This is a genomic window from Iodobacter ciconiae, from assembly GCF_003952345.1.
Lineage (GTDB): Bacteria > Pseudomonadota > Gammaproteobacteria > Burkholderiales > Chitinibacteraceae > Iodobacter > Iodobacter ciconiae.
In genome coordinates this window covers 230686-1153431 of sequence record NZ_CP034433.1, presented here as the reverse complement: position 1 = coordinate 1153431, position 922746 = coordinate 230686, and the positions used below count along the sequence as shown (strand labels likewise).

Here is a 922746-nt window from a genome sequence, read left to right as displayed (position 1 = left end):
AGAGCTTTGGCATTGAGCCAGCATTACTCTATGCCATTGCCCAGCAAGAATCCGGTCTGAACCCGCTCGCAGGCAATCACAACCGCAACGGCAGTAATGACATTGGTTTAATGCAGATTAATAGTACACATCTGCCCCGCCTGAACACCATGGGAATCAAAGAGCAGCACTTACTCCAGGACAGCTGTCTCTCTGTCATGATCGGAGCGTCCATTCTCTCGGACATGATGAAACGCTACGGTTACTCATGGGAGGCCGTAGGTGCCTACAACGCGGGTACGGGTGCACATAACCATGCACTGAGAATGCATTATGCACATCAAGTCTGGCAACGCTATCAGCGTCTTCAACCGGCCTCAAACGTAAATATCCGCCAGTTTAAGAGCCACCCGAGAATTGATTAGTTTTCCATCAGGATGTTAGCACCATCTCCACGCTATCATTTCACACCATGAGCTAGACACTTAATTACACCTTAGTGACATTTATTATGGCTGCCGAGTCCCTGGAAAAAGAGATGCCTCCAATTATCGTTATCCGCCTGTTAAACAGCATATTGCGTGGCTGTGAATTTGAGTTGCCCACAGGGAAAACGCTATTTATTGTCGGCAATGAAGATGAGCTACTGCCCCAGCACCACAGCCTGCCGGAAAACACTATTTTTGTCCCCATGAAAGATGGCGGTATTAATTTTGAAATACAGGCAGAAGATGCCCAGCCCGGCACTATCACCCTCTATGAGCTTGCCGCCGACACTCCGGCAAAGGAAATACACCAGCCGTTCAACACGGTAAGTCATATAGGCAAACTGACCATTGCGATCCGCCGTATAGAAGAGAGCTGGTCCGAAGAAATAATCAATTACCAGCAAGAAATTCCGGCACCTGCCAGCCATTCAATAAAACAAAGAGGATTTCGTCCCCTGCTGATCGCCGTCACAACGGCCCTGCTGATAGGAACGGCTTTATTTTTTTACAATCAGAATATCGCCAGACAACACATCACCCACTTATCTGACGTACTCGGTGATCAGACAGGGAAGTATCAAATCCATGCCGGGCAGGACAACCGGCTCTATATCATTGCAAACAATGAGCGGGATGCCTCCTGGGCCAGGCAGGCACTCATACATAGTGATTTCTCTCAGCCAACCCGTGTTATCAGTTTACAAGACGAAGCCCGGCGCATTCGTCACTGGCTGGCAGAAAATGAACCGGGTCTAAGTTATCACCGCTTACAAATAGACAATCCTCTGCTTCCGCGGCTGCTCATCAGTCTGGAACGAAGCAATTCAGACCCGAAAAACCATCAGCAGCTTAGCAAAAAACTCAAAGCAGAGCTGCCCTACGCCGGGGATATAGAGATAGTGCCCACAAGTGACCACTACATTGCACAACAAGCACAGGCGGGCCTGGAACGGCTGGCGGCCCCCTTTACCCGGATCAATAATCCCGACAGCGTAACCTTCGTTATTCAAGGGGCACTTGCAGACAGCGAACTGCAAAATATCCGTACTTTTGTTGATGACTACTATCGGCAATGGGACGGGCGTTATGTGCAATTTGCTATCGAGCTGAAGGATGACTGGCTAAAAGGTAAATCCTTCACATTTGGTAACCAGGGCTACGTCAAAATGGCGCCTCAGCACTGGTACTTTCCTCCTCCTACTACAAGGAAATAGACATGCCATCAACTGCACCTATTCCATCCCCACATTTTGATGACTCGTGGGATGGCGAATTAACCAACCTATCCAATCGATTTGATGACGGAGTGGAGCTACTCGACAAAAAAATGAAGGCGGCCCTTAAGGACGTGATTGATAACCCCGGCAAGGCATCAAACCTGGCCGCTTACCAAAGTGCGTTATCGGAATATAACCTTTACCGCAATGCACAATCTAACGTTGTAAAGGTTTACAAAGATATCGACGCAGCCATCATTCAGAATTTCCGCTGATGACCCCAGGCAACAGAGCTTCTCTGCTGCCTTTTACAGGACTCGTACAAATGAATACGATTAGCTCCGTTCAATACAGCCAGGCACTCAGCACGCAGATAAGCGATATCGGAAGCCATGAAGACGGCCTGATTTCACTGGATGATCGTTTATTACATGCTTATGCCCAAAGCACGGCTGCCACTGAAAACGATAAAAAAGAGGTGATGCAGATTTTATCCCAACCCGGCTTACTCAGCGACCCAGCCACGCTGTTCGAGCTGCAAATGCGAACCTCCAACTACAATCTGGATGTATCCATGATCAGCACGCTCACCCGCAAAGCTGTGGGCGCAGTAGAATCCTTGCTACGATCATGATAAAGCAGCTTATTGTCGCCCACCTGCTGATACTCGGCCTTGCCGGCTGCCAGCAACAGGACCTGCTCAAAGGCCTTGATCAGGAGCAGGTCAATGAAGTCACCGCCGTACTGCAGCGCAATAATATAAAGGTCAGCAAAGTGGATCAGGGCAAGGCAGGCTACAGCATTACCGTTGATCCCGCCGATTTTGCAGCGGCTGTAGACTGGCTGAAAACCTACGACTTACCCTCCCGCCCGCGCATGGAAATTGCGAAGATGTTTCCGTCCGATTCACTCGTCTCATCCCCGCGCGCAGAAAAAGCACGCCTGTACTCTGCCATAGAGCAAAGACTCGAACAATCACTGCGCAGCCTGGATGGCATTCTTACGGCACACGTTCATGTCAGCTATGACCTTGACACCAGCGAAAGCAAAACAACAAAACCGGTCCATCTATCTGCACTCGCCGTTTACGACAAAGAAATCGAAGCCACACTTCTGATTAACGACATCAAACGCTTCTTGAAAAACAGCTTTAGTGAAGTGGAATACGACAATATTTCGGTCGTTCTGTCACGACGCTCCCCCGCCCAGCACCAAAGCCCGAGCGTAGCCGGGCAAAAGCAAAAAACACTGGAAGCAGGCCCGATCCTGGGCCTGCTCCTGCTATTTTCCTTTTTTATCACGGCCACCCTGATGCTATGGAAAAAACGCAAGAAAGGGCAAACCGATGGCTGATCTGCAACAGATGTTAAAGCAAATCCTGCATGAGCCACTGTCCTATATCCATGAGGCGCGCTTGCGTCTGCCCCCTATGCTAAACGGTGCGCCTCAGAGCATCATCATTAATGAAATGCTCATCAACCGTCTGCACCTTAGTACCGAACCCCCGCAGATTACTGCCGGAAGCACAGTGCTCCAGGGGGTACTGAACTGGCAGCATTTACCCCGGACAGGTTTTTTAATCAGCTGCCAGCGCATGCGTGCCTCATTAGCCCGCCAAGGCGGTTTACAACGTTTACCAGCCTGGGCGCAACCATTTGCCAGGCTTGATCTCATCCCGCCACAACCAAGCCTTAACGGAGAAACAATCAGCTTTACCGATCTAATCAAACAGAGCTATCTCGAACTATATGCTTGTCTGGGGCCCCTTCCCCCCGCCCTGAAACAAAGACTGGCACTACTTTTTCCACCTTTTGTAGACACAATAAAAGCGCAATCCCCCCTGGCCCCGGCTTATCCGCTTTTATTCAACCAGGCCCTTCAATATGCCCAAAGACATCCCCACCCTCCGGCCTATAACGGCCCGGGAAAACGTGCTGCTCACCCGCAACAAACTCGAGCAGCAGCGTAAAGCCATGAGTCTGCTTGCAGAAGCGCGTCAGCGGGCAAAGCAACTGCTAAAAGAAGCAGCAGCCCAGGCCGGGCAGATCCGCCAGCAAGCATGGGCCAGTGGTTATCAGGATGGCGTAATTGCGGCTGCAGGCACGCTGACAAAGCATATTAATGATAGTGACAACCTGACCCGTCGCTTACAGGGCAAATTGGAAGATCAAGCCCGAGCGATGCTGAGCGCCTCACTGGATCATCCAGATTTACTCCTTGTATTACTGAATGAATGGCTAAGCGGCGTAGATAAGAACTCATCGCAAAGCACCTTGAAATTACAACTGCCCCAATACTGCCGGGCGGCGCACTCCCGGCTAAGCAGCTCGCTACAAGAGCAATGGGAGGGGAAAATTCAAATTGAATATCATGCAAAGGCACGGTTTGTAATGCGCTATGCAGACCAAATTGCCCAGTTTATTCCCGAGGAATTTATTACCGAAGCAACGCAGGCCTTATTACATGACATGCACGAGCTGCATTCGGAATGCCGCCTGCTCTCACAAGCCAGCCTGCAATCTTTACAAAAGGTTTTTATAAGCCAGTTTGGCACATCGCCAGAGCAGAGTCATGCCGAACAATGTGATACGGAACAGTAAATTTAAAAAGTAACTCACAATGCAAAAAAATACAGCAAACGCGCTCTTTAAGCACAATCATCGATACCACAGCAGCCTTACTTAGCGGAGTAAATATGATCTCAGCCGTTAGCAATATCCCGGACAAACACAACAGCAGTGAAGCAGCTGTGTATCCGATCTCTGAGCGGGCTATACAAGCCGCATCTGAAACTGCAGAAATAAAATCAAAAGAAACGGTGCCCCAGACTAAATGGAGCGAGACCGATGAAGCATTTTACCAGGGGCTTTTGCACCTCTCTCCTAATGACACCGCAGCGATAGAGACTTATATACAAGAGTTTAATAGCACCCACTCATCTCCGTATCACTCACTGGCACAGCAAATAGAAGTACTGGGAAAGATAACAGAGAAATTAACAGATGATTCCGGCCATCAGGATCTTGCTAAAAATACAAACGCCATCCTAAACAGTAAATGGGGCTTAGAAATGTTCACTTCCCAATGGATGAGCGAAGTTATTCTGTCTGATGGTAAATCGCCGGAAGAAACCGACTGGTAAGCACTTTGAAACACATCCGTTTAGCGGCCCCATTTATGCGGGCCCCTAGGCGTGTCCCTTATAGCGGCTCACAACATCAGACATAATTAGCATAAAGTCGGACAAAAGCGCGCTAATCTGAATCGTTTCACCTGATCTGAGTAAGCGCTGCAAAGCCTCACAAGCCTGTAAGGCCAGCGATTCATTCATAACGAACAAACCACCTTTTACTTTGTGCAAACAATGCTCAAACCGCTTAAAGTCCCCGGACTCTACAGCATTTTGCAACTGACCCCGGTCACTCTCCCAGGATGCAAGGAAAACCTTTTCCAGGGTTGCATCTCTCAAGGTTTCCGGCAGTTGAGCCCCCGGATCCGGCATTTCAGCCCCGGATACACACAAAACACGCCCAAGAGTCTGCCCCAGCTGAGCAATCGTCAGGGGTTTTTGTAATACAGCGGCAAAATCTTCTCCTTCTACCCGCCAGTCATCATACGCGTTGGCCGTATTTACCAGCAGAGGTGTGGCAATACCAAATTGACGCATTGCCTTCAATAAATCCTGCCCCCCCATCACGGGCATATAGAGATCTGTAATAACAATATCGTAACTTTGCTGAAGGCAGCTAATTAATGCCTGCTGCCCATCACTCACACTATCAACCTGCGTATAACCCAGAGCATGCAGCTGATGCTCCAGCAGCAGACAATTTGTTTCATCGTCCTCTGCAATAAGCACCCGTACCCCCTGCTTGCTATTTAAAGCCTGGTATTGCTGATGCGGTATGGGCAAAGCCATATCCTGCCGATAAGCACAGGCAGCGAGCGTATGTCCCAGAGCGGTATAGCTCAGCGAAGTCACATAGGTGATTCCATCTCGTGTTTCCGGGCACAAAGGGCCATCGGAAGAAACAACAACAATGTGGTACATCCCCGAAAGCTGTCCCGGCTGGCAATCCAGAGGTAAACTGCTTTCATAGTGAGCAATCAGAAGTACTTTATGGCTCATTCCATGCGGCTCATCGCCAGACAGCTCATCCACACTTTCTGCCCAGCCAACATCAACCTCGGGCAATTGAAGCTTAACCTGCTCAAGCAAAATATCCCGCCATGCAGGTAATTTACAAACCACCCACACTTCACTCACACATAATGCCGAATCCGGGTACTTTGGCTCTGCTATTTCTGCCATTTTTACAGAAGGCAATTCAATCGTAAAAATGCTTCCCTCTCCCTCTTTACTTTCCAGAGAAATAGAACCACCTGCCAGCTCTAATAAGCGCTTACAAAGAGACAATCCCAGCCCTGACCCACCGAAATGCCGGGCAACACCTTCATCAGCCTGCATATAAAAATCAAAAACAGCAGCTTGTCGGCATGCAGGAATGCCGACACCAGAATCAGCAACACTTAATGTGATGCGTGAAGCTCCCGGGTGCGACTCATCTGCCGTTGCATAAAGCGTAATCGCTCCTGCCTGGGTAAACTTCACTGCATTACTTAACAAATTCATAATCACCTGAGAGAGGCGATGCCCGTCCAGCTCCCAGAGTGCAAACAGGCGGGGATCAATCAGGCAGTAAAAATACAAACCTTTACGCTCAAGCAAAGGAGAGAAAATTTGGGCACAACGCTCAATCAGCTCCCCCACTCTTACCGGCATTAATTCCAACTTGAGTTCTTGCGCACCAATTTTGGACAAATCAAGAATATTATTAATCAGTACTAACAAAGCATCAAAGGCGTGGCGGATCGTAATAAGCCGGGCCCGCTGAGGTGCGGATAAATCCTCCCCTTCAAGTAATTCAAGATTACCTAGTGCGCCATGCAAAGGAGTACGAATTTCATGACTCATCATGGCCAAAAACATGGACTTTGCTTTATTTGCCTCGTCTGCCAGCTGTCTTGCTTTCTCTAACAGCTTCTCGGCGCTTTTACGCTCGGTGATGTCCGTCAGCGCACAAAAAACAACATCCTGATCCTGGTATCGTGCCCAGGTTAAATCTGCCACAAGCTCTACCTGGCGCCCATCTGCGGCGCAGGCAGCCACCTCTTTACGTAATACAGGCGGCTTGCAATCTTTGTTTAACCCAACGGAAAAAGGCGTGTTATCCAGTAACAAACAATAAAATCCCCCGCCATCGCCTGCCTGCAGCCCGGTCAGCCCGCAGGCAATCTCGTTTTGCATCAAAATAACTTGCTTTACCGGGTCCAGCACGGCCAGACCAACAGGTGCCATCGCCAAAACAGTACGGTTGAACGCCTCACTTTCGTAAACCGCAAGGCTTTTTCTCTGCATGGCCGCAAGAACAATACGATCCAATAAAACAACAAAACCCCATAAAATACACAACAAAACAAAGAGCACTGCTACCGAAATCCACAGCTCTTTTCGTAAATACTGAATAACGGCAAACCAGTCAAATACATGCACGGCAACCCAGTCAGGTCCCGCTATTTTTTGCGTAATAAAAAAAGCGCCTGCGTAATAAACAAAAAGCCCACGATTATTAGCGCGCTCAATCACAAAATCCGGAACAGCACGCAATCTTTTTGCCCAGCTCGCTTCGCGCGCTTTGGTTGCAGCCAGCCCGAATAAAGCGTAGTGATCCTGAGCAATAACAAGAAAATCAGAGTCATGCCTGGATTGCTGGAAAAGCCGCTCAAATTGTAGAAACGACAAAGTAAAAACAACCACAGCGACACGCTTACCCTGATTAAATACCGGTTTGGCAATATGCAGAACGGGCTCGCCCGTAATGGAATCAAAGGAAAGCGGCACCCAAACCACTCGTGACTGATCAAGCAGCTCCTGCTCGGAGTACTTGAGAATTTCAGCTTCAATACCGGATATTTTCTTGGCGATTTCGAGCGGTACACCATTTTGCTTCACATCATGCAAAGCAATAGCGGAAAGGGGAGGAGTTACTGCAAAAAAGCGATGGTCAACACTGTACGCAAAACCGCTGACGGGACTATTTGACTCCCTGACATGGATAAACGGAAGCCTTGACATCTCCTGCACCAGCCGCAGCAACATCGCAAGTGAATCACTGTCTTGCTTACCCGTCAGCGTAGACAGCACAGTAAAAGGCGTCACGGCTATCTCACGATCGGTCACCATCACATTATTTTGCTGCTGCAAAAGCTGCTGATATCTTTCCCATGATAAATCGTGCAGCACCTGCCGGTGATCAATCGTCTCATACCCCACCACCAGCTGCCTGAGCAAAAGCGGGTAGCGATCCACTTCACCCTTAAGTAAATCACGCTGAATCATGAAGCGTTGCTGCCGCTCACCCACAAAGTGATCAAAACCCATATAAATGCCAACACACATCATACCGATAATGGCAAAGCTCAAAATACACGCCCCGCCATACAACAAACGCCGGGCATAGCAAACAGAGCAATCAGGAGCTCCCCAGTCGAGTAGCTGCATACCTAGAAAAAACGTCCTGAATGCCGCAAGCCTGAGCCGCAGATAATCATCAAGGATGGAAAAGCTCAAAATAGCCTCTTTACCGCATCAAGCAACTCAACCACATTACCCACGCCCAGCTTAATCATTGCATTTTTTTTCTGGGCACTGATTGTCTTTACACTACGTTTTGTATGCAGTGCAATTTCAGTAATAGACATCCCAGATGCAAATAAACGCAGAACTTCTTCTTCCCTTTCTGATAAAGGGATTTCGGAAAGACTTTCACTACTTTTTCCGTTATTTAACTGGTGCAAGGTCAGCGCATCCAAAGTAACGGGATCAATATATGATTTACCCATTTGCACCTGCTCGATGACAAAGGGTAAGCCTGAAAACTCGCCAGCTGATTTGCTAATAAAGCCTGCTACTTTCAAAGAAAGGATGCGTAGCGCAATGGCAACATCATGATGAGCAGTCAGCACAACAATTTTAATCTGGGGATACAAATCCTGTATCTGCTTGATTAATTGCAATCCGTCTAACTCGCCTTCCTTATCAAATGAATAATCACAAAGCAGAACATCACAGGACACCTGCTGCAGCAATTGCAACAAACCAGAAGCCGATGATGCAGAGCCTGCCAGCTGTACCTCCTTGACATTCTCCAGCACTTTTGTAACCGCAAAAATAATCAACGGATGATCATCAGCAATAATCACCTGGCATTGAGGCTGAAGTAGATTCTTTGCTCGCATAAGCTTTAATCCCTTTTCATGCGTACAAATTGAATTTGGCAAAGACTTTCTACCATACAAATCATCAAGTAAAACGGCAATTTCACCTCCCCATTTTTAAGTTCATTAAAAAACGACAATATCTCTGTGAAAAAATATTTTTAAGTAAATATTTCCACAAAAAAAACCACTAAATTAAATCATTCATCATTAATACACTTAACCACACACATACAAATAGCATATTTCTATATGTAAATAAAAATACAAACCAATTGGCCTTACGCAATGAAGTTTTTCTAGTATCGGATAAAATTAAACAAAGGCACACAAAGCTGCGTTCAGTTATTTCTTACTACTCAATCTTATTAAATAGACCATTACTTCCTAAAATATCTCGCCAGCAGATAAACGGCAACACCACAAACAATCAATATATTTTCACTTATCTCTTTAGCGGTAGTGAGTTAATTTAAACCGACTTATTTATAATCATTTCTCTTGAAAAAATAAAAAAATAACCACGCACAGACGGCCGGATATTTTCCGGCAATCTATTTGAAAATTGGATTTTTTATTAAAAGAAAAACGATAAGCTCGCTATATTTTAAATTTACAGGGCAGGTTAAAAATCAACTCTATATTTTAAATATTACTCACCAGCAGCAGAATCAGAAGATCAGACAACAGCCCTCCATTTATGCCTTTTCCCCTTCTGAGCCTATTTTAAACTGCACCACCTTATACAAATCCCCTACCGTTTTAATTTTCAGCATATCTTCAATCGTGAGCTCAACGTTGAACTCATCGTACAAAGCCATCGCCAGATCCAACAGATCCAGTGAATCTGCATAAAGCTGATTAACCAGATCGGACTCGGGCAAAATACTTTCTTCATTACAGCCCAGACAAAATGACAGCAACGCCCGGATGGTTGCCTCCTGCATATGATTTAACGTCATGTCTGTCCACTTCCAAATAGGTTGCCACCAAACTGCTGAATCTCCCGGGTCAGCAAAGTCTTCTGGGACGCTGCCAAGCTTTTCACACCCAATGCCGCTATGAAAGCGGCAATCAAAGGATGCGCCTGCAACCGGCTCAAAGCAGTATCACGCAACATCATCTCTACGAAATGCTTCGCTTCTGTATATTGCGCAGAGGCCATCAGCGCGTCCTGCAACCGCTTGATATATTGCGCATAAAGTTCTCTATCCTCCGTTTTTTCCATCTCTCTGAGTAAAGCAAAACGTTTGTCAGCAGAAGACGGTAATAAGGCATTAAGCGCATTCAAAAAAACAGTTTCAGAGCTGTTTTTAGGTATAAGGTAATTCGGCTCTAACAAAGAGCGTAACGTCACCAGAAATAGCTCACCTGCAGCATCCCCGCTCACCTTAAGATCAAGCGGCCCTGCAATACCGGTAAAACAAGAGGCGCCATTCGCCGCAGCCGGGTAGTGATAATGATTAATCGTAGTAGCATCATATGACCCCGTTGCATTCCCAAGCCCTGCGGCTGACAACAGAGATAAAGTGGGCTTTTCATTTGCGGCAGGGCCAGCTCTATCTGATAAGCCAGGAATATCCCGTAACAAGCGGGGCAATATGGCAACCAAATCCAGATCACGCGCCATCTGTCCCACTGTATTGTCATTTCCGCACGCTTCGATCAGCTCATGCCTCAACGCCCGTAATCCGATAAATGCCCGCAGTGAGGCTCGCTCAATGACCTGGCTTATGTTCGCGCGGCTTTCTGCATCCAGGTGGCCTTCCAGCTGCTGCTCCAGATACTGGCAAATAAACGGCAATGCCCCCCTAACGATCAGATCACAACCTAGTCCGTGCATTGCCTGTCTACCCAGCAGGCTTCGCACCACCTCGGACAAGGTGTTTTCGAGCTCCATGCGCTTTTTATAAATCGCACTCACTTTGGGGCGCCAGGCGGCAAACCCGGATGATTTCTCTTTTAAACCGTCTTTTTTAATCAGCTGACAATATTGCTCAGCCAGTTTTTCAAGTTCCGGCTTCAACTCGGGCCCGCTCCTTTCATAAAGCCGGGTATACACTTTGGCAAAATTCAGAACGTCCTGCCGGGCCAGCACATTTGCAGAGCCGCGATATATTGCATGCAAAGCAGACGAATTCTCACCACTAAACAGGCAGGCCAAACTTTTAATATCCTGCTCTCTGGCAAAGTCTTCAGCCTGTATCCCTCGCTCTATGCTGTTTTCCAGGCAATGAACATAACGCAGCCGAACAGATACAGAGGGTGATGCCGGTTTAGCCGCAGAAGAAAAGGAAAGAGCCGGGCTGCCATTCGCCCGCCACAAGTGCCGGGCAAAGGATCTTTGCTCCAGCGGCAAACTCAGGCTGCGCTGTAGCACGGCAGAAGACCCGCAAGACAAGGCTGAGAACATATGAAATTCCAAGCAAATAAAAATGGGCTGCAGCAGCTAAACCAGCTCCAATCAAGTGCAGTACCCCTATGCAGCCCCTTAAGATTATTCAAGAAATCAAAAAGCTTTTATTTGTTTCAAGCAAGCTACTGATCGTACTACTTAGCAGTTTCACCAAATTATCGAATGTCGACTGGGCGTTACTATATTTCTGGGTTAACGTTTGCAACGTGTTTTTCATCTTTTCATCCATAGAATCAAAACCCGCCTTCCAAACCTGAAAATCTGTGCTGGTCATCTTTACTGGCTGCTTGTCCTGCACAATAAGGCTTTTAATTATAAAATCCAGAGGAGCAATATCGATCGTTACAATATACTTACCCGTATTACCGACCTGTCGCACGCAAGAAGGGTTCAGCCCCATTTCTTTGACCCATTTTTCTGCATTTTCCTGGCTTGTGCCCTCCATTTCACCGCTGCCCTTCTGAATAGGGAAAAGCACCGAATTTTTACCCGGCACACCACCGGGGAAAAACTGCTCTCTCAGTGCTTTTAACTTATCAGACAGCTTAGCCATCGAAACATTAACCGACTGCCCGTTTTCAGAGCCATCAATCATGCTCTCCAGCTCCGCCAGAATCTTGCTAAATTCCTCATAAAGTGCGATATGCCGGTCAGTGGCATTTCCGTAAATATCCAGATAGCCATTCTCAATATCATCAATCCCATCCGCAATCGAATCAGTAAACCCCCAGTTAGAATCCGGGTCGCTGTCAAACGCACCTGAAGGAATCGGCCGCTTGGCATCATAAGCCTGCAACGCAAGGACCAGGGGATGATTAGCAGGCAACAAAACATCGCCTAAACGACTTGAGCGAAGCGCGTGCAGGCTCAACTGCCGCTCTGCCCTGGTGTCTTCAAGCTGCCGGCTTGCCCGCTCGGTCAAAGATTTACCCTGTAAAACATCGCGGGCCATGATCTGCTGTTGCTGGTGCACACTCTGGCTTTGCTGCATCAATATTTGCAACTGCTGATTTACCATTTGCAATTGACTCGGCGGCACAGGTTTGGCCTCCACCGGCGCAGAATCCACAGTTGCAATCACAGGAGGGGCAACAGATTGTGATGATGGCGCTAAATAAGGCGGCACAGAGCCAGACAGTGTGGTTATCTGATTACTCATGAGAACTCCTTCCCCCTCGTTCCGAGGGGATTTATATCAAGAACTAAGTTTTTATACCTTGTTACCAAGCATCGCATCTATCGTCGATGCCGTACGGGCATCCACATCTGTCAGCTGCTTTAGTAAATCCTGGAATAGCGAATTAAGCTCACGCTTGCGGGTGGTGGATTCCTCATTTAACGAAGCACCCACTTTTTGCGCATGCTGTGATAATTGCCCTCTTGAGCGATCAAGCGCCTGCACCACTTCCCCACTTCCCCTGATAATTCCGGACATCCCCATATTTAATCCAAGAATGGCATCTCCCTGAGCCTTTATTCCCTCTGCTTTCAGCATATTTTGCTGCATTTCAGCCCGATGCAGATCACGCTCTTTCTTTACTTTATTTACAGCCTGCTCTTCGAGCACGGCCCGGTCTTCAGCTTTAAGCTGCTTACTGCTGTCTGCCAGCTCGAAATGTGCCTCCCCAGAGTCATCAATCTGCTTATCCTTGAGCGCAACTGCCCCATTTTTTTTCGATGACACATCATCGGCAGATTTTGATTTTTTATTACTAGCAGTATCAGGCACATCAAACTCGGCTATTTCCACCGGATGCTTCGGTGCGCCTGCCGCTTCAGCCAATGCTGCATTTTCTGACGCAACAGGTTTGCTCACTTTCAGATTTTTCAGCGTTTCCGGAGCATCCATGACCGAGCGGGAGCCGGTTTTTAGCTGGGACAACATACTGTCGGCCTCGCTATCGAGCTTTCTGATCTGGCCACCGTTAAACTTGAGCGCATTTTTTTCAATCCTCAAACCCTGGCTTTTCCGGAACACACCTGACCCGGTCATCCCCAGGCTCACTACGCCCTGCCCTACAGCAGAGGCCATACCCGCATTCCCCTCGGCAATCGTTGCCTCCGCCGCTTTGATAGCACTTCTTTCTTCAATTTTGGACATCTTGCCGCCCAGCTTCGCCTCAGCCGTACGGTTATCCTGCACAGCCCTCAGCAAAGCCTGATAGAGGCCACTCCATTTACTCCCCAGACCAGAGATATCAAAAGAAGACTCAGTTTCATCTTCTTTTTGCAACTGATCCGATTTCTTTTCCAGAACAGCGATAGATCCACCCAGGCTGAGCTGCCCCTCCGAATCATCCAGCGTCTGGGCAAGCACGCCCAAGATTGTTGTAAGCGGCGGCAGCTCGCTCAAAACCGGAAGTGATAAATCCGGTTTACCGACAGAGCCAGCCTGTAACTGCCCCTGCTTTACCGGCAAAACATCAGCAACACTACCCTCAGGCTTCGCTTTAACCTTAGCCCCCGTAAACACCTCCCCGGTATAAGCCTTAGAATTTGCCAGCGTAGAAATGTAATGACTATTAATTGCAACCATGATTTATCTCCCCGATATTTTATGCGTGGCTATTACGTAACACAGCCCGGCCTGCAGCCATACTCGACTGAAGTGTCTGAGAAATCTGGGCTAACAGACTCTGGGTCACAGACTGGGATTGCGCAAAAACCTCTACTGCGTCTTTCAGGCACTTATCTATCCGCTCTTTATCAAACAGTGCAAGATTAAAGTCAGCCATGGCATCTGCCGCATTTTTAATAAATACTCCCTGGGTTACTCCACCTGCCGTCTGAGCCACTGCATGGAGGCCCTCTGCGGCAGTTGCCGTGCGGACCAGCGTATTGCCGTAACTCTGAATGGCTATCTTGTCCGTTTCCAGACCCATGCTTTTTGCCAGCCTTACGGTGCCCCTGGTCAGGGCACTACCGGATTGCTCAGCCACATCCTTGAGAATACTTGGCACAAGCTTTTTAATTGTCTCGCCCATCATTTTGCCCATCGTACTGGCCAGCTTTGCTGCGGCGCTTTTTCCGACCACAGCAACGGCAGCAATCACTACGACCATCGCCACGGCGGCAGCAATAGCGCCGACAATCGAGCCCACCATATTGGCTGTTTTTTCATCCACACCCATCTTTTGCAAAAAGTCACTGAGTGCTTTGCTGATTAAATCCATTAATGGCTTAAGTACTTTCTCCATGACAGGCTTCATGGCTTCTTCCATAAAGGAAACGCCCGTTGCTGCTTTAACCACAACATCAGCCACCATCAAAGCCACCCCCACGGCAGCCAGGGCGAGGCTGGCCCCGCCGGTAAATGCAGCGCCCACTACAGCAACAACAGTTAACAGCGCCCCCAGAACCTTGCCAAGACAGCCCATCACTTTATGGAGATGCTCTGCTTTTTTGGCCTCTTTATCATACTCATCGGCCTTTTTTTCCATCTCTTTGAGCCGCCCTGACTGCATCGCCTCAAAGATAGCCAGATCATTTTTCAGACTGTTTTCGCTGTTGTCTGCCACCAGTTTTACAAACATTGCCATCAGCAGCGCCATACGGGAGACTCCGGAGAGATGATTCTCCTGCGACAGCTGGCTTGCCGGTGTGTTTACCCCGGCGGCTTTAATCTCTTCGGCAATTGCGTCTGCACTCTTTGTTCTGGCTGCTGCCAGCTCGGTTGCACTGGTATACAGCTCCTTTGCACCCTCAGCCTTACCTTTGGCCAGACTGGCATTGATCACGGCCAGATCCTTTGCCGTTTTAGCGGCGCCATAGGCCGGATCATCAGGGCTTAAACCAGCCAGCACCGCTTCAGCGTCATCCGCTGCTTGTTGCGCATTTTTTGCAGCTTCCAGCGCTTGCTCATAATCAGCCTGCGCCCCGCCTGCCGCTTCAATTGCCGCCTCAGCCTCTGCAATAGCGTGATCAAACTGCTCCTGCAGCGCTTTACTGGCAGTAGCCTGTGATTCTTTAAGCGCTTTGAATACAGCCAGACGCCCTTCCAGGGAAGCCTGCGCAGTCTCTCCAAGCAACGTCATCAGCTCACCCAGCAACAGCGTCAGCTTATCCATACTCCCGGTCCCTTCTTCGACCGCTTGTTCCGGTGCCGTTAATACTGGTGTATTCAGATCTGCTTTCACCATAGTGCGCTCGTCCGTCTGCCCGGCACGCACGGCAAACAGGGCCTGTGCTGCTTGCTGGGCCGTACTTACATATGCTTCACTTGCCCTTGCTTTCTCGAACAAAGCACCCGCTAACGGATGCTGCTGATAGGCGCTGCGGCCAATTCCATTCGCTTCGCTCATGCTTGCTCCTCCTCTTTCTCCTGAGATGCTTCAACATCTGTTTTTTCCAGGGTATCCAGATAGACCTGGGCCTTCGCTTTCATCAGCTCGTCGTTACTTTCCTCGCAAACCAGCTCAAAGCATTGCCTTGCCTTAGCCGCTTTACGCATAAACAACTGGCACTGGCCAGCAAAAAAAACCGCCCGGTAGTCGTCCTTACTTAACGCAAATGCAACGGAATAAAGATCAAAGGCTCTTTCAAACTGCTTTTTTAACTGACAAACCGCAGCCAGCCCCATGATGTAATCAGGATTGTAAAAATCATAAATACACAGAAAGTGAAAGAATGTTTCTGCATCATCCAGACGACCCTTGTTATAAAAATCATAAGCATGCGCATATAGACCCTGCATCATGTCATCCGAGATTCCATGAATATCTTTGAGGGTTCCTCCGCTACTGACCGTTTCCCAGATCATTTCTGCAATACGCTCTTCGCTGGCACTGTCGTCAATAAGCATCAAGCTAACTCCTTTAATCACCAGCCAGATTAAGCCGATGAGTTATTAAACATGAAGAGATTGTTGGTCACATTCAAGAATCGCTCATGATCGCGCGTGCATTGATCATGCGTACTTCATGCAAAGACCCATAAAGGAAGCACCACTAAAAAGATGAGGCAAGGCAGGTTTAGCAAAACGGTGGCTTAAGCCGTGTTTTGCAGCAATAAAACCTGGTTTTATTGTGTATTAGCCTGCCATAAGGCTTATTCTGGGGCCTGCTGATCTGCGTTTTCAACCTGATCTAGCCATGTTAAAAGACGCAGGACTTCGTCCAGCTCGCTAAGCTGAATAAAGGAATAACGGCTGTGCGTCTTTAAAATGCGCCGCGCCAGTGAGATATTCTGGATCACGGGCACACCCGTTTTTTTGGCATAGGCCCGCACAGCCAGTGCACGCTGATTGGTTTCAATTACCGAAATAAAAGGGATCTCAATAAGCTCCGGTTTATAAAAGATACCAATCGCAATATGGGAAGGATTGGCCACAATCAGCCGTGAATTACTGACATCAGACTTAACCTGCTCGGAAAGAAGCTCCTGATGAACTTCACGCCGTTTGGATTTAATCTCGGGGTCGCCATCCTGCTCTTTCCGCTCGCTTTTCACCTGCTGCTTATCCATCTTCATATCTTTCATATGAAGAAAATATTCAGCCAGTACATCCAGCACTAAAACAAACACCACACAAGCCATACAAATCAGCACCAAAGACAGCAGTAACTCCCGCCAGATCACCGCTATATCAAGCGGGCTGCCACCTAATTGCACAAAAAGTAACCCCCGCTTGTTTTGCCAGAACACATAAACCGATGCCGCAAAGCTCAACAGATACAGCAGCGACTTAACCAGATCTTTGACAGTGCGCAGGCTAAATAACTTTTTAAACCCGTTCACAGGATTAAGTGCATCCAGGTTCAGCTTGAGTGCTTCGGTTGCCAGCACAAAACCACTGAATAACAAAGAAGGCAGTGCCGTTGCCACAATGCACAACAAAATAACCGGCAGAACAAGCTTGATCCCTATCCACAAAATACTGACGCTATAGCTTTGTATATCCTGCTGAAAACCACCCAAAATCAACTGCCGGTAAACTCCCATCAGCTCGACCAAAGAGGCCGCTGAAACCAGATACAAAACCCCCACCAGCATAAGCAAAGCCACAATCAGATCGCGACTTTTAAAAGTCTGACCTTTTTTTGCGGCATCTTTCAGATACTTGGACGTGGGTTTTTCTGTTTTTTCAGAAGACATTTAATGAAGCCACACAGGAAGGATGTCGGGCCGCAAGCTAAGCTCACCAACCACATCTGGTAAAACCGGTGAAAAATATAAAAGCAAAATCAGTAGTGCAATCCCGCTTTTAACTGTCAAAGAAATAGAAAAAGCATTCATTTGAGGCGCAAAACGCGACAACAAACCCAAAGTGAACTCCGAAAGCAATAATGCCGCGACCACCGGGCTGGCTAATACCAGCGCCTTGGCCGCCATTTTGGTCAGCATCCCCAAAACAGGCAGCAATTCGGGAGTACAGCTTTTTAAGGGGCCACAAAGCTGATAACTACTGGCCATAACTTCCAGTAATAAAGTTAAACCACCGCCCTGCAGATAAACTACTGCGGCAAAAATATTCAATAAATTAGCCAGCTCCGGCGTATCCACCCCGTTAGCAGGATCAATGCTGCTGCTCAGTGTTGCACCACGCTGGTTATCAATAATGCTGCCCAAAGCATGAAACACCCAGAACGGCCAGGAGAGTAAACACCCCAGCAGGCTACCTACCATGACTTCCCTGCTCATCATGCCCAGATACCAGAGCGTATTAAACTCGGGCAAAGCTCCCGGCGGGTAAGGCCACAAGCTCATGGACACGAGCATGGAAACCGTTATGCGTACTACCCCGGTCAGCACATTGCTGTTAAGAAAGGGCAACATAAAAAACACGGGGCCGATACGGGCAAATCCCATTGCTGCAGCAGCCAGCCAGTCGTGAACGTCAAAGAAAAGACCGTATTGCACTAGTAATGATCCAACGCCATTCTGAAAACCTCCCGGCCAAAGTCGAGTAAGGTTTCCCCATACCATCCTGACAGCAGGAACAGGCAAAGAATCACGCTCAATAATTTAAAACCAAACGGCAGAGTCTGCTCTTGCAGCTGGGTCACGGTTTGAAATAAGCCAATCAGCAAACCAACAATGGTCGCCACAACAATCGGCCAGGCCGAAAGCAATAACACCAGGTACAGCGCCCGGTTGCCTGCAAAAACCAGATCATTCATTTTTTATCCCCTGTCAGACCCGCACGCTCAAGCGGCCAGATCCAGATATTGCAACACCAGCCCCTTGGAGAGCAGGGTCCAGCCATCAAGTGCAACAAACAGCACCAGCTTGATCGGCACAGAGATCGTCACGGGACTCATCATCATCATGCCCAGCGCAAGCAAGATGCAGGAAATCACCATATCGACGACCACAAAAGGCAGATACAGATAAAAGCCAATTTTGAAAGCACTCTTAATTTCGCTCAGTGCATAGGCAGGCAACAAAGCCAAAATGGAAGGCTTATCCTCAGCAACAGCCTCGCCCCCGTCTTTGGTCATGCGTTCAGCCTGCGCTTTTTCAAAGAACTGTGTCAGTTCGGGATCTGCATATTTTTTCAGATAGCTGCGATAGCTATCCAGCCCGCTTTCAGCAAAATGGCTGACCGATTCCGCACTGCTGAAATTAATGTTTTCATCCCGGTAAACGTCATAAGTACTCTGCATCACCGGCGTCATGACAAACATCGATAAAAGCAACGCAATCCCGTTTAATGTCATATTGGACGGCACTTGCTGCAGCCCCAGGGCATTACGTACCATGACAAAAACAATGGAAAACTTGATAAAACAGGTTCCGGAGGCAATCAGAAACGGCAGCAGCGTTGAAAACGCCAGCAGCGCAATCATCGAAATGTCATTTGACATGTAAAACCTCATGACAGATCTCGGACAGCTCCACGCCCAGCTGGCCGTCAATCCTGACCAGCTCACCCCGCCCGATAAGTACACCATTGGCTTTCACTTCAATGCGCTTTTCCACGTCGGGAAGTAAGGGCAGTAACTGACCACGGTATAAATCGCCCAGCCCGGATACGCTGATCGTGCTTTGCTGCAAAATAAACTCCAGGCACAGCGGCAATTCTGCCAGCGCATCAGGTATTTTTGCAGGCACGGCAGCCTGCTCGTCTTTTTCGATCATGATCCCATCCTCACTTTGCCGGTAGCGGCCTATCCTTGCACCACAGCTTTTCACCGAAAATGTTTCTTCAATGATCAGCAAAACATCCCCGGCCTCCAGTTGTGCCTTTACACGCTGACTCAGCGGGCTGCGGCCAACTTCAAACACCAGCCGCAGCGGCAGAGTAAACAGGTAATGGAGGTCTAACTTAAGCCGGCCTTCCTTTACCTCTGGAATACCCGTCAGCCATACCCGGCCCTGCGATGTTTGCAAACACAACATCTCGGGACCAGGCGTCAGGCGTTTATAACCCAGTTGCAAGTGCTCGTAAGCCAGCTCAGCCACCGTGAATTCCAGAGGCCGGGCTGTTGCCATAAATAAATCCCGCAGCAGCCTGTCATCACTACCGCTACCCAGTAAACCGGCCAATGCAGGAGAAACAGCCGCCAGCCATTCCCGCAAATTCAGCAGCCCCTGCCAGCGCCCGTTATCTGCCGAAACAGCATAGCAAGCCCCTTCCGGCAGGCTAAAACTCACATCAAGACCTCTTGCCAGCCAGCATTGCTGTGCTTGCTGCCAGGCATGCTCTTTGCTGGCCAGCTGGCGTAATTCCAGCCCGCTCACTCTTTTTCCTCATCCGGCTGATCCTGGCCCTGCTGCTGATCCGAATCATGTAAGAGCGTCCAGTTTTCGCTGTTATTTGCCTGCTGTAAGTGATAGTGCAAACGGTCTTGCACAAAAGGATTCGATGGCTGCAATTCAAGCTGCCGGCTTCCTTCCTGTTGCGATGCATAAATGCTGACGGAATGCTGCCCTCCCCAGCGGTTAAAGCGGTAAAGCACCTGACCATCCTGCTGACGATCTACTGGCAAAGTCTCCTTGCCCATTTGGCCAGCAAAACCCTCATTTTTATTCTTGAGCCTAAATGGTGTACGCGGTGCCAGCCCGTCTCCCACCAGGGGCGATGACAAGCGCATAGGCAAGGATGGATTAACCGCCCCTGCTTCAGCCTCCGGAGCAGAAGACTTAATCCGCAGAGGGTGAGAGTGAGGGCCCGGCGCGGCCGGCTCCCCTGGCAAAGAAACAGCCTTCCCCGCAGCGACGCGCCCCGGCAAATCAGCAGCAGCGGGCTGAAGCGCGGCTAACAGGCGGCTCTCTGCCAAATGATCAGTCATCTCACGTGTCTTACCCGTTTTTAATGACCTTACCCCGGCGGCCTGCGCATCTGCAGAATGAACCTGCTTTGCAGAGCCAAAAGCACGATGCTTTGCCCGGGGTATTCCTTTTTCGGAAAGACCATCCCGTGGCGGCGGCGCAGGAGGCGGCAACGCGGGTGCTGAAAAAAACATATCCCCCGCTTCTTCCGAGGCACTTTTTTTCTTGTACTTGCCAAGCTGGGCGGCAAACTCGCTCAGCAATCCATTTGGTTCCGGAACCGCAACGGCTCCGGCTACAACGCCTGTAGTGGCTATGACTGGCTCCATGTCACCCGCTCCTCTGCTTCAGATTCTTCCTGACGTAACTGATACAAACGCCATACCTGCCACTGGATTTTCTGCCAGTGCTCATATTTATTCTGCTTATGCAGCCAGTAACGGCGCAGTAATAAAACCTGCTCCTTTTCTTTTTGCAGTGCCTGTTCCTGCTCCTGGACCTTGTTTTCCTGAAAACTCAACATCTGCAATTGCCGCCGCAATACGGCCTGGCGGCGCTGCATTGCAAATAAATCACTGCGATTCATCACACAGCCCTGTGGCCGCTGCGAGTGTAATAACTGCCTCATCGCCCTGCGCTGTATGCGTATTCCTTCCAGCTCTGCAGATAAAACCCGCGTTTGCTTGATCAGCTGCCCCAGCTGTATCTCGCACTGCTGCTGGCTCATGGAGCAACGCCGCAATAACCCGGCTAATTTATGCCGCGATCTCATGCATCACCCGTAAGGTCGCTTCAAACGAGCTGCCTTCATTTAGCGGCTGACGCAGCCAGCTTTGTAAAGCACTGCGTTTCCCCATGGCACGATCGTTATCTGCGTTTTCACCCGCTTTGTATTCGCCCAGATCAAGAAACACCTGCAAGTCTTCCAGCCTGGCCATAATTCCTCTTACTACACTCGCCAGATGCTGGTGCTCCTGGCTGCTCACCCGCCCCGCCACCCGGCTGACGCTCCTTAGCACATCAATTGCCGGATAATGATTCTGGGCGGCAAGCTTACGGCTTAGATAAATATGCCCGTCCAAAATAGAACGAATCTCATCTGCAATCGGATCAGGCTCATCGTCGCTTTCAAGCAGTACCGTATAAAAAGCGGTCATGCAGCCTTTTCGGGTAAGGCCCGGGCGCTCCAGTAATCTGGGCAGGGAATCAAATACCGAAGCAGGATAGCCGCGCCTTGCCGGTGCCTGCCCTGCCGCCAGAGCCACATCACGCAGGGCTCTGGCATAGCGGGTAATAGAATCAAGAAACAGCACCACATTTTTGCCCTGATCCCGAAAATACTCAGCAACCGTCGTCGCCAGCAAAGCAGCATTACAACGATCTAAAGATGAAAAATCGGAAGAGGCATAGACCAGCACACATTGATGATGGCGGCCGGAGCGGCGCAGTGCTTCGGTAAACTCAGTCACCTCCCGCCCGCGCTCGCCAATCAGGCCAATCACAAAAACATCGGCATCAGCCTGCTCGATCAGCATATTCATGAGCATTGTTTTTCCGCAGCCCGCCGAGGCAAAAATACCCAGCCGCTGCCCGTCACCACAGGTCAGCAGGCCATCAATAGCCCTTATCCCGGAAACAAAAGGCCGCTCTATCCCCTGGCGATCTGCGTAGCCTGGCGGTGTTGCCTCAATTGGCCGCCATTCTCTTTTGCCATTTAATGCACTGACAAAACGCTCGACAATCTGCCCCGAGGGATCAAGCACCGACCCCAGTAAAAAATCGCCTACTTCAATCTGCAAACCCGAGCCGGTGGGCTGCAATACAAACTCGCGGGATAATCCTTGCGCACTGCCAATCAGACTTAAAATAGTCTGTTCATGATTAAAACCCAGCACCTGGGCACGTGCCACACATGTGCAGTCCTGCCAGCTCCGGTATATCTCGCAGATTTCCCCCATTGCCACCCCGGGTAAAACAGCTTCGATAATCGGGCCGGACAAGCGCGATGGATTGGCCTGACGACGCAACAGCCGCAAAGGTTTCATTACTGCACAAGCTCGGCAAATCGTTCCAGCTGCTCAAGGTAGCCATCCATTGCCTCGGAAAAACGTCGGCTGTCCTGCAGAAAATCCGCCTTTAGCAGGCCCCTGAGTTCTAAATATCCCCCGCTAACCATCAGCTGCAATTGCTCACCGCGCACAAAATGGCACCCCTGCATCAGGGTATTTAACAGGCGTGTCGAACACTGCTCAATCACCCTGTCATCATGCTCGATCAACTGCGACCACAGCCAAACCTCGCCATCCCGGTTACTGATATAAATACTGGGAAGGTTATACAGATCAAGAGCAATGGTGGAATGGCTATCCAGATCGCTATTATTAAGCACTTGCTCACACCCGTTTTCTTTCAAGGCATCGCGCACCAAAGTAGCAATATCAATTGTAAGCATCGTATTTCCCTTTTATTTAAATGGACTTAATGACATTGACCGATACGCTGTCGGAAATCTCGCCAAATGACACCACCTCGAGATCGCGAAAACGTGCTTCGATTAGTTTCTTGATAAAACGCCGTACATCTACCGAGGCCAGTAACACCAGGTCTTTATGTGCAATGTTCAAACCATCCAGGGCCACAGAAAAAATATCCATTAATTCTTCGGAGTCAGCAGGCTCCAGATTCAGAAATGTCCCGTTCGAGGTCTGGCGAATCCCTTTACGCACCACATCTTCAATTTCGGCAGAAACCACAATGGCTCTCAGCTCGCTCCCCAGCGAAAACTTGTGGCAGATATAGCGTGCAAGCGAGCCACGCACATGCTCAACCAGCGCGATAACATCTTTTTCACGCGGGGCCCAATGGGCAAGAGACTCCATAATCAGCTTCATATTGCGAATCGAAATGCGTTCGGATAATAAACGCTGCAACACCTCGGCAATCCGCTGAACCGTGGCATGGCGCAAAACCTCCTTTAATAAATCAGGATATTTGCTTTCCAGTAAATCCAGCATTTGCTTGGTTTCCTGTACGCCGAAATACTCGTTCACGTGGTGAGTAAGTAAGGCTGCAAAGCACTGATATAACTCGTCAACAGCAGGGCGCAGCTGATAACCCAGTTTCTGTAAGGATTCTTTACTCCCCGCATCCACCCAGATGCCCTCTCCTGCGGGCACAACCCGAATACCGAGCTGCTCGATTTCGTCGGAGTAATTCACCACCCGCAGCAAATCAAACTGGACCGGAAACTCTTCAGCGCGAATCTCGTTAATCAGCACTACCGCCCGGTTGTCTGCCAGCTCGTCAGATGAGCGCATCAGCATTTCAGGCAGGCTGACACCAAAATCCAGAAAAAACTGACTACGCAGGCGCTCGGCAAGCTGTACTTTCTCCAGTGAGGCATATCGTGCTTTGGGAACCAGTAAAACCAGCGGCACGGTTTCCGAAACCAGCTGATCCAGATTGGTAATCAGACAAAGCTCGCTGCCCTCTTCCGAAGCATGCTCGGCCGATGCCATGGCCGCCGGCTTGGCACCGGCAACGGCTACTCCCGACATGGCTTGCCGTTGCTTGTAATAAAACAGCCCCCCAGCAACACGGCAAGAATAAAAAACACCATAAAAGGAAAACCCGGCAACACGCCCACAGCCAGCGCCAGCAAAGCAGTAACGATCAGCACAAAGGGTTTCCCCAGCAGCTGGCTCATAATATTGCGGCCCATATTGTCGCCCTCGCCACTGACGCGGGTAACAATAAAACCGGCACTGATCGCAATCAGAAGCGCAGGAAGCTGGGCTACTAAACCATCACCGATCGTAAGAATGGTGTAGGTAGATAAGGCGGTAGAAAAATCCAGGCCATGCTGGCTCATACCCACGGCAATACCGCCAATAAAATTGACGAAAATAATAATGATGCCGGCGATAGCATCGCCCTTAATAAACTTCATCGCACCATCAAAAGATCCATACAGCTGGCTTTCACGCTCCAGCACACTGCGCCGCTCGCGTGCGCCATCGGCATCAACCACTCCCGCCCGCAAATCGCCATCAATACTCATCTGCTTGCCAGGCATCCCGTCCAGCGAAAAGCGGGCTGCAACTTCGGCCACACGTTCGGAGCCCTTGGTAATTACGATAAATTGCACGACCGTCACAATTGCAAAAATCACAAACCCCACAGGCAAACTGTCGCCAATCACAAACTGGCCAAAAGTTGCGACAATTTCGCCGGCATTGGCTTCCAGCAAAATCAAACGACTGGTACTGATCGATAAAGCCAGCCGGAATAAAGTTGTAATCAGCAATACGGCCGGAAATGTAGAAAAATGCAAAATGCGCTCGATATAAAACGAGCCCATAAACACCAGCATGGCAATGACGATATTCAGCCCGATCAGAAAATCGACTAAATACGTCGGCAGCGGGATCACCAGCATGGCGATAATCATCACCATCAGCAGCAGGATCAGCAGCTCCGGACGCGAGCGAACACCGTACAACAGATTATTCAGCACTGGGTTTATCCATAGATCGGTTAAAAAGGGCATGCCATCAGCTGGCTCGTCTGCGCTCTATCTGCTCAAGGCGGTAAGCGACAGAAGCCAGTCTTTCAAACTCATTCAGTAATAAAGTCACATCATCCGGATCAGAAAACAGCACAACGGGCAATGCTTTGCACGCCTGATACAACACTTGCAGCAGTGCAGAGCGCTGGGCATGGCGATGCAGCAATACGCTTTCCCCCACCGCATCCGACAGCAGGCGATCAATCTGCTGCGGCTCCTGAAACAAAGACAACATAAACAACAACCAGGCCGACTCACTGTCATTGATATTGTTCACTGCAGGGCTGGCCAGCAGCCGGCTGATAAAAATCACATCGCTGGAGCGAAGTAATTTCAGTTGTCCCAATCTACCTAGCAAGTTGCCAAATTCAAGCTGGGAGCAGCTCGGGTCCTGAGCGTCCATGTCGGAGAGCAAAGCGCCTTCCATAAAATCCAGCACCAAAGCCCTGCGCTGATACCCGTAGCTACTGATCCAGTCCTGATACACATCGGCAGCACCACCGTCATGCTCCAGAAACTGGCGATAACTGGCCCGCAGCAAGGCCGGGCTGAGCTCCAGAGTTTTCCCGAATAAGCGCGCCTTAAGTGCACAATTGATGCCGCCTTTAAGCCTCTTAGGTTCAGTCTGCTCCTCCAGCTGCGTCAGCAAAGCCTGCAAACGTTTGCGGACAATCTCCTGCATCTGCTTACGGCGCAGAATTTCCCGAAGCACCAGTGCAAGATCACTTTCATCCGGGAATAATGACTGGGCCTGCCGAAATAGCTCCTCCGGTGATTTTTCCACCTCGGCGATTTCCACAATCTGCGCCACCTTGGGCAGCACATCCTCATCCAGCACTCGCTCAAAGCTTTCACCCAGCCCCTTTTTTTTTGCTTCAAGCTCACGGCGGCTACGAAACTGAGAGGCTAAAGCCGTCATTTCATCTGTAAAATCTGCAAACCTTTGCACCTGATCTGCAGGATTGTTATCCGCCTCCTGCGGGGCAGCGTTTTGCTGAGCCGCCTGTTTTTTACCGGCTTCTGTCTGCCGCTCCAGCTTCGCATCATGCTTAGCCGAGCGAAGTCCGGCCAGCCTGATGGAGCTGCTACTGATGTCCACTGCTGCGGTCCATGTATTGGCGTACATCCTGCTGAACAGTCCCGGCATCGGGCTGGCGGATCACCTCTGCAGCAAGGCTGCTGGCATCCCGTACAAATGGCTCTTCAATCTGGCGCGGCTGAATTAAAAACACACGAACAAGATTGGAACTATTGCGCTGCTGATACCGGAAAAGACGCCCAACCACAGGAAGATCACCCACCAAAGGAATTTTCCCGACATCGTCAGTACTTGAATCACGGGTATAGCCGCCAATGAGCAAACTTTTATCTTTTGGCACACGGGCAACCGTGCTGATCCGTGTGCGGCCAACGGTAGGCAACGCGGTTTTGGTATCAGAATTGCCCTGAGGAATCTCGCTGCCATCTTCGATATTCAGCGACATTTCAATTTGGTCATCTGCCGAAAATCTTGGCAGCACATTCACCATCGTGCCGTAGGTCACATGCTGCAGCTCTACGCTGCGCTCGCCGATTAACTGGGTGTAAAAGGTGCGGCTGTTATCAAAAAGTGCCGGCACATTTTCCTGGGTCAGCACCACAGGGCGGGAAACCACATTGGCTTTTTTATCCTGGCTTAACGCCATAATGGATGCGATAAAACGCGCGCCATCCAGCGTACTCATCGACCCCTGGTTATTAAAAGTAACGCCCAGCTTGTTAGCGATCCCGACCCCGCCCTGCCAGTTCACCCCCAGCTGATCCAGATCGTCCTTTTGCAGGTCGATAATCCATAAAGACAATTCGACATGGCGCTTTGCCACATCCAGCTCACCAACCAGATCTCTGACAAAGCGCACCTGTTCTGGCGAGCCCCTGACCAGCAGGCTGTTTGTATCCGGATTGGCAATCACCCGGATATTGCTGACAACCGGTTTACTTTTCAGCGCTTCAGGCAAGCTCATTGGCGGGCGATAGGGCTCGGCCTCTGCCTGCTTATTCACTGCGGGAAAATCAGGCATGGGCGGAGCAACAGGGGCAATGGGCGCAACCGGCTTGCCCGCCCCCACCATGACATCCGCACCGCTTTCTTCATTTTTCAGCAGGCTTGCAATCACCGAAGCAACGCCCGGAATAGTGATTTTCTGATCGCGCAATTCATAACTGCGATCACCAACAAAGGTATTATTTAGCCGGATAACCTCAATTTTTTGCTGCTGCCCCTCCACCTCACCACGCTGGCTATCCATAAACTTCGCAGCATTCATGACCAGCTCAACAAAAACCGGTGGCCCGGACACGTAGAAGGTTCTGCTTTGTTCGTCTCCGCGCAATGGATAACGCCGGTCATACAGTGCACTTTTACGCAAAAATGCATTAAATGCGCTCAAAGAAATATTACGTAAAGCGATAACGGCATTACGTGTTTCACTCGAGTCGTAAACATAAATTGCCTGCCCATCGTGATACCAGATCAGCCCCAGCTGTTGTGACATCTGCTCCAGAATCGCTTGCGGATTACTCAGATCAAACTCACCACTTACCTGCTTGCGCACAGCCAGCTTACTTAGAATAATCGGCTTTTTCAGGCGGGAAGAAACAGCCTCAAACAAACCTTTCAGCCCATCTTGCCTGGCTACATAACCCTGGGGCTCAACGCTTTGCTCTGACGGCAAAGCCGTTGCAGCATCCGCGCCCACCAGCAAGAGCAGTAACAGAGCGCCTAATGCTGATTTAATTAACAGAATCTGCTTCATTTGATGGCATCATTCATCATATTGGATAGCCCGCGAGGAGAAACACCAAGCAGCTCCCTGATTTCATTGGAAAAATGCGAAGATGATGCATAGCCATGCTTTAAAGCGATTGCAGTCAGGCTTTGCTGGCTTTGAGCCACTTCCAGCAATGAGCGCGCCATACGCCAGTCCCGCAATTCTGTTTTGACGGCATGCCCCAGTGCACTGTGGCACAGGCGGCGAAAATGAGAATAAGACACACCATAACGCTCACCCAGCTCGTGCACCTTTCCGCCTGCAGAAGATTCAGCCAGTAAAAAACGAACAAGCCAGTAACATTCGGTGCGCCGTAACAGAGAAACCAGCTGCAAAGCATCTTCTTGCCCAGACAAAGATTGCCTGAGTAACCATCCCTCAGCGGCACGCCGCCCGCCAAAGGGCGAAACATCCAGCGATGCAGATGCCCAGCGCAACACATCACGGGCAGCAGGTGCCGCATTTTGAGACTCATCAATAAAAGCCTGTAATTTGGCCAGTACCAGTAAGCGCACTTCCTGGCAGCGGGCAGTACCCCTGACAACCTCCAGGCGTAAGCGATCCAGAGCCAGTGCTCCGCGCCAGCCTGCAGGCAAAACAGCAGATACACTCTGCCCGTCCCAGGACAACTTTAAGGAGCAGTCGGCCTCACCACATTCCAGCCACCAGAGTGCTTGTGCCTGAACCTGGCAGACCAGCTTTGCCTCCAGCAGGAAGACATCACTCAATACTTCGTTTTCGCTCATCACCATCACTGCGCTTACGCAGGCCTCTGATCAGATTGGCAAAGTATCCCCTGCACCTTTCATTAAATCCTGATGTAAATCTGATGCCGGTTTGAAATATTCGGCGTAAAAAAAACCACCTGCAGAGGTGGTATTTTCTATTGTAAAAACAAAGGATTAAACCGTTTTTTTCAAAACCAGCCACCTTCCAAAAATAAAACCTCCCCCGTCCATTTTGTTTTCGCAAAATAAATTTTTGAAACCCAACATGCTAAAAAAATATTTTGCAAATGGCATTTTTCTTATTATTTTTCAAAATCACTTTCAATAAGAATATTTTATTTTGAAATAAAAAAATAAATCATAATAAAAAGTGCATTACAAAATGAATAGCATGGCTAGTTTTTAAATACCGTCCAAAAGCACCTAAAACCAGAACGGTATTATTTACGAAATTGGGCAAAACAGGAATTCGCGATCTAATCAGCGTTATAAACACTGGCAAATATTCACAGATAAAAAGCGATGACAAACAGGGTATTCATGCAATAAAAAGGCATTTACTGATTAAAAACGTAAACTATTTATGACATTTCTTACTACTACGCTTATTATTGCAAAATACTTATGTGTCAGTAGTAATCAGGAAATATTGTATGGCAACGCTCATCCCCAATTTAAACACCTGCCTGTCCCGAATGACTTCGGGCGAAAAGCGCTTTGCCCGCCGCCTAGAGGCTTTACTTGAAGACGCCTACCTCTGCTGGTACGACGTTACCGTTGGTGTAAAACGGCGGCGGCCCGATTTTCTGATTCTCAATCCACTGCGAGGGATTTTGGCACTTGAAGTAAAAGACTGGAAACTATCCAGCCTGTTACGAATTGATCCACAGATTGTTGAATGCAATTTCAACGGCCAATATAAAAAAGATGTTAACCCATTGCTTAAGGCGCGGGACTTTATCAATGTCACCATTGATATGCTCAAAAAAGACCCGCTGCTGATCAGCCCGGCAGCCAGCCATTATGCTGGCAAATTAATGATGCCCTACGGCCACGGCCTGATTCTTGCCAATATCACACGCAAAGATTTTAACGACGCCAGGCTGGCCGACGTGCTGCCCGAACATCTGGTCATTTGCCAGGATGAAATGACCGAATCTGCAGATGCCGAAGCATTCCAAAAACGACTTTGGGACATGTTTTTACAACCCTTTCCCTGCTGCCTCACCCTGCCACAAATTGATCGAATTCGCTGGCATTTATTTCCTGATGTACGCATTGAGTGCCGTCAGGAAAGCTTGTTTGACGCACCATCAGCTGAGCCCGCAGCACAAACCATGATAATCCCTGATTTAATCCGTGTCATGGATGTTCAGCAGGAGCAATTAGCACGCAGCCTGGGCGAAGGGCATCGCGTTATTCATGGTGTAGCAGGTTCAGGCAAAACAATGATCCTGGGCTACCGTGCTCAATACCTGGCCAAAAGCTCAAACAAACCTGTGCTGATTCTCTGCTTTAACAAAGGCCTCTCCCAAAAACTTAAAAGCTGGATAGAAGAAAAAAACCTGGCCGAGAAGGTTGTCGTCAAGACATTCCATAGCTGGTGCAGTGAAATGACAAGAACCTATTTACTGCCAAAATCCAAAGCCAAAACCAATAGCAGTGAATATTGGGAAGAAACCATCCAGAGTGTCATTAACGGTGTTAACCGAAAAGAAGTGCCCGCAGGGCAATACGCTGCCTTATTGATTGATGAAGGCCATGATTTCAAACCGGAATGGTTGCGTCTGGTGGTGCAAATGGTCGATCCGGCCAGCAACGCACTATTGATGCTATACGACAGTGCACAGGATATTTACCAGAAATCAAGCAAACGCCAATTTACCTTTTCCAGCGTTGGGATTCAGGCACGCGGACGCACCACAATTCTGAAGCTAAATTATCGCAATAGCGCTGAAGTACTCGGCGTAGCGTATGAATTTGCCCGTGATTTACTCTCGGCTCAAGACGCAGAAGACGACGGCGTACCATTAGTTCTGCCCCAAACTGCAGGACGGCGTGACATCGCCCCTGAATTTATTCGATTACCAAACTTCAACGCAGAAATTGAAGCCATTATGCTCAAGTTTCAGCAATGCCAGGAGCAAGGAATAGCGTGGCATGACATGGCCGTACTGGCCTACTTTAACCATCAGCTTGATAGCATTCGAGATTGTTTCAAAAAACACCAGATTCCTGTCCAGAGCGGCACACTTGAAACAGCACACGGTGTTTCTGTGCTGACTTTACACGCCAGTAAAGGTCTCGAATTCCCGGTTGTTGCTATTGCCGGTTTGGGCAGCCTGCCACACCAGAAAAGCGAAGAATCCGAACAAGCCCGCGTTCTCTATGTCGGCATGACCCGGGCAATGAATCAACTTTACCTGACAGCAGATCGCGACTCTGTTTTTGCACAAAAAGCGCGGGCAGCATGCGAGAAAATCGCAGCATAAAGTAAAAATCCGCCAGCCCCGAACCCGCCTGCTATAACCGTTTTGATTGAAAAACCACAATCTATAAGTGTTTTTATGCCAAAGTAATCAATTTTATACCCAAGGTCAGACATCCATAGCCAGGCTAGCCCACTAAAATAGATATCCAGCCAGCACCGTTTACCTGGGCCATTGCTACGCCCTACCTGCAGAATCTGGGTCAACAAAAACCTTAGATCGTAACGTTAAGATATAATCTGCAAATATTTCGAATCCCTTTTGTAGGCCTTAACATTGCCTGACTTAATTGACCTCAATATGCTAGATTTTTTGCAAACGCAATATCCCTTGATGACAGAGTCAGAAACAAGGCTTGCGAACGTTATTTTGTCTGCGCCGGAAAAAATCCCGGGCTTGTCGATTAATGCCTTAGCTCAGCTTACACAGGTATCAACCCCCACGATCACACGATTCTGCCGCAAAATGGGTTGCCCTAGTTTTGCAGATTTCAAATTGCAAATCGGAATCGCATTAACCGGAAATCCAGCGCGCACTCACGACAGCACTCATCAGCTTTGGCGCGGCATGATTAACGCTTGTGAATCGCAAAAAGATGAGGGCGCCTTACAAATGGCCACAGCTAAACTAGTGGCCGCCCGGCGAATTTTATTATTTGGTCTGGGTAGCTCCGGGCTGTCGGCACTGGAATTTAAATCACGCTTATCGCGATTAGGCCTGACTGCAGATGCAATTATCGACCCACACCAGATGCTAATGCTGGCGGCTTTAATACAAGCCGATGATGTATTGGTTTGCCTATCAAACTCAGGAGAATCCATTGAGTTAAACGAAGCGGCAAGCCATGCTCGCAAGCAAGGCGCGTGGATACTGAGCATCTCAAATCATTTTCATACTACATTAGCGCGAACGTCCGATTTACTCCTGCCAACGCCAAGCCGGGAAAGAGCGCAAGTACCTGACAATTTTGTGAATAGCCAGCTTGGTATTTTATATTTAATGGATGAGCTAACCAGCCGCCTGTTTCAACAAGAGCATTGCCGGCTTGCCTATCAAAAAACGCTCAAGATCTACCATAAAAAAACGTATTAAACAGGGTGACAAGTAAGTAAAAAAAGGCCCCGCTATAGGTCTGAGGCGGGACCAATGATAAAAATTACATTGATAAAGCTGAAGCAAACCGCCGGGTAATCAACTGAGGCCGGGTAATCGCCCCCCCGACAACAACTGCATCTGCACCGGCCTTAAGCGCCTGAGCAGCCCGCTCTGGTGTATCAACATTCCCCTCTGCAATCAGCGGGCACCGAATCACCGCCCGCATCGCTCGCAACTGTGCAAAATCATCATCTGGGAGCAAATGCCCCGCCGTCGCAGCCGTGTACCCAAACAATGTACTTGAAACACAATCAAACTTAAGCCGCTCTGCATTTTTTGCCTCATCAACCGTCGCAACATCTGCCATGAGTAATACCTGCGGATATTGCTCGCGAACGGCGGCAACCAACGCCGACAAACTTTCACCGTTAGGCCGCGGGCGATCTGTGGCATCTAATGCAATCATGTCTGGCTGACTTTGCATAATTTCATGTACTTCAAGCATTGTCGCCGTGATAAACACCTTAGAATCCGGATAATCTCGTTTCAAAATACCAATCACTGGCAAAGAAACCACCATTTTAATTGCTGCAATATCAGCCGCAGAATTTGCCCGAATCCCCACAGCCCCCCTTCTTGCGCTGCAACAGCCATCCGGGACATGATAAAACTGGAGTGCAATGGCTCTCCGTCCAGGGCCTGGCATGAGACTACCAGACCACCACAAATTTTCTTAATCATATTCATATCATCACGCGCTTTCATTCAAAAGTTCTTCGATTTCGGTCCGAATAATTGTCACCTGTGGGCCATAAATAGCCTGGATGCCATCACCAACAAAAAATACGGCTTTAGCACCTGTCGCCTTTAAGGCCACCTCACTAACCAGCTTTTTATCAATAACACTAATCCGTAAGCGCGTTGCACAACAATCCACAATCTCAATATTGCCTTTCCCTCCAAGCGCCTGCACAACTTGAGCTGCCCGGCTATGATTTAATTCGCGAGAAGCTTCTGCCTCTTTAGGCTCTTCTTCCCTTCCCGGGGTACGCAAATTAAAACGCGTAATTGCAAAACGGAAACTGAAATAATACAAAGCAAACCAGAGCGCACCAATCACCGGCACCAGCATCCAGTTTGTTTTATTATTTCCCTGCAAAATACCAAACAAAATAAAATCAATCAGCCCTCCCGAAAAAGTCTGTCCAATCGTGATATTGAATATATGCGCCAGCATAAATGCCAAACCATCAAAAAAGGCATGCAGCACATAAAGCAAAGGCGCAACAAATAAGAACGAGAATTCAAGTGGCTCGGTAATTCCGGTCAGAAAACTGGTGAGTGCAGCCGACAATAGCAAACCTGCAACCTTGGCCTTGTTCTCCGGCTTAGCACAGTGATACATCGCCAGCGCCGCCCCACAAAGACCAAACATCATGGTAATAAAACGCCCAGACATAAAACGGGAAGTACCCGCAAAGAATTGCGAAGTATTTGGATCAGCTAACTGCGCAAAAAATATCTTCTGTGTTCCCTCAATAAGCTGGCCATTGATAATCTCTGCGCCGCCAAGACCCGTTGTCCAAAATGGCATATAAAAAATATGATGCAAGCCGGTTGGCCCAAGCATGCGAAGGGTAAAGCCATAAATAAAGGTGCCAATATAGCCAGTTGCTTCAACCAGCCCGCCAATTTGAGCAATTGCATGTTGAATAGGCGGCCAGACAAAATATAGAAAAACGCCGATAAATAAAGATGCTAGCGAGCTAATAATCGGTACAAAGCGTGACCCTCCAAAAAAACCAAGAACAGCAGGTAATTCTGTCTTTCCATACCGGTTATGAAGCCAAGCGACGATTGCCCCAACCAAAGCACCACCAAAAACGCCCGTCTCCAAAGACTGAATACCAAGAACCATCCCCTGCCCGACAGCGGCCAGGTTCGTACTGGCAATCTCATTATTTAACTTTAAAACGGCATTGATTGTTGCATTCGTAATCAAATAAGCCAGAGTAGCAGCCAGCCCTGCAGTGCCTTTATCACTTCGAGCCAGACCAACTGCAACCCCTACTGCAAAAAGTAATGCCAGGTTTGCAAAAACAATACTCCCCGCTGCACTCATTAGGCTGAACACAGCTTGTAGCCATGCAATATCTAAAAATGGGTAGGCAAGCAAGGTGTTCGGGTTGGAAAGAGAGCCTCCGATACCAAGCAACAACCCGGCGGCAGGCAGCACAGCGATAGGTAGCATGAAGGATTTACCAAATTGCTGAGCTTTTTCAAAAAAACTAGCCATTTTTCAACTCCAGAGCAGTCAATGACTTTAATTTACATTCAAAAATAAAGATTGTAAATTTATTTCAAAAAAATAATTCCATATTTTGGTGCTCTAAGCTGCTGCTGAATCAGCCGCTTCATTACTGCTGCCTGATCCCCCACTATTCACGCCGATTGAGACTCCCTCCTCTTACCAATTAGATTTGGCCCCAGCGCTGGACCTTGTTTCTTTGTGGATCAGCCCAGCCAGCAGCGGGCCGCCCACCACCTGTGCTTGCCTCTTTATTTTCAACTTAAGCAGCTCAGCCATAGCACATACAAATTAAAAAGCAGCTACTGCCACAACAGCTAAAGCGGTTCAACCCTAATGTCTGCTAACTAGCGCCAAATCAACAAAATACAAACAAACTTACTATTTTCTTATTTAGCTCGACAATTTACGTTATATTGCCGCCTCAGTACGTAAAAACCCCAACAACACATAGGTTTTTAGACAGCTGTACGCACCTATGCTCGCCCCCAGGGCCTAGCCTCGCTCTCATCCAACCGCGTCCGAGTTGAATCATAAATGGCCGCAGTTTGAAGACGCTTTTTTCGGCTTTGATGTTGATCGCTTGGCGATGCTATCCGCTGAGCAGTGGGAAGCGTATTGCAATGACGCACGCGTGGTGCGGCATTGGCCGAAGATCAAAGCGCTGATGGAAAATGTAAACTTTGTGCGATCCTTAAGCCATGAATACGGCAGTTTTTCACGCTTTTTAAATACATACCCTGCGTCACGGCAAATCGACTTGATGGCCTTTCTCAAAAGCTACGGCAGTCGCCTCGGCGGGCAAACGGGGCAATGGTTATTACGTCACATCGGCAAAGATGCGTTTGTATTAACGCCAGACGTGGTGTTGGCGCTGCAGTTGGCGGGCTTGGATATTCCCGATCAACCGGGTGCAAAACGTGATTTAAATAAAATCCAGCAGTTATTTAATAACTGGGCCGATGCAACCGCCCTGCCCTACACGCATCTGAGCAAAATAGCGGCCTATTCGGTGGGCATAAACTACGAAAATCAATTGGTTCAACGCAGCAAGTCCAAAGCAATCATGGAGTAGTCATTACCGAAGATGGCGTTGAATACAGTCTTTATTTCAACGCTTTTGAGGATGCACTACCCGCATGGCGCTACCCCGATTACCGCACACGCTGAATATCTCGCTAAGATCATCGACACCACGCTAACGTGTCGTGGTCAACTATTTTCAGAGACCACGATCGGTTTTTTTCTGCCATTTCTCGTTCATAGATCATCGGCGGTAAATTGCCTCTGGCCGAATGCAAGCACAAGCAGTTGTAAAAGCCAACGATGTATTCTGTAATGTCTGCTTCCAAATGATTGGCGTAATCCTGACGCCAAACCCGTTCCATTTTTAAACTCAGGAATCTTCATGGAAGGCCCCTTTTTGCTGCACGACTGTTGGTTGACACTTCCAGATGCCGTATCAGGAGGAAAGGAGTCCATCCCATTACTCTACAAATTCAAAAACGTCTGTAATCATAGGAGCGGCTTTAGCCGCGAAGTTTTGATTCACAGTGCTTTCGCGGCTAAAGCCGCTCCTGCAAAAACATCTAAAACATCATGCTTTTTCTCTAAATTGATAGGATTGGAATTAGCTCCCCTTCTGCTAATTTTTTATATTTCAGTGTTCAGAATAAGCAGCACCTTCATAAATTTGATGCAAGTAAAATCCAGTCCAAAAATACGAATTACTTGCCTTTCCGGACGTAGAGATATAATTAATTTTAGTTTTCAGCCCCAAGCTTTCCTTACATTACTAGACAATGAGCTACCAGCCCACTAAGCTTATCAGTAACCCGTTCCTCCTGAAAAAATACAGATGTCACCAAAATGGTTAACATTACTGGTTTTTTTCTGGCTCTGCCGTGCATTTGCCACAGAACCACAGGACTCGCTGAGTATTACACTGAGCAATGGTGAATGGCCACCGTATACCAGTCAGCAGTTGCCTAGGGAAGGATTTTTGAGTGAAGTCGTTACTCGGGCATTTGCGCAAGAAAACGTTAAAGTTCGATATAAATTTTCTCCCTGGGTGCGGGCCATTCACGATGCGCGCATCGGATATGTCGCAGGTTCGATCGGCTTGCTCTATACCGCGGATAGAGGAAAAGACTTTTTGTTTTCTGAAGCCTTGATAACGATCAAATCCGTACTTTTTTTTCGCAGCAATAACACAGCTCCCTGGTTCCCGATTGAGAAAATCAAAAATCGGCGCCTAGGTCTTACGCGTGGCTATGATTACGGCGACTACTGGCGCAAGCTAACTGAGCCAGCTGTTCACAATGAAATTGAAATGGCGGTGGACGATCTGACTAATTTGAAAAAACTCGCAGCTGGGCGCATTGACGGATTTATCTGCGATCCGAGTGTCTGCTGGTCTTTAATCAAACAAAACTGGCCAAAAGAGCAACATCAGCAATTTCGCGAAAGCCCAAACCCACAAACTGGCTTACCCATTTATTTGGTGATAAATCGCCAAGATCCCAACGCTACTGAACTAATTCGACGTTTCAATCTTGGACTGCAAAAACTTAAGCGTAGCGGGGTTTGGCGAACGCTGACTGAACGTGAGCAGTAAAAGTCAATGTAGCTGTATATATTCTCGGGCAGTAAGCAATAAGGGCTTTTAATTAAATTTGGACACCATAGCTTGTGGCAATGCATTGGAGAGAAATATGCAGCTGATGACCGCTTGGGCCGAGGTGTCAATGCAAAAGCTTGAAATCAAAAAGGCTGCTAACCATCAAGTTGCAGCCTTTATCAATTCTCGCTCCTAGAAACTTAGTTCAGCCTGAGAGTTTCAAGCGCACCAGGTTAAATTGTAGAAGCAAAACATTAAAAGTGATCTGCTAGCCTTCGCCAAGTGTAACCATAAAACGGCTTTTTTCGAGCGCCAACGGAAAAGGGTTCCAGCTAAAAGCTGGAACCCTTATCTTTTTTGGTGCCGACGGCAGGAATCGAACTCGCGACCCCCTGATTACAAGTCAGGTGAATTATAGACTCACATAGAGTCATACCATCTCAAAATCAACCTAAAACCCTTGTATTTGCTATGTTTACTATAAAAGATAGTCTCATAAGTTTTTAGGTAAACTTGTCAAAGCGCGCGCCATGTGTAACCATAATTGTAACCATAAATCGGATACAACCCATGGCAGAGAATCGACTAACCGGCAATTGTCAAAGTAGTTGAGATGTTTTTACGATTTAGGCCGCCTGTAATTCCTCGCTTGTTTTGGGCTCAATGACCCGGTCCGGGTTCAATTGCACTTCGTTTTGCCAGCTCCAGTTCCGTGTCGTATTGCGCCACCGTTCCGGCCGCGCCAAGCGGGCGGTTTGGTAAACCGCATGGCGCTTTTCTAACAGCGCTTTGTCCTGCCCTTGATGCCGCTGTGATGGCGTGACAAATTGAATGCCGCTGTGCCGGTGCGTATGGCTGTACCAATCCACAAAGCGCCTCACCCATTGCCTTGCTTCATCCAGACTGGCAAAGCCTTTATGCGGCCAGGCGGGCCAGTATTTCAGCGTGCGAAACAATGACTCCGCATAGGGGTTGTCATTGCTGACGCGGGGACGGCTAAATGAAGAGGCAATCCCCAGCATCTCCAGCTTGGCTTTCAGCGTATAGCTTTTCATCGGCGCACCATTATCTGAATGCAATACCAGTGGATTCATACTGCAACGCTGGGCCAGCACGCTGCGTTGCAATAATTCGGCCGCTAATTCCCCTGTTTCTTCCGCATGCACTTCCCAGCCTACTGGATAGCGGCTGAACAGGTCTTCGATCATATACAGCTTGTAATACTCGCCTTTCACCTGACTGGGCAGCCAGGTGATATCCCACATCCAGACTTGATTTGGGCCGGTGGCGGTGAAGCTGGTTGGTTTGGCTTTGCGTACCGCTTTGGCGGCACGGCCACGATGCTGTAGTTGATTGGCTTGCCGCAGCAGGCGGTACATCGTTGATTCAGAAGCCAAATAGCGGCCTTCATCGCTCAGAATCGGCACGATCTGGCTGGGCGGAACGCTGTTAAAACGCGGGCTGTTGCACACCGATAAAATCGCCTGACGCTCTGTTTCACTCAGCTTGTTCGATGGATTGTTCCGTTTGATCAAAGGCCGCTGATCCGCGGTTACCTTACCAGCCGCTTGCCAGCGATACCAGCTATGCACCGAAATACCGATGGTTTCGCAAGCGCGATATAAGCTCGCACCGGCATGACACGCCTGTTTGATCCACGCGGTAAGCCGTTCCCGTTGATCCAGTGATGTCAGTCTTCCTCTGGTTCGCCCCAAAGGGCGCGCACCTTTTTTTGCAGAATCAGCAATGCGGCCGCCTCCGCCAGTGCCTTATCTTTACGCAAAATTTCCCGCTCCAGCTGCTTGTTTTGCTTACGCAGCGTTTTGTTTTCCTGCGCCTGCTCCGGCGTGCTGACTTCAGCCTGGCCCTGGGCCTGAATGGAGAGATCGCGCCATTGTTTCACTTGCTCCGGGAATAAACCCTTGGCACGACAATATTCACTCAGCTCGATTTCTGACATGGCAATGGTTTCAACGACCATGGCAAAACGGGTTTGAGCAGACCAGTTTTCACTGCTGCGATGATGTTCGGGCACGGGGCGGCCCTCCTGGCGAAGTTGATTTCTCCAATTGTACAACGTGGCTTCGGAGAGGTTTTCTTGCAGCGCCAACTGCCGGATGCTGATCGGGTAAGGAGCAAGCATTTTGCTTAAAATGGCATCTTTACGAGCCTTGGGAATACGCGACATGATAAGTAACCAGCCCCCTAAATAAGTTGGAATCCCTGAAAAGGGAGTATCTCAACTATCCTGACACAAGGGGCAGGAGAGTTACTATTAATTGGCATGCTTAGCTTTATCAATGAACGATTGAAATTCAAACAATCTAGAAGCAATTCCAATTGCAGTTTAATGATCATAGATGAAATTGAAATAGCACTGCACCCATCTGCCCAAGAAAGATTAGCTAAATTTCTTCATGAAACATCTGCAAAATATAATTTTTGTATTTATTTTGCAACCCACAGCATTCAGATTATTAACCATATCAAACCATCAAAAATTTTTCATCTCAAAAAAAATACAGAGGGCGGAAGTTAATTAAAATCCTTCCTTGTGGCAGCTGGGACAAAACCCTAGAAATGCACTATGAGTTCACATCCTCATCTCTAACTGGCAAACAATGTAAAATTTATTCGATACTTGATGGTGATATTAGGAAAGAATGCAATGAAAAATATGCAAAACCACACAAATATAGCGGATTAATTAAAACATACCTCCTAATAAAAAGCATTGAAAAACACATAAAAAACAAACTTATCGACACACCTTGCGCGGCATTCTCTAAGCAACTAGGGGATAACATATATACTTATCGAGAGATAGATGACATCATTCATGATTACAAAATATCTACAAAAAAAATAACGACTCAAATGGAAAAAACCTTTATTTAGTATTAACCCGAGGCGCTGAAGAGCAAGGCCATAGCATTGAAGAGTTTAATAGAACTATATGCAATTTTGTATATGCAACAGAAGATTTCTCGTCATGGTCTGGTTTTTTAACTGGGCTTATAAGGTCAAACGCATAACAATAAAAAACCTACATAATGACATGTCAAAGCAAAAACGGGATCAGACCACAGTTAAAAACAAACAATCAACTGAATTAGCCGTGGTCGATCTCTAATTTTTTAATTTCCCATCTTTCCTAACCCCAAAAACAACAAACGCTAAAAACATAGCATCTTACCGGTTCGAAATTTTCATTAAACCCACTCAATTACGAAGCAATGCCCACTGGCACGCAGAGTGACCCAAGGCCAGCATCCACACGGATTCGCCGCTGATTTCGTACACCAAGCGATAGCATTCATGTGGGATTAGCTCGCGGGTTCCTTGAATCTTTCCTGGCAGCCCCAGCTTCGGGTGATCGGCCAGTCTAACGGCCGCATCACTGAAAAGCTCATCCATACGGGCAGCTGCTCGCGGGTTGTCTGCCGCGATGTGGTCCCAAACATCAGCGCGATCCTGCAGCGCTTCAGGTATTCAAATGCCCCTCACGCCAGGTTCGCCACGGCAGCACGCCGAGCGGCGAGCGGCGAGCGGCGAACGTGGCTTCAACCTCATCATTGAAGTAACCAACGCCAGTGCGCATCGAAGTACGGCCAACATCAACCTTACGGCCCAGGAACTCATCATATTCCCTACTCTCCCGCTGAAGCTGGATGAACTCGCGCATCAACTCGCGCAAGACCTGTGAAGCCGGCCTGTGGGCGGCCTCCGCTTCGGCCATGAACTCGGCGCGCAACTCAGGCTCCAGCTTCATGGTGAAAACAGCGCCCTTAGACATGACTCAGCCCTCATCAAATGTACTTCCAAAGTATATACAACACCTATGGTAACCATGCACCACGCACGGCACGCATCTACGTAGCTTGCTGGTGATACACCGCAACGTCCGGCGCGGTTGGCCACAACGTTCGAAGAACAGCAAAGGCTGTGCGTGCTATCACTTTGGCGAGTTCATCCCGTTCTGCCCCCATCGTAGCCTCCACTGCGTCGATACGATCCTGCACAGCAGGATGTGTATTCGAGGCTCCCCAATTGTCTTTAGTTCCGCCTCCCGCTCTGGCGCACATCCCTTAAAGAGTTGCTGGACGGCATTTTGAATAATATTGTCTTGCCGAACAACGCTATCTGAGTTATTCATTTTTCCAATTCCCCACCTGATGTTGGCCCTTCGTCTGGCTTGCCGATAAAAGTTTCCCCTCTAGCCAGACAGGCACGAAGGCCGCCAGCGATAAAGACCGCCAGTTTTTCTGACTCCTTCCACTTTGTGACCCTACGCGTCAGATCAAAGTCTTGGCTTCGGATCAAAACACTCAAGACGGTAAACGGCTGCCCCTGCAACCAAAGGCGAAACTCAGACTCGCCCCTGTTGTTCCACATGCATGTCTGGCAGATACTCCGCTGGCAAGGTGGATGCATTCAAGGTCTTTTTCGGTGCTGATTGACAAGTCAAGCTCTTCTAACTGGATCGACGCTTCATCCACATGAAACGGTTTTGCGCGCATACGCACATCAAGCAGCCAATCATCCTCAGGCACAGGCTGCTCTTGCTGGCTATAAAAAAGCCACTTGCTATCTGCGGGCACGCGCTCAATATCTAGCTTTACGCCCAATGCGACGATGCTATCGAGCTAAACAATGGTGCTATCACCCAAATCATTTAGTTCAGAAGCAAAATTAGCTTCGACATCGTACGGAAGACAAAGCGGTGGTGCTCAAATGAAGAAAGAAGAGATTGCTGAATTTTTGTCATAGCCAATTTAATATTGAATTAATTCGTTCGTTGTTACTAATGAGATGCCCGACAAGAAATATTCTTGGGGTAAAGCTACACCAGCATTTTTAAACAATTGCCAATAGTGGCTAATTTCAGAATGCGTACACTGTTCTAGCACAGCTTGTGTTTCAGGCAGCTGGCTTTGAAATCTTACGACATTGGTGCACGCTTTAAAGGCAGCATCAAGCATGTCATTGGGTGGGGCAATTAAACTCATGAAATGAGGCGTGCTAAGGGCAATCATTAAGCCAGCCGGATCAAAATCAACAAAAGCGTAAACAGGCAACTTGAGCGTTTCTAAAAGTTCGATTGAATAATCTTGCCGATAAACCTGCGGCATTCCCCGAAATATCACGAGCGGGTTGCTGCAAGCAATATTGGGCTCAAACTGCAAATTATGGATATTTTCAAATGCTTCCCAATTTTCAACCAGCACTACGCCATCGTGCCGATTTAGCAGTGAAACTTGCTGCCAATCCAGCTCCAAATGGCTTCCATCAGGAAGCTTCATCGCCTCATCGCCAAGGCATAACGCCCTGCCCGCTAAAGCTTTAACTGCAACGCGGTTCAATCTCACATTACTTCGGCTTAGTTTTTCGTTACTAGCTAATGCCAAGCTTTCCGTACGACTTAATCCATCCCATGCATCGGGGCGTGTTGAATTTGCATCAATCCCCGCTTCAATCTTAAGCAGGTCTTTAATGATTTGCTTGTCGGTAGCATTAAAAAGATAACTTTTACCCTGCTGGCGACCAATTTGATGGTTATTGGCAAATTGGGTTAATCCAAGTGAAGGTGCAAATCTATTCTCATCACTTTGTACAATGCGCAGCAAGGTTTTGATTAAGCTTTTTTCCATATTTCCACATCGGTCACAATCAGATTACCAGACATAGCTTCACTCAGGCCTGGATAGGCCACGTTTGCTTCCATACGACGCATCGCTAAATCGGATATTTTTTTCTTGGCCTCTAAAATCTGCCAAGCATGCAGTGCATAAACCAGCCACGCAGCCTCATCAATTAACGGATAGTCGGGCATTTTTCGTAGCCACTCAATGGCTGACATCGGCACTTGAGACAGTCTTGCTGCCTTCAAATACAGTGCAAATGCCCGTTGAACTGGTGATGCTACGATAATACTTACTCGGTCTTGCGCATCATCCGTAATCATTTGGCCAGCTTGGCGCTCTACAGCAAAACGCAATTTGGGTGCCGGTATAGCTTGCGCGATTTCAACTAAAACATCGCGGGTCAGGTTATCCGATAAATCAGCGTGGGCTGAGATCTTGAAACCTTCGAACGTTGAGCACCAATCAGGCAAATGATTGAGTTCATCCACATCAGGCGGGCTGTAATCCGGGTTTTTGCGTAGAAACCGGGCAAATGCACGTAAACGCTGAGCCTGTGGCTCGACTTGCCGCAAGCGGTACAGATATTCTTTTAAGACCGTTGAAATATCCATCAGCGAGGCGCGCCATTGCGGCAAACGCTCTAAGATTTGGCTCTGGTAGATTTGCAGCAAGGGCAGCAGCAACGACGAACCACTTAATTGCTCCAACAATGTAGTAGCTTGCAATGCGCCCAGCGCAACACCAATTTGTTCGCACTTGCCAAGGTAAAACTCATTCTGGCGTTTTTTCTGCTCCAGGGTGCTGACATTGGCAAAACGGTTATCTGCCAAAGAGCGCATGAGGGCTAAGAATGAATCGAGTCCTTCCGCCAATTCAAACACGCCCGATTTGAAATCATCCGAGTAGGTATCTCGATCTTCAGAACGGTTGTCAAGGCATGCCTTCAGATATTCATCAATCAATTGTGGCAAACGATCAATTTGCTCGGCAAAGTTGGCACTGACGGCGTAATTGCGCTGCCGCAGGAAAACTTCATCCAAGTGACGGCTTAAACTTGAATTGAGGCGAAATTCATCCTGCATCGATGGCACCAGCGCGCGGTGCTGCTTGAGTAAATACAAGGCGCGCTGAGTTTCATCGCTCAGTGTGATACCGCCGTTGATGTAGGCATCGGCGACCAAGTCACGATATTTATGCAGCACCTCAAGATAGGCCGCAATATGTGCTACACCCGTGGTCACAGCAATGATCCTTGGCTAGCGACTTCGGCTTCTTCGTCCTCAAGCCCGATCTTTTCATGCTCGGACAAAAAGGCAATTGCCTCCATGATGAATTCAATCTTGCCAGTGACTTGATAAATCTCGCGCTCACTATTGGCGAGATACAAATAACCTTCATCCTTAAAGCGATTCAGTACTTTATTAAATCGGGCACGATCCGAGCTATCAGCAGCCGGCCCCTTCACCAAATTAGCGAGCGATTGCAAATCGTTGCGCAGCGTTGGATTACTATCAATCGACAGCATCACGCTTGCCGTTTCGATCACAAAGCCAGCGCAAATCACATCATCCTTTTGCGAGGCCCGCATTACCAATTCAAGAAAAGCCACCAAGGGGCGAAGCTCATGCTTGATTTTGGTAAAAACTTCTTTCGCAGCTTTTTTCTCTGGTCCTCCAGTTTCTATGTGTGCCGCAAAAAACGATCCACCATGCTGAGTTCTGGATAGTTTCAGACCAATTTTTCCCAAATAATCATTCACGCTCTGCTGATTGGCTGGGTTATTCAAAAAGGCAAACGCTTCGCGATGCGTGATCTCGCAAACAAATATACCTTCGAGCAAAAGACGCACTGTATGTTCAAACATGAGCAGCCTCCTCTTCCAGCAAAAATGGGTCAGCAACACGCACTTGCATCAGGCGTCGATCTGGCTCCACCGTGAAACAATGATTAAACAATTCCAAAGTTTCTGGGTCAGGGTCTGGAAACGCCGAAACCAGTGTGATTTGATTTCGCTTCAATAGCTCAATCAGATGCACCACATTGCCACTATCTAAATCCTTAAGCTCATCCAAAGCCCAGACAATATTCACATTCGCATCGCGGCGAATCCGATTAATAAAGGCGACAAAGATACTGACCAACACTAGGTAGGACAAGCCGTTGGATGAAACCGCCTCCAGATCCGATGCTTTCCTAAATTGACGTGTGTTGCCATTTTCAACCACCTCACCCTGAATCCGGATCAGCTGCTTTAAATCAGCCTGAATACCCGACTTCGTTTCCCAGTGGCTCAACAAATCATCCAGCGTTTTAGCAAATGCCTCTGGCGGCAGTTCATTGCTCATACCATTAACCCAATGATGATTTGCCTCAGCCATATCACAAATCGACTGCCAATACGCCAGCTCACGAATCGTCGAAACGACCTCAACCTTCACCTGGCTAATGCTTTCAAATGAAATATTCTGGTCAAGATGGTTTTGCAGCTCGCGATTAAATTGCAGTACCTTTTTATGAAAATCATCCATTGTTCGATGAAATTGGATCACAGTGCCTGCAATCAGGCGCGCATCCATCAACAAAATGCGCTGCACAGTGCGATGTTCTTCTGTAAACCAGGTTCTGAATAGCGGCACCCACGCTTCATCAGGTGCATCAATCAAACCAAGGCGATTTAACTCCATAAACTCATAGGGTTTTGCCCCAGGAGTTTTAGCAAACCCACGCCTGAGCTCGCCCACCAAGCGCCGTACTTCGGTTTTGCACTGCTGCTCATCGTCTTCCGCTTTATTCGCCAGCCCAACCAGCAGATCCAGTGTCCAGCTCAGATCAACCACAGTGACCTCGATCGCGGTGTATGCCGCCATCTTTTCAAGTCGAGTACGCGTCAATTTTTGCTGTTGGTCGAGCTTTTCGAGCTGTTGCTTAACTTGCTCAAACTGAGCCTGATAGCGGGATTCACCCTCTTTCCATTCACGATCGAGCGCTTTTAGTTGCTGGTTGAACGCCTCTTCATACGCACGATGCTGGAGCGCATCTTGTTGCCAGTTTTCACGCTTAGGCCATTCATCGCGCAGCCAGAGTCGCCAGCTCTGCACCGATTCAATCACCGATTTGATTTTTCCAAGATCACGATCAATAAGCTGCAAACGATCAGCAATTTCTTTCAAACGCTCGGTATCGACACCCTGAGCCTGAAGCGCAGAACGACATTCGGCATCCAATTGCAACAACGTTTGTGCTAGCTCGGCTCTCGCCGCTTTTTCTTTAGTATTAAGCGTTTCAATCGCCGCACGTTTTTGCTCGGATAAAGCGCTCTTCTCCTGCCTTGCCTTTTGCTCAAGCTCATCGCGCGCATCTCGACAAGCACGATCAAGTTGCTCGATCTCGCACTGGCAGTGCTCCCATGTCTGTTTGGCCCTGGCCAAGCCAGCTTCTGCATTTGCTTTGGCAAGATTGCGCTGCTCGTTCAGCTGCTGTTTTGCAGATGCCAATTCAGCCTTGGCAGTTTCCACGTGAGCCATGGCTTGCAACAATACTTGCTCATGTTGCCGCATGGCCGTTTCAGTTTGCGCACACACACTGCTGCATTGGCCGAATGTGGCTTGCTCAGCCTCCAACTCTGCACGACACAAAGCAACTTGGCGTTGCTGCTGCACAATTTCAAATTGAGCCGTCGATTCGTCGGCCAGCACATGCGGTGCCAGCTTAGATAAATCAAGATTGAGCCCATACAGCGAATCGATGCGTTCAATAAACTGCGGACTTAAATCCGTGCGCGTTAACAGTTCACCATCAATCACGCGGGCCACATCCTGTGTCCAATCTGAGCATTCAGAACGCAGAAAATGCAGCAATGTCCCCGGCTCGGGCATGGCAAAGCGCTGCTTCTCTAGTAGAGTGGACTCAAGTTTGGCGAGCTCATTTTTTTTGTCTTCAACTTTGCGCTCTTGCCGCTCGAAATTGACTTTTGCAGTACTAAACGCAGCCGTTTTTTCTTGCTGGACATTAGAAAGCTGATTTTTCTTTTCTAGCGCGTCGGTCAGCGCCTGCTGCTTGGTATCGACCAAGGCCTGACTTTCGGCTGGTACTTGCGGGTTATTGAGCTGAGCACGCCAAGAGCCAACCGATTCCTGCGCTTGTGCTAAGGCCAAGGCATAGGGTTCGCGCTGTGTTTTTTGCGTGGCATCTAAATCAAGTCGCTGTCCTGCAACTTTCTGCTCTAGCTGCTGTTCGAGCAATTCAAACCGTTGCCTTTCCTGATCTGCCTGTTGATCAAGCACCTCTTTCTCGGAATAAAACCGCGCTTGTTGCTTCTGCTTTAAAGTTTCATAACGCTGCGCAATTTCGCTTTGCTCGCCCAGCAACGTTTCTTGCCGTTTCTCAAGCTGCTGTTTTTCATCGCGTAATTCTTGGCCGCGAGCAACTAACTCATCGCTTGCCCGAATCCCTTGTTGCTCGTAGTGATCCCACGCCTGCAGCAGCTCGGTGGCTTTGCCTTCGGCATACTGTGCGTGCTTGCCTGCTTCGATCTTTTTGCTTTGCAGCTGTCCACGCGCATCGGTATATCGATTGAGTGCCTGCTGATGCTCGGTATCGAGCTTAGATTTTTGCTCAGCTAAACCATGCCATTGGTCTTCTAGATGCAAGAGCAAGGACTCAAGCTTGCCTTTGACTTCGCCCAAACTGGCACGCGCCGCTTCAAGTTGCTGTGCCGCTTGATCGGCTTGGTTCATGACAGACTCAAGCGTCATCACCGCCGTGTAGGCGGCAAAGTGGCGCGGCCAGTCTTCCAGCTTTTTGCGATCCGCCGTCATACTCAGCGTTTGCTGGGTATCGCTGGTGCATTCCACCACCATGCTCTGCAGATCTTCAAAATTGGTTTTGCGCCGAAACATGCCGGTAATGATTTTTTCAATCTGATGCAGTGGTTTATTGGGCAGCGTAAAGCCGTAATCTGACGATAGCTCGCGGATCTCACGCAACCGTTTGCGATCACCACCGCTACTATGCGTTGCCAGCATGATGGCGCGATATTCAGCCAAAGATTCAATTTGCTGTTCATGGCAGCGAAAGCCAGCCAGCTTTAAATGACGGACCAACTGCGGCGCAGGCACGAAAGCCCCATCAGCTGTCACGAACTGCCTAGGGTCAAAGCCTTCGCGTACCAAACGGAAACACACTTTCTCGCCATGCCTGTCGGCGTGCGCCACCACCATGCGCAGCCCACCATCGGGGCGCTGATATTCAAAGACGATATAAGAAGTGGTACGCGGCAGATAGTAGCCAGTAAAACTGTGTTTCCCCGCTTCGGTGGTCACAATCCGATTCGGGCTTTCGCCGTAAAACAGCAGCAACAATTGCAGCATCGACGTTTTGCCACGGCCATTACGCCCAGTCAAAACTGCTCCGCCATCCACCGGAAACTCAATAATCCGGCCGATGCTGAGTGAGTCGATCAGGATGAGCTTTTTGAGCTGAAAGTTAGGACTTGATACTAAATCAGCCGTAGCTGTATCAACGTTTCCACTTGGGAAATTCATGTGCACAGACCAATTGAATAGCTAAAAAAGCGAGAAGCGAGGATTAAAAAAAAGCACAAACCTTAAGGAAACACGGTTTTCAACCATTGAACTAGCCCAGTATGTAGTGGTGCGTCAGAATCGAGCAAATTATGTTTCACCGTGCAATAAAGCCCCTCACCAGGTTGTTTTTGCCAAGCCAACCAGGTCGCAACTTCAGCTTTGCTTACACGGGGAGCTCCGAACTTGGGGTTTACAAGGTTAGCGACTGTGCTTTGGGCTTGCGTAAAAAATCCTTGTTCAGCAGTCGATACAGATTGCTTAATCCAGTCTTCCAGCATCCCCTCGTTCTTATTATCCGGCATCACCCAAACCCCAAGGTCTGGTAAGCCATCATTGTGCTTATAGAGCAAGCCTCCAGTAACCAGTGATACGGGCGGCGTGCCATAACCCTGCGGCGTAACCTTAACCGTAATTTGCTGGATGGTCTTTGCAAAACCACCATCGGGTGCGCGATCAGCATCAACTACAATAGCCAGAGCCTGCAGCCGACCATCATTCAAATCCGAGATCTGCGCCTCAAGTAGATTCAAAACACCTTGTTTGGAATCCCAATCACCGCCAAGTCCTTTTGGAGAGGACACTTTGATCGCTTCGGCATCTACAGTGTGCTTTCGACAAAGCAGTTCAAAAAAAGCCCGATCTGCCTCACCTTCAACCAGTAATAAACGATCAGCCATCAGCGCACCTCAACATCGGACTGCGTGATATTAAATAGCTTCTGCTCATCAAACACCGTAGCAATCACTCGGCCCTGATCGCTGGTGCGCACACTGCGGCCAACGCGGAATAGCACACCCTCTGTTGACGTTTTTTCAACGGCCACTTTGGCAAAGCTCTCGATGCAATCCCAGCTATGGGTCGTAGCAAAGATTTGAATATTCAATTTTTCGGCAAGATCAAACAAATGTCGCCAGATTTTTTCCTGCACCGAGTAATGCAGGCCATTTTCAAACTCATCGATCAGCAAAAAACCACCCTTTGCAGGAAAAATTTTCAAAAGCAGCTGCAAGACTCGCAACATGCCGTCACCCATGCTGTTCAATGGAATGGGTTTATTCATGCTGCGTAATTTGACCATTGCTGTTCGCCGTAAATTGCTACTCATCGTCCTTGCAATCAGTCCTTGCGGCGCTCTTGATAAATCTGGTTCGGCCTTCACAAAAGCCAGATGCTCAAAATCATCCGCAATCAATTTCAAACCTTCACGCACAAAATCGCCATGCTCTGAAAACTGAATCGGATCCCATAAATCAGCTAACGCATCCATCGAAATGAACTGAGTCGGGATATAACTACTCGGCAACCCATCACTCGCCTCGAACCATTGCCTCGGTCTACGACCAGTGAGTGAATCTAAATTTAATAATTTAGAATTTCCATTTTTGCTAACAATCAGTGCCTGCATATCATAATCAACACCATCATGCGCTACTGCATATTTACTCAAGATAATTGGACGCTCAATCAAACGCGCTTCGCCATCCCGTTCGACATTTTCATGAGCCATGCCCATGAGAAAATGTTTTATCTCGAGGGTTTTTTGCGGCTCATCATCCACCTCGCCAATTAAAATGGAGGATTCATCATCTAGTGGAAATAATCTTCCAGAAAAAAAATCAACAAAGGGAATATCCGCATAATCAGCTAGCGCACCATCATTAACCCGATATTTCTCATCATGCCCAAATGCAATTTCTTCCAATAGATTAGGATTCGCATTCCCCGCATAAATCCGCAACGCTTCCAGCACCGAGCTTTTCCCGGAATTATTCTTGCCGACGATCAGATTGACACGGCCAAGCTTGCTGACTTGGAAGTCTTCAAGTGCACGAAAATTCTTTATATGCAGTGATTTTAAATGCATTATTTTTCCTTTATTGGCTGAGCCCAATCGCCTAATCAGCAGAAAATCTGACTACAGATTATCGAATTTATCATAATTGACTTTGAAGCTAGCTTTCCGCACCTGAAATTACCATAAAAAATCAAAAAGCCCGCATTTATGCGGGCTTGAGGAGTGTTTGCTGCTACTTAGTGCCGGACGTTGCCAGACGCGGGATCATTCCCACTCAGTTGTAAACAGCTAAAAAAGTCATTTTGCGACAGCAACTTACAAACTACCAATAGCACCATGCCATGAAAAATACCATGATCGAGAAAAAATACGATCAATCATCAACGCTGGCAACTTAATCGCGCAAAGACTCAAGTCGGATTAAGCCTCGCAGGCACTCAGGTCCGATTGAGAGACATGAAGCTCGGGCATGTTGGCAAAAGAATCAAGCAGATAGTCCACCGTCACCCGCACCCGCGGTGCCACCAGGGCGCGGTGAGGATACTGCAAGGTCATCTCGAATTGTCCAGGATGATGCGAGCGCAACAACAGCAGTCGCAGCGCCCCGCTCTGAAGGTGTTTCCAGGCATGATGGATACCGATTTCCGCCACACCGACGCCCGCGACCGCCATCTCGGTCAGGGCTTCCGGTGAAGACATCGTTATCAAGGCCGATTCGGTGTTCAGCGTGCTGATGCTCCCGTCCTCGGCGACGAAATTCCACGGCGAAATTCGCCCGCCCAGAAAGCGCCGGTTCAGCATCCGGTGCCGTAGCAGGTCTTCAGGCTGTTTCGGAATGCCGTGGGTTTCCAGATAGGCCAGCGAGGCCACCAACACCATTCGGAACTTGCAAACGGTCCGGGACACCAGCGAGGAATCGGCGATACGTCCGCCTCGCAAGGCGATGTCGTAACCATCATGGACCAGGTCGACCACCCTGTCATCAAAATCGACCTCGACCGCCAGGCCAGGATAGGTGTTCAGCAAGCCCGGTAACACTGGAGTCAGTTGCTCGCGGCCAAAGCCGGCACTGGTGGAGATGCGCACCCGCCCAGAAGGGGCTGCCCGTTGGGAAACGACCGCATCAACCGCCAGGTCCAGCGCCTCCAGCGCCACCCGGGCCTGCCGCAGGAAGGCTTCACCTTCCTCGGTCAGCTTAAGGCTGCGGGTGGTGCGATTCATCAGCCGCACCCCCAGTGCTTTTTCCAGCCCCGCAATGTTCTTGCTGACTGCAGCCGAAGAGATGCCAAGCGCACGGGCGCCTGCGGCAAAGCTGCCCGCATCGGCCGCTTGGACGAAGGACAAAATGGCGCGGACGCGCTGTGATGAATCCATGACCCGCTCTCTCTTTCCCCGGGCAGAAGCCCAGATTAACAACTTCAAGTTGACACATCCTAAACCAAATAGCCGATTCTCTTCAAGGATGAATCTATTCAGAATTCACCCATCGCAAGCTCACAGCCTTGTTGTGAAGCCAGACCCAACCCTCTACTGAAGTGGACACACCATGAAAACACTGCTAATCGTCTCCCATCCCTATCCCGAACAGTCACAGGTTATCAAGGCGCTGCAGCAGACCGCCGAGGCCTTGCCCAATGTGACGGTGCGCAACCTCGAAACCCTTTACGGCCACGACACCTCCGCCTTCGACGTCGCCGCCGAACAGCGGGCTCATCATGGTGTGGACCGCGTGGTGTATCTGTTTCCCATCCATTGGTTCAACCTCACTCCGATGCTCAAGGCCTATCTCAACCAGGTCTGGAGTTATGGCTGGGCTTTCGGCCCGGAAGGCAAGGCACTGCATGGTAAGCAAATGCAGGTGGTGGTTTCGGCCGGTGTCACGGCTCATACCTACTCGGCCGCCGGCCTGATCCAGAGCAGCATTCAAGAAGTCCTGACACCGATGAAAGCCAGCGCCTTGTACGTTGGCATGTCCTACGCCGAACCGCTGGCCTTCTACGAGGCCATGGGTGCCAGCGACAACAAGCTCGCAGGCTTCCAGCAGGCCCTGCGGGCCTGTCTGACCGCACCGCAGCTCGACGCCGTACCAGCCTGAGACGCTCTTCATTAACTTTCGCTCATCTTTTTTATAACTCACTGGAGTGACTCCCATGAAACTACTTTGCCTCGATGTACCGCAACCCAACGCCACCATGGAGCAATATGGCTCTCATATGCTCGACGAGGTGCGCCACGCCTGGGATCTGTACAAGACCGGCTTCATCCGCGACATCTATTTCCGTCAGGACCGTCCCGGCGTGGCGATCACCGCTGAAGCCGAATCCGTAGAGGCCGCGCGCGCCGTACTGATGTCGTTTCCGCTGGCCACGGCCAATTTGATCGGCTGGGACATCATTCCCCTGGGACCCATGGCCAATTGGGAATTGCTGTTCCCCAAGGCCTGACCGAAGTCTTTTTCAAACCCCATATTTGTTGAACAAACAGGAGAACGAAACCATGCAAAGCAAAGTTGTCATCATTACCGGCGCTTCTTCAGGAATAGGTGCAGCAAGTGCAAAGTTGTTGGCAGCCAAGGGCGCCAAGGTGGTCCTTGGGGCGCGACGCGAAGATAAACTCAAGCAACTTACCGATGAGATTTCTGCAGCAGGTGGCGAAGCGATCTACCAGACGCTAGACGTCACCCAGCAGGCCGACAACGATGCCATCGTCAAATTGGCCAAGGATACCTACGGCAAAGTCGATGTCATCTTCCTCAATGCTGGCATCATGCCCAGCGCACCTCTATCAGCCATGAAAACAGACGATTGGCACGAAATGGTCGACATCAACATCAAGGGCGTGCTCAACGGCGTGGCGGCGATTCTGCCGACCTTCACCACCCAGAAGTCCGGCCAGGTGATTGCCACCTCATCGGTGGCTGGGCTCAAAGCCTACCCGGGTGCCGCAGTCTACGGCGGCACGAAGTGGTTCGTAAGAGAATTTATGGAAGTCCTACGCATCGAGTCGGCGATGGAGAAGACGAATATTCGCACAGCGACCATCTACCCCGCGGCAATCAACACCGAGTTACTGAGCACCATCAGCGACCCGACCACATCGGCGGGCATGCAAGCGCTTTACGAAGCCCACGGCATCTCGTCAGATCGAATCGCCAGTGTCGTCGCATTCGCCATCGAGCAACCGGCCGACACCAACATTACAGAGTTCACCGTGGGGCCGACGACCCAGCCCTGGTAATCCGCCACAAGAGCCCTCACGGCATTTGGCGAGACAGGGCCGAATGGTTGCCGACGACGGCCACATACCGATACCATGAGCGTTGCCCACCCACTCTCATGGTATCGAGGCAGGGTCATATTCCCGTTTGCGACCTGCCATGAAAAATGCCATTGATTATGCACTACACATCATCAATGACACGAAAAATAATCAATAAAATCAAATACTTATAAACCGCACTCACTCCCACTAATCATTATCAAGCAGTATAAGCTCATGACTTATTAAACAAATCTACAAAGTAAAAAACATACGACTATGAAAAATGCCATGATCAGTTCATAGCGTTTTCACCCCTCTAGCACACCTCAGTACAAGCCAACCAACATAACCCACCAACCCCCAACCCGTCTGTTATAACCGTTTTCAGTTAAAGAGAGCCGCGCCATTTTTCTGATTGAGCGCGAACCAGAAGACCAGCGAATTCATCGCTTTGCCGCCGTTATGAAAACGAATGCGACCGTCACGAAAATCCATTCACGGCTGAAACCTTAAGCCTATTGCAACGCGGCATTTTGGGCGATATGGCGCTGCGCTATTGCAAGCAGAGCACTACTTAATGAATGTGGATCACCTGTAGCGTTTTCACTATGGGCAGCCATTTTGGGGGAAAATAAAAGCCCATCGACTCGTTTAAAGCTAAATAAATACGCAGATAGTGGAAAGGGATTTCTGCAAATAAACCATGGCTATTCGGGGTAAAAATGAGCCCCTTCAAGCACCATAAATACTTTAATCATTTGCATGGCAGCCCAATCAAACCAGCGAGATAACAATGCAGAAATTTGCCCAAATCAAAGCCCGCGCCATTGCGCGCAAAGGGGGCGAGCAGGCTTTACAAGACCTGCTGCCGCAAGTTGCCAGCGAAGCACAATTTTTAGCACTGCCCGATCACCGCATCCTAGCCATGATGTGCAAAGCCATTAATCAGGCGGGCTTTAACTGGACGGTAATCAGCAATAAATGGCCGCAGTTTGAAGAAGCCTTTTTCGGCTTTGATCCAGAGCGGCTGGCCATGCTCTCCGCCGAGCAATGGGAAGCCTATTGCAGCGACGTGCGCGTAGTGCGGCACTGGCCAAAGATTCAGGCGCTGATGGAAAACGTGAGCTTTGTGCGGGAATACAGCCAGCAACACGGCAGCTTTGCGCGTTTTCTAAACACCTACCCCGCATCCCGCCAGGTTGAATTGATGGCCTTTCTAAAAACCCACGGCAGCCGCCTGGGCGGGCAAACCGGGCAATGGTTTTTGCGCTACATCGGCAAAGACGCTTTTGTATTAACGCAAGATGTAGTGCTTGCGCTGCAGCAAGCAGGCCTAGACATCCCCGACCAGCCCACCGCCAAACGCGATTTAAACAAAATCCAGCAGCTGTTTAATGACTGGCACCAGGAAACCGCCCTGCCCTACACGCATCTGGGAAAAATCGCCGCCTATTCGGTGGGGGTGAATTATAAGAGCCAGTTGATTCAGCAGGAGAGTAGTAAGTTTAAGGCGGTGATTGGGTGAAAGAGGATTTAGCAATTAACCTTTTGAAAACCATGTTAGTTGGCTCATTTTCATCGCCCCGCTCATGATCAGAAAATACATACTAATTTAACTCACCACCTCTCAAGCAAAACACACCAAGCCAAACACGCCTGCTATAATCGTTTTTATTAAAAAACATTAATAAATAATCGTTTTTATAATGGAGTAATCGATTTTATGGCTGAGATCGGGTATCAATGGCTATCGCTCACCTACAACGTCCATTCTGTACACCCACTGGCCGTGCAGAGTGAGATCGGGCGTAACCGCTCCACGTCAAATAATGGCGACATCCGTTTTGAGGTTTATCCTGAGTCATACCGCCCCCTTGATACGTTTAGTGAGCAACTGGCTTTTGCCTTCAAATATGAAGGCATCCATCTGGAATTTCTGGCTCGGCTTTTTTCTCAAGCTTTGGTCAAACAAGAGCTGGAACAATGGATAGCGCGAGAGCCAACAGGAAGTTATGCCCGCCGCGCCTGCTTCTTATATGAGTGGCTACTGGATGACACGCTGGATGCGCCGAATCTAACGCGAGGCAACTACATTGATGCACTCGATCCCACACTGTATCTGGTTGGCACATCGATCAATTGCCCACGCTGGCGAGTTCGTGACAATCTGCCGGGCAATCGCCATTACTGCCCTATCGTTCGTCGAAGCACAGCCATACAGGCGACTGAAACCTACGATTTACCAGCCAAACTGGCCGAACTAGAAACTGATTTCGGCGTTGATCTGATTTTACGCAGTACAGTTTGGCTCACCGTCAAAGAGAGCCGCGCCAGCTTTTTAATTGAGCGTGAGCAGGATAAAGAAGACCGTATCCGCCGCTTTGCTGCTGTCATGGAAAACGAATGCGGGCAGCACGACAATCCATTCACGCCCGAAACCCTGAGCCTATTACAACGCGGCATTTTGGGTGATATGGCTCTGCGCTACGGACTGCGTCGCTCCCCTGTTTATGTTGGGCATTCAGCCCACTATCAAGCAGTCGTTGATTACATCGCCCCGCATTGGGAGCAAACGAACGCCCTTCTCTCTGGACTTGCGCATTTTCTGGAACGCAGCCAAGGCGCATCATCCATCGTACGCGCCGCAGTAGCCTCTTTCGGCTTTGTCTATATTCACCCGATGGCAGATGGTAATGGCCGGATATCGCGTTTTTTAATTAATGATATTTTGCGCCGCGATGGGCTTGTTCCCGCGCCGATTATTCTGCCCGTCTCAGCGACCATCGCAGATAGCACGCAGGCACGCGCCGCGTACGACAAAGTGCTTGAGCGTTTTTCGCGCCGCTTGATGCGCAAATATGCCGATCAATACTATTTTGGCGAACCTGTCATCGCCGAGGATGGCGTTGAATACAATCTTTATTTCAGCGCTTATGACGATGCACTGCCCGCGTGGCGCTACCCCGACCTTACTGCACACGCCGAATATCTCGCCAAAATCATCGACACAACGTTGACACAAGAAATGCGCAAAGAAGCCCGTTTCTTAAAAGCCAACGACCAAGCCCGCAATGCCATCAAGCAATTTTTAGAAGCGCCAGACAATGAGCTGGACAGCATTATTCGTAGCATTCGGCAGAATGGGAACGCTCTATCCAATCAACTTTGTAAGCGCTACCCAATCCTTGCAGAAAAGCCAGAGTTTGGTGAACGGGTTGTTGATGCGGTGCGGCAGGCTTTTGGCGATTAAAAAAATTGCGGTTACAGTCAAAAACAAAGCATCTATAAATTAACCGTGGTCTGTCCTCGGTTGTTCTATTACGTTAAGAGGGTAGGCAAAGTATACTGTTGGTAGGTTGCCCAGTTTACTAGCCCTTTCAAACCACTCGTTCAATTTAAGGCATATGCATGAAGACAATTAGTTTTGTAAATATGAAAGGTGGCGTTGGCAAAACGACACTTGCATTGAATGTGGCTCATTGTTTAGCTCGGACGCATAATAAAAAAGTGGTTGTAATAGATGTCGATCCTCAGTTTAATGCGACGCAGTGCTTATTTACTGGTGATGAGTATGTGTCTATTTTACGAAATGGTAAGCATACAATATTAAACGTTTTTGATACCGAAAAGAGGCCAATTGCAAGTGTTGTTGGTGGAGTATCAACTTCTGAGCCTTTAGAGCTAAAAGATGTTAAGTTGCAAAAAAAAGGTCAATTGTGGGTTCTTCCCGGTAACATTGATCTTTATCGCTTGGAAATGACTACTGGTGAGGGGCGAGAATTCGCAATTCAGCGATTAATTGAAGAGAAGTTAATCCCTGAAGAATTTGATTATGCAATTATTGATACTCCTCCAACACCATCCATGTGGATGACTAGTGCATTAATAGCATCAGACTATTTTGTTATTCCTGTTAAGCCAGACCCACTTTCGTTAATTGGGATTGACTTGCTATGGTCAATTATCGATCGAAGACGTAAAAGCTATGCTTTGAAATTAAAATGTTTAGGTGTTATTTTGACAATGGTTGAGCGTCCAGATAGTGTCATGTTTAATGATGCTAGAACTAATTTGGCAGGAAATAAGTATTGGAAAAACTATGTGCTTAGTGAATATCTACCTAAGCGTGCCGACTTGGCTAGAAATCAACTTACACAACCATTTATCCTTCATATGGATGACTTTGAGCTGCGGGCAAGTCTGACAGCATTGGTAAATAAATTCGTTACCGAGATTGAAAATGATTAAAAAAATAATTATCGATGAGAGCTCTGAGGTTACTCGGAATCAATTGCAGAAATCATCTATGGCTTTGGATGATCTTGTATGGACAATTAAGACATTGGATGTTCGACAGTTAGAAAATGCTGCTAATTTACTAAGAAAATCTTTAGTTAAGGACATTCCGGCTTCAAATTCTGTTGCTCTATCATATCAGTCTAGTAGTCCAAACAAGCATTTTTTAATTGGGGTGCTACCAAGATTGTTTCAAGATAAAAGTCTTTTTCCTCAAAATGAAGATATTGCTGAGTTTGCAAGTTTGGTGTTGAAGTTAGAAATGAAGTTCTCAGATAAGCGATCTAGATATGAGATAATTGGCAAGATTGTTTGTGAAACAGATTCTCTTGGGGAGCAAGAATTAAGTATGCTAGTTAAAGCGCTAGAAAGACTCGTTGAAGATAATGATAAGCTTGCTCAAGTTGCAACAAAAAAACGAGCGGGTAATTTTTCATGGAATGAGACTTTGCAAGATTTATTGAGAAATTAAAAAATGGCTCGAATTGCTGATACTGACTTTGAACGTTTAAAAGATTTTATCGGGTCTTATTCTCTGAAGCATGTTGCAGACACACCTGAAAAATTAGGCGTTGTGAAAAACGCCCACAAAACATATTTGCCTTTTTTGCAGTTGTGGTCAATTTGTAGCGAAAAAGAAAAGACAAATGAATTTAACTTCTTTCTAAAAGAAGTAAATAAAGATTCTCAAGAGTTTGCTCATTTTCGAGAGTCCATTTCAGATGTTAGTAGTGGTTTATTTTGCTGCCTTCATGGAGCCTATAAGCCTGGTCACATGGCTTTACGTAGCTGTATTGAAAATTTTCTTCGATTTTCTGTTGGTATATTTAATAAAGCAGCACTTACAACAACTAGTGTGTATGAACTGTTTGAATTTGCTAAGGAAGTTGAACCGCTCAATAAGGCTAAGAGTAGTTATATTAATAAATTGCAAAATTGTTATTCTGAATTATGTAAGTATACACATTCTGCATCTTTGGCTCATATGTCTGGGATACATGCCCTTGCTCATTTTCCATCTTTTAATGATGCTGAATTTAAAAAATGGCTAAATCTTGCAAGACAATGCATGGAGATAATGGTTACGATTATTACACTTGGCTGCCCAACCATTTATTTGAGTGCACACTACACTGCTAAAGAGTTGCTCGACATTTTATTTTTACCGAAAGAGCGTCTGTTACTTCTAAAAGGCGGGTAGCGGATTAAATAGCAGGATGAGAATTTGGCGAATATATGTTATTTATGAAAGCAAAACTGGGGTCAGACCACAGTTAAACACAAAGAGCTAACAAAACCACTCAAACCATTACAAATCACCTTCACCAACAGCTAGCGGCATACTCTCCCACCCCTAAAAACAACAAAACCCCAGCCATTGACTGAGGTTTTGCTTGTGTTTGTAATACTCAACAAACAAAAAAACAGAATCACTCCCACTCAATCGTCGCAGGTGGTTTTCCTGACACATCATAAACAACGCGGTTGATGCCTTTCACTTCGTTGATGATGCGATTGGACACTTTACCAAGCAAATCGTAAGGCAGTTCGGCCCATTTGGCGGTCATGAAGTCGGAGGTGACTACGGCGCGCAGTGCCACTACGTAGTCGTAGGTGCGGCCGTCGCCCATTACGCCGACGGATTTCACTGGCAAGAAGACGACGAAGGCCTGGCTGGTGAGTTCGTACCAGTTTTTACCGGTTTTTTCGTCCACCGCAGCGCGCAGTTCTTCAATAAAGATGGCGTCGGCAAAGCGCAGCAGGTCTGCGTATTCTTGTTTTACTTCGCCAAGGATACGCACGCCCAGGCCCGGGCCTGGGAATGGGTGACGGTAGACCAGCTCTGGGGCCAGGCCTAATGCCACGCCTAATTCGCGCACTTCATCCTTGAATAATTCACGCAGCGGCTCCAGGAGGGAGAGCTTCATGGTTTCTGGCAGGCCGCCTACATTGTGGTGGCTCTTAATGGTGTGCGCTTTGCCGGTTTTTGCGCCAGCTGATTCGATCACATCCGGGTAGATGGTGCCTTGGGCCAGCCATTTCGCGCTTGGCAGTTTGGCAGATTCGGCCTGGAATACTTCTACGAATTCGCGGCCAATGATTTTGCGCTTGGCTTCTGGGTCAGTTACACCGGCCAGGTGGCCCATAAATTGTGCGGATGCATCAACGTGAATCACTTTTACGCCAAGGTGCTCGGCAAAGGTGGCCATCACTTGTTTGCCTTCGTTCAGGCGCAACAAGCCGTTGTCTACAAACACACAAGTCAGTTGGTTGCCAATGGCGCGGTGGATCAGCGCAGCGGCTACGGATGAATCCACGCCGCCGGATAGACCCAGGATCACTTCGTCGCTGCCGACTTGTTCGCGGATTTTGGCCACGGCTACGTCGATGTAGTTAGGCATGGTCCAGCTTGGCTTGGCGCCGCAAATATCAAGCACAAAGCGGTTGATCATTTCACGCCCTTTCAGGGTGTGCGTCACTTCCGGGTGGAATTGTACAGCGTAGAAGCCACGTGCTTCGTCGCTGATTGCGGCAATCGGGCAGGCATCGTTGCTGGCGATCACAGAGAAACCGGCTGGCAGCGCGGTGACTTTGTCACCGTGGCTCATCCAGACTTCCAGCAGGCTTTCGCCAGCGCTGTTTTTGCGATCTTCAAGACCGCCAAATAATTTGCTGTTTTCTTGCGAGTTGATTTCGGCAAAGCCAAACTCGCGTACCGTACCTGCTTCTACCTTGCCGCCTAGCGATTCGGCCATCCATTGCATGCCGTAGCAGATGCCCAGCACAGGGATGCCCAGCTCGAACAGTTTTGGATCGGCCTGGTAATCGCTCTCGTAAACCGAGTTAGGGCCGCCGGAAAGGATGATGCCGGTCGGCTTAAATTCACGAATAAAATCGATCGATACATCAAAAGAATGCAGCTCAGAATACACATGCGCTTCGCGAACACGGCGGGCAATCAGCTGAGTTACTTGCGAGCCAAAGTCCAAAATCAGAATTTTATCCATGCTGTCAAAATCTTTGATGTTTAAATAATCGCCGAATTTTACCTTGCTATGCCCCTTCGGGCCAGCACGTATTCAGTAAACAGCCCCAGCAGATGTCAGAAGCCTCCTTATTACAGCAATAGCGGCTGATTATCTTTCTTGTAAAACAAACATAAAAATGACAAAAAATAAACTGATAAGCACTGCGCGAAAGAGCAGCGCTATACCAATCAGCAATAGCCACATCCGTACCGATCAGCGGCGCTTTGATCTGGATGCCATTTATGCACCTGCAAATCAATCTGACTGGCCCCGGTGTTTCGCCCGCCACAGCAGTATGGCCTGGCTACTTTGTTACTCTAAGATGCACAAAGCGCAATATGGCATCCAGCACGGGTAAACCTGCACTGGCCTGCGGATGATTAATCATCGCAACCACCACCGAAGTCTGGCCATTGATATCACGCACATAGCCTGCGGCGGCGCGTACATCACGCAGAGTGCCGGTTTTGATATGCGCTTCGCCCGCCATATTGCCAAGGCGTTTTTTCATCGTGCCATCGAGCGCCACCAGCGGCAAAGATGAGATAAATTCTGCCGCATACGGGCTTTGCCATGCGTCGATCAATAAATCCGCCATATGCCGTGCACTGATTTGCTCCTGCCTTGATAAACCCGAGCCGTTTTCCATTTTTAATTCATCAAAAGTTTTGCCCCGGCCAGCAAGCCAGTGCTGCACTGCCGCAAATGATTTAGCCGATGAATCGTGGCCTGTTTCTACCGTGCCTAAACTTAAATACAACTGGCTCGCCATAGTGTTATTGCTAAATTTATTGATATCCCGAATCACACTGGCTAAGTCGGGCGAGCGTGCAGTTAGCAAAACTTGCGCCTCAGCGGGCACAACACCGGTGCGATTTGCCCCCGTAATCACCCCGCCCAATTCAGCCCACAGGCTGCGAAACAGGCTGGCGGTATAGCTTGGGTGATCCAGCAGCGCCAAATAACGCTCGCTCGTACAGCCCAATGGCATGCTGCCGCTTAGCACGATTTTGGCGCTACTGCCCTGATTATCGATAGCTAGCTGCAGCTTGTTTTTTAGCGCAGCGCAGGAAGCTGCGGGGCTGCTGCTCAGCTGATTATCAATTTGCACGCTGGCCAAATTGGGCTCCAGCGAAGCCATTACGCCACCCGCCTCGGCCCTGAGCGTGAGACGCAGGCTTTTTAAATTACTCAGCAAACTGTCTGGTGCAACCAAAAAAGGCCGATGCGGCTCATCTCCATCGTCGTCATAGATAGCGTTTTCATCGTTTATGCTAAAAAAACTGCGATCAAGTACTAAATCACCCCGGATCTCTTTTACACCTACCGTTTTTAAATCGCGCAGCATCAGCCAGAACCGCTCCAGATTCAGCTTTGGATCCCCATAGCCCTTGATGTAAAGATCGCCATCTAAAATGCCATTCATGGGTTTAACGGTGGACGAAATTTCAGTATTCCATTGATAAGCCGGGCCTAAAAGCGACAAACCGGCATAGGTGGTAAGCAGCTTCATGGTCGACGCCGGGCTGCTTGGCTTATCTCCCTGAAAATAGACTGCAGGTAAAGACGACTGCAGCGGTACAATCGCAAGACTGAGAGAATCACCGGGCAGTTTTGCAGCCTTTAAAGCCACTAAAATCTCGGCAGGCAGCCCGCCAGCGTGGGCCGGGGCACAGATGAAAGCACAAACTAATAACAATTTTTTCAAAATTTTACTCTTTACGGGCTGCCTGACGCGCCTGCCAGGCGGCATAATCCGCAAGGTACTGAGCACGTAAAACATAATAGATATCAAAGACACAGCTCTCCCCACAGCCGCTTCCACAGCAGGATTCAAACTCTGGCTCTATCGGCGCTGTTGGCTCAGGATCATCTTCGGGAAAGGTAAGCTGATTATCAAGTGGCAGCATCATGGTAGAATTCATCTATGGCTTATCAAGTACTGGCACGCAAATGGCGGCCTAAATCATTCGCCCAACTTGTTGGGCAAGAACATGTGATCAAAGCGCTGGCAAATGCCTTCGCAAATGATCGTTTACACCATGCCTATCTGCTGACCGGCACACGCGGAGTGGGTAAGACCACCATCGCGCGGATTATGGCAAAAGCGCTGAATTGTGAAACAGGCATTACGTCCACGCCGTGCGGTGTGTGCTCGGCCTGCACGCAGATTGACGCGGGGCGCTTTGTTGATCTTTTAGAGATCGACGCAGCATCAAACACCGGCATCGACAATATTCGCGAAGTACTCGACAACGCACAGTACTCGCCGACCGCCGGGCGGTTCAAAGTGTACATCATTGACGAAGTACACATGCTGTCAAAAAGTGCTTTTAACGCCATGCTTAAAACACTGGAAGAGCCACCTGCCCACGTTAAATTTATTCTAGCCACAACTGACCCGCAAAAAGTACCGATTACGGTACTAAGCCGATGCCTGCAGTTTTCTTTACGCCAAATGACGCCGCAGCAAGTCTGCGGCCATTTAACACAGGTATTGCAAGCCGAAGAAATCAGCTTTGAGCAAAGTGCACTCAATGTGATTGGCCATGCTGCCAATGGCTCAATGCGCGATGCGCTCAGTTTGCTTGATCAGGCCATTGCCTATGGCGGTGGTGATGTAGGCGAGCTGGCCGTGCGCGCCATGCTGGGCGCGGTGGATCAGAGTTATCTTTTCGATATTCTGCAGGCACTGATTGCAGGCGATGGCAATGCTGTATTAGCAGCTACCGATGCCATTGCAGGCCGTGGCTTATCTTACGAATCGGCCTTGCACGAATTAGCACACTTATTACATCAGGTAGCCGTTGCACAGGCCGTGCCTAAAGCTTTGGCCGACGATTTGCCACAAAGGGCGCAAATTGCCGAACTCGCTCAGGCCATGAGCCCGGAAGACACGCAGCTGTATTATCAAATTGCCCTGCACGGCCGCCGTGATCTGCCACTTGCTCCGGATGAATACGCGGGCTTTAGCATGACGCTATTGCGAATGCTGGCTTTTTCTCCGGCAGAAGCAAGCCAGATTAATCTGCCATTACCCGCACATCCTGTTGCAACGCCCGCTCCGGCAGTGGCCCCACAAGCTGCACCCGTACCCAATCCACCAGTACAGCAACAGGCTGCGCCGCGCCCGCCCATCAGCGAGGAGCCAAGCCATTACGATGCGCCGCCCTGGCACGAGGAAGAGCCGGCTGCTCCACCTGCCCCGGCACCAGCAGCCATTTCAGAGCCAGTCACAAGCAGCCCGTTTAATGGCGACTGGCGAGCGCTGATTCTGCAACTCAAGCTCGGAGCCGCAGGCATGCTGGCGCAAAATGCTGAATTACTGGGCTATACCGCAAACTCGATTGAGCTATTAGTAGGCGAAGAGCATACAGCCGTTGCCAGCCGCGCCTATCAGGAAAAGCTGCGCGAAGCACTCAGCAACCACTTTGGCCATGATATTTCGCTAACCATCACCCTTGGCTCGGCCAGCGGCGACACCCCGGCTGCCATTGCCTTAAGAGAAAAAATGGCACGCCTTGCCGAGGCAACACAATCCATTCAAAACGATCCTTTTGTACAATCCGTGGTACGTGATTTTGGTGCCACGGTCATTCCCGATTCAATCAAACCACTCAGTTAAACCAAGGAGCAAAACAATGTTTGGTAAAGCCGGCATGGGCAATCTGATGAAACAAGCCCAACAAATGCAAGAAAACATGAAAAAAGCGCAGGATGAATTAGCAACCGTAGAAGTAGAAGGCCAGGCCGGTGCGGGTATGGTAAAGGTAGTGATGACCTGCGCCAATGTTGTGAAACGCGTTGTCATTGATGACAGCCTGATGACCGATGATAAGGATATGCTGGAAGATCTGATCGCTGCTGCATTTAACGATGCCGTACGTAAAGCCGCATCAACATCCGAAGCAAAAATGGCAGGCTTTACCGCTGGCATGCAATTGCCACCGGGCTTTAAAATGCCGTTTTAATTTAGCTTGGTTTCGTATGGAAGTTAAGCCCTTCCCTACGCATCTATCCAAAGGGGGCAATCAGCCCCTTTTTTACGCCAGAGCACCCCATGTCTACACCACCATCTCTGCATGCACTAATTGCCGCACTGAAAACCCTGCCCGGCATTGGCCCGAAATCCGCACAAAGAATGGCTTTTCATTTAATGCAGCGCGATCAGAAAACGGCAGCGGATCTGGCAACAGCACTCAACAACGCCCTGATCAAACTCAAGCATTGCAGCCTGTGCAATACCTTTTCCGAAGTGGATTTATGCGATGTATGCAGCGATGAAAAACGCCAGCACACTCTGCTCTGCGTCGTAGAGATGCCGACTGACTTAATGATGCTAGAGCAAACACTGGCTTTTCATGGCCTGTATTTTGTTTTAATGGGCAGGCTAAGCCCGCTAGATGGCATTGGCCCTAAAGATATCGCCTTAGAAAGACTCTTGGAGCGTGCCAGCGATGGCATTGTGAAAGAGGTCATCTTGGCCACCAACTTCACCACCGAAGGTGAGGCCACCGCGCATTATCTGGCCGAAATGCTCAGAGCCCGGGGCTTAAAAGTCAGCCGTATCGCCCGGGGCATGCCGGTTGGCGGCGAGCTGGAGCACGTTGACGCCGGCACGCTGGCCCAGGCCATGATAGAGCGACGCAGCGTTTGATTTATCGGCCTAATTTAACCCAGCAATAAATTGCAAAGCGTTTTCTGTATAAAAAACTAATGCGCCGACATCTTGGAAAACAACTGTAATACCACTACCCCACTGACAATCAGACCCAAACCGATAATGGCCGGCCAGTCCGGTTTCTGGCCGTAAAACAGCATCGCCACAATGGTCACCAGCACAATGCCCATCCCTGACCAGATTGCATAGGCCACGCCAACGGGCACACTTTTCAGCACTAAAGACAACATCCAGAACGCCACGCCATAGCCCACAACCACGATCATACTGGGCATCGGCCGACTAAAGCCTTCAGTGGCTTTTAGAGCCGATGTAGCAACCACCTCAGCCGCAATGGCTATTGCTAATAAAAAATACACATTCATCATTAAATACCCAGCAAAATAAGCCCGCCATCTTACGATATGCGGGCCAGGGAAGACGGGGAATAATGACGCACACGGCAAAAAATCAGTCAATCCTTAAGGTGGTTTCCAGATCAAACATTACCGCCTTACTCATATCCAGTGATAAACGCAACGTTTCACCCGGCTTTTTTGCAGCTCTGGGATGAATCCGTGCCACAACGGGGCTGTGGTTTATTTCTGTAAAAATCATCGTGTCAGGGCCAGTTGGCTCGGTGAGCTGTACAAGGCAGTCCAAGCCAGCCGTTTCAGATTCTGCCACATCAAGCTGCTCGGGCCGGATACCCAAGAGTACTTTCTGCCCCACATACCGGGTGAGTTGTGCGCTTTGTTTTACAGGAAAAAACCGAATATCTCCTTCAGATTGCAAGCTCACCCCCACACTGCCATTTTGTTCGGCCAAGTGACAGGGAATAAAATTCATCGAAGGCGAGCCAATAAAACCGGCCACAAATAAATTAAAAGGTTTTTCATAAATATCCTGCGGGCTGCCAAACTGCTGAATAATCCCCTCTTTCATAACCGCAATTTTGTCCCCCAGTGTCATCGCCTCAATTTGATCGTGAGTCACATAAACAATGGTGGTTTTTAAGCGCTGATGCAGTTGTTTTATTTCAGTGCGCATTTCCACTCGTAATTTGGCATCCAAATTAGACAGCGGCTCATCAAATAAAAATAAGATTGGGTTACGCGCTAAAGCACGGCCCATTGCCACACGCTGCCGCTGCCCACCGGATAATTCAGCAGGCTTTCGGTTGAGTAATGATGTAATTTGCAACATTTTAGAAACACGCTCAATAATATCTTCCTGCTCTTTTTTAGGCACGCCGCGGGTTTCCAATCCAAATGCGATATTCTGCCGAACACTCATAGTGGGATAAAGTGCATAGCTTTGAAATACCATAGCAATATCCCGGTCTTTAGGCGGCACATCATTGACTTCCCGCCCGCCGATATAAATCTCACCACTTGTTGGAGTATCAAGGCCGGCAATAATATTCAGTAAAGTGGATTTACCACAGCCAGATGGGCCAACCAGAATTAGAAACTCACCTGCTTCAATTGTAATATTGATGCCTTTTAGAATATCGGCATCACCAAAACTTTTAATAATATTTTTAATTGCCAGCGCGCCCATTGTTTATTCCCCATATAAAACCGGTGTTATTTAGGTAGAATTTGGTTTACAGCATTTTAGCCTTTCACGGCACCTGCCGTTAAACCACGGACAAAGTATTTACCAGCAAAAACATACACCATGATGGTTGGTAAAGCCGCAATAATAGCCGCAGCCATATCGACGTTGTATTCTTTAACCGATGTAGAAGTATTTGCCAGATTATTTAATCCCACTGTAATGGGCTGGCTATCCCCTGCTGAAAAAACCACACCAAATAAAAAATCGTTCCAGATATTGGTAAATTGCCAGATCAGTGTCACCATAATAATAGGCGTTGACATGGGCAGGATGATTTTAAAGAAAATACGCCAGAATCCTGCACCATCCAGCCTTGCGGCCTTAATTAGCTCATCCGGAATACCTACATAATAATTTCTGAAAAATAATGTCGTTGAAGCCAGCCCACACACCACATGCACAAAAACAAGGCCAGTGGTCGAGCTGGCAATCCCCAGCCAGCCTAATGTCTGCGCCATAGGCAAGAGTAATACCTGGAAGGGCATAAACACACCAAATAAAATCATGGCAAAAATAATTTCAGAGCCTTTAAAACGCCATTTAGCCAATACATAGCCATTAATTGCTCCAAGTGTAGTAGAGATTAATACGCTCGGAACAACCATTTTGACTGAATTAAAAAAATAGGAAGATAACCCATGGCACTCGACTCCCGTACAGGATGATGACCATGCTTTACTCCATGCATCAAAAGAAATGAATAACGGAAATGAAAGTAAATTGCCACTTCTTATTTCATCCAGCTCTTTAACTGAAGTAATAAGCATCACGTACAGTGGCAATAAATAATAAAATGCAAGCAAACACAGCACGGAATATAGCAGAGCTCTGCCCATTTTATTTTCCATTTTTCTTGCCTCGCAATTCCGAATAAAGATAGGGCACGACCAGTGCAGCAACAGTTGCCAGCATCATCATCGAGCTAGCCGCCCCTACACCCATTTGCCCGCGGGTAAATGCCATTGCATACATAAAGGTAGCGGGCACATCGGAAGAAAACCCCGGCCCACCTCCCGTTAATGCCATCACCAGATCAAAACTCTTAATAGCAATATGAGACAGAATCATCAGAGTGGAAAAAAAAACCGGCCTTAATGCAGGAAGAATAATTTTCCAGTAAATTCTGGTTAAAGAAGCACCATCAATTTGTGCAGCTTTTAATATGGAATCGTCCACGCTACGTAAACCAGCCAGAAACAGTGCCATAACAAAACCCGATGATTGCCATACCCCTGCAATCACCACGGTATAAATCGACATTTCGGAATTAACCAGCCAATCAAAAGTAAACTGAGTAAAACCCCAGTCATGCATAAGCTTTTCTAAGCCCAACCCGGGATTTAACATCCATTTCCACGCAGTACCCGTAACCACAAAAGAGAGGGCCATTGGATAGAGATAAATCGTGCGTAATATACCTTCACCACGGATTTTCTGATCTAAAAAAATAGCCAGACTAATACCGATTACCATTCCACTACTAATAAATAAACCTGCAAAGATAAATAGATTTTTTACAGCAACCCACCAACGCTCACTTTCAAATAAAACCTGATACTGCGCTATTCCCACCCACTCTAAATTAGGCATTAAACGCGAAGCCGTAAACGATAAATAACCATTCCAAAGAATAAAACCATATAAAAAAATCAAGGTCAGTAAAAATGAAGGTGCTAAAACAAGACGCGGCAGCCAGCGCTCCGCGAAGCCATATTGTGCTTCCTGAGCGGATCTAGACATTGTTTCCTCCGGAGTTTTTTAGTCTCGCATGCAAGGCAATCTCATAAGAAACAAAGAAATCCACTTTATTTCTTATGAGAGAAGCAGACAAAACGGGGCAGTATCCCCGTCGGCAACAGCATTTATTTAATCTTTGCTGCCGCAGCCAACTTCACGCTTGCTTGCTGAGCGGTCATGGTGTCATCATTCCAGAATTGCGAAATGACATCGACCACCGCACCTTGAGTAGCAGAATACATTGCCATTCCATGCGCCCAGGATGGCAGCAATGATCCTTTGGCTGAAGTGGCTTTAAAATCCTCAGCTGATTTCTTGCCACAATCATCGAATTTGCTCATATCCAGGCCTTGGCGAACAGGAATTGAACCTTTATTCAAATTAAAGGTTTCCTGAAATGCGGGGCTCATCAATGTTACAGCCAGATCTTTCTGCCCTTTTTCAGCCTCTTTATTTGGCAGTTTAAACATAGCGAAACTATCGATATTAAAAGTGTAAGCGCCCGCAGTGCCAGGCGCTGCCACACAGAGAAAATCTTTACCCGGAACTTTACCTGCAGCCAGGAATTCTCCCTTGGCCCAGTCGCCCATAATCTGCATGGCGGCTTTACCACTGATAACCATTGACGTAGCCAGATTCCACTCCCGTCCAGAGGCATTTTTATCGGTGTATAGCTTGAGTTTTTTGTAGGTACTCAGCACCTTAATCATATTGGCGCTGGTTAACGTGGCGGGGTCTAACTGAATAAAGGCTTTTTTATAGAAATCACTGCCGCCCACCCCTAAGGCAACCGCTTCAAATACTGTGGCGTCCTGCCAGGACTGGCCGCCATGGGCCAGTGGCTGAATGCCCGCTTTTTGTAGGGCATCGGCCGTTTTAAAAAACTCATCCCAGCTTGTGGGCACCTTGGCATTTGCTTTTTTCAATAAATCAGGATTCACCCACAACCAGTTTACTCGATGCACATTCACAGGAGCTGCCACGTAGCTGCCTTTGTATTTCATGATGCTGGCAACCTCGGGCGGCAATAATTTATCCCAGCCTTCTTTTTTAGCCACATCATCTAAAGAAGCCAGCACACCTTCATTACCCCATTCCTGGATAGATGGCCCTTTGATCTGAGCTGCAGCTGGCGGCTGACCAGATACCACACGGGTTTTAAGCGCCGTCATTGCGTTATCCCCTGCCCCGCCAGCAACCGCAAAATCTTTCCACTTATGACCTTTGGCTTCCAGCATTTTTTTAAGCTCAACAGCCGCTTTTGCTTCCCCTCCGGAAGTCCACCAGTGTAAGACTTCAATATCTGCTGCATGTACAGAAAATGCAATTGAACAGCTAGCCGTCAACAAACTCACCTTCAGTTTCTGCATTATCGTCATCCTTATGTTGGGTATGCACTTTGCTGGCTTTGTGTGCCCTAATGACTCTAGTTTGGCAAAAAAGCCATTTATATGAGGCAAAACACCATTAGCACTTGACCTTAGGTAAAATACCTTAGTCAACATAAACCAACACAGGAATAACGCTTTTTATTTCATGCAGAAATTAAATCTCGGAAATTTGTACTCCTTTTAACGAGGCCGCCAAGCCTCCTGCCGAGCGCACTTTTAATTTGGTATAAATACGCGCACGGTGGACTTCTACCGTTTTGATACTGATATCCAGCTCATCAGCAATTTGCTTGTTTAAGCGACCAGTAAGTAATTCACGCAGCACTTCACGCTCGCGGGGAGTAAGGCTTTCCAGGCGCTCATCCAGTGACTGGCGGGCATTCCAGGCACTTCGTGCCTCTTCATCTCTGGCAAGGCAAGCTTCAATTCTGGAAACCAAAAGGCTGTAATCACATGGTTTCTCCAGGAAATCCATGACGCCATCTTTAACTGCGGCAACGGCCATCGGTACATCGGCATGGCCCGTTAGGAAAATAACCGGAGGTAAATAAAATGCATTTTTTAATTCAGAATAAAGCTCTAAACCACTCATGCCCGTCATACGAACATCAATAATCAGACAGCTATAATCTGCCGCATCAGCCTCATTTAAAAAATGCTCTGCTGATTCAAAGCCAAAAACAGGCCATTGATGTGCTTCGAATAAAATTTGCAATGCATCACGAACAGCGGAGTCATCATCAATTACAGCAATTGGTCGCATACGATTACCTTTCAAAATAAAAATACTTAAGAGGACCATGAAAGTCACTATTGTTACCCCCTATTACCAGGAATAAACATTGAATCAGTGATTTCTCGATGGTTCGGCTCTCATTCAAGATAAAACAATAGGAAGGCGGAAAATAAAACAACTACCGCCATCAGGATTGGCCTGAATTTTTAAGTGCCCTTGGTGTTGTTCAATAACAGAGCGACAAATATTCAAACCAATCCCCATTCCTTCGGGCTTACTGGTATAAAAAGACTGAAATAACAGCGCAGGGTTTTCAATTCCCGACCCTCGATCGGCCACACACACTTCCAGCCAGTCTTTTCCTGCATAGGCACTGACTTTGATTTCTCTTTGTTCCACAGGGGTTTCTATCATTGCCTCCATACCATTCTTAATTAAGTTAAATAGCACCTGCTCCAGCATCACACCATCCCCCATCACATTGGGTAAGTCAGAGCTTAAGTCTAGAACAATACGGCTCTGATATTTTCTGGCCATGGGTTCCAGTAATTGCATAGGCACAGCTAACAACTCGACAAAATCACACGGTTCGCTACGTGGTGCCCGGCGGGATGAAAAATTACGAATCCCACTGATAATCTGCCCGGCGCGGCGCGCCTGCTCTCCCATTTTAGCCAGAATATGCCTGACCGAATTCTTTTCATCCCGAGATAAAATTTCCTCACCTGCAGCAGCATAACCAGCAATGGCCGCCAATGGCTGATTCAGCTCATGTGCCAGGCTGGATGCAAGCTCACCCATACTGACCAATCTGGCCGTATGCTGAAGTTTTTCCTCCCGTCCGCGCTCTTCTTCGGCAATCTGCCGCCTTTCTGTAATATCTGCGGCAATTTCCAGCCAGGCCACCAGCCCGTCTACCCACTGAATACGGCGGCGCTGTACCAGAAACCAGCGCCCGCTAATTGGGTCTTGCCGCTCAGAAGTTGCCTCACCCATGGGCAAAAATGGCCACATGCAGCACGCACCATCGGCCTGCAGCGGAAAAGTGTGGTTATGATGCCGATTCCTGTAGCGCACTACACCGCTATCCACATCAAATACTGAAACCGCAGCATCCAGCCCTTCTAAAACGGTAAGAAGCTGCTTGCGCGATTCTGCCAACGCTTCCCGCTCACTTTGTAGTTCGGTTACATCATATAAAGAAGCCATCCAGCCACGGTGCTCGCCACGACCATCAACCAGACGTGAAGAATAAAGCCGCACATCAAAGCGCTCGCCATCGCGGCGCATAAAACGTAGCGCAAAACCACTTACCGGGCATTCGCCTGATAAAAGAGAATTCCAGGCTGCAGCACAGGCACTAAGCTCTTCCGGAGCCCAATAAGGCATAGGAGAAGACTTACCCAGCAATTCAGCCTGTGATCTGCCTACCATGCTGCAAAAAGCCAGATTTGCGTAAATCAAATGCCCTGAAGTATTGATAGCCAGCAAGCCGGTTGTGAGGGAATCCTCCATCGCAGCGCGAAAACGCATCTCGTCGCGTAATGCTCCCTCTGCCCGCTGGCGCTGCTGCATCCGCTTTTTCAGCAGCGTTAAAGCCCAAAGTAAAGACACCAGCAGAACAAAAACCACACCAAGCAACCAGAGCTGAGTAACCGGCGTCTTTTCATGCCGTACACTGGCTCGTAATTTCAAGCCATGGCCCAGCGGCTCAAAACCCACTGCCCTGCTAATACCCGTCTGATTAATCCGCGCATCATGCGGGGCCAGCACATTGCCCTTATCATCAAGCAAAGATAAATCATAACGCTGCACCATCCACCAGGGCACTCGCTGTTGCAAAATAGCGGGCAGCGCATAACTGGCCAGCACCGCCCCCAAATACACCGTCCCTTTAAAAATAGGGACAACCAGTACGACCTGTGCAACTTTGGGCTCACCCGACATAATCACTGTGGAATATAAAACATATCCCAGCGTAGCAGCACCGTCGATCACCTCTAGCAGCAAAGGATGATCCAAAGGCACCAGGCTTCGTGGACGTGAGCTATAGGCAGGCAAACCCCACACTCGCTTACCCGAAGAATTAACGTAATCAATTGACAACATTTCAGGAGACGCACGCAGCAAGCCATCTGCTCTGGCACGAAAATCCTCCTCTCGCAAAGCATTGGCCGAAAGGCCATAGGCCAGATTTTCAATCGCATTCTGATTTGTTTGCAAATGCAAACGCAGACCCTGCTCTTGCCATAGTAAGTCCTGCGACAGGACTGTATCCTGGGCATTTCTGGCCTGGCGAAAATCAAGCCAGACAAAACTTGTCAGGGCAAGCAGCACAAGGCTAATCGAGATGTAGGCGAGCCACCACAGCCAATGCTGACCGACTCGGCGCATTAGAGAAGAATTCATAATTGGCCAGCTTGGGGCATAAAGGAAAAAAGCATCTTGGCCAGTTTAGTGCATCAGAAATAATATTACTTTTATTACATTTATGGCGTAAGGGCACATAAACAAGCGAGGAGGATAGGGTGCATTGTATTTACCCCACATACGGTAAAACCCCAATAGAAAAAAAACGCCAGAACAAACTGCTCCGGCGTTTTTAATCAATCATAATAAGAAAGATAACATAAACAAACTATTTTCCATAAAAAACAAAGGGTTATAAACAATATAAAAAATAATCTCTAAATTCTACCCTTTCATTAATCGCGACTATTACCTGTAAAAGCCATGATCAAATTTAGCAAACTGGTAAATAAATTGTAAACATTCAGGTAAAGACTCAGTGTAGCACTCACATAATTAGTCTCACCACCGCTTACAATCCGGCTTACATCATACAAAATAAACCCGGAAAAAATCAGAACTGCCACAGCTGAAATAGTCAGAGACAGCGCCGGAATCTGGAAAAAAATATTAGCCAGCGCAGCCAGAATAATGACCACCAGACCAATCATTAAGAATTTTCCCATAAAGGAAAAATCTTTCTTTGTAACAGTAGCAATCGTAGCCAGGGTAAAGAAAATCGCACCAGTACCGATGGCTGCCATAGCAATCATTTCTGCACCGTTGCTAAAACGCAAAGCCACCTGCAACATTTGCGATAGCCACAAGCCCATAAAGCCGGTATAGCCCAACAAAATGAATACGCCTGCCGCACTCTCTTTGGTTTTTTCAATAGCATAAAAAGAACCAAAGCTAATCGCCATAAAAACAATAAAGCCCATAAATGGCGACATGCGGAACTGCATAGCAATACCCAAAAAAGCGCCAATTGCTGTTGGCACCATCGTCAGTGCCAGCATAAAGTAAGTATTACGTAACACCCGGTTACGCTCAGTTGACAGCGCAGAGCTGCCATAAGCGGTAGTATTCAGTTGCATTATCGTGTCTCTCCATTCGCACGGATCAGCCGTGTATGTCGGGTAGATTGGTGTGGTTTAAAAAAGTTTCAAGGGGATCGAAAGAAAGATTCAATATTTGCCGCTTTTACCAGGGCAAGCTCTTTGGGCTCCCATTGGGGTTGATCGTCCCTGTCAATCAGCTTAGCACGTACGCCTTCATGAAAATCACCATGGCGTAAACAATTTCTTGCCACTGTCCATTCCATTTCCACCACTTCATCGTAAGACAGCCATTGCGCCCGCTGCGCCATTTCCCACGTTAAATAAATAGAAGTCGGAGATCCCGCGCCCTGCAGCTCCGCAGCCAGATGTAAAGCAGGTGCATCACCCTGGTACGATTGAACCCGCTCACAAATAGCAAGCAGATCATCACCTGCGCAGATAGCTGCCACTTCATCGGCCAGGGGCAGCCACACCGATTCAGGCAAGGGGCAAGGCCAGGCGGCAGACAAGGCAGCAAGTGCACCAGTGGCCAGCTCTGCATCACGCTCCCCCAGGCCGCTCCATGGCAATTCTTGCAAAGTAGCGATCAAGCCATCAAAGGTCTTTGATGGCAAAGCAAACTCCGCCGCACCAAAAGCCAGCGCATCTGCCGCATTCAGACGGCTGCCGGTCAGTGCCAGCAAACGCCCCATCTGTCCTTTTAACTGTTGCAGCCAAAAGCTGGCACCCACATCAGGAAACAGGCCTATGCTGACTTCCGGCATGGCTAAAACACTCGATTCAGTCACTATCCGGTGGCTAGCCGCAGCAAAAATCCCCCAACCACCCCCATAATAATGCCATTTCCCCATGCAATGACCGGCTTGGGATAACGGTGCAATTCCCGGCACAAATCATACTCATGGCGAAAGAAATCATCTCCTTCGTACAAGAATTCTGGCTGACTCATGGCATGATAAAGCGCACGAATATCACCGCCTGCACAAAAAGCCCGCTCACCCTCACCGCGCACCAGCACCGCCACCAGCGATGAATCATGCCGCCAGGCCTCAATCTGCTCACGGATCTTCAAAACCATCGGCAGACTTTGCGCATTTAACCTGCTGGAAGCCAATAAGATTTCACCCAAAAATACGCCATTACCCAACGCAATCTGCTGAAAATGCACCATCTTTTATAATCTCTCTTTTAAACAAAGGGGAGTGCTGCAAATATGAATTGATACATAGGATGGGTGATATGCGGTACATAATGGCAAAAACACCACCCCGGTACAAAACCCAGATTTTAAACCACGGCAGAAGAGGGAGAACACAGAGGGGCACGGAGAAAGATAGAAGAAAAATTGGATTTTCTCCGTGAAACGCCGTGTTTTCTGAGCCCTTTGTATTTCAGGATGTGGGTTTGGGCCACGGGCTGATTAGCCCCCCGTACCACCTACTGTCAGGCCACCGTCAATACGCAGGGTAGGCTGCCCTACACCAACAGGCACGCTCTGGCCTTCCTTGCCACAAGTGCCCACACCCGGATCCAGCGCCATATCGTTGCCGATCATCGAAACGCGCGTTAATACATCAGGGCCGTTGCCGATCAGGGTTGCTCCTTTCACCGGATACATCAGCTTGCCGTCTTCCACCCACCACGCTTCAGCAGCAGAAAATACAAATTTACCACTGGTGATATCAACCTGCCCCCCGCCAAAATTAGCCGCATAGAGGCCACGCTTGATCGAGCCGATAATTTCTTCAGGCTCCGCGCTGCCACCCAGCATCAGGGTATTGGTCATACGCGGCATAGGCAGATGAGCAAAACTTTCACGGCGGCCATTGCCGGTCAGAGGCATATTCATCAGGCGGGCATTCAGGCTGTCTTGCAAATAGCCTTTTAAAATACCGTCTTCAATTAATACGGTGCGCTGTGTCGGATTACCTTCGTCATCAATATTGAGCGAGCCACGGCGGTCAAGGATGGTGCCATCATCCACCACGGTTACACCCTTAGCCGCAACCTGCTGGCCAATCTTGCCGCTAAATGCAGAAGAGCCCTTGCGGTTAAAATCGCCTTCCAGGCCATGGCCAATCGCTTCATGCAACAAGATACCCGGCCAACCCGAACCCAATACCACGGTCATTTCACCGGCAGGCGCCGGGCGGGCATGTAAATTAAGCACTGCCTGATCGACTGCTTTTTTTGCGTAATCCAGCACCACAGCATCATCAAAATAGCCATAGGCAAAGCGGCCACCACCGCCTGCACTGCCCTGCTCACGCAGACCGTTTTCTTCCACAATCACCTGAATAGACAAGCGGCACAGCGGACGCACATCGGCGGCACGATGACCATCGTGGCGAGCCACGTAAACCACTTCAAACTCGGAAGCGAGGCTCGCCATCACTTGCACCACACGCTTATCCAGGCTGCGGGCAGTGCGCTCCAGTTTTTCGAGCAGCGCCACTTTTGCCAGCTCATCCAGACTCGCCAGCGGATCAACCGGCTGATAAAGCGAATGACCCACAATATCCCGGCCTAATGCCACCGTATTGTGCCCGCCCTGACGACCAATCGCCCGCGTTGCGGCTGCAGCCTGAGTCAGCGCATTCAGGCTGATGTCGTCAGAATAGGCAAACGCGGTTTTTTCTCCTGATACAGCGCGAACCCCCACACCGGTATCAATATTAAAACTGCCTGACTTTACAATCCCTTCATCCAGACTCCATGCCTCGCTACGGCTGTATTGAAAATACAGATCGGCGTAATCAATATCATGCGTCAGCATCTGCCCAAACACTTGATCGAGTTTGGCATCGTCAAGATTAAAAGGAGTCAGCAACGTCTGGCGGGCAGTTTCTAGATGAGTCATTGTTTTGTCGCTTGTGTGAATCAGATTATTGAAAGGTATTACACACTATCTTTAGGACTCAGGGAAGGCGAGAAATCCCCTTAAGGCTCAAAAGATCATCACATATTCAGACTAAGAGCCAAAAGGTCTGTAGACACAGAGATAAATGAGCACACAGAGATCGCAGAGAAAAGCTTGAGTTATCCCCTTGGTTTTCTCTGTGTGCTCCGTATTCTCTGAGTGCTCTGTATCTACAGACCTTTTAAAACCATTCACGCTCACTAAAGTAAGCGATGCGTTAAGGCGGGCAGGATGCGTCTTATTCTGTCCATCTGGCTGGCTTTTAATTCGGCCATCACCACGCCCTCGCCGCTGGCCTGATAGGCCAGCACCTTGCCCCATGGGTCGATCAGCATACTGTGACCAAAAGTATGGCGGCCAGTGATGTGCTCGCCGCCTTGTCCTGAGGCAATCACATAACATTGATTTTCGATGGCACGGGCGCGAAGCAATACTTCCCAATGCGCCTCACCCGTGGTCTGGGTAAACGCCGCCGGTAAAATAATAAAATCGACCGGCAGCATGGCACGGAAAAACTCAGGAAAACGTAAATCGTAGCAAACCGATAAACCCACCCGGCCAAAGGGCGTATCAAAGGCCACGAGCTGATGCCCTGCTAAAATGGTATCGGCCTCCCGAAAGCATTCCGTGCCGTTATCAAAACCAAATAAATGCATTTTGTCGTAGCGCGCCACACATTCCCCGGCCGGTGAGTAAACCAGACAACTATTGTTTACCCGAGCTTCATCCCCACAAGCCAAGGGCACTGTGCCTCCTACCAACCAGACACCATACTCTTTAGCGGCAGCCGCTAAAAAACGCTGGATTGGCCCGATCCCAAAAACTTCTTTAACCGCCACTTTATCCGTGTCTTTATTACCCATAATCGCAAAATATTCGGGCAATACAATGAGCTGGGCACCTGCATTTGCAGCGTTTTTAATCAAACGTGCGGCAGTAATCAAGTTGGCCGCCACGCTTGGGCCAGACACCATTTGAATCGCTGCTGCAAGCAAAGTATTCATTTTCTCTCGCTCAATATCTATTTTCTATTGAAGGGCATGCGTGACATAGGGCTGCTTACACTTTTAATTTGCGGGTCGAGCATGCTGCCCGTGATGTCATACTCGTAAGCCACCAGCTGGCCAAGCGGATCTTTTAAGACACGCTGCAATAAAAAGGTTGCCACGCCAATTACCGGATTAATAATGGCAGTAGCCACGGCCACACTATCACCGATCACCGGCACAATCCGTACCCGTAAGTTTTGTGTGGCGGCCATAAAATTAGCATCGCCTCTGAATAAAACCTGCGCGGCAGGCCCGGTAATTACCAGATTATCGGTGCGTGCCACGCCCCGGTCGATCACGCTGTCACCACGGATTGAATCAAACTCAAAACCATCGGAAAACACGTCCCTGAAATCAAGCTGCACACGGCGAGCCAGAGATTGCAGGCTAAGAATGGATAATAAACGCCCCACACCCGGGTCAATCTTGGCAAACTGCCCGGCCTCCACATCCACGCGCAGCTTACCTTGCAGGGTGGAGAAATCAGGCGGGAACAGCTCGCCATCCCATGCCACATCACCGCTGAGCTTTGCCGGTGCACGGCGCATCGTATCCGGCACTCCTAAGCGGGTTAGCAATTTACCCAGGTTTTCAGTTTCAATCGCAAAATTGCCACTGATTCGGCCCGGTGATTTACCCCATACACCGTTCATATTCAGCTTGCCATCAGGGTTACTGATATTCACACCGCTTAAACGCCAGTTATCCCCCTGCTGTACTGCATCGACTTCTAACTTACCCAGCTGTAAATTCTTATAGCGAAAATCACTAGCCTGTAAATCAAGGGCAGGCAGCTGCTGCAAGGGCGATGCCAATTTCACCGTGCCATAGGTCTGAAATGGCAGCCATAGCTTGCTTAGGCGGCTGCTTAACTTACCTTTTTCATGACCGTTCCAGTCAAAAGTACCTGCCAGCTCCTGACTATCAATACTGCCCTTCCAGAGCGATTCACTTTGCTCCTGCGCCTTAATCCGTACATCATTCAAGCGTCTGCCCCAGCTCATGACCTGGCCAAAGCGTAAATCCGCACTCAAAAGACCCGGCCTTGCACTAGCCTGATCACCAACCAGCTCATCAGCCAGCGCCAGCCAGCTTTGTACATTTAACTCTGGCAAGCCTCCGCTGATATGAATGCCTGCTTTAGGCATCGCCGGTAACGTGCCCGCGCCCAGCATAATCTGCCCATGCGGCTTATCACCTAATAAAAGCTGCCCCTGCAAGCCCCTGTCGTAAGCAAATTCCAATAAAGTAGGATCATTTGCATTACCACTCAAACGTAAACGCAGCGGCCTGTTATCCGCGCTGTTTTTAACCAGTGGTGCAGGCAGATCAACGCTTAGACCTTGTAATGGCGATTGAATACTCAATGTATACTGAGCCTGCCCGGTATTTAAGCTGGCCTGATAAGGCACCTTGCCGTGTAAACGTTGCTTAAACGGCACACCATAACGCCCTGCCACCTCCTGAATCTCCGCCTGGCCGTTCATATTCAGCTGTAAAGCGCCCTGTGCATCGCTTGTGCCAGAGAGCCTTACACTACCACCCAATGCCTGAGCATGCGCATCTTTAATGGTCAGCGATTGTTCGGTAAAACCGATCTTCCCATCGGCTTTGCTCAGAAGCGGCACCGCACCGCCAAAATCAAGCTTATTCTCCGAAAAACGGTACTCACCCGCTATTTTGCTAGCATCGGTGTTTTCTAAGGGCAGGGCTAATTGTAAATCCAGCTCCCCTTCCCCTTCCGCTTTCAAATCATCAATAAATCCTTCGGTGCTTTCTTTAACAGGGCTTTGGTGCACAAAGCGCAAAAATTCATGAGTTGCGCCCTGTGCCTTGCCTTTTACATTCAGCATCGGAGACAGCGTATCCATGTCCGGAATCGATACCGCCACATTATGTAGATTCACTGCAAAAATTTTACCTTTACTGGCTTTGATATCCATCGCTGCACCATGAAAATCAAGGAAGGCATCGATATGTTCAATAGCCGGCCAATCATCGGCATAGGACAAAGCAACATCTTTAGCGTCTGCCGTAATTCTAAACAAGCCATCTTTAGGATTACGGAAAGGAAAGTTTTCCAGGTTACCGCGTAATTCGGCACGGCCATTCACGGCCTTACCACTTAACAAAGATGTTTTTAGCCAAAGCAAGGTTTCATCCCCCGCAGCACGGGGTAAATACAGGTAAGCACGTTTGGCTTGCAGCTCGCGAATCTCCCCTTTTAAATCAAGATGTCCCAGCCCCTTACCCGGCCAGATATATTGTGCACTGGCTTTTAAATGCGTATCTGCATTAGCCAGCTCTGCCTGTGGCACATTAAACCTCCATCCTGGCGCAGCCCGCTGCCAAACCAGCGTAAAACTTGAACGATCAAAATACAGTGGCTCTACAAACTGCGAGGGTAAAGTGAGCGATAAACCACGACTTGCTACGGTAGCCTTACCCGTGTTTTGATCCAGCCTGGCTTTTAAATCAAACCGCCCCAGTAAAGGCAAGCCCTGCTGTGGCAAAGCCAGCTCAAGCGATTCTGCATCGATTTCTGCACTGTAGATTTTTGTTTTCTGCCAGGGCCCCTGCCAGTTAATACTCAAATGCTCAATTTTTCCCTTCATTGCGCCGTCCTGATAAGCAGCAGGCAGCCAGGCAGAAAACGCACCCAAACCATTTAAATTAAATGACTGAAGCACTAAACGCTGTTTGCCCGCATTTTCCTGCTGGTAATCCAGACGACAATCTCTGCAAAGCTCGCCACTTGCTGTTGCAACCTGGGCGGCTTTCAGACGTAAAGACTGCTTATCTTGCTCGTTTTGCCAAATAAACCCGCCATCAAATACTGGCAAAAACACAGCCTGTGCCGCATCCGGCCAAGCCAGTGTCAAATTTTTTATTTTTAACTGCGTGTCTATTTTCTCAACCCCGGCGTGGGCAAAATGCACACTTCCTTTCATGCCACCTTCGCCACCCGCCTGAGTGAACCACCTCATTTCATGCGGTAATCTTTTTGCCAGTTGTTGTAAATCTACACGAGGCATATCGAGTTTTATCTGTCCGGACCAATTTTTCAGCTCGCCCACATCTCTGCCCCGCCAGCTTCCGGACAAGCTCAATCTGTCAGCCACAGCAGTCGGCGGTAAAACGGAAAGCTCGAATCGATGGGCACCAAAACGCTGCCTGATATGCATATCCAGCTTGGAAAAAACCTGCTCACCCGCTCCGTTTTGCTCATCCAGCCAGCTGAGCCTGCCGTCGCTGATTTTCAGCTCACCCTGAGCTAGCAACCAGTTAATGAAACGGTTTTCATTTTTTTCAGCCCCTCTTTTCAACTGAAAACCCGCCACAAACCACACCCCATTTTGATCACGGCGCAAATTTAAATGAGGCGCTACCGTGGCAAGACGGCTAAAGAGCAATTCACCATGCACCAGCGTCCACCAGGATAAATCAGCATCAACCGAAGTCAGCTGTAAACCGGGCTGCCCGGCGCTGTAGACTTTGAAATGGTCCACCCGTAAAAAAGGATGAACGCCCCTCCAGCCGCCTGACAAACGCCCCATTTCGATCTGACTACCAGTTGCATCAACCAGTTTTTGTACCAGCCATGGACGATATTCATCCAGACGGGGCAGCACATAAAACTGCCATGCAAGAACCACCATACAAAAGAGAAGGCTGACACCAGCCAGCACCCGCAGCAGGGCGCGGCAATGCCAGCGAAAAAAGGCAGAAAAACGTCGCAGTAGCTTGGAAAAAACAGGCATTCAGTGTAGCTCGGGCATGCCAAAATTAGGCAGTGCTGTGTTAGGCTTTGCTGACGCTTGAGCAAAGCAGGCTATCGGAAAAACACCACGACAAGCTGCAGCTTAGTGTCAAACAGCGCCCTAGGTTAGGGGATATGTGATTTTAACCGTTTTTGAGCCTCCACCGATGACTGATCTTACACAAAGTTCTAAATCCTTACTCGCCCCAGCCTTGGCGCATAGCCGGTATCTGCAACAACTGCTGCTACGCCACCCCCAGCTGGCAGAAGAAACGATGGCGCAGCTTGCCCAGCCTTACTCGCGCTCGAGTATGGAAGAACAGCTCAGTCTCCTGCCAGGCTCGGATGATCAGGTGCTAAAACAGCGTTTACGCCGCTTACGCCAGGCGGTGATGGCCAGGCTGATCAGCAGAGAGCTTGCGGGTCTGTCAGATCTTACCGAAGTAATGCACACCATCAGTGATTTGGCCGAAGTCGCACTAGCGACTGCTTTGGCATGGGTTTCCCTGCCGGACGCGCGCTATGGCCAGCCTATCGGCGAGGAATCAGGGCAGGTTCAGGAGCTGATTATTGTCGGCATGGGCAAACTTGGCGGACGTGAGCTGAATGTATCATCTGATATCGATCTGATTTTTATTTTTCCCGAAGACGGCCAGACCACGGGGCCGCGCAAAATCAGCAATTCAGAATACTTTTCTCTGATTGGCAAGCGACTCATCAGCCTGATCGGCGAAATCACAGATGACGGCTTTGTATTCAGGGTCGATATGCGGCTGCGCCCTTTTGGCGATGTCGGCCCACTGGCTTGCAGCTTTGCCGCGCTGGAAGGCTATTTACTCACCCAGGGCCGTGAGTGGGAGCGCTACGCCTGGATCAAAGCCCGTGCGCTCTCCGGTGATGAGGCCGGGCTGATGCAAATGGTCACGCCTTTTGTTTATCGCAAATATCTGGATTACGGTGCGTATCACTCCATGCGTGAGCTACACAGTCAGATCCGCCGCGAAGTGGCACGCAAAGACAAAATTGACAATATCAAGCTGGGGCCTGGAGGGATTCGTGAGATCGAATTTATCGGCCAGGTTTTTCAGCTGATCCGCGGCGGGCGCAATAAAATTTTACAACTGCGCCCAACGCAAACCATCCTTGATGAGCTGGCTCAGCAAGGCATACTCACTCACGCCGCCGTTGCCGAGCTGCAAGAAGCTTACCGCTTCTTACGCAATACCGAACACCGCTTAATGTATCTGGATGATGCACAAACCCAGATGCTGCCACTAAACGCAGACGATCAGGCCCGCATAGCACACAGCATGGGGTTTTCGGACTGGGCGCAATTCAGAGAACAGCTCACGCTTTACCGCAACCGCGTCAACCAGCATTTCGAGCATGTATTTGTACTGCCCCCTGACGAGGGCGAGGCCCATCCACAAGCCGCCATCTGGCTCAGTGCGCAAGAAGGGGACAGCACCGACCTGGCTGCTTTAGGTTTTGAAGACCCAACCGAAATTAACCGCCGTCTGGCCGCAATGCAGAGCAGCAGCCGCTATCAGCAAATGCCCGATCGCTGCCGAAAACGTGTTGATAGCATTCTGCCCCCATTAATTGAGGTTGCCGCCAGCTTTCACAACCCTGATGCGACTTTCACCCGGATTCTGGATCTGCTTGAAGCCATCAGCCGCCGCGAATCTTATCTCGCCCTGCTGGCCGAGCACCCTCGTACACTTAAACGTCTCGCCAGCCTTTACAGCGCCAGCCCCTGGGTTTCGCAATACCTTACCCGCCACCCTATTTTGCTTGATGAGCTACTCGATTTCCGCCTGCTTGAAGAGCTACCCGACTGGCCTAAACTTGGCAAAGTTTTACGCCAGGAATTAAAAGATTTAGGTGATGACACCGAAGCCAAAATGGATTGCTTGCGCCATTTTCAGCACGCGCACGTTTTCAGGCTGGTTTGCCAGGATCTGGATGGCTTACTGGCCTTAGAAACGGTTTCGGATCATTTATCCGATCTGGCCGATTTAATGCTCACCGTCACGCTGGAGCAAGTCTGGCAGGAGTTACCTAATAAACACCGGCCCGAGCCACAATTTGCTGTGATTGGCTACGGCAAACTAGGCGGTAAAGAGCTGGGTTTTGCATCGGATCTGGACATTGTGTATCTGTTTGATGACGATCACCCCAACGCACCCGAAGTCTATGCCAAATACGCCAAACGCATCGTCAACTGGCTGACGGCGCTAACGCCTGCCGGACATCTTTATGATATTGATTTACGCCTGCGCCCCAATGGCTCCTCTGGCTTACTGGTCTCCAGTATCGGTGCATTTGCCCAGTACCAAAGAGAATCTGCCTGGGTATGGGAGCATCAGGCGCTTACCCGCGCGCGCTATTGCGCTGGCAATCGTAACGTTGGCAATGCATTTGAAACCATCCGTGAAGATATTCTGCGCACGCCACGCGATTTAGCCAAATTGCGCGATGAAGTCCGCACCATGCGTGAGCGTATGCTCGAAACCCACCCGGCACACGCAGAAGACGTCAAACATGTGCGGGGAGGCATTGTCGATATCGAATTTATTATGCAATACCTGATCCTTGCCCATGCCAGTGCCCATCAGGAATTTTGCCTTAACAGCGGCAATATCGCCCTGCTGAGCACCGCCGCTCAACAAGAATTAATCCCTCCAAAAGCTGCACAACTTGCTGCTGATGGCTACCGGGAATTACGCCGCCTGCAGCACCGCAGCCGGCTCAATGGCACCGAGCTGACACCAAAGATGCTGCAGCCCATCCAGGCCCAGCTGGCAGCAGTCAGATTACTTTGGAAAACTTTATTTGAAGAGACCTTAATATCTTGATGTTCAGCTCACAATTAAGCCGAGTAAGCCTCCCATATAACAAAGGATTGCTTACGTTTTTGGAGCATAAAAAAATCAAAAGATACCAAGATAGGTCAAGTTAAAAATAAGGATCTAAGAGCACACTTTGACGCCAGCACTTTGCAAAGAAAATCAGCAATTAACTGATTTTTTCTGTAAAGCGCTGCTTGTCTCTAGCATATCAAAAGCCCAATGCTTGAGCTGCGTAAACTCAGGAAGCATCGGCAATTGACTTAGGAAAATCGGTAAAATGCACCGCAGCAGGCCCATTAGGCAGGTAATCTGCTAATAAATAAGCCTCTTCACGAATTTGCTCCATCAATGCAACCACATGCATGGGCTGAATATTAACCTCAAACCAAAACTCTTTGTGCCAGACAGGATTCAAATCCACCCTGCCGTACGACTCAAGCTCCGGCGATGCCTGGCGGCACGCAAAGCCAAGCGCGGCCAAAAAGTCAGCAAACTCTGGCCCGCTGTCACTCACTTCCAGCACAAAAGCTGCCATCCCCGGCGCGACCTGCTGTAAGTTAACATAAATGCAAGTATCAAACGGAGCCTGTACCGATTGCATACAATGGGAGCAAAAAAAGCCAGAGCGCGGCGCATACCCGCTCGCATCTGCATAAGTATCAGCAATTGGTAAGACCGGGTGCCCACAACTATGATACGAATCCACAATAAACCTTTCATCAGAAAGTGATAAATAGAATAATACGCTTTCACATTAGCGTTGGGGCAAAAAAAAACACCTACATTCGCAGGTGTTTTTTTGTAGAAATTGACATCTTTAGCTTGCAGCAACCTCGGCCTTCTGACGCAAGCGAATATGTAATTCACGCAGTTGTTTTTCGTCCACGCTATTTGGTGCATCGGTCAGCAAGCACTGAGCGCGTTGCGTTTTGGGGAAAGCGATCACGTCACGGATGGATTCTGCCCCCACCATCAAAGTCACCAAACGGTCCAGACCAAAAGCCAAGCCACCGTGCGGAGGCGCGCCAAACTGCAGGTTTTCCAGTAAGAAACCAAACTTATTTTGCGCTTCTTCGGCATCAATTTTCAGTGCGCGGAAGACTTTAGATTGCATCTCTTCACGGTAAATACGGATTGAGCCGCCACCGATTTCGGAGCCGTTCAGCACCATGTCGTAGGCTTTAGCAACACATGCACCCGGATTGGTATCCAGCATATCTTCGTGGCCATCTTGTGGTGCCGTAAACGGATGGTGACATGCAGTCCAGCGATCGGCTTCTTCGTCGTGCTCGAACATCGGGAAATCGATCACCCACATTGGCTTCCAGCCCTGGGCAAAGTAGCCGCCCGCCTCGCCCTTCTCGTGACCAATCTTGATACGCAGTGCGCCAATGGCTTCATTCACCACCTTGGCTTTGTCCGCGCCAAAGAAAATCAGATCGCCATCTATTGCGCCCGTGCGGGCAATAATTTCTTTCAGTGCCGCTTCAGAGAGGTTTTTAACAATTGGTGATTGCAGGCCGGAATGCTCGTCATTCGTCAGCTTAGTGACATCATTTACTTTGATGTAAGCCAAGCCCTTGGCACCGTAGATTCCGACAAACTTGGTGTATTCGTCAATTTCCTTACGGCTGAGCGCAGCACCACCCGGTACACGCAAGCCCACTACGCGGCCGTTAGCCATTTCTGCTGCAGAGCGAAATACTTTGAATTCTTCCGTTTTCATCAGATCAGTCAGCTCAACAAATTGCAGGGTAACCCGCAGATCAGGCTTGTCTGATCCATATAAGTGCATCGCATCGGCGTAAGTCATGCGCGGGAAGTCGGTCAGCTCAACACCAATGCCTTCTTTAAACACATGCTTGGCCATGGATTCTGTGATATCCATGATTTCGTGCTCGTTCAGAAACGAGGTTTCGATATCAATCTGGGTGAATTCCGGCTGGCGATCAGCGCGCAAATCTTCATCGCGAAAACACTTAACGATTTGGTAGTAGCGATCAAAACCCGCCACCATCAATAATTGTTTGAAGAGCTGTGGCGATTGTGGCAGCGCAAAAAACTGACCATCGTGTACACGGCTTGGCACCAGGTAATCGCGCGCGCCTTCCGGTGTGGAGCGGGTCAGCATGGGTGTTTCAATATCAATAAAGCCACGGCTGTCCAGGTAATTACGGATCAACATGGCGATGCGATAACGCAGGCGCAGATTTTTTTGCATCACGGGGCGGCGCAAATCAATCACACGGTTTTGCAGACGCACGTTTTCAGAGAGATTTTCATCATCAATCTGAAACGGTGGTGTGACAGCGGTATTCAGAATTTTGATTTCGGTAGCAACAATTTCAATTTCGCCGGAAATCAGATTTTTATTGGCTGCCCCTTCAGGACGGGCACGCACCAGACCGGTGATTTCCAGAACGTATTCATTACGCGAAGAATCAGCAATGGTAAAGGCTTCTGCGGTGTCCGGATTAATGACCACCTGCACCAAGCCTTCACGATCGCGTAAATCGATAAAAATCACACCACCGTGGTCACGACGACGATGCGCCCAACCTTTAATCGTAACGGTTTGTCCGAGGTAACGGCCATCAATAAGGCCACAGTAATCTGTACGCATTTGGTTTTCTCTTTGAATTTAATCAGTGTTGATCATGCTGGCAAGTGATTGAAACAGCCAAGGGTAAGGAAAAAACAATCAAAGCAAGAAACTGGCTCAATCGCTTGAATCCATTTATTAACGCTGGCTATCTATCTAGCTAAACTGCCTTGCCGGGTGTAACCACACCCATAGAAATAACATACTTTAAAGCTTCATCGACGCTCATATCCAGCTCAATCACATCAGCCTTTTTGACCATAATAAAATAACCCGAAGTTGGATTAGGCGTAGTCGGCACATAAACACTTACATACTCCCCATCCAGCACGGCAGCTACTTCTCCTCCCGGCACTCCGGTCATAAAAGCAATTGTCCATGCATCTGCATACGGAAAACGCACAAGCAAAGCCTGACGAAATGCCTGGCCGGAATCGGAAAACAAAGTATCCGAAACCTGCTTCACACTACTGTAAATCGAACGCACAATCGGAATACGGTTCAGTACTTTCTCACCCACCAGCAGCAAACGCAAACCCAGCACATTGGTCGCAAATACACCCGTCAGCAGCAAAACAACAATGGTAAGGATAACGCCAAAGCCCGGAATATAACGCGAGCCTACCAAAAAGGGAAACGAGCCCTCCAGAGCCTGCAGCAGCCATGAATCAGGACGCATCGAAGTGGGCAGCAAGGCACCAATCTGATCCATCGTGCCGATAATCAGCTGCAGAACCCACAGGGTGATTGCCAGGGGCACCCACACCAGTAAGCCTGTCAGTAAATATTTTTTTAAATGCGTCATCAGCATGGATTTATTAACCATCCGAAGGCGATTTAGATGAAGATCCACCTTTAAAATCAGTCACATACCAGCCACTGCCTTTTAATTGAAAACCAGCGGCAGTAAGCTGTTTTTCATAAGAGGATGCATGGCAGGCTGGGCACACATGAAGCGCGTCATCCGACATTTTCTGAATATGCTCGTCAGAATAACCGCAAGCAGCACAGCGATAAGCATAAATAGGCATTAAATCTAAGCTCACACAAAAAACGCGGATTATACCGCGTATAGGCATGCGGATCGAATCCGCGAAGGCTGAGAGCACATAAAAATTTTCACTACGCCCCCCTTAAGCCTTATAGATCAGCCCAGCGGCGCAATAAATTGTGATAAGTACCTGTCAGCTGAGTTGCAATATCATGCGATCCCTCTTGCTGGCGCAATTGCCGGATAGAGGTATCCAGATCAAATAATACGACCCGCTCACCCACATCACGCACCATACTTTGTATCCACATAAATGAAGCCAGACGTGCACCACGGGTGACGGGTTCAACACGATGCAAGCTGGTAGACGGATATAAAATCATATCACCAGCGGCCAGTTTAACTTCATGCACACCGTAGGTATCCTCAATCACCAGCTCACCACCGTCGTAGTCTTCTGGTTCAGCAAAAAACAAGGTTGCCGATAAGTCGGCGCGGATACGCTCTTGCGTACCAAAAATGCCTTGCACTGCATTATCAATATGGTTTCCCAGATCCATGCTGTTTTCGTAACGGTTAAATTGCGGCGGTATCACATAGCTTGGCAGTGCGGCCGAAAAAAACATCTCATTGGCATTTAATGCCTGCAAAATAATAGCACCCAGCTCCTTAGCAACGGCACTGTCCTTGGCCAGTTGCTGATTACGCTTGATCGACACCGATAAACTACCGGAGGTCATTTTGCCGTCCTCCCATTCTGCCGCCTCAAGGCGCTGACGGCAATAAGCCACGGTTTGAGTATCAAGTACCTGCGGAATATGTAATAACATGAGTCCAACCTCTTTAAATAAAAATACCGCCACAAAAACATCGTGGCGGTTATTAAACAGCTCAGATTAAACAGTTGTCTGAGCGGCTCGCAAAACATACATCAAGTCATTAAAAACGATAGTTAAACGATAAACGCACAGTTCTGCCCGCACCAGGCACAGCAAAACCCGCGTACAAGCTTTCAAAGTGATCGGTGTCAAACAGATTGTTAATATTTAGCTGCACACCGTAATCACGCAAACGCCATTCTGCCATTGCATCCCAGCGAATATACGCGGGCAGATTCACCGTATTGGTATTACTGGTATAACGCTTATCCATCGCGTTAAAACCACCTCCGACCTTCCAGTTACTATTGAGCTGATAAGTTGACCATAAATTACCGGTATAACGCGGTGCATTTTCTGCGTAATTACCCTCTACAGTCTTGGGGGTACGCCCCGCAACCACGTCAATACGCGGATTCATCAAAGCAATACCGGCAAAGACATGCCAGTCTGCAGTAATACGCCCAGCCCCTTCAATCTCGATACCATCGGTATGACGGCGGCCAGACAAGAGAGCAGGTTTAATTTCTCCGACCTCGATATCTGTCTGACGCTCATTGGTTTTTTCAGTACGGAAAATAGCTGTGCGCAGGCTCAAATCACCTTCTAGCAACGTCCATTTGGCACCGATTTCCATATTGCGGTTTTTTTCCGGATCAAGCGTTACATTACGTGGATCCGTTGAATATGCTTCAGCCGATGGATTAAATGAAGTGCCATAGGACGCGTAGTAAGACTGGTTAGCTGTAGGCTGATAAATAACCCCGGTGCGCCAGCTCCAGATATTATCGGTGCGCTCCACATTTGTAGCGGCAGGCGCAGCAGTGAACGACTGATTCTCTGTATGCGCTTTAAAGTGATCAAAACGTGCCCCCACCAGGACTTTCCATTGAGGCGTCAGCTCAATCAGATCTTGTGCATAAAATGCCATGGTATCTGCAGTAGAATCGGCAGCAGCCAGCTTAACGGGAGCCGAGCAAGGCACGCTGCCACCGGCTACAGGGTTACCAGCGGTCGTGCTAGGCAAGCTGCAATTTGTGCCATTTGCATTGAACTGCGTACGCTGTGTGCTCAGTAGTTTTTCGCGCGTTAGCTCTAAACCCGCTAAAACATTATGCCGAACCGTGCCGGTTTCAAAATCCCACAGCAAATCAGTCACATTGGAATAAATTGCCTGCTCACGCATACGTAATTTACGGCTTCGCGTGATACTACTGTTATCATCCAATGCTTCACCGCTCTTAAGAGCAAGTCTTGGTGCACTCGCACGAAGATCCAGCTCATACAAGCCCATGCGCGTTGAATTTTTCAACAACATATTGGCATTTAGGCGGTGCTGCAGATTAAAGCTGAATATATCGGTTTTTGAAGTTTCCGAATCAAAATCTTTTAGACCGTAAAATTTATCGGCATATGGAATAGGTTGATTTGTACCTCCTTTAGACGACGCACTATAATAAGGCACGCCATAATCCGGAACATTGTCTTCCTGGTAATGCATATAAGAGAGCGTCACTTCTGTTTGCTCGCCCAGACCAAACGCTACCGATGGCGCAAAGCCCCAGCGATTCATTTCCGCGCCTTCACGGGTGCTGCCCGCTTTCTGGCCCATCACATTCACGCGAAAAGCCGCGTTGTCTTCCAGGCTACGGTTTAAATCAGCTTCGGCACGATAGTAATTTTCTGTTCCTACAGTGGCAGAAAATTGATTTAAATCACCACGAAAAGGCGTTTTGCTTACCTGATTAATAATGCCACCCGTTGATCCCCGGCCATAAATCATCGAAGCCGGGCCACGCAACACTTCTACCGTGTCGGTATTAAATGTGTCGCGATTATATTGTGCCGCATCACGAAAGTTATCCAAATACAGATCATTAGATGCGCCAAACCCCCGCACGCGAACACCATCGCCACTGCTACCGCCTTCGGAGGCATTAAATGTTATACCAACAGCATTACGCAGGGCATCTTTTAAAGAGTTACTGTCCTGATCGGCCATCAGCATTTTGGTAATACTGGTTGTTGATTGTGGAACATCGCGCGTAGCTTGAGGTGTACGGCCTATGCGCGTCACCGGTGCGTTATATGTTTTATCCGTGTCCTTTGTGTTTTTAATATCCGCTTTTACTTCAACCGGTGCCAGATTCACTTCATCAATCGGCGCTGCACTCGCGCTCATTGCGCCAAATAATGCCGCTGCCGCAGGTAGCTTGGCCAGGTGTCGAATGGCTGATTTAGGCTTGTGTATCTCTCTCATAGCTCTATCTTCTATTTTTTGAGTCAAAAAAAACAAAAGTCTGCTGACCTTTGCCCGGTAAAACAGCCAACCTTATCCCTGATTAGTTCCCGTCTGTCAGCAGGCCAATTTTTGTCAGGCCCGCCTGCCTTGCTGCCGACATGGTTTGTGCAATCAGCTCATAACGTACATTTTTATCTGCTAGTAAATGCAGCTCGGTCTGGGCATCTTTAGCCACTGCAGCTGCAAAGCGAGCCTGCAATTCATCCGCCCGAACCGGCGTTTTTTCCCACTCAATCTGCCCGGCTGCCGTCAGCGTCACCTGCAGCACGGCAGGCGGCGTTTGGGTGACTTCTGCTTTTGCCTTGGGTAAATCAACGCGAATGGAATGGGTCATCACCGGTGCGGTCACAATAAACACCACCAGAAGCACCAGCATCACATCAACCAGCGGCGTCGTATTGATTTCGGACATCGGTGCATTATCACTCTGATCAAAACCACCAAAAGCCATGCTTATTTACCTTCTTTTTCAATAGCAGCAGCAGTTAAAAGCTGAGCATGCAAATCATGGGCAAAACCATCCAAACCCTGAGCAATCACCCGGTTAGCTCGGACAAATGCGTTGTAAGCAACAACCGCAGGAATCGCCACAGCCAAACCGGCGGCCGTTGCCACCAGAGCTTCACCAATGGGTCCCGCAACAGTAGCCAGCGATGCGTCGCCCTTAGCCGCAATCGCCACCAGAGCATGATAAATACCCCATACCGTACCGAACAAACCCACAAACGGAGAAACCGAGCCCACCGTTGCCAGCCAGGACAGGCCCAGCTCCAAACGTGCATTTTCCTGACTTAAACGGGTACGCAAAGTGCGCACCAGAAAGTCATCCAAAGACACGGCCAAACCAAGACCCTTACCTGCATTGCTACGATAATGGATAAACCCTTCCCAGCCTGCTCGCGCCAATTTGGCCTCCGGCGCAATGGCATGGGCAGTCAGGCTGGTGGCTTCTTTCCAATCCGATGCTTTCCAGAAGCTGGCCAAAAAGCGCTTTTGCCCACGTTTAATCCGTAACAGCAAGCTGCTGCGCAATAAAATCAGACACCAGCTCACCACAGACATCATCAGGAGCAATACAAAAACCGACACCAGAACAGGATCACCAGAATGCCAAATCAATGCTAAATCCATTACAAACCTCTTTTAAATAACAAAATCCACCGGAACCATGGCACTCATCACCACCGCAACATCACCACGGCGGCCAGGAACAAACTTCCAGCGCTCAACTGCTTTTCTGGCCGCATCATCAAGGCGGCGATAACCGCTGCTACGCGCCAGCTCAACCTCAATAGGCAGGCCCAACTCACTAACCTTCACCCTAAGCATCACCCGTCCCTTTTCACCCAGGGCCATCGATTGGGCCGGGTAAGAAGGGCGAGGATTTGCCAGATAGCTGGTATTAAACAGGGGCGGCGTTTCAACGGGAACTTCATCCGAAATCTGCTTGCTATTTTTACTGCCTGCCGTTGCCGGAGCAGGTATGGCCTCTGCGGGAGCGATTGCTTGAGTCACTGCGGCCATTTGCCCGGCTGCAGCTTGCTCGGGCGCTTTAATTGTTTCGGATACTTTACTCACAGCTTTAGCTGGCGCCGGCCTGGGCTTAAGTGCCTGCGGCCGAGTAACAGAGCGGGGCTTTGCCTGAGGCTTGCTTTGCTTGACAACATCTTCACCCATAGGAACAGGGGATGGTGTAAGCAACATGACTACCTGCTTGGGCTTTGCCGGCTGAACAGACATTGTCGTTAAGCCATAAAGCAGCGCAGAGTGGCCAAGCAGTGCCACGGCAACAACTAGAATTTTATTGATAATCATTCTCACACTTTAAACGAGAACAATTCTTCTTACAAGTAATGTTTATACTTACAAGGCGGCCTGAAACACAACGGTAGCTTCCTAATCTGTTAAATTGCTAAACACGCAAAATCCCCTCCTATTACCGAACTGAGGCCCTGCTGACGTTTAATCAACAAGCAAGCTGAAGCTGGGTATTTACAAATGAATTCCTTAGGTTGAGCCCAACCAGGCCCTTTATTAAAAAAAGACACCTCAATGACAATCTCGACAATTTTTAATGGTGCAGCATTGTCTGCCAGCCTGATCATGGCTATTGGTGCGCAAAACACCTTTGTATTGAGGCAAGGACTGACCGGGCAGCACGTATTTCTTACCGCACTCATTTGCTCCCTTTGTGATTTGCTCCTGATGTCGATAGGCGTCGCCGGTATGGGACATGCACTTAACACCATGCCTGATTTGCAGCGCTGGATGGCTATTTTTGGTGCTGTTTTTGTACTTTGGTATGGTTTTAACGCTTTTAAAAAAGCACTTCACCCCGATGTTTTAGGTGATGATCACCGTGAGCGCGCCTTTACCACGCCAGGCAAAGTTATCTTAGCCGGGCTGGCTTTTTCTCTGCTAAACCCGCATGCCTTACTGGACACCATTGTTTTAGTCGGCTCAATTGGCGCGCAGCAAGCCCCTGCCAAGCGCCCACTCTTTTTACTGGGTGCAGTTGGATTTTCATTTATCTGGTTTTTTTTACTCGCCTATGGCTCCAGTAAACTCAGCCACCTTTTTAATAAGCCTCTGGCCTGGCGGATTCTGGATATTCTAATTGGCGTTATGATGCTGGCCATCGCCATTTCCCTGATAAAAATGGCGGGATTTTTATAATGAATAAATCAAAGCTGCTTAAAAAATAAGCAGCCCCTGTGATACGAACAAGATCAATGCTTTACACGACTTATCCACAATTCACACACCCCGCTATCCCCTTATTCTGTGAGCCGATTAGCGCCAGCCACAAAATAGCAGTTCCGCCCCTGATTTTTAGCCTGATACAGTGCCCGGTCAGCAGCCTGCACAAGATAGTAAGGATCAATCCCCTGCAGGGGCAGCAGCACGGCAATCCCGGCGCTCAGCGTTACAACCTTTGCCACATCCGATGTCTGATGAGCAATAGACAAATGACGTACCTGTTCTAAAACCGTCTCCACTACCTGCACAGCACCGGTTTGATCCGTACCAGGCAAAATCAGAACAAACTCTTCTCCCCCGTAACGCGCCACAAAATCCCCCGGACGATGCAATGCCGAAGCAATCGTAGCGGCCACATGCTTCAAGCATTCATCCCCCACCTGATGGCCAAAATGATCGTTATAACGCTTAAAATAGTCCACATCGAGCATCGCCAGTGCCAGACATTCACCACTACGTGCCGCACGCGCCCATTCTTGCACCAGTGTCTGATCAAATAAGCGCCGATTCGCAATACCCGTCAAACCATCCAGATGCGCCAGTCTCGATAACTCCTGATTAGCCTGTGATAATTGCTCATGACTTCCGCTTAAGCTTGCCTGAACAGCTTCCAGCTCCTCAATAGTTTCCTGCATTTTCTGCTCATCCAGCTTATGCTGGGTTAAATCATGCAGCGTTATAATATAAATGTGCTTATCTTCAACTTCCACAATGGCGAGCGCCATATCCATTAAAATCTCTACACCTTCTCTATTAATGGCAATAACCTCACTCACCCCCTGAGTATCAACCCCCAGGCACACAAATATTTCCTGAGCCAGGTCTTGCTGTGAATTCATTTTTCCAAGGCGGGGAAACAATAAACTCAAAGATTTACCACTTAAATTATCATAAGAAAATATCTTTAAAGCGGCGGGATTAGCAGCCAGAATAAGGCCATCAGCACCCACAGAAAGCACACAATCATGCAGGCTGTCTAAAATAGCCAAGGTATGGGACTCATTTTGCTGCAGTTTAATTTCGGCCAGTTTACGAACACTAATATCATTGGCAATTCCCATATAACCAGTAATTTCATCATTCTGATTACGCACCACATTCATTGTTAATTCAACAGGAAAAACATGCCCGTCGCGATGCTGATAAATCCAGTCTCTTTGAATATAAAGCTTGGCCTGAATCGAAAAAACATCTGCGTCATCAGGCAGTTTTTCACCTAATTCACTTTCAAACTCATCAATTAAAGCTTTGGCAACAGGGGCCTGATGAAAAAGAGCCGGTGTTTCTTTTGCTATTAACTCACTCGCCTGGTAACCCAGCATTTTTTCTGCCGCCCGGTTAAATAAACGAATCGTGTTTGATAAATCTGTGACAATAATTGCCGAACCTGCGGAATCAAGAATAGCCTGCTGTAAGCCACTAAAAGCCGCCAGCGCCAGCTCTGATCGTTTGCGCTGGCTAATATCGCTAACTGTAAGTACCACACCATTAGAAATAGCAACAACACTAAATAAAAACCAGCATCCATCTTTGCCGGAACTAAAACACTCTTTTTCTTGCTGGTATTTTATCCCACTCAAAAAAACCTCACTACATATATCAAATAATCCAGCATACATAATACGGCTTAAAGCACTTTTAAGCTGCGCAGCAGGCGGTGTACTTTGAGAATGTAAATCCAGAAAATCAAATCCATTTTGATTAACCTCTGAAAATTCAAAATCGATTAACATCAAGTTTACGTCTTTTATCGCCTCCAGCACATAAATAGCATCAACACTGGATTGAATAGCGGCTTTAAATAATTCCTCGCTCGTCTGTAATGCACGCTCGGTTTGAGCAGATAAGGTGACATCATGTAATACATTAATTGCACCAATTTGCTCACCCGAAAAATTAAATTGCGGACTGAATGATAAATCAAAAATCCGGGGAACTTTATCGTCGCCATGCAAAGCACAACGAATTACAAATGATTCTCCCAGCAAGACACGTCCCCAGAAAGCGACCAGATTTGACCGATCCTCTTCAGAGCTTAATTTGTACTGTAACAGGCAATCCTGCCGGGCGACTTTTATGCCATAAAGAATAAAGAAAAGATTTGCGTAGCTTTGATTAAAAACACTGAAACAAAAATCCATATCAACAGCAGCAATCGGATCATTAGAGCTGCTTAAAATACTTTCCAGCTCTTCCTTTAATTGCCGTTGCTCAACAAGTAAAGCGGAGCGCTCAGTTTGCTGTTTTTTTAATTCGGTTAAATCAGTAAGCAGCTCCTGGCATGCCACATTGGCACAAGCTGACACCGGTAACAAAGAAGAAGCAACCCAGACAACACGGCCATCCGTATGTAAAAACCGATACTCCAGCGCGGGAAGCACACCATGCTGCGTTGCCGTATACATCTCCAGCACCCTGAGCTGATCCTCCGGATGAATAGCCAGCAGCCAGCCATCCCCCAAAGCCTCTTGTAAAGACAAACCGGATAGCAAACTCCATTTTTCATTTACATAACAGCACTGTGCGTTTGAGTCGCTCAATAACACGGCAAAAGCAGAGGCTTCATAAGCCGCCTTATCAAACACAGGTTTAGGCCGCAGCCTCAATACCATAAATAAGGCACAAAGAAAAAGATAAACCGGCCACTGCAGCATATGAAATACAAGCAGCAGTGACAGTGCAATAAACACAGCACCACTCTGCCAGCCGATTTTTCTATATCCTGACAAACACTCAGCGACTTGCACTGTCTCTCCTTACTGCACAATCACCCATATACAAAATATCTGCTCATCCCCATCATGCTCATACACTTAAATGCCAGAAGCAGTACAAAGCGTAATTAACGTCAGTATAGATAAGTAAATCCAAATCGCTTTCCAGGAGCAATCCTGCTTTTTTTATCCTTTTATGCAAGACTTTCGCCTTACTGCCCACGCCAATCATTAAAAAAACCAAGCAGAATTGCTGGCATTTTGTGTGAAAAAATAGCTTATTTGGCCGCACAGGAAAAAAATAAAACAACAGCTAGACCTTGAATATTAAGGAAAGACAAGCCTCAGGTACGGCAAATATGCCAAAAGCCTCAACCCTTTGCCTCAAGAAAACACCCTATGACAGGTTTCCTGCAGCTTCATCGTTCAGTTAGAATAGGACTTTGTGTTAATGACTGGATTACAGGCTCATGCTGACAGGTAGTCTGGTGGCAATTGTCACCCCCATGTTTGAGGACGGAAGCCTCGATTTCGCGAGTCTTAGAAAACTCGTCGACTGGCATATCGAACAAGGAACCGATGGCATTGTTGCCGTAGGAACCACGGGAGAGTCGCCAACAGTTGATGTAGACGAGCATATTGAAATTGTCCGGGTTGTCGTTGAGCAGGCCGCCGGCCGCGTGCCGGTCATTGCAGGCACAGGCGCCAATTCAACACGTGAAGCCATTAATTTGTCACTGCGGGCCAAAGCCGTGGGTGCAAATTACGGCCTCTCTGTTGTGCCCTACTACAACCGCCCGACGCAAGAAGGCATGTATCAGCACTTTAAAGCGATTACAGAACAAAGCGGGCTACCGACCATTCTCTATAACGTACCTGGCCGTACCGTTGCTGATCTATCCAACGATACCACCATACGTTTAGCCCAATTACCATTTATTGTGGGCATTAAAGACGCCACAGGTAATTTGGAGCGCGCCGCAGACCTTGTTAAACGGGTGCCCGAAGATTTTGCGCTATACACCGGTGACGACGCATCGGCGATGGCCTTTATGCTGATTGGCGGCCACGGTGTAATTACCGTAACAGGCAATATCGCACCCAAACAGATGCATTTACTCTGTAAAAAAGCCATTGAAGGTGATGTGGCAGGCGCACGGGAAATGAATGACCCGCTGCAGGACCTGCATAAGCACCTGTTTGTTGAAGCAAATCCTATTCCTGTGAAGTGGGCTCTAAAGCAGCTTGGTTTTATTCAGGCCGGTATTCGCCTCCCGCTCACCCCTCTTTCACAAGGCGCACAAGCCGTGGTGGCACAAGCCATGGCCGCAGCCGGACTGCCCCACTGAGAAGACGCCAATAATGCTCCAGATGAAAAAAACCTCACAACTGCTCCTTATAGGCCTGTGCATTGCCACGGCCGGTTGCACCACAGATCAGCTTTTACTGCAAAAAAAAGTGGATTACCGCAGCGGCAGTGACAATGTTGGTAAAAACAATCTTGAACTTCCGCCCGAGCTAACCGCACCGGCAAATAATACCCACTTTAATATTCAGCCCAGCACCGTACTAAGCAGTGTTGCACCTGCAGCAGCCAGCCCGGCGCAAGCTGTTTTAGACAACACAAGCCGTGCCAAGATTGTCCAGGCCGGCAATCAGCGCTGGCTGGTTGTCAAGGGCGAGCCTGAAAAACTCTGGCCGGAAATCCATGAATTCTGGCTGGATAACGGCTTTTTGCTGACATTAGATAACCCTGCCATCGGCATTATGGAAACAGACTGGCTGGAAAACCGCGCCAAGCTGCCAAAAGATCTGATCACACGGATGCTGTCTAAAATCTCCGATCGCATCTTATCAACAGGCGAGCTGGATCGTTACCGCACTCGTGTAGAACGTGGCAGCGAGCCTGGTACGAGCGAGATCTACATCTCGCACCGCGGTATGATGGAGGTTTATAGCAAGGATGGCAGCAGTGACTCCGCTGCAGTTCTCAGCAAAAATAGTGACAACACCAAAACCATCTGGACCCCCAAAAAACCTGATCCGGAAATGGAAGTCGAAATGCTTTCATTGCTGTTGCAGCGCTTCGGCCTTGACCAGGCTACGGCAGAGGCCGTCGTGGCCAAACCTTATCAGGCACCTGCAACTGCCAGCCTGATTGAAAACGGCAAGGCACTCTCGATTGAGGATAACTTTGACCGTGCATGGCGACGTGTGGGCCTGGCGCTGGATCGCTCAGGCTATGTAGTTTATGACCGCGACCGCAGCAAGGGTGTCTACATGATTCGCCGTGCAGATACCGATATCGCAGGCGAGGACGATAGCAGCGTCTTTAGCAAACTGGCCTTCTGGAAAAAAGACGCAGCACCGGAGCAAAAACAGGCCCATGAGTATGAAATTCACTTAACAGAAGGGCTCAAGCAAACTAAGCTGACCGTTAGCTCTAAAAACAAGAGCGATGACAACGGCAAGATTCTTTCTGCCCTGCTCAATGAATTGAAATAACCCTCCGGTTTTACTCTGCCCATGCCCGCAGTTGCGGGCATTTTTCTTTACCTTAAGGCAACACCCGCCATGCTCAATTCCAGACCCGTTCCAAAAACCACCACAGCCGAGGGCGATCCTCAAACCTGCCCGAAATGCGGCTCCAAGCCTGAAGTCACCAAGGCCGGATCAAACCGCTGCTGGGTGCAGTGCTCTAAATTTGGCAAAAACGGCAATTGCAGTGCCATCTCCCAGCAAGGCACAACCAAAAAAGAAGCCATTGCTTTATGGAATAAACTCAAATAAACCCGCCTACAAGATGGGCAAAGGGGTAGCTTGCCCATACGCAGCACCACCCAGGCACAAGCAAGCAATCTATATAAAACGGCCAAAACTCCCCTGCCCCCAGCTTTAGCCGTACAATTGCAGCATGAATAATATCCCCCCATTTGCCCAGCTCACGCCAGATTGCGTGATGAATGCCATCGACAGCCTTGGCCTGCTTTGCGACGGCAGGCTGCTTGCGCTCAATAGTTATGAAAACCGTGTTTTTCAGGTAGGCCAGGACGATGGCCCACCGCTGGTAGCTAAGTTTTACCGGCCAGAGCGCTGGAGCCGCGAAGCGATTTTAGAAGAACACGCTTTTACACTTAATCTGTCCGAGCGCGAGCTGCCGATTGTACCGCCGATTATCCATCAGGGCAGCAGCCTGCATAGCTTTGAAGGCTTTCAGTTTGCAATTTTTAATAAGCACGGCGGCCGTGCTCCCGAGCTGGAATCGGCATCCACACTAGAATGGATGGGGCGCTTTATTGGCCGGATTCATGCAGTGGGTGCATTGGCTCCCTTTGTGCACCGCCCTGCGCTCAATATTGAAACATTTGGCACAGAGCCGCGTGACTTTTTGCTTAACCATGGCTTTATCCCCGCATCACTCCAGCCCGCATGGGAGAGTGCCGTTGCCCTTGCTCTGGACGGCGTACGCCGCAGCTACGAGCGCGCCGGTGATGTAGCCCATATCCGCGTGCATGGCGATTGCCATATCGGCAATGTGCTGTGGACCGATGCCGGCCCGCATTTTGTGGACTTTGATGACAGCCGTAGCGCACCGGCGATTCAGGACTTATGGATGCTGCTGTCAGGCGACCGGCAAGAGATGAGCCGCCAATTGGTGGATGTGCTGATCGGTTACGAAGACTTTTGCGATTTTGACCCGCGTGAGCTGCATTTAATTGAAGCGCTGCGCACCTTACGCTTAATTCACTACTCAGGCTGGCTGGCCCGCCGCTGGCACGACCCGGCTTTTCCTGCCGCCTTTCCCTGGTTTAACACCGAGCATTACTGGCAAGACCGCATCTTAGAACTACGCGAACAAATCGCCTTAATGGATGAGCCTCCGCTGGTGGTTTAAAAATCTGGCAGGGTGGGAGCAACCCGCATCTTTTTCAACATTACTCGCAAGTTGCACCCCAAATGCTAACCCGCCTTTTTATTAGCAAACAACGAAAAACACAATAACCACGCTCTCTGCATTGGGCTTTTTAAAGTCCCCTTGAAACACGCCGGAGCGAGGAACAAGCGGGGCGGAGTTTCGGCCAGGGAGCGAGGCAGCGAGCCAATCCCGCCCGCCGCCGACCCGATTGTCCGCAGCGCAGGGGCCTTCGTGTTTCGTGGGGCGGCCTTCTTTTGGTTCTTTTCTTGGCCGTTCAAGAAAAGAACGCCCTCGCGGTGGCTACCGCTCCTAAATCAACGTGCCGAAGGCACTATCTTTTTGACCTTGCTTAGCGCGTATGGGGTGCTCCCCGGCAGATCCTTGCATAAATGCTACGGAAAACGGCGGGTTGCACCCGCCCTACAAAACATTCCTAACTTGATACGCATAGGACATGTATCCGCGCATCACGGCAGCAAAACAGCCCATTAAAATTGGCGCAAATACCTCACTGTCCCTGGCAAGCTATCCTCACCCCCTTCACCCAGGTTTCTACCACGTCCAGCTTCGGTGTGATCACTGTAAAGCTCGCTTTCTTGCCAGTTGCAATGCTGCCTAAATCGCTTAAGCCTAATGATCTGGCCGGATTACGGCTAGCAAGCGCCCATGCTCTCTCCAGAGGCAGGCCCAGCCAGTCTTTAGCATGGCGAACCGCATCAATCAGATGCAGCGTACTACCGGCCAAACCACCCGCTTCGGTACGCACCACGCCGTTTTGCATGGTAACCGGCGTCTCTCCCAGCTGATAAGAGCCATCGGCCATACCGGTTGCGCGCATGGCGTCGGTAATCAGCACTAAGCGCTCTTCACCACAGCAAGATAAAGCAATTTGCACTGCGGCAGGATGAACATGGTGGCCGTCAGCAATCATTTCGATATCGCATGGAAAGGTCAGCCCGGCCCCTACCACACCCGGATCACGGTGATGCAGACCGCGCATGCCGTTATAGCAATGCACTATCCCCTGAGCGCCCGCATGCAAAGCTTGCCGCGTCTGATCGTAGCTCGCATCGCTATGGCCGATCAGCACGCGGACCCCCTTACGACGCAGCCAGGCAATAGCCTCATCCGAGCCAGCCAATTCAGGCGCAAGTGCCAGGGTGTGCAAAGAATCACCGGCAATATCCAGCCAGTGCTGCAGCTCGGCAATATCTAAAGGACGCATCCACCGCACCGGATGTGCACCACAGCATTTGGCGGTGAAATACGGCCCTTCCAGATAACTGCCGATCAGCTCGGCCCCCGGTAAACCCCGCTCACGACTGGCTTTTACCTCACGCAGCGCCGCTTCAATTGCAGGCAGCGGTGCAGTTACAGTGGTGGCTAAAAAAGCCCCTACGCCAAAGCGGGCAAAATGCATCGAGATCTGATCGAGCGCCTCGCCGCTGGCGTCCATGGTGTCGAACCCTGCGGCACCATGCACATGGCTGTCGATCAGGGCGGGCATCAGCCAGACAGGGCCTAAATCAAGATCAAACTCGCCCTGAGGAACGATAGCGGCAATCAGGCCTTCGGCATCGATCTCGACCACCGTATGCTCCAGCCAGCCCTGCCCGGCCAGCACCCGAGCGGCGCGCAGGCGCAGCGGCTTACAAGGCATCGGCTGGCTCCGCACGTTTGCGGGCAAGGCGTTCGGCAAGGCTGATAACGCCATTTTTACCCGCAGCCACCAGCTGCTGGCGAAACTCGGCCACATTGCTCACTTCATCGCGCTCGAACAGCATCTCGGCAAACATTTGTAAATTCAACCCGGCCACCACTTCAATATCGCTGCGCTCCTGGGCAATAGTTGCCGCTATCCTGAAGGGCGAGCCACCCAGCAAATCACAAACAAACACCACACCCGCCCCCTGATCCACAGTGGCAAGCGCCTGCCTTAGAGACGCATCAAGCACCGCCGTGCTATTGCCTTCAGGAAAATCCACCGCAATCAGCTGTGCCTGCTCGCCAAACACCTGCGCAATGGCTTCATAAGTGCCGCTGGCGATGCGGCCATGACCTGTCAGAATTAAGGCAATCATTTTTTAGTCCTTTAAAACGCAGCACCTGTCAGAGCAGGCGCTGCCACGGCGATTACAAAAAGCCAAAGAATTTCCCAGCCAGACCAAACAATACCGTCACGCCAATCAATTTCACGGGTGAATAGCCTTTTTTCATCAAGGCAAACATCAGGAAAGTGAACACCAGCGGCAAAAGATTAGGCATCAGCTTATCGAGCACATCAGCCTGCAGCGCAATTTCGGCTTTACCCGCATGAATTTCCAGCGGCGTAGACAGCCTGACATAAGACGCCACCAGCGCACCAATCACTGTCATCCCCACAATCGACGCGGCATGTGATATTTTCCTGGTATTGGCCTTTAAAGCACTGATTGCCCCCAGCCCCGCCCGGTAGCCGTAATGCGCCAGACCAAAACGCAGGCCAAAATGCAAGGCGTTAAAGAGCAGCAAAAACACAATCGGCCCGAACAGGCTGCCTTCCAGTGCCAGTGCAGCACCAATTCCCGCACAAATCGGCAACCAGGTCAGCCAGAACATCGCATCGCCAATCCCACCCAGGGGGCCCATCAGCGCTACTTTTACGGCACGAATGGTGGAGATTTTTTCCTTGCTCTGCTCCATCGCCAGCACGAGGCCAGATAAAAAAGTCACATCAAAGGGGTGGACATTAATAAATTCCATATGCATTTGCGCGGAATTTTTTAAGTCTTCCGGGTTTTTATGGATTTTGCGCAGTGCCGGCAAAATCGTATATAACCAGCCCCCTGCCTGCATCCGCTCGTAATTAAACGAGGCTTGCAATGCCAGAGAGCGCCAGGCCATATGGTTTATATCTTTTTTAGTAAGCGGCTCGGCTGCGGTAGTGTCGATATAATCATCGCGCTCTACATGGCTGGTGGCTAAGGCTTGCTGCATACGCAGCTCCGCTTTGGCCGCATTTGCGGCGTCAGTCTCGTTAAATCCCATCTTCCACCTCCACATTGCGGGCAGCCTGAGGCTGTGCGCGGTTTTGATTAAAATAATCAGCCATTGCAATCGCAAAAGCGCCCAGGGCCACAGCCAGAATCGGCAGTTTTAAATAAGTCACGGCCACAAAGCCCATAATAAAATAGGCAATGTAGTTGGTTTTAAGCATGATTTTCATCAGAAGTGCAAAACCAATTGCCGGCATCATGCCACCTGCCACACTCAGGCCATCCAATACCCATTCCGGCGCTTTTTGCACCGCAGCACCCGCCGCTTCAGCCCCAAAATAAATCGGCAAAAAAGCCACTACAAAGTAAAAGGCAAAGAGCGTGATCATGCCAAGGTAATTCACCCACTCGATGCCGCGCCAATTACCCTGCTTCACCATCTCATCGCATTTGTGCATCATCGGCGAGAACACGGTAAAGAGCACGGTAATACAGCCCTGCACCGCAATCGAAAACGGCACCGCCACACCAATTGCCACCGTGGGCTCGGCCTTGGTTAAAATGGCAAAAGCCGTGCCGATAATCCCGCCAATTACCACATTAGGCGGCTGCGCCCCGGCGAGCGGCACCATCCCCATCCAGACCAGCTCCAAGGTGCCGCCAACCAGCAAGCCAGTCTGCACATCACCTAAAATCAGCCCCACCAGAGGGCCGATCACCACGGGCCGGTGCATATGCGTCAGGCCGTCAAATAAATCGACTCCCGCCACCCCCGCCAATAGCGCGATCAATAAGGCTTCAAATAGCATGACTTCAATCCTTACAGTAGTTTAGAAACAAGATCACCCGATTCATCAGGCACCCGACGAATTTCGCAAACTACCTTTAACCCAGCCAGCTCGCGAAAAGCTTGCACATCGGCATCGTCCACCGACACTGTTTTATGAATTTGGCGCTTTCCTTCGGCAAAATGCATATTGCCCACATTCACTTCATGAATCGGTACGCCGCCTTTGACTAGCGTCAACACATCCTGCGGGGTTTTACACACCAGCAAAATTTTCTGATGCGCTGCAGCCTTATGAATCACCTCAATGGTTTTTTGCAAAGTGAAATAGCGCGTTTGCACGCCATCTCCTACCACCATATCCATTAAGTTTTGCTGTACCGGGTCAGCTGCCGCAGCATCATTGGCCACCAGCAGCAGATTTGCCCCAAGACTGCCCGTCCAGGTCACGCCCACCTGACCATGCACAAGGCGATTATCGATGCGGGTAAGTAAAATATTTGGCCCTGCCATGACGTATTCCTTGTTTTTTTAATTAATTCAAAGTGACTCAACGACCATCTGTTTCCTCCGTGAAGCGCCGTGTCCTCTGTGCTCTCTGTGGTTCAAGATTTAGGTTTTAGCGGCATACCATCAGTTAATTAAGCCGGATAGGGATAAATTTTTACGCCTTGCACCACGCGGTTTACTTCGCCGGTTGGACAAGGGTTGTCAGGAGCCAGACCCAGTGCCAGGGAGCTTTCAAAAGCAAAAAGCTGGGCAAACAGCAGATAAGGCAGCGATAGATACAGCCCATCCACCCCTGCAATAGCCACTTCGACCAAAGGCAAAGCAGCGCTGCTTTGCGGCCCCAAAGCCACCACCTGCTGAGCAATGCCATTGGCAATCACTTCAGCCTGCAGATCATCGTCGTAGCGGCGGGTGTAAGAGTCTGCGGCAGCCATAAACATCAACACGCAGCTTTGACTATCAATCATAAATTTGGGGCCATGGCGCACTCCCAGGCAGGAGTCGAAACGCGTGGCAATTTGCCCGGCGCTCAGCTCCAGCATTTTTAATGCAGCTTCTTCTGCCAGCCCCGTCATTTCACCACTCCCCAGGTAAATCACCCGCTTAAAGCCCTTGCCTGCCAGCGCCCTGGCTTGTGATGCCCAGCTCTCCAGCCGTGATTCGCAAAATGCCGCTACGGCTTCGATTTGCTCACTGGCACGGCTTAGCAAAACCCCTGGCGTTAGCATCACCGCAGCCGCCACAAACATGCAGCTAAAGCTGGAAGTCATGGCAAAACTCTGATCATTTGCACCCTCGGGCATCAGCACGCAATAGGCATGGGGATTATCCTGGCTGTATTGCGCCAGCTCGCCCTGCGGGTTGCACGTCAGTACCAAATGACGACAATAAGGCAGCAGCTGGCTGGCCAGATTAACTGCAGCCACGCTTTCCGGGCTATTACCCGATCTGGCAAAAGACACCATCAGCGTGGGGCGTGAAGAATCCAGATAAGCAAGTGGCTGGCTCACAATATCCGTAGTCGAAATCGCCTCGACAGCCAGGCCAAAAGAGGCCCGCAGCCATGGCTCCAAAGTGCGCCCCGCAAAAGCTGATGTACCCGCGCCGCAGAGGATAATCCGTAAATTAGGGGTGGACAGCACATCCAGCATCCATGCTTTCCACGCTAATTTGTTCTGAATCAGCCCTGCCATCAGCTCGCGCCAGAGCCTGGGCTGCTGGCTGATTTCACGGGCAGTATGCAATGCCCCTCGGCCGGCCAGCACGCTTTGCTCATAATGAAGGTAATTCATGAACGCGCTCCCATACCGCAGGCACGTGCATAGAGCCGGGTAACTTCCATGATTTTGTCCACCACCCAAGCTTCAGGCTCGGCAGGCAATAAGCCCGCACTGATTTTTTTAGCCTGCTCAGGCATGTACTGGCTGATTAAGGTAGGCAGCGGCGGCTGGCGGCGTAAATTATCAAATAGTTTTGCCACTGCAGCGCTCACTTCAGGATGAGGCCAGTAATAGCGAATCCGGTCAGACAAGCTGTAATTGCGATCCAGATACTGCTGATGCCCGGCCTGATCGTAATAGGCCAGCCAGTAATCCGGCTCTTCTTTCATTACTTGAGTGAGCGTGTCTTTCAGATGCGAAGCAGCAAATTCGCCGATGGCTTCGCGCTCAATCGCATCCAGAGCAAACATTGCTTCTCGCAGGGCAAAGGTTAAACCTGGACCCACTTTTAAAATGGCAAAGTGATCTTGCACCAGCTCCCTAAGCGAAGTCTCAGTCTGGTAATCAGTAGAGTGCGCCTCAAACACCAGCGTTTCTTTCATAATAAATTCACTCAGTGCAGCAGCCTTATCACGCTGATAACGCACTACCTTGTGATGATCAAACTCGACACCCGGCTGTACCACCATCGCAATCACCCGGGGCCAGGCCGCCGCGCAGCCTGCCCTGGCAAATACCTGCTGATGCACAGCCAGCGTCTGTGCTGCGGCCTCCGGCGAGGTCACTTCAACCATATCCAGTGATTCTTGCGCACCGCCCGGCACCGGCACTTCGGTGCCAATCACATACACTGGGGCTTCCCCTCCTGCTGTTTGCCAGGCACTTTCAGCCACCAAGCATAAGGCGGCGGTGCGTTCAGCCACCGTGGCATCGCTCAGCGGCACGGGGTCGCCAGCACAAGACATCGAGCAATCCAGATGAATTTTGCGAAAGCCTGCCAATACATAGACGCGGACCATTTCGGCGGCCTTGGCCATGGCCAGAGCAGCGGGCTCTTTTTGCCAGGCATTCGGGCCTAAATGATCTCCCCCTAAAATAATGCGTGCCTTTGCAAATCCCACTTTATCGGCAATTGCAAACACATAGTTTTTAAAATCGACCGGCTTCATGCCGGTATAGCCACCAAACTGATTGACCTGGTTGGAAGTAGCTTCAATCAAAATATAACTATCGTCTTGCAGGCCCTGCAGCAATGCCGCTTCTAAAACCAGCGAATGGGCAGAGCAAATTGAATAAATACCTTTTGATTGTCCTGCTTTATGCTGTGCAATCATTTCTATTAAATAAGACATAAAGGCTGCTCCTTTAAAAAACTTTATTCCGCTATAATTACGGTCACACCCATTTGTATTAATAACTGGCGGTTTTCATCACTGATACCGCTATCTGTTACCAGAATATCCACCTGATGCATTTTGCAAATAACACAAAAACTTCGCCTGCCAAATTTGCTGGAATCGGCCAATAAAATAATCTGATCGCAAACGGCCAGCATGGCGCGGTTCAATTGCGCATCCTGCGCATTGGTTGTGCTCACCCCTGCTAATAAATCAATGCCATCCGCACCAATAAATAATTTATTAAAGTGATGTAATTTAACGGCCTGCTCCGCTTCCGGCCCGCAGAGGGAATAAGAATCAGCACGCAAAGTGCCACCTGTCATCATCACGGTAAAACGCGGGTCAGCCACTAATTCGCTGGCTAAATTAAGTGCATTGGTCATTAAAGTGATTTTTTTATTGCTGGAAATATAGCGGGCTAATAAAGCAACGGTAGAGCCTGAATCCACAATAATTGAATCACCATCTTCAACTAAATCTGCTGCCCTGCGGGCAATTAATTGCTTTGATTCCGAGCGGATATTTTCTTTTTCTCTGAACTCCAATTCGAAAGAAAAATTTTGCGAAAGCGTGGCCCGGCCATAAGAGCGGCGAATACAACCGCTTTGCTCCAATTTATCTAAATCATGCCGGATGGTGACGGTAGAAACACCTAATTCCTGGGCTAAAACACTGACATTGCAAATTTCATGCTGGCGCAATAAATCAACGATTTTTTCATGCCGTTTATGCATGTTTTTTAAATGACTATTGGGCATGATAACCTCTGCATCAATTCACTCACTATTTGTAAAAAAAGCTACAAACAACAAGGAAGTGACTCGAATCTATTCCTACAAAGCAAAGAGTGTCAACGTATTAATTTTCGACTTAAAACAGGATATTTTTCGACTTCAGGCAGAGTTGAGAGCGGAGAAAAACAGCTAAATGTAGAATTAATACAAAAAAATAGAGTCGTACAAAAGATAACAAGCCAGATATAACGTTAATTATCGATCATTAGATTCATATCAGAATAAAAAATGAAGCAATACTACGTATAAAACCCATATAGCATACGCCAATCAACAGCAGGGACAACGAAACTCAATCGAAAGCGCTACAGCTTACTAACTTTCGTTTCACGCTCGAAAAATTTTAATTTTTTGCAAAAATAACTCAAAAAAAACGCGGCCACGCCGCGCTTTAATTTTTACTTTACCGGAATTTTCACATCCCCCGCCGACACGGCCGTCACACTATTTTGCGGACTACCATCGATTAATTTATCCGAATACGTCAGATAAACCAGCGCATTACGCTTCACATCTACCATGCGCACCACCTGCACCGATTTAAAAAACAAGGAAGCGGATTCCGAAAACACTTCTTCCTGCTGGGCCAAAGGCTTTTTAAACACCAGCTTGCCAATCTGGCGGCAAGCGATCGAAAACTCGGCCTTATCTTCGGCCAGGCCAAGCGAGCCCTTTACACCGCCGGTTTTAGCACGTGACATATAACAGGTCACGCCCCCTACTTTAGGGTCATCATAGGCATCGACTTGCACACGATGATTACGACCAATCAGCTTAAATGCCGTTGTTACCGAGCCGATTTCTTCGGCCAGGCTCAGGCTGCTGATGGCTAAACCCAAACAACACCACATCCATTTATTCACACAAAGCCTCCATTATTACCCAGGCACCCGTTTCAGCACTCTGTTGAGCCGCTTCCAGCAGCTGCATAATCAGTACGCCCTCTTGCGCTGTTACCGGGTTTTTACCCAAGCCCAGCACCGCATCACGAACGCCCGCATAATAGGACATATAGTGCCCCAATGGCATGGCAATCTCTTCGCTACGGGTTTGATCATTCACACTGTGATGCAAATAGCCCGGCAGCGGATCAAGGCCAAATCCGGCAGAGCCCGGCAACAGCCCTGCTTTCATCTGCGCCTCTTGCACATCCAGACCATATTTTTCAAAACTGGCCAGGCTGCCATGCAATACATAACGCGGCACACCACCACTAACCAGGCAACTGCCTGATAACTTTACCCGCATCGTTGGGTAGCGTAATAAAACATGAAAATCATCAACAGCCTGCGCCCCGGCACGACGTTTTTGCAAATCGGCAAACACCGCCAGAGGAGGGCCAAACAGCTGTAAAGCCTGGTCAACCAAGTGTGGTCCAAGATCAAACCACAGCCCGCCGCCCGGCTCGGCTCTTTCCCGCCAGCGGTCTCTGGTTTGCGGGCGATAGCGATCAAACTGGCTTTCAAACTGGGCAATCTCGCCAAGCCGGCCGCTGGCCAGCAGTGCTTTTACGCCTAAAAAATCAGCATCCCAGCGGCGATTATGAAAAATAGATAACACCTTCCCCGATACCTGTGCCCGCAGCGCCAGCTCTTTAGCCTGCGCCAGCGTTAAAGTAAATGGCTTATCCACCACCACATGCTTACCCGCATCCAGAGCCTCACAAGCCAGCGGATAGTGGCTGGCATTGGGCGTAGCCAGCACCACCAAATCAATATCCGGCTGATTAATCAGCATCATTGCATTAAACAACACGCCAGTATCCGGGTATCGATCCGTCACTAACTGGGGCTGGCTGGATGCCACAAAGCGTAAATCCAGACCGGCCGTGGCAGCAATCAAAGGCGCATGAAAAGTTTGCCCCGCATAGCCAAACCCGACCAGGCCCACTGCTAAATTATTTTGCATCTTTTGCACCTCCAAACTAATAACAAAGCTTACCCTAGCAATACAGAATAAAAACACCATCTTTCACTACAACACCGTAATACCTGCATGATTTTAAGTTATAAAAAGTCGTTAATCATTGTCCACACCTGGCAACCCGTAAACTGAATGGAAATGCATGATCAGCCTTCACTCGCATATTAATGACATTGCTGCAGCAGGCTGGGATGCACTCGCAGGCACTCAGCCCTTTATTAGTCATGCTTTTCTTGCTGCACTTGAAAACACCGGAGCCGTGAGCGAGCACAGCGGCTGGACCCCCTGCCATTTAGCCATGAGAGATGCGGATCAGCAGCTCATTGGTGCGATGCCGCTCTATCGAAAAACACACTCCTGTGGCGAATATGTATTTGACTGGGCCTGGGCCGAGGCCTACCAGCGCCACGGACTGGATTACTATCCAAAATTAATTAGTGCAATTCCCTTTACACCCGTCGCCGGGCCAAGATTACTGGCTAAAACAGATACCACCCGCCAAAGCTTACTGGCTGCAGCTGTTGCTCTTGCTCAAGAATCCGGCGATTCATCATTTCATCTTTTATTTTCGCAAGGCACAGAGCCTGCCCTGGCACAAAATGCCGGCCTGCTTAGCCGCCATGATGTGCAGTTTCACTGGCTACGCGGGGATTGGCGCGATTACAGCGATTTCAATGATGCCTTAACCCGGGATAAACGTAAAAAATTGCGGCAGGAGCGGCGCAAAGTCAGCGATGCTGGCGTCACCATCATCCGTAAACGCGGCAGCGAAATCAGCGAAGCGGACTGGGCATTTTTCTATTCCTGCTACAGCAATACCTATCTGGAGCACCGCTCCAGGCCCTATTTGAGCCTGGCGTTCTTTTTACAAATTGCCAGCGCCATGCCACAAGCCTGCCTGCTGGTTCTGGCCTATCAGGGCGGCCAGCCCATTGCTGCAGCGCTCAATATAATCGGGCCGGATCGCCTCTATGGCCGCTATTGGGGCGCAGTATGGGGGCCAGCCGGCTACGTAGCCAATCTGCATTTTGAGCTGTGTTTTTATCAGGGAATCGAGTTTGCGCTGGAGGCGGGCCTGGATGCTTTTGAAGGCGGAGCACAGGGAGCACACAAACTGGCACGGGGCTTTGTACCCGTCACCACTCAATCAGCGCACTGGCTGGCCCACCCCGGCTTTAGTGATGCAGTTGACCAGCATTTAATACAGGAGCGTCTGGCCGTAGCCAGCTGGCAAAACGAGCTGGAGCAACACAAACCCTTTAAACCAGACAAGCCTGCCGTGAATAACTAGCCTGGCCTGAACTGCTGATGACAGTGGATGCAGGCGTCCTCTACTCTTTTGTAAGTAGCACGGATACGATCTTGCTGCCCCGATTGTGCTGCATCTTTCAGAGCGGCACTTTGTTGCTCCATATTATTTGCAGCAGCATGAAAATCGGCAGCATCAGCTTTTTGCCTGGCATCAGACTGATGATTCACTGCAAACTCGGCAAAATAGACCCAGGGCTTCACAGATTTTTCTTGCAACTTAATCGCCTCCTGCAACACGATATCCGCTTTATAAGGCTTAGTCCCTGTCAGCATGCCATTGATCGCCTCGCGCGACTTCAGCATTTCCTTGAAAGTGGCTTTTCTAAGGGAAACCGGCGAATCAGGATCGCTGCGCTGGCAAGCCGTTAAAGCCAGCAGCATGAGTAAAACCAATGTAAATCGTCGCATGGCTGCCAATTTATCAGTAGCAAAAGGGGGCATGATACTCAATTTGGCCTGCTTAAGTAGCGCAGAAAGCGCTTTAACCACAAATAGCTTTGAGCGGCGAGCTTTCGCGGCTAAAACTACTCCTGCGAAAATTGCTCAAACCTTTTTTCAAAAAACCACACCTTTTTTACCAAAAACTGTTCTACGTTTTCTACTTACAGCATTCACCTTACAAATATTTTTTTGTTCATAATCACACCCTACAACTACTTAAAACCTAGAACAGGCAATGCAAAGCTTCATGTAATATACCTCCTTCGTGTAAGTCCTTGGCTTTTTTATGACATTTGATCTCCTTGCTTCTTTTGCCGCTGCCTTTAATCAGAATCAGCGCCTTATCTCTCTGCAATTAGGCGATGGTGCAATATGGGGTGAGCAGTTATTGCCCCAGCGCGTAACAGGCAGCGAGGGCATCAATCAGGCATACCGCTACCAGATCGATTGCTTATCCCCCGATAGTGCTTTAGAGCTTAAATCGCTACTGGGTTTGCCAGTCGTTCTATCTATTGAAAATGCTGATGGCGAGGCGATTGAGCGTTGCGGGGTCATTAGCCAGGCGCAATTACTAGGCTCCGATGGCGGCTTTGCAAAGTACGCGCTGACAGTAGAGCCGCCTTTTGCTTTGCTTAGATACCGCCGCACTTCCCGGGTGTTCCAGGATTTATCCGTCCCCGATATTGTGAAGCAGGTACTGGCTGAGCATCAGGACAAAAATCCGGTGTTTGCCTCGGTGCAAATGCTGGATTTCAAACTCTCCGGCACGCATTCACCGCGATCCTATTGCTTACAATACCGCGAATCCGATTTCGACTTTCTGACACGATTATTAGCCGAGGAAGGCTTAGCCTGGTTATTTAATCATTTGCCGGGCGATAGCCCTCAGGTTCAGTTGCTCGTATTTGATGATGCTTTTGCAATTGCGGAAGCGGCAGATCCATTTGTTAGATTTCACAGAGCTGACGCCACGGAAGAGAGCGATAGTCTGACTGAATGGCAGAGTCAGCGGCAAATCGGCAGCAGCAGTATATCGCTTGCCAGCTTTGATTACAAAGCCACTAGAACTAACGAAAGCTTTGATGAAAGTAGTATCGATCAGGGCGATGGCGGCCAGCAGCTACAAGTAAGTTTTGAAGATTACGACCCGCAGGCCCTTTATTACGCCAGCGACGCGGAAGGCTTAAGCCACTACGCACAATTGCGTCAGCAGGCAATGGACGCGCAAAAGAAATCCTTTAGCGGCTCTGGTACTTTACGTAGCCTGCAGGCCGGGCAGTGGTTCCGCCTGGAAGATCATCCCGCACATGAATGGGATAGCGCCGAGCAGCGTGAATTTGCCGTTACCGAGCTGAAATTTACCGCAAACAATAACCTTCCAGCGGATCTTACCCAGCAACTTAGCCTGGTCGCCCCCGGCTTACTCGCAGGAGCGGCTTTAGCCGCAAATACCCTTCCTTATCAAGCCGATTTCACCGCCCAAAGACGCGGCCAGCCGCTCACCCCTATCTTTGCCCATGAAGCGCTGAGCAAACCTAAAAGCTTTGGCGTGCAAACTGCCACCGTCGTCGGCCCTGCCGGATCAGAAGTCCACACCGATGAGCAAGGGCGCATAAAAATAGAATTCCACTGGCAGCGTACGGCTGAGCACCCTGAGTTTGGCGCAAACATGGATGACAAGTCATCCTGCTGGATACGCGTGGCCTATCCATCGGCAAGCGCAAGCTTTGGGCATCAGTTCATCCCGCGCATCGGTCAGGAAGTGTTAGTTGATTTTATCGAAGGCGACATCGACCGCCCGATTGTCACTGGCGTGGTCCATAACGGCAGCCATTCTGTGCCAGCCTTTAGCGACGCAGGCGCTTTGCCCGCCAATAAAACGTTATCCGGCATCAAAACTAAAGAGCATGAAGGTGGCCAATACGGCGAGCTGCTGTTTGATGATACCAAGGGCGAAGTTCGCACCAAATTATCCAGCGAGCACGGTAAAACCCAGCTCAACCTTGGCTATCTGATCCACCCGCGTACCGACGGTAAAGGTGAACCACGTGGCGAAGGCTTTGAATTACGCACCGATAAACAAGGTGCCATTCGCGCCAGCGGCTTACTGATTAGCACCGAAGCCAAGAGTGGAGCCAGCGGCAAGCAGCTAGACCACAGCCCCGCGCAAAGCCAGCTGGAGTCCGCCCTGGCACTGGCCCAAAGCCTGGGTGAAACAGCGACCAACCAACTTGCCGATACGATTGAAACCGGCGACGATGAACAAACCATCAAGCCCGACAACAGCCCCGGCGGCAAAGCCAGCATCGGCCATCTGCACCACCATGTGCATGCCAGTAAAAGCTTCGAGGCAGGCAGCAATACCGATCAAGATGGCAAAAGCAAATCCAAAGAGCAGGCAGGCCAGCAAAAAATCATCCTGCTGCATGGTGAGGATGGCGTAGCCATCACCAGCCCGCAAAGCCAGACGATTGCTGCAGGCACCAACCTCGATCTGGTCGCGCAAAGAGACAGCAACCAGACCTCCGGCCGCCGCTGGATACATAACGTGGGCGAGCACATCAGCCTGTTTGTAGCCGGGGTAAAAGATAAAGTCGCGTTAAAACTGATCGCCGCCAAAGGCCAGCTGCAAATGCAGGCGCAAAGCGACGATATCGAAATCACCGCCGATAAAAACACCAAATTCACCGCCATCAAAGGCAAGGGCCTGTTTAACGCCAAACAGGAAATCCTGCTTACCGCCGGTGGCGCTTATATCCGTATCAAAGATGGCAAGATCGAGCTGCATGCACCGGGAAAGGTGAGTATTAAAGGCGGCAGCCATGATTGGGGCGGGCCAGCGAGATTAGATCATTCCTTGCCTGTTATGCCGACGTATACTCCGGCAAAAGGCCCTTATACGGCTAAATATCAGCTTTTTAAAACGGATAACAGGCCGTTTGAGGATTACAACTATGAAGTTCGCGGGGTTGATGGCGAGCTACTGGATTCAGGCCTGACCGATGCCAGCGGCCGCACGCAATTTACAAATACAGATGAAGCCAGGCCCATCAAAGTATTTAAATCAGTGATGCGTGAAAGCGAAAGGATTACAGAGAAATGGCAAAGCAAATTAGATAATGCAGTAACAAGAGCAAAACTTAAGGAGATTAAATAATATGCCTGCACCACCATTAGTTATCGGCATAATAAAAGTTGTTGCGGCCGCCGTTACGGCTTACGAAATGCATGATTTAATTAATGAATTTTACGATGGACTAAAAAATTACAATACGGGCATCGATCAAGCAAAAAAAGAGTTAGAGAAACAGATAGAAACACTAAAGAATGAGATAGATAAAAAAATATCAGAAAAAGAAGAGGTTACCATTTTATTGGCGGCTGCCAATGCAGACCCTCAAGGACAAAATACCAAACAGGCAAAAGGACGAGCAGCAGGTAGCCCTGTTATCAATGCTGCTATTCAGCAAAAAATTCCTTTTCGACAAGTCATCAGTATGGTTTGCACACAGGCAGATAAAATTCCTGTATTGCAATTACGTAGGAAAAAAGGTGTTCAGTTTAAAGACTTACCTAAGGCTAAACGAGTCGCTTTTGAAAAACTCTTAGCACTGAGTGCTGAAGAGCTGGCTGGCGTTGATTTAGAAAGCTTTATTGTTGTGCGCCTAAAACAACTCGCCAGCAATTTAATGTTTGAATTTATTGATGAAGTTTTAGCATGGAGCAGCCCCTTGAAGTGTGAAGTTTGCTTTGGCCCGGCGCCTGCGTATGCAGACCATCCACTATCAGGAGTTAGCCCTACCCGTTTACGCCGAGATGGTGACATCAATCCGTTTTACCCTGCACCTTACCGCAGGGGGAGTATCAGTGCAGATTTAGTGATTACTGAATATCGTAAGAAACGTTGCGATAAGAACAATATCTTTGCGATTGTGGAGATTAAGTTTCAGGGTGATACAATTGATGAAGAACAGTTTAAGAACTATCGAAATCTTCTGGATAAAGCTGCAGAAATAAAAAACGCCAGCCATCCGATTAAATTCGATAAAAAAAATGTGAATAGCGGTGGGCGTTTGTCTTTATTCCGTTACCCGGAAGATGTTGCGGTAAAAGATGACTCGAAAGATAAAAAAGATCCTAAAGATCAAAGTAATCAACCTAAAAAACAAAGCCCAAGAACGGGGCGCCGATCAGGCCGTTAACAGGAAAAGAAAATGAGCACTGCTGAATTATTAATGGATCAGGATGATATTGACTGGTTTATAACGGCTACCCTTGAAAATGATTTATTAACTACATTTGGCGAAGATAACCGGGATCTTGGCATCTGCCCCTATATCACGTTTTATGTTTACAACCAGCCCGATGAATATATGCAAGTGGCTGAAAAAATGCATGCTCTGTTTGATGAGTTCAGCCTGTTAATTGACGAGCCTTGGCAAAAAATATGGAAATCACTGACCCAAGTCTGGTTAAAAGCAGGAGACAAACGCCTGCCTGAGGACTGGCGGCCCGCTGCAATCCGCAGCCAAAGCCGTGGGCGGGTGCATTTTATGCGAGCAACCGATGCAAGTGGCCCTATGGCTAGCCCACGCTGGGCCATTAGTGGGGTTGTTGATGAAGGCTACCGTTGTTACAGCACACTAAAACTTACTTTCCGGCATAAGTGGTTTAATCAGAATAAAGAGCGTTGGTATGCGTTTGTGGAGCACTGCCTGAATGTGCTGCAACCCGAGCATTGCTACAGTGGTTTTGAAGTAGGCAATGGGGGCTTTAATTTAATGGGCGCCTATGAAGCCGATGTATTAGAGCGAATCTGTGCCGATTATTTTTATGGCATGGATATTGATCATCCTGATGCAATGGGATTTCAATATCATGCCAGTGAAAATGGTTATGTATCACATCTGCGTTTGGGGGCTGGTCTGCGCACCCCCACCTGGAGCTTTTTACTTTCCCCTTTATGGCGCAGCCGCTTAGGTAAAACAGAAGCTGAAGTACGTACATTTCTGGATGATCCACGGATTCATATCACAGCTATTCCTTATCCCGCAGGGCCTCATAATCCAAATGCAGAAAATGCACTTTGGATACGTTTAGGTGAATTAGATTTATATCCGGTAGCGCAAGGTCTGCCCGATCTTTTAATCAAAGCCAATGAATTAATCAAGCCCATTCGCTGCGATGAATTGCAATTACTGACTTTAGATCCGTGGGATGACGATCCTAATCCACGCTTTGATTATGAAAGCAGCTTACGCTGGATGAGGCGATTTGATGAAAATAGCGATTGGCCCAGCCTAGAAATTCGCCAACCTTTATTAGGGACTTCAGTAGATGATTCACTACAAAGTGGCCGCTGCCCGGCAAATAGCCCATGCCCAGAAACAGGCTATTGGTATACCCCTGCTAAACAGAACAGCCGTGCTTTATTTAAACAGGGTGAAGTAATGCCAGATTTTCCCGGCTCTGATTATGGCGCTACGATTTGGTATTGGGATGGGAATCAAAAATAGCTAAACAAGCAGGCCAAATCCGTAAATAATCCGGCTTTGGCTAAAACATTAAAGCAGATAAACAAAAATCAACTTAACCTTACTAATAAACAAAACACACAAAGTAATCAGTAAATATTTTATTTAATAAATTTAATATTATTCAATAGAAATAACTCAATTTAAAAGTCCATTCAAATTAAAGCGGACTAGGGTAGTGGCATATCTTTAACAATAAGCCGGGGAGCAGGATCGTATTGTACTGGAATATCCTGCAACCCGATTCCTTTCTGATTCATGGCAATAATCCGAGCCGCCAGCATACCCTGCTCACGGTAATCCCCTACCGTTCCCACCGTGCAGCGATAAGGAATAAAAGCCTCAATACTACAAATGGTTGCAATATGTGCATCATTGAGCGCCTGCATTAATTCCGGTGCAACCGAGATTAAATAGCTATCTGCTGGAATAAAAACCACGCTCTCTCTGGCATCCTGTTGCAAACGCAGTAATTCTGCTTTAAGTAATACTTTATCGGGGTTAATTCGCCATGTCTCTAATATCCATTGATAATCAGCAGCAACTGACTTTAACTGCTCAGCAATCAATTGTGTATTACGCTCCCGTGGATTAACCGGCATCAGCATTTTACTGCCTTTAGGCAAATATTTTCGGGCATTGCTAATCTGTAATGACAAGAAAACCATATTGCTCACCCCTGCCACTACTTTATTATCTTTTTTATTTACCGAGACAATACCTGCTCCAACCGGATCGAATACTGCATTAAAAATTAATGGCTTACGCCCGGCTAAAAAGCTTTTGGTCATTAAAGTCGCTGTTGTACCAAAGCTATACACATAATCATACGATGCCAGCTGGGGCTCTAACTTTGTACGTAGCATTGTAGCCAGGGCGGTGCGATCCTGATTTGCATCAAAGACAGTCAGCACAGGTTTTAGACCCAGTTTTTTCAACTCATCACGAAACCCCTGCTCAGCGGCGGTTTCACCACGCCAGAGCACCATCGCAATTTTAAGTGCATGCGCGGATACAGGCATCAGCCATAAGCTGCAAAAAAATAAAATACGCATCATTACATGCACCTAAAAAAACGATTACAACATCTTTAACTTAGACCATGCTCAACTTATCACCCATAACAAAATGATGATTAAATAGGGCATCATCAATTAGCCCTCACCATACTTCTTTTTGCAAAAAAAAAGCCGCCCAGACTTTCTGTCTGAACGGCGGATATTTTACAAACAGCTTATAAAATAACTGAATCACTCTTTAAATACTGCTGATTCTGTACCCTGCCACGACCTTGTGGAATAGACGATAATAATTTACGCGTATATTGAGCAGCCGGATTTAAATAAATAGAATCCGCATCAGCCTGCTCAACCACCTCACCTTTATTCATCACCATCACCTGATCCGAAATATGCTTAACCACGGCCAGATCATGCGAAATAAATAAGTAAGACATTTTAAATTCATCCTGCAAATCCTGCAGTAAATTCAATACCTGTGCTTGCACCGATACATCCAGAGCCGATACCGATTCATCACAAATCAGAATTTCGGGCTTCATGGTTAAGCAGCGTGCAATGGCAATCCGCTGACGCTGCCCTCCCGAGAATTCATGCGGGTATTTCGCTAATGAATTCCCGTGCAGATCTACTTTATTGAGTAAATCACGCGCCAGCTTAATGCGCTCGCTATCATTTGCACCAATGCCATGCAATTTCATCGGCTCGGTCAGAATTTGCTCAACAGTAAAGCGCGGATTTAAAGACGCATAGGGGTTTTGAAAAATAATCTGAATACGCCGCTTGTATTCATTAAATTCCCGCGGGCTCATGGCAAATAAATCTTTGCCATTAAAAAATGCCTGGCCGCTGGTGGCCTGATGTAGGCGCACCAGCGTTAAGCCCACGGTGGTTTTGCCCGAGCCTGATTCACCCACAATACCCAGTGTTTTGCCACGTGCTAACTTAAACGACACATCTTTCGCGGCGTGAAAAATACGTTTACCAAACAGGCCTTCACGCGATTCAAAATATTTACCGAGGCCTTTCACCTCCAGCACGATCTCATCATCCGCCTTATAACCACGCTCACGATTTGCAGGCTCGGTGTAACCTTCCGCTTTTAAAAAATCATCAATTACGGCCAGGCGCTCCGGGCGGCGATCCAGGTGCGGGCGGCAAGCCAGCAGTGCCCTGGTATAGCTGTCTTCTGGTGCATCAAAAATTTGCTCCACCGTGCCTGCCTCACGGATCTCACCGTGGCGCATTACTACCACATCATGGGCAAACTCTCCCACCAAACCCAGATCATGGGTAATAAACAGCACCGACATGCCATGCTTTTTTTGCAGATCGGCAATCAGTTGTAAAATTTGCTTCTGAATGGTGACATCCAGCGCCGTGGTTGGCTCGTCTGCAATCAAGAGCTTAGGTTTGCACGCAATCGCCATGGCAATCATCACACGCTGCTGCTGCCCGCCGGATAACTCATGCGGATAGTTACTGGCCTTTTTTTCAGGATCAGGCAAACCGACTTCGGCGAGTAATTCAACCGCGCGTTTTGCAGCAGCACGACGGCCTAAGCTGGCATGCAGCATCAGGGTTTCTGCCACCTGATCACCAACGGTAAACACCGGATTTAAAGAGCTCATCGGCTCCTGGAAAATCATGGCAATATCTTTGCCACGCATTTTGCGCAGCTCACGATTACTCAAACCCAGTAAATTATGCCCTTCAAACAAAATCTGGCTGTCTTTGCCGACTTCGGTATTGTTAGGGGGCAGCAATTGCATAATCGCCATCGAAGTGACGGATTTTCCCGAGCCCGATTCGCCCACCAGCGCCACAGTACGGTGCTTAGGGATATCAAAACTCACGCCTTTGATGGCGTTAAAGCGAGCACCGTCTTCCTGGCGAAAATTAATCACCAGATTACGAACCGATAGCAATGCTTCAGTATTTTGGGACATGTCGCGCGCTCCTTATTTCACTTTTGGATCAAGCGCGTCGCGCAATGCATCCACCAACAGGCTAAACGCAGTCACCAGCACCGACATTGCAATCGTTACCGCAACCATTTGCCACCAGAAGCCCTGCACCAGCTCTGCAGGTGCTTCGGCCAGCATTGATCCCAGGCTCACCTGAGTAACACCTACACCAAACCCCAGAAAAGACAGAATGGCTTCGTATTTAATCAAAGCAACCGTCATCAAAGAAAACTGAACCAGCAGCAAATGGCTGATGTTTGGCAAGATATGCACAAACATACGGCGGGAATGCGAAGCGCCAATTGCATCGGCAGCCTGTACATATTCGCGGTTTTTCAGCTTCATATACTCGGCCCGTACCAGGCGATATGTCCCTGTCCAGCTCGTTAAAGCCATTACCATAATAATGGTGCTGATCCCGCGGCCGGAAACTGCAGCAAAAGACAGCAGCAAAAGCATATCCGGAACAGAAGTAAAGATGCTGTAAAACCAGGTTAGGAAATCATCAACTTTGCCACCAAAATAACCTGACACAGCCCCAAGCGCCGTACCAATTGATAGCGCCAGAATGGCACCAAAAATGCCGACAAAAATTGAAGTTGATGTCCCTTTAATGGTTTTTGTGATCACATCACGGCCACGTAAATCTGCCCCAAAAGGCATCGTTTCACGCCTGGGAGGGCTGTTATCTGCGTACTTGGCAACATTTTTTTGCGCCGCAGCCAGCTCTTTGGCAATCGGGTCTTCAGAGGGCAGCAGAGTCTGAATCTCTTGCTCCTCCTTCGCCGCTATATGTTTGCCTGGCGGTAATTGCTTGTCTTTACCCTTGGTCATCCAGGAAGGCGGTGCATAGGGCACGGCCACTTCATCGGCCCAGTGGCTGGCCACCATATTGACCCAGCCCCCCACCGCAATCAGTAAATAAGCCACCACCACCCATAGCGCAATAAAACCTACTTTATTACGCTTAAGCCGTTGCCAGCCTAATGCCCACAAACTTTTTGATGCCGTTTCTGTTTGCAAACCCGGCATTGCTTTAATAATTGCATCCATTTACATACTCCGGGCTTATTTAAGCTGAACGCGTGGATCGATTAATTTGTAAACCAGATCCGCCAGCAAATTAAATACCATCGTTGCCATTGCGATATAAATGGTTACGGCTTTAATAACCGGAAAATCACTTTTATTCACCGCCAGCAATACTTCATTGCCCATACCCGGAATACCAAAAAAGCTTTCCAGAATTAACGCCCCCATCATTAAAAATGGCAAGGACATCATGACCGTGGTTACCACCGGAATCATGGCATTACGTAATACATGCTTAAGCATGATTTTTTGCTCGGATAAACCCTTGGCACGCGCAGTGCGCACATAATCATTATTTATTTCTTCAATAAAAAAACTGCGATAAAAACGAATATCCGGGCCAATTGAAACCAACAACCCCATTAATAATGGCAAAGGCACATAAACCAGTAAATTGGTGAATAGAGAATCACCCCATCCACGCACCGGGAACCATGATAATTCATAAGCCAGAATATATTGGCCCACCACGATATATACCAGCGCACTAATCGACATCGCTACCGTACACGCAATGGTGACCACCCGATCGGTTAAACCACCACGGAAATACGCCACGACAGCCGCCAATGGAATAGACACCAATAAGCTCACCACCAGTAAAGAGCCGGTTAAGGTTAATGATGGCCCAATGCGGCTGGCAATCATACTGGATACTGGCTGCTGCGTAGACCACGAGGTACCAAAATCTAAAGTCAGCACCTGCTTTACAAATATAAAAAATTGCTCCGGCAAGCTCTTATCCAGACCCAGCTGGCTGCGGATATTATTTAAAACTTCCTCGGTTAAATGTTTTCCCCCAAGAATCAGGCTTGGGTCGCCCCCCACAACAGAGAATAAAAAAAACACCAATAGCATAACCCCGAATAAGGTCGGAATCATTTGCAAAATACGGCGAATAATATAGGCAAGCATTATTTTTCCCTGGCCACAAATCAATCAATATTAATCATTACTTTTTAATATCCAGATATCGCCACAGGGTATTAAATTGCGGATGGGGTTTATAACCCCTGACCCATTGATGCGTCAGGTAATTATTAAACCGCGTATCACCCATTACCCAAGGTGTATCAGCCATCATGATTTTATTCATTTGATCATAAAGCGCATTACGCTCCGGGCTGTCAGCTAACTTTTGGGATGCTTCATAAAGCCTGTCATAGCCCGGCGATTTGTAGCAGGCATAATTTTCACTGCCAATATTTTTACCATAAAGCATCATGGTAAAATTGTCGCCATCCGGATAATCTGCCAGCCATGCTGCACCATCCATACCATAGCTGCAGGTGCGCAGCGATTTAACCTGTTCATTCCATTGCATTTGCCTGAATGCTACTTTTACTTTTATCGAGTCAAAGGCTTTTTGCCAGTATTCATTCCACTGTTTATCAATACCGCTGGTGCCTGTAATAAAGTCAATTTCAAATGGCAAGCCATTAGGTAATAGGCGTTTTCCATCTTTGCCAATTTTATAGCCAAATTCATCCAGCAAAGCATTTGCCAAAGCCGGGTTATATTCAAATGCTGCTTTAAAGTTCGGGTTATGCCCGGCTACATTGGGTGGAACAATATACTGTGCCTTAACTGCCTGATTACGGCGAATATTACGAATAGTGTCTGCCGTATTAAAAGACATGGCAATAGCGCGGCGTAAAGCAATCTTGTCTTTGCCTAGACCTCCAACCACAGGATCTTGCATATTAAATACGAAAAAGGTAATTTCTTCACCCAAATCGCGGTAAAGTTTAATTCTTCTTTTTTTTAAATCAGGCTTTAAATCTGCACGCCAAGGATCTTTTGGATCAAGCAATAAGGAACCGCGCACCAGAGGCTGAGGCAAGCCCGCAAGATCCAAATCCCCATTTCTAAAAGCAAGCCAGCTGGGCTGCTCCTCCTGAATAATAGACACTTCTACGCGGCCAATTTCAGGAATACTTTTTCCATTCATTTCTTTCGCAATCTGCTGATCGCTTTTATCATCACCTGGCTTGTAATCAATCACTCTTTTTCTGTAATTTGGATTTGCCAGCAACGAAATGTGCGTGCCGGGCTTCCATTCAGTGACCATATACGGGCCTGTGCCTACCGGATGCGACATCGTGTTATCCGCATAGGCTTCCATCACTTCGTGGGCCACAGCGCCCAGATGTGGCATAGCCAGTACATATTGCAATGCAGGATATGGCTCTTTTAAAGTGAGCCGCAATGTATAACGGTCTAGTGTTTTAATCCCCTCAACCGTTTTATCATAATCAAGCTTGCCATTTTTGGCCGACTTAAGCCATTCATCGAGACCAATAAACTTGCCAGCAATCAAATACCCTGTTGGGGACCCTGTTGCAGGATCAACAAGACGTTTAAGTGAATAGGCATAATCCGCAGCAGTTAATTCACGCTTCTGGCCTTTAAATACCGCATCAGGCGCAAAGTAAATGCCCTTTTTAATATGCAGTGTTAATACCTTGCCATCTTCACTCAATTGCGGCATTTCAGTCAGTGTATTCGGGATGAGTTTTACAGGCCTTGCCATAAAATCATAAGTAAGCATCGGATCAAATACATTTTCTGTAATTGAGCTGGAATACACATCCGATACTTTGCCAGGATCAAAACCTGTTTCAGGGGCTCTAAATGACACCCTCAACACTTTATTCATATCCGCAGCTAATGCTGGCTGGCTAAATAGCGCCCCCGCTATGGCGATGCTTAATAGTTTTTTCATCACCTTCTCCCCCTTTAATCCATTTAGACAAATGCTTTTTTTATAAAGAAGCACACTCGTCTAAATCATATTCAACCAGCTATTCATTCAGCCGCTTTAGCCGCCACGCCACGCTGACCGCTAATCTCCTGAAAAAACGCATCAGCATTAGGTTTACGGCCAATAAATTCTTCAACCAGCTCCATCGCCGGCCTCTGACCGCCATTTTCCAAAATCAGTTCGCGATAACGCTTGCCCTGTTGTACATCCATGACATTACTGCCAAAGGCAGACAACATATCCAGCGCTAACACTTCAGACCACATATAGCCGTAATAGCCTGCTGCGTAGCCGCCCACGATATGACCAAAGGTGCCGGGGAACTCTGTACCTGCCACATAGCCCAGCGGCGTTTTACCCTCCATCTTTTGCCATACAGCCAGTGGATCTGCCGCGTCTGCAGCAGCCAGAGCCATGTCATAAGCGGAATACAGTACCTGACGGGCGTATTTCAGCCCGCGGCCAAAACGGCGGGCCTCGTCCATTTTGGCAATCAGCTGAGGATCAATCGGCTTGCAGCTTGAGCAAGTATCGTTAAATAACGCTTCCGCTTCGGGCCGGCGCGCCCATTCTTCATACATTTGTGATGGCGCTTCAACAAAATCACGCTTCACCGATGTGCCTGCATGCATGGTGTAACGTGTCTTGGATAATACGCCATGCATAATGTGGCCAAACTCGTGATAAAGCGTTTCCAGCTCATTCTGATTAAAGCCTTCACGACTAAAATTGGTGACTAAAACGCTGACAGGTGTTTGCCCGCTTAAGCTGCTGACGCCGCGCACAGGAAAAGCTGCTGCGTGTTTATATTTACCATCACGCGGGAAAAGATCGAGGTAAAAACTGGAGAGGTATTTTTTGCTGCTGCGATCAAATACGTCATAAGCACGCACCTCTTTGTGCCATGTTTTTAATTGGGCATTCGGGCGAAAATCAACGCCATAGAGTGTGCCGGTGACGTTCATCATCCAGGCAATGGTCGGCTCGGTAGGAAACTGCTCACGCACTTGTTTTTGATCAAGCTGATAGCGACGGGCTTTTAACTGCTCTTCATAAAATTGCACATCCCAGCGCTTTAACACGCTGTCGGCCTTGCCGGTAAAGCGGATTTTTTCCTGGCGCAACTCTTCGATATCTGATTTTTCTAAGGCGGTAACCCGCGTTTGCACATCGGCCAGGAAAGTATTAACTGCTTCGGGTGTTGCGGCCATTTTATTACGAATAGCAAATGCGGCGTAACTGGAATAACCGGCGAGTTGGGCAATTTTTTTTCTTAATTCGACAACTTCTTTTAAAATTTGTAAATTAGCCGCGCCGCCAATTTTCATCCGGCCAATGTAATAACGCTCACGGCTAGCTTCATTTTCTGCATAGCCCATCACCGCATCAATTTCGGGATAATCAAAACCCAATACATACTGGCCTGCTGCATCTTTTTTGGCAGACTCTAAAAAGCTGGCCGAAACACCTTTTAATTCTTCAGCCATAAAGCTGATTCTGGCCTGATTATCCCGCATATTGCGGGAGAAATCCTGTTGCAATTTTTCTATTTTATTAAAAATAGCGGCTAATTCTTTACGTTTTTCTTTGGATAAATTAACGCCACGATCTTCAAAATAGCTAAGCAAATCGGCTTTAGCCTCTGCATCAATAGCATCTTTCGGCTTTAAAGCTTTAAACCGGTTATATAGAGCCTCACTTTGTAAAACTTCACTGATCAGTGCAGACATTTTTAAATTGCACGCATCAGCAGCAGTACGCACTGGTGCTGATGGGCTCACTTCTGATAACAAACCCATCGGCCCGCCAAAGTGATCCAGGTTTTGATTAATTCTATTCCATTCACCCAATGTATTAGCTGCATTGACTTTTGCCAGTGGCAATTTTTCCAATGCAGCCATTTTTTCTTTTGCCTGAGAAATTGTCTGCTGACACTGGCGTGCAATATCAGCGGCAGAAGGTAAAAGCAATGCACCACCTTGCGCCGCCAATAGCGGCGCAGAAGAAAAAAATACAGCAAGGCTTATCGCTATTTTATTCAAAATATTTCCCGGCAAAGGTTAATCAGATCTTTCTTTGCGATTATTTTTAATCTGCATACATAAAAAGAGGTTAATGCCTGCTATTCAATTTTATCTTTTCTTCGATATAAAAGCCGGGCAAAAATGCCCTGCTTTCAATTATTTTATAAATTGCTCATGCCCGACAATACCAATCTTTTTTACCCCTAATCGCTGCGAGCTGGCCAGAACCAGAGCAACAGATTCATAATTTGCATCTTTATCAGGGCGAATATGAAACTCTGGCTGCACGGCTTTGCGGGCTGCTTCAGACAGATTTTTTTCTAAAGCAGCACGATCTGCCAAAGGAGTGCCAGCCCATGAAATAATATTATTACTGCCAATATCAATCTGAACTATTTCCGGTTTTTCTGCCGGTTTAGCAGGTGAATTAACCGGCATATCCAGTTTGACAGCATGTGTTTGAATTGGGATAGTGATAATCAGCATAATCAGTAAAACCAGCATCACGTCAATCAATGGCGTGGTATTGATTTCCATCATCATATCATCGTCATTACCACCGACTTGCATACCCATAATTGTTCTCCACAGCGCATTTACTTATCTAATGATTCAGTGGGGCAACAGTTTAAATGGCATAAACCATTGCCCGGCACTTCACTCTTCCATTAATTTCTGGCAGGAGGCTCGGTAATAAAGGCAATTTTTACAATCCCCGCCCTTTGTACGGCTAATACAATCCGCCCTACCGAACTATATTTGGAAGACATATCACCACGAATGTGAATTTCCGGTTGGGGATCCATTTTTGCAACTTTAACCAAACGGGCCAGTAATTCTTCATCTGACTTCACTGGGCTGATATTCCAATAAATATTGCTTTTATCATCCACGCCTAAAACAATGTTTTCCGGCTTGGTTTGCGTTGGAATATTGACCTCTTTAGGTAAAGTCAGTTTAATCGTTTGCGTTACTACTGGAATGGTAATTAAAAAGATAATAAGCAAAACCAGCATCACGTCAACCAATGGCGTGGTATTAATCGCTGATATTACATCGTCATCCTGGCTGGATGCCCTTTGCCCTGGCCGCAGATATCTCATAATGATTACTTAGGTGTGCTGAGTAAATTGGTATGCAGGCGGGCAGCTACAGCATGAACCATTTCCACCACTAACTTATTACGGCGCACCAGCCAGTTGTAACCCAATACGGCAGGCACGGCAACAGCCAGACCGATTGCCGTCATGATCAGCGACTCACCCACCGGGCCTGCCACTTTATCAATCGAAGCCTGCCCGGAAATACCAATTGCTGTCAGTGCATGGTAAATGCCCCAAACCGTACCAAAAAGACCAACAAAAGGAGCGGTAGAGCCAACAGTTGCAATCACCGACATCCCTGCCTGCATTTGGCTGCTGGCATGATCTGCTGCATCGTAAGTTGCCATCGAAACCCAGGTATTCAGGTCTACATTTTTGCTTAATTCGCCATGATGCTCGCTCGCAGCCTGTGCGCCTGCATGGGCTACCGAGCTGTAAATACCGTCATCTTTCAGCTCTTTAGCTCGGCTCAGCAGCTCCGGGCCACGTGCTTTAAGTAAATCACGACCTAATTTAATCAGGCGGCGCTGATCCAGAATCTTAACAATACCCACGTACCAGGTTGCCGCCGACATAGTCAGCAAAATGACTAAAGTGCCTTTAGCGACGATATCACCTTGCGCCCATAAAGCATCAATACCATACGGATTGGCAACGGCTGTCGTGGTATTTGCCAGTACTGGCAGTGCACACGCTGCAGCAGCGGCTGCGAACATAAAAAATTGGCGGGAGAACTTGGCCATGATCGGGATACTCCATGAAAAAAGTGAGGGGCTAATTATTCTGTATCGAGCTTAAAAGAAAGCTCTTGCTCAAAAATCGTATCCGGCTTGCAGCTATTACCCTGTAAAGACTGCTTGGCCGCTTGCAAAAACTGACTACGGAAAGATGCTGGAATCCCACTTGTAAACTTAGAGCTGATAATTTCGCTCAGCTTTCCGTCTGAATTTGTCTTGTAAACAATCGTGACCACTCCACTGATATCTTCACTCAAAGCCTTGCGAGGAAACTCCAGGCCACCAAATTTACTGCAATTACCCACCGTTGAAATCGGACCGGCAGGGGTTGCCGGGGCCGCGGTGACCTGAGGCACAGCCGGGGCCGAAGGCGCTTTTACTTCCGAAGTCGCCTGAACCGTATTGGCCGACTGGGTCGTCGGCGCAACGACAGGAGGCGGAACATAAGCCGGCTGCTGCTTTGGTGGCGGCGGAGCTGTTTCTTTCACCACTTTTTCAATTTTCGGAGGTGGTGGCGGCGGAGGCGGTGGCGGCGGCTCACTAATCACAGCCACTTCAACTTTTTGCTGAATGACCTTAACCAGATCTTTACCCAAGCCGGTAACCAGCGCATAAACAACGAGCACATGCAAGGCAGCCACCCCCATTAAGCCCACTGCACGGCGATCGCGTGCATTCTGGCCAAAAGCTTCCACGATGCTCTCCTTTAAATAATTTACGAAATAGCTTAATAAAATAATCAAGCTGCTATTAACATACGCCTGTAAATAATAATTTTTTACTAGGGTTTTCTCTAGCCCGTCAAAAATAACAATTAAACATAAAATTAATAAGAATAATCTCAGACAATCAGACTGCAGCTGTTTTTTATTTATTTTTATGCTTAATTTTATAAATTAACGTCAACAAAAAATATGACAGATTATTAATGTACAGGCATCACCAATACAAAATAATGCCAGTTTAAAAAAAATCGTTATATTTGCTGCACTCTGTGAATAAAGCAAAAGGATGACCTGTGAGGACAAAGCCCTCACAGGAAACACTTCCCTTTTTTTAGAACGAGTACTTTGCGCCCAGACTATAGAAACGACCGCGTGCACTATAAATTGGGGCATATCCCGGATACTGGAATGTTGTCCCAACATTAGAGAATGGGGGCTCGGCATCCAGTGCATTTTTCACCGTAAAATCAAGCTTTATCCCTTTAAAACCGGTATAGCTAAGGTTAAGATCGACTTCGGTAAAACTATCAACGCGCTTAGTCTCCGGATCATAATTCGCTTTATCATCAACACTTACTTTTGAATCTTTAAAGCCCGCTGTAGAGCGAACAGCAGCACCACCCGACCAGCCTGACTTTTCAATATCAACGCGGAAAGTATTACGCCAAACGGGTGTTGGAGTGCCATTAATCATGACATCCAGTCCATCCTCCATCTCTCCTGCCGCATTGGTAGATTTGCTATATAAATAATAAGAATTACTATTTGAAAAAGTAACCGTAGCAATTTCCAGAGGAAGGCGCACTCTTAAATCAGTATCAATACCGGATGATTCAAACTTGCCACGATTCAATAATTGCTTGAATACAATAGGCTGTTTATCCCGAATAAACCACTGGCCTGCAGCTAATGCCTCAGATTCTGTTGGCGTAGTGATTACATCATCTTTTTTCATTAACCACCAATCAAGGCTACCGCTAAATACACCGATATCAACCACTGCACCAAAATTAAATGAATTGCCAATTTCAGGTTTTAAATTAGCATTTCCTTTTGTTTGCGTATAACCACTTACATTGCAGCCTTCAGGTTTATTTATATATTTACAGTCTTCACCAGAAAACTTATACGAGCCTTCCGATGGATTTTCGCTAATTTGCTTAAGCGAAGGCATACGGAAGCTTTCCGAAAATGAAGAGCGAAACATTAGCTCGGCAATAGGCTGGAACCGAACGGCCAAACGTGGTGATAGATGGGATTCCGAATCATACTGATCGTAACGGGCAGCCGCCTGAAACTCCAGCGCCTTTGTAACAGGAATGGCTAACTCGGCAAACAAACCCTGACCTGTACGAGAAACATCGGTTGCCGCTTGTTTAATCGAGCCCTTAACCAAACCCGCCTGGGTTAATAAATCAGGCGTATCAACCAATGACTCCTTCACCAGGCTCATACCAACAGCAAATGCAACCGCCCCACCATCCAGATTAATACCTGTCTCGCCACTCACTTTTGCATTAAAAAATGACTGTTTATTTTCAGCTTCACGCAGCGGGCTTACCTTGATACTGTCGACTAAGGCCTGATCATTAGTGATTGATGTGGCATCAATCTTATCTTTGTTTTCCTTGTACTTCACTGCATGCAAATAGTTGCTGTCTTGATTAGTTGATTTGCTGACACCGTACCCAGCAGAAACACTCCAGTCAAAACCACCCGTACTGCCATCCAGACCTGCAGTCAATTGGGATAGGGTAGACTCGCGATCCGTTGTCCGCGGGCCAGCCTGCATAAACCGGCCTAGATATTCTTTACCATCCGCAGTCAAAAATACATCGGGAACCGGATGGGCCTCAAAATGGTCAGTTGACTTAGAATAAAAGCCTTGCACCATCGCCGTAATATTGTCAGTAATCTTTACGCTGCCTTGCAGCATTGTGCCCATTCGGTCAGCTGCATTATTAATCGTTAAGAGTGACGCCAGAGGGTCATACTTACACCCTTTATCGGCTTGCAATTCTGCCGGGCAACCTGGCTTAACCGTGCCAATGATATCGCCATCATCATTTAATAAATTGCCATAGGGCGAATAGTCACTGCGATCATCTGAACCACCGAACCGCCTAAAATCATTAGACTTCGTCATGTCTCTGTCTTTTGCATAGATTGCATCGCGCTTCAACAGATCAAATGTTGCTAAAACATTGAACCCTTGCTCATTCAGATCACCATAGCCACCGGTCATACCAAACGTTTTTTCTGTGCCATCCCCGCGGCTGGACTGACCTAAACCACCGCGAATTTCACCGCCCTGATAGTTTTTCTTGGTAATGAAATTTACGACCCCTGCAACAGCGTCAGAGCCATAGATGGCAGAGCCGCCATCCTTTAATACCTCTACACGCTCAATTGCAGAAAGCGGAATCATATTGATGTCAACCGCAGCCCCTGCACCACCTACATCTGTAAATGCAGCAGTAGGAATACGGCGGCCATTCATCAAAACCAGCACATCACTTTCATTCAAGCCGCGCATTTTAATATTCGAAGCGCCAGAGCTGGTTGGAGAGTTTGCTTTTTGATCACCATAATCAAAAAAATCAACAGCAGTAATATTCTTTACCAGCTCCTGAACAGTAGTAGCGCCGGTTTTTTCAATTGCTTTACGATTTACCGTTTCTACGGCAGTTGCACCTTCTTTCTTCACGCGCTTAATGCTCGACCCTGTTACTTCAACGCGCTCAACTTTATTTACTATTTCTTCAGCCTGAGCGCTTATTGAAGCTCCAGCACCGATTAAAGCAATCGCAACTGATAATTTTTTTATATGCATGAAAGCCCCCTGATATTTAGCCTTACAAATACTCACTTAAACGTGAGATTCCTTGCTCTGCATAACCGCTGTATTTGTATCTGCGGCTTTCGCTAAGGAAAAATTACCATAGGTGAATAATGCGAATGTAACGATATGTAACTAACACAAGAGCTAAACGGGGAGGAAATATATGCTAATTTTTCTGACACACTTGATGCAAATCAAAGAATTAGCGACAAGCTAGGGATAATCCCAGCTTGATTTGCTTACGATAAAAGCAGTGGCTAAATCGATCAAATTAATATCAAAACAACAATACAATGAAATACTTATTTCAATCCAATCAAGGAGATACAAAAACACTTTCAAAAAAGCAAGCAAATACTAAAAATAACACAAGTTAGTTGTAAGAAAATTTTAACGACTCTGCTTATTAATAAACCCGCCAGTGCCAGGATTCAAAAAAAATACAAACATTTTTATGCTTTTTATGCAGTGTGCCTTGTACTATTACCGTGCATTTTTCGATAAAAAGGGGATAAAAATGCCCTGAAAATCATATCCTATTGTCATTTTTTATTTGTATATTTAGTACATATTATTCATTACATTTGAGTGGTATCTACCACACCTTCCAATCAATGCACCACTCAATGAAAGAAAAAAGAAATATGCGCGCAATAATCTAAGGCTATTTTCAAGTATTTATAGCCCTTTGATTGCAAAAAAAGTGGGCTTGCCCCACTTTACCAATAAGCATAGAGCCGATAAGGTTTACACCCAATCTTCCACCCGGGCTCAAGAATGAACTCACTTATTTCTTATCAATTGACCGATGGCATTGCAATACTGACCCTAAGCCATGGCAAGGTAAATGCTATCTCCATGGCTGTGATTGATGCTTTTAACCAGGCCCTTGATCAGGCTGAGCAAGATCAGGCGGTGGTTATTATTACGTCAGGGCCAGGCATTTTGTCTGCTGGTTACGACCTGAAAGTGATGAGCTCTGGCCTGGATCAGGCCGTGCCGCTTGTAACTGCGGGCTCAAAGCTAAGCCGCCGTCTGTTAGCGCATCCCTACCCTGTTATCATTGCATGCCCGGGGCACGCCATTGCCAAAGGTGCTTTTTTATTGCTGTCTGCAGATTACCGTATCGGTGTAACAGGCCCGTTTAGCATTGGCCTGAATGAAGTACAAATTGGAATGACCATGCCCTACACAGGGATTGTTATTGCGCGCAATCGCTTGAGTCCGGCAGCATTTGAGCGCTCAGTCATCAATGGAGAAATGTTTAGCCCGCAAGGCGCGGCAGAGGCAGGATTTTTAGATTTACTGGTTGAACCGGAAGCTCTGGCTGATAGCGCCATAGCCGTAGCCCAGTCACTGAAGAAAATCAGTATGAAAGCCCATAAAAATACAAAACTGAGGGTACGCCAGACATTTTTAGCCGCTGTAGATAAGGCCATCGAGCTGGACAAAGAAACACTGAGCCTGGATTAACCGCCCTCTTATGATGAAAAGCACTGTATGTGCTTTTCATCATAAGCAGAAATATCAACATATTGGCCGTGAATACTTCTCCATCAGGTGGTTACGGACTAATCAGGCAAGCCAGCGGTCCCCCACCTGAGCCTGCTGATACCAGGCCAGTAAATCGGCCACTCTACTATCACCGTCCAGAGGCCCCCACGGCGCAAAGTCCTGCGCGGCAATCGGCATATAGGGGCCATGCTTCACTTCAAAAATCACCCCGCCCTGATCTAAAGATAATACGGCGTGCCATACCCCCGGGCAGGTTTCCAGCAAAGCAGCGTCTTCACCTAGAATTTGGCGGGCAATCACTTCACCTGCATCATTAAAATGCAATACCACAAATCTTCCGGCCAAAGGGTAGAGCAGCTCCCAGGTATGCGGATGACGATGCGGACGAACCAGCGTGCCCGGCTCCATGGCAATGGCCAGGCGCTGGATCGGATCTGCTAACTCTTTATGCATATTCAGATTAGCCCGGCGGCGTGAAGACGCCTTTGCCGATGCAGCCAGCGCAATGATGTCTGCAGAAGTGATTTTTTTCATTTTTATTTACTCGGCGGCGGCCACAACGCGAATCAGCACCGATTCCCCCACCTGAACCACCTGCCCCGCACGAATTTTGCACGCTTTACGCAGCTCTTGCTGACCATCAACCAGCACATCACCCGAAGCAACAATTTGTTTCCCCTGCCCGCCTGAGCTGGCAACATTGGTGATTTTCAATAAATTATGCAGCTCAATAAATTCATTGCTGAGTTCAACTTCAAATTCTTGCATTTCTTGATCTCTTTTTTTAATCCTTCAAATAAGGAGCGAATCATACCAGCTTCTTCAGTTTGTAAAAAATCAGCCCAGGCTATATTGCAGGCCTGCACGCAAACGCCGCACAATACCCTGCAGATCCAAATCATGCAGAGCTTCCATCCTGGATGCTGAAAACAGCAGCTTAATCCAGTTTATTTTAAAGTTTTCATCCTTACTGGCAAAAACAATCACGTTATAGCTATTGAATGCACGGCAAAACCAAACACGCTCATTAAAAACCCGCTTTAATCTTTCGATATAAATATTTAATTGGGGATCTGTTCCCCACAAATTAATCACCAGCACCCCTTTATCCGTTAAAGCCATACGGCAATGATCATAATAAGATTCTGTTGCAAGAGAAGCTGGCAGGCCTTCATGATCATAAGCATCCAGCATAATGACATCAGCCTCAGCATGCCCGTGCGTTATATAATCAACTGCATCGGTTTGAATAATACGAAATCGCTCATTATCATCGGGGATAAAAAATTCATGACGTAATGCAATAACCTCTTCATTAATTTCCAGCGTGGTTACTTTACTTTCAGGTAAATAGCGATAGCAATATTTTGGCAAAGAGCCGCCACCCAAGCCCACAATTAATACCCGCTTTGGATCCGGAACAAAAAGCAGAAAACCCATCATCGTTTGCGAGTAACCCAAAGCCAGAGAATAAGGATCATCCAGATTCATTGCACTTTGTATTGAATGTCCGTCAAAACGTAATGATTTACATCCATCCTCTAAAGTGAGATAAAGCGCATTATCAAGTGATGCTGAAAAAGTCATACAATATGCCTAAAGAATTAACAAGCCCCTACAAACCATGGTTCGTATACCTGATCGAATGCCAGAATTATTCAATTTATACAGGAATTACCGTGGATGTAGAAAAACGCTATGCTGCCCATGCAAGTGGCAAAGGTGCCCGCTATACGCGAATTCACCCGCCCATTAAATTATTGGCGGTTGTTGAGTTTAATGATCGAGCTGCAGCAGCAAGTACCGAATACACAATAAAACAGTGGACAGCAGAACAAAAACGCGCTTTTGCCGCCCTGCATGCCGTCGTTAACCTGGATTAAAGCATGGTTAAGTGATGTCTCTTTTTAAAGCGATCTCTCTATTCCTGTATATTCTGCTCTGCCCGGTCCGCAATATGGCTGGATCTTGCCAATAACATCAATAAGCCAGCCAAAACCATTAAGGCTGGAATAGAAAGTTTAAGTCCGATTGCATGATAATCCTTCAAATAGAGTGCAAAGCCTGCTGCAATCAACATTGGTGCAGTAACCACGCTGGATTTATTTATTCCTTCCAATGCCAGCACAGCAATCCCCGCAGCAATCAACCCCAGAATAATTAATGTGCCCATTTGCGGCATCAATTGCAGCTCGTTAATTAACCAGCCGCCACCCACTGCAATTAGAACAACCGGCAATACTGCACTGCGTTTTTTTTCTGACATATTACCTCCTGTTTACCGCGCACCAACTCTATTCCTAGTAATAAGACAGCCCCATTGCTTCACGTACATCCCGCATCGTGTCCCTGGCCAGATCTCTTGCCCGCTCGCAGCCATCGGCCACAATGCTTTTGACCAGTGTCAGGTCTTCAAGATAGGGCTGGGCACGCTCGAACATCGGTTTTTGCTCTGCGAGCACGCCATCAATCACCGGCTGTTTGCACTCCAGGCACCCGATACCTGCACTTTTACAGCCTTCTACCACCCATTTTCTGGCCTCGGGCGATGAATAAACCTGATGCAGCTTCCATACAGGACAGCGCTCTGGCTCGCCAGCATCCGCACGGCGTGCGCGCGCCGGGTCTGTAGGCATTTGCCTGATCTTTTTTGTTACCGAATCGGCACTTTCACGCAAATTAATCGTGTTGCCATAGGATTTAGACATCTTTTGTCCATCCAGCCCGGGTAAGCGTGCGGCTTCGGTAAGAAGCGGCTGAGCTTCCGGCAAAATCATTTTGCCGCCGCCTTCCAGATAACCAAATAATCTTTCCCGGTCTCCGTGGCTTAAATTCTGTGTTTCCTGCAAAAGAGAGCGTGCCGCTTCCAGGGCGTCTACATCACCATCTTGCTGATAACGAGTGCGTAATCCATCGTAAAGCTTGCCTTTTTTACCACCGATTTTCTTAATCGCCGCTTCTGCTTTTTCAGCAAAGCCCGCTTCCTTGCCAAATACATGGTTAAAACGGCGCGCCACATCACGGGTAATTTCAATATGCGGAACCTGATCCTCGCCAACCGGCACTAAATTACTGCGATAAAGCAAAATATCCGCAGCCTGCAATAGCGGGTAGCCCAAAAAGCCAAAGGTATCCAAGTCTTTATGGCTAAGCTTTTCGATCTGGTCTTTATAACTAGGGGCGCGCTCCAGCCAGGACAGTGGTGTAATCATTGATAATAAAAGCTGCAATTCTGCATGCTCGGGTACACGACTCTGGATAAATATACAGGCCTGAGCCGGATCCACCCCGGCAGCAATCCAGTCAATAACCATATCCCAGACATTTTTTTCTATTACGCTGACATCATCATAATTAGTCGTCAGTGCATGCCAGTCAGCCACCATAAACAGGCTCTGGTATTCACTCTGTAATTGCACCCAGTTTTTTAATACACCGTGGTAATGACCAAGATGCAGCTTGCCAGTGGGGCGCATACCAGAAAGAACACGATCGGGGAACATCGCAAATCCTATAAAAAACAATCAAAGAGCAGCGTCATTACGAACGCCTGCCCGGCAGCAGCACTATTTATCAAACAATAAAATGAACGAGACGATAAGCCAGGGCCATAAACGGCGCCATAATGCCACCCAATACACCTGTAGCCAGTAAGCCAATCAAAATAAACATGCCATAGGGCTCTACAAGAGCCAGCCTTGCCGCCAGATGATTAGGCAGCAGAGACAACAAAATACGACCGCCATCTAGTGGCGGCACCGGGATCAAATTCAAAACCATCAAAGACACATTAATGCTAATCCCTGCCTGCGACATATAAGCCAGCGGCAATTGAAACGAGCTGCCATCAAGTCCCTCGGCCAGTTTAAAAAACAGGCCCCATATAATCGCCATCGCAAAATTAGCCCCAGGCCCCGCTGCTGCGACCCATAACATATCTTGCTTGGGTTTTTTTAGCCGCCCAAAATCAACCGGCACAGGCTTTGCCCAGCCAAATAAGAAACCACCCGGCAAAATTAGAAAAATCAGGGGCAGTAAAATTGTTCCGATCGGATCAATATGCTTAAGCGGATTAAATGTCACACGACCTAATAAATAAGCCGTTGGATCGCCAAACTTCTTCGCAACATAGGCATGCGCCGCTTCATGCGCAGTAATAGCAAACAGAACCGGCAATGCCCAGATAGCAATTTTTTGAATCAGATTAAATTCCATTTAATACCCTTCTTTATTCAATGCGCTGCTGGCTGCCTCTGAGCCGTTATAAACCTAAGGGCAGCAAACTGCCCTTACCAGCGCGCAGCAACTCCACCTGATCACCCGATAAATCCACCACCGTAGTTGGCTCCATCCCGCAATAACCACCTTCAATCACCAGATCAACCTCATGCTCCAGGCGATCACGAATCTCCCAGGCATCAGTTAAAGGATCTTCATCACCAGGCAGAACTAAAGTAGACGATAAAATGGGCTCACCCAGCTCTTCCAGCATCGCCAAAGCAATTGGATGATCCGGTACACGCAAACCAATTGTGGATTTCTTAGGATGCCAGACTCGGCGTGGCACTTCTTTTGAGGCTTCCAAAATAAAAGTGTAACTACCGGGAGTAGTCGCTTTCAGGATGCGGTAGACTCGGTTATCCACTTTAGCGTAAGTGCCAATTTGCGATAAATCACTGCAAACCAGCGTGAAGTGATGCTTGTCATCTAACTGGCGAATACGCTTGATTCGCTCTAAAGCATCCTTAGAGTCAAGCTTACAGCCGATGGCATAACAAGAATCCGTAGGGTAAACCACCACTCCACCCTTACGAATAATATCAACCGCTTGTTTAATAAGGCGTGCTTGCGGATTTTCTGCGTGAATCGAAAAAAACTGAGACATTATTTAACCTAAAGTTGAGGAAGAGGACATCGTCTCTGGTGGCAACCAGCGATGCCAGACAGGCTGGCAGTCCATAGGTAAATCGGGATTCAGACCTGGCTCACGCGCGCCTTCTCCAGTCGCGTGATAATCCGTGCCGCAAGACGCTAAAAAACCAAACTCCTGAGCCAGCCTGCCAAATCGTGCTGCATCAGGAATACCATGGCAGCCGGAAACCACCTCAATGGCTTCTCCACCAAGGCGTTTATACTCGGTGAGCAAGACCCGAAGTGTTTCATTACCCATTTCATAACGGGCAGGATGAGCGAGTACAGCAACGCCACCCGCGCCGCGAATCCATTCAATTGCTTCGTGCAAACGCGCCCATTCATGTTCAACAAAACCGGGCTTGCCACGCACCAGATAACGCTTAAACACCGAGCCCATATCTTTACAGACACCGGTTTTGACCAAGTGACGGGCAAAATGAGCACGGCTCAGGATTTCCGGATTATCCGCATACTGCCGGGCGCCTTCTAAGGTGCCATGAATCCCCACCTTATCCAGCTCGGCCGCCATCCGCTCGGCACGCTCGGCACGGCCGGATCGGACAATGGCCAGCCCCGCCAGCAGCGCTTCATTGTTTCGATCAAAGCCAAGACCAACGATATGCAAAATATGCTTGCCCCAGCTCACCGAAATTTCTACACCATTAATAAACTTCATTCCTAATTGGCGGGCTTCGTCTTCAGCCTCGGCAAGTCCGCGCGTTTCATCGTGATCAGTCAGTGCAAACAACTGGCAGCCCCGTTCAAATGCTTTACGTACCACCTCACGAGCAGGGAGCAGGCCATCGGAATGGTTCGAGTGGCAATGCAGATCAACGGGGGTCATGCTTATTTCCTTGCAAATACATCTAAGTGAGGACTTCAAAGCATCCCCTGATTATAAAGACACTTCAGCTTAATGCTCAGAACACAAAACCTTGGGCTACAGAAAAAAACAGCATAGCATCACAGAAAAACCAGTCACTTAATGCCTTTCTCTGCGAAATCGGACTCTTCTTTTTGCTCTATCGCTTAACGCTTAAAATCTGCTCTCCATGAAAAAATTAATCAGGAGGCGTTTAGTCCCGAAAAAAAAGCAGACCTGTTACGCAGGGAATACGCCGGTCGAAAGATAACGATCCCCACGATCACATACAATGGAAACAATCACTGCGTTTTCCACTTCTTGCGACAATTGCAAGGCGGCTGCCAAAGCACCACCCGATGAAATTCCTGCAAAAATACCTTCTTCCCTTGCCAGACGACGCGTAGTTTCTTCAGCAAGTGCCTGATTGACTTCCATCATGCGATCCAGCTTAGAAAAATCACAAATACCAGGAACGTACTCAACGGGCCATTTGCGAATCCCCGGAATTTGCGCGCCATCACAAGGCTGTACCCCGATGACTTGTACCGCTGGATTTTGCTGCTTTAAATAACGGCCCGTGCCCATAATTGTGCCAGTTGTACCCATACTCGATACAAAGTGGGTAATCAAACCCTGGCTATCCTGCCAGATTTCTGGCCCTGTACTTTCAAAATGCGCCAGCGGATTATCACTATTAGCAAATTGATCAAGCACGATGCCCTGCCCTTTTTCCACCATTATTTGCGCCAAATCACGAGCGCTTTCCATGCTTTCTTCCAAAATCACTTCCGCACCGTAAGCTTTCATGCTTTGTACGCGTTCAATGCTGGCGCTCTTGGGCATAATTAAAACCATTCGATAACCCATGACTGCAGCGGCCATCGCCAGGGCAATACCCGTATTGCCCGAGGTAGCTTCGATCAAAGTATCGCCTATTTTTATATCACCCCGTAACGCAGCGTGCCGAATCATGGATAATGCAGGCCGGTCTTTAACAGATCCAGCAGGGTTATTGCCTTCAAGCTTCACCAAAACAATATTACTGCTGTTGCCAGGCATTCGTTTTAGACGTACTAAAGGCGTATGGCCGACAAAGTCTTCTAGATACTTAAACATGCAGAGCTCCGTTTTCTTGCCCTGATTATACCCGTGCCTGCCCGACTAGCACTCAACAAGTAAGCTAAGCGTGCATCTGAAGCACGGGTTAAAGACATAAACATCACTTAATTTGCTTTCAAGAACAGGAAATACATTATGAGCAGTTCATCCCGCGACGGATTCACCTCTACCTTTGGTGTACTTGTTGCCACTCTGGGCTCCGCTGTCGGCCTTGGCAATATCTGGAAATTTCCTTACCTGACGGGAACCAACGGTGGAGCAAGCTTTTTGCTGGTTTATATCATTGCCACACTTTTAGTTGGCTTACCTGTAATGATTACGGAAATCATGCTGGGCCGTGCATCCCGGGCCAATGCCATCACAACCTTTGAAAAGCTGGCTCCAAAAAACCAGAAGGCCTGGAAACTGGTTGGCTATATGGGTGTTGCCGCTGCCGTGCTCATTCTGTCTTTTTACACCGAAGTAGCAGGTTGGGTTTTTGCCTATATTTTTAAAGCACTCTCAGGGCAGCTTGGCTCTACCGACCCGGCTCACACCAAAGCTGTATTTGGTGAGCTGGTCGCCAACCCGCAATCGGCGCTAATTTGGCAATGGCTTGTGCTCGGCTTTACTGGTGCCATTGTTATGTGCGGCGTATCCAAAGGCATTGAAGTCGTTAGCAAAAAACTGATGCCGGTGTTATTTTTGCTGTTGATTGCTCTTTGTATCCGCAGCCTGACTTTACCCGGAGCAATGCAGGGCCTTGAATTTTTATTTACCCCGGACTTTAGCAAAATCAATGCAGCCGTCATTTTGACCGCAGTCGGATTGGCTTTCTTCAAGCTATCTATCGGTATGGGCACGATGCTCACTTATGGCAGCTATTTCCGCGCCGAGCAAAATATTCCACTTACGGCAACCCGCGTGATGTTTGCTGATTTAACGGTATCTTTACTTGCCGGAATGGCTATTTTTCCAGCTGTATTTGCTTTTGGCTTTGAACCGGCAGCAGGCCCTTCCCTAGTATTTATCACTATTCCGGCAGTGTTTCACAGCATGCCGGGCGGCAGCATCTTTATGGCGCTGTTTTTTATCCTGACGGCCATTGCTGCTACCGGTGCTATCTTATCTATTTTGGAAGTACCTGTTGCCATGCTAATTGAACGCCGCAACTGGAGCCGTAAAAAAGCCACCGCTATCAGTATTTTGACTATTGCTCTCGTTGGTGTGCCTGCCGCTTTATCACAATCACTCACGGCCAGCTGGAAATTATTTGGCATGAATGCTTTTGATTTATTTGATTACATCAGCTCAAATATTCTTATGCCCGTAGGTGGTATTTTAATTTGCCTGTTTGCAGGCTGGTCTTATGGATTGCCCAAGCTAAAAGAAGCGTTATCTAATGGCGGTACTTTAAATAATCCCGCTCTAATTAAAGTACTGTTTATTTTACTGCGCTATGTTGCACCACTATTAATCGTTATTATTCTTTTAAATGGTTTTGGGTTAATTTAAGCTCTATTTGAAAAAGGCATCACGGGGATACCCGCGATGCCTTTTACTTAAGCTGGCCAGGTCATTTTTCTGACCAAGATTGCAATTACCAGCGCCCCCATTGCCACAAATACCAACCCCCAGGTCAGGCTACTGGTATGCGCAATAAAACCAATCATAGGCGGCCCCATTAAAGCGCCAATCGATCCCATCGTTGTCACCGCAGCCAGCGCCACGGCTCCCTGCCTTGCTGCTGCCATATAGACACAAGGTGATACAGCAGCTACACCCAAACCTACCACAGCAAAAGCGATCAGCGAGGGGATCACCCCTCCTATCGCCAGGCCTAGTAATAGGCCCATCCCTGCAAAACCACTACCTGCAAACAAAAGTTTTCGGCTCCCCCAGCGTGTACGCCAGCCATCTCCAAACCAGCGAGCCAGGAGCATAGCACCCGAAAAGCTTGCCAAACCAAGCGGTGCAATCCACTGCTCAGCATTTAGATCATTGCGTAAATATAATGCAGTCCAATCAACCATTGAGCCTTCAACAATAGTACCAAAAAGAGCGATTAAACCCAACAAAACAGCCACCCCCGTAGGCAATGAAAAATGCTTGCCTCCTGCTGCTGCAGACTCAGGGCGATCGACCAATAAGCGTGACGAAGCCCACAGCACAGCCCCCCAGATCAGCACAGCCACAATGCACAGATGCAAAGATAAATCAGGTGAAACGCCCGTCATCAAAGAGGCAAAAAGTGCAGCAGCCAAACCACCCAGACTAAACACGGCGTGCAACCTGGACATAATCGGCTGACCGCTTTCTAGCTCTACCGCCACACCCTGCGCATTCATCGCCACATTTAAACAGCTATGCGCCACACCCTCAAAAACCATAATAACCAGGGCAAAACCATAATTAGGGGCAAAAGCCAAAGCAGGCAGAACCAGAGGCAAGGCTAAACCGGCCCCCAGGCACACCTTTTTTGATCCAAAACGTTGTAGTGCAGCAGTGGTTACCGGAAAGGAAAAAACAGCCCCCAATCCCGCAGCCAAGAGCAAAAAGCCAACCTGTGCCGGATCTAAATTAAGTTGTAATTTAATAGCGGGTAAACGGGAAGCCCAGCTACCGTAGTTAAAACCGAGGGCAAAGAAAAGCGCGGCAACTGCGTAAGTTACCTTTTTTAAATGATGGCGAAGCATGGGTTTACTCTGGCTGATCGTTGGCAATGGGCGGCAAATCAAAAACAGGTTCAATCGCTGTTTCTCCGCGCTCCAGATGATAAATGAAGGCCAGCAATTCGGCGATGGCACGATAAAGCTGAGGAGGGATATGTTGATCTAAATCTACTTGCATCAGCATCGCAACCAGTTCTGGCGATTCATGCACAAACACGCCTGCCTCCTGAGCGCGCTCGATAATCCGCTCGGCCAATAAGCCTTTGCCTTTGGCAACTACACGAGGGGAACGACTGCCTTGCTGATAAGCAAGTGCAACAGCCTGCTGACGTGTACTCACGGGGTATTTACGTGGCATTCGCAGGCTCGGTTGTTACTACCTGACTAGACACCAAAGTGAGACCGGCCGCTTCAAAACGATTTTGTAAAGACTGGGTTTCGGCAAGAATTTTATCAGCAGTTTCAGCAGACGCTTCAAAACGTAAAGCAAACTCACCACCACGTAAAACAGCAACAATCCCCACATTACCTAAATTAGGCAGCTGCAAATCCATCCTTGATTGCCAGCCACGCTGAATTTCATCTTGCTCGCCACGGCCTTCACGCTCGTTCTCGACTTCTACTTCCCAGCGCACAGGCTGCCCCGGCCAGGCCTGTCCGTTCCACACAACGGGGCGCTGCTCCAGCACATCAAGCTGTTGTTGAACCAAGTGGCGCAATGTGGCACTGGCATCGGGAGCCAAAGTAGTTTTTTCTGAGCTGGCCTCCTCAGGCATAGCCACAGGTGCTGCATTTTTTTCAGCCATACCGGCTGCAGAAGCCTGCAAGGGCAATTTAAGCAGCCCGGCTTGTGGCTCCTTAAGTAAAGACTGCAAAGGCCGTTCGCCATTCACCCATTCGGCTTGATGTGATTCATAAAACAGGCCGCTATTAGCCAGTTTTTGTGCCAGTTTATCTGCCAGCTTTGCAGTATCCGGTGAGCCTTCAAACAGTGCCCGAGCCTGATTTAATACAGATGCAAGCCCCTCTTTCCCCACCTCTCCCCTTGTGAAGAGAGATGATAAAAACCGCGCACCCTGACTAAGCACCATTTCTTGCGGCAGGGCTGGCTGAGGCGTTGCACTACTATTAATCGAAAAAGTGAGTTTAGGATTGCTGCTTACCACGGTCAGATCGAGCTTTTCGCCAGGCTCGGTGTTTCTAGGTAAATTCAGATCCAGTAATTGATCTTTAATCAGGACGGCAAAACGGCCATTGGGCAACAGACTTGCCACCGTGGCATGCACGCGTTCGCCCACCGTATAGCGCACATCATCGGCAGATATGCGCGTAACTTCAGCAACACCCTCTTGCGCTTTGAGGTAGTGCTGAACCAAGCTGATAGGGCTGGTGCCGGGTAACATGATTATCTTTGTGTGCTGGATCGGTAGAGGGCAACAATTAAATCTGCCTCGCCACGCGATATGCCGCATTGATGCGCAACACTATTTGAATCGGCGCCCAATTTAGCCAAGCGAATGGCGTGACTATAGGGGCTCTCCTGACTGGACTCTAAAACAACCTCAGCAGGCTGACTCCACTCCGCTTGCGTTGCAACAAGACGTAACTTAAGGGCATCCATTTCAAACCGGAGCTGGGCAATTTCCTTTCGAAGTGCATCCACCTCAAAAGAATCAGGACTCACCTCTCTATGCACGGAGGCTTTGCGCATAAATAAAAGCAGTTCAGCCACATAAAATAAAATCAATACGAGGCTAATATAAAGCAATTGAATCCAAGTAATGACAATGCCATTCATTAGACGATCCCCCCGCCGGAGCTGGCAGGCCGTTATTAGACGTCATACGCGCGTTGTAGTTTTCCGGTGTTATACATATTTTGCAAAAGTGCAGCCAACTCCCCACGTTGGCTGATCGCCCTTTGTTCCAACTCCTGCACGTTTTGATTACATTCTTGTAAAAGCTCGGCAAGCTGCTGCTGCTCCAAACTCGTTAACGTGCTCCATTGAATCATAGGCAAATTCGAACTTAATTCTGCAAAAAACTGCGATTGCAACAACATATTATCCCAATCTTCTGCTTTGGCAGCAGACAGCATTTTTATCGTACATGCTTTTAAATCTGTATATACAGAAAAATCAGATACGCCCATAACTTAAAATACTCCGGTCTTGTTCATCCCGCTCAGGGGCCGACATGACTGATTCTACTTTACTAAACCCAATAGACAACCAAGCATCTTTTAACTGATCAAGTAAACCCAGCATCTCATCCAACCGCTCTGGTGTATTATTGATATTCGCTTGCAGTAATTCAAAGCTAATATAATCGTATAAAGCATCCAGGTTTTCTGCTAACTCTCCGCCATTTTCTTTGTCTAAGGCCAAACGTAAACCATCTTCAATTATCGCAATCGCCTTGGAAATAGCAGCACCTTTTTGCGCAATAAGGCCCTGCTGCATATAAATCTTACCTAGCTGAATCGCTTTAATTGCCCCCTCAAAAAGCAAGACAATCAACTGATGCGGGCTGGCAGATTCAACCACGGTATCCAGACTCGTTTGTCCGTAAGCAGAAAGCGCTTTTTTGACAGCACTCATAGGAATGACTCTCTAAAATATTTCAATAAACACCGCAATTAATTCAATTTATTTTGGCAGATTAGCAAGCTGAGACGTTAAGTTGTTACTCGTATTTCGCATGGTGGCAATAGCAATATCCATAGCAGTAAATTGCTTGCGATACATGGCTTCGGTTGCATCATACTGACGATTCATACGTACGCGCTTTGCCCCAAGCTGAGCAATGCTTGCATTTACGCCATCTGTTTGCTTGGCAACCAGGCCGGTACGATCCCTGACCATTCCATCCAACAACTTATCCAGAGCAAAAGCAACGCCACGATTAAATGACACCGAGCCATAATCCCCTGCTGTACTCGCAGTTACAATAAGACTCAACCCTTCACTCGCCCCAGTACCCGTTAAAGACTGCCCTGTGCCTTTCGCTTTTTCACCACCAACCAGCCCTTCTACATCAACACCTGCGGCATAGGTATATCCAACAGTTGGGCCGGGTGTATCAGAGTACCCCCCAACAACAAGCCCTAAAGTAGCTGCCGCTGTGCTCGTTGCAGCATCACCGACTCCGGTAATTTTAATTTTTGAAGCGCTGCCATAAAGGCCTGAAGACAGATCGAATTGACTTGTTGCCTCATTAAATGCAACTCCGACGGTCTTTCCTCCCCGAACTAAAGAGTCATCGCTATTAATTTTAGATTGCATTTCTGCAGCCAAATCAGCCATCGTAGCGTAACTGCCTTTTGACAGGGTAATCGACTGGCTATTTACGCCATCAACAGAAACCATAAGTGTCTTGTTATTATCATCAATGGTAATTGGCTTAGGAGCAGACCCAATAGTTAAAGCCATTGAATCTTTTTGTGTTGTTGGCGGCGTGCCCGCAGCCACTCTTTCACGACTAATATCAAAATTCTTATTCAGCTTATTGTATTCCACTTTCACCGTATCACTACCTGATGTAAATAAAGTGGAATCTGCTTCAATTTTTAACTTAATCTGAGTCGCCAGGCTCTCCGTAGTGTAATCGTTATGATCCAGCGTCAGGCTCGCACTTACCCCACCTAAAGTAATATTTTTGGTAGCATTACTTGTATCAATTTTAAAAAAAGGCAGTGTAGAGCCACTATATTTAGCCTGCGTTGCAGGCTTTGTAATCTCGATGGCATATTTACCTGATCGCGTTGCCAAAGACCCCGATAAAAAAGTAATTTGATTACTACTGGCCACCCCATTTACAGTAAACAAATTGGCTACATCACCAGGGTGATTGGAAATAGCAGCTTGTAATTTAGCTTCATTAAGCGACAAATCACCCTTGGGCGTTGCGCCCCCAACAATAGTGCCTTTCGCATCTGTTTGATAACCCGAGAATGACACACCAATATCACTTAACGATTTAAAATAACTCCCTTCGCCCTGCATTTCATTCACAACAGAGCGCATTTGGTTCTGTATTGCACGAATAGCTGAATCACCATTTAATGGTGCTGCTTTTGCAGAAGTTGTGGCATTGCCCGGTGTATAACTGGATACATCCTTAAGCGTTTTATTTAACTCGTTATAAGCTTTAATAAAACCTTTAATAGAATCTTTAAGACCTGATAAATCCGCACCAATTGTAATAGTTGTTGGCGCTAAAGTAGTAGCCCCAGTACTGGTTGGGGGCGACACTTTAGTGAGATTTATAGTTAAACCCTGAATTGCATCCGATACCGAATTGGTGGGTTTACTGACGTTAATTCCGTCAATTTTAAACTTTGCATCTTTTGCAGACTGCGTTTCAATTAAATTACGTGCCCCGGCAGGATCATAGGCCAAAACGGATAATCCTGCCGTATCTGTACTATTTCCGTCTGAATCTGTAACTGTTAATTTAATTGAATTTTCAGCACCCGAATCTTTACTTGTTAATACTAAACGGCTACCTGTGCCATCATTCAAAATACTGGCACTGACGCCTTTATTTGCTGAATTAATTGCATCACGAACACCGGCTAAACTATTGTTTTTATCCGTGATATCAATTGAAAAAGCCGCTTTTTTAGCATTAACACTAAAGGTGTCATCTCCCGTTGCATCAGTGCCATGTCCATCTACCGTGCCAAACTGTAAAGTCAGTGTCCCCGTACCCAAACCAGTATTAATGCTGCTAAAAGCATTGGACGTCAGTTTCTGATTCTGGGCTAATTGAGAAACCTCAAGGCTGTAAGATCCCGGCTGGGCAAGGCTGTTTGAATTCACGGTTGCAATGGAAGCGTCAGCAAGTGAGGCAGTAGTGCTTCTAAAGGTTTGCACACTGGACAAGCCTTTCAAGGAGGTCTGAAAAGCAGCCAACGCACTTTTAACCGATCCATAAGCAGATATCTTGGCTTGATACGAAGCTTCTTTAAGCAGCAAATTTTGCAATGGTGCTTTTTCAGCCGTCATCAGCTTTTCAATCAGGCCATTAAGGTCCATTCCTGAACCCGAGCCTAAAGAAGCAATAGAAGCCATGATACCCTCACTAATTAATCTATCTATTCAACGTATCGGCATAATTACGCGCGATCTTTAATCAATAATCCCTGAAAACGATCGATTGCTTTCGCAATTGAAATCGCTTCTTCACTTGGAAATTGCCGAATCACTTCTTTTGTTTTGGTATCAATCAGTTTCACAATAGGCAGTTTCGTCTCTTCCTCAACAGAAAACTGCAAAGAATTCGAAAACCCCTGTACCGCCTGATTTAACTTCTCAACGGCCTGCTTAACATCTTTGCTATCTGCAACAGGCTTCAATGCCTGCACAGCATCAGGACTAACCTTCACAGGCTCCGCACTCGCAATCTTGGCCAGATCGCTCGGGGGCGCATCATGAAAGCGCTCATTAACACTTTTTGTCGCAACAGGCGGTACAAGCGACGATGTAGATTGAATATCCATGATACACCTTCCTGTAGAAACGCCCTGACAACACAAGTTTGTCAGGGCTTTGACACTTCATGTCAAACTAGATCTTATCCGCGAAGCAAGCTTAATACTTGATTTGGCAATGCATTGGCCTGGCCTAACATTGCTGTACCCGCTTGTTGCAAGACCTGAGCCCTGGTCAGAGCAGCTGTTTCGCTTGCGAAGTCTGCATCTCTGATCCGGCTACGCGCTGCACTCATGTTTTCTGACGTTGTGGCCAGGTTATTAATCGTAGCAGTGAAGCGGCTCTGTAGTGCACCAAACTTAGCACGTTGATCATTTACTGTCGACAAAGCGTCATCGACAACGCGTAGAGCCTGGTTGGAGCCTTCAACGGTTGAAATATCGAGTTTTTCAACGGTTTTCAGTGAGGAGGCATACGCCGCACCACTAGTGAGTGTTGTCGTTGTAGAAGAGCCACCCACCGCAAGTACACCAGAAGCAAAACCCGCGCCACTCGTTGTAACTGAGTAGGAATTTGTGGAGTTCAGAACGATCTGACCACCAAAAGTAACCACACCCGAACCCGCTGCCGATGTAGAAATCGCACCCGCCTGGCCGCTAGACATAAACTGGATCGCGCCACTTGAGTTGACTGTATCCATATCCCATTTGGTTACACCACCACCAAAACCGCTGACATTACTCGGGTCATTACTTAGAGCAATATTAGAGCCATCTGCGGCCGTGAGTTTCAATGCGTATTGCGTAGTTTGAGTGGAGTCCTGGAAAGTCGCCAGCTCAGCAGAAATACCTGTTTTGGAAGACTTGGCATTAAAGGCCTGGATTGCCTGCGAGTATTCATCCGCTTCAATTTTGCCATTATTGTCCAAATCATTCACGTTAAATGATACGGATTCAAATGTACTGCTCTTCGATGCCGCAGTTAAGCTGTAGGTACCTGAAGCCAGGCCCAGATTCACTTCTGTCCGCGCTGTGGCAGTAACACCCGTACCTGCAGCATTAATCTTATTGGCAATATCTTTTGCCATATCCGTACCGGAAACAGAAATATTTGTTCCATTAATACTGAAAGTGCCTGATGAAGTCACCGCCGCACCGTTCACGTTCACAGTACCGGTGGCTCCTGCTGTCACGGTGGTAGAGCCTGAAACAGAATTAGTTGTCGCTAAACTACCCGTGCCGTTACCCACCCCCATCTGATAAGTACCATATTGATTGGTACGCAGATTGGCAGTATTGGCCGTGATAGTCTGATTGGTATTGGCACCAACCTGGTAAGTTGCAGCGGTAAAGCTACCATCAAACAATTTCTGACCGTTAAACTCGGTCGATGTTGCAAAACGGTCCAGCTCCGATACAAGCTGCGTCACTTCGGAGTTGATCGCCAGACGGTCATTTGATGTGTTGGTGGCATTGGCAGATTGAACGGCCAATTCACGTACACGCTGTAAAATATCACCCATCTGACCTAAAGCGCCTTCACCCGTTTGCGCAAGCGACACGCCATCATTGGCATTACGCTTGGCTTGATCCATCCCTTTGATCTGGGAAGTAAAACGCTCGGAAATCGCCAGACCTGCCGCATCATCCTTGGCACTATTAATGCGCAAACCCGAGGACAAGCGTTGCAGAGAGTTGGTTAAGCTCATTTGCGAGGTATTTAAATTACGCTGCGCATTGAGTGATGGTACGTTGGTGTTAATGACTTGAGACATGATGCTACCCCTTGCTTGTCCTGGAATCGATGCTTAATGTTTCAGGCATATAAGTAAGCCCTTGTATGCTTTATCGGAAAGCCACCGACAAACTTAAGGACTATTTGTAATCTTTTTTTCCTGAGCCAAAGACCTAAGCAGGTAGCCATGCTGCCCGCCATTTATCCAGATTAATGCCTTGCAGCATCCAGTCTTTTAGTACCGCCTCTTTTAATGCATCACCACTTTGTGCATTAGCATCGGGGTCAGATAAATGCTCACGTATCGCATCAACCCAATCTTTATGCTTATTTCTCACCCGGGTAACCGGCAAATTATTACGGTATGGCGCAATATCCGTGCAAACAACAGGAAAACCACAAGCGCCGTACTCCAGCAACCGCAAATTACTTTTACATTGATTAAAGATATTTTGCTCTAAAGGTGCCAGAGCCAGATCCAAATTCAGGCTGGCTAATTTTGCCGAGTAAAGCCCGATTGGTACGCCCGAATGAAACTCATGCACAAAGGGGCGCAGCTTATCTGGGCACATCCCAAAAAACACCCACTCCACCTCATCAGCCAGAGCCTTGACCACCCCCTCCAGCAGCTCTAGGTCACCGGTGTGGCTCGCCCCGCCAGCCCAGCCTACGCGCGGCTTTTTACCCTGATTACGTTCGGAATGCAGATCCCCCCAGATAGGTACAGGCAAATAATTATTCACCACATGCATCAGTGAATGCATACCTTGGTAAGCATTCGCCAGCTCATCTGTCGACACCACAAAACGGTCAACAAAGGTAAGCGCCTTGCGCAAAGACTTCACGACGTCTTTCGGCATGTTCGCGCGATGTGCACTTTTCAAAGGAATATTTGGCAAATAATCATCCAGCTCATACACCTTAAATGATGGTGAATAGAGCTTGGATAATCGCAAAAATGCCAGCTGTGATTCCGAAATTTGGCGTTGATAAACCATCACATCAGGTGCTAATTTAGCCAGTTCAAACGCAGGAAATAACTCGAATGCTACAGCCCCCTCAAGCAGCTGTGACTCAAGCAAGGCAGCAAAGGGCTGCAAAATACGATATTGGCCACACCCCGTCCGGTCAGCCGGATGGCAAAGCACCACAGGTAAAGGCTTCCAAGTTAAAGGCTGCCAAGAAAATAATGTGCGATGCTCCAGCTCAAAACCATTACCACTCAAGGTTAAGTTTTTATTATATGCTGGGTCATTGCCAATCTCTGACAACCACTTGCGATACATCGCCTCTTTCTCAACTTCCAAACGTTTTTCTTTCATTGCAACCTGATCAACATCTATCCGAGAAATACTCACATTGGCTTCATGCATCACCACCGAGTAAGGAGTCCAGACAATAAGCAGGCCCAAAGATCTAACTTTCAGGCAAAGATCAATATCATTATAAGAAACCTTAAACTCGGTCTCGTCCATGCCATTAACCTGCTGATAAACTGACTTTCTAATCATCAGGCATGCAGCAGTAACCGCAGAATAGTTTTGATCTAGCTGCAAACGGTGCATATACCCCGATCCAGCGAGGGATGCGCCAATAGCAGGATGCCCGGCAGGACCACATAACCCCAAAAGCACGCCGGCGTGCTGCAAAGTGCCATTAGGAAATAGTAATTTCGCCCCGACAATCCCCACATCTGAGCGCTGAGCATGATGCAGCAATGCACTCAGCCAATCGCCCTGCAAAATAGCCGTATCATTATTAAGTAGTACTAAATACTCACCACGCGCAGCCTGCACCGCCATATTATTGATTGCTGAGAAATTAAATGCCTCTGGGTAGGAAAGCACCCGGATTTTTTCTTTATCAAGAACGCTAAGCTCCGCAAGATAATTTTTTGCCTCCGCACTTACACTCTGATTATCAACAATAATAATTTCATAATGGGTATACGTAGTTTTCTCTAGCAAGGTCTCAATACAGCGCTGCAACATCGGCAACTGATCTTTAGTTGGAATAATAATACTCACTAAAGGTTGCGTTTCGTGCTGATACGTCAGCCGCAGACTACCGATAATATTCCCAGCCTCAATGCCTGCTAACTGTTGCCTACGCAATAGATGAGACTCAACCACCTGAGCAAAGGCCAATTGCCTTTGAGCATTATCTAGCGCACGCCCCCAAGTCAGCTGCAAATGGCAAGCTACTTCGGTAATATGACCAATCGCCTTACTGCCAAAAGCGTCAAAAGTATTAAATATCAAATCAATCTGTTCAGAAAATTCAAACAAAGACAGATTCAGACTCGGCAAAATACTCGGCTGAAATAAAATAAAACCATCGCAATAAGGAATACTGCGAGCCAAATCCACATTAAAATCGGGTTTAAAACGAGGATCGCTCGGTTCTGATAATTTATTTAAAAAATCATCATCGAAATAAACCAATTGCCAGTGACTATTTTCCACAATTTGCTGAACAGCAAGCAACAAGCCGTTTTCGGACAATAAATCACCCGCTTCAAGCAGACCTTGCCAATCGAAATGATGAGCCTCTGCATCCTGTAAAGCCAGCCTGTAATGATCTTGTGATGCCCTAATCCAGCGAATACCGCCACTATCTTTTTGCGAGAGCGGTGAAACAATGGCAATTTTAATATTGCGGTACAACTGATCTGTAATACTCTGAATTGTTTTAACAACCGCGCCTAAATCACCTGTGCGATCAATAATATAAACACAAATACTAGGCTCACCGCGCTGAGCCAAATGCTGATCAATTAAACCCGCCTGTGCCCGTGTAAATTGCTGCTGCGATAGCCACTGCATATATTCAAAATTGATTGCCCGAGGATTATGCGCTGGCCCCTGATGCCCCACCGCTACCGTCATCAAACCCCTTTCAAAGGCAAGCAGAGGCAATAAGGGAGCCAATTGCGACTGATATAAATCAGCAGCAAAACGCCCACCCGCCAAACGATACAAACCCTTAAAAACAAGGCTGCGGCACCAGAACATTCCACTCATAGGGTATTCATAGGCTAGCTCAGAAAGCTCAAATCCTAAGCACGCAGCTATTTTAGAAGCGGAGCTAGCCTGCTCTCCACCAGAGCCATCAAAGTATGCTCGTAGCAGATTATTTTCTGCTGCAACAACACCAAAATTTGGATTTGCAGCCAGCCATTCAAAGAAAGAAGCCCCTGTTTCCACAATAGGCAATAAAGAATCCCAGATCGCCCCCTGTTGCTCTTTTTCTTCGGCACTCGCCACTTGGTTCGCATGCAATTTACCGATGTACTCGTATCGATTCAGATCTAGCTTTTTAACTACATCTAAAAACGGCACCATATCCTGTTCATGATTGCCATATATATGGCAATAAGCACCAGGAAATTCCTTCTGTATACGTTGAGAAAGCTCAGCAGCAATCGATTCTGTTGTGATGATATGCAAATCAAATGGCAAAGAAATCCGCGAAAACCGTGCAGAAAGCGCTGACCATCGTTCCGAGCACCCAATATAAACCAGCAATAAAGCACGAGGAAGATCAGCTTGTAGAGCAACTAGAGAAACCTCTTCTCCTACCAATTGATCTACAGCCATATGATTTAAATAATGCACATGATATAAAAAATCAGGTAAATGAGAGAAAACATGCCCCTGACCATGAGCCAATACATGCTGCGCATAATCATGCAAAGCAGCACTCTCACCTTCTTGTTTAAATCCTTGCAGCAATAAGAAATACTGGCGATTCAATAAAGCAAATGAAGCAAACCCTTGCTGCAACGTACTCAGCACATGAGCATGGTCATAGATACGCGGCGCACTATGCAGGCCTGATTTTTCCAACACATCTTCATTGGAATAAACCAGCTTCAGCTTTTCATCCGAAACAAAAGCATCCAACATCAGTAATAGGGCGTGAATAGCTAATTCATCCCCTGCGCGCAGCACGCCAAAACAATCACTTTCCGTGTTATTAACTAATTTATTAATTTCAGCCCACGGATGGGCCGTATATTGCTGATGGCGAATTGCATTGACCCCATCATTGGAAACAGAAGGAAGAATAGAAACAATTGTTAAGCTTAAATCCCCCTGATAATACTGCTTAGTGATTGAGTTTATGCTGCGAGCAACCGCAGCTAAATCACCTTTTTCATCCAGAATAAGTAAATGAACGCTAAGCGTGCGTCTAGCCTCATTCAAACGCTGGCTATAAAAATCAAGATCGGCCTGATTTAAAGCCCCTTGTTTTAATCGCAAACGATAGGCATGGCGCTGCTGATAAAGCTGCTGCACCCTAATTACTTCTGGAATAGCAACCTCTTTATTGCCTGATAGCGATTCATCAGACGACCAAAATAAGCCTGTCACAAATTCAATATGCTTTAGAGGGTATTTCTCCGCCATACGCAACCACATATCCTGATCGCCGATAGCAATATAACTTTCATCAAACAAGCCAAATTCATCATGCATGCGTTTCCGCCACATGGGGTGACACCCCACCATGCAATTATGCAAATGTAGTTCAAATGAATAGGGGGGCCAGTACTGCCCAGCCTGAATAATCGCCGTACCAAATTGCTGATGCGCAATATTTGTTAAGTAAGAATCCCCATAAACCAGCGCAAGTTGAGCATCAGCATCTAGCTCTTGCATTAATCTTTCGCAAGAATCGGCCCTTAGGCGATCATTTGTGCTCGCAGAAATCAGAAATTCTCCCTCTGCCATCTCTATTGCAAGATTCCATGCAGGGTAAATTCCAATCCGCTCTGGCGTACGGACATAGCGAATATTTTTATGCTTTGCTTGATAAGCTGCGACAATTTCACCTTCGTTTTCTGGTGAATTTGCATCAATTACAATAATTTCAATCTGATCTGCAACCGTTTGCGCCAGCAAATCATCCAAACATTCGGCAATAAAGGCCGCAGACTTATAAGTCGAAACCAAGACCGAAATGCGTGGCTTAATCGCCGTTTTTTTCACCACCCGTGGCACAAGATCATCGCAAGGGAAATGCTGGATAAATGTATTAAGCACCCCTTGAGCTTCATCTGCATATCCAAGACGCGCTAGGCTTTGGCTCAGATATAAAGCATGGGTTCGGTCTGTTTCATCTAAACCAAAAGCATAAACAAAACTCTCTAAAGCAGCTTCTTGCTGATCGATTAATTCACAATAACGGCCCCAGTTTGCATAAGTGCGCGCATATGCTGGATCAAGCTCTAATGCTTCATCCAGCAAATCACGTGCTTGTTTTTTCTGCCCCTGCAACAGAGCCACTTCAGCATCTATATTCAATAAGCGCGCCTTGGCACGCTGCAAAGCCTGTACCGCCAGCACTCGCTGATTAATAAATAGGGCCAGATTTAAGTGCTCTTGCCCTGCCAAACTAAGCTGCCAATCAAATTGCTGAGTGTGTAAATAGTCAGCCATAACTTTTACACCCTCACTCATTGAAGGCGCAGGGTCGGCAATGGCCACAAGGCTGACTTCCTGTAAGCGCGCTGGATCAAAGCCAAGTAAAGCAACCGCTGCGTCAACGGCACTAGAGAAGTAAATAAACTCAGGCGCGGGAAAACGCTCGGTCAAGAGATTCAAATCATCAGCACTATGGTGCAAGGACAAACTTGCTTCACTGACAAAATGAATACGTAGAGCATCAAACTGAGCGGAATCGGCCACAAACAAATCAAAATGAGTATTTGCTGCAAAAGTCGCCCGTAAAGCGGAAAACTCGCCACGCGTAATGGCCCCCAGCACAAAGACGCGCTGCAAGCGTTTATTCCACTCAGCCCCCTGCCAAAAGAGCGGTAAATCAATCGCGCACTCTAAAGACTCTACAGCTTGAGCTGCCACAGAACTTGGGGTGTTTTTCTTTTGATTAAGATAAAAAGAGGCCAAATCAACAAAAGCAGTATCACCGGGATGCTGATTTACAAATACTTGGCAAGCATCTAATGCCTGCCCACCCCCCCAGCGTGCCCATTGAATAATTAGGCTCCGATCATGGGGGGAAATCGATTGCGCCTTGGCAAAGCATGCTACAGCCTGCTGCTGATCCCCCAAAGCCAAGGATAATTTGCCCAGATTTTCCTGAGTAACCGCAAGCATCACCCCCTCACCCAAGGCCTCTTTTAATGCTATCTCTGCAACTAAAAAATCACCTTTAATCAGTAAGTCCTGAGCCAAAAGATTGGCTTTATGTGCTTTTACAACGGCAGGATGGGCATATTTTTGCAATAAAATCTGGTTAATAAACAAGGCATCGCCATGCACCCTTGTACCCAGCATGTCTTGGAAACCCAGCAATTTAAAATGCAGGCCAGACAATAGCTCATCTACCTCGGTCAGGGTATGAGCCCCCGCGTACATTTCTATCGTACTTGCTTCGGTATACACCAGTGCGGCATGGGGCAATGCCAACTCTAGTGCGCCTTGCAATGCCTGATACTCTACGCCTTGCACGTCGATATACAGTAAATCGGGTGGAGGCAAATCAAACTCACGAATCACACTATCAAGGCTACGAACCACAACCTCCACTTCATTGGCTTTTTCTACATAAGGGAAAATATCTTTATGTAATTTCAAATCAAGCAAAGAGCTAGATTGCAAATTATTTGTAACATTAAAAGTGGCAGTACCATCTTTATCACTAATTGCAAAAGGAAAAATCCGTACCCGCGGATCACTGGCAAAATTTTGCATTAGCGTGGCATAAACCTGAGGTAAAGGCTCGAACAGGTATATTTTCTCTAAGCAGGGGAAGGAGCTAAAAAACCACTCGCGCTCTTCAAAATAATGGCAGCCAACGAAATACACCTGCTTAATTAAACTGGCCATATCTGGGCGGACGATATAATCGAGTAAGCGCTCTCCTGGCGCCAAGCAAAAAGCCTGCTCATTAGAAACAGGAGACGCCAACTTAATCTGAGGCCAAGCCACCTGCCATTCACCGCGTAGCACTTGCCAATCCAATCCACCCCAAGCAGCAGGAGCCTGATTGACTAACACGCATTCAAGCCGGGTATTTTCTTTTTCATTTACACCAAAATTAAATGCGGGGCTCAGTGAGCGAACTCGTAATAAGGCAGCCTCAATCGCCTCCATATAGGGCACGAAAACATGCTGCAATACATTCTGATTAACAGGGTAATGCGGATGCTTTACTGCGGCGTAAAACCCTTGATCTAAGCGGGAAAAAGCATGGAAATGATAAAAAATCAGCGGCAATTCATCCACAATCACGCCTGAAGACGGGCTATCAAAAACATACTGCTGATGATTCCAAGGCGCAACACCTGCCCCAATATGCTTCAGAATTCGAACAAAAGGAAAGAGATGCGGCCATTGATCTAAATAAAGCTGATCGCCCATTTTTCCTGCTTCAAAGTGCATAAAGCACCACTCATTACAGCGAGCACGCCACCACTTTAAAACACTCAATGCCTCATCATGCTGGCTAAATGACAGCAAACCCACATTGAACCGACCCGCCTGAGGCTGTAAATACTCAAGCTCAGGAGAAAAACGATGCTCATGAATTAAAACCGAGGCTTCGCCCATTTCCGCAAAAATAAGCTCTGGGTCCGAATAAAAATAGAGATCTGCATCGAGGTAAGTCAGTGCAGGAATACTTGGATTACGCTCTAGCAAACGTAAAATAATAGTAGGTGTACAAGTCCAGTAATACTCAACTAGCTGGCGACTATGCTTTGCCGCAAGCAAAGCCTCGTCACCTTGCTCGATCTCATGCATAGGCACCGTAACCACGCCTGGTAACTGAAGCGTATCCAGCAGCACCCTAGAAATTTCATCATGGCAAACAGCAAAAATCTGCACCTCAGTCTGACTATGCCGTTGCAGGGATGTCATCATGGCAACGGCTTTCACCAGATAGTTTTTATCAAAATAGGTGCAGTAAAATCGTTTCATAAACGCTCCAGCGTTTTTTATAAGAAAACAGCCATTTAAGACAAACCCTTGTCAAACAATGACCCTACTCTTTATTCCAAGCCTTTAACCCAAGGCAAACCTGATCAATCTCTGCATCACCTAGCTCCGGATACATCGGCAAGCTCAAAAGACGCTGATATAAATACTCTGTATGCGACAAGGCTGCCTTTTGCCCATATGCTGCCTGCTGATGAATAGCCGCAGGATAATGGAGAGCCGTTGCAACCCCATAGCTTGCTAAATGCGATGCCAACTCGGTACGTGCTTCAGATTGCACCACATATAGATGCATGGCATGTGTCGCGCCTTCTCTTATTTTCGGCACGATGATGCCGCTATGCTGTAGCGCTTCTGAATACCGCCCAGCAATCGCCCTTCTTAATCCATTTCCAGACTCAAGATATTTTAATTTCACGCTTAACACAGCAGCCTGCAACTCATCCAAACGAGAATTAACGCCATGTGAATCACTGATATAACGTGTTTTCCAGCCATACTGCCTTAAGCATTGCAGACGATCAAAAACCGCCGCATCCTTACAAACCACAGCGCCCCCATCGCCAAGTGCGCCTAGATTTTTAGTCGGATAAAAACTAAAAGCCGCTGCATGGCCAAATGTACCCACCTTTTGCAACCCAATTGCTGCACCATGCGCCTGAGCACAGTCTTCAACCACTTTTAAATCATATCGCTCAGCAAGTGCCATAATTGCAAGCATATCAGCAGGCTGCCCATAAATATGAACAGGCACAATGGCTCGAGTTTTAGGGGTAATTGCCGCTTCAATCGCAGCGACATCAATACAATAATGAGAAGGACTAATATCCACCATTACAGGGCAAGCACCTGTCTCGGTAATAGCGCTCACGGTTGCAACTGCAGAATGTGATACGGTAATGACCTCATCCCCTACCACAATGCCAAGCGCCATTAAAGCGAGGCGCACAGCATCTGTCCCATTAGCCACACCAACCGCAAAGGGTGCGCCAATAAAAGCAGCAAACTCTTTTTCAAACTGCTGCACTTTAGGGCCAAGAATGTAAATACCGCTATCAAGCACAGCAGCAATGGCCGTATTAATTTCATCACGCAAAGCAACAACCTGAGCCTGGGGATTTGCGACAGAGATCATTTCATCAGCTCCAATAGTGAGCACCAAATTCCCGATAAAAACTTAATGTTTCTGCTAAGCCACTATCTAAGGAATGGAAGGGGACCCAGCCTAATTTATCTTTAATTAAATTATAATTTGCATAGTAGTCACCAATATCAATTGCTTTACGCTCGGCAGGAAACGGGACTAATTCAAACCGAGCCAAATCATCCAAATGACATAGGCAATCAGCTAAAGCATTTAGATTCAGAGGTCGGTGATCTCCAAGATTAAATACTTGGCCATTTGCCTCTTCAGATAATGCGGAGATCAGCATCGCTTCCACAACATCATCAACATAATTAAAGTCACGCAACTGCAAGCCATCGCCAAAAATTTGAAAAGGCTCACCACAAATTATTTTTTTAATCCATATACCCAAGAAGGTTTGCCTTGCGTCTTTTACACGCATTCTTGGTCCATATGTATTTGTTAAACGCAGTACAACAGAGCGAATACCATAGACCTGATTATAAAGCAGGTGATATCCCTCCCCTGCCATTTTATTAATCCCATTCACATCAACAGGATTTAACGGATGTTTCTCATCCACAGGCAGGTATTGTGGAGCCCCATAAAGCTGCCGTGTGCTGGCAAAAACCACTTTAACATCTGGGTTATGATGGCGGCATGACTCAAGAATAGATAATTGCGACTGTGCATTAATATCCAGATCAACAAATGGATTATGCATCGAATCAATATGGCTCGTTTGCCCCGCAAGATTAAACAAATAATCCTGCCCCTGAATAAGATATTTCATGGAATAAGGGTCACGAACATCAGAAATATTAACTCTGACCTGTTTTTTAATTGACTCAATATTCCAGACATTCCCGCCATATTCAGGGATCAGACTATCTACCAAAGAGACTTCTGCCCCCAACCCTACCAGACGTATAGCGAGGTTTGAGCCAATAAACCCCATACCCCCAGTAATGAGAACTTTCTTCCCCAAGAATAATTGCTCGTCCATGATGCGCCCTTTTTAAGCGAGGCCAACTATTTTTTCCAGAATATAGGTCACTTCAAACTCATCAGCGCCTGCATTAGCTGCAAACTCGATAAAACGAACAAAACGACACCCTTGAGAATAAAACTTCCCAAGTAGCTCTGCTTCATTATATCGAAGCTCAACAGTCTCCTCAGCATATGCAAATTTTTTATAATATTGCGTTGCTCTACTACGGCATACAGGGGTTCGATGCACAACAATATAGCGTTTTGCTACTCGAATCGTTTCTTGAATATGCTCTAAAGCATTCGTAACATGCAATAAAATACAAGATGAAATAACCACATCAAAACAATCATGATCAAACGGCAAATTCTTGCCATCAGCAACTTGAAAATCACCTTGAGGGTAATAATCTCGAGCCATATTGATTAATGCTTCAGAATAATCAACACCCGTATATACAATTTTCTTTTTTAAAAGATAGGGGATGATTTCTGCATAATAACCACTAGCGCAACCAATTTCTAAAACAGACTGGCCAGCAGTCAAAATAGATTGCAGGGCAAAACTCATTACACTAAAGGGTAATGGAATATCTCCCGCAAACATCCTGCTCAGCTCCTGCTGGACCAAAGCACGTTGACGGGCGGGTATAGCCTCAGATTTCCATGCCGTTAAGTGCTTCTTTTTAATCTGCCTTTCTGCAATTTCCTCTTTTCCATAAGAAACTTTACTCAAGGAAACAGCGGGCAAAGTTTGCGCGGCAACCTGATAATGTAAATGACGTTTTAATATTGCAGACGTTTCTTTTGCATTCACTCTATAGCTATAGTCACGTAAAGTCCTTACCTGCCCTGCATTAGCAATCTTTCTCGCCTCATCTGGCCGTGAAAGATAATACTCAATCAATGCTGCACACTCTGCTGCAGATCGATAAACAACAATTTCTTTGCCAATTTCAAATAGCTCGGACAAATTATCTTTATAATCGGTAATAAGTAATGCACCGCAGCCTGTTGCTTCAAATAGCCGCATATTATTTGCAAAGTGCCCTGCAACATCTATATGCCGATTCAGCGTGATCTGAGAGCGAGCAAGCTTTTCAAACATTTCTATCCCCCACACCTCACCATGGTGGCGTGCTTGAATAGCAGAATCTGAAGCAAGCAAGTCTGCACCATAGCCCCAGAAATCCATCTGAGTAAGGCCTGCCAGCGTCTCTAAAAACGCCAGCCCCTTACCATGGGAGAGAGAAAGCCCACCAACAAAGCTCACAGGGATATCCCGAGGCAGCCCCGCCACATCCTCTAAAACACGCTCATCAAATGCCAGATGCTGATAATAGGCGGTGATATTCTGCCGACGGAAATCATCAACAAAATGCGGGAAAGAACTCAGCAATAGATCAAATGCTTTTACATCAACATTAGGTACGGGAGATGCAATCTGGCCAACAATTAAGCGTGCATAGCGACGAGCCCAGCTAATTAACTCGGGGGTTGCCAGACTTAAATCCTGTAAATACACCACATCAGGTTTAAGTACTTCCAGCTGTTTTTCTATCAACTTATAAGCGCTTTGTGTTGCCCCATGCTCTTTAGCCCAAGCCGCTTGCAAAGGCCCTACATTAACAATCAGATCATAGGTTTGCCAGCCCATTGCATTTAAATGCGATGAGTAGAAATCTGCATCACCAAATCGGCTTGCTTGCAAAGCGGCAAGTTGATCGGCATAAGAGGCCGTAGCCAGATAAGGGTGGCCCTGATAGAATGCTTCTACAAAACGAGGGTAGTAAGTATTTATAAATATACATGAAAACTCGGACATACCTTGCTCTATCTGGTTTAAAGCAGGCTCTGCTACAAAAAATTCTTTTTTAATTTTTAATGCAACAATACCCTGGCCTGTTTTTACAGCATCAACAACGTCATACCATTTTTCTACAATATGATAATTAGGACGATCCCAATAATCATGAATAAAAACAATGCTTTCTTCTTTCAAATAGGGAATGATCTTTTCTGCACACCACCCTCTACCCCGGCCATCAATTAATACCTTATCAAATTTTTTAACTTTAAAATGCTCAACAAAATCAATATAAGTACTCACTTGATATTTTTTTGTCACAGGTGTTAATGGGAAATCAACGGGAACAAAATTATAATTTACATTATTAGCAATATTCGGCTTAATCTGATCAAACCACGCCCCATCATGCTCAATTGAATAGTACTGCCTTACAAACTGAGGAAAGTAGTTTGTAGAGCCTCCCGAGCCCCACTCCAGCATCACATCATTTTTATGCAAACGCCCTGATATAACCGCAATTTCCTCTTCAGACATCCAAGGTTTTTCGTATGTCATACCCCCCCCTTGCCTACTGCATACCATATTGCGCAAAAACGACCATAGCAAGCCCCTTAGGTATCTTGCTCCGCTTTAATATACAAAAATACACTCAAACTTCATAGCCTATTCTCGCCCCCAACTCCACTCATAATTCATATTTAGAAAAGAGCAATAAGCATGCTTCGCCAACCGACAAATAAAAAAACGGCTGCACTGCATCATAATGCATTGCAAGCCGCTGTAGCATGCTTTCAAGCCAATTAAATAAAAATCAGCCTTCGTTATGGCGTCATTTAATTAACAAAAAACAAGTAAAAACAACAAAAAAACACCATTACGTATATGCCCCATTAATTAACGAGAGCAAAGTTGTGAAACATAAACCGAAAACTCCTCCCCAACCTCGTGATGTTTCATGCCATATGCCATGGTTGCTTTCAGATAGCCCAGTTTAGAACCGCAATCATAACGGGTGCCGATAATTTTATGCGCCAGGATATGCTGCTCTTGCATCAGGGCGAAAATACCGTCGGTAAGCTGGATTTCACCCCCCTTACCCGGCTGCACGTGCTGCAAATGATGAAATACCCGTGGAGTAAGAATATAACGCCCTACTACCGCCAGATTGGATGCCGCTTCTTCCGGCTTTGGTTTTTCAACAATATTAACAATTTTTAGGCGACCATTGCCTTCCTGAACTTCAACAATGCCATAAGAGCCGGTGTCCTGCTGCGGCACCTGCTCTACCCCCAGGATAGAGCAGTGAGTATCGCTAAATACATCCACCATACGCTTCATTTCACTGGTGGAGCCACCATCAATCAGGTCATCGGCCAGAATCACCGCAAATGGCTCATCCCCAACGACCGGTTTTGCGCAAAGTACGGCATGCCCCAAGCCTAATGCTTCTGGCTGGCGGATATAAATGCAGCTTACTGACTTTGGAATAATGCCGCGCAAAATTTCCAGCAGCTCCTGCTTATCTTTGGCTTCCAGCTCGGCTTCCAGCTCATAGGCCTTATCAAAGTGATCTTCGATGCTGCGTTTGTTACGCCCGGTAATAAAAATCATCTCGGTAATGCCTGCAGCTAGCGCTTCTTCTACCGCGTATTGAATCAGCGGCTTATCTACTACCGGCATCATTTCTTTCGGGCTGGCTTTGGTCGCGGGCAGAAAACGTGTACCCATGCCAGCGACAGGAAATACCGCTTTACGTACTTTTTGCATTTGAAAATCCTGATATAAAGTAGAGAGTAAACCGAGTCTGAGTGCGGCACCCAGCACCTGATCTGCCTGGCGTTGAGCCAGTTCTTCCGGCCACTGGGACACAGCAGAGCGCCCAAGTCCCAGCGCATCGGCCAGACGGGTTTGGGTACCAAACAATTTGATTGCTTCGACCTTTCGCATAATGCAATGTTTATATAAATAAACAGGTACGTCAACCCAAATACCACCGTTCATAAATGTTTAGTGAAATGAACAACACCAAAACAAGTCTTACCCCTCCCTCACATCCAGCATCCTGAGCAAGGCCGCCTCATCCAGAATAGACACACCCAAACCCTGTGCCTTGGTCAGCTTGCTACCGGCATCACTTCCCGCCACCACATAATGAGTTTTTTTCGAAACACTGCCGGAGACCTTTCCACCCGCAGCTTCAATCAAATCTTTGGCCTGATCACGTGATAAAGTCGGCAAGGTTCCCGTCAGCACCAACGTTTTATCTTTAAATACCCCAGCTAGCGACTCGATTTCTGCCGGCAACTGGCGCTCCAAATCTGCACACCACACGGCTAAAGCCTGCAGCGATTGACGATGACTGTCTTCATCCAGCCAGCTCAGCAGGGCTTTAGCGACATCAGCGGGCAAAAAAGTCAGTGTCAGCCAGTCGGCCCTGGCCAGGGCACTTAAACTGCTTACACGCTCGGCCAGTTGAACACTGCGAACACCTGACAATTTAGGCACACCCAAATGGGCATACAGCGATGCGGGCATAAGCTTTTCACGCAGCAAGCCACTTGGGGCGTGCTCATCCCTTGGCACAACTCCTGCTGCCAGCAAAGCATCCAGTGCCAGCTGATTTTTTGGCTCGGCAAAAAATTCGCTAATTGCCACCGCTACGGTGTCGCCAATATCAGGTAAAGAGCGCAACAGGGGCGCAGGGGCATGGCGAATTAATTCCAGCCTCCCCAGCCAATCGGCCAGCGTCTTGGCCGTTGATTCGCCCACATGCCGTATCCCTAATGCAAAGAGAAAGCGGGCCAGTAGCGGTGTTTTGCTGGCAGCAATACCTTCAAGCAAGTTTTCCGCCCATTTAGTGGCAAGACGGCCTTGCGCGATGCTTTCGGCACTAACACCTGCAGCCTCATCAACAGCGGCTTTCATATTCTGAAAATCAGCCAGCGTTAAAGCATACAGATCAGCCAGTGACTTCACATAAGCCAGATCCACCAGGCTTTCAACATAACGCTCGCCCAGACCATCAATATCCATCATGCGCCGGCCGGCAAAATGGCGGATCGCTTCTTTACGCTGTGCAGAGCAGCTCAAGCCTCCCGAGCAGCGCGCAATCGCTTCACCCTCTTCGCGAACCACGTGTGAGCCACAAACAGGGCAAGCCCTGGGTAAGGAAAACACAGGGTAAAGCGACTCTTGAGAGGATGAAAACAAATCCGCCCCCGGCACGTCTTTCATAGGCCGGCGCTCCAGCACTACATTCACGACTTCGGGAATCACATCACCGGCGCGGCGCACTGCCACGGTATCGCCTACCCGCACATCCTTGCGCCTTGCCTCGTCTTCATTGTGCAGCGTGGCATTGGTAACGGTCACGCCCCCCACAAACACCGGCTGCAAACGCGCCACCGGGGTGATTGCCCCTGTGCGGCCGACTTGCACATCAATAGCCTCCACAATGGTTAAGGCTTCCTGAGCGGGAAATTTATGCGCTACGGCCCAGCGTGGCTCGCGGGTTCTAAAGCCCAGCTCTTTTTGCAGCGCCATGCTGTTGACTTTGTAAACCACACCGTCGATATCAAACGGCAGGCCGTCACGGATATCGCTCACATGCGCATGAAACTCCGCGAGGCCCGCTCCACCCTGCAGCACAGCCCGCTCGACGCAAACAGGGAAACCCAAGCCTGCCAACGCATCCAGCACCGCCGAATGTGTTTCCGGCTGTGGCCAGCCCTCAACCACACCTAAGCCATAAGCAAAGAATGACAGCGGGCGCGCGGCTGCAATGGCCGGGTCGAGCTGGCGCACCGCGCCCGCTGCAGTGTTTCTTGGATTCACAAAGGTTTTGTCGCCAGCAGCCAACTGGCGCTCATTCAGGCGATCAAAATCATCGCGGCGCATATAGACCTCGCCACGCACTTCCAGCACCCCGGGCAAAATCTCACCCCGCAAACGCAGTGGAATCTGCGCAATCGTGCGGATATTTTGCGTAACATCCTCACCAGTTGCGCCGTCCCCGCGTGTAGCGGCCTGCACCAGCACGCCGTTTTCATAGCGCAAGCTAATGGCGAGACCATCAAACTTCAACTCGGCTGCATATTCAATCAGAGCAGCGCTTAAAGGCAAATCCAGTTCTTTGCGCACGCTCGCATCAAAAGCCAGTGCACCCGCTGGCGTAACATCGGTTTCGGTACGAATTGACAGCATGGCAACGGTATGGATAACCGGCTCAAACTGCGGCAAAGGCTGCCCCCCCACTCGCAGCGTGGGAGAATCAAGCGTCGCCAACTCGGGGTGCGCCATTTCCAGCGCCTGCAATGCACGAAACAGTCGGTCGTACTCGGCATCGGGCACGGTTGGCGCGTCAAGCACATGGTATTCATGGGCATATTGGTGGAGTTGTGTGCGCAAAGATTGCGCCTGTTCTAGCAAAGTCATCATTATTTTTTCGCGGTTGCAGGCTGTTTTTAATTAAGACTAAATGATGCTCATCAAAAAAAAGAAGAAGTCAGTACCCTGCCTAAGCAGAGATGACATCCTAGCAATTTTAAGCAATACTTTGGCTGGAGACTCAAGCCACAAAGCCCAGGTTTAGCCCCGGGCAGCATGCCCTTGGCACTTCGCCCCAAAGAGCAATGCCGCTGGCAAGCAGCGGCATTTTGATAAAACGGGCACTGGCACGCCTAAGCAAATAAACGCAATGCGGCCACCGATCCCGGAGCAATACCCCTGTCATCCATTTTGGCGTACAGAACACCCAGCTGTTTACGAATATTATCCAGGCTCGCCTCTGTCAGTGGCTTGCCGTTATCATCAACCAGCTCACCCGAAAGAGCCACCGACAGATGCTGGGCAAACTCGGCAAAATAATCAAAGACGGACACACCACCTGCTACCCTTGGCACATCAAACAGCAGCGTCAAGCCATTTGAGGTATTGCCCAGCGGAGAATGATCATGGTTTGATAAAGTAAACAGTGTTTTGCCTGAATCGCTACGATAGTGAAATGCACCCTCTGGGCTGCGGGCCAAACCTGCGTTTTCAGCCAGTAAACGCACGCGCTCCATAGGAAACGGCCGACTGCCCGCCATCACATTCAGGCCAATCAATACATCTACACCCGCACAAAACTCATCCAAATGCGCCGCGGCATTTAACTTGGCCGAACGCTGAGGGAAAGTCACAACCGCTTCATGCTCATCGGCAAACTGCTGCACCGACATACAAAATGCATTGAGCTGCTCCGAGCTTAAAGCCCCCTGGCGATCAGCCAGTTGCAAGCCAACTTTCAATTCCTTGTAACGCGAACGTGTGCCAGGCACACAGGCTTCCCAGCGGCGATCTGACAGTAGCCCCATCACCTGCACACGTTTGGAGCCCCTGAAAACAGGGAGATCAAGTGCAGCAATCGGCTCTATCGCATGAATTTCCGCTATAAAATCCAGAGCAGGATCAAGCAGGCTGCTAGCCAGCGCGTCATGATCATCTCCTGCGGGCACAACAGGCTGCGGCGGTACTTCGGGTGCTGCGCTGATATGCACAGGAGCAGGCATCACCTGCGGCTCCACATAGGCAGCAGCAGCTTGTACGGGTAAATCGTCAGCCTCAAACTCCGGCTCAACAAACTGCGGCTCAAAGCGATCAGCCACGGGCTCGGCGCGCTCCAGTGAAGGCTCCATGCGCGTAGCCTCGCCACTTCGAACCATATTTTTGGGCACATCAAGCAATGCATCGCTTTCATTACGCGCAAACGCTCTAGATGCCTGCTTACGATAACGATATTCCTGCCACCAATTAAAGGCATAGACAGCGGCGACAATCACGCCACCTACAATCAGCGATCCTAGTTGCAAATCGGTCATTCTTAAGGTCTCTTGGCAGAGAGATTAACCATCCGGGCCCCGTCCCGCTATGCATATATAAAAAATGCATAGTGAAAAAACAGTCTATCCAAATGCTTATCACTCTAGCCTATTATTCAGTGTTAATTAGCTACGCGGCCAAAGAAAAACACTTAGCCACAACACGCCGCCCGATTTTCACAGATACGATCAGTCTTGCTCTATCCCATACCAGAATATCAATGAGAAAACAGCAGCAAGAGTATCTGTTTTATATTTTAAATAGCCAGCACCCGTCTTTATAAGATTGCTTGCGATAATACAAAAAATCACTACTTAGCAATAAGCAGGGTGAAGCCTATAGAAAAAGGGTAAGGATACCAGACTTAAGTGACTCAGTGCCCCCTACAAGCCCCATCGTAGCTCATTTTTACCGTACTTTTTACCCACGATCGAAGGCTTTTCAAGCCATCGCCCCCTGATCCGGCCTAATGCAGCATACTAATCATGCATAACATTTAATCAGCCAACTGGATTAATCCAATTTAATCATTTGCAGCAATACATACGCCGCGCAAAGACTTTATCTAAATAAAATCATTACAATCAATATGTTGCAAATAAACAACCGGATATGAGTACTAAAAATACAATGTCACATTTATGACTGCACTTTGATCGGGCATACATCAAGGCATATCATTAAACGCTAACATCTATTTTCATTAAAATAAATACCATAAAAATACAGGCAATCAAAAATCCCCATAAGCATATTGTTAAAACAAACAAAAAATAAAACCAAAAATAAACCCTAAAATCTCTTTATCGCTGGATAAAAAATTGAGTAATCACCTTTGCGCGCAGCCCTCATCCCTGCCCGGCTAAACACATTATCTGATTAACCCTTTTTCTTAAAAACCCAGGATATTAGCGTAAACACCCCCACCAGCGCGGCACCGGCCAATACACCGGCAACTGCATTTAACAGTGAAGGCAGTATTGCAGACAAAATCCACGCAGCAGGCACTGATGAGCCGAACTCCGACCAGTGATGAATCAGCTCATTGGCCGGTGCAAAACCATGAGTCAAAATCCCGCCACCCACCATAAACATTGCGATGGTTCCAACAATTGTCAGGGTTTTCATTAAAACGGGAGCCCCCAGCAGGCAGGCTGTTCCTATTTTGTGCTGAAGGCGTGCCAATCCGCCTTGCCCCTGCTTCCTGCAAAGCATAAGCCCGATATCGTCCAGCCTGACAATACCGGCCACAAGACCATAGACCCCAACCGTCATAACAACTGCAATAAGAGACAGCACGGTTAGCTGCGTCAAAAATGAAGCGGCTGCCACCGTCCCCAGTGAAATCACAATAATCTCAGCCGAAAGTACAAAATCAGTACGAATTGCTCCTTTGATTTTGTCTTTTTCATAAGCTGCCAAATCAACAACTGCATTCTCGCTTTGTGCAGCATGCGAAACAGAAGCGGCTTCAGTGTGATGAAAAAAAGAATGAACCAGCTTTTCAAAGCCTTCAAAGCAAAGATAGGCACCACCGAGCATCAACAGTGGCGTGATCAATCCAGGCGCTACGGCGCTGATCGCCAGCGCAGCCGGCACCAGAATTAATTTATTAACAAACGAGCCCTTCGCCACTGCCCACACCACAGGCAGCTCCCGCTCGGCACGCACACCGGATACCTGCTCGGCATTTAACGCCAGATCGTCCCCTAAAACACCTGCCGTTTTCTTAGCTGCCACTTTGGTCATCAGGGCAACATCGTCCAAAACAGCGGCAATATCATCAAGTAATACTAAAAGACTGGTTCCGGCCATAGGGCACTATCTCGTTTATCTAGTGTGAAATTACAAAACATCCAGGGGGATTTTTAAATAACGCTGTCCATCTGCTTCGGCAGGGGGAAAACGCCCCGCCCGCATATTGATTTGAATCGATGGTAAAATCAATTGTGGCATGCCTAAGGTTTTATCCCTAGCCTCGCGCATCGCGATAAATTCGGCCTTATTTACACCAAAATGCAAATGGATATTCCCCTCACGCTGCTCGGCAATACTGCTTTGCCACGCGATCACAGAGCGCCCGGCAGGCAGATAATCATGGCAAACAAACACCCGGGTTGCGTCAGGCAGTGCCAGCAGCTGTTGAATGGAATCATAAAGCAAACCGGCATCCCCTCCCGGAAAATCACAGCGCGCAGAGCCAACATCAGGCATAAACAAGGTGTCCCCTACAAACAGGGCATCACCAATCAAAAAGGCAATATCGGCAGGTGTATGGCCGGGAACAAACAGAACAGAGGCACTTAATTCACCGATCCGAAAAATGTCACCCGCAGCAAATAAAACATCAAACTGGCTTCCATCTGCGGGAAAATCCTCCCCAAAACCAAAGACAGGCTTAAAGATGCCTTGCACCTGATCGATGCGCTGGCCAATAGCAACTTTCCCTCCGAGCTTCTTCTTTAAATAAGCCGCTGCCGACAGGTGATCCGCATGGGCGTGCGTTTCCAGAATCCACTCCACTTTTAAATCGTATTCCATAACAAAATCAACCAGCCTATCGGCACTCATGCTTGATGTACGGCCTGATTTTGCATCGTAATCCAGCACAGTATCAATCAGTGCAGCATGCCCGCCACGCCGGTCAAACACGATATAACTGACGGTAGAGGTATCTGGGTCATAAAAGGCTTTAACCTGAGGCAATGGCATTTTTTGCTCCGCAATAATTATGTTTGCAAATATTATATATAAAACTATAATATACAAAAGCACGAACCACAAGCGAGTACACAATGAGCCCACAACAAATTCTTGCCATGCGCCAAGCCGCAAATAATGCAACCCGTATTCTAAAAGTAATGGCTAACGAAGATCGCCTGCTTTTACTTTGCCAGATGGTTGACAGTGAGAAATGTGTTTCTGATTTTGAAACCCTACTCGATATTCGCCAGCCAACACTTTCCCAGCAACTCACCGTGTTACGCAAAGAGGGGCTGGTTAATACACGCAGAGATGGCAAGCGCATTTATTACAGCTTGGCCAGCCCAGAGGTACAGCAATTACTCGAGGTGCTCTACGCACTCTATTGCCCTATCGACACAAAGGAGATCCCTGATGCAAGTTGACTGGCTGCATTTCACCCCGTGGAGCGCCATTATTGGTGGCGCATTACTCGGCCTTGCCAGTGGCCTGCTGGCTCTTTGGGCTGGCAAAATCGCAGGGATCAGTGGCATTTTAGGAGGGCTGCTCAACGCGTCCAGCGATATGGCCTGGCGAGGCTTTTTCATAATGGGCATGCTGCTGACTCCCCTGCTCTGGCTTACCTTCAAAACACCGGTAGATATCCAGATTAGCGCCAGCACGCCAGCCATTGTTCTGGCCGGTCTGCTGGTCGGAATAGGCACCCGCTACGGCAGTGGCTGCACCAGCGGCCACGGAGTCTGCGGTTTATCCCGGTTCTCGATCCGCTCTCTAGCCGCAGTTACCAGCTTTATGGGCGCAGGCTTTGTGACTGTATTTCTGACCCAGCATCTATTTTGAGAGTCAAAATGCTAAAAATAACCGCTTTATTTTCAGGCATGCTCTTTAGTCTTGGGCTGATTATCTCGGGGATGGTCAACCCTGCCAAAGTCATTGGCTTTCTTGATTTAGCCGGAATGTGGGACCCAAGCCTGGCCTTGGTTATGGCAGGAGCCATAGCGACAGCAACCCCTTTTTTTGTATGGGCAAAAAGGCGCAAATACACGCTGCTAACACAGGAGAAAATGTCCCTGCCTGATAGTAAAATCATCGACCGGCCACTGATTACAGGCAGCATTCTTTTTGGTATGGGCTGGGGCTTGGCAGGCATTTGCCCGGGCCCCGGGCTTGTCGCTCTGGCAATGGGCGCGCCTAAAGCGTTTATCTTTGTTGCTGCGATGCTTCTGGGCATGTTTATTTTTAACTTGCTCCCTAAAAAACCATGAAAGCCACTCAAGCCCTCGCAAAGTTTTTCCCTATTTTGCACTGGTTACCACTGTACAAAAAAAGAACCTTCGCAGGGGACTTGAGCGCAAGCCTTATCGTTGCCGCACTTCTTATCCCGCAAAGCCTAGCCTATGCCTTACTGGCCGGGCTTCCGGCACAAGCGGGTATCTACGCCTCTATTTTGCCTCTGATAATTTATGCTTTTTTTGCCAGCAGCATGGTGCAATCTGTCGGCCCTATGGCCATTAGTGCCGTTATGACAGCCAGTACACTGGCCCCGCTTGCTCTGGCGGGCTCTGCCGAATACAGCGCACTGGCAGCAAGTCTCGCTTTGCTCTCTGGCCTATTTCTGGCGGCTCTGGGTTTTATGCAACTGGGCTTTGTAACGCAATTTCTGTCTCATCCCGTGATTAACGGCTTTACCAGCGGGGCCGCCATTCTAATTATTGTCGGACAAGCCCCTTTTCTGCTCGGAGTACAAAGCAACACTCCCCAACTTTTCCCGCAGCTACAGCATGCAATGTTTGGCCTAAGCTGCCTTAGTTTACTCTGGTTAGCAGGCTCACCTTTAAGCAAGCTTCTGCATCACAACAAAATCCCCTATGCATCACTAATTGCAAAATTAAGCCCGCTCCTGCTCATGCTGATGGTGACAGGTATAGTCTACACTTTAGATATTAAAACACGCCTAATCGGCGCATTTCCCGCAACCTTGCCAACAATCATATGGCCAGCAATCAGTTTAAATACGCTCTCGCAGCTCTGGCTCCCCGCCATCACTATCAGCCTTGCGGGCTTTTTACAAAGCATCACCATTGCACAAAGCCTGGCACTAAAAGCCAGACGAAATATTGACAGCAACCAGGAATTAATCGGCCTGGGAGCCGCTAATATTGCAGCCGCAGCCAGCGCAGGGTTTCCGGTAAGCGGCGGATTTTCCCGCACTGCAGTGAATGCCGCATCAGGCGCAAACACACCGATGGCAGGTGTAATGACTGCAACCTGGATCGCACTTGCAGCTCACTGGCTTGGCGACTACCTGGCCCTGCTCCCCCAGGCGCTCTTGGCCGCTACGATTATCCTGGTTGCCATCCGTCTTATTGATTTTAATTTTCTGGCACGCAGCTGGCGCTACGACTGGCGCGATGGCGCCGCTTTTATCAGTACAGCGCTTGCGGTCTTGATATTCGGGCCTATGCAGGGAATTGTGGCAGGAGCCGGCGTTTCGATACTGCTTTTTTTATATCGCAGCAGTCAGCCACATATTGCCATTGTAGGCCGTATTGCAGGAACAGAGCATTTTAGAAATATCCATCGGTTTACAACTCAAACCGATCCCAGGATTGTAGCCGTACGAATCGATGAAAGCCTTTATTTTGGCAATAGCGCAAAAATACAGGCTGAACTAATACACATCCTTGCCCAAACCCCCGCCACCGAGCATTTGCTTCTTATTTTATCGGCGGTAAACAGTATCGATTACAGCGCAATGGAAACTATAAGTTTATTACAGGAAAACCTACGTGCGCGGCAGATAAAAATCCACCTTGCCGAAGTAAAAGGCCCGGTGATGGATCATCTGCGTCGCAGCGAAAAACTAAGCACTTTAGATGGCGAGGTTTTCCTCAGCACCCACTCAGCCATGCAAGCCTTAAGCGGGGTTAAGGAAGATTTCTCTATTTAAGCAAAAACAAAAGTCTGTTCGCTTTATTTAGGCGGCACGGGAGCTGGCGGGGTATCGCTCCCCGAAGGCAGCACCGCAACTTCATCTTTGTTGTCCGCCAGAATATTGAGAGTAACCCTGCGATTACTCGCCCGCCCCTCTGGCGTGTCGTTACTACCCTGAGGCCGAAACTCACCGTAACCAATTGCCACAAGCCGCTGCGGTGCAACGCCCACATCAACAAATAAACGCACCACGCTGGCCGCCCGGGCAGCCGACAGCTCCCAGTTGGAAGGAAACTGCCCCGAGCGCATCGCCTGATTATCGGTATTGCCTTCAATCTGGATCAGGTTATCTGTGTTTTTAACCATTTCAGCTACGGCAATCAAGGCCGTGGCCGATTCGGTATGCAAATCCGCTTTGGCGGTATCAAACAGAACCGAATCACTGATCTCTACCGCAATACCACGCTTGGACTGAGTCACTCTCACCTTGCCCTGATCAATCAAAGCACCAAGAGATTTTTTCAAATCTCCCGCCATACCCTGCATTTTTTGTGTCTGCTCAACAAGTTTAGGGCTGGGCGTTGGTGTAGAAATCGCGCTCAGTACCACCAGCTTATCCGGCACACCTGCAACAGGCTGATTCTGCTTGATCACTTCCTTACTTGTTGGCGTTTGCTTAAAAGCATCAACCATAGAATTGGACAACACCTTGTATTTACCTTCATTCACAGAAGAAATTGCGTACATCACCACAAAGAATGCAAATAACAAGGTAATAAAATCAGCATAAGACACCAACCAGCGCTCATGGTTTTCATGCTCCTCATGCCTGTGTTTGCGTGCCATGCTGACTTCCTTTTCTGTCTGTAAAAAGGGCAGATCAATGATGAAATCTGCCCGGCATTTTATCTAAGCTGTAAATTAAACTCTGAAACCAGTTTATTTGCAGCAGACACACCAATCTGGCGGGCCAGACGATCGGCATAACTGGGGCGAGGCGTAAAATCGACAATTTCTTTAGCCTTAACCACATCACGCGCCACACTATCAACAGAACCTAAGGCATCAACCAGACCCATTTTAATGCTTGCCGCACCACTCCATACCAGGCCGGAAAAGAGATCAGGGTTATCTGCCAGCTTTGTGCCCCGCCCCGCTTTCACCACCCCGATAAACTGCTGATGAATTTCATCCAGCATCACCTGGGCTTTATCACGCTGTCCCTGGCTCATTGGCGAATACGGATCTAAAAAACCTTTATTTGCGCCGGCAGTAAGCAAACGGCGCTCAACACCCAGCTTTTCCATCACACCGCTAAAACCAAAGCCGTCCATCAATACGCCGATCGACCCCACCATCGAAGCCTTGTCCGCATAAATTTTATCCGCTCCGGCTGCTGCGTAATAGCAGCCCGACGCGCAGATTTCCTCAATCACGACATAAAAAGGAATCTTTGGGTGCTGCTTTTTCAAGCGCGCAATTTCATCTGCCATTATCCCCGCCTGCACAGGGCTGCCACCGGGGCTATTAGCCTGCAAAATCACAGCTTTGGTGTTTTTATCTTCAAATGCCGCAGTTAAACCTTCGATCATGGTAGATGCATCTGCTTCACCACCAGCAGCAATCGCCCCCTCCAGACGCACCACGGCTGTATGCGGACCAGCCTGCTCATCACCAACCTTCTTGCCCACCCAGCCCGTCATCATAGCTAGAATCAGAATCACAATACCGAAAGTTACCAGCTTGAAAAAGATATTCCAGCGACGTGCACTGCGGCGCTCTTTGATGCCGGCATGCAACAAACTTTGTAATTGTTCGCGTTCCCAAGATTCATTCATTCTGTGTTTTTTCCTCAATCAGGCAAACCTGATTCGCGTATTCGCGAACCGGTAAAGAAACAAGTTTACGACCCGGGCAAGGCCCGCCCAGGCAAAGCCCCGTATCCGGCGCATAATATGCGCCATGTGTAGAACAGACAAGCCAGCGCCGTGAGTAATCAAAAAAATCACCGGGATTAAAATCCAGCTCAACCGGGATATGTGCACACTCATTAAGATAGGCGTAAACCCCGCCATCGTACCGAAGTACAAAAGCGTTACGTTCACGACCATCCCATTGCAAAGTAAAGCACCGCGCCATACCTCGCTCAAGTAAATCCTGGCTCTGACACAATACCCGCTCAGGCATTTAATAAAATCCAGTCTTTTAAAGTATGGAAATCATCAAAATGCGCCAGCGGCTTACACGTTAGCAGCTCAGGTAATTTATGCGCACCATAGGTCAGCGCCAGACTCTGTGTACCGGCATTTTGTGCCAGTTGTAAATCATGAGTGGTATCCCCGATCATGACTGCGCGCCCACCCTTCACCCCGCATTGATCCAGAATGTAATGCAGCATGGCCGGATGCGGCTTTGAAAAAGCTTCATCTGCCGTACGGGTAACTTTAAAAAAAGCACCCAGCCCCGTGGAAGCCAACACCCGATCCAGACCCGCTCTCGACTTTCCCGTTGCCACTGCCATTTGAAAGCCTGCATCAACAAACTGGGGCAAGGCATCGAGCACGCCATCATATAAAGCCACATCCTGATCTTGTGCCAGATAAAAGCGGCGATAAACAGCAACCACTTCAGCAATCTCTGCAGCACTAACATCAGGGGCAAGATACTGCATGGCCTCATGCATGCCGTACCCAATCACATAGCGTGCGTCTTTATCCGATGGCACGGCCAGGCCAACCTCTGCAAAAGCAGATTGAATCGCACGGGCGATCGTGCCCGTGGAATCCATTAAGGTGCCATCCCAATCAAAAACCAATAAATCAAACTGCTTAGGCATGCGTCTTCTCGAGTAGGTCGATATAAGATTGTAATTCGGGAGGCAAAGGTGCTTCCAGCTCTAAAGATTTCCCCGTAACAGGATGATCAACAACCAGGCGCCAGGCGTGCAAAAACATACGCCGCAGCCCCTGCCTTGGCAGAATTTTATTCAGAGCAAAGTCACCGTACTTCTCGTCACCCAAAATAGGGTGATCGCTCGCCGCCAGATGCACCCGGATCTGATGGGTACGCCCCGTTTTAAGCTCACACTCCAGCAAAGAACAATCTCTCCAGGCCTGGCGACGATTCACCACCGTGTGTGAAATTTTTCCTTCCGGCGAAACACGCACGCGACGCTCACCCTCTGCGGTGTTGTATTTCAGCAAAGAAAATTTGACGTGACTACGTGGATTCTCCCACACTCCTTTCACCAAAGCTAAGTATCGCTTATCAATCCGGTGATTATCACGCAAGGCATCTTGCAATACCGTCAGCGCCGAGCGCTTTTTAGCCACCATCAGAATGCCCGATGTTTCTCTATCCAGGCGGTGGACCAGCTCCAGAAATTTAGCCTGCGGGCGCTGGGCACGAATCAGCTCGATCAGACCAAAACTGACCCCTGAGCCACCATGAACTGCCAGCCCGGCGGGTTTATTTAAAATTAAAATGGCATCATCTTCAAAGATGATGGGTATATCAATACGGTGCGAAGCCGCCACTGCAGGTGCTGCATCTGGCTTTTCCGCAACACGCACCGGCGGCAAACGTAAAATATCGCCGCTAACTAAACGATAAGTCACATCACTGCGGCCTTTATTTACACGGACTTCACCGCTACGCACAATGCGATATACATGACTTTTGGGTACGCCCTTGAGGTGTTTTAACAAAAAATTATCCAGCCTTTGGCCGGCATCTTCTTCATCCACGGTCAGGAACGTGACGGATGCTTTGCTACTGCCCTTCATCTTGACTTATACTCTCCGCACGCCACAACCCAGAAGGTTGCAGCAGGTTGGCCGAAACGATAAAAACGCAACGGCAACGATTACCGCAAGGGCCTGTTTTAACAGGGGACTTTTTAACAGCCTCCTCAAAACAGGCACTGCGCAAAGTGGCCAAGGCCACTTTTAGATCCCGTTCTTAAAGCAATACGGCAAGACGATACAGTCGGCGATTACCTTCCCGCCGTAGAGAAATATGCTCTACCCCTTCCAACTGGCACAAAAAGCCAGTCTTAGCAAAACTGGAAGCGCGAGCGCGGGGCTCGCCTATCTGCCGTCAAGCTGCTGCAACAAGTTCCGGGAAGCGGTTATCTCGCTCACCGCAAAAAGCAGCGATGGTAATTGATTTACATATATAAAGCACTCATCGGATTCTTATTAGCGTACTGACCTACTTTTACAGAAAAACAGGTAAAAACGTCGGTATGGACCGTTCGGCAGCTAGTCACCTTGTAATGGCCGCAAAAAAAGGGTGAGAGAAGAATAAAAGCCAGCTAAGAAACCGAATCCGGATCTCTGTTTAAATCGTTACATAACAGGGATTTTAGGCCGTTTTCTAAGGCTAGGTATAAACTTCACCGCCATTTTGCAGGCCGCTGTAAATAATTGCATGGAAACAGCCAACCTCCCCCAGTGCCATCAATATGATGTGGGCACTTATTAACCGCCTGCGTTCAGGCAGTTACACTGGGCATGCCAGAACCTAATTCCTGCCGCGTGAGTGCGTGCCGGAGTCTTTTTTTATGAAACGTATGCTATTTAACGCAACGCAGGCTGAAGAGCTGCGCGTTGCGATTGTTGATGGTCAGAAGCTGGTTGACCTCGACATCGAAACCGTTGGCAAAGAACAGCGGAAATCCAATATCTACAAAGGTATAATTACCCGCGTAGAGCCTAGTCTTGAAGCCTGCTTCATTGATTATGGCTGTGATCGTCATGGCTTCTTGCCGTTCAAGGAAGTGGCTCGCGCCTACCTGAACGACAATGGTGACGGCAATGGCCGCCCGCGTATCGGTGACTCGCTCAAAGAAGGCCAGGAGCTGATTGTTCAGGTTGAAAAAGACGAGCGCGGTAACAAGGGTGCTGCTCTGACCACCTATGTCAGCTTGGCTGGCCGTTATTTGGTGCTGATGCCAAATAACCCGCGCGGTGGTGGAGTTTCCCGCCGCATCGAGGGCGAGGAGCGTAATGAGCTTCGCGCCGTACTTGATCAGCTTGAAACGCCAAATGGCATGAGCCTGATCGCACGTACCGCCGCCATTGGCCGTAATGCCGAAGAATTGCAGTGGGATTTAAACTACCTGCTGCAACTTTGGCGTGCGGTTGAAGGCGCTGCTTCTACCCAGACGGGTGCATTTCTGATTTATCAGGAATCAAGCCTGGTTATCCGTGCAATTCGCGATTACTTCCAGCCTGAAATTGGCGAGCTTCTGATTGATAAGCTCGATATTTACGAGCAAGCACGCCAGTTTATGAGCCATGTGATGCCGGCTAATGTGAACCGCGTGAAATTCTATCAGGATGATGTGCCGCTGTTTTCACGTTTTCAGATCGAGCATCAGATCGAAACCGCCTTTGCCCGCGAAGTAAATTTACCCTCCGGCGGCGCAATTGTAATCGACAAAACCGAAGCGCTGTATTCTATCGACGTTAACTCGGCCCGCTCTACCAAGGGTGCCGATATCGAAGAAACCGCACTGCGCACCAATATGGAAGCCGCTGACGAAATCGCCCGTCAGATGCGCCTGCGTGACGTCGGTGGTTTGATCGTGATCGATTTTATCGATATGGAAAACCCAAAAAATCAGCGCGAAGTCGAAAACCGCCTGCGTGACGCCCTGCACCACGACCGTGCCCGCGTACAAACCGGCAAAATCAGCCGCTTTGGCCTGATGGAATTATCCCGTCAACGCCTGCAGCCTTCCCTGGAAGAAACCAGCCACATCGCCTGCCCGCGCTGCCACGGCACCGGCTTCACGCGCGGCATCGAATCTTCAGCGCTCAATATCCTGCGCATTATTCAAGAAGAATCAATGAAAGAAAACACCGGTGCAATCCACGCACAGGTGCCGGTAGATGTTGCAACATTCCTGCTCAACGAAAAACGTGCCGAGATTTTTGCACTTGAAGCGCGTCTCAAAGTAAGCGTAGTTTTAATTCCGAATACCCATTTGGAAACACCAAACTACAATCTCTCGCGTCTGCGCCATGAAGATATCGGCAGCCATGAAGATGTTGTTCCTTCCTACAAAATGGTTGATCAGCCAAACGAAACTGGCTACCAGCAAGGCAAAGCAAAAGAAGAACAAACTAAACGCCAGGAAGCCATGGTCAAAGGGATTACACCTGATCAGCCAGCGCCTATTTCTGCTCGTGACCGGATTGCAGCGCCTAGCGATACGGTTGCCGCTCCGTCTCTGTGGAAAAAACTGCTGACCTGGTTCCAGGGCGAGCCTGCAGCTCCGGTTGAGCCTCCCAAGCCGGCGGCTGCAACAACACGCCAAAACAACTCACGCAATCGCAATGACCGAGGTCAGCGCCCACCTCGTGAGCCTCGTGAAGGCCAGGCTCCGCGTACAGAACGCCCGGCGCGAAATGAAGAAACTCCCGCACCAGCTCGGCGCGGCAGCAGCAAACCCCGTATCGAAGAAGACTTACAAAAGAGCCGTGAGAATCGTGAAGCGCGTGAAAACCGCGAGCCACGTGAGCGGAACGAGCGCAATGATCGCGCTGAGCGTAGCGAAGCCCCTGCCGAGCAACGCCCGCGTAACGAGCGCCCGCCACGTCAGGAGCGTCAGCCACGTAAAGAAGCAGCTGCAGCAAACAACACCGAAGCGTTATTAAGCGCGCCGGTCGTGGAAAACAACACGGATGAAGCCAGCGAGCAACAACGCAGCCGTCGTCGTCGCAGCCGTCGTGGCGAGCGCCGTGGTGAGCGTGTTGAAACAGTAGCCGGTACAGAAGCGGCCTTCACAGCCATCGATGCTCCGGCACCTGGCTTTGTAGCAACGGCACCTGCGCTGGTCGTGAACACACCCGCACCGGCTGCTGCACCTGTAGCCATCGCGCCTGTTGTTACTCCAGTGGCCGTGGTACCTGTTGTTGCTCCCGTAGCCACCCCCGAGGCTACAGTGCCTGTTACGGAACCCGTGGTCGCTGCGCCTGCTGCTGAACCCGTGGCCGCACCTGCACTGGTAACACCTCCTGTAGTAGCAGCTGTTGCTCCCGAGGCGGCTGCTCGGGAAGTAGTCGTGACAGAAACCGCTCAAACTACTTTGGAACCGCCCGTGGCTCCAGCGCCAGTTGTGACTCCGGTTGCAGCTCCGGCTGCCCCTGTCACAGCTCCTGTTGCAAGCACCGAGATAGAGGCAGTGCCTGTAGTCGCAGCTCCTGTTACGGCACCTGCAAAACCAGCGCTACATATTGGCACCCCGGAAGCTGCGGGACTGGTTATGGTTGCGACACGCAGCCTGCCAGCCACTAACGAACCAGCCGTGACTGCGCCAGTGCGCCGTCGCCGCCGTGATGTAGTCACTACAGGTGCCCAGGCTGTGAACGAAGTACCTATGCTGCAGCAAGTTGAAACACAGGCAGCAGGCAGCCCTGAAATCACAGTCAAACCTGTGATGGATACGCCTCGTGCACCACGCCGTGATGTAACAGCAACAGCAGGCGGCACCAGTGAAGAGCCTTTAGTACAAGTTCAAACCAAGCAGTTTTAATCAAGCTTGAAATAAGCAGATCAAAGCCACCGGTCTTTCCGGTGGCTTTTTTTATTTCGGCCAACAAACCTTCTCTTTTTCAAACATGTGGCAAATCAGTACACTTTACCCTGCCTTCTCCCCCAAATAAACCCCGCCTGCAACACCTTAAGACATCAACCTTAGTGCAGCCTTACGGCATAAAACAAAACATAAATTTGTTCTTTATGCGTTGAAATTTGCCCATCTGTCTTAAAAAAGCAATTAAAGCAACAACATGACAAATACATTTTTTTAAATTTACATATAAGTAAAATCCATTACTCAATAAGCATCAATCAGCCTGTTTGAAACGGCCTGAACTCAGATTGCCAGTTGGGGAAATTCACAAGTATCCGCAGCAATTATTCAAGGTTAATTTTTGCCCCTAGACCAAACTGTAATGGTCTTATCCAATCGCATCTGCACTCCTTACTTGGGCCTGAACAACGTGGATATTTTCCTCCAGCAAATTTTTAATGGCTTGGTTGTCGGCAGCATTTATGCACTGATCGCCCTGGGCTACACCATGGTGTACGGCATCATGCAGCTCATCAATTTTGCCCACGGCGAAATCGTAATGATCGGTGCAATGGTCACCATTACATGTATCAATATTCTGATCGGGCACAATGTTGCCCTGCCCGGCCCGATGCTTTTATTGATCGGCTTTATGATGGCGGTGCCTGTCTCCATTCTTTTAGGCTACGCAATCGAAAAAATTGCTTACCGCCCACTGCGTAAGGCACCAAGGCTTGCTCCCCTGATTACGGCCATTGGTGTATCCATTGTCTTGCAACAAGCCGCCATGCTGATCTGGGGCCGTAATTACCGCCCTTTCCCGCCTATTTTGCCAAGCACGGTCCACGAAATTGGCGGCGCAACCATTACCAGTCTGCAAATCGCCATTATTGGTCTGGCTCTGGCCTTAATGGCAGGCCTGTTTTTTCTGATTGAACGAACCAAACTGGGCCGCGCCATGCGCGCTACGGCACAAAACCCGGAAGCTGCAGGCTTAATGGGCGTAAACATCAACTCCATCATTTCCATGGTATTTATGATTGGCTCAGCACTGGGCGCAGTAGCTGGCGTCATGGTTGCCGCTAACTACGATCAGGCGCATGCCTATATGGGCTTTCTGATTGGCCTGAAAGCCTTTACTGCTGCCGTTTTAGGCGGAATTGGTAATTTAGGCGGCGCAGTTTTGGGCGGATTATTACTGGGCCTGATTGAAAGTCTTGGCTCTGGTTATCTGGGCGATCTAACCGGCGGTGCATTTGGCAGCAACTACAAAGACATCTTCGCTTTTATCGTACTGATTATCGTACTGGTCTTCCGTCCGTCCGGCCTGCTGGGCGAACGTGTAGCAGATCGCGCTTAAGCCCAAGGGAAAAACCATGTTACAAAAACTAGAAAATCCCCGCGCCCGGCTGATTGGCATGGCGGTGCTGACTATCGTCATACTGATTTTGCCCTTTGTATTAACAGGTAATTTTGAAAGCGGTAAATCATGGATCCGCACCATCGACTTTGCCCTGCTCTATATCATGCTGGCCCTTGGGCTCAATATCGTGGTGGGTTACGCGGGCCTGCTGGATTTAGGCTATATCGCTTTTTATGCAGTGGGTGCCTATCTTTATGCCATTTTAAACTCACCTCACCTGGCAGCGGTCTTGCCTGCCTGGCTCATTTCCCCCTCTTTTCCGGTCATGATTTTAATGGCAGGTTTAGTTGCAGGGCTATTTGGCGTTTTATTAGGCTCACCCACTTTAAAACTGCGCGGCGATTATCTAGCCATCGTAACTCTAGGGTTTGGTGAGATTATCCGCATCTTTATGAATAATCTGGATCGCCCGATTAACATCACCAACGGGCCACAGGGCATTAACAATATTCAGAGCATTCATGTAGCCGGTTACAATTTTGGCCGCCCGATTGAATTTTTAGGCCTTTCTTTTGAAAAAGTGCACCTCTACTACTACTTGATTCTGGCCTTTTGCCTTCTGATCATGTTTATCTCCATGCGGCTGCAAAATTCCCGTATTGGCCGGGCCTGGGTTGCCATTCGTGAAGATGAAATTGCCGCCAATGCAATGGGCATTAACACCCGTAATATCAAGCTGCTGGCGTTTGCAATGGGAGCCAGTTTTGGCGGCGTATCAGGTGCTTTATTTGCCAGCTTCCAGGGTTTTGTTTCACCAGAATCGTTCATTCTGATGGAATCGATCATGGTACTGTGCATGGTGGTCTTAGGCGGAATGGGCCATATTCCCGGCGTGATATTAGGTGCGATTATTGTGTCTATCACCCCGGAAATTCTGCGTGATGTAATCAACCCATTACAGCACGCTCTCGTTGGCCGCAAAGTGGTCGATCCTGAAAACTTACGCATGCTGATTTTTGGCCTTGCCATGATCGTGATTATGTTGCTCCGCCCCGAAGGCCTTTGGCCATCCAAGCGCCGCAAAGCAGAATTTCACGAAAAAGATGAAGAGGCAAAGGCATGAGCGAACTACTTCTAAAAATTGAAGGCATTACCAAGCGTTTCGGCGGCCTGCATGCTTTGTCTGGTGTTGGGCTGACCATCAATAAAGGTGAGATTTACGGCCTGATCGGCCCCAACGGCGCAGGTAAAACTACGCTGTTTAATGTACTCACCGGGCTTTATCAGCCTGATGAAGGCCGCTTCAGCTTTGATGGTGTGGATTTGTTCCGCCAAAAACCCAATATCGTTGTTGAATCAGGCATTGCCCGCACCTTTCAGAATATCCGTCTTTTTGCCAATATGACGGCGCTTGAAAACGTCATGGTCGGCCAGCATGTGCGCACCCGGTCAGGCATTCTGGGCGCGATCTTCCATGGCCCTAAAGCGGTAAAAGAAGAGCAGGATATCCTCACTAAAGCAACTGAACTGCTTGCCTATGTAGGCATCAGCAAGCATGCCAAAGAACTAGCCCGCAATCTATCCTATGGCGATCAGCGCCGCCTGGAAATTGCCCGTGCTTTGGCCACCCGCCCAACGCTACTGGCACTGGACGAGCCCGCAGCAGGGATGAATCCCAAGGAAACGGACGATCTTAAAAAGTTAATGGAAAAAATCAGAAATGATGGCGTTACTATTTTACTGATCGAACACGATGTAAAACTGATGATGGATCTGTGTGATCGCATTGCGGTACTGGATTACGGCAAGAAAATCGCTGAGGGTGTGCCCGGTGAGGTGAAAAACAATCCACGTGTGATTGAAGCTTATCTGGGGGTTTCACCAGAATGAACAAGCAATTGCAGCAAGTAGCATTTCAAGGAGTTGCACCAGCATGAATGGCCCATTACTACAAGTCAAAGACCTAAAAGTGGCCTACGGCGGCATCCACGCAGTCAAAGGAATTGATTTAGAAATCAATCGGGGCGAGCTGGTAGCACTGATCGGAGCCAATGGTGCAGGTAAAACCACCACCCTTAAGACACTCACCGGTATCTGCAGCCCCAGCTCGGGTGAAATCTTATTTGACGGTAAATCAACGGCAAAAAAGCCCATTTACGATTACATTAAGCAGGGGCTGGTTATGGTGCCGGAAGGGCGTGGTATTTTTAGCCGCCTCACTGTTGAAGAAAACCTTTTAATGGGCGCTTACACACGTAGCGACAAAGCCGATATTGCGCATGATCTGGAGCGTGTTTACTATCTGTTCCCCCGCCTGAAAGAGCGTATGAAACAGCTGGCAGGCACACTATCCGGTGGCGAGCAACAAATGGTAGCCATTGGCCGCGCTATTTTAGGCAGGCCCAAACTGCTGCTGCTGGATGAGCCATCAATGGGCCTGGCTCCGATTATCGTTCAGAAGATTTTTGATATTATCAAAATGATCGCCGCCGAAGGCGTCACCATGCTATTGGTTGAGCAAAATGCCAAACTGGCATTACAAACGGCCAACCGGGGCTATGTAATGGAATCGGGTAAAATTACTCTGGCAGACACCGCCGCCAATCTGCTTGCAAATCCAAAGATCCAGCAGGCCTATTTAGGCGAATAGATTTTTTATCTTTAAGACAACGAGCCACTTTATGCGGCTCGTTTTTTTTATCCATAGACCTGGGCTTGCTGCAGGGACAATTACCCCCCGCCTCCGCCACACCATTCCCAGGGAAAAACCATCACCGCCCAAAGATGCGAGTCCCGGCATCAGGCTTTAGCGCCCCCACCACATTACTTTGATGAAAGATGCTGTACGCATGCCAAAAGCATCAACAAAATTCAACAAAATCCGAATTTCACGTTCTCCCTCCACTGCAGCAGACAGCAAAATCATAAACGACTTTCTTTCCTATCCAAAGCACAGGCACCCCGCCGCAGCCGCTTTACCCGGGCATGATCTGCCTGACACGCTCCGGCATTGACTGCTTAGCCTCCCCCGCCCATCCACAGCCCCCTTGACATTTAACATTATCCCACCAGGCGTTTTACCCACCACACCACCTTATAAATCAAAGCTAAATGACAAAAAAAACAACACTTTCATTTCCAAAAATGATGAGAGCTGTTTTTTTACCCACTCAAAAACAAACCATAAAAGTAAATATTGCAACATCGCCAAAAAAACGCATACAACAAAACAGTGCGCTAAACACGCAGCTAAACTTAATTTATTCTATTTAGCATAAAAATTTTGATATTTTATATTAATAATTTTTTATTTATGTGAAAATTTTTTTGTTGATACTCATCAAAAAACGTACTTAATCCAACATGTAAATCAAAAGTTCGGGGGTAGAATCCACACCAACTTATCAAGGCAAGAATTTTTTATCATGAAAATATCGATAGACCTGGACATCCTTTCGGAATTCCTGTCACAAGTATTGGGGGAGTCTGCCGAGATAGTTGTCCACGATATGACTCAGCTGGAAAAATCACTATGCATCATTAAGAACCCGATTTCAGGACGAAAGATTGGCGCGCCCGCCACAGACTTTGCTCTGCGTTTGCTGCATGAATGCCAGGACCCCGCCAAAGCCCCCTTTCGTACCAACTACCCCGGCAAAACACTGGACGGGCATCGCCTTCGCAGCTCCAGCATGCTGCTGCAGGACGAAGCAGGAAAACCCTTTGCCATGCTGTGCATTAACCGCAACGACCGTCACCTGCAACGCGCCAGCGAATTACTGTATCAATTTTTTCAACACGAAGAAAACACACCCAGCGAAGAATTACTCAGCCACTCGGTAGAAGAATTAGGTGATGACATCATTAATCAGGCGCTGGCCAACTACCCCATTGCAGCCAAGCATTTAAGCAGTTCCGATAAAAAAGACATTGTGCAAAAACTTGAGCAAAACGGCGTTTTTTTAGTGAAAGGGTTTATTGCAAAAACAGCCTCTTTACTTTCAATTTCAGAACCTACGCTTTATCGCTATTTGAAAAACAGTACTAACTAAGAGAAAACATCATGTCAGATACAACACTTAATGATATGGCCCTGCCTGGCAGTGCCCCAGCCTGGACCAAAAACGATACCGTATGGATGCTTGGCCTCTACGGTACCGCAGTTGGCGCAGGCACTTTATTTTTGCCGATAAATGCAGGGATTGGCGGCCTTTGGCCCCTGATTTTAATGGCTCTTTTAGCACTACCGCTCACTTTTTTTGCTCACCGTGGTCTTAACCGCTTTGTATTATCGGGCTCAACCAAAGACGGTGATATCACGGAAGTTGTAGAAGAACACTTTGGTAAAGGTGCAGGTAAAATCATTACCCTGCTTTATTTCTTCGCCATTTACCCGATTTTGCTGGTGTATAGCGTCGCTATTACCAACACAGTACTTTCTTTTCTAACCCATCAAATGCATATCGCGGTGGGTACGGATATCGTCACACGGGGCATTTTTGCACTGTGCTTGATCCTGGGACTTATGTCGATCGTGCGCCTGGGTGGTGAATTTATCGTTAAAGCAATGAGCATCCTGGTTTACCCTTTTGTCATTGCCTTAATGCTGCTTGCGGTTTACCTGATTCCTAACTGGAACAGCTCGGTGCTTGATCAGGCTGGCAGCTTAGGTGATGCACTGACTAGCATTTCTTTCTACAAAACCATGTGGCTGGCCATTCCGGTGATGGTGTTCTCGTTTAACCACTCACCGATCATTTCTTCTTTTGCAGTAAGCCAGAAAAAACTCCACCCCGGCAAAGAAGACCAAGTCTCGTCAAAAATCCTGCTGCGCAGCCATATCATGATGGTGTTGTCAGTCATGTTCTTTGTATTTAGCTGTGTGTTCAGCCTGGCTCCTGCTGATCTGGTAGCCGCTAAAGCACAAAATATCTCGATTCTGTCCTACTTGGCTAATCACTTTGATAACCCGGTTATCGCATGGATGGCTCCAATCATTGCCTTTATCGCCATTACTAAATCCTACCTTGGCCACTATCTTGGTGCAAAAGAAGGCCTGCATGGTTTGGTCATCAAACAATTACGTGAAAAAGGCAAGAGCATCTCTACCCTTAAGCTGGAACGCTACACCTCAATCTTTATGCTGATCACCACCTGGTTAGTTGCTACCATCAACCCAAATATTCTGGGAATGATTGAAACACTAGGCGGCCCGGTCATTGCGGTATTGCTGTTCCTAATGCCGATGTACGCCATCCATAAAGTACCTGCAATGCGTAAGTATTCCGGCGCAGCCAGCAATATATTTGTAGTTCTGATTGGCCTGATTGCCATCTCTGCAATATTCTTCAGCCTGTTTGCCTAAAGACCCTCTGCTTTATATACAGCCTGCTTTTCAATAGATTGGCAGGCTGTTTTTACAAGGAAGTTGCCATGTTCAGCACCTTAGATATCTACAAAATCGGCATTGGCCCATCAAGCTCGCACACTATTGGCCCAATGAAAGCCGGGCATCAATTTTTAAGCTCACTAAAAGAAACCGGCCAGTTTAGCGCCGTCACAAAGATTGCTGTTGATTGTTACGGCTCGCTCTCCCTCACTGGCAAAGGCCACTGTACCGATCACGCCATTATGCTGGGCCTGGCTGGTAATCTTCCCGACACAATCGATTTAGACAATATGGCTAATATCGTGCACGAAGTGGAGCAAAATGGCACGATCTGCCTGGGGCGCACCCAACAACGTGTAGGCTTTAGTCTGGTTTTTCAGGACAGCTATCTGCCCTTACATGAAAATGGCATGACAATCCGTGCTTTTGTTAATGAGACCTGCTGCCTGAGCAAGACTTATTATTCAATTGGCGGTGGCTTTATTGTTGATGAAGAACACTTCGGCCAGGGCAGTTGCAATGATATTCCTGTGCCACATCACTTTTTAAGTGCTGATGACCTGCTGAATATGTGTGAAGACAGTGGCCTGTCAATTTCGGCCCTCGTTCTCGAAAATGAAAAAGCTTTCCACGACACTGCAGAAATTAAGGCACACTTCGCTCGAGTCTGGGGAGTTATGCAAAGCAGTATTGAACGAGGCATGAAAACCGAAGGCAATTTACCCGGCCCGATGCGTATTCCGCGTCGTGCCCCTGCTCTGCACCATCTATTAGTTAGCTCACTTGATATAGCAAATGATCCGCTCAATGTGATGGACTGGGTCAATATGTATGCCATGGCAATGTCAGAAGAAAATGCTGCTGGTGGCCGTGTCATTACCGCTCCCACCAACGGCGCTTGCGGCATCGTTCCAGGTGTGATGTCTTACTACAATCATTTCATTAAGCCGCTGAATGAAGACAGCGCACTGCGTTTTTTCCTGGCGTCGGGCGCAATTGGCTGCCTGTATAAACTAAATGCATCCATTTCCGGTGCAGAAGTAGGTTGTCAGGGAGAAGTAGGTGTTGCCTGCTCAATGGCCGCAGCAGGCCTTGCCGAACTTATGGGTGGCAGCCCTGCCCAGGTCTGCATGGCCGCAGAAATTGCCATGGAACACAACCTGGGACTGACTTGTGATCCGGTTGGCGGACAGGTACAAATCCCATGCATCGAGCGCAATGCCATTGGTGCAGTCAAAGCCATCAACGCCGCCCGCATGGCAATGCATCGCAGCAGCAGCCCTAAAGTCTCTTTAGATAAAGTGATTGCCGCGATGTATGCCACAGGCAAAGACATGGATGCCAAATACCGCGAAACATCCTGTGGTGGCCTGGCATTGCAAATTACGGCGCCTGCAGTCAAAACAATTACTTTTATGGATAAAGTGCCTGCATAAATACCAGACGTGCCCCGGTGATTTCTGCCGGAATATATTCATCTGTCTGATGAGCAAAAAATGCGGCCGATCAAGCCGCATTTTTATTGCCTGAATAAAAGCAGAAATTCATTACCTGCCATCGCTGATGTTTGTGCTCAGCCATTTCAGAACAATAGATATAAAAAAACCCCCGCAAGCAAATTGCGGGGGTTTTTTATACAGAAAGCAAATTACTCAACTTTAGCTTTAGCACGTAATTCTTCGACCATTTTTTGCACACGCTGGCCCTGCAGCTCGCGCATCAGTTCTGGTTTTACTTCTTCAAATGACGGGCCTTTAGCCTCACGCTGATCATCAAGCTTAATCACGTGCCAGCCAAACTGAGTCTTCACTGGGTCAGAAATTTTGCCTTTAGGTAATTTACCCAATGCTTCGCCAAATTCTTTTACATAGTTAGCAGGAGTAGACCAGCCTAAGTCGCCACCATTAACTGCACTACCCTTATCTGAAGATTTCGCTTTAGCGACATCTTCAAATTTCTTACCTTTTTTCAAATCAGCCAGAACAGCTTTGGCTTCTTCTTCTGTTTTAACCAGAATGTGACGCGCTTTGTATTCTTTGCCGCTGAAGTTTACTTTGATCTTGTCGTATTCTTTTTTCAGATCAGCATCGCTCACCGGATTTGCTTTAGCGTAATCATTTACGTAAGCACCAACCAGAATTTGCTGCTTAGCCATATCAAGACGCTGCTGTACATCTGCGTTTTTTTCCATGCCCTTCTTTTGTGCTTCCTGGAACAGTACTTCGTTACGAATCAGCTCTTCTTTGATCCGTGCACGTAATTCCGGGCTATCTTTCTGGCCACGCTCAGCCACTTGCTTCAAAAAGAAATCAACCTTGCTATCCGGGATAGCAACACCATTTACGGTAGCTACATTTGCAGCTGTTGCAGCAAAGGAAGCGGACAAGAAGCAGGCAGTTAGAGCAAGAGCAATACGGTTCGGTTGACGCATGTGTTCAGTCCTTTGATCTTAAAGTCAGTAGAGCTTAGGTTCAATAAGTTTTACAACTCGTCCGGCGTCAGTGTTTTTTTAATACTGAGCGCGTGGATTGGGTGCGGAATCAAATCCGCAAACAAGGCCATCACCATGCGGTGACGAGCCAAAGTATTTTTACCTGCAAACTGTGCGGATACGATTGTTAAATCATAATGCCCACCACCCGCCGCACTACCTGTGTGACCTGCATGTGACGCACTATCATCGTAAACATCAACATACTCTGGCTTGAATACGGCAAGCCGTGAGTGTATTTCTTCAGTAATCATAACGCTAGGGAAGGACTTGGAGAAAGGGCCTTGCAATGACATTTTCATAAACCCCTGCTTTTACATAAGGATCACTGTCTGCCCAAGCTTGCGCTGCCAGCTGTGAATCAAACTCTGCAACAATTAAACTTCCCGAAAAACCAGCAGAGCCGGGATCCGCCGCATCAATCGCAGGAAAAGGCCCGGCAATCACCAGCCGCCCTGCTTCTTTCAGCAGCTCTAGCCTGGCCAGATGCGCCGGACGACTCGCCAAACGTGCAGCAGCACAATCAGGATAGTTATTCGCAATGATTGCGTAAAGCATTAAGACTCCTCCTTTCCCGAATCATCAGTAAGATACCGTGAAAGCACCAATGCTTGCAGCAGCACAAATACCAGCGTCAACACCAATGTACCAAACATCTTAAAATTAACCCACTGATCTTCAGTAAAGTTAAAGGCCACATAAAGGTTAAGCATACCCATGCTAACAAAAAATGTAACCCAAGCCAGATTTACCCTGTCCCATAAATGAGTGGGCAGGTTCATTTGAGGCCCCATCAGGCTTTGCATCAGGTTTTTACCCCGGATATAGCGCGACCCGCACAAAATGAGCGCAAACACCCAATATAAAACGGTAGGCTTCCACAGAATAAACATCTTGTTATGTAATAACAAAGTGGCCCCCCCCAGCACCGTAATTAAGCCAAAGCTTAGCCATAGCATGCCGTCCACCTTACGATGCTTAAACCAGGACCAGGCAACCTGTGCAGTCGTCGTGGCAATAGCCACACCCGTTGCAGCATAAATGCTTTTGGTAATGGAATAGGTTACAAAAAACAGGATAACGGAGAAGAGGTCGAAAAGAGCTTTCATTGGCATCATCAACAGAGAGATGCCGCATTATGCTGACCCATTTTTACGAAAACAAGTAAATGCAGACAAAAAAAACGCCGCGACAGTGCGCGGCGCAAAATTTACCACTGGAGATACACGAAGCATCAAGCTCGCGTGGCAATCATTCTCTGGCAAATACCCTTGCTGTGTATTGATTTGGATCAAGCGGGAGGAGAAGCTAAAACAATCGTTTAAATCAAGAAGTAATATTAAAAACAATGGCGATGAATGCATCGCATCACATCGCTAATCACGGGATTATTTTATGAACCAGTTCTGCCGGAACGGCAAAACTTTAAATAGGGAGGTGGCGAGCCTAACCCCCGGCACTAGCATCAAAAGCTGTGGCTGCTTCCTTCCGGACCTGACCAGGTTAACCTTCTAGCTATGCGGGGAGACCCGCCGTCGAACAGAGGGCGCACTGTAGCACACCCTGTTAAAAACACCAAGCTAGCTATTAAAACTTGGCACCAATCCGCTACAAAAAAGGCACGGAACGATCGCCACAAAGCGGATTGATAAAAATTTCGGCACGCCCTGCCCTATCCGAACACTTGGCCTGTGCATAATAAAGCTTGGCCAGCGCAGCCTCTGGTGTCATATCTGCGCCATCGAGCACTCCCATGCTTGCCAGGCTGCCACTTATTGCATAACGCCCCATTTTTACTGAGCCTTGCAGGCACGGCGTACAATTCACGACCAGGCTTTGCTTTGCCAATGCCGCCATCAGCGCGGGTTGCCCGCCTGCATTACCAGCACCAAAGGTTTCCAGCACCACACCGTCCAGCCCCGTCAATGATGAAGCCAGCCATTGAGCGCTAAAGCCCGGTGCCAATTTTGCTGCCACAATACGAGCCGCCTCTGCCACCGGCTGTAAATGGAATGGCTCAAACGACTTTGGAAGCCAAGGGTTAGCCGTAGCCATCACCCAGCGCCCCGCCTCCCAGCGCCCCAAAACCGGAAAATTAGGTGAAGCAAAGGCGGCCATACCATCACAATCTACTTTTCGTACCCGATTGCCACGCAGACACAGCCCTGCAAAAACAACCGACACCTCGCAACAATCAGGTCTGCCCGCTAATGCCAGCGCGGCAGCAACATGCTCTACCGCATCATTTCCCGGCTCGCACCAGGGGATTTGAGAGCCCGTCACCACCACAGGTTTACCCAGATTTTCCAGCATATAAGACAGCGCAGCAGCGGTGTAGGCCATCGTATCAGTGCCGTGCAACACCACGAAACCATCATAATCATCGTAATCTGCAGCAATATCTGCCGCGATACGATTCCACAAAGCTGGCGTCATTTCACTGGAATCAAGCAATGGGGAATACTCCAGCACCGACAGACCCGGATAAAGATTTTGCAACTGCAGCTGCAAATAATCAGGTGCTGGCGCATAACCATCAGCACTTGGCAACATGCCGATGGTGCCGCCGGTATAAATGACGCGAATTCTCTGCATCTATAACTTGCTCCGTAAAGTGTTAGAATCGAGCTTTAGTGAAACAAAACCGGACTCATTGCGATGTCGATCGTCGATAATAAAAAGGCTTTTCACGACTTCTTTATCGAAGAGCGTTTTGAAGCAGGCCTTATGCTACAAGGCTGGGAAGTCAAATCAATCCGCGCTGGCCGTGTACAACTTAAAGAATCCTACGTGGTATATCTGCGTGGCGACTTCTGGCTGATGGGCGCGCATATCTCACCACTGACCAGCGCATCAAGCCACGTACTGCCAGAGCCTACCCGCCTGCGTAAACTGTTACTTAATCAGCGCGAAATCGAAAAACTATCAATCAAAGTTGAGCGTGCCGGCTATACGGTCGCCGCACTCAATATGCATTATAAAAACGGCTTTATTAAACTGGATATCGGTTTAGCCAAGGGTAAAAAGCAGCACGATAAACGTAATAGCGAGAAAGACCGTGAGTGGGTACGCGAGAAAGCGCAAATTGTTCGTGCCAATAATAAGTACAGCTAAGCCCGTCTATCACGGGGATCTATACAAAAAGGGCAGCTGACTGCCCTTTTTGCTGTCTGCCCCAAGGTAAAAACCGCTATTTTTCACCGGCTCTCTCGCCAATACTGCCTTCCTTACCTGCCAGCAAGTCACGGATATTTCTTTCATGACGCCAAATCAGCAAAATAGAAATCACCACCACAGCTATAATTTGTGCCGAAGAGGGCAACCAGAGCCAGGCCAGTACCGGCGCAAGCAGAGCCGCCAGCAGCGCCGCCAGAGAAGAAATCTTCATTCCCTTGGCCACCACCAGCCAAAGTAAAAACGTCAGCAAACCCACCCGCCAATCTAGCGCCAGCAAAATACCTGCCGCTGTTGCTACACCTTTACCTCCCTTAAAACTAAAAAAAACCGGCCACATATGGCCAACTGTCACAGCTACGGCAGCCATGGCAATAATTTCCGGCCCAAGGCCCAGATAGGATGCGGCGAGCTGTGCCAGCACAATCGCCAGCCAGCCTTTGAGTGCATCACCCAACAAAGTAAATAATGCCGCTTTTTTATTACCACTGCGCAAAACATTTGTAGCCCCCGGATTACCCGAGCCATAGCTGCGCGGATCAGCCAGGCCACAGGCTTTGGAGACAATCACGGCAAAAGAAAGAGAGCCGATCAGGTAGCTTACTAAAATTAGAATTAACGGTGTCATACCTAAATCCACTACAATCGTAAGCTTCCGATTTTAAGCTAAATGACCGCTGCTGGGTAAAACCCATTAAGTCACCCCATCATGGACATTATCTATTTACACGAAGTACGCGCACGCACCCTTATTGGCTGGTACGACTGGGAGCGCGTTGCGCCACAGGTTGTAGAGCTTGATCTGGAAATTGGTATCCCCTCTGCACGCGCCTGTGCCAGCGACGATTTGGTGGATACAATTGATTACGATGCAGTAGTCAAACACATCCGCAAGGTACTGGAAGAGCGCCACTTTTTACTGCTTGAAGCACTTGCCGAGCATATTGCCCAGCTCATTATGCAAGACTTTGGTGCACCCTGGGCCAAGGTATCCGTCACCAAACTCGGCATTTTGCATGAGGTTGGGCGTGTAGGCGTCACTATCGAGCGTGGCCATCGAGCCTGAATAACCTAATACATTGCCCGTTCGGTGCAATGCCTGCCAGCCCTTTCAGCAACATCGTTCAAGTCATTTTGCATTTTAATTTTGCGAAATGACTTGAACTTTTTCACTTTCAGCCTCACTAAGCAGATATTAAGTGATTCAACGCAAGGATTTGGCATGAGCCAATTTAGTCGTACTCTGATGGTTACCCTGCTCACCGCGTCATTATTCGCCAGCGGCATTGCCGAGGCCAAGCGCGTCGGTGGCGGCCGCTCAAGCGGTATGCAGCGCAGCCAGACTACGCGTCCGGCGGCACCTCCCCCTCAGCGCAATGTTGCACCTGCACAGCAACCCGGACAGGCCGCTCAGCCACAACGCAGCGGCATGGGTTCGATCATTGGTGGCGTGGCCGCTGGTGCACTGGGTGGATATTTGCTGGGTAATCTGTTTAATTCGAACAATGCATCAGGAGCATCGGAATCATCCGGCGGCGGTTTCCCATGGGGCTTATTGCTTCTACTGGGTGCAGGCGGCTACTTTGCCATGCGCATGATGCGCCGCCGTAAAGAGGCCGCAGTGGCGGCTGGCCCTGCATTTGCCAGCATGCCAAACAATGAACAAACAGACCGTATTTTTCGCATGGGAGATCAGGTGGCACCCGTTGCTCCGGCAGCAGCAGGAATTACACGACTTCCCGATGGGACAGAAACTGCAGCATTTCTGCGTCAGGCACGGGGCAGCTTTATGCATATGCAAACGCTGCATTCGGCCGAGCAAGTCAATGAAATGCGCAAGTATTTAACACCCGAGTTATTTAATGAATTAAGCCAGGAGATATCTGGCAATGAAGAGCCCGCAGAATTCCCTGAGCTCAATGCCGAGCTGGTGGACTGCGCAACCGAAGAGGGGCGCATGGTTTCCAGCGTTCGCTTTTATGGCAAAGTAAGTGAATCACTTCATTCCGCACCGGTGCCATTCCAGGAAATATGGCACTTTATACGCCCTATTCATGGAGACCCTCGCTGGATGGTGGCCGGAATTCAGCAGTTGTAGTTTTGTTTTTACCTGCAAACTAACAAAGGCCGGCGATTGTCGGTCTTTATTTTAATTAAGATGCCTTAACAGAGACTTTGTTTTTCACTTACACTGAGAACAATACTATTGACATACTGGCTATACAAATGCGCCGTTTGATTATCATACTATTTGGATTAATCGCACTGACTGGCTGCGACAAGGTAATGGAAGTCGTCAACAAACAACAAGCTAATGGCAAGGCCATTGGCGCTGCCTGCCGCCATAGCGGCCGGGCACTTGAGGATTGTTATCGCCGCAATGCCCGAATACCCAAAGCGGATATTTTTGCCGGCTGGAAAGAAATGAATGAATACATGCAGCAAAAAAAAATTAATGTAATTACACCGCCCGAAGATGAACCGGCACCTGTAGAAAAAAAAGTGGAAAAACATGATGCATCTGAAGAAAAGCCCGCTGACACCGAAAAAGCAGGACACTAATGAATAAAAACCAAACACTCCGCCAATTACTTGCTACCGTCCCGCTATTTATGGATCTGGACAAAGATATTTTGGCCGCAATTGAGAAGATATCCAACCGGCGCACGATTAGCAAAGGATCTCTGCTGTTTGCAGAAGGTGACATTGCCGAGTCCATGTATATTTTGATCGAAGGACGATTACGCTGCTTTTCGAGCGCCGACACCGGCAAGGAATTTGTTTTTTTTGTGGGTACGGTCGGTACAAGCTTCGGTGAAATGGCACTGATCGACGAAGAGCCCCGTTCGCTCTCCATTGATGCAGCTGAAGATTGCCAATTACTCAGCATTAGTAAAACGTCATTTCTTCAATTGCTTGAAAAAACACCGTTACTCAACAGCAATTTACTAAGAAATATGATTCGTTACAATCGTCACCTGGCAAATATGGTGAAATCTTTGGCACTTAAAGATGTATATGGCCGTATGCGCCTGTTACTTGAGGATTTAGCTGTTGAAGAGAATGGACGCCGCTATATTGAGCATACGCTCTCCCAGCAAGCGATTGCAGATCGTGTGGGCTCATCCAGGGAAATGATCGCAAAACTGATGCGTGAACTAGTGTTTGGCAACTATATTCGCATTGAAAATCGTCAAATTGAATTATTGCAAAAACTGCCCGAACATTTTTAACATCAAATATTGCCAAGAATAGGCACTGAGCCACGGAGATATAACCCTCATGGACCATCACTTACTTAAAAACTTTTTATCGCAATCTGCCATTTTCCAGGATTTTGCCGATGAAGATCTAGACATTGTTTTAAATGCTGCTGTAAAACGCCATCTGCCTAAAGGCACATTTTTATTTCGCGAAGGTGACCCTGGCGAATCGATGTACATCCTGCTGGAAGGGCGTACCCGCTCCTTTACCAGTGATAATCAAGGCAAAGAATTTGTCTTTATGATTGGTGAGCCAGGCGATGTATTTGGTGAAGTTTCACTGATTGATAATGAACCGCGCTCATGGTCTACCCAGACCGAAGATGATTCATCTTTCCTGATGTTCTCCAAACAGGACTTTCGCGAAGCGCTAAATGCATTGCCCAACGCTAAAGACCAGCTCATCCTGAACTTGGCTTACATGGTTCGCCGGCTGTCACTCACCATGAAAAATCTGGCCCTGCTGGATGTGTATGGCCGTGTTCGCGCACTATTTGAAGGCATGCTGACAGAAACTGACGGACAGGAAATGATTTCCGAGCCGCTCACCCAGCAGGCTATTGCTGATCGGGTAGGCTCATCACGTGAAATGATTGCCCGCATCCTGAAAGAGCTGGTTTTCGGCGGCTATATCCGCTTAGAAAACAAGCGCATCATCCTGCTGCAAAAACTACCGGAACGCTTCTAACCTAAGCTGGATCTGGATAAAAGTCCTAATCAAAAAGTCTGGCATGCGCTGATCTGCCAGATTTTTTTTATCCCCCTTCTGCCCGCCTTGCCCCTCCTCTAATACAAACCGATCCCATCAGCATGATTCTTGACAGCAGACAGCCCAATCGATTTAATGACTAACCAGTTAGTTATTAAATGGAAACTGAAGTGACTGACATCAATCATCCACGTCAGAGACGCAAAGAAGCACGCCCCAGTGAAATCGTTGAAGCGGCACTGATCCTTTTTCACCAAAAAGGCTACTCAGCGACCAAACTGGATGATATTGCGCACGCTGCAGGAGTCACTAAAGGTACGGTCTATCTTTATTTTTCTAATAAAGAAGCGCTGTTTAAAGCGGCTATCAGTGAAGCTATTCACCCCAATCTGGACAAAATCGAAGAGCTGGCAAGTAATAGTACAGAATCTGCAACAACCCGTTTGCGAACAGCCATCACCAGCTGGGCAACAGCACTGAATGAATGCAAAGGCAGTATTTCCAAACTCATGATTTCTGAAGCAGGCAATTTTCCTGAGCTGACAGACTTCTACATCGAAACCGTAGTGAAGCGCTCACGCCTTTTACTAGCCAAACTTATTCAGGCAGGCGTAGACAGCGGTGAATTTCGCCCAACTGATCCTGATCTGTTAGCCAGAGTATTATTTTCCCCTATTTTACTAACCAGCATCTGGCAGCATACCTACGCACGCCAAGATCCAATTACATATGAGCTGAACCAGCTGGCTCAATTTCACCTCGACATCGTTTTGCATGGCATTGCCATCGCCCCGGAGCACACGCTATGAGCATTAAGCCTTCCTCACCAGCACGCAATATTCTTGCAATTATCTTTTTGACGATATTGTGCTTTCTTGGCTACCGCTGGTGGTGGGGAAGTCATCATGTCAGCAGTGACAATGCCCAGCTGGAAGGGCATATTGTGCCGATTGCAGCCCGTGTAAGTGGCTATGTGAAAGCCGTCCCAGTCAGCGATAACCAGCTTTTGGCACAAAAAACCTTGCTCATTGAGCTGGATCCTCGCGATTATCAAATTAAGGTGGCACAAGCTGAAGCAGACTATCATCAGGCTCTGTCTGCAGCCGGGCACGACAAACAACCCGGAGAAGCCCTTGCCCGCATTGCTGCCGCAGCCGCCAACGCAGCAGCAGCTACAGCGCAATCACACACGGCTGAAGCCCAGATTACCGAAGCACGTGCCAACGCAGCCAAAGCACGTAAGGACTTAGCCCGCAGCAAAGAGCTGGCTGCACAAAAAATGCTCAGCCAATCGGCTCTCGACAGTGCAGACACTCTGGTTAAAGCTGCTGAGGCACGGGTAAGCGCCCTGGAGTCTGCACTACATACCGCCAAAGAAAGTGCCAACGCTGCTGATCAGCAAGTTGCCGTTTCATCAGCAGGGCTTAAATCTGCACAGGCTAAAGCACTCGCCGCCAAAGCCACCTTGCAATTTGCACATAATCAGCTGATTGACACACAAGTTTATGCCCCCGCCTCTGGGGTCATCAGCAAAAAAGCAGTCGAGCCAGGGCAAATGATTCAGGCAGGGCAGACACTGATGTATTTAGTGCCTACTGATAAAATCTGGGTTATAGCCAACTTAAAAGAAACCGAACTTAAACAAATTAAACTGGGCCAGGAAGTTGATATTGAAGTCGATGCCTTTCCCGATTTAAAGCTCAAAGGAAAAGTAGATTCATTTAGCCCCGCAACCGGCGCACGCTTTACATTACTCCCGGCAGATAATTCAACAGGGAATTTCACAAAAGTTGTACAACGTATCCCCGTCAAAATTACTTTAGATAAATTACCCACAGATATACTGTTGCGTCCGGGCTTATCGGTCAATGTCACAATCAGTACGCCTTAATTTATAGATTGCAATACCCAGCAGCGGGTTTTACCCGCCCTAAAAGTATGATTAAGAGGCGATATGAAAGCCATTTTTCCGGGTTTATCCCGATCAGATACGCCGGAGCGTATTTATGCACATCGCTATATTATTGCAATATCGGTTACGCTGGCCTGTGTATTAGAATTATTAGATACCAGTATTGTAAATGTCGCTGTGCCACATATGATGGGCAGCCTTGGCGCTACACTGGATGAAATCACCTGGGTATCCATTGGCTATGTCGTTGCCAATGTAATTGTATTACCTATTTCCGGCTTTCTGGCGCAATTATTTGGCCGCAGAAATTACTTTATTTTATCAATCGCCCTGTTTATTTTTTCTTCCTTTGCTTGCGGCAATGCCACAACTTTAGGCGGCCTTGTTTTTTGGCGAATTGTTCAGGGTTTAGGCGGAGGCGGCTTAATTGCCACGGCCCAATCTACCCTGTTTGACACATTTCCCAGTAAGGAAATGGGTACCGCCATGGCTATTTTTGGCATGGGAATTATGACAGGTCCAATGCTGGGGCCCACATTAGGCGGCTGGCTAACCGATCAATATTCATGGCCGTGGATTTTTTATATTAATCTGCCATTAGGTGGTATTGCGCTATTTCTGGCACTTCTTTATATGCCGGAAGCAAAACACAAGCAAACTATTAATAAAATTGACTATATCGGCTTAATTTTAATGGCAGTTGGCATTGCCACTTTGCAATTACTGCTGGAAAGAGGTGAGCGCTTAGAATGGTTTAGCTCATCCGAAATAATCAGCTATGCATTAATTAGCTTTTTTTCACTTAGTTTATTTATTATCCGCCAGCTGGAAATCAAGCATCCAATTGTTGATTTATCCATCTGTAAAGATCCGCAATTTTCTGCGGGATTAGTCATGACATTTTTGCTGGGTGCATCGCTTTTTTCAACCGTATTTATTTTCCCTGTGTATGTGCAAAGTTTAATGGGCTATACCGCATGGCAAACGGGGCTAATGATTTTACCTTCGGCCATGGCATCAGGTTTGGCCATGCCCATTTCTGCAAAATTAGTTGCACGGGGTGTTTCTGCCAGAGCACTGATTGCCCTGGGTGCCATGCTGTTTATGTATGGAATGTGGCAGCATTATCATTTCACCACCGATTCCGGCATGAATGATTTTCTTTGGCCAATGATTATTCGCGGCTTAGGCCTGGGGATGATTTTTATGCCACTTAATGCACTGACAATGGCCAATATTTTGCCACAGCAGATTCCAAATGCAGCGGGCTTATATAACTTAACCCGCCAATTAGGCGGCAGCGTCGGGATTGCACTCTCGGCCACACTCCTTGCCCAATTAGGCGATGCAAAACGTGCTGCGCTTAACGAGCATGTAATTGCCAATAGTGCACAAACGATAGAGCGCATTGCCGGATTAAAAAGCAGGTTATTGTTTATGGGCACACCAGAAACACTCGCCCCAATCAAAGCTCAGGTGCTGCTGGCCCAGCAAATTGCCAAACAAGCGCAAATGCTGTCTTTTGCACATCTATTTATGCTTTTTGGAATTGCCATGCTTTGTGTTACACCACTTTTATTTGTTATGAAAAAACAAACCATGAGTGCGGGCAGTGATCTGTCACATTAATACTAAATAAAAAGGCTGATTAAAAATCAGCCTTTTTATTTATATAACCCAATTAAATAGATTTTAGCCTTTCTTCTGACAACGCTAATTCATCATTACGATTAATGCCAATACCACGGGCAATCACGTTTTTTGCAATACCCTGTGCTTCTTCTAAAGAATGCATCACAAAAGTACCGCACTGGTATTCATTCAATTCTGGAATCTCACTTTGCTCTTTTACCTTTAACACGTCTTCCATCGCCAGCTTCCAGGCACTGGCAACACGCGCCTCGCTTGGCGCACCACATAAGCTCATATAAAAACCAGTGCGGCACCCCATAGGCGAGATATCAATAATTTCTACTCCATCCCCATTTAAATGATCACGCATAAAGCCTGCAAATAAATGCTCCAGAGTATGAATTCCGCGCTCAGAAAGAATCTCCTGATTGGGCACGCTAAAACGCAAATCAAACACAGTAATCGTGTCTTTACTTGGGGTCCGCATGGTTTTGGCAACACGTACCGCAGGGGCCTGCATACGAGTGTGATCAACGGTAAAACTGTCTAGTAAGGGCATTTTAATACTCTTTGCTGTAGCCGCATCACCCTCAAAAAGGAATGCGCCTCTGTTGAAAAGTTGCAGAAAAGAAGATGGTATCACGGGTAAATCACAGATCTGACGTTAAACATCACCGAAAATACTCGCCCCCTCCTTCGCAACCATCCCTGCCAACAATCCCCCCTTCGCGCTATAATTTGCTCTTTTATACGAAAGTACCTGATGACTAGCAATCTGGATCAAGCCCTTGCCCTTCTCAAAGCCGGAGAGCTGGTCGGCATTCCCACTGAAACCGTGTACGGCTTAGCAGCAGATGCAGCACAGCCGCTGGCTGTGGCCAAAATATTTGCGGCCAAAGGCCGTCCAAACGATCACCCTGTGATTGTGCACATTGCCGGCAAAGCGCAGCTCGGTGATTGGGCCATAGATATCCCTGACGACGCATGGAAACTCGCCGACGCTTTCTGGCCCGGCCCGCTTACGCTGATTCTCAAAAAACAACCCCATGTTTCCTATGCCGTAACCGGCGGACAGGACAGCGTGGGCTTGCGCGCACCCAAGCACCCGCTAACACACGAGCTATTACAGCGTTTTGGCGGGGGTATTGCCGCACCTTCAGCCAATCAGTTTGGCCACGTCAGTCCCACTACCGCACAGCATGTAAGAGATGAATTCAGCACAGAAAGTGTGTCGCTCATTCTGGACGGTGGTGCTTGTGATGTGGGCGTTGAATCAACCATTATCAGCCTGATCGGCCCGCAGCCCGTTTTGCTGCGCCCCGGTGGTGTCGCGCGTGAGGCAATTGAGGCCGTACTGGGCCACAGCGTCGAACACGTACAAAATGCAAGCAGCGCAAGCATTCGCACGTCAGGGTTACTGGATTCTCATTATGCCCCGCGCACCACACTATTAACGGGCAGCCAAAGCCAAATGGCCGCCGCCGCAATAGCAAGAGCTGGGCAAAAACTGGCGATTTTGCATACAGAAGCAGCTTTGCCACAAGATGGCACCGCCATGCATATCCTGATGCCTGATAACGCCGATGAATACGCACAAATAATTTATGCCACGCTCCGGGATTTGGACACACAGGGGCTGGATGCCATTTTGCTGGTACTCCCTCCTGATGAGCCTGACTGGCTTGCTATACACGACCGGCTGAGCCGTGCTGCACATCAAAAAACAAGAGCGGTGTAGGCTCCGCCAACGCCCTTAAGCAGTAGTATACCCCCTCTCACACCCGGCATACCTGCCGGTTTTTTTTGCTTATTTCCATTTCAAGTAATACCACTTTCAAAAAAACAACATCTGCTTCAATCAGAAAAATGCAATAAATTACAAATTTTTATGTTTAAAACAATACAAAAAACAAATCAAATCAAAAGTAAAAAAGTAATTTATCTTTTTAAAATCATAAAGATAAATACTTACGCAAAAAATACACTAAAATCCTTTCTGTAAACTTACTTTTTTATATATAAAAAAATAAAGATTTCGCTGTATCTAAAAAATAGATTGCCGCCTTTCGCCAATACCACTAACATTGCTCGACATAAATAAAACACCTTAAGCAAATACCTTGCAAACAGAGACTTTTCACCTAATAAGACGATTGCTCTCATGACAATGGGCAATGTCACCAACAGATTGCCCGGCAAGCCTCGCAGCGTACAGAAAAATCACACGATAATGCTGTAATCATGATCGCTAAAACTCAACAGGCAAAGAAAAATGACGATCGAATAATATTTATAAAAATAATTATTTTGATCCTTCCAGGCCAAAATTTTGCATCAACGATATACTGAATTAATCATAAATAATGACAATGCGATTAACGCTCCAACCCAATACTGGCAAAAATAAAAAACCTTAAAACGCCGCATATCTGATAAGCAAAATATTTCACCAGCGAAAGGCCTTTCCATGCTTCACACCTTATCTGCTTTAGGCATTTTCTTTTTGTCCGGCACTCTTTTTGCGTCTGCTGTGTATGTACAAAAAGATGCCAATGGCAATATGACATTTGGCGATGCAGCATCAATGTCACCTAAAGCTAAAATACATATTATTAAACCCGCGACAATCGCAAATATGCAAGCCTCAAGCCCTGCTTCTGCCCCTAATGAGGCACTCACCCTGTTAAATAAGATGGAACAACGCAATGTAAAAAGCATTGCAGAATCCAAAGAAAAGCTAAGCAAATTGTATAAAAAAATAGCTGAAGAAAAAAACCAGGATATACGCACAAACCTGTTTAGTCAGATACAGGCAGAAACTCAATCGGCTGAAATTTATAATACAAATTTAAATCAGATTAAAAAAACAAAAACGCGCTAATCAAAGAGCCTTCTTCATAGTTTGACTTTTCTACCTTTAATAAAATATATAACAATAGTCAATTAATTCATCAAAACCAGCCTATTGCGAAATATTATGAAAAAAAATGGTTTTACTCTGGTAGAAATAATAATTGTTGTGGCCATTATTGCCATACTGGCTTCAATTGCCATTCCCAGCTATCAGCGCTATATCCGCCAGGCAGCAGCTAAATCTGCTGCAGCAGACCTGGTGTCTTTATCACTATATTTTGAACAGCAATTACAACGCCGGCTAACCTATACCTTTACAACAAACAGCCCCACAACAACGACCGATGCAACCAAAACGCTGGTGACAAGCTGGGGCCCCTCCCGCTCTGATTTTACCTATCAAGCCACATGGACAGACAGCGCCTACACCCTTACCGCCATCAGCACAAAATTTACCTGCACACTCTCGCTAAATTCTGCCAATGCCCGAACAGTAACAGGAGTCGACTGTGGATTCACAACTTGGTAAGCAAGCTGGCTTTAGCCTGATTGAACTCATGGTTACCATGGTGATTTTTGTCATGCTCACCCTTGCTGCTGCTTCACTTAGCTCATCCTGGCTGGTTTCCAGTCATCTGCAAAAATCAGAAAGCGTTTTACAGATGGCACACTCCAAAGCCAAAGCACTAGCCATCAGAAACGCCAACGGTGCTGCAGCAGGCTTACAGATCATCGGTCAGAAAGTGTATATCTGCCCCGGCAATGTGAGTAATGGCAACTGCACTGCAGACACCGCCATCTGGTCGGCTTCTTTTGCCCAGAGTGCCTCAGTCAGCATTAGTGACAGCGTAAGCGACGGTATAACCACCATCCAGTTCGATAAAGCAGGCCTTGCCGTAAGGGCCCTGACTTACACCATTACAGAAAAAGGCGATCGTATTGATGGCAAGCTTGTATAAACAAAAAGGTGACGCAATGATTGAGGCCCTTATCTCAATTGTGCTGCTCGGCTCCATTATGATTGGGCTGACGTTTCTGGTTGCTAAAACAGCCGTAGCACAAAAAAATACCTCAATGCAGAATATGGCCCTGTTTGCCCTGCGCTCAGCCGCACAAACCCAGGGTCTAAGCGCTTTATGTGCCGCGGCAAGCCCATCCGTTACCGTTGCAGATCGCAGTGTTGCGCTTACGGCCCAATGCCGCCGCGAAGCCTTTACGGCAATAGTTGCAGGCCAGAGCATTAATATTTCTGCCGCTTCCGATTCGCCCATTACAGGCTCCACCTTAACAACCAGGCAAGATTCGACAAACGCGGCACTGATTGGAGGCGATGGTGTTATTTCGCTCAATTAAATCGCAAAGGGGTATTTCTTTAATTAGCATGATGGTAGGGATCACCATCTCGCTGATCACAGCCGTAGCGATGCTCACCCTGTTTCGCCATTCAATCAAAATATCTGCTAATACCACACAATTTAGTAAGCAAGATGCCGAAAGAACCAGTGCCATGACCGTTGCGCCAATTTTGCTGCAAGACGCCGGATTTGGCATTACAGATGCCAGCGTAAGCGGCAATATAATCGCACTTAAAAATGCCACCTTCTCATCAGCTAATAAGCTAAGCGGCAATGCCACAGCAAATGGCGAAGCCGCTAATGCCATTGTCTGGCTGCGCAATTTAGGGACCAATTTGGAATGCTCGGCCCTTTTTGCTGCACCCGGTAAAGGCCTGATGTTACTCGGGCCCGTTAACTGCACGGGTATCACGGCATGGCCTGCTGCCAGCTGGGGCCCGGCTAAACCACTTGCAAACCTTGGCACTTTTAATTTTGTGCTGAGCAATACGGTGGGTACGTGTGGTCAGTTTGGCTATGCCAGCCACGGCAAAGCAACAATCACCATCCAGTCAAACAATGCAACCGGGCAAGCGATCCACTCGCAAAGCTGCCTGTCCAACCTAGTGGTTTCCCCATGAAAAACCAGCCAACAGGCATGGCCACCGTCCTGATGTTAATTTTTGTAGGTATGGCACTCGGCGCAACCGTTCTGGGCTCCAATTATTACGTCAAAGGGATGCAAGTACAGCAAAACACCTCTCTGGCAGCTACGCAGGCACAGATGAGGGCCTGGCAAGGGCTGGATATTGCCCAGTCCATTTTTAAAAAAATGTCTGCAGCACAGTTGCAGGCACTGGCAACAGCTACTACAAGCTCACCGCAAAACATCACCCTCACAGGCGTGCCCAACATTACCCTGCAGGTAACCGGTGCAGACACACCGAATCAATTCAATATTCTAGTCACAGGGCTTGCCGGCCGCGGCTCGAGCCTGGAATCCAGCTCAAGGCTTGCCGCCAGCATCTTAGTCACAGCAGCAACACAGCCCTCCCGCCCAGGCGGGGGGGCAATCATGTTCAATAGTGATTTAAAGCTGGGCGGTGCGATTAAATTATTTGAAGGTGATGTGCACAATATGGAAATCCGTGTAAACGGCGATGTTGAAACCAGTGGTAATTCCATTACCGGCGTTGGCATCATCCGCTCTACCGGCAATATTACAATTACCTCCGGTAGCAGCTTTGGCCTCTTGCACGCCAATGGCAATATCAAACTCACCGGCAGCACCAGCTCCAAAGCCTTGCTCTCTCGTGGTGATCTTTTATTGCAAAATAATGGAACCATTAACCAGGCCACCGCTAACGGTAATATCGCAATCAGCAACTCCGTTGAAGTACTCGATCTTTTAGCAGGCGGCGCGCTGAATATCACCAATGGTGGTGCAAAATTTGAGCGGGGTTATCAAACAGCATATAGCTTTAACCCCGCTGTCGATCACTTTGAAATCACTACCTTACCCCAGTTTGACCTGGCTTCAGCTTATACAGGCGCAGCTGGTAAGCCCAAATTTGATAAAGTAAAACTGGGCATAGGTAAACCCGGCGATTGGTTTGATACCAGCATGATCAGCGTTGTTCCCGATTTAATTGTTAATGTCCCCGTAGTAACACTTACTCCCGATGATCGCTTTGATGCCTATGCCTATAAAGAATTAGCTAACTATGCTTTTTATGTAGATAAAAATGGCTATATGAAAGTTAAAGTCAAACGAATTAGCGGCATAAGCGAAGGTGATTACTTTATTGGCTCTTATACCAATAACCAAAAAGATTATCTTTGCACCGCAGTATCCGACGCAGTGTCAGCCCCCCAATGCAAAACCCCTGCTGTCATTTCAAGCAAAACAATTTGTGAAGGATTCTCAAGTTCCAATTCCTGTTTTATATATGACAGCTCAAAAAAACGATGGACCATTAATGGCAAGGGCATTGCACCTGGTGTGGCGTGGTTTGAGGGAAATCTGGATGTGCAAAATGGCACTTATTACAATAGTTTTATCACTACTTTAAATTTTAAAACTACTGCATCAACCATCATTTATGCACCAAACTATGCTGGTTATTCAGGCAAAGTAGGCTCGGCAATTTATTCACCACTTGGCTATTGCAATCAAGCCAATTACGGGTTAATTCCATCGCAGTTTTGTGCTTCTGCCACAGAGTGGAATAGTGATATTGATGGGGGCATTGGCAATTTTTCCACCATGGCAGGCAGCATATCTAATGACGCTTATCAGGGCGGCGATATTACCTTTGCTAATAGCTCTGATATTTATGGCAGTGTCTGGGCGGGTAATTTATATGGCAATACAGGCGATACCAAAATTCACGGCTATATCACAGCCCTGGCATCAGGCTCTAAAACAAGCAACACCATTCAAAATAGTACAAGTATTATTCTGACTAATTTACCCGCCAGTTTTAAAGCAGATCAAACCCTGTCCACGCCGGGAGCGGGCAGCTCGGGCAGCACAGCCAGCACGGCTATACGCTGGGTGAGGTATCTGTAAGCAGATCTACCCCACAAAGCTAAAAACTTATTTATATTTTCAGGCAGGCCAATTGTGAATCAAACATTAATAGCGCCTGGATTTTATTCAACAGCAATTTGCTTCTTTAAGCGTAAAATCAGCATTCTTACTAAAGAATATGTAAAACCAGCGGCCACTTAAAGCAATAAAATGCTTGAGCGGCCCCAATACAACACCTCTGCAACTACAGCACAAAAAGTCTTATCCATGCGTAAATATCTAGCCTTTAGTTTAATTAAACTGACCATCAGCCTTATTGTGCTGAGCATTATCCTCATCAGTGTTGTTATTCCCGGCTTTACCGGCGTATTGCAGCGCCACCGGCTGCAAAATGCTGCTTTAGAAGCTCAAAACGGCTGGCTGTTTGCCCGCAGCACGGCAGTAAAACTGGGGGCTGCACGCAGCCCTGCCGTTTTTTATGTCGGCAAACGCCTGAACAATCACAACTGGTCTTTGCAAATTTGCACAGCGACGCCCTGTACCGAAGGCAGCACAATTTTACGCCAGCAACGCTCAAAAGAGCATAAAGACGTTGAGTTAATATCATTAAGTAATGCATTAAAAGAAAATAAGTTCCACAATTACAATGGATTACCCAATTTTACCCAGCAGCAATTTATTCTGTTTCAATCCGGGAAATACCGGTTGCAATTACAAATCACCACAACAGGCTCATCCACACTTTGCCGGCCCAAAAACAGCCCCCCTTTCGGAGAGTATGCAGAATGCATTTAACACCGGGCTAACCGGCAAAACTGCACCACAAGCCACCTTTATCCACCTCCGCCACTTTGCCCAAATTGTAAAGACTGTATCAGGCACACGTGGCGTGCACGCATGACCAAATCCACCCTATGCTAGAGAACCCCTCCAGGCACTTTTAAGCTCAGCCCCCACACATACAGCAGACGAATAATCCTCACATCGGCATGTACTTTTGCCGCCACTTAAAGTGTCTGCACCAACACTTCACGGCCTCTGGCCACACAAGACGGCTGGCTGCTTAAGCGCCGGTTTGCACAAATGGCAATTGTTTTCATTTTTCACCACATGCCTGTACATTTTGGGATTAATATACGCGCCTTTCCGGCTTTGCCGTCCTTTGTACAAATTATGATTTGAGGTCGTTATAAAAAGCATCGCCCTTTTCGGGGATAAGGCAAAAAAATGACGAAAACTACGGTTTATAAGCAATAAATTTTTAGCCATTTTCCCGAGGCGTTAGCCAATTTGCAGTAACTTTATAATTACCTCAGTTTGCAAGGATTTTGCCATGCGTTTTTACTTCCCTATCATCATCATCGATGAAGATTTCCGCACCGAGAACACCAGTGGTTCCGGTATTCGTGAATTAGCGGCGGCGATTGAGGCCGAGGGCAGAGACGTAGTTGGTTATACCAGCTACGGCGATTTAACCTCATTTGCGCAGCAGCAAAGCCGTGCATCCGGCTTTATTTTATCAATTGATGATGAAGAATTTGGCGGTGGCTCACCCGAAGAAACCCATGAAGCGCTCACCAGCTTACGCAGCTTTGTGGCCGAAATCCGCCGCCGCAATCCTGATATCCCGATTTATATCTATGGTGAAACCCGCACCGCCCGCCACATCCCGAATGATGTGTTGCGTGAATTGCACGGTTTCATTCATATGCACGAAGACACACCCGAATTCGTAGCACGCCATATTATCCGCGAAGCAAAAAGCTATCTGGATACCCTGGCGCCACCGTTTTTCCGTGCGCTTACCCATTACGCCCAGGATGGCTCTTACAGCTGGCACTGCCCGGGGCACTCCGGTGGCGTGGCTTTCCTGAAATCCCCCGTTGGCCAGATGTTCCACCAGTTTTTTGGCGAAAACATGCTGCGTGCCGACGTATGTAATGCGGTAGAAGAGCTCGGGCAATTGCTGGACCACACAGGGCCCATTGCTGCTTCCGAGCGTAATGCAGCGCGCATTTTTAATGCCGACCATTTGTTTTTTGTCACCAACGGCACATCGACTTCCAACAAAATTGTCTGGCACTCGACCGTGGCCCCTGGCGATGTGGTGGTAGTAGACCGTAACTGCCATAAATCCATTTTGCACTCCATCATGATGATGGGCGCAGTACCGGTGTTCCTGATGCCGACGCGCAATCACTACGGCATTATCGGCCCGATTCCGAAAAGCGAATTCGAGCCGGAAAACATCCGCAAGAAAATGATGGATAACCCGTTTGCCCGTGAAAAACTGCTGGCCAATCCAAACTTTAAACCACGTATTCTGACCATTACCCAGTCTACTTACGACGGCATTATGTATAACGTCGAAGAAATCAAAGGCATGCTCGATGGTGAAATCGACAGCCTGCACTTTGATGAAGCTTGGTTGCCTCACGCTGCATTCCATGATTTCTACGGTGATTACCACGCCATTGGCGAAGATCGCCCGCGTTGCAAAGAATCAATGATTTTCTCCACGCAATCGACACACAAGCTACTGGCAGGCTTAAGCCAGGCTTCGCAGATTCTGGTGCAAGATCCGGAAAACCGTAAGCTTGACCGTGATTTATTTAACGAAGCTTACTTAATGCACACCTCCACCAGCCCGCAATACTCCATTATTGCATCCTGCGATGTAGCTGCTGCGATGATGGAAGCACCGGGCGGCACGGCACTGGTCGAAGAATCACTGGTTGAAGCGCTGGATTTTCGCCGCGCTATGCGCAAAGTAGACGAAGAATTCGGTGATGAGTGGTGGTTCCAGGTCTGGGGCCCGGATGATCTGACCGATGAAGGCCTGGATCACCGTGATGCATGGATGCTGAAATCCGGCGACAACTGGCATGGCTTTGGCGATATCGCCGATGGCTTTAATATGCTGGATCCGATCAAAGCCACCATCCTGACACCAGGGCTGGATCTGGATGGCAAGTTCTCCGAAACCGGTATTCCGGCCAGCATCGTGACCAAATACCTGGCAGAGCATGGCGTGGTGATCGAGAAATGTGGCCTTTATTCCTTCTTTATTATGTTTACCATCGGTATTACCAAGGGCCGCTGGAACACCCTTGTGGCCGCCTTGCAGCAGTTTAAAGACGATTACGATAAAAATGCACCACTGTGGCGCATCCTGCCGGACTTTATTGTCCAGTACCCGCAATACGAGCGAATTGGCCTTAAAGATCTCAGCCAGCAAATTCACAGTATTTATCGCTCACACGATGTGGCGCGCCTGACCACCGATATGTATTTATCCAATATGGAGCCCGCCATGAAGCCTGCCAAGGCTTTTGCAAAAATGGCGCACCGCGAAATTGACCGTGTGGCAATTGACGAGCTGGAAGGCCGCATCACCGCCGTGATGCTGACTCCCTATCCGCCAGGCATTCCGCTCTTGATCCCAGGTGAAGTATTCAACAAAACCATCGTTGATTACCTTAAATTCGCAAGAGACTTCAACCAGCGCTTCCCCGGCTTTGAAACCTATATTCACGGCCTGGTCGCAGACAAGAGCAGCGGAGAAACCCGCTACTTTATGGATTGTGTAAGTCTGTAATAAAACGGGGAGCGGGGAGCCGAATGCCCCCTGCTCCCTAAACTCCACCTACTCCCCGCCCCTCTTTCTCCCCACACCCACCTCCCACCATATTCCTGTACACCATCACAATCAAAGTCTACAAACAAGGAAAGCTATTTCCTTTCTGCTCCCTGAATACGGGGTCTTGCGATGCGTTTTCAGCCCTCTGAACTACAAACATTTATCTATTTTCTTGCCTGCAGCTTTATTCTGGGCTGCCTGTTTTATTACCGGGTCCGCACCAGCCGCCATCGTCTGTTTAATAGCATTTTGTTACTCACATTTGGCTGCCTTGGCCTCTACTTCAGTGTATTACTGGAAAACCATCAGCTTGCCAGCGCCGCCAAAGCCGTCCATGAAACCTTTATGGTGGTCCTTGGTTTTGCCATCATCCGCTACTGGGGAATGCTGCTTTTTCAGCTCCTTGCACCCTTAGTCAGGTTAAAGCCACCCCGTATCCTAGAAGACTTACTTGAAGCCGTTGCCATGATCGGCTGGGTTTTTTATCGCCTGCATCTGGCAGGGCTGCAATTGGGGCAGCTGGTTACCACTTCAGCCGTCATCACCGCCGTGCTGGCTTTTGCCATGCAGGACACGCTGGGCAATATTCTGGCAGGGCTGGCGCTGCACCTGGATAACTCGATCGAGCAGGGTGACTGGATTAAATTAGGCGATCTGACCGGCCGGGTTGTTGATTTATCCTGGCGGGCCACCCGCGTTGAAACCCGCAACGGCGAAACAGTGATGATACCCAATGGCATGCTAATGAAAGGTCAGTTTCAACTGCTCGGCAAACGCATGGACAAACCCCTTGCCTGGCGACGCTGGGTCTGGTTTGAAGTTGGTCTGGATACCCTGCCCACGCAGGTGATGCTTCTCATTGAAAACGCCATTCGTGAAGCCGCCCCGCCCAATGTTGCCCAGGATCCGCCACCTTCATGCCTTTTAATGAATGTAGAAAAAGGCAACGCCCGCTACGCCGCCCGCTACTGGCTGACCGACTTACAGAATGACGATCCTACCGATTCACAGATCCGCACCCTGATTGATGCTGTTTTACGCCGCAACAGCCTGCGCCTTGCCGCGCCGCAGTACAAAGTATTTGTTACCCAGGAAAACGAGCGCTACTTTGAAGGCCGCCACAAACAACACACCCAGGAGCGTCTTGCTGTCTTGCAAAAACTGGAGCTGCTGGCCTCGCTTAAAGACGACGAATTACACACCTTGGCCGACAGGCTGCGTTTTACCCCCTATGTATCAGGCGATGTAATGATCCGCCAGGGCGAAAAAGTAGAGTGGCTGTATATCATCATCAAAGGCGAGGCAGAGGCGTGGGTACAACCTACCCGGGGCGAGCGCAAATTATTTGCAAAACTCGGGCCGGGCAGTTTTTTTGGCGAAATGGGCCTGATGACCGGCGAAGCCATCCGCGCCACCGTTGTGGTCAGCACCAATGTGGAGTGCTATCGCATTGATAAAGAGTCTTTCCAGCAGATTCTATTATCCCGCCCGGAGCTCGCTGGCGTGTTCTCCGAAGTGCTGGTCAAGCGTCAGGCCGAAGAGCAAATCTTATTAAATGACGACACTAATATTATTCTGCCTGCTGCCCGCTCAGAAATTCTGGCTAAACTACAGCACTTTATTGGGCTAAATCGCGGGGCTTGATTGGCCCTCGCAGACAAATCCCAAACCCAAATCTTGAAACACGGAGGACACAAGGCTTCACGGAGACAGACACGGGCCTTGCTTCGTATTCATTGGCTGCTACGAAATATCATCATTCCCGTGCACCTTTGGCTAAAATCCAGATGCGCTGCTGGATCCCCGATAAAAACACTCGGGGATGACGGTTTTGCGTTAATGATGCCATTTCGGGAAGTGACTTTGAGTCACACCATAATAAATAGGATTTTCTCCCTACCCTTCTCCGTACTCCTTTTTCTCCGTGGTTTAAGATTTGGTTTTTCTCGACCCTTGATCTCCCCTGCCATGTCCCCATCTATAGCGTAAGAACAAACTTTGGAGGTGTGCGAAATGCGTTTCGATAAACTGACCACAAAATTTCAGCAAGCCATAGGTGATGCACAAAGCAGCGCCAACGCCAATGACAACCCTTACATTGAACCCCAACACGTGCTGGCCGCGCTACTGGCCGATGTGGATTCCGGCGCTTCTGCCTTACTGGCCAGAGCGGGAGTAAATGTTAATCCACTCAAAACAGCACTTGCTGCCGCAATTGAGCGCCTGCCAAAAGTAAGCGGCGGCGATGGTGAAATCACTGTCTCTAAAGAACTCAGCAATTTACTAAACCTGACAGACAAAGCTGCGCTTAAACGCAATGATCAATTTATTTCCAGCGATCTGTTTTTGCTGGCTTTAACGGCAGACAAAGGCGACACAGGCCGTTTGCTTAAAGAAAACGGCGCAAAAAAAGAAGCCGTTGCAGCAGCCATTGATGCCGTACGCGGCGGGCAAAGTGTAGATAGTTCGGATGCTGATCAGAACCGTGAAGCACTGGATAAATATTGCATGGATCTGACCGAGCGCGCCAAAGCGGGCAAGCTGGACCCGGTGATTGGCCGTGACGATGAAATCCGCCGTGCCATGCAGGTTTTACAGCGCCGCACCAAAAACAACCCGGTGCTGATTGGTGAGCCGGGCGTAGGTAAAACCGCGATTGTCGAAGGCCTCGCTCAGCGGATTGTGAATGGCGAAGTGCCTGAATCGCTCAAATCCAAGCGCGTGTTGGTGCTCGATCTGGCGTCTTTGCTGGCAGGCACCAAATACCGTGGCGAATTTGAAGAGCGCCTGAAAGCCGTGCTCAATGAGCTGGCCAAAGACGAAGGCAACACGATTATCTTTATCGATGAGCTGCATACGCTGGTTGGCGCAGGCAAAACTGAAGGCTCGATGGATGCAGGCAATATGCTCAAACCGGCGCTGGCACGGGGTGAGCTGCATTGCATTGGCGCCACCACGCTAGATGAATACCGCAAATACGTGGAAAAAGATCCTGCGCTGGAGCGCCGCTTCCAGAAGGTGCTGGTGAACGAGCCCAGCGTGGAGGCCACCATTGCCATTTTGCGCGGCTTACAGGAAAAATACGAAATCCATCATGGGGTAGAAATCACCGACCCTGCCATTGTGGCCGCCGCCGAGCTGAGCCATCGCTATATCACCGACCGCTTTTTACCCGATAAAGCCATCGACTTAATCGACGAAGCCGCCGCGCGCATCAAAATGGAAATCGACTCCAAGCCCGAAGTCATGGATAAGCTGGACCGGCGCATTATTCAGCTTAAAATCGAGCGCGAAGCGGTAAAGCGCGAAAAAGACGAAGCCTCTAAAAAGCGCCTGACCCTGATCGAAGAAGAAAGCGCCCGGCTGGAGAAAGAATATTCAGACTTAGAAGAAATCTGGAAAGCAGAAAAAGCCAGCGTACTTGGCAGCCAGGCAATCCGGGAAGAAATTGAACGTGTTAAAACCGCCATGGACGCCGCCCAGCGCCGTGGCGAGTGGGACAAAGCCAGCGAGCTGCAGTACGGCCAGTTGCCGCAGCTTGAAGCCAAGCTCAAAGCGGCCGAAGCATCAGAGGCCACCGGCGGCAAGCTCAAACTGCTGCGCACCCAGGTAGGCTCGGAAGAGATCGCCGAAGTAGTCAGCCGGGCGACGGGCATTCCAATCAGCCGCATGCTGCAAGGCGAGCGGGCAAAATTGCTCGCCATGGAGAACGCCCTGCATCAAAAAGTAGTCGGGCAATCAGAGGCCGTGCGGCTGGTATCCGACGCTATCCGCCGCTCCCGTGCCGGGCTTTCTGACCCTAACCGCCCTTATGGCAGCTTTCTGTTTCTTGGCCCGACCGGCGTAGGTAAAACCGAGCTAACCAAAGCGCTGGCAGAATTTTTATTTGATTCACCGGATCATTTGATTCGCCTCGATATGAGCGAATTTATGGAAAAACACAGCGTATCCCGGTTAGTCGGCGCGCCTCCGGGCTATGTGGGCTATGAGGAAGGCGGCTACCTGACCGAGGCTGTGCGCCGCAAACCCTATAGTGTGATTCTGCTGGATGAAGTCGAAAAAGCACATCCCGATGTATTTAACATTTTGCTGCAGGTGCTGGACGACGGCCGTCTGACCGATGGGCAGGGGCGCACGGTGGATTTCAGAAACACCGTCATTGTGATGACCAGTAATTTAGGGAGCCAGCAAATTCAAGCTATGGCGGGCATGGATTATCAAGTCATTAAAATGGCGGTATTAGCCGAAGTGCAAAGCCATTTCCGGCCCGAATTTGTTAACCGGATTGATGAAATGGTGGTTTTCCACTCACTGGATCAAGCAGCCATCAGAAACATCGCGCGCATTCAGCTTAATCGCTTACAAAGCCGTTTAGCCCATATGGAAATAGAATTGAGCGTAACAGATGCCGCACTCGATATTGTTGCCGCAGCTGGGTTTGACCCGGTTTATGGCGCAAGGCCATTAAAACGCGCTATTCAAACCGAAATTGAAAACCCCTTATCCAAGGCAATACTTGAGGGAAATGTAAGTGCAGGGCACTTACTCACCATTGATGCGGAAAATGGAATACTTTGCTTTAAGCAATCTCATTAAATATCTGTATCACGGTAATCATCACATAACGGCATTCTTCGGAATGCCGTTATTTTTCTGAATACTACATCACTGCCAACTTCTTACAGTCTCCCAGCAATAAGAATATTTCGTATTTATGAATATGCATAGCCACGCCTGATAAAATTTTTAAAAATAAATAAAAAGATTAACTTACATAAAAAAACTTACTGAAATTCAAAATAATTAACAATTATTAAAATAATAACATAAGCTTAATAATCAGCTTTTAAACAAAATGCAATGAAGCAAGCTCTTATCTCGCTTACAAATACCAAGGCCATTGTGCTGCTGCTTCTATATCTGGGCATTGGCTTACTTGGTATTCAATTTGCTACCCTGCCGCAAGAAAACTTTGCAGTGATTGGGTTTGCATCAGGCTGCGGCCTGGTTATTATACTGGAGCTGGGAAAAAGAGGAATTCCTCTTGTTTTATCAGGCAGCGCTATTCTGAATACCCACACTTACTATCATTTTCTAACTCATTCGAATACCCGGTACGCTCTCCCTTTATCGCTTATTCTGGGTCTGATACCTGCAGCAATTGATTGCTGGCAATCTGTCATGGCGGCCAGGGCATGGCAAACCTTCATAAAAAAAAACCATCACCCCCCATTACAAACACCTGGTGATCTCCCATATTTCTGGAAACAAATATGCTTTATGCCTGCTGCAATCAGCATGATGCTATGGCATGCATTGCTAACCTTTAGTAGCACAATTCCCTATACCAGCCTATTGTCCAATCTTCAACAAATGATATTACTTATAATTGGCGATACTGCAGGTATTTTTATTATTGCTCCGATATATGCAAGCTGGAAATCCGGCGAGTTAGAAAACAAATTCCGCCCCGCCCTTCCCTATTTTACAGCTCTCCTATTTATTGTTGCTCTGGGGATTTTAGTACACAATTATTTGATGATGCTGGTTTTACCTGTTTTATTATTAATTGCCATTCATTTCAGGCTGGCCGGAACATCTGTTGCCTTATTTATTGTTTTTACCCTGTCAATGATGAGTACAGCTTATCAAACAGGCCCGTTTACCCACGCAAATCAAATTATTTCATTTATTAATTTACAACTCTTTCTCTTTTCAGTCGGGCTGACACTGCATTATCTTGCACTTTTACAGGAATTACTCAGCCACAGCAAAATTCGACTTGAATTTGAAGTTGCCATCAGAACCGAAGCACTGGCAGCGGCCAACCTGCGCCTTGAAGAGCTGGTGACTACCGACGAGCTGACAGGTGTTACCAACCGAAGGGAATGGCAGCGCCGGTGCGATGAAGCCATAACCTATGCCCGGCGCTATCAGCAGCCCCTGTCGATTTTGTTAATTGATATTGATCACTTTAAAAACGTCAACGATCATCACGGCCATTTAGCCGGAGATTTAACCCTGAAAGAATTATGCCGGGTATGTAGTGCCGAATTACGTGCAACAGACAGCTTTGCGCGTTGGGGCGGTGAAGAATTTGTACTGCTTTTGCCCGGCACCACGCAAACTGAAGCCATGCAGGCCGGCAATAAATTAAGACTGGCCGTTGAAGAGCTGGCACGCATTAGATTTGAAGACAAAGAAATCCGCATCACCATCAGCATTGGTGTAGCCATGCTGGAAGACAGCGACCCGGGCCTGGACTGCCTGCTTAACCGGGCAGATCAAGCCATGTATGCGGCAAAAGCCGCCGGCAGAAATCAGGTGCAATGCGCACCCCATAACGCATCTTGTGTCGAGCTGTAGCTACTTCAGGCCAAAACTGCAACAACTTACCTGATCCTTATGCAGATTTTATGCAATACACCATAATTAAAATCTGCCTTTCATTTGGCCCGATCATGCTGACCCGCTTTCATCCCCGCTCTCTTGATATCCTTCATGATTACAATAAAAACAAATTAATGGCAGATATCACAGCAGGAATCAGCGTTGGTATTGTGGCACTTCCGCTTGCAATGGCTTTTGCTATTGCAAGCGGGCTTACACCCGCAGCAGGGCTTACCACAGCCATTATTGCAGGATTTCTAATTTCGCTATTAGGCGGCTCCAAAGTGCAGATTGGCGGACCTGCCGGTGCGTTTATTGTGGTGGTTTATGCCATTATTCAGCAATATGGCTTAGGTAATTTATTATTAGCCACCATGCTGGCAGGCGTATTTATGTTTTTACTCGGGCTATTTGGATTAGGTGCTCTGGTCCGGCATATTCCGGTTTCAATCGTAATTGGATTTACCAATGGAATTGCCGCACTTATTGCACTATCACAGCTCAATGATTTTCTGGGATTAAATATCAACCATCTGCCTGCAGATTTTTTTCTAAAAATAAAAGCAATTACTCTCGCTCTTCCCGATATTCATTTCGCCACGCTTGGTATTGGTGTGCTCTCACTAACCATCCTTATTATCTGGCCCAAAGCCGTAAAATATTTACCCACTATCTGCAAAAAAATCCCCGGCAGTATTATTGCAATACTATTTGGTACATTACTTGCACAATGGCCTGAAATAAATATTGCAACCATTGGCAGCCGCTTTGGAGAGATCCCATCCCGGCTGCCCGCCCCTGCATTTCCCCAGTTCGCCTGGCATTCGTTAACGGCAATTATTCAGCCAGCCTTAACCATTGCCATATTAGGCGCAATTGAATCACTACTTTGTGCCCGAATTGCAGACGGTATGATTAATGACCGGCACAACCCTAATCAGGAATTGATGGCTCAGGGCATTGCCAATTTCGTTTCACCATTATTTGGCGGATTTTGTGCAACCGGAACCATTGCCCGTACCGTTACAAATATTAATAGCGGAGCCACCAGCCCTGTCTCTGGCATGGTGCACGCCCTGTCTATTTTGCTGCTTATGGCTGTTGCAGCCCCCTTTGCCAAATTAATACCTCTCAGCAGCCTGGCTGCCGTTTTGCTTTATGTGGCCTGGAATATGGGGGAATGGGCAGAGTTTCGCCGTTTGCAGCAGTTCACCGGCAACTATCGCACCATTTTGCTTTCTACTTTTATTTTAACCGTGGTAGTAGATTTAACCGTAGCAATGGAGGTTGGTTTACTTTTAGCCTGTATTTTCTTTATTACCCGGGTATCTAGCCTGACTCACTTAACAAAAGTTGAACTACCCGAATCCATAAGCAGTAAAGCCGGCCAGATAGAAGCATGGCGCATTCATGGCTCTTTATTTTTCGGCTCAATTGCTAAAATCGAATCACTGCTGGACCCGCATAAAATCCAGCCTGATTTGCTGATTCTAGATCTGTCCTCCTTACTAAACATGGACACCACAGGACTGGAAGCACTGGAATCCTTACAAAATTTATTACATCACAAAGGAGCCAGTCTGATCATTTGCGGCGCAGGCATACAGCCCCATTCACTGATTCACCGCTCAGGCTTTGATCAGCATTTAGGAGCAGAATTTTTGTTATCCGATTTACAAGCAGCATGGCAAAAAGTAGATCGCTTACTTCAAAACCCAGCGCCAGATCAGTATGAAAGTTTAGAAAAAAGCCCGATGGGCAATATATGATTTAGCCACTTATTTGTATTATTTAACATTACAAACCAAAAAATCATTGTTAAAGTGTCAGCCACAAACAGCTAAACACATAGCTAAATACGTGTACACGCACTACTCCCGCCTTTCATCCCCAAACGGCTTTGTTTTTTAGCCACTACAAGGAGACGCATGAATACAAGTCCCCAATCCCGCCTCCATCACACCCTCAGCATGCCTGTGTTTCTACCCAGCATGATCATAATCGGTATTTTACTTGCCATTTGCACCCTCAACCCTAGTGCGGCAGAGCAATTTTTTCTACAAGGTCAAGCCTGGGTTACCCTCAAATTCAGCTGGCTTTATATCCTCTCTGTAGCCATCTTTGTTATTACCCTCACCGCCATTGCCTGCAGCCCTTACGGCAATATCCGCCTCGGCCCGGACGACGCCAAGCCAGAATATAATTTCACCTCCTGGGTGGCCATGCTGTTTGCCGCAGGCATGGGAATTGGCCTGATGTATTTCGGCGTGGGTGAGCCGATGCAGCATTATGTATCTCCGCCCCTCACAGAAGGGCGCACCATTGCTGCAGCCCGTGAAGCCATGACCATCACCTTCTTTCACTGGGGCTTTCATGCCTGGGCAATTTATTGCCTGGTGGGCCTCGTGCTGGCCTATTTTGGCTTTCGCTACAATCTGCCACTGACTATCCGCTCCGGCCTCTACCCGATTTTGCGCGACAAAATTAATGGTCCCATCGGCCATGCTGTCGATGTATTTGCCCTGTGCGGCACCATTTTCGGGATTGCCACCACGCTGGGATACGGCATTTTGCAAATCAGCGCAGGCCTGAATTCACTGACCGGCTGGGAGACGTCCAATCTGCAATTTCAGTACGGCCTGATTGCCGTAGTAATCGGGCTGGCAGGCTGGTCGGCCGCATCCGGGCTGGATAAAGGCTTACGCCGCCTGAGCGAGCTTAATCTAAGCCTGGCCATTATGCTGATGATATTCGTGCTTTTTGCCGGTCCGACACTGTATTTACTAGGAGCATTCAGTGACAATCTGGGCAATTATCTATCCGGTTTAGTGCAGCTGACTTTCCGCTCCTACACCTATGAACCAACGCAAAATGAAGGCTGGTTTAACGGCTGGACGCTGCTGTACTGGGCATGGTGGATTTCCTGGTCCCCCTTTGTCGGGATGTTTATTGCCCGTATTTCGCGCGGCCGCACCTTACGTGAATTTATCATCGGCGTCATGCTCATCCCTGCCCTGTTTAATCTGGTCTGGATGACTGTTTTTGGCAACACCGCCATCTGGCTGGATATGCATACCGCAGCCGGTGCGCTATCGCAAACTGCAGGCAATGTGGATGCGCTGCTATTCAAATTTTTTGAATACCTGCCACTGGTTAAAGTCACCTCTTCAATCACGGTTCTGCTGATTGCTGTGTTTTTTGTGACCTCGGCAGATTCGGGTGCTTTTGTCCTTAATACTATCGCAACCCGGGGAGCAGAAAAATCACCTGCATGGCAAAGCGTATTCTGGACTGTTTTACTAGGTTCAACTGCCGCAATTTTGCTTACAGCAGGTGGCCTGAAAGGGCTGCAGGCCATGACACTGATTGCTGCCCTGCCCTTTACGGTAATTATGCTTTTGCTGTGCTTTAGCCTTTGTAAAGGCCTGGCCGCTGACCGGCTACACTTTTCACAGAAGTTTTCTCCAAGTACCACCTTCTGGACAGGCCAGCACTGGCGAACCCGTCTTGCACAAATTCTGCAAGAGCCGCGTCTGAGTGATGTTGAAAGATTTATCGCCAAAAGCGTGCTGCCTGCACTTAATGAAGTCGCAGCCGAGCTGCAAAAGCAAGGTTTAAGTGCCTCTGTATTACACGGAGACGATAATGCGGTTTCTTTAATTGTGCCACAGGCCAATCTGCGTGATTTTGTTTACGGCGTGCGCCCCTTAAAGCAGCCGGTTGCTACCTTTGCACTGCGTGATGCATCACTGCCGATGTCGAGCAGACCGCATCACTACGTGCCCGTTACCTTCTTTGAGGACGGCCGCCAGGGCTACGATGTGCAATACATGATTCAGCAGGAGCTGATTGCCGATGTACTCAAACAATACGAGCGTTATTTAAATCTGATGCAAAATCAGGACTCCCATTTACTTAACAGCGCCCCCGGGCACACTTAAACGGCCATTCATAGCACCCCGCCCGCCCTGGCGGGGCGCTATACCATTTAAATACTCAAAAACATGTACCTGTAAAAATTGACAAGCACTGCCTAAGCCGTTAAATTTCGACCACTAAAGAGGAGAGAGTACCTGGGGAAAACCCTTGGTACCGCCGAAGGCGCAACGCCCGCGAACGCTCAGGCAAAAGGACTCTTTGGCATCAACACTCTGGAGAGCGGCGTAAATCGCCCACCGAAGGGGCTAACAAAGTAGATCACCAGATCCGCTTTGGAATCTCTCAGGTACCAAGGACAGAGGGGCCGCTGCATTCACCAGCCAGATTTGGCTTGCAGCGCCATGTTCGAGAGAGCCATGTCCGCCCAACTCCACACTACCCCGCTCAATGCTGCCCATCGTATTGCCAACGCCCGCATGGTCGATTTTGGCGGCTGGGATATGCCGGTTAACTACGGCTCGCAAATCGAAGAACACCATGCCGTTCGCACCGATGCAGGCATGTTTGATGTCAGCCATATGCGTGTGGTCGATCTCAAAGGTGAACAAGTTCGAGCTTTTCTGACCCGCGCCATTGCCAACAATGTGGCCAAGCTCAAAGTTTCCGGTAAAGCCCTTTACTCTTGCCTGCTTAACCAGAAAGCCACCGTGATTGACGATTTAATCGTTTATTACTTTGCCGAAGACTACTTCCGCCTGGTAGTTAACGCCGGTACTGCGGACAAAGACATCGCATGGCTGCAGCAGCTCAATAGCGACTGGAATACCGGCCTCACGATTACCTCCCGCAATGATTTAGCTATTCTGGCCGTACAAGGCCCCAATGCCCGCACTAAAGTCTGGGAAGTTTTGCCAGAAACCCGGACCGCCAGCTCAGATCTCAAGCCTTTCAATGCCGCACAAATTGGCGATGTGATGATCGCCCGCACCGGCTACACCGGTGAAGATGGCTTTGAAGTCGTTTTGCCTGCTACGCAAATTGAAAATTTCTGGAACCAGCTGATCGCCGCAGGTGTGCGCCCCTGTGGTCTTGGTGCCCGTGACACGCTGCGTTTAGAAGCCGGTATGAATTTATACGGCCAGGATATGGACGAAACCATCAACCCACTGAACGCGGGTTTAGCCTGGACGATTGATTTAGTTTCAGAACGCGATTTCGTTGGTAAAGACGCCCTCACCGCCCAAGGTCAGACCCAGCAATTTCTAGGCTTATTGCTACTGGATAAAGGCGGCGTGCTGCGCGGTCATCAGGTAGTGCATACCGAACAGGGGACCGGCGAGATCACCAGCGGTACGTTCTCGCCAAGCCTGCAACAATCCATTGCTATGGCGCGTTTACCGCTTGGCGTTGCCATTGGCGACACCGTACACGTGGCGATCCGAGACAAAAAACTAGCCGCCCGTGTCGTAAAAATGCCTTTTGTACGCAACGGGAAATCACAGCTTTAAAAAAACTCAAAACCCAAATCTTAAAACACGGAGGACACAGAGAACACGGAATTTCACAGAGAAAGCCTTCGAGACTTTGTTGTTCTCTGTAGCCCGCCGTGTTCTCCTAAACTCCGTGGTTCAAGGTTTGGATTTTGAGAAAAAACGCTGAACCAATACCTAAGCATTTAAGCCAAATTGCTTTCATTCTATTTATGCTGTTCACAGACTATATTTTTTAGCACTAACCCCATACCGGAGCACTTTTATGTCTATCCCAGCTAACTTAAAATTCACCGACACTCACGAATGGCTTCGCCTTGAATCAGATGGCAGCATCACCATCGGTATTACCAACCACGCACAAGAAGCGCTGGGCGATATCGTGTTTCTGGAATTACCAGCAGCGGGTACTCGCTACGCTAAAAATGACGCTTGTGGTGTGGTTGAATCAGTTAAAGCCGCCAGCGATATCTACGCACCACTGGCGGGTGTGATTGTTGAAAGCAATGACGACTTGACCAACGCGCCAGAGCAAGTCAACACCGACGCTTACAGCGCATGGCTATTCAAAATCACCCCGGACAACGTGGCTGATCTCGATGCCATGCTAAGCGCTGCCGATTACGAAAAAGCCATCGGCTGATTTTCATACTCCCCCCTGAAACCCAAATCTTGAAACACAGAGACCACACAGGACACGGAGTTTCACGAGGAAAACCCTAGGAAACTTGTTTTTCTCCGCGAAACTCCGTGCTCTCCTTAACTCCGTAGTTAAAGACCTGGGTTTGATGGGGTTTTGAGTTTTTGCCCCACGTACACTTACGGTTGCCGCCATGACCACTGCATCTCTTTGCCGTCTTGAAGATCACGCCGCTTTTGTGGCCCGCCATATCGGCCCTAATGCTGCGGAAGAAGCCGCCATGCTGGCCACGCTGGGCTACGCTACACGCTCCGATCTGATTAAAAATATCGTTCCTGCCGCCATTCACCGTCAGGATGCTTTGCCGCTGGGTGAATTCACTCAGGCGAAAAGCGAAGCCGAGGCTTTAGCCACACTGAAAGCCATTGCAAGCAAGAATGTGCTCAAAAAGAGCATGATTGGTCAGGGCTATTACGGCACCCATACTCCCAGCGTGATTTTGCGCAATATTTTAGAAAACCCGGCCTGGTACACGGCTTACACCCCATACCAGCCAGAAATCAGCCAAGGCCGTCTGGAAGCGATTATTAACTTCCAGCAAATGATTACCGATATGACCGGCATGGCGATTGCCAATGCATCCATGCTGGACGAAGGCACCGCTGCTGCCGAAGCGATGACGCTATTGCTGCGAATGAGCAAAAGCAAATCGACCATTTTCTATGTCGCCGCCGATGTGCTGCCACAAACCCGCGAAGTGATTGCCACCCGTGCAGCGCCACTGGGCATTGAAGTGCGCACAGGTCTGGGTGAAGCAGGCGACGGTTTTGGTGTACTACTGCAATACCCTGGGGTCAACGGCGATGTGCCGGATTACCGCGCACTGGTGGCTGATTTACACGCTAAAGGCACTTTAGTGGTGGTAGCCGCTGATCTGCTGGCGCTCACCCTGCTGGCAGCGCCCGGCGAATGGGGCGCAGACGTAGTGGTAGGTAATAGCCAGCGCTTTGGTGTACCGCTCGGCTTTGGTGGCCCGCACGCAGGGTTTTTGGCCACACGCGATGAATTCAAACGCTCGATGCCTGGCCGTCTGGTCGGGATTACCATTGATGCGCAAGGCAAGAGCGCTTACCGCCTTGCCCTGCAAACCCGCGAGCAACATATCCGCCGTGAAAAAGCCACATCCAATATCTGTACTGCCCAAGTATTGCTCGCCGTCATGGCCAGCATGTACGCCGTTTACCACGGCCCAAGCGGTTTAAAACGCATTGCTCACCGTGTACACCGTCTGACCAGCATTTTAGCTGCAGGCTTAACGCAGCTTGACGCTAAAATTATCAATAGCAGCTGGTTTGATACGCTGACGCTTTCAGTCAGCGATGCGGCTGCAGTGCATGCCCTTGCTCATTCTCACGGTATTAACTTACGCAGTATTGATGCCCATACGGTAGGCCTGTCGCTGGACGAAACCACCACCCGCAAAGACGTAGCCGCGCTCTGGCATGTATTTGCAGCAGGCAAACCCCTGCCAACCGTAGACGCCATCGATGCAGAAATCGCAGGAGCCTTGCCGGGCGAACTGCTGCGCCAGTCCGATTTTCTGACTCACCCTACCTTTAATCGCTATCACTCCGAAACCGAGATGATGCGTTACCTGCGTAGCCTGGCAGATAAAGACCTAGCGCTGGATCGCACCATGATTCCGCTGGGCTCTTGCACCATGAAGCTCAATGCTGCCAGCGAAATGATGCCGGTTACCTGGCCGGAATTTGCCAATGTCCACCCGTTTGCACCAAACGCACAAACAGCGGGCTACCGCGAAATGATCACCCAGCTTGAAGCCATGCTTTGCGCGGCAACCGGCTACGCGGGCGTCAGCCTGCAGCCTAATGCCGGTAGCCAGGGAGAATACGCGGGTCTGTTGATTATCAAGGCTTACCACGCATCGCGTAACGATGCTGGCCGCGATATTGTGCTCATCCCCGCTTCTGCTCACGGCACCAATCCAGCCTCTGCACAGATGGCTGGCCTCACCGTTGTGGTTGTTGCTTGCGATGAAGCAGGCAATATCGATCTGGCCGATTTGCGTGCCAAAGCCGATAAGCACAGCGCCAATATTGCCGCCATTATGATCACCTACCCAAGCACGCACGGCGTGTTTGAAGAATCGGTTAAGGAAGTGTGCGAAATCGTACACGGCCACGGCGGCCAGGTGTATATCGACGGCGCAAATATGAATGCCATGGTGGGCCTATGCGCACCCGGCCAGTTTGGCGGCGATGTAAGCCACTTAAACCTGCACAAAACATTCTGCATTCCTCACGGCGGCGGCGGACCGGGTGTTGGCCCGGTAGCGGTAGCTGCACACTTAGTACCATTCTTGCCTAATCAGCAAAGCAGCGGCTATGAACGTAATCCACAAGGTATAAGTGCAGTCAGCGCAGCGCCTTACGGCTCGGCAGCGATTTTGCCTATCTCATGGATGTATATCGCCATGATGGGGAGCGAAGGACTGAAAAGCGCAACTGAAGTGGCGATTCTGAACGCCAACTACATCGCCAAACGCCTTGCGCCTTTCTACCCTGTGCTTTACAGCGGCCACGATGGTTTAGTTGCTCACGAATGTATTCTGGACCTGCGCCCACTGAAAGAGCTGAGCGGCATCAGCAATGAAGATGTGGCAAAACGCCTGATGGATTATGGTTTTCACGCGCCAACCATGAGCTTCCCGGTACCGGGCACGCTGATGGTGGAGCCGACCGAAAGCGAATCAAAAGCAGAACTCGATCGCTTTATCGACGCCATGATTGCCATCCGCAGCGAGATCGATCGCGTGGTGAGTGGCGAATGGACACTGGCGGACAATCCGCTGGTGAACGCACCGCACACGGTAGAAGTATTGACTAGCGAGACGTGGGAACACGGCTACACACGCGCCACAGCCGCCTTCCCGCTGGAAAGCATAAAACGTAATAAATACTGGCCACCGGTTAGCCGTGCAGACAACGTCTACGGCGATCGCAATCTATTTTGCGCTTGCTTACCGATGTCTGATTACGAATAAACTTTTAAAAAAAAGCACCAGGCAAAAGGCCATCTGCGAGGGTGGCCTTTTGCTGCATATCACTTACCGGCTTCAGACATGAACTGTCAGACAACGACTCATGCACTGGCAAAAGCTCCAGAATAGTACTAACGCACAAACCAGCCTGCTCCCCGACAAAACCCACACATGGCGGGTTTTATATTTGTTTACAGTTTGATAAATGCCTTAACCCACAACCGGGATTTTACCAATCTTAGCCTGCCAGATTTTTGGCGCGGTAGCGTGTACCGAGATACCTTGCGAATCAACCGCTACGGTAACGGGCATATCCACCACATCAAACTCGTAAATAGCTTCCATCCCCAGATCAGCAAAGCCAACCACACGGCTGGCTTTGATAGCTTTGGAAACCAGATAGGCGGCGCCGCCTACGGCCATCAGATAAACCGACTGGTGTTTTTTGATGGCATCCAAGCCGGCCGGGCCACGTTCTGCCTTGCCGATCATGCCAAGTAAACCCGTTTCGGCCAGCACTTGTTCGGTAAATTTATCCATACGCGTGGCGGTGGTCGGGCCCGCCGGGCCGACGATTTCATCGCGCACCGGGTCTACCGGGCCAACGTAGTAAATAAAGCGGCCAGCAAAATCAACCGGCAGTTTTTCGCCTTTGTTCAGCATATCCACCATGCGTTTATGCGCGGCATCGCGGCCGGTAAGCATTTTGCCGTTTAAGAGCAGGGTTTGCCCTGGCTGCCAGCTGGCAACGTCTTCACGCGTTACCGTGTTTAAATCAACACGGGTGGCGGCTGCAGATGGTGTCCAGGTCACATCGGGCCAGTCTTCCAGCCTGGGCGCTTCCAACACCGCAGGGCCGCTGCCATCCAGCGTGAAATGCACATGGCGGGTAGCGGCGCAGTTGGGGATCATGGCAATCGGCAGGCTGGCGGCGTGGGTTGGGTAGTCTTTGATTTTTACATCCAGTACGGTAGCGAGGCCACCCAGGCCCTGCGCACCGATGCCTAGCGCATTTACTTTTTCGTATAACTCGATACGCAATTCTTCGCTGCGGGTCTGTGCGCCGCGCTCGATCAGCTCATGGATATCGATTTCTTCCATCAGCGCTTCTTTGGCCATGACCATGGCTTTTTCTGCCGTACCACCAATCCCGATCCCCAACATACCCGGCGGGCACCAGCCTGCGCCCATTTGCGGTATGGTTTTAAGTACCCAATCCACAATCGAGTCCGATGGGTTGAGCATGGCAAATTTGGATTTGTTCTCGGAGCCACCGCCCTTGGCTGCAATATCGATTTCTACCGTATTGCCTTCCACAACCTCGTAATGAATCACCGCCGGTGTATTGTCTTTGGTGTTCTGGCGCTTGCCTGCCGGATCTTGCAGGATGGATGCACGCAGCTTGTTATCCGGGTGCAGATAAGCGCGGCGCACGCCCTCGTTAATCATGTCAGAGAGGCTCATGGTCGCATCACGCCACTGCACATTCATGCCAACGCGCACAAAACAGGTGACGATGCCGGTATCCTGGCAAATAGGGCGATGGCCTTCCGCACACATACGGCTATTAGTCAGGATTTGTGCAATAGCGTCTTTGGCGGCGGGAGATTCTTCTTTTTCATAAGCCACACCCAAGGCCTGGATGTAATCTTTAGGATGGTAATAGCTGATGTATTGCAGGCTGTCGCTAATGCTGTCGATTACGTCTTGCTGACGGATTATTGTCATCTTCTGGCCCCCAGTGGTTTTATAGGATGACGCAATTGTAGCGCATGAGCAGGCCAGAAAATATTAGCGCTATCAGCCAGCTCCATATTTAAATCAATGCAATCCGCTTACAATGCAATGTGATTAGCGTCATTTTTATTTAAACCGCGCACCACAATCTGAAACAGCGGCATCTGCTATCTCAAAGCAGATCGCAGCAGAATTTAATTTTGCTTTAAAACTTCCATCCGGGCCAAAGCCGTCAGCCAGCCCCCGGCTTTGCCGGAGGCTGTTTATTTAATTTCACGGGTATTCAAATAAAAGGATCTACAGGCTTTCGGATAAGTTAATCACTCGCGTCGGACATTGCCTCATCTTCATGCCAGAACAAGTCCTGTCGATCTTCATAGCGTTCGGCAAAAGACATTTCGGGGCTCAAGTCGTATTTCAACGTGACCTTGAGTTTTTCAAATGCAGCTTTAGCGACTTCCGAGGATGCGGTGGAATGAGGATTAATTAACAGCTCTGCAGTTCGTACCGCTGTGTTTTCTTTAATGACGCCCATGGTAACTTCAGTATTAGTAAACGGGCCAACCGCAAACATAATATCTTCTGGCGGAATATTCAAAGTTGCGATTTCATTTAAAGCCCGACCGTGTAAAGAGGTATCAACAGCAACGCCGCCATGATTAAGCTCAATGGCATAGACATAACCCCGTTGGTTGTGTATCGCATAGCCAACTGCGACAGCTTCATCTTTACTGGTTGAAATAACACCACGAATCGCCTTAGTATCCTCGGCTAATCGTACATATTGCACCTGCACCGGACGGCGGTTAAACCCTGAGTGAAAGATTTCATCAGGTAAACGCTCATCCCCCCTGAAAGTAGTAATGCCATTTAGTTTGGAGTCGTAGCTATACAAAAAGGGGACTTCTTTTATTTCCATCTGAGCTTGTTCATTTAAACGATGCAGGGCTTTTACATCCGTCAGTTTTGCATATGGGTCAACTTTCATCTCTAACTCTAAAAAGTCGCGGGTGACACTATCAAGGCTCCCTCCCATATAGAGATACCCAGATCCGCCAAACCCAGGGCGCTGCGGCAGATCTTCCGGAAGTAAAATTTCTGATGAAGGGGCATTTACGTTGCTATACTCTGCCTTAACAGAATCACTGATTTCATTACCTGCTTCACTTACGCCCCCCCCTCTTAATCCTCCGCGACTTAGCCATTGCACCTCTCCTGTGTCATAAGAAAGAGTTCGAACAACGCGTGAGTCGGCCAGAATCCGGCCACTTAATGGATCAACTTCCTTATACATGCCAAATCCATCGGCTTTAAGCAATACATTTCTTCCTTGATCGGTGAGTTTAACGCCAAGTAATTCCTCACCTGTTTGAGGGTGCTCGATCACTTTCGGGATCTGAGAAAAAGCCAGCATATCCGCTTCAGAAACGCCATGATTAAGGAAAATCTGGTTATCTATAAAATCCAAAGTAGAAGCCAGGTATTCCGATACCTTACGACCAAAAGCAATGGCATTAGGAATAATCGCAGTGGCGGCGAGCAGCGCAGAATTTACAGCGCTCATTTTGGCGCCTTGCTGCCGCCCGGCCAAGGTATCCTCCTCTATTGACTCATCAATACTCAAACCAAGCTGTGTTGAGCAAATAGCCATGGTAAGAGGAACACCAACTTCCGGTAAAATAATATCCATAATCGGTAATACAGAAAACAAAGAATAAGTGGTGCTTAAAATATAATCCCGCTCCGCTTCGCTATTGGATTTGATCACGGTATCGCCATCACTGGCCATTCTGGCTTTTTGAAGTTCGGCTAAACGTGCAAATACATCACCATAAAGCGGATACTTTTTCATCATAATGAAAGATTCATTCCATGACTGATTTGCCAACCCATTCAGTGACGAATCCACACCCGAATAACTTACCCCATCTTGCCGGTCATACAGGCTAAAGTGTTTTGCAAATGCTTGCCTCGATGTATCTGATTGTATGGCTCTGTAAAGGATTTTTTTAAGCTGCCTTTCACTATTAAAAGCAATAAAAGGCTGACTGGCACCCGGAATATAAAGCAATCCTCCATCACGGCCCTGCTGTTCAATAACAAAAATATCCGTTGAATAATAGCCATAAATATCGAAGCGATATACATATACATCATCCGGGCGCTGGCCTTTAATCACAGCAGAGGCAAGTTGATATTGTGCCTGATTAAGTAAGCCAAGCTTATATTGTTGATAAGCAGAAAAGGCAAAGTTATCGCGCATTAAATGCATAAACTTTTCACTGTTAGTTTGCCAGAATTGCTTTAATGCTGCAGTATATGAAGCTTGAATATCTAAATCATAATAATCAATATCCCATAACTTTGAAGAAAGCAGCCGTACTTCATTCTTCTCATTATATTGGGTGGCCCCTGGCCCTTCAGTATAAATACCTGTATATAGATTGATGTCTCCCGGAAATCCTCCACGAAATTCATTGAATACATTAAGCATAACGGCTTGAGTAAGTGTATATGAGCGAATAGGTTGTTTCATATGCTGCCAGCCGTTATAACTTCTTGGGCTGCTATTGCCACCTGCAAACATATTGAAGAAAGTATTATTTGGATCAATATCATGGTAGCCGTGTTTTTCAAGCGCCTTTTTTAACTCACTTGCTGCAATGATATGTGGATCAGGAATAGCTTGCAAAAGTTGTGCATGCTCTTGGGCAAAATGAGTTTTCCAAGCTTTATCATAACGTATTGATAATTCATCAGACAATATCGGTTTTGTTATTTTTTTTACCTGGTTATTTGATAGCGCAGCTAAAGTGCATTGCGATGTAAATGCCAATGCAATAACAATACTCAAATTAATTAATGTTGAATTCTTCATGGGTTTCACCTTAGAAAACAAAATTAGTTATATGCCAGAAAAAACATGCAAAAGAAAACGAGCCTGCAAATCTTTATGTGCAAATTCTATTTTAATATTTGATATTTATTTAATAGATAAATAAATAAAATGATTTAGAGCTCGTGAATATTTTACACCATTTCATTGCCAAATGAGTTATGCCATTTAGTAATTTAGTGCTACCCATTTTTAAACTCATTTAAAGATAGAACTCAGGCTTACAAAACGGGTGCTTGTTTCGAGTAAATAGCACCCCTCCCAAATATAAGAGTTTTTTATTGTAAAAATCAAACCATTTGTTTTTTATTTTTTCAATACACTAAAACCATTATAAGCCAGCTATTTAATAACCCACCTGCGATTATAAAACTCAATACATGCATTTTATGAAGATTGTCAGGATAGACGAGTGCCAATCCAATAAAATATAAATCCACCCATTTTTTCAATAGGCCGCTAATATCTTACAGATCATTATCTGAACGAATTTGATCAGGCCATACAGAACACCCTATGCAGGCAAAGAAAAACCGGTGCAAATATCCAATATGCATATTTAATTTTAAATTACAATAAATGCTGTAGATGCCCTGATGATTTTCAGAGAAATGAGAAATCGATCTGAGCCAGTCATTAAAGGCAAGCCTATACAGCACTTGAGCAATAACATACCCTGCAATATTCTTTGAGCCTTGCCTGCAAAATACTGGCGCATAATACTTTTGTGCACGATGAAATTTGAAAACCCGGTCGCTATTTAATCATACAAATATAAACAAGCAATTTTCTAAGCGAGGATTGTATTACAAAGCCGATTACCCAAACAAAAAGCCCACCAGTTGAAATGGTGGGCTAAATTTACAAATCTTAGATTCTACATTTCAAATAGTGGCATAGCTTCTGCTGCAGCCGGGTGCTTGTTATAAAGCACTGCTGCCGAACTGCTCCAGATCAAAACCACCACGGATAATAAACGTCCGAAGCAATTTATCGATCTCCCTATTGACCATGAACTCTGAAAGGGCTGAGCCTTTCAATTCTTCAAAATAAATCTTGGCTTTGGCTTTATCAACACAGCTTTTCAAATCATCAAAGCGACCAAATTCATTGATATTGGCCGCAGTAACTCCAGTATTCATTATTTTGCTTAATTTACTTTTGAATGCGACATGATTTGCGTCTTGCTCCATCAGCAAAGCATTAACCAACTCGACAATTTGCGAGTTTTTAGCTTTTGCCAGGTATTCAGTAATGTACTCTCTGAAGGTTTTGCCGGACTCTAGTGTTACATCTCCCCTTTGTACATCATTCAGGAAAATATTAGCGAATTTTTGCTCTTCCTGTGTCAGCGTGGCGAAGGATTTATGAAGTTCATCCAATGTATTTTGAATATCCGTACCACTGACACCATTTTGCTGAATCGTCTTCAGATATTTTTCAAAACGGGAATTCATATAATCCGCATCTATTTTCCCTGTATCGATTTCAGTCAAATGACCCGATATTTCAAACGGTATATTGCCCCCACCACCGCCCCCTCCGCTACCACTGGATAATTCCTTATATCGTAATGCCAAAATTAAATAACTATTTTCATCAAAGGCGAGTGTTACCTCTGGTTTTTTCTTGCTCAACGACTCACTTGGCTTACTCCAGACAAAGCCCTGAATCTTAGCCGCTTCTAAATATTCATTTAAGCGCGCAAATAGTTTGGCAAATTGGCCGCATACCGATTTATCAGTTGGGAGTTTTTCAAAATTTTCGACTCCGGCATGATTAAACAACTCTGATATTTCAGCATAAATAGCATTGATTTTTTTCAAATTGCTTTCAAGCTTATCTACAAATAGCCCGATTGGCTTATCCCCTGAATACAGCTTCACTGCAGCATTAATATTGCGCTCCATGCTGTGCGGGTAGCGATAATAACGAATTGTTCCAAAAGGCTTTTCGTGTTCTATATAAAGTCGATTAGTACGGGAAAAAGCCTGAATGATATTTTCATATTTAAGCACTTTATCCAGATACAGGGTATTCAGCCATTTGGAATCAAACCCCGTAAGCATTTGATCTACCACAATCAGTAAATCAATTTGTTGCGCTGGTGTTTTTGCAATACGTAAATATGGCTTTTTATGGGCGAGTCTTGCGGCAATATCTTTTTTAAATTGAGCGTGACTCGCTAAATTAAAATCCTGGCCATACTGAGCGTTATAGTCTTCAATAATTTCAATTAAACCCGCTTGTTTAAATGCTCCGCCATCTGCATAGTCGCCACCCTCATCAATATTTGGGTCAAATAAAGCAGATATTTTTAATGCAGGTGCAGCTTTTTTTAAACGGCGATAATACTCAATCGCTTCCGGAATACTACTGGTAGCAAAAATAGCGTGAAACTGACTGTTCTGGCTCAGGCTTGTCCAGTTTTCCAGAATATCTTCAACTACTTTTTCCTGATGCTCGGCACGGGTGTATTGCGCTTTAGGCAATTCATCTTCAATGCCTTTTACATACTTGCCATCCGGCTCCGTATACCCCGCCATAGTGACTTTGCCCATATAGCGGTTAAACATTTCTTTTTTAGCAGGGTCGGCCAAGGCTTCAATATCGGTAGCCGCTTTGGCTTTCTCCAATGCCACTGCTTTTCTTAAATCTTTGTCTTTATAAGTCATGACTTTGTACGGATCGAAACCCAGCACATTTTTATCCCGAATACCATCAGCAATGCTATAGCGGTGTAATTCATTGCCAAACACGGATGAGGTGGTATTGTGTTTCTTTTGGTTTTCTTCCTGAATAGGCGTGCCGGTAAAGCCAAAAAAAATGGCTTCAGGAAAGGTCGCTTTAATGGTGATCAACATATCGCCAAAAGTAGAGCGATGGGCTTCATCCACAATAAACACGATGCGCTTGCTATTAATCAGCTCAATATCATGGCTTTGTAAGCCTACGCCGTCCTCATTAGCTTCTTCATTGATATTACTCATTTTTTGAATCGAGCTAACAATCAGGGTATTGGCGGGGTCAGTGCTTTTTAGTTTGGCGATCAGTACGCCCGTATTTTCGGTGGCCTGCACCGTTTCACCCTCGGCGGCAAAGCCTCGGTACTCCTGCAAAGATTGCACACCCAGCTCAATTCTATCCATTAAAAAAATGACTTTATCGGCATCTTTAGTATTGGCAATCAGCTGCGCTGATTTAAAACTGGTCATGGTTTTGCCAGAGCCGGTGGTATGCCACACATACCCGCCTAAACGATCTTTATCGGCCCAGTTGGTTTTAGATACCTTGTCTGAAATAGCGTTGGCAGCATAATACTGATAACTGCGCATCACCTTTAATACGCCATCCGAGTTATCGGCCACGGTGTAATAGCCAATCAGCTGATGCGCCATAGGAATAGACAAAAACCGAGCGGCAATGATTTTCCAATCATTAATCGGCTCATTATCAAAATCGGCCCAATGAAAGTAAAAATCTTTATTAAATTTGCCATCCATGCCAGGGTTGGCAAAGTAAACCATTTCGGCAGGCTCCATCGCCACAAATACCTGCACCAAGGCAAATAAACCGCTGAATACACCCTCAGCAGAATATTTTTGAATTTGATTATAAGCATGGCTAACCGGCACGCCGCTGCGTTTTAGCTCGATATGAATTAAAGGCATGCCATTAATCAGCAGCATCAAATCGCCACGGCGATCATTCAATATATTGGATACTTTAGCAAATTTGGGCTGCTGCACAATTTGATACAGGGTTTGCCCTGCAGCAATTTCGTGGCGGTCGAAAATTTTCAGGCTAATTTCTTTACCAAAATGCAGTAAGTCTTTCGGATTATCGCGGGTAATAGCTACGGTTTTGCCATTAATAAAACCGTTAAGTTTAAGCGGCGTTTTTAGTTCGCGAATTTGCTCTACAATCTGCTGCATTTCGCTATTGCTTAGCGGCACATCGTTCAGGCGGTCAATATCACGATTATTCTGAAATAAAATATCTGCCCAGTTTTGCAGTAAATCGGCTTCACTAGGATTCTTTAAAACTTGACCATCCCAGCCTTTATTTTTTAATTCATTGATTAAGGCGGTTTCAAAAGCACTTTCTGTTGTAAAAGTCATAAATCATTCCGTATATTTTTTCGCCATTAATTCCGTGCCACGCCCCCCTTTAAAAAAGAGGGATAGAAGGGGATTTGGTATTGAATTGGCATGATATCAGCCGAAACTTCAATGCTAAATCCCCCCTACCCCCCCTTTTTCAAAGGGGGGGATAAAATCACGTATGAATCACTGCACACTACATAGCAACAATTTAGCACTTAAGCCTCCCCCTTTGTAAAAGGGGGATTGAGGGGGATTCGCCTTTCAACCTCACAAAAAATCACCTGCATCACTTCGTCTAACTCTTGTAAAACTTGCCTATTATCAAATCGCAATACCAATAAGCCCACTGCCGCCAGCGCCTGATCTCTTTCCTTATCATTTGCCTGATGCTCGGCTTCAAAGTGCTGAGATCCGTCCAGCTCAATCACCAGACTGGCTGCTGCCGAATAAAAATCTACAATAAAACTCGCTATAGGCTTCTGCCGATAAAACGGCACACCCAACACTTGTTTGCGTCGCAGTCTTGACCAAAGCAATTGTTCCGCATCGGTCATATGCTTGCGCAAGTCTTGAGAAAAAGGTTTCAGGCCAGGTTTGTATGGTTGCAAAATCCCCCCTAACCCCCCTTTTTCAAAGGGGGGATAAAATCATCCAGAAGTCACTACACACTACATAGCAACAATTTAGCGCTTAAGCCTCCCCCTTTGTAAAAGGGGGACCGAGGGGGATTTGCCGGATAAATTATGCTTCAGTATCATCTGCAATATCTTCAGTTTTATACAGGGTATAGCCCTCGTAATAATAACTGGCATCAATGCCTTTCATATAAACTTCAGCACTGTCAATTTGCTCGGTCAGGGCTTGCTGTAAAAGGTATTTAATTTCAATGTCTTTAACGGGGCTGCGCTCCATTGCCATTAAATAATCATTCTTATCGACACGCTGCCAATCAATCACCTGCTTGAGTTCTTTTTTAAGAATTAAATCAAGCCATATTCTGGTGCTTCTGCCATTGCCTTCTCTAAAGGGGTGGGCAATATTCATTTCTACGTATTTTTCAATAATTTCATTAAAGGTGGTCTGCGGCATGGCCTCTATATTTTTTAAAGACACGGCCAGATACATTACAGGCGCAAAACGAAAATTCCCTTTTGCAATATTCACCTCGCGAACCTTGCCCGCAAAAGCATAAATCTCAGCAAACAAATATTCGTGAATGCTCGCCAAAGCCTGAAAGCTACCGGCATTCAGCGTGTCTAAAAAGCCGCTGGTAAATAGCTTATGCGCCTGGGCTTTACTCAACTTTTCTTCAAGCCTTGCCAGCTCTACCGCATTGCTGATACCGAGTTTATTTTCTAAAGTCATCACTTTTCCTTAGCTTAAACACTTGGTTTTGATTCACTTCCCGCACATAAGTATCTACACAAGTCAGCACACTGGTTCCCCAATCCTATCAACTTAAGCGAAATGTTTTTGTAGGGCGGGTTTCACCCGCCCTACGATGATTCAATATTTGTCATTGCGCTAAAAACGTAATGACATCTAGCTAAGTTGATAGGATTGTCTGGTTCCCCTCTTTGAAAAAGGGGGGCTAGGGGGGATTTAGCACTATTTGATTAACAAAATTTGCCAAATAAAGTGGCTAAAAAGCAAATCCCCCTCGATCCCCCTTTTACAAAGGGGGAGGCAAAACCAATGCCTCAGTGAACGGTATGCTCCCCAGCCCCTTTTTCAAATGCGGAATAAAATCACGCATTTTCAAAATATTGCTTCTACTTTCCCGCATTTTTGTAATATCAGTATCCAGGCACTACATTGCAAGCATTCAGCGCTTAAGCCTCCCCCTTTGTAAAAGGGGGATTGAGGGGGATTTGATGTTAAATTGGCATGACATCCGCCCCCCCCCTGCCCCCTTTTTCAAATGGGTGGAAATCAGCGGTAGATCAGGATTCCCGATAAAAACACCCAAGGATGACGGTTTATTATACCGGGATTGATTAACAGCTCTAAGCTAGACAAACATTTTTTCTAAACAGGCTTGTTTGATATTGTTGAGCTTTTTTAATTGGGCTTGGTGCTGGTTTATTAGTGTGTCAATGTTAGTGAATAAATTACCGACTTTTGTTTGTTCTGTTTCTTCCGTTGTAAATACAGAAATACTATTGATAGAAACTTTTGATAAACTTGGTACACCTGTTGACTCATCCTTTTGCCGCCAATTAATTTTTTGGAAAGTAGCATAAATAAAGTCCAAGTTATTTTTTGCATAAGGCACAGCATAAAACAAGGTATCAACAGTCCAAAATGGCGCTTTTAATATATAAGGTTTATCGATTGTCCCTTTTCTTCCAATACCAATAGCATTTTCATTATAAGATAGTGCTTGATTAACACTTAGCATATAGCCACCAGTACCAAACACTGGAATATCACCACTTGATAGATGCTTATAATCACGACCACTTCTTACATCAACAATTTGACATAGCTCAAGATCTTCCCACTCCCCACTAAACCCCTTAAATCGAATCTCTGGCTCTTTTTTGCCTTGTTTGGGGAACATTTTTTCGAGCAGGGCTTTTTTAAGGTTTAACAGCTTATCGTGCTTTTGCTGATGCTGGGCGATTAGGGTGTCAAGCTGTTGAAAATAATTACCGATTTGTGTTTGTTCTTTTGGTTGCGGAAGAAATACCTCGTACGCCCCATATTCAAGCGCATTAACACCTGGCTGACCTGAACGCTGAGATGTCAACCTTATGAACTTATTGTATTTTTCTGTTAATGTACTTTGGAAAATGAACTCAGCATTTACGCTTTCTTTTATTCTTGCTCGAATTAAAAATCCAGCAAAATATACCAGACCATCCTGCTCTCTATAAATATAAGTTTTGCCAACACTAGCACCTGTTCTGGCAAATAATATATCCCCGTATTTTAATCTGTAATTGTCAGCTGCAGTCAAATCTGTGTTGGGTGACGTTACGCCACCATGATCAAACACCCGCGTATCTTCCTTTATATCTGTAATTCGAATATATTTATTTTTTCCATCATATTCCTTTGCGGCTGCATTCAAACCATAATCAAATGATTCTGAAATAGAAGCAAAACTAATCACCTCCCACTCCCCACTAAACCCCTTAAACCGAATCGCAGGGGTGTTAATTATGAATTCTAAGTTATGAATGCTGAATTCAGGATTACCATTGAACTTGTCTTTCATCATTCAGCACTCATCACTCAGCATTTTTTTCAATTCAACCAATCCCTGCAGATCGAACTCATTGCCACTCAATCCATCAATTAAATCAGCGAGTGCCTGCTCGGTGTTTTTAATTTCTTTAGCGACATCGGCATAGGTGGTGGCGTATTTATCGGCCAGCGTTTGTACCTGGCGGGTCAGCTGATTGATCAGCTGGCCGGGCATTTGATTTAGCTCGGCCAGTAAGGGGCTGATCCATTTGAGCTGCAGCAGGGTATTGACCTGATCGTCACTTAAAGACTCGATGGTGGCTTTGGTTTGCAGGTGCAGCGCATCGGCGGCGGCTTTCACGATTTTTTTCAGGGCTTTTTCTTCAACAATCAAGGCATCGGCCTCTATGATTTTGGCTTCGTAGCTTTCGCTATCCACATAGCTGCCCTTCAGTTGCTTGGCTGCTTTTGCCACGGCGGCGTTGACAAAGCCATCGCCATTTTCATTCACCGTATCCAGCGCTTTCTCTTCTTCAGAAAGCGAATCGAGCAGGGCTTCCAACCCGGCGGCGATTTCGGCGAGGCGGTTTTCCTGTTGCTGCAGGGCTTGTAGCTCGGCGTTTAAATAAGTGGTCTGCACCAGATTAAACGGCAGGATGTGGCCAACCCAGCCGTCTTGCACTTCGGCGTCTATGCCTTTTACTTTTTTAAGCACCATATTGGGGTCTACCAGCTTGCTGGCGACAAAGCCTTCGGTTTGCAGCATTTCTAAATCAGCGGCAATGATTTGCCATTGATTATTCAGCAATTGGTAAGCCTGATATTGATCGATTAAGGCAATGTGATTGAGTGTGGTGTTAGCCAAGCGCGCAAACAGTGCATGGCTGAGCACACCTTCTTGTTGGGCGATATTGACCGTTTGCCACTCTTTGATCAGCGCGGTATTGAGGTAGTCATCAAAACCAGTAAATGCTTTGGCATAGCTTTGGGCAAAGGCTTTTACTTCGTGGTGGTGGGTAATGCTGTGCTTTACCTCATCGGCCACAATAGCCAGCTGTGCATAGTGACTATTGGTGTTGCTGAATAAGGCGGCACGCAGGGCCGGGAAGGCTTGCCAATAGTGATCAAACTGCTTGATTTCGCTTACCGGAATACCGCCCAGCATGGTGGCGTGTAAATCCCAACTCTCTGCCGCATCGGCTGAATCAACATAACGCGGAATATTCAGGTTGTAATCATTCTGGCGCAGCGTTTCTTTGCTGACCACTTGCGAAAACTTCGGGTGGCTTTGGCGCTGAATCACAGCATCGCTGATGCGTTTGATATCTGAGGCTTGCAGCTTATTGTTTTTACCCACTTTGATGAAATGCTTGGAAGCATCCACAACCAGTACATCCGTTAACTCGCGCTTTTGACGTAAAACTAAAATAACGGTGGGAATACCGGTACCAAAAAAGATATTTGCGGGCAGGCCGATGATGGCGTCGATGTGGTTTTGCTCAATCAGCTGCTTACGGATCGCGCCTTCTTCACCGCCACGGAATAACACGCCATGGGGCAACACAATCGCCATCATGCCATCGGGTTTCAGGTGGTAAAGGTCGTGCAGCAGAAAGGCAAAGTCGGCCTTTGTTTTGGGGGCTAAACCAAAGCGTGAGTAACGCGGGTCGTTCTCTTTGTGCTCAGGATCCCACTGCTGTGAATAAGGCGGGTTGGAAACCACGGCATCCACATAGAGCGGGCTGTAGCCCAGCGGGTCGTTTTCGTCAAAATAAGGCCAGTCGTCTTCCAGCGTATCGCCATTACGGGTAACGATATTGGTGGGTTTGATGCCCCGCATCACCAGATTCATACGGCTTAAGTTATAGGTATTGGCTTTAAGCTCTTGTGCGTAGTATTTAATATTGTTTTCACTATCAACATGCTTGGCAACGCAGTTACCAATATTGATCAGTAAGGAGCCAGAGCCGCTGGTAGGGTCGTAAATTTCTATTTTTTCTTTATCTTTAACGTGGTGAGCAATGATCTCAGACATCAGCAATGAGACTTCGTGCGGGGTGTAGAATTCACCCGCTTTTTTGCCCGCATTGGCGGCAAATTTTTCAATCAGGTATTCATAGATATAGCCAAGTACATCGTAATCTTGCTTGCCATCCATAGGGATAACTTTGATCAGTTGCAGCAAGTCACTGATGGCTTTGGTTTGCCTGGCCGCGCTTTCGCCTAATTTAGAGAGGCCTGTTTGCAGGGTATTAAAAATACCGTCAAATAGTTTTTTGTGATTGCTGTGTATCAGGCGATCAAAAGCTGAAAGTGCATCGCGCACATTGGATACATCGAAATCATTGCCTTTTATAAGCCAGGTTGAAAACAAATTATCGTAGGAAATAAAATAACCGAGGTTTTCTTTGATGTAATCAACCGTTTCTGTATCTGTCTCACTCAGTAAGGCGATATCAGCATCGCTCATGCCTTCCTTTTTGGCGAACTGGACCAGTTGATCTGATAGGTATTTATAGAAAATAAAGCCCAGAATATAGTCTTTGTATTCATTGGCTTCAATTTTTGAGCGCATCTGATTAGCAGATTCCCAAATTTTGGCCGCTAATTGTTGTTTATTCAAAATCTATTTCCTTTTCATATCAAAGCAGGGCCAGCCTGAAAAACGGTTAAAGCAGCAGTACGATGCGAAGTGTCGGCTTATTTTAAGGGCTGCGTCAATAACGGGATCATGCTTTGGGTTTATTTTGCTTATTCAAACTGCGAGGCAAAGGCAAGTATGAGCCGCTGCAGCCGTTTACTCCGAGGGTAAGCATACCAAGGCATTTATTCGAGGGGATGATTGCAGGCACAGCGCATCAGAGGGCAAAAATACTTCATGAGAGCGCGTTTTTTATTTGAACACAAAGTATTTTTACAAACAAAAAGCCCACCAGTTGAAATGGTGGGCTAAATGGTGTGCTGCATCTAAATATTCTTACAAACTCTTAATTTAAAAGAGCTATTGGCGGAGAGAGGGGGATTCGAACCCCCGATAGGCTATTAACCTATACACGCTTTCCAGGCGTGCGACTTAAGCCACTCATCCATCTCTCCGCGAGAAGAGGGCGAATAATAATCAAGTTAGCGGGAGTGCGCAAGCTCTTTTTCTGATTATTTTTCATTTTTAACACGCTGCCCTCAAGCCTGCCCTGAAAAGCCCCGGTATGAATTGCAGTTTTCAAATAACGTGCCGGATTTCTTGTCAATTGAGTGCTTTTTCTCCAAGAAGCTAACTAAAAAGCCTGTTTTTTCAAGCGGTTTCTTTTTTAACCAGTTATTTATTTTCAGTCAAAATTATTATTTTCACAAAATATATTCTCCAATATGAATAACAAATAAATTCTTAATTATTTTTAAACTTAAAAAAACAATTAAAACAATAAAATAATTAAATACAAATAAAATAAAAAACGTTTTAAAACAATAGTTTATAAGCCATAAATAAAACCTGTCGCAACTCCACCTTAAACCCACACAAACCTTATTTTTCAATTAAAATAAGCGCATATAAGTGCCTGACGATAATATTTCAAAAGATTAAAAAAACGGTAGCTATTTAAAGGGCTGATCAATAGAACACTCCCCTCCTCCTCAATTAAGGCACCAGTTTTGCAGCGAATACGCGTGTCATTACTCTGTCATACAACGGCGTTACCTTTCACGGCATGCATACAACTCAAGCCGCTTTTTCCCGACAAAAATGCCCATTTAAGGAATGCCAAAGTGTTAGATGAAATGCAAACAGCCCGCCGCCAAGCCTTGAAATTACTATCCAGCATTCCGCTGCTGCCACTGGGCGGAGCTTCAGCCGCATCGCTACTTATGAGCGCCTGTAGCGGCGACAGCGATGCATCCATCACCGGCACACCAACAGCGCCTGTGGTCAGTTTTGATTCCGCCAGCTTCAGCCCGATGGCCGCCCCCGGCATCAGCGATCCGGCGGCAATGGGCACTACCAGCGTGGCTTCCAGCCTGAATGTGAAATTATCTGATGGCACAACACAGAGCTTTAAGCTCGCTTACCAGCCCTTCTTTATCACGGGTGATTTAGTTCCCGATGGCAAAGGCGGTAAAGTACTTTCCGGCGGCTATGTGGATATCAACAATAAGCCGATTATTGATTCATCTGTGGCAGGCCTTGAAAGACAATTCTTCTCGGATTGCGCAGATGGTACAACGCTGTTCAAATTAGACAGCACAACCGTTCCCGGGATCAAGGGCAAGGCTGTTTTTGCTGTGGTTCAGTTTGAATACACTTCAAACAATCAGGCGGGCAAAAGCATGTACGGCATGCTGCCCTCACCGATTGCTATTCTGACCCTGGATCAGGATCAGGCAACGGGTAAGCTCACCCTGGTTAAATACCACAATGTGGATACCTCGCCCGCACATATGCTGTGGATTACCTGCGGGGCCAGCCAATCACCCTGGAATACCCACCTTTCCAGCGAGGAATACGAGCCCGATGCATTTAGTGCATCTGCAGATACTCAGTTCAAAGCCTTCAGCAAGAATGTGTTTGGCGACGAAGCCAAGGCCAATCCTTATCACTACGGTCATTTGCCAGAAGTCACGGTCAACCCCGATGGCACAGGCTCGATCAAAAAGCATTACTGCCTGGGCCGTATCTCGCACGAGCTGATCCAGGTCATGCCGGATAATCGCACCGCCTTGATGGGAGACGATGCGAGTAATAGCGGCTTGTTTATTTTTGTTGCAGACAAAGAAAAAGACCTGTCATCAGGCTCCCTATATGTGGCTAAGGTAGGCTCGGGTTTTTCTATCGACCCGGCAGCAAGCAGCGGTGCAGCACTAACATGGATTAAGCTGGGCTCTGCTACCAGTGCAGAAATCGAAAAACTAGCTAATACCCTTAAGCCAAGCGACATCATGTCGGTTTCTTATGTTGATCCAATCAGCAAAAATTCGGCAGCAACCGGTTACACCAAGATTTACGCCAATGGCAGCGTGCAGTGGATAAAGATTAATCCGGGCATGGAAAAAGCAGCGGCCTTTCTTGAAACCCACCGCTACGCCAGCTTTGTAGGTGCAAGTATGGTATTCACCAAGATGGAAGGCACCACAGTAAATACAAAAGACAAGATCGCCTACTCTGCGCTGCAAAACATCCAGGGATCAATGGTTAAGGGGGATAAAGCCAATAATCCAAACGACAGCGTGGCGCTGGATAAAGCCTTAAAAGCTGGTGGCATCATGGCGCACACCTTAACTGGCGGCCAGAAAGATTTGGGCGGCGCAGCCATCAACAGCGAATGGGTACCGGTGCAGACCAGGGCACTGATTGTGGGTGAAGATATTGTAAAAGATGCTTTGGGCAACACGGCGAATCCGGACAAAATTGCCAATCCGGATAATCTGAAGTTTTCCGAAAAACTGCGCACCCTGTTTATTGGTGAAGACAGCGGCCAGCACGTCAATAACTTTGTGTGGGCTTACAATATCGACACTAAAGTGCTTTCACGCCTGATCTCTATGCCTGCGGGTGCAGAGGCCACCGGCCTGGTGGTGGTAGATGATCTGAATGGCTGGACCTATATCATGAGTAGTTTCCAGCATCCGGGAGAGTGGATCAGCACCATGGATGCCACCGCCAAATTACTGGTTAACCCCTATATCAACACCAACTACAAAAACAAATTTGCTTGTGCAGTAGGTTATCTGACCGCCGAAACCACAAGTATAAAGCTATCTAAAGTTTAAAGATCAAACGTTAAATAACGGCAGGTCGTTGCCATCTGCGGCCTGCTTTATCTATTAAATCAGCATATAAACAGGCTGCAGTGTAAGCAGCAAAGCGGTAAGAGCCGCCACTATTTTACTAATCAGCTCATCTAAACGCCCGGCATCCAGAACCGCATCAACCACCTCTGTGGCAACAGCCCCCTTGCGGTTTTTTTTATGATTTGCCTCAAGTGCCGCCAGACGTTCAAGATTGGCAGCGATCTCCGGGTAATGATCTCTCGCCGCTCTGACCACAAAAGCATTTGCTCCATGACCTTCGCACTTATCGGCCTTTAACAATAAAGACCCCCCTACCAGCTTGTGCGCCTTATCCACGATTACAGCAAAGCGCATCGAAAAGTGCTCATCGTGATAGCGGTAAATCTCAAGGTTTTCCGGTGCATCGACTGCCAAATCATAAATAAAACGTGTTGCCAGCTTTAAATTACCCAGATCGTGCTCCAGCTCATCCAGCCTTTCAAATACCCTAGCTGCATAGCTTTGCTGCGGGCTGGCGTGAAAACGCTCTCCTGCTTGCACGGCTTTCAACATGCTTTGATAAGAGGCCCAAAGGGGATGTAAATGATACAAAGCATCGTGTTCTGCCAGCATGATTATTCCGTAAAAAAATTAATCCAAGATAGTCTGCAAATAATTCAGACACAGATCGCCATGAATAAGCCATTTGCCGCCTATAAGCTATTTAGCCTCCTTTAGCCAGCCAATCTCCCTTGCCGTTTTTTCACCAATCAGTGTGCGGCCCAGATGATCGGGGATAGTGGCCAGTACTTCGCTCACCGGCACCCGCCCCCCCATCAGCTCGGCAAACCCCTGAGGATAACGAGGAGATTGATCCGGATCGGCAAAGCCATCCGGATAAACAGGCATATTGGTGTTCATATCGTATTTATCAGTGGCATTGAGCGTGTGCAGCAGTTCGTGCCCCACAATCACCAAATTTTGCTTGGCATAGGCGCGATCACCAAATAGATTAATCCGCCCAACCCGCCCCTTATTCAGCGCAGTGGAATGGCTAAGCTGCGGATGCGTAGCAGGATCGTAATAAAGTAAATACAAGCGAATATCAGGCGGCACGCTCACCTTGGGGCTGTTGGCCCAGGCAAAGTATCTGAATTTCAAACTCCACAGCACCGTATTTAAAACATTGCCATCACCAGGCGGCGCAGGCGGAATCTCTTTGACTTCATCTCCCAGCTGAAACTCAAATGGGCGATGAATAGGCAGCCGGTAATGTTTGGCCTCGCCAGCAAAGTACTGGCTCATTGATTCAAAATCATCCTTATTTAAGGTCTGCAAGTACGCGCTCACACTGGCACTGCCGCTGACATTCACCGGATACACCGCTACATACAAATTCTTTTTCCACTCCAGTGCGCCCTGATCCAGCCACATCCACTGCGCAACCTTAGCCAAAATCAGCAGCAAAATGACAATTCTTATTTTTTTCCACATAACAAGCCTATTTTAAAGGGGCAATACATATCAAACACATCCGCTTACTTGCCAGCTCTGCTTTATTTCACTCAACATTGTGGTGACTTTTTCAGATCGAAAGTACAAGCGCCTCAGTATACGTTGTGATTTTCTGCCAAGACCCCATCAGCAATAAATCAATTTATTTTTTTCTTAAAACCTCTCGCCCTCTTCTGCCGCACCGCCATTGCAAAAACGATTAATGACCACCTGCCCTGTCTGTAACACCATAAAGACGAACCGGTATTTTACCCGCTACATTTTGCCTAATGATTTCACCTAACAGCTAACGCGCAATATATTGCTTAACGTCATCAAAACAAAGACATTTGCTGCTAATATTATTCTTTGCGGAGGTTTTATCTGATGAAAAACGTTAGAATCGAGCACGATTTACTAGGTGAAAAAGAAGTCCCCTTTGATGCCTACTACGGCATTCATACCCAGCGTGCCATAGAAAACTTCAAAATATCGCAAGCCAGAATCAGCGATAATCCGATTATGGTAAAAGCACTGGCCAAAACAAAAAAAGCCTGTGCCCTGGCCAATGGTGAAATTGGTACGATAGAAAAAAATATATCCGAGGCAATTACTCAGGCCTGCGATGAAATCATTAACAATAACCGCTGCCTGGATCAATTTCCCAGCGATGTATTCCAAGGTGGTGCCGGCACTTCGGTTAATATGAATGCCAATGAAGTAATTGCCAATTTAGCCTTGGAATTACAAGGCCATGCCAAAGGTGAATATCAGTTTATTCACCCCAATGATCACGTAAATAAATGTCAATCCACCAATGATGCCTACCCGACTGCATTCAGAGTGGCCCTGTATGAACATCTGCTCATTTTAATACAGCATATGGAAACACTGCAGCAGGGGTTTACTGCCAAATCAATCGAATTCAAAGATATATTAAAAATGGGCCGCACCCAGTTGCAAGACGCCGTGCCCATGTCTTTGGGCCAGGAATTTCACGCCTTTGCTACTTTAATCAAAGAAGATGTCCGCTTAATTGGCCAGATTAAAAACCTGCTGCTGGAAATTAATCTGGGCGCAACTGCTATTGGCACCGGGATTAATGCACCTGCAGAATACCGCCCGATTGCAGTACAAAAACTTTGCGAAATCACAGGCTATGCTTTTACTTCATCCGAAGATTTAATTGAAGCGACTTCCGATTGCGGGGCCTATGTGATGGTTTCAAGCGCATTAAAGCGCACCGCAACAAAACTATCAATGATATGCAATGATTTACGGCTGTTATCATCCGGCCCGCGTGCAGGTTTAAAAGAAATTAATCTGCCCGAATTACAGGCAGGCTCCAGTATTATGCCCGCCAAAGTCAACCCGGTCATGCCGGAAGTGGTGAATCAGGTTTGCTTTAAAGTAATCGGTAATGATTTAACCATTACCCTGGCAGCAGAAGCAGGGCAATTGCAGCTTAATGTAATGGAGCCGGTGATTGCATCATCTTTATTTGAATCGATTCATTTATTGCAAAACGCCATGCTGGGGCTAAAAGAGAAATGCATTGACGGTATTAGCGCCAATGTAGAAATCTGCCGCCGTAATGTGCTCAATAGCATTGCTATTGTTACCTATCTGGACCCGGTATTAGGCCATGCAAAATGTGATGAAATTGGCAAAATCTGCGCACAAACAGGGAAAACAGTTATTGAAGTTTGTCTAGAAAAAAATCTGCTTAGCCAGGAGCAATTAAACGATATCTTCTCGAATGAAAATCTGCTTAATCCGCAATATCTGGGTAAGCGCTATTAATTGAGCACAGGTAAATTCTGATTAAATCATCAGCCATTTATTCTCTGGCAGGTATCCGGAAACAACACCGGATACCTCTGCCACAGTACCCACATAAATCAATATACCTTTTCAATCAGTCCTGTTTTTATCCGAGCAATAACTTCCCGCTAATTAATATCCGGAAAGTCTGAACCATCAGCACCGCAATAGCTACACTTAAAAATATTAAAAGTGAGCCTGCAATAACCTGTAAAGGCAGCAGTGCACGTAGCTCGGCATATTTAAGTGCGGCCAGACACAATGCCGCCAGGGGAAAACTGATTGCCCACCATGCAGGAACAAAAGGCATCCTGATCACTTCCCGGCAAAACACTTTGGGCAAGAGCACAATAAACATAAATAAACCAAAGTAAAACAGCAGTGCTGCAAAGCGATCAATCTCCCCCATTAAATTGATATATCCTAAAAATCCGACTTCAAAGGGGGCAATCAATATCATCAAAGAAGGCCTCATGCCCAAAGCAAGCGGCTCATGCTGAATAAGACGCTGCACAATAAAGGATAAAAATAATAAGGCTAAGGTGGTCCCGATTGCCACAGCAAACAGATTCACCTCCGGCGCCCACTCCATCGGCATATTTGCACCTGCAACAGCAATATCCAGACTGGCCACGCCCGGAATAAGCCAGGCGGGCAAGCTTGCCATGGGCCCTGCTTCACCATTTAATAAACGCCTCACCACCACAACACCAAGCGCCAGCGTTGTCACAACGCCTAGCGTCCATAAGCCCTGGCTCAGATCTTTACTGTAAGGATCCAGCACCGCTGAAAGCAGCAATAATGAAATAGTGATGGTACCGAAAAAATTACCCGAAACCGGATGGTTAAATTCATGTTTAACCGCATCCGGGTAAAGTGCCCACTTACCCAGGTATGCAACAGCAAGCACTGCAAACATAGCCAGAGCAATGATACTGATAAGCTCCCCCAGCCAGGAAGGGGCTCCGTAATGCTGGTGGGCAATGCGCCAGCACAAGGCCAGGCCTGATGTTCCCATCACTGAAGCAAATAAATTAACAGGCAGGTGTTGAAGTGATGCCTGAGCTTTAACCGAACTTAATGCATGAGTATCCACGCTATTCTCCTTTGGCGTTAATTGCTATTTACGACATTATCAGCCAAAATAAGAATAAGTTGATCACGATAACCCGACATTTCACGCCAAAGAACAAACGATGCCAGCCAAACGAGTCGTAGCAATGCTCATTTTTCCAAGTGTCCAGCTATTAGACGTAGCCGGGCCAAGTGATGTTTTTTGTGAAGCCGCCCGGCAGCTGGGTGATCCGGGAGCCTACCGTATTCAACTGATCAGCACAGAGCCCGGCGTGGTTCAGGCCACCAGTGGCCTGCGCCTGCTGGCCCACTCGACATTGGCAGATTACCAAGACCCCCCCGATACTTTACTTATCGCAGGCAGCCCGAATCTCAATCAGATCAGAAACAACACGGCAGAAATCGATGCCTGGCTATGGCGGCAGGCCCTGACTGCGCGGCGCATCGGCTCGGTGTGCAGCGGTGCGTTTGTGCTGGCCGCTGCAGGCTTATTAGATGGAAAGCGGGCCACAACCCACTGGAACTCGGCGCGATTATTAGCAGAGCATTTCCCGAAGATCCAGGTGGAAGCCGATAGCATCTATATCAAAGACGGTAATATTTACACGTCAGCAGGCGTCACGGCAGGAATGGATCTGGCTCTGGCGATGGTAGAAGAAGACTTCGGGCGTGAACTAGCCCTTCAGGTGGCAAAAGAGCTCGTGATGTTTCTGAAACGCCCCGGCGGACAGTCCCAGTTTAGTAGTTATCTGGCCGCACAAAGCAGCGAGCGTACAAGTATTAGCCGTGCCCAGGAATATGTACTTGCCCATCTGGATCAAGAGCTGTCAATTTCGGTACTGGCCGCCTTTTGCGGGATGAGCGAGCGCAATTTCTCGCGGGTGTTTCGTAGCGAAACAGGCCTGACGCCCGGCGAATATATCGAAAATGCCCGTATTGAAAAATTACGAAATCTGCTGGAAACCACAACCCTGGCACTCAAGCGCCTCGCTGATCGCACGGGCTATGACAGCGTTGACAGCTTACGCCGGGCATTTATACGCCGGCTGGGACTAAGCCCCGGAGACTACCGCAAACGCTTCAGTACCACACAGAACTAAGCGCAAAATGTTACGGTTTGATATTACAAAACACTGAAAAATGCTTACTAAAACTTCAATCCAAACCAAGCCCCAGCAGATGATTGAGCACAGCTTTTATGCATCGTCAGCTCACCTGAACACATTAAGGTGGCCTGCCCTGGTGCCTGACTAAAAGCCTTAAAAACAGGCACAAAAAACGGCGAGTCACCCCGCCGTTTTTTAACTGACCCTCTGTAAAATCAGCACTCCACAATATTTACCGGCACTTCAATCATATTAATTGCCAACCCGCCTCTGGCAGTTTCTTTGTATTTGGTATTCATATCACGGCCGGTATCACGCATGGTTTTGATGACTCGGTCCAGCGATACAAAATGCTGACCATCCCCACGTAGCGCCATGCGGGCAGCATTGATAGCTTTGATTGATGCCATAGCATTGCGCTCAATACATGGCACTTGCACAAGCCCCCCACCGGATCGCAAGTCAGGCCCAGATTATGCTCCATGCCAATTTCTGCAGCATTTTCAACTTGCTCGGGCATGCCACCCAGGGCTTCTGCCAAGGCCCCTGCAGCCATCGAGCAAGCTGAGCCTACTTCACCCTGACAGCCAACTTCTGCTCCGGAAATAGAAGCATTTAACTTAAACAGAATACCAATTGCGCCTGCAGTCAGAAAAAAACGCACAATGCCATCATCCGTTGGATTCGGTGTAAAGCGTGCGTAATAATGCATCACAGCAGGGATAATGCCTGCGGCACCGTTAGTTGGTGCCGTTACAACCCGGCCACCACCGGCGTTTTCTTCATTAACCGCTAGCGCGTATAAATTCACCCAATCAAGCACGGTAAGCGGATCACGCAGCGCAGCTTCAGGAGAGGCCAGTAGTTTTTGATACATATCAGCAGCACGGCGTTTTACTTTTAAGCCGCCGGATAAAATCCCTTCACGCTCGCAGCCACGCTTTACACAGGCTTGCATCACCGACCAGATCTCAAGCAGACCAGCGCGGATTTCATCTTCGCTACGCCAGGCCAGCTCGTTTTCCAACATGATCTGGCTGATGGTTTTACCGTGGCGCTCGCACAGCGCCAATAGCTCGGCACCACTTTTGAAAGGATGCTTCAGCTCGGTAACACCAGGCGGATTAAAGCCTGCATCCACGGCAGCCTCATCCACCACAAAACCACCACCCACAGAATAATAAGCGCGTTTAGAAATGCTCTGCCCCTCTGCATCAAAGGCTTCAAAAGTCATGCCATTGGGGTGATAAGGCAGGCTTTTACGCTTATGCAAGATCAGATGTTCGGCCTCAATAAATGCAATATCGTGTATGCCTAAAAGGCTAAGCTTACGGCCTTCACGGATAGCAGCCACCATCTCATCAACCTTATCCGTATCCACCAGCCGCGGTGATTCACCCTGCAAACCCAGTAAAACCGCGATATCCGAACCGTGGCCTTTCCCCGTTGAGCCCAGAGAGCCAAACAGCTCGCTTTTTACTTTGACCACTTTTTCAAGAACACCATCTTTCTCCAAACGCCTGACAAAGGTGCGCGCTGCCCGCATCGGGCCAACAGTGTGCGAGCTGGATGGGCCAAGGCCGATCTTGAATAAATCAAAAACGCTGATTGCCATTTTATGTATCTCGGGTAACGCCTGCCGCTGCACAGAAATAGATGCTCGTATCGCTTGCAAGCTTTGGTTAAATTATGTTTTTAATGGATTATTTTTACAAAAAATCGTTCCGCATGCGTGCTAAATAAAGTAACTAAATACCCTTTATTTCTTAATTAGCACAAGCCTTGAGCGCAAGAGGCTGCATTTGAGCAAGCCCGGCCAAAATGACAGAGCCTCCTCAGCCCTGCGATAATCAGCAGTATACATTTTGAAAAGAGTCTTTCTATCCAGATTTACCCCATAAAATACGTTATATTGACTTTAAAACAACCATAAATTCTACAAATTTTATATTAAAATTTTAATTTTTCTATTTTTTATAAACCATAGGAATGTTAAAATAGTAATAATGCTATCCAGAGCGACTCCACTTGCAAACATTAAAGAAATGCTGATCAAATTTGGTTTATACACACCAAAATTAAATAATATAAAAAAACCACCATACAGCAACACATTTACAGCAACAGACTGAAAAAACATATAATTTGTTTTACCAATACCATAAAAAATACTATCGATTACATTATTAAATGCGAATAATATATACCATAAAAGCAAAACAATAACCAAATCATAAACAGGTCTGTAATCTGAAACATTCATAACATTTTTTATAAACATCCCCCACAATGGAATAGTAGCCAGCCATAAAGAAATAATTATAGCCGTCATTATAAAATAACCTACTACATTTTCTTTTATAGCCTGCTCACTCCGTTCACCACAATCTCTTTTAATTAATTGCCCAAGTTGAATAACCGGCAACAATAACCAGCCCCAAATAAACTGATTAGCAAGCCAAAATGTTCCCTGCTCACCCACCATATTTATCATACGAACAACCATTAATATAAACACAATATTTCTAAGCAAACTTTCCAACCCAGAATAGCCGCCTACTTTCACCCATTCTTTCAACCATGCAAATGAAAGATTATTTACTCGGCCGATATTAATATCTTCTTTCTTTAAAATATATAGCAAAATAGCAATAAGTAATAAATTCACAACTAAATTTCCAACAGCAATACCATTTACACCAATATCCATAGAAAACGGAAGCTTCGACACTAAGCATGTGTCAAAAAACACAATAAGCATCATTTGAATCAATGACACAATATACAGATGTTTGTTATTTTTTTTAATTATTAATATTGAAACCATAAATTGAACCAGCATAGAAAAAACTGCAGCAACTGCTTCAATACGAATATATTCCACAGTAGCGGAAATTAAATTATTTTTTTGACTCATAAACAAAAGAGCTGGTTCTACAAAAACAATCAGCAACAGCGATATACACCCATATAGCAGTGCTACTAAAACCAGCCCTGTATTTATTTTATTTACAAATTCTTTTTGATCAATCAATGATTTGCCAATTAAATAAAATATTGGTAAAAAAATCGCTTCCTGTAAAATTTCATAAATTAAATTTACAAAGATCAGCTGACTGGCAATCGTCAAACCAGAATCACTCGGCATATCCCCCAAAAAAAATATTCTTACTGCCGTATATATAGTCGGCATAACCCCTATTATAAGCAGCGTACTAAAAAACTTATAATCAATATTTAACAATGATCTGCTTAATTTGTACTTCATTATCAATTCCTATCTTGCTGCAAACTCAAAGAAAATCACAATTAAAACAATCATCCATCCTGTAAACCAAAATCAATTAATTCATCAAGCTATGATTGAGCATTTTATAAAAACAGGCCAGAATCAGAATACTCTTCTTACTACCTTACAGATCTATTTTTAATCACTTCAGTCTCTGCATTCAAAGTCAGCCAGATGGCCCTTGTTTCACCTTACAAGCCTTACTCCAGAAGTGTATTATCTTCCAATAAACCTCTTCCTTCTCTACGGTATCTTTCCATCTAGGCAAAAGCGAAGAAAAAGTCTTGATCCCGCAAGAAGCGTCGTATTACGATGCGAAGATAGAAGATGAAAGGCGGCACCTGCCAGCCTTCACGGGAAGAGACAAATAATATGAAGAATCACCGCCTCTCCAGAGGCTTCACCCTTCTGGAGCTATTAGTTGTTTTACTGATTATTGCCCTACTTGCTGGTTACGTTGGACCAAAGTTATTTGGTGAAGTAGGCAAAGCAAAAACAAAGACTGCTGCAAGCCAGCTGAAATCAATCGCTGATGCCCTTGATCATTACCGCCTTGATACCGGCCATTATCCAAGCACCGAGCAGGGCATTGATGTGCTGACCAAAAAGCCTGGTGACGAGCCAAAGTGGCAAGGCCCTTATTTAATGAAAGATGTCCCGGCCGATCCCTGGGATAGACCTTACGTTTACAGCAAACCGGGGGAGAACGGCCGCGACTATGACCTGCTGACTTTAGGTGCAGACGGCAAAGCCGGTGGTACGGGGGAAGATAGTGATGTCAGCTATTAAATTGTAAGGCAACTGCAATCCGTCAGCGCACGTTTACTTATGATTCTCTTACAAACAATAAATTTCATGCATCCTAAACTCATCTAGAAGCCCCCATGCGCTACACCGTTAAAGCCTTGCAGGCAGGTAAGCTGCTGCAGCTGAATATCGATGCCGCTAATGAAAGCGAGCTGAAGGCTAAGCTGACGGCACAAGGACAACAATTTTTGTCTGCCAGGGCGCACAGCACATTTAAATTTTCTTCCAAAGAATTTGGGCTTTCTCTCTTTACCCAGGAGCTTATCGCACTTCTGCAAGCGGGGCTGACGCTGGTTGAAGCAGTGGAAACACTCAAAGAAAAAAGCGTGCAAGATAGCCATGGCGAAGTATTAAGCCGCATGATTGAAGGCCTTTATCAAGGCTTACCGCTATCTAAAGTACTGGCACAAATGAGCATGCATTTCCCGCCTTTATATATTGCCACCGTTAGTTCGGCCGAAAAAACCGGCCACCTTGCCGATGCGCTGGGGCGCTATCACCATTACGAATCAAGGCTGGCAGCGGTTAAAAAGAAGGTGATCTCGGCGGTTATTTACCCGCTGGTGGTAATTGGCATTGGCGGCAGCATTATGTTGTTTTTGCTGTTTTATGTGATTCCAAAGTTCAGCCAGATCTATGCATCCATGAAAAACCTGCCTTTTGCCGCGCAAGTCATGCTGTGGTGGGGCGATCTGGTACATAAGCACGGTTTGATGATATTTGGCGGCATGGTACTTAGCGTAGCGCTGACAGTATTTTTGCTGCATACCGCTGCGGCAAAAAATGCTTTGCGCGAGGCCTTCTGGCGCTTGCCGCGTTTAGAGCAATACCGGCGTTTATTCTCGCTAACCCGTTTTTACCGCACCGTGGGCCTATTACTGGCTGGCGGGATTTCCGTGGTCCATGCAATGGAGCTGGCAGCGCAGTTATTGCCGCTCAAAATGCAGATTGGCTTACAACAGGCCCTAGTCGATGTGAAATCAGGCCAGGCTCTTTCCCAAGCCCTCCCCCGCTACCAGCTGACCACCCCCGTATCAGAGCGCTTACTGCGCGTTGGGGAACAAAGCGGTGAGCTGGCCACCATGTGCGAGCGCTCGGCGCAGTTTTGCGATGAAGAGCTGGAGCGCGCCATCGATATGTTTACCCGCCTTTTTGAGCCAATCTTAATGTTGATTATTGGTGTACTGATCGGCGGCATTGTTTTTCTGCTGTATATGCCGATTTTCGAGCTGGCTGGAAATATGCAATGACACACATACTTAGCCTGGAGCTGATTCAAACATTACGCCAGGATCTGGCCCCGCTTGCACCGCGTTTGCAACAAGTACTATCTCTAAGCAACGCCGATTACGGAGAGCAGCTTAGCCACTTTCTGGGCCTGCCATTTTTAAGCCTTGAGGCCCTCAGCGCACTTAGCCCGCGCTACGATCTGCTACCTTACGGCGAAGCTGTGGCAAGGCAATGCCTGCTGCTCGAAGGCCCGGATGGGCTATGCATGGTATTGGCTGATCCTTTCGATGCCTCGCTAAGAAACTGGCTGCGCCAGCGCATATCTGTAAGTTATCAGACAACTTTTGCCCATCATCAGGCACTGCGTGCTTACCTGGAGCAATTTGAAACCTCTCACCGTGCAATGGATCAGCTGGGAATTAGTGAGCAAAGCGAAGTTAATCAGGATGGAATCATTGAGATTTCGCTGGCCACCCTCGCCGCAGATAAAAAACCCGTCGTCAAACTGGTGAACTCGACGCTGTATGACGCGCTCAAAGCCAAGGCTTCTGACGTGCATATGGAAAGCACACCAAACGGCTTAACCATTAAATATCGTATCGACGGCGTGCTGCTGCATATCGGCGGCGCAAATGGCCTGGAAACGGCCGAACAAGTGATCTCGCGAATTAAGGTGCTGGCTGATCTAGATATTTCAGAGCGCCGGGTACCGCAAGACGGGCGCTTTAAGGCGCGGATTAATAGCCGTGAAGTAGATTTTCGCGTCTCCATCATGCCGTCGATTTACGGCGAAGATGCCGTACTGCGTGTTCTGGATAAGCAAAATGGCAGCGACGCTTTTAAGCAGCTGCGTTTAGATACTCTGGGCTTTGATGAAGACACAATGAGCCGGATCAGAAGTCTGGCACGCGAGCCTTACGGCTTGCTGCTCGTCACCGGCCCCACTGGCTCAGGTAAATCAACCACGCTTTACGCCACGCTTTCTGAAATCAATACCGGCGAAGAGAAAATCATCACCATTGAAGACCCGGTGGAATACCAGCTATCCGGCGTATTGCAAATCCCCGTGAACGATAAAAAAGGTCTGAGTTTTGCCCGTGGGCTGAGATCGGTACTGCGGCACGACCCGGATAAGATTCTGGTGGGCGAAATTCGCGACGGCGAAACGGCCAATATTGCAGTGCAGGCCGCACTGACTGGCCATCTGGTACTCACTTCCGTGCACGCCAACAATGTGTTTTCGGTGCTCGACCGCTTTATTCATATGGGCGTAGAGCCGAACAGTTTTGTAGATGCGCTGATCGGCGTAGTCGCCCAGCGGCTGATTCGTAAAGTGTGCCTGCACTGCGTGGTGGACGATGAACCTGATGAAGCGCTGCTCGCCACATCGGGCTTGAACAGTGAAAGAGTCAAAGGCTGGCACTTTAAAAAAGGCCTTGGCTGTAAAGCTTGCCGTAATACGGGCTATCAGGGGCGTAAGGCCATTGCCGAAGTTTTGCGGCTCGATGATGAGCTAAAACAAGCCATCGCCAGCCGCGCGCCAGCCGTAGAGCTGAAGCAACTCGCCGCACGCTTTGGATTTTTGTCGATGCGCCAGCAAGCTCTGGCAGTAGTTGCCAGCGGAGAAACTACCCTGCAGGAAATCAATCGTGTGACTTTTGTGAATTAAACAAACCTTAGAAAGAACCTTAAATCTGTAGGCACAGAGAAAAACAAGAAAAACCCAATAGGCACGTGGGCATAAAAACTTGTCCACCTTGCTTGCCTTTGTTTTTCTCTGTGTGCTCCGTGTTCTCACCGGCCTCTGTGCCTACAGACCTTTGAGCATTTTTAAAGATTTTAAATATATTGCCTACCCCAGGAAAGCAATCGTGTCCCCTTTATGGATTGAGCATAGCGTTTGGCTGGCGAGTAAGAAGCTGACATTAGCCAGCCAGCCGCGCTTACAAAAAGCAGATAAGCAGTGGGTGTCAACTACGGTTGATGCGCAATCTGCTGCGCTGACTTTGCAGCAGCGGCTGGAGACTCGTCCTAAAAGCAGCATCGGCACATTGAATATGCTGCTCAGTGGCGATTGGGTACGGTATGCCGTGCTGCCCTGGCAAGATGGCCTGTATCAGCCGGACGACTGGAATGCCTACGCACGGCTGATTTTAACCCAGCAATTTGGCGGCTCTGCCGAAGGCTGGCGGCTGTGCATCAACCCGGCAGGCTTTGGGGAGCCCCGCCTGGTGGCCGCCATGGATGAATCGATTTATCAGGTCGTCATCGAGCTGGCCCGTGTGAACAAGCTGCATTTAAACAAAGTGCAGCCGCTTTTTTCCGCTGTGCATCAGCAGTACCGCAAACAGCTCAAAGCCACAGAGTTTGCGCTTGTCATTACCGAGCCAGATCAGCTCTGCTGCGGATTCTGGCGGGATGCTGCATGGCAAGGTGTAGTTAACCTGCCGCTGAATCAGGATAGCGAAGCACTGCTAAATGGCGGCATGGCGGCACTATTACGCCAGGCAGCCATGCTGGCGCAGGTGTCTTTGCCACCGCAAATCTATATCAGCTCAAGCGCCCACCCGCTCGCCAAACTCAGCCTGCCAGAATGCGAAGTCAGCTATTTGGGCGCAGTGCATCCTTTATTTGCCGGGGATTGGGCTTTATGAACACAAATGATGCACATTGCACCCGAATTACGAATCAATCCTCTCCACCTATGCTCAAACGCTACAACAACAACCACTTAGTTTGCACGGTGCTTGAATTCCCCTTCAAACGCGCCGAGCGAGGAACAAGCGGGGCGGGGTTTTGGCGAGGATGTTTGAGCGAACCTGCCAGCGAGTCCCGCAGCCGCCGAGCCGATTGTCCGCAGCGAGGGGATGTCGCGTTTGCGGGGTCGCCCTCTTTGCTTACTTTCTTGGCGAAGCAAGAAAACAAGTCCCACACGGGGGCCCCCCGCACCCAAATCACTGTGCCGAAGGCACTAAAAACACGATACAACGATCAACCGGACTTTACCGCATGAAGCCCATGCAACTCGATTTTCATCAGTCGACCCGTTCAACGCCATGGCTGGGTCTGGCCCTTGTTGTAGCAGCAGTGATTGCCCTGCTCTGGGTGATGACCCGCCTTGATATCAGCGATCAGGCCCGCCAGCAGCTAAACACCCGTGAGGATGAGATCAGCTGGCAGCGCCGCCGCCTGGATGAGGCGCATAGTAAGGAGCAAAAAGAAGCGCCAACCAACGCAAAGGTCTTGGCCGCTCAACAGGCGCAGCAGCAGGCTATCGGGCCGGTGCTCGCCGCGCTGGAGCAAACCTGGCTGCCCACCATTGCCTATACCCGCATTGAGCTGGCCAGTACCGAGCATCTGATCAAGCTGGATCTGGAAGCCAAAACCCTGGCCGATGCGCTGGCCCTGGTCGATCGTCTGGGAAGCACCAGGGGGGTTAAAACGGTGTCTTTATCACGGCACAATATGCGTGTAAGTGATCCGTTTCGCCCCGTGCAGGTCAATCTGGATATCAGCTGGGAGCCGCGAAAATGAACACACAGCGGCTTATTCAACAAACAATCTGGTATCTGCGGCAATGGCGGCAGTACGCTGGCATCCTCGCCATTGCAGCCCTGATTCTGCTCTTACTGGCCGGAGCACTCTATCTGCAAAAACTGCAGCCCATGCAAAAAGATTTAGAGCGCCGCGAGCTGGCCTTGCAAACTGCTGCACGCAAGCTAAAGCAAGCGGCGTCCGGCACCTCTGCCACCGCCAGCAGCGTGGCCAAGAGCCTGCCACAATCGAATCAATTCACTACGTTTTTACTCAAGCTCAATGAGCTGGCCGGGCAAAAGCATATTGTGCTGCAACAAAGCGATTACAAAGCCACTCCCGAAGTAAGTGGTGAGCTATTACGCTACGGTTTACAGTTTCCTGCCAGCGGTACCTATCCCGATACCCAGCAGTTCATAAGCGAGCTGGAAAAAATACCGGGCGTGCGCATCGAAAATCTCAGCCTGTCGCGCCCGCAAATCGGTGAGGCCATGCTCAACCTGCAAGTTCAGATGTCTTATCTGAGCGAGGTGCAGCCATGATCTCGCGTCCATTACAAATGGTCTTAGCGATTACGCTTTTACTTACACTTTACTCTGCCTGGCGGGATCGCCAGCCAGACGCCCCCCCTGTCCGCCGCCAGCAGCCGACGGCAACGGCCAGCGTGGCTGGTGGCAGCGCCCAAATATCGGCTAGTGCGGCATCGGTGGCCAGCAGCGCGGCAGTCAATTTATTTCCGGTCCAAACCTGGCAGCCACCGCCGCCTCCCCCCCCTAAACCCACGCCCACACCGAAGCCAACGCCTACACCGCCGCCAGTCGCACCGCCTTTGCCGTTTCAAGTGATCTCCACCTGGCACGAGGGCAGCATTGACTATGTCGTACTTGAAACAGGTGGCCAGCAGATAGTGGTTTGCCAGAGCTGCAATGCCCTTGGCCGCGTGCAAAAGGGGGAGGTCTTGCTTGGCTCCTGGCGGGTAGATCAGGTAAGCCGCCAGCAGATCGTTTTTACTTTTATGCCGCTCAATCAGCAGCAGGTACTGCCTCTGGGAGCCACACCTTGAAGCGCGCATTAAGCAGGTTTATTTACTTCGCCAGCGTAAAGGCACACCCACAGCGCCAGTTTTCAATCCACGCATTATTTTCCTGTTGCCCAAACCGCAGCAGGCGCTTTCCTTGGGAGCCAACACTTTGAAGCGCGCTTTTAGCATGACCCTTATTGCAGCCAGCTTACTGACTGGCTGCGCCGCCGATATGGCCCGCAAGCAGGGCGAATCGTTAATTTATCAAGGCGAAATAGAACAGGGCCTGCAGTACTTAAAAGAGCAATCCAAGCGTTACCCTGATGACATCAAGCTGCGCGCCAGCTATCAGCGCCAGCTGGACAGCACACTCAATATCTTGTTAAGAGAAGCCGATAATGCCCGTGCGCGTGGCGATATTGAATTGGCGAGCAATCGCTATCAGCAAATGCTCTCGCATGACAAAAGTAATTATCGTGCAACCGAAGGGCTAAGGCTTGCCGAAATTGCGGTGCGTCAGAATTCCATGCTCAAATATGCGCGGGAAATTAAAGACAATAAGCCGGAAGAAGCACTGGATGTATTAGCCCAGGTGCTGATCGACAATCCGCGCAATACGCAGGCACTCAGGCTGCGTGATGAAATAGAAAGCCGCAAAACACGCGAAGCTACACTGCGCCCCGGCCTGGCTCAATCTTTAAAAAATCCTGTTTCATTGCAATTCAAAGATCAGAGCATCAGTAGCGTATTCGATATTATTGCCCGCATTGGTAAAGTGAATTTTATTTTTGACCGTGATGTTGCACCTAATTTACGCACCACTATTTATGCTCACGACAGCAGCGTAGAGGATGTCATTAATTTAATTCTCACAACCAATCAATTAGATAAAAAAGTATTGAATGAAAACACCATCTTAATTTACCCCAAACGCCCGGATAAAGACCGCGATTACAAAGATCTGGTAATGCGTACCTTTTATTTATCCAACGCCGACCCGAAACAGGTATTAGCCATGATTAAGCAAATGGTTAGAACCAAGGATGTATACATCGACGAGCGCTTATCCATGCTGGTAATGCGTGATACTCCCGAAGCCATTGCAGTGGCCGAGCGGTTGATTGCCGCCCAGGACTTACCGCAATCAGAAATTATTCTGGATGTAGAAATCCTGGAAGTCAGCAGCAGCGATATATTGAATATGGGGATTCAATACCCGGATACGCTCTCTGTATCCCTGACGCCGATCAGCAACATTAGCCCTCTCCCACTGACATCCACAGCGACAGGGGCAATTAGCCTGGATCGCCTGAGTAATCTCAATAAAAGTGATGTGCTGGTCAATCTTGGCAATCCTGCAATCAGCGCCAATTTTGCGCACCAGAAAGGCAACACCAATATTCTGGCCAACCCCAAAATACGGGTTAAAAATCGGGAAAAAGCCAAGGTGCAGATTGGTGAGCGCGTCCCCGTTGTTACCACCACCAATAATAACGGCACCACATCTGAATCAATTACTTATTTGGATGTGGGCCTTACACTTAATGTGGAACCCACCCTCACCATTGATAACGATATCAGCGTTAAAGTCTCGCTTGAGGTTTCCAATGTTACCGGCAGCGTCACGACCCGCAACGGGCTTATTGCCTATAAGGTGGGCACCCGTAATGCCACCACAAATATGAGCGCCCGTGATGGCGAAACACAGGTACTGGCAGGTTTACTCTCGCGTACGGATCAGGCAAGTGGAAGCGCCCTGCCCGGCCTTGGCGAGCTGCCGGGTCTGGACCGGCTATTTGGCAATAAGAAAAATGATAATAGTAAAACCGAGCTGATCCTTTTAATTACCCCCCGCGTGGTGCGTAATCTGACACTTCCACCGCCCCATATCACCACCTTTGATAGCGGCACCGAAGGCACAATCAGCACCAGCCCGCTGCGTTTACGCACCAGCTCCAGTATCCAAACCACCACTAACAACGCCTCAGGCAACGCTATGATGCCAGCCCCCCCGCCCATTACACCACAGGCCATGATGGAGCCAGCACCACAGCCAGCACCCGCACTGCGGGCAACAGACGACAACGCTCTGCCCGTCATCTCCCCTCCTGGCAGAGGCAATGGTATGGGACGGCGCTAGATATGTTGCATGGCCTGCCGCCCCCTCGGCCCGCCCAGGGTTTTACCCTGATCGAGCTGATGGTGACTCTCACCATTTTGGCCGTACTGGCCACAGTGGCGATGCCACTTTCGCAAATCGCCTCCACCCGTCAGCGGGAAGAAGAGCTGCGCCGTGCACTCTGGCAAATCCGCTCAGGCCTTGATGCTTACAAGCAAGCCGCAGATGAAGGCCAGATTAAAAAAAATATCGATGAAAGCGGCTACCCACCTAATCTGGGGGCCTTAACAAGCGGAATCAAAGACGCTAAAGACCCCAATGGTAAAATGATCTACTTTCTACGCCGCCTGCCCAGAGATCCTTTCTGCGATTGCCCAAGCAGCTCAGATGAAAAAACATGGGCTCTACGCAGCTACAGCAGCCCCCCCGACGCCCCACAAGAAGGCCGCGATGTATTTGATGTGTATTCACTGAGTAACGGGGTGGGGCTAAATGGTGTGGCTTATAAGAAGTGGTAGATAGTGACCAGAGGAAACCCACACTTGAACCACAGAGGGCACGGAGAAAAACTGGGGGTGAATTAAGGTGTTTTAATAGGTTTTAAATATTTTCAAACCCAGCTCTCTGTCGTTTATCGCAATTTGTGGCATGGGGCTTTTTAAAGTCCCCTTGAAACACGCCGGAGCGAGGAACAAGCGGGGCGGGGGATCGCTTGGGAGCGAGGCAGCGAGCTAATCCCGCCTGCCGCCGACTCGATTGTCCGCAGCGCAGGGGCTTTCGTGTTTCGTGGGGTCGCCTTCTTTGGCTTCGTTTCTTGGCAAAGCAAGAAAGGAAGGCCCCGCAGTGGCTAACCGCTCCAAAATCAACGCATCGAAGGCACTAAAAAGATCTTTTGACTTTAGTGTCATGGAAGGTACACGGCCGAAATATATCTGCACACTAATAAACATCAATAGCGGCCTAAGCCACCCTAAGATGAATTTTGCTCTTTTTAACTTTAGTCAGCGTGTAACAAGTAAAACCACATCATCAATAGGATCACCATGACGCATGCGTCGTCTGCACATAAAAGCCACAAAGGCTTTACCCTGATCGAGCTACTCGTCGTGCTTGCCATTATGGCCAGCCTGCTCACTCTTGTTGTGCCACGCTACTTTCACCAGAGCGAGCGGGCCAGTGAAACCGTACTGAAGCATAACCTTGTTGCCATGCGCGATGCCATCGATAAATTTTATGCCGACACCGGCCATTACCCCGCCACGATAAGCGAGCTGGTCAGCAGCAAATACCTGCGTGAAATGCCCATGGACCCCATTACCGGCAAAAATGATGGCTGGCAGATCATCCAGTCTGAAAACGCCAGCGGCGTATACGATATCAAAAGTGCTGCAGAAGGAAACGGCAATGACGGCTCGGCCTACAACAGCTGGTAAACGGCAGTCCGGTTTTGCTTACGCATGGGCCTTAACGGCGGTATTAATCATGGGCATTTACCTGGCTCAGGTAGGCGAGGCATGGCAAAACCGTGCCCAGCGCGCTAAAGAAGAAGAGCTACTGCGCGTGGGTGCTGAAATCCGCCGGGGCATCCGCCTCTACAGCGAACAGAATATGATGCAAGGCACGCAATACCCCAAAACACTGGAAGAGCTGGTACTTGATCCGCGCAGCCCCACTCCAAGACGCTTTATCCGCAAAGCTTATAAAGACCCCATGACAGGCGAAGACTGGGGCTATATCTTGGCCCCCGGCGGCGGCTTTATGGGCGTATATAGCCAGGCCAAAGGCAAACCGCTTAAACAGCAACGCTTCCCCGGCGATTTTGCCAGCTTTGCTAATCAAAATACCTACCAGAGCTGGAAATTTGCCAACTGGCCCAATAGCAAGGCGCTGAAAAGATGATAGTGTAGGGGGCCGTTTTTATGCCCACAACTGGAGCCAATATGAACCCAGATAAAGTAGATCGCAGCCGCGTAAGCACACACACAGATTTACCCAATATCGGTAAGGCGGGGGCTAAAGATTTAGAGCTGCTCGGTATTCATACCCCTGAGCAGCTTAAAAGCCAATGCCCGTTTGAGATGTATGCAAGGCTTTGTCAGCAAACTGCAACGCGCCATGATCCATGCGTCATCGACGTATTTATATCGATTACCCGCTTTATAAACGGTGAAGCACCTCGCCCTTGGTGGGCCTATACGGCAGAGAGAAAACAAGTACTCCAAGATAAACAATGACCGTCTTCTGCTCCATTTCTTATCACACCGAGTATCATCCGCCCCATCTCTCGATATATATAAGCTATGTTGCCCATCCTCTACTCCTTTCGCCGTTGTCCCTACGCCATACGCGCCAGAATGGCGATTCAATATTCGGGTATTCAGGTTGAATTACGCGAAATTGTTCTGAAAGAGAAGCCGGCAGAATTACTACTTGCCTCACCCAAAGGCACCGTGCCGGTATTAGTTTTAAGTAATGGGCATATCATTGAACAAAGTATTGAAATTATGCAATGGGCATTAATACAGAATGATCCGCATGGCTGGCTTTGTCCGCAGGATACCGGGCTAGCTGCACAAATAAATGCCCTAATTAATCATAATGACCAGCAATTCAAGCAGCATCTTGACCAATATAAATATGCAGACCGTTATCCTGATCACTCCAAAGAATACTATCGCAACCAAGGTGAGCAATTTTTACATGATTTAGAAACGCAACTCGCGCAAACTACCTTTTTACTCACGAATAAAATCAGCCTTGCAGACATCGCGATATTTCCGTTTATTCGTCAGTTTGCCAGCGTTGATCCAGAATGGTTTGACGCCGCACCCTACCCTAAGTTAAAGCAATGGTTGAGTTTTTTCTGCAATAGCAGTGATTACCAAAGTGTGGTGCAAAGATTTGCAATCTGGCAAGCAGGGATGCTCCCTTTTATTTTTCCATAAAGCATAAATATGCAATCCAAGCCCCCCATTTTTCGGTAACCTTGCAGCTTGGATGTGTGTTAAGAGTTACTGTGAGCCAATTTATACGCCTAACCATGGATGACATTGCCCGCCTGGCAAATGTTTCCAAAACCACCGCCAGCCTTGTCCTTAACGGGCGCTCGGCAGAGTATCGCATTGCGGAATCCACTAAGGAGCGCGTGCTGGCGATTGCCCGCGAGCATCATTTTCAACCCTCGCAATCAGCCAAAACACTCAGATCACGCAAAAGCGGTACTTTAGGCTTACTTGTCCCCGAGCTCAGCAACTTTGCCCACGCCAGCCTTGCACAAGCTTTAGAACCATTGTGCCGCGAAGCGGGCTATCAATTACTCGTGATGAGTAGTAATGAGCAAGCCAGTATGGAAACAGCAGGCATCGAGCACCTGCTTACCCGCCAGGTAGACGGCCTGATTGTGGTGCCTTGCAGCAGCGATGCCACACAATACTTAAAATGGTCTTTGCGCCTGCCGCTGGTGTTTGTCGATCGCCACATCAAGGACTGCCCTATTCCCTTTGTTGTCACCGATGCCATTGATGCCGTTACCTCCCTGGTCGTGCAAGCCATCGCAGCTGGCAGCAGGGAAGTTGTCTATTTTGGAGGACAAGCCGATTTATCCCCCAGCCAGGATCGCCTGGCCGGCTATCGTAAAGGCCTGGAACTAAGCGGCATGACAGAGCAGGAGCATTGGGTCTGGCAAAGAGATTACCTGCGCCCATCAGGCTACAGCATGATGGCCGAATGTTATGAGCGCCTGGGCCACTATCCCGACAGCCTGTTTACCGGCTCGCTAACCCTGCTGGAAGGCGCGCTTGCCTATATTAATGAAAAACAGAACGGTAGCCCCGCGCATTTAATGACCTTTGATGATCACAACCTGCTCAACTGCCTGCCCTGGGGTATTCAATCTGTCGTGCAAGACAGCCAGCGGCTTGCCAGCGAAAGTCTTGTCAGAGTACTAAAGCTGATGCAGGGCGAAACGGTGGATTCGGCATGGATATCTGCAAGCCTGCATCAGCGCCCTTAACAATCAATATAAAAATGTACTCTGCCCGGCCTTAAACGCTGTATTTTTATCTTAGCTGAAGATGTACTATAAATACTTATTCTAAAGTCCGGACAACAGCGATGCGCTTGAATGTTTTTACTGATTATTGTCTGCGTACTTTGATTTACGTTGGCGTGCAAAATAACGGCATAGTTACCCGAGGGGAAATTGCCTCAAGCTATGGGGTTTCCGATAATCATCTGATGAAAGTCATGAGTTTTTTGGCCCGTAACGGTTTTCTGGAAACCACCCGTGGCAAAGGCGGCGGAATGCGTTTGTCCCGCCCTGCGGATCAGATCAGCGTAGGGGCTTTGGTGCGCCTTAGCGAAGCAGACAGCCCGATTGTAGAGTGCTTTGACCGAGAGCACTCCACCTGCAGTATCGGTGCGGTATGCCGCTTAAAAGACGTGCTGTTTGAAGCCATGCAGGCGTTTTACAAGGTACTTGATTGCTACACTCTGCAAGATTTAATCAATAATCCTGTCGAACTCAACGCTATTTTTGGGATTCCCCTGCGGCAGATAAAAAACTAATCATCATGTAGTCCCTGTAAATATCATCCCCTGATCATTTACAAGCCTGGGAGGGACCGGTTCAATCGGCTCTCTTCCCTGCACATTTAAAACGTATTAAACAGATACCTAAACTATGAACCGGCAAATAAATAACCCCCAGCATGGCATTACGCTGGAGCAAATCCTGACAGATTTAGTCGAACATTTTGGCTGGCCAGAGCTGGCCCGCCGCATCCCGATTCAGTGTTTTGAAAAAGACCCATCCATTAAATCCAGCCTGAAATTCCTGCGCCGCACCCCATGGGCACGGGCTAAAGTCGAAGAGCTCGATGCCAGAATGCGGCGTTAAAGCAAGGTATTCTAAGCAACTCGAGCTTTTGCCTTTCAAGGATCTGACCCAACATCATCTAAAACGCTTTAAAGCTGCCCGAATATACCGGCCCCCCCTGCTGCATGGCCTGCAGACCAGAAATCTCCCGCTCTTTTCCTGTTTTCATTGCAGCATATTTACACTGGCCGGCATTCACAGAAAGCAATCGATTGGCACCAAAAATAAACAAAAATATTCCTCATATTTGACAGATCTGCTACGACTAATAGTCAGCAAGCAATCATGCTTATGACTGAGCCCGCCAAATTTGGAGAATCAACATGAATTGCGTGACCGGAGCAACTTTAGCCGCTGCTGCTGCAGCACTTTTCACCCTCACGATGACAGCTCAGGCAGAAGATACTGCCTCCGTACCAGAAACTGCTAAAACACTAAAATGTACTGGAGTGAATAGCTGCAAAGGCTCTTCCATGTGCAAAACAGCAGATAACGCCTGCAAGGGGCAAAATACCTGCAAAGGGCATGGCTGGTTGCCAGTGGCGACAGAGAGTGAGTGTACCGACAAGGGTGGCACCGTTTTATAAGGTGCTTGGCTTGAGGACAGGGGGCGCAGGCCCCCATTGGCATACAATGAATAAAACGCTGCAAGGCTTTGGATTAGGCTTACGCCCGGAGCATTACTCCGATTTTTTAAATAGCCCTCAGCCTGTCGACTGGCTGGAAATCATTTCAGATAATTACCTTGTTCCCGGCGGAAAACCCCTTTATTACCTGGAGCAAATTCGCCGCAATTACCCGCTGGTAATGCACGGTGTGGCAATGAATCTGGGCTCCACCGACCCGCTCGATTTTGATTACCTCACAGAAATTAAAGCGTTAGCCAGGCATATCGAGCCGCTGGCAATTTCTGATCATCTTTGCTGGACAGGTGTAGATGGTAAATACCTGCATGATTTACTGCCCATTCCCTATACCGAAGAAGCAATCAAACATGTATCCGGACGCATCCGGCAGGTACAAGATTTTTTAGACCGGCGCCTGGTCATTGAAAACGCCTCAACTTATCTGAATGCTCAGACGAGCATGCAGGAGTGGGAATTTATCAGTGCCATCATCAGCGAATCCGGCTGCGATATCCTGCTTGATATTAACAATATCTACGTCTCCAGCCGAAATCACAACTTTAACCCGCTAGACTATCTACAAGGCATTCCCCGGCAATGCATTGCCTATATCCATCTGGCAGGCCATACCGATCACGGTGATCATTGCATCGATACCCACGATCAGCCCATCTGTGCCGAAGTATGGGCTTTATATGCCCAGGCTCTTAGCCAGTGGGGCGTAATCCCCAGCATGGTTGAGCGTGACGCAAATATCCCGCCGCTGCCGGCGTTATTAACCGAGCTTGATCACGCCCGCCAGATAGGAGCCACTCATGGATCTGCACACCTGGCAGCGTGATTTACAAGCCAGTATTCTGACATCCTCTGATCAAATCCAGCTACCGCTTCACAAGGGAAGCATCCACCGTGAGCGGGAAATCGCCATTTATGCTGATGGCTATTTTTTGCGCCTGGCAGAAGCACTGCAGACTAACTACCCTGCCCTGTTTCAAATCCTTGGTGATGAAGATTTTTACACCCTGGCCCGGGCCTACCTGGCGGCCCATCCTTCATCACATCCATCAATTCGCTGGTTTGGCGATCAACTGGCCGCTTTTCTTAAACAAGAGCATCCCTATGCTGCAGTGCCCATTTTTGCCGAGCTTGCCGCTTTTGAATGGGCTTTGCGCCACACCATTGACGCCGCTGATGCCCTCCTGCTCACACTGGAAAACCTGCAGGCAATACCCAGCCAGAACTGGGCTTTACTTTGCTTTAAGCTTCACCCTTCTCTCAGTATTTTATCGTTGGCATGGAATGCTCCAAAAGTATGGCAAGCCATAATGGCAGAGCAAGCACCGCCAGCACCCAAAATCCACACTCAATCTTATTTAATCTGGCGCAAGCCTGATTTAACCGTCAATTGGCGTAGCGCCAGCCCTGCCGAAATCCATGCCTTAGCCTTGCTAGCCAGCGGCGCAAACTTCTCTGTGATCTGTGAGGGGCTGCTCAGATACGATCTTGGCGACACCCCCCTCGCTGCAGCCCGTTTTTTGCACCAGTGGATTGAGCAGGGGCTTATTTCCAGAGCGTAAAAATAGCTCCTGAAGGGTTGTTATTAACCTTAATGTGCATATTATTTGCATCTTTTTAAAATAGGTATATATTATGCATGTATAGATACCAAAACATCCTATCCATCCGGAGCACATCATGCATAAAACACGCAATCTCTGGCGCTGGCTTGCAGTTATTTTCTTCCTATCTTTTGCCGCTCTTGGCTGGATAGGCCGGGAAATTTACCTGGAAAAACCGCCAATTCCCCAACAGGTTTTAAGTAGCACAGGCAAGCTGCTCTATAGCGGCGAGCAAATTCAGCGTGGACAGGAAGCCTGGTTGTCAGCAGGCGGACAACAGATGGGCTCTGTCTGGGGACACGGTAGTTATGTCGCTCCGGATTGGTCCGCCGACTGGCTGCACCGAGAAGCGATGACCCTACGCAATATCTGGGCAATACAGCAGTTTAAAAAAGACTACAGCCAGCTCAGCCATGAAGAGCAGGCACCGCTGGATGTACGTTTAATTTCGGTCATGCGCAGCAATACGTACGATCAAGCCAGCGATACGCTGACTATCCAGGCTGATCGCGCCATCGCCATCGAGCAGGTAGCCCAGCACTATATGGGGCTGTTTGGCAGCGATGCTTCGCAAGACAAGCTGCGCGAGCAATATGCGATGATTTCCGGCTCGATTAAAAATGCTGATGATCTGAAAGCTCTGCCCGCTTTTTTCTTCTGGTCAGCATGGTCAGCCACTACCAATCGCCCCGGTCTTGATCATATTTCCTACACCAGCAACTGGCCACATGAGCCGCTGGTAGCCAATACCCCGACCACCGGCACCAGTGTCTGGTCAATTGCCAGCATTATTTTGCTGATCGCCGGCATTGCAGCAATGATTTTATTTCATCAAATGCATCGCGATGAAGAACCGGTGATCTGCCCGGAAAATGACCCGCTGGTCACATTGAAACTGACGCCATCCATGAAAGCCACCATGAAGTATTTCTATGTGGTAATTGGCCTATTGCTGGCGCAAGTGGGAATGGGGATTATCTCCGCGCATTACCAGGTAGAAGGCGGCAGCTTCTTTGGCATTCCGCTGGCAGAAGTGCTGCCGTTTACCATTAGCCGCACCATTCACACCCAGCTTGGCGTGCTATGGATTGCCACCGCATGGCTGGCAACCGGTTTATTTTTAGCGCCGGTATTGGGCGGCAAAGAACCTAAGTTTCAAAAGCTGGGCGTGGATGTGCTGTTCTATGCCCTGCTGCTGATTGTGGTCGGGTCAATTGTTTGTGGCTGGGTAGGCACCTTGCAACGTTTGGGCACCAGCTATAGTTTCTGGCTGGGTAATCAAGGTTTGGAATACACCAGCATGGGCCGCGTCTGGCAAATTCTGTTGTTTATCGGCTTATTAATCTGGGTATGTTTACTGGGCCGTGGCCTATGGCCCGCACTGCGTAAACCATCCGAAAGCCAGGGCCTGATCGCCATGGTGTTTATCTCTGCAGTCTGTATCGGCCTGTTTTATGCGTCATCCCTGGTATGGGGACAAAAAACCCATTATGCGTTGATTGAATACTGGCGCTGGTGGCTGGTGCATCTGTGGGTAGAAGGCTTTTTCGAAGTCTTTGCTACTGCTGTGATTGCCCTGCTACTCAGCCGTTTGGGCCTAGTCCGCGCAACATCAGCCAACCGCGCCATTGTGCTTGAAACGATTGTGTTCTTGTTTGGTGGCATTTTAGGCACATTGCATCATCTTTACTTTACCGGCTCACCAACGTCTGTGATTGCGGTCGGCGCAATGTTCTCTGCCCTAGAAGTAGTACCTTTAGCGCTAATTGGCGCAGAAGCCTACCAGACTTATCGCCACAACCATGCCGCGCCGTGGGTGGCTAAATATCGCTGGGCGATCATGTGCTTTGTGGCTGTCGGCTTCTGGAACACCGTTGGGGCGGGCTTACTGGGCTTTGCAATTAACCCACCCATCTCACTGTATTACGTGCAGGGCCTCAATATGACTGCAGCCCATGCTCACGCCGCGCTGTTCGGTGTGTACGGCATGCTGGGTATCGGCCTGATGCTGTTCTGCCTGCGTGGCCTTGCACCGGCTGCCAACTGGAATGACAAGCTGCTGAAACCCGCTTTCTGGTCACTCAATATTGGCCTCTTTATGATGGTGTTTATGTCGCTGCTGCCATCCGGTATTTACCAGGCCGTTGCCAGCATAGAGCACGGCCTGTGGTATGCCCGCTCTGCCGAGATTATCCATTCCCCCGTGATGGAAGCCCTGGTCTGGCTGCGTGTGCCGGGCGATATCGTATTCGCCGTAGGCGTAGTGTATCTGGCCATATTTGCCCTGAAACTATTAGGCAGAGATCGTAGCCTGCCTTTGCCAGCAGGCAAGTTGGTTGATGCTTGAGAGACGTGTTTTGAAATGATTGTGGAGGCAATGAAAAAATGTAATGACCACGCTTTCGGCATAGAGCTTACCCCCCTTGAAGCACGCCGAAGCGAGGAACAAGCGGGGCGGGGTTTCTTTGATGCCTGTTTGAGCGAAGCGAGTTCCGCAGCCGCCGCCTCGATTGTCCGCAGTGAGGGGCCTTCGTGCTTTTGGGTTTGCGGCTTGGCTTCGTTTCTTGGCCGTTCAAGAAAGGAAGGCCCCGCGGTGGCTACCGCTTCAAAATCTACGTGTCGAAGGCACTAAACAATAATCCACGCGTAACATCTACTTACGCAAAAAAAAAAGGAATCACCATGCATAACTGTAGCACCCCTACTCAATCAGATGGCGTATATGGCTTTGATGCACGCGGCGTTGCCAAACGATTTCGCCATGCAGCCATTTTCGGGGCTATCGAATCGCTTAATGAAGGCGAAACCATGCGCTTTGTTAATGATCACGACCCACTACCTTTGCTGGCGCAAATTGAGCAACGCTATCAGGGCCAGGTTAAAGCCAGCTATATCCAGCGCGACCAGGAAGCAGTTGTGATTGATTTTTCAATTCACCCCAAGCAGGCTGCAGAAAGTGAAGGATGTGGCAGTGGCGGATGCGCATGTAGCAGCTAGTCCTGCCCTCTTTTACAACAGTTTTAACCGTAACGCCTTTAACAAGGCCTTTACGGTTAAAACTGCTTCTAGCAAAAGTGAATCACCCTTTTTTTGATTAAAAAGACGCTAAACCAGCATTACAAAACAATGAGTTACAAAAAAAAATGGAGCCCGGAAGTACCGGGCTTTTATGCCTGTAAAGAATCAAGAAAGATCGCACAACTTATTGATTTCTATCAAAGTAATATATGCATATTAAATACAACATAGAAGCAACAATTTATAAAAAAACACACACAGTACGGCAAAAGGAGCTTCATCATGAAATTGAAATCCTGTTACTTAAATACCAAATGGGCATTTAAATCCTTACTTGTTTTCAGCGCTTTAACTGCTTCATCCGCATGGGCAGAAACCGAAGCTGCTTTACCAATCGAAACCGCCGTTCTTTTGGCCCCACCCAATGTACCACCCGCTATTACACGTAAAACACCTGCCAAGGTCATTGTTAATCTCACCGTTGAAGAAATGGTGCGCGAAATTACCCCCGGCACCAAATATATGTTCTGGACTTTTGGCGGTACTGTTCCAGGAAAAATGATTAGAGTACGGGAAGGCGATACGGTAGAGCTTAATCTAATGAATTTAGCCAGTAGTAAATTACCGCACAATATTGATTTACACGCTGTATCCGGCCCCGGTGGCGGCGCATCACAAACCTTAATTGCACCAGGCAATCAGGCCAAATTTACTTTTAAGGCGCTCAACCCCGGCCTCTATGTCTATCACTGCGCCACAGCCCCAGTGGCCATGCATATTGCCAATGGTATGTATGGCATGATTTTAGTTGAGCCCAAAGAAGGTTTAACACCAGTAGATAAAGAGTATTACGTTATGCAGGGTGATTTTTATACACCAGGTGTATTTGGCGCGGGTGGAATGCAACCCTTTGATATGCAAAAATCAATTGATGAAAAAGCCAGCTACGTTTTATTTAATGGTGCATCTAATTCACTCACCGGAAAAAATGCGCTCACTGCCAAAGTAAATGACAAAATAAGAATCTTCTTTGGCGATGGCGGGCCGAATTTATTATCTAGCTTCCATATTATTGGTGCGGTATTTGATAAGGTTTATTTTGAGGGAGGGTTAAAATTCCAGGAGCAGGTACAAACTACGGCAGTGCCCCCTGGCGGCTCGGCAATAGTTGAATTTACCACCAAAGTACCCGGCAATTTAACCCTTGTAGATCACGCCCTCAGCCGCGCCTTTCACAAAGGGGCAATTGGCATCATGTCTGTCACAGGTGATGAACGCCCGGAAATATACAGCAAGGGAATACACAGTAAATTAAGCACCAAATAAAATTTTAGGCAACCTCTGCACAAATATATTTTTTGCAAGCTGCGACACATTTAAGTTATTGATTTTATTAAAGTCAACCCAGCGTTTTTGATTCGTGCAGAGATTTAGAAACTTGCCAATCAAGCCTAATTAGGTCGAGGTAATTAATCATGAAATCGCTCTTATTATTACTTTTAACAACCTTTACGTCTTTTCAGGTATTAGCCATCGATGTCAGCGCAGGTAAAGCCGTTTATGAAGCAAGCTGTAGTAGCTGCCATATGGCGAATGGAGAAGGATTAGCCGGTGCATTTCCCCCTTTAAATAAATCTGATTATTTTAAAAAAGCCAGCCCTGCACAAATTATTAAAATAATAGATCAAGGTTTAAGTGGTGAAATTACAGTCAATGGGCAGAAATATACTTCTGCCATGCCCCCGCAAAATTTAACCGATCAAGAAATTGCCGATGTTTTAAATTATGTGAGTGTTGCAATGAATAACGGCAAACCGGTTTTTAAAGTAAGCCAGGTTAAAAAACTAAGGATCCCAAAATGAGAGCCCTGGGTATATTGGCATTGAGTTTAATCAGCAGTGTATTTGCTGCTGATTATATGCCAATAGCGGGTGGTGCTTTGCGTACCGCTTTACCAACAGACGGTGAAACGGTACAAGTGGCAGCTTTTAAGCTCAGAAGCAGGCCGGTGAATAATCAGGACTATTTAATTTTTTTAAAAAATACCCCACAATGGCAGCGTGGAAAAATTACCCCGCTGTTTGCAAGCTCAGGTTATTTAGCCAGCTGGCAATCGGCCACAGATTATTCACCTAACCATGCCCATGCCCCCGTTACACAAATCAGCTGGTTTGCTGCCAATGCCTATTGTGCAAGCGAGCAAGCGCAATTACCCACTTGGTATCAATGGGAATTTGTTGCCACTGCCGACGCGCAGCGCAAAGATGCCAGAAATGATCCTCTCTGGCGGGCCAAGATATTAAAGTGGTATGCCGAACCGGCCGCTATGCCATTAGCAGCGTCCACCCAGCAAGCTGCCAATATCTATGGTGTTTACGATATGCATCAATTAATTTGGGAGTGGGTAGAAGATTTTAATGGCCTTTTTGTCACCAGCGACAGCCGTAATCAGGGAGATCAGAAATTATTAGAAACCTGCGGTGCGGCCAGCTTATCACTGGGAGATAAAGAAAATTATGCCATTTTAATGCGCATTGCTTTATTGGCAGCATTAAATGGCCAGGATACGGTAAATACCCTTGGTTTTCGCTGCGCCAAACCAATGCAATAATCTAACAGGAAAAATCATGTTAATGAAACCACTCTTGCTTAGTATTTTACTTTCTATCAGTGCGGTAAGCATTGCTTGTGAAGATCATGCTGCACATAAGGCTGGCAGTGCCGCTGCAATACCCCATGAAAATTCACTCTATCAAATCGATGTCCCCTTAATTGATCAGCAGGGCAATTCATTTAAACTGGCCGATGAACAGGCTAAAATAACAATTATTTCTATGTTTTATGGCGATTGCAATTTATCTTGCCCTATCGTAATGGAAAACATAAAACGTACCGTTGAAGCCGTCCCCCTTACCCAACGTAAACAAATTCGGGCATTGTTAATTAGCCTGAATCCTGGTGTAGATACGCCTAAATCTTTGGCTGAATTAGCCAAAATCCATCAATTTGACCCACTAACTTATCGCTTGGCCGTCAGTGATAATGATAGCCATACACGGCAAATTGCAGCCTCACTGGGCATTAAATATCGCCGGGCCGCCAATGGCGAGATTAATCATAATACCCGGTTTGTATTAATGAATCAGCAAGGGATCATCATTAAAACAAGTGATACGCTCAGCATTACACCTGACCCAGAGATGCTGGCAACAATTAAATCCAATATATAACTCATTGGTCATTTAATAAAGTATCAGCTTAATATATGCCCCCATATAAAAGCATCAACAAAAAATAATAAATATATAAAAAATAACGCCTATTAAAAGAAAGATCCGTCAATTGGATCAAGAGCTCCATCCTTAAATAAGCGTTATTTATGCATTTGTTATTACTGTAGAATTTATATGTTTTGCATCACCCTTGGTAGGGGCAAAACCTGCATATCAGGATAGCCAGTTCCAATTCAGTTTTTCCCTGTTATTGTCACCGCGCCTGCTCTGCAAGAAGCACTAAAAGTAGAGTTTAATGCAATAAATCCGCAGCAGCCTCTATCCCCTACTGACGGAGCCAGTTTTTAAAAACAATTACTAGCTGCTAACTCAGACCGGCTGCGCTTGGACAGGCACATTGACCTAAAAGCAGCTTGGATTTTCAGCAGGGCTGAGCATCGCTTACACACCAGCAAAAATCGTCAGCATAAACTCCGAACCAGCGAGCAGCCAAGGGAAAACGGTACAAGGCCATTTTCCCTTTTACTCAAGTCAAACTCCTTCTGCTCACCGGGCTATCACAGCACGTCAGCACACTGGATGGTTTATCCTGATCCGGCCAAGCACACAAAAACCAGCTCCACGCTGTTTTACACACAGCACAAATCTCAATAAATGAACTATTGGGGCTAGCCATTTTTACGTTTCAACCCGATACTGCAGACTAATTGCTACCAACAGGTTTGCTCATGCCCGCACAGAAAATCATCAAAAAGTGGCGCATTTTTCAACCCATCCATTTCGTGCTTGGCCTATTAATTGTACTCACCATCACTTTATTGCTCTGGCAGCACTATGGCATGAATTTATACTTACGCCTTGACCCGGGCAATTTCAAAAAAGTCAGCGTCAGCGATGACAGAGATGATAAAGGCGGAAAAAGTACAGGTTTACTCAGCAGCACCCCCAACTACTGGCGCTTAGACTGTCAGCTTGAAGAAGGTCATAGATCACCTTACTGCTCTATAAATCTGGACTTAAGCAATGGGACAAAAGGCATAAATTTATCCAGGTACACCGAAATCACAGTTCACTACCGCTACCAGAACCCACGGGAGCAGGTAAACCTGATAATGATGAATTTCAATCCCAAATACAGTGTGGAAAATGATTATCACAGCCAGAAATTCACCGAAATTTACCTGCCAGGTGCTATGGGTTGGTCTACACACACCATAAAATGGCATCAATTTAATGTGGCATCATGGTGGATTGCCGATAACAAAATCCCCCCCGAATGGGCAGATAATGAGTTTAGCAATATCAGGGAAATTCGTTTTGCCACCGGTCTTTACCCCAAAAAGACCAATCATCAAATTGACCTGGCCTATATCGAATTAAGCGGCAAATGGATAAATAACAATACCTTACAATTATTGCTTCTTCTGCTGTGGGGAGGGAGCGCCGCTTTCTGGCTTATTGCCGAATTACGCCGCGCCATGCAGGCCCTGCAGCGCAGTAATATCCGGCAAATAGATCTGGAAAATGCCCGGCAACATTTACAAGAAACCAATCAATTATTAACAGAGCGCGGCATGCGTGATCCGCTGACTCTGGCACTTAACCGGGAAGGGCTGAGCGTCTTACTCGCTGATGAGCTGCCCGGTACATTACTCAGCATTATTTTTATTGATGTCGACCATTTCAAAAAAATAAATGACACTTTTGGCCATAACACAGGAGATCAGGTGCTTTGCCTGCTGGCCCGGCATATTCAGCAGCAAATTCGCCCCAGTGAGAAACTGGTTCGCCTAGGAGGAGAGGAATTTATCTTACTTTGCCAGCACACGGATCTGTCGCAGGCAGAGCAACTGGCCGAAAAATTACGCTTATGGCTATTTAATCAAAACTGGCCTGCACAGATTACTCTGAGCTGCAGCTTTGGCGTCGCCGAGCGGCAAAAAGACGAAAGCTTTGAAGACGCACTACATAGGGCTGATCTCGCGCTCTACCGCGCCAAAGCCGCCGGGCGTAATCGGCTAGAGATTGCAATATAAAAGATATTACGTAATAAAAGCCTGAGTCTTGAGCCGGCAATCACAGAGAGCACCATCTTTCACAGAAAAATCGGGTGGAAAATTAAAATTTTGGATTTTGTATCCTCCTATACAAGCAAGATATGGTGTGCTGCCCCCATTGCACCCACACATTATTACAGACAACTAATCCATACATTTCAAAGAGTTAAGTGAACCCATCAGCTAACTTAATCACTTTGTCTGCAAGGCTTACTGCGCTCAGCGATATATCACGCGATAAATTAGCAAAATACCCCGCCACTGCCCTCTTCCACACCAGACAATACGTACCCCGAGCGCCTTGCTGCCGTAAGTGTGCTTTAAACAGATGATGCTGCCATCCTCCCATCAGGAAAATCCCGTAGTTTTTTGAAAAGCACTACATTTTCTTGATTTAGATCTATATTTTTTGCTGTGTACGGTTTAGCATTAGCCTAAATCATGTAGCAATCAAAAAAAACAAGGGTACAACATGACAAAAATAGTCGTCGTTGGCAGCATAAATATGGATTTAGTCGTCCACACCCTGCAATTTCCCCGCATGGGTGAGACACTATTTGGCGAGCAGTTTACAACTCACCCCGGAGGCAAAGGGGCCAATCAGGCCGTGGCTGCACAGCGTCTTGGTGCCTCGGTTGCTATGGTAGGCTGTGTTGGTCATGATGAATTCGGCCAAACGCTAAAAGCAGGCCTTGAGGCTGAGGGCATCGATACCCGCTGGCTAAAAACCAGCCCGGATACCGCAACAGGTGTCGCGCTGATTACACTTTGCCAGGGAGACAACGCCATTGTGGTGGTGCCAGGCGCAAATATGCAGCTTGGCCCAGCCGATATCAGCGCTGCTGAGGCCGCCTTTATTGATGCCGATGTGATTCTGGCCCAGCTGGAAATCCCTTTGGATACGGTAATGGCCGCAGCCAGACTCGCCCAGAAACACGGTAAGCCTTTCTTTCTGAATCCTGCCCCGGCGCAAGCCTTACCTGGCGAGCTACTGGCGCTTTGCACCCTGCTCACCCCCAATGAGTTTGAACTGCTGGAAGCTCTGGGTGAACCGAAGGCCGATTGGAAAAGCGTATTAGCCAGGCACGCAGCAGTGATGACCAAGGGCAGTGATGGTGCCTGGTTTAATCAGGATGGCCAGCTTCACCATCAGGCGGGCTTTAAAGTGGATCTGATTGACAGCACCGGAGCAGGCGACACTTTTAACGGCGCACTCGCTGCATTCTGGCAACTGGGTATCAGCGAAGCCACAAAAAGAGCCAGCGCAGCAGGAGCCTTATCGGTAACCCGTGCTGGCGCACAGGGTGGCATGCCCACCCTTGCAGAACTCGAACATTTTTTAAAGAAGCAATCATGAAAAAGCACGGCATATTAAACAGCGACATTGCTCGCGTTCTCGCCCAACTTGGCCACACCGATAGTATCGTCATTGCCGATTGCGGCCTGCCGATCCCAGATCATGTGGAGCGTATCGATCTGGCACTCAAACTAGGCCAGCCGAGCTTTGTAGACACACTGCAAGAAATCCTTGCCGATATGCAGGTAGAACGGGCTGTATTTGCCACAGAATGTTTAGAAAAGAACCCAACAGTTGTAGCTCAGGCAAAAGAAATGCAATCGTCAGGAGTTAGCATTGATTTTGTCAGCCATGAAGAATTCAAACAGCTATGCCACAGGGCCAAAGCCGTGATCCGCACCGGCGAAGCATCGCCCTACGCCAATATCATTCTGCATTCCGGCGTGATTTTTTAAGGCTCTAAACAACAAAACCCAATTCTTGAACCACAGAGAACACAAAGGACGCAGAGTTACACGGAGAAAAGCCAAAGAAGAGTTTTTCTATTTTTGTTTGAGCTCTTATAACGCCTGCTTCGTATCAAAATAAAACCTATGGGGACAATCATGGCGGGTATTTTCTCTCATGTTTTTCCTCCGTGATATTCCGTGTTTCAAAATCTGGTTTTTATGTATTCCCCTAAGCTTTATGCATTATTTCTAGCAGCTTCTACGTGTATTGAAGCTTTTTAAAACCGCCAGTCATTAAAAACCAAGGCTTTCGTATGCTGATCCAAATGCAAGGCATCAATAAATCTTTTGGCCCGGTTAAGGTACTAGAAGGCGTGGATTTTGCGCTGGAACGTGGCGAGATCCATGCGCTGATGGGTGAAAATGGCGCGGGTAAATCAACCCTGATGAAAATTCTCACCGGTATTTACCCCAGCGACGCTGGCCGTATTCTGGTAGATGGCCGTGAAGTGGCAATTCATAATCCCAAAGAAGCTGAGGAGCTGGGTATTGCCATTATTCACCAGGAGCTCAACCTGATCCGTGAATTATCGGTCATGGATAATCTGTTTTTAGGGCGTGAGAAAACCTGTGGCGGCTGGCTCAAATCCGGCGAAATGCACGGACTCTGCCTCGAATATCTGGCGCTCTTAGGCATTAAAAACATCGACCCAGACAGGGAAGCAGGCTCTTTATCCATCGGCCAGCAACAGATGGTAGAAATTGCCAAAGCACTATCACTCAATGCGCAAGTCTTAATTATGGATGAGCCAACGGCCGCACTGAGCAATAGAGAAATCGAAGTTTTATTTAAGCTGATGCAAGATTTAAAAGCACGCGGTGTGGGCATTGTGTATGTATCGCACCGGATGGAAGAAATTTTTCAGGTTTGTGATCGTATCTCGGTATTACGTGACGGACAGTTTGTGGGTACACGTGTAATCAAAGAAACGCGTTTTGATGAAATTGTCAAAATGATGGTAGGGCGTGAAATTGGCGATCGCTACCCCAAGCGAAGCAGCACCCCTGGCCCGGTACGTTTTAAGGTAGAAAACCTAGCAGATCACCACACCATCCACGGGATTAGCTTTGAAATTCGCCAGGGCGAAGTGCTGGGCGTAGCGGGACTGATGGGGGCTGGCCGCAGCGAAATTGCCCATACCCTCTTTGGGCTTTCTGCCAAATCGGCAGGACAAATCTGGCTCGATGGTGCACCCGTTGATTGCAAATCGGCCATTGAGGCTATCGGGCACGGCATCGGCTATGTTACCGAAGACAGAAAATCACAAGGTCTGGTCCTGGGTTTATCTGTAAAAGAAAACATCAGCCTGACCCATGCCCCAAGCAAAATGGGCGTGATTGATCACAATGCCGAAAGTAAAAACATCAGCGAAATGATAAAAAAGCTGTCTATCCGCACCCGTGATGCTGATCTGGAGGTGAAATCCCTTTCAGGCGGTAACCAGCAAAAGGTGGTGTTTGCCAAATGGCTGGGGATCCACCCCAAAGTACTGTTTTTAGACGAGCCAACCCGAGGGGTTGACGTGGGTGGCAAAGCCGAGATTTACCACATTATTAATGAGCTGGCCGCCAGCGGCGTCGCCATTTTGATGATCTCGTCCGAGCTACCCGAAGTACTCGCCATGAGCGATCGTATCCTGGTCATGCACCAGGGGCAAAGCGCCGGCATTTTCGACGCCAAAACGGCCACCCAAGAATCAATTATGCACGCCGCCACCGGAGGCCAATAATCATGAACCAAAACCAAAAAGCCACACTACAAAAGTTGGGCCCACTACTCGCGCTGCTGCTTATATCCGGCGTTTTGTCAGTGATGAGCCGCGATTTTCTCACCGTTAATAATCTGCTCAATGTGCTGCGCCAGGTATCGATCAATGCGCTGATCGCCTTTGGTATGACCTTTGTGATTTTGCTAGGCGGAATTGATTTATCTGTTGGCGCGGTGCTAGCACTTTCATCTGTTGCCATTGCCAGCATGATGGCCGCAGGCGTTGACCCGGTACTGGCAACCCTCTTTGGCGTGTTAGCCGGTGCAGCTCTGGGTGCAGTCAATGGCGTCATTATCAGCCGTGGCAAAGTCGCCCCCTTTATTGCCACCCTGGGCACGATGACAATCTTTCGTGGTCTGGCACTTGTCGCCTCGGATGGCCGCCCTATTACTGGTTTTAATAGCGATTTTTTTTCTATGCTGGGCGCAGGCTATATCGCCAACCTGATTCCTGTACCGGTCGTAACCACCCTGATTGCCTTTGCAGTATTGTGGTTTCTTCTGAAAAAGACCGTGTTTGGCCGTCATGTTTATGCAGTCGGGGGCAATGAAGAAGCCTCGCTCATCTCTGGCGTAAAAGTAAACCGGGTCAAGCTCTGGGTTTATACCCTGTCAGGTGGCTTATCCGCCCTGGCGGGTGTCATCCTCACCTCACGCCTTAACTCTGCCCAGCCTAATGCAGGCATGGGATACGAGCTTGATGCCATTGCCGCAGTCGTTCTAGGTGGCACCAGCTTGTCAGGTGGCCGGGGCTGGATCGTCGGCACTCTGATCGGCGCAGTATTGATTGGGGTTCTAAATAACGGTCTAAACTTACTATCTGTGTCATCATTTTACCAGCAAGTTATTAAGGGAAGCGTTATTCTTCTGGCAGTATTACTGGATAGAAGTGCAAAGAAATAGATTATTCAGGATGGGTAAAACCCATGTGAGCTAAGCAATTTTGGTTTTATCACCGTAAACAGCGAAAAACCTTAATTGGCACGTACTCGACACGGGCCTTCACCCCCTACGTGTAAGCGCTCTCCTATTTTTTCTAAGCAAACAGAGCATCGCTTGCTTAAAAACAGGCACTCAATGGCGAAGAACACGCCAGGTGTCATTTTGTTGTCCTTCACACATAAGGCTTTAAACATGAAAACTTGGCTCAAACCTCTCCTGATCGCCTCAATGGCTCTGGCATTTTCGGCCTGCTCCAAACAGGGCCCGGAAAGTGCTGCGGCTCCTGAAGCGTCTCCTGTTGCCGCAACAGCCAGCAATAACACCGTTGGCCTGGCCATTTCCACCCAAAATAATCCTTTCTTTGTCACCTTAAAACAAGGTGCCGAAGAAGCCGCCAAGGCAAGTGGCCTGACGCTGATTACCGTTGATGCACAAGACGATGCAGCTAAGCAAATTGCCAGCATCGAAGATTTAATCCAGAAAAAAGTAAAAGTAATTCTGATTAATCCAACCGATTCCGATGCGCTTGTATCTGCAGTTAAGCAAGCCAACGCAGCAAAAATCCCAGTGATTACGCTGGACCGCAGCGTCAATGGCGGTGAAGTCATCAGCCATATCGCTTCAGATAATGTAGCGGGCGGCAAGATGGCGGCTGAATTCTTACTGGAAAAAATCGGTAAGCAAGGAGAAATCGCCGAGCTGGAAGGCATTGCTGGCTCCTCCGCTGCGCGTGAGCGCGGGCAAGGCTTTCATATCGTAGTAGATGCAGAAAAAGGCGTAAAAGTAGCCGCCAAGCAACCTGCTGACTTTGATCGCGCGAAAGGCTTGTCAGTGATGGAAAACATCCTGCAAGGCAATAAAAAGATCAAAGCTGTTTTTGCCCATAACGATGAAATGGCGCTAGGCGCAGTGCAGGCACTTGAAGCTGCGGGCCTGAAAAATGTTATCGTAGTTGGTTTTGACGCCACTGCTGACGCCGTTGCTGCAGTAAAAGCCGGCAAAATGGCCGCCACCGTGCAACAAAAACCTGAACTAATCGGCAAGATGGGGATTGAAGCGGCTAAGAAAATGATTGACGGCCAGACACTTGAGAAAAATATTCCAGTACCTTTAGAGCTGGTTAAGTAAGTCATAAAAAAGCCTGCATCTTGTGATGCAGGCTTTTTTAATCAACAGCTCAATCAAAATTCACCCATCTCTTTTAATTCACTGGCAACGACCTTTTTCTATCAATTCAAATGCTTTCCTAATGCCCTGGCACCAGATCCCAAAAAACTTTAAATAAGCATATTATCAATATGCCAATAGTCTTTTAACCTTAAATCTGCCCTAAAAACCAATTCACAATATAGAAATGGTCTTCAAACAACTCGGCTTCCATGCGGTTAAATTCAAACAGCGGCACCCACTTTGCCCTTTCTGTATCTTCACCCCCACGCACCTTGGGCAGGCCCTCGCCGGTTGGGGTGAGCTCAATTAAAAAAGCATGGGTAATGGTGCGCCCGCGCAATGATCTGTGCGGGTGATCAAAGACCCGTGAAGAGCGAATTGATCCTGCCAGCACTGGCGCAGGCACTTTTAAACGTGTTTCATCGCGCAGCTCCCGAATCACAGCGTCTTTTACCAGCTCATCCTGATTAATAAAACCGCCCGGCAAGGCCCACAGCCCTCGCCCGGGCAAATTTTTGCGCCGCACCAGTAAAATATGCCCGGAGTGAATCACCACGGCATCTACGGTTACAAAAGTGGGTGGATAGGGCGCCGCCGACCACGCCCTGCGATAATCTTGCACAAAGCGCCATTCTGCTTCCAGATTGAAATAAATATCCCCTGTACGAAAGGCTTGCAAGGACTCGTAGACAGGCGCAGGTAGTTTATCGGCGCAAAGCCCTGCCCCGCCATCGGCAAACAGATTACGCCGCACTTGCGAGGCATGAATGCCCGCTATCTCGGGCACTTCTACCCGCTGCCACTGCGGGAACAGATCGAGGTAATAAGTGTGCTTACTGCGGCGGCTGCCCACAATGCCTACTTTAAACTGCGCTTCGCGGCTGCCAAGGCTTGCGGTATCCACCGCGATTACTTTATCCACAAGGCTTTGTACCTCGGTCACCCACTGCTGATCGTTATACATTCTGTCCGAGCAGCCCACTACAAACACTCTATCCTGCATCTCTGGCGGCAATGCGGCCCGCAGCATGGCTTCGCGCTCAGGTACCGTCCAGGGGTTCTGCGGGTTCCTTGCCTGACGAGCCGAGCCGCAAATCACAATCAATTTTCCCGCCCGCTCTAAAGCCGCCTTAACCACCTGCAAATGCCCAAGATGAAAAGGCTGAAAGCGCCCAATAAATACGAGGTAATCCAGCATTATTCAATCACCCGTCATTTAATCTGATATCGAAAAGAAACTCGAAAGAAATCACAAGCTTCAAACTTAAAAAGCAAAAAAAGGCGGGTAACAGACCCGCCCTTCTTTCTTAAACACTGCTTACTGATAATAACGCTTAGAGAATTCCAACATGCGTTCGATCGGCAGGCGTGCGTTATCCATTTGTTTGCTGCTCAGGTAATTGATGCGAGTTCCCTCACCTGCCTGAGCACGCTTAACTGCATCAATAGTATTCATTTTCATATAAGGGCAGGAATTACACTGACAACCCGCATAAATCGGGGCTTGTTTGATATTCAGATCAGGGCGGGCAAGGCCCATATTATAAAGAATACCGTCTTCGGTTGCGACAAAGATCACTGCATCGGGCTCTTTATCAAATGCCTTAACCCAGTTCAGCATACCCGATGTGGAGCCCACATAATCGGCCTGCTGCAATACAGGCAGCGGGCTTTCCGGGTGAGCAATCAGGTATTTAGCACCTGCAACTGCCGCAAACGCTTCATCCAGTGCAACCTGGTTGAATTTATCATGCACTTCGCACACTGCACTCCACAACGGCATATCGTAGCCATACTGAAAATTTAAATAAGCGCCCATATTACGGTCTGGTGAAAACGCCACCTTTTTACCTTCGGCATAAAGGCTGGCGATAATGTCATCCACATTACGGCTGGTGACAATCCAATCCGATAAAGCTTTATGCTCGGCAGAAGAATTAATATAAGAAACATGCACATAATCTGCGTACTCTTCACGCCATTTTTGTAAGGTGGCAACATCGGTTTGGGTCACTAATGAACAGGTAGAACCACTGGCAGGCAAAATCACCTCGGCCTGCGGGTTAAGAATTTTTGCGGTTTCAGCCATAAAACGCACGCCAGCAAACACAATCACATCTGCACCGCATTCTTTAGCGTAGAGAGACAGCTCCAGGCTATCACCCACTTTATCGGCCATTTGCTGGATTTCAGGCTGGGTATAGTAATGCGCAAGCGTGACAACACGTTTAGACATGGGAAGTCCTCCAATGAAAGACGCTGCCGTCATCCCGGCAGCATAAAAATAAAGTATTACCAACGACACACAACATTGCCAGTATCCCTGGCAAGCATCAGCAGGCGTAAGCGTAACATAACTTAGCCTTTAAATATCAAGCCACTATCCATTTAACCTCGCTTTAGGGCAGAAAAATGCACAGATAGTGCTTGACGAAGCAGGGGCTGATATTCATAATGCGACTCCTCTTCTGACGCAACGACAGAAAAGAAAATAAGCAGTGACGCGGGAATAGCTCAGTTGGTAGAGCACTACCTTGCCAAGGTAGATGTCGGGAGTTCGAGCCTCCTTTCCCGCTCCAGTAAACCGTTGTAGATATAAAGTAAGATGCGGGAATAGCTCAGTTGGTAGAGCACTACCTTGCCAAGGTAGATGTCGGGAGTTCGAGCCTCCTTTCCCGCTCCACTTGTTTTAAATCAATACACAACAAATGCGGGAATAGCTCAGTTGGTAGAGCACTACCTTGCCAAGGTAGATGTCGGGAGTTCGAGCCTCCTTTCCCGCTCCAAATATTAAAAATAAAGACCTTGTTCTTTATTTAAGTAACCATGGCGGAGTAGCAAAATGGTTATGCAGCGGCTTGCAAAGCCGTCTACGCCGGTTCGATTCCGGCCTCCGCCTCCAGCAGAATAAAAGTTAAAGCCCTGATTAATCAGGGCTTTAACTTTTTCTATAAGATGTCTGCACTTCAAGATCAGCATCATATTCCATCTATACGTGCGGCTTATATATTGCCACATCAGATTACAACATCAGCTAACCAAACCATCTTCAGTCTTATCCGCATACTGCAGCGCAATAGCCTGAAACTGCTCGGCAACCTGAATAAAACCTTCAACCAAATCGGGATCAAAGTGCCTGCCCTTGCCTTGCACGATAATATTTACTGCCGTTTCATGACTAAATGCAGCTTTATAAACACGTTTGCTAACCAGTGCATCATACACATCAGCTACAGCCATGAGTCTTGCAGATAAAGGAATCTCGTCGCCTTTAGCCCCCTGTGGATAACCGGACCCATCCCATTTTTCCTGATGCCCATAGGCAATTTCACGGGCATAACGTAAAAAAACGCTTTCTTCTCCCAACATTCGCTCCACTTCACGAATGATATTACGACCATAAGTGGGGTGGTTTTTCATGATGGTAAACTCTTCATCAGTCAGCTTTGCCGGCTTATGCAAAATAGCATCTGGCACACCTACCTTGCCAATATCATGTAAAGGTGCAGATTTAACCATCCCTGCAATGCTGTCTGGATCAAGTTGAGCAACAAACCGCGGATGATCCGCCACCGCCCTGGCAAGGCAGCGCAAATACTCCTGAGTACGCTTCAGATGCAAGCCTGTCTCTTCATCGCGCAACTCCGCCATCACCCCCATCGCCAAAATAGTAGCGTCTTGTATCTTTAACAGCTCTTGAGTGCGCTGCTCTACGCGTTCTTCAAGCGTTTGATTATGAAGACGAATTGAGTTTTTTAAATTCTGAATGGTAATATGATTTTTTACCCTGGCCTGTACAATGGCAGGATTGAGCGGTTTATGAATATAATCTACGGCACCTGCATTAAAGCCACTGAGCTCGTCGATTTCCTGAGTTTTAGCCGTCAAAAAAATAACCGGAATATCACTCGTCTTCACTCCTTCCTTTAAACGCTGACAAACCTCAATCCCATCCATATTAGGCATCATCACATCCAGCAAAATCAGGTCAGGAACCGGATCTCGCTCGGCCAACGCTAAAGCCTGCATCCCATGATTTGCAATACGCAGCTTATAGGTATCTTTTAAACACTCATTCAATACCGCCAAATTTGCTGGTGTATCATCCACCAGCAAAATGATCTGGCGATCATTTTGCTCCGCATCGGGCATAACATTTCCTCACAGTTTTTTCTCAAGGAGGGCGAGGTTCTTTATTGCCTTATCAAAATCGAATGCATTGATAGATTCTCCCAAGCGATCAAGCACAGCCAATTCAACCCATCCCTCAAGCTGCTCACGTAAACGGTAATACACATCTACAGAATCACCATCAAAATCAGCCAAAAGATCTGATAACTGTTTTATTAACAAGCCTACTTTTTCTGTATCCAGCCGCAATTCTTTCTGTAATTTTGCAGGTGGAATATAGCCATGTCCCACCACATCCAACATATGATTCAATACTTTTTCAAAAGCAGAAAAAGTGTCCCCTGCATCCCCAGGATAAAGATAAAGCTGCCGCTCCAGCGGCTCTGCTACCTGTATTAATTCATGCATTCCCAAAATACCAGCGACTCCTTTTATAGAATGAACCCAACGTTCAGCCCCTTTGCAATCTGTTTTTAGTAACAACTGAAATGACTCAGCCCCCTGCTGATAATCTTGATAAAACTGTTGAAACAGGTGCCTGGCCAATTCAATATTTCCCCCCAGCCGCTGCAAAACCTCTTGTGTATTAATTCCGGGCAATTGTGGTAAAGCAGATTCATTAACCGGCCTGATCAAAACAGGCTCACTTTTTATCTGCTGTGGGCAAATGGACTTGCCCACCCATTTAGCCACGGTGGCAAAGAGCTCATTAGGCTGGATAGGCTTAGTAATATAGTCACTCATCCCCAGATCCAAACAGCGCTGGCGCTCGTCTGACATGGCATGGGCCGTCATCGCAATAATTGCTAATGAATCAAAACGAGAATCAGAACGAATCAATTTCGTTGCCTGATGACCATCTACCACCGGCATTTGTAAATCCATCAAAATCAAATCACAAGGCAAAGGGTCAATAGACAACCAGCCCAGAGCCTCTCCGCCATGCCGGGCAATCATGACATTAGCCCCCACGCCGCTTAATAGCTCATAAGCGACCTGCTGATTAAGCACATTGTCTTCAACCAATAAAATCCGTACACCATCCAGACGCTGTACGGGCCCGCTCACTCTGTCGGGCGAAATGTGCTCAGCCGAACGCATTAGCCACAGGGATATATAAAATGTACTGCCCTGGCCAAGCGCGCTTTCAACCCAGACACGCCCCTCCATTAATTCAACCAGACACTTGCAAATTGACAAGCCCAGGCCCGTGCCACCAAATTGCCTTGTGGTTGAGCTATCTGCCTGCGAAAACGGCTTAAACAGCTGAGCAATTTGTGCCTCTGTTAATCCTATACCGGTGTCATTAACTGCTATTTGTAAATGCACCCGCTGATCAAGCGCTTCAAGCAGCGTAACCTGTACCCGGACCTCACCTTCAGGGGTAAATTTAATGGCATTACCAACCAGATTATTTAAAATTTGCCCAATACGCAGTGAATCTCCCAGTAAGGAGAAATCACAATCTGCAGCCAGCTCGATATGCAATTGCAAGCCTTTTTCTTCAGCCTTTAATATATGTAAAGAAGCTAGTTTTTCTAATACAGACTCTAGGCGAAAAGGTAATTGCTCCATTTGTAGGCGATTAGCCTCGATTTTAGAAAAATCTAAAATATCATTAAGAATATGTAATAGGGATTCAGCCGTACTGCTGGTTTTTGTTAAATAATCTCTTTGCTGTTTATTCAAATCGGTTTTTAAAGCCAGATGGGTCATACCAATAATAGCGTTCATAGGAGTACGAATTTCATGGCTCATATTGGCTAAAAAATCACTTTTAAGCTGATTGGCCTGATCAGATGCCTCTTTTGCCTTAATCAGTACTTCTTCAGCAGCCTTACGCAGCTCAATATTGTCATATACCGCCACAAAATGTGTGACCTTGCCGCCCACATCCCGAATAGGCGACACCGAAACGGACATCCAGATTAATTGCCCGGACTTGCAGCGATGACGAATATCCCGGCGCCATTCATCCCCACACGACAAACTTTGCCAGATCTCCTGATAAGCCAGCAAATCAGCCTCGAGCGGCAGCAGCACATTAGGTGTTTCGCCCCTGATCTCTGCCAATGAAAACCCGAATGTCTGCTCAAACCTTGGATTTAAATATTCAATCTCTCCCTGTACATCTGTGATAAGCACAGGAACAGGATTAGCCTCAATCGCGGCAGAAAGCTGGCGCAATTGGATAGCAGCCTGTTTCTGATCCGTAATATCAAAAACAATACCATCCAGATATTCCGGCTGGTGAGCCACATTTCTAACAATTTGCCCGCGCTCCAGCACCCAGCGTACGGCACCACTTATATGCAAAATCCGATATTCCACCGAATAACGGTCCTGCTGCGTTAAAGCCATGTTGACCGTTTTTTCAAGTAAAGCCTGATCTTCTTGAAAAACCAAAGCGCCATAACTATGCACAACATGGGGCAACAGAAAACTCTCTGACGCATAGCCGGTTAGCACTTCAATTTCATCATTGATGTAATGCATTCCACGTGGATAATCAATTTGCCCGCGAAAAACCACACCCGGGATATTGCCCACCAGGGCACGAAATTGCACCTCTTGCTGTAGCAATGCGGCTTCTGCCTGCTGACGCTCGCTTAGCAAGCTCCCCATCAGTACAGAAAGCTGTTCAAGACCGGCGCTTTCCTTGCCCAGGGCCGGTCGTCCCAGGCTTGCCTGTAAGCGATTGGCCGTTTCCCATAAAGCATCGATCGCCCTTTGCCGGGCCAGCACCTCCTGGCGTAAAGTGTTATTGGCTTTAGTTAACTCATCCGAACTAATTTGTAAGCTGCGTGACCCCAAGGCCACATCCCGATCAAATAGCTGATAGGATTCATCAATTGCCAGCAACAAACGCCTGAAATTACCCAGCAGCATTGCCACAGGCGGATCACCAATGTCTGCAGCAGCAAGGTCTACAGCTTGCAGCATAGCCTCTACTGCTGACTCGTCAGCCCAAGCCAGATAAAGCTTTAACTGACGTGCAAGCAATCTATTCATTCTGTGAATCACTTAAAATACTGATGGTCATCGTTTGATTATGTAATTTACAGCCCAATGTTCCTTGCAAAGGGCTGATCTCACCATAAGAATAAAATCCAGCCAGACTCATGTTCGGCCCCAGCACCCCGGCAACGGCTTCTATCTCTTCATCAATGCGCCCCCCCATCACCAGTTTACGGCCCACACAACTCACTAGCAGCCCCAGCCCACTTACTTCCCCCGAAGGCCCCTGTGCGGCCAGAGCCGCCGACTCGGCCCCCTCTACCAGGGCATCATTACTGGCGTGCATGAGGCGCAAATAACCATCACTCAGTATATCCCCCGCCAGAATCAAGCTGCCGCTAGCCTCGTCAACCCCTAGGATGGTCCGCACCACTCCAACAGTGGAATAATCCTGAGCAAGCATTTCAAACGGAAACAATAAGCCCGAAGAAGGCAGCTGTTCGGCATATTCCCCCAGGTAGCGCTTATAGACATCCAAAGCAGGCTCACCATCCAGTTCAAATAAAATATTGCCCTCATGACGGGTAACCCGCCGGGCCAGGCCAAAAGGCTTCCATCCACCATAAGAGCCGTGCCCTACAGAGACCCCGACAGGGATCGCCATAGCCACCGCCCCATTCGCACTCACCCCCGCGCGACTTAGCACCACCGTTTGATTAAATTCGGTACCATCGCCCGCCAGCCCCCCCATAATCGGCAAGCCTGCGGGCAAACCACTTTCCAGCCCTGCAAGCAATGCACTGCCATTAATATGAACTCCCTGGGCAAAAAGTAGAACTCCCGCCATGGGCATCTGAAGCTGACTTGCCAAGCGCTGCCCGGCCTGCTCGCTGTCTTGCATATTCTCCAATTGCGTCAGTGCACAATGCGGCACACCAAAACGCCAGTGAACAGCCGTAATCACGCAGCTATTCTCACTCACACCACCAGCAGAAATCTCTCCTGCGGTTGAACAACCCAACAATGCAGCCAAAGGAAAACTTTGCTGCAACTCACTAAATAAAGGTGTATCCACCAGAAAATTTTTACTGGCAAACACCAGCAACCACTGGGGATCAATTGCACTTAGCTCCCCAATCCGGCTAGCAAGCTGACTAAAATGCCCTAGTTTGATCTGCGCAATTTGCATGAGACGCTCCTTTTCTTTACTAAACTCAAGTCTAGTAAAGTTAAGCTATTACACAAAACCAGCAGCTATAAGGATATCCAGACGAAAATATTATTAATCAAAAAAATGATCCCCCCGAATAGCTTATCGGTAACAAAATGCTTTACACACGCCTTTTAATCAACAAAATATTACCCGCCCCACGCCTGGGTAAAATGACACCAGCCAGGAAAAAAAAATATAATTTTTAATATAATTCAAACACCTAGCTACTTTAGTGAGAAAAAAACTGAAACACACGGCCAAATCACTTCCAGCAAAATAAAAAGTTATTGCTACCGAGGTATTGCAATAATTTCGAAATGCGATAAAATGCACGCCTGTTCTCGCCGACGTAGTTTGAAACGAGCATAAACAGCAAATAGGTGTTAAATAAAAATTACGCTAATTGCTCAGAAAATTGAATTAATTTCTTTATGCCTGTTGAATATACAGGCGATGATGTTGAAATGCCCGGGTGGTGAAATTGGTAGACACAAGGGACTTAAAATCCCTCGCTTATGGCGTATCGGTTCAAGTCCGATCCCGGGCACCACGCTCAAGCAGTAAAACTTCAAACCCACGCCCTGCAAGGCTTTGCGGGTTTTTTATTGCCTGCAATACAGGGAAAAATCAGAGATTATTCCAGTCTTTTCTGCTTGCATCTGTTCCGCAAAAATCATTTTTACATCCCAATTTATTGGCTCGTATATAAATATAGGCGGCTGGCCCTAGCCCATTACAGACGAAAAAAACCGCCCGTAGGCGGCTTCTTTCTTATTGCTATCGTATCGGGTTAACCAGCTTGCCCACTCTATGCCTAACGTAAGCAGTGGTCATGGTCTGTGTGGTATGGGCCAACAAATCTTGCGCTGCTCCCATACCATCCGACATTTCTTTTTCTGTACCTGCTTTAGCTCGCAAATCACGGAATTGCCATGCTTGTCCAGATTCCTCCCTCACCTTATCAAACTTATTTCGCAGTTTAGAGTAAGTTAATAGCAAGCCATCTAAGTTAACCAATAACTTCAAACATCGTATTTATATACAAATGCTTACGGGCCATAATTTTTTAAAAATAATTCCAATTCGCCAACCATGGCAATTCTCAGCTTTTTCCCCGTTTTATTTTGTGTAATTCATATCTCACTATTTTTGATATCAACCTCAGATATTTTCAACACATCTGCAAGACGCTGGCCAGTCAGCCAAGACAAGTGCGCTCTAAAGTAGCCTAAATAAGGCACCGGCTTAAGGCCGGCGTCAGGTGATAACTAGATCAGGACAAACTGATTGTAGGCATCACTTACAGTTTAAAACGCAGGCATACGACTCATAATGAAGATGCAAGCCGCTTGAACACACCTTCCCTATATATTATGAAACTTGATCTCGTGCTGATCTTGTCTAGCAGACATAAGTTAAAAGTTTACATTTAATGCATTAGCAATTCTATCATCCATGATATGGACTAATGGTATTTTATTTTTTTCTAATTCAACCATGGCATTTAAATAAGGCACCATGGTAGAAAACAAAATTTTGTAGCCATTACAGAAGTAAGATACCCCTGCTCCATCTCCTAATTTAATTCTGTGTTTAGGACAACCACCATTACATATAGATAAATAGTCACATTCACGGCATTCTCGAGCCAAAACACCTTTTTCTTTAGACAGTTTTTCACTATGCAAATTGTTGAGTGAATTTTGATTTATATTACCAATTTTATAATCTGGATAGACAAAATGATCGCATTCGTAAATGTCTCCATTAGATTCGATAATGAAATTGTCCTGGCATTTCGATTGAAACACACAACTGGTATGACCATTACCAAGAACTCGACTAATAAAGCTCTCAAATTGGCGAATGAAAATAGTGCCAACATCTTGGGTTACCCAAGTCTTGAATATTTTAGCCATAAAATGACCATATTGATCAGACGGTACCGAAAAATTAATAACATTAAAGTTTATAGGAACATCACAGAATTTTATATTAGGTTTTGTCGTTTCTAACAGTTCAATAAATTGTATATGATTGCTGCCAATAGATTTTAGGAATTCATAAACCTCTAATGGATAATTTACATTAATGTTATTCACTACTGTCAATGTATTAAAAGGAATTTTATAACCCTTCAATAACTCGATAGCTGACATCACTTTATCGAAAGTACCTCTGCCGGCACGATTTTTGCGGTAGGTATTATGCAGATCTCGTGGACCGTCAATAGATATGCCTATCAAAAAATTATGTTCTCTGAAAAAATCACACCATTCTTCATTCAACAAAAGACCATTTGTTTGTAATGCATTGAAGATCTTCTTGTCTTTCCCGTGGCGTTTCTGAAGCTGGACTGCTCGTCGGAAAAAGTCTAATCCAGCCAAGGTGGGCTCTCCCCCTTGCCAAGTGAAATAGACATCATGGCTGGATGCTGAAATATAATTTCGGATAAAAACCTCAAGTGTTTCATCATCCATCCAAGAGGTATGTGTGAATTGGCTCTTTTTCTCCAAATAAAAACAATAATCACATCTAATGTTGCACTGAAAGCTGGTAGGTTTGGCTGTTATATGCATATTTGTTCCTGGTTAATTAACTGCGGTAGGAAAGCCCTACCGCAGACATGACCAAACGAATCAATTATTTTAATTCAAAACATTAGATATATTGTTGAATTTCTCCTGATTTATCTTATTAAGAGGAGGTTGGGTATTACTCATGTATTCCTTCATGGCCCCTTGCAACTGTTTAACCATTTCAGGTTTATCCTTAGCAAGGTTACGCTCAAGCATTAGGTCATTAAGTGCATAAAGGCCTAATTGTTTGTCTTCATAATTGTAGATCAAAGCATATTCATTGTTACGTACAGCATAAGAGAACTGACTCAAATTTTCTGTATTAGGGTTTTTTGGATACTCATCACTCTCATAACGCACAAACTTGTGATAGTTATCCCAGAACGGTATATTTTGCTCATCCCACCAATGAACATAGGAGCCCATCCACGCAAGGTTTTCGCGTACTGCCCCTGTTTTTTTACCTGTCACATAGGGAAGCAAAGAGCGCCCGTCTAATTTTAATGTAGGTGGAATGCTGATCTTGGCTGCATCCAATGCGGAGGGGAAAAAGTCCATGGCAGAGACAAGCTTATCGTACTTACCATTCTTGAGTTTGCCACTCCACCACATAAACATTGGTGTGTGCACTCCACCAGGAGCAGTCATTTGTCCCTTGAACCCTTTTTGTGCCCCATTAAGAGGGAGTGGCCCATCTATCACAGCACCATTGTCCGAAGTGAACAAAATAATAGTGTTATCTAGTTGACCATTTTTCTTGAGTGTTTCAAGTAAGCGTTTTACACCCTGATCCACTGAATAAACAGATGCGTAGAAGTTATCAGCTGTGGGGCTGCCAGTATTGAACTGCTTTTGATATTCATCTGGAGCTGCAACATCATTAGGAAGGTGAGGTGCGCTGTAAGCCAAGTAGAGCATGAAGGGCTGCTCCAACATTTTAGAGCGGTTAGCAACACCGATCGCTTCGTCGGTAAGCTGATCACTAATGTAGCCTTTGGCGTCCACTGGCTGACGATTAATAAACAGTGAAGGTGAATTATACCAAGCTACCCCAGCACTATGGTAGCCCATGAAATAATTAAAACCACGATTTTGAGGCTGCCATTCTTCAGCAGAGTAGGTTCGATAGTTGTCGTGATAGTCTCTGGTCTGTTTATCTTCTGGAACAGGCACATTACTAATTTTAGACAAGTGCCATTTACCAACAGCAGCGGTGTAATAGCCATGATTTTGGAACAACTCAGGCATGAAAGTCTCAGTCAGAGGAATTCCATCTTGAGCATCAGAATTGGTATAAACGCCATAACGAGCTGGGGACCGAGCGGTCAATATAGCAGCCCGAGAAGGGCCTGAAACTCCATGTGCTACATAACCATTGGTAAAACGAACGCCATCATTCATCAAACCAAGTAAAGTAGGGGTGGACTTCTTCGCAGCTTCAATGGCTTTGTCGATACCTATCTTATAGGTGTCGACGACTGGGCGATTTTTCAGTGTCGCAGGAGCAAAAGAGCTTTCATCAAAAGGCATTTGCCCGTAACCTAAATCATCAACGGTGAGGATGATAATATTGGGTTTACCTTGAGAGCTGTATTCAGTCGGAGTGAAGTCAGAGAAGGCTACGTTGGTTTTGGTAGCATTTAACTTAGTGTTGTTGGCCTGTACAGCAGATGCGAAACCACCTGCAGTCAACGCCATAGTTACAGCAGCAATGAGTCTCTTTTTTTGAAAAAATGCCATTACCTTTCTCCATTTAAAATTATGTAGCTAAATTGTTTTACTCTATTTTTTTTGAAAAAAATTTCATCTCAGGATGAAAAAAATCATACCACTGGTCATCACAACATAAATATTATGAATAGAAGCGCTGATTTAAATTTCCCGATTCTTAAAACAACCTACTAATGCCCCCATCATGCAGCAGGACGGAGGTAGTTTCTCACGAAAAATAACTTCTTCTTGAACATAGATCAATTGAACTCAAGTTTTTATTCATCTCGATGCATTTAAACACTTGCATTGAAAGCTCAACACTGATTTGTTTACGGCCCGCATACCAGCAGTGAGAACCGGTCGGTTTCCAACCGTAGAACACCGGCTCATGCTGCCAGTGATAATCCTGACGCCCCAATACCAGTGATTGCTTTAGCCAAATGCAGCTCAGCCATTTTCAGAAACAGCTCAGCAGTCACAAGTGTTCCGCCCTCTGCCCGATGACATTACCAATTATCTACCTCGGGAAGAAATGGCTGAGGTAGTGCGCCCAGTGTGTAGCTTGGCAATCCCAAAATCACCTTCTTAGCCAAAGTCAAAGCGTCAAGCAATATCAAGGGCTGCCAGTTGGGTTATCCGTACCGAATTAAACGTGCATCTACGCTCACATGATGGCCGACCGCGGCCCTGGTACTAAACCCGGAGAGAATCTCTCTGAAAACTTCACTCCAGGCTTTAAACCAAGTGGCCTGCTCATTGCTTATCCCATAAATAGACATTGCAAACCCGGTGATCGACATGACGGGGCGAATACCCCAAACCCGGGCTTTATGAATCCTGCGCTCAATCACTTACACAGAGTAGCAAGTTCAGCAAGCTCGGCCGGGCTTTGGCCATTACCTTAGGCATCAATAACCACAAAAGGACATTGACTCCAGAGAAGAGTCTTCATGAATTTCTTAATACCAGAGGAATAACCGGGCGGGGAGCAGGTAATTGATCATTCGGAACATACTGCTCATACTCTGCCAGCCATACCAATTCGAGTATGGCGCTGCATTGAGAGGATGCAATGGGCGCCAGGTATTGGCTCATTAGCGCTACTTTCAGCTCAGAAGCCACCTCGGTAAGCGTGTTAACACGTATATCAATTACTGCGGGATCTACCTGATCAGCCATTACCCATGCAGGAGTACCCGGCCGTGGTGAAAATGGAATAGCAACGTTAATATGAAAATCAAGATCACGAACAAGCGAAACTGTAGCTTGAAAGTCTTCCTCTTGCTCACCAGGAAAACCAACAAGCCAGTTTCCATAAAGGATGGTGGGACAGCTTTGGCGAAATTCCCTTAGCGCTTTAGCAATCCTATCAATATCGTATCCCCGGCGCATTGCTTTAAGCAGACGTTGGGAACCACTTTGCAAAGAGATATACAACAGCTGCAACCGGCCAGCTTTACCCCAAAATAATAGTTTTTCAAAATATTTCAGGAACGGCTTGGGTTCGATATAACGAATTGATATTGTGACTGATGGGTGAAGAGAAAGCACAGCTTGGATCATTTCGGGAAAACGGGCGCCACCCGTTTTAATGCCATAGTTTCCAACCTCATCACCAATCAGAATAATATGGTGCCGCCCGTTGGCAACTGCAGCCTGAGCCTTGGCAACGATATCTTGTAACGGAACCGAGACGAAATCACCACGCCCCAGCGGAATATTGCAAAAGCTGCATTGATACGGGCAACTCCGCGTCACCGTAATCATCTCACAGGACTCTTGTTCGTCGTAGAAAACAAAACCCTTTGTGGTTTGCCGGTAGTTCCTGACAAAATGGGTTCCATGCCGACGATCTTCCTCATCAAGCATGGCCAATATACGGTATTTAGTCTCCCCCACCCGACGGCGTAAGCTATGCAAACCATTAGCCGTAGCAGGCTCAAAGCTATTTCCCCCCTCCTGAGAAAGACGTCTATCCACCTCAGCAAAAGAAAGCTCCGAATTTTCTAGCAGCACTTCTTGTATAGGCAAAAAGGAGAGCTGGCCGCCCGTCATTCGGGATTGAACTATCTGACGGCTCGTATTGGCAATACAACCGGTTATCACAATACGAGCCTCAGGCGACCTTAAGCGGGCCTGATCCAGCTGATTGATAGCATCATCCACCCAGTGCTCACGAACAGAACAACCGGAAAAGACAATTTCATCAGCCAGCTCGGGGCGATCAACAAGCTGATGCCCTGCAGCTTCAATGCCAGCGCGCAGTACATTCAAATCGTACGCGGCATTTAAACAAGAGTTATGAGCGAGAAAAATCTTCTTGTTCATGATCAACATCCATTCGCAACAAACACCCCAACTGTAATTTGCCTGTTGTCCCTAGCCTGTTGATATTTAATTCATGGCAATGAGGCTGCAGCCTTCGCTAATGCCTCACCGCCTTATGTAGCTTGCTAGGCTGGGTTTGCATGCACTGTGCCAGGCTTTTTCTGGCTCAGTGCAATTGTGAATCAAACATTAACAGAGGCCTTAAAATGCCTGATATAAGGGATAGATTTTGCCCAGATTAACAAGCAATCACCACATCTGACAAATTACATTCTTTCAAACAAACAATGATTTATGTAAAGAAAATGAATGATACTTCTACAATTAAATTAAAAAAAGAGCGTTTATTAAGCTAAACACAAACAAAATATTGATAAAAATCAGATAAAGCAAAAGTAGTATAAAAAACATTAAGATTCGTGAATGCAAGTAGCCCAGATAAATAACCACCTCTGCTTAAGGTGTAGCCATAACGTAAATAAAACTTAACAATTTGTGATTGCCTCATATTCCATAAAAAAAACCGGAAAAATTCCGGTTTTTTTTACCCACTGAGGCTTCGCAAAAGCAACTTATCATCGTGAGAAGTAAAATTTTCTCCTCATAAATTTGAGGAAGTTTTACATGAAATCATCTCGTTTTACTGACAGCCAAATCATCGCTATTCTCAAACAAGCCCAAGATGGCTACCCTGTAACAAAGCTATGCCAAGAGCATGGCTGTAGCATGGCCACTTTTTATAAGTGGCGGAGCAAATTTGGAGATATGGATGCGTCAATGATGGCACGACTTAAAGAGCTTGAAGGCGAAAATCGCCATCTCAAAAAAATATATGCCAAAGAATGCCTAAAGGCTGAAATGATGTGCGAGGCGCTTAAAAAAAAGGACTAAAAGAGCAAAGTGCCGGGATTAGTCCACTCCACCGCCAGATATGCCACATCTACCAGCAGCGGACACTGAACCTGCGGGTCAAACGCCATAAACGCTTGATTCGCACCCAGTCTTGGTCACAGCCATACCAAAACAGATCGGCAAATGCTAATTGATGGACTTTACGTACGACATAAATAATTACAACTGGAGTTTGTTAAATATAATTAACAACTTTGAAGCAGGAAGATTGGACAACGAAAACTGATCTGACGTTGCCTGAGCAAGAATATTTATGCAATTTTAGTTACAGAAGATAAAAAGTTTTTCGGCGTTTCCAGCTCTCCCTTCTCAGCCCTGCGTTTGCAGGGCCTGGGGGTTGGTTGGCTTATAATCCTTACAACGTCAAACCACCCGTTACTTCAATCGCTGCACCATTGATATAGCTGGCTTCATCGCTGGCCAAAAATGCATACACATTGGCGATTTCTTCAGGTTGGGCCATACGCTTCATTGGCACGCGCTCTTCCATCGACTGAATCACTTTTTCCGGCATCGCTTTCAGGATGGGAGTTGCAACAAAGCCGGGGCAAACTGCATTAGCACGAATGCCTTTCTTACCCAGCTCTTTGGCCCATGTTTTTACAAAACCAATTACACCAAACTTAGCTGCAGCATAATTAGTCTGACCAAAGTTGCCATATACACCAACGACCGAAGAAGCATTCAGAATCACACCATTACCCTGCTCAACCATGATATCGACCACAGCACGGGCACAGTTGTAAACACCTTTCAGGTTGATATCGATCACGCGATCAAACTGCTCTTCCGTCATTTTGATCAGCTGTGCATCTTGCACAATACCTGCGTTATTTACCAGCACATCAATGCGGCCAAACTGCGCTTTAACTGCTGCCACCATTTCGGCAATCTGAGTTTTATTGGTAACATCAACCACATGACCTACCGCCACCGCGCCACTTTGCACGAGGCCAAAAACAACGGCATCAATGCCACTCTGGTTTACATCGCACACCACTACTTTAGCGCCTTCTGCGGCAAATTTAATCGCTGTGGCCTGACCAATTCCGCTAGCAGAACCTGTAATAATCGCAACTTTATCTTTAAGTCTCATAACACACCTTTCATATCAATTGAAAATGGCCGTGCCTGGAGCCTGCCAATCAACACGCCGATTAATCAGCCGCAAACAAGCAATCAGTTCCAGCATAGACGCACTTGGTGCAACGCAACAGGCCAATAATTACAGGAATTAAAAGATTCACGCATCTTGCGTTTACATGAAGCAAACCTATAGCAGCGAAAAACCAGACAAAAAATTTAAGCAGAAGGGGAGGAAGAACCGAGGAGATATCGCCGGGCAGAGTCTGACCAACGATAAACAGAATATTATTCCGCAGATTTATCCGCATAGTGCTCGCTCAGCAAAGAGCGACAATCAACAATACGCAAATCATTATCGCGAGCAAAAGTCATCAAAAATTCAAACACACGCGGATCAATTTTTTCAAGCTGCTTATCAACCGCTACACAACGCACATTCTCGTGCACCATCGGTCGGACAAAAGGGGCGTAAGACAGTTTCTGATCGACGCCAAAAGTGCTGAGAATACCAGACAAGCGATCAGCCCAGTCGCTGGGGCGGAATTCACGCCCATTACTGGTAATGCCCTGAATAATGATTTCGTATGGATTGCAGATCATTTTAACAACAGCGTATTTAATGGTGGAATATCCATCAGATTATACCATCGCAGGCCAAACTGCTGCCTTAGAAATTCTCAAACTCTTATAAATCGAATTTCACAAATAATAAAAAAAGCAGCTGTCAGAGCTTGCCAGCCACCTGCAAACGGTTGAATAATGGTCTTTTTTCTTCAAAGTGGCTCACCCCGTTTCAAAAATAAAGGCCAAATGGCCTACGTGAAAAACCGTGGCACCAGATCGAAATACTGTAAGAAATTGTGCAAAGCACAGCGGATCACACCTTCGAGCGCACCGCAGTTGATCCTTTTTTGAACGGCAGCCCACTCGGACTGTTCCCTATGCGCCATTATCTGCAGTTTACTGATTTTACCCGCGAAGAATATGACTATCTGTTCAAACGCGCTGCCATTCTTAAAGCCAAACTGGCCGCAGGCGAGCTTTACCAGCCGCTGATTGGTAAAGTGCTAGCCATGATTTTTGAAAAATCATCCACCCGTACTCGTGTTTCTTTTGAAGCAGGCATGGCGCAGTTCGGTGGTCATGCGATGTTTTTGCAATCCAAAGACACCCAGTTGGGCCGTGGCGAGCCTATCGAAGATGTGGCGAAAGTCATCAGCCGCATGACCAATATCGTAATGGTACGTACTTTCGAGCAAAGTATTGTTGAACGCTTTGCCGATAATTCTTTAGTTCCCGTTATTAACGGGCTGACCAATGAATATCACCCATGCCAGATTCTGGCCGATATTTTTACCTATATCGAAAAAAATGGCTCGATCGAAGGCAAAACAGTAGCCTGGATTGGTGATAGCAACAATATTTCCCGCACCTGGCTACAAGCTGCAAAAATTTTCAATTTCAAACTCAAGCAAGCCTGTCCGCGCGGCTATGAAATGACAGTACTTGATGGCCAGAAATATGACGTTGAGCATTTTGAAACCTTTTACGATCCGTATCAAGCCGCCAGAGATGCCGACATCGTAACTACCGATGTATGCACTTCAATGGGATTTGAGCGTGAAACCTTGCAACGCCGAAAAGACTTTTTGCATTACAGAGTCAGCGAAAAAGTCATGCTGCAAGCTAAGGCCAACGCCATGTTTATGCACTGTCTGCCAGCGCATCGTGGCGAAGAAGTCGACCCGGAAGTCATCGACGGACCACAATCGGTCGTCTGGGATGAAGCAGAAAATCGCATGCACACACAAAAAGCTGTGATTGAATACCTATTACTGGGTAAAGTAGAGGAATAAACACTCCAAAATGGCCTGAACAGATCATTTACCCACGCTTTATTAAGTAATACAGGATCGCACGTCATGTTTGGCATTACCGATTTAAGCAGCTATCTGCTCGGCACTTTCTTTATTGTTTTACTGCCGGGGCCAAACTCGATTTTTACTTTGTCTGTGGCGGCCAAACTGGGTGTACGTGCAGGTTATGCTGCAGCAGCTGGTATTGTTACGGGTGATTTAATCCTGATGCTACTTGCCAGTGTGGGTGTTGCATCTTTAATGCACACTCATCCTGCAACTTTTGATATGGTTCGTTATGCTGGTGCAGCCTATCTGGCCTGGATGGGATTCAAAATGCTGCTAGCAAAACCACAGGCAGGCAATAATGCGCCAATGGAAGCACCGTCTGGCCATATTTACAAGCAGGCACTGTCTATTTCGCTTGTAAATGTGAAAGCAATCTTATTTTTTATGGCATTTTTCCCCCAGTTTGTGGACCCGGCTTATGACCGGATTCCACTCACTTTTGCAATACTTGGCATGATCGTTCAAGCCGTAAGTTTGGCTTATCTGACCTTTTTAATCTTTGCTGGTGCAGGCCTTTCCAGGCGACTAGCAGGCAAACAGTGGCTGAGCCGTTGGCTGGCGCGCTTAACTGGTGTACTTTTTATCAGCTTTGGTGCGCGGCTTGCTCTTACTCACTAACCCTTGCCCCTTCTCCCCCTCTTGGAGCTCTCATGTCTGATGTTAAAAAAGCGGTTCTTGCCTACTCTGGTGGCCTAGATACCTCGGTAATCCTGAAGTGGTTGCAAGATACATATCAATGCGAAGTGGTGACATTTACCGCAGATCTGGGCCAGGGCGAAGAGCTTGAGCCCGCCCGCCAAAAAGCCGTACAGTTTGGCATCAAGCCAGAAAATATTTTTATTGATGATTTGCGCGAAGAGTTCGTGCGGGACTTTGTCTTCCCCATGTTCCGAGCAAATACCGTTTATGAAGGCGAATACCTGCTGGGCACGTCCATTGCCCGCCCGCTAATTGCCAAGCGCCAGATTGAGATTGCTAATCTAACCGGTGCAGATGCCGTCAGCCACGGAGCAACAGGTAAAGGCAATGATCAAGTCCGCTTCGAGCTGGGCTATTACGCTCTGCGCCCGGACATCAAAGTGATTGCACCATGGCGCGAATGGGATTTAAACAGCCGTGAAAAGCTGCTCGATTACGCCGAGAAACATGGCATGGATATCGCCAAGAAAAAAAATGGTGGCAGCCCTTACTCTATGGATGCCAATCTGCTACATATTTCTTACGAGGGCCAGGTACTGGAAAACCCGGCAGCCGAGCCCGAAGAAGACATGTGGCTCTGGTCGGTTAGCCCGGAGCAAGCCCCGGATGCAGCCGAGTACGTAGAGCTTGAATACGAAAAAGGCGATATTACCGGCATTAATGGCGTCAAAATGAGCCCGGCCACGGTATTGGCCACACTGAATAAACTCGGTGGCAAACACGGTATTGGCCGCCTTGATCTGGTTGAAAACCGCTTTGTTGGCATGAAAAGCCGTGGCTGCTACGAAACCCCCGGCGGTACGATTATGCTGAAAGCCCACCGCGCCATTGAATCCATTTGCCTTGACCGCGAAGTAGCTCACCTTAAAGACGAGCTGATGCCTAAATACGCCAGCCTGATTTACAACGGCTACTGGTGGGCACCAGAGCGCCTGATGCTGCAAAGCATGATTGACGCAAGCCAAAACCATGTAAATGGCTGGGTGCGCGTTAAACTCTACAAAGGCAATGTGATTGTGGTGGGGCGTGACTCCAAACAATCACTATTTGATGCCAACATTGCCACCTTTGAAGACGATGGCGGGGCTTATAATCAGGCAGATGCAGCAGGCTTTATTAAACTGAATGCATTACGTATGCGAATTGCCGCTAAATTACGCAAGTAAGCTTAAATCAGATGAAAACAAAGCCGGCTCGCTGCCGGCTTTGTGCGTAAAACAAAAGGAAACCATTATGCTTGAGGCACTTAAAAATATGTCAGAGGAAACATTCACCACGCTATCGGTGTCTATCCTCTGTACCGGCCTCATCATTTATATGGGCTTTATCATTTATCGATTAGCTGCAGATTCTAAAGCAGGAAAATATGGCTCCCTGGTTTTATTCTTTACACTGGGGTTTGGCGTATTCGGATTTATTGTAAAAACGATACTCACCGAACTCCTTCAAAAATAAAGAGAAATTTCTATGTCACAATTTGATAATGTATCAGTACTTAAGCAGGGCAATGTTTATTTTGAAGGCCTCTGCGTATCACACTGCCTTATTTTAGCCAGCGGTGAAAAAAAAACAGTCGGTGTTATTTTGCCATCAACACTTACTTTTAATACAGGCGCAGCAGAGATCATGGAAATCGTAGCGGGTCTTTGCCATGTAAAACAGGCCGGTGAACCCGAGGCGAGCACCTATACAGCAGGCCAAAGTTTTAATGTACCTGCCAACTCCAGCTTTACTATTGAAACACTGGAAACACTGCATTACGTTTGTCATTTTGCATAAACGACAAGAACCCGAAATAGATTTAATTCACTACTTACATAAAGGAGAAGCCTGTGCCTTCTTTCGATATTAGCTCCGAACTGGACATGGTTGCGCTTAAAAACGCAATTGATGCCGTAGATCGTGTTATCAACAATCGTTTTGACTTTAAAGGCACTAGCGCCAAAGTTGATTTAAACGAAAAAGATGAAACCATCACGCTCCATGGAGATTCAAACGCCCAGCTTGATCAGATTAAAGATATTTTATTTCCAGCGTTGGAAAAAAAAGAAGCCGACAGCAGTAAACGCCTGGAAAGTGGCGATATCCAAAAAGTTTCTGGCAATAAAGTAAAAATGGAAATGAAAATCAAAGCAGGTATTGATCAGGATTTAGCAAAAAAAATCATCAAACTTATTAAGGATGAAAAACTAAAAGTGCAAACAGCTATTCAGGGTGATACTGTACGGGTAACAGGTGCTAAACGCGATATACTGCAAGAAGTAATTGCATTAATGCGAAAATCAATTACTGATTTTCCATTACAATATCAAAACTTCCGCGACTAATACCTAAAACCGGGGTGGCAGTATTTCTGCCGCCCACACCATAAATGCCCCTCCTCCAAGCCGCTTTTATCAATCTGCTCACTACACTCTCTGGCCAGCAGATAAATAGCTCTTATCAAATAAAAATACACATGCTTTGAAGCTGAATATCATTCAGGAAAAATGGCCAGCCAGCTAAGTGGCCCAGATAACCATCAAACCTGTTAATAACAGCTAAGGGCATGACGTGGACAATATCGCCATTCAAAACCTGGCTATAAGCTCTACCGATCAATACTTCGTGATATTTATTAGCGGGCAAATTAACAGCAAAAAATTGAAGCACAGCGTATTTTCTTAACCGACAAAAAAACCTTACTCATTGACGGCCAGCAGTAGGCTGCTGTATCAGACAAAACACGAAAATATGCAGACAGAAATCCAGACAATCATTTTTATAATAAACAATTGCATAGGAAGCTTGATATGCATCAATACCTAAACATCGTATTTGTATTCATATAGCATCATATAAATACAAGGTAATCACCATGGAAAATACACCACTTCAAGCGCTGTTTACTTCTGATATCGGTTTATTAAGCCTGTTTACCATCCTCTTTATTTTAGGTATGGCTGTTTATATTTTTTTCTATGTTCGACGCAAAGTAATAGAAGACACTGCGGCACATTTAAAAACAATAAATAAAAAAACAAACACCCCGTAAGACCTTTAGCGAGCCCTAAAAAAAGGATCGCTTACCTTATAAGCGATCCTTTTAGTTTATTGAACGATAGTCACAACAAAAAATTCTTTATGCTCACCCTCGCGATTACCCCTCCACAAGACTGTGTCTCCCAGAGGCTCCTCTCCGATCGTCATTCGTAAGCCACAACTCTCAGCCTGGTGACCTTGCTGCAATACAATCCCCGCAAAATACTCAAATGATGCTAACGGAGCCGATGGAATATTTCGCCCATCAATGCATGTCTTTTGTCCTTGTATCGCATCACGCAAAGAATATGAAACACTGCGATAGCTTTTCTGTGCATCCAGCCATGGCTGCCATAAGCCGATAAGGACCCCCCAAATCAAAGTCACTCCACATGCCCAATTAGTCACTGCCAGCCGCCCTGGAGGACGTTTACGCGCAATAACAAAGCCCCAGATAACAGTCAGTGCAATTGCAAAAATAATTCCCGGCACATCCCATCGCTCTTGGTATGCCGGGCTAGCCTCACGCAGTGTTCTAGCCAGCCCGGCAGGCATGCCGGTATGCACGGCCAGCCAGCCCAACCAGAGCAGACCTGTAAATAGACCAAAGGTCATCAAACCAAACCAGTTTAGCGCCTGGGCCGCACCACGGCGTAAATCATCCACGCCGCTGGCAGCAAGAATAGACAATGGCAACAACACGATAAGTGCATGAGATTCACGTGTATCACCCGCCATCACAAACCAAAGTACATATACCAGTAGCAAAACACTAGGCAAAAGCATTTTGGGCTGAGTTAACTGCCGCCGATTTGCCCACAAGCCCCAAATTGCCAGAGGTAAAGCGGGCCAGGCAAACCACAACACAATTGAAGAAAAGAAACCGAACGCATGAAACGCTTTAAAATCAGCTAAACCACCAAACGGCCCCAGCGCATATTGATCAATCCATAAATCAAATACCGGTCGCGCATGCTGATAAAGATCGATCGGCCAGATGGCCCCCAGAGGTACTGCAATCACCAGGGCTGAAAGTAGGCTCACCCCAAATGAAGTATTGCGCCATGGCCTGAATAAAAACAGCAGCAATGCGGAGCTGAGCGCTAAAATAAATTCAGCCCAATTACCCCCTAAAAGTAATAGCAACCATGCCAAACCCAGCAATAAACCCGCACACAGGGGCTGGCGCAGAGCATAGGCCAACCCGAAAATATGCCAGGAAAACCCAGCTAAAACCAAAACCTGAGGGGAAAGATGATGTCCCCAGATAATCAAACCAATGCAGCCAATCAAGGTAATCACGGCAACACGGCCATTTCGGCGGCCATACAGCTCGCGCCCTGCTAAACCCAAGCCCCATAAAGCCAGCGCCATCCAGATGCCTGTCGTCAGACGGGCAGCATCATGCACTGCCATACCCAGCGTTTGCAAGGGCCATGCAAGCAGCGCTGCACACCAATAATATAGGGGCGCATGCTCCAAGTAAGGCTGGCCTGCAAACTGGGGTACAGACCAATATGCTCCTTGCATGAACTGCTGGATCACTGCGGCAGTTTCAATTTCGTCGGGCTTCCACGGATCATGGCCCACTAGGCCTGGTATTAACCAGACAAAACAAAGAAGCAGCAGCAGCCAGGGCTTCTCAGCCCCCGCAGCCAGCGGTTCACGTTCAAGAGGAGGAAGATAAGTCAGCATGGTATTTGCCTAAGGCTTACAAGAGCCCAATAGTAAATATCGAATTTTTAAAGACAGCTTTTAAATGCAAAAAAGGCAGCGCGCGGCTGCCTTTTTCAGATACTGCGCAGGGATAATTATTCCTTGCTGCCGTACATGCTGTATTTTTGACGGAACTTGTCGATACGACCGGCAGTGTCCACAATCTTTTGTTTGCCGGTGTAGAATGGGTGCGATTCCGAAGAAATATCCAGCTTAACCAATGGATATTCTTTGCCGTCAGTCCAAACGATTGTTTGTTTAGCAGTTAGAGTAGAACGGCTCATAAATGTGAAATCAGCAGCTACGTCTTGGAATACAACATCTTTATATTCTGGATGAATACCATCTTTCATTTTACTTCCCTTTACATTTAGCGTGCTGGGGTTGTGCCAACACTAGCCATAAAAACGAGATCATCGCATAAAAGCGCAATTTGAACAAGCTACGCTGTATGTGCTTATCGACGCATCGAATCAAAGAAATCCATATTATTCTTGGTGCCTTTGATTTTATCCAATAAGAATTCCATCGCATCCAGATCATCCATTGGATAAAGTAATTTGCGCAGAACCCATATTTTTTGCAATTGATCTTGCTGAATCAGCAATTCTTCACGGCGTGTGCCGGAACGATTTACATTTAATGCCGGATAAGTACGCTTTTCTGCCATACGGCGGTCAAGATGGATTTCATTATTACCCGTACCCTTGAATTCTTCGTAAATCACATCGTCCATACGACTACCGGTATCAACCAGCGCCGTAGCAATAATCGTTAAACTGCCGCCCTCTTCAATATTACGAGCCGCACCAAAGAAGCGCTTGGGGCGTTGCAATGCGTTTGCATCCACACCACCGGTTAAAACCTTGCCAGACGCAGGCACCACAGTATTGTAGGCACGAGCCAGGCGGGTAATCGAATCGAGCAGAATCACCACGTCTTTTTTGTGCTCAACAAGACGCTTGGCTTTTTCAATCACCATCTCCGCCACTTGTACGTGACGGGTTGCCGGCTCATCAAACGTAGAAGAAACCACCTCGCCCTTCACAGAGCGCTGCATTTCGGTTACTTCTTCAGGGCGCTCATCAATCAGAAGCACAATCAGCATTACTTCAGGGTGATTAGCACTAATTGCATGGGCAATATGCTGCAACATCACCGTCTTACCGGTTTTTGGCGGCGCAACTAACAGTGCGCGTTGGCCTTTACCGATAGGAGCGATCAGATCAATGATACGACCAGTTACATTCTCTTCGGCGCGGATATCACGCTCAAGATGTAAACGCTTATTGGGAAACAGTGGCGTTAAGTTTTCAAACAGAATTTTATGTTTAGCATTTTCTGGTGGCTCGCCATTGACCTTATCGACTTTAACCAGCGCAAAATAGCGCTCACCATCTTTGGGCGTACGAATTTCGCCATCAATAGTGTCACCGGTGTGCAAATTAAAGCGGCGAATCTGGCTAGGGCTGACATAAATATCATCAGGGCCAGCCAGGTAGGAAGTATCCGGGCTTCGCAGAAAACCAAAACCATCAGGTAGCACTTCCAGCGTACCATCGCCGTAAATGCTTTCACCTTTTTTAGCTTTTGTTTTCAAAATGGCAAAAACAAGATCTTGCTTACGCAGCCGGTTTGCACCGTCAATCTCGCAAGACGTAGCCATATCAACAAGTTCGGAAACATGGAGGTGTTTTAAATCAGACAGGTGCATAGGGAGGGCGCGCTTGAGTAAATCGGGAAGGGAAAACAGAAATTTTTTAATAATCCGGGCGGGCCGAAAAGAATATCCGGCGAGCCCAGTTGAATATCCATAAGCCTATATGGATTTACTCAGTGCTGTCAAATATTACTGTCAAGAAATGCAGTTAATTGCGATTTTGACAACGCACCAACTTTGGTGGCCTTTACTTCACCACCCACGAACAACATCAGTGTCGGAATACCACGAATGCCATATTTAGGAGGTGTCGCTTGGTTATCGTCGATATTGAGTTTTGTTACTTTCAAACGACCCGCATATTCCGCGCCGACTTCTTCCAGAATCGGAGTAATCATTTTGCACGGGCCGCACCATTCAGCCCAATAGTCAACCAAAACGGGGCCTTGCGCTTGCAATACTTCAGCATCGAACGTGGCATCTGTAACCTGTGCGATATGTTCACTCATCATTAAGTCTCCAGCATGGGGGTAATCAATTGACCTATCAAATCCTAGACGAAGGATAAAGCAGTCAGCAATGTTTTATTGATGTGGGCGTACGCTTATTTTTCAAGGCCATTGTACTAAAAAACTTACAATGCCGCGCTAACTGCCTCTTCTAAACGCTCAACCAGCGTCACTGTCATGCCTTCAATACTTTGCCTGGGGCGATTACCTTTAGGCACGATGGCATGGGTAAAACCCAGCTTGGCCGCCTCACGCAGGCGCTCCTGCCCCCGCTGCACCGGCCTCACCTCCCCCGCCAAGCCTACCTCACCAAATACAACCAATTTGTCGGGCAAAGGACGATTTTTTAAAGAAGACACAATCGCTAACAAAACAGCCAAATCTGCAGCAGGCTCGGCAATCCTCACGCCGCCCACCGCATTAATAAATACATCCTGATCAAATGCAGCAATGCCCGCGTGGCGGTGCAATACCGCCAGCAGCAGAGCCAGACGATTTTGCTCCACCCCTACTGCAAGACGCTTAGGCTGAGGGGAATGCGAATCATCAACCAGCGCCTGAATCTCTACCAGTAAAGGGCGAGTGCCCTCCTGCGTCACCAAAACACAGCTACCAGGCACAGGCTCTTTATGCTGGGACAGAAAGAGTGCAGACGGATTGGATACTTCGCGCAAACCTTTATCGGTCATTGCAAACACACCCAGCTCGTTAACAGCTCCAAACCGGTTTTTAATTGCTCGTATCAACCTAAAGCTGGAATGCGTATCCCCTTCAAAATAAAGCACCGCATCCACGATATGCTCCAGCACACGTGGCCCGGCAATTGCACCATCTTTTGTAACATGCCCTACCAGAAAAATAGTTGTGCCTGTGCGCTTGGCATAGCGCGTGAGCTGCGCGGCACATTCTCTCACCTGAGCCACGCTCCCCGGGGCAGAAGTGAGCGCCTCGGAATAAACAGTTTGAATCGAGTCGATTACAGCCACCTGCGGGCCCACTTTTTCGAGTGCGAGCAGAATTTTTTCCAAGCCGATTTCTGCATACAACGCTACTTTACCTGCAGGCAAGCCCAGACGTTTGGCACGCAAAGCAATTTGCTGCGGGGACTCTTCACCAGAGACATACAAAACCGGCCGCTCAGCCGCCAGCAAAGTCATGGCTTGCAGCAAAAGTGTTGATTTGCCGATTCCCGGATCCCCGCCAATCAGCACCACGCCGCCGGGCACCAAGCCGCCGCCCAGCACACGATCAAGCTCTGCCATGCCGGTAGCAATACGCGGGATTTCTGCGGCCTCTACATCGCTTAACTGGTGAATCGCACCATCGGCAGCCAAAGACTGAAAGCGAGTGGCAGGAGCCGTCTCCGCCGCGCCCTCCTGCAGGGTATTCCACTCACCACAGCCGGGGCATTGCCCTTGCCATTTAGGAGATGCAGAGCCACAAAGCTGACAAATAAAAGAAGATCGAATTTTAGCCATGGAGCGGATAATACAGGAGTCAGCCCAAAGCAGCTTGAGCCTTGTTCAGGAAGATTTGTATGCAGCCTAATCGAAAAACGGCCAGTAATGGCCGCTTTTCAATTAACTAATGTACTGAAACAGACTTAAGCCTTGCACTTGGGAAAAAGATTTTCTTGATGCCTCAAGCAAGGTTTGCGTTAAAGAAAAATCACTTAATGCAATTGAATAATCCAAATCCTGCAAATGTGACAATGTCTGCCCGTATTGCACTTTTAAATCACCATTCGTGTCCTGCACCGACTGAGTTTCAATCATCCTCGCCCCGAGATTTCCCTGGGAAGACAAAACATTTGTCAGCATATTGCTGGTGTTTTGCAAAACAGTATTGAGCTGGTTTTGAAAATTAGCCATGCCGGTAGGGCTGGTCTGATATGCATTTAGCGCGTCAGAAAAAACCTTCATAGTTTGAAAAATATCGCCATTACTGCGGCTAGGATCCACATTAAAAGAATCCATTACACCACTGGAAACCGGCCCGCTCGGAGTTGGACCAGTGCCAAGCGGCCCGATCACTACTGCAGGCTGCCCCGTCACATTCATCTTTATGCCATAATCCCAGGCGGCAACAGGGGGGACACCAACAGGATCGGTTGCCAGACTTTTAAACGCAATATCACCACCTGGTATATAAGCACGCGGGTAATTATTAAGTGTCCCAGGAATAACAGGCCTTGCCCCCGCAGTGTAATCGTGGCCATCAACAATTGATTTATTAAAATTCGGGTTAGCCGTCACCCCATCGGTTAACAAAGCCTGATTATCAATAATATCGTAAGCAATCACAGGCTTGCCGGGTTTAGCCGGATCATCAACCGATTGAAATTCAATTTTAAATTTCTGTGAATGAGCCGGATCGTTCCATTTGGTAATATCCACCACCTCACCCGGGCTAATCACCCCGCTTCCCGAGTTGCCGGGAGCCACGGCATTTGCAGAGTTCACAAAATTGCCATTACCAGTGCGCCCTGCCTGAAAGATCTGATAACCCGATTCTGATACCGGAATTTGCCTGGACCCCGATATCTGCATTTGACGCTGGCCATCGTCGCCAGAGTAAATCACATTGCCAAAAGATGTTTCACTAAAGGGCTGGGTAGAACCTTTAAACCCGGAAAACAGATACGCACCCACACCATCTGTTGCATTGGCAAGACTCATCATCTCCTTGTACTGCCCTTGCAACTCAGAATCGAGTAACTTTTTTTCTGCCAATGTCTGGGAAGGATTCCCTGCTTTCACTGCCAGTGAATAAATATCATGTAAAAGATCCGAGACCTGCTGCAAGGTTGACTCAGAAAGACGCATTGCAGAATCTGCCGTCTGGCTATTAACGGCATACTGTTTATTCAACTCTTGCGCCTGAGTAATATCCAATACTTTTGCAGATGAAATAGGATCATCTGCAGGGGTCAAAACACGACGCCCCGTCGATAACTGATTCTGCAATTTCGCTTGCACGTTGGAGTGGCGTTGCAATTCGGCAGCACCTTGCTTGTAAATCGTCGTGGTTGCGATACGCATGCTAATTATTCCTTATAAATGCCAAACAACAACCATTTACACCTGTTAACCACCAATACGCACAATGGCATCAAATGCTTGCTGGGCAATTTGAATCACTTTGCTTGATGCCTGATAAGCCTGTTGATAGCGCAATAAATTAGCGGCTTCTTCATCCAAATTAACCGCTGAAACAGAATCACGGGAAATTCCAGCCTGTTTTAGTACTTCCGTTTGTGCCGTTGACATAATAGTAACTTCATTGGTTTTTGCGCCAATCACCGCCACCATCTGCCCATATGCTTCCTGATAGTTGGCCTTGCCACCATCAATTATTTTTTTGGATTGCAATTCACCCAGTTTTAAAGCATTGCGCCCGTCTGCGTCCAGAGAAGTGCCTGCTTTAACAGAGAACTTATCTCCCTGAGCAGGCTGACCATCTATCTTTACATTCCAGCCGTTATACGCAATTGTTTGCCCTGCCACATAGGTCAAAGGGCCAGCTGTTGCACCAGAAACAGTATCAGCGAGGCTATACGATAAAATGCCGGCCTGTGGGCCTACGGTTGGTACCGAGAACATGATATCAACCTGATTTTTTAGCTGGGGACTTACCGCAGATTGCGTTGTCACAGTAGAGGCAGAATCAATACCAACTTGCCCGATTTTTCCTGTGCCTGTATTGGTGCGCTGCGTATCCGAAAGAATAGGGAGACCTGCCGCAATCACCCGGGGGTCTGTAGGCTTAATACTCAGTCCCCGGCTAAAACCAACATAGGGCTGAACAGTAAACCGGTCTCCGGTCGTGGGGACTCCCTGGGAAAAACTCAGGTGCAAGCCATCCACACTGATTGCGTTAGCATTATTGGTAAATTGCGCCCCCGTAATCTGGGTACGCTGGCCATCTGACTGCCTTGTTACCTGATAATCTGTGCCATTAAAGAACACTTCGTAATCACTAGGCTGAACCTTGCTCACATCCTCGATATACCCACCCAGCAAAGGAGCCAGAGCGGGTGGAACTGCCGCCGTGTTATTCAGGTTGGATAAAACATTGCCTATAGCCGGAGGCATACTCACCCCTAACGTTTCTCCTGCTGCCATCACCCCGGGCACACTCCAGCTCAAGCCTAAGACTGTCGGGTTCGTTCCCATCACTGCGGCACTCACCGTTTGACTAACATTATCAGACAAGCGTGTGATGCTGTATTCACTCCCTGCCGTACCGGTGAAAGTGAGCGAATAATCACTCGTCACACTTTTCACTCCAACAGGTAAACCAACCGTTGCAAACACCGTACTCACCCCGGCGACCGTATGATTAAATGACACGCTGCTCTGCTGGTAATCAAAAAAGTTTGTACCCATATTGCCGTACAAATCCTGCCCCTGGCGCATCTGGGCATTAAATGTCTGACCCAGTACCAGAGCCATACGCTCAATCGAATTTTGCGCAGAATCCAGCGTTTTACCCCGATACTCCAGTAATCCCCCCAATTGCCCGCCAGTTAGCATATCTTCGGGAATTTCCACATCGATAGAACCTTGGGTGTACACAATCGAAAGCCGCTGCGGATCCGCCGTCGAAGGCTTGGCCGCAATTGAATAGGCCGTCCCCCCTACAACCAGGTTTTGCCCATTACCGATAAAAACGTTAATAGAGCCATCACTTTGTTTAATTGAAGTTGCCTTTACCAGGCTATTTAAATCAAGCACCATTTGATCACGCTGATCCAGCAAATCATTGGGCAATTGTCCGCTACCGCTTGATATAACAATTTGCCCGTTAATCTGGGCTATTTGTTTCGACAGGGCCGTAACATGATCTGCGGCACTAACTAAATTACCATTTACCCCTGCACGCATTTCAGAAAGACGCTGGTCAAACACCTGAAAACGGTTCACCAGCCCCTGAGCATTACTCATCAAAGATTGCCGGGCGGGCAAAGATGCAGGGTTCGTAGAGATTCCCTGCACAGCACTAAAAAATGACTGCAAAACAGGCGACACGCCGGCAGCAGGGTCTGCCACCAGATTATCAACTTGCTTGATCTCGGCCAGATACGTGTCGTAATAACTATTTTGTGAAGTAGCCGATTGCACTTGCTTGGTTAAAAACTCGTCATAAGAGCGCTGCACCGTATCAACACGCACCCCCAAACCTGTAAAACCATTCCCCGTATACAGGGGATAGGGAGCGCTTTGCTTGATACTCTGGCGTGAATAGCCCTGTGTATTGGCATTTGCAATATTATGACCCGTTGTGCTCAAACCCAGGCTTGCTGTATTTAAGCCACTTAAACCAATACCAAAAACACTGGCGCCCATGATGCCACTCCTTTGCTACTATTTTATCGGCACAAATGGCCAATACTTAAAGACCGCTCTAAACACCCGCAGCTGCCGGGCCATCAAAAACTGACCCCTTATGCTAATTGGCGGCGTAATTGTTCGGCGACCTGTGCTAATTTATTCGCGTATTGCGGATCAGTTGCATACCCGCCCGATTGCAAGGCACGCGCATAAGCCTGCGCATCAGCTCCCTGTCCTACGGCATCGGCATAACGACGCTTGATCAGGCTGGCGTAATCATTAAACGAATCTGCATAAGAATCATAAACCCGGAAACGCTCAACCCGCTTTTGCGCCTGCCCGCCCACAAACTCGGTGGTAGTAATATCGGCCGTTTTGCCTTTCCAGTCTTTGCTTGCCTTAATACCAAACAAATTGTGACTATCTCCCCCTTCCGAATCTTTAATGGGCTTTTTCCCCCATCCCGACTCCAGCGCCGCATGCGCAACCAGCACGTGCGGCGAGACACCTAAAGATGCTGCGGCAGAGCTTGCATTGCCAGCCAGCGTGGAAGCAAAAGAATGGCCACTTAAAACGGCATCTTTTGCCGAAGACTCGGCGGCTTTTGCCGCTGGCAAAGTATGGTGAAATGCAGGAGAAGGTTTTTGATAAAGCGAAGGATCACGTTGCAGCTCAATCTGCCGCACAATCGATTCGGCAAATCCTACGCCACCCTGCTTGGACCACATCTGGCTCAACTGCTGATCATGCATACTGCGAAACATCTCCGCAGTGCCAGATTCCATCTCATCATATTTAGGGGTTGCCTCGCGCATTGATTTCAGCATCTGGCTAGTCAGTAAAGCTTCAAACTCACGCGCAACAGCGAGCGCAGCCTGATTAGGATCTTTACGTGCCAGCTGGCGCAAGCTATCCACGCCGCGAACATCGATGGCAAGATCATTGCTGGAAGGATGAGCAGAGGAGATCATTCTGGGCTGCGCTTCATAAAGGATTAAGCAAGTATCAAGCAATAACTATGCCGGAGTAATGATCAGGTAGCGGGGTATCAGAAAAATATAATGAATTAATTGCTTAGACTAAGCAGCGCTTAAATAATATCAACCATCAAATTACTTCCAGCTCGGCTTTCAAGCTGCCTGCCGCTTTCATCGCCTGCAAAATTGCCAGCAAATCCTGCGGCGTTGCTCCCACTGCATTAAGCGCACGTACCACGTCACGCAGCGTGCTGGATTTAGGCAGGCGGGCAATCGGCCCTTTATCAGCCTGAATCTGGATATCTGCATTTTGTACTTTTGCGGTTTTTCCACCGGCCAAGGGATTAGGCTGCACCACCGTATTATCTGCGGTAATGGTCACCGTTAAATTACCATGGGAAATTGCACAGCTATCGAGCTTAACCGACTGATTCATCACAATCGAACCCGTACGGGCATTGATAATAACCTTGGGCCCCGATTCTGCCGGAGTGACATCGATATTTTCCAGGCGAGATAAAAAAGCCACACGTAAATTATTGTCCTGAGGTGCACGGACCTGAATCACGCGCCCATCCAAGGCCACGGCCGTACCCGGATACTGTGTATTCACTGCATTCACAACACGATTGGCGGTTGTAAAATCTGTAGTCAGCAGCTCCAGCTGAACAAACTCGCCATTACCCAGTAGCGTAGGCACCGATTTTTCAACCGTCGCCCCTGACGGAATACGCCCGGTAGCCAGCTGATTCACCTGAGTGCTGGAGCCCCCCGCCGATGCGCCAGCTCCGGCCACAATAATATTGCCCTGGGCCATCGCATAAATTTGCCCGTCGGCACCTTTTAGCGGTGCCATCAGCAATGTGCCACCACGCAGGGATTTTGCATTACCGATCGAGGCAATGGTCACATCCAGCGGCTGGCCAGGCCTTGCAAAGGCAGGCAAGGTAGATGTAACCGTGACGGCGGCTACGTTTTTGAGCTGCAAATTACCACCACTAGGCACTTGAATACCCAGATTAGTCAGCATATTCACAACCGATTGCACGGTAAACGGCGTTTGCGTAGTTTGATCCCCACTCCCGTCCAGCCCCACCACCAAACCATAACCCACCAGCTGGTTATTACGCACACCGGCAACGGACGCCAGCTCTTTCAGCTTTTCAGCGTGAACGGGCACAAGCGTAAATAAAAAGCAGCAGATCAGGGCAAACCGGGACATACACACAACCTATTAAGAGCGGTCAATCAGATCAAAACCATCTATGCCCAACCCGGACAACAGATTCAGAACGGCATCACACTTAAAAAAAAGCGCTGCAGCCAGCCTATGGTATTAGCATCGGCCATAGAGCCAACACCCAGCTGCTCGATACGTGCATCAGCCACTTTATTGGATGAAATCGTATTCCCTGCCTTGATGTCCAGCGGGTTAATGACCCCGGTAAAACGCAAAGTATTAATCTGGTTATTCACTGCAACCTGCTTTTCGCCGCCCACAATCAAATTACCATTTGCCAGCAAATCAACCACCGTCACGGCAATCGTACCTTTAAAGGTGTTGGTGCTATTGGTTGCCCCCTTACCCTCAAATTTATTTGTCCCTGCTAACTTAACAGCCGCAGAAGCTTCCCGTGAAAAGTATTGCTCAATGCTCCATGGAAGCAAGGGAATATTGCCGGCTGTACTGTAATCAAGCGAGCCCGCTTTATTGCTGCTGCTATTTGAGGTATTAACCGCAGAAAGGTTTTCCTCGATGGTGATATTAAGCAAATCGCCAATATTGCGGGCAACGCGCTCTTCAAACAGTAAACGCGAGCTATTGGGCTGAAAAATGGAGCCATTATTGATGCTTGCAACCACAGGCTGTGCAGGTCTTGCCGTGGTTGGCTGAGTAACCACCGAAGGAGGCGTAGTACAAGCGGCAAGCAAAACGGCAATCATTGCCGCAACGGCGAAGCGAGCAATCATTTCAATCCTTTCAAAGCTAGAGCTGCGTCAGTTTTTGCAGCATTTCATCAGAGGTTTTAATCGCTTTCGAGTTAATTTCAAATGATCGCTGAGCCTGAATCATATTGATAAGCTCTTCGGTTACATTCACGTTGGATGTCTCTACATAGCCCTGGTTTAGCGCGCCCAGACCATTTGTTCCCGGCGTACCCACAGTTGGCGCACCTGATGCGGTTGTTTCCAAGTACAGATTTTCACCCACAGATTGCAGGCCTGGCGGATTGATAAAGGTAGCAAGCTGAATATTTCCCAGCTGCACAGGTGCCGCAGCATCGTTATTCACAATCGCCGTTACCGTACCATCCTTTGCAATTGTTAATTTGGTTGTACCCTGCGGCACTTGTAAAGCGGGCTGCAGAGCATAACCACTGGCCGTAACAACGGCTCCCTGGCTATCCACCTGAAAAGAGCCATCACGCGTATAGGCGGTCGTACCATCTGGCATGGCAATTTGCAAAAAGCCCTGGCCATTAATTGCCACATCCAAAGTGCCATCGGTTAACTGCAAATTACCCTGCATATGAATACGTGCAGTGGCCACGGGGCGCACACCCGTTCCCAGTTGCAACCCCGTTGGCTGCTGGGTTTGTGCACTGGTTGAGCCACCGGGCTGACGCAGATTCTGATAGAGCAGATCTTCAAACACCGCGCGCTCACGCTTAAAACCATTGGTACTGACGTTGGCCAAATTATGCGAGATGACATCTACATTCATCTGCATGGCATCCATGCCGGTTTTAGCAATCCACAGCGAGCGCATCATGATGCGTACTTCCTATTGTTTTTATTGACCATCGGGCGCACACAACGCACCCTGCTTTTTATTTATAAACACCGATTCACCAAGATCAGCCTGTCAGTGTTAACAGCTGCGCTGCACTTCTTGCATTCTGGTCTGCAGTTTGCATCATTTTGATCTGTAAATCATATTGGCGTTGTGAGCCGATCATTTGCACCAGCTGATCAACCGGGTTCACATTACTCACCTCTAAAGACTCAGAAGCAAGTTTCACACCAGCATCCGCCTGTGCCACCTCGCCATTTCTTTGACGAAACAAGCCATCACTGCCTTTTTCCAATTCACGCTCGGGTGGATTTACCAGTTTAAGCCTGCCAATCTCTACCGCCTGAGCAGGATTATCAAAAGGCGCGCCATTGATCGTGCCATCTTTTGCAATCGTAATCCGAGTGTTTTCCGGAATAGTCAGCGGGCCGCTTTCCCCTTGCACAACCAGACCGCTACGTGTTTTTAACAGACCCGCAGCATCAATTTCAAACCCACCATTACGCGTATACGCTTCACCTGTTGGTGTTTGTACGGCAAGCCAGCCTTCACCATTCACCGCAACATCCAGTGGCCGCCCGGTCTGCTGCACAATGCCCGGAGTAAAATCAGCACCAGTTGTCTGCTCCACAACATAAGCCCGGCTCGGCATACCTGAACCGCCAATAACCGGTACTGCACGTGCCGCAGTCAGCTCGGCCCTGAAGCCCGGAGTAGCTACATTCGCCAAATTGTTAGCAACAGAGGCCTGGCGCAGCATCGTCTGCTTGGCGCCGGTCATTGCAATGTACAACATACGATCCATCGATTTTCACTCGGGCACAGGGAAGATCACAAGAAAGGCGCGGACACAATAACCAGGCCCGCACCAGAAAATTAATTTATTAACGCAAATTCACAATCGTTTGCAAAATAGTATCCTGCGCTTTGATAGTTTGCGCATTGGCCTGATATGTACGCTGGGCAGTAATGAGATTTACCAGCTCGCCAGTCAGGTCAACGTTTGCATCTTCCACAGATGCAGACTGAAGCGTGCCCAGATCACTGGTGCCGGGGTCATTGGTTCTGGGCTGACCCGAAGCAAATGTTTCGGCCCAGCGATTATCCCCCAGGTTTTGCAGGCCCTGGGAATTGGTAAAGTTAGTCAGAGTCACCTGGCCAATGGCTCTGTTTTGCCCATTGGAGTATTTACCCAGTATCACGCCTTCCCGATCGATAGCTACACCGGTCAATACACCATCGGGGTAACCATCTTGCTTGAGGCTGTTCACACCAAACGGGCTACCGTACTGGGTTGTTCCATCCAGACCGATATGAAAAGCCAGCGGTGAAGTCGCACCGGAGGTTAGCGTTGTGCTAAATGTGAGAGGGGTATTGTCGATCAGGTTACCGTTTGAATCAAAAACAACATCAGGGTACGGCAAACCGGTAATCGGATCGTTTGGAGCTGAAACCGGATCACTATCAAACCGTGTCCTGACCTCCCAGGTATTGGGTGACATTTTAGTAAAATAAATCGTCAACGCATGTGCTACACCCTGGGAATCATAAACCTGTGCCGAAGTTGAATTGGTAAACGTCTTAATATCGGTAGGATTAAGCGCTCCCACATAATTAGTCGCCAGAGGATTTGTTCTGTCTTTAGGAAGCTGGCTGGCATCCAGATTCATTCCAAACTGCAAACCGGCGCTCACACCCAGCCCAGCCACTTCGGTCCAGCCTGTGGTTTTTGCACCGATATTTCCATTCGAGAGCTGTAAAGGTGCTGGTGTACCCCCTTTTTGCAAAGCATTAGCAGTAATCTCAAATGGCCAGCCGGTTAACTTCTGCCCGGTGTTCCCTACAATAAACCCGTCTTTATTGACTTGAAACTGGCCATTTCGGGTGTAGCTTACAGACTCGCCGTCAACCATGCGAAAGTAACCATTGCCGGTAATTGCAATATCCAGCGGGTTATTTGTGGACGTTACATTGCCCTGAGCAAATTGTTGAGTCACCGCAACCGTGCGCGCCCCCATCCCGGAAATAGTGGATGAAGTAGCAAAAGAATTTGCATACATATCTGCAAACTCTGAACGCGATTGCTTAAAACCCACCGTATTGGAGTTGGCAATATTATTGCCAATTGCGTCCAGGCTCTTGGACGACGCACTTAAACCACTCAAGCCCTGCTGGAAACCCATAACCCTAACCTCACCTTGTTCAAGTCCACGACTAGCGGATTTGTTTCACATCGCTAAATGCAACCGTTTTCTGACTGCCCAACATGATATTCACGCCCGTTTTGGCCAGCTCAACGCTGCTTGCCGTTTGCCAGGTCAGGGTATTTAAAGCAATTTCCTTGCCATCTTTCAGGCCAGTTGCAGAAATAAAATAATCACCAGCTGCAGCCAACCTGTCACCTTCCAGCTTTCCATCCCACACCACACCGGCGGCTCCGCCCGATTGCTGGGGTAAAGTCAGTTTATCCACCACAGCGCCATTTTTATCTGTAATCGTCACCTTGATATTGCTCACGCCAGCCGGTAAATCAACCCGGGCATCAATTGGCTTAGTGCCGTCAAATTTCATCTGATTGCCCTGCGTGAGTACCTCTTTGCCAATCAATGCAGCAGCCTGAAAACTTTGTGCCGAAGCAAAACTCGCCATCATCGATTGCATCGTGGCATTGAGTTTTTCGATCCCCGTTACACTGCTAATCTGCGCCATCTGACTGGTAGTCGCCGCATTATCCATCGGATTCATCGGGTCCTGGCTCTGCAGCTGTTTAACCAGCAACTTAAGAAAACGATCCTGCTGCTGATCTGCAGCAGATGCTTTGCTGTCTACTTTTTTATTAATCGCCGAATAGTCAGTCGTCGAATTAATCGTTGTGCGAGGAACCATCATGCATCTCCAGAGCGTTTAATCAGGACTGGCCGAGCGCTAATGTGCGCAGCAGCAGCGTTTTAGCCGTATTCATCACATCGGCATTGGTTTGATAAGAGCGTGAAGCCGAAATCATATTGGTCATTTCTTCCACCACGCTCACATTGGGCATTGCCACATAACCATTGGCATCTGCCAGCACATTTTTGGGGTCATAGACCAGCTTGGGTGGTGATTGATCTTCGATCACATCAGCGACCTGCACACCCACAGCCCCTTTTCCGCCGCCTGCAATCGGCGCCGATTGAAACACCACCTGCTTGGCACGATAAGGCTGGCCATTCGAGCTGGTCACCGATTCCACATTAGCCAAATTGGATGCCACCGTATTTAAGCGCGTGGTCTGTGCATGCATCGCAGAAGAAGCAATATCAAACACTCTGAACATCGACATGATTTAATCCTTTATTGGCCGGTAAGCGCAGTACGCATGCCTTCAATCCGCTTTTGCATAAACGTAATTCCCGCCTGATAACGAATTGAGTTATCAGTAAATGCAGCCATTTCCGCATTCATATCCACCGTATTACCATCGATACCGGATTGTCTTGGATTACGATAAAGCAGTGCTTTAGACAGAGAATCAACACTGTCTTTAGGTTGTAAATGGCGCGGGTCAGTGCTCTGCAAAGGCTTTACCGGATTTTTCTGCAGGGCGGCCTCAAACGATTTTTTAAAATCAAAATCGCGCGCCTTATAGCCCGGCGTGTCGTTATTGGCAATATTTGAAGCTAAGACCTCCTGCCGCTGGCTGCGCAGTGACAGAGCAACCTCCTGCGGGCGAAAGTAATCGTCCAAACGTCCTAACATAGCCAAACTCCTTTATTTCTGAATGACTGCACAACACACCGCTTCCCGCCACTTAACCAAGCAGGAATTGTGCCAAGCAAAAAGCCCGCATTGAGCGGGCTATATGCATGATCAGGACCAAGCTTCGGCAATTATTGCCGCTATCAACAACGCAGTATCAGGCTTTTTAAGCTAAAGCCGCCATTGCTGCAGCATGCCGCTGCCGCTCAGCATTCGAGCGAAGAATATTATCCCGTAGCGCCTCAGCATAGGCTTGAGCACTTATTTGCCCTTCCTGATAACGTTTTCTGGCATTGCTATTTTGTTGATTCAAGCTCTGCAGATTATTCTCGTGCTGCTGTTTTTCCAGCGCTCTTTTACGTGTTTTTTCTTTACTGGCCGGCTCTTGCGGCAAAGCAGGCTGTACAGCCACACCAAAAACATGCCGCCAGCGCAGATAGCCATAAAGCCTGATCGGCTCCTGACCACCACTTTTTACCGGATACATTTTATTTGTTTTCAGATTTTCAATTCGCTCAATATTCTTTTTGTAATCTTGATGCTCAACCAACTTCATTTGCTCATCACTCAAAGAGTAGGATAAGCGCACCCTTTCTTGTTCGGTTTCAATGCTTTTAATCATGATTCTTCGTGCTTTTTCCATGCCCCCTTCATTAAACCAGGCCTGATCATCATCACTAAAATTGCTGGGTTTAAACCAGGCTCTGGAATCATGAACCAGAGTTTCAAATAACACCTTGCTTGCAGGCAACACCGCCTCTTGCTTATACCACTCGGCAGAAACACCATCGTTCCAGTCGCCCACTTTAGCCGGCCAGACAGAGAGCTCGGAAACAACAGGGACATACTTCTCCAGCATATTTAGTTCTTGCTGCAAAGCCAGATCGGTTGTGTGTAAATCATGCCGATCCTGCGTTTTTTTCGCTGCACTATCCAGTGAAGCAGACATACCGGGCAGCAAATGAACCTTACCCAGCATACTTTTTCGCCAGCGTAAAAAATGACCGTAGTGCCGACGAATAATCTGCAACAAAGGCTCCTCAGCCTGTGTTTCAGTGAGCCACATTACCCCCGATGGCTTGCCGCTGCCAAAGCGTGTAGCCCCGATATAATCATTGAAAGCTTTGACCGTACCTGGGTCAATTTTAAAATTACTTTGATGAAAATCATCAAAATCTTTTGAACCCAGCAAGGGTACACTGGCAATTACAGCTTCGCGGTACATTTGCGCTAATGGAATCTGCGAAAGTTTCTTTGCATCCCCCGCCTCCCCTGAGCCAACAGAGCGCCCCTGATCATTCGGCGGGTAGCCCCCTCCCACATCCGAATGCACGCCGGGGTAAACCACCTCTTTATGCTGAGCACCACTACCAATCGAATCAAGTGGAAACGAGCCACGCACTTCATGCGCCGATACCAGATGCACACAACGCTTAACAGCAGAGCTGACCTGCAAGTTCTCCACACTAGCCCAGGCATAGTGCCCTTCAACACCGCCAATGGGCACAGAGTTAGCCAGACCAACCGAGGCAACCGTATCAAAGATACCTAAAAAATCAATTTTTAAAGCAATACCCGCAATACCATCGCTGTAATATTTTTGCAGCCAGCTACAGAAAACCCTGGCCTCTGCTGCACCACGTGAAAAACCAAACACCGAAAGGCGTACAGAGCGAATAGTGGGAGAACCCCGAATAATCGGCGCAATGGCCTTGCCCAGCATACGCGCCCTTTCCTGCAAAACAACACTCCTGCCTCTGTTAGGCACGCCACTTGCCAACGATTTCTCCAGCATTTCCCGGGCCAGCTTGCCATCATCTGCCAACGGCTCACTCAGCGGATTTCCCCCCATCAATGCGGCATGGATATGATTACTCAGCTGCAGCAAAGCCCAGTTAATACGCACCTCACCATGCATTGACGCTGCCAGGCCCAGGGTATTGTCCGAACCCTCACCTGTGTCACCCAGCTCGATAAAAGGTGTGCCAACCCCTGGGATATATGTTTTGCGGTAATACTTTTTCTCATCCTTTGGAATAGCAGCAGACCACGCCGCTGCCGCATCAGGCTTAGCCGTTTTTTTAAGGATTTTCAATTTAGCAACGGTAGGCTCCCCTGAATAAGCCTCGTATAATCTCGCCACATTGCTATGGGCAAAAGCATCTGTATCACGGTATTTATTGTTGTTTGTGCCGTCAAAAAAGAAACCAAGGAAAATATCCTGCTCGCACGACAGACATTGAGGACGATTTTGAGTTCTTGATCTGGCAGTAAGCTCATCTTTGGATAAATCTAGCGGTGAAGCTCTGCATGCTTCAGTAAATCGAGCAATCATCATTAGTCCTCTTCATAATTTATTTCACACATACGCTTATCAACACCCATCTCCTTAATGCAGTACTCTCTCATTTCCGCGCAACCTTTTTTATCCCATCCCATTGAATCACCATCTGGCTTAATATTCTCTGGCTGGCAATACCTTCTAAAATCAGCAGCAATTTGCTCTTGAGAATTTGAAAGATATTTCGGCAAATTCCTCTTACATTCTTTTTCCGAAAGCCGTTCAATACATGCATCCATTGCATCTTTTTTTATTTTCCCCGGCCAGGCCGGATAACCCGGCTCCACTCTGGATACGACCAGCTCCACTTCCTGCCCGGGATGAAACAGCACATAAAGATCACCCGGCTGCTGATAAAGAGGGATTTCTAATTCACGCTGATATTTATCTGGCTTGGTATGCGTTTTATCTGCCTCTTGCCAATCAACTTTCACTTTCATTCCTGCTTGCCATTGCTTTGGCAAGCTAATACAGCAATTTTTTCCACCCGGCCCGGCTAAAAAACTAACAATACTGCCACCTATAGCCTGATTACTCCGCAAATCGGTCAATTTATATTTTACTGACCAATCGTGCATATAATTAACCGAATCAATAGAAGCTGAAATCGTATTAGCTGCCTCACCACCCGTTGTATCATTTTCAGCCTGGGCAGCAGGGCCGTTCATTGCAAACCCCATGGCAATAAAAACAATGCCATTAATCATCAGAGAATACTTAAATACAGGCCACAATCTTGCCTCTACTTGACACGCCCAAATAAGTACCACGATATGGCTCACAAATAACCCAAAAAGAGAAAAAATCATCAAATACGCAGGGCCATAGCCAGAGCCTGTCACGGCCACATATAGGGCAAAAGCATTCAAAAAAGACACCACAATCATAAACAAATTAAACCCATCCTCAGCACCTGAAGTCTCGGTTTGCTCTGGCACTTTTTCCGGCGAATCCATTTATTATCCTTTATACAAATGATCTATATTTAATCAGTATATTTTTTTACTTTTAATACTGCGTTACTAAAAAATACCCTACCATTTAAAAATCATGCAGCCTCAATGCGTAAATGTTCAACACAAAAGCTAAGGATATCACTATCATCACGACTTCCCTTAGCCAAGGCAATATCGCAAAGCTCCGTTATTTGTGCATAGGCTTTTGAAGGCTCTGTTGGCAGCAGAGACTGAAGCTCAAGCAATTGAATATTTTGCAAAATTTGATCAGCTAACGTTTTATCCATCATCTTTATAAACTGCACTTCAGTCAATACCAGAGCCTGATTTGTGATTTGAGCTTGTCTGCCACCTTCCAGCCATATAATTTGGGCCTCCCGATCAAAATAAACCAGATAGCTAAATGGTGATAAAAATGCAGCACTTTGTTCTGGGCTAAATTGTGTAAATAAATTAGGTAAAATTCGTGTATCTGCATAGCGCAATATATAACTTAATTTTTCTGGTAAAATACTAACTTCAAAGTAGTGATCAAAATGGCTAAATATTACTTCCCTATCCAGTGCACTTAAATAAAAGCTCAACATAGGCTGCCCATTAGTGATTTTCAAAAGCAATTCAATTTGCTTTATAAACTCCGCTTCATTCTCACTATTAAGCACGCAAAGCAGCAGAGAAATATCTATATCTGCACCACGATCCTGATAAAGTGAAACCCATTCAATCCGATTTCTCATTCTCTTTAATAAATGAGGATCAAAACTATGATCCAGCACAGCATAAACCTTCGTTGATGCAGATAAATAAGGTGCCAGCTGTGCAAGCAATACCTGCGCGCAGCCTTGAGGATAAGGATTAATAATCATGATGATTTCTTCGCAAAAGGACTACCTGCAGCTTTCGCTTGTTGCATGCAGGATTTACAAATCGAATCTGGAAAAATAGGCAAAGGCGGGTTCATTTGCGCCGGCCCACTCAACTCATGGCTCGCCCCTTTAATACTTACCTTCCCCGGGCAGTGAATTTCGATGTTGCCGCCTTTTAGCCGGATATAGCCGCCACCTGCAGTCATCAGAATTTCGTCTTTGGCCACCACCGTAATGCTTTCTTTGCAGGCGGTGATTTTGACGTTTTTGTCGGCGGCGATTTCAACGTTATCGCTTTGTGCTTGCAGCTGGATTTGGCCTTTGGCGGCAATCAGTTTTAGTGCGACTTTATCTTTTACCCCGGCTACAAACAGGCTGATGTGCTGGCCCACATTGTGTATCCAGCGGCGGCCAGAGGTTTGGTTACTGTCTCTTTGGGCGACCAGATCGAGATTAGTGCCTGCTGCGATGGTCTGGCTTTGTGGGCTGGTGATCGCCACGCCGTCCTCGCCGTGCAGCAGGATGATATTTTGTCCACCAGCCTGATCTTTGGATTGGCTTTTGCCATCTTTATCGGTGTTTGACCCAGCTTCAAAGCTTTTGCTGGCATGCACATGATGGTGCAGATGGCCGGTGGTGGCACTGTTGCCTGCGCTGTTATCTGGCTTAACGGTTTTATTGTCGTCGCCGGTTTCAATCGTATCGGCAAGCTGATTCGTTGCCGTCTCACCCAGGCTTTGGGCCAGTGCCAGGGCGGACTCCAGCTGGCTTTGCGCGGGGCTGCGATCGAGCTGCTTGCCGCTAGCGCCGCTTTTGGCTTCGGTACTGATCAGTAAGCCGCTGGCGCGAATCGCACCTTGTTTGTCGCTGCGCAGCTCAAAGCCTTCGCCGCGTGGCTCACCTTTTCCATCGGTCCTTGGATGAATTAAGTAGCCAAGGTTGAGCTGGGTTTTACCATGCTCGCTGGATAGCTTGGTTCGGACTTCGCCCTTGCTATCATCAAACAGCAGCTCGCCGTATTGCCCACCTTCATGTTCTTTGGTCTTGATACCGGATAACGTTTTATTGGCAGGCAAAGCGCCTGCGCCGCTAAACGCTGGCACCGGGTGGCTGCCGTTATGGACCACGCCAGTGACAATCGGGCGGTCGATGTCGCCTTCGATAAAATCAACTAAAACTTCCTGACCGATGCGCGGGATGAACTGATGCCCAAAGCCCGCGCCTGCCGATGGGTAGGCCACGCGGATCCAGCAGGAGGATTTGTCATCCAGGCTTGCACCGAATTCCAGGTGTTCTGCGGCACGCTGCCAGTGGAATTCTATTTTTATGCGCCCTTGCTCATCGGTGTGGACTTCTGATCCGGCAGGGCCGACGACGGTGGCGGTCTGTACGCCGCGGCTTTTGGGCTTGCTGTGCTCGGTATGGGCAAAAACGGGCACGGTCGGCTGGCCGCGCCTTTGGGCGGTGAAGTTAACCTCATAAGGTTTGGCTACATCAGCGGCCAATAGGCTTGGTGCGACCAAGCCAAGTTGCTGGGTTAAATCAGCAGGCAAATTATTATTGGCGGTAAATTTCAGCTCGGTAACGGCAAATTCACGCTGCTCGGCGCTATCCCATTCATGCGCGGGGTGGTCTTCCAGGCGGAACCACTGGCCTGCTTGCAGGCTGCGTAAAGTACCAGAGCCGCTAAAGGATTTCTTTTGCGCGTCCATTGCCTGCTGACGCAATTGTGCGTAGTGGCTTAAACCTTCTGCATCACTCGCATAATACAGCGATTGGGGGTCGTAATCTTCAAAACTTACCTGCAGCTGCTGGCCGCCATCACCCTGATCGATACTACTTTCATCAAAACTTTCGTTGGTGCTGGTAGCTTTGTAATCAAAGCTGGCCAAAGACACGCTGCTGCTGCCGATTTGCCGCTGGCTCTGCCATTCAGTCAGAGTATCGCTCTCTTCCGTGGCGTCAGCTCTGTGAAATCTAACAAATGGATCTGCCGCTTCCGCAATTGCAAAAGCATCATCAAACACAAGCAACTGAACCTGAGGACTATCGCCCGGCAAATGATTAAATAACCAGGCTAAGCCTTCCTCTGCTAATAATCGTGTCAGAAAATCGAAATCGGATTCGCGGTATTGTAAGCAATAGGATCGCGGTGAATGCGTGCCGGAGAGTTTGAAATCCAGCATTTGCACCGAGGCAAACACCGGATTTTTGCCCTGATGCTCAGCCAGTACCTGTTTCACAATGTCGGGGACAGATAAATCCTGGAACACGCGGGAAGTGCGCCGGTATCTAAGCAAAGCAAAAGGCGGCTCTACTGTCAGCGCATATTTGGCAAAGCCCCCGTCAGAACCTAAAAGCTGTGCCTGACTAATGACCCCGCAACGCTCAATCGCCTCACCATTCGCATTTTCAATAGATAGAACGACTGGCAAGCCTAGTAGCGATTTAAGTTCTAAATCGGCCCTGGAGGACAGGCACTCAACCTGATAGCGATAAACTTGGCAGATCCCCTCACTACCTGTTACGCGCTGGGGCAATAACTGCTCACCCCACACTGAGCCATCGCCAAGCTGAAGAGAGATAAGGCGCTGATCTTGATTAAAGGCAGCGGCGAAAGAGGCGAGTAAATCTGTGGTGTTCATAAGGGATAAATCACTTAAAACCCAAACTACCACATTACATTAAGCTTTAAAATTAAGCACTACATCATTATATACACTTTAATAATATGTAAGCTAAAGTGAGCATCCCGATGATGTACATATTCAGACAATACTGCCCATGGCTTCTATTTAGAGTGTAACCAAAACAGTCTGCAGCGGCTCTCAAGGGCCTGGCGCGCCTTATCAGGACACAAATATCTTACGCATTTAATTTACCAATCTTAGTGTGTCTTTCTGTTTGGGCAAGCACCGCAGACCTTGGTGCATTCTATTTTATCCAGCGACTGGCTTAAGGCACAGACAGAGCGGCGGCAGGCTACAAAGCGGATATTTTCTTCATGCGCCAGCTCCCGATATGCACGCATCACATTGTGGCTTAAAAAATCCGTAAACAAGATCAAAAGATCAGCCCCCTTCAGGCTTGCAGGCTTGCGCTGGTGTGCGGCATTACGTCCTGAAACGTGTTTGTGTACCTTGATGCCATAGCTCGATAAAAGCTCAGGGATATTGCCCAGTACATCTGCGCCAACTAAATATGCGTTCATCACATTATCCTGATAGAGAAAAGTTAAATTTATTCTCCTACAAACGATAATGACTATCAATAACATTTTTATTACACATTGACCATAAACCTGCATGAAATGTAAGCAAAAAAACAACGTTATTTTTAGATCTTTATAAAAAATCACGATAAATCATACAAGTAGAGGCTGTTTTTTTCATACGATCATTTTAATTTTAGTGCCTTAAACATAAATTCAAGCGTCTGGCCTTCTACGTCAAACCCCAAAAGCAAGGTGTATTCCTTATCTGAATATGCGGTAAATAGAACATATTCATATGAAATACAACACCTTGAAACTAATTTATCACGACTTGCAATCAGTTTATGTTGCACTGCGATAAGATCAAAAACGCGCCTTATTGACGCAGCCCGATATTTAAACCGACATAAGCGCCCATTGTTTGCCCATTACTCCCAATCATGAGGAAACAGACATGCTGATTGCTATTCCCGCCGAAGCTTACCCTGGGGAATTCCGGGTCGCGGCCACGCCGGAGACGATAAAAAAACTGATCAAAGCCGGGCATACTGTCAGAGTAGAAAGTACGGCGGGCTTACACGCTGCCATTAGCGATGCGGCCTATACCGAGGCTGGTGCAGAAATAGCTCTACACCCGGAAGCGCTTTACCAGGGCGCCCAGCTTATTCTTAAAGTTCGTGCTCCCCAAGCACATGAGCTTCCTCTGCTGCCCGATCATGCAGCCCTTGTCGCCCTGTTTGATATTCATCGCTATACCCATCTTGATACGCTGAACAGCAAAAATATCAGTGCCTATGCATTAGAACTGGTGCCACGTATTACCCGTGCTCAATCCATGGATGTTTTGTCGTCCCAGGCCAATATTGCAGGCTATAGAGCCATATTGTTAGCCACACAATACTACCCGCGCTTTATGCCAATGCTGATGACGGCAGCTGGTACCGTAAAACCTGCACGTGTCCTGATTCTGGGCGCGGGCGTTGCCGGTTTACAGGCCATTGCTACAGCTAAGCGGCTTGGTGCAATTGTGGAAGTCTTCGATGTGCGCCCGGCCACCCGTGAGCAGGTGGAGTCCCTAGGCGGAAAATTTATTGAAGTTGCGCTAAGTGAAGATGAAAAGGCTGCCACAGAAACCTCCGGCGGCTATGCCCGTGAAATGTCAGATAATTACAAGCTACGTCAAACTTTATTAATTGATCAGCAGGCGCGCCTGGCCGACATCATCATCAGTACAGCACAAATTCCCGGCAAAACAGCGCCCATACTCATCCCAGAAAAAACAGTAAAGGCAATGAAAGCAGGCTCGGTGATTATTGATCTGGCTGTGGATAGCGGCGGAAATTGCCCCTTATCCAGAGCTGACGAGGTGGTTCATAGCGAAAACGGCGTAGTGATTGTAGGCCATGGCAATCTGGCCAGCCTGCTGGCGGCTGATGCATCCGCACTGTATGCCCGCAATATGCTGGCTTTCATCAGCCTTCTGCAAGACAGCAGTGGCACTTATGCACCACATTTTGACGATGAAATTATTAAAGCCACGCTGATTAGCCATCAGGGCGTGCTTAGCAAAGTTTCCGAGCCAGCCCCCGTCCCGATACTTGCTCAGCCAGCCTGATAAATTCCATATCAATTTACGTCATGGCGGCTTCACCCGCCCCGCAAAAAGGAATATGCAATGTTTATTGAATCGGCCTCCGCCGTTGCAGAAGCAGGCAGCCATGCTCTGACAACTGACCCTTTTATTGGCAGCCTGACCATTTTTATTCTAGCTATTTTTGTAGGCTACCACGTGGTCTGGAATGTGACCCCGGCACTGCACACCCCACTGATGGCCGTTACCAATGCAATCAGCGGCATTATTGTTGTGGGTGCCATGCTGCAGGTCGTGGATATCAATGCGCAAGAAATCAGCCTGACCAGCGTATTGGGAGCTGCAGCCATTTTTCTGGCCAGCATAAATATATTTGGCGGCTTTTTAGTCACGCAGCGCATGCTGGCTATGTTTAAAAGGAAAGCCAGATAATGCAGAACCTCACCGCCGTTCTTTATTTAATTTCCGCCGTGCTGTTTATTTTATCGCTCAAAGGCCTGTCTTCCCCCCTGTCGGCCCAGCGCGGCAATCTTTTCGGCATGATCGGCATGGCGCTTGCCATCATCACCTCGTTTTTTGTGGCTGACAAACCCGTAATTTGGCTGATTCTTGCGGCAATGACAGCCGGTGCCATAGTCGGCGCTTATAAAGCCCGCACGGTCGCAATGACGGCTATGCCCGAGCTGGTTGCCGCCATGCATTCTTTGGTTGGCTTGTCTGCCGTACTGATCGCCATTGCCGCAATATTTCATTTAGGTGTTAGCCATAGTGGCATGCAGAAAGTCGAGCTGTTTATCGGCGCATTTATTGGTGCAATCACCTTTAGCGCCTCGGTGATTGCCTATGGCAAGCTATCAGGTAAGTTTGGTGCAAGAGCCATTAACTTTAAAGGCCAGCATGGCTTGAATCTGGTGCTGGTTCTGGCCATTCTGGGCTTTGGCACGCTGTATGTCTGGGGCGATAGCCAATCCTCTTTTCTAATCATGGTGGGTATTGCACTGGCACTAGGCGTGCTGCTGATTATTCCCATTGGTGGCGCAGATATGCCGGTAGTGGTATCAATGCTGAATTCTTATTCAGGCTGGGCTGCGGCAGGGATCGGTTTTACGCTGAATAATCCGGTGCTGATTATTGCCGGGGCCTGCGTCGGCGCATCAGGCGCAATTTTATCCTACATCATGTGTAAGGCCATGAACCGCTCAATTATCTCGGTGCTTTTAGGTGGCTTTGGTGCCGCCGTTACCGAGGCCGGCCCTGCCGGATCAGCACAAAAAAACTATCGCTCCGGCAGTGCAGACGATGCGGCATTTCTAATGGAAAACGCAGAAAAAGTCATCATTGTGCCGGGCTACGGCCTTGCCGTTTCTCGTGCCCAGCATGCTTTGCAAGAACTGAGTGATTTACTGAGCGCACGTGGTGTGGACGTTCGCTATGCTATCCACCCTGTGGCGGGCCGTATGCCGGGGCATATGAATGTGCTGCTGGCCGAAGCCGAAGTGCCCTACGACAAAGTGGTAGAAATGGAGGAAATCAACAGCGAGTTTTCTACTGCCGATGTTGTGCTCATTATTGGCGCAAATGATGTGGTCAACCCTGCGGCCAAAAACGATCCGGCCAGCCCCATTTACGGCATGCCGATTTTAGAAGCTTATAAAGCCAAAACGGTGATGGTGGTTAAACGCTCGATGAATGCAGGCTACGCCGGGCTGGATAATGATCTGTTCTATATGGACAGAACCATGATGGTGTTTGGCGACGCTAAAAAAGTCGTTGAGCAGATGCTGCAGGCGGTGCATTAAGAAATATTGAACGGCCAGGTTTTTAGCTCCACCCGGCGCTCAAATACATCAAATAACGTGGCTGGCCCATCCAAATGAAAATGGCCCGGAAAATGATCCGGGCCATTTTTATTACAGCAATCCAACCATCAGACGGCCGCTGGTTTATCTAAAGCAGGCTGATCCGTAAACTCGGGTGCAATTTCAGGCGCAGCCCCGGCAGCTAAAACATCGTGCTCTTCACCAAGCTCGTTTTCCCATTTACAAACCACTCCGGTGGCTACAGCATTACCAAGCACATTGGTAGCAGAGCGGCCCATATCCAGGAAATGATCCACACCCAGAATCAGCAAGAGACCTGCTTCAGGGATATTAAACTGCGACAAGGTAGCGGCAATCACCACCAGTGATGCACGCGGCACACCGGCCATGCCTTTAGATGTCAGCATCAGAATCAGCAACATCATGATTTTTTGCATCAGCGTCAGCTCGATACCATAAGCCTGGGCAATAAATAAGGTAGCAAAGGTGCAATACATCATCGAGCCATCAAGGTTAAACGAGTAACCGATCGGCAATACAAAACTGGATATCTTTTTATTACAGCCAAATTTTTCCAGCTGCTCCAGCGTTTGCGGATAGGCAGCTTCGCTGCTTGCTGTTGTAAAGGCCAGTAGAATCGCCCCGCGAATACGGCGTAATAAGCCAAATACGCGTGTTCTTAAAAATAAAAAACCCAATAACGTAATCACGCACCACAGAACAAAAATACTTGCATAAAAACCAACTACAAACTTGCCATACACCGCCAGTACCTCAATCCCTTCCTTGGCGATCACGGCAGCCATCGCAGCAAAAACAGCCACGGGTGCAAAATTCATGATGTAAGTGGTGATTTTAAGCATGACATGCGCAACTACATCGATCACATCAATCAGCGGTGTGGCCCGCTCACCCAAAGCGGCACCTGCTACACCAAAGAAAATAGAGAATACAACAATTTGCAGAATTTCATTCTTTGCCATTGCATCAAAAATGCTGGTTGGAAAAGCATGATGCAAAAAGTCTTTTAAATTCATTGTCCCTTTTGCGATACCACTTTCAGTACCCACTGCAGGCAGCGCCAGATTCAGGCCAACCCCCGGCTCCAGCACAGTCACCATCACCAGACCCAGCACTAAAGAGGTGATCGACATAAACATAAACCAGCCCATGGTTTTTAAACCAATCCGGCCAATTGCACCGCTATCACCCATTCTGGCAATTCCCACCACCAAGGTAGAAAACACCAGCGGTGCAATAATCATTTTGATGAGGCGCAGGAAAATATCACTAAGCAGCGATATATAAGAGGCAAAAGACGCAAGTGAAGCAGAATTATCTGCGTACTGGTTCACGACATAGCCACAGATTATCCCCAAAACCATAGCAAGGATAATGTACAAGGTTAAATGTTTAGACTGCATCAGAACTCTCTGTATTCTTACTAGGTAAACTAGGGCAAAACGGATAGCGACCAAGCTTCTTCAAGCTCTCGCTTTACGCTGCCTCTCTTTTAAAAAAGAAGCAGAAGTGAGTGGATTCCATTTGGGTCTGAAGTTTACTTAATTTTTGTTTTTGAATTAGCGAAAAATTCTCACCATGCGCCTTAAATTTCACGCCATTACACCGCAAGTCTTACATGTGCGCATGTGCATTATTTACATACAACAGGGATGGGCGGCAATTTAAAGCAGCTTAATAATCCAGAATCATGCAGTCCAAACAGTTATGCAGACTGGGTTTTTAGCCTATGCCAGCGTATTTTATGGGAAGGAAAAAACTGCCTGTATAGCCCCAGAAATGTTGCACTTCCAATCAGGGCCAGCACCAGCCAGGGTAAGCCGCTGATCAACAAAATGCAGGCTAATCAGCAGAAAAACCAGAAAAAACCCACAAACGGCCAGCATGTTATCCAGCATAATAAAACGCCGCCCCAGCCACCTTGCCCGCTCTGCCCCAGCCATTTTGCATTCCCCGTAATGATTAATGCATATTCTCTGCCGTGGCCAGTTATTACAGAAGCCATGAACTGCTAATAATTAATATGGATTTTACTTATGGCTCTGACAATTGATGATTTGCAATTACTGATCGACATTGTGGCTTGCGGCAGCTTTAGTCAGGCAGCAGCAAGACGCAGCTGGTCTCACCCCCAGGTCAGTCAGCGAGTTGGCTTGCTCGAAGCCGAGCCTGGTGCACAATTATTTCAGCGCCACCGCCGGGGAGCGATTCCCAGCACCGCCTGCCTGTCTTTCTTGCCTGCGGCACAGCAAGCACTGGCTGCGCTGGAATCAGGCAGAACAGTAATCCAGGGCGCGCCAGCCCTGCCAAAAATGACACTGGCCTGTATGCCCTCATTATAGCTTCTGTGGTACTTGCCCCCATTCTGGTGGCCCTTGCTAAAGCACCGATGGAAATCCGCTGCAGCACCGATCACTCTCAAACCATTATGGAAAACCTGCTCAGCGGCAAGGCTCAGCTGGGCTTTATCATCAAATGCCCCTCTGTGGCAGAAATTCAAATGGAGCGTATCTGGCGCTCACCCATTATTGCCGTAGTGCATAAACGTCACTCACTGGCCAAAGCCGGGAAGCTGACACTGGCCGATATTGCCAATGAACAACTGGCACCACAATTCTGGGACGATGGCTGTGATCAGCTCATCAATCAGCTACGCAGCTTGCGTAGTGTAAGCGGACCAATTCACGCCATTCAACCCGCCAGCGCCGCACGTGAAATGGCAATGGAGCATGGCTTTTTAACTTTTATGCCGGAAGTGGCTGTAAAACGGGATTTACACGAAGGCCGGCTCATCAAGCTGACCATAAGTGATTGGCCGCTTCGGGAATGGGAGGTGATGATGGCCTGGCGCAGCGGCAAGCGTGCAGACATCAGTAAACATCAGGTCATTGATACCGTCAGGGCAATGGCAGCAGATTGGGCCTAGCTCCCCCTGAATATGACAGGCTGCCCGCCATTTCAGTTATTACGTAAAAAATACGGCAATAAAAATACAACTTTTATTCAAACGATTCATCTTTCGATATAAATGACGCTATTATTTTTCAACAGCAAAGCGTATTTTTTCTATATCTACAGCATTTAAATACTTTGGAATATTAGTCCACATTGAATGGTAGCCATAAGCACCATTTATTAATTCATCCAGAGCCTGCTCTTTGCTCCAGCCCTGATAAAGAATACGGTACATCGCCGAAATCAAACCTGTTCTATCCGCGCCATGCAGGCAATGCAGTAAAACCGGCCCCTCTGCCTGCCTGATAGCCCGTAATGCCTCAATGACTTCTTTATCATCAATATCCCAGGTATTCATCGGTACACGAACAGCTTTCAGCCCTGTGTCTTTTAGAATTTTCTGATCCGAATGAAAGGCACGCAAACTCACCACTGTTTTCACGCCTAATGACTGGATCAGCGATAAATCTTTAGCATCAAGCTGTGCACTACGATAAAACTGTGGCGTTATCCTGAATAAATTAGCCGAATGTTCGATAGGCTCGGCCCATTCCGCTTTACGCACCGGCCCTGCAGCATATGCAGGCATAGCCAGAAACACCACAATCAATAATTTGAATATCATATTTAACATCAACAACCCTTATAAAAAGGTAAAAGTAAAACAACAGGGGCAAATCATTGATTTGCGCCTGCGCCATACTGAAATAATACCTGCCTACCGCGCCAGTACCTTATCAAGCACCTGCCGCCCTGCAGTAATCTGCCCAAGAGCACGTGCTTTTGCACTCATCTCGGCAAGCCTGGCAGGATTATCTAATAAATACCGTATCCGGTATTCTAAGGTCACCGCATCAAACGCTTTTAGCGCCACGCCTTGCTCTAATAAGAAATCCGCGTTGCGCTCTTCCTGCCCCGGAATCGGTGAATTAACAATCATCGGCAGCCCCATCGCCAGGCATTCGGAAGTAGTCAGGCCACCGGGTTTGGTCACAACCAGATCAGCGCATACCATCAGCCGCTCTACTTTATCGGTAAAACCCTGGGGCAAAACACGGCCCGGATAGCGTAAAGATAAAGCTTGCAATGCCGCCAAAGCAGCCTCATTTTTACCTGCCATAACAATCAGCTGAAAATCCCCCTCCAGCGTCAGCAACCGTGCGGCAATGGTATCCAGACTACCCAAACCTGCTCCACCACCCATTAATAAAATGGTCGTACGTTTAGCATTGAGACCAAGCTCTGCCGCGCACTGCTCACGGCTGGCAACAGCAGCAAACCCCGGCATAATCGGGATGCCTGTTACGCTGATTTTTTCAGCAGCAATACCCTGTGCCCGCATGCGAAAAGCCACTTCATCATTGGCAGCAAAATAGCCTGCCATGCCCTCATGTACCCACATTCTGTGCAAATCAAAATCAGTAACCTGCACCCAGACAGGACAATCTATAGCCCCCTTTTTTAAAAGCCTGGATAAAATATCCGCAGGTAGAAAATGTGTGCAAATAATAGCATCCGGATTAAAGTTCGAAATTTCTTTTAATAAAGCACGCGCATTCATCCGTTCCAGTTTTTTACGGACCTTTTCAATTGAGCTGTCCGCCTGGGCATCATTAGTAAAATGATATAGATACCCCCATAATGCGGGCGCTTTATTCACCAATTTAATATAAAAATCGGTATATAATTTTCTAAACCCTGCCGTTACATATTGCATTACATCTAAATGAACCACCTCCGGCCGGGCATCACTTATATTTGCATACGCACGAATAGCCTCGGCAGCACGTACATGCCCGGCGCCTGCAGAAACACTCAATAATAATATTTTCTGCATATGCTTTAGATACACTTGTAAAAAAATAATAAACGAGCATAGCACTAATAATATAGTGCAGCGAATAACCAGTACCTACTATTGCAAATAGTAAATACACAGGCAATCAGCATCAGTGATTCATTTTAAGAATCATTTGCCCGCTTTTTAAACTTATATCAAAGCGCTTAATTACATTCATACCTAATAAAACCTCATCACCGAGCTGAGGCACCACACCGACGGTCAGGGCTTTAAATTCAAAAGGACCAAATAAAAGCTGATCAAGCCGGGACTGATAGCCTTCAACTTCACCATTCGCTGTTTGCGAAATAAAAGGCTGGCCAACTTTTAACTGTAAACGCTCAGCCAGCGCAGCCCCCACCGTCACCGTGGTGGCACCGGTATCAATAAGCAGCACCACAGGCTGGCCGTTGATACTGCCGTTTAAACGAAAATGGCCATCACGGGAACGCTGCAAAATTAATTCCTGCCCCTGCCCGGCTAAAAAAGTACGCGTATTCGGGTTATATTGATGCGCTAAAAAAACATTAAATCCCCCATAAATCCCCGCCGCAACCAATAACCAAACCACAACAATTGAAAACGTCGAACGCATACTCATACCCAGGATGCAAAAGGCCATAGTACACCCAAGTTTATCAATACAATCCACCAGCATGAGCGCTAAAACCCGGCTAAAGCCACCCTGCCGCTTTAGCCTGATCAAATGTAAGCTGGCAGCCCGATCAGCTCATCCATATCAAGACCATCATCTAAAACCCAGCTCAGATCACGATTTATTACCGAAAGAGCTTTCAATAAATCAGCAGCAAGAGATTTAAAAAACAGGTGATTAATTTAGGGTACGTCACAGCAAAAAGTAAGATCAAAAGAGAGCGCAGCTCAACGCTCCCCCCTTAAAAAAGGAATGAGTGCACTACGCCAATCACTTACCCCAGGCACCACGCCGCACCTTACTTACTTTGGCAGGTTTACGGCTGGTGTTTTGTTTCTGTAACAGCTTATCAATTTGCTCGGATGTGGATTGCATTAAAGACTCGGCCATTTCACCACTCGGGAAGGTATCCGGCATTCTGAACCCCAGCCATGCGTAAGCAGAATACAGCTTGCAAGTGTCTTCCAAGTATTGCAATTCATTGCGCCCACCCATGCCATCCATGCGCAATAACGGTGCGGCACGGCGTTTGGCACGGGCCTGTGTCCAGTCTTTAAAGGCGGATTCCAGCATCGCAAACTTGGTAGAGATCGGGCAAAGGCTGAAGACAAAGCGATCGGTCAGCGGCAGATTCAGCGTATCCAGCCAGCGGGCTTTTTCAATTTGCTCGCTTAAATTGGCAGGCAAGAAAAACTCATCATGCACATTAATATGTTTGGCAAACAGCTCCAGCAAAGGCTGCAATTTAGTCTCGCCGGTCGCACCGGAAATCTGCTGCAAATAATCCAGATTGGGCGACACAAAAAAGCCGGTGCTCGGTAAAGGCTCTGAGGTTTGCTTTAATAATGCGGCAATTATCTGATGGGTTTTAGCATCCAGCCCCGCCACAAAGCCTGCTTCGTGCTCGCCAAAACGCCCGGCCCGCCCGGCAATCTGCTTAGCCAGCGAGGCGGCAATCGTGCCTTCGGCGTAGCCATCCCATTTATTGGCGGTGGTAAAAATAATCCGTCTGGCGGGCGTATTAAGACCCATGCCAATGGCATCCGTGCCAACCACAATTTTAGTTTCCCCATCAATAAATCGCTCGGCCTGCGCCTGACGCACTTCAGGAGATAAATTGCCGTAAATCGCTGAAACTTTAAAGCCCTGCTCAACCGCCTGATCACGCCAGTTCAGCACTTCACGGCGGGAGAACGCAATCAGCACATCGCCTGCCTGCAAATTAGACAAGGAGCCGAGTGGTTTTTTTTCCATTTCCAGCGGCGACATACGCTGTAGTTTTCGTACTTCTAATGTGCCACCAACCCGTTTCACCAAAGATTCAATCGCAGGCTGTGCTTCCAGCGCGCCAAGCAAATACACGGTGCTGGCGGGCACGCCACACACTGCAGCCGTCCAGGCAGCACCACGATCCTGGTCTTCTAAAAGTTGAATTTCATCAATCACCGCCACTTCAACCACCCGATTGGGGTTGAGCATTTCGACCGTGCTGGCCACATGGGTGGCCTCTGGGTGTAGCTTTCTTTGCTCGCCGGTAATCAGGCTCACCGCCACACCCGCATCCGTTAAGCGGCGATAATTTTCTAAAGCCAGTAAACGCAGCGGGGCCAGGTACACACCCGATTGGGCCTTCATCAAATGCTGCATGGCCGCGTGGGTTTTACCCGAATTAGTCGGGCCAAGAATGGCAATAAAGTGCCGTGGCATAGCTTGCGCCACGGTGAAAGATTCAGGATACAGCGATAAATTCACGGCGTTATGGGTTTTATCTGCCTGACGCGTAGCGGCCTTGCCGCCTTTAAGCGCGGCTATCCTATCCAGCGCTAATTGGCAGCGAAACCGCGCCAGCTCGTATTTAGCCTGAAACGCCGCAAGTGTGGCGGTGGGATCCAGATCAAAATCACGGGCTATCGTCAGCACTTGCCCGGCGCATTGCACAAGCTGCGCTTCTAATTTGGCACGTGCTTCGTCGTTCCAGCGCGCTTTAAGCATGGCAAAACGCGCAGCACTATCAAGCTTGCGCCACTTGCCGCTTTTACCTAAAAAGCCTTCATCCGGCACCAAGTGATAGGGAATACGCAAATCATTAACAACAATTTCACCCTGCACAGACACCGCATAGCAACCATCGGTCGTTACCAGCGTGGCGTGATAGGTGTGCAAGTAATCGTGGATTAAGGAAATTTCTGGAGCATCACTGAGAGAGTCGGTCATAAGGTCTACTGTATTCAAGATCAAAAATGGCTAAACGCCTTAAGAAGCAGTATACAGCAGGCCCTTCAGGCCCGAGGCAGTCAGATTATTGTGGCGAGGCCGTCGTCGAGTCTTCGTCATCCACCCATTCCCGCCACACAGCGAGCGCCACAGCTAAAATCACCGGCCCTAAAAATAAGCCCACCAGGCCAAATGCGGCCAAACCTCCCAATACCCCGAACAGCGCCAGAATAAACGGAATATCCACGACCTCGGACAAAACTAAAGGCCGCACAATATTATCAACCCAGGAAACAACCAAAACGCCCCAGAGCAGCAGGCCAATACCTGCCGCAGTTTGCCCGGTAAAAAGCAACCACAAGCCCGCAGCCCCCCAAACCAAGGGCGTACCAAAGGGCACCATGGCCAGCAATACCGTCACCGCAGCCAGGGTAATCGGTGCGGACAAGCCTACCGCCCAGTACCCCAAACCCGCCACAGCCCCCTGAATCAGAGCGGTCAGTACAATGCCGTAAACCACGGCCCGCGTGGTTAAAGCCACCGTCTGCAGGTAACCCTCTGCACGCTCACCCAGCAAGGAAATACAAATGGTGCGAACCTGTCTGGCCACGCTGGCACCATGTAAATACACAAAAAACAAAGTAAATAGCGCAAAAACTAGCTTAATCATGTTTTTACCAATCCCGCCCAAAGCGGCAAAGGCGTAGGCATCCAGCTGGCGTAACTGGGTTTTAAGCTCAATGCCGATTCTGGCGGGCTCTGCCAGCAGCGCACCAAGGGAGGCACTTAGCTCTGCACCTACTATCGGCAAATTAGCAATGAAAGCGGGTGGCCTGACGCGTCCGGAACCGAGCTCTGCAGTCAGCAAATCAATCAGCGGGCTGCTTTCAGCCCTTAGCAAAAGCAACAACCAGATCACCGGGAACACCACCAGCGCCGACATCAGCAAAGTCAGCATTAATGCGGAAGCGGTTGCTCTTTCACCTGTTTTCTTTAATAAAAACAGGTACAAAGGCCAGGTTGAAAAAGCAAGAATCCCGGCCCACAACATGGGAATAACAAAGGGAGTGAGCACCACAGACACCGCCAGGCCCAATAATCCCAGAAACATCCCCAGCAGCAGCCTCTTTGCCAAAGGGTTGGCGGTAAGTTCACGCATCATTCAAACTTGTCCGAACGTAAGACTTCAACATCCTGCAAAAACGCCACCATGGCGTAATTAGCAAAATAGGTGGCCTGCAGGTGCAGCAGCGTCGATTCGGCCATGGCCCGCGGAAAAACTATTTCAATGCGAATATTGGCAGATTTGGTCCATGCGCCCTCACGCACACCATGGCTGCCCCGGCCACGCGCATCCGAAATGGTATAGCCACGCACACCTAGCCGGTCTAAATCGCGCACTAACACCTGCTCTATGGCGGCCTCTGTAATTACCGTCAGCAGCGTGCGTATCTGGGTATTCAAACTCATCCGGCAACTCCGATAAAATAACTGGCCCATCGGTGATAGAGGGGAATACCGATCAGGATATTGAAAGGAAAAGTAACGCCCAGTACGGCCGCCAGAGAAATCACCGGATTCGCCTCAGGAATGGCCAGCCGCATCGTGGCAGGCACAGCAATATATGAGGCACTTGCAGCCAGCGTAGCCAGCAAGGTAACACCACCCAGCGATAAGCCAAGCAAGATGCCGCATCCAATTCCCAGCACAGCGCCCAAAAGCGGCATCAATATGGCAAAGGACAAAATAAACAGGCCGCGTTTTTTGAGCTCATCCATCTGATGGCTCACAATCAACCCCATTTCCAACAAAAACAGCGCCAGTACCCCTTTAAATAAATCAAAAAACAAAGGTTTAATCGGAGCCAAGCCATCAGGGCCTGCGGCCCAGCCAATAAACATGCCGCCCAGCAATAAAGTCACGCCTTTACCCAGCAAAGCTTCATGCGCCAGCGCGCCCCAGCGTGTTTGCCTACTTACGCCACGCATCAGCACGATGCCCACCAAGATGGCAGGGACTTCCATCACCGCCAAAAAGATGGTCATTTGCGATTCAAAGGGGATATCCCGCGTCATCAGCCAGTTCACCCCGACGGCAAAAGTCGCCACGCTGACCGAGCCGTAATGAGCCGCCATTGATGAGGCATCAGCACGTGAAAAACGCCCGATATACTGCAAGATGAGAAATGCAATTAAGGTGAGTACAAGCCCCAGCACCACCACAGCCAAAAGCTGTGGCAATAAGGGTACAAGGGCTTGGGATGCAAGACCTTGCCCCCCTTTCAAACCGATGGCAACAAGCAGAAAAACAGAAAGGGATTCGTACAAGGCGACGGGCAGTTTTAACTCTGAACGCAACAAGCCCGCCGCCAGGCCAAACAGAAAAAACAGGACAACGACATCAATCATCTAGCTGCCTCAATCAGGCTTGCGCGACACATAAAGACTCGCCACCACACTACCTGCAATCAGCACCGTCACCACAGTTAAAGAGATCGCGATCGGCATATGAAACCAAGGCATGATCAGCATTTTGGTACCGATAAAGGTCAGCACCAGCGCCAGGCCATACTGTAACAAGTGAAAGCGATCTGCCATATCCGCCAGCAGGAAATACAAAGCACGCAGGCCCAAAATGGCAAAAATATTAGAGGTAAAGACAATAAACGGATCGGTTGTAATGGCAAAAATAGCCGGAATAGAGTCAACCGCAAACACCACATCTGAAATTTCCACCAAGACCAGCACTAAAAACAGTGGGGTAAAGTAACGGATACCGTCTTTCTTCACGACAAACTTTTCACCATGATGATCATCTGTCACACGAAGGTATTTACGGGCGATTCTAAGCACCGGGTTCTGGGTCATATCCGGTTCTTCTTCTGCCACAAACAGCATACGAACACCCGTTATCACTAAGAACGCGCCAAACAGATATAGCACCCAGCTAAACTCCTGCACAACCCACGCACCAGCCAGAATCATCACCGCGCGCATCACCAGCGCACCTAATACGCCGTAGACCAATACCCGGCGCTGATACTCTGCAGGCACATTGAATGCAGTAAAAATCAGCAGAAAGACAAAGACGTTATCGACCGACAAGGATTTTTCGATCAGATAACCGGTCAGAAATTCCAGAGCCTTACGGTCAGCAACTTCCGCACCTACCGTGCCATTCAGATACCACCATAAACCTGCATTAAAAAGCATGGCCAGGCTAATCCAGACCAAAGACCAGCTTGCAGCTTCTTTAACACTGACTTTATGCACCTTGCTGCCGCCAAAGACGAATAAATCGAGGGCCAGCATGGCGAGGACGAAAACAATAAACACGCCCCACATCCATGGTTCACCAATTGAAATGGCTGCTTCCACAGTGTAACTCCTGATTAAAAAAACATAAAAAACCCTGAACAGGCCCTTAAAACAACAAAAGCAACTGGCTAACCTAATTCATGCGTTTAGCCAGACCTATCCGCTCACCTGCCCAGCTAAAAAAACATATTCAATACACACGGCCTCCGCCCCCGATAAAGCACCGGCTATCGGTAAGCTTGCTGATCATTTTCCCCGCCGGTGTGCTTTGACCTGGGCCTTGCAGGGCAAGTTGCGGCCAGCAGACAATATTCAAAAAAATAGCACAGCCATTTTATCCTTGCTTTTACACAAAGAAAAACAGATTATTCTTGATGAATTGATCGTTAAAACTTGATGGAAAACCCACCGTGCTCAACTACAAACAGCTCTATTATTTCTGGAATGTCGCCAAAGCAGGCAGCATTACCCGTGCAGCCGAACAATTGCATCTCACACCGCAAACCATCAGCGGACAGCTTGCAGAACTGGAACGATCCCTGGGGGCCGATTTATTTCGCCGTACCGGCCGCCGCCTGGAGCTCACCTCTGCCGGAAAGATGGCCAATGAGCATGCGCGGGAAATTTTTCAAATTGGTAACGAGCTGGAACAAATACTAAAAAGGGGCAGCACCGAGCAATCATTTCGGGTAGGGGTGGCCGATGCCGTGCCAAAGTCAATCGCCTATCAACTGCTCGCCCCTGCCATCAGCCTGCCTGAGCCTGTGAAGCTGATTTGCTATGAAAATAAGCTGGAACGCTTATTTGCCGAGCTGGCAATTCATAAGCTGGATTTGGTCATCGCAGACCAGCCCCTGCCTTCCGAGCTGGGCGTCAAAGGCTACAACCACTCTCTGGGGCATTGCGATATCGCTTTTTATGCAATCCCTGAGCTGGCTGCACGCTATCGGGAAGGGTTTCCCCGCTCACTCAACGGCGCGCCCTTTTTACTGCTTGGAGACAAAGTGGCCATGCAAACAGCGCTACTACGCTGGTTTCAGGAGCAAGATATTCAACCGCGAATTATCGGGCAATTTGATGACAGCGCACTGATGAAAGCATTTGGAAAAGCCGGAGCAGGTGTATTTCCCGCTCCGGCCATCATGGAACGGGAAATCCAGAAACAGCAAGGTGCCGAACTGATCGGCCACGCCACATCTGTGGTGGCAAACTACTACGCCATTTCAGTGGAAAGACGCCTTACCCATCCGGCGGTACTCGCAGTCAGCAACGCGGCCAAGCAATCGGTATTTGGAAAACAATAGGCAAAGACAACCGACAAGATGCCCGTGCACCCCCGCAGACATAAACCCGGTCTTTATACCAAACCCCGCTCATCCAAAGATCAATAATTTAATCGAAGCTTTGCTTACTTTTCTACGAAAGCGCGCTCGATTACGTAATCGCCAGGCTGGCCAATGCGTTTTGACACCTGAAAACCACGCGCATCAAGCATCGCGCAAGTGTCTTTCAGCATAGCCGGGCTGCCGCAAAGCATGGCACGGTCTGTTTCCGGATTCAGTGGCGGCAAGCCGATATCGCTTTCCAATTTACCCGACTCAAACAAATCCGTTAAACGGCCCTGATTACGGAAAGGCTCGCGCGTGACTGTTGGATAGTAAATCAGCTTTTTTTGCACTTCTTCACCAAAGAACTCGTTGTGTGGCAGCTCTTTTTGAATAAAGTCGGTATAAGCCAGCTCGCTCACAGTACGCACGCCATGCACCAGAATAATTTTTTCGTATTGCTCGTAAGCTTCAGGATCCTGAATCAGGCTCATAAATGGCGCAAGACCGGTACCTGTTGAAAGGTAATAAAGGTTTTTGGCTGGCTTTAAATCGCTCAATACCAAAGTGCCTGTCGGCTTACGGCTTACCAACAATGGATCGCCTTCTTTCAAGTGCTGCAGACGGGACGTCAGCGGGCCGTCTTGTACTTTAATACTAAAAAACTCCAGAGTTTCAGAGTAATTCGGGCTGGCAATCGAGTAAGCGCGCATCAGCGGCTTACCGTTAACTTCCAGACCAATCATCACAAACTGGCCATTTTCAAAACGCAGCGAATCATCACGGGTAGTCGTAAAGCTGAACAACGTATCATTCCAGTGGCGAACCGATAACACATGCTCGGTAGCAAAAGCGCTCATATTTTTCTCTTTAATCTTAAATAAGTTCAGTAAGAGCTGAAAACCCCAATCTAAAAACACAGAGGACACAGAGAACACGGAGTTTTACGAAGAAACCCTTATTAATACATTGTTTTTCTCCGTGCTCTCCTTAGCTCCATGGTTCAAGGTTTGGGTTTTAACAATTAATAATTACTCAGCAACCAGCGCTGCAGTCAGCTCGGGCACAGCTTCAAACAGATCGGCCACTAAGCCAAAATCAGCCACTTGGAAAATTGCTGCATCAGGGTCTAAGTTAATCGCCACAATCACTTTACTGTCTTTCATACCGGCTAAATGCTGGGCTGCACCCGACACACCTGCGGCGATATAGAGCTCAGGTGCCACAACGGTGCCAGTCTGGCCAACTTGTAAATCATTCGGTGCGAAGCCCGCATCCACTGCAGCGCGCGTTGCACCAATGGCAGCGCCCAGCTTTGCAGCCAGCGGATTTAAGATAGCATCAAACCGTGTTTCCAGCGGACGCCCCCCTGTTACAACCACCCGGGCAGAAGCCAGCTCAGGGCGATCGCTGATGGTGTGAGTTGCAGATACGAAACGTGCTTGATTCTGTGAAGAAAGAGCAGCAAGTGCAGCGTGATCCACAATATTTGCGGCGGGGCCATTAGCCGCTGCATCAAAGCTACTTGCACGCACCGTTAACACTTGCACCGCATCGCTGCTTTCTACCGTAGTGAGCACACTACCGGCGTAAGTCGGGCGGATATATGTTGCAGGCGCACTGATGCTAATCACATCAGAAATCATGGCTACATCAAGCAGCGCGGCCACGCGTGGCAGGGCATTTTTTGCGGCGGCTGAATACGGCGCTAAAATCACCTGATACTTTGGTGCGAGATCAAGCAGCAGCGCAGCCACATCTTCGGCCAGCGCGTGCGCCAGAGCTGGCGCATCCACACAAATCACTTCGCTGACACCCGCAATAGCAGCGGCTTCGGCCGTTACTGCTTGCAGCTCATGGCCCAGCACCACCAAATGAATTGGGGCATTCCATGCAGCCGCAGCCGTTACGGCCTGGCGGGTGGCTTTTTTAATTTGCTTGCCGTCGTGTTCGGCCAGAATCAATACTGTCATTTTTAGATCGCCCCTGCTTCACGCAACTTGCTGACTAATTCAGCCACATTTGCAACTTTAATACCGGCTTTACGCTCCGCTGGCTCGGCAGCTTTCAGCAGTTTTAAGCGCGGCTCAGCATTAACGCCCAGATCGCTGGCAGCAATGGTTTCAATTGGTTTTTTCTTTGCCATCATCAAATTAGGCAGCTTCACAAAGCGCGGCTCATTCAGGCGTAAATCCGCAGTAATCACCGCTGGCAATTTAAGCGCCACGGTTTCTGTGCCGCCATCCACTTCACGCACCACCACGGCTTCGCCATCGGCTACGGTAATGCTGGAAGCAAACGCGCCCTGGCCTGCATGCATCAGTGCTGCCAGCATCTGACCTGTCTGGCCTGCATCATCATCAATCGCCTGCTTACCCAAAATAATGAGACCAGGCTGCTCTTTATCAACAATTGCTTTTAATAATTTGGCCACGCCCAGCGGCTGCAGCTCAAGATCGCTCTCAAGCAAAATCACCCGATCTGCACCCATCGCCAAAGCATGGCGTAATACATCCTGGCAAGCTGCAGTGCCTATGGTCACGGCCACAATTTCTGTAACCACACCGCGCTCTTTCAGGCGCAATGCTTCTTCAATAGCAATTTCGTCGAAGGGATTGATGCTCATTTTAACGCCAGCAATATCCACATCCGAGCCATCAGCCTTAATCCGTGGCCTGATGTTGTAATCCACTACACGCTTAACCGCGACGAGAACTTTCATAAATCCCTCCTGTTTGCCGCACATTGTAGGGCAAGGTAGAATATCTGGTAAATACCAATCTTTGATAAAGATATTCCATTTTCCAGATATGTGCACTTCAAAGGCTGGTATTATAAACAAAATATCGGGGCACAAAGAACAGCGGGGAAAGAAGCAAAAAAACACTTTTAACGCAGCCAAGCTTGGGACATAACGCTTTTAAACCCAGCATTTGCTTTTCAATCTGTGTCTACAGACCTGTTTCAGAACTTAACGCCGCACATTCAGATACCCATGAACTACACCCTCAGACAGCTCGAAGTATTTACCGCCGTGGCCCGTGCAGAGAATGTGTCTCGTGCAGCGGAGCATCTGGGCATGAGCCAATCGGCCACCAGCACCTCGCTCACCGAATTTGAGCGGCAATTTCAAATTAAACTGTTTGATCGGGTGGGTAAAAAACTACAGCTTAACGAGCTGGGGCATATTATTTTGCCGCGCGCGATCGAGCTGCTCGATCGTGCCCATGAAATAGAAGCCCTGTTCGAGGGAAAAACAGGCTTTGGGCCGATGCGCATCGGGGCAACGCTGACCATAGGCAATTACCTCGCCACCCTGCTTATTGGCGAATTTATGCAAAATCACTCTGGTAGCCACATCGATCTGGACGTACACAACACAGCCAATATTGTTAAAAAAGTCGCAGAATTCGAACTGGATTTCGGCTTGATCGAAGGGGACTGCTCGCACCCTGATTTAATTGCGCAATCCTGGGTTGCGGACGAACTGGTAATTTTTGCCGCACCAGATCATCCGCTCAGCCATAAAACGGTAGTCACACTGGATGATCTGGTCTCCACACCGTGGATTGCCCGCGAAACGGGCTCGGGCACAAGGCAGACCTTTGAGCATGGCATGCGCCATGTTTTATCTCAGCTTAATATCCGCCTGGCGCTGGAGCATACCGAAGCCATTAAACGCGCGGTGGAATCGGGCATGGGTATCGCCTGTATTTCACGATTAGCGTTAAAAGAAGCCTTCCGGCGCGGCAGTCTGGTCGAAATCCCTGTGGCGGGACTGGATTTTAAACGACAATTTCACTTTATCTGGCATAAACAAAAATATCTTACGCCAGGCATGGCGCTCTTTATTGAACGCTGCAAAGAAGTCGCAGCCGGGGTAACAAGCAGTGATCAGATTGTGCTGCGCCAGCCCATCATCTGAATCGCCCCACCATCATGGCCGCTCTAGTAGTAAAGCGTTAAGCGCGGCTTCAATTTTTTGTGCCTGCGCGTCCCCCCGATGCGTTTCCCCTACAAAACGCCGACGAATCACACCGCGTTTATCAACCAGATAAAAGCTTGGCCAATATTGATTATTCAGGGCTTTCCAGTAAGCAAAATCATTGTCGATCATGACAGGATGCTTAAAACCAAACTCAGCCGCCTTAGCCGCCACAGCAGCAGGCGCCCTCTCCCGATCAAACTCAGGGGAATGAATGCCCACTACTTTGAGCCCCTTGCCAGCAAAACGCGCAGATAAATCATTGAGCCAGGGAAAGGAGCGGTAGCAATTCCAACATTCAAAGGTCCAAACATCCAGCAGCAATACCGAGCCTTTGAAATCAGCCACTTTGAGCGGCGGACTGTTAATCCATGCTGCAGGGCTGCGCTGAGTAAATTCCGGCAGGTCCGGCTCTGCATAGCAGTAAGAGCAAAACAATAAAATCCATAAATAGCGCATAACCCAGCTCCTAAAAAGATGCTTAGACTTAGTCGTGCACTATTTATCTATCTGACATTGCTTAGTTAATTTTTAGCAGGGCGAATGCTTGCACCTTTTTTATAAGACAAAATAAAAACCTATTTTCTTTGCTGAGCGTCGATATCTGCCAAAGACTCTGCGCCCTTAGCTGTCATTTCATAGCCTACCGCACCTTCAATCGAGCTGATATGCGATTTTTTGAGCAGAAATTCTTTAACATTGGCATCCAGCAGCGCAATCGGGTCGCTAGCAACTCTGCGCAAACCATCAATGCAATGCTTCATAAATAGCGTTTGCGTGCCTCTTTCGGTAATTCTCATAATGCCATTACGGCCGTAATCTACGTATTTAAGGCCTGAAAGCAGCTTGGCGTGTTTCAATACCAGCGGGCTCAGTCTTTTGCTTTTTAAGCCACGGCTAACTTCTTTAAGCGCTTCAAATTCGTCGTCTGTTAATCCAGCATTCATCTTGTTATCCTGCCTGTAAGGCTTAAGGGCAAACATGGTACGCGCCCTGTGTTTGTTACGTAAACGATTACACTAACTTTAGCTGCATCATAAAGGCGTGACCTAGCTTTGGGTCCAGCTCAAAGTTTGTAAAACCAACGGCTTTATAAAGTGAATAAGCAGGAGTATTGCCTTCCAATACTTCTAAAGTGACTTTGCAACAGCTTAAATGCCGCGCGATTTCAATCACCTTGGCCATCATCAGCCTGGAAATCCCCTGCCCGCGAAAATCAGGATGCACCGTAAAATCATGAATATTAAGCAGCGGCATGCAGGCAAAGGTTGAAAAGCCTTCCATACAAATTGCCAGCCCCGCCGGTGCACCGTCGCTAAACGCCAATACAATATGCACGGTGCTGCGTTTTTTTAGTTCAGCAATTAAATGGGACTGTGCAAAAGATGATAAAGCCTGATGGCCGCCCATAGGGTCCAGCGCGTACTGGTTTAATAGGTACACCACTGCTTCGGCATGCTGCGGGTGGGATAAATCAGCCTGAATGATTTCCAGCATACAATCTTCTTTATGGGAGAGAGTTATATTGAGCAAAAATGCCCCGGCAAGCCATGCTAGAAGTATCTGCAAGACAGCCAGGGGCATAACAATACTGTGGAATTTTTGCCAAGTACCCGAGTTTGCCACTTAGTTTGATACTAAGCAAAGCGCTGCCACTCAATAAGGCTTCACCTTATGCGATAATGCGCGCCCTGTTGCAGGGAAAACACCCTGCCATACATTAAATACAATGCAACAAGGAACACCCATGCAAGCAATCGCCCGCGATGTGATGGAATACGATGTTTTGATTGTGGGCGCAGGTCCCGCGGGCTTATCTGCGGCGATTCGCATTAAGCAATTGGCAGCCCTTGCAAACCAGGAAATCAGCGTCTGTATTTTGGAAAAAGGCGCAGAAGTTGGCGCGCATATCCTCAGCGGCGCGGTGATTGATCCGATTGCACTGGATGAGCTGATCCCGGATTGGAAAGCACTGGGTGCACCGCTTAAAACGCCGGTCACAACCGATCACTTTATGTTGCTGGATGAAGATCAGGCTTTCCGCATTCCCAACCCGCTACTGCCGCCGCTGATGAATAACCACGGCGCGTATATCGTTAGCCTTGGCAATGTATGCCGCTGGCTGGCGGAACAAGCTGAAGGTCTTGGGGTAGAAATCTACCCCGGCTTTACCGCCGCCGATGTGCTTTATCACGAAAATAGTGCAGTAAAAGGGGTGGTTACCGGCGATATGGGCCTGGATAAAAACGGCAAGCAAAAAGCCGATTTCGCCCCCGGCATGGCGCTGCACGCTAAATACACGCTGATTGGCGAAGGTGTGCGCGGCTCGCTAACCAAAATGCTGGAAGCGCAGTTTAATTTACGCGATCAGGCCGACACGCAAAAATACGGCATCGGCTTTAAAGAGCTGTGGCAAGTTGCACCCGGCCAGCATCAGCCCGGCCTTGTCAGCCATTCGCAGGGCTGGCCGCTGGATAACAGTACCGGTGGTGGCTCGTTTATTTATCACCTGGAAGACAACCAGGTAGCCGTTGGCTTTGTAGTGCATCTGAACTACAGCAACCCGCATCTCAGCCCCTTTGATGAATTCCAGCGTTTTAAAACCCACCCAAGCATTCGCGGCCTGTTTGAAGGCGGCAAACGCCTAAGCTACGGCGCAAGGGCGATTTCTGAAGGCGGCTTGCAATCGATTCCTGAGCTGACATTCCCCGGTGGTGCGCTGATCGGCTGTGCGGCAGGCTTTTTAAATGTGCCGCGCATCAAAGGCACGCACAATGCCATGAAGAGCGGCATGCTGGCGGCTGACGCCGTGGTCAATGCGCTGGCCGCTGGCCGCAGCAGCGATGAGTTAGTTGCCTATCCGGCAGCAATTAAAGCCTCCTGGGTTTGGCAGGATTTAGACAAGGTCAGAAATATCAAACCGGCACTGTCAAAATTCGGCAATGTTTTTGGTTCAATGTACGGTGGTTTCGAGATGTGGCTGGCCAGCTTTGGTGTACGCCTGCCATGGACTTTCAGCCATAAAAAACCGGATCACGCCTGCCTGAAGCCTGCAAATGAGTGCTCACCGATTAACTATCCTAAGCCGGATGGCAAGATCAGCTTTGATAAGCTGTCGTCAGTTTATATATCCAATGTAAACCATGAAGAAAACCAGCCTTGTCATTTGCACCTGGCCGATATTGAGCTTGCAATCAAAGTTAACATTGCTCTATATAATTCACCTGAAAGTCGCTATTGCCCAGCGGGTGTATATGAAGTAATCCAAACGGACACAGGCCCTCGCCCGCACATCAACGCGCAAAACTGTATTCACTGCAAAACCTGCGATATTAAAGATCCAACGCAAAATATCACATGGACAACGCCAGAAGGCGGCGGCGGGCCCAATTATCCGAATATGTGATACTTATGAAAACGCAAGTCTATAGACACAGAGAACGGGAAGAACACAGAGCCCGAAGATAAAAACCAAGCCATAGAAAATAGTAGAGGCTGCAAATAGGAAAAACCATGATTATTCAAAAACATATTGTTGATCTGCCTACGCCAACCGGCATTATGCGTACTTACGTGCATCGCCCAGAAGGCGATAAAGCCTATCCGACGATTTTGCTTTATTCAGAAATTTTTCAGCAGACCGGCCCGATTGAGCGCTCAGCACGGCTGATGGCCGGGCATGGCTATGCGGTTGTCGTGCCAGAGATTTTCCATGAGCTGAACCCAATCGGCACAGTGCTGGCTTACGATCAGGCGGGCAGCGATAAGGGCAATAACGATAAAGCCAATAAACCGGCAGAAGGCTATGACAGCGATAACCAGGCCGTGATCGCATGGCTGGCCAATCAGCCATGGTGCAACGGGCAAATTGGCGCAATGGGCTTTTGCATCGGCGGCCACCTGGCTTTTCGCGCGGCCTTGCAGCCTCAGGTTAAAGCCACCGCCTGCTTTTACGCTACCGACCTGCATTCCAACGCCATCCCCAATCTGCCAGGCCAGCACAGCATGGACAGATTAGCCGATATTTCCGGCGAGCTGATGATGTTCTGGGGTAAGCAAGACCCACATATCCCTGCCTCAGGGCGCACTTTGGTCTATCAAAAAATGAGCGAAGCCGGGCTAAATTTCAGCTGGCATGAAGTGAATGGCCAGCACGCTTTTATGCGCGATGAAGGCTTACGCTATGATGCGCAATTAGCGATGCGGGGCTATCAATTAGCACTGGATTTATTTGGCCGCTGCCTGTAAACACCCAAAACATAGCCCTAATGCAAATACGCAGAGAAAACCCATCACGTCCGGCCTGTAAAATTCGACGCTCTCTGTGATTCAAAAACCATGAATGCCCGGTGTCAGGCCAGACTCTCTTTCTAGAATCAAAAAAGGCAGATTTATCCCTGCCTTTTTTCACCTCTCCCCGAATTAAACCATTATCTTTATAATTTAATTATTTGTTTCAGGAATAACTTTTTTCAACTTGGCATCTGCAATTGATTGATTAAATGACTGCAAATACTTGCCCATACTCATACTTTTTGCAAATCCAAGATACATCGTATCTCTAACCACAGGTTGTTTTAAAATTACAAATTGTGCTTTGTTTGATTTTAAGCCCGGATCTGCATCAACAATACTATCAAAGCCAATTTTTCCACTTCCAACCAAGACACAATCAACCCGGCCATAAAGCAGTTTTTTAAATCTTACAGCAGGTATTGAACTGGTATCGATACTAAATAATTTAGCAGCCACGGCCTTATCAAAAACCTCCCCATAACTTGCACCTAAATGCACGCCGACTGATTTACCTTTTAAATCTTCAATCCGGGCATAGGGAAACTCTTTTCCTTTCTTAACAACAATATTGATATTGTCATCAAATATTGCATCCGAATAATCAAACTGACTTAATCTTGCTGATGTTTTAGATAATCCGATCACGCCACCGTGGCCTTGTAAAGCAAATTCGTAAGCTCTTCTCCAGGACGTATGCTCAAGGGCTAACTTGGACCCCGTTAATTTGGAGTGATGCTGTAACAGCTTATATAAAACACCAGCAGATTGGCCATTCTTATCTTTGTACATAACGGGGAAATAACTATCATCCCCATAAATAAGTGGCTCGGCCGCTGATACAAAGCCGGACAACAATAAAACCAGCAGTATGCTTAATTTCACAATAACCTCGCACCAGATACATTCAATTATTTCTCTTTAATCCAAGCATCAGAGAAGCTCTGATTTCCCCAATTTAGTCATTTCTGCACAGGTGGGAATCCAGTCTTTATATTGAATCCCTACTTAGACAATGACTACCTAATCAAAGCATCCTTGATCTGTTTTAAGTATCTACTATATCAGCATAGTGTTTTGTGCTGGTTCTTGTACCCTATTCAGCCTAATTTCTTTTTTAAGCGATAAGCCCCGAAGATAAACAGCAATACCGCAATCACCACTGCCACGCTCAGCTGGGCAATATGACCATGAGATGTCCAAATAAAGATAAAGCCCGCCAGCGCGCATAAAAACAAAGCTCCCATGGCCCACCGTGTTAAATCACCAAGGAGCTTCTGATCGATACGGCGGCACAGCATCCATCCGGTACTCAAGACTCCCCCCATCACTGCGGCAGCAATCCCCCATATCCCCAAGAAATAAGGCAAACAAAGTAAACAGAAAGCTTGAACCGCGCTGCCACTTAACTCGCAAATTAAAGGTGTACGGGTATCCGCTGCCGCATAGTAATAACGTGCCAACAGTGCGTTCCACGCGCCAAAAATAATGGATACCGCAAACAAAGCCAGCAGAGCCGGAAGTGGCCCCCCAACCAAACCGCCAGGCAAAAGCAAATCAACCAGAGCTGGTGCAGCAGCAATAAGCCCCACCGCTGCGGGCAGTGTTAACAATGTACAAAGCAGCAAACCAGTGTCGAGCATTTGTCGTCTGGCATTGGCCCCTTCCCCGCTCATCTTTCCAAGCAAAACCTGATTCAGGCTCATCAAAGCAATAAGCGGAATATTGACCAATTTGCGCGCCAAATTAAGAAGCGTAATCGAGCCTTCTCCCAATAAAGACGCAGCCAGGCGTTCTAATAATGTGAGCCCCTGACTCGCTGCGCTGCTGCTTAGCAGCGGCCAGAGCTGCCGCCAGACGGCAATATTCTCGCCACGCTGTGCAGCCAGCCAGGGCCGCCATCCCATACGCCAGACAGAGGGCAGCAGCAGCAATGTCATCAGGAAGCTGCCTAAAACAAAGCACTGTGCCAACTCGATTGGGTCTGCCGCTTTTTTAGATAAAAACAGATAAACCACTGGCGGCAGGTTAAAGGCCAAAGATCCCAGCCCCGGCAACACAAAACGGCGAGCGGCCTGCATAGGAATGGTAAGCATTGCTTGCAAAAATAGCCCCGGAATCACCCATGCTAAATAACGCAATGCCTGAGTGGCCTGCGAGGAGTCTGCGGCAGACAAACCCAGCCCGATCATTTTCACCAGGTAAGGAGCCAACAGCATGATGCCCAGCGCCAATCCCAGTCCCAGCAATAAAAAATGCCTGATCTGGCCCGCCAGCCAGGCAGACTGACTCTGGGCAGGCTGGGCCTGCCAAAGTGGCAACGTAGCAGCAGACAGTAATCCCCCTGCCAGCATGGTACGCAGTGCTTCAGGTAAAAAAAGAGCCACCAGATAAGCATCTGTCCGCGCCCCTGCACCCCAGTCAGCGACAAGCAGCCATTCCCGGGCAAAGCCCGCAACCAGCCCAGCCAGTGTGGCCAGTGTAAGTAACAACGTATGACCTAGCACAGCGTCTTCCCGCTTATGGGGTAAACAGCTATTTTTAGCTGCGGGTATTGGCAAGGCATAGTGCAACCTCTAGTAAAACAGCGTAAACAGGCCTTTTCCGCCCACTTTATAAGTCAGGTCATGTGGGCGCTCACCCATAATTTTGGCACCCGACCCCCCCACAATTTTATACGGGGCAATTTCTTTACTAACCAGCGTATTAGCCGTCACCACAGCTCCACGGCCAATCCGCGCGCCATGCCCGATCAAAGCACCGGTGGCAATCCATGCATAATCATCAATATGAATGGGGGCAGAAACTGACCAGAACTCGGGGGCAGTTAAGTCATGGCTACCGGCAATAATTTTGGCATGCGAAGCCACCGCCACATGATCCCCAATAATCAGCCCGGCACGAGCATCAATCTGGCAATGCCATGCAATGCAGCTATCATCGCCAATCACCAGATTTTCCACGCCCAGAATCTCGGTCGTGCGCCATACCGCCGAACCTTTACCAATTTTGGCCCCGCCCAGACGCAGCCAGGCCAAACGCAAATGATGGCTAGGAATTTTATTAATCAAAATGTTATAGCACTGCTCCCAGGCACGCAGCCAGCGATCTTTAAATGTGGGCCAGTTAATGCCATAACGGGGAACCAGCGTGGTGGGAATTTCATCACGCAGCAGAGCATAAAAACGCCGGGCCAGGGGGGGATCTATCCTTGTTTCAATATTGACCGAGCAAATTGATACACGAGGATTCGCCTCGTCGCCTTCTTCGAAAGCCACTTCATTAGCCAGCATCCAGTGGTAGCTCTCTGTCAGCACTTCCAGAGAGACGCCCAGTTTTTGTGCGTAAGCCTCCAGATTGGAGCGCAGTGCCGTGGAATGATAAATACGATGTTTCATGCTTCTGTTTTCCTGTATGGATTGTCACCGAGCAACGGATCCTGGTTCTGCCGCAAGCTGCGTGCAGACTGAAGATTAATCGCCATCATCAACCAGAAAAGCGCAATCAGGACCATAGTAAAGCTGTAATAATGATCAAATAAACCAGTAAGTAAAGCCGTCAGTAATCCGGCTCCCGAGCCTATCCAGATACCCCGCTCCGGACTCATCTCACTTAATTTTGCACGCGGTCTGCACTCACGCCACCAAGCCACGGTTACCGCAATAAACAACAACATGCCGGGGATGCCCAGCTTGTAAATAAAGTTGAACCATAGATTGGAAATCCCCAATAAATTAGTTTTTGGCGGAGGCGGATCAACCTTAAAACCAATCCCGAGCGGAAAACGTGCCATTGCATCAGGAAAGCGCCGGTACTCATCCATACGGATCTCCGTACTGGCGTTGCTACTTGAAAAGGTTGTAGAGAGCCGTGCCTGCAATGGTGGATAAAACAGCACCAGGGCCACACCCAGCACGATCGCTACCCCAATCACCCGCCCCGCATAGGGTACCCGGTATGAGGTTAACCACAGCAACACCAGAACTAAGCTCACAATCGCCCCGCGTGAGCTACTAAACAGAAGCCCTGCAGCCCCCAGCAATACCACACTGAAGCCCAGTAACTTGCGCCAGCCTTGCTGCGTCAGCGCGTAAAAAAAAGCCAGCGGTAAAAATAAAACCAGCACACCCCCAGTTAAATTGGGATGTACCCAGGGGGACGCCATGCGTGAAAAATTAGCTGAAAAAATATCTTTAACCGCTTCAGGATGGGCATATTTCAGTTTTTCTAAAATCACGATAAAAGTGTTGGCATCGTGATCTTTTAAAAACATCCCCACCGATAGCAATAACATCACCAAAGAGCCAAGCAGCAGGGAAACAATCAGCTGATCCCGGCGCAAACCATTGTCGACCAGAATGGGAAAAAGAAATAAAGGCGATAAATTTAATAGCCAGCGTATCCAATTCACCGGGCCATTACCCTCTGCCCCGCTCATAATCAGCTGACCAAGCAAAAATGGCAGAGCACTGTAAAGCATTAAATAACGCAAGCGCTGCTCTGTCTTACCAAATTGCCAAACCAGACGGCCTTGCACCATTTGCCAGAAAACGCCTACCCATACCAGGCCAAGAAGCGCCTCGGAAACCGTTACCCGTATCCCCATATTGACTGTGGTGTAAGGAATGAACGTCGCCACCACACCAAATAGAATCAGCCCGAAAAAAGGCAGCCTTACAATATTGAGTGCCAAAACCAGAGCCACAATCGCCAGCAGCATGATGCCTGGCGAAGAGGCCATCAACAGTGCTGAAAAAACCAGAGCACAAAGCAGCGCAACAAGCAAACCGCCCATCACGCCCCGCCTTGCAGGGCCGCAAGCAAGTGCTCGACCCGTTCTGCATATGCAGGCATGGCAAAGCACTCTGCCCAGGCCTGCCTTGAGTGATCATTCCCCTGAGGGCTCTGCGCTAAATTCAACATCAGTCTTTGCATCGCCTGACCATCATGCGGAGAAAAACGTGGCGAATCCGGCGGAGTAATTTCATTTAATGCCGAGCCCTCAGCCACGGCAACCGGAGCGCCCTGAGCAAGCGCTTCAATCACCGGCAGACCAAAGCCCTCGGCAAGAGAAGGCTGCCAGAGGCAAGCCGTATATTTGTAAAGAGCAGTTAACTGGGCATCGCTAATCCCTGACACGGCCATCAAACCATCCAGGTTTTGCTGAGACAAAGGCAGATCACTCAGACTACCCACCAAAACAAGGGGGGGAACATTGCTTTGCTGTTGACGTGCAGCCTGCCAGGCCGCAACAAACCGAGGGATATTTTTACGCGGCTCGCGCGTCCCGACCACCAGCCAGTATTGAGCCGGTATCCCGCCAGGAAGACACAAAGGCTCAGCGTGTAAAACACTGGGCACCGCATTAGGCAGTACTGCAATTTTTGCAGCTGCGGCAGGAAACAGTCTGGCAACCTCTTTTGCCGTAAAGCATGAAGGGGTCCAGATCGCATCGGCCAGCGCCACAGAGCGACCAATACCAAAACGATCGATCTGCCGGTAAACCAGGGCTTTTAAACGGCTGCCATGATGGTTATCCATCGTCAGCTGAAATACGTCGTGCAGCAGCAAAACATAGCGTGTGTCAGGCGGTGTTTTCCATACGGGCAAGCCTGTGTTGGCCGTTGCGATATACACATCCAGCTGGCTGGCTTTAATAGCCTGTGGCAAAAAACCAAACTCAAACTTTATGCGCTCACGCGGCCGATGCAAGCCATGAGCGGGGCTAGCCGATGCAGGGCAATGTGCAATTTGACGGTGAACATGCTCCAAAGGTGCAGCGGTGAAACGCTGCACTTCGCCAGCGGCTTGCAGCGCCTTTTCCAGCGCCAGCACCTGCCTGGCAATCCCCGAATAAGGCGCAGCCGTTACTGGCCGATAATCAATTCCGATCCGCATATTTCATTTTCTGGTAAAGAGTTTCAAGTTGGCTGGCGCTAATCTGCCAGTCATTGTTTTCACAGGCATAAAGACGGCCCGCCTCAGCCATTTCGCGCGCAGCCTCACCCTGATTCAAGAGTTCAACCACCGCCTGAGCCAGCTCTTCGGCCGATTGCCCCGGCATGTAATCCCGTCCAGCCTGCAGCGTCAGGCCTGAAACGCCCTGCGGCGTACTGACCAGAGGCAAACCGGCAGCCAAAGCTTCCAGCACCTTGAGCTTAGAGCCGCCCCCTTCACGTAAAGCGGCCAGAAACAGTGCTGATTTTTCTTGCTCCAGTGTCAAATCAGACACAAAACCGCGCCACTCAATTCTTGGGTCAGGCCAGCGCTCACGCCAGGCATCCGGCATGGCATAACCACACACCACAAAACGTGCATCAGGTACCGCAGCCCACACCTTTGGCATAATGTCATCCAGGCTCCAGGCCACAGCATCCCGGTTGGGCGGGTATTCAAAGTTCCCGATAAATAAAATTTGCCGGCTGTTCAAGTCAGGCCACACATGAGCAAAAGCAGTGGTATCCACACCATTGATCACCACGTCCACTCCACGGCGGCCTATTTTTGCAAGCTGCTCCGCATCCTCAAGCGTCACTGCCGCCACAGATCTGGCTGCACTTAAAACGCGTTTTTCCCAACGGCGATAGCGCCACTGATCAAAACACATATAGGGCCGCATCCAGGCAGGCATCTGCTGATAAGTGGCAGCGCCAAGTGAGGACTCCACATTATGCTCGGTCAGTAAAAACGGCTGATTTCTGGCCTGTAACTGCTGCAAAAAAGGCTGCAAACCGTAGCTGTGCTCGATTTGCACCACATCCCAATGACTTTCCAAAAGAGCAGCAAACACACGCTCCAGCTTTGGCGCAAAGCCATTCACACTAGCCAGTAAAGGATAAGGAGCAAATGCTGCTGCTGCCAGCGTAAGCGGGTGCTTTAAGGGGCGACGAGGCAAAACAATCAATCGCTCGACAATCCCCTCCAAGTGCGCCCTCACCTCAGGCAAGAGCGACTCTTTACTTTGCACAAGCAAAGTAATTCGATGCCCTCGATGAGCCAGCGTGCGCAGCAAATGATACTGACGCAGCTTGCCGCCACTTGTGGTCGGCCAGGGTAAATACGGCAAAGTCCAGAGGATATTTAATGGGGTATTCGCTGAAGAGAGCAAAGCAGAACGGATCAAACTAGATGTCATTAGCGCCATTCCAGAATTTGTAACTGGCGAGTAACCGCCAGAGTCGACGACTTCTGCACGGTTTTAGCCCCGGTTAAAGGCTGATAAACCGTCACATCACCCGCCGTAGCCAGCTCTAGCTTGCCAGGCTGGTTTGCCCAGAACATCCACAGACGCGTGCCATCGGGCTTTTTCCAGCCCACGCTATAGAGACCATCTACTGATCCCTTATAGGCAGGCGCTTCACCCGGCAAAAGCTTGGGGCCGGTAATTTTTAAAAAACTCGCCAAGGCGGTATAAGCAGGCTTGGGCTTACCTTGTAAATTCAAAAGCCCGTAGCTACGGTCCCGAACCCCGGCCCGGCTATCCAGATCAGATAAAGCAAATAAAAATATGCGATCAAAATCAGCCGCACTCATCAATGCCAGACGGCGCAGCAAATAATCAGCCTGCCCTGCCTCACCAATAATATTTTGCTCTTCCTTAGGGCCGGAGTAGCTGGACCAGCCCCATTCCGTGGCCCAAATACCCGGCACTTTCATGCCTCTGAGGCGTTGATTGATTTCCTTGGTGCGCATAACAAAATCACGCTCTTTGACCTCGTCGCCCTCCGGCTCTTGGCTATAGGGGTGATATGCAACCACCGCCCCCAGACCCAGCGCGCCCATTTTACCAAGCTCCTCCAGCATGAGGCCCTTCTTTATCGGCATTTGGCTGTAATACGCCATTCCGGCCATGACAACGGGTTTGGCCGGAGCAATTTGCTTTAATACCCTGACCGAAGACTGCAGTAAGCGGCCATAATCAGCCGCATTTTCAACAGGTCGCCAGAAGCTCGGTAAATTCGGCTCATTCCAAACCTGCCAGGCATCGACCGAAGGGTAACGATGGGCAAGTATTCCCATACGTTTTGCAAATACTTCATTATCTTTCGGAGGGTACTGATCTTTATGACTGGCAAATGCAGGCGCACTACTGGCAAAGGGGGCCGATCCCACCAAATAAAACACAGATTTAAGCTGCTTCTCTTTTAATGCATCGACCACCTGGTCAATGGGTAAAAAAAGATACTCATTTTCTTTGGCTTCATGCCTGTCCCAGTGCAAATCGACACGCGTCCACTCCAGCCCTAAATCACGCAGGCGATCCATCTGCTGCGCAGCCTGCTGCGGGGTAAACCACAAAAAATGCGCATTTACCCCCAGAAAATCACGCCAAACTACTGGCTTTTTGGCAATCAGCTTTGTCTCTGCACCGGCAGCTCCGGCTAACAAGGCTACAAACAGAAAACTATAAATGAGGCGCATTGGGTTTTCCTTGTATCAGGCCCGAAAATAACTTTCCAAACTGCTTAGCAATATTAGGCCAGCGGCGTGCCACACCCAGCGCCTCTGCACTTGTGCTTCTTTGAGGTAACAGCGCAGGCTGATCCAGTAGCTGCAACAGCAAAGCGGCTAAAGCGGCCGTGTTACCCTGAGGGTAAACCGCGCCATTATTAAAGGAGACTTCTTCCGCAAATGAGCGGGCATCCGAGCTAATCACGCTTCGCCCACATGCAGCGGCCCAGGAAAGCACACCGCTGGTGCCCCGCATCTGCCCCAGAAAAGCCAGTTTTTTAGATTCCTGATATGGCAGAACCAGTACATGATGTGATTGAATCAAGGGCACAATTTCTGCAGTTGGTACATCAAGCTGCCAGCGCACCATATGAACAGGCAGGCCTGCAGCCTGTAACTGCGTTTTTAATTCATCCAGATAGGACGGCCCGTTAGCAAAAGTCATTTCAGGCGCCGTTCCGCCTGCAAGAGTCAGCTCCACAAGCGCTGCCGGGCGCTGTGCCATCAATAAAGCCAGTGCCGCAATTAAATCTTCAATACCCTTACCACGATAAATAAATCCAAAATACAGCAGCTTTAAAGGCCCATGTGGCGGCAACGGGGGCAAAGCCTGAGGAGTAATAATCTGGTTACCATGTGCTATCTGCTGCACCTTTCCCTCCGGCAAGCGCATACGCAGGGCCAAGCGGCTCGCGCCTAGGGCTGTTAAAGTGATTAAAGTTGTCAGCTTTGCAGCAAGACGACGCTCACGCGCCAATGTCCAGGGATCACATAACAAGACCAGGGCCTGATGAGCACGGCGTGGCAGATATTTACCCAACGCATCAGGCCAGCCAAGCGGCCGCCAGATTATGCGCTCGGGATCGTGCACGGTAGCGCTTAATGGCAACAAGGGGTAATGCCGGGCAAGCCACTCCAAAGCTAAAAACTCGCCATTACGCCCGCCCCCCAGCTCTGCATGAACCAAATCCACATCCTGCCAATGAACACCCTGCATTTGCGTATTAATCTGCTCTGCAGTTTCTCCCAGACGCTTATTTTTGAATGGCAAAATCATCTCTAAGCCTTCCTGGCTTAAAGCCTGCTGAAATGCATCAGCATAATCTGCAATTCCACTTTGCTCCGGCGGCAAAGGGGCAATGAGTGCAATACGCATAAAATCCCCTTAACGAGAAATACGGCTAAGTAATCCGGAAGAAATCTCGAATTGCCGACGATTAATAATAATGCCATCCACTTTTTTAAATGCCGTATTTAAAATAGAAAGGGTATTTTCAACCATAGGCACGGTAGACTGCCCAGCCTCGATCACAAGTAAAATTAAATCAGCCTGTTTAAGGCGGACAAAGGCCTCCTGATTACTTAATAATGCCGATGCATCGCCCAAAACCACTTCACCCGGGCGAGCACATTCACCATCTGCCAGCCGGTTAGGAATGCCGCGTTCGTTTAAAATCCGCTGAAACTGGCTAATTAAGTAACTCACGCCCTCCCCATGCCGCGAAGAAGTCATTCCGATATTCAGCCCCTGAGTTTTAAGAATAGCCAGTGGCAATTGGCTATATAGCCGATAAATACTCGCCTCAAACGAAGCCGATAAAATACCTGTCTTCTGCTCCATTACCGTAGTCCATAACGGAACACCAAAGTGCTGTTTTACTTTCCCCCCATCATGAATACGCTGATCCAGTAAATAACAGATATAAATTACAAATAATCCCACAGCAAAACCCGCAGGCAGCGCCATTAAAAGCATCATTAAGCTTTTAGGAAAAACCCGTCCAGGAGAAAAAGTAGCTTGTTCAATCACAGCAATATTACTAATCCGGCTATTATCCAGCTCCCTGTCAATACGGGCTTTTTCCAGACTATCGATATACAGCCGATAATTTTTTTCAGCAATAGCCAAATCACGCTCTAAATCTGATAATTCAGGATCAATAGATAAAATGCGCTGCCTTTCTTCTTTCAGCGTAACCAGCTCTGCATCATAAGCAACAATTTGTGTTTTTAATTCGCTTACCCGCATATCACGCTCTAAAGCAGAGCGCTTCAGCATAGTAACCAATTCATTAGGAACACGATTTTCAGAGCGCTGAACGGTTTCTTTTTCCTTCGAAATCTGCTCTTTAAGCGAACTGATACTTCGATTTAACTCAGCAATTGGCGGAGCCTGATCCTGATAGTTTTTTAATTTATCCAAACGCTCTAAAATCAAGCCGCTTAGCTTAAGTTTAAAATCCTGCTGAATAGGATTTAAACCTAATTCTCGCTCTTTACTGACTTCCTTGGGCAAACTTCCTGCTTTACGTCTGGCACTCAGCATACCGCTTTCTAAACCCTGTTTCAAAACATAAGCCTCTGCCCGCTGAGCAGATACTTTATTAATCCGATCAGTCAGGCTTTCCAGCTTTTCCTTGCTGCTCATGCCATCAATATTTTTTAATTTTTCTGCAATTTTTTCTTTATTAGAAGCAATTTGCCCTGCAATTTTCTGACTTTCAATCTCATAAAAGCTGTAGAGACTATCATTGGCCAGTTTTTTCCCCCGCTCGGTTTGATAAAACTCTATCCATTTATTAACAACACGTTGAGCAATCAATGGCTCATCCCATGTAAAGCTGATTTCCATCACAGATGACCCAGGCTCATGCGTTACCGTAAATTGTTTTTCCAATTTACTAGCTAAACGATCAACCGGTGTCTGTGTTTCTGATAGCCCGACAAAAATAAAAACCGAACGCACACCATCAACTAGATTACCCAGGCCTTGTTTAATGTAAAACTTAATCAGCTTCCAGCCTTTTTTTTCAGACGAATCATTTACTTCATTTAAATAATACTCTGCAACCTGCCGAATAACCGGACGGCCAGTCAGCATTTTTTCTTCGTCCACAACAGGGTCACGCTGGGTGCTGGGAGCCACCAGTGTCTGTCTGTCACTATATTCAATAGGTACTGTGCTCATTGCTCTGCCAGGCTTAACCAGCAGCCGCGATTCGGACACATAGCGTGAAGGTAAAATAAAGGCACCCACTACAATTAAAATAGTGGTTGCAATCAATGCCCAGCGAAATTCTCTTTTAAAAATGAAAAATAAACGAATAATATCGCGAAAAGTACGAATTTCTATCATGGAAGAGTCACTGTAGTAGATGAGCCTGAACTTTTATTCAAATCGTAGCTAAACCCGATTCCAATTCCTTTAGAGAAAGGTATTAATTGATTAAAATATAAATCAACCCCTTCAATTGCATTGCCCAGAGTAGATTTAGGCACAAACACAATATCTCCTCTTTGCAGCATCACACCACGGCGTTTAGAACCGGCCTGCAGAAACTGGCTAAAATTAGTAAAATAAACCTGATAAAGCCCCATATCATCCATCCTGAGCAAAGCAATATGTTCGCTATCGGCCACAGGTAAAACACCTCCGGCACCGATAATAGCCTGCTCTATACTTGCCGCTGCAGTTAAGTCAAAAGCAGAAGGATTACGCACAGCTCCCCCCACAAATACCCGGTTTCCAGGTGCAATAGCAATATTGACCGTTACTTTTGGATAGCGATAAACAGCAGTTAACTTTTCACTGATCTCCTGAGCAACCTCTTCGGGAGAGCGTCGTGTTGCTTGAATCACGCCTACAAAAGGATAAGAAAAGGTGCCATCCGGGCGGACAAAAAATAGAACCATTTCATCTTTTTCGGCAGGCGTTTGAGCATCCCTCACAATTCTGAGCGTATCCCCGTTCATGATACGGGTAACAGGAGGAGGCAATTGGCTGATATCATGAATATCAATCCGGCGCTCATCCAATACACTTTGCTCAGGCAACAATATACTACTGGGGGTAGAACAAGCGCTTAAGCAAAATAAAAGCACGCAAAGCACAAGGTTATTTTTCATAAAAAGATCATTTCCAATAAGCCGCAAACATACCAAGATGGCGTTTTATATAGCGTGGTAAATATTTTTCCATATGCCCCAAACGATAGCCTGCCAGCTTACATACCACTCTGAGTAATACTTCAAGCTGACGCCATCGCTGCCCGGCGCGAGATAGAGTATCTAACTCTGATAGCAGAAAACGCCTCCCTTCACTACCCGCTTTCCCAAAATATTCACCGATCCACGCTTCGCGGCCATAAAATACCCCGATATCAAAATAACGGCGAAATTCTTGTAATAGGGTGTAACGATGCGAATGGTGAACCTCGGCAGAGGCTTCATAACGAATGCCCCAATTTTTCAAAAGCATTTTTCCCGCTACATAAGCGTCTTCCGTGCCAATCACATCCGGGGGAAAGCCGCCAATAGTATCCAGTGCAGCATTACGATAAGCCGCAAAGGAATCTGAGCTAAAACACGTTTTAATTCCTAATTCTGGAGCATCGCTCAAACGCTTTGTCCGGCTTTGCTTTGGATAATTAAAACTGCGTGAATGTGCTTCCAAAATATCAGCCCCCACATGGGGTAATTGGCGGCCATAGGCGACAGCAATTGATTCATCAACCAAAATTGCATCACGCAGATTTTGTAAGGCATACGGATTAGCCGGAATGGCATCCTGGGTCATATAAATAATAATATCAGACTTAAGCTGCTTACGCGCCCACTCACGCGTTCCCCCGTGATTGAACTGTTTTGCATCTATAGTTTTCACTTCAGCACCCGCTGCAGTGAATCGTGCAACCGTATCATCAGAAGATTCGCTATCAACTACAAGCCACTCATCTACTTTTAGCGTTTGCTTAGCCAATGCAGCTAATAAACCATCCAAATAAGGCCCAGCATTACGAACAGGTATAACAAGTGCGGTACTAACCATGAATTTATTCCAGCACATCAGGCAATTAAATTAGAACGATAGTATTTATTAAAAACCAATCAGGCAATCATCAATTAAAAATAAATAAGCAATTAATATTAAATTCTGTTGCGTTTTTAACAAAAACCAAAAAATCTTTAAATATTATAACCCGCGAATATAACAAGAAGCAGAGAAGCAAAAAAATAACAAATTACCCTATACACGAACATAAAATCCAAAATTGTACAAACAAAAATCATGCAATATTACAAACATAAAAATATCTAATACCAGTCAAAAAGAACCACTTAGCCAGCATACCGATATAAAACAAAAAACGAAATTAAAAAGAAAGTTTAAAGAAAGAAACCAAGAAAGAATTAAAGAAAAAGCATAAAATAAATGTGATGTAAGCCACATAAAAACACCAAAAACTCACATGAAGGGTCAAAAATCCACATAAACGATAATAACCACCAACAATAAATCAGAATTAACAAATACCAATTTTTACTTTAAAAAACAAAAACAAAAAGAAAAAACAAACTAAAAAACCAGATCAATATCACTAAAGAATCTATACTATACAGGAAAAACGCCACTCTTCCCCCAACCAATGACTCAAACCAGGAGGACCAAAGTGCTTCTTCACACCATAAACCTATGGCAAATTCGATCTCTGACAAACCTCAACACGGATCACAAGCAAACACAAGAAAAAAGCAAAAGCGTTAATCTGGCTCCGAGCCTTCGCCCCTTTAGCAAAGCTCCTATGTACGTTGTATTTTTTGTGTCAGTAACCCCAATAAAATAAATCCCAGGCCAAGCAAAGTGGATCTTTGAATTGTTTCTCCAACTAAAAACCAGATAAAAAATAAAGAAATAATCGGCGATAAAAAGATAAGATTTGCAATCCTGGCAGTACTTTTAGTTAATTTCATTGCAAACAGCCACAACACAAATGCAAACCCCATTTCAAATGCACCCACATAAATAGCCCCGGCAATCCCCTTCCAGCTGACACTAACTAACTCTCCATGAATAGCACACCATAAAAGTGAGAGTGGTAAAGAAAAAGCAAAATTCAACGTTAACCCCAAAACCGGCTCACGTGTATCTTTTGTATTCAATATCCAATAACTGGCCCATAAAAAAGTAGAAACTAGGGCCAGACCCAGACCATTTAAATTTGAAAAATTAAAATGCAATAAGTCTCCCCTGCTTGCAATCATCAGAACACCTAAATAGCAGAATAATGCGGCCCAAATATCATTTCTTTTCAAAGGCTGTTTTAATAATGGCACTGCTAGCAGGCTCATCATTAAAGCCCAGGTATAATTAATTGCCTGAGCCTCCTGCGCCGGCAATAAATCATAGGCTTCAAAGAGAATAAGATAATAAGCAAAGGGATTAATCGCACCAAATAATAAAGAGGCCTGCCAGTGGCTTTGAAAAGCAGGCAAGACTTCCTTAATACGTCCCTGATAAATCAAAATAGACAATAGCGCCAATAGTGATGCAACACTGGCATAAAGTAATAATTGGGCAGGACTTAAATGAGCCAGGCTTAATTTAAATGCAGTAGCCACCGTTGACCACGCCAAAACGGCAGCTAAGCCACAGACATAAGCACGTTGCTGTTGAGTCAAAACACGCTCTCCTTAATCAGAGTGCAAAGATTAACAATGATTTACCCCGGCTGGCTATTACATATTATTCTGTTGTATTTGTAGCAAGCAACAAACAACCCTGGTTATGTAAACAAGGCACAGGCCTGCGGTTAGGGAGAAAAGTTGAATCCAAAAATAAAAATGCATAACAAAAACAATAAAATCTTTGACTATACCAATTTTAATCCCCGAATTTTGACAAAGTGCCGCTGCTTTTAGCTTCTTTTATTGTTTTATTAAACTGAGTTAGAAATTGCTTCATACCCAGTGATTTATGAAAACCCAAATATACAGGATCATGAGCCAATGGCTTTGCTAAAATAACAAACTGATTCTGGTTCGCCAGCAGCTCCGGATTAACATTTAAAATCTGTAACAGCTCCCGACGTCCTCCGGCCATCACGATACAATCAATGCGCCCATATAATAATTTTTTAAACATCCCTGTAAATGAATAATTAAAGTCGGCGATAAAAAGCTCTTTGCCAAGCGCAATATCAAACTCTTTACCATAACTTACGCCATTGGTAATACCTACTCGTTTACCTTTTAAATCATTCACAGAATAAAAAGGAAACTCACTCCCTTTTTTAACAACCACCACAACAAGTGCATCATAAAACGACTCGGAATAATCAAATATGGATAAACGCTCCGCCGTTTTCGAAAGGCCAATGATGCCCCCCTGCCCCTTTAATGCCAAGCCATATGCCCGCCGCCAGGTGCTCATTTCCAGTTTTATTTTATTACCTGTGCGCTGCTCATGATATTTCAATAAATCGGAAGCCACACCGGATGCTAAACCATGCTGATCTTTGTAGGTAATAGGCCGGTATTCCTCATTAGCAAAAATAGTCAGCTCTGCACTATGGCAATTTGCAACCATAAAGATCAGATATATAAATAAAACGATATACTTCATATTGCATACCTCAAACACGTATTATGGCAAATTGCTGCACCTGATTTTATTCAAAAATATAATTATCGAGGAATCAACCCTTTTTGCTTTGCATCTTTAATTGCATGATTAAAACCGACAATATACGCCTTCATTTTCATTGATTTATGAAATGCCAAATAAACAGGATCACGAACAAGAGGCTTTCTCAGATAAACAAACTGATCACGTTTACTCAATAATTCAGGGTCTTTTTTTACAATTAAATCTATACCATTTTCTACATGACTTACTACAACACAATCAACAAGATCATAAAGTAATTTATTTAATTGCACATCGGCCGCATAGTTTATATCAACCTTAAATAGTTGAGCTGCCCGTGCAGTATCAAACTCAGCCCCATAACTGGCAGCATTGGTTACACTAATCAACTTTCCTTTTAAATCAGCCACAGAATTAAAAGAAAACTCCTTTCCTTTTTTTACCAGCAACCCAACAACTGAATCATAAAAAGGATCTGAATAATCAAAAATAGCTAATCGCGATTTTGTTTTAGATAAACCGATAATTCCCCCTTTTCCCTGTTCTGCCAGTAAATAAGCATGTTTCCAGGAAGCCATCTCCAATGTTACTTTATGACCACTTAATTGCTCATAGTGTTTAATCAATGTGTGGGCAATTCCATCAAACTGCCCCTGCTCATTACGAAAACTAATAGGCGGGTAATCATCACTGCCAAAAATAGTGATCTCTTCAGCCCAGAGTGCCGAGCAATAAAAAATAAACAAGAACGCAAACCCAGTAAATCTGGCACTCATCTTTTTTCCTTCATTACACCGGCTCAGCTACCAGATTAGCCTATTCAAAAGCCACTCGCTTTATCTTGATATCAATAAAAAACCCCCGGAATTTCTTCCGGGGGTTTTTATTAACTCAATTTAAAAAAGAGTTAAATCATGCCTTTGGATTTTAACAATTCAAGCATGGTTGAGCCCAATTCTGCCGGGCTGCGTGTGTAGGCAATGCCTGCACGCTCAAACGCTGCAAATTTTTCTTCTGCAGTGCCTTTACCACCAGAGATAATCGCACCAGCGTGGCCCATGCGTTTACCCTTAGGCGCGGTAACACCCGCGATATAACCCACAACTGGCTTAGTCACGTAGGACTGAGCAAATTCAGCCGCTTCTTCTTCAGCCGAGCCACCGATCTCACCGATCATAATGATCGCATCGGTATCAGGATCATCCTGGAATAAGCGCAGTGCGTCGATATGGCTGGTGCCCGGAATAGGGTCGCCACCGATACCGATACATGTAGACTGACCTAAGCCCAGCGCGGTGGTTTGCGCAACCGCTTCGTAAGTCAGAGTACCGGAGCGGCTTACAATACCGATACGGCCTGGCTGATGGATATGCCAAGGCATAATCCCGATCTTGCATTCGCCCGGAGTGATAATACCCGGGCAGTTAGGGCCGATCAGGCGGATACCCGCTTCATCCACCGCTTTTTTCACGTACAGCATATCCAGTGTTGGCACGCCTTCGGTGATACATACAATCAGCTGCACACCTGCATCAATCGCTTCCAGAATCGAATCTTTAGCAAACGGAGCTGGCACATAGATCACCGATGCGTCTGCTTGCGTTTCGCGCATCGCGTCTTTCATGGTGTTAAACACCGGCAGATCAAGGTGACGTGAGCCGCCCTTACCTGGTGTTACGCCGCCAACAACCTTAGTGCCACACTTCAATGCTTGTTCTGCGTGGAAAGTACCGTTTTTACCGGTGAAACCTTGCACCAATACTTTGGTGTCTTTATTGACTAAAACGCTCATTATTTTTTCCTTTCAGCGGATGTCGGATTAAAGCGCAGCAACAGCAGCGACAATTTTCTCGGCTGCGTCATTCAGGCCTTGAGCCGAAGTCAGCTTCAGACCGGATTCGTTCAGAATCTTAGCGCCCAATTCGGCGTTATTGCCTTCCAGACGAACCACAACCGGCACAGTCACATTCACTTCTTTCACTGCCGCAATAATCGCTTCAGCAATCATGTCGCAACGAACAATACCGCCGAAGATATTGATCAGAACACCCTTCACAGAATCATCAGCCAGAATCAGCTTGAAGGCTTCGATTACGCGATCTTTCGTTGCACCACCGCCCACATCCAGGAAGTTGGCTGGCTGGCCGCCTTTCAGCTTGATGATGTCCATGGTGGCCATTGCCAAGCCAGCGCCGTTTACCATACAACCGATATTGCCTTCCAGCGCAACGTAGTTCAGTTCGAACTCGGAAGCTTTTACTTCGCGCTCGTTTTCTTGCGATTTATCACGCTGAGCTAATAACTCTGGCAGGCGATACAGCGCATTTGAATCCAGACCAATCTTGGCATCCACGCAGCACAGCTCGCCGTTTTCACGCAGAGCCAGCGGATTGATTTCAAACAGTGCGAAATCATTGGCAATAAACGCTTCAGCGGCACCCAGCATCATTTTAGTAAAATGAGCCACTTGCTTGCCTTCCAGGCCCAGAGCAAACGCGCAGTCACGTGCCTGGAATGGCTGCATGCCAACCAATGGATCAACCGTTACTTTAATGATTTTTTCTGGTGTTTCTTCAGCGACTTTCTCGATCTCAACACCGCCTTCGGTAGAAACCATAAATACCACGCGCTGGCTGGAGCGATCTACCACTGCGCCAAGATACAACTCGCGCTGAACCGGGTACATATCTTCACAAACCAGTACCGAATGCACAGGCTGACCTGCTGCGTCGGTCTGATAAGTAACCAGATTCTTGCCAATCAGGCCTTTAGCAATTTCAGCGGCTTCTTCGCGGGATTTAACCACTTTAACACCACCCGCTTTACCACGGCCACCAGCGTGAACCTGCGCTTTCACTACCGCAAATTTACCACCCAGTGCGTCATAGGCAGCAGCAGCTTCTTCCGGAGTGTGCGCCAGAATACCGCGTTGTACTGGAAGACCGTATTTAGCCAATAGTTCCTTGGCTTGATATTCATGAAGATTCATCTGAGACCCTTTTAAGGAAAGAGGACATGCAAATTGGCCGCATATCGTGAAACACATTGAGTGATGAAAACAATCTAAAACTTCTGTAGACACAGAGTAAGAAGAGAGCACACATAAAAAAACAGAATTGCTTGTGTCTAGCTTGCCGCTTTCTCAGTGAGCTCTGTGTTTTCTTGGTTTTCTCTGTGTCTACAGGTTTTTTTATACCTTTTTAGCTATGCAAACCACGCTTATCGCAAGCTAAAGCCGCTTCGTGCAAGGCTTCAGACAAGGACGGATGAGCGTGCACAATACGGGCAATATCTTCTGACGAGGCGTTAAACTCCATCGCTACCACCGCTTCAGCAATCAGCTCTGAAGCAAATGGGCCAACGATATGCACACCTAAAATACGATCAGTTGTCTTATCTGCCAGCATTTTAACAAAACCCTTACCCTCACCCAGCGCTAAAGCACGGCCATTGGCGGAGAACAAGAATTGACCTTTCTTGTATTCAACGCCCGCTGCTTTGAGCTGCTCTTCGGTTTTACCCACCCACGCAATTTCCGGGCTGGTGTAAATCACCCAAGGGATGTTGTTAAAGTCAATATGCGGATGCTGGCCAGCGATACGCTCAGCCACGGCCACACCTTCATCCGATGCTTTATGCGCCAGCATCGGGCCACGCACTACATCACCAATCGCCCAGACGTTTGGAAGATTGCTCTGGCAATCGTCGTTCACCTCAATCTGGCCGCGCTCGGTAAGCGCGAGGCCAACAGCCTCCGCATTCAGGCCAGCTGTATTTGGTACACGGCCAATCGCCACTACCAGCTTATCAAATACGCTGACTTGCTCTGCACCTGCTGTATCGGTCCAGTGCACAGTGACGTCTTTTTTACCGGCCTTAATTTCACCGATTTTAACGCCGGTATTGATCACGAGGCCGGTTTCTTTAGTCAGGAATTTTTTGGCTTCGCGGGCCACTTGCTCGTCCGCTGCGCCCAGGAAAGCTGGCATCGCTTCCAGCACCGTCACTTCACTACCCAGACGCTTCCAGACTGAGCCCATTTCTAAGCCGATCACGCCAGCGCCAATGACGCCCAAGCGTTTTGGAACGCTTGGAATCGCCAGCGCGCCTTCGTTATCCAACACCAGATGGTTATCGATGGTTACCCCTGGCAATTGGCGAACGCTAGAGCCAGTCGCAATAATCACGTGCTTGGCAGTGATTTCTTCAATCGTACCGTCAGCCAGTTTGGCTTCCAGCAGATACGCATCGCCCGCTTTGGCTTTAAACGCGCCCACGCCATGGAAAGACGTAACTTTGTTCTTTTTAAAGAGATAAGCAATGCCGCCGGTGTTTTTGGTAATAATCTCTTGTTTGCGCGCCAGCATCTTGGACACGTCCATTTTCAGCGTGCCGGTAGAGATACCATGGTCGCCAAAATGATGCGCTGCATTAAAGTAGTTTTCTGACGATTGCAACAGTGCTTTGGAAGGGATACAACCCACATTCAGACATGTACCGCCCAGGCTGGCCTTACCGTCTTTGTCTGAGGTGGCATCAATACAAGCCGTGTTAAAACCCAGCTGTGAGGCGCGAATCGCCGCCACATAGCCACCAGGGCCACCGCCGATTACAACAACGTCAAATTCTTTGCTCATGGTTTGGAAACCTTTGAGAAAGAGCAAGGGCGTGATCAACGCCCCGACTCTGTGATTCAATATTTAGCGCTATGCCATGGCGAGTTACGCGATAAAGGCACTAACCCGCCCGACACAATTCACATTAATTAGATATCAAGCAGCAGACGCGCTGGATCTTCGATCACTTCTTTGATAGCAACCAGCGACAACACCGCTTCACGACCGTCAATAATGCGGTGATCGTAAGACTGGGCCAGATACATCATCGGGCGAATCACCATTTCACCATTTTCAACCACAACACGGTCTTTCGTAGCGTGCATGCCGAGAATGGCAGATTGTGGCGGGTTGATAATCGGTGTCGACATCATTGAGCCGAAAGTGCCGCCGTTAGAGATGGTGTAAGTACCACCGGTTAACTCTTCAATACCCAGCTTGCCAGCTTGCGCACGCTTACCAAAGTCCGCAATGGTTTTTTCAATTTCAGCCAGGCTCAGCTGATCTGCATTACGAATCACCGGCACCACTAAACCACGCGGGCTGCCTACGGCTACGCCAATATCAAAATAACCGTGGTAAACAATATCGTTGCCGTCAACCGATGCATTTAGGATCGGATATTTTTTAAGCGCATGCACTGCCGCTTTAACAAAAAAGCCCATAAAACCCAGCTTCACCTCATGGTCTTTTTCGAATTTATCTTTGTACTTATTACGCAGATCCATCAACGGCTTCATATTGATTTCGTTGAAAGTGGTCAGAATTGCGTTAGTTTGTTGCGATTCAAGTAAACGCTCGGCCACACGTGCACGTAAGCGGCTCATCGGTACGCGTTGCTCGGTGCGATCACCCTGTGGCAAGGTAGCAGCGGCAGGTGCAGGTGCTGCGGCAGGTTTAGCTAAATGATTCTGCACATCTTCTTTTAACACACGGCCACCGCGGCCTGTGCCGCCAATGTCGCCAGTATTCACGCCAGCATCTGCAGCGAGCTTTTTAGCAGCTGGCATTACTGCTGTGCCAAAACCGATTGCCCCGGCAGAAACACCCGCTTCTTTGGCGGCGGTTTCAACACGAACTTGTTGTTCGGTTTTCGCAATTTCAGGCACAACATTCACCGGAGCGGCAACCACAGCCTCTGTATCGATCGTTGCAATCAATTGCAAGCTGCCTACGGTAGCGCCTTCTTGCTGCACAATCGAAACCAAAATGCCGGCTTGCGGAGCTGTAATTTCCAGCACCACTTTGTCGGTTTCGATATCGATCAGCTGCTCATCGCGGGCAACAGCTTCACCTACTTTTTTCTTCCACTGTAAAAGCGAAGCTTCAGAAACGGATTCAGGTAATTGTGGTACTAAAATTTCGATAATCATTTTTCACTCCAAGCGAATCTGGCGAGTCAGCGGCACGCCTGGTGCCGCCTCTGGTTTACAGTGTCATTGCTTCTTCAACGAAGGATTTAAGCTGTGCGGTGTGCTTGCTCATATAGCCCACGGCTGGCGACGCCGACGAGGTACGGCCTGCATAGAGCAGGGTTTGCTTAGGATGCATGCACGCTTCCAGACGGTGGCGAATCTGGTGCCATGCGCCTTGGTTACGTGGCTCTTCCTGTACCCACATCACTTCACGCGCATTCGGGTATTTCTCGATTTCAGCTTTTAACTCTTCTGTTGGGAATGGATAAAGCTGCTCGACCCGTACAATCGCAATATCTTTGATATCGCCCTCCGAACGGCCAGCCAGCAGATCGTAATAAACCTGACCGGCACACATCACGACGCGCTTCACTTTTTTCGCGTCCAGATTACCCTGATCGCCAATCACAGGACGAAATTCACCTTTGGTGAAATCGTCAATCGGGCTGGATGCCATTTTCGCTTTCAGAAGCTTTTTGCTCATGATGATAATCAGCGGTTTACGGCTTGGGCGCAGCATCTGACGGCGCAGCGCATGGAACATTTGCGCGGCTTCAGACATCATCAGCACCTGCACATTGTGCTCTGCGCACAGTTGCAGATAGCGCTCAACGCGGGCAGATGAATGCTCCGGGCCCTGGCCATCGTAGCCGTGAGGCAACATCATAGTCAGGCCACACAGACGGCCCCATTTGGTTTCGCCCGAGGTAATAAACTGATCGATCACCACCTGCGCGCCGTTTGCAAAATCACCAAACTGCGCTTCCCAGATAGTCAGCTCATCCGGAGCAGAACACGCATAGCCGTATTCAAACGCCAGCACTGCTTCTTCATTCAGAATCGAATCAATCACAGTAAAATTGGCTTGCTTTTCGGCCAGATGCTGCAATGGAATATGAACGCCCTGATCCCATTTTTCACGATTCTGATCGTGTAATACCGCATGGCGGTGATTAAACGTGCCGCGGCCACAGTCTTCACCCGAAATACGTACGGCGTAGCCTTCGGTTAGCAAGGTGGCATAAGCCAGATGTTCGGCCATACCAAAATCAACCGCCTGCTCGCCATTGACCATGGCAATTCGCTCCTTAATGATTTTGTCTACATTAGAGCGCAGCTTGAAATCATCAGGCACTTTGGTAAATTTTTCGGTTAGGCGGATTAAATCCGCCTGAGGCACAGCCGTAGTAACCGGGTGACGCCAGTGCACACCCATATAGCGCGAGAAATCAATCGCATGCGAGCGTTTGTAATCGGTCAGTGTGGTTTGTTCTACGTGCTCGCCACGATCCAGAGCCGCGCGATATTCCTGGATCAGGTTATCGGCTTCATCGCTCGTTACCACTCCTTCGGCAATCAAACGATCAGCGTATTTTTTACGCGCTCCCGGGTGCTGGCTAATTTTTTTGTACATCATCGGTTGGGTCACAAACGGATCATCCGCTTCGTTGTGGCCAAACTTACGGAAGCACACCAGATCAACCACCACATCACGGTGGAACTTCATACGAAATTCCAGTGCCGCCTGCATAACCAGAATTACGCTTTCGGGATCATCACCATTCACATGGAAGATCGGCGCTTCAACCATCTTGGCAATATCGGTGCAGTAGATAGTCGAGCGGGTATCACGGGTATCCGATGTAGTGAAACCTACCTGGTTATTCACCACCAGATGCACCGTTCCACCTGTGCCATAGCCACGGGTATTAGCCAGATTAAACGTACCCTGGTTGGTCCCCAGACCGATAAAAGCAGAATCACCGTGAATCAATACCGGCAATACTTGCTCGCCCCGCGTATCGCCACGACGCTGCTGACGTGCGCGTACCGAGCCTTCAACCACAGGGTTGACGATTTCAAGGTGAGACGGGTTAAATGCCAGACTGAGGTGAATCGGGCCGCCCGGTGTCGGGACATCAGCCGAGAAACCCATATGGTATTTCACATCACCTGAAGACAGATCGCTGACCGAGCGGCCTTCGAATTCGCTGAATAGATCACGCGGCTGCTTGCCCAGTGTATTGACCAGCACATTCAAACGGCCACGGTGAGCCATCCCGATAATCAGCTCCTGCACACCCACCACACCTGAACTCTGGATTAAAAAATCCAGCGCCGGGATCATGGAGTCGCCGCCTTCCAGCGAGAAACGCTTCTGGCCAACGTATTTTTTATGCAGGTATTGTTCGAGGGTTTCTGCCGCAGTCACTTTTTGCAGTGTGCGTTTTTTCTGCTCAGCACCATAAGATGATGTTGAGCGGCGGGATTCAAACCATTGCTGCACCCACTTGCGCTGCTCCGCATTAGTGATGTGCATATATTCCAGACCAATATTGCCGCAGTAAGTTTGTTTTAAGAAACTAATCACTTCGGCAAGGGTGGCGCGTTCCATCCCTGCAATATTGGTACCAAACGTGGTTGCCATATCGGCATCGGTAAAACCATGGTGCTTTGCATCCAGCTCAGGCAAACGTGCCTGATCCATACGCTGCAAAGGATCGAGATTTGCCTGACGCGAACCCATAATGCGGTAAGCAGAGATTAAACGCAGCAGATTAACCTGCTTGCGTGTAGCCTCTTCGTCAACTGCGCCACCTTGCTGTATATAGCGGGGTTTGCGAGTCAGCTGGCGGAAGGATTCTTCAATCGGCGCTCGTGGAATATCACGATCAACCACACCCGGGCTTTGCTGCATCTTATCGAAGTAGGAGCGCCATTCCTGATCAACCAGCTGCGGGTCACTCAGGTACAGCTCATAAAGCTCCTCAACGAAAGGAGCATTCCCGCCAAAAAGGTGGGAATTAGACCTCAACTCTCTCATCATCGCCGTCATCAAATCCAGTAATTTAGCAGGCTTAACACCATGCAAGACCGCCGCCCCTTAGTGAAACGGCTCAAAACCAATCCATCTGCAGGGTGAGCAAAATATTTTTCTTGCCCACCTTTCAAACAAATCACAAACATAACAAGAAACCCAAGGGCAAGGCATCCGCAAGGGAAGCCTTTGGCCACCATCTCGAAAAACCGGAATTTACTTTTGTAAATGAGGATTTTGAGAGATTTTTTAACGCCGCCACAGGGGTTCGCAGTAGTTTGTTAACCGCGCTGATCTGCAGGTACGTAATCACGTTTGGTCGCACCGGTGTATTGCTGACGCGGGCGGCCAATTTTCATACCCGGATCAGCAATCATTTCATTCCAGTGGCTGATCCAGCCCACCGTGCGTGCCAGTGCAAAAATAACAGTAAACATCGGGACAGGAATACCCAGGGCAGACTGAACAATCCCTGAATAGAAATCGACATTCGGATACAGCTTACGTTCAATAAAGTAGCTGTCTTCCAGCGCAATTCTTTCCAGCTCCATTGCCAGTTTGAATTTAGGATCATTCTGCAGACCCAGCTCATTCAATACTTCATAGCAAATACGGCGCATTACGCTGGCACGCGGATCCATATTTTTATAAACACGGTGACCAAAGCCCATCAGCTTATGCGTCTTGGCTTTCACGCCTTCCATAAAGGCCGGCACTTTATCAACCGAGCCAATTTCATCCAGCATCAGCAACACGGCTTCGTTGGCACCACCATGCGACGGGCCCCACAGGCAGGCAATACCTGCTGCGATACACGCAAACGGATTCGCACCGGACGAGCCAGCCAGACGAACTGTTGATGTGGAAGCGTTTTGCTCATGATCTGCATGCAGAGTAAAAATCACGTCTAAAGCACGAACCAACACTGGATTGGGCACATACGGCTCGCACGGGGTCGAGAACATCATGTGCATAAAGTTCGCGGTGTAGCTCAAATCATTACGCGGGTAAACAAATGGCAGGCCCTGGTTATAGCGGTAACACATTGCAGCGATGGTCGGGATCTTGGAAATCAGGCGGAACATCGCTACTTTGCGGTGCTCTTCATTATTGATGTCCAGGCTGTCCTGGTAGAATGCGGATAATGCACCGACCACACCCACCATCATCGCCATCGGATGTGCGTCGCGGCGAAAGCCATTAAAAAAACGGGTTAGCTGCTCATGAACCATCGTATGGCTCATCACAGTTCTATTGAACTCGGCACTTTGCTGCGCAGTCGGTAGCTCACCGTTAATCAGCAAATAACACACTTCCAGATAATCACTTTGTTCAGCAAGCTGCTCTATCGGATAACCACGATAGTAAAGCTGGCCCAAATCACCATCGATATAAGTAATTTTGGACTCGCAGCTAGACGTTGCCAAAAAACCAGGATCAAAAGTAAACATACCGGTCTTGGAGAATGAGCGGATATCCACCACATCCGGCCCAAGTGTGCTCGGCAAAACTGGCAACTCTAGCGAATCCTTGCCTTCGTTGTAAGTCAGTGTAACTTTCTTTTCCATAATCAAGTAGCTCCTGGGTTTTCGGTTTATACCGCTTGTCGTTGTGCGCTTCGTACTTGTTCCAGTATCGGTCTGAGCCGCTCGTCCGGACATTCTGTTTTACAATTTAGGTAATCAAGCAGATCGTTATCAGACAGTAAAAGAAGATCCTGAAAAAGAGTCAAATCTGCCCTGGATAAAGTCGGAAGCACCTTGTTTACAAATTTTTCCAACTGTAAATCGACTTCTAAAAGGCCCCGGCGAGAGCGCCAGACTATTCGTTTTAATTCAATTTCATCCATCCAGGCATTCCTTACCATCTATTGCGATCAAGCATCAAAATACTGATAACAACACAAAACTTCTGCAGACACAGAGACAAAAAAGAACACAGAGCACACTAAGAAATACAAAACTTTCAATCAAAAGACAAAACCCTCGCCTTTTTTTCTCTGTGTTCTCTGTGTCTAAGACCTTTATGTTTTTTTACCGCTGTCTAGCTCATGCGCTTAATCATTAAATCTTTGATCTTGCCAATGGCTTTGGTTGGGTTGAGTTCCTTAGGGCAAACATCAACACAGTTCATAATGCTGTGGCAGCGGAACAAACGATAAGGATCTTCCAGATTATCCAGACGTTCGTTGGTTTTTTCATCGCGGGTATCCGCAATAAAGCGGTAAGCTGCCAGCAAACCTGCCGGTCCTACAAATTTATCCGGATTCCACCAAAATGACGGACAAGATGTAGAGCAGCAAGCACACAGTATGCATTCGTACAAACCATCCAGCTCTTTACGATCTTCCGGCGACTGCAGACGTTCGCGATCAGGCGGTGGATTATCGTTTTGCACATAAGGCTTGATCGAATGATACTGCTTAAAAAACTGAGTCATATCAACGATTAAGTCACGAATAACCGGCAAACCTGGCAGCGGACGAATTTCAACGGGTTGCTTTAAGCTGGCAATGTCGGTAATACAAGCCAGACCATTTTTACCATTGATATTCATTGCATCTGAACCGCAAATTCCTTCACGGCAAGAGCGTCGAAAGCTCAAAGTATCATCTTGTGCTTTAAGGCGAACCAGACCATCAAGCAATTTTTTATCGGATGGCTCGAGTTCAACATGGTAATCCTGCATGTACGGCTTAGCGTCCACATCAGGGTTGTAGCGATAGAGCTTGAAGTGCATCTTCATCGGTTTTTCTCCTGATGCTTAATAAACGCGTTTCTGCGGTTCGATATAATCAACCGTCAGTGGCTTGGTATGCACCGGTTTGTAAGACAGCGTGCGTGTTTTGCCATCAAACATCGTGTGTTTCATCCACTCATCATGACGATCCGGGAAATCATCGTGCGCATGCGCTCCACGACTTTCCTTACGGGCTTCGGCACAAATCAGGGTTGCCACCGCCACTTCGATCAGATTATCCAGCTCCAGCGCCTCAACGCGTGCAGTGTTAAATACCTTGGATTTATCTTTAATCTGGGTGCGTTTTACACGCTCGGCCACTTCTTTAATCTCGGTCACGCCTTTGGCGAGGTTTTCCGAGTTGCGAAATACACCGGCACGCAGTTGCACCACTTTTTGCATGGCATTGCGTACGTCTGCTACTTCTTCGCCACCCGTCTGGTTTTCTAAGCGAGCCAAACGAGCCAGAGAGAACTCAGCAGCGTTCGCTGGCAATGGGCGTAATTCTGGGCGCTCGTTCTTAATGAAATCAATAATCGAATTACCAGCAGCTTTACCAAACACCACCAGATCCAGCAGTGAATTGGTACCTAAGCGGTTTGCGCCATGCACCGAAGCGCATGCACATTCACCCGCTGCGTAGAAGCCTTTCACGCGCACTTCTGGATCGTCACCAATTGGCGCAACCACTTCACCCTTGTAGTTGGTCGGAATGCCACCCATCTGATAGTGGCAAGTTGGCACGACCGGGATCGGATCCTGAATCGGATCAACACCGGCAAATTTAATGGCAATTTCACGAATACCCGGCAGGCGCTGCTTGATGATGTCCGGACCTAAATGATCCAGCTTCAGTAATACATGGTCTTTTTCTTTACCACAGCCACGGCCTTCCAGAATTTCCAGCGCCATTGCCCGGGAAACCACGTCACGGGACGCCAGATCTTTGGCATTTGGCGCGTAGCGTTCCATAAAGCGCTCGCCTTCGGAATTGAGCAAGATGCCTCCTTCGCCGCGCACACCTTCAGTAATCAATACACCGGCACCAGCCACACCAGTCGGGTGAAATTGCCAGAATTCCATATCTTCAAGTGGAATGCCTGCGCGCACGGTCATGCCGAGGCCATCGCCGGTATTAATAAAGGCATTAGTAGAAGCTGAGAAAATACGCCCCGCACCACCGGTGGCAAACAACACGGCTTTAGCATGGATAATCGACACTTCGCCGGTTTCCATTTCCAGCGCCGTCACACCGACCACTTCACCCGCTTCATCACGAATCAGATCCAGCGCCATCCATTCCACAAAGAACTGGGTATTGGCGCGCACATTGCGCTGATAAAGCGTGTGCAGCATGGCGTGACCGGTACGATCGGCGGCGGCACAGGCGCGTTGCACCGGTGTCTTACCAAAATCAGCCATATGGCCGCCAAATGGACGCTGATAGATCTTGCCATTTTCCAAGCGATCAAACGGCATACCAAAGTGCTCAAGCTCCACCACAACTTCTGGCGCCTGACGGCACATAAACTCAATCGCGTCTTGATCCCCAAGCCAGTCCGACCCTTTTACAGTGTCGTACATATGCCATTCCCACTTGTCTTCCTGAACATTACCAAGGGACGCAGAAATGCCGCCCTGCGCCGCAACAGTGTGCGAGCGGGTTGGAAATACTTTAGATAACACAGCAGTCTTCAAGCCCGCTTCAGAGAGCTGCAAGGCCGCGCGAAGACCGGCACCACCTGCGCCGACAATGACGGCATCGAATTTACGGATAGGAACGGTCATCGCTTATGCACCCCACACAACTTTAATCATATAAACCAAGCTACCTGCCAGCCATAACAGCGAGAGCACGTGCATCGTTAAACGCAAACCTACATGCTGGAAGTAATCCATCCAGATATCACGCACACCCACCCACGCATGCCAAAGCAAGGCAAACAGGCTGATGGTGGTGATCACTTTGACCCAGGTGCAGGCAAAGAGCTGGCGCCATGCCTCAAAGGAAGCTCCGTCTGCAAGCAATAAAAACGCCACCACACCCAGGGTGTAAACCAGCATAATCACGGCGGTAACACGCTGAATCAGCCAGTCTTTCAGGCCATAATGCGCACCGACCACTTGACGATTTACCATACCAGTACTCCAATCAGGACGGTCAGAACCAGACTAACCACCAGCACAATTTTGGCAGTAAGACGTGCCGTTTTGAGCTCCAGCCCCTTATGAATATCCAGAAGCAGAAAACGCACACCTGCACAGACGTGATGCAAGAAAGCCCACAAAATGCCCAGTAACGCAATTTTTACAAGAGGATTTGAAATACAGGATCTGAATGTATCAAAACGCTCGGCAGAAGATAATGATCCTTCCAGAGCATAAAGCATGAAGGGAATCGCCAGGAACATCAGCGCGCCACCGACGCGATGAAGAATGGAGATAATCCCTGGTAAAGGAAGACGAATCTTCGCGATCTCCAGGTGCTTGGGGCGTGTTTTTTGCATGCGCACTTCCTCTTTAAGTTTTACTTCTGCCAATGTGCACGAGCTGTTTTTTTAAACTGTCCAGCACCACCGACATGCCTTTTACTACCAACCAAACCTAACTACAAATTTTCATTTATCGCCTACTCAGAATGCAAATTGCACAATCTAAGCTTGCTCAGGCGGAGCCTGAAATGCCAATTGCTCGGATCTGAACCAGGCCACACTCCAGACCTGTGGCTTGCCATCAAAATCTCTTGCTAAGCGCACAAGCTGAAGCAAGGGCTCATGCACTTCAACTTGCAACAATCTGGCTTCGGTACTGGCTGCGGGCACGGCACGATAGCGGACTTCACCATCTTTTAAGCGCATCCCAAAATCACGCCAGCACAATTCACGCAAATTGCCCCGCAACTCCCGGATCCTGCGCATTTCCAGATCTGGGAAATTTGCCTCGGGTAAAAACATTTCTTCCAGGCCAATCACTGCACCGGCCACCCACAGCAAACGACGCACCTGCCACAGCGCGGCACCTCGCCGAAGACCCAGAATATCCGCCAATTGCTCACCGGCATGAATCCGCACACAGCCGAGCATTTCGATCTTTGGTTTCTCGCCACCATAACCGGACAAAGGCATAAACATTGCCCGCGCCAGAAAATCACTGGCATCCGAAACAAAAGTACCTACACCCTGGCGGCGATATAACACCCCTTCGAGCACAAGCACATCAAGAGCCTTTCTAACTGTGCCCTGGCTTACACCAAAACGATGTGCTAAATCATTTTCACTAGGCAAACTTTCATCTGCATTCCACTCGCCAGCATCCACTGCCGTAGTAACTTCACGAATAACCTGACGATATAAAGGAACAGCTGCAAGTTTGCTCATTGAGAATAGTTTGCTTTTTATCATGTTGTAGCAACATAGTCTACTACAGTCTTATATAAGACAAAAGATACACAACAATATATTTCATCTGCAGGTAAAACGCGCGCCAAGCGCAGATGCGCGTGATAAACTTTCTCAGCTTGGCTTGTAGAGTAGCTGGCACACACTTTAAACCGTTAAAAAATAAGCATGCAGGGTGTACTGCAACACCACTTCATAACAAAGCGGGGTACCCACATTTGCTCTACAAATAATGTAGATAAGTGCATCAGATAAACCGATTCAATTTCTAATGTATTTGCAAACAAGTGTTACCTGCTGCAGTTGAAGTGCAAACGCTCAGACCCCGGCATCGTTCACACACCAATATCGGAGTGATCCTCATGAAGACCCCTATTCGCGTTGCCGTTACCGGCGCTGCCGGCCAGATTGGTTATAGCCTTTTATTTCGTATTGCATCAGGCGCGATGCTTGGCGCAGATCAACCGGTGATCCTGCAATTACTTGATATCACCCCTTCCCTGCCTGCACTCAACGGCGTAGTCATGGAGCTTGATGACTGTGCATTCCCGCTATTGCAGGGCATTGTGCAAAGTGATGACCCTAAAGTAGCATTCAAAGATGCAGACATCGCCCTACTGGTAGGTGCACGTCCACGTGGGCCGGGCATGGAGCGCAAAGACTTGCTTGAAGCCAACGGTGCGATCTTTACTGCGCAAGGTAAAGCACTGAATGAAGTGGCATCACGTGACGTGAAAGTGCTGGTAGTGGGTAATCCAGCCAATACCAATGCTTACATTGCAATGAAAAACGCTCCGGATTTAAACCCGGCCAACTTTACTGCCATGATGCGTCTGGATCACAACCGTGCCCTGACACAAATCGCACAGAAAACATCTTCAGCTGTAACCGATGTAAACAAGATGATCATCTGGGGCAATCACTCCGCAACTCAATACCCGGATCTGTTCCATGCAACGGTAAAAGGCCAAAGCGCTTCTGCCCTGATCAACGATCAGAAATGGCTGGAAGCCGACTTTATCCCTACTGTTCAGCAACGTGGTGCCGCCATTATCAAGGCACGCGGCTTGTCTTCTGCCGCTTCTGCAGCTAATGCTGCAATTGACCACATCCGTAACTGGGTACTGGGCACTACAGATGGTGACTGGGTCACCATGGGCGTTCCGGCCAATGGCGAATATGGCTATAGCGATTTGATTTTTGGCTACCCTGTCACTTGTAAAGATGGCAAGTACACCATCGTTGAAGGCCTGCAAATCAGCGACTTCAGCCGCAGCCGCATGGATGCCAGCGCAAAAGAGTTGTCTGAAGAGCGTGATGCAGTAAAGCACCTGCTCGGCTGATCAAATCCGGCTAAAACCAAGCAAGCCCTGTTGTATATAAAACACACAACATAAAAAAAGGCGAACCTTTAAGGTTCGCCTTTTTTATTTCCGTTCAAGCAAACTTACTTCGCTTTAATCGTATAAAGCGCAGTTTTACCCGCTTCCACGTGACCTGTAGCAAACTGGGCAACGCTGTCAAACTGATCAACATTGCTCAGTACAATCGGACTAATGATCGATACAGCGTGTATTGCCAGATATTCCAGATCAAGCTCCAGTACTGCATCACCCGCTTTTACACGTGAACCCTGTTCAAGTAAACGTGTAAAACCCTTGCCGCCCAGCTGCACAGTATCCAGACCAATGTGCACAATCAGCTCGGCACCATTATCAGCAATCAATGCAAATGCATGGTTAGTGTTGAAGATTTTAGCAACCACACCATCAACAGGGGCAAGAACCAGATTGCTGCTTGGACGAATTGCCAAGCCCTCACCTACGGCCTTACTGGAAAATGCAGCATCAGGTACATCAAGCAGTGATACGACTTCACCACTTATAGGCGCAAGCAATACTAAATCACCCTTCACTTTCTGAGCCGGAACATCAGCTTTAGCAGTAGCAGCAGGAATTGCAGTGCTCACTCCTTTCGCTGCCAGCAACTGGCTCATACGTGTGGCAATCAGCTCAGCCTTAGGCCCAACAATAATCTGAACATTTTGTTTATTGAGCTTGATAACCCCTGAAGCGCCAAGACGCTTGGCTGCAGCCTCATCAACAACGGCAGTATCGTTCAGTGTTAAACGCAAGCGGGTAATACACGCATCAACCGCTACAACATTTGCAGAGCCACCAATCAGGCCAAGATAAGCATGAGCCAGTGAATCGGTATCACCACTTACCGGAGCAGCATCTTCAACTAAACCTTCTTCTTCATCTTCCTGACCAGGCGTTTTGAAGTTAAACGCTTTGATGGCAAAACGGAAGCTAAAGTAGTAGATAGCAAAGAAAGCAAAACCTTGCAGAACCAGCATCAGGATGTCTTTTGCCAGCGGGTTTTTAGTTGATAACACCAAGTCAACCAGACCAGCACTGAAACCAAAACCAGCAATCCATTGCATGCTTGCAGCGATATAAACCGACACACCGGTTAACACAGCGTGCAATACATACAGCACAGGGGCAACAAACATAAAGGAGAATTCAAGCGGCTCAGTCACACCAGTAAAGAATGCAGCAAAAGCAGCAGCAATCATCAGGGAAGCAACGCGCGCTTTGTTTTGTGGCTTAGCAGTGTGGTAAATCGCCAGCGCCGCACCAGGCAGACCAAACATCATGATCGGGAAGAAACCTGCTTGGTACATACCTGTTACACCCAATACCGCCTTGCCTTCAGCCAGGGACTTAGCACCGCCCAGGAAATTAGGAATATCGTTAATCCCTGCAACGTCAAACCAGAACACACTATTCAGGGCGTGATGCAAGCCTACAGGAATCAACAAGCGGTTAAAGAAGGCATAAATACCCGCACCAGTGGGGCCCATACCCATAATACTTTCACCAAAATGCACCAAGCCATTAAACACGATTGGCCAGATATACATTAACGGGAAAGCAACAACCAGCATCACAACCGAAGTCACGATAGGCACTAAACGGCGGCCACTAAAAAATGCCAGGGCTTTATGCAGCTCAACACCACTAAAGCGGTTGTATAGCTCCGCAGTCATCACACCAACCAAGATACCCACAAACTGGTTATTGATCTTAGCGAATGCTTTTGGCACCTGATCCAGAGGAATGCCCTGAATCTGTGCAACTGCGCCCGGTGAAAGTAATGTGGTCAGTACATAGTAACCAACCAGACCCGATAAAGCAGCCGCACCATCTTTATCTTTAGACATGCCATAAGCAATACCCACGGCAAACAATATCGACATATTGTCGATAATTGCAGCCCCCGACTTAATCAGAAAGGCCGCTAATGCACTATTACTACCCCAGCCATTTGGATCGATCCAATAACCGATTCCCATTAAAATGGCAGCCGCTGGCAACGTCGCCACCGGCACCATCAGCGCACGGCCGATTTTCTGTAAATAGCCCAGAATATTCATAACATCCCCTTTTTTAGTCTTGCTCAAGCAACGAATATAAGCACAGCTCTAACCGTTTTGAAGTGCGAGGTGACAGATTTGTCATAAGCCTCGCAAGACATATTTGATACACCTTACATCACCAAACAAGCAGGATTATTCACTGAGCAGTGACAATTAGCAATCGAAAGATAAACAAGCTCTTGCATAAAAATGACTTAAGCTAAGAAATAGCAAGAATATGAAAAAATTTAAGTGCTAAATTCCGGCTATCAGACAAAATTTATTATCATAAAATAAATACTTAACAAATAAAAAGCCAAAAAAACCGCATGATTAATCACTTAATTTCACGCGTTGAATCTACAGAAATCATCTGATATAAGTATTGAGCAAACTCAAATAGCGGGATTATTCTGATCGAAACTTACCGAAGCAAGCGGGTGTATGCATCAGCGTTAAACCAATTATGCCAAAATGCAATTACCTGCTGCTTAGCACAAAAACCTGTATAAAAATGAGTACGCCAGCCCAGGTCCTCCTTAATATTGATCTACTGCCGTCAGCACCTCAACTCCATCAACCCCAAACAAACAGAAACTAAGTCTGGAGATGCAGCTTAATTTGTACCTGCGCCACATCCACTAACCTATACAGGCCTCTTTTTTCAATAATAGGCTATATCCTAAATCAGCCTTCCCCGCTTCAAAATTAGCATAAGCTGTTTTATTTCCCACCATTAATCCTGTTAATACATATAGGTTTGAGTATCACGTTTAACTCTTTACCCATATTCAAGTTTTAGTATCAGTGATCTTTTATGTTACAAAGTGGTTTACGATTAAACCAAGAAAGATAGCCCCAAATATAAAGAACAATAGCCATAAAAAATACCAGGCTTAAAAGATATCAAACCTGTTATTTTCTTGATAAAGAAACGAATTTAAATAGCAAAAGTATAGATTGATTAAAAACAAAGCAGTCTATTTTTAATGATATAAATCAGCGGACTAACAGACTTACCCACATCTTATCCTTACGCAGGCAGGATTTATTCGTGGATAAAACAAGAAAATATAAAAAGGCTCTTTACCGGGGGCGCTGCCGTGTATTGAATTCATCATTACTACGCTGCTCATTACGCAATTCTTTTTGCATTTCCACAGCTAAATGCCGCTGCTTCAAAGCCTCAAAGGCTTTTACTTTTTTTTCACACTCCAGCCAGGCATCGCGATGCGCCGCGTACACATCCGCCAAACGCTCAATCTCTTGCTGCTGGGATAATGCAACATCATCCAGTTTTGCCAGAAATAATTGAAAATCACGCCATTGGACAATCGTCATCCCACTCTGCCCGCTCCCCAATAAACGGGTACGATATTCAACTCTGTACTGATCAACCTGATCAAGCTTTCCCTGAGCACTTAGCCAATTAGCCTGAGCAGCCTGCATCAGCCGCGCAGCATCTTCTCTTGCATCGATAGCGAGCACTAGTAAAAATGCAAAACGAAACTGGGCCACGGCACTCATCCCTGCTAATTACATCAAGAGCTGATAAAGCTTCATTCTAGCCCCATCATAGCGCTCACACTCGGCAATATCCTGCTGCAAAAAAGCTTCAAAGCTTGGGTTTCGCCGGATAGCCTCATCCAGCACAGGATCAGAGCCTGGCACATAAGCACCCACGCTGATCAGATCACGGCTGCGCTGATAGCGGGAATAAAGATATTTGAAACGCCGGACCACAGCGAATTCTTCCGGCGAAATAATATCGTTCATCACCCGGCTGATTGAGGCTTCGATATCAATCGCAGGGTAATGCCCTGCCTCGGCCAGCTGACGACTCAGCACAAAGTGACCATCCAGAATCGCCCGGGCATTATCGGCAATCGGGTCCTGCTGATCATCCCCTTCGGATAAAACAGTATAAAAAGCGGTAATCGATCCCCCACCCTCTTCAGCATTACCTGCACGCTCGACCAATTGTGGCAAACGGGCAAATACCGATGCCGGATAGCCTTTAGTGGCAGGCGGCTCGCCCACGGCCAGGGCAATTTCGCGCTGCGCCATAGCGTAGCGTGTCAGTGAATCCATAATCAGCAACACATGCTTGCCCTGATTTCTAAAATACTCAGCAATTGAAGTTGCGTAAGCTGCACCATATAAACGCAGCAAAGGTGGCGTATCTGCAGGTGCAGCCACCACGACCGAGCGCTTTAAGCCCTCATCACCCAGAATATTTTCAATAAAATCTTTCACTTCCCGGCCACGCTCACCAATCAGACCCACCACAACCACATCGGCAGTGGTGTAACGTGCCATCATGCCCAGCAATACCGACTTACCCACACCAGAGCCTGCAAATAATCCCAAACGCTGGCCGCGTCCAACAGTCAGCATGGCATTAATCGCCCGCACGCCCACATCCATCACATGGCGAACCGGCTCACGTGTCATCGGGTTATAAGGGCGTGCAAATAGCGGCATATAATTGTCGTGCTCAATCCGGCCTTTACCATCGAGAGGCCGTCCTAAACCATCCAGCACCCGGCCTAATAAACCCCAGCCCACCGGCATCTGACGACCATGATCTTCCAAACGGCGCTGTAGCGGGCGCGGATGGCCATAGTCCGGCACCCACGCTTCCACATCTTCATGTGGCACAACCTGAGCTCCCGGCTCTACGCCATAAATTTCGGCAATCGGCATCAGAAATAAACGATCTTCATTAAAGCCGACCACCACAGCCTCGACCGAAGCACCGCTGGGTGTCATCACATCACAAGACGAACCAATAGCGAGTCGCAGACCAACCGCTTCAAGTACCAGACCCGAGACTCTGACCAGGCGCCCACGCGGCAGCCACGGGCGCATCCAGCGCACCGCATCTTTGCAATCAGCCAAATACTGCCGGCAGCCTTGCAGCGCTTCAGTCATGATGCCCGGATTCAGCAGAGAGCTGGCTGTCAGAGGCCGCAATATTTTCTCCGGAAGGTACGGCTTCTTCCGGCGATAAAGCCGGTGCTACCGTAGGTGCTGCAATCGGCTCGGGCACGCCTTCAGCAGAAGATAATTCAAACAAAGACTCGCTATTTTCCGCAGCAAAAGATGAAGGAGGCCCAGCATGCTCTTCGCTCTCCCCCCAGCCCAAATCAGCCCTGCCATGACGCCCCAGAACGCGCAGGATGTTTCCCCAGCGCACAGGCAAAGACAAATCGACGGCTGAATCGGGCGTTTCAATGCGGCAACCACCGGTTTCCAGCTGCGAATCAGGTAATAAGCGCCAGGTATCCGCCGGAAAATCTCCACCCAGCATCCCTTCAACTGCAAGCAGATCGTCAGGATTCAAAAAAACACGTGATGGGGATCTTGCTGCAGGCAAACTGGCTAATACTTCGCGCAAAAGGGGTAACAAGCGCTCTGGCGCATGCTGAAGTTCGTCCCTTACCATCTGGCGGGCAATGGCAACGGCTAAATCAAGCACTTCATTTGACAGCGTGGCTTCCGCTTTTTTCAGCGTGCTTTCAACACTAGCCAAAACTAAGCGCAGACGATTCGTTTCATCCTCAGCCATCAGGCGCCCGGCCTCCAAACCCGCCTCGAAGCCTTCACTCTGGGCGCGCTGAACAATGGCCTCGATTTCTTCTGCTGTGGGAAAAGCAACATCTGCATCAGGTACATCAATCGATTCAGTTGGAAGCGGTGCCAAGTCCTCTTCAGCATCTGGCCCGGTGTTGTCTTCTGCTAAAGACAAATCCGGAGTTTGATCCAAAGGTACCAAGCTTTCTTCCCCTAAAGCAGCGGCTTCTGCCTCGGCCTCATTCAGAGAACCTAACTCCCATTTTTCCCAGGCACTTAATTGTCCACGAGGAATCACGCTCAGACTACTCATTTTGACGCCTCGAAACACCACCGTTTCTAAACAGAGCAAGGTGTGTATTACGAAAACCGGCACGCCCTGCATTTAATGGACAGGGCAATATTTCTGGTACACAGCACCGCATCGCAAAGACAATGCGATTTTTCAATATGACCATTATTCAACTAACCCTTCATCACCTTTACCGCCCAGCACAATCTGGCCTTCATCGGCTAACCGGCGAACAATTTTAAGGATTTCTTTTTGTTCTGCTTCAACTTCAGACAACTTGACTGGTCCGCGTGCTTCTAAATCATCGCGCAACATTTCAGCCGCCCGCGAAGACATATTTTTGAAAATCTTTTCCTTGAGCGCCTGGCTGGTTCCTTTAAGCGAGATAACCAGTGAATCAGATTGAATTTCACGCATAAGCAATTGAATACCCCGATCATCAATATCCAGGATATTGTCAAAAGTAAACATTTTGTCCTGGATTTTCTGTGCCAGCTCCGGATCATAATCCCGCACACTGGCCATCGCTGACGCTTCAACCACCCCGCCCATGAAATTAAGAATGTCAGCCGCCATTTGTACCCCGCCCATCGCGCTCTTTTTCAGCTTATCGGAGCCAGACATCAGTTGCGTCAGAACATCATTCAATTCTCTAAGCGCGACAGGCTGCACACCTTCCAGTGTAGCAATCCGCAGCAGTACATCATTACGCTGGCGCTCAACAAAATAACTCAGAATTTCAGAAGACTGATCAGATTCTAAATGCACCAGAATCGTCGCGATAATTTGCGGGTGCTCATTTTTAATGAGCTCGGCTACCGCAGATGAATCCATCCATTTAAGGGATTCAATTCCGTTATTATCATTGCCCTGCAAAATACGGTCGAGCAGATTGGCCGCTTTATCTGTGCCCAAAGCTTTAGTCAGCACCGAACGGATATATTCATCTGCGGCGCCAAGATTGGCGCGATTTTGCGTTGAGGCAATAAACTCCCCAAGTAACACATCAATTTCTTCACGCTTTACCGCCCCCATTCCTGCAACAGCAAAGCCTAGTTTCTGTACCTCCTTGGGACCCAAAAACTTAAAAACCTCAACGGCAACATCCTCACCCAAGGTCATCAATAATAATGCGCTTTTACGTACACCTTCATCACTTAAATCAGCAGCCATTGTTTGCTCCTCAAGACACTTTTAACACCAAAACACCGCTGCTTTGCTGCAGTTTGTGCTAATTACTCTAAGAAGGTTTCTTATTTGGACCACCGTTTTTATCGTCAGGATTAAGCATCCATTCCCGCAAGATCGTAGCCACCATACGCGGATCATCTCTTGCCAGCTCTTTGGCCTGCTGCAACAGCTCAGCAAAAATAGCCATCCGGTTCTGGTTCTCGTCTTCTTCCGGCGTCTGATCATTTGCGGTCAGTTTTTCACCATCAGGCCCGAGTGTTTCGCCAAAATCCAGCTCCTGGATACGTGCTTCCTCGCGTGTTTTGGCCATGTCTTTCATCAATGGCCGCAACACAAAGAACAACAAATAAAGCACTACAATCGCAATCAGTGCCAACTTACCCACATCGGTGGCATTACCCTGAATATAAGCCAGCGCCTTATCCTGCATTTTCTTTTCTTCGAGCGGCAAGGAACCCGCAAATGCCGCGTTCACTACATTAACCGAATCCCCCCGCTCCTTGTTGTACCCTATTGCTTCGCGCACCAGATCGTTAATCTGAGTCATTTCCTGCGGACTAAACGGCAGATAAGTCATCTTTCCCGATTTATCTTTACCCGGCTTATAATTGAGCACCACCGCCGCAGATAGCCGTTTTACCCCGCCTACCTGCTGCTTCACATGCTGAATGGTTTTGTCTACTTCGTAGTTAATTGTCGCTTCTTTACGGCTATTAGCCGTGCCGGTCACGCCTGCTTCAGAAGCACCCGATGCAGTGGGAGCCGTAATAGGCGCAGCAGCGGCACCGGGGGGCTGGTTTGATAATGCGCCTGGCACACCACCGGCCAACTCACTACTTGATTTGCCTTGTAAATCGAGCGTTTGCTGGCTGCGCATAGCAGAGCTATTAGGCGGAGAATTAGGCTTAAAGGATTCTGATGTTTGCTCAACTTCAGCAAAATCAATTTGGGCAGTCACTTCGGCTTTAACGTTTTCTTTACCCACCAGCGGAGCAAGAATTGTTTCAACACGCTCGACAAAGCCTTTTTCTACATGCTGTACATAAAGTAACTGACGCGGGTCTAAATTGTTCTGGCTCATTTCAGGCAATTTAGATAGTAAATTACCCTCCTGATCCACAATCGTTACATTTTTAATCGGCAACTCAGGCACGCTGGATGAAACCAGATGAATAATCCCCGCAACCTGGCCACCATCCAAAATACGGCCGGCATAAAGCGTTAACATTACCGATGCAGTTGGCTTTTGCTGATCACGCAGAAATACAGTCTGTTTAGGCATTGCCAAATGCACGCGCGCTTTACTCACCGAAGCAACAGTTTCTATAGAGCGGGCTAATTCACCTTCAATTGCACGCTGATAATTAACCTGCTCTGCAAATTGGGAAACACCAAATTTTTGATTGTCTAATAATTCAAAGCCCGCATTACCCGATTTAGGTAAACCTTGCGCTGCAAGTTTTAATCTAACATCGTAAATCTTATCGGCGGTCACCGAAATAGTGCCCCCGGGATCAAGCTTATAGGGCACATTCATTTGCTGCAGCGATTGAACAATAGCGCCGCCGTCTTTATCAGGAATATTGGTAAACAAAATACGATAGGCAGGCTCTTTTGACCACAATAAATTACCCACAATAAGCGCAATCACTGCAGCGACAGCAACCATCAGGCCCATTTTTCGCCCAGCAGGCATCGCAGCGAAGCGCTCGCGCGCCACCCCGAAGCCTCTTGCCGTAATCAGATTATTATCTGCCGCTGCACTTACCTCTGCCATACGTCGAAATCCCATGCAGGCTTTAATGAGCCTGTCTAAATTCTAGTCTAAATATTTCGGCAATGCTTTCACGAAATACTCAGGCTAGCTGGGGATCCGGACAGAGCCGGGGCATCAGACCTGCATACTCATGACTTCTTGATAAGCACTGACCAGCTTATTGCGTACCTGCACCATCGTTTGAAAAGAAAGGCTGGCTTTTTGCAAGGATACCATTACATCTTGCAAATTGGCTTCCGGCGCGCCGGATTGAAATGCAAGCTGTTGCGCCTGAGCGTCTTGCTGCACCTGATTGACCTGATCCAAAGAAGATTTAAGCATTGACGCAAAGTCTGGCGAACCAGCAATAGGCTGCGCCTGCGCTACAGCCTGCCCTCCTGCGAGTGCAGACATTGCTTTTAATTCGCCAAGAACCTGATCGATTCCCTGCACGCTCATGACTTATATCCCCTTTTAGGCCGTTAATCAATTGATCCAGCCATCAGCACAGCCGCAATGGTAGAGACAGACTAAATGCCTTGTTTTCAAATTGTAGGTGCTCAGACTAAGCTACTGCAAGCAATTCCTGAGCCACCTGCGATTCAAATCGATAAATCCGGGTTTTGTTCACGGTACTGCTGCAATTTATAACGTAATGTTCTTTCACTCATGCCCAGCTTTTCTGCCGTCGATTTACGCGCACCACCGAGCGACCTGAGTGTTTCCAATATATGCCTTTTCTCTAGTTCTTTGATATCACTGACGACAGTCGGCGCATCATCGCACGGCAACAAACCGGTTAAAACGGACACATCGGCAATATTTGCCGCCTTGGCGGAAAAAATTTGCGGCAAATAAAGGTGCTCGACAGCAATCTCATCACCCGGAGCCAGAATAAGTGCTCGCTGCATCACATTGTCTAATTCACGAATATTGCCCTCCCATTCATTGGCCAAAAGCACAATTTCGGCAGCCAAAGACAAGGTAGGCACGCGCCGTTTTTGCCTTGCAGCATGCCTTGCCAGCATCGCTTTAGCCAGGGGCAGGATATCGTTGCTGCGCTCCCGCAAGCTCGGTAAATGTAAGGGAAAAACATTCAAACGATAGAACAAATCTTCACGAAAACGCCCGGCAAGCACTTCCAGCTTCATATCCCGATTAGACGTTGCCAATACGCGAATATCAATCTGCACCGGCTTATTCCCACCTACACGCTCCACTTCGCGCTCTTGCAATACCCGCAGCAATTTGGCCTGCAATGCCAGAGGCATTTCCGAAATCTCATCAAGCAGCAAAGTACCCCCATTTGCCTGCTCAAATTTACCCAGATGCTGAGTAGCAGCGCCGGTAAACGAGCCCTTCTCATGCCCAAACAGCGTTGACTCCAGTAATTGCTCGGGAATAGCCGCACAATTAATGGCAACAAACGGACGATTAGCCCTGCCACTATTGCGGTGTAAAAATTGTGCCAGGACCTCTTTACCTGTGCCCGACTCGCCAGTAATCATAACCGAAGCCTCAGAAAGAGCCACGCGTCGTGCCATTTCTAAAAGGCTAAGCATCGCCGGATCTTCTGCAATCACCTCATCATCATCGCTGTCAGGCAGCATGTATTTGGCTACTTCCTGAAGCAGGCGGTCTGGCTCAAAAGGCTTGGGAAGATAATGACATGCACCGGAGTGTAATGCGGCTACCGCTTTTTCAATCACGCCATAGGCCGTCATTAAAATAACAGGTAGATAAGGGTAAATAAGCTTAATTTCTTGCAGAAGTTTTTCACCATCCATAGGCTGCATCTGCACATCAGATAACACCAGCCCCACTCGATGGCACTCTAATACACTTAGTGCATCTTTGCCGTCTTCAGCAACAAGAACCGAATAGCCACCTAATTCCAGCGTGTCAGCAAGTGCTTCTCTTAGACTATCATCATCTTCAACAATTAATATTGGTAAATTCATCCGGCATATCGCTTTCAAATTCTTACATTACGCCCGCCATGCCGGGTCAGATAAGCCAACACCCGGCCAGAAATTTCTTTCAGTGGCAATACTTCATGCACCCCACCCAGCGCAATCGCCTCTTTAGGCATGCCAAACACCACGCAAGAAGCCTCGTCCTGAGCATAGTTATAGGCCCCGGCCTGCTTCATTTCCAGCATCCCTGCGGCACCATCTTTGCCCATCCCCGTTAAAATCACACCAATCGCATTTTTCCCAGCCAGATTAGCCACTGATCTAAACAAGACATCAACCGAAGGACGATGACGATTTACAGTTTCTCCCTGTGATAAATGACAAACATAATTTGCACCGGATACACCCAGCAACAGATGAGAATGCCCCGGTGCAATATAGGCGTGCCCTGGCAAAACACGCTCGCCGTGCTCAGCCTCTTTCACCGTAACACTACAAAGGGAATTAAGCCGGTTTGCAAAAGACTTAGTAAACATCTCAGGCATATGCTGCGCAATCAGAATCGCTGGTGCATCCGGCGGCATGGGCATGAGAAACTCTTTGAGTGCCTCGGTGCCCCCCGTCGATGCTCCTACAATAATCAGTTTTTCAGTTTTTAAAATCGGCCTGGATACTTTTGGAAGAACCACATCCGCCGAATTATTTGGCGTAACATTGCTGCTGAACATTGGCTTCACTTTTGCCCCCGCTGCGCAACGTATCTTTTCTCGAATATCATCAGCATATCCTTGAATCCCACGCACAATATCCAATTTGGGCTTGGCAATAATATCAACTGCCCCCAACTCTAAGGCACGCAGAGCTGCTTCTGAACCCTGCTCAGTCAAAGAGGATATCATAATCACCGGTGTGGGTTTAAGCCGCATCAGTCTTTCAAGAAACTCCAGCCCATCCATTTTAGGCATTTCAATATCAAGCGTAATGACATCGGGATTTAATTCGCGAATTTTTTCTCTGCCAATCAGCGGGTCAGGTGCGCTGGCAATACACTCTAAATCAGGGGCTTCATTAATAATTTCTGCCAGCAGATTCCTCATTAAAGCGGAATCATCAATAACAATCACCCGGACCTTTTTTTTCATGGTTTATTTTCCGCAATTAGAACAGGTCAATGTCCCCACCCTGCTTGGCATATTGCAATCTTGAACTGTAATCTTTTTCCCGCTCAACAATTGTATTATTATGCACAGCCTTTAATTTTTTAACCAGAACCCGGCCAGTTTGCGGAAAAAAATAAACTTTCCGGGGAAAAATATCGAGCAAATCTTCTGAGACCACGGGAATTCTTTCCAAATCTAAAAATGAGCGGACAAAATCAACATTTTTCTGCCCGATATTGGATACAGTAAACCCGCGTAAAACATTACCCCCACCAAACACTTTGGCTTCCAGTGAGCTTTTAGATCCCCCCATTTTCATAATCTGATTAATGAGCATCTCCATTGCATAAGTGCCATAACGCGTTGCCAAACCGGCCATGGCAGTGGCTTCATCAGCCGCTTCCGGCAACATAAAATGATTCATCCCCCCTATGCCAGTTCTTCTATCTCGGATACAAGCCGCCACACAGGAGCCCAACACCGTAACCAGGAGCATATTTCTCCCGGTAACATAATATTCACCTGGTAAAAGTTTTGCGGCATCAATATCAAAACTCTTATCAAAATAGAGTGTCGGCGCCAATACCTCTTCATACCCCTTACTCATTTTGATAATCCCCATTCATGAATGGCTTTATCAGTAAGCCGGTATACCGTCTTACCACAAGAATAAAACCATTCGGACATATGATGAAGATTTTCTGAGTGCCCTACATATAAAAAACCATTAGGCTTTAATAACCGGCCCATTTTTTCAAGCATCACTTTCTGAGTGGCCTGATCAAAATAAATCATGACATTTCTACAAAAAATAGTATCAAAATAAGGTGTTAACGGCCATGAATTTGCCAGCAAATTAATTTGCTTAAATTCAATCATTGCTCTGAGTTCTTTTCTAACTTTTGCCTGCCCGGCATTTTTTCCAACACCTTTTAAAAAAAATATTTTACATTTTTCCGGAGAAACCTTATCCAGTTTATCCATAGAATAAATACCATTTTGAGCTTTAGCTAATACTTGGGTATCTAAATCAGAAGCAATAATTTGAACATCAGAATTAAAACGTCCATATACTTCTACCGCAGTCATTGCCAGAGAATAAGGCTCTTCACCGGTACTTGAAGCGGAGCACCAGATACGGACCGGGCCGTGCAATTTATGCAACTGATCTGAAAGCATTTCAAAATGATGCTTTTCTCTAAAAAAAAAAGTCAAATTGGTTGTCAATGAATTAGTAAATTGCTGCCATTCTTCATGCTTGGGATCTGCTTCCAGAAAATTCAGATAATCGCTAAATTTTGCTAAATTCAAAGCTCTTAAACGCCGTGCCAAACGACTATAAACCATAGGTTGCTTACTTTCATTCAATCGAATTCCCGCCCGAGCATAAATAATACTAACCACACGACGAAAATCTGTATCAGTAAATACAAAATCTTGCTCTCGCTCATTACTCATATTGGCAAACTCATTTAATTACCACGGAATACCAAGCCCGCCATTAGCACGGCCTCATTCAAATAAATACGAGACGCAACAGGCAAGCAAAGCCAGACCTGGCAGATCTGGCTCTTAGGCTAAAAACTGATTAAAACTCTTCCCAATCACCATCATCAGCAGTAGGACTAGATAGTTTTTTACCGGTACTTCCCGATCTTTGCACTGCGATATGGCTGATATGAGGTGCTCTGGCGGCGGGTACACTGCTACGAGGTGCTGCCAGCTGTTTAGTCCCCCCCCGGCATGCTGATGAGCAGCCCCCACTTTGAAGATGGCAATTGCATCAGCAAGACTGCCTGCTTGCTCTTCCAAGCTTTCTGCTGCTGCTGCTGCCTGTTCAACCAGCGCAGCATTTTGCTGGGTATTTTCATCCATTTGCACCACGGCCTGGTTCACTTGCTCGATACCGGAGCTTTGTTCAGCACTGGCTGCAGAAATCTCGCTCATAATATCGGTTACACGCCGTACTGCAGTAACCACCTCCTGCATGGTCCGCCCGGCCTCATCGACCAGACGCGATCCAGACTCAACTTTAACAACCGAATCACCAATCAGAGATTTGATTTCCTTTGCAGCAGCGGCAGAGCGTTGCGCCAGATTACGCACTTCGCTCGCCACAACTGCAAACCCCCGGCCCTGCTCACCTGCCCGTGCCGCTTCAACGGCGGCATTAAGTGCCAGAATATTAGTCTGAAAAGCGATACCATCAATCACAGAAATAATATCGACAATCTTCTTGGCGCTGCTATTGATTTCAGACATAGTTGAAACGACCTGTTCAACCACACCGCCACCCTTCACCGCAATATCTGATGCACCAATGGCAAGCTGGTTCGCCTGCCTGGCGTTTTCTGCATTTTGTTTCACAGTTCCAGTTAATTCTTCCATGCTGGAGGCCGTTTCCTCAAGGCTGGCGGCTTGCTGCTCAGTACGGCTGGATAGATTATTATTACCTGCTGCAATTTCTTGCGATGCAGTATTAATCAGGCCAACTGAATCTTTAATTTGCATGACGATTTCAGATAAGCGCTCACCCGTTAAATTACAGTCGTCTTTTAGCTGCCCCAGTGTGCCTTTGTAATCATCATTAATCGTTTCAGAAAGATCACCACGTGCTAAAGCACCCAGCACCCGCACTACATCCGCCAGACCTTTTTCATTAGAGGCCATTAATTGATTCATGCCCTCACAAAGCTTAAGGGTAAAGCCCTCTTTACCTTCCATTTTGGCGCGTTTTGAGAAATCGCCGTGAATAGCGGCAGCCTCAACAATTTCAGCAATTTCAGACTCGACCGCAACTTCCAATGTGCGGTCAAGCCACTCGACAACGGTTCCCTGACGGACGCCATGCTCATCATTTACCGGATTTGCAACCAGTTTAAAGATATGCCCTCCCACCACAATCTCAGCGGTATAAGTGCTGCGTAAATTTGACAACATATCACGCTGATGTGCCGGGTTTTTATGGAAAATATCGACATTCTGGCCCACCAGTTTACTTACATCGAATTGTGGCAAAACTTTGCGCAATTCATTTTGCGCCGCGCTTAACATATGACTTACCGATTTATTCATATAAATAATTTCACGATCATTATTTGCAATCATTACATTGGTAGTGCAACCATCTAAGGCCGCTTTAATTCGACTATTATCGGCACTAATTTTACGCTCTGTTTCCTGGCGTTTTTCTTCTGCAGCTTTAGCCTGCAATTCAGCAGACAAATCCTGCCATTCCACGACCGTACCTAGACGGTTATTTTCTTCATCCAGCACAGGGGAAGCAATTAAGCCAAAAGTGCGTCCACCTACAATAATCTGTGTTTTATATACGCTGCGCAGATTAGCCAGCATATCTTTTTGATGCGCAGGATTTTTGTGGAAAATATCAACATTTACCCCGCCAGCCTGAACCTGCCTTGCACTGAATTGAGGCAAATCTTTACGGATATCCGCTTCAGCAATAGAAAGCATATCCACAACCGCTTTATTCGTATAAATGATATTTCTGTCATTATCAGCAATCATCACATTTGAAGATACACTATCTAATGCAGATTTAATTCGTGAATTACTTGCAGCCAACTGGTTCGCCTTATTAGCCAAAGCTAAAGATTCAGTTCTATCCTGCCACTCTACAACCGTACCGACTCTGACTTTGCCTACCGAGAAAACCGGAGTCACTAAAAGATTAAAAGTTCTCCCACCTAACTCAAGCTGGGTTTCATGTACCGAGTTTAAATTTACCAGCGTATTACGTTGAAAAGCCGGGTTTTTATGGAATATATCAATATTGCTGCCTAATACTTTAGATGCTGAAAAAGCCGGTAAATCTTTACGTATATCTAATTCAGCCTTATTCAACATTCCTTCCATAGAGGCATTAGTGTAAATAATATTATAATTTTCATCAGCCATCATTACATTAGTTGAAGCAACATCCAGCGCTGATTTCAAGTTGGCACTTTTAACCGCATCTGTTACATCAGAGGAAAATTTAATCACCTTATAAGGTTTACCATTAGCATCAAAAACAGGATTGTAACTCGCCTGAATCCAAACTATTTTTCCTCCTTTACCAATTCTCTTATAGATTCCTGAATCAAAATCACCCCGCCTCAATTTATCCCAAAAAGCGATATATTCTGAAGACTGTCTTTGAACAGGATCAACAAACATACTATGATGCTGATCTTTTATTTCACTTAACCGATAACCCAAACAGCTTAAAAAATTTTCATTTGCAGTTAGTATCTTGCCATTTAAATCAAATTCAATAACCGCCTGTGCTTTTTCAATGGCATCAGATCTGGCTTTAAGTTCCTGCAATTCAGCCTGCATGCTTAATACTTGTTTTTTACTAGCTTCTTCTTTAGCGGGGTCTGAAAAGAGATTGAACATGGTATTCTCCTTAAATCATCGATTAAACTGTTCCGGCAACATGATCGACCAATGACATATCACTACTGGTCATTAATTTCTCAATATCAACGAGGATAATCATGCGCTCCTCTAAAGTGCCTAATCCCTGTATATAGGCAGTATCGAGAACCGCACCAAATTCCGGAGCCGGTTTAACGTGATTAGCCGCCAAAGTTAAAACATCAGAAACACCATCAACTACAATACCCACGGTTCGATTAGCCACATTAAGAATAATCACAACAGTGAAATGATCGTACATAATATTACCAAGGCCAAATTTAATTCTTAAATCAACAATGGGGACAATATTACCGCGCAAATTAATAACGCCTTTAATAAATGCAGGCACATTGGCAATACTTGTTACTGCATCATACCCGCGTATTTCCTGGACTTTAAGAATATCAATGCCATATTCCTCATTGCCCAATGCAAAAACCAGAATCTCACGAGCAGCATCCGGGTGATCTAAACCATTATCCATCTCCAGTCCTCTATTAAATAAATGAGATTAGAAATATTTAAGCAACAGCCCGGGTCAGGCCCTGACTAATATGCACCAGCTGAGCCACATCCAGAATAAATGCAACGTGCCCGTCTCCCATAATAGTGGCACCCGCAACCCCTGGTACTTTTCGATAATTTGTTTCCAGGTTTTTAACTACTACCTGATGTTGCCCCAATAAATCATCAACAAACATAGCTACTTTTTCACCCTCCGCTTCTAATATAATAACCAATCCTTCATGAAACTGAGTTACTTTGGGTGGTACATTAAAAATTTCATGTAATGCAATTAAAGGAAGATATTCGCCACGCACATTAATAACCCGCCCCTTACCCGCCATGGTTTTTACTTCATCAGGTCTTGGCTGCAAAGATTCAATAATAAAAGCAAGGGGAATTAAATAAATTTCTTCACCAACAGAAATTGACATTCCATCTAAAATAGCCAGAGTCAGTGGTAATCGAATACTCATTGTCGAACCAATTCCATACATCGAACTAATTTCAATTCTCCCCCCCATAGATTGAATATTCCGGCGAACAACATCCATCCCCACTCCGCGGCCAGATACATCTGTCACCTGTGCTGCGGTAGAAAAGCCCGCTTCAAAAATCAGCAGCCATACTTCGCTATCTGTCATTGAATCACTGACCGGAATATCGCGCTCACGCGCTTTAGCCAAAATACGTTCACGATTTAACCCTGCACCATCATCAGCAACCTCAATAACAATATTTCCGCCTTGATGAAATGCTCTTAATGTTAAAGTACCTGTCGGCGACTTACCCTTAGCAATGCGCTCATCAGGTAGTTCAATTCCATGATCCAGGCTATTTCTGACTAGATGCGTTAATGGATCAGATAATTTTTCAATAAATCCCTTATCTAATTCGGTGCTTTCACCTATCAGCTTTAATTCAATTTTTTTATTTAATTTTCCTGCCAAATCTCTGACTAAACGTGGGAATCGGCTAAAAACAAAAGAAATAGGCATCATACGAATCGACATAACCGATTCCTGTAACTCTCTGGTATTACGCTCCAGCTGCCCGACACCTGACAACATATTTTCATGAATGACCGGGTCAAGATTGAGTGCCGTCTGCACCAGCATCGATTGCGTAATAACAAGCTCTCCAACCAAATTCAAAAGCTGATCAACTTTCTCTACACTCACCCGAATCGAGGTATCTGCTGCCGGTGCCAAGGACTTTGCTACAGCCCCTGAAGTGACTTTAGATTTTGCCGCTTGCGGTTCAAGCTCTTCAACTTTAACTTCCATCGTTTGCACAAGTGCTGATGAAATAGCTGCTCCCGTCAAAACTTTAGGCCTCGGTTCGAAAAAGCCATAACCCTCTCCATCAGCCTCTATATCGGCAGGTGGTGGCGCACTCTCTGCAATATCTGTAAAAAAACCGTAGCCTTCTCCATCTTGCGAAGCAGAAGCCACAACCGGCTTGTCATCACTAAAAAAACCATAGCCTTCACCATCGCTGGGCTTGTCTCCCGACAACATATCCTGTGGCAGGGTAATCCGAATTCTTGAGTGCTCTATAGCAAAAGCCAAAGTATCGGTAATTTTTTGCGGCGATGCCTGTGTTATAACTTGATAAACCCAGTCATTTTCTGCTCCGCCCTCAATGCTGGAGCATAATTCTCCATAGCTCTCCAAGGCATGAACAATGGCCTGATGATCAAAGCTCTCACCGGCAGCAACCGTAATTAGCAGACCATCATGGCTATTTTTAATTGTATTTGCAGCGAGTAGCTCTTCAGCAACAGATTCATTAGCAAATTTTTCAAGCAAGCTGGTAATTTCTTTTGCTGCATCTAAATCGGCAGTGCTACCATCACGGTGAGCAGATAAAATATCTTGTAAAACATCACCGCTACGCAAAAACACATCAATCATATCCGCCCGAAGACCGAGCTCATTTTTACGAATTCTATCCAGCAGGTTTTCTAATATATGAGTTACCCCTGCTAAATCTGTAAAGCCAAAAGTGGCAGCTCCACCTTTAATTGAATGAGCTGCACGGAAAATAGCATTTAAATCTTCGCTGTCCGGCTCATCTAAACTGAGCTTGAGCAAAATGGATTCCATCGTGGCAAGATGTTCTGCAGCTTCATCAAAGAAAACCGCAATAAACTGGCTCATATCAATTGCCATACCCCCCCCCCTTTCAACGGCAAGCTAGGTTTTGCAGCTAACCGATCACTTTTCGTACCACTTCCAGTAATTTTTGAGGGTCAAATGGTTTAACAAGCCAACCTGTTGCTCCTGCCGTTTTTCCTTGCATTTTCATTGCATCACTGGATTCTGTTGTCAGCATCAGCATGGGGGTCGATTTATATTGCGGTGTCGCACGCAATGTTTTGATTAGCGTAAGTCCATCCATACCAGGCATATTCTGATCCGTTAAAATTAAGTCAACCTGAGTCTTCTTAGCCTGCTGAACACCTAAATTTCCATCACTGGCCTCGACAACATCGTAACCTGCACTTTTTAGAGTAAATACCACCATTTGCCGAATTGATGCAGAATCATCAACAGTCAGAATCTTTTTAGCCATATCCCCTCCAGCTATATATAAAGAGCCATACACTTATTAAAAAAATAAGCACTCAACTTTTTAAATAAAACCCATACAAAAACAGATATAACAAATGAGCTATTACCTTTTAATCATCAAAATAAATCTACACCCCCAGTGCTCATGCTTTCCTGTGCAACAGGATTACTATGCATTGCATCAGCAAGGATGAATGAGCGCTCTTCTAACTCTTGAAATTCAACAATTTTTTCATTCCAGGCCCGCGCCTGGTTTTTCTGATTTGCAATATAGTCATAAATTAACGCCAGTGCCTCCTGTATTTCTGACTGAGCAGCAACACGGCCTTTTGCATGTAATAAAATTTGATTCACCAAGTCTTGAAACTGCAAGCCCCTTACAGCATTAGAAACACCACTTTCAATCTGTACTGCAATTTTAGCTAATTCATTCACAACTGATTCAACATTTTTATTTATTTCACCAATGCTAAGCATTGTTTTTTCCACTTGCATTTTTGACTGCATTGATTTACTCATATCTTGAGAGGCTAATTTCATAATAGCCTTTTCAGCAATAGCTACTGAATCATAAATTTGCCTGATGTTGCCGCGAATTTGCCTGCTAAAGTGATTAGTGCGCATTGAAAGTGATCTAACTTCATCAGCAACCACGGCAAATCCACGACCGGCCTCACCCGCTCTAGCTGCTTCAATTGCAGCATTTAATGCCAGTAAATTAGTTTGCTGAACAATTGATTCAATCTCATTTAATACACCTAACACCTCTTCTACTACTTTCCCTACCTGCTCCATTTGATCCACCAGGCCCATGGCGGTGTAAGAATTAGCAACAATACTTTCCACAAAAATCTTTAAAATTTCAGATGTTTCTGTAACAAAACTTTCAAAACCAATAGTAGTTTCATCTGTGGTATGTTTAAACAATGATTCTGCCATTTCTTTTTGTAAGCGTGATTGATCAGCAATTTGAACAAAACCATTTAATAATGCCGGAATGGCATCAGCAAAAATTTCTATTGCACGTTTTATTTCATCATCTGCGACCTGCAATTGTGATGCCGAAAAAAGACACATATCTGATTGCTTCTGTGGTGAATCTCCCATATGCTGAAAATTTTGAAATAACCTCTCTTCTCTGTCGACTAAAGGAGCCTGTTTAGTAAATTTTAAAATCAGCAGCGGGCCCCAAGCTGCAACGAATCCACAAATAATTAATTGCCAGAAAGAAACATTAAACCATGCAATAACCAACATCACCACACTTACAATCAAGGCAAATAAAGTTAAAATAAGCATGGATTTTTTAGGCATAAAAAACCTCAGATTCAACATATATCATCAATAGTAAAATGCCTCCTGCTGCATTTAATAAAGATAGCTTATTTTGCTAAAATTGAAACCAAAACCATACCTGGCTGTAAATAAAAAAATGGGAATGAAAGATATTTAAAGTAAAAAATATAAATTAAGAATAAAAAACAAGGCAGCGTGCAATTTCATTGATTGCAGCTAAGTGAAAGCAGGCTTTACTTATAGAAAGGTAAATATAAAGGAGAGGGAAAACTAATTATACGGCTTTAGTACGGGGAATATAATAAGCAACGACTTCATTACCTGTGCCATGATATTGCGCAGAGGCGCAGAGTGATCTTACTAATGCAATTCCACGGCCAAAAGCCTGCTGATGATCCAGCCCGGAATCACCAATATAAAGCTGGGACCAATCAAAGCCAGGCCCGCTATCTTTTACTCTAATTCTTAAAACATCTTTACCTTCATGATGTAAGCCGGTTAAATCAATTTCAATTCGGCCTTCAGTTAACATCTCTAAACGGTTTGCACGTTCGCACAAATACTGCTCCATGCCATCCGCACCACGTTTCATTGCCGAGTTCAAACCTAATACACCATGATCAAGTGCATTTACAAACAACTCGGTCAAAATCAAAAAAACATCTGACTGGCTATACACAAGTGAGCGTACCCCTCCAATAAAATTCATCATGAAAGGAACAGTATTAATATGCCTGATTTCATCCACACCAAGAGCAACACTATACCGCCACGCACTTCCCCCAAGAGCTGCAAAAGTGGAGACATTAACCTCTTCCACTACCGGAGCCACCCGCTCCTTAGACAACGCTATCGGCCTGTCACCAAAGTAAGCCAGCACAAGGGAAATATCATCGTGATGAGCCTCTCCATCTAAAAAGAGCCCCAAATCACTTTTTGCATGATGCAGGCGCTGCTCAGCGGGCACTTCCGCCAGCACCCTAAGTAGGCGCCCCAGGCCATAATCCCCTTTTACCGAATGTCTGGCTTCAATCAGTCCATCTGAGTAAGCAACAAGACTTGCTGGCTCATTAAAATAATAACGGTCTGTCGTCACATCCATGGCATTTGTTGGCACAATACCCAGTGGCAAGTGTGAAGACTTCCAAATATGTTTCACCTCTCCATGAGGAGACATAACATGTACAGAAGGCATGCCTCCATTCCATACTTCAATGCAGCCCGCTGACTCATCAATCGAAATAAGCACCAGGGCAACAAAGCGCCCCACCGGTAAAACTTGCCTGACCTTATTATTCATCTCAATCAAAATATCCGAGATGGTGTAGCCTTTTTCAGTCATCGTGTAAAAAGGCTGAGTCAATGGCAAAACATTAAGCGCAGCGGTCAGCCCGTGACCAATACCATCAGCCAGCATCAAATATAAAGCCTGCCCGGGTGTTCTGGCGGCTGCAATCAAATCACCGGAGAGGCTTTCAGCAGGAGACAAATAGTACTCAAACTGGGGATCATAAAGTAACTCCGCATTAACCATCTGCTCCATCAGATGGCTGACTACACGTTTTTCTTCTTCTGCACGATCATAGTAATCAGCCAGCTTAAGGGATTGTTCTCTAACTTTTCGGTTCAACTCCAGAGTACGGCTAAAAGCCTTTAATTTAGCTTCCAGTACACGAAAATTAACAGGCTTGTTGATGTAATCATCCGCTCCCTGCTCAATCGCCTCGGCCAACTTATTTTCTTCACCCACACCAGTAACAAAAACAATCGGCACCCATGTTTCATGAGCCTCATGCTTGATTGCCACCGCGGCTTCCAAACCGGTCATGACGGGCATAATCATATCCATCAAAACCAAATCTGGTCTTTCGAGCCGCCAAATTTCCAGAGCCTCCAGCCCGTTGCGAGCCTGAATAGCCTTATGACCCAATGCCTCTACAAAACGAGAGATGAGTAAAAGCACAGATTCAGTATCATCAACAACCAGAATTTTCATTGCAAGCTTCAACGTATGATGAAAATCTTGCCAAAGCAGGCAATATCTAGCACCTGCTTGACCGAATCCCTACAATTGACAAGGGCTAAACTTTTACTGGCCGCACCAATTTTTTCCTTAAGTAATAACAGCATGCCTAGGGCGGAACTGTCCAAGTAGTTCACATTTTGAAAATCGATCAATACCTCTTTAATTCCAGGGTTACTAATCAGCGTTTCACAAACCTGGCGAAACTCACGGTGGGCGCTGAAATCGAACTGTCCGGAGAGGACTACACGGCCCACATCCCCTTCAATCTGCACAGTTGGCGTCATACAAACCTCAATTCCATGAAAGTTACATGTTTAAAATTACAACAAATAAATAAGATATGAGAAAGCTAAATAAGTACTCTTGCTTTCATACCTTAGTCGGGCAATACAAAACTGGCAACCGTATCGTAAACGAACTGCCGGTTCCAAGGTTGGAATTTACGCCAATCTCTCCGCCTAAGCGAGCCAGCAGATTACTGACAATAGCAAGCCCTAACCCTGTCCCCTCTTTTCTGGTGGTAAAAAAGGGTTCGAATAAACGCTCTTGCACCTCTAAAGACATGCCACAGCCATGATCCTCTACTTTCAGCTCAGCCATGTTTTCTTGTGCAGATAAATAAATGTTAATCACATCGCCTGACTTGGAAGCTAGCCTTGCATTATCAATCAGATTGGTGACACAACCCAAAAGCTCTTTATGATTCGCATTCACGACTAAACACTCATATTCTTCAGGCAAATTTAAAAAGCAACACATCCCTAAAGCCTGTAATTGCGGCGACATTAGCTGCTGAGCCTCCCGCAATAGCTCGGACAAAAGAACAGGCTCGGCCGGCACGTCATGCCCGCGCACAAAACTCAGCATATTCTGAATCAATGCCTCCAAATGCCTGAGACGTACTAAATTTTTTTGTCCAAATTTTTGCCGGTCAGTATCACTTAATGCAGGTTTGGTGAGGTGTGTTGAATACAATAAAGCCGTAGCCAAAGGTGTGCGTAATTGGTGGGCCAATCCAGCAGCCATTTCTCCCATTGCCGCGAGCCGTTTGTGTTGCGTTAATGCACGCTGTAATTCCCAAGTATCACTAATATCGTGCACTAGCATGATTTTCCCAGACTCACCGAGCATATCGTTTACAACAATACTTAGCCGCCGCTCCCCCTTCGGTGATTGCGACAACCACAGGTCAGGCACATTTGCCGGAGATAAAAATGCACTGACGTATTCATGCCACACACAGCCTAACTCCAAACTTTGCATCATAACGTGCGCAGCAGGGTTAAATGCCACCACCACACCGTACTCATTTAATTCGACCACGCCGCCAGGCAATTGCTCCAGCAATAAGGACAAACGTCGAGATAATGCGGCTTTTTCATCCAACTCCCGGCGTAAATTGCCATTGGCAATTTCCAATTGGCCAGTTAATGAAACAACTTGCTGCTGCAAATCTGCGTAAGCAAGGCTAAGCTGATTCGATGCTTCAGTAAAAAGCGAAAAAGCACTTTCTAGCTCCCGAGGATCAATAGCCATTTTGGAATCAGGCATAATAACAACCTTTCTTGTTACTTTTTTGTTTTTACATTATAAAGTGACTAGACAGTTGAGCAAAATAATGATCTACCCATAAATACATAAACTCAGTCATAATATTAGTGAAAGTTTATTTAGTTCCTGTCTTACGGCTATAATCGCTTTTTTATTGTGTTTGTACAGCTGCTTCCTAAATGTTCCACCCCTACACACAGTCGGTTAAGAATACTTAAACGCAGCTTGGAGCCACTCCGTGTCTGACTTATTAAAAAATATTGATGCTCGTACAAAGCTTGCAGGTACCAACAAGCTAGAAATTCTGTTGTTTACTCTCGGGCAGGATGAGCGAACCGGCCGAAGAGAGAATTTCGCCATTAATGTCTTCAAAGTTCGTGAAGTCATGCGAACGCCTGACATTACTAAAGCGCCAGATATGCCCCCATCCATTGAAGGCATGGTCAGCTTACGTGGCACATTGGTCCCTGTCATTGATCTTGCACGTTATGCAGGTATAGCCACAGCAACGCGTCCGGAAATCATGATTGTTTCCGAGTACAACGGTCATACTCAAGGTTTCTTAGTTGAAGCGGTGGATACAATATTACGTCTGGACTGGTCGCAAATGCGTGTTCCCCCCGATATGCTAATGTCCCAGATGGGTGGGTTGGTTGTGGCAGTCACCGAGCTTGAAAACAACAAGCTTGTTATGATGATGGATGTTGAAAAAGTACTTGCAGAGTCCATTCCAGGCACGGACAAAATTGACCCCGATACCATCATTCAGGACAAAAGTCTCTCATCAAAAACCGTTTTCCTCGCTGATGACTCAGTCGTTGCCCGGCGGCAAATTGAAATGACACTTGACGCAATGAAAATCAAGCACATTTCAACCATCAATGGAAAACGTGCATGGGATGAATTGCAACGCATTGCTCAATCAGCAGATCTGCAAGGCAAAACAGTTAAAGACATGGTGCAGCTGGTTCTCACTGATGTGGAAATGCCAGAAATGGACGGCTACATGCTTACTAAACTAATTAAGAGCGATCCGCGTTTTTCCGGCATTCCAGTCCTGATGCATTCCTCATTATCCGGCGCTTCCAATCAAAAACTAGGACAGTCCGTTGGCGTTGATGGCTATGTTGCAAAATTTGAACCCCACCGATTATCTGAGGCGATCGCCAACTTCCTTCTCACCGAATGAGCAGGTTAACACGCAATATTAAGGAGGCCCTTCATGTCCAGTAATCAAACTAACTTGCTTGAAAGCATCGATGCCAGAACAAAACTGGCGGGCTCGAATAAAATGGAAATCCTGCTGTTCACCTTAGGCACTCGTGAAATATTCGGGATTAATGTATTTAAAGTGCGTGAAGTTTCACAAACACCAAAAATTACCAAAACACCTAATATGCCTTTAGGCGTAGAAGGCGTGCTTTCTTTGCGTGGTAATATCATTCCCGTGATAGCGCTGGCAAAATTTGTAGCTACACAAGAAACTCCCTCGGCAGATGCCACCAGCACAATGATTGTCACGGAGTTTTCCAAACATACTCAGGCATTCTTGGTTCACGAAGTAGATAGGATTATCCGAGTGGATTGGGACAAGGTACGGGCCCCCGAGACCATGTTAGCCGGTAATCAACAACTCATTACTGCATTAACCGAACTACCCGATGGCAAACTTGTTTCAATCTTAGATGTAGAGCAAATTTTAGCCAGCGTTATTGGCGAGCCCATCATCCCGGATCTGCAACGTGCCGCGATCAACCCCGAAACATTTATGTTTTTTGTGGATGATTCTATGGTTGCACGCAAGGAAATTATCAGCGTACTCGATAAAATCGGCGTGAAATATCACCAAGCCAATAATGGCCGGGAAGCTTGGGATAAATTACAAAATTTAGCGAATCGTGCCACACATGACGGTGAACGCCTGCGCGAAAAATTGAAAATGATCTTAGTTGATGCTGAAATGCCCGAGATGGATGGTTATGTTCTGACAAAATACATTAAATCTGACAATCGATTCCAAGGTATTCCATCGTCATGCATTCATCATTATCTTCAAATGCAAATAGAGCAATGGGGAGCAGTGTTGGTGTAGATGCATATGTAGCAAAATTCGACCCAGTTATTCTAGCCGACACAATCACCCCCTTACTGGTTGGTTAGTTTTAGTTCAATAAAAACAAGCCGTTTACACACCAAATGTAAGCGACATGGAGTAACACATGGCAGATAGTAACCTGCGTATTTTAGTAGTGGATGATTTTTCCACAATGCGCCGTATTGTGCGTAACCTTTTAAAAGAGCTAGGCTTTTCCAATGTTGACGAGGCCGAAGATGGGCAAGTTGCCTTGCATAAACTGAAAAATGGCTCTTTCGAATTTGTGGTTACAGACTGGAATATGCCAAATATGACAGGCATTGAACTGTTGCGCGCAATTCGTGCTGATGCACAGCTCAAGCACTTGCCCGTAATGATGGTGACAGCAGAAGCGAAAAAAGAAAATATCATCGAAGCGGCTACGGCAGGCGCCAACGGATACATAGTAAAACCATTCACAGCGGCTACATTGGATGAAAAACTGAAGAAAGTTTTCACCAATATGAGCAAGTAGAACAAGAACCTGACAGACGCACCGGAGGCGACTGTGAACGATCATGCACTAAATAGCGGAGATTCCGCGGACCTAGAAGCACTTTTCGATAGCATCGCTCATTCCAGCCAGGATAGTGAACCCACGGAGCCTGTGCTGGCTGCTGCTGCTCCTGTCGCAACCAGTGCTGCGCCTGCGCTGACTGCTGAAGAGCTCAATGATCCTGCCCGTGCAATGTTTGCACATATCGGGCACTTAACTCGAAAACTACATGACACACTCAAAGAACTCGGACTGGATAAATCACTAGAAAAAGCGGCGAATGATATACCCGATGCACGTGACCGCCTTTCCTACATCGCCACACTGACTGAACAAGCTGCAGATCGCACACTCAATGCTCTAGATGCTGCAAAACCTATACAGGATAAGATCAGCGACGACGCAAAAGCGCTGGGCGGACAGTGGGATAAGCTCTTAGCCAACCAGCTCTCCGTAGATGAGTTCAAAGCTCTAGTTGAAAAAACCCGCACACATTTAAATGAAACAGTTGTAGGTTCCGATCAGATCGGTAGCAAAATGCTGGAAATCATGATGGCTCAGGACTTCCAGGATCTAACTGGACAAGTCATCAAAAAAGTACTGGATATGTCCAAGCAAATGGAAGCTCATCTGATGGACTTCTTACTCATGTTTTCCCCTCAGGGTAGCGTAAAAATAGAAGGGCTCAGGCCGGATGAAGAATCGTCCCTTCTCAACGGCCCAGTTATCAACCCTGAAGGCCGGACAGACATCGTTACAAATCAGGGACAGGTTGATGATTTACTTGAAAGTCTAGGTTTCTAAGCAGCAATTAAATTGAATGAACGCAACCTTTGGGGAAGCGAAGATGAGCACTGACTTTGGCGGCATGGAAGATCTGCTGCAAGATTTTTTAACAGAAGCGTCTGAGCTCCTGTCAGAAGTCGACAACAAGCTAGTTGAGCTTGAAAAACGGCCTAATGATAAAAATCTTCTGAATGATATTTTCAGAGGCTTTCACACCATTAAGGGCGGTGCTGGCTTTTTAAATGTTGACGCAATGGTTCGCCTTTGCCACCGGACAGAAAACCTGTTTGACAAACTCCGCACTCTGGAGCTCGTCCTTACGCCGGAAATCATGGACACCATCATGGCCGCCACTGGTGTGGTTCGGGACATGTTTGGAGCTCTGGCAAAGGGCGCCCTGCCTAATAATGCCCCTGAAGAGCTAATTGCAGCCCTCGATGCTGTACTTGAGGGGCGACCTCTGGAAACAGCAGTAACGACGACTCCAACCCCAGCAGCCCCAGCAGCTGTCGTTCAGCATGCTGCAGAAGGCCCTGACTGGAACAACCTTTATAATGCCTTACTTGGCCAAGAAACCCTCCCTGGAGCAGCCATTGCTGCGCCTGTTAATGTCATACAGCATGAGCCTGCAGCCATGGAACAAGTTGTTTCTGACCCAATGAATAGCCTGAAACCCGCTCCTGTCGCCAAAACTGCAGTGGCCCCCGCAGCGGCGCCTCAACAACAAGCAGCTACTGCACCACAAGAAGCAACGATCCGCATTGATACCGTGCGACTGGATCAAGTACTCAATCTGTCTGGTGAAATTGGCCTAACCAAAAACCGCCTAACCACACTGCGCACCGATATCATGGCGGGCAAAATGGATGGCAACACCCTCAAAGCGATGGATGAGGCCATCAGCCAGCTTGATCTGCTTGTAGGCGATTTACAAAATGCGGTGATGAAGACCCGCATGCAACCCATCGGGCGCCTCTTCCAGAAATATCCCCGTTTGGCACGCGATTTGGCACGGCAACTGGGCAAAGATGTTGAACTGGTTATTTCGGGTGAAGAAACTGAACTTGATAAAACCATGCTTGAAGATTTAAACGATCCACTGGTTCACTTGGTTCGCAATGCAGTCGATCATGGCATAGAAACCATGGAAGATCGCAAGACCAGTGGAAAGCCAGCAAAAGCTATTGTTGAATTGTCCGCCACCCAGGTAGGCGATCATATTCTGATTTCAATTACTGACGATGGCCGTGGCATGCGCCCGGATGTGATCCGCAAAAAAGCCGTCGAAAAAGGCTTGATTGATATTGAAACCGCCAACAGTCTGGATGATAAACAAAGCCTGCAACTGATCTTTATGCCCGGTTTCTCGACTAAAGACCAAGTTTCCAGCGTCTCCGGCCGAGGGGTGGGGATGGATGTTGTGAAAACCAATATCCAGCGCCTAAATGGACGCATTGATATCCAGTCAATTGTCGGCGAGGGCTCACGCTTTACCATTTCTCTACCCCTCACACTGGCCATTCTCCCCGTGCTTGTAGTACGCGTGTGTGGTCAGCCTTTTGCTGTGCCACTTGCCATGGTGCGGGAAATCATCCCGATTCGCCATGAGCAAATTCAAGAGGTATCTGGGCGTGCTACGATTGTTGTACGCGATGAAATTCTGTCTGTCCGCTCTTTAGCCAGCCTGCTTGGTTGGGACGAAGTACAACTTCCTCAATTTGGTGTTCTGATGCAATCCGCAGAGCATTCATTTATTCTGGCCGTAGATAGCTTTATTGGCCGGGACGATGTAGTCATCAAACCACTACAAAACATTCGCCCCAAAGGTGTTGCGGGTGCAACGCTATCTGGTGACGGCTCTGTTGTGCTTGTGCTCGATATGGAAGACTTGTTGGGGGCTGTCGATGCAGACAACGCGGCTATCCGCACTTCTCGTTTCCTTGAAAAAACGCTTTAATCTTTCATTAAATACTCGGGATATGCACATGTCCCGAGTGCAATCTGATACTATTTTCCGATGCGAATGCCAACTCGACATCGCGCACAGGGTATTTCAAAAATATGACGCAAGACCACGCATTTATCGGCAGACAACCCATCCTTAACCGCCAGCAAGAAATTATTGGCTACGAGCTATTATTTCGACTCAATAAAGAAGCAATCACCGCTAATTTCTCCAGTGATATGCAAGCTGGCACCAATGTACTGGTCAATACCCTAAGCAATATGGGAACAGATTGGCTGGTTGGTAATAAACTGGCCTTTATTAACGTTGCAGAATCCATGCTCGAAAGTAATTTTCTTGAGCTACTTCACCCAGAGCGCGTTATTTTAGAAGTAGTTGAAACTACTGAAGCCACGCCACAATTACTTTCACGCCTGCAAAACCTTAAAGACCTTGGCTTTTCAATTGCACTTGATGACTTTGTTCTCACTCCGCAAACAGCACCTTTTCTTGAATTTGCTGATTATATCAAGCTTGATATTCAGCTATTAGGTATGACTCAGGTCCCGGCCCTATCTAAAGAATTACGTTGTTCCAAAGCACTGCAGGTTGCAGAAAAAGTAGAAACAAAAGAAGAATTCAAACACTGCATGGAATTGGGCTTTGAATGCTTCCAGGGCTATTACTTCGCCCACCCGGAAACACTTGCCGCAAAAGTCATTAATCCAAGCTACGCCAATATTCTAAATTTATTGAATATGCTGCGTAACAATGCCGAATTAAAAGATATAGAAAACGCCCTCAAACGAGACGTAGCTTTATCATTCAAATTACTGCGTTACATTAACTCAGTTGGATTTGGCCTATCGTGCGAGATTCAGTCTTTCCGCCATGCCGTCACAATACTGGGTTATCAAAAACTTTATCGCTGGCTCACCCTGCTATTAGTAACTGCCGGTGCGGATAACAGCTCACCTCCCGCATTACTTAAAACGGCAATTACTCGTGGCCGCTTAGTTGAGTTACTCGGTGCCCATTTGCTTGATGGGCAAGACAGGGACAACCTCTTTATTGTTGGTGTATTTTCCTTACTGGATGTATTGCTTGATATGCCAATGGAAAGAATCTTGGAAACACTGATTCTGCCTGAAAATGTTAGCGATGCGCTCATGACCAGAACAGGGATTTACGGGCCATTTCTAGCCCTTGCTGAGGCCTGCGAAGATCCAGACATGTCAGAGGTTCCCTTCCTTTGTGAGCAGCTGCATCTTACCCCGGATATGCTGAACCGCTCCCATGTGCAAGCACTTAAATGGGTTGAGGATTTAGGCGTATAACTATACCAAGCACTAAAAAAGCCGCGAAATTTGAACTTCACCCCAAAAGTTGGACACTCGTCCATATTTTTGGGGTGTTTTTATGTGTAGAAGTTCAGACCTGATCTGACAGTCCCCATTTTGATTGGTGCCGGATTGTCAGATCAGTTTAGATTGTCGACCTTCTCCTTCCAGAGCGATTTGCCTTCTAACAACGTCTGCAGCGGTGTCCTGCCGCAGCACATTTCCCCTTGATGCGTACGTTGGTGGTTGTAGTAGTCCGGCCATGCGTCCAGATCCGTTTGCAGCTCGTCCAGTGACTGATACAGCTTACGCCTGAAGGGCACTTGGTAAAACTCTTGCAGAATCGTTTTATGGACGCGCTCGCAAATGCCGCTCGTTTGTGGATGCCGCACTTTAGTTTTGGTGTGCTCAATCTCATTGATAGCCAAATACAGCTGGTAATCATGTGTTTCGGCTTTGCCGCAATACTCCGTGCCACAGTCGGTCAGAATGCGCAGCATCCCCATTTCTTGTTCGGCAAAGAACGGCAGTACCCGGTCATGGAGTAAATCAGCCGCTGTGATTGGCGTCTTAGTCGTATACAGCTTGGCAAAGGCCACTTTGCTATAGGTATCGACAAAGGTTTGTTGGTAAATGCGCCCCACACCTTTGATCGTACCGACATAAAACATGTCTTGCGAGCCCAAATAACCAGGATGAGCCGTGTCAATTTCACCCTGTGCGACATCGTCATCCTGCTTGCGCTCCAGTGCCGCAACTTGAGCCTCACTCAGTATGATTTGCTGTTCGGCAACCTGCTTCTCCAGTGCCTGCAACCGCTGTTTGAACGACGCCAAATCATGTCTGAGCCAAATTGAACGCACACCAGAGGCAGAGACAAAAACACCGCGCAACCGCAGTTCGTTGCTGGTGCGTACTTGTCCATGGGCGGGTTGCTCAGTGGCATAGGCAATGACGGCGGATTCTATTGCCTCATCGACTCGGTTCTTGGGATTGGGTTTGCGGCGATTGGAGTCGAAGAGTGCTTCGACGCCACCGTCTTCAACCGCATGTTGATAGCGATAAAAGGTATCGCGCGACAGTCCCATCATTTTGCAGACTTTGGATACGTTGCCCAGTTCGGTAGCGAGATTAAGCAGGCCGATTTTGTGCTTGATGAAGTTTTGGTTTAGATTAGCCATGGGGTTACTCCTGCGCTTGCGCGCTGTTTTGAATAAAGATTCGCACCTCTATCAAAACGGGTAACCCCACCTGCTGGCAAGACCTACTGCCAGATCAAGTCTGAACTTCTACACTGAGCAACTGGAGCAAGGCCTCGTGGATTACATCCATTACTATAACCACAACCGAATCAAGTTGAAGTTAAAAGGGCTGAGTCCTGCGCAATACAGAACCCAGCCCTTGAGTACCTAGTTTTTAAACTATCCAACTTATTGGGGCCAGTTCATTTTTCGCGGCTTTTTTAGTGCTTGGCATTAAGCCTTATCACTCACCCAGAGCAGCAAAGAGCTGATCACGAATGGCTTCAACTTGCCCTACACCATTAACTTTAACGTATTTAGGTGCAGTTGCATCACCGTTTGCAGCCATTTCACCATAATAACCAACCAGTACTTCAGTTTGCTCGTGATAAACCGATAAACGCTTTTTAACAGTTTCTTCTTCATCATCAGCACGTTGAATCAGTGCCTCTCCTGTTATATCGTCTACCCCTTCAACCTTAGGCGGGTTGAATTTTACATGGTAAGTACGACCTGAAGCCATATGTACACGACGGCCAGCCATACGATCTACAATCGCTTCATCGGGCACATCGATCTCTACAACATAATCAATGACTACGCCAGCTTCCTTCATCGCATCTGCTTGTGGCACCGTGCGTGGAAAACCATCAAACAAGAAGCCATTAGCACAATCAGCATGAGTAATACGCTCTTTCACCAAACCAATAATGATGTCATCACGTACCAAACCACCTGCATCCATGATGGATTTTGCTTCCAGACCCAGCGGAGTGCCTGCTTTTACAGCGGCACGCAGCATATCACCGGTAGAAATTTGTGGGATATTGTATTTTTCTTTGATGTAAGTTGCTTGCGTGCCCTTACCGGCGCCTGGTGCACCCAGAAGAATTAATCTCATTATTATTCCCTAGTGGTTAATGTTTTTTAGATTTTGGTTAAGCGGGCAAAAGCATCACGTACACGCGCCAGATCTTCGGGGGTATCGACACCCGCGAGTGGAACATCAGCTGAAGTATGTACACCAATGGTGTAACCATGCCACAGCACACGCAGTTGTTCCAGTGCTTCGATAGATTCGATGCAAGATGGCGACAGTTTTTGGTAAGTACGTAAAAACTCTGCACGATAGCCATAAATACCAATATGGCGTAATGCTATAAGCCCAGCAGGTAAAGCAGATTGATCCTGCATGAAAGCATCACGGGGCCAGGGAATAGCAGCACGGCTAAAATACATAGCCCGCTGCTTTGCATCTAAGACCACTTTCACAACATTCGAATTCAGAAAATCAGCTTGATCGCTAATGGCATGGCAAGCCGTCGACATGGACAGACTGCGGTCAGCAATAAGTTTAGCTGCCACGGCATCGATCAAAGAGGGGTCAATCAGCGGCTCATCACCTTGCACATTCACAACTATCGCATCATCAGGCAGACCCAAATGCTCAACTGCCTCGGCCAGGCGATCCGTTCCGCTAGGATGATTGCTACGCGTTAAAATAGCAGCATAGCCAGCGGCCTCTACCACAGACTTGATCTGCTCATCATCAGTGGCAACGCAAACCTGGTTCGCCGAAGATTTAAGCGCTTGTTCAATCACCCGTACAATCATCGGCTTACCACCAATATCAGCCAGAGGCTTATTCGGCAAACGGGTAGATTTAAGCCGCGCAGGAATAAGCGCTACGAAACTCACTGCACTTCTTCCGCAGAATCAAGTTCACGAGCCTCTGTCTGCAACATGACAGGAATGCCATCTTTAATGGCAAAAGCCAAGCGATCTACTTTACAAATCAGCTCTTGGGCGCTTTTTTCATAAACCAGTGGCCCCTTACAAGCCGGGCACACTAGAATTTCCAATAACTTTGTATCCATTATTTTCTCACTCAATTTAATCTATTCATCAGCTAACGCTCCCCAAGCTTTGCATCTACCAAAGGCTGACGCTAAAGCTCAGTTATTTTGGCATCCAGCCACGCAGCCAGATCAGGTGCCAGTGCCGCACTTACGGGCAAAACCCATATTCTAACATCTGCGAGCACAGCGAGTTTTACCGCATCTTTTTCAGTCACCACAATAATGTCAGCATCAGGCAAATCGGCGGCACTAAACACATGATGGTCAGCAAAAGCATGCCTGCTAAACACTAAACCCAAAGCATGAAGAGTGGTAAAAAAACGCTCCGGGTTACCAATACCACAGACAGCAGCCACCCGCAAACCTTGCCACTCAAGCCGATCGGCATTCACCGGTGAATAAAAAAAACCGGGCTGTAAGGACATTTGAAATAAAAATGGGTGGTTTACCGAATCATCACGGCCATTCACAATCACCGCATCAACGGTGTTTAGCCTGGATACAGGCTCGCGCAACGGCCCTGCAGGAATCAAAGCACCATTACCAAAGCCACGCTCACCATCAATCACACATAGCTCTATATCACGCTGTAAACGATAGTGCTGCAGCCCATCATCACAGAGCAAGATATCCACATCAGGACATGCAGACAGCAGAGCCAGGCCTGCTGCTGCGCGATCTTTACATACATACACAGGCACACCCGAGCGAGCGAGCAAAATAGGCTCGTCTCCACAAAAACCGGGGTCGCTATCGCTCATGACACAAAATGGCTGCAGTGCCTTACCACCATAACCACGAGACACAATACCGGGACGATAGCCAAGTAATTGCAATTGCCTGGTCAAATAAAGCGTAAGCGGCGTTTTACCTGTCCCGCCCGCTGTTATATTGCCAATCATAACCACCGGAACAGGCAGGCGCACACTTTCTTTTAGGCCCGAACGAAACAAAGCACGCCTAAGCGTGCTCAAACCGGCAAAAAGCCAGGCCAGCGGTCTAAGCAAAAAAGCCAGGGGGTGGCGGGACGTATACCAAATCCGATCAATTAACATCCCCCCTCCCGAGCCCCCTGCTTACTTGGCATTCGTTTGCGTAGCAAAGGTCAGCTTGCCATAGCCGGCCAGGCGCGCAGCCTCCATCACATTAACCACACTCTGATGAGCACTTTGTGCATCAGCATTAACGATGACCATCGGGTCCTGCGTTTCGCCTGCGGCACGACGAAGCAGCAGGGCAAAATCATCTGCCGTACTAAATGTAGCCGCATTACCATTAACGCTATACTGACCATTTGCCGAGATAGCCACGTTGATTGGCTTAGGCTGATTCTCTGCAGTTTTCTCAGCATCAGCAGTTGGCAGGGTAATTTTCAACTCGGCAAACTTGGAATACGTTGTCGTGGCCATCAAAAAAATCAGAATAACCAACAGCACGTCAATCAACGGCACAAAGTTAATTTCTGGCTCTTCCCGGTTACGGCCTTTACGAAAATTCATGACATACCCTTAATTTCGATCACCGTGCACAATTTCAACCAGCTTCACGGCCTGCTGCTCCATTTCGACCAGGTAGCTATCAACTTTCGAGCGGAAAAATCGGTAGAAAATCAAGGCAGGCACAGCCACTATAATCCCGAAGGCTGTATTGTAAAGAGCAACGGAAATACCATGCGCCAAAGCAGCGGGATTAGCAGCACCTGTTGGCGCTTGCGAGCCAAAAATTTCGATCATACCGATCACAGTACCAAACAGACCCAACAGGGGTGTTACAGCAGCTAACGTGCCCAACATCGGTAAATAGCGCTCCAGCTCGTGTGAAACCGAGCTGCCTACTTCTTCAATGGACTCTTTCATAATTTCACGAGAACTGCGCACATTTTTCAAACCGGCTGACAATACACGCCCCAAAGGACTGCTACTTGAAAGCTTCGCCAGCATTTCTGCGCTGACACCACGACTGCGATACTCTTGTACAACACTCGCCAGCAAACCTTTTGGCAGGATCTGACTTTGACGCAGTGTTAACATGCGCTCGATGATGATGGTAACGGTGGCAATAGAAGCGGCAATAATCAGCCAGATCGGCCAGCCGGCCGCTTCAATAATAGCAAGCATGATAGTTTAATCCTGAGAAGCGATTAGAAGCGCGTCACTTTAACGGGAATCAAGAGCTGGGGGAAGCGCCATACTCAAGAGTAAAAAGCCAACCAGTCCTGTCACCTTAAAACAAGCGGCCCCTGATGGTGAGTAAAAAAGACCATTATACGAGTGAACAGAACTTTAAATCTTACAAAAACAGCAACCCGGCCCGGCCCGCAAAAAAACAAGAAGTGCATTTTACCAGCAGTCTACAAACAAGCAAAAGCAAAGCCTAAGCCTGTGATCCGAAATGACTTTTTATTTATTCATATACTGTGGATAACTTTGTTTACAAAATGCTTAAATAACGAGTCCACCTCTTTAAACAGGGCTTGTATACTCACCTGAGCAAGCTACACAATGATTCATTAATATACATTAAAATCAATAAGTTACACAACACTTCTCCACTACAACTCTCAATACCTAACGCAACTCGTTAGCCAGAGCCATTTTGTGGATTAAATAGAGCCGGATAGAGATCATCATGAGTTTGTCAAGTACAAATAGCGTCATTTTAACCGTCACAGAACTCAACCGCCGCGCCAAAACTCTACTGGAAAGTAGTTTTCCTTTGTTGTGGGTGGCAGGTGAAATTTCAAACTTCAAACGCTATGACTCTGGGCATTGTTACTTCAGCTTAAAAGATGGAAATGCCCAGGTAAGATGCGTGATGTTTAGAAACAAAGCTGCCTTAATCAATTTCCAGCCTCGTGAAGGGATGCAACTTGAAGCACGTGCGCTGGTTTCCCTATATGAGGCACGGGGTGACTTCCAACTGACCATTGAAGCACTACGACCAGCAGGGCTGGGCGCACTTTTTGCCGCCTACGAAAAACTCAAACAAAAACTGGAAAGTGAGGGTTTATTTGCAAGCGAGCATAAAAAAACACTCCCCGTTTTTCCGCAAGCAGTGGGTATTATCACCTCCCCCGCCGCCGCCGCACTTTCTGATGTAATCGCAGCACTAAAGCGCCGTATGCCCGGCCTGCCCATCATCCTTTATCCCTGCCCCGTGCAAGGGCTGGACGCCGCACCACAAATTGCCAGTGCCATCAAAAAAGCAAGCACGCGAAAAGAAGTCGATGTTCTTATCCTGTGCCGCGGAGGCGGAAGCCTGGAAGATTTATGGGCTTTCAATGAAGAAGTTGTTGCCCGTGCAATTGCAACCTGCACAATTCCCATCGTAAGTGGTGTAGGCCATGAAACCGACTTTAGCATTGCCGATTTTGTTGCTGACGTACGGGCTGCCACCCCCACTGCAGCAGCAGAATTGGTCAGCCCCAACCGTAGCGAATGGCAAACCAAACTTGCGCGCCAGCAAAGCCTTTTGCATCGGGCCGCTGAGCGCCAGCTACAAAGCAAGATGCAAAGCCTGGACGTCCTATCAAGACGTTTACAACATCCCGGAGAACGCTTACGCCAGCAAAAAAGTCACTTGCAAGCGCTAAGCCATCGCTTACATCTGGCACCGATTCGGGTACTGGAAAAAAACAATTACCGCCTTAAGCAGCTCTCACAAAGCCTGAATCATCTAAAACCAAGCCCCGAACGCCAGCAAGCACACTTGCAACGCCTATCCCATCAGTTTTTGCAGGCCATGCCCCGGCTGCTGGAACAACGCAAACAAAAACTGGCCATGCTGGCAGCCCGGCTTGAGCCATGGAACCCGCAAACCGTATTAGCCCGCGGTTACGCGCTTGTAAGCCGCCCTGATGGCCAGCTTGTCCGCCACGGGGCACAGCTCAGCCATGGCGAACCGCTATCACTGCAATTTGTAGATAGCGCCGTCGACGTTCGCGTAACTAAAGACTTGGGTACACAGGGAACGCTAGAAATTTAAGCGCCCTCTGCTTGGGGGGGCCCAAAGTCGCCCCGCTTTTACTGCACATACTGTTGGCTCCCTTCGACGAAAGAATCCAGAGCCAACAGATCCCGACACTTTCAATTTATAAGCCGCAGTATTCACGCCAAAGGGGAGCCAAGCCAAGTGTTGCTGTAAAATGCGCCAATCCAGGGCCAAATCTGAAAAAACTATGCGCAAAACAACTCATGTTGCAGCCGGTATTTTATTACGAGCCAATGGCTCGTTCCTGCTCGGCAGCCGGCCTGCAGGCAAACCCTATGCCGGTTACTGGGAATTTCCCGGAGGCAAGCTTGAAAGCGGCGAAAGCGAGCTGGACGCACTAAAGCGCGAATTAATCGAGGAAATGGGGGTTGAAATTATGTCCGCAACGCCTTGGATTGTACAAAATTTTGACTACCCCCATGCCAGTGTGCGCCTGTCTTTTTTCCGCATTAGCAACTGGAAAGGTGAAATCACCGCACATGAAGGCCAGGAATTTGCATGGCAGACTCCTGGCAAACTCAATGTTTCACCAATTCTGCCCGCCAATGGCCCAATTCTGCGTGGCTTGGCACTGCCTGATGTGATGACAATTTCCAATGTGGGCGAACTAGGGGAAACCGCCTTTTTAGAAATACTCGCAAAAAAGCAACCAAGCTGGCTGATTTTGCGCGAACCACAGCTCAATACTACGCAATACCGCTTACTGGCAGAAAAAGTACTGCATATTTGTAAAAACCAGCAAACCCGCCTGATGCTGCATAATGCCGCCGAACTTGCACTGGCTCTGGGTGCAGATGGCGTTCACCTCTCCGCACACAGCCTGCTCAAACTAGCCAAGCGACCTGCGCTCGATTGGGTTGGGGCATCCACCCACAACGCTGCCGAACTGGGTGCAGCCAGTGCACTCTCACTCGATTACGCCCTGCTTGGGCATATCAGCCCAACCCCTTCTCACCCCGATGCCGCACCGCTGGGCTGGAACAGCCTTGGTTCACTGCTAAAACAGGGCTGGCCGCTTCCTGTCTATGCTTTGGGCGGAATGAAACACAGCGATCTAGCCACCGCCATGCAGCACGGTGCTCACGGGATTGCTTTAATGCGCGCAGCTTGGACTTAAACCAATGAAAACATGGATTATCAAACTTGCCGTCGGCCATCTTGTTGTTCTAGCGCTTATTCTGGGCGTAATCGGCAGTAAATTTGGCTGGTTTACACCGGAAAATGAGCCGGAAGTACGAATCGACTGTCCTATTTTTAGCGAAGGTTGTTTATTTAGTCTGGATAAAGAAAATTACCAAGTAAAAAGCCAGGAACCGCTTAGCGCCAATAAGCCAGTGCAATTACTTGTTACAGGCAAGGCAAAAAGCATCCACGCTAGCTGGCAAATGCAAGACATGGAAATGGGGCCCAATAACTATCGCCTGCTAAGCCATGATCAGCAACATTGGCACGCCCAGACCGCTCTGCCCTTTTGCACAAATAAGCGTCAGGACTGGCTATTAAAACTAGATATTGATGGCCGCCGTATCAATATCAGTACGGTAAGTAGTTAAACTTCTATGAATCAGCTTAAATATTTAGCATCCTACCCGGGCACAATTCAAACTCAGATTCAGCAGTTATTAGATCAAAATCAACTTGCTGGCATTATTTTAAAAAAATATCCGGCAGTCCACGATATCAGAACTGATAAAGCCCTCTATGATTATGTACTCGATATTAAAAATGGCTATTTACGCAAAACCGAGCCAGTCAGCAAAATCACTTTTGATAACAAAATCCATGTTATCAACCATGCACTGGGCCTGCATACCAGCATATCACGGGTGCAAGGCAGTAAACTTAAATCCAAACATGAAATCCGCATTGCTTCGATATTTAAAGAAGTACCTATCGAATTTTTAAAAATGATTGTAGTACACGAATTAGCACACTTAAAAGAAAAAGAACACGACAAAGCTTTTTATAAATTATGTGAACATATGGAGCCACAATACCATCAGCTGGAATTTGATTTGCGTTTATATCTCACACAAATCGAGAGATACGGTAAATTATTTTAATAAAATATCTGGATAAACAGTAATACTGTACTAAATAATTACAATAAAAGCAGCAATTATTTGACATCAAGCACACTTTACGTCTTCAAAGACTAATCCGCTAACCACTTTAGTTTTTCATGCAGGCATACGACCTCGCCGATAATAATCAGCGCAGGGGGTTTAATGCCCAGATCAACCACCTTTTGTGCCAAATCACTTAAAGTCCCCACCACCACCCGCTGCTTCGAGAGCGTGGCTTTTTCAACCATTGCAGCCGGAGTTGCCGGATTTCTGCCGTGCTTAATTAATTGTGCACAAATTTTGCCGACCTGCGCCACGCCCATATAAACCACCACGGTTTCTGTTGGGCTAACAAGACGCGGCCAATCCAGCTCCACTTCACCATCGCGGCGATGCCCTGTTACAAAAGTCACTGACTGGGCATAATCTCTGTGAGTCAACGGAATACCTGCATAGCAAGAGGCACCCGCTGCGGATGTAATCCCCGGCACGACCTCAAAAGCAACCCCTGCTTCTGCCAGCTCTTCGATTTCCTCGCCACCGCGGCCAAAAATAAAAGGGTCTCCCCCTTTTAGCCGTAAAACTTTTTGCCCTTTTTGAGCATATCGCACCAGAAGCTTATTAATTTCTTCTTGTGGCACAGCGTGATTATTTGATTTTTTCCCCACATACACCCGCTCCGCATCCCGGCGAACCATATCCAGAATCGGAGCCGACACCAGATTGTCATACAGCACCACATCAGCCTGCTGCATCAGGCGCAATGCACGAAATGTCAGTAAATCAGGGTTACCCGGCCCACAGCCCACCAGGTACACCGCACCTTGCCGCGGTGCATCCGTATCAGCACTAAGTGACTCCCTCAATGCCTGGCGCGCCGCCTCGTACTGGCCGGCAAACACCATATCCGGGATAGGGCCAGCAAGTGTTTGCTCCCAAAACTGCTTTCGTGTGCCTACCGTAAGTAATTTGCTTTTTACTTCATCCCGAAAATCTGCCGCCATTTTCGCCAAATCACCATAAGCATGCGGAATCAAAGCCTCCAGCTGCGCACGTAAGTTGCGTGCCAGCACCGGCACACCTCCCGATGTAGAAATCGCGATCATTAAAGGGGAGCGATCAACAATTGCAGGTGTAATAAAACGACAACTGGCCGGATCATCCACCGCATTCACTAAAATACCGCGCGCTTCACAAGCTTCAAAGACCTGACGGTTCACTTCTTCGCTATTAGTTGCCGCAATCACCAGGCGGGTATTTTGTAATTGTGATTCATTAAAGCTTGCCGCCAAATGAATCAGCTTACCATCAAGCACAGCCTGTGCCAGCTCCTCACAAAGCGCTGGAGCCACGACAGTCATTTTTCCACCGGCAGCAGCAAGTAAACGGATCTTGCGTGCTGCAACATCCCCGCCCCCCACAACAAGACAATTTTGATCATGTAAATTTAAAAAAAGTGGAAAGTAATTCATTTGCCAATAACCTTAAAATCAATTTTTATCTAGTTTGAACGAGCATTCCTGTGAATGCAAAATCACTCCCTGCTATACATATGTGATCTAAATCAAATATAGTAAAGCACCACTTATGTTTAACTGGCGGGGAAGTCATGCTGCCTGCATTTTTTATTCACTTTTAGCCTCCAAGGAATCAGATATGAAAAAAGCTCTGTTATTGCTCTGCCTGTTCGGCTCCAGTAGTGTTTATGCCATTGCACCTGCGGATCTGGCAAAAGAAAAAAATTGTTTTGCCTGTCACACCCTCGACAAAAAATTAATTGGCCCTTCTTATAAAGAAGTTGCCGCCAAATATAAGGGTGATGCCGGTGCTGTAAGCAAACTGGCAGACAAAATTAAAAAAGGCGGTAGTGGCGTATGGGGCACAATGCCTATGCCACCTAATGCAGTAAGTGATGCAGAAGCAAAAGATCTGGCAAAATGGGTATTGAGTACTAAGTAATAAGCCCCGGCTGTGCATAACTAAGTATTCACGCAGAAAGAAAACAACTCAAACAAACCAATGAGTAATTTGCCTGCTACTACATCTCTGTGGATAACGGTAGACTTCGGTCTTGTTTCTGCTAAATATTTAGGCTCCCGCCCGATTTTAATCTGGGCGGGAGTTACCTGTTTTGGCTCAAATGCTAAACAAGAAGCATGATTTTTTACTTTCAAGAGATTTTTATGCGAGCCCTTTTTCTATTACCCCTCCTTATTGTGCCCATTCTTGCTGAAGCAACTGTACTAACCCCTGGCGCCGCAATCAATACTATCGGTAGCCAGCGCATGCTGACTCAGCGTATTGTTAAAGCCTATTGCCAGCAAGGCAGAGGTGTAAACCCAAACGTTGCCAAGCAACAAATCAGCGGCTCGATCAACCAGTTTTCAACTCAGCTCACTAACCTGCTTGAAAGTGCAACAGTGCCAGAGAGCATTGCTGCCGTAAAAAAACAGGAAGCACAATGGCAAACTTTTCGCACGCTAGCCCAAACGCCCCCCAAAGCAGATACAGCCAAGCAACTTGATGAGATTGCGGAAGGAATGCAATATGACGCAGGCGAATTAGCCAAAAGCCTGGAGGCCGCCATGGGCAAACCTCAGGGAAAATTAATTCGTATCGCAGGCAGGCAGCGCATGCTAAGCCAGCGCCTGGCAAAAGCAGCCTGCATGCAAAGCTGGCACGCCAGTCCAACCCTTAAATCACAGCAGTCCTTGGCTCAGAAAGAATTTGCAGCAGGCTTAGTTACTTTGCGCACCTCAGCACAAAATACACCCGCGACACTAAAGCAGCTTGATCTGGCACAGATGCAATGGGTATTTCTGGAAAATGCACTCAGCGGGCTGGATACAGCGGCAGATAATAATATCGCCACAACCAGCGAGCGTTTACTTGAAGTCATGGATAAACTGAGCAATCAATACGAAAGACTTGGCAATTAAGCCACAGGCTTAGCCAGATTACGCAGAGGTTGCCAAAGCACTTTTAGCATATTCATTTTGCCCGTACCGAGCCGCCAGTTTCTGCTCTGCCGGGCCACGCTTTGCAATCTCTGCCTGGGCAGACTGGGCCATAGTGGCAGCGGCTGCAGCAATGGCGCGATCCGCCCCGCTTGGCTCGGCAGGCGCTAGGGCGGCAGCCTGAATGATCCTGGCCTTACTCAGCGTTTCTTCCGGTGACCGGCCAGGGCTGACATCAATCTTCACTTCTCCACCCATTGCATACTGTTTGCCATCAGGCCCCGTCTGCATCGAGTAAGTTGCCCCACTTGTTGCCAACCCACCTGCCGCGGCCAAATGGGCCAGCTCATGCTGGCGCACCTCCCGATCGCGTTTCGCCATTTTTTCTATTGCGGCAAGCTCGGATTCACTAAGCGAACTACCATTTTCAGCCGTTTGAGCAGACCCGGGCTTTACACTTAACTCTGACGAATTACGCTCAGCAGTGCCGACTCCACGGCCCAAATAAGATGCACTATTTGATGCTAAAGAAACTACGCCGATATCGTTCATGACAATAATGGCCTGAATCTATGCGATATAAATAAATTATACCCCGGTAAAAATGTAAAATCCCTAGCCTTTAATCAGCCAGCGCTTGCAAAACACCGTAAACTTTGGTTGTAAGAAACCAAAAAATTTACACTAACCATCACTTGTATTGCAACACGCACCTAAATCTCTTTGGATCCGGCACAAAACGTCAGCAGCTGCTAAACCTTCAGCAGCATTTCCCGTCCCGGCAACCAGCGATCCAGATGCAGCAGCGCGGTTGGCATATGATGAGCCAGCAGATCTTCGGCCACCAGCCGTGCTTCTTCCAGTAAATCAGCGTCTTTTTCCAAATCGGCAAAGCGCAGCATGGGTACCCCGGATTGCCGCACACCAGCCAGCTCGCCAGGGCCACGGATTTCCATATCCTGACGGGCGATTTCAAAGCCATCGGTGTTTTCATAAATCACCCGCAAACGGGATTTGGCCAGCTCCCCCAGTGGCGTGGTATAAAGCAGCACGCACAATGAAGCATGCGCGCCACGCCCTACCCGGCCGCGCAACTGGTGCAATTGCGATAAGCCCATGCGCTCGGCGTGTTCAATCACCATCAGGCTGGCATTAGGCACATCTACGCCAACCTCTATCACGGTAGTGGCCACCAGAACTTGTACCTCGTTTCTTAAAAAAGCCGCCATGACTTCAGCTTTTTCAGCCGTTTTCATGCGGCCATGCACCAGCCCCACCACCATGCCCTCTAACTCTTCGGTGAGCTGCTGATGGGTATCCACCGCAGTCTGCAATTGCAGCGCTTCAGACTCCTCAATCAAGGGGCAAACCCAATACACTTGCCGGCCTTCTTCCACCTTAGCGGCGATGCGCTGGATAATTTCATCCCGCCTTGCATCGCTAACCAGCTTAGTCACAATTGGCGTACGGCCCGGTGGCAACTCGTCGATCACGCTCACATCAAGATCTGCGTAATAACTCATCGCCAGAGTGCGCGGAATCGGAGTGGCACTCATCATCAGCTGGTGCGGGCTGCCGCCTTTTTCACGCAGTGCCAGTCTTTGCGCCACGCCAAAACGATGTTGCTCATCGACAATCGCCAGGCCCAGTTTTGCAAAGGTGACGCTGGCCTGAAAAATAGCATGTGTTCCCACCACAAGCGGGGCAGTACCGAGGGCTGCGTCCTCAATCGCCAGCCGCTTGGCCTTAGCCCCCAGAGAGCCGGCAAGCCACACCACTTTGATACCCAGCGGTGCAAACCATGCAGATAATTTATTAAAATGCTGCTCGGCCAAAATCTCGGTCGGTGCCATTAAGGCAACTTGATAACCCGCTTCAATCGCCTGGCATGCAGCCAGCGCCGCCACAATGGTTTTGCCCGAGCCCACATCGCCCTGCAACAAGCGCTGCATAGGATGAGGCAGAATTAAATCATGAGTAATTTCTTTTAAAACTTTGCCTTGAGCACCGGTTAAGGCAAAAGGCAAACTTGCCAGCAATTTTGCTGCCAGCTCGCCTTCAGGTGCAATCACCGGAGCCGTGCGCTCCCGCCTTGCGGCATGGGCTGTGCGCAGACTAAGCTGCTGCGCCAGCAGCTCGTCAAACTTTAAGCGCTGCCAGGCCGGATGCGTGCGCTCGGTCAGTAAACTATGAGGGATATCCGGGGTGGGTGAATGGAGCAGCCGCACACTGGAGGAAAAATCCGGCAGGCTCAGCGGTTCAAGCACTCCCGCTGGAAGGGTGTCACGTAAATCGCAGTGCTTAAGCGCGAGGCGAATCAACTTAGCCAGTTGTAACTGATTCAAACCCGCAGTGGTCGGATAAACCGGCGTTAACGCTTCGTTCAAACTCTGCTCATTAGCGGCACGTATTTTAGGGTGTACCATTTCGTCCCCCAAAAAACCACGCCGGATCTCACCATAAAGCCGCACCGTTTTACCCACGGCCAGTTGTTTGGCGACGCTGGGATAAAAATTAAGCAAGCGCACATTCAACGATCCGCCTGCATCGCTCACCCGTGCAACCAGTTGCTTACGCGGCTTATATTGCACCTCGCACGATTCCACTGTGCCCTCCACCAGCACCGGCTGCCCCATTGGCGCGTCCACCATGGGATAAAGATGTGTTTCGTCTTCGTAACGCAGTGGTAAGTGCAGCACCAGATCAAACGGGCGTATCAGCCCTAACTTGATAAGGCGGCTTTTAAGTGCTTCGGGTAAGGCGGCTAGGTCCATGGCTTTTTTTGAACGATCGTTCGATTGAACGCTACTTTAGGGCATAAGACGCGTAAGGGAAAGAGAAGATATGCGTTGGCCCGTAATTTATCCGGCTCCGGATACATATATTTCTGAAAAACCATCAATCCGAATCAATACCGTATTCCTGCAGCTTATACATCAAAGTTCGTTTACATACCCCCAGGGCCTTGGCAGTCATTTCTCTGTGCCCATGATTTTCCCTTAGGGTATTCTCAATCAATTCCCTCTCAAAATTCTTCATGCTGTCTTTCAGGTTTTTGTTGGCAAGCTTCCGGTTGGCAAAAACAGAAGCCACCTGGGAATCCTGTTTTTTTGACTGGGCGATCTGCTCGGGCAGATCCTCAGGGTAAATCAAAGCCCCGGCAGCCATAATTACAGCCCGCTCCATTGCATTCGATAACTCGCGAATATTACCTGGCCAGGAATAATTATTTAGAACTTCGATGGTATCAATGAAAAAATCCAAAACATCCTTACCATTTTCAGCACAAAACCGTTGCACAAAATGGTGGGCCAGCAACATGATGTCATCCGGCCTTTCCCTTAAAGAAGGCAGGAAAAGCGACATCACATTCAGGCGATAAAACAGATCCTGCCGGAACAATCCCTGATCCATCATCTCTTGCATATTCCGGTTGGTGGCTGCAATCAGACGAAAATCTGTTTTGATTGTTTTACTGCTGCCAATCGGTTCGAACTCCCTCTCCTGCAAGACTCTCAATAGTTTCACTTGCAAGCCGGGCGACATTTCTCCCACCTCATCTAGCAGCAAAGTCCCGTGATTGGCTCGCTCAAACAAACCAACTTGGTTACTTTGCGCTCCTGTAAAAGCACCTTTAGCATGGCCAAACAAAGTACTTTCCAGCAGGCTTTCAGTTAAAGCACCGCAATTCACTTTGATAAAAGGGCCACTCTCACGCTTACTGTGATAATGAATAGCTTTGGCCACAAGCTCTTTCCCCGTACCGCTTTCTCCCATCACCAGCACGGATGAGTTGGTCTGGGATACCCTGGCAATATTGCGGAACAACTCCATCATATTGGTGCTATTGGTCAGCATTTTTTCATGCTTGTCATAGCCATTGGGCAGCTCCACCTCGGTAAGGGGGATGTTTTCCCGCTTCTGCTGCTTGATAAAGGCTTTTTTAACCAGCAACTTCAGATCATCCAGGTCAAATGGCTTTACAGTGTAATCAAATGCGCCCAGTTTAAGTGCCTCAACCGCCGTATCCACCCCTCCATAGGCCGTCATCAGAATAATGGGAACCTCGCTATTGGCCTCTTTCAAAATTTTAAGTGTCGTCAGTCCATCCATCTTGGGCATACGGATATCCATTAGCACCAGATCGAAAGCCTCTTTGCCAAACAGATTAATCGCCTCCTCGCCATCTGCTGCGCAAATGACCTCGTAGCCTTCTTCCGTAAACACCACCGAAAGCAGTTTACGTAAATTGATTTCATCATCGACGATAAGCACTTTATGACTAGACATACTGTAGCTCTTCTTCCCTGTAGGTAGCTCTACAACATAGGCAAAGTAATCGTAACAACTGCTCCGCCTTCTTCATGATTTTCTATCGTTATACTCCCGTTATGGGAAGCAATAATTTTGTGGGCAATTGCCAGACCCAGCCCGGTTCCTGAAGGTTTTGTTGTAAAAAACGGGCTAAAAATCTTGCTCTTCAGCTTTTCATCAATACCATGACCTGTATCCCATATTTTAATCCGCTGGTATAGCCCATCCTTGGATAACGCCGAAACAATCGTGATCGTTCCTCCGTTATCAATGGCCTGTACGGCATTGATCAGCAGATTAAGCAGCACCTGTTTGATCATTTCTCTATCCAAATAGATATCCTTCAAGCTCTCATCCAGATTCAGCACAAACCGAATGGTAGATGAGCTATTGGAAGACTTGATCAGAATCAGGGTGTCATGAACCAGCTGGTTCAGGGATGTGGCCGAAAAAAAGTTTTTGGGTGGCCTGGAAAAATCAAGCAGCTGCTGGATGACTTTGTTGATCGAATCCACTTCTTTTAGGATGATCACAATGAACTCATCCTTCTCCGCCTTGCTGGTGTCCTTCTGAAGATACTGTACAAAACCCCGTACTGCCGTAAGCGGATTACGTATTTCGTGGGCAACCCCGGCCATCAATTCACCGATTGCAGCCAGCCGCTCTGCCTGCTGGACAATCCGCTGCATCTCCTTCTGTTCAGTCAGATCCTTGAAAATCACCACGGCTCCGATTGTCTCGCCGTGGCTGTTTTTCAAAAGACTGGAACTTGAGCTCAATTTACAAATATTGCCCGAAACAGGAAAATCAATTTCCACACTGATATGCTCTACCCCGCTCCGCAGCGTATCTAGCAAGGGGCTTTTGAAATTCTGGTCATCAATGATGGTCTGGTAAGGCTTACCCAGTACCTTATCGGGATCACAGCCGGTAATACACTGGGCTGCCGGATTCATCGTGGTAATTGCACCATTTATATCCACGGTAATGACCCCATCAACCGTGCTCTCCAGAATCATCTCATTCAGTGTTTTGGCCTGATTCAAAGAAAAAGCCAGGTGGTTCACCCCATCCACAATATCGTTCATCTCTCCTTTCAGGGGAGGAATTTTATTGTGCAGATCAAACTGCAACTCCCGCAACCCTTCCTTGATATTGTCAATATCGGAGCTAAGACGCCGGGATAGTAAAGAAGTCAGAAACAGGCTGACGATGATGCCAAACAGGCTGACTATGAGAATATTTTTATCCAGCGCCATGGTCTGCTGGTCAATATCATCCATCAATTCATTGGCCCAGATATAACCAAGAATCTGCTTATCCCGAACGATGGGGATCATGGCATTCATGATATTACCCCGGACCAGTTCACCACTCTCTACCACTGGTGCCCCCAAAGCCATTACCTTGCGCCCCGGGTGGTGTTTTGTAATACGGACCCCGACCTTATTGCCGTTTTCCTTCTCCGGCGCATAAACCACGATTGCATCCAGAGCGTTATTGTAATAACCCACCCCCACATTGGGCATGCGGGTTAGCAAAGCCTCTATTCTGGGGGAGAGCAGATGATTAAAATACTTAATCTGCTCCTCGCGGGATCGCGTGTTATTGCGAGGATCAAAGGTATTGCCCAGCTCCAGATCTAGCATGTAAGTAAAGGCAAAAAGCTTACTTTCCTTTTCTTGAAGCAACAGGTCTTTCCCCTGTTTTTCTACAAGGTAGGCAATCAAAATGGTCGGGATGCAAACCAGGCTGATAGCCAGTAGCATCACCTTGGTTCGGAATTTTTCAGGGTAAAATTTTGTTACCAGCACGATCAGTTTTCTCAGTTTTAATTGTAAAAAATTAGAGAGACCCAAAATGTTAAGCAGTACAAGGCACACCTCAGCCTGCCACTGATTCCTTACCAATTAAATCGCCATGATCCGAAACCTGTCCTTTAATTTAAAAAAACAGTATCAATGCCATCAAAAAAATCCCCGACGGCTTCTTTAAGGGAAGCGTGTCGGGGTAAAACGATAGGGGATGAACCCGGATTACGGGAGAAATAATCTCCTCACTGCATTACATCCGTTCAACAACAATAGCAGTACCTTGACCGCCACCAATACAAAGAGTCGCCAAGCCAAGCTCCACGTCCCTTGCCTGCATTGCATGTAAAAGTGTAACCAGAATTCGGGCGCCACTGGCTCCGATAGGATGGCCCAAAGCAATAGCACCACCATTCACGTTAACTTTATCCATATCGAAATTCAAGGCTTTACCCACAGCAAGAAACTGAGCAGCAAAAGCTTCATTCGCTTCAATCAGCCCGATGTCCGAAACTTGCAGCTTGGCCTTGGCAAGGGCTTTTTGCGTGGCGGGAACCGGGCCCAGCCCCATAACGGAGGGCGCAACACCGGCGCTGGCATAGCTGCGGATACGAGCCAGAGGCTTAAGCCCAAGTGCCCTGGCCTTGCTTTCGGACATGAGCACCAGAGCGGCAGCACCATCATTGATGCCAGAAGCATTACCAGCCGTTACAGTACCATCCGCCTTAAAGGCAGGCTTAAGTTTGGCAAGCTGCTCGGCACTGGCATCTGCTTTCGGGTATTCATCCATTGCAAAAACGGTTTCTCCCTTGCGAGACTTCATAACAACCGGCACGATTTCCCTGGCAAAAACACCTTCAACAACCGCACGTGAAGCTTTTTGCTGGGACAGCAATGCAAAAGCGTCCTGCTCTGCGCGGGTGATACCATATTGCTCCGCCACATTTTCAGCTGTAATGCCCATATGGTATTGATTCGTAGCACAAGTAAGGCCATCCCCCACCAGCGTGTCATACAGCTGGCCATTGCCCATGCGATATCCCCAACGGGCCTTGCTGTCGAGCAGGTAAGGGGCCTGACTCATGTTTTCCATACCACCGGCGACAATAATCTCGGCGTCTCCTGCCAAAATAGCCTGGGCGGCAAGTTCCACGCTCTTAAGGCCGGATCCGCATACCTTGTTCACAGTAAAAGAAGGTACGGTATCGGGAATGCCGGCTTTCAATGCCGCCTGACGGGCCGGATTCTGACCAAGACCTGCCTGAAGAACATTACCCATGATGACTTCTTCTACCTGGGCACCTTCAACACCTGCACGTTTCAGAGCTTCGGCAATCACAATATTGCCCAGCTCCACAGCACTGACAGAGGCAAGGGAGCCGTTAAAACTCCCTAATGCGGTGCGCGTGGCACTTACGATGACAACATTTTCCATTATTTATTATCCTTACAATTAGAAAAAATAAAGGCCGATGATGAAAATCGGGGCCGTAAATATCAGAGCAGTCATACAAAAGCCCATAATGTCCCGTACGCCCAGACCGGCAATGGCCAGAGCAGGCAAAGCCCAGAAAGGTTGTGCCATATTCATCCACTGTTCCCCATAGGCAATCGCCATAGTGGATTTACCCAGATCGGCTCCCAATGCCTGGGCAGCGGGGATAACGAACGGCCCCTGCACCACCCAGTGACCACCACCAGAGGGAACAGCGAAGTTGATCAGCGCAGAGCTGAAGAAAGTCATTAGAGGAAAGTTATCCCTGTTGGCGATGTTGATAAACAGCTCGGTGATGAGACCACCGAGACCGGAGTGCTCCATCATCAGCTGAATACCCGCATAGAAAGGAAACTGAACAAGAATGCCGGCCGTACTTCTGGCAGCGTGAGAGATCGCACGCATATAGGCCATCGGGGTTTTGTGCAGCAAAATACCAGCAACCAGAAAAATCAGGTTAACCGTGTTGATGGTGATGCTAAAACCCTTATTGTAAAAATAGATACACAGGTAGCTGATACCCAGCAAACCAATGACGTAGGAAAGCGCGCGACTTTCTTCTATCCTTTCGGCAAATACGGCATCCGGGCCCAGTTGCTTCTGAAAACTAGGCTCAGGAGCCAGCAGGGCAGGATCAATACTCTTCACATTACCGTCTTTAGGAAACATCATGCGGGTAATCAGCGGCAGAGTAATAATCAGTGCCAGCATGATGAAGATGTTGTAGCCGGTAAAGATGGTATCGGTAATAGGAATAATGCCATCAGGGTTGGCTTCGGTCACCATGTAATGGGCGATAGGATTACCCGGCGTTGCAGCCAGCAGAGGCATAGAGCCGGAAAAACCACCACCCCAGGTCATGAATGCAATATAAGCACATGCAATCAGCAGAGGATAATCGGAGCCGGGGATCTTCCTGGCCACTTCACGGGCAAACATAGCCCCCACCACCAGACCAAAACCCCAGTTAAGTGCGCAGGCAATAGAGCCGACAAAAGTGACCAGCATGACGCCCTGTACCGGTGTTTTGGCAATAGAGGCTGTGGTGCTGAGCAGACTCTTGACCGGTTGCGAGCTTGCCAGAGCGTGGCCTGTAACAACAACAAGAGCCATCTGCATCCCGAAAGCAAGCAGATTCCAGAAACCATCACCCCACATTTTCACCAGGCTAACGGGAGTATTGTCGGTAAGCCCCCAGGCGCTAAAGAAGGTGATAATGGTGAGCAGCAGAGCAAAAATTAACGGGTCGGGAAGATATTTGCTCACGAAGGCCGTCATAAAATTAGATAGACGATTAATCATGATCAGAGTCCTTTACTGCTGATTTGCATCGGTTTCAGGGTTTCAGAAACAAGAAAATCTGCTTCGGTTTTGCTTGTAATGGTGGCTACATCAACCCCTTCAGCATGCTCTTCCAGGTACAGGGTGCCATTTCGGAATTTAAATACGGCCAGCTCGGTAACAATGACATGAACCTTGCTTTTTGCAGTTAATGGCAGAGTGCATTTTTTTAGGATTTTGGAGGAACCATCCTTGGCGCAATGCTCCATCGCAATAATGACTTTACGGGCACCGGTAACCAGATCCATGGCCCCCCCATACCGGGAACCATTTTTCCCGGCACCATCCAGTTAGCCAGGCTTGCCTCCTGGTCGACTTCCAGACCACCTAGTACGCAGGCATCCACGTGGCCACCTCGGATCAGGGTGAATGAAAATGCACTGTCAAACATCGCAGCACCGGGCATCATGCCGCACAGCTGACCACCGGCATTCACCAGGTTGGGATTAATTTCGGTGACAGGGCCAAGGCCAAGAAAACCATTTTCGGATTGCAGGGTGATATTGACGCATTCAGGCAAATAATTTACCACCTGTGTGGGTAGGCCAATGCCCAGGTTAACCACATCTCCATCATTCAATTCCAGCGCAACACGGCGGGCAATCAATTCTTTTGCATTCATTATCTGGTTTCCTTAGGGATATACGATGAAGTCGACAAGGGCTGCAGGCGTCATGACGTGATCTGGATGGATCTGGCCAACTTCAACCACTTCATCAGCCTGAACAATCACTGTGCCCGCTGCCGTGGCAACGATAGGGTTGAAATTGCGTGCAGAAAGCTCGTAGCACAGGTTGCCAGACGTATCAGCTTTATGCGCCTGAACAATAGCCAGATCGGCCTTAAGCGCCACTTCGAGCAGATACTCGACCCCAGCCAAGACAATCTTCTGCTTGCCTTCTTCCACAACGGTGCCAACACCAGTGGGAGTCAGCACCCCACCCAGACCGGCACCACCACAGCGAATCCGCTCGACCAGGGTCCCCTGGGGAACCAGCTCGACTTCCATCTCGCCGGCAATCATCTTTTTACCGGTTTCAGGATTGAGCCCGATATGAGAAGCAATCACCTTTTTGACGCGATTATTTGTAATCAGAGGGCCAACACCGGTCTCGACAAAGGAGGTATCGTTGCCGATGATAGTCAGATCTTTCACCCCGGAATCCAGGATGGCCTGAACAATCCTTGCGGGAGTACCCACCCCCATAAAACCACCGAACATAATGCTCATACCGTCATGCAAATGAGCTGCAATGTCCCCAATCTCTAGTTGTTTTGTCTTCATTTTGTTTATATCCAAGGATGATTACTGGTGTCTCCTTGGTTAGCAACATCTATGCCAACGAAATAGAGCCGCTATCTCATTGAAAAACAATGAAATTAATTTGCACACAAAGGCAATTAGGTGAAAAATTTTGCACCTTGAATGCAAAGTTTTGTGCTTAGATTGAATAAACGAGGGCGTGGCATCAATGGGGCAGCCACAAAAAAAGAAGAAGCTGCGTCGCTGCTTGAAAACAGAATACGCGGCCAGGTGGAACCTGATAACAGAAGGCTTTAATTCAGCAGTTCGCCAAGCAACAGCTATCGTAGCTTGTTAAAAGCATACCTGCGTCTGGTGAAATCCATGCAATTGATAAAATCACTCGTTTTCAAGCTACGCAGCCCGATTACCGGCCAGACCAAAACAGCGGCCCTGCCGGAGCATAATACTTTGCCAAGCCTTGAGCATTCGCAAAATATTCCCACCGTTTTGGGCTGGATGTATATCACCGAAGGCTCTAGACTCGGCGCGACGATTTTGTAAAAATGGCCAGAGTAATTGACATATTCAAAATCTTTGGTCACTGCCATTGCGCTGATGTGCCCGAAGGCCGCGCTAAAAACCGGCGCGAATTGATTGCGGTGGTTAACGGTGTACTACTCTTCAGAATAAGTGTTCCTAGCCAGCAGAGCCGCTCCCACCCGCATGAATAATCATTTAGATCAGGTGTATTAATGCATCAAGACCGATTGCACTCACCATTACGCTGGGGCTATACCCTACTGGGTTGGCTGATGGTGGTGCTCGGCATTATTGGTGCAATCCTGCCTGTCATGCCCACTACCGTCTTTTTACTGATAGCACTGGCCTGCTTTAGCAAATCATCACCCAAGTTCGAGCAGTGGCTACTACAACACCCGTATTTTGGCGCATCACTTCGTGCCTGGCGATCCCACCGCCTAGTACCCAGGCGAGCCAAAATATCAGCTTGTACAGGTATGCTGCTTGGGCTCATCATTCTAGCCTTCACATCCACGCCCTCTTGGGTAATAGCAGGTGTAGCAGCATGCGAGCTGCTTGTTGCCATTTACCTGATCCGCCACCCCTCTACCATTGAAGAATCCGGCAGCAGACCCATATCCTGCCAGCTTACACCCCGCCGCTTGGGGATCAAACGCAGCCTGGTCATCAGCCTTTTACTGCATATCGGCCTGCTTAGCTATTTAGCCAGTAACTGGAGCAGCCCGCCCATCCTCCCGGCACCAGAAAGTGAACAAATAATGGTCACCCTTATCCAGCCTGCCACGCCAGCACTTCCGGCCAGGCCAACCGAAATCAAACGCATCACGGCCCCTAAGCAAACTCCTACTCCAAAAGACAACAAACCTGCACCACAGGCACTGCCCGGCATAACAAAAGAAACACCCGCCGAATCTATCCCTGACACACCCTCCCAGCCAAAAACATCTGAAACGGCCATCAGCAAGGAAGCTGGTCTGCCAACTGCCACCACCACGGCACCATCTGCAGCTATAGCAAAGCCAATCTCTAATCCCGGCGGCGCCAGCTGGGAAGGCAAAGTGCTGACACGCCTGGAACGCTTTCGCCGCTACCCTGCTGCTGCCCGTATCCGCGGCGATGAGGGCGTGGCCTATTTACGTATTCTGATCAACCGCGAAGGCCAGGTACTCTCGGCCAGACTAGAGCGCAGCTCCGGTGTGCCCGCGCTCGATAAAGCAGCCATGGAAGCCCTCAGCCGAGCAGCTCCCCTGCCCCGCATCCCGCCCGAGCGCCCGGATGAGCTGGAACTACTCGTGCCATTTGAGTTTTTTATTTCACGCTAACCCAATCTGGCCTGAACAGGTTCCGATTAAGGTTTAGCAAATCAAAACGATTGCAGCCTGCTGCAATTGCAACCCGGTTTTTTATTAATTTAACTGCAATTCAAATCAAGGCAAAGAGTAATAACATTTATTGCATCGAGTATTTTATTAAAATAGCCATAAAATAGTACTTCCTTACATAACATGCAAATGTGTACTTTATAACAATATAAGTTTTATTTTTTAAATTGAACAACCCTGCATTTATATATTGTTTCACTGATCATCTGTACGGCTCTTTACGATCACCTGTTCTATTGGCGGCAGCTAAACAAATTTGAAAAATTTTCCACAAAAAAGTCTGTTAAACCCAACATCCAGTGATGTCATAAAAAAAATAATCTATTATTGATACGGGCATACCGGGCAAGATTAAGAAAGAAAACCGTTAAAAAAATACAAATTTTCCTGCATAGGGTGATATCATAAGCTTAATATTTTAATCAAATAAAACTCGCACCCAGCTTAATGGATGCACATATTGAGTCAATATGGTTATTTATAAAAAAATATATTGTGTATTTTTTATTTTATCACTCAGCTTTCATTCTTTTGCGGCAGAGCAGCTTAATGCTTTAACCGAATACCTGCCTCCGCTAAATTTTGAAAAAAATGGTAAAGTAACCGGTTTTTCAACAGAACTGCTGGACTTAATTGCCCTTGATGCAAAAGTCACCCTAAAAAAAGAAATGCTCCCCTGGCCACGGGCCTATAGTCGCGCGCAAAAAGAATCAAATACGCTAATTTACTCCATAGCACGCACACCGGAACGTGAATCGCAATTTCAGTGGCTGGGGCCTATTAGCTCGCGGCGAATCATGCTTTATAAACTGGCAACACGCAAAGATATTTTAATTAAAAATCTGGACGATGCCCGCGCTTACCGCATCGGCGTGGTACGTGAAGCAGAATCAACCAGAAACTTAATTCGTTTAGGTTTTGATAAACTCGATTTAGCAACTGACGATGAAAACAATATGCGAAAATTCAAACATGGGCGATTTGATCTGCTGCTCGCACTCAATTGGTCTGCTGCATTCAATGCAGAAAAACTGGGCCTGAAAGATGAAATTGTCCCCGCACAATTAGTAACAGAACAGACCAACTACTGGTTTGGCATTAGCCTTCAAACCGACCCTGCACTGGTGCTAAAAATGAATCAGGCCTTGCATAAAATACGCAAAGATGGTCGTTTAGAGAAGCTCAAACAAAAATATATATCTGATTTTCAAAAATAATATTGTCGCCCTTTGAATAGACTCACGTGCTCAATCAATCTATAGACACCTGGGCTGGCAGCGGGCAGGTGTATTACTACAAGTTTTACTCCACGAACAACGTATAAGCATAGATTTCAAATCAATTTATATTTAGCTAATTTATTGAGAAAAAAAGCAAAGTATTCTTTTAAAAGCACAATCAATAAGGATTAACTATGCAGTGCCTATCATGCAATAGCGAAAAAACACAAAGTATATCCAGCCTTCACGAGGAAGGCATATCCAATATCAGCACATCATGCAAGGCTGAATTTGATCCTGATTTTTCAGGTCATTTTGCAAAAATATTCGGCATTTCAAACAATAATCCTGAGCATACATTCATTCACCAAAAAACATCACCTCCAACTAGGTTTCCTATTTTAAAACCCGCAATCATCATTTTTCTATTTTTTACGATACTAATTTTTTCAAACATATTAAATATTTACTCACTCAGTATTTGGGTGGCATCAACACTCGCATGGGCACTTATTGCAACCATATATAACAAAATCATGCTTCCTGCATTTATTGACGTTTGGAGCAATTCTTTCTACTGTCATAATTGCAAATACGTATTTGATGAAGCAAGCCATTTTAACAAGGAAAACACGCCTGACTGACTCACACTTTCTCATAAAAATTAATTAATAAACCTTTGTAACAGTGCGAAACAAAAACACACAGCCCTCTCTGCTGCCTTGCATCACAAGATGCATATAAACAAAAAACCCAAAAAAACTCCTGCACCAACACCACCCTAAAAATGACAAATAAAAAGGCCACCTTCGAGTGGCCTTTTTCAATACCTTAAGTTGATTATGAAGAGAGAAACCGAGCCTGAATCCCACAAAACCATATTCACACGCCCGCAGCAACTTACTCAATATAAATCTATTTTTTTACATTAAAACTCACTTTATTAAACAACCCAAATACATTTATTTAACCTTTAGCTGGCAGCGTATTTATTCATTGCCAAATGCACTTAATAAAATATACATCTGCCCATTTACCTTGCAAAACCGTGCCTAATGTCCTTTAGCACTACACCTGCCCCAGCCAGCGCAATTGCATATCAAGGTTGCTATACCAGGCGTAAGCGCACCAGCTGCCGATGGTGGTGTAGATGACGGGGAAAAGGTTGTAAGCAATCATGCTTAGCAGCGATTTAAACTCGGATTCGCCGCTTGCCACACGCAAGGCCTTAGGAAAGCGAGGCCCGTAGCTCAGCATCAGCGAGCCGTAATGCCCACCCGCGCCCCAGAATGCAAACAAGAGTAATTAACCCACGCTTATCATCATTGTAAGCACAGACATCAAGGTAAAAATCCGTCTTCGCATAAATCGCATGATTATCATCCACCTGCCCTGAGCGGCTTTCCCGCACATCGGTCTGACGGGCATCTGGATCATAAACTTCGCTAGGGTCTGTTGACGTTTCAAGCTAAAGTCATGCAATGACGGATGCAAACCCGCAGAATTCAGGTTCCTACACCATTTCCCCTGCAGGTTTGCGATGCCCCGATTAATGCTCAGTAACGAGCTTTGGTCGAAGCTAGAAAAGATTCTGCTTCAACACACCATTTACAACAAGCCTGATTTACGAATTACCGTCGAAGGAATGTTTTACCGCATGCGCGTTGGCTGCCCATGGCGGGATTTACCCAGCGCCTTTGGTGAATGGAATTCCGTCTATAAACGCTTTAATGCTTGGTCTGTAGCTGGGAAATGGCTCAATATTTTCAAAGCCTTACTGATCGACCCCGATTTTGAATGGGTATTCATTGATGGTAGCTATGCCAAGGCGCATCAACACAGCGCCGGGGCGGCCAGCGATCAATCTGAAGCGATTGGCAAAAGCCGTGCAGGGAACACCAGCAAAATTCATTTGGCGGTGGATGCTTATGGTTTGCCGATTGCCTTCGAAATTACCGGAGGCGAGATTAATGATTGTACTGCCGCCCCAGAGCTGATTGCCCAACTGCCTTCAGCCGAAGTAATCATCGCAGATAAGGGGTACGATAGTGAGTACCTTCGAGGACTGATTTCTGCGCAGGGTGCGCGATCAGTGATTCCCAGAAAACGTAATTCAATCAAAGGGAATGTGGATCTAGATCGTGGGCTGTATTGCTATCGACATTTGGTCGAGAATGCTTTTGCGCGATTGAAGCATTACCGCGCAGTGGCATTCCGATATGACAAGTTGAAGCGAAATTATGAAAGTGTCATAGCCATGGCGTGCGCATTTTTATGGCTACCGATGTGAAACGTCAACAGACCCTAGCAGATAAGGCCTTGCGCTTTTTTTCCTGCTCTTTCTCTGCAATATCTTTCTGGATCTGATCAACCCAGCTCCCCGAGCGATGCTTACGCCGCCCTAAGGCCGTGGTCCGTTCAAGAAAATACATATTAACTAACCCCTTTTACAGCGGCCTCTAATGCCGCCATTTCTTCTTCTGCGCTTGCAAAGCCCTTATCCTTCCTGTTTTTTCTGAGACAAAATTGATCACACCATGCTTCTAAATCATTATCGCTAAACAGCCATATAGCGATAGGTAAACCGATACGGTAATCCCCCCACAAAACCAGCTCATTTTTAAGTAGAATTTTCTCGCAGTCTTTGAGGAGCTCTACATGAAAGCAGCACGTTATTCCGACAGCCAGATTATGGCGATTTTAAAGCAAGCTGAAGCCGGTTCGACCGTTCCTGATCTATGCCGAGAGCACGGTATGAGTTCTGCCTCTTTCTACAAGTGGCGTGCTAAATTTGGCGGCATGGACGTTTCCATGATGACGCGAATGAAAGAGCTTGAAGATGAAAATCGGCGTCTCAAAAAAATGTACATAGAGGCACAGATGCAAGCCGACGTCATCAAGGAAGCCATGTCAAAAAAGTGGTGAAGCCATCTCAGCGTCGCGAGATGGCTCACTGGGCCGTTGAAACCAAGGCATTGTCTATTCGTGCGGCTTGCGCCAGCTTTTCAATTAGCACGACTTGCTATCGCTATATTCGTAAGTTGGATGTCGAAAACACCAAAATCGCCGATTCTCTGGTTCAGCTCACAGAGGAACACAAAAACTGGGGCTTCGGTCTCTGCTTTTTGCATCTGCGCAATGTCAAGAAAAAGCACTGGAACCATAAACGTGTTTACCGCATTTATTGCGATTTAGAATTAAATCTGCGAATTAAACCAAAAAAACGTTTAGATCGTGAAACGCCAGAGCCATTAGCAGTGCCTGAGGCAAAAAATGAAACTTGGTCGATGGATTTTATGCACGATCAATTAGCCGATGGACGTAGTATTCGCTTATTTAACGTGATTGATGATTTTAATCGTGAAGGATTAGGTATTGAGGTCGATTTCTCTTTGCCTGCAGAGCGAGTAGTACGCAGCCTGAATCAAATTATTGAATGGCGCGGTAAACCCAAACGAATCAGGTCTGATAATGGCCCTGAATACATTAGTCACATATTAAAGAATTGGGCAGAACAACAATCGATTGAATTGGCCTATATCCAGCCCGGCAACCCGCAGCAGAATGCGTATATTGAACGCTATAATCGCACTGTTCGATATGAATGGCTGGCTTGTGATGATTTTGAAAGTATTGCGGAAGTACAAGAAATCGCAACGCAATGGCTTTGGAGTTACAATAACGAACGCCCACATATGGGATTGGGTGGCATCACCCCGAAACAGAAACTGGCATTACATGCCTAGCCTCTACTTTTGAGTGAGCTTAAAAATGGGGGGATTACCATACCTATACCAGTAAAAAGACACACACCTCTTAATAGAAGAAAACTCATCTGCTCCGCAGCAAGCCAAGCACTTCTATCCACCATAAATTTTAAAATGGCTTTAGCAAAATCACTTTTTTATTTTTTTAGCAACCATTCAAAAAATGGCCCAAAGAAAACCGGGGACAGAACAAAATTAAATCCTACTAATGCTTAATTCAAGAGCCAAAGAAAACGGATTTAACTTGATGCTGACCCCAGGTATTCAGTTATTTCCCGTTGGCTCAGTCAGAGTCAATTTTTATGAATCGCAGAAAAATTCACCATTTTTTTGGACATAATCAACGACATTTATACTTTTATTCAAAGGATAAATCCTCAACCCCGAGCTAAGCAAAACAGCCAGGTGATTACCATCTGGACTAAACAACAATTGGTGTGGTTCTTCAGATAGCTGATATACCCCAACCATTCTCCTACTCTGCCTGCTTATTAAAATAACCTCACCCAATGCGGTATCTCGATAAGCCGCCATCCATTTGCCATCAGGGCTAACCGACATCAATTTTGTATCATTGGCATTGCAATATGCATAACTAGCTAGAGATTCAAAGGATGGTAGTTTATGCTCTAGCAGACCTTTTTCTGAAGGGAGCCAAAGTATGTTCATCTTGGTATCGGTTAAAGCAAAGCGTACGCTATTGGGTATATTTAAAGGAGGCGTAATCATCTTTCTCGAAGCTAAATCTATCCAGTCCAAGCGGCTCAAAGATGCGTTGCTAGCTAGTAATCGCTTGCTATCGGACGAAAGTAAAAGTACTGGGTTCATCCAATGTTCGTAGCGCCCTTCAGCGCCGCCTAATGGCAGCGGGTCTCCGTCAACCTGACGTCTTGCCATATCCAGAACAGATAAGGAGTTATCTGCCTTGTTAATTACATAGGCATGAAGGCCATCATGGCTAAAAACTGCTGTGGCAGGCCGATTGCCTGTCTTAAACATATGGACAATAGCACCTGCCTGAATATCTATTAATGCAACAGAAGAGATTGCCATTGATGGCACAAGCGCCCATTTTTCGTCGGGACTTATTGCCACAGACTGAGCCCCTATACCACGGCAAGTTTTATCGCAACCATCGTCTGGGATTTTTAGTTCGGGCCCTTTGATGACTTTTATTACTTTTCGAGTATTTACATCTACAACCGTTAGGGAGTTGGCCTCTTGATCTGTTAAATACAACCGTCGGCCATCGGTGCTAAATACAGGGTTCTGATAACTATTTGATAGTATTGGCTCCATCGCCAGTACTGAAGCCTCCTCAGCAGAAACGGGCTTAGGTCGAGCCGCCAACTCAGATTTGTGAAGCAAATCTCGCTGCTTTGTCACAATTTCCAGTTCTTTTTGTTTACGCATATCCTTTTGCTGTTTACGAACTTCATCTGCCAAAAGTCGCAACTCTTCAGACTCAGAGCCTTGAGTAGCTTTAAATACACCGGCTGTTGTTACTGCAACAATAGCAAAATACACCACGCTTCTTTTCCAGGACACTCGATTGAATGCCAAAGCGATCAGCCCCATGGGAAAGCCATAAAGCAACCCGCCGATGTGACAGGCTTGATCAACACCAGGCACAATAAAGCCTAAACCTAAGTTCAATAACACGACCTGCCCAAGCTTATTTGACAGTGCATCCCCCTCTTCATGCTCATTAATAGAGGACTTCCACACACAAACCGCGACGGCCAACCCCATCAGGGCACCGGAAGCTCCAACACTGGCGACTAAGCGAGTAATAGGCATCCCAAAAATATTTGTTTCTTGACTCAGGGCATACCATGAGGCGCTTACAAAGCCAGCGACGAGCCCTGCGCTCAAGTAGATTGAGATTAAGCCCAAATTACCTAAACGCTTTTGTGCCAGCGGCCCGATAAACAGAAGCATGGACATATTAAGCAGCAAATGAATAATACCGCTGTGAACAAACATGCTGGTTAGCAAACGCCAATACTCACCAGTCAGTGTGAGCGCTGCAAGATTAGCCCCCCAGTCCAGCAGCATCATGGGTTCAGGGTCTATCCAAGGCACTCCTTTGGCCCCCATCCAAACATATACTGCGAGGTTAATTGTAATAAGTAGGGCTGTTGCCCACTGTGTTCGCAATAAACCAAGTGGGTTTATTGGAGCTATTTTGACTAATTCATTCAATTTTACGACTCCGCCTCAATTGAAAGACTATTTGAATAGCCTGTCGCTTTTTGGCATCTAATTACCATTTTAAAATGGAGTTTTTAAACAAGCCAGCTTGAGACCTAACCCTCTTAAGCCTCAATAAAATTTCTTCACCAGCTAATGATAAAAATCAAGCTACGCAAATTATGATTTAATAAAATAATCAAACGGCAATAGTTAAACTGATACCTATTCCAGTAAATAGACCCGCTCCTCTTAATAAAAGAGAAGCCATCTGCTCCGCAGCAAACTAGGCATAGTTATCCACCATAAATAATCAGTTTTTGATTCATTTAGCAACCATTCAAAAAATGGTCCAGAGAAAGTTGGGGACAGATACGGTTAATTATTTAATTAACTGTATCTGTATTGTATTCCTATACCCAACCCAACCAACGCAATGGTAATTGCATATCCAAATCTTTATACCAGGCGTAAGCGCACCAGCCGCCGATGGCGGTATAAATAACGGGAAAAAGGTTGTAAGCAATCATGCTTAGCAGCGATTTAAGCTCGGATTCGCCACTTGCCACACGTAAGGCCTTAGGAAAGCGAGGCTCATAGCTCAGCATCAGCGAGCCGTAATGCCCGCCCACGCCCCAGAATACAAACAAAGGTGTTAAAGCGATACGCAGCCATAAAAAGGAATGGCCTAAATCAAAACCACCGGGCAGATTTAAACGGGACACTGCCAGAATGCTGGTCAATGGATTGGGCCATTTACTACGCAGGCGCTTTGGCATAGGCACGGCATCTGCACCGTCTTCCATAAAACGGCGGATATATTCCCAGAAGGAAAGCAGCTGTCCAAAATCACGGCAGGGATTGCCAACAAAAGCAGCATCAAGGCCAATATTACTATGAGGATTCTGTGTGTCCGCCGTCTGGAAATACAACATCAACATTCCTCCTATACCCTCATGATTTTCCATATCTTTAGGTACGGTCGCGCCAATATCCGCCCAATCATAAATAACCGTACCACCTAAAAAAGAGGGCCGAAGAAAATAAACCTGGCGGGTTTTACGATTAAAGCGAACGATAAGCCGCCGCATAGTAAAAGCTTCCAGCCTCCAGAATTTAAATAAATAGCGAAAGAAAATATAGGTAAGAAAAGGTAAAGCTAACAGATCAATACCAATAACAGCAATTGCTTCGCCATCTATAAGTGCCCCATCAGGCTGCAACCCTGTCAATAAAATTGAACTCGTATATTCAAAAACACTTAGCCACCAAGGAATGATGCCATATAGGAAGCAGAAGATAAGAGGGGTAATTAATCCACGCTTATCATCATTGTAAGTACAGACATCAATGTAAGAACCCGTCTTAGCATAAATTGCATGATTATCATCTACTCGCTCAGAGCGACTTTCCCAAATCTCCGTGTCTTTAATATCCTGATATTCCACCCCTTCAGCAATTGCTTTGTTCCGTTTCTCTTCTATTTCTGCATAGGCATTTTTTTGCGCTACATCCGAAGCAGAACCAGGCTTATGCTTTTGCCGACTTTGTGTATTAATCCACTCTAAATAATACATGATTAACTCACCTCTTTCACAGCCGCATTCAACGCAGTCATTTCTTCTTCTGCACTATCAAAACCCTTATCACTCCTATTTTTTCTTAGGCAGGATTGATCACACCATGCTTCTAAATCATCATCACTAAATAACCATATAGCAATGGTTAAACCGATACCAACAACAGTAAAAAGACGCGCACCTCTTAATAAAAGAAAACTCATCTGCTCCGCAGCAAGCCAAGCACTTCTATCCACCATAAATTTCAAAATGGCATTGGAAAAATTAGTTTTTTATTTATTTAGCAACCATTCAAAAAATGGCCCTGAGAAAACTGGGGACAGCCACGGATAAATATTTAATTAACCGTGGCTATATTGTATTTCTACACCCAACCCAAGCAACATAATTGAAATTGCATGCCCATATCTTTACGTTAAGCGTAAACACATCAGTCACTGATGGCGGTGTAAATAAAGAGGATGAAACTGTCAACAATCCAGTGTACAAACAATTCAATATTAAAGCTCCACAAAAAACATATTCAGCACGGGCTATGTAAATAACACACCGGCAACAGGGCTACTGCCCCTTGCCGGGGTGTTTATCTATGAATTTTATTTGCTGCTTCTGCAACCAGTTTTAAATGACTTAGCTCAAAAAAATCCTTTTCCGGATTTTCTTCAACAAGCGTCATAATACGGTGGTTTAAATAATGCCTGCTGTAAACAAAATCATCCCAGGCACGCTCTATTGGGCTGTCTGCCATTGAATCATGAATATATTTTTCAAATAATTTTTTTGATTCGCCCAGATTACTGGCACGATTATTTTTCCACATTGCCCATAGTTTTTTTGATTCTTCATCAAGCACACCTGGCTCTAAGGCTGAACGTGCGCTTCTGCGGGTCATGCTATCAATTTCATTTTTCAGCATTTTATAACGCGCGTTTTCTAAATTAGTGCTTTTACCTGCTTTAAATGATTCATACCAGTTTTTTAACCACGCCGTATGCATGGCAATATGCCCAGCCAATTCTGCTTTTATATCGGCAGGTAATTGTTTTTTTGTATGTGTTTGCAAAGAGAGCTGAGCACAAGCCAAACCGGTATCGCTATATCCCTGTCGCAAAGATTTAATGGCCAGGTCAGACGTAACCGTTTCTGTTGTAGAAGCCAGCTCACGTGCACTAGCCCAGTACTGAAACACCAATTCGGAAACCGCACCATCTAAGCGAAATAATACAAAAAGATCAGGATCTACAGTTTGCATTTTTTCTAACTTCATAACCGGTACACCATTACGCCACGCCCTGTTTAGCATCCATTGCAGGGGCATTCGCGCTAATTCCTGGCTTAAGCCCTGCTCTTTATCTGCATAGCCGCCAATCACATCCCCTTGATCCCCCGGGAATAATCGCTCCTCTAGCCTGCCGCCATGCGCTCTGGCACCACCAATAATCGATAATGGCTTATAAAGCCTGTATTCATGAGCAGCCGCATAATGCACCACTTTTTCAAGAGACTTAGGAAGTTTCAAGTCATCTTTTACTGAATTAGCTAAAGGCAAAAAGCCTGTTAAAAAATTATCGTCAAACCGCGCACTGACACAATCCAATAAACCCATAAAACGAAAGTGCACCTGAATACCATCATATTTACCCCCATCACATACTTCATCAACTAAATGATTGGCAAAAGCTAATGCCAAAGCCCCGCCAAAATCAGCGCCAAAAATAGCCACATTAATATGTTTAATCGTGCCCAATGTTTGTCCATACCTCACACCCTCACGAAAATCATATTCAGCCTGCTCCAGCCTGGTATCTACCCCGGTATTAAACAGGGCGGACACCCATTTTGCATCCCGTACAAAACCAATATGCTCAATAGAATGAGAGGCGGCCATTTTGCCAAGCTCATTACGCGCCATTTTGTGAAATTGTAAAGGGTTATGAATCAGATCATTTGCATAGTCCAGCCAATCGTGCGTTACACGCTGTATAAATCGCGCCCGATGATTAGGCTTCCATACAATATCCCACCAAGGCTTATAAGGATCTAAAGCCGCACGTCCCCCCTGTTTACTTAAAGTTTTAACCCTATCCCACCAGCCCGGTCTATTCTGCACAACCTCTTTGCCTGCCTTATACAAAAAAGGCACCGTCGCCATAACAGCTTCTTTTAGCTTTTCCTTTACCGCATCAATAACACCTTCTTCTGCCTCTTTTTTAATTTTGGCAGCTTCCATTTTGAGCAACACTTTTCGCTCTGGCTCAAAACGTGCACCTAAGCCCGAGTAATAGTTAGAGAAAATACCTTTACTTTTTTCCTTAACAGAAGCCCGCCATAATTTGCCCATATTAGAAATGGCAGCGCCATCATCATCTTTATGATGGGCAAAGGCATCAAAATAAAATGACAGCCATAAAGTCTGATCACACGCCGGGCAAAGATCTCTTGCTTCTGCTTTAATTCGTTCGGCTTTATCTGTTTTTGCATTACTCATGCGGAGGTCCTGTTTAAATCAAGGTGCATTCATCACTGTACTTGATGTATCTTTTTCAAATTAATATTTAATCAATATGATCTTTTAACTTAACAACCACATGATGATCAGGATAAATATGCACCTGAAAATAGCGTGAACTACGGGACTCTGCCTTGGGCATAGGCAGAGTCACTTCATGGGTTTCTGGCGGCACACCTGCATCAATCTCAGCGACAGAATTTCTATTAAATAACCATTTCACTTTAACTTGTGGCCCACTTACCGACGCACCACAAGAGAATCCCCCGCCCCCCCCATATGCATAATCATCAGGCTTTTTAGAAATATTCCCACCACCCATACCATTGACGTAATACTCAGAAATAATCTTGTCGGTATAATTAAAGCCTTGAAAACAAACGCCATAGCTTTCTTCCTGTAAAAAAGAGCTCCAAATCCACCATGCCGCCAGTGAAAGCACCACCAATATGGATATAGGGCTAATTCTTTTTAGATTTTTTTTCATAGAAACAGATCCTAAAATTTATTATTAGTTTTACTTGTTAGAAACAATTAAAAAACCAAAAAACACTCTTTTTCTTCGGCTTTAATACTCTTGGTTTACCTTTTTTTCATTACTCATACCAACACCCTTATTTTATCCGTGGTAAATCAAACAGCTTTAGCTCAATATGATGATCAGGATAAATATGCACCTGAAAATAGCGTGAACTACGTGATTCTGCCTTGGGCATAGGCAACGTCACCTCATGGCTTTCTAGAATCACCCCCGCATCCATTTCAGCCACAGATTTCCAATCAAAAACCCATTTCACTTTAACTTCCGATCCACTCACCGACGCCCCGCAAGAAAAGCCCCCGCCACCTCCATAAGCATAATCATCGGGCTTGGGAGAAATATTGCCGCCCCCCCCATCCCGTTAACATAATATTCAGCCACATGCTTGTCGGTATAATTAAACCCTTGAAAACAAACCCCATAGCTTTCTTCTTGTACAAATGAACTCCAAATCCACCATGCCGCCAGTGAAATTATCAACAGAATAGATATTGGGTTTATTCTTTTTAGATTTTTTTTCATTCTCTATTTAGTTAAAATAATTAACTTTTTAAAAACCCCACGTTATCCCTCACACTCTTTAGTATGAATACTGATCAACAGCCATCAAAAAATATCAATTAAATCTACCTTTTTATTTTTCACCCTTAATAGATCTTGCTCTGTATTTTCACTAAAAACCTGTTCATCAGGCCAATCCAGTGTCATCGCGCAAAATATATACTGCTGATCCGGCTTACTTAACCCGGCTTGCTCCATCATCAGCACAGAGCGATTTACACACTGGTATAGCGCAAAATTTGCATAATTCAGATCCACATATTCATTAGCCATAAGCTGTGCAATCAGCCAATGAGAGCGATTTGCTTTTTCTAATTGATCAAGCTGGCTTTGCCTTAGCGTAATAGAGGTCCTGTTTTTTACAACAGAGGGTGCCGCCTCAATACAAGACAATACACCCTCCGGGTGAATAAATAACCATTGCTGCACTGGCGCAGTAAGCAGCTGCCATTGATGTGCAGTCAGCACTGTTTTTAATTGAAGCAATACAGATGCATCATAAAATCTGCACAAGCCACTGCGGCGTTCCGGCAAATGAATATGGCTTAAAGCACGCCAATAAGAATGAATTTGGCTAATTGGCCAATCACTATAAAACCATGTAATGCTGTGTGGGTAATGAATACTTAACTGCAGGGTAAGATCAAGCATCTCACCGGATGCATTAAATAACCATGCGGTTAAATCCGGATGATCTCCTTCGGGGCTGTCATCCAGCAAATTATGCCAGGCAGATGCAAAACCCGCCCAGACTGCCTGCTCTTTCAAAGGAATTTGTGATGCATCCAGCAGAGCAAACCACTTGCCCTGTACTCGCTGATCCGTGGAGATTTGCTCCCGAATTTGATTTACATATTGGCTCATGCCCGCTCTCCAATCGCTTGATGAGTTAAACCCATCTCCCGCATACACTGCCTGCAAACCGGAGGATTAAAAGCTGGCAAGCGCACATTCATACTCGCAGGCCCACTCAACTCATGACTCGCGCCTTTAACCGAGACCTTCCCCGGGCAGTGGATTTCGATGTTGCCGCCTTTGATGCGGATGTATGCCCCGCCGGCGGTCATCAGGATTTCGTCTTTGGCGACGACAGTGATGCTTTCTTTGCAGGCGGTGATTTTGACGTTTTTGTCGCCGGTGATTTCAATATCGTCACTCTGCGCCTGCAGCTGGATTTTGCCTTTGGCTGCGATTAGTTTGAGCGCGATTTTGTCTTTTACACCGGCTACAAACAGGCTGATGTGTGATCCCGCGTTATGTATCCAGCGGCGGCCGGAGGTTTGGTTGCTGTCTCTTTGCGCGACAAAATCAAGGTTGGTACCTGCAGTGAGCGTTTGGCTTTGCGGGCTGGTGATCGCTACGCCGTCCTCGCCGTGCAGCAGGATGATTTTTTGCTGGCCAGCCTGTTCTTTGGATTTAGTTTTGCCGTCTTTATCAGTGTTGCTGCCTGCTTCCAGGCTTTTGCTGGCATGCACGTGGTGATACAGATGACCGGTGCTGGCCTTGCTGCCTGCACTGTTGTCTGCCTCTACGGTTTTGCCTTCGTCGCCGGTTTCTATGGTGTCCGCAAGCTGATTAGTGGCTGTTTCACCCAGGCTTTGGGCCAGTGCCAGCGCGGATTCAAGCTGGCTTTGCGCGGGGCTGTGGTCCAGCTGTTTGCCGCTGGCGCCGCTTTTGGCTTCGGTGCTGATCAAGAGACCATTGGCGCGGATTGCACCTTGGTTATCGGTGCGTAATTCAAAGCCTTCACCGCGTGGCTCGGATTGCTTACCACCGGCTTCACCTTGGCCATCGGTTCTTGGGTGGATTAAATAGCCCAGGTTGAGCTGGGTTTTGCCGTGCTCGCTGGATAATTTAGTGCGGACTTCGCCCCTGGTATCATCAAACAGCAGCTCGCCATACTGGCCACCTTCATGCTCTTTAGTTTTGATACCGGATAACGTTTTATTGGCAGGCAGAGCGCCAGCGCCGCTGAATGTTGGCACAGGATGGCTGCCGTTATGAACCACGCCGGTGATGATGGGGCGGTCGATGTCGCCTTCGATAAAATCAACTAAAACTTCCTGACCGATGCGCGGGATGAACTGATGCCCAAAGCCAGCACCGGCACTTGGCATGGAGACACGCACCCAGCAGGATGACTTGTCATCCAGATTTGCGCCAAACTCAGGATGCTCTGCGGCACGCTGCCAGTGGAATTCTATTTTTATGCGCCCTTGCTCATCGGTGTGGACTTCTGATCCGGCAGGGCCGACGACGGAGGCGGTCTGTACGCCAAAGCTTTTGGGCTTGCTGTGTTCGATATGGGCAAAAGCGGGCACGGTCGGCTGGCCGCGCCTTTGGGCTGTGAAGTTAACTTCATAAGGTTTGGCTACATCAGCGGCCAATAGGCTTGGCGCAACCAGACCAAGTTGCTGGGTTAAATCAGCGGGCAAATTATTATTGGCGGTGAATTTTAGCTCGGTAACGGCAAACTCACGTTGCTCGGCGCTGTCCCATTCGTGGGCGGGATGATCTTCCAGGCGGAACCACTGCCCGGCCTGCAGGCTGCGTAAAGTACCAGAGCCGGTAAAGGATTTCTTTTTGGCATCCAATGCCTGCTGACGCAAGTTAGCATAGTGGCTTAAGCCTTCCGCGTCGCTGGCGTAATAGAGCGATTGCGGGTCATAATCTTCGAAACTTACCTGCAGCTGCTGGCCGCCATCACCCTGATCGATGCTACTTTCATCAAAACTTTCGTTGGTGTTGGTGGCTTTGTAATCAAAGCTGGCAAGCGATACACTGCTGCTGCCGATTTGCCGCTGGCTCTGCCATTCAGTCAGACTATCGCTCTCTTCCGTGGCGTCGGCTCTGTGAAATCTAACAAATGGATCTGCCGCTTCCGCAATTGCAAAAGCATCATCAAACACAAGCAACTGAACCTGAGGACTATCGCCCGGCAAATGATTAAATAACCAGGCTAAGCCTTCCTCCGCTAATAATCATGTCAGAAAATCGAAATCGGATTCGCGGTATTGTAAGCAATAGGATCGCGGTGAATGCGTGCCGGAGAGTTTGAAATCCAGCGTTTGCACCGAGGCAAAGACCGGATTTTTGTCCTGATACTCAGCCAGTACCTGTTTCACAATGTCGGGGACGGATAAATCCTGAAACACGCGGGAAGTACGCCGGTATCTGAGTAAGGCAAACGGCGGTTCTACTGTCAGCGCGTACTTTGCGAAGCCGCCATCGGAGCCGAGTAATTGCGCCTGGCTAATGACCCCACAGCGCTCAACCGCCTCGCCATCAGCATTTTCAATAGATAAAACGACTGGCAAACCCAGTAGCGATTTAAGCTCTAAGCCACCGTCGGGGGATAAGCAATCGACCTGGTAGCGGTATGCCTGATTGATGCCCTCACTCCCTGTTACGCGCTGGGGCAATAACTGCTCACCCCACACTGAGCCATCGCCAAGCTGAAGAGAGATGAGGCGCTGATCCTGATTAAAGGCAGCGGCGAAAGAGGCAAGGAGATCACTAGGGTCTGTTGACGTTTCAAGCTAAAGTCATGCAATGACGGATGCAAACCCGCAGAATTCAGGTTCCTACACCATTTCCCCTACAGGTTTGCGATGCCCCGATTAATGCTCAGTAACGAGCTTTGGTCGAAGCTAGAAAAGATTCTGCTTCAACACACCATTTACAACAAGCCTGATTTACGAATTACCGTCGAAGGAATGTTTTACCGCATGCGCGTTGGCTGCCCGTGGCGGGATTTACCCAGCGCCTTTGGTGAATGGAATTCAGTCTATAAACGCTTTAATGCTTGGTCTGTAGCTGGGAAATGGCTCAATATTTTCAAAGCCTTACTGATCGACCCCGATTTTGAATGGGTATTCATTGATGGTAGCTATGCCAAGGCGCATCAACACAGCGCCGGGGCGGCCAGCGATCAATCTGAAGCGATTGGCAAAAGCCGTGCAGGGAACACCAGCAAAATTCATTTGGCGGTAGATGCTTATGGTTTGCCGATTGCCTTCGAAATTACCGGAGGCGAGATTAATGATTGTACTGCCGCCCCAGAGCTGATTGCCCAACTGCCTTCAGCCGAAGTGATCATCGCAGATAAGGGGTACGATAGTGAGTACCTTCGAGGACTGATTTCTGCGCAGGGTGCGCGATCAGTGATTCCCAGAAAACGTAATTCAATCAAAGGGAATGTGGATCTAGATCGTGGGCTGTATTGCTATCGACATTTGGTCGAGAATGCTTTTGCGCGATTGAAGCATTACCGCGCAGTGGCATTCCGATATGACAAGTTGAAGCGAAATTATGAAAGTGTCATAGCCATGGCGTGCGCATTTTTATGGCTACCGATGTGAAACGTCAACAGACCCTAGGGTTCATGATAAATCAACGATGTATGGCAACTATGAAATAGTACACGAAGCCCTATCACAACTTTTTTCTAAATCCGCCAATTTACTTATATTTAACTAATCAATTACCCGAACACTACAAGCATAATAATTTATCTGTTTAGACCTATTAAAATGGAAACTAAAAAAAGATAAAAAATAGTTTAATTTGCAATGGATCACCACCGATTTTAGTATGGTAAGGCGTATCGGTAGCAAACCCGTTAATCTTATCCAGCAACCCATCATGTCCCATCTGGCAAGCATAATGGACGCCAGGCAATCCTCCTGCTTTTAAGTACATTTAAAAATAAAGCTCAGGCCAGACAAAGAGCAACTTGCAAGCAAGCACCTCAAAAATGGCGGGAAAATTCCACTTAAAAATGTACAGACTTTGCCAGGAGGATTACCCGATAACGATTACCAGATTCTAAAAAATGTTATTCATAAGTTAAAACACACGGATGATACCGGTGAGCAATAAACCAATCACACCAAAATCGGTGTCACCAAAAGTAGTGCCAGCAAAGCCGAGGGAGCCAAGGCTACCCAGCAACAGTGCAGGTAAAAAACTGATCAGCAGGCCATTTACAAATGAGCCCAGAATTGCACCGCGCAGCCCCCCCGTGGCATTGCCATAAACCCCGGCGGTGGCACCGGTAAAGAAATGTGGAATCAGCCCCGGTACAATCACCGCCAGGCCAATGGCGGGGGTAATAAACATAGCAATTAAGCCGCCAATAAAGCTGCATAAAAAGCCAATCACCACAGCATTAGGAGCAAACGGGAAGATAGCCGGGCAATCTAGTGCCGGTTTGGCATTAGGAATCAGCTTATCCGAAATGCCTTTAAAGGCAGGCACAATTTCGGAAATCAGTAATCGTACCCCGGCCAGGATGATATAAACCCCGGCTGAAAATGTCAGCGCCTGCTTAAAGCCATACACCAGAAAATTAACGCCGCCAGAGAGCTCCCGCTCAATAAAATCACCACCAGCTGCCACCGATACAGCAAAAAACAGAATGGCCATCGTTAATGCCATCGAGATGGAGGTATCGCGCAAAAAGCTCAGCGAAGCTGGAACTTTGATATCTTCGGTAGAGCGTCCCTTTTTACCAACTGCAGAGCCAATCAGGCCGGCGGCCAAATAACCAAAGGAGCCAAAATGCCCCAGTGCAAAGCTGTCATTGCCAGTAACTTTGCGGGTAAAAGGTTGCAACAACGCAGGCATCACCACCATTAAGCCGCCCAGCAACGCACCGCCAGACAACACCAGAGTAACATTATCCATCCCTGAAGCATGCAATACCGCCACAATCAGGCAAGCCATAAACAGGGTATGGTGCCCGGTTAGAAAAACATATTTAAGTGGAGTGAAACGGGCCAGAACCAGATTGAACACCATGCCCAGAATCATGACATAAGCGGTCTGCGAGCCAATTTCTTTCAACGCCAGTGCGGTGATCCCCTCATTATTAGGAATGGTTCCCTTCAGGCCGAAAGCATGATCGAACACCAGACGAAAAGTGTCCAGAGAGCCGATCAGAATCTGGGCACCAGCCCCCAGAATTACAAACCCCAGAATGGTTTTAATCGTGCCGCCAATCACGTCCGACACTTTGGCTTTTTGCAGCAACAAGCCACAAAGGGCAAAGAGCCCGATCAAAATGGCCGGATCAGACAGAATATCAAGGGCAAATTTAATCATGGTACGGCTCCTTAATTCAGGTAAGGCGTAATGGCTGCCCGGACTTCTGTTTTATCCATAATATTGCGCACACCTGCCAGCTGGCGCACACCATCATTAAGCCCGCTGACAATTTCCGGTGCGCCCAAAAAGAGATCTGCGATTTCGCTTTTGGCCGAGAATAAATCGGTATGCCGTACATCTGCACTCACACCCATTTCTTTAAGCACAGCATTTACCGTCATTTCCAGCATCATGCTGCTGCCCAAACCATTTCCACATACGATCATAATTTTTTTCATTTCAAACCTCACTGTGAAACGCTGTTAATCAAAGCAAACACTTCCGCTGCCGAGCTGGCTGCAGCTAGGGCGGCAAATTTTTCTTCATCCATAATCAGCTGTGCCAGCTGCTTTAAAGCACGCTGATGACTGTGGCTATCGGTAGCAGAAAAAGCAAATAATAAGCGGGCCTGCTGATCCGGCTCCGGGCCAAAAACCACGGGTTCTTCCAGCTTTAGCAAAGCCATGCCCATCGCCCGCGCACCGGCTTCGGGGCGGGCATGCGGAATTGCCACATCAGGCGCAATCACGATGTAAGGCCCCAGCTCATTCAGATTACTAATAATGGCATCAATATAAGCTGGCTCAATCGTGCCGCGGGCGAGTAATGGCTGGCAGGACTGGCGCACAGCGCTTTGCCAGTCGGGGCAGGACTTCATAAAAATAATACTGTCCAGGGGCAGAATTTCATTTAGCACGGGTAATTCCTCGGTGACATGGAGCGGTTTGCAATGAAATTCATGCTACGCCAAAGAAAAACCTGTGAAACTTTAAAATTACCCATAATTGATACATTTTTTATTTTGTATTTAATTTCAATTCCAGCTTTTGCCCAACGGTAGAGAATTAAAACTAAGCTATTGATTTTAATATAATATATGTAATTATTTAGCTTATTAATCTAGCCACTATATTTAAAAAAGTACCTACTATATAATTTATGCATAATTATTTATTGAAACATAATTCATGTCTGGAAATCTGCATTGGCACTACCCAAGAAATGCCCTGGCACAAACCCTGTTTCAACTATGGGAAAACGAGCTAACCGACAGCATTACCCTCACCGCCCCGCCACTTTCCGGAAAAAGCCAGTTTCTACAGGAGGATCTGCTTCCCCTGCTGGAAAAAAAAGGCTGGCGGGTGAGGTATTTTGCCTGTAGCCAGGTGCCACAAAAATATCTGGAGACCCGCTTACACGAAGTACTGGTAGATTTTGCAATGGGAGAGCGCTGGCTCAGCCATCAGTTACGGCAATTCATGGGCACCAGCACGACAGCAAGCCCGCTGGCAGCTTTATTTTCCCAAATGCGCAAAGGCCACAAACCCTGCGTGCTGCTGCTGGATGATGCCGGGCTGCTGCTCAAAAAAGATAACAGTACGGCACTATTGAAAGAGTTATTTAATGCCATGCAAATTAACGGCCAGCAGATTAAATTACTGCTGGCCAGTACCGATCTGAACCCCTTGAACTGCCCCACTCTATTTACCCAAAATAGCAGCCGCGTCACTCTGCCCGATATCGGTAATGAGTTTATTGACCATTTGCTTGGCTTATATAGTCAGCTAACGCAAAGCGTGGCCAGATCCGGCCAGATCAATAACAGCTACGAAGGAATTACCTGGGGCCAAATGGATCACGGATCTTTAATGCAGGCATTTAAAACACTGCAGCGCTCCCCTGCTGCCATGCGCTCGCTAATTGAAGAACTGGTGCTGGATCCGGAAAAATCCCTGCCCGTAGCACTAAAACGTCAGATTCAACTACAACAGCGCCACAGCATGGCTGACCTGGACTGGGAAGATCTGGGGCGCTTGGGCCGGCTTTTACTACTGGCCATTGCCGAAGGACGGCAGCAACTATACGGCAAGAGCTACCGGGACTGGCTAGCAGAACAAACAGGAAAAAGCGCCATCAGCGCCTCGCAAATTCAGAGCTGCCTGAAGAAAATGCAGCGCAACAAGGTCATCGCACTAGCTGCCGACCACTGGCATATTGTCGATGCCCAGCTAGCCCGCCTGCTGCGCCACCAACAGGAAAATAAAATCTAAGTAAAAACTAAGCAAACGGCAAACATACCTGATCTGACAGTCCCCATTTTGATTGGTGCCGGATTGTCAGATCAGTTTAGATTGTCGACCTTCTCCTTCCAGAGCGATTTGCCTTCTAACCCCCTTGTGTCAGGATAGTTGAGATACTCCCTTTTCAGGGATTCCAACTTACTCAGGGGGCTGGTTACTTATCATGTCGCAGATTCCCAAGGCTCGTAAAGATGCCATTTTAAGCAAAATGCTTGCTCCTTACCCGATCAGCATCCGGCAGTTGGCGCTGCAAGAAAACCTCTCCGAAGCCACGTTGTACAATTGGCGAAATCAATTTCGCCAGGAGGGCCGCCCCGTGCCCGAACATCATCGCAGCAGTGAAAACTGGTCTGCTCAAACCCGCTTTGCCGTGGTCGTTGAAACCATTGCCATGTCAGAAATCGAGCTGAGTGAATATTGTCGTGCCAAGGGTTTATTCCCGGAGCAAGTGAAACAATGGCGCGATCTCTCCATTCAGGCCCAGGGCCAGGCTGAAGTCAGCACGCCGGAGCAGGCGCAGGAAAACAAAACGCTGCGTAAGCAAAACAAGCAGCTGGAGCGGGAAATTTTGCGTAAAGATAAGGCACTGGCGGAGGCGGCCGCATTGCTGATTCTGCAAAAAAAGGTGCGCGCCCTTTGGGGCGAACCAGAGGAAGACTGACATCACTGGATCAACGGGAACGGCTTACCGCGTGGATCAAACAGGCGTGTCATGCCGGTGCGAGCTTATATCGCGCTTGCGAAACCATCGGTATTTCGGTACATAGCTGGTATCGCTGGCAAGCGGCTGGTAAGGTAACCGCGGATCAGCGGCCTTTGATCAAACGGAACAATCCATCGAACAAGCTGAGTGAAACAGAGCGTCAGGCGATTTTATCGGTGTGCAACAGCCCGCGTTTTAACAGCGTTCCGCCCAGCCAGATCGTGCCGATTCTGAGCGATGAAGGCCGCTATTTGGCTTCTGAATCAACGATGTACCGCCTGCTGCGGCAAGCCAATCAACTACAGCATCGTGGCCGTGCCGCCAAAGCGGTACGCAAAGCCAAACCAACCAGCTTCACCGCCACCGGCCCAAATCAAGTCTGGATGTGGGATATCACCTGGCTGCCCAGTCAGGTGAAAGGCGAGTATTACAAGCTGTATATGATCGAAGACCTGTTCAGCCGCTATCCAGTAGGCTGGGAAGTGCATGCGGAAGAAACAGGGGAATTAGCGGCCGAATTATTGCAACGCAGCGTGATGGCCCAGCGTTGCAGTATGAATCCACTGGTATTGCATTCAGATAATGGTGCGCCGATGAAAAGCTATACGCTGAAAGCCAAGCTGGAGATGCTGGGGATCGCCTCTTCATTTAGCCGTCCCCGCGTCAGCAATGACAACCCCTATGCGGAGTCATTGTTTCGCACGCTGAAATACTGGCCCGCCTGGCCGCATAAAGGCTTTGCCAGTCTGGATGAAGCAAGGCAATGGGTGAGGCGCTTTGTGGATTGGTACAGCCATACGCACCGGCACAGCGGCATTCAATTTGTCACGCCATCACAGCGGCATCAAGGGCAGGACAAAGCGCTGTTAGAAAAGCGCCATGCGGTTTACCAAACCGCCCGCTTGGCGCGGCCGGAACGGTGGCGCAATACGACACGGAACTGGAGCTGGCAAAACGAAGTGCAATTGAACCCGGACCGGGCCATTGAGCCTAAAACAAGCGAGGAATTACAGGCAACTTAAATCGTAAAAACATCTCAACTACTTTGACAATTGCCGTAACAACGTCTGCAGCGGTGTCCTGCCGCAGCACATTTCCCCTTGATGCGTACGTTGGTGGTTGTAGTAGTCCGGCCATGCGTCCAGATCCGTTTGCAGCTCATCCAGTGACTGATACAGCTTACGCCTGAAGGTCACTTGGTAAAACTCTTGCAGAATCGTTTTATGGACGCGCTCGCAAATGCAGCTCGTTTGTGGATGCCGCACTTTAGTTTTGGTGTGCTCAATCTCATTGATCGCCAAATACAGCTGGTAATCATGTGTTTCGGCTTTACCGCAATACTCCGTGCCACGGTCGGTCAGAATGCGCAGCATCCCCATTTCTTGTTCAGCAAAGAATGGGCAGTACCCGGTCATGGAGTAAATCAGCCGCTGTGATTGGCTGTCAATTTCGCCATGTGCGACATCGTCATCCTGCTTGCGCACCAGAGCTGCAACTTGAGCCTCACTCAGTATGATTTGCTATTCGGCAACCTCCAGCGCCTGCAAACGCTGTTTGAACGACGCCAAATCATGTCTAAGCCAGATTGAACGCAAACCAGAGACAGAGACAAAAACACCGCGCAGCCGCAGTTCGTTGCTGGTGCGTACTTGTCCATGGGCGAGTTGCTCAGTGGCATAGGCAATGACGGCGGATTCTATTGCCTCATCGACTCGATTCTTGGGGCTGGGTTTACGGCGATTGCCATCAAAAAGCGCTTCAACGCCACCGTTTTCAACCGCATGTTGGTAGCGATAAAAGGTATCGCGCGACAGTCCCATCATTTTGCAGGCTTTGGATACGTTGCCCAGTTTGGTAGCGAGATTAAGCAGGCCGATTTTGTGCTTGATGAAGTTTTGGTTTAGATTAGCCATGGGGTTACTCCTGCGCTTGCACGCTGTTTTGAATAAAGATTCGCACCTCTATCAAAACGGGTAACCCCACCTGCTGGCAAGGCTGACTGTCAGACCAAATCTGAACTTCTACAAATTACTCAATGGCAGTCGCGCCCGCTGGATACCATTTACCCCATCATTTACCTTGACTGCATTGTGATTAAAATCCATGGCAATTTACACGTGATCAACAAAGCGATTTACTTGGCTTTGGGCGTGAATATGGACAGGCACAAGGAATTGCTGGGCTTATGGATGTCCGAAAATGAAGGTGCTAAATTCTGGCTATCCGTGCTGACTGAGCTAAAAACACGGGGAGTGCAGGATATTTTGATTGCGTGTGTTGACGGATTAAAAGGCTTCCCCGATACAATTGCGGTTGAATTCCCGCATACGCGGGTTCAGCTTTGCATCTTCATGGCACGCAACAGCTTAAGATTGTTTCCTGGAAGGATTATAAAGCGGTTACTACGGATTTGAAACGGGTTTACCAGTCCGGCACGAAAGAGCAAGCGTTGCCGGAATTGGAGCATTTTACGCAGGCTTGGTAAGCCAATTATCCCTTGATTTCCAAGCCATGGACATCGAACTGAGCTCAGTTACGCACGATTGTTGAATATCCGCCAGAGATTCGCAAAGCAATTTATACGACCAATGCTATTGAGTCCAACAGCGTGATCCATTCCGCGACGAAGCGCCGCAAAGTATTTCCAAGCGAAGAATTGGCGAAGAAAGTGATTTACCTTGCGATCGAACAGACATCAAAAAAATGGTCGATGCTGATTCAAAACTAGCGTATGGCACTGAATCGTTTTGTTATAGAGTTTGGTGACCGGCCACCAGTAATTCCAAAGGCATTTACACAGAAAGATTTACAGGCTCCTGTAGTACAAAGCCCAGTACACATAAAGAAAAAGCCCCTCAAAAGATGGGCTTTAATCGCTTAATAAATGCCACTTTATTTAGCGGTGTAATACTTTACGCTATTTGAAACTAATGCCGCGGCAGGCACAACAATGGTTGAATCAGCAGGAAGCCAAATAGTATTACCTGTACCAACCATTTTAAAATCACTGACAACCACACCCTTACCCATTACAAGCGTGTTGGTATTGCCATTTATATCAATAAGCGCCACCTTAGAGCTGTCAGGAATTTTAGCGTTATTACTGTTACCTGCAATAATAAGTGAGCCTCCGTCTCTAACTGCAGCAATCATATTTTGATTGCTGGACTCCATTTTTATACTCATCGTGCTCAGATTGGCCCCAACAATCACAGGAGGTTGCTCCGCAGCAATAGGCCTGTTACCTATATCAACTGGAGTTGTAGGAACAACAGGGGTTGGTGTAGTCCCTATTGCCGTAGTTGTTGGACTATCATCACCTCCGCCGCCACATGCAACAAGGGTAAAGGATGCAATCAGACAAGATAGCAACATAGGAATAGCTTTTTTCATTCACGTATTTCCCACAAAAAAAAAGAGCATAGTTAGACTCTAACTCTTTGAATATTATAACCACATGCAATAGTCATAAACAAATAAGGCAATTAACTTACCAGCCTCAACCTCATTAATCTGCGCAAATATTGATGCGCCAATGTCCGGAATCAAACTTATTAATGCCGAGTTTGATAACGATATCGTTTTCAGAAAGCAACAGCACAAAAAAACCTGAACGGATACTTAACATTGCAAACTTTAACTAGGCTGTAACAAATGTCCCGCTGCGCGCTCCTCTATATGGCAAGTTGCTTCTGTCAGGGAGTAAGCAAAAAGTCGCTTAAATTCACGAAGCAAATTAGTATTGGTGGCGCGCATACAGATGAAGAAGTGACAGAGGGTTATATCAAGCGAAGGGAAACGCCTGTAAGCGAGATTGTGTTGAAACTGCCGGAAAAGCCCTGCCCCAATGTCCGAAAAAGCGACTTGTAAGCATGTAATTTTTTACTTAATTTGAGTGAATTTTTAAAATCATATTAGAAGATCTTCTAATCTAGCATAAAAAACAAAAGGGTTAGCGTGCGCTAACCCTTTGTTTTTATTGGTCAGAATGAAAGGATTCGAACCTTCGACCCCTTGCACCCCATGCACCGGCTCAAACGCATGTAACCAATTGATTTAATTAAAAAAAGTAAAATACCTTCTAATATAAAAACCTGATTTTGCTCTGATTTAGGCCGATTTTGCCCAAATTCACCCCTTTTTTAATTAGAAGAAAACACAAAATCCACGCGTCAAGAAAAAACCAGCATGGTTTTATCTTCAGATTCACGCATAACCAAACACGCTGTGCATTAATTACGTCAGCTTATCCAGAAAATACTCCCTATCTCTTATTGTGAATAGAGTAAGCAAAGATTAAGGTTAGCAATCTAATCTTGGTCCCTCATAGGCAGCATTAATGAAAAGAGTAATACGTTTAGGCGACCAAACCAGCCACGGCGGTGTCGTGGTAAGTGCTGCATCAACAAGCAATATGTTTGGCAAGCCTGTTGCTCTTCTTGGGGACAAAGTTAGTTGCCCTATTCCTGGCCACGGTGTTTGCCCCATTATTGAGGGAGACCCCTCGTGGAATGTTGGCGGTAAACCCGTTGCATTGGAGGGGCATAAAACTTCGTGTGGGGCTGTTCTAATATCATCTATGCCGGAGGTCGGGCGCTCGTATGAAGGCAGCGGTGCAGCCTCTTCAGGAGCATCCAGCAACGCAGGTAAGGCTGTAGCAGCAACTCAATCCCCCGAAGATGAATTAGAGTATTACTTCATGGCTGTAAGTGAAGACGGCACACCATTGAATTTCGCATACCGAATCGATTCAGGAAAAGAAAAGCTCCACCAAGGGCTGCTCAATGCCGATGGCGTTACATCAGCATTTCCAATGGAATCAAAAGGCGATGCCACTTTCTGGATACCTCAAGCATGAGCCAATTAGACGAAAATACAAAAAAACTAGCAGCGATTGCCTACGGTGAAGCTTCCGCATTAAATTTACCAGCAGAAATTGGAGGCATAGCCTTTGCTGTAGCAAATCGAGCAAGAGCTTGGGGAGGAAAAACAGTAAATCAATTGCTATCAGCTGACCCTAACTATACATATGCCATTTCAGACGGAAACCCACGATTTAAACGTCTAATGGAGGCCACTCCTGAGGCAATTGGCAAAGATACGGGCATGGCCTTAGCTTTAGATTGGGCGACTAAAGCAATAGCCAACCAAGGGGATGATCCATCTAATGGGGCGTATTGGTGGGATGGCGTTGATTTTAAAACCAATTACAGAAATCATCCCAAAGTAAAAGACGGTTTCCAGTTTGGCGACCCTGCACATAATATTTTTAGCGTCGAAGAAAAAAGCAAGCCTGTGACTATTTATTGGAAAGTTAGAAATAAGAAAACACGCAAAGAAGTGAACTCATCAGTTCGTGGCTCATACGAATACGTGTGGAAATCAACAGCAGCACATGGCAAAACTATCTTTTGGACACACAACGAAGAGTACCTAACAGCAACGGGAGGCAAAGAGTACCGATGAAACACAAAGCCACACTAGCCTGCCTATTACTCTTGGCATCTTTCGCAAACGCTGGAAATACTTATGATGGATATGAGAGCTACTACTCCACCTTATCCGGCGCTATTTTTAAATCAGCAGATAAGCATGAGCTGGAAGCATTTAGCACGCCACCTAGTGCAAATATAAAATTCTCATGGAGCGGAAAAATTAAAGGCCAGCAGCGCCATGTATCAGTCAGTGATGGGTTAATTAAAATTGATGGCAAGCCTTTGAAAATACCTAAAGCAAACGTATTTCCGGGCGAAATAGCAAACATCGAAGATCTGGGAAGAAATGCCGGCATTTACTTATCAAAAGACTATGCCTGCTTTGAAAGTGTCCCCCCCTCTGCCAGTGGAACAGCGGTAAGACATACATCCGTTTATTTAATTAATCAAAAAACAAAGCCTGTTGTATTTTTAAAACTACCAAGCCTTTTCGCATCTTGCACTGGAATTCGAATTAATCCACAAGGATTAATTACTTTTGATAAGGTCGAATATCAATACGAAAAAGGAGAAGATTACCCTAGCGGCGTAAAATTCACTGAGTACACAAGCTTTAAACAACAATTTCAAAAATCAGAAAAAGAAGTCGCAGGCAAGTTTATTGAGCCAGATAACGTATACAAATTTATTATTGAAAATAAGTAATATCTTATCGCCGGTTAACATCACACAAAGCAAAAATTATAAATAATTTTTGCTTTGTGTATTTATATAGTCTTGCACCCCATGCGTGATGGGCGCATATACAACACATAAAATCAAACACTTAGAATTAAGTCACATTGACGCACATCACCACAAATCGCAACAGAGAAGCACCCTGCCCCGCAAAAATCCCGCAGAAGTAATATGACCAAGACGCTTCAGTCAGCTGTACTCATCACACTGAGCAGTCCGGGCAGGATGATGCTGTCAAGACTTTAGGCTAACCAAGCCTGTGGGTCAGATAAGTGTTCCTGTCCGTTTTTCGTTCACAAAGTCCGAACGGTAACTTAGGCCCTCGTCCAGTTTTATCGTGACAGTGAGCCTGCATACGAGGAAGGTCAAGAGCGATGAATGAAGCTGTCTGCTCCGTAGGCGTTGATGTTTCCAAGCGTAAGCTCGATCTCGCCTTATTGTTAAATAACAAACTCAAAACCAAAGTCGTTGAAAACAGCCAAAGCGGTTACTCACAATTACACCAATGGTTGTTAGATCGGGGGGCTGTAATTGAATCCACCCATATTTGCCTGGAAGCCACCGGGCCTTATTCCGAAAGTGTTGCTTTAGCCTTGGTTGAACTCGGCTGGACCGTCAGTGTGGTCAATCCTGCCCGGGTCAAAGGTTTTGCTCAAAGCGAACTTAGTCGCAACAAAACTGACGCACTGGATGCGGCTTTACTGGCTCGCTTCTGCGCCGCTATGCACCCAGCGCCATGGACACCACCGCCTGCCGAGTATAGAGAGTTGCGGGCCTGGGTGGATCGCTTGCAAGCCCTTAAAGGCATCCAGCAACAAGAGAAAAATCGCCAGGAAGCCTATGACGCCAGCGGCCAAAGCGCCTTGGTTGCTTCGGTTCAAGTCCATCTGGATTGGTTACAGCAACAAATCAGCCAGCTAGAACACGATATTGATGATCACATCAATCGTCATCCTGGGCTAAAACACGATGCGACCTTGATGCTGAGCATTCCCGGCATTGGCGATACCACGGTCGCCAAAGTGCTGGCATATATTGGGGATGTTCGACGCTTTGATTCGGCCAAAGCCTTAGCTGCCTTTATTGAGGTGACTCCACGGCAAAAACAATCGGGAAGTTCTGTGCGCGGCAGAACGATGATCAGCAGAACAGGTCACTCGGCCTTGCGTACAGCGTTGTACATGCCCGGTCTAGTGGCATTGCGCCATAATCCGACGTTAAAAGCCTTTGGGGAACGGTTAAAAAGTAACGGCATGGCCCCCAAAGCAGTCGTTGGGGCGGCCATGCGCAAACTAGTGCATTTGATTTATGGAATTGTGAAGTCAGGCGTACCGTTTGATGCCCATTTCGGGGCTAAAAACCTTGACTTGCAAGACGGTATCTGACCCCATTACTTTATTCAGTTTGATAATGCTTTTGTGACAGCATGCTTTTGTGCTTTTGTGCTTTTGCATGCTTTTGTGAAGGGATCACCATGTAATTATGCGTATGTGTGTTGTTTTTACCGCAGTTAATAAGACAAGAGTACAAATATATGCTAGTATTAACTCACCTACTCTATGTTGAATCTAAGTAGTTGCACTTTAATGTTTGCAACTTACTCCGTAGATTTAAGGGTAAATTAATATTTACTTTAGGTAATAGTATCTCATCGTGTACACAACCTGAAAATGATGCTTAATATCGGGTTGCGTCAAAGAGTTATTAATCATGACTCTAATAAGCGAGAGGCTACATAATTTTGTGCTTTCTAAGTTATGTAGCTGGTGTCATTTGGTTAGAGGTCAGGCATTGTTGGATACAACCCCCTGACTTGATCAAGGCATCAGTAGACATTGATGATGATTATAAGCAAGAACATTAAATAAACGCCTATATTATTTAGGTAAATAAGGGCTTGGATTATATCCAAGCCCTTTTCAATTTCATAAAGAAAATAATCATCATCTAACAAAATCATTTGGTGAAATATTTAAATGTGGATTTCCAGTTTTAATTTCCTTTAATGTATGACACCCATATACATGAATACTCAAGGGTAATATTTTTTCTTTGCTACAATCATAATGAAAGGATGCATCATATGGTGCCCCTAATCTAAATCTACCATTTAAAATGCATGTAGTAGTATGCTTATCTGTTACATTTTGAAATCCATGCCGAGCCTTACCCGGTGAACGAAATACAATACCTCTGCTATCTAAAAATGGTGAAGGCCCATTACTTTCTTTCAATGGTATGTGCGACTCTTTAAAGTTTTTTATGTACTGTTTCAAAACACCTTCTTTATTTTGACTCCACGGAATTTCTTCTTGTAATTTCTGCAAAAAACGACAAAAAAAACTAGATTTAAAGTTTTTCAATGGTAAAAGCATTGGTGTTTTATTTGCCCGTTCAACAACCTCAGACTTAAATATATTAATAACTTCCTTTGCTGATTTAACTGCTTTCATTAACCTATCCATAAAAATTTTAAAATCAGCACTTTCCGGATTAATATTTTCTTCTAAAACAATAGGAATTGCCAGTATAAAAGGAAAGAATGCATTAATAAAGTCCTGGTCAGGCTCTACTCCGGGTGACTTTACATAAATTATTACATATCCGACATCAAAGGTATTTTTTTTTAAATCTAATAATTCATGATTCCTGAATTTATCTAAAAAATATTCAGCATATTTTTTATTATACATAATACTACTATCAATGGGCTTTCCAAAGTAACAGCCATTATCTTTTACTATAATAGGCATTTTACTTTCCAATCTTCTGTACACCTCTTTTTTTACCCCTGCAAATCCAATTACATACTTCATGATTAACTAGCGCCCCATGAGTTTTTTTATAACATCAAGAGGAAGTACAACTCTAGATAATTGTTCTTCTGAAAGAGCAGATATAATTTCATGCATTAAACTTTCATTGTTGTTAATGTTATTTTTTGACCGTATGTTTTCTTTGTAAGGAGGTAAATCTGGCCTCACAAAAAGTAAATTAGGGTCAACATTATTTGAATTTGCCCACTCAAGTACTTTCGAAAGCAGTTCCTCATCACTATCTGTCTTGTTAATTAATTTAGCATCAATATCTCTTTCACTTTCTTTATTTTCATAATCATGCCCAACATTTCTATATGAAACTTTATTTGCCACATTTAAAATTCTCTTTTTACCCTCTGGCAAATCCATTTCAAATGCAATTTTTACTAAATTCCTCAAATAGTTAAACTCTAAAACCTTTCCATTTTCATTAGCGGATGAACGCAAGTCACATTTAATTTTTTTTTCATTTTTTCCAGGAAAAACATTAACACCATCCAATTCTTCATCCATACCTACAGGAACAACAACACGTATAATTTTATTTTTTGGTGAAATTATTATTTTTACACATTTATTCATTTCATTATTTATAAACTCAGACAACTTAAATTTATCTTCGGATTTATTTAAGGAGAAATTTTTCTTTACTTCATCTCCTAATTTAGAAAGCAATATTCCATTTTTCTTACTCTCCCATTCTTTTTTTACCAAGTCCTCAATAAACGACTTCAATTCCTCATTAGAGTATGCAGTATTCATTCAATTCCCTTTGTTATTTATTTTATACTTCTCAACGAAGCATCTAAAATAATTTCATAATAAAAAAACAATCTATTTTTATGTTGAAAAATATTATTTTACATAGCATCAATAATGCTATGGCTCAGAATTCATCGGAATCGTTTCATTTGCCGTAACCTTGGATACCATCGCCTGAATTGTTGCTGGAGCACTTAGTCCTACAGAGAAAGCAAGAAAAGGACGTAACGACGAACCATCGAGCGTGTACAGACAAACCAGCCCAGCTCCTGCTAAGGGCCAAAATACAAAAAAAATCCAGTACAAACTATCCTTTGGCACTCGCTCAGCTTTGAGTTTTTTACTATCCTCCCATAAATTCACCATATTTAGGACTAGTCCCCCGGTACCCGCAATTATTGCCAACATAATTAGGTGAGTAAGCGCAGCTTTTTCCATTTTATTACCTACTCACTTATTTTGTTCGTTAGTGCGCCAATAACACGCATTGCCAGAGAAGTTTCGGACTTATAGCGTTCCTTGGTCGTATAAAGTAGCTCCCCTCTTGCATTACCTTTACGAGCACGAATAAATGCATCAGACTTATCAAGCACATCAAGAACCTGTGCAATTACTAATCCTGAATCCTTAGAAATCCCCCGAGCTGTTCTCCAACGATATTTAGAAGATGCAATTGCAGAGATCATTTGATCTCTCGCATCTTTTTCATTCACCTTCCTACTCATCTGTATGACTTCCTGTTAATTAATAGCACGATGATAGATAACATTGACGAAAACGAGCTAAGCTTACGACAACTCACACTTCCATTTCAAACTCTTTCGTTAATATTTCTTGTTAAAAACTAACACCCCAGGCTTTATTTCTTTATTCTAAACAACCACATTGATATGCAAGTTATCAACATCTATCAAGTGTTCCAGTTTTTATATCGGTAATCCCCCCTCAAAATAACACTAGGTAAAAGTAGAATTACGCCCCCATTGGTAGTTCAATAGCAGGTATTTCTGACCTTGCAATAACAGGCAATAAACACGCGAATTATGCAAGCTTTTGTAGGGGCACTTTTTACCGTTTAGGCCCATATATGGCGCGGCTTCAGCCCTCCTCATGCAGTTGCATAAAAAATAGCACGTTAAGTGGGCAGGCGTGGCGGGGTCACGAGGGCGCGCGCCGGGGGCTGGCCGCAGATTTTCCTCAAAATCCAGGCGTAAAAAAGCCCGCACTTGCGGGCTTGCTTCTTACTTGGGTTTGTTTACGACAACACGTAAGGATTGAAGCGAATCACCTCCACCCCCAACCAGTCATTCAACTCTTTCATGCGCTCCTGCAAGGGCTCAATCTCGTTATAGGCAAACACCGTGGCAGCCTTCTCTACGTCACCTAAACCGCCGGCATTACTCGGAATAATCCCCATCAGTTGCGCCGGTACACGGTGGGCGCTCAGCTGATCGTCACGGGTTACGTTCTTGATATTCCAGAAGTCATCCTTAGCCGCCACTTCAGAGATGGGCAAGATCTGCATGCCATCCTTCTTGCCGCCAGGCGCGTACACCATCAGATTTTTAAAATTACCGGGGCCTTTGCTGCCTTGTAATGCGGTGCGCAAATCATCGATATAGCTTTCATTTTGGGCGGCGTCAGTCATGTACAGGATAAAACCGGCGTGGCTGCCGTTAGCAAAGTAGCGGCGGCGAAACAGCGTGGCCGATTCATTCAGCCAGGTTGAATTCAGCGCCGACAGGTATTCAGGCAGGCCGTAAATCTCCTGATTAATATCAGGCTCTAAAAGGTGGAAGATGGCACCCGGCGGGAATTGGTGCTCATTGGCGTAATCAAGGATCTGAAAATATTGCTCTTCTTTCAGCCCTACCCGCATATATTTAGCCAGGGCATGCTTCAGGCCCAGCACCTTGCCTGTGCGGCTGGTGATCTTTTCAAAGTATGAATTGCCAAAGATCAGGTAATCGAGTGCAAATTTTGAAAACTCCGACCGGCTTAATAGCGGGTGCGGGATAAAAGTTTTTAACAGGATATTGCGCTTTACTTGCAGCGGGCTGGAATGGTGAACGGTGGCGCGGTAGGTTTTAGCCAGGCCGTCAAATGACAGCGGCGGCTCATACCATTTGCCATTGTTTACGCACTCTAAAAAGTCCAGCAGCTCGCGGCGATCGAGCACGGCGGAAGGCTCGCCAAAGGTGAAGGCCACCGAGTGATCCGGTGCTTTTGCTTCTGGCGTGAGTTTGTTTTTTGCTTGGTAGTGAGCGTGTTTTTTCATTTAATAGATCGCCATAAAGCTGGAATTAGTGGAAGTCGAGCCTTCGAGCGGCTCATTGAGTAGCGCGTGCATACATGCCCAGGCGAGGTCGGCGTGGCTGAGTTCTTCGGAACGGCTGGCCGAGTAAGTCATATGCCGCCCGCTGGCGGTCATGGTTTTTTGAATGGCCATAAATGCGCCGGCAAGATCCGTCCAGCCCGCGTCAAACTCCAAGCGTCCTTTGCGGATTACGTCTTGAGCCTTCATGACTAAGCGGGCTTTCATTTCAACGCTGTAATTGATGGCTCTGGCCGCCGGGTAAAACTGTTTAACCAGTTGATAAACGCCCTGCCCGATACCGGTGGTATCAATGCCGATATAAGCCACGTTGTATTGGCTGCAGAGCTGCTTAATCCCTTCGGCCTGCGCGGCAAAATCCATGCCTTTGTATTGCCGTTTCTCCAGCGCCCGGAACTTCCCATCGGGCACCAGCGGTGGGGCCAGTACGATCAAGCCTGCACTGTCCCCTGATAAAGCCGGATCGTAGCCAATCCATACAGGCCGGTAGCCAAAGGGACGCGGGGCAATGGCTTTGAAGTCTTCCCATTTTTCCCAACTATCAACCATGCACTTTTGCAATTCAGAGAAAGGAAAGATGCTGGCGCTGTCGTCGATAAACTCGCACATCAGCAAGTTTTGATAGTCGTTTGGGTTGTATCGTTTTTTGATCTTGTCCAGATCAAACAGATTACACCCCCCTTCAATCGCGTCTTCAATGGTCACGACTTGCCGCCACTGATCGTCCTCACAGAGGCGACCTTTTGCGAGGCTGGCGGGTTTAACGTCCAGCAGAATGCGGTCGGCTTTGGCGCGGCCTTTATTGAAAGCATCGCCAGACCAGAATGGGTATGCATCGTGGTTCAGGCTGGAAGGTGTAGAGAAATAGGTTTGCCGCCAGTGCGAATGCAGGGCCATACCCGAGGCGACTTTCTGGAGCTCCTGAAAGCGCGGAATCCAGAAGTATTCATCGACGTATAGATTGCCGGTGTAGCTCTGCGCGGTGCGGGCGTTGGTGCCGAGGAAGTGCAGCGTTGCGCCGTTCGGTAAGACGATGGGGTCGCCTTTTAACTCCAAATCGGCGGCTTCTTTAGCAAAGGCGATGATGTATTGCTTGAATACATGCGCCTGCGCCTTGCTGGCGCTTAAAAAGATCTGATTGCGGCCCGTGGTCATTGCATCGAATAGCGCCTCCCGGGCGAAGTACCAGGTGGCGCCAATCTGGCGGGACTTTAAGACATTGCGGAAGCTGTGTTTCTTGCCTGCCTCAAACCAGCCGTGCTGATAGGCAAACAAAGAATCCATAAAGGCGTCTTTGATTAAATCGACGTGCTCGTCGTTAAAATCGTTCTTCGTGGCCTTCTTGCGCTCTGCCTTATTGCGGTTGGCGATGTTCGGATTCAGGTCGGCTTCATTACCACCGCCATTGTATTTATTAATCCGCGCGACTCTTTCCATTTGCCGCGAGAGCAAATCAATTTCTTTAAAGTCGATCCCTTCTTTTTTGTCCTTATTTAAAAGAAAGATATAACGGGATTCCAGCGACTCTTCGACGCGTTCAATGAGGTTTTTTTTATCCCATTCATCGCGCCGCTTCCAGCTATGCACTGTGGCAGGTTTTTCTCCCAATGATTCGGCAATACGCGAAATACGCCAGCCTGCCCAATACAGCTGGCGAGCTTGGGCGCGGGGGTCTTTGCTTTGTGTGTTTTCCATAGCCAAAGGCTAAGGCAATCAAAGGCAGCTGTATTTTGTTGGCTTTTGTGATGAGGCGATTCACACAGAAAGCAAATTGATAGCCCTTTCTTTTGTGGTGATAGTGAGGCCTTAAGCAATTGCCCCCGCTATTCAATCAAACCGCAGAAGGCTCTATGGACAAAAAATTTAAATCATTTCAAGTGGCCACTGAAGGCTCTACAACGGATGGCCGCACCATTACCCGTGAATGGCTCAGCCAAATGGCTAAAAACTATAATCCTAAAAAATTCGGTGCCCGGATCAATATCGAGCACATCAAGGATCGTTATCCAAACAGTGCATTTAAAGCTTATGGCGATGTCATCGCGCTGGAAGCGAAAGAGATCGACGGCAAGATGGCCCTGTTTGCCACGATTGACCCCACACCCGAGCTGGTCGCTCTGAATCGCTCACGGCAAAAAGTGTTTACCTCGGTTGAGATCGATCCCGACTTTGCAGACAGTGGTGAGGCGTATTTAGTTGGCCTGGCTGTCACAGATAACCCTGCTAGCCTGGGGGTTGAAATGTTGAAGTTTTCAGCGAGCGCGGGCAAAAACAGCCCTCTTCTTGCTCGCAAAACAAATCAGGCCTGCCTGTTTACTGACGCAATTGAATTTGCTCTGGAAGAAGAAGGAGCGCATGCCGTGTCGATGCTGGAATCAGTAAAAAAGATTTTTTCTAAAAAAGAAGAAAAAGAAACGCTGCAATATGCCGACATGCAGCAAGCCATGGAAGCCATTGCCGAGCAAACAGCAAAAAACAGCGATGGCTTTAAAACCATGCAAAGCCGTATTGATGAATTGAAAAGCGAAGTCACCGAATTGCGAGAATTCAAATCAAAAGTTGAAAACGAACCCAGCCATTTTTCAGGCAATCGCGGCAAGGCCACCGGCGGCGCGGTTGAATTACTCACTGATTGCTAATTAATTTTAATGAATTGGCTGAATTGGCTCATTGCTAATTAAAAATAAATAAATAAAAGGATTCTATTTTATGCGTAATGACACGCGACTGGTTTATGCAAAGTTTGAAAAACAAATTGCCATGTTGAATCACGTAGGTGATATCAGCAAGACTTTCTCCGTTGATCCATCGGTGCAGCAAAAGCTTGAAGAACGTGTTCAGCTTTCCAGCCTGTTTTTAAGCAAAGTGAATATGCCGGGCGTCACCGAGCAGGAAGGTGAAAAGCTGGGGCTGGGGCTGAGCGGCACGATTGCTGGCCGGACCAATACCAAAAAAGGACCGCGCAAGCCCCGCGATATCTCCGATTTAAGCTCTGGCCGCTACCGCTGCGTACAAACCAACTTTGACACGGGTATTGGTTATAACAAGATTGATATGTGGGCCAAGTTCCCTGATTTTCAGGCCAGGCTGCGCAATATGATTGTGAACCAGCAAGCATTAGACCGGATCATGATTGGTTTGAATGGCGTATCGGCAGCCGAAGAAACCGACCGTGAAAAATTCCCCTTACTGCAAGACGTCAACAAGGGCTGGTTACAGCAATACCGAGACAATGCGCCAGCCCATGTGATGGCTGAAGGAAAAAAAGCGGGATCAGGCAAGATCACCGTCGGGGCAACCACGGTCAGAGCCCAGGATGGCACGGTAAAAAAGGTAGAAGTGGGCGATTACCTCAATTTGGATGCCCTCGTCTTTGATGCGGTCAATAACCTGATCCACCCACAGTTCCGCGAGAACCCGCAGCTGGTGGTGATCACATCCAGCGAATTACTGGCCGATAAATACTTCCCCAAGATCAATAAGGATCACGCACCGACTGAAGAAATGGCCATGGATATGCTCATTAGCCAGAAACGGGTTGGTGGGATCTCTGCAGTGACGGTGCCTTTCTTTCCGAAGGGGGCGGTGATGATTACGCCACTTTCAAACTTGTCGCTGTACTGGCAAATCGGCGGCCGCCGCCGTCATGTTAAGGAAGAGCCGGATTACAACCAGATCGCCAATTATGAAAGCTCAAATGATGCTTACGCAGTGGAAGTGTACGAGGCCGGTTGCCTGATTGAAAACATCGAGCTGCTGCCCTCCGAGCGCACCGAAGCCCAAGGCGGTGGCTAATTAGCCCGGCCAAAGCCCACTTGTTGCGAGTGACTGCCGCGCAAGTATCCACTCACGACCCGCTGGCCCATGCCAGCGGCTACGAGTTGATGCTTTACAAACTTGCGGGCGACAAGCGACGGCTTAAGCAGATCCAGTCCCTACGCCGCAAGATCGAAGCCAAGCGCGAAATGTTGCCGGATTATGCCCCCTGGATCAGTGGCGCTTTATCCGCCCGGGGCGGCGGGCAGGATGAAGTGCTGATGACGGTGATGGTGTGGATGATTGACACCGGAAACTTTACAGATGCGCTGCCGATTGTGCGCTATGCAATCAGGCATAAATTGGTTCTGCCGGATCAGTACCAGCGCACCTTGGCGTGTTTGGTGGTTGAGGAAATGGCCGACACCGCCATGAATGGCCGGGCATTGGGCGAAGTCATCGACGTCGCCGGGCTGCAGGCCATCGCTGAAATCACCCAGGCCGAAGATATGCCCGACCAGGTGAAAGCCAAGCTGTTTAAGGCCATCGCTTACGGCTTATCAAACAAAGACAAACCCGCTGCTGCCGATTATTTCCGGCAAGCCTTAGCACTGCACCCCAAGTGTGGCGTGATGAAGGATCTGGAAAAACTGGAGCGGGAAATGAAGAACATGGCTGCTTTAAAGTAGCCGACCGGGCGAACCCCGCAGCGAGAGGCAGGGGGAGGCGAAGCCTTTTAAGGTTTTTCAAATCCCCCTCCACCTCTTCTTCAAATGGCCGAAGGGGCAACATATGGGATTTATTGCAGCACAAAAAAGCGGCGAAATTTTAGAACCGCTGATTAAAAACAGCGGCTTTTGGCCTGACATCGATATGACCGACGCACAGATCAGCATGCGCATGGATGGCACCGTCACGCCGCAGCGCTTAAAAATGGCGCTGATTGCTGCGATGGCCAGCGCCAATCAAGACCTGCGCAAATACAAGGCTAGGCAGATCGGGCTGGGGGTTAGCGACCTGATTGACGTAGACAGCGAAACCATCGACGGCCGGAGCGTTTTAGTCGGGCATTACATCCGTGCGGTGACTGCTTAGCCAAAGCCAACCTGACCGAGCGTTACCGTGATTTTGACAGCACTGGCGACGGCCACAATAAGGCTGACAAGCTGAACGATCCTATCGAGGATTTACACCGCGATGCACGCTGGGCAATTCGGGATCTGATCGGTAGCGCCCGCGCCAGTGTCGAGCTGCTCTGATGCAGGTGATTGCAAGCCAGGGCGACACGCTGGACGCGATCTGTTTTAGGGTTTACGGCAAAACGGCCAGCATAACCGAGGCGGTGCTGGCAGCCAATCACCGGCTGGCCGAAATGGGGCCGGTGCTCAGAATGGGGACCGTGATTAATCTGCCCGATATCAGCCCGCCTGAATCTCAAAAAACCATCATTCAACTATGGGACTAAACCAATGACAGAACCAATTACCGGCAGCGCCGCCTCTTCTACCGTCTTTTTACTTACGGTTGTGGGGTTGTTTTCAGGAATTCAGGCCGAGGTTTTAATGGGCAGTTTTGCGGGGGCTGTGGTGTTTATCATGACTGCGCAAAAGCTTAGTGTTTTACAGAAGGTTGTTTTCTTTCTGACGGCCTTTGTGGCTGGTTGCGTGGCCGCCAAACTGGTGGCGGATCTGATCGCTATTCCCCTGCCCGCTTCGATTGTGGTCAGTGAAGGGATCGGTGCACTGATTGCCGGGGCGATCAGTATGAAGCTTTTGCAATGGCTGATTGCGCGGGCTGAACATCCCGAGGATTTACTCAAAATAAGGGGTAAGAAATGAATGTTTATCTACTGATCAGCGTACTGGCCAGCATGCTTGCCGCGCTAAATATTGCTTTATTCAATCGAAACAGCAAAGCCCATAGCTTAAGAATTTGCGTGTTTGCTTATGGCTTAACCGTTTATTACGGCCTGATGGCGATTCGCCTTTTGATGGGGCTCACGCCAGCCAGCGGACCGATGACCTTTTTACTGCTGGTGAGCGGCGTTTATTTCTGCATGAAGCGCGGCAATGTCAGCGATTTACTGGCCGCTTTGATCTGGCCTATTCGTAAATTATTAAATCACCGCTACTTTAAAAACGGTATCCATGCTGGCTTTACTCTGGATCTGAGAGATACCGCAGTAAGTGAGAAAGCCATCAGCGACTTGCTCGAAGCCATAAAAAAAAGCAAAGACACTAACCATTATAAAAGCCTGGTGGTGTACGTACCTGACGACAGGATATTAAACAAGGAGCCTCACATTGAACACCTCAGCCCTGCTCTCCCCACACTTCAGCCTGAAAGAATTCACCGACAGCGCCAAAGCCAAGGCGCTAAAAATCGACAACAGCCTGCCCGACGCGCTCAGAAGCAACGCGGTCCACACCTGCCAGCAGCTCGAAAAAATCCGAGCAATACTCGGAAACAATCCCCTCATTATTACTAGCGGCTGGCGTAGTCCTGCGCTGAATAGGGCTATTCAGGGGAGTCCCCGCAGCGATCACTGCACCGCCCGCGCTGTGGATATCCGCTGCCCGAAGTTTGGCACGGCCAGAAGTGTTGCCAGGGCTTTAGTTGCCTCAAATGTCGAGTTTGATCAGTTGATTTTAGAGTCCCCCACGCTGCCGGGCGCTTGGGTACATATCGGCTTTCGTAAAGGGGCCAACCGGCGGCAAGTGCTCACCAAGTTTGCCGGGGATAAAACCTATTACGCGGGGGTTAAATGAGCAGAATCACGACCATCGCTCTTGTTGCTTTGTGCTTTATGGCCGCACTGCTGCTTGCCATTAATTTGCACCAGGGCCAGAAGCATAAAGCAGAACTGCTGCAACTGGAGCTCACCGCCAGCGAGCAAGACAAGGCCCAGCAAACGGCCTTACTTGAACAGCTTTACAAAGTCAGCAGTGACAACGACGCCGCCCAGGCTGATTTACGCAGCAGCATTGAAAGCGTCAACACCGCGTTACTTAAAAATAAACGTGCTATGGAGCAACTTAAAAATGAAAGCAAAGAAGTCAGGGATTGGGCTGATACTCGCCTGCCTGCTGATGTTGTCCGCTTGCGCCAGCGCCCCGATATCGCCAGTGCCGCAGCTTATCGGGATTGGCTGTCCCAGCGTGACGGCCTGCCGTCTGCCAGCGAGCCAAGCCCAAACCAATGGCGAGCTCAATCAGGCAATTGATGATCTGGAAGCCGCGTGGCACAGCTGCGCGGCGCAAATTGACATGGTGCTGCAGTGTCAGCAGGCTGCGAAGGCCACCCCATGATGAAGCCCGCCGACCTGCGCGAGCACCTGTCTAAAACGGTGCGCCACCTTGCTATTAACCCCGATAAGCTCGCCCTATTTATTGATGAAGGCAAACTGATTGCTACAGCGGGCAAGTCGCTTTCTTTTGAGTATCAATACACGCTCAATCTGATTATTCAAGACTACGCCGACCATCCTGACACGATCATGGTGCCGGTGCTGGCTTGGGTCAGCACGAACCAGCCCGAGCTGTTTAGCAATGTCGATAAGCGCCAGAACGGCATTACTTTTGAAGCGGATATTCTGAACCACGACACGATTGATCTTTCGATCAAGATCAATCTGACCGAACGCGTGGTGGTGCGCGAGGTAGACGGCAAGCCAGAAATCAAGCATTACGGTGAGCCGCCGCTGGATGAATACGCGGGCCTGAATTGGGCTTTATTCTTGCGCGATCAGCCGTGGCCAGTTGAATGAGCGATAACGTCCATCAGCTGGAAGGCTGGGCAGCGGCTTTGTTGGCCAATAGCAGCCCCAAAGCATTACGCGCCATGAATAAAAAGCTGGCGATCGCGCTACGCAAGCGCCAGCAAGCCCACATTGCCGCTCAACAAAGCCCGGATGGCACGCCTTATGCGCCTCGCTTGCCTCAGCTGCGTAAAAAAGGCGGAAGAGTGAAGCGTAAAATGTTTACCAAGCTGCGCACGGCCAGCCACCTTAAAGTGCAAAGCAACGCCGATGCGGCCACCGTGCATTTTAGCCCCAGCGCCAACCGGCTGGCCCGTGTTCACCATTTTGGTTTAGACGATGCCGTCAATACCCGGCGCGGGATCAGGCATAAATACGCGGCGCGTGAATTGCTGGGCTTTAACCAAATCGATGATGAACTGATCGCCGATACCATCCTGAAGCAAATCAGTCTTTAAAGTTAAATTAATATTACACAAAAAAATATAGCCCATATAATCGACAACATTACTTAATTAGATGTTATCAAAATGAAACCATATTTATTACTATTAGCCCTTTGGGCTCCTATATCTTGGTCGAACCCAGCGGCCTATCTTAACGTTAATCAGGAACGTGCTCCTTATATCTGGAAATTGGCCGATGGTACTTTATTAAAAAAGGGCCTAAGTGACAAACAAGGAAATGTGCCCTTAACAGAGAAAGAAGGAGAAACACTTTATGCACTAGAGATGATGTACGGTGAATTCAAACTACATATCCCGAACAAATGCTGGAGCGTTCAAAATAACCAAGAGTTTGGCTCTTGCATCACAATTTCACCCCGCGAAGACACCGAGAGTCAGAAATTACAACAGAAACAATTAGAACAAACAAACAAAGAAGAAAGTACCGCTCGAAAGGCCAGCACCTCATGGGTTACAAAAACACTAAATGCAGAACAACAATTGCATACCCTTGAGCAGGCTTTTATCAAACATAAAGAATTAATTCCATCTTTTGGAGACTTATCAAAAACGACATTCAGCTGCAAAAAATTGACACTCCCACAACCATCAGCACAAGCATTACAAGCATTTGAAGAAGCAAGCAATCTTCCTTCCGGCTCGGAACAAACCATAGCCTATGCCAAGGCCGCTAAGCTTGGATCTTGGCGTGCTGCAGCCAGGCTAGCTAGCATTGCTCTCGAAAACGAGATTTGGGAAGATGCAAAACCCTCCATCGCTTGGCTTTTACATCACAAAATCCCTGCCGGGCACAATAAATTGGCTGATTTATTAGCAACTGCGGGTGGCTATGATGGCGAACAACTAAGCACAGAAGACCAATTCACAGTGATAACGCTCCGTTTGCGTGCTGCCCAACAAGGGGACCCGGTCGCCCAGATAAACATGGCCCGCTATTTTAAAAAACAAGGGCAACTAGACTTAGCACAATCATTTCAGGATTGTGCTAAGCAACAAAATCCTGATTTGAAATAAATTAAAATTCAAATTGTTTGTTTTAGCGTTTAAATATATTTAATCATTGTAAAAACCTGTCTCACACCCGCCCGTGCGTGAACATCGCGCACCGGCGCGGCACTATGGCCGGATGAATCCAACCGCCGAACATTCCCGAATTTTAGAAAGCATGATCCGTAACGGCACCGTGGCCGAAGTAGATTTGTTGCCTCTCCAACCCCTCTGCCGGGTGCAAAGTGGCGAGCTGCTGACCGACTGGCTGCCATGGTTTACCGCCCGAGCGGGCAAGGTGCGGATCTGGAGCCCGCCCAGTATTGGCGAGCAGGTCATTTTATTTAACCCCTCCGGCGAAGTCGGCGCAGGCTTAGTGTTACCGGCGCTATTTTCAGACGCCTTTCCACCGCCCAGCCATGACGCCGCAGTCACTTGCGTGGCCTTTCCGGACGGGGCGCTGATCCGCTACAACCATGCAAGCGGCGCACTCAGTGCCACCGGGATCAAAACCGCACTGATTCAAGCCTCTGTCAAAATCACCGCCCAATGCCCGGAAACCGAAGCCACCGGCAATCTCACAGTCGGCGGAAATTTGAGCGTGAAGGGCAACAGCACTTTTAAGGGTAAAGCCGATGTGATGGGCGCGTTTAGCTACGCCGCAGGTATGAGTGGTAAAGGCGGCGCAGGGGGTGGTGAAACGACGATCACCGGCCCGATTACCCAAAGCGGTGGCGCGATCACCAGTAATGGTGTCGTCTTGCATACCCACAGCCACGGCGGTGTGCAGGTAGGCGGTAGCAGCACAGGCGGGCCGAAATAATGGCGGGCCTGAACAGACACAGCGGCTATGCGATTGATGATCTGGCCCATATCCGGCAATCAGTGGCCGATGTGCTGACTACCCCGCTGGGCAGCCGCCTAATGCGCCGCGACTATGGCTCTGAAATCCCCGTGCTGATCGATCAGCCTTTAAACGGCGCTACCCGCTTACGGGTGATGGCCGCCACCGCCACCGCGCTGAAGAAGTGGGAGCCACGTATCCGCGCCCAGCGAGTCACTTTGGCACTGGGCGATCAGCCCGGCTCCCTCCGTGTTGAGCTGGAAGCCGAGCGCATCGACGGGCCACGCGGCCAGCAGCCGGTGGCGCTTTCTATTCCACTACGAGCCTAAGCGATGAAAAGCCAAGAAGTAGACCTCTCCCGCCTGCCCCCGCCGAACGTGATCGAGGCGCTGGACTTTGAAACCATTTTTAACGAACGCAAAGCGGCGCTGATCGCACTCTATCCTGATGCGGCCGCCGTGCTGAATCTGGAATCTGAACCGCTCACCAAGCTATTGCAAGAAAACGCATACCGTGAAGTGATCCAGCGGCAACGGATTAACGAGCGCGGCGCGGCTTGTATGCTGGCATTTAGCCAGGGTGAAGATTTAGACCATCTGGTGGCTAATTTTAATGTGCAGCGTTTTGTGATTACGCCCGCCAATCCCAACGCGGTACCGCCCACTGATGCGGTTTTAGAAAGCGATGATGCATTACGCGCGCGCGGCCAGCGGGCTTTTGAAGGCTTAAGCGTGGCGGGGCCAAGGTCGGCGTATATCTTTCATGCTTTATCGGCGGACGCCCGTGTGGCTGATGCCAGCGCGATCAGCCCCCAGCCTTGTGAAGTAGTGGTCAGCGTGCTGGCTAATCATGGCGATGGCACGGCCTCAGCGGATCTGCTCACTCAAGTCAGGCTGGTGTTATCGGGTGAAGACGTGCGCCCCGTCGGGGACCGGCTCACCGTGCAGTCGGCCAGGATTGTCAATTACGCCGTGACAGCGGTTTTATACCTTTACCATGGGCCGGAAAAAGGCCCGATTTTAGAAGCCGCCCACACCCAGCTTAAAAAGTACATCAGCACCCAGCGCCGCATGGGGCGCGATATCCGGCGGTCGGCGATCTTTGCCGCGCTGCATGTGGAAGGGGTGCAGCGGGTCGAATTAACGTCACCGGCCAGCGACGTGGTGCTTGATGAAACACAGGCGGCACATTGCACCGCTGTCACGCTCACTGTTGGCGGGATGGATGACTAGAACATTACTGCCCACCGGCTCAAGCAAGCTGGAACGTGCCCTTGCCGAGAGCTGCCAGTCAGGCCAGGAGCTGCCGATTCTGCTGGCAGCACTCTGGAATGCCGACACCTGCCCGGCGGCGGTTTTGCCTTATCTGGCCTGGGCATTCTCGGTGGATCTCTGGGATGAGAACTGGAGCGAGCCGGTACAGCGGGAAGTGATCCGGCAGTCCTTCTTTGTGCACCAGCACAAGGGCACGATTGGCGCATTAAAACGCATCATTGAGCCACTGGGCTATCGCTTAACCATCACCGAATGGTGGGAAGAAAAACCCATCGGCCCCCGCGGCACTTTTAAGCTGGAAGTCAAAACCGTAGGCCAGGGGATTACTGAAGAAACCCAGATCGAGCTGAATTATTTAATTAACGAAGCCAAGCCCCTCTCGCGCCATATGATTGAAATGAATATCAGCGTCGAGCCAAGCGGCCTTATTTATATCGGCGTCGCGCACTACCAGGGCGAGGCCATTCATATCTACCCAAAGGCAGTCGATCAATGAGCCAGAAATATTTTGCGATTCTCACCCAATATGGCGCGGCCCAGATCGCCGAGGCCACCGCCCAGAAAAAAACCATTCGTATTGAAACCATGGCCGTGGGCGATGGCGCGGGCAAAGATACGGTGCCCAGTGCGGCGCAAACCAGGCTGGTCAAAGAGAACTACCGTAGCGCGTTAAACTCGCTCAAATCCGAAGCGGGTAAAAACACGCTGATTGCCGAGCTGATCATCAAGGAAATCACCGGCGGCTGGTGGATTAGGGAGATGGGGCTGTATGACGACAAAGGCGGGCTGATTGCGGTTGCCAACTGTCCGCCCAGTTACAAGCCGAAGTTAGCTGAAGGCTCGGGCAAGGTGCAAACTCTGCGCATGGTGTTTGTGGTCAGCAACACTGCTGCTGTCACGATCAGCGCAAGCCAGGATATTGGTATCGCCAGTATTGAGCTGCTTGAAGAGACGATGAAGAAGCATATTGCCGGAGACGATCCGCATTCAAAAGATTATTACAATAAAAAAATCACTGATAAAACCAATGCGGACCTGAAGAAAGAACTGGCCGCCACCGCAGTTAAAGAGGGGAGCCGAGGGCGCGATGAAGCGAAGAAATACGCGGACGATCACAAGGTCGCCTTAACTGGCAATCAAAGCGTTGCAGGGAATAAGACTTTTAGCGGCGATATGGTTGTCAAAAAGATCACGGCCAAAGAAGACGTTGTTTCAGAAAACTCTTTTATCGCCCTGCGCAACAATGCCACGTATGCGCCCTCCGTCACACTCAGCAATAAAGCCATTACCAGAGCGGTCAGCGATGCTTTAGCCGATGGCAACTCGGTGCAGGTCGCAGCATATCAGGCTTATGCAGCAGATGCCGAGGCCAGCGCTTTACGAAAAGTCGGCTCTTTGGAATTCAGAGTGGATAAGGAAGGACTGACCCGTGCCATGTGGCTGGTGAATCACCGCGACGGCTCATGGGGTGCGGTCGTCCTGGGCAAAGGCAGTTGCACCTTTCCGGTACCGATCTCTGCACCTGATCCGGCTCAGACGGCCAATGACTCGTTTAAAGTGTCATCAAAATGGGTGAATGACAAATTAAAGCCCTACCGCAAGGGTGTACAACCTCTGCCCGCTAATGTGAACTTAAACGACTACCGTGAAGACGGCGTCTGGTATCAACCTTCCAATGCGAATGCCATTTCAGGTCAAAACTACCCTGCCCCCTTCGCTGGTGTACTGGAAGTTTTTACGGCAGGTTCACAAATCTGTATTCATCGCTATACCCTCTATCACGACGGGCGAGTCTTTACCCGTGCGGCTTACAATAATGTCTGGAATGCCAACTGGGCACTCATCATCACGGACCGACAAGGCACGGCATATGACGCGGCACGATTAGGCGGCAAAGTTGCCAGTGAATACACCATTAAAAGTGAAGCCGACGAGCGCTACCCGATCCTTACCGACTTAGGGGGCAAAGGGCTGGCACTGAAAGGGTGTGTGAACTCGGAAACAAAAGGTCAAGTTTCGAATGCGCTAGGGCATGACTGGATACAGGGTGTTTTTAACAACAACACTCAGCCTGCCGCGCTGGATAACAAAACCGCCTGGCTTACTTCAATGTCCACTCAATACAGCAAGGGTTATGCCGTTATCAGCAAAATCGGCACTTATCGCAGCGGCTTTGCCTATGGCGCGTCGATGGTGTTTCAGATGACGGGTGAAAAAAACCTCCCTTTGGGGCTTTGGGAGATGCGGCAAGATGGCGCGTTTATTTCTCAATCCATCAAGTCGAGAGATCCAGCGGCCAGCATTGCGGACAAGGCCAGAGATTACGATGGTGTATCGAGTTTGATCCGTTGGAATAAATATGGAAATGGGCATGTCATCATTGATGCGAGCGCGGGCACCTCTCCAGCCGGTACCAGTATTAGCAATATTGATGCTCAGGTAGGCTGGTCGCCGGGCTACCCCACTCTAATGGGGTGGAATGGCGTAAATTCTTTTGGCTTACGGGTTGATTCAGCACGATATGCTGAAGGGATGGCAGATGGCTCTTTCGGGGTTCCGGTCGGGGTTCCGCTGCCCTGGCCGCACAACACCCCGCCCGCAGGCTGGATCTTTTTACAGGGCCAGAGCATTAATCCGAATGAAGCGCCTATTTTAGCCCGCCTCTATGGTGCAAAGCTGCCCGATATGCGCGCCATGTATATCTCAGGCTGGGATGCCGGGCGCGGCATTGATCCGGGCCGGAATGTGCTCAGCTATCAGGCTGCCAATGTAGGGCAGCACGAGCATATAACCAATATTGGCTATCGTACATTCAGACCACGAGGTGCCAATGACTGGCCTTTAGTGGGGATCGTCGCACAGGAAAACAACACGACGAGCGGCGGGCCTTCCGGGAGAACCCGCCCCGACAATATCGCTTTCAATTACATCGTTCGCTGGGGCTAAATCAATGCTTAACAACACCGTTAAACCCAAAACCAAACCCGCCCTGCCCGTATCCTTTGGTCAGGATGGCTTTGCCAGTCATGACGGCCTGGTGCCTTGCTTTTGTCACGATACCCACACGCTTGAGTACATCGGCACAGCCGAAATGTGGGTTTCTAAAAGCTGTGGCTTGCCTGCCGGTGCGGTGCTGGATGCGCCAGAAATCAGGCCCGCCAAAAATAAAGCGGTCATTCGGGATACTGCCAATCAGCGCTGGGTACTGATTGAAGATTACCGACACATGCTCGCTTGCCAAACGAGTGACGGTGCGGCGCGGTTGATTGATACGCTGGGGCCGATTCCCGAAGGTTTTACGCTGCAGCCGTACTTTGAAGGGGCGATATGGAGCGGTACAAAATGGCTGCCAGGGGATCAGCCTTTGCCGGTGGCTCAAGCAGAAAGCGAACCTGACCCGCTGGCGGTTTTACAAGACAAAATCGACCGGATGGAAACCCTGCTGGCTCAGGTTTTAAGTGAGCCAGTGCTTTGATGGTGTCATTTCCTGTTTCACAATCTCCAGTAAAAGCCAAGTAAAACAGAATCGCCCATGATGGACCGGTCTATCTACACCGAGGAAATCATGAGCGATCAATTCCACCATGGTGTGCGTGTCATCGAGATTAACGAGGGTACGCGCACCATTCGAACCATTAGTACCGCTGTTATTGGCCTGATCTGCACTGCAGACGATGCAGATGCAAAGTTTTACCCACTCAATAAGCCGGTACTGATCACCAACATTCAAAAAGCCATAGGTAAAGCAGGCACACAAGGCACCATGCAGCGCACGCTGGAAGCCATTGCCAAGCAAACCAGCCCCATTATCGTCATGGTGCGCGTCGAAGAGGGCGCGGATGAAAAAGCAACCGAAAAGAACATCATCGGCGGCACCGATGAAGCGGGCCGCTTTACCGGCCTGAAGGCACTGCTTGCGGCCAACAGCATTGTGCATGTGAAACCGCGCATTCTGGCCGTGCCAGGCTACGACACCTTGCTGGTTGCCAATGAGCTGGCCACGATTTGCCAGAAGCTGCGTGCCTTTGCCTATATCAGCGCACGCGGCTGCAATGACGTTGTTGAAGCCATGGAATACCGCACCCACTTCGGGCAGCGTGAGCTGATGATGGTCTGGCCTGATTTTAAGAATCCAGGCTGGTCGGGGCGGGATGATCAGTGGCTGGATACGGATCTGGCCGTGGCTTACGCCGTGGGTTTGCGTGCCAAGCTGGATAAGGAAGTGGGCTGGCATAAGACGCTTTCCAATGTAGTGATTAATGGCGTGATGGGCTTAACCCGTGATGTGTTCTGGGATTTGCAAGACCCGGACACCGACGCGGGCCTACTCAATAGCAAAGACATCACCACCATCGTTCGGGCGAAAGGCTTTGTATTCTGGGGCAACCGTACCCTGTCTGCAGATCCGCTGTTTGCGTTTGAGAACTACACCCGCAGCGCCCAGGTGATTGCCGACACCATGGGTGAAGCGCATATGTGGGCGATTGATCAGCCGATGACGCCAAGCTTAGCCAAAGACATTCTGGAAGGGATCAATGCCAAGGGCCGCGCCTGGGTTTCAGCGGGCTATTTAATGGGTTTTAACGCCTGGCTGGATATCGAAGCGAACAGCAAGGAGGATCTGAAGGCGGGCAAGCTGACCATTGATTACGACTACACCCCCGTCCCTCCTCTGGAGAACCTGGAGCTGCGCCAGCGCATTACTGATCAATATCTGATGAATTTTAGCGCCAGCGTCGGCTAATCAAGGGGAATCAATATGGCGTTACCAAGTAAGTTAAAAGCCTTCAATTTATTTATTGATGGGCTGAATTTTGCGGGCCAGGTCACGGAAGTCACCTTGCCTAAACTGAGCCGCAAAATGGAAGAGTACCAAGGCGGAGGCATGAGCGGCACGGTCGATATCGATCTAGGGCTTGAAAAGCTCGAAATGTCGGCGACTTACGGCGGTTTTATGCGTGAAATCTTTGCCCAATTCGGCGCGAGCACGCACGACGCGGTGCTTTTGCGCTTTGCCGATGGCTATCAGCGGGAGGATTCGGAAGCGGTTGATGCGGTTGATGCGGTTGAAGTGATTGTGCGCGGTCGGCACAAAGAAATCGATATGGGCAGTGCCAAGCCTGCCGAGGATACCGAATTCAAAGTGTCCAGCTCGATCAGTTATTACAAGCTCATTATCAACGGCAGAACACTGATTGAAATTGATACGGTCAACATGATTGAAATCATTGATGGTGTAGACCTCCTTACTCAATTCAGGGCCGCGATTGGCCTCTAATCACAGGATTTAAACCCAAATGAATATCACAGAAAAAACCCCGAACACCATCGAGCTGGACACCCCCTTGATTCGCGGCGAGCAGACAATCAGCAGTATTACTTTGCGCAAACCTAAAAGCGGCGCATTGCGCGGGGTGAAGCTGGGCGACTTGCTGCAGATGGATGTGGAAGCGCTGACCAAAGTGCTACCGCGTATTTCGGAGCCGATGCTCACCGAGCAGGATGTCAGCAATCTGGACCCTGCTGACCTGCTGCAACTGGCGGGAGTGACGGCAGGTTTTTTATTGCCGAAGGCAAGCATACCCGATTACCCGCAAGCGTAACTTCAGCGATGGCGGATATCGCCATGGTGTTTCACTGGCCCCCTGGGGCCATGGATGACATGGCGGTATCCGAGCTGATGGAATGGCGCGAGGAAGCGCGTAAACGTCACAACCCAGAAAAATAGTACATGAAAAATAAACTCCATAGCGGCGACAGCCTGCCCTTTTTAGAATCCCTGCCTGCCGCCCTGGTTGATGCGCTGATCACTGATCCGCCCTATGCTTCGGGCGGCTTACATATCGGCTCTAAAAACCGCAGCACCTCCGACAAATATCAAAACGGTGGCACAGCCCGCAAATATCCCGAATTTACCGGCGATCACCGCGACCAGCGCACCCACCTGCGCTGGATGACACTCTGGCTGGCTGAATGCCTGCGCGTCATGAAAGACGGTGCGCCCATTTGCTTATTCACTGACTGGCGGCAATTGCCACTGACTACCGACGCCTTGCAAATTGCGGGCTTTACCTGGCGGGGCATTGCCGTATGGGACAAAGGCGAAGGGGTGCGCCCACAAATGGGCCGCTATCGTAATCAGGCCGAATACATTGTGTGGGGCAGCAAGGGCCAGATGCCGAACGAGCGTGACGTGGGCGTATTGCGCGGTGTTTACAAAGAAGTGGTCAAGCAAAAAGACAAATTCCACGTCACTGGCAAACCCACCGATTTAATGCGCGACCTGATCAAGATCTGCAAGCCGGGCGGTTTGATTCTGGATCCTTTCGCCGGATCAGGCTCGACCCTGGTGGCGGCACAAATGGAAGGCTACCACTGGCTGGGTTGTGAATTAAGCGAGGAGTACAAAGCCATTGCCATAGAGCGATTAGCACAGCTGAAGGGGCACTCATGAGTACGGCGCGGAATTTACGACTGGAAGTGATATTAAGGGCGGTTGATCAATTTACCGCGCCACTCAGAGGGGTTCAGAATCAAAGCCGGGCGGTCTCGCGGCAAGTCAGCGAGCTTAAAAACAAGATGAAAGAGCTGGATAAAACCCAGGCTAATATTGATTCATTCAGAAAACTAAGCCGCGATACGGCCCAATCATCCCAGCAAATGAAAGCCGCCCAGGACCGCGCCACCGCGCTGGGCAGAAGTCTGGCCGCCACGGCCAATCCGACCCGGCAAATGAGCGCGGAATTTAACCGCGCTAAAAAAGAAGCGGCAGAGCTGGCCGCGCGGCACGCTCAGCTGGTTAACCGGCAGCAAAACCTGCGAGCCTCTCTGAATGCGGCGGGGATCTCTACCCGCAATCTGTCCCAGCATCAGCGGGAATTACGGCAAAACGCCGCCAGCACAACGGCCGCACTACAAAGAGAACAACAGCAGCTTGAACGCTTAGGCCGACAGATGCGGCGCCAGCATGCGGCCAGAGCGGCTTACGACCGCAGCATGAATACCCGGAACAATCTGGCGGGAGCCGGTGCCGGTATGGCGGTTGCGGGGGGCGGTGCGCTGTATGCAGCCAAACGAGTCATGGCCCCAGGCTTAGACTTTGACGCGGAAATGTCCAGCGTACAGGCGCTGACCCGGCTGGGTAAAAACAGCCCACAGCTTGCGGAGCTGCGCAAACAAGCACGGGAATTAGGCGCGGCCACCAGCTTTACGGCCAATGAAGCGGCACAGGGACAAGGCTTTTTAGCGATGTCAGGCTTTGACCCGACCGCAATTAAAAAGGCGATGCCGGGTGTACTCGATTTAGCCAAGGCCGGACGGGTAGAACTGCCCGCCGCTGCCGACATGGCCTCTAATATTTTAACCGGCTTTAAGTTGAGTGCCGGAGAGATGAGCCGTGCGGGCGATGTACTGGTCGGCACCTTTACCCGCTCGAATGTCGATTTAAGAATGCTGGCTGAAACCATGAAGTACGCGGCACCGGTCGCTGCCGGTCTGGGCGTGGATCTGGAAACTGCCGCCGCCATGACAGGCAAGCTGGGGGATGCGGGTATTCAGGGCAGCATGGGCGGTACGGCCTTACGCGCCATTATGTCCCGCCTTGCCGCCCCGCCAAAAATGGCCGCAGACGCAATGCAAGAGCTAGGACTGCAGGCAAAAGATGCCCAAGGCAATCTGCGCGACTTGCCGACAATCCTTGCCGAGCTGGAAGCAAAAACTAAAAACATGGGGAACGCCCAGCGGGCCGGATACTTTAAGCATATTGCCGGTGAAGAAGCTTTTAGTGCCTTGAGCGTGCTCACTACACAAGCCGGTAGCGGCAAGCTGCAAGAACTGATTGCCACCCTCAGACAATCCGCCGGAGAAGCCAGTAAAAACGCAGCCACCATGAGCGACAACGCGGCGGGCGATATCAAGACGCTGCAATCGGCTTGGGAAGATGTGGGCATTGAAATGTTTGAAGGCAATAACAGCCCACTGCGCGAGCTGCTGAAAAGTATCACCGACGTGATCCGCAAAGGTGGCGAATGGATGAAAGCCAACCCCGAACTGGCCGCCACATTGGTAAAAATCAGCGTATCTGCTGCCGCCGTAGTGGCAATCTTAGGCGGCTTAACCTTAGCCGCAGCCGCTATTCTGGGGCCGTTTGCCATGATTAAATTGGCCCTGATGACGCTGAATATTCAAATGGGGATCGGCTCAATATTAGCCAAAGCCGCGGTATGGAGCTATGGCCTATTAAGCGGCGCTTTAAGCATGGCCGGCAAAGCTGCGCTGTTTATGGGCCGCGCCCTGCTAATGAATCCGGTCGGGCTGATCGTTGCCGGCATTGCCATTGCTGCATTGCTGATTTACAAATATTGGGGGCCAATTGCAAGGTTCTTTAATGAGCTATGGGCAGCAATCAAAGAAAAAACGAGTGCGTTCTGGGAATGGCTAAAAACATCAATCGCGCCCGTAGGTAATGCAATTACCAAGCAATGGCAAAGCCTAAAAGAAGGGACAATTGCTATATGGGATAGCCTAGCCGTTGGCGTAGCTTCAGTAGCTCAAGGCATTATTCGTTTCTTTATAAACTGGACGCCCGTTGGTATTATTGTCGGGCATTGGGAAGATTTAAAGAAAATTACCCTTGCCACCTGGAAGCTCATTAAAAACGGAATGATCACGGTGGCTGATAGTATCGCCGCCTTCTTTATGAAATGGTCGCTCATCGGCATCATCATTCGTAATTGGGATAGCATTTGCGCCGGTGCAGATACCGCTTGGCAATGGGTAAAAGATAAAGCCATTGCCGCTGGCCAAGGCATGATCGACTTCTTTATGAATTGGTCACTCATCGGCGTCATTGTTAGAAACTGGGATAGCATTACCGCCTTTATGTCGGGCTTAGTCACTTCATTTGTGACCATTGGCGGGCAAATTATGGACGGCCTTATTCAAGGATTTACGGGCGGGATTCATTATCTGAAAAGTGCCATTAACGGCGTAGGCGAAAATGCCATCGGCTGGTTTAAAGAAAAGCTGGGCATTCACAGCCCAAGCCGCGTTTTTGCCGAGCTGGGCGCTTTTACTATGCAAGGCTTTAGTAATGGCTTAACAGATACGCAAAAAGAGCCGCTCGCCGCCATCCAAGGCATTACCAGCAAAATAATCAGCGCGGCCAGCGGCCTGATTATTGGCGGCACCAGCTTAGGGGCCATGGCCGACGTTAAGCTGGATCAGCGCCAGCCGATGGCCGCCCAAGCCAACTATGCCCCAAGCCCGGCACCATCCATCCAGATCACAATCAATGCTGCACCAGGCATGAACGAACAAGCACTGGCAAAACTGGTTGCGCAAGAAATCGCCAAAGCCGACCGCCAGAAGCAGGTGCGCAACCGCTCACGCTTAGGAGACAGTGACTGATGATGATGGTCTTAGGCATGTTTGTATTTGAGCTGGCCAGCTCGCCTTACCAAACTTTAGAGCAATCTAAATCATGGCGGCACGCAAGCCAGGCGCGGATCGGCATCGGCCCTGCTAATCAATTCTTAGGGCCAGATGCGGAAACGATCGCACTCAGCGGCGTGTTGTATGAAGAACTGAACGCGGGCGAGGTTTCTTTGCTGGCGCTGGAAGAAATGGCCGATACGGGGGAGAAATATTTTTTAATTGAGGGCACCGGCTGGATTTACGGCGAGTACGTGATCGAATCCATCAAAACCACCCGCAGCCTGTTTTACAAGAATGGCTCAGCCCGCAAGATTGAATTTAACTTAAGCCTGAAGCGGATCACCTCTGACCCGCTCGAAACCATCATGGGCCTGTTGCAATGAACGAAGGCCACAAATCCCCACGCTTTAAAATCATGGTGGGTAGCAAAGATATTTCTAAGCGGGTGAACGATAGGCTGGTATCAGTTAGCCTGACGGACAATCGCGGCTTTGACGCGGATCAGCTGGATATTACGCTAGACGATAGCGACGGCCTGCTGGATATTCCGCCACGCGGTGCCATCGTCAGTGTTTCGCTGGGCTGGTCTGATAGCGGCTTAGTCAATAAGGGCCAATATACGGTGGATGAAATCGAGCACAGCGGCGCACCGGATCAGCTCACCATCCGCGCCCGTAGTGCTGATTTACGCGCTGGATTGTCGACCAAGAAAGAACGCTCATGGCACCAGACCACCGTGGGCGCGATTGTGGAAACCATCGCCAAACAAAACAAGATCCAGCACCGGATCGGGCAAAGCTTAGCCGGGCAAACCATTAGCCATATTGATCAAACCAGCGAAAGCGACGCCAGCTTTTTAAGCCGCCTCGCTCTAATGTTTGACGCCATTGCTACGGTCAAAGATAACAGCCTGCTATTTATGAAAGCAGGCCAAGCCACCACGGCCAGCGGCAAGCCATTGGGTAAAGTGCTGATTACGCGCCAGTCAGGGGATAGTCACAGATTTAGCATTGCTGATCGAGGTGCGTATAGCGGCGTAAAAGCCGCATGGCAAAACACCAAAACAGCCAAAAAAGAAACCACCACCATAAAACGCAAACCCAGAAAAGCAGCTGGCCCAGGGCAAGGCGAAGTGATCCAGGGGGCTGACGATAACGTAAAAACCCTAAGACACGTTTACGCCAGCAAAACCACCGCCGAGCGAGCCGCAAAAGCAGAATGGGAAAAACTACAGCGCGGCGTGGCTCAATTCTCAATCACCCTCGCCTATGGACGCCCCGAACTCTTTCCCGAGCTGCCCGCCAGCGTTTCAGGCTTTAAGCCCATCATCGACAAGCAAGACTGGATCATCAGCCGCGTCGTGCACAGCTTAGGCGATAGCGGCTACAGTACGGCTTTGGAGCTGGAAGTGAAGGCTAGTGAGGTGGACGTGTAAACAAAAAACGGCGACCATCTGGCCGCCGTTTAACAGTTAATTTTTTAATGCAAAGTTTTACACTGGCGCAAACCAATAATAATGTATAGAATTTTATACATGCGAGAAGATAAAGAAATAAGGTGGGTGGGATCATCATTTGACGACCTTATCCGCTTTCCAGAAGGCCCACGTAAAGAAGCAGGCTACCAACTTTCAAAAGTTCAGGCCGGTTTAGATCCAGATGATTGGAAGCCTTTTGATGATGTTGGCCGGGGAACAAAAGAGGTTCGGATTAAAGATGCAGCCGGTATCTTTCGCGTAATGTATGTGGCCAAGTTTGAAGAGGCCATTTATGTATTGCATTGCTTCCAAAAGAAAACTGAAGCTACCGCAAAAAAAGATAAGGACATTGCCGAAGCACGTTATCGGGCCATCATTCAATCAAGGAAAACAGAGCCATGAATAATATTGACACCACAATCCAGCATATCACCCCGGCTGGTGGCAACTTGTTTGCTGAGCTTGGCTTTGCGCCGGAAGAAGCACAGCGCTATCACGCCGAATCACAAAAACAAATTGATACTACCTTAATGCTCAAAGAGCAGCTTATTGCAGAGCTAGGATCATGGATCGAAAGCAAACAGCTCAAGCAAGCTGAAGCGGCAGCAATACTCCATATTTCGCGGCCACGTGTTTCGGATGTAGTTAATAAAAAAACCAATAAGTTTACGATTGATACGCTGATTTCTTTGCTGGGCCGTGCAGATAAGCCAGTAACCATACATATTGGCTAGATCATAGGCCAAACTAACCAAGCCCCTTTTTATAAAGAGGCTTTTCTTAGGCTTAGTCATGCTGATGTCTTTGCATGCAAATTTCTATTTGAGCAAATCACACAGATGGGCGTGTCGTCGTTCGACACGACTTTGGAGTTGGAAGTACAGCCAGTGAAATAGCCGGGTAAAAACCAAACTAAAGCTTAAATCAAACATGTGCTATATATGTATAGCAAACTCTAAAGGACGAAAGCGATGTTAGCAATCAGACTGCCTGCCGAGATCGAAAGCCGCTTAGACTTTTTAGCGAAGAGTACCGGCAGGACTAAAACATTTTACGCCAGAGAGGCAATTATTCAGCACTTGGATGATTTAGAAGACCTCTATCTGGCCGAACAGCGCTTGTTAGCTATCCGCTCTGGGCAAAGTAAAACCTATAGCTTAGAAGAAGTGGAGCGCAATCTTGGCCTGGCTGATTAAACTGGATGAAGAAGCTCAGAAAGATCTAGCCAAGCTAGATAAGCAAGTAGCACGAAGGATTACAGCTTTTTTACGGGATCGGGTCGCAACGCTAGAAGACCCACGCAGCATAGGCGAGGCCTTAAAAGGCTCTAAGCTGGGCGAATTCTGGAAGTACCCTGTGGGTGATTACCGACTTATCAGCAGCATAGAAGATGGAGCCTTGCGCATCCTCGTTGTGAAAATAGGTAATCGACGTGAAGTGTACAAATAGCTTTAAATCAAACCAAGCCCCTTTTTAGTAAAGGGGCTTTTGTTTACCTGCGATCTATACCGCCGAACTCGCATTGATTGTCAGCACAAGTGAATCAACCTTTTGCTCTGCCATAGTTGCCTTCTCCTCTAGAGAATACCGAACAGGCAAGTAGTCCCTACCCGTCACCACACCCAGCGCAAAAGACAACAATATGCAGGCGACCAAGAGTAATCGGGGTGAAGCAGCATAGTGAAAATGCTTGTGCTCAATCTTTATGTTTTTAAATGCCACCATACCCACTTCACCCAAGAATGATTGATCTTTCACTTTATTTAAACCATAAAAAAACCCGCAAAATTGCGGGTTTTATCGCTTCAACGGCAGCGCTTACGATTAAGTGACTGCTATTCACTCAGTCCTTCATATTTAGAATTTAAAAGTTTGCTTACCTTTTATCTTCACATCACCTTCAACAACCTGCCCTACCTTGCCCATGAATTTGGGGTTTACGTCTTGTGACTTATCTGAGGCAGATGCATCGGTAACAGGGACAACTTGAAGCATAGCCAAGATACCAGCTTGCACCGGCTGAGGTGCAGAACGGAAGGCGGAGATAAGCTGCTGTTCAGTATCTGGCAGCCGTGCCGAGCTGCGCTCACCCGTGACTATGTACTGAATATCTGCGCCTAATTGATAGAGCGGCAATAGTACCCAAACAAGTGGTGTCACTTGGTTTCTTTCATAAGTCCCAAGCGAGCTAATCGAGACACCAAGCGCCTTTGCAGCATCTTTCTGGGATAAACCTAAGCGCTTTCTTTCCTCTTTAAAACGAGTAGAAATATCCAACATGTCACACTTTACTGTTGACGACGCAGCAGGTGTTGTAGATAATTGATCCATAGATTCTGATGTATCGCTTAATGACACTCTAAATAACCTTAATGGTAACTTAAACAATGATAGAAAACGAGGCAGGCGACCAGACAATGCCCAGAGCGCCGCGCGGCCTGCTCAGCCGCCGAGGCATCAATTTACGGTTAACAACAATTGAGCACCCCATTGTGGGTTCAATCGCAAAACAAGAATCAAGGTCTGTTGCTTCTATGTGCCGATTGCTGATCTTGGAAGGCTTGGCTTTTCGTGGGATTGAAATCCCAGCAGAAGAGCTTAAAAACATAGAAGACATAGCTCTTACCGAGATAGAACAAGCCGCTGTTGCTTAAGGCGCGACTACGTTTCGTAGAGAAATATAAGCGCTTTGCCCGACGAATGGTAGTCGTTTGTGGCTCTGCCTTTTGCTTTTGTAATTTTTGTTAGCTTTGGAGTAATCATCATGGCCGTAGAGATTCATTGCCCATACTGTAATTCTAAAACGCATACGCGAACCAGCGTCCGGATTACTCCAACCGCCACCACCGCTCAAGTCGGTTGCCGAAGTTGTGGAGCCAGGCTAAAAGTCGGCTTTCAGATCACCGAGGCAAGGGTCGCAAAGTACAGCGAAGATCAGGAAGTATTTAAATGGACAGACTTTCCCCCATCTAACGATCCGAAATTTAAAGAACAGCAACTCCCCCTCGCGCTTTAACCTGAAGTAATCCCCCCCTTTTTATCTAAGCCTTCCCGCGCCTGTTTAACAACCGCAGGGGCTTTGTCACGTCTGGATAAAACATGGCCGCTCTCGCAAAGCAGTTGCAAACAAAGATTGATCTACCTGCCAGCGCTTTAGAACCTAAGCGCTGTGTGGCGACAAAGATCAATGTGGATGCGCGAAGCCGTGTTTTAGCCATGGTCAGAAACGCCCCGGCCATGCCCGTTCCAGATGTAAAACAAGAACGCCCTGCCTTTATCTATGCTGACGACGGCGAAGAAGTCCTTGCTACTCTCAAGCCACAGCGCAAACCTTTGCCGATATTAAATCAGGCAGAAAACCAAGAGCTGGCCGATTTACTCGCCTGGGCACAAAAAGCCGACGCGGCCATCCATGCCCGCATGGCCCGCCTGAGTCAATTTGATTTACCCCGTGAATCCGCCAAGCTGAAACAGATACGCGGCTTGCTGGGTAGCGTCATCGCAGAAGGCGAAACCACGCTGCAAAACGCTTGGTATGCCAAGGCGACCGCGCAATGAATCCCAAATTCAATTTGCAGGCATGGCTTGAAACCGCAACAGATAGCGAGTGCCGCTCCAAGGCGAAAGAATTTGCCGTTCGTTGTTCAAATATCGAAGCACCGCTGGAGTTGCTAGAAATGGTGGTGGCTCGCGGCTGGATTGTATTGCCTGAGCACGGCGTTAAGCATCTCGATTACCAAAAAATGAAGCCGTCCCAGCGCCGTTATGTGCTGGAGCTGGCCGCCCGGATCAAGTCAGATAAATGGTGGAGCAAGCGCTTGCGCACGCTCGCCATCCGCGCCGCCGAAGCCCGCGCTTATTCCTACGGTATCGGCATGGGCAAAGACCAGGCTTATGTCAGCCCGTGGAATTTAGAACGGATGGTGATCCGCGCCCAGCAAAGCGCGGTGGCCATGGCCGAAGCGGTGGCTATTTCGCCCGATGGTGAAGTCATCGATATGGCTGATGTACTGGCAGGCAGTATGGCCAACGGCAAGAACAAGCGCACCGAGTTAATTGTCCGCATGAAGGGCATGGCCGAACGAGCACAAGAAATCGGCTACCGCGCTTATGCCATCACGCTGACGGCACCAGGTTGTTATCACCGCTGCACCAGCGTCGGCGAAAAACCGCACTTAAAGCTGATCCTTAATAAAAAATGGAATGGTTTTAGCCAGCAACAAACCGCCAGCTATTTGACCCAGTGCTGGGCGCAATGCCGTACCCAATTTAGCAAAGCCGAAATTGATTTTATGGGGCTGCGCACTTTAGAGCCGCACAAAGACGGTACCCCGCACTGGCACTTAATCTTTTTTGTGAAGCCGCAGCACGCCAGCGAAGCCCTGAAGATCATCCGCGATAAGTATCTGCAAGCCGAACCCGATGAAAAAAACGCCCAAAAAGTCCGCGTAAAGATCGACCCCATCAAGCCACGCAAAGGCCAGGACATGGTTTATGCCGCCGTGGCTTATGCCATCGCCTACATTGCAAAAAATATCGACGGCTACAAAGTAGACGGCGATACCGAAGCCGGTATGGATGCCATCAGCGGCGCACAACGTGCAACTACCTGGGCGCGTATTTTGGGCCGCCGTCAGTTTCAGATGTTTGGCACCGCTCCGGTCACGCCTTACCGCGAATCCCGCCGCGTGCGCAAAGACGCCGAAACCTTGTTAGAGCAACTTATTGCACTGGATAAAGAGCCTGCCATTGCTGAAGCCGCCAAGGGATTAATCGACGGCAATTTGCAGCCCTGCATTACCGAAGCCATGAAGGCGATGCGTTCTGGCCGCGCCGATGTGCTGGCCCCCCTCACCGCTTTACGCGATTTACATCTTGATGGGCAGATCATTTGCCCTACCCGTATTTTGGGCAGCGCATGGGACGCCGCTGATAAGGGCGACTTCAGAGCGTATATGGTCGCCATGGAAAACGACCCGCTGGAGCTGGTAAAACGTGAACAAATCAACGGCTATGGCGAAGTGGTTGCAGTGATTTGTGGCGTAAAGAGTCAGCGCGGCCAGGTACTTACCCATAAGGAAGGCTGGAAAGTGCAATGGGGAGCCAAAGGCAAAGCGCGGCTAGGTAAAACTTGCCAAGCGCAAAAAGGCCCGTTTAAGGGTGCATCGCATATCGAATACAGCCCGCACGAAGTGGCCGAAATGAAACGCGCCCAGAAGCAGAAACAAGAAGCCGTGTTTTTAGGGGTGGCCTTTGCCGCTGAAGCGAAGCGCAAGCGTCGGGAGAGGGCGAAGCCTTCGACCCTAGGACATGTGGCATTAACTGTTTCCTGCACTTTGGATCAGGCACTTAATGATAAAGGCATAAGAAGAGAAGCTCCCCCACCGGATCTAAGTGAACGAGCAAGAATTAACGCTCGAAAGTACGGTGCTCAGGCTTATCTCGACGCCAAAAACAAAATTTAAAGCACGACCAAGGCCCTGCTACGCCTGCCGCATCCAGCCTGACGTAAGCAGCTTAATCATTCATCGATCTGAATAGGAATCTGAACCATGAGCGACAAGATAGACCAAGCCAGCGACGTATCCGAGCTGATGCGCTGCAACGCCATCGCAGCCCACTACGCCAATGCAAAGCTAAGCAAAGATAAAACCCCTCAACCCAGCGGGGAATGCCGCTGGTGCAGCGCGGTCGCCGTCAATGATGCAGTGTTCTGCTGCGAAGAGTGCGCCAGAGACTGGCAAGGGCATAACGCCACAAAACAAAAAGCCCAGCGTATTGCAGGCCGATAAAAGGACACTCCTATGCAAATCCTCCCAAGGCTTATCCGTAAAAGCGATGCCCCTGCCTATCTGGGCATGAATAAAAACGAGTTTACAAAGACAGTCGAGCCTAATGTTGTCGCCGTTCCTATCGGTATTCAAGGCGTCGCATTTGACCGGCTCGACTTGGATGAATGGGTAACCCAATACAAACAAGACGTCGGCTTTCAGCGTATCAATGGCTGCAGAGTACCAGCTGCCAATATTCCGAAAACCGGCCCCGTAGAAAGACAACATAAAGAGATCTCAACATGGCAAGAAAGAATATCACCGGTCTTACGCTCCGGTCAGGTGCCTGGCACATCGACAAACAAATTAAGGGGTACGGACGACTTTGCGAAAGCACTGGCACAGGCGACAGGGAAGAAGCAGAAAGCTACTTAATCCACCGGCTGGAGGCAATCCGTAATGCCACGGTTTATGGCATTCGGCCAGAGCGGATCTGGCGAGAGGCCGCAACGAAATACTTGCGGGATAATTTGGAGCAGCCTTCTATTAAATTAACTGCCCTCATTTTTTCTCAGTTGGATCCATTTATTGGTAATTGCCCATTAAATAAATTACACGACGGGACATTAGCCGCATTTATTGAGGCCCGCCTATTACAGGGGGTTAGCCATCGCACCATCAATATGGCCTTAGAGAAAGTTATCCGGGTATTAAATCTAGCCTCTCGCAGTTGGCGCGATGAGCACGGGATGACATGGCTTGATTCACCCCCAATGATTGCCAAGCTAAATGAAAAAGAAACCGCCCGCGAGCCCTACCCTCTTAATTTTGATGAACAGCGATATTTAATAATGGAACTGCCAGAGCATTTAAAAAGAATGGCATTGTTTAAAGTGAATGTTGGAGTACGGGAACAAGAGGTCTGCAAATTGCGCTGGGAATGGGAAGTAAAAATCCCGGAATTAAATACCAGCGTTTTTGTAGTGCCTTGGAATTTTGGCGGAAGAGATGGCGCACGCGGTGTAAAAAATGGAGATGACCGAGTGATCATTTTAAATGAGATGGCAAAACAGGTTATAAGCAATCAGCGCGAAATTAATGAGGAATGGGTATTCCCATATGAAGGCCGTTGCCTTGCGAGAATGAATGATCACGCCTGGCGTAAAGCAAGAAACAGGGCAGCAGAACGGATGGCAGAAGAAACTAAGCGCCCTTTCTGCGAAGGACTCGCCAATGTGAGGGTGCACGACTTAAAGCACACCTTTGGCCGACGCTTACGGGCGGCTGGTGTAAGCCATGAAGACCGGCAGGTGTTACTAGGCCATACAAATGGAAACGTCACCACACACTATTCTGCGGCTGAATTAAGCCAGCTGATAGATGCCGCAAACAAGGTGACAGAAGACCCGTCCCGCAAAACTCCCGCACTGACCCTTATCAGAAGTACAAAAAGAAAAAAGGCCACTTAAAAAGCGGCCTTTAATCAAGTACTTAAGTTGGTCGGAATGAGAGGATTCGAACCTCCTACCCCTTGCACCCCATAAAGGTAAATTCTTATCCAATACACTCCAACAGCTACCAGCAACCATACAATATCACCTTTATTTTCAACATCATACAGTTGCATCACATCGGATAAAGTCCGATAATCTCCGACAACAACCGAATATTTTGTCGGGGGAAATGTCGGGGGAAAAATGGCAAGCACAGATAATCAACTCAAAGTTTTAACGTTAAAAAATATAAAACCCACACAACATGGCGAAGTACTACGTGACGGGGGAAGCTTATCTGGAAAAGTTAATGTTAAACGTGATGGCTCGGTGAGCGTAAGTTTCAGCTTCCAATTTCGCGTCGGTAACAAACGCAGAGAAAAACACTGCGGTACTTGGCCTAAAACGGACCTTTCATGCATTCGCAAAAAACGAGATGAACTTCGTCTGGCTAGCAGCGAGGGGATAGACCCCATCGAGGCCGAACGCAACAAACGTCAAGCACTCGTAGCAGCCAAATTACAAGCGGAGGACGAGCGCCAACGTGAAGAAACCGAAATCGCTCAACAAGCAGCACGAATGACCTTTGCCAATTTATTCGAACGATGGGCCAAAATTCAACTAGCGGAACGCAAAGATGGTGGAGCTGAAATTCGGAGAGCTTTTGCAAAGGATGTATTACCACTACTTGGTAGCTTATACGCTGATGAAATCACACGCCAATTAATCGCCAAAGTATTAAACGACATCGTAGAACGCGGTGCAAAACGCATGGCAAATCGCACGCTATCCGATTTACGTCAATGCTTTGGTTTTGCCATTGGCTCTGGGCTACTGGAAAACGATCCTACGAGCCATCTTAAAAAAACAGCCTTTGGCGGTAAAGAAACTGAGCGCGACCGGATCTTAGATGAAACGGAATTATGTGCACTCCTCGTAAGCGCACTTCCCTTATGTAATTTATCACTAAAAGCAAAGGCAGCAATACACGTGTTGCTAGGTACCGCGGCACGAGTGGGAGAGCTACTGCGCGCAAAACGTCACCACTTTGATTTAATAAATCGCACGTGGCAAATTCCAGCCGATAATGCAAAGAATGGCGTTCCACACACAATTTACTTATCAGACTTTAGTCTCTCATCAATCAAAAAATTGCTTTCAATTATAGATAATCCTATTTGGTTGTTTCCCAATCGTAGTGGCGAAACACATGTTTGTGTCAAAACACTAACAAAGCAAATTACAGATCGACAAAGTACCAGCCCGATGTTTGGACGTAGCAAAGATACACAATCCCTGATGATGCTTGGCGGCAAATGGACACCACATGATTTACGCCGAAGTGCTGCGACATTAATGGGCGAACTCGGCGTTATGCCACACATTATTGAACTATGCCTAAATCACAAAGAAGAAAACAAGGTCAAACGCACCTATCAACGGCAAAGGTATGAAGAAGAACAACGAAACGCATTTATACTACTAGGCAACTATTTTTCAAACATTGTTCAAGTGCCATCGCACAGACTCGCTAGGGAAGATCGGGCACATAATGAAAGCTTGTCTGATTTTGTAGTTGATAAGAAACAAGCACAATCAATAGCGGAAACCGTTAAATCTATTAAGTAAAGCACCTAATTAATTGTAGAAGTTCAGACTTGATCTGACAGTAGGCCTTGCCAGTAGATACCGTCTTGCCGGTCAAGCATTTTGATACTCAGCTTGATACTTTTTCTGTGTTTTCAGCACGCCGAAGCTCAGGTGTACCAGTTTGCGCATGCAAGCGCCCAAGGCAGACATTTTGCTCTTGCCTCGGGCAAGCAAACGTTCAAATAAGGCTTTGACGTGGGGGTTGTATTTTGTGGCAACAATAGCGGCCATATAAAGTACTGCACGTATTTGCGAAGGGCCAGCTTTGGACAGTTTAGCGCGACCTAATAGTGACGAACCTGATTGTCGCTCGACCGGCACCAAGCCCAAATAGGCCGATAGTTGTTCGGCTGTATTGAACTGATGCATGTGCATCACAGCCAACAATTGTGTCCCACTTTGCGGTCCAATTGCAGGGATGCTTTGTAGTAAATCTAGGTCATTTTTCAGTCCTGGATGGCGGTCGATGTGATCGTCGATTTGGCTTTGCAGCTTTTTGAGTTGCGCGTTTAGAAAGGCGATGCTGTCGTTAATCGACTGATGAATCAGCTCTGGTGTAACAGTCGACTGTGCTTTTTCTTGGCGATTTTGTTCGCGCAGCAAGTCTTGCAGAATCGCTTCGCGGCGGGCAAGAAACCCTTTCAAAATGCGGGCTTCGGGCGGCGGAGGCAGCCACGCGGCAGGGTTAATCATGGCGCAGTAACGTGCCAGCACTTGGCTATCAACGCCATCGGTTTTGGTGCGAACAGCGAGGCCTTGGCCAAAATGTTTGACCTGTGCGGGATTGGCAATCGAGACGCACACGCCAGCATCATGTAGCAGCGTAGCGGCTAATTCGTGATACACGCCAGTGGCTTCCATGGTGACGTGCAACTGATCATGAGGGATGTGATTTTTAGTCAGCCAGGCCAGTAAATCGGCGAGACCTTTGGCGGTATTGGTAACGACTTTGGCTTTGCCTTTGAGCGGGTCAAGCTGGGTTAGCAAATAACAATCGAGTTTAGCTTTAGCCACATCCATACCAAGATAAAACATGAGAACTCTTCCTGTAAAAAAGCCTAATTCGCCCACTTGCCTTGTGCATACAGGGTCAGCGCCCTTGGCTACCGTTCAGTGTCTGATTTGGCGAAAGAAGAGAGGCGAAGGGTTTGATCTACAAGAGAAGGTCAATGCCTTAAGGTTGGGCCCAAACTCACTTTGCCTCGTGTGGTAGTAGCTAACCACCACAGGGAACAAGATACAAGGTGGGGTGGTAATCCCCCCTACTTCAAATAGAAGAAGTGCTTGTTAGATAATGCGCGCTGATTGTGCTAATCCATTGCATAAACACCTGCACTCGTTTGGATAAATGTCGGCGTTGTGTATAAAGCAACGAAATAGGTAAAGATGGTGCACAGTACTGCGGCAAAATTTCGCACAATTGCCCACTAGCTAGCAAATGTTGCACACCAAGTTCTGGCACTTGAATGAGCCCCAACCCCGCCACACAGGCTGCTTGATATGAATCGGTATGATTCACCGTAAGTAGGCCGCCCATTTGAATCTGTTGCACGCTTTGTCCGTCGTGGTATTCCCAGCCCAGCACTTTATCACCAAGGTTGGGCTGGTAGTGGATCAACTGATGCTGTGCCAGATCCGCCAGCTGTAGCGGTGTACCATGTGCCGCCAAATAGGCAGGACTGGCGCAATTGATTTGCCGCATTTGTCCTAATGGCCGAGCGATATAGTTTGAGTCGGCCAGCTGCCCAACGCGAATCACACAATCAAAGCCATCCCTGACCAGATCAACACGTCGGTCCGTGCTACTGAGCTCGATCTGTAATTGCGGATGCTCTGCCATAAATTCGGGTAAACGCGGCAATACCATCTGCGTCGCAATACCCGCTGGCATATCCACTCGCAATCGCCCCTTCAGGGTGGCCGAGGTGTGCTGAAACAGGTTTTGCAATTCATCCATATCCGCTAACAAATCTCGGCTGCGCTCATAAAAAGCCTGCCCATCGGGAGTGATTTGCACTTTACGGGTTGTACGTAGCAATAGCTGAACCCCCAACCAGCTTTCCAGCTGCTGCACGGCACTGCTAACCGTGGCACGAGGCTGAGCTAGCGCCTGAGCTGCCAAGGTAAAACTACCTAGTTCCGCGACCCTGATAAAAATCTGCATGGCTTCAGTTGGATGCATTAATTCGCCTTATTCCCTTTTCGCCCTGGTTAGCTGATTGTTCTATTTTCATGGATAGTGATGCCATTATAAGCCTGTTTATCTATCAAAAAATAGGCAATAGACTTGCTTATGTTTTTTTAAATCCACCAAGGAATCCTGATGAATACCAAAATTGCATTAATTACCGGCGCTAGCCGTGGTCTCGGTAAGAATACCGCTCTGCAGCTTGCAGCTAGTGGTGTGGATATTATTCTGACCTACCATAGTCGTACCGATGAAGCGGCTACGGTTGTGGCACAAATCGAAGCGCTGGGGCGCAAAGCCGTTGCCCTACAACTCGATGCAGGGCAATGCGCTCAATTTAGCGATTTTGCCAGTCGCGTCGAGGCCGCCTTAGAGCAGCACTGGCAACGCAGTCAGTTTAATTTTTTGATCAATAACGCAGGTATCGGGATTCATACCGGTTTTATTAAAACCACCGAAGCACAGTTTGACCAACTTATGAATTTGCATGTGAAAGGCGTATTTTTCCTAACTCAGCAGCTACTTCCGCTACTAGCCGATCAGGGGCGAATTATTAATGTGTCTACCGGGCTAACCCGCTTCGCTTTGCCCGGCTTTGCTGCATACGCCACCATGAAAGGCGCAGTTGAAGTACTTAGCCGCTATTTGGCTAAAGAGCTAGGTGAGCGCGGTATCCGAGTTAATGTGATTGCACCTGGCGCAATTGAAACCGATTTTGGCGGTGGTGCGGTGCGCGATAATGAACAATTGAATCAGTTTATCGCTAATCAGACCGCACTGGGTCGTGTTGGGTTGCCCGACGATATTGGTGGTGCCATCACGGCACTGTTGCATGATCAAAGCGGTTGGATCAACGCACAACGTATTGAGGTGTCAGGCGGGATGTTTGTCTAGTATAGAGGGATCACAAACCAGCCTTGCATTCATCCACCATTTTTCGAGATTCAATACCATGCGCACAGTCATGATCCTTGCCGTTGGAATGCTGTTACTGTTGGCTACAGTCTTATTTGGTCGGCTTTTTGTGCCGTATTACTCGAACGCAATGATATGGACGCTGGGCTTTTTTCTCTCGCTGTGGCTACTTGCTACAGGATTCAAGCTGTGGGTTGGTGTTCCGCACGCTGAAATATTGGCCCGCCTGGCCGCATAAAGGCTTTGCCAGTCTGGATGAAGCAAGGCAATGGGTCAGGCGTTTTGTGGATTGGTACAGCCATACGCACCGGCACAGCGGTATCAAGGGCAGGACAAAGCACTATTAGAAAAACGCCACACCCTCTACCAAGCCGCGTGTCAGGCGCGACCGGAACGGTGGCGGAACGCGACTCGGAACTGGAGCTGGCAAAACGAAGTGCAACTCAACCCAGACCGGGTCATTGAACCTAAAACAAGCGAGGAATTACAGGCAGCTTAAATCGTAAAAACATCTCAACTACTTTGACAATTGCCGAGTTTTGTAGGTTTTAGCATCAAATGCGCTTAGTAAATACACATAATAAAAGCCCGGAGGACAACCTGTTTCTACTTTTGCTGCCATGACAAAATACTTATTCATTTTTGCAACCTAAACTTAACCTAGCTAGGTATTGCCATAGAAAAAATATGCTGGCTATTTCATAGGAAGTTTAATATTCCTAATTATGTCTTTTGCTCCGGAACCCTTGATTTAGCTGCTTGCACAGCATAGCTGCTTCGGATGGTTAAATGGGCGGAACGCCCTTATTCCATGCGCACTTCACTCAAGCCGGACAATGGCCATATGGGGACTTGACTGAGCAAAAGACATAATCTGGTTAATATTTATAAAGAAATTAGACCTCCTCATTTTTTTCTGATCTAACGACTCATCGTGTAGATTGCTTTAATTATTAAGATCCTAAATATTTATATGTTAAAAATAACTCGTCATCACGCTCAATAAATTCTAGATGAAGGATCGGTTCAGCGATTTTCCCATCAACAAACAAAGTACACTCTGCTCCCCAAAAAATATCATCATCCATTTTATAGAAATCAAAAAATGTTTTAGGATTTCTAGATAAAAAAGCGGTTTCAATAGAGGGCAAAGAGATAGGTGGAATACCGTCAAAAAAATACTCGATCTCTTCATATATTTCATCTAAAACTGCTTGGGAAACACTAAATTTCTCCTTCAATTTTTCTTTGTCGTTTGTGTTTATCGCATCAATAAATTCAACAGCAAGCATATAAGCTTTTTCTTGAGCAACCTTATTCGTCATTTTTTTCCCCTTTTTGATGGCGTTACCGTACTTGTGCCTGAACTTGCACCAATTCCTTTAAAATAACCTCGCGCTTTTAATGTCGCACATTTTGCCGCCTGAGGACTAAGTCCAGCAGCTCTTAAAGACTTATAGGCCACAACAGTTTCACTACCTAGCAACCCAGCCGTAGACGCTGAATCTTGAGCTCTATTTGCTTTATAATGTGGTGTTCCTCGTGTTGTGCCATCTGCATTTCGGCCTTGTAAACTAATCGCTGGGGCATCGTTATAGTTATAGTTTGCAATGCCATTGACGGATGCATCTTGATAAATATGATGCGAATCCTGTAAACCACCAATCTTCTTTAAATCACCAATCTTCTTTAAATCACCATGGCGGCCTGTTTTAACGCCTTCCTGAGCAAGAATCTCTTCACAATCACATAAACATGGACTTAATCCAGTAGGATCAGTCCACCTTGTTGGATTTGGCGCATAAGCATGGGTATTTAATCCCCCCATTAACCCAATCGGATCACTACTAATAAACCGCCCAATCTCCGGATCGTAATAGCGGTGGCGGTTGTAGTGCAAGCCGGATTCTTCGTCAAAGTATTGGCCTTGAAAGCGGATTGGGTTATCGATTCCGGCTTCTTTTGCCGCTTCGCTGATGACGACCTGCGCTTCGCCCCACGCCTTGTACTCTGCGCTCCATGCGATTTCGCCGTTTTCATCGCTAAGTGTTTGCGGTGTACCAAGTTGATCCACATGGTAGTAGGCGGTGTGTTCTTGTTCGCTGTCGTTGGTGGAGACGATTTGCGCCAGCGGTATAAAGCTGTTGGGTTCAAACAGGTAATGGCGTGTTTGTTCGGCAGTTTTTTCCAGGGCGATGACGTCGCCGTCCCAGATGAATTCTGTTTTGCCTCGGGCGTTTTCTTTGCCGATGCGGCGGCCGAATACGTCGTAGAAGTATTTGGTCTCGCCCGCTTGGCTGCTGATTTTACCCAGGCGGTTAAAACCATCCCAGCTGTATTGGGTGATCTGCTCACCTTGCTGTTTTTCAATCAGATTGCTGCGGGCGTCGTATTTGTAATGGGTTCCGGCGTATTGATTAAAATAATAGGAGTCGGAAAAAAAATTAAATCCTCTTAGAGCAAAAGAAAGCAGAATTAAGTTTACTCTGACCCCAGTTATTATGTTTTTGCAGCGCCACAGCATGGGGGCATTTCTGTTCTCATAATGCGTGCTTAAGCACTGCCAGCCACGCTCCGCAGCCACTGCTTGTACCTTTCAAAGTATGACGCCCTCTGTCATAACAAACAGGACAAAAGCCACCACGCAATATAGTGCGGTCATACGACTCCCAGCGATGCCCTTTGCTACAGCGAAAAGACAATTTAACGCTGCTATTTATGTACTCCTCAGAAAGGCATTCTCCACCCCATGCCTTTGCAACCGCTTGCAATACCCGCAAACATTGCCGCTTACCTATAGGGCTTCGACGCTTACCAATAGCAATAGGAATCCAGCTTTGGGCCGCTTCTTTGATCCCGGCAGGAAGGCTCTCAAGCCGTAGTGAATGATCTGATTTTCTTGGCATATTTTATGCTAAAAATAAAATAACGTCTTTTCTGATCTAATTATGTTGCCTCAATTATTAAAATAAAATCAGGATTTCAAAATCTTCTGCGGCAACATTGAAGTCCAAATTAAAAAATCAAATCGCTTCGAAGTTCCAAAAGGTAGAGCAAGAAAATGAAGATAAATCAACGAAATTAATCCCGTTATCAGCATTGGCAAGTTCTAATTCATTTTTTAACTCTTCTGAGCAAATTAATGTTTGACTCCCGCCTAACATACCTTTTATTCTAAATAAATCGCAATCAAACTGTGGAGAAAAAGAAATTTTTCTTATTTTTGTTATTCTTCCATATTCATTCTTAATAAATTCAGATGATCCAGAGTCAACTTCTTCCGCTGTAATAGGTGTAAGCCGAGCGACACAGTACTCTTTATTAGACGTTTTTTGACCATTCGCATCACAGATGACAACCTCTCTTATATCATCAAATTGAATGGAAAATTTATTAATAACTTCAAGCGCATTTTTACTTATTACAATAAAATAATTTCCTGGCTCTGCTCGTATATCAAAATCGACCTCACCTCCATTGTAGATTAGATGGATGTTTTCAGGAAAATTGTCAATTTTACTTTCCCTGTTTTCAGCATACCAAGGGTAGTACCCATGTTGAATTTTTTTTGCTTCTTTTAAAGGATAGTACTTATCATACAAAACCCAATTTATATAACCGACAGGGCAACCAATTTGGTTTTTCCGCGCAAGTGCAAAGTATTTTTTCATTATTTTCTACCTAATTCTAATTGGTGATTTTCCGCCACTAACGTTCAGGCCTGTTCGTAATCTGTCTTGCAGTGCGGAAATTTTATTTGCAGCTTCCGTGGAGGAAATATCACCATTTTCATATTCATCTCTAATTTTTTGGACCTGATTATTTACAACAGCAGAATATCCAGCATGAGAGCCGCAATGGTAAAAACGTTTTTTCATCTGTCGAGCTTTTTGTGCACTATCAGGAATCAATAAGCCATTCGCTGCATCATCACGTTGTCCGCTCATTCCAACTTTATTAAGAAAGCCCTCATGTTTTGCCCATATTTCTTCAGGTATTAAGCGATGGGCTTGCTTGTTATCTCCAACAGTCAGGCGTACCGTTTGATGCCCATTTCGGGACTAAAAACCTTGACTTGCAAGACGGTATCTGACCCTACAAATTTTTATTTATCAAATACAAAGTTTATTAAGCTATCGTTAATAATGTTCACGACATTCTTATTTAAACATTGAAAAATCAATAAATCTTATTTTTAACTTGGAATCCGAACAAAGCTTACGAAAGCGCTCAGTAACAAAGTAAAACTGCTCATTTTCAGAATCTCTAATAATAAAATCATTTTCACTGGGCATGAATTCATTCCTAACTTTAATTGCGTACTCTCCCTCTCTTACAAAAACAGGCTTAAAATTTAAAATTCTTCCAGCAAATGCCTTTACAAATATACCATTAATAAATATTTCACAAGGTGCAAAATCAATATCGTTCGTGCATGCTTCAATAACTTCTTTTGCGTGACAAGAAAAAACAGGAAATGGCATTGTTGGCTGAAAGAAATCGCAATCTTCAATATTTTTTAGATTAAAAAACTTTTGGGCCTTTAGCTTTAAACTTACTCCATTCTGAAATTTACTAACATCAAGTCCCAAAACGAAATGTTTTAATACGTCGCCATTTTGGTCTTTCAGATCAAGAAAAGATCTCTCGGTTTTACTGGTGTTTTGCATTGTAAACATTTGGTTTTCTTTTTATTTTTAGCTGAAGCGAAGATCTATTTACCTGAATTAAAACATGCCCTAATTGTTCTTTGTAAATTTGTTTTTTAACTTAGTCTTGATGAACTAAAGGAACAGGTTTTATATTTTTTATGAAATGTAAGACCTGCCCCCATTGCTCTTTAGCGGAATTTAGCTTCTTTAAATGCAATTTGCATGTTATTTTCTTTACAAATATTGACCATTGACTCAGATGCAAAGTAGCAGTACGCGTATTCTGGCGCTACATCTTTTGCTAATAAAAATGGAGTAAACTTAGAATATAACTCAATCATTGCTTTTCCATTTTCATTTGCGCGTAAAAATTTTTCACTCCGTAAAAATTTAGCCAAGTAAAAATTGTATGCTTTCCCTTCTCCGCGATGGGCAATAACTTGAATAGGATGAAATATCACTTCAGTTTGCAATAGCTCATGGAAAACTTTAAAAAAATTCTCAGAAAATAATGCATAAGGGCCAAGCACTTCCAAATAATCTAAATGGGTTAATTCAACATCTGTGAGTCCTTCTTGTGCATAGAAGTAGAAACTGCTGATCCAGTCAGGCCAGTTGCATGAATCCTCGGAATATAAAAAACGATATAAGCTCCTCTTGTTGGGCGAGCTTAATATCGCATCAGGCATATAAGCATAGCAAGCATCCTTCTTTGACTTAACTACAAGATCATAAACTTTCATGGCCATGTTTTTTTTCCTTTTCTTAGGTCTTGTCTCGTGCTGGACTGCAATTTCTCAATCTCTTGCCTTATTTGTGAAGAGTCCCAATCATTCTGATCTGCTTTTCTAGAAATTGAATCCAGCTGTTGCCGCATATGCTGGTCATAGTTTGCATGTTTATCATCACCAAGTTTAAAGCAGGAATGACGCGTTCTATTTGTTGTTGTACTTGTGTTGCAATGTCTTGGAAGATACATCATATTTTTTGCTGAATTGATATCTAAGCCTGCATCTCTCATTGCAGGATGGTCACGCAAATGATACGGAATGACATGATGGCGTTCTGTACCTGCTATTTTAGGCATTACATCTGTTGCTGGATACGATGATTTTGGATCACGAGCCAATCCCTGTGGATCGATCCACCCCGTCGGATTCGGCGCATAAGCATGAGTATTAAATCCCCCCATCAAGCCAATCGGATCACTACTAATAAACCGCCCAATCTCCGGATCGTAATAGCGGTGGCGGTTGTAGTGCAAGCCGGATTCTTCGTCGTAGTATTGGCCTTGAAAGCGTATGGAATTGTTGATTCCAGCTTCTTTTGCCGCTTCACTGATGACGACCTGCGCTTCACCCCACGCCTTGTACTCTGCGCTCCATGCGATTTCGCCGTTTTCATCGCTAAGTGTTTGCGGTGTACCAAGTTGATCCACATGGTAGTAGGCGGTGTGTTCTTGTTCGCTGTCGTTGGTGGAGACGATTTGCGCCAGCGGTATAAAGCTGTTGGGTTCAAACAGGTAATGGCGTGTTTGTTCGGCAGTTTTTTCCAGGGCGATAACGTCGCCGTCCCAGATGAATGTTGTTTTACCTTGAGCGTTTTCTTTGCCGATGCGGCGGCCGAATACGTCGTAGAAGTATTTGGTTTCGCCCGCTTGGCTGCTGATTTTACTCAGGCGGTTAAAACCATCCCAGCTGTATTTAGTGGTTTGTTCGCCTTGCTGTTTTTCGATCAGATTGCTGCGGGCGTCGTATTTGTAATGGGTTCCGGCGTATTGCTTTAATAAGTTGCCGAGCACAGCGGGCATGGTGGGCAAGCTGCTGCTGGTGCCAGCTTTTGTATCGACTAAGTTACTGGCTGGATCGAAGGCGAAGGTTTCATGGCCGAGGCGGCTGTTGGCAGCGATAAGACGGCCTACTGGATCGTATTGATAGCTGATCTGGCCGCTGCGGCTGTCGCTGATGCCCAGCAACTGGCCGACTGGATCGTATTTGTAGCTGCGGTTGCTGCTGGTTTTACCGCTGAGTGTTTGCTGGGTAATGCGGCCCATTTTGTCGAAGTGGGTGTGTGCAGTCAGTTGATTGCCCAGCGTTCGCTGGGTTTCGCGGTGCAGATCATCACGCTCAAAGCTGGCGATTTCTTGTTTATTCCACAGCATGCCGTGCACGTGGCCACTGCCGTAAATCAGCCAGTCGGTGCGCTGGCCATCGGGGCGGATGCTGGCGATGCGGTTGCCGAGTTCGTCGTATTCATGCTGCCAGTTGTACTGCTGTTGCTGGCCGAATAGCTTGTATTCGTGGCGCTCGGTGATGAGGTTGCCGACGGCATCAAAAGCAAAATGGCATTCGCTGTATTGGTTTTTAGCGGCGTAAATCCGGCCTAATACGTCGTATCTAAAGCGCTCGCTGCTTTGGCCACTCTGCCTTGCTGTTAAGCGACCGGTTTCATCGTAGGCAAGGGTGGTGATTTTCCCAGCTTCGTCGATTTGCTGCAGGCGGCCCGTTGCTGCTTCGTACTGGTAGCGGGTGCGTTTATTGCCGAAGTCGGTTTCTTCCTGCAGGCGGCTGGCGGCATCGTAAGTAAAACGATAAGCCTCGTTATTTTCATTAATCAGGCTGAGCAGGCGGCCTAGCTTATCGTACTGATAATTCAGGGTTTGATTGGCGGCGTCTTTGCGGCTACTGACTCGGCCTGCGCGGTCGTAATCAAACTGGGTTTTAGCTTGTAGCGCGTCGGTGTGGCTGAGTAAGCGGCCTTCGGCATCGTATTGCAGCAGGCTGTGCGTGCCGTCAGGATTGACGACTTTAGCCAGCTGTCCATCGCTGCCGTAGTGATACTGGCTGGCATTGCCTGCGGCATCTTGCGCCACAATCAGGCGGCCACGGGCGTCGTATTGCCACTGACTGGTTTTGCCAGAGCAGTCGGTATAGCTACTGAGCTGCCCATTGGGCAGATAGGCGAGTTTTTTGCTGCCGCCTTTGGCATCTTTAATGGCGACCGGCAGGCCCTGCGGGTTATAGCTGTATTGGGTGCTATGGCCCAGCGGGTCGGTTTCTTTGGTGAGATTGCCTTGGGCATCATATTCGCGCAGCCATTCATGGCCGCTTGGATCGGTGATGCGGATTAGCTGGTCTTTATCGTCATAGGCCATCAATACCCGAGTTTGATCCGGACGGATATGCTCGATCAGATTGTCTTTGTCGTCATAAATAAAGCTTTCTGCCGTACCATCGGGGTGGATGTGTTTGGTCAGGTTTTTAGCTTCATCCCTGAAAGCCCATTCTTCTTTGCCATCTGGGTAAACCGTGCGATACACATAGCCGTCGATATCAAAGTAATAGTAAGTCTCTTGCGCCAGCGCATCGGTGGCGATGGTCAGGCGCAGGTCAGGTACATATTCGAGCTGGATGCTGTTGCTGCCGTCGTCAGCGTATTCACGAATCGCTTTGGATTTGGCGTCTGTGCCGTCCCACTCGATATTCTGCCCCCGGCCGGTGCGGTCGGTGTAGCGGGTAATCAGATGGTGTTGGTATTGGTACTGCCAGCGCTGCTGGTCTTCGTCGCTGGCGCTTATCAAATCGCCCGCATCGTTGTACTGATAGCTGGCGAGTTGACGAGGGGGCGTGCTGGCTAAGCTAATGCTGCTGATTCTGTTGTGCGCATCGTACTGCAGCTGTGCCCAAGGCGATTCGCCATTTCTCAGGCGGCTCAGGCGGCCCTGAATATCATAATCCAGCACAATTTCATTACCTGCCCGGTCGCGCAACATGGCCAGTAAATAGCTTTCGCCATGACGTTCAAAGATCTCGAGCAGCTCATGGCCATGCGCCACGGTGAGCAGTTTGTCGCTCAACTGGCTGAGGGTTTGGCCTTCGCTGCGGTCTTGGTGGTGTTCGCCCACTTTTAAGCGGGGATAGGGTGTTTCGCGTCCCTGATCGTCGATATACACCATGCCATCGTCGCTTAGATCAAAGCGGGTGTGGAATGGCGTCAGCCAGCGTGCGCCCTGGTTGCTTTGGTCAAAACGGGCTAAGCGGGAGTTATACGTACGAGCCCAAACTATAGGCATCACGCCTTCTAATACAAAATCAGTGTGGCTGAAGCTTTCTTCGCCAAGGGCAAAGCCAATCGAATGGGCGGTGCCACCAGTAATCGGGCAGCTTTTGCAGCTATTGGGGGCTTTTTCTGCTTTTTGAAGTTTACGGGATTTTTCAACCTGCTGTTGGGATACGCGGTATTTAGCTTCAGACTTCACCCCTGGCGTGGCAGAACCCTGGGTTTTATTGGTTTTTTTATGGGCCAGATGTTCTAACAAGGTTTTGAGCAGCTGAGCAATGCTGCCTTGTACTTTGTCATCGCCCAGATCTTTCATCTTCGCTTTCACCAGCGGTGAAATTTTATGCTCTAAGTGGTTTGCAGCTTGCATTAACCATGCTTTTTGCTCCGTAGAGAGCACCAACTTGCTAATGGTATTGATGACCACATTTCTGGCACTGGCACAGATCTCCAGCAGAGCATGGAAGATACTGGTCTTGGTGGCTTTGGCATCACGGAAATTAGTACCTTTGTTGTAAGCAATACCTGCAGGAACCGCACGATACTTACCCAGCTCTCCAGTTGATAGTTGCCTGAGGAATAAAGCGAATTGATCAATCAGGCCCATGATAAACGTCGCTACGTTTTCCATAATCGGCTGAATGGCTTTGCTCAGATCTTGAACCGCTGTTTCTACGGTGGCTGCTACCCGCTGATCGGCCATGATATGACTGGTAATCACTTCAACCACAGCAGAAGCCACTGCGCCTTTATTAACAACTACCGATTGCTTCACGGCGGCAATCACCGGGCGTAAAGTCATTCGTAGCGGCGCCAAGCCCGGTGGCAGTGGAATTACGCCTATCGTATCGACCCCAATACCAAACCAATCCATCACCTCGGGTTCAGTTTGCTTTTGCGTTAACTCATACAAACCAATAATCACATCGCTGGCCGCAATCAGATTGCCAATCACGGGAATGCCTGCCAAAACCATTTGCAAATCATTCAGCGATAACTTGCCGCCCGTTAGCTCCTGAATCCACTTATCAAACTCCCCAACATTACTTTGCACATCTTTAGACAATTGCGCATCCAGCGGCACCAGAGCGTATTGCTTCATTACTTCGCTCACTAGCTCGGCACGCTCGCCGTATTCGCCCTTTGTTTCTGAGGGCTTAGGGTTAAGGTATGGAATAGAGTGTGTGACCATGTTTTATTCAGCAATTATTAAAGCCCAGGGATGACGCCAGGCGGGGTTATAGGAGGCGTTGTTTATTAGCTGGCCAGGCTCAAAGTATTTTTTTTCTGGCTTGATCGAGTAAGGCCTGCGCTTGTTCCGCCTTGGCTTGAACTTGTTTCAGCTGATCCAGCCCTTGCTGAACTTTCGCTAAGCCTTGCTCTGCCTGCCCCAGCAGTGCTTTGGCAGAGATGAGTTGTTCAGCAACCAATGGTGCTGCAGACTGAGTCGCTAGCTGGGCCGCTTTAGCTCCGGCCTCAGGAATTAACCCTTCCAGCTGGCTTAAAGCTTGCGCCTCCTCGACGGTCTTGTTGGCAGCTAAAGGCGCTTGGGGCCATTTAGGAATATCGAATTTACGTTCCTGACTTTTAGGTGCTCGCGGGTCCGCCTGAAAGGCAACGCTGATTGCGCCCATCGGCAAGCCACTCACCAGCGCTTTGCCCTCCGCATCCAGCGCCCCTTCATGCTTATTTCCATTGAGATCCAGTAAGGTGTACTTGCCGCTTTTAATCCCTTCCATATTTTCATAGAAATGATGGAGCTGAATATCACCCACGGCAGCTGCCTTGCCTGCAAATGCTGGCAAAGGCGGATTTAAACTCGCTGGCCCGCTCCAATCATGGCTGCCGCCTTTAATACTCACCTTTCCCGGTGCATGCAGCTCGATCTTTCCATCTTTGATGCGGATATAAGCCCCACCAGCAGTGAGCAGAATTTCCTGTTTGGCGTTAAAAAGGCCCTTGCCTTTAATCGCTGTGAACTTAGCGTTTTTGTCGGCGGTGATTTCGATATCGTCGCTTTGCGCCTGCATTTGCAGCTGGCCTTTGGCGGCGATCAGTTTTAACGCAACTTTATCTTTTACCCCGGCTACAAACAGACTGATATGCTGGCCGACGTTATGAATCCAGCGGCGGCCGGAGGTTTGATTTGTATCACGCTGGGCAATCAAATCCAGGTTGGTGCCTGCGGTGTGCGTCTGGCTTTGCGGGCTAGTAATCGCTACGCCATCCTCGCCGTGCAGCAGGATGATTTTTTGCTGGCCTGCCTGCTCTTTGGATTGGCTTTTGCCATCTTTATCGGTGTTTGACCCAGCTTCAAAGCTTTTGCTGGCGTGCACATGGTGGTGCAGATGGCCGATGGTGGCTTTGCCGCCGGGGCTGTTGTCGGGCTTGATGGTTTGTTCATCGTCGCCGGTTTCAATCGTATCGGCAAGCTGATTGGTTGCTGTTTCACCCAGGCTTTGAGCCAGTGCCAGGGCGGATTCCAGCTGGCTTTGCGCGGGGCTGCGATCGAGCTGCTTGCCAGATGCACCACTCTTGGCTTCGGTGCTGATGAGTAAGCCATTGGCGCGGATTGCGCCTTGTTTATCACTACGCAGCTCAAAGCCTTCGCCGCGTGGCTCACCTTTACCGTCGGTACGCGGGTGTATCAGATAGCCGAGGTTCAGCTGGGTTTTACCGTGCTCGCTGGATAGCTTGGTTCGGACTTCGCCCTTGCTATCATCAAACAGCAGCTCGCCGTATTGGCCACCTTCATGCTCTTTAGCTTTGATGCCGGATAACGTTTTATTGGCGGGCAAAGCGCCTGCGCCACTGAATGTCGGCACAGGGTGGCTACCGTTATGGACCACGCCAGTGACAATCGGCCGGTCGATGTCGCCTTCGATAAAATCGACTAACACTTCCTGACCGATGCGCGGGATGAACTGATGCCCAAAGCCAGCACCTGCCGATGGGTAGGCGACACGTATCCAGCAGGATGACTTATCATCCATGTTTGCGCCAAACTCAGGATGCTCTGCGGCACGCTGCCAGTGGAATTCTATTTTTATGCGCCCTTGCTCATCGGTGTGGACTTCTGATCCGGCAGGGCCGACCACGGTGGCGGTCTGTACGCCAAAGCTTTTGGGCTTGCTGTGTTCGATATGGGCAAAAGCGGGCACGATCGGCTGGCCGCGCCTTTGGGCGGTAAAATCGGCTTGATAAGGGGGATTATTCGCGGCTAAAGCCGCTCCTACGAGTAAGCCGGGCGCGACTAAGCTAAGTTGCTGGGTGAGATCCGCTGGAAGGTTATTGTTTGCGGTAAATTTCAGCTCGGTAACGGCAAATTCACGTTGCTCGGCGCTATCCCATTCATGTGCGGGATGATCTTCCAGGCGGAACCACTGCCCGGCCTGCAGGCTGCGTAAAGTACCAGAGCCGCTAAAGGATTTCTTTTTGGCATCCGCTGCCTGCTGACGCAAATTAGCATAGTGGCTTAAGCCTTCCGCGTCGCTGGCGTAATAGAGCGATTGCGGGTCATAATCTTCGAAGCTTACCTGCAGCTGCTGTCCACCATCACCCTGATCGATGCTACTTTCATCAGAGCTTTGGTTAGTGCTGGTGGCTTTGTAATCAAAGCTGGCCAAAGACACACTGCTGCTGCCGATTTGCCGCTGGCTCTGCCATTCAGTCAGACTATCGCTCTCTTCCGTGGCGTCGGCTCTGTGAAATCTAACAAATGGATCCGTCGCTTCTGCAATTGCAAAAGCATCATCAAACACGAGCAACTGAACCTGAGGGCTGTCGCCCGGCAAATGATTAAATAACCAGGCTAAGCCTTCCTCTGCTAATAATCGTGTCAGAAAATCGAAATCGGATTCGCGGTATTGTAAGCAATAGGATCGCGGTGAATGCGTGCCGGAGAGCTTGAAATCCAGCATTTGCACCGAGGCAAACACCGGATTTTTTTCCTGATGCTCAGCCAGTACCTGCTTCACAATGTCGGGGACAGATAAATCCTGGAACACGCGGGAAGTGCGCCGGTATCTAAGCAAAGCAAAAGGCGGCTCTACTGTCAGCGCGTACTTTGCGAAGCCGCCATCAGAACCTAAAAGCTGTGCCTGACTAATGACCCCGCAGCGCTCAACCGCCTCACCATTCGCATTTTCAATAGACAGAACGACTGGCAAACCCAGTAGCGATTTAAGCTCTAATCCACCATCGGGGGATAAGCAATCGATCTGGTAGCGGTATGCCTGATTGATGCCCTCACTCCCTGTTACGCGCTGGGGCAATAACTGTTCACTCCACACTGAGCCATCGCCAAGCTGAAGAGAGATGAGGCGCTGATCCTGATTAAAGGCAGCGGCGAAAGAGGCAAGGAGATCGAAAGTCATCATAAACCAAGGGTTTAGAGGTGATTTTTGATATTACATGAGGCTTTGTTTATGCTGTATTAGGTCTTCAGTTGATAAGGAGCCATTTCTTCCAATTAAGAAAGGGTGAATTTGGGTAAAAGCGGCAACTTGGCGCGGCAGTTCAGTGAGATTGATGCGCTGATTTTGGACGAACTAGGTTGTCTGCCGTTTCCGGCATCTGGTGGTGCCTTACTTGATGGGTGAAAAATATTGGATGCTGATTGACATTCTAAGCATCAAATAGTGCTTCTCTACCAAGAATGACATCTGAAAATTTGGCTGCGCCTTCAATAAGCTGAACTGATGATTCAATAGGAATCCCTAATCTCAGCACTAATCAGCTCTGTCTTTACAAGAAACCACTTGAGCGCACAAAAAAAAAGCCCAATTCAAATCGGGCTTTTTCAATACTTAACAACTAATCATCAAAAAAACTCCCCAGCAATTTCAGCGCACCATAGCCGATCAATGAGCCTGCAATCGCAGGAAGAGCAATTGAGCTTAGCGTTGTTGCCGTGAGCGTTGAAATAACGCCTGTGCTTATGCTCGCAGAAGTAGACATGGCGGCGGCAGTGCCTAGCGCGGTTGAAACAGCAGGTACTAAATGCCTTGTTGTACCTTCTTTAGCGTGCTGAATCGCCAAGCCAGAGATCATTTCAACCACGGTTGTTTCCACCGCATCATTAAGAATGGCCTCGCTAACCATAATGCCATCAATCACGTGATTGACTTGCGAGCTGGAGTGCAGCCCCAGAATGCACCACGTCACAAAGTGCTCGCAGTTATTCAACAGCACGTTGTACCAATCCTCCCCCAAACGCGATTTAGCACGCTCAATGCTGGTTTCACGATCGTAAATACGGAAAGGGTAGCTTCTCACGCTATAGCCGTTCCCCTGGCAAAAGGTTTCCAGATCAATGATTTCAATCACTCCCGTTTGTAATTCTCCCAGTGAAGAGCCTGAATAATGAATCACGCGATTGCGCCCGATATAAAGGCCGTGATGCGAGTAGCCAATGCGCTCTGACACTAAATGATCGCCTAGTTGCATGATGTTTTTTCCTTTGTGATCGATACTTACGCGCATAAAAAAGCCCCAGATTAACTGGGGCGATATGCCGTGTTTTAGGCTGCTTTCGATTCGGGCTTGTTGGCCGTCCCCAGCTTTTGGGTCAGCCTTGCCGGGCGCACCAGCTGAGTAGGTTTGGGTGTAGGGAGTTTAGGGGCTTGATCAACAGCTAAAGTGGCCTCGCTGGTTTCTGCTTCTGGATAGAATTCTTCCAGTACCAAGGGCATTTCTTCTTCACCGTCTTCAAACTGGCCATTCTGTAAAAGCTGTCTGGCTGCAGCCTCTAATTGCGCTGTTTCTACCCCTGCCTCTTGGTAACGGATGGCTTCACTACGGGCAAAGCACACCGCTTCAGCCAGGCTGTCTTCTTCCCTTAAAGTGAGATCGACGTAGAACACCGGTGTTCGATACGATTGCGTGGTGCTTTTTGCGCGTAGCCTCAGCAGTAAAGGCAGATGGCGGGTATTGCCACCACTGACCGCTTCAAAATACTTTAGCCTTGCTGCCAGCGTGCGTACCGAGTTATAGCCGGTGGTGCGAAACACAAACGAGCCCAGTTCATCGTTCTGCCCCTCGATCTGCACATTCAAGCGGCCAAACAGCTTGCAGCCTTTCTCTTGAGCAAAAGCGCAACGCTCTGGAGTAAGGCAAGCTACCTCGTCTATCCCTTCCCCACTAACGCGCTTGGCTTTTTCCCCATCACCCACACAAAGTGGCCTGCCCGTAGTGCGATCAAACGCACTAAATTCAGCACGTAAATTCAAATTACTATCGTTAAACAAAACCCGCACCGGAATCATGCGGATCTTGCCGTTATGGCTGCTGTCAGCGTATTGCTGGTGCAGGGGGTGCAGCATCCAGCCGTCACGGTTTTGCACTTGGGTGGTGAGCGTAAAGCTATCGTCTTTCTCAGGGATCAGCTTGTCGTTCTTTTTAATCAACTTGCCGATGCTAATGCGCCCAATCACGGGCGGAGTAATGGCTAATCCTTTAATCATGATGCGCTTCTCCTTTCGGCCTGAACCACAAAGCGGCGTGAGCCGCTGACGGGCTTGGTGTATTGCTGGATTAAATCGGGATAGGCTGCGGTGAGGCGATCTAAATCAGGAGCCAGCCGGTCTTTGCTTTTCTTCCACGTAACACGGCCCTCTTGAAAGACTGCCGTGCTGGCATTGCCAAGGGCATTTTGGATTTGCTGGCGCACGCTGGCCTCTTGTGCTTCAACGTCTTCTTTGCTCTGACGTAGCGAGAGCAAAGTGCTGAAAAGCTGATTAAATTCAACGGATTCAGAGAGATCTAAAGTTTGACCGTCATCCCTTGGAAATAGCCATTGCAGGGCCTTGGCGGCATCCTCAGAGCCATCGGGAGTGGGTTGAGTATCATTCGTAATGTGTTGCCAAAAAACGCTTACCAAGCGGATTAAATCGGCAATCTTGTCCTCATCACGCTGGATGCGATAAATCCTAAAATCTTGACCCCCTATTAACACCGCCACGTCAGCCCAGGCATGCCCAGTCACAGCAAGCTGATGTAATACCTGGCATTGATAAGCCACCGGGATACCATCTTCCCATTGAGGAGCAGAGAAATAACTGGCCGTTTTGATTTCTAAAACACCCGTACCATCGGGGTGGCCTAATACCTCCCGATCTAAATTTGCCAACATAAAGGGGTAATCAGGATCTTGTAGCACCGCGTTAACTTTGCGTACTTTTAAGCCGGTTCGCTGGGCGTAGACCGTTGCTAATACTGGCTCTAAAACCGTACCCCAGATCACCGCTTCTTTTTCTGATAAATCATCAGGTGGCCTGCGATGTGTTTTTTCCAGCCACAGCGAAAGCGGGCTTTTGTAAGGCGATAAACCAATCGCTGCCGCAGCATCTGACGAGCCAATGCCTAAGCCACGAATACGCAACCACTCTTCCCGGGGCAGATTTACCGTTGACGCCAAACGAATGGCACGTCCATATTTTTTGCACATGATTCAAACTCCAGACGGCATAAAGCCCTGCCGGTTAGCAACCAGACAGGGCTTTATGAGGGGGTAAAGAAGAGGATTCAGTTCAGTAGGGCCAGCGCCGTATTTAAGGCTTTTTGCTTGAGTTGTGCCCCTTGCCCAAACCATGCGGAATCGAGGCGGTAGTCTTGATTGCGGGCGCGTCTTTGGTGATCCACAAACTCCGTCACTGCATTGAGTAAGCCCCAGGCTGTACCACGGCTACTGGTTAGCAAGGAGCCCATCCCCGCACCGCTATACAGCGCAATCACCTGCTGCATGGCACGAGAAACCTGTGGCTCTTCTGCTTCAGAAGCTTGCTCACTCAGCACTTCGCCAAAGAATTGAGCCACTTCAATTTCAGAAACTGAACGCTGGGAAAGCTGTTTCATATTGCCAATAAAGAGATCCCACGACGACAAGCCAATACCAAGCGATTCTTTAATGGCCTTAGGATCAAACTTAGTGGAATGTGGCACCTTGACTGCGCCGGTAGCATCGCCCACGGCCATTTGCAGCGTGTTATTACAAACCACCCGCACCGAGGTAAATTGCGCCGTTGTGCACATCGAGCCATCACAGCTGGTCGCCAGAAGCAGATAAGCTTTAACGTTATCTTTGCCTTTCAGCATCGCCTCTTGACCAGTGCGGGCTAAAGCCCACAGCTTCTTGCCTCCCTTCAATACCCCCGCCGTTTCCAGCTCAAAGCCTCCAGCGCTGACCAGATCGTTATAAAACTGCAGCACGTCATGCGGCTGCACCACGTTATAGCGACTAGAGACCACCGAGAGCGGCGCTAAGGTATCTGATCGATACAGCACCTTTGAATCGCTGTGCGAACGTATGTGCATGCCGCCAGGTGCAACATTGAATAACACGTCACTTTGATCGATAGACCAATTCATTCCTGCCTCCGCCTGCCAAATTTCTAAAGGCTGCTGTGCAGTTAATTTACTACCCAAACCATGCCAGGGCTCTTGGCCTACAAAAGCCATTGTTTCTACGAGATGTGCCATTTGATTTCTCCAGACGTAAAAAAGCCCGAGACAAAGCTCGGGCTAGATATTCAAAGGTAAAACGATGGTGTTTCTACGTGAGTGATATAGATTTGAAATTTTTTTGACTGTTATAAAAATTTGAATTCTATTTTTTTGAATTTTTAATCGTCTGAGGTGGCCATACCCCTGCTATTCCTGCTATTGATAGCAGGAATAGCAGGGGTGATTATCTAGGAGTAGGCATATATGCGGTGGCAGTAGATAGTTTCGTATAAAAATAGAATTTAGTGGAAAACGCTGAGAATGACTTTGTTGCACGTTAACAACGCGGCTATAGGTATTTTATGCCGCAAAGCGCGGGTTTTTTTAAACACGCCCTTCAGGCAATCGGTGTGAAATTCATTACGCTTGATACCTAAGCTCAAAGTGTGCTCTTATATTAAGGCTCATTTATGGGCTCAATTTCAAAGGAAAAATGATGAGTAACATTAGTTGTTCAGTTGGCAATGATGCCGACAAGCACTTCTCACCAGAGGAGGAAATCGGACAATTGTTGTGTGGCCTGAGTGAAGTAAATCTGGGGCTTAATACTACACACGCAAAAATTGTCTTGAGTAGTGAAGTGATCATGCACAAGTTGACAAATACTTTGGCAGAATTGAAACGCATGCTTTCAAAATCTAGAACTTATGTGTTAGCTACAACACCTAGTCGTGCTAAAACCATTTCGGCAAGAAAAATAACTCGCAGTGTTCGTAAATTCACTTCATCTTCTTCGGCTAAAGCTGCTTCTGGCGGAGATTCCGACTCGGATGGAGAGCCCTATTCACATAACCAAGCTTACTACGCAGCATCTTCCGTTTTTCCTCTGCAGCAAATCTCGTACTTCCCCTCTCAGCACCTTCAAGCTGAAACCTCAAATATAAATATATTCACTCTGATTTTTCAATGCATCAGCGTCTTACGCTTCTTTATTTTGTTATGCGTTGCAGATTTTCATGTCTGGAAATTGAAGATCGCTAGCATTTCATCAAAACCGAGAACGCTTCGTCGTTCTGTGTGGGGCTGCGTGCTAAATCTTGAAGTCTTTGCTTTAGAAGGAGCGCGCAATGTCTGAACTCAATTCGCCTCCAAATACGATTCTTCGGCTACCTGATGTACTTGCACGCACAGGTCTGTCGCGCTCATCGATTTACTCGAAGATGGATAAACACAGTAAATACTACGATCCATTTTTCCCTAAGAAGATTCAAATTGGGGCCAGAGCAATTGGCTTTATTGAGTCAGAAATAAACAATTGGATTGCTTCATTGGTAGGCCCGTAAATTAAGTGACGTTTTGTAAAGTTGAAAAAGTTAAAAAGAGCGACTGTTGCCAGTGAATTGTTTGTCAACGGTTGCTAAATAACAATTCAAAAATATCAGTTAATACTTTAATAAAGTGAGAGGCAAATTAAATGATTGAATCTACTATGAAAAATAGATTTTATACAGAAGAAGATGCACGAAGGGCTAGAGAGAAGCAAGAAAAAAAACGGCAAGAATATGCGGATAAAAATACACTATGTGAATATCCAGTTGAATACTGGCCGGACTTTGGTAGGAAGTTACTTAATGAAGTAGCCTTTAATTTAGGAGTTCCGACTAGTGCTGTTGCGCAGGGCATTCTTACATCCATAGCTGCAGCTCTTCAAGGAAATCTTCGAGTAACAGGTTATGGTGAGAATGATATTAATGTTGTTATAGCAATGCTTAATGCTCAAATGACCGGTACTGGCAAGACTAGAGTATTACTAAAATGTCTTGAGCCGATAAAAAAGTTCGAAAATATGCTTAAAGACAATGCTGAGAAGGAAAAGAATGAATTGTACATTGAGAAAGAGTTGTGGAAGTGTAAGAAAAAGATAATCTCTAAAGAAATGGATAGGAAAAATGATGAGGCCACAAAAAAAGAACTTCTAAGTGAGATGAAGTTTTTATTGGAAAATAAACCAAAAGAAGGGGCGGATATTCAAATCATATACCACTCATGCAATCTTGCTGCATTAATTGGCGGTATGATTAAATATGGTAGATCGGCTATTGTTGCCAATGATGAGGCATTTAATGTTTTGAAATATAAAATTTTACCAAGCTGTGATTTAGCCAATACCATGATAGATGGTGGGGACTACTGTTCTATTGGGGTAACGAAAGGTCGAGAGGTGTTGAAATCATTTAGGCTAAATTTTAACCTATCGATTCAAAACTCACTACTAGCTAGTCTTATTCGAACAAATGGCAAAGTCATGCGGGAAAGCGGTTTTAGCTCTAGATTACTTTTTTCATACTCTAACGTTAGTGGTTGCAATAAAAAAAACATAGGCAAGAAGTTGAGCCAGAAGTATTTTGAAGAGTTTGAATTTAGAATCATGCGTATTGCAGAAAAATTTCATTTAGATAGGGTAATACAAATTGGAATCACTGCTGACGCTATGAGAGTTTTAAGTCAGTTGAATACCAAGTGCCATGACTCTACTAGGTATGGTGGTGAATATGAGAAATGTACTGACTTTATTAATAGAGTTCCGCAACACACCATAAAAGTAGCAGCATTAATGATGATGCTGGAAAATCCGGATGCAGAAGAGATAAATTCCTCGGTTATGGAGTCGGCCGTGGAGGTAATAAGTTATCATGCTGATGCATATTCTTTAATTTTTGAATCTGAGATTAACTATAATAAAGTAGGTATTGAGCTTGAGTCTAGAGATTTACTTGAGGTAATTAAGAATAAGCAAGATTTTTTTGGTTTACGAAAAGTATGGTTAATGCAAAATGGTCCGAAGGCATTAAGGCCAAAAAATAGGCTTGACTTGGCGCTAGAGTACTTAGAAAACTCAGGGCTGGTTGAAATTCGTGAATATAAAAATATAACTCATGTACGTGCAATTTTAATTTAAATAGATGTAGTGAATTATTGCTGTGTCAATCTATGATTAACTACGTACACTTTATTTTAATTTTCTCTTTAATTTTTACAATATTTAATCAACATTTTATCCTTAAAATGGTGTTTTTTTGTTGTAATGCATTTACGGTTCTATTTGTTATCTATTTCAATATATTTTAGATTAATAGCAAATGAGCTGTAAGTAATGAAGCGTAACTAGATGTGGCCTTATCCTTAAAATAAGGCCACATTTTATTTGGAGCTTAAAATGGGATTAAGCAATAAGTATTCTGAGCATTTTTATGCTATTGAATCTATTGATTGCAATGAAAATGGGAAATCAGTTATTGATATGAAGAAACTAGTTCATGACGAAAGTGAGCTGAGTGCAGCAAACGATGCCAATGAGCTAGATCAGCTTTGTCATATTGAGAGTCTATGCCAAAGAATATTATCATCGAATGAATTAGGGTTTGATATTAATACGAATAAAATGGGGCGCCTGCAGATACGCCCCAAGAGCTTAGGCCGTTTAATGGCACAGCTCTCATGCTTACCAAGTTTACCGCAGCTTCAGATACAGTTCCCTAATCAAGAAATTAGTCCTTTTGTTCGGTTACTGCTCAATATCATCGATGGCCAGGAATGGCGTCATGTACCACCATTCTGTGTTATGTCCGATGGTCATTGTGCTGGTGAACACTTTAATCGTGCATTATTAAAAATACGTAAAAAGGCAGATGATAAAGGGTTTAAAAAAGAGGCCAGTATTTGGTCGGGTATGTACTCAGAAAATTTCACTGGAACGATGAAGTATGTTGATTACTTATTCTCCCGCTATAGCCGTTTATTAGTTGTACGGCTAGATCTTAATTTTAAAGAGGATTACCACGCTAGGTATGACGCTGCTTTGTGCAAGCGACACTTAGACACTTTTTTAAACAACAGACGGAACAACAGTCTATTTGAGCATTGCGTTGGGTATGTCTGGCGTATCGAGTATGGAAAAATAATGGGATTTCATTGCCATTGCATATTGTTCTTTAACGGTAATAAGGTGCAGCAGGGTATTAATTATGCGGACATGGTTGGGCAGTATTGGAGTAAGAAAATTGTAGGTGGATATGGTTCGTATCACAACAGCAATAAAAATACTGATGTGCTCAAGCAGCTAGAGCGTTTAGCTGTTGGCATGATTCATTATTCGGACGTAGGGATGCGAAAGAATTTGATGCGTTATGTGGTGAGTTACCTGACAAAAATCGATGAGCTGATCAGACTGCAAATCCCAGAGAATATGCCAAAGTTCAGAACATTTGGACGTGGAGAAATTCCAAAGTATCGCGAGGTTAAAACATTAGGAAGGCCACGTGTAATTGAATGCGCAGATACAGTATGAATTTTGGCAGTCAGTGGATTTTAGATGAAGTGTGGGGATGGGGAGGGAGTATCTCAACTATCCTGACATAGGGGGTCTGCATCGCTCTTTAGTAATCCTTTCTTGGGTTGAGTTATGTGTAGGGGGGGCTTCAAAAGATAAATTTAATTATCCTTACACTGCCCTTAGGGTAAAATGAGCCATGCAGAAAAAATGGCTTATTTCTTGGATTGGCGAGACTGATCACAAAGCAGCAGAAGGTACATTGCGCGATGGCGTAGGCCCGGTTGCCAATGCGCTGATGGATAGCAGCGTCAAATACGATTGCATTCATCTACTCACTAATTATCCGCATGAGCGCAGCGTGCAGTTTTGCGATTGGTTAGAGCAAAAAACAGGCTATGTAGCGGTTAATCTACAAGACGTTCACTTAGCTGGCCCAACCCATTACGCTGATATTTACCTGCAAGTCAGCCAGTTTTTAACCGAATTAAAACTTCCTAAAGACAATATCGAGCTCACTTTTCACCTCAGCCCAGGCACACCAGCGATGGCGGTGATTTGGATTATGCTGGCCAAAACGCGCTTTCCTGCGTCTTTGATTCAATCATTGCAAAGTAAGCTGGATGATGGCACGGTCACTTTTGGTATCGAAAAAGTCGATTTTCCCTTTGATCTGGCCAGTGATTTTCTGCCTGAATTTTTACAGCGCAGCGATCAGCGAATCGAGCGACTGGCGGCTGCGCCGCTCAGCCATGCCCCTGAATTTGCCAAAATCATCCATTGCAGTGCCATGATGCAAGAGCAAATTGATCTCTCTCGCCGTGTTGCCATACATAATGTGCCCATTTTAATTTTGGGCGAAACCGGTACGGGTAAAGAGCTGTTTGCGACCGCAATTCATGAAGCCAGCCGCCGCAAAGCGCAGGCTTTTATTGCCGTGAATTGTGGTGCCATTCCTAAAGAATTGGTTAATTCAGAATTATTTGGCCACAAAAAAGGCGCGTTTACGGGGGCAGATTCTGCACGTAAAGGCCATTTTCGTGAGGCGGATGGTGGCACGCTATTTTTAGACGAAATCGGTGATTTACCCCTTGATGCCCAAGTGCGTTTATTACGCGCTTTGCAAGAAGGCCAAATCACGCCTGTTGGCGAAACGAATCCAATCAAAGTGGATGTGCGCATCATCGCCGCCACGCATCGGGATTTGATGGCGGAGGTGGCCGCCGGGCGCTTCCGTGAAGACCTGTTTCATCGCTTGGCAGTAGGCATTATCCATTTACCACCGCTGCGCGATCGTTCTGAAGATATAGAACTATTGATTGAGCACAGCCTTGCCCGAATTAACAACGACAGCCGCGATTTGCCTGAGTGGCAAAATAAAATAATTTCTGTTGGCGCAAAAAATATTCTGCTAAGCCATTCATGGCCGGGCAATGTGCGCGAGCTTTACCACACCCTATTGCGCGCGGCGATCTGGTCACGGCAAGCAGAAATAACGGCTGCCGATATCAGCCGCAACCTGCTGCAAATGCCTGCGAGCACAAATCAGATTCTTGATCAGCCGCTACACAAAGGCTTTGATCTGCAAGCACTTTTAGACCAAGTCGAGCGCCATTACCTGCAGCGGGCCATCAAAAAGTCTGCCGGTAAAAAGAAACAAGCCGCTGAATACTTAAACATTAGCAACTACCAAACACTCAGCAATCGTATGGAAAAACTAGGCATTTCCAGCGGCGAGCAAGCTGAATAAAGCTGCTGGCATGCTTTTCGCTACTATGCAGCCATCGCAACAAAATACATACGCTGAGCATCTCACCGCTCCAGCATCACGCAATACGTAGTAAAGGAAAATAGATGTTAACCGGCAAAATTCGTAATCAAGTAGACCAAGTATGGGAAATGTTCTGGACTGGCGGTGTCGCCAATCCGATCTCGGTGATTGAGCAAATCTCTTACCTGCTGTTTATTCGTCGACTGGATGAATTGCAACGCACCGCTGAACTCAAGGCCAAAACCATCGGTGAGCCGCTGATTAACCCCACTTTTGCTGCCGATGAGCAAGAACTGCGCTGGTCTTACTTTAAAGACAAAGACCCCGATGCCATGCTCGACATCGTGCAGAACAAAGTTTTCCCCAAAATTAAAACGCTGCAAAGCCAAGGCAGCTTTGCCGAGCACATGAAAGATGCGATCTTTATGATCCCATCGGCCAAATTGCTCGACCAAGTGGTGCAATTGCTCAATGGCATCGACATGAGCGATAAAGACACCAAGGGTGATTTATACGAATACCTGTTGAGCAAATTGCAGCAATCGGGTGTTAACGGTCAGTTCCGTACGCCGCGCAATATCATCAGCATGATGGTCGAGCTGATGCAGCCTAAAATTAACGACACCATTTGCGATCCGGCATCGGGTACCTGCGGCTTTTTGATGGCCTCGGTCGATTATGTGAATCAACATCACGCCAAAGAGCTGAGCCAAGCCAAAAACCGCCAGCATTTTAATAGCACCATGTTTAGCGGTTTTGATTTCGATCGCCACATGCTGCGCATTGGCGCGATGAATATGCTGTTGCACGGCATTGAAAACCCGACCGTGCATTATCGCGATAGCTTGCAAGATCATGGTAGTGACAATATCAGCGAAGCCTACAGCCTGATTTTGGCGAATCCACCCTTTAAGGGTTCGGTCGATTTTGACATCGTCGCCGATGATTTGCTTCGCGCCTTGGGGAAAAATCCTAAGGCTGCGAAAACCAAAAAATCTGATACCGACGATGAAGGCGGCAAAGTTAAAGGCCCTACCGAAAAATCAGAATTGCTGTTTCTCGCGCTGATTTTACGCATGCTCAAAGCCGGTGGCCGCACCGCCGTGATTGTGCCGGACGGCGTACTGTTTGGCTCCACTAAATCGCATCTGGCGATTCGTAAACAAATCATCGACAAGCAAAAACTCGAAGCGGTGATCTCGCTGCCATCGGGGGTGTTCAAACCCTACGCGGGTGTCAGTACCGCGATTTTGATTTTCACCAAAACCAATTCGGGTGGCACCGATTGGGTGTGGTTCTACGATATGTTGGCCGATGGTTATTCACTCGATGATAAACGCACGCCGTTGTTTAAAGAGGGCGAAACGCCAACGCACGAGCAAAGCAATATTGCCGACATCATTCGCCGCTTTGCTTACCTGAGTGAGTCGCCGAATCCTGAGCTGCTGCGCAAACGAACCGAGCAAAGCTTTATGGTGCCGCTGAGCGATATCGTTGCGCAAAACTACGACCTGAGTCTGAACCGCTACAAAGAAACGGTGTACGCGGAAGTGCAATATGACGCGCCAAAAGTGATCTTGCAGCGCATTAAAGTCCTACAGGAAAAAATGGCGGAAGGGATTGCTGAGTTGGAGGACTTGCTGTGAGTTGGCCGAAAGTAAAGCTGTCTTCGATTGCGCAAGTCGTCACAGGTTCGACACCAAGTAAAGAAGATGATTCATATTTTGGTGGCGATATTCCTTTTGTAACTCCTGGTGAGCTAGACAATGGTTTTGTTTTAAATGCAAAGCAAACGCTGACTCAGAAAGGGGCTAACGTTTCACGACTCCTTCCTAAAAATTCTGTGATGGTGTGCTGCATTGGATCTCTTGGGAAAGTAGGAATTTCAGGAGTTCCTGTTGTTACAAATCAACAAATAAATAGCCTCATTCTTGATGAGAATAAAGCTGATCCAATGTATGTCTATTTTTTCTGCCAGACCTTAAAGCAAACTTTGGTAGATATGGCACCAAAAACAACTGTGTCGATAGTTAATAAATCAAGATTTTCTGATTTGGAAATTCCTCTCCCTCCGCTTGAAACCCAAAAGCAAATCGCGGCGGTGTTGGAGAAGGCGGATCAATTGCGTAAAGACTGCCAGCAAATGGAGCAAGAACTCAACAAGCTCGCGCAGGCAGTATTTATCGATATGTTTGGTGATCCAGCAACCAATCCGATGGGGTGGCCTATAAAAGAAATCGGAGATACCTTTGAATTACTAACAGATTACCATGCTAATGGAAGTTACGAAGTTCTACAGCGTAATGTTGAACTTCTAAATGAAAGTAATTTTGCATTGATGGTTAGAACTACTGACCTAGAGAAGAACAATTTTGTAGATAATGTCAAATATATTTCAGAGCATGCATATAACTTTCTTGAGAAAACAAAAGTTTATGGTGGTGAGCTTTTGGTAAATAAAATTGGTAGCGCGGGGAAAATATACCTTATGCCTAAGTTGGATAGGCCTGTTTCTTTAGCGATGAACCAATTTATGATTAGATTCAAAAAAAATGAGGCTATTTCTGTTTTTATATATCATCTATTAAGCACAGAGTTTGGTGCCGAAGAAATTAAAAAGCGCGTAAATGGAGCGGTAACAAAAACGATTAGGAAAGACGCTTTACGTGAAATAGCTCTACCAATTCCCCCTGTTGATAATCAACTAAAGTTTTGCCAGTTTATTGATGTATTAAATGTGCTTAAAAATAATCAAAGAACTATTTCGCATGAAATTAATGAGCAGTTCGATGCATTGTTGAAAAATGCCTTCAACGGCGAACTCAATCTCAAAGCGGCCTAAGGCCAAAAGGCAATGATGACAGCGGTTTCAACCACCTCTAATTTCTCTTTTTTGGCTTGCTGGGATGCCTGCGCCGAATTGCAACAGCGCGCACAAAAGGCAGAAGCACATATCCAGAGCGACCCACGAGTCAGTGCATTTTATGCTCGGGCTTGTGTTGAGTTGATGGTTGAAACCGCGTTTGATATCGATAAATGGCTTAGCCGCCCCAAGCACGATGTGACCTTGATGGGGCTGATCCATGAGAAAACCTTTAAAGACAGCTTGCCACATCAATTGCTGGGCAAGCTCAAACTGATTATCAAGATTGGCAATGAAGCGGTACACGGCAAAAGCGCGCCCGAAGCTCGCGATGCGCTGCAGTCGGTGAAAGAGCTGCACCATGTACTGTATTGGTTTGCCCGCTCGTACACGCCCGATCTGGATCGCACAACGTTTAACGTGGCGGCATTTGATGAGGGCTTAATCCCGCATCGTCTGTTGGTCGATGTCGCCGATGCATTGAGCACGGCCAAGAAAATTCAAGCGCTAGAAAAGCAGTTGCTTGAAGGTGACCAAGCCAAACGCGCAGAGCAGCTCAAGCTATTTAAAGAAAACAGTGATTTAAAAGCCGAAAATCTGGCACTGATCGAGAAAATTGCCCAGGCAAAAATCGACTCAAGCAAAGCCACCGATCACCATGAATATCATGAAGCGGCAACGCGGCATTATCTGATTGATACGCTGCTGCATGAAGCGGGATGGAATTTGAACCTGTTGGAAGCGCAAGATCGCGCCGCAGGCCTGAGTGACCGCTGGCGTGAATTTCTGGTGAGCAGCATGCCAATATCGACCACCAATCCGCAAGGCAATGGTTTTGTCGATTATGTGCTGTGGGGCGACGATGGTAAGCCGCTGGCGGTGATTGAGGCTAAGCGCACCAGCCGCCGCGCTGAAGACGGGAAAACCCAAGCCAAACTGTATGCCGACTGCTTAGAGAGAGAGCTGGGTATTCGCCCAGTGATCTTTTATACCAATGGCTACGAGACGATACTCTGGGATGATCTGCAATATGCGCCGCGTATTGTGCAAGGGTTTTACACCAAAGACGAATTGGCTTTGATGATTAAGCGCCGCAGCGAGCGCAAAGCGTTTTTCGACGAGGAAGGCGTCGCCGCAAAAATTGATGCCGACATTACCGACCGCCATTATCAAAAAGCGGGCATTACGCATATTTTGCAGCATTTTGAGCAGGACTGCGGCCGCAAGGCGCTGCTGGTGATGGCCACGGGAACGGGTAAAACGCGGACGATTATCAGTTTGGTGGATTTGCTGAGTAAACATGATTGGATCAAAAACGTGCTGTTTTTGGCCGACCGCAATGCGCTGCTGTCGCAGGCGAAAAAGAATTTTGTCAAACTACTGCCACGTATTAGTTGCTCGATATTATCGTCAGGGATGCGCAAAGGCAGTAGCGATAGCCGCCTGTATTTTGCAACCTATCCCACAATGAAAAACTTGCTCGACCGAGCTGCGGCGGAGCGCCCGTTTGGTGTGGGGCATTTTGATCTGGTGATTATCGACGAGGCGCATCGCTCGGTGTATCAAAAATACCGGCAAATTTTTGAGTACTTTGATGGTCTCTTGGTCGGCCTGACTGCGACACCAAAAGATGAGCTCGAAAAGAATACCTACGATATTTTTGATCTTCCTAACGGTCTACCGACCTATGCCTACGAAGACACCAGCGCGTATGCAGAAAAGTATCTGGTACCGCCGACCAAGATATCCGTACTAACCAAATTTGTACGCCAAGGGATTAAGTACGCCGAGTTATCCGAGGCAGAAAAAGAAGAATGGGAAAGCAAAGAAGAGCTAGAAGACCGCGAAGAAGTGCTGCCGTCCGAATTGAACCAATTTTTGTTTAATGAAAATACCGCTGAGCTGATGTTTGCGCAGCTCTTGAGCCAAGACGAGCACGGCGGGATTCATGTGGAAGGTGGCGATGTAATCGGTAAGACGATTATTTTTGCGGCGAATAATGACCACGCTGAATTTTTACAGCATGTGTTCGATAAGAACTATCCCAAATGGAAAGGCAAACTGGCGCAGGTGATTACCTACAAAAATCCGTATGCGCAAAGTTTGATTGATGAGTTTTCGGTCGAGGGGAAACCTTTTGACGCGAAAAACCCTGACCTGCGGATTGCGATCTCGGTGGATATGCTCGACACCGGGATTGATGTGCCTGAAGTCGTCAATCTGGTGTTTTTGAAAGTGGTTCAATCCAAAGTTAAATTCACGCAAATGATTGGTCGCGGTACGCGTTTGTGTCCTGATTTGTTTGGCCCTAACGATCATAAGACCACGTTCAAAATATTCGACTATTGCCAGAATTTTGAATTTTTTGATGCGTTCCCGCAGGGCGCACCAGTCAGTGTTGCTAAACCACTTGGCCGACAAGTGTTTGAAAAGCGCGTGAAGTTGAGCACGCTCATCAATGCCGCGCTAAAAGCCCAGCCCAACCCAGCCTTGGCGGCGTTGAATGACTATCAACTTGATTTATTGCACCATCAAGTGCAAGGCATGAATCTGGATAATTTCATTGTTCGCCCGCAGCGTCAGCACATTGAGCCATTTTTGCAGCGCGATTATTGGAACCAGATCGACGATAGTAAATACACCGCACTAGAAACAGCCGTCTCGCCCATGCCAACAGAAGCGGTGGCGATGAATTCAGACGAAGACAGCAATGAGCTGGGTAACCGATTTGATAATCTGGTGTTGACCATGCAATTGGCTTTGCTGGAAAAAGGCCAAGTACCCGAAACCGCACGGAGTAGAGTCGTTGAGTTTGCGCAGCAATTAGAGGCAAAAACCAGTATTCCTGCCGTGCTTGCCCATCTGCAATTGATTCAAGATGTACAAACGATTGAGTTTTGGCAGCACATCGATTTACCTACACTCGAAAATGTACGGCGTAAATTCCGCAATCTGATGTTTGCTTTAGACAAAGCTGAGCGCGAAGTGGTGTACACCGATTTTGAGGATGAAATCGTCGGGATAAAGGATGTAACTAAGCCGATCGCGACCCCAAGCTTGGATTTGGCGCAGTACCGCAAAAGAACTGAGCTCTACATTAAAGAACATCAAGATCAACTGACGATCCAAAAGTTAAAGCGCAATAAACCGATCACCCAAAGCGATTTGGACACCTTGGAAGAGTTGCTCTTGAACGCCAGCGGCTTGGCCGACAAACAGCTGTACCGTGAAAAAGTCTTGGAATCAAAACCCCTGGGCAAGTTAATCCGCGAGCTAGTTGGCCTAGATATGAGCGCCGCCAAAGAGGCCTTTAGTGATTTCCTTGATGAAGGCGTTTACAACGGCCAGCAAATCGAATTCGTGAATCAAATCATTAATTATTTGATGAGCAACGGCACTTTAGAGATGCGCCAAATTTTCGACCCGCCTTTTACCGATCTGCATGATGAAAGCGTGTATGGCTTCTTCGATGAGGGCAAGGTGGTGGAGCTGCTGAGTCGTATTAAAAAGATTAATGCCAATGTGGCGATCATGGAAGAGATGGTGGCTTAGCTGGATATTGTTATGCAGGCTGATAAATATTTTAGTGACGGCAATCGATCACAGAGAATTAGATTGGTGCATAACATTTAGATATGCATCACGCCGTAAGTCATTGAAGTTAATTATTTGATAAATAAAAAGGTATTGAAATGAAAGAAACCTTATATCAAAGTGCTGAGGGTCTTTTTTTTAAAAGTGACGCAGCACCAGATGACAATGAGCTCGCTCGCATTGTGTCAGGTGAGTCTTTTGAGAAATGGCGTTTGCGCTTGTTTGGAAATAATGGGGTAACAGTTCATTTTTTGCAGTGCTCTTTTGTTGCTCCTGCATGGTCAAGGTCTGATAAGCATATTTCAAAATGGGCGCGGGAGCTAACTGATTCAATTGATGTTCTCGAATTTGTTAGAAATAACTATTTTGATGAAATTAACAAATTATTGCTTGAGAAATACAAACTTGTTAACGAGTTCAGCTCGGGAAAATTAGTTTTCCCTATTTGGACTGCGCATTATTATGGACCTTCAATTGGAATTGATTTTTTTAATGGCAAGTTCTGTCAATGGTTTCAACCTCTCTTAAGTAGTGCGCTTAAGGAGAAGGAGAGAATCGAGCTTGAATTTCGGATGTTAACTGGGCTTGATCTTGAAAATTACGCGACACTAAATGTGACTGATTTAGTTGATAGCATCAACGGCATTTTGTGTTTGATGGATGAGCTTGCTGATGACGACAGTGTGGAAAGTCGCAGGTTGTTAGAACAGGAATTTAATAATGCGTTCGAAGATGAGGAACTTGCTTTTAAACTAGGCCTCGCTTATGTAATTGATGCCGATGAAATCGAGCAGATCATTTATGGGGAGGTTTTTATTCCAAACCTAGAGGGGACATTCTCGAGTGAGATGATTGATGTGCTGGCAGGTCACCCCGTTTTTGGTAGGGAGTTTGAGCTGGTTAAGGCATGGTCTGCGGTTGTGAATTATATCGCTAGTTTTGGCCTCAACATTGATTCGCTAGAGGATCTGAATACCTTGTTCGAACAAGGCCTTAATCCGTAATGCTTTTGTAGGGTGTCAATAAGCGAAAGCGCATTGCACCGATTCGCGATGAATGGCACAAGGCGCATCGCTTTTAATGCCCAAGCCTCTTTAATGCTGCTACTTGCTTAGACTAAAGCTTTATCAGCCCTTGTAGGATGTGGTGGAGCGAAGCGATACCCATCGACGCAGAGGCAAGATGGGTATCGCCAAAAACCGGCTCCACCCATCCTACGAAACCCATTCGTAAGCCATTTATATTAAATGCTCCACGGCAATACCCTTTAATCATAAGGATGGCTATGCTCCGCCCCGACCTACCTGCCGATTACGCCCCTTGGCTGACTGAGCTAAAGTCCCGCATTCAAGCGGCGCAGCAATGCGCCCGCAACATTGCCAGTCCAATCAAAACCGCCCTGATTGTCGTACGCAACTGGAAGCTGATTCGCGAAACGTCAAGTGGCAGCAAGTGAAGTACCGCTGATTATCAATCATCTAAATTTGATGATGCTTTAATCCATGTCATACCCAATCCCCGAGCTACTCGCCCTGCCCGAAATGTCTGGCTCCTCCGGCCAAAAGCTTTTTAGCGTTCGAGTCAAGATTAACGGCCAATTTGGGGGCGCAGTGCCCGATCGTGAACTGCCACTGGCGGTGATTCTCAATTTACTCAGCCAGACCGATGGTTACAATTCAGTATCACTGCAGAGTTTGATGAGTTTTGACAACTTTACGTTTGAAATCAGAAAATATGAATTCGACCCAATCAAACAGCGCCTCATTATCCACGCCCGTGATGTGCCTGAAGCGAGGAAAAACGAAGTGCTAGAACGTAAGGGTATTGGCCAACTAGTAAGTCGTTGATATTAAATGCTCTTCGGAGCAATCCCCTTCAACCATAAGAATTGCTCGGCCCCGCCCCGACCTAACTCCCGATTACGCCCCATGGCTGGCTGAGCTAAAGTCCAGCATTCAAGCGGCGCAGCAACGCGCCCGCATCATTGCCAGCCAAGCCCAAACCGCCGTGGTGATTGTGCGCAACGGGCAGCTTCACCGCGAATTCCCTAGTACGCCAAGATAATGATCTTCAACTTATCTGTGATGCAATTGTTGGGATGATGTACGGCGTAATGCTTTTTCTGGGCGTCAAAAGGTAATCCCCCACAAAACCAGCTCATTTTTAAGTAGAATTTTCTCGCAGTCTTTGAGGAGCTTCTACATGAAAGCAGTACGTTATTCCGACAGCCAGATTATGGCGATTTTAAAGCAAGCCGAAGCTGGTTCGACCGTTCCTGAGCTGTGCCGTGAGCACGGCATGAGTTCCGCCTCGTTTTATAAATGGCGCGCTAAGTTTGGCGGCATGGACGTCTCGATGATGACGCGAATGAAAGAGCTGGAGGACGAAAACAAGCGCCTTAAAAAGATGTATATCGAAGCCCAGATGCAAGCGGATATCATCAAAGAGGCCATGTCAAAAAAGTGGTGAAGCCATCTCAGCGTCGAGAGATGGCTCGCTGGGCCGTTAAAACCAAGGCCGTGTCTATTCGTGTGGCTTGCGCCAGTTTTGTAATCAGCACGACCTGCTATCGTTATGTGGCCAAGCTGGATGCAGAAAATGCCCAAATCGCTGATTCATTGGTCCAGCTCACGGAAACTCATCGCAACTGGGGCTTTGGCCTTTGTTTTCTACATCTGCGCAACGTCAAGAAAAAGCGCTGGAACCATAAACGTGTTTACCGGATTTACTGTAATTTGGAGTTAAATCTGCGGATTAAGCCTAAAAAGCGCTTAGAACGCGAAATGCCAGAGCCATTAGCAGTACCAGAGGTAAAAAATGAAACGTGGTCGATGGATTTTATGCACGATCAATTGGCCGATGGCCGCAGCATTCGCTTATTCAATGTGATTGATGATTTTAATCGGGAAGGATTGGGCATTGAAGTCGACTTCTCTTTGCCAGCAGAGCGCGTAATACGCAGCCTGAATCAAATTATTGAATGGCGCGGTAAGCCCAAACGAATCAGGTCCGATAATGGCCCTGAATATATTAGCCATCTGCTAAAGAATTGGGCAGAGCAACAATCGATTGAATTGGCTTATATTCAGCCTGGCAATCCGCAGCAAAATGCATATATTGAGCGTTATAATCGTACCGTACGTTATGAATGGCTGGCATGTGATGACTTTGAAAGCCTTGCCGAAGTGCAAGAAACTGCAACGCAATGGCTTTGGACTTACAATAACGAGCGCCCGCATATGGGATTGGGCGGCATCACCCCGAAACAAAAACTGGCATTACATGCCTAGGGTCTGTTGACGTTTCACATCGGTAGCCATAAAAATGCGCACGCCATGGCTATGACACTTTCATAATTTCGCTTCAACTTGTCATATCGGAATGCCACTGCGCGGTAATGCTTCAATCGCGCAAAAGCATTCTCGACCAAATGTCGATAGCAATACAGCCCACGATCTAGATCCACATTCCCTTTGATTGAATTACGTTTTCTGGGAATCACTGATCGCGCACCCTGCGCAGAAATCAGTCCTCGAAGGTACTCACTATCGTACCCCTTATCTGCGATGATCACTTCGGCTGAAGGCAGTTGGGCAATCAGCTCTGGGGCGGCAGTACAATCATTAATCTCGCCTCCGGTAATTTCGAAGGCAATCGGCAAACCATAAGCATCTACCGCCAAATGAATTTTGCTGGTGTTCCCTGCACGGCTTTTGCCAATCGCTTCAGATTGATCGCTGGCCGCCCCGGCGCTGTGTTGATGCGCCTTGGCATAGCTACCATCAATGAATACCCATTCAAAATCGGGGTCGATCAGTAAGGCTTTGAAAATATTGAGCCATTTCCCAGCTACAGACCAAGCATTAAAGCGTTTATAGACTGAATTCCATTCACCAAAGGCGCTGGGTAAATCCCGCCACGGGCAGCCAACGCGCATGCGGTAAAACATTCCTTCGACGGTAATTCGTAAATCAGGCTTGTTGTAAATGGTGTGTTGAAGCAGAATCTTTTCTAGCTTCGACCAAAGCTCGTTACTGAGCATTAATCGGGGCATCGCAAACCTGCAGGGGAAATGGTGTAGGAACCTGAATTCTGCGGGTTTGCATCCGTCATTGCATGACTTTAGCTTGAAACGTCAACAGACCCTAGTCTCTACTTTTAAGTGAGCTTAAAAATGGGGGGATTACCTAGCGATTTGAGCTCTAAAGCGCCATCGGGTGAGAGGCAGTCTATCTGATAGCAATAAGCCTGATTGATCCCCTTGCTGCCTGTTGCGCGCTGGGGCAAACAGATCACGAGGATTCATAATAAATCAACGACATATGACAATCGCAAATATTACATGAAGCTGCACCATAACTTTTTTCTAATTTACCCAATTTACTTGTATTTTACTAAGGAATTACCCACACACTACAAGTGTAATAATGTACCCACTTAAGCGTATTGGGTGAAAACTCAAAGAAATAAAAAAACAATTTAATATCAATAGTGGAATACGGAATTAAACCCGAATCTGTATTTGTGGAAAAAATAGATTTTGATAGAAATAGAATCTGTATTGCGAAGGATTAAATCGGATGCACAACTAAATGTGTAATTCAAAAACTGACCTGCAACTGGCCATCGATCCTATAGCGGTGAGCAGTACCCACATCATTAATGGGAACATGACTATAAATACGAAAAGCCACATACTTACCCGAAGCTGGGTAGATGCAGCGTTTTTGAGCATCAATAATAAACCAGCGATCATTTACAAAAACCTCTGCCCAATTATGATAGTCCTGTGGCTTGGGTGCCAAATCATGATCCGCCACATAACCCCCGATCACTTTTGCAGGAATTTTATTAACTCTTGCCAAAGCTGCAACAAGATATGCATGTTCAGTGCAATCACCTCGTCGATTTTCCAGGGCGTAACTTGCGCCAAAATCATCAGGTAAAAATCCGGCGTATTCAATATTGTCGGAAACCCAACTATAAATTGCCTCTATAGTCTGTCTGTGAGACTCACGTCGCAATTGCTTAGCGAGACTAATAATTAGCGGAGAGTCAGACTCGATAAAGCGCTCATTTTTAACCCAGTCTAAATCCTTCGACAGCGCTTTTGGGAGCTGTCCCTCATTGAATCTGACCACGATATCTAATGTAACTATTTTTTGAAAATAACCCGGCACCTCATCAAAGCTAAGCTCCAATATTCGGTGGCCGAAATAATCAGTTTTTAACCGATACGGCATCGACACTTCGATCTCATGAATACTTTGTCTTTCCGATTCCAGAGGCATGTAACACCAGAACTTTTGATTTACCAATCCATGAGCAAGAGTATTTTGGAGGCCTAATCTAAAGCGCAGTCTGCGCTTTAGATTCACATTCTCCCCCCTATCTGGCAAGGGAATTGCAAATAAAATATTTGGGAAAAAAACAGTACTCGCAATACCAAAGCATGTCCCAACAAAAAAACGTCTACCGTGCTGAACGCTCATAGCCCACAACCAAGAGTTTTTGGGCCACGGGCCTGGGCAGAAAAAACAGCCTTTTGTTGATCAACAAATGTACGATAATCAAGCTCCGTACCGGTATAGACCAGTAAAGAATAAGGCAATGCAGCCTGATGAAGATCACGAAGCTGCTCTTCAGAAATTGTTGAAGAAGTTACAAAAATCAACCCCATTAATGGTGTAGATTTTTGTTTTCCTCCCCTACTGCTGCTAACGATAGCCCGTACCATGCTAATGGCATTCACATTCAATACAATCGCACTGGGCAGCAGCGCACGCATTGAGATACGATCAGCATCCAACAAAATACGGTTTTCCACAAATTGGGCTCCCGCCCACAACTCTGCTGATGTGATTTTAACTGCATCAGAAAGTTTGACTGCATTTCCCCGTGTGGCGTATCCATGTTGCATCCAGCCGAGAATTCCACCTCGAACCATAAATACCTGGCGAAAACCAGCGTGTTTCAAACGTGAGCAGGCAAGATATATTTCCGACTCTAACCTTCCATCCCCCATAAGCACAATGATGTTATTTCGTAAATACAACTTGGTTAGAATATCAGACAATGTAAGGTTTGTAGAATTAGGAACATGCCACACACGGTAATCTGCTGCTGACCTCAGGTCGATTAAACTGCCTTTTGATTGTGCAAGTATTGGCACCAAGTCCTGTGCTGTTTTTGCGCAGCTCAAATCCAATTTCGTTGTTTCTTTAGAAAACTCACCATTTATTAATGAAGCAAAAGTATCATCCTGCCGACAAACACCACCTGCTGACGGAATAGCATTAAGAACATCCGGAAGCTCATAGCCCGACTTCAAAGTTTTTAGCTCTTGGGCCTGAGCAAGCGATCCGGCCAACAGCGCCAACACAAAACCTAACAATACCCCAAGCCCTGCAATGCGGCCCATTTGAGTGATCAAGGTATAGCCTCATTCAGGATAGGGGAAGAAAGATCTTGCTTGAAATCATCACCATCACTAGGCTTTAACAACAAATCCGACGGATAGGCAAATATCCAATCATTATATTTTTTTGCACCCTGCAAATATTCAAATCCGACCTCAAAATTTGCCTGCTTGATTGGGGTTTTCTCCGACAAAGAATAAACTGCGACAATTCGACCGGCAATGCGTTTAAATCCCCACTCTGCCTTTCCTGTTATCGGATCAACAAATATTTCTCGCAAATGGCGCTTAATTCCTGGGTAGCGCGGATCTTGCAATAAATCATCTAAACTAGCTGGATACTCTTTTTTTCCACCCGGATGTTGACTTTCATAATAACTTCCAATAGCTCTCTGAAATTGACGGCCTATTGCAAGCAATGATTTTTCTCGATCACGCTGTGAGATAGTTTGATCTACTTCAACCGCTAAAGTTAAAGCTACCCCCATAAAAGCCACTAATAGCAGAACCCACAGATAGGTAAACCCACTCTGGTATTTTAAAGATACTAATCTACAAGACATCGTAAGCATACCCTTCCTGACTCAGACCTGAGGCACCACTTTTAATATCTGAAATACCTGGTGTATCAGCATCGCGAGCAGGAATGAGTATCCAGGAGCTTGATGATTCCGTGATAGGGTCTATTGGAATAGTCTTAAGATAACGATACTCAACCAACTCACCTAAAGTTTGCGGATAATGCCCTTTATCTGAATAGAATCTATCAAGGCTCAATCGTAATACCTTTAAATTTTCTTGCAGAGCGACATCCTTAGATTTTTCAAGCGAACCAAAATAACGAGGCAGTGCAATTGTCAAAAGCAAGGCCACAATAGCCATGACAATAAGCATTTCAATTAAAGTAAACCCTTTGGGCAATGGCCGCATTCGCATTGTTTACCACTCTCTGTATGGCACGCCATTCAAACCAAGTTTGCCGGAACGCGAATACACATCGAAAACATCCTCTCCTTCTGCAGGTGCATCCGCAGGTGAGATGTAACTTCTCAGCCCCCAAGTCTCAGCGGGGTGAGACCGAGCTCGTTCTACCATCGGGTCTGCTGGTATACGGCGCAAAAAAAAGAGTTTTTGCCGATTTGGACTACGCTGATCCACAACCCCTTCGACTAGCTGATTCAAATTTTGCGGATAACCGGATTCTCCAACCTGTACAGCGATTCTTCCTTGGTCTGCTGCCCTTTTATAAGCATCAATGGCTTCGCGAATTTCGATCAAACCTGCACGCAGATCACGCTCTTTTTGTCGTTGTAATCCGATTTGTACCATCGGGACTGCAACGGTAACCAGTACAGCCATAATGGCCAGCGTTACCATCAACTCAACGAATGTAAAACCCTGTAGCCGCCCAAGCTCCCATGATTTTCGCATCATGGTACCACGCGAATTAATTGTTCAATTGGCAGTGAAATGGGCGAGGATAAAATGGGCTCCGGGCTGGCAGAAAGCAGCTGTATACGGGTCGAACTTCCAGCCCTGATTGCTTTAAAATTAACGCTTACTAAATTACCTGTACCGTTAATTCCAGTATCGTGGGCATTTGTCGTTTGCCTGACTAAAGCAGCAAACACCTTACCTTGAATAGGGTCAACGCGTTGACTAAAACTGCTCTGCCCATTATTTTGTTTGAAAAAATCACCTTCTTGAACACTGACAACTTGCAACACTTGCGGATCAAACCCCAGCATAACCGGAAGGCCACGCAATGCTTGTGCACTGTTAACACGAATCACTGCACTAAACTGCTCCCCCACACGAACCTGTCCAGGAGCCTGCCATGCCAGTATCACAGCACCGGTCGAGCCCACCGAATGAGGTATTGCTCCAGGATCCACGCCCGGTGTCAGCGAGGAGGCATTTCGTGGCATCGTATTGTTATCGTTACCCCTTGTTTCTATAGGAGGGGTGATAACCTTATTACTTAAAGCTCCATTACTTGAAGTGACAGATTGATTTTCACTTGCTTCTGGCTCTATTGTTCCCAGCCGCAAAGTCTGTGTGCCAATACTACTTTCAGTACCTGACTCGAATTCGGCCTCAAGCATATCAGGACGTTGAATGGAGCGGACAATTCGTGGGGTAATCGACAGCAAAATTTCACTACGCTGCGCATCGTCTTTTTGGCCACCAAACAAGCGGCCAGCAATAGGCAAATCACCAAGACCAGGTACCTTATTAGAGCTTGTTCGGTCTTCGTCGCTGATCAACCCAGCTAGAATCTGCGTTTCACCATCTTTGAGGCGCAACACTGTATTAGCTCCACGTGTGCCAATCTGGTAGGACAGCGTGCCTGATTTGCTTAATACCTCACGCACCAAATTAGACACTTCCAAATTAATCTTGATTGCCACCTCTTCATCCAAATAGATATTCGGTTCTACCTCCAGTTTTAGCCCTACATCAATGTAATTTACGGATTCAGACACAAATCCCGTTGATGTAGAAGTCGTCGTAATAATCGGAACACGATCACCAATCTGGATTTTGGCTTTCTCCTTATTACGTACACGTATCCTTGGATTGGCTAATATATTGCCATTTTGATTTTCCTTACGAGCATTGATCACGACACTGCCAATAGTTGCCTGCGTAGTTGCCTGCGTAATGTTTTTCAAATCATCTAAAAGTAATGGAACACCCCCAATCTGCAGCGGGGACAGTGTTAACTGACTTGGCCACTGAATTCCTAATTCAAGCAACCTTGAACGTTTGATCTCCATAATCTCAACTTCCAGCATCACTTCAGGATCACTTAAATCCTGCAAACTTACAATACGTTCAGCCATGCGAATGGCCTCAGGCGTATCACGTATAATAATGATGCCCAATCGTTCATCAATCACTATATCTTTGCTCTTAACAATAGTCTTAATCGAATTTGACACTGCCTTGACATCAGCATTGGTAAGATAAAAACTCCGTACCGCCAAGGTTTGATAGTCCTTGAGTTTTTGAGGTGTACTCGGATAAATCAGAATAGAATTCTCATTAAGAATTTTTTGTTCCAATTGGTTAGTCACGAGCAATAAGCGCATGGCATCCTCAATCGTCGTATTCTTTGCAAAAATAGTTGCCTTCAAATCTGGCCGAATATCCTTATCATAAAAAAAGTTCAGCCCAGAAACTTTAGCAATAACTTCAATTACTGATTTCAAGGGTGCATCACGAAATTCCAGCGAAATAGGCTTACGAAAAACAGAAGCCAATTTTGTTTCTGAACGAATTAACTTAGCACGTTGCTCCTCAATACGAGCCTTGAGGTGAAGTGCCGCTTTATGGCCTGGATTTTCAGAGAAAACCGGGCGAAGTTTCTCCAAAGCCTCAATCAGGTCGGGCAGGGTTCCCTTTTTAAGTAGGGACTCAGAATCAGTTAATACGAGTTGATGACGTCTTGCTTTCGATAAAGCATCCAACCCCTGACGAGCCATTACATTTTCTGAATCAAGTGACTGCACTTGCCTATACAACTTCTCTGCATCACTCAGGTGCCCTTCCCTGCGAGCCGACTCACCACTTACGATCAAACGGTTAATAACAGATGCCCGGCGGCTAGCCAGGGCGATGCGGTATTCAATGTTTTTAGGATCCAGTTTGACTGCTTCTTCAAGTTTAGCTAGGCCCTGTTCCGTTTTCCCTTCAGCCAGCAAAGCATTACCGTCTTTAAAAGCTTGTGTGCTGGCGCACCCTGATAACAGGATCAGCACAAAAACACTCAAAAACAAATATCTGAAGGCTGCATCCATTAAGTTTCGCTTAAACCACAAAACCGAGCTACTACCATCTACCGCACATAAGCACCATCTTTGTAAAAATTCATATTCCGTTCGCATATTTATCTCATTCATTCTTCATGGTGCAGCACCGATTTCCAGTACTTGTACTTCATTCAACGGTAGATAACGCAAATGAATTGCGTTAGACGCAATACGCTCTGCCTTATATGTTCCGGCAAAGGTTTCACCTTCACGTACAACCCAGCTCTGATCGCCCTGCAGCAAAAATACGACGCTTTTTCCACTCTCTTCGTAACGCCCCATAACTCGAAACGGTAGTGCAGGAGCAACCGGTACAGGTGCTAACGAAGGAGAAACCGTAGGAGGAAGATTCATAGCTGGAGCCGGGCTGCCCCATGATGCTTTGGTAAACAAGGATGCCTCTTTATTCTCAAAACCACCTCGTTCACGAATTTTAAGTACTCCTAGCAAGTTTGTTGGTTTTTTGCCATTTCGCTGTCCTTCCATGCCCGTGCCAAAATTGGTTGGTAGCAAACTCACAGGCAAAGTATTTAGCTGTGAAGATGCAGGCGGGTGCTTAGCCACGCGTGAAGCTAATGAAACACCGTCATCTTTCGGCTCGGGAGCAAACCAGGCTGCCACTAATGTAACGACTAAGGCAGCTCCCCACCCCATTCGCACGCCGCGATTTTTTGTCATGGTCGCGCCTTCTTTCCCACAGCGTTCTCCAATGGAAGCCGAGTGAGCAATACCCACCGAACATTCGCCTCCATATCATCGGACTCCGAAGCCTCCCGTTTTAACTGAACACTTTCAAGAATCAGATTACGTTGCGCGTGCATAGCACCACGTAAATAACGATGAATAGATTCACTCTTTCCTTTAATGGGCATATTTATGCGATAGCGCATGAAGTGCCCACTCGTATCATCAGTAGGCCGGTAATCAGCACGTCGAATCAATAGACCCTCATCCTCAGCCAATCGTAATAAATCACCCAGTACCTGCGGAATGTTTTCATGAGGAATCAACACTCGCTCAAAATCTTGCAAGCGCTGTTTTGTCTCGGCCAAGGACAAGGCATCAACTTTAACCAATACTGCCGGTGAGCCGGACTGCGGATTTGCCCGCTTCCACTCCAAAATACGGACTTGAGAACGTAAGTGAACCGTAACTCCAATCGAAACCAAGGTAGAGATACAGGCAAAAATAAGGCACCACTCCCAGGCTCCGAAGGTGCGTATCAAAGCACGCCCGAGCTGCCGGGTGTTCCAAGCCCAACCGATCAAAATGATTGATGTCTGCTTTATCCATTGGACAGCAATGACCTTTGTGCTTAGTCCGCCCATTGTGCCTCTACCATAAAACGATAAGGTGCACGCTCTCCATCAGGAATTTCATGTCGAGTCAGGTAAGCACGCGTAAAGGGCTTATGTTCGGCGACAAAGGAGGCGTATCGTGTCATGTCTGCCCTGGTAGGAGCCTCTGCAGTAATCTTGATAGTGTTCTTGACACTCTCCATAGACTCAGAGGCCGTTTCCACCGCGAGAACAGCCACTCGAATATCATTCGGAGCTCGTAGAGCCTGCAAAACGGCTTCAATTGGTATATTAAGCTGACGAATCGCCGTGTTGACTGAACCTATCCGCTTCAGCTCTTCCTGAGTCCAAGAGATGTGTTGTGGCAACGGTTGAATGCTATTCTCAACAGCCAGTCGGTTGCGAATGTCTTGTGCCTTGAACGTCAAGTTTGTTATTTCAATCATCAGCGCAGTTACAATTAGAAGGGCAATACCCAAACAAACCCAAGACCACCAGCGACGACGGGTAAATGTTTCTATGGCATCTAGCGCATTGACCCCCACAAAATACTTCAGCCATTGTGGATTACGATTTAAGCGATACCACGGATCACTTACCCGGACAAAAGGAGGGGTACTTGGCACAATTAAATCCTGGGCAAGTGAAGCATCCAGAATTCGTACTTCTTTAACACCTTGAACCAGGTGGTGGCGCAATTTCCAGCGTTGCCACATCAACTCAGGAGATCGGTCATGGTTCAAACTCGTACGTGATGCCACCTTAACATCCAGTAAACGCACTCTACCCCACCGATGATTAATCATCCCCAATGCTAATGTCACTTTCTGTTCGCTAACAATTGCCGTAGCCTCTATGTCCCCTTGGCGCGACAAAACATCCCATACCAGGACAGAAAGAGGACGTATCACCATACTGCGAGCTTGTCCTTTTTCCGCAAGCCGAGCGATATGTGTCAGTAAATTGGCAGGATATGCAACTGCCAGCCTTGCAGAACCGTAAGGGGCATCACCCAGTCGAATTTCATCTACCGAGTCGAGCTCGAAACCTACCTGATTCAAACAATCTGCCGCAAATAACCGTGCTGTGTTCTGTTGCGCCAACATGGGGCTCCATGGTATACAAGCCATGTAAACCCAGGCATCGGCGACCACAACACGCAGCTCCTGTCCCTGTAGCGTGGCTTTATTTTTTTCTATTAATGTCTGCAAAGCCTCATACAAAGCAGAAGGCAAAGCACAGCCATCAACAGAGCATGCAATGTTAACTTCGGATAGGATTTGCCAATTCGGATTTGTGCGGCTGCCACTGAGCCGCCCGAATTGAACCTGACTCTCTCCCAGCCACATGAAAAAACAGGATGAGCGCCTCCATCTGAACCATGCTTTATCCCGCAACACGCATCACCTCCTCCAGTGTCGTATCACCCCGGGTGACACATTCCATGGCACTTTGGCGAAGATCCCGTAATCCGGTTCGCCCGGCTTGCTCCTTAAGTAAAGAAATCGGCGCACGTTGAGCAATCAACTCGCGCAAAACGTCATTGAGCAGGAGTACTTCTGCTATTGCTTTTCTACCCTTATAACCAACACCACGACAATGACCACACCCCTGGCCCGCGCGAAATTTCCAGCCTTGTACATCCTCCGGGCAAAGCCCTGCCCGAAGCAACAACTCGGCACCTGGGTCAACCCTTACACTACAAAGAGGGCAATTCATACGCAAAAGACGTTGCGCCACGATACCGTTCAATGCGGCGGCAAAACTATATGCATCCACCCCCATATGCAAAAAACGCCCCAAGACGTCGAATACGTTGTTGGCGTGCACGGTAGTAAACACCAGGTGGCCCGTAAGCGCTGCCTGTACGGCAATTTGCGCAGTCTCATCGTCACGAATCTCGCCCACCATGATCTTGTCAGGATCATGTCGCAAAATCGAACGCAGCCCACGTGCAAAAGTCAGGCCTTTTTTTTCATTAACCGGAATCTGCAATACGCGGGGAAGGCGATATTCAACAGGATCTTCAATCGTAATGATCTTGTCTCTGCCCGTATGAATTTCCGTGATGGCAGCATACAAAGTGGTCGTCTTACCCGACCCTGTAGGCCCGGTTACCAGCAACATGCCGTGTGGTTTATGTGCCAGCTGGCGAATAGATGCAATAGCCAGCTCATCCAAGCCTAAATTCTCTAACCGTAAAGCCCGTGCCTCCTCAGTCAAAGACTGGCGATCTAACAAACGCAATACTGCATCTTCACCAAAAATATTGGGCATAACTGATACCCGGAAATCTATTTCACGTCCATTGACCCGTACCTTGAAGCGCCCATCCTGAGGAATACGTCGTTCAGCAATATCCAATTCAGCCATAACTTTAACGCGCGAAATAACTTGCTCGGCCATCTCTTGGCCTTGAACCTCGGTAATTGGAACCAAAACGCCGTCAATACGATAAGAAACATACAAACTGCCCGAATCACACTCCAGGTGAATATCACTCGCCTGAAGTTTCAATGCATCATAAAGTGTTGAATTCACAAGTTTGACCACGGAACTCGTGTCATCGTTGATTGTTGCCAAAGTAATGACTGCCGCGACCTCCTCATCGCTGGCCGTGCGTGATTCAACTTCGAAGCCATCCATAGCCCGGACCTGACGCTCTTGCTGGGCTAAATAAACCTGTACATCATCAGGATGCGCCAATGCGACATCTACGACCTGGCTGTAGAGCCTGGTGCCTTTGCGTAGAGCCCATGACTCACTCACCTCGTCAAAAGGATCTGACAAAACTAAAGTGGCACGTGATGCCCCATCAACGAGCCAAATCAGACCACGCTGTACACATTCGGTATACGCTAGTATGTCAAAATCAGGGGACAGGCTCTGTAGTTCGGCCATGCCCAAAGATCGGTAGCCAAACTGCTGCCCCAACACTTTCATCAGAGCGTTATTATCCCATCCGGATAGTTCTTGCAAAGCACTGACCAGTGAAGTGTCTGCTGCCACACTTTGCATCCGTGCCTGATCCATAAGGGTGGCATTTAGCACAAAATCCGGCGGTGTTGTGAGCAAGGTACTCATTGTAAACTTCCCGCCAGCTCAAAAATTGGCAGGTACATCAATACAACGACTGTACCAATCACCACGCCAATGACAACCATCAAAAGTGGCTCCAATAGGCGTGAAGCCCAATCAATCCAACGTGCAAACTCTTCATCTGCAAAGGAAGCAGTCCGTTCCAGCATCTGCGTCATCTGGCCGGAGCGCTCTCCCACCTTGATTAGCGAATCTGCGACCGGCGTAGACAAGCCATTAGCCGCTAAAGCCACAGACAGAGACTGGCCCTGTTCAATGGCGAGACGGCTCTTTGCCAATGCCGCCTGTTGTGCAGGGCTTAGCAAGCCCGACACCATTTCCAGTGCCCGTGCCAAGGGAATGCCTGCTGCAAGCAGCAGACTTACCGCCCGGTAAAACCGGGCCAGCCGAAAGGCCCCAGCTTGAACAGACAATAAAGGCAAGCGCAAAAATTGGTTCAGTAGCCAACCCCTTACATTTTGCCGACTCAAACACCAAATCAAAACTGCAGTTACTGTTCCCAATAGCACTAGTGCCTGTGGCCAATAGGTATATATCCATTTGCCAAATGACAACAAGATACTCGATAGCCACGGCAAATCACGACCAGATGATTCATACACCACCGAAAAACGCGGTACCACATAACCCAAGAGAAACAAGGTTACCAAACCGCCAACGGCTAATAACATGGCTGGATAAATGGCCGCCGAGACCAGTTTTTTACGCAATATCTCAAATTGAATCTGATAAGCGATATAGCGAGATAACGCTTGTGGCAAGTCACCCGTTCGCTCCGAGGCGCGCACAGTTGCCACATACACTGCAGGAAAATGCTGAGCATGTATTGTCAACACATCGGAAAAGTTACGACCTTCTTGCAGTGTTTGTAATATTTGCTGCAGTACAGCCCGCGTATCAACCTGGCGCTCCTTAGCGACCAGAGTACTTAAAGCCTCTGTCAGATTCAACCCGGCATCCAGCAGCGCCATAAGCTCCTGACTGAACAGCAATAGCGGAAAAACGTATCGTCCAGTACTTAAGGATGTATTGGCGTTCACAACACTCATGGACTCTACAGCCAGCACCGTCAAACCACGGGCCGCTGCACGGCGTGTGGCCTCAGACAGTGAAATTCCCGGAAAATCCAGAGTCTGTATCACGTCGCCGCTCCCCTGAACTTTGAGGCGCAGAGTAGCCGTACCCAGAGCAGGAGGCGTTTCAGATTGGTGTACTAGTGAGCGGGGTGCTGGTGAATGGTGTAAACCGGTCATTTTGCTCGCCACCCGAACTCAGCGATATGACACATCAGCACCGTCTCCCTCACCCCCTGCTTGACCATCCTTGCTAAAAGAAAGCAAATCGAAATCACCTGTTTGGCTAGGTGAGCGATAAACATAGGGCCGTCCCCACGGGTCAGGGGGTACGGTCTTTTGCAGGTATGGCCCATTCCATTTGGGCTCATCGTTAGGCCGTACAACCAAAGCATTGAGCCCTTGCTCGGTGCTCGGGTAATAGCCAGTGTCCAAGCGGTACGCATCCAGAGCCTTGCCCAGACCCTCAATCTGCGCCTTGGCTGTACTGCGCTCAGACTTTCCCAGCTGAGCAAAATAACGCGGACCAACATAGGCAGCCAGTAAACCAATGATGACAATAACCACCAGCAACTCAAGCAGTGTAAACCCGCGCATATACACTGGTGTCGAACCCCTTTGGTGTTTCAAACTCATTTTTTTCATGGCTGAACCACTATATCCCATTTGAATCCTATTCCCAGTTTAAAAATTGCAGCAGAAATTGGAATACGCGTACGCAATATCACCGTATCGTTGGTCTTGGCAATATCGCCTTGCCCCACTGCACCGAATACCAAGGTGTTATCAAGCATTTGGATTCCAAAAGGAAGCTGCCGCAATTGAGCCGTGATGCCGCTAACAGCATGCCCCGAATTAGTCAGCTCAGCCCGCAAGGTATATTCCCAAGTCCGGGCATCGACCTTGCGCTCACTAATCTTGCTCAGCCCGCAGATATGCAGATTACGGTTACTTGTTGTAGCGGAGAAATCAATATTGTCGGTATTGACCACATTTACCGACCTACCTGACAGGCCGATATAGTCCGGATCCACCGACTGTGCTTTTCCCGAGAAGACCTGATAGGCTTTGCTACCATCCGGTGCACAATCATTCTGGCCAGTAACCGTCACAGCCTGATTTACTGCCCAGTTTTGCGGAGTAAAGGTCAGGTCAGCAGGCGTGGCAACACCCTCGCGCGCGCTACTGGTGGACAAGGGAATAACAACCTTATCTTTTGGCGCTTTTCCCAGACGGATATTAAACGCCGTGGTTCGGCCATTTTCAGAAGTACGCAGGTTATTACCCGCGGTCACCACAATGCTACCTGCCTGTTGCGCACTTGGGATAACCACTGCACCAGGTGCATAAGCTTTGCCTACACCCTTAGTATCGTAAATGACCGCATACACATGGTAAGCACCCGGTGCTAAATTGCTCACATCCCACACATAGCTGCCAGACTGTGTGCCAGCGTTCTGACGCAAGCCATCGACGATCAAATTCCCTGCAAAACCACTATTTGTCGCACTCCAATAAAGCGCAACTGTAGGCTCGATATTAGGATCTGTACCTTCCCAACGTAGCGTCACCTGCTTACGGTGACCCGCTGGTGTATTGACGACTTCTGGAAGCATGGGTATTGCAGGCTCCGTCAGCGCAATAGTGGGGTCCTGGTACGGTGCGGTGCTCACATACAGCACCGCTGGCAAACTCCAGGCACTGCCCGCATTATGCAGATCAACAGCTCGCACACGCCACCAGTGAGTTGCTTTATCCAGCAGTACAATCGGCATGATCAAACCTGTATTATTTGAAGTGCCATCTGCAACTTTGTGCATTAACCCCGCATCTTTGTACACCTCAAACTGATAGCGCACAGCTTCGCCTTCAGGGTCTGATACAGGATTGGCCTCCAAACTGGGCTGCTGAGTTGCCGTCCAAGCACCATTACCTGGATTCTTTATAGTCGGGGCTGGTGGTGCATCGTTTGTGGCATTCATCAAGAAGTCACCCACCACCCAAGCTGATTCGGCACGAGCATCCTGCGCCTTGACGCGCCACCAATAGTGTTTGTTCTCAACCAGCGGGGTTGTTATCCAGCCGGTTCCAGCCCCCCTTGAATCACGGGGCCCGAGCTACGTTTATCCGCCGAATCAAAGGTATTGACAGTATCAATTTCAAATACATAAGTAATCAGATCATTCTCGACATCACTGCTGTTTTGTATGCTGAGCAATGTATTGGTGCTGCTGCTTTGTCCGCCCGCTACCGGGTTTGCCAGTACAGGTGAAGTAGGCGCCGTATTGCCTGTGTTGACAACAAAGGCACGGGCTACTGTCGGCGTTTGTGCACCCAGGGCATCCTTAGCTATTACACGCCAGTAGTAAGTCACATGATTACTTAATGATGTACTCAGCACCCAGCTTGTACTACCACTGGAATCTTGAACCAGATCGTGATCCTCAGCCACCAATTCGGTCAGCGCTGCATCTTTGTACACCAGCACGTTGTAACTAACCGCATCGCCGTCTTTGTCCACACTGTTGGTCCAGCTCAATATGGGCAACAGGCTGGAAACCTCGGCACCAGGTGCCGGGCTGGTCAAATTAAAACTATCTGGTGGGTCATTGAAGGTATTGACAAAGAAACGGCCATTCGACCAGGAGCTGTACAAGGTGCCGTCATAAGTACGAGCTCGCCACCAATAGGGCATGTTGTCAGTCAAATCTGCAGGTACTCGCCATTGGGTGGGCATAGCCACAACATGACCATCCGAGCTTCCTGCAGCTGCCTTAGGCACTGTGGCAGTAGCTACAAGTTGGGTCTCAGCCTCATCGGCGTATAACTCAAACTGCACCTGTGTGGAAGGATCCTGTGCACTGCTTGAAGTCCGTACAGACAGGTTAGGCTTCAGGCTGGTGACCTGTGCTCCAGATAGAGGCGAGTCAATCGTGGGAGTACCTGGTCCCGGCGGCGGGGTATCTACTTCCACTTTGACAGTAGCCGAACGCGCCGCACTGAGCGTGCCGTCGCTGGCGGTGTAAGTAATCAGATAAGTACCCGCACTTCCTGTGGCAGGCGTCCAGTCAAAAATGGCACGGCGCATACCCGGGCTAGCCACATCAACCGCTTGCAGAGTAAAAGTGGCTCCTGCTGGCAATGGGGCTGCGGTCAAATTAACTGCACGGCTATCAGGGCTGCTGGCTTCCGCCAGGAAGGACACTTGCTTGCCTTCCTTGACTACACGATCAGGGATGAACTGCACCACTGGCGGCAAGGCCACCGGCGGTGGGGCCTGGAATTCGCTGTCGTACTGGCCCGTGGTGTTCACGTCAAAGAAGTTGACCCAGTATTCCCACTGTTTAGTTTGTTCATTGCGGGTTTTAGAGAGCCATACGTTTTCAGGCAGCAACTGCTTTGCATCCGAGCGTACGATTCTACCCAAAGCCTTATTGCCTTTGAAGGGATCAGGCAAACGCACATAGGCAAACCCAGCCGTGGCAGGAAAGCCTAATTTGTAACTAACATTACCATTATTACCAGTGCCTGCTGTAAGCGTAGCTACACTGCTGCGATCAGTCACCTCAGTATCGGGGCCATCCGATTCATATATGCGGATCACATCACCATCACGCGCCAAAAAGTCACGGACGTAGTCACGCCCCGGCAAGTCCACGCGCACATCACGAATCAAAAAATGTGCATTAGTGGCCTGCAAAATCGAAGTTAGTGCCCCCCCCAGCTCATCGGCATGGCTAAAACGGGCGGTAAATTCGGTGAATTTGCCCGCTAAAGTGGTTTCCATATTCCAGCGCCCCATCTTGCTGGTGCCTGAAGCAATATCACCAAAGTTAATTAACAGAGTGTTTTGCGCCGGGGCATCGTTGACGTAGCTGCCGGTAAGCAGAAAATTAATCAATAAGCCCTGATTGTTTTCAATAATCTTGGGTTGAGCAGAATCAATTTTGATATTCCTTGCCGTGGCATGACCATTATTTTTAATGCGCACCCCCAGCGTAAAGGGTTCGATAGGTTCAATCGTCGTAGTCAGCGGATCGTCAGCCCATACATCCTGAGTCAAGAAATAGTCCAGACTCAAGAGAGGCAGTGGCTTAACTGTAATGACATCGGGGGCCACATTAAGCACCGTTTCCTCGCCTCCGAACTTGTACTTGAGCGTGGCCCCCACCAGGTATTTTTTACCCAAAGGGTTGATACCCGCAGAGCCCGGAGCCGGGATGATGAGCCAGTTGATAGTACTGGTAGTCTTGGGATTGACAGTACCGGAGCCATCCACTGCCGCAATATTCTGTTTACCGGACAAACGTACAAAAAATTTGGCAGACAGATCATTAGGGTTGTCGGTGACAAGCACTGGTGTTCCTGCCTCATCGGTAATCCTGACTTCGACGGCCACATTTTCAATCACCCCGGTATCCGTGGTGTTATTAATTTTCATTTCAGCATCAAAAGCCTGACGCTCCAGCGTGAGCTCCTGCTTGATTTCGATTTTTACCCGCGCACACACGGTTTCTTGCGCCCAGGCGGGCGATGTGGACAGCAATGTGAGCAGCGACAGCACACCCCAGCTCCGAGCCCATGCGCGATGCCAACCATGACGCTGTGTGTTACCGAAGCGTTCTTTGTCGGCGGATAAGGCATAGGTGCTGTGCCCTTGGGGACTCGCGTGCTGGCTCAGCGCGGAAGTAGCGTCATTCATGCCTTCAGTCATCGTGTGTTTCCTTCATGCACATTGCATCAACCCCGCAATGCCGCTAAAAATTCATCGGAGTCAAACCCGTCTTTCATGTGGCGCTCTTTGCCGCCGCGCCGGATCACCAGAAATGGGGTGCCATCGGCACCATAGGTTTTGAACTCGACCTCGCAGCGCGGATCGTTGCTCATGTTGCATTCGGTGAAGGCAAAGCCGTTTTGCGCCAGCCAGCCTTTGGCTTCTCTGCAATGCGGGCACTCGGTGGTGCTGTACATAACCACTTCTTCGGCTTTGACGCTGGCGGCAAGCTGCTGGATTTGGGTAGTGGTCAAGTCTGATGAGGCACTATCGCGGCCCCATTGTTTCCAAGCAATGTGGCTGGCGAGTAGGATGACCAGAGTCAAGCCGATGAGGTTTTTCATGCGGAATCGTCCTCAAATTTCTCTTCCAACACATCCGGGTGTCGGCTGCAAGAAACCTGAAAGCACAACTGCTCTGAGGCTGCATGTTCAATCATTAAAGCCTTGATGCAATTTGCAGCCTGGACTGATGGAACATTAATAGCAAGGTATTCAGGAATCGGGCCGATCTCAATAGTGCAACCAACAGTTAGCAACGCTGTCTTGACGATGGCCAATAGTGGTGGATTAAAACAAAAGCAGTGCACCGTCGAGTTTGAGCTTGGCTCGCGAACGCATATAAATACATGTTCATTGCTTTCGGTCTTGAATTCAATCAAATCACCCAAGGCCACATTACAAGCAAAAAATGGAACATTCCTCAAAACGGCCTTACGTTTTCCTTTTGGCTCTCCCCAGATTGACTCTTTTTTGAGTTTTGGCAGTGGCCCATCCCCTGTATCAACGGAGAAAACCACTTTCAACAAACTTTCGGAGCCTAGTGTCATGGTTTTGCTCCTTTCGCCAAATTACATTTACGGCAAAGCAATTGGAAGTTATCCAAAGTATCCGGGCCACCCAATGCAGCAGGCTCGATGTGATCGCCATGTGCTTCATTATCTGGAGGGCGCTCCCCTTTTTTGTGGCGCTTAGGTAGAACGCACTCAACCCCACATTGCTCACATTGATAACGGCCATATGTATCGTAATTTTCTTGGCGACCTTTATTTTTTACGGGTCGTGGAAACATGCCGTTATGCACCAACACCCCCTCCGCCCCCACAAAGAAAGTATGCGCATTGGCCACTTCCAGGTTGTAGGTGGTTTGGGTCTCGGTGCGGTGGGTGACGCTGGTAATTTCCAGCATTCGATCTGAATCAACATCGCCCTTGAGTGTCAGTTTGTCGCCCTTCTTCAGCATCACCGCGTCACGCCATCCCTCGGGCGTATTGAACGGATGCCCTTGGGTAGCAGTAATGGTCTTACCGTCTTGCAGGGTGATGTCCACCCACTTCTGCTCTTGGTTGGGTGTACTGATGATGTCGGTAATGAGCTCGTAAGACAGATTCTCGCCTTGTGCCTTCCACTCGCTCTTGGCCAGCACTTTGTCGCCCAGCTTCAGACTGGCAATTGGTTTGAGCGTGGCCTGACCATGTTCATCCAGGGCATGAACCAGGGTGTCCGGGGTAAAGCTATTCTTACCGCCACCGCCCATCAGACATTCGCAGGGGTTGCTACACTTACGGATGCGTTTTGGGAGCCACTTGAGCCGCGGAATCCACTTGGGCATTGGGATAAGACGCGTCCAGTCAATACAACCCGTTTCTTTGTATTGTTGGTATTCGGTGTAGAGGTCGTATACCGTCATCGCCACATTGATGACCACCCACACCCATTCGCCTTTGGGATCGAGTTGATTGGCCGGGTCGCCATTGGCGTAGTCATAGAGGTTCCAGCCGCCTGCTATGCCAATCGGATCTTGGGTAATGTAGCGCCCAGCAATAGGGTCGTAATAACGCCGAGTGTTATAGTGCAGGCCGCTCTCGGTGTCAAAGTACTGACCAGCGTAGCGCAGATTGTTTGTAAGACGATTATCAGGTGAAAGAGTAGCAACACCTAAGCTACTATGCTCAGCACGCCAGACAAGTTCGCCCGCCTGATTAGTGGCACGCAGTGGGGTGCCCAGGTGGTCGTTGTGGAAGTAGGCGTAGGCAGTTTGCGCCGAATTGCCTTGCGTACCCAGAATGGTAGTTTTGATAAAAACGGGATCGGTGCTCCACTGCCCATTGGGCTTCCAGCCATATTGGGTGGTGACTTGAGCTTGGGCATTGGCTTCGGCGATCAGCCCGTCATCGCTGTACAGATAGTGAATGCGCTTGGGGGTAGCCAGCGGCTGACCGGTTTCGTCACGGTACAGGGTTTTGACCAGACGCAGATCGAAGGGGTCGTACTCGTACTGCGCGACCAATTGGTCTGCGCCATCACGGATAGCGATGAGACGGTTGAGCGGGTCGTATTGGTATTTACGAATGCTGCCGATACTACCGCTACTACCCGTAGTTTGTTGGTTGAGGTTACCGTTGGCATCGTACTGGTAGGCTATGGCATTGCTGCCAGTACCGCGCTGAATCAGGCGGTTGTTAGCGTCATAAGTGAGTGTACCATTGACCACGCTGTGGCTAGTGCGATTGCCTACGGCATCAAACCCAAAGGTTTCAAGGCTTTGCCCGAACAGACCACCCATGTCGCGGCTCACTTGGGTCAGGCGTTGCTCATCATCGTAGCGGTATTGCTGGGTCAGGGTGTTGCTGCTGATGCCCGTAGCATCAGTGAGTGCTTTCTGGGTAATTTGATCGCGCTTGCCGTATTGGTTGGCAATTTCAAAGATGGTCTGCTGACCTGGGTTCTTGACTTTGAGCCCGGTCATTTTAAGCAGGCCGTCATGGCTCATTTCTCGGGTACTGCCGCCCGGGAAAGTGAGCTTCTTGGGCGCGACCCAGTTCCATTCGTTGACGCTGAAGTTGCCTTCGCCGGGGATACTGATGCCGCCCAGCTCGCCATGGGCGTCAAAGCTGTAATCGACCTGTGTGCCATCGGGATAGGTGAGGCTTTTGACGTAGCCTGCCGAGGTGTAGGTGTAAACGTAGCTCAGACTGACACTGTTACCGTAGTTGACGGTTTCCCCAGTTTTGCGGCCCGCGTCGTCGTAGGTATAAGTCGCGCTTTTGGTGCCATCACTCCAGCCGGTGAGCTGGTCGTTTTCATCGTGGGCGAAGGTGTAGGTGAGGCTGGCACTGTTGGCTCCTGCAACAAAAACCTCCGTCTTGGTAGGACGATCCGCTGCATCATAGCTGTACTGGGTACGGTTGCCTGCCGGATCAGTAACGCTTTGGCGGTTGCCTTTGGCATCAAAGGTATAGGCCGTCACCTGGCCGAGCGGCAAGGTCTCTTTGACCAAGCGGTTGGCGCGGTCATATTCAAACCTGGTGGTGTTGCCTTTTGCATCCTTGACTTGAATGAGGTTACTGCGCACATCCCAGGTGAGCTCTACCGACTCGCCTAGCGAATTAGTGAAACGTGTGGTGCGGCCATAGGCGTCGTACGCAAAGTAGTTGGTCTTGCCGTCAGGATTAGTGGTCTCGGTGACGCGCCCACCCTTGTCGTATTTATTGGTGTTGATCAGCCCTTCAGTACCCAAAGGGGTAGGGTTGAGTATGGTGTGACTGGTCAGACGCTCACCAGCATCAAAGCGTTTTTGCTCGGCATAAGTGGGGTAGCGAGTCTGCGTGGGAGCAAACAAAGACCCCATAGTACCGCCGCTACCATCGGCCAAGGTGTATTCATGACTCGTGATATTGCCTTTACCATCGATTTGCTGTGTCAGGCGCTGAAAGTTGTCGTACTCAATCTGGTTACGCCGACCATCCTCGTCGGTTTCTGCAATTGGCAATCCTTGGGCGTTGTATTGCACCTTAGCCACCCCCCCAATGGGGCTGGTGCTTTGCAGACTCCGATTCATGGCATCAAAAGCCATCAACGTGGCTTTGCCACGGGCATCGGTCTCACTGATGAGATTACCAACCTTGTCGTAAACATAGCTGCGGCTATGCCCCAGTGGGTTAGTCTCTTTAATAAGGTTGCCGTCTGCATCCACCTCGTACCGAGTAACCTTACCTAAAGGATCGGTGTAAGCAATTAAATTACCAGAGCGATCATACTGATAGCGCCGGACATGCCCCTCAGGGTCAGTGGTTTGGCTAATTTTGCCTTGAGCGTCAAAAGTAAACTGCCAGGTGGCATCTGCAGTAATAATTCCGTTGGTCTCAGCACGACCTTTGCGAGAGATACTAATAGGTTGCCCCAGACTATTGCGGGTGTATTCAGTAATACGCTCATCAGCTTTTCCTGCACCTTCGACCTTTTTGAGCAAATTACCGCGTGTGTCGTACTGGTACTGGGTCTTGATGCCGAGCTCGTCGGTTTTCTCAGTCATACGCAAATGCAACGCCGAATAAGTGTGTTTTGTAACTGCACCATCCGGATGGATTACTTCTGTGATCTGATCAAATTCATTAGTGGTAGTACGTGTCACAAAACCACGGGCATTCGTTGCAATTTCGGCATGTGCGCCTGTATCGTAGCGCACCTCAGCTTCCGTGCGTCCGTTAACAACTTGCCGTACCAGCTTGCCCACCCTGTTATGAGTAAAATCGTCCACACGCCTGCCTGCTGAGGTTTCAGGCCCGCTAATCTTGCTAACAAACTGTTTGTTAGTATCGTCGTAATCAAATATGTAATCGGTCACCCCACCATCAGGTGCGATGCGCTGCTTGACAGTGTCGCCACTGTAAACCAGTTGCTCCACCCGGCCTTCCGGATCAGTAACCTTAGTGATACGGTTGCCAGCATCGTAGTCATACTGGGTGACATTACCGCGCACGTCAGTGACCTTGATAAGGCGATTTTTGTCATCGTACTGATATTTAACACTGCGACTGGGTAAATCACCCGTAATGCCACTGGCTGGATAGTCTTTAACTTCGGTAAGTAGTTCTCCCGTGTAGTGCAGGCTCCAAAGTACCCTGCCATTAGCATCCACCACGCCTCGCAGGATGCCATTTGTGTCGCGAAACATCCAAACGGTATTAGCATTACGGTCTCCATAGGCTACTACCTGGCCTTGGGTGTTGTAGTCGATCCAGTCCCCTCCCCGATCAACCCATCGAAAGCCTTTGTGATTAGTCTGCGCACTAAGCGTGACGCGCCCGCTGGCCAGTTGGCTATATGCGCTAACTGCTGGGGAAGTGGACAGTTGCTGCACAGCACGCTTTTCGAGAATGCTGCGATTGTTGAAGGCGTAACGCCCGCTGTCTCCCAGATAGAGTTCATTGATACGACGGATACCTTCAGTATCCCTAAAACTATTACTCCCACTAATACTGGAACCTGCGCAGAGGCTGGCGTAATCTACACTGACGCGCTGAACTGGCGGGTAATCCACACGGGCTTCGCCCATTAGCCGGTTAAACGGAGTAGTACGTGCCGCCAGCATGGGACCCGCTTCGGGGATGCCCCCAATCAACACTGTGCCGCCACCGGACGAGGGTTGCCAGTCTTCATCTACCCAAACCCAGCACCCTCCTCCAGAGCCGCTCCCCGAAGACAAAGCAGCCATCCCCCCACTGGAGACAGTGCCTGCTGTGGTGTCTGCGCTTTGGCTGCCGGTAAGATTTTTCCAACTCTGCGAGAGGCTTTCCCATTGCGGTTGGAATTTCCATTCCTGCCCGTCCCACATCCGCACCCAACGTACTTCACCAGTAGTACTCATCAGGCGCATGGATTGCGGACTAATATTGGCGTAGCCATTGGGTAAGCTCACACTCACCCCCATACTGCTTGACGGAACGCTCTGGGCTTGAGTGAGAACAGGACCTATGGCAGCAGTAAGAAAAAAAACGAGTGCCAGTAAACGCTGGGAGCCGTATTTCTTCATTTTGATACTCTCAATCAGTCGCATTGCATTCCACCCTTAGGTACGTACACGCATTTCTTATTTTTCATCAGGATCGTTGTGCTGGATCCACCGCCGCCAAAACCGCCCCCTACTCCGCCACCGCCACCGCCTCCGCCGCTACCAACCCCAGCTCCACCACCACAAGAGCTATTGCTCACCGAAAACCAGCTGGTAGATGCACTACAAGATGATTGCACACCATTGGCACATACAAATTCGCAAGTAACGGCATAGTTATTGCTGTAGCTGTGGCAGCCGCCCCCCGAAGCTGTACCACTGTTAGCCGCAGTCTCCAGAGATTGCAGTGCAATAACCCGATAAGGAATTGTGACGCGTTGTTTGGCTTCCAAGGTAGCTGGTACATCAACCAAAAATTCGTAGCGGAAATAAGCGTCACCCTGTGGCAGACGTTGCTTAACGTTGTCTGCGCGAATCAGGCCATAATTGGTGAGATTCAACTCCCCGTAGAACACATCGCCTGCGGCCATCTTGGGCAAATTAATGCCGGTGGGTTGCATCACAACCACGGCAGCAGGTACATCAGTTTCAAAAGTGGCATTGAGTGTGATCTCGTAGCGATCCTGAATGGTGATCTCACGCACGCTCCACTCCACAGAGATGAGGTTGTAATCCAGAAACACGGGTTGATTAGCCGTAATGCCCGGCTTAATGATCAGGCGCCCGCCAATTTCCTGGTGGTTGCTGGCTTTGGCACGGAATTTATAGCGACCTGCAGGCAGATTCTGAAATAAGGCCTCACCCAGTACATCAGTCACCAATTCCTGGCTCACAGTAGGCACATCCTCGTTTTGCAGTGTGATGCTGGCCCCCACCAGACCGGGGATAAGTTTGCCGTTTTTACCAATGGTTGCAGTGTAAATATCTGCGGCCTTGAACAGCACACTACCCTGTCCGCTTTGCGTAAGGCTCACATAGACATTGAGACTTTGGCTGGGCACATTGTCGCCACTGACTTTAAGTTTGAACTCATAAATACCTTCCGGAGTCCCCGCTGGCGGTGAAAATGCCAGGTCAATGGAGCGGCTTTGCCCAATAGCTAAAGTACCATTTGCAGCGCTGCCAATACTGGCCCACGCGGGAGCTGGGTTACCATCTGTTTTACTCAACATGAATTGCAAGTTAAGTGCATCTTGCAAACCATTGTTTTTAACCGTAACGGATTCCACCTGACTGCTGCCTTGCGCCAAACCGGTTTCAATCAAACTAGGCGTACTAATTAAATAGGGTTTGGCTTCGGACAGAGTGAAATCAACTCGAACTTGAGCAATTGGTGTGCTGGCGTGCTCATCGCTGAGCACATCAAAAATTAAGGTCCCCGAAGGCTGAGCCTCGTTATTGGCAGTAAATTGTACTGGCAGATTGAGCGTCTGCCGCTCAGCCAGACTCAGTGGTGCTGGCAATTGGACACTGACACCTGCTGGGATTTGTCCAGTAGGCTGAGATGCCGCATTCAATATCAATCGTAGATTTGTGGCTGATGTACCCACACCTGCGCGAGCAGTAAAGGGAATCATAAACGGGTAATTTTTAGGTACGTCCAATTTATAGGGTGTAGGACCCACTATAACCCGGTTAATCGTGAAGGCTTTTTGTTCAGGCCGGTCCGTGATCTCAGGATGCACCGCGCTCACTTTATAGAGCCCGGCATCTGTGATGGAGGGTTTAAAAGTATAAACAAACTCGCCCGATGCATCAGTCAGCACGTTGAAATTACGCTCAAACCCCTGCTGATTCAAAATAAGCTTCAAGCGTGTATTAGGCAGAGGGGTGTTACTGGCCCGATCCGAGGCGTGACCAGAAATGACGATATCCTGATCACCAAAAGAGGTAATAGGAGTAACTTGGGTGACTTTCCCGAAATAAGCAGTATCCGACAGAGAAACGGTTCGCTCTGATCCTCGCCCGGCGATCTGTACCTCGTCTTCCTGCCCACTGTGGTAACGCAATTTATCGACTTCCAGTCGAACACGGATACTATTGGGGCTGGCGGCTGGCACATTCAGGTTAAACGTGTCGGAAACGTACGTGCTCCCAGCAGGAATGCGCGCAACAGTCTGACCATTGGTTAATGTAACGATATTGGCACCAAAGACCTGTTTATAGGCTTGGGTTGCCAAAATATTATTATCAGCATCCAGCAGTTTGAATCGCAGCTCGTTGGACTCGTTGGCACCGTTGTGTGTTGCTGTCAAAAGCTCTATATCTACTTCACTTGTGTTTTCAATAGTAAGTTTAAGTTTACCTGTACCTCCACGAGTAAATTCGTCGCTAGCCATACCCACAACCAGCGCACCTTCTACCACATTGACTGTCTGGTTACGGACTACTTTGACCAGCTCTCCTTCGTTAGCGGCAATCTCTACACCAACTTGTGCAGTAGGCGCTCCCGGCAGATCAGCATAGCCACCAACAATTACAGGCACCAATAAGGTTTGATTCGGAGCAAGTGTGACGGGCTCTGATTTGTGATCTTTGAATTGAATTGCATCCCGGTCAACAGGCAATCGTACAACTGCGCGCACACCACCTATGCTCACCGCCGAGGTGTTAGCAACTTGTACTTGCAACTTATTCATGATGCCACGCTTGATTGGTAAGCCTGACACGACCTGGCTACTGATGCTGGGCAATAGAACGGTACGCGGCATCTCCACACCATTAGCATCTATCGAGGCAATCGTGTAGCGCCGCTCACCTGAAGTAAAGCCTGTGTCAGTGATACGTGTACTAGTGACTGGGTTAGGGCTTAGCCTGGACTTGCTGGCATCCGGGCCGACATAAACCAGATAACCACTGACATTGCCATTAGGCACCGTCCAACTGATTACCGGTAGATTACTGTCTAACTGCTCAATCTGCACATCACGCACAGGTAATAAGCTGGCATTAAGATAAGCCGAATTTGAAATTGCCGATTCATTACCAGCCGCATCCACCGCTGTGACAACATAGGCCCCCTGCTTAGGTGATGGGCTTGTGTCATAGATTTGAGCAGACTTGATACGTACCTTAATTGGCGTTAACCCTTCAATATTACTAATAGTGGTTCCATTGGCCCGGTACAGATTGTAATAGTCCACAGTGCTGGATAGAGGGGGTTGCCATGCGGCATAAATCCCCTGCCCTGTCAGATTCAGAGTCAGGTTGTGGGGAGCTCCAGGTGCAGTAGCGCTGGCGAGCACCTCAATGGCAGCCGTTTGTGCCGACAGAGACTCTTGACCATTGGCTTGCCGCACCGTAGCAATCGCGTAACTATATCGTCCGTCAGCTGGCGTCTGATCAATGTATTCAATGCCAGCTGTGCGAGTTAACGCTTGTAATGTGCCACCCGGCGCTTGCCGGTAGATCTGGTAGCTACCTGCTTCGCTCACAGCCTGCCACATTAACTTAACCTTACCACCTGCCAGGGCTTTGGCACCAAACCCAAATGGTGCATCCAAGGGAGGGAGGCTGCCCTGATAGACCTGATGGCGATTAAAAGCGGGCACCTTGGTCGAAACATTGTCCAGATCATCTTGGCTTTGATGACTGAAGCTCAAGGATTCAGACCCGCCCAGACCAGCGTCAGAAGGCAGAGAAAAACTAGCTGTATAAGTGGTGTTATTAGTACGCGTCAGATTGGCCACGGCGACCGAAGAACGCAGGGGCCCGGAAAGCAGGTATTTGATCTGTGGCGTTAGAGCTGGTGACTTACTAAAACCGAACGTTGCCTGTACCAATTGTGCAGAGTCATTTTTGATCGGTGCCGCCGGATTCAAAGTAATACTGGATAAAGTTGGCCCTTGGGTATCGATATGCAAGGTAGCGCCAGCAAGAACTTCTGTGCCACGATTACCCACCATATCTCTTGCTGAAAACAGCAGGTTGGCCACCCCAGAAGGGGTATTAGCATCAACGAGAAAATTGCCGTTGTAGACTGTTTCACTCACCTTTTGCAATTCGACCGGAATAGGTGCCCCACCCTGAGGTACTACTGAGAGGTAGGGAACAGTTTGCAGTGCTTCGCTGGTGGTCAAAACCAGATTGACCCTCCCTTGGCCATAGCGACCTGTGGCAGCATCGACCTTCCCCAAGGATGTATAAGTGATGGACAAGGCTTTAGGCACAGCATTGTCCGCCGTTGCCTGTGCTGCATTAGATAGCTTGCTATAGGTTCCTAGCTGATTGACCGATGCAACCCGGTAGTAATAGTTACCATCAATTGGTGGCATGTCTTCAAAGCTAGCACCAGCAATTGGAGAGAGCGTCAGCAATGTTCCCTGTGCAGGCGCATCAAACGCACTGATAGAACGCCAGACGACATGACCAACAGAAGCGGCATCTTGAGATGGCATCCACGCTAGCCTTACCTTTCCTTGCGCTAATGAACTAGCGGTCAGCCCGGAGGGGCCATTAGGTTTAGATGTATCAAAGATAGTACTGAGCCCATTGCTTGCTGTACTGATTCCACGGTTATTGCGCACGACGGCCGTGATTGTGTTGATGCCTTCGCTTAAAATCAGATCAGCCTCAAAAATCTGGCTAATAACGGGAATCCAGGAAGATTGCGCAATGCCGTTCAGATAAAACTGCGCCTCTGCACCTAGAGGGCTACTGCCCCGAACTCGAACTGAAGCTTGATTCGTTTTTGCAGGAAGCACACTGCTCAGTGTTGGTGCGCCAGGAGGTGGTAAATTAATATTAACGGGTACGTTAAGTGTTGTAGTGTTACCTGCCACATCGTTCACAACAAGAGAGAGGACATAGTCACCATTTGCATACTGCAGGGGATCGATGTTGAACTGGTAACTGCCCCCTCCCAGGTTCTGCAATGCCACAGCTGATCCGGCCATCTCGGCACGAACCCCATCCACACCGCTGGCATCCGAAACACCAAAATAGATCGTTTCTGCTTTTTGAATGAGCACCGTGGACGAAATGGGTGCGCCATTGATCGTTGGCAGGTTTATCACTGGTTTTGTGACATCAGGTGTAACCGTGATATCTTTGCTGACCTCAGTAGACCCGCCAAGCCCAGATGCTCGCAAGATGACGGCATAAACACCCGGCTGGGTATAGCGGACACTTGGATTTGTAGTACTGCTGCTGCGGCCATCCCCAAAATTCCACAGATATGCCGTTGCCTCACCCGCAGAGGTGTTTTGAAATGCAGGCTCCAACGGTGCTTCACCGGTAAGGATATTTGCGGTAAAGGCCGCTTGTGGAGGTGGCAATATTTGAACGTCGCTAGAAATACTTGGGTCTGATACATTGCCTGCAAGGTCTGTGACGATGATCCGGCCAAATAACCGTTGCCCCGCAATGGCAGCCGCATAGTTATAGCTGGTTGTAGAGGCTGATAGTGGCGTATCCAATAGCAAATTGGCAAACGAAGCGTCAGAAGCTATTTGTAGCCGTAGCCGCTCCACCCCGCTGAGTGAGTCAGTAGCTGAAAAACGCCACTCCACAGACGAGGGGCCAGTCTGTGCCGCAAACAGCATTCGACCCTCTGGAGCAGCTTGATCGATGGACACCGGCTGGCTCAAACCCGACCAGAGCTCCCAAGTGCCCCCCCGTTAATACTGCCTCGAATGCGTGCGCGATAAGTCACGCCGGAAACAAAACCATCCGCCCAGGAAAAACTGCCTACGTCCCCTAATGTTTGAGTAAAAACTGGCTCGCCCGTCTCCTTTTGAATCTCAATTTGGTAGGTATTTAAATCCGGAACCTTGGCCCATGCCCACTGAGGGGCGGTGTTGGTATATCGGCGTGCTGCGAATGGCGGGTCAGGCGTCAATCCGGATATGTCGATGAACTCATAAGCGGCGGCGGTGTCAACCACGTAATTGATCCCGCTTGCATCCGGGCTAAATAAGATAGCTTGTTGTGCAGCAATCACATCTGTTTTATTGCACCCGATAGATGCGACCTGACTGGCAGGGCCTTGGATACCTATCGTAGCACTGCCCCCGGTACTCAAGGCCTCGCGCAAATAACGATATTGCAATTTGATCTGATTACTACCCTCGTACAGAATTGCCTGAAAAGTCCCCATTGGCAAATTGGATCCATAGAAATACTGATTCGTCCACTGAGCAATAAGCTGCCGGCTAGGGGACTCTCCAATCGTTTCATACTGAATTTTTCCGTTCGGCTGACCAGGAACATCTGTGCGCAAGTCATCCCAAAATACAAAAATGGTATTTGCCAATGCAGGCAAGCAAGAATTGGAATAAGCATTGGTAGAAGAAGAGAACTGAATCAGGCCATTAGTCGTTATGTAGAATTGAGTAACGGGCTGACCATAATGATTAAAGGTAAACCCTATAGGAAATGGCCCAGCTGCCACATCATCGCCAACCAAACCAGTATTGATTCCGGCATGCGCAGGCGCGACGCATATCATGAAGAGGCAAATTGAAAGAATGCGCACGGCGTAGGCAAAGGCACCGGACATGCATCCAGCTAAATGCCCGAGAGGAAGGCGACCACCCAAGTGATGCTTCTCAAATGACCACTTGGTGATAAAACAGATAACCGCCGCCAACTTGGAGAACCCCGATCCCGTCATGATGATCCCTCTGTATGTAACCATCGCACCAATTCATTCACTCGTCCCGCAGCAGTGTGGGCATTCACTGCGATATGAGCTAAACACAAAAAACGTCGCCGATCGTAGTGCAACTCAGGCAATTAACTAATCCAAGATGCCGCCTAGTCTATCGGGGCTCACCAAAGCTTACTTACTCCTGCTTCAAGCAATGTAAGGAGCATTACAATGAAGGGGCATTGAGAGTCTGAATCATGCGTGGATTGACTGTAAATATTGCGTAATACCTATTTATCATTTCAGACCACACTCATAACCCCCTTCTCAATGCCTGTTGCCAAACGTGATAGATTTGATCAGAGAAAAAAGCGTAATGGCTACGCCATAGGCGAAAATGACACAAAACTGGTCAGTTTGGCTTTGTAGAAGACGATAAAATAAAAGGAATGCCAACCATGAATTCTGCATTTAGATCAAAAATGCAGGATTATTCGTACACTTACGACATACTGACATACAAAATTTGGTTTGCCTTAAAAATGTGCGATCAGTGCGACTTACTATCGCTATATTCGTAAGTTGGATGCCGAAAACGCTCAGATTGCTGATTCATTGGTCCAGCTCACGGAAACGCATCGTAACTGGGGCTTTGGCCTCTGCTTTTTGCATTTGTGCAACGTCAGGAAAAAGCACTGGAATCATAAACGGGTCTACAGAATTTACTGCGATTTAGAATTAAATCTGCGAATTAAGCCTAAAAAACGTTTAGATCGCGAAACGCCGGAGCCATTAGCAGTGCCAGAGGCAAAAAATGAAACCGATGGACGTAGTATTCGCTTATTCAATGTGATTGATGATTTTAATCGAGAAGGATTAGGCATTGAAGTTGATTTCTCTTTGCCGGCAGAGCGTGTAATACGCAGCCTGAATCAAATCATTGAATGGCGCGGCAAGCCTAAGCGAATCAGGTCCGATAATGGCCCTGAATATATTAGCCATCTGCTAAAGAATTGGGCAGAGCAACAATCGATTGAATTGGCTTATATTCAGCCTGGCAATCCACAGCAAAATGCATATATTGAGCGCTATAATCGCACCGTACGTTATGAATGGCTGGCCTGTGATGATTTTGAAAGTCTTGCCGCAGTGCAAGAAACTGCAACGCAATGGCTTTGGACTTACAATAACGAGCGCCCGCATATGGTATTGGGCGGCATCACCCCGAAACAAAAACTGGCATTACATGCCTAGCCCCTACTTTTAAGTGAGCTTAAAAACGGGGGGATTACCGGGTCTTTGGCGGTCAAACACGGCCGCCACTCTCCTTTTACTGAACATGATTTGATTGGAAAAGAATTGCAATCAGTAAACTTGATTATATCTTCGTAGACAGTCAATTAATTCACCGTCAAACAAGCCATCATACCAACCAAACCCACTACAATACCATTCATCAAGTATTCTGAACTGTGTCGAAAGCAAATACCAGAATCAACCAACAATCTCGCGGCGTATCTCTAGTCGCTTACTGATATGTTGTAGAGCACTTATAGTTCTGCTGGATGTGTGAAGTTGATATTAGGATTTAGACGTTTGATCAATATGTATATGGATTTTAACCAATGAAATTGGTCAGCAATTTTGGACCGGATCGCGTCTAGGCTTGGTACGACCTTGGCTAAAGCCTAATCACCAGCTTGATGTGGTGTCGCCGTCATTCTCTTTATTTTCCTTTGCTGAGGTTTGGGCTGAAACACCCAAATTATCGCAAGTCAGATTGCTAGTTCCACAAGAGCTTGCCAATGGCAAATCAAATCACGGTCGAGTCAACGCTTGGGCTAAGCGAAAATAGCCACTCCGGGGGCTATTTCAGGTTGAACACTCAAGAACCAGGCAAAATATAAGCTAACTTTTTATCGAAGTGAATAAGCTAATTATTTTGTCGGGGGAAATGTCGGGGGAAAATCATTAAAAGCATAAGCAATAAAAAATGAGCTACAACCGAAAGGCTGTAACTCATTGTTTATTTTGGTCGGAATGAGAGGATTCGAACCTCCGACCCCTTGCACCCCATGCAAGTGCGCTACCGGGCTGCGCCACATTCCGAACTCAGGAACGCATTATACCTTACGTCCTCTTGCCTGGCTAGTCATCCAGCCAGGCAAGTAATGCTTCCAACTCATGACGCAGTTCTGTCACTGTGGGGCCCTCGCCTATGCCATCAGCATCATCCCGAAGTACTGAAAGCTGATTACGGGCACCGCTGATGGTAAAACCTTGCTCATAAAGCAGGGAGCGAATTCGCCGTACCAGCAGCACTTCATGGTGCTGATAGTAGCGTCGGTTTCCGCGCCGCTTTACGGGCTTTAATTGCGTGAATTCCTGCTCCCAGTAACGCAGCACATGTGGCTTTACACCACAAAGCTCGCTAACTTCACCAATGGTGAAGTAGCGTTTTGCCGGGATAGAGGGTAGATCACTGGTCGGTATGACGAGGCTGATGCTTTGCATAGTGACTTTCGACCATTCCCTTCAGCTTCTGACTGGCGTGGAAAGTAACCACGCGCCGGGCGGAGATTGGGATTTCTTCACCTGTTTTAGGGTTACGCCCAGGACGTTGTGGCTTGTCTCTGAGCTGAAAATTGCCAAAACCGGAGAGTTTTACCGAATCGCCCTCGGAAAGGGACGTGCGGATTTCCTCAAAGAAGGCTTCGACCATGTCTTTGGCTTCACGCTTATTTAATCCGACCTTATCAAACAACATATCGGCCAAGTCAGCTTTAGTAAGCGTCATCATAGTAGTAGGGGTGTACTGCATTAGCATTAGACTCTCAGCGTCGCACCGTTTGCTTCGGCAGCACGAATTATATCCGCGACGACGGCGTCGACTTCCTCATCAGTAAGAGTTTTGTGAGTATCTTGCATTAACATCTTGAAAGCAAGGCTTTTTTTACCTTCTGGAACACCTTTTCCACGGTAGACATCAAATACTTCTGATGCTATGAGGAGCGGGTTTTCCAATTTAGCAAATGCAGCTTGTAGTGTTGCCACCGATAAGCTTTCATTTGCCAGTAAAGCAAGGTCACGGCGAACAACTTGCAGCTTGGATACTGGCTTGGCTGTAAGCTTTTCAACACTTACAAGCTCTTCCACATCCAATTCAAACAAGACTGGCGCTGTGCCTAAATCGTATGATTGCACCCATTTAGGATGCAGCTCGCCAATCACTCCAACCACGATACCGTTTAGTAAAATTTCGGCAGCGCGGCCGGGATGCAGGGCAGGATGATCCACACGACGAAAATCTGCTTTACGCGGAGCAAGCAGTGCTTCTACATCGGCTTTTACATCATAAAAATCAACGTGTTGCTTGGCTTCGCCCCATTGCTCGGCGCTGCGGCAGCCCCATGCCAGGCCAGCGATTTTCTCTGGCTGGGCATCGGCAGCAGTGCTATTAAATACGCGGGCCAGCTCAAACAGGCGTACGCGTTCTTGCTTACGCTTTTGGTTGCCTTGCAGGGCAGAGATCAAGCCACCAAACAGACCGGAGCGCATTACGCTCATTTGGCTGGCAATGGGGTTTAGCAATTTAATTGGGCTGGTATTGCCCAAGAAATCGACTTCCCATTTTTCTTCGACAAAAGCGTAGCTGATAGCTTCGAAATAGTCACGAGCCACCAGAATGGATTTGAGTGCAGCCTTTTCACGACGATCACCCCGCTGCGGCAGCATCACCTGACGAGATACAGACGGTGCAACAGGAATATTGTCGTAACCAAACAGACGGGCAATTTCTTCGATCAGATCTTCTTCGATTTCGATATCAAAGCGAAATGATGGCGGCATTACCGTAATCACATCACCAGCCAGGGAGGTTGGCAGAGCCAGACGCGCCAGTAAAGCAAGAATTTCATCTGCAGATAATTGAATACCCAGTACTTTAGCCACACGCGATACACGCAGCGCTACAGCCGGGCGAGCAGGCAGATCGGCTTGTGCTTCGGTAACCGGGCCAGCTTCACCACCGCAGATATCCAGGATAAGCTGTGTGGCACGCTCAAGTGCGTTCACTACATTGGCAAAGTCGATACCGCGCTCAAAGCGGTGCGAGCTATCCGAGCTAAAGCCCACACGACGTGAACGCCCTGCAATCGTGCTTGGTGCAAAGAAGGCGGATTCTAAAAAAATATTGCGTGTACCAGTCACTACAGACGACGCTAAGCCCCCCATAATACCCGCCAGCGCTAAGGGCTGAGCAGCATCCGCAATCACCAGCATATCCGCGTCAAGCGTCAGCTCTTTTTCATTCAGCAACGTAATTTTTTCGCCCTGCTGAGCAAAACGAGCCTGAATACCGCCTTGCAGCTTATCCGCATCAAAGGCGTGCATCGGCTGACCGAGTTCCAACAAAACATAGTTGGTTACGTCAACAATCGCCGAGATTGAGCGTAAGCCTGAACGCTCTAAGCGCTGTTTCATCCAATCGGGCGTAACGGCAGCTTGATTTACGTTTTTGATCACACGGCCAGCATAACGCGGGCATGCTGCACCCGCATTTAGCGCCACTGCAATCACATCGTCACAAGCTGGCACGGCAGCTTTAATTTCAACCGGATGAAGCACAGCACCGGTTAAAGCCGCTACTTCGCGTGCGATTCCTTTAATTGACAGGCAATCAGTACGGTTTGGAGTGAGCTTTAAAGTCAGTAAGCGATCATCAAGCTGCAAATATTCGCGAATCGGCATACCAACAGGCGCATCGCCTGGCAAAATCATCAGGCCATCAACATCGCTTGGCATACCTAATTCATCACCGGAGCAAAGCATCCCGAAGGATTCAACGCCACGAACCTTAGCTTTTTTAATACTAAAATCACCAGGTAAAGCAGCGCCCACGCGAGCGCAAGGCACTCTGATACCGGGGACCACATTTGGCGCACCGCATACAATCTGCAGCGGCTCAGCTTCACCTACATTTACGCTGCAAACATTCAATTTATCAGCGTTTTCGTGCTTGGTAACAGACAACACCTCTGCCACAAACACTTGGGTAAACTCAGGAGCAGCAGGATCATTTTCTTCTACTTCTAAACCGGCCATTGTTAATAAATGGGCCAGCTGCTCAGAATTTAGTGCTGGGTTTACCCAGCTGCGCAACCATTGTTCAGAAAATTTCATCACTCGCACCTACAGATGCGCGGACGATACAACATCCGCTGTAGAAAGCCATTCCAAGCAAATATCTATGCCTGGAATGCACACTTTTCAACTCGTTACTTGAACTGTTCGAGGAAGGAAATATCGTTCTCGAAGAAGAGACGCAAATCGTTTACGCCGTAGTACAGCATCGCGAAACGATCCAGGCCAATACCAAAGGCAAAGCCGGTGAATTTTTCGCTATCGATACCCACATTCTTCAGCACATTGGGGTGCACCATGCCGCAACCGCCTACTTCCATCCAGCCCTTGGACCACTTTACGTCGATCTCAGCCGAAGGCTCGGTAAAGGGGAAGAATGAAGGACGAAAGCGCACTTCCAGATCATCACGTTCAAAGAACTGACGTAAAAAGCTGACAATCACGCTTTTTAAATCTGCAAAGGAGACATCCTGATCAACCCACAGGCCTTCCATTTGATGGAACATCGGCGCATGTGTCGCATCAGAATCAACACGGTAAACCCGGCCCGGCGCGATAATCTTAATTGGCGGCTCATGGCTTTCCATGTAACGCGCTTGAATCGGGGAAGTATGTGTGCGCAACACTTCGCCACCTTCTACATAAAAGGTGTCTTGCATGCCGCGGGCAGGATGATCTGGCGGCAGATTCAAGGCTTCAAAATTATAAAAATCTGTTTCGATTTCGGGGCCATCGGCCACGGCGAAACCCATAGAGTGGAACAATGCTTCGATACGCTCACGCACCTTAGTCACCGGATGCAAACCACCAGCAGCGAGACCTCGGCCAGGCAGGGTGATATCCAGAGCTTCAGCCGCCAGCTGCTTTGCTAATTTTTCATTAGCAATGGCTTCACGACGTGTATTAAGTGATGCTTCAAAAGCTTGCTTAGCCTGATTAACAATTGCACCAAAAGATTTTTTTTCTTCAGGTGGCAAGGTGGCTAACTGTTTTAAGAGCGCAGAAATCTCGCCCTGCTTACCAATAAATTGCGCCTTGGCATTTTCAAGTTCGTTCGGGTCATTGGTTGCATTTAATGCAGCCAGGCCTTTTTCCAGAATCGCTTGTACGTTATCAACCATGATCTTGCGGCAATCTCAGGCAAATTGTTTTGCTTTAAACCAACACTTCAACTGAGAAGGTCAGAAAAAGCCCCCCCTTGGAGAAACCAAAGGAATAAAAAAGGGAGGCCAGAAGCCTCCCCCTCTTGTCGACCAGCCGATTAGGCGGCTAGTTTCGCCTTAGCAACTTCAACAAACTGAGCAAAAGCCGGTTTGTCAAAGATAGCCATATCGGCGAGAACCTTACGGTCAACTTCAATACCCGCTTTCTTCAGACCGTTCATGAAACGGCTGTAGGCCAGACCGCACTCACGGGAAGCCGCGTTGATACGCGCAATCCATAGGCGACGGAACTGACGTTTTTTCTGACGACGATCACGGTAAGCATATTGACCTGCCTTCATGACAGCCTGTTTGGCTACACGATAGACATTTTTACGACGACCACGGTAGCCTTTGGCCAGAGCGAGGATCTTTTTATGACGAGCACGAGCTGTAACACCACGTTTAACGCGAGGCATGAGTCTTTTCCTTTAGTTATGCGTAGGGCAACATTGCACGGACAGAAGGCATGTTCGACGCATCGACCATACTTGTACCGCGCAGCTGGCGCTTAGTCTTAGTGGTTTTCTTGGTTAAGATGTGACGCTTGAAAGCGTGACTACGCTTAACGCCACCACCACCGAGAACCTTGAAGCGCTTTTTAGCGCCGCTCTTGGTCTTCATCTTAGGCATGATGAACTCCTACTACTGAGTTAGATAGGGCGACAGGCGCCATAGCGGCTGCCCGCTCTGCACTTAATACCTGCCACCACGCTTTTATTACGGCTGCTAGCTAATTTTAAATAAACAACCAGCCTTACCAGGCGCAGCCGCTAGCCCGGTCGTTTTTACAAAAGGGAACTAAGCCGCTTTCTTTTTAGGAGCCAGCATCATTACCATTTGACGCCCTTCCAGACGCGGATATTGCTCAACCACAACCAAATCGCCCAGATCAGCTTCAACACGTTTCAGCTGAGCCATACCGATTTCCTGGTGAGCCATTTCGCGACCACGGAAGCGCAAAGTAATCTTTGCCTTATCGCCATCGGCGAGGAAGCGGGTCAGATTACGCAGTTTGATCTGGTAATCGTTCTCGTCCGTACCCGGACGAAACTTGATTTCCTTGACCTGGACCTGCTTCTGGTTCTGCTTGGCGGCGTGTTTCTTTTTCGCGTCCTGATACTTAAATTTGCCGTAATCCATGATCCGGCAAACAGGCGGCTGTGCTGTCGGTGCTATTTCCACCAGATCAACATTGGCCTCTTCGGCCAGAGCCAAAGCCTCGGAAAGGCTGACGATACCAAGCTGCTCGCCATCCACACCCTGCAAACGCAACTCACGGGCGGTGATTTCACCGTTAATCCGTGGTTCTTTATCCTGAGAAGCTATTGTGATTCTCCAAGTCATTCAAAATCAAAACCGCGCTACCGCCTACGACTAAACCTTTGGCATTTCCGACTGCAGACGCTCAACAAGCGCCTCAATCGTCAGCTGACCAAGATCTTCACCAGTACGGCTTCGCACGGCCACTAGGCCTGCCTCTTTCTCTTTATCACCAATAATCAGCTGATAAGGAAGACGTTGCAGACTATGTTCGCGGATTTTATAGGTAATCTTCTCATTTCTCAAGTCCGCTTGAACTCTAAAGCCCAATGACTTGAGTTTTTCGCACACTTCTACGGCATATTCACGCTGTGCATCCGAAATATTCAAGACCACAAGCTGCGTTGGCGCAAGCCAAACGGGGAATGCACCCGCATGATTTTCAATCAGAATACCAATAAAACGTTCCATCGAGCCCAATACCGCACGATGCAGCATCAAAGGACGATGTTTTGCATTATCAATCCCGACATACTCAGCACCAAGGCGCTCAGGTAAATTCGGGTCAATCTGTAAAGTGCCACATTGCCACACGCGGCCCAGACAATCTTTTAAAGAAAACTCAATTTTGGGCCCGTAAAATGCACCTTCGCCTGGCTGGTACTCAAAAGCCAAGCCTTTTGAATCCAGAGCCGCTGCCAGTGCCGCCTCGGCATGATCCCAGCTCTCTTCTGTACCAACACGTTTTTCCGGACGAGTGGATAGCTTAACCAGAATTTCATTAAAACCGAAGTCGGCATAGACTTCTTGCAGCAAATCAATAAATGAAGCGGCTTCCGATTGAACCTGCTCTTCAGTACAGAAAATGTGCGCATCATCCTGCACAAAGCCGCGTACCCGCATAATACCGTGCAGAGACCCTGATGGCTCGTTACGGTGGCAAGAGCCAAACTCGGAAAAACGTAATGGCAAATCACGGTAGGAGCGCAAGCCCTGGTTAAAAACCTGGATATGCCCAGGGCAATTCATCGGTTTTACGGCGTAATCACGTTTTTCGGATTCCGTAGTAAACATCGCATCATGGTAGTTCTCCCAGTGACCCGATTTTTCCCACAAAGAGCGATCCATTACCATCGGGGTACGAATTTCCTGGTAACCATGCTGATCAAGCTTTTTGCGCATATATTGCTCAATTGATTGCCAAAGTGCCCAGCCCTTGGGATGCCAGAACACCATACCCGGCGCTTCTTCTTGCATATGAAACAAATCGAGCTGCTTACCAATCTTACGATGATCACGCTTTTCCGATTCTTCAAGCATATGCAAGTACTGCTCAAGCTCATCTTTCTTTGCCCAGGCCGTGCCATAAATACGGGTCAGCATTTCATTATTGCTATCACCACGCCAGTACGCACCTGCAACCTTCATCAGTTTGAATACTTTCAACTTACCGGTAGAGGGCACATGAGGGCCACGGCAGAGGTCAGTAAACTCACCTTCGCGATATAAACTTAAAACTTGATCAGCCGGAATCGATTCGATGATTTCAGCCTTATAGGCTTCACCAATCGATTTAAAGTAAGCCACCGCCTCATCACGCGACTGCTCGTAACGCTCGACGGGGATATCTTTTTTCGCCAGCTCAACCATCTTCTTTTCGATGGCAACCAGATCTTCTGGTGTAAACGGGCGCTTATAAGCAAAATCGTAGTAAAAACCATTTTCGATTACAGGACCAATCGTAGCCTGAGCATCGGGAAACAGCTCCTTTACCGCATAAGCCAGCAAATGGGCCGTGGAGTGGCGAATGATCTCTAAACCATCTGCGTCCTTATCCGTAATAATCGCCAGCTGAATATCACGATCGATGAGGTAACTGGTATCAACCAGCTGCCCGTCAACCTTGCCCGCCAAAGCGGCGCGAGCAAGACCCGTTCCGATACTGGCTGCTACATCACCCACGGTAAGCGGGGCGTCGAATTGTCGTTCAGAGCCGTCTGGCAGGGTCACGATAGGCATGGTTTATCCTGTGCTGCGCGTTTTAGATAAGGTTAAAAGGCTTTCAAAAAGAAAACAAACAGTAACAGATGCTGTAAAAAATGAACGAAAAAAAAGTGCAGCTTATGCCGCACTTTTTATAAATCAAGCCCCACGCACACGCCGCCAGAATTATTCAGCAGTGGTGCTAGTTCGACTCATGGGGCTTAACTCCGTGAAATAAAGGCATGACCTTCGATCAGACCTTACAATTTTATGGTAGGGTTGGTGAGATTCGAACTCACGACCTCTTGGATGTCGACCAAACGCTCTAACCAACTGAGCTACAACCCTAACGCCTTTTCTGACTTGATGCTTAACATCAAGATCAGAGAGACAGCATTCTAAATGAGATTGCCTAGCCGCACAAGCCAAATGTAGAAAAATTTTTCATTTTCTCATTCAGTAAAACTAAAAGATAAAACACAGGCAGCTGGATGTAAAAAACTTAATAAAAAATCGTAAGCATATTTGCTGCTTTATCCACATGAGCAAGCATCAGCCATAAAAATTTATCAATTGATTTACACTCCCCAGGCAAAATACTTACCGTGGGAACGACCGGCTTTACATACGCAGCAATATCGGTTTTTTTCAGACACCGGATTTTCGCCAGAAATACCGCCAGACCAAACCTGGCCAGGCAAAGACGATAAACATTGCAAAGGTAGTGACAAAAAACGGCCAATTTTGCTCGTGCACCGGAGATAAACGCCCTTCCAGTACCCGAGCCAGCAACCCCAGTGCCACATACAGGATGACCAGCTCTAATAGCCGCCAGTGAAAACCCTTAACCTTTTTTGCCGGAATGCAAAAAATAATACGCTCAAAGAAAAAAGGCAGGTTGGCAGCAATTAGCGCCAATCCACAGAGCAAATAAACATTATTCATTACATATGCACAAGTGATGAGGTAATGGCTTGCGAGAGTACTGTTATCAGGCGATCAGGCATCAAACCCATCACCAGAAGCAAGATGCAGTTAACCGACAACACCAGCCTGGTGTCAAAACCGGCAACAATTGGTGCCGTATCGGTGGCTTCGTCAAAGTACATAATTTTTACAATGCGCAGGTAATAGAATGCACCAATCAGCGAGAACATCACGGCAATCACCGCCAGCCACACATAACCCAGATTGACCACCGCTTGTAAGACCGATAATTTGGCAAAAAAGCCAACAAAGACCGGAATACCAGCCATAGAAAACATCACAAACATCATCATGCAGGCAAACCAGGGGCTGCGCGTTGCCAGGCCTTTGAAGTCATCAATCTTATCAGCTTCAAAGCCTTCACGAGACAGCAACATCACCATACCGAAACCTGCCGCGGCAGTCAGGGCATAAACCATGGCGTAGAAAAATGATGCAGCATAACCAATCGGGCTAGCCACTAAAATACCCAGCAGCAAGAAGCCCATATGCGAGATGGTTGAATACGCCATCATACGTTTCATGCTGGTCTGGGCAATCGCAGTCAGGTTACCAATACCCATCGAGAGTACCGACAACACCACCAGCATGCCGCGCCAATCAAAGGCGTAGCCTTCCATACCCTGCGCAAGCAGGCGAATCACAAACACAAAAGCCGCCAGCTTAGGAGCAGAACCAATCAGCTGAGTCACTGGTGTTGGCGCGCCTTCGTACACATCCGGAACCCACATATGGAACGGAACAGCTCCCAATTTAAAGCCAATACCGGTTACCAGGAATACCAAGCCAAAAGCTGCAAGCATACGGTTTGCTTCACCACTGGCAATCTTGCTGGCGATAACAAAAACATCCAGCGAAGCAGTTGCGCCATAAATCATCGACATACCATAAAGCAACATCCCGGAAGCCAAAGCCCCCAGAATAAAGTATTTCATGGCGGCTTCTGTAGACTTCACCGAATCACGTTGCAATGCCACCAGGGCATACAGCGACAAGGACAATAGTTCCAGGCCCATATACAGCGTTAAAAAATTAACGCTGGAGGCCATAATCATCATGCCAGCCAAGGCAAATAAGGTCAGCGTAAACAGCTCGCCACGGAACAGACCGCGCACCATGCTGTAATCGCGGCCATAAATCAGCACCAGCGCCACACCCAGGATCATGCCGATTTTGGCAAAATCTGCAATTGGATCACTAATGAATAAGCCATTAAACGCCAGGCGTGGTGACGCCTGATAGCCGTTCACAACGAGAAAAGCCGTGATGGCAAGCACAAGCAGTGTCAGCACATAAGTAATATGACGCTTGGCATCTGACACAAACAAGTCAATAAGAAGGAGTGCACAGCTGGCAAACAGCAGGAAGATTTCCGGCATTGCCACCCAAGCATTAAGGCTGGTCCAGGTCATTATTCAACCCTATCAAATAATAGTATGGTGGTCCAAAGGTGATCTCTACCTCTGAATAAAATCAGGCATTCAAAGTGAGCACCCGATTATCGAGTATCAATGCAACTTGCTTTGTGATACATGCCAGATCAAATCATTCACTGACACGTGCATTACATCTGCAAATGGCTTCGGATACAGCCCCATGCCAAGCACGGCCACGGCCAGAACAGCAAGGATCAGGAATTCGCGGGCATCCACATCTTTCAGATGCTTCACGTGATCATTGGCTACCTCGCCAAATAACACACGTTTGTACATCCAGAGTGTATAAGCAGCGCCAAAAATCAGTGTTGTTGCACCCGCAAAGGCGTACCAGAAATTAACTTGCACGGCCCCCAGAATCACCATAAATTCACCAGCAAAACCAGAAGTACCCGGCAAGCCCGAATTAGCCATTGCAAACAGCATCATAAAGCTGGCAAAAATCGGCATCTTATTAGCCACGCCACCGTAATCGGCAATCTTGCGGCTGTGCACACGGTCGTACATCACACCAATACAAAAGAACATTGCGGCTGAAACAAAGCCATGCGAGATCATTTGCAATAAAGCACCTTCAACCGCGTATTGATTTAGCTGTGTACCACCGGCAAACATAAAGAAGCCCAGCGTTACAAAACCCATATGCGAGATAGAGGAGTACGCCACCAGCTTTTTCATATCGGTTTGCACAAGCGCAACCAAGCCGATATAAATCACCGCCACCAGTGATAACGCAACAAACACCCATGCATATTCACGTGCGGCATCCGGAGCAATCGGCAGAGCAAATCGCAAGAAACCATAAGCCCCCAACTTCAGGGTAATTGCTGCCAACACCATCGAGCCACCGGTAGGCGCTTCAACGTGAGCATCAGGCAACCAGGTATGAACAGGCCACATTGGCACTTTCACGGCAAAAGCAAAGAAGAAAGCCACCAGCACTAAAGTCTGAGCGGTCATACCCAATGGCAGACGCTGGAAATCAGCAATTTCAAAACTACCGCCAGTGAGTTGATACAAGTAGATAAAACCAACCAGTGTCAGCAAAGAACCCAGCAAGGTGTAAAGGAAAAACTTAACTGAAGCATAAACACGGCGCGGGCCACCCCAGATACCAATAATCAGGTACATCGGGATCAGCATGGCTTCAAAAAACACATAGAACAAGATCGCATCCAGCGCCGCAAATGCACCATTGATCAAGCCCGACATAATCAGAAAAGCAGCCAGATATTGTGCAACGCGCTTTTGAATAACTTGCCAGCCTGCCAGGATAACCATCAGGGTGATAAAGCTATTTAAAATCACAAACAGCATCGAGATACCATCAACCCCAAGATGGTAGTTGATATTAAATGAGGCGATCCAGGGCTTCATTTCTTCGAACTGCATGCCGCCATGTAAAGACTCAAACTGCGTGTACAGCGGAATGGTTACCAAAAAACTTAGCAAAGCGCCTGCCAGCGCCAGCCAGCGCGCAGTATTAGCGTTTTTGTCCCCGCCTGTCGCGAGCACTACAAGGCCTGCCACGATCGGCAGCCAGATCGCGAGGCTTAGAAGATTACCCGTCATAGTCAACCTACTTGTTATTTTCATCCGAGGGGGCAATGCCCCCCGATCCCCGGCGGTAAGCCGGCCTTTCCCTTAAGCCAGCAGGCCAGCAATCCACCACGTCATCAGGCCAATTGCACCGATAATCATGGCAAAAGCGTAGTGGTAGATATAACCCGTTTGCAATTTACGAGACAACGCTGCAAACACGCCCACCAGCTTGGCCGTGCCATTAACAAGCAAGCCATCGATGATGAAGGTATCCCCTACTTTCCAGAACAAAGTACCCAGTACACGGCCACCTGCAGCAAAACCATTGATATACAGATGATCCATGTAGTACTTCTCGTCCAGCAGCTTTTTAATGCCGACCGATGTAAAGAAACTCTCCAGTGCTGCGGGGATGCTTGGCTTCACCAGATAGAAGTACCAGGACACCACCACACCTGCCAGTGCAAGCATGAAGGGCAATGTAGTCAAGGAATGAATCCCCATGCTGATTGCACCGTGAAATTCCTCTTTCATCACTTCCATAGCAGGGTGAGCTTCATGATTTACAAAAATCACACCCTTGAAGAAGTCCCCGTAAAGCATAGGATCAATCGCAAAGTAACCAATCACCAGCGATGGAATAGCCAGCATCACCAGTGGCAAAGTCACAACCCAAGGTGTTTCATGCGGCTTTTGCCCCGGAACCAGGCCGTGATGGTGCTCATCAGCATGTGCATGAGCTGCATCGTGACCGTGGTGATCATGCGCCTTACCAAAACGCTCTTCACCGTGGAACACCAGAAAGTACATGCGGAAAGAGTAGAAAGCCGTTACAAACACACCTGCCACAACCGCAAAGTAAGCAAAACCAGCGCCTGGCAAGTTTGAAGCATGCACCGCTTCGATAATCGAATCTTTAGAATAGAAACCAGACAAGAACGGTGTACCGATCAGGGCCAGAGAACCAATCAAAGAGGTAATCCAGGTAATTGGCATGTATTTCTTCAAGCCGCCCATATTGCGAATGTCCTGATCATGGTGCATACCAATAATCACCGAACCCGCAGCAAGGAATAACAAAGCCTTGAAGAAAGCGTGTGTCATTAAGTGGAATACCGCTACCGAATAAGCCGATGCACCTAACGCAACCGTCATATAACCCAGTTGCGACAAGGTGGAATAAGCCACAACGCGCTTGATATCGTTCTGGATAATCCCGAGAAAACCCATAAACAGCGCTGTGATTGCACCAATCACCATCACAAAATTCAGCGCAGTATCTGATAACTCAAACAATGGCGACATACGTGCCACCATAAAGATACCTGCCGTCACCATTGTTGCCGCGTGAATCAGCGCAGAAATCGGCGTTGGGCCTTCCATCGAATCAGGCAACCAGACATGCAGCGGAAACTGAGCCGATTTACCCATCGCGCCGATAAACAGCAAGATGCAAGTGACTGTCATCAAAGACCAAGTCACATTCGGGAATAAGCTAATCGTTGCATCTTTCAGCGCCGGCGCTTTAGCAAATACATCCGCGTAATCGAGCGAGCCAAAGTAGGCCAGTACCAGACCAATCCCCAAGAGGAAACCGAAGTCACCCACACGGTTGATCAAAAAAGCCTTCATATTGGCAAACGTTGCCGTTGGCTTTTTGAACCAGAAACCGATCAAGAGGTAAGAAACCAAACCTACCGCTTCCCAGCCGAAGAAAAGCTGAACAAAGTTATTCGCCATCACCAGCATCAGCATCGAGAAGGTAAACAGCGAGATATAGCTGAAAAAACGCTGATAACCCGGGTCTTCCGACATATAACCGATGGTATAGATATGCACCATCAGCGATACAAAAGTCACCACGCACATCATCATTGCGGTGAGCTTATCAACTAGAAAACCAACATTGAAATCAACACCATTAACAGTCAGCCAGGTATAAACCGTACCGTTAAAGTTATCGCCACCTGACACCAGATGGTTTAAAACATAAGCCGACATCAGAAACGAAGCAGCAACACCACCAATAGTTACGATATGCGATGCACGCCGCCCGATTGCCCAGCCAAACAAGCCTGCAACCAGCGCGCCAAACAGGGGCGCCAGCGGGATTAAGAGATAAATCGTTTTCATATCCATATATAACCCTGTCCCCTTAACCCTTCAGGCTGTCGAGATCTTCGACGTTGATTGAGCGCAGATTGCGAAATAGCACAATCAGGATCGCCAGCCCAATTGCAGCTTCAGCCGCGGCCACCGTCAAGATAAAGAACACGAAAATCTGCCCTGCTGAATCGCCGAGGAACTGCGAAAAAGCAATGAAATTCATATTCACCGCAAGCAACATCAACTCGATCGCCATAAGCAGCACGATTAAGTTTTTACGGTTCATAAAGATACCGAAAATACTGATGGCAAATAAACAAGCCGCCAGCACAAGATAATGCGTCAACTCAAGCATGAAATATCTTCCCTCAGGCTGCTGGTTTATCGTCGCTGGCAGGCACATCTGCAAGCTCTTTAACGGTGGCTGCCATCTTCACGATGCGCAGGCGATCACTAGCTTTAACACGAACTTGTTCAGCCGGATTAATGTATTTACTGCTCTTACGTTTACGTAACGTCAGCGCGATGGCGGCAATCATCCCCACCAACAAAATTACCGACGCCAGCTGAAATGGCAGGAAGTACTGGGTATAAATCAGGCGGCCTAGCTCATGCACATTGCTATAACCCAAAGGACGCTCAACCAGCATTGCGCCTTCCAACTGACTTGCTCCGTGAGTAATGACCAGTACCATTTCCACCAGCATCGTGCCAGCAACCACACCGGCAATCGGAGCAAACTTCCAGAAGCCTTTACGCAGCTCCTCGAAATTAATATCGAGCATCATCACCACAAACAGGAACAGCACCATGACTGCCCCCACATAAATCAGTACAAGGGAAACAGCCAAAAACTCTGCCTTCATTAACATCCACAGCATGGCTGCGGTAAAGAAAGACAAAATCAGCAGTAATGCGGCTTGTACCGGATTTTTGGTACTGACTACACCAAGTGCAGAAGCCAGCAGCACCAGGGCAAGGAAACTAAATAGTGCAATTGTCATTGGACACCTATCAATATTTGACCTTTAACAGTCGATAAAAAGCGTAGCGAGAAATCCAGGAGCAAGACAAAAAAGGGCAAAAAACCGGGGTTTACTTTAGTAAACGATGATTTTGAGTCATTTTTTAAAGCAGCCATTGAAGTTCGCAGTAGTTTTGTATCGGGCTGTTAACGGTATTTGGCATCTTGTGCTTTCCGTTCAGCAATTTCGCTCTCGTACTTATCACCCACCGCTAACAGCATTGGCTTGGTGTAGTAGAGATCGCCCCGTTTTTCGCCGTGATATTCAAGAATATGCGTTTCCACGATGGCATCCACCGGGCAAGCTTCCTCACAAAAACCGCAGAAAATACATTTGGTCAGATCAATGTCATAACGTGTGGTACGTCGAGTACCGTCATCCCGCTGATCCGACTCGATCACAATCGCCTGAGCCGGGCAAACTGCTTCGCAAAGCTTACAGGCGATGCAACGCTCCTCGCCATTTGCATAACGACGTTGTGCGTGCAGACCACGAAAACGCGGGCTGTACGGAGTTTTCTCTTCAGGGAACTGCACTGTGATCTTGGTCTGGAACATATGGCGGCCGGTAAGCATCAGGCCTTTTACCAGTTCCACGAGCAAGAACGTTTTAAAGAAATAAGCAATCTTTTCCATAGCGGATCCTGTTTATTTCCAGAGTGACAGCGGCGTTTGCATCCAGGCGCCCACTACCACAATCCAAATCAAGGTGACCGGGATGAAAATTTTCCAACCCAAACGCATAAGCTGATCGTAACGATAGCGAGGAAAAGTAGCGCGGAACCACAAGAAGCAGAACAGCATAAAGGCTACTTTTAGCACCCACCACAGTACCGATGGCGCGCCCAGAATACCCCAGCTTACAGGGAACGGGCTTAACCAGCCGCCAAGGAACATGATCGATGTCATTGCTGAAATCAGAATCATATTGGCGTATTCAGCCAGAAAGAACAGCGCAAAGCTCATGCCCGAATACTCAACCATGTGACCCGCAACAATTTCTGACTCACCTTCGGTGACGTCAAATGGCGCGCGGTTGGTTTCAGCCACACCAGAAATAAAGTACACAATAAACAGCGGCATCAACGGAATCAGATTCCATGACAAAATCGACCCCCCGGCCATGCCCTGACCTTGCTGATTCACAATTTCAGTCATATTTAAGCTGCCCGAAACCATCATCACGCCAACCAGCGCAAAACCCATTGCCAGCTCGTAAGAAATCACCTGAGCTGCAGCGCGCATCGCACCAAGAAAAGCGTATTTGGAGTTAGATGCCCAGCCCGCCAGAATCACGCCATAAACGCCCATCGAAGTAATGGCCATCACGTAGAGCAAACCAACGTTCACATCTGATAACACATAGCCAGGATAAAACGGCACCACGGCCCAGGCTGCCAGAGCGGGCACCAGAACCATAATCGGCGCCAAAAAGAACAGGCCTGTGCTGGCAGCAGATGGAGAAATAATTTCTTTCAGCAGCAGCTTTACACCGTCGGCAATCGGTTGCAGCAAACCAAACGGCCCCACCCGGTTCGGGCCGATACGAATCTGCATATAGCCAATTACTTTGCGCTCAGCCAGTGTCAGGTAAGCCACCCCACCCATCAAAGGCGCAACGATGCAAACAATCTTGATTAAGGTCCAGAGGACAAACGCGATCTCTGCGCCAAACCACCCTTGTAACATTTCCATATTGGGCGCCCTTTAAGCTTTAGAAACCGAGAGACTATCAAACATGCCAGCGAGCTGACGCGTCGCAGCATGGGCAGCAGTCACACGAATCACGTTATCTGCAAGACCCGCATCCAGCTCAGCGAAGAGCGATACGGCTTGACCACCCTGCTCTACCCGCGCCAGATCATTCACCGCCAGACCTAAAGCCGCCAGAGTGGCAGCATTGGCTTTCAATGCCGGAGCAGCCTGAGTCGCTTGCAGGCTAGACGCACGACGAACCAAGGCGTCCGCCTGATACATCGCCACTTCGCCTAATCGAGACAAACCGGACACAGCCTGAGCTTTAACTGCTACAGCAGCCACCATTGAATTATTCAAGCGGGCAGCAGTATCTCCAGGCAAGGCTTCATCACGGATCTGTTCTGACGATTCGTAATCAAAGCCATTAAAGCCAAGCACATTGCCTAAAACGCGGAATACTTTCCAGGCCGGACGCGTTTCACCAAGCGGACGAACCACGCCGTTAAAGCTCTGTGGTTTGCCTTCCATATTGACGAAGGTGCCGGAGGTTTCTGAGAACGGAGAAACGGGCAGGATTACATCAGCAAAATCCAGTGCACAGCTATTAAATGCCGACATAACAACAACCATTTCAGCCGCTTTTACTGCGACCAGTGCCTGTGCGCCGTTATGTGTATCAAACTCGGCTTCAGCATTTAAAAGCACATAGGCTTTTTTAGGCACAGCGAAAACATTGCCACCTACTGTTGCACCGATCAGCTGAGCGCCCACAGTATTGGCCGCTTCGCTCATTACACCCAGTGTTGCGCCGGTCAACTCGGCCAATGCCGCAGCCGCAGAGTGCAACTCAGCAGCACGAGGGTTATGCATTGCAATATTGCCTAGCAATACAGCAGATTTACCAGTCAGCGTTGCAGCAATCGCACGAGCAGAATCAGTGGCTTCAACACCGGCTAAATCGATGTTTGCAGGAGCCGTCTTGCTGGTGTCGACTTCAACAACAGCTTTAATCACCGCCAATACGCCTTCCACCAGCTGATCAGGGCGAACAACAGATTGTGCAGCGACTTTAGTCAGCAAATCATCGCTATGCACATTCACTAAAGAAAGCTTCAAGCCTTTCTTAACCGATTGACGCAAGCGTTGTGCCAGCAAAGGCTGCTCTTGGCGTAAAGATGAACCAATCACCAGCACCGCTTCAGAAGCAGCCAAATCAGCAATAGACTGACCTAACCAAGTTGCACCCGTCGTATTCAGGCTGAAGTCTGCATTGCGTAAGCGAGTTTCGACGTTTTCTACGCCTAAACCTGCCATTAGTTTACGCAGCATAAACAGCTCTTCAACTGTACTGTTTGGTGTAGCCACAGCAGCAACAGATGCAGCACCGTGGTCTGATACCACTTGCTTCAGGCCATTGGCCACGTATTCAAGCGCTGTTTGCCAATCGGTAACCTGCCAAACACCGCCTTGCTTAATCATCGGCTTTTGCAGACGATCCGCGCCGTTTAAAGCTTCATAAGAGAAGCGATCACGATCGGCCAGCCAGCATTCATTAATAGCTTCGTTTTCCAGCGGCAATACACGCATTACCTTGTTGTTCTTCACTTGCACCACAAGATTAGAGCCAAGGCCATCATGCGGGCTGACAGACTTACGACGGGATAACTCCCATGTGCGGGCCGAGTAGCGGAAAGGCTTACTGGTCAATGCGCCAACCGGGCAAAGATCGATCACATTGCCGGAAATTTCCGATTTAACCGTCTTGCCAATAAAGGACATGACCTCGGTAAATTCGCCGCGGCCTGCCATACCCAATTCCTGGAAGCCAGCGATTTCTTCGGTAAAGCGAACGCAGCGGCTGCAATGGATACAGCGGGTCATATCAGTAGAAATCAGCGGGCCAAGGTCTTTATTGACAACAACGCGTTTTTCTTCTGTATAACGGGAGCCGGACTGACCGTAGCCTACTGCCAGATCCTGCAGCTGGCATTCGCCACCCTGATCGCAAATCGGACAATCGAGCGGGTGATTTATCAGTAAGAATTCCATCACCCCCTGCTGCGCCTTCACGGCCTGATCAGAATGAGTCCACACTTTCATCCCGTCAGTAACGGGAGTTGCACAGGCAGGTAAAGGCTTAGGTGCTTTCTCAACCTGAACAAGACACATACGGCAGTTTGCGGCTATAGACAGCTTTTTGTGATAGCAAAAATGCGGAATATGTACGCCAACCGAATTGGCTGCGTCCATTACCGTGCTACCACCTGGCACTGTCAGTTTCTTACCGTCGATTTCAATTTCCAGCATGCTCTACTCAATGGCTATTGAATCAAACCCAAGCCTGCAATGCAGTCTTGTGTTCGATAAGGTATTCGAATTCGCTACGGAAGTGTTTTAGCATTCCGCGCACCGGGAAAACAGCTGCGTCGCCGAGAGCACAAATGGTTCGCCCTGCGATGTTATTACCGACACTGTCCAGTAGCTCCAAGTCTTCCGGAACGCCGTGGCCCTGTGCGATACGATGAACAATGCGATACAACCAACCGGTCCCTTCACGGCACGGCGTACATTGGCCACACGATTCTTCGAAGTAGAAATAGGACAAACGCTCAAGCGCCTGCACCATATTAACGGTTTCATCCATCACGATCACCGCCCCCGAACCCAGCATCGAGCCCGCTTTAGCGATCGAATCGTAGTCCATAGTGCATTGCATCATGATGTCAGCAGGCAAGACCGGCGAAGAGGATCCCCCCGGAATAACCGCTTTGAGTTTTTTGCCATCACGCATACCGCCGCATAATTCCAGCAGCTCGGAAAACGGCATGCCCAGCGGCACTTCGTAGTTTCCAGGGCGATTCACATGGCCAGAAACCGAAAATAACTTCGTACCACCGTTATTAGGTTTACCCAGCTCAAGGAATTTCTGCCCGCCTTCGCGGATAATGTAGGGTACGGAGGCAAACGTCTCCGTATTATTAATCGTGGTTGGCTTGCCGTAGAGGCCATAGCTCGCTGGGAAAGGCGGCTTAAAGCGAGGTTGGCCTTTTTTGCCTTCCAAGGATTCAAGCAGTGCTGTTTCTTCACCGCAAATATAAGCGCCATAGCCATGATGGGCATGCAGCTCGAAGCTAAACTCTGATCCCAGAATTTTATCGCCTAAAAAGCCTGCCTTGCGTGCTTCTTCGAGCGCTTCTTCAAAGCGCTGATAAGCTTCAAACACCTCACCATGGATATAGTTGTAACCCACGGTAATGCCCATGGCGTAAGCACCGATAATCATGCCTTCAATCAGCGCATGCGGATTAGACACAATAATGTCCAAATCCTTAAAGGTGCCTGGCTCGCCCTCATCGGTATTGCATACCAGATATTTTTGCCCAGGAAAGCTGCGTGGCATAAATGACCACTTCAAGCCGGTGGGAAAGCCCGCACCGCCACGGCCACGCAGGCCGGAAGTTTTCATTTGCGCAATGATTTCGTCCTGAGTGATATTTTCGCTCAGAATTTTTTTCAGCGCTGCATAGCCGCCACGCTTAACGTATTGATCAATACGCCAGCAATTTGGATCTTCAAAGTTGACATCATCAAAAATGACACCAGTTGCATAGACGGTCATTATTCAAGCTCCGCCAGTTTCTTATCAATCGCCTCAGGCGTCATATGACTACACATGGCGTGGTTATTCACCAGCATCACCGGTGCATAACCACAGGCGCCCATGCACTCCCCTTCCTTAAGCGTAAATTTGCCGTCAGGCGTGGTTTCATTAAAACCAATACCAAGCTTTTGCTTGATGTAATGTGCTGCAGTATAACCGCCAGAAAGTGCGCAAGGCAGATTAGTACACACGGTGATCTTGTGCTTACCAACCGGCTTTAAATCATACATATTGTAGAAAGTAGCTACTTCGTAAGCCATCATCGGCGCAATGCCAAGATAGTTAGCTACAAACTCGATCATGTCATTGCTAAGATAACGATGCTCAGTCTGCGCAATACGCAGTGCGCCCATCACGGCAGAGCGCTTTTGCTCTGCAGGATATTTCGCTACTTCACGATCAATCAATGCTAGGGATTGAGTAGTTAACATCAGCGATCAATCTCCCCAAATACGACGTCCTGTGTACCGATAATTGCGACCACATCGGACAACATATGACCACGCGCCATTTCATCCAAAGAGGCCAGGTGAGCAAAACCCGGTGCGCGAATTTTCATGCGGTAAGGCTTATTTGCGCCATCGGACACCATATAGATACCAAACTCGCCCTTAGGATGCTCAACAGCAGCATAAGCTTCGCCTTCTGGAACATGCATGCCTTCGGTAAAGAGTTTGAAGTGATGAATCAGCTCTTCCATATTGGCTTTCATGCCACCACGTGAAGGAGATGCCACTTTATGGTTATCCACAATCACCGGGCCAGGATTCGCTTTCAGCCACGCAACGCACTGTTTGATAATACGATTGGACTGACGCATTTCTTCCATACGAACCAGGTAGCGATCATAACAATCCCCATTTTTACCGACCGGAATGTCAAAATCCAGGGCACCGTAAACTTCATACGGCTGTTTCTTACGTAGATCCCACTCTACACCAGATCCACGCAGCATGGGGCCAGTCAGCCCCAAGGCCAGAGCACGTTCAGGTGTAATGATGCCAATACCCACAGTGCGCTGTTTCCAGATACGATTATCTGTCAGCAGAGTTTCGTATTCATCCACATAGGTCGGGAAACGGTTAGTGAAGTCTTCGATAAAATCGAGTAAAGAGCCTTCACGGTTACCATTTAATTTTTTAATCGCGGCAGCATTACGTACCTTAGAAGCCTGGTACTGCGGCATTTGATCAGGCAGATCACGGTAAACACCACCCGGGCGATAATAAGCCGCATGCATACGTGCACCTGACACTGCTTCGTAGCAGTCCATCAGATCTTCACGTTCACGGAAAGCGTACAGGAAAATAGTCATTGCACCGCAATCAATGCCGTGCGCACCAATCCACATCAGGTGATTCAGCACACGGGTGATTTCATCAAACATCACACGGATATACTGGGCACGAAGCGGCACTTCAATGCCGATCATTTTTTCAATCGCCATGCAATAGGCATGCTCATTACACATCATCGACACGTAATCGAGCCGATCCATATAAGGCAGGGATTGGATATAAGTTTTTGATTCCGCTAATTTTTCGGTACCACGGTGCAAAAGCCCGATATGCGGGTCTGCCCGTTCGACCACTTCGCCATCGAGCTCAAGAACAAGGCGAAGAACGCCGTGAGCCGCCGGATGCTGTGGTCCAAAATTAAGCGTGTAGTTACGGATTTCAGCAGCCACCGTAGTTCTCCTCGCGGATGATACGCGGCGTTGTTTCTCGCGGATCGATAGTGACAGGCTGATAGATAACGCGGCCCTGTTCGGGGTCGTAACGCATTTCTACGTAGCCAGAAAGCGGAAAATCTTTGCGGAAAGGATGACCGACAAAACCGTAATCGGTCAGGATACGACGCAAATCAGGATGCCCCTGAAACATAATCCCGAATAAATCGAATGCTTCACGCTCAAACCAGTTTAGGCCCGGCCAAACTGATACAACGGACGGCACGACAGGGAAATCATCATCAGTACAGAACACCCGCACACGCAAGCGCACATTGTGTTTATAAGACAAGAGATGATACACCGCCGCAAAACGATGTCCTTCCCATACAGCATCTTTATAAGTGCTGTAATCAACACCACAGACATCCAGACAGGATTCAAAGTGCAATGCGGCATGATCACGCAAAGCCAAAGCCACTTCGGACCACACTGCTGCGGGTACTTCGATAGTGACTTCATCCAGAGCACAGGTCAGTTTGGCGATGTTTGCACCACCGGCCTCACCCAGAACCGCCTTCAGACTGTCCATCAGGACGCTAAGTTTACGATCCACTGTTTACCCTCTCACTCGCCAATACACCTGAACGCGCAATCGTGTTAGTACGCTTGATCTTATTCTGTAGCTGAATAATGCCGTAAAGCAAAGCTTCAGCAGTCGGTGGACAGCCCGGCACATAGATATCAACCGGCACAATACGATCACAACCACGGACAACAGAATAAGAGTAATGGTAGTAACCACCACCATTGGCACAGGATCCCATCGAGATTACCCAACGAGGCTCCGGCATCTGGTCATAAACCTTACGCAATGCTGGCGCCATCTTATTGCAAAGGGTACCCGCAACAATCATCAGATCAGATTGGCGCGGACTTGGGCGAAAAACGATACCGAAACGATCCAGATCATACCGCGCCGCACCTGCATGCATCATTTCTACTGCACAACAAGCCAGACCAAACGTCATTGGCCACAAAGAACCCGTGCGTGTCCAATTGATCACAGTATCAAGCGATGTCGTTACAAATCCTTTTTCCGAGGACCCAGCGCCTTCTAAGGATTGAGCATTCATGTCATTACTCCCATTCCAGAGCACCCTTCTTCCATTCAAAGACAAAGCCCACCACCAATACCGTGAGGAAAATCATCATGGTCAGAAAGCCAGTCATTCCGAGCTCTTTGAGCACAACGGCCCATGGCACAAGGAAGGCCACTTCGAGATCGAACAAAATAAACAGGATTGCGACAAGGTAGTAGCGCACATCAAACTGCATGCGCGCATCTTCGAAAGCTTCGAAACCACACTCGTAAGGCGAGCGTTTTTCAGGATCAGGCCGGTTAGTCCCGAGAATCTTGCCCACCCCCCAGCCAAGAACCAGCGGAGCGACGCCCACCAAGAGTCCTACAGCCAGAAACATCAGGATGGGGAAATAGTTAGCGAGCATGGCACTCCCCAGATTTGAAAGTTAAGGATATTTTTATATATTGTATTCGCCCACATTGCGCGGGCGTTTTGTAGCTGGTACCGACAGAGAGACTCGAACTCTCACAACCGAAGTCACTACCCCCTCAAGATAGCGTGTCTACCAATTTCACCATGTCGGCGTTAAAACTAAACAGCTGATATCCCGAAGTATTAAGGCTTACTCAGGAATTTTACTCGGTTGAGCAGGTTGCTGAACAGCAGGTTTTTGCGTGCCCATCACACCCAGGTCTGACTTTTTAGCAGGGCTTACCAGTAAAACGAGTGCAAGGCAGCTTGCAAAAAACAACGTTGCCGTTACTGCTGTAGTGCGGCTTAAAAAATTAGCCGAGCCTGACGAGCCAAACAGACTGCCTGCTGAGCCACTGCCAAAAGCTGCGCCCATATCGGCACCTTTACCATGCTGCATCAACACTAAAACGATGGTAGCAATTGCTGAAACCACGTTCAAAATGAGCACGAGTGATTGAATAAGTTCCATTTAATTCTCATTTCATATGCGGCGCGCATTCTAGCCGTTTTTACTTACTTTGACTAGCGCGCTGCCATGCAGATTTCTAAAAACTCGGACGCTGATAAAGCAGCTCCGCCAACAAGTACACCATCTACCCCATCCACTGCCAATACCTCTTCCGCATTACTGCCTTTTACACTACCGCCGTACAACACACGGGTGCGAGGTTCTAAAGTTTCCTTGATAAATGCGTGCATTTCAGCGATTTGCTCGGATGTGGCAATCACGCCAGTACCTACTGCCCATGACGGCTCGTAAGCAACAGCGTAAAGCCCGATCGGCAAACCGCGTAATACGGCTAATTCTGCAGCAATAATTTCTTTGTGCCGGCCACTGGCACGCTCTTCAGCATCTTCACCAACACAATAGACTGGAAAAAGGCCTGCATCCAGGCAAGCACGCAACTTACGCGCCGCATTTTCACTGCTTTCGCTAAAATAACGACGGCGCTCGGAATGCCCGACAATCACCAGCTCGCAACCAATATCAGCCAGCATAGAAGCAGAAACTGCTCCCGTATAAGCACCAACATGATACTCGCTGACATCCTGAGCTCCAACCTGAACCTGACTATCTTTCAACAGGCTCTTAGCCAGCATAACATAAGGGTAAGGAAGACATACCGCAACATTAGGGCCCAGCTTGGAGCGAGCCAGTTCGGGCAATACCGAACGGACCTTACCGATGCTGCCATGCATCTTCCAGTTACCAATTACAAGCTGTCTTGTCATACGACGAGAAGCACCTGTTCCAAAAGTCCCAGATTGTATTCCCACGCCTACCCCCAGTCAAACCGAGCCCTGTCGGTTTATTGATTTTTAAGACAAACCCACCCACTCTGGGGGACTTGTAATATTTTGGCAACAATCAGCAGCTAGCATAGGCGCTATTCCTTTCGCCCAAACCTTTTAGCCCTTTGGAGTTTCTAAGTAATGCTACTTGCACGCAAACTGATTGTTACCATCGGCCTTACTGCCGGCCTGTTCACACATGCTATCGCAGCAGACATTACAGGTGCAGGTGCGACCTTCCCGTATCCTCTCTACGCAAAATGGGCGGAAATGTATAAAGCAAAAACGGGAATCGGACTCAATTATCAGTCAATTGGCTCAGGAGGCGGGATCAAACAAATTCAAGCCAAGACAGTTGATTTTGGTGCTTCAGACATGCCATTAAAACCAGAAGAATTGAACAAGCAAGGCTTGATGCAATTCCCTACCGTTATCGGTGGTGTTGTTCCTGTCGTGAACTTGGTAGGCGTAAAACCAGGTCAGTTGAAGCTGAATCCACAGGTTCTAAGCGATATTTTCCTAGGCAAAATCAAGAAGTGGAATGATCCGGCTATTGTCGCACTTAATTCCGGCCTCGCTCTGCCAGAGCAAAACATCACCGTTGTTCGCCGCTCTGATGGCTCGGGCACCACATTTGTTTTTGCCGACTACCTGTCAAAAGTATCTACAGAATGGAAAGAAAAAGTAGGCGCCAATACCTCGGTTCAATGGCCAGTTGGTGTGGGTGGCAAGGGGAACGAAGGCGTTTCCAACTACGTACAACGCATCAAAGGTGCAATTGGCTATGTTGAGTTCGCTTACGCAAAACAGAGCAAACTGGCTCACACCTCACTGCAAAACCGTGATGGCGCTTTTGTGGAGCCGTCCGAAGAAAGCTTTATTGCCGCAGCAGCAGGAGCAGACTGGAAAAACGCACCTGGCATGTATCTGTTGACGACCAACTCGGCAGGTAAAACATCTTGGCCAATTGCCAACCCGACCTTTATCCTGATGCACAAAAAGCAAGATAAACCGGCACAGGCTCTTGAAGTATTAAAATTCTTTGACTGGGCTTACGGCAGCGATGCTGACAAAGTAGCGCTTAATCTGGATTACATCCCGATGCCGGACAACGTTGTGAACATGATCAAGGCCAGCTGGAAAGCCCAGATAACAGATGGTGCCAACTCTGTCTGGAAATAAACCCGCCACGATGGTGGCAATGATGTTGTTACGTGTCATCTAAACACAACAGGAGCCATGGTGCTCCTGTTGTGTTGTTGTAAAGCCTCGGTGGAATGGAGATTTTAATGCCGAATCAAAATAAACGAATGAAACAGCAGCGCTTGCAAGATGCTCTGTTCGTCGGTAGTACACGTTTTTTTGCTTTTTTTGTACTTGCTTTATTAAGCGGGATTATTCTTTCTTTATTATATGGTGCACTTCCCAGCATCAAACACTTTGGTCTAAGCTTTATTAGTTCTGAAAGCTGGAATCCGGTTACCGAAGAATTCGGTGCCTGGCCCTCTATTCGCGGTACATTAATTTCTTCATTTATTGCCTTAATTATTGCTGTTCCGGTGAGCTTTGGTATCGCAATTTTTCTGACCGAATTATCCCCTACCTGGCTGCGTCGTCCGCTGGGTATAGCCATTGAATTACTGGCTGGTGTTCCTTCCATTATTTATGGCATGTGGGGCTTATTTGTTTTTGCTCCATTATTTGCTGATCATGTCCAACCCTGGATTAGTGAAGTAACTGAAAACTGGCCATATATTGGAGAATTATTCGCAGGCGCTCCGATGGGTATTGGTATGTTTACTGCCAGTCTAATTCTCTCCATTATGGTTATTCCATACATTACTTCTGTTATGCGGGATGTGTTTGAAGTTGTACCACCGATGCTTAAAGAATCAGCCTATGGCCTGGGTGCTACTACATGGGAAGTAGTCTGGAGTATTGTTGTGCCCTTTACTAAAAATGGAATTATCGGTGGTGTAATGCTTGGCCTGGGCCGTGCCTTAGGTGAAACCATGGCGATTACCTTTGTCATTGGTAATTCCCAATCAAAAGTAAACTCCTTATTTGACCCTGCCACTACTATTTCTGCGACCTTGGCCAATGAATTTACAGAAGCAAATGGTGAGCTTTATATTTCATCATTAATTGAATTAGGCTTACTGCTTTTCTTTATCACCTTTATCGTACTCGTTCTTTCCAAATTATTATTGTTGCGTTTGCAGCGTAATGAAGGCGCAAACTCGTGAGGCACACTATGAATATTTATAATCGCCGCCGCGCAATCAATTATTTAAGCCTGACCCTTTCCATTATTGCTATGGCCTTCGGCCTATTCTGGCTATTTTGGATTATGTTTACCCTGTTTAAAAATGGTTTACCCGGTTTAACCATCGCTACTTTTACTCAAACAACGCCCGCTCCAGGCAGTGCAGGCGGTTTATCCAATGCTATTTTAGGCAGTTTGCAAATGTCGGTAGTGGGCGTGGCTATTGGAACACCGATTGGCATTTTGGCCGGCACCTATATGGCTGAATTTGGCAATAAGGGCTGGCTGGCACCTACGACTCGTTTTATTAATGATATTTTACTTTCTGCCCCATCAATTGTAATTGGCTTATTTATTTTTGAAATGTATGTAGCCCATGTTCAGCACTTCTCTGGCTGGGCCGGCTCTTTTGCCTTAGCCATTCTCGTCATTCCAGTCGTATTAAGAACTACCGAGAACATGCTGCGCCTAGTGCCAACCGCCATGCGCGAAGCCGCTTATGCTCTGGGTGCTCCTCAATGGAAAATGGTTTTATTTGTAACCCTGCGCGCAGCAAAGGCAGGAGTTGCAACAGGTATTTTGCTGGCCATTGCACGTATTTTGGGTGAAACAGCACCATTACTCTTTACTGCACTGAATAACCAGTTTTATTCAAATATGAACCAGCCGATGTCTAATTTACCGGTGGTTATCTTCCAGTTTGCAATGAGCCCATATGAAGAATGGCATCAATTAGCCTGGACAGGTGCCTTATTAATTGGTCTGTTTGTACTCGGTTTAAACATTATTGCGCGCGTCATGCTGCGCGAGCCGAAACAAAACTAATAAACAAATACGGAATAGCTTAATTATGATTACTAAAAATACAGCAAAACTTGCTATTAAAAACCTTAATTTCTATTACGGTAATTTCCATGCCTTAAAAAATGTAAATCTGGATATTCAGGAAGGCAAAGTTACTGCGTTTATTGGTCCTTCTGGTTGTGGTAAATCAACCTTACTGCGCACATTTAATCGTATGTATGATCTTTACCCTAAATTACGTGCCGAGGGCGAGATCATTCTGAATGGCAAGAATATTTTGGATAATGATGTAGATTTAAATATGTTACGTGCCAAGGTTGGAATGGTATTTCAAAAGCCCACGCCATTTCCAATGTCTATCTATGACAATATTGCTTTTGGCGTCAAATTGTACGATAAGCTGCCTAAATCAGAGATGGATGATCGCGTCGAATGGGCTTTACAAAAAGCTGCACTTTGGAATGAGGCAAAAGATAAACTAAAACAATCCGGTTTAAGCCTTTCCGGCGGTCAGCAGCAGCGCCTTTGTATTGCCCGTGCTATTGCTGTTAAGCCTGAAATTTTATTACTGGATGAACCAACTTCTGCTCTTGATCCAATATCAACTGCACATGTTGAAGAACTGGTACATGAATTAAAACAGGATTACACCATTGCGATGGTAACGCATAATATGCAACAGGCAGCACGTGTCTCTGATATCACAGCCTATATGTATTTAGGCGAACTAATTGAGGTGGGTGAAACCGATAGTATCTTTACCACACCTAAAGTAAAAGCAACTGAAGACTATATTACCGGCAAATTTGGTTAAGTTAATTCAAGCATAAGAAAGGCAGCCTAAGCTGCCTTTCTTATTTGCCATAAGCCCAATTAATTCTTTGGAACAATATTATTAAATACGTAGCGCACGCCCTTAACCTGCTCTGCAACATTACCAGCATGTGCCATTTGTTCACCCTCATCAACACTGCCTTCAATCGTTACATCTGCTTCTTTGCCTTTTACTTTCAAATTGAATTTTTGCAGTGTTAAATCATTATCCAGATTACCTTTAACGGCGGCAGCTAATGCATCACCAGTCAATACCGAAATAGCAGGTGCATCTGCAGCACTTACTGTACCCATAACAAAAACACTAAATACCAAAATCAGACGGGCAAATTTCATGAAATTATTCTCTCAGATTGTTGTAACAACAGATAACCCTGTTGCGGGCCATTAACTAATGGCAATTCTAAAAGAATAAAGTTACAGAATTGTTTAACTACCATGACAAATCATTAAAATAGTTTTCTTACATTTCAAAAAAATCAGTCATATTTAATTTTTAACAGGGCAAATCATCCGATCTGCCCCGCTCTTTTCTTACTCGGCGTTTGCCTCAGCGCTCACCACCTTCGCTATCTGCTCAGCCCAATCGCGAGCAATCGCTGCATCGGTATGCTCAACCATCACCCGCACCACAGGCTCGGTGCCGGAAGGGCGCAACAAGACCCGGCCATCTTCGCCCATCGCAGCTTCAGCTTTACTCACTTCGGCCTTAATTAGCTCAGAAGCATGGCAATCAAAGCCCTTAGCAATACGCACGTTTTTAAGTACTTGTGTCGAGAGCAGCAGATCATGGCAATACTGGGCCAGTGTCTTGCCACTTTCTTTTAAAGCTTGCAATACTTGCAGAGCCGATACAATGCCATCCCCCGTGGAATGCTTATCAAGGCAGAGTAAATGCCCAGAGCCTTCTCCTCCGACCAGCCAGTTATTGGCCAGCAGTTTTTCCAGCACGTAGCGATCACCAACCTTGGCCCGCTCAAAACCAATACCCCGCGCTTTCAAGCCATTTTCAACGCCCAGGTTGGTCATCAGAGTGCCAACGACACCGGCCCCTAAAGTGCCTTTATCCTGGCGGTAGCAGGCCAGTGCGTAGAGCAATTGATCTCCATCGACGATCGTGCCATCCCGATCAATCATAATCAGACGGTCACCATCACCATCAAGCGAAATCCCAAAATCCGCACCTTCGGCCAATACTGCTTTACGTGCTGTTTCCGGGTGTGTTGCTCCAACATCTTCATTAATATTGTAGCCATTAGGGGCAACACCAATCTTGATCACCTCCGCCCCCAGCTCATGAAATACGTGCGGGGCGATGTCGTAAGTTGCACCATGAGCGCAATCGACCACCAGCTTCAGGCCGCGCAGATCCAGCTCATTTGGAAAGGTCGATTTGCAAAACTCGATATAGCGACCAGCAGCATCATCCACACGCCAGGATTTTCCAATCTTTTTGGGTGAAACACAGGGCTGCATTTCATCAATTGCAGCTTCAATTGCCAGCTCGACATCGTCAGCGAGCTTTTTGCCACCTGCACCGAAAAATTTGATGCCATTATCGTGATAAGGATTATGCGATGCAGAAATAACCACGCCTGCAGACAAACGCAGCGCACGGGTCAGATAAGCAATACCGGGAGTAGGCAAAGGCCCCGTAAGATAAACATCAACGCCAGCAGCATTCAAACCCGCTTGCAGCGCGGCTTCCAGCATATAACCCGATACGCGGGTATCTTTGCCAATCAATACTGCAGCATGATCCCCTTCGCTGCGCTTACTTTCTGCGGCGAGCACTTTACCTGCGGCATAACCCAGCTTCATTGCAAACTCAGGGGTAATCGGGTATTCACCCACCAAACCACGCACACCATCCGTTCCAAAATACTTGCGACCCATTATTCACCCCGATTATTAACGTGCATTTTGACTCATCCTAAGCAAAAGAGTATTGCTTAACAACAAACCACTAGCTGGTGGTTATTGTAAGGCATGCCAGATTTTTAAAGCATCCACTGTTTCCACCACATCATGAACACGAATAACTGCAGCACCTGCCTGAGCCGCCAGCAATGCAGCAGCCACGCTGGCTGGCATTCTATCTGCCACTGCCCGGCCAGTAATTTGCCCCAGCATACTTTTACGCGAAACCCCAAGTAGAAAAGGCGTTGCCAGCTGTACCCGCATGGCTGGCAGCGCTTTAAACAGCGCAATATTGTGCTCCAGTGTTTTGCCAAAGCCAAAACCCGGATCAAGCAATAAGCGATGATGCGAGATACCTGCAGCCAAAGCCACATCGCGCCTTGCCGCCAAATAGGCAGATACCTCGGCCACCACATCCAGGTAAGCGGGCATGGCTTGCATATTATGCGGATCGCCTTGCATATGCATCAGGCAAATTGCCGCATTACTTTTGGCAACGAGCTCCAGCGCGCCCTTATCTTCCAGTGCTGAAATATCATTCACCAGATCAACCCCTGCATCCAAAGCCGCACGCATCACCGCTGATTTTCTCGTATCAATTGAAAGAGGCACATGAAAGCTTTGCAGAGCCTTAATCACCGGAATGACCCGGCTTATTTCTTCTTTTGCAGGAACAAAGGCTGCACCGGGCCGAGTTGATTCACCACCAACATCCAGAATATCCGCACCATCGGCCAGTAATTTTTCTGCATGAGCCAGCGCAGCATCAACTTGATGGTAATGCCCGCCATCCGAAAAGGAATCAGGCGTAACATTCACAATCCCCATAAGCAGTGGACGGTTTAAATCCAGCACAAAACGCCCGCATTGCAGTTTTTGCATCTTATTCCTTATTGTTAATTTGTTAGCTGCAAGAGCCAGAACGCTTATTTAGTCTGTTTAACAAAAAAAGGCGGCCCATAGGCCGCCCATTTTAATGGATTACGATCAGCAATTAAGATTCTGTTGCTGGCGTTGTAATCACGGGTGTTGCGGGTGCTTCACCACTAGGGCGATCGCCATTGGGTGAATTAGGCTTTACAGGCAAAGCTTTAGGAGGCTTTGGTGTGCGACCTTGCATAATATCTTCAATCTGCTCTGCATCAATGGTCTCCCACTCCAGCAAGGCAGCTGTCATAGCCTCAACTTTATCGCGATTGTCTTCCAGCAAACGACGGGCCAGGCCATATTGCTCGTCAATAATGCGGCGAATTTCAGCGTCAACCTGCTGCATCGTCGCTTCAGACATATTCTTGTGCGTTGTTACCGAGCGGCCCAGGAATACTTCGCCCTCGTTTTCGCCGTAAACCATCGGGCCTAAAGCATCAGTCATACCATAACGGGTCACCATATCACGTGCTAAGGAAGTGGCACGCTCAAAGTCATTCGATGCGCCAGTGGTCATCTGGTTCATAAACAATTCTTCAGCAATACGACCACCAAATAAAATTGCAATCCGATCCATCAGATAGCCACGATCATAAGCATAGCGATCGGCTTCCGGCAGCTGCATGGTTACACCCAGCGCACGGCCACGTGGAATGATGGTGACTTTATGCACCGGATCAGACTTGGGTAAAAGCTTAGCCACTACAGCATGACCTGATTCGTGATAAGCCGTGTTCTGCTTCTCTTCTTCACTCATCACCATGGTACGACGCTCAGCACCCATCATGATTTTATCTTTAGCCGATTCAAAATCATCCATATCAACCAGACGTTTCACGCGGCGGGCAGCAAACAGCACCGCTTCATTCACCAGGTTAGCCAGATCAGCACCGGAAAACCCTGGTGTACCACGCGCAATCACCTGTGCATCCACATCGTTAGAGATTGGCACTTTACGCATATGCACGCCAAGAATCTGCTCACGGCCACGGATATCCGGCAAGGACACCATGACCTGGCGATCGAAACGACCCGGGCGCAGCAATGCAGGATCAAGCACATCAGGACGGTTGGTAGCTGCAATCACCATAATGCCGGAATTACCTTCAAAACCATCCATCTCAACCAGCATCTGGTTCAGCGTCTGTTCGCGCTCATCATTGCCACCGCCCATGCCGGCACCGCGCTGACGACCTACCGCATCAATTTCATCGATAAAAATAATGCATGGTGCATTTTTCTTCGCATTTTCAAACATATCGCGGACACGGGCAGCGCCCACACCCACAAACATTTCAACGAAATCCGAACCTGAAATACTAAAAAATGGCACTTTAGCTTCACCAGCAATGGCTTTTGCCAGCAAAGTTTTACCAGTACCCGGAGGGCCAACCAGCAAAATACCGCGTGGCATACGGCCACCTAAGCTTTGATATTTACTAGGGTCACGCAGGTAATCAACAATTTCGGAGACATCTGCTTTTGCTTCATCGCAGCCGGCAACATCTGCAAAGGTAATCACATTGGTCGCTTCATCGAGCAAACGCGCCTTTGATTTACCAAAGCTAAATGCCCCGCCTTTGCCACCGCCCTGCATCTGGCGCATAAAGAACACCCACACACCGATCAGAAGCAGCATCGGAAACCAGTTGATGAACAGATTCATCAAAAAGCTCGGTTCCTCTTCAGCTTTGGCCGCAAACTTCACGTTGTGCTTGATCAGCGTATCAACCATACGAAAATCAAATGGAGCCAGTGTAGAGAATGCCGTACCGTCGTTACGCTTGCCTTTAATAATCTGGCCACGAATCGGGTTTCCCTCGATTTCTGCGCTCGCAATACGATCAGCTTCTACATCAGCCATGAATTGTGAATACGCCACTTGCCCGCTGGCTTCTTGCTTACGGGAAAACTGATTAAAGACCGTCATCAGTACCAGACCAATGACGAGCCAGATGGCGATGTTCTTGCCGAGATTGTTCACGGCGCTACTCCTGATTATCCCAAAGGGGGATGAAAGAAAAAATTCCACGCATTTATGGCTGGCAGTCCGTTTTAGCTTAGCACTGCCTGCTGCAGGCACTTAAATCCAACAAGCTATATCAGGCTTTTTTCTGCTTACCGAGCAAATAAGTTTCATTGCTGCGATCACGCGAAGCCTTAGGGTTACGAGTTACAACACTTGAAAATGTCTCACGCATGGCTCTCATATACTCAGTAAAACCATAACCTTGGAATACCTTGACTAGAAAATACCCATTTGGTTTCAATTGTTCACGAACAAATTCCAATGCCAGCTCACATAAATACATACTGCGAGCCTGATCCATCACCGCGTTACCCGTTATATTGGGGGCCATATCGCAAATCACAAGGTCTACCTGACGCCCAGCGAGTAATTCTGTGTACTGAGCCAGCACTTCCTCATTTCCAAAATCACCCTGAATAAAGTCCACACCACGAATCGGCGTCATCTCCAGCAAGTCTAGCGCAAAAACGCGCCCAGATTCACCAACATACTGACTTGCTACTTGCGACCAGCTTCCGGGTGCAGCTCCCAGATCAGCCACCCACAGCCCCTGTTTGAATAATTTGTCTTTTTCATTGATCTCAAGCAGCTTGAAAGCTGCGCGCGCGCGGTAGCCCTCTTTTTTTGCCTGATGAACATAATGATCATTGACGTGTTCCTTCATCCACGCATTACTGGAATTGCTACGAGCCATGAGGTAAAATTGCCTGTTTAGTCAAGGATTTGAAACAATGGAACTCACATCGGATCAGCGTCGCCATCTGAAAAGCCTGGCTCATCATATCGATCCAGTCGTGATGATCGGAAATAATGGCCTGGCAGACGCGGTAATCCGCGAAATTGCTGTTAATTTAGATGCACACGAACTCATTAAAATCCGAGTACTGGGCGATGATCGTGCCCTGCGTGAAGAATACATGCAAAAGATCTGCTCTGAACTGGGGGCATCTGCCGTTCAACACATCGGTAAGCTACTCATTGTTTACCGCGCATCGAACAGTGACAAACCACGAATCGTACTACCCAAGGCAAAAAAAGCCAAATAAGCGGGTTTTATATGCATTAGGGCAACTTAGGTTGCCCTAATTTTTTGCATTTAACGATCACTGTCAGACCAGATGTAAATTATACCAAACACACTTTGCAGCAGATAAATAAGACTTGAAATCGTATGCCACTGCGCCAAGCCACCACCAAACACACCTTCTGCTGCAGAACTTACCACAGGCTTTAAGCTGGCAATGAGTGGGAAAATAGCAAACTGATTAATCAGTGTGCATAGCAGCATCCCCATCACCAGCCAGAATTTACCGCTTCGAAATCCACGCATGCCCATTTGCCAGACACACCAAATGGCCAGATACACACCCGCTACAATCCCCACCCAGCCAATCGCATGAAAAAGCTTTCCTGCCACCATGCCTGCTGTTGCTTTATCTAAGCCGGCAAATAAAGCGGGAGCTACGATAACGCCGATGGTCCACATACCACCAATCCACAGCACGGTGAGAAGGTTTTTCAAACCCGAACCTAAACCCATTGCATTCCCGCAGATAAATTAATTGGTTAAAAACAGAATAAAAAATACCTGGCAAAAAATGACAAAAAACCATAATCCACCAAGGGTAAATAAGATTTTATGTCATTTCTTCTACATACGACAAAAGCAAGGTATCGCCCTCATCCGTGCTTTTAGATGTATTTTACATCCAGCACTTCATACTCACGAATCCCACCTGGAGCCATCACTTCAGCCACATCACCGGCATATTTGCCAATCAGCGCACGCGCAATCGGGCTAGATACGGAGATTTTAAATTCTTTAATTTCAGCTTCTTCATCACCCACGATCTGGTAGGTGACTTTATTACCGGTTTCCAGGTCTTCCAGATCAACTGTCGCACCAAACACCACCCGGCCTTCGGCTGTTTCAGCAAGGCTGGCAGGCTCGATCAGCTGCGCATTAGACAGCTTGCTTTCCAACTCAGCAATACGGCCTTCAACAAAGCCCTGTCTTTCTTTCGCTGCATCATACTCAGCATTTTCCGACAAATCGCCGTGCGAGCGTGCTTCGGCAATCGCTGCAATCACTGCCGGGCGCTCTACGCTCTTTAGGTTTTGCAGTTCGGCTTTCAGTTTTACCGCACCTTGTACGGTGAGCGGAATTTTTATCATTTCTTTACAGTCTCCATCCAAAAAGAAGAGCCGCCGTCACGAGTGGACGGCGGCTTTTACTTAAGTTTCTGTAAATGCTATTTCAATTTCATCAAAATAAAACATCATTCACGAATCTTAGGGCGTAAATTATCAGTGTTTGATCGTACGATGCAAGCCCTGCAGATCATAAACTCGCATTTCACCCAAATCACGCATACCAATACATGCCGCTTTTGCGCCTGCAATCGTTGTAAACACAGGCAGGCGGGCCTTCATAGCCTCATGGCGAATCGAGTAAGAATCCTGAATAGCCTGACGGCGCTCGTCGACCGTATTCACAATCATGGCAATTTCACCATTTTTGATCATATCAACAATATGCGGACGCCCTTCAGTCACTTTATTCACGCTTTGCACCACAACGCCTGCGCCATTAATTTCGGCAGCGGTCCCCTTGGTTGCAAATACCTTAAAACCAAGATCTATTAAAACTTTAACACACTCAACCGCACCCGTTTTATCGCCATCGCGCACCGAGATAAACACATTACCCTGGGTAGGCAAAGCAACACCCGCAGCAAGCTGCGATTTAACAAATGCTTCAGCAAATGTGTCACCCACGCCCATCACTTCACCGGTTGATTTCATTTCCGGGCCAAGAATTGAATCAACACCGGGAAATTTAATAAACGGAAATACCGCTTCTTTCACCGAGTAATACGGCGGAATCACTTCCTTGCTTGCCCCTTGTGAAGCAAGACTTTGACCGGCCATACAACGCGCAGCGATCTTCGCAATCGGCAGGCTGGTGGCTTTAGACACATAAGGAACAGTACGAGATGCACGTGGGTTAACTTCCAGCACAAACACCACCGCATCATCCCCCTTGCCCTGAATCGCAAACTGCACATTCATCAGGCCAACAACATTCAGACCCTTAGCCATCAATACCGTCTGACGGCGCAGCTCGTCCTGAATTTCTTTAGACAAGCTAAACGGCGGCAGGGAGCATGCTGAATCGCCTGAGTGCACACCAGCCTGTTCGATGTGTTCCATAATGCCACCGATCAAAACATCAGTGCCATCACAAATCGCATCCACATCCACTTCAATGGCGTCGTTCAGGAAACGATCAAGCAGCACCGGGCTGTCGTTCGATACCTTCACGGCTTCACGCATATAGCGCTCTAAATCAGACTGCTGGTGCACAATTTCCATCGCCCGCCCGCCCAGTACATAGGACGGACGAACCACCAGTGGGTAGCCAATTTCGGCAGCCAGAATCAAGGCATCACGCTCATTACGGGCTGTGCGGTTAGGCGGCTGACGCAGACCTAATTCATGCAGCAGTTTCTGGAAACGTTCGCGATCTTCCGCAGCATCAATCATATCAGGGCTTGTGCCGATAATCGGTACACCGTTAGCTTCCAGTGCACGGGCCAATTTCAATGGCGTTTGGCCACCATACTGCACAATCACACCTTCCGGCTTTTCGATATTCACGATTTCCAACACGTCTTCGAGGGTCAGCGGCTCAAAATAGAGGCGATCCGAAGTATCATAATCCGTGGACACGGTTTCCGGATTGCAGTTAACCATAATGGTTTCAAAGCCATCTTCACGCAGTGCCAGTGCGGCATGGACGCAGCAGTAATCAAACTCAATTCCCTGCCCGATACGATTTGGACCACCGCCTAAGATCATGATTTTACGCTTATCTGTGGGCGCTGCCTCACACTCTTCTTCGTATGTTGAATACATATACGCAGTATCGGTAGAGAACTCGGCCGCACACGTATCCACACGCTTGTATACAGGGCGAATCTTCAGGGCATGGCGCGCTTTACGCACCGCGGCCTGATCGGTATCCAGCAGTGCAGCCAAACGGCGATCAGAAAAACCTTTACGCTTTAAGCGGCGCATCGTTGCGTAGTCGATCGTCTCAACTGCTGTGCCACGAATCGCGTTTTCTTCCTGAACCAGATCTTCAATCTGGCGCAAAAACCAGGGATCAATCTTAGTCAGATTGAACACTTCATCCATGCTCATGCCAACGCGAAAAGCATCAGCCACATACCAGATACGCTCCGGGCCCGGTGTTGCAATTTCTGCTTCAATCACGCTTCGATCGGTCGTCATTTCATCAAAACCGGACATGCCGGTTTCCAAGCCACGCAGAGCTTTTTGCATGGATTCCTGAACGCTGCGGCCAATTGCCATTACTTCGCCCACCGACTTCATTTGTGTCGTCAGTTTATTATTGGCTTGCGGGAATTTCTCGAAAGCAAAACGCGGGATTTTAGTCACAACGTAATCAATCGAAGGCTCAAACGAGGCCGGCGTCTTGCCGCCTGTGATTTCGTTTTGCAATTCATCCAGGGTAAAGCCTACTGCCAGCTTGGCAGCCACCTTAGCGATCGGGAAGCCTGTTGCTTTAGAGGCCAGAGCTGAAGAGCGGCTAACGCGCGGATTCATCTCGATAACGATCATCTCGCCATTTTCCGGGTTGGTGGCAAACTGTACGTTTGAGCCCCCCGTATCCACACCAATTTCACGCAATACCGCCAATGAGGCGTTACGCATGATTTGGTATTCTTTGTCTGTCAGCGTTTGCGCCGGGGCCACGGTGATTGAATCACCGGTATGCACGCCCATCGGATCGAAGTTTTCGATTGAGCAGATAATGATGCAGTTATCGCTGCGATCACGCACCACTTCCATCTCGTACTCTTTCCAGCCCAGTACCGATTGCTCGATCAGCAATTCGTTGGTTGGGGACGCTTCAAAACCACGATCACAGATTTCCAGGAATTCTTCGCGATTATAAGCAATACCACCACCCGAGCCACCCATGGTAAACGAAGGGCGAATCAGCGTTGGAAAGCCAACCGAAGCCTGCACCGCCAGTGCCTGCTCCATATTATGAGCAATGCCCGATTTTGGCGTAGACAGGCCAATCTTGGTCATAGCGTCTTTAAACTTACCACGATCCTCAGCCTTATCAATGGCATCAGGCTTGGCACCAATCATTTCTACATTGTATTTTTCCAGCACCCCCTGACGCCACAAATCCAGCGCGCAGTTCAGTGCAGTCTGCCCGCCCATGGTTGGCAGCAGCGCATCCGGGCGCTCTTTCTCAATAATTTTTTCGACCATCTGCCAGGTAATTGGCTCGATGTAAGTCACGTCCGCCATATTCGGGTCGGTCATGATCGTGGCAGGATTACTGTTCACCAGAATAACGCGGTAACCCTCTTCACGTAGCGCCTTACATGCTTGCGCGCCGGAATAATCAAACTCACAAGCCTGGCCGATCACAATCGGGCCAGCACCAATAATCAAAATGCTTTTTAAATCTGTACGTTTTGGCATTGCTCTACCCTCAAACCACTATTCGCTAAGCTGTGCAGCCAGGCCCGGGCCACACAGTACGCCCTTTAAACGGCTGCCTTTTGCTCGCGCATCAAGCCAATAAACTTATCAAACAGGTAAGCCACATCGGTAGGCCCAGGGCTTGCTTCCGGATGCCCCTGAAAAGAAAACGCAGGTCTGTCAGTCAGTGCAATCCCTTGTACTGTGCCGTCAAACAGGGAGCGATGCGTCACTATCACATTTGCGGGCAAACTGGTTTCATCCACCTGAAAGCCGTGGTTCTGGCTGGTAATCATCACATGCTTACTGGTTAAATCTTGCACAGGATGGTTTGCACCGTGGTGACCAAACTTCATTTTGCTGGTTTTAGCACCACTGGCAAGGCCCAATAACTGATGACCAAGGCAAATACCAAATACCGGCAAATATGCCTCCAGAATTTCTTTAATCGCACGAATAGCATAATCACAAGGCTCAGGATCGCCAGGGCCATTGGATAAAAATACACCATCAGGTTTCAGGGCCAAAACTTCACTGGCGGGCGTTTGAGCAGGCACAACGGTTAATTTGCAACCGCGTTCGGCCAGCATGCGCAAAATGTTGTACTTAACACCAAAATCGTAAGCCACCACGTGAAATAGCTGATTACTTTGCTCGGGATAAGCAGCGCCCAGTTTCCATTCGCACTGAGTCCATGCGAACGACTCTTTACAGCTCACCACTTTAGCTAAATCTTGCCCGGCCATCGAGCCAAACGACTTGGCTTTTTCAACAGCGGCAGCTGCATCAATATGCTCGCCAGTCATAATGCAACCTGGCTGAGCCCCTTTGCTGCGCAAAATACGGGTAAGCTTACGAGTATCGATATCTGCAATCGCCACCACATTATTCGTAAGCAGATACTCGCCAAGGCTCATATCGGCACGAAAATTAGAGTGTAAAAGCGGCAGATCACGGATGATCAGACCTGCAGCAAACACGGACCCAGATTCCACGTCTTCCGGGTTTACGCCGTAATTACCGATATGGGGATAGGTCAATGTGACCATTTGTTTGGTATACGATGGGTCTGTCAGGATTTCCTGATAACCGGTCATCGCCGTATTGAACACGACCTCACCAATGGTTGTGCCATCGCATCCGATGGAAACACCATGAAAGAGGGTGCCGTCGGCAAGCGCAAGAAGGGCTGGTTTTGACACAGGCGGCTCCTGGGCGTTGCGCCCACAAGATTGAGTTCGGATATTTCTGAGGATGGCAAAACGGGATAGCTTCGCTATCCCGCCCGCACAAAATTGAGCCGTATTCTACTGTAAAAGCCCTTATTCATCAACGTAATAAGGCAAACCCATCAGCAATAGATTTCAGGCTTACAACAGTTTTTCAATCTCCGCACTCAGATCTTCCGGTTTTGTCATGGGAGCAAAGCGATCTACCACCTTACCTTGCTTATCTAGTAAAAATTTACTGAAATTCCATTTCACCGCCTCAATACCCAGTAAACCCGGCTTCTCCCCTTTCAGCCAGGTAAACAGCGGCGCTGCGTTTTCGCCATTCACATCCACCTTGGCAAACAGAGGAAAACTTACATTAAATTTAGTTGTACAAAAATCAAGAATTTCCGCTTCATTGCCCGGCTCCTGCGCACCAAACTGATTACACGGAAAGCCCAGCACCACCAGACCACGATCTTTATATTGCTCATAGAGCGCTTGCAAGCCTGCATATTGCGGCGTAAAGCCGCATTGACTAGCCACATTCACCACCAAAACCACCGAACCTGTGTGCCGGGCCAAATCAACCGTTTCCCCGGATATGCCTTGCACGCTAAAATCACCAATATTGCTCATCAATTTTTACCCTTTAGGACAATATGTTATTTAACCCATCCCGCGATGAAGCCCGCCGCTTTTTTATTCAAGCCTGGCAAAAGCATCAGGCACATGCACCACTGGCCGGCATCGAAAAAATAGTCGCGGGCATCTTGCTGCATCACCCCGAATATCAGCCCATTCTAGCCGAAGAATATTTAGATAAGGACTGGCCGCCAGAATACGGCGAAACCAATCCTTTTTTGCACATTAGTATGCATCTGGCCATTGAAGAACAAATTTCGATCGACCAGCCAGCAGGTGTTAAAGCTTTATACCAGCAGCTCTGTGAGCGCCTGTCGCAAGAGCATACCGCCCTGCACGCCATGATGGATGGTTTAGGTGAAATGATGTGGCAAGCGCAAAGAAACAACACCCCGCCTGATCCTGAAATCTATTTGGAAATACTGCGTTTTAAAGTGGGGCAGTTAAAATAAGCACCTGTCCCGTCATTTAAGCGGTATCTGTAATTGCTTCAGCTCTTTTAAACGCGCTTCAATCGCCGATAAGAGATAAAAATCACCACTACCTGCATTTTGCGCCTGCTGTAGTTGCTCGATAGCGGCGGTATATTCGCCCAGACGGCTGTAATATTCGGCCTGAGCCTGATGCTGGCGAACCGCATCGCCCCGTGCATTTTGAATTTTGGAGACGCGCTGCCAAAGATAAGCATCAGAAGGATAGAGCTCGATTGCGTATTGAGTGCTAGCTAAAGCTTCGCTCAGCTGCTGATTTGCAATTAATGCATCAATTTCACCATAAACCAGCGCACGGCTGGCAGGAAAACGTTTACTGGCTTCTTTAAATATTTGCAACGCATCCCCTGGTCGCTTTTGCGCCAGGCGAATGCTGCCTGCCAGATATTCCAGCGAAGAGTGCGTTTTACCCAGAGCCTGCTTAGCCTTTTGCAAAGAAGCCCATGCTCCTTCAACATCAAACGCCGCTAGTTGAGCCAATGCCAGGCCATAAAGGTGCGAGGGCAGATGGGCGTATTTTTTTTCGTTCAAAATTTTTCGGTAATAATTTAACGCATCCTGCTCACCCATCTGTAAGAACCGTGCTTTTTCACGTACAAATAAAAAATCTAAAGAATCTTTAACCTGCACATAAGGTTTATCTTTTAAGCGTGCCTGCGCATCACTAATCCGCTTATAGGTTACCGGGTGAGTGCGTAAAAACTCCGGTGCATTGCCCTCCCCTAAACGGGTGCTTTTTTGCATACGATCAAAAAAGATAGGCATGGCCGCCTGATCCAGCCCCGCTTTTTGCAAAGTCTGCATACCAATTCGATCAGCCTCTTGCTCGAACATATAGGTGTAATCAAGCTGGCGCTGAATCATATAGGCTTGGCTGCCCATCAAGCCCGCCATCGCTACATCGCCTTTGCCCGCACTTGCGGCCACAATGGCCAAACCCAAAGCGGCCAAAGTAACCCAAGGAGCCATTTTCTGCCCCTCCAAAAGCCGGGCAAAGTGATGTTGAGTAACGTGGGCAATTTCGTGCGAGAGCACGGAAGCCAGCTCTGATTCATGCTGGGCCAGCACAATTAAACCGGTATGCACCCCCACAAGACCACCAGGAATAGCAAAGGCATTGATACTGCGATCGAGCATCGGAAAGAAAACAAAATTAATTTCGGTTTCACCACTGGCATCAAGCAAACGCCCGCCCAGCTGCCGTAAATAGGCAACAAGCTCCGGGTCTTCGCTCATGGCACCGCTACGCCGCAGCTCGCGCATAGCCGATTCACCAATTTGCCGCTCCTGCATGGGGCTTAAACCTTCTTCCGAAGACTCGCCCAAATTAGGCAGCTGCACTTCGGCCTGCAAAGGCGCAGAGATCAGGCTTGCTGCCAGAATCAATGCCAGTAAACGTCGAGACAAATTAAACTCCTAGCAGCCTTTCGGACTTAAGTATTCGTGGTCAGGGGAAGTTCGGTTTGAATCAGATTTCATGCATTTTTGCAGCAAGCAGCTGTTTAACGAAAAAATGCGTAAAACACGAGCAAAACCAGTGTTAATTCCGCAAATGTTTCAAGCCCAGCGGGCTGACAACCAGCCAGCCGCTCCTACAAGTATCAGATAGCGTGCAGCTTTACCCAATATCATCCACAACGCAACTTGCCGCCAGGGCCAGCGTAGCCAACCGGCCACAGCGCACAAAATATCGCCGGCCACCGGCAGCCAGGTTAGTAATAAACTGATCGGGCCAATTCGCTCTGCCCAGGCAACAGCCTTACCTTTGGGTGCTGCAGGCAGACGGCGCCCCATCCATACCGTAAGTAACCCGCCCAGAGTATTTCCCGCTGTAACCACCAGCAAAGCGGGCATAACGCCTTGGGAATTAAAGTGCAGGTAGGCCAGCAGAGCTGCTTCGGAATTACCCGGCAGCAAGGTGGCCGATAAAAAAGCCGAGGCAAACAGACCCGACAACCACACAGGTTCAATCATCAAAAGTGAAAGTCTTCCCGGGCATGGGCGCTGATTGCTTGGCTTAAATCAGCAAAAAATTCACCCGCTTCACGGGTGCTTTGCCAAACACCTTCAGCCAAACGGTAGTGATAACCTCCCGAGCGTGCAGCAATCCACAACTCCTGATTGGCTGCATGACGGTTTACAATGATTTTGCTGTGATCTGCAAACTCGATCTCCAATACATTGCCAGAGAGTAAGGTATCTACGTCCAGCCCACTGTTATCCAGTGCCGCCTCAATTTTTGCGAATACACTATCGCTGAGGTCCAGAAACTCGGACTCGGTCATTCAATTGATCTCCTGCATGCTAGAATTGCGATTCTGCCACTAAATACTGACCAGTAGCCAAAATGATACGTGCGCTGTTATTACTATTGACCATCACCACCCTTGCAGCTTGCGGATTTAAAGGTGGCCTGTATCTGCCCAAAGCGCCTGCAAGCAGCACCACGGCCAGTGAGCCTGCCACGGCTAAATAATACCGCATCGGCAGAATAAACCACTGTACCTACCCTAAATGATAGAGATACTCTTCCCCAGCACATGGGTGGTTAAAACAATGGCGGTGGAGGTTGAGCCAAATACATTCAGCTCATCAATAATGCGCTGCAGATGCTCTACATCTCTGGCCAGCACCCGCATCACCGCGCCATCTTCGCCAGTCACCGTATAGCAATCAATAATCTCCGGGCAATCCGCCACAAATTGCGCATAAGGCCTGCCTTGCTGGGTGGACAGCCGGATCATGGCGGTAATCTGATACCCCAAAGCCTTGGGGTTAATATCTGCCCGATAGCCGCGAATTACATTGCTGCTCTCCAGCCTTTTAATCCGCTCCGAAACGGCTGGCTGGCTTAAGTGCACTTGCCTGCCGATTTCTGCATGCGATATGCGCGCATCGGTTTGCAAGATTTGCAGGATTTTCTGATCAAAAAGATCGATTTTCGGATTCATAGGCATACTCGGCTTATTTCCAGTGATACTCAGGGTGAATCCGGCATTTACTTATGAAATGCCCTGTATTCCACACAATTAGCTTGCTAGTATAAGTCCATTATATCTACTTAACTGCCCCTAGCCATGATATCAAATAGTCAGATTGCCCAGATTGCCGAGCAGTACTCCACCCCCTGCTGGGCCTATGATGCGGCAACCATCCGGGCGCAAATTGCCCGCCTGCGCCAATTTGATGTGATTCGCTTTGCGCAAAAAGCCTCCAGCAATATTCATTTGCTTAAACTTATGCGTGAAGAAGGCGTGCTGGTCGATTCGGTTTCGCTGGGCGAAGTAGAGCGTGCACTCGCAGCAGGCTTTGTGCCAGACAATAGTGCCAAACATGCGCCGATTGTGTTTACCGCTGATTTGCTAGATAAAAAAGCATTAGCCCGCGTGGTAGAGCTCAATATCCCGGTGAACTGTGGCTCGCCGCAAATGCTGGAGCAACTGGGGCAGGCGCACGCGGGTCATCCGGTGTGGCTGCGCATCAACCCCGGTTTTGGTCATGGTCATAGCCGTAAAACCAATACCGGTGGCGAGCAAAGCAAGCATGGTATCTGGTTTGAGCACCTGGCCGAAAGCCTGGCCATTATCAATCAATATGGTCTGAAGCTCATCGGCCTGCATATGCATATTGGCTCCGGCGTTGATTATGATCACTTGCAAAGCGTTTGCGATGCCATGATTGCCCAGGTCAAAACCTGCGCTCAGGATTTATCGGCGATTTCGATTGGCGGTGGCTTATCGATTCCTTACCAAGCTGGCGAAGCAATCGTCGATACCGATCATTATTTTCAGATTTGGGATAAGGCGCGTCAGGAAATCGAAGCGCATTTAGGCCACAAAATCAGCATGGAAATCGAACCGGGCCGCTTTTTAGTGGCGCAATCGGGCTGCCTGATTTCTGAGCTGCGCGCGCAAAAACAAGTGGGCAGCAACTTTTTTGCCCTGGTTGACGCAGGTTTTAATGACTTAGCCCGCCCTGCAATGTATGGCAGCTACCACCGCATCAGCAGCTATGCCCCCGATGGCACACCACGCGGCGGCGCACTTCGCCCCACCGTTGTGGCCGGGCCTTTATGCGAATCAGGTGATGTATTTACCCAGATTGAAGGCGGTGAAGTCACGACTCAGGATTTACCGCATTGTGAAATCGGCGATTTGCTGGTGTTTCACGATACCGGCGCATACGGCGCCAGCATGTCGTCCAACTACAATTCGCGCCCACTCATCCCCGAAGTACTGGTTGATAGCGAGCAAATCACGCAAATCCGCCGCCGCCAGACGGTGCAAGAATTGATTGCGCTGGAGATGTAAGCAGCTAAACAGCAGGCTTAATTTCCTCTGTTTGCTCTGCGATAATCCCAGGGTGGCACAGGCCGGGCCTCTTGCCAAAGTCCCAATCTGCCCTGCCTGGCTTGCTGCTCTAGACTTTGGTAGCGCTCAAAATCAGCGCTGCTTTGCTTGCCCTTGGCAAAGTGCTGATAGTGCCAGGCAAAGCCCGCCTTGATTTGCTCGCCATTAATATCTGTATTTCCCAGCTGCAACACCACCACGCGGCGCTGATAGCGATCAGTATCCACCACCTGCGCCTGAACATGCTTCTGAGACACCCAGCGATCCAGATTGCGCCTTGCCTCGCTGCCAAAAGGCTGGCTGTATTCCGGTGCATCGATAAAAGCCAGGCGCAGCTGCCGCTCTTGGTTTTGATCGTCACGAATCACCAGAGAATCCCCGTCCTTTACCTTAATCACAACGCCATTGATGAAGGGCTGACTGGGCTCATCAGCTCTACAAGCGGTGAGTAAGAAAAACAACAAGCACAATCTGAACATCGCCCGCCCTCTGCTTGCAAAATTCTGTATAGCAGCTGCACTTTACTTCGCCCTTATCGCTCGCCACAACAAGCGTGGCCAGTCCTGCCAAATTAAGACAGGCCGATGGCGGAACACATCAGGCTGTAGCTTCAGCTTTTCTAAAATCGCATCGCCCCCCAGGATGGTAAGGCGGATTTCTAAGCCGATCCGGCCCGGTAAAATTTTGCCCAGTGGCGCGCCTGCGTGCAGCATTTTTTGGCTGCGCCGCACCTGGAACGCCATTAAGCGCCGCCAGTTTGCATTCACGTCTCCTGCTGCGATCTGCACTTCGCTTACCCCAAAGCGCTCTAAATCCGCTTGCGGTAAATAAACACGGCCATTAGCCCAGTCTTTTTCTACATCCTGCCAGAAATTAATCAGCTGCAAAGCACTGCAAATACCATCTGATAAGGCCAGATTACGCGGCGTAGCCAGGCCAAAAATATAGAGCAAAATACGCCCAATAGGGTTAGCAGAACGTCGGCAGTAATACATCAGCTCGCCAAAATCGGCAAAACGATGCTTCGTCACATCCTGCGTAAACGCATCAAGCAGATCGTGATAAAGCTCAATGGGAATCTGATATTGGTGGGTCGCCACGGCAAGGGCCTGATAACGTGCGGTAAGCGGCGTTTGCTTTGCAGCAATTAAATCTAACTCTGCCCGGCATGCGGCCAGAGCGGCCAGGCGCTCTTTCGGCGAGGCATCACCTTCATCTGCCAAATCATCGGCATGACGGGCAAAGTGATAAACCGCTGCCACCGCCTTACGATATTTTCGAGGCAAAAGTAAAGAGGCTACGGGAAAATTCTCGTAGTGCCCAACGACTTGTTCGGGAGTAATTGCAACCATAGCTGAACCTAATCTGACACGAAAAGCACACAATAACAAGGCATGCTATACTCGAGTAGCATTGCCTCAGTTGGGGCATTGAGCCCGTGTTCTTATCTTTTATAATTAAAGGGAATCTCATGAAAAAATGGCTTATTGCCTTACTAAGTGCCTTTGCTCTTAGCGGTATGACTCTTGCAGCTGTAGATATTAACACCGCCAGCCAGGAACAACTGGAAGCGGTTAACGGGCTTGGGCCAGCAAAAGCCAAAGCGATTATCGAATATCGCAGTAAAAATGGCCCGTTTAAAAGTGCAGAAGATCTGAAAAAAGTCCCCGGTATCAAAGATGGTGTTTTTAACAAAGTAAAAGCTGAAGTATCGGTAGGCGGCAAAATGGCAGCGCCTGCAGCAGCAGCCAAAGCAGAAAAAATGGAAAAACCAATGAAAGCTAGCCAGGCAGCAAGCAAAATGGAAAAAATGGACAAAGCAGTAAAAGCCAGCATGCCTGCTAAGAAATAAGCACTAAAACCTTAGAAAAGGCACCTTAGGTGCCTTTTTTTATACCTGCTTCTATTTATGTACGCCAAATCCTCAATATTTGTCACACTCAGCCCAAATCACCCGAAACCATTTTTAACTTGAACCAGACCCGCTCTCGTGGAATGCTGTGTAATCTTTTGCACTTAAATGATCACTCATCATGACTGATAGCCGCACTTGGGTTGCCCGTGCGATTCGCACTATTGAAGCTGATTTCAACCGCTCTGCGGACACCCACTTAATCCCGCTGGATCTACCGGGGTTTCCCGATATCGATTTCTACTTAAAAGATGAGTCCAGCCATCCAACGGGTAGCTTGAAGCATCGCCTGGCCCGCTCACTTTTTTTGTATTCTCTGGCCAATGGCTGGATTAATGCCACAAGCACGGTGATCGAAGCATCCAGCGGCTCCACCGCGATTTCCGAGGCTTATTTTGCACGGCTACTGGGCCTGCCCTTTATTGCAGTGATGCCTGCGTGCACCAGCCCAGAAAAAATTGCAGCGATTACTTTTTACGGCGGGCGCTGCCATTTGGTAGATGATCCAACCACGCTACATAGCGAATCGCTCAGGCTTGCCGCAGAAACCGGCGGCCACTTTATGGATCAATTCACCTACGCCGAGCGCGCCACCGACTGGCGGGCCAATAATAATATTGCCGAATCTATTTTTGCCCAGATGGCACTGGAACCTCACCCAATTCCTCAATGGATAGTGGCAAGCTGCGGCACAGGCGGCACGTCTGCCACTCTTGGACGCTATGTACGTTACCGTCGACACAGCACAAAAATTGCCTGTGTTGACCCGGATAACTCAGTATTTTTTGATGCATTTTGTAGTAAAGATCGCAGCTTAAGCCTGCATTGCGGCTCACTCATCGAAGGCATTGGCCGCCCTAAAGTTGAAGCATCTTTTATTTCCTCGGTCATCGACAGCATGTTCCAGGTGCCTGACGCACTCTCAATTGCGGCGACACGCTGGCTGGCTGAAAAATTAGGCCGCAGGGTAGGCGGATCAACAGGCTGTAATCTGGCAGGCGTACTAGCATTAGCACTGGAAATGAAAGCCGCAGGGCAAAAGGGCAGCATCGTAACCCTGCTGTGCGATAGCGGCGAGCGTTATGCGCATTCTTGCTACAACGACGCATGGCTGGCAGAACGAGGCATTGATATTGCCCCCTGGCTGGAGCAGCTCAAAGGCATTACCGAACGAGGTGAAAAACTGAGTTTACGGCGGGCAGATCAGGGCTAAGGAGGGGAAGTAGTTTCAGCAGCTAATACATAGCAGTGAAAACGCCACCCAGCATAAAACCCAAATCTTAAACCACGGAGAAAAGGGAGAGCACGGAGGGCCACGGAGAAAAACATACGGGAAAGCAAAGTTTTCTCCGTGAAACTCCGTGTTCTCTGTGCCCTCTGTGTTTCAATACTTGGGTTTTGGATAGCATTTTCGCGGTTATTTATCCGCCCTAACTCCCATCAACCAAATCGCCCTTGGCGCATCCATTTAGTTGCAATCCACTTCTCGCCTTTAAGCACAGGGTTGCCACCGTGCAGGGTTAAAGGGTCAGTCTGGCTCTGGCTATTACAGTATTCAAAATAAACTGCTGAGCCTTTTTTGGGTGCAATGGTAAGTCCCAGTTCAGGGAAAATTGTTTCACCGCCTTCATCCACATCATTTAAGTACATCACAAGAGTGGACACCCGCTGCCCGCCATTTTTTAAATGAACCTGACTTCCCTGATCGGCAACAGGAAAATAATCAAAGTGCGGTTTATATTCCCCGCCAATTTTATAATTTAAAATCTGCATGCCTTCGCCGTTTTCAATCGGCCAATGCATCACTTCGGCAATCCGGCGATCCAGCCTGGCAATAAATTCATTTTCATTCACCGTAAAAAACGTGCCATAACTACTGCGATCATCAATAACTTCTTCAGTACCAGTTTGTGGATCAACAATCGTTGAGCGCTTTAATTTATTTTTAGACAGATGCACTAGCTCATCGCATTCTTCAATCGATAAAACATCATCTAAAATGGCCACAACCGGCTTATTCACTCTGGCGCTTACCCGAACTGCACGATCATGCGTTTGAATCACCCCACCTTCCATCGGGAACCGGGGTCGCTCGGCCATGTAGGCTGCGGCGGGGACCCGGGCCACCGCCTGAGTTGATCCATTTGAAAAATGAAAAACAATTGCATTGGCAAAAATAGGGTCAAAGCCTTTTCCCGCCATCACCTCGACCAGCGATTGCGGCGCACAGCCCCTTGCCAGATTATCGATAATCCAATTCTGCCAGTCTGCTGTAATCTCTGTCTTCATTGCTCCACCCTCATTTTAAATTTATTTTGTAATGATACTCTTACAAGACAAAACCCTTACTGTCATCCTTATTTGTGCAGCCGTTGTAAACAGGAGAAGATGAACACTCGGGCAATATTTTACTAAGCTGATCAAATACTTAATATTAAAGTAGGGCAGGGATAATTTCCCAGGCAGGGTATTAAACATAATGCCCATCCCCTGCCCGCAAAAGAAGAGCCGTGGCGTTTTTTTGCACCTTCATTTATTCAGTCAGCGCAGTTTGCCAAGAGCGCCGGGCGTGGGCTGTGTTAAAATTGGCACCTTGATTTTTGTAGACGTGAGACTTGGCTTAGAATGGAACTTTCAGCCCTTACCGCCCTATCCCCGCTCGACGGTCGTTATGAAAAACAGCTCGCCGATTTACGTCCACATTTTAGCGAATACGCACTGGTTAAAAACCGCGTTGCCGTTGAAATTGCCTGGCTAAAAGCCCTCGCAGCAGAAGCTGCCATTGAAGAAATTAAGCCTTTCTCTGCCGCCACCATTGCCGAACTTGATGCAGTTGTCGCCCAGTTTTCACCAGAGCATGCGCTGGAAGTAAAAACGATTGAGCGCACCACCAACCACGATGTAAAAGCCGTGGAATACTGGATGAAAGAACGTTTGTCCGGCAACGCCGAAGTCAGTGCAGCCAGCGAGTTCATCCATTTCGCCTGCACTTCGGAAGACATCAATAATCTGAGCCACGCCCTGATGCTAAAAGGCGCGCGTGACACAGTTATGCTGCCCAAGCTCAAAGAAATGATCGCTAAACTCAAAGAGCTGGCTCACGACTTAGCCGATGCGCCCATGATGAGCCGCACCCATGGTCAGCCGGCAACGCCGACCACCATGGGCAAAGAAATGGCCAATGTGGCTTATCGCCTTGAGCGTCAGCTGGTTCGCATTGAAAAAACCGAGCTACTGGGCAAAATTAATGGCGCAGTAGGCAACTACAATGCGCACATCTCCGCCTACCCGGATTTTGACTGGGAAAGCTTCTGCCGCCGCTTTGTAGAAAGTCTGGGTATCAGCTTTAATGCCTACAGCACGCAAATTGAATCACACGATTATATGAGCGAGCTATACGACACATTTACCCGCACCAATACGATTCTGATTGATATGAACCGGGATATCTGGGGTTATATCTCGCTGGGATTTTTTAAACAACGTGTCAATAAGAACGAAATTGGCTCTTCCACCATGCCACATAAGGTAAATCCGATTGACTTTGAGAACTCCGAAGGCAATCTGGGCATGGCCAATGCGATGCTAACTCATCTATCACAAAAGCTGCCTGTCAGCCGCTGGCAAAGAGACCTTACCGATTCTACCGTATTGCGTAATATGGGCGTTGGTTTAGGCTACAGTCTGCTTGCTTATGTAGCTTGCCTAAAAGGCCTGAATAAACTGGAAGTCAATCGTCAGGCCATGCTTGATGATCTGAATTCCAACTGGGAAGTACTGGCCGAGCCAATCCAGACCGTGATGCGCCGTTATGCCGTGCCCAATGCCTATGAGCAGTTAAAAGAGCTCACCCGTGGCAAGAGCGGTATGACGCGCGAAGCACTGGCGGTATTTATTGATGGTTTAGAAATTCCCGAACCAGAAAAAACCCGCCTGAAAGAGCTGACGCCAAGCAGCTATATCGGTAAAGCAATAGAGCTCGCACAACGGATCTAAAATCCAATCTGAACGGGCGCCTCAAGCGCCCGTTTTTCTGCCAAGCCCGCATCAGACTTTGATGCACAAAGCACGATATTGAATGTCGGAGACAATGGTGAAACGTAAAGTATTATTGGGTAGTGCAATCACAGCCATCATCCTGTCCACAGCCTATATTGGCGGTGCCTATGTATCTGGAAAAGCGGCTGAAAAAACACTGCAAAAGCAGCACGAGTGGCTAAGCAGCCTGCCCTACTTTATTGTAAAAAATCGTGAATATCAGCCAGGCTGGTTCAGCTCCAGCGAAAAAACCACCCTGCTCCTCAACCCCGAACTTTATCGATTTTTTATTGAGCGTGCAGACACTGAATTACCTAAATTTGAAGTGACCTACACCCAGCGTATTCAGCATGGGCCGCTCCCGCTGCTTAGTCGTTTCAATTTGCGTCCCTATAAAGCGGTAGTTGAATCCGAATTTGTGTTTTCTGCAGAAACACAAAAATTTCTAGGCCAATTTTTCGGCACACAAAAACCAATCCATATTGAAAACCGCATCGGCTTCAATGACGATGGCGTTATTTTAATAAAAGTACCGGGTTTTAATTATGAAGAAGCCATTTCAGGTGTAAAAGCCAAATGGAAAGGCTTTGATGCCACCCTGAATTACGGCGGAGATTTTAACAGCATCAAACTTATCGCCAATGCACCAGGTTTATCTGGCGAAGCCAAGGACAAACTCGCTTTTGCATTCAACGATTTTACATTTGGTTTTGACCATGTGCGTGGCAAAACAGGCATCATGCTGGGCACAACCAATGCCAGCCTGGCTAGTTTTAATATGCAGCTATCAGAAGGCACACCAATTCAGCTCAAATTGGAAAACCTGAAATACGCAGGTGATATTGCCGAAAAAGGCGAGTTTATTAATGGTAATGCAAATATTAATCTAGCTAAATTAATACTCGACAACCAGCCTTACGGCCCGGCTGAGCTACAAGCAAGCGCAAGCCACTTACACGGCCCGACGCTAGCCAAGCTGGCCGATGAATTCACTGCATTACAAAAAAAGCAGCTAAAGCGTGATGAGTTTTCGGCAGAGCTTGTTAAACTGGTTAAAACCCACGGCATGCCCCTGCTCACGCACGACCCGCTGCTGGCGATTAAAAAGTTTGATATCAAGCTGCCAGATGGCTCGATTCGCTTCACCACCGAAGTCGGCCTCAAAGGCTTCCTGCCCAGCGATCTTGATAAACCAGTCGAATTTGTAAACAAGCTCCATGCCAAAGCCGATTTCTCTGTCCCGCGCAAAGTCATCGAAACCATGGTGATGTGGCAAGCCCGCAATATGTTCGGCGGCCCGGATAGTGGCGTCGCTGCAGATGATCTTGACTATCTGGCAGGGCAATTTGTAGAAGGCCAGATCAATAAGCTAACTGACCAAAACCTGATCCGCAGCGAAAACGGCCTGCTCTCGGCCAAAGCTTCGCTAGAAAAAGGCATATTCTTACTTAATGACATTAATGTGCCACTCCCCTGGCAAGAACCTGTGGCAACACAATAAACTTCACCCATAAAAAAACCGCCATCATTGGCGGTTTTTTTATGCTCAACATCACCCGGTTCTGAAGATGCCTCATCAGGCAGGTTAAGCAGGGCAATCAGTGCAGCTGCGGATTGACCTCGGTTATCCCGTGCCCGATAAAGAGCTGGGTCACGTCCACCTGGTCAAACTGGTATTTCTCATTACAAAATTCACAGCCCACATCCACATGGCCATGCTCGGCAAGCAGGCCTTCAATTTCGGCTTTACCCAACATTTTCAGCATGCCACCTACGCGCTCACGTGAGCAGGTACAGGCGAAGCTTGGAAATACAGGATCAAAAATGCGAACTTTTTCTTCGTTATATAGGCGATAAAGTGTCTCGCGCAGCGGCAAAGTCAGCAGCTCTTCGTTTTGAATTGTTTGTGATAAAGCGCTAACACGATCCCAGCCATCCGCATCACCCTGACCTTCTGGTAACTTCTGAATCAGAAGACCACCAGCCATTTCACCGTCAGCAGCAAGCCAGATACTGGTGTCCAGCTGCTCTGAGCGCTGCATATAATTTTCGATGATTTCAGCTACGCTCTGACCTTTTTCGAAACCCACAACCCCCTGCCAGGTTTCACCATCTTGCGGGTCAATCATAATAGAAAACTGCCCCTGGCCAATTAGCTCGGCAAGAGTTGCATCACTGGAAATCAAACCTTCCCAGCGCGCAGTAGCCCGCATAGTCATTTCACTGGTGCATTCCACCACCAGCATTTTCAGCGGCCCATTACCGCGCAATTGCATGACTAAAGTACCATCAAGTTTAATCGTTGCAGTCAGTAAGGCAGCAGCTGCAAGCAGCTCGCCAATCCGCTTTTGCAATACAGGCGGATAGGGGTGGCGGGTAAGCACTTCTTTATAAGTACCATCAAGCTGAACAATTTCGCCGCGCACCGGCAGGCCATCAAACAAAAAACGCTCGAGTGAATCTTTCATTTTTATTCTCAACTTAAAAAGCTGTAGCAAGCGAAACTTAAGCCACAAGTATTATTTTCCAGATTTCGACGTGCGTGCCTGCACGCATTCAAGGGTATAGCTGGTCATCGGCATGGACGAGCTGACATCAAAAGCACAACCGGCTTCAACACCAATACGCGCAATATCAGCGGCGCTTAAATCCGGATTGTCATAAACAGCATTCATCGCACCAATTGCATAATCACGGCCACTACCTATGCCCCAAAAACGCTGGTACTCATAGACTTCACGCAGACTATAAACAGCAAAAATACCGTGGGGATTGGCCAAAAGAACAGTCATCTGGCTGGATTCGTACGGATCGTCTTCTTCTTCATCTACTTTAAGAAAAAAGTCATCTTTAAGCTTGGGGTGAAGCTTTCTAAAGCTATCAAAAATGGCAGCTCTATCACTGAAACCCAGATTTTTTACTTTTTTAAGCGCCGCTTGCAAAACCAGATCGTGTGCAGCGCTGCCTGCAATCGAAAAAAAGCCACCCTGCGCTGCAAAAATTTTATTCCAGCATGCATCATCACCCGCACCCAGCCGGGTATCGCCAAAAGTGGACTGGCTATCCGCCGCAATAGCGATCTGATCGCCTTTTTTAACGACAACTACCGTGGTCATTGATTTTCCTTTATTATTTTTTAGAGTTGTATCACTCTTGCTCTTCAATCAGCTCAATCAAGCGAATCAAGGCATGGCGCACTGTTTGCCTGCGCACATCAGCCCGATCACCATCAAATAATTCCTGCTCGGTAATAATCCCCGCCGGCCCCGCAAAAGCAAAGCAAACCGTACCAACCGGCTTTTCCGCACTGCCACCGGAAGGCCCGGCCACGCCGCTCACGGCAACCCCCCATTCAGCATTCGCAAAACTGCACGCACCTTGCACCATCGCAGCAACAACAGGCTCGCTCACCGCGCCCAGCCTGGCGATAAAATCCGGTGGAACGGCCAGCATATCCATTTTGGCTTTGTTGGAATAAGTAATATACCCACGCTCAAACCATGCCGAGCTGCCTGCTACATCAGTAACCGCACCGGCAATCAGGCCACCGGTGCAAGATTCTGCGGTTGTTACGCTCTGGCCGCGAGCCAGCAGCAAACGGCCAAGCTGAGTTGCCAATACCAACATGAGGGTGACACCTTTATATTTCAAATATAAACAAATGGGCAGAACAAAACCTGCGTATTGATTCGATATTGCTCGCAAGTTTCACCTGCCCTGCAGCATGCGCAACATGGCATGGACTTTAGCAATGCCTATCGGCGCAATATCATGCCTGCCTTACATTTCCTAAGCCGCAACCGGGCCCGCTGGCTGGCGAATAAAATTTTCGCGGTAAAACTTCAGCTCATCGATCGATTCCTGAATATCTGCCAAAGCAGTATGTGCGCCGCGCTTTTTAAATTGCTTGGCAACCTCTGGCTGCCAGCGTTTGCACAGCTCTTTTAACGTGGATACATCCAGATTGCGATAATGGAAGAATTCTTCCAGCTTAGGCAGATATTTCACCAGGAAACGGCGATCCTGATGCACCGAATTGCCGCATAGAGGCGATGCGCCCTGAGGCACATATTCTTGTAAAAAGGCAATCAATTGCGTTTCTACTTCGGCCTCTGTAAGGGTCGAGGCTTTCACTTTAGCAATTAAGCCTGACTTACCATGGGTATTTTTATTCCAGTCATCCATGGCATTTAAAACGCTGTCATCCTGATGCACCACAAATACGGGGCCTTCGGCAATCATATTTAGATTACTATCGGTGATAATGACGGCAATTTCGATCACGCGCTCTTTCTCGGGATCAAGCCCAGTCATCTCCATATCAACCCAGATGAGGTGGTTCTTGTCTTGTGGCATACTTGGCCCTATTCAATCACACAAAAATGCTATTTTACCCGCAAATGAACGCTAATCAGTTCTCCCTCCTCTTTCTGTTTGCTTTAACGGCCAGTGTAATATTGCAACTCTGGCTGGCGATGCGCCATATCAACCATGTAAAACGCCACCGGAGCAGTGTGCCCGCCGAGTTTGTAACTGAAATCACCCTGGCCTCGCACCAGCGCGCCGCCGATTACACTGTAGCAAAAACACGTTTTGGTATGATCGTTACCCTGTTTGAAGCCATGCTTTTAGGCGCGTTTACTTTAGGTGGCGGAATTGAGTGGCTGAATCATCTGATATCAGGCTGGTTTAGCTCATCACACTGGGCCGGAGTCGCTTTAATTGCAGGGATCACCCTGCTGCATAGTTTCATTACCCTACCATTTACTTTAATTTCCACTTTTAAAATTGAAGCTGGTTTTGGCTTTAATAATATGAGTGCCACATTATTTATTGCCGATACGCTTAAAACCACAGCCGTAGCGGCCGTGATTGGCTTGCCACTTTTGGCGGGCGTATTGTGGCTCATGGAACAGATGGGCACATATTGGTGGCTATGGGTCTGGGCCGTTTGGGTGGGATTTTCACTCTTATTAATGTGGGCATTTCCAACTTTTATTGCACCTATTTTTAATAAATTTGAACCCTTATCCGATCCGGATTTAAAAGATCGTATCGAATCGCTATTAAGCCGCTGTGGTTTTAAAACCAATGGCATTTTTGTAATGGATGGCTCCAGGCGCTCCAGCCATGGCAATGCCTATTTCACGGGGCTGGGTAAAGCCAAACGAATTGTATTTTTTGATACCTTACTCAAACACCTGAACAGCACAGAAGTTGCTGCGGTATTAGCCCATGAATTAGGCCACTTCAAGCATCGCCATATTGCCAAACGCATGCTTTGGACCTTTGGATTAATGCTGGGCATGCTGTGGGTCTTAGGGCAATTAAAACAAGAGTTATGGTTTTATCAGGGCCTTGGCGTGAGCAATCATTCCACCGCCACAGCACTTTTATTATTCTTTTTGGTAATGCCTGTATTCACCTTTATTTTTGCCCCGATCAGCTCAATGTCATCGCGTAAACATGAATATGAAGCCGATGCCTACGCTGCAGCGCAGGAATCATCCGTTGATTTAATTAATGCACTGGTCAAGCTTTATCGCGATAATGCTGCCACGCTGACTCCAGACCCATTACACAGTATGTTTTACGATAGTCACCCGCCAGCAGCATTACGGATCGCGGCATTGAAAAAACTGAATTAGACTAATTCTAATTATTTGATCATTTCAAAGAGAGAATGGAATATGTCACTCAGCACTGAAAACTGCCAGGATGGTGCAACAAAACTCAGTGAAGTAGAAGCAGAAATGCTCTCTACCGATCTGCAAGACTGGATCGTGAGCGAAGCCTACCTGGAAAAAACATTTCGCTTTAAAAATTTTTACGAAACGATGGGTTTTGTCAATGCAGTGGCCTGGATGTCCAATCAACAGGATCATCATCCAGATTTAGATGTAAGCTATAGCCGTTGCCGTGTGCGCTGGAGCACACATAGTGCAAACGGAATCAGCCGCAATGATTTTATCTGTGCTGCCCGCTCGGATACACTTCATAAGAAAAGCTAGCCATCTTCCGGGGCGCAAGCCATAGCGCCCGCCCCGGCTCCTGTCTGTATTTATGATTTATCTGCGTGCCCCCCTTGAAACGCCCTCACTTTAAAAAGCAACTTCATGACTGAAACCGCCCGTATCGTCGCTAGCCACGGTAAGTCCTATATTATTGAATGCGCAGGTGGCAAGCGCCTTCGGGCCAGTACCCGTGGTAAAAAAACGGATTACTCCTGCGGCGACTTAGTCGATATCCAAATTTTAAACGATGAACAAGCCGTCATTGAGCGGGTACTGGAACGCAAAACACTGCTGTATCGCTCGGACGCCTGGAAAAGCAAACTGATTGCCGCCAATGTAACGCAACTCATTATTGTGGTGGCTTCAGAACCCAGCTTTTCAACCGAACTGATCAGCCGCTGTGCCATTGCTGCCGAAGCCGGTGGAATTCAAACACTAATTTGTTTAAATAAATGCGATTTACCGTCGGCTACTGCCGCAAAAGAACGGCTGCAATACTTTGTAAATCTGGGCTACAAGCTAATTGAGATTTCAGCTTTAGAGAATATCGCGCCATTGCGTGATTCATTAGCCGGGCATATTTCTGTACTGGTTGGGCAATCAGGGATGGGTAAATCCACCATTACCAATGCCCTCTTGCCCGATGCCAATGCACGCGTGAATGAAATCTCGGTAGCGCTTGATTCAGGTAAACACACCACCACCAACGCCACCTTTTATCATCTGGACACCGAGTCAGCGCTAATTGATTCACCGGGCCTTCAATCTTTTGGCCTGGCACATATTACCGCACAAGATTTACCCGCTTATTTCCCGGAGTTAAAAGAGCGTATTGGCACCTGCCGCTTTCATAATTGCCGCCACCGCCAGGAGCCGGCTTGCGGCATGCGGGCGGGAGTTGAAGAAGGCACAATCAGCCCGCAAAGGCTTGCCCTGCTGCATCGCTTACAAGATGAATTAAGCTCCGGCAGCCGCTACTAATAAACCCATCTTCCATGCATATTTAAAAAATGCACCACCCGGCCAGGCATAACAATTAAGCGATTAAAATAGCGCTGTATCAGCCCCTATTTTACTTTGCAAAAAGCCTGGCTTCATCGAACAAGCCGGGAAAATACATAAAACAATGAGCATGAAGACCTGATATCCACCCTGTAAAAAAACCAATCAAACTCACCTCATATAAGTAATATGATTGATTTAGTTTATGATCTGTTTGTTATATGCAAAAAACAGCCCTATTTCTCGATAAAAACAAGAAATTATTTACAATAAACACAGTTCACACTATGACTCGCCACGCAAAGTAGGCAAAATTAGCGTCTAATTTTTTGTAGTGATTCAATATGGTTGCTGTTACCCGCCCACTTGCCCAATCCATCGCAGAAGCGGCAGATCCCGACCGCTGGCTTAACGCTTTAACAGAGCGTTATCCGCCAACAGATATTATTCGCCTGCGTCAGGCGCTCGACTGGGTGTTTGAGCAATACGGCCAGCGCACTCATATCGATACCGGCAACTCGCTTTTCCAGCACGCCGTAGCCAGTGCTTCCATCGTGGCGGACTTGCGTCTTGATGCCAATTCGGTCATTGCCACTCTTTTGTTTGCACTACCCACCCAGCTTAATCAGCCTATGGAGCTGGTTAATACTCACTTTGGTGCCGATGTCACCCGCCTGCTTGATGGTGCCAGCAAGGTCAGCAAATTACGCAGTCTGGCCCATCCAGCCAGTGGCAAGGCACAAGATGCCGCCCAGCAAATTGAAGCCGTGCGCAAAATGCTGATTGCTATGGTAGAAGACATCCGCGCTGTACTGATCAAGCTGGCCTGGCGCACGCAAACCATGCATGAGCTGGCCCGTGCACCGGACGATGTACGCCGCCGTATTGCCCAGGAAACGCTCGATTTATTCGCGCCATTAGCCAATCGTTTGGGCGTGTGGCAAATCAAATGGGAGCTGGAAGACTTAGGCTTTAGATACCTTCACCCGGATACTTATAAAAAAATTGCCAGGCTACTGGATGAGCGCCGTGTCGATCGGGAAAAATTTATTGATGAGGTGCTAAGCACCCTCAGAATTGAGCTCAATAATGCCGGAGTTAAAGCCGACCTAATGGGGCGGCCCAAGCATATTTTCAGCATCTGGAAAAAAATGCAGAAAAAAAAGCTCGATTTCTCTGAGCTTTACGATATCCGTGCCGTGCGTATTCTGGTTCCGGATTTAAAAGACTGCTATACCGCGCTTGGTATTGTTCACAATCTGTGGCAACCGATTCCAGGCGAATTTGACGATTATATTGCCCATCCTAAAGGTAACTCCTACCGCAGCCTGCACACGGCAGTCATTGGTGAAAATGATAAAGCTGTTGAAGTGCAAATCCGGACCACCGAAATGCACGAGCACGCCGAATATGGTGTTGCCGCACACTGGCGCTATAAAGAAGGCGGCCAGGGGGACGCACGCTACGAAGAAAAAATTGCCTGGCTGCGCCAGCTCCTGGACTGGCGTGAAGATATGGCCAGCGAAACCCAATTTGCCGAGACATTCAAAGCCGAGCTCTTTGACGACACCATTTATATACTCACCCCTGCCGGGCGCGTCATTACTTTGCCCAAGGGCAGCACTCCGGTAGATTTTGCCTACCATGTGCACACCGATCTTGGCCATCGCTGCCGTGGTGCCAAAGTAAACGGCCAGATTGTGCCGCTCTATACCGCACTTGAAAATGGTCAGAGAGTAGAGATCTTATCTGCCAAAGAAGGCGGCCCCAGCATAGACTGGCTGCATCAGGGTTATGTAAAAAGCCACCGCGCCGCAAGTAAAGTCCGCCACTGGATACGTCAGCAGCATCAGGATATTGCCATTGAAGCGGGTCGCTCTATTTATGATAAGGAAGCCATCCGCTGCACCGCCCGAGACGCTAATCAGGACAATATTGCCGCTAAATTAGGCTGTAAACATATTGAAGAGCTGTACGCTGCACTAGGCCAGGGAGAAATCTCCCAGCGCGAGCTAAACCACGCATTCAGAGAAAGCCAGGCCCCTGCCGAGCCGGCCCAGGAGCAGCCTAACGACTTCATTAAAGCAGCAAAGGCCAATGGCAATGGTGAGGGCATTCTGATCGAAGGGGTCGATAAACTAATGACCCTGCTTGCCAAGTGCTGCAAGCCGGTTCCTCCCGACCATGTTATGGGTTTTGTCACCAGGGGGCGGGGCATTTCCATTCACCGCAGTGACTGCAGTACGCTCAAACGCTTAGCCAGCGAGGCACCGGAGCGCCTGATCAATGCCGACTGGGGCATTCAGCGCGGCCATGTTTTTGCCACGGATTTACTGGTTGAAGCGCATAACAACCGTGGAACTTTGCTGCGTGATTTAAGCGATATCATGGCTCGTGAACGGATCAACGTTACCGCCGTTAACACACAAAATAAAGATCAGCGTGTATTAATGCGATTCACATTAGAAATCAGGGATGCCGAACAATTACAAAGAATCCTAACTAAATTACAAGATGTGAATGAAGTGATTCGTGTTATACGCGGATAATACCCGGACCGGCTTTGTTGCAAGCATCGCGTGGTAGATTTTCTGGTGGTCATGGAGCCAGGTTTGCTTATGCAGCTATTTTAACGACAGTGAGGCTTCGCCAATACCCGCAGCAGAGCCTGTCAGGGATATCAAACATCATCATAAAAATGATGTTTTATGGTTTTGACTATTAAAGCGCATTAAAACTCATTCTATATGTATTTGGCGTCACGCCAAGCCGCTTGCTAAATACAATACGCATACGCTCTGCAGTCATAAATCCACACTCAAAAGCAATGGTCTTTAACGGCAGATTGCTGCTTTCAAGCAGACGGCGTGCATTATCAATACGAATCTGATCAATAAATTGGTGTGGCGTAATTTGGTTAAGCTGAACAAATAATCTGGCAAAATTACGCGAACTCATACCTGCAATTGCGGCGAGCCTGTCAACACTAAACTGCTGCTGAAAATGATTCATCACAAATTGCTGCACCTTGGCCATAGGTGAGTGCTCATCTATAGGTGCAATCAGATAGGGGCTAAACTGGGATTGCCCGCCCCGGCGTTGTGCAAAGACCAGTAAGCGCTTGGCTACTGTTAAAGCAATCCCGGCACCGTGGTCTTCAGCCACAATCGCCAGAGCCGCATCGATGCCTGCAGTGACCCCTGCAGAGGTCAAAAGATTGTCATCCCGAATGTATATGCTGTCTAAATCTACCTGTGCTTCAGGAAACTGCTGAGCAAGTTGCGGTGCATTTTGCCAGTGCGTAGTCACCCGTTTGCCATTTAATAAGCCTGCCTGGCCTAAAACAAACGCCCCCGTACAAATTGAGCCGTAACGCTTACACAGCGGAATAGTTTTAATTACCCAGTCAATCAGGTTTTTACGGGGTGGTGCAACGGGTAATTTCGGGCCGCCAGCAATAAGTGCGATGTCAAACGATCGAACAGCATCTGCATAAGTAAGATCTGCGACCAGCTGCATACCGTTAGAGGCCCGAATGGGGGCTTCGGTCGAACCAATGAGGCGTATTTCATAGCACTCGCTTTGTGCCACAAACTGATTTGCTTCCGCAAATACATCGACTGGCCCTGCAACATCCAGTGCTTGTACGTCAGGAAAAATAGCAATAGCAACCGAACGCATGACTAGCCTAACTCGCACATATTGTACCTAAGCATAATCGGCAGAAAACAGGGGGCTTTTGGCAGTAAGCAGGGCAAGCTTTGCGTTGCCCGCATTGCCAGATCTAACATAAAGTACATTGCAGTAAACAACAGTACTTAACACTTCCGAATTATACATTATTTGAATTGGAGACTACATTATGGTCAAGATCATCGCTGGAATTAAAATCCCTGACAGTCAAATGGCAAGGGATGCCACTCAGCTGGTAAGAGATACAGAATCAGACTTGTTATTTAATCACTCAACCCGTGTATTTTTATTTGGCGCATTAACGGGTGAGCGCAAAAAAATGGACTGCAATTTAGAGCTGCTTTATATCGGCGCAATGTTTCATGATATGGGTCTGGTTTCACCATACAGCAGTAAAGGCGATCGCTTTGAAGTAGATGGTGCCAACGCCGCCCGTACATTTTTACAAGGCTATGGCATCAATGACAGCGAAATCGAGCAAGTCTGGGATTCAATCGCTCTGCACACCACGCCTGGCATTCCACAGCACAAAAAACCCGTAGTTGCTTTAGTGACAGCAGGGGTTGAAATGGACGTGCTGGGGCTTGAGTATGATAAATTCAGTACAGAGCAACGAGAAGCCGTTATCAAAGCCCACCCTAGGGAAAGCAATTTCAAAGAAGGTATTATTGATGCCTTTGCACAAGGCACCATGCATAAACCAGAAACTACATTTGGGAATGTAAAAGCCGACGTTCTGGCGCTCAAACTACCTAATTACCACCGGGTAAATTTTTGCAGCTTAATCTTGGGCTCAGCTTGGAGTGACGGCTGCAAGACAGCTAACTGCCTGATACATGGCAAAGCATAGACTTAACAATCATCCAGCCCCTGCAAGAGACAAAAAACGTCTTCTTATAGGGGGCTGGCCTGCTTTATAAACAGAAATATCCCCAGTTTTAAGCTCACTGAAACATCAGGCACGTAACACCTAAAAGCTAATTCCGCCCAGTCCCATATCTGGGTGCTCGTTATTGTAAGTCCAAAACCATTACTGTTTCTTGCGTTGCTGCGGGTTATTAGGCCGAATGTGGGCTAGTTCAATTGATTGTTGTTTGCCCAATTATTAAGCAGATGACTCATAGCTTATTTTCGCTCTCTGACTTACGCGTCATCATCAAGATATCCATACCGCTAAATTGAGCTCGTCACTTATAAATTGATCTTGGCTTTCATATAGAGCTCCTTAAAGACTGTGAGAAAATTCTGTTTAAAAATGAATAGGTTTTACGGGAGATTACCCCATTGACAATGTAATAAACTGGCGGGTAATCTGCACAATATGGAAACGTTACCACAAATAGCTAACAGCATTCGTGAAGTCGCAGCCCTGGCGCAAACCTCAGTATCCACGGTTTCACGGGTGCTCAACCAGTCAGGCTACGTCAGAGCCGAAGTGCGCGAGCGCATTGAGCGCGTGATTACGGCCACCGGCTTTGTACCCAGTGCCGTGGCTAAGGGCTTGCAGCGCCGCCAGTCTTCGCTGGTGGGTGTGGTCATTCCCCGTATCGATTCCTACAGCATCAGCGCAATGGTGGCCGGCATCTCCACCGTACTGGAAGCAGCTGGCTACAGCCTGCTGCTAGCACATACCGACAATCAGGTAGAACGCGAACTCAAGGCTCTGCAGCTATTCAAGGAGCAGCGCGTCAATGGCGTGCTGCTGCTGGCCGCTGAGCTTGGCGAACAGCATCGTCAGGCCTTTTCCCTGCTGAAGCTGCCACTGGTGGTGCTGGGCCAGGATGCATCCGGTCTGGGCATCAGCTGCGTATTGCAGGACGAATGTGCCGCCTCCACTACCCTGACACAGGCGCTGCTGGCACGCGGCCATCGCCGCATTGGCTATATCGGAGTAAATGACCGCGATATTCAGGTAGGTGGCGAGCGCAAACGCGGTTATCAAACAGCCTTGTCTGCTGCCGGTATTGCTGCAGATAGCACACTGATAACCGCTGGCGGCTTTGATTTCGCCAGTGCCGCCCTGGCTGTGGACCAGCTGATGGCCCTACCCCAGCCTCCTACAGCCCTGCTGGCCGCTACCGACAGACTGGCCATTGGCGCAATCAGCCGGCTGGCCGAAAAAGGCTTACACGTACCGGACAATATATCGGTAGTGGGCATGGGCGATATTGATATCGCGGCCATGATGCAGCCCCGGCTCTCCACCGTACATTATGATTACCAGGCCAGCGGCAGCCGGGCTGCACACCTGCTGCTAGCCCAACTGAAGCAAGAAATAACGGCCACCAGCAAGGCCGTGATGCCGTTTACCATCAAAATGCGCGATAGCACACGGCAGTTGGCCCCTTGAAAAGGCGGGTCTTTTTAAAACGCAAATGTGGTAACGTTACCACGCGGAGAAGGCAATGAATTACCAACAAATTGCAACCGACATCCTGCCCCTGATAGGCGGTACTGACAACATTGTCAGTATTGCTCACTGCGCCACACGCCTGCGTCTGGTGCTAAAAGACCAGCAGCTCGTTAACAAACCCGCACTGGAAGCACTGGACAGTGTAAAAGGCTGCTTCACCAATGGTGGCCAGTTCCAGATCGTGCTGGGCCAGGGCGTGGTCAACCACGTTTGCGAAGCACTGATCGCAAACACCGGCCTGAACGAAGCTAGCACCCAGGAAAGCAAAACCCTGGCAGCGGCACGCCTGGGGCCGGCGCAACGCCTGGCACAAATGCTATCCAATATCTTCGTCCCCATCATTCCGGTCATTGTGGCTTGCGGCCTGTTGATGGGAGTCATCGGCACAGCCAGAACACTGGGTCTGGCTGCAGACACGCCGTGGTTGCAAATCCTGGACATGTTCTCCAACACAGCCTTTGTGTTTCTGCCCATTCTGATTGCAATATCCGCAGCCCGTGAATTTAATACCAACCCGTTTCTGGCCGCAGCGCTGGGCGGCATTATGATTCACCCTGCGCTGCAAAATGCCTGGACTGTGGGCGGAGGCATCCATGAATACTGGACCTTATTTGGCCTGCATATTGCCAAGGTGGGTTACCAGGGCACAGTGCTGCCCGTTTTACTGGCGGTATGGATGCAAAGCCATATCGAACGCCAGCTGCGCCGTGTGGTGCCCAATAGTCTGGATTTGATCCTGACACCTTTTCTAACGCTGATGCTTAGCGCGCTGGCAGCCCTGCTGCTGATCGGCCCGTTCGGACGCATGCTGGGCGATGGCATTTCTTTAGGCCTGATGATGGTTTACCAGCACGGCGGCGTTCTGGCCGGGATGCTGTTTGGCGGCGCTTACTCATTGGTGGTGATCACCGGGGTTCATCACAGTTTTCATGCCATCGAAGCGGGCCTGCTGAGTAATCCCGCCATCGGCAAGAATTTTTTGCTGCCCATCTGGGCGATGGCCAATGTTGCACAGGGCGGTGCAGCGCTGGCGGTATTTTTCCGTACGAGTGATGCCAAGGTCAAACAGATTGCCCTGCCCGCAGCGCTCTCCTGCCTGCTAGGGATTACCGAGGCGGCCATCTTTGGCGTTAACCTGCGTTTTGTCCGCCCCTTTGTGGCAGCGGCGATAGGCGGGGCATTGGGCGGGGCCTGGATCGTATTTAACCAAGTGTTTATGACCGCCATTGGCGTAACGGGCCTGCCAGGCATCGCCCTGGTACCGGCAGCTGGCATGCTGAACTATATAGCAGGCCTGATGATTGCCTTTGGCAGCGCATTTGTCGCCAGCTGGCTGTTTGGCTTAAAACAACAGGAAGCCAAGGCATGAGTAATAAAGCCATTGCAGCAGCCCACTGGCGGCCAGCTTTCCACCTGTCGCCAGCACAAGGGCTGATGAACGACCCGAATGGTCTGATCCATTTTGCTGGCCACTACCATGTGTTTTTCCAATGGAATCCGCATGCCTGCACACATGGAGCCAAGAGTTGGGGGCATGCCAGCAGCCCCAACCTGCTGGACTGGACCATACACCCGCCCGCGCTGGAGCCGGGTGACTGGTATGACAGCCATGGCTGTTATTCCGGTTCGGCCTGGGTAATGGATGGCCGATTGTGGCTGATTTACACCGGCAATGTACGTGAAGGCACAGAGCGCAAAAGCTACCAGTGCCTGGCCGTATCTGACGATGGCATCCACTTTGCAAAACAGGGCCCCACCTTACATCATCCACCGGCGGGCTATACCACCCATTTTCGCGACCCCAGACTGTGGCAAAACGAAGATGGCTTTCACATGGTAATAGGTGCCCAGCGCAACAACGGCAGTGGAACGATACTGCATTTTCACAGCCAGACACTGCAAAACTGGACACTGTGCGGCGAGCTGCTACCCGATAATAAACATGGCTATATGTGCGAATGTCCTGAGCTGTTTACACTGCAAAACCGGCAGCTACTACTATTCTGCCCGCAAGGACCAGAGGGTGAGAGCTGGCCCTACCCTAATGCCAATGCCAGCTGTTACTGCAGCATGGACCAAAATGATAGCGGTTTTGCCAAGCCGCAACTGCTGGATTACGGACCAGACTTCTACGCTGCGCAAACCATGCAGGACCTGGATGGCAAGCGCATCATGTGGGGCTGGATGGGGCGGCCAGAACAGCCTCACACGCCCAGCGTGGCCGCAGGCTGGACCCACTGCCTGAGCGTACCCCGCGTACTAGACTGGCATGACGGTCAACTCAGCCAACAGCCCCATCCGGCACTACAGGCGCTGCGCGGCGACTGCTTGCAGCTGGCCAACCAGGCGATCAGCGGCCAATGGCAACACCCCGGCGTGCATGGGGAGTGCTGCGAGCTGGACATCACTCTGAGCACCACCGATGGCAGTGCCTGCCACATCATGCTGCGCCAGGGCCCTCACTGCCACACCCGGCTGAGCTGGTTACCTGCAATGGAAGAACTGGAGCTGGACACCCGCCACAGCGGTACTGGCGACGGCCGCATCAGCCGTGCTCCGCTACCAGCGTCCACCCGTATGCACTTACGCTTGCTGCTGGACCGCAGTTCGCTGGAGATATTTGCCAATGATGGTAAGGTAGTTCTATCTGCCTGCCTGTTTCCGGACCGCGGCGCAGAAGGCATCAGCCTGTTGGCCGACGGCAGCGCCCACATCGAACATCTCGCGTTCTGGCCCATCAAGCCCATGAATGTACATATAGCTGAAACAAGGGAGGACCTGGCACCATGAACCATCCGCACTATCTGATCTTCGGCGAGGCACTGACCGACTTCATCTTGCAGGAAGACGGGCGCTGGCTGGACTGCCCGGGCGGCTCCTGCTGGAACGTGGCACGCGTGGCGGCACGACTGGGCAGTACTGCAGCCTTTGCCGGTGCAGTCAGCCAGGATCGTTTTGGCTCTGCGCTCTGGCAACTGGCCAGCGAGGCGGGCCTGGACATGCGCTACACCCAGCAGCTGCCCTACCCGCCACTACTGGCCATGGTGCCATCCACACAACCACCGCAATACTTTTTCATTGGCGAAAACAGTGCCGACCTGCATTTTGATCCAAACCACCTACCAGCAGGCTGGGCCGAACATGTACGCATCGCCCACTTTGGCTGCATCAGTTTGGCACGTGAACCACTGGCCAGCCGCCTGGTGCAACTAGCCACACAGCTGGCGGCCCGCGGCACACGCATTGCCTTTGACCCCAATTTCCGTAACATAATGGCCACCCCGGCCTATCGTGCCCACTTCACGACCATGCTGGGTCTCGCAGACGACATCAAGGTAGCGGATGACGACCTGGCCGGCTTGTTTCCCGAGCTGAACAGCCATGATGCCCTGGCCACACTGCGCCAATTGGCACCACACGCCAGAATATTACTGACATGCGGTGCCGCTGGCATGACCCTGCTGACAGGTGAACAGCTCGTACACCAGCCGGCTTTTGCTGTCACCGTGGCTGACACGGTAGGCTGCGGTGACACGACCATGGGCAGCTGGATGGCCCACGCCCTCGAACACCCGCATGCCCCGATACAGGAAAGCTTGCGCTTTGTCGCCGCTGCCGCTGCTTGCACCGCCAGAGTCCATGGTGCCTACGCGCCGACACAGGCCGAAGTGGCACAGCTACTGGCTGGCGGAGGCTGACTCGAACGATCGGATGGTGTAACGCTCAGGGCCCACGCCGCATCAGAAGCATCTAACCGGATGCTGGAATGCATGCAGCTCCCAAGCTTGTGGACTGTTTCATTAACCGGGGGCCTCCGGCTAGGTTGCATCATGGGGCGGTAGGCCGGGCCTTTCTTGAATCGCTGGCCCATGCGGACCGGGCACAACTTACCCTTCAATTGCGGGAAGCGCTGAATAAATTTGCGCTGGAATGTGTGCCGCCGGCTGCATCGGGCCAAGTACGCCATGCCGCCCAGTATTTTGCCTTGGCGGCCTATGCAGGGGAGCTGGCCAGCAGTTACAACCTGACCGGCTGGCCGCTGGGGACCGTCTGGAATGCGGCTAAAGTCATGCTTGCCGACTGGCTACAGCACCGGGGAGGTTCGGATGATGAAGAAAACAAGCAAATCATCCGCCTGACCCGTTACTTCTTTGAACAGCACGGCATGTCCCGCTTTCATCGCTGGAATGATGAAGTGAATACAGTGATTGACACCCACGGCCCTAAAACGCTGGGGATGTGTGGTTTTGCCAAGACCATTGATATAGCTATCAATGGCCAGTTTGCCGATGCCAAAGCCTCGGAGGTCACCTATTACGTTTACCGCGAGTCATGGGCCAATGATGTGCTGAAAGACCGTGATTTAAAGCGGGCCAATAAGCTGCTGCTGGATATGGGGGTACTTACCCCGGCCAAAGACGGCAAGGCGTCTCAGTCCAGGAAGTTGCCGGGCAGTGGCCGCTCTAACGTCGGAGTCTATGTGGTCAATCCTTCCATGCTGTACGGAGGAGGACCGGAGGATGAATAACGCCCTCTCTGCCCAGCCAGAATGCGGCTTAAGCGAGAATCCACCGGCGGGCGCTGCGGCACTGGCAGCGTTCCTGTCTGCGCCCGCTCAGGCCCTGCCACCGATTCAATTAAAACCAGCCTTCTTACTTCCCGGCCACAGCCGGGAGGTGCGGCTGGTGTGGCGGCAAGTGCTGAACAACGTAGCGGAATTTTTAGCGTGTTCACATGAGGACAAAGTGTTTCTGTTTGCCCAAATAGATAGAAGACCCCGGCTTCTTATCGGCGATGCTGGTGATTGCAAAGGGCTACCAACTAGCCCCGGCTAGATCATTGGCAATGATAGAGCCGCCCATTCATTAATCCATATTCCCGACGCTGGGGCCTTTGGGGTAACGCATAGAGTAAGCAAACGGATGCAATAAGACCATAAACGTAAAAACCGCTCAGGCTAGAGCGGTTTTTTAGGTCTGTAATACGGCCGGAGGAGCCATTGATCCGAGTCGTGGGCAACGGCTGCTTTACACAAATATCCGGACCCGCCCGCGTATGCGCTAGTTCTGTCAGCCAAATCGAAGTGCTAACGGCACAGGATTGATGTGAGATACTAGCCCGTATGTGTGAATCAGACGAATGGCTTCAGTAGTCAGAAATCCTCCTTCTGGAGCGGAGGCTTCAAGGCGCACATGCAGGGCCCACTCTGTTTCACTTATCGGTTGTTCGCGGATAGATGTAAATGCTGCCCTCAGCTGATCAATACTCTCGGCATCGTTACTTTCAGCTGTCTTCACGAACATGTGAATGACGTCGCGCACTTCATCTCTATTGAGGGGCTCCTCACTTCGCTCGTTTGAGTCTGGCGGACATAGAAAAACCTGAACCGTGCTCAACTCCGTTGGAATGTGGACCAAGGCAGCCTGCGGATCTTCCGCCCGCGTGTGGAGCTTTCCCCAGATTGCATCCATATGACAGAATGGAACTGACCCGGTCAGCGACGCGATAAATAGTCCTGTGTCAACACTGAATGCCTTATAAAGCATTAATTGTTCGTTGCTCCGCTCCCTCGACAATGGTTGGAGAAGCGTCAGTGGATCTTCATCCATTTGCTTTCTCAGATGAACGGCAACCTGTTCCGCCATAAATTGGCAGATATCGGGCATAGTTTGTTTTACGAATGCAGGAAGCTTGTCAGCGTGAGCGCGCAGGGACCATCGCATATGGTCGTCTTCCCACATTGCCGCCGCATAATTCTTGTCGCGGTCGCTAAGCGTCACATCATCCATCGCCCCTTTCGCTGAAGCCAAGATCTCAGCGCGATAGGACTCGTCCATATCCATTGGGTCAGGTACGAGATGGATTCTTCCGGACCGAATGAATCCCTCAAGCTCAAGCAGTATGAGCACGTTCCTCAAGGTCTGGTCTCTATAGAGCGAGGGAGACTTGGTCGGACTGGCTTCAGCTCGCAGACCAGTGGCATTTGGAAATGGGTGCGGCAGGACTAGCTCATCGAAGTAATCGAGCCAAGGTACAACCACCAACTGAAGTGATCGGACATCTAAAGGCCCCAAAAAAACGGCCCGAGTAATGCCGCGCCTAGGACGCGGGAGTAATTCCCGTAATAACGTGTCAGTTGGCCACAAGTACTCGTAAAACTCGTGAATGCGCTGGACATGATCGTCGTTGAGTTCTCGACGAACATCGTTCCATTCTTTACCCTCGTTCAATCCAAGGATGTCGGAAACTGCATTACAAAGAGCGATGTTTCGCTCGCGTATTCCGAGGGTTGTCCACGTCGGTCGTTCTACAAAGGGGAGTGATAGGCAGCAATCCACGTAACGTTGTGCGCTTCCGCATGGGCAGTGCTCATCTGGAGCTGGCTCGCTTTCTGGCGGCGTCTTCGCCAAATACTCATGAGCGCGCGATGTCCGGCCGAAAGCATCTTGGAAGTGGGATGTCCCGTCATTAAACGTCATGACCATCTCGCCACCAAACCGCCAAAGTTCATCCCGAGGCAATAAAATCTGTTCGATATCGCGCCAGTTTAGTGAGTTAGTGCTCTCAGGGTAGAGCCATTCGACCTTTGCTGCCGCAATGTACTTCCTTGCGCGTGCCTTGAGGACATAATTAATCGCCGTTACTTCTTCTGTCGACAGATCACGGGTCCGAATAAAGGAATCAGTCCGGACGTAGCTATGTCCCCTGAAGCGTGCGTGGGTGCGCATCGCTAGGAGATCGGCGGATGAAGGGGCCTTGGCATACTCCGTATGGGTAAGTATAAGGCAATGGTCACCATCCAGCGGGTAGATTGTTTGTGAGCCGATCAATTCAATACCGGGGTCGTTGGGGTACGCACAGCAGCTATGATCAGGGGCAAACTCGCGGTGATAAATCGTAACGGGATGATCCGAGACTATGAATTTCACATTTGAGTTCTTGGCTGAGACGACTTCGCGGACGCCTTCCGTCCAGATGGTGCAATGCATTGCGCGTAAGCGCTGCATTTCGACCATTAGCGCGGTTTGTCCTATTTGCCCGTAACGTTCTAGAAGAAAATCGAGCCCCTTCGGCGTTCGCAATTTTTGCGTATCAAGGAAATCGAATAGGGCTTTGAAATAGTTGTGCATCCGCCGAGGATCGTTTCCCACAATAGCTCGAACGGCCTCAGCCCCGCTCTTGTCGATCGGTCCGAATAGCAGTCTTTCGACCTCGTCGTTAAGAAGTTCTCCAAGGCAGGTCGTATACAAATCATGTTCTACGAACGCGAGCTTTGGCGAACACTCACACAACGGGGAACCAGAGATAGCTTTTCCATTTGATAGAATCGTTTCGAGGTCGAGTACATGCAGTCGGGACTGCGGTGGCGTCAGGAAGCCACGTTGGTACCACTGCGGCACATAATGATTCTTGCGTGTTAGTTGATTGCTCATGTTGCACCTATTTCGCCAAGAGTCGAGGTCAATTCATCTCATTTACGAAATATTGCCAATTCCCTCTCGCCCAAGCAGGAATATTGCTGGATTTCGGTGAGTATTGTGGCATGGGGGTTCTTGTATGGATTGCTTATCGGAGTCTAACACCATCCCGCAATTGCCTATATTTACCTTGAAGTGGCACACTGATTTAGGCCAGCGACACAGAAGTTTTGACTGTCCGCTATGGCCGAGGTGCGGACGCTCAGCATAGGACACTGTGCGGCCAGCGGACCCGCTTTGAAAACCTTTTGGGTGTCTGCTCCCTACCCAAAACAGACAGTGAGGCATGCTGGGAATAACGGACACCTTCAATCCTGTAAAATCAGTGTATGGAGGTCGTGATGAGCAAAATACCGAGAGCAAAATATACCAACAATGGAGAGCGGCTGTAGGGGGTATTTGGCGCACTATGGCGGAAACAAAAAACCCCGCAAGCGGCATGTTTGCAGGGTTTGTTGGACTTACACGAACTAGACTGAACTGGTGCCTGGTATCCCCGACAGGAATCGAACCTGTATCTAGCGCTTAGGAGGCACTTGTACTATCCGTTGTACTACGAGGACGAAGATCACAGCAGCGGGCGTATTATACCTGTCATCTGCCAGGAGTAAACGTTTAAGTGCGTTTGAAAAAATTTCCCTGCGCTGCTGTTTTTTCTGTTGCCCAAATAAGAAAAAACACGCTGAACGCTCAAAAATGTTTACCCGGATGATTACATTTGAATATGCAATTTTTCAAGCAACGGCTTTAGATCCTCCGGCAGATATATTCCTTCACCCGGAGTAGAAAAAACCTCCAGTTTTCCATCATGAATCAAACCGACTTCCAGCTTTCTATTTTCAATATCAATCAAAAGATAAGCCTGCCCCTGGGTTTCATCTTGCATGCTACCCAAGATGTAGAGCACCTTATCTTGCAAAACCGGGCCGGATTTTGCCATGTACTGTTTAAAAATATCCAGCTGGGAGCCAAGCAACAGGCGCAGCGCATGCTTCAGAGGCGCTCTTTCCCACAAATTAATATCTTGCGGGTTCTGGCTAACAAACTGTAGCAGGCTGTTCCACTCGGCCTGATTTTTCTTAAAAAACAAATCTGGGGTACTGGCTTCACTCTTTGCTGCCACATTCTCAGGGGGCGAACTATTGTCCTGGCAAGCACTCAGTAAAATAGCCATGGTCAAGATAGCAAAACGGGGCAGCATAAATAATCCTTGGCAATCAATCCTTATTAGGATGGCTCTTAGCACCAAAGTTCATTTAATCTTAAATGTAAATGCTACGTATTTGCCCCGCATCAGCCTAAATGCTTACTCCCAAAGCTTTTTCCAGCCCGCATGGCCCATGCTGCGCAAAGTGGCAATATTGCGATCAACGATAACATCCGCATCCGGAAATGCCTCAACCGCCTTATCAATACTATCTTCACGGAGTAAATGCAAAGTGGGATAGGGGCTGCGATTGGTGTAGTTATCGATATCGTCCGGCTTGCTCCCTTCAAACTGATATTGCGGATGGAAGCTGGCAATTTGAAAAATACCATTCAGATTAAGCTCTTCTAAAACCGAATCAGCAATTTCAAGAAAATCGTTATATGCCAGAAAATCTCCCAGGACATGGGGATGAATTAATAGCGTCATTTCAATCTTGCCAGGGTCGGCGTCGCTCAGCAATTCCAGCTCTTTAATCAGATGCTCAATCAACACATCAATATTACGAGCATCACTCACCCTGTAGCGTACTTGTTTTTTAACATGCACCGCTTTGGCAAATGGGCAAAGGTTTAAACCAATCACGGCTTTTTCCAGCCAGCGTTCGGTGTCCAGAATAATTTGTTCGTCAGATGACATCATGATCTTTACAAAGGAGGATATTTAATTGCATTAAAAACCATTTTTTGTCGAATGGCCTGCTCTATATCAACATTTAGCACATCAGCAAGCCTGATCATATAAAGCATTACATCGGCCATTTCTTGCTCAACCGCTTCGCGCTTTGCCACATCCAATTGCAAGGATTCCTCTGGCGTAGCCCATTGGAAATGCTCAACTAATTCAGCCATTTCCACCGACATCGCCATACACAAATTTTTAGGTGTGTGATAACGCTCCCAATCGCGGTCCTGTGCAAATTGGCGAACATCGAGTATCAATTGATTTAAATCCATAAATGGGCAACTCTTTTTTTATATGTAATAGCCATCAATGGCTGGCAGGCATAAAGACTTATCTGCCCTACATTATTTAAATGGTTTTAAAACGGTAAAGTGCGTTTCAATAGATTGGCTATTATCAGCCAGCCAAACCTGACCATCCTGAATGGTGCATTGCAATTGCATATTGCGATTCGCTAAAGTAGCTAATGTCTGTGTCATTTCTACCGGCACATTAATCACTTGCAGATTATCTAAACGCTCTAATTTACTGGCAATGCCTTTCCACCAGACATCCGCACTATTGCCGCTATAGGTAAACACCAATACTTTTTGTGCTTTACCACAGGCCTGGCGAATGCGCTTTTCATCGGGCTGACCCAATTCAATCCACAATTCGATCGCACCGGTAAAATCTTTTTGCCAGATATCCGGCTCATCGGTATCACTCAAGCCTTTAGTAAACGCAAGCGTTTCGCTGGCATGCAAAGCAAATGCCAATAGGCGCACCATCATGCGTTCATCATTTTCAGAAGGATGACGGGCAATCACTAAAGAATGAGTAGCATAGTAATGACGATCCATATCTGCTATTTGCAGATCAGACTTAAAAATAGTTGCCTTCAGGGCCATAGCGGATCACGATAAAAATAAATTAAGCCCGCATCTTACCCTAAGTTAAACCTGGAAACGGCACTTGAACAGAGTGAGTGATCTGGAACGTCGAGCGCTCAGCTGCCGTTTCCAGGTTAAGGCTCAATCCGCCCTGCACTGCCGGGGATTTTTAGTATGCTCGGCTAAATTCAGCATCTTATGATGTATATCGGTCAGGCTTTCCAGGCAGGCACTGCGAATTAGCTCCTGCTCACCATGGTGAGTAATACGGAACAGGCCGTACTCCATAGCTTCAGGCTCACTCACCGGCCAGATAGGGTGGATGACAAAAGTGCTCATGATAAACATCCTGATGATCAAATGTTATCAAAAGACTATGCAAGCATCATGCCAAAGAGCCGAAAGCCTGCAAGCCACATGAACAGATCATCGGCGGAATATCAGCGTGCTTTAATACTGCTGCCAGGCGGCATTTTTTGCCGCATGGCGGGTACGATTATCTGGACAGCTGAGTGATGAGGCTTATTCAATGCCCAGATCAAGGCATATCTTTGCCACTTTTTCTTTTAATTCAAATAATTCGGCCTCTAAAAGATCAACCTTCACTTGCAAGGCCGAATCAGACCCTCCTTTAACCACAGCGTCATTAATCACCGGCTCACCCGATAATAAATGCGCCCAGCGGCACTCTCTGGCCCCCGGCTGGCGCGGCAGTTTTACCACCAAAGCACCGCTGCTTCGGGAAGCAAGCTCTTCTAAAAAGGCCTCTACCGCTGAAATATCCGCAAATTTATGCAGGCGCTCACAGGCTAAACGCAGCTCACCCGCCGTTTGCGGGCCTCGCAACATCAGCACCGTTAAAATGGCTACCGATTGCGATGGCACTTGAAACACAGCAGCAAAGCGCTGTGAATAACGCGCAATACGCCCCCCGAGATGTGAAGATTCAACCAGCTTTAATTCTTTTAAATGCACCAGTGCTTCATCTGCTTCGGTGTCATTAATTGTCATGACAGGATCACGGCTGGATTTCTGATTACATCCAGAAACAAGGGAATTCAAAGACAAAGGATAAGTATCAGGAACCGTAATTTGCTTTTCGATTAGCACACCCAAAATGCGGGTTTCAAGCAGGGAAAGAAGGAAAGTCATAAATCACCGGCAGATCAGACAGATGGGTTTATTATGCACTGAAATGATACAAAGCTTACTAACAAAAATACAAGATGGGCACAGCGCCTTACCGTGCCCACGTGATTCATCGGCAATATAAATGTTACGCGTGAACACAAAAGCGTGCCCACCCGGCACTTTATTGCAAGCTTTAATCCTTAACTAATACTCATCAAACTGGCATTACCGCCTGCTGCTGCGGTATTTACGCTGATGGATCGCTCAGCCAGAAGCCGGGCCAGATCGAAATCTTCACCGGCGGCAAGGGCTTCGCTGGATAAGCCTTGTACTTGCAGGATAGGCCCGGCGATTACTGCAACCTGGCGGTTGACCTCAGCAAGTGCATCGCTGTCGCCTTCAAACAAGACGGCTCCAACCACACCCGCTTCGGTAATGGAAAGCTTCACGGATACTCCGCCAGACAATGCTTTTGGCAAGCCGTCAACCATCGCTTTTACCGCAGGATGCGCAATAAACACCGCAGGATTACCACTGGCTAAGGCCGCAGCAAATTGCGCTTTTGCTCCCAGCTCAGTTGCTGCAATGCACAGCACCGGGCCACGCGGATGCAGCAAGTAGCGGTTGCTCTCGCCGGTAGGTCCTGGCAAATCAATATTTGCACCAAGACCAGATCCGGCCAGATAGCGGCTGCAACGTGCGGCTGCATCGCCTTCCTGACGCGATTGCAAATACTCGTGATAAGCCAGCAGCGGAGCAAGTGCCGCTTGGTCCCCTGGCAGGGTTTGCACCGGGCGACGGGAAAGAAGGCGTGGCAGGTACAACGGGCCACCAGCCTTGGGGCCAGTCCCCGACAGGCCTTCACCACCAAAAGGTTGCACCCCGACCACGGCACCGATCACATTGCGGTTAACATAGATATTGCCAGCCTGAACCTTGGCCACGACATGAGCAATGGTTTCATCAATACGGGTATGTACACCAAAGGTCAGGCCAAAACCGGTGCCATTGATCTCATCAATCAGCTGATCCAGTGCTTCACGGCGATAGCGAATCACATGCAGTACCGGGCCGAAGACTTCTTGCTTCAGCTCCGACAAGCTATTGATTTCGATCAGCGTTGGCGCGATAAACGTACCATGCTGGCAGAGCGCAGGCAGTGGCAGCTCTGATACCTCAGCACCACGGCTCTTGAATGCGGCGATATGCGCGGCAATGTTTTGCTGCGCCTCAAGATCAATTACCGGGCCTACATCTACGGCCAGTGAATCGGGCTTGCCAATATTCAGCTCCCGCATTGCGCCTTTCAGCATATGCAAGATGTGATCTGCAGCTTCTTCCTGCAAGCAAAGTACACGCAGCGCCGAGCAGCGCTGGCCGGCCGAATCAAACGCCGACATCAGCACATCACCCACCACCTGCTCTGCCAGTGCCGATGAATCGACAATCATGCAGTTCTGGCCGCCGGTTTCGGCAAGCAAGGGAATCGTACGGCCATCTTTATCCAGACGCTGCGCCAGATTGCCGGCAATTAAGCGTGCCACCTGGGTAGAGCCGGTAAACATTACACCGCTGCAACGCGCATCGTTAATTAATGCGCTACCTATAGTTTCACCACGACCCGGCAAGAGTTGCACCGCACCTGCTGGCACACCGGCCACGCGCAGAATGCGTACTGCTTCGGCGGCGATCAGCGGGGTTTGCTCGGCGGGCTTTGCCAGCACCGGGTTACCCGCAGCCAAAGCTGCGGCCACCTGGCCAATAAAGATCGCCAGCGGGAAATTCCACGGGCTGATGCACACCACGGGGCCAAGCGGACGATGGCTATCGTTGGCAAAATCCTGCTCAATTTGTACGGCGTAATAGCGCAAAAAATCAACCGCTTCGCGTACCTCAGCAATGGCGTTGGGCAGCGATTTACCCGCTTCGCGCACAATCAGCCCCAAGAGCGGCTGCATGCCGGATTCGAGCAATTGCGCGGCGCGGTTCAGGCAGGCGGCGCGCTCGCTCACCGCAGTTGCTTGCCAGATCGGGCCGATATTTGCGGCATGCATAAAGGCGCTGGCCACATCCTCCACACTGGCTTCAATCACATACCCCACCACATCCTGATGGTAGGCCGGGTTTTTAAGCGCCTGCTTGCAGGCACTATCCTGCCCGCCTGCCACACCTAACATCGGAGCGGCCAGCCATTCGGTATTTGCGCCAGCCAGCAAAGCTGCAGACAAGGATGCCAGACGGTGCTCATTGGATAAATCCAGGCCACTGGAATTTAAACGATTTGCACCAAACAAGAGTCGTGGCAAAGGGATTTTATCGTGCGGAGCAAAAGCAGGAACCACCGCCAGAGCCTGAGCAATCGGATCAACAATCAGCTCTTCAATGGCCACATGTTCGTCGGCAATACGATTTACAAACGAGCTATTGGCGCCGTTCTCCAGGAGGCGGCGCACCAGATAGGCCAGCAGCGTTTCATGGCTGCCCACAGGCGCATACACGCGGCAAGGACGGCCCAGTTTTTCACGCGCGGTGACTTCCTCGTATAAAGGCTCGCCCATGCCGTGCAGGCACTGGAATTCATACTGGCCGGGATAATAATTTTGCCCGGCAAGATGGTAAATCGCTGAAAGCGTTTGCGCATTATGTGTTGCAAACTGCGGGTAAACTGCATCAGGTGTGGCAAGCAGCTTTTTAGCACAGGCAAGGTAAGAAACGTCGGTATAAACCTTACGCGTATACACCGGATAATCTTCCAGGCCATCCACCTGCGCACGCTTGATTTCACTATCCCAATACGCGCCTTTCACAAGACGGATCATCAGGCGATGGCCACTGCGACGAGCCAGATCAATCACATAATCAATCACATGCGGCGCGCGTTTTTGATACGCCTGAATCACAAAACCAATACCGTTCCAGCCAGCCAGCTCTTCGTCAAAGCATATCGCTTCCAGTAAATCGAGCGAGATTTCCAGCCGATCTGCTTCTTCGGCATCAATATTTAAACCAATATCGTAGCTGCGGGCCAGACGTGCAAGTGCAATCACACCAGGCAATAATTCTGCCGTCACACGGTCTTGCTGCGCGCGGGAATAACGCGGATGCAAGGCTGACAACTTGATCGAAATCCCCGGGCCTTCATAAATACCACGCCCGGCTGATGCCTTACCAATGGCGTGAATAGCCTGCTCGTAAGCAGCGTAATAACGCTTGGCATCTTCCGCGGTAGTAGCCGCTTCACCCAGCATATCGTAAGAATATCTGAAGCCACGTGCTTCAAATTTGCGGCTATTGGCCAGCGCTTCGGCAATGGTTTCGCCGGTAACAAACTGCTCTCCCATCAGGCGCATTGCCATGTCCACGCCCTTGCGGATCAAAGGCTCACCACCCTTACCAATCATACGGGTCAGCGCTGCGGATAAGCCTGCCTCGCTATTGGTGGCAACCAGCTTACCCGTGAGCATCAGCCCCCAGCTGGCGGCGTTCACAAATAACGATGGCGATTGCCCCAGATGAGCATGCCAATCCCCCTTGCTGACTTTATCTCTGATCAATACATCACGCGTGGCTCGATCAGGAATACGCAGCAGGGCTTCGGCCAGGCACATCAGCGCCACACCTTCCTGGCTGGATAAGGAGAACTCGTGAATCAGCCCTTCAACCCCGCCGCCAGTACGCTTGGCGCGCAATGCCGCCACCAATTTATAAGCAAGCATCTGAATTTGCCCGGCCATTTGCTCCGTTGGCATTTTGGCCTGCTCAAGCAGCACCGGCAGGCACTCGGCTTCCGGGCGGCGATAAGCCGAAGTAATGGCAGAGCGCAAAACACTTTGCACGGCAATGCTTTGGGCCAGCTCCAGAAAAGGAAGATTGGTTTCAACGCCATCGGCCTCATCCGACACAGGCAGCGCTTCGCCATCTTGCGCCAGCTCCAGCGGGCGGGCGCCCTGTTCAACCTGCTGCAAATAGGCAAAAATGGATTGCTTAATCAGCCAATGAGGCGTTCTGTCTAATTGCTGGGCTGCGGCTTTAATCCGCGCCCGCAAATTATCATCAACTTTAATCCCTAGCGTTGTGCTGGCCATTTTTTGCGTTCTGTTTAATCAAGATAAGCCATTATAAATTGGGTTGCACCTTAAAATGTCAGGATTATCCCTAGGGTTGCACCTGTCAGGTTATACCTTGTAAAAGTCAGAATTCCATGAGCAGATTCTGTAGCCTGCTTTATTAGTAATGCCGCCCGCCACAATAAAATATTGCATATCACCGGAGCCTTTAATCAACGGATAAAGACACAAGCGAGAAGGGCTAATCAGATGCAAACTCAGCAAAAGAGTGGCGGATATCAGGAAGGGAAGCTGCTTAAAAGCAGCATGAGCAAGGGCCGATTCAACCACCACCCATGCTGCCAATCATGCAAAGAGCCCGGTACTCAAGCCGGGCTGCTTTGCTATGCATCGGGTATCAACATGCCTTACGGGCGTAATCCTTACTTCACCAGCACCTGCCCCATCATCCCCAGGCCTTCATGCTCCAGGATATGGCAGTGGAACATACGCAGGCCCCTGTGTTTCTGGGTAATTAAAATGCGGGCGCTTTGATAGGGCTTCAGGTTAAAGGTATCTTTATGTGCCCGCCACGGAGCAGATATGGTTTTGCCTTTAAGCGTCGTATCCAGAATCTCGAACTGCGTACCATGAATATGAAAAGGGTGATCCATATGGGAGTCATTCACGATTTCCCATAGCTCAGTCTCACCAACACGGCTGGTCAGATCGACCCGCTTCATATCGTAGCCTTTGCCATTCACCAAGAATTGCATGCCGTGCTGACCGCCCTCCATACTCATGATTTCGCTGAAAACCACACGTTTTTTGGCCACAGGTTTAATTTTTGGCGGCAGGGTGCGTAAGCGCTCTGGCAGTTTGGCAACACTATCTTGGGTAAATTTTATGCTTGCCAGCTTCATGTCGCGCTCGGGTGCTACCTTGCCCATTTTACTTCTGTCATAAGCCAGCGCCATCAGACTGGCGTCACCTTCCGGCCCAGCTACAATCCATTCGGCACGCTCGCCCGGGGCAAGCAGCAGCTCGTCCACGATTTGCGCCCGCTCTAAAAGGCCACCGTCGCTGCCAACCAGAATAATTTTTCTGGAAGGAACAGCAAGGCGTAAATAACGGGCACTGCATGCATTCCAGATACGCCAGCGTTGCACTGCACCCACCGTAATCACAGGTTCCCGCTGGCCATTAACCAGGGCAAACTGCCCTTCACGACCATTCATCCAGTCGTTCCTGTCGTTGTCTGGAATACTGACATCACTGTCCAGCCGCAAATCTGAAATCACCAGATGCTGCTCGGCCAAATGCCTCAGCACATCATCTTTAGCCCGCACAATAAAGAGCCCCGCCAAGCCTCGGTATACCTGCTCGGGCGTGTCTCCATGCGGATGCGGGTGATACCAGTAAGTGCCTGCCGATCCAGCAGGCAAAGTAAACCGGTACAGCCGCTCGCCCCCTGGCGGCACAGCGTCTTGCGGATTACCATCCTGATCGGCGGGTACCGGCATGCCGTGCCAGTGTATGGTGGATGCCTGCGCCAGCTTGTTAACAAAGCGAATTTCTACCGTATCGCCTTCAAAAGCCTCAATCAGCGGCCCGGGAATATTACGGTTATAAGCCCAGACCACCGTTTTTTTACCCGGTACCAGCTCTGCTTCAAATGGCTCGGCAGTGAGCGTTGCTGCAACCACGGCAGTTTTTGGACTGAGATTAGGCAAGCGAAATAAAACAGCATGTGGGTTCCCGGCAGGCAGGGCTTCTACAGCCAGCAAGCTGATATTTTCTGACATTATTTTAAGCGGCATAGCAGGTGTAGCTGAGGCATGCCCCGCATGCGCGCTGTGATCCATCGCAGCCCAAAGCGGGTTAGAAGTGAAAGCAAAGCCGGCAGAACCTAAGGCCATATGTAAGAAATGTCTGCGATTCATAATTTTTACACCCTATTCGACAGAAAATAATTTAGGCTCAGCGGCATTGCCCAGTTGATAAATCTTTAAAGTGCCTTTAACTTCCGGCCCCATACCTGGTGAATTTTGTGGCATACCGGGTGCGCTAATTCCAACAATAGCCGGTTTTGCACGCAGCAGCTTTTGAATTGCAGCCACAGGTACATGGCCTTCTACCGTGTAATGAGCGATGCGGGTAGTGTGGCAGCTGGCCAGATTGGACGAGCCAAACTGCTTACTCACAGCCGACATATCGCTGCTATTGATGGCATTGACTTTAAAGCCATTTTTTTCCAGATATTTCACATACTCATCGCAGCAGCCACAAGTCGGGCTTTTATACAAAGTGGCATTAATCGCCGCCATTGCAGGCTGCGCCAATAGTGTTAAAGCAAAGATAAATAATAATTTTTTCATGACAAGATCACCCGATCAACCAGCCGCGACAAAGCCGCTGGCCAAAGCAAGAATATTTCAAAAAGTAGAGATACAGTTTGGGCCTGAATCAGGCCAATTGCGGTGGTTTATCGGGAGAATCAAGGGAGGGATCAGGCAATAGCTGCGCCGCCACGCGATTAAACACGGGCTGCATGGTAAGCGGTTTAGAAAAACTTAAAACAACAGGAAACCCAGGGTAATGACTCAGGCAGGATTGCAGGCAATCAGCCATCAATGGCGATTTATCTATATGGCATTTTTCGGCAGTAGACATCTGCATCGTGTGGCAAGCTTTGCTAGGCATAGGCGCAACCCACCCCGCCATGGCCGTATTCAAGGCCAAGACTGACACCAACAAAAAGAAAAGCCACACTTTTTTCATGAAACCAATTGTATCACTGCAAGGTTTGATCGCTCGCCTAAAAAGTTACAGGCAGCAATTCTGTTAATTTGGGACTCGATATCTTCCACAGGCTCAGCTTCAGCTGCAAATATTTTGACAATTAAATTTTGCTGCTGACATTTGTGTTTAAAAAACCTGCAGCAACACTTTGCCAATATTTTTATTCTCTGCTATGTATTGATGGGCAGCCGCCGTGTCTTCCCAATTAAAACTGCAATCTACAGTTATTTTTAATTGCTCGGTATTTAAAGCAGGTAAGATTTTATCCCTTAATGCTGCAGCTACTTGTGCTTTTACTTTTAACGGCTGAGCGCGCAGGGTGGAGCCGGTCAGTCGCTGGCGCTTCATTAAGAGCTGCCCCAGATTAATGTCTGTGCTCACTCCTCTTAATAAGCCAATCAATACAATTTGCCCGTCAGTATTCAGGCAAGCCTGATTTTTAGCCAGATAATCTCCGCCCACGCCATCCAGAATCAAATCCACTCCACCCGCTTCTTTGACCACTACGGCAAAATCCTGCTGCTGGTAATCCACCACCAGATCAGCTCCCAGCTGGCGGCAAAATTCAGTTTTCCTGGCTCCGCCTGCAGTCGCAGCCACCCAGGCCCCCAGGTATTTGGCTAGCTGAATACTGGCCGCTCCCACGCCACTGGCCCCTGCATGGATCAGCACCCGCTGGCCAGCTTGCAGCTTGCCAATTTCAACCAGATTAAGCCATGCCGTCATCCACACTTCGGGCAGGCTGGCTGCATCGGTAAAAGACAGATTCGCTGGCTTTTTAATCGCAAGCATGGATTCCAGCAGGCAAAATTCGGCATAAGCCCCGCCCCTCACCAGCCCAAGTACCTCATCGCCCACAACAAAATCAGCCACGCCCTCGCCCAGCCCAACCACGACTCCCGCCACCTCCAGACCCAGAATATCCGAATCCCCTGCCGGTGGCGGATAGCGGCCTGCGGCTTGAGCCAGGTCAGCACGGTTAATTCCTGCGGCGTGCACACGAACTAACAATTGCCCGGCAGCCACTTTTGGCAATGCAGCTTCTCCCAGCAATAAAGTTTGTTTTTCTTGAATTACAGCGCGCATGGCAACCTGCTTAGTAAGGTGAAAAAGTAGAGATCAATCATTTCTCTTTCCGAAATGGTGACGAAAGCCTGAAAATCAACCGCCAACGGCCTGTCAGTTTTTCACTCCAGAAACCAAGTTCCAGCGACATCAGAAGCCAAATCTTAAGGCCCGGGAGCACAAAGAGACTGGCCACTTTAAAATAAGCCCTGTCTTTTAAAATATTAAGTCTCGCTAATTCCGGTCAGCTGGGTCGCAATCGACTGGTGCGGCAGCGCCAGATATTGCTCAGCCTGCATTTCGGTTAAACGGCTGGCCGTGCGAAAAAATTCGCTGGCTTGCATGCCTTCCTGATACAACTCGTCCACGGCGGCTTGCGCCGAGATAATCAGTTTTACACGATGATCATAAAACACATCCACAAGCCAGGTAAAACGCCGTGCTTCAGCAGACTGACTGCTTGCAAGCCTGGGGATATCAGACACGAGCACCGTGTGATAGGTGTGCGCAATTTGCAAATAATCAGCCTGGCCGCGTGCATCGCCACAAATTGCAAAAAAATCAAACCACACCACACCCGCAGCCACCCGCCTGGCTTTAATAGTACGGCCTTCAATTTTTAGCTGTGGCGAGCTGTCTTTACTGGTCGCTATCGCAGAAAACAGGCGGTCCAATTCTGCCGCACTTTCCGCAGTATTGGGTGAAAGGTAAGTTCTGGCCTGGGTCAGCGTGCGCATACGGTAATCATTGCCGCCATCCAGATTAAACACACCCAGCGTGCGGTTAAGCAAGGCAATGGTTGGCAGAAAATTATTACGCTGCAAGCCATGTGGATACAGCCCATCCGGCGGGTAATTGGATGTGGTAACCAGCACCACACCACGCTTAAATAAATGCTCCATCAAACGGCCTAAAATCATGGCATCAGCAATATCGGAAACATGGAACTCATCAAAGCACAGCACGCGCACCGCTTTAGCAATTTTACTGGCCACTGCCGCCAGCGGGTCTGTTTCACTTTTTAGCTGACGCAACTCATGATGAACTTCTTGCATAAACTGATGAAAATGCAGCCTTTTCTTACGCTTATATGGAAGGGCTGCATAAAATGCATCCATTAGAAAACTTTTCCCTCGCCCCACTCCGCCCCAGAAATACAAGCCACGCGGCAAATCAGGCTGCGGCAGAAGTGATTTGCCAAACAGCCGGCTACGCTTGGTTTTAAATTGCACAAGCTGATGATAAAGCGCATCCAGCTTATCAATAGCTTCAGCCTGTGCCGGATCGGCAATAAAACCGGGGCTGGCACTGAGGCCCTGATACCAAGCCTTAGGGCTGGTTCCTTGCGTGGGAGGAGCAATTACATGTTGGGACATTACTAAAACCTGTCATAGAATAAGCCTAGATTATAAGGCCCACACACTATTTGGCTATTTGATTCTGTATTTAAAACATAGTTTCTTTTCACTACTTGATAAACAAAGCTCAAACACAAAAAATAAATGCCGCTCGACAGGGCAAACTGATAAACGCAGCTTGTTTTCCTGTGTTTACGGCTTACAAATCTCCTATAAACACTTTAAGCGCTACAACACAACGGTTATCCGCTTTTAATATTTATGAAGCAGGTGTTCAATAAATAGTATCACCATTGCTTTGGCAAAAGGATTTTGTGATGAATAATATGCGCGTAAAAAACAAACTGTTTCTCGGCTTTGCTATGATTTTAATCCTCCTGGGATTTATGGCCTTCCTTAGCTTAAAAAACATGAGAGAAATTGATGATACAATAGTAGATTTAATGGATGATCGTTACCCAAAAATAGCCATTTCCAATGAATTAATGCTTCTTACTTTAGATAGTGGCAGGCAAGTTCGTAATATCGCCCTATCCACAGACAAAGAAGACAATGCCAAAGCAATCGGCATCCTGAATGACAATAGAAATAAAACCAAAAACAAATTACTCGATTTAGAAAAAAGGCTGAATACCTCAAAGGGTAAAGAATTGTTCCAGATAGTTAGCCAAACAGGGGACGTTCTTGATACAAAACTCGATGAATTTTTAAAAATTGCTGATGACCATAATGCAGCATGGCCATTTATTAAAACTCAGGTTGCTCCCAATAACAATACCTATATCAATGCCTTACACGAATTAACCTCTTTTCAGGAAGGGCTCATGCAACAAGGTAAAAATGCTGCCTATGAAAATTATACATCAGCAAAAAATGTCATTATTTCTGCCAGCCTGGCAGTACTGATACTGGGGATAATTATTGCTTTATATACAGCCAATTTAATTACTAAGCCTTTATTACAAGCAGCCGAAGTAGCCAAGCAAATAGCTGCTGGCGATCTTTCCTATAACTGGAAAAATATCATTATATATAAAGATGAAATTGGCCATTTACAAAATGATATTAAAGAGATGCAAAGCAGCTTAGGTGGCATTATTCAAATGATGACCAATAATGCTCAATCTGTTTCATCTACGGCCAGAGAACTGGCATCCGCATCACAGCAAGTTTCTGCCAGCACCGACCAGCAAACCTCCTCGGCCAGCTCAATGGCTGCCGCGGTAGAAGAAATGAGCACCAGCATGGACAGGGTGGCGTCCAACACCGAAGAAGTTGGCAACCAGGCCCATAGCGCAGGCTCTTTAGCCGAATCAGGCAGCAACGATGTACAGGCAGCAGCCAAAGAAATGGAGCAAATTGCCACCGAGGTAGGCAGCGCTTCCAAGAAAATCGAATACTTAGGCAAGCAAATTGAAGAAATTGGCAGCATTGTAGTGGTGATTCGTGAGGTCGCAGACCAAACCAACTTGCTGGCACTGAATGCCGCCATTGAAGCGGCCAGGGCGGGAGAGCAGGGACGCGGCTTTGCGGTAGTAGCCGATGAAGTTAGAAAACTGGCCGAGCGGACCACATCATCTGCAGCACAAATCACCACCATGGTCAGCGCCATTCAACAAGGTGCACACGAGGCCATTGACAGCATGCAAAACGGCCACCAACGCGTAGACGACGGGCTCACTCTTACCAATCAGGCACGAGAAAGCATTCTGAAAATTAACAACAGCAGCCATCATGTAATAGGGTCTGTTAGCAGCATCACAAACCAAATGCAGGAACAACGCGCCGCAGCACGCGAGCTGGCACTCAGCGTGGAAAGAATCGCCCAAATGACAGAAGAAAATGCTGTAGCAGTGCGCAGCATGAGCTCATCAATTATGGATCTTGATGGTATGGCCAAGCAGCTAACCGCTTCTGTAACACGCTTTCGTTTGAGCTAATCTGCACGGGGTGAGTGATCCTCCCCCCTGCTGCTACTTACTTTGCATCCCGGTATTTGGCCATCAGCCGCACATAATGTGCCGCAGAATAATTAAAATTGGCCAGTTCTGCTTCATTAAGTAAACGTTTTTTCTCTGCCGGGCGGCCCATATACAGCCAGCCCGATTCAAGGCGGCGGTTTGGCGGCACCAGTGACCCGGCCCCGATCATCACCCGCTCTTCAATCACCACTCTGTCCAGCACAATAGTACCCATACCGATCAGGCATTCATTGCCAATGGTACAGCCATGCAGCATCACCCCATGCCCAATCGTGACCCGCTCGCCAATCACCAGCGGCGCGCCTTCAGGATCATCAGGACGCTTATGGGAGACATGTAAAACAGCGCAATCTTGCACATTACTGTCTTTACCGATACGAATGGCATTTACATCTCCACGAATGACTGCACCCGGCCACACCGAGGCGTTTTCACCCAGCACCACGTCGCCAATCACTTGCGCCGAATCGTGTGCCCATGCACCCGGTTTAACTTCGGGCTTAATACCCTCAAACAGGCCAATTGCCATAATTTGTATCCCCTGAAAAAAGCTTATTGTAAGTGATCACCTACAATATATTTACAATTAATCATGAAGAGACACTCAGGCCCACAGACTCTGGCCTGAAAAGCAAAGCATGAATTTGACCGTGCATGATCAGTAAATACGAGGCAAACATCTTATGATGCCTTGAAATAAAGGCGAATCGCTCTCATCTACTCAGCAAACCCCCACCCCACTTTATGCGAGTCTGCTTAAATGACTAATCCACTCCTCAATCTGAGCGGTAAATTGCCTGATTACCCCGGTGTTAAACCAGAGCACATAAATCCGGCTCTTGATACGCTACTGGCCAGCTCAGCAGCCGCCGTTAGTGCGGCAGAAAAAGTAAACAACCCAACGTGGGCGAACTTTGTAGAGCCTCTGGATGCTGCTCTGGAAAAACTTGGTTTGGCCTGGGGGGTAATTGCGCATTTAGAAAGTGTTGTCACCACGCCTGAGCTGCGTGAAGTTTACAATGCTAATATTGCGCGCATCTCCAATTTTTATACCGAGCTAGGCCAGAACGAACTTCTGTACGCGCAATACAAACTAATTGCTGCAAGCAGCCAATTTGCCAGCTACAACGCCGCCAGAAAAACCATTATTGAAGACACGCTCAGGGATTTTCGCCTGAGCGGCGCTGAGCTGCCCCAGGCGCAAAAACAGCGCTTTGCCGAAATCGCCGAAGAGTTATCCGAGCTAACAGTTAAATTTGGCCAGAACGTGATGGATGCCACCGACGAGTGGAGCCTTTATATCGAGGACATCACAGAGCTGGGTGGCTTACCGCAAGACTGGCTGTCTGCCGCCAAATCCGCTGCGACCACCGATGGGAAAAGCGGCTACAAAGTCACCCTAAAGCAGCCTAGCCAGGGCCCGGTGATGCAGTTCTGTGGCAACCGTAAACTGCGCGAAACGGTGTATCACGCCAATGCCACCCGTGCCTCAGAATTTGGCCCGGCAGAGCGCGATAACGGCCCGCTGATTAAACGTATTCATGCCTTACGCCTTGAAGCGGCTCAGTTACTGGGTTTTAATAATTATGGCGAAGAATCGCTGGCCACCAAAATGGCTGATACACCTGCTGAAGTCGCCGCCTTTCTGCGTAATCTGGGCCACGGTGCCAAGCCTTTTGCCGCCAAAGATCGCACAGAATTAAAAGCATTCGCTAAAGAGCATCTCGGCTTAGACGAGCTGGCCGTTTGGGATTACGGCTTTGCAGCCGAGAAATTATCCGAAGCCAAATATGCGTTTTCGGCCCAGGAAGTCAAAGCTTACTTTACCGAGCCAACCGTTTTATCTGGCCTCTTTAAAGTAATTGAATCCTTGTACAGCCTGCGCTTTGTTAAAGCCAGCGCGCCAGTGTGGCATCCGGATGTCAACTACTACGCCCTGCAAAACCTTGATGGCAGTGCCGTGGGAGGCTTGTATCTGGACCTCTATGCACGCACCGGCAAACAAGGCGGCGCATGGATGAACGATGTACTCAGCCGCAATCGCAAAGGCGATGACTTACAAAACCCTGTTGCCCTGGTGGTCTGTAATTTCTCTGCCGGTGTAGATGGCAAACCGGCGCTCTTGACGCATGACGATGTGATCACCCTCTTCCACGAATTTGGCCATGCCCTGCATCACCTCTTAACCGAGGTGGATGAATCCGGCGTATCCGGCATCAATGGCGTGGAATGGGATGCGGTGGAATTACCTAGCCAGTTTATGGAAAACTTCTGCTGGGAATGGCAGGTCTTGCCTGATCTGACCCGCCATGTAGACAGCGGTACAGCCTTGCCACGCGGGCTGTTCGACAAAATGCTGGCAGCCAAAAACTTTATGAGCGGCAGCGCCATGGTGCGCCAGGTCTTGCTCTCGCTATTTGATATGGAGCTGCACGCCAGCACCGATGTCATCGATGCTGCCGCACAAAATGCCGCGCTGGTGGCTGAATTCGAAACCCCGCTCGCCCCAAGCTATAACCGCTGGTTTAATACCTTTAGCCATATCTTTGCCGGTGGCTATGCAGCAGGTTATTACAGCTATAAATGGGCAGAAGTGCTGTCTGCCGATGCCTATTCTGCCTTTGAAGAAGCCGCCGCTACAGGCAAATCGATTCTGGACCCCACCACCGGCGCACGCTTCAGAAAAGAAGTGCTCGCTATGGGTGGCAGCCGCCCGGCGATCGACTCCTTCATGGCCTTTCGAGGCCGCAAACCAGAAGTGGCGGCTTTACTGAGGCATAATGGTTTGAATTAAACACCGCAAGGGTGGGCACGATTTTGTGCCCATGCGGAAAAATCAGTACTTATATGAGCCTTTCCCATGGGTAGAATTAAACTGTTTTACCCATCCCGCAATTTGCCTTTAAAAACCCAGGAGAAATATCCCATTCTTTCCCTGCCCTCGCATATTTTTTGCAGACAGCGGCTTTATTTTTAGTTCATCATTCATGCTGTAATGCCCATACTGCTTATCACCCGCAACAAAACTCCCGTATATTTTTAACTGCAGTGCCCCGCCCTTTACTGGATAATCCCCTCTTTCCCTAGCTCAGCTACCTTGCATGCATACACTTTCACAACTTCGCTCAGGTGAGCTCAAAGGCATTAAACGGCTGGATTTATCTTGTGGCCTTACCACGTTCCCGGAAGAAATTTTCTCCCTGGCAGACTCCCTAGAGATTCTGAATCTATCCGGAAACGCACTCTCCAGCCTACCAGAGCATTTGCCTCAACTTAAGTTTTTGAAGGTGATTTTTTGCTCAGACAATCAATTCGATCACCTGCCAGAAGCATTAGGGCACTGCAGCAGGCTTAGTATGGTGGGATTTAAAGCCAATCAGATTCAAACCATCAGTGCAGCGGCTTTACCACCAGAGCTACGCTGGCTAATCCTTACAGACAATCAAATCAGCCAGTTACCTGAAAAGCTAGGCCAGTGCCAGGCTTTACAAAAACTAATGCTGGCCGGTAATCAGCTACAGTCTTTGCCCGAAGCACTGGCCGCTTGTCAAAATCTGGAGCTGATTCGCATCTCTGCAAATCAGCTTTCAACTTTACCAGGCTGGCTCTTTAACCTGCCCAAGCTGGCATGGCTGGCTTTTGCTGGCAACCCATTCTGCCAAACCACCAAGGAGCAATATTCTCAGCCTATCTGCTGGCAAGATCTCAGCATCAAAGAAAAATTAGGCGAAGGGGCTTCTGGCGTCATTTTTAAAGCACACTGGCAGCATGCCAATAATTTACCTGTTGCCCTCAAAATATTTAAAGGGACGCTCACCAGTGATGGCCTGCCCCAAAGTGAAATGGCCGCATGCATTGCTGCTGGGCAACATACTAATCTCATTGGCGCAATTGGCAAAATAACAGATCACCCCGATCATGCTGCAGCTCTGCTTATGCCATTTATTGACAAAAGCTTTCACAATTTGGCAGCGCCCCCTGACCTTGGATCATGCACACGGGATATTTACGCCAAAAACCAACGTTTTAAATTACAAACTACATTAAATATTGCTTTTAGTATCGCAGATGCAGCAACCCACCTGCATTCCTCAGGCATTTTGCATGGCGATTTATATGCCCACAATATTTTAATTAACGGGGAAGGTGAAACAAAGCTGGGAGATTTTGGAGCAGCGTCTTTCTATACGATCGAACAAAAATTACTGCAGAATATAGAAGTACGTGCATTTTCTTATCTACTTGAAGAATTAATCAACCACACAGACAGCACAAATTTAAACGCATTAAAACAATTACAAATAGACTGTGCACATCCAGAGCCGGGTAAAAGACCCTTGTTTGCATCCATTAAAGAGCAATTAAACAATATGCTTTTAATCCTCCAGCGGCAAAATCTATAAAAGAAGCAAAATAATCATCACAAACTTAATGATGCTCTGATTCATCATCTGAAAATAAAACCGAAATATCAGGAAAAGAACATTGAATTCGTAATAACGCTTCTACAACAGTAGGATCAAAGTGAGACCCAGCGCCTTTTACAATAATACTAATTGCTTCTTCATGTGAAAGAGCCGGTTTATATACCCGTTTGGAAACCAGAGCATCATAAACATCAGCAACGGCCATTAACCTTGCAGAAAGTGGAATCTCCTCTCCCTTTAGTCCCTGAGGATAACCACTACCATCCCATTTTTCCTGATGGCTATAAGCAATCTCACGCGCAAAATGTAAAAACTTATCTTCTTTTGTTCCTAAATAACTCTCCACCGAAGTAATAACATCCCGCCCGTAAACCGTATGCATTTTCATTAAATTAAATTCTTCATCCGTTAATTTACCCGGCTTCAATAAAATATGATCAGGAACACCCACCTTGCCAATATCATGCATTGGTGCCGATTTATATAACCACTGTATATTGGCTGATGTTAATTCATTACTAAAACGAGGATTTTCCGCCAGCTCCAGAGCCAACAAAGCCACAAAGTGCTGTGTCCGCCGTAAATGTTTACCCGTTTCGTTATCACGTGTTTCAGCTAAAGAGGCCATTGCCAAGATTGTTGCCTGCTGCAAATGAGCCAGTTCACGTGTTCTTTCCTGAACTAAATATTCCAGGTATTGATTCTGATTTTTTAAAAATACTTGTGCGGCCTTTAATGCAAGCTGTGTCCGCACTCGTGCCAGCAAAATAGAAGAGATAATAGGCTTACTAATATAATCTGCCCCCCCCACAGAAAACCCCTCTTCCTCATCTTCAATTGCCGTTTTAGCAGTAAGAAAAACAACTGGAATATCTTCAGTTTCCTTATTCGCCTTTAGCTTTACGCATACCTCATAGCCATTCATATCCGGCATCATGACATCCAGCAAAATAAGATCAGGCCGTGGATCAGTAAGCGCCAAACGTAAAGCAACCTCACCATGATTAGCTACTTTAACGCGATATTTATCCCTCAACAGGCCATTAAGCAACATTAAATTATCAGGTGTATCATCAACAACTAAAATTGTTAACCTGTTTTCCGGCATATGCTGCTGTTCCATATTTACTCCTTACTTCCTGAGCATTTTGCATTAAATCAAATCGGAAACTTATTCATCCACTCAAGTGCATCATTAAATGCAAACTGGTTAATAAGTCTTAACAAGTCATGACTGCGCCCCCGCCATAAGCATTCAAATCCCTGTTGATTTTCTTCAAAAAACTCAGCAGCAGAAGCATCCCCCTCCTGTAATAAACCCTTCAAGTTTTCAAACAGTTTTTTCTTTTCATCGTAATCCAAAGAAAGCTCATTGCCCCACTGAATAGGTTCTGCTGGAGAACTATCATATTCCTGATTAAAATAAAATGACCTTAATCCATCAAGTAGCTCCTTGATAGGCTGAGCAATCTCATGATACGTATTGTGGACCAACTCATTAATCTCACCTTTACTCAGTGAAAACTCAAGATCTGCAGATACTTTTTGTAATGTATCTGCCCCAATCGTTGCTGCAATTCCCTTTAAAGTATGTGCATGCCGCTTGGCATCTATACCATTTTTAGCCGCAATTGCATCCATTAAGCCTGACTGAATTTTAGGTATTTCATCTAAAACTTTAATTAATAAACGACGATAAAAAACCGGATTATCCATTGCATATTTAAGGCCAATATCTGTATTTAAACCAGCAATAAAAGATGGAAGCCCATCTATTACAGAATTATCATCAGCGACCACTTTTACGGCAGGCAGAGCCAGCTCTCCTTTCACTTCCGGCAACCACTGAATCAGTTTTTCGATTAATAAGTCAGGATCTATTGGCTTAAGTAAATGATCACTCATGCCCGATTCCTTACACATTTTCTTATCATCACTCATCGCCAATGCAGTTAATGCAATGATAGGAATGTCATTTAAAAACCGACCCGCACGTATTATTCTTGTAGCACTCCATCCATCCATAACCGGCATTTGAATGTCCATAAGAATCAAATCAAAGACTTCTTTTTCTACAATATTGACCGCCTGCTGCCCATCACTCACCACGGTAACTTGCATTTCTGCATCAATTAGTATTTCACTTGCCACTTGTTGATTTAACGAATTATCTTCTACCAATAAAATACGTGATCCACGGCGGCTGACTAAAGCGTGACGTTGCTGATCCTTTAATACAGCAAGAGGAACATCACCCTGTTTATTTTTCTTTAAAGGAACACAAAACCAGAAACAGCTTCCTTTTTTTTCTTCACTGATTAATCCAATTGTGCCATGCATCAAACTCACTAATTGCTTTGCAATAACCAAGCCTAAACCTAAACCACCAAATTTTCTTGTCGCAGACGTATCAGCCTGACTAAATGCCTGAAATAACTGCGCTTGCTGCTCATCACTTATACCAACACCCGTATCTAAAATAGAGAACTTCACGACTACACCATCAGGGCTTTCTGATTCAAGGTCAACAATTAATTCAACCTGACCTTGAGATGTAAATTTCACGGCATTTGCAACCAGATGCAGTAATACTTTCTCTAAATGCTTTGCATCACCCATTACTGAAGCAGGTAATGATGGTGAAAACCTAGAAAGTAAAGCCAAACCCTTTACTCTTGCCTCAACACTTAAACGATTAAGTACATTATCTAAAATAGACTGCAAATGAAATGCTGAAAACTCTAATTTAAGCTGCCCCTCTTCCATTCTGGAAAAATCAAACATATCATTAATGATACTTAACAAATGCTCGCTCGATTTTTGAATAACTTCAATATAATTCTGCTGCTTTACGTTCAAATCTGTTTTTAATACCAAATGAGTCATGCCAATAATAGCATTCATCGGCGTACGAATTTCATGGCTGATATTCGCCAGAAAATCCCGCTTTATTTTCAAAGTTTCATCTAATATTTTCTTAATTCGACCCTGCTCTCTAATTACACCACCAGCCAGAGGGTTTGCAGTAATTAATAAACAGATAATTGGCCCATTTTCACTCTGATAAGGAAGCAAACTTAAACACATTTCAGCACGAAACATTTCACAATTTAAATATTGCCAAGAAAAAATAGCCCCGTCACTAAGATGCCCACCATCGCTCATAAGCATAAAACTATCTAGCTGCTCCAGAAATAATTTTCTATCATCCTCTACCAATAACTGCTCAATATCCACACCTAGAAAAGAAAACGGCGTGGATGAAAACAAAATTGCAAGCGCTTGATTTACCCAGATAATTTGTCCTTCAGCATTAATCAGCAGCATTGCCTCGGACGAGAAATTTAAAATACTCTTATAATTAGCATCTATTTCCTGTTGTTGCTCTTTACTTTTTTCTAAGGCACGAAGATACAAACCAGAAATCTCAGCCAGTTTTTGCTGAAATTCTAATGGAGCCTCCCCATCCGTAAGTAATTTTATTTGAGTTCGCACGCAGCCCCCCACACTCATCAGATCCTCCTCCCAATACCCTCTAACATAAGCACCAAGACAATAAGACACCACTCACTCTTACAGTAAGATGCAGGCACAATGAATTCTAGTTCAAAAATTTAGATAAATCTGGATTTGAAACCAGCCATTTTTTGAAATATAAAAGAACAAACAAATACAAATTGGGCTAATTTCTATAAAAACTAAATAGCATTGCTCATCAGAATAAGAAACTTAATTAGTCAGAAAAGTTGGAATATGTAAGATTTAAATCACCTTACCAAATCAGGCTAAGCTCTGCTTTTCTTGCACGCAAAGCAAAACCCCCGCCTCTTTCGAGTACGGGGGTCTTGTTTACGGCTTAGGGTGTCTGGCAATGACCTACTTTCACACAGGTAATCTGCACTATCATCGGCGCTAAGGTGTTTCACTGTCCTGTTCGGGATGGGAAGGAGTGGGACCACCTCGCTATGGTCGCCAGACTTTAACGGGTTAACTCGTTGTGTGTATTGCTCCACAACGCGTTCAGTTCAATAGAAGAAGTAATATGTACTGCTTGTTGCTCTCAAATCTAACTCTAATCTGGGTAGATTATATACCGTCGCACACACGCGTCTCAGGTTATAGGATCAAGCCTTACGGGCAATTAGTATCGGTTAGCTTAATGCATTACTGCACTTCCACACCCGACCTATCAACGTCCTGGTCTCGAACGACCCTTTAAAAGGCTTAAAGCCTTGGGGAAATCTCATCTTGAGGCGAGTTTCGCGCTTAGATGCTTTCAGCGCTTATCTCTTCCAGATTTAGCTACCCGGCGATGCCACTGGCGTGACAACCGGTACACCAGAGATCTGTCCACTCCGGTCCTCTCGTACTAGGAGCAGCCCCCCTCAAATTTCCAACGCCCACTGCAGATAGGGACCAAACTGTCTCACGACGTTTTGAACCCAGCTCACGTACCACTTTAAATGGCGAACAGCCATACCCTTGGGACCGGCTACAGCCCCAGGATGTGATGAGCCGACATCGAGGTGCCAAACTCCGCCGTCGATGTGAACTCTTGGGCGGAATCAGCCTGTTATCCCCGGAGTACCTTTTATCCGTTGAGCGATGGCCCTTCCATTCAGAACCACCGGATCACTATGTCCTGCTTTCGCACCTGCTCGACTTGTCTGTCTCGCAGTTAAGCCGCCTTATGCCATTACACTATCAGTACGATGTCCGACCGTACCTAGGCGACCTTCGAGCTCCTCCGTTACAATTTGGGAGGAGACCGCCCCAGTCAAACTGCCTACCATGCACGGTCCCCGATCCGGATAACGGACCAAGGTTAGAACCTCAAAGGGGTCAGGGTGGTATTTCAAGGTCGGCTCCACACAGACTAGCGTCCATGCTTCATAGCCTCCCACCTATCCTACACAAACCACTTCAAAGTCCAATGCAAAGCTACAGTAAAGGTTCACGGGGTCTTTCCGTCTAGCAGCGGGGAGATTGCATCTTCACAAACATTTCAACTTCGCTGAGTCTCAGGAGGAGACAGTAGGGCCATCGTTACGCCATTCGTGCGGGTCGGAACTTACCCGACAAGGAATTTCGCTACCTTAGGACCGTTATAGTTACGGCCGCCGTTTACTGGGACTTCAGTCAAGAGCTTGCACCCCATCATTTAATCTTCCAGCACCGGGCAGGCGTCACACCCTATACGTCGTCTTTCGACTTTGCAGAGTGCTGTGTTTTTGATAAACAGTCGCAGCCCCCATTTCTCTGCGACCCATTTCTGCTCCATTCGCGAAGAACTTCACATACTCTGGGCTCACCTTCTCCCGAAGTTACGGTGATAATTTGCCGAGTTCCTTCTCCTGAGTTCTCTCAAGCACCTTAGAATTCTCTTCCTACCCACCTGTGTCGGTTTGCGGTACGGTCAATATAAAGCTGAAGCTTAGAGGCTTTTCTTGGAAGCATAGGATCAATCACTTCAGTCCGAAGACTTCGTCGTCACGTCTCAGCGTTATAGCAGCCCGGATTTGCCTAAGCCACACGCCTACTCGCTTAAACCACCTATTCCAACAGATGGCTGACCTACCTTTCTCCGTCCCCCCATCGCACTTTATATCGGTACGGGAATATTAACCCGTTGTCCATCGACTACGCATTTCTGCCTCGCCTTAGGGGCCGACTCACCCTGCGCCGATGAACGTTGCGCAGGAAACCTTGGGTTTTCGGTGTGCGGGCTTTTCACCCGCATTATCGCTACTCATGTCAGCATTCGCACTTCCGATACCTCCAGCATCCTTCTCAAGACACCTTCGCAGGCCTACGGAACGCTCCTCTACCATATGTACCATCGGCACATATTCGCGTCTTCGGTTATCAGTTTGAGCCCCGTTACATCTTCCGCGCAGGACGACTCGACCAGTGAGCTATTACGCTTTCTTTAAATGATGGCTGCTTCTAAGCCAACATCCTGGCTGTCTATGCCTTCCCACCTCGTTTTCCACTTAACTGATTATTTGGGACCTTAGACGGCGATCTGGGTTGTTTCCCTCTTGACCATGGACGTTAGCACCCACAGTCTGTCTCCCATGCTCGCACTTGACGGTATTCAGAGTTTGCCATGGTTTGGTAAGTCGCGATGACCCCCTAGCCATAACAGTGCTTTACCCCCGTCAGTGATACATGAGGCACTACCTAAATAGTTTTCGAGGAGAACCAGCTATTTCCAAGTTTGTTTAGCCTTTCACCCCTATCCACAGCTCATCCCCTAATTTTGCAACATTAGTGGGTTCGGACCTCCACTGCGTATTACCGCAGCTTCATCCTGGCCATGGATAGATCACTTGGTTTCGGGTCTACGCCCAGCAACTATGCGCCCTATTCGGACTCGGTTTCCCTACGCCTCCCCTACTCGGTTAAGCTCGCTACTGAACGTAAGTCGCTGACCCATTATACAAAAGGTACGCAGTCACCCCATTTTTCAAGGGCTCCCACTGTTTGTATGCATCCGGTTTCAGGTTCTATTTCACTCCCCTCCCGGGGTTCTTTTCGCCTTTCCCTCACGGTACTGGTTCACTATCGGTCGATGATGAGTATTTAGCCTTGGAGGATGGTCCCCCCATCTTCAAACAGGATTTCTCGTGTCCCGCCCTACTTGTCGCATGCTTAGTACCAACCAATCTTTTTCGTGTACGGGGCTATCACCCACTGTCGCCAGACTTTCCAGACTGTTCCACTAAAGTTTGATTTATCACATGCAGGCTCTTCCCATTTCGCTCGCCACTACTTTGGGAATCTCGGTTGATTTCTTTTCCTTCGGCTACTTAGATGTTTCAGTTCGCCGAGTTCGCTCTACACCACCTATGTATTCAGTGATGAGTGACCCATTCGGGCCGGGTTTCCCCATTCGGATATCGATGGATCAAAGCTTATTTGCCAGCTCCCCATCGCTTTTCGCAGGCTAACGCGTCCTTCTTCGCCTATCATCGCCAAGGCATCCACCAGATGCACTTAGTCGCTTGATCCTATAACCTCAAACACGTATCAACAAAGTTAATACAATTCGAAGTATCTGATTTCGCTTTGTTTGCGACATCGATTATTCAGTTCTGACTTCGAATAATCGATTTTTATACAATCTACCCTTATTTATTTCTAAACTTGAGTATTACTTCTTCTATTTTTTTAAAGATCAAAGATACATATTGCTGATTTTAGAAATCAGAAATAAAACATCGTCCCAAGCTTTAAATCTCTCTTGAGACAATATGTTATTTCTAGTTTCTTACTTCATTCCACCACTCAAAGGAGTGGTGGAGGCTAACGGACTCGAACCGTTCACCCCCTGCTTGCAAAGCAGGTGCTCTACCAGATGAGCTAAGCCCCCAGTTACTTCGCTATACTTCGTCACTCAATCTCTCGTTTACCTTAGTAAACATCGAGATTTTATTTCTCGTCTAGCTCGCAATAAATTATTGCAATTTAAAATCAAGTTGCCTGCTCAATAAATTCATTAAGCAATCACCTCTCTGGCCGCAATAGTCAAGTGAGGCTAGAAATAAAATAACGCAGTGTACGTTTCAGTACACAAATTATTTTATGACGACGCATCACGCAGGCTAGTGCGGATTAGAATGGTGGGTCAGACAGGAATCGAACCTGTGACCCCCGCCTTATCAAGACGGTGCTCTAACCGACTGAGCTACTGACCCATTTCAGAATATTCAGGTAGCTAATCTACGCCGCCTGAGCAACTGAGCAATCTGATTTTTACGAAAACTTCTCGTATCTTCTTTTCTACAGTCGATGAGTGTGAGTACTCAATCCAAAAGTCTTCTCTTGAAAGGAGGTGATCCAGCCGCAGGTTCCCCTACGGCTACCTTGTTACGACTTCACCCCAGTCATGAATCCCACCGTGGTAAGCGGCCTCCCGAAGGTTAGCCTACCTACTTCTGGTGAAACCCATTCCCATGGTGTGACGGGCGGTGTGTACAAGGCCCGGGAACGTATTCACCGCGACATGCTGATCCGCGATTACTAGCGATTCCGACTTCATGGAGTCGAGTTGCAGACTCCAATCCGGACTACGATCGGTTTTATGAGATTAGCTCCACCTCGCGGCTTGGCAACCCTCTGTACCGACCATTGTATGACGTGTGAAGCCCTAGCCATAAGGGCCATGAGGACTTGACGTCATCCCCACCTTCCTCCGGTTTGTCACCGGCAGTCTCCTTAAAGTGCCCAACCAAATGATGGCAACTAAGGACAAGGGTTGCGCTCGTTGCGGGACTTAACCCAACATCTCACGACACGAGCTGACGACAGCCATGCAGCACCTGTGTTCAAGTTCCTTGCGGCACCCCCCAATCTCTCAGAGGTTCTTGACATGTCAAGGCTAGGTAAGGTTTTTCGCGTTGCATCGAATTAATCCACATCATCCACCGCTTGTGCGGGCCCCCGTCAATTCCTTTGAGTTTTAGCCTTGCGGCCGTACTCCCCAGGCGGTCTACTTCACGCGTTAGCTGCGTTACTAAGGAACGAATTCCCCAACAACTAGTAGACATCGTTTAGGGCGTGGACTACCAGGGTATCTAATCCTGTTTGCTCCCCACGCTTTCGTGCATGAGTGTCAGTATTAGCCCAGGGGGTTGCCTTCGCCATCGGTGTTCCTCCGCATCTCTACGCATTTCACTGCTACACGCGGAATTCCACCCCCCTCTGCCATACTCTAGTTCACCAGTTTGCAATGCAATTCCCAGGTTGAGCCCGGGGCTTTCACATCACACTTAATCAACCACCTGCGCACCCTTTACGCCCAGTAATTCCGATTAACGCTTGGACCCTACGTATTACCGCGGCTGCTGGCACGTAGTTAGCCGGTCCTTATTCTTCCGGTACTGTCATCCCCAAAAGATATTAGCTCTTAGGATTTCCTCCCGGACAAAAGCGCTTTACAACCCGAAGGCCTTCTTCACGCACGCGGCATTGCTGGATCAGGCTTGCGCCCATTGTCCAAGATTCCCCACTGCTGCCTCCCGTAGGAGTCTGGACCGTGTCTCAGTTCCAGTGTGGCGGATCGTCCTCTAAGACCCGCTACAGATCGTCGCCTTGGTGAGCCTTTACCTCACCAACTAGCTAATCTGATATCGGCCGCTCTAATAACGAGAGGTCTTGCGATCCCCCTCTTTCCCCCTCAGGGCGTATGCGGTATTAGCTATCCTTTCGGATAGTTATCCCCCATTACTAGGTACGTTCCGATATATTACTCACCCGTTCGCCACTCGTCAGCGCTGCAAGCAGCCTGTTACCGTTCGACTTGCATGTGTAAAGCATGCCGCCAGCGTTCAATCTGAGCCAGGATCAAACTCTTTAGTTTAATCACTAAGCTAGTACTTACTGGCTTACAAAACTCAAGCCATTCCGAAAAATGACTCTTACTATGCAAGCACTTGTTTCGCTTCCGAATCAAGCACTCACACTCATCGACTGTATTTTTTTAAAGATCGTTTCGCTTGCCCAAACACTGTGTTGCCGTGTGTGCTGCAGCGAGAGGCCGAACTATACCGGCCAGGCCTTATTCGGTCAACCCTTGTACGCAAGCTAAATTCATTTAACACGGTAAGCAATTGATTTAGAAAAGCACAAACTAAGCAACGGCGTCTTTGATCGCTTTAAGTGGCGTGTACTTCAGTGCTTTCTTCGCAGGGATTTGCACTGGTTCGCCTGTTCTTGGGTTGCGGCCAACGCGTGCATCGCGGTGTTTTACCGCCAATTTACCAATCCCTGGCAAAGTGACTTCACCGCCGCCCTTCAAAGTTGCACCAGTCACATCACCCAGTGCTTCTAAGGTGGCTTCTACTGCCTTTTTAGAAATACCCGGCAATTCGTACTCAGCAACTCTGAGTACAGCCTCAATGAGCTCTCTCTTATTCATAGTTAAATTCCAGATATTGAAATAATTTAGAGCCCATTGTGCCAGCCATTATTACTTTATGTCTGTTTGAAATTGAGAGAAAGATTATTTATTAGGCTTTGCTGCAACAGTTATCCCTTTAGCATTTTAGTTCCCCACTTAGGAACAACAACAATTGCGATTCTAAATATTTACTGAAAAAATAAGCAAATGCCTCTTACTCTCAACTCTCCTGCTATCCAAATAGCGGTGCTGCTTTTATCGCCAGCACCACTACTCAGCATTGCTGGTATTGATACCGTACTGGGATTGGCCAATACAATCAGCGATAAAACCCTATATAGCCTTCAGTATTATTCCCTAGATGGTGCCGCCATTCCCCTGCCCACCGGCGGGTACTATCCCCATCTGCCCACTTTAGCCGACACCAAAGCGGTTGACGTCTTACTCGTCACTTCCCAGACCCCGCCTTTTGCAAACGATCCGCGCCTTGCTCTGCTTAAGCCACTACTTAATGACCCCTCTTTAGTAGGCGCGATTGATTGTGGTGCATGGTGGCTGGCAGCCTGTGGTCTACTGGATCATCACCGAGCCACATTGCGCTGGCCTGAGCTACGGGCTTTTGCTGCAACTTTTCCCCATGTAATTTGCACCCAAAACCTATATGAGTTTGACCGCAAATATTTTAGCTGTGGCGCAGGTGCTGCAACACTAGATGCCATGCTGGCTTTAGTTGCCAGGCAGCAAAACCTTGCTCTGGCCGAGCAGATTGCTGAATCTTTATGTATTGAACACCTGCGCACGCCCGATACCCGCCAGCGCACTTCGCATGCAGTGCAACTTGGCCAGCGCCAGCCGAAGCTCAGCGCCGTACTAGAATTAATGGAAGCTCATTTAGAAGATCCCATCAGTAGCGACGAGCTGGCGCGGCATGTGGATTTATCCCGCCGCCAGTTAGAACGTCTGTTTAAACAGCATTTAGATACCCTGCCCGCCCGCCACTATATGCAATTACGTTTAGAACGGGCTCGTACCATATTGCAACGCACGGGGATTTCTGTGGTGCAAATTGGTTTATCTTGTGGCTTTTCTTCGGGTGCGCATTTTGCTACGGCCTACCGTGCTCACTTTGGCCTGTCCCCCCGGGACGAGCGTGCCGCTTTCTCTAAGCAATAAACCTGCGGCTTTCCCTAGGTAGTAAAGGTGTAAAGCTATAGCTTTATGTCGCATTTCTAGAAGCTTGATTAAGGGTGCCTGTTCTACACTGGATGGACTTTATCCCGTTTGCAGGATCTCTCTCCCATGCCTACCGTAAATCGCGCCACCTTTGATCAAGTTATGGTTCCCAACTACGCTCCGGCGCCGTTTATTCCGGTAAAAGGCCTGGCCTCACGCTTGTGGGATCAGGAAGGCCGCGAGTATGTAGACTTCTCCAGTGGCATCGCCGTCACCAGCCTTGGTCATTTGCACCCGGAGCTGACGGCCGTATTGCACGAGCAGGCCGATCAGCTTTGGCATTTATCTAATGGCTTTACCAACGAGCCAGCACTGCGCCTGGCGCAACGCCTGATTGACGCCACTTTTGCCGAACGCGTGTTCTTTTGTAATTCTGGCGCAGAGGCCAATGAAGCAGCGCTAAAACTGGCCCGCCGTTATGCTGTAGACCATTTTTCCAGCGATAAAGACCAGATTATTGCCTGCGCCCAATCCTTCCACGGCCGCACCCTGTTTACTGTATCGGTAGGTGGCCAGCCCAAATATGCAGAAGGCTTTGGCCCAACGCCTGGCGGTATCAGCCACGTGCCGTTTAATGATCTGGCCGCGATAGAAGCCATGATTAGTGACAAAACCTGCGCGGTAATTGTGGAACCTGTACAGGGTGAAGGCGGCGTAATCCCTGCCACGCAAGAATACCTAAGGGCCCTGCGTGCCCTTTGTGACAAACACAATGCCCTGCTGATTTTTGATGAAGTACAAATTGGCGTAGGCCGCTCAGGCTCGCTCTATGCTTATATGCACTATGGCGTCACACCCGATATTCTGACTTCGGCCAAAGCACTGGGTAATGGTTTGCCAATTGGTGCGATGCTGACCACGGCCAAAATTGCCAGCGCCTTTGTCGTTGGCACGCACGGCTCCACTTATGGCGGCAACCCGCTGGTCACCGCCGTGGCCGACAAAGTGATCGAGCTGATTAATACGCCAGCTGTATTAAATGGCGTAAAACACCGCAATAAGCTGCTTGTAGATGGCTTAAATCAGATCAATGCCAAACACAGTGTGTTTAAAGAGATTCGTGGCAGCGGCTTATTGATTGGTGCCGAGCTGGCCCCGGTATTGCAAGGCCGCGCCAAAGATGTAGTGACATTAGGTGCAAAGCACGGAGTGGTGCTCTTGATGGCGGGCCCGAATGTGTTGCGTCTGCTGCCATCTTTAGTGATCTCAGAAGCCGATCTGGCCGAAGGCCTGCGCCGCCTGGAGACAGTGATTGCCGAGCTGGTACCGGCGACTGTTGCAGCTTAGATTTATAAAATATTCGAAACCCACACCTTAAACCACGGAGGACATTGAGAGCACGAAGTTTCACGGAAAACAACAAATTCAACACAGGCATGTAAAACCAAATGGTTTTCTCCGTGTAACTCCGTGTTCTCCCCAACTCCATGGTTCAATATTTGGGTTTTAAGCTCCACCATCCACCTCCACTCGGATCGCCCCTATGCTTATCGTAAGACCAGGAAAACTGTCCGACCTTGATCAATTGGAGCGCATGGCGCGCTCTAAGGGGCCGATTTTGCATTCACTGCCGCCGGATCGCTCACGCCTGCAAGAGCTGATTTTAAGCTCGATTGACTCCCTGGAAAACGAGATCGACTACCCTGGCGAAGAAAGCTATTTATTTGTATTAGAAGAAAACGGCGTTTTATACGGATCCGCCAGCATCGTTGCCCTTGCCGGGCAGCACGAACCTTTTTATGCTTTTCGCAATGAAGTGGTGATACACGCCTCGCGTGAGCTGCATGTCAATCACCGGATTCACGCCTTGGTGATGTCGCACGAGCTAACCAGCTGTACGCGGCTGACCGGCTTTTATATCGAACAAAAAAAAGCCGCCTATGCCGATTTACTCTCCCGTGCGCGGCTACTATTTATTGCCCAGCACCGCCAGCGCTTTAGTAAAGATATTTTCTCTGTGCTGCCCGGCATTGCCGATGCGGATGGCAATTCGCCTTTCTGGGAGAGCGTGGGGCGCAAATTTACCCGCCGTGACTTTGCTGAAATGGAGATAGAATCGGGCGGGCGCAGCCGTGGTTTTATTGCCGAAGTGATGCCGCTTGATCCGCTGTATGTGCCGTTGCTCTCAATCGAGGCCCAGCGAGTGATGGGCGAACCTCACACCAGTGCCCGACTGCCTTATCAATGCCATCTGGACGAAGGGTTTGAGCCGGATCGCTTTATCGATATTTTTGATGCCGGCCCCGTGCTTACCGCCACGCTCGACGCCTGTTATTCGCTACGCCACAGCGCCTTACACCGTATTGCTTACGAATCCAACGTCCACGGCACAGCCAGCTACTTGGTTTGCAATACCTCCAGCAGTGAGTTTCGCTGCATTAAAACGCATTTACCTAAGCAGCTTAGCCAGGATATCTCACTGCCAGCGACCTTAGTCAGCCTGTTAAATGCCGATCTTGGCAGCGAAGTACGCTGCGTAAAGCTGAACCACTCAGGGGCTGCATGATGAAAGAGCTCAGCTCATCCCTTAGCAATCACCATGGAGTTGCACTATGAAAATTGTGCGACTTTGTCAGTTTAGCGATGTAGACAAGCTGGTCGAGCTGGCACATAAAGCCGGCCCCGGCATGACCACCCTCAAGCCCGACCCGGGTGCACAGGCTGCCAGAATCGACCGCGTTCGCCGCACTTTACAAGGCAGCGCAACGCTGGCTGATCAGGGCTATCTATTTTTAATGGAAGAAACAGACACTGGCGAGATTGTCGGCGTGTGCGGCATTGAAACCGCCGTAGGGCTGGAACAACCATTTTACACCTACCGTATCGACACTACAGTTTACGCCAGCCGCGAGCTGGGCATCTGGAGCAAGATGGACAAACTTTCCATCTCGCACGATCTGACCGGCTACGCCGAGCTTTGCTCATTATTTTTAGACCCGCTGCACCGCGTGAACTGCAATGGGGCGCTGTTATCTAAATCCCGCTTTATGTTTTTGGCGCAATTTGCTGAGCGCTTTGGGACTCGCGTCTGTGCCGAAATGCGCGGCGTGTTTGACGAGCACGGTGATTCGCCCTTCTGGCGCGCGCTAGGCAGCCATTTTTATCGTATCGATTTTCATGAAGCAGACCGATTAGTGTCACTAGGCCAAAAGTCTTTTCTGGCCGAACTGATGCCACGTTTTCCGGTGTATATCGATTTTTTACCTGACGAGGCCAAAGCCTGTATTGGCACTACCCACAAAGACACCACACCAGCTCGTCATCTATTGGAAAGTGAAGGATTACGGCTGGAGCGGCACATCGATATCTTTGAAGCCGGCCCCGTGCTGGAAGCCCGTATCGACAGCCTGAGAGTAATGCGGGAGAGTAGCTTATGTAATGTGGTGATCAGCGACGCACACACAAACCCAACTGCGCCACATTTAATTGCTACCAGTCAGCTTAAAAAATTCCGGACCGGACTCATCTACACAGCTCCGAAGCAAGGCCTGATTATATTAACGCCAGCAGAAGCCAAGGCATTGCAAGTTAAAACAGGAGATCAGGTCAGAATGATGGAAGCTTATCCACGGAGAGTGGCGTAGCACCAAACATAACAATTGAAACCCAAACCTTGAACCACGGAGGAAAAAGAGCACACGGAGGGCCACGGAAAAAAACAAGTAACTTAGCTCAATCAAACTTATCACTCCCGCTCGGTCAAAAATCCAGTATTTACGCGGAGTCCCCAACAAAAACGCTCGGGGATGACGACAATGGCTCCATAGGGTTTCTCCGTACAATTCCGTGTTCTCTGTACTCTCCGTGGTTAAAGATTTGGGTTTTGATTTTGAATCAGCAAACATTCTTAAAGGATGACAACATGGCTCAACTGTTTATTAATGGCCAATGGCAAGATGGTACGGGTAGTGAATTGATTTCTACCAATCCGGCCAATAACGCCGTGGTGTGGCAGGGCAACAGCGCCAGCAGCGACGATGTAAATCTCGCCATGCATGCTGCCCGCAATGCTTTTCCGGCCTGGAAGCGTACATCGTTAGAAGCGCGGATTGCCATTGTGCGCCGCTTTGCCGAGCTGCTTGGCGAGCATAAAGAAGACCTGGCTCATGCCATTGGCTTTGAAACCGGTAAGCCTTTGTGGGAATCGCGTCAGGAAGTAGCGGCGATGGTGGGCAAGATAGAGATTTCTATCCGCGCCCATGCCGAGCGCACCGGTGAGCGCAGCAGCGCCACGCCGGATGGCAACGCCGTTTTGCGCCATCGCCCACATGGCGTAGTAGCGGTATACGGCCCCTATAACTTCCCCGGCCATTTGCCCAACGGCCATATTGTACCTGCGCTCTTGGCGGGCAATTGCATTGTGTTTAAGCCGTCCGAGCAAGCGCCGCTGGTGGCCGAAAAAACGGTTCAGCTTTGGCAAGCCGCTGGCCTGCCTGCCGGGGTGATGGCACTGCTGCAGGGCGAAAAAGAAACCGGCATCGCGCTAGCCAAACACGAAGACCTGAACGGCCTGCTGTTTACCGGCAGCTCCGGCACCGGGGTGGCGTTGCACAAGCAATTTGCGGGTCACCCCGATTTTATGCTTGCTTTAGAAATGGGCGGTAATAACCCGCTGATTATTGCTCCGACCGAAGCACTGGATGCGGCTGTCCACCACACCATTCAATCAGCATTTTTATCTGCCGGCCAGCGCTGCACCTGCTCGCGCCGCATTCTGGTGCCCCATGGTGAGTTTGGGGACCGCTTCCTAAATCGCCTGATTGAAGTGGCTGGCAAGCTGTCTATCGGCCATTTTGACGCTGCCGAGCAGCCTTTTATGGGCTCAGTCATCTCCTTAGCCGCCGCCCGCCAGCTGATGGCGGCGCAAGACAAACTGATCGCTCAGGGCGCTGTGCCGCTACTGAAAATGCAACACGCCGATCCAAGCAACGCCTTCGTCACACCGGCGATTCTGGATGTCAGCAAAGTAGCAAATTTACCTGACGAAGAATACTTTGGCCCGCTGACGCAAATCATTCGCTACAGCGATTTTGCCAAGGCGATAGAAATTGCCAACGATACGGCTTATGGCCTGTCCGCTGGCCTGTTGGCCGATGACCCGGCACTGTGGGATGAATTCAAAACCGAGATCAACGCAGGTGTGGTGAACTGGAACCGCCCAACCAACGGCGCATCCTCTGCTGCGCCATTTGGCGGCACAGGCAAATCTGGTAACCACCGCCCCAGTGCCTATTACGCGGCCGACTATTGCACCACACCAATGGCATCCATTGAATCGGCGATGCTAATGCTGCCTGCACAGCTATCGCCAGGAATTAGCTTGTAAATACTTGAGCACACAATAAAAAACGGGAAGCCTAAGCTTCCCGTTTTTTATTGTCTTTACTTAAAATAAATAAGTAAAAGTGCAAAATCCTTCAAAACTTACTTTGCAGACTGAAGCTTACGACGGCGTGAAGCCAGCAAACCTACCAGGCCCAAGCCCATCAGCGCGTAGGTTTCTGGCTCTGGAACAGGTGAAGGCATCTGTGTATCCAGCGAAATATTGTCCAGGGCAAAATCATTACCGTACGCAGCAGTAACAAAATTACTTATATACAAACTAGCTACCGTGTATGAGCCTGAATTCCAAACACCGTAAAACTTTTTCCAATTGCCATCCGTTGTTACAGTAAACGGAGCCTGAACTCCTTCGGAGAACGAATCCAGCTGTTCACCATTAATAGTAAACCCAAGCTTCGCCGGATTATGAGAATCAAGCGAAGCCACCCAGGCCGAGAAATAGTAATTGGTGTTTTCCGAAACACTTACCTTCTGCCCCCAGACACTCACCTTATCATTACTACTACCCGGAGCAGCATAGGCACCATTCACCATCATCATCTTATTGTCAGAAGCAAACGATGCCTTATCCTTATTATCAAACCACGGGTTCCCAACACCAACATCAGAGCCAACCAAATACGCACCCTCATGCCAAACCCTCTTACTATCATCAAGCTTGCCAGCCTCGCTTAAATCCTGATCCCCCATTGATGTATATTCACTCCAAAACCCAGTATCACCAGCTTCAAAATCGCCATTAACTACCAGATTTTCAGCGTAAACTTGTGGAGCAACAGAAAGCGACGCCAGCGCCAGCCATGTTAAAAATTTTAGCTTCATTACTATTTAACCCCTAATTATTTATATTTATTGACGTAAAATAAACCATCACAATCACGCAACTTAAGAATATTTAAATAAACACACCAATAAAAACCAATAAATTCAATAACTTAAATATCTAAAGCTGTTTGACGCCGAGATAATAACGTACATCTATAAAAAAAATACATACATACTTCAGCGTAGTCACAAAACATTTTTATTTTGAATACATTTAAATTAAAGAAATCCGCATTTTATGTACGACAGTATATTCATAAGTTTTCAATCACAGATTGAGCTTGCTAACAGACAGTTCAATTCGGATAATGTTCTATCCAGATAATAACACCATAACGCTGATAATAAATATAAATTGTAAATTCAAGGTGTGAAAGTCATCACAATAAAAATTACCATTTACTAATAGTTCTAAATACTTTCAAAATACACAAACGATAATTAATCGCTAATATTCTAATGTATAATTAATTGCTTATATATTTTTCATCAATAAAGACGCCTACCAAACGTTATGATTTAACGATAGAATGCGCGCATAAAAAACTAACATTGAGCGCTGGCAAAGTACAAACATAGCCACGTCTATGCCCTTTCGTAGCACCCTCATTATAATCAAACAATTATTTTTGACATTATGGGAAATTAGATGTTCAAAATTAAACCCTTATCCGGATTAATTGCGCTCGCGATTACAATGGGCACAATGGCATCAGTCAGCTATGCAGATGAGCAACCCAAAGCCCTTAGCACTGCCGATTTACTGGATAAACTATCCTCACCAAATAGTACAAAACCCAAACCAAGTTTTGATGCCAAAGAATTTGCAGATACAGGCCACCAAAACCCGTCTGCAATAGAAGCCGGACCATTTTTTATCTATCCGACATTAGATATTGCTCTGGGCAGAGACAGCAATGTTGCCAGGACAAACAGCCGGGAAATTTCATCGGCAGCCACATTGCTTAGCCCTTCGATTGTTGCAGATTTATTAAATAACGGTGATCGCTATGTGCTTGGCTATAAGGGAAAATTTCTTCGCTATGCAAACAGCAAAGATAACAATACCGATAGCAATGAATTGCAATTTCAGGCAGAAAATACATATAGCGCACGCTTAAACACCCAAGTATTGGGCAATATACTTTATGCAGAAGATGCAAATGGTACAACCGACAGCGGCTCAAGCACACCGGATCGCTATCGCTCTCTAAGCTTAAAAGGCCTGCTTGGCTACGGGGCAGCAGAAGCCACCGGCCGTATTGAACTAGAAACAGGAATACAAAATAAACGCTACTTAAATAATCAAAGCGTAACGCGCTTTTTTGACCAGGATTCACTCTCGGCAGCCGCACGCTTTTTTTACCGCATCACCCCCCGTACCCGCCTGCTATTTGAAGCACGGGTGCAAAATTTTGATTATGTAGTGAACCCAGATCTGCAAAACAACAAGGAATATCGCTTCTACACAGGAGCCGCCTGGGATGCCAGTGATTACTTCAGCGGCACGGTTAAGGTTGGTGTGCTTAACAAAAATTACGATACAGGCCCAAAAGACGATATCACTAAATTTAGCTACGAGGCCCTGCTGCATTTTACCCCGCTTAGCTATAGCAGCATCGAGCTAAGTGCACTACGCACTCCATCTGAAGCCACCGGCTCGGGCAACTTTCTGCTTGATGACCTATTTAATTTGCAATGGAATCATGCCTGGAATAACTATTTATCTACACGCAGCTACCTCAACTATGTGCAAAGTGATTACTCCGGCATCACCCGCAGCGATGACACCTATGCAACAGGGCTGGCTGTTGATTACAAGCTAAGCCGCTGGTTAAAAGCAGGTGTGGAGCTAAGATACGAAAAACGCAATTCAAATATTACAATCCAAGACTACCACCGCAATATATTTATGGTTAATCTAAGCGGGTCATTGTAATTTTTGCTTACAATTAACCCAGCGAGAAATGCCACTGATGCCAACTAAACCGTTGCTATCAACCTCGAAAGTACAGAGCAAGCTATGTTTTCGAGGTTTTTTATCTTTCACCACTCTGCTTGCCTCTGTGCTTTTAACCACAAATGTCAATGCCTCCATCTTTGATACGCCGCAGGCCAGCGTAGCGCAAGAATTGCCCAGCCTTAAACCGGCCAGTACCCTATCCAACTACAAGCTTGGGGCCGGAGATATAGTAACCATTCGTGTATTTGGCGAAGACGAGCTAAGCCGCGAGCGTGTAAAACTCACCGATGCAGGCACATTGCAATACCCGGTGCTGGGCGAAATTGTAATCAAGGACATGACCACGGGTGATTTACAACGCCTGATCACCACAGGGCTGAAGGGCCGCTACCTAGTAAACCCGCATGTCGCGGTCTTTATCGAAGAATATCGCCCCTACTATATCAATGGCATGATTACCAGTGCAGGAGGCTATCCTTTTCAGCCCGGATTAACCGTGTTAAAAGCCATTGCTTTAGCCGGAGGATTTAAAGAGCGGGCTTCCAAAGAAAAAATTTTTGTAATTCGCGCGGATGACCCAAGCCAGGCACAACAAAAAGTAGATCTGAATACGCTCATTTATCCAGGTGACATCATCACCGTACAAGATAGTTTTTTCTAACTGAAAATTAAATCAGCCATCATTGATCGGCAAGGCAAGGATTAGGCAATATGAATCGAGCTCCACATCCTGCAGGGCTAACGCCGGCACAGGAAACTGCCCCGCTTCTTGAGTATTGGCGCAGTATAAACAAACGAAAATGGCTAATACTTTTTTTTGGTATTACCGTAGCTGCAGTTGCCACTGCAATTGTATTTTCTATTGCTCCCACTTACCGCTCCACCAGTACCCTCTTGATTGAATCCAGCCGGCAAAAAATTCTATCTGTTGAAGAAGTTTATTCAGGAGTGTCCGCCAATCGAGAATATTTTCAAACCCAGGCTGAAATCTTGCAATCCAGAGATTTGGCAATTAAAACCATCAAAAGCCTAAAGCTCTGGGAAAAACCGGCTTTTGACCCGCGTATCGTTAAAAAACCTTTTTGGTCTTCTTTCTTAAAAACAGATGAATCCAAAACCAACTGGACCGAAGACAAACTTGCCGCCGCTATTTATCCCGGCTTTGCTGCAAATATTAATGTTGAATTGGTACGCTTAAGCCAGTTAGTAAAAATAAGTTTTACCAGCAGTGATAAAGAACTCGCAGCGGCAGTGCCGGATAAGCTGGCTGAAATGTATATTGACAGCGACAGAGATGCCCGTTTTGCCATGGCACAAAGTGCTTCGCAATGGCTCAATGTGCGAGTTGATGGATTACGTGAAAAACTGGATAAATCCGAATACGCTCTACAGAAATACCGGGAAACCAACGGAATTATTTCTTTAAGTAAAGAAGGCCAAAATGGCACCGGCACACAAATTGCGGATACCAACCAGCAATTGATTGCCGCCAAAATGAAACGGGCCGAAGCCGAAAATGCATACCGGCAAGTTACGGCCGTTAAAAATGGCGATTACAGCAGTGTGCCTGCCGTCATTACCAACCCACAGGTATCTGACTCCAAAAGACAAGAAGCAGAGGCCGAAAGAAAAGTTTCCGAGCTGATCCAGCGCTACGGAGAAGACCACCCAAAAATGGTTCAGGCCGAGGGAGAATTACGCTCTGCCAAAATCAATGCCAAACGCCAGGTGGACGCCGTAGTAGGCAGCCTGCGCCAAAGCTATGAAGCCGCACTGGGTACAGAGCGGGCTTTAGATGCTGTATTAAGCCAGGCTCGTGGAGCGGTATCTAATTTAAACCGCAAGGAAGTGCAGCTTGGCGTATTAGAGCGTGAAGCTGCAGCAAATCGACAGCTATATGAAAGCTTTATTGCAAGGGCAAAAGAAACAGCGGTATCACAAGACCTGCAATCAGCAATTGCCCGTATTATTGATAAGGCCAGTGTTCCCAATTTACCTATCAAACCAAAAAAATCACAAATCATAACCATAGCAACATTATTTGGTTTATTACTTGCCGCAAGTGCCGCCGTTTTATTAGACCGCATAAATAATACGATTAATAGCAGTGATGATGTAGAACGCTTATTAGGCTACCCATTATTAACCAGCATTCCGCTACTTAATAAAAAACAGGCCAGTAATGCCGGAAAATTAGTTTCAGATGATCCAAAGTCGATTTATTCCGAATCAATATTCACGGCCCGTACCGGCGTAGCTTTATCTTCCATTGATGCGGTACGGCGCACCCTGCTGATTACATCAAGCCTGCCTAATGAAGGTAAAACAACGTTTGCCAGTAATTTAGCTTTGGCATTAGCCGGCACACGCCGCACATTAATCATTGATGGCGATTTACGTAAACCCGGCTTAGCGCGCAAATTGGGCCTAAATCCAACGCACCCTGGCCTGAGCAATCTGGTAGCAGGCACAGCTACTTTGGAAGCATGCTTGCAACATGTGGAAAACACCCGTCTTTATTGCATTTCCACCGGGGATATTCCGCCAAGCTCTTTAGAAATATTAATGTCTAAACGCTTCAGTGAATTATTAAAACAATTATCAGCCACCTTTGAAATACTGGTTATTGACGGCCCGCCATTAAGCCTGGTCAGCGATCCGCTTATTTTAGCTCCACTTTGCAGCGATACTCTTTTTATCACCCGCGCCCAGGAAACACCTCACCCGATTGCCCGCAAAAATCTTGCGCGTATTTCACAAGCAGGCGGACGCATTTTAGGTGTAACCCTCAGCCACCTGGATTTTAAAAAAGCTGAACGCTACTACGGACAATACGGTGCTCAATCTGGAAAACCGTATGGTGTCACTTAAACAAATCATGTGATATAAAATAGGGCAACTTTATTCAAGGTGCCCTATTATTTTGGGTATAAGTATATTGTAAATAGAATCATCCAGGTATTCAGCACAGCGCAGATGCAAAAAAAGGCTAGACCCCCATCAGATAAACCTGGTTATTTAATTCCGAGCATTTACCTATCACAAGATTCAAATCCCCAGATATGCGATAATTAAACAGCATACATTTGATCCCCCTTAATACATCAATACACTAGGCCAAACCAAGCATCATGATTGATATTCACTGCCATATTTTACCTAGCATTGATGATGGCCCGGGGAATATGAAAATGGCGCTGCAATTAGCAGCAAAAGCAGTTAAAAATGGCATAAAAACTGCCGTATTAACACCCCATATTTTCCCTGCCCGCTGGGATAACCAACGTACAGCGCTAGAATGCGAAATAGCAATCTTTAAATTGCACTTAGCCAGTAAAAAAATCCCGCTGGATATCTACCTGGGCGGTGAAGTCCGCCTTGGCGAAGATATCTTGCCACTGCTGGAAAAAAACGAAGTCCCTTTTCTGGGAGAAGTGGATGGCATGAAAATTATGCTATTAGAATTTCCAGACCAGATGATCCCCGTAGGCAGCGATCAATTCATTCGTTATTTTTTAAACCAGGGTATTCGCCCACTCATTGCTCACCCAGAGCGTAATGCCGCCATCCAGGCCCAGCCGGATAAGGCACAACATTTAATTGATTTAGGCTGCTGGCTACAAGTCACAGCCGGATCACTATGCAACCAATTTGGCAGTAAGGCTCGCAAAACAGCAGACTATCTATTGGAAAAGGACTGGATCTATTTATTAGCCAGTGATTGCCATAATCTGGCTTATCGCCCGCCCAATCTGCATTTAGGCCATGCGGCCGTCATGGCACAATATGGGCAGGATTATGCCAATATGCTAACCATTGAACGCCCTCAGGGCATTATAAATAAGCGCAGATGATATCTGGGCAGAATACCCGGAAAAAAGGTGGAGCAAGCCAGAGTCGCTTCTGGAAAGATCTGAAAAAAATGGCCCGCAAGCAGGCCATATAAGGTAAAACAAGTAAGCTTTACTTATAAAACTTAAAAGGTGAGCTAAATAAACATTGCAAGGGGATCGACCCTACATATCTCCATATAATCATCGGTATAGAAACAGAAACGAGTAATCCTATTAGCAATAAAATATAAAAATCTTGAATACCAATAAATTTATTCAACACAATTCTTACGCCGCTACCCACAATCACATGAATTAAATAAATAGCCAGTGAGGCCTGACCAACTTTAAGAAGCAATGAATATTTATTATTTAACAGCATACAAAATGAACTAAGTAACAAAATACAGGATAATGCATATACAAACATCATGATTCGATTAATCATACCGGCTTCAAGTGTGCTTTTGGAAAAAATAAATGCAAATACGGAAAATACAAAATAGAGACCCAGCATCCATTTATTTAAACATATGTATTTGGTATATTGTTTGAATAATATGCCAAATACAAAAAAAACTAAATAATGTGCCGTTAAATCAATCGCAGCAATATACGTAACCGGAAAAAATAACAATACAAACACTGAACATATAAAAATTAAGGCAATATTTTTAATAATCCAGTCTTTTGCAAAAATACAAAATATAAAAATAAAGAATAATGCATATAAAAACCAAAAATGAGCCCTGGGGGACCAGAGCAAATTCAATACCGAAGCAATATCAGCCCCTGTATTTGTATACCTGCTTAAAAAAACCTCCACAGCACCTTGAATCAATGACCAAATAATATAAGGATATAAAATTGTATCCACTTTATTTAAAAAAAGCTTTTTACTCCCCCATTTTTTAGCTGACTGGGAAAAAAGACAACCGGATAAAAAGAAAAACAAGGGCATATGAAAACCATAAATGACCTCATCAACTAGATTTAACAAAGGCAGATAAATACCCAGGCCAGCTTTGATTAAACCACGAACTACATGCCCATAAACAACCAGCAGGATGCCAACTCCTTTGGCATAATCAACCCAGTTATCTCTATAATTGTGAACCATAAAACCTTATACAAAATAAAAAATACTGAATAAATTTAAAGGCGAAAAATAGATCACTCGTCTAAAACATATACACAATATATAATCAGAAATAAAGCGCTAAGTGAAATGCTTTTTACAACCAGGCCAACACCGGATGATATACTTATAAAAAAGAAAGCAATTGCCCAGTAAGAAATAATTCCACATTTACTTATTAGTATTTTTATTATTTTCCAGGTAAAATAAAATAAAATAAAACTTAATAATGCACCATAAGTTAATATCATTCCCACCCAGAATATTTCAACTCCATAAATGGTGCCGTAGGCAACCTGACGAGCTCCCAAAGATTTATGGATGTCGCCAAAAAACAATTCAAGATTTGATGCATCTGCCAGCATCTGTAATGCTAAAATACGGGAGTAACTACTACCATTATCATCTTGAACCCGATCAATTAACTGATCAAACACACCCAATTGAAATGCTGCTATCAAAATAGCTATAAAAGAAACAATTGTTACTTTAACTTTAATGACATTAAAGTAATTTCTGCCTTTACCAGTTAACTCCAGCCAGAAACGTACCAGGCTCATTAAAATAATAAACACAAAAGCCATTGCAATACTGGTCCGCCCGCCAAATAGTGGCAGAACAAGCAGACAATGCATCATTGTAAAAGACTGTAAACGTGTTGCCTGCCTAAAACAGATTAATGAAAAACTTGTTACCACATATAAAGCACAAATTAATGTAGATGCTAAAGGATGACCAAATAAACCAGATGCACGCCATTCCCCCCATTCCCGCATATCTAAAATCTCGCCTGTCCCCGTATAATCAATCAATATTGAAGGAATAAGCGGCGTGCCCATTTTATACTCAACAACTGCCATTATCGTATTAATAAACAGCAAGCCATGTATCAGATAGGCTAAATATTTTATTTGATTATTGTTTAATTGCAATAATAAAATCAGCAATAATCCAGGAGATAACCAGCTTACAATCAAGCCTGACACAGGCAGGCCTAATACAATTTGCGTGTATATGATTGACAGAAAACAAACCAGTAAATAAGAAAAAACACCAAGCCTAAACACACTGCGCCCTAATCTTTCTTCACCATTTGCGTAAGCCAAAAAAGCTAATAAAGATAGAATAAACGTTATAGTTGATGGGTGAATTTTTTCCAGAGCATTTCCACCTTCACCGGCATAGTTATAGCCAAATAAAGCCAGCATATTGCCTGAAGCACCTAGTAATAACAGGGTGGAAAACAATAATAAAAGATAAGGCCACTTTGGTAAGCCCTGTTGCTCTTCCTGCTGGCACAGGATTGTAGTATTTAAATGAAGCTTTGCTGTCATTATTTTTTGTGCCTCAAATAGTGCTGTAAACGGGCTCGATATTCGAATGCCAGAACAGTCAAATAAGCAATCATCCCAATTAGAATATTTCCTGCCAAATTCAATCTTATATCCTTCAATTCCGGTTTAAATAAAATAGCAATAGCCATGACAACCGTAGCAATTGCTATTTTACATGCATCTTTTACCGGGAAACGCAATTCGCGGCAGCCCAGTAAATAAACCAGTAATGCAATTACAACACAACTTCCTGCCAGCACCATGGCAATAACCCCGCCTACCAGGCCTAAGAAATGAATTAAAGGGAAAGATAAAACCAGCGTAAACAAAGCCAGACTGCCATCAACCATAATTAAAGGGCGGGTATTTTTAGTGACTAAAAAATAATGATTTAAGTAATTATAAACAAATGAATACAGGCCACCACTAAGCAATGCCCAAGGTAGAATTTCTAAAGTTACTTTTTGAAATTTCTTAGCTAAAACTAATTGTACTAAATCCGGACTCACTAAATACAAACCAGCCAGGCAAGGCAACATGGTAGCTAACAACAAGGCACAATTATCCGCCAATTGCTGCATGGCCGCTGAAAGACCAGATTCCTGCATACGCCGAATGGCCAGTGGTAATCCCGCCGCAGTAACCAGCATTGCCGTTAATCCCGCAGCCCGCTGACCCAAACCAAAACCCACCGCATAATCACCTGCTGCTGCAACCCCTAATTCATGATCAATAATATAGCGCGATAAATTACCAGCACCCCATGCCAGGGTGCCAGAAATGATTAAAGGCAGGCTATATATAAATGCCTGCTTTAATATTGAATGATCAATTTGCCAGCCTACCCAGCCCGTTTTATTTCGCACCAGCGAATAAATTAGACCAATGGCCTCACCCAAGGCATAGCCCAGTAAAGGATAGGCAGGATTATCCCCATACGACAATAAAATAATGCCAATACCTAAACCAAATACAGGCCCAAAAATTGATAATAAATTGTAATCCAGTGTTTGGCTTCGAACAGCAGCGATATTAACATTATGCTGATTAATACTGCGTAATATAACAAATAAAACCACCGACAGGTCCAGCAAAAAATCAGGCTCTGCAACCACAAAAAGACGCAATAACAATAATCCGGCAATTGCCTGTGCTAATGCTGCAAACAACAATATGCTATTTGAAGTGCTCTGAAATATTTTGGCACTACCATGAGTTTCACCAGTAAAACGTAAAGCATATTGTGACCACCAGGCCAGGAAAATTGTACGAATTAACTCTTGCTGCCCAGAAATCAAGGTAGCAATACCGATTGTTTCCGAGCTGGCAATATGCGTCCAGATAAGAATAGAAGCAAACTGAGCCAGTGGGCTCAATAATTGAGCGGGCAATAAACCTAAAGTTTTTTTGATTAACATTTAAACCGTATCATCTATTTTTATAATCGCAAAAAATTTTGGCAACTCCACAATATACTTATTATGGTAAACCACCTAAAATTGAAATTGGAACAATATTTCCAATACTAGTAAATAGCATTACTTTTAAACATTATATAAAACAACATATACCGCAGATAAAAATCTTAAATCAATTACCCTTATAAATTGCAATATTTATTTGAAACAGTCTAAATTTTTATTATCAATAAATACTGAAACTTCTTATACATATTAATTTTACATTAATAAATTTATTTTTCATTAAAAACTGCTCATTAAATACCCACACTCTGTATTATTTTATGTCGTTCATATAAAATATTAATTTGCTTACTTGCTTTAAAAGGCGTTACCTCGGCACTCACCTGCTCGGCTAATAATTTGCCTTTTTTCATATCCTGCCAATACACCATTAAAGTGTTTGCTAATTCTTCAATCCGCTCAGCGCTATCATCATTTTCAGCCAGCACAGTGCCACTTGTTTGTTCTTTTAATACCAGATGCATTTGTGGTAAATACAGCGAACAAACAGGCCGGCCTGCACAAAGTGCCTCTAACACATAAACCGGCATCCCTTCAAAAGTTGAAGTTACCAGACCTAAATGCCACAGGGGCCACAGTTCCGCAATTTGTGCCGAAGTTTTAAACCCATGAAGAGTACTGATTTTTTTAATCATATTAAATTCCGGAAATATCCCCGGATCCGCAGCACCCACATAATGAAAATGAGCACCTGTAGCAGATAATTCATTTATTCGCTTAATCACCTTAAACATCATACCGGGGCGTTTAACATGATCCAGCCGCCCGGCAAAAGCTAATTGTACCGGTCCATTTAAATTTAAATAAGCAGTCGGCTTAAATAGATGATCATCCACACTTACCGTCATAAACTCTGTTTTTATTGCTGCACCATTAATTTCTTTTTTAATCCTTTCTGTTTGCTCTTTATTTACAGAATACACATGGGCAGCATGCTTCACAGCATAGCGCTCATTAAAATAGTGAATATATGAATACTTTGCCAGTAATGAATCCATGGGCTGATCCGGCTTCATATCGCCATGTGTTGTCAACACATAGGGGCAGCCAATAAGCTGGCACAGCCAGGCATACTCATAGCGTTGAATATCAATCGATGTCGGCATTTCACGGCTTATTACGCGAATTCTGCGTAAATATCTAATTACACTCTTAAAAAAATTCAAAGTTAAAGACTGCGTTATTTTTTTTGCTACACTATTGGCAATTACCTGATTGCAATGTAGTACAGGCATAAACCAATAACAGCAACCATTTTCGGTAATTTCTGTTAGCTCCCCCAAGGGTAGCTTTCCTGAATCATCCACGCCAATAAGAATAATTCGAGTCCCTGCTGGCTGATAGCGAAGGACTTGACGCACATGGGTTTCTATCCCTCCTACTTTACTACCAAAAGGATCAAGGGCATGCAGCGAAATAATCGTATTTTTATACTGGGGCTGGCTAAATTTTATCATGTAGATTTATCTTTTTTATAATTAAGCAGTGTGATCCAGGCAATGCAGAAATAACTCGCTCGTTTCTTTTGCCGCTTTCTCCCAGCTAAAACGATCAGCATTGATTCTTGCCTTGATGGATATATCTGTAAATAAATGCTCATCTTCATAAAGACGCTGCATGCATTGAGCCATTGCCTCTGCATCACCTTCAGGGAAAAATAAAGCCCCCTCACCTGCAACTTCTCTTAATACAGGAATATCGGAAGCAATAATGGGCAAACCATATGATTGCGCTTCGATAATGGGCAGCCCAAATCCTTCAAAATGAGAAGGAAATGCCAGATAACGGGCAGTAGCATATAAATGCCCTAGTTTTTCTGCAGAAACATAACCCAAAGATGATGGGTATATTCCATTTTTTAATATATTGGCATGCGCGGCAAAGCGGCTATGATCATCACGGCCAACATGGTAAACAGGTAAATGAATACCTTTATTTTTTAAGTATGTCATCGCCGAAACTAATGTTTTAGCTCCTTTATTAGGGGACAGATTAGCCACAAAAAGCCCGGCCTTTTCAGCCGATCGCACAGGATGGCTGTCAATCACATCCAGGCAGGATGCCTCATGAATAACCTGCGTCTTTTTAACTAATTTCGGATGATAACGCTGCACGTCATTTTTAGTATTATTTGATACACAGATAATTGCATCTGCAGCTTTTCCTGCTAACGGAAAAAAAATATTCCAGGCCAGGCGGTGATGCCATTTATAAGATTGTGGTGATACATCAAAATATAGATCATGTGCAACAAATACTTTCTTTGCTTTACCGCGAGTACCCCCTACAGGATTGCAGTTAAAAACCAGATCAATATTATAATCACGGATTATTTTTGGCAGAATATAATTCTGATTTGCAATATTTACAGCCTGAGAATTAATGTATTCTTTTTCAATAAAAACAATATTTGAATCAGCTATTTCAGCAGGTAATTTATCGCGATGCCAGCAGGTTAACAACACCAATTCAAATTCATTTCTTTTAATTATGGATTCCATTAAAAAAAATAAATAATTACTAATCCCAGATAGTTTATTAGCCGGCTCAAGCAAATGGTTAATCAAAATTCTCTTTTTCATGTTATTCAACTAAAATTTTAAATACATATTTAAGAATATAGCTATTTAACTAAATTTAGCCAGGCCCACTCTATCCACTGTTCAGTATTCCTCTGTGTCCATCCATTTAGCCAATACCCTGGAAAAAACTAACTCTTTATCCTTCAAAACCTGAGCATTCCACATTTCAATAGCATTTTTTGCATCTCTGCCAGATGCTTCAAAAAACTGCCCATCGGCCAGCTTTGCTACAATAGCCTGGCATGCAGCCGCTTCATTGCTATTGCTAATTAATATAGATCTGGTATTGGCCGTTACTTCATTAAACACTGCAATATCAGATGCAATAATTGGAATTCCACTGTATAGCACTTCTAATAAAGGCAAGCCCAAACCTTCATCAAGTGAGGTACATAGAAAAAGGTGACTTGAATCAACCAGATTACGTAATTCATCCATAGCTAAATAGCCATGATATTGCACATGCGAATAAGGCTTAAGCATTTCTGGTACACCGCCCCAGCCTTCACGGCCAGAGATATGCAGCTCAACCGGCCGCCCCAATTGGGCAGACAATTGTTGTGTTATTTTTGCAGCAAAAAGATAATTTTTACGTGGCTCCAATGTACCTAGCATAACTATTTTAAGAGCGGTATTTCCCTCAGGCAGATAGCGCTCTTTAAACTCAAATTTAAATATATTTTCTGCCCGTGGCCTTAATTTATAAATTCTGGCATCGGGGCGAGCCACTTTAGCCAAGTGATCTGCTGTGGTCTGCGAGTTTACAAAAAATATTTTTAAATTTTTAATTGCATAAATAAATGATGGCCGCATATAAAGCCTGGCACGAATATTTAACTCTTTTGGTCGTTCCAGCAAAAACAAATCATGAATATATGGAACAACCCTTTTACCAAACAGCATGCTGATCAGGATGCTGGGGGGAAAGCCCGGAAACAATAACTGTGCTTGCGGGTTTTTACGTGCCAGCAAAGGAATATCCAGCCATTGCGCTTTAATCATGCCTAATGCAGTAGCAGGCCTGGTGTGCATCACATTAAATTGTTTTAGTACTGCAGCTGAAAACAACTCTTCGGAAATACGCTCAATGCCGGTTATTTTTCTCCCCATATGAGAAAAATCAACAATTACACTCGGTTTTTCCTGGTTTACATCCTTCATTATTTATTCCCATAACCCAATTTACGCTGATTCAACATTTCTTTACCAGCGTAATAAAAAAATTTCCACGAGTTAATAAGGTAGCGCTTTGCTAAACGGGTGGGCTCACATGCTAGCCGCCAAGCCCATTCAAGGCCGTTTCTTTGCATCCATAAGGGGGCTCTTATCATATTTTCACTAAAAAATTCAATCGCAGCACCAAAACAAAATACATGCATATTTTCAATCTGGTCCCGATGAAGATAGGCCCAAATTTCTGATTTTGGAGCCCCGACACCCATATATAAGTGAGTGCATTGCACTTCTTTTAATCTTTTAATAAACTGGTTTGCATATTCTTCATCTTTTTCAAAACCAAATGGTGGCACTTCAACCCAAACTTCTGATTCTTTAAAACCATGTTTTTCTAACCATGAATTTAAAAAAACCCGTGTAAATTCAGTTGCAACCATAAAACAGGGCCGGTGTTTTTCCGGATGCATAAGCTGCATTAATTTTGGAAATAAATCGGCGCCAGTCACCCGCTCAGGGATTCTCACCCCGACAAGAGATAAAAACCGCTCAACAGGAAAACCATCAACAGTCAGCAGCCACGCAGCATGGCACGCTTCTTTATAAATAGGGTTGTTATGCAGGGTTACAATATGATCAACATTAGGGGTAATTAAAAGCCGGGATGGAAAATGCTGCCCTATTGTATTGCATGTTGCCATTTTAACAACCTGATCAAGCGTCAGCATACTAAAGTTCAAACCGAATACAGCCTTACTTTTTATTAAATTTATAGTATCAGTATTTTGCATTCTATTGAAATCCATCTGCATTAAAGTCAATACACTTATAGGTAAGTTCACCACATAACGTAAAAATGGCATGCTTAATTAGAAAGCATTCTTATTAATAAAGCCTTTAAAAACAGTTAAAAATACAATTTTCAAATCAAAAAATAAAAACCAGTATCTTAAATAATGTAAATCGTCGCCATTCCGTATTTTTATTTTATCCGGCCTGTCGGTTTCGCCACATCAGCCATACAGTTGCGCGCAGCCAATTTCCCGCCCAGCATAACCATCCGGAGGCCACTGCGAAATGAGTTGTATACCGCACATGAGCTGCCCGCCAGCATTAGCTGGCTTACCAGCACGAGTGTGGCAATAACGAATATCCGGGTCTTTACCAGCCAGAACGCTATGTTGCCGCAATAAAGATACCAAGCCATGCAGCTAAATGGCTGATAGCAAAATCAGCGTTCTTTTCTGCATTGTTGTTACCCAGCTCACACTTTAACCGGCGCTATTAACTATTGTTTTTATTAATTTTTCATCGCCTCCATTGAAAAATAAGCCAATGAAGTACAGGAGCGCGAATTTAATTCCATTAACCAGCTCCCCAGCATCCGTGAATTTCGCCGTTTTGTGCTGGCTTTTAATGTAATTGAGCGGGTTCACCAATTTTTAAACCTGGGGCGGCGGCGGGCTGAGAAATATCGCCGCCAGGCATTAACCGATACCACTACCGGTCTCGATAATCGCCGGAATCTGGGTCTATGTTTGGAAGGTGTGTTCAAAAAATTACCGCAGCAACAGATCAGCCTAAGGCACACTGCTCCAGCAACCAATCCTTGAACACCTTCACCGGATAAGCATCGCGCTTACTGCTTGGGTGGACCAGATAATAGGCATTGCGGCTGGGTACGGGCCGGTCCACTGCCACGACCAGACACCCGCTGGCCAGCTCGTCCTGTACCAGAAATAGCGGCAGCACTGCCATGCCCAGCCCTGCTAAGGCTGCCTGAATCACCATATAAAACTGCTCAAACCTTGGGCCTTTCACCGCATTAATGCTGTGCTCGCCCACAGCTTCAAACCAGTCGGCCCATGCATCGGGGCGGGTACTGTGCTGCAGCAGGGTAAAACTCATCAAATCTGCAGGCGCTTTTAAGCAGCGGCCAGCCAGCAGGCTGGGGGCACAAATGGGTACGGTTACTTCGTTCATCAGATGGTGGTATTGCACGCCCGGCCAGGAGGTATCACCAAAGTGAATCGCCACATCGATTTCTTCTTTAGCAAAATCAAACGGCTTTAAGCGTGTCAGTAAATTAAGCTGGATTTCCGGGTAGCGGGTAGTAAAGCTACCCAATCTGGGCACTAACCAGCGCGAGCCAAAGGTGGGCAAGATAGCTAGATTAAGCGCGCCACTGGTGCCGCTATACGCCATCAGGGCCAACGTGGCCGCCTCTGCCCTGTCCAGCACATCCCGGATATCCCGCGCATAGGCTTCCCCTGCATCGGTCATAACCAAACGTTGCTTAATCCGGTAAAAAAGTGCCCTGCCTAAAAATTCTTCCAGTAAACGGATCTGCCGGCTGACTGCGCTTTGCGTGATATTCAATTCTATTGCAGCACGGGTAAAACTGAGCTGCCGCGCCGCTGCATCAAAACACTGTAAAGCAGCAAGAGAAGGAAGAATACGCCGCATAGAGTTCATGATTTTTAGGAATGATGTAATAAGAATACATCGCTTGAAGCGAAAACGAAATCATTCCAGACTGACTATGGCGCACTGTGCTTCGCTTCAAGTGCGCCCTACCATGCACCATACATATCACGCACTCGCCCACATTCTTGAAAAGGTCTTGCCAAAATGGAACAGAATGTCTTTGCCACATCCCAGCTTGCTCAATTACTGACTCGTGTTGCGGGTGAGCAGAAAACCCGGCAACTCTTTGCCATGATAGAAGTTGACCCGCGCTTACTGGGCCCTGGCGAGGCGCGCGTCAGCCGTAGCGTGCTGGCTCAGGCAATGAATATGATGTTGTTTGCACAAAACCTGGCGGCAGTGCCTGAGGGCGCTCGCTATGTGACAGAAAAACAGGCTGCGGGTGAAAAAGTATTGTTTGATCACGGTGCTTTGCGTACCGTCGATGCGCCACGCAATGGCGCTTTGCCGCATGGCGAGCTGGCATTTAAACGCATTCTGGAGCCACTTGGTTTTGCCGTGGCAAATGTATACCCGCTTAAAAAACTAAAAATGACCGGCCGCGCTTATTGCCATCTGGATTTACCCGAAGTCATTTCGCAATTTTTTGTTTCCGAACTGCATGTTGAACAATTCTCAATGAATTTCCAGATTGCTGCCGAGCGCGTAGTGCACAACTCGCGTGATCCGCTTAAACCCGAGCATTTAAGCCTGCTGGCACAATTAAGCGAGCATCACTCCTTAAGCTTTGACGATGCCATAATCCTATTGCCTGCCTTGGTCGGCTGTTTTGATGTGCAGCATGAAGTGCCGCATTGGGTGGATTACGAAACGCTGCTGGCAGAATCTGCCGAAATGGCCTGGATCAGCACCGAGGGCAACCGCTTTAACCATGCAACCGATCGTGTAGCCAACGTAATAGCACTGGCCGATGATCTGCGCTCTAAAGGCTACCCGATTAAAGACAGTGTTGAAATTTCCGGCTCTGGCGCAGTGCGCCAAACTGCACTGCGGGCGGCGATGGTGCAGCGGATTTTCCTTGATGAAAAAAATCATCCCGTTACCCGCACCGTGCCCGGCTCTTTTTACGAATTTATCAGCCGCGACAAACTCCCCGATAGCAAAGCGCTGGATTTACGCTTTGACGCATCCAATGCACAGGGGATCTTTAAAATGACGGCGGCGGCTTAGGCGGAGCAAACCCAAACCTTAAACCACGGAGTCAAGGAGAACACGGAGTTTCACGGAGAAAACCATGTAGGGTGACTGCAACCCCATACTCGCTAGGCAATTTGCTTTTAGCCTTAGCAAATCGCACAAAACAAATTGACCACGCTCTTTGCACGGGGCTTTTAGAGCCCCCTTGAAGCGCGCCGAAGCGAGGAACAAGCGGGGCGGGGTTTCTTTGATCCTGTTTGAGCGAGCGCAGCGAGTGAGTCCCGCAGCCGCCGCCTCGATTGTCCGCAGTGAGGGGTTTCGTGCTTCGTGGGGTCGCCTTCTTTGGCTTCGTTTCTTGGCGAAACAAGAAAGGAAGGCCCCGCAGTGGCTACCGCACCTAAATCAACGTGCCGAAGGCACTAAAAAAGTCTTTTCATATTTTGCTTAGCATATATGGTGCAACCCGCGTATTTTCTAAGAAAAGCTCGGCGGCTTGCACCCGCCCTACCTTCATCCACCAGCCAAGATCTATGATCCCTCGCCTCTCTAAAACGCCAGCACCACAATCCCTCTACCTCGATTTTATCGCGGAGCTACGTTTGCGTGGTTTTGCAGGGGAGATCACTAGCCGCCTTGCGGATCGCACCGTATTGGCGACGGATAATTCGATTTATCAGCTACTACCGCAGGCGGTGGTATTCCCAAAACACACCGACGATGTAATTCGTATCGTTAAGCTGGCAAGCGAGCTGCGTTTTAGCAGCATTAAGCTTTATCCGCGCGGCGGCGGCACCGGAACGAACGGTCAGTCTTTGGGCGATGGCTTAATCGTTGATCTGTCTAAAAATATGAACGCCATTCTGGAGATTAACGCGGAGCAGCGCTGGGCCAGAGTGCAAACAGGTGTGGTTAAAGATCAGCTCAATAGGGAGCTGGCCAAACACGGGCTGTTTTTTGCTCCCGAATTATCCACATCCAACCGCGCCACCATCGGCGGGATGATTAATACCGATGCCAGTGGACAAGGCTCCTGCCTTTACGGTAAAACACGCGATCATGTACTGGCGCTGGATACTATTTTGCTGAATGGCACGCTTTGGCATTCGCAGCCCATCAGCCCGGATACACTGCAGCAAGTCTGTGCACAGGATAATCTGGTTGGTCATGTGCACGGCCTGATCGCGCAAATTCATAAAGATCATGCAGCGCAAATTACAAGCACTTTTCCCAAGCTTAACCGTTGCCTGACTGGTTACGATCTGGCGCATATTTACAATAATAAAGGTCAGTTTGATCTGAACGCGATTTTATGCGGCTCGGAAGGCACGCTGGGGCTGATTGTTGAAGCCAAACTGAATGTGCTGCCACTGCCCAAATTCAGCGCGCTGATTAATATTCGCTACGCCAGCTTTGATGCGGCGCTGCGCGATGCACCGCATTTAATGGCGCTGGGCGCGGCATCCATCGAAACGGTGGATTCCACCATTTTGCAGCTCGCCAAAGGCGATTTAATCTGGCACGGCATCCGTGAGTTTTTCCCCGAAGATACAACGCCAACGCTGGGGATTAATTTACTGGAAGTGCTAAGCGAAACGGAAGAACATCTGGCCACGCAAATCGCCCATATCGAGCAAGGCTTGCAAGGTGACGCAAGGCTGGGTTTTACCGTGGCGCGTGGCGATGCTACGGTAAAACGCATCTGGGGAATGCGTAAAAAATCGGTCGGCCTGCTAGCGAACAGAGCCGGAAACGCCAAGCCTGTTCCCTTTGTAGAAGACACCGCCGTGCCGCCAGAAAATCTGGCCGATTACATCCACGATTTCAGAGCACTACTCGATCAGCACGGCTTGTTTTACGGCATGTTTGGCCATGTGGATGCAGGTGTTTTACATGTACGGCCCGCGATTGATATGAAAGAACCCAACGCGCTGATCATACTGCGCGAGATCAGCGATGGCGTGGCAGCGCTTACACAAAAATATCATGGCGTACTCTGGGGCGAGCACGGCAAAGGACTGCGCAGCGAATATGCACCGGCTTTTTTTGGCGCGCTTTATCCCTGTTTGCAGCAGATCAAGCAGGTGTTCGATCCGCACAATCAGCTCAACCCCGGCAAAATCGCCAGCCCGGATGCGCTAATCAAAATTGACGAAGCGCCCACCCGTGGCCAGTTTGACCGGCAAATCCCCATTCATATTCGCAAAGATTACGATGGGGCGCTGCATTGCAATGGCAACAGTGCCTGCTACAACTTCGACCCCGATGACGCGATGTGCCCATCGTGGAAAGTCACCAGGGAGCGCCGCCACTCCCCCAAAGGCCGCGCCTCTCTAATGCGCGAATGGCTGCGGCAATTAGCGGCGCAAGGGGTGGATCCCACGTCAACAAAACCCGCCACTTTATTACGCCGGGCTGTTAATAGCATGCTCAAACGTAAAAGTAACGAGCGCTCGTCAGAGCGTGGCGGCCGGAGCACAGGAACCGGAATGTATGGTTTATACATGAGGATTCCGAGCACCGCCCGACGCGCTATCACGAGATGCACAGCACTTTTACCAAGCGACTTTTCAGAGGAAGTGATGGAAGCCATGCACGGCTGCCTGGCGTGTAAATCTTGCGCGGGGCAATGCCCAGTGAAGGTGGATATTCCTGATTTGCGCGCTAAATTTATGTCGCTCTACTACGGCCGGTATCTGCGCCCCGCCAAAGATTACCTAGTCGCCAGCCTGGAAGCCACGCTGCCAGCTATGGCCAAAATGCCCAGGCTCTATAACGCGGCGATCAGCAATCCGCTGGCCCGCAATATCATACAGCGGCTTAACCTGATCGAAAGCCCTCTGCTCACCGGTGTCAATCTGCAAGCCACCCTGCTGCAACGTGGCTTTGCCATGGCTGACGGCCAATATCAGGCCAACGCAGTGATTATCGTACAAGACGCTTTCACCAGTTATTTTGAAACCCAGCTGGTGCTGGATGTGTTTGAGCTGCTTAAAAAACTGGGCTTTGCCCCGCAGCTTGCCCCGTTTAAGCCCAATGGCAAGCCGCTGCATGTGCATGGATTTTTAGATCGCTTTAAACAAGCGGCGACAGATAACAGCGCCATGCTGCAAAAGCTGGCCCAAAACGGTGTGCCGCTGGTGGGGATTGACCCATCCATGACGCTGACTTACCGCAGCGAATACGCCAAAACGCTGGCAAACCCACCTAAAGTGACGCTGCTACAAGAATGGCTGGCCGAACAATTTACCAAACGAGCACCCACGCTAAAACTTAACACTGCCGCCTTTACGCTAATCCCGCATTGCAGCGAAAAAACCAATGTGGCCAGCGCATTCAGCGATTGGGAGAAGGTATTTACTTCACTTGGCATGTCGCTCAATACTCAGCCCGCAGGCTGTTGCGGCATGGCCGGCACTTTTGGCCACGAGGCGGATCACAGAGAGCAATCAAAGCAAATTTACGCGCAAAGCTGGGCTAAAATTGTGGCAGAGCAAGGGGATAAACTACTCGCCACCGGCTACTCCTGCCGTTGCCAAGTTAAACTAATAGACAAAAAAAACCTCAACCACCCAGTGCAAGCTTTGCTGGCTTGCTTTTAATAGACTAGCGCTAAACTTACATGGCTAAACCTTGAACCACAGAGAACACCGAGGCCACAGAGCTTCACAGAGAAAAACACAGCAATTCATAAGCACAGAAAATCTGTAGGGTGGGCACCTTGTGTGCCCACGCAGCGAATGTCACACGAACGCGTGGGCAAAAAACTTGCCCAGCCAACATTGCTTAACTTGATACTTATGGGCTAGCTGCCAAGCTCAATAATTTTTTGAACGATTATGTTTTGCATTTCTCCGTGTAACTCTGTGCTCTCTGTGAGCTCTGTGGTTCAAGGTTTAGCTCACTCCCCCATCACCAGGAGCCCGCCATGCCACACACTCATCCTGTTCTTGCTGATTTCCTGAGTTTCACCTTACAAGATCATCCCATCGATATCGTCAAAGGCACGCTGGCCAGTGGAGTGCATTGGCATTACCTGGGCGAGGGTTTGCTGGAGTTTGTGCCGCATCATGGCAGCGATCAAAGCCTGGTTTTGTCGGCAGGAATACATGGCAATGAGACTGCGCCGATTGAGCTGCTGAATACCTTAGTTAAAGACTTGGCGACGGGGCAGCAGGCTTTGGATGTACGGCTTTTGGTGTTGCTAGGTAATGTGGCCGCGATGCGGGGGAGTGATCGCTATCTGGATGACGATCTCAACCGCTTATTTGACCACCGCCATACGCATCTGCCAGAAAGCCGCGAGGCGCTGCGTGCCGCGCAAATTGAAGCGGCAATGGCACAGTTTTTTGCCGGAGCCAGCGGTGCGCGTTATCACCTTGATCTACACACCGCCATCCGCCCTTCCAGCTTCACCCGCTTTGGCCTGCTTCCTTACCAAACTCGGCCTTATGATGCCCATTTGCTTAAATGCCTTGAGTGCTGTGATTTAGGCGCGCTACTGATTAACCATGCCCCGGCAGGCACTTTTGCTTACCATTCCAGCCAGCACCACGGCGCAGAATCGGTAACGCTGGAGCTGGGCAAAGTGCAGCCCTTTGGGCAAAATAAACTCGATGAATTCGCTGGCATCAACGCACTCATGCAAAGCATGGTCTCCGCCACCAAGCCCAACTGGCCCGCCCAGCCCTATCAAGTGTTTAAAGTGGTCGGCCAGCTAGAGAAACACAGCGAAGCCTTTAAACTGCACCTGCCAGACGACGTCGCCAACTTCAGCAGCTATCCCCAGGGCACGCTGATTGCATCGGATACCGGCTACGAATACAAAGTCAGCCACTCAGAGGAGCGCGTCGTCTTCCCCAACCCCAAGGTAAAACCGGGCGTTCGGGCAGGATTGATGGTGGTAGAAGTAAAGGATTATTAAAACATCCTTGAAACATAAGAAAAACCTAAAGTCTGTAAACACGGAGAAAAGAAAAATAATTGCCCTATTGAGCATCGGGCGATTCCGTCATTCCGAGTGTTTTTGTCAGGGATTCAGTGACGCTGCTGGATCCCCGACTAAAGCGTTCGGGGATGACGATCCAATCGGTATTTGCCTCGGCTTATGTTTTCTCTGTATTCTGCTTTTAAACTTAGTGCTCTCTGTGTCTACAGATCTTAGGTTTGAAGACCTCGCTTTTCGCTTACAATACCCTCCTGCATTAAATAAAGGTTTGGCCTGTGTTTCCCATCAATACCGATATCCCCGGCTATGGCGCTGATACGCATACGATTGAAAACTGGCAGTGGTTTCAGGCCGTTGGCCATCTGGTTGCAAGTGAGCTGCTGACAAAGCCGCGTGGTACGGTAGCCATACTGGCAGAAGAAGAGCGTGCTTACTGGCTGGCGCTCATTGAAGAGCAATACTATCTGGCTACTGCGCCGGTTATCGAAGGCGAAATCTACCTTGCCGCCGCAGCGCTGGCACGCGATTTAGTGGGGATATGTGGCGATGAGCTGGCCTATATGCGCAGCGGGCTGGCCAGCTGGCTGCTCGATCAGAGCACACTGCAAGTTGAAGCGCGGCAGCTACAATGCTGGCAAACACTGCCAACTTATGCAGGCTGGGATGATTAAAACAAACGACAATGCCTGAACGATTATTCTGCAGATACAAAAGAGCAGCTCACAGGAAAAATCTTTAAAACTTCCCCAGCATCATGATGCTTGTATCCCGGTGGCCTGCTTTTTTGCCGTGCACTGCACAATATCAGCCATGCTTACGCCAGTAAGCAATAGCTCATATCACTGGGATGATGATCCACCTGCTCGGCCAGCCAGCAGCTCCCCCCCAATTGCACCACCGGCTCTTCCGCCAGCTGCGCTACGGGTACATCTCGTTGATCCAGAATCAAGGTTACATCGCAGGCCAGGCTGTGCCCCAGTGCAAATTTAAGCAGCTCTCTTAAAGAATGTGCAGCGTCTGCACTAGGCTGCAGAGCTGAAAACTCTGCCCAGCGCAGTGGCCCCAGCCGTAAATTAAGCTTGGTCTGCCTATCCCAGATTCTGTCCCCGGCAAAAGCTGAAACACCCAGCTCGCAGGATGCGCCGCCCAGCTGGCTTTGCTCTTCTTCCGGTAAATTCATCCACTGGCCGGCAAATTGCACCAGCTCCGCCCTAAAGCCAAAAAAACCTTCGATCAGTGTAACCAGAGCCTGGCTGGACATCGGCTTCTGGCTTAACAGGCCTGCATAGTAAATAAACAGGTTTTCATTATGCAGTGCCCCCTGCCCCATCTGAGCCCGTAGCGCGCTCAGCCCCATTCCGCCCAAATCAAGCAAATTGCGGCTAAAACCATCAGGCTCGCCACTTTCGGCCTGTAACCAAAAGCGGTATTTCTTCCAGGCTCCATAAAATAAGGCAATGGAGCGATGGCTAAAAATATCCAGAAAGGCATGTAAGGTCGGGTCGCGATACTGCTGGCGACGCTCAATCAGCAGCTCGGTATAGCTCGTTGGCAAAACACCACTTGGCCCGGTTAGCCCCATAAAAGCGACTTCCAGCTCGTTCAGCTCGCCGTCTGCGGTTTGTACAGCGGTGTAACGCGTCATTTCACTGGCAGGAAAAGACAAATTAGCCAGGGTACGAAAGCGCAAACCGGCAGGCAAAGGCCCGCGCCTGTCCCCCCGCTTTTTCGCAGACAAACCCAGAAGCCGCACCGCCTGAAAAAATCCAAAGCCGGTTGGATTAGCCAGAAGCTCCTGATCCAGATGACGAGGGTGTTTAAAACTGACCATGCAGCGGCCTCCCGTTTGATACACAAAGATGAGCCATTAAATAACCAAAGCCTCACCCGCTCGTGCAGGCCATACCGCCAGCTCTTCGTGCTTGGTTTTTACCCGCAAACGGGTAAAGCTGTTTGGCGAGCAATACAGTGCAAAAAAGCGCTCCAGTACACTGGCAAACAGGTAAATACTCCCGCCCACGTAATATTCTTCATCCAAAGTCAGGGTGATTTCAGTGCCGCGTACAAAACCCGCAAAATCCCGGCCTAAAACACGGGTAACTGCCGGTGCACTGCTAATGGCACTAATGCCCTGAATCTGCCGGATATTCACAGGTGAATCAGTCTGGTTATAGAGCACAAGCATTTCCTGCAAGGCAGAACGCCCCGACTCGACCAACGATAAATAATTGAGCGATAAATGGGAAACCAGACGCCATTGCAAGCCACGCTTTTGCGGCGGGCGTAAGCTATTACTTGGTTTACGCAGCAGCTTCACCCGCTTCACTACCGAATGCCCCGGCAGGCTGAAATCGATATGCTGGCCGGACTGGCTGCCACCAAAAGGAATCAGCTCGGGCAGATCACGATTACTACAGAGCAACTCCAGGCTTAAAACCTCGGCACCGGGCCTGACAGCATTAAAATCCAGATCAACCAGATGCAGCTCTAAATCCGTGCCTTTATCATCCTGGCGTGGCGAAGCTTCGCGGCTGGCGTGCCAGTAAAATTTGGGGCCATCTTTGCTTACCCCGTGGCGGATCGCATAAAAGGGCAGGACTTCTTCGCTACTTTCCTGGCTGCCGGTTTTTTCTACCCGCACCACACGCCTGACCTGCATCACTTCAAAAGCATGCTGCTTACGTGCATCGGGCACAACGGGATAACTGGCTTTCTGATGGGTAACACGAATCGGCTCACCGGCCTGCACAAAGAGATTTACAATGGGCGTGCAGCCCAGTTTGAAATGCGAAGCCTGCAAATGATGCAAAAGGCGTGCATGGCGTTCTGTATCCGGCCAGCGTTGAATCATGCATTGAATCACTAACTTGCTGCCCCGGATGGTTTGCGCTACATCGCTGAGCTGCTGAATATCTACAAACAGAAACTTATCCGGGCAGCTGAAATACTCAGTCAGCAGGCGATAGCCCAGAAAAGAGCGCTCATCGTATTCCAGCACCCCTTCATCACGCCCAAAACCTACCGGCGCAAGCGCTGCGGCAGGTAAGAAACGGGTACAGGCCGGATCATCACTACCATCGCCCACGCGCAAACGCGTTGTGCCTGACAGTAGCAGCTCATACACCAGATGCATCAGCGCAGGCTCGCCATCCAGGAACAATCTGAGCGACTGCAAATTAATACTGCTGATCGGTAAATTGCCGTGAGTATTGAATTCCAGCGTTAAAACGGCCGCCGCATCGGGCGCGATGCGGCGCAGATTAGGCGAGCTGCTGCTTAACTCCAGCTTGGCATCTGACAAAGACAGTGGGTAAAGATCAACCGGATAGCAGGTTCTGAATTTACACGTTACACCCTGAATCGCCGGCGCATGCACCGGCTGGCCACGCTCGATCACATAGCGTTTGGCAATTTCGGGGCGCTGCGGATCACATTCAAACTGCACAATGCTGGACGATGGAATCGGCCGCAAATAGTGAGGATAAAGTACATCTAAAAAGCTGGAGGCGATTTCCGGGTACTCATCGTCCAGCTTTTTATGAATGCGTGAGGCAAGAAAGGCGAATGATTCAATCAGCCGCTCGGTATGCGGATCTTCACACTGATCCCCTTCCAATTGCAGGCGACCTGCAATTTTAGGGTAGCGACGGGCAAACTCGCCTGACAATTCGCGTAATAAGCTCAGCTCACGTTCGTAATACGGCAATAATGAATCAAGCATGAGGTACGGTCTTTCCGGAGTGAGTAAATATAACGAGCAAATTCTGCGTCAATATTAAATATACTATCGACCCATATTAAGCTGACATTATCAGGCAATACTGAGTAATAATGAAAGGAATTGTTACCCTATTTATGAATTTAAACCTAGGGTTAATGACAAACACTGTAATTAAAACACCATATTGACAGATTAAATATTTTTTAAAAGCGATGAAAACGCCATGACTACCCAAGAAAAACTGGCCACTTTGCTGGCCCCCATCTCTGCAGATCAACCCGCTGGCGAGGATTTGGGCTATTCCGCGTTCTTTGATCAGATTCGTGAAGCACGCCGTGCAGATGACCCCAGCCTATCCCAGGGTGACTGGGGCCAGCAATTAAAAACCGCCGACTGGGGTAAAGTGCTCCAACTCTGCAAACAGGCACTCAGCCAGCAAAGTAAAGATTTGCAACTTGCAGCATGGTATGGCGAAGCACTGGTCAAAACCGGTGGCTTTGCCGGAGCCCAGCTAGCCTTACAACTGGTAGATGGCTTACTAGAGCAATACTGGGAAACCTGCTACCCGGAATACGATCCTAATGATTTAGACGAGCGAGTGGGCAAGCTGGAATGGTTTAACAATCAGATGGGTATGGCGCTACGCGAAGTGGCACTTACCGATCCAGCCCACGGCGGCTACAACTGGCAGCAGTGGCAAGAATCGCGTGAAGTAGAAAATCTGGGGCTCAAAGACAGCCAGGCCAAAGAAGCCGCACTAGCCGAGGGCAAACTCGCCGGGGAAATCTTTGATAAAAGCGTAAACGCCAGTGGAGCCAGCTGGTTTAAACAGCTACACGCCCAGCTTGAACACACCCAACAGGCCTATCAGGTGCTGGATAAACGTATTGACGAGCGTTTTGGCTTTGCCGCGCCTAATTTTGCCGAATTACGTAATGCACTTAATGCCTGCTTTGAAGTCGTTACCCGCCTGCGACTGCAGTGGGGCGAGCCTGCTGCATCTGCTCCTGCCCGTAATGAGCCCGCTTCCGTGATTCGCCACGCCCCCCCTGTAGCCGGCCCTATACCCCACCAGCCAATCAGCCACAACCCGGCCCCAACGCATCAGGGCCCGTTACAAAGCCGTGCAGATGCGGTACGCCAGCTAGTTGAAGTTGCCCGTTATTTCCGCCAGCACGAACCGCACAGCCCCGTGGCCTTGCTAGCCGAGCGCGCAGCCAAGTGGGCAGAAATGAGCCTGGAAGAATGGTTGGGATCGGTAATTAAAGATGGTGCAACGCTGGGCCAGCTCAACGAGCTGCTTGATATTAAGCGCGATGACTAGGCGGTAACAAAGATACGGCAATAAATACAACTGCCCGGTGTACATTAATCAGGCAAATGTCATAAAACAGCCCCGTGTTTACAAACTTTAAATCATCACAGGGCAGTGAAACCCGCGTATTTAATCAATATTACCCACGGGCTTCACTGCCCTGTGATGATGCAAACCACAGCTTGATGCATACCGGGCTGCATTTGCTGCCAAAAATAAGAATTAGCCACCGATTTCCAGCTCTACAGCATGCTCTGCATCATCGGTGTTATAACGCAGGTTCATTTTCTGATCCACAATACCCTGGCTCACCAAAAATTTTTCTACATTGATCGCCCGTGCTAAAGCCGAATCCTTGGCATTACCGATATCTCTTTTACTACAGTAGCCACGCAGAATAATAGACTTTGCATCTTTCAGCTGAGGGGCCAAGAGAGTCAGGATTTCTTCCTGCTGGGGCGTCAGCTTGGCCGACATTTTTTCAAATTTAAGCAGGTAAGGCTTGCCCACGGCAACAACGGGGACCTCTAATCCTTTTGACCATGATGTAGCAGCCACTACTGCAGGGGGTTGTGTCGGAGTATCCACGCACCCTGCCATTATCCCTGCTATGAATACAGCCGAGCAGGCTAAAGCAATTTTTGATTTGTTCATCATTAAACCCTTTATTTACAAACAATCTGCCAAATCACCGATAGGGCAGACTGGTAATATTTAAAACAGCAGACAATCACCGGATAGGAACAAGCGATTGAGGCTCAAAGTGCTTTACAACTGACAGGCAGAATTTGACCACATTTTGAGCCTGTTTTTATTTATTACAGCCCATTTTTTAAAAATATTTCTTTCCAAATGTCATATTGGCAGTAACTACCCCTTACCCATCTCAGGCATTGAGGAAATCAGCGCTGCACCACAGGATGTTTTATGCCCTTCCAAAGCCACTGGTTTACCATCGACCAGCCAGCTGGAATCCCCTTCAACAATCGGACAAACACCATGGCCAGGAATAGGACAGCTAACCTTATCACCGAGTAATGCAACCGCTTTACCGAATAAAATAGTTTTGGAAGCACCGCTAATTACAACACCACCATGACTGCTCTGATCACCAATCCGAATTACTTTTTTCATACTACCTGCTCCTGCGGCTTAATCAAGGCCACGCTGAAATGTTCTGTTTCACCCTGGCGGTCAAATTCTGTTAACACGGTAGGTGCAGTTAAACGAGCGCTATGCACAATGGCCATGGCGGTTTGAAAAACAGACCTTGCCGAGCCCACATCACCCCATTCACGCACAAAATTACTAGCGTCATCAATCGGGTTTAATGGCACTGCATATTGCTGCAGAGCTGACGAAACCGCTGCCAGACGTGTACCACCCACATCCACATCACCACTATTGTGAACCAGCCATAAAATACTTTCTGCCTGATCCTTCGCTTCGTCTTTATCATCGCTGCTAAAAGGGTAATCACGCAAACCTGCGTTCACCAGCGCATTGTCAAAAAGGGTATGGATTTGCCTTGTCATAGGAAGCAGCTGTTTTTCACCGATACTAGCTTGCTCCCCCAGGCGCAGCTCGGCCAGAACAGGAAGCTGGAGAAGCGAGTTCTGCCATTGCAAGGGCACATTCCCCCAGCGCTCGTCCCCATAATGCTGCTGTTTTTCCCAGTAGGGCGTGTATGCATCCTGAGCATCTTCTTGTGAACTAAGCGGCTCTGGCACAGGAAGATTATCACGCAGAAAAATCATCGCAGTGGCGGCATAACCTGGCGTACCTTGCCATTTATTGATTTCACGCTGCTCGGGGCTTTGCTCATCCCATTCATCTTCCGGTACGCTACGCCTTAAGAGCGGTGCATCAGCAGCATAAACGAGCACACCAGGCAAGCTGGTATCTTGCTGAAAAAGCTGCTGTACACGACTCATCAACATCCCTGACCCCGGAAAGAAACGCGGCTCGGGCCTGGGTGAATCTTCTTCGAAATTCTGGCTGGCAATCACTTGCAGCTGGGCCTGTTTCAGCATTTCCAGCTGCTCACGCCCTTCTAACTCCGGATTGGCTTCAAAATAATGAGGCAACCAGGCGGCCCCTGGTACAGCCGCGTAAACATCACTAAGCAGCTGCTGCAAAGTTAGCTGAACATGTTTGCCAGCTTCTATGTCCGTACTGATTTCATCCCGCTCTAGCGTAGTCCAGTACACGCCATCAGGGATTTCTTCCAGCCACGCCGGCCCATCCTTTACAGGTAAAGCCTGCACCCAGACGCCACGGCACAGCGATTTAATCTGCCGCTCTGCCAGCACCGCATAATGCTGCTGCCTGGCCGCCTCGCGCTGGGCCTGCCGATCTGCCTCGGCGGCCTCCTGGCCTGCAGCCTGCGCCTGCACGATGCGGGATTCTCGTATTCTTTGCCAGATACGCCACACCACACCAAGAATAACGGGCGGGGCCAGATGCGTAAGCAGCATGGCCGTTGGGCTCATTTTCTGAAAGCTGATAGGCAAACCCCACCACAGCAATAGCCACCAGCCAGCAAAGAGCCCGCCAAACAGCCCCAATGTTCCCAACATATTGAATTCCTTAAACAAAACGCAGCAAAGGGAAGGCCTGCTATAAGCGGCCTTCCCCTGCCCCGCGTGATGGCTACGTGATTGAAGGTAACGCTGATTAAACCATCATTTCCGAATGCTCTTATCAGGGGCTTCTGCACAAATGCCAGCCTTTGCCCCCGGAAAAACCATTTAAGGGCAAGCTCTGCACGAAAATAACTCAGCCAATCAGCATTTCCCTATAAAAATAACACCTCGAAATAAAATCACTTATTCCTTTAGAGCGCTTAAAGCCCATGGCTTATACCCGCCCTAGATTTAAGTCCGGAACTAGCTAATTTTTACTTTTACTTCATCATTTTTCAATGACAGCACAATCTTTTTCACCGGCTTACCTGCCGACATTCTGGCCAGCAAATCGGTAGAAATCTGTGCCAGCACCGTGCGGGTCAGAATTGCATCGGCATTACGCGCACCGCTATCCACATCCATGCAGCGGTTAGCAATCGAATCAATCAGCCCGGCCGGGTATTCCAGCACTGCACCGTGATTTTGCGCAATACGGCGGGCAATTTTTGCCAGCTTAAGCCCCACAATCTTACGCAATACCTCATCTGAAATCGGGAAATAAGGCACGACAGTTAAGCGGCCTAAAAATGCCGGCTTAAATGATTTTTGCAAGCTTGGGCGCAAAACTTCGATCAGATCATCGGCCGTTGGGTCACGCGTAACATCTTCAATCGTTACGCCATGCTCGCAGGCACGCATCACCAGATCAGTGCCCGTGTTGGATGTCAGCAAAATAATGGTGTTTTTGAAATCGACTTCACGCCCTTCGCTGTCTTCCAGCAGGCCTTTATCAAATACCTGGAAAAACAGCTCCATGACATCAGGGTGGGCTTTTTCAACTTCATCCAGCAACACCACCGAATAGGGCTTGCGGCGCACGGCTTCAGTGAGCACACCACCCTCGCCATAACCCACATAACCCGGAGGCGAGCCTTTAAGGCCCGATACACTATGCGCCTCCTGGTATTCTGACATATTAATCGTAATCAGATTACGCTCACCACCGTATAAAGACTCAGCCAGAGCCAGCGCAGTTTCAGTTTTACCTACACCAGAGGGGCCAACCAGCATAAACACGCCCTTAGGCTTGCTTGGATCATCCAGATTTGCCTTGGCAATCCGCACACGCTCTGCGATTTGCTCCATAGCATGATCCTGACCAATCACTCGCTCCGCAAGCAGGCCTGCCAGCTTTTGCACCTGCTCTAATTCATTACTTACCATGCGGCCCAGCGGAATACCCGTCCAGCCGGAAATCACATCGGCAATCACGCTTTCATCCACGCATTCATAAGCCAGCTGATGCTGCTTTTGCAGCTCGCGCAGCTCGGTACGCTTGGCTTGCAGCGGGCTGATTTTCTTACCCTTAGCTGGCTTTGCCTCGGCTGCTGCTGCTTTTAGCGCTTCAATTTCATTAATCACCTGCTGCTGCACCGCCCACGCGGCTTGCAACTGCTGTAAATCAACTTCCAAGATTTCACGCTGGCCAGTCAGCTCGGCAATTCTTTCACCATGGCCTTCTTCGATTTGCAGCGCTTTGATTTCACGCTCGATATTGGCGATCAGCACTTCCACATTTTCGATTGGTGCCGGACGGCCAGAGCGTGACAAAGCCACACGGGCACAGGCAGTATCCAGTACGCTGATCGCCTTATCCGGCAGCTGACGGCCCGTGATATAGCGACTGGACAGATGCACTGCGGCAACAACCGCCTCATTCATAATCACAACTTCGTGGTGCTTAGCCATGGCATCGGTTAAGCCACGCACCATCTGTACTGCAATTTCTGGTGCTGGCTCGTCAACTTTTACTACTTGAAAACGCCGCGCCAGTGCCGCATCTTTTTCAAAATATTTTTTATATTCGGCCCATGTAGTGGCCGCAATCGTGCGCAACTCACCACGCGCCAAAGCAGGCTTTAACAGATTAGCCGCATCATTTTGCCCGGCCGCGCCGCCTGCACCAATCAGCGTGTGCGCTTCATCAATAAACAGAATAATCGGCACAGGGCTGGCTTTAACTTCATCAATCACCTGGCGTAAGCGGTTTTCAAACTCGCCTTTTACCGAGGCTCCCGCTTGCAGCAGGCCCAGATCCAGAGTACGTAAAGTCACGCCGCTGAGCACCGGCGGCACTTCACCGCTCACAATTTTAAGTGCCAGCCCTTCTACCACAGCAGTTTTACCCACGCCCGGCTCGCCGGTCAAAATCGGGTTGTTCTGGCGGCGGCGCTGCAGAATATCGATCATCTGGCGGATTTCTGTCTCACGCCCCAGCACCGGATCAATTTTGCCCAGGCGTGCCTGCGCAGTTAAATCAATCGTATATTTATCCAGCCCCGGGCTGCCACGGCGTTTTTCCGGCTGATCCAGATTCATATCCGGCGCATCGCCAGTTGGCAGGTTTTCTGAATTGGTCGCTGCCTCATTACCATGCTGGCGCAAAGCTACATAGCCCTGTAAAGCACGCTTGCCATCCATTTTTGCCAGCGTATCCGAGCTACCCTGCAAAGTAGCGCGCAGAGCATCATCCTGCACTAGTGCCAGCAGCAAATCCAAGGTAGAAACCGAATCCTGCCCCAGCTCTGCACTAGCCAGCAGCCATGCTTTTTCTAACCACTTTGGCAGCCAGCTAGACAGCACCGGGTTACGCGTATTGCCTGTGCGAAAGCGGTCTAATGCTGCATCCAGCTCTTTTTCCAGCTGATCCAGGCTCAAACCCAGGGAGTGCAAAGCCGCCACCCCCGCATTATCGTCCTGAGCAAGGATAGCCAGCACAACGTGTTCAATTTCAATCTCAAAATGAGTACGCGACAAAGCACGGCTAGCCGCCTCCTCCACCGCACGGCGGGCTGTAGGGGTAAGACGGGAGATGAGAGCTTTAAGGGGGGTAGACATGGGATAGGTCCCGAAGGGTTATAAGGATCAGAAAATAATTAGCATAATAAATACACATACTGGAGAAAATAAGCAATAATTTAATCTATTTACCAAGCATTGACGGCCATCATTTATTTACACTTTTAAGGGATATTTTTTAACATTCACAACAATCATAATGCACAGCCAGAGCTTAAATCTACCCAATTACATATTTTGCTTTAACCATAAAGCATTCAGATGCTAAATTTATTATTGTGATCTGCACAAAATTACGAACCTTAATAGAGCCAGATAATTCAGATTGTAAAGTTGTTTAAAAAATTAATTTTTAACCATTTTCAAAAAAATCTATTGATATATAACACCGTCAAATTTCATCATGAAAATATTAAAAATATAATCATCCACCAGTTTTGCAATGGCACAGAAAAATTTATTTTTTTCCATCGACGGAAAAGTGATAGCTTTCTCTATTCACATTTCTCCTTGTGCACTTTTCAGCAAATTCAAGTTTGAATGGCTCGATAGAAATAATATTCTTTACTAAGTCATCAGATAAAATTTTAAATTACGCTGCTGGCGTTAAATATGAAATGGAAGATTTAAGCCTATAACTTTGCAGCTAAAAATCAATTGATCACTGGTAATCCCCCCTCCAAACAATCGTCGTTTTAAGTAGAATTTTCTCGTAATGAATTTGGTTTGCACGCAGCGACTTTTAAACTTTCGGTATTTAATATAGGTAAAACAAAAGCAGGATTTATCCCCTGCCTTTATTTAAATTATTAACTGTGTATTTTTAAAGATATTAAATCTTAATAATAAGCAAAGATAACAATAAACCGTGGTCTACCCCCCGATTTACTATTCATCACTTTATTCTTTTTTAGTTATTTTATTTCCACATTTGAATTCAGCAGTCATGACTGAAACACCGCTTTGAAAGCTACATGTATTTACTTTCCCTCTTAAGCGGCAGCCAAGCCGTTTTAATGGAGGATCAATTTCCGAGAATCGGTACTCAATTTTATTATCGAGTACCAAGATAAAATTTGCATCTACTGGTAAGCGTGTTGACTTAAGCTCTGCGAAATCGATTTCTAAAGTAGGCAAATATTCTGGCTTAGGCTGATAAAATTTTATATTATTTTTTTCAATAACTGATTTTTTTATCAATAAATTTGCTGTCACCCTTGTATATTTGTAATTCTGCCTGTTTTGGCAATTCGCCAATCCAATGATCGATCAATATAGCAGCAGGCATAGACTCGCATTCACTTGCATGGGCAGCAAATGTCATGCTCATAAAAATACCTACTACGATCTTAGTTGCATGCTTCAATATGGTCATAATAGTTACTCGTAAAAGAGAATTATCATTTGCGCCATTGACTATAAATTTTCTATTTACGCTATTAACATTATAAATAAGTAACTCAAAATTACTTGCTTACCATTGTTTAAATTCTTAACCGTTTAATTTTAAATATTTTTAGTCCTAACAAGTAGAGATCAACAATAAACTGTGGACTGTCCCCGGTTTAAGAAAAACATTAATTAAATAATAATTTATATCTATCCATTCAGACTGGCCCTTAATGTTGCTTTAAATATTTATAAACACTTAGAACAAAAGCATATAATTACCTTTTCTTTTTTTATAAAAAAATAAATCAATTACATACACACATTTTTATAGTACTTATGTCTAGCACGGCTATTTTCATCCGTATAATTAAAAATCAGCCCACCTTTATCATCAAAAGTAGCCTCCATGCCAACATACATAACCGCTCTTGTTAGATCAAATTTCATATTTGGATCTGTATACGATATTTTTAATCTAACTTTACGACTGTAAATATTTTCTATGCTCAACCCCTTTTCAGTGGCAAGCAATACACATTGCTTATTAGCTTCTATTGCCAAAACCTGCTGCAGCGGGTTACTAAGGCCATTTTTAACATGATAGTAATACTTAATATTACAATCACTACCACAGCTTAAAACAATCTGTGCCAATGACGGATTCAACCAACTTATTGCAGGATATCTTGCTTTAATTTTACTAAGCAACTTCACCTCAGTTGCATGATTATCTTTAACCCAAAAATCACATTTAAAATCCACACACTTATAATGCATACTATGCATACCATCGCTAGAAAACACAGAATCATTCTCAACATCAGCAAATACTTGCGGTGTAAAGAATAATAAAATACAAAACATATAATTTTTAAACATAAAATTCGCTAATTTAATAAAAAATAAAGAATTAAAAAGCTTCAACAATATAAATTAAATTCCATTTCCAGACTCAACACTCAACATATACATAGTAGCTTTCTTTTCTGCATCCTTTTCAAACGTGACAATTCTCCCCAACTTTGTGCTAGGATCAATTCCAATTGAGTATGTACATGTAGAATATGTAGGTGTTTCTCTCGGAAATTTACACTTCCCATATTTACCAACGACCTTCTCATTTACCATATCATATAAATCTAAGCTTGTTACCAAAATAAAATCATTAACCAACTTCTTCGGAGTCTCATCATTAATTCCGATCAAAAATCTAACCTTATCAATTTTGCATGCATACGCATAGGAGTAACCATTATGTGAAAATGGACGAAGCATCTTTACCTCCCCGCGCTTGCAAGCATCTTCCAACCGATTATCTATTCGACCTATTTTGTTTCCAAGTATATTTTTATAGTTAATAAAATACCCAATAAAGTCTTCTTTATTCAACATATCAGCACCACTATCACCAGCTACAGCCAATGAAGAAGAAAAAACAAACATTAATATTAAATTTTTAACCATTTTCTACAGAGTCCAATGAGTTAGTTGGGTTGGTTAAATCATCCGGTAATCCCCCCGTTTTTAAGCTCACTTAAAAGTAGAGGCTAGGCATGTAATACCAGTTTTTGTTTCGGGGTGATGCCGCCCAATCCCATATGCGGGCGCTCGTTATTGTAAGTCCAAAGCCATTGCGTTGCAGTTTCTTGCACTTCGGCAAGGCTTTCAAAGTTATCGCAAGCCAGCCATTCATAACGTACGGTGCGATTATAGCGCTCAATATATGCATTTTGCTGCGGATTGCCAGGCTGAATATAAGCCAATTCAATCGATTGTTGCTCTGCCCAATTCTTTAGCAGATGGCTAATATATTCAGGGCCATTATCGGACCTGATTCGCTTAGGCTTGCCGCGCCATTCAATGATTTGATTCAAGCTGCGTATTACACGCTCTGCCGGCAAAGAGAAATCAACTTCAATGCCTAATCCTTCCCGATTAAAATCATCAATCACATTGAATAAGCGAATACTACGTCCATCGGCTAATTGATCATGCATAAAATCCATCGACCACGTTTCATTTTTTGCCTCTGGCACTGCTAATGGCTCCGGCGTTTCGCGATCTAAACGTTTTTTAGGCTTAATTCGCAGATTTAATTCTAAATCGCAGTAAATTCTGTAGACCCGTTTATGATTCCAGTGCTTTTTCCTGACGTTGCGCAAATGCAAAAAGCAGAGGCCAAAGCCCCAGCTTCGATTCGTTTCAGTAAGCTGAATCAGCGAATCCGCAATTTTTGCGTTTTCCGCATCTAGTTTGCGAATATAGCGATAGCAAGTCGTGCTAATTGCAAAGCTAGCGCAAGCCGTACGAATAGAAACGGCCCTGGTTTCAACGGCCCAGTGAGCCATCTCGCGGCGCTGAGATGGCTTCACCACTTTTTTGACATGGCTTCCTTGATGATGTCCGCCTGCATTTGGGCTTCAATATACATCTTTTTAAGGCGCTTATTTTCATCCTCCAGCTCTTTCATTCGCGTCATCATCGAGACGTCCATACCGCCAAACTTAGCGCGCCACTTATAGAATGATGCGGCGCTCATGCCGTGTTCGCGGCAGAGATCGGGAACGGTCGAGCCGGCTTCGGCCTGCTTTAAAATCGCCATAATCTGGCAATATAAATTACCCACGGCTTTCATGTAGAAGCTCCTCAAAGACTGCGAGAAAATTCTACTTAAAAATGAGCTGGTTTTGTGGGGGGATTACCGATGAACTGATGCCCAAAGCCAGCACCTGCCGATGGGTAGGCCACGCGGATCCAGCAGGATGACTTGTCATCAAGGTTTGCGCCAAACTCAGGATGCTCAGCCGTACGCTGCCAATGTAGCTGAATTTTTATCCGGCCTTGCTCATCGGTGTGGACTTCTGATCCGGCAGGGCCGACGACGGTGGCGGTCTGTACGCCGCGGCTTTTGGGACTGCAGTGTTCTGCATAGGTAAAAACAAAAGCAAGGCTACTCTCTTGCCTTTGTTTAAATTTTTAACTGTGTATTTTTAAAGAGCTTAAATATTAATAAGTGAAGAACAACAATAAACTGTGGTCTGTCCCCGGTTTAAGTTTTCTCTCATCATTAAGATAATAAAAAAAACACTAAGCAATATATTTTTCCCTTGAGTGTTTTTAGAAACCTCAATTGAAACTTTATTTTCACCCTGGGAATCAACCCAACTATGAATTGTTGGCGCAGCCATACAATTCATACTAACAAGCAAGAAGCAAGAGGCCAAGCGCTATTGATGCAAAATAATTTTTAAAAATAATCGAGGAGACTCCTTTTTTGTCATTTATTCCATTGATTTAAAAGTCTTTATTTACGCCTTTAACATTATAAATAATTAACTGAAAGCCACTCGCTTACCATTGTTTAAATTTTTAACTGCATATTTTTAAATAGTTTTGCTCTTAATAAGTAAAGATCAAAAATAAACTATGGCCAACCCCAGTTTATGTATCCAGTTTACGGTTTAAAATGCCCCATTCCACTCTTTTCGACCAATCACATCAGGACGAATATTAAACAATTTTCTCATTTTCAAATTAGTACATAAATCAACAGAATCATATTCACTATATGCACGCCACCGGCCACCTTCCTGAACCTCTGATTTACAAGCAACAATCCGTAATGCATTCGCCTCAACGGGTTGCAGGGTAAAATTTATACGGATAGGCTCAGGTAATTTTTTCGCTTTCCCTCGTAGTTTTCCAAACAAATTAATATAATTTGGATAATATTGTGTAGCTTGTAAAGTCCATCCTCCATTTTCATTACATGCCGTGGAATTAGATGATTCCGCTCTTATCGACAAAGTCTCATATTGATCATCAAGCCCATTACCAATTGTTCTGCTAAAAATCAATTGATCACTTTTTTTAATTAAAGCAACAGAAAACCCTAAAGTTGTTGCAGCCCATTTTGGGTCTGATCTTTTCAAACTTCCAAGCACATTTGTATGATTACCGTCTTTTCCTATCACACTTGCATTGTTATCAGTTACATAAACACCATCAACAATTGGTCCACATGCGGCTTCAGCAAAAAAAGTAACTGACAATAGCAGAGCACTACATGCAACTAGATGGATTGTTTCATAATTAAATTTCATGGTTGTGGGATCTCTAAGTGGTAGGCAGGCTCGCCTTTTACTTCCCCCGGGATAATAAATTTCTCTAATAATCCTTGGGATTTCAAATTCACTAATTTAGTCTTCATCGCTTTATGCAAAGACTGTGGAATAGTGCGGGGAGAAATATCAATAACGTTTAATTTGTTATATTGAGCTTCAGAAACACAATGCTTGGAAACACGCTGACCTTTTTCACTTAAGCTAATTATCTCTGCCTCCATTGCAGCTAAAATCTCACCTTTTGACTTACCTGCAGCATTCAACCGGACATAAACATTAACGATCGCATCACCAGTAGCAGCATACATATCTTTTTGTGAAGCAACACCTTTTTGCTTAATATTGTCATACATAGTTATAGCTTGACGCTTAGGAACGCGTAATCCACTCGTATATTTAATTTTTGAATCCCAAGTTCATCTCCAATTTGTTGTAATAAACTCTTTGTATGTGCGGAGATCAGTTCAGGCTTTAGTACATCAGGGATGTATTTCAACTATTGCCTTACCATTTGTACGAATAACAGGGACAACCTTAGGTACAGGCTTTTCTTTCGATGTTTGCGTTTCTTTGGGCTGTGGCTTTGAGGTCGCTGGTTTTACAGTCCTCTTGAGCGCTGTAATTAGCCTGAATAATCCCCCCTTTAGGTTGTACTACATGGCTGCGAACATATTCAAGTGCATGCTCATCAGCATAATCAAGCCCTAACGCACAAAGTACATCTGCAATCAAACCTTGTTCTGGTTTTCGACTAACAGGACGTGCAGGCAAGACCACTTCCTGACCAACTAATACTTTATTAATGTCTTTCATACTATTTTCTTTCGCAATAGCTTGGTAATCCCCCACCAAACAATCGTCATTTTAAGTAGAATTTTCTCGTAATGAATTTGATTTGCACGCAGCGACTTTTAAATTTTCGGTATTTAATATAGGTAAAACAAAAGCAGGATTTATCTCCTGCCTTTGTTTAAATTATTAACTGTGTATTTTCAAAGAACTTAAATCTTAAAATAATAAGCAAAGATAACAATAAATCGTGGTCTACCCCCTGATTTACTATTCATCACTTTATTCTTTTTTAGTTATTTTATTTCCACATTTAAATTCGGCAGACAAGACTGGAGAACCACCTTGAAAACTACATGCATTTACTTTCCCTCTTAAGCGACAGCCAAGCCGTTTCAATGGAGGATCGATTTCCGAGAATCGGTACTCAATTTTATTGTCGAGTACTAGGATAAAGTTTGCATCTACTGGTAAGCGTGTTGACTTAAGCTCTGAGAAATCAATTTCCAAGGTTGGCGGATATTCTGGCTTATATTGATAATTTCTTATATTATTATTTTCAATTAATGAATTTTTTTTATCGATAAATTTACCATCATCCTTGTATATTTTCAATTCCGCTTTTTTTGGCAACTCTCCAATCCAACCGTAAATCATAACAAATGCGGGTATAGACTCGCATTCACTTGCATAGGTGGAAAATGACATAAACATAGACATGCCAACTATAAACTTAGTTATGTGCTTCAATGTGGCCATAATGGCTACTCGTAAAGGAGGAGAATAAAATACCAGCACTTGTTTTTATTGGGTTACTTGCGTTTGAGTCTGGAAAATTTTTATTAATTGAGTACCTAATTCCAGTGCTAGGATCATATGCCCAGCTAAATACTTTAAATTTCACTCGTTGATTTGTTGAATCTTTTACCATGCCGCCTTCGTAAACAATCCAGTGCGATTGAGCAATATCGCCTAGCTTGTAGCCCGGAGTGTCCAATAGCATATCCATATCGATCATCATTAAGATTTGCTTGCCCTCGCGATAGCTCTTGTCCATTTCATCCAGCTTGGGCAAATCTTTTGCTGGGTCACGGCTATTGCTAAGGAATGCGTTTTGAATAAGTGGTGTAGCCAAATCAACATCTACGGCTTTAGTTTGTTTATATCCGCCAATTTTTTTGACCAAGTCTTCCATCATTCCTGGCCAATTAATTGCAGCAAATTGGTCCCAGCTACCCGACTCCAATCCGTGATAGCCCAAATTACTCTCCGAGCTGCGAGTACCGGCAAGCACAATCCAATCCACTTCCCACATTCTCATCCGTTTGTACCCACCATGATTTGCGGGATCAATTTCATACATTTTGGCGGAGGGTTTTATTCGAAATCCATCTATAGTGCATTCATCCATTCGATGCTGATCTTGTGCAATCTTTTGATAGCGATCGGCGCTATTTTTAATAGTGACACAATAAAGTGCGGCCATACCGAGCAAGCTGCTACGACCCTGATCAATTCGCCATCATTAATTGGGGGCAGGTCTTTTGTTTTTATTCAAAATAAAAGACCTGCCCCCAAAGACTTATTTGAAATTTTAAATATGTATTTTTAAAGAAAGTCAATCTAATAAGTAGATATCAACAACAAACCGTGGTCTGTCCCCAGTTTCCCTCTCGATCTTAGTTGCGCAATTCAATCTACCTATACTATTTATCATTTTTTCATTATTTGCTTACCGCATTTAAATTTCGCAGCCATGACAGGGGAGTTTCTTTGAAAACTACAATCATTTACTTTTCCGCTTATGGGGCAACCGAGTCGCTTTATTGGTGGCTCGATTTCCGAGAATCGATACTCATCTTTATTATCGATAACCAATATAAAGTCAGAATTTATTGGTAAACGAGTTGATTTTAGCTCTGAGAAATCAATTTCTAAGGTCGGTAAATATTCAGGCTTAGGTTGATAAAATCTTATATTGTTCTTTTCAATAGTCGACTTTGTTTTATCAAAAAATTTACTGTCGCCCTTGTATATTTTCAATTCCGCTTGTTTGGGCAATTCACCAATCCACTCATGTATCAAGATAAGTGTAGGTATGGACTCGCATTCGCTTGCATTAGCCGAAAATGTCATTAACATAAAAACACCCACTGCGATCTTAGTTATGTGCTTCAATGTGGCCATAATGGTTACTCGTAAAGGAGGAGAATAAAATACCGCCACTTGTTTTTATTGGGCAACTTGCCTTTGAATCTGGCAGAACTTGATTAATTTGGTACTTAACTCCAGATCCAGGATCGAATGCCCAGCTAAATACTTTAAATTTCACGCTTTGCTTGATTGAATCCTTTACCATACCACCTTCATAAACAATCCAGTGTGATTGAGCAATATCCCCTAGTTTGTAGCCAAGAGTGTCAGACAGCATATCCGCATCTATCATCATTAATACTTGCTTGCCCTCGCGATAGCTCTTGTCTATTTCATCCAGCTTGGGTAAATCTTTTGCAGGATCACGGCTATTACTAAGGAATGCGTTTTGAGTAAGTGGTGTGAGCAAATCTACATCCACGGCTTTAGTTTGTTTGTATCCACCAATTTTTTTGACCAAGTCTTCCATCATTCCAGGCCAATTAATAGCGGCAAATTGATCCCAGTTACCCGACTCCAACCCGTGATAGCCCAAATTACTCTCAGAGCTGCGCGTTCCGGCGAGCACAATCCAATCCACTTCCCACATATTCATTCGTTTGTACCCACCATGATTAGCGGGATCAATTTCATACATTTTAGCTGAGGGCTTTATTCGAAAACCATCTATGGTGCATTCACCCATTCGATGCAAGTCTTGAGCAATCTTTTGATAGCGATCGGCACTATTTTTAATAGTGACATAAAAAAGTGCCGCCATACCGCACAGGCTGCTACGACCCTGATCAATTCGCCATGGCTCGCTTTTTCGTTCCTGAATCTGTTGATCGATTCTTTTTTTATCAACCCAGTAAAAACGATGGTGAACCAGCTGTTTTAATTCGATAAATTTTTCAGGAGCATCGGTATACGCCTGAATTGAAAGCTCGCAACCGCAATAATCAATGTCATCAATCTCTAAGCCAATTCGCGCCCCTTGTTGTTTAAGTTCAAGGCGAATTTTTTTGCCTGGCAAAGAGGGAGAAATATACTCAATAGCCCATTTATAATTTTCGTTATTCGGTAGTTTTTCGCCATTAAACAGGCATACCTCAATATTATATCGATGATCATATAGCATAGCCGTTGATGTGCTACTACCTGACCCATCGTTGCCTGACCCTTTATCAAGCTCAGTCAGAAGTTGAATTTTCTTGGGCATGCAAATGGGCTTAATATTATCCTTACCATTGGCAGCGCCAAGAAAATCTGTTTGTTTGCATTCCAGATCCGCATTATTCGGCGTTGTCATTACTAATCCTCTGACTTTTTTCTTTTTTCGCAGGCGTTGCTACCACTTCAATTTGAATGCGTTCAGAGGTATCAGGGTTTTTAATCATATGAGTAAACCCATTGCCATCTGTTTTACCGAATTCCACTTCGCCTGTAGCACGCGTGATTTTAAATCGCTGATTAGCGAGTGGTTGTCCCGATTCTTCATCTTTGATTTGATATTTCCGCTCAAACTTGCTCACGGGCATTTCATTATAATTTTTTGCCAAGCTAGTAGGCCCACTCAACTCATGACTCGCCCCCTTAATACTCACTTCCCCAGGGCAGTGAATCTCGATATTGCCGCCCTTTAGCCGGATATAACCACCGCCGGAGGTGAAGAGCACTTCGTCGCCTGCGGCGATTTCTACTTTTTCTTTACAGGCTGTGATTTTTACATTTTTGTCTGCGGTAATTTCCACATCGTCACTCTGCGCCTGCAGCTGGATTTTGCCTTTGGCTGCGATTAGTTTGAGCGCGATTTTGCCTTTTACCCCGGCTACAAACAGGCTGATGTGCTCGCCCACGTTATGTATCCAGCGGCGGCCGGAGGTCTGGTTGCTGTCTCTTTGCGCGACCAGATCGAGGTTGGTGCCTGCAGCAATCGTCTGGCTTTGCGGGCTGGTGATGGCGACGCCATCCTCACCGTGCAGCAGGATGATTTTTTGCTGCCCTGCCTGCTCTTTGGATTTGGTTTTGCCATCTTGATCGGTATTGCTGCCTGCCTCGAAGCTTTTGCTGGCGTGCACGTGGTGGTGCAGATGGCCGGTGGTGGCTTTGCTGCCGGGGCTGTTGTCGGGCTTGATGGTTTGTTCATCGTCGCCGGTTTCAATCGTATCGGCAAGTTGGTTGGTCGCTGTTTCACCCAGGCTTTGGGCCAGTGCCAGTGCGGACTCCAGCTGGCTTTGGGCGGGGCTGCGATCGAGCTGTTTGCCGCTGGCGCCGCTTTTGGCTTCGGTGCTGATGAGTAAGCCATTGGCGCGAATGGCACCTTGTTTGTCGGTGCGTAATTCAAAGCCTTCGCCGCGTGGCTCACCCTTGCCGTCAGTTCTTGGGTGAATTAAGTAACCAAGGTTAAGCTGGGTTTTGCCGTGCTCGCTGGATAATTTAGTACGAACTTCGCCCTTGGTATCATCAAACAGCAGCTCGCCATACTGGCCGCCCTCATGCTCTTTGGTTTTGATACCAGATAACGTTTTATTGGCAGGCAGCGCGCCTGCGCCGCTGAATGTTGGCACAGGATGGCTGCCGTTATGGACCACGCCGGTGACAATCGGGCGGTCGATATCGCCTTCGATAAAATCAACTAACACTTCCTGACCGATGCGCGGGATGAACTGATGCCCAAAGCCAGCACCTGCCGATGGGTAGGCGACGCGGATCCAGCAGGATGACTTATCATCAAGGTTTGCGCCAAACTCTGGGTGTTCTGCAGCACGCTGCCAGTGGAATTCTATTTTTATGCGCCCTTGCTCATCGGTGTGCACCTCTGATCCGGCAGGCCCAACCACGGTGGCGGTTTGCACGCCAAAGCTTTTAGGTTTGCTCAGCGCTTTATGGGCAAAAGCGGGCACGATCGGCTGGCCACGCCTTTGGGCGGTAAAATTAGCTTGATAAGGGAGGGTATTTGCGGCTAAAGCCGCTCCTACGAGTAAGCCGGGCGCGACTAAGCTAAGTTGCTGGGTGAGATCCGCTGGGAGGTTATTGTTTGCGGTGAATTTCAGCTCAGTGATAGCAAATTCACGCTGCTCGGCGCTATCCCATTCATGCGCGGGATGATCTTCCAGGCGGAACCACTGCCCGGCTTGCAGGCTGCGTAAAGTACCAGAGCCGCTAAAGGATTTCTTTTGCGCGTCCATTGCCTGCTGACGCAAGCTAGCATAGTGGCTTAGGCCTTCCGCGTCGCTGGCGTAATACAGCGATTGCGGGTCATAATCTTCGAAACTTACCTGCAGCTGCTGGCCGCCATCACCCTGATCGATGCTACTTTCATCAAAACTTTCGTTGGTTCTGGTAGCTTTGTAATCAAAGCTGGCCAAAGACACGCTGCTGCTGCCGATTTGCCGCTGACTCTGCCATTCAGTCAGACTATCGCTCTCTTCCGTGGCGTCGGCTCTGTGAAATCTAACAAATGGATCTGTCGCTTCTGCAATTGCAAAAGCATCATCAAACACAAGCAACTGAACCTGAGGGCTATCGCCCGGAAAATGATTAAATAACCAGGCTAAGCCTTCCTCTGCTAATAATCGTGTCAGAAAATCGAAATCGGATTCGCGGTATTGTAAGCAATAGGATCGCGGTGAATGCGTGCCGGAGAGCTTGAAATCCAGCGTTTGCACCGATGCAAACACCGGATTTTTGTCCTGATGCTCAGCCAGTACCTGCTTCACAATATCGGGGACGGATAAATCCTGGAACACGCGGGAAGTGCGGCGGTATCTAAGCAAAGCAAAAGGCGGTTCTACTGTCAGCGCGTACTTTGCGAAGCCGCCATCCGAGCCCAGTAATTGCGCTTGGGAGACAACCCCACAGCGCTCAACCGCCTCACCATTCGCATTTTCAATAGATAAAACGACTGGCAAACCCAGTAGCGATTTAAGCTCTAAAGCACTATCGGGGGAAAGGCAATCAATCAGGTATTGATAAGCCTGATTGATCCCCTCCCTGCCATCCACCCGCTGTGGTAAAAGCTGCTCCCCCCAGGCTGCACCATCTCCTAATTGTAGGGAGATCAACCGCTGATCTTGATTAAATGCAGCCGCAAAACTGCCCAGTAATTGTGATAAAGGCATGGGGAAAATCATTAGCAATCCAGGTAAAGCGGATAAATAACAAGGGAATAAGCGGTATTATTTACTGATCTCAATGCGTACAGCGTGCTCTGCATCTTCAGTATTAAAACGACGAATAAATTTCTTTTTAGAGATGCCTTGTTTGACCAGGAATCTCTCTGCACTGGCTGCGCGTGCCAGCGCGGCAGATTTAGCATTCCCGATGTCTTTTTTATAGCAATAGCCACGTAAGGTAATAGCTTTTGCTTCTTTTAACTGTGGCAAGAGGCTCATCAATTGTTGTTCGTGCTCTGGTGTCAGTTTGGCAGACATTTTGTCAAACTTAAGAAAGGATGGATCAACAGCAGCTTGTGTCGCTACTGCCGCTGTTTCTGCAGTTGTTATAACTGTTGATGCTGCATCAGCCGGTGCATTCTTCCAAGAAGTGGAAGGCGTAACACTAGGAGTAGTTGGATTTTCAGCACATCCGGTCACACCAGCAGCAATCACAAGTAAAGCTGCACAAACAAATCCTGAACGTTTCATTATTAAATTCCTTTTTTTGAAACAGCTGGTCTGCCTTGCAGCAGACCAGTTTATTGCTTATTGCTCATCACCCGAATGGGCAATCTTCAAAGCATTTAAGCAATCGTTTTGTTAGCGGTCAGATCCCAACCAGCACTAACATTACCGCCACCAGCACCATCAGTACGTTTTTGCTGAGTGTAAGTCCACTTGATTTTGCCGTAGCTGAAGCTTACGGTTTCGCTAGGGAAACCTTCATCTTGAGATGAACCTTTAGGCTCTGCCTTAGAAATCAAAACTTGTTCCATTTTGATTTCCATGTACTTCACCTTATCACCACCGGAACGACACAACTCGATCGTTACATCTTTGATGTGCTTACCAGTGCAGCATGCTTCGTAGATCTTCGGGCTGGCTTTATCCAGAAAGTGAGTGATGACGTATTGAGCGTGGTTTACACGTTCAGCAGTCGCACCACCAGCAGAGCTGGCAGTTGCTTGAGCTGGCTGCTCAATTTTGTGCGAGAAAGATTGAATTTCGATCCAATCTTTATGCTTGTCATCGGTAGATTCACCAGGAATACCATCAATTTTCAAAAATGCATCAAAAGCCATTTGTAAACTCCTTACAGTTAAAAAAAATTACTTCTACGCTTCACTGCATCAACGGGTTGGTTTTGGTAACTCAGCCACAAGACGCAAAGAAATGGTTAGCTCATCGAGCTGAAAGTGAGGGCGCAAGAACGCTGCTGCGCGGTATACACCCGGCTTGCCGGGTACTTCAACCACATCAACACGCGCTTCACGCAACGGGTATTTTGCCTTTGCCTCCTGGCTCGCCGAATCATCCAGCAACACATACTGCGCCAGCCATGTGTTTAAGAAATCCTGAACATTCTGGCGGGAGGCAAAGCTGCCAATCTTGTCGCGCATAATCGATTTCATGTAATGCGCGATGCGGGAAACCGAGAAAATATAAGGCAACTGGGTAGACAAACGCGCATTGGCATTGGCCGAATCAGTGTTGTATGTTTTGGCTTTTTGCGAAGACTGGCCACTAAAGAAAGCGGCATAATCTGTATTTTTGCAATGCACCAAAGAGATAAAGCCAAGATCAGACAGCAGCTTTTCAGTGCGGTCGGTCACAGCTACTTCTGTCGGACATTTCAGAGCCACTTCGCCATCGTCCGTTTTAAAGGTGTGTGCTGGTAAACCTTCTACCAGACCACCACCTTCCACACCACGAATGGCAGCCAGCCAGCCGTATTCGGCAAAAGCGGCCGTTAAACGTGCGGCATAGGCATAAGAAGCATTAGTCCACAGGTATTTGCTGTGGTCTGTGCCATCGACGTTTTCTTCGAAATCAAATTCTTCCACCGGTACGGTATCGCGGCCATAAGGCAGGCGGCCCAGCACATGTGGCAAGACCATCCCCACATAACGGGAATCATCAGATTCACGAAATGATTTCCACTTGGCATATTCAGCCGTATCAAAAATCTTGGCCAAATCCCTAGGCTTACCAATATCAGTAAAGCTTTCCAGACCAAAGAGGCTAGAGCCTGCCGAAGTAATCAGCGGTGCATGCGAGGCAGCAGCCACATGGGATAACTCTTCCAGCAGATAGAAGTCCTCCGGATGACGGCCAAATTCAAAATCGCCCACCAGGCCCGCATAAGGCGCGCCACCGAAGGTGCCGTATTCTTCTTCGTAAATCTTTTTAAACAGAGCGCTCTGGTCAAATTCGGACGATGCTTTAAAGTCTTTAAGCAGGTCTTTTTTGGAAGCATTCAGCACCTTGATTTTTAGCATGGTGCTAGTTTCTGATTCAGCAGTCAGGTACTTCAGACCACGCCATGAGGATTCGAGCTTCTGGAAATCAGCATGGTGCATAATTTCATTCAGTTGCTCTGAAATCAAAGCATCAATTTCTGCGATACGCACATCCATACTGGCGCTTAAATCGCGGGAAATTGTTACGGTACCCGCCAGAACCTGATCAACCAGCTCGCTGATCAAATCACGGGTGCGGTCTTTTTCCTGCTCGTTACTGGCAATACGGCTGTTATCAATAATTGAATCGAGCAGGCTGCCAGCTTCGCTAATTTCAACTGTACTGGCATCAAGCTTCTGTAGATCTGACATAGTGATTACTCCTCTGCAGAGGCTGGTCTAGCCTGGCTAATCTGATGTAATTTTTCGGTATCGCGAACGACTTCATCCAGTAGTTCTTCCAGTTTGTCATTACCCACTACTTTGTTGCGCAGATCCGAAAGTCTTCTGCGTGCATCCAGTAGTTTTTTTAATGGCTCAACCTGATTCACCACATTTTGTGGTTCAAAATCGGCCAATGATTCAAATTGCAAAGACACCGACATTTGCGAATCGTCATCTTTCAATTTGTTATCTACTTTCATGGCAAGGCTGGGTGCCATGCCTTTTAAAACATCATCAAAATTATCACGGTCAATTTGAATAAACTTGCGTTCTTTCAATTTAACTTGTGGAGTATTACCGGTGTAATCACCCACCACACCCAATACAAAAGGGAGCTCTTTGTTTTCGATTGCATCACCAACTTCCACGTCATAAGTAATCTGAACGCGAGGTGGACGGACGCGTGATAGTTTTTTCTGTGTGCTTTCCTTGGCCATTGCCATTCCTAAATAAAGTAAGTTTCAGAATCAAAACACGGAATTAACTTATTCCGTAAGTAATTTTAACGACAATTTCACGCAACTTTAACAAAGACAATGTAGGGTCACTCAATTGCCGCCCCAAAATATATGAAGCCTCGGCATAAGATTGGTGACTGCGCCAGGGGGCGTTCAAATCAGATACATCCACTAATTGCAATGGATCAATTGTCTCCCCCCACAACATACCCAACTGCTTATCAGTCAGTGGATTAAGCGTCAAAGCCAGATAACGGACCCCGGCTTGTTCAATAAACGCAAAATTAATCTGGCTGACTCCTTGGGCATAAATCGCTGCACGGCAAAGAGATAACCAAACAGCGGCCCCCAGAATTTCCTCTCCCACACCGACAGGCAACGGCAGTAAAAACATCTGCGAGGCCATGCTGCCACCGTAGCGGCGTGACAATTGCAAATAAAATGCAAATGCCAGCAGGGTTGATTCCAAATCTCCTCGCCCAACCTTATTTAATGCCTGTTCGAGTAATGTAGCAGGAGTATTCGCCATATGCCGTTCAAGCAACTGTGCTGCCAGACCCAGGTCTGCAGCTGCCCTGCTGCCAAACGACATCTGATCCTCCATAAACTGGCGGCAGGCAATCATTTCCACCGAATTATCAATCGCACTTCTTAGCTGATCTTTTAACCCTGAAAAAAACAACTCATTGGCCAGTAAAAACTCAGCTTCATTACCCAGCAAAACGTCAGCGGGCACACAAACTCCAGCCACCAGCGGGTAATAACGCTGTGCTTCATCATGGCTTGGCAGAGTGACGCCCAAAAAGGCCCCCCGCAAATCACGGCTGTGCATAAGAAATTCGCTGCCAGATGTCTGCATATAGCGTGTCTGCCAGTCGGGCCTTAAAGCCACAAACTTCAGGCTATCGGCCAGTAACTGGTCAACATCTTGGGCAACAGCGTGGCTGGCATTGATGCGGATAAAATCTGCACGCCGCGGTAATTTGCCAAAAATTGCGTACTGCATAGGCAAATCCTGAGCCCGTTTAAAATTATTTAGCATGGCAGCACCTTACATCGTCACGCGTTCTGGCAATGACAGCTTACGTAAACCAGAGAGTTGCAAGGGGTTTACACCGCTAACTGCACGGAAATTAAACCGAACTACATCCGCATCCCCGGCATCTCCCCGACGAATCTTCCAGGTCAGCGTTGCCGAATCCGCATCGTGCTGCTCGACCTGGGCTTGTGCGAGTAAACGCATCCAGCCCATACGCCCCTGCTGATTACTCACAACTGCGCTCACACCGCTAAATGCAACCACCTGAATTCTGGCGCCCTGCGTATTACCCGTGCCTGGCCAGTTAAATGACTGCCAAGGCTGAGGGCCGTTGCGATAACGCATTTCCTGCCCATCGACTTCAAATACAATCTCGGACAAGCCCGATGTAGGAATCGCCTGCAGCTCAAACTTAGCGCTGGAGGAATCTGCCATCTGGCTGGAAGCCATGCTGCTTAAGCGGCCCATTCCAGCTAAAAAGGCCGGGTTAAAACGAATCCCCAGATTGGCCCAGGTGCGTGGTGTTAGGCTGTCGCCCTTTTGAGTCACTAAGCCATTCAGATACTTTTCAGTAAATTTATCAACCGTGCCTTCCTTAGGTTTTACAAACTTGGCGATTTCTGACATTGGCGCTTCATTCGCTGAATCACTAAATGGATACTTGGCAGAAAGTACTTTCCATTGCCCGTACACTTCCTTTTGCCACGCCTGATTCAGATCTTTTTCCACCGGCCCAAGCAGCACAGCATAAGTCTGGATCAAAGGACGAACCAGCATTGGCCGCACCATATCGCGAGTTTCTTGCGAAAGGGGCGTAAGCAGTACATTATCAACCTGCTGTAAAGTGTCTGCCAGCTCGGAGCCGCTGCCATTCAAAGTAGCCTGAACCAGTGGACGCGCCTGTGCGCCTGGCTCGTCACTGCTGGCAATCTGATTCATTTTGCCTTTCAGCTTGCCCAGCTGCTCCAAATAGCTATTAATCGGCGCAGCGCCTGCGCTATCGCTTTGAACCAGACGCGTAATGCCTAAAAACTGCCTGCCCACTTCGCCCAGCTCAGCTGCATTTACGGTAGCGGGCTGATTGCCTCCCTTTAATAAGGCGGTGGTTTTTTCCAGCACTGATTGCTTGGCGTTTTCCAGCTTGCGTGAAAGCTCGCTTGGGTTATCCCATGCCGTTTCAAATGCGGCGCGGGCCAGAATCAATTTAACCGGAGAGCCCTGTATATCTGCCAGCTGACCAATTGCATTGCCCGCAAAAGGCAGATCATTGAAATCACGAATCACTACGCCTTGCAAAAATTTCTTCCACTCTGCTGCATACTCCTGACGATAAAGCGCTTCGAGGTCAGCCCGGTTTTTTTCAATATTGCCATCTCTGCCCAGATTATCCTGCACAGATGATGCCAGAACCCAGTCATCACTCTTCACTTCACCCTTGCTGGCTTCGTCAATCGAATTGCGTACAAAGTTATCCCAGGCTTCACGGGTAAATGCACCTGCAACCATCTGGCTGCCTGCAACCACATCACCATTCTTGTTATTCAGAATACGCGGCACAGTAAGCGGAGCAAAACGGGTGTTAGCACGAGCTTTAATTTCGTTGTAGACCCGCTCCGTAGCGCTCAGACGTTTAAGCGAAGCACGCAGTACTTCACGCGCAGCAGCCACCGTTTTTTCATCATTAACAATCAAAGGCAAATCCGGCTCTTTAATCTGGCTTACATAAAATGCCACCAGTCTTTCTGCCGCAGCGATCACTTCTTCATTACTGCGGTTGCCTTTATTGGCTTCCAGCCAGCTGCGCCAGTAACGAGGAATCTGATCAGTCAGGTGCGCCTCATCCATACGGGCACGCTCATGCAGCATCAGATAAGTTTTCAGCGCGTTATAACCCTGATCCAGCCTAGGCTGCACTGCCGGTGTAGCTTCTGCGGTAGCTGCAAGTGCCGTTGCCCGCTGAGGAATAGCCCATGCACCAAGCTGAATATTTGGCAGCCCCCTTTTATGCGGCGCCGGAACCCGTTTTTTTACAGGCTCTTTAGCAGGCGCTGGCTCAACAGCCTTTGGTGCCGGCGTCGGCGCAGGGGTCGGCGCTGGCTTAGGCACTACAGGCACAGGAGCCGGCTCGGCCACGTTATTGGAGGCAAGCTGCTCAAGAGAGATTTCCAGATTCTTTTTCACCGGAACCAGCATCGCTTCTTTCAAGCCGGCAAAATATTCTTTACGCAGCGCAATTTCCAGCTCTCTACCCTGATACAGCCCCAAGCCTACCTGCCATGGATGGCCGTCTTTACGATAAGACTGCAATTCCTCAATCCGCTTTTGCAAGATTCCCAAAGAAATCAGCCGATCATAAAGTTGCCCGGACGATGCCAGCTTTTGCGCAGCAGCACGATCACTGGCCACACTGTCCATCAACTTTTCATTGCCGATATACGACCATGTCCAGAGCCCTGCACACAAAGCCAGAGCAGACAGGCCGCCCAGCATCCCGGCCATACGCCAGCGGCTGCCGGCCGGACGCGTCTGACGAGACACTAAATGCTGATCGGGGAAAACAACTTCCCTGAATAAATCGCGCAGAAAATAGCTATACGAAGCCGGTACCTGGCGTGCATCAAAGCCCTGACGGCTCAGGTCAAACTGGCTGGACACATGAGTTGCAGCACCAATGCGCGGAACCCCTTCTTGCAAGGCGCTAGAAAAATAAAAGCCGCGCAGCAAAGGACGTGCATGATAAGGATCTTCTTCTTGCAACAGCTTTACAAACTTGGCAACAGCTTCTTTAAGTGCATGAAACTCGATAGGAAATGCAAAAAACGCAGGTTTATTCTGATTGCCACGGTGAGCCGCCAGCTTTTCTTCACCAATTTGCACGAGGCCACGGTACATCGCATCAAACTGCATACTGACCACATGGCTGGCATCAAAACCCGAACCCTGCTCGGCACTCAGCGTAGCGCCCCATACACGGTGGCGTTCTTCTTCAGGCATTTCTTCAAAAAACTGTGAAAAACCGCCTAATAAATCAAGCTTGGTAAAGATCAGATAAATCGGCACCTGCAAACCAAAAGTGGCCTCAATTTCATGGATGCGCTCGCGAATCTGGCGGGCATAAAGTGCAAAGCCTTCAGAATGATGCTGAGCCAGCTCTGGCAGACTAATAGTCACCAAAATGCCGTTAACCGGAGCTTTGGAGCGGTGACGCTTTAGTAATTTTAAAAATTCCAGCCACTCCACGCGATCTTCTGTTTGCGTGGCATATCGCCCTGCCGTGTCCAGCAGCACGCCTTCAGTAGAAAAAAACCAATCACAGTTACGAGTACCACCAACACCCTGCACGCCCGCCTTATCACTAAAAGGAAAGGTCAGGCCGGATTGCAAAATAGCCGAGCTTTTACCGGCTGCAGGATGGCCAATAATCATGTACCAGGGCAATTCATACAGTGCAGCATTCCCGCGCGACTTACCCAGCTGAGATGTTTTTAAAGTGTCAATTGCACCCAGCATGCGCTGGCGCAGAAGGTTTACCTCGGCACGTTTATCAACACTGGCACCAATCACGGCATCATCTGCTTGTTTCAGCAGCATTTTTTCGATCAGGCCACCTGCACGGTTCGTAATTAATTTACCGACCATGAGAGTCAAGACCCATAGCAACATGACAGCGAAGATCCAGCCAAAGCGGACCTCTGCTGTTTTCAGACCAAACCATGGACCTAAAAACCAGATCAAAGCAATCAGGATCAAAAACCCGATTGCTGACGTGACTTTGGCGTTACGCAGCCAATGCTTCATGAACATGAATCTCCATACAAAATGAAATGCAAAAATTACTTATTTCGCAATATGGCGGCCAAAGAGCCCGCTTTTTCGATATGCCCATAGTCTTTAAATGACCAAACTCCACCCCACGTCAACCCCGCTGCAACGGCCTCCTCCCCCAGAGCCTGATAGGCTGCAAATGCCCATGTATCACGCTCGGAAATAATAATTTTCCCATCTTTCATCGGTGCCAAATCAACCGCCAAACCGTACTGGTGCTTACTTTGCCCCCCCTTTGCCTTAGTCACTACATTGGCCTTGGAGATCAAATCATCCTGGCGCTCCGGGCTGCGATAGCCTTCAAGCAGCGCCATAGGGTAACCCCGCTCCGCCATTTTTTTCATAATCTGCAAAACCGTCTGCACAAACTGGGGATCTAGCTGGCCCCAGTCACGATTTGCCGTAGCTAAGCCGGGGCGGGCAGCTGCAGCGGCTGCACTGATAAATACTTCCGGAGGTAAAGCAGGAGGCGGCTCAAGCTTGGCTTCGGTAAATGTCCCCTGTATGTGAGCAACCTGGCTGTATTCCTTAGGCGAGAATGGTGCAATAGCATGCCGGGAATTGAAATGCAGTGTTACACCAACAACACACAAAACCAGCACCAAACTCGCTAGTGGCAACAGGCCTAATTTCAACTTTTTATGTAAAAAAGATCTATTAACCAGTAATTCTTTTTGCTTTGATTTATCAGGTAATATACTTACAATATCTTTTCTCTTATTTTCTGTTGTATCCGGGCAACTTACGGGTTTTGCCTTATTTTCAGCTTGAAAAACTCCAACGGATCCACCACCAATAAAAAATCGCCAGCCAACCCATGCCAACACGAAAAATATTACTATTAAAATCATAAAGATAGCAAACAAAACCCAAACTCCAGATACTTACTAAGCCGTTATTCTACATTTAAGCCAAACAAAAGCATAACTCATGCCCAGATTTTACCAATGTAGCTTATTCCCCATGCACACATCCTTATCTCGTGATATATATCCCTACATTGGGCGGATAGTTACTCTGTTTTTTAATCCCTTCCCTGATGCCATTTTTAACCATTTTTTTTAGCCTAAAAATACGAAGATGATGCCCATTAAGACACTTAAAAAACACGCCAAAGTGGCATTGCTTATTTCTAGCCTGCTCCTGCTTTCTGCCTGTGCCAGTAGCGGCCCGAAGCCTTTTAAAATTCAGGGTGAAGCAGAACCTGCACTCAACCGGGACAGCAGTGGAAGGCCCCTGTCTCTGGTGCTCAGGCTCTATCAGCTCAAAGGGCTTGAAGAATTCAACCGTCTGACTTTTGACTCGCTCGCCAGCGGCAAAACCGATGCAGAGTTGCTGGGCAGCTCGCTCGTTGCACAAAATGAATTTGTACTGCTGCCAGGAAAAACCGTCACGCTTGATGACAAAATCGCCGAAGAAACTAAATTTATCGGCGTAGTTGGCTTCTTTAGAAAGCCAGATTCCCAGTTCTGGCGGGTACTAGTCAGCGCCGAGGATGTACGAAGCGAGAAAGAATTCAGCTTTAAAGCACAGGATTGCTATCTGCAAGTTGTTCATCCCAAAGCCCTGCTCGTGCCGGGCCAGTCAGCAAGCTTTAAGGCAGACTGCGGTTTTGCCAGCAGAAAGCCAGCCCCGAGAACCAAATAATTCCACCTATTGTGGCTAGCCGTTAGTGCAAGGGCACAGCGGCTTGCCGGAGTGTTTTCCTATGTTAAAAGCCAAACGTGTTTTATGGGGCGAAGGGATGTTCCTTCGCCCACAGCACTTCCAGCAGCAGTCTTTATTACAAGATTATCAGCAGGCTGAAACGCGCAATTTGCTCAGCCGCCATAGCTGGGGCCTGCAAAAATTTCAAATTGATGAAGTCGCTCTGCGTGGCGGGCAGATCCGCCTTGATTCGCTCTCGCTTTTATTCAGAGATGGCAGCCTGTTTCAGGCCCCGCAATCCGAACCTCTGCCTCTTTCACGTAATCTGAACGAGTTACCGCAAGTAGGGGTAAGCACCACACTTTATGCCTGTCTTGCCGAGCTGCAACCCTATGGCGGCAACACGCAAACCAATGAAAACACCGCTTCGCGCTCTACCCGCTATCGCAGTGCCCATCAGGGGGTAGCCGATTTATACACACAGGCACTGGAAGCCGATATCACTACGCTGGAGCTTGATGTTCGTCTGATGGTGGAAGAAGAAAACCGTGATGGTTACGAAGCGGTGCCACTGGGGCGATTAATAAAAGACGCCACTGGCCAGTGGTCTTTAAGTGCAGGCTTTTACCCGCCCGCCACAACGGTAAGCGCCATTCCCGAGCTCAGCCAGAATCTGCGCCGCTTACTGGATATTCTGCTGGTTAAAAGCCAGGCACTCGCAGGCGCTCACCGTGAGCGCGCTAAAAACGTAATGGAATACGGCACCACCGACATCGCCTCTTTCTGGCTGCTGCACACGGTGAATCGCAATTTCGCCCGCATCAATCATTTGGTTAAGTGTGAGCCGCTTCACCCTGAAGAACTTTATCGCGCCCTTGCTGAATTTTGTGGTGAATTACAGACATTTTCATCGGTTTACACACTGGCCGATATTCCTGCCTATCGCCACGAGACTTTGCATGACAGCCTGCTGGTGCTGGATGTACAAATCCGTGAGCTGCTCGATACCGTGATTTCAGCGCGTTATGCTGTGATCCCGCTCACATATCCCAAGCCCTCATTTCATATTGGTCACCTGGAAAGCGACCGCTTCCTTGAGAATGTCGACTTCTACCTGTCGGTTCAAAGCGAGCAATCGTCATCCAGCATCATCGAAACCGTACCGCTTAAATTTAAAATCGGCGCGCCGGACGATGTGGATAAGATTCTGAACTCGGCTATGCGTGGCGTTAGCATCTCCTACGCAGCACAAACGCCTTCAGCCATTCCGATTCGCGTAGGTAACCATTATTTTGCTTTTGAACCTAAAGGCGATATTTATCAACGCATGCTGCAATCACGCAGTATTTGTATTTATGTTCCGCAATCACTCTCGGATTTAAAACTTGAGTTAATTGCTGTCTTTCGCTGAGATTAAAAAATGAGTCAAACCGCTAACACAGAAGCGCACCCGCTGACCGTTGCCAAACCCTCCGCCCCCAGCATGCGTGAGTTATTAGAAGATGGTATTTATCTGCTATTTTTGCTCAGAGACGGCAATGCTCCGAGTAGCGCGGCCGAATTCAATCGCCGTGTCGATCATTTCCTCGCCCAGTTTGAAAAAAATGCCCGCAACTTTGGCAAAGAAGTCCCTAATATCAGTGAAGCCAAATATGCTTTTTGCGCGCTGATGGATGAAATTATTCTTTCATCAGAATTCAGCCTGCGCGAAGAATGGGAACGCATGCCTTTGCAATTGCGTATTTTTGGCGAGCATCTGGCCGGTGAAGGCTTTTTTGATCGTCTGGAAGTATTACGCCGCGATCCTAATAATAATTTTGAAGCAATGGAAGTCTTCCACACCTGCCTCTTACTGGGTTTTCAGGGTAAATACCTGCTGGAAGGCCAGGAAAAACTGGGCTATCTAACCGCCCGGGTAGGCCAGGAAATTCAGCAGGTCAGAGGTGGCAAAGCAGAATTTGCCCCTAACTGGAAGCTGCCACAGCGCTTTCAAGCCTTTGTACGCCATGAACTACCACTTTGGCTATATTTCGCACTACTGGCTTTAGTCGGAGCAGGGCTTTTTATTGCTTACCGTTTTTTGCTGGCTCAGGAGCTCAGCAAGGTGATTGCCTAAATCCATAAACAGGCCCCTCTGCGTCTTTGAGTTTAGTTATCCATATCACAGGGGCAACTTTAGCCGCAAATAACTTTAAAACATTGTTTTTTGCCGCTAAAGCGGGCTCCTGTAAACCCGTGATTAGGCTTACCCGGAACCTCATCAGGATCCCCGTTTTGCTCAAGCACTGTAGTAAATCGTATAAAAATTAGACAGGCCATTGTATGAGCACGCCCCGCCGCCAGACCCTTACTCTCCCCTCTGTACTTGACCGGCTGCTGGATAACGAACCGGATATCAGCCATGCATCATCGGCCATGCTATTTGAGCTGCCACAGTTTCGCCGAGCTCTGGCCCGCGATTTGGAAGCGCTGCTAAATACGCGGATCATGGATTTACCGGAAATTTTTGAGCCCTATCCGCTTGCAACCGACTCGATGTTGCTGTTTGGCATTCCGGATCTATCCGGTATCAGCCTGCTTAATCCGGACGACCGAGAAATGCTGCGCGACCGCTTACGCCGCGCCATAGAGCGGCACGAGCCACGCCTAACCCGCGTAAAAATCAGCCTGGACGCCCCACGGGAATTAGAACGGCATTTACGCTTTAGAGTAGATGCCGTACTCAAAGTGCATCCACATCGCCCACCTGTCAGTTTTGATGCCACTTTGCAACTATCATCCAACGTTTACCGTATTCAGGACAGATAACCAGCAAAATGACTGTGCGAGAGATCACCGATTTCAACTTCATCCAATGTTTACCGTATTCAAGTTAGGTATACAGGGGCATATGCTGTAGGCCTTTATAACGAATACGCAAAACAGCATCTGTCAGTGGCCTTATTTTCTTTAACGTCAGCCTGTGCCTGCTACCCAATATTTGCCGTACTTAATATCGATAACCGGAATTTTTTTCTATGGACATGAACCAGCTTCTAGCCTCCTTTGCTGCAGCCTTTAATCAGGATCAACGCCTTATCAGCCTGCAACTTGGCGACGGGGCGGCGTGGGGCGAGCAGCTTTTGCCGCAGCAGGTCAGCGGCAGCGAGGGGGTAAATCGGGCCTATCGCTATCAAATTGATTGTCTCTCCCCAGATGGGACTTTAGAGCTTAAGTCGCTGCTAGGTTTGCCGGTTGTTTTATCAGTAGCTGACGCCAACGGTAGCGAAATCGAGCGCTGCGGGGTTGTCTCACAGGCGCAGCTACTTGGATCAGATGGCGGCTTCGCAAAGTATGCGCTGACGGTAGAGCCGCCTTTTGCTTTGCTTAGATACCGCCGCACTTCCCGCGTGTTCCAGGATTTATCCGTCCCCGATATTGTGAAGCAGGTACTGGCTGAGCATCAGGAAAAAAATCCGGTTTTTGCATCGGTGCAAACGCTGGATTTCAAATTATCCGGCGCACACGGCCCACGCTCTTATTGCCTGCAATACCGCGAATCCGATTACGATTTCTTAGTCAGGCTGATGCAAGAGGAAGGTTTGGCGTGGCGCTTTGCCCATCTGGCCGGAGCGAGCGAGCGGGGTAGCATAGCGTCGCGAGGAAGTAGTCCTCAGGTGCAGCTCGTCGTCTTTGACGATGCCTTTGCCGTACCCGAGGCGCAAGATAGCCAAGTGCGCTTTCACCGGGCGGATGCTACGGAAGAAAGTGATTCGCTTACGACTTGGAATAGCCAGCGTCAGGTAGGCAGCAGTTCGGTGTCACTTGCCAGCTTTGATTACAAAGCCGCCAGCACCAGCCACACAGCCGATCAAAGTGCTGTGGACCAGGGCGATGGCGGGCAGCAAATCCAATTGAGCTTTGAAGATTACGACCCACAATCGCTCTATTACGCCAGCGACGCGGAAGGCTTAAGCCACTATGCTAGCTTGCGTCAGCAGGCAATGGATGCCAAAAAGAAATCCTTTAGCGGCTCTGGCACTTTGCGCAGCTTACAAGCGGGGCAGTGGTTCCGCCTGGAAGACCACCCCGCGCATGAATGGGATAGCGCCGAGCAGCGTGAATTTGCCGTGACCGAGCTAAAATTCACCGCCAATAATAATTTGCCCGCTGATTTAACCCAGCAACTTGGCCTGGTCGCCCCCGGCTTATTCGCAGGAGCGGCTTTAGCCGCAAATACCCTTCCTTATCAAGCCGATTTCACCGCCCAAAGACGCGGCCAGCCGCTCACCCCTATCTTTGCCCATGAAGCGCTGAGCAAACCTAAAAGCTTTGGCGTGCAAACTGCCACCGTCGTCGGCCCTGCCGGATCAGAAGTCCACACCGATGAGCAAGGGCGCATAAAAATAGAATTCCACTGGCAGCGTACGGCTGAGCATCCTGAGTTTGGCGCAAACCTCGATGACAAGTCATCCTGCTGGATCCGCGTGGCCTACCCATCGGCAGGCGCAAGCTGGGGCCACCAGTTCATCCCGCGCATCGGTCAGGAAGTGTTAGTTGATTTTATCGAAGGCGATATCGACCGCCCGATTGTCACCGGCGTGGTCCATAACGGCAGCCACCCGATGCCAGCCTTTAGCGGCGCAGGCGCGCTGCCTGCCAATAAAACGTTATCTGGTATCAAAACCAAAGAGCATGAGGGCGGCCAGTATGGTGAGCTGCTGTTTGACGACACTAAAGGCGAAGTTCGCACCAAATTATCCAGCGAGCATGGTAAAACCCAACTTAATCTTGGCTATCTGATCCACCCGCGTACCGACGGTAAAGGTGAACCACGTGGCGAAGGCTTTGAATTACGCAGCGATAAACAAGGTGCCATTCGCGCCAGCGGCTTGCTGATCAGTACCGAAGCCAAAAGCGGCGCTAGCGGCAAGCAACTCGATCGCAGCCCCGCGCAAAGCCAGCTGGAATCCGCCCTGGCACTAGCCCAAAGCTTAGGTGAAACAGCAACCAATCAGCTTGCCGATACGATTGAAACCGGCGACGATGAACAAACCATCAAGCCCAACAACAGCCCCGGCGGCAAAGCCAGCATCGGCCATCTGCACCACCATGTGCATGCCAGCAAAAGCTTTGAAGCAGGCAGTAATACGGATAAAGATGGCAAGAGCAAGTCTAAAGCTCAGGCTGGTGGCCAAAAAGTCATCCTGCTGCATGGGGAAGACGGCGTAGCGATTACCAGCCCACAAAGCCAGACCATCGCAGCAGGTACTAATCTCGATCTGGTCGCCCAAAGAGACAGTAACCAGACCTCTGGCCGCCGCTGGATACACAATGTGGGCCAGCACATCAGCCTGTTTGTAGCCGGGGTAAAAGACAAAGTCGCGTTAAAACTGATTGCAGCCAAAGGCAAAATCCAGCTGCAGGCGCAGAGTGACGATGTGGAAATTACCGCCGACAAAAATGTAAAAATCACGGCCTGCAAAGAAAAAGTAGAAATCGCCGCAGCTGATGAAGTACTCCTCACCGCAGGTGGTGCCTATATCAGGCTAAAGGGAGGCAATATAGAAATTCACTGTCCAGGAAAAGTGAGCATCAAGGGGGCAAGCCATGAGTTAAGCGGGCCTGCACAATTAAAGGCCAAATTACCCGTCTTACCTTCCTCTGAATTTCCGCAGCATAGCCTTCGGTTTGCAGCAGATGGGGCAGATGAATTTATGAAAGATATGGGATGGGTAGGGAAAAGTTTTACCATTTTAGGTTCGGATAATAGTGTTTTAGCGAGTGGAAAAATTCCTAAATCAGGGCGTTTACCGCGAGTAATGACAGATCAGGCTGATATTTTGCAATTACGTGTTGGCGAAGAAAAGTGGAAATTAGAAACCATTCCCCCTCAGCCTATTGAGGATGAAGAGGTTGATAATTCAAACTTTAATCAGGATGAGGATTTAGAGCATGAATCAGATGAAGAACATTACTATGAGAAAGCTATTAGTACGGAAGATTCTGACTTTTTTGATACTGAAGTGTTGAAAGAAATACTGGGAATTAAAGATAATGAATAAAGTTATTTTTTTTATTGTTTTTTTATTTAGCACCAATGTTTTTTCCGGTGAGTTATACGAATCGGGAGTTCATAAGTGGCCGTATAAAAAAAATCAATTAGCTCTAATTTCTGGCTTATCTGTAGAAAATGACAGATATTATTATTTCAACTATAGTTTTTATATTCTGAAAAAACAGAACGGCAAAGAGATTTGGTACTCTGTCCCTATTATGAAGGACAAAGACTCTACGAAATGGGATTTCAGATTTAATACTTGGTCCGGATTTTCAGAGGTCATGCTTAAAAATGCAAAGGTTGTGGTAAAGGGTAGTGATATTTTTATTATTTCGGCAGATAAGTCTGACAATGACTCATTTCAGAATGTTCATGGCCCTGCAAGTTTATTAATTTATAAATTGCAAGAGGGAAATGAGATGAGTCGTTGGCGATATTATTTTGCGTTGATAGAGAATAAAATTATTCCGGCAGATCAAGCCGGTCATGTAGATGAAATAATAACTAGATTTGAAAAAAAACTATTGGCTGAATAACATGGATAATTGGATTAAAGCTTCATATAACAGCGAACTTCGTACTGTTGACTTTGTTGATGCAAACGGTTCGCATTTGATTAGGTCTGGCGGTACTTTACCGTGGAGACTGAATAACCCTGGCAATTTAAGACCACCAGTGGTTAAAGGCGTCCCTAGCCCAAAGAAAACACAGGGCTATATTGGAATAGCGGCTTCACCCAAACCCAATGGGGAATTAGGGTATTTCTTTATATTTCCTGACTATAATACGGGCAGAAATGCAATTAAGGGGAATTTAAAGAGGCTGTATAGCAATAAAAGTATTCGTAGTGCAATACAAAGTTACGCACCATCCAATGAAAATAATACTAATAAATATATTGATGATTTACAAAAAAATTCAGGGCTGGATCCTTCTTTGATTGTCGGTGAATTGGATAATGCACAATTTGAAAAATTAGTTGATGGGATTGTTAAGATTGAAGGGTACCATGGAAAAGGCGATACGCCCCAAAAGGAAGAAAGGCGCTCAACTACAAATTTGGTAGTCTCCAATGGTGCTCAGCCTCTTGCTGACCAAGAGCTGATACTTCGTCAGGATGGTGTTGATACTAAAGTCAAAACAGATCAGACAGGTAGAATCCCTCCGGTTATGCATAACCCTAATAAGGGTGTAGTAGAGATTTTAAGAGAAAAATTGGATGGTAGTTTGGAAGCCATTACTCAAATTATTGCTTCAGCACCTGGCGGTAATCTCTTATTAACTATGGATTGGACTCAATACACAGCATCTACAAATAAGCATGCGGGAGCAGCATCTGGAAAACAAGTAACAAAAGATGCAATTAAATATGTTGTACAACCTGGCGATTCACTTAGCAAGATTGCATCTAAATTTAAAGTTAGCGTTTCGGATTTGAAAAAAGAAAATTCAATTAAAAATATTAATAAAATTTTTCCTGGCGAAGTCTTAATTATTGGAGGAGGGAAAGAAGCCGCAAATCAACCTAAGCCTAACTCGCCTACCCACCAAGAAAGTAAGCCTGCATCTGAAAAAGCAAAAGAAAAACACAAGAAAAATGAACCTGGAGCATCTGTACCAGCAAAGGCAAATCCACTAGTAAACGCTGGTAGCAAACCATTGGCTACAACGGTTAGCCGAGAAGGAGTAGGTTCTCCCATAGCCACTATTTCTAGCACCCAGATTAAAGCTCCTTGGATGGAAATTGCAATTAGGGAGGCTAAAGAATGGGCAGGCTACCATGAGAAAAAAATGCCAGCAAAAGATAATTCGAAAGGAATTATTACGGATAATTATCATAAAGAAATAGGATCAAATGCAACTCTTAGTACGGCATGGTGTGCTGCATTTGTAAATTATTGTTTAAAAGAGTCAGGTTTTGCATATGTAAAAGGCGCAGCAGGGACATCATCTCAATTCCCTGCAATGAGTAAACATTTTGTGAAAATTGATAAACCAGTTTATGGTGCCATTGTAGTCTATAGACATACTAACCCTAAATATGGCACAGGGCATGTGGCTTTTATGTATGCAAAAATTGATCGGGGAGATTTTGCGGTTCTTGGCGGAAATCAAGGTGACACCATTAAAATAAACCCACACATTGAAGTTTATATAAAGGCTGTAAAGGCAAAAGTTGTTGGGTTTTATGTCCCAGCAGCATATTATGCTCATGCTCTTGAGGTTTTAAAGAATGGTGACGATTTTGGGGATATACAGCATGTGAAAGATATAAAAAAAATGATTGGTGATTCGGCTGATTTTTCTACTAAAACACAATAGTTTTATTGGAGGTGTTATGTATTTTTGGCGGTTATTTTATATCTTTGCATCTATGTTTGTTTTTTTAAACTTTGCACAAGCAGGTAGTGAAAATTATATATCAAGAGAGGAGTTTGAAATAATTAAATCTGACTTCGTTCGTGTTGGTTGTAATATTGAGGGAATACTATCATCAGCAGAGCGGCTTAATGTATCTAATGTTTATGATGATGGTGGTCAGATTGAACCGCTAATAAGCACTCTTTCGAAGCCAGCATTATGTTTAATTTCTAGAAGTTCGGACTTTCTTGTTGATTATAAGATTATGACACCTAAAGGAATTGTTGAGAAAACAGTGTATGATAAATTTCCGAGAAATGGCAATGTGGTCGATGTGATATTTCGCCTCCCATATAAAATTTCTAAACAATGTGATGAAGATGGTGTTGTTGCTTTTTTCATTACATTTAGTAAGAAAGATGGAAAATTACAAAGAAAAATTTACCTTACAGATGACCTGTTAGATTGTAATATTCGCACCATAAATATACCAAAAAATTTTAAAAACTAGTTTCTACAAGGGAGCCTCTAAATACATCAAAAACGCCAGATCAGCATATAATGAAATCAATAACTTATAGGCACCTGATTTGCAAAAAATATACTTGTCCAGAGGTTTCCTAGATTTTCCACCTGTGAAAGAATATCGAAACTAAATAAAATCAGAGTTTCCTTAAAAAAAACCTCTGCATAAATCTAAGCACTAGTGAGCCATTGATTTTACTAATATACCTGCTTAGTAATTTTGATTCATGTAGAGGCTTCTTATCTTTCTGTCCAGTTAATACCAGATACGAATATAATTTTTGGTGTTGTCCGGATAAGAAACAAGCTCCTGAATGGCTAAGCGTGTGCCATTTGCATCTCTGAACTGATAAAAAAGCATATTCCGAATGCCCATATTATCGGATGTTGGCAGGCTTTGGCCCTGAGCTAACTTATTTAGCTCGGTAAATGAAAATATTTCTTCGATGGTATTGCCATTTTTGATATTGGCACCGCCATTTGCATCAAATATTATCGCCCTTCTGCTTCCTTCTTCCGAACATGTACCCCGTTCGTAACGTTTGCTAAGCAGGCTTTTATCCAGAAACGGGCTGCTATCATAAAGACGGGTTGCTGCTGTATTAATCAGAAAATGCTGCTGATCCGGGGCGCATAATGAAATAAAATCCATTGCCGGATTAACAATATTTTTCGACCCATTACCGATATTTGCACGTGATTTCTGATCTGCATATAATAAGAAATCAATCCGATTTCCACTTATTTGCTCAGAGCCGCCGGAAAAACGATCTCCATCCAGATTCCACGGGTGCCCTGCTGTAAAAACAAAACCCAAGCTGCCTTGCTTGGATTGAAAATAACGCTTTTGCCCACCAAGAAAAACCTCCCCATCAGTACTAGCCACCGAGATGGGCGTCATATTGCTGCCGGCCTCCGGCTTATATGCTGCATAACGAGTTGGGCCGCTCCAGGGATCGGGGAGCGGTGCAGGCAAATCACCCACAAAGACGACTCCGCCTCCACAGGCTGTAAGTAAAACAATAAACGCACTGGCTGCCGCCGCTGAATAAGAAATCGCCATAATGTTTTTGCCTTTATACATATAGTTTGCAATACGAATGCAAGCTGCCCGGCTAGAAAATACTGTAGCTTAGCCAACAGAAGCCTTGCCATAAAAAAACCGGGCAACTACATCACAAATAATGTGCAAGGTGGTTTCGATGGTAATAAAAAATTGAAGTTCAAATAATAATACTTAATACCAGTACACAAAAAAATGCCGCCGGGGCAATAACCCCAGCGGCATATTTTATTGGCAATAAACCCTGAAAAATAGAATCCGTATCTTTAACTACGCCAGCGGCTTTTTGCCCAGCGCTTTTGCTCGGCTTCGGTTAAAAAACTCCATGCCACGACACGGCTGATTTTATTACCCTGAGCCATATCCAGTGTTTTAACCTGAATTGCGCCGATTCTTTCCAGAGCCTGATACACCAGTGGCAAATTATCCTGTTTGGAAACCAGGGTAGAGAACCACAGACACTGCTGCTTAAACGGGCGGCTTTGCGAGATCATGGTGCGTACAAAGCGCATTTCGCCTCCTTCACACCAGAGCTCGTTGCTTTGCCCTCCAAAATTAAGTACTGGCGGCGGCAGGCCTTTGCCCTTGGCGTGGCCAGTGCCCAAGCTGCGCAATTTACGGCGAGTGCCCCCAGCAGCATCCGCAGCGGAGGAGTGAAATGGCGGGTTGCACAGGGTGAATTCAAATAAATCGGCGGGCTGAATCAGCCCCTCAAAGATATTTGCTGCATCGGCCTGATAGCGGCAAATAAGGCCATCTTTTAAAACTTCATTACGCTCAAAAATTTCATAGGCATTATCCAGCGCCAGATCATCGGTATCGCTGCCGACAAACTGCCAGCCATAGGCTACTTTGCCCAGCATAGGGTAAATGGCATTGGCACCCACGCCGATATCCAGCACCTGTACTGCGGCACCACGGGGCACCACGCCCTGGTTGCTGGTGGCAAGCAAATCGGCCATGGTGTGGATGTAATCGGCGCGGCCCGGAATCGGTGGGCAAAGGTAACCTTCCGGCAGCCCCCATTCTTTGATAGCGTAAAAATGGCTAAGTAGCGCACGATTCAGTGCTTTTACTGCGGCTGGATCGGCAAAATCTACCGATTCATCCCCATAGGCGTTCAGTGCCACAAAGGGGGCAAGATCCGGGCTGCTGATAATCAATGCGGGGAAATCATAGCGGCCGCGATGAGGATTACGCGGGTGAAGATTATTTTTAATCACGGGGAGTTTTTCAGACATTGTAGCTGCTGCCGTACTGAGGAATCATCAACCGAACCTTAACAGAAAATGAGGGGGTGCCAATATCTCAACCGACATTTACCTCTTTCAGGCGGGATAAAAAAAGCCCTCAGTGACATTATCACGGGGGCTGTATATTCGCGAAGGCAAGCTCCGCGAACTCCACTTTATTCAGTGTCAGTGGCTAAAAAAGGGCGTGTCGCAAAATTCTGAGCGATTTTTTCCAGCTGACGCAGCGTATCGCCACGCAGAGCGTGGATACCGTTATCCCCCTGAAAATTAGCCCGTACAGCAGCAGAAAAATGCTCACGCAGCCATTTGCTGGTTGCCTCAACTGCCTCATCACTGTCCGCCCCCTCAAACCACATACTCTGAACATGTGCAGGATCGTAAAAAATGGTTGATTGCACATCCACCACAGGTACTTTCACAGCCGCTTTATCGCTCCAGCGAACGCAGGCAAGCAATTGCACACTGCCTTTTTTACCTACGGGCGTCTTCACAACCCAGATGCGATCAGGATAGCTTTCACTCAACTCGGCCAGCTTGCCACGAGACGAACGAAACCAGCCAATGTGCCCGGCGGCCATATCTGCTTTTACATCTTTCCAATAGTACAAAACATCCATATTGAAGAATTCCTTAGTTCGTTAAATATTTGCATCGTTTGCAGGCCGGATCGGCATCATTAAATAAACCTAGCTGATTTAAATCGCTAAGCACAGGCTTTTAAACCCTGTCAGTATTAAATAAGATAACTTAAAAAGAGCAAATAAATCCAATGATTGTCAGATTTTGTTGCTGAGCCATCAAAAAATCAGAGTCTATGCTCAGACCTTACAGCATAAGGCGTAATTTTGAAGCATTCGGTCATACAAACAGCGATTAGCTAAAGAAAAATCCAGATTGATATGAAGAATTTACTTACTCAGGACCAGAACAGCGTTTAGTTTATCTTATTATTGGCCTGATAAGCAGATCAATCAGTATCTATAATTGCAATAATCATTTATTGAGCAGCTCTTTCTTACCAGATTAACCAGGCAATTCATTCATATAGCATAAAATGAGAATAATACTTTGTTTTAAAAAACTTTATTGACAAGTGTAATCAAACTATTTCTCACTAAACAATAATCACCGGGGATTTATAAGTGAAAACAATTTTACTAAGCTTAGCTCTGTTGGGATTACTGAGCAGCCCTGTATGGGCAGGGGAAGCCAAAATTACCTGGCAAAGCCCCGAAAGATACAGCGATATCCGCGCCGCGCATGAACGACAAGACCGCTTTCAAGAAAGACTCTTCAAGCATTTTGATAACGTATTTGCCAGCCTGGCGGCTCTATTGCCCGATAATGCCCTGCTGGAAATCACCATTACAGATTTTGATTTAGCCGGTGAGATTAATCCGCAGGCCAGTCACAATTTTAATGAGATCCGTATTATTAAAGAAATCTACAACCCCAAAATTACATTTAATTATATCTTTTCACATGAAGGCCGGATTGTATCAAATACGGAAAATTTACGTGATATGAATTATATGTCAGGAATTAGCCGATCCAGCCATAGAAAAGAATTTGAATTCGAAGAAAAAATGCTTAAAGCATGGTTTTCCAGATTACAAAAGAACCAAATCTTTTCTATTAATAAAATAGCTTCTCCCCCAGTTGCCCTTGCTGATCATCTTTAAAAAAGCGCTGTTCTACAAAAATTGGCTTATGCAGCATTTTTTAGGCGGACATTTTAAACACAGGCTTACTTTAAAATAATATCGTGATCTGTTACTTCCCAGGGGGGGGAATCGTAATCCACTCCGGGAAGTAGTGGCAAAGGCTTTGCCGCAGACACTTTTGCAAGCGGGGCCTGGGCAAGCGGTGCAGCGCTCTTTTCATCCATCCATTGCAAAAAGGGGCTTAAATCGGCCTTATCTATGATGTACCACACTTTTTTTGCCGCATCCCAGCGTGCGCCCAGAGCTTTTGCACTGTCTTTTTCAGCAAATGGCACTTTCAAATTTACCCGCATTCTTTATTACTCTTTAAGCATTTATTAATGAATCATATATTTATCAGCTGGCATCTGGCTACAATTTAAAATATATCCAGAATATTTATATCAAAATAATTGCCCCAAAAATTAAATATATATTGTTTGATGCATTTCTGGCCGAAACGCAGAAAATCAAAGTGGCATATGTGCTTTCTGCCCAAAACACTAATCTATAAAGATAATTCCTTACTGATGTTCTGACTTAACTGATCCAACCCCTCGCCCAGCGCCAGCACCAGGGCTTCGTATCCTGCGCCCTGCTGAGCCACTTCAAGCTGAAATGATGATTGCACTATCAACTTTTGCTCCGCATTTCTCAAATACCAGCGCCCTGCCAGCACCGCTTTGCCGTCATCACGGCCATTAAACTGGTTCATTTCAAGGCTTAGTGTACTTACTCTGGTATCGGGTAGCGAACCAAGCCAAAGCCGGGCGGGCTGATACTGCTGCATTCTGGCTACCAGTACGCGTTTAATCCCTTCCTGCAGTCTTTCTGCCCACAGATTTTGCTGGGCAAGTGTAATGCCCACCTCTCCCTGTTGATAGGCAATTCCCCCTGCAGACAGAAAATCTGCCAGCCGGATGTCAATCTGTACCACAGGGCGCTCCGCTCTAGCCGCCGTCTGCTGTACTGCAACATCAGGCAGACGATAATAACGGGTAACCGGCATGCTGCTGCATGCGCTCAGCAGCAAACATAGCCCCAATAGTGCACTACGCCGTTTCATGGCTGTGTCCCTTTAGGTTGAATATCCTCTTGCTTACGATCAAACAGAAGCGCATTAGGCTTTTCATTTAACGTACGAATCACAGGTCTGGCCTCTTGCAACACTTGATTTAAGCTGCCCAATGCGCGGTTTAATTCACCATAGGCAGAAGATTGCCCGGAATAATCGCCCACCGTGCTACGCAGTGTTTTTAAGGTTTCTTCTGCCTTATTTAAGGTGCGTTGTAACTCGCCAGGCAGCCCTTGTACCTGCGGCTGCTGAGCAAAATCATCCAGCGTTTTGACCAGGGCACGGACATCGCCAGCCAGCTTGCCTGTTTCATCCAGTGTTTTCCCCCCCTGTTCCAGCACACCTTCCAGCTTCAGGGCATTTAATTTATCGAGTAAAGCAATCACTTTGCCTTCAATCTGGGCCAAACCAGCATCGCTTGTAGGTAAAACAGATAGATTATCGTATCGAGCAAGTGCTTTATTCTGTGGCTTACCGCTAAAATCAACATCGACATATAAAGCGCCTGTCAGCAAATTACCATTTTTAAGCTTTAAAACCATACCGCTATTCACCTGAGTTGCGATCACCTTACGCCAGTAATCATCACTCTCTTTTTCAGCTCCTGCCGCCAGACGGCCCAGCTCCAGGTGAATCAGCACTGGAATACCATGGTATTTGCGTGTTTTGTTTTCCAGCTTAGGGATTGAATAAGGCACTGCGCCCACCGTACCGATGCGCAGGCCCCGCAGCTCAACCGGGGCACCGGGCTTCAGGCCACGTACCGAATCACTGAACAGTGCGACATAAGACAGGCGACGCTCAAACTGGCGCTCCAAAGAACTGGCTTCATCAGGAAATAAAGTAAAAGCACTTTGATCACTCACCTGCTCACCCAGCGGCATATTTTCCGGCACACCAAATGCAACGCCCCCCGACAGCATAGATTCCACCGAGCCGGTATTAAGTTTTATTCCATCTGCATTTAATGATAGCTGCACACCGCTAGCTACCCAGAAACGCGAATTAACCGTGACCAGACGGTCATAAGGGCGCTGAATAAAAAGACGATAATTCATTTGCCGTTGCTCAGGATCAAACTCGGCTTTTTCAACACGTCCTACTTCAAAATTCTGATACAAAATCGGGTCACCCACACTTAAAACCTTAACACTTCGGCCAGACAATACCAGGCGCAGCCCCGGCACATCGGCAGCAGTAACCGGCGGAGCATTCAGTACCGTAAAAGCTTCTTTCATGTTTTCGGACTTACCGGGATTAAGCTGAATAAACGAGCCAGACAAAAGCGTAGATAGCCCGCTGATTCCGCTGCGATCCACCCTTGGCTTAACCACCCAGAACTGGCTGTCTTCACTTAACAGCTTGCGTGCCTCTACATCCAGCCTGGCAGTAATACGCACCCGATGCGCAGAGGAATCAAGCTCTACATCAGTAACCTTACCCACATTCACCGAGAGCACTTTCACCGTGGTTTTACCTACTTCAATTCCCTCAGCATTGGGCACATAAAGGGTAATCTCCGGCCCCTGATGCCGCCAGGTATCAAAAACCATCCACGCTCCCAGCAAAAGTGCGGCAATCGGCACTAACCAGACCAGGGATATCCTGCGCAGCCAGCTCATTTTTGCCCGGGGTAATTCAGTTTCGTATTCAGCCTGCTCTTCCATCCGCCTTATCCTGTGATACCTGGGCTTTGCCCATAAACTTTTATGCCACTCATTTAAAAAAAAGCAGCAGCTTACTTTTCTGCCCGCTGATCAGCATCCCAAATCAGCCGAACATCAAAACTTAAAGCCGCCAGCATGGTGAGCACCACCACACCTGCAAAGGAAACGGCGGCTACACCGGGCAGAACCGACATTATTTTACCCATATGAATCAGCGCGACCAAAATCACCACCACAAACACATCCACCATGGACCAGCGCCCGATCAGCTCGGTCATGCGATAGAGCCGGGTGTAGTGCAACGCACCTTGCTTTGATTTACTTCGGGCAGCAATACACAGCACTGTGATCGAAATAAATTTCACAAGCGGCACCACCACACTGGCCACAAAAATAATGATCGCTACCGGGTAGGACCCCATACGCCAGAGCAGCAGCACCCCTTCCAAAATGGTGGAAGGCGTACTCTCCCCCCAGGACTCAGTAATCATCATCGGGTATAAATTAGCAGGCAGATAAAGCAGCATAGCCGTAAGCAGCAGCGCCCAGGTTATCGACACACTATGCGGGCGGCGCGAGTGCAGCCTGGCATGACAGCGCTCGCACTGATGGGCTTGCCGGGCATTAAAAAAACCACAAACCGTACAGGACTTGGCCCCGTTCATTCTAAGATGCCGGGCAGGCAGGCCAGCAAGATGATCCAGCTGAAAACCAAACCAGTGCACATCAAAAACGGTTACGGTTTTAATCAGCGAAATGGCAAAAAGCAACATGGCCCAAAAAGATAAACCAAAACTGATCTGTGCGAGCATCGCTAATTTAATCAGGCTGACCAGGATGCCAATCACAAATACATCAGCCATCATCCAGGGTTCCAGCCGGATGGCAAGCCGCAGCACACTACGCAAACCAGGCCAATGCAAAGACCATTTCAGTGCAACTGCCAAATAAATAACCGCACATAAAAAAAGAGCAGGAATCAGGAGCACGCAGCTCAGCAATACATTAGCAACAATGCCAAAATCTGCATCGACCAGTGATTTGGCACTGCTTAGAAAAGTCATCTGGCTTTCTACGCCAGCAATACGCAGATTAAGCAGAGGAAAAGCGCAGCTCAATACTAATAAAATAAGCGTAGCCAGCGCATAAGCCAGCGGGGTATCAAAGGGATTAAGCGGTACGCTGCATAAATGATGACCACAGCGTGCACAACTTGCGCCCTGCCCTGCATATATTGCATCCATTTTTTGCAGTAAATCACACTGGGCGCAACGAAATTCATGCCCAGGCAGAGCCGGCTCTTGCTGATCCCTGGGCAGAGCAAAAGCATTCAGCTTTGTAATAAAGCGCCTTATCATTTTAGTAATTTCAAACAAATCAAGTCATTATCCATCCAAAAAACAGCCATTTATTGTCAGCTGGAAGCCTGCCGGACCCCCTTCCAAATATAAAAGGCAGGCGGCAGGCCCAAAAAACAAATATCTTTATGAAGTTTACTGTTTATTCAGCTCATCACTCACCATATACTTGGCTCCGTTGACAGTCACTTCAGCGGTTAAACCATTTTCGGTAAATTGGTAAACATAAACATCTTTAGACAAATGTTTGGCGCCTGCAATCTGCGCACCTGATTGCCCGGCCTTTGCAGCAGCACCAACTTCACCGCTTGCGCTCCAGCCAGAATAAATAAACTTGTTATAAGCATCCTTACTGGTAAACACCCAAACCTCACGTGTTTCCTTGGCCCCCAGCCCCAAACCCACTTTTCCCTGCAGCATATTCATATAAGTGCGTTTACCCTTGGCTACGGCAACTCCGTCACCGCCACCCGCTCCTACAAAAACAGCCTGAAAGCCACCCGTGCGAAATACTGCATACGCCGGTGCTTTAGCAATTTGTGATTTTGCTTTCGGATACTTCTTATAAATCTGAGCCAGTGTTTCCTGAGCCGTTTGATCAATCGCAGCACGACGCTCTGCGGGTGTTTTTTGCTCAGCAGATGAATCGGCACTGCTTTGTTTTACGGCTGAATCAGCCAATACAGGCAAAGCAAACAATGAACTTATAACAAAAACAATTGATCGTAGTTGCATAATTAAACTCCTGATTTCATAAAATTTAAGGAAATTTCTTACAAAAAATTGTACTTAAATATCGGATAATGATTCAGTTTTTAACCATTAGCAGCAACAAAAAAAACAGACACGCTAACGTGTTTAAATCTAGCACAAGTAAATCATAAAAAAAATAAAAACGTATGTCGTTTATTTCACAATAAAAATGTAAATATGTCATACGGCATAAATTAATCTGTTATTTTACAAAAAACAATATCAAAAAAAAGAACCAACCATCAATTTATAAATCACACTCACACACAAAACAAATCAAACAACCTACAAGCAATAGGCAGCAAATAAAATAACCGTACAAAATAATAAATTTGAAAATCAACACCAATAAAAAATAATTAAAAAACCAATATTTTATAAATAACAACCATGCTAAAAAATCAATTTCAATACAAACTAATTTGGCAATTTTAATTTACACTAAAACTTCCTAATCTCAGACATAATGGCCAATACGGCCAGAAATCATGTCATTTATCCTTTAGATAAATCATGCCCCTATCAACAGAATCTATGGAAATTAAACCATCACAAAATAAAAGGAATGTGCCAGAAAATCTGCTGACATGCTTCCCACTGGTTGTCGCCCGACAGCAAATCAAATGACAAGAAAGCGTACAGTAATCACGGCCAGCTGCTTTGAAGCACATATACCCAGAACATAGCCTAGTCACCTACATTGGTGCCAACAATTCTACGCTTTAGGCAGGGGCCAGTCAGAGCTATATTTATAAGCCCGCACAGGCCATTCACAAGCGCAAATTTATCTTTAAAAGCGTCACTCTCCCAGAAGGAAAGCCTGCAGGGCATGAGAAAATAGCGACAGATAAGTAAAAAAAGAAATACAGAAAAAGAGTGGATTTACTTAGAAAAAAACAAGAAAGGAGAAATATTAAAACAAGAAAAAGCAGAGTGACCCCGTAATTAAAACCATATATTCAAATGGTTTAGACTCAGCCATACAGCCTTAAGGCTTGGTTTAATTAATATTTGATTGGTGCGCCCAGTAGGAATCGAACCTACGACCTTCAGCTTCGGAAACTGACACTCTATCCAACTGAGCTATGAGCGCACGACAGGAAGGAGCGCATAATAACGTGTTTATGCGCCTCAGTCTACGTGTAGGCTTTGTTCCTTGCTACAAAATGTCGGTATAATCACCCCCAATCGTATATGGTTTTATTTCCAACTCATGAACTTACATAAAAAGGGATGACAATGAGCGGTAGCAACGTGAAAGCGTCAAAGGGCATTGCTGGCATGATTCTGGCGGCAGTGATTGGGGTGCCGCTATTTGTTTATCTGCTGATCAAGCTGTTTACATCAGGTAGTGGTGTTGATATCACCCGCCCGACCATGACAACTGAAGCAGTTTCAGCACGCTTACAGCCTGTGGGGAGCATTAAGGTTGTTGATGGTGGCCCTCCGGGGTCAAAAAGTGGTAAGGCCGTTTACGAATCAGTCTGTTTATCCTGTCATGACACAGGCCTTGCGGGTGCGCCTAAATTTGCAGATGCTAGTGCCTGGGGTGCCCGCATTTCCAAAGGCTTTGAAACACTCTGGACGCACGCTATCAATGGCTTTAATGCCATGCCAGCCAAGGGTGGCTCTGCAGATCTGACAGATGATGAAGTTAAACGTGCAGTGGCTTATATGGGAAATGCTGCTGGTGCAAAATTTGAAGAGTCTAAAGAAGCAGGCGTTGCAACAGCTGGCATTGCAGCAATTGATCCGGCAACCAAGGGCAAAGAAATTTATGATTCAGTCTGTATGGCTTGCCATGCAACGGGTCTGGCTGGTGCTCCAAAGCTGGGAGACAAGGCAGCATGGGCTCCGCGCCTAAAAGATGGTGTAGACAGCGCCATTGCCATTGCGACAAAAGGCCTGAACGCGATGCCCCCTAAAGGCGGTTATAGCGGCTCTGATGCTGAGTTTGCTGCTGCAGTGCACTATCTTGTGAATAACAGCCAGTAAGCACACAGTATATAAATAAAAAGCGGGCATGTTTTGCCCGCTTTTTTATACCTTATAAACGAATGATTTCCCTTGTTTGTCTTATCGACACCACAAAAAAATCATTTCCCCGCATGGGCTTCATCTGGCAATCACCCATTTAAAAGCGGTGAGCTACTTATAGTAAATAAAGCTCACTAATGAATACAATACATCCAAGCCTGCTTTAAATAAAAAAAATGCTAAAACAAACAAATTAAATCATCACTCCCGAATATTCTTATCCATCATCCGGTACAAGATTCCCTCCGGCATGGGCGTGACAAAATCAATTGGAGCCTACTCAGGCTTTAGGCACTGCTGCCAGTGTATCGGCCAGCAATTCCCAGAAAGAAGCAACAGAGGCAATCTCAACCCGTTCATCCGGAGAATGGGCACCACGAATAGTCGGGCCAAAAGAGACCATATCCATTTTTGGATAAATAGCCCCCAGTAAGCCACACTCCAGGCCAGCATGAATCACCTGTACTTTCGGTTTTTTACCATATCGCTGCTGATATACATTTTCTATAAGCGCCAGAGCTGTCGATTTTAAATCGGGAGTCCAGCCCGGATATTCGCCCTCTTCCTCAACCACGCAGCCCCCCAGACGCCCCACCGCAGCGATGGCATCAGCCAACTCCCGCATACGAATATTTTTAAGTGATCTGACCATTAACACAGCCTCGAAGCGGCCATTACTAACGCTTACCACACCCAGATTATTTGAGGTTTCTACTACACCAGCCAAGGACTTGCTCCAGCTGCGCACGCCGTGTGGCAGAGTAAGCAACATATCAAGCGCTAAACGCGCATGAGCGGCAACAGGCACCAGATCTGCCACGGACGGTTTCAAAGCGATGGATAAATGAGGATCTGTGCCTGCTAATTCATCACGAAACAAAGCTTGATGACTACCCACAATTTCTGCCAAACGCCGGGCATCACAGGCTGCAACCGAGATTTTAGCAAAGGCTTCACGCGCCAGAGCATTACGTAAAGTGCCACCATTAAACGACACCAGCCTGGCTTCCACATCACGGCAGGCAGCATTGATCACTCGTGCCAGTAAACGGATTGCATTGCCACGTTCAAGGTGAATATCAACACCCGAATGCCCGCCTACCAGACCTGTCAGCGAGATTTCAAACACATCAAAACCCGCAGCTAATGGCTCTGTGCTTAATTTACGCGACAGGCTGACATCTACCCCGCCTGCACAACCCACATAGACTTCACCCCACTCTTCGGTATCCAGATTCAGTAATAACTGGCCTTGTAATAAACCCGGCTCAAGTGCGCGTGCACCGCTCATGCCGCTTTCTTCATCAATAGTCAGTAACACTTCCAGCGGGCCATGAGGCAGATTGCTTTCCAGCATAGCAAGTGCAGCAGCCACACCGATTCCGTTGTCCGCCCCCAGGGTTGTGCCTTCCGCATGGACCCAGCCGTTTTCGATACGGGTCAGAATGGGGTCTTTCATGAAGTCATGGTCATGACCGGCGTTTTTTTTGCGCCACCATATCTAAATGCCCTTGCAATACCACTCCCTGCCTGTCTTCCATACCCACCGATGCAGGCTTGCGAATTATTAAGTTTCCGCCCTTATCCAGCTGCGCATGCAGCCCGTGCTCTGTCGCCCAAGCCTGAATATGATCACGCAAAGCAGATTCATACCGGGATGGCCGTGGAAATTGGCAAAGCGTATCAAAATGACGCCATAATGGGGTTGGAGCAAGATCGGTAATTACCATGATTAATCTCAGTCAATGACAGATATAGCAATTTGCCTGGCAGGCAAAAAGGGAATTATTAAGAATTCCTAAGGAAAACCTGATTAATTTATATCGCCTAATCAACAGGTTCAAGGCGGGAAAATTAAATCTTTAAAACTGTGCGAAAAACAGGCAAACCACAAGTTAAATTTATTTAACTTGATACTTCTTCAGACAGACTACCGCTACTTCAGGTAGAAAATTCAATTTAATATGCAATACAACCTTTTTATTTTTCAATATATTTTGCAACAGAGGTATTTTTATAAAAAATGACAGCTAAAGATAACTTATTTCATCGAAAAACTAACAGTATCGTCATCGCTTACAGTGAATAAATATATCAAAAATCAACCACTTGTAATAGTAACAATCCCCATAATCCATAATTTGATTACCGAATCACCAAGGTAACAGAATGCCATAAACTAAATGATTCGTCATTCAAAAAAGCGAGGCTAAACATTCACCCAAAACATATTTACTTCAGAGTAGAAGCAATTCTTGCAACTACTTGACATAAAAACCAGCTTTTAAAAAAGCTTAATTCCAGCCCGACTCTGTTTACTTTTCCAGCAACAGAATAAATCATTATTTTTAAATAATTTGTATTTTTTCCAGATATAGATCTTATTCCAAATGAACATCCCAGCCTAAAATCCAAGCATACAGTGGCAAAATAGCAACATTTCAGGCGACTAGTAAAAAATGCAGGCGGGCATTATATATGAAGCCCCCTTCTATTTAAAAGGAGGGATAACAGACACAGCAGGCACAACATCACAGGTGATATCATTATCCCCCATTTTCCATTCAGATGATTTCTGCAAAATAGTCTGATGACCAGAGGATGCCTGCCTGAAGCTGGATAATCAAAATATCACAGAATTTTACGGGCAAAAATATAAATGAATCACTCTGTGCGCATTAATCTGCTTTTTTTATGATTTAAGGTTTGCCCCTCAATCAAAAAAACTAAACACCTTACCGATCATAAATAAAATAGTTACGCAGCGCATTTTCCGATAAGAAATACTGGCAAAGCCGGTCTGTATAGCAAAGGAGCATTAACAAGACGGGAAATTGCTACAAAAAAACTTACTCCAAACATCAATTTTCACGGCAAAAAGATCAACCATGCTGTCAGGCCAAGGATTACTCCTCTCTCTCACTGCCTCTCTGGTATTTTCTATTTTAGGCTGGTATAGCACTCAGCTTAGCCCCCTTCATGGCCTGGATATTTTTGCCTGGCGGGTTATCTGGACAGTACCTGCCATGCTGCTGCTTTTAGCCCTCTTAAAGCATGGAGCCAAAATACGCAGCACGCTGGCACGTTTTAAACACGAACCCATTCTCTGGCTGGCACTTCCTGTAAACGCACTATTGCTGGCAATTCAGCAGGCAATGTTTATGTGGGCCCCCTTGGAGGGGCGCTTACAGGAGGTTTCTCTTGGCTATTTTCTATTGCCCCTGGTCATGGTGCTGGTCGGTTTTTTTATTTACAAAGAGCGCCCAAGTAAATTGCAATGGCTGGCTGTTTTTTTTGCATTGATCGGTGTGCTACATGAACTATGGCTGACACGTGCCTTCTCTTGGGTCACTCTGGTAACCGCCCTTGGCTACCCGCCCTATTTAATGATACGCCGTGCCCTGCATCTGGATCCTTTCAGTGGCTTTTTAATAGAAACGCTGTTTATTCTGCCAGTTGCTGTACTCGTGATTTATCTGCACCCTGCCGCCAGCCAGGCCCTGCATACAACACCAGCACTATGGATTTTATTACCCTGTCTTGGCATCATGACGGCCACAGCATTTGTTTGCTATTTAATGGCAAGTAAATTACTCACGATTGGCTTACTCGGCATTCTAGGTTATGTAGAGCCGGTCTTACTGTTTTTTATCTCGCTGTTTGTACTGGGGGAGCCCTTTAGTATTGCAGGCTTAGGCACTTATATTCCAATCTGGCTGGGTATTATGCTGACCTGCTGGCAAAGTGTGCACACATTACATAAGCAACGTAAATCAAATCAATCTTAAAACCTGAACAAAAAAATAGCTCTTTCAAAAAATTATAATGGCCCTGAGTAAGTTTAATTACCAAGGCCAGCCACAGGTGAAATAAGGCGAGTATTTCGGCTTAGCTCTGAATAATTTCAGCCTTGACTGTTTACTCATAAAATGGAGTTCACATGAAAATCCTGATTTTTGGCGCCAGCGGCATGGTTGGGCAAGGGGTGCTGCGCGAGTGTCTGGCAGCAGCCGATGTCAGCCAGATCGTTACAGTGGGCCGCACGCCGCTCACACAGGCCCATCCCAAATTGCAGCAACTCGTGCATGCGGATTTAATGAGGCTGGACGCTCGTAAAGACGAGCTGCGCGGTTTTGATGCCTGCTTCTTCTGTTTAGGCGTATCGTCCTCTGGGATGGACGAGAACACTTACCAAAAAATTACTTATGAACTTACATTAACTGTGGCAAAACTGCTGGCAGAACTCAATCTGGAGATGACGTTTGTCTATGTTTCAGGAGCCGGTACCGACAGCAGTGAGCAGGGGCGCAGTATGTGGGCGCGAGTGAAGGGCAAGACCGAAAATGATTTAAAAAAGCTGCCATTTAGGAGCATCTATCTGTTCCGCCCCAGCATTATCCAGCCTCTGCATGGTGCCAAATCGAAAACAGCGGCCTACCGCTACTTCTACAATCTATCCGGCCCCCTGCTGTCGCTGATTCGGCGGCTGTTTCCCAGCTTCATCGTGACAACGGATGATGTTGGGCAAGCGATGCTCAATGCAGCACGCCAGACAAATCAACGCGTACTGGTGGCAGAAGCACACGATATTGCCAGGCTCTCCCGTGGTGCACACCTCTGACACTTTTTCTGCCCATCAAAGTTCCTGCACTTTGACGCAGGTTCTATTCACATGCATCAGGAGCAACACTATGCAAATCGACCATATAGATCACCTTGTTCTTACTGTGGCAAATATCGACCAAACAACCCGCTTTTATCAGCAAGTCCTTGGTATGGAAGTCGTGACATTTGGAGCAGGTAGAAAAGCACTTTCTTTTGGTTCGCAAAAGATTAATCTGCACGAACAGGGGAAAGAGCTCGAGCCCAAAGCGGCAGCACCAACACCCGGTTCAGCAGATATTTGCCTGATCACATCAACACCTCTTTCCGAGGTTATATTGCATCTGCAAAGCTGTGGAGTTCCGATTACAGAGGGCCCGGTCAGACGAACAGGCGCAAGCGGAGCAATCATATCGGTTTATTTTCGGGACCCGGATTTAAATTTAATTGAAGTCTCCAACTACGCGGATATCTGAACCTCTGCAGCAGCAGGCGGACTTCATGTCTTAATCAAGGTCTGCTACGCTATAAACCCACCAGGAATCCTCCTCTCAGGATAAATGCCGTATGGGATGACTTCCCTCAGCCATACCGGGAGGAGTAATGGGCAGATGCATTCTTGAATCAGCTCTACACCAAAGAAAAAACGCTTTGGCAGGCATGGGTGCGGCGATCAGATAGCCCTGAGCTTCATCGCAGCCCATAACTGCCAGTGTCTGCCATGCCGATTCGGTTTCCACCCCTTCGGCAATCACAGATAGCCCCAGAATATGCCCCAGCTCAATAATCGAGCGAACAATAAATAATAAGAACCATCAGCAAGGCGGACAGGCAATAAATGAGTATGAAACTCGCCCCTTGTATCACTCACAGTAACCGTGCGAGGCAAACCATCTTTTAATGCCGCCAGGGCATGCTCTCCGGTATCTGCATAGAAAGCCTGATAGGGGCGCTTCTTCACCTCTCTCGCTGATGAAGCACTGTCAAGCAGATACAGGACTTTTTCACCCTCACGTTTAAACGCATAGAGATAGCGCAAACCTGCAATCTGGCAATAGCGGCTCAAGCTCTCCGCATAATGCAGATATTCATCCTGAGGGATCACGGTGCCTGCCAGAGCGCGGGGAAAATAATCAGCAGACACAAGCATAGGCAGGGTACGCACTGCAGCAGACAAACGTGTATCTGCATCATGGCGCCCCCCGTTGCACATGACGAGCCGCATTAGTGATGTAAAGACCACCATCAGCAGCAGCAGTACCAGTAAAATTTTAATCCGCGCACTGCCAAGCCGACGAAACCAGCTCTGAGCCGATTGAACTACCATATGAAACGACATATTTAATTAATAATCCTTGTCATCTCAACTTGATATCAGTCAGCTCTTAGCAAGGAAATACTATGATTTCAAGAAAGAAGCCATGCGTTTCGTGTAATACTTAGATCATCAGATAGAGGTTTAAGCCTCAGGCCACAGGTATTGGCTTCTGCATGCTGCAAATGCACATTAAACTGCATGAGCTCGTCACGCCGAAATGCCAGAATTTCCACCTCGCCATTAGTCGGCTGACTGGCGAGCAGACTATCCAGATTACCGCTGGTCACACGTAACTGATTCATTGCAATCAATAAATCTCCAGCTGACAAACCGGACCTTTGCGCAGCCCCCCCATCCAAGACATGGCTTAGTTTTACAAAGCTTCCTTCGCTGCTGGTACGCGCACCCAGGGTGTTTACAGGCGGCAACTTTTTATCTATCCAGCCCCCTTTATCAGCAGCCCCCACAGCGGCACGCATCTGCCAATCCACCCCCACCCCGGCCAGCAACGCCTGCAAGGGAAGCTCATCTGTTGAGCGCAACACCAAATCAAAAAAGGATTTCAGATCAAGGCCAGTCACTTCAGCGGCCAGAGCTTCCCAGGCGGCTTCTGCCACACCTTCACCTTTAATGGCAAAATCTTTACCATAGCGCAGCCACAGTGCACGCATTACATCATCAAGCGATTTTTGCCCGGCGGTTTGCTGCCTGATCAACAGATCAAGGCACAGCGCTGCCAGTGCACCCTTGGCGTAATAACTCACCAGGCTATTCGGGCTGTTTTCATCCTGACGATAAAACTTCACCCATGTATCAAAACTGGATTCTTCCAAGGTCTGCTTTGTCCGCCCATTAACTCTTTGCACCCCGGTAATAGTCTGAGCTAATAAATCCAGATACTCTTGCTGACTGATTAAACCGGTACGCACCAGCGTTAAATCATCGTAATAAGAGGTAATGCCTTCAAAAGCCCACAATAAACGTGTGTAGTTTTCCTGGCTCAAATCATAGGGAGCATAGGCCGCCGGTTTAATTCGCTTTACATTCCAGCTGTGAAAATACTCATGGCTGCATAGCCCCAAGAATTGGCGATAAGCTGTTTTAATTTGAGTTTCATGCACCAAAGGCAAATCATCACGATTACACATCAGCGCGGTAGATGAGCGATGCTCCAGCCCGCCATAGCCATCACCCAGCGCCATTGTCATAAATACATAGTGCTCAAATGGAGCAGGCTCACCAAACAAACGAATCTGGTATTCGCAAATTTTTTTCAGATCTTTTTTCAAACGTTTTAAATCTGCACTATGCCGACCCGCAATCACAATATCGTGCGGGATGCCGCAGGCTTTAAAACTGATTTGGCTAAATGCCCCCATTTCAACCGGGTGATCAATCAGCTCATCATAATCAGCCGCCTTATAGCCACCAAACTGGCCCTTCTTGGCACCATGCCTGGCAAGCGTGGTGGCAATTTTCCAGTTTTTATATTCTTTACCTTCCGGTGCTGTAATCTCTACATTACAGGTGTTTTTTTCCTGCCCCTTAACGGCCAGAAAAACACTGGTTCCATTAAAAAAACCACGTGTCTGGTCCAGATATGCACCCCGGACAGATAAATCCCAGGCATATACGCTGTAGTGAATTTCCAGAATTCCACTCACTGGCGCTGCCTGCCAGCTATGTTTATCTATTTTGGTAAGCTCGAGTGATTTCCCTGCAGATTCAGCTCTGATTTCAACAATATTACGGGCGAATTCGCGAATTAAATAACTACCCGGAATCCACGCAGGTAAATAAACACACTGTCCTGCCGGATCCGGATTTTTAATATAAACAGAAACATGAAACAGATGTGCATGCAAAGACGCAGGCGAAATTTTATAAGAGATTGTCATAATTTATCTTTAAACAAAAGTCGATAAAAACAGCAATTACACTGTACGATTTAAGCCATTAAAGTATCTGACACATCAGTATTTTAAAAACTAATGGTTGTTTCGGTAAATATCATCTTTCAGATATAAAACCCCATCATGTTTAATATTTGTTCAGCTAAAAAAATCAGCCCTGGCATAAACCTACCTGATTACGACCAGCATGCTTAGCCTGATAAAGTGCAGAATCAGCAGCATCAATTAATTGCGGCGCATTCATTCCATTTTTTAAATCAGCAATACCCGCACTAAATGTAACCGGAAACTGAATATCATCAGACATTTGAATTAATTCAGTAAAACGCAGCCGCCAGCTATCAAGTTTTTGTGCCGCCCGAATCATGCTTGTTTCTGAAAAAACCACAGCAAACTCTTCGCCACCATACCGCCCGACAGCACCTTCTCCATTGATGGAGTGACGCAATAAGCGGGCTAGAATTTTAATAACTTTATCTCCAATGGCATGACCGTAATCATCATTAATTTTTTTGAAATGATCAATATCAACCATGGCAAAAGATAAAGACAGTGCTTCTTTTTGTGAACGTTTAACCTCCCGCTCCAGCCATTCAATAATATGCGTATGGTTTAATAGTGTAGTGAGACTATCGCAGCACATCCAGCGCCGTAGTGAGCGATAGCGCGCGCAGGTCATCGTCACAGAAGCAACCAGCTCTTCTGCCGGCATATTTTTTACCCAGAAATCATCCCCTCCCATACTGCGTGCCATCAATTGCTTATTACGATTGGTTTCTGTTGACAGAAAAACAATCGGAATACTGTCAAACCGGGTTTGCTGACGAATCACCTTTGCCATTTCATCCCCGGAGCATTGCGGCATATAGACATCCATCAGCACAATATCCGGGACAAAACGCTCCAGAGAAACAAAAACATCCAAAGGGTTTTTAATCAGCTGCACCTGCATTTCGGCCTGCGTTAATATGCTACCACTTGCCCTGCCCATCGTTTCGGAATCATCAACAATCAGTACGCGATAAGGAGAGTTTTGCGTTTTTTCCAACAAAACATCAAGACGGTCAATCAGTTTTTGAATATCTAAAGGGATATAAATAAAATCCGTAACGCCTAATTTCACATAATGAATTTGTTCCACAACAGTCAGTGCAGAAGTAATATACAGAACAGGGCCACGGGACAATTTCTGTAAAAGAAGCAGCGTTTCCTCAACAGAACTTCCCTCCAAACCCTCCTCTCCAAATAGAACCGCGAAAGGGGGCTCTGTATACATTGCAGCGAGCAATGCACTTTGCTTAATAAAGATCCGACATTCAAAACCAAAAAAAGTCAGCTGTTTTGCCAATTCAGTGCAACCCTGAACCTGTCGCGCAGATAAATACACAATTGGTTTTTTTTGATCCGGATTCATATCGATATGGCCTAGTATTTATTAAAATCAGTCCTCTGCAAATATAAGTATAAAAGCAGCATCATGCGCACTTTTAACTGGCAGCAGGGCAAACGCAGCCATCAGAATAACAGTCTTTGGCTTTTTTTTAGTGAATCCTATTCACCCGTGCTATTTTTTTGCTCAAACTGGTGTAATTGCCGCCGCCATTTTTTGCTTGGTCGCCCTTCCCCTGCAGGATGTTCAAACCTTGGGGCAAGCTGACGGGCTTCTTTGTCACGCGCTCTCTTTAGCATGCTTTCAGCACTTTCCTGATACATTTGGCGAGCTACTGCCGCCGGGCCACGTTGCTCGGAAAGCAGCAGCACAGAGATTTCAAACTCGCCTTGCTCGGTGCGGACACGCAGCAGATCACCCTCTTTAAGCAATCGGGCAGGTTTTGCTCTTTGCTGATTTAAATACACATGCCCCGCATCAATTGCAGCACTGGCAGTCGAGCGCGTTTTAAAAAACCGTGCAGCCCATAACCACTTGTCCAAGCGAACACTGTGATCCATTTGATCCTCCTGGAATAAAAACACCCCGCATCAGCGGGGTGTTATGTATCCCGAAAACCGGAATAAAAGTTTAGTGCGTTTTTGCTTTAAAGTGACGGCGACGCTCTGTTTCGTTTAAGTAACGCTTACGAATACGGATGCTTGTTGGTGTAATTTCAACCAATTCATCATCATCAATAAACTCAACTGCCGATTCCAGCGTCATTTTGATGGCTGTAGTCAAGCGAACGGCTTCATCCGTGCCTGATGCACGAACGTTAGTCAGTTGCTTACCCTTAACCGGGTTAACCACCAGATCGTTATCACGGGTGTGAATACCGATAACCATACCTTCGTATAATTTATCGCCCGGGGCTACAAACATGCGGCCGCGATCTTCCAGCTTCCACAGTGCATAGGCAACTGCTTCACCATTTTCTTGTGAAACCAGTACGCCGTTATGACGGCCTGGCATATCAGCCTTAGCTGGTGCATAGTCATCAAACACGTGGCTGATCAGACCTGTACCACGAGTCATCGTCATGAAGTCACCCTGGAAACCAATCAGACCACGCGCCGGAATATGGTATTCCAGACGGGTACGACCGTTACCATCGGATTCCATATTGGTCAGCTCACCACGGCGGCGACCAATTTCTTCCATCACGCCGCCCTGATGTTCATCTTCAAGGTCAATGGTCAGGTTTTCATAAGGCTCAGACTTCACACCGTCGATATCTTTGTAAACAACGCGTGGTTTAGCCACGGCCATTTCAAAACCTTCACGACGCATGTTTTCCAGCAAAATAGTCAGGTGCAATTCACCACGACCGGAAACGCGGAAGATATCAGCGTCTTCGGTGTCTTCTACTTTCAGCGCTACATTGATCAGCAGCTCTTTAGTCAGGCGGTCACGAATCTGACGGCTGGTTACAAACTTACCTTCAGTGCCGGCCAATGGTGAAGTATTCACCATAAAGTCCATAGTCAGTGTTGGCTCATCAATCGTCAGCATAGGCACGCCTACCGGCTGCTCTTTATCACAGATGGTTACACCGATACCGATCTCATCCAGACCGGAGATAATAATAATGTCGCCAGCCTGCGCTTCTTCAACCGCTACGCGCTCAAGCCCCTGAAAACCCAGTACCTGGTTAATACGGCCCTGCCCCACTTGATTTTCGTGATTCATCACGACAACAGCCTGGCCCGGCTTGATACGGCCGTTCAATACACGGCCAATCCCGAGGCGACCTGTGTATGTGGAGTAATCCAGTGCAGAAATTTGCAATTGCAATGGTGCATCTGGGTCACCAACAGGAGCATGGACGTGAGTCAGTACGGTATCAAACAACGCACGCATATTGTCGGTTTCGGTTTCAAGCTCGAGCTTGGCGTAACCATTCAGTGCAGATGCGTAAACAACCGGGAAATCAAGCTGCTCGTCCGTAGCACCAAGCTTGTCGAACAAATCGAAAGTCTGGTCTACAACCCAATCCGGACGTGCGCCAGGACGGTCAACTTTATTGATAACTACAATAGGCTTCAGGCCAAGCGCCAGAGCTTTTTTAGTAACGAAACGAGTTTGCGGCATTGGGCCATCAACGGCATCAACAAGCAGCAACACGCCGTCAACCATACCCAGAACACGTTCCACCTCACCACCGAAGTCAGCGTGGCCTGGGGTATCAACCACATTGATGTGGTAGCCTTCGTATTCAAGGGCAGTGTTTTTAGCCAGAATCGTGATACCGCGCTCTTTTTCGATATCATTACTGTCCATCACGCGCTCAGCAACCTGCTGGTTTTCGCGGAAGGTGCCGGATTGGCGGAGGAGTTTGTCAACAAGGGTAGTCTTACCGTGGTCAACGTGGGCAATAATTGCAATATTACGAATGGCGCGGGTTGTCATTGTCTGGGCTGCAGATTTTAAAAAAGTGCGCGATTGTACCACGCGAAGTGAACTTCGCGACTAAGTTCCGACGGATTAGGAACTAATTCATAATAATCAGTTGATTACTGGTTGAAAAAATTTCCACACCTCACATTTACCGTGAATAAATCATCCCTTATTACAAGCTTGGCACCACCAATTGCTGCTCTGCCACATTAAATACCAGTCCCGGCAAGCTGTCCGAGCGAGTACCTGTAACAGGCCGATTACTGCTGGCGTGATAGCTATAAACCAGAGAGTATTTAGTTTGAAGCGTGCGATTTCTACTTGCCGCATGAAAAGTACGCGCATCAAACAGCACCACATCTCCCCCACGCAAATCCGGAAAGACCGCACGGGCGACCCAAGGCATGGCCTGCGGATGATCTGCCATTAAAAATTCCCGCTCATCATACGCATCCTCAGGAAAATCAAGCTGATGAGACCCTGCAATAAAACCAAGGCCGCCGTTCTCGCTATTTTCCTGCCCTAAAGATAACCATGCGGAAATTAATTCCGGCCTGGCAAAACGCCAGTAACGCACATCCCGATGCCAGCGTGTATCACTGCTAAAGCTAGGCTGCTTACTCATTAAACTATTGTGATGAGCCTGTGTTAGCGTGATTTGTGGTGTATCAAACAGGATGCTGATTAAAAAAAGCAGTTGTGCGTCTCCCGCCCACCCGGCAAACACAGGGTCACGCCCTGCCATGCTCCTTAAGCGCCGTATCGTCCCTCTCCCCGCAACCGATATTGAAACCGGCGCGCCCGGGTAACCCAGCTCGGCTTCCAATTCAAACGGAGGCAGGCGTTTCTCCACGGCATCCATTGCCGCAGCCCGAATTTTATTAACACGTTCCTGAGAGACAAAGCCTCGCAACACCACCACGCCATCGGCTTTAAACCGCTTACGCAGCTGGGCTAAATCAACAGGCAGGCAAAATTCAGCAAGCAAGACCATTACTCCAACACAACAAATGATGCCAAATTGTAACAGCCCTCATTTAACTACGCCTTCTCTGATACCCGTATTTTATACCTTGGAAATCCCCTAGAGCCCGTTAACGCTTGACTCTCAGTTATACCAAACCAGATATCAAACACCCGGCCCAAAAGACAGAGCCTAAGCTGATGAACATAGTTGCCATTAAGCGGGATAACAGACCGGTTTGCGATAAAAACCAGGGTGAAATCTCACAAGACGATATCACCCGCCACTTAAGCAGCCCCACACGATAAATGAGAACCGGCCATCATTTAGCGGCGGTGGTCATGTTCAGAAAGCCCCACAGCACCAGGCAAACCCGCAAGCACTGCATTGTGCGCTATCGCATTACGGATAAACCCCCATAACTTTCTGACCTGAATCGTTAATACAATCCAATAATATTTACAAAAAACAAAATAATAAAGAAAGCAAAACCCAAAAATTACTATTTATCCAAAGTCAATGTATCTCCTTCACCAGACAGTAATTTATCCATTTATGCTTTATAAACAGATTATTACAGGATAAATTTGTATGAATTTTCTTCAATCCGCACTTTATCGCTAAAAAACAAAAAAAATCATTGACAACAAACAAGAAGCCAGCAACAATCACCTTACTAATTTGATTGAGCGCAACCTTGTAAAGCGAATTACCTTATTCGCAATGTGTTTGTAGCAGTACTGCAAGACTTCCCTTCTAGCAAGTCCTCCCCGAACCAGGTGCTCTTCTTTTGGTGCTTTGCCATTCAATGTCTGAATGGCCATTTACTAGGAGCCATCATGGCACAATTTGATTTTATCGTTGAAGCACGTCCCTCCACCCGCCATACCGGCATGGAAGGTTGGTACCAAATCGTCGTTTGCCACGGCAAGCAAAAAAAACCAGTCACTGACTGGCAAGCAGCCCCCCAGGCACACGACAATAAGCTGCACAGCGTATTAAACAGCGCCGCAGCTTTGGCAAAACAGCAAATTCAGGTGCAGTTTCACTGATCACTGTAAGCTAAGTAGTTCACTCAAAAGCCCACGACACAACGTGGGCTTTTTACATTTGATAAAACCCATTCCCAAAACCTGCAATACCGGCTCGCATGGTAGAATCCGAGCTTAATTGTTCATCTGCCAGCCCATGCCCTATCTCGCACTCGACACCTCCACCGAATATCTTTCACTTGCCATTAACACGGCACGGGGTATTGTTGCCCGTGACTGGCCAGCAGAGCAAAAACATGCTGAAATGATTCTTCCCGCTCTTGCCACACTCCTGCAAGAATGTCAGCTCAGCATGAAAGACATCGAAGGTGTCGCTTTTGGCAATGGCCCCGGCTCATTTACCGGCCTGCGCATCGCGGCAGGTATCACCCAGGGCCTGGCATTTGCACGCAATATTCCGGTGCTGGGAGTTTCCACCTTAGCGGCGCTTGCTGAAGGCTGCCATGCCAGGCAGGTTTATGTATGCCTGGATGCCCGCATGAACCAGGTGTATTGCGCGGCCTATCGCAAAGAGGCTGACGTATGGCAAACCATCATCGAGCCTTGTCTGAGTGATCCTGATAGCATCCCTCTGCCCGATGACAACAACTGGCTGGGCACAGGCAGTGGTTTTGCAGCTTATGGCGAAACACTCAAACAACGTCTTGGCACTCAGCTCAACGGGACCAATACAGAGCACTTTCCACATGCCAAAGATATTCTAACGCTAGCCCTGCCTGGTTTTGCAGCCGGCAAGGGCTCGCCAGCAGCACAAGCAGAGCTGGTGTATTTACGTAATAAAGTGGCCCTTAAAACCCACGAGCGAATTAAAAAATGACAGTGCGCAACTTAAATGTGACTGATATTCCACAATTAATGGCACTTGATGCAGCCACTAACTCGCACCCCTGGGATATCAGTCACTGGCAACACTCTTTAAAAGCTGATATCTGCCTTGGTATTGATGGTGAAACAGGCCTTAGCGCCTTTACCGTCGCTATGAAAATGGCCGATGAAGCAGAGCTGCTGCTGATTGCCGTAGCACCTGCATTACAAGGCCGTGGCTTTGGCCAGCATATTTTTAATACATTAACCGAAAAGCTGGCCAATAATGGCTCGCGAAGCCTATTTTTAGAAGTGCGCGAATCCAATCGCCAGGCGCGGCGCTTTTACGAATCAGCAGGCTTTGCCGAAACCGGTATTCGCCCTGCTTACTACCCGGCAGCCAATGGCACGGGCCGGGAAGATGCATTGATTTTTGCCATGATGATAGGTAAAGCCTGATGAGCCGCAAGGCGCTGATACTGGAAGAGCTGGGTCTCAACCCGGTATGGGTACGCACAGCCATGCTGCCTGAGCTGCAAATTGCCGTAGCAACAAGCCCCGCCGTGCCTGCCATAGCGCCTGCCGCTATTGCACGCCCACAAGGGTTATCCCCAGTTGCCGTCGCTGCGCATCAAGCCCTGGCTCCTCTGGTCAGTACACCTAAATTCACGTCCCTCCCCGTCTCACCTCCTGCCAATGATCCAGCAGAGGACGAGCGCTCAAAACGTATTGCCAACATGAACTGGGAAGAATTACGCAATGCAGTCAGCAGCTGCACGGCCTGCCCGCTTTGCCAGAACCGTCAAAAAAACAATGAGCAAACCGTATTTGGTACGGGCCCGATGCAGGCCAATATCATGGTGCTTGGTGAAGCACCCGATGAGGATGAAGAAGCGCAACAAACCCCATTTCTGGGTGAAGCAGGCAGGCTGCTGGACAATATGCTGGCCGCCATTAATGAAGACAAACTGGTTTATAAAGCCAATATCCTAAAGTGCCGCACCCCCAATAAGCGTAATCCACAGGCAGCTGAAGCCGAGCAATGCGCTCCTTTTTTAAAGCGTCAGATTGAACTGCTTCAGCCTAAATCATTATTTGTCGTAGGCCGTTTTGCACTTAAAACTTTGCTAGAGAGCGATGAACCCGTCAGCGTATTACGTGAAAGGCTTCACCACTACAAGCAGATTCCGCTCATTGTCAGCTACAACCCAAGCTACCTGCTTCGTAACTTACCGGATAAATCCCGTGCATGGCGTGATCTGCTCAGGCTTAAGGCCGCCCTCCACAGCCCCCTGCCTTAAACCGGTCGTCTTCCCGGTTAACAACAAAGTAAAAGTGAACTCTTCAGTCTCAAAAATTAGCAACTAAACTGCAATACTCAACCCTGCTCAGACTACCATGCAAAATTCATATTATCTGGGACGACAACCTATTCTTAATCGCCAGCAAGAGCTGGTGGCTTATGAATTATTATTCAGAAGCAGCAGCCAGCGTAATGAAGCCATCGTCCCGGATGACTTTCTGGCCACTCTGGATGTCATTCAGCATGCTTTCAGCACTGTGGGGACGAGCAGTGTGCTGGGGGACAAATTAGGCTTTATCAATGTCAGCGCAGATTTACTTATGTCTGACGTTTTAGAATTACTCCCTCCCCAGCAAGTTGTTTTGGAAATTCTGGAAACGGTTGACATTACCCCTGCCATTATTGAGCGCTGCCTTGCCCTCAAAAAGAAAGGCTTTAAACTCGCCCTTGATGACATCATTCATCTGGATGACACACAAAAAGCACTCCTGCCCCATTTGAATTTTGCCAAACTCGAAGTCATTGATATGGACTCTTCCCAGATGAGCGCCCTGATTAGAGATCTGCGCCATTTTCCTTTACAAATTCTGGCAGAAAAAGTAGATAACCCCGAGCAGCATCAACTTTGCATGAAACTTGGATTTGACTTGTTTCAAGGCTATTACTTTGCCAAGCCCACCATTTTATCAGGCAGTAAACCACAACCCTCACAAATGGCATTGCTGCGCTTACTGGGCCTGATTAATGGCAATGCCGATAATCACGCTATTGAATTATCCTTCAAACATGCCCCGGATCTCACTATTAATTTGCTTAAGCTTGTGAATTCCGTAGGCTCTGGCACACCCAAAAAAATTGATAGCCTTGCCGCTGCCATTACCGTATTAGGTCGCCGCCAGCTTGGCCGCTGGATTCATCTTCTGGCTTATGTTCAACAATCAGGAAAAAATATCAGCAGCAATCCATTAGTTCAAACAGCGGCAATCCGTGGAAAATTCATGGAATTACTTGCATTAAAGAAAAGGCCACGCGATCAAAGCTTTGCAGATCAGGCATTTATGGTAGGAATGTTTTCTTTAATCGATGCCCTTTTTAATGCCCCACTTCAAGAACTGATCGAACCGCTTAATTTAAATGATGATGTACGTGATGCACTTATAGGTAAAACCAATGCATTGGGCGAATTACTCAACCAGGCACTGCAGACAGAAGACAGTAACCTGCAAATGAACGAGCAGTTGCCATGTGATTTTGACGCTTTGCTAAGCGCCATGAGCTGGGCCAATGAATTAGCTTAAATAATATGACTCAAGCTGAAAATTAAAACATGGGGCATAAAGAAGCAAAGCACTATTAAGTAGGGCAATATCCATTTGGAAAATCAAAATATAAAAAACACCGTACATCAAGATGCCGGTGTTTTTTATTTACCGAATATTATTGGCTTACAATAAATACTTTTAAGGGCGGCGTCTGAATAATGGCAGCGGCTGATCAAAACCCGTTTGATAGGCTTCTGAAAAATCATTTAAACCCAGCAAAGCGTCTTCCAGATTTTTATCACTATTCACCACAAAAGCATTAAAGCCACAGCGCTTTAAATAGCCTATTGTGTCTTTAAATACATCGCCAAATGCGCGTAACTCACCCTCAAAACCAAAGCGCTCGCGTAGTAAGCGGCCAATCGAAAAACCACGACCATCCGTAAACGCAGGGAACTCCACAGCAATCAATGCCAGGCTGGCAGCATCTGCCCCAAGGCTTTCCGGCTCATCATCTGCTGCAAGCCATACGCCAAAATCACCACGGCTCGTCAACGCTGCTTTTTGCGCCAAATATTGTGCCAATGGCACAATCACTAAGCCATTCGCTGGCAGCTCAGCAAAGCTACCATCGTCACTAAAGCGTAGCAGCTGAGCATCGCATTCTACAATTGCAGCATCTTTAATTATGCGCGCCATTATGCCGTCTCCTTCGCATAAACACGGGTCTTAAACGGCAGCATACCGATACGATCAAACACATCAATAAAGCGCTCCTCACCCAGGCGGTTTTCTACAAATACAGCCATGATTTTTTCGATGACATCCGGCATTTGTTCCTGAGCAAAAGAAGGCCCAACCACTTTAGCTAAAGTCGCGCCATTACCTTGACGCCCGCCTAAAGACACCTGATACCATTCGGAGCCATTTTTATCGACCCCTAAAATGCCGATATTACCAACGTGGTGGTGACCACAGGCGTTCATACAGCCTGACATATTCAAATCAATCTCACCCAGATCATGCAAATAATCCAGATCATCAAAACGCTCCTGAATAGCGATCGCAATCGGGATTGATTTGGCATTTGCCAGCGAGCAAAAATCGCCGCCAGGACAACAAATCACATCGGTCATTAAGCCGATATTTGGGGTTGCAAAACCAATTGCTTTGGCTTTTTCCCAAAGCTCGAATAAATCGGCTTGTTTTACATCCGCCAGAATTAAGTTCTGCTCGTGCGAAACACGCAACTCACCAAAGGAATAAGCATCAGCCAAATCGGCCACCGCAGCCAATTGATCGCTAGATGCATCCCCCGGCGCGGCACCATGCTTTTTAAGGCTAAGCGTTACCGCGGCATAGCCTGCCTGCTTATGCTTAAACACATTACGCTCTACCCAGCGGGCAAAGGCTTTGCTGTCTAATTGCTGCTGAACAAAGCCTACATCGTCCCCTGCAAAAGCAGTGTAATCCGGCACGGTAAAGAAGCCTTGCATTCTATCTATTTCTGCTGTCGTTAACGTTTGTGGGCCATCTTTTAAAAACGCCCATTCTGTTTCAACTTTGCTGGCGAATACTTCGGGTGTCATTGCTTTAACGAGGATTTTAATGCGCGCTTTATACTTATTATCACGACGGCCATAGCGGTTATATACACGCAATACCGCGTCTAAATAAGTCAGCAAATGAGCACAGGGTAAAAACTCGCAAATCACGCTGCCAATAATCGGTGTGCGGCCCAAGCCACCACCCGCAATCACTTTAAAACCGATTTCACCTGCTTCATTTTTTACAACATTTAAACCAATATCGTGCACCCAGATCGCTGCACGATCTTCTGCTGCGCCATTAACCGCAATTTTAAATTTACGTGGCAAATGTGCGAATTCCGGGTGAAAAGTCGACCACTGACGAATAATTTCGCACCATGGGCGTGGATCGAGTAATTCATCATGCGCCACACCGGCAAACTGATCCGAGGTGGTATTACGAATACAGTTACCCGATGTTTGAATAGCGTGCATTTGCACGGTAGCCAATTCAGCCAGAATATCAGGCACATCTTCTAATTTCGGCCAGTTGTATTGCAGATTTTGGCGGGTAGTAAAGTGCGCATAATCTTTATCATATTTACGCGCAATCTCTGCCAGCTTGCGTAATTGGAGGCTACTTAGATGCCCATAGGGAATCGCCACACGCAGCATTGGGGCATGACGCTGGATATACAGGCCGTTTTGCAAACGCAGCGGGCGAAATTCCTCGTCACTAAGCTCGCCAGCCAAAAAACGGCGAGTTTGATCACGGTACTGAACCACACGCTGGTCTACGATGCGTTGGTCGTAGTCGTCGTAGATATACATCTGAATCATCCAGAAAAAGAGATAGGGCTATTCACCGCCAAAAGCATTAAAAGCCGCAATAAAAAGGGTAGAAAATCTCACTACCTGCCGAGATTGTCTACCCGAGTGTACATCGCTCATAAGCCAATTTATCCCCTGGACTATACCAGCGGCCCTTTGTAAACTGAACGACTATTTTTGAATAAGGTTAGGCCGCATTCGGCATATGCACACCCGCCTGCCAGAGTAAAAAGACGAAGCCCTATACAATTGAATCTCCCATAAAATAATTGCGACACCACCCCGTTTTTTCAAAATGCAGGCTGCGCTGCAAAAAAACCCGGCAAAACAATATACTGTAAATTATTTACTCTACGTGGCTTCGGCGAGGGCCCGTTGTATGGGATATCCACAACGGTGTTTTATTTACACAGCTCTTGCACGAAGAGTATCCTCGCATTTCAATCGAACTTTGAATCCTTAGCATGACACTCCAAAGCACCCCAATTAATCGCCTCGACTACACTCCTCCGGCCTTTTTGATCGACCGGGTGGATCTCACTTTCGAACTGGAAGAGAGCCAGACCAGGGTGAAATCCCGCCTAGTACTCAAACGTAACCCTGAGGCTGCGCCAGAGCTGCCACTGGAACTGGCAGGCGAAGAGCTGACGCTTGAATCAATCAAGTTAGACGGCGCGCCACTCAAGACGGATGCTTATACGGTTTCAGCCAATGGCTTAGAGATAAAAGCCATGCCTGATGAAGCCATTTTGGATATCGTGACCATCATCAATCCACTCACCAACACCAGCTTAAACGGGCTGTATGTTTCGAGCGGAAATTTCATTACCCAATGCGAGGCCGAAGGCTTTCGCAAGATTACTTATTATCTAGATCGCCCAGATGTGATGGCTAAATTTACCACCACCATCATTGCCGATAAAACCCGCTATCCAGTGCTGCTCTCTAACGGCAATCGCGTAGACAGCGGCCTGATGGATAAAAACCGCCACTGGGTAAAATGGGTTGATCCATTTAAAAAACCCGCTTATTTATTTGCCCTGGTTGCCGGTAAATTAGTCATGCTGGCTGATCAGCACACCACGCCAAGTGGCCGCCAGGTAGCACTGGAGATTTTTGTAGAGCCGGGTAACCTGGATAAATGCCATCACGCCATGGCCGCCATTAAAAAAGCTATGCGCTGGGATGAAGAGCGCTTTGGCCTGGAGTACGATCTGGACACCTATATGATCGTTGCCACCAGCGACTTCAATATGGGCGCGATGGAAAACAAAGGCCTGAATATTTTCAACACAAAATATGTGCTGGCCAAGCCCGAAACGGCTACAGACATTGATTTTGATGGCATTGATGCCGTAGTTGCACACGAATACTTCCACAACTGGACCGGCAATCGTGTGACCTGCCGCGACTGGTTCCAGCTCAGCCTCAAAGAAGGGCTTACTGTATATCGTGATCAGGAATTCTCCAGCGATATTGGCAGCCGCTCGGTTGAGCGTATCAATAATGTAAAAGCACTACGCGAAATGCAATTTGCCGAAGATGCAGGCCCGCAAGCGCACTCGGTGCGCCCGGAAGCCTATTCGGAAATTAATAACTTTTACACCATGACCATTTACGAAAAAGGCTCGGAAGTAGTGCGCATGTATGCCACCCTCTTGGGGCGAGAAGGCTTCCGTAAGGGGATGGATCTTTACTTTAAGCGCCACGATGGTCAGGCAGTGACGTGTGACGATTTTCGCGCAGCCATGAGTGATGCAAATGGTGTTGATCTCACTCAGTTTGAAGAATGGTATAAACAGGCGGGCACACCCGAGCTGGCTATCAGCAGCCAATATGATGCAGTTGCTAAAACTTATACCTTGAATATCAGCCAAAGCTGTCCGGCCACACCGGGCCAGTCCGAAAAGCGCCCATTTCATATTCCACTGGCGCTGGGCCTCTTGGATAAGCATGGCAAAGATTTGCCTCTGCAATTAGCAGACGAAACAGAAGCACAGGGCACAACGCGCGTACTGGAGCTGACTGCCGCCAGCCACAGCTTTAGCTTTATCAACATTGACGAAGCGCCAACACCATCTCTGCTGCGTGATTTTTCTGCGCCGGTAAAGCTCAGCTACGCCTACAGCGACAAAGAACTCGTATTTCTGATGGCGAACGACAGCGATGCATTTAATCGCTGGGAAGCGGCCAATACCTTCGCTAAAAACCTGCTGCTGGCACTTTATGCCAGTAATGATGAGCAAGCGCTGGCCCCGGCAAGCTTTATCAATGCGCTGCGTAAGGTATTAAGCGAAAAGCTTGATCCTTCCCTGATTGCGTTAATGCTGGAGCTGCCGCGTGAAAACTATTTACTTGAGCAGCTCGATGAAGTCAACCCGGCGCGCCTGCATCTGGTACACCGCAGTATTAAAGCGCAAATCGCTCGCGAATTACGGGCCGAGCTGATCGCAACGTATAAAAAGCTTAACGATGGCAGTGCTTACCAGTATGAAAATGCCGGTCAACGCAGCCTGAAAAACATCTGCCTGGATTACCTGGCCGAGCTGGACGAGCCATTAGTTACCGAACTGCTCGGTAAGCAGTATCGCCTTTCCGACAATATGACCGATCGCCTTGCCGCGCTTAAAGCACTGGTCAACCGCGATGGCGGTGAAGCGCAGCTGGCTGATTTTGCAGTGCAATGGCACGATGATGCGCTGGTAATGGACAAATGGTTTGCTCTGCAATCCACCAGCCGCCGCCCCGGCGCATTAAACCGTGTGCAAGCCTTAATGGACCATCCGGCGTTTTCGATTAAAAACCCGAATAAAGTGCGCGCACTCATTATGGGTTTCTGCTTGCAAAATGCGGTGCATTTCCACGCTGCAGACGGCTATGGCTATGCTTTTGCTGCTGACCGAATTATCGAGCTGGATAAAATCAACCCGCAAGTGGCTGCCCGCCTGGCTTCCAGCTTTAACCGCTGGAAAAAAATGGAGCCGCAGCGCAGGCAAATGATGCAAGCCGAGCTGCAACGCATTGCCCAGCAAAGCGAGTTGTCCAGCGATCTGACCGAAATCGTTAACAAAGCACTAAGCTGATTTTTAACGAAGACAACCTCTGGCCAAGAGCCAGAGGTTCGGCACACGCGAAGCAAAACCCTGAACTTTCATGCAGCCAAATGCACCGCCTGTCTTTGCGGTGCAACCGTCGTTTTGCCCTTAGCCTGCCTGCCTGCATAATCACTCGCGATCAGGTTTTGCGCCCCATCCGGAGCCTGACCCTGCTCTTCCACCAGATATTGCACAACCATTTTTGCCAATCTATCCAGCGCAATCCGGTGTGTGGCATCGGTGTTCTGATACAGCCAATCACTAAAAGCCATAAAGCGATTAAATGGCGCATCGCCCAGCAGCACCGGCAGGGTGTTAGCAAAGCGGCCAGAATTTGCCACTAAATCCCAATAACGGGAAAAACGCACCAGGCGCTGCATGGTGGCAAAATCGATCAGTTTATTGGCCAGAATGGTGTACGGCGGGAAGCTGTCATACACCATGCCAAAATCCTCGGTGTGGCGAATAATCGGCGTGCCGCGCAGGCGCTTTAAAATACCAAATTGAATCTCATGCGGGCCTAGCGCATAGAGCTGATCAAAACCACGGCCAAAGCTTTCCATATCTTCACCAGGCAAGCCGGCAATTAAATCCACATGCAAATGTGCGTGGGAATGCTCTGTCAGCCAGGAAATATTATCTGCGGCCTTTTTGTTATTCTGCTTACGGCTAACCCTCGCCTGCACTTCAGGATTAAAGCTTTGAATGCCAATTTCAAATTGCAAAGCACCAGCAGGAAACTGGCTAATCCCCGCCTTTAAGGCTTCTGGCAAATGATCGGGCACCAGCTCAAAGTGAGCAAATACCGGGTCATCCGGGTGAGCGGCAATTTTATCCAGAAAGAACTGCATAATCTTTAACCCGGATTTGATATTCAGATTAAAAGTGCGATCCACAAATTTAAACAGCCGAGCACCGCGTTGATACAGTGTTTCCATCTCAGTCAGAAACACGTCCAGATCAAAAGGCCACGCTGTTTTATCCAGCGCCGACAAACAGAACTCGCACTTAAACGGGCAACCACGCGAAGCCTCCACATAAAGCGTACGGTGGGCGATATCTTCATCGGTATAGAGCGAATAAGGCAGCACCAAGTCATTGAGCGGCGGCTGCCCCCCCACATGGGTTTTCATCAGCGGCTGCGGGCCTTGCAAAATCTGCTTACACAGCTGCGGTAAAGTTACCTCACCCCAGCCGGTAATTAAATAATCTGCCTGTTTAACAATACTTTGCTCGGCGCTTTCATAAGACACCTCGGGCCCGCCAAGGATAATCTTGATCTGCGGTGCAACGCGTTTGAGCATCGCCACCACCCGCTCGGTTTCCTCTACATTCCAGATATACACACCAAAGCCAATAATTTTGGGCTGCTTAGCCAGCAATCGCTCGACAATTTCGGTGATCTTGCTGCCAATCACAAACTCCGCCAGCTGCGTCTCCTCCCGCAAATCGCCCATATTGGCCAGCAAATAGCGCAGCCCAAGTGAGGCATGGGTGTAACGGGCGTTTAAAGTGGAAAGAATAATCGACATGGCTTAAATCTGGCTGAGGCAAAGGAGGGTATTTTACGGGTTTATGCAATGAAGACGCTATTGAGAATCACCGCCTGATTTTTTAAATTGAGAGACCAAATAAAACCCGTGAGCATTACTGAATAAATATGCATATTTCACCCGGGCTGCAGAACCCAGAATCAGCTTGAATAAAAAATATGACCATTAATTTATTAGCTTTATATTTGAAAAATTTTTATCACAAATGGCTTCCTCCATTAAAAAAGCCAGATCATCCAATCTGGCTTTTTTAGCACAAACCAAGCAACACCTTAACTCTTCAAAATCTGCAAAGGCATACGCAACATATCGTCGCCATGGCTGGCAAAATACCAGATGATGCTAATCAAGGCGCCAACAGTAATTAAATACCAGAGCGCGGAGAATATTTGCCCATAGCGATCCAGCGGCAATAAATGGCTTTGATGGCGGCCGCGCCATTCAAAGACGATTTCCACACTACCAATCAACAATAAAAACCCTAATAGTGCCAAACCAAGGGTATAACTGATAAATACACCGAAGGCAGCACCCGCCACACAGGCCGCCAAGCCCAGCACGCTATTCATCGAAAAACTAATACTTTTTAAGATATGCCCGCCATCCAGCGGCAGAATGGGTAATAAATTAAACAGATTAAGCAGCGCATTAAAGGTGGCCAAGCCCGCAAACAGCATCGAGCCGGTCAGCCAGTAAATAACCAAACAGGCAATCGATAACAAGAGGCCAAAGCTTGGCCCCATAATGGAAATCACCACATCCTGCCAGCGGGTATTAATTTTCTCATCAGATAGCGCCAACCCGCCCATAAAGGGGATTAAATATATGCCCTTGGTTTTTAAACCAAAGTATTTCATTGCCCTGATATGACCATATTCATGAAAAACCAGGCAGGCAATCAGCGCAATTGCAAACTGGAAAGAAAACAACCATGAATAGGCGGCAACACTCGCCCCGGCCAGTGCCACCTTCACCAGCTTGGCGCTTTTAAGTAGCTTCAACGCCAAAGCACCCAAACCTAATAAACTGAGTTTATTGGTTTTAACAACCGGCACAGCCGGTATTTGCCGCTCGATATCACGGGTGTTACGCTGGCCTTGCAGCGCTTCCTGCTCATCCACCAGCAGACGATATTTTAGTAAAAAGGGCTGCCATTGCAGATCTGTTTCCAGACAGACACGCGTCATTGCGGTAGAGCCATCCGAGCTTTGCGCGGCCAGCTCAAACTGCAAAGCGCTTATGCCCTCACGCTCAGCCGAGGCATTTTTTTCAGCCACTAAAGTGTTATCCCAAAATAGCTGCTGCCAGCCCGCTGGCGTGCCTTCCAGCCTGAGAGGTTTGCCCAGACAATTAATATTCAATAATTCCACAGCATATCCAATAGTATAAAGGTTGAGCAAATTCGGGCATTTTACGGGTTTATATCTACTTATGGGAGTTAGCAATCAGTGCATTCCCTATGACCTTGTCTTTATAGGGGGTAAACAAAAGGCCATGGCAGATTGCAATTTTTGCAATATTTAATACCACAAGAGAGGTTGCAGCTTTGAAATACAGCCTTTCTTTTTTAACTCCAGATATAATTTATACCAGCCAAAATGAAGGTCAGACAGACCCTTATCCCCCTTAAATATTTGTACCATCTGCTTTACAACAATCAAATACAGGTACAGCATAAAAACGCAGATACGATAGTAAAGCCCTTAAGCCTATCACGGATAATCGTAATTAAAATAGCGTAATCAGCTACAGATGTTTGCTTGCCAAGCAAACAGGCTTGAACCAGCTTTTGTTACTTTAAAATCATAAAGAATAACAGGAAATACCTGCTCAAATACCTGCACCAGGTTTTAAATGGAAGCAAATTGAGTTGCTTGTCCAAAGCTTTTACACCAGCAATCACAATTCATCACTTAACCAATTACAAGTAAAATTCACCTAATTAACCCAGATAAATCCAATTATTTATTCTGAATAGCGAAGCCGCAAAAAAAGCACTCTCTTTGTGCAAAACAAAAATCATGAAACAAATAACCGGCCATGAAATGAATACAGGCCCGATCAAAGCACATACTCAAAACCGCTCAGGTAGAAAAAACGATCCCTGATCGCCCTAAGCACGGCACTGCAAAACCTGTAAAAATGCATATGTAGCGTTACTTTTGCAGTTCTAACTTAATTTTTTATACCAAAATACCAACACTCGGTAATATTTCCGTCAGGTAAAGGGCGTTGCCTGCAACGATCACCCGGGCTCAAACCATGGGGTGATCAGCTGGAGGAGCTGCAGTACATTCATTCCACGCACCACCGGTTATCTTGGAAGGAAAACAAACATATAAATATCTATCACCCAACAAATTTTGCGAGTGTTCCCCGCACAAATTGCCAATCACGGTTAACCAGCCTGCGCTGCGCTCATAAAGTTTTGTGTAGACCCCATCAATGAAAATTCACTCAAAACTAAAATCAATCAGTAATACTTTGAAAATATTGAGGATTTTTTCAAAAGCAGACCAAGCATTAAAGCACTGGAGGAGCCCTAACATAGGCAGCATTCCCCCATATACTGGAACACTCCATTGAGTAACCATTCGCAAATTGGGCTTATTAGCAAATAATATGTTGAGATAAAATATTTTCTAGTTTCGAGCAAAGCTTATCGCCGAACATCAACCGGAGCATTATAAACTTGCGAGGCAATCATTGTAGAAGCCTTTACGGGTTTTCACTTACTTTTTCATCTTTACAGCCTGAAATATCAACAGATACTGGCAACCTTATATGAGCCGCAACATAAAGCTGATTAGCAATTAGGACGGATAAGCGGCATCTAATCATGATTATAGTGATGTATAATAGGCTGCCTGTTTATGATATATTTTTTTATAAGGATAACAAAATGGCTGGTGAATTAATCAAATGGAGCGATAGCTATAATTTGGGGTTAAAGGAAATCGACGAGCAGCACGAATATTTACTGGTGCTGATGAATAAAGCCTGGCAATCAATTATTAACAGAAGTGATATAAATATCATTCTTGGATTGCTCGAAGAGCTTGAACGTTACACAATTTCCCATTTCATAGCTGAAGAAACTTTTATGCAAGCAGCTCATTTCCCAGATTTTCCAGAGCACAAGCAAGAGCATCAAAAATTTGTTTCCTATATTATTAAGGAAAAAGAGCGTGCAAGCCAAACTGGTAACATATCTTTGGATCTGATGCATTTTCTTCGCGACTGGCTAGTTCAGCATATTTTGGTTTCTGATAAATCTTATGTTGACTATATGGAAAAAATGAAATCTAAAGAAACATCTTTACTAGGACGGTTTTTTAAAAGACTCATTTAACTAACCTCTCTAAGAAGCCTCTGTACGAATCAAAAATGCAAAATTGGCACATAAGTAAAATCAACAACTTACGAGTGCCTAATTCACGAAAAATTAATTTATGCAGAGGTTTCCTAGAGTCTGTTAATGTTCTATATTGGCAACCACAAAAATACACATACAATATAACGATGCTTTTTATTTCAATTTAATTGATGATGCACAAATATCAATGCAATATTTTAATCAAATAATCCTTCTTTTACTTGCAATCATTGCTTTACTTGAAAGCCAAAACCAAGCAAAACAACCATCAATTATTAATATCTTCGTAAACAACTTATAAAATAATGGTCAAACTATAGAAATCTATTAGCAAGTTAATTTTTACTAGTGCTCTCTAGCAAAACTTTTACCATTGCTCTCCGGTTTAAAGCATCAGCCGGCCCTAACTGCTTTTAAAAACAAACGCCATTTTGAAATGCGTTTTTTTTGTCTCTTTTCAATATACCCATTAGGGGTATATTATTAACCATAATGGGAGAGCAAAATGACATCAGAAATTCAACTCCGCCTTGGCGGCATGACCTGTGCAGCGTGTGCAGTACGAATAGAGAAAGTCCTCAATCGCCAGGCAGGCGTAACCGCCGAGGTTAATTTTGCCACCGAGACAGCGCATATCATGCGCAGCGATCCAACGATTACTGCCGATGCACTGATTGCCACCATCAGCCGTGCAGGATTTACAGCCGAGCTGGCGAGCACGCCTGCTGCGACGGAGAACAACGAGCGCTGGCCGCTGCTGATCGCAGCCCTGCTTAGTCTGCCACTGATGGGCAGCATGTTTAGCCCGGACCACGCAGAACTATTACCGCGCTGGGTACAGATGCTGCTCGCCACACCGGTGCAGTTTATTTTGGGCCGGCGCTTTTATCGCGGCGCGTTTTTTGCACTAAAAAACGGCGGAGCGAATATGGATGCACTGGTGGCACTGGGCACGACGATGGCTTATGGTTTCTCCGCCGCGGTTACTCTGCTGGGCCTGCACAATCAGCACATCTATTTTGAGGCCAGCGCAATGATTATTACGCTGGTGCTGGCGGGCAAATGGCTGGAAAGCCGCGCAAAAAAGAAAACATCGGGAGCGATTAGCGAGCTGTTAAAGCTGCAGCCTAAAACAGCAAGGGTAGAAACTACGGATGGCTTGATTGATTTACCGATCAATCAACTCAAGCCCGGCGATATAGTGATTGTGCGCCACGGCGAAGTGATTCCCGTTGATGGCTTGGTCATCGAAGGCCAAGCGGCAGTCGATGAAAGCATGCTCACCGGCGAAAGCCTACCCGTAGAAAAAACCATCGCCAGCAAAGTATTTGCCGCTACTAAAAACAGCAGTGGCATGCTCAAAATCCGCGCCAGCAGCGTAGGCAGCAAAACGCAGCTAGCAGAAATTGTGCGGCTGGTTGCCCATGCCCAAGGCTCTAAAGCGCCGATCCAGCGCCTTGCCGACCAGGTTTCCGGCATCTTTGTTCCCATCGTGGCCGCCATTGCTGTACTTACTTTTATTGGAAGTTTTTGGTATTGGAATAGCGGCGTTACCGCACTGATTCACGCCATTGCAGTGCTGGTGATCGCCTGCCCTTGCGCCCTGGGGCTGGCCACACCCACCGCAATATCAGTCGGCATTGGCCGTGCGGCGCAGCAGGGGATTTTATTTAGAAATGCCACGGCGCTAGAACATGCAGGAAAAATTGACATGCTGGTGGTAGATAAAACGGGCACGCTGACCACCGGGCAAGCCAGGGTGGTGGAAATCATTAGCTTACACAGTGATATCAGCAAAGAAGATTTGTTGCAGCTGGCCGCCAGCCTGGAGCAAGGCTCGGAGCACCCGCTGGCCCGTGCCATCCTCAAAGCCAATACTCAGCCACTCCTGCCTATCAGCGACTTTATCGCCGTACCGGGCCAGGGCGTGATGGGAAAACTGAGCGATGGCAGTGAAATCAAGGTGGGCATTCCCAGCTGGGCAGGTGAAATGCCAGAAAAAAACACCCAGCCGCATACCTTGGTGAGCATCGCCAAAAATGGCGTTTTGCTGGGGCAATTATCACTGGCCGATACGCTCAGAGCCAGCTCAGTGGAAGCCGTCAAACGCCTGCAAGTCATGGGGATTGAAGTCGTGATGCTGACCGGTGATCAGCCCGCCACAGCCGCCGCCATTGCCAAAGCCAGCGGCATCCATCAATACCAGGCTTTGATGCGCCCGCAGGACAAAGCCGCATTTATTCAGCAAGAAACTAAAGTCGTGGCAATGGTCGGGGACGGCGTAAACGATGCACCCGCACTTGCCGCCGCACAGATCAGTTTTGCCATGGGAGCAGGCAGCGATGTGGCTATTGAAGCGGCAGATATCATGCTGCTGCATAACGATTTGCTAGCCGTCAGCGACGCGATTATGCTATCTCGCGCCACCATTAAGAAAATCCGCCAGAATTTATTCTTCGCGTTTTTCTATAACGCGCTGGGCATACCGCTGGCAGCCATCGGCATGCTTAATCCTGTTTTAGCAGGTGCAGCCATGGCGCTAAGTTCAGTTTCGGTAGTGAGTAATTCACTGCTGCTAAGGCGGTGGAAAAGTCAGCCCTGAAAAATTATTAAACCTGTAGACACAGAGAGCGGGGAGAACACAGAGCACACACGCAACACACAAAGTAAAACTCAAAAAAACCTAAGTGTCTGGCGATGATTAACAATCTATAACCGGACTCGGTCATTCCCGCATGCCTTTGACGAGAATCCGGCAGCGTTACAAATACCCGTGAATGACGGCTTTCCCAGTCGGGTAGCTATCACCATACCCCGATACTCAGTTTTCTCGGCATCCTCTATGTCTATAAAACTGATGTTTTTGATATATTTTGAAAGGAATAAGAAAATGGAACACAGCACACTTAAAATTGAAGGCATGACTTGTATGGGTTGTGTGCGCACTTTAACCAGCGTCTTAAGCGCCCTGCCTGGCGTGAGCCATGTGACCATTGATTTGGAAAGTGGCATCGCTAAAGTAGATCACAACGCAACCCTTACCTCGCCTGATGCCTTGAGTCACGCGATTGAAGGAGCTGGCTTTGAGCTTATCTAATTGCAGCACCCCGGATGAAGGGCCAAAAGTGGTTCAGCCGGGAAAAAAAAAGCTACTCTCCCGGCTCAATCGCATCGAAGGCCAGGTGCGTGGTGTAATTAAAATGGTCGATGAAGACAGGTACTGCGTGGATGTGCTGACGCAAATCTCGGCAATTAAATCGGCAATGGATTCGGTCGCCATGCAGCTACTGGAAAACCATGCTCATGGCTGCGTGGCAAAAGCGATTAAAGACGGCAAAGGAGACGCGGCAATTGATGAGCTGATGATAGTGGTCAAAAAACTAAGCGGCAAAACGCTGGGGTAGCTTATCCAAATCCTGTAGATACAAAAAACATAAAACAAATAAAAAGTAAAAACCGGGCCGTCAATTTACCTAAAAAAGACCAGCGTAAAGTCTGCTTTGCATTTGGATCAAGGCTGTTAATCCTGCCCCATGGCCAGCAACAAATTGATTGGCTCACTCCTGCCCTTTTTCCTTAATCAAGGTAGGCATGACCATCTGCTCTTTAGCCTGCTGCTCAATCATTTCATTTACAGATATGATTTTTACTGATAAAGCTGAATGAATGCTTATTTCATTCTTATAAAAATCTGACCTTCTTGTACTTAATTATGAAAAATAGCCCAAAAACATTTTTCATAATTAATTTGGTAATATAACCACAAAAAAACAAGCTCTGCTAAGGCAATCCCCAGTAGCCACCCCAACCATTCCACATTACCCTCGCCGACTGGCCCAATTTCCCTCTATACCCGCCTCAGGACAATCATCGGCAATATATGTCATGAAAATAAATCCTGCACATTTGGCGTGAAAATAAAACAGTAAAGGAAACACGATGCAGCAGACACAAAATCCGCTACTCAGGCTATTAAATCGCAGCAGCCTTGTTAGCCAGATTATGATTGGCTTAATTGCCGGTATCGCACTTGCTTTATTTTTTCCTGCAGCGGCTCAATCTGTCGGGCTCCTGGGTAATTTATTTGTCAGCGCCCTAAAAGCCGTTGCACCGATATTGGTTTTTGTTTTGGTGGCAGCTTCGATAGCCAACCATAAGCCCAGCCAGAAGTCGAATATGCGACCAATTCTGGTGCTTTATATATTCGGAACCTTTGCAGCGGCAGTTGTGGCCGTAGTGGCCAGCTTTCTGTTTCCATCCACGCTGATTCTGGTCAAACACGTCAGCGACATCACCCCGCCTAGCGGTATTGTGGAAGTGCTGCGCAGCCTTTTGCTCAGCGTAGTTGATAACCCCGTAAAAGCACTGATGAATGCCAACTTTATCGGTATTCTGGCCTGGGCGATTGCCCTGGGTGTAGCAATGCGCCATGCCAATGAAACCACTAAAGCTGTTGTTAGCGATTTATCCGGCGGCGTATCGGTGATTGTAGGTGTGGTGATTCGCTTCGCTCCGCTGGGTATTTTTGGTCTGGTAGCCTCAACCGTTGCTACAACCGGTATTGAAGCTTTACTTACCTATGCCCATCTTTTGTTGGTACTGATTGGCTGTATGCTGTTTGTTGCATTGGTGATGAACCCTGCAATTGTGTTCTGGAAGCTTCGCCGCAACCCTTATCCGCTCGTATTTACCTGCCTGCGTGAAAGCGGCGTTACCGCCTTCTTTACCCGCAGCTCTGCCGCAAATATCCCTGTAAATATGGCTCTGTGTAAAAAACTAGGTTTGCACGAAGACGATTATTCGGTATCCATTCCGCTAGGCGCAACCATCAATATGGCGGGTGCAGCCATTACCATTTCGGTGCTGACACTAGCTGCGGTTCAAACACTGGGGATTCAGGTTGATTTACCTACAGCACTGCTTCTAAGCGTGGTTTCTGCCATCTGTGCATGTGGTGCATCTGGCGTGGCAGGCGGCTCTTTGCTCCTGATTCCGATGGCGTGCAGCTTATTTGGTATCTCCAATGATCTGGCCATGCAGGTCGTTGCTGTGGGCTTTATTATTGGCGTATTGCAAGACTCTGCCGAAACTGCACTGAATTCATCCACTGACGTGCTATTTACCGCTGCAGCCTGCCAGGCCGCAGAACATAAAGCACAGCTGGCTTTTACTAGCCGCTAGATATTTGATCATTCAAGCCCAAAAAGCGCAGCCTGGCCTGCGCTTTTTTGCGGGCAATAGCAAACTCGCCGACCTTATCTACCTTCTCCCCTAGCCTTTACACGCCTGGCTAAGCCCACCCCATTGCCCCTTTATAAGCCCCAGTAGTAAATAACCAGCACCAGAAAAAAACCTTCCCTTGACAAGGCATTGGCTGCGATAATTAATTGATTAGTCAATTATTGATATGTCTACTATGTTAATTCAACACTCGGAACGCACCTTTCGCCAATCCTTACTTGCCATGCTGGGCATCTGCTTTGTAATTATGATGGTGGCGCTCGATCAGACTGTTGTGGCTACAGCCTTACCAACCATTGTGGCCGAATTACATGGTTTCGAGCTTTATGCCTGGGTTTCAACCGCCTACTTACTGGCATCGGTGGTCACGATTCCCATCTTTGGTCGTCTAGGTGATTACTATGGGCGCAAGCCTTTTGTAGTAGTCGCCATCGTAACCTTTACGCTGGCCTCCGTACTGTGCGCCATGGCCAGTAACATGCTGCTGCTGGTTTTGGCTCGTGCTCTACAGGGTATAGGTGGAGGGATGCTGGTAGGTACCGCTTTTGCATGTATCCCTGATTTATTCCCTGATAGCAAAACGCGCCTGCAATGGCAGGTAATGCTGAGCGCCGCATATGGAATAGCCAACGCCATCGGCCCCAGCATTGGCGGGCTGCTCACCCACTATGTAAGCTGGCGGGCTGTATTTTTTGTAAATATCCCTGTTGGCTTGATGAGTGTATTTTTTGTAAGCCGTTTTTTGCCACGCTTAAAACCCAAACACACCACACAAATCCGTCTGGACTGGCTGGGTGCCCTGCTCATTACGCTATTTTTAGGCTGCCTGCAATTATCGGTTGAATGGTTGCCCAAGCAGGGGCTAAGCGGGCCGGTCATCTACGTATTACTCACATGCCTGGCTGCAGGCTTTTTAGCATGGAAGCAGCAAGCCAATAATGAGCACGCCATACTGCCCTTTGCTCTTTTCAAAGACCCCACCCTTGCTGCGCTGTTCAGACTATCGCTTCTGATGGGCTTTGCCATGTTCGCACTTTTATCTTACGCCCCGCTTTTATTGCAAGGAGGCTTTCATTTATCCGCCAGCCGGGCTGGGATGCTCATTACCCCGCTGGTCGTATGCATTACCTTTGCCAGCATTATCAATGGACGAATTGTGCCGCATTTACCAAAGCCGGAAGTCATGCTCTACCTGGGCTTTGGCCTGCTGCTGATTTGCGTGACAGGCATAATGAATATCAGCCCGCAAACTGCGCATTCCTTGATTATCTGCCTGATGATGTCCGGAGGACTAGGGCTGGGATTTATCATGCCCAACCTTACCATTTTTGTACAGGAAACTTGCCCGCGCAAAGACCTGGGAATCAGCACTGCACTGCTGCAATCGCTGCGTATGATCGGGGGAATGCTCAGCACGGCACTGGTTGGATCCATCTTAAACTGGCGCTATGAGCACGATATTAATCAGCAGTTTGCCAAGCCTGTAGCCAGCCTGCTCAATGATCCGCAGGTATTGGTAAATGTTAAAGGCCAGCACGCTGCCGTCTTGCAAATGAATGCCTTGGGAGAAGAGGGTTTACTACTGATCGAACAGGCCCGCGCCATACTCAGCAGCGCCATTCAGAGTAGCCAATGGCTGGGCATTGCCGCCACGCTCTTTGCCTTCTGGTGCCTGCGCAGTCTGCCTCAAATCCGATTTAAGCCACAGGGTGCATGATGACACCACACGAAGCCGAACAACTCAAAGTATTACAGCAGCTGGGCCGCAGCTATCGCAGCATGCTAGGTGCATTTGAATTATCCGTAGGCCAGGGGCTCACCCGCTGGCGCATTTTGAATCAGCTTTATAAAGAGACCCAATGCTCACAAAAAACGCTGATTCAGCAACTAAAAATGGACCCCGGCTCACTCACCCGCTTACTGAAAGCCATGGAAAAAGAAGGCTTAATCCAGCGCAGTAACGATCCGCAAGACAACCGCCTCAGCAACGTCACCCTCACCCCGAAGGGCCACGCCGAAGTACACCAGGCCCTGCCCAAACGCAGTGCATTTTTAGGTGTAATTCTGGAAGAATTTAGCAATGAAGAACTACAGGCCTTTCAGGGCATGCTCAATAAATTAGAGCGGGGATGTGAGAAGGCGGGGCTAAGGGGGTTGTAGCAAATGCACATCAGCTGAAGATCCCATCTTATCCAATAAAGCCCAAGTATTGAACCACGGAGGACATCAAGAACACGGAGTTTCACGGAGAAAAATGTTTTAAATTAAAAACTTTAAAAACTTTAAAACTCAGCAATTTAAATGCACATCACCACTCGTAGCATGGGGCTAAAGAGTTCCCTTTAAGCACACCGAAACGAGGAACAAGCGGCGGGGTTTCTTTGATGCCTGTTTGAGCAAAGCGAGTTCCGCAGCCGCCGCTGTCCGCAGTGAGAGGCCTTCGTGCCAGTGGGGTTGCGGCTTTGGCTCTTTTCTTAATCGTCAAGAAAAGCCCCCCTGCACTGGCTACCACTCCAAAATCAACGTACTGAAGGTACTAAAAAGATCTTTTTGACTTCAGCTTGCATAGAAGGCCACACCAAGTTCAGCTTTATCCTCCCCACACGGAGTCACCCTCTAGCGCAGCGACTCAATCCGTTTTAAAGCCGCTTTCAGCGTCACACTCGGGCAACCGAAGTTGAGGCGTACAAAGCCGGGCAAGCCAAAGTCACGGCCATCTGACAGGCCCACACCCAGCGCTTCAAAATACGGCAGCGGATTGATCGGGTCCAGCGTTCTGGCATCAATCCACGCCAGATAAGTTGCCTCAGGCAGAGTGATTTTCAAGCGCTCAGAGCCAGCAAACCAAGTTTGCAAAATATCCCGATTCGCCCGCAAAGTGACAATCAGCTCAGCATGCCAGATACCGTCATCACGGTAAGCGGCCTCAGCTGCGGTAAAGGCCAGTAAATTGACTGACGGAACAATGCCTGCCATTTCTTTTTGAAAACGGGCACGCAGGGCCGGATCAGGAATGACAGCCAGCGAGCAACCCAGGCCTGCGATATTCCATGCTTTGGATGGCGCAAGCAAAGTAATAGTTTGCGCGGCAAAACTGGCATCAAGCGCTGCCAGGGGTTGATGTTTCAAGCCTTCTGCCAGCAGCAAATCGCAATGAATATCGTCCGAGCAAACAATTAACTGATGGCGGCGGGCAATGCTAATCAGCCGGGTCAGCTCTTCCATATCCCACGCACGGCCTACCGGGTTATGCGGATGGCACAGCAGCAAGAGTTTGGTTTTAGGCGTGATCGCCGCTTCAAGGGCAGTAAAATCCCATTCCCATGTATTATTTTTTTGTAGTAAAGGCACAGTCAGCAGGTTGCGGTTAGATAAACCCGGTGCGCGTAAAAAAGGGGGGTAGATTGGCGTGGCAGTTAATACTTCATCGCCCGCCTCGCCCACCGCGCGGCAAGCCAGATTTAAGCCTTGCACCAACCCCGGCAGCCAGACAATCCAGCTGGCATCGATCTGCCAGCCATAATGCTGAGCGGCGTAAGTCTGTACTGCCTCTACCAGGCTGTCCGGCGCATCGGTATAGCCAAACACGCCATGCGCCACTCGCTCTTGCAAAGCCAGGATAATGGAATCAGGGCTGGCAAAATCCATATCAGCCACCCACATCGGCAGAACATCTTGCCCCGCGTATTTATTCCATTTCTGACTGGATGTCGCGCTGCGATCGATGGGGGTCTGAAAATCCATGACAAAATCCTTTTGCAAAATAGTAAGCAAAGGATAACGGTTTAAGAAGATGCTTGATAGCTACAGATCAGCCCAAATAATAATGCACAGCTGCCTGCACAAACAATGCGTGCTCCGGATAAGTAAATAATAAAGACTCACAGGAAGGCGAACCAAATGAGGGCTAAAACCATAATCCAGTATGGCCCTAGCACCACAGGCCCCATGATCACGCCAAAATAACTCATTTAATATGAATTTTTAAATTAATAAATCCCACCACCTTGCATAAATAGCCATCATTACGTGGCTAAAATCTACGACACTTCGCCTTCGGCAACATGGTCTCGCTAATGACAATCAAAAAAAACTGTTCAGCCTCGCGCAATCATGCGATTATTGCATTTGAAAGCAATATTTTAGATCAAAAAGGAATATAAATATGCACAAATTCTTACTTGCAGCCAGCCTCTTGGGCTTTACCTTGCATGCCACAGCAGCAGATTTACTTGATACCGTAAAACAGCGCGGCACATTGAAAATCGCGGTAGAAGGCACTTACCCGCCATTTAATTACAAAGAAAACAATCAATTAACCGGGTTTGAAGTAGAACTGGCAAAAGCATTAGCCCAGAAATTAGGTGTAAAAGCCGAATTCAGTACCAGCGAATGGAGTGCAATGCTGGCGGGATTGCAAGCAGGCAAGTTTGATATTGTGATCAATCAGGTTGGCATTACAGATAAGCGCAAAGAGACTTTTGACTTCTCCGAGCCTTACACCATCTCCAGCCCGCAGCTCATTGTGCGTAGCAATGAAACACGCAATTTTAAAAGCCTTAACGATTTAAAAGGCAAAAAGCTGGGCCTGGGCCAGGGAACCAATTATGCAGATATCGCTAAAACAGTAGGCGGAATTGACGTTAAAACTTACCCCGGATCACAGGAATATTTACAAGACCTGGCTTTGGGCCGGATTGATGCCGCGCTAAATGACAGCCTGCTGATTCCATTTATTGTAAAGAAAACTAAACTGCCCCTAAAGGCAGGCGCTCCTTTGGGAGAGCTTGAAAAATCAGGTATTCCTTTTGCAAAGGGTAATCCTAAATTTAAGGCCTCACTCAATAAAGCCTTGGCGGATTTGCAAGCAGATGGTAGTTTCACAAAAATCTCGAAAAAATGGTTTGATCGGGATGTGAGCAAACCACCCGTTGCACAGTAAAAGATTACGCGGCTTCAAAGCCGCCTGATTAGCAGCACCCATGCCCCCAGCCATAACGGGGGCTTTTATTTTTGGAGCCATGAATGGATTTATCCGGTTTATTTCAGCTACTTAAAGATGCTTTTCCGATCTTGCTGCAGGGCGCTGGCTATACGCTGTTTTTAGCCCTTGCATCGATGCTTGGCGGGTTATTAATCGCCGCACTGGTGGTCGTTATCCGGCTGCGCAAAATACCAGTACTGTCGCAAATCAGTGCTGTATATGTAAGCTGCATCCGTGGCACACCACTTTTGGTGCAGCTTTTTGTAATTTACTTTGGCCTGCCCAGTATCGGGCTTCAATTTGAGCCACTCACCGCAGGCGTATTGGCACTTAGCCTAAATGTAGGCGCGTATTTATCTGAAACGCTACGCGGTGCGATCAATGGGATTACCCAGGGCCAGTGGGATGCGGGTAAAAGCCTGGGCCTGACAAATAGCCAGACACTGCGTTATGTAGTTGCACCACAAGCCTTACGTCTGGCGGTACCCAGCCTTTCCAACAGCCTGATTAGTTTAATTAAAGATACCTCATTAGTCTCTGTGATCTCTGTCAGTGAGCTAATGCTGGCAAGTAAGGAAGTGATTGCAACCACTTTCCAGCCATTTCCGCTTTATCTGGCTGCAGCCGCTATTTACTGGGCGCTCAGTGCCTCGTTTGAAAGCGTACAAAGAAAACTGGAAGAAAGACTTAACAGGATGTATATCAGATAAAATCAAAAAACTGCCCCAACCCCAAAGCCTGCCGATGAGTGCCCAGCCTTAGCTGCGCCCTCATCCTGCACGCACAGTGCATCTGGATTAACCACTTTCCGGCACTTATTAATATAAAAGAGAGCGGCCAGAAGCTTCAGCCGCAGCCACACACAAAAGCCACAAAACACAAGCGGATTTCACGTTAAAAGCAGCATAAAACAAAGCCTTCACTTACTATCAAACCAGCCTGTGCCTCCATGAGTAAATCATGCTGCAATTACCAGAATTGATTGAGCAGGAAGAAATCACCCTGCAAGCGGGTGATACCATCCATTTGCAGCAGCATGGTGAAGTCAAAAATACAAATGTCAGTTTTCCTCTCTACAGCATCAGTATGGGCAGTCAGGAACCCGATCCCCCGTACTTGTTTTTTTTGGGGGTGTACATGGCTTAGAGCGTATCGGCAGCCAGATAATACTGGCTTTTTTACGCTCTTTGCTCGTCAGACAACGCTGGGACAGCAGCTTGCTTTAGCGTGGTGTCGATGATTTTGGCGAGATATTCGGCGTGAGCGGTAACGGGGTAGCTCCATACGGGTAGTGCATCGTTGTAAGCTGTAGAAGTTCAGACCTGATCTGACAGTCCCCATTTTGATTGGTGCCGGATTGTCAGATCAGTTTAGATTGTCGACCTTCTCCTTCCAGAGCGATTTGCCTTCTAACAACATCTGCAGCGGTGTCCTGCCGCAGCACATTTTCCCTTCATGCGTACGTTGGTGGTTGTAGTAGTCCGGCCATGCGTCCAGATCCGTTTGCAGCTCATCCAGTGACTGATACAGCTTACGCCTGAAGGTCACTTGGTAAAACTCTTGCAGAATCGTTTTATGGACGCGCTCGCAAATGCAGCTCGTTTGTGGATGCCGCACTTTAGTTTTGGTGTGCTCAATTTCATTGATCGCCAAATACAGCTGGTAATCATGTGTTTCGGCTTTACCGCAATACTCCGTGCCACGGTCGGTCAGAATGCGCAGCATCCCCATTTCTTGTTCTGAATAGAGAGATCGCGCCATTACTTAACTTGCTCCGGGAATAAACCCTTGGCACGACAATATTCACTCAGCTCTATTTCTGACATGGCAATCGTTTCAATGACCATGGCAAAGCGGGTTTGAGCAGACCAGTATTCAGGACCCCGATGATGTTCGGGCACGGGGCGGCCCTCCTGGCGAAGTTGATTTCTCCAATTGTACAACGTGGCTTCGGAGAGGTTTTCTTGCAGTGCCAACTGCCGGATGCTGACCGGGTAAGGAGCAAGCATTTTGCTTAAAATGGCATCTTTACGAGCCTTGGGAATACGCGACATGATAAGTAACCAGCCCCCTAAATAAGTTGGAATCCCTGAAAAGGGAGTATCTCAACTATCCTGACACAGGGGGCAAGAGTAGAAAATTCAGGTTTAGATTTACGCTTCCGGCCTACTACCAATCACAAGCGCCTCACTTTATTTCGATAAAATAGAGTGCCAAATAACATCAGTAACTAATATTAGTTTATTGGACGAATGCGAATTGTTTTAACAATTGCTTCGTACAGAGCTATTGCCTCTTGGTTACTTAAAGTAGATGGAAAGTGCTGCCCTGCTCCAGCCTCTCCAGTATTCACCTCTAAGTGAATGCTCGGTAATAGTGGATTGCCAACTTCACCTAAAGTCTCCCAAACAAAGGCATGAATCACTCCTGTTTCATCATCAGAAGGCGCTATGTTTAGTGATTCCTCCCCTTTTAAAGAGTTCACTTCACGAGGGCCTTTCTTAACTGTTTTTATTTTGTTTAAAAACTGTTTTCTTATACCTGATTCATCTATTCTCTCTAACAATGTTTTATATTGTTTGAAGTAAACATCGCTAGAAATACGTATTTTAACGTAGGGGTGATTTTTTAAAACAAAATATAAACTCGCTGCTTCTACTTGTGGTGTTTTCCCATCATTAGCCACAAAGCCATTTTCAAAACAAAAACCGGGTTCTTTAGGGATTTCATTTTGGGGGCGGTAGCGGACTTGGCTTAAAAATAATTTATATTGAGATATAATTTCGTTAATGCGAATATCATCGTACCCTTTCCCCGATGTGTAAAAATAGCGACCTGCTCCTGGTTTGTTGGAGGGCATTATTTTAAATGTGTCAATTCCATATGCTATGTCGCCATATAAATTTGCTTTGGATATCAATATTCTTTGATCTTCATTACCGTCAAATTCTGAGCTTGAGTATTTAAATCCTCCTTTCCATGTTTCATTTTTTAATAACTCTGTTTTTTCAGTAATTGCTTTTTTGAAAGCCTCTCTTCCTGTGCCTAATTCAATTATTGTTGCATAATATTTATTTCCAAAATTTTTCAACTCTACCTCTGCTGGCATGTTCACCAAATAACGCCCAAAACAGTAGGTTTTTGTTTTCTCAAACATGGTTTGCTCCGCTGCATAAGTATTTGCTATTAATGCAAATAAGCTAGTAATAACGATGGTGGCTTTTTGTAATGATCGTTTTTTCATGGTGTGGCAGGCTCCGCAAGCTGAACCAACTTGGCGATACTGTATATTGTAGATTGCATTGCAAATCGATTTTTATAACTATTCTGATGATCAAAGCCTTTCATCTTGAAAACCATTTGCGGAGCAGGAATTAATTTTTCCAGAGCCGCGCCTGAGACTAAAGGCACTGTGCCGTCGCCGCCCTGGTCTCTCTCATTTCTTAATTTAAAATGCAGGGTGTTTTCAGCATCAAGGGCTACATCTGCTTTACCTGTGGTATTGCGCCATTGGTCTTTTGCCACAAATAGAGCAGATTCGTTTTCAGTCGAGATTTTGTTTTTAGTATCCCAACTGACGCTGCCAAAGGTTAGAAATTTATTATTATCAATACCATAGTAACCATAAGTTTTTTCATGAGCCGAAAGTTCTAAATTTGCGTGAAATTGTTCTGCCATATTTAATGCCACTTTATAAGCTTTTAGTGGTGGCATTACAGATTTAATAGTATTTGCCGGGTCAATTAATGACGGATCAACCATCCCCCACCAGCAATCGTCCGTGGTTTTGCTATAGATTTCTTCATAGGGATCTGATTCGGGCAGCTGCTTTATGATTCTTTCTTCGCCGCCAGTTTTTTGAATTATTTTCAACCAGCCTTTCGGGTAAGCAGTATTTGGCAATAGCTCTAATGGGCCGGGGGCGCAAGACAGGGCGGGGGTGACGTCTGCAGCACTCCAGCCAATAATTGCAGCGGCGGCAGCGCCTGCAATATCAAAAAAACCATCTACTTCAGTACCCGCCCTAAAACGCCGGTAAACCACGGGCGCACCGCCAACGGGCTGCACGCCGTGCACAATACCCAAAATTTTGCTGGGATCTTGCTGCGCAGCACTACGGGCAACAAAGCCGCCCATTGAATGGGTCAGCAATATGACTTTGCTGCACTCGAAGTACTGGCTGTCATTATAAAATTTAATAACTTCATTAATACGCTTGAGCAAATGCTCGCCAGATACCTTATTGCTTTGCAGCCAGTTATAGCCACATGCCCATACGGGGTAGTAATAATCGTCTAATTTATCTACTTCTGCAGGGCTAAGTGCAGGAGGGGTTTCACCCCATGCAGCAGCGGCTTTGGCAGCGGCTTTTTTATAATCCGGTTTGTCTGTAGAGGAGCTATCGGCTGCGCCAAGCTGGGTTAAAAGGCCAATTTCTTCCAGCAAATGATTACCATCTTCTTTGCTGCGGCCCGGCTTGCTATATTGCTCGTTCAGGCTGATTTCTAATTGCTGTAGTGTTTCATGATAGCTATCTGCGTGTAGCGCCCCCCAGCCCCGTTTTTTAGCTTCTTTTTCGGTGAGCATAAAAAAATTGCCGGGGATACTACAGGGCCCATCCGGATTCACTTCTGTATTGTTTGGATCAAATTGAACTTGCCTTTGTTCCGGTTTTTGAACGCTACGTTTTAAAGCTTGACCCAGCCCTGACAATGCGCTGTTTGGAGGGGCCCATGCATCCTTTTTTTCTTCTGCCATTCGTATATTTGTCCCCATAATCCCCGGCACAAAAATAATAGGAATAACAGTATGCGGGGGGCGAATGACCAGCGCACTAAGCTTAAAATCCTCAGGGCTTTTTACGGAACTAAACATCGGCTCGCCCTTATCATCAAACTGTAAGGGCAAACGGCGTACCGCTTTAGAATCAACAGCTTGATTTGTCATTATTTTTTCCGTGTGAGTTTAGGGTTGATTGACTCAATCGCTTTACCTGCCAGGTGGCTGGTAGCCCCTTTGGCATCCATGCTGCCACTTTCTAACAAAATATCATCCTGTATTTAGTGCTTTACCTCAGCAATAGCTTTACCAGAGCGACTAACGATTAAAAAGTCCTCATCTGTTTTACTTTCGTTCTTTGGAATCTTAGAGCTGCCATTACCGGAGCCTTCCATATTGTGCTGGCTAGCTTTTATGAGCATGCCTGATGCCTGACAATCGAAAATATTACACGAAGCCCTATCACCGCTTTTTTTTAATTCAACTCATTTACTTGTATTTTGCTAATCAATTACCCCCGCAATGTAAGCATTATGGTATATCTGCTTACATAAACTTAAATATTTTGTATAAAACTCAAAACCGTAAGAGTGCCCCTAATCCGCAATAAGCCCATTGAGCTTAACCACCTCTACCAGGTCATCATACCCTTATAGAATGATCGTTCTATAAATTCCATATTTATAATGCAGCCTTAGATAGCCAGATAGAACAGATACCTTGCCAAGCTATATATGTACTTATATAACCACCAAATAAAAACACTCCGCTTTGTTGGTAGCAGTCTGGATGACTTGCGCAGCTTTCCACTAGAGGCCCGGCGGGGCGTTGGTTTGGAATTGGATGCGGTGCAACGTGGACAGATGCCCTCCGACTTTAAGCCCATGCTTAACGTTGGTGGTGTGTCTATGAGATTCGTATCCACGAGCAAGGTGAGTGGCGTGTTTTGTATGTTGCTAAGCTAGCCGATGCAATTTATGTATTGCATGCCTTTCAAAAAAAGACTCAGAAAACCCGCAGCTACCAGGAGATTACATCATGAACGAACAGATCATTGAATCCAGCGGCAATGTCTTTGCCGATCTAGGCGTTAGCCCGGAAGAATCCACTTTATTAGGCCTGCGTAGTGGCTTAATGAATGAACTACGCCAGACTTTGCAAGAAAAAAACTGGACGCAGCAACAAGCTGCCGCCGCGCTCGGGGTAAGCCAAGCGCGTATTTCTGACTTAATGCGTGGCAAATGGGAAAAATTTAGCTTGGATATGCTGGTGACTCTGGCTAGTCATGCAGGCCGTAAAATTAGTTTAATGACTCACGCTTAACCCCCAGCAGCACATCTTCCACCAGCCCATCATGCCGGATGCGGCAATCATGATAAATGGCAGCCCATTCGGTCATGGTTTGCAGCACAAAACCACCCGAAGCATTAGAGCAATGGATTCAATTTCACCAACAATATCCAGTTTCCAGTATTAGTATGTTGCGCCAATTGGCCGCAGCTATCAGTTATCGCGCATACAAACCAGAGATTCCCCTTTTACTCTGATCCTGAGCAAAGGATAAGCTGGTCAACCCGGCCTGCTCGCAAATGCTGGCACAACAATGGCAAGTGCCCTGCTTTGTTCACACACAGGCAGGGCATAATTTACCGCTGGACAATGGCAATTGGGAATTAAAACAGATAGAGCAATATTTAACGACCTTGCACTAATTGCTCATCCATCTCCCGAATACACGCTTGCATTTGATTACGGCACTGCTCAATCAGCGCGGGCAAATCATCCTGCGTTAAGCCCTTAGTCGGAATAGGGGCCAGCGATTTCATCAATATATCCGTACCATTCCAATGATTAAGCCGCATATGATTACTATAAGTACTGACGCAAACCGGCAAAATAGGCACACCGGCATTAATTGCCATTTGAAAAGCACCTTTTTTAAATGGTAATAAACCACGGCCTTTATTACGTGTTCCCTCAACAAAAACCCAAATTGACGTATCTTTATGCTGCAGGGTATCAGTTGTCGCCAGCATGGCTTTTTTAGCCCGCTGCGAATTACCGCGATCAATCAGTACATTGCCTGCCAGCCAGAATAGCTGGCCAAAAAAAGGAATCCATTTCAAGCTTTTTTTACCAATGGTCACCGTGCGTGCTGGCACAACGCCACCAAAAACAAAGAGATCATAATTGGACTGATGATTGGCGATAATCACGCAGGAGCGCTCATGCTCCAGTAAATTTTTTATCTCGGCATTGACTTTAAAACCAAGAATACGCATGGCAGGCAGCGAATAGAGGCGGCCACACAGGCGGCTATTATCCGGATTAAACGGGCGGCGTAGTCCAATCAGGATGCCTATCATGCCAGCTAAAATAAAATGTGCCGACATCAAAAGCATACGAAGCGAATAAAGCATAAAAGCGCCCACGGTAAGAGAGGGCAGCAGTGTACGGTTCTATGGACTAATTCACAATCAAAGTTGCTAAAAGGTAAGCGCTGATCTGATCAAACAGCAGATGAAAATAGCCAAGCCCAAAAGGGCACAGCATTTCACAGAAAAATAATCATTCTCAGTGAAATGCTGCCCTTTTGTAATTACACCTGGCTAAAACTTAAACCCTATGCGGAAACCGGCACAATACGTAACTCGACCCGGCGATTCAAGCTGCGGCCCACTTCGGTATCATTACTGGCTCGCGGCTCGGCCTTGCCCATTCCGGAAGCGTCCAGACGAATAGGATTTACATTACGGCTCACAAAATAATCAGATACAGCCTGGGCACGGCGCTCGGAAATACTTTGATTAATCGCAACGCTACCGGTGCCATCGGTGTGACCCACAACCGAAATACTGGTTTTGCCATACTGATTCACAATTTTGGCAATCTTATCCAGCGTCGGGGTATAGCCCGGTTTAAGTACTGAGGAATTCGTATCAAAGCCGGTATTGGATGTCATGCTTACCAATAGGGATTGATCAGCCATTTTTTCTACTGTGATATCGCCTCGCTGAATCTCTGCCGCTAATTGCTGCTGAAAATCTTTCGCCTGCTTATCCATATAGTAACCAATACCACCGCCAGCCAAACCACCACCTACAGCACCAATCAATGCGCCTTTGCCACGGTTATTATGATTAATGGCCGCGCCTGCCACAGCACCACCCACCACGCCAATCAAAGCGCCCAGCTCGGTTTTATTTAAATCGCGCTTTTCCCCCAGATCATTGGTGGCGCATGCTGAAAGCGTTAACACAAGAATAAGAGGAAGGGTAATACGCATGCCAACTCCTTTTCAATATTAGAAATATGCAAATTCAATATTGAATTAAATGAATAAAGCCAGATTGTAAACGGCTTAGGCTTAAAAGCACTCAAAAGGATTTGGGTATATTACCCACCAAATATACATATAAATGCATATATTTTGGAAAACTAAAATCTGAGCACCCAAATCCCATTCAAAAAACCAATGTCATACAGTAAAAAGGCGCTTAAACAAGAAACACCTCACCGTAAACTGTGGCACATATACAGCTCGCCCTGACTAAATAATAAAGTGCTGATTTACCACAACCGGGGCAACAAATATAAATCAGCAGGCCAAAGATGCGCCGATAAAAAATAAGCATCCCCAGCATGTTTATCAAAAATCATAACGAATACAAATCCTCTAGCAGTGTAGAAATCATTTAAACAGAGGCCCTTAAGTCACAACTGTAGGCTGAAGCCTGCCGGTAAAGGATTTAATTTGTGCAAGCTCACGTGCAACCACAATTAAATCAGCTAAAGCAGCCTGCGTTTCTACCCCGTGCTGAGCCACATCCGGCTGATATTTTTCCAGATACACGCGTAAGGTGGCTCCCGCTGTGCCGGTTCCGGACAAGCGATAAATAATCCGCTCACCACCCGCAAAAATAACCCGCACGCCCTGCCCGACGCTATGCGAGCCATCGACCGGATCATCGTAAGCAAAATCATCAGCAAGCTGCACTACTTGCCCGCCCAGGCTCTGCCCTGCCAGCTCAGGCAGGCTGGCTCTGAGTGCCGTCATCAGGTTTTCTGCCGCTTCGCTATCAATATTTTCAAAATCGTGGCGGGAATAAATATGGCGGCCAAAACGCGCCCAGTGTGCGGTGATGATTTCTTCTACCGATTGGCCCGTAGCAGCCAGCAGATTCAGCCAGAACAACACCGCCCACACGCCATCTTTTTCCCGCACATGATCCGAGCCTGTGCCATAACTTTCTTCACCGCAAAGCGTTACCTTGCCCGCATCCAGTAGATTGCCAAAAAATTTCCAGCCCGTTGGCGTTTCATAGCAGGCAATGCCCAGCTCTTTGGCCACGGCATCCACCGCTGCGGACGTTGGCATTGATCTGGCCACACCAGCCAAGCCTTTGCGATAGCCCGGCACCAGTGTGGCATTCGCTGCCAGCACAGCCAGACTATCTGATGGCGTCACCACAAACCGACGGCCCAGCACCATATTGCGGTCTGCATCACCATCGCTGGCGGCACCAAAATCGGGGGCATTGGCCGCCGACATCGCGGCGATCAGCTCCGTTGCATGGGCGGGATTGGGGTCTGGATGATAGCCGCCAAAGTCTTCCAGCGGCACACCATTCACCACAGTGCCACGCGGCGCGCCAAGCAGCCCTTCGATAATATCCACCGCATAGGGGCCAGCAACCGCTGACATAGCATCAAATTGCATACGGTTGCCCGCAGCAAACCAGGCACGGATCGCGTCAAAATCAAATAAATCCTGCATCAATACAGCGTAATCGGCCACCGGATCGATGATCTCAACCGCCATACCCGCCACGCTAAAACTGCCACATACATCCAAATCTAAATCAGCCGCGTCACTGATCTGATATTGGCTGATGCGAGTGGTGTGCTGATAAATGGCTTCGGTGATTTTTTCAGCGGCCGGCCCGCCGTTATCACTATTGTATTTAATGCCAAAATCGCCATCCGGCCCACCCGGATTATGCGAAGCCGAAAGGATAATTCCACCTGTAGCGGCGTATTTACGAATCACGCTACTGGCCGCTGGCGTGGATAAAATCCCACCCCGCCCGACAATCACCTGAGCAACGCCATTGGCCGCCGCCATTTTCAAAATAATCTGCACCGCTACCCGATTATAAAAACGACCATCGCCCCCCAGCACCAGCGTGCCGCCCTTCAGCGCAGGTACTGCATCAAAAATGGCTTGAACAAAGTTTTCTAAATAATGCGGCTGCTGAAATACGGTAACCCTTTTGCGCAAACCCGAAGTACCAGGGCGCTGGCCAGCGACAGGCTGTGTATTGACGACTTTCAAACGGTGTTCCTTATTTAAATAAATGGGTGATTTGGCGGGAAAACCCAAATCTTGAACCACGGAGAACACGGAGTTTCACGGAGAAAAACAATAGAGCGATTAATACCCACGAGCTAACTAAACTTGGTTTTACATTTGCAAACCACGAAAAAAACAATGACCACGCTCTTCGCACGGGGCTTTTACCCCCCCTGAAAACACGCCGAGCGAAGAACAAGCGGGGTGGGGCCGTCGTCAATTCGTGTTTGAGCGAAGCGAGTTGACACAACGCCACTGTCCGCAGCGAGGGGATGTCGTGTTTTAGGGGCGGCCTTCTTTCGCTTCCTTTCTTGGCCGCGCAAGAAAGGAAGGTCCAGCGGGACGCCCGCACCTAAATCAAGGTGCCGAAGGCACTATTTTTTGACCTTCCTTCAGCCAGCAGATGTAAACCATGAAGCGTTTCATACCTACAAACAACTTACTTTCAACTACTCTCCAAAATCGTCACACTCCTCGCTGCCACACGGCAATCATGAGGGTTGATTTCTGACTCGGCATCCCCGGTGCTGGCCAGCCGCATCCTCCACATCCCGGCTGGCAGCCTGAAATGCACCTGATGCGCCGAGGCATTAATCATGATCAATAGACGCCCGCCCAGCTGAATCATCATCGCCCTGCCACCCGCATCCTGCCAGTCATGCGAATGCAGCGGCGCGCCGGAAGGATTCAGCCACTCCACATCTGCCCTGCCCCATTCATCAATAATGCCCGTCCACCAGCGGCCAGACATCAGCACAGCACAGGATTTACGAATGGCGATTAGCTCGGCCACGTATTCAGCCAGGCCTGGCTCGGCCTGCTCCCAAGCCAGCCAGTTAATTTCATTATCCTGACAATAGGCATTATTATTGCCCTGCTGCGTGTGCCCCAGCTCGTCCCCCGCCAGAAACATCGGCGTTCCCTGAGAGAGCAAAACGGTCGCCAGCATAGCTTTCATCGAACGTAATCGCAAGATGTTCACGCCCGTATCTTTGCTTGGGCCTTCTTCACCACAATTCCAGCTTAAATTATGATTATGCCCATCACGGTTATGCTCTTTATTAGCCAGATTATGTTTATGGTTATACGAAACCATATCACGCAGATTAAACCCATCATGGACACAAATAAAATTTACGACCGATACGGGCCGTCGCCCCTGCCGATGAAAAGAATCGCTCGATGCAGCAAAGCGCTGGGCAAATAATGCGCGATGCACGCCATCGTGCAGCCAGAATTTACGCATCACATCACGAAACTGATCTGACCATTCTACCCAGCCATTTGGAAAATGCCCGAGCTGATAGCCCCCGTGGCCAATATCCCAAGGCTCGGCAATCAATTTCACACTGGATAAAAGCGGATCTTGCTGAATTGCAATAAAAAATGGTGCTTGCGGGCTGAAATGATGATCGACCCGGCCCAGTATCGGTGCCAAATCAAATCTGAATCCATCTACATGGCACTGGCTCACCCAATAGCGCAGGCTGTCCATCACCATTTGTAAAACACGCGGGTGGCTTAAATTAAGCGCATTTCCGCAGCCGGTCCAGTTTTCATATTGATCAAGCTGACCCTGCCTTAATACATAGTAATTGACGTTATCAATGCCCCGCCACGATAAAGTCGGCCCCATATCGCTTGATTCTGCCGTGTGGTTAAACACCACATCCAGCAATACCTCAACACCAATACCATGCAGGGCTTTTACCATATCGCGAAACTCGGATAAAGGCGTAGTGCCTTCCCGCCCAGACCAGTAATGTGTTTCCGGTGCAAAAAATCCCAGGCTGTTATATCCCCAGTAATTGCTTAAACCCTGCTCTAACAAATGGGATTCATCAATAAAAAAATGAACCGGGAGTAATTCAATGGCCGTAATCCCTAGCTTTTTTAAATGTGCCAATACAGCAGGATACGCCAGCCCTGCATAGCTGCCACGAATTTCTTCTGGCACATCAGGATGCAGCATCGTCATACCACGCACATGAGCTTCGTAAATTACGGTTTCCACCCAGGGCGTGCGAGGTGCTTTTTCATCTCCCCAGTCGTAAGGCTCGGCAATCACTTTCGCCTTCAAGGCAATCGCGGCATTATCAATAGGGTCGGGCAGGCTGGTTTGATCTGCCTGATAAGCAAAGCTGCGAGGGTCATTATTAAACTCGCCCACAATGGCACGGGCATAAGGATCAAGCAGCACTTTGTTCGGATTAAAGCGGTGACCTTGCAAAGGCTCGTAAGGCCCGTGAACACGATAGCCATAAACCAGCCCGGCAGGTGCATCAGACAAATAACCATGCCAGATACCATTAGAGCATTCGGTTAACTCAAAGCGCGCAGCTTCATTGATGCCTGAAGCATCAAACAAACAAAGCTCAATCCGTGTGGCATGCTCAGAAAACAAGGCAAAGTTAACACCATCACCATCAAAGGTTGCACCCAGCGGATACGGCGTTCCTTCTTCCAGCTTCATAGCGTATTCCTATTTTAAAAAACCTAAGATCTGTAGACACGGAGAACACAGAGAAAAGACAAAATCTTGCACTGCATGAAATCAGCCGGTTTGATTGGCTATTTCTCAGTGTTCTCTGTGTGCTCACTACTCGTTCTGCGTCTACAGATTTTTTAGCTTTATTCACCCAAGCCACTTCAAATAGAGCGTTGCTAAAGGTGGAATTGTAATAGTTAAGGATTGCGGGTATTGCTGGCTGGCAATGTTTTCGCTCTGGCACTCGCCATTTCCCATATTGCCCCCCTGGTAATACATCGAATCGGTATTGATGATTTCAATGTAGCGCCCCGCCCTAGGCACACCAACCCGGTATTCATAACGTACTTCGGGGGTAAAGTTACTGATAACCAGCACAAAGTCATCAATATCTTCGGCATGGCGGCTAAAGGCAAAAATTGAATTCAACGCGTCATCAGCAATAATCCAATTAAAGCCACGAGGTTCGAAATCAATTTGATATAGGGCGGGCTGGCTTTGATAAACCTGATTTAAGTCCCGCACCAAGGCCTGCACACCACGATGCCATGCTGACTCAAGCAAGTGCCAATCCAGACTATGCTGATGCGACCACTCCCGCAGCTGCGCCCATTCCGAGCCCATAAATAAAAGTTTTTTACCCGGATGTGCCCACATAAAAGCGTAATAAGCACGTAAATTGGCAAATTGCTGCCAGATATCTCCCGGCATACGGCTTAATATCGAGCCTTTGCCGTGCACCACTTCATCATGCGATAGCGGCAGTACAAAGCGCTCATCAAAGGCATACATCAGGCTAAAGCTCATTTTATCGTGATGATGCTGGCGATAAATAGGATCCAGCTGCATATAGCCCAGGCTGTCGTGCATCCAGCCCATATTCCATTTGTAATTAAAGCCCAGCCCACCCCGGTTGACTGCCTGCGTTACACCGGAAAAAGACGTTGATTCCTCGGCAAAGGTCACGGCATAAGGGCATTCACTGGCGAGAATTTCGCTCATTTCGCGTAAAAAAGTAATCGCCTCCAGGTTTTCCCGCCCGCCCAGCTCATTAGGAATCCATTCCCCGGCCCGCCGTGAATAATCGCGGTATAACATTGACGCCACGGCATCGACCCGCAAACCATCTACCCCAAAACGCTCTATCCAATACAGCGCATTACCGATTAAATAGTTTTTAACTTCATTGCGCCCATAGTTATAAATCAGCGTTTTCCAGTCATGATGAAACCCCTCCCGCGGATCGCTGTGTTCAAACAAAGGCGAGCCATCAAATTGCGCCAAACCAAAACTATCGCTGGGAAAATGCCCCGGCACCCAATCCAGTAAAACGCCCAGGCCCATTTCGTGGGCGGCCAGCACAAAGGACTTAAAATCCCCCGCACTGCCAAGCCTTGCCGTTGGCGCATACAAACCCAGAGGCTGATAGCCCCATGAGCCATCAAAAGGAAATTCGCTGACGGGCAGCAGCTCCAAATGCGTAAAGCCCAGCTCTTTAACATAAGGGAGCAAAGACTCAGCCAGCTCATGCCACACAAGGCTGCGATGACTGTCTTCCGGCACCCGCCGCCAAGATGGCAAATGAACTTCATAAATACTGATGGGCACGTCACCCTGGTTCGCCACACGCCTGCCTGCAAACTCAGGCTCTTTGGGGGGGCACCCCGCCACCTTAGAAGCCGTTCCGGGACGCAGCTCTGCGGCAAAAGCATAAGGATCGGCTTTTAACTGACGCTCGCCTGCCTGAGTCAAAATTTCAAATTTGTAGCATGCACCAAGCTCCACTTCGGGGATAAAAATCTCCCATACACCGCATTCCAGCCGCAGGCGCATACCATGTCTGCGACCATCCCAGAAATTAAAATCCCCCACTACCGCTACTCTTCGGGCATTTGGTGCCCATACGGCAAAAGCCACACCGCTTACACCATCAATTTGCAGCGGATGAGCGCCCAGTTGTTCAAAAGGACGATGATGCTTGCCTTCGCTCAATAGCCAAACATCCATCTCGCCCAGAATCGGCGCAAAGCGGTAAGGATCATCCTGCAATAGCTCTAGCTCCCCCCACTGCACAGCCAGGCGATAGCTAAATGTTTTTTTGCGACGGGAAATAGTGCCAGCGAACAAGCCTCGCTCATCAATCAGCTTTAACGAGGCAAGGCGGCGGCCTGTGGCTGTATCGATCACGGCACAAGCACTAGCCTCTGGCAAAAAAGCCCGCACGCAAAGCGTACTGCCATCCAGATGCATGCCGAGCATAGCAAAAGGATCGCCATGGCAGCCGCTGCAGATTGCTTCTATATCATAGAGCCCACTCATAAATGCCTGCGTAAGAAGTTTATGTTCTATGCACCGCGGATGAAATCCTGTTCTTGCTGAAGCTCATCCTGATTAAATCCCACAACATCGCTTTCATAATAGTCATTGCACTCAGCAATACCATGTAAGCGTTCCCCTTCATGCTCAAAGTCGAGTAAAATGTTCGACTTTAGCTCCCTGCTGTTACCCCACTATGCTGACTCGCCTGCGTGAAAATATCTCTGTGGTTTTCGACCGCGATCCTGCCGCCCGCAATATCTTGGAAGTGGTCTGCTGCTATCCGGGATTTCATGCGCTATCGCTGCACTTGGTCGCTAACGGTCTGTGGCGAAGAAACTGCAAGCTGCTTGCACGCATGGTGTCGCATTTTTCGCGCTTTATTACCGGTATTGAAATCCATCCCGGTGCGACCATAGGCCGCCGCGTATTTATCGATCACGGCATGGGTATTGTGATTGGCGAAACCGCAGAAATTGGCGACGACTGCACGCTGTATCACGGCGTAACGCTGGGCGGCACCTCCTGGAATAAAGGCAAACGCCACCCTACTTTAGAGCGTGGCGTGATTGTAGGCGCGGGCGCAAAAATTCTTGGCCCGATTACCGTACATGAGGGCGGCAAGGTCGGCTCGAATGCAGTATTAGTCAAAGACGTTCCTGCCAATGCCACCGCAGTTGGCATCCCGGCCAGAATCATCGAAGAAGTGGATAAATCCCGGGCGGCCAAAGCCGAGCAAATGGGGTTTTCGGCTTATGGTATATCTGCCGACATGAATGACCCCATCGTCAAAGCCATCCACGGCATGCTGGATCATTCTGTCACCACCGATAAGCGTATCGAAGCCATTTTGGCCAAGCTGGAGCAACTGGGCGTGAACTGTGAAGCCGAGCGCGCGCAAGGTGATCAGTTTGATCCGGGTTATCTCAATCGGATTGTGGATTAAGGGCTGGAGCCGGGGTGGAGAGTCGAAACAGATCACCACTCGCTACTCCCACATATAAGCCGCCTGCTCACGACTCCCCATCCCGCCTCATCAATACTTGACTAAATCACTCTGGTATTTTACGATTGGCCGGTAATGAGAGGAAAATCATGCGATTGACGACTAAGGGCCGTTTTGCTGTAACGGCAATGCTAGACCTTGCGCTGCGGGAATCCGCAGGACCAGTGACGCTTTCCGGCATTAGCGAGCGCCAACATATTTCGCTCTCCTATTTAGAGCAGCTGTTTGGCAAACTGCGCCGCCGCGAGCTGGTAGACAGCGTGCGTGGCCCAGGTGGCGGTTATTGCTTAGCCAAAGACGCCAGCCTGATTACTGTTGCCGATATTATTCTAGCCGTGGACGAGCCACTGGATGCCACCCAGTGTGGCGGCAAAGAAAACTGTCATGACGAAGGCCCCTGTATGACCCACGACCTTTGGGCCAGCCTGAACAGCACAATCTTTGATTACCTTGCCTCCATCAACCTGGCACAGTTGATAGACAAACATCAGGCCAAGCAAAAACGCTGCAATGACAGCATTTTACTCGGCAGTATCAAGCCTTCTCGTATTGAATCCGGAGCAACCGCAAAATGAACGCGACCAAACCTATCTATCTTGACTACTCAGCCACTACGCCGGTGGATCCGCGTGTTGCAGCCAAGATGATTCCCTGTTTAACCGAACACTTTGGCAACCCCGCCTCACGCTCACACGCCTTTGGCTGGGAAGCGGAAGCGGCAGTAGAAGAAGCACGTGAACAGGTTGCCGCGCTGGTCAATTGCGATCCAAAAGAAATCGTCTGGACTTCCGGTGCCACCGAATCCAACAACCTGGCTTTAAAAGGTGCGGCACACTTTTATCAATCCAAGGGCAAGCACTTAATTACCGTTAAAACAGAGCACAAGGCCGTTCTGGATACCATGCGCGAGCTGGAACGCGAAGGTTTTGAAGTCACTTATCTGGATGTAAAAAACGATGGTCTGCTTGATCTGGATGCACTGAAGGCCGCCATTCGCCCGGACACGATCCTGATCTCGGTCATGTCGGTGAATAACGAAATTGGCGTGATTCAGGATATCACCACCATTGGCGAAGTCTGCCGCGAAAAGGGCATCATTTTCCACGTAGACAGCGCGCAGGCCACCGGCAAAATAGCCATCGACTTAAGTGTATTAAAAGTTGATTTAATGAGCTTTTCAGCGCACAAAACTTATGGCCCCAAGGGCATCGGCGCACTGTATATCCGCCGCAAACCGCGTATTCGCCTGGAAGCGCAAATGCACGGCGGTGGCCATGAGCGGGGGTTTCGCTCCGGCACACTGGCTACGCATCAAATTGTGGGTATGGGTGAAGCATTTCGCATCGCTAAAGAAGATATGGACACCGAGCTGGAACGCATGCGTATGCTGCGTGACCGCCTGTGGGCCGGTTTATCCGATATTGAAGAAGTTCATCTGAATGGTGATATGGAACGGCGGGTTCCGCATAATCTGAATGTAAGCTTTAACTATGTAGAAGGCGAATCACTGGTAATGGCGCTCAAAGAGCTGGCCGTATCCAGCGGCTCAGCCTGTACATCGGCATCCCTCGAGCCATCCTACGTATTACGCGCCCTTGGCCGCTCGGATGAGTTGGCACATTCCTCAATCCGCTTCACTATCGGTCGCTTTAATACCGTAGAAGAAATCGACTTTGCGATTGAGCTGATCCGCAGCAAAATCGGCAAGCTGCGCGAGCTGTCGCCGCTTTGGGATATGTACAAAGAGGGGATCGATATCTCCACCATCGAATGGGCAGCCCACTAAATTTAGCGTGCCTCGCAGCCCTGTGCGGCGTTGCAAAGCCTCTCGTTTACAAAACGTCGTGACTTTGCGCCTTGCCCAGAACTGCGATCCACACTAAATGCAACCCTAATGATGATTATTTAAAAGTACGTAGGTTGGGTTAGCGGGGTCGTCAGCCGTTTTTAACTGGCGATATCGCGTAACCCAACATACTCAGTTAGCAAGAATATTGGGTTACGCACCTACGAACCACAGAAACTAGTAAAGAGGCACACAAAATGGCATACAGCGAACAAGTTCTGGATCACTACGAAAACCCGCGTAATGTTGGTGCGTTTGAAAAAGGCGACGACAGCGTAGGCACTGGCATGGTGGGTGCTCCGGCCTGTGGCGACGTAATGAAGCTGCAAATCAAGGTGGGCGCAGATGGTATTATCGAAGATGCCAAGTTTAAAACCTATGGCTGCGGCTCGGCGATTGCTTCCTCTTCCCTCGTGACCGAATGGGTAAAGGGCAAGACACTTGATCAGGCTTTGAGCATTAAAAATACCCAGATTGCGACCGAATTAGCACTGCCGCCGGTTAAAATCCACTGTTCTATCCTGGCAGAAGACGCCATTAAAGCAGCGGTAGCGGATTACAAAACCAAGCACGGTTAATATCACATATGGTTCAACTTAAGGCGTAATACATCTGCAAACGACTTCAGATTTATTACGCTCTGCGGTGTTATTGCGAGACAAAAAATGGCTCTTACATTAAGCGAAAGTGCAGCAACCCATATTTCCAATTTCCTGGCAAAACGTGGCAAGGGCCTGGGCGTGCGCCTGGCCGTTAAAACCTCAGGCTGCTCCGGCATGGCGTACAAGCTCGAATTTGTCGATGTGGCCTCCGATACAGACTTGGCTTTTGAAAGCTTCGGAGTAAAAATCTTCACCGACAGCAAATCACTCGCCTATCTGGACGGTACCGAGCTGGATTTCACCAAGGAAGGCCTGAACGAAGGGTTTAAATTTAATAACCCCAACGTAAAAAACGAGTGCGGCTGCGGCGAAAGCTTTAACGTTTAGTACCCTCCCAAAGGCCAAAAAGATCTGTAAACACAGAGCTAAATAAGAACATGAAGCACACAGAAAAAACCAAGCCTATGCTAAATTCGCAAGGTTTTTCTGAAAAACCGCTTAAATCACAAGCGAGCAGCATAACTAGCAGCTCGTTTTTCTCGCTTTTTTTCCTCTGTGTGCTGATCTTTATCTCTGTGTCTACAGGTTCAGGGTTTTCAAACACTGTGATTGATACAGCTTATCTTCCCCGCCAAAAAACGCCATGAACTTCGACTTTACGCAAAATCACTTCGCCCTTTTCAACCTGCCAGCCCGGTTTGCACTCGATCAGCGCAACATTGACAGTCATTACCGCAACTTGCTCGCGACTTACCATCCTGATCGCTTTGCCAGCGAAAGCGATACCGTGCGCCGTATGAGCCTGCAAATTGCTACTCAAATTAATGAAGCCTATCAAACGCTGAAATCCCCGATCGCCCGTGGCCGCTACTTATTAAAACTGTCCGGCTTCGATACCGAGGAAGAAAGTAATACCGCCATGCCAATTGATTTTTTAATGAATCAAATGCAATGGCGAGAGGCAATTGGTGATGCTAAAGCCACACAAAATATCGAAAGCTTAGAGAATATCGGCAGAGAGCTTGCCGCAGAAACCAGCGCACTGGAGCAGCACCTTGCCAGTTTGCTGGATGAAACCCATGATTTAAGCGCTGCCACTGTGGCTGTGCGTAAACTGCGCTTTATGGAAAAACTAGAGCAGGAAATTGGCAATGCCATCGAAACCCTGCTGTTTTAATCGCACATTATTAGCGCGCTAAAACCCAAATCTTTAACCACGGATAACACAGAGGACACGGAGTTTCACGGAAAAAACCCTAGGGATATGGCCATTATTAATTCCCCACAATGAAATAGCGCCATTCCCGCATGTCTTTGACAGGGATCCAGGCGAGCGACTGGATCCCAATCAAAAAACTCGGGGATGGCGGAAAAGCTGTAGCGGGGTTCATTTCGATCAAAACCCTAAATAATGCTTTACTCCATGTACCTCCGTGTTCTCCTTTACATCCGTGGTTTAAGGGTGGGTTTTACCATGGGGTATTAACCTCTACTGACATGCACTTGCTCTATCTTACGGATGAAATATGGCCTTATTACAAATCTCTGAGCCTGGTCTATTTGCCGAGCCCCATCAACACCGCCTTGCAGTAGGCATTGATCTTGGCACGACCAATTCTTTGATCGCCTCGGTAAAAAGTGGCAGCGCCGTCTGTTTGCCCGATGAGCAAGGCCGTACCTTGCTGGCCTCTGTGGTGAACTACGGCAAGGATGGTGCAATTCACGTAGGCAGCAGCGCACTGGCGCGCCAAAACGATGACCCCGGTAATACCATCAGTTCAGTAAAGCGTTTTATGGGCCGTGGCATCAATGACATTGCCGATTTAGCCACACCTTACCGCTTTGTAGACGAGCCGGGCATGCTCAAAATAGCCACCCGCGTCGGGGTAAAAAGCCCGGTTGAAGTCTCGGCAGAGATTTTGCGTACCCTTAAAACCCGCGCCGAACAAAGCCTGGGCGGCGATCTGATTGGCGCAGTGATCACTGTACCGGCCTATTTTGATGATGCACAACGCCAGGCCACCAAAGACGCGGCACGAATCGCAGGCCTCAATGTACTTCGCCTACTCAATGAACCCACTGCCGCCGCTATTGCCTATGGCCTGGATAATGGCAGCGAAGGCACCTATGTTATTTACGATTTAGGTGGCGGCACTTTTGATGTATCCATCCTGGAGCTGACCCGTGGTTTATTTGAAGTACGCGCCACTTCGGGCGATTCACGGCTGGGCGGGGATGATTTTGATCACCGTATTTACTGCTGGATTTTGCAGGAAACCGGCCTGTCCGCGCTGAACGCCCAGGATGCCCGCGTACTGCTCACCCGTGCGCGTGAAGCTAAAGAAGCGCTTTCTGATCACCCCACCACCCGCATTACAGCAGTACTAAGCGAAGGCGTGGTAGTGGATGTGGCACTCACCGTAGAAACACTCCGCGAAATTACCCACACCCTTGTCAGCAACACCATCACCCCTGTACGCAAAGCCTTACGCGATGCCAAACTGCAAGTCAGTGATATCAAGGGCGTGGTCATGGTAGGCGGCGCCACCCGTATGCCACAAGTGCGCCGTGCTGTTGCTGATTTCTTTAAGCAAGAACCGCTCACCAATCTGGACCCCGATAAAGTCGTTGCGATTGGCGCCGCGATTCAGGCCAATGTGCTGGCAGGTAATAAAGGGGAAAATGAATGGCTGCTGCTGGACGTGATTCCGCTTTCCCTCGGGCTGGAAACCATGGGCAATCTGGTGGAAAAAATCATCCCCAGAAACAGCACCATTCCTACCGCCAGAGCACAAGAATTCACCACCTTTAAAGATGGCCAGACAGCTATGGCCATCCATGTATTGCAAGGCGAGCGCGAGCTGGTGAGCGACTGCCGCAGCCTGGCACGCTTTGAGCTGCGCGGTATTCCGCCAATGGTGGCTGGCGCGGCCCGAATTCGTGTAACGTTTCAGGTCGATGCAGATGGCTTGCTATCAGTTGCGGCACGGGAGCTATCATCAGGCATTGAGGCCAGCATTATGGTGAAACCTTCTTACGGATTATCTGACGAGGAAATTACCACCATGCTGACCGACTCCATGCAATACGCCAGTGCCGATATACAAGCCCGTAAGCTGGCCGAGGCACTGGTTGATGCAGAGTCCCTCATCAACGCAAGTACTGCTGCCCTGCAGCAAGATGGCGATCTACTTAATGTAGAAGAGCAAGCAGCCATTCAAACCGGCTTGCAGCAGCTAATGAGTAGCATGCAGGAAAAAGACGCCAACGCCATCCACGCCGCCACCGAAAAGCTAAACGAAGCCACCGGTGACTTTGCAGCCAAGCGTATGAACGCTGCGGTAAAACGTGGCCTGGCAGGTAAGCAAATTGCTGGGATGTAACCCTAAACACCAAAAATCTGTAAACGCAGAGACCCGAATACACAAAGCACACTGAGAAATTTATTAAGTGCTTTCAGAAAGGGCTAAAAAGAGGGTTTTTGCGTGATAAGCCAGCTATACCAAGGATGAATCATGATTCAAATTGTAGTTCTACCTCACCCCCAGCTCTGCCCCGAAGGGGCTGTACTTGAAGCTGAAGCAGGCACATCAATTTGCGATGTGCTGCTCGCCAACGATATTGAAATTGAACACGCTTGCGAGAAATCCTGTGCCTGTACCACCTGCCACGTGATTATTCGCGAGGGGTTTAAATCACTGGCCCCATCTGATGAGCTGGAAGACGATATGCTGGATAAAGCCTGGGGATTGGAAGCAGAATCCCGTCTGTCTTGCCAGTCAATCCTAACAGATACTGATCTGGTAGTAGAAATACCTAAATACACAATCAACCATGCCCGCGAGCATCATTAATCTGCCGGCATTTCAATATGCCAGACCCGATAAATGTAGGCCGCTTTATCCGCAGATCATAGAAAGGATTAAATCATGAAATGGACAGATTCCCGTGAAATTGCCATTCAACTGGCAGATAAATTCCCTGATCTGGATCCTAAAACCGTACGTTTTACCGATTTAATGCAGTGGGTTATGAAATTGGAAGGCTTTAATGATGATGCCAGTCACTGTGGTGAAAAAATACTGGAGGCCATCCAGCTAATGTGGATGGATGAAGCAGACTAAACTTCATTACAATATAATGGCTACAGAAGCTGTACTCTGCAGCCATTTTTCTACATACAAAACCAATTCATATTTAAAAAAGCAGGCTCAAAAGCAATATTTCAGCACGGTAGTACACTTACAAATTATATTTTCATCTGAAATAAAAGTTAATTTTAAAGAAACACCCCTCTTACATCAGTGCGTTCCTTCTCCTTGCTATAAAATGACAAGGATATATACGGAGCTTTGCATGGCCTCATCCCCCCAACCTGGTGGACAGAAAGTATCGCGCCCTCCCTCTGCCCCCCGTTTTATTTTTGAGTCTCGCGCTGCGCTTGATCGGATTTTGTCGAAATCAGAAAGCTACGCAGGTGTATTTCCTGCCCATATCAGCACAATTGCAGATCACCTTGGCCGCGCTTGTACCCTGAACCGTAATGTAGTCATCGGCATGATCATGCTGCGCCAGGATGGAACCTACGCCATCCGGCATGCAATTAATGTGGCTTGTGTCGTAGAGCTGGCGCTGCGTGATCTCGGTCGCTCGCCCGCCGAGCGGCGCCCTGTTGTGGCCGCAGCATTGACTATGAATATTGGCATGTATGCCATTCAGGAAAAACTATCCACCCAGTCCGGCCCGCTCACTGATGAGCAAAGACTATTGATGCAAGTGCATCCGGTTGAAGGCAGGGACACCCTGAGAAAGCTTGGCGTAACCGATCCACTCTGGCTTGATTATGTATTGCAGCACCACGAAATCCCCGATGGCAGCGGCTATCCACAGCAGCTGTCTGGCGATTCGATTCATTTTGAAGCTCGTCTCATCGGCATTGCTGATCGCTATTGTGCCATGCTGACCCGCAATGCCTGGCGGCGCGGGCAACTTTCCGATCTTGCTTTACTCACCTCACTAACAGGCTCTGTTAACAGCATTGATGTCAAACTGGGCCGCCTGTTTACCCAAACCATGGGGCTTTATCCTCCAGGTGCAGTGGTGCAATTACTCAATGGCGAGGTTGGTATTGTTAAGCGCCCCGGCATCAACGAGCAAACACCAATTGTTGCCGCTATCTTCAATAAACAATGGCAGCCCCTGGAGAATATTATCGAAAGAGATAGTGAAGACATCGATTACAGCATTATTGGCGTAATCGAAAGCCAGCGTATTGCAGGGCTGGTACCAATGGAGGACGTCTGGGGGAGCGATGCAGCCGGAGCCTGAAAAATACTTGTAAATAATGCAGGTAAGCACTCATTTTATGATGCTGCAGGCTCCATAAGCCATAATCTATACGCAAAATAGATAAAATAAAAATAATAAACCGCAAAGCGTATTGCGATCAAATAAAAAAAAGCACACAATCCACACAACGTGTAGATAAGGTGCCATTATGCAATCCGCTCAACAAACGACCCTTCGCGATGCCATGCGTCTGCTTAACCTGACCCGTGATGCGCTTACAGAGCGCTTGGGGGTCAGCCGCCGGGCTCTGGACAGCTGGTTATTACCTGACAACTCCAATGAACACCGCAGTATGCCCACCATTGTTGAACGCTTTCTGACCGAGATCCTCAGCAAAGATACAAAAATAGCCCCCACACACCATATCAACTCCACTCACTGGGCTCCCCACCTTCTTTCTGTGGAGCAATTTTCACGTGAATCGGTGGAAGAACTGTTTCGTATCACAGACATCATGCAGCCGGTGGCCCGCAGACAAAAAACCTGCCGTGTACTCGAAGGTGCCGTACTCGCCAACCTGTTTTTTGAAGCCAGTACCCGTACCCGCATCAGCTTTGGTGCTGCATTTTGCAGGCTGGGCGGCTCGGTTTGCGATACCACCGGCTTTACTTTTTCGTCCATGGCCAAGGGTGAATCAATCTACGACACCAGCCGCGTAGTCAGTGGCTACGCCGATGCGATTGTGGTGCGCCACCCCGAGCAAGGTGCAGTGGCCGAATTCGCCCAAGCCAGCAATATCCCCATCATTAACGGCGGTGATGGCCCCGGTGAGCACCCCACCCAGGCCCTGCTTGATCTCTACACAATGGAGCGCGAATTCTCGCGCCTTAATAAGCTCATTGATGGCAGCCATATTGCACTGGTGGGCGATTTAAAACATGGCCGTGCTGCGCATTCACTGGCAAAATTACTAGGGCTTTATCAGGGGTTGAAAATCACCCTGCTTGCGCCTGCCGGCCTGGAAATGCCAACCAGTATTCTGGATGCCGCCAGCCGAAACGGAAACGTCATTGAGTGCACCGATAATCTGGCTAGCGGCCTTGCAGGAGCTGATGTCATTTATGCTACCCGCGTACAAAAAGAGCGGATGCAGGGTGAAGTAATGGAGGGTTACGGTGAAAACTTCCAAATCAATTTACGGGCAGTAGATACCTTCTGCAAACCCGATGTGATTGTGATGCACCCCTTACCCAGAGACAGTCGCCCGGGAGCGAATGATTTATCTACCGACTTAAATCAGGATCCCAGGCTGGCCATCTTCCGCCAGACAGATAATGGTGTGCCGGTACGCATGGCCATTTTTGCAAAGTTACTTGGAGTAGACCAGCAAATACAGCACAGCCTGCGCGATATCAGCTGGGTGCACCCGCAAAAACTAGCCCCTAATGACGCATCGTTTGATGAACTGGAAAGCCACTCCTTGCGCCATAAAGATTAAATAGATTTTCGGCCAAAGGAGCGATCACCTCAAAAATTGAACCACAGCAGCGTGTTTGTCCCGCTAAAACCCGGTGCTGTGGCTCAATATCCTGGGTCTGCTTTTCACCAGAAAAACATTTACAGCCTGTGGCCTGAACAATAACTCCATAGAGGCCCACTTAAACAAGCGGCAAAATACGATCGCCTTATAATGAGCGGCCCTCCATTTAACAGGATTAACCATGCTTTTTGCCGATATACTTGCCAGCCTGCCCGCAATTGATCATTTATCAGCCCTTGAGCTGCTTGATGGAGAAACGATCATTGCAAGAATAGAAAATAAGCCCGGCCAGGCAGGCAGCGTTCGGGTTTATCATGCTTTATATCAGGAATTTGGCGCAATCAACGCTGTAGCTGCTGCCAAAGGCATACGCCTTTATGCCGAACACAGCCAGGATGCGATTGCCTTTCCGGGAAAGCATCCCAATATCGATCGTTTATTGGCATTAGCAGAAGATAAACAGGCAATTGCCGTAAAATTAATTGCTGCGTGTTGACCTACCCGGGTGATAAAGCTACATTCCAAGCTGATTCCAAAGAAAGAAACTCATGCGCTACTCTTTTTTAATAGGCTTGTTTTTTTGCAGCTTTGCCTTCGCTGGCGCGCAAAAAGAAGAACAGCTCTCCTCCAATGTACAAACCGCAATGCAAAGATCGATTAATGACGGGCAATCGCCCAGGCTGGTCTTTGCCACACCTGCCGAAGGTGAAGCCTGGCTGGCTGCGATGTCCGTCCGCCTAGCCAAACGTATACCGGATGAATTTATCCGCCGCACCCTGCTCACGGCCATCCATTACGAAGCCAGCCGGGCAGGCCTGGACCCTCAGCTTGTGCTGGGCCTTGTGCATGTAGAAAGCGGCTTTAACCGCTATGCATTATCGGTAGTGGGTGCAAGAGGCTTAATGCAGGTTATGCCTTTCTGGCAAAGATCGATTGGCAGCAGCGGGCACAATTTATTTGATATGAATACCAATCTGCGCTACGGCTGCACGATATTGCGCCACTATCTGGATATGGAAAACGGTGATTATTTCCGCGCATTAGGGCGCTATAACGGCAGTCTTGGCCGCGCCGAATACCCGAATCTGGTTTACGGGGCCTGGAAAAATTACTACGCCTATACGGATACCAAACTGGCCGAAAAATAACCCGGCACCAGAGCCGGTTGCTCCTTACCTGCAGATAAAAACACCACCCTTATTTTGCCGGGCATCCATTGCATACCGGACTCTCACCTGTACAGGAACGATCTGTCCTAATGAAAATAAGGATGCCCCGGCAATTGATCCATCTGCACCAGGCGGATAAACCCCATATCCATCTGCACCCAGCCGTATTCCATCCAGGCGCTCAGCTGTTTATTCACGCTTTCCCGGCTGGAACCCACCATATTGGCCAGCTCCTGCTGGGTAAGCTTTAAATCAATCAACATCCCATTTTCATCTTTAATACCATGCTGCCTTGCTAATTGTTTCAGCATTTTACCCAGGCGCTGGGGTAAATTTAAAAACAGTGTATCTTGCAGAAAATCGTCCGCATTACGTAAGCGCTGGCAAAGTGCGGTAATCATTTGATGCATCACTTTAGGGTGATGTTCCAAATGCTGCATAACACTATCCCGGCGTAAAACCAGAAGCTCACAGGCCTCTAAAGTTTCTACCGTGGCTGTGCGAAGCCCACCGTCCAGCATGGCGATTTCACCAAACATTTCTCCGGCTTCCAAGATACAGATAGTGGCCTCTTTCCCTTCATCGCTGCTGCGCACAACCTTTAAACGTCCGTGCAGCACGGCAAACATCTCATCTCCTACCGAGCCCTGCACCACCACCGTTTGCTTTGCACGCAAACTACGCAATTCAGTCTGGGTAGCCAGCTCGGTCAATTCTGCATGGCTTAAATCACAGAACAAACTGCTGCCAGACAATAATTTAGCTTTATCCATTTAGCATTTCCCAAAATTATTTAACTAAGCCATCAGATCGTCAAACTTGCAATCACAGGCGTGTGATCAGATGGCCGCTCATTATTTCTAGGCTCACGATCAATCACACACGCACTGCATAAGGGGACTAATTCCCGGGACAACAAAATATGATCAATTCGCATACCGGCATTTTTTCTAAATCCAAAACCACGATAATCCCACCATGAAAAAGATTTCTCCGGCTGATCAAATAAGCGATATGAATCTGTTAAACCCAAATCAAGCAAGGCCTGAAAAGCCGCACGCTCAGGCTCTGAAACCAAAACCTGCCCTACCCATTTTGCCGGATCATGCACATCAATATCCTGAGGAGCAATATTGTAATCCCCTAGCAAAGCCAATTTTGTATGGTTTTCCATTTCTGTTTTCAGCCACAGTGTCAGCGCTTGCAGCCAGGATAATTTATACGGATATTTTTCAGAATCCAGTGCCTGTCCATTCGGAATATAAACACAAATCAGACGTACCCCTTTTACCGTTGCTGCAATTAAACGAACCTGATGATCAGCAAAATCAGGGATATTTATCACCACATCGCTTAAAGCCTCCCGCGCAATAATTGCAACACCGTTGTATGTTTTCTGCCCTGCAAACACCACCTGAAAACCAGCCGCTTCTATCTCTGCCTGCGGAAAATTAATGTCTTCCATTTTTGTTTCCTGCAGGCAAAGTGCAGTAACTTCCGGATGAGTATCCAGCCATTCCAATACCTGTGGTAACCGTACTTTTAGGCTATTCACATTCCACGTCACAATTTGCATAATCTGCTTTATTCCTTAGATTCACTCAATTTACACAACTATTTTAGCCAGACAAGCCGCACTTTAAACTTGATTCTTACATAGAATGACCACATAAAATTATTACTTAAAAATGCATCAATTTATTTTATATCATCATTGCCGTAAACTGCATCAGGCAGGCATAGGCAATTACTAAAAAGATTCTTACAAAAAAACATAAGTATGTATACCTGAAACTTAAAGAATCACTCTTATCAGATTAGGCGACAAAACAGAGTAAAGGTAAAAATTAAATTTATCAATTAACAATCACTATTCTAATAAGATCCTTATCCGCCACATTACATACTAATTAACCCGCCTGTTAAATAACATAGCCAAAAATACCTTCTCATTACAGCTTCAGGTATAGCCTGCTGTTGTCTGATAAATAATTTAAAAGAGTAATAAACCCGGCCTTAAATCTGTGTCATATACACCATGCTGCCCCAGGGCCCACAGCACATGTTCTCTGACAATCTCACTAGGATCGCCTGCTCTGGCCATCAGAGCAGTAATCACCCCGGGTGAGGCAGGCGCATTACCAAGGCCCACAGCTATATTTCTAAGCCACTGCTCATAGCCAATCCGGAAAATGGCACTACCCGCCATTTTCTGTTTGAAATCGGCCTCAGACCAGGCAAACAGCTCAACCAGAGTCACATCATCAAGACCATGGCGCACATGAAAATCAGCTTCCTTAGTGTTTACCGCAAAGCGATTCCACGGGCAGACCATCTGGCAATCGTCGCAACCATAGACACGATTGCCCAGCATGGAGCGAAACGGTAGCGGAATACTGCCTTTAAGCTCGATGGTTAAATAAGAGATACAGCGCCGCGCATCCACCTGATAGGGTGCGACAATCGCACCGGTCGGGCAAGCTGTCATGCAGCGCGCACAGCGCCCGCAATGCTCTTCCTGTTGCTGCGGATCAGCTGGCAATGGCAAATCGGTAAATAACTCACCAATAAAAAAGTATGAGCCGTATTCCCGGTTAATCAGCAGAGTATGTTTACCCCGCCAGCCCTGCCCGGCTTGTGTGGCGATTTCCACCTCAAGCACCGGAGCCGAATCCACAAACACCCGGTGGCCAAAAGGGCCAATTTCTTTAACCAGGCGATCTGCCAATTGCTGTAAACGACCCTTTAATACCTTATGATAATCACGCCCCAGCGCGTAGCGGGAAAGATAGGCCTTACTGCCGTTGGCGAGAATTTCCTCCGAATTTGCGGCGGCAAGCGGCAAATAAGGCAAAAAAACCGAAATAAGTGAAATAGTGCCAGCGTGTAATTCATGAGGTCTGGCGCGCTTCATGCCATGCCTTGCCATATAATCCATCTCGCCGTGAAAACCTGCATCCAGCCATTCTTGCAAACCGGCTTCGGCGTGGCTTAAATCAATGCTGGTCACTCCGGCGCGGGCAAAACCTAATTCCTGCGCCCAGCCTTTAATTTGCCGGGCGAGTTTTTGATAATCTAATGAGGGTGGAGACGTATGCATAACCGCAATGATACCGGCTTCATACGTTTTTTGCCTGCCAGACCGTATAAGCGTTAAGCCAATGGATCCCATAGCCCATGCCACACAATACTGATTTCAAATGTTTTTTAGCCGACGAAGAGGCCACACTGGCGCTGGGCGCGCGTTTATCACAAAGCGTAGCGGCAGGCATGGTGGTTTTTCTGGAAGGCAACCTGGGAGCAGGTAAAACCACACTTAGCCGGGGTCTGCTGCGCGGGCTGGGCTTTGCCGGCCGGGTAAAAAGCCCCACCTATACACTGGTTGAACCTTATACTGTTTCTAACTTATACTTATATCACTTTGATTTGTATAGATTTAATGACGCAAGCGAATGGGAAGATGCGGGTTTTAGAGACTACTTTAACCCCGGATCTATTTGCCTGATCGAATGGGCAGATAAAGCAGAAGGCCTTTTACCTACCCCTGACTGGGTCATTACCTTAACGCCCGAAGCCTCTTTAGTACCCGGTCAAACAAGCCGCGTGGCCCATATCCAAGCATTTAGTGAGCAAGGCCAAACATGCCTCAATCGTCTTACCCAACAGGTTTAAACAAAGTGCAGCTGCTAATGACGACTACAAAGCAAGACCCGGCCTCTTCTGCCTCCGATACACATGCCGCAACGGCTGCGTTTAGTCTGGCTCGCCGGGATGTTTTGCGTGGAGCAAGCGCCAGCCTGCTGCTGGCTATCACGCCACTTGGCTTTGCCGCTCCTGCCGCCAGCGTAGTGGCTGTGCGTGTCTGGCCTGCGCAGGCCTATACCCGCGTGACTATCGAATCTACCGTTTCGCTCACCTTCAAACAATTTGCACTTAAAGACCCGGAACGGCTGGTGGTCGATCTGGAAGGTATTGATCTCAATAATGAACTGCAAAGCCTGGCCAGCAAAGTAGGTGGTGATGATCCCTATATCCAGCAGCTGCGCGCCGCCCGCAACAAACCCGGCGTTGTGCGCCTGGTACTGGATTTAAAAACAGAAATCAAACCGCAGATTTTTACACTCAACCCGGTAGGCGAATACAAGCACCGCCTGGTGATTGATCTCTATCCTGCTGCGCAAAATGATCCGCTACTGGCGTTTCTGGACGATCAAACCAGCGATATCAAGCCTGCCCCACCTGCTCCTGCTACAAAAACAAAGGCAGAAGAAGACGGCACGGTTGATCGCAGCAAAATGAAAGTAGACCGGCTCATTACCATCGTGCTGGATCCGGGCCACGGCGGCGAAGACCCCGGCGCGGTTGGCCCCGGCGGCAATTATGAAAAAACCGTCGTACTGGCGATCGCCAAAAAACTTAAAAACCTATTAGAAAACGAGCCGAATATGCGTGTTGTGCTTACGCGTGATGGCGACTTTTTTGTGCCACTTGGCGTACGCGTTAAAAAAGCCCGTGCCGTACAGGCCGATTTATTTGTCTCCATCCACGCAGATGCCTTTACCCGGCCAGACGCCAATGGCTCGTCGGTGTTTATGCTGTCTGAAAAAGGCGCATCCAGCACCGCCGCCAAGTGGCTGGCACAAACACAAAACGATGCCGATCTGATTGGCGGGGTAAAAATTGATGTGAAAGACAAAGCACTGGCCCACACACTGATGGATTTAACCCAGACCGCCACCAACAACGACAGCATGAAACTCGCCAAATCCATGCTGGGAGAGATCGGCAATATCAGCCGCCTGCACAAACAAAGCATCGAGCAAGCAGGCTTTGCCGTACTTAAAGCCCCGGATATCCCGTCTATTTTGATAGAAACCGCGTTTATCTCTAACCCGCAGGAAGAGCAAAAACTGATTGATGAAACCTACCAGCACAAGATGGCTGGTGCCTTGCATAAAGGCATCAAACGCTACTTTGCCAAAAATCCGCCACTGGCAAAAACAAGAATGGCGCAAAGTTGAAGGGTAGGCTGGTAAGGTAACAGCAAATACGCCCTTCGCAGATCGACCCATCAAGGCACAGGCCAGGCCTCAGTGGATGGACCTGCAGCAATGACAAATTGATATTTCAATTTATTTTGATTTAATTTGTAAGATATGACGGCATACCACGACTTAGAGAATTCCAGATACTACTTCTAACAAGGGAACATCGATGAATCTCCGTCAAATTTTAGCCGCCACGGCCTTATTTTCCATTGCCTCAATGGCGCAGGCACTGGAGGTCCTACCTTATACGCCAGCAGCATTTCAAGCCGCACAACAAGCCAAACAAACCACGGCCCTGCATTTTCATGCCGATTGGTGCTCTGTATGCCGCAATCAATCGATGGCTCTGGAACAGCTCAAATCAGACCCCGCCTTAAAGGACGTTACCGTTTTCAAAGTAAATTACGATACTGAAAAAGCATTGCGTAAGGAGCTGAAAATCCGGTCTCAGTCCGTCTTTGTAGTTTACCAGGGCAGCGAAGAGCGCACTCGTTTGGCAGGGGAAACGGATCGCGAGAAAATTAAGGCCGGTTTGCGCCCAGGTGGTTTATGAATTTAAGTCTTTTAGAGCTTAGTTTTGCGCTGGCTGCTGGCGGCTTAACCACACTATCCCCTTGCGTATTACCCATTTTACCGCTGGTCGTTGGCAGCGCCGGCCATCGTCATCGCTACGCACCATTGGCGATGGCTGCCGGCCTGATCAGTGCTTTCGTTGTATTAGGCGTACTGGTGGGGCTATTTGGAGATTTGCTAGGTTTTGACTCCGATGTAATTCGCCTGGCAGGAGCATGGTTGCTCATTGCATTCGGGGTAGTATTGTTTTTGCCGTTTTTGTCAGGCCGCTTTGCCAATAGCCTTAGCCCGCTGGCCTCAATAGCGAACCGTTTAAGCAGCAAGTTTAATACTGAATCCATGCCCAGTGCTTTTGTGCTTGGTAGTTTGTTAGGAATGGTCTGGAGCCCATGCTCTGGCCCTTTACTTGCATCTACCTTAACGCTAGTAGCCAGTGAAGGTGGCGCTTTACGTGGTGCAGTAGCGCTTGGCGTATTTGGCTTGGGTGCAGCTATTCCCTTAGTCGGAATCGCATACGCCTCACGTGCCGGAGTAAATAAAACCCGAGGCTGGGTAATGCAGCATGTGGATACGATTAAGAAATCGTTTGCAGTTTTATTAATCTTGCTTGGAGCAGCTATTCTTGCTGGCTGGGATAAGGCATTGGAAGCTTATTTTGTCCAGTTTATGCCCGATATGTGGGTGCAGCTAACGACCATGTTCTAGGCCTGTTTACAATTTATACCCTGGCCAGTTTATAAGCCACAAAATCTGTATTGCAGGTTTTGTGGCTTTCTATTGGGCGCTTACATAAGATAATATATTAATATTCAAATGCTTATTAGTAAAAATATAAATCATTGTCTGCTGTGATATTTATGAATGAAATAATGCCTGAACAACACACTATTAAACATACATACAGAATACCAATATTTGATTACAAGAAAATCAAGCAACAAAGCAATGATCAAGGCATCCATACAAACTAAAGCCATTACACTTTAGCAAGATATTAAATCGCAGCTTAAGCGATAAAAACAGGGGCGCAATATGATTATGACATAGTGCATAATATGAAAAATGCCACACCGTATTAAATGGTGTGGCATTTATTGACCCTAAGCAATTACGCGTGCTGCCTAGCCTGATAGCCCTTTTGTACGGTTATTAAGGTGATACCCAGAAAAACAATATCTTTAAATAGGAAAAAATCAGTAAGTGGCACACCATCAACAACTTTAAAACTGCCCGGTGTGGTTAAAATAAAGCTCAGTGTAACAACAAAAATAAAAGAGGCGATGATACCTGCATAATAGCCAACAACAGGCTTTTTAATTGAAACAATCAACATAAAAGCAGTAATTATTTCAAATGTACCAATCAATCCAGAAACAAATTGAACTGAAAATATTTGATACATCCATGACATAAACGGATGATTTTCTATCAATGGTTTGATTTGCATCGCTTCGGTAGGGGTATATTTAAATATACCAATCCAGAGCAAAGTGGCGATAACGCCGGCTAAACCAATCAGATATCCTAGCTCGTGTTGTGGCTGGTTTTTAGTGTGCATGGTAATTTCCTTAGGACTAAGTTTAGTTAAGCATGAAATTAGATTCATACTGCTTGGTCGTGCCCGGCAGCCATTTATTACAAATTATTTTTGATACAAAAGTAAATTAGGCTAATTTTGTTTAGTTACTCAATAAAAATGACAAATAAATAGCTATAAATAGAAATAAGTAATCAAAGCAAGCCACAAAATTGCGGCACTTGAAAAACACCAGTCCATTCAAATTAAACCCACCGTAAACATGCCCGAGGCAGGCGGCACAGACACGGGTATAATCTCGCTGACTTTCACCCTTTTCGCACCGCTCCTATGCCCCGTATCCAGCAACTCCCCGATCACCTGATTAACCAGATTGCCGCAGGCGAAGTGGTTGAACGGCCCGCTTCTGCCCTAAAAGAATTACTGGAAAACAGCCTGGATGCAGGCAGCCAGAATCTGAGCATTGAGCTGCTGGCAGGCGGCAGCAAGCTGATCAAGGTGATTGATGACGGCTGTGGCATTGCCAAAGACGAGCTGCCACTTGCGCTGCACCGCCACGCCACCAGTAAAATTCGTGATCTGGACGATTTGCAAAAAGTGGCCACACTGGGTTTTAGGGGTGAAGGACTGGCGAGTATTGCTTCTGTATCCAGGCTTACACTCAGCAGCCGCGAGCAAGGATCAGATTACGCCTGGCGGGTGGATGCAGATAATGGCCATGTCAGCGAACCAGAGCCCACCTCGCTCAGCCAGGGCAGCACCATCGAGATTCACGAGCTTTACTACCAGGTGCCTGCACGGCGTAAGTTTTTAAAATCTGAATCCACCGAGTTTGCCCATTGCAGCGATATGGTGCAGCGCCTGGCGCTGGCCAATCCCGGCGTGCAGTTCACGCTTAGCCATAATGGCCGCGCACAGCTGCGCTTGTTGGCGGGCGATTTGCCCAAGCGTGCGGCGGCGATTTTGGGCGATGAATTTGTGGCATCCGGCGTGCAGGTGGATGAAGGTTTCGGTAGGCTGCGGCTGTGGGGCATTACCGGCTCGCCCACGCTGGGGAAATCCAGCCGCGATGCGCAGTATTTCTTTGTAAATGGCCGCTTTGTGCGGGATAAAGTGGTGCAACACGCCCTGCGTGAAGCTTACCGCGATGTATTGCACCACGATAAACACGCGGCCTATTGCCTGTTTTTAGAGCTGGACCCTGAAGGCGTGGATGTCAACGTTCACCCCACCAAAATCGAAGTGCGCTTCAGAGAATCGCAAGCGATTTATCGCTTTATGCTCACCAGCCTGAAAAAAGCACTGGCAGGCACACGCGCTGGCACCATCCCTGCGGGCATCGACCCTGAAACCGGCGAAATCGCCGCGCCAGACTCTAGCGTCATGGCCCCTGCACCCGCGATGACGCCAAAGAATTACGCTGAAATGGCGTATAAACAGGGTAATTTTCAAGCGCCGCCACGTGTGCAAGCACCGATGGCCTTTTATGACACGATGTTTGCAGATTTAAAACGGGCACCGGGCGAAGCAAACCCAAGTGATTCAAACAGCTGGACACCCGAGCCCACGCTTTCATTCAACAATGAAACCCCAGAACAAAAACTCGCCCCCGCTGTTCCGGCCGGGGCACTGATGCCCGCTGCTGCAATCTCCCCCGCTGCCACCGCACCTTCCCGTGCCAGCGATTCGGAAACCGTGCCGCCTCTGGGCTTTGCACTCGGCCAGCTGCACGGCATTTATATCCTTGCGCAAAATGCCGAGGGGCTGATTGTGGTGGATATGCACGCTGCACACGAGCGGGTAGTGTACGAGCAGCTAAAAAACGCGCTCGATCTGCAGCAAATGCCCACCCAACCCTTGTTGATCCCGCATGTTTTTGCGGCTGATAAACACGATGTAGCCACGGTTGAAGATCACGCCGCAACGCTGGCGGCGATTGGTTTTGAGATCTCAGTGCAATCACCCACCCAGCTTGCCATCCGCTCCCTGCCCATGCTGCTGAAAGACGCCGATCCCATCGAGCTGGCACAAGCCGTGCTCAAAGATATCCGCACCGTGGGTGCGAGTGAAGTATTAACAGGCAAGCAAAACGAGCTGCTTGCCACCATGGCCTGCCACGGCTCGGTGCGCGCCAACCGCAGCCTGACCATCACCGAAATGAACGCGCTCTTGCGCCAGATGGAGGCCACCGAGCGCAGCGGCCAGTGCAACCACGGCCGCCCCACCTGGTTTCGAATGACGCTAAATGAACTAGACAAAATGTTTATGCGCGGATCTTAAAGCTGGGGTACGCCGCTATTTTATGTAGCGCACTCAGCTAACCTTCGCTCTCCACGCTTTAAGCGTCTGCCCAAAATCAACCATTTTCAATTCTTATAAAGCTAACCCGCCATGCCGCATTCCCCTCCTGCCATTTTTTTAATGGGCCCTACTGCCAGTGGCAAGACCGCCAGTGCGATCCATTTGCTGGAAAGCGGTTTACCGGTGGAGTTGATTTCGGTCGATTCAGCGCTGGTATTTAAAGAGATGGATATCGGCAGCGCCAAGCCAGGTGCGGATGAGCTGGCCCGTGCGCCGCATCATTTGATTGATATCATTTCACCGGAAGACGCTTATTCTGCCGCACAATTCCGGCGGGATGCGCTGGCTTTAATGGCCGATATAACAGCGCGTGGTAAAGTGCCGGTGCTGGTGGGCGGCACCATGCTGTATTACAACACCTTACAACACGGCATTCATGAATTGCCACAGGCAGATACTGTGCTGCGGGCGCAAATTCATACAGAAGCGGCGCTTATCGGCTGGCCTGCCATGCACGCCAAACTGGCCGCCATTGACCCCGTTACGGCAGAGCGGCTTAAATCGACGGATGCCCAGCGCATCGAGCGCGCTTTAGAGGTATGCACACTTACCGGTAAAAAAATGTCGGATTTACTGGCCGAGCCAGCCAGTGCTGCTCTGCCCTATCACCTGCTTAAAATTGCCCTGCTGCCGCAAGACAGAAAATGGCTGCACGATCGGATTGCGCTGCGCTTTGATCAAATGCTAAGTTTAGGCCTGCTCGATGAAGTAAGCCGCTTGCGGGCTAAATACGATTTGTCCTTGGAGCTGCCATCGATGCGCTGCGTAGGCTACCGGCAAGCCTGGGAGTATCAGGATGGCTTAATCGATTATCCGGCCATGCGCGAAAAAGGCATCGCGGCCACCCGCCAGCTCGCTAAACGCCAGCTGACCTGGCTGCGGGGTATGGATGATTTACTAGAGATTAATTGCCAGGAAACTAGCCTGGCAGAGCGGGTAAAAGCAGCAGTTAAGAGCTGGCTTTAAAATACCGGGCCGGGCACCCTAAACCCGGCCGCTTCACTTATCAGTGCCAGCCTGGGCCATCTGAGCCCAAATATTCATCATATAATGTAAAACCTATGCCATCCCACCCAGTGCTAAACTGCATCAAAACAGCATCTTCACCGCACAATGGCAGCGCCTTCAAGAAAACACACAGAAATACCGGGTAAGCATGCTACAAGGGCAGAGCACGCTTTAAAAGTCTGCCCTGCCCTTTTTACTAATGCTTGGAAGAGAAATCTACACCGCCGTATTAAACGCTTCCAGCTTGGCTTCTATTACGGAAAAATCCCACACAGGATAAGCCGGTAAACCATTTACATAAGACGGGATCGCCTCACCCATAATCAAAGGTGAAAAATAAGTACGCGCCGCTGGTGAAATATGAAAGCCATTGGCACTGATGTATTCGGCAGGCAAATATTTCTCGTGATTAGCCACTTCTTCCAGCTTCACCGAGCCGATGGTCCAGGTGTAAGGTGCATCGCTGGTGCGAACGATGGTGGGCATAACACCCCGCTCACCGGCCAGTGCAAATTTAACTGCAGCAGTGCCCACGGCCGTGGCCTGATCCACATCCGTTTTGGATGCCATATGGCGCGCTGCACGCTGCAGATAATCGGCCACTGCCCAATGGCATTTATGCCCTTGCGCCGTTTTGATCAGTTGCGCCAGATAAGGCGCAACGCCGCCCAGCTGTGCATGACCAAAGGCATCGGTACCACCTGCTTCGGCTACAAACTTGCCCTCGGCATTTTTAATGCCTTCAGCCGCCACAATCACGCAATAGCCTTCACGGGCGATGGTTTCTTCCACCGCAGCCAGGAAAGTTGCGGCATTAAAGGTAACTTCCGGCAGCAAAATCAGGTGTGGCGGCAGCAGTCTATCAGCACCGGAAGCGAGGCCGCTACTTGCGGCAATCCAGCCGGTGTGCCGCCCCATGACTTCCATAATAAATACTTTGGTGCTGGAGCCGCACATCGACGCCACATCCATACCTGCTTCTCGAATTGACGTGCCTACATATTTGGCCACCGAGCCAAAGCCTGGCGAGCAATCCGAATGCGGCAAGTCGTTATCAATGGTTTTAGGCACATGAATAGCGGTAAGGTCATAGCCAAGGTATTCAGCGTGCGCGGCAATTTTCATGCAGGTATCTGCTGAATCACCACCGCCGTTATAAAACAGATAGCCGATATCATGCGCGGCAAACACTTCAAACAGGCGGGTCAGCTCGCGGCCAAAGCGCAGCTTATGGCGGCAGGAACCAAATGCACCACCGGGAGAGGCGGCCAGCGCGGCCAGATCGGCTTCGCTCATACATGCGGTATCAATTAGCTCTTCGGCCAATACACCTAATACCCCGTTTTTGGCAGCAAACACACGGCCAATCTGATCCGGGTGCGCACGCGCAGCCGCAATCACCGCAGCAGCGGAAGCATTAATCACAGGGGTTACACCACCCGACTGGGCGTAAAGCGCGTTTCTGGCCATGAAAGATCCCAAAAAGATAAATTCTAGGTGCGTATTTTGCGCGCTGCAGCATGTTTAGTCATCGGGGCTTTTTGCATTAGGGTTTTTCAGCATCATTTACAGCACAGCTAACGCGCATAGCCCGTAAAGAACAGAGCCTGTTTCCGGGGTACTATAAGAGTGTTGTGTTGGTTAGTTAGTTAGGCTAAAAAATTGTAATGAACCAGCATAATCCCCACCCTTTTACCTTTCAAACAGACTAGCAAGACGCAGCCTTTCCAAGATAACGCTCTCTTCAAATAAAGAGAAACGGTTCAAAACCAGAACTTGATGGAGCGAAGCACCTCTGGCTAGCAAAAACTACATTACCATTTTTCAGCAGAGCACTAATCTTACAAATATTTATATTTGTACAGAAATGACATCTGCCATCAACTGAAGACCTAATACAGCAAAAATAAAGTCTCATGTAATATACAAAGTTACCCTCAAGCCATTGGTTTCTACATGATCCTTGATCTGCTAGCCTCTTTCGCCGCTGCTTTTAATCAGGATCAGCGCCTCATCTCTCTTCAGCTTGGCGATGGCTCAGTGTGGGGTGAGCAGTTATTGCCCCAGCGCGTAACAGGGAGTGAGGGCATCAATCAGGCATACCGCTACCAGGTCGATTGCTTATCCCCCGACGGTGGCTTAGAGCTTAAATCGCTACTGGGTTTGCCAGTCGTTTTATCTATTGAAAATGCTGATGGCGAGGCGGTTGAGCGCTGTGGGGTCATTAGCCAGGCGCAATTACTCGGCTCCGATGGCGGCTTCGCAAAGTACGCGCTGACAGTAGAACCGCCGTTTGCCTTACTCAGATACCGGCGTACTTCCCGCGTGTTTCAGGATTTATCCGTCCCCGACATTGTGAAACAGGTACTGGCTGAGCATCAGGACAAAAATCCGGTCTTTGCCTCGGTGCAAACGCTGGATTTCAAATTCTCCGGCACGCATTCACCGCGATCCTATTGCTTACAATACCGCGAATCCGATTTCGATTTTCTGACATGATTATTAGCGGAGGAAGGCTTAGCCTGGTTATTTAATCATTTGCCGGGCGATAGTCCTCAGGTTCAGTTGCTTGTGTTTGATGATGCTTTTGCAATTGCGGAAGCGGCAGATCCATTTGTTAGATTTCACAGAGCCGACGCCACGGAAGAGAGCGATAGTCTGACTGAATGGCAGAGCCAGCGGCAAATCGGCAGCAGCAGTGTATCGCTTGCCAGCTTTGATTACAAAGCCACCAACACCAACGAAAGTTTTGATGAAAGTAGCATCGATCAGGGTGATGGCGGCCAGCAGCTGCAGGTAAGTTTTGAAGATTATGACCCGCAATCGCTCTATTCCGCCAGCGACGCGGAAGGCTTAAGCCACTATGCTAACTTGCGTCAGCAGGCATTGGATGCCAAAAAGAAATCCTTTACCGGCTCTGGTACTTTACGCAGCCTGCAGGCCGGGCAGTGGTTCCGCCTGGAAGATCATCCCGCCCACGAATGGGACAGCGCCGAGCAACGTGAGTTTGCCGTTACCGAGCTAAAATTCACCGCCAATAATAATTTGCCCGCTGATTTAACCCAGCAACTTGGTCTGGTTGCGCCAAGCCTATTGGCCGCTGATGTAGCCAAACCTTATGAAGTTAACTTCACAGCCCAAAGGCGCGGCCAGCCGACCGTGCCCGCTTTTGCCCATATCGAACACAGCAAGCCCAAAAGCTTTGGCGTGCAGACCGCCACCGTGGTCGGCCCTGCCGGATCAGAAGTCCACACCGATGAGCAAGGCCGGATAAAAATTCAGCTACATTGGCAGCGTACGGCTGAGCACCCTGAGTTTGGCGCAAACCTGGATGACAAGTCATCCTGCTGGATCCGTGTGGCCTACCCATCGGCAGGTGCAAGCTTTGGGCATCAGTTCATTCCGCGCATCGGTCAGGAAGTGTTAGTTGATTTTATCGAAGGCGACATCGACCGGCCGATTGTCACCGGCGTGGTCCATAACAGTAGCCACCCGGTGCCAGCGTTTAGCGGCGCAGGCGCTCTGCCCGCCAATAAAACGTTATCCGGCATCAAAACCAAAGAGCATGAAGGTGGGCAATACGGTGAGCTGCTGTTTGATGATACCAAGGGCGAAGTGCGAACCAAGTTATCCAGCGAGCATGGTAAAACCCAGCTGAACCTCGGCTATCTGATCCACCCGCGTACCGACGGCAAAGGCGAGCCACGCGGCGAAGGCTTTGAATTACGCAGCGATAAACAAGGTGCCATTCGCGCCAGCGGCTTGCTCATCAGCACCGAAGCCAAGAGTGGAGCCAGCGGCAAGCAGCTAGACCACAGCCCCGCCCAAAGCCAGCTGGAGTCAGCCCTGGCACTGGCTCAAAGCCTGGGTGAAACAGCAACCAATCAGCTTGCCGATACGATTGAAACCGGTGATGGCGATAAAACGGTTAAGCCAGATAACAGCGCAGGTGAAAAAGCCAGCACCGGCCATCTGCACCATCATGTGCATGCCAGTAAAAGCTTCGAGGCAGGCAGCAATGCCGATCAAGATGGCAAAACCAAATCCAAAGAGCAGGCAGGCCAGCAAAAAATCATCCTGCTGCATGGCGAGGATGGCGTAGCGATTACCAGCCCGCAAAGCCAGACACTCACCGCAGGCACCAACCTGGATCTGGTCGCGCAAAGAAACAGCAACCAGACCTCCGGCCGACGCTGGATACATAACGTCGGCCAGCATATCAGCCTGTTTGTAGCCGGGGTAAAAGACAAAGTCGCGTTAAAACTGATCGCCGCCAAAGGCCAGCTGCAAATGCAGGCGCAAAGTGACGACATCGAAATCACCGCCGACAAAAACGTTAAGTTCACCGCGATTAAAGGCAAGGGCCTGTTTAACGCCAAGCAGGAAATCCTGCTTACCGCCGGTGGTGCTTATATCCGCATCAAAGACGGCAAGATCGAGCTGCATGCGCCGGGGAAAGTGAGCATTAAAGGCGGCAGCCATGATTGGGGCGGGCCGAAGAGTATGAATGTTAATTCAATAATTCTTCCAGCACATTTAAGTGAAAAAACATGGATTGAAGTAAAGCTAATTGATGAAGCAGGCCTTCCCTTTTCAAATGAAGAGTATGAATTAATACTACCAGATGGACAGAAGCTATCGGGCAATTTGGATAAGCTAGGAAAAGTGCGAAAAGAACAAATTACACCGGGAGTTGCAGTAATTCGTTTCCCACAACTAGGATTAGAAATCAATACTGAGTCAAAAAAATGACCAAAACAAAAAAAAAGGAAATCCCTCCACAACAAGCTAATAAAGGCTCACAAGCAGTTGCTTCACAAGTTAATACCATTGTTATACAAAAACCAAAAATTGAAATTCTTGTTGGTGGGCCATATAAACTTAATGGAGAAGAGCATAACTATGGCCACACTGCATTAAGAGTAACAACAAACAATATAGATATTATCTACGATTTCGGTAGATATGGTAAAACATGGGGAACAGGAGATAGTGAAGGGGAAGGGGTTTTGAATGTATGGGATAATTTTCAAAAATACATTGCCGCTGAAAATTCATTAGGAAGAAAAACTAGCGGCTTTGTATATAACATTGAAGCACAAAAAGCCGACTTAATAATAAAATGGTACCAGGCACTAATTGAAGGAGGGAAGTTAATGACGAGCAGATCAGGAATGAAACGATATAAAATTCAACATGATTATCATGCCTTGTCATTCAACTGTACAACCATTAGTCTTGATGGTGCCAGAAGAGGCATTGAAGGTATTGATGCTGGATCAGCAAAATTTATTGAGGGTAGGAGCCTGAAATTTAGTGAGAAACTAGCTTCACGAGCGGTTGGGTGGCCAAATAAGCTTTTTATGCCTGCAGATTTACATGCTTTCTTAACATCAAAAAAGGACACAGTTAAAATAAATGAATACAAAAATAAGTAAAAAAATAATTATGGCACTTTTCTTTATATTATTAGTAACCATGGCGTTTTTAATAGGAACAAATAAAATCATGAATAAAGAACCATCAGGAATTTCGATACAATCCCCAATGCTAATTGAATCACCAGAAGAAGGTGCTTATTACCTATTGCCAAAAAACACCACCTTATATTTTAAAAAATCAATGCCAGAAGGGTATTCTCAATATGCATTGTACTTAAATTACAAGGGACCAGAAATACAAGGAGAAAAAACAGAAGGAATAAGCCCTACTTGGATTTACTCTCCAGAAAAGGAAGATGTAACTGATTTAATAAAAAAATATCCACTTACCAAAGAGCAGCTCAAGTCACTACTAAAAATAAATCAATTCACCAAGAACGAATTAATAGAAATTATAAATTCATTATAATAAAAAATAGCTGATGTCAGGATAAAGTTAAATTCACTTTATTTAGCTCTAAAAACATTATATATAGTAGTATCTAGGTTTGTTCTGACCCAGTTATTTAGAATAAAATTTACCGCTTTACAAAAAAATGTGCAGAAAAACTGATCGGCCATTAATGCCTCAGCAAGAGTAGTGCTACCCATACTATGGAAACGGCAGTAGGCGCATCTAACTTAGCCGCAGCACAAGGGAAAAAACCATGAATGAATTAGAGAAACTCCGCCATTACCGTGCCGATATTACTTATTTTGAAGAAAGTACCGACCTGTGCACTTTATGCCCTGCAATTGGAGCATCGTTTTACTTTGATGGCGGTGAAACTGCCGAAGGTAAACAGCGTTTGGCTGAATGCGTCGATTATTATCAGCAATTATTTGGCAAACACCTTAAAGCTGGGCTAATTACAGATAAGAATGAAAATGCAAAAAATATTCAATTTAGCAAAAAAATACCATCACCCATGGAGCATTTTTCTAAATATTCAGATGATGGTTGCATAGAGTGGGTCATTACAGGATCTCCGGCCCTTGAAGTTGCTTCTCCTTATTGGGTTGAAGCAGTGACGGCAAGGAAATGGGAAATAAGTGTGCGCCAAACAAAATCATTTTTTCAATTCTCCCTGCCTTTAAGTTATGCAAAAGAAAAAAAATATTTAATGACTTATTCATATTTGTGGTTTCTAAATTAAATCCAACCTTAGCCTTTGCGAATGCTGCGACTTGCCTGCCATACGAAGATTACAAATGGCAATTTAATGAGTTTGATGCTTTACAACGATTCTACTGTTTAATGCCATTTAGAAGAGACTATTTTTCTATAGATAAATTAGGGGCATTTATTAATGGTGCCAATTGGATTACATGTTTGAATGAAGTTCATATTGCACAATTAGGTGGTCTGGATAACGTTAAAAACGCCCTTCATCATGAGTCAATAAAAATAACAAATATTGGAGATAATTGTTTAATAAAGATAGGTGAGTACCCAAATATCGCCCCCATAACCGAAGGCATTCCCCCTTTATATAAAATGGTGAGCGATTTTTTACGCCCTATCCGTGTAGAGTCTTTAGGCTCCTTACATAATGGCTCTTTAAATGGCTCCATTAATTTTGACCCAAGAACAACTGATTTATGGCTGCGTCGCTTTGATGAGCCAGGCATTTGGCCGCCCTATCCAGATAATATTCAGTTTTATGGGCTAGGTGAAGCTGACGAAGTAGATGCTGAAGAAACCGTAGAAATGATTGATTTACTGAAGCAACGAGTGCCAGCCAATAATCCATGCCCACAATCAGGCTACTGGTACACCCCAGCCAAACAAAACAGCCGTACATTATTTAGATCTAGTGAATTAATGCCAGACTTCCCTGCGTCTACATATGGAGCAACGATTTGGTATTGGGATGCTAATCAAGAATAGCTTAGTAAGCAGGAATTAATCATTCAGAATATAGAATAACTGAGGTCTGAGTAAAGTTAAACCCACTGTCTTTTGCTCTGAGAGCATTAAGCATAGTAGGATTTAAATTTGTTCTGTCCCCTGTTATTCGAGCAAATTTATGTACACAGTAAACTACTGATTGCGGATGACCGCGTGGCCATATTAGGCAGTGCCAATATAAATGATCGCAGCATGATGGGAGATGGTGATTCTGAATTGGCGGTTATTATTCGTGATGATAGCCCAGTACACATTAAACTAGATGGTAAAAACCCTGTGCCGGTTAGCCTGTGCGTCCATCAGCTGCGCAGCAAGCTATGGAAAAAAATATTTGGTCTGGCAGGAGGAGAAACACCAGCCAGTGATTTAGCCTCAGTGATAGAGCAGCCTATAAATCCAGCAACCTGGAAGGATATTCAAAAAGTCGCACAAGATAATTTAAAAGCCTATCAAACCGCCTTTCTCTTTACGCCTCAGTCTGATTTAGATGTCAACTCTATTTGGCCTACATGGGATAAGGCCAGCATGCGTATGCATAGCCGCATGCCCTTTGACCCAGCTTTTTGGCGGGTTGAAACAGCCATTGACCGGCAAAGTTTACATAGTTGGGATGCATCAAAAAATGTAATAGAGAAAAAACCTCAAGGCGTAAAAGGATTTATTGTGGCATTACCCATAGGCTGGCTAAAAAATGAAAACAATTTATCCGGCATTAATTTAACCTTGCTGGCAGATAATCAAGCCCCAGATCATTCTACAACGCTTGCAATGCAATCACAGCCGCCAACGGTTACAGGATAATTTGATGAATTTAATTATTCCCCGGTATTTTATTCATCTTTTGATCAATAGCTTTATTTGTGCCTATGGTGAGCCATAGAGCCAACAATTAGATATGAAAACGGCTAATTATCAGCAGATTATAGGAATAAACGGGCCATCTAATGATTACGCCCCACTGTAAAAGGATCATTCCATGAATAAAAAAATCATTCGCCATTTTGTCACCGCCCTGGCTAGCTCTTTTTCTTTGAGCGCTTGCGGTGAGGCCCCAAAGCATATAGAGCCAGGCTACCCACGCCCAGAAGATTATATTGCGGTACAAAACTTGGCCTATCAGGCCCCTGCCAGCGCAAAATCAGAATGCCTGGGGCGTATGCAATTTGATGTGCAGCACCCATTAGAATGGCCCGTTAATGATGAGCATAACTTAGCTAATGGCCCAGGATTTACTCATGGCATTAACACCTATCGCATAGTCGGAGAAGGCATACAGATTAATGGAATTGAAATAAAAGTTTTTAAGCCTGAAATAATTAATTCCAACCTAAATAATAGCGAGTATAATATTGGGCATTCTTTAGAAAATATGAGTTCATTAGGATTAATTGGGAAAACATCAACATTAAAAAAATTACATTCAGACCTTGAAACTGTTAATGACATTTACGAATCAAGAGTTGAAAGAAAAAAAACGGACGTCGACAATTACATCAATTTAGAAGAAGCACTTGCTGATAAAAACAAGAGTATTAAAGAAATTGAAGAACATATCGCCTATATCGAAAAAAACTGGCGTGAAGTTGATACCGGCCTGCCCGATAGCAGTGCATATTGGGAAGAGGAGCAAGCCAAGCTAGATATGAGCCGTGAAAAAATGAAACCTCCCTACGTCACCTATAATGCCTATGTTTGGCGTGCTCCCTATATGTATATTTTCACCATAAAAGGCGCATTTCCTAAAGCGGATATTGAGGGGAAAATGCAAAAAGTATTAAAGAACTTTCGCGCTCGCTCTTTATATGAAATACCCAAGGAACAAGGGTTATGTATCCCATTTGGCTTTATTGCCGATCAAGGCGATTTAAGTAATAAAATTGGCCTGAGTTTTCGCCACCCAGATGCACTGGGCGTGCTCTATAACATCCATCTTGAATATGTTCCTGAGGGTGGTTTCTTGGGGGCTGGCGCACTTGAATCAGCCACCCGGGCAGGTATTGGTTTATTTGGCGGCTCACAACTAGCAGAATATAAAGCCACCATCAGCCAAATAATTGGCCCGCGCGGCGCAGATATTGGGGGGCTGGCCTCATCGGAAGGTGGCGTTGCCTATAAAATACAGCAGAAAAAAAATGCTATTGAAGAGGCTTACGGGGTGTACACCGAATTTGATGGCCGTATGGGTTCACAAGTTTTGCCATTAATTAAATTAGAGCTGGCAACCGTTCCGCGTGGACGATACCCATTACTCACAAAAAACCCGCCTCCATTTGCAGAAAGTATGTCTCGCTACGATGCATTTAAAAAATCGATTCGTCTGCGCCCTACTACTCCTCAAATGCCTGAGCTTATGGTTAATAAATAAACACGGGCTATAAAATACCAAAACACTGTTTTGGTATTTTTTTCAGAGCGACTTTAATCGTGATAGACCTGCAACTTGACGACAGGCCAGTGCGAGGGTGTTTAGATGAGCCATGGGGCTACTCTTGCGCTTGCGCGCTGTTTTGGACAAAAATTCGCACCTCAATCAAAACGGGTAACCCCATCTTCTGGCAAGGCTTACTGTCATATCATTCCTGAACTTTACAGCCAGCCCGAATTAAGCAAGCATTCGGGCTGCCCAATAACCGTTACACCCGGTAATAAGCAATTGCAGCATCCAGCTCGCTGCTTAGCAGCCGTAAGCGCTCTCCTTCATTCGCCGTATTTTGAGCAACAGAGCTGCTTTCTTCGGACATTAAAGCGACCCGCTCTACCTGCTGCGCCATCATGCTGCTGGCTGAGCTTTGCTCACGCATGGATTCGCTGATCTCACTGACCTGCGCAACGACCTGATCCGCACTCTGGCAAATGCTTGCAATCGCCATACTCGCTTCCTGAGCGCACTGCACCCCATGCTCAACTTGCTTAACCGTTTGTTGCATGCTTAAAACCGTCGCATTCGCCTCGCTTTGAATGGCGTCCACCGTTGTGATGATCTCTTGTGTTGAAAGGCTTGTGCGCTCGGCAAGCTTGCGAACTTCATCTGCAACCACAGCAAAACCACGCCCCAGATCGCCCGCTCGGGCGGCTTCAATAGCAGCATTAAGCGCTAATAAATTGGTTTGATCGGCAATATCTTTAATCACGTTGACCACGTTATTAATGCTGGCTGTACGCTCTTTCAATGATTCAATTTGCCCTGCAGAAATACCAACATCTGCAGCAATTTGCTGAATACTCTGAATAGTGCTTTCAATAATGTCACCACCGCTTGCGGCCATCCTGCCCGCTTCGCGCGCAGTGCGATCGCATTGGCTGCTCCGATCTGCAACCAGCCCGATACTGACAGTTACTTCTTCAACCCCGGCTGCCATACTTGATGCTGCTCCACTTACATTCTGTGATGCATCAGACAACTCATTACTGCCAAGAGACAACTTGCTCGCAGTACCTGTAACATCATGCCCAATTCGATGTAGCTGTTGCAAACTGCCTTGCAATGTATCCAGTAAGCCATTTAAAGCATTTAATGAGTCGGCAATTTCATCCTTCCCCGTTACCTTCATGCGCTGGGTAAAATCGTAATTTGTCCCTAAATCAACAAGAAACTGACGTAAATCCTGTAATGGCTTTTTAATTCCCCGGGTAATCCAAATGCCTAAAACAAAAGCTAAAAATAATAAAGCAGATCCCACCATTAATGATGTAGTAATTGCACTGGAGATTAATGCTTTCACCTCATGACTAGCCTCTTGGGAATAATCGCTATTATGTTTTTTTGCAATTTCCAAGACCGTAGCAAACTTTTCGGCCTGTGGAGAGACATGTTTGGAAACATAATCACTCGCCTCCTCGGGAGGGAAAGAAAGCGAAAAACGTGCACCTTCTGCAATGAGAGATTTTAAAATGGCAAACTCTGCTATGGCTGTAGCCAGATTTTTACGATCAATATCATCATCGGCAAATTTCTCATAACTTTGTAATAAACGATCAATGTCTGTCAGCAAATTTTGTATTTTATTGATTTTTTCCTGTTTCTGCTGAGGATCGGCCTCAATAATATGGCTTAACTCCAAGCGACGAACCCCCATAAAGGCAAGCTCGGCATCATTGAGTGTCTCCAGAGATGGCATTACATTTTCCACCACCTCTTCAACCAGCTCATTAATTGCATTCAGCTTTAAAAAACCGACCGTAATCAGCAGCAATATGGATATGGCTGCAGTTGCCACCAATAAAGTGAGGCGGTGAGTAATTTTCAAGGTTATTTTCCAAAAATAAATGATTAAAAAAACACCTCACAATCTAATCTTTTTAGACTTTCCCTGTAAGATCTTTGACTTCACCAGGCGTGCACTACGCCATGTTCTATAAAGAAACTATTCTCATTCTCTACAAATAATAGAAAATCTATCCAAAGCCAACCTATTATTACGAACTTTATCAATTTTGTATCAATTAAATCTGGCCTGGGCCTGCTGATATTTAATTCACGGGCCAGCGTAATTATGAATCAAACATCAACAGCCTTTAACCACTTACTCAAAATCATTATAAATACCGTAAAACCCAGCCCCTATCTACTTTAGGAGCAGATACGGCCCGGGCTAACGAAGGTAGTTTATGGGTGAATACTGCCTGTATAACCAAAGCGAGGCATCACCACACAAAACGGCATCCGCCACAATACAAGCCCGGTAAAGCATACCGTGCTTAATCCCGCTGACTATCTAAATCCATCGTTGCCAAAGATACAAATTTACTTTTATTTTTGTATTTATAGCCAAACCATATTGCTAAAAAGAGAGGGATACCAATATAGGTTGCTGTAACACTGGCCCAATCAATATTACCCGCCATAAAGGCCTGATAATTCTGGCCCAGCATAATCACCATACAAAGTGCAAACGCAAATAGCGGCCCCATAGGATAAAAACGTGAGCGATAAGGCAGCGCGCTTAAATCACGCCCCTGGGCAATATAGCCTTTACGAAAGCGATAATGACAAACAGCAATCCCCAGCCATGCAATAAAGCCAGTCATACCCGAGGTGTTCAATAACCACAGATAAACAGTTTTATCGCCAAAAATAGAGGCAAAAAAGCACAGCATACCTACAACTGTAGTGGCGTAAAGCGCATTTCTTGGCACACCATTATTGGATAATTTAGCAAATAACTTTGGCGCCTTACCTTCGGTGGCTAAGGAATACAGCATGCGTGTCGATGCATACATGCCTGAATTACCTGCCGATAAAATGGCGGTTAAAATCACGGTATTCATTAGGCTGGCGGCAAAAGCAATCCCGGCATTTTTAAATACCAGAGTAAATGGGCTCACGCCAATATCGGAAACATCGCCCTTTAATAGATTAGGGTCGGTATAGGGAATCAAGAGGCCAATAATTAAAATGGCAAATACATAAAACAACAGAATGCGCCAGAATACCTGCTTAATGGCGCGGGGAATGTCTCTTTCCGGATTAGCCGACTCACCTGCAGCAATACCAATTAACTCGGTGCCCTGAAAAGAGAATCCGGCAATCATTGCCACCCCGAGCATGGCGGGGAAGCCTCCTACAAACGGCGCATCGCCCAAGGTGAAGTTTTCCAGCCCCACCGTGTGGCTGCCTTTCATAATGCCAAACACCATAAAGAGGCCGGTGCCGATAAATACAATCACCGTAACGACTTTAATGAGAGAAAACCAGTATTCTGCCTCGCCAAAGCCTTTTACCGAGATAAAATTCAGCGCAAACATAATCCCCAGAAATAAGGCGCTCCACAGCATGCCGGAGCTGTCAGGGAACCAGAATTTCATCACCATGCTGGCCGCAGCCAGCTCTACTGCAATGGTCACTGCCCAGTTGTACCAGTAGTTCCAGCCCAGCGCAAAACCAAAGCCCGGCTCGACAAATTTAGCACCGTAGGTCGAAAAAGAACCGGACACCGGCATATAGGCAGCCATTTCAGCCAGGCTGGTCATCAAAAAATAAACCATCAGGCCGATCACGGCGTAGGCCAGCAAGGCACCACCGGGCCCGGCCTGTGCAACGGTTGCACCAGAAGCCACAAATAGCCCCGTACCAATCGATCCGCCAATGGCGATCATGGTGAGATGGCGGGTGCGTAAATTACGCTTTAAGCCGTGGGCCTGACTTGTATCTTCTCCAATCATTACGTCTTCCTTTTCTAGCATTAAAGCGCTTTAAAACATTACAGAATACGGCAAAAAAATCCGCTTCAATCCTAAGCGGCGGGCGCGTGATGCTAGCATCAGAAAATCATTTATTACACAGATAAATACAGAATCGGGAATAAAACCGTTTTATGAAAAGTTCATTATTTCTCTAAGCAAAAAATCCCATCGCGGGTTAAAGTCCGTTTTTTTTCCCCACCGAATCCACTTATGAATGCCGTCTTAATTGCCGTCACGCTGATGCTGGCACTCTCTCTTAGCCGTGTTAATGTGGTGATCAGCATTTTAATCAGCGCCATGGCAGGCGGTCTGTTTGGCGGGCTAAATATTGCACAAACGCTTGCTGCTTTTAATTCCGGGCTGGGAGGCGGAGCAGGTATTGCTTTGTCTTATGCTCTTCTGGGTGCATTTGCACTGGCACTGGCTGGCTCAGGCCTGCCCCACGCCATGGCCGATGGCCTGGCCAGGCTGGCGCAGCAAAGCAGTACCGGGACCAAAATAAAATGGGGGATCATTCTGGCCCTCCTTTGCCTTGCCATTGCCTCACAAAATATTCTGCCTATTCATATTGCCTTTATCCCACTGGTAGTTCCGCCACTACTCTATAGCCTGGCCAAGCTGAAGGTTGATCGTCGTTTGCTCGCCTGTATTCTGACATTTGGTCTGGTCACCCCCTATATGGTTTTCCCTGTTGGTTTTGGCGAGATTTTTCTGCAGCAGATTTTGCTCGGCAATATTGTAAAATCGGGCCTGGATGCCAGTCATGTAGATGTAATGCACGCGATGGCACTGCCCGCACTAGGCATGTTGACAGGCTTACTGATCGCCGTATTTATCAGCTACCGTAAACCCCGCCAGTACAATATCGGTGCCATTGCTGCGGTAGAGCGTGAAGATGTGCACTACAGCCCCCGCAGCCTTTGCGTAGCGGCCCTCGCAATGATAGGCACTTTCATCACCCAGCTTTATGCTGATTCCATGCTGTTTGGTGCACTGGTCGGCTTTATAATCTGTGTGCTCGGTGGTGCAGTACCACTTAATAAAGCCGATAGTATTTTTGCTGAAGGCATGAAGATGATGGCGGGTATTGGCCTGATTATGATTGCTGCTTCTGGCTTTGCCGAAGTACTTAAAGCCACGGGGGACGTCACCAGCCTGGTTGAGCACTCCATGCAATATATTGGCGGCAACAAAGCACTGGCGGTATTTTTAATGCTGCTGGTTGGCCTGGTGGTTACACTGGGAATCGGTTCTTCTTTCTCTACCGTACCTATTCTCGCCACCATCTATGTACCGCTGGCCATGCAGTTGAATTTAAGCGCTGAAGCCATTGTCTGCCTGATTGGTACCGCCGGGGCACTGGGGGATGCAGGCTCGCCCGCTGCCGATTCCACACTGGGGCCAACAGCAGGCTTAAATATCGACGGCCAGCATGACCATATGTGGGACACTGTAGTGCCAACTTTCCTGCACTTTAATCTGCCTGTACTCGCTTTTGGCTGGGTAGCGGTAATGATTCTGTAATACAGGCAAACACCTCCTTGGCGCAAGCCAGCTTAAGTTTTGCAGGAGAGGCCAGCTTGCGCCGCTCCTGCTCCCCCATTTTACTGGTTTTGCCAAGCCAGAGCTAAAAACACAAAAAAGAGCGGATTAAATCGTCACCCCCGAATATTTACCCGGGATCTGACGCAGAGACTGCATTCTTTTCCTAATACTTCACCAGGCACTCACTCAAGCCTCATAAAAACCAGATGAATAAATGTTTGTATGTGTTTATCTATTAAGACAAACCTTACATTTAATCTATAAATGGCAAGTACGTGATTGATTACATAAGGTATGTAAAATACTAGCGATTTAATTAAGTAGTAAGTAATTACTTTTTTGTTGTTCTAATTAACAGATTAAAGACTATCTCGGCGGACCTGATCAGTGATTGATCAATCTCTAAAGCAATAAAATGAGGCTGCTCGGATTAAGAACCATTACTAACTCTCGGCAGAGGTGAAAAACAAGCCTACGTTTACCAAATGCACGCAAAAGGTAATTTATTGCATTTAATAATTTATTTTTTTAATTACTTCACAGCGTAATTACTTCACCCTATGCCTGTAAGCAAGTGCTTAATAGAGAATCGCCCCTTTTAAAAAATAAACTCCCTTATCTCTCTATTCATTTAATAAACAAAAACCCGTATAATCTGAATCAGACAGACTTGATTTAAAACAACTCAGACTTTAAATCAATCGATTACAAATATGCGATTGAAGAGCTTAAGTAAACCAGCCATTTTTAAAACACACCAAATAACCCAAAATACTTCAACAGGATTTCAACCATGAATAACGTTCGTCATGAAGAAGCCAAGCTTTCTGCCGCTCATCTGCAAAAAGCTTTCAGCCATGCCATCCCGCAAACAGCCGTTATTCTGGGCTCCGGTTTAGGCGACTTCACTAAAATTATTAAAGTGCTAGAAAGTATTTCTTACGGTGATATTCCGCATTTTCCACAATCTTCCGTAGCGGGCCATAAGGGCAAACTGACCATTGCCGAAGTGGCAGATGGCAAGAATGTCCTGATTATGGAAGGCCGCTTTCATTACTACGAAGGCTACACCCCACAGGAAGTGACTTTCCCGATTGCTGTATTTAAAGAGCTGGGCATTAAGCAGCTGATCGTCAGCAATGCAGCAGGTGGCTGCAACCCAAGCTTTACCGCAGGTGACATCATGATTATTGATGATCATATCAACCTAACCGGTAATCATCCGCTGATCGGCAAAAACGATGATGCTGCAGGCCCGCGTTTTCTGGACCAGACTGCCCCCTACTCACCACGCCTGATTGCGCTGGCTGAATCTCTGGCTGCTGAATCGGGTGTTACGCCCAAGAAAGGCACGTATGTGAAGATGACCGGCCCCACTTACGAAACACGCGCTGAAATTAAAATGGTTCAGTCCTACGGCGCAGACTCAGTCGGTATGTCGACCGTTTACGAAGTAATCATGGCAAATTACTTTGGCATGGAAGTGCTGGGTATTTCCTGCATTACCAATATGGCGACGGGCCTCGCTAAAACCCATCATAATCATGCAGCCGTAGTCGATGTGGCCAACAGCGTGTCCGAGAAGTTTTCTAAGTGGGTTAAAAACATTGTGGTGGCTCTGTAATCATGGATATCCAAAAAGACTCCAAGCTCAGGATGAACCTGATCGCTTATGTATGTTATTTCTTTACCGGTGCTTTAATTACCACCCTGGGCCTCGTGCTTGGGCCGGTGTCTGCGGCATTTAATAAAGACCCCGGCTTTATCGGCCAGATGTTTACCCTGCTAAACTTTGGCCTCTTTGTGCCCATTTTGATCGGTGGTGTGCTGATGCAGAAATACAGCATCAAATCACTGCTGGCAATTGCTTCTGCTGTCACCATCGCGCTGACTGTCGTGCTTACCGTTGTACCGTCGATCACGCTGTTTGGCTTTACCGTACTGATGATCGGTGCCGCAGCCGGTATCACTATGGCCGTGGGTAGCTATCTGGTGGTGCGGATTAATCCGGACCCTAAAGATCGCTCGTCCAGCCTGATTTTTACCGACTTTTTCTTCAGCTTTGCAGGTGTGGTATTGCCGGTGATTCTGGGCTACCTGTTTAAGCACAACGCCAGCTGGCTGGTAATGTATTTCCTGATGTCGGCAATTTCTCTACTCCTGATTGTGTTGATCGCTAAGGCGAAATTCCCAAGCGTAGAGCGTAGTATGAAAGCCGAAGATGGTGCGGCCATCAAAGAGCCTTGGGGCAAAGCCATTTACTACGTGTGTTTTGCAGCTTTTGCATTTATTTATGCCGAGCTGGTATTCACCATGTGGCTGCCAACTTATCTGCAAGATGCCGTAAAACTGCCTGTAGATACCGCAGCACTTTATGTAACGCTTTACTGGGGCTCCAAGGCCACTGGCCTGTGGCTGAACCATTACACCGTACGCTACGTACAACTGCGTACCTTCCTGATCGCATCTGCCATCATCGGTACAGCCAGCATCGCGACCATCGCCAATGTGCCGCAAGCAACGACTATCGGCATTGCACTGGTTAGCTTTGGCTTTTTTAACTCGGGCATTTACTCTGGCCTGATCAGCTACGGCAGCTTGCAGGTTAAAGTGTCTCCTCCAAGCCTGATCTCCACCATCCTGACTTGCGGCTCGGTAGGTACTTTGATTTTTGCTTCTGTTTCAGCGTATATCTTCTCCAACTACGGCCTGCACTGGGCGCTGAATTCTTCCGTAATCGTGTATGTATTTGCACTGATCGGGATTATTCTGGCAGGCTCATGCAGCAAAGCAGAAGAGTTACACGGTAAGCTTGGCCTCTAAGCTTCGCGCCATAAAAAAAATGCCCCAAGAATTTTTCTGGGGCGTTTTTTGTCTGTCTGGCAACGATTTAAAACTCCTCTAATTAATCTGCTTTAAGCTGTTTCTTACGTTTTCTATCAAAGTAATCGGGCTTAAAGCGGATAAACAACAGCGTACCCATGCCGGATAGAACACAGCCGATAATGGTGTTTTCTACCCTCGCTCGCACCAAGGTATGGTGCTCACCGCCAAAATCTAACAAGACCATCACCAGCGCGGTAATCGGAATCACTGCCAGCCAGTAATTACGCTCTAAAAACATCGGCGTAATCGCTGCCAATACCACCACCATCACAGCTAATTGCCATTCAGCCTGAAAGAAATATAAAACAGCCCAGCCTAATAAAGCCCCAATCACCGAGCCAATCAAGCGCTGCACCATGCGATCAATAGTCAGCTTATTATCATAAACCGTCACCAGCACCACAGTTAGCGGCACCCAGTAAGCACGCTCAAGCCCAAGCCCATAGCCTATCAGGTAGGCCAGTACCACTTTGGCGGCAAAATAAAAAGCAAAAATAGAATTGTTATGATTGCGCCGCAGCAAACGACTCATTGCCTCAAAGAGCATCGGGCCGTTTTTAGGTTCAGGCGCACGAAACAGGTACCGGTCCAGCAGCACAGCAAAAATACCTGAAGCCCCCCCAGTAATAGATACGTACCGCCCAAAGGAGAAAGCAAGGGCGCACTATCACCAAATAGAAAAGCAATCAGCCAGTACTTGCTCATCATTTCTACAGAGTTACCCGCGCCTTGCAACCAGCCGGTAAAAATAGCAAAGGCCAGTAAAAAAGCCAGCGGCGCACCCTGCACATAATGCCCGGCGACCCCGGCAATCCCTGCCAGCAACATACCCACCGTCATATAGACCATGACGGTAATCCGCTCCGAAGTATGGCCGCCATTATCAACAAACATAGTGTAAAACCCGGCTACAGCCCCATACACTGCCGGCAAAAACTCCCCCCGCAGCAGCGCAATGGCCAGGGGCAAGCCAACCGCAATCATTACCCGCAACACCCGTCTCCACGGGATACCCTGCTGCGGTTTAATCGCCAGCATCTGAACCAGCTGAGTCTGCATATGCACCCCTTTAAAATAAGCGAGGGAATTCTACTGCTTGAAGAGGATTCAGGCTGTACCGGCAATTAGGGTAAAAATAACAAGCCAATTAATCACTACCATGTGGTTTAAATTCGATCGACACCGAGTTAATACAATAACGCTCGCCGGTTGGCATAGGGCCATCCGGAAAAACATGGCCCAGATGTGCATCACAATGACTGCAACGCACTTCCACCCGGATCATGCCGTGGCTGCCATCCCGGATCCGCTGAATATTTGCTCCTGCCGCCTCGGCCCAAAAACTGGGCCAGCCGCAGCCTGCATCAAATTTACGTTCTGATTCAAACAGCATCGTGCCACAACAAATACAATGATACTTACCACTGCCTGTCTGGCGATAATGCTCACCCGAAAACGCCCGCTCTGTACCACCTTCTCTGGCTACGCGATATGCTTCGGCACTGAGCTGCTCACGCCACTCTGTATCACTTTTCTTTATTTTCTCGCCCATTTTAAAACTCCATGACGTCTGGCCAGGTAGAAATTACATCTAAGAACTCTGTAGACACCAAAATCGCTATGAACACCGAGCACACAAAGAAAAAAACCATATTTACGGGATAGTTTTAAGAAATAAATCTGTCGGACTTCACCCAACTTGCAATGATTCTTAATTCCTAAACTGTTTTTCTCTGTGAAACTCCGTGCCCTCTGGGATCGAAGTAGTTCAAGATTTAGGTTTTGCAAAATCAAACTATTTAGCTATTTATTTAAAATATAAATTTAATCTTGCGGATAAGTCTGCTCTAGCCACTGCAGCATTTCTTTAGCCACTTGCGTTTTATAGAAATCCGCCATCATGGCATGTCCACAGTCTTCAATCATGATCGCTCTGGAATGCCAGGCACTGGCGCAAGCATGAACATCGCTGGCAGGAATCAGCTGATCTGCCCCCGCACCCAATACCAGGCAGGGTAATTGAGGGCAGTTTAAACCGGCAAAGGGATGAGGGATCGCCATTTCTGTTAAGGCCAGTATTGATTCGGGCTGGGCACGTGCCGCAAAGTAATCAACCATCGCCCGCTCTGTTTTAGATGAAAACAATAGCTCGCGCACAAAGCTTGGATTACCGGCAGCTGCCGCACCATGCCATTGAAACTGCCCCAGATTCCACAATAAACCGGGCTGGGAAGCCATTAAATGCGCAAAAGACACCGCAACCCCATGGGGAGCAACGCTCGCCAATAACACCATCCCCGCTAGCCTCGCCTGCCTGGCCACCCGCTGGGCAACCAGCCCCCCCATTGAGTGCCCTACCAGCACGGGAGGCTCCGGCATATCCGCAATTATCATCAGAACATCTTTGACGTAGTCATCAATCCCAAAATGATCCAGCCTCTCTCTACCCATACTGCCAGCATGGCCACGTAAGCTAGGTGCAATGACATCCCAGCCCGATTCTGTAAAATAAGGCAGAAAATAACTCTCCCAGCACCAGGAGCCTGCGTAAGCACCATGAATCATAAGTAAAGGAGGTGAGTTCTTTCGCTTTTTTACGGCATCAGCCTTTAAAATCTCAAGTGTATAAATGCTCATATGTACTTTTTTCCCAGCCCGCTTAAACTAAATACGCAGCTCATCATTATTAAGGATCCGCAATGCCCTACATTTCACGCGACTCAGAAGGCCAGATTAGCGCTATTTTTCGCGATGCCAATGTCACTGCCAGCGAATTTGTCCCACTAAATGCACCAGAGCTGGTGAGCTTTATGGGAATCCCCGCCAATACCGAATTATTTCATTCTTTAGACAGTGATTTAATTCGGGTCATTGAAGACGTCATCGACGCACTTATCCGTAAAAACTTGCTTTTACTAACCGATCTTCCGGCAGAAGCCCAGACCAAGATTTTGGCCAGACGTAATTTAAGACAAAGCTTGCCACAGGGTACCAGCATCTTATCGCCAAATGACGGTTTAATTTAATTTGCCTAAAGTTATCAATCCGTCCTGTTAATCAGGGCAGGATGTTTAAATTTAGTGTCCTTCGGGCTTGAACAGTAGCCTGCCGGCCCCATTTATCAAAACATCCTTGTTCAACTTATTAAGCAGAGCACTTCATGGCAAAAGAAACACTGGGCTTTCAGACCGAAGTTAAACAGCTATTACAGCTGATGATCCACTCTCTTTACTCTAATAAAGAGATTTTCCTGCGCGAGCTGATCTCTAATGCATCTGACGCTTGCGACAAGCTGCGCTTTGAGGCACTGAATGATGCAAGCTTGTACGGGGATGACAGCGAGTTAAAGATCAGCCTTTCCTTTGATAAAGAAGCACGTACGCTGACGTTAAGCGACAACGGTATCGGTATGAGCCGTGACGAAGTCGTGAAAAATATCGGTACGATTGCCCGCTCTGGTACTAAAGAGTTTTTTGGCAAGCTCTCTGGCGATGCCCAGAAAGACGCTAATCTGATTGGTCAGTTTGGTGTAGGTTTTTACTCTGCCTTTATCGTGGCAGATAAAGTTACCCTTACATCACGCCGCGCCGGTGAAACCACTGCTACTCAATGGGAATCCGCAGGCGATGGCGAATTTACGCTAGAAGAAGTAGCCAAAGAAGGCCGTGGTACCGAGATCGTGCTGCATCTGAAAGAAGGCGAAGACGAATATCTGTCGGATTGGAGCCTGCGCTCAATTATCCGTAAATATTCCGACCACATCACCCTGCCGATCTTTATGCCGAAAACAGCCGGCTACGATGATGAAGGCAATGTCACCCCGGCTGAAGGTGTTGAAGCAGTTAACCAGGCTTCTGCACTGTGGGCGCGTCCAAAATCTGAAATCAGCGACGAGCAATACACCGAATTCTATAAACATGTGTCGCACGATTTTGAAGCGCCACTGGCATGGAGCCATGCCCGCGTAGAAGGCAAGCAGGAATACACTGAACTGCTGTACATCCCCAAACGTGCTCCGTTTGATATGCACGACCGTGAACGCCGCCATGGCATCAAGCTCTATGTGCGCCGCGTATTTATCATGGAAGACGCAGAAAAGCTGCTGCCACAATATCTGCGCTTTGTGCGCGGCCTGATCGACAGCAGCAATTTGCCACTCAATGTGAGCCGTGAAATTTTGCAACACAGCAAAGACATTGAGCAGATTAAGCAAGGTTGCGTGAAGAAGGTACTGGGTTTACTCGAATCCATGGCTAATTCTGATGATGCTGCAGAGCAAGCCAAGTATGCGACTTTCTGGGAGCAATTTGGCCGCGTCATGAAAGAAGGTGTTGCCGAAGACTTTGCCAATAAAGACCGCATCGCAGGCCTGCTGCGCTTTGCCTCGTCACATACTGATTCCACAGATCAAAATGTCAGCCTTGCCGCCTATGTAGGCCGCATGAAAGAAGGCCAGGACAAGATCTACTTTATTACTGCCGACAGCTTTGCTGCCGCTAAAAATAGCCCGCACCTTGAAGTCTTCCGCAAGAAAGGCATCGAAGTGCTGCTGATGAGCGAGCGCGTTGACGAGTGGATGATCTCTGGCTTAACCGAATTTGATGGTAAAAAGCTGCAATCTGTCACTAAAGGTGAGCTGGATCTGTCCAACTTCGAAAACGAAGAAGAGAAACAGCAGCAGGAAGCGGCCGCCAGCGAGCTAAAAGACGTGCTGGATAAAGTAAAAGCGGTACTGGGCGACAAAGTAAAAGACGTTCGCGTCACCAACCGCCTGACCGACAGCCCGGCTTGCATCGTGGTAGAAAATCAGGATATGAGCGCAAACTTAGAGCGCCTGTTGAAATCTGCCGGCCAGGATGTAAAAGGCAGCAAGCCGATTCTGGAAATCAACCCGGAACATATGCTGGTGAAAAAGCTGAAAGCCGAGCTGGAAGGCGAACGCTTTGGCGACTGGACCGAACTCTTGTTCGATCAGGCTCAGCTGGCAGAAGGCGCACAGCTGGATGACCCAGCAACCTTTGTGAAGCGCTTAAACAGCCTGATGATATCGGTAGCTGCTTAAAGTAAGAATGGCGTAGCCAAGCTGTGTTTACTTGGCTACGCCATATGGAAACGTTCAAACATGCTGTGTAATGCGCTGGGGGATGAAGCAGGCCCTGCGCACAATAACAACGCTCTCAGTACAGGGCTTTGCCCCCCCTGAAAACACGCCGAGCGAGGAACAAGCGAGGTGGGGAAGCCGTCAATTCGTGTTTGAGCGAAGCAAGAAAGGAAGGTCCAGCGGGACGCCCGCACCTAAATCAACGTGCCGAAGGCACTGAAAAGCATTTTTTTGATTCTGGTTAGTGCACAAGCGGTAAAATCCCTAGCCTGCCAAGCAATCATTAATCACACTCCAGCAATACTTTCACCCTTACCCCCCAATATCGCGTAGGCTGGCGGTGCCAAATGGCATAACAGCAGGAATTAATATCATGGCTAAGGGTCAGGCACGCAGTAATCGCGAAACTAAAAAACCAAAGAAAGATAAAGTGGTAACTACGCCCGCTACTACTTTCGGCAATGCGGCTGCACAGGCCAGCGCGCAAATCAATGAAGCAAAAAAGAAGTAAATACTGTAAATATACGCAATGCGTTTGAATCGATTCCACACTTATTTTGCAATTGATACAAATCTTTACCCTTTAAAAAATGGCCGCTCTTTTAAGCGGCCATTTTTTATTTTAAACCATGTCTTTAAAACAATTCGATATCCCCTGATTCCGGCCCTGCACTTTCATCACTGACCACGGGCACCATGCTTGCAGCCAAAGACAATGCTTGTCGAATATCCATGCCATTCAAGATATCATCAAATAGCTTTTTCTCTTGCTCCATCGAGTATTGCGAGCGGATACGGTCTTGTAGCTCCATCCATTCTGATGGTACATAAAGACGATTTCGATCCGAAACCAGCTCGGCCAGCCCGCTAATTGTGCCGCACACATGATCCAGGCGCTGTGATAAACGATCATAAAACTGAAATGCAATCACTGCCTGCATATTACGCTGGCCAATTTCTGCAATTTTACTGTCTAAATCAAGCTCTGCCGGCAGGGATGAGGCTTGCGCTAATAAATCATTACGTAAAGATTCAATCCGGTCATGAGTGTCTGCAAAAGAAAACGCCAATGCATTAAGCGATGCATTACTTTCCGCCACAGCATGCTTTACTTGTGCCACAGCAATACCCAGCATCAGCATTGTTTCACGTACCTGACTCCAATCCAAATCCGGATTACGTGCAGCAGAGCCACCAGCAGGAAGTTCGATCATTTTAAGCATCACCGAAGAAAGGCAGAACACTCAATTTATAGATTTAAACGACCAAGCTTGCCCAAACAATCTTGAGCAAACTTATTAACGGCCTTTAGGAAGATAGTAGCGCCTGTAAGGCCTCTATCAGGGAGTTGCTTTCTTTATCCGTACCTATGCTGATACGTAAAAACTGATCAATACGATGCTGCTTAAAATGCCGCACAATAATTGAGCGTTCACGCAAAGCTGCAGCCAGCTGAGCCGCATCGTAATCCGGGTGACGGGCAAAAATAAAATTTGCAGCCGAGGGCAATACTTCAAAGCCCATCTGGGTCATGGCAAAGCTTAAATGATCACGCGTTGCAATAATGGACTGGCAAGTCTGCTGAAAATAGGCTTCATCCGCAAAAGAAGCCGCCGCCCCCGCCAGTGCGGCCTTATCCAGCGGATAAGAATTAAAACTATTTTTAACCCGCTCCAGCGCTTCTATTAAATCTGCATGACCAATGGCAAAACCCACGCGTAAGCCTGCTAAAGAGCGTGATTTAGACAGCGTTTGCACCACTAATAGATTCGGGTAGCGATTCACCAGAGAAATAGCACTGACTCCGCCAAAATCGATATAAGCCTCATCCACCACAACTACCTGTTGCGGATGGCGCTGCAACAACGCTTCTACGACCTCTACAGAGAGCAATTTAGCAGTGGGTGCATTGGGATTAGGAAAAATAATTGCGCCACAGGGCTGATCATAATCGTCGATATTGATCGCAAAATCGGCAGTCAGCGGCACAAGACGGTAATCAATACCATACAGGCCACAATAGACCGGGTAAAAACTGTAGCTGATATCGGGAAACAACAGCGGTGCATCATGCTTAAGCAGCGCGGCAAAAGCATGGGCGAGCACCTCATCCGAGCCATTACCCAGAAATACCTGCGATTTATCCACTCCATGATAAGCCGCGATGGCCGCTTTTAAATGATCCCCGTTCGGGTCCGGATACAGCCTTAGCGTGTCGGCCAGCTCGCCCTGCATAGCTTGCAAGACTTTAGGCGACGGGCCGTAGGGATTTTCATTGGTATTGAGTTTAATGAGATTTGTCAGCTTAGGCTGCTCCCCCGGCACATAGGGAGTAAGCGTTTTGACAAGCGGGCTCCAGAATTGGCTCATATCTCAGACTCATGTGGGATCAAGCCTCTATCTTATCAGCTGCCGCGCAAATGCAAAAACGCCGGATTCTTACAAAAAGAATCCGGCGTTTTTAATATTCTACTCTCTAAAATGGTGCCGACAGAGAGACTCGAACTCTCACGACCTAAGTCACTACCCCCTCAAGATAGCGTGTCTACCAATTTCACCATGTCGGCATTCAAATACATGCTTCGTCAGAAGCAGAGAGGCACGCATAATAGTATAAAAGTTTAAGCGAGTCTACACCCGATCTATAAAAGTACTAAAAAAAGTACGATAGGCTGATTTTTTGCAAATCTCTTCAAACAGAGCGCACATGTTTGAATTATTCATTTCTATCCGTTGATACTTATCATTAGAATAAGATAGATATAAGTATTACAACCTACACAGGTGCAGCACTGCAAATAAAATGTCGCGAAATAAAATCAAGCAACTAAATAATTTAACCTATACCACCTAAAATAATGAAGAGGAGTCACAATATGAGTCAAATACAGACCTACACCCTGATCGCCCAGGCATGCAGCCAGCTACCGGAGAGCCTGCGTCAGAACGATGGTATCCGCCAGGCGATTGTCAGCATCAAAGAGCGCTATCCACAGTGGCTAACAATCAGCGCCCATGATGTCCAGGAATTAAGCAAAATATCTAAAACACTGGCACGGGCCTTTAGCGGCAGTAAAACAGCCAGCATCACCTTGCAATTTGCTGCGCTGTGTGAAGTATCCAGCGAGTTGTTTAAAGAGGTGAAAGATATTCGCAAAGAGATCAAAAATATCATCAAAAGTAACGAGCAGGCCCTGCTGGACGATAATGTCGGTGCCCTGGCCTACGTGCCCGAATTTCGCCGCTGCATGGGCCCGGCGCTGGCCCGCTCCATCGTATTAAGAAACTTCGCCAATATGGTCGATGCCGTACTCCTCGCCCAGATTCAGTATTCTGATGAAAATGTAGAAATCGAATTATTGATTGAAGCGGCGTAATTCACGCCCGCACACACAAACGCCACCTTGATGAGGTGGCGTTTTTATTGGCTGCTGATGCGGCAAAGTAAAACCCAAATCCTGAACCACGGAAGGCACAGAGAACACGGAGTTTCACGGAGAAAAACTGAGAGTAAATTAAGTTGTTTTTGTTTGAAGCATTCTTCAATGCACACCAATTTGAATTTCAATTATTACTCATCGCACGGGGCTTAAATCCCCCTGAAGCAGGCCGAAGCGAAGTGGGGTAGTCGTCAATTCGTGTTTGAGCGAAGCAAGTTGAATTGACGCCACCTCGATTGTCCGCAGTGAGGGACCTTCGTGCCGTCTGGAGTGGCCTTCTTTGGCTCCGTTTCTTGTCCACACAAGAAAAGAAGGCCCCGCGGTGGCTACCGCACCCAAATCAACGTGCCGAAGGCACTTAAACCTCCAACTGATTACTTCCCCCCGCTATGCGTCAGCATGTAATCCGATACCGTGTAGTAATCCCTTAATTGCTGCTTCATTCTGGCAGCAATCTCCGGATGCTCCCGGGCTTTATCTACCGAAGGGGTATTGGATTTCATATCAAACAAGCCACCACTTTTTTTGCTCACTTGCATAATGTAATACCAGTCTTTATTCAGGATCCCAATCTCGCCGCCTTCATCAGGGTAAATCGTAAAGGCAAAACGGGAAGCATCAAAGCGCGGATCAAGCAAATCACGGCCCATGCCTTTGTTTATATATGACAAATTAAAAAGGCCAGCGATGGTCGGCAAAATATCAATTTGCGAAGCGGTTTTATCGTAACGGGCCGGTTTTAATAGCTTAGGCGCGTAAAGAATAAAGGGCGTATGCACCGAAGAGAGTTTTAAATCCTGAAACGCACGTGGCACATTCGGGCCTACATCGTGGCCCATGGCGCGAATACCGTGATCACCAAAAAATACAAATACTGTATTATCGAAATAAGCCTCTTTTTTGGCAACTTCTATGAATTTTTCTATACAGTAATCCATATAGCGAAATGAATTATATTCATCCACCGCAGCAAAGCCATTGGCATGCAATTCAGCGACACTTGGATTTTTTAATTTAAAATCAGTATCTTCTGCCGGAATCGTATAAGGGCGATGATTGCCCGAGGTTTGAATCACGGCAAAGAATGGTGATTTTTTCTCCCGGAAAACTTTATTTGCTTCATAGAACAGGTTTTTATCCGAAATCCCCCATACATCATTACGCGGGGCACTATAACTACCCTCTTCGTGAATCTTTAAGCCATCAATATTTCTGGTCAGCACGCCGCGTACATTGGCCCAGGTGGTGCTGCCGCCAATAAAATAATCTTTCTCGTAGCCTTTAAAGGCATTAATTAATACATTCTGATTTACAGCTGCCGGATTGCGGCTGGAAGTGTCTCTTAAATCCACATCCGGAATGCCCGATAAGCCTGCGAAAATACCACGTGCCGTGCCAAAGTGTGGAGTATAGAGACGGTCAAACCAGATGCTTTCTTTGGCCATTTGGGTAAAGAATGGCGTGGTCTCCAGCGGGTTACCATAAAGACTGGTTTTGTAGCCGGAGAACGATTCCAGGTAAACCATCACCACATTGGGCTGGCCCTTAAACGCAGTGGGCTTAGGCTGGATATGGCGATCAAAATTCAGTGTTTTAGCATCGGGATGATCCACCCCTAAATATGCAGCAACCGCAGGGTATGCGGCCCGCACATCGTCAATCGAATAGGTGTCTTTGCTATACGACATGGTGTCGAAAAAATTTAAAGCAGGATTCAGCGCTACTGCGGCGGCAAAGCTGTTAGTGCTGTAATAGGCATCGCTCCAGCGCAGCGGGTATTGCGAAAACTTGCCGTGTATCCCCAGCAAAGTCGCCAGTAAAGACAGCAGCGCCAGCAAACTGGTTTTCCATTTACCCGCCTCCCAGCCCGCAAAACGCGAAACCCGGCGCATCAGACCCGCCACACCCCATGTCAGCAAACACACAGATAAAGCCCAGACCAATGTTAGCTTGCCCACAGGATAAGTTGACCAAACCATGCCGGCTGATTCATCCAGGTTGTATAAAAAATTCAGCACACTGGCAGAAAGCTTGACGCCCAGATAGGAATAATGGGCAAAGTCGACCATATGGCTAAAAACCAGCACGGCAAACACCAGTGCAAACCAAACCAGCCACAGCCGCTTGCTCAGCCCTTCTTTAAATGGTGTTGTCAGTTTAAAGCCACCAAGCAGCAGCACTGGTGCAAGACTTAAAAGACCCAGTCGCAAATCAAAGCGCGTACCAAGTAATAAAGACTCCGCCAGCAAATGGCCAGGCAAAGGATCAGCTTTATTACCAAAAACCGTAGCAAAACCCAGCCTGATCAAAAGCCCCAGGGCAATGAACGCCAGCAAATAGACGATGGTAAAGCGAAATAAGCGAGGAATGCGCATAGCTCTGTGTTTGATTTATTTTCCGGATCCGTAATTCTACCTGATGTTTTGAAAGTGCCCACACCTACATTGCAATCAAGTTGCACTAACTGCCAGCAGCCATACCTATATACAGTGGGAATATAAACAATCGGGTAATCGGCACTTAACAAAATCGTCATTCATTCAAGGCCCAGATCTATAGGAATTAAAATTAAAAAAAAACAGGGTCTTCTCTGCTACTTATATTTTCCGAAAAATCGCCTTTACTGTGAGTAGATTGAAATCAATTTTTTCGATACACACAGCGCAGTGAAAACAGCATAAATTTCTATACAGAAGGGCTCATTCAGGCCATAAAGACCCTGCAGCAAGGGATAAGATGTAAATAATGCGCTCTAGCAATCAATATTTGCTAAGCAAAATTGCGGCCTGCATATAAAAATAGCTAAAACCCAAAACTGACACAAACCACAAAACATATAAAAAAAACCTATAAAAATTACAACAACAGAAAGAAATAGTTATTAAACAACTTAAATATCTTACAAAAAAAACCAACTTACCTATGCGTAAAATAATCAGCCAAAAATATACTAAAAAGCTTAGAATTGAAGGGAAATTAAACTGGCAACACACCCATTTATACTGGATTATCAAAAGTGGCTTTTTCATTTATCCGTAAGAAATTTACCCCTGATGTACCTGCCCATTTACCTGCTATGAAAGGCAATGGAAGTACAAATACACCAGCTGCAGAACCGGACTTAAGCCTTACACAGCTAAGCATTGAAGTAGTTGATAATAAATCTCAGCTCACACCCATTCAGGAAGAAGCTGCCATGCTGCACAGCAGCGGGCAAAGTGACTTAGCCTTACAATTATTACAAACTGAAATAAGAAAAATAAGCGGACTGCGCCAAACTGAAACATGGTTAATGCTATTTGAATTATTGCAACAGCATAATGATAAATTTCTATTTGATGAAATCGCCTTACAATTTGTCCTGGAGTTTGAAAAAACACCACCTGCATGGCGCGAAGTAAGCGAGCAAAAAAACAGCGAGCAATCTAATTACTATCTATTTTCTGCAGTATTAAATGGCCATCAGATTGACCAGGAAATCGCATCATTTGAAGCTGCATGCAAAAATCACCATCATTTACGTATAGATTTAGCCCGGGTTACCCAGATTGACACTATTGCCGCAGCTGAATTACTGGCTCTGTGGCAGCGTTGTGCCAAAAATAAGATTAGGCTGCAATTATTGGGTCGAGCAGAAATAGAATCACTACTGCGTAAACGCATTAAAACAGGCAGGGCGATTCCTGCGGAAGCGCCTTTATGGCTGCTTCTTATTGAATTGCAACAAATTCAGGGCCTGCAAAATGAGTTTGAAAATCTGGCTATTGATTATGCAATTACTTTTGAAGTTTCTCCGCCTTCCTGGATTCCTATCGATTCATTGCCCGACCTTCCCCCGCTTGCAAACGTTAATTTATCCGCTTCAGCCTCCGATCGCCTGTTCATTCAAGGCGACTTACTCCATACCAAGCCGGAGCAATTGGCAATTATTCGTGATTTTGTGAGCCTGCATAATTTTCCGGTACTCGATTTTCATGCAGTGCATCGTCTTGATTTTGATTCTGCGGGGCAATTGCTTGGCCTGTGCATGGAAAATCCTCAGCAAATTACCTTTTGTAATGTCAATGCCCTGATCTTGGCCCTGTTTCGTATTATGGGAATAACCGAGCTGGCCGTGCTGTCCTTAGCTTAGACTTGTAATTTCCCTACCCAGCCGCCACATCAGGCTTATACGACTATTTTGGAAAGATTAAATGGAACAATTTGATGGCACAACAATTGTCTCGGTTCGGCGGGGTGATTTAGTAGCAGTGGGTGGTGACGGACAGGTTACGCTGGGAAATGTAGTCATCAAGGGCACCGCACGTAAAGTGCGTAAGCTGTATAACGATAAAGTGATTGTTGGCTTTGCCGGTGGTACCGCTGACGCTTTTACCCTGTTTGAGCGCTTTGAAACCAAGCTGGAAAAACACCAGGGCCATCTGACCCGTGCCGCCGTAGAGCTTGCCAAAGACTGGCGCACCGATCGCATGCTGCGCCGTCTGGAAGCCATGCTGATCGTCGCCGACAAAACAGCCACACTGATCATTACCGGTAATGGTGATGTACTGGAGCCGGAACACGGTATTGCAGCAATTGGCTCTGGCGGCGCATTTGCACAATCTGCTGCCCGCGCCCTGCTGGAAAACACCGATTTAGCGCCTGAAATAGTTGTTAAAAAAGCACTGGAAATCGCTGGCGATATTTGTATCTATACCAATCAAAATCATACAATTGAAACAATGTAAGTCATCCCGATACACAGCCCACATCAATCATGATGTGGGCTGATAATGAAGCTCTATTTATTTGGTCTCTATAAATATTTTAAAATCACGTATAACTGCTTCTTTTATCTAACAAAATCACCATAGCCAGCTATAAAGAAAAGTAAATTCGGGATGATCAAATCATGACCAAACACTTTTCAATTGGCGAATTACGGGTTATTTTGCTGGAGCCCTCTTCTGCACAAAATAAACTGATTACCTCCAAACTTAAATTACTCGGAATTAGCGATGTCCTTTCTTTTGAGCTGGGCTCACAAGCGCTAAGCTCACTTAAAACAGATAACAGCCCCAATTTAGTTCTCAGCGCCATGTATCTGAAAGATATGACAGGCATTGATTTACTCACCCAGCTGCGCAATAACCCGGACACCCAGGATATTGCTTTCGTACTGATTTCCAGCGAAACCCAGCCCAAGGTACTGGAGCCACTTCGCCAGCTTGGTGCGTGCGCTATTATTCCCAAACCATTTACTTCTGAAAACCTTGACCATGCCCTCTGTGTTTCCCTCGATTACCTCTCTGAAGATTTAACGCTGGATCAGGACGATCTGGATTTAGATATGCTCAGAGTTTTACTTGTTGATGATTCAAAAGCAGCACGCAATTACATGCGCAAAGTACTGGAAAACCTGGGGGTACGTAATATCAAAGAAGCCAGTAATGGGCACGAAGGCGTACAGATGCTGGAAGAGTCCGTATTTGATTTACTAATCACCGATTACAATATGCCGGAAATGGATGGTAAAGAGCTTATTGAATTCGTGCGTCAAAATAGCTGGCAAGGCAATATCCCTATATTAATGGTTTCATCTGAAAGCGACGGTGGCCGCCTTGCGGGTGTAATTCAGGCAGGTGTATCCGGTATCTGCGATAAGCCTTTCGAGCCATCGGTTGTCCGGGGGCTGCTCGAAAAAATTCTGCGCGATCACCAACCCTGATCTGCTCTTTTTATTCATTTCTAATATGCTCTGGAGTGGTTTTTTTAACTATTTAGGTATCCTTTAGGCCATATACAGCCATGCAGGTGGAGCTTATCCCTGCTTGTCGCTAGAATGTCGCCATGTTGCATACACTTACACTTCTTCGTCAGCTAAATGCCAATGAATTTACCTCTGGCGAAACCATTGCCAAAGGGCTGGGCATTTCAAGATCTGCCGTTTCCGGTGCGCTGGCTCGCAGCAGCGAATATGGAATCAAGCTGGAACGCCGCCATGGCGTGGGCTATAAACTGACCCGGGCTATTGAATGGCTGGATCACAATCAAATCTGCCAGCGGCTCCGCCCCCACAGTCCGTTTTCTCTACAACTGATTGATGAAATCGATTCAACTAACCGTACCCTAAGACAAGAAAATGCAACCCCCGGTACCATGCTCGCGGCAGAGTGGCAAAACGCCGGACGAGGCCGTTTAGGCCGTCAATGGGTTGGCAGCTTAGGAGGCAGCCTGCTATTTTCTGTCGTCTGGCGCTTTAGTGGCGGAATAAGCAGGCTGGCAGGCTTAAGCCTTGCCGTGGGTATTGCTCTGACAAGGGCACTCGAAAAACAAGGCTATCAGGGTATAGGACTAAAATGGCCTAACGATGTACTGTGCAGCACGGGCAAACTGGCAGGGATATTAATTGAGCTATCAGGGGACGCCCTAGGGCCTGCAGATGCAGTAATCGGGATAGGCTTAAATCTGTGCCTGTCCAGTGACGAGCGTATTCATGCCGATAATGCGGCAGACCTGAGTGATTGTTCAGGCCCCGCGCCAGCTCGCAACGCATTACTTGCAGCCATTTTGAATGAGCTGGCCGATATTTTGCCCCGTTTTGATCATGAGGGCTTTGCACCGCTTCGGGCCGAATGGGAAGCGCGGCACCTGTGGCAGGGTATGCAGGCCAGATTAATTTCCCCTGATGGCAAAGAAAATCGTGGCCGCATCATTGGTGTGGCAGAAGATGGTGCATTAAGAATGGCGGGGGAAGATGGATTGAAAACAGCCTATGCGGGCGACGTGAGTTTACGCAGGGTAAATGCAGAATGAATACACTTTTAATTGATCTGGGTAATACACGTATTAAATGGGCCCATTGTGAAGGAGATCTCCGTAAGGCAGAGGGCTTTATTCTTAATACCGATTTTGAACAGCTGCTTCAGAAATTAAGCCTCCTGCCCCGGCCACAGCTCATTTATGGCTGCACAGTGGGAGCCCCTCAGCTTGCTGACGGACTGGATGCTTTTTGCCAGACTCAATGGCAGCGCTCTATTGAATGGCTGCAAGTCAGTCGGCAAGCACTGGGCATCCATAATAGCTATCGGCATTTAGAACAGCAGGGGCCTGATCGCTGGGCCGCTGTGCTGGGTGCACGCAGCTTGTTTCCTGAGAAAGCCTTGCTGATTGCAAGCGCCGGTACAGCGCTTACAGTGGATGCACTCACTGAGGACAATGAATTTTTAGGCGGCATGATTTTACCTGGATTGCGTCTGATGAAATCAGCCCTAGCCCAACAAACTGAGCGTTTAACCGTAAGCGATGGTGCTTTTCATGATTTTCCGCGCTGCACCACTGATGCCATTCACACCGGCTGTCTAAGCGCTCTGGCAGGCAGTATTATAACAATGCATGCCCGCTTGTCTTTACGGGGAGACACCCCACTCTGTATATTATCGGGCGGAGATGCCGCCACTGTTGCCCCGCTTCTAAGCGCCTACCAACCCATCATTGCCGAACAGCTGGTGCTGCACGGCCTTGCAGCCCTTGCCCGGAATAATGCTTCATGAAATGGTTTTGTGCTCTGCTACTTGTCGCCAATTTAGTCCTTTGGGCCTATCCGTCACGGCCTGTCGCCATCCCGCGCGTAAATGCCGAAATCAATGCCGATAAAGTTAAACTCATTGCCAGCCTGCCTGTACAGATAGCACTGCGGCCAGCCTCGCCCGTTCAAGCACAGGAAGCCGAAACAGCCAGCGCCACAGTCATTAAGCCCACTCCCAAACCCACCCCGGCACCAACGCCGGTATTGAAAGCGGAAGTCGCCACGGCATGCATGCAATGGAGTGGCATTGGGCAGGAACAAACAAGCACCATGCGGGCCCGCTTAAAATCATGGGGAATAAGCAGTACGGAAACCAGCGTCAGCGGCAAAGTGTGGGTTTATATTCCACCTCAAACCGACATTGAACTTGCCAAGAAAAAAGCACAGCAGCTTAGCGATCAGGGCGTGCGTGACTATTATGTGATCAATAATGGGGGGCGCTGGCAAAACTCAATCTCGCTTGGGGTATTTAGTGGCCGCGAAGGAGCTGATCGCCGCCTGAATGAGCTTAGAAACCAGGGTGTAAAATCAGCGGTAGTCAGGGAACGCGATGATAGCCCCTCCCATGTCACCTTTGCTTTACGTAAAGTTTCTGCAGATCAGCAGCAAAAGCTGGAAAAAATGACCAAGCAGTTGAAAGGCGCACAGCTACAGCAAAGTAAATGCTCTTAATTCCAGATAAATAAAACGCTCTGGCGATCGATTATGGATAACTGTATAAGCGCCAACGCAGCTCGTTTTCTTGGATGCTTGTTAATTTCGACTCTGCGGCAGGTGCAGCAGGCATTGCAGAAACAGAGCGAGGTAGCATCGTTGCAGGCAAAGTTTGCACATGAGGCTCTGGCCTTGCCATCACCACAGGGCCATTTTTTGCCAAAGCGCCATGAGCCGCAGCTGGTGCATGTGCTGCTTTTGCCCGCGAATGGCCGGGTTTTCGCACATAGCGGCTGGAGCTATAAGAAGATGCTTCAACACAGCTCATACTCAGTAACAAACCAAGCACAATAGTAAAACGCAGAGGATTCATCGTGATTCCTTCATACTAAAACGCACGTAATCGCCAACTTCCGGACGAATACTGCCGTTTTCTAAAATAGCAATAGCAAACAAAGGCTGCACTTGAGTAATGGTTACTGCACTTAGCAGTGCCTCTGGTGTCCCCAGTGACATGCTGCTATCGCCATTCACTGCCGCAACCAATTGATGGGGACCACTGACCTTGAACAGCTGCAACTTATCGCCTTTACTAAGCCTTGCCGTACTGCCCGCATCAATATAAATCCGATCTTTTTCCACCCGGCTGATCCTTGCAGCAAAGGCCTGACAAGCTAAAACATCATCAACACCCGCCACAATCTGCCCAAGCTGCTGCTCAACTATTTTGCCAAAATCGGTTTCATAAAACCGGCGTGAACCAAAAACACTATCCCTGCTTTGCATCACATTTCCGCTGGCCGAATCGGCAAAGCGCTGCTGCTTTAACAATGCCCCGCTGGCTCCGTCAAATACATAAACATCGGCCTCAAAACGGCGTGAAGAAGGGCCGGTTTTAACGCTTAACTCGGCCATTGCCGGCATCCAGCCATGAAACCTGAGCATAGGAATACTGGGCCCCATTTTACGCTCACCAGTACGAATGTCTCCCCCCCAAGCCAGACCTATCTGATCACCGTAAGCAGCCAGATCTCGAACCACCCCCCCCACAACAAACTGAGTGCCATAACGACGCGCCAGTTCTCTGACCCGTTCCGGTTGCAATACCGGATCATAAAAGCCGGGCTGCAAATTAAAAGCGGCTTCATTTACTGTACGCTGGGGCAGATAACGATCTGATGCGGATAACATGCGGCTGAGCTCTTGCTGCATGCCATCCTGAAAATGGGAAATATCATTGGCATCAACAGGATTTTGCAGCTGGAAATGCGCAAGCAGCAGTTTTTTACGATAGGCAAAGTCAGATTGCGGGCATTCACGGGCCGATGCGGACCTGCCCCCCCCCACACTTTGCGCCCCAGCAGCTGTTGCAACAGTGCTTGCAAGCACTGCAGCTGGAGTAGAGGCTGCGATTTTGTCCCCGGCAACAGGTACTGGTTTTGGGTCTGTCTCAATCATTACATGGTAAAAGCTACCTTCACGCCATTCCCGTAATAATTGATACCGGTCCAGACTTTGAACCGGATAGACACGCTGCAACTCGCTGACCCGGCCATTTTCAACGTGGCTACTCGCCTCAATCTTAGCCCCGCTCCATAAGGAGGCCTGCATCAGGGCGTCCTGAATTGCCTCCTGCCTTGCCATGGGGATTCCTCCCACACCAATTGCAGATAAACCTTCAATTTCTGCGGCAGAGGTATTTAAGGCCAGTAGCAAGAGCACGCAGGCTTTAATCAATTAACGGCCCCGCATCGCAAAATTATTCTGATTCGATGACTCACTTACCAGCTTAGACATATCCAGCTCTAATACGGTTTCATAAGCGCCCTCAGGCAGGGCATTCATCGAGACAACCCGTGCGCCACGCAGATAGGCATCGACATAAATACGAAAGCTATCATTTTGCACCGCCAAAGCGGCTACCGTGCTGTTGCCTGCCAATCTAAAGCCCTGCACCATTTCTGCCAGTGCACGATAAGCATCCAGCTTTGAGGCACGCATCGACATCAGGCGGCGCTGGGCACCAGACAAACCTTCAATTTGGGGCGGCGCTCCATAACCCGCCACAGAGACCAGGCCTTCTTCTGCATATGATGTCCCTGAACAGGCCAGTAAAGCGACCAGTAACACCAGTGTACGTTTGATCCGCATTTTTATACCGCCTTCTTTTTAGAGCCGAATTTACTTTAGCATAACGGCCAGCCTTCATAATCTGACTAAAGACCAAGCCCTTCACTGCGTTATCGGCAAGAATCAGGAAAAATAAAGCTATTTTCTGCGAAATAAACTATTAAGCGTAGAAAAAGAGGGAATATTGGGGAGCCACTTTTACCTTATCAACGTTAATCATATAACCGGGTAAAAACCACCTTATGCATATGAAATGATCAAGGTGGATTTCATCCACCCTGCAAATGCCTGAATCATCTCACCAGCTAAGAAAATAATTTAAATCTTACGGAACACCAAATCCCAAACACCATGACCAAGCTTGATACCACGGTTTTCAAACTTGGTCAGCGGGCGATAATCCGGGCGCTCGGCGTAGGTGTCTGCCGTATTTTTTAAACCAGGCTCATTGGATAAGACTTCCAGCATCTGGATCGCGTAATCTTCCCAATCAGTCGCCAAATGCACATAACCACCGCTTTTAATGCGTGAGCACAGTAGCTTCACTAAATCTGGCTGAATCAGGCGGCGCTTATTGTGGCGTTTTTTATGCCAGGGATCAGGGAAGAAAATATGCACGCCATCCAGGCTATCAGCGCCCAGCATTTTCTCCAGTACTTCAACTGCATCATGCTGCACAATGCGTACATTTTGCAGGCCCTGCTCCCCCAATAGTTTAAGCAAGCTCCCCACACCCGGCGTATGTACTTCCACCCCCAGATAATCCGTTTCTGGCTTATGCGTGGCAATTTCAGCCGTTGGACCGCCCATGCCAAAGCCAATTTCCAGAATTTTGGGGCCTGAGCGGCCAAATGCAGCATCCAGATCAATTAACCCAGGCTGATATTCAATACAAAACTTCTCGCCAAATTCAGCGATTGCACGCTCCTGGCCCGAGGATAAATGCCCTTGGCGCAGCACAAAGCTACGAATACGGCGCATATAATTTGGGTTTTCCATTTCTCAATTCCTTGCAAACAAAAACGCCGCATCGTGCGGCGTATTTTCTAATGAAAGCTATTTTTTTAATAAAACCAAAATCTTTAACCACGGAGAACACAGAGAAAACTGACTACACCTCATCAGCACACCCTGATTCACTTTCTTACCCTTGAGTACTTCAAAGAAGCTCAAAAACCACAGCAACGGCAATGCTCTCCAGACTCCAAAAGCAACAACTCAATTCAAAACTATTTTTCTCCGTGAAACTCCGTGTTCTCATTCACTCCGTGGTTCAAGATTTGGGTTTATTTATTTGTTTACTTCGCAGCAATCAAGCCAGAAACCGGTGAGCTTGGGTCTGCGGTATAAAGCTTTCTTGGGATACGGCCTGCTAAAAAGGCATCTCGCCCAGCCATCACTGCCAGCTTCATCGCCCTTGCCATCAGTACAGGATCTTTTGCCCCGGCAATCGCGGTGTTCATCAAAATGCCATCGCAACCTAATTCCATGGCAATTGCCGCATCGGACGCCGTACCTACGCCAGCATCGACCAGCACCGGCACTTTGGCCGATTCAATAATCAGGCGCAGATTCCACGGGTTTAAGATGCCCATGCCCGAGCCAATTAAAGATGCTAAAGGCATGATGGCACAACAGCCAATGTCTTCTAACTCTTTAGCTACAATCGGATCATCCGAAGTGTAAACCATCACATCGAAGCCTTCTTTAACCAGCGTTTCCGCCGCAATCAGCGTTTCGCGCACGTTGGGATACAGCGTATCAGCATCACCCAGCACTTCAAGTTTAACCAGCTTATGTCCATCAAGTAATTCACGCGCCAAGCGCAAAGTACGCACAGCATCGGTGGCGTTGTAACAGCCTGCTGTATTTGGCAAATAGGTAAATTGCGACGGCGGTAAAAAATCGAGTAAAGATGGCTGGCTCGCATCCTGCCCAATATTCACACGGCGAATCGCAACCGTAATAATTTCAGCGCCAGAGGCATCTACCGCTGCACGTGTTTCTCGGAAATCTTTATATTTACCAGTACCCACAATCAATCTTGATTGATAAACCTGGCCCGCAATTTGAAATTGATCCGACATATACGCCTCTTCTTGTTAGGATTTAGATCTTAACTAACAGCCAGCCCCTGACGCCTCATTCCTGATTAACCTCCGCCCACCGCCACAACCATTTCCAAAACGTCACCTTCGTTTAAAAACGTTGTGCCATGCTGGCTTTTAGGAACGATTTCACCATTTTGCTCGATAGCAATGCGTTTACCTTTAAGCTCAAGCAAATTAATCAAATCAAGCAGAGTGAGTGGTGCATCGAATTCGCGTGCTTCACCATTAATCGAAATATTCATATATTGTATTCGGCAGTTAAAAATAGACAGGGCTAAGTGCGCATTCTTTGAATACGGTACGCTGATGGCAATTGACGCAGGTTTTTCATAACCTTGGCCAGATGCGTGCGATTACTCACCTGCAGCGTAAACTGAATCTGCATATAGCGCTCGGAGAAACCCTCCGGCTCCTGAGTCGCCACCGCCGTAATATTCGCATCGGCATCGGCAATCGCCATAGCAATTGCTGCCAGAGTGCCTCTGTCGTTTTGCGCCAGAATGCGCACAGGCACATCAAACAGGCGATTCACATCGGCATCCCATTCCACATCAATCAGCTTCTCGCTATCGATACGGCCATGGGCAATTTGCGGGCAATCGTGAGTATGGATCACCAAGCCCTGGTCTTTTTTAACAAAGCCCAAAATGGGGTCCCCTGGAATCGGGTTGCAGCATCGCGCGCATTGAATCGCCATGCCTTCACTGCCACGCACAGCCACAGCAGCAGTTTTACGCCCGCCTGCTAATTCTTCCTGCCAGTTACCTGCCAATTGCAACAGGCGCTTGGCCACAACCATAGCCAGCCGTTTACCAAGGCCTAATTCGGCTTTCACTACTTCACGGGATTTTTCGCCATTTTCTTTTAGATAACGCTCCCATACATCGTCACTCACCAGCTGCAAAGGCTGATTTAAACTGGCAAAGCCCTGAGCCAATAAGCGGTCTCCCAGTAAGACGGACTCTTCAAAGCGCAGGCTTTTAAGAAAATGACGAATATGCGAGCGAGCCTTACCCGTAGTTACAAACGTTAGCCACGATGGGTTAGGACGCGCATGCACAGCAGAGACGATTTCTACCTGATCACCGTTTTTTAAGCGGGTACGTAATGGCACTAATTCATGATTAATTTTTGCAGCAATACAACTATCGCCAATATCCGAATGCACGGCATAGGCAAAATCAACGCAGCAGGAGCCTGCTGGCATATTAAAAATCTTGCCCTTAGGCGTAAAGACATATACCTGATCGGGGAATAAATCGACTTTAATATGCTCTAGAAACTCAACCGCATCACCTGATTCGGTTTGCATTTCCAATAAAGATTGCAGCCATTGATGAGTTTTTTTCTGTACATCAGAAAAACCTTCATCCCCGCTTTTATACATCCAGTGGCTGGCCACACCCGCATCGGCAATACGGTGCATATCGCCCGAGCGAATCTGGATCTCAATCGGCGTGCCATAGGGGCCAAATAGCGTGGTATGCAAGCTCTGATAGCCATTCGCTTTTGGAATCGCAATATAGTCTTTAAATTTACCAGGAATCGGCTTAAACAATGCGTGCAATGCGCCCAATGTGAGATAGCTGGTGGGCACATCTTTTACAATCACTCTAAATGCGTAGATATCCAGCACTTCAGAAAAACTAAGCTGCTTTTCCTGCATTTTTCGATAAATGCTATAGAGGTTTTTTTCGCGGCCCGTTACGCTGGCTTCAATTTTGGCCGCCGCCAGTTTATCCTTAATCGAATCTAATATCTTACCTACCACTTCGCGGCGATTACCCCGGGCAGCTTTTAATGCCTTGGATAAAACACCATAGCGATTAGGGTGCAGATATTTAAATGCCAGATCGTCTAATTCCTGATACGCACTATTGAGGCCAATCCGATTGGCAATTGGCGCGTAGATTTCCATCGTTTCACGGGCAATTCGCTTTTGCTTATCTGCCCGCATCGCATCCATGGTGCGCATATTGTGCAAACGATCAGCGAGCTTAATCAGCATTACGCGTAAATCGCGCGCCATCGCCAACAGCATTTTGCGAAAATTCTCGGCCTGTGCTTCTTCCTTACTTTGAAACTCTAGCTTGTCGATTTTGCTCATGCCATCGACCAGCTCGGCAACTGTTTTACCAAACTTTTCAGTTAACTCAAGTTTGGTAACACCGCTGTCTTCCATCACATCGTGCAGCAAAGCGCCAGCCAGCGCCTGAGCATCGAGCTTCCACTGGGTAAGAATAGTGGCTACGGCAAGAGGATGGGAAATATAAGGCTCGCCAGAGCGGCGGACCTGGCCCCGGTGCGAGGCATCAGCAAAGCAGAAAGCCGCAGCCAGAAACTGCCGGTCTTCCAGCTTTAAATAAGAGGCATTAAGGGAAAGAAAGCGATTAGCATCGGCGAACACATCCGGGGCGGTACTCGCCAATTCTGGTAAATCAATATCCGCCAGCAACATTTCCATAACAGGGCCCAAAATAAAACAGGCCCGGCAAACCTGCCGGGCCGCAAAAAGCTTAAGAGCGCTTAATCAGAATGTCGCGACTAACCAAACCTGCAGCTACTTCACGCAGTGCGAGTACAGTCGGCTTTTCACGGCCGTTGTGCTCAATCTGTGGAGTAGAACCATTGGCAATCTGACGAGCGCGATAAGCTGCTGCTAAAGTCAAATCAAAACGATTTTCGATGCGGTTGAGGCAATCGTCTACGGTAACTCGAGCCATGGCGTTGTCCCTGGAAATAATATGGATGATGCGCACAATCGTGCGACTAACCCTTGATTCTATCAGAAACCCATGCAATCGGTCAGCAACTTGGCCTGCCTGCTGCAAAAAATAAGTCATCAAGCCATCAAATAAGGCATATGACCAAGAAAGCACAAGCCGTCAGGCAATGACTCAGGAAGCTTTTAAGCTACTGATCAGTACTTGATGGCGCGTACTTTGGCAATGCAATTTAAGGCGTTCAGACCTTACAATACTTACAATATCACGCACAGCTTCATCAATATGCTCGTTCACAATCACATAATCAAATTCTTCAACATGGCTGATTTCTTCTTTTGCAACAGCCATCCGGCGCTCAATTACTTCATCGCTGTCTTTACCACGGTTTTTTAAACGCTGCTCTAAAATCTCTACCGAAGGTGGTAAAATAAACAAACCAATAGCTTGTGAAAACAAACGGCGAACCTGCGCTGCACCCTGCCAGTCGATTTCTAAAAGAATATCGCTGCCAGTATCAATAGCCTGATTAATCCATGTTTGCGAAGTGCCGTAATAATTACCATACACCTCGGCATGCTCCAGAAAATCACCGTTATGAATCATTTGCTCAAAGACTTCACGGCTTACAAAATGATAATCCTTCCCGTTTACTTCGCCTGGGCGCGCTGTGCGAGTGGTGAACGATACTGAAAGCTGTACATTTTGGTCTGCGGCAAGAAGCGCTGCGACCAGTGTGGTTTTCCCGGCACCCGAAGGCGCAGTCACCACAAAAAGATTACCTTTTGCCATCGAACAAATCCTGTAATAAAACTACACGAAGATTAGCATTAGACGCCAAATCAGGCGAGCGCTTGCCACATATTAAATTCATCATCCGGGGCGAAACGAGACGTTCGCCAGTTAATTAGAACATAAAGCGCTCAAATTGGACGTAATAATATTTCTTAGTTAGTAAGAATAAAAATACCAAGAACAAAATTCAAACCGTTGTTGCCTGACATAAGCGACTCCTTTAGCATACGGCCACGCATAAACCATACCAAAAAATAGATCCCGCCAACCACCCGCTACCTGAGGTTTTGTATGCTGTCTGCATTGCCCCGTCAAATAATCAGGCAACTACACTGGATAGCCAGCCTTAGCCTGCTTGCTGGCTGCGCAGTCAATATTCCCAAGCCTTCTTCCGAAGAATTGGCACCGGCAGCAAGCGAATGGAATGCCCCCAGGCAAAGCCAGCTATCCGTGCAAAATAACTGGGCAAGCTGGCAAGATGCAAGCCTGAATACTTTACTTGATCACACGCTCTCCAGTCACCCTAATATGGCTCAGGCCAAAGCTAAAATTATCGAAGCACGAGCGGAAGCCGCCGCCATCGGCGCACATCTCTGGCCCAATATCAGCGCCACTGCAGGCTATAGCCGCAGCATGAACACACTACCACAAAAAGAATCGGCCAAAAACTCAGCCAATGCAGGGCTTGATGCGCGCTGGGAACTCGATCTCTGGGGCGGTATTGCCGCAGCCCGGCAAGGGGTCTATGCCAACCTGAGCAGTAATGAAAATGCCTACGAGCTGGCTGCTGCCAGCCTTGCTGCAGAAGTGGCAAATACTTTAACTGCTTACCGGGCCTGCAAAGGGCAAGAGGCTATATCCACGCGTATTTTACAATCTCAGATGCTCAGCGCCAGATTAATGCACAGCAAGCTGGATGTGGGCCTTGCCAGCGTTACGGATGCTGCCAAAAGTGATCATGAAGAAGCCGAAGCCAGCTTTCAGGCCAGCGATATCAGTACCCAGTGTGGCGTAACTCTTAAAGCACTCGTGGCCTTGACAGGCATGAAAGAGGATACCCTTAAAACCATGCTTGCCCCCGAGGCAGGCATGATGCCCAGCCGCCCTGCACTATCAATCAAAAGCATTCCGGCCGAAGTACTCGCCGATCGCCCCGATATTAAAAATGCCGCCTTATTGCTGGAAACAGCCGCAACAGAAGTGGCGGTAAAAGAAGTCGCCCGTTATCCATCAGCCTCCTTACTCGGCATGATTTGTGTGGGCTGCCAGCTTAGCGATGGCCTTAGTCTGGGTAGCCGCAATTGGTCATTTGGCATCAATTTTAATATCCCCGTGTTTAATGCGGGTGAGCTTAGCGCCAAGCAGGACGCCGCTATAGCACGCTATCAGCAAGCAATTCATAGCTATCAGCAGCAGGCTCGGCTGGCTGTGCGTGAAATCGAAGAAAACATGCTGCGCCTGGACGACAGCCAGCGCCGTACCCAGGTGCTGAAGCGCCAGCTCAACCTTGCCCGTGTTCAGCTCAAAGCCAGCCAGGCACTCTATAAAGCAGGCAGCGCCAGCCAGCTGCAAGTAGCAGAAATAGAACGTTACGAACTCGCAGCCCAAAACCGCCTGCTTACCCTGCAAAGAGAACAAAGTGCCAACTGGATTGCACTTTACAAAGCACTAGGCGGAAAAGCGCCAAATATTGAAAAACAAAATGATCTGTAAACACAGAAAACAGGTAAGAACACAAAGCACACCGAGAAAACCCAGAGAGCAACTTTTATGGGGTATGTAAGCCGTTTTGCCCTCTATGACCCCGCGTGCGATACAAAGCATCGTTCAGCAAATAGCTTATGCAAAACAAAAGACAACGAATACATCACCATGCCCCCGGTAAACTGGAGCTGTACCTATGCGTGTCCTCAAGCAACACCCCAAGCAGGCTGCGATCTGCGCCTGCCTTGTGCTATGCGGTGCGATCGCACTCATTGCCATACCCAAAAGCATTGCCAAAGCACCAAAATCCCCCGAAACCCCTCGTCCTGCAATGACCGTAACAGTGATTTCACCTGTCAAACAAATATGGCCGGTGGTGATTGAAGCCAATGGCAATATTGAAGCGTGGCAAGAATCCCTGATTGGTGCAGAAATTGGCGGCTATGCACTGACCCAGGTACAAGCGCAAGTCGGTGATGAAGTAAAACGGGGCCAGATATTGGCACAATTTGCCGGTGACACGCTCAAGATAGAGCTGGCTCAGCAGCAAGCCGCCCTTGCAGAAGCAGAAGCAGCCTGGAGCGAAGCCTCGGATAACGCCGGGCGCATCCGTAAACTCGGCGATATTGAAAATGGGAACGGCGCACTTAGCAGCCAGCAAATAAAGCAATCGGCTTTACAAGAACAAGCCGCAGCAGCACGCCTGCAAGCCGCCAAAGCCCGCCTTGCCACACAGCAATTACGCATCAAACAAAGCCAGGTTACTGCCCCCGATGACGGAGTGATCTCTGCCCGCAGCGCCACCGTGGGAGCCGTTGTACAGCCGGGGCAGGAGTTATTTAAGTTAATCCGGCAAAGCCGCCTGGAATGGCGTGCCGAAATCAGCGCCATGGATGCCGCGCGCATCAAAAGCGGCCAGCAAGTCAGTATCACCCTGCCTAATGGCCAGCAGGTAAATGGCAAAGTACGTAAAGCCGCCCCTACCGTTGATGCCCACACACGCAATTTACTGGTTTACGTAGATATACAAAATGCTTCTCTTGATACAGCCAAACCCGGCATGTTTGCCAAAGGATCATTACAAACCGGCCAGGGCGAAGTGCTGACCCTGCCTGGCAGCAGCGTCGTGATGCGTGACGGCTTTGCCCACGTATTTTTACTGGGAGCCAATAACAAAGTCAAAATGCAGCGCATCACATTAGGCCGCCAGGATAAGCAAAGCGTAGCCATCAACGGCATCACCAGAGACGCCCAAATCATCGCCAGCGGCGCAGGATTTTTAGCCGATGGTGATGTGGTGAAAGTGGTGGCAGCTAAATAACAAAACCCAAACCTTGAAACACGGCGACCACAGAGAACACGGAGAAAACCATTTTGAATTGAGCCATTTATTGGGTTTTGAGTCGTTTCAACCTCAACAAAATAAATTTATATCGCAACTCATAGCACGGGGCTTAAATCCCCCCTGAAGCACGCCGAAGCGAGGAATAAGCAGCTCGTGGTTTCGGAAAAGGGGTAACGGGCTTGCTCCCGAGCAGCCTTTTTCGCCGAGCCGATTATCCGCAGTGAAGGGCCTTCGTGCTTTTGAGGTTGCGGTTTTGCTTCCTTTCCTGGCCGTTCAAGAAAGGGATTCCCCCGCAGGGATACCGCATAAATCAACGTGCCGAAGGCACTAAAAAGATCTTTTTGACTTTGATTAGCCTGTACGGAAAGCAAGCCGCGGGCAATACAAAAAATACGCGGGTTTCACCCGCCCTACAAAAACACATAGCAATCCCCTAAGCCACGCCCTTAAGGATAAGTAATGAATTTTTCTGCCTGGTCGATCAGAAACCCCATTCCGGTCATTATGCTATTTGTCTTATTATCTCTGGCCGGTCTGCTGTCTTTTCAAAGTATGAAGGTGCAGGACTTCCCGGATATTGAGCTGCCCATGGTCACGGTCACGGCCATGCAACCGGGAGCCGCCCCTGCCCAGCTGGAAAGTGAAGTATCCAGAAAGCTTGAAAATGCCGTCTCTGCGCTACAGGGCGTAAAACACGTTTATAGCCAGATTCAGGATGGCAGCGTGATGTTGACAATTGAATTTGTGCTGGAAAAACCCGTCAACGAAGCAGTAGAGGACGTACGCAACGCCATCAGCGGCGTGCGCGGAGATCTGCCCAGCGATCTGAAAGACCCGATTATTGGTAAAGTGGAGTTCTCTGGTGTGCCATTTCTAGTCTTTACTGTGGCATCCAGCACCCTTGGAGAAGAAGCACTTTCCTGGCTGGTCGATCATAAAATCAGTAAGGAAATCCGTGCAGTTTCCGGTGTGGGTAAATTTGCTCGTGTAGGCGGAATTAACAGAGAAATTCGGATAGAAATCGACCCTGTACGGCTGGCAGCCCTGGGAGTCAGTGCTGCTGATGTCTCGCGCAGCCTTGCACAAACCCAGCGCGATGCTTCGGGCGGGCGCAGTGATTTAATCGGCAGCGAACAAGCCATTCGCACCTTGTCTACCGTACAAAGCGCGGGCGAGCTGGGACAGATGACACTGCCACTGAACGATGGCCGCAGCATCCGCCTTAACCAGATAGCCACAATTACAGATACCACCGCCGAACGCCGCTCGATTGCCCTGCTAGATGGCAAGCCCGTAGTCGGCTTTGAAATCAGCCGTTCACGCGGAGCCAGTGAGCTCGAAGTCGCTGCAGGTATTCGTGACGCACTGGAAAAAATCAAGACCACCAATGCCGGGCTCTCCGTTACCGAAGCCTACAATATGGCCGAGCCCGTGCAAGAGTCCTTTAACGGGTCAATGAAGCTGCTATGGGAAGGCGCATTGCTGGCTGTATTGGTGGTCTGGTGGTTTTTACGCGACTGGCGTGCCACTCTGGTTTCTGCCGCCGCCCTGCCTCTGTCTATTTTACCTGCCTTCATTGGTATGGCTTATCTGGGCTTCAGCCTGAACACGGTCACGCTGCTGTCTTTGGCGCTGGTCGTCGGGATTTTGGTAGATGATGCGATTGTCGAAATCGAAAACATCGTACGCCATTTACGCATGGGTAAATCGCCATACCAAGCTGCCATGGAAGCGGCTGATGAGATTGGTCTGGCCGTAATCGCTACCACGTTTGCACTGGTAGCCGTATTTTTACCGACTGCTTTTATGGCCGGCATTCCTGGAAAATTCTTTAAGCAATTTGGCTGGACGGCCGCGCTGGCTGTTATGGCCTCACTAATTGTGGCGCGCTTACTCACGCCCATGATGGCTGCCTATATTCTAAAGCCCATCACTCACACACAAAAAGACGGCCGCATCATGCAGGCCTATTTAAAGCTGGCACGCTGGTGCCTGGAGCATCGCAAGCTCACCGCGCTGTTCTCACTGCTGTTTTTTATCGGCTCACTGATGCTGGTGCCGCTGCTGCCCACCGGCTTTATTCCGCCCGATGATCGCTCGCAAACGCTAGTCAAAATTGAATTACCTCCCGGCACTACACTTGAAGAAACCAGCCGTGTTGCCGAACGTGCCCGCGTTTTACTTAACAGTGAAAAATCCATTACCCGTATCTATACCGCCATTGGCAGCGGTGGAGCTGGAGCAGATCCCATGGCGGCAGGTGGCATCACTGAAGTGAACAAAGCCACCCTCACCCTCACTTTAAGCAAACGCACAACACGGGACAAAAAAACCATCATCGAATCCCGTTTACGTAATTTGCTTAAAGATATTCCCGGCGTGCGCCTGAGCGTAGGGCTGGGTGGCTCCGGGGAGAAATTCCAGCTCATCTTACTGGGTGATGACCCTGCAGCCCTGGTGGCCACCGCCCAAAATATAGAACGCGATCTGCGCACCCTGCAAGGCGTAGGAGCAGTTACATCAAGCGCCAGTCTGGTGCGCCCCGAAGTCACCATCCGCCCGGATCTGGCCCGTGCGGCAGATTTGGGCGTCAGCATGACCAGTATATCCGACACCATTCGCATCTCTACCGTCGGTGATTTTGATACCCAGGTGGCTAAACTCAATCTGCCCGAGCGACAAATCCCCATCGTGGTGCGGCTGCCTGATAGCACACGTAAAGATTTGGAGCAAATCAGGCAGCTCAAGGTACCGGGTAAAAACGGCGATGTCATGCTGGGCGAAGTAGCCAGCGTCGAGCTGTCCTCCGGCCCCAGCCAGATCGATCGCTATGACAGAGCAAGGGATGTGATTTTTGATATCGAGCTTAACGGGCGCCCGCTAGGAGATGTCAGTGCCGAAGTCGATCAGCTGCCCAGCCTGCTGCAACTCCCCAAGGGCGTAGAGCGTGCCGAATTTGGTGATGCAGAAGAAATGAAAAAACTCTTTGCCAGTTTCGGTATTGCCATGCTCACCGGCGTGCTGTGCATTTATATGGTGCTGGTGCTGCTATTTAAGGATTTTATGCAGCCCGTCACCATTCTGGCAGCCTTGCCTTTATCTATTGGCGGCGCATTTTTGGCGCTGCTGATTGCACAAAGCTCGTTTTCCATGCCCACGCTGATTGGCCTGATTATGCTGATGGGCATTGCCACCAAGAATTCCATCTTACTGGTGGAATACGCCATCGTGGCCCGCAGGATCGGCATGAGCCGCTTTGACGCACTGATGGACGCCGGCCTGAAACGCGCCCGCCCCATCGTGATGACCACTATCGCTATGGGAGCGGGCATGTTGCCAATTGCTCTGGGTATCGGCATCGACCCAAGTTTCAGATCCCCAATGGCCATTGCCGTCATTGGCGGGCTGATCACCTCTACCCTGCTCAGCCTTCTCGTGGTGCCAGTCGTATTTACCTTTGTGGATGATTTTGCGCAGTGGCTGATAAAAAAACTAAATAAAGCGACATAAAACCAGCAAGCCGCACCCGGGAGAGAGCCAATTAATCATCGGCTGCCCGCCCTTTAAATAGCCCTATCCCCTTTGCCCGTCAGGGAAGGGGGATAGGATCGTGAACAGGCTATTTCGGCTGGCAACGCATTACTGCTACTCCCTGTTCATCAATGGGGCTCTACCCCGCAGCAGATGCAATTGCAAAATATGCTGGTGGCCCAGCCCATGGTTGTTATAAACCTGCACATGGGTCTGCTCTGTTGGCAGGTGCAATCAATTGCTCCTTATCAAACGCCCCTTTATTGCTGTTTTCAACAAAGCCCATCGATAAAGCATCAGGCAGCCATAGCGGTACGCCCCAATCGCGCCGTACATGTCCATTACCCGCAAGCAGCACCACGCCCCTTGCATGATAGGGTTTCATCACTTTTGCCATCACTGCATCACGGGCGATTTGTGCCAGCGCCATGCCATCAAGCAAGTTTTCCGGCAGCTTATTGCAATGCCCCACGCGTACTTCTTCACGCTGGGCGGCCAGCAAACCCGCCGGCAGAGGCTGAGCAAGGCCCATCTCTTCTGCATTAGCGAGTGCAGCAAGGCCGGATTTTACAACTCTGGATGCATCCTGACGCGATAAATTGGCCGCAATAATCGGTAAACCATAATGCATGGCCAGCATAATCACGGGCCGGTACAGGGGCCAATCCCAGCGTTTTCCACCTACCTTCTGAATTAAGTAATCAGGGTTATCCGGCTGCTCCAGCCGCGCCTGATCTAAGTCGGCCTGGCGCTCCACATCAAACTGCTCCATGGCAATCGCCGGACGCCAGCCCGCTTTCACAGCTTTCTCTAAAACCTGAAAACGGGCCCGATGGCCCAGAGCGTTATCATGCACTTCGCCCATCAGCACATAAGATTTACCGGCAAAAGGCGTACCGGCCGGGCTGCTGGCGCATGCGCTTAAAACAAGCACCGCACAGAGAGCAATAAGAATTTTTGTATACATAAAGTGCCTTAGCAAAAGTCAAGAATTATTCAAATAAGAAAAGCACAGGCTTCAAATAAAGCACTGTGCTTATACCACTTGATTCAAAGCCTGTTTTTCTCCGCAAACCTTCGTATTCCCCGAAGCCTTCCTAGTTCAGGATTCGGGGTTTGCTGCCTGGCATCAAAGTTTCATGCAGGATCTGCCGGCCCCAGAATCGTCCACGCTTTATAAAGGCGCTCATCTTCGACAAAGATGTCCAGCATGGCACTGGCCACATCGGCTCTTGGCAAATAATTGCCTGCATCATCACGCTCCGCCAGAACCCGATACCGGCCGGTGGCAGACTGATGGTTTAAACCTGCGGGCCTTGCAACCATCCAGCGTAAAGCACTTTGAGCCAGGCGCTGCTCGGCCTGATTTTTAGCCTGAATGGCCTCGCCCAGCATGCGCCTGGCCCCTTCAGCCAAAGTATCCCACTGATCACCGCAGCCTAGAGATGTACCAAGCAAAAACCGTGTTTGAGGGGCCTCCGCTTCCAAAGCCTCGATCACATTTAGATTGCCCACGGCATCAACCCGCCGCCCTGCTGCATTTTTACCGCCCAGAACACTGATCACCCGTTTTGCCCCGGCCTGTCTGATGGCTGCCATGCAATCATCTAGGTTAAAAGCATCACCGCCAATCAATGTAACACCCAGCCCACTTAAAGCTGCAGTGTCACTTTCTGCTCTGACCATCGCAGCCACTTTTTCACCGCGCACAACGCAGGCCTTTGCCAGACAAAGCCCCAGCCCGCGGCTGGCACCAAAGATCAGTACATCATGCATATCTGCCATTATGTGCCCTATAAAAGTTATAAATAACAATCATTTAAACACCATTACACGCCCTTGCTTTCCGGTGGCCCTAATAGTGTGTTTCCTGTTTTTTTACCCGAAGGTAGCTGCATCTGAGGCAAAAAAACGATGCAGCGCCTCAAGCTGGCTGCCGGAAATTTCCCCCTTACTGTCTCGGCCTAAAAACACCTTAAACATCACGCCGCCCTCATGATTGGTAAACAGCACAGAGGCCGTATCCCTGCCCATAAAGGGGCGCTCTACCGCGTAAATTGCACCGCAATTACCCACCCTTAAATGCCCGTGCAAGCCTGTTGGCCCCGGTAAATTAAAAAACCCATGACTGAACTCCCCCGCAGGAATGGGCCCTGTGAATTCCATAATTACGTCGCTGCTGTGCATAATCACCGTCACATCGCCCCAGCTAGCCATTTCCAGCAATAACTCAGCCATTTTTTCACCAGCAAGACGCTGCCACATTGCAGCGGGCAGGCATTCAATCACCTCATTCATAGGCAGAGCAGCGGAGGCAGCTAAGCCTTCCAGCACCACGCCAGGATTTTTACTAAGACGTTCACGTAAGGATTGAGTGTTGTTCATATTTTTTTCCAAAAAGTTAACTAATTTTTATGCCGAAAAACCCAGATCTTGAAACACAGAGGTCACAGAGAACACAGAGTTTCACGGAGAAAAAAACGCATTAATTAAGTGTTCCCAATAAGCTTTTAAGTATTTTCAACACCAATAATCTGGGCATCTATCGCTACTCTCGGCAGGGGGCTTTTTAAAGTCCCCTTGAAGCACACCGAAGCGAGGAATAAGCGGCTCGGGGTTTCGAAAAAGGGGTAGCGGGCTTGCTCCCGAGCAGCCTTTTTCGCCGAGCCGATTATCCGCAGTGAGGGGCTTTCGTGCTTTTGGGGTTGCGGTTTTGCTTACTTTCTTGGCCGTTCAAGAAAGTGAGTCCCCAGCGGGGAATTACCGCACCAAAATCACCGTGCCGAAGACACTAATAAAACGACTACTGCCATAGCAGTAACTCATCAAGCCGCATCCACCAAAGCTCGCGCCATGCTTGGGGCCCAGAATCGGGCCAGTGGGGTAATACTCCACAGTGAATCTTTAAATTGAGTAATCAAGCCCTGCTGCTGCCAGTTTTGTAGTAATGGCAGGCAAGCGGCAGGCAGAAGGGATGCGTCAATCCGACCTATTTCGATACTGCCTTGCAAAGCCGCAACCCAGTGCTGGCTTGGGTCGGCCCTGGAAACGCGGGCGATGGCGGGCGCTCTAGCATTCAGATAGCGCTCTAAATCTGCTTCAATTGCATAGGCATATCCCGCATGGCTGCCGCCTGCGCCAGAGCCAAAGGCCAGGCAGCTATGACCTGATTTAATGGCCAGGTTATAGCGATTACGCTCGCGTCCTTGCCCGGAACCAAAGTGACTATTCGAGAGCTGCTGCCAGCCTGCGGCGGCCAAACGATCCAGCGCCATTTGGTAAAAACCCAGCTGCACGGGCAGATCGCTCATAGGCGGGAATACGCCTTTTTCCAGCATGCGCTGGATGGGCAGGCCCGGAAACAGATTAAAGGCATACACATCAATACCATCCAGACCCAGGCCCAGCGCGACATCCAGATCATTTGCCCAGATGGCTTCATCCTGCCCCGGCAGACCAAACATGAGATCAGCCACCACCACAGCCTCTTGCCCACCCGCCAGCGCAGCCAGATAGGCGGCGGCTTCTTCACCGCCATGCTTGCGCCCTAAATGGCGGCGTAGCGGGGTATGGAAAGTTTGCACGCCAATCGAGAAACGATTAGCCCCGGCTTCCAGACAAGCGTCGATTTTGGCGCGGTCAAAATGGGATATCCGCCCTTCTACGGTGATTTCGCAATCGTCTGTCAGCGGCAAATAGTGTTGCAAAGCACGCAGCAAACGCGCCAGATCCGGCCCGGATAACGCAGTGGGTGTTCCCCCGCCCAGATACACCGCAGCAATAGAGCCGCCCGCCACCCGGTTGGCGGCCGCATGCTGCAACTCTGCAATCAGGCGGTCTACATAGGGTGTGCCGTGTTCTTCTTTCCATGCGTTTTTATAAAAGCCACAGAATACGCAACGATTGGCACAAAAAGGGATGTGCACATAGGCCAATGAATCATTGGCTAAAGGGGTTTGATTAATGTTCTGCCAGGCAGTAGGCCAGGCGTGCGCTTCCAGGGGCTCTTGCCCCCAAAAAGGCATAAGTGCACGGCGCTGGGAAAAAGCGGAGGCAATAGTCCGCGATGTGTTGGGCTCTAGCAAAATGGGTTGCAATGGAATGTCCTTGTTCAACAAACGATAATGATTATCGTTTATAACAAAGCCAAGGCCTATATCATTTTAAATAAAAATGATATAGATCAAATTTTGCAATGCCAAAGGCATATTTATTCGTGAGGAAAATCCAGCAAAAACTTTCGCTCTATTGATATATTCATGAAAGAGAACCTGAATTTATTCCAGATGTATTTTATGTATTTAAGCTTCTACGAATCATTTTTATCATTAAAAACAAGCCATTGTCATTAATCAAAACACACCTCACATTTTAGTTACTCGTCAAAGTCTTGCAGGCATTCAAAACCAGTAAGAAAGCAAATTCTCTAAACCACACGTAGCAGTTCAATTTTTACATAAATTGAAAGCATTTTAAAAAAATAGGTTGATAATGAGAATAGTTATCGATACGATATAAAAAAGCTACCTTCACACGACATTGTTTTTAACCGCTCTTGCAGCACATGCCAACGTTAACCGCAGCGAGTAAACAGTGGCACTTATCAGGAACCAGTATGCAGCGCAGCCCCAACACCATCGTACTTACTCTTTTAGCCGCCTCTTTACAAAGTGCATTTGCTGCTGAGTATGCCTCTGCACCCACCGCACAGCTTGAGGCTGTCGTTGTTACCGCAACACGTACCGATAAAAAACTTGATGAATTGCCGCCTTCAGTCAGCAGCACCGGCCGCTCTGGACTGGATCAAAGCTTTATCAAAAATTACCGCGATTTAAACAGGACCGAGCCGGGCATCCATATCCGCCGTGATAGCCGTTATGGTTTATCCAGCGTGAATGTACGTGGTCTGGAAGGCAACCGTGTGCTGATGCTGGTCGATGGCATTCGCCTGCCTGATGCTTTTTCTTTCGGAGCCTATCTGAACAGCGGTCGCGATCAGGTTGATTTCAGCCAGCTCAGTGCCATCGAAGTAGTACGTGGCCCTTCATCCACCCTTTACGGCTCGGATGCATTAGGCGGTGTTGTGGGCCTACGTACCACCTCGCCAGGCGATTTACTCCGAGGCCAGAGCAATTTTGCCGGCCAGATTAAAGCAGATTATGACAGCAGTGACCGGGGCATGAGCGTACAGGCCGCTGTGGCAGGGGCATTCAATCAGGATACTTTCTGGCTATTGCAAGCGGCCCAGCGCCAAGGGCATGAGCTCGAGAGCAAGGGCACAGTCGATACTCAGAATTACCATCGCACCAAAGCCAATCCGCAAGACACAAATAAGCGCAGTGTGCTGGCAAAAGTAGAACACTACTTTGAAAACGGCCATAAGCTGGGGCTGGCGGCAGAAAATTATCGCAGCGAAGTTGATACGGCCATTTACACCGACATCAGTGCTCCGATGACGCCCTCCATTCTCGCCAGCCAGGCCAATGATGTCCAGAGCCGCAGCCGGGTTTCACTTGATTACAGTTACATCGCACCCGCACAAGACTTGATTGATGCAGCCCAAGCCAAACTTTATTACCAGACCCAGAATAATGAGCAATCCACCGCACAGCAGCGGCGCAATGTAACTGGCTGGCAGCGTTTATCTCTTTATGATCAGGACATGGTGGGGCTGTCGGGCCTGATCGAAAAACGTATTGCAGGCCCTGTCAGCCAGCATTGGACCATTGGCGGAGAATGGCTGCAAAACGATTTGGCTGCGCTGCGCACCGGCAGCATCAGCCCGGTACGTGATGTCCCCAAAACCCAAACCACACAGTGGGGTATTTATGCCCAGAATGAATTGGGCTGGGATGAAGGACGCTTTTTACTAACACCGTCGCTGCGCTATGACGCATTTAAACTGCGCCCAGAACCCGATGCAGCATTTATCAGCCAGGGCGGCAAAGCCGTTGCCCTAGATGACGCCAAAGTATCGCCCAAGCTGGCTGCCAGCTGGAAAATTGCCGAACAAGTCACCCTGTTTGGCCAATACAGCGAAGGCTTTCGTGCTCCAAGTGCAATGGAGCTAAATAGTAGCTATATCTCACCGATGGGCTACGCTGCCATTCCTAATCCTGACCTGAAACCAGAAACCAGCCGTGGTATTGAATTGGGCGCTCGCCTGGGTAACAACGCTTTAGGTGGAAGCTTTACCGCATTTGATAACCGCTACAAAGATTTTATCGAGCAAATCAGCATCGCCTGCCCCGGCAACCCTATGTGCGTACCGGGCACCAGTATCACCTATCAAAACCAGAACCAGAGCCGCGTGCGCATTTATGGCGCAGAGGCCCGTGCCCACTGGCAAATCAGCAGCACCTGGCGCACCTGGAGCAATATGGCCTGGGCAGTGGGCCGCAATGAAAATACCGATAAACCACTCGATAGCGTTGCACCACTCAAAGCGGTATTCGGCCTTGAATACAGCAAAGAGCAATGGGGCGGCAACGCACTACTCACCGCAGCCAGTGCCAAAACTCGCACATCCCAGGCCAGCTACTTTAAAACACCGGGCTACGGCATCGTCGATTTAGCGCTCTGGTGGAGCCCGGTCAAAGACCTGAAACTGTCCGGCGGCCTGTTTAATATTGGTGATCAAAAATACTGGATCGACAGCGATGTACGCTCTTTAGAGGCCAGTAACAGCGTACTGGACCGCTACACCCAACCAGGCCGCAATGTGAAGATATCAGCAGATTGGCGGTTTTAAGGATTAAAAAATATGACGCAACAAAACCCGAATCTTGAAGCACGCCAAAGCGAGGAGCAAGCGGAGCGGGGTTTCGTCAATTCGTGTTTGAGCGAAGCGAATTGACACAACGCAGCTATCCGCAGTGAGAGGTTTCATGCTTCGTAAGGTTCCAGGATTCCTAGCGAAGCAAGAAAGTGAGGCCCGCACAGGGGACTCCCGCACCTAAGCCCCTGCCAAAGGCACTAAATAGTGCCTTTTGACCTTAGTTATTGCACATAAAGTGCACCCACCCAAAGCAATCTCAACCGATCAATAAGGACACACCATGCACGCACTCTCTCCCCAGGAAGGCATCGCCGTACTAAAAGCCAAGTACGAAGCACTGGCCACTGCCGAGCCAAAACTTCGCGCCCGCGATCGCGCGGCCCGCCTGCAAGTATCCGAAGCCGAGCTGGTTGCAGCGCAATGCGGCGTAGAAGCCATTGCACTTAATGGCACGCCGCAGGAGATTTTTATCCAGCTGCAAAACCTGGGCGAAGTGATGGTGCTCAGCCGCAATGACTGGTGTGTACACGAGCGTCATGGCCGCTATGAGGAAATCCACGCCAATGGCCCGGTTGGCATGGTACTGGGTAAAGATATCGATCTGCGGATGTTTTTTAGCTACTGGAAACACGCTTTTGCCGTCAACGAAAACGGCCGGCGCAGTGTGCAGTTTTTTGATGGCGCTGGCGAGGCGATTCATAAAGTTTACCTAACCGAAAAAAGTGACGCTGCCGCTTTTGAGGCCTTTGTCAGCCAGCTTGCTGCCACTGGAATCCCGGCCATTCATGCCGAAGCTTACCCCAGCGACACCACACGCGGCGATTGTCAGGATAAGACAGCCTTGCGCGAACACTGGCTTAGCCTGACCGATACCCACGGCTTTTTCCCCATGCTGGGCAAGCATAAAGTCACCCGCCTTGCTGCCTTAAAAGCAGCAGGTGATGATCTGGCACAGCGCGTGGCGATAGATGCTACCGAAATCATGCTACACCGCGCTGCAACAGAAAAAATGCCAATCATGTGCTTTGTCAGCAACCGTGGCATGGTGCAGATTCACTCTGGCCCGGTGGAAAAACTGCTGCGTACCGGCCCCTGGTTCAATATTCTGGACCCGATGTTTAATCTGCACCTCAACACCAGCGCCATTAGCGAGTGCTGGGTGGTGAACAAGCCCACCAGCGACGGCTGGGTAACATCCTTGGAAGTGTATGCAGCAGGGGGCGAATTAATTGTGCAATTCTTTGGTGTAAGAAAACCGGGCGAGCCTGAGTTGCCAGCATGGCGCAAGCTGATGTGTGATCTTTGCAATACCCCGCTGGCAGGCTGACCCCATGAAAAAATGGTTTATTGCATCTGTTTTGCTGACACTGCTTCATCCGGTCCTGGCAGCTGCACCTAAAAAAATCGTCACGCTGGGCGGATCACTCACCGAAATCGTTTACGCACTGAATGCTGAAGCGCACTTGGTGGCGGTTGATCAATCCAGCATCTACCCGCCTGCAGCCAGTAAATTGCCCAAAGTGGGTTACTACCGCGCGTTTTCGGTGGAAGGCGTGCTGTCGCAAAAGCCCGATCTGATTCTGGCATCCGATCAGGCTGGCCCGCCAGAAGCCCTGGCAAAGCTGCAACGCACCGGTGTGCCTGTGATTGTTTTACCGAGTGCACCTAATCTGGCAGCGCTGGAAAAGCGCATCAGCGGTATCGCCAGCGTTTTGCAGGAAGAGGAAAAAGGCAAAAGCATGATCGCCAACCTCAAACGTGAGGTGACCCCCGCCCCGGCCAGCCATACCCGCGCCCTGCTCCTGATCAGCCGCAGCGGCAGCCCGGAAGGCGCTGGCAATGAAACCACTGCCGATGCCATCCTGAAACTAGCAGGCTTACGCAATGTACTGGCCAAACAAAACGGCTATAAACCGCTCTCCATGGAAAGCATTGCTGCGCTGCAGCCGGATGTGATTGTGCTCTCCACCATGTCGATCCAGAACCTGGGTGGCATGGAGAAAGTACTCGCCATGCCTGGGCTGGCACAAACACCTGCCGCCAAAAACAAAAAAATTGTAGTGATGGACGATTTACTGTTGCTCGGCTTTGGCCCCCGTTTGCCGGAAGCTTTGCAACAGCTAAAACAAGTTAGGTAAGCAATCATCAGCGGATGCAAACCCTGCATCTGCTGCTTTTAAAACGGCATAAAGCCACTACATTTACACCCCTTGTACCAGGATTTTTCATGACGGCAATAACCCATCCCCGCCGAGTAATACAGCAAGATTCCAACTGGCAGCTGTGGATGCTTGCGGGCCTGCTTGTCCTGCTCCTGATGATTTCAGCCAGCAGCGGTGCGGTCAGTATTCCCCTCTCGCAATTACCCAAGCTGTTATTCAGCCCAAGATTTGAAACAGGCACGGAGCAGCAGCTCTGGCAAAGCGTTTTGCTGGATATGCGTTTGCCGCGTGTCTTATTTGGCGCACTAGCGGGTGCAGTGTTGGCGCTCACCGGTGCCGCCATGCAGGCTTTATTCAGAAATCCACTGGCTGAACCCGGCCTTCTGGGTATTAGCTCAGGCGCATCTTTAGGTGCAGTCACGGCCATTTTATTTGGCGGGGGCAGCTTGATGGTACTGGCTCCGGCAGCCTTTGCCGGCAGCCTGATTGCCACGGCACTGGCTTATCATCTGGGTAAGCGTTATCAAGGCATTGCCGGGCTGCTGCTGGCAGGCATTGCAATCAATGCCATTTGCGGCAGCCTGATTGGACTGATGACCTATATGGCTGATGATAATCAGCTGCGCAGCCTCACCTTCTGGAGCATGGGCAGCTTAGCGGGTGGCACATGGTCTTTGCTTGGCATGCTTAGCCCTGCCCTGCTCATTATTTCAGCCATGGTCATGCGCCACTGGCGCGCCATGAATGCACTACTGCTGGGTGAGCGCGAAGCGCAGCATCTGGGTTTTCCCATGAAGGCCATCCGGCGCAAATTAGTGCTGCTCACCGCGCTGTTAATTGGCCCGCTGGTGGCAGCAACCGGGGGAATTGGCTTTGTGGGGCTGGTGGTGCCCCATCTGGTGCGGATGATGCTGGGTGCAGATCACAGACGCCTGCTGCCTGCTGCCATGTTAGGCGGTGCCATAGCCCTTGTCGCCGCCGACTGCCTGGCCCGCCTTGTAGCACAGCCTGCTGAGCTGCCAATTGGAATTGTTACCAGCCTGATTGGTGGCCCGTTCTTTCTTTGGCTGCTGATTTCGCGAAAATAAACCCGACTTCCTGAGTTTGAAAAAAACCCGCCCTTGCACCACGGGGGCACAGAGTTACACCTGCGTGCGCAGAAGTCCTTCGCCGTTTTACGGAAAAATAAATGTCCAGCTTATTAAATGCTCAAAATCTTTACTTTAAACGTGGCAAGCAACTCATTTTGAATGATGTTTCCATGGCACTTCGTGCCGGTGAAGTAACCGCTATTCTGGGAGCCAATGGGGCAGGCAAATCTACGCTGCTATCACTGCTGTCTGGAGAGATCAGGGCCGATCAGGGAGAAATCTGCTTAAAAGGGGAAAATATCGCAAAAATACCAGCGGCAAAGCTTGCCCGCCAGCGCGCTGTGCTGCCACAAAACCCAACTCTGACTTTCGATCTGGGGGTTGAAGAAGTGATTGGCATGGGAGCCTACCCCTTTAGCGAGCTATCACCTAACGCCGTATGCAGCCTAAGTTTAAAAGTTTTACAGCTGGCCGATATCAGCCATCTGGCTCAGCGCCGTTATATGCATCTTTCCGGCGGCGAGCAGCAGCGTGTGCAATTTGCCCGCGTGCTGCTGCAAATCCTCGCCAACCCGGGCCAGCCACGATATTTGCTGCTGGATGAGCCGACCGCCAGCCTGGACCCCCGCCATCAGCACGCTTTACTCGCCGTAGTCAGCCGCCTGGCTCAAACCGAAAATATCGCCGTTGCCGTCGTTCTGCACGATGTAAACCTCGCCGCCCGCTGGTGCAGCCATTTACTGCTGCTCAAAAACGGCAGCACCGTTGCCTACGGCACACCGCAAGAAGTATTAACGCCAGATCTGCTCGGCACTGCTTATGGTATAGCATCCACCGTTATCCCTCATCCTAACCATAAAGAGCGATGCCTGGTGCTGTTTGAATAATTGATATTACGGAGCAAAACCTACTTTTAACCATAGAGGGGGCAAAGTTTCGTACAGAAAAATCAGCAGCAAAGGCTAAAATAAGTTCATCGATTTATACTGTAATAAATCAATGTAATGGCAGCACTTAAAAAAGGGTGAGACTGGCTCACCCTTTTGCATTACTTTACTCTGTAATTAATTTGCAGCTAATCTGGCTCTTATTTCCGCAAGGCTCACTTCATTCAGAATTTTACCATTTTCAAATACCGGGATAAATTCGCAATGGTAAACATCGCTCCAGCTGGCTTGCTCTTTTAAATAAAAATCGCCCTGCTTATTTTTATATACCGCAACCAGACCTTTAGCTGAATTCTTGATACCATCACCGGTTTTTGGAGCTTTAAATATTTCTTTATCGATTCCGGCAATTTTTGCAAAAGTTGCTTTTACCGCAAAACCATCAGTGTCTCTAGTGACATATTGATAGGTATAGCTGCCAATACCAAACACCACATTGGTCGAAGCAAAGCCTTTGGCTTTTAAGCCTGCACAAATGGCTTCGGCAATTTCAATGGTAATTGAATCGCCATAAATCAAACCGACATGCGGATCAAGCTGCTTATAGCCCTGACTACTTTCTGTTCCGCCAAACACTTCCCACAGGCATTCAATTGCTCCTTTATATTCCGGGCTGCCCAGCGGCGCGCTGGCATCACCGCAAATCATTTTGACAGGAGAACCGGTATCCGGTCTGAATACCACCTTACCATTACGGGCCAATATTTTATCTTTTAGCTGCATAGTAAAATCAGTCATGACCTGCCAGAAATCCCATGAGTCAGAAACAATACTCACAATTCCGGCCGGGTAAATATCTTCAATTAAACGGCGAAATGTTTCTAATTCATTTTCCATTCCGCCAGCACACATTACCGAGTGCTCGGTGGCTGCGACACTGCCGCCAACCAATTCCTTATCACTATCGGCCAGATAATAATCTTCCAGAAAATCAATTGCCGGAATAGTATCCGTACCGGTAAAGCTTAGTAAATGCGCGGCACCACTCATTACCGCAGCTTGTGCACCAAACATGCCTCTAAAGCTGAAATCATGGCCCTGCCAGTTTACAAACTCCGTACTGCCGTCTGTTTCTAAGGCATATTTAGTGAAGATTTTTTTATATTCATGCGCCGTAGTTGCGCTGGTACACATGCCCCAGATATTGGTCGAAAGAATGGTTTCCAGATAATTAGTCAGCCAGAAAAAACGCTCATCGGTATTAAAAATAACAAGGCATGGCACACGCAGCGGGTAAACCGAGCCTTCCGGCAATGCCATGATTTTAATTGGCAAATAACCCAGATCATGTAAATCAGCAATATGCTGCGTACCCACATTATTAGCGCCAAGATAGTTATTAATGCGACGCTCAAAACGGCGAATGACCACTTCTTTAGGTTGTTGAAAAAAATCAGCGTTCCAGCACTTAATCAGAAAATCTTTAATAAAATACTGTAAACCAAAAAACACCATTTTATCAGTGTAATTTCTGCGTGTAGTTCTGGCGGTTAAATTGCTAAATACAATTTCAGTCTGATCAGGATATTGTCTGCGATGATCTACTTTATAACCATCAATGGCAGTCACAGGGTTCAAGTTCATTTTGACACTCCTTGATTTGGCATAAAAGGCATAAAGGACCAGATGTCTTTTATTTTTAAAAAATCAGAACTTGCTATATCTTTCAGGCTATTGGTGCTAAAAACAGCATCGATTCCACTGGCATGTAAATCCGCCTCTTTAGCCACGCCCTCATAATGCGAAACAATTAAAATAATCCTGCCGCAATTTTTATTTTTTAACTTTTTAGCCAGCTCCATAAATGTGCGGCCACCAGAGCAGATATCATCAACAATAACGCAGGTTTTGCCACCCAGATCATTACAGTACACTTCAGTATCAATAATCTTACCACTACTGACATCCCGTACTTTATCGGCCCTGATCACCTCTAAACCACCAAGCTGCATAGACAATTCAAATATTTTTTTATTTGAGCCTGCATCAGGAGAAATTAACAACACCTTTTCACCAATATCTTCAATCGCCTGCTCAATTAATTGATGATTTTTAACCACATGTACTTTATTTAATAAAGCCGTCGTTACATCACTATGTGGATCAAATATAAAAACTCGATTAAAATTTTGCCGGTTAATTAAATCTGCATATACTTTTACAGAAAGTGCCTCACCCGGATTACATACCCTGTCCTGCCGTGCACCAGGAAAATAAGGAATATACAGATCAATCTCTTCAGCCCCCTGGCGCTTTAAAGCATCCGTCAGTAACAGCAGCTGAATAATGGATTGATCGCCTGAATAGCGAAACATAATCTCGGCATGACGACCGGTCTGGGATAATATTTGAAAGTGACTTTCACCCGCGCCAAATTGAAACTGTTTATATTCCTCCCCCTTATTTTCCAGGCGGGGTAAATAAAAACGGCTAGAACATAGATCCATCATGATCATCCAATATTTAATAGGCTGTGTCTGATTACAAAATGCTACGGCTCTGCTGGAAACATTGTATTTGGTAGCAAAACATAACCGACATAATATGTGTCCCTGCGACACTATGTCAATCATAAAGCGACGAATTTTACTAAAAACGCATCAGGTATATGCTTTATAATGTCCTAGAGACACAAGCTGAGCCGAACATGGAATATACAAACCCCTTATTTACTGTCGATAGTGTTTTATTCACCGTAAAAAACGAGCAGCTGCTGGTGCTACTTACCAAACGCGCACAAGCCCCCTTTACAGGTTGCTGGGGATTGCCGGGTGGGTTTATCGACGTACAGCAAGACACAAATACCGATGCGACGGCAAGCCGCAAACTGGAAGCCAAAGCAGGCTTAAAACCGGCCTATCTGGAACAGCTGCAGGTTATATCCGGGCCAGATCGGGATCCGCGTGGCTTTAGCGTAACGCTTGCCTACTTTGCTCTGGTGGCCTATCAGAATGTCAGCCCTCAAATCAGCAGTGTTGAATCTGCAAGCTGGATTGCAGTTAATGATCTGGAAAAAATAAACCTGGCCTTTGATCATTTAGAGATTATTCAAATCGCAAAACAAAGGTTGCAGCAAAAAACGCTTTATTCAATGACACCGGTATTTTGCCTGCCCACGCAATTTACGATCGGCCAGTTAAAATCGGTCATCGAAACCATTATCGAAAAACCCATCCAGAGAAAAAGCCTGATGCGCCGGATTGAGGCATCAGACATCTTTGATCTCAGCGAAAAGAAGATTCCGTCAGGCGGGCGCATGGCCCAGCTTTATACGTTAAAGCCAGGTGCAGATCTGGTGAATTTTGAGCGGAATTTAAATGCCTAGGCCCTGTTGGCATCAGATGCAGGGATCAGCGAAAATCAAACGATTGCAGCTCTAAAAAAGCACTGATCCTGTTCAGAATGGCCATTTGTCTGCAGTCAGCTTGTGATTTCTCTCCCAGCAGCTGCAAATGGACATTTAATCAGCGCTTCCCATGCGGATCTTTATCAGGTTTATTTTTCACGCTGGTAAATCGTTTTACCCTCTTTAATTGTGGCCATCACCCGGATATCTTTGATCTTCATCGGAGCCACTTTCAAGGGGTTCTGATCCAAAATCACCAGATCAGCCAGCTTTCCTGTTTCCAGCGAGCCTTTACTTGCTTCTTCCTTGTATTGAAAAGCCACATTAATTGTCATGGCCTTCAGCGCCTCCAGTGGAGTGACACGCTGATCAGCACCATAAACCTCACCCGCACGCGATACGCGGTTAACGGCAGACCAGAGCATAAACATCTGATCCAGAGGGGCTACAACAAAATCAGTGTGATTGCTTGGGTGCAGGCCCATATCAATGGCATCACGCATCGGGCTTAGGTAGCTAGCCTGCTCAAAGCCGCGATTGGCTTTGTGTGCTTCTGCAAAGTAAAAAGTATGCAGCGTATAAAGGGACGGAATGATTTTGTATTCGGCGTATTTAGCCATCTGATCTTTACGCACAAATTGTGAATGAATAACTGTTGTGCGCCGGTCTCTGGAAAGATCGCCCACTGCTGCATATTCATGAGCACGTAAAAACAGATCAATTGCAGCATCACCATTGGCATGCAGGTTTAAAGGCACATTAAGCTCATAAACCTGTTTAACGGCTTTTTTAACCCATTCTTCCGGAAAAGTAGGCTCTCCTGTCCAGTTTTCCTCACCACCTGGGCCACCAGTCAGATAGGGCTGCGTAAAATAAGCCGTTTTACCCTGGGGGGAGCCATCAATCGTGATTTTCACCCCGCCCAGTTTTAAACGCTGATTATATTTACCAAAAGATTCAGGCGGGTTGTCTTTCAGTACTTCTTCAAGATCGGTAATAAATGGATAAGCAACCACGTCAATTATATTGACGCCGGCTTTACTGGCTTTTTGCATCACTTTCAGATCAGCAGCATGCGTTGCACCTTCGTGTGCGGTAGTAATTCCCGCCCTGGCATACATCATCTGGCCGGCACGGGTCGCTGCGATTATTTCTTCATCTGTTTCCGGCTTGGGTAAATCAGCAAAAACCGGCAAAAACGCCGTTTCCATAATCAAGCCATAGGGCTCGGCCGTCCCGGGTTTGCGCAGGATAACCCCACCAGGAGGCGTTTGCATTTCTGCCGTGAATTTCCATTTTTTCATAGCGGCGCTATTGAGCACACCACCATGCATGGAAACATGATTTACCAGTACCGGATGATCCGGAAATACAGCATCAAGATGGTCACGATTTAGCTGCCGTCCTTCCGGCATCACATTTTCATCATAGCCATAAGCCTGAATCAGCACGCCCTTTGGAATTTTATGAGCCTTCACAAATTTCTTCAGCTCGGCCACAATACTTTCCGGGCTGGTCCCTGGCCCGGCAGGTGGCGCATAAACGTTCACCTGATTAGCGACGGAAAGTGAGTTGATATAGTGGCTGTGCGCATCCATAAAAGCAGGTAAAAGTGTCTGTCCGCGCAAATTGACCATCTTTGTTTTATGGCCTTTGAACTGAGCCAATGCTTTACGCTCACCCACGGCCACAATCACCCCATCTTTTACAGCCAGAGCTTCCGCGCTGGCCTGCTGATCATTAACCGTCACAATATCACCGCCATAATAAATAGTGTCGGCAAACTGAACAGGGGAAGCAGCAAAGCTGAAATTCATCAGCACAATACTGGTTAATGCCAGTACTTTACGAGATAGTAAAAGGGTCATGACCGCTCCAAATATATGCAAACAGGTTAACAATTTATTCCAAACATTTCAGACAAGCAGCCTAACAATATAAGTAAATAAGGAAGACAGAAAATACTTAATATGTCTCTCTCTGTTAAAAACACCAGCAATAAGCGTAGTGCAATTTAATAGGCGTAGCACAGATACGATAAGCTAAAACTAAAAAAAACCCAGCATTTGCTGGGTTTGTAAAGATATTAAGTGTGCATTTGTATCGCATAAAACATTACTCAATATTCTGAATCTGCTCACGCATTTGCTCAATTAAAACTTTTAATTCAATCGAAGCGCGGCTGGTTTCGGCGCTGACTGATTTAGAACCAAGGGTATTGGCTTCACGGTTCAGCTCTTGCATTAAAAAGTCGAGGCGTTTACCAACAGAGCCGCCTTTTTCCAGGATACGGCGAATTTCGCTAAAGTGAGCATTCAGGCGCGAGAGTTCTTCATCAATATCAATTTTTTGCGCAAAGATCACAATCTCCTGGCGAACTCTATCGTCATCCATTGTGCCCAGCGCATCTAAAAAGCGCGCTTTCATGCGAGTTTCATAAGAAGCTGCCAACTGCGGGATAAGTGGGGTAACATCGTTTACAATGCTCTGCATACCAGCAATGCGTTCCAGAAGGTGCGCTTTAAGCTTGTCACCTTCGCGGGCACGGCTGGCGCTAAAATCAGTCAGCGCTTCATCTAAAACTTCCAGGCATGCAGCACCCAGTGATTCCGGTGCGGCTACCTGGGCAGATAAGACCCCCGGCCAGCGTAACAGCTCGCCCAGCTGCAGCTCGGAAGCCATTGGAGCAATTTTTTTTGCGACTGTGGCGGCAGCCAAAAGCTGCTGTAAAAGCTCTGTATTAAGTTGTAAAGCGGCTTCTCCTCCGGCTCGTGCATTCCAGTTTACCCGGCACTCTACTTTGCCACGGGCAAGCTTGGCAGACACACGCTCACGAATTCCCCCTTCAAATGGGCGGATTTCTTCCGGCGTTCTGAGGATAAGATCTAAAAAACGGTGGTTGACCGAACGCAGCTCAATACTTAATGTACCGTCTGTCAATTCACGTTGAACCGAGGCAAAACCAGTCATACTTAAAATCATTAGGACTCCTTTATGGGATTTGCTTTACATTCCATTGAGCTGAAATCAAAATTAACAGATAGACAAATATAACGAAAAGACACGGATGGCAACCCCAAGCAACCAACCGCTCGCACGCGGTTATCAACTTCAAAACTACACAATCGCTAAACTACTGTCTGCAGGTGGCTTTAGCATTGTGTATCTGGCACATGACGAAAAAGATTATCCAGTCGCCATTAAGGAATATTTACCCAATTCTTTAGCCCTCAGAACCGAGGGTGAACTGGTACAGGCTCGCAACGAGGACAGTGTTGCCTTGTTTCGCCACGGCTTGAAATGCTTCTTTGAAGAAGGCAAGACCTTAGCCCATATCCAGCACCCGAATATCATCCGGGTACGTAACTTTTTCCGCGCCAACGACACGGTATACATGGTGATGGAGTACGAGCGTGGCCGAACCCTGCAAAAGGAAATCCAGCTAAAACACAGCAGAGGCGGTGTGGATGAGAAACTGATCCGCCATGTGTTTTACCATTTACTCAATGGTTTACGCGAAGTTCATCTGAATAAACTGCTTCATCTGGATATTAAGCCTGCCAATATTTATATTCGTAAAGACGGCTCGCCAGTTTTACTGGATTTTGGTTCTGCACGTCAAACACTGGCTTTAGAGCAAAGTAAACTGACCCCTATGTATACCCCCGGGTTTGCCGCGCCCGAGCAATATAATAAACAGGATCAGCAAGGCCCCTGGACAGATATCTATGGTGTGGGGGCCAGTTTATTTTCCTGCATCGCAGGCACAGCACCACAAGCTGCCGACCAGCGTTTAAAACTGGATAAAGTGATAAAACTCCACGATCGTTATGGTGACCGCTACTCACCTGAGCTTATCGAACTCATCTCTTCCTGCCTGAACTTGGATCCAAGCCTCAGGCCGCAAAGCGTGCATCAGCTTCAGAAGCAGCTGTTAGAGAGGGGATCAGCTCCGGTTAAACGTAGTGGTATCGTCAGTATTTTACGTCGTAAATGGTCGGTATACTCAAGCAAAGGCCAGCTGGAAACAGAATGAAATTTACCGTATATCAAAATAGCCGCCAGGGTGGCCGCCAATATAACCAGGACCGCTTGGGCTACTCCTACAGCCGCGATGCACTTTTGCTTGTCGTTGCCGATGGCATGGGCGGGCACCTGCACGGTGAAATTGCCGCACAAATTGCCGTGGAGCTGCTCACTGACCTGTTTCAAAAAAAAGCCCAGCCCGTCCTCAAAAGCCCCAATCAGTTTCTGCATGATGCCCTGCTAAAGTGCCATGCGGCTATTTCTGATTACGCCAGCAAACATCAGCTACTTGAAATCCCCCGGACAACAGTCGTAACCTGCGTTATCCAGGACGGCATATTATTTTGGGCTCATGTGGGAGATTCCCGGCTTTATCTGCTGCGTAAAGGCAAGATACTGCTGCAAACCAAAGATCATTCAAAAGTTCAAAAACTATTAGATAGTGGCAAGATCAGCGCCGAAGAAGCGCTGGTTCACCCTGAACGCAATAAAATTTACAACTGTCTTGGCGGCAACATCACGCCCGAAATCGAGTTGGGTGGCATTATGGCGCTAAGCGACAACGATACCCTGCTGCTTTGCACCGATGGCCTGTGGGGGTGCGTCACAGAAACCCAGCTCATTCACTTCCTGTCTTCTTTTCCTGTGCTGTTTTCTGTTCCTCAGCTGATGGACCAGGCAGAACTATGCGGTGGCAAACAGGCAGACAATATCAGCGCCCTGGGCATTAACTGGCATGATGCCGAGGATCAGTTTTTTTCCGATAATGCCTTTGTATCTACGCAAAAACTCGATATCAACACCATCAGCACCCATATTGATCCTTCAACTGTCTCCGCTGATATTACGGATGAGGATATCGAAGCTGCTATTGCCGAAATTCAGGCGGCTATTCAGAAATACTCCAAATAATGCAGACACAAAACCGTAAGCCTCTGCCTGATCTGCTCCGGGGAGTAGCCGTTGTATTAATGGTTTTCTTCCATTTTTGCTTTGATCTGGCTTATTTTGGCAAGCTTGCGGTTCAAACCAATGTCGAGCCGGAATGGGTGGCCCTTCGCATCCTGATTGTTACCCTCTTTGCTGCAGTAGCAGGCTTCACCACGGGAGATAAAATCAATCCCGCACGCCAGCTGAAGCTTCTAGCCTGTGCAATGGCTGCCACCTTAGGCAGCTGGCTTATTTTCCCCCATGCAGTCATCTGGTTTGGCGTCCTGCATTTCTTTTTTGTGGCAGGGCTGCTTGCCCCTTTTTTTATTAAACAGACCACACTTAATCTACTCCTGGGGCCCAGCCTGATCTTGCTGGGCATTTATCTGCAAGCACCGCTATTCAATCACCCGGCTCTCGCCTGGTTGGGCATGATGACTTACAAACCAATCACAGAAGATTACGTGCCACTCATCCCCTGGTTTGGAGTAATTTTACTCGGGATCGCTGCACAGCGGCTTATTCCCACAGGCTGGATGACCCTTGGCAGCGCCAAAAGCCTTAGCCCGATACGCTGGATAGGGCGGCACAGCCTGATCATTTATCTGCTGCATCAGCCGGTATTATTTGCTGCTCTAGGCCTGATTTTTAAAAAATAAACCACCAAACAAACCCAAGGCCGTGGGTCTAAGCCCTTCTCCACCTATTTCACAACATCACCTCACCTGCCTGTATGACTTATTACAAAGTCTGCCATTGCGAAGCATTAGAAATGCCTGAGCAAAGGTATAATCCCGGCAATTTACATAAAACGAGACCCGCCATGCGCCCTTCCTCACGTCGCTCCGATGAGCTTCGCAGCGTTCGCATCACCCGCCAATACACCCGCCATGCCGAAGGATCGGTACTGATCGAGTTTGGCGACACCAAAGTACTCTGCACAGCCTCAGTGGAAGAAAACGTACCTTCCTTTCTAAAGGGTAAAGGTCAGGGCTGGGTGACGGCGGAATACGGCATGTTGCCCCGCTCCACCAATAGCCGTATGCGGCGTGAAGCCGCTCAGGGCAAGCAAAGCGGCCGAACCCAGGAAATCCAGCGCCTGATTGGCCGCTCATTACGCTCAGTCGTCGATATGGCCGCCTTAGGCGAGCGCCAGATTATTATTGACTGTGACGTACTTCAAGCCGATGGCGGTACCCGTACCGCCAGCATTACCGGCGCATTTGTTGCACTAAGCGACGCAATCAATGGCTTGATTGCGGCAGGCAAACTCACCACTTCACCGATTCGTGAACATGTCGCAGCAATTTCTGTGGGTGTTTATAAAGGTGTAGCAGTGTTGGATCTGGATTACCCGGAAGACTCGGACTGCGAAACAGACATGAATGTAGTTATGACAGCCAGTGGAAAGTTTGTAGAAGTGCAGGGAACAGCCGAAGGTGATGCATTTAGCCGCGAAGAAATGAATACATTATTAAATTTAGCCGAGCAAGGAATCAGGGACCTTATCACCATGCAAAAAACAGCACTAGCCCTCTGATTTAGTTGATAAATACAGACCGGGACGGTGGCGTATTTTTCTTAAAATGATATAAATCTTGAGGCAAAAAAAACAGAAAATAGCGGTAAAGCAACAATTACCGCAATTCAAATGCTCATTTTAATTTGAATTTACCAGCAAAATCCCCACCCTCGTAGTGATATCACGATAGAAAATACGGTGCCGATAAGGTTTAGCCCCTTTTTGATTACTTGGTTAAAGTACAAACGATGAAACGTGTAGATGATTTCCGCCTTCGCTTCGGTAAAAAAGAACTCGTACCGATCATGATTGGCGGTATGGGTGTCGATATTTCCACCGCTGACCTGGCTCTTGAGGCCGCTCGCCTCGGTGGTATTGGCCATATCTCGGATGCCATGATCAACACAGTGACTGATCGTCGCTACAAAACCAAGCAAGTTAAAGAAAAACTTCAGCAGTACAAACACAATGTGACGAACTCGGATAAATCCGAAGTTCAGTTCGATTTAGGCCGTCTTGAAGAAGCCACCAAACTTCACGTAAATAAAACCATGGAAGCCAAACATGGTGATGGCCTGGTTTTTATCAACTGCATGGAAAAGCTCACCATGAATGCCCCGAAAGAAACCCTTCGGGTGCGTTTAACGGCAGCGCTGGATGCAGGCATTGATGGCATTACGCTGGCGGCCGGTTTGCATCTGGGCTCAATGGGACTGATCGAAGATCACCCGCGCTTCAGAGACGCCAAGCTGGGGATTATTGTTTCCTCTGTACGCGCCTTACAATTATTTCTGCGTAAAAACGCCAAGCTCAATCGCCTGCCAGATTACGTGGTGGTTGAAGGCCCGCTGGCGGGCGGGCACTTGGGCTTTGGTATGGATTGGGCACAGTACGATTTGGCCACGATCGTGGCCGAAATCCGCCAGTTTATGCTGGATGAGCAACTTGAGATTCCGATTATTCCCGCCGGTGGTATTTTCACTGGCACGGATGCGGTATCGTTCCTTGAAGCAGGGGCTGCCGCAGTACAGGTAGCCACCCGTTTTACCGTATCAAGCGAATGCGGCCTGCCTGCCAGTGTGCAGCAGGAATACTTTAAATCCAGTGAAGATAATATCGAAGTAAATCAGATTTCCCCAACGGGCTATCCAATGCGTATGCTGAAAAACAGCCCTTCAATTGGAGCTGGAATACGCCCGAACTGTGAGGCTTATGGTTACCTGCTCGATGCCAAGGGCAGCTGCAGCTATATCGAGGCATACAACCGCGAAGTGGCTATCGCCCCCGATGCCAGACGGATCAAAGTAATGGATAAAACCTGCCTTTGCACACATATGCGCAATTTTGATTGCTGGACCTGCGGCCACTACACCTATCGCCTGAAGGACACCAGCCACAAACACGAAGACGGCAACTACCAGATTCTGTCGGCTGAGCATATTTTTCATGACTATCAGTACAGCACAGACAATAAAATTGCTCTGCCCACCAGGGTAGCGCTGGAATTGGCCAAGTAAGGCGGCTATCCCACGAAAAAAAACGGCATAGCGCAGGCTATGCCGTTTTTTTATGCTCATAACTAAATTCACCGGGCGATTATCCGCAGTGAGGGGCCATCGTGCTTTTGATATTGCGGTTTTGCTTCCTTTCCTGGCCATTCAAGAAAGGGGAGTCCCCCGCAGGATGCCGCACCAAAATCAACGTACTGAAAGCACTAAAAAGGTCTTTTTGATTTTAGTTGGCGGCTGAGGGGTTTCACCTGCCCTGCGCAATTCATATCGCATGGCACTTACTGAGCGATAAGGCACACGCTGTGCCCATCTAAATCAATCAACCCCGCGTGCGCGATCAGCGTGGAATTGCGCCACGTGGCTGGTAAATTGATCCGCTTCAATGGCTGCACGCATTTCTGCCATCACCACCTGATAATAATGCAGGTTGTGGATGGTATTAAGCTGAGCCGCCAGAATCTCGCCTGTGCGGAATAAATGATGCAGGTATGCACGGCTGAAGTTCTTGCAGGTGTAGCAGCTACATGTTTCGTCTAAAGGACGCTTGTCCAGCTTATGTTTGGCATTTTTGATTTTTACATCGCCAAAGCGGGTAAACAACATGCCATTCCTTGCGTTGCGGGTGGGCATCACGCAATCGAACATATCAATACCCTGACTTACCCCATACACCAGGTCTTCAGGCGTGCCTACACCCATTAAATAGCGCGGCTTGTTTACCGGTAGTTTAGGGGCAGTATGAGCCAGAATGCGCTCCATATCTTCTTTAGGCTCGCCCACCGACAAACCACCAATGGCCATGCCATCAAAACCAATCTCTAACAGGCCGGCAATCGATTCATCCCGCAGGTCTTCATACATGCCGCCCTGCACGATGCCAAACAGCGCATTCGGGTTTTGCTGTGCATCAAACTCAGCACGTGAGCGCTTGGCCCAGCGATAAGACATCCGCATCGAATCACCTGCTTGCTTGCGATCAGCCGGATACGGGGTGCATTCGTCAAAAATCATCACGATGTCGGAATTAAGCACCGTTTGAATTTTCATTGATTCTTCAGGTGTTAAAAATAATTTATCGCCATTGACCGGGCTTTGGAAAGTCACGCCTTCCTCAGTAATCTTGCGCATCGCACCCAGGCTAAACACCTGGAAACCGCCCGAATCTGTCAGGATGGGTCTATCCCAGCCCATAAATTCGTGCAGACCACCAAATTGCTCAACCACTTCCAAACCGGGGCGCAGCCACAGATGGAAAGTATTACCAAGACAGATTTGCGCGCCAATTTCTTTTAAATCACGCGGCGTCATGGCTTTTACGGTACCGTAAGTACCCACAGGCATAAACACCGGCGTTTCAACTACGCCGTGATTTAAAGTCATGGTGCCGCGCCGCGCGCCGCCACTGGTGGCTTTTAATTCAAATTTCAGCATTATTTTTTTCCTAAGCGCCGCCGGAAACACAGTCCGGCACGGGCCGCAAGATTACCGCCAAGCCAGCAGCAAAGCAATGTCATTACGGTGTGAAAATACGGGATATTAGCGATTCAGCCCTTGCTAAACAGCGCCCTGTACATCTTCCAGCTAATCCTGACCGGGGCCGAATCTGCTCTTCAAAGTACCCGCCATTTGCCGCCCTTGACCATCTCAGCCAAATCACAATGAGCAGAGCATTCACGCCGCCAGGCCAGCAAAATACCAGTACAAGCAATGCCCCAATCCCGGCACAAGCCACTGGATCTCTGCTACTGATTTGCCTGACTAAAGCGTATCGGGCTCTAATAGCATCGCATCGCCATAGCTAAAAAATCTGTACTTTTGCTCCACTGCATATTGATAGGCAGCAAGCATCGTGTCATAGCCGGCAAATGCCGCCACCAGCATCAATAAAGTAGACTTAGGCAAATGAAAATTGGTAATCAGACGGTCAACCACACGGAACTGGTAGCCCGGTGTGATAAAAATATTCGTGTCCCCTTCCGGCTGGGCCAGAAAACCCTGCTGCGAAGCCGCTTCTAATGCGCGCAAGCTGGTGGTCCCCACGGCAATCACGCGCCCGCCCTGAGCCTTTGCTTTTTCGATCAGAGCAATGGTGGCAGCGGGAATCGAATAGCGCTCATGGTGCATGATGTGCTCTGCAATATCATCGACTCGTACCGGCTGAAAAGTCCCTGCACCAACGTGCAAGGTGAGGTAACCAGTTTTCACCCCCATTGCCTGCAACTTTGCGAGTAAATCTTCAGTAAAGTGCAAGCCTGCCGTCGGAGCCGCCACAGCGCCCGGGTCCCGCGCATAAACCGTCTGATAGCGCCTGGCATCTTCATCATCAGGAATATGAGTAATATAGGGAGGTAAAGGCAGCTGACCGGCCTGCTCAAGGATATCTAATACACTTTCTTCGCCGTCAAACTGTAATTTAAACAGATCATCTTTGCGCTCGATCATTGTTGCAGTCCAGCGATCTGCAAAAATAAGCCTTGCACCGGGCTTCGGTGCCCTGGAGGAACGAATATGAGCCAGCGCGCTGCGCTCATCTAAAACACGCTCGATCAAAGCTTCAATTGCACCGCCTGAATCCTTTTTGCCAAATACCCGGGCCTTAATCACCTTGGTGTCATTAAAAATAAGGACATCACCCGCACGTAAAAATTGCGGTAACTCGCAAAAATGTGAATCTTGCCGTACGAGGCCATTGATATGTAGTAAACGACTTTCTCCACGAACCTGAGGGGGAAACTGTGCAATCAGAGATTCGGGCAAATGGTAATCAAAGTCAGCGACTTGCATGTAAAAAGAAGCCTTTTTTAAGGTGTAACAAAACTACAAGACATGTATCGCCTTGTACGATAAAACCCGCGTACAGACTGACTTGGCGGGCTTTCAAACAAGTGTTTTAGAATGCAAATCGCCGAAATTACCCACTTTTTCTGGACAAATTCGCACATACTGCGGCAAACTTCGCCCAATGACAGGCAACAAAAACGAGTAGCGGATGCAAAACACACGCAATATCCTAGTACTACATGGCCCAAATTTGAATCTGCTGGGGTCAAGAGAGCCGCAGCACTACGGTGCTGATACCCTAGAGATAATCAACTCCAAGCTCATGGCACTGGGACAACAGCGTGCTGCCCGCGTTGATGCTTTCCAATCAAATCGCGAATACGAACTTATTGATCGTATTCATGCCGCCCATTCTGACGGCACGGATTTTATCATCATTAACCCCGCTGCGTTTACACATACCAGCATTGCTATTCGTGATGCGCTGGCCGGGGTAAAAATTCCTTTTGTTGAAGTTCACCTGTCCAATGTTCATACCCGTGAGTCATTCCGGCATCATTCCTATTTTTCCGACCTCGCGGTTGGCGTTATCTGCGGTCTAGGCGCGCATGGTTATGAATGCGCACTGGAATTCGCACTCCGTTTTACTCCCAAGGCCCCCTGATTTTAATTAATCAACGCCAATAATTCTCGCATATAGAGAGGAGACCCCTATGGATTTGCGTAAACTTAAAAAACTGATTGATCTCGTGGAAGAATCCGGCATTGCCGAGCTTGAAGTCACCGAAGGTGAAGAGCGCGTTCGTATTACCCGGGTAAATCAGAATATCCCTGCCTACGCACAAGCGATGCAATACCAGTTGCCACCTGCTGCCCCCGCTGCCGCTGCGGCGGCCCCTGTCGCCGTGGCGGTTGCCGCAGAAGTCGAAGCGCAACCAGAAGGCTTTATTGCCAAATCTCCCATGGTAGGCACTTTCTACCGCGCCTCATCTCCTGAAGCCAAAAACTTTGTAGAAGTCGGCCAGCAAGTGAATGTGGGCGATACTTTATGCATTATTGAAGCGATGAAGCTCCTCAATGAAATCGAAGCCGACAAAGCAGGCGTGATCAAAGCGATTCTGGTTGAAAACGGCCGCCCTGTTGAATACGGTGAGCCACTGTTTATTATTGGCTGATTCGGTAAAAAGTAAGCAATAAAGCGCGGGTGCATCACCTTCTCCCGCTTACTTTTTACTCCTCACGGAGCTTCCCATGTTTGAAAAAATCCTGATTGCAAATCGCGGAGAAATTGCGCTACGCATTTTGCGCGCCTGCCGCGAAATGGGCATCAAAACCGTCGTTGTGCATTCCGAAGCCGATCGCGAAGCAAAATACGTGAAATTGGCCGATGAATCAGTCTGTATCGGCCCAGCCTCATCGACCCTGAGCTATCTGAATGTTCCGGCGCTGATTGCTGCAGCCGAAGTCACCGAAGCGCAGGCGATTCACCCAGGTTACGGCTTTTTAAGCGAAAACGCCGACTTTGCCCAGCGCGTAGAGGAATCCGGCTTTGCCTTTATCGGCCCGCGCCCGGAATCGATTCGCTTAATGGGCGATAAAGTATCTGCCAAAGACGCCATGAAAGAAGCAGGTGTGCCTTGCGTGCCCGGCTCCGATGGCGCACTGCCGGATGATCCTGCCGAATTAATGAAAATTGGTAAGGCCGTGGGCTACCCGGTGATCATTAAAGCTGCTGGTGGTGGTGGTGGCCGCGGTATGCGTGTAGTCAACACTGAAGAAGAGCTCGTAGCGGCAGTTGAGCTCACCAAATCGGAAGCAGAAAAGTTCTTCGGAAACGCCATGGTTTACATGGAAAAATACCTACAGAACCCGCGCCATATTGAAATCCAGATCCTGGCTGACCAGCATGGCAACGCTATTTACCTAGGCGAGCGCGACTGCTCCATGCAGCGTCGCCACCAAAAAGTCATCGAAGAAGCACCGGCACCAGGCATTACCGAAGCACAGCGCAAACAGATCGGCGAAAGATGTGCAGCAGCCTGTCGCAAGATTAATTATCGCGGAGCAGGTACATTCGAATTTTTATTTGAAAACGGCGAATTCTATTTCATTGAAATGAATACCCGTGTGCAGGTTGAACATCCGGTGACAGAAATGATTACCGGCATCGACATTGTGCAAGAGCAGATCCGCGTAGCCGCTGATTTACCATTGCGCTATGCACAAAAAGACGTGAAACTCAAAGGCCACGCCATTGAGTGCCGGATTAATGCGGAAGATCCGTTGAAGTTTATCCCAAGCCCAGGAAAAATCACCACTTACCACACCCCGGGCGGCCCAGGCGTACGCGTAGATTCACACGTTTACCAAGGCTATACCGTACCGTCGCATTACGATTCGATGATAGGCAAAATCATTACCTATGGTGATAACCGCGCGCAAGCGATGGCCAGGATGCGAATTGCGCTATCAGAAATGGTTGTACAGGGAATTAACACCAATATTCCCTTACACCAGCAGCTCTTACTGGATAAAGCCTTTATTAAAGGCAGCACCAGTATTCATTACTTAGAGCACAGAATGCCGGAAATCAGAAAGCAACTGGAAGGCAAGCTGGTACAGCCCTAAAATAAAATACCGTAATCTGAACAACACCCCAAAAATTGAACATATGTCCTTATTTTTGGGGTGTTTTTTTTATGCTGGCTACGCGTCAATTTTTTGCAAAGCACTACAAAGCTGCTGCATGGACCGATCCAGCTCGCCAATATGATGATGTAGATTGTCTCCAGTTTCACCCTGACGTAATAAAGATTCAACCTTGCTGGCAAATTGTGTTAAATCGTTAAACGATAAATTTGCCGCCGCGCCTTTTAAAGAATGAGCCGCTCTGGACGCGCCCTCCATATCCCCCTGCATTAATGCAATACGAATTCTTTCTGGATTATCACGCTCGCTCATGGCCAGTTGCTGAATCACTAACCAATACAAAGCAGCATTATTACCCAGCCTTGCCAGGCCATCATAAATATCCAGACCTGCAACACCTGATAATAATTTTAATTTATCCAGTTCGGATAAAGCAGTTTGTAGTAAAGGTGTTTCAGATTTTATTTCCGAGACTACTGATCGTGCCTGAGCATTAGCTGTCAGATTCTCGGCAGGCAACGTGTCACCAATATAGATACGGGTGCAGCCATCTGCCGCCAAACGATGCTGATGCCAGTATTGTAAACGCTCAAACAAAAAAGCAGGGTCAATAGGTTTTGTAATATGCTCATTCATTCCTTCTGCTAAACAGCGCGCTCTTTCCTCATTAATGGCATGAGCCGTCATTGCAATAATTGGCAGGGTATTAAATACCACATCACTACGAATTACTGCAGTGGCTTCATGCCCATCCATTTGTGGCATTTGCAGATCCATTAATACACAGTGATAATATTTCGGACCAAATTCAACAATTTTTTTAATTGCCTCATGGCCATTATTTGCAATATCAACATCCACACCGGCAGAGCGCATTAACTCTAATGCAATCTGCTGATTTACCAGATTATCTTCCACCAATAAAACATGCATGCCCTTTAAATTGGGCACAATATCGCTGCGGGTAAACGAAACCACATCACGCAATAATTCAGGAGCAAAAATGGTTAATAAAGTATCGACTACCATTGATTGATTAATCGGTTTAAACAGAAAACCATCAATATGTGCTGCTTGCGCCTCTGCCCGGATATCTTCGCGGGTATAAGCCGTCACCAAAACGACCGATGGGGTATGGCACAGTTTCTTATCCAGACTAATCCTGCGGGCCAGCTCTAAACCATCCATTTCCGGCATACGCCAATCGGTAAATACCACACTGTATGCCTGCTGTATTGCGTCTGCACGATGCAAATTTACCAGTGCATCTTCTCCCGAGGGCACTGCATCCACAACAAAAGTGAGGCTTTGCAACGATTCCTTCAGAATCTCGCGGGCAACCGCATTATCATCAACAACCAAAATACGCATGCCATGCAAATGATGTGGCAAACGAACACCGGGCTGCTGTGTAGCTTCACGCTCAAAAACGCAGGTAAACGCAAAAACAGAGCCTCTGTCCGGCACGCTTTGCACCTCAATTTCTCCACCCATCATTTCTACCAGGCGCTTGGAAATTGATAAACCCAAACCTGTGCCACCAAATTTACGCGTAGTCGTACTATCGGCCTGGCTAAAAGGTAAAAACAGTTTTTTTGACTGCTCCAAACTCATTCCCAAACCTGTATCTCGCACAGCAAAACGCAAAACTACCTGCTTTGCATCAGAATGAGTTAATTCACAAATCACATGCACTTCACCCTCTTCGGTGAACTTAATTGCATTACTTACCATATTGAGTAAGACCTGTCCCAGGCGTAAAGGATCGCCAACTAAATGCCTGGGAACATTAGGATGAACCTGAAAAAGGTATTCAATCCCTTTATCTTCTGCTTTTCCGGAAGTGAGAGTCGCAATATTGGCAAAGACCTGGTCAAGATTAAAATCGATTCTCTCAATGGATAATTTACCCTCTTCTATTTTAGAGAAATCCAAAATATCATTAATGATTCCCAACAGTGACTGACCGGCATAATGAATCTTTTGCACATAATCACGCTGGCGATCATTTAAATCTGTTTTCAGCGCTAAATGAGCCATACCAATTACTGCATTCATTGGTGTTCTGATTTCATGGCTCATATTGGCCAAAAACGCGCTTTTTGCCTGAGTTGCTGCTTCTGCTGTTTTTTGTGCCAGTTTTAATTCGGTAATATCCATTGCAATCCCCCCAACGGCATATACACTGCCATCCGCATCCCTGAGGGGAAATTTATGCGTTAAAAAAGTATGTAATCCATCAGCAGTCATAATTTCTTCTTCAACCTGCTGAGGCATGTTTTGCTCTATGACCCGCTGATCCTGAATTAAAAAACGACTTGCTGTTTCGGGCCCGGCAATTTCCTCATCCGTCATCCCCACCAAAGATTCACCGGATCGGTTAAATAGCTCGGCAAAACGCAAGTTATGCCTTAAATAACGGCCATTTAAATCTTTTAAAGAAACCAGCGCCGGGGAAAACTCTAAAATAGATTCCAAAACATTCCGGTTACGCTCTAATTCCACCGTGCGTTTTGCTACCAGTGATTCAAGTTCCTGGTACATTTGTGCATTTTCAATTGAAATTGCAGCCTGCGCAGAAAGCCATTCCAATACCTGCCTGCGTTGCATAGAAAAAGTATTGCTAATCGTACTATGCTCTAAATAAAGGACCCGGCGGCCGGCACTGCTGCGCCCTAATGCACGGCAAAGAATAGAAGCGGGACGATACTGGGTAAAATAAATATCCCCCCTGAATTCAGAAAACTGCGTCAATTCATTTAATAAAGTAGTTTGCCCGGTATTAAAAACGAAACGTAATAAACTTTCCGGTAAAACCGGCTGCACAAAATTTAAAATAGCTTCAATTTGTAACTGATCACCATCGCGCACCACAATAGCCCCGCGATCTGCACCTGCGGCTTCGATAATGATTTTTAATAAACGCCCTAATAAGGGCTGTACCCCCACCTCACTGGAAATCGCCTGTACTGCCCGTAAAATAGCCAGGGTATCAAGGCTATCTAGGGCATGCAGTGCATCCACATCATTCTGGATAACCTCCAGCTCTTGCCTTGGCAACACTTTTAAACGCAGCTCAACCCGCCCCATCAGCGCTAAAGCATGGCATTGCCGGTAACAGGTCGCCGCCTGAGTGAGGATTTGCTGAATAGGCTCAAAAGCACAGTCTCGCTCTTCTAGCCACAGCCCCAGCACCTCGTGAAAATAGCCCTCATCCAGCAAAAAACCTCTTTGCTGGGCCAGGCGAATCGCATGCCAGTATAAAAGCTCAGCGTCTTCTACCTGATGATCCAGCCGCGCCCGCTCTGCCCGTAAAAAAACCAGCTTATGCTCTACATTTTCAGGAGACCCTTCTTGCGAAATTTGCTCAAAATAATCACTGACTCCAATCAAAGTATTCACATAAGCCTGCCGTTTTTTCCCTATACTTTTGCGGGCTAAAGCAGCAAGAGCCAGGCCATGAGAAAAACGCCAGGTTAAATTTAATAAATAAGTTGACGGATAATCCTTGCCTATTTGCTCCGCTAATAACAAAGCTGCATCATATTCTTGTGAATAAATCTGCAAAGACAGCTGTGCAATATGTAAACCTGCCATAACAATTGGTACGCCCCCCCAAGATTGCCGGAAAGCCTGCACATCAAAATGTTCACCATTTAAATCACTTAATGAATTGGTTTCACCGTGTAATACCCTTGCTAAGGCTTCAAAGGGTTGTGCAAGCGTTACAGGAAAAATCACATCGCGGGTTAAGCAATACTGAACCAGCTGCTGATTACTGGAAATCACATCAAGCATGCTGCGACCAAGAAAAAAATGATTCCAGGGCTTTGCCACCAATACATATGCGCCATAAACTAAATCATGCGCTTTTAATGCCAGATTGTAATTTTCATCCAGCAGGGGCAGTGTTGTTTCTGCATGTAGTGTCCAGTGATTAATATTCCATATGTAATACGTAAAGGCGCGGTTATACCCCCATAAATCAAATAATTTTTCTCGGCTTAATTTCAGACCTGTATCTGAAATATGGCGGGCATCCTGATAATTTTTGAATTGGGAAATTAAGGTTATACCCAAAAGCGTATAACAAAATGGTGAAAGTAGCGCATTACCATACAAAATAGAACGATTAACACCAAGCGCAGAAATAAGTGAAAATAAAGGGTAGTTAGTAAAAATAGCCGACTCAGAAATAGATGCAATAAGCTTTAATATTGTGTCTGTTTCTGCATCAACAGCTAAAGGTAAATCATATAAACTGGACAGTTCTTTTTCTAAAAAATGATTTCTGAAAGTCACCATTTCACTTTGAAAGCGAATATTCATTCCATAGCTATCATTTATTTCAGGAATATCTATTCCAAATAGAATCAAACCAAGCCGGCCCACCTCTAAATTTTCAATCATTCTCCCTTTTCGGCTGTAATAAATACTTTGCCGGATCCGTGCCTGAGCCTTGTCTAAAGCGCTCAAACCTCTGGATAATAAGACTTCAATTAATAGCTCAAATCTCTCATCCAGATTACATAAATCACAGGCTTCTGATGCATTTAAATAAATATCAAAGCTAAGCTGATAATGCTCGGCCCATGAATCTTCAGGTAATAAAGTAATAGAGGTATCTAAATAGCGCATGGCAGCCTGATATGCCATTGCTGCTCTGGCTTTTATCCCCGCTCTCAAATTCAGCTGGGCATAAATTATTCGCTCTTGCGGCAATCTGACTTTATCTAAACCATGATTCAGCTGATCTACAATATCAAACAAAGACGCTTCAGTTGCCTCTGCAGATATTTGCTGTAATAAATGACGACCAATTTCCAGATGCAAGCTGTTTAAATTACGATTTAAACCAGCGGAATATGCGGCTTGCTGAATCCTATCGTGGGCAAACTGAAAAATTTTCTGCCCTTCTCCATCCTGTACAGCCAAAAGCAGCTCATCGTGTAAAGCAGGAGCAAGCAAAGTAAGAATATGGGCCTCTGTGGAATTTTCAACAATAGCCAATAAAACCAAATCAAAACGTTTACCGATACACGCAGCAGTTTGTAAAACTATCTGCGTTTCAATTGAAAAGCAATTTAAACGCTGCGTCATTAATTCAACCACATTATCTGCAGCATCCTGCAAGCGAGCCTGGTTTAATTCCCAATACCATGTGTTTTTGGCATAGTCAAAATATAGCTGGCCTTTAGCCTGCATATTTTTAAGAAACTGCCGGGCGTAAAAAGGATTACCTTCCGTTTTACTCATTAATAAATCGCTTAATTCTGTTACATTCTGGATATTACGGCAGGTATCTTGAATCATTTCACTTAAATGCCCGGCACAAAGCGGCTTTAAAGTCAGCCTTTCAATCCACACTTTACTTTTGACCAACTCATTCAACATATTTATTAATGGGTGGTTAATATCTACCTCATTATCACGATATGCCGTAATAATAAGTAAATGGGCCATTGTGCTATTTTGAGAGAATGACTGTATCAAGGTGAGCGAAGCAAAATCTGCCCACTGCAAATCATCCAGAAACATTGCAAGCGGATGCTCTTTACTGGCAAACAAGGCAACTAGCCGGGTAAATGACTCATTAAATCGACGCTGTGCGGCATCGCCATTTAATAAGGGCACACTAGCTTGCGGCCCTATAATCTTTTCTAAATCGGGTAAAACATTAATCACAATTTGAGCATTTTCGCCTAATGCATCAGTTAGTTTTATCCGCCACTGAGCTAGCTCCCCTTGTTTACTAGCTAATACCTGGCGCAGGAGTGATTTAAAAGCTTCTATTAAGGCAGAATAAGGCGAATCACGCCTGAACTGATCAAACTTGCCAACAATGAGCCGCCCTCCTTTATTTTCTACTTCAGCCCGAATTGAATGCGCCAGGGTAGATTTCCCAACGCCGGAATAACCACTTAGCATACAAACAATTGCTTGCCCCTGAGTTGCCCTGAAATATAATTCCTGTAAATATTTAATTTCCTGCTCACGCCCATACAAACGATCCGGGATCATAAATTGAGAGCCCACATCGGTTTCACCCAGAGTAAATAAAACAATATCACCTGTAGTTGTTAATTGCTGAATACATAAGGCAAGATCTGCAGCCAGCCCTCTGGCCGTTGCATATCTTGCCTCAGGAGATTTGGCTAGTAATTTTAAAATAAGATTTGAAATCTGCAGCGGCAATTGCGGTATTAATAAAACAGGGGCAACAGGCAGCGAAGACATTTGCTGGTGTGCCAAATCAAGTAAATCATCAGCCGAAAAAGGCAATCGTCCTGTGAGCCATTCATAAAGAATAATGCCCAGTGAATATAAATCACTGCGTTTATCAAATTGCGCCAAACGTCCTGCCTGCTCAGGCGAGGCATAACGCAGGCAAAGCAGGCTTAATACCAGCTCATCAGGATGCGCAGCACGAATGCAGGCGCCTAAATCTGTAAAACTAATATATTCAGGCCGTAAAGCACCATGTACCCCTTTTTTTTCATGCCAGGCAATAAGCTGCCCCGCCAATTGCAATGCTTTATTCAAAAAGATGAGTAAATCTGAAAGGGAATGGTTCATATTGGCCAACGCACCCTGTTAGCAAACAACAATTGCTAAAAATATATTTTTAGAACAATCTTTTGTAAACCAAAGATCACCCCTCATTTTATGAAAGATTCAGGCAACTTGCCCAAAACCTTCACTGATCCCGAGTGTCCTGCAGAGTAGATTTGCTATCAGCCAGGTATTCGCCCTATTCAAACAAAGGACGTAAAAAAACCACCCGACCAAGAAGGTGGAGTGGTGATTTATACAGTACGCAATACATGGCGTTCCCACGGGGAATCGAACCCCGGCCGCCGCCGTGAAAGGGCAGTGTTCTAACCGCTAAACTATGGGAACATCTTTAAAAACAATTGCAACTAATAAGCAGTAATTGAATGGTGCGGCTGAAGAGATTCGAACTCCTGACCCTCTGGTTCGTAGCCAGATACTCTATCCAACTGAGCTACAGCCGCAATACTATTACTGTAAAACTGGCGATCCCACGGGGAATCGAACCCCGGCCGCCGCCGTGAAAGGGCAGTGTTCTAACCGCTAAACTATGGGATCATACTTTTAAATCTATTTATCATTACAAAACACAGTAACAACAAATGGTGCGGCTGAAGAGATTCGAACTCCTGACCCTCTGGTTCGTAGCCAGATACTCTATCCAACTGAGCTACAGCCGCAACATGCTTGGCGGAGAGCAAGGGATTCGAACCCTCGATACAGGTTTTTCCCGTATGCTCCCTTAGCAGGGGAGTGCCTTCGACCACTCGGCCAACTCTCCGTCAAGGAGCCGAATACTACGCAAACACCGTGAATGAGTCAACCGCTAATCTGCAATTAATTGAAGCTTGATGAGCATTTTCTTACTGTTCTGCATGCGGCAAACGCTAGTGTTCTGTTTTGTAAAGGTAAATACAAAAGGGATGCAGAACATAAAATTCCGCATCCCTTTAAAAAAATCCCTGTCTGCAAAAAACATGGCAACCCCTGTTTTAAAACAGAACCGGATTTCTTTTATAAAGCCCTTTCTATTGAATCGTATCCAGGCCAAACGCCTTATGCAGCACGCGCACGGCCAACTCCAGGTACTTCTCATCCACCACAACCGAGATTTTAATCTCCGAAGTTGAAATCATTTGAATATTGATCCCTTCTTCAGCCAGTGTGCGGAACATGGTAGAGGCTACACCCACGTGCGAGCGCATGCCTACGCCTACAATCGATACTTTACAGATTTTATCGTCACCATTGATCTGGCGAGCGCTAATCTGGCTTTGTGCGCCCTCTAATACTTTAATTGCGCGGCCCAGATCATTTTTGGGCACGGTAAAGGAGAAATCCGTTGTGCCATCCTGGCCCACATTCTGGATAATCATATCAACGTCGATATTGGCATCTGCCACCGGGCCTAAAATTTGATAAGCAATGCCCGGTTTATCTGGCACGCCGATCACATTGATACGGGCTTCATCACGATTAAACGCAATGCCGGAGATAACGGGTTTTTCCATCTTACTGTCTTCCTCGAAGGTAATCAGCGTGCCATCGCCTTCTTCTTCGAAAGAAGACAAAACACGTAACTTCACATTGTATTTACCGGCAAATTCAACCGAACGCGTTTGCAATACCTTTGAGCCTAAACTGGCCATTTCCAGCATTTCTTCAAAAGTAATCGTGGAAAGCTTGCGTGCTTCCGGCACCACGCGTGGATCAGTCGTGTAAACACCATCCACATCGGTGTAAATCTGGCATTCGTCGGCCTTAAGTGCTGCGGCAAGCGCTACACCTGTGGTGTCCGAGCCACCGCGACCTAAGGTCGTGATGTTGCCCTCTGCATCCACGCCCTGGAACCCTGCGACAATCACCACTTTGCCCGCAGCCAAATCGCTGCGCATTGCGCCATCGTCAATATGCTGGATACGCGCCTTGGTGTGCGCGCTGTCGGTCAGGATTTTGACCTGACCACCGGTGTAGCTTACTGCATCAACGCCGATTTCTTTCAGCGCCATGGCCAGTAGACCGATAGTGACTTGCTCACCGGTAGAGACAATAACATCCAATTCACGAGGATCCGGGTTGGCCTGAATTTCCTTGGCCAGTGCGATCAGCTTATTGGTTTCGCCGGACATCGCAGAAACAGCAACGACGATATCGTGCCCTTTTGCTTTGAATTTAGCCACGCGGCGTGCCACGTTTTTAATCCGCTCGGTAGAGCCTACCGAGGTGCCGCCATATTTCTGAACAATCAATGCCATGGATCAAACCTGCTGCTTGGGTAGGTTTTAAAAGGAAGGATCATTGTAATGAAACCCGGCCATCTTTTCGAGCAAGAAAAACAGTTTAAGCCATCATTTATGCATGAATTGTTATGCTGTTTAGGCATAAACATCATGATCAATAAGCATATGTTTTAAACACAAGCACTACATCAACACTTCAAGCACAAAAAAACCACCTCAAAAAAACAAAAATACCCGAATATGCACAATAGCATTTACAAAAAAAGCGCAAAACTCAAACCTAGCTTCACTTGCGCCTTGGCTGTCTCATGTCACTGATTGATCATGACATAAATCATGGCTCAACAAAAACCGGCACTCTGGCCGCAATGGCACACATCAGCTCATATCCGATGGTGTCAGCTGCAAGCGCAACCTCGTCAATAGGCAGATTTTTTCCCCACAGCTCAACCTGGCTGGCAAGACCCGAAGCAGGTAAATCACTTAAATCAACCGCCAGCATATCCATTGACACCCTGCCAATCAGGCAGCTACGCACACCATCAACTAAAACCGGTGTTCCGGTCGGTGCATGGCGAGGATAACCATCAGCATAGCCGCAAGCCACAATGCCAATCCGCATCGGCCTGACCGCCACAAAACCTGCTCCATAGCCAACCGTTTCCCCCACTTTTAACTCCTGAACAGAAATCACCTCAGCACTTAAAGTCATCGCGGCCTGCAAGCCCAGCTCTGCAGCACTCTTTTCACTAAAAGGAGACGAACCATATAGAGCAATGCCAGGCCTGACCCATTGCTGCTGTGTTTCGGGATAAGCCAATAACGCAGCCGAATTGGCCAGGGAAACCGGTAATTGCAGGCCATGGCATGCCGCATCAAAACGCGCTCTCTGCGCCGCCACACCCTGCCCGGGATCATCAGCAGTGGCAAAGTGAGCCATCAGAGTAATACTGGCGACATGACTGCATTGTTTTAAGCGCTCGACCAGAAGAGGCGCTTGCTCGGCAGGAAAACCAAGGCGATTCATGCCGGTATTAAGTTTCAGAAACACATGGACCGGCGAGCTTAAATCGGTATTTTCAAGCCAGCCCATACCGCACTCATCATGCACTGACAGCCAGAAATCATGTTTGGCACAAAGCTGTAATTCCGCCGCTGAAAAAACCCCTTCCAGTAATAAAATGGGCTGCTTTACGCCCAGCGCTCTTAAAGAGAGTGCCGATGGCATTTCTAAAATGGCAAAAGCATCAGCATGGGGCAAAGCCGTCACCATATTCGCAAGACCATGACCATAGGCATTGGCTTTAACCACAGCAAACACTTTGCTGCCCGGTGCGCACGCCTTTATATGAGCGTAATTAGCGGCAAGCGCGTCAGTATGAATCACAGCACGAATCGGGCGAGTCATGACAAAACCACAGCTGGAGAAAAAACAAAGAGTATAAACCTAGTTGATTGCGCATAAGACGCAAAAGCGACAATGCTTTGACATAGCATTTCGTGATATAAACCCCTCACTATAAAAAAGGGTACTGCCCCAAGATGGATCGTGGATTTTTCATTATTCTTGGCGCGCAATTTTTATCTGCGCTTGCTGACAACGCCCTCTTCTTTGCAGCCCTCGCGCTACTGAAAGAGCAACATTCACCCGAATGGCATTTGTCTATGCTGCTTTGGTGTTTTACCGTTTCCTATGTTGTACTTGCCCCCTTCGCTGGCTCTTTTGCTGATTCCATGCACAAGGGCAAGGCCATGATGATCTGCAATGGGATTAAGCTTATCGGTTGCCTGGGCATGCTGGTTGGCCTGCCACCGATTATGGCCTATGCCCTGGTCGGCTTTGGTGCTGCAGCATATTCACCGGCCAAATACGGCATCATTACTGAATACTTACCCCATGAAAAACTGGTCGCTGCCAATGGCTGGCTGGAAGGGGCAACAGTCAGTGCCATCATCTTCGGCACAATACTGGGCGGTCTGCTGGCAGGCTCGCACGTAGCGCCCTGGCTAAAGAGCACGGTACTTGGCTCTGTTTTTTCCCCTGCCACCTTCGCAATTGCCGCAATCATTTTGCTTTATCTCGCAGCATCCTGGCTGAACTGCTACATCCCGAAATTGAATGTAGAGCTTAAACCACTACAGCTGCAGCCCATCGCGCTGACCAAGGAGTTCTGGGGCTGCGTTGCCAAACTATGGAAAGACCCGCAGGGCCAGTTATCGCTCGGTGTAACCACGCTCTTTTGGGGAGCAGGAGCCACCATGCGCCTGGTAGTATTGAACTGGGCCATTATTTGGTTGAACTTTTCCATGGAACAAGCAACCCAGTTAGTCGCGGTAGTTGCATTTGGCATTGCGGCAGGTGCGATTGTTGCCGGTCATTGTGTTCCGCTCAAAAAAGCTTTCAGCGTGCTCCCTGCCGGAATTGCCATGGGTATTATGGTGATCGGCATGCTCTTTGTTCACAATACCTGGCTTGCTGCATTTCTGATGTTTATTGTGGGCTGCCTGTCAGGCTTCTTTGTGGTGCCATTAAACGCCATGTTGCAACACAGAGGTCATACCCTTATGGGGGCCGGGCACTCTATTGCCGTGCAAAACTTTAATGAGAATATTGGTATATTAGTCATGGTAGGGATTCATGCCATGATGGTGAAATACTTTAGCCAGCCCGTTACCGAAGCAGCAAGTAAAGCCGTAGTACATCAATTTCAAGCCAGCGGAATACCGCCTATGTATGCCATTATCACAGGCTTTGGCCTGTTAGTGGCTCTGACCATGATTGCGATCACCGTACGATTCCGGCGCGGTGTTCGTGCCGGGATTATGAATGACTAAATTTAGCCTGCCCCTGATTGCCCTGATGCTTGTGAGCTGCAGTAAAGAAGCAGCAAAGGAAAAACCTGAACGAGCGCCCCAGCAAGTCACCACCACCACAACACAGACTGCGGACATTGCTCTGAACTTAAGTGCCCAGGGTCACGTCAGCCCGCTGGATCAGGTTGAAGTTCGTCCGCAAAAAAGTGGCCTCATCCGCAAAGTCCATTTTAAAGAGGGCGATCAGCTCAGCGCAGGCCAGCTTTTATTCAGCCTGGATGCAAGAGAAGACGAAGCCAATGTACGTCAGGCAATAGCCAAACTTGCACAAAGCCAGGCCCAGCTGGCTGCGGCAGAGCGCGATTACACCCGCTCCAAAGAGCTGGCTGCTCAAAGTTTTATTTCTAAAACTGCACTGGACAATGCCCAAAGCAAATTGGAAACCCTGCAAGCCACACTAGCTGCAGAACGTGCAGCAGTAGATGCCGCAAAAGTAAATTTATCCTACTCACAAATCAGAGCCCCGCTAAGCGGGCGCGCGGGTTTAGTTGAAGTGCACACAGGCAGCTATGTGCAGCCCAGCATCGCCACCCCCTTGGTCACCATCAGCCAGCTCGACCCGATCACCGTGGCATTCAGCCTGCCCGAGCGTAATCTTGGGACTTTGCAAAGCGCCCCAAGGCCCATTTTAGTAAGCGCCTCCTTAGCCGATGGCAATAAACTGCAAGGTAAGCTGAGCTTTATCGACAACGCGGTCAACGCAAGCTCGGGCACTATTGCCTTAAAAGCAGAATTTGCCAACCCTAAAAAACAACTCTGGCCCGGTGCATTTATACCGGTACAAATTGCGGCTGGCACACTTAAAAATGCGGTTATCCTGCCGACTCAGGCTGTGCAAACCGGCCCGGCCCAGCGCTTTGTATTTGTGATTCAGGCAGACCAAACGGTCAAATCTATTCCGGTTGAATTGCTGCAAGTTGAAAACGAGCAAGCCGTTGTCAGCGGTATTGGCAGCAATATCAAGGTCGTAAAAGAGGGCGGACAAAATCTGCGCGAAGGCAGCAAAGTACGCGAAGCCCAGAAGCATAATGCAAGTTCAGCCCAAACTGCCGCCAGCGCCACAAAATGAATATTTCCTTACTGAGTATCAATAAGCCCATCGCAACAACGCTTCTGTGGCTGGCCGTGGTGGTCGCCGGGGTAGTGGCCTGGTTTAATCTGCCCATCTCTGCCCTGCCCTCGTTTAATATGCCCACCATCGAAGTGTCTGGCAGCCTGCCCGGAGCCAGCCCGGAAACGATGGCCACCTCGGTGGCAACCCCGCTCGAAAAGCAATTTTCAACTATTCCCGGCCTGGCTGTTATCACCTCAAGCAGCACACAGGGCCGAGTATCACTGACGCTGGAATTTGACGCCAACCGCAATATCGACGATGCCGCAGTCGATGTACAAGCCGCGCTCTATCGAGCATCGCGCGGCCTGCCCAAAGATATGACCAGCCCGCCCAGCTATCGCAAGGTAAACCCTGCGGATGCGCCGGTGCTGATGGTGGGGATTAACTCACCATCCATGAGCCTTGCAGAGCTGAACGATTACGGCGACAACCTGATTTCCCCCACATTATCAACCCTCAATGGCGTAGCACAGGTTACGGTTTACGGGCAAAAACGCTTTGCCGTGCGGGTGCAGGTTAATCCTGAACTATTGGCTGCAAGGGATATGACGCTGGCCGAGTTATCCGCCGCGCTCAAATCTGCCAATGCCAATAGCCCGGTCGGTCAGCTTGATGGTAAGCGCCAGGTGTTGGCCCTGCAAGCCAACGAGCAGCTAAAAAATGCGGCCGATTTTTCTGATTTAATTGTTGCGGAAAAAAACAAGCAGGCTGTACGCCTCTCGGATGTCGCCACCGTTGAAGACAGCGTTCAAGATGTAAAAAGCGGTAGCTGGATTAATGGCGAGCGCTCGATCGTACTGGCCGTGATGCGTCAGTCTGATGCAAATACCGTAGCCGTAGTCGATGCAATTAAAGCCGCCTTGCCGCAATTAAAATCGCAAATGCCTGCCTCAGTGAATGTGCAGGTTTTAAACGACAGATCGCAATCGGTACGCGAAGCCATTCACGATGTTAACCTCACCATGCTGCTAACCATGCTGCTGGTTGTGGGGGTGATTCTGCTGTTTCTACGCCGCGCCGCAGCCACGCTGATCCCGGCTTTATCGCTGCCTATCTCGCTGATTGCCACCTTTGCACTGATGCACTGGCTGGGATACAGCCTCGATAATATCTCGCTGATGGGGCTGACCATTGCCATTGGTTTGGTAGTAGATGATGCGATTGTGGTGCTTGAAAATATCATGCGCCACGTAGAAAACGGTATGAAGCCCTTAGCGGCGGCCATTCAGGGCGCGCAGGAAGTAGGTTTTACCGTAGTATCGATTTCGGTCTCGC

The 922746-nt window shown here is 47.7% G+C and carries 790 protein-coding genes, 20 tRNA genes, 3 rRNA genes, 2 other RNA genes, 21 pseudogenes and 2 riboswitches (2 of these 838 cut by a window edge); of the genes and pseudogenes, 348 read left to right on the top strand and 488 right to left on the bottom strand.

The genetic code is table 11. From position 1 onward, the window contains the following. The 8 genes from iagB to EJO50_RS05075 all read left to right on the top strand — a co-directional run. Positions 1–404 carry the 3' portion of a type III secretion system invasion protein IagB gene (iagB, locus tag EJO50_RS05110; protein WP_125972097.1) on the top strand. It extends 73 nt beyond the left edge of the window, so 404 of the gene's 477 nt are visible here — the last part of the coding sequence; its start codon lies off the left edge, out of view; the stop codon is at positions 402–404. 113 nt (positions 405–517) lie between these two features. Further along, complete coding sequence (locus tag EJO50_RS05105) at positions 518–1681, top strand: PrgH/EprH family type III secretion apparatus protein (protein ID WP_164521434.1); 1164 nt, start codon at positions 518–520, stop codon at positions 1679–1681. A gap of 2 nt (positions 1682–1683) precedes the next feature. Then, positions 1684–1959, top strand: a complete 276-nt coding sequence (locus tag EJO50_RS05100; protein ID WP_125972093.1) for a type III secretion system needle complex protein — start codon at positions 1684–1686, stop codon at positions 1957–1959. A gap of 50 nt (positions 1960–2009) precedes the next feature. Then, the gene (gene sctI / locus EJO50_RS05095; RefSeq protein ID WP_164521433.1) at positions 2010–2318 is read left to right on the top strand and encodes a type III secretion system inner rod subunit SctI; all 309 of its coding nucleotides are present in this window, start codon (positions 2010–2012) and stop codon (positions 2316–2318) included. After that, positions 2315–3037: an EscJ/YscJ/HrcJ family type III secretion inner membrane ring protein gene (locus tag EJO50_RS05090; protein ID WP_125972091.1), complete on the top strand. Its 723-nt coding sequence runs from the start codon at positions 2315–2317 to the stop codon at positions 3035–3037. The genes sctI and EJO50_RS05090 overlap by 4 nt, the downstream gene beginning before the upstream one ends. Beyond that, positions 3030–3653 carry a type III secretion apparatus protein OrgA/MxiK gene (locus EJO50_RS05085; protein WP_125972089.1) on the top strand — a complete coding sequence of 208 codons (624 nt, stop codon included), beginning with the start codon at positions 3030–3032 and terminating at the stop codon, positions 3651–3653. The genes EJO50_RS05090 and EJO50_RS05085 overlap by 8 nt, the downstream gene beginning before the upstream one ends. A gap of 4 nt (positions 3654–3657) precedes the next feature. Further along, entirely contained in the window at positions 3658–4284 is a 627-nt protein-coding gene (locus tag EJO50_RS05080) for a hypothetical protein (RefSeq protein ID WP_125972087.1), read from the top strand. Between the two features lie 95 nt (positions 4285–4379). Then, positions 4380–4826 carry a hypothetical protein gene (locus EJO50_RS05075; protein ID WP_125972085.1) on the top strand — a complete coding sequence of 149 codons (447 nt, stop codon included), beginning with the start codon at positions 4380–4382 and terminating at the stop codon, positions 4824–4826. 45 nt (positions 4827–4871) lie between these two features. Here the strand turns inward: EJO50_RS05075 and EJO50_RS05070 are convergent, their stop codons facing one another. The 21 genes and pseudogenes from EJO50_RS05070 to EJO50_RS04970 all read right to left on the bottom strand — a co-directional run bounded on the left by EJO50_RS05070 (position 4872) and on the right by EJO50_RS04970 (position 28714). After that, positions 4872–8315 carry a hybrid sensor histidine kinase/response regulator gene (locus EJO50_RS05070; protein ID WP_125972083.1) on the bottom strand — a complete coding sequence of 1148 codons (3444 nt, stop codon included), beginning with the start codon at positions 8313–8315 and terminating at the stop codon, positions 4872–4874. Beyond that, on the bottom strand, positions 8312–8983 hold the full coding sequence (locus EJO50_RS05065; protein ID WP_125972081.1) for a response regulator: 672 nt from the start codon (positions 8981–8983) through the stop codon (positions 8312–8314). The genes EJO50_RS05070 and EJO50_RS05065 overlap by 4 nt, the downstream gene beginning before the upstream one ends. A 677-nt stretch (positions 8984–9660) precedes the next feature. Further along, positions 9661–9924: a phosphopantetheine-binding protein gene (locus tag EJO50_RS05060; protein WP_125972079.1), complete on the bottom strand. Its 264-nt coding sequence runs from the start codon at positions 9922–9924 to the stop codon at positions 9661–9663. Then, the gene (locus EJO50_RS05055) at positions 9921–11375 is read right to left on the bottom strand and encodes a hypothetical protein (protein WP_125972077.1); all 1455 of its coding nucleotides are present in this window, start codon (positions 11373–11375) and stop codon (positions 9921–9923) included. The genes EJO50_RS05060 and EJO50_RS05055 overlap by 4 nt, the downstream gene beginning before the upstream one ends. An 88-nt stretch (positions 11376–11463) precedes the next feature. Continuing rightward, complete coding sequence (locus tag EJO50_RS05050) at positions 11464–12537, bottom strand: IpaD/SipD/SspD family type III secretion system needle tip protein (RefSeq protein WP_125972075.1); 1074 nt, start codon at positions 12535–12537, stop codon at positions 11464–11466. A gap of 51 nt (positions 12538–12588) precedes the next feature. Continuing rightward, entirely contained in the window at positions 12589–13914 is a 1326-nt protein-coding gene (locus EJO50_RS05045; RefSeq protein WP_125972073.1) for an IpaC/SipC family type III secretion system effector, read from the bottom strand. A gap of 19 nt (positions 13915–13933) precedes the next feature. After that, entirely contained in the window at positions 13934–15679 is a 1746-nt protein-coding gene (sctE, locus tag EJO50_RS05040; RefSeq protein WP_125972071.1) for a type III secretion system translocon subunit SseC family protein, read from the bottom strand. Continuing rightward, positions 15676–16179: a type III secretion system translocator chaperone SicA gene (gene sicA / locus EJO50_RS05035; protein WP_125972069.1), complete on the bottom strand. Its 504-nt coding sequence runs from the start codon at positions 16177–16179 to the stop codon at positions 15676–15678. Before sicA ends, sctE begins: the two co-directional genes overlap by 4 nt. A gap of 245 nt (positions 16180–16424) precedes the next feature. After that, positions 16425–17471 carry an EscU/YscU/HrcU family type III secretion system export apparatus switch protein gene (locus EJO50_RS05030; protein ID WP_125972067.1) on the bottom strand — a complete coding sequence of 349 codons (1047 nt, stop codon included), beginning with the start codon at positions 17469–17471 and terminating at the stop codon, positions 16425–16427. Further along, complete coding sequence (gene sctT / locus EJO50_RS05025) at positions 17472–18236, bottom strand: type III secretion system export apparatus subunit SctT (RefSeq protein ID WP_125972065.1); 765 nt, start codon at positions 18234–18236, stop codon at positions 17472–17474. Further along, on the bottom strand, positions 18236–18496 hold the full coding sequence (locus tag EJO50_RS05020; protein WP_125972063.1) for an EscS/YscS/HrcS family type III secretion system export apparatus protein: 261 nt from the start codon (positions 18494–18496) through the stop codon (positions 18236–18238). The genes sctT and EJO50_RS05020 overlap by 1 nt, the downstream gene beginning before the upstream one ends. A gap of 27 nt (positions 18497–18523) precedes the next feature. Further along, complete coding sequence (locus EJO50_RS05015; protein ID WP_125972061.1) at positions 18524–19183, bottom strand: EscR/YscR/HrcR family type III secretion system export apparatus protein; 660 nt, start codon at positions 19181–19183, stop codon at positions 18524–18526. Then, positions 19173–20060 (bottom strand): FliM/FliN family flagellar motor switch protein, encoded by an 888-nt coding sequence (locus tag EJO50_RS05010; protein ID WP_125972059.1) that lies wholly within the window; start codon positions 20058–20060, stop codon positions 19173–19175. Before EJO50_RS05010 ends, EJO50_RS05015 begins: the two co-directional genes overlap by 11 nt. Further along, positions 20057–20920 carry a SpaN/EivJ family type III secretion system needle length determinant gene (locus EJO50_RS05005; protein WP_125972057.1) on the bottom strand — a complete coding sequence of 288 codons (864 nt, stop codon included), beginning with the start codon at positions 20918–20920 and terminating at the stop codon, positions 20057–20059. The genes EJO50_RS05010 and EJO50_RS05005 overlap by 4 nt, the downstream gene beginning before the upstream one ends. Then, on the bottom strand, positions 20905–21318 hold the full coding sequence (locus EJO50_RS05000) for a SpaM family type III secretion system protein (RefSeq protein WP_164521432.1): 414 nt from the start codon (positions 21316–21318) through the stop codon (positions 20905–20907). The genes EJO50_RS05005 and EJO50_RS05000 overlap by 16 nt, the downstream gene beginning before the upstream one ends. Before the next feature lie 28 nt (positions 21319–21346). Then, positions 21347–22636, bottom strand: a complete 1290-nt coding sequence (gene sctN / locus EJO50_RS04995; protein ID WP_125972053.1) for a type III secretion system ATPase SctN — start codon at positions 22634–22636, stop codon at positions 21347–21349. Continuing rightward, positions 22636–23043 (bottom strand): InvB/SpaK family type III secretion system chaperone, encoded by a 408-nt coding sequence (locus tag EJO50_RS04990; RefSeq protein ID WP_125972051.1) that lies wholly within the window; start codon positions 23041–23043, stop codon positions 22636–22638. The genes sctN and EJO50_RS04990 overlap by 1 nt, the downstream gene beginning before the upstream one ends. Before the next feature lie 16 nt (positions 23044–23059). Further along, positions 23060–25029, bottom strand: a pseudogene (locus EJO50_RS04985) (EscV/YscV/HrcV family type III secretion system export apparatus protein). 115 nt (positions 25030–25144) lie between these two features. Beyond that, positions 25145–26257 (bottom strand): type III secretion system gatekeeper subunit SctW, encoded by a 1113-nt coding sequence (gene sctW, locus EJO50_RS04980; RefSeq protein ID WP_233702175.1) that lies wholly within the window; start codon positions 26255–26257, stop codon positions 25145–25147. Then, complete coding sequence (sctC, locus tag EJO50_RS04975) at positions 26244–27953, bottom strand: type III secretion system outer membrane ring subunit SctC (protein WP_125972047.1); 1710 nt, start codon at positions 27951–27953, stop codon at positions 26244–26246. Before sctC ends, sctW begins: the two co-directional genes overlap by 14 nt. Continuing rightward, complete coding sequence (locus EJO50_RS04970) at positions 27950–28714, bottom strand: helix-turn-helix domain-containing protein (RefSeq protein WP_125972045.1); 765 nt, start codon at positions 28712–28714, stop codon at positions 27950–27952. The genes sctC and EJO50_RS04970 overlap by 4 nt, the downstream gene beginning before the upstream one ends. A 635-nt stretch (positions 28715–29349) precedes the next feature. On the opposite strand from EJO50_RS04970, the gene EJO50_RS04965 reads away from it, so the two are divergent. Both EJO50_RS04965 and EJO50_RS04960 read left to right on the top strand, forming a co-directional pair. After that, positions 29350–31188, top strand: a complete 1839-nt coding sequence (locus tag EJO50_RS04965) for a DEAD/DEAH box helicase (protein WP_125972043.1) — start codon at positions 29350–29352, stop codon at positions 31186–31188. 273 nt (positions 31189–31461) lie between these two features. Continuing rightward, entirely contained in the window at positions 31462–32277 is an 816-nt protein-coding gene (locus EJO50_RS04960) for a MurR/RpiR family transcriptional regulator (RefSeq protein WP_125972041.1), read from the top strand. A gap of 64 nt (positions 32278–32341) precedes the next feature. On the opposite strand, the gene EJO50_RS04955 is transcribed toward EJO50_RS04960, so the two are convergent. Both EJO50_RS04955 and EJO50_RS04950 read right to left on the bottom strand, forming a co-directional pair. Beyond that, positions 32342–32905, bottom strand: a complete 564-nt coding sequence (locus tag EJO50_RS04955) for an N-acetylmannosamine-6-phosphate 2-epimerase (RefSeq protein WP_206434453.1) — start codon at positions 32903–32905, stop codon at positions 32342–32344. Between the two features lie 126 nt (positions 32906–33031). Continuing rightward, positions 33032–34576 carry a maltose/glucose-specific PTS transporter subunit IIC gene (locus EJO50_RS04950; RefSeq protein ID WP_125972039.1) on the bottom strand — a complete coding sequence of 515 codons (1545 nt, stop codon included), beginning with the start codon at positions 34574–34576 and terminating at the stop codon, positions 33032–33034. A 538-nt stretch (positions 34577–35114) separates the two neighbouring features. Between EJO50_RS04950 and EJO50_RS04945 the strand changes: the two genes are divergently transcribed. Together EJO50_RS04945 and EJO50_RS04940 are read left to right on the top strand one after the other, a co-directional pair. Continuing rightward, positions 35115–35663 (top strand): DNA-3-methyladenine glycosylase I, encoded by a 549-nt coding sequence (locus tag EJO50_RS04945; protein ID WP_125972037.1) that lies wholly within the window; start codon positions 35115–35117, stop codon positions 35661–35663. Positions 35664–36590: 927 nt separating this feature from the next. Further along, the gene (locus EJO50_RS04940) at positions 36591–37205 is read left to right on the top strand and encodes a substrate-binding periplasmic protein (RefSeq protein WP_233702174.1); all 615 of its coding nucleotides are present in this window, start codon (positions 36591–36593) and stop codon (positions 37203–37205) included. 629 nt (positions 37206–37834) lie between these two features. Here EJO50_RS04940 and EJO50_RS04935 read toward each other — a convergent pair. Then, positions 37835–39396, bottom strand: a pseudogene (locus EJO50_RS04935) (IS3 family transposase). Positions 39397–39492: 96 nt separating this feature from the next. Here EJO50_RS04935 and EJO50_RS04930 point away from each other — a divergent pair. Next, positions 39493–39747 (top strand): AAA family ATPase, encoded by a 255-nt coding sequence (locus tag EJO50_RS04930; protein WP_125972033.1) that lies wholly within the window; start codon positions 39493–39495, stop codon positions 39745–39747. 683 nt (positions 39748–40430) lie between these two features. Here the strand turns inward: EJO50_RS04930 and EJO50_RS04925 are convergent. The 11 genes from EJO50_RS04925 to EJO50_RS04875 form a co-directional block, all read right to left on the bottom strand. Beyond that, a complete protein-coding gene (locus EJO50_RS04925) occupies positions 40431–40658 on the bottom strand; it encodes a type II toxin-antitoxin system RelE/ParE family toxin (RefSeq protein WP_233702220.1) in 228 nt (75 codons plus the stop codon). 34 nt (positions 40659–40692) lie between these two features. After that, positions 40693–41004 carry an antitoxin of toxin-antitoxin stability system gene (locus EJO50_RS04920; RefSeq protein WP_233702173.1) on the bottom strand — a complete coding sequence of 104 codons (312 nt, stop codon included), beginning with the start codon at positions 41002–41004 and terminating at the stop codon, positions 40693–40695. 76 nt (positions 41005–41080) lie between these two features. Beyond that, positions 41081–41293 carry a hypothetical protein gene (locus EJO50_RS04915; RefSeq protein ID WP_125972031.1) on the bottom strand — a complete coding sequence of 71 codons (213 nt, stop codon included), beginning with the start codon at positions 41291–41293 and terminating at the stop codon, positions 41081–41083. Between the two features lie 243 nt (positions 41294–41536). Then, entirely contained in the window at positions 41537–41836 is a 300-nt protein-coding gene (locus tag EJO50_RS04910) for a hypothetical protein (RefSeq protein WP_125972029.1), read from the bottom strand. Positions 41837–41983: 147 nt separating this feature from the next. Beyond that, on the bottom strand, positions 41984–42859 hold the full coding sequence (locus EJO50_RS04905; RefSeq protein ID WP_125972027.1) for a DUF7281 domain-containing protein: 876 nt from the start codon (positions 42857–42859) through the stop codon (positions 41984–41986). Beyond that, positions 42844–44094 carry a hypothetical protein gene (locus EJO50_RS04900; RefSeq protein WP_125972025.1) on the bottom strand — a complete coding sequence of 417 codons (1251 nt, stop codon included), beginning with the start codon at positions 44092–44094 and terminating at the stop codon, positions 42844–42846. Before EJO50_RS04900 ends, EJO50_RS04905 begins: the two co-directional genes overlap by 16 nt. Beyond that, positions 44091–44717 carry a condensin complex protein MksE gene (locus tag EJO50_RS04895; protein WP_125972023.1) on the bottom strand — a complete coding sequence of 209 codons (627 nt, stop codon included), beginning with the start codon at positions 44715–44717 and terminating at the stop codon, positions 44091–44093. Before EJO50_RS04895 ends, EJO50_RS04900 begins: the two co-directional genes overlap by 4 nt. Further along, complete coding sequence (locus EJO50_RS04890) at positions 44710–48396, bottom strand: ATP-binding protein (protein ID WP_125972021.1); 3687 nt, start codon at positions 48394–48396, stop codon at positions 44710–44712. Before EJO50_RS04890 ends, EJO50_RS04895 begins: the two co-directional genes overlap by 8 nt. Positions 48397–48458: 62 nt before the next feature. Beyond that, a complete protein-coding gene (locus tag EJO50_RS04885) occupies positions 48459–49115 on the bottom strand; it encodes a DUF3226 domain-containing protein (RefSeq protein ID WP_125972019.1) in 657 nt (218 codons plus the stop codon). Then, entirely contained in the window at positions 49115–50302 is a 1188-nt protein-coding gene (locus EJO50_RS04880; RefSeq protein WP_125972017.1) for an AAA family ATPase, read from the bottom strand. The genes EJO50_RS04885 and EJO50_RS04880 overlap by 1 nt, the downstream gene beginning before the upstream one ends. Positions 50303–50653: 351 nt before the next feature. Beyond that, positions 50654–51607 carry a LysR family transcriptional regulator gene (locus tag EJO50_RS04875; protein ID WP_125972015.1) on the bottom strand — a complete coding sequence of 318 codons (954 nt, stop codon included), beginning with the start codon at positions 51605–51607 and terminating at the stop codon, positions 50654–50656. Between the two features lie 172 nt (positions 51608–51779). On the opposite strand from EJO50_RS04875, the gene EJO50_RS04870 reads away from it, so the two are divergent. From EJO50_RS04870 to EJO50_RS04835, 8 genes are all read left to right on the top strand, one after another. Next, on the top strand, positions 51780–52328 hold the full coding sequence (locus EJO50_RS04870; RefSeq protein ID WP_125972014.1) for an NAD(P)H-dependent oxidoreductase: 549 nt from the start codon (positions 51780–51782) through the stop codon (positions 52326–52328). A 55-nt stretch (positions 52329–52383) separates the two neighbouring features. Next, positions 52384–52677, top strand: coding sequence for a superoxide dismutase (locus tag EJO50_RS04865; protein WP_125972012.1), 294 nt, complete (start codon positions 52384–52386; stop codon positions 52675–52677). Positions 52678–52729: 52 nt separating this feature from the next. Then, the gene (locus tag EJO50_RS04860; protein WP_125972010.1) at positions 52730–53470 is read left to right on the top strand and encodes an SDR family oxidoreductase; all 741 of its coding nucleotides are present in this window, start codon (positions 52730–52732) and stop codon (positions 53468–53470) included. 817 nt (positions 53471–54287) lie between these two features. Continuing rightward, the gene (locus EJO50_RS04855; RefSeq protein WP_125972008.1) at positions 54288–55019 is read left to right on the top strand and encodes a DNA-3-methyladenine glycosylase I; all 732 of its coding nucleotides are present in this window, start codon (positions 54288–54290) and stop codon (positions 55017–55019) included. A gap of 198 nt (positions 55020–55217) precedes the next feature. Beyond that, positions 55218–56744 (top strand): Fic family protein, encoded by a 1527-nt coding sequence (locus EJO50_RS04850; RefSeq protein WP_125972006.1) that lies wholly within the window; start codon positions 55218–55220, stop codon positions 56742–56744. Between the two features lie 158 nt (positions 56745–56902). Continuing rightward, positions 56903–57742 carry a ParA family protein gene (locus tag EJO50_RS04845; RefSeq protein ID WP_125972004.1) on the top strand — a complete coding sequence of 280 codons (840 nt, stop codon included), beginning with the start codon at positions 56903–56905 and terminating at the stop codon, positions 57740–57742. Further along, complete coding sequence (locus EJO50_RS04840; protein WP_125972002.1) at positions 57735–58262, top strand: hypothetical protein; 528 nt, start codon at positions 57735–57737, stop codon at positions 58260–58262. Before EJO50_RS04845 ends, EJO50_RS04840 begins: the two co-directional genes overlap by 8 nt. A 3-nt stretch (positions 58263–58265) precedes the next feature. Then, a complete protein-coding gene (locus tag EJO50_RS04835) occupies positions 58266–58991 on the top strand; it encodes a hypothetical protein (RefSeq protein ID WP_125971999.1) in 726 nt (241 codons plus the stop codon). Positions 58992–59220: 229 nt separating this feature from the next. On the opposite strand, the gene guaA is transcribed toward EJO50_RS04835, so the two are convergent. From guaA to EJO50_RS04820, 3 genes are all read right to left on the bottom strand, one after another. Next, entirely contained in the window at positions 59221–60798 is a 1578-nt protein-coding gene (gene guaA / locus EJO50_RS04830; RefSeq protein WP_125971997.1) for a glutamine-hydrolyzing GMP synthase, read from the bottom strand. Between the two features lie 325 nt (positions 60799–61123). Beyond that, complete coding sequence (gene dacB / locus EJO50_RS04825; RefSeq protein WP_164521431.1) at positions 61124–62527, bottom strand: D-alanyl-D-alanine carboxypeptidase/D-alanyl-D-alanine endopeptidase; 1404 nt, start codon at positions 62525–62527, stop codon at positions 61124–61126. 4 nt (positions 62528–62531) lie between these two features. After that, a complete protein-coding gene (locus tag EJO50_RS04820) occupies positions 62532–62732 on the bottom strand; it encodes an oxidoreductase-like domain-containing protein (protein ID WP_206434452.1) in 201 nt (66 codons plus the stop codon). Positions 62733–62746: 14 nt separating this feature from the next. On the opposite strand from EJO50_RS04820, the gene dnaX reads away from it, so the two are divergent. The 3 genes from dnaX to recR all read left to right on the top strand — a co-directional run bounded on the left by dnaX (position 62747) and on the right by recR (position 65476). Then, entirely contained in the window at positions 62747–64444 is a 1698-nt protein-coding gene (gene dnaX, locus EJO50_RS04815; protein ID WP_125971993.1) for a DNA polymerase III subunit gamma/tau, read from the top strand. Between the two features lie 16 nt (positions 64445–64460). Next, positions 64461–64790 (top strand): YbaB/EbfC family nucleoid-associated protein, encoded by a 330-nt coding sequence (locus tag EJO50_RS04810; RefSeq protein WP_125971991.1) that lies wholly within the window; start codon positions 64461–64463, stop codon positions 64788–64790. An 89-nt stretch (positions 64791–64879) separates the two neighbouring features. Beyond that, on the top strand, positions 64880–65476 hold the full coding sequence (gene recR / locus EJO50_RS04805; RefSeq protein ID WP_125971989.1) for a recombination mediator RecR: 597 nt from the start codon (positions 64880–64882) through the stop codon (positions 65474–65476). Between the two features lie 56 nt (positions 65477–65532). On the opposite strand, the gene EJO50_RS04800 is transcribed toward recR, so the two are convergent. From EJO50_RS04800 to EJO50_RS04740, 12 genes and pseudogenes are all read right to left on the bottom strand, one after another. Then, positions 65533–65865: a DMT family transporter gene (locus EJO50_RS04800; RefSeq protein WP_206434498.1), complete on the bottom strand. Its 333-nt coding sequence runs from the start codon at positions 65863–65865 to the stop codon at positions 65533–65535. Between the two features lie 85 nt (positions 65866–65950). Next, positions 65951–67042 carry an ABC transporter ATP-binding protein gene (locus EJO50_RS04795; RefSeq protein ID WP_125971985.1) on the bottom strand — a complete coding sequence of 364 codons (1092 nt, stop codon included), beginning with the start codon at positions 67040–67042 and terminating at the stop codon, positions 65951–65953. A gap of 56 nt (positions 67043–67098) precedes the next feature. Then, the gene (locus EJO50_RS04790) at positions 67099–67938 is read right to left on the bottom strand and encodes a carbohydrate ABC transporter permease (protein ID WP_233702172.1); all 840 of its coding nucleotides are present in this window, start codon (positions 67936–67938) and stop codon (positions 67099–67101) included. 1 nt (position 67939) lies between these two features. Continuing rightward, the gene (locus EJO50_RS04785) at positions 67940–68842 is read right to left on the bottom strand and encodes a carbohydrate ABC transporter permease (protein WP_125971981.1); all 903 of its coding nucleotides are present in this window, start codon (positions 68840–68842) and stop codon (positions 67940–67942) included. A 122-nt stretch (positions 68843–68964) separates the two neighbouring features. Further along, positions 68965–70209, bottom strand: coding sequence for an ABC transporter substrate-binding protein (locus EJO50_RS04780; RefSeq protein ID WP_125971979.1), 1245 nt, complete (start codon positions 70207–70209; stop codon positions 68965–68967). A gap of 175 nt (positions 70210–70384) precedes the next feature. Further along, complete coding sequence (locus EJO50_RS04775; RefSeq protein ID WP_125971977.1) at positions 70385–70993, bottom strand: response regulator transcription factor; 609 nt, start codon at positions 70991–70993, stop codon at positions 70385–70387. A gap of 114 nt (positions 70994–71107) precedes the next feature. Next, on the bottom strand, positions 71108–73375 hold the full coding sequence (locus EJO50_RS04770) for a PAS domain-containing sensor histidine kinase (RefSeq protein ID WP_125971975.1): 2268 nt from the start codon (positions 73373–73375) through the stop codon (positions 71108–71110). 296 nt (positions 73376–73671) lie between these two features. Continuing rightward, positions 73672–74352 (bottom strand): Bax inhibitor-1/YccA family protein, encoded by a 681-nt coding sequence (locus tag EJO50_RS04765; RefSeq protein WP_125971973.1) that lies wholly within the window; start codon positions 74350–74352, stop codon positions 73672–73674. Between the two features lie 68 nt (positions 74353–74420). After that, positions 74421–75394: pseudogene (locus EJO50_RS04760) on the bottom strand (enoyl-CoA hydratase/isomerase family protein). 342 nt (positions 75395–75736) lie between these two features. Further along, positions 75737–77176 carry a metalloprotease TldD gene (tldD, locus tag EJO50_RS04750; RefSeq protein WP_125971968.1) on the bottom strand — a complete coding sequence of 480 codons (1440 nt, stop codon included), beginning with the start codon at positions 77174–77176 and terminating at the stop codon, positions 75737–75739. Positions 77177–77436: 260 nt separating this feature from the next. Further along, the gene (locus EJO50_RS04745) at positions 77437–78240 is read right to left on the bottom strand and encodes a carbon-nitrogen hydrolase family protein (protein ID WP_125971966.1); all 804 of its coding nucleotides are present in this window, start codon (positions 78238–78240) and stop codon (positions 77437–77439) included. A gap of 17 nt (positions 78241–78257) precedes the next feature. Then, on the bottom strand, positions 78258–82046 hold the full coding sequence (locus EJO50_RS04740; protein WP_125971964.1) for a YhdP family protein: 3789 nt from the start codon (positions 82044–82046) through the stop codon (positions 78258–78260). A 166-nt stretch (positions 82047–82212) separates the two neighbouring features. Here EJO50_RS04740 and glnE point away from each other — a divergent pair, with 166 nt between their 5' ends. Beyond that, on the top strand, positions 82213–84903 hold the full coding sequence (glnE, locus tag EJO50_RS04735; RefSeq protein WP_125971962.1) for a bifunctional [glutamate--ammonia ligase]-adenylyl-L-tyrosine phosphorylase/[glutamate--ammonia-ligase] adenylyltransferase: 2691 nt from the start codon (positions 82213–82215) through the stop codon (positions 84901–84903). 232 nt (positions 84904–85135) lie between these two features. Here the strand turns inward: glnE and EJO50_RS04730 are convergent, their stop codons facing one another. The 9 genes from EJO50_RS04730 to EJO50_RS04690 form a co-directional block, all read right to left on the bottom strand. Then, the gene (locus EJO50_RS04730) at positions 85136–85432 is read right to left on the bottom strand and encodes a hypothetical protein (RefSeq protein WP_125971959.1); all 297 of its coding nucleotides are present in this window, start codon (positions 85430–85432) and stop codon (positions 85136–85138) included. Between the two features lie 282 nt (positions 85433–85714). Next, positions 85715–87520: an aspartate--tRNA ligase gene (gene aspS, locus EJO50_RS04725; protein ID WP_125971957.1), complete on the bottom strand. Its 1806-nt coding sequence runs from the start codon at positions 87518–87520 to the stop codon at positions 85715–85717. A 139-nt stretch (positions 87521–87659) separates the two neighbouring features. Beyond that, positions 87660–88304: a DUF502 domain-containing protein gene (locus EJO50_RS04720; RefSeq protein WP_125976297.1), complete on the bottom strand. Its 645-nt coding sequence runs from the start codon at positions 88302–88304 to the stop codon at positions 87660–87662. A 13-nt stretch (positions 88305–88317) separates the two neighbouring features. Beyond that, a complete protein-coding gene (locus tag EJO50_RS04715; protein ID WP_233702171.1) occupies positions 88318–88545 on the bottom strand; it encodes an FmdB family zinc ribbon protein in 228 nt (75 codons plus the stop codon). A gap of 94 nt (positions 88546–88639) precedes the next feature. Next, positions 88640–89320, bottom strand: a complete 681-nt coding sequence (locus tag EJO50_RS04710) for a Fe2+-dependent dioxygenase (protein WP_125971955.1) — start codon at positions 89318–89320, stop codon at positions 88640–88642. A gap of 109 nt (positions 89321–89429) precedes the next feature. Then, positions 89430–91628 (bottom strand): TonB-dependent receptor, encoded by a 2199-nt coding sequence (locus EJO50_RS04705; protein ID WP_125971953.1) that lies wholly within the window; start codon positions 91626–91628, stop codon positions 89430–89432. 82 nt (positions 91629–91710) lie between these two features. Then, positions 91711–92121 carry an ExbD/TolR family protein gene (locus EJO50_RS04700; protein ID WP_125971951.1) on the bottom strand — a complete coding sequence of 137 codons (411 nt, stop codon included), beginning with the start codon at positions 92119–92121 and terminating at the stop codon, positions 91711–91713. 2 nt (positions 92122–92123) lie between these two features. Beyond that, the gene (locus tag EJO50_RS04695; protein WP_125971949.1) at positions 92124–92801 is read right to left on the bottom strand and encodes a MotA/TolQ/ExbB proton channel family protein; all 678 of its coding nucleotides are present in this window, start codon (positions 92799–92801) and stop codon (positions 92124–92126) included. 12 nt (positions 92802–92813) lie between these two features. Continuing rightward, positions 92814–93485 (bottom strand): energy transducer TonB, encoded by a 672-nt coding sequence (locus EJO50_RS04690; protein WP_125971947.1) that lies wholly within the window; start codon positions 93483–93485, stop codon positions 92814–92816. Between the two features lie 237 nt (positions 93486–93722). On the opposite strand from EJO50_RS04690, the gene EJO50_RS04685 reads away from it, so the two are divergent. Next, on the top strand, positions 93723–94346 hold the full coding sequence (locus tag EJO50_RS04685; RefSeq protein WP_125971945.1) for a LysE/ArgO family amino acid transporter: 624 nt from the start codon (positions 93723–93725) through the stop codon (positions 94344–94346). A gap of 101 nt (positions 94347–94447) precedes the next feature. Here EJO50_RS04685 and EJO50_RS04680 read toward each other — a convergent pair whose 3' ends face one another. Beyond that, complete coding sequence (locus EJO50_RS04680; protein ID WP_125971943.1) at positions 94448–97177, bottom strand: diguanylate cyclase domain-containing protein; 2730 nt, start codon at positions 97175–97177, stop codon at positions 94448–94450. A 437-nt stretch (positions 97178–97614) separates the two neighbouring features. Here EJO50_RS04680 and dapA point away from each other — a divergent pair, with 437 nt between their 5' ends. From dapA to EJO50_RS04660, 4 genes are all read left to right on the top strand, one after another. Further along, on the top strand, positions 97615–98493 hold the full coding sequence (dapA, locus tag EJO50_RS04675; RefSeq protein WP_125971941.1) for a 4-hydroxy-tetrahydrodipicolinate synthase: 879 nt from the start codon (positions 97615–97617) through the stop codon (positions 98491–98493). A 13-nt stretch (positions 98494–98506) separates the two neighbouring features. Further along, on the top strand, positions 98507–99649 hold the full coding sequence (bamC, locus tag EJO50_RS04670) for an NlpB/DapX family lipoprotein (RefSeq protein WP_125971939.1): 1143 nt from the start codon (positions 98507–98509) through the stop codon (positions 99647–99649). Positions 99650–99718: 69 nt separating this feature from the next. Further along, a complete protein-coding gene (locus tag EJO50_RS04665; protein WP_125971937.1) occupies positions 99719–99934 on the top strand; it encodes a Lar family restriction alleviation protein in 216 nt (71 codons plus the stop codon). A gap of 124 nt (positions 99935–100058) precedes the next feature. Beyond that, the gene (locus EJO50_RS04660) at positions 100059–101039 is read left to right on the top strand and encodes a serine/threonine protein kinase (protein ID WP_125971934.1); all 981 of its coding nucleotides are present in this window, start codon (positions 100059–100061) and stop codon (positions 101037–101039) included. A gap of 529 nt (positions 101040–101568) precedes the next feature. Here EJO50_RS04660 and nagA read toward each other — a convergent pair. From nagA to EJO50_RS04610, 10 genes are all read right to left on the bottom strand, one after another. Beyond that, complete coding sequence (nagA, locus tag EJO50_RS04655; protein ID WP_125971932.1) at positions 101569–102720, bottom strand: N-acetylglucosamine-6-phosphate deacetylase; 1152 nt, start codon at positions 102718–102720, stop codon at positions 101569–101571. Beyond that, the gene (agaF, locus tag EJO50_RS04650; protein ID WP_125971930.1) at positions 102710–103141 is read right to left on the bottom strand and encodes a PTS galactosamine/N-acetylgalactosamine transporter subunit IIA; all 432 of its coding nucleotides are present in this window, start codon (positions 103139–103141) and stop codon (positions 102710–102712) included. Before agaF ends, nagA begins: the two co-directional genes overlap by 11 nt. A gap of 52 nt (positions 103142–103193) precedes the next feature. Beyond that, positions 103194–104087, bottom strand: coding sequence for a PTS system mannose/fructose/sorbose family transporter subunit IID (locus EJO50_RS04645; protein WP_125971928.1), 894 nt, complete (start codon positions 104085–104087; stop codon positions 103194–103196). Then, positions 104077–104844, bottom strand: a complete 768-nt coding sequence (gene agaW, locus EJO50_RS04640; protein ID WP_125971926.1) for a PTS N-acetylgalactosamine transporter subunit IIC — start codon at positions 104842–104844, stop codon at positions 104077–104079. The genes EJO50_RS04645 and agaW overlap by 11 nt, the downstream gene beginning before the upstream one ends. A gap of 11 nt (positions 104845–104855) precedes the next feature. Continuing rightward, positions 104856–105335 (bottom strand): PTS N-acetylgalactosamine transporter subunit IIB, encoded by a 480-nt coding sequence (gene agaV, locus EJO50_RS04635; protein WP_125971924.1) that lies wholly within the window; start codon positions 105333–105335, stop codon positions 104856–104858. 128 nt (positions 105336–105463) lie between these two features. After that, entirely contained in the window at positions 105464–106624 is a 1161-nt protein-coding gene (locus EJO50_RS04630; protein ID WP_125971922.1) for an SIS domain-containing protein, read from the bottom strand. Beyond that, on the bottom strand, positions 106621–107904 hold the full coding sequence (locus EJO50_RS04625) for a D-tagatose-bisphosphate aldolase, class II, non-catalytic subunit (protein WP_125971920.1): 1284 nt from the start codon (positions 107902–107904) through the stop codon (positions 106621–106623). The genes EJO50_RS04630 and EJO50_RS04625 overlap by 4 nt, the downstream gene beginning before the upstream one ends. A 23-nt stretch (positions 107905–107927) precedes the next feature. After that, positions 107928–108710 (bottom strand): transcriptional repressor AgaR, encoded by a 783-nt coding sequence (agaR, locus tag EJO50_RS04620; RefSeq protein WP_125971918.1) that lies wholly within the window; start codon positions 108708–108710, stop codon positions 107928–107930. Positions 108711–109144: 434 nt separating this feature from the next. Further along, positions 109145–109609, bottom strand: coding sequence for a CreA family protein (locus tag EJO50_RS04615; protein WP_233702170.1), 465 nt, complete (start codon positions 109607–109609; stop codon positions 109145–109147). Next, positions 109602–110654 (bottom strand): oxidoreductase, encoded by a 1053-nt coding sequence (locus EJO50_RS04610; RefSeq protein ID WP_125971916.1) that lies wholly within the window; start codon positions 110652–110654, stop codon positions 109602–109604. Before EJO50_RS04610 ends, EJO50_RS04615 begins: the two co-directional genes overlap by 8 nt. A 157-nt stretch (positions 110655–110811) precedes the next feature. On the opposite strand from EJO50_RS04610, the gene EJO50_RS04605 reads away from it, so the two are divergent. Further along, a complete protein-coding gene (locus tag EJO50_RS04605) occupies positions 110812–111960 on the top strand; it encodes a GNAT family N-acetyltransferase (protein ID WP_125971914.1) in 1149 nt (382 codons plus the stop codon). Here the strand turns inward: EJO50_RS04605 and EJO50_RS04600 are convergent. Further along, a complete protein-coding gene (locus tag EJO50_RS04600; protein ID WP_164521430.1) occupies positions 111957–112361 on the bottom strand; it encodes a c-type cytochrome in 405 nt (134 codons plus the stop codon). The two genes, EJO50_RS04605 and EJO50_RS04600, sit on opposite strands and share 4 nt — an antisense overlap. On the opposite strand from EJO50_RS04600, the gene EJO50_RS17130 reads away from it, so the two are divergent. From EJO50_RS17130 to EJO50_RS04585, 4 genes are all read left to right on the top strand, one after another. Further along, on the top strand, positions 112360–112620 hold the full coding sequence (locus EJO50_RS17130; RefSeq protein ID WP_164521429.1) for a hypothetical protein: 261 nt from the start codon (positions 112360–112362) through the stop codon (positions 112618–112620). The two genes, EJO50_RS04600 and EJO50_RS17130, sit on opposite strands and share 2 nt — an antisense overlap. 87 nt (positions 112621–112707) lie before the next feature. Then, complete coding sequence (locus EJO50_RS04595) at positions 112708–115578, top strand: type VI secretion system Vgr family protein (RefSeq protein WP_125971905.1); 2871 nt, start codon at positions 112708–112710, stop codon at positions 115576–115578. A 1-nt stretch (position 115579) separates the two neighbouring features. Further along, positions 115580–116623 carry a hypothetical protein gene (locus EJO50_RS17255; protein WP_206434451.1) on the top strand — a complete coding sequence of 348 codons (1044 nt, stop codon included), beginning with the start codon at positions 115580–115582 and terminating at the stop codon, positions 116621–116623. 12 nt (positions 116624–116635) lie between these two features. Continuing rightward, on the top strand, positions 116636–117937 hold the full coding sequence (locus EJO50_RS04585) for a DUF3396 domain-containing protein (protein WP_125971903.1): 1302 nt from the start codon (positions 116636–116638) through the stop codon (positions 117935–117937). Between the two features lie 188 nt (positions 117938–118125). On the opposite strand, the gene EJO50_RS04580 is transcribed toward EJO50_RS04585, so the two are convergent. The 11 genes from EJO50_RS04580 to EJO50_RS04530 form a co-directional block, all read right to left on the bottom strand. Then, on the bottom strand, positions 118126–119013 hold the full coding sequence (locus EJO50_RS04580) for an ABC transporter substrate-binding protein (protein WP_125971901.1): 888 nt from the start codon (positions 119011–119013) through the stop codon (positions 118126–118128). 176 nt (positions 119014–119189) lie between these two features. Beyond that, positions 119190–120923 (bottom strand): ABC transporter ATP-binding protein, encoded by a 1734-nt coding sequence (locus EJO50_RS04575; protein WP_125971899.1) that lies wholly within the window; start codon positions 120921–120923, stop codon positions 119190–119192. A gap of 12 nt (positions 120924–120935) precedes the next feature. Beyond that, positions 120936–121994: an ABC transporter permease gene (locus EJO50_RS04570; protein ID WP_125971897.1), complete on the bottom strand. Its 1059-nt coding sequence runs from the start codon at positions 121992–121994 to the stop codon at positions 120936–120938. Positions 121995–122009: 15 nt separating this feature from the next. Beyond that, the gene (locus EJO50_RS04565; protein WP_125971895.1) at positions 122010–122948 is read right to left on the bottom strand and encodes an ABC transporter permease; all 939 of its coding nucleotides are present in this window, start codon (positions 122946–122948) and stop codon (positions 122010–122012) included. Between the two features lie 37 nt (positions 122949–122985). Beyond that, on the bottom strand, positions 122986–124758 hold the full coding sequence (locus EJO50_RS04560) for an ABC transporter substrate-binding protein (RefSeq protein ID WP_125971893.1): 1773 nt from the start codon (positions 124756–124758) through the stop codon (positions 122986–122988). A gap of 83 nt (positions 124759–124841) precedes the next feature. Continuing rightward, positions 124842–126839: a M3 family metallopeptidase gene (locus EJO50_RS04555; RefSeq protein ID WP_125971891.1), complete on the bottom strand. Its 1998-nt coding sequence runs from the start codon at positions 126837–126839 to the stop codon at positions 124842–124844. Between the two features lie 138 nt (positions 126840–126977). Beyond that, entirely contained in the window at positions 126978–127397 is a 420-nt protein-coding gene (locus EJO50_RS04550; protein WP_125971889.1) for an ExbD/TolR family protein, read from the bottom strand. Positions 127398–127489: 92 nt separating this feature from the next. Continuing rightward, on the bottom strand, positions 127490–127924 hold the full coding sequence (locus tag EJO50_RS04545) for an ExbD/TolR family protein (RefSeq protein WP_125971887.1): 435 nt from the start codon (positions 127922–127924) through the stop codon (positions 127490–127492). Between the two features lie 5 nt (positions 127925–127929). Beyond that, complete coding sequence (locus EJO50_RS04540; RefSeq protein ID WP_206434450.1) at positions 127930–128667, bottom strand: MotA/TolQ/ExbB proton channel family protein; 738 nt, start codon at positions 128665–128667, stop codon at positions 127930–127932. 35 nt (positions 128668–128702) lie between these two features. Next, on the bottom strand, positions 128703–129356 hold the full coding sequence (locus EJO50_RS04535) for a hypothetical protein (RefSeq protein ID WP_125971885.1): 654 nt from the start codon (positions 129354–129356) through the stop codon (positions 128703–128705). A 361-nt stretch (positions 129357–129717) separates the two neighbouring features. Further along, a complete protein-coding gene (locus EJO50_RS04530) occupies positions 129718–132219 on the bottom strand; it encodes a TonB-dependent receptor plug domain-containing protein (protein WP_125971883.1) in 2502 nt (833 codons plus the stop codon). A gap of 786 nt (positions 132220–133005) precedes the next feature. Here EJO50_RS04530 and EJO50_RS04525 point away from each other — a divergent pair. Further along, positions 133006–133701, top strand: coding sequence for a crotonase/enoyl-CoA hydratase family protein (locus tag EJO50_RS04525; RefSeq protein WP_125971881.1), 696 nt, complete (start codon positions 133006–133008; stop codon positions 133699–133701). A gap of 102 nt (positions 133702–133803) precedes the next feature. Here EJO50_RS04525 and EJO50_RS04520 read toward each other — a convergent pair whose 3' ends face one another. From EJO50_RS04520 to EJO50_RS04510, 3 genes are all read right to left on the bottom strand, one after another. Further along, the gene (locus EJO50_RS04520; protein WP_125971879.1) at positions 133804–134277 is read right to left on the bottom strand and encodes a WbuC family cupin fold metalloprotein; all 474 of its coding nucleotides are present in this window, start codon (positions 134275–134277) and stop codon (positions 133804–133806) included. A gap of 6 nt (positions 134278–134283) precedes the next feature. After that, positions 134284–134511, bottom strand: a complete 228-nt coding sequence (locus EJO50_RS04515) for an RNA-binding S4 domain-containing protein (protein ID WP_125971877.1) — start codon at positions 134509–134511, stop codon at positions 134284–134286. Between the two features lie 69 nt (positions 134512–134580). Further along, entirely contained in the window at positions 134581–135330 is a 750-nt protein-coding gene (locus tag EJO50_RS04510; RefSeq protein ID WP_125971875.1) for a fused MFS/spermidine synthase, read from the bottom strand. A 5-nt stretch (positions 135331–135335) separates the two neighbouring features. On the opposite strand from EJO50_RS04510, the gene EJO50_RS04505 reads away from it, so the two are divergent. Next, positions 135336–135626: a GIY-YIG nuclease family protein gene (locus tag EJO50_RS04505; RefSeq protein ID WP_125971873.1), complete on the top strand. Its 291-nt coding sequence runs from the start codon at positions 135336–135338 to the stop codon at positions 135624–135626. 38 nt (positions 135627–135664) lie between these two features. On the opposite strand, the gene EJO50_RS04500 is transcribed toward EJO50_RS04505, so the two are convergent. The 6 genes from EJO50_RS04500 to cysM all read right to left on the bottom strand — a co-directional run bounded on the left by EJO50_RS04500 (position 135665) and on the right by cysM (position 140638). After that, positions 135665–136009, bottom strand: a complete 345-nt coding sequence (locus EJO50_RS04500; protein WP_125971871.1) for a hypothetical protein — start codon at positions 136007–136009, stop codon at positions 135665–135667. A 34-nt stretch (positions 136010–136043) separates the two neighbouring features. Beyond that, positions 136044–137246, bottom strand: coding sequence for a tryptophan--tRNA ligase (locus EJO50_RS04495; protein WP_125971869.1), 1203 nt, complete (start codon positions 137244–137246; stop codon positions 136044–136046). Between the two features lie 70 nt (positions 137247–137316). Continuing rightward, positions 137317–137958 carry a site-2 protease family protein gene (locus tag EJO50_RS04490; RefSeq protein WP_125971868.1) on the bottom strand — a complete coding sequence of 214 codons (642 nt, stop codon included), beginning with the start codon at positions 137956–137958 and terminating at the stop codon, positions 137317–137319. A gap of 46 nt (positions 137959–138004) precedes the next feature. Next, a complete protein-coding gene (locus EJO50_RS04485; protein WP_125971866.1) occupies positions 138005–138628 on the bottom strand; it encodes an L-threonylcarbamoyladenylate synthase in 624 nt (207 codons plus the stop codon). Between the two features lie 3 nt (positions 138629–138631). Continuing rightward, positions 138632–139501 (bottom strand): 3',5'-nucleoside bisphosphate phosphatase, encoded by an 870-nt coding sequence (locus EJO50_RS04480; protein ID WP_125971864.1) that lies wholly within the window; start codon positions 139499–139501, stop codon positions 138632–138634. A gap of 258 nt (positions 139502–139759) precedes the next feature. After that, positions 139760–140638: a cysteine synthase CysM gene (gene cysM / locus EJO50_RS04475; RefSeq protein WP_125971862.1), complete on the bottom strand. Its 879-nt coding sequence runs from the start codon at positions 140636–140638 to the stop codon at positions 139760–139762. A gap of 138 nt (positions 140639–140776) precedes the next feature. Between cysM and EJO50_RS04470 the strand changes: the two genes are divergently transcribed. Then, positions 140777–142135, top strand: a complete 1359-nt coding sequence (locus EJO50_RS04470) for a sodium-dependent transporter (RefSeq protein ID WP_125971860.1) — start codon at positions 140777–140779, stop codon at positions 142133–142135. A 47-nt stretch (positions 142136–142182) separates the two neighbouring features. On the opposite strand, the gene EJO50_RS04465 is transcribed toward EJO50_RS04470, so the two are convergent. The 18 genes from EJO50_RS04465 to EJO50_RS04380 form a co-directional block, all read right to left on the bottom strand. Further along, entirely contained in the window at positions 142183–143316 is a 1134-nt protein-coding gene (locus EJO50_RS04465) for an MFS transporter (RefSeq protein ID WP_125971858.1), read from the bottom strand. 4 nt (positions 143317–143320) lie between these two features. After that, a complete protein-coding gene (locus EJO50_RS04460) occupies positions 143321–143650 on the bottom strand; it encodes an EscU/YscU/HrcU family type III secretion system export apparatus switch protein (protein ID WP_125971856.1) in 330 nt (109 codons plus the stop codon). Next, positions 143640–144695 (bottom strand): flagellar hook-length control protein FliK, encoded by a 1056-nt coding sequence (gene fliK, locus EJO50_RS04455; RefSeq protein WP_164521428.1) that lies wholly within the window; start codon positions 144693–144695, stop codon positions 143640–143642. Before fliK ends, EJO50_RS04460 begins: the two co-directional genes overlap by 11 nt. A 2-nt stretch (positions 144696–144697) precedes the next feature. Further along, on the bottom strand, positions 144698–145090 hold the full coding sequence (locus EJO50_RS04450; protein WP_125971852.1) for a DUF2802 domain-containing protein: 393 nt from the start codon (positions 145088–145090) through the stop codon (positions 144698–144700). A 35-nt stretch (positions 145091–145125) separates the two neighbouring features. Next, entirely contained in the window at positions 145126–145443 is a 318-nt protein-coding gene (locus EJO50_RS04445) for a flagellar protein FliT (RefSeq protein ID WP_125971850.1), read from the bottom strand. Next, positions 145430–145891: a flagellar export chaperone FliS gene (gene fliS, locus EJO50_RS04440; RefSeq protein WP_125971848.1), complete on the bottom strand. Its 462-nt coding sequence runs from the start codon at positions 145889–145891 to the stop codon at positions 145430–145432. Before fliS ends, EJO50_RS04445 begins: the two co-directional genes overlap by 14 nt. A 48-nt stretch (positions 145892–145939) precedes the next feature. Beyond that, positions 145940–148366, bottom strand: coding sequence for a flagellar filament capping protein FliD (gene fliD, locus EJO50_RS04435; RefSeq protein ID WP_125971846.1), 2427 nt, complete (start codon positions 148364–148366; stop codon positions 145940–145942). A 44-nt stretch (positions 148367–148410) separates the two neighbouring features. Beyond that, positions 148411–148794 carry a flagellar protein FlaG gene (locus tag EJO50_RS04430; protein WP_125971844.1) on the bottom strand — a complete coding sequence of 128 codons (384 nt, stop codon included), beginning with the start codon at positions 148792–148794 and terminating at the stop codon, positions 148411–148413. Positions 148795–148868: 74 nt separating this feature from the next. Next, positions 148869–150500 (bottom strand): flagellin N-terminal helical domain-containing protein, encoded by a 1632-nt coding sequence (locus EJO50_RS04425; RefSeq protein ID WP_125971841.1) that lies wholly within the window; start codon positions 150498–150500, stop codon positions 148869–148871. A gap of 133 nt (positions 150501–150633) precedes the next feature. After that, positions 150634–158406 (bottom strand): FkbM family methyltransferase, encoded by a 7773-nt coding sequence (locus tag EJO50_RS04420; RefSeq protein ID WP_125971840.1) that lies wholly within the window; start codon positions 158404–158406, stop codon positions 150634–150636. Between the two features lie 64 nt (positions 158407–158470). Next, positions 158471–159559, bottom strand: coding sequence for a DegT/DnrJ/EryC1/StrS family aminotransferase (locus tag EJO50_RS04415; protein WP_125971838.1), 1089 nt, complete (start codon positions 159557–159559; stop codon positions 158471–158473). 4 nt (positions 159560–159563) lie between these two features. Beyond that, positions 159564–160556, bottom strand: a complete 993-nt coding sequence (locus EJO50_RS04410; protein ID WP_125971836.1) for an NAD-dependent epimerase/dehydratase family protein — start codon at positions 160554–160556, stop codon at positions 159564–159566. Between the two features lie 12 nt (positions 160557–160568). Next, on the bottom strand, positions 160569–162905 hold the full coding sequence (locus tag EJO50_RS04405; protein ID WP_125971834.1) for a glycosyltransferase family protein: 2337 nt from the start codon (positions 162903–162905) through the stop codon (positions 160569–160571). 339 nt (positions 162906–163244) lie between these two features. After that, positions 163245–164117 carry a UTP--glucose-1-phosphate uridylyltransferase GalU gene (galU, locus tag EJO50_RS04400; RefSeq protein ID WP_233702217.1) on the bottom strand — a complete coding sequence of 291 codons (873 nt, stop codon included), beginning with the start codon at positions 164115–164117 and terminating at the stop codon, positions 163245–163247. Between the two features lie 270 nt (positions 164118–164387). Further along, entirely contained in the window at positions 164388–166787 is a 2400-nt protein-coding gene (gene ligA / locus EJO50_RS04395; RefSeq protein WP_125971830.1) for an NAD-dependent DNA ligase LigA, read from the bottom strand. Positions 166788–167029: 242 nt separating this feature from the next. Continuing rightward, positions 167030–168208, bottom strand: coding sequence for a cell division protein ZipA C-terminal FtsZ-binding domain-containing protein (locus tag EJO50_RS04390; RefSeq protein ID WP_125971828.1), 1179 nt, complete (start codon positions 168206–168208; stop codon positions 167030–167032). An 880-nt stretch (positions 168209–169088) separates the two neighbouring features. Then, entirely contained in the window at positions 169089–170024 is a 936-nt protein-coding gene (locus tag EJO50_RS04385; RefSeq protein ID WP_125971826.1) for a DUF808 domain-containing protein, read from the bottom strand. Between the two features lie 30 nt (positions 170025–170054). Further along, positions 170055–170921: an MBL fold metallo-hydrolase gene (locus tag EJO50_RS04380; RefSeq protein WP_125971824.1), complete on the bottom strand. Its 867-nt coding sequence runs from the start codon at positions 170919–170921 to the stop codon at positions 170055–170057. Between the two features lie 83 nt (positions 170922–171004). Here EJO50_RS04380 and EJO50_RS04375 point away from each other — a divergent pair, with 83 nt between their 5' ends. The 4 genes from EJO50_RS04375 to EJO50_RS04360 all read left to right on the top strand — a co-directional run bounded on the left by EJO50_RS04375 (position 171005) and on the right by EJO50_RS04360 (position 173862). After that, positions 171005–171337: an ArsR/SmtB family transcription factor gene (locus EJO50_RS04375; protein WP_125971822.1), complete on the top strand. Its 333-nt coding sequence runs from the start codon at positions 171005–171007 to the stop codon at positions 171335–171337. After that, complete coding sequence (locus EJO50_RS04370; RefSeq protein WP_206434449.1) at positions 171327–171752, top strand: YeeE/YedE family protein; 426 nt, start codon at positions 171327–171329, stop codon at positions 171750–171752. The genes EJO50_RS04375 and EJO50_RS04370 overlap by 11 nt, the downstream gene beginning before the upstream one ends. An 8-nt stretch (positions 171753–171760) precedes the next feature. Continuing rightward, positions 171761–172177: a DUF6691 family protein gene (locus EJO50_RS04365; RefSeq protein ID WP_125971820.1), complete on the top strand. Its 417-nt coding sequence runs from the start codon at positions 171761–171763 to the stop codon at positions 172175–172177. Between the two features lie 80 nt (positions 172178–172257). Next, positions 172258–173862: a SulP family inorganic anion transporter gene (locus EJO50_RS04360; RefSeq protein ID WP_164521427.1), complete on the top strand. Its 1605-nt coding sequence runs from the start codon at positions 172258–172260 to the stop codon at positions 173860–173862. Between the two features lie 23 nt (positions 173863–173885). Here EJO50_RS04360 and motD read toward each other — a convergent pair whose 3' ends face one another. Genes motD through EJO50_RS04335 form a run of 5 tightly spaced genes read right to left on the bottom strand, consistent with a single transcriptional unit; the run spans position 173886 to position 177631 of the window. After that, positions 173886–174692, bottom strand: a complete 807-nt coding sequence (motD, locus tag EJO50_RS04355) for a flagellar motor protein MotD (protein WP_125971816.1) — start codon at positions 174690–174692, stop codon at positions 173886–173888. Between the two features lie 59 nt (positions 174693–174751). Continuing rightward, entirely contained in the window at positions 174752–175684 is a 933-nt protein-coding gene (locus EJO50_RS04350) for a S49 family peptidase (RefSeq protein ID WP_125971815.1), read from the bottom strand. Continuing rightward, positions 175677–176033: a Rieske (2Fe-2S) protein gene (locus EJO50_RS04345; RefSeq protein WP_125971813.1), complete on the bottom strand. Its 357-nt coding sequence runs from the start codon at positions 176031–176033 to the stop codon at positions 175677–175679. Before EJO50_RS04345 ends, EJO50_RS04350 begins: the two co-directional genes overlap by 8 nt. Beyond that, a complete protein-coding gene (locus EJO50_RS04340) occupies positions 176026–176682 on the bottom strand; it encodes an HAD-IA family hydrolase (protein WP_125971811.1) in 657 nt (218 codons plus the stop codon). Before EJO50_RS04340 ends, EJO50_RS04345 begins: the two co-directional genes overlap by 8 nt. After that, a complete protein-coding gene (locus EJO50_RS04335; protein WP_125971809.1) occupies positions 176675–177631 on the bottom strand; it encodes an RluA family pseudouridine synthase in 957 nt (318 codons plus the stop codon). The genes EJO50_RS04340 and EJO50_RS04335 overlap by 8 nt, the downstream gene beginning before the upstream one ends. A gap of 779 nt (positions 177632–178410) precedes the next feature. Between EJO50_RS04335 and EJO50_RS04330 the strand changes: the two genes are divergently transcribed. The 8 genes from EJO50_RS04330 (at position 178411) to EJO50_RS04295 (ending at position 189616) form a co-directional block, all read left to right on the top strand. Beyond that, positions 178411–181389, top strand: a complete 2979-nt coding sequence (locus EJO50_RS04330) for an Rne/Rng family ribonuclease (RefSeq protein WP_125971807.1) — start codon at positions 178411–178413, stop codon at positions 181387–181389. 469 nt (positions 181390–181858) lie between these two features. Next, positions 181859–182788, top strand: coding sequence for a branched-chain amino acid ABC transporter permease (locus tag EJO50_RS04325; protein WP_125971805.1), 930 nt, complete (start codon positions 181859–181861; stop codon positions 182786–182788). Positions 182789–182804: 16 nt separating this feature from the next. Further along, positions 182805–183914: an ABC transporter permease subunit gene (locus tag EJO50_RS04320; protein WP_125971803.1), complete on the top strand. Its 1110-nt coding sequence runs from the start codon at positions 182805–182807 to the stop codon at positions 183912–183914. After that, a complete protein-coding gene (locus EJO50_RS04315; protein WP_125971801.1) occupies positions 183911–184681 on the top strand; it encodes an ABC transporter ATP-binding protein in 771 nt (256 codons plus the stop codon). Before EJO50_RS04320 ends, EJO50_RS04315 begins: the two co-directional genes overlap by 4 nt. A gap of 43 nt (positions 184682–184724) precedes the next feature. Continuing rightward, positions 184725–185441: an ABC transporter ATP-binding protein gene (locus tag EJO50_RS04310; RefSeq protein ID WP_125971799.1), complete on the top strand. Its 717-nt coding sequence runs from the start codon at positions 184725–184727 to the stop codon at positions 185439–185441. Positions 185442–186216: 775 nt separating this feature from the next. After that, the gene (locus tag EJO50_RS04305; RefSeq protein WP_125971797.1) at positions 186217–186843 is read left to right on the top strand and encodes a helix-turn-helix transcriptional regulator; all 627 of its coding nucleotides are present in this window, start codon (positions 186217–186219) and stop codon (positions 186841–186843) included. Between the two features lie 11 nt (positions 186844–186854). Next, complete coding sequence (locus EJO50_RS04300; RefSeq protein WP_125971795.1) at positions 186855–188156, top strand: serine/threonine transporter; 1302 nt, start codon at positions 186855–186857, stop codon at positions 188154–188156. Positions 188157–188224: 68 nt separating this feature from the next. Further along, positions 188225–189616, top strand: coding sequence for an L-serine ammonia-lyase (locus EJO50_RS04295; RefSeq protein ID WP_125971792.1), 1392 nt, complete (start codon positions 188225–188227; stop codon positions 189614–189616). A 212-nt stretch (positions 189617–189828) separates the two neighbouring features. Here the strand turns inward: EJO50_RS04295 and EJO50_RS04290 are convergent, their stop codons facing one another. The 6 genes from EJO50_RS04290 to EJO50_RS04265 all read right to left on the bottom strand — a co-directional run bounded on the left by EJO50_RS04290 (position 189829) and on the right by EJO50_RS04265 (position 193266). Then, positions 189829–190611: a peptidylprolyl isomerase gene (locus EJO50_RS04290; RefSeq protein ID WP_125971790.1), complete on the bottom strand. Its 783-nt coding sequence runs from the start codon at positions 190609–190611 to the stop codon at positions 189829–189831. 50 nt (positions 190612–190661) lie between these two features. Beyond that, positions 190662–190973: a BolA family protein gene (locus EJO50_RS04285; RefSeq protein ID WP_233702169.1), complete on the bottom strand. Its 312-nt coding sequence runs from the start codon at positions 190971–190973 to the stop codon at positions 190662–190664. After that, positions 190930–191229: a YciI family protein gene (locus EJO50_RS04280; RefSeq protein ID WP_125971788.1), complete on the bottom strand. Its 300-nt coding sequence runs from the start codon at positions 191227–191229 to the stop codon at positions 190930–190932. The genes EJO50_RS04285 and EJO50_RS04280 overlap by 44 nt, the downstream gene beginning before the upstream one ends. Continuing rightward, complete coding sequence (locus EJO50_RS04275) at positions 191229–191780, bottom strand: septation protein A (RefSeq protein WP_125971786.1); 552 nt, start codon at positions 191778–191780, stop codon at positions 191229–191231. Before EJO50_RS04275 ends, EJO50_RS04280 begins: the two co-directional genes overlap by 1 nt. Before the next feature lie 327 nt (positions 191781–192107). Continuing rightward, positions 192108–192205, bottom strand: an RNA gene (gene ffs, locus EJO50_RS04270) — signal recognition particle sRNA small type. Between the two features lie 74 nt (positions 192206–192279). Beyond that, complete coding sequence (locus EJO50_RS04265) at positions 192280–193266, bottom strand: asparaginase domain-containing protein (protein ID WP_125971784.1); 987 nt, start codon at positions 193264–193266, stop codon at positions 192280–192282. 63 nt (positions 193267–193329) lie between these two features. Between EJO50_RS04265 and smpB the strand changes: the two genes are divergently transcribed. Further along, the gene (gene smpB / locus EJO50_RS04260; protein ID WP_125971782.1) at positions 193330–193785 is read left to right on the top strand and encodes an SsrA-binding protein SmpB; all 456 of its coding nucleotides are present in this window, start codon (positions 193330–193332) and stop codon (positions 193783–193785) included. 76 nt (positions 193786–193861) lie between these two features. Here smpB and plsY read toward each other — a convergent pair whose 3' ends face one another. Next, a complete protein-coding gene (plsY, locus tag EJO50_RS04255; RefSeq protein WP_125971780.1) occupies positions 193862–194473 on the bottom strand; it encodes a glycerol-3-phosphate 1-O-acyltransferase PlsY in 612 nt (203 codons plus the stop codon). 81 nt (positions 194474–194554) lie between these two features. On the opposite strand from plsY, the gene EJO50_RS04250 reads away from it, so the two are divergent. From EJO50_RS04250 to EJO50_RS04215, 8 genes are all read left to right on the top strand, one after another. Beyond that, positions 194555–194911, top strand: a complete 357-nt coding sequence (locus EJO50_RS04250; RefSeq protein WP_046353270.1) for a dihydroneopterin aldolase — start codon at positions 194555–194557, stop codon at positions 194909–194911. Positions 194912–195067: 156 nt separating this feature from the next. Further along, complete coding sequence (locus tag EJO50_RS04245) at positions 195068–195943, top strand: Tim44 domain-containing protein (RefSeq protein ID WP_125971778.1); 876 nt, start codon at positions 195068–195070, stop codon at positions 195941–195943. A 77-nt stretch (positions 195944–196020) separates the two neighbouring features. Next, entirely contained in the window at positions 196021–196407 is a 387-nt protein-coding gene (locus tag EJO50_RS04240; protein ID WP_125971776.1) for a hypothetical protein, read from the top strand. Continuing rightward, entirely contained in the window at positions 196407–197078 is a 672-nt protein-coding gene (locus tag EJO50_RS04235; protein ID WP_125971774.1) for a Crp/Fnr family transcriptional regulator, read from the top strand. Before EJO50_RS04240 ends, EJO50_RS04235 begins: the two co-directional genes overlap by 1 nt. Positions 197079–197127: 49 nt before the next feature. Next, positions 197128–197796, top strand: coding sequence for a Crp/Fnr family transcriptional regulator (locus tag EJO50_RS04230; RefSeq protein ID WP_125971772.1), 669 nt, complete (start codon positions 197128–197130; stop codon positions 197794–197796). Positions 197797–197987: 191 nt separating this feature from the next. Continuing rightward, complete coding sequence (locus EJO50_RS04225; RefSeq protein WP_164521426.1) at positions 197988–198626, top strand: TetR/AcrR family transcriptional regulator; 639 nt, start codon at positions 197988–197990, stop codon at positions 198624–198626. Then, the gene (locus EJO50_RS04220; RefSeq protein WP_125971770.1) at positions 198623–199708 is read left to right on the top strand and encodes an HlyD family secretion protein; all 1086 of its coding nucleotides are present in this window, start codon (positions 198623–198625) and stop codon (positions 199706–199708) included. Before EJO50_RS04225 ends, EJO50_RS04220 begins: the two co-directional genes overlap by 4 nt. A 63-nt stretch (positions 199709–199771) precedes the next feature. Beyond that, positions 199772–201358, top strand: a complete 1587-nt coding sequence (locus tag EJO50_RS04215; protein WP_125971769.1) for a DHA2 family efflux MFS transporter permease subunit — start codon at positions 199772–199774, stop codon at positions 201356–201358. A 52-nt stretch (positions 201359–201410) separates the two neighbouring features. Here EJO50_RS04215 and luxS read toward each other — a convergent pair whose 3' ends face one another. Next, positions 201411–201920, bottom strand: coding sequence for an S-ribosylhomocysteine lyase (luxS, locus tag EJO50_RS04210; protein WP_125971768.1), 510 nt, complete (start codon positions 201918–201920; stop codon positions 201411–201413). Between the two features lie 204 nt (positions 201921–202124). Here luxS and EJO50_RS04205 point away from each other — a divergent pair, with 204 nt between their 5' ends. From EJO50_RS04205 to gcvP, 17 genes are all read left to right on the top strand, one after another. Continuing rightward, positions 202125–203099, top strand: coding sequence for an L-threonylcarbamoyladenylate synthase (locus tag EJO50_RS04205; RefSeq protein WP_125971767.1), 975 nt, complete (start codon positions 202125–202127; stop codon positions 203097–203099). 729 nt (positions 203100–203828) lie between these two features. Then, complete coding sequence (locus EJO50_RS04200; protein WP_125971766.1) at positions 203829–204242, top strand: hypothetical protein; 414 nt, start codon at positions 203829–203831, stop codon at positions 204240–204242. A gap of 96 nt (positions 204243–204338) precedes the next feature. After that, positions 204339–204743, top strand: coding sequence for a type IV pilin protein (locus tag EJO50_RS04195; protein WP_125971765.1), 405 nt, complete (start codon positions 204339–204341; stop codon positions 204741–204743). Beyond that, positions 204724–205173 carry a type II secretion system protein gene (locus EJO50_RS04190; protein WP_125971764.1) on the top strand — a complete coding sequence of 150 codons (450 nt, stop codon included), beginning with the start codon at positions 204724–204726 and terminating at the stop codon, positions 205171–205173. The genes EJO50_RS04195 and EJO50_RS04190 overlap by 20 nt, the downstream gene beginning before the upstream one ends. 16 nt (positions 205174–205189) lie before the next feature. Next, complete coding sequence (locus tag EJO50_RS04185; protein WP_125971763.1) at positions 205190–205567, top strand: hypothetical protein; 378 nt, start codon at positions 205190–205192, stop codon at positions 205565–205567. Then, a complete protein-coding gene (locus EJO50_RS04180; protein ID WP_125971762.1) occupies positions 205545–206189 on the top strand; it encodes a PilW family protein in 645 nt (214 codons plus the stop codon). Before EJO50_RS04185 ends, EJO50_RS04180 begins: the two co-directional genes overlap by 23 nt. Then, positions 206186–208120, top strand: a complete 1935-nt coding sequence (locus EJO50_RS04175; protein WP_125971761.1) for a hypothetical protein — start codon at positions 206186–206188, stop codon at positions 208118–208120. Before EJO50_RS04180 ends, EJO50_RS04175 begins: the two co-directional genes overlap by 4 nt. A 171-nt stretch (positions 208121–208291) precedes the next feature. Continuing rightward, positions 208292–208876, top strand: coding sequence for a pilus assembly FimT family protein (locus EJO50_RS04170; RefSeq protein ID WP_125971760.1), 585 nt, complete (start codon positions 208292–208294; stop codon positions 208874–208876). Positions 208877–209414: 538 nt separating this feature from the next. Then, positions 209415–211679, top strand: a complete 2265-nt coding sequence (locus EJO50_RS04165; RefSeq protein WP_125971759.1) for an arginine/lysine/ornithine decarboxylase — start codon at positions 209415–209417, stop codon at positions 211677–211679. Between the two features lie 171 nt (positions 211680–211850). After that, positions 211851–213365, top strand: coding sequence for a mechanosensitive ion channel family protein (locus EJO50_RS04160; protein ID WP_125971758.1), 1515 nt, complete (start codon positions 211851–211853; stop codon positions 213363–213365). Between the two features lie 369 nt (positions 213366–213734). Then, the gene (clpB, locus tag EJO50_RS04155) at positions 213735–216317 is read left to right on the top strand and encodes an ATP-dependent chaperone ClpB (RefSeq protein WP_125971757.1); all 2583 of its coding nucleotides are present in this window, start codon (positions 213735–213737) and stop codon (positions 216315–216317) included. Positions 216318–216581: 264 nt separating this feature from the next. Next, positions 216582–218087 carry a GGDEF domain-containing protein gene (locus EJO50_RS04150; protein WP_125971756.1) on the top strand — a complete coding sequence of 502 codons (1506 nt, stop codon included), beginning with the start codon at positions 216582–216584 and terminating at the stop codon, positions 218085–218087. 50 nt (positions 218088–218137) lie between these two features. Beyond that, positions 218138–219880, top strand: a complete 1743-nt coding sequence (locus tag EJO50_RS04145) for a SulP family inorganic anion transporter (RefSeq protein ID WP_206434448.1) — start codon at positions 218138–218140, stop codon at positions 219878–219880. Positions 219881–220039: 159 nt separating this feature from the next. Continuing rightward, complete coding sequence (locus EJO50_RS04140) at positions 220040–222052, top strand: BCCT family transporter (protein WP_125971755.1); 2013 nt, start codon at positions 220040–220042, stop codon at positions 222050–222052. Between the two features lie 109 nt (positions 222053–222161). Beyond that, positions 222162–222257: riboswitch (glycine riboswitch) on the top strand. A 1-nt stretch (position 222258) separates the two neighbouring features. Beyond that, positions 222259–222353: riboswitch (glycine riboswitch) on the top strand. Between the two features lie 53 nt (positions 222354–222406). After that, complete coding sequence (gene gcvT / locus EJO50_RS04135) at positions 222407–223498, top strand: glycine cleavage system aminomethyltransferase GcvT (RefSeq protein WP_125971754.1); 1092 nt, start codon at positions 222407–222409, stop codon at positions 223496–223498. A 247-nt stretch (positions 223499–223745) separates the two neighbouring features. Further along, positions 223746–224123, top strand: coding sequence for a glycine cleavage system protein GcvH (gcvH, locus tag EJO50_RS04130; RefSeq protein ID WP_125971753.1), 378 nt, complete (start codon positions 223746–223748; stop codon positions 224121–224123). A gap of 190 nt (positions 224124–224313) precedes the next feature. After that, positions 224314–227184, top strand: coding sequence for an aminomethyl-transferring glycine dehydrogenase (gcvP, locus tag EJO50_RS04125; protein WP_125971752.1), 2871 nt, complete (start codon positions 224314–224316; stop codon positions 227182–227184). 207 nt (positions 227185–227391) lie between these two features. Here the strand turns inward: gcvP and EJO50_RS04120 are convergent, their stop codons facing one another. The 8 genes from EJO50_RS04120 to EJO50_RS04085 form a co-directional block, all read right to left on the bottom strand. After that, positions 227392–228909 (bottom strand): fumarate hydratase, encoded by a 1518-nt coding sequence (locus EJO50_RS04120; protein ID WP_125971751.1) that lies wholly within the window; start codon positions 228907–228909, stop codon positions 227392–227394. Positions 228910–229234: 325 nt separating this feature from the next. Beyond that, a complete protein-coding gene (locus tag EJO50_RS17125) occupies positions 229235–231796 on the bottom strand; it encodes a dermonecrotic toxin domain-containing protein (RefSeq protein WP_164521425.1) in 2562 nt (853 codons plus the stop codon). A gap of 941 nt (positions 231797–232737) precedes the next feature. After that, a complete protein-coding gene (locus EJO50_RS04110; RefSeq protein ID WP_125971750.1) occupies positions 232738–235935 on the bottom strand; it encodes a type I restriction endonuclease subunit R, EcoR124 family in 3198 nt (1065 codons plus the stop codon). 200 nt (positions 235936–236135) lie between these two features. Further along, a complete protein-coding gene (locus tag EJO50_RS04105; protein WP_164521424.1) occupies positions 236136–236528 on the bottom strand; it encodes an endonuclease domain-containing protein in 393 nt (130 codons plus the stop codon). A 133-nt stretch (positions 236529–236661) separates the two neighbouring features. Continuing rightward, on the bottom strand, positions 236662–237285 hold the full coding sequence (fic, locus tag EJO50_RS04100) for a protein adenylyltransferase Fic (RefSeq protein WP_125971749.1): 624 nt from the start codon (positions 237283–237285) through the stop codon (positions 236662–236664). Between the two features lie 646 nt (positions 237286–237931). Beyond that, positions 237932–239146 carry a restriction endonuclease subunit S gene (locus EJO50_RS04095; protein ID WP_206434447.1) on the bottom strand — a complete coding sequence of 405 codons (1215 nt, stop codon included), beginning with the start codon at positions 239144–239146 and terminating at the stop codon, positions 237932–237934. Next, positions 239147–241735, bottom strand: coding sequence for a type I restriction-modification system subunit M (locus EJO50_RS04090; RefSeq protein WP_125971748.1), 2589 nt, complete (start codon positions 241733–241735; stop codon positions 239147–239149). Positions 241736–242117: 382 nt separating this feature from the next. Next, positions 242118–242208 (bottom strand) — tRNA-Ser (locus tag EJO50_RS04085). Between the two features lie 669 nt (positions 242209–242877). Between EJO50_RS04085 and EJO50_RS04080 the strand changes: the two genes are divergently transcribed. Further along, positions 242878–244875: a PhoX family protein gene (locus EJO50_RS04080; RefSeq protein WP_233702168.1), complete on the top strand. Its 1998-nt coding sequence runs from the start codon at positions 242878–242880 to the stop codon at positions 244873–244875. A 54-nt stretch (positions 244876–244929) separates the two neighbouring features. Here EJO50_RS04080 and EJO50_RS04075 read toward each other — a convergent pair whose 3' ends face one another. Together EJO50_RS04075 and EJO50_RS04070 are read right to left on the bottom strand one after the other, a co-directional pair. Continuing rightward, positions 244930–245508, bottom strand: a complete 579-nt coding sequence (locus EJO50_RS04075) for a hypothetical protein (RefSeq protein WP_125971747.1) — start codon at positions 245506–245508, stop codon at positions 244930–244932. An 87-nt stretch (positions 245509–245595) separates the two neighbouring features. Then, positions 245596–246369 (bottom strand): hypothetical protein, encoded by a 774-nt coding sequence (locus EJO50_RS04070; protein WP_125971746.1) that lies wholly within the window; start codon positions 246367–246369, stop codon positions 245596–245598. Positions 246370–246756: 387 nt separating this feature from the next. Here EJO50_RS04070 and aspA point away from each other — a divergent pair, with 387 nt between their 5' ends. Further along, complete coding sequence (gene aspA, locus EJO50_RS04065) at positions 246757–248172, top strand: aspartate ammonia-lyase (RefSeq protein ID WP_164521423.1); 1416 nt, start codon at positions 246757–246759, stop codon at positions 248170–248172. Between the two features lie 127 nt (positions 248173–248299). Here aspA and EJO50_RS04060 read toward each other — a convergent pair whose 3' ends face one another. Beyond that, positions 248300–249289, bottom strand: coding sequence for an SLAC1 anion channel family protein (locus tag EJO50_RS04060; RefSeq protein ID WP_206434446.1), 990 nt, complete (start codon positions 249287–249289; stop codon positions 248300–248302). 100 nt (positions 249290–249389) lie between these two features. Between EJO50_RS04060 and EJO50_RS04055 the strand changes: the two genes are divergently transcribed. Continuing rightward, positions 249390–250367 carry a GlxA family transcriptional regulator gene (locus EJO50_RS04055; protein WP_125971745.1) on the top strand — a complete coding sequence of 326 codons (978 nt, stop codon included), beginning with the start codon at positions 249390–249392 and terminating at the stop codon, positions 250365–250367. A 221-nt stretch (positions 250368–250588) separates the two neighbouring features. Here EJO50_RS04055 and EJO50_RS04050 read toward each other — a convergent pair. Together EJO50_RS04050 and EJO50_RS04045 are read right to left on the bottom strand one after the other, a co-directional pair. After that, positions 250589–251988: pseudogene (locus tag EJO50_RS04050) on the bottom strand (L-serine ammonia-lyase). A gap of 330 nt (positions 251989–252318) precedes the next feature. Beyond that, positions 252319–253641, bottom strand: a complete 1323-nt coding sequence (locus EJO50_RS04045; RefSeq protein ID WP_125971744.1) for an MATE family Na+-driven efflux transporter — start codon at positions 253639–253641, stop codon at positions 252319–252321. Between the two features lie 393 nt (positions 253642–254034). On the opposite strand from EJO50_RS04045, the gene gspG (EJO50_RS04040) reads away from it, so the two are divergent. The 31 genes from gspG (EJO50_RS04040) to rbsB all read left to right on the top strand — a co-directional run bounded on the left by gspG (EJO50_RS04040) (position 254035) and on the right by rbsB (position 283446). Beyond that, positions 254035–254451 carry a type II secretion system major pseudopilin GspG gene (gene gspG, locus EJO50_RS04040; RefSeq protein ID WP_125971743.1) on the top strand — a complete coding sequence of 139 codons (417 nt, stop codon included), beginning with the start codon at positions 254035–254037 and terminating at the stop codon, positions 254449–254451. A gap of 95 nt (positions 254452–254546) precedes the next feature. Next, on the top strand, positions 254547–255719 hold the full coding sequence (locus EJO50_RS04035) for a type II secretion system F family protein (RefSeq protein ID WP_125971742.1): 1173 nt from the start codon (positions 254547–254549) through the stop codon (positions 255717–255719). Further along, entirely contained in the window at positions 255716–257368 is a 1653-nt protein-coding gene (locus tag EJO50_RS04030) for a GspE/PulE family protein (protein ID WP_125971741.1), read from the top strand. The genes EJO50_RS04035 and EJO50_RS04030 overlap by 4 nt, the downstream gene beginning before the upstream one ends. Positions 257369–257570: 202 nt before the next feature. Next, positions 257571–258353: a hypothetical protein gene (locus tag EJO50_RS04025; RefSeq protein ID WP_125971740.1), complete on the top strand. Its 783-nt coding sequence runs from the start codon at positions 257571–257573 to the stop codon at positions 258351–258353. Between the two features lie 355 nt (positions 258354–258708). Continuing rightward, a complete protein-coding gene (locus tag EJO50_RS04020) occupies positions 258709–259233 on the top strand; it encodes a hypothetical protein (protein WP_125971739.1) in 525 nt (174 codons plus the stop codon). Further along, positions 259230–259775, top strand: coding sequence for a type 4a pilus biogenesis protein PilO (locus EJO50_RS04015; RefSeq protein WP_125971738.1), 546 nt, complete (start codon positions 259230–259232; stop codon positions 259773–259775). Before EJO50_RS04020 ends, EJO50_RS04015 begins: the two co-directional genes overlap by 4 nt. Next, positions 259772–260296, top strand: a complete 525-nt coding sequence (locus EJO50_RS04010; protein ID WP_125971737.1) for a hypothetical protein — start codon at positions 259772–259774, stop codon at positions 260294–260296. The genes EJO50_RS04015 and EJO50_RS04010 overlap by 4 nt, the downstream gene beginning before the upstream one ends. Positions 260297–260441: 145 nt before the next feature. Continuing rightward, entirely contained in the window at positions 260442–262394 is a 1953-nt protein-coding gene (locus tag EJO50_RS04005) for a secretin GspD/PilQ domain-containing protein (protein ID WP_125971736.1), read from the top strand. Positions 262395–262396: 2 nt separating this feature from the next. Continuing rightward, positions 262397–262891 carry a type II secretion system protein gene (locus tag EJO50_RS04000; protein WP_125971735.1) on the top strand — a complete coding sequence of 165 codons (495 nt, stop codon included), beginning with the start codon at positions 262397–262399 and terminating at the stop codon, positions 262889–262891. Between the two features lie 525 nt (positions 262892–263416). After that, on the top strand, positions 263417–263806 hold the full coding sequence (locus EJO50_RS03995) for a type II secretion system protein (RefSeq protein ID WP_125971734.1): 390 nt from the start codon (positions 263417–263419) through the stop codon (positions 263804–263806). Further along, positions 263778–264272, top strand: coding sequence for a type II secretion system protein (locus tag EJO50_RS03990; protein ID WP_125971733.1), 495 nt, complete (start codon positions 263778–263780; stop codon positions 264270–264272). Before EJO50_RS03995 ends, EJO50_RS03990 begins: the two co-directional genes overlap by 29 nt. Before the next feature lie 41 nt (positions 264273–264313). After that, complete coding sequence (locus tag EJO50_RS03985) at positions 264314–264607, top strand: helix-hairpin-helix domain-containing protein (RefSeq protein WP_125971732.1); 294 nt, start codon at positions 264314–264316, stop codon at positions 264605–264607. A 66-nt stretch (positions 264608–264673) separates the two neighbouring features. Further along, on the top strand, positions 264674–265318 hold the full coding sequence (locus tag EJO50_RS03980) for a glutathione S-transferase (protein WP_125971731.1): 645 nt from the start codon (positions 264674–264676) through the stop codon (positions 265316–265318). 71 nt (positions 265319–265389) lie between these two features. Continuing rightward, a complete protein-coding gene (locus tag EJO50_RS03975; protein WP_125971730.1) occupies positions 265390–266385 on the top strand; it encodes a LacI family DNA-binding transcriptional regulator in 996 nt (331 codons plus the stop codon). Positions 266386–266486: 101 nt separating this feature from the next. Beyond that, complete coding sequence (locus EJO50_RS03970) at positions 266487–266939, top strand: RrF2 family transcriptional regulator (RefSeq protein ID WP_125971729.1); 453 nt, start codon at positions 266487–266489, stop codon at positions 266937–266939. Between the two features lie 115 nt (positions 266940–267054). Continuing rightward, the gene (locus EJO50_RS03965) at positions 267055–267270 is read left to right on the top strand and encodes a VF530 family protein (protein ID WP_125971728.1); all 216 of its coding nucleotides are present in this window, start codon (positions 267055–267057) and stop codon (positions 267268–267270) included. Between the two features lie 302 nt (positions 267271–267572). Next, complete coding sequence (gene bufA2 / locus EJO50_RS03960) at positions 267573–267836, top strand: BufA2 family periplasmic bufferin-type metallophore (protein ID WP_125971727.1); 264 nt, start codon at positions 267573–267575, stop codon at positions 267834–267836. A gap of 46 nt (positions 267837–267882) precedes the next feature. Then, positions 267883–268716: an MNIO family bufferin maturase gene (gene bufB, locus EJO50_RS03955; RefSeq protein WP_125971726.1), complete on the top strand. Its 834-nt coding sequence runs from the start codon at positions 267883–267885 to the stop codon at positions 268714–268716. Beyond that, a complete protein-coding gene (locus tag EJO50_RS03950) occupies positions 268691–269452 on the top strand; it encodes an HvfC/BufC N-terminal domain-containing protein (RefSeq protein WP_125971725.1) in 762 nt (253 codons plus the stop codon). Before bufB ends, EJO50_RS03950 begins: the two co-directional genes overlap by 26 nt. Positions 269453–269570: 118 nt before the next feature. Further along, a complete protein-coding gene (locus EJO50_RS03945; RefSeq protein ID WP_125971724.1) occupies positions 269571–271841 on the top strand; it encodes a nitric-oxide reductase large subunit in 2271 nt (756 codons plus the stop codon). A gap of 335 nt (positions 271842–272176) precedes the next feature. Then, positions 272177–272491 (top strand): DUF2249 domain-containing protein, encoded by a 315-nt coding sequence (locus EJO50_RS03940; RefSeq protein WP_125971723.1) that lies wholly within the window; start codon positions 272177–272179, stop codon positions 272489–272491. Positions 272492–272794: 303 nt separating this feature from the next. Further along, entirely contained in the window at positions 272795–273838 is a 1044-nt protein-coding gene (nirK, locus tag EJO50_RS03935) for a copper-containing nitrite reductase (RefSeq protein ID WP_125971722.1), read from the top strand. A gap of 149 nt (positions 273839–273987) precedes the next feature. Then, the gene (locus EJO50_RS03930) at positions 273988–274374 is read left to right on the top strand and encodes a c-type cytochrome (protein ID WP_125971721.1); all 387 of its coding nucleotides are present in this window, start codon (positions 273988–273990) and stop codon (positions 274372–274374) included. Beyond that, on the top strand, positions 274371–275123 hold the full coding sequence (locus tag EJO50_RS03925; protein WP_125971720.1) for an SUMF1/EgtB/PvdO family nonheme iron enzyme: 753 nt from the start codon (positions 274371–274373) through the stop codon (positions 275121–275123). Before EJO50_RS03930 ends, EJO50_RS03925 begins: the two co-directional genes overlap by 4 nt. A gap of 16 nt (positions 275124–275139) precedes the next feature. Continuing rightward, positions 275140–275742 (top strand): SCO family protein, encoded by a 603-nt coding sequence (locus EJO50_RS03920; RefSeq protein ID WP_125971719.1) that lies wholly within the window; start codon positions 275140–275142, stop codon positions 275740–275742. 731 nt (positions 275743–276473) lie between these two features. Further along, complete coding sequence (locus tag EJO50_RS03915) at positions 276474–277781, top strand: GGDEF domain-containing protein (RefSeq protein ID WP_125971718.1); 1308 nt, start codon at positions 276474–276476, stop codon at positions 277779–277781. A gap of 493 nt (positions 277782–278274) precedes the next feature. Next, on the top strand, positions 278275–279159 hold the full coding sequence (gene rbsK, locus EJO50_RS03910; protein ID WP_125971717.1) for a ribokinase: 885 nt from the start codon (positions 278275–278277) through the stop codon (positions 279157–279159). Continuing rightward, positions 279156–279554, top strand: a complete 399-nt coding sequence (rbsD, locus tag EJO50_RS03905; RefSeq protein ID WP_125971716.1) for a D-ribose pyranase — start codon at positions 279156–279158, stop codon at positions 279552–279554. Before rbsK ends, rbsD begins: the two co-directional genes overlap by 4 nt. A gap of 308 nt (positions 279555–279862) precedes the next feature. Further along, the gene (locus EJO50_RS03900) at positions 279863–281338 is read left to right on the top strand and encodes a sugar ABC transporter ATP-binding protein (RefSeq protein WP_125971715.1); all 1476 of its coding nucleotides are present in this window, start codon (positions 279863–279865) and stop codon (positions 281336–281338) included. A 2-nt stretch (positions 281339–281340) separates the two neighbouring features. Then, positions 281341–282279: an ABC transporter permease subunit gene (locus EJO50_RS03895; protein WP_125971714.1), complete on the top strand. Its 939-nt coding sequence runs from the start codon at positions 281341–281343 to the stop codon at positions 282277–282279. A gap of 231 nt (positions 282280–282510) precedes the next feature. Continuing rightward, entirely contained in the window at positions 282511–283446 is a 936-nt protein-coding gene (gene rbsB, locus EJO50_RS03890) for a ribose ABC transporter substrate-binding protein RbsB (RefSeq protein WP_125971713.1), read from the top strand. Between the two features lie 190 nt (positions 283447–283636). Here rbsB and EJO50_RS03885 read toward each other — a convergent pair whose 3' ends face one another. Together EJO50_RS03885 and nadA are read right to left on the bottom strand one after the other, a co-directional pair. Beyond that, positions 283637–284686 (bottom strand): bifunctional nicotinamide-nucleotide adenylyltransferase/Nudix hydroxylase, encoded by a 1050-nt coding sequence (locus EJO50_RS03885; protein ID WP_125971712.1) that lies wholly within the window; start codon positions 284684–284686, stop codon positions 283637–283639. A gap of 120 nt (positions 284687–284806) precedes the next feature. After that, positions 284807–285724 (bottom strand): quinolinate synthase NadA, encoded by a 918-nt coding sequence (gene nadA, locus EJO50_RS03880; RefSeq protein ID WP_125971711.1) that lies wholly within the window; start codon positions 285722–285724, stop codon positions 284807–284809. Positions 285725–285991: 267 nt separating this feature from the next. Here nadA and EJO50_RS03875 point away from each other — a divergent pair. The 4 genes from EJO50_RS03875 (at position 285992) to EJO50_RS03860 (ending at position 286390) form a co-directional block, all read left to right on the top strand. Then, positions 285992–286067 (top strand) — tRNA-Gly (locus tag EJO50_RS03875). A 28-nt stretch (positions 286068–286095) separates the two neighbouring features. After that, a tRNA-Gly gene (locus EJO50_RS03870) sits at positions 286096–286171 on the top strand. 27 nt (positions 286172–286198) lie between these two features. Continuing rightward, a tRNA-Gly gene (locus EJO50_RS03865) sits at positions 286199–286274 on the top strand. Positions 286275–286316: 42 nt separating this feature from the next. Further along, a tRNA-Cys gene (locus EJO50_RS03860) sits at positions 286317–286390 on the top strand. 128 nt (positions 286391–286518) lie between these two features. Here EJO50_RS03860 and EJO50_RS03855 read toward each other — a convergent pair. From EJO50_RS03855 to EJO50_RS03845, 3 genes are read right to left on the bottom strand one after another with little or no spacing between them, the layout of a single operon-like run. Further along, positions 286519–287640 carry a response regulator gene (locus tag EJO50_RS03855; protein ID WP_125971710.1) on the bottom strand — a complete coding sequence of 374 codons (1122 nt, stop codon included), beginning with the start codon at positions 287638–287640 and terminating at the stop codon, positions 286519–286521. Positions 287641–287649: 9 nt separating this feature from the next. Further along, a complete protein-coding gene (locus EJO50_RS03850; protein WP_125971709.1) occupies positions 287650–290631 on the bottom strand; it encodes a PAS domain-containing hybrid sensor histidine kinase/response regulator in 2982 nt (993 codons plus the stop codon). Then, positions 290624–291766, bottom strand: coding sequence for an FIST signal transduction protein (locus EJO50_RS03845; protein WP_125971708.1), 1143 nt, complete (start codon positions 291764–291766; stop codon positions 290624–290626). Before EJO50_RS03845 ends, EJO50_RS03850 begins: the two co-directional genes overlap by 8 nt. 490 nt (positions 291767–292256) lie before the next feature. On the opposite strand from EJO50_RS03845, the gene EJO50_RS03840 reads away from it, so the two are divergent. Continuing rightward, positions 292257–292340: transfer RNA gene (locus tag EJO50_RS03840), tRNA-Leu, on the top strand. Positions 292341–293205: 865 nt separating this feature from the next. On the opposite strand, the gene EJO50_RS03835 is transcribed toward EJO50_RS03840, so the two are convergent. The 3 genes from EJO50_RS03835 to EJO50_RS03820 all read right to left on the bottom strand — a co-directional run bounded on the left by EJO50_RS03835 (position 293206) and on the right by EJO50_RS03820 (position 298410). Beyond that, the gene (locus EJO50_RS03835; RefSeq protein WP_125971707.1) at positions 293206–294369 is read right to left on the bottom strand and encodes an anaerobic sulfatase maturase; all 1164 of its coding nucleotides are present in this window, start codon (positions 294367–294369) and stop codon (positions 293206–293208) included. A gap of 69 nt (positions 294370–294438) precedes the next feature. Beyond that, positions 294439–296109: a sulfatase family protein gene (locus EJO50_RS03830; protein WP_125971706.1), complete on the bottom strand. Its 1671-nt coding sequence runs from the start codon at positions 296107–296109 to the stop codon at positions 294439–294441. A gap of 921 nt (positions 296110–297030) precedes the next feature. Beyond that, positions 297031–298410 carry a radical SAM protein gene (locus EJO50_RS03820; RefSeq protein WP_164521422.1) on the bottom strand — a complete coding sequence of 460 codons (1380 nt, stop codon included), beginning with the start codon at positions 298408–298410 and terminating at the stop codon, positions 297031–297033. A gap of 624 nt (positions 298411–299034) precedes the next feature. Here EJO50_RS03820 and EJO50_RS03815 point away from each other — a divergent pair. Further along, a pseudogene (locus EJO50_RS03815) lies at positions 299035–299295 on the top strand (transposase); the annotation flags it as partial. A gap of 382 nt (positions 299296–299677) precedes the next feature. Here EJO50_RS03815 and EJO50_RS03810 read toward each other — a convergent pair. Both EJO50_RS03810 and EJO50_RS03805 read right to left on the bottom strand, forming a co-directional pair. After that, the gene (locus tag EJO50_RS03810; protein ID WP_125971704.1) at positions 299678–300418 is read right to left on the bottom strand and encodes a beta-ketoacyl-ACP reductase; all 741 of its coding nucleotides are present in this window, start codon (positions 300416–300418) and stop codon (positions 299678–299680) included. 302 nt (positions 300419–300720) lie between these two features. Further along, positions 300721–301008: pseudogene (locus EJO50_RS03805) on the bottom strand (DUF3579 domain-containing protein); the annotation flags it as partial. A gap of 341 nt (positions 301009–301349) precedes the next feature. Between EJO50_RS03805 and argF the strand changes: the two are divergent. The 7 genes from argF (at position 301350) to EJO50_RS03770 (ending at position 306066) form a co-directional block, all read left to right on the top strand. Continuing rightward, positions 301350–302264 (top strand): ornithine carbamoyltransferase, encoded by a 915-nt coding sequence (argF, locus tag EJO50_RS03800; RefSeq protein WP_206434445.1) that lies wholly within the window; start codon positions 301350–301352, stop codon positions 302262–302264. A gap of 66 nt (positions 302265–302330) precedes the next feature. Beyond that, positions 302331–302951: a leucine efflux protein LeuE gene (leuE, locus tag EJO50_RS03795; protein ID WP_125971702.1), complete on the top strand. Its 621-nt coding sequence runs from the start codon at positions 302331–302333 to the stop codon at positions 302949–302951. 32 nt (positions 302952–302983) lie between these two features. Continuing rightward, positions 302984–304198: an argininosuccinate synthase gene (locus EJO50_RS03790; protein WP_125971701.1), complete on the top strand. Its 1215-nt coding sequence runs from the start codon at positions 302984–302986 to the stop codon at positions 304196–304198. 67 nt (positions 304199–304265) lie between these two features. Further along, complete coding sequence (locus EJO50_RS03785) at positions 304266–304487, top strand: DUF2788 domain-containing protein (protein WP_233702167.1); 222 nt, start codon at positions 304266–304268, stop codon at positions 304485–304487. Between the two features lie 12 nt (positions 304488–304499). Further along, positions 304500–304811, top strand: a complete 312-nt coding sequence (gene ppnP / locus EJO50_RS03780; RefSeq protein WP_125971700.1) for a pyrimidine/purine nucleoside phosphorylase — start codon at positions 304500–304502, stop codon at positions 304809–304811. Between the two features lie 53 nt (positions 304812–304864). Then, the gene (locus EJO50_RS03775) at positions 304865–305359 is read left to right on the top strand and encodes a YajQ family cyclic di-GMP-binding protein (protein ID WP_125971699.1); all 495 of its coding nucleotides are present in this window, start codon (positions 304865–304867) and stop codon (positions 305357–305359) included. A gap of 530 nt (positions 305360–305889) precedes the next feature. Next, positions 305890–306066 (top strand): DUF3149 domain-containing protein, encoded by a 177-nt coding sequence (locus EJO50_RS03770; protein WP_125971698.1) that lies wholly within the window; start codon positions 305890–305892, stop codon positions 306064–306066. Between the two features lie 56 nt (positions 306067–306122). Here EJO50_RS03770 and EJO50_RS03765 read toward each other — a convergent pair whose 3' ends face one another. The 21 genes from EJO50_RS03765 to EJO50_RS03665 all read right to left on the bottom strand — a co-directional run bounded on the left by EJO50_RS03765 (position 306123) and on the right by EJO50_RS03665 (position 330154). Next, entirely contained in the window at positions 306123–307748 is a 1626-nt protein-coding gene (locus tag EJO50_RS03765; RefSeq protein WP_125971697.1) for an ArnT family glycosyltransferase, read from the bottom strand. Positions 307749–307864: 116 nt separating this feature from the next. Further along, positions 307865–308122, bottom strand: coding sequence for a type B 50S ribosomal protein L31 (locus EJO50_RS03760; protein WP_099397356.1), 258 nt, complete (start codon positions 308120–308122; stop codon positions 307865–307867). Positions 308123–308226: 104 nt separating this feature from the next. Next, complete coding sequence (rho, locus tag EJO50_RS03755; RefSeq protein ID WP_125971696.1) at positions 308227–309483, bottom strand: transcription termination factor Rho; 1257 nt, start codon at positions 309481–309483, stop codon at positions 308227–308229. A 128-nt stretch (positions 309484–309611) separates the two neighbouring features. After that, positions 309612–309941, bottom strand: coding sequence for a thioredoxin TrxA (gene trxA / locus EJO50_RS03750; RefSeq protein WP_373280523.1), 330 nt, complete (start codon positions 309939–309941; stop codon positions 309612–309614). A gap of 122 nt (positions 309942–310063) precedes the next feature. After that, positions 310064–311416 carry a DNA repair protein RadA gene (radA, locus tag EJO50_RS03745; RefSeq protein ID WP_125971695.1) on the bottom strand — a complete coding sequence of 451 codons (1353 nt, stop codon included), beginning with the start codon at positions 311414–311416 and terminating at the stop codon, positions 310064–310066. Positions 311417–311518: 102 nt separating this feature from the next. Next, positions 311519–312979 carry a flagellar hook-associated protein FlgL gene (gene flgL, locus EJO50_RS03740; RefSeq protein WP_125971694.1) on the bottom strand — a complete coding sequence of 487 codons (1461 nt, stop codon included), beginning with the start codon at positions 312977–312979 and terminating at the stop codon, positions 311519–311521. A gap of 45 nt (positions 312980–313024) precedes the next feature. Then, positions 313025–315286, bottom strand: a complete 2262-nt coding sequence (gene flgK, locus EJO50_RS03735; protein WP_125971693.1) for a flagellar hook-associated protein FlgK — start codon at positions 315284–315286, stop codon at positions 313025–313027. Positions 315287–315384: 98 nt separating this feature from the next. Then, the gene (flgJ, locus tag EJO50_RS03730; protein ID WP_125971692.1) at positions 315385–316242 is read right to left on the bottom strand and encodes a flagellar assembly peptidoglycan hydrolase FlgJ; all 858 of its coding nucleotides are present in this window, start codon (positions 316240–316242) and stop codon (positions 315385–315387) included. Between the two features lie 136 nt (positions 316243–316378). Continuing rightward, entirely contained in the window at positions 316379–317470 is a 1092-nt protein-coding gene (locus EJO50_RS03725) for a flagellar basal body P-ring protein FlgI (protein ID WP_125971691.1), read from the bottom strand. 65 nt (positions 317471–317535) lie between these two features. Beyond that, positions 317536–318219: a flagellar basal body L-ring protein FlgH gene (locus EJO50_RS03720; RefSeq protein ID WP_233702166.1), complete on the bottom strand. Its 684-nt coding sequence runs from the start codon at positions 318217–318219 to the stop codon at positions 317536–317538. A 16-nt stretch (positions 318220–318235) separates the two neighbouring features. Next, positions 318236–319021, bottom strand: coding sequence for a flagellar basal-body rod protein FlgG (flgG, locus tag EJO50_RS03715; protein WP_125971690.1), 786 nt, complete (start codon positions 319019–319021; stop codon positions 318236–318238). An 85-nt stretch (positions 319022–319106) separates the two neighbouring features. Next, complete coding sequence (gene flgF / locus EJO50_RS03710) at positions 319107–319847, bottom strand: flagellar basal-body rod protein FlgF (protein ID WP_125971689.1); 741 nt, start codon at positions 319845–319847, stop codon at positions 319107–319109. A 79-nt stretch (positions 319848–319926) separates the two neighbouring features. Beyond that, entirely contained in the window at positions 319927–321225 is a 1299-nt protein-coding gene (gene flgE, locus EJO50_RS03705; RefSeq protein WP_125971688.1) for a flagellar hook protein FlgE, read from the bottom strand. Between the two features lie 31 nt (positions 321226–321256). Next, entirely contained in the window at positions 321257–321931 is a 675-nt protein-coding gene (locus EJO50_RS03700) for a flagellar hook assembly protein FlgD (protein ID WP_125971687.1), read from the bottom strand. A 19-nt stretch (positions 321932–321950) separates the two neighbouring features. After that, a complete protein-coding gene (gene flgC / locus EJO50_RS03695; protein ID WP_125971686.1) occupies positions 321951–322364 on the bottom strand; it encodes a flagellar basal body rod protein FlgC in 414 nt (137 codons plus the stop codon). An 11-nt stretch (positions 322365–322375) separates the two neighbouring features. Beyond that, positions 322376–322780, bottom strand: coding sequence for a flagellar basal body rod protein FlgB (gene flgB, locus EJO50_RS03690; protein ID WP_125971685.1), 405 nt, complete (start codon positions 322778–322780; stop codon positions 322376–322378). A gap of 166 nt (positions 322781–322946) precedes the next feature. After that, positions 322947–325118, bottom strand: coding sequence for a T6SS phospholipase effector Tle1-like catalytic domain-containing protein (locus EJO50_RS03685; protein ID WP_206434444.1), 2172 nt, complete (start codon positions 325116–325118; stop codon positions 322947–322949). Continuing rightward, positions 325118–326077, bottom strand: coding sequence for a DUF3304 domain-containing protein (locus EJO50_RS03680; protein ID WP_125971684.1), 960 nt, complete (start codon positions 326075–326077; stop codon positions 325118–325120). Before EJO50_RS03680 ends, EJO50_RS03685 begins: the two co-directional genes overlap by 1 nt. Before the next feature lie 92 nt (positions 326078–326169). Then, complete coding sequence (locus EJO50_RS03675; protein WP_125971683.1) at positions 326170–326943, bottom strand: DUF4123 domain-containing protein; 774 nt, start codon at positions 326941–326943, stop codon at positions 326170–326172. Next, the gene (locus EJO50_RS03670) at positions 326940–329588 is read right to left on the bottom strand and encodes a type VI secretion system Vgr family protein (protein WP_125971682.1); all 2649 of its coding nucleotides are present in this window, start codon (positions 329586–329588) and stop codon (positions 326940–326942) included. The genes EJO50_RS03675 and EJO50_RS03670 overlap by 4 nt, the downstream gene beginning before the upstream one ends. Positions 329589–329830: 242 nt before the next feature. Beyond that, positions 329831–330154: a DUF2325 domain-containing protein gene (locus EJO50_RS03665; RefSeq protein WP_125971681.1), complete on the bottom strand. Its 324-nt coding sequence runs from the start codon at positions 330152–330154 to the stop codon at positions 329831–329833. Positions 330155–330611: 457 nt separating this feature from the next. Here EJO50_RS03665 and EJO50_RS03660 point away from each other — a divergent pair, with 457 nt between their 5' ends. The 3 genes from EJO50_RS03660 to EJO50_RS03650 are packed head-to-tail and all read left to right on the top strand — an operon-like array spanning position 330612 to position 333547. Next, entirely contained in the window at positions 330612–331772 is a 1161-nt protein-coding gene (locus EJO50_RS03660) for a Re/Si-specific NAD(P)(+) transhydrogenase subunit alpha (protein WP_125971680.1), read from the top strand. Positions 331773–331832: 60 nt separating this feature from the next. Next, a complete protein-coding gene (locus EJO50_RS03655) occupies positions 331833–332180 on the top strand; it encodes a proton-translocating transhydrogenase family protein (protein ID WP_125971679.1) in 348 nt (115 codons plus the stop codon). After that, entirely contained in the window at positions 332180–333547 is a 1368-nt protein-coding gene (locus tag EJO50_RS03650) for an NAD(P)(+) transhydrogenase (Re/Si-specific) subunit beta (protein WP_125971678.1), read from the top strand. The genes EJO50_RS03655 and EJO50_RS03650 overlap by 1 nt, the downstream gene beginning before the upstream one ends. A 128-nt stretch (positions 333548–333675) precedes the next feature. Here EJO50_RS03650 and EJO50_RS03645 read toward each other — a convergent pair whose 3' ends face one another. After that, positions 333676–334992 carry a dicarboxylate/amino acid:cation symporter gene (locus tag EJO50_RS03645; protein WP_125971677.1) on the bottom strand — a complete coding sequence of 439 codons (1317 nt, stop codon included), beginning with the start codon at positions 334990–334992 and terminating at the stop codon, positions 333676–333678. Positions 334993–335217: 225 nt separating this feature from the next. On the opposite strand from EJO50_RS03645, the gene EJO50_RS03640 reads away from it, so the two are divergent. The 3 genes from EJO50_RS03640 to EJO50_RS03635 are packed head-to-tail and all read left to right on the top strand — an operon-like array spanning position 335218 to position 336515. Beyond that, positions 335218–335604, top strand: coding sequence for a hypothetical protein (locus EJO50_RS03640; protein ID WP_125971675.1), 387 nt, complete (start codon positions 335218–335220; stop codon positions 335602–335604). A gap of 21 nt (positions 335605–335625) precedes the next feature. After that, positions 335626–335931, top strand: a complete 306-nt coding sequence (locus EJO50_RS17250; RefSeq protein WP_206434443.1) for a helix-turn-helix domain-containing protein — start codon at positions 335626–335628, stop codon at positions 335929–335931. A gap of 5 nt (positions 335932–335936) precedes the next feature. After that, positions 335937–336515, top strand: a complete 579-nt coding sequence (locus EJO50_RS03635; RefSeq protein WP_206434442.1) for a substrate-binding domain-containing protein — start codon at positions 335937–335939, stop codon at positions 336513–336515. Positions 336516–336626: 111 nt separating this feature from the next. On the opposite strand, the gene EJO50_RS03630 is transcribed toward EJO50_RS03635, so the two are convergent. The 8 genes from EJO50_RS03630 to EJO50_RS03595 form a co-directional block, all read right to left on the bottom strand. Beyond that, positions 336627–337178 carry a dual specificity protein phosphatase family protein gene (locus EJO50_RS03630; RefSeq protein WP_125971673.1) on the bottom strand — a complete coding sequence of 184 codons (552 nt, stop codon included), beginning with the start codon at positions 337176–337178 and terminating at the stop codon, positions 336627–336629. 84 nt (positions 337179–337262) lie between these two features. Continuing rightward, positions 337263–338381 carry an MGDG synthase family glycosyltransferase gene (locus EJO50_RS03625; RefSeq protein WP_125971672.1) on the bottom strand — a complete coding sequence of 373 codons (1119 nt, stop codon included), beginning with the start codon at positions 338379–338381 and terminating at the stop codon, positions 337263–337265. A 112-nt stretch (positions 338382–338493) separates the two neighbouring features. After that, positions 338494–338979: a retropepsin-like aspartic protease family protein gene (locus tag EJO50_RS03620; RefSeq protein ID WP_164521421.1), complete on the bottom strand. Its 486-nt coding sequence runs from the start codon at positions 338977–338979 to the stop codon at positions 338494–338496. A gap of 330 nt (positions 338980–339309) precedes the next feature. After that, complete coding sequence (locus tag EJO50_RS03615; protein WP_125971668.1) at positions 339310–341253, bottom strand: helicase-related protein; 1944 nt, start codon at positions 341251–341253, stop codon at positions 339310–339312. 85 nt (positions 341254–341338) lie between these two features. Continuing rightward, positions 341339–342415: an AI-2E family transporter gene (locus EJO50_RS03610; RefSeq protein WP_206434441.1), complete on the bottom strand. Its 1077-nt coding sequence runs from the start codon at positions 342413–342415 to the stop codon at positions 341339–341341. Then, on the bottom strand, positions 342412–342723 hold the full coding sequence (locus tag EJO50_RS03605) for a P-II family nitrogen regulator (RefSeq protein WP_125971666.1): 312 nt from the start codon (positions 342721–342723) through the stop codon (positions 342412–342414). Before EJO50_RS03605 ends, EJO50_RS03610 begins: the two co-directional genes overlap by 4 nt. Next, positions 342720–343661, bottom strand: coding sequence for a sodium-dependent bicarbonate transport family permease (locus EJO50_RS03600; RefSeq protein ID WP_125971664.1), 942 nt, complete (start codon positions 343659–343661; stop codon positions 342720–342722). Before EJO50_RS03600 ends, EJO50_RS03605 begins: the two co-directional genes overlap by 4 nt. Before the next feature lie 9 nt (positions 343662–343670). Beyond that, complete coding sequence (locus EJO50_RS03595) at positions 343671–344597, bottom strand: TerC family protein (RefSeq protein WP_125976258.1); 927 nt, start codon at positions 344595–344597, stop codon at positions 343671–343673. Positions 344598–344980: 383 nt separating this feature from the next. Between EJO50_RS03595 and nhaR the strand changes: the two genes are divergently transcribed. Continuing rightward, positions 344981–345874 carry a transcriptional activator NhaR gene (gene nhaR, locus EJO50_RS03590; RefSeq protein ID WP_125971663.1) on the top strand — a complete coding sequence of 298 codons (894 nt, stop codon included), beginning with the start codon at positions 344981–344983 and terminating at the stop codon, positions 345872–345874. 104 nt (positions 345875–345978) lie between these two features. Here nhaR and EJO50_RS03585 read toward each other — a convergent pair whose 3' ends face one another. From EJO50_RS03585 to EJO50_RS03575, 3 genes are all read right to left on the bottom strand, one after another. Beyond that, positions 345979–346755 (bottom strand): ferredoxin--NADP reductase, encoded by a 777-nt coding sequence (locus EJO50_RS03585; protein WP_125971661.1) that lies wholly within the window; start codon positions 346753–346755, stop codon positions 345979–345981. 171 nt (positions 346756–346926) lie between these two features. Further along, positions 346927–347868 (bottom strand): electron transfer flavoprotein subunit alpha/FixB family protein, encoded by a 942-nt coding sequence (locus EJO50_RS03580; RefSeq protein ID WP_125971659.1) that lies wholly within the window; start codon positions 347866–347868, stop codon positions 346927–346929. 2 nt (positions 347869–347870) lie between these two features. Beyond that, on the bottom strand, positions 347871–348617 hold the full coding sequence (locus EJO50_RS03575; RefSeq protein WP_125971657.1) for an electron transfer flavoprotein subunit beta/FixA family protein: 747 nt from the start codon (positions 348615–348617) through the stop codon (positions 347871–347873). Positions 348618–348890: 273 nt separating this feature from the next. Here EJO50_RS03575 and EJO50_RS03570 point away from each other — a divergent pair, with 273 nt between their 5' ends. Then, entirely contained in the window at positions 348891–349820 is a 930-nt protein-coding gene (locus tag EJO50_RS03570) for a LysR family transcriptional regulator (RefSeq protein ID WP_125971656.1), read from the top strand. A gap of 12 nt (positions 349821–349832) precedes the next feature. Here the strand turns inward: EJO50_RS03570 and EJO50_RS03565 are convergent, their stop codons facing one another. From EJO50_RS03565 to EJO50_RS03555, 3 genes are all read right to left on the bottom strand, one after another. Next, entirely contained in the window at positions 349833–350339 is a 507-nt protein-coding gene (locus EJO50_RS03565; RefSeq protein WP_125971654.1) for a redoxin family protein, read from the bottom strand. A 119-nt stretch (positions 350340–350458) separates the two neighbouring features. Continuing rightward, entirely contained in the window at positions 350459–350827 is a 369-nt protein-coding gene (locus EJO50_RS03560) for a hypothetical protein (RefSeq protein ID WP_125971652.1), read from the bottom strand. Between the two features lie 67 nt (positions 350828–350894). Next, positions 350895–351377, bottom strand: coding sequence for a GNAT family N-acetyltransferase (locus EJO50_RS03555; protein ID WP_125971651.1), 483 nt, complete (start codon positions 351375–351377; stop codon positions 350895–350897). Between the two features lie 250 nt (positions 351378–351627). Between EJO50_RS03555 and EJO50_RS03550 the strand changes: the two genes are divergently transcribed. Next, positions 351628–353286, top strand: a complete 1659-nt coding sequence (locus EJO50_RS03550) for an electron transfer flavoprotein-ubiquinone oxidoreductase (RefSeq protein WP_233702165.1) — start codon at positions 351628–351630, stop codon at positions 353284–353286. A gap of 107 nt (positions 353287–353393) precedes the next feature. Next, positions 353394–354128, top strand: coding sequence for a dienelactone hydrolase family protein (locus EJO50_RS03545; RefSeq protein WP_125971650.1), 735 nt, complete (start codon positions 353394–353396; stop codon positions 354126–354128). A gap of 195 nt (positions 354129–354323) precedes the next feature. Here EJO50_RS03545 and EJO50_RS03540 read toward each other — a convergent pair whose 3' ends face one another. The 26 genes from EJO50_RS03540 to EJO50_RS03415 form a co-directional block, all read right to left on the bottom strand. Next, positions 354324–355058 (bottom strand): substrate-binding periplasmic protein, encoded by a 735-nt coding sequence (locus EJO50_RS03540; protein WP_125971648.1) that lies wholly within the window; start codon positions 355056–355058, stop codon positions 354324–354326. Between the two features lie 215 nt (positions 355059–355273). Beyond that, positions 355274–356680, bottom strand: coding sequence for a lipid II flippase MurJ (locus tag EJO50_RS03535; protein ID WP_125971646.1), 1407 nt, complete (start codon positions 356678–356680; stop codon positions 355274–355276). A 69-nt stretch (positions 356681–356749) separates the two neighbouring features. Then, positions 356750–357571, bottom strand: a complete 822-nt coding sequence (locus EJO50_RS03530) for an acyltransferase (protein WP_125971645.1) — start codon at positions 357569–357571, stop codon at positions 356750–356752. Beyond that, a complete protein-coding gene (locus EJO50_RS03525) occupies positions 357568–358968 on the bottom strand; it encodes an O-antigen ligase family protein (RefSeq protein WP_125971643.1) in 1401 nt (466 codons plus the stop codon). The genes EJO50_RS03530 and EJO50_RS03525 overlap by 4 nt, the downstream gene beginning before the upstream one ends. Then, the gene (locus tag EJO50_RS03520; protein WP_125971641.1) at positions 358968–360071 is read right to left on the bottom strand and encodes a glycosyltransferase family 4 protein; all 1104 of its coding nucleotides are present in this window, start codon (positions 360069–360071) and stop codon (positions 358968–358970) included. Before EJO50_RS03520 ends, EJO50_RS03525 begins: the two co-directional genes overlap by 1 nt. Further along, positions 360055–361308 carry a glycosyltransferase family 4 protein gene (locus tag EJO50_RS03515; RefSeq protein WP_125971640.1) on the bottom strand — a complete coding sequence of 418 codons (1254 nt, stop codon included), beginning with the start codon at positions 361306–361308 and terminating at the stop codon, positions 360055–360057. The genes EJO50_RS03520 and EJO50_RS03515 overlap by 17 nt, the downstream gene beginning before the upstream one ends. After that, positions 361308–362594 (bottom strand): GH39 family glycosyl hydrolase, encoded by a 1287-nt coding sequence (locus tag EJO50_RS03510; protein ID WP_125971638.1) that lies wholly within the window; start codon positions 362592–362594, stop codon positions 361308–361310. The genes EJO50_RS03515 and EJO50_RS03510 overlap by 1 nt, the downstream gene beginning before the upstream one ends. Next, positions 362578–363780 (bottom strand): glycosyltransferase, encoded by a 1203-nt coding sequence (locus EJO50_RS03505; protein WP_125971636.1) that lies wholly within the window; start codon positions 363778–363780, stop codon positions 362578–362580. Before EJO50_RS03505 ends, EJO50_RS03510 begins: the two co-directional genes overlap by 17 nt. A 9-nt stretch (positions 363781–363789) precedes the next feature. After that, a complete protein-coding gene (locus EJO50_RS03500) occupies positions 363790–365760 on the bottom strand; it encodes an exopolysaccharide transport family protein (protein WP_125971634.1) in 1971 nt (656 codons plus the stop codon). Then, positions 365757–366530: a polysaccharide biosynthesis/export family protein gene (locus tag EJO50_RS03495; RefSeq protein WP_125971632.1), complete on the bottom strand. Its 774-nt coding sequence runs from the start codon at positions 366528–366530 to the stop codon at positions 365757–365759. The genes EJO50_RS03500 and EJO50_RS03495 overlap by 4 nt, the downstream gene beginning before the upstream one ends. A gap of 7 nt (positions 366531–366537) precedes the next feature. Continuing rightward, a complete protein-coding gene (locus EJO50_RS03490) occupies positions 366538–367452 on the bottom strand; it encodes a glycosyltransferase family 2 protein (RefSeq protein WP_125971630.1) in 915 nt (304 codons plus the stop codon). 752 nt (positions 367453–368204) lie between these two features. Beyond that, positions 368205–369023: a DMT family transporter gene (locus tag EJO50_RS03485; protein WP_233702207.1), complete on the bottom strand. Its 819-nt coding sequence runs from the start codon at positions 369021–369023 to the stop codon at positions 368205–368207. A 262-nt stretch (positions 369024–369285) separates the two neighbouring features. Further along, entirely contained in the window at positions 369286–370026 is a 741-nt protein-coding gene (locus EJO50_RS03480; protein ID WP_125971627.1) for a substrate-binding periplasmic protein, read from the bottom strand. Positions 370027–370088: 62 nt separating this feature from the next. Continuing rightward, complete coding sequence (locus EJO50_RS03475; RefSeq protein WP_125971625.1) at positions 370089–370826, bottom strand: substrate-binding periplasmic protein; 738 nt, start codon at positions 370824–370826, stop codon at positions 370089–370091. A gap of 131 nt (positions 370827–370957) precedes the next feature. Next, entirely contained in the window at positions 370958–371842 is an 885-nt protein-coding gene (gene sucD / locus EJO50_RS03470) for a succinate--CoA ligase subunit alpha (RefSeq protein WP_099398215.1), read from the bottom strand. A gap of 27 nt (positions 371843–371869) precedes the next feature. Continuing rightward, complete coding sequence (gene sucC, locus EJO50_RS03465; protein WP_125971623.1) at positions 371870–373039, bottom strand: ADP-forming succinate--CoA ligase subunit beta; 1170 nt, start codon at positions 373037–373039, stop codon at positions 371870–371872. Positions 373040–373250: 211 nt separating this feature from the next. After that, complete coding sequence (lpdA, locus tag EJO50_RS03460; RefSeq protein WP_125971621.1) at positions 373251–374687, bottom strand: dihydrolipoyl dehydrogenase; 1437 nt, start codon at positions 374685–374687, stop codon at positions 373251–373253. Between the two features lie 128 nt (positions 374688–374815). Next, positions 374816–376039, bottom strand: a complete 1224-nt coding sequence (gene odhB / locus EJO50_RS03455; RefSeq protein ID WP_125971619.1) for a 2-oxoglutarate dehydrogenase complex dihydrolipoyllysine-residue succinyltransferase — start codon at positions 376037–376039, stop codon at positions 374816–374818. Between the two features lie 55 nt (positions 376040–376094). Beyond that, on the bottom strand, positions 376095–378908 hold the full coding sequence (locus EJO50_RS03450) for a 2-oxoglutarate dehydrogenase E1 component (RefSeq protein WP_125976255.1): 2814 nt from the start codon (positions 378906–378908) through the stop codon (positions 376095–376097). Between the two features lie 272 nt (positions 378909–379180). Continuing rightward, positions 379181–380467 carry a citrate synthase gene (gene gltA, locus EJO50_RS03445; RefSeq protein ID WP_125971618.1) on the bottom strand — a complete coding sequence of 429 codons (1287 nt, stop codon included), beginning with the start codon at positions 380465–380467 and terminating at the stop codon, positions 379181–379183. Positions 380468–380493: 26 nt separating this feature from the next. After that, positions 380494–380748, bottom strand: coding sequence for an FAD assembly factor SdhE (locus tag EJO50_RS03440; RefSeq protein ID WP_125971616.1), 255 nt, complete (start codon positions 380746–380748; stop codon positions 380494–380496). 194 nt (positions 380749–380942) lie between these two features. Then, positions 380943–381638, bottom strand: coding sequence for a succinate dehydrogenase iron-sulfur subunit (locus EJO50_RS03435; protein WP_308418415.1), 696 nt, complete (start codon positions 381636–381638; stop codon positions 380943–380945). Between the two features lie 24 nt (positions 381639–381662). Continuing rightward, positions 381663–383426 carry a succinate dehydrogenase flavoprotein subunit gene (gene sdhA, locus EJO50_RS03430; protein ID WP_125971613.1) on the bottom strand — a complete coding sequence of 588 codons (1764 nt, stop codon included), beginning with the start codon at positions 383424–383426 and terminating at the stop codon, positions 381663–381665. A gap of 3 nt (positions 383427–383429) precedes the next feature. Next, positions 383430–383777: a succinate dehydrogenase, hydrophobic membrane anchor protein gene (sdhD, locus tag EJO50_RS03425; RefSeq protein ID WP_125971611.1), complete on the bottom strand. Its 348-nt coding sequence runs from the start codon at positions 383775–383777 to the stop codon at positions 383430–383432. Next, complete coding sequence (gene sdhC / locus EJO50_RS03420) at positions 383771–384145, bottom strand: succinate dehydrogenase, cytochrome b556 subunit (RefSeq protein ID WP_125971609.1); 375 nt, start codon at positions 384143–384145, stop codon at positions 383771–383773. The genes sdhD and sdhC overlap by 7 nt, the downstream gene beginning before the upstream one ends. Before the next feature lie 147 nt (positions 384146–384292). Then, positions 384293–385015, bottom strand: coding sequence for a GntR family transcriptional regulator (locus EJO50_RS03415; RefSeq protein ID WP_164521420.1), 723 nt, complete (start codon positions 385013–385015; stop codon positions 384293–384295). Between the two features lie 383 nt (positions 385016–385398). On the opposite strand from EJO50_RS03415, the gene EJO50_RS03410 reads away from it, so the two are divergent. Beyond that, entirely contained in the window at positions 385399–386379 is a 981-nt protein-coding gene (locus EJO50_RS03410; protein ID WP_125971606.1) for a malate dehydrogenase, read from the top strand. Positions 386380–386483: 104 nt separating this feature from the next. Here EJO50_RS03410 and nagE read toward each other — a convergent pair whose 3' ends face one another. The 19 genes from nagE to EJO50_RS03315 form a co-directional block, all read right to left on the bottom strand. After that, positions 386484–388478 (bottom strand): N-acetylglucosamine-specific PTS transporter subunit IIBC, encoded by a 1995-nt coding sequence (gene nagE / locus EJO50_RS03405; RefSeq protein ID WP_125971604.1) that lies wholly within the window; start codon positions 388476–388478, stop codon positions 386484–386486. 1068 nt (positions 388479–389546) lie between these two features. Continuing rightward, positions 389547–389978 (bottom strand): flagellar export protein FliJ, encoded by a 432-nt coding sequence (gene fliJ / locus EJO50_RS03400; RefSeq protein WP_164521419.1) that lies wholly within the window; start codon positions 389976–389978, stop codon positions 389547–389549. 18 nt (positions 389979–389996) lie between these two features. After that, a complete protein-coding gene (gene fliI, locus EJO50_RS03395) occupies positions 389997–391331 on the bottom strand; it encodes a flagellar protein export ATPase FliI (protein ID WP_233702205.1) in 1335 nt (444 codons plus the stop codon). Positions 391332–391386: 55 nt separating this feature from the next. Beyond that, positions 391387–392349, bottom strand: a complete 963-nt coding sequence (locus EJO50_RS03390; protein ID WP_164521418.1) for a flagellar assembly protein FliH — start codon at positions 392347–392349, stop codon at positions 391387–391389. A 144-nt stretch (positions 392350–392493) separates the two neighbouring features. Beyond that, positions 392494–393501 carry a flagellar motor switch protein FliG gene (fliG, locus tag EJO50_RS03385; RefSeq protein WP_125971598.1) on the bottom strand — a complete coding sequence of 336 codons (1008 nt, stop codon included), beginning with the start codon at positions 393499–393501 and terminating at the stop codon, positions 392494–392496. Positions 393502–393568: 67 nt separating this feature from the next. Beyond that, on the bottom strand, positions 393569–395296 hold the full coding sequence (gene fliF / locus EJO50_RS03380; protein WP_125971597.1) for a flagellar basal-body MS-ring/collar protein FliF: 1728 nt from the start codon (positions 395294–395296) through the stop codon (positions 393569–393571). 114 nt (positions 395297–395410) lie between these two features. After that, the gene (gene fliE / locus EJO50_RS03375; protein ID WP_125971595.1) at positions 395411–395734 is read right to left on the bottom strand and encodes a flagellar hook-basal body complex protein FliE; all 324 of its coding nucleotides are present in this window, start codon (positions 395732–395734) and stop codon (positions 395411–395413) included. Between the two features lie 143 nt (positions 395735–395877). Beyond that, positions 395878–397236, bottom strand: a complete 1359-nt coding sequence (locus tag EJO50_RS03370) for a sigma-54-dependent transcriptional regulator (RefSeq protein ID WP_125971593.1) — start codon at positions 397234–397236, stop codon at positions 395878–395880. A 14-nt stretch (positions 397237–397250) separates the two neighbouring features. After that, a complete protein-coding gene (locus EJO50_RS03365) occupies positions 397251–398333 on the bottom strand; it encodes a protein-glutamate methylesterase/protein-glutamine glutaminase (RefSeq protein WP_125971591.1) in 1083 nt (360 codons plus the stop codon). 16 nt (positions 398334–398349) lie between these two features. After that, positions 398350–398958: a chemoreceptor glutamine deamidase CheD gene (gene cheD / locus EJO50_RS03360; RefSeq protein WP_125971590.1), complete on the bottom strand. Its 609-nt coding sequence runs from the start codon at positions 398956–398958 to the stop codon at positions 398350–398352. Then, positions 398955–399809, bottom strand: a complete 855-nt coding sequence (locus EJO50_RS03355; RefSeq protein ID WP_125971588.1) for a CheR family methyltransferase — start codon at positions 399807–399809, stop codon at positions 398955–398957. The genes cheD and EJO50_RS03355 overlap by 4 nt, the downstream gene beginning before the upstream one ends. Before the next feature lie 114 nt (positions 399810–399923). Next, positions 399924–402752 carry a methyl-accepting chemotaxis protein gene (locus EJO50_RS17715; RefSeq protein ID WP_206434440.1) on the bottom strand — a complete coding sequence of 943 codons (2829 nt, stop codon included), beginning with the start codon at positions 402750–402752 and terminating at the stop codon, positions 399924–399926. Between the two features lie 22 nt (positions 402753–402774). After that, a complete protein-coding gene (locus EJO50_RS03345; RefSeq protein ID WP_125971586.1) occupies positions 402775–403260 on the bottom strand; it encodes a chemotaxis protein CheW in 486 nt (161 codons plus the stop codon). A gap of 37 nt (positions 403261–403297) precedes the next feature. Beyond that, a complete protein-coding gene (locus EJO50_RS03340) occupies positions 403298–405454 on the bottom strand; it encodes a chemotaxis protein CheW (protein WP_125971585.1) in 2157 nt (718 codons plus the stop codon). 37 nt (positions 405455–405491) lie between these two features. Continuing rightward, entirely contained in the window at positions 405492–405857 is a 366-nt protein-coding gene (locus tag EJO50_RS03335) for a response regulator (RefSeq protein ID WP_125971583.1), read from the bottom strand. A 116-nt stretch (positions 405858–405973) separates the two neighbouring features. Then, positions 405974–407170, bottom strand: coding sequence for a methyl-accepting chemotaxis protein (locus EJO50_RS17860; protein WP_308418408.1), 1197 nt, complete (start codon positions 407168–407170; stop codon positions 405974–405976). A 256-nt stretch (positions 407171–407426) separates the two neighbouring features. Further along, a complete protein-coding gene (locus EJO50_RS03325; protein WP_125971579.1) occupies positions 407427–409148 on the bottom strand; it encodes an ATP-binding SpoIIE family protein phosphatase in 1722 nt (573 codons plus the stop codon). A gap of 8 nt (positions 409149–409156) precedes the next feature. Then, a complete protein-coding gene (locus EJO50_RS03320) occupies positions 409157–409462 on the bottom strand; it encodes an STAS domain-containing protein (protein ID WP_125971577.1) in 306 nt (101 codons plus the stop codon). Between the two features lie 85 nt (positions 409463–409547). Continuing rightward, a complete protein-coding gene (locus EJO50_RS03315; protein WP_125971576.1) occupies positions 409548–410729 on the bottom strand; it encodes a sensor histidine kinase in 1182 nt (393 codons plus the stop codon). A gap of 238 nt (positions 410730–410967) precedes the next feature. Between EJO50_RS03315 and EJO50_RS03310 the strand changes: the two genes are divergently transcribed. The 6 genes and pseudogenes from EJO50_RS03310 to EJO50_RS03285 all read left to right on the top strand — a co-directional run bounded on the left by EJO50_RS03310 (position 410968) and on the right by EJO50_RS03285 (position 417427). Further along, entirely contained in the window at positions 410968–411918 is a 951-nt protein-coding gene (locus EJO50_RS03310; protein ID WP_125971574.1) for a chemotaxis protein, read from the top strand. 33 nt (positions 411919–411951) lie between these two features. Next, positions 411952–412889 (top strand): annotated as a pseudogene (locus tag EJO50_RS03305) (chemotaxis protein). 59 nt (positions 412890–412948) lie between these two features. Next, positions 412949–413338 (top strand): chemotaxis response regulator CheY, encoded by a 390-nt coding sequence (gene cheY, locus EJO50_RS03300; protein WP_125971573.1) that lies wholly within the window; start codon positions 412949–412951, stop codon positions 413336–413338. A gap of 33 nt (positions 413339–413371) precedes the next feature. Continuing rightward, entirely contained in the window at positions 413372–414163 is a 792-nt protein-coding gene (cheZ, locus tag EJO50_RS03295; RefSeq protein ID WP_125971571.1) for a protein phosphatase CheZ, read from the top strand. 16 nt (positions 414164–414179) lie between these two features. Continuing rightward, positions 414180–416102 (top strand): chemotaxis protein CheA, encoded by a 1923-nt coding sequence (locus EJO50_RS03290; RefSeq protein WP_233702164.1) that lies wholly within the window; start codon positions 414180–414182, stop codon positions 416100–416102. 104 nt (positions 416103–416206) lie between these two features. After that, complete coding sequence (locus EJO50_RS03285) at positions 416207–417427, top strand: EAL and HDOD domain-containing protein (protein WP_125971568.1); 1221 nt, start codon at positions 416207–416209, stop codon at positions 417425–417427. Positions 417428–417570: 143 nt separating this feature from the next. Here the strand turns inward: EJO50_RS03285 and EJO50_RS03280 are convergent, their stop codons facing one another. Then, positions 417571–418611, bottom strand: a complete 1041-nt coding sequence (locus tag EJO50_RS03280; protein WP_125971567.1) for an IS481 family transposase — start codon at positions 418609–418611, stop codon at positions 417571–417573. A 115-nt stretch (positions 418612–418726) separates the two neighbouring features. Here EJO50_RS03280 and EJO50_RS17705 point away from each other — a divergent pair. Continuing rightward, positions 418727–418843: pseudogene (locus tag EJO50_RS17705) on the top strand (IS3 family transposase); the annotation flags it as partial. A 72-nt stretch (positions 418844–418915) separates the two neighbouring features. Here EJO50_RS17705 and adk read toward each other — a convergent pair. The 6 genes from adk to EJO50_RS03245 form a co-directional block, all read right to left on the bottom strand. Further along, complete coding sequence (gene adk / locus EJO50_RS03270) at positions 418916–419572, bottom strand: adenylate kinase (RefSeq protein WP_125971565.1); 657 nt, start codon at positions 419570–419572, stop codon at positions 418916–418918. A 26-nt stretch (positions 419573–419598) separates the two neighbouring features. Next, entirely contained in the window at positions 419599–420369 is a 771-nt protein-coding gene (gene kdsB / locus EJO50_RS03265; RefSeq protein WP_125971563.1) for a 3-deoxy-manno-octulosonate cytidylyltransferase, read from the bottom strand. Then, the gene (locus tag EJO50_RS03260; protein ID WP_125971561.1) at positions 420366–420548 is read right to left on the bottom strand and encodes a Trm112 family protein; all 183 of its coding nucleotides are present in this window, start codon (positions 420546–420548) and stop codon (positions 420366–420368) included. Before EJO50_RS03260 ends, kdsB begins: the two co-directional genes overlap by 4 nt. 71 nt (positions 420549–420619) lie before the next feature. After that, positions 420620–421585 carry a tetraacyldisaccharide 4'-kinase gene (gene lpxK, locus EJO50_RS03255; protein ID WP_125971560.1) on the bottom strand — a complete coding sequence of 322 codons (966 nt, stop codon included), beginning with the start codon at positions 421583–421585 and terminating at the stop codon, positions 420620–420622. Between the two features lie 21 nt (positions 421586–421606). Then, positions 421607–422029 (bottom strand): ExbD/TolR family protein, encoded by a 423-nt coding sequence (locus tag EJO50_RS03250; RefSeq protein WP_125971558.1) that lies wholly within the window; start codon positions 422027–422029, stop codon positions 421607–421609. A 9-nt stretch (positions 422030–422038) separates the two neighbouring features. Then, a complete protein-coding gene (locus EJO50_RS03245; protein ID WP_125971556.1) occupies positions 422039–422647 on the bottom strand; it encodes a MotA/TolQ/ExbB proton channel family protein in 609 nt (202 codons plus the stop codon). Positions 422648–423158: 511 nt separating this feature from the next. On the opposite strand from EJO50_RS03245, the gene xseA reads away from it, so the two are divergent. The 4 genes from xseA (at position 423159) to EJO50_RS03225 (ending at position 426583) form a co-directional block, all read left to right on the top strand. Then, positions 423159–424514, top strand: coding sequence for an exodeoxyribonuclease VII large subunit (xseA, locus tag EJO50_RS03240; RefSeq protein ID WP_125971554.1), 1356 nt, complete (start codon positions 423159–423161; stop codon positions 424512–424514). 193 nt (positions 424515–424707) lie between these two features. After that, positions 424708–425637, top strand: a complete 930-nt coding sequence (locus EJO50_RS03235) for a Nudix family hydrolase (protein WP_125971552.1) — start codon at positions 424708–424710, stop codon at positions 425635–425637. Positions 425638–425641: 4 nt separating this feature from the next. Continuing rightward, the gene (locus EJO50_RS03230) at positions 425642–426073 is read left to right on the top strand and encodes a hypothetical protein (RefSeq protein WP_125971551.1); all 432 of its coding nucleotides are present in this window, start codon (positions 425642–425644) and stop codon (positions 426071–426073) included. Positions 426074–426079: 6 nt separating this feature from the next. After that, complete coding sequence (locus EJO50_RS03225) at positions 426080–426583, top strand: M48 family metallopeptidase (protein ID WP_125971549.1); 504 nt, start codon at positions 426080–426082, stop codon at positions 426581–426583. 92 nt (positions 426584–426675) lie between these two features. On the opposite strand, the gene cysG is transcribed toward EJO50_RS03225, so the two are convergent. After that, positions 426676–428058, bottom strand: coding sequence for a siroheme synthase CysG (cysG, locus tag EJO50_RS03220; RefSeq protein ID WP_125971547.1), 1383 nt, complete (start codon positions 428056–428058; stop codon positions 426676–426678). Between the two features lie 184 nt (positions 428059–428242). Here cysG and EJO50_RS03215 point away from each other — a divergent pair, with 184 nt between their 5' ends. Both EJO50_RS03215 and EJO50_RS03210 read left to right on the top strand, forming a co-directional pair. Next, positions 428243–428545, top strand: coding sequence for a c-type cytochrome (locus EJO50_RS03215; RefSeq protein WP_125971545.1), 303 nt, complete (start codon positions 428243–428245; stop codon positions 428543–428545). Between the two features lie 224 nt (positions 428546–428769). Next, complete coding sequence (locus tag EJO50_RS03210) at positions 428770–429525, top strand: type IV pili methyl-accepting chemotaxis transducer N-terminal domain-containing protein (protein WP_164521416.1); 756 nt, start codon at positions 428770–428772, stop codon at positions 429523–429525. An 18-nt stretch (positions 429526–429543) separates the two neighbouring features. Here the strand turns inward: EJO50_RS03210 and EJO50_RS03205 are convergent, their stop codons facing one another. The 8 genes and pseudogenes from EJO50_RS03205 to atoD all read right to left on the bottom strand — a co-directional run bounded on the left by EJO50_RS03205 (position 429544) and on the right by atoD (position 439789). Further along, positions 429544–430095, bottom strand: a complete 552-nt coding sequence (locus EJO50_RS03205; protein ID WP_125971543.1) for a putative metalloprotease CJM1_0395 family protein — start codon at positions 430093–430095, stop codon at positions 429544–429546. Positions 430096–430295: 200 nt separating this feature from the next. After that, positions 430296–432317, bottom strand: a complete 2022-nt coding sequence (recG, locus tag EJO50_RS03200) for an ATP-dependent DNA helicase RecG (RefSeq protein ID WP_125971542.1) — start codon at positions 432315–432317, stop codon at positions 430296–430298. Positions 432318–432441: 124 nt separating this feature from the next. Continuing rightward, positions 432442–433833, bottom strand: coding sequence for a sigma 54-interacting transcriptional regulator (locus tag EJO50_RS03195; RefSeq protein WP_125971541.1), 1392 nt, complete (start codon positions 433831–433833; stop codon positions 432442–432444). A gap of 29 nt (positions 433834–433862) precedes the next feature. Further along, entirely contained in the window at positions 433863–435671 is a 1809-nt protein-coding gene (gene atoS, locus EJO50_RS03190; RefSeq protein ID WP_206434439.1) for a two-component system sensor histidine kinase AtoS, read from the bottom strand. Between the two features lie 250 nt (positions 435672–435921). Then, positions 435922–437103: an acetyl-CoA C-acetyltransferase gene (locus tag EJO50_RS03185; RefSeq protein ID WP_125971540.1), complete on the bottom strand. Its 1182-nt coding sequence runs from the start codon at positions 437101–437103 to the stop codon at positions 435922–435924. 18 nt (positions 437104–437121) lie between these two features. Continuing rightward, on the bottom strand, positions 437122–438465 hold the full coding sequence (locus EJO50_RS03180; RefSeq protein WP_125971539.1) for a TIGR00366 family protein: 1344 nt from the start codon (positions 438463–438465) through the stop codon (positions 437122–437124). A gap of 2 nt (positions 438466–438467) precedes the next feature. Beyond that, positions 438468–439126, bottom strand: a pseudogene (locus EJO50_RS03175) (3-oxoacid CoA-transferase subunit B). Between the two features lie 12 nt (positions 439127–439138). After that, positions 439139–439789, bottom strand: coding sequence for an acetate CoA-transferase subunit alpha (gene atoD / locus EJO50_RS03170; protein WP_125971538.1), 651 nt, complete (start codon positions 439787–439789; stop codon positions 439139–439141). A gap of 342 nt (positions 439790–440131) precedes the next feature. Here atoD and EJO50_RS03165 point away from each other — a divergent pair, with 342 nt between their 5' ends. The 4 genes from EJO50_RS03165 to EJO50_RS03150 all read left to right on the top strand — a co-directional run bounded on the left by EJO50_RS03165 (position 440132) and on the right by EJO50_RS03150 (position 443536). Beyond that, complete coding sequence (locus EJO50_RS03165; protein ID WP_125971537.1) at positions 440132–440311, top strand: hypothetical protein; 180 nt, start codon at positions 440132–440134, stop codon at positions 440309–440311. 191 nt (positions 440312–440502) lie between these two features. Continuing rightward, positions 440503–441612 (top strand): TonB family protein, encoded by a 1110-nt coding sequence (locus EJO50_RS03160; protein ID WP_125971536.1) that lies wholly within the window; start codon positions 440503–440505, stop codon positions 441610–441612. A gap of 530 nt (positions 441613–442142) precedes the next feature. Then, positions 442143–442889: a substrate-binding periplasmic protein gene (locus EJO50_RS03155; protein WP_125971535.1), complete on the top strand. Its 747-nt coding sequence runs from the start codon at positions 442143–442145 to the stop codon at positions 442887–442889. Between the two features lie 197 nt (positions 442890–443086). Then, on the top strand, positions 443087–443536 hold the full coding sequence (locus EJO50_RS03150) for a hypothetical protein (protein WP_125971534.1): 450 nt from the start codon (positions 443087–443089) through the stop codon (positions 443534–443536). 424 nt (positions 443537–443960) lie between these two features. Here EJO50_RS03150 and EJO50_RS03145 read toward each other — a convergent pair whose 3' ends face one another. Then, positions 443961–444191 (bottom strand): hypothetical protein, encoded by a 231-nt coding sequence (locus tag EJO50_RS03145; RefSeq protein ID WP_125971533.1) that lies wholly within the window; start codon positions 444189–444191, stop codon positions 443961–443963. 241 nt (positions 444192–444432) lie between these two features. Here EJO50_RS03145 and EJO50_RS03140 point away from each other — a divergent pair, with 241 nt between their 5' ends. The 3 genes from EJO50_RS03140 (at position 444433) to EJO50_RS17115 (ending at position 446875) form a co-directional block, all read left to right on the top strand. After that, positions 444433–445182, top strand: a complete 750-nt coding sequence (locus EJO50_RS03140) for an IS5 family transposase (RefSeq protein WP_125971449.1) — start codon at positions 444433–444435, stop codon at positions 445180–445182. 368 nt (positions 445183–445550) lie between these two features. Beyond that, a protein-coding gene (locus EJO50_RS03135; protein WP_125971108.1) for an IS3 family transposase occupies positions 445551–446638 on the top strand; the annotation gives its coding sequence in 2 pieces (ribosomal slippage) (positions 445551–445803 and positions 445803–446638; 1089 coding nt in all). A 9-nt stretch (positions 446639–446647) separates the two neighbouring features. Next, a complete protein-coding gene (locus EJO50_RS17115) occupies positions 446648–446875 on the top strand; it encodes a hypothetical protein (protein WP_164521415.1) in 228 nt (75 codons plus the stop codon). A gap of 84 nt (positions 446876–446959) precedes the next feature. On the opposite strand, the gene EJO50_RS03130 is transcribed toward EJO50_RS17115, so the two are convergent. From EJO50_RS03130 to EJO50_RS03090, 9 genes and pseudogenes are all read right to left on the bottom strand, one after another. After that, positions 446960–448864 carry a rhomboid family intramembrane serine protease gene (locus EJO50_RS03130; protein WP_125971532.1) on the bottom strand — a complete coding sequence of 635 codons (1905 nt, stop codon included), beginning with the start codon at positions 448862–448864 and terminating at the stop codon, positions 446960–446962. Between the two features lie 401 nt (positions 448865–449265). Further along, the gene (locus EJO50_RS03125) at positions 449266–450429 is read right to left on the bottom strand and encodes a DUF6708 domain-containing protein (RefSeq protein ID WP_125971531.1); all 1164 of its coding nucleotides are present in this window, start codon (positions 450427–450429) and stop codon (positions 449266–449268) included. A gap of 2 nt (positions 450430–450431) precedes the next feature. Then, positions 450432–450635, bottom strand: coding sequence for a hypothetical protein (locus EJO50_RS03120; RefSeq protein WP_125971530.1), 204 nt, complete (start codon positions 450633–450635; stop codon positions 450432–450434). A gap of 380 nt (positions 450636–451015) precedes the next feature. Then, positions 451016–452920 carry a phospholipase effector Tle1 domain-containing protein gene (locus EJO50_RS03115; protein WP_125971529.1) on the bottom strand — a complete coding sequence of 635 codons (1905 nt, stop codon included), beginning with the start codon at positions 452918–452920 and terminating at the stop codon, positions 451016–451018. A gap of 67 nt (positions 452921–452987) precedes the next feature. Continuing rightward, positions 452988–453428, bottom strand: coding sequence for a DUF3304 domain-containing protein (locus tag EJO50_RS03110; RefSeq protein WP_125971528.1), 441 nt, complete (start codon positions 453426–453428; stop codon positions 452988–452990). A gap of 127 nt (positions 453429–453555) precedes the next feature. Next, the gene (locus tag EJO50_RS03105; RefSeq protein ID WP_164521414.1) at positions 453556–453738 is read right to left on the bottom strand and encodes a hypothetical protein; all 183 of its coding nucleotides are present in this window, start codon (positions 453736–453738) and stop codon (positions 453556–453558) included. A gap of 17 nt (positions 453739–453755) precedes the next feature. Continuing rightward, positions 453756–454004: a hypothetical protein gene (locus tag EJO50_RS03100; protein ID WP_125971526.1), complete on the bottom strand. Its 249-nt coding sequence runs from the start codon at positions 454002–454004 to the stop codon at positions 453756–453758. An 84-nt stretch (positions 454005–454088) separates the two neighbouring features. Next, the gene (locus EJO50_RS03095; RefSeq protein WP_125971525.1) at positions 454089–454907 is read right to left on the bottom strand and encodes a DUF4123 domain-containing protein; all 819 of its coding nucleotides are present in this window, start codon (positions 454905–454907) and stop codon (positions 454089–454091) included. Further along, positions 454904–457510, bottom strand: a pseudogene (locus tag EJO50_RS03090) (type VI secretion system Vgr family protein). Before EJO50_RS03090 ends, EJO50_RS03095 begins: the two are co-directional and overlap by 4 nt. A gap of 144 nt (positions 457511–457654) precedes the next feature. Between EJO50_RS03090 and EJO50_RS03085 the strand changes: the two are divergent. Beyond that, positions 457655–458404: an IS5 family transposase gene (locus EJO50_RS03085; RefSeq protein WP_125971449.1), complete on the top strand. Its 750-nt coding sequence runs from the start codon at positions 457655–457657 to the stop codon at positions 458402–458404. 487 nt (positions 458405–458891) lie between these two features. Here EJO50_RS03085 and ulaA read toward each other — a convergent pair whose 3' ends face one another. Genes ulaA through EJO50_RS03070 form a run of 3 tightly spaced genes read right to left on the bottom strand, consistent with a single transcriptional unit; the run spans position 458892 to position 460887 of the window. After that, complete coding sequence (gene ulaA, locus EJO50_RS03080; protein ID WP_125971524.1) at positions 458892–460148, bottom strand: PTS ascorbate transporter subunit IIC; 1257 nt, start codon at positions 460146–460148, stop codon at positions 458892–458894. Positions 460149–460159: 11 nt separating this feature from the next. Next, entirely contained in the window at positions 460160–460429 is a 270-nt protein-coding gene (locus EJO50_RS03075) for a PTS sugar transporter subunit IIB (RefSeq protein WP_125971523.1), read from the bottom strand. A gap of 8 nt (positions 460430–460437) precedes the next feature. Next, the gene (locus EJO50_RS03070) at positions 460438–460887 is read right to left on the bottom strand and encodes a PTS sugar transporter subunit IIA (protein ID WP_125971522.1); all 450 of its coding nucleotides are present in this window, start codon (positions 460885–460887) and stop codon (positions 460438–460440) included. Between the two features lie 271 nt (positions 460888–461158). Between EJO50_RS03070 and EJO50_RS03065 the strand changes: the two genes are divergently transcribed. Both EJO50_RS03065 and EJO50_RS03060 read left to right on the top strand, forming a co-directional pair. Next, on the top strand, positions 461159–462241 hold the full coding sequence (locus EJO50_RS03065; protein WP_125971521.1) for a hypothetical protein: 1083 nt from the start codon (positions 461159–461161) through the stop codon (positions 462239–462241). Positions 462242–462434: 193 nt separating this feature from the next. Further along, positions 462435–463996 (top strand): annotated as a pseudogene (locus EJO50_RS03060) (IS3 family transposase). Positions 463997–464014: 18 nt separating this feature from the next. On the opposite strand, the pseudogene EJO50_RS03055 reads toward EJO50_RS03060, so the two are convergent. Then, positions 464015–464887 (bottom strand): annotated as a pseudogene (locus EJO50_RS03055) (helix-turn-helix domain-containing protein). A gap of 93 nt (positions 464888–464980) precedes the next feature. Here EJO50_RS03055 and EJO50_RS17365 point away from each other — a divergent pair. Further along, positions 464981–465702, top strand: a pseudogene (locus EJO50_RS17365) (IS256 family transposase); the annotation flags it as partial. A 164-nt stretch (positions 465703–465866) separates the two neighbouring features. On the opposite strand, the gene EJO50_RS03040 reads toward EJO50_RS17365, so the two are convergent. Continuing rightward, positions 465867–466367: a hypothetical protein gene (locus EJO50_RS03040; RefSeq protein WP_125971519.1), complete on the bottom strand. Its 501-nt coding sequence runs from the start codon at positions 466365–466367 to the stop codon at positions 465867–465869. Between the two features lie 946 nt (positions 466368–467313). On the opposite strand from EJO50_RS03040, the gene EJO50_RS03035 reads away from it, so the two are divergent. The 4 genes from EJO50_RS03035 to EJO50_RS03020 all read left to right on the top strand — a co-directional run bounded on the left by EJO50_RS03035 (position 467314) and on the right by EJO50_RS03020 (position 470532). Next, on the top strand, positions 467314–467832 hold the full coding sequence (locus EJO50_RS03035) for a PAAR domain-containing protein (protein WP_125971518.1): 519 nt from the start codon (positions 467314–467316) through the stop codon (positions 467830–467832). After that, positions 467829–468440, top strand: a complete 612-nt coding sequence (locus EJO50_RS03030) for a hypothetical protein (RefSeq protein ID WP_125971517.1) — start codon at positions 467829–467831, stop codon at positions 468438–468440. Before EJO50_RS03035 ends, EJO50_RS03030 begins: the two co-directional genes overlap by 4 nt. Beyond that, entirely contained in the window at positions 468437–469114 is a 678-nt protein-coding gene (locus EJO50_RS03025) for a hypothetical protein (RefSeq protein WP_125971516.1), read from the top strand. The genes EJO50_RS03030 and EJO50_RS03025 overlap by 4 nt, the downstream gene beginning before the upstream one ends. A 407-nt stretch (positions 469115–469521) precedes the next feature. Then, positions 469522–470532: an IS110 family RNA-guided transposase gene (locus tag EJO50_RS03020; RefSeq protein WP_125971515.1), complete on the top strand. Its 1011-nt coding sequence runs from the start codon at positions 469522–469524 to the stop codon at positions 470530–470532. A 558-nt stretch (positions 470533–471090) separates the two neighbouring features. Here EJO50_RS03020 and EJO50_RS03015 read toward each other — a convergent pair. The 6 genes from EJO50_RS03015 to EJO50_RS02990 all read right to left on the bottom strand — a co-directional run bounded on the left by EJO50_RS03015 (position 471091) and on the right by EJO50_RS02990 (position 476758). Further along, positions 471091–471963 (bottom strand): hypothetical protein, encoded by an 873-nt coding sequence (locus EJO50_RS03015; protein ID WP_125971514.1) that lies wholly within the window; start codon positions 471961–471963, stop codon positions 471091–471093. Positions 471964–471969: 6 nt separating this feature from the next. Continuing rightward, on the bottom strand, positions 471970–472728 hold the full coding sequence (locus tag EJO50_RS03010) for a hypothetical protein (protein WP_125971513.1): 759 nt from the start codon (positions 472726–472728) through the stop codon (positions 471970–471972). Positions 472729–472845: 117 nt separating this feature from the next. After that, a complete protein-coding gene (locus EJO50_RS03005) occupies positions 472846–473166 on the bottom strand; it encodes a hypothetical protein (protein ID WP_125971512.1) in 321 nt (106 codons plus the stop codon). A gap of 8 nt (positions 473167–473174) precedes the next feature. Then, positions 473175–473441, bottom strand: coding sequence for a hypothetical protein (locus EJO50_RS03000; RefSeq protein WP_125971511.1), 267 nt, complete (start codon positions 473439–473441; stop codon positions 473175–473177). Between the two features lie 542 nt (positions 473442–473983). Then, positions 473984–475006, bottom strand: coding sequence for a phage portal protein (locus tag EJO50_RS02995; protein WP_125971510.1), 1023 nt, complete (start codon positions 475004–475006; stop codon positions 473984–473986). Continuing rightward, positions 475007–476758 carry a terminase ATPase subunit family protein gene (locus EJO50_RS02990; protein WP_125971509.1) on the bottom strand — a complete coding sequence of 584 codons (1752 nt, stop codon included), beginning with the start codon at positions 476756–476758 and terminating at the stop codon, positions 475007–475009. 155 nt (positions 476759–476913) lie between these two features. Here EJO50_RS02990 and EJO50_RS02985 point away from each other — a divergent pair, with 155 nt between their 5' ends. The 31 genes and pseudogenes from EJO50_RS02985 to EJO50_RS02840 all read left to right on the top strand — a co-directional run bounded on the left by EJO50_RS02985 (position 476914) and on the right by EJO50_RS02840 (position 498509). After that, positions 476914–477702, top strand: a complete 789-nt coding sequence (locus tag EJO50_RS02985) for a GPO family capsid scaffolding protein (protein WP_125971508.1) — start codon at positions 476914–476916, stop codon at positions 477700–477702. Between the two features lie 70 nt (positions 477703–477772). Beyond that, the gene (locus EJO50_RS02980) at positions 477773–478858 is read left to right on the top strand and encodes a phage major capsid protein, P2 family (RefSeq protein ID WP_125971507.1); all 1086 of its coding nucleotides are present in this window, start codon (positions 477773–477775) and stop codon (positions 478856–478858) included. A gap of 29 nt (positions 478859–478887) precedes the next feature. Beyond that, positions 478888–479508 (top strand): phage terminase small subunit, encoded by a 621-nt coding sequence (gene gpM / locus EJO50_RS02975; RefSeq protein ID WP_233702204.1) that lies wholly within the window; start codon positions 478888–478890, stop codon positions 479506–479508. A 103-nt stretch (positions 479509–479611) separates the two neighbouring features. Beyond that, positions 479612–480078 (top strand): annotated as a pseudogene (locus tag EJO50_RS17700) (head completion/stabilization protein). Continuing rightward, on the top strand, positions 480078–480284 hold the full coding sequence (locus EJO50_RS02965; RefSeq protein ID WP_125971505.1) for a tail protein X: 207 nt from the start codon (positions 480078–480080) through the stop codon (positions 480282–480284). Before EJO50_RS17700 ends, EJO50_RS02965 begins: the two are co-directional and overlap by 1 nt. Positions 480285–480288: 4 nt before the next feature. After that, on the top strand, positions 480289–480657 hold the full coding sequence (locus tag EJO50_RS02960) for a putative holin (protein ID WP_125971504.1): 369 nt from the start codon (positions 480289–480291) through the stop codon (positions 480655–480657). Continuing rightward, positions 480654–481307 (top strand): phage holin family protein, encoded by a 654-nt coding sequence (locus tag EJO50_RS02955; RefSeq protein ID WP_125971503.1) that lies wholly within the window; start codon positions 480654–480656, stop codon positions 481305–481307. The genes EJO50_RS02960 and EJO50_RS02955 overlap by 4 nt, the downstream gene beginning before the upstream one ends. Then, positions 481201–481587 (top strand): D-Ala-D-Ala carboxypeptidase family metallohydrolase, encoded by a 387-nt coding sequence (locus EJO50_RS17360; RefSeq protein WP_233702203.1) that lies wholly within the window; start codon positions 481201–481203, stop codon positions 481585–481587. The genes EJO50_RS02955 and EJO50_RS17360 overlap by 107 nt, the downstream gene beginning before the upstream one ends. Further along, positions 481584–481937, top strand: a pseudogene (locus tag EJO50_RS02945) (hypothetical protein); the annotation flags it as partial. The gene EJO50_RS17360 and the pseudogene EJO50_RS02945, both read left to right, overlap by 4 nt. Further along, positions 481861–482127: an Rz1-like lysis system protein LysC gene (gene lysC, locus EJO50_RS17695; RefSeq protein WP_373280522.1), complete on the top strand. Its 267-nt coding sequence runs from the start codon at positions 481861–481863 to the stop codon at positions 482125–482127. The pseudogene EJO50_RS02945 and the gene lysC, both read left to right, overlap by 77 nt. After that, complete coding sequence (locus tag EJO50_RS02940) at positions 482124–482585, top strand: phage tail protein (protein ID WP_125971501.1); 462 nt, start codon at positions 482124–482126, stop codon at positions 482583–482585. The genes lysC and EJO50_RS02940 overlap by 4 nt, the downstream gene beginning before the upstream one ends. Then, positions 482582–483034 carry a phage virion morphogenesis protein gene (locus EJO50_RS02935; protein WP_125971500.1) on the top strand — a complete coding sequence of 151 codons (453 nt, stop codon included), beginning with the start codon at positions 482582–482584 and terminating at the stop codon, positions 483032–483034. Before EJO50_RS02940 ends, EJO50_RS02935 begins: the two co-directional genes overlap by 4 nt. Positions 483035–483106: 72 nt before the next feature. Beyond that, positions 483107–484057: a hypothetical protein gene (locus EJO50_RS02930; protein WP_125971499.1), complete on the top strand. Its 951-nt coding sequence runs from the start codon at positions 483107–483109 to the stop codon at positions 484055–484057. A gap of 73 nt (positions 484058–484130) precedes the next feature. Then, positions 484131–484853, top strand: a complete 723-nt coding sequence (locus EJO50_RS02925) for a phage baseplate assembly protein V (RefSeq protein ID WP_206434436.1) — start codon at positions 484131–484133, stop codon at positions 484851–484853. Further along, the gene (locus EJO50_RS02920) at positions 484853–485203 is read left to right on the top strand and encodes a GPW/gp25 family protein (protein ID WP_125971498.1); all 351 of its coding nucleotides are present in this window, start codon (positions 484853–484855) and stop codon (positions 485201–485203) included. The genes EJO50_RS02925 and EJO50_RS02920 overlap by 1 nt, the downstream gene beginning before the upstream one ends. Positions 485204–485206: 3 nt before the next feature. Beyond that, complete coding sequence (locus EJO50_RS02915; protein WP_125971497.1) at positions 485207–486106, top strand: baseplate assembly protein; 900 nt, start codon at positions 485207–485209, stop codon at positions 486104–486106. Beyond that, positions 486099–486644 carry a phage tail protein I gene (locus EJO50_RS02910; protein WP_125971496.1) on the top strand — a complete coding sequence of 182 codons (546 nt, stop codon included), beginning with the start codon at positions 486099–486101 and terminating at the stop codon, positions 486642–486644. The genes EJO50_RS02915 and EJO50_RS02910 overlap by 8 nt, the downstream gene beginning before the upstream one ends. Beyond that, the gene (locus EJO50_RS02905) at positions 486641–489094 is read left to right on the top strand and encodes a phage tail-collar fiber domain-containing protein (RefSeq protein WP_125971495.1); all 2454 of its coding nucleotides are present in this window, start codon (positions 486641–486643) and stop codon (positions 489092–489094) included. Before EJO50_RS02910 ends, EJO50_RS02905 begins: the two co-directional genes overlap by 4 nt. 4 nt (positions 489095–489098) lie before the next feature. Then, entirely contained in the window at positions 489099–489623 is a 525-nt protein-coding gene (locus EJO50_RS02900) for a hypothetical protein (protein ID WP_125971494.1), read from the top strand. A gap of 57 nt (positions 489624–489680) precedes the next feature. Continuing rightward, entirely contained in the window at positions 489681–490892 is a 1212-nt protein-coding gene (locus tag EJO50_RS02895) for a phage tail sheath protein (RefSeq protein ID WP_233702163.1), read from the top strand. Positions 490893–490907: 15 nt separating this feature from the next. Next, complete coding sequence (locus EJO50_RS02890) at positions 490908–491426, top strand: phage major tail tube protein (RefSeq protein WP_125971493.1); 519 nt, start codon at positions 490908–490910, stop codon at positions 491424–491426. A gap of 19 nt (positions 491427–491445) precedes the next feature. Further along, positions 491446–491751: a phage tail assembly protein gene (locus EJO50_RS02885; protein ID WP_125971492.1), complete on the top strand. Its 306-nt coding sequence runs from the start codon at positions 491446–491448 to the stop codon at positions 491749–491751. A 23-nt stretch (positions 491752–491774) separates the two neighbouring features. Further along, positions 491775–491876 carry a GpE family phage tail protein gene (locus EJO50_RS02880; RefSeq protein WP_267900659.1) on the top strand — a complete coding sequence of 34 codons (102 nt, stop codon included), beginning with the start codon at positions 491775–491777 and terminating at the stop codon, positions 491874–491876. Between the two features lie 3 nt (positions 491877–491879). Then, the gene (locus tag EJO50_RS02875; RefSeq protein ID WP_125971490.1) at positions 491880–492602 is read left to right on the top strand and encodes a DNA-methyltransferase; all 723 of its coding nucleotides are present in this window, start codon (positions 491880–491882) and stop codon (positions 492600–492602) included. Continuing rightward, complete coding sequence (locus tag EJO50_RS02870; RefSeq protein ID WP_125971489.1) at positions 492599–495556, top strand: phage tail tape measure protein; 2958 nt, start codon at positions 492599–492601, stop codon at positions 495554–495556. The genes EJO50_RS02875 and EJO50_RS02870 overlap by 4 nt, the downstream gene beginning before the upstream one ends. Then, positions 495556–495966 carry a phage tail protein gene (locus tag EJO50_RS02865; RefSeq protein WP_125971488.1) on the top strand — a complete coding sequence of 137 codons (411 nt, stop codon included), beginning with the start codon at positions 495556–495558 and terminating at the stop codon, positions 495964–495966. Before EJO50_RS02870 ends, EJO50_RS02865 begins: the two co-directional genes overlap by 1 nt. Next, entirely contained in the window at positions 495963–497018 is a 1056-nt protein-coding gene (locus EJO50_RS02860) for a phage late control D family protein (protein WP_125971487.1), read from the top strand. Before EJO50_RS02865 ends, EJO50_RS02860 begins: the two co-directional genes overlap by 4 nt. A gap of 99 nt (positions 497019–497117) precedes the next feature. Further along, a complete protein-coding gene (locus tag EJO50_RS02855; protein WP_125971486.1) occupies positions 497118–497462 on the top strand; it encodes a type II toxin-antitoxin system RelE/ParE family toxin in 345 nt (114 codons plus the stop codon). Next, on the top strand, positions 497459–497794 hold the full coding sequence (locus tag EJO50_RS02850; RefSeq protein WP_125971485.1) for a helix-turn-helix domain-containing protein: 336 nt from the start codon (positions 497459–497461) through the stop codon (positions 497792–497794). Before EJO50_RS02855 ends, EJO50_RS02850 begins: the two co-directional genes overlap by 4 nt. Before the next feature lie 237 nt (positions 497795–498031). After that, positions 498032–498256, top strand: coding sequence for a type II toxin-antitoxin system RelB family antitoxin (gene relB / locus EJO50_RS02845; RefSeq protein ID WP_125971484.1), 225 nt, complete (start codon positions 498032–498034; stop codon positions 498254–498256). Then, positions 498240–498509, top strand: coding sequence for a type II toxin-antitoxin system RelE family toxin (locus tag EJO50_RS02840; RefSeq protein WP_125971483.1), 270 nt, complete (start codon positions 498240–498242; stop codon positions 498507–498509). Before relB ends, EJO50_RS02840 begins: the two co-directional genes overlap by 17 nt. A gap of 54 nt (positions 498510–498563) precedes the next feature. Here the strand turns inward: EJO50_RS02840 and EJO50_RS02835 are convergent, their stop codons facing one another. Together EJO50_RS02835 and EJO50_RS02830 are read right to left on the bottom strand one after the other, a co-directional pair. Further along, on the bottom strand, positions 498564–498818 hold the full coding sequence (locus EJO50_RS02835) for a hypothetical protein (RefSeq protein WP_125971482.1): 255 nt from the start codon (positions 498816–498818) through the stop codon (positions 498564–498566). A gap of 99 nt (positions 498819–498917) precedes the next feature. Next, positions 498918–499391, bottom strand: coding sequence for a helix-turn-helix domain-containing protein (locus EJO50_RS02830; protein ID WP_125971481.1), 474 nt, complete (start codon positions 499389–499391; stop codon positions 498918–498920). An 86-nt stretch (positions 499392–499477) separates the two neighbouring features. Between EJO50_RS02830 and EJO50_RS02825 the strand changes: the two genes are divergently transcribed. The 6 genes from EJO50_RS02825 to EJO50_RS17350 all read left to right on the top strand — a co-directional run bounded on the left by EJO50_RS02825 (position 499478) and on the right by EJO50_RS17350 (position 504300). After that, a complete protein-coding gene (locus tag EJO50_RS02825; protein ID WP_125971480.1) occupies positions 499478–499714 on the top strand; it encodes a hypothetical protein in 237 nt (78 codons plus the stop codon). Between the two features lie 445 nt (positions 499715–500159). Next, complete coding sequence (locus tag EJO50_RS02815; protein ID WP_125971478.1) at positions 500160–500618, top strand: hypothetical protein; 459 nt, start codon at positions 500160–500162, stop codon at positions 500616–500618. After that, entirely contained in the window at positions 500615–502525 is a 1911-nt protein-coding gene (locus tag EJO50_RS02810) for a replication endonuclease (RefSeq protein WP_125971477.1), read from the top strand. The genes EJO50_RS02815 and EJO50_RS02810 overlap by 4 nt, the downstream gene beginning before the upstream one ends. A gap of 87 nt (positions 502526–502612) precedes the next feature. Continuing rightward, positions 502613–502852: a hypothetical protein gene (locus tag EJO50_RS02805; protein ID WP_125971476.1), complete on the top strand. Its 240-nt coding sequence runs from the start codon at positions 502613–502615 to the stop codon at positions 502850–502852. Positions 502853–502864: 12 nt separating this feature from the next. Then, positions 502865–503266 carry a hypothetical protein gene (locus EJO50_RS17355; protein ID WP_233702162.1) on the top strand — a complete coding sequence of 134 codons (402 nt, stop codon included), beginning with the start codon at positions 502865–502867 and terminating at the stop codon, positions 503264–503266. 338 nt (positions 503267–503604) lie between these two features. Beyond that, positions 503605–504300 carry a tyrosine-type recombinase/integrase gene (locus EJO50_RS17350; RefSeq protein ID WP_233702161.1) on the top strand — a complete coding sequence of 232 codons (696 nt, stop codon included), beginning with the start codon at positions 503605–503607 and terminating at the stop codon, positions 504298–504300. A 28-nt stretch (positions 504301–504328) separates the two neighbouring features. On the opposite strand, the gene EJO50_RS17110 is transcribed toward EJO50_RS17350, so the two are convergent. Further along, positions 504329–504402 (bottom strand) — tRNA-OTHER (locus tag EJO50_RS17110). A gap of 126 nt (positions 504403–504528) precedes the next feature. Here EJO50_RS17110 and EJO50_RS02795 point away from each other — a divergent pair. Next, entirely contained in the window at positions 504529–505953 is a 1425-nt protein-coding gene (locus tag EJO50_RS02795) for a tyrosine-type recombinase/integrase (protein WP_125971474.1), read from the top strand. 72 nt (positions 505954–506025) lie between these two features. Here the strand turns inward: EJO50_RS02795 and EJO50_RS02790 are convergent, their stop codons facing one another. Both EJO50_RS02790 and EJO50_RS02785 read right to left on the bottom strand, forming a co-directional pair. Then, positions 506026–507009, bottom strand: coding sequence for an IS110 family RNA-guided transposase (locus EJO50_RS02790; protein ID WP_125971014.1), 984 nt, complete (start codon positions 507007–507009; stop codon positions 506026–506028). A gap of 232 nt (positions 507010–507241) precedes the next feature. Then, a complete protein-coding gene (locus EJO50_RS02785; RefSeq protein ID WP_125971473.1) occupies positions 507242–508156 on the bottom strand; it encodes a LysR family transcriptional regulator in 915 nt (304 codons plus the stop codon). A 141-nt stretch (positions 508157–508297) separates the two neighbouring features. Here EJO50_RS02785 and EJO50_RS02780 point away from each other — a divergent pair, with 141 nt between their 5' ends. The 4 genes from EJO50_RS02780 to EJO50_RS02775 are packed head-to-tail and all read left to right on the top strand — an operon-like array spanning position 508298 to position 509576. Continuing rightward, on the top strand, positions 508298–509056 hold the full coding sequence (locus EJO50_RS02780) for an SDR family NAD(P)-dependent oxidoreductase (protein ID WP_125971472.1): 759 nt from the start codon (positions 508298–508300) through the stop codon (positions 509054–509056). Then, complete coding sequence (locus EJO50_RS17105; RefSeq protein WP_164521381.1) at positions 509049–509315, top strand: hypothetical protein; 267 nt, start codon at positions 509049–509051, stop codon at positions 509313–509315. The genes EJO50_RS02780 and EJO50_RS17105 overlap by 8 nt, the downstream gene beginning before the upstream one ends. Beyond that, complete coding sequence (locus EJO50_RS17690) at positions 509275–509424, top strand: integrase core domain-containing protein (protein ID WP_206434435.1); 150 nt, start codon at positions 509275–509277, stop codon at positions 509422–509424. Before EJO50_RS17105 ends, EJO50_RS17690 begins: the two co-directional genes overlap by 41 nt. Then, entirely contained in the window at positions 509367–509576 is a 210-nt protein-coding gene (locus tag EJO50_RS02775; protein ID WP_206434544.1) for a hypothetical protein, read from the top strand. Before EJO50_RS17690 ends, EJO50_RS02775 begins: the two co-directional genes overlap by 58 nt. Positions 509577–510030: 454 nt before the next feature. Here EJO50_RS02775 and EJO50_RS02770 read toward each other — a convergent pair whose 3' ends face one another. The 12 genes from EJO50_RS02770 to EJO50_RS02710 form a co-directional block, all read right to left on the bottom strand. Then, the gene (locus tag EJO50_RS02770) at positions 510031–510402 is read right to left on the bottom strand and encodes a hypothetical protein (protein ID WP_125971471.1); all 372 of its coding nucleotides are present in this window, start codon (positions 510400–510402) and stop codon (positions 510031–510033) included. Next, on the bottom strand, positions 510399–511601 hold the full coding sequence (locus tag EJO50_RS02765; RefSeq protein ID WP_125971470.1) for an RHS repeat domain-containing protein: 1203 nt from the start codon (positions 511599–511601) through the stop codon (positions 510399–510401). The genes EJO50_RS02770 and EJO50_RS02765 overlap by 4 nt, the downstream gene beginning before the upstream one ends. Positions 511602–512100: 499 nt before the next feature. After that, a complete protein-coding gene (locus EJO50_RS02760; protein WP_125971469.1) occupies positions 512101–512748 on the bottom strand; it encodes a hypothetical protein in 648 nt (215 codons plus the stop codon). Positions 512749–512754: 6 nt separating this feature from the next. Further along, positions 512755–513063, bottom strand: a complete 309-nt coding sequence (locus EJO50_RS02755) for an AHH domain-containing protein (protein ID WP_233702202.1) — start codon at positions 513061–513063, stop codon at positions 512755–512757. A gap of 174 nt (positions 513064–513237) precedes the next feature. After that, positions 513238–513756, bottom strand: a complete 519-nt coding sequence (locus EJO50_RS02750) for a hypothetical protein (RefSeq protein ID WP_125971467.1) — start codon at positions 513754–513756, stop codon at positions 513238–513240. Between the two features lie 161 nt (positions 513757–513917). Beyond that, a complete protein-coding gene (locus EJO50_RS02745) occupies positions 513918–514478 on the bottom strand; it encodes a hypothetical protein (RefSeq protein ID WP_125971466.1) in 561 nt (186 codons plus the stop codon). Then, positions 514469–518980 carry an RHS repeat-associated core domain-containing protein gene (locus EJO50_RS02740; RefSeq protein ID WP_125971465.1) on the bottom strand — a complete coding sequence of 1504 codons (4512 nt, stop codon included), beginning with the start codon at positions 518978–518980 and terminating at the stop codon, positions 514469–514471. Before EJO50_RS02740 ends, EJO50_RS02745 begins: the two co-directional genes overlap by 10 nt. 79 nt (positions 518981–519059) lie before the next feature. Further along, positions 519060–522167, bottom strand: coding sequence for a type VI secretion system tip protein TssI/VgrG (locus EJO50_RS02735; protein WP_233702160.1), 3108 nt, complete (start codon positions 522165–522167; stop codon positions 519060–519062). Between the two features lie 436 nt (positions 522168–522603). Next, positions 522604–523272: a lecithin retinol acyltransferase family protein gene (locus tag EJO50_RS02725; RefSeq protein ID WP_125971464.1), complete on the bottom strand. Its 669-nt coding sequence runs from the start codon at positions 523270–523272 to the stop codon at positions 522604–522606. A gap of 38 nt (positions 523273–523310) precedes the next feature. After that, positions 523311–524252, bottom strand: coding sequence for a recombination directionality factor (locus EJO50_RS02720; protein ID WP_125971463.1), 942 nt, complete (start codon positions 524250–524252; stop codon positions 523311–523313). Then, the gene (locus EJO50_RS02715) at positions 524249–525235 is read right to left on the bottom strand and encodes a YqaJ viral recombinase family nuclease (RefSeq protein ID WP_125971462.1); all 987 of its coding nucleotides are present in this window, start codon (positions 525233–525235) and stop codon (positions 524249–524251) included. Before EJO50_RS02715 ends, EJO50_RS02720 begins: the two co-directional genes overlap by 4 nt. Before the next feature lie 77 nt (positions 525236–525312). Continuing rightward, positions 525313–526266, bottom strand: coding sequence for a DUF932 domain-containing protein (locus EJO50_RS02710; protein ID WP_125971461.1), 954 nt, complete (start codon positions 526264–526266; stop codon positions 525313–525315). A 460-nt stretch (positions 526267–526726) separates the two neighbouring features. Here EJO50_RS02710 and EJO50_RS02705 point away from each other — a divergent pair, with 460 nt between their 5' ends. From EJO50_RS02705 to EJO50_RS02675, 7 genes are all read left to right on the top strand, one after another. Next, positions 526727–527365 (top strand): hypothetical protein, encoded by a 639-nt coding sequence (locus EJO50_RS02705; protein ID WP_164521413.1) that lies wholly within the window; start codon positions 526727–526729, stop codon positions 527363–527365. After that, positions 527358–527573: a helix-turn-helix transcriptional regulator gene (locus tag EJO50_RS02700; RefSeq protein ID WP_125971459.1), complete on the top strand. Its 216-nt coding sequence runs from the start codon at positions 527358–527360 to the stop codon at positions 527571–527573. Before EJO50_RS02705 ends, EJO50_RS02700 begins: the two co-directional genes overlap by 8 nt. A 131-nt stretch (positions 527574–527704) precedes the next feature. After that, positions 527705–529189, top strand: a complete 1485-nt coding sequence (locus tag EJO50_RS02695; RefSeq protein WP_125971458.1) for a DUF3987 domain-containing protein — start codon at positions 527705–527707, stop codon at positions 529187–529189. Between the two features lie 258 nt (positions 529190–529447). Further along, positions 529448–530578 (top strand): YagK/YfjJ domain-containing protein, encoded by a 1131-nt coding sequence (locus tag EJO50_RS02690; protein ID WP_125971457.1) that lies wholly within the window; start codon positions 529448–529450, stop codon positions 530576–530578. 181 nt (positions 530579–530759) lie between these two features. Beyond that, entirely contained in the window at positions 530760–532310 is a 1551-nt protein-coding gene (locus tag EJO50_RS02685) for a sigma-54 interaction domain-containing protein (protein WP_125971456.1), read from the top strand. Positions 532311–532414: 104 nt separating this feature from the next. Continuing rightward, positions 532415–533977: a type I restriction-modification system subunit M gene (locus EJO50_RS02680; protein WP_125971455.1), complete on the top strand. Its 1563-nt coding sequence runs from the start codon at positions 532415–532417 to the stop codon at positions 533975–533977. Then, entirely contained in the window at positions 533974–535173 is a 1200-nt protein-coding gene (locus EJO50_RS02675) for a restriction endonuclease subunit S (protein ID WP_125971454.1), read from the top strand. Before EJO50_RS02680 ends, EJO50_RS02675 begins: the two co-directional genes overlap by 4 nt. 27 nt (positions 535174–535200) lie before the next feature. Here the strand turns inward: EJO50_RS02675 and EJO50_RS17340 are convergent, their stop codons facing one another. Beyond that, entirely contained in the window at positions 535201–535557 is a 357-nt protein-coding gene (locus EJO50_RS17340) for a hypothetical protein (protein ID WP_233702159.1), read from the bottom strand. A gap of 57 nt (positions 535558–535614) precedes the next feature. Here EJO50_RS17340 and EJO50_RS02670 point away from each other — a divergent pair, with 57 nt between their 5' ends. The 5 genes from EJO50_RS02670 to EJO50_RS02655 all read left to right on the top strand — a co-directional run bounded on the left by EJO50_RS02670 (position 535615) and on the right by EJO50_RS02655 (position 542078). Then, on the top strand, positions 535615–538746 hold the full coding sequence (locus EJO50_RS02670; RefSeq protein WP_233702158.1) for a type I restriction endonuclease subunit R: 3132 nt from the start codon (positions 535615–535617) through the stop codon (positions 538744–538746). A 140-nt stretch (positions 538747–538886) separates the two neighbouring features. Continuing rightward, positions 538887–539792, top strand: coding sequence for a hypothetical protein (locus EJO50_RS02665; RefSeq protein WP_125971452.1), 906 nt, complete (start codon positions 538887–538889; stop codon positions 539790–539792). Positions 539793–540073: 281 nt separating this feature from the next. Next, the gene (locus tag EJO50_RS17100) at positions 540074–540244 is read left to right on the top strand and encodes a hypothetical protein (protein WP_164521412.1); all 171 of its coding nucleotides are present in this window, start codon (positions 540074–540076) and stop codon (positions 540242–540244) included. A gap of 46 nt (positions 540245–540290) precedes the next feature. After that, on the top strand, positions 540291–540635 hold the full coding sequence (locus tag EJO50_RS02660; RefSeq protein WP_125971451.1) for a hypothetical protein: 345 nt from the start codon (positions 540291–540293) through the stop codon (positions 540633–540635). A 355-nt stretch (positions 540636–540990) separates the two neighbouring features. Then, positions 540991–542078 (top strand): IS3 family transposase gene (locus EJO50_RS02655; protein WP_125971450.1). Its coding sequence is split into 2 segments (ribosomal slippage): positions 540991–541243 and positions 541243–542078, totalling 1089 coding nucleotides; the frame shifts between segments, so codons are not numbered across the junction. 14 nt (positions 542079–542092) lie between these two features. Here the strand turns inward: EJO50_RS02655 and EJO50_RS02650 are convergent. The 20 genes from EJO50_RS02650 to EJO50_RS02555 form a co-directional block, all read right to left on the bottom strand. Beyond that, the gene (locus EJO50_RS02650; RefSeq protein ID WP_125971449.1) at positions 542093–542842 is read right to left on the bottom strand and encodes an IS5 family transposase; all 750 of its coding nucleotides are present in this window, start codon (positions 542840–542842) and stop codon (positions 542093–542095) included. A 547-nt stretch (positions 542843–543389) separates the two neighbouring features. Continuing rightward, complete coding sequence (locus tag EJO50_RS02645) at positions 543390–544280, bottom strand: transglutaminase-like domain-containing protein (protein WP_125971448.1); 891 nt, start codon at positions 544278–544280, stop codon at positions 543390–543392. Continuing rightward, positions 544277–545209 carry a rhodanese-like domain-containing protein gene (locus EJO50_RS02640; RefSeq protein WP_164521411.1) on the bottom strand — a complete coding sequence of 311 codons (933 nt, stop codon included), beginning with the start codon at positions 545207–545209 and terminating at the stop codon, positions 544277–544279. The genes EJO50_RS02645 and EJO50_RS02640 overlap by 4 nt, the downstream gene beginning before the upstream one ends. An 8-nt stretch (positions 545210–545217) precedes the next feature. Continuing rightward, entirely contained in the window at positions 545218–545778 is a 561-nt protein-coding gene (locus EJO50_RS02635; protein ID WP_125971446.1) for a type II secretion system protein, read from the bottom strand. Next, on the bottom strand, positions 545759–546136 hold the full coding sequence (locus EJO50_RS02630; protein WP_125971445.1) for a type IV pilin protein: 378 nt from the start codon (positions 546134–546136) through the stop codon (positions 545759–545761). Before EJO50_RS02630 ends, EJO50_RS02635 begins: the two co-directional genes overlap by 20 nt. A gap of 9 nt (positions 546137–546145) precedes the next feature. Then, positions 546146–546640, bottom strand: coding sequence for a type II secretion system protein (locus tag EJO50_RS02625; protein WP_125971444.1), 495 nt, complete (start codon positions 546638–546640; stop codon positions 546146–546148). Next, positions 546637–549009: a secretin GspD/PilQ domain-containing protein gene (locus tag EJO50_RS02620; protein WP_164521410.1), complete on the bottom strand. Its 2373-nt coding sequence runs from the start codon at positions 549007–549009 to the stop codon at positions 546637–546639. The genes EJO50_RS02625 and EJO50_RS02620 overlap by 4 nt, the downstream gene beginning before the upstream one ends. A 105-nt stretch (positions 549010–549114) precedes the next feature. Beyond that, a complete protein-coding gene (locus tag EJO50_RS02615; protein WP_125971442.1) occupies positions 549115–549699 on the bottom strand; it encodes a hypothetical protein in 585 nt (194 codons plus the stop codon). After that, positions 549696–550349, bottom strand: a complete 654-nt coding sequence (locus EJO50_RS02610) for a hypothetical protein (protein ID WP_125971441.1) — start codon at positions 550347–550349, stop codon at positions 549696–549698. The genes EJO50_RS02615 and EJO50_RS02610 overlap by 4 nt, the downstream gene beginning before the upstream one ends. Continuing rightward, positions 550337–551719 carry a hypothetical protein gene (locus EJO50_RS02605; RefSeq protein ID WP_164521409.1) on the bottom strand — a complete coding sequence of 461 codons (1383 nt, stop codon included), beginning with the start codon at positions 551717–551719 and terminating at the stop codon, positions 550337–550339. The genes EJO50_RS02610 and EJO50_RS02605 overlap by 13 nt, the downstream gene beginning before the upstream one ends. Further along, on the bottom strand, positions 551706–553403 hold the full coding sequence (locus EJO50_RS02600) for a GspE/PulE family protein (RefSeq protein ID WP_125971439.1): 1698 nt from the start codon (positions 553401–553403) through the stop codon (positions 551706–551708). Before EJO50_RS02600 ends, EJO50_RS02605 begins: the two co-directional genes overlap by 14 nt. Then, positions 553400–554671 (bottom strand): type II secretion system F family protein, encoded by a 1272-nt coding sequence (locus tag EJO50_RS02595; protein ID WP_125971438.1) that lies wholly within the window; start codon positions 554669–554671, stop codon positions 553400–553402. Before EJO50_RS02595 ends, EJO50_RS02600 begins: the two co-directional genes overlap by 4 nt. Positions 554672–554689: 18 nt before the next feature. Beyond that, positions 554690–555127 carry a type II secretion system major pseudopilin GspG gene (gspG, locus tag EJO50_RS02590; protein WP_125971437.1) on the bottom strand — a complete coding sequence of 146 codons (438 nt, stop codon included), beginning with the start codon at positions 555125–555127 and terminating at the stop codon, positions 554690–554692. 5 nt (positions 555128–555132) lie between these two features. Beyond that, a complete protein-coding gene (locus tag EJO50_RS02585; protein ID WP_125971436.1) occupies positions 555133–556473 on the bottom strand; it encodes a hypothetical protein in 1341 nt (446 codons plus the stop codon). 92 nt (positions 556474–556565) lie between these two features. Continuing rightward, positions 556566–559205: an Ig-like domain-containing protein gene (locus EJO50_RS02580; protein ID WP_125971435.1), complete on the bottom strand. Its 2640-nt coding sequence runs from the start codon at positions 559203–559205 to the stop codon at positions 556566–556568. Positions 559206–559231: 26 nt separating this feature from the next. Then, a complete protein-coding gene (locus EJO50_RS02575) occupies positions 559232–559609 on the bottom strand; it encodes a glutaredoxin family protein (RefSeq protein WP_125971434.1) in 378 nt (125 codons plus the stop codon). Further along, positions 559606–560094 carry a DUF4265 domain-containing protein gene (locus tag EJO50_RS02570; protein WP_125971433.1) on the bottom strand — a complete coding sequence of 163 codons (489 nt, stop codon included), beginning with the start codon at positions 560092–560094 and terminating at the stop codon, positions 559606–559608. The genes EJO50_RS02575 and EJO50_RS02570 overlap by 4 nt, the downstream gene beginning before the upstream one ends. After that, the gene (locus EJO50_RS02565; RefSeq protein ID WP_125971432.1) at positions 560091–565103 is read right to left on the bottom strand and encodes an RHS repeat-associated core domain-containing protein; all 5013 of its coding nucleotides are present in this window, start codon (positions 565101–565103) and stop codon (positions 560091–560093) included. The genes EJO50_RS02570 and EJO50_RS02565 overlap by 4 nt, the downstream gene beginning before the upstream one ends. Further along, positions 565094–570634, bottom strand: a complete 5541-nt coding sequence (locus EJO50_RS02560) for a PKD domain-containing protein (protein ID WP_125971431.1) — start codon at positions 570632–570634, stop codon at positions 565094–565096. Before EJO50_RS02560 ends, EJO50_RS02565 begins: the two co-directional genes overlap by 10 nt. Positions 570635–570642: 8 nt before the next feature. Next, complete coding sequence (locus tag EJO50_RS02555; protein WP_125971430.1) at positions 570643–571695, bottom strand: NIDO-like domain-containing protein; 1053 nt, start codon at positions 571693–571695, stop codon at positions 570643–570645. Between the two features lie 501 nt (positions 571696–572196). On the opposite strand from EJO50_RS02555, the pseudogene EJO50_RS02550 reads away from it, so the two are divergent. Beyond that, positions 572197–572901: pseudogene (locus EJO50_RS02550) on the top strand (IS3 family transposase); the annotation flags it as partial. Between the two features lie 778 nt (positions 572902–573679). Here the strand turns inward: EJO50_RS02550 and EJO50_RS02545 are convergent. The 9 genes from EJO50_RS02545 to thrS all read right to left on the bottom strand — a co-directional run bounded on the left by EJO50_RS02545 (position 573680) and on the right by thrS (position 581273). After that, positions 573680–573756 (bottom strand) — tRNA-Pro (locus tag EJO50_RS02545). A 39-nt stretch (positions 573757–573795) separates the two neighbouring features. After that, the gene (locus EJO50_RS02540) at positions 573796–574161 is read right to left on the bottom strand and encodes a MerR family transcriptional regulator (RefSeq protein ID WP_125971429.1); all 366 of its coding nucleotides are present in this window, start codon (positions 574159–574161) and stop codon (positions 573796–573798) included. Then, positions 574127–574444, bottom strand: coding sequence for an integration host factor subunit alpha (locus EJO50_RS02535; protein WP_046352592.1), 318 nt, complete (start codon positions 574442–574444; stop codon positions 574127–574129). Before EJO50_RS02535 ends, EJO50_RS02540 begins: the two co-directional genes overlap by 35 nt. Before the next feature lie 29 nt (positions 574445–574473). Then, positions 574474–576828: a phenylalanine--tRNA ligase subunit beta gene (pheT, locus tag EJO50_RS02530; RefSeq protein ID WP_125971428.1), complete on the bottom strand. Its 2355-nt coding sequence runs from the start codon at positions 576826–576828 to the stop codon at positions 574474–574476. Between the two features lie 95 nt (positions 576829–576923). After that, complete coding sequence (gene pheS, locus EJO50_RS02525; protein ID WP_125971427.1) at positions 576924–577910, bottom strand: phenylalanine--tRNA ligase subunit alpha; 987 nt, start codon at positions 577908–577910, stop codon at positions 576924–576926. Between the two features lie 140 nt (positions 577911–578050). Further along, positions 578051–578410, bottom strand: coding sequence for a 50S ribosomal protein L20 (rplT, locus tag EJO50_RS02520; protein WP_099398123.1), 360 nt, complete (start codon positions 578408–578410; stop codon positions 578051–578053). A gap of 16 nt (positions 578411–578426) precedes the next feature. Beyond that, entirely contained in the window at positions 578427–578624 is a 198-nt protein-coding gene (rpmI, locus tag EJO50_RS02515) for a 50S ribosomal protein L35 (RefSeq protein ID WP_125971426.1), read from the bottom strand. A 168-nt stretch (positions 578625–578792) separates the two neighbouring features. Then, a complete protein-coding gene (gene infC, locus EJO50_RS02510) occupies positions 578793–579338 on the bottom strand; it encodes a translation initiation factor IF-3 (protein ID WP_099398121.1) in 546 nt (181 codons plus the stop codon). Between the two features lie 30 nt (positions 579339–579368). Next, complete coding sequence (gene thrS, locus EJO50_RS02505; protein WP_125971425.1) at positions 579369–581273, bottom strand: threonine--tRNA ligase; 1905 nt, start codon at positions 581271–581273, stop codon at positions 579369–579371. Between thrS and EJO50_RS02500 the strand changes: the two genes are divergently transcribed. Next, positions 581272–581475 carry a hypothetical protein gene (locus EJO50_RS02500; protein WP_125971424.1) on the top strand — a complete coding sequence of 68 codons (204 nt, stop codon included), beginning with the start codon at positions 581272–581274 and terminating at the stop codon, positions 581473–581475. The two genes, thrS and EJO50_RS02500, sit on opposite strands and share 2 nt — an antisense overlap. Before the next feature lie 33 nt (positions 581476–581508). Here EJO50_RS02500 and EJO50_RS02495 read toward each other — a convergent pair. From EJO50_RS02495 to tpiA, 19 genes are all read right to left on the bottom strand, one after another. After that, a tRNA-Val gene (locus tag EJO50_RS02495) sits at positions 581509–581585 on the bottom strand. Between the two features lie 300 nt (positions 581586–581885). Continuing rightward, complete coding sequence (locus EJO50_RS02490) at positions 581886–582182, bottom strand: DUF2818 family protein (protein ID WP_125971423.1); 297 nt, start codon at positions 582180–582182, stop codon at positions 581886–581888. Then, positions 582182–583636, bottom strand: a complete 1455-nt coding sequence (gene nuoN / locus EJO50_RS02485; protein ID WP_125971422.1) for an NADH-quinone oxidoreductase subunit NuoN — start codon at positions 583634–583636, stop codon at positions 582182–582184. Before nuoN ends, EJO50_RS02490 begins: the two co-directional genes overlap by 1 nt. A 96-nt stretch (positions 583637–583732) precedes the next feature. After that, complete coding sequence (locus EJO50_RS02480) at positions 583733–585232, bottom strand: NADH-quinone oxidoreductase subunit M (RefSeq protein WP_125971421.1); 1500 nt, start codon at positions 585230–585232, stop codon at positions 583733–583735. Between the two features lie 72 nt (positions 585233–585304). Then, a complete protein-coding gene (gene nuoL / locus EJO50_RS02475) occupies positions 585305–587341 on the bottom strand; it encodes an NADH-quinone oxidoreductase subunit L (RefSeq protein ID WP_125971420.1) in 2037 nt (678 codons plus the stop codon). 16 nt (positions 587342–587357) lie between these two features. Next, positions 587358–587663, bottom strand: a complete 306-nt coding sequence (nuoK, locus tag EJO50_RS02470; RefSeq protein WP_099398500.1) for an NADH-quinone oxidoreductase subunit NuoK — start codon at positions 587661–587663, stop codon at positions 587358–587360. Positions 587664–587676: 13 nt separating this feature from the next. Further along, a complete protein-coding gene (locus EJO50_RS02465; protein WP_125971419.1) occupies positions 587677–588312 on the bottom strand; it encodes an NADH-quinone oxidoreductase subunit J in 636 nt (211 codons plus the stop codon). 167 nt (positions 588313–588479) lie between these two features. Continuing rightward, positions 588480–588968: an NADH-quinone oxidoreductase subunit NuoI gene (gene nuoI, locus EJO50_RS02460; RefSeq protein ID WP_125971418.1), complete on the bottom strand. Its 489-nt coding sequence runs from the start codon at positions 588966–588968 to the stop codon at positions 588480–588482. 12 nt (positions 588969–588980) lie between these two features. Continuing rightward, positions 588981–590027 (bottom strand): NADH-quinone oxidoreductase subunit NuoH, encoded by a 1047-nt coding sequence (gene nuoH, locus EJO50_RS02455; protein ID WP_125971417.1) that lies wholly within the window; start codon positions 590025–590027, stop codon positions 588981–588983. Between the two features lie 12 nt (positions 590028–590039). Next, positions 590040–592337, bottom strand: a complete 2298-nt coding sequence (gene nuoG / locus EJO50_RS02450) for an NADH-quinone oxidoreductase subunit NuoG (protein ID WP_125971416.1) — start codon at positions 592335–592337, stop codon at positions 590040–590042. A gap of 22 nt (positions 592338–592359) precedes the next feature. Beyond that, entirely contained in the window at positions 592360–593649 is a 1290-nt protein-coding gene (nuoF, locus tag EJO50_RS02445) for an NADH-quinone oxidoreductase subunit NuoF (protein WP_125971415.1), read from the bottom strand. Further along, on the bottom strand, positions 593649–594122 hold the full coding sequence (gene nuoE, locus EJO50_RS02440; RefSeq protein WP_125971414.1) for an NADH-quinone oxidoreductase subunit NuoE: 474 nt from the start codon (positions 594120–594122) through the stop codon (positions 593649–593651). The genes nuoF and nuoE overlap by 1 nt, the downstream gene beginning before the upstream one ends. After that, the gene (locus EJO50_RS02435) at positions 594122–595378 is read right to left on the bottom strand and encodes an NADH-quinone oxidoreductase subunit D (protein WP_125971413.1); all 1257 of its coding nucleotides are present in this window, start codon (positions 595376–595378) and stop codon (positions 594122–594124) included. The genes nuoE and EJO50_RS02435 overlap by 1 nt, the downstream gene beginning before the upstream one ends. After that, complete coding sequence (locus EJO50_RS02430) at positions 595368–595952, bottom strand: NADH-quinone oxidoreductase subunit C (RefSeq protein WP_125976234.1); 585 nt, start codon at positions 595950–595952, stop codon at positions 595368–595370. The genes EJO50_RS02435 and EJO50_RS02430 overlap by 11 nt, the downstream gene beginning before the upstream one ends. A 13-nt stretch (positions 595953–595965) precedes the next feature. Continuing rightward, positions 595966–596496, bottom strand: coding sequence for a NuoB/complex I 20 kDa subunit family protein (locus EJO50_RS02425; protein WP_125971412.1), 531 nt, complete (start codon positions 596494–596496; stop codon positions 595966–595968). A gap of 4 nt (positions 596497–596500) precedes the next feature. Then, on the bottom strand, positions 596501–596869 hold the full coding sequence (locus EJO50_RS02420) for an NADH-quinone oxidoreductase subunit A (protein WP_125971411.1): 369 nt from the start codon (positions 596867–596869) through the stop codon (positions 596501–596503). 75 nt (positions 596870–596944) lie between these two features. Next, a tRNA-Leu gene (locus EJO50_RS02415) sits at positions 596945–597029 on the bottom strand. Between the two features lie 38 nt (positions 597030–597067). Continuing rightward, complete coding sequence (gene secG, locus EJO50_RS02410) at positions 597068–597388, bottom strand: preprotein translocase subunit SecG (RefSeq protein ID WP_125971410.1); 321 nt, start codon at positions 597386–597388, stop codon at positions 597068–597070. 53 nt (positions 597389–597441) lie between these two features. Beyond that, the gene (tpiA, locus tag EJO50_RS02405; protein ID WP_125971409.1) at positions 597442–598152 is read right to left on the bottom strand and encodes a triose-phosphate isomerase; all 711 of its coding nucleotides are present in this window, start codon (positions 598150–598152) and stop codon (positions 597442–597444) included. Positions 598153–598353: 201 nt separating this feature from the next. Between tpiA and pstS the strand changes: the two genes are divergently transcribed. The 4 genes from pstS to pstB all read left to right on the top strand — a co-directional run bounded on the left by pstS (position 598354) and on the right by pstB (position 602096). Next, positions 598354–599394, top strand: a complete 1041-nt coding sequence (pstS, locus tag EJO50_RS02400; protein ID WP_125971408.1) for a phosphate ABC transporter substrate-binding protein PstS — start codon at positions 598354–598356, stop codon at positions 599392–599394. A 107-nt stretch (positions 599395–599501) separates the two neighbouring features. Beyond that, a complete protein-coding gene (pstC, locus tag EJO50_RS02395; RefSeq protein WP_125971407.1) occupies positions 599502–600458 on the top strand; it encodes a phosphate ABC transporter permease subunit PstC in 957 nt (318 codons plus the stop codon). An 8-nt stretch (positions 600459–600466) separates the two neighbouring features. Next, positions 600467–601303, top strand: coding sequence for a phosphate ABC transporter permease PstA (gene pstA, locus EJO50_RS02390; protein WP_125971406.1), 837 nt, complete (start codon positions 600467–600469; stop codon positions 601301–601303). A gap of 25 nt (positions 601304–601328) precedes the next feature. After that, positions 601329–602096 (top strand): phosphate ABC transporter ATP-binding protein PstB, encoded by a 768-nt coding sequence (gene pstB / locus EJO50_RS02385; RefSeq protein ID WP_125971405.1) that lies wholly within the window; start codon positions 601329–601331, stop codon positions 602094–602096. A 59-nt stretch (positions 602097–602155) separates the two neighbouring features. Here pstB and EJO50_RS02380 read toward each other — a convergent pair whose 3' ends face one another. From EJO50_RS02380 to rlmE, 5 genes are all read right to left on the bottom strand, one after another. After that, entirely contained in the window at positions 602156–602452 is a 297-nt protein-coding gene (locus tag EJO50_RS02380; RefSeq protein WP_233702157.1) for a BON domain-containing protein, read from the bottom strand. 198 nt (positions 602453–602650) lie between these two features. Next, positions 602651–604012, bottom strand: a complete 1362-nt coding sequence (gene glmM / locus EJO50_RS02375) for a phosphoglucosamine mutase (protein WP_125971404.1) — start codon at positions 604010–604012, stop codon at positions 602651–602653. 81 nt (positions 604013–604093) lie between these two features. Next, entirely contained in the window at positions 604094–604918 is an 825-nt protein-coding gene (folP, locus tag EJO50_RS02370; protein ID WP_125971403.1) for a dihydropteroate synthase, read from the bottom strand. Positions 604919–605030: 112 nt separating this feature from the next. Further along, complete coding sequence (gene ftsH, locus EJO50_RS02365; protein WP_125971402.1) at positions 605031–606947, bottom strand: ATP-dependent zinc metalloprotease FtsH; 1917 nt, start codon at positions 606945–606947, stop codon at positions 605031–605033. A gap of 118 nt (positions 606948–607065) precedes the next feature. Next, positions 607066–607686, bottom strand: a complete 621-nt coding sequence (rlmE, locus tag EJO50_RS02360) for a 23S rRNA (uridine(2552)-2'-O)-methyltransferase RlmE (RefSeq protein WP_125971401.1) — start codon at positions 607684–607686, stop codon at positions 607066–607068. Positions 607687–607723: 37 nt separating this feature from the next. On the opposite strand from rlmE, the gene yhbY reads away from it, so the two are divergent. Then, positions 607724–608038, top strand: a complete 315-nt coding sequence (gene yhbY, locus EJO50_RS02355; RefSeq protein ID WP_099398517.1) for a ribosome assembly RNA-binding protein YhbY — start codon at positions 607724–607726, stop codon at positions 608036–608038. Between the two features lie 50 nt (positions 608039–608088). Here the strand turns inward: yhbY and EJO50_RS02350 are convergent, their stop codons facing one another. The 5 genes from EJO50_RS02350 to EJO50_RS02330 all read right to left on the bottom strand — a co-directional run bounded on the left by EJO50_RS02350 (position 608089) and on the right by EJO50_RS02330 (position 614371). Beyond that, positions 608089–608514, bottom strand: a complete 426-nt coding sequence (locus EJO50_RS02350; protein WP_233702156.1) for a DUF4149 domain-containing protein — start codon at positions 608512–608514, stop codon at positions 608089–608091. Between the two features lie 170 nt (positions 608515–608684). Further along, positions 608685–609167 carry a transcription elongation factor GreA gene (gene greA / locus EJO50_RS02345; RefSeq protein WP_125971399.1) on the bottom strand — a complete coding sequence of 161 codons (483 nt, stop codon included), beginning with the start codon at positions 609165–609167 and terminating at the stop codon, positions 608685–608687. A gap of 132 nt (positions 609168–609299) precedes the next feature. Continuing rightward, positions 609300–612521 carry a carbamoyl-phosphate synthase large subunit gene (gene carB / locus EJO50_RS02340; RefSeq protein ID WP_125971398.1) on the bottom strand — a complete coding sequence of 1074 codons (3222 nt, stop codon included), beginning with the start codon at positions 612519–612521 and terminating at the stop codon, positions 609300–609302. A 65-nt stretch (positions 612522–612586) separates the two neighbouring features. Further along, positions 612587–613723, bottom strand: a complete 1137-nt coding sequence (gene carA / locus EJO50_RS02335) for a glutamine-hydrolyzing carbamoyl-phosphate synthase small subunit (protein ID WP_125971397.1) — start codon at positions 613721–613723, stop codon at positions 612587–612589. 168 nt (positions 613724–613891) lie between these two features. Beyond that, complete coding sequence (locus tag EJO50_RS02330) at positions 613892–614371, bottom strand: glutathione peroxidase (protein WP_125971396.1); 480 nt, start codon at positions 614369–614371, stop codon at positions 613892–613894. 23 nt (positions 614372–614394) lie between these two features. Between EJO50_RS02330 and EJO50_RS02325 the strand changes: the two genes are divergently transcribed. Next, entirely contained in the window at positions 614395–614829 is a 435-nt protein-coding gene (locus EJO50_RS02325) for a DUF1841 family protein (protein ID WP_125971395.1), read from the top strand. Between the two features lie 12 nt (positions 614830–614841). Here the strand turns inward: EJO50_RS02325 and EJO50_RS02320 are convergent, their stop codons facing one another. The 5 genes from EJO50_RS02320 to EJO50_RS02300 form a co-directional block, all read right to left on the bottom strand. Beyond that, positions 614842–616275, bottom strand: coding sequence for a M48 family metalloprotease (locus tag EJO50_RS02320; protein ID WP_125971394.1), 1434 nt, complete (start codon positions 616273–616275; stop codon positions 614842–614844). A 150-nt stretch (positions 616276–616425) separates the two neighbouring features. Then, a complete protein-coding gene (locus EJO50_RS02315) occupies positions 616426–616842 on the bottom strand; it encodes a YqaA family protein (protein ID WP_125971393.1) in 417 nt (138 codons plus the stop codon). Further along, positions 616842–617153 (bottom strand): iron donor protein CyaY, encoded by a 312-nt coding sequence (cyaY, locus tag EJO50_RS02310; RefSeq protein ID WP_125971392.1) that lies wholly within the window; start codon positions 617151–617153, stop codon positions 616842–616844. The genes EJO50_RS02315 and cyaY overlap by 1 nt, the downstream gene beginning before the upstream one ends. A gap of 19 nt (positions 617154–617172) precedes the next feature. Further along, on the bottom strand, positions 617173–617352 hold the full coding sequence (locus EJO50_RS17830; RefSeq protein ID WP_233702155.1) for a hypothetical protein: 180 nt from the start codon (positions 617350–617352) through the stop codon (positions 617173–617175). 26 nt (positions 617353–617378) lie between these two features. Next, on the bottom strand, positions 617379–617825 hold the full coding sequence (locus tag EJO50_RS02300) for an Lrp/AsnC family transcriptional regulator (RefSeq protein WP_125971390.1): 447 nt from the start codon (positions 617823–617825) through the stop codon (positions 617379–617381). A gap of 120 nt (positions 617826–617945) precedes the next feature. Between EJO50_RS02300 and lysA the strand changes: the two genes are divergently transcribed. Continuing rightward, positions 617946–619178, top strand: a complete 1233-nt coding sequence (gene lysA / locus EJO50_RS02295) for a diaminopimelate decarboxylase (protein ID WP_125971389.1) — start codon at positions 617946–617948, stop codon at positions 619176–619178. Between the two features lie 17 nt (positions 619179–619195). Here the strand turns inward: lysA and EJO50_RS02290 are convergent, their stop codons facing one another. Further along, entirely contained in the window at positions 619196–619696 is a 501-nt protein-coding gene (locus EJO50_RS02290) for a thermonuclease family protein (protein WP_125971388.1), read from the bottom strand. 42 nt (positions 619697–619738) lie between these two features. Further along, positions 619739–620569 (bottom strand): squalene synthase HpnC, encoded by an 831-nt coding sequence (gene hpnC, locus EJO50_RS02285; protein WP_125971387.1) that lies wholly within the window; start codon positions 620567–620569, stop codon positions 619739–619741. Positions 620570–620688: 119 nt separating this feature from the next. On the opposite strand from hpnC, the gene EJO50_RS02280 reads away from it, so the two are divergent. Continuing rightward, entirely contained in the window at positions 620689–621069 is a 381-nt protein-coding gene (locus EJO50_RS02280; protein ID WP_125971386.1) for a ComEA family DNA-binding protein, read from the top strand. A 181-nt stretch (positions 621070–621250) separates the two neighbouring features. Then, positions 621251–622342 carry a PLP-dependent cysteine synthase family protein gene (locus tag EJO50_RS02275; RefSeq protein WP_125971385.1) on the top strand — a complete coding sequence of 364 codons (1092 nt, stop codon included), beginning with the start codon at positions 621251–621253 and terminating at the stop codon, positions 622340–622342. 227 nt (positions 622343–622569) lie between these two features. Here the strand turns inward: EJO50_RS02275 and EJO50_RS02270 are convergent, their stop codons facing one another. Further along, complete coding sequence (locus EJO50_RS02270) at positions 622570–623418, bottom strand: 2OG-Fe(II) oxygenase (RefSeq protein WP_125971384.1); 849 nt, start codon at positions 623416–623418, stop codon at positions 622570–622572. Between the two features lie 336 nt (positions 623419–623754). Here EJO50_RS02270 and purB point away from each other — a divergent pair, with 336 nt between their 5' ends. Both purB and EJO50_RS02260 read left to right on the top strand, forming a co-directional pair. Next, a complete protein-coding gene (gene purB, locus EJO50_RS02265; protein WP_125971383.1) occupies positions 623755–625125 on the top strand; it encodes an adenylosuccinate lyase in 1371 nt (456 codons plus the stop codon). Between the two features lie 82 nt (positions 625126–625207). Further along, positions 625208–626668 (top strand): YdgA family protein, encoded by a 1461-nt coding sequence (locus EJO50_RS02260; RefSeq protein ID WP_125971382.1) that lies wholly within the window; start codon positions 625208–625210, stop codon positions 626666–626668. Between the two features lie 97 nt (positions 626669–626765). On the opposite strand, the gene hslO is transcribed toward EJO50_RS02260, so the two are convergent. From hslO to orn, 4 genes are all read right to left on the bottom strand, one after another. After that, the gene (gene hslO, locus EJO50_RS02255) at positions 626766–627635 is read right to left on the bottom strand and encodes an Hsp33 family molecular chaperone HslO (RefSeq protein ID WP_206434434.1); all 870 of its coding nucleotides are present in this window, start codon (positions 627633–627635) and stop codon (positions 626766–626768) included. A gap of 51 nt (positions 627636–627686) precedes the next feature. Then, positions 627687–628283: an MFS transporter gene (locus tag EJO50_RS02250; RefSeq protein ID WP_125971381.1), complete on the bottom strand. Its 597-nt coding sequence runs from the start codon at positions 628281–628283 to the stop codon at positions 627687–627689. Between the two features lie 31 nt (positions 628284–628314). Further along, positions 628315–628794, bottom strand: coding sequence for a CinA family protein (locus EJO50_RS02245; RefSeq protein ID WP_125971380.1), 480 nt, complete (start codon positions 628792–628794; stop codon positions 628315–628317). Between the two features lie 162 nt (positions 628795–628956). Continuing rightward, a complete protein-coding gene (gene orn / locus EJO50_RS02240) occupies positions 628957–629523 on the bottom strand; it encodes an oligoribonuclease (RefSeq protein ID WP_125971379.1) in 567 nt (188 codons plus the stop codon). A gap of 26 nt (positions 629524–629549) precedes the next feature. Between orn and EJO50_RS02235 the strand changes: the two genes are divergently transcribed. The 4 genes from EJO50_RS02235 to EJO50_RS02220 all read left to right on the top strand — a co-directional run bounded on the left by EJO50_RS02235 (position 629550) and on the right by EJO50_RS02220 (position 634732). Continuing rightward, on the top strand, positions 629550–630815 hold the full coding sequence (locus EJO50_RS02235) for a M48 family metallopeptidase (protein ID WP_233702154.1): 1266 nt from the start codon (positions 629550–629552) through the stop codon (positions 630813–630815). A 42-nt stretch (positions 630816–630857) separates the two neighbouring features. Then, the gene (locus EJO50_RS02230) at positions 630858–631178 is read left to right on the top strand and encodes a 4a-hydroxytetrahydrobiopterin dehydratase (protein ID WP_125971378.1); all 321 of its coding nucleotides are present in this window, start codon (positions 630858–630860) and stop codon (positions 631176–631178) included. A gap of 105 nt (positions 631179–631283) precedes the next feature. Continuing rightward, positions 631284–632162 carry a ribosome small subunit-dependent GTPase A gene (gene rsgA / locus EJO50_RS02225; protein ID WP_125971377.1) on the top strand — a complete coding sequence of 293 codons (879 nt, stop codon included), beginning with the start codon at positions 631284–631286 and terminating at the stop codon, positions 632160–632162. Positions 632163–632527: 365 nt separating this feature from the next. Next, positions 632528–634732, top strand: a complete 2205-nt coding sequence (locus EJO50_RS02220) for a RelA/SpoT family protein (protein WP_125971376.1) — start codon at positions 632528–632530, stop codon at positions 634730–634732. Between the two features lie 172 nt (positions 634733–634904). Here EJO50_RS02220 and EJO50_RS02215 read toward each other — a convergent pair whose 3' ends face one another. Then, the gene (locus tag EJO50_RS02215; protein WP_125971375.1) at positions 634905–635864 is read right to left on the bottom strand and encodes a GlxA family transcriptional regulator; all 960 of its coding nucleotides are present in this window, start codon (positions 635862–635864) and stop codon (positions 634905–634907) included. A 181-nt stretch (positions 635865–636045) separates the two neighbouring features. Between EJO50_RS02215 and EJO50_RS02210 the strand changes: the two genes are divergently transcribed. The 7 genes from EJO50_RS02210 (at position 636046) to EJO50_RS02180 (ending at position 643124) form a co-directional block, all read left to right on the top strand. Then, the gene (locus tag EJO50_RS02210; protein WP_125971374.1) at positions 636046–636726 is read left to right on the top strand and encodes an HD domain-containing protein; all 681 of its coding nucleotides are present in this window, start codon (positions 636046–636048) and stop codon (positions 636724–636726) included. 471 nt (positions 636727–637197) lie between these two features. Further along, the gene (locus EJO50_RS02205) at positions 637198–638226 is read left to right on the top strand and encodes a LacI family DNA-binding transcriptional regulator (protein ID WP_125971373.1); all 1029 of its coding nucleotides are present in this window, start codon (positions 637198–637200) and stop codon (positions 638224–638226) included. 55 nt (positions 638227–638281) lie between these two features. After that, positions 638282–639658, top strand: coding sequence for a sucrose-specific PTS transporter subunit IIBC (locus EJO50_RS02200; RefSeq protein WP_125971372.1), 1377 nt, complete (start codon positions 638282–638284; stop codon positions 639656–639658). Further along, entirely contained in the window at positions 639655–641079 is a 1425-nt protein-coding gene (locus tag EJO50_RS02195; protein ID WP_125971371.1) for a glycoside hydrolase family 32 protein, read from the top strand. The genes EJO50_RS02200 and EJO50_RS02195 overlap by 4 nt, the downstream gene beginning before the upstream one ends. Then, entirely contained in the window at positions 641076–641987 is a 912-nt protein-coding gene (locus EJO50_RS02190; RefSeq protein ID WP_125971370.1) for a carbohydrate kinase family protein, read from the top strand. Before EJO50_RS02195 ends, EJO50_RS02190 begins: the two co-directional genes overlap by 4 nt. A gap of 68 nt (positions 641988–642055) precedes the next feature. Then, complete coding sequence (locus EJO50_RS02185; protein WP_125971369.1) at positions 642056–642817, top strand: hypothetical protein; 762 nt, start codon at positions 642056–642058, stop codon at positions 642815–642817. Further along, positions 642810–643124, top strand: coding sequence for a hypothetical protein (locus EJO50_RS02180; protein WP_125971368.1), 315 nt, complete (start codon positions 642810–642812; stop codon positions 643122–643124). The genes EJO50_RS02185 and EJO50_RS02180 overlap by 8 nt, the downstream gene beginning before the upstream one ends. 234 nt (positions 643125–643358) lie before the next feature. Here EJO50_RS02180 and EJO50_RS02175 read toward each other — a convergent pair whose 3' ends face one another. The 14 genes from EJO50_RS02175 to zapE all read right to left on the bottom strand — a co-directional run bounded on the left by EJO50_RS02175 (position 643359) and on the right by zapE (position 658950). Further along, positions 643359–645722: a DUF4238 domain-containing protein gene (locus EJO50_RS02175; RefSeq protein ID WP_125971367.1), complete on the bottom strand. Its 2364-nt coding sequence runs from the start codon at positions 645720–645722 to the stop codon at positions 643359–643361. A gap of 533 nt (positions 645723–646255) precedes the next feature. Further along, a tRNA-Arg gene (locus tag EJO50_RS02170) sits at positions 646256–646330 on the bottom strand. A gap of 149 nt (positions 646331–646479) precedes the next feature. After that, on the bottom strand, positions 646480–646968 hold the full coding sequence (locus tag EJO50_RS02165; protein ID WP_125971366.1) for an Ivy family c-type lysozyme inhibitor: 489 nt from the start codon (positions 646966–646968) through the stop codon (positions 646480–646482). A gap of 105 nt (positions 646969–647073) precedes the next feature. After that, positions 647074–647616, bottom strand: a complete 543-nt coding sequence (locus EJO50_RS02160; protein WP_206434433.1) for a DUF1415 domain-containing protein — start codon at positions 647614–647616, stop codon at positions 647074–647076. A gap of 5 nt (positions 647617–647621) precedes the next feature. Beyond that, positions 647622–647930, bottom strand: a complete 309-nt coding sequence (locus tag EJO50_RS02155) for a nucleotide pyrophosphohydrolase (protein ID WP_125971365.1) — start codon at positions 647928–647930, stop codon at positions 647622–647624. Between the two features lie 72 nt (positions 647931–648002). After that, entirely contained in the window at positions 648003–648548 is a 546-nt protein-coding gene (locus tag EJO50_RS02150; RefSeq protein ID WP_125971364.1) for a YaeQ family protein, read from the bottom strand. Between the two features lie 123 nt (positions 648549–648671). Next, positions 648672–648869: a hypothetical protein gene (locus EJO50_RS02145; protein WP_125971363.1), complete on the bottom strand. Its 198-nt coding sequence runs from the start codon at positions 648867–648869 to the stop codon at positions 648672–648674. Between the two features lie 183 nt (positions 648870–649052). Then, a complete protein-coding gene (locus tag EJO50_RS02140) occupies positions 649053–649682 on the bottom strand; it encodes a YceH family protein (RefSeq protein WP_125971362.1) in 630 nt (209 codons plus the stop codon). Between the two features lie 179 nt (positions 649683–649861). Further along, entirely contained in the window at positions 649862–653746 is a 3885-nt protein-coding gene (gene putA / locus EJO50_RS02135; RefSeq protein ID WP_125971361.1) for a trifunctional transcriptional regulator/proline dehydrogenase/L-glutamate gamma-semialdehyde dehydrogenase, read from the bottom strand. Between the two features lie 404 nt (positions 653747–654150). Continuing rightward, positions 654151–655650, bottom strand: a complete 1500-nt coding sequence (locus tag EJO50_RS02130) for a multicopper oxidase family protein (RefSeq protein WP_125971360.1) — start codon at positions 655648–655650, stop codon at positions 654151–654153. Positions 655651–655662: 12 nt separating this feature from the next. After that, positions 655663–656085 carry a DUF411 domain-containing protein gene (locus EJO50_RS02125; protein ID WP_125971359.1) on the bottom strand — a complete coding sequence of 141 codons (423 nt, stop codon included), beginning with the start codon at positions 656083–656085 and terminating at the stop codon, positions 655663–655665. Between the two features lie 88 nt (positions 656086–656173). Continuing rightward, a complete protein-coding gene (locus EJO50_RS02120; RefSeq protein WP_125971358.1) occupies positions 656174–656410 on the bottom strand; it encodes a hypothetical protein in 237 nt (78 codons plus the stop codon). A gap of 225 nt (positions 656411–656635) precedes the next feature. Next, on the bottom strand, positions 656636–657595 hold the full coding sequence (locus tag EJO50_RS02115; protein WP_125971357.1) for an NAD(P)H-quinone oxidoreductase: 960 nt from the start codon (positions 657593–657595) through the stop codon (positions 656636–656638). Between the two features lie 203 nt (positions 657596–657798). Next, positions 657799–658950 (bottom strand): cell division protein ZapE, encoded by a 1152-nt coding sequence (zapE, locus tag EJO50_RS02110; protein WP_125971356.1) that lies wholly within the window; start codon positions 658948–658950, stop codon positions 657799–657801. A gap of 299 nt (positions 658951–659249) precedes the next feature. Here zapE and EJO50_RS02105 point away from each other — a divergent pair, with 299 nt between their 5' ends. Beyond that, entirely contained in the window at positions 659250–660872 is a 1623-nt protein-coding gene (locus tag EJO50_RS02105) for a methyl-accepting chemotaxis protein (protein ID WP_125971355.1), read from the top strand. A 37-nt stretch (positions 660873–660909) separates the two neighbouring features. Here the strand turns inward: EJO50_RS02105 and EJO50_RS02100 are convergent, their stop codons facing one another. Next, entirely contained in the window at positions 660910–661443 is a 534-nt protein-coding gene (locus EJO50_RS02100) for a gamma carbonic anhydrase family protein (RefSeq protein WP_125971354.1), read from the bottom strand. Positions 661444–661674: 231 nt separating this feature from the next. On the opposite strand from EJO50_RS02100, the gene EJO50_RS02095 reads away from it, so the two are divergent. Then, a complete protein-coding gene (locus EJO50_RS02095; protein ID WP_125971353.1) occupies positions 661675–663708 on the top strand; it encodes a M3 family metallopeptidase in 2034 nt (677 codons plus the stop codon). A 307-nt stretch (positions 663709–664015) separates the two neighbouring features. Further along, entirely contained in the window at positions 664016–665317 is a 1302-nt protein-coding gene (locus EJO50_RS02090; RefSeq protein WP_125971352.1) for a leucine-rich repeat-containing protein kinase family protein, read from the top strand. Between the two features lie 25 nt (positions 665318–665342). Here EJO50_RS02090 and EJO50_RS02085 read toward each other — a convergent pair whose 3' ends face one another. The 8 genes from EJO50_RS02085 to EJO50_RS02050 form a co-directional block, all read right to left on the bottom strand. Beyond that, positions 665343–666464 (bottom strand): response regulator, encoded by a 1122-nt coding sequence (locus EJO50_RS02085; RefSeq protein ID WP_233702152.1) that lies wholly within the window; start codon positions 666462–666464, stop codon positions 665343–665345. A gap of 35 nt (positions 666465–666499) precedes the next feature. Then, complete coding sequence (locus EJO50_RS02080; protein ID WP_125971351.1) at positions 666500–668854, bottom strand: response regulator; 2355 nt, start codon at positions 668852–668854, stop codon at positions 666500–666502. A gap of 350 nt (positions 668855–669204) precedes the next feature. Beyond that, a 5S ribosomal RNA gene (gene rrf, locus EJO50_RS02075) occupies positions 669205–669318 on the bottom strand. A 143-nt stretch (positions 669319–669461) separates the two neighbouring features. Further along, positions 669462–672354: ribosomal RNA gene (locus EJO50_RS02070) — 23S ribosomal RNA — on the bottom strand. 286 nt (positions 672355–672640) lie between these two features. Beyond that, positions 672641–672716, bottom strand: a tRNA-Ala gene (locus tag EJO50_RS02065). Positions 672717–672964: 248 nt separating this feature from the next. Further along, a tRNA-Ile gene (locus tag EJO50_RS02060) sits at positions 672965–673041 on the bottom strand. Positions 673042–673171: 130 nt separating this feature from the next. Then, positions 673172–674705, bottom strand: a 16S ribosomal RNA gene (locus EJO50_RS02055). The 16S, 23S and 5S rRNA genes sit together here with 2 tRNA genes alongside, the layout of an rRNA operon. Before the next feature lie 270 nt (positions 674706–674975). Then, positions 674976–675263 carry an HU family DNA-binding protein gene (locus EJO50_RS02050; protein WP_125971350.1) on the bottom strand — a complete coding sequence of 96 codons (288 nt, stop codon included), beginning with the start codon at positions 675261–675263 and terminating at the stop codon, positions 674976–674978. A gap of 189 nt (positions 675264–675452) precedes the next feature. On the opposite strand from EJO50_RS02050, the gene EJO50_RS02045 reads away from it, so the two are divergent. The 5 genes from EJO50_RS02045 to astD all read left to right on the top strand — a co-directional run bounded on the left by EJO50_RS02045 (position 675453) and on the right by astD (position 681804). Further along, positions 675453–676418, top strand: a complete 966-nt coding sequence (locus EJO50_RS02045) for a GlxA family transcriptional regulator (protein WP_125971349.1) — start codon at positions 675453–675455, stop codon at positions 676416–676418. A gap of 126 nt (positions 676419–676544) precedes the next feature. After that, positions 676545–677765, top strand: a complete 1221-nt coding sequence (locus tag EJO50_RS02040) for an aspartate aminotransferase family protein (RefSeq protein WP_125971348.1) — start codon at positions 676545–676547, stop codon at positions 677763–677765. A gap of 196 nt (positions 677766–677961) precedes the next feature. Then, on the top strand, positions 677962–678984 hold the full coding sequence (gene astA, locus EJO50_RS02035; protein ID WP_125971347.1) for an arginine N-succinyltransferase: 1023 nt from the start codon (positions 677962–677964) through the stop codon (positions 678982–678984). 46 nt (positions 678985–679030) lie between these two features. Then, complete coding sequence (gene astA / locus EJO50_RS02030; RefSeq protein WP_125971346.1) at positions 679031–680062, top strand: arginine N-succinyltransferase; 1032 nt, start codon at positions 679031–679033, stop codon at positions 680060–680062. Between the two features lie 278 nt (positions 680063–680340). Then, on the top strand, positions 680341–681804 hold the full coding sequence (astD, locus tag EJO50_RS02025; RefSeq protein WP_125971345.1) for a succinylglutamate-semialdehyde dehydrogenase: 1464 nt from the start codon (positions 680341–680343) through the stop codon (positions 681802–681804). A gap of 98 nt (positions 681805–681902) precedes the next feature. Here astD and EJO50_RS02020 read toward each other — a convergent pair whose 3' ends face one another. Further along, a complete protein-coding gene (locus tag EJO50_RS02020) occupies positions 681903–682643 on the bottom strand; it encodes a PEP-CTERM sorting domain-containing protein (RefSeq protein ID WP_233702150.1) in 741 nt (246 codons plus the stop codon). A gap of 652 nt (positions 682644–683295) precedes the next feature. On the opposite strand from EJO50_RS02020, the gene EJO50_RS02015 reads away from it, so the two are divergent. The 4 genes from EJO50_RS02015 to EJO50_RS02000 all read left to right on the top strand — a co-directional run bounded on the left by EJO50_RS02015 (position 683296) and on the right by EJO50_RS02000 (position 688463). Next, positions 683296–684585 carry an outer membrane beta-barrel protein gene (locus EJO50_RS02015; RefSeq protein ID WP_125971344.1) on the top strand — a complete coding sequence of 430 codons (1290 nt, stop codon included), beginning with the start codon at positions 683296–683298 and terminating at the stop codon, positions 684583–684585. Between the two features lie 127 nt (positions 684586–684712). Beyond that, entirely contained in the window at positions 684713–685270 is a 558-nt protein-coding gene (locus EJO50_RS02010; RefSeq protein ID WP_206434432.1) for a polysaccharide biosynthesis/export family protein, read from the top strand. Between the two features lie 50 nt (positions 685271–685320). Then, positions 685321–687480, top strand: a complete 2160-nt coding sequence (locus EJO50_RS02005; RefSeq protein ID WP_125971342.1) for a GumC family protein — start codon at positions 685321–685323, stop codon at positions 687478–687480. 260 nt (positions 687481–687740) lie between these two features. Next, positions 687741–688463: a tyrosine-protein phosphatase gene (locus tag EJO50_RS02000; RefSeq protein ID WP_125971341.1), complete on the top strand. Its 723-nt coding sequence runs from the start codon at positions 687741–687743 to the stop codon at positions 688461–688463. A gap of 109 nt (positions 688464–688572) precedes the next feature. Here the strand turns inward: EJO50_RS02000 and EJO50_RS01995 are convergent, their stop codons facing one another. The 9 genes from EJO50_RS01995 to gcvA form a co-directional block, all read right to left on the bottom strand. Continuing rightward, positions 688573–689562: an acyltransferase family protein gene (locus EJO50_RS01995; RefSeq protein WP_125971340.1), complete on the bottom strand. Its 990-nt coding sequence runs from the start codon at positions 689560–689562 to the stop codon at positions 688573–688575. Between the two features lie 53 nt (positions 689563–689615). Beyond that, positions 689616–690914, bottom strand: a complete 1299-nt coding sequence (locus EJO50_RS01990; protein WP_125971339.1) for a VpsF family polysaccharide biosynthesis protein — start codon at positions 690912–690914, stop codon at positions 689616–689618. Beyond that, entirely contained in the window at positions 690914–692332 is a 1419-nt protein-coding gene (locus EJO50_RS01985) for a lipopolysaccharide biosynthesis protein (RefSeq protein ID WP_125971338.1), read from the bottom strand. Before EJO50_RS01985 ends, EJO50_RS01990 begins: the two co-directional genes overlap by 1 nt. Before the next feature lie 299 nt (positions 692333–692631). After that, the gene (locus EJO50_RS01980) at positions 692632–693855 is read right to left on the bottom strand and encodes a glycosyltransferase (RefSeq protein WP_125971337.1); all 1224 of its coding nucleotides are present in this window, start codon (positions 693853–693855) and stop codon (positions 692632–692634) included. A 21-nt stretch (positions 693856–693876) separates the two neighbouring features. Beyond that, entirely contained in the window at positions 693877–694980 is a 1104-nt protein-coding gene (locus EJO50_RS01975) for a glycosyltransferase family 4 protein (RefSeq protein WP_125971336.1), read from the bottom strand. An 81-nt stretch (positions 694981–695061) separates the two neighbouring features. After that, positions 695062–696141, bottom strand: a complete 1080-nt coding sequence (locus EJO50_RS01970; protein ID WP_125971335.1) for a glycosyltransferase — start codon at positions 696139–696141, stop codon at positions 695062–695064. Beyond that, positions 696141–696944, bottom strand: a complete 804-nt coding sequence (locus EJO50_RS01965) for a WecB/TagA/CpsF family glycosyltransferase (RefSeq protein WP_164521407.1) — start codon at positions 696942–696944, stop codon at positions 696141–696143. The genes EJO50_RS01970 and EJO50_RS01965 overlap by 1 nt, the downstream gene beginning before the upstream one ends. Before the next feature lie 222 nt (positions 696945–697166). Further along, a complete protein-coding gene (locus EJO50_RS17095) occupies positions 697167–697343 on the bottom strand; it encodes a hypothetical protein (protein ID WP_164521406.1) in 177 nt (58 codons plus the stop codon). Positions 697344–697728: 385 nt separating this feature from the next. Then, positions 697729–698619 carry a transcriptional regulator GcvA gene (gcvA, locus tag EJO50_RS01960; protein ID WP_125971333.1) on the bottom strand — a complete coding sequence of 297 codons (891 nt, stop codon included), beginning with the start codon at positions 698617–698619 and terminating at the stop codon, positions 697729–697731. A gap of 165 nt (positions 698620–698784) precedes the next feature. Here gcvA and EJO50_RS01955 point away from each other — a divergent pair, with 165 nt between their 5' ends. Then, entirely contained in the window at positions 698785–699810 is a 1026-nt protein-coding gene (locus EJO50_RS01955; RefSeq protein ID WP_125971332.1) for a DUF1338 domain-containing protein, read from the top strand. A 497-nt stretch (positions 699811–700307) separates the two neighbouring features. After that, positions 700308–701837 (top strand): annotated as a pseudogene (locus EJO50_RS17680) (FAD-binding oxidoreductase); the annotation flags it as partial. A 350-nt stretch (positions 701838–702187) separates the two neighbouring features. On the opposite strand, the gene EJO50_RS01945 reads toward EJO50_RS17680, so the two are convergent. After that, positions 702188–702280, bottom strand: a non-coding RNA gene (locus tag EJO50_RS01945) — sX9 sRNA. A 76-nt stretch (positions 702281–702356) separates the two neighbouring features. Between EJO50_RS01945 and EJO50_RS01940 the strand changes: the two genes are divergently transcribed. The 3 genes from EJO50_RS01940 to EJO50_RS01930 all read left to right on the top strand — a co-directional run bounded on the left by EJO50_RS01940 (position 702357) and on the right by EJO50_RS01930 (position 705393). Next, on the top strand, positions 702357–703376 hold the full coding sequence (locus EJO50_RS01940; RefSeq protein ID WP_125971331.1) for a (Fe-S)-binding protein: 1020 nt from the start codon (positions 702357–702359) through the stop codon (positions 703374–703376). Positions 703377–703702: 326 nt separating this feature from the next. Beyond that, positions 703703–704698 carry a succinylglutamate desuccinylase gene (gene astE / locus EJO50_RS01935; protein WP_125971330.1) on the top strand — a complete coding sequence of 332 codons (996 nt, stop codon included), beginning with the start codon at positions 703703–703705 and terminating at the stop codon, positions 704696–704698. Between the two features lie 299 nt (positions 704699–704997). Continuing rightward, positions 704998–705393 (top strand): hypothetical protein, encoded by a 396-nt coding sequence (locus EJO50_RS01930; protein WP_125971329.1) that lies wholly within the window; start codon positions 704998–705000, stop codon positions 705391–705393. 143 nt (positions 705394–705536) lie between these two features. Here the strand turns inward: EJO50_RS01930 and tssG are convergent, their stop codons facing one another. After that, on the bottom strand, positions 705537–706553 hold the full coding sequence (gene tssG / locus EJO50_RS01925) for a type VI secretion system baseplate subunit TssG (protein ID WP_125971328.1): 1017 nt from the start codon (positions 706551–706553) through the stop codon (positions 705537–705539). A 36-nt stretch (positions 706554–706589) separates the two neighbouring features. Continuing rightward, complete coding sequence (gene tssF, locus EJO50_RS01920; RefSeq protein ID WP_125971327.1) at positions 706590–708443, bottom strand: type VI secretion system baseplate subunit TssF; 1854 nt, start codon at positions 708441–708443, stop codon at positions 706590–706592. 223 nt (positions 708444–708666) lie between these two features. Here tssF and tssA point away from each other — a divergent pair, with 223 nt between their 5' ends. After that, positions 708667–709767: a type VI secretion system protein TssA gene (gene tssA / locus EJO50_RS01915; RefSeq protein WP_125971326.1), complete on the top strand. Its 1101-nt coding sequence runs from the start codon at positions 708667–708669 to the stop codon at positions 709765–709767. Positions 709768–709980: 213 nt separating this feature from the next. On the opposite strand, the gene EJO50_RS01910 is transcribed toward tssA, so the two are convergent. The 25 genes and pseudogenes from EJO50_RS01910 to EJO50_RS01795 form a co-directional block, all read right to left on the bottom strand. Beyond that, positions 709981–710346 carry an OmpA family protein gene (locus tag EJO50_RS01910; protein WP_164521405.1) on the bottom strand — a complete coding sequence of 122 codons (366 nt, stop codon included), beginning with the start codon at positions 710344–710346 and terminating at the stop codon, positions 709981–709983. Positions 710347–710628: 282 nt separating this feature from the next. Beyond that, complete coding sequence (locus EJO50_RS01905) at positions 710629–710892, bottom strand: PAAR domain-containing protein (protein WP_125971324.1); 264 nt, start codon at positions 710890–710892, stop codon at positions 710629–710631. Then, positions 710889–712337, bottom strand: a complete 1449-nt coding sequence (locus EJO50_RS01900) for a hypothetical protein (protein WP_125971323.1) — start codon at positions 712335–712337, stop codon at positions 710889–710891. The genes EJO50_RS01905 and EJO50_RS01900 overlap by 4 nt, the downstream gene beginning before the upstream one ends. 309 nt (positions 712338–712646) lie before the next feature. Further along, positions 712647–715283 carry a type VI secretion system ATPase TssH gene (tssH, locus tag EJO50_RS01895; protein ID WP_125971322.1) on the bottom strand — a complete coding sequence of 879 codons (2637 nt, stop codon included), beginning with the start codon at positions 715281–715283 and terminating at the stop codon, positions 712647–712649. 861 nt (positions 715284–716144) lie between these two features. After that, entirely contained in the window at positions 716145–716444 is a 300-nt protein-coding gene (locus EJO50_RS01890; protein WP_125971321.1) for a hypothetical protein, read from the bottom strand. Continuing rightward, the gene (locus tag EJO50_RS17090) at positions 716422–716574 is read right to left on the bottom strand and encodes a hypothetical protein (RefSeq protein WP_164521404.1); all 153 of its coding nucleotides are present in this window, start codon (positions 716572–716574) and stop codon (positions 716422–716424) included. The genes EJO50_RS01890 and EJO50_RS17090 overlap by 23 nt, the downstream gene beginning before the upstream one ends. A 371-nt stretch (positions 716575–716945) precedes the next feature. Next, positions 716946–717515 (bottom strand): hypothetical protein, encoded by a 570-nt coding sequence (locus tag EJO50_RS01885; RefSeq protein ID WP_164521403.1) that lies wholly within the window; start codon positions 717513–717515, stop codon positions 716946–716948. 54 nt (positions 717516–717569) lie between these two features. Continuing rightward, on the bottom strand, positions 717570–718100 hold the full coding sequence (locus EJO50_RS01880; protein ID WP_125971319.1) for a hypothetical protein: 531 nt from the start codon (positions 718098–718100) through the stop codon (positions 717570–717572). An 83-nt stretch (positions 718101–718183) separates the two neighbouring features. After that, positions 718184–719271 (bottom strand): IS3 family transposase gene (locus EJO50_RS01875; protein WP_125971318.1). Its coding sequence is split into 2 segments (ribosomal slippage): positions 718184–719019 and positions 719019–719271, totalling 1089 coding nucleotides; the frame shifts between segments, so codons are not numbered across the junction. Positions 719272–719339: 68 nt separating this feature from the next. Next, positions 719340–719561 (bottom strand): annotated as a pseudogene (locus tag EJO50_RS17675) (hypothetical protein); the annotation flags it as partial. A 536-nt stretch (positions 719562–720097) separates the two neighbouring features. Then, entirely contained in the window at positions 720098–720739 is a 642-nt protein-coding gene (locus EJO50_RS01865; protein ID WP_125971317.1) for a hypothetical protein, read from the bottom strand. Further along, the gene (locus tag EJO50_RS01860; RefSeq protein ID WP_125971316.1) at positions 720736–721113 is read right to left on the bottom strand and encodes a hypothetical protein; all 378 of its coding nucleotides are present in this window, start codon (positions 721111–721113) and stop codon (positions 720736–720738) included. Before EJO50_RS01860 ends, EJO50_RS01865 begins: the two co-directional genes overlap by 4 nt. Before the next feature lie 181 nt (positions 721114–721294). After that, entirely contained in the window at positions 721295–721573 is a 279-nt protein-coding gene (locus tag EJO50_RS01855) for a hypothetical protein (RefSeq protein ID WP_125971315.1), read from the bottom strand. Between the two features lie 258 nt (positions 721574–721831). Then, positions 721832–722263 carry a hypothetical protein gene (locus EJO50_RS01850; protein WP_125971314.1) on the bottom strand — a complete coding sequence of 144 codons (432 nt, stop codon included), beginning with the start codon at positions 722261–722263 and terminating at the stop codon, positions 721832–721834. 19 nt (positions 722264–722282) lie between these two features. Next, positions 722283–723035 (bottom strand): hypothetical protein, encoded by a 753-nt coding sequence (locus EJO50_RS01845; protein ID WP_125971313.1) that lies wholly within the window; start codon positions 723033–723035, stop codon positions 722283–722285. Positions 723036–723262: 227 nt separating this feature from the next. Next, positions 723263–723691 carry a hypothetical protein gene (locus tag EJO50_RS01840; RefSeq protein ID WP_125971312.1) on the bottom strand — a complete coding sequence of 143 codons (429 nt, stop codon included), beginning with the start codon at positions 723689–723691 and terminating at the stop codon, positions 723263–723265. A 19-nt stretch (positions 723692–723710) separates the two neighbouring features. After that, entirely contained in the window at positions 723711–724994 is a 1284-nt protein-coding gene (locus EJO50_RS01835) for a hypothetical protein (RefSeq protein ID WP_125971311.1), read from the bottom strand. Continuing rightward, on the bottom strand, positions 724978–727806 hold the full coding sequence (locus EJO50_RS01830; protein WP_125976220.1) for a type VI secretion system Vgr family protein: 2829 nt from the start codon (positions 727804–727806) through the stop codon (positions 724978–724980). The genes EJO50_RS01835 and EJO50_RS01830 overlap by 17 nt, the downstream gene beginning before the upstream one ends. A 57-nt stretch (positions 727807–727863) precedes the next feature. Continuing rightward, a complete protein-coding gene (locus EJO50_RS01825; protein ID WP_125971310.1) occupies positions 727864–728331 on the bottom strand; it encodes an OmpA family protein in 468 nt (155 codons plus the stop codon). 95 nt (positions 728332–728426) lie between these two features. Next, on the bottom strand, positions 728427–728924 hold the full coding sequence (locus tag EJO50_RS01820; RefSeq protein ID WP_125971309.1) for an Hcp family type VI secretion system effector: 498 nt from the start codon (positions 728922–728924) through the stop codon (positions 728427–728429). 48 nt (positions 728925–728972) lie between these two features. Further along, on the bottom strand, positions 728973–730454 hold the full coding sequence (gene tssC, locus EJO50_RS01815; RefSeq protein WP_125971308.1) for a type VI secretion system contractile sheath large subunit: 1482 nt from the start codon (positions 730452–730454) through the stop codon (positions 728973–728975). 5 nt (positions 730455–730459) lie between these two features. Beyond that, positions 730460–730963, bottom strand: coding sequence for a type VI secretion system contractile sheath small subunit (gene tssB / locus EJO50_RS01810; RefSeq protein WP_125971307.1), 504 nt, complete (start codon positions 730961–730963; stop codon positions 730460–730462). Between the two features lie 43 nt (positions 730964–731006). Further along, positions 731007–731990, bottom strand: coding sequence for a type VI secretion system-associated protein TagF (gene tagF, locus EJO50_RS01805; protein WP_233702146.1), 984 nt, complete (start codon positions 731988–731990; stop codon positions 731007–731009). 45 nt (positions 731991–732035) lie between these two features. Next, positions 732036–735827: a type VI secretion system membrane subunit TssM gene (gene tssM / locus EJO50_RS01800; protein ID WP_125971305.1), complete on the bottom strand. Its 3792-nt coding sequence runs from the start codon at positions 735825–735827 to the stop codon at positions 732036–732038. Positions 735828–735856: 29 nt separating this feature from the next. Beyond that, entirely contained in the window at positions 735857–736483 is a 627-nt protein-coding gene (locus tag EJO50_RS01795; RefSeq protein WP_233702144.1) for a M15 family metallopeptidase, read from the bottom strand. Positions 736484–736928: 445 nt separating this feature from the next. Between EJO50_RS01795 and tssJ the strand changes: the two genes are divergently transcribed. The 8 genes from tssJ (at position 736929) to EJO50_RS01755 (ending at position 746407) form a co-directional block, all read left to right on the top strand. Beyond that, complete coding sequence (gene tssJ / locus EJO50_RS01790) at positions 736929–737495, top strand: type VI secretion system lipoprotein TssJ (RefSeq protein WP_125971303.1); 567 nt, start codon at positions 736929–736931, stop codon at positions 737493–737495. A gap of 61 nt (positions 737496–737556) precedes the next feature. Continuing rightward, positions 737557–738906: a type VI secretion system baseplate subunit TssK gene (gene tssK, locus EJO50_RS01785; RefSeq protein ID WP_125971302.1), complete on the top strand. Its 1350-nt coding sequence runs from the start codon at positions 737557–737559 to the stop codon at positions 738904–738906. A gap of 9 nt (positions 738907–738915) precedes the next feature. Further along, positions 738916–739611 (top strand): type IVB secretion system protein IcmH/DotU, encoded by a 696-nt coding sequence (icmH, locus tag EJO50_RS01780; protein ID WP_125971301.1) that lies wholly within the window; start codon positions 738916–738918, stop codon positions 739609–739611. 206 nt (positions 739612–739817) lie between these two features. Beyond that, positions 739818–740303, top strand: a complete 486-nt coding sequence (tssE, locus tag EJO50_RS01775; protein ID WP_125971300.1) for a type VI secretion system baseplate subunit TssE — start codon at positions 739818–739820, stop codon at positions 740301–740303. Positions 740304–740512: 209 nt separating this feature from the next. Further along, a complete protein-coding gene (locus EJO50_RS01770) occupies positions 740513–743539 on the top strand; it encodes a type VI secretion system Vgr family protein (protein WP_125971299.1) in 3027 nt (1008 codons plus the stop codon). After that, the gene (locus tag EJO50_RS01765) at positions 743532–744071 is read left to right on the top strand and encodes a hypothetical protein (RefSeq protein WP_125971298.1); all 540 of its coding nucleotides are present in this window, start codon (positions 743532–743534) and stop codon (positions 744069–744071) included. The genes EJO50_RS01770 and EJO50_RS01765 overlap by 8 nt, the downstream gene beginning before the upstream one ends. 1 nt (position 744072) lies before the next feature. After that, the gene (locus EJO50_RS01760) at positions 744073–745857 is read left to right on the top strand and encodes a TIGR02594 family protein (RefSeq protein ID WP_125971297.1); all 1785 of its coding nucleotides are present in this window, start codon (positions 744073–744075) and stop codon (positions 745855–745857) included. A gap of 16 nt (positions 745858–745873) precedes the next feature. After that, positions 745874–746407 carry a hypothetical protein gene (locus EJO50_RS01755; protein ID WP_125971296.1) on the top strand — a complete coding sequence of 178 codons (534 nt, stop codon included), beginning with the start codon at positions 745874–745876 and terminating at the stop codon, positions 746405–746407. Positions 746408–746677: 270 nt separating this feature from the next. Here EJO50_RS01755 and EJO50_RS01750 read toward each other — a convergent pair whose 3' ends face one another. The 3 genes from EJO50_RS01750 to EJO50_RS01740 all read right to left on the bottom strand — a co-directional run bounded on the left by EJO50_RS01750 (position 746678) and on the right by EJO50_RS01740 (position 749354). Continuing rightward, positions 746678–747484, bottom strand: a complete 807-nt coding sequence (locus EJO50_RS01750) for a hypothetical protein (protein ID WP_125971295.1) — start codon at positions 747482–747484, stop codon at positions 746678–746680. A gap of 266 nt (positions 747485–747750) precedes the next feature. Further along, entirely contained in the window at positions 747751–748725 is a 975-nt protein-coding gene (gene rlmF / locus EJO50_RS01745; RefSeq protein WP_125971294.1) for a 23S rRNA (adenine(1618)-N(6))-methyltransferase RlmF, read from the bottom strand. A gap of 167 nt (positions 748726–748892) precedes the next feature. Beyond that, positions 748893–749354 (bottom strand): hypothetical protein, encoded by a 462-nt coding sequence (locus EJO50_RS01740; RefSeq protein ID WP_125971293.1) that lies wholly within the window; start codon positions 749352–749354, stop codon positions 748893–748895. Between the two features lie 525 nt (positions 749355–749879). Between EJO50_RS01740 and EJO50_RS01735 the strand changes: the two genes are divergently transcribed. After that, complete coding sequence (locus EJO50_RS01735) at positions 749880–750419, top strand: DUF3016 domain-containing protein (protein WP_125971292.1); 540 nt, start codon at positions 749880–749882, stop codon at positions 750417–750419. A gap of 65 nt (positions 750420–750484) precedes the next feature. Here the strand turns inward: EJO50_RS01735 and EJO50_RS01730 are convergent, their stop codons facing one another. The 6 genes from EJO50_RS01730 to EJO50_RS01705 form a co-directional block, all read right to left on the bottom strand. Then, on the bottom strand, positions 750485–750754 hold the full coding sequence (locus tag EJO50_RS01730) for a DUF5710 domain-containing protein (RefSeq protein ID WP_125971291.1): 270 nt from the start codon (positions 750752–750754) through the stop codon (positions 750485–750487). 194 nt (positions 750755–750948) lie between these two features. Beyond that, positions 750949–751506, bottom strand: coding sequence for a PqiC family protein (locus EJO50_RS01725; protein WP_125971290.1), 558 nt, complete (start codon positions 751504–751506; stop codon positions 750949–750951). Then, on the bottom strand, positions 751503–753182 hold the full coding sequence (gene pqiB / locus EJO50_RS01720; RefSeq protein ID WP_125971289.1) for an intermembrane transport protein PqiB: 1680 nt from the start codon (positions 753180–753182) through the stop codon (positions 751503–751505). Before pqiB ends, EJO50_RS01725 begins: the two co-directional genes overlap by 4 nt. A 71-nt stretch (positions 753183–753253) precedes the next feature. After that, entirely contained in the window at positions 753254–754558 is a 1305-nt protein-coding gene (locus EJO50_RS01715) for a paraquat-inducible protein A (protein ID WP_125971288.1), read from the bottom strand. A 117-nt stretch (positions 754559–754675) separates the two neighbouring features. Beyond that, positions 754676–755275 carry a lipid-binding SYLF domain-containing protein gene (locus tag EJO50_RS01710; protein ID WP_125971287.1) on the bottom strand — a complete coding sequence of 200 codons (600 nt, stop codon included), beginning with the start codon at positions 755273–755275 and terminating at the stop codon, positions 754676–754678. Between the two features lie 1034 nt (positions 755276–756309). After that, a tRNA-Arg gene (locus EJO50_RS01705) sits at positions 756310–756386 on the bottom strand. A gap of 146 nt (positions 756387–756532) precedes the next feature. Here EJO50_RS01705 and EJO50_RS01700 point away from each other — a divergent pair. Next, positions 756533–757288, top strand: coding sequence for a c-type cytochrome (locus EJO50_RS01700; RefSeq protein ID WP_125971286.1), 756 nt, complete (start codon positions 756533–756535; stop codon positions 757286–757288). 322 nt (positions 757289–757610) lie between these two features. On the opposite strand, the gene pepD is transcribed toward EJO50_RS01700, so the two are convergent. Then, positions 757611–758789, bottom strand: coding sequence for a beta-Ala-His dipeptidase (gene pepD / locus EJO50_RS01695; RefSeq protein WP_233702142.1), 1179 nt, complete (start codon positions 758787–758789; stop codon positions 757611–757613). Between the two features lie 10 nt (positions 758790–758799). Then, entirely contained in the window at positions 758800–759060 is a 261-nt protein-coding gene (locus EJO50_RS17325; protein ID WP_233702140.1) for a hypothetical protein, read from the bottom strand. A gap of 1158 nt (positions 759061–760218) precedes the next feature. Here EJO50_RS17325 and rarD point away from each other — a divergent pair. From rarD to EJO50_RS01680, 3 genes are all read left to right on the top strand, one after another. Then, positions 760219–761118, top strand: coding sequence for an EamA family transporter RarD (gene rarD, locus EJO50_RS01690; RefSeq protein ID WP_125971285.1), 900 nt, complete (start codon positions 760219–760221; stop codon positions 761116–761118). Positions 761119–761270: 152 nt separating this feature from the next. Continuing rightward, positions 761271–761951 carry an NAD-dependent epimerase/dehydratase family protein gene (locus tag EJO50_RS01685; RefSeq protein WP_125971284.1) on the top strand — a complete coding sequence of 227 codons (681 nt, stop codon included), beginning with the start codon at positions 761271–761273 and terminating at the stop codon, positions 761949–761951. Between the two features lie 70 nt (positions 761952–762021). Continuing rightward, complete coding sequence (locus tag EJO50_RS01680; protein WP_125971283.1) at positions 762022–762408, top strand: VOC family protein; 387 nt, start codon at positions 762022–762024, stop codon at positions 762406–762408. Between the two features lie 75 nt (positions 762409–762483). Here EJO50_RS01680 and EJO50_RS01675 read toward each other — a convergent pair whose 3' ends face one another. The 7 genes from EJO50_RS01675 to EJO50_RS01645 form a co-directional block, all read right to left on the bottom strand. Continuing rightward, entirely contained in the window at positions 762484–762687 is a 204-nt protein-coding gene (locus EJO50_RS01675) for a hypothetical protein (protein ID WP_233702138.1), read from the bottom strand. Next, on the bottom strand, positions 762684–763271 hold the full coding sequence (locus tag EJO50_RS01670; protein ID WP_125971281.1) for a hypothetical protein: 588 nt from the start codon (positions 763269–763271) through the stop codon (positions 762684–762686). Before EJO50_RS01670 ends, EJO50_RS01675 begins: the two co-directional genes overlap by 4 nt. Before the next feature lie 68 nt (positions 763272–763339). Next, on the bottom strand, positions 763340–765148 hold the full coding sequence (locus EJO50_RS01665; RefSeq protein WP_125971280.1) for a M61 family metallopeptidase: 1809 nt from the start codon (positions 765146–765148) through the stop codon (positions 763340–763342). Positions 765149–765314: 166 nt separating this feature from the next. Then, positions 765315–766394, bottom strand: a complete 1080-nt coding sequence (locus tag EJO50_RS01660; protein WP_164521402.1) for a diguanylate cyclase — start codon at positions 766392–766394, stop codon at positions 765315–765317. A gap of 320 nt (positions 766395–766714) precedes the next feature. After that, positions 766715–767113: an RNA-binding S4 domain-containing protein gene (locus EJO50_RS01655; protein WP_125971278.1), complete on the bottom strand. Its 399-nt coding sequence runs from the start codon at positions 767111–767113 to the stop codon at positions 766715–766717. A 70-nt stretch (positions 767114–767183) separates the two neighbouring features. After that, positions 767184–769004: a translational GTPase TypA gene (gene typA, locus EJO50_RS01650; RefSeq protein WP_125971277.1), complete on the bottom strand. Its 1821-nt coding sequence runs from the start codon at positions 769002–769004 to the stop codon at positions 767184–767186. Between the two features lie 160 nt (positions 769005–769164). After that, positions 769165–769980 carry a phytanoyl-CoA dioxygenase family protein gene (locus EJO50_RS01645; RefSeq protein ID WP_164521401.1) on the bottom strand — a complete coding sequence of 272 codons (816 nt, stop codon included), beginning with the start codon at positions 769978–769980 and terminating at the stop codon, positions 769165–769167. Positions 769981–770795: 815 nt separating this feature from the next. Between EJO50_RS01645 and EJO50_RS01640 the strand changes: the two genes are divergently transcribed. From EJO50_RS01640 to EJO50_RS01620, 5 genes are all read left to right on the top strand, one after another. Next, positions 770796–771008: a hypothetical protein gene (locus EJO50_RS01640; protein WP_046351320.1), complete on the top strand. Its 213-nt coding sequence runs from the start codon at positions 770796–770798 to the stop codon at positions 771006–771008. A 136-nt stretch (positions 771009–771144) separates the two neighbouring features. Next, positions 771145–771825, top strand: a complete 681-nt coding sequence (tsaB, locus tag EJO50_RS01635) for a tRNA (adenosine(37)-N6)-threonylcarbamoyltransferase complex dimerization subunit type 1 TsaB (RefSeq protein WP_125971275.1) — start codon at positions 771145–771147, stop codon at positions 771823–771825. Further along, positions 771822–772271, top strand: a complete 450-nt coding sequence (gene rimI, locus EJO50_RS01630) for a ribosomal protein S18-alanine N-acetyltransferase (RefSeq protein WP_125971274.1) — start codon at positions 771822–771824, stop codon at positions 772269–772271. Before tsaB ends, rimI begins: the two co-directional genes overlap by 4 nt. Next, a complete protein-coding gene (locus EJO50_RS01625) occupies positions 772271–773113 on the top strand; it encodes a uracil-DNA glycosylase (RefSeq protein ID WP_125971273.1) in 843 nt (280 codons plus the stop codon). Before rimI ends, EJO50_RS01625 begins: the two co-directional genes overlap by 1 nt. 97 nt (positions 773114–773210) lie before the next feature. Beyond that, a complete protein-coding gene (locus EJO50_RS01620; protein ID WP_125971272.1) occupies positions 773211–774413 on the top strand; it encodes an EAL and HDOD domain-containing protein in 1203 nt (400 codons plus the stop codon). A gap of 162 nt (positions 774414–774575) precedes the next feature. Here the strand turns inward: EJO50_RS01620 and EJO50_RS01615 are convergent, their stop codons facing one another. After that, complete coding sequence (locus tag EJO50_RS01615) at positions 774576–775076, bottom strand: DUF934 domain-containing protein (RefSeq protein WP_125971271.1); 501 nt, start codon at positions 775074–775076, stop codon at positions 774576–774578. Next, a complete protein-coding gene (locus tag EJO50_RS01610) occupies positions 775076–776737 on the bottom strand; it encodes a nitrite/sulfite reductase (protein WP_125971270.1) in 1662 nt (553 codons plus the stop codon). Before EJO50_RS01610 ends, EJO50_RS01615 begins: the two co-directional genes overlap by 1 nt. 464 nt (positions 776738–777201) lie before the next feature. Here EJO50_RS01610 and pepN point away from each other — a divergent pair, with 464 nt between their 5' ends. After that, on the top strand, positions 777202–779820 hold the full coding sequence (pepN, locus tag EJO50_RS01605; RefSeq protein ID WP_125971269.1) for an aminopeptidase N: 2619 nt from the start codon (positions 777202–777204) through the stop codon (positions 779818–779820). Between the two features lie 68 nt (positions 779821–779888). Here pepN and EJO50_RS01600 read toward each other — a convergent pair whose 3' ends face one another. Further along, entirely contained in the window at positions 779889–781364 is a 1476-nt protein-coding gene (locus tag EJO50_RS01600; RefSeq protein WP_125971268.1) for a B12-binding domain-containing radical SAM protein, read from the bottom strand. Positions 781365–781657: 293 nt separating this feature from the next. After that, complete coding sequence (locus tag EJO50_RS01595) at positions 781658–782755, bottom strand: site-2 protease family protein (RefSeq protein WP_206434431.1); 1098 nt, start codon at positions 782753–782755, stop codon at positions 781658–781660. 452 nt (positions 782756–783207) lie between these two features. On the opposite strand from EJO50_RS01595, the gene EJO50_RS17670 reads away from it, so the two are divergent. The 8 genes from EJO50_RS17670 to EJO50_RS01555 all read left to right on the top strand — a co-directional run bounded on the left by EJO50_RS17670 (position 783208) and on the right by EJO50_RS01555 (position 792162). Then, positions 783208–783327 carry a ClbS/DfsB family four-helix bundle protein gene (locus tag EJO50_RS17670; protein ID WP_125976216.1) on the top strand — a complete coding sequence of 40 codons (120 nt, stop codon included), beginning with the start codon at positions 783208–783210 and terminating at the stop codon, positions 783325–783327. 960 nt (positions 783328–784287) lie between these two features. Beyond that, complete coding sequence (locus EJO50_RS01585) at positions 784288–784737, top strand: bacteriohemerythrin (RefSeq protein WP_164521400.1); 450 nt, start codon at positions 784288–784290, stop codon at positions 784735–784737. A 529-nt stretch (positions 784738–785266) separates the two neighbouring features. Then, positions 785267–787363 carry a heavy metal translocating P-type ATPase gene (locus EJO50_RS01580; protein ID WP_125971266.1) on the top strand — a complete coding sequence of 699 codons (2097 nt, stop codon included), beginning with the start codon at positions 785267–785269 and terminating at the stop codon, positions 787361–787363. Positions 787364–787651: 288 nt separating this feature from the next. After that, positions 787652–787858 (top strand): heavy-metal-associated domain-containing protein, encoded by a 207-nt coding sequence (locus EJO50_RS01575; RefSeq protein ID WP_125971265.1) that lies wholly within the window; start codon positions 787652–787654, stop codon positions 787856–787858. Next, the gene (locus EJO50_RS01570) at positions 787845–788165 is read left to right on the top strand and encodes a metal-sensitive transcriptional regulator (protein WP_125971264.1); all 321 of its coding nucleotides are present in this window, start codon (positions 787845–787847) and stop codon (positions 788163–788165) included. The genes EJO50_RS01575 and EJO50_RS01570 overlap by 14 nt, the downstream gene beginning before the upstream one ends. A gap of 535 nt (positions 788166–788700) precedes the next feature. Further along, complete coding sequence (sstT, locus tag EJO50_RS01565) at positions 788701–789942, top strand: serine/threonine transporter SstT (RefSeq protein WP_125971263.1); 1242 nt, start codon at positions 788701–788703, stop codon at positions 789940–789942. A 235-nt stretch (positions 789943–790177) separates the two neighbouring features. Further along, positions 790178–791719, top strand: a complete 1542-nt coding sequence (locus tag EJO50_RS01560; RefSeq protein ID WP_233702136.1) for an MFS transporter — start codon at positions 790178–790180, stop codon at positions 791717–791719. Beyond that, complete coding sequence (locus tag EJO50_RS01555) at positions 791716–792162, top strand: MarR family winged helix-turn-helix transcriptional regulator (protein ID WP_125971261.1); 447 nt, start codon at positions 791716–791718, stop codon at positions 792160–792162. Before EJO50_RS01560 ends, EJO50_RS01555 begins: the two co-directional genes overlap by 4 nt. A 456-nt stretch (positions 792163–792618) precedes the next feature. Here the strand turns inward: EJO50_RS01555 and EJO50_RS01550 are convergent, their stop codons facing one another. Further along, the gene (locus tag EJO50_RS01550; RefSeq protein WP_125971260.1) at positions 792619–793746 is read right to left on the bottom strand and encodes a MalY/PatB family protein; all 1128 of its coding nucleotides are present in this window, start codon (positions 793744–793746) and stop codon (positions 792619–792621) included. Positions 793747–794167: 421 nt separating this feature from the next. On the opposite strand from EJO50_RS01550, the gene EJO50_RS01545 reads away from it, so the two are divergent. From EJO50_RS01545 to EJO50_RS01535, 3 genes are all read left to right on the top strand, one after another. After that, entirely contained in the window at positions 794168–794944 is a 777-nt protein-coding gene (locus tag EJO50_RS01545; RefSeq protein WP_125971259.1) for a transporter substrate-binding domain-containing protein, read from the top strand. A gap of 83 nt (positions 794945–795027) precedes the next feature. Then, entirely contained in the window at positions 795028–795696 is a 669-nt protein-coding gene (locus EJO50_RS01540) for an amino acid ABC transporter permease (protein ID WP_125971258.1), read from the top strand. Between the two features lie 250 nt (positions 795697–795946). Beyond that, positions 795947–796132 (top strand): hypothetical protein, encoded by a 186-nt coding sequence (locus EJO50_RS01535; RefSeq protein ID WP_125971257.1) that lies wholly within the window; start codon positions 795947–795949, stop codon positions 796130–796132. Positions 796133–796351: 219 nt separating this feature from the next. Here EJO50_RS01535 and EJO50_RS01530 read toward each other — a convergent pair. The 5 genes and pseudogenes from EJO50_RS01530 to EJO50_RS17085 form a co-directional block, all read right to left on the bottom strand. Then, positions 796352–796717: pseudogene (locus EJO50_RS01530) on the bottom strand (integrase core domain-containing protein); the annotation flags it as partial. A 29-nt stretch (positions 796718–796746) separates the two neighbouring features. Continuing rightward, positions 796747–797040 (bottom strand): hypothetical protein, encoded by a 294-nt coding sequence (locus EJO50_RS01525; protein ID WP_125971256.1) that lies wholly within the window; start codon positions 797038–797040, stop codon positions 796747–796749. 182 nt (positions 797041–797222) lie between these two features. After that, positions 797223–798230 (bottom strand): T6SS immunity protein Tli4 family protein, encoded by a 1008-nt coding sequence (locus tag EJO50_RS01520; protein WP_125971255.1) that lies wholly within the window; start codon positions 798228–798230, stop codon positions 797223–797225. Beyond that, positions 798227–799933, bottom strand: a complete 1707-nt coding sequence (locus tag EJO50_RS01515) for a PGAP1-like alpha/beta domain-containing protein (protein ID WP_125971254.1) — start codon at positions 799931–799933, stop codon at positions 798227–798229. Before EJO50_RS01515 ends, EJO50_RS01520 begins: the two co-directional genes overlap by 4 nt. A 113-nt stretch (positions 799934–800046) precedes the next feature. Further along, positions 800047–800187, bottom strand: coding sequence for a hypothetical protein (locus EJO50_RS17085; protein ID WP_164521399.1), 141 nt, complete (start codon positions 800185–800187; stop codon positions 800047–800049). Positions 800188–800711: 524 nt separating this feature from the next. On the opposite strand from EJO50_RS17085, the gene EJO50_RS17225 reads away from it, so the two are divergent. Both EJO50_RS17225 and EJO50_RS01505 read left to right on the top strand, forming a co-directional pair. Then, the gene (locus tag EJO50_RS17225; RefSeq protein ID WP_233702134.1) at positions 800712–800807 is read left to right on the top strand and encodes a type II toxin-antitoxin system RelE/ParE family toxin; all 96 of its coding nucleotides are present in this window, start codon (positions 800712–800714) and stop codon (positions 800805–800807) included. Further along, the gene (locus EJO50_RS01505) at positions 800804–801088 is read left to right on the top strand and encodes a helix-turn-helix domain-containing protein (protein ID WP_125971253.1); all 285 of its coding nucleotides are present in this window, start codon (positions 800804–800806) and stop codon (positions 801086–801088) included. Before EJO50_RS17225 ends, EJO50_RS01505 begins: the two co-directional genes overlap by 4 nt. A gap of 371 nt (positions 801089–801459) precedes the next feature. Here the strand turns inward: EJO50_RS01505 and EJO50_RS01500 are convergent, their stop codons facing one another. From EJO50_RS01500 to glgB, 5 genes are all read right to left on the bottom strand, one after another. Next, positions 801460–802185, bottom strand: coding sequence for a 1-acylglycerol-3-phosphate O-acyltransferase (locus EJO50_RS01500; protein ID WP_125971252.1), 726 nt, complete (start codon positions 802183–802185; stop codon positions 801460–801462). A 203-nt stretch (positions 802186–802388) separates the two neighbouring features. After that, positions 802389–803051, bottom strand: coding sequence for a YiaD family glycine zipper/OmpA-like lipoprotein (locus EJO50_RS01495; RefSeq protein ID WP_125971251.1), 663 nt, complete (start codon positions 803049–803051; stop codon positions 802389–802391). A 423-nt stretch (positions 803052–803474) separates the two neighbouring features. After that, the gene (locus tag EJO50_RS01490) at positions 803475–805100 is read right to left on the bottom strand and encodes an alpha-D-glucose phosphate-specific phosphoglucomutase (protein ID WP_125971250.1); all 1626 of its coding nucleotides are present in this window, start codon (positions 805098–805100) and stop codon (positions 803475–803477) included. Between the two features lie 463 nt (positions 805101–805563). After that, positions 805564–807591 carry a glycogen debranching protein GlgX gene (gene glgX / locus EJO50_RS01485; protein ID WP_233702133.1) on the bottom strand — a complete coding sequence of 676 codons (2028 nt, stop codon included), beginning with the start codon at positions 807589–807591 and terminating at the stop codon, positions 805564–805566. 162 nt (positions 807592–807753) lie between these two features. Continuing rightward, a complete protein-coding gene (glgB, locus tag EJO50_RS01480) occupies positions 807754–809925 on the bottom strand; it encodes a 1,4-alpha-glucan branching protein GlgB (RefSeq protein ID WP_125971249.1) in 2172 nt (723 codons plus the stop codon). A 193-nt stretch (positions 809926–810118) separates the two neighbouring features. Here glgB and cysE point away from each other — a divergent pair, with 193 nt between their 5' ends. The 13 genes from cysE to EJO50_RS01415 all read left to right on the top strand — a co-directional run bounded on the left by cysE (position 810119) and on the right by EJO50_RS01415 (position 821353). Then, positions 810119–810868, top strand: coding sequence for a serine O-acetyltransferase (gene cysE, locus EJO50_RS01475; protein ID WP_125971248.1), 750 nt, complete (start codon positions 810119–810121; stop codon positions 810866–810868). 149 nt (positions 810869–811017) lie between these two features. After that, a complete protein-coding gene (gene iscR, locus EJO50_RS01470) occupies positions 811018–811503 on the top strand; it encodes a Fe-S cluster assembly transcriptional regulator IscR (protein ID WP_125971247.1) in 486 nt (161 codons plus the stop codon). Next, a complete protein-coding gene (locus EJO50_RS01465; protein WP_125971246.1) occupies positions 811500–812714 on the top strand; it encodes an IscS subfamily cysteine desulfurase in 1215 nt (404 codons plus the stop codon). The genes iscR and EJO50_RS01465 overlap by 4 nt, the downstream gene beginning before the upstream one ends. Positions 812715–812971: 257 nt before the next feature. Beyond that, a complete protein-coding gene (gene iscU / locus EJO50_RS01460) occupies positions 812972–813352 on the top strand; it encodes a Fe-S cluster assembly scaffold IscU (RefSeq protein ID WP_125971245.1) in 381 nt (126 codons plus the stop codon). An 87-nt stretch (positions 813353–813439) separates the two neighbouring features. After that, entirely contained in the window at positions 813440–813763 is a 324-nt protein-coding gene (gene iscA / locus EJO50_RS01455) for an iron-sulfur cluster assembly protein IscA (RefSeq protein ID WP_099397405.1), read from the top strand. A 256-nt stretch (positions 813764–814019) separates the two neighbouring features. Next, a complete protein-coding gene (hscB, locus tag EJO50_RS01450) occupies positions 814020–814553 on the top strand; it encodes a Fe-S protein assembly co-chaperone HscB (protein ID WP_125971244.1) in 534 nt (177 codons plus the stop codon). Between the two features lie 349 nt (positions 814554–814902). Further along, on the top strand, positions 814903–816759 hold the full coding sequence (gene hscA, locus EJO50_RS01445; RefSeq protein ID WP_125971243.1) for a Fe-S protein assembly chaperone HscA: 1857 nt from the start codon (positions 814903–814905) through the stop codon (positions 816757–816759). A gap of 132 nt (positions 816760–816891) precedes the next feature. Continuing rightward, positions 816892–817230 (top strand): ISC system 2Fe-2S type ferredoxin, encoded by a 339-nt coding sequence (fdx, locus tag EJO50_RS01440; protein ID WP_125971242.1) that lies wholly within the window; start codon positions 816892–816894, stop codon positions 817228–817230. Between the two features lie 75 nt (positions 817231–817305). Continuing rightward, a complete protein-coding gene (gene iscX, locus EJO50_RS01435) occupies positions 817306–817500 on the top strand; it encodes a Fe-S cluster assembly protein IscX (RefSeq protein ID WP_125971241.1) in 195 nt (64 codons plus the stop codon). A 232-nt stretch (positions 817501–817732) separates the two neighbouring features. After that, positions 817733–818704, top strand: a complete 972-nt coding sequence (locus EJO50_RS01430; protein WP_164521398.1) for an HD-GYP domain-containing protein — start codon at positions 817733–817735, stop codon at positions 818702–818704. A gap of 169 nt (positions 818705–818873) precedes the next feature. Beyond that, positions 818874–820163, top strand: a complete 1290-nt coding sequence (locus EJO50_RS01425) for an aspartate carbamoyltransferase (protein WP_125971239.1) — start codon at positions 818874–818876, stop codon at positions 820161–820163. A 223-nt stretch (positions 820164–820386) separates the two neighbouring features. Then, positions 820387–820701 (top strand): DUF2322 family protein, encoded by a 315-nt coding sequence (locus EJO50_RS01420; protein ID WP_125971238.1) that lies wholly within the window; start codon positions 820387–820389, stop codon positions 820699–820701. Between the two features lie 52 nt (positions 820702–820753). Continuing rightward, entirely contained in the window at positions 820754–821353 is a 600-nt protein-coding gene (locus EJO50_RS01415) for a lytic transglycosylase domain-containing protein (protein WP_125971237.1), read from the top strand. A gap of 107 nt (positions 821354–821460) precedes the next feature. Here the strand turns inward: EJO50_RS01415 and EJO50_RS01410 are convergent, their stop codons facing one another. The 3 genes from EJO50_RS01410 to queG form a co-directional block, all read right to left on the bottom strand. Further along, a complete protein-coding gene (locus EJO50_RS01410; RefSeq protein WP_125971236.1) occupies positions 821461–822147 on the bottom strand; it encodes a Crp/Fnr family transcriptional regulator in 687 nt (228 codons plus the stop codon). A 32-nt stretch (positions 822148–822179) separates the two neighbouring features. Further along, positions 822180–822950, bottom strand: coding sequence for an exodeoxyribonuclease III (xth, locus tag EJO50_RS01405; protein ID WP_125971235.1), 771 nt, complete (start codon positions 822948–822950; stop codon positions 822180–822182). Positions 822951–823367: 417 nt separating this feature from the next. Continuing rightward, a complete protein-coding gene (gene queG / locus EJO50_RS01400; protein WP_125971234.1) occupies positions 823368–824474 on the bottom strand; it encodes a tRNA epoxyqueuosine(34) reductase QueG in 1107 nt (368 codons plus the stop codon). Between the two features lie 77 nt (positions 824475–824551). Between queG and tsaE the strand changes: the two genes are divergently transcribed. From tsaE to EJO50_RS01380, 4 genes are all read left to right on the top strand, one after another. Further along, positions 824552–825046, top strand: a complete 495-nt coding sequence (tsaE, locus tag EJO50_RS01395; RefSeq protein ID WP_125971233.1) for a tRNA (adenosine(37)-N6)-threonylcarbamoyltransferase complex ATPase subunit type 1 TsaE — start codon at positions 824552–824554, stop codon at positions 825044–825046. Positions 825047–825063: 17 nt separating this feature from the next. Further along, on the top strand, positions 825064–826395 hold the full coding sequence (locus EJO50_RS01390) for an N-acetylmuramoyl-L-alanine amidase (protein WP_125971232.1): 1332 nt from the start codon (positions 825064–825066) through the stop codon (positions 826393–826395). Positions 826396–826588: 193 nt separating this feature from the next. After that, positions 826589–826975, top strand: coding sequence for a thioredoxin family protein (locus EJO50_RS01385; protein WP_125971231.1), 387 nt, complete (start codon positions 826589–826591; stop codon positions 826973–826975). After that, positions 826972–827700: a cytochrome c biogenesis CcdA family protein gene (locus EJO50_RS01380; protein WP_125971230.1), complete on the top strand. Its 729-nt coding sequence runs from the start codon at positions 826972–826974 to the stop codon at positions 827698–827700. The genes EJO50_RS01385 and EJO50_RS01380 overlap by 4 nt, the downstream gene beginning before the upstream one ends. 403 nt (positions 827701–828103) lie before the next feature. Here the strand turns inward: EJO50_RS01380 and EJO50_RS01375 are convergent, their stop codons facing one another. Then, entirely contained in the window at positions 828104–828553 is a 450-nt protein-coding gene (locus EJO50_RS01375; RefSeq protein WP_125971229.1) for a DUF417 family protein, read from the bottom strand. 309 nt (positions 828554–828862) lie between these two features. On the opposite strand from EJO50_RS01375, the gene mutL reads away from it, so the two are divergent. Both mutL and miaA read left to right on the top strand, forming a co-directional pair. After that, positions 828863–830812 carry a DNA mismatch repair endonuclease MutL gene (mutL, locus tag EJO50_RS01370; RefSeq protein ID WP_125971228.1) on the top strand — a complete coding sequence of 650 codons (1950 nt, stop codon included), beginning with the start codon at positions 828863–828865 and terminating at the stop codon, positions 830810–830812. A gap of 111 nt (positions 830813–830923) precedes the next feature. Next, on the top strand, positions 830924–831859 hold the full coding sequence (miaA, locus tag EJO50_RS01365) for a tRNA (adenosine(37)-N6)-dimethylallyltransferase MiaA (RefSeq protein ID WP_125971227.1): 936 nt from the start codon (positions 830924–830926) through the stop codon (positions 831857–831859). 258 nt (positions 831860–832117) lie between these two features. Here miaA and EJO50_RS01360 read toward each other — a convergent pair whose 3' ends face one another. Further along, complete coding sequence (locus EJO50_RS01360) at positions 832118–833371, bottom strand: 6-phosphofructokinase (RefSeq protein WP_125971226.1); 1254 nt, start codon at positions 833369–833371, stop codon at positions 832118–832120. Between the two features lie 486 nt (positions 833372–833857). On the opposite strand from EJO50_RS01360, the pseudogene EJO50_RS01355 reads away from it, so the two are divergent. The 6 genes and pseudogenes from EJO50_RS01355 to EJO50_RS01325 all read left to right on the top strand — a co-directional run bounded on the left by EJO50_RS01355 (position 833858) and on the right by EJO50_RS01325 (position 841598). After that, positions 833858–836653 (top strand): annotated as a pseudogene (locus EJO50_RS01355) (type VI secretion system Vgr family protein). Then, positions 836650–837339: a hypothetical protein gene (locus tag EJO50_RS01350; protein ID WP_125971225.1), complete on the top strand. Its 690-nt coding sequence runs from the start codon at positions 836650–836652 to the stop codon at positions 837337–837339. The pseudogene EJO50_RS01355 and the gene EJO50_RS01350 overlap by 4 nt, the downstream one beginning before the upstream one ends. Further along, positions 837320–837751: a hypothetical protein gene (locus EJO50_RS01345; RefSeq protein ID WP_125971224.1), complete on the top strand. Its 432-nt coding sequence runs from the start codon at positions 837320–837322 to the stop codon at positions 837749–837751. The genes EJO50_RS01350 and EJO50_RS01345 overlap by 20 nt, the downstream gene beginning before the upstream one ends. A gap of 238 nt (positions 837752–837989) precedes the next feature. Next, positions 837990–839212 (top strand): annotated as a pseudogene (locus tag EJO50_RS17665) (type VI immunity family protein). Between the two features lie 108 nt (positions 839213–839320). Then, entirely contained in the window at positions 839321–840034 is a 714-nt protein-coding gene (locus EJO50_RS17635) for a phospholipase D-like domain-containing protein (RefSeq protein WP_125971221.1), read from the top strand. 175 nt (positions 840035–840209) lie between these two features. After that, positions 840210–841598, top strand: coding sequence for a T6SS immunity protein Tli4 family protein (locus EJO50_RS01325; protein WP_125971220.1), 1389 nt, complete (start codon positions 840210–840212; stop codon positions 841596–841598). A gap of 268 nt (positions 841599–841866) precedes the next feature. Here the strand turns inward: EJO50_RS01325 and EJO50_RS01320 are convergent, their stop codons facing one another. Both EJO50_RS01320 and EJO50_RS01315 read right to left on the bottom strand, forming a co-directional pair. Continuing rightward, positions 841867–843480, bottom strand: coding sequence for a methyl-accepting chemotaxis protein (locus EJO50_RS01320; protein ID WP_125971219.1), 1614 nt, complete (start codon positions 843478–843480; stop codon positions 841867–841869). A gap of 451 nt (positions 843481–843931) precedes the next feature. Continuing rightward, the gene (locus tag EJO50_RS01315; protein ID WP_125971218.1) at positions 843932–845395 is read right to left on the bottom strand and encodes an amino acid permease; all 1464 of its coding nucleotides are present in this window, start codon (positions 845393–845395) and stop codon (positions 843932–843934) included. 231 nt (positions 845396–845626) lie between these two features. Between EJO50_RS01315 and EJO50_RS01310 the strand changes: the two genes are divergently transcribed. The 3 genes from EJO50_RS01310 to tsgA all read left to right on the top strand — a co-directional run bounded on the left by EJO50_RS01310 (position 845627) and on the right by tsgA (position 849784). Further along, the gene (locus tag EJO50_RS01310) at positions 845627–846940 is read left to right on the top strand and encodes a Na+/H+ antiporter family protein (RefSeq protein ID WP_125971217.1); all 1314 of its coding nucleotides are present in this window, start codon (positions 845627–845629) and stop codon (positions 846938–846940) included. Between the two features lie 814 nt (positions 846941–847754). Next, complete coding sequence (locus tag EJO50_RS01305) at positions 847755–848585, top strand: purine-nucleoside phosphorylase (RefSeq protein ID WP_125971216.1); 831 nt, start codon at positions 847755–847757, stop codon at positions 848583–848585. 2 nt (positions 848586–848587) lie between these two features. Further along, the gene (gene tsgA, locus EJO50_RS01300; RefSeq protein WP_125971215.1) at positions 848588–849784 is read left to right on the top strand and encodes an MFS transporter TsgA; all 1197 of its coding nucleotides are present in this window, start codon (positions 848588–848590) and stop codon (positions 849782–849784) included. Positions 849785–849866: 82 nt separating this feature from the next. Here tsgA and EJO50_RS01295 read toward each other — a convergent pair whose 3' ends face one another. The 4 genes from EJO50_RS01295 to EJO50_RS01280 all read right to left on the bottom strand — a co-directional run bounded on the left by EJO50_RS01295 (position 849867) and on the right by EJO50_RS01280 (position 852484). Beyond that, positions 849867–850379, bottom strand: a complete 513-nt coding sequence (locus tag EJO50_RS01295) for an FUSC family protein (RefSeq protein WP_164521397.1) — start codon at positions 850377–850379, stop codon at positions 849867–849869. Beyond that, on the bottom strand, positions 850376–850906 hold the full coding sequence (locus EJO50_RS01290; RefSeq protein ID WP_125971213.1) for a hypothetical protein: 531 nt from the start codon (positions 850904–850906) through the stop codon (positions 850376–850378). The genes EJO50_RS01295 and EJO50_RS01290 overlap by 4 nt, the downstream gene beginning before the upstream one ends. 88 nt (positions 850907–850994) lie before the next feature. Continuing rightward, the gene (gene msrB / locus EJO50_RS01285; RefSeq protein WP_125971212.1) at positions 850995–851399 is read right to left on the bottom strand and encodes a peptide-methionine (R)-S-oxide reductase MsrB; all 405 of its coding nucleotides are present in this window, start codon (positions 851397–851399) and stop codon (positions 850995–850997) included. A gap of 272 nt (positions 851400–851671) precedes the next feature. After that, positions 851672–852484: an alpha/beta hydrolase gene (locus tag EJO50_RS01280; RefSeq protein ID WP_125971211.1), complete on the bottom strand. Its 813-nt coding sequence runs from the start codon at positions 852482–852484 to the stop codon at positions 851672–851674. Between the two features lie 62 nt (positions 852485–852546). Here EJO50_RS01280 and EJO50_RS01275 point away from each other — a divergent pair, with 62 nt between their 5' ends. The 3 genes from EJO50_RS01275 (at position 852547) to EJO50_RS17080 (ending at position 855459) form a co-directional block, all read left to right on the top strand. Beyond that, positions 852547–852873 (top strand): hypothetical protein, encoded by a 327-nt coding sequence (locus EJO50_RS01275; protein WP_125971210.1) that lies wholly within the window; start codon positions 852547–852549, stop codon positions 852871–852873. 134 nt (positions 852874–853007) lie between these two features. Continuing rightward, positions 853008–854909 (top strand): molecular chaperone HtpG, encoded by a 1902-nt coding sequence (htpG, locus tag EJO50_RS01270; protein ID WP_125971209.1) that lies wholly within the window; start codon positions 853008–853010, stop codon positions 854907–854909. A 412-nt stretch (positions 854910–855321) separates the two neighbouring features. Further along, positions 855322–855459: a hypothetical protein gene (locus tag EJO50_RS17080; protein ID WP_164521396.1), complete on the top strand. Its 138-nt coding sequence runs from the start codon at positions 855322–855324 to the stop codon at positions 855457–855459. 124 nt (positions 855460–855583) lie between these two features. Here EJO50_RS17080 and EJO50_RS01265 read toward each other — a convergent pair whose 3' ends face one another. The 3 genes from EJO50_RS01265 to EJO50_RS01255 all read right to left on the bottom strand — a co-directional run bounded on the left by EJO50_RS01265 (position 855584) and on the right by EJO50_RS01255 (position 857515). Further along, positions 855584–856162 (bottom strand): hypothetical protein, encoded by a 579-nt coding sequence (locus EJO50_RS01265; protein ID WP_125971208.1) that lies wholly within the window; start codon positions 856160–856162, stop codon positions 855584–855586. Positions 856163–856256: 94 nt separating this feature from the next. Next, positions 856257–857318 (bottom strand): histidinol-phosphate transaminase, encoded by a 1062-nt coding sequence (gene hisC / locus EJO50_RS01260; RefSeq protein ID WP_125971207.1) that lies wholly within the window; start codon positions 857316–857318, stop codon positions 856257–856259. A 112-nt stretch (positions 857319–857430) separates the two neighbouring features. Beyond that, positions 857431–857515: transfer RNA gene (locus tag EJO50_RS01255), tRNA-Leu, on the bottom strand. A 309-nt stretch (positions 857516–857824) separates the two neighbouring features. On the opposite strand from EJO50_RS01255, the gene EJO50_RS01250 reads away from it, so the two are divergent. Further along, positions 857825–858325: a hypothetical protein gene (locus tag EJO50_RS01250; protein WP_125971206.1), complete on the top strand. Its 501-nt coding sequence runs from the start codon at positions 857825–857827 to the stop codon at positions 858323–858325. 437 nt (positions 858326–858762) lie between these two features. Here the strand turns inward: EJO50_RS01250 and EJO50_RS01245 are convergent, their stop codons facing one another. After that, a complete protein-coding gene (locus EJO50_RS01245; RefSeq protein ID WP_125971205.1) occupies positions 858763–860763 on the bottom strand; it encodes an LTA synthase family protein in 2001 nt (666 codons plus the stop codon). Between the two features lie 641 nt (positions 860764–861404). Here EJO50_RS01245 and EJO50_RS01240 point away from each other — a divergent pair. The 6 genes from EJO50_RS01240 (at position 861405) to EJO50_RS01215 (ending at position 866627) form a co-directional block, all read left to right on the top strand. Beyond that, positions 861405–862520 carry an STAS domain-containing protein gene (locus EJO50_RS01240; RefSeq protein WP_125971204.1) on the top strand — a complete coding sequence of 372 codons (1116 nt, stop codon included), beginning with the start codon at positions 861405–861407 and terminating at the stop codon, positions 862518–862520. A 61-nt stretch (positions 862521–862581) separates the two neighbouring features. After that, the gene (hslV, locus tag EJO50_RS01235; RefSeq protein WP_125971203.1) at positions 862582–863115 is read left to right on the top strand and encodes an ATP-dependent protease subunit HslV; all 534 of its coding nucleotides are present in this window, start codon (positions 862582–862584) and stop codon (positions 863113–863115) included. Between the two features lie 164 nt (positions 863116–863279). Continuing rightward, positions 863280–864095: a response regulator gene (locus EJO50_RS01230; protein ID WP_125971202.1), complete on the top strand. Its 816-nt coding sequence runs from the start codon at positions 863280–863282 to the stop codon at positions 864093–864095. 122 nt (positions 864096–864217) lie between these two features. Next, positions 864218–865183: a biotin--[acetyl-CoA-carboxylase] ligase gene (locus EJO50_RS01225; RefSeq protein ID WP_125971201.1), complete on the top strand. Its 966-nt coding sequence runs from the start codon at positions 864218–864220 to the stop codon at positions 865181–865183. Beyond that, positions 865180–865920, top strand: coding sequence for a type III pantothenate kinase (locus tag EJO50_RS01220; RefSeq protein ID WP_125971200.1), 741 nt, complete (start codon positions 865180–865182; stop codon positions 865918–865920). The genes EJO50_RS01225 and EJO50_RS01220 overlap by 4 nt, the downstream gene beginning before the upstream one ends. Then, positions 865917–866627, top strand: coding sequence for an SPOR domain-containing protein (locus tag EJO50_RS01215; RefSeq protein WP_125971199.1), 711 nt, complete (start codon positions 865917–865919; stop codon positions 866625–866627). Before EJO50_RS01220 ends, EJO50_RS01215 begins: the two co-directional genes overlap by 4 nt. A gap of 31 nt (positions 866628–866658) precedes the next feature. Here the strand turns inward: EJO50_RS01215 and EJO50_RS01210 are convergent, their stop codons facing one another. The 9 genes from EJO50_RS01210 to gmk all read right to left on the bottom strand — a co-directional run bounded on the left by EJO50_RS01210 (position 866659) and on the right by gmk (position 874365). Then, complete coding sequence (locus EJO50_RS01210) at positions 866659–866982, bottom strand: hypothetical protein (RefSeq protein WP_125971198.1); 324 nt, start codon at positions 866980–866982, stop codon at positions 866659–866661. Further along, positions 866979–868346, bottom strand: coding sequence for a flagellar assembly protein T N-terminal domain-containing protein (locus tag EJO50_RS01205; RefSeq protein WP_125971197.1), 1368 nt, complete (start codon positions 868344–868346; stop codon positions 866979–866981). Before EJO50_RS01205 ends, EJO50_RS01210 begins: the two co-directional genes overlap by 4 nt. Further along, positions 868347–868760: an LPP20 family lipoprotein gene (locus EJO50_RS01200; RefSeq protein ID WP_125971196.1), complete on the bottom strand. Its 414-nt coding sequence runs from the start codon at positions 868758–868760 to the stop codon at positions 868347–868349. A gap of 297 nt (positions 868761–869057) precedes the next feature. Further along, complete coding sequence (gene trmB, locus EJO50_RS01195) at positions 869058–869738, bottom strand: tRNA (guanosine(46)-N7)-methyltransferase TrmB (protein WP_125971195.1); 681 nt, start codon at positions 869736–869738, stop codon at positions 869058–869060. 299 nt (positions 869739–870037) lie between these two features. Continuing rightward, positions 870038–870826, bottom strand: a complete 789-nt coding sequence (locus EJO50_RS01190; protein WP_125971194.1) for a thiazole synthase — start codon at positions 870824–870826, stop codon at positions 870038–870040. Positions 870827–870891: 65 nt separating this feature from the next. Beyond that, entirely contained in the window at positions 870892–871092 is a 201-nt protein-coding gene (gene thiS / locus EJO50_RS01185; RefSeq protein ID WP_125971193.1) for a sulfur carrier protein ThiS, read from the bottom strand. A 32-nt stretch (positions 871093–871124) separates the two neighbouring features. Continuing rightward, positions 871125–873314, bottom strand: coding sequence for a RelA/SpoT family protein (locus EJO50_RS01180; protein ID WP_125971192.1), 2190 nt, complete (start codon positions 873312–873314; stop codon positions 871125–871127). A 52-nt stretch (positions 873315–873366) separates the two neighbouring features. Continuing rightward, on the bottom strand, positions 873367–873573 hold the full coding sequence (rpoZ, locus tag EJO50_RS01175) for a DNA-directed RNA polymerase subunit omega (protein ID WP_046351075.1): 207 nt from the start codon (positions 873571–873573) through the stop codon (positions 873367–873369). Between the two features lie 174 nt (positions 873574–873747). After that, positions 873748–874365 carry a guanylate kinase gene (gene gmk, locus EJO50_RS01170; protein ID WP_125971191.1) on the bottom strand — a complete coding sequence of 206 codons (618 nt, stop codon included), beginning with the start codon at positions 874363–874365 and terminating at the stop codon, positions 873748–873750. A 306-nt stretch (positions 874366–874671) separates the two neighbouring features. Between gmk and EJO50_RS01165 the strand changes: the two genes are divergently transcribed. The 3 genes from EJO50_RS01165 (at position 874672) to EJO50_RS01155 (ending at position 880927) form a co-directional block, all read left to right on the top strand. Continuing rightward, the gene (locus tag EJO50_RS01165; RefSeq protein WP_164521395.1) at positions 874672–876081 is read left to right on the top strand and encodes an efflux transporter outer membrane subunit; all 1410 of its coding nucleotides are present in this window, start codon (positions 874672–874674) and stop codon (positions 876079–876081) included. Positions 876082–876268: 187 nt separating this feature from the next. Beyond that, positions 876269–877393 (top strand): efflux RND transporter periplasmic adaptor subunit, encoded by a 1125-nt coding sequence (locus EJO50_RS01160; protein ID WP_125971189.1) that lies wholly within the window; start codon positions 876269–876271, stop codon positions 877391–877393. Between the two features lie 483 nt (positions 877394–877876). Beyond that, positions 877877–880927, top strand: coding sequence for an efflux RND transporter permease subunit (locus EJO50_RS01155; RefSeq protein ID WP_125971188.1), 3051 nt, complete (start codon positions 877877–877879; stop codon positions 880925–880927). 214 nt (positions 880928–881141) lie between these two features. On the opposite strand, the gene EJO50_RS01150 is transcribed toward EJO50_RS01155, so the two are convergent. The 4 genes from EJO50_RS01150 to hutW all read right to left on the bottom strand — a co-directional run bounded on the left by EJO50_RS01150 (position 881142) and on the right by hutW (position 885045). After that, entirely contained in the window at positions 881142–881915 is a 774-nt protein-coding gene (locus EJO50_RS01150) for a ChaN family lipoprotein (RefSeq protein ID WP_125971187.1), read from the bottom strand. Positions 881916–882085: 170 nt separating this feature from the next. Then, entirely contained in the window at positions 882086–882733 is a 648-nt protein-coding gene (locus EJO50_RS01145; protein WP_125971186.1) for an NAD(P)-dependent oxidoreductase, read from the bottom strand. Positions 882734–882826: 93 nt separating this feature from the next. Next, on the bottom strand, positions 882827–883333 hold the full coding sequence (gene hutX / locus EJO50_RS01140; protein WP_125971185.1) for a heme utilization cystosolic carrier protein HutX: 507 nt from the start codon (positions 883331–883333) through the stop codon (positions 882827–882829). Positions 883334–883773: 440 nt separating this feature from the next. Beyond that, positions 883774–885045 carry a heme anaerobic degradation radical SAM methyltransferase ChuW/HutW gene (gene hutW / locus EJO50_RS01135; RefSeq protein WP_164521394.1) on the bottom strand — a complete coding sequence of 424 codons (1272 nt, stop codon included), beginning with the start codon at positions 885043–885045 and terminating at the stop codon, positions 883774–883776. A gap of 518 nt (positions 885046–885563) precedes the next feature. Between hutW and EJO50_RS01130 the strand changes: the two genes are divergently transcribed. The 5 genes from EJO50_RS01130 to EJO50_RS01110 all read left to right on the top strand — a co-directional run bounded on the left by EJO50_RS01130 (position 885564) and on the right by EJO50_RS01110 (position 891866). After that, entirely contained in the window at positions 885564–887699 is a 2136-nt protein-coding gene (locus tag EJO50_RS01130; protein ID WP_164521393.1) for a TonB-dependent hemoglobin/transferrin/lactoferrin family receptor, read from the top strand. Positions 887700–888006: 307 nt separating this feature from the next. Continuing rightward, on the top strand, positions 888007–889053 hold the full coding sequence (locus EJO50_RS01125) for a hemin-degrading factor (protein WP_125971182.1): 1047 nt from the start codon (positions 888007–888009) through the stop codon (positions 889051–889053). 4 nt (positions 889054–889057) lie between these two features. Then, a complete protein-coding gene (locus EJO50_RS01120; RefSeq protein ID WP_125971181.1) occupies positions 889058–889864 on the top strand; it encodes a heme/hemin ABC transporter substrate-binding protein in 807 nt (268 codons plus the stop codon). Positions 889865–889953: 89 nt separating this feature from the next. Further along, complete coding sequence (locus EJO50_RS01115; RefSeq protein WP_125971180.1) at positions 889954–890976, top strand: FecCD family ABC transporter permease; 1023 nt, start codon at positions 889954–889956, stop codon at positions 890974–890976. A 101-nt stretch (positions 890977–891077) separates the two neighbouring features. Next, the gene (locus EJO50_RS01110) at positions 891078–891866 is read left to right on the top strand and encodes a heme ABC transporter ATP-binding protein (RefSeq protein WP_125971179.1); all 789 of its coding nucleotides are present in this window, start codon (positions 891078–891080) and stop codon (positions 891864–891866) included. Between the two features lie 177 nt (positions 891867–892043). Here the strand turns inward: EJO50_RS01110 and EJO50_RS01105 are convergent, their stop codons facing one another. Both EJO50_RS01105 and prs read right to left on the bottom strand, forming a co-directional pair. Next, on the bottom strand, positions 892044–893510 hold the full coding sequence (locus tag EJO50_RS01105) for a nicotinate phosphoribosyltransferase (protein ID WP_125971178.1): 1467 nt from the start codon (positions 893508–893510) through the stop codon (positions 892044–892046). Beyond that, positions 893507–894376: a ribose-phosphate diphosphokinase gene (gene prs / locus EJO50_RS01100; protein ID WP_206434430.1), complete on the bottom strand. Its 870-nt coding sequence runs from the start codon at positions 894374–894376 to the stop codon at positions 893507–893509. Before prs ends, EJO50_RS01105 begins: the two co-directional genes overlap by 4 nt. Before the next feature lie 197 nt (positions 894377–894573). Between prs and EJO50_RS01095 the strand changes: the two genes are divergently transcribed. After that, complete coding sequence (locus EJO50_RS01095) at positions 894574–895251, top strand: NUDIX domain-containing protein (RefSeq protein ID WP_206434429.1); 678 nt, start codon at positions 894574–894576, stop codon at positions 895249–895251. 170 nt (positions 895252–895421) lie between these two features. Here the strand turns inward: EJO50_RS01095 and EJO50_RS01090 are convergent, their stop codons facing one another. Both EJO50_RS01090 and EJO50_RS01085 read right to left on the bottom strand, forming a co-directional pair. Then, a complete protein-coding gene (locus tag EJO50_RS01090) occupies positions 895422–897140 on the bottom strand; it encodes an amidohydrolase (protein WP_206434428.1) in 1719 nt (572 codons plus the stop codon). A 247-nt stretch (positions 897141–897387) separates the two neighbouring features. Beyond that, positions 897388–898254: a YicC/YloC family endoribonuclease gene (locus tag EJO50_RS01085; protein ID WP_125971175.1), complete on the bottom strand. Its 867-nt coding sequence runs from the start codon at positions 898252–898254 to the stop codon at positions 897388–897390. Positions 898255–898339: 85 nt separating this feature from the next. Between EJO50_RS01085 and EJO50_RS01080 the strand changes: the two genes are divergently transcribed. The 5 genes from EJO50_RS01080 (at position 898340) to EJO50_RS01060 (ending at position 903267) form a co-directional block, all read left to right on the top strand. Further along, positions 898340–899308: a serine/threonine protein kinase gene (locus tag EJO50_RS01080; protein ID WP_125971174.1), complete on the top strand. Its 969-nt coding sequence runs from the start codon at positions 898340–898342 to the stop codon at positions 899306–899308. Next, a complete protein-coding gene (locus tag EJO50_RS01075) occupies positions 899305–900210 on the top strand; it encodes a PP2C family protein-serine/threonine phosphatase (protein ID WP_125971173.1) in 906 nt (301 codons plus the stop codon). Before EJO50_RS01080 ends, EJO50_RS01075 begins: the two co-directional genes overlap by 4 nt. Next, positions 900210–900887: a heparan-alpha-glucosaminide N-acetyltransferase gene (locus EJO50_RS01070; protein WP_125971172.1), complete on the top strand. Its 678-nt coding sequence runs from the start codon at positions 900210–900212 to the stop codon at positions 900885–900887. Before EJO50_RS01075 ends, EJO50_RS01070 begins: the two co-directional genes overlap by 1 nt. 164 nt (positions 900888–901051) lie before the next feature. Continuing rightward, positions 901052–901768 carry a ribonuclease PH gene (gene rph, locus EJO50_RS01065; protein ID WP_125971171.1) on the top strand — a complete coding sequence of 239 codons (717 nt, stop codon included), beginning with the start codon at positions 901052–901054 and terminating at the stop codon, positions 901766–901768. A 230-nt stretch (positions 901769–901998) separates the two neighbouring features. After that, positions 901999–903267 (top strand): nitronate monooxygenase, encoded by a 1269-nt coding sequence (locus tag EJO50_RS01060; protein WP_125971170.1) that lies wholly within the window; start codon positions 901999–902001, stop codon positions 903265–903267. A gap of 309 nt (positions 903268–903576) precedes the next feature. On the opposite strand, the gene tgt is transcribed toward EJO50_RS01060, so the two are convergent. Both tgt and queA read right to left on the bottom strand, forming a co-directional pair. After that, positions 903577–904692: a tRNA guanosine(34) transglycosylase Tgt gene (gene tgt, locus EJO50_RS01055; protein ID WP_125971169.1), complete on the bottom strand. Its 1116-nt coding sequence runs from the start codon at positions 904690–904692 to the stop codon at positions 903577–903579. Positions 904693–905019: 327 nt separating this feature from the next. After that, entirely contained in the window at positions 905020–906045 is a 1026-nt protein-coding gene (gene queA, locus EJO50_RS01050; protein WP_125971168.1) for a tRNA preQ1(34) S-adenosylmethionine ribosyltransferase-isomerase QueA, read from the bottom strand. A 205-nt stretch (positions 906046–906250) separates the two neighbouring features. On the opposite strand from queA, the gene aroQ reads away from it, so the two are divergent. The 3 genes from aroQ (at position 906251) to accC (ending at position 908670) form a co-directional block, all read left to right on the top strand. Continuing rightward, on the top strand, positions 906251–906706 hold the full coding sequence (gene aroQ, locus EJO50_RS01045; RefSeq protein ID WP_125971167.1) for a type II 3-dehydroquinate dehydratase: 456 nt from the start codon (positions 906251–906253) through the stop codon (positions 906704–906706). Positions 906707–906755: 49 nt separating this feature from the next. Further along, positions 906756–907217 carry an acetyl-CoA carboxylase biotin carboxyl carrier protein gene (gene accB, locus EJO50_RS01040; RefSeq protein ID WP_125971166.1) on the top strand — a complete coding sequence of 154 codons (462 nt, stop codon included), beginning with the start codon at positions 906756–906758 and terminating at the stop codon, positions 907215–907217. Between the two features lie 76 nt (positions 907218–907293). Then, positions 907294–908670 carry an acetyl-CoA carboxylase biotin carboxylase subunit gene (gene accC / locus EJO50_RS01035; RefSeq protein ID WP_125971165.1) on the top strand — a complete coding sequence of 459 codons (1377 nt, stop codon included), beginning with the start codon at positions 907294–907296 and terminating at the stop codon, positions 908668–908670. A 78-nt stretch (positions 908671–908748) separates the two neighbouring features. On the opposite strand, the gene EJO50_RS01030 is transcribed toward accC, so the two are convergent. The 8 genes from EJO50_RS01030 to alr all read right to left on the bottom strand — a co-directional run bounded on the left by EJO50_RS01030 (position 908749) and on the right by alr (position 918891). Next, on the bottom strand, positions 908749–915267 hold the full coding sequence (locus EJO50_RS01030) for a response regulator (protein ID WP_125971164.1): 6519 nt from the start codon (positions 915265–915267) through the stop codon (positions 908749–908751). A 249-nt stretch (positions 915268–915516) separates the two neighbouring features. After that, positions 915517–915591: transfer RNA gene (locus EJO50_RS01025), tRNA-Glu, on the bottom strand. Positions 915592–915630: 39 nt separating this feature from the next. Beyond that, positions 915631–915707 (bottom strand) — tRNA-Arg (locus EJO50_RS01020). Between the two features lie 19 nt (positions 915708–915726). Beyond that, positions 915727–915801, bottom strand: a tRNA-Glu gene (locus tag EJO50_RS01015). A gap of 45 nt (positions 915802–915846) precedes the next feature. Continuing rightward, positions 915847–915923: transfer RNA gene (locus EJO50_RS01010), tRNA-Arg, on the bottom strand. A gap of 8 nt (positions 915924–915931) precedes the next feature. After that, positions 915932–916024, bottom strand: a tRNA-Ser gene (locus EJO50_RS01005). Between the two features lie 247 nt (positions 916025–916271). Continuing rightward, entirely contained in the window at positions 916272–917498 is a 1227-nt protein-coding gene (locus tag EJO50_RS01000) for an aspartate kinase (protein WP_125971163.1), read from the bottom strand. A gap of 319 nt (positions 917499–917817) precedes the next feature. Beyond that, positions 917818–918891, bottom strand: a complete 1074-nt coding sequence (alr, locus tag EJO50_RS00995; RefSeq protein ID WP_125971162.1) for an alanine racemase — start codon at positions 918889–918891, stop codon at positions 917818–917820. Positions 918892–919025: 134 nt separating this feature from the next. On the opposite strand from alr, the gene lplT reads away from it, so the two are divergent. The 3 genes in view from lplT to EJO50_RS00980 are tightly spaced (each overlapping or abutting the next) and all read left to right on the top strand, a layout consistent with a single transcriptional unit that may run on beyond the window. Beyond that, on the top strand, positions 919026–920318 hold the full coding sequence (gene lplT, locus EJO50_RS00990; RefSeq protein ID WP_125971161.1) for a lysophospholipid transporter LplT: 1293 nt from the start codon (positions 919026–919028) through the stop codon (positions 920316–920318). Further along, complete coding sequence (locus EJO50_RS00985) at positions 920311–921426, top strand: efflux RND transporter periplasmic adaptor subunit (RefSeq protein ID WP_125971160.1); 1116 nt, start codon at positions 920311–920313, stop codon at positions 921424–921426. The genes lplT and EJO50_RS00985 overlap by 8 nt, the downstream gene beginning before the upstream one ends. Further along, positions 921423–922746: the start of an efflux RND transporter permease subunit gene (locus EJO50_RS00980; protein ID WP_125971159.1), read on the top strand. Its footprint extends 1733 nt past the window's final position; 1324 of the gene's 3057 nt are visible here — the first part of the coding sequence; its start codon is at positions 921423–921425; its stop codon lies off the right edge, out of view. Before EJO50_RS00985 ends, EJO50_RS00980 begins: the two co-directional genes overlap by 4 nt.

What these genes read in the sequence shown, in the direction of transcription:
- EJO50_RS05105 (WP_164521434.1), top strand. Translation starts at nt 518, where the DNA reads ATGCCTCCAATTATCGTTATCCGCCTGTTAAACAGCATATTGCGTGGC.
- EJO50_RS05100 (WP_125972093.1), top strand. Translation starts at nt 1,684, where the DNA reads ATGCCATCAACTGCACCTATTCCATCCCCACATTTTGATGACTCGTGG.
- sctI (WP_164521433.1), top strand. Translation starts at nt 2,010, where the DNA reads ATGAATACGATTAGCTCCGTTCAATACAGCCAGGCACTCAGCACGCAG.
- EJO50_RS05090 (WP_125972091.1), top strand. Translation starts at nt 2,315, where the DNA reads ATGATAAAGCAGCTTATTGTCGCCCACCTGCTGATACTCGGCCTTGCC.
- EJO50_RS05085 (WP_125972089.1), top strand. Translation starts at nt 3,030, where the DNA reads ATGGCTGATCTGCAACAGATGTTAAAGCAAATCCTGCATGAGCCACTG.
- EJO50_RS05080 (WP_125972087.1), top strand. Translation starts at nt 3,658, where the DNA reads ATGAGTCTGCTTGCAGAAGCGCGTCAGCGGGCAAAGCAACTGCTAAAA.
- EJO50_RS05075 (WP_125972085.1), top strand. Translation starts at nt 4,380, where the DNA reads ATGATCTCAGCCGTTAGCAATATCCCGGACAAACACAACAGCAGTGAA.
- EJO50_RS05065 (WP_125972081.1), bottom strand. Translation starts at nt 8,983, where the DNA reads ATGCGAGCAAAGAATCTACTTCAGCCTCAATGCCAGGTGATTATTGCT.
- EJO50_RS05060 (WP_125972079.1), bottom strand. Translation starts at nt 9,924, where the DNA reads ATGACGTTAAATCATATGCAGGAGGCAACCATCCGGGCGTTGCTGTCA.
- EJO50_RS05055 (WP_125972077.1), bottom strand. Translation starts at nt 11,375, where the DNA reads ATGTTCTCAGCCTTGTCTTGCGGGTCTTCTGCCGTGCTACAGCGCAGC.
- EJO50_RS05050 (WP_125972075.1), bottom strand. Translation starts at nt 12,537, where the DNA reads ATGAGTAATCAGATAACCACACTGTCTGGCTCTGTGCCGCCTTATTTA.
- EJO50_RS05045 (WP_125972073.1), bottom strand. Translation starts at nt 13,914, where the DNA reads ATGGTTGCAATTAATAGTCATTACATTTCTACGCTGGCAAATTCTAAG.
- sctE (WP_125972071.1), bottom strand. Translation starts at nt 15,679, where the DNA reads ATGAGCGAAGCGAATGGAATTGGCCGCAGCGCCTATCAGCAGCATCCG.
- sicA (WP_125972069.1), bottom strand. Translation starts at nt 16,179, where the DNA reads ATGCTTATTGACGACAGTGCCAGCGAAGAGCGTATTGCAGAAATGATC.
- EJO50_RS05030 (WP_125972067.1), bottom strand. Translation starts at nt 17,471, where the DNA reads ATGTCTTCTGAAAAAACAGAAAAACCCACGTCCAAGTATCTGAAAGAT.
- EJO50_RS05020 (WP_125972063.1), bottom strand. Translation starts at nt 18,496, where the DNA reads ATGAATGATCTGGTTTTTGCAGGCAACCGGGCGCTGTACCTGGTGTTA.
- EJO50_RS05015 (WP_125972061.1), bottom strand. Translation starts at nt 19,183, where the DNA reads ATGTCAAATGACATTTCGATGATTGCGCTGCTGGCGTTTTCAACGCTG.
- EJO50_RS05005 (WP_125972057.1), bottom strand. Translation starts at nt 20,920, where the DNA reads ATGGAGCCAGTCATAGCCACTACAGGCGTTGTAGCCGGAGCCGTTGCG.
- EJO50_RS05000 (WP_164521432.1), bottom strand. Translation starts at nt 21,318, where the DNA reads ATGAGCCAGCAGCAGTGCGAGATACAGCTGGGGCAGCTGATCAAGCAA.
- sctN (WP_125972053.1), bottom strand. Translation starts at nt 22,636, where the DNA reads ATGAAACCTTTGCGGCTGTTGCGTCGTCAGGCCAATCCATCGCGCTTG.
- EJO50_RS04990 (WP_125972051.1), bottom strand. Translation starts at nt 23,043, where the DNA reads ATGCTTACAATTGATATTGCTACTTTGGTGCGCGATGCCTTGAAAGAA.
- sctC (WP_125972047.1), bottom strand. Translation starts at nt 27,953, where the DNA reads ATGAAGCAGATTCTGTTAATTAAATCAGCATTAGGCGCTCTGTTACTG.
- EJO50_RS04970 (WP_125972045.1), bottom strand. Translation starts at nt 28,714, where the DNA reads ATGAGCGAAAACGAAGTATTGAGTGATGTCTTCCTGCTGGAGGCAAAG.
- EJO50_RS04965 (WP_125972043.1), top strand. Translation starts at nt 29,350, where the DNA reads ATGGCAACGCTCATCCCCAATTTAAACACCTGCCTGTCCCGAATGACT.
- EJO50_RS04950 (WP_125972039.1), bottom strand. Translation starts at nt 34,576, where the DNA reads ATGGCTAGTTTTTTTGAAAAAGCTCAGCAATTTGGTAAATCCTTCATG.
- EJO50_RS04930 (WP_125972033.1), top strand. Translation starts at nt 39,493, where the DNA reads ATGCTTAGCTTTATCAATGAACGATTGAAATTCAAACAATCTAGAAGC.
- EJO50_RS04920 (WP_233702173.1), bottom strand. Translation starts at nt 41,004, where the DNA reads ATGTCTAAGGGCGCTGTTTTCACCATGAAGCTGGAGCCTGAGTTGCGC.
- EJO50_RS04915 (WP_125972031.1), bottom strand. Translation starts at nt 41,293, where the DNA reads ATGTGCGCCAGAGCGGGAGGCGGAACTAAAGACAATTGGGGAGCCTCG.
- EJO50_RS04905 (WP_125972027.1), bottom strand. Translation starts at nt 42,859, where the DNA reads ATGGAAAAAAGCTTAATCAAAACCTTGCTGCGCATTGTACAAAGTGAT.
- EJO50_RS04895 (WP_125972023.1), bottom strand. Translation starts at nt 44,717, where the DNA reads ATGTTTGAACATACAGTGCGTCTTTTGCTCGAAGGTATATTTGTTTGC.
- EJO50_RS04890 (WP_125972021.1), bottom strand. Translation starts at nt 48,396, where the DNA reads ATGAATTTCCCAAGTGGAAACGTTGATACAGCTACGGCTGATTTAGTA.
- EJO50_RS04885 (WP_125972019.1), bottom strand. Translation starts at nt 49,115, where the DNA reads ATGGCTGATCGTTTATTACTGGTTGAAGGTGAGGCAGATCGGGCTTTT.
- EJO50_RS04880 (WP_125972017.1), bottom strand. Translation starts at nt 50,302, where the DNA reads ATGCATTTAAAATCACTGCATATAAAGAATTTTCGTGCACTTGAAGAC.
- EJO50_RS04875 (WP_125972015.1), bottom strand. Translation starts at nt 51,607, where the DNA reads ATGGATTCATCACAGCGCGTCCGCGCCATTTTGTCCTTCGTCCAAGCG.
- EJO50_RS04870 (WP_125972014.1), top strand. Translation starts at nt 51,780, where the DNA reads ATGAAAACACTGCTAATCGTCTCCCATCCCTATCCCGAACAGTCACAG.
- EJO50_RS04865 (WP_125972012.1), top strand. Translation starts at nt 52,384, where the DNA reads ATGAAACTACTTTGCCTCGATGTACCGCAACCCAACGCCACCATGGAG.
- EJO50_RS04860 (WP_125972010.1), top strand. Translation starts at nt 52,730, where the DNA reads ATGCAAAGCAAAGTTGTCATCATTACCGGCGCTTCTTCAGGAATAGGT.
- EJO50_RS04855 (WP_125972008.1), top strand. Translation starts at nt 54,288, where the DNA reads ATGCAGAAATTTGCCCAAATCAAAGCCCGCGCCATTGCGCGCAAAGGG.
- EJO50_RS04850 (WP_125972006.1), top strand. Translation starts at nt 55,218, where the DNA reads ATGGCTGAGATCGGGTATCAATGGCTATCGCTCACCTACAACGTCCAT.
- EJO50_RS04845 (WP_125972004.1), top strand. Translation starts at nt 56,903, where the DNA reads ATGAAGACAATTAGTTTTGTAAATATGAAAGGTGGCGTTGGCAAAACG.
- EJO50_RS04840 (WP_125972002.1), top strand. Translation starts at nt 57,735, where the DNA reads ATGATTAAAAAAATAATTATCGATGAGAGCTCTGAGGTTACTCGGAAT.
- EJO50_RS04835 (WP_125971999.1), top strand. Translation starts at nt 58,266, where the DNA reads ATGGCTCGAATTGCTGATACTGACTTTGAACGTTTAAAAGATTTTATC.
- guaA (WP_125971997.1), bottom strand. Translation starts at nt 60,798, where the DNA reads ATGGATAAAATTCTGATTTTGGACTTTGGCTCGCAAGTAACTCAGCTG.
- EJO50_RS04820 (WP_206434452.1), bottom strand. Translation starts at nt 62,732, where the DNA reads ATGATGCTGCCACTTGATAATCAGCTTACCTTTCCCGAAGATGATCCT.
- dnaX (WP_125971993.1), top strand. Translation starts at nt 62,747, where the DNA reads ATGGCTTATCAAGTACTGGCACGCAAATGGCGGCCTAAATCATTCGCC.
- EJO50_RS04810 (WP_125971991.1), top strand. Translation starts at nt 64,461, where the DNA reads ATGTTTGGTAAAGCCGGCATGGGCAATCTGATGAAACAAGCCCAACAA.
- recR (WP_125971989.1), top strand. Translation starts at nt 64,880, where the DNA reads ATGTCTACACCACCATCTCTGCATGCACTAATTGCCGCACTGAAAACC.
- EJO50_RS04800 (WP_206434498.1), bottom strand. Translation starts at nt 65,865, where the DNA reads ATGAATGTGTATTTTTTATTAGCAATAGCCATTGCGGCTGAGGTGGTT.
- EJO50_RS04795 (WP_125971985.1), bottom strand. Translation starts at nt 67,042, where the DNA reads ATGGGCGCGCTGGCAATTAAAAATATTATTAAAAGTTTTGGTGATGCC.
- EJO50_RS04790 (WP_233702172.1), bottom strand. Translation starts at nt 67,938, where the DNA reads ATGGGCAGAGCTCTGCTATATTCCGTGCTGTGTTTGCTTGCATTTTAT.
- EJO50_RS04785 (WP_125971981.1), bottom strand. Translation starts at nt 68,842, where the DNA reads ATGTCTAGATCCGCTCAGGAAGCACAATATGGCTTCGCGGAGCGCTGG.
- EJO50_RS04780 (WP_125971979.1), bottom strand. Translation starts at nt 70,209, where the DNA reads ATGCAGAAACTGAAGGTGAGTTTGTTGACGGCTAGCTGTTCAATTGCA.
- EJO50_RS04775 (WP_125971977.1), bottom strand. Translation starts at nt 70,993, where the DNA reads ATGCGACCAATTGCTGTAATTGATGATGACTCCGCTGTTCGTGATGCA.
- EJO50_RS04770 (WP_125971975.1), bottom strand. Translation starts at nt 73,375, where the DNA reads ATGAATTCTTCTCTAATGCGCCGAGTCGGTCAGCATTGGCTGTGGTGG.
- EJO50_RS04765 (WP_125971973.1), bottom strand. Translation starts at nt 74,352, where the DNA reads ATGCAACTGAATACTACCGCTTATGGCAGCTCTGCGCTGTCAACTGAG.
- tldD (WP_125971968.1), bottom strand. Translation starts at nt 77,176, where the DNA reads ATGACTCATCTAGAAACTGCCCGCCAGACGTTGCTGACTCCTTTTAAT.
- EJO50_RS04745 (WP_125971966.1), bottom strand. Translation starts at nt 78,240, where the DNA reads ATGAATACTTTGCTTGCAGCAGCGATTCAAATGGTGTCTGGCCCAAGC.
- EJO50_RS04740 (WP_125971964.1), bottom strand. Translation starts at nt 82,046, where the DNA reads ATGCCTGTTTTTTCCAAGCTACTGCGACGTTTTTCTGCCTTTTTTCGC.
- glnE (WP_125971962.1), top strand. Translation starts at nt 82,213, where the DNA reads ATGACTGATCTTACACAAAGTTCTAAATCCTTACTCGCCCCAGCCTTG.
- EJO50_RS04730 (WP_125971959.1), bottom strand. Translation starts at nt 85,432, where the DNA reads ATGGCAGCTTTTGTGCTGGAAGTGAGTGACAGCGGGCCAGAGTTTGCT.
- aspS (WP_125971957.1), bottom strand. Translation starts at nt 87,520, where the DNA reads ATGCGTACAGATTACTGTGGCCTTATTGATGGCCGTTACCTCGGACAA.
- EJO50_RS04720 (WP_125976297.1), bottom strand. Translation starts at nt 88,304, where the DNA reads ATGACGCATTTAAAAAAATATTTACTGACAGGCTTACTGGTGTGGGTG.
- EJO50_RS04710 (WP_125971955.1), bottom strand. Translation starts at nt 89,320, where the DNA reads ATGTTATTACATATTCCGCAGGTACTTGATACTCAAACCGTGGCTTAT.
- EJO50_RS04705 (WP_125971953.1), bottom strand. Translation starts at nt 91,628, where the DNA reads ATGAGAGAGATACACAAGCCTAAATCAGCCATTCGACACCTGGCCAAG.
- EJO50_RS04700 (WP_125971951.1), bottom strand. Translation starts at nt 92,121, where the DNA reads ATGGCTTTTGGTGGTTTTGATCAGAGTGATAATGCACCGATGTCCGAA.
- EJO50_RS04695 (WP_125971949.1), bottom strand. Translation starts at nt 92,801, where the DNA reads ATGGATTTAGCATTGATTTGGCATTCTGGTGATCCTGTTCTGGTGTCG.
- EJO50_RS04690 (WP_125971947.1), bottom strand. Translation starts at nt 93,485, where the DNA reads ATGATTATCAATAAAATTCTAGTTGTTGCCGTGGCACTGCTTGGCCAC.
- EJO50_RS04685 (WP_125971945.1), top strand. Translation starts at nt 93,723, where the DNA reads ATGACAATCTCGACAATTTTTAATGGTGCAGCATTGTCTGCCAGCCTG.
- dapA (WP_125971941.1), top strand. Translation starts at nt 97,615, where the DNA reads ATGCTGACAGGTAGTCTGGTGGCAATTGTCACCCCCATGTTTGAGGAC.
- bamC (WP_125971939.1), top strand. Translation starts at nt 98,507, where the DNA reads ATGCTCCAGATGAAAAAAACCTCACAACTGCTCCTTATAGGCCTGTGC.
- EJO50_RS04665 (WP_125971937.1), top strand. Translation starts at nt 99,719, where the DNA reads ATGCTCAATTCCAGACCCGTTCCAAAAACCACCACAGCCGAGGGCGAT.
- EJO50_RS04660 (WP_125971934.1), top strand. Translation starts at nt 100,059, where the DNA reads ATGAATAATATCCCCCCATTTGCCCAGCTCACGCCAGATTGCGTGATG.
- nagA (WP_125971932.1), bottom strand. Translation starts at nt 102,720, where the DNA reads ATGCCTTGTAAGCCGCTGCGCCTGCGCGCCGCTCGGGTGCTGGCCGGG.
- agaF (WP_125971930.1), bottom strand. Translation starts at nt 103,141, where the DNA reads ATGATTGCCTTAATTCTGACAGGTCATGGCCGCATCGCCAGCGGCACT.
- EJO50_RS04645 (WP_125971928.1), bottom strand. Translation starts at nt 104,087, where the DNA reads ATGGGATTTAACGAGACTGACGCCGCAAATGCGGCCAAAGCGGAGCTG.
- agaW (WP_125971926.1), bottom strand. Translation starts at nt 104,844, where the DNA reads ATGCTATTTGAAGCCTTATTGATCGCGCTATTGGCGGGGGTGGCGGGA.
- agaV (WP_125971924.1), bottom strand. Translation starts at nt 105,335, where the DNA reads ATGGCAGGGCCAAATATTTTACTTACCCGCATCGATAATCGCCTTGTG.
- EJO50_RS04630 (WP_125971922.1), bottom strand. Translation starts at nt 106,624, where the DNA reads ATGAATTACCTTCATTATGAGCAAAGCGTGCTGGCCGGCCGAGGGGCA.
- EJO50_RS04625 (WP_125971920.1), bottom strand. Translation starts at nt 107,904, where the DNA reads ATGTCTTATTTAATAGAAATGATTGCACAGCATAAAGCAGGACAATCA.
- agaR (WP_125971918.1), bottom strand. Translation starts at nt 108,710, where the DNA reads ATGCCCAATAGTCATTTAAAAAACATGCATAAACGGCATGAAAAAATC.
- EJO50_RS04610 (WP_125971916.1), bottom strand. Translation starts at nt 110,654, where the DNA reads ATGCAAAATAATTTAGCAGTGGGCCTGGTCGGGTTTGGCTATGCGGGG.
- EJO50_RS04605 (WP_125971914.1), top strand. Translation starts at nt 110,812, where the DNA reads ATGATCAGCCTTCACTCGCATATTAATGACATTGCTGCAGCAGGCTGG.
- EJO50_RS17130 (WP_164521429.1), top strand. Translation starts at nt 112,360, where the DNA reads ATGAGTAAAACCAATGTAAATCGTCGCATGGCTGCCAATTTATCAGTA.
- EJO50_RS04600 (WP_164521430.1), bottom strand. Translation starts at nt 112,361, where the DNA reads ATGCTGCTGGCTTTAACGGCTTGCCAGCGCAGCGATCCTGATTCGCCG.
- EJO50_RS04595 (WP_125971905.1), top strand. Translation starts at nt 112,708, where the DNA reads ATGACATTTGATCTCCTTGCTTCTTTTGCCGCTGCCTTTAATCAGAAT.
- EJO50_RS17255 (WP_206434451.1), top strand. Translation starts at nt 115,580, where the DNA reads ATGCCTGCACCACCATTAGTTATCGGCATAATAAAAGTTGTTGCGGCC.
- EJO50_RS04585 (WP_125971903.1), top strand. Translation starts at nt 116,636, where the DNA reads ATGAGCACTGCTGAATTATTAATGGATCAGGATGATATTGACTGGTTT.
- EJO50_RS04580 (WP_125971901.1), bottom strand. Translation starts at nt 119,013, where the DNA reads ATGATGCGTATTTTATTTTTTTGCAGCTTATGGCTGATGCCTGTATCC.
- EJO50_RS04575 (WP_125971899.1), bottom strand. Translation starts at nt 120,923, where the DNA reads ATGTCCCAAAATACTGAAGCATTGCTATCGGTTCGTAATCTGGTGATT.
- EJO50_RS04570 (WP_125971897.1), bottom strand. Translation starts at nt 121,994, where the DNA reads ATGGATGCAATTATTAAAGCAATGCCGGGTTTGCAAACAGAAACGGCA.
- EJO50_RS04565 (WP_125971895.1), bottom strand. Translation starts at nt 122,948, where the DNA reads ATGCTTGCCTATATTATTCGCCGTATTTTGCAAATGATTCCGACCTTA.
- EJO50_RS04560 (WP_125971893.1), bottom strand. Translation starts at nt 124,758, where the DNA reads ATGAAAAAACTATTAAGCATCGCCATAGCGGGGGCGCTATTTAGCCAG.
- EJO50_RS04550 (WP_125971889.1), bottom strand. Translation starts at nt 127,397, where the DNA reads ATGGGTATGCAAGTCGGTGGTAATGACGATGATATGATGATGGAAATC.
- EJO50_RS04545 (WP_125971887.1), bottom strand. Translation starts at nt 127,924, where the DNA reads ATGAGATATCTGCGGCCAGGGCAAAGGGCATCCAGCCAGGATGACGAT.
- EJO50_RS04540 (WP_206434450.1), bottom strand. Translation starts at nt 128,667, where the DNA reads ATGGCCAAGTTCTCCCGCCAATTTTTTATGTTCGCAGCCGCTGCTGCA.
- EJO50_RS04530 (WP_125971883.1), bottom strand. Translation starts at nt 132,219, where the DNA reads ATGCATATAAAAAAATTATCAGTTGCGATTGCTTTAATCGGTGCTGGA.
- EJO50_RS04525 (WP_125971881.1), top strand. Translation starts at nt 133,006, where the DNA reads ATGAACTCACTTATTTCTTATCAATTGACCGATGGCATTGCAATACTG.
- EJO50_RS04520 (WP_125971879.1), bottom strand. Translation starts at nt 134,277, where the DNA reads ATGAAAAAAATCACTTCTGCAGACATCATTGCGCTGGCTGCATCGGCA.
- EJO50_RS04515 (WP_125971877.1), bottom strand. Translation starts at nt 134,511, where the DNA reads ATGCAAGAATTTGAAGTTGAACTCAGCAATGAATTTATTGAGCTGCAT.
- EJO50_RS04510 (WP_125971875.1), bottom strand. Translation starts at nt 135,330, where the DNA reads ATGACTTTTTCAGCATCACTTGATAATGCGCTTTATCTCACTTTAGAG.
- EJO50_RS04505 (WP_125971873.1), top strand. Translation starts at nt 135,336, where the DNA reads ATGCCTAAAGAATTAACAAGCCCCTACAAACCATGGTTCGTATACCTG.
- EJO50_RS04500 (WP_125971871.1), bottom strand. Translation starts at nt 136,009, where the DNA reads ATGTCAGAAAAAAAACGCAGTGCAGTATTGCCGGTTGTTCTAATTGCA.
- EJO50_RS04495 (WP_125971869.1), bottom strand. Translation starts at nt 137,246, where the DNA reads ATGTTCCCCGATCGTGTTCTTTCTGGTATGCGCCCCACTGGCAAGCTG.
- EJO50_RS04490 (WP_125971868.1), bottom strand. Translation starts at nt 137,958, where the DNA reads ATGGAATTTAATCTGATTCAAAAAATTGCTATCTGGGCATTGCCGGTT.
- EJO50_RS04485 (WP_125971866.1), bottom strand. Translation starts at nt 138,628, where the DNA reads ATGTCTCAGTTTTTTTCGATTCACGCAGAAAATCCGCAAGCACGCCTT.
- EJO50_RS04480 (WP_125971864.1), bottom strand. Translation starts at nt 139,501, where the DNA reads ATGACCCCCGTTGATCTGCATTGCCACTCGAACCATTCCGATGGCCTG.
- cysM (WP_125971862.1), bottom strand. Translation starts at nt 140,638, where the DNA reads ATGTTTAAGTATCTAGAAGACTTTGTCGGCCATACGCCTTTAGTACGT.
- EJO50_RS04470 (WP_125971860.1), top strand. Translation starts at nt 140,777, where the DNA reads ATGAGCAGTTCATCCCGCGACGGATTCACCTCTACCTTTGGTGTACTT.
- EJO50_RS04465 (WP_125971858.1), bottom strand. Translation starts at nt 143,316, where the DNA reads ATGCTTCGCCATCATTTAAAAAAGGTAACTTACGCAGTTGCCGCGCTT.
- EJO50_RS04460 (WP_125971856.1), bottom strand. Translation starts at nt 143,650, where the DNA reads ATGCCACGTAAATACCCCGTGAGTACACGTCAGCAGGCTGTTGCACTT.
- fliK (WP_164521428.1), bottom strand. Translation starts at nt 144,695, where the DNA reads ATGTTACCCGGCACCAGCCCTATCAGCTTGGTTCAGCACTACCTCAAA.
- EJO50_RS04450 (WP_125971852.1), bottom strand. Translation starts at nt 145,090, where the DNA reads ATGAATGGCATTGTCATTACTTGGATTCAATTGCTTTATATTAGCCTC.
- EJO50_RS04445 (WP_125971850.1), bottom strand. Translation starts at nt 145,443, where the DNA reads ATGGGCGTATCTGATTTTTCTGTATATACAGATTTAAAAGCATGTACG.
- fliS (WP_125971848.1), bottom strand. Translation starts at nt 145,891, where the DNA reads ATGAGTGCTGTCAAAAAAGCGCTTTCTGCTTACGGACAAACGAGTCTG.
- fliD (WP_125971846.1), bottom strand. Translation starts at nt 148,366, where the DNA reads ATGGCTTCTATTGCTTCTTTAGGCTCGGGTTCAGGAATGGACCTTAAT.
- EJO50_RS04430 (WP_125971844.1), bottom strand. Translation starts at nt 148,794, where the DNA reads ATGGATATTCAATCTACATCGTCGCTTGTACCGCCTGTTGCGACAAAA.
- EJO50_RS04425 (WP_125971841.1), bottom strand. Translation starts at nt 150,500, where the DNA reads ATGTCTCAAGTCATTAACACCAACGTACCATCACTCAATGCGCAGCGT.
- EJO50_RS04420 (WP_125971840.1), bottom strand. Translation starts at nt 158,406, where the DNA reads ATGAAACGATTTTACTGCACCTATTTTGATAAAAACTATCTGGTGAAA.
- EJO50_RS04415 (WP_125971838.1), bottom strand. Translation starts at nt 159,559, where the DNA reads ATGATCTCTGTCGCAAATCCCCAGGCTCAGGTTGTTGCTTTGCGTGAT.
- EJO50_RS04410 (WP_125971836.1), bottom strand. Translation starts at nt 160,556, where the DNA reads ATGGACGAGCAATTATTCTTGGGGAAGAAAGTTCTCATTACTGGGGGT.
- EJO50_RS04405 (WP_125971834.1), bottom strand. Translation starts at nt 162,905, where the DNA reads ATGACATACGAAAAACCTTGGATGTCTGAAGAGGAAATTGCGGTTATA.
- galU (WP_233702217.1), bottom strand. Translation starts at nt 164,117, where the DNA reads ATGCAAAAAGTACGTAAAGCGGTATTTCCTGTCGCTGGCATGGGTACA.
- ligA (WP_125971830.1), bottom strand. Translation starts at nt 166,787, where the DNA reads ATGATGACTTTGCTAGAACAGGCGCAATCTTTGCGCACACAACTCCAC.
- EJO50_RS04390 (WP_125971828.1), bottom strand. Translation starts at nt 168,208, where the DNA reads ATGACCGATTTGCAACTAGGATCGCTGATTGTAGGTGGCGTGATTGTC.
- EJO50_RS04385 (WP_125971826.1), bottom strand. Translation starts at nt 170,024, where the DNA reads ATGGCCGGAACCAGTCTTTTAGTATTACTTGATGATATTGCCGCTGTT.
- EJO50_RS04380 (WP_125971824.1), bottom strand. Translation starts at nt 170,921, where the DNA reads ATGCCATTGCCTCAGGTTAAAGCCTTTTATGACCCAGATACCTCTACC.
- EJO50_RS04375 (WP_125971822.1), top strand. Translation starts at nt 171,005, where the DNA reads ATGAGCCCACAACAAATTCTTGCCATGCGCCAAGCCGCAAATAATGCA.
- EJO50_RS04370 (WP_206434449.1), top strand. Translation starts at nt 171,327, where the DNA reads ATGCAAGTTGACTGGCTGCATTTCACCCCGTGGAGCGCCATTATTGGT.
- EJO50_RS04365 (WP_125971820.1), top strand. Translation starts at nt 171,761, where the DNA reads ATGCTAAAAATAACCGCTTTATTTTCAGGCATGCTCTTTAGTCTTGGG.
- motD (WP_125971816.1), bottom strand. Translation starts at nt 174,692, where the DNA reads ATGGCACGCAAACACAGGCATGAGGAGCATGAAAACCATGAGCGCTGG.
- EJO50_RS04350 (WP_125971815.1), bottom strand. Translation starts at nt 175,684, where the DNA reads ATGAATGAATCTTGGGAACGCGAACAATTACAAAGTTTGTTGCATGCC.
- EJO50_RS04345 (WP_125971813.1), bottom strand. Translation starts at nt 176,033, where the DNA reads ATGCCTGAGCGGGTATTGTGTCAGAGCCAGGATTTACTTGAGCGAGGT.
- EJO50_RS04340 (WP_125971811.1), bottom strand. Translation starts at nt 176,682, where the DNA reads ATGCCTAAGCAGTTTGATTTATTGGTTTTTGATTGGGATGGCACCTTA.
- EJO50_RS04335 (WP_125971809.1), bottom strand. Translation starts at nt 177,631, where the DNA reads ATGAAGGGCAGTAGCAAAGCATCCGTCACGTTCCTGACCGTGGATGAA.
- EJO50_RS04330 (WP_125971807.1), top strand. Translation starts at nt 178,411, where the DNA reads ATGAAACGTATGCTATTTAACGCAACGCAGGCTGAAGAGCTGCGCGTT.
- EJO50_RS04320 (WP_125971803.1), top strand. Translation starts at nt 182,805, where the DNA reads ATGTTACAAAAACTAGAAAATCCCCGCGCCCGGCTGATTGGCATGGCG.
- EJO50_RS04315 (WP_125971801.1), top strand. Translation starts at nt 183,911, where the DNA reads ATGAGCGAACTACTTCTAAAAATTGAAGGCATTACCAAGCGTTTCGGC.
- EJO50_RS04310 (WP_125971799.1), top strand. Translation starts at nt 184,725, where the DNA reads ATGAATGGCCCATTACTACAAGTCAAAGACCTAAAAGTGGCCTACGGC.
- EJO50_RS04305 (WP_125971797.1), top strand. Translation starts at nt 186,217, where the DNA reads ATGAAAATATCGATAGACCTGGACATCCTTTCGGAATTCCTGTCACAA.
- EJO50_RS04300 (WP_125971795.1), top strand. Translation starts at nt 186,855, where the DNA reads ATGTCAGATACAACACTTAATGATATGGCCCTGCCTGGCAGTGCCCCA.
- EJO50_RS04295 (WP_125971792.1), top strand. Translation starts at nt 188,225, where the DNA reads ATGTTCAGCACCTTAGATATCTACAAAATCGGCATTGGCCCATCAAGC.
- EJO50_RS04290 (WP_125971790.1), bottom strand. Translation starts at nt 190,611, where the DNA reads ATGCGTCAACCGAACCGTATTGCTCTTGCTCTAACTGCCTGCTTCTTG.
- EJO50_RS04285 (WP_233702169.1), bottom strand. Translation starts at nt 190,973, where the DNA reads ATGAAAATGTCATTGCAAGGCCCTTTCTCCAAGTCCTTCCCTAGCGTT.
- EJO50_RS04280 (WP_125971788.1), bottom strand. Translation starts at nt 191,229, where the DNA reads ATGCTTTACGCAATCATTGCGAATAACTATCCTGATTGTGCTGCTGCA.
- EJO50_RS04275 (WP_125971786.1), bottom strand. Translation starts at nt 191,780, where the DNA reads ATGAAAGCTCTTTTCGACCTCTTCTCCGTTATCCTGTTTTTTGTAACC.
- EJO50_RS04265 (WP_125971784.1), bottom strand. Translation starts at nt 193,266, where the DNA reads ATGCAGAGAATTCGCGTCATTTATACCGGCGGCACCATCGGCATGTTG.
- smpB (WP_125971782.1), top strand. Translation starts at nt 193,330, where the DNA reads ATGTCGATCGTCGATAATAAAAAGGCTTTTCACGACTTCTTTATCGAA.
- plsY (WP_125971780.1), bottom strand. Translation starts at nt 194,473, where the DNA reads ATGACACCGTTAATTCTAATTTTAGTAAGCTACCTGATCGGCTCTCTT.
- EJO50_RS04250 (WP_046353270.1), top strand. Translation starts at nt 194,555, where the DNA reads ATGGACATTATCTATTTACACGAAGTACGCGCACGCACCCTTATTGGC.
- EJO50_RS04245 (WP_125971778.1), top strand. Translation starts at nt 195,068, where the DNA reads ATGAGCCAATTTAGTCGTACTCTGATGGTTACCCTGCTCACCGCGTCA.
- EJO50_RS04235 (WP_125971774.1), top strand. Translation starts at nt 196,407, where the DNA reads ATGAATAAAAACCAAACACTCCGCCAATTACTTGCTACCGTCCCGCTA.
- EJO50_RS04230 (WP_125971772.1), top strand. Translation starts at nt 197,128, where the DNA reads ATGGACCATCACTTACTTAAAAACTTTTTATCGCAATCTGCCATTTTC.
- EJO50_RS04220 (WP_125971770.1), top strand. Translation starts at nt 198,623, where the DNA reads ATGAGCATTAAGCCTTCCTCACCAGCACGCAATATTCTTGCAATTATC.
- EJO50_RS04215 (WP_125971769.1), top strand. Translation starts at nt 199,772, where the DNA reads ATGAAAGCCATTTTTCCGGGTTTATCCCGATCAGATACGCCGGAGCGT.
- luxS (WP_125971768.1), bottom strand. Translation starts at nt 201,920, where the DNA reads ATGCCCTTACTAGACAGTTTTACCGTTGATCACACTCGTATGCAGGCC.
- EJO50_RS04205 (WP_125971767.1), top strand. Translation starts at nt 202,125, where the DNA reads ATGACTAGCAATCTGGATCAAGCCCTTGCCCTTCTCAAAGCCGGAGAG.
- EJO50_RS04200 (WP_125971766.1), top strand. Translation starts at nt 203,829, where the DNA reads ATGCTTCACACCTTATCTGCTTTAGGCATTTTCTTTTTGTCCGGCACT.
- EJO50_RS04195 (WP_125971765.1), top strand. Translation starts at nt 204,339, where the DNA reads ATGAAAAAAAATGGTTTTACTCTGGTAGAAATAATAATTGTTGTGGCC.
- EJO50_RS04185 (WP_125971763.1), top strand. Translation starts at nt 205,190, where the DNA reads ATGATTGAGGCCCTTATCTCAATTGTGCTGCTCGGCTCCATTATGATT.
- EJO50_RS04180 (WP_125971762.1), top strand. Translation starts at nt 205,545, where the DNA reads ATGGTGTTATTTCGCTCAATTAAATCGCAAAGGGGTATTTCTTTAATT.
- EJO50_RS04175 (WP_125971761.1), top strand. Translation starts at nt 206,186, where the DNA reads ATGAAAAACCAGCCAACAGGCATGGCCACCGTCCTGATGTTAATTTTT.
- EJO50_RS04170 (WP_125971760.1), top strand. Translation starts at nt 208,292, where the DNA reads ATGCTTGAGCGGCCCCAATACAACACCTCTGCAACTACAGCACAAAAA.
- EJO50_RS04165 (WP_125971759.1), top strand. Translation starts at nt 209,415, where the DNA reads ATGCGTTTTTACTTCCCTATCATCATCATCGATGAAGATTTCCGCACC.
- EJO50_RS04160 (WP_125971758.1), top strand. Translation starts at nt 211,851, where the DNA reads ATGCGTTTTCAGCCCTCTGAACTACAAACATTTATCTATTTTCTTGCC.
- clpB (WP_125971757.1), top strand. Translation starts at nt 213,735, where the DNA reads ATGCGTTTCGATAAACTGACCACAAAATTTCAGCAAGCCATAGGTGAT.
- EJO50_RS04150 (WP_125971756.1), top strand. Translation starts at nt 216,582, where the DNA reads ATGAAGCAAGCTCTTATCTCGCTTACAAATACCAAGGCCATTGTGCTG.
- EJO50_RS04145 (WP_206434448.1), top strand. Translation starts at nt 218,138, where the DNA reads ATGCAATACACCATAATTAAAATCTGCCTTTCATTTGGCCCGATCATG.
- EJO50_RS04140 (WP_125971755.1), top strand. Translation starts at nt 220,040, where the DNA reads ATGAATACAAGTCCCCAATCCCGCCTCCATCACACCCTCAGCATGCCT.
- gcvT (WP_125971754.1), top strand. Translation starts at nt 222,407, where the DNA reads ATGTCCGCCCAACTCCACACTACCCCGCTCAATGCTGCCCATCGTATT.
- gcvH (WP_125971753.1), top strand. Translation starts at nt 223,746, where the DNA reads ATGTCTATCCCAGCTAACTTAAAATTCACCGACACTCACGAATGGCTT.
- gcvP (WP_125971752.1), top strand. Translation starts at nt 224,314, where the DNA reads ATGACCACTGCATCTCTTTGCCGTCTTGAAGATCACGCCGCTTTTGTG.
- EJO50_RS04120 (WP_125971751.1), bottom strand. Translation starts at nt 228,909, where the DNA reads ATGACAATAATCCGTCAGCAAGACGTAATCGACAGCATTAGCGACAGC.
- EJO50_RS17125 (WP_164521425.1), bottom strand. Translation starts at nt 231,796, where the DNA reads ATGAAGAATTCAACATTAATTAATTTGAGTATTGTTATTGCATTGGCA.
- EJO50_RS04110 (WP_125971750.1), bottom strand. Translation starts at nt 235,935, where the DNA reads ATGACTTTTACAACAGAAAGTGCTTTTGAAACCGCCTTAATCAATGAA.
- fic (WP_125971749.1), bottom strand. Translation starts at nt 237,285, where the DNA reads ATGACTTTAGAAAATAAACTCGGTATCAGCAATGCGGTAGAGCTGGCA.
- EJO50_RS04095 (WP_206434447.1), bottom strand. Translation starts at nt 239,146, where the DNA reads ATGATGAAAGACAAGTTCAATGGTAATCCTGAATTCAGCATTCATAAC.
- EJO50_RS04075 (WP_125971747.1), bottom strand. Translation starts at nt 245,508, where the DNA reads ATGCTGGCAGAACACGATGCTTTGTATCATTTACATCCCCTTTGGGCC.
- EJO50_RS04070 (WP_125971746.1), bottom strand. Translation starts at nt 246,369, where the DNA reads ATGTGGAAAAAAATAAGAATTGTCATTTTGCTGCTGATTTTGGCTAAG.
- aspA (WP_164521423.1), top strand. Translation starts at nt 246,757, where the DNA reads ATGAAAAACGTTAGAATCGAGCACGATTTACTAGGTGAAAAAGAAGTC.
- EJO50_RS04055 (WP_125971745.1), top strand. Translation starts at nt 249,390, where the DNA reads ATGCCAGCCAAACGAGTCGTAGCAATGCTCATTTTTCCAAGTGTCCAG.
- EJO50_RS04045 (WP_125971744.1), bottom strand. Translation starts at nt 253,641, where the DNA reads ATGAAGTACAAATTAAGCAGATCATTGTTAAATATTGATTATAAGTTT.
- gspG (WP_125971743.1), top strand. Translation starts at nt 254,035, where the DNA reads ATGAAGAATCACCGCCTCTCCAGAGGCTTCACCCTTCTGGAGCTATTA.
- EJO50_RS04035 (WP_125971742.1), top strand. Translation starts at nt 254,547, where the DNA reads ATGCGCTACACCGTTAAAGCCTTGCAGGCAGGTAAGCTGCTGCAGCTG.
- EJO50_RS04030 (WP_125971741.1), top strand. Translation starts at nt 255,716, where the DNA reads ATGACACACATACTTAGCCTGGAGCTGATTCAAACATTACGCCAGGAT.
- EJO50_RS04020 (WP_125971739.1), top strand. Translation starts at nt 258,709, where the DNA reads ATGAAGCCCATGCAACTCGATTTTCATCAGTCGACCCGTTCAACGCCA.
- EJO50_RS04015 (WP_125971738.1), top strand. Translation starts at nt 259,230, where the DNA reads ATGAACACACAGCGGCTTATTCAACAAACAATCTGGTATCTGCGGCAA.
- EJO50_RS04010 (WP_125971737.1), top strand. Translation starts at nt 259,772, where the DNA reads ATGATCTCGCGTCCATTACAAATGGTCTTAGCGATTACGCTTTTACTT.
- EJO50_RS04005 (WP_125971736.1), top strand. Translation starts at nt 260,442, where the DNA reads ATGACCCTTATTGCAGCCAGCTTACTGACTGGCTGCGCCGCCGATATG.
- EJO50_RS04000 (WP_125971735.1), top strand. Translation starts at nt 262,397, where the DNA reads ATGTTGCATGGCCTGCCGCCCCCTCGGCCCGCCCAGGGTTTTACCCTG.
- EJO50_RS03995 (WP_125971734.1), top strand. Translation starts at nt 263,417, where the DNA reads ATGACGCATGCGTCGTCTGCACATAAAAGCCACAAAGGCTTTACCCTG.
- EJO50_RS03990 (WP_125971733.1), top strand. Translation starts at nt 263,778, where the DNA reads ATGACGGCTCGGCCTACAACAGCTGGTAAACGGCAGTCCGGTTTTGCT.
- EJO50_RS03985 (WP_125971732.1), top strand. Translation starts at nt 264,314, where the DNA reads ATGAACCCAGATAAAGTAGATCGCAGCCGCGTAAGCACACACACAGAT.
- EJO50_RS03980 (WP_125971731.1), top strand. Translation starts at nt 264,674, where the DNA reads ATGTTGCCCATCCTCTACTCCTTTCGCCGTTGTCCCTACGCCATACGC.
- EJO50_RS03970 (WP_125971729.1), top strand. Translation starts at nt 266,487, where the DNA reads ATGCGCTTGAATGTTTTTACTGATTATTGTCTGCGTACTTTGATTTAC.
- EJO50_RS03965 (WP_125971728.1), top strand. Translation starts at nt 267,055, where the DNA reads ATGAACCGGCAAATAAATAACCCCCAGCATGGCATTACGCTGGAGCAA.
- bufA2 (WP_125971727.1), top strand. Translation starts at nt 267,573, where the DNA reads ATGAATTGCGTGACCGGAGCAACTTTAGCCGCTGCTGCTGCAGCACTT.
- bufB (WP_125971726.1), top strand. Translation starts at nt 267,883, where the DNA reads ATGAATAAAACGCTGCAAGGCTTTGGATTAGGCTTACGCCCGGAGCAT.
- EJO50_RS03950 (WP_125971725.1), top strand. Translation starts at nt 268,691, where the DNA reads ATGGATCTGCACACCTGGCAGCGTGATTTACAAGCCAGTATTCTGACA.
- EJO50_RS03945 (WP_125971724.1), top strand. Translation starts at nt 269,571, where the DNA reads ATGCATAAAACACGCAATCTCTGGCGCTGGCTTGCAGTTATTTTCTTC.
- EJO50_RS03940 (WP_125971723.1), top strand. Translation starts at nt 272,177, where the DNA reads ATGCATAACTGTAGCACCCCTACTCAATCAGATGGCGTATATGGCTTT.
- nirK (WP_125971722.1), top strand. Translation starts at nt 272,795, where the DNA reads ATGAAATTGAAATCCTGTTACTTAAATACCAAATGGGCATTTAAATCC.
- EJO50_RS03930 (WP_125971721.1), top strand. Translation starts at nt 273,988, where the DNA reads ATGAAATCGCTCTTATTATTACTTTTAACAACCTTTACGTCTTTTCAG.
- EJO50_RS03925 (WP_125971720.1), top strand. Translation starts at nt 274,371, where the DNA reads ATGAGAGCCCTGGGTATATTGGCATTGAGTTTAATCAGCAGTGTATTT.
- EJO50_RS03920 (WP_125971719.1), top strand. Translation starts at nt 275,140, where the DNA reads ATGTTAATGAAACCACTCTTGCTTAGTATTTTACTTTCTATCAGTGCG.
- EJO50_RS03915 (WP_125971718.1), top strand. Translation starts at nt 276,474, where the DNA reads ATGCCCGCACAGAAAATCATCAAAAAGTGGCGCATTTTTCAACCCATC.
- rbsK (WP_125971717.1), top strand. Translation starts at nt 278,275, where the DNA reads ATGACAAAAATAGTCGTCGTTGGCAGCATAAATATGGATTTAGTCGTC.
- rbsD (WP_125971716.1), top strand. Translation starts at nt 279,156, where the DNA reads ATGAAAAAGCACGGCATATTAAACAGCGACATTGCTCGCGTTCTCGCC.
- EJO50_RS03900 (WP_125971715.1), top strand. Translation starts at nt 279,863, where the DNA reads ATGCTGATCCAAATGCAAGGCATCAATAAATCTTTTGGCCCGGTTAAG.
- EJO50_RS03895 (WP_125971714.1), top strand. Translation starts at nt 281,341, where the DNA reads ATGAACCAAAACCAAAAAGCCACACTACAAAAGTTGGGCCCACTACTC.
- rbsB (WP_125971713.1), top strand. Translation starts at nt 282,511, where the DNA reads ATGAAAACTTGGCTCAAACCTCTCCTGATCGCCTCAATGGCTCTGGCA.
- EJO50_RS03885 (WP_125971712.1), bottom strand. Translation starts at nt 284,686, where the DNA reads ATGCTGGATTACCTCGTATTTATTGGGCGCTTTCAGCCTTTTCATCTT.
- nadA (WP_125971711.1), bottom strand. Translation starts at nt 285,724, where the DNA reads ATGTCTAAACGTGTTGTCACGCTTGCGCATTACTATACCCAGCCTGAA.
- EJO50_RS03855 (WP_125971710.1), bottom strand. Translation starts at nt 287,640, where the DNA reads ATGCCCGATGCGGAGCAAAATGATCGCCAGATCATTTTGCTGGTGGAT.
- EJO50_RS03850 (WP_125971709.1), bottom strand. Translation starts at nt 290,631, where the DNA reads ATGAATAGATTGCTTGCACGTCAGTTAAAGCTTTATCTGGCTTGGGCT.
- EJO50_RS03845 (WP_125971708.1), bottom strand. Translation starts at nt 291,766, where the DNA reads ATGCAAATTGCGCAGATCAAACTAGGGCATTTTAGTCAGCTTGCTAGC.
- EJO50_RS03835 (WP_125971707.1), bottom strand. Translation starts at nt 294,369, where the DNA reads ATGCATATAACAGCCAAACCTACCAGCTTTCAGTGCAACATTAGATGT.
- EJO50_RS03830 (WP_125971706.1), bottom strand. Translation starts at nt 296,109, where the DNA reads ATGGCATTTTTTCAAAAAAAGAGACTCATTGCTGCTGTAACTATGGCG.
- EJO50_RS03820 (WP_164521422.1), bottom strand. Translation starts at nt 298,410, where the DNA reads ATGAACAAGAAGATTTTTCTCGCTCATAACTCTTGTTTAAATGCCGCG.
- EJO50_RS03810 (WP_125971704.1), bottom strand. Translation starts at nt 300,418, where the DNA reads ATGAGACTTAAAGATAAAGTTGCGATTATTACAGGTTCTGCTAGCGGA.
- argF (WP_206434445.1), top strand. Translation starts at nt 301,350, where the DNA reads ATGCGCCATTATCTGCAGTTTACTGATTTTACCCGCGAAGAATATGAC.
- leuE (WP_125971702.1), top strand. Translation starts at nt 302,331, where the DNA reads ATGTTTGGCATTACCGATTTAAGCAGCTATCTGCTCGGCACTTTCTTT.
- EJO50_RS03790 (WP_125971701.1), top strand. Translation starts at nt 302,984, where the DNA reads ATGTCTGATGTTAAAAAAGCGGTTCTTGCCTACTCTGGTGGCCTAGAT.
- EJO50_RS03785 (WP_233702167.1), top strand. Translation starts at nt 304,266, where the DNA reads ATGCTTGAGGCACTTAAAAATATGTCAGAGGAAACATTCACCACGCTA.
- ppnP (WP_125971700.1), top strand. Translation starts at nt 304,500, where the DNA reads ATGTCACAATTTGATAATGTATCAGTACTTAAGCAGGGCAATGTTTAT.
- EJO50_RS03770 (WP_125971698.1), top strand. Translation starts at nt 305,890, where the DNA reads ATGGAAAATACACCACTTCAAGCGCTGTTTACTTCTGATATCGGTTTA.
- EJO50_RS03765 (WP_125971697.1), bottom strand. Translation starts at nt 307,748, where the DNA reads ATGCTGACTTATCTTCCTCCTCTTGAACGTGAACCGCTGGCTGCGGGG.
- EJO50_RS03760 (WP_099397356.1), bottom strand. Translation starts at nt 308,122, where the DNA reads ATGAAAGATGGTATTCATCCAGAATATAAAGATGTTGTATTCCAAGAC.
- rho (WP_125971696.1), bottom strand. Translation starts at nt 309,483, where the DNA reads ATGCACCTGTCTGATTTAAAACACCTCCATGTTTCCGAACTTGTTGAT.
- trxA (WP_373280523.1), bottom strand. Translation starts at nt 309,941, where the DNA reads ATGATGAGTGAACATATCGCACAGGTTACAGATGCCACGTTCGATGCT.
- radA (WP_125971695.1), bottom strand. Translation starts at nt 311,416, where the DNA reads ATGGCTAAAATTCGATCTTCTTTTATTTGTCAGCTTTGTGGCTCTGCA.
- flgL (WP_125971694.1), bottom strand. Translation starts at nt 312,979, where the DNA reads ATGCGTATCGCAACCACGACGATTTACAAGCAAGGTGCTGCCGAATTG.
- flgK (WP_125971693.1), bottom strand. Translation starts at nt 315,286, where the DNA reads ATGGGCGCCAGTGTTTTTGGTATTGGTTTAAGTGGCTTAAATACAGCA.
- flgJ (WP_125971692.1), bottom strand. Translation starts at nt 316,242, where the DNA reads ATGATCTCCTCTGCTCATCCTTCCAGCAATGATCTTGCCATCGATGTT.
- EJO50_RS03725 (WP_125971691.1), bottom strand. Translation starts at nt 317,470, where the DNA reads ATGTCCCGGTTTGCCCTGATCTGCTGCTTTTTATTTACGCTTGTGCCC.
- EJO50_RS03720 (WP_233702166.1), bottom strand. Translation starts at nt 318,219, where the DNA reads ATGATTGCTCGCTTCGCCGTTGCGGCAATGATTGCCGTTTTGCTTGCC.
- flgG (WP_125971690.1), bottom strand. Translation starts at nt 319,021, where the DNA reads ATGATGCGCTCGCTGTGGATTGCTAAAACCGGCATGGATGCCATGCAG.
- flgF (WP_125971689.1), bottom strand. Translation starts at nt 319,847, where the DNA reads ATGGATCGTATGTTGTACATTGCAATGACCGGCGCCAAGCAGACGATG.
- flgE (WP_125971688.1), bottom strand. Translation starts at nt 321,225, where the DNA reads ATGGGTTTCCAGCAGGGCTTGAGTGGTTTAAGTGCGTCGTCCAAGAGC.
- EJO50_RS03700 (WP_125971687.1), bottom strand. Translation starts at nt 321,931, where the DNA reads ATGATGGTTCCTCGCACAACGATTAATTCGACGACTGACTATTCGGCG.
- flgC (WP_125971686.1), bottom strand. Translation starts at nt 322,364, where the DNA reads ATGTCGATGTTCAGAGTGTTTGATATTGCTTCTTCTGCGATGCATGCA.
- flgB (WP_125971685.1), bottom strand. Translation starts at nt 322,780, where the DNA reads ATGTTAGGACGTTTGGACGATTACTTTCGCCCGCAGGAGGTTGCTCTG.
- EJO50_RS03685 (WP_206434444.1), bottom strand. Translation starts at nt 325,118, where the DNA reads ATGATGATTGCTCGATTTACTGAAGCATGCAGAGCTTCACCGCTAGAT.
- EJO50_RS03680 (WP_125971684.1), bottom strand. Translation starts at nt 326,077, where the DNA reads ATGGATTCGCCGGAAAAAGTGCCAGAGCAAACCGAGACTTCAGGTGCT.
- EJO50_RS03675 (WP_125971683.1), bottom strand. Translation starts at nt 326,943, where the DNA reads ATGATTATTAATCCTTATCCTCAAGGCTGCGCGCAGGTATTGCTTGCA.
- EJO50_RS03670 (WP_125971682.1), bottom strand. Translation starts at nt 329,588, where the DNA reads ATGAACACCACAGATTTACTCGCCTCTTTCGCCGCTGCCTTTAATCAA.
- EJO50_RS03665 (WP_125971681.1), bottom strand. Translation starts at nt 330,154, where the DNA reads ATGAACGCATATTTAGTTGGCGCAGATGTACTGGGCAATATCCCTGAG.
- EJO50_RS03660 (WP_125971680.1), top strand. Translation starts at nt 330,612, where the DNA reads ATGCTGATTGCTATTCCCGCCGAAGCTTACCCTGGGGAATTCCGGGTC.
- EJO50_RS03655 (WP_125971679.1), top strand. Translation starts at nt 331,833, where the DNA reads ATGTTTATTGAATCGGCCTCCGCCGTTGCAGAAGCAGGCAGCCATGCT.
- EJO50_RS03650 (WP_125971678.1), top strand. Translation starts at nt 332,180, where the DNA reads ATGCAGAACCTCACCGCCGTTCTTTATTTAATTTCCGCCGTGCTGTTT.
- EJO50_RS03645 (WP_125971677.1), bottom strand. Translation starts at nt 334,992, where the DNA reads ATGCAGTCTAAACATTTAACCTTGTACATTATCCTTGCTATGGTTTTG.
- EJO50_RS17250 (WP_206434443.1), top strand. Translation starts at nt 335,626, where the DNA reads ATGGCTCTGACAATTGATGATTTGCAATTACTGATCGACATTGTGGCT.
- EJO50_RS03630 (WP_125971673.1), bottom strand. Translation starts at nt 337,178, where the DNA reads ATGTTAAATATGATATTCAAATTATTGATTGTGGTGTTTCTGGCTATG.
- EJO50_RS03625 (WP_125971672.1), bottom strand. Translation starts at nt 338,381, where the DNA reads ATGCAGAAAATATTATTATTGAGTGTTTCTGCAGGCGCCGGGCATGTA.
- EJO50_RS03620 (WP_164521421.1), bottom strand. Translation starts at nt 338,979, where the DNA reads ATGCGTTCGACGTTTTCAATTGTTGTGGTTTGGTTATTGGTTGCGGCG.
- EJO50_RS03615 (WP_125971668.1), bottom strand. Translation starts at nt 341,253, where the DNA reads ATGACCGACTCTCTCAGTGATGCTCCAGAAATTTCCTTAATCCACGAT.
- EJO50_RS03610 (WP_206434441.1), bottom strand. Translation starts at nt 342,415, where the DNA reads ATGATGCGTGAACTTACCGCCAACCCTTTGGCAAAGAGGCTGCTGCTG.
- EJO50_RS03605 (WP_125971666.1), bottom strand. Translation starts at nt 342,723, where the DNA reads ATGAGTTTGAATACCCAGATACGCACGCTGCTGACGGTAATTACAGAG.
- EJO50_RS03600 (WP_125971664.1), bottom strand. Translation starts at nt 343,661, where the DNA reads ATGATTGATGTCGTTGTCCTGTTTTTTCTGTTTGGCCTGGCGGCGGGC.
- EJO50_RS03595 (WP_125976258.1), bottom strand. Translation starts at nt 344,597, where the DNA reads ATGTGGGGCGTGTTTATTGTTTTCGTCCTCGCCATGCTGGCCCTCGAT.
- EJO50_RS03585 (WP_125971661.1), bottom strand. Translation starts at nt 346,755, where the DNA reads ATGAGCGCTTTTGCTACCGAGCATGTGTTATCGGTTCGCCACTGGAAT.
- EJO50_RS03580 (WP_125971659.1), bottom strand. Translation starts at nt 347,868, where the DNA reads ATGACAGTATTGATTCTGGCCGAACACGACGGCAAGCAAATTAAAAAA.
- EJO50_RS03575 (WP_125971657.1), bottom strand. Translation starts at nt 348,617, where the DNA reads ATGAAAGTTCTCGTCGCGGTTAAGCGTGTAGTGGATTACAACATCAGG.
- EJO50_RS03570 (WP_125971656.1), top strand. Translation starts at nt 348,891, where the DNA reads ATGAACTACACCCTCAGACAGCTCGAAGTATTTACCGCCGTGGCCCGT.
- EJO50_RS03565 (WP_125971654.1), bottom strand. Translation starts at nt 350,339, where the DNA reads ATGCGCTATTTATGGATTTTATTGTTTTGCTCTTACTGCTATGCAGAG.
- EJO50_RS03560 (WP_125971652.1), bottom strand. Translation starts at nt 350,827, where the DNA reads ATGAATGCTGGATTAACAGACGACGAATTTGAAGCGCTTAAAGAAGTT.
- EJO50_RS03555 (WP_125971651.1), bottom strand. Translation starts at nt 351,377, where the DNA reads ATGCTGGAAATCATTCAGGCTGATTTATCCCACCCGCAGCATGCCGAA.
- EJO50_RS03550 (WP_233702165.1), top strand. Translation starts at nt 351,628, where the DNA reads ATGCAAGCAATCGCCCGCGATGTGATGGAATACGATGTTTTGATTGTG.
- EJO50_RS03545 (WP_125971650.1), top strand. Translation starts at nt 353,394, where the DNA reads ATGATTATTCAAAAACATATTGTTGATCTGCCTACGCCAACCGGCATT.
- EJO50_RS03530 (WP_125971645.1), bottom strand. Translation starts at nt 357,571, where the DNA reads ATGAAACATCGTATTTATCATTCCACGGCACTGCGCTCCAATCTGGAG.
- EJO50_RS03525 (WP_125971643.1), bottom strand. Translation starts at nt 358,968, where the DNA reads ATGGGCGGTTTGCTTGTTGCGCTGCTTTGTGCTCTGGTTTTTTCAGCA.
- EJO50_RS03520 (WP_125971641.1), bottom strand. Translation starts at nt 360,071, where the DNA reads ATGCGGATCGGAATTGATTATCGGCCAGTAACGGCTGCGCCTTATTCG.
- EJO50_RS03515 (WP_125971640.1), bottom strand. Translation starts at nt 361,308, where the DNA reads ATGACATCTAGTTTGATCCGTTCTGCTTTGCTCTCTTCAGCGAATACC.
- EJO50_RS03510 (WP_125971638.1), bottom strand. Translation starts at nt 362,594, where the DNA reads ATGCGCCTCATTTATAGTTTTCTGTTTGTAGCCTTGTTAGCCGGAGCT.
- EJO50_RS03505 (WP_125971636.1), bottom strand. Translation starts at nt 363,780, where the DNA reads ATGCGTATTGCACTCATTGCCCCTTTGCCGCCGGAGCAAAGTGGAATT.
- EJO50_RS03500 (WP_125971634.1), bottom strand. Translation starts at nt 365,760, where the DNA reads ATGATAGAAATTCGTACTTTTCGCGATATTATTCGTTTATTTTTCATT.
- EJO50_RS03495 (WP_125971632.1), bottom strand. Translation starts at nt 366,530, where the DNA reads ATGAAAAATAACCTTGTGCTTTGCGTGCTTTTATTTTGCTTAAGCGCT.
- EJO50_RS03490 (WP_125971630.1), bottom strand. Translation starts at nt 367,452, where the DNA reads ATGGTTAGTACCGCACTTGTTATACCTGTTCGTAATGCTGGGCCTTAT.
- EJO50_RS03480 (WP_125971627.1), bottom strand. Translation starts at nt 370,026, where the DNA reads ATGAAGTATATCGTTTTATTTATATATCTGATCTTTATGGTTGCAAAT.
- EJO50_RS03475 (WP_125971625.1), bottom strand. Translation starts at nt 370,826, where the DNA reads ATGAGTGCCAGATTTACTGGGTTTGCGTTCTTGTTTATTTTTTATTGC.
- sucD (WP_099398215.1), bottom strand. Translation starts at nt 371,842, where the DNA reads ATGAGCGTTTTAGTCAATAAAGACACCAAAGTATTGGTGCAAGGTTTC.
- sucC (WP_125971623.1), bottom strand. Translation starts at nt 373,039, where the DNA reads ATGAATCTTCATGAATATCAAGCCAAGGAACTATTGGCTAAATACGGT.
- lpdA (WP_125971621.1), bottom strand. Translation starts at nt 374,687, where the DNA reads ATGAGCAAAGAATTTGACGTTGTTGTAATCGGCGGTGGCCCTGGTGGC.
- odhB (WP_125971619.1), bottom strand. Translation starts at nt 376,039, where the DNA reads ATGATTATCGAAATTTTAGTACCACAATTACCTGAATCCGTTTCTGAA.
- EJO50_RS03450 (WP_125976255.1), bottom strand. Translation starts at nt 378,908, where the DNA reads ATGATGAGAGAGTTGAGGTCTAATTCCCACCTTTTTGGCGGGAATGCT.
- gltA (WP_125971618.1), bottom strand. Translation starts at nt 380,467, where the DNA reads ATGGAAAAGAAAGTTACACTGACTTACAACGAAGGCAAGGATTCGCTA.
- EJO50_RS03440 (WP_125971616.1), bottom strand. Translation starts at nt 380,748, where the DNA reads ATGGATGAAATTGAATTAAAACGAATAGTCTGGCGCTCTCGCCGGGGC.
- EJO50_RS03435 (WP_308418415.1), bottom strand. Translation starts at nt 381,638, where the DNA reads ATGCACTTCAAGCTCTATCGCTACAACCCTGATGTGGACGCTAAGCCG.
- sdhA (WP_125971613.1), bottom strand. Translation starts at nt 383,426, where the DNA reads ATGACCGTTCCTATCCGTAAATTCGATGCCGTCATTGTCGGCGCAGGT.
- sdhD (WP_125971611.1), bottom strand. Translation starts at nt 383,777, where the DNA reads ATGGTAAATCGTCAAGTGGTCGGTGCGCATTATGGCCTGAAAGACTGG.
- sdhC (WP_125971609.1), bottom strand. Translation starts at nt 384,145, where the DNA reads ATGCAAAAAACACGCCCCAAGCACCTGGAGATCGCGAAGATTCGTCTT.
- EJO50_RS03415 (WP_164521420.1), bottom strand. Translation starts at nt 385,015, where the DNA reads ATGAGCAAACTTGCAGCTGTTCCTTTATATCGTCAGGTTATTCGTGAA.
- EJO50_RS03410 (WP_125971606.1), top strand. Translation starts at nt 385,399, where the DNA reads ATGAAGACCCCTATTCGCGTTGCCGTTACCGGCGCTGCCGGCCAGATT.
- nagE (WP_125971604.1), bottom strand. Translation starts at nt 388,478, where the DNA reads ATGAATATTCTGGGCTATTTACAGAAAATCGGCCGTGCGCTGATGGTG.
- fliI (WP_233702205.1), bottom strand. Translation starts at nt 391,331, where the DNA reads ATGCGCCCGTGGCTGCCGCGTGGGCGCCTGGTCAGAGTCTCGGGTCTG.
- EJO50_RS03390 (WP_164521418.1), bottom strand. Translation starts at nt 392,349, where the DNA reads ATGAGTAGTCTGAGCGTGATTCCTCGTGGACAATTAAGTGCCTGGGAA.
- fliG (WP_125971598.1), bottom strand. Translation starts at nt 393,501, where the DNA reads ATGGCTGCTGATTTAAGTGATGAAGGTGTACGTAAAAGCGCATTATTA.
- fliF (WP_125971597.1), bottom strand. Translation starts at nt 395,296, where the DNA reads ATGGCAGAGGTAAGTGCAGCGGCAGATAATAATCTGATTACGGCAAGA.
- fliE (WP_125971595.1), bottom strand. Translation starts at nt 395,734, where the DNA reads ATGAGCGTGCAGGGAATCGATCAGGTTCTTGGCGAATTAAAAGCAATG.
- EJO50_RS03370 (WP_125971593.1), bottom strand. Translation starts at nt 397,236, where the DNA reads ATGAATTTACCAATATTAATTGTTGAAGATGATGATAGTCTAAGAGAA.
- EJO50_RS03365 (WP_125971591.1), bottom strand. Translation starts at nt 398,333, where the DNA reads ATGAAAAAAAAGGTCCGGGTGATTGTTATTGATGATTCCGCTTTAATG.
- cheD (WP_125971590.1), bottom strand. Translation starts at nt 398,958, where the DNA reads ATGAGTAAGGGGTATGAAGAGGTATTGGCGCCGACACTCTATTTTGAT.
- EJO50_RS03355 (WP_125971588.1), bottom strand. Translation starts at nt 399,809, where the DNA reads ATGAGTAATGAGCGAGAGCAAGATTTTGTATTTACTGATACAGATTTT.
- EJO50_RS17715 (WP_206434440.1), bottom strand. Translation starts at nt 402,752, where the DNA reads ATGTTCAATCTCTTTTCAGACCCCGCTAAAGAAGAAGCTAGTAAAAAA.
- EJO50_RS03345 (WP_125971586.1), bottom strand. Translation starts at nt 403,260, where the DNA reads ATGGATAATGGTTTAGATCACCCGGATGCTGCTCGTGAGATTCTGGTT.
- EJO50_RS03340 (WP_125971585.1), bottom strand. Translation starts at nt 405,454, where the DNA reads ATGGCAATTGATATGAGCCAGTTTATTGCGGTTTTCTTTGATGAAGCT.
- EJO50_RS03335 (WP_125971583.1), bottom strand. Translation starts at nt 405,857, where the DNA reads ATGGCTAAAAAGATTCTGACTGTTGATGATTCTGCATCAATTCGGCAA.
- EJO50_RS17860 (WP_308418408.1), bottom strand. Translation starts at nt 407,170, where the DNA reads ATGCCTAAAAAATCCATGCTTATTTTAACTTTATTTGCCTTGATTGTA.
- EJO50_RS03325 (WP_125971579.1), bottom strand. Translation starts at nt 409,148, where the DNA reads ATGAAAATTCTGGTTGTTGATGATACTGAATCTGTGCTTTTACTCATC.
- EJO50_RS03320 (WP_125971577.1), bottom strand. Translation starts at nt 409,462, where the DNA reads ATGACGCCAACTGTGCAGATTGAAGGGGATGTGGGCCGTGTAGTCCTC.
- EJO50_RS03315 (WP_125971576.1), bottom strand. Translation starts at nt 410,729, where the DNA reads ATGCCTGATTCCAAAATGGCTATTGATCCTCGGGAGCTAGAAAGTGCT.
- cheY (WP_125971573.1), top strand. Translation starts at nt 412,949, where the DNA reads ATGGCAGATAGTAACCTGCGTATTTTAGTAGTGGATGATTTTTCCACA.
- EJO50_RS03290 (WP_233702164.1), top strand. Translation starts at nt 414,180, where the DNA reads ATGAACGCAACCTTTGGGGAAGCGAAGATGAGCACTGACTTTGGCGGC.
- EJO50_RS03285 (WP_125971568.1), top strand. Translation starts at nt 416,207, where the DNA reads ATGACGCAAGACCACGCATTTATCGGCAGACAACCCATCCTTAACCGC.
- EJO50_RS03280 (WP_125971567.1), bottom strand. Translation starts at nt 418,611, where the DNA reads ATGGCTAATCTAAACCAAAACTTCATCAAGCACAAAATCGGCCTGCTT.
- adk (WP_125971565.1), bottom strand. Translation starts at nt 419,572, where the DNA reads ATGAGATTAATTCTTCTGGGTGCACCAGGCGCCGGTAAGGGCACGCAA.
- EJO50_RS03260 (WP_125971561.1), bottom strand. Translation starts at nt 420,548, where the DNA reads ATGGATACAAAGTTATTGGAAATTCTAGTGTGCCCGGCTTGTAAGGGG.
- lpxK (WP_125971560.1), bottom strand. Translation starts at nt 421,585, where the DNA reads ATGTTAATTGATCGGATTTGGTATACGTCCCGCCACCCCCTGGCTTTT.
- EJO50_RS03250 (WP_125971558.1), bottom strand. Translation starts at nt 422,029, where the DNA reads ATGAATTTTCGTAAAGGCCGTAACCGGGAAGAGCCAGAAATTAACTTT.
- EJO50_RS03245 (WP_125971556.1), bottom strand. Translation starts at nt 422,647, where the DNA reads ATGCTTGCTATTATTGAAGCGGCCGGCTGGCCGATCTGGCTGATTATT.
- xseA (WP_125971554.1), top strand. Translation starts at nt 423,159, where the DNA reads ATGAGTTTGTCAAGTACAAATAGCGTCATTTTAACCGTCACAGAACTC.
- EJO50_RS03235 (WP_125971552.1), top strand. Translation starts at nt 424,708, where the DNA reads ATGCGCAAAACAACTCATGTTGCAGCCGGTATTTTATTACGAGCCAAT.
- EJO50_RS03230 (WP_125971551.1), top strand. Translation starts at nt 425,642, where the DNA reads ATGAAAACATGGATTATCAAACTTGCCGTCGGCCATCTTGTTGTTCTA.
- EJO50_RS03225 (WP_125971549.1), top strand. Translation starts at nt 426,080, where the DNA reads ATGAATCAGCTTAAATATTTAGCATCCTACCCGGGCACAATTCAAACT.
- cysG (WP_125971547.1), bottom strand. Translation starts at nt 428,058, where the DNA reads ATGAATTACTTTCCACTTTTTTTAAATTTACATGATCAAAATTGTCTT.
- EJO50_RS03215 (WP_125971545.1), top strand. Translation starts at nt 428,243, where the DNA reads ATGAAAAAAGCTCTGTTATTGCTCTGCCTGTTCGGCTCCAGTAGTGTT.
- EJO50_RS03210 (WP_164521416.1), top strand. Translation starts at nt 428,770, where the DNA reads ATGCGAGCCCTTTTTCTATTACCCCTCCTTATTGTGCCCATTCTTGCT.
- EJO50_RS03205 (WP_125971543.1), bottom strand. Translation starts at nt 430,095, where the DNA reads ATGAACGATATCGGCGTAGTTTCTTTAGCATCAAATAGTGCATCTTAT.
- recG (WP_125971542.1), bottom strand. Translation starts at nt 432,317, where the DNA reads ATGGACCTAGCCGCCTTACCCGAAGCACTTAAAAGCCGCCTTATCAAG.
- EJO50_RS03195 (WP_125971541.1), bottom strand. Translation starts at nt 433,833, where the DNA reads ATGTCTAGTCATAAAGTGCTTATCGTCGATGATGAAATCAATTTACGT.
- EJO50_RS03185 (WP_125971540.1), bottom strand. Translation starts at nt 437,103, where the DNA reads ATGGAAAATGTTGTCATCGTAAGTGCCACGCGCACCGCATTAGGGAGT.
- EJO50_RS03180 (WP_125971539.1), bottom strand. Translation starts at nt 438,465, where the DNA reads ATGATTAATCGTCTATCTAATTTTATGACGGCCTTCGTGAGCAAATAT.
- atoD (WP_125971538.1), bottom strand. Translation starts at nt 439,789, where the DNA reads ATGAAGACAAAACAACTAGAGATTGGGGACATTGCAGCTCATTTGCAT.
- EJO50_RS03165 (WP_125971537.1), top strand. Translation starts at nt 440,132, where the DNA reads ATGCAATTGATAAAATCACTCGTTTTCAAGCTACGCAGCCCGATTACC.
- EJO50_RS03160 (WP_125971536.1), top strand. Translation starts at nt 440,503, where the DNA reads ATGCATCAAGACCGATTGCACTCACCATTACGCTGGGGCTATACCCTA.
- EJO50_RS03155 (WP_125971535.1), top strand. Translation starts at nt 442,143, where the DNA reads ATGGTTATTTATAAAAAAATATATTGTGTATTTTTTATTTTATCACTC.
- EJO50_RS03150 (WP_125971534.1), top strand. Translation starts at nt 443,087, where the DNA reads ATGCAGTGCCTATCATGCAATAGCGAAAAAACACAAAGTATATCCAGC.
- EJO50_RS03140 (WP_125971449.1), top strand. Translation starts at nt 444,433, where the DNA reads ATGCCCCGATTAATGCTCAGTAACGAGCTTTGGTCGAAGCTAGAAAAG.
- EJO50_RS03125 (WP_125971531.1), bottom strand. Translation starts at nt 450,429, where the DNA reads ATGTATTATTTAGAGTGGATTAATACACAAAGTCGGCAAAAGCATAAG.
- EJO50_RS03120 (WP_125971530.1), bottom strand. Translation starts at nt 450,635, where the DNA reads ATGAGTTTTCTTTTATTAAGAGGTGCGCGTCTTTTTACTGTTGTTGGT.
- EJO50_RS03115 (WP_125971529.1), bottom strand. Translation starts at nt 452,920, where the DNA reads ATGAGTAATGCAAAAACAGATAAAGCCGAACGAATTAAAGCAGAAGCA.
- EJO50_RS03110 (WP_125971528.1), bottom strand. Translation starts at nt 453,428, where the DNA reads ATGAAAAAAAATCTAAAAAGAATTAGCCCTATATCCATATTGGTGGTG.
- EJO50_RS03100 (WP_125971526.1), bottom strand. Translation starts at nt 454,004, where the DNA reads ATGAAAAAAAATCTAAAAAGAATAAACCCAATATCTATTCTGTTGATA.
- EJO50_RS03095 (WP_125971525.1), bottom strand. Translation starts at nt 454,907, where the DNA reads ATGAGCCAATATGTAAATCAAATTCGGGAGCAAATCTCCACGGATCAG.
- EJO50_RS03085 (WP_125971449.1), top strand. Translation starts at nt 457,655, where the DNA reads ATGCCCCGATTAATGCTCAGTAACGAGCTTTGGTCGAAGCTAGAAAAG.
- ulaA (WP_125971524.1), bottom strand. Translation starts at nt 460,148, where the DNA reads ATGATTAAATTTGCCCTTGATATTCTGTCTGATCCGGCCATTTTGATC.
- EJO50_RS03075 (WP_125971523.1), bottom strand. Translation starts at nt 460,429, where the DNA reads ATGAAAAAAATTATGATCGTATGTGGAAATGGTTTGGGCAGCAGCATG.
- EJO50_RS03065 (WP_125971521.1), top strand. Translation starts at nt 461,159, where the DNA reads ATGTCTGGAAATCTGCATTGGCACTACCCAAGAAATGCCCTGGCACAA.
- EJO50_RS03040 (WP_125971519.1), bottom strand. Translation starts at nt 466,367, where the DNA reads ATGAAAAAAGCTATTCCTATGTTGCTATCTTGTCTGATTGCATCCTTT.
- EJO50_RS03035 (WP_125971518.1), top strand. Translation starts at nt 467,314, where the DNA reads ATGAAAAGAGTAATACGTTTAGGCGACCAAACCAGCCACGGCGGTGTC.
- EJO50_RS03030 (WP_125971517.1), top strand. Translation starts at nt 467,829, where the DNA reads ATGAGCCAATTAGACGAAAATACAAAAAAACTAGCAGCGATTGCCTAC.
- EJO50_RS03025 (WP_125971516.1), top strand. Translation starts at nt 468,437, where the DNA reads ATGAAACACAAAGCCACACTAGCCTGCCTATTACTCTTGGCATCTTTC.
- EJO50_RS03020 (WP_125971515.1), top strand. Translation starts at nt 469,522, where the DNA reads ATGAATGAAGCTGTCTGCTCCGTAGGCGTTGATGTTTCCAAGCGTAAG.
- EJO50_RS03015 (WP_125971514.1), bottom strand. Translation starts at nt 471,963, where the DNA reads ATGAAGTATGTAATTGGATTTGCAGGGGTAAAAAAAGAGGTGTACAGA.
- EJO50_RS03010 (WP_125971513.1), bottom strand. Translation starts at nt 472,728, where the DNA reads ATGAATACTGCATACTCTAATGAGGAATTGAAGTCGTTTATTGAGGAC.
- EJO50_RS03005 (WP_125971512.1), bottom strand. Translation starts at nt 473,166, where the DNA reads ATGGAAAAAGCTGCGCTTACTCACCTAATTATGTTGGCAATAATTGCG.
- EJO50_RS02995 (WP_125971510.1), bottom strand. Translation starts at nt 475,006, where the DNA reads ATGAAAAAACACGCTCACTACCAAGCAAAAAACAAACTCACGCCAGAA.
- EJO50_RS02990 (WP_125971509.1), bottom strand. Translation starts at nt 476,758, where the DNA reads ATGGAAAACACACAAAGCAAAGACCCCCGCGCCCAAGCTCGCCAGCTG.
- EJO50_RS02985 (WP_125971508.1), top strand. Translation starts at nt 476,914, where the DNA reads ATGGACAAAAAATTTAAATCATTTCAAGTGGCCACTGAAGGCTCTACA.
- EJO50_RS02980 (WP_125971507.1), top strand. Translation starts at nt 477,773, where the DNA reads ATGCGTAATGACACGCGACTGGTTTATGCAAAGTTTGAAAAACAAATT.
- EJO50_RS02965 (WP_125971505.1), top strand. Translation starts at nt 480,078, where the DNA reads ATGCAGGTGATTGCAAGCCAGGGCGACACGCTGGACGCGATCTGTTTT.
- EJO50_RS02960 (WP_125971504.1), top strand. Translation starts at nt 480,289, where the DNA reads ATGACAGAACCAATTACCGGCAGCGCCGCCTCTTCTACCGTCTTTTTA.
- EJO50_RS02955 (WP_125971503.1), top strand. Translation starts at nt 480,654, where the DNA reads ATGAATGTTTATCTACTGATCAGCGTACTGGCCAGCATGCTTGCCGCG.
- lysC (WP_373280522.1), top strand. Translation starts at nt 481,861, where the DNA reads ATGAAAGCAAAGAAGTCAGGGATTGGGCTGATACTCGCCTGCCTGCTG.
- EJO50_RS02940 (WP_125971501.1), top strand. Translation starts at nt 482,124, where the DNA reads ATGATGAAGCCCGCCGACCTGCGCGAGCACCTGTCTAAAACGGTGCGC.
- EJO50_RS02935 (WP_125971500.1), top strand. Translation starts at nt 482,582, where the DNA reads ATGAGCGATAACGTCCATCAGCTGGAAGGCTGGGCAGCGGCTTTGTTG.
- EJO50_RS02930 (WP_125971499.1), top strand. Translation starts at nt 483,107, where the DNA reads ATGAAACCATATTTATTACTATTAGCCCTTTGGGCTCCTATATCTTGG.
- EJO50_RS02920 (WP_125971498.1), top strand. Translation starts at nt 484,853, where the DNA reads ATGGCGGGCCTGAACAGACACAGCGGCTATGCGATTGATGATCTGGCC.
- EJO50_RS02915 (WP_125971497.1), top strand. Translation starts at nt 485,207, where the DNA reads ATGAAAAGCCAAGAAGTAGACCTCTCCCGCCTGCCCCCGCCGAACGTG.
- EJO50_RS02910 (WP_125971496.1), top strand. Translation starts at nt 486,099, where the DNA reads ATGACTAGAACATTACTGCCCACCGGCTCAAGCAAGCTGGAACGTGCC.
- EJO50_RS02905 (WP_125971495.1), top strand. Translation starts at nt 486,641, where the DNA reads ATGAGCCAGAAATATTTTGCGATTCTCACCCAATATGGCGCGGCCCAG.
- EJO50_RS02900 (WP_125971494.1), top strand. Translation starts at nt 489,099, where the DNA reads ATGCTTAACAACACCGTTAAACCCAAAACCAAACCCGCCCTGCCCGTA.
- EJO50_RS02895 (WP_233702163.1), top strand. Translation starts at nt 489,681, where the DNA reads ATGATGGACCGGTCTATCTACACCGAGGAAATCATGAGCGATCAATTC.
- EJO50_RS02890 (WP_125971493.1), top strand. Translation starts at nt 490,908, where the DNA reads ATGGCGTTACCAAGTAAGTTAAAAGCCTTCAATTTATTTATTGATGGG.
- EJO50_RS02885 (WP_125971492.1), top strand. Translation starts at nt 491,446, where the DNA reads ATGAATATCACAGAAAAAACCCCGAACACCATCGAGCTGGACACCCCC.
- EJO50_RS02880 (WP_267900659.1), top strand. Translation starts at nt 491,775, where the DNA reads ATGGTGTTTCACTGGCCCCCTGGGGCCATGGATGACATGGCGGTATCC.
- EJO50_RS02875 (WP_125971490.1), top strand. Translation starts at nt 491,880, where the DNA reads ATGAAAAATAAACTCCATAGCGGCGACAGCCTGCCCTTTTTAGAATCC.
- EJO50_RS02870 (WP_125971489.1), top strand. Translation starts at nt 492,599, where the DNA reads ATGAGTACGGCGCGGAATTTACGACTGGAAGTGATATTAAGGGCGGTT.
- EJO50_RS02865 (WP_125971488.1), top strand. Translation starts at nt 495,556, where the DNA reads ATGATGATGGTCTTAGGCATGTTTGTATTTGAGCTGGCCAGCTCGCCT.
- EJO50_RS02860 (WP_125971487.1), top strand. Translation starts at nt 495,963, where the DNA reads ATGAACGAAGGCCACAAATCCCCACGCTTTAAAATCATGGTGGGTAGC.
- EJO50_RS02855 (WP_125971486.1), top strand. Translation starts at nt 497,118, where the DNA reads ATGCGAGAAGATAAAGAAATAAGGTGGGTGGGATCATCATTTGACGAC.
- EJO50_RS02850 (WP_125971485.1), top strand. Translation starts at nt 497,459, where the DNA reads ATGAATAATATTGACACCACAATCCAGCATATCACCCCGGCTGGTGGC.
- relB (WP_125971484.1), top strand. Translation starts at nt 498,032, where the DNA reads ATGTTAGCAATCAGACTGCCTGCCGAGATCGAAAGCCGCTTAGACTTT.
- EJO50_RS02830 (WP_125971481.1), bottom strand. Translation starts at nt 499,391, where the DNA reads ATGGATCAATTATCTACAACACCTGCTGCGTCGTCAACAGTAAAGTGT.
- EJO50_RS02825 (WP_125971480.1), top strand. Translation starts at nt 499,478, where the DNA reads ATGCCCAGAGCGCCGCGCGGCCTGCTCAGCCGCCGAGGCATCAATTTA.
- EJO50_RS02815 (WP_125971478.1), top strand. Translation starts at nt 500,160, where the DNA reads ATGGCCGCTCTCGCAAAGCAGTTGCAAACAAAGATTGATCTACCTGCC.
- EJO50_RS02810 (WP_125971477.1), top strand. Translation starts at nt 500,615, where the DNA reads ATGAATCCCAAATTCAATTTGCAGGCATGGCTTGAAACCGCAACAGAT.
- EJO50_RS02805 (WP_125971476.1), top strand. Translation starts at nt 502,613, where the DNA reads ATGAGCGACAAGATAGACCAAGCCAGCGACGTATCCGAGCTGATGCGC.
- EJO50_RS17355 (WP_233702162.1), top strand. Translation starts at nt 502,865, where the DNA reads ATGCAAATCCTCCCAAGGCTTATCCGTAAAAGCGATGCCCCTGCCTAT.
- EJO50_RS17350 (WP_233702161.1), top strand. Translation starts at nt 503,605, where the DNA reads ATGATTGCCAAGCTAAATGAAAAAGAAACCGCCCGCGAGCCCTACCCT.
- EJO50_RS02795 (WP_125971474.1), top strand. Translation starts at nt 504,529, where the DNA reads ATGGCAAGCACAGATAATCAACTCAAAGTTTTAACGTTAAAAAATATA.
- EJO50_RS02790 (WP_125971014.1), bottom strand. Translation starts at nt 507,009, where the DNA reads ATGTTTTATCTTGGTATGGATGTGGCTAAAGCTAAACTCGATTGTTAT.
- EJO50_RS02785 (WP_125971473.1), bottom strand. Translation starts at nt 508,156, where the DNA reads ATGCATCCAACTGAAGCCATGCAGATTTTTATCAGGGTCGCGGAACTA.
- EJO50_RS02780 (WP_125971472.1), top strand. Translation starts at nt 508,298, where the DNA reads ATGAATACCAAAATTGCATTAATTACCGGCGCTAGCCGTGGTCTCGGT.
- EJO50_RS02770 (WP_125971471.1), bottom strand. Translation starts at nt 510,402, where the DNA reads ATGACGAATAAGGTTGCTCAAGAAAAAGCTTATATGCTTGCTGTTGAA.
- EJO50_RS02765 (WP_125971470.1), bottom strand. Translation starts at nt 511,601, where the DNA reads ATGCTGTGGCGCTGCAAAAACATAATAACTGGGGTCAGAGTAAACTTA.
- EJO50_RS02760 (WP_125971469.1), bottom strand. Translation starts at nt 512,748, where the DNA reads ATGAAAAAATACTTTGCACTTGCGCGGAAAAACCAAATTGGTTGCCCT.
- EJO50_RS02750 (WP_125971467.1), bottom strand. Translation starts at nt 513,756, where the DNA reads ATGTTTACAATGCAAAACACCAGTAAAACCGAGAGATCTTTTCTTGAT.
- EJO50_RS02745 (WP_125971466.1), bottom strand. Translation starts at nt 514,478, where the DNA reads ATGGCCATGAAAGTTTATGATCTTGTAGTTAAGTCAAAGAAGGATGCT.
- EJO50_RS02740 (WP_125971465.1), bottom strand. Translation starts at nt 518,980, where the DNA reads ATGGTCACACACTCTATTCCATACCTTAACCCTAAGCCCTCAGAAACA.
- EJO50_RS02735 (WP_233702160.1), bottom strand. Translation starts at nt 522,167, where the DNA reads ATGATGACTTTCGATCTCCTTGCCTCTTTCGCCGCTGCCTTTAATCAG.
- EJO50_RS02725 (WP_125971464.1), bottom strand. Translation starts at nt 523,272, where the DNA reads ATGCGCGTAAGTATCGATCACAAAGGAAAAAACATCATGCAACTAGGC.
- EJO50_RS02720 (WP_125971463.1), bottom strand. Translation starts at nt 524,252, where the DNA reads ATGATTAAAGGATTAGCCATTACTCCGCCCGTGATTGGGCGCATTAGC.
- EJO50_RS02715 (WP_125971462.1), bottom strand. Translation starts at nt 525,235, where the DNA reads ATGTGCAAAAAATATGGACGTGCCATTCGTTTGGCGTCAACGGTAAAT.
- EJO50_RS02710 (WP_125971461.1), bottom strand. Translation starts at nt 526,266, where the DNA reads ATGGCACATCTCGTAGAAACAATGGCTTTTGTAGGCCAAGAGCCCTGG.
- EJO50_RS02705 (WP_164521413.1), top strand. Translation starts at nt 526,727, where the DNA reads ATGAGTAACATTAGTTGTTCAGTTGGCAATGATGCCGACAAGCACTTC.
- EJO50_RS02700 (WP_125971459.1), top strand. Translation starts at nt 527,358, where the DNA reads ATGTCTGAACTCAATTCGCCTCCAAATACGATTCTTCGGCTACCTGAT.
- EJO50_RS02695 (WP_125971458.1), top strand. Translation starts at nt 527,705, where the DNA reads ATGATTGAATCTACTATGAAAAATAGATTTTATACAGAAGAAGATGCA.
- EJO50_RS02690 (WP_125971457.1), top strand. Translation starts at nt 529,448, where the DNA reads ATGGGATTAAGCAATAAGTATTCTGAGCATTTTTATGCTATTGAATCT.
- EJO50_RS02685 (WP_125971456.1), top strand. Translation starts at nt 530,760, where the DNA reads ATGCAGAAAAAATGGCTTATTTCTTGGATTGGCGAGACTGATCACAAA.
- EJO50_RS02680 (WP_125971455.1), top strand. Translation starts at nt 532,415, where the DNA reads ATGTTAACCGGCAAAATTCGTAATCAAGTAGACCAAGTATGGGAAATG.
- EJO50_RS17340 (WP_233702159.1), bottom strand. Translation starts at nt 535,557, where the DNA reads ATGGTGCAGCTCTTTCACCGACTGCAGCGCATCGCGAGCTTCGGGCGC.
- EJO50_RS02665 (WP_125971452.1), top strand. Translation starts at nt 538,887, where the DNA reads ATGAAAGAAACCTTATATCAAAGTGCTGAGGGTCTTTTTTTTAAAAGT.
- EJO50_RS17100 (WP_164521412.1), top strand. Translation starts at nt 540,074, where the DNA reads ATGCTCCGCCCCGACCTACCTGCCGATTACGCCCCTTGGCTGACTGAG.
- EJO50_RS02660 (WP_125971451.1), top strand. Translation starts at nt 540,291, where the DNA reads ATGTCATACCCAATCCCCGAGCTACTCGCCCTGCCCGAAATGTCTGGC.
- EJO50_RS02650 (WP_125971449.1), bottom strand. Translation starts at nt 542,842, where the DNA reads ATGCCCCGATTAATGCTCAGTAACGAGCTTTGGTCGAAGCTAGAAAAG.
- EJO50_RS02645 (WP_125971448.1), bottom strand. Translation starts at nt 544,280, where the DNA reads ATGAGCGTTCAGCACGGTAGACGTTTTTTTGTTGGGACATGCTTTGGT.
- EJO50_RS02640 (WP_164521411.1), bottom strand. Translation starts at nt 545,209, where the DNA reads ATGGGCCGCATTGCAGGGCTTGGGGTATTGTTAGGTTTTGTGTTGGCG.
- EJO50_RS02635 (WP_125971446.1), bottom strand. Translation starts at nt 545,778, where the DNA reads ATGCTTACGATGTCTTGTAGATTAGTATCTTTAAAATACCAGAGTGGG.
- EJO50_RS02630 (WP_125971445.1), bottom strand. Translation starts at nt 546,136, where the DNA reads ATGCGGCCATTGCCCAAAGGGTTTACTTTAATTGAAATGCTTATTGTC.
- EJO50_RS02625 (WP_125971444.1), bottom strand. Translation starts at nt 546,640, where the DNA reads ATGATGCGAAAATCATGGGAGCTTGGGCGGCTACAGGGTTTTACATTC.
- EJO50_RS02620 (WP_164521410.1), bottom strand. Translation starts at nt 549,009, where the DNA reads ATGGATGCAGCCTTCAGATATTTGTTTTTGAGTGTTTTTGTGCTGATC.
- EJO50_RS02615 (WP_125971442.1), bottom strand. Translation starts at nt 549,699, where the DNA reads ATGACAAAAAATCGCGGCGTGCGAATGGGGTGGGGAGCTGCCTTAGTC.
- EJO50_RS02610 (WP_125971441.1), bottom strand. Translation starts at nt 550,349, where the DNA reads ATGGGCGGACTAAGCACAAAGGTCATTGCTGTCCAATGGATAAAGCAG.
- EJO50_RS02600 (WP_125971439.1), bottom strand. Translation starts at nt 553,403, where the DNA reads ATGAGTACCTTGCTCACAACACCGCCGGATTTTGTGCTAAATGCCACC.
- EJO50_RS02595 (WP_125971438.1), bottom strand. Translation starts at nt 554,671, where the DNA reads ATGACCGGTTTACACCATTCACCAGCACCCCGCTCACTAGTACACCAA.
- gspG (WP_125971437.1), bottom strand. Translation starts at nt 555,127, where the DNA reads ATGAGTTTGAAACACCAAAGGGGTTCGACACCAGTGTATATGCGCGGG.
- EJO50_RS02585 (WP_125971436.1), bottom strand. Translation starts at nt 556,473, where the DNA reads ATGAATGCCACAAACGATGCACCACCAGCCCCGACTATAAAGAATCCA.
- EJO50_RS02580 (WP_125971435.1), bottom strand. Translation starts at nt 559,205, where the DNA reads ATGACTGAAGGCATGAATGACGCTACTTCCGCGCTGAGCCAGCACGCG.
- EJO50_RS02575 (WP_125971434.1), bottom strand. Translation starts at nt 559,609, where the DNA reads ATGAAAAACCTCATCGGCTTGACTCTGGTCATCCTACTCGCCAGCCAC.
- EJO50_RS02570 (WP_125971433.1), bottom strand. Translation starts at nt 560,094, where the DNA reads ATGACACTAGGCTCCGAAAGTTTGTTGAAAGTGGTTTTCTCCGTTGAT.
- EJO50_RS02565 (WP_125971432.1), bottom strand. Translation starts at nt 565,103, where the DNA reads ATGCGACTGATTGAGAGTATCAAAATGAAGAAATACGGCTCCCAGCGT.
- EJO50_RS02555 (WP_125971430.1), bottom strand. Translation starts at nt 571,695, where the DNA reads ATGGTTACATACAGAGGGATCATCATGACGGGATCGGGGTTCTCCAAG.
- EJO50_RS02540 (WP_125971429.1), bottom strand. Translation starts at nt 574,161, where the DNA reads ATGCAAAGCATCAGCCTCGTCATACCGACCAGTGATCTACCCTCTATC.
- EJO50_RS02535 (WP_046352592.1), bottom strand. Translation starts at nt 574,444, where the DNA reads ATGACGCTTACTAAAGCTGACTTGGCCGATATGTTGTTTGATAAGGTC.
- pheT (WP_125971428.1), bottom strand. Translation starts at nt 576,828, where the DNA reads ATGAAATTTTCTGAACAATGGTTGCGCAGCTGGGTAAACCCAGCACTA.
- pheS (WP_125971427.1), bottom strand. Translation starts at nt 577,910, where the DNA reads ATGGTTGATAACGTACAAGCGATTCTGGAAAAAGGCCTGGCTGCATTA.
- rplT (WP_099398123.1), bottom strand. Translation starts at nt 578,410, where the DNA reads ATGCCTCGCGTTAAACGTGGTGTTACAGCTCGTGCTCGTCATAAAAAG.
- rpmI (WP_125971426.1), bottom strand. Translation starts at nt 578,624, where the DNA reads ATGCCTAAGATGAAGACCAAGAGCGGCGCTAAAAAGCGCTTCAAGGTT.
- infC (WP_099398121.1), bottom strand. Translation starts at nt 579,338, where the DNA reads ATGACTTGGAGAATCACAATAGCTTCTCAGGATAAAGAACCACGGATT.
- EJO50_RS02500 (WP_125971424.1), top strand. Translation starts at nt 581,272, where the DNA reads ATGGTTTATCCTGTGCTGCGCGTTTTAGATAAGGTTAAAAGGCTTTCA.
- thrS (WP_125971425.1), bottom strand. Translation starts at nt 581,273, where the DNA reads ATGCCTATCGTGACCCTGCCAGACGGCTCTGAACGACAATTCGACGCC.
- EJO50_RS02490 (WP_125971423.1), bottom strand. Translation starts at nt 582,182, where the DNA reads ATGAATAATGTTTATTTGCTCTGTGGATTGGCGCTAATTGCTGCCAAC.
- nuoN (WP_125971422.1), bottom strand. Translation starts at nt 583,636, where the DNA reads ATGACCTGGACCAGCCTTAATGCTTGGGTGGCAATGCCGGAAATCTTC.
- EJO50_RS02480 (WP_125971421.1), bottom strand. Translation starts at nt 585,232, where the DNA reads ATGACGGGTAATCTTCTAAGCCTCGCGATCTGGCTGCCGATCGTGGCA.
- nuoL (WP_125971420.1), bottom strand. Translation starts at nt 587,341, where the DNA reads ATGGATATGAAAACGATTTATCTCTTAATCCCGCTGGCGCCCCTGTTT.
- nuoK (WP_099398500.1), bottom strand. Translation starts at nt 587,663, where the DNA reads ATGCTTGAGTTGACGCATTATCTTGTGCTGGCGGCTTGTTTATTTGCC.
- EJO50_RS02465 (WP_125971419.1), bottom strand. Translation starts at nt 588,312, where the DNA reads ATGACAATTGCACTATTTAGTTTCCTTGCCCTGGTGCTGCTGGCTTCT.
- nuoI (WP_125971418.1), bottom strand. Translation starts at nt 588,968, where the DNA reads ATGGAAAAGATTGCTTATTTCTTTAAAACGTTCTTGCTCGTGGAACTG.
- nuoH (WP_125971417.1), bottom strand. Translation starts at nt 590,027, where the DNA reads ATGGAAATGTTACAAGGGTGGTTTGGCGCAGAGATCGCGTTTGTCCTC.
- nuoG (WP_125971416.1), bottom strand. Translation starts at nt 592,337, where the DNA reads ATGCTGGAAATTGAAATCGACGGTAAGAAACTGACAGTGCCAGGTGGT.
- nuoF (WP_125971415.1), bottom strand. Translation starts at nt 593,649, where the DNA reads ATGACCGTCTATGCAACTGGTGTCATTTTTGATGATGTCAACTTTGAA.
- nuoE (WP_125971414.1), bottom strand. Translation starts at nt 594,122, where the DNA reads ATGTTAACTACTCAATCCCTAGCATTGATTGATCGTGAAGTAGCGAAA.
- EJO50_RS02430 (WP_125976234.1), bottom strand. Translation starts at nt 595,952, where the DNA reads ATGGACAGTCTGAAGGCGGTTCTGGGTGAGGCCGGTGGTGCAAACATC.
- EJO50_RS02425 (WP_125971412.1), bottom strand. Translation starts at nt 596,496, where the DNA reads ATGAATGCTCAATCCTTAGAAGGCGCTGGGTCCTCGGAAAAAGGATTT.
- EJO50_RS02420 (WP_125971411.1), bottom strand. Translation starts at nt 596,869, where the DNA reads ATGCTCGCTAACTATTTCCCCATCCTGATGTTTCTGGCTGTAGGACTC.
- secG (WP_125971410.1), bottom strand. Translation starts at nt 597,388, where the DNA reads ATGGAACTTATTCAATCACTCGTGCTCATTTTGAACGTGGTTTCAGCA.
- tpiA (WP_125971409.1), bottom strand. Translation starts at nt 598,152, where the DNA reads ATGACAAGACAGCTTGTAATTGGTAACTGGAAGATGCATGGCAGCATC.
- pstS (WP_125971408.1), top strand. Translation starts at nt 598,354, where the DNA reads ATGCTACTTGCACGCAAACTGATTGTTACCATCGGCCTTACTGCCGGC.
- pstC (WP_125971407.1), top strand. Translation starts at nt 599,502, where the DNA reads ATGCCGAATCAAAATAAACGAATGAAACAGCAGCGCTTGCAAGATGCT.
- pstA (WP_125971406.1), top strand. Translation starts at nt 600,467, where the DNA reads ATGAATATTTATAATCGCCGCCGCGCAATCAATTATTTAAGCCTGACC.
- pstB (WP_125971405.1), top strand. Translation starts at nt 601,329, where the DNA reads ATGATTACTAAAAATACAGCAAAACTTGCTATTAAAAACCTTAATTTC.
- EJO50_RS02380 (WP_233702157.1), bottom strand. Translation starts at nt 602,452, where the DNA reads ATGAAATTTGCCCGTCTGATTTTGGTATTTAGTGTTTTTGTTATGGGT.
- glmM (WP_125971404.1), bottom strand. Translation starts at nt 604,012, where the DNA reads ATGGGTCGCAAGTATTTTGGAACGGATGGTGTGCGTGGTTTGGTGGGT.
- folP (WP_125971403.1), bottom strand. Translation starts at nt 604,918, where the DNA reads ATGCAAAAACTGCAATGCGGGCGTTTTGTGCTGGATTTAAACCGTCCA.
- rlmE (WP_125971401.1), bottom strand. Translation starts at nt 607,686, where the DNA reads ATGGCTCGTAGCAATTCCAGTAATGCGTGGATGAAGGAACACGTCAAT.
- yhbY (WP_099398517.1), top strand. Translation starts at nt 607,724, where the DNA reads ATGGAACTCACATCGGATCAGCGTCGCCATCTGAAAAGCCTGGCTCAT.
- greA (WP_125971399.1), bottom strand. Translation starts at nt 609,167, where the DNA reads ATGATAAAAATTCCGCTCACCGTACAAGGTGCGGTAAAACTGAAAGCC.
- carB (WP_125971398.1), bottom strand. Translation starts at nt 612,521, where the DNA reads ATGCCAAAACGTACAGATTTAAAAAGCATTTTGATTATTGGTGCTGGC.
- EJO50_RS02330 (WP_125971396.1), bottom strand. Translation starts at nt 614,371, where the DNA reads ATGAGCAATATTGGTGATTTTAGCGTGCAAGGCATATCCGGGGAAACG.
- EJO50_RS02325 (WP_125971395.1), top strand. Translation starts at nt 614,395, where the DNA reads ATGTTATTTAACCCATCCCGCGATGAAGCCCGCCGCTTTTTTATTCAA.
- EJO50_RS02315 (WP_125971393.1), bottom strand. Translation starts at nt 616,842, where the DNA reads ATGATTGAACCTGTGTGGTTGTCGGGTCTGTTTGCCTCGGCTTTTTTA.
- cyaY (WP_125971392.1), bottom strand. Translation starts at nt 617,153, where the DNA reads ATGACCGAGTCCGAGTTTCTGGACCTCAGCGATAGTGTATTCGCAAAA.
- EJO50_RS17830 (WP_233702155.1), bottom strand. Translation starts at nt 617,352, where the DNA reads ATGCGGTATTATTTAGCCGTGGCAGGCTCACTGGCCGTGGTGCTGCTT.
- EJO50_RS02300 (WP_125971390.1), bottom strand. Translation starts at nt 617,825, where the DNA reads ATGCCTATGAATCCGAAAATCGATCTTTTTGATCAGAAAATCCTGCAA.
- lysA (WP_125971389.1), top strand. Translation starts at nt 617,946, where the DNA reads ATGATATCAAATAGTCAGATTGCCCAGATTGCCGAGCAGTACTCCACC.
- EJO50_RS02290 (WP_125971388.1), bottom strand. Translation starts at nt 619,696, where the DNA reads ATGTTCAGATTGTGCTTGTTGTTTTTCTTACTCACCGCTTGTAGAGCT.
- hpnC (WP_125971387.1), bottom strand. Translation starts at nt 620,569, where the DNA reads ATGGTTGCAATTACTCCCGAACAAGTCGTTGGGCACTACGAGAATTTT.
- EJO50_RS02280 (WP_125971386.1), top strand. Translation starts at nt 620,689, where the DNA reads ATGAAAAAATGGCTTATTGCCTTACTAAGTGCCTTTGCTCTTAGCGGT.
- EJO50_RS02275 (WP_125971385.1), top strand. Translation starts at nt 621,251, where the DNA reads ATGACTGATAGCCGCACTTGGGTTGCCCGTGCGATTCGCACTATTGAA.
- EJO50_RS02270 (WP_125971384.1), bottom strand. Translation starts at nt 623,418, where the DNA reads ATGAAGACAGAGATTACAGCAGACTGGCAGAATTGGATTATCGATAAT.
- purB (WP_125971383.1), top strand. Translation starts at nt 623,755, where the DNA reads ATGGAACTTTCAGCCCTTACCGCCCTATCCCCGCTCGACGGTCGTTAT.
- EJO50_RS02260 (WP_125971382.1), top strand. Translation starts at nt 625,208, where the DNA reads ATGTCGGAGACAATGGTGAAACGTAAAGTATTATTGGGTAGTGCAATC.
- hslO (WP_206434434.1), bottom strand. Translation starts at nt 627,635, where the DNA reads ATGAAAGATTCACTCGAGCGTTTTTTGTTTGATGGCCTGCCGGTGCGC.
- EJO50_RS02250 (WP_125971381.1), bottom strand. Translation starts at nt 628,283, where the DNA reads ATGACCACGGTAGTTGTCGTTAAAAAAGGCGATCAGATCGCTATTGCG.
- EJO50_RS02245 (WP_125971380.1), bottom strand. Translation starts at nt 628,794, where the DNA reads ATGTTGGTATTGGCAACTCAGCTTGGCCGTTTGCTGCTGGCTCGCGGC.
- orn (WP_125971379.1), bottom strand. Translation starts at nt 629,523, where the DNA reads ATGCCACAAGACAAGAACCACCTCATCTGGGTTGATATGGAGATGACT.
- EJO50_RS02235 (WP_233702154.1), top strand. Translation starts at nt 629,550, where the DNA reads ATGCTATTTTACCCGCAAATGAACGCTAATCAGTTCTCCCTCCTCTTT.
- EJO50_RS02230 (WP_125971378.1), top strand. Translation starts at nt 630,858, where the DNA reads ATGTCACTCAGCACTGAAAACTGCCAGGATGGTGCAACAAAACTCAGT.
- rsgA (WP_125971377.1), top strand. Translation starts at nt 631,284, where the DNA reads ATGACTGAAACCGCCCGTATCGTCGCTAGCCACGGTAAGTCCTATATT.
- EJO50_RS02220 (WP_125971376.1), top strand. Translation starts at nt 632,528, where the DNA reads ATGGTTGCTGTTACCCGCCCACTTGCCCAATCCATCGCAGAAGCGGCA.
- EJO50_RS02215 (WP_125971375.1), bottom strand. Translation starts at nt 635,864, where the DNA reads ATGCGTTCGGTTGCTATTGCTATTTTTCCTGACGTACAAGCACTGGAT.
- EJO50_RS02210 (WP_125971374.1), top strand. Translation starts at nt 636,046, where the DNA reads ATGGTCAAGATCATCGCTGGAATTAAAATCCCTGACAGTCAAATGGCA.
- EJO50_RS02205 (WP_125971373.1), top strand. Translation starts at nt 637,198, where the DNA reads ATGGAAACGTTACCACAAATAGCTAACAGCATTCGTGAAGTCGCAGCC.
- EJO50_RS02200 (WP_125971372.1), top strand. Translation starts at nt 638,282, where the DNA reads ATGAATTACCAACAAATTGCAACCGACATCCTGCCCCTGATAGGCGGT.
- EJO50_RS02195 (WP_125971371.1), top strand. Translation starts at nt 639,655, where the DNA reads ATGAGTAATAAAGCCATTGCAGCAGCCCACTGGCGGCCAGCTTTCCAC.
- EJO50_RS02190 (WP_125971370.1), top strand. Translation starts at nt 641,076, where the DNA reads ATGAACCATCCGCACTATCTGATCTTCGGCGAGGCACTGACCGACTTC.
- EJO50_RS02185 (WP_125971369.1), top strand. Translation starts at nt 642,056, where the DNA reads ATGCATGCAGCTCCCAAGCTTGTGGACTGTTTCATTAACCGGGGGCCT.
- EJO50_RS02180 (WP_125971368.1), top strand. Translation starts at nt 642,810, where the DNA reads ATGAATAACGCCCTCTCTGCCCAGCCAGAATGCGGCTTAAGCGAGAAT.
- EJO50_RS02175 (WP_125971367.1), bottom strand. Translation starts at nt 645,722, where the DNA reads ATGAGCAATCAACTAACACGCAAGAATCATTATGTGCCGCAGTGGTAC.
- EJO50_RS02165 (WP_125971366.1), bottom strand. Translation starts at nt 646,968, where the DNA reads ATGCTGCCCCGTTTTGCTATCTTGACCATGGCTATTTTACTGAGTGCT.
- EJO50_RS02160 (WP_206434433.1), bottom strand. Translation starts at nt 647,616, where the DNA reads ATGATGTCATCTGACGAACAAATTATTCTGGACACCGAACGCTGGCTG.
- EJO50_RS02155 (WP_125971365.1), bottom strand. Translation starts at nt 647,930, where the DNA reads ATGGATTTAAATCAATTGATACTCGATGTTCGCCAATTTGCACAGGAC.
- EJO50_RS02150 (WP_125971364.1), bottom strand. Translation starts at nt 648,548, where the DNA reads ATGGCCCTGAAGGCAACTATTTTTAAGTCTGATCTGCAAATAGCAGAT.
- EJO50_RS02145 (WP_125971363.1), bottom strand. Translation starts at nt 648,869, where the DNA reads ATGAGCACTTTTGTCATCCACCCTATCTGGCCGGTGAGTGAGCCTGAA.
- EJO50_RS02140 (WP_125971362.1), bottom strand. Translation starts at nt 649,682, where the DNA reads ATGACTTTCCTTCTTTCCCTGCTTGAAACCCGCATTTTGGGTGTGCTA.
- putA (WP_125971361.1), bottom strand. Translation starts at nt 653,746, where the DNA reads ATGGCCAGCACAACGCTAGGGATTAAAGTTGATGATAATTTGCGGGCG.
- EJO50_RS02130 (WP_125971360.1), bottom strand. Translation starts at nt 655,650, where the DNA reads ATGAATCGCAGACATTTCTTACATATGGCCTTAGGTTCTGCCGGCTTT.
- EJO50_RS02125 (WP_125971359.1), bottom strand. Translation starts at nt 656,085, where the DNA reads ATGAAAAAATTATTATTTATCTTTGCTTTAACACTATTGGCGCAGCCT.
- EJO50_RS02120 (WP_125971358.1), bottom strand. Translation starts at nt 656,410, where the DNA reads ATGCCTAGCAAAGCTTGCCACACGATGCAGATGTCTACTGCCGAAAAA.
- EJO50_RS02115 (WP_125971357.1), bottom strand. Translation starts at nt 657,595, where the DNA reads ATGCGCGCTGTAATTCAAGAAAAACAAACTTTATTGCTGGGAGAAGCT.
- zapE (WP_125971356.1), bottom strand. Translation starts at nt 658,950, where the DNA reads ATGTCCCAACATGTAATTGCTCCTCCCACGCAAGGAACCAGCCCTAAG.
- EJO50_RS02105 (WP_125971355.1), top strand. Translation starts at nt 659,250, where the DNA reads ATGAATAATATGCGCGTAAAAAACAAACTGTTTCTCGGCTTTGCTATG.
- EJO50_RS02100 (WP_125971354.1), bottom strand. Translation starts at nt 661,443, where the DNA reads ATGGCAATTGGCCTGTTTGAGGGTATTAAGCCCGAAGTTAAACCGGGT.
- EJO50_RS02095 (WP_125971353.1), top strand. Translation starts at nt 661,675, where the DNA reads ATGACTAATCCACTCCTCAATCTGAGCGGTAAATTGCCTGATTACCCC.
- EJO50_RS02090 (WP_125971352.1), top strand. Translation starts at nt 664,016, where the DNA reads ATGCATACACTTTCACAACTTCGCTCAGGTGAGCTCAAAGGCATTAAA.
- EJO50_RS02085 (WP_233702152.1), bottom strand. Translation starts at nt 666,464, where the DNA reads ATGGAACAGCAGCATATGCCGGAAAACAGGTTAACAATTTTAGTTGTT.
- EJO50_RS02080 (WP_125971351.1), bottom strand. Translation starts at nt 668,854, where the DNA reads ATGAGTGTGGGGGGCTGCGTGCGAACTCAAATAAAATTACTTACGGAT.
- EJO50_RS02050 (WP_125971350.1), bottom strand. Translation starts at nt 675,263, where the DNA reads ATGAATAAGAGAGAGCTCATTGAGGCTGTACTCAGAGTTGCTGAGTAC.
- EJO50_RS02045 (WP_125971349.1), top strand. Translation starts at nt 675,453, where the DNA reads ATGCCTCTTACTCTCAACTCTCCTGCTATCCAAATAGCGGTGCTGCTT.
- EJO50_RS02040 (WP_125971348.1), top strand. Translation starts at nt 676,545, where the DNA reads ATGCCTACCGTAAATCGCGCCACCTTTGATCAAGTTATGGTTCCCAAC.
- astA (WP_125971347.1), top strand. Translation starts at nt 677,962, where the DNA reads ATGCTTATCGTAAGACCAGGAAAACTGTCCGACCTTGATCAATTGGAG.
- astA (WP_125971346.1), top strand. Translation starts at nt 679,031, where the DNA reads ATGAAAATTGTGCGACTTTGTCAGTTTAGCGATGTAGACAAGCTGGTC.
- astD (WP_125971345.1), top strand. Translation starts at nt 680,341, where the DNA reads ATGGCTCAACTGTTTATTAATGGCCAATGGCAAGATGGTACGGGTAGT.
- EJO50_RS02020 (WP_233702150.1), bottom strand. Translation starts at nt 682,643, where the DNA reads ATGAAGCTAAAATTTTTAACATGGCTGGCGCTGGCGTCGCTTTCTGTT.
- EJO50_RS02015 (WP_125971344.1), top strand. Translation starts at nt 683,296, where the DNA reads ATGTTCAAAATTAAACCCTTATCCGGATTAATTGCGCTCGCGATTACA.
- EJO50_RS02005 (WP_125971342.1), top strand. Translation starts at nt 685,321, where the DNA reads ATGAATCGAGCTCCACATCCTGCAGGGCTAACGCCGGCACAGGAAACT.
- EJO50_RS02000 (WP_125971341.1), top strand. Translation starts at nt 687,741, where the DNA reads ATGATTGATATTCACTGCCATATTTTACCTAGCATTGATGATGGCCCG.
- EJO50_RS01995 (WP_125971340.1), bottom strand. Translation starts at nt 689,562, where the DNA reads ATGGTTCACAATTATAGAGATAACTGGGTTGATTATGCCAAAGGAGTT.
- EJO50_RS01990 (WP_125971339.1), bottom strand. Translation starts at nt 690,914, where the DNA reads ATGACAGCAAAGCTTCATTTAAATACTACAATCCTGTGCCAGCAGGAA.
- EJO50_RS01985 (WP_125971338.1), bottom strand. Translation starts at nt 692,332, where the DNA reads ATGTTAATCAAAAAAACTTTAGGTTTATTGCCCGCTCAATTATTGAGC.
- EJO50_RS01980 (WP_125971337.1), bottom strand. Translation starts at nt 693,855, where the DNA reads ATGATAAAATTTAGCCAGCCCCAGTATAAAAATACGATTATTTCGCTG.
- EJO50_RS01975 (WP_125971336.1), bottom strand. Translation starts at nt 694,980, where the DNA reads ATGAAAAAGAGAATTTTGATTAACCATTTGCTTGAGCCGGCTAATAAA.
- EJO50_RS01970 (WP_125971335.1), bottom strand. Translation starts at nt 696,141, where the DNA reads ATGAAGGATGTAAACCAGGAAAAACCGAGTGTAATTGTTGATTTTTCT.
- EJO50_RS01965 (WP_164521407.1), bottom strand. Translation starts at nt 696,944, where the DNA reads ATGCAAAATACTGATACTATAAATTTAATAAAAAGTAAGGCTGTATTC.
- gcvA (WP_125971333.1), bottom strand. Translation starts at nt 698,619, where the DNA reads ATGCGGCGTATTCTTCCTTCTCTTGCTGCTTTACAGTGTTTTGATGCA.
- EJO50_RS01955 (WP_125971332.1), top strand. Translation starts at nt 698,785, where the DNA reads ATGGAACAGAATGTCTTTGCCACATCCCAGCTTGCTCAATTACTGACT.
- EJO50_RS01940 (WP_125971331.1), top strand. Translation starts at nt 702,357, where the DNA reads ATGGAAGCCATGCACGGCTGCCTGGCGTGTAAATCTTGCGCGGGGCAA.
- astE (WP_125971330.1), top strand. Translation starts at nt 703,703, where the DNA reads ATGCCACACACTCATCCTGTTCTTGCTGATTTCCTGAGTTTCACCTTA.
- tssG (WP_125971328.1), bottom strand. Translation starts at nt 706,553, where the DNA reads ATGGTCAGTTTTAAACACCCTCGTCATCTGGATCAGGAGCTTCTGGCT.
- tssF (WP_125971327.1), bottom strand. Translation starts at nt 708,443, where the DNA reads ATGCTTGATTCATTATTGCCGTATTACGAACGTGAGCTGAGCTTATTA.
- tssA (WP_125971326.1), top strand. Translation starts at nt 708,667, where the DNA reads ATGACTACCCAAGAAAAACTGGCCACTTTGCTGGCCCCCATCTCTGCA.
- EJO50_RS01905 (WP_125971324.1), bottom strand. Translation starts at nt 710,892, where the DNA reads ATGAAAAAAGTAATTCGGATTGGTGATCAGAGCAGTCATGGTGGTGTT.
- EJO50_RS01900 (WP_125971323.1), bottom strand. Translation starts at nt 712,337, where the DNA reads ATGTTGGGAACATTGGGGCTGTTTGGCGGGCTCTTTGCTGGCTGGTGG.
- tssH (WP_125971322.1), bottom strand. Translation starts at nt 715,283, where the DNA reads ATGTCTACCCCCCTTAAAGCTCTCATCTCCCGTCTTACCCCTACAGCC.
- EJO50_RS17090 (WP_164521404.1), bottom strand. Translation starts at nt 716,574, where the DNA reads ATGAGCATGACATTTGCTGCCCATGCAAGTGAATGCGAGTCTATGCCT.
- EJO50_RS01885 (WP_164521403.1), bottom strand. Translation starts at nt 717,515, where the DNA reads ATGTTTAAAAATTATATGTTTTGTATTTTATTATTCTTTACACCGCAA.
- EJO50_RS01880 (WP_125971319.1), bottom strand. Translation starts at nt 718,100, where the DNA reads ATGGTTAAAAATTTAATATTAATGTTTGTTTTTTCTTCTTCATTGGCT.
- EJO50_RS01865 (WP_125971317.1), bottom strand. Translation starts at nt 720,739, where the DNA reads ATGAAATTTAATTATGAAACAATCCATCTAGTTGCATGTAGTGCTCTG.
- EJO50_RS01860 (WP_125971316.1), bottom strand. Translation starts at nt 721,113, where the DNA reads ATGTATGACAATATTAAGCAAAAAGGTGTTGCTTCACAAAAAGATATG.
- EJO50_RS01855 (WP_125971315.1), bottom strand. Translation starts at nt 721,573, where the DNA reads ATGAAAGACATTAATAAAGTATTAGTTGGTCAGGAAGTGGTCTTGCCT.
- EJO50_RS01850 (WP_125971314.1), bottom strand. Translation starts at nt 722,263, where the DNA reads ATGTTTATGTCATTTTCCACCTATGCAAGTGAATGCGAGTCTATACCC.
- EJO50_RS01845 (WP_125971313.1), bottom strand. Translation starts at nt 723,035, where the DNA reads ATGGCCGCACTTTATTGTGTCACTATTAAAAATAGCGCCGATCGCTAT.
- EJO50_RS01840 (WP_125971312.1), bottom strand. Translation starts at nt 723,691, where the DNA reads ATGTTAATGACATTTTCGGCTAATGCAAGCGAATGCGAGTCCATACCT.
- EJO50_RS01835 (WP_125971311.1), bottom strand. Translation starts at nt 724,994, where the DNA reads ATGACAACGCCGAATAATGCGGATCTGGAATGCAAACAAACAGATTTT.
- EJO50_RS01830 (WP_125976220.1), bottom strand. Translation starts at nt 727,806, where the DNA reads ATGCCTTTATCACAATTACTGGGCAGTTTTGCGGCTGCATTTAATCAA.
- EJO50_RS01825 (WP_125971310.1), bottom strand. Translation starts at nt 728,331, where the DNA reads ATGAAACGTTCAGGATTTGTTTGTGCAGCTTTACTTGTGATTGCTGCT.
- EJO50_RS01820 (WP_125971309.1), bottom strand. Translation starts at nt 728,924, where the DNA reads ATGGCTTTTGATGCATTTTTGAAAATTGATGGTATTCCTGGTGAATCT.
- tssC (WP_125971308.1), bottom strand. Translation starts at nt 730,454, where the DNA reads ATGTCAGATCTACAGAAGCTTGATGCCAGTACAGTTGAAATTAGCGAA.
- tssB (WP_125971307.1), bottom strand. Translation starts at nt 730,963, where the DNA reads ATGGCCAAGGAAAGCACACAGAAAAAACTATCACGCGTCCGTCCACCT.
- tagF (WP_233702146.1), bottom strand. Translation starts at nt 731,990, where the DNA reads ATGCAGTACGCAATTTTTGGCAAATTACCGCGGCGTGCAGATTTTATC.
- tssM (WP_125971305.1), bottom strand. Translation starts at nt 735,827, where the DNA reads ATGTTCATGAAGCATTGGCTGCGTAACGCCAAAGTCACGTCAGCAATC.
- tssJ (WP_125971303.1), top strand. Translation starts at nt 736,929, where the DNA reads ATGATGCCCATTAAGACACTTAAAAAACACGCCAAAGTGGCATTGCTT.
- tssK (WP_125971302.1), top strand. Translation starts at nt 737,557, where the DNA reads ATGTTAAAAGCCAAACGTGTTTTATGGGGCGAAGGGATGTTCCTTCGC.
- icmH (WP_125971301.1), top strand. Translation starts at nt 738,916, where the DNA reads ATGAGTCAAACCGCTAACACAGAAGCGCACCCGCTGACCGTTGCCAAA.
- tssE (WP_125971300.1), top strand. Translation starts at nt 739,818, where the DNA reads ATGAGCACGCCCCGCCGCCAGACCCTTACTCTCCCCTCTGTACTTGAC.
- EJO50_RS01770 (WP_125971299.1), top strand. Translation starts at nt 740,513, where the DNA reads ATGGACATGAACCAGCTTCTAGCCTCCTTTGCTGCAGCCTTTAATCAG.
- EJO50_RS01765 (WP_125971298.1), top strand. Translation starts at nt 743,532, where the DNA reads ATGAATAAAGTTATTTTTTTTATTGTTTTTTTATTTAGCACCAATGTT.
- EJO50_RS01760 (WP_125971297.1), top strand. Translation starts at nt 744,073, where the DNA reads ATGGATAATTGGATTAAAGCTTCATATAACAGCGAACTTCGTACTGTT.
- EJO50_RS01755 (WP_125971296.1), top strand. Translation starts at nt 745,874, where the DNA reads ATGTATTTTTGGCGGTTATTTTATATCTTTGCATCTATGTTTGTTTTT.
- EJO50_RS01750 (WP_125971295.1), bottom strand. Translation starts at nt 747,484, where the DNA reads ATGGCGATTTCTTATTCAGCGGCGGCAGCCAGTGCGTTTATTGTTTTA.
- rlmF (WP_125971294.1), bottom strand. Translation starts at nt 748,725, where the DNA reads ATGTCTGAAAAACTCCCCGTGATTAAAAATAATCTTCACCCGCGTAAT.
- EJO50_RS01740 (WP_125971293.1), bottom strand. Translation starts at nt 749,354, where the DNA reads ATGGATGTTTTGTACTATTGGAAAGATGTAAAAGCAGATATGGCCGCC.
- EJO50_RS01730 (WP_125971291.1), bottom strand. Translation starts at nt 750,754, where the DNA reads ATGCGGGTAAATTTGAAAGTGCCATTTGCTGAAAAAGACAGTGCAAAA.
- EJO50_RS01725 (WP_125971290.1), bottom strand. Translation starts at nt 751,506, where the DNA reads ATGAAACGGCGTAGTGCACTATTGGGGCTATGTTTGCTGCTGAGCGCA.
- pqiB (WP_125971289.1), bottom strand. Translation starts at nt 753,182, where the DNA reads ATGGAAGAGCAGGCTGAATACGAAACTGAATTACCCCGGGCAAAAATG.
- EJO50_RS01710 (WP_125971287.1), bottom strand. Translation starts at nt 755,275, where the DNA reads ATGCAACTACGATCAATTGTTTTTGTTATAAGTTCATTGTTTGCTTTG.
- EJO50_RS01700 (WP_125971286.1), top strand. Translation starts at nt 756,533, where the DNA reads ATGAGCGGTAGCAACGTGAAAGCGTCAAAGGGCATTGCTGGCATGATT.
- pepD (WP_233702142.1), bottom strand. Translation starts at nt 758,789, where the DNA reads ATGAAAGACCCCATTCTGACCCGTATCGAAAACGGCTGGGTCCATGCG.
- EJO50_RS17325 (WP_233702140.1), bottom strand. Translation starts at nt 759,060, where the DNA reads ATGGTAATTACCGATCTTGCTCCAACCCCATTATGGCGTCATTTTGAT.
- rarD (WP_125971285.1), top strand. Translation starts at nt 760,219, where the DNA reads ATGCTGTCAGGCCAAGGATTACTCCTCTCTCTCACTGCCTCTCTGGTA.
- EJO50_RS01685 (WP_125971284.1), top strand. Translation starts at nt 761,271, where the DNA reads ATGAAAATCCTGATTTTTGGCGCCAGCGGCATGGTTGGGCAAGGGGTG.
- EJO50_RS01680 (WP_125971283.1), top strand. Translation starts at nt 762,022, where the DNA reads ATGCAAATCGACCATATAGATCACCTTGTTCTTACTGTGGCAAATATC.
- EJO50_RS01670 (WP_125971281.1), bottom strand. Translation starts at nt 763,271, where the DNA reads ATGTCGTTTCATATGGTAGTTCAATCGGCTCAGAGCTGGTTTCGTCGG.
- EJO50_RS01665 (WP_125971280.1), bottom strand. Translation starts at nt 765,148, where the DNA reads ATGACAATCTCTTATAAAATTTCGCCTGCGTCTTTGCATGCACATCTG.
- EJO50_RS01655 (WP_125971278.1), bottom strand. Translation starts at nt 767,113, where the DNA reads ATGGATCACAGTGTTCGCTTGGACAAGTGGTTATGGGCTGCACGGTTT.
- typA (WP_125971277.1), bottom strand. Translation starts at nt 769,004, where the DNA reads ATGACAACCCGCGCCATTCGTAATATTGCAATTATTGCCCACGTTGAC.
- EJO50_RS01640 (WP_046351320.1), top strand. Translation starts at nt 770,796, where the DNA reads ATGGCACAATTTGATTTTATCGTTGAAGCACGTCCCTCCACCCGCCAT.
- tsaB (WP_125971275.1), top strand. Translation starts at nt 771,145, where the DNA reads ATGCCCTATCTCGCACTCGACACCTCCACCGAATATCTTTCACTTGCC.
- rimI (WP_125971274.1), top strand. Translation starts at nt 771,822, where the DNA reads ATGACAGTGCGCAACTTAAATGTGACTGATATTCCACAATTAATGGCA.
- EJO50_RS01625 (WP_125971273.1), top strand. Translation starts at nt 772,271, where the DNA reads ATGAGCCGCAAGGCGCTGATACTGGAAGAGCTGGGTCTCAACCCGGTA.
- EJO50_RS01620 (WP_125971272.1), top strand. Translation starts at nt 773,211, where the DNA reads ATGCAAAATTCATATTATCTGGGACGACAACCTATTCTTAATCGCCAG.
- EJO50_RS01615 (WP_125971271.1), bottom strand. Translation starts at nt 775,076, where the DNA reads ATGGCGCGCATAATTAAAGATGCTGCAATTGTAGAATGCGATGCTCAG.
- EJO50_RS01610 (WP_125971270.1), bottom strand. Translation starts at nt 776,737, where the DNA reads ATGTATATCTACGACGACTACGACCAACGCATCGTAGACCAGCGTGTG.
- pepN (WP_125971269.1), top strand. Translation starts at nt 777,202, where the DNA reads ATGACACTCCAAAGCACCCCAATTAATCGCCTCGACTACACTCCTCCG.
- EJO50_RS01600 (WP_125971268.1), bottom strand. Translation starts at nt 781,364, where the DNA reads ATGTCGATTATTCTTTCCACTTTAAACGCCCGTTACACCCATGCCTCA.
- EJO50_RS01585 (WP_164521400.1), top strand. Translation starts at nt 784,288, where the DNA reads ATGGCTGGTGAATTAATCAAATGGAGCGATAGCTATAATTTGGGGTTA.
- EJO50_RS01580 (WP_125971266.1), top strand. Translation starts at nt 785,267, where the DNA reads ATGACATCAGAAATTCAACTCCGCCTTGGCGGCATGACCTGTGCAGCG.
- EJO50_RS01575 (WP_125971265.1), top strand. Translation starts at nt 787,652, where the DNA reads ATGGAACACAGCACACTTAAAATTGAAGGCATGACTTGTATGGGTTGT.
- sstT (WP_125971263.1), top strand. Translation starts at nt 788,701, where the DNA reads ATGCAGCAGACACAAAATCCGCTACTCAGGCTATTAAATCGCAGCAGC.
- EJO50_RS01560 (WP_233702136.1), top strand. Translation starts at nt 790,178, where the DNA reads ATGTTAATTCAACACTCGGAACGCACCTTTCGCCAATCCTTACTTGCC.
- EJO50_RS01555 (WP_125971261.1), top strand. Translation starts at nt 791,716, where the DNA reads ATGATGACACCACACGAAGCCGAACAACTCAAAGTATTACAGCAGCTG.
- EJO50_RS01550 (WP_125971260.1), bottom strand. Translation starts at nt 793,746, where the DNA reads ATGGATTTTCAGACCCCCATCGATCGCAGCGCGACATCCAGTCAGAAA.
- EJO50_RS01545 (WP_125971259.1), top strand. Translation starts at nt 794,168, where the DNA reads ATGCACAAATTCTTACTTGCAGCCAGCCTCTTGGGCTTTACCTTGCAT.
- EJO50_RS01540 (WP_125971258.1), top strand. Translation starts at nt 795,028, where the DNA reads ATGGATTTATCCGGTTTATTTCAGCTACTTAAAGATGCTTTTCCGATC.
- EJO50_RS01535 (WP_125971257.1), top strand. Translation starts at nt 795,947, where the DNA reads ATGCTGCAATTACCAGAATTGATTGAGCAGGAAGAAATCACCCTGCAA.
- EJO50_RS01525 (WP_125971256.1), bottom strand. Translation starts at nt 797,040, where the DNA reads ATGTCGCGTATTCCCAAGGCTCGTAAAGATGCCATTTTAAGCAAAATG.
- EJO50_RS01520 (WP_125971255.1), bottom strand. Translation starts at nt 798,230, where the DNA reads ATGAAAAAACGATCATTACAAAAAGCCACCATCGTTATTACTAGCTTA.
- EJO50_RS01515 (WP_125971254.1), bottom strand. Translation starts at nt 799,933, where the DNA reads ATGACAAATCAAGCTGTTGATTCTAAAGCGGTACGCCGTTTGCCCTTA.
- EJO50_RS17085 (WP_164521399.1), bottom strand. Translation starts at nt 800,187, where the DNA reads ATGCTCATAAAAGCTAGCCAGCACAATATGGAAGGCTCCGGTAATGGC.
- EJO50_RS01505 (WP_125971253.1), top strand. Translation starts at nt 800,804, where the DNA reads ATGAACGAACAGATCATTGAATCCAGCGGCAATGTCTTTGCCGATCTA.
- EJO50_RS01500 (WP_125971252.1), bottom strand. Translation starts at nt 802,185, where the DNA reads ATGCTTTATTCGCTTCGTATGCTTTTGATGTCGGCACATTTTATTTTA.
- EJO50_RS01495 (WP_125971251.1), bottom strand. Translation starts at nt 803,051, where the DNA reads ATGCGTATTACCCTTCCTCTTATTCTTGTGTTAACGCTTTCAGCATGC.
- glgX (WP_233702133.1), bottom strand. Translation starts at nt 807,591, where the DNA reads ATGAAGCTGGAAGAAGGAACGCCGTATCCGCTGGGTGCAACCTTTGAT.
- glgB (WP_125971249.1), bottom strand. Translation starts at nt 809,925, where the DNA reads ATGAGTGGGCTCTATGATATAGAAGCAATCTGCAGCGGCTGCCATGGC.
- cysE (WP_125971248.1), top strand. Translation starts at nt 810,119, where the DNA reads ATGCTGACTCGCCTGCGTGAAAATATCTCTGTGGTTTTCGACCGCGAT.
- iscR (WP_125971247.1), top strand. Translation starts at nt 811,018, where the DNA reads ATGCGATTGACGACTAAGGGCCGTTTTGCTGTAACGGCAATGCTAGAC.
- EJO50_RS01465 (WP_125971246.1), top strand. Translation starts at nt 811,500, where the DNA reads ATGAACGCGACCAAACCTATCTATCTTGACTACTCAGCCACTACGCCG.
- iscU (WP_125971245.1), top strand. Translation starts at nt 812,972, where the DNA reads ATGGCATACAGCGAACAAGTTCTGGATCACTACGAAAACCCGCGTAAT.
- iscA (WP_099397405.1), top strand. Translation starts at nt 813,440, where the DNA reads ATGGCTCTTACATTAAGCGAAAGTGCAGCAACCCATATTTCCAATTTC.
- hscB (WP_125971244.1), top strand. Translation starts at nt 814,020, where the DNA reads ATGAACTTCGACTTTACGCAAAATCACTTCGCCCTTTTCAACCTGCCA.
- hscA (WP_125971243.1), top strand. Translation starts at nt 814,903, where the DNA reads ATGGCCTTATTACAAATCTCTGAGCCTGGTCTATTTGCCGAGCCCCAT.
- fdx (WP_125971242.1), top strand. Translation starts at nt 816,892, where the DNA reads ATGATTCAAATTGTAGTTCTACCTCACCCCCAGCTCTGCCCCGAAGGG.
- iscX (WP_125971241.1), top strand. Translation starts at nt 817,306, where the DNA reads ATGAAATGGACAGATTCCCGTGAAATTGCCATTCAACTGGCAGATAAA.
- EJO50_RS01430 (WP_164521398.1), top strand. Translation starts at nt 817,733, where the DNA reads ATGGCCTCATCCCCCCAACCTGGTGGACAGAAAGTATCGCGCCCTCCC.
- EJO50_RS01425 (WP_125971239.1), top strand. Translation starts at nt 818,874, where the DNA reads ATGCAATCCGCTCAACAAACGACCCTTCGCGATGCCATGCGTCTGCTT.
- EJO50_RS01420 (WP_125971238.1), top strand. Translation starts at nt 820,387, where the DNA reads ATGCTTTTTGCCGATATACTTGCCAGCCTGCCCGCAATTGATCATTTA.
- EJO50_RS01415 (WP_125971237.1), top strand. Translation starts at nt 820,754, where the DNA reads ATGCGCTACTCTTTTTTAATAGGCTTGTTTTTTTGCAGCTTTGCCTTC.
- EJO50_RS01410 (WP_125971236.1), bottom strand. Translation starts at nt 822,147, where the DNA reads ATGGATAAAGCTAAATTATTGTCTGGCAGCAGTTTGTTCTGTGATTTA.
- xth (WP_125971235.1), bottom strand. Translation starts at nt 822,950, where the DNA reads ATGCAAATTGTGACGTGGAATGTGAATAGCCTAAAAGTACGGTTACCA.
- queG (WP_125971234.1), bottom strand. Translation starts at nt 824,474, where the DNA reads ATGCATACGTCTCCACCCTCATTAGATTATCAAAAACTCGCCCGGCAA.
- tsaE (WP_125971233.1), top strand. Translation starts at nt 824,552, where the DNA reads ATGCCACACAATACTGATTTCAAATGTTTTTTAGCCGACGAAGAGGCC.
- EJO50_RS01390 (WP_125971232.1), top strand. Translation starts at nt 825,064, where the DNA reads ATGACGACTACAAAGCAAGACCCGGCCTCTTCTGCCTCCGATACACAT.
- EJO50_RS01385 (WP_125971231.1), top strand. Translation starts at nt 826,589, where the DNA reads ATGAATCTCCGTCAAATTTTAGCCGCCACGGCCTTATTTTCCATTGCC.
- EJO50_RS01380 (WP_125971230.1), top strand. Translation starts at nt 826,972, where the DNA reads ATGAATTTAAGTCTTTTAGAGCTTAGTTTTGCGCTGGCTGCTGGCGGC.
- EJO50_RS01375 (WP_125971229.1), bottom strand. Translation starts at nt 828,553, where the DNA reads ATGCACACTAAAAACCAGCCACAACACGAGCTAGGATATCTGATTGGT.
- mutL (WP_125971228.1), top strand. Translation starts at nt 828,863, where the DNA reads ATGCCCCGTATCCAGCAACTCCCCGATCACCTGATTAACCAGATTGCC.
- miaA (WP_125971227.1), top strand. Translation starts at nt 830,924, where the DNA reads ATGCCGCATTCCCCTCCTGCCATTTTTTTAATGGGCCCTACTGCCAGT.
- EJO50_RS01360 (WP_125971226.1), bottom strand. Translation starts at nt 833,371, where the DNA reads ATGGCCAGAAACGCGCTTTACGCCCAGTCGGGTGGTGTAACCCCTGTG.
- EJO50_RS01350 (WP_125971225.1), top strand. Translation starts at nt 836,650, where the DNA reads ATGACCAAAACAAAAAAAAAGGAAATCCCTCCACAACAAGCTAATAAA.
- EJO50_RS01345 (WP_125971224.1), top strand. Translation starts at nt 837,320, where the DNA reads ATGAATACAAAAATAAGTAAAAAAATAATTATGGCACTTTTCTTTATA.
- EJO50_RS01325 (WP_125971220.1), top strand. Translation starts at nt 840,210, where the DNA reads ATGAATAAAAAAATCATTCGCCATTTTGTCACCGCCCTGGCTAGCTCT.
- EJO50_RS01315 (WP_125971218.1), bottom strand. Translation starts at nt 845,395, where the DNA reads ATGATTGGAGAAGATACAAGTCAGGCCCACGGCTTAAAGCGTAATTTA.
- EJO50_RS01310 (WP_125971217.1), top strand. Translation starts at nt 845,627, where the DNA reads ATGAATGCCGTCTTAATTGCCGTCACGCTGATGCTGGCACTCTCTCTT.
- EJO50_RS01305 (WP_125971216.1), top strand. Translation starts at nt 847,755, where the DNA reads ATGAATAACGTTCGTCATGAAGAAGCCAAGCTTTCTGCCGCTCATCTG.
- tsgA (WP_125971215.1), top strand. Translation starts at nt 848,588, where the DNA reads ATGGATATCCAAAAAGACTCCAAGCTCAGGATGAACCTGATCGCTTAT.
- EJO50_RS01295 (WP_164521397.1), bottom strand. Translation starts at nt 850,379, where the DNA reads ATGAGTCGTTTGCTGCGGCGCAATCATAACAATTCTATTTTTGCTTTT.
- EJO50_RS01290 (WP_125971213.1), bottom strand. Translation starts at nt 850,906, where the DNA reads ATGCAGACTCAGCTGGTTCAGATGCTGGCGATTAAACCGCAGCAGGGT.
- msrB (WP_125971212.1), bottom strand. Translation starts at nt 851,399, where the DNA reads ATGGGCGAGAAAATAAAGAAAAGTGATACAGAGTGGCGTGAGCAGCTC.
- EJO50_RS01280 (WP_125971211.1), bottom strand. Translation starts at nt 852,484, where the DNA reads ATGAGCATTTATACACTTGAGATTTTAAAGGCTGATGCCGTAAAAAAG.
- EJO50_RS01275 (WP_125971210.1), top strand. Translation starts at nt 852,547, where the DNA reads ATGCCCTACATTTCACGCGACTCAGAAGGCCAGATTAGCGCTATTTTT.
- htpG (WP_125971209.1), top strand. Translation starts at nt 853,008, where the DNA reads ATGGCAAAAGAAACACTGGGCTTTCAGACCGAAGTTAAACAGCTATTA.
- EJO50_RS17080 (WP_164521396.1), top strand. Translation starts at nt 855,322, where the DNA reads ATGGCTAAGGGTCAGGCACGCAGTAATCGCGAAACTAAAAAACCAAAG.
- EJO50_RS01265 (WP_125971208.1), bottom strand. Translation starts at nt 856,162, where the DNA reads ATGATCGAACTTCCTGCTGGTGGCTCTGCTGCACGTAATCCGGATTTG.
- hisC (WP_125971207.1), bottom strand. Translation starts at nt 857,318, where the DNA reads ATGAGCCAATTCTGGAGCCCGCTTGTCAAAACGCTTACTCCCTATGTG.
- EJO50_RS01250 (WP_125971206.1), top strand. Translation starts at nt 857,825, where the DNA reads ATGAGTCAAATACAGACCTACACCCTGATCGCCCAGGCATGCAGCCAG.
- EJO50_RS01245 (WP_125971205.1), bottom strand. Translation starts at nt 860,763, where the DNA reads ATGCGCATTCCTCGCTTATTTCGCTTTACCATCGTCTATTTGCTGGCG.
- hslV (WP_125971203.1), top strand. Translation starts at nt 862,582, where the DNA reads ATGGAACAATTTGATGGCACAACAATTGTCTCGGTTCGGCGGGGTGAT.
- EJO50_RS01230 (WP_125971202.1), top strand. Translation starts at nt 863,280, where the DNA reads ATGACCAAACACTTTTCAATTGGCGAATTACGGGTTATTTTGCTGGAG.
- EJO50_RS01225 (WP_125971201.1), top strand. Translation starts at nt 864,218, where the DNA reads ATGTTGCATACACTTACACTTCTTCGTCAGCTAAATGCCAATGAATTT.
- EJO50_RS01220 (WP_125971200.1), top strand. Translation starts at nt 865,180, where the DNA reads ATGAATACACTTTTAATTGATCTGGGTAATACACGTATTAAATGGGCC.
- EJO50_RS01215 (WP_125971199.1), top strand. Translation starts at nt 865,917, where the DNA reads ATGAAATGGTTTTGTGCTCTGCTACTTGTCGCCAATTTAGTCCTTTGG.
- EJO50_RS01210 (WP_125971198.1), bottom strand. Translation starts at nt 866,982, where the DNA reads ATGAATCCTCTGCGTTTTACTATTGTGCTTGGTTTGTTACTGAGTATG.
- EJO50_RS01200 (WP_125971196.1), bottom strand. Translation starts at nt 868,760, where the DNA reads ATGCGGATCAAACGTACACTGGTGTTACTGGTCGCTTTACTGGCCTGT.
- trmB (WP_125971195.1), bottom strand. Translation starts at nt 869,738, where the DNA reads ATGGAAAACCCAAATTATATGCGCCGTATTCGTAGCTTTGTGCTGCGC.
- EJO50_RS01190 (WP_125971194.1), bottom strand. Translation starts at nt 870,826, where the DNA reads ATGTCGGATCAATTTCAAATTGCGGGCCAGGTTTATCAATCAAGATTG.
- thiS (WP_125971193.1), bottom strand. Translation starts at nt 871,092, where the DNA reads ATGAATATTTCGATTAATGGTGAAGCACGCGAATTCGATGCACCACTC.
- EJO50_RS01180 (WP_125971192.1), bottom strand. Translation starts at nt 873,314, where the DNA reads ATGGAAATGTTGCTGGCGGATATTGATTTACCAGAATTGGCGAGTACC.
- rpoZ (WP_046351075.1), bottom strand. Translation starts at nt 873,573, where the DNA reads ATGGCTCGAGTTACCGTAGACGATTGCCTCAACCGCATCGAAAATCGT.
- gmk (WP_125971191.1), bottom strand. Translation starts at nt 874,365, where the DNA reads ATGGCAAAAGGTAATCTTTTTGTGGTGACTGCGCCTTCGGGTGCCGGG.
- EJO50_RS01160 (WP_125971189.1), top strand. Translation starts at nt 876,269, where the DNA reads ATGCGTGTCCTCAAGCAACACCCCAAGCAGGCTGCGATCTGCGCCTGC.
- EJO50_RS01155 (WP_125971188.1), top strand. Translation starts at nt 877,877, where the DNA reads ATGAATTTTTCTGCCTGGTCGATCAGAAACCCCATTCCGGTCATTATG.
- EJO50_RS01150 (WP_125971187.1), bottom strand. Translation starts at nt 881,915, where the DNA reads ATGTATACAAAAATTCTTATTGCTCTCTGTGCGGTGCTTGTTTTAAGC.
- EJO50_RS01145 (WP_125971186.1), bottom strand. Translation starts at nt 882,733, where the DNA reads ATGGCAGATATGCATGATGTACTGATCTTTGGTGCCAGCCGCGGGCTG.
- hutX (WP_125971185.1), bottom strand. Translation starts at nt 883,333, where the DNA reads ATGAACAACACTCAATCCTTACGTGAACGTCTTAGTAAAAATCCTGGC.
- EJO50_RS01130 (WP_164521393.1), top strand. Translation starts at nt 885,564, where the DNA reads ATGCAGCGCAGCCCCAACACCATCGTACTTACTCTTTTAGCCGCCTCT.
- EJO50_RS01125 (WP_125971182.1), top strand. Translation starts at nt 888,007, where the DNA reads ATGCACGCACTCTCTCCCCAGGAAGGCATCGCCGTACTAAAAGCCAAG.
- EJO50_RS01120 (WP_125971181.1), top strand. Translation starts at nt 889,058, where the DNA reads ATGAAAAAATGGTTTATTGCATCTGTTTTGCTGACACTGCTTCATCCG.
- EJO50_RS01115 (WP_125971180.1), top strand. Translation starts at nt 889,954, where the DNA reads ATGACGGCAATAACCCATCCCCGCCGAGTAATACAGCAAGATTCCAAC.
- EJO50_RS01110 (WP_125971179.1), top strand. Translation starts at nt 891,078, where the DNA reads ATGTCCAGCTTATTAAATGCTCAAAATCTTTACTTTAAACGTGGCAAG.
- EJO50_RS01105 (WP_125971178.1), bottom strand. Translation starts at nt 893,510, where the DNA reads ATGAACTTGAACCCTGTGACTGCCATTGATGGTTATAAAGTAGATCAT.
- prs (WP_206434430.1), bottom strand. Translation starts at nt 894,376, where the DNA reads ATGATGGATCTATGTTCTAGCCGTTTTTATTTACCCCGCCTGGAAAAT.
- EJO50_RS01095 (WP_206434429.1), top strand. Translation starts at nt 894,574, where the DNA reads ATGGAATATACAAACCCCTTATTTACTGTCGATAGTGTTTTATTCACC.
- EJO50_RS01090 (WP_206434428.1), bottom strand. Translation starts at nt 897,140, where the DNA reads ATGACCCTTTTACTATCTCGTAAAGTACTGGCATTAACCAGTATTGTG.
- EJO50_RS01085 (WP_125971175.1), bottom strand. Translation starts at nt 898,254, where the DNA reads ATGATTTTAAGTATGACTGGTTTTGCCTCGGTTCAACGTGAATTGACA.
- EJO50_RS01080 (WP_125971174.1), top strand. Translation starts at nt 898,340, where the DNA reads ATGGCAACCCCAAGCAACCAACCGCTCGCACGCGGTTATCAACTTCAA.
- EJO50_RS01075 (WP_125971173.1), top strand. Translation starts at nt 899,305, where the DNA reads ATGAAATTTACCGTATATCAAAATAGCCGCCAGGGTGGCCGCCAATAT.
- EJO50_RS01070 (WP_125971172.1), top strand. Translation starts at nt 900,210, where the DNA reads ATGCAGACACAAAACCGTAAGCCTCTGCCTGATCTGCTCCGGGGAGTA.
- rph (WP_125971171.1), top strand. Translation starts at nt 901,052, where the DNA reads ATGCGCCCTTCCTCACGTCGCTCCGATGAGCTTCGCAGCGTTCGCATC.
- EJO50_RS01060 (WP_125971170.1), top strand. Translation starts at nt 901,999, where the DNA reads ATGAAACGTGTAGATGATTTCCGCCTTCGCTTCGGTAAAAAAGAACTC.
- tgt (WP_125971169.1), bottom strand. Translation starts at nt 904,692, where the DNA reads ATGCTGAAATTTGAATTAAAAGCCACCAGTGGCGGCGCGCGGCGCGGC.
- queA (WP_125971168.1), bottom strand. Translation starts at nt 906,045, where the DNA reads ATGCAAGTCGCTGACTTTGATTACCATTTGCCCGAATCTCTGATTGCA.
- aroQ (WP_125971167.1), top strand. Translation starts at nt 906,251, where the DNA reads ATGCAAAACACACGCAATATCCTAGTACTACATGGCCCAAATTTGAAT.
- accB (WP_125971166.1), top strand. Translation starts at nt 906,756, where the DNA reads ATGGATTTGCGTAAACTTAAAAAACTGATTGATCTCGTGGAAGAATCC.
- accC (WP_125971165.1), top strand. Translation starts at nt 907,294, where the DNA reads ATGTTTGAAAAAATCCTGATTGCAAATCGCGGAGAAATTGCGCTACGC.
- EJO50_RS01030 (WP_125971164.1), bottom strand. Translation starts at nt 915,267, where the DNA reads ATGAACCATTCCCTTTCAGATTTACTCATCTTTTTGAATAAAGCATTG.
- EJO50_RS01000 (WP_125971163.1), bottom strand. Translation starts at nt 917,498, where the DNA reads ATGGCATTGATTGTTCAGAAATATGGCGGCACCTCGGTAGGCTCTACC.
- alr (WP_125971162.1), bottom strand. Translation starts at nt 918,891, where the DNA reads ATGACTCGCCCGATTCGTGCTGTGATTCATACTGACGCGCTTGCCGCT.
- lplT (WP_125971161.1), top strand. Translation starts at nt 919,026, where the DNA reads ATGGATCGTGGATTTTTCATTATTCTTGGCGCGCAATTTTTATCTGCG.
- EJO50_RS00985 (WP_125971160.1), top strand. Translation starts at nt 920,311, where the DNA reads ATGACTAAATTTAGCCTGCCCCTGATTGCCCTGATGCTTGTGAGCTGC.